The organism is Embleya sp. NBC_00888 (assembly GCF_045207655.1).
Classification (GTDB): Bacteria; Actinomycetota; Actinomycetes; order Streptomycetales; family Streptomycetaceae; genus Embleya.
The window spans coordinates 346029-1268774 of record NZ_CP108785.1 but is presented as its reverse complement, the minus strand read 5'-3'; the positions used below and the strand labels follow the sequence as shown (position 1 = coordinate 1268774).

Sequence of the window (922746 nt, the reverse complement as noted above, 5' to 3'; positions counted from 1 at the left end):
GCGCATTGGCGCGCCACCCGCGACGCGGTGGATCTCGCCCGCGACGTCGACGCCCTCAGCGGCGCGCTGCGCAACCTGATCGCCGCCGCCGAACCCCTCGGCCACCCCGAGGAGAAACCCCTCGCCGCCGGCCCGGCCGTCCCGCACCCCGAGCCGCGCAGGTGAACGAGATGATCGCGCCGGGCGGCGCCCCGGAGGTCGTCGACGCCGAACCGCTGCCCGCCGAACCCGACGGCGCCGGTGCGTGTGCTCGCGCCCTGGGACGCGGTGACCTCGACCGTGCTCACCGCGTCCGCCCGGGCGGCCGAGGAACACCGGGACGACGTGCGCCCGCGATGGTGCGGGCGTGACGGCCGAGAGGGAAGGCTTCGATCGTCTGGTCGAACCGTTCCGTTCGGAGTTGCCGGCGTACTGCTACCGGATGCTCGGCTCGGCTCACGACGCCGAGGACCTGGTCCAGGACACGTACCTGAGGGCGTGGCGGGCGCGGGAGCGGTACGACGAGACTCGCGGTTCGCTGCGTACCTGGCTCTACCGGATCGCGACGAACGTCTGTCTGACCGCCTTGGGGGCCCGCGGCCGCCGACCGCTGCCCTCGGGTCCGGTGGCCGCGTCGGAGCCGCTCGCGCCGCTCGTGCGGGGAGAGAACCTCGCCTGGCTCCAGCCCCTGCCGGACTCCATGGTGGACGCGGGGGATCCGGCCGGGATCGTGATCGACCGCAGCAGCCTGCGACTGGCGTTCGCCGCCGCGCTGCAGCACCTGTCGGCGCGTCAGCGTGGTGCGTTGATCCTGCGTGACGTGCTCGCCTTCTCCGCGTCCGAGGCGGCGGAAATCCTCGGCACCACCGTCGTATCGGTGAACAGTTCTCTGCAGCGGGCGCGTACCCGGATGAAGGAGGTCGGGGGCCGGCAGGAGCGTCTCGGCGAGCCGTCGACGGCCGAGCAGCGCGCCTGGGTCGATCGCTACATGAAGGCGTTCGAGCAGGCCGATGTCGAGGGTCTCAAGCGGCTGCTCACGGAGGACGTGATCATGGAGATGCCGCCGATGCTCAACTGGTTCGCCGGCCCCGGCAAATACGGTCTGTTCATGGAGTGGGTCTTCGAGGCGGCCGGAACGGACTGGCGGCTGAAGCCGGTCGCGGCCAACGGCCAGCCCGGGTTCGCCGCCTATCGGCGCGTCGGCGGCGGATACGAGCTGCACACGCTCCAGATCTTCACCGTCACCGCCGCGGGCATCAGCCGGAATTCGGTGTTCCAGGATTCCGAGGTCTTCGCGTCCTTCGGTCTGGCGGCCCGGCTCGACTCCCGGGGACTCGCGACCACCTGATCGCCGCCGAGGTCGACCGATGGTGAGGCAGACCGATGGCGCGCACGGGAAGCCGTGGTCGGACTGCTTCGTGTCGGGGTACGGCCCGGAGGTGATACCCGGACGGCGACCCTTCCGGATCGGGCACGCCTGCGACGGATTTTTGCCGCGGGCGCGATGAGTTCCGACCCCGCCGCCGGTATGTAGTGACGAGTTCGCCGGAATCCCCGGCGAACCGATCACGAGGGAGATCCGATGTTCGACAGTCGTGCGGAAGACAGGGCCGCCATCCAGGCCGTCCTGGTCGACTCCTACAAGGCGTGGGAGGGCGGGGACGCCGAGGGCATGGTCGCCGACTACACCGCGGACGCGACCGCCATCATGACCGGTTCGCTCCGCGACGGCCGTGAGGTGATCCGGGAGAACATGGCGCCGGCCTTCGCCGGGCCGCTCAAGGACAGCTCGACCTACAACAGGCAGCTCAGCCTCCGCTTCGTCGGTAGGGACGCCGCGATCGTCGTCAGCGAATCCGGCATCCTGTTCCCCGGCCAGAGCGAGGTTCCGGACACGGGCAAGGTGAACGCGACCTGGGTCTTCGAGAAACAGGACGGCCGGTGGCTCATCGCCGCCTATCACAACAGCCCGGTGCCGGCACCGGGGCAGTGAACCCGTCCCCGTAACCGGCACAGTCGGCGAGTCGGGCATGTGGCCACCCACACATGGTGGTTGGGGGCCGGCGGCGAGCGTGCCGCGTCTCGGCGCGCCCGCCGCCGGCCCCGCACCGCGGTGTCGTCCGCTCGCGACGGGAGGGAAGTTTCCGCCTCCGATGACGCTCGAAAATCTATCGTGGCGGGAGTAGACATCGTGGAATTCGGTGGGTATGTTTTCTCTCGTAGCCAAGCGAATCAGTGAGGCGCGACAGAGACGAACTGGCGCGCGTTGTTGAGGGTTCGACAGCAGAGTCCCGGGGCCGTGTGTTGTTCGGCGAAGGGTTCCGGAGGCTGGTTGTCGGGCCGAGGAGAAACTGAGGGCGGCCCACGGGCCGTCGTGCAGGACGAGCAGTAACCCGGCAGTACCTGCAGTTCGGTTGTACCCGCGGTGGCATTACACGTTGCACAACGCCAGGAAAGGAAGGAGTGAACGCCATCCGGATCGCCCGCTCGGTGCGGTGAGGTTGTTCGGCCGAGCGGGATCCGTCGAGAACACCGGTACGAAAGGTGGTCCGCGGTCACGCAATTGCGATCCCCGCAGCCCCGCCACGTGAGGCGGATGCGGAACAGGTAGGCCGACACGTCGGTGTCGGTGGATGGTGTGGATTTCTTTCGGGGCCCTGGTGCCGTACGGCACCAGGGCCCCTCGACGCGTTTCCCTGACGACTTTGACGAATGTGAACTCAAGAGAGGCGCCGATGGCCCCCGATTCCGGCTCGACCCCAGCCAAGCCCGACAGGCTCGACGACGACGACTACCCCGCCTACACGATGGGCCGCGCGGCCGCGTTGATCGGCGCCTCCCAGGGCTTCCTGCGCGCCATCGGCGAGTACGGCCTGATCACCCCCCTGCGTTCCGAGGGCGGCCACCGCCGCTACTCCCGCTACCAGTTGCGCATCGCCCAGCGCGCCCGCGAACTCGTCGACCAGGGCACCGCCGTCGACGCCGCCTGCCGCATCGTCATCCTCGAGGACCAGTTGGAGGAGGCCCTGCGGCTGAACGCCGAGCTGCGCGACGCGGCCGGGACCGCGTCCGACGAGAAGCACTGACCCACCGAAGACGCCGAGGCGCGGCGCCCTGTCGGGCGCGCGCCCGCCGGGCCACCCGAGAGAGGCCGGGGGCGGGCTCCGTGACAGTCCCGGAGGCCATCTCTGTTACCTTCGGATGTTGCCCGAGCGGCACGAGTCGACCGACGTCGTCGTGATCGACCGTTGGAGACGCGGGACTCGAATCAGGACAGGATGCCGTGTGAAGCCTCTTTCGAACGGTGCGGCCACGACGGGCGGGCTGCTCCGGGCAAGTCGGCACGCCGTCCTGGAGGATCTTCCGGACCTGATCGCCGCGCACGCCCGACCGCTGGGTCTGGCCCACCCGCTGGTCTACCTCGTGGACGTGCAACAACAACTGCTCCGCCTGGTCCCCGGCCGAGGAGAGCACGCGGGCGGAGCGGACGTGGTCCCCGAGGCGGAGCTTCGCATCGATGCCACGCTGGCCGGCCGCGCCTTCCAGAGTGTCGAACTCGTCGAGTCGCCGGCAGGCGCCGACGACGTCGACTCCGGCGCAGCGCCCACCAGGCGTTTGTGGCTGCCCCTCGTGGACGGCGCCGAACGCCTGGGCGTCCTGGGCCTGGAAACCGACGACACCGACGACACCGTCCTCGACAAGGCGCTCGACCTCGCACTCCTGGTGGGGTTGCTCCTGGTGAGCAAACGCGCCTACAGCGACACCTACGAACGCCTGGTCCGCACCCGCCCGATGGGTCTGGCCGCCGAGATGCAGTGGACCCTGATGCCGCCCGGTTCCTTCGCCGGCGCTCAGGCCACCGTCAGCGCGGCCATGGAACCGGCGTACGAGATGGGCGGCGACGCGTACGAGTACGCCGTCGACGGGGACACCGCCCACCTGGCCGTCTTCGACGCCATGGGCCACGACACCTCCGCCGGCCTCACCGTCGCCCTCGCCCTGGCCGGCTGCCGCAGCAGCCGCCGCCACGGCGTGGGCCTGGTCGAAACCAGCGAGGCGATCGAGGCCGCGCTCGTGGAACAGTTCGGCCGCAGCCGCTACGCCACCGCGATCATCGCCGAACTCGACCTGCTCACCGGCGCCTTGACCTGGGTCAACCGCGGCCATCACCCACCGATCGTGATCCGCAACGGCCAATGGGTCGCCACTCTGGAACGCCCGCCCGCCCATCCGATGGGCACGGACATGGGCCTGCCCGTCAGGTTGTACGACGAGCAGCTCGAACCCGGCGACTGGCTCCTGCTCTACACCGACGGCGTCACCGACGCCCGCAATCCCCAGGGCGAGATCTTCGGACTCGACCGGTTCGTCGACTTCGTCATCCGCCACATAGCGGATGGCCTCCCCGCCCCCGAAACCCTGCGCCGGCTCATCCGAGCGATCCGCGAGTACCACCACGACCGTCTCCGGGACGACGCCACCATCCTGCTCCTGCAATGGCACGGCGCCGGCACCTGATCGCGGCGAGCCGGGGAACATCCCGAGCCCGGCCCGTCCGGCTCGTGCCGCGGGTCGGACCACGGCGAGGACATCACATCCGCGAGCAGCGGGCGCGGATTCCCGCGCCACAACCGTCGCATCCGTTGCGTCACCGAGGGCGCCCAGCCGCGCGCCGACCCGCCGATCGAGCCGACCCGTCGCCACACCCGCACCGCCGATCGAGCCAGTCGCGCTCCTCGGTGGGCCGCCGCCGGGCCCGCCCGGCGTAGCGGGCGAAGGGCCGCTCGGGCCCAGGCGGCGCTCGTTCGGGCGGCGCGCACCGGTCCCGGGCGTGGGTTCGCGTCGGGGCGATGGGCGTCGAGGTCGGCCCAGACGGTCTTGCCGGCCCGGTGTGTCCGAACGCCCCAGTCGGTGGTGATGGTGTCGAGGATGTGCAGTCCGAAGCCGCCCTCGTGTTCGGCGCCGGTGTCGCGGCGCGTCGGCATTCGGGGATCGGTGTCGGAGACGGACAACCGTACGCCGCGTCGGGTCCGGCGCAGGACCAGTCGCACGTCCCCGTCGGTGTGCAGTTGCGCGTTGGTCAGCAGTTCCGAGGCGACCAGGACGACCGCCGCGACGTGGTCCTTGTCCCAGCCCCATTCGGTGAGAGTGGTCCGCATCGCGTTGCGGGCTCGACCGCAAGCCCCGGTCTGTCGTGGCACGCGCCACCGGACGAGGGAACGCCGAAGTCGAGGCATGACCTTCCTCACAGGCACGTGGGTGGACGGCGGACGGTACTCCGGGTCGACTTCGACATACGGGCCCGCCGAGACCGGGAGTGCCACCCCTGCTCTCGTCCGGACGGCGATGGGCGCGGCATTCGAGCGGGAGAGCGCGAATCCTCCCGGAATGCGGTGACCTGCCAGCTCGTACCCATCGGCGATCCTTCCCCGAGGTCGACGCCGTCGTGCCGGACGCCTGCCCGGCCACCCGGCGGCTACGCGTCACCCGATCGAATGGTTCGGCGCTCGCGACGCGAAACGTCACATTCGGGATGTCGGCCACTGCCGCGGCGAGGGGTGATCCACCGTCGCCGAGCCCACCCGGGGGCGGCGCGTGCTCCTCGGGTCAGGGTGAAACGCACGAGACGGCAATCCGCTGCACCGCGTTGTTCCCGAATCCGCCACGATTCCAGGACTGGGTGAGCGGCTGCGCGTTACCCGGCGCATCCATCGCCCGCACACTCAGTACGTGGGAGCCGACCGTGGCCTGCCACCTCGCACTCCACCCCCGCCAGGCCCACCGATGGTCGTCTTCCGGGGCGAGGTCCGCCATTGTCCAGGTGCGCCCGTCATCCGCGCTGACCTCGACCCGGGCAACCGCTCCGAATCCGGACCACGCCCGCCCCTCCAACAGCACCGGGCCGGGCCGTACCACCCGCGCCCGCGACATGAAGTCCGGAAATCCGGGCGGAATCATCAACGCCCGTGGGGCGATCCGCGTCACCGGCTCACCCGGTTCGTCCTGCCTTTGTCGATACCGATAGGCCACCGCCTGCTGGAAGCCGGTGAAAGGCGCGTCGACCAGTGTGATCTCGCGCAGCCATTTCACCTGCGCCATCCCATACCAGCCCGGTACCACCAGGCGTAGCGGGCAGCCGTGTTGCGGGGGCAGCGGCATTCCGTTCATGTCGTAGGCCACCAGCACTTCCGGTTCCGGATCGCTTCCGGTGCACACCGCCGTCGGCAGACTGCGCCGGTAATCCTGCTCGACGCCGCGCTCCACGCCGTGGTCGGCCCCGCCGAAGACCGCCTCGACGGCATCCGCCTCCACCCCGGCTTCGGCAAGCAGCAGGCGCAGCGGGACTCCGGTCCACTCGGCGGTGCCGACCGCCTCGACCAGCCACGGCTGACTGACCGGTCGGGGCGTCAGCCGTGCCCGGCCGTTGCCGGCACACTCCATCGTCACGCGATGGGTGACGGCCGGGAAGGACCGCAGCGTCCGCACGTCCAGGGTCAGCGATGTGCGCACCCGACCACCCACCACGAGCCGCCAGTCGTCGACGCGGGCTGCGGGAATGTCGTAGTGGGTGAGCAGGTAATGCAATCCGGGTGGGGTCACATCGTGGCGCAGAGCCTCCAGAGGCAGGCCGTGGTTGCGCGCCGCGAGTGCCAATTCCTCCGGGCTGATCCCCTCGTCAGGACCGGCGAGCCGTCCCGGGGGGCTGATGTCGCCCATGCGGTGGTTCATTGATTCCATGGTGCGCTTCGGTCCGAGTCCGGGCATCCGCTGTGGAAGCACGCGAGCCCTGGAGCCGGGCCGGCTCGCTCGGATGGTTCGCCGGTACAACCGACTGATCGACGAACAAACTCGGCCCGGCCCGGAGTATCCGGGCCGGGCCGAGTTTGCGTGCCATGTGATGCCAAGCGCGGTGCGTGCATCGACCCGGGCGCCGCTCGAGGCCGGCGGGCGCGTCGTCCGATGCCGTGGGGCCGCGAGCGAGGGCACCGGCGCGCGGGTGGTGTGCCGACTGTCGTGCCGGTCAGTCGGTGCCCGACTCCATGGCGGCACGGTCGAGCATGAGATCGCCGTCGCTCTCGACCCTGCCGCGGGAGGCGATGACCTCGGCACCGCCCTGCGGCATCGCACCGATCAGCTCGGTGGAGGTGTCCTGGGCGGCACTGATGAGAGCCGCGTGGGTGTGACCGACGATGCCGAGCAGGGCGTATTGCTCCAGTTTGGCGCGGGAGTCGGCGATGTCGAGGTTGCGCATCGTGAGTTGGCCGATCCGGTCCACCGGGCCGAACGCCGAGTCTTCGGTGCGTTCCATGGACAGCTTGTCCGGGTGGTAGCTGAACGTCGGGCCGGAGGTGTCCATGACCGAGTAGTCCTCGCCGCGCCGCAGCCGCAGCGTCACTTCACCGGTGACCGCCGTACCCACCCAGCGCTGCAGGGACTCCCGGATCATCAGTGCCTGGGGGTCGAGCCAGCGGCCCTCGTACATGAGGCGACCGAGACGCCGGCCTTCGTTGTGGTACTGCGCGAGGGTGTCCTCGTTGTGGATCGCGTTGACCAGGCGCTCGTACGCGGCGTGCAGCAGCGCCATGCCCGGGGCCTCGTAGATGCCGCGGCTCTTGGCCTCGATGATCCGGTTCTCGATCTGGTCGGACATGCCCATGCCGTGGCGTCCGCCGATGGTGTTCGCCTCCATCACCAGGTCGACCGGGGTGGCGAACTCCTTGCCGTTGATCGCCACCGGGCGACCTTGGGCGAAGGTGACCGTCACGTCCTCGGTGGCGATCTCGACCTCGGGGTCCCAGAACCGCACGCCCATGATCGGGTCGACGGTCTCGACGCCGGTGTCGAGGCGTTCCAGGGTCTTGGCCTCGTGGGTGGCGCCCCAGATGTTGGCGTCGGTGGAATAGGCCTTCTCGGTGCTGTCGCGGTAGGGGAGGTCGTGGGCGAGCAGCCACTCCGACATCTCCTTGCGTCCGCCGAGTTCGGAGACGAAGTCCGCGTCGAGCCATGGCTTGTAGATGCGCAGGTTCGGGTTGGTGAGCAGACCGTAACGGTAGAACCGCTCGATGTCGTTGCCCTTGAACGTCGAGCCGTCGCCCCAGATCTGCACGTCGTCGGCGAGCATCGCCCGGACCAGCAGGGTCCCGGTGACGGCGCGGCCGAGCGGCGTCGTGTTGAAGTAGGCCCGCCCGCCCGAGCGGATGTGGAACGCGCCGCAGGCGAGTGCGGCCAAGCCCTCCTCGACCAGCGCCGCACGGCAGTCGACCAGGCGCGCGATCTCGGCGCCGTACGCCGACGCACGGCTGGGCACCGAGGCGATGTCCGGCTCGTCGTACTGGCCGATGTCAGCGGTGTAGGTGCACGGGACGGCCCCCTTGTCGCGCATCCACGCGACCGCGACGGAGGTGTCGAGCCCACCGGAGAAGGCGATGCCGACACGTTCGCCGATGGGCAGAGAGGTAAGAACCTTGGACATGGAAAGAGTATGCTGCACTCCGCATGAATATGCAACGAGCGGGGCGGGAAACCGGAACTTATGGCTCAGGTCGCCGACTTGGGCGCTCGGGGACGGCCCGGCGGGCCATGCCCGCCCCGCGCCCTCGTGACCGGATCATCCGTCGGCGGGCCGTCGTCATCGAGCACTCGGCGCGGCACGCGACGACGCTCGGACGGAGCCGGCGACGCGGGCGCGCGATCCGGGCGGGAGTTCGGTCCTGTCGTGCGGGTGTACGGCGTGGGGTCGACATCCCCGCGGATGCTGCCGCGTCGGGTGGAGGCGGATGCGGTACCACGGACGAAGGCGATCACGCTCGCGGCGTCGCTACCTTGGCCTGCACGGAGCCGGGTCGACTCGCGCGTTCGCGAGCGCGCCCGGCCGGACGTCGCGGGCGGCGGGCTCTCGGATGGGCACAGCGCTCCACGCCTCATGCTCCACGGCCGGGAACGCGCGGCGACATCGACGTCTCGAAGCTCGAAGTACGCGCAAGTCATCCGATCCTGAAGGAGGAGCTCATGCATCGCATTGCCTTACGCCTCGGTGTGGCGGCGGCCGCCATGACGGCCCTGGCGACCGTCGCGGCGGGACCGGTGACGGCGGCCCCCGGTACCTCCGCTCGCTCGGAAGCGGCGACGTGCACCTCTGTCGCCGTCACGAGGTTCGATCACACCGGGTACAAGCGTTGTGATACCCGGACGATGGATGCCGACTGGAACAACGACGGGAATGTGGACGAGTCGTTCGTGGTCGCGCCCGACCGGACGATCCGGCACATCAACGCCGGCTCCGGCGGCTGGAAAGAGATGCCTTACGGCTTCCACGCCGACGACATGTTCGGCGCCAAGGCGCAGTACGGGATGCTGTGCGTCAAGGTATGGCTGAAGCCGGGCATATTCAACGAAACCCTGATCTACGCCTCGTGCTTCAGTGACGGCTCCTGGCAACCGTGGTGGCGCATCTACGTGTGAGCGAAGAGGTCGACCCGGTCCGCTCCGGGTGCCTCGCCCGTCGGCACGCGAGGCGGGTCCGGTGGTGGAGCGGCTTTTCGCCGTTCCGCCACCGGACCCGGCCTGCTCGGCCGTGCGATCGCGTGCGCGCAGGGGAGTCGCGCCCGGTGGGGCGGGCGGCTCCTTCGTGGTCCCGGTTGGCTACCAGCCGGACACGCGTTCCCAGAAGGTCTGAATCGTCGGTGCCGTGCTCGTGGTCAGTGCGCTGTCGACCACGTGGTAGCCGCGGTGCTGGGCGGCGGTGGCGCAGGCGTGGTTGGGCAGGATGCGCAGTCGAGTGCCGACGGGCAGGTCGGGCAGGTGGGCGCCGTCGCGGGCGGTGAGGGTGCCGTGTTCCTGGCTTGCGGCCGTCATGAGCAGGCCCGATATGAGGTTGCCGGCCAGGTCGGTGACCAGGCCGTAGCCCTGGTCCCGCGACTGGACGGCGGTGCCTCGGTCGCGGGACATGGCCATCCAGCCGCCGTCGGTGACGATCCACCCGTGCTCGCGGCGGTGGCCGATGACGGTGACGACGACCGACAGGGCGAGGTCCTCGATCCGGCAGATGCCGATGCCGGCCATCACCAGGTCGAAGAAGACGTAGTTCCCCGCGCGCAGTTCGGTGACTCCGTCGAGGTTCTCGGCCGCGTGGGCCGTGGGGGTGGAGCCGACACTGACGGTGGCCACGGGCATTCCGGCGGCGCGCAGCCGCTCGGCCGCGGCGACGGCGGTGTCGCGTTCGTTCTTCGCCGCCAGGCGCCGATCCTCGGCGGTGTAGGCGAAGTAGGACTCGCCCGCGTGGGCCAGCACGCCGTCCAGACATCCCGCGTCGTGCAGGATGCGGCCGATCTCGGTGAGCACGGGGGCGTCGGGCTCGACGCCGCCTCGGTGGCCGTCGCAGTCGATCTCGATCTGAGTGGGGATGGGAACGCCGGCCCGGCGCGAGGCTTCGGCGACGAATGCCGCCTGCTCGACGCTGTCCAGCAGGATCCGCAGGGTGACACCGCGGCGCAGCAGCGCCAGGACGCGCGTGAGTTTGTGGGGGTCGATGCCGACGGCGTAGGTGATGTCGAGGTAGCCGCCGTCGGCGAACGCCTCGGCTTCGGCCAGGGTGGAGACGGTGACCGGGCAGGGCGTGTCGTGCGTGAGGCCGGTGACGTCGAGGCTCTTGGCCGTCTTCACGTGGGGGCGCAGGGCGACCCCGAGCCGGTCCGCCCGGGCCGCCAGTCGCTCGATGTTGCGCCGGGCCTTGTGGACGTCGACGACGGCGAACGGGGTGTCGGGGTCGGCCAGGGTCCGGGTGGTCTCGGGGCCGGTGGCGCTTGCGGGGCTGCTCACAGGGAGATGTCCATCTTCTTCAGGAGGGCCAAGCCCAGGTACAGGTCCTGCACTCCGATTCCGGAGCTGTCGAAGACCGTGATGTCGTTGTCGTCGATGCGTCCCGTGGTGTGGCCGGTGAGGACCTCGCCGAGCGGGGTGAGGACCGTCCGCGCGGGGGCGTGCCGGCTCTCGCCCATGCGGCGGGCCTGCTCGGGCAGGTCACAGAAGACGCGGGCGCGCCCGAACAGTTCGGGTGGGAGTTCCCGTTTGCCGGGGCCGTCCGCGCCCATGCAGGAGATGTGCGTGCCGGGGCGGACCCAGGCGGCCTCGAACAGCGGCGGGTCGTCGGTCGTGGCGGTGGTGACGGTGACGATCACATCGGCCCGGGAGCAGGCTTCCTCGGCGTCGACGCTCCGGGCGTGGTGTCCGTTCGCGGTCAGCGCCGCGGCCGTCCGCTCGGCGCGCTCGGCGGTGCGTCCCACGACCAGGACCTCGGTGACGGGCCGTGTGCGGCTGACGGCCTCGACCTCGTAGGCCGCCTGGTGGCCGGTGCCGAAGACCGCCAGCGTGGTGCTGTCGGTACGGGCCAGCAGGTCGACGGCGAGGGCGTCGGCGGCAGCGGTTCGGTAGGCGTTCGCGCCGCCGACCTCCAGGACGACCGCGATCCGGCCGTTCGTCTGGTCGAAGAGCAGGAGAGTGGAGTGGTGGCGCGGCAGCCCGTGTTCCGGGTTGTCCGGCCAGTAGGTGCCGATCTTCACCCCGGCGTGGGTCGCGGACGCGGATGGCTTGAGGGTGAACCGGTTGCGTGGGTCGGAGCCGTGCACGGCGAGGCTGGGAAAGGACGTACCGTCCACCGTCGCGGCGAACGCCGTGCGGGCCGCTTCCATGGCCAGGTCCTCGTCGACGAGTGCGGCGGTCTGCTCTTCGGTGACGTACAGCAGGCGGCGCGCGGTCGCCGGCCGGCCGGAGGCGGACGCGGGAACGGGGTGGGTGGTCGAGCCGGCGGCGGTCACGAGGCGCCCTTCACTTGGTGTAGTTGTAGACGGTCGCCCGGGATACGCCGAGCAGGTCCGCGATGGTCTGCGCGGCATCGCGCGAGTCGAAGTGGCCCTCCTGGTGCAGTTGCCGCACGAGGGCCCGCTTGCTCTCCCTGCTCAGCGACCGGGGGGCCGCCGCGCGCTCCGCGGCCAGTTCCTCCACCGCCCGGCGCAGCTCGCGGGCATTGCGGTCCCGGAGGGATTCCAGGGGCTGGTCGCGGTGCTCGGTGTCGGTGGCCACGAGGTTCGACAACGCGAGGGTCACCGGCGACAGCACCGACACGTCCAGGTTCAGGCAGAGGGCGGCGACGTACTCGCCGGTGGCGTTCCTGATCCCGATGGACGTGCTCTTGACCGGGCGGCCGTCGGGGAATTGGTTGGGGTAGTTCTGGATGACACTGGGGTAGCTCGGGTCCTCGATGCGGGCCAGGCCCAGCTCGGTGACCGAATCCCCGACCTTGCGGCCGGAAAGGTTGTTCTCGATCGCCCGGATCGCATGCCGCGGATTCCGCAGATCGTGCAGAACCACTTCGCACAGGCCCGGAAACATCCGGCCCAGCGCGACAGCGATCCTTTCGACCTCACGGATGAGGTGCTCGTCCGCCTCGGTGGGGGTCGCGGCGACCATGTCCGCGTGCGCGCCCGCCTCCGGACCGTCGACGCGTTCCATGAGGTCCTCCCAGCTTCATTATATTTATTATCTACTGTTGGACAGTGAGTCTAAGTAGGTCGCTCGGTGGTTGTCCAGCGAGCCCGTCGGTCCGCGAAGCGACCCGAGGGTGCGGCTCTCACGTGGTGAGCTGCTGCTTGGTGCCGGAGTCGCAGGTGGTGGCCTCCGGGTTGACGCCGTGCTGCTTCTCCTCGGGACGGCCCTTCCTGCCACCGCCACACCGGGAGCGATGTCCCGGATCGTCGACGCTGCGATGTCGCTCTACAGGTCCCTTCGGTTCGCTACGGCGTTGATTCCTTCAGCTCGGCGTGGACACGGCGTCGTTTGGACCTCTGAGCCTGGCGGGAGCCCGGCGGTGGTGCTCATTTCCCCGTGCTGCCGTCGTCGTCATCGGGCCCGGCGGAGTCCGGGGCACACGGTGGCCGCAGGCTGCCGGCGACCGGGGTGGAGGTGCCGAAGCCGGACCGGCCGAGCACGTCGACGTTGCGGTGCTCGAGCGGGGATCGCAGGTCGGGGGGTTGGCCGTATTGCGGGCCGCGATCGTGGCGCCGGGCGGTGTGGGCGGGAGACGGGACGGGCGGGTTGCGTGGGCGCAGCGTGGTGAGGGCGAGGAGGCCGGTGAGGAGGTACAGGCCGGCTTGGGCGTCGAGCAGCGCGAGGGTGCCGTAGCGGTCGGCGAGGGTGCCCGCGCTCAGGACGCCGACCGCCTGTGCGGTGCCGGCCGAGGCGTTCCCGCCGGCGAGAACGCGGCCGATGTGGGTTGGGGGCGTGTGGGTCTGAGTGATCGTCAGCAGGCCGGCCGAGGCCGCCACGCCGGGGACTCCCGCCGCGACGAACAGCCCGGCGTACAGGCCGATCGCGGTGCTCACGGTGGGCGCGGTCCAGGTGGTCAGGGAGATCAGGCCGAACGCGATGAGGCCGGAGCCGACGAGGATGTGCGGGCGCATCCGGCCGCCGATTGCGCCGAGTACGAGGCCGCCCAGTACGCCGCCGATCGCCTGGACACCGCGCAGCAGTCCCACGTCGGTGCCGTCGCCGTGCAGGTGGTCCAGGACGAAGACGACGAACAGCACCATGAAGACGCCCTGGGCGAGTTGCCCGAGCGCGCCGATCGCGAGGGCGGCGGGCAATGGGCGGTTTCGTCGGACCACCCGGAGTCCGTCGAGCCATTCGCCGAGCATTCCCGGGCGTGCGACCGGGGGACGCTCGGGACGGGCGTGGCCGCGGATGCCGGCCGTGAGCGCGGCAGCGAGCACGAACGTCACCGCGTCGACGGTGACCACTCCGGGCAGGCCCAGGAGTTGGATCGCCAAACCGCCCAGGGGCGCGCCGACCAGCCGGGCGAGGTTGTCGCCGACGGCGTTCAGCGAGTTGGCGGCGGCGACGCGGTCCCGGCCGAGGAGCATCGGGACCAGGGCGACCTTGGCCGGCGTGCCCAGTCCGGCCAGGCACGATTGCGCTGCGGCGACCGCGTACACGATCCACAGCCGGTCGGCGCCGCCGGCCGCGAGCAGGGGCAGGAGCAGGAGCGCCTGGAGCAGTCCCAGCCGCACCAGGAGCCGCCGTCGGTCCCAACGGTCGACCAGGACACCGGCGAACGGGGCGACAAGCAGGGCCGGGAGCAATTCGGCCAGGAAGACCGTGGAGGTCGCGGTCGCCGAACCGGTTTGCGTGTACACATGCACCGGCAGGCTCGCCAACAACATCCAGTCGCCGAGATCGCCGATCAGACCGCCGCTCCACAGCAGCGCGAAGTCCCGTTCGCGCAGCGGCGATCGGGCGCTCATGTCGGCGGTTCCGGGGTGCGCAGCGCGGTCAGGCCCAGATGTACGACCCGGGCGTCCTCGGGCGCGTCCTGGCGAGTGGGCGCGATGAAGGGGCGGAGCAGGGCGTCGATCGCCGCGGTGAGTTCGGCCAGTTCGGCCGCGGTGACGCGCAGGCCGTAGCCGGACATGGTCACCGCGTTCCGCCAGTGCGGCGGGAGTTCCTCGTGCCGGTCGACGGCCGCGTGGGCGAGTGCCGCGTCGTTGTCGATCCGTACGTGGGCGACCTCCCGGCGGGCCAGCGCGACCACAGGCGCCCGTCGCATGTTCGAGCTCCTGGAGCCGATCTGCCTGGTCACCTTCTTCGCCGACGAGTGCAACGAGGAGCTGGCCGCGCTCGGCCACCGCACCTACTGGGACGGCTACTTCGCGAGCCGAGCCGCGCCGCTGGGGCGGGTGCCGGCGCAGGTCGTACACGCGGCCTTCTACAACTTCGCCGACGGGGAGGCCGCCCGGCACATCCCGAGCGCGTGGGAGTCGATCCCGCCCGAGGCGTCCGTCGCCGCGCGGGAGCGGGGCAGCGCGGCCTCCGTACGGCGGATCCTCGGCGACGACATGGCCGACTCTCCGGGCCTGGTGCGCGCCGCCGACCTGACCACGAAGGCCGCGACGAGCGCGCCCACGGGAGGCCGGGTGATGTACGCCGGGATGCGCGCCCTTCCGGTGCCGAGCGATCCGGTCGCCCGGCTGTGGCATTCCGCGACCATGCTGCGCGAGCACCGCGGTGACGGGCACGTCGCCGTTCTCGTCGGCGCGCGCATCGGCGGTACGGAGGCGCACGTGCTCGACGCGCCGGCGAAAGGCATCCATCCGCCGGAGTCGTTCGGGCGCATCCATCACCTGCCGAAGGAGCGGCTGGCCGCGGTCATGGACGGCTTGCGCGAGCGCGGACTCGTCGACGCCGACGGCTGGTTCACCGACGCCGGCCGGGAGACCAAGCAACGCATCGAAGTCCTTACCGACGAGCTCGCCGCCCCGCCGTACGACGCCCTCTCTCCCGCCGAGCTCGACGAGCTGGTCACCGAGCTCGAATCCATCACCGCGACGCTGGTGGCCGCAGGGTCGCGGTGACGAGCAGCGACCGAAGGGACGAGGAGGCGGCCGCCCGGAACGGCGCGTTCTCGGCCCGGCGTTCGCACCCGAGGTGCTCGACCCGTCGTGCTGCTTCGTATACGACGGTGTCCGCGCGGCTGTCGATGCCCGCGCCGCCGTCCGGTGTCGTCACCGTGTGAATTTCCGCGCCTTGTGTGCCTCTCGATCCTGGCCGGTGCCATGCGGATCGACGCCACGTGCTGATGCGGCGCCCGCGCCGTGCGCGTGTTGCGCCGCCGGAAAGCAGCTTGTCGAGTCCGCGGATGTGTTCAGTCGAGAGTCGGCATCAGTGGTGGGCCACCCGACTCCGCCATCAAGGTGATCTTTCGCAGCAGTGCCACGAGTTGCTCCCGTTCCGCTCCGCTCAGCGGGGCCAGTAGCGCGTTCTCGGTCGCCAGCTGATCGCCGATCGTGGATGACCAGGCCTCGTGTCCCTTGTCGGTCAGCGTCACGAGCAGGCTCCGGCGGTCTTCCGGGGTGTGCTCCCGGGTCACGTAGCCGGACTTTGCCAGCCGGTCCAGCCGGCTCGTGAGTGTCGCCGGATGGATGTCCAGGCCTTCTGCGAGCCGTGTCGGCGTCATCCGGTACGGCTCGCCGGCGGAGCGCAGCCGCCAGAGGATCTCGTATTCCCACATCTTCAACTCGCGTTGGGTGAGCCCTGCTTCCTTTCGGCGCTGGAGATGGCGCACCAGCATCTGCATCCGGGTGACGACGCCCTCGACCATCGGGTCCAGATCGGGAACCTCGTGCTTCCAGTGAGCGATGTGCCGGTCGACCGAGTCGGCAGACGGGAGGTGGCCGTGCGTCGTGTCCATGGCGCCAGCATAAGGCAAGTACTACCGATTCATATAATTTGAAATCGTAGTAATGTCGAGGCTCCCGTCCCGAGGAGGTTCCGATGGCCCCATGGCCCACCCCGCTCGCAGGCCGCATCGACGAGCACGTCATCGACAGCGTCCTGTTGCGCGACAATCCCCTGGGAGACGCGACGCAGAGGCCGTTGTGGGTCTACACCCCACCCGGCTACGACACCGATGCCGGACGCCGCTACCCCGTCGCCTATCTGCTGCTCGGCTACGCCGGAACCCTCCCGGTGTGGCGCAACCAGACCCCCTACCGCCGGCCGGTGCCCGAACTCGTCGACGGGATCTTCGCCCGCGGCGAGGCGCCGCCGATGATTCTGGTGTTCGTCGACACCTGGACCACCTACGGCGGCAGCCAGTACATCGACTCGCCGGGGACCGGCCGCTACCACTCATATCTGTGCGAGGAGATCGTGCCGTGGGTCGATGCCCACTACCGGTCGCTCGCCGACCGCGATCACCGGGCGCCGGCCGGGAAATCGAGCGGCGGGCTCGGCGCGATGATGACATCGATGCTCCGGCCCGACCTGTTCGGCGCGTTCGCGACACACTCGGGCGATTCCTTGTCGGAGGCCCAGTACATCCCTCATTTCCTCATGGCGGCACGCCAGTTGAGAACATACGACGGCGACATCTTCCGCTGGTGGGACGACTTCCGCTCGCGAGTGGCCTTCACCAAGGACGAGGACCTGAGACTGCTCGAACTGCTCGGCGTCTCGGCCTGCTTCTCGCCCGCTCCGGACGGCACGCCACAGTTGCCCTTCGACCCGCGCACGGGCGCACTCCGGCCGGAGATCTGGCAGCGCTGGCTGGACTGGGACCCGGTGAGGATGGCGCCATCGCACGCCGAGGCACTGCGATCCCAGCGGGCGATCTGGATCGACGCGGGCACCCGTGACGAATGGTTCCTCGACTTGGGGGCACAGGCGTTCCGCGATGCCCTCGCCGAGGCCGGAGTGGATGAGGACGTCGTACGCTTCGAGTTGTTCGAGGGAGGACACCACGCCGTGGAGTACCGGATGCCGCCCGCACTCGCATGGCTCTCTCATCGGATCGCCCACGCGCGGTAGAGAATCAGGGAGCACGGACGTCGCCGTCCCCGTCCCCGTACGCGCTGTTCGCCGACCGGGTCGGAGGCGCGCTCGGATCACCTCATCGGTCGGACCCGGGGTGAAGTGAGTCGTTCGGCGCAACGGTCGCGACGACGCCTCGTGCGGCCGTTCCGTTCGGCCGGGTCCATCCGGCGACCAGGTGTCCGGACGAGCTCTGCGCGGCCTCGGCGGGGCGCAGGACGCGGTTGACCCGAACCACGAACCCGTCGTCGGGGCCGGTTCCGTGCACGGTGACGGTCGGATCGGGGGTGTCGCTGTCGCTCTGGTGCTGCGCCGTCGCCTCGCCGCGCAGGAGCGCGCGCAACTGCGCCGTCACCACGGGGTCGTGGACGCCGTCGTAGATCCACCGCGTGCCGAGCACCCCGTGCTCGGCGGTCCCGATCAGCGCCTCGTCGGGGACGCCCTCCAGGGCTGCGCCGCGGTAGCCCATCGGCACCGCGTACGCCACCGGATCCTGCGCGGTCGTGTCCACCACGATCATGAACTCGATCCCGACCGCGCCCTGCGGGTCGTCCAGACGGAACCCGCCGGAATTGACCAGTTCCGGCGTTCGTCCGTCGCCCACGTACCAGCTCTGCTTCGGCAGCCAGGCGGTGAGCAGTTCCAGCTTGCCGGGCGTCATGGTGGTGTGGTGGATCGAGGCCATGCGAACTCCCTCACGCGTGGGTCGGAGCCCCTCCTCCGACGGGAGATGATCGAACCTATAGGAACCTCTTCTTCGCCGTCCGAGCGGCAACGCGTGGCCCCGTGTGTCGCAGCCGACGGCGTCGACCTCGGCGGCCTGCGCACCGGGAGCGGTGGCCACACCGACCGCCGCCGCACCCCGACCACCCACGGAGGACTCCGATGACCACCGTCCGCAACCGCGTCGGTGAACGACGTACCGCCCTCGGCCCCCGCGTCCTGCGCCGCCTTCCGTCCGGTGCCGAGTCCGCCCCGTACACGATGTTCGAGCTGCGCCCGTGCGGGCCGCTGATCGGCGCCGAGATCCGAGGAGTCGACCTTCGAGATCCTGTGCGACCCGAAGTGTTCACCGAGTTGGACCGGGCGCTGTTGGAGTGGAAGGTGCTGTTCTTCCGCGACCAGCCCATCACCTCCGCCCAGCATCGGGCGTTCGCGCGGCTGTGGGGCGAGCTGGAGGTGCACCCGTTCCTCGCGCAGGGCGAGGTGCCGGAAGTCGTGCGATTCGCCAAGGACGCCGCCACGGTCGGGGTCGAGAACATCTGGCACACCGACGTGACATGGCGCCAGGAACCGGCCCTGGGCTCGGTGCTACGCGCTGTCGAAGTGCCCCCGCACGGCGGCGACACCCTGTGGGCCGACCTGGCCGCCGCCTACGACAACCTGCCCGCCGACGTCCAGGAACGCATCGAGGGTCTCAGCGCCGTCCACGACTTCGCGTTCTCCTTCGGCATGACCATGTCGCCGGAGCGTTTCACCGTCATGCGCGAGCAGTACCCACCGGTGGAACACCCCGTCGTGCGCACACACCCGGCGACCGGGCGCAAGACCTTGTTCGTCAACGAGGTCTTCACCCACCACATCGTCGGTCTGCCCGACCACGAGAGCGAGGCCCTGCTCGCCTTGCTGTTCAAGCAAGCCACGTACCCCGAATACCAGGTCCGGTTCCGCTGGGAACCGGACTCGGTCGCCCTCTGGGACAACCGCGCCACCGCGCACTACGCGACCAACGACTACCACCCCAACATGCGCGTGATGGAGCGCGCCTCCATCCTCGGCGAGCAACCCCACTGACCCCCCGACCACACCGCGACGGTGCGTGGGACACCGTCGACTCGGTTCGCCGGGGCGACTGATCGTCGGATTTTCGGGCAGGACAGCGACGTTGGCGTGGGTCGTGCGCGGCGTATCCGAGGTGGAATCCGGGCAGCCCACGACGCCCCAGCGAGATCCTGGAGTGTGAGCGATGGACAGCCCGGCAGGCCGGACACCACCGGAACGCCGAACGTCGGCGGCTCAACGCCGGCGGGACCAAGCGGAACGACGCCGGAGGCGGGCGGTGTTCCTACGCGAACTGGCCGAAGCGCGTGCGCTGCGGGCACGCGTGCGACCCCGACGCACACGCAACGAGCGCCTGCGGCAGATGATGCGGGCCCGCACCTTCCGCTATTGACGCCTACTCCCTGTCGAACGCACGCCGGGGAGGCCGATGGGCGAGACATCGGGCGACGCCGTCATCTCTACCGCGCATCCGGTATCGCGAACGTCGCACGTCCGTCGTGGCCATCCGTCGGCGTCACGCGTCACCGACCGACTGCGCCGAAGACCTGCGCTCACCCCGGTCCGGGGAGGACAGCCCTGGGACTGCGGCCGAGGAACGTCCCGGGTTCCGTCGCGGGTATCGGCCATCCATGTCCGCCCCCTCCTCGCAGGCGGTCGACGGCATGTGCGAGTCCACCCGGCTCCCGGTCTTGGACCGCACGGGACGGCAGGCCGGCGGCGTTCTCGCCGACCGCGGGTATCGGTATTGCCGTACGTGTGGGGTGCCGTTCAGGCGTCCGGGCTCGGGACCGCCGCTTCGGCGGGCAGGCCGTGGGCCGTGACGAGCCGCGCGCTGCCGTCGGCCAGCCGGTAGGACAGGCCCACCACGGCCGTCCGTCCTGCGGCGACGCGCTCGGCGAGTTCCCGGGAACGGTCCATGAGCAGGTCGACACTGTGCCGTATGTGCTCGGCGATGATGTCGTCGTCGCGGGTGAGCCCGGCCGCGCGGGCGGCCAGGATGCTGGGGGTGACGCGTTCGATGACGTCGCGTACGTACCCGGTGGCGGCGACACCGTCGGTCACGGCGGCACGGGCGGCCGCGACCGCGCCGCACGAGTCGTGCCCGAGCACCACGACCAGCGGGCAGTCCAGGACGCTCACGCCGTATTCGATGCTGCCCAGGACCTCCGGACCCGCCACGTGGCCCGCGGTGCGTACGACGAACAGGTCACCCAGGCCCCGGTCGAAGATGATCTCGGCGGCCAGGCGCGAGTCCGAACAGCCGAAGAGCACCGCGAACGGGCGCTGGCCGGGTGCGGTCTGCGCGCGGCGCGCGGCGTTCTGGTTCGGATGTTGTGGAGTGCCGTCCACGAAGCGCCGGTTGCCGGCCAGCAGCAGCTCGACGGCTTCGGACGGGGTCAAAGCGGCGACGTCGATCATGGAGGCAGGCTACGACGAGCCGGCCCTTCGGTGTGGCCGGTGTCCGCCATGAGGACACCGAGGGACGGCGCCGGCGCACCCGCCCGCGACGTGCATCCGCTTCGAAGCGGCCGGGTTGCCGCTCCGGGTCCGGCCGCTCGACCGCTCTGCAAACCCTGGACCTGCTGGACCTGCCACCGATTGCTCGGCTGCCCATCACCGGAGCAACCGGCGCGGTCGGCGCCAGGGACCGGCGCCTCCCTGCTGTGACTACCCGGAGATGTTCACCCGCAGGCGTGTGGCGGTTCCGGTCTCGGTCGAGCGGATCTGGAACAGGTCGCAGATCTGGTTGGCGATCCACAGTCCGCGTCCGCCGTCCTGGGCGGCGGTGGGGCGATGCCGTCCCGCGAGCGGGTCGAGGACGTGGCCCTTGTCCTGGACGTCGCAGATCACGAACGTGTCCTGCCGCCACAGGGTGAGGCCGCCGCCCCCTCCGTGCACGATGCTGTTGCCCGCGATCTCGCCGATCGCCGGCAGCGCCTGGTTGACCGGCGGACGGGGGCATCCGACAGTTCCCGGCGGACCAGCGTTCGGACGGCGGCGAGTTCACCGGAACGGAACGCGAGCCTTCGCCCGTGGTCGGGCGCGGGGGGCACGGCGGGGCCGGGCAGGGTGGCAAGGCACCCGCCCGGGGGTGAATCACCGCGACCGCGACCGCGACCGCCGCGTCCGCGGCCAACCCCCTCGCGTACGAACCCCGCCGTGCGCTCGACGAAGTCGTCCGAACCCGCGTAGAGCAGGGCGTCATGACGGAATTTCGACGGTCCAGGGGGTGGTCGGCAGGCTGATCGGGCGTGGTCCGTAGCCGCCGCCGTTCGCCGGACGTTGGAACACCAGGAGATCGCGGGTGTCGCCCCCGCCGCGAATCTCGACGCCGTCGGGGGTGGGGATCGGCGTCGATTCGAGCGGTGAGTTCGGGCCCACGCGACGAGACGCCGAGCGTCGTGTCCCGGCTTGGGTCGCGTGGTCGTGGGGGAGGCGGATCGCGCCCCGTCGGTCTCACCGTGTGCGCGATTGCGTTGCGGGCGCCCTGGTGGCGTTCACGAACCCGGTGGCGTGCGCGGAGGGGAGCAACCGCGGTGGTCGGCGTCGACACGGCCGGCGGCGCTCTCGTTCCGGGGCTTCACGGCGGGTTTCTCGTGCGTGGTCATGGCGTACGGCCAACATCGCCCCCGAGATCCCGCCGGTGCGGACGGGCGCTCCAGGCCCAGCCGCTACGTCGATGTCTTCCTGAGAAACGACCGACGTCGGCGGTTCCGCCAGGTTGCCTGCCCAGAGAGCGGCGATTCGGGCCAAGGCCCGTTCCGTGCACGGGAATTGCTCGTCCGGATGGATGGTTCGGATGCGGGGTTGTCCGCGTCGGGTCGTGTCCTCGACCCGCGGGCGTGTCGGGTCCGGCGAACTCCGGCCCTCGCGGGATGCAGGCGCGAGGGCCGGAGGTGCCACGCGATTCGGTCCGTGGAGGAGTCGGCCGAATCGGCGCGTGTCTTCGGTCGGGACCGAGGTGTGCCCGGCCGCTGTTCGGCGGCCCGGCACTCATGGGTCAGCCCTGGTGTCCGCCGTGCTGGGGTGCCTGGTGGTGGCCGCTCTGCTTGTGGCCGCCGTCGTGGTCGACGTTGTCGATGTTCAGGCAGGTGTTGCCGATGGTCGGGTTGAGTACGCCGACGATGTTGACGGTGTTGCCGCACAGGTTGACCGGCACGTGCACCGGGACCTGGATGTTGTTGCCGGAGGCCACGCCCGGGGAACCGACCGCGGCGCCGTCCGCCTCGGCCTCGGCGTGGGCCGCCCCCGCGCCCGCCATCACGACCGCGGCAGTGCCGGCCATCAGGACAGTGATCTTCCTGAACGAACTCACGAACTCTCCCTTATCCACAGGGACACCGGCCGATCCCGGCGCGCCCTCTCCCGACTCAACGACCCGGGCGGGCGCAGGCAGCGCGCATGCCGGAAATTCACCCGAACGCCACACATCGCCCGGGCCACCCGGACAACATCCGGGTGAAGGCGCGTCCCTGCGGGCCGACTTCGCTCTCCCGAACCGCACCCGTGCGGTGTGGTGCACTTCATCGCCGTACGGGTGCGGTCGGCCGGGCCGATCCCAACCCCAACCCATCCGGGGCTCATGACACGTCCGTCAACGGCGCCCCATTCCCCGCGGGTCGTGTCGGTGTGGTGGCGTAGCGTGTCGAGCCCACTGCTTCCGGACATCGAGGATGTGGCATGGGACTGACCGATCCCGATCCGTTTCCCACCGACCCCGACGAGTGGTTGCGGCGCGAGACCGCGCTTCAGCGGTTGCGCGATCACGGCGTCGCACGGATCCAAGGCTGCGGGGCCGGGCCCGTTTCGGTCGAGACGCTGGAACTGTTCGCCGCGCATCTCGACCTGTCGCCCCCGGAACGCGAGGCCATCGAACGTCGGTCGCTGGGAGGCCACTTCGCCTCCACACCCGCGTCCTTCCGGCGTGCCGGGCCGTCGGACCCCGCCAACCGGTGAACCGCGGCGGCGCGCGATCCCGGCTTCGGATGGCGGGGCCGGGTGCGGGGTACGGGCGGGGATGCCCGCAATCGTGCTCCCCGTCGATGTCGCCCTCGCCACCCGTGTCGACCGGATCCCCACCGGCTCCGGCCGGGCCCCGGTGGGGGAGTGGGCACTTGTCCCTCGGAGCCGTTCGGCGGCGGCTTGTTGTCGGCTGGGATCGTGTCGCCGTGGTCGTCTCATGTGACGTCGTCGGCGGTCGGGATTTCGTGGTCCGACCGGCGGAGGAGTGTGCTGCCGGGCCCGGTCAGCCGGGTGCGCCGCAGCGGAGGTTTCCACAGGAAGGCGTCGGCTGTCTCGGAGGAAAAAGGGCTCCCGTTGCCACTGATCGGTGATGTCGAACCACCGCTCGATGTCCGCCGCACGCTCACTGCCCGGGTTCTCGCGGTTGTAGCGCACGTCGAACGAGTAGACCGGGCCGCCGTCCGACACGACGGTGCCGAACTCGGTCTCGCCGCTGGGGAAAAGGTAGACGAGAACCGCGTCGGCCGGGATGAGTCCACGCTCGTTCGGCAACTCCCGCAGACGCGCCCACAAGCTGTAACGACTCGTCCGCATCAACCGGGTGCAGCTCACGTGGATCGTGCGCGGTGAACGTTCGCGGCGGGCCGCGCTGCCCGGCACGCGGCTCACCAACGCCCGCCAGTGCTCACGCGCTTCGGACGTCATCAGCGCTTCGGGGCATGTGGGGCGACAGACCGGGCCACGCGTCGTGCCACGCCGTCGGCAGTCGTTTCCTCGGTGGGTTCCGCCCGCGGTACGTGTTTGTTGATCGGCCGCAACTCCCGTAGTGGGTGTGGCCCTTGGTGCCCTGGGCAGATGTTCGGCCGACCTGCGTCACAGGATCGACCACGGAGGTGGGGATGTGAACGAGTACGCCCGAGGGGTACCGGAGTCGCCGATGGAGTGGGGGCTGCTGGGGGTGATCCTCGCCGTTTTCGGTGGGGCTTTCCTGATTCGGGCCCTGTGGCGCAAGAGGAACGGGCAGCCGGTGAGCACCCGGGCGGACGAGGATTCGACCCGGCCCACCGAGGGCCCCAGCAGGAGCGCGTGGAAGTGGTGGCTCGGCGCGGGGGCAGCCGCGTACGTCGTGACGGTGATCGTCCGGTCGGTGATGGGCGGGAACGGCGTCGAGGTGTGGCTGTTCCCGGCGCTCATCTTTCCGGCCTGCAGCGTGCTCCTGCCGGCCAGAACCGCGCTCTACGCCTGGAGCGCGCGCAAGGGCGACGAGTTCCGGGCGCGCCGACGGCACGGCGAGGGCGAGGACACCGCACCCGCCGGGCACTGAAGCCCCCCTCGGCCCGCCCGCGCGGGGATGATCCCGACCTTCGACGCCTCCCCCGCGGCCTTCGCCGGAGGCCGGGAACGGCAACGTCGTTTCCAAGGCCGTGACGCGGGGGGGCGAAGCCCGGTTCCGGTGCGCGTACCGGGCGCCCGATCCGGTGGCCGAACACACCGGCCGGGGCCTGGAGGGCGTCGGGTCCGGGGCAATTGCCGTGCAACCGGCGGTAGACGGTGAATTCGGCCGTTGGTGCCGCAAGGCCCTGTCCGGCGGATCCCGGTGGGTCCGCGCCGCCTGGCACCGCGCCTCGCCGCACCGGAGAAACAGCCGAATGGAACCACCGTGCCCCGCATCGGGCCTCCTCGACTGGCCGACCGACCGACTCCGCGCCCTTGTCGGCACAACGACCGGACGACCGGACGGCCGGGCGGCTGGACGCCCGGATGCCCGGACGACCGCCGGCAACCCCCGTACCCGCTCCTGTCATTCGACGGATCCGCCGCACCTCGCGCACGTCCCCAGCGTCATCCTCACAGCGCCGATCACCCGATCGACCCACGCCCCACACGAACCGGAGGCACATCATGAAGGTTCTCGTCCTCGGCTCCACCGGCTACATCGGCACCGCCGTCACCCGGCGGCTCATCGACGACGGCCACACCGTCGTCCCATTCCTCAAGACCCGCACCGCTCTTCCGTCCGAACCCGGCCTCGACGTGCGCATCGGCGACCTCACCGATCCGGACAGCCTGCGTACCGCCGTAACCGACGACATCGATGCCGTCGTCAACCTCGCCACTCCCACCGGCGACGAACAGGCCGACGCCGCCGCCGTCGACGCCCTCACCGCACCGCTCCGCGGTACCCACCGCGCCTTCCTCTACACCAGCGGCATCTGGGTGCTCGGCGCCACCGGCGACCGCCCCGCCACCGAGGACACCCCCACCAACGCGATCGACATCGTCGGCTACCGCCCCCGTATCGAGCAGCAGGTCCTGGACGCCGCCCGCCACGACGTTCGCACCAGCGTCATCCGGCCCGGCATCGCCTACGGCCACGGCGGCGGCATACCCGCCCTCATGCTCGCGTGGGCCAAGGAGCACGGCACCGGCCGCTACGTGGGAACGCCCGGCACCCGCTGGCCGATGGTCCACGTCGACGACCTCGCCGCTCTCTACGGCCTCGTCCTCACCAAAGCCGACGCAGGCACCCTCTGGCACGGCGTCGCCGTCGACTCCGTCGGTACCCCCGCGCTCGCCGCCGCCGCCGACCTCGCGGCGGGCGGTATCGGCCGCGCCGAACCCTGGCCGCTCGAACAGGCCGCCGAAACCCTCGGCCTTCCGTTCGCCCAGGCCCTCGCGCTCGACCAGACCGTTTCCGGCGACCGCGCCGTCCGCCTGCTGGGCTGGCGGCCCGCCCAGGCGCACCCGACCACCGACCTCACCGCTGGCCCCCGTGCCTGACACCGCACGCGCACCACGCCCGCACCCGCCGCCGCGCCGGCCCGGCGCACCCATCCCGGCGCCCACCTCGCCATGTGTGCCGCCGGCGACGCCCGGTACGCCGACGCCCGCCCCGACTGGCCGGTCTGCCCGGTCTGCTCGGTCTGCTCGGTCTGCCAGGACGAATGCCAGGACGAATGCCAGGACGAATGCCAGGACGAATGCCAGGACGTCGCCGACGGCGGCCGGCAGTGGACCACCCTCGTTGAGCTGCGCGCCGCAGGCCACACCGCGAAGTTCGCCGAACAGGGCCCCGGCGTCCTCGTTGTCGGCACCACGGAGTGGATCGCCATCGGCGGCGCGCGCTCCTGCCGCGTACCGCCGACGGCAACATCCTCTGGGACTGCCTGCCCTACCTCGACAACCCCATGGCCGAGGCCATCACCGACCTCGTGCGCCGCGGCCCGAGCCGGTCGCCGACCCACGCCTCTCGGATCCGCAGCCATGTCGCGGGGGCGGGCGGCACCGGCGCGGTCAATGGTTCGCTCGCGGACGAAGACTCCGGGCTGCCCGCGCCGCGGCCTCCGCACCGCGGACGGCGTTGTCCTCGACCGGGTCAGTCAGCCCTTCCATGCCGACGGTCGTACCGGCGTTCGTCGGCGGAGGCCATGGCGGTGATGCCGTCGAGCAGGGCGCGCAGGCCGAAGTCGAAGGCGTTTGCCCTGGCCTGGGCGGCGTTGCGGTCGAAGCCGCCGTCGGCCCACGAACGGGCGATGGCGGGGTAGCGGGCCGGGTCGAAGACCTCGTCCCAGAAGACCTGGCGGGCGGACCACCAGTCGTCCTCGGACTCGCCGCTCACGGCGGAGGCCTGCACGTGTTCGGCTTGGGCTGCCGCGGCGGCGTCGACGAAGGTGACGATCGCGTCGACCGCGGCCGACACCTCGGGCGGCGACAGGTCCGTTTGGGACAGTGCGGCCAACAGGTGGTTCTGCCGGGCGAACAGGCCTGGGCCCAGGGGAGGGCGAACGGTGGATACGGTGCGCAGCCACGGGTGCCGGGCGTACAGGGCGACGGTCTGGTGGGCGTAGTGCGTGACCTGAGCGCGCCACGAGCCGGAATCGGAGAGGTCCAGGGACTGCCAGGCGGCGTCGACCATGAGGTCGATCAGTTCGGCCTTGCCGGGGACGTGCGTGTACGGCGTCATCGTCCCGACGCCGAGGGCGGCGGCCACCCTGTCCATGGTCATGGCGTCGATGCCGTCCGCGTCGGCCACCGAGATCGCCGCGGCGATGATTCCGGACAGCGTGATCTTGGGTGGCCTGCCACGGCCTGACCTGGCCTTCTCTTGCCGCCACAGCAGGCGCAGGGTCTCGCGGGGATCGCCTCCGCCGCTGTGCTCCATCGTGCCTCCGTATTTTCCGTAGAGTGTATGGTAATCTTTATCCGTAGGGTATACGGAAAAGGGGTGAGTGGTGCGAGTACTGGTGACGGGCGCGACGGGCACCGTGGGCCGGCTGGTCACGGCCGGACTGCGGGACGTCCAGGTCAGGGTGATGACAAGGGATCCCCGAAAAGCGCCCGCCGGAGTGGACGTGATGCAGGGCGACCTCACCCGACCCGAGGAACTCGGGCCGGTGCTGGCCGGGGTGGACAGGATGTTCCTCTTCCCGGAACCGTCGACGGCGGAGAAGGTGGTCGAGGCGGCGGAGCAGGCGGGCGTCCGGAGGATCGTCGTGCTCTCGTCCGGCGCGGTGACCGGCGGCTTCGACACGACGTTCCACCTGCCCGTGGAACAGGCCGTCGAACGGTCCGGTCTGGAGTGGACGCACATCCGCCCCGGCGAGTTCGCGGCGAACAAACTCGCGCTCTGGGGCCCGTCGATCCGCGCCGAACGCGTGGTGCGGGACACCAACCCGGACAGCGGGTGGTTTCCGGTGCACGAGCAGGACATCGCCGACGTGGTGATCCAGGCGTTGTTGGAGGACGGCCACGCCGGAAAGGCCTACGACATCAACGGTCCCGGCCTGATCAGCCTGCGTGACCAGGTGAAGGCAATCGCCGACGCGCTCGGCGAGGAGATCCGGTTCGAGGAACTGACCCCGCTGCAGGCCCGTGAGGTCTATCGGGCGATGGGCGGCTTCGCCGCGGAAGCCGCGGACTTCCTGTTGGGTTTCACCGACTATGACGGCAATCCCATGGATCCGTCGGACAACGCGGACTTCGATCCGTCGGTGCTGGGCCCACTGCCCACGGCGGAGTCCGTGACGGGCAGGCCGGCACGGACATTCGCGCAGTGGGCGCGGGACCGGGCGGAGGACTTCCGTTAGGAGGTGAACTCGACCCGGTTCGGGTGGCCCGGTCCGGTCGTCGGTTTCTGCGAGGCCGGAGCGAAGCGTGGCGTCATCGGCGGACGGCGCCGCCGAGGCAGGCGCCGCATCGATGCGGGGTGCGGCGCCGGCGGCGCCGGTCGGTGACAACACGGCCAGGGTCGCCGCACAGTTGCGTGAGAGCCGGGCCGTGCGGGTTCGGCGTGCGGTCGCTTTGCCTCAGCCAGGCCAGGTAGCCCAGATCGCCCAAGTACGGGGGCTCAAAGTTCCCTTCGCATAAGGACGCACATCGTCTCGTAGCGACGGATCGACCCTCCGGGGCCCTCCTCGTCCCAGGCGTCCGGGGCCCGGCCGTACGCGACATAACCCAATCGCTCATACAGGGCACGAGCCCGCGGGTTGACCTCTTCCACCGCGAGTTCGGCCTTGCGCAGGCCGCGGCTTTCGATCCTTTGTTCGGCGGATCGGATCAGCAACGTCCCCAGGCCACACGACTGAAGTGCCGGGTGCACGGCGAACTGCCACAGGGTTCCGGCCCCCTCGCGAACCCGGTAGTCGATACCGCCGATCGCCACCGGCAGATCGCCCCGGGCACACACGGCCAGGTAGTCCACCTCCCCGGCCGCCGCGCGCACCAACTCCCGCTCGACGTGCCGCAGGTGGGTGGCGGAACCCGACCAGGTGCACTCGGGCAGATCCCGGAGCTGAAGGTCCCGTACCCTGACGGGTACGACGACGGTGGGGCGGGCGGTGTCGTGTGTGGTGGTCACATCCGTGAGGATCCCGACCGAAGTACCCGCAGGGCAACGTATTTCTCCGCCGGAGATCGTGCCGGCCGATTCGGGGCGCAGCGCGTGTGTCCGTGGTCCCCGGCTCACGAATCGCACTGACCAGAGGTGCTTGACCATCCTGGGCACCCCGAATCGATGGCCTCGTCGCCCCCGAAGGTCGCGGCCCGCCCGCTCACAATGCCGATCGCATGCGATGGATGAGGTCTCACGCGGAGGCCGAACGCGCGGCGATCCCCGTCACGTTCGCGCGTAGGAGATTGTGGTCCGACAGGCCGTGGACGTCTTCGACCATCACGTCGTGCACATCACCGCCGCGCACGACCACGTGGTCGATGTGCTGCGACCCGGCGCTCCGTCCGTCCGGTCGTGTCGGCGGTGCGTCCGGCGGAAGTTCGGCAACGGTGAACCCCGGGCCAAGGCCGTTCGCCACGGTGCCGCGGTCGGCGTTGAAGTCGCCGAGCAGGATCACGGGGTCTGTCGAGTCTGCGGTCAGTTCCGCCAGGCGCGCCAGTTGCCGAGGTCGTCGCCGACCGAAGCTTACGTGCGTGGCGACCACGAGCGCCCCGTGGGTTCGTACGGCGAGCAGTCCCTTCCCGGGGTCGTCGTCGAAGGCTTCGGCGGCCAACTGCCGGGACGGGCCGCGCACCAAGAGCACGAGGTACTCACCCGGGTCTTCGAGTGGGCTCGTTGCGTGGCGTGGTGCCGGGACTCGTGGATATCGCATCGCGTGGACCGTGTGGTCGGGCAAGGCGTGGCGGAGGCCCGTCAGTTGGTCGCCGCTTACTTCCTGTAGGGCGATGACCGGTTCGGTGCGTTCGGCCAACCGTGCCGTGATCGCGGCAATTCGTTGCGATTCGTCCGGCCACTTTGCGGCCGTGTTCTCGCCCCAGTTCTCCGCGTGAACGCGGTGTAGGACATTCCAGGTTGCCACCGTGATCAAAAGCTCTCCTCGTCTCGTGCCACGAGTGGCACTGGTTGGGCCGCGGAGGCACGCGGCCACAGGCCGAGCCCTCCGATGACCGAATCATCGCGTGTTCGCCATGGCGGCGGGTGGCCGGTCGGTTGCCCTCGGCGCGCCCGTGACGTCGACCGGCTTGTGCGCCTCCTCGTGCAGCCGGCTCGCCCCTGCGCCCCTGCGCCCCTGCGCCCCTGCGCTCGTGCGCTCGTGCGCTCGTGCCCAAGGATGTGGCTCCGCGACGGTCCCGCCCCGCCCCGGGCGGCTGATGTGGTGAGGCAGATGGGTCGTGTGCGACCGGTCGTCGAGGATCGAGGTCGCGCCGGTGTGTCGGGATTTGGGGCGGTCGACACGCGTGGACGCTGACGATCCGGAAACGGAACTGCGGCGGGGGACCGGCCGGAGCGGTTGCGGGGGACCGATGGGGGCGCACCGGTGGTGGTTGCGCGGATGCCGGTGGAGGTCGGGGACGGTTTCGTCCACGAGCGGGTGCTGCCGGGCCGGTCCTGCCACGCGTACGGCCCGGTCGCGGACGTCCCCAGGTTCCTGGAGCGGATGTGCTCCCGACCGCCGACGACGACCCGGGCCGGGATATGCGACCGGCGGCTTCGGCGGTCGAACGCGAGGTACCCGAGTGGTAAAGGCGAGTGGGGCTGCCGTGCGATCATCCGAGCTGATCGTGTGGGGGCGTGAGGGGGCAACTCGGGTGGGACGGTTGGCGGATCGGTGGCGGGAGCGTACCGGTGGCGACGCGGGGGCGCTGTACAGGAGTGGGCTCGGACTGCTGCTGGACCGGCGGGTTGCGGAAGCGGAGCCGTTGTTGCGTGAGGCCGTGCGTCTTTCGGCGGAACGGGACGGGCCGGCGGCGCACACCACATTCGTGTGCCGGTTGGATCTGGGGAGCGCGTGGTCCAAACTCGGGCGACACGAGGAGGCCGAGGCGCTGATTCGCGAGTCGTTGGCGTACGTGGAGCCGGCGGGTCCGGTCGAGGACGAGGCGATGCGTGCCCGGGCGTACCTGGCGCACGCGCTCGTCGTCGCCGGGCGGCCGGACGCTGCGGAGGTCGAGACCCGCCCGGTGACCGAGCTGCCTCTGGGGCATCCCTCGCCGTGGTGGTACGCCGGCACTTGGCAGATCCGCGCCCGAGCGTTGAGTGCGCTGGGTCGGCCCGCGGAGGCGATGGACATCGCGGAGAAGGTGATCCGCTATGCCATCCGCCGGGTTCAACTGCGCCACTGGGAGTGGGCCGCTCGGGTGCTGCGGGCCGAACAGATGGGGTACCTCGGTCGATACGCGGATGCCGTGCGGGAGTGTCGGACCGTCCTGGGTTCGTTGGAGGGTGCCGACGAGCGCCGCACGGTGACGGTGACGGTGGAGGCCGGACACGTCATGATTCCCGCGCTGCTCGGCCTGGGGCGCCGGGACGAGGCCGAGGCGGTGGCGCGATCGACGGTCGATCGCGCCGCGTCCCATACCGCGACCTGGCGGGAGTTGCCGGTCTCGCACGCGAACCTGGCCGTGTGCCTGGGCCAGGACGGGCGGTACGACGAGGCCCTCGCGCAGATCGGGGCGGCCCGAGCGGTGTACGAGCGTACGGGGCCCGCCGATCGCGACGGCAGCGTGGCGCTGATCGCGAACGCCGCGGCGGGCGTCCTGGTCGGCCTGGCCGGATTCGCCGACGCGGAGGTCGAGGCCGACGCCGCGTTGACCGTCTGCGCGCGCGAACTCGGACCGTTTCACCACCGCACCCTGGAGGCGGGCACCCTCCTGGGCACGGCACTCGCTCGCCGGCCCGCGCATCGGGCCGAGGGCCGGGATCGGCTGCGGATGGCGGAGGCGGCCTGGCGAACCCATTTCGGTCCGGAGCATCCGCGTACCGTCGCCGTCCGGGCGACCCTTGCCGAACTCCCGGACGACCCGGCGTAAATCATCCCGCGCTGGTGGGGGTGTGTGGATGTGTCGCGGTTGCCCTGCCGTGTATCCGGGCGGGGGCTTGACGGGGCTCGACGGTAGGTTGCGGGCTGGTTGGTGGGAGTTGTTCGAGGGGGAGCCCGTGGGGTTGAGCACGCCGCGTCGTCCGATCGCGGTCGAGGAGTTGTTGCCCGAGGTGGTGCCGTACCGGCGGATGGCCGTTCGGTTGCATCCCCGGGCCGGAGAGCCGGGGGTTCGGGACAGTTCGGTGGGTGGTCCGCCGTTGTGGCCGGCCGACGAAGAGTGGCCGGTATGCCCGCCCGGGGATCCGGAGGGCGACCCGATGGTGCCGGTCGTCCAGGTGTTCCGGCGCGACGTCCCGCAACTGCCGTTTCCGGTGGGCACGGACGTGCTACAGGTGCTGTGGTGTGCGTGTGAGCACGACCACTACTCGCCGCGGGCGGTGGTTCGTTGGCGGAATTCGCAGGTGATCGGTGCCGTGGCAGCCCGGCCGCCGGTGCCGGCGGGCGCCGAGGCCGACCATGTTCCGCAGCCGTGTGTGGTCCATCCCGAAGAGGTCGTGGAATACCCGAGTTGGGATCTGCCCGAGCCGGCCGACTCCGCCATCCGGCCACGTGTGGACGCGCTCTTCGAGGAGACGGGATGGCGCTACCACTACCACCTGTCGTACGCGCCGGGCATCAAGCTCGGCGGATACCCGGGATGGACGCAGGAGCCCGGTTGGCCCGACTGCGGAACGTGCGGTGCGCGGATGGAGCACCTACTGACGGTGGCGAGTTGGGAGTGGGACGGCGAATCGTGGCGGACCTGGCTGCCGGTCGAGGAACGTCGCTCCGACGACGGCCCCGACTTCCCGCGGAACGAGGCGGCCGAAGCCGGGCACAACCCGCACGGGTTGATGCTCGGCGACGCGGGCGGCGTCTACATCTTCGAGTGTCGCGCGTGCCCGGGCAGGCCCTACGCCGAGCGCTTCGACTGCTCGTGAACCACGACATGTGGGACCGGCGTCGTGTCGTCCCGATGGCGGGTCGAGGGAGGGTGTTCCGACCCGTGGTGCGTCACCGATGCATCACGGGGCCGATGCCCGTCGTTCAGCCGTCGCAGGCGATCCACTCGATGCCCGTGTCGGCGCCGAGAGCGTCGACTGCCACGCGAGGGCCGCGAGGACCGCGAGGACCGCCTTCGGCGGCCGGGGGGCGACCGGAGTCTCCACCGGCGACACCGACCTCGTGGTCGCGCCCGCTGTGCGTGGTCGCGGCCACTGCGGACGGCGGCCACGACGTACCCGTCGACGTGCACGCGTCCACGCGTCCACGCGTCCACGGTGGCAGTCCTGATCCGCCCCGGTCTCGGCCGTTCGCACGTCGACCCCGTCCGTCGGGATGAGTCTCTCGATGGCCGGACGGGTATCCGCGAAGGTGCCGGCCGGGGAGGTGCTCGTGTCCGGCTGCGGTCCGCGCGTCGTTGGGCGGATCGGGGTACACCCTCTGCCGCTTCGTCACGCGGAACGGCCTTGTGCCGTCCGGGCTTTCTCCGAGTCGGCGTCGAGGGCCCGCCCGGCGGTCCTCGGCCGCCACGGGGTGGTCGGCGTTCCGCGGAGCGTTCCGGGCGGTGGTCTCTGGGCGCACGGGCCTTCATTCCGAGGTGGGGTGCTCCGAAGTGGGACGCTCCGAAGGTCGTCCGTTCTCGCGCGGCTGCGCCCGAAGTAAGCGGAACGTGGCGGCGCGAAGGTGGGTCGTGGCTTCGTCGACGCTCATGTGGCCGGCTCCGACTTCGTCGCCGGCGGCGTGTCCCAGGGCGATCACGGCCGACGGCAATCGCATCGCCGCCCGGTTCACGATCCACGCACTCATGCGCAAGCGCGGACCGGTCACCACACGAGTGCACATGTTCGCGGAGTTCACCGCCGAGGGCCTGCTTCGATGGGCCGAACAGCTCACCCGGACCATCGACTTGCCCGAACCACAGCACGGGAAGTAGCACGCATGCGCATCCGAGTCACCCAGGGAATCGCTCTTTTGTCCACCGGTGCCCTCGCGGGCGCCTTCGGCTACGGAGCAGCCAATCTGGTCCCCACGTTCAACGCCGTACCGCTCGAGACGAGACTGTCCTTCCACGCCGAACTGATGAAGATGAACGGCATCACCGTGCAGGGAGCCATGGCAGCTTCGGCGCTCAGTGCGACAGCCTTGGCCGTCATGACCCGGGGCACCGCACGGCGGCTCGCCGGTGGCGCGGCACTGCTGGTCCTGACGTCCTTCCTGATCACCCGGTTCGGCAACGTCCCCATCAACGGCAGGATCAAACAGTGGGCCGTCACCACGGCTCCCTCCGACCACGCGGAGATCCTGGCGCGCTGGGAAGCCTTCAACTACGCCCGCACCGGCACCGCCTTCGTCGCCTTCTTCCTGCTCATCGTCCTCGCCCTGCGTCCGCACCACACGGCACCCGATTCGAAGGCAACGGCTCAAGGCGTACGGCCCACGGAGGTTGGTGACGGGCCGAACCGCGGGGCGATCGTGGTGGTGAACGAGGACGTGGGCTCGTCGGAGGGGGCGGCGAGCCGCGGAACCGCGTGAGGCGGGTGAGGCGGCGCCCGACGACGTCGAGTCGGTGGTACGCCTCGGGGCCGAACACGGGTGGCCGGCCGCTGCGTTTCCCTTCGCGGAGAAGGTTGTTCACCTGGTCACGGCCCTGTCCTCGTATAGCTACGGCCAGGTGGCGTGTAGCGCTGAGTAACGGTCCGGGCCTCGTTTCCCTCCGCCGGTCGGCTCGTTGAGCTGAACGAGTGATCTCGGCGGGCAAGGGGCGGGTGCGCGAGGCAGGACTGGGAGCCGGAGGACCTGATCGAGGTCTGGACGCTGCTCGAAGACGACATGAAGAGGGTGCGGAACAACTCCGGGCCGACCCGGTTCGGGTTCGCGCTGCTGCTGAAGTTCTTCGAGGTGGAGGCACGGTTCCCGGAGTCGGCCAAGGAGGTCCCGGCCGCTGCGGTGGAGTACGTCGCCCAGCAGGTGAGGGTGCCGGCCGAAGCGTGGGCGGCGTACGACTGGCAGGGCGACAGGATCAAGCGGCACCGTGCGGAGATCCGGGCGGCGTACGGGTTCCGGGCGAACACCGAGGAAGACCAGGAACGGCTGGCCCAGTGGTTGGCTGTGGAGCTGTGCCCGGTGGAGCGGTCCCGCGAGCGGCTGGCGGCGGCTGTGATGGCCCGGTGCCGCACCGACCTCATCGAACCGCCTACCCCGGGACAGGTCGGGCGGCTGGTGGGCCGGGCGGTCAAGGAGTTCGAGGTCCGGTTTTGCCGGATGACGCTGGACCGGCCGACGCACGCGACCCGCTCACGGCTGGACGATCTGGTCACCGGAGACGATGGTGCCGAAGGCCAGGACGGCGACGGGGGCGTGTCCCGGGGCGGTCGGTCGCACTTCACCGAGCTGAAGACGGACCCCGGGGCGCCGGGCCTGGAGAGTCTGCTGGCGGAGGTGAACAAGCTGGAGCGGGTCCGGCGGCTGGAGCTGCCGGCAGACCTGTTCGCGGACGTGTCGGAGAAGCTGGTGGCCGCCTGGCGGGCGCGGGCGTCGAAGGAATACCCGGCGAACCTGGAGCGGATGAAACCTCCAAGGCGCCTGACGCTGCTGGCCACGCTGTCTTGGGGCCGGGAAAGTTTGCTACGGGGTGTCGGGCACGAGGGTGTTGGCGCGGTTCTCGTATTCGCGGCGGGCCTTGCGCCGTACCGGATGGGCAGGGTGCCGTCGAGGGGCCGGCATCGGGCGAGGAGAACGCGGTGGACACCGCGTGTGGTGCTGACGCGCAGGGTGCAGCCCTGACCGCGCCGTACTGTCACGCCCTGATCGAGCGCGGCCTGCTCGGCATCGTCCAGTTCAGCGGTGCGGAGGAAGTCCCCGGACGAGTCCGCCGATCTCATCGAGGCGCTGTGGCGGTAGACCGGGCACGGGCCATGATCGCTCGTGTATGCGCGCGGAGCCGCCGCTGATCACGTCGTGCGTATCGGTCCGGCCTCGTGGGTTCCGGTGAGCAGAGCTTCGGCGTGTTTGCGGAAGGCGGTGACCAGGCGGCTGCGGTCGCCGGTGCGCGTGGCGAGCACGACCTGGCTGGGTTCGACCCCGTGCAACGGGATGGTGGTGAGGCTGGGATGCAGGCCGGTCGCGTAGTCGAGGGGCGGCCCGATGGCCACGGCCTGCCCGGCGGCGATGAGTTCGTGTTTGTCCTCGAGGGCTTCGACCAGGGGGCCGTCGGGCGCGGGCCGCCCGTCGGGCCGGGGATCGAGCCGCCAGTAGGCGTTCAGCAACGGGTCGGACTGGCGTACGTGGGGGATCGGCTCGTCGGCGATGTCGTCGAGGGTGACCGACTCCTTGCCGGCCAGACGGTGGTCCCGGGGCACGACCAGCACGCGCGGTTCGTCGTAGAGGACGGTGACGCGCAGCCGGTCGGTGGGGAACGGCAGGCGCGTCACCACCGCGTCGACGCGGTGCTCCAGCAGCGCGCCGCGCGAGTCGTTCCAGGCGAGCAGGCGGGTGTGGACCTCGGCATCGGGATGGCGGTCCCGCAGGGCCCGCACGGCCGCAGTGAGGACCAGGCCCTTGGTGTAGCCGATGGTGATGCTGCCGGGCCGGGCCGCGGCCCGGGTGCGGGCCATCGCCTCGACCGCGGCGCGCAGCAGCCCTTGGGCCTGGGGCAGGAAGATCTCGCCGGCCTCGCTGAGCCGGGTGCCGCGCGTGGTGCGGTCGAGCAGGCGGGCGCCCACTTGCTGTTCGAGGCGGCGGATCTGCCGGCTCAGCGACGGCTGGGTGGTGTGCAGCGCCTCGGCGGCGCGGCCGAAGTGCTGGTGCTCGGCGACCACCGTGAAGCACTGCACCAGCCGGAGGTCGAGGTCGACGGGGGCGGGGAAGCGTTCGGACACCATCCCACTCTAGCCGGCCTTATACGCAGACCGTATTACATGTATCGGAACAATCATTGGACTGCGCGCTCGTCACGGCCGCACCGTGGTGACCATGACATCGGACAGCGTGACACCGTTTCGTATCGATATTCCGGACAGTGCCCTGGAGGATCTGAAGGACCGGCTCCACCGGGTACGCCTTGCCGGCCGGGAGACAGCGCCGGACAGCAGCCAGGGGGTGCGGCGGGAGCGCCTTGAGGAGCTGCTGGAGTACTGGGCCACCGGGTACGACTGGCGCGATCTGGAGCGGCGGCTCAACGAGCTGGGCCAGTTCCGCACGACCATCGACGGTGTCGGCATCCACTTCATGCACGTACGCTCGCCCCGCCCGGACGCCACTCCCCTGTTGCTGCTGCACGGGTGGCCGGGCTCGTTCCTGGAGTTCCTCAAGACCGTCGGCCCGCTCACCGAGCACGGCTTCCACCTCGTCGTCCCCTCGATGCCCGGCTACGGCTTCTCCGACCAGCCCGCCTCGACAGGCTGGGACCCGGACCGGATCGCCCGCGCGTACGGCGTGCTCATGCGGCGCCTCGGCTACGACTCCTACCTGGCCCAGGGCGGCGACTGGGGCGGTGTCGTCGCGACCCGCATGGGGGCGCAGCGCCCGACGGGCCTGCGTGCGATCCACGTCAACTTCCCCGAGTTCCTCGCCGCACCACCGGTCGGCGACGACCCGACCCCTGAGGAGAAGGCCGCACTCGAACAGGGCAGCCGCTTCTTCGCCGTCCATTCCGGATACCACGTCGTGCAGCGCACCCGGCCGCAGACCATCGGCTACGCCCTGACCGACTCGCCGGCCGGGCAGGCCGCGTGGATCTACGAGAAGTTCCTCGACTGGGTCCGGCCCGACGCCCTCACCCCCGACGAGATCCTCGACCACATCTCCCTGTACTGGTTCACCGGCACCGCTGCTTCCTCCGCCCGCCTGTACTGGGAGTACGCCCGGCAGCCGCTCGCTCCGACCGAGCTGGACCTTCCCGTCGGGGTCAGCGTCTTCCCGGACGAACTGACGCGTACCCCACGCATCTGGGCCGAGCGCGCCTACCACGACCTGCGCTACTTCAACGACGACATCCCCGCGGGCGGCCACTTCGCCGCCCTGGAGCAGCCTGAGCTGTTCGTCGAGGAGATCCGCAAGTTCGCGCGGACGGTGGCCGCATGAAGACGGTCGTGATCACCGGGGGCACGGACGGCATCGGGCGCGGCCTCGCCCGTATATACCTCCAGCGCGGGGACCGGGTCGTGGTCGTCGGGACCGACAAGGCCAAGGCCGAGCCCGGCGCCCGGTTCATCCGGGCCGACCTGGAGCTCATCGACGAGAACAGGCGGCTGATCGGCCGGCTCTCCGCAGAGCTCGACACGATCGATGTCCTCGTCCTGGGCGCCCGGTTCCAGCGCTCCAGGCGTACGGAGACCGCCGACGGCCCGGAGTCCAACTTCGCGCTGACCTACCTCAGCCGTTTCCCGTTCAGCCACGGCCTGGCCGAGCTACTCGGCCGCGCCGCCGATCCGGTCGTGCTCAACTTCGGTGGCGCCGGGCGTTTCGGGCCCCACGTTGGGACGACCTTCAGCAGCGAACGCAATATCACGGCCTCACCGCGATGATCCAGGCCGGAATCCTCAACGCTGCGCTCGCGGTCGACTTCGTCGGCCGTCACCCCGCCATCCGGTACGTGAACAACTTCCCCGGCACAGTCGCCACGAGCTTCGCCGGCGACTACGACGAGGCCGAGGCCGCGCAGATCGGTCGTCGTCGCGCGGCCGGTAAATCCGTGGAGACCGCCATCAAGGAGATCCTGCCGTTCCTGGATTCCGGCACCCCGGGCCACCCCGTCGCCGTGAGCGAGGGAATCGCCGTCCCCCTGGACCCTCAGGCATCCTCACTCGCCGACGCACGACGGCTCTACGACTACACCCGGGAGGTGCTTGCCCGATGAAGTGGGTCAGCTACCGCTCCGCCGACGGCTCCACGCGCTGCGGAATGGTGCACGACAACAAGATCCACGCCGTGGGCATGGGCCTGTTGGACCTGCTGCGCGCCGAAGGCGGGCTGGAGGCCGCCGCAACCAGGGAACCGACTGAGATCGTCGAGCCGGCCACGGCCGACCTGCCGGCGCCGATACCGGTGCCCCCGGCGGTCCGGGACTTCGCCGCGTTCGAACGTCACATCGGTAACGCGGGTAAGGCAGCCGTCGGCAACGACAGGGTCAGCCCGGTCTGGTACGAGTATCCGCTCTTCTACTTCTCCAACCCGGCGGCGATCAAAGGACCGCACGACGAGGTCCCCATCGCTCCGGGCGCTCAGTTGTGGGACCACGAGGTCGAGGTCGCCGCGGTGATCGCCGGGGACTGCTCGAACCTTGACGCCGCCACGGCGGAGAATCACATCGCCGGCTACCTGGTCTACTGCGACTGGAGCGCACGCGATATCTCCGCGAGCGAGATGGGGTTCGTGTACGGCCCGTCCAAGAGTAAGGACGCCTCGACCAGCCTCGGCCCGTTCCTCGTCACCCCCGACGAATTGGAGCCCTACCGCTCGGAGAAGGGCTACGCGTCGCGGATGGACGGATACGTCAACGACGAGCACTACGGCGGCGGCAGCTGGGACGAGATCCACTGGTCGTTCGGCGAGATGCCGGCGCACGCGTCGCGCGGCACCACGCTGCGAGCCGGCGACATCATCGCCGGCGGCCCCGTGGGCACCGGCTGCATCCAGGAGTTGTCCGGCCACCGCCCCTACCTGGCACCGGGAGACACAGTCCGGATCGAAGTACGGGAACTCGGCGCGATCTCCGCACGGATCACTGCGCCAGAGCCGCCCTGACTTACCGGACAGGTCAAAGACGATCTCGCACTTCACCACTTGAGGTTGAGCGCGTTCACCTTCGCGCCACCCCCTCACCCGCTCACCCGACGTTGATCCTTCGACTTGCCAGGAGACAACCTGCGATGCATCTCGCCGGCACCTTTGGTCGTGCCCACATGGACATGAACGCCGTTCGCGAGGTCAGCCTCACCATCAACGCGACCCACCTGTTCGTCTACTTCGTCCCCGAGGCACCGGAGGAGGCCGCCAAGCTCGGCGTGACCGAGTACGGACCGGCGTACTTCGCGTTCCGGGCGGCCCCGATGGGCGCAGTCCCGTGGCAGGTCACGCTCGCGGCCTTCTACAACTTCAGCCCGCGGTCGGTCCAGGCCATGGCAGGCGTGTGGGATACCGCAACGCCGGAGCAGTGGCAGGCCGCTCGCTTCGCGGCCGTCGATCGTGCGTTGCAGCGCGTCGACGTGAACCTCACCGCCGATCAGATCGCCGAGGCGCGATCGCTGATCGCCCCGGTCGTCGCCGGCGCCGACTACGCCGGAAAGACGATGGCTGCCGCCAACGCCTCCGTCCCCCTCCCATCCGACCCGCTCGTCGCGCTGTGGCAGCAGATCACGGTGCTGCGCGAGTGGCGCGGCGACGCGCATTTCATCGTGCTCGCCGCCAACGACCTCGGGCCGTGCGACTGCAACGTTCTGCAAACCGCGACAGGTCACTTCCCGGAAGCGATCGCACGCGCCACCCGGCTGTGGAACGACGAGGAGGTGGCCGCGGCAACGACACGTCTCGTCGCACGCGGCTGGCTCAACGCCGACGGCACCGCGACCGATGCCGGCATCGCGGCGCGCGAGCAGATCGAGGCCGAGACCGACGCGCACTGCGCCGCGCTGTGGACGCCGATCGGCGACGCCAACGTCCGTCGCCTCACCTCGCTCATCATGCCGATCCACGACACCTTCACCGCAGCCGGGACATACCCCTTCCGCGTGGAGATGGGAGACACGCAGTCCGCCGATCCGCAGGCCGCCAGGTAGTCCGATCGCGGTGACGGGACATCCCGCCGGTGTCGGCCACGGCCGGCAAACAGACAGGCCCGCCGCGAGCATGGACGCGCCGCCGGCTGGGACAAGTGCCCGGGCGACGGCGCGGCGCCCAGGCGCGTCGCGGCCACGCCGGCCGTCGGCGAACCTGACTCTGCGACGGGCGCGGCGGTCGGCGCGTTTCACAGGTGCGAACGCGAGTACACCCGCGACCGCACCCTGGAGGACCACGAATCCGCCCGCACCCGCGGCAAGACCATCGGCGGCGCCAGCGTCGCCGACCCCGACATGCTCGCCATGGCCCTGCACCTGCGCAAGCAGGAACTGAGCCTGCGCGACATCGCCGCCAAGCTCGTCATCACCACCGGCAAGAAGAAGGGCCGGCACCCCTCACCCGCCACCGTCATGCGGATGCTGCGCGAGCACGACGAACAGACGGTCGGTGTCTGATGCTCAGCGAGGGACGACATCCGAACCCCCGCCCCTGAGCCTCACCGTTGGCTACACACCACCTGGCCGTAGCTATACGAGAACGGGGCCGTCACGGCGTTCGGGGATCGTGGGTGAAGGTCCAAGCCGCCGACTTCGCGAAGTACACGTTGGTCGGCCGGACTGCCGAGTACCACCGCAAGCAGATCCGTGAGGCCCCGGGGGTCCGGCCGTCAACGGTCGCGGACGAGAAGGTGCCGGCCGTGGAGGTGTGCCCGACCGCCGCCTTGCCGTTCTCGTCGTATATACGGATCCCTCCGGGTACATACGGATCCTCCGGCCCACTGACATCACCGGCTCCGGCTCCAAGCACTACTGGCGGAGAGGGCTTGTTCCGACCGTGCACCATTCCCCCAGCCGCCGTGCTTGGGCTCCTCGTCGACGTCCGCCTCGGCACCGTCTGTTGCCAGTACCGGCGAGCCCCCGCCCGAGCACAGGCAGGCCCACGGCGGCCGGCTCACGGCGGACCCTCCAGGGCCGCCGGAGCGGCCGACTCTTCGGCATCCGCCTCGACGTTGTTGGCCGCGGCCCAGTCGCCGACCCGGGTGTCCTTCTTCGTGGGCGGGTGCGGGGAGAGGTTGTCGAGCACGATCGCGATACGGATCTGCGGCGGGTGGAGGCTGCGCAGGCAGCGGCGGAACTCCGGAAACCTTGTGCGGTTCTTCCTCGGCTTGAGGTGGCCGTAGAGCCTGTCCGTGCCCGGGTCGTAGGCGGCGAACAGGTGCCTGACTTCATGCGGGCTCGCCGCCGGGTCACCACCGGCCCGGTGCCTCTGCGGATGATCCTCGGCAACCGCCTGCCCGCGTCGTCCTCGATCTCGCGGACGCCTACTCGTTCTGCCACCCCCACAGCCTGGCGACATCGCGCCGCCCGGACCGGCATCCAAACGGCGCGTCATGTCACAACAGCGGTATCGGCGCCGGCGTCGCTATGCGTGGGGGTCACGCAGGCCGACTGCGTCATGCCGCCAGAACGGCTCTGCATAGACCAGCGTCCCCGTCATCCATGGCTCGTACTTCGGGAGTTTGATGGCCTGGAAGGCACCGTCCGGAATACGCAGGGATGGCTTCCGGAAGCCCGGGCCACCACCGGGAACGAAGCCGAAACGCGAGTAATAGCCCGGATCGCCCTCCAGGAAGACGAGGGGAACAGCCCGCTCGGCGAGGATCCCCAGTCCGTGTCGGACCAGGGTCGAGCCGATACCGCGCCCATGGAGCTCGGGCATCACGGCCAACGGACTGAGGACTTGCACTTCAACCAGCCGCCGAGGGGCATCAAGGAGACCGCGGGTGAACATGACATGGCCGACGACCTGCCCGTCGTGCTCGGCGACCAGCGAAAGACCGTCCTCGGGCGTGATGGTGTCCCGCAGGGTATCGACCAAGTCGGCCACGACAAGGCCATGGTCGCCGAACGCCCGCAGGTGAACATCCCGCACGGCCGGTCTGTCGCTCGGCAGTTCTTCGCGAAGATCCATTCCTGGAGGGTAAAGACCTTCCGGGAGGCTTGCACACGGTTTTGGAGCCGGAAGGACACGCGGTCAGGGACCGTCCAGTTGCACACCGGACCGGCATCCGAAGGGAGCGTCTCGCCCCGACGGGGCAAAGGTTCGCTGATGCGGCATGGATCGAGTACTCGAGGCGACCGCACCTGGACCGCCACCGCGCCTCGCGCGCATTCGGGTGCGGCCGGCGCCGGCGTGGTGTCGGCCGGCGCGACCGCGTCCGGCTCCGGCGGCCTCGGGGGATAGGCCGTCGGGTGGGGCAGGACACCGGCGACGGGGGACGCCGGCCCTGCACGATGGGCGCGCAACGAGCGCCTCGCCCGCGGTGAAGCCGGACGCTCGACCGGGTGAGCGGACCGGTCGGCCGCGGCGAGATGTCGTTCTCGTCCCCGCTGGGATCCGGTCACCGTTCCAACAGCGCGACGACCTCGACCTCCACCTCGACCCCCACCCCCGGCACCGACGCGCCGGACCGGTCTGCGCGGTTGAAGGCGACGAGCCAATGAATGTCGCCCGGATTCTCGCGCCTCGGGCGCCGCAACCGCGGTCTTCGGGGGCCGGTGATCGTCCGGTGGTGTCGGGCGTATCAGGCGCGGTCGTGGAGGGTGATTTGGTAGCCGTCGGGGTCGGCGAAGGTGAATGTGCGGCCGAAGGGGCCGTCGATCGGTGCGGAGACGATGGTGTGGCCGTCGGCGACGAGGGCATCGTGGATGGCCTGGACGTCGGTGGCGTGGAACCAGATCGCGGCGCCGATGCCGGGCCGGGCGACGGATGCGAGATCGGTGCCGGGAAGGACGTCGCGGAGTGCGAACGCGATCGGCTTCGTCTCGAAGACGACGGCGTGCGGAGGTCCGGCCTGCGAGCGGACGAGGCCGAGGTACCGCTGGTAGAACGCCTGCGAGGCGTCGAGGTCGTTCGCCTGGAGCGAGATGAAGTCGGGGCCGGTGACGGGCATGGCGATGCTCCTTCGCTCTGTGTGTCAGGTTTCTGACACGGATCAATGTATGTCAGAATTCTGACATGAGTCAAAACGGTGCCGGCGTCGACCTGGACAAATCACTGGGCTACCTGCTGAAGGAGGCCTCGAGCGCCCTGCGCGCGGCAATGGAGGAGGTGCTGCGGCCACTCGGGATGACCGTGACGCACTACTCCTGCCTCGAACTGTTGGCCCAACGGCCGGGCCTGTCGAACTCCGAGCTCGCGCGGGGCGCGTTCGTGACACGGCAGTCGATGAACGTGCTGCTGCAGGCCCTGGAGCGAGACGGCTGCGTGACCAGGCCCGCGGAGGCGCCCGTCGGGAAGGTTCTGCCCACGCGGCTCACGCCTCGCGGCCGACGGAGCCTGGCGAAGGCGACCGTGGCGGTCCGGTCCGTCGAGGTCAAAATGCTGGCCGGTATGACCGAGACCGAGCAGTCGGACGCGTTCCGGATCCTGCAGAGCATGATTCATTCCCTGCGCGACGGCAACGACGGTGCATAGCTCGTTCCCCGGCGCACGTCTCGCCGCGCCCGGACAGGAGTGCAACCGGGCACACTGGGCGTGGGATCGCCGGTTCGTATCGACTCGATGAGAAGAGCGGAGTGACGGGAGACTGTCACGCTGCGTTCTGTGGGAGCCCGGGGTGAGATTCCCCCGGGCCACCCGATCCTCCGAGGCCGGTGCTTCGCTGTCAGGGGGGTGTGTCAGAGTCTGCGCATGCTCGAGATCGTGGTGCAGACGGAGAATGGGGAGCGGCACGTCCGTGTGTCCGCCGAGGACTTGGCCGAGTTGGTCCGGCGAATCGGCGGTGACGGTGATCGGTTTCTGGTGGTCCAGCGGGTACCCGACCTGCCGGATGTCTTCGCCCAGGTCTGGCACGAGGCCGGCGGGGACTACACGCTGGAGCACCGCGACGGTGCCGCCGACCGGCATTTCCAGGTGACGGTCGGCAGTCCCGAGGCCGTGATCGCGGCGATGACCGGCTGGGCCCGCCAGGAGTCCGGCTGGGGCGCCGGTTTGGCCTGGTCGGTGCTGGCCATGGGTCCTTCACGTGAGGTGCCGCCGCTCGACCTGGATGAAGCCGAGTACGAGCTGTTGGAGAAGCGGGTTCGCGAGGTGCTGGTCGGTGGATACGCCTCCCGCGCCGAACTGGCGGAGCTCGCCGAGGAGTACCTGGTCACCGAAGACCGCCGGCCCGTTTCGCGTGAGCAGGCGGTGGCGCTGGCCGACCGGATGTGGCTGGAACGCGTCGCGGAGCAGGCCGAGTGGCACGGCGAGACCGACCCTGAACGGCTTGCCCGCGCGTTTGCCGTCCTGCAGAAGGCCGGTATCACCGCCCGTGAGCACTTCACCTGCTGCCGCACCTGCGGCGAATCCGAGATCGGCGGCGAAAACGGGCCCGGCGCCCGTGGCTTCGTCTACTTCCACACCCAGTGCACGGACTCGGCGGCGGCAGGCCACGGATTGACGCTGCTGTACGGCGGCTTCGACGGTTCGTCCGAGACCACCGCAGCCGTCGGCGACGAGGTTGTGGTCGCCCTCGAAGCGGTTGGCCTGGCCGTGGAGTGGGACCGCGACCCTGGTCGGGCGATCACCGTAAGCCCTCTGGACTGGCGCCGCCGCCTGGTCGGATAGGGAACGTCCGGGACGCTGCCGTGGCTGCTGTTCGGGGTGCCCGGCGGTGCGCTGGTGGACCGCTGGGACCGGCGGCGCACGATGTGGGTCGCGGACGCGGCGCGTGCGGTGCTGCTCGCGATACCGGTGGCGGCGGCTGTGCTGGACGTGCTGAGCGTTCCACTGCTCGCGGCCGTCGCATTCCTCCTCGGCCTCGGCGGACTCTTCTTCGAAACGGCCGCCACGGCCTACCTGCCGGATCTGCTCTGCCGCGGCCCCGTACTCCTGGAGCGTGCCAACTCCCGTCTGCGCGGCGCCCAGACCGCTGCGTCCGGTTTCGCGGGGCCGCCCGCGGGCAGTGCGCTGCTCGCGCTCGGGCGGGCGGTTCCGCTGCTCGCCGACGCGGTGTCGTTCGCGCTCTCCGCACTGCTGGTTCGGTCGCTGCCCGCCGTGCCGCGGCCCGTACCGCAGGCCCGCGAGTCGCTGCTTCGGCAGGCGCGGGCCGGGGCCTCGTACGTCTTCCGGGACCGGTTGCTGCTCGGGCTCGCGCTCCGTCCGGCGGTCGGGAACGTCGCCTTCCTCGCCGTGGAGACCGTACTCGCCCTCTTCGCGCACGACCGTCTCGGCATCGACACCTTCGGCTACGGCCTGCTCCTGACGGCGGAGGCCACCGGCGGTCTGCTCGGCGCGGGGATAGCCTCCTTCCTCGGCCGGCGACTCGGCACCGGCACCGCGCTGACCTGCACGGCCGCGGTCGAGGGGCTTGCCATCCTGGGGCTTGCCGCCGCCCCGAATCCGTACCTGGCCGGGCTCGCGCTCGCCGTCTGCGGGGCGGGCATGGGCGCCACGATGGTGCTCGGGCCCTCCCTCCGGCAGGCGATCGTCCCCGCTCACCTGATGGGCCGGGTCGCCTCCACCTCCCGCATGCTCGCCATGTGCGCGGCCCCGTTCGGTGCCTTCCTCGGCGGTTGGCCGGCCACCACGTACGACATACGCACCCCGCTCTACGCCGCCGCCGGCCTCCTCCTGACCATGACCGCCGTCACGGCGACCATGACCGGCAACCGCCGGGTCGAGGCGGCGCTGCGTGACGCCGCATCGGCCGGCGGTCCGGGTCACCCGGAATCCGCGGAGCCCGTCCGGGAGGGTGCGCCCGAATTGTCGTGACGCTTTCGCGGAAGTCGGCGTCGGCCGGATCGCAGGACGCGCCCGAGCGCGCCCCGACGGTCCGACCCCACGACGAGTGACCCACCGCCTCCCGGCCCCGGTCGTGCCGTATGCGTGGCCGCTTTCATCACGGATGATCACCGAGCTCGGGCGTGTGCGGTGAGAGGGCGAAGGGAGGCGGCGTCGGGTCGGCGCGGATCGGCGACGGCCTGCGCGCAAAGGGGTCGCGCTGTACGGGAGTTCGCCGGCGTTGGTGAGTGCGGTCGGCGCCGGGCCGTGCCCGCCGGGGGATCGGCCGCTTCCGGCTACCGGTCGGTGTGGTCGTCGTCCGCCGGGCACTCCCGGTCCGGGTTCGACGGGTTGGGAGGATCGCCCGGCTCGCAGTGCCGCGTCGCGGGCGGCGGCGCACCCGCCTGAAGTGGTCTTGAGCGTCCCGTCCTGGTGGATGGCCACCTTGCGACTCCGGACGGAACGGATGGGCGTCGGCGGTCCGTCCGAAAGCGCCGGAAGTTCCCCGCGCGGGCGCGGGTGTGTGTCGGACGGCAAGGTCTCCGGAAACACCACCACGAAGTCCCCCGCGCGGGCGCGGGTGCGCGCGGCGCGCTACCGGGGCTGGACGGCGAAGACGAACATCGCGAGGCGGGTGCTGACCACGGCGAAACGGTCGCCGATCGGCGTCGGTAGGTAGGTCTTGTCGAAGCCCTGCGCGAGAACCTGCTTGGTGCGCACGTCGACGGCGATGGGGGTCCGGGTGTTCATCACGTCCTGGTCGGCCCGGATCCCGTAGAGCACACCACCGACGACGCCGTCGGCGCTGAGCGGGTGTTCGTCCGCGGCCTGCTGCCACAACGTACGGCCCGACGACGGCTCCCAGACGGTGCTGCGGGAGTTGCTGCCGCCGCTGCCCAGCACCGCCACCGCGCCGGTCGTGTCGGTGAGGACGGTCGAGGCTCCTTCGGGACTGGTGGGCCCGGTGGCCACCAGGCGACCGGTGGCCGGATCGTGGAGACTCAGCACCGCGGCCTGGCCGTAGGGCTTGGTGTCCCACGCGATGGCGATCCTGCCGTCGACGGAGCCGAGGATGTTCGGCAGCGAGCCGGTGTCGTACGCCTTCGGATCGGCGCCGGCCGGCTTCTCCACCGTGTCCGTGGCCCACCGCCGCGCGCCGGAGGCCGGGTCATGGGCGACGATCCGACGCGGGGCGAGCGTGCCGGTGCCCATGCGCTCGATCGTGAACACCGTTCCGTCCACCAGGAGCGGCACCTCGCCGGCACCGACCACGGAGGCGCGACGCCCACCTCCGACCGCGAAACTGCAATCGCTCGCGCAGCTGAACGACTGCCCCGGCCCCGTGTCGCCCGCACGCAGCACGGTCACACTCCCGCCCGGGCGGTTGTCGTCGGTCCGGATCAGCCAACCGTCCTCGATCGCGGCGCCGTTGGTGTTCTCCCGCCCCAGCAGGGGCAGTTCGACGCGCCCGAGTGGCTCGCCGCGCTCGTCGTACGCGTCGACCGACCACGAACGCTTCTCGGCGCTCAGCCCGTCCGACGGCACAACGCGCTGTCCCCGCACGACGATCGCCGGCTTGCCCCACCACGTTTCACCTGTGACCCGGCCGTCGGCGGTGAAGTTCTTGCGGACCTGTCCGGTGGCGGCGTCCCGCAACTCCACCGCCGTCCGTGCGCCGTTCGGGGTGGCGACAACGACCGCGGTACCCACCGGAAAGACGTTCGGCTTCTCGCCGCCCGCGCCGTCCGGCGTCGAGAGCGACCACACCGGGCCGGGCTGGAGACCGGGGAGCGTGGGACCCGAATAGGCCGGTCCCTTCGCGGAGTTCGGGCCACTCGCCGGCCGGGGGGATCCCTTCGACGCGGAGGGCCCCGACCCATTCGACGAGGTACAGCCGGATAGCCACATCGGGCACCCGAGTCCGAGCACCCCCACCGCGACGACATGGACAAGCCTCTGACGCATCACGTTCCCCCGAACTCGCCCAACGTTGATCGTCGCGAGCATAGAGCAACGCTCGGCGAGGCTTCGATGAGGGCGGACTCGGCCCACCCCCATGCTCACCGTCGACGCCGGGCCCGGCCGGTTCGCCCGGCAAGTCGGCTGCTCGGTGCACCGGTCGAGCGGTACCCGGGGGACGAGGCCGGCGCGTGGCCGGCACGGCTCGGCTGCCGCCGGACTTCCCGCCGGCAGATCCACGCGTCCACAACGACAGCGTCGGCGGCCACCCGACACTGTCGGCGGCCACCCGACACTGTCGATGGCCGCCCGGTCGCCGTCGTCCCTACCGGTGGTCGAGGCCATGGACGACCCGGCTCGGGATCCGGGACGATCGCTCGTCGCGGCCACCCCGGTGCCCTTGAGCCGAGACGTTGCCGGCTCTCGGCACGATCCCGTCTCACAGCGCCGCAACGACGGAGCGCGGTATCGACGATGCGGCGCTGTGGCACGCCCAGGAACAGCATCGACAGCGGGAAAAGGCAACCGTTCCGGCCTCGCCCTCGGTAGGGCGGCTACGACATGCCCCCAACAGGCCCACCAGTTCTCCGAGAGTTCGATCCCGGCACATGAGTCGGCACCCGACCGGACCCACGACTGGCCACCGGGGCGACCTCGGCCGCGCCCGTTCCCATCTACGGGTGATCTTCACGGAATCGGGTTACCGTCCGCCGCCGCGCCGGGAATAGCGCCAACTCATACGTTCCAAGCGCTCTTACGTTCCAGGCGCTCCACGACGGCGACGAGACGACGAACGACGGAGGGTTCACGGTGGCCATGGGCGAGCGGGACGAGAAGGCCGGCGGCTCGGTGCCCCTGCGCTCCGGCCGGGTGGTGATGCGCGGAAGCCGTACCTGGATCACCCGCAAGGTCGGCCACGGCGGGGTCACCGGCCTCGCCTCCGTGGACGAGAACTGGAACATCGCGGTACGCCACGGCCGGGTCGTGGAAGTGGGGGAAGAAGCCCGTCAGCCGGTTCCCGGCCGAGCACCAGGGGAAGATCGTCGCGGTCACGGCGGGCGAGCCGAACTTCGCCGCCGCGCTGAGCACTGCGGGCAAGGTGATCATCTGGGGCTGTGCGGGACTGCCCGAGATGCTCGACCGGTGCATGCCCCAGGCGGTCAAGGACGGCAAGGTGCCGGCCATCGCCGCCGGGCACTACGCCTTCCTCGCCAAGTCCGACTCCCCGCTCTACCTCGCCGGGGACCGGCCGAACGGCGACCCCGCCGACGTGAACGAGATCTTCCCCGGTGAGTCCGCGATCAAGGGCAAGCCCTACGTGCTGAAGCGGGTCGACTTCGGGGTCCCGGCGCTGCGGCTGTCCGGCGGCGGGGCCTCGCCCACGGTGCCGGCGCCGGCCCCGGCGACGGACGCGGAACTCAGCCTCCAGGAGGGGTACGCGTTCCCGGCCGAGGTCCGGTCGGGGAGCGACCTGAATTTCCAGTGGCGCATCGACAACAACGGCCCGACCAAGGCAACCGGCGTACTGGTGACGGTGCAACTGCGGGCCAAGGTCACCCTGCGCCCCAAGTACCGGGACGCGGTCAAGATGGGCGCGATCGAGGACCTCGGGGGCGGCAAGTACCGGTTCAAGACCGCCGATCTCGAGCCCGCCGACGGCTGGACCGTCCCGCTGATCACCAGGGTGGGCAGTGACGCCGGCGGCAGGCTCACCGCCACCGCCGAGGTCACCGCCGCGAACATCGCCGATCCCACGCCCGCGCTGGAGTCCTGGGCCGAAGTCACCGCCGACGGTGCCAAGTGGGAGTCCTCCGATGACGACGACCGGTCCGCTCACCACCACCGTCGAGATCACCGCCGACGACGCCGGGACCGGAGTACGGGACAGCGTCACCGCGAAGTCCGGGACCGTACTGGAGGTATCGGGCACGATCGTCGGCAAGGTGGCGGCCAATTCGGTCGCCACCTATGTGTGGACGGTCCGCAACACGACCGGTGTCCAGGCCGAGAAGGTCAGCCTGTCCATGGACGGACCCTCCGTGCGCCAGGGCCACTTCCTGAACTCCGCGCCTCCTCCGGCATCCCGGGACGACGGCAAGGTGGTGTGGAACCTTGGCACCCTGCCGGGCAACTCGGCCAAGAACGCGATCGCCGTCTTCACGCTCCAACCCGACCAGGGCGGCAAGAAGCTGGGCCCCACCGCGGCCGAGGCCAAGGCGGCCAATGCCGAGACCGTCGCCGCCAAGGACAAACCGCGCCGGTCCCCGACCCTGCTCAGTCCGTCGCCGGCGTTCGTGAAACCTCCCACGAAGGGTGGGTGTTGACCTGCGCCACCGTGGCCTGGGCCAGCTCCCGGTAGCGGTTCGCGATCTTCTCGGCCTCGCCGGTGGGCAGTGTTCCACCGCGCTCCGCGGCTCGCGCGATGATCTCTTCCGGCCCCAACTCCCGGTTGGCCAGTACGATCGCGTTGACCGTCGGTCGGCGCGTGTGGTCGTAGCGGCGAAGCGCGGCCACGGGGTCGCCGTCCCGTGCCAGGCACCAGGCCAGTACCCGGGCGTCGACGATGGACTGCGATCCGCCGTTCATGCCCATCGGGAACATCGGGTGCGCGGCGTCACCGAGCAGGGTGACGCGTCCGAAACTCCAGCGCGGCAGCGGGTCGCGGTCGAGCATCGGATACTCGAAAATCGCCGAGGAGCGCTCGACCAGCGTCGTCGGGTCGATCCACGGCAGGTTCCAGTCCGCCAGGCCGGCGTGGGCCTCCGTCGTCGTGATGCGACGGTTCGCGCGGTCCCGCGGTTCGGCGGACGGCCCGTGCCGTACCTCCAGCACCCAGTTCAGCAGGGCTTCGCCACCCTCGGTCGCGGGATCCTCGATCGGGTAGGCGACGAATTTCGCCCCGGGGGTGCCGCCGGCCACCACGATCGAGCGGCCGTCGAGGATGTGCGGGTACCGCGCGACCCCGCGCCACATGTGGACACCGTTCCAGCGGGAGGGGCCCTCGTCGGGGTGGAGCCGGGCGCGGACCGCGGAGTCGATGCCGTCGGAGCCGACCAACACATCGGCGTCCTCCACGGTCGGCGCGCCGTTCGACCGGTCCAGGAAATGGGCCCGAACGCCGTCCGTCGTCTGTTCGAAGCGTTGGAACCGCAGGCCGGTGCGGACAGCGTGCGGCCCCAGGCGCTCGCGCACGGCGGCCAACAGCATGACGTGCAGGTGGCCGCGGTGCACGGAATACTGCGGCCATTGGTAGCCGGCCGCCAGTCCGAGCGACTCCTCCCACACCGGTTCACCCGCCCGGTCACGGTAGCTCAGCCGCTGTGGGGGCAGGGCGATGGCGGCCAGTTCGTCGGCCAGGCCGAGTTCGGCGAGTTCCCGGACGGCGTGCGGCAGCAGGTTGATCCCCACGCCCACCGCCTCGATCGTCCGCGCCGCCTCGCTCACCCGCGGCCGGAAACCGGCGGCGTGCAGGCTCAGGGCACAGGTCAGCCCGGCAATCCCGCCGCCCACGATACTGACCCTCATGCGTCCGCCCCTGTCGTTCGATCACGTTGCCGCGGGAGCTCACCGGTGCGAGCGCGGCCACGATGCCCACCGGGAAGCGGTACGGGCAACGTGTGAGTGGTGGTGTGCTTGCGGTGTTCCGGCCGGTATCGCAGGCCGCGGGCCCGGCAGGCCCGAGCCGTCCACGAACCCCCCGGGGGGCGGCGACGTTTCCGCGTGGTGCGTTGTCGCTCACCATTCCTCCGGGGTGCTTCGGGGCCGACGGCGACGGCACGGCCGTGTCGAGGATCCTAGGAGTGCGGTGGACTTGGCCTCTTCCGTCATTTGACTCAAATCCGGGGCCACGCTGCGTTGTCGGTGCCGCGTTCTTTCTCCAGGGCGTCCCGCAATCGACCGAGGGATGTGCCGCGCAGCCTGGGGAACGCCCGGTGGAGGCGCGAGGAGACGGGTCCGCAGGGACCGCCGGCTACGTATTGCTCCCGGGTATCCGAGGTGGACGTCCCGGAGCAGCGGATGTGGTCGGGGCGGTGGCCGGGCGGTTCAGCCGGCGTCCGCGAGTACCTCGGCCGAACGAGTCCACGGGCGCCGGGCGTTGTCCGGGTCGACGACGTGGGGGCCACGCCGTGCAGGGTGCCGGTGCGGCGGTCGACGGACCAACCGGGTCAGGTGGGCCCGATCGCCGATGAGTTGGTCGACCGGGACGCGCAACTCGCGGGCCGGGTCACCGGGGGAAGGCCACCCGGAGCGTACTGCCGTATGCCGTCGACCCGGAAGCCGCCGCCCGGCTGTGGGAGATCAGCGAACGCCTGAACGCCTGAACGCCTGACCGAGTGGCCGAGTGGCCGAGTGGCCGAATGGCGCACCGAGGCCGCGGTTGCCGGGTCGGTCGTGGCGCACCGGGCCGGGCGGACGTGTGGTGTTGGTTCGCGGATCGGAACTCCGGTGTCATGCCTGTCCGTTGGGACATCGGAGCCCTGACGGGGATGGGTCAGTGGTCGGCCTGCCCGAAGCCGGCGAACTGGTCGAGCAGCCGGTTCAGGGCGTCGTCGCCGAACATGAGCCGGAGGCTGTCGGCGGAGTTTGCGGCGGAGGCCTCGCTTCGGGGGAAGAGGGCCCGCTCGTACGCGCTCAACGCGGCCTCGGTGTCGCCGGGGTGGGCGAGGACCGCACGGCCGAGTTCGGCGCCGTCCAGCATGGCGAGGTTGGCTCCTTCGCCGGCGAACGGGGACATCAGGTGGGCGGCGTCACCCAGGAGCGTCACCCCGGGGGCGCGGTCCCAGCGGTGACCGACGGGCAGGGCGTGGATGCGGCGCGGGGTCAGTGCGCCGTCGGCGTCGGCGACCAAGGCGCGCAGGCTCTCGTCCCAGGCGTCGAAGTGGGCGAGGACGGCTTTCCCGGCGCCGTCGGTGTCGGTGAAGTCGACACCTTCCAGCCGGTCTTGGTCGACCTTCGGGGCCGTGTACGCGTGCAGGCCGCCGTCGCTCTCGCGGTGCGCGGGGCAGCCGTTGCCGTCGCCGAGCGCGATGAAGAAGCCGTAGCCGACCAGGGCCGCGCTTGTCGCGTGGCGCGTGGCCGCGTCGTGCAGGTCGGTCTCGACGAAGGAGACGCCGGTGTAGGCGGGGGTGGCGGCGGAGACCAGTGGGCGGATCCGGGACCAGGCGCCGTCGGCTCCCACGAGCAGGTCGGTGGTGACGACGCCGCCGTCGGCGAAGGCCACTTCGTGGCGGCCATTGCCGAGCGGCCGGGCGCCGGTGGCCTTGTGCCCCCAATGGAACGTGTCCGCCGGAAGGGAGTTCAGGAGCAGGTCGCGCAGTTCGCCGCGGTCGACTTCGGGGCGACCCGCGCCACCGTCGTCGGGCTCGTCCATGCGGACCGTGCCGTCGGGGGCCACGATGCGGGTGGCTTCGCCGCCGGCGTGGATGAGGGCGCGGAACCGGTCGTGGAGGCCGGCGGCGCGCAGCGCTTCCTGGCCGGAGTCGTCGTGGATGTCGAGCATGCCGCCTTGACCGCGGGCCTGGGCGGACGACTCCAGGTCGAACACGGCCGCGGCGACGCCGCCGACACGCAGGACACGGGCGAGAGTCAGGCCGCCGAGGCCGGCGCCGATGATCGCGATGGGGTGGTGAGGGGTGGTCATGGCGATGTTCCCTGCGTGGTCCGGCCGTTGTGGCGGCCGGGTGTGGGTGGTGGGGACCTGCCGGGGTTGTCCCCGGTCCGACCTGCCGGTCTGCTCCATGTCGTTGATCAGGACGTGGAGGCCCCAGGACGGGTGGGCCTCGCCTGGGCCGGACGACAACCGGTCGGCGAGCGCGGCCACGTGCGGGTGCGTCCGCGGCGGGGCGGCGTGGATTGCGACAGCGAGGGCGTCCATCTCGTTCCGGGCGCCGGGGGCGGTGTCCCGCGCGGACTGCTCGGCGGCCGTCGCGGTGGCGAACTGCGGCAGCGGCGGCCGACGGGACTCTTCCGGCGTGCGGTCACATGACGACGATAGCGAACATGTTCGTTACGAACAAGGTCGGGACGGCCATGCGACGGGCGAATCCGAGCCTGCGGTGGTGCCGTACCGCGCGGGTCGTGCTGCCGACCGGGGCTGCGAGCTCTCCGATTCGCGTGGCACCGGTGGAAACGTTGTCGTCGCGACAAGGTCGAACGGCGCGCTCCGGCACCGAGCAGGTTCACGCCCGCGTGCGGGTCGCCGGCGCGCCCAGGGGATGGTCCCGCCGCTCCAGCGCGTCGCGCAGCGCGGCCCGGGACGTGATGCCCAGCTTCGGGAACAGGTGGTGGAGGTGGGTGGAGACAGTGCGCGGGGACAGGAACAACTTCTCGGCGATCTGCTTGTTGGTCAGTCCCGCGGCCGCCAGGCTCGCGACCTCGCGCTCCTGCGGTGTCAGGGCCGATTCCTCCGGCCGCGGCCGGGCGTGCACCGGGCGGCCGCAGGCGCGGAGTTCCTTGTTGGCGCGGGCGGTCCACGGGTCTGCGCCGAGTTGTTCGAAGACCTCCACGGCGGCGGCCAGGTGGTCGCGGGCCTGGGCCTGCGCCCTGCCGCGGCGCAGGCGTTCGCCGCAGTACAGCCGGATACGGGCACGGTCGAACGGCCACCGCTCGCCGTCCTCGATGGCCGGCGCGTCGCGGAACCCCACGACGGCTTCCTCGTCGTCCCGCGTCGCCATGGCCGCGGAAGCGAGCAGGACGACGCGCAGGCACGGCGACACCATGTCCAACCCGGCTTCCCTCGCGGCCTCGACGTGGGCAAGGGCCCGGTCGCGGTGGCCGGTTCGGACGGCGGCCTCGACAGTGTCGAGGAGCGCCCACAACGCGTGGCCGGTGAAGGGGGCCAGGGATCCGGCCGGCGAGATCCGGCAGGCGTGCCGGTAGGCCGCTTCGAAGTCGCCCCGGGACAGCGCGATCAACGTCTTGGCGTGGGCGGCGTAGCAGCGGATGGCGTTGGCGCGGCGGGACCCGCCCCACTGGTCCATCCGGTCGGCGAGCGTGCGGGCGGTGGTGAAGTCGCCGCACGCCGCGGAAACGCAGGCGAGCAGGAACTGCCCGGTCCAGGAGCGCAGCGGGTAGTGGTATTCGTCGCACAGGGCCGGCCCGTTGCCGACGACCTCGCGAAGCTTGGGCCACTGGCCGGTGAACCAGGCGTGGCTGCCCCACAGGAACGAGGCCTGGGTGGCGGGGAAGTTGTTCTCCCCGGTGCGTCCGCCGCGCGCGGTGCGCAGCAGCGGCTCCTCCATGGCGCCGAGCCGGTCCGCGTAGGCGCCGGCGGTGCCGATGCGCACGATCCGGATCGGGTCGCAGGTGCCCGGGAGTTCCGCGATGGCGGCGTCGAGGCGGGCCCAGTCGGACGCGTGGGCGCGGGCCGGGTCGGCGAAGCCGGCCCGCAACAGCCGCAGCGTGTCCGGGACCGAGGTGCAGGTGGCGATGGACGCGTCGAAGTGCGCCCACAGGTCGCCTCGGCCGCCGTAGACGCACACCATCAGCAGGGGTGGACGGTGCCTCGAACAGGGTGGCGTCGCCGAGGTCGTACGGCTCGGGCTGTAGTGCGATGGTGCCGCTCAGCAGGCGGTGGGCGGTGTCGACGTCGCCGTGGCTGTTGAGCAGGTACAGCGCGGCGGCCACCGCGGCGGCGGGGGAGTCCGCGTCGGGGGCGGCCTGCCGGGCGTCGTCGAGCAGCCGTGGCACATCGCGTACGTCGCCGGTCAGGTTCGCGCCGACGTACGCCGCCTTCGCCGGCCGCCGGGCTCGTTCGGCCCCTGCCGGGCTCGGCTCGGCGGAACGCACCAGCGCCGCAACCGCGTTCGGCCCGTCGCCGCGCCGCGCACCGACCTCGGCGGCCTCCTCGAGCAACGCCACGAGCTGTTCGTCGGGTTCCACCGCGGCCTGCGCCAGGTGCCAGACCCGCTGCTCGGGAACGCCGACCCAGGCCTCCGCGAGTGCGCGGTGCACGCCGCGCCGCTGATCGTTGGTCGACAGGTCCACCACCGCGGAGCGCATCAGCGAGTGCCGGAATTCGAGCCGGCCGGTCGTCTCGTCCACGTGGATCAACCGGACACGCTCCGCCGGGGCGAGGTGCTTCATGCGACATCGCCCGGCGACCGCCCGGCGCACGATCATCAGGTTGCCGCTGCCTTCCAGGGCCGCCACGAGCAAGAGGTGCCGCGTGGCGGCGGGCAAGGTGGTGATCCGGGAGGCGAACGTGGCCTGGAGGCGCTGTGTGAGCGGAATGCGCTTCGGCAGGGCTTGCCCGGCGGTCCGCTGGGAATCGGTGAGCGCGGCGGGGAGCTCCAGCAGCGCGAGGGGATTGCCTTCGGCGTCGGCCATCAGTCGACGTCGGACCCGCGGAACCAGCGCCGGGAAGCGACGGCGGAGCAGCTCCTCCGACGCGGCCTCGCTGAGCGGACCCAGTTCGTGCAGTGGAAGCCCGCTGTGGTCGAAGAAGCTCTCGTCGCCGATCCGGATCGCACAGACGGTCCCGGTCCCGGGGCCGCTGTCCGGCAGTCGACGCGCCACCTGCCCCAGCACGACGGCACTGGCCCGGTCCAGCCAATGCGCGTCGTCCAGCACCAGCAGGGTGGGCCGATCCCGGAACAGGTCGGCGACCAGGGAGACCACGGCCTCGGCGACCGTGTCGTGTCCGGGAGCCGGCCCACGCTTGAAATCCAGGGCCGCGGCGAGGACGGCAACGCCCGTTGCCGCCGACCGGCTCTCGGGTGTGGACATCAGCAGTTGCCGCAGCGCGCCGTAACCGGTCTGCGCCCGGTACTGCACACCCACGGTGGACGGCACCCGCATCCCGGCGGCCTCGGCTTCGCGGGCGACAGCGTCGTGCAGCGCCGTCTTTCCCACTCCCGGTTCGCCGAGGAGCATCAACGATCCACCGGTGCGCGGGATGTCCGCGAGGAAGAACGCCGAGCCGCGCCTGGTCGACCGCGCCTGCGGCCGACGACGACCGGCATCGCGGCTTCGAGGACGCGTTGGCCGTCGAGGGGACGAACGACGGCCCTTCGACCAGGCGCGCGTTCACCCGGTCGGACCGGCGGTGACGGGTCGTCCGGAACAATGTCGCCGGAACTACGTCATTCGACGGAGGCGGGGAATCGTCCGTATTCCTAGGGTTCTCGACAAGGGCAGCGCACGCGGCAACACCTGCGGCGGTGCGTTCCAGACCCGACGAACCCTGGAGGAATGATGAGCGACAACGCGCCGCGCGGGAATGTCGTGCTCGTCCACGGAGGATTCGTGGACGGCTCCGGCTGGCAGGGCGTCTACGAGGCACTCAAGGCCGACGGCTACCGCGTGGCCATCGTGCAGAACCCCACGGTCTCGCTGGAAGGCGACGTGGCCGTGACCCGCCGGGTCATCGATGGGCTGGACGGACCGGTGACCCTGGTCGGCCACTCCTACGGCGGCGCCGTGATCACCGAGGCGGGCACGCACGAGAAGGTGGCGGCGCTGGTGTACATCGCGGCGTTCGCCCCCGACAAGGGCGAGTCGGTGAACACGCTGATCGCCGACCCGCCGCCCGGCGCCCCGGTTCCGCCGATCCTGCCGCCCGTCGACGGCTTCCTGTTCCTGGACCGCGAGAAGTTCGCCGACTCCTTCGCCGGTGACCTGCCGGTCTCGGACGCCGAGTTCCTGGCCGACTCCCAGGTTCCGTGGGGCGTGGACGCGCTCGGCGGCGCGGTCTCGCAGCCGGCCTGGCGTACCAAGCCGGCCTGGTACCTGGTGGCTTCCGACGACCGCATGATCCCGCCGCCGGCGCAGTGCGCGATGGCCGAGCGGATCGGCGCGCAGACCGTCGAGGTGGCCGGCAGCCACGCCGTCTACGTCTCGCAGCCCGGTGCCGTCGCCGACCTGATCAAGCAGGCCGCGCAAGCCTGACGGCAGCAGGCTCGGGGCTCTGCGACGCCCGCAGGCCGGCCCGTCACGGGCCGGCCTGCGGGCCTCGACCATGTCGCCCGGCGTTCGGCGACGGCTTCCGTCCGCCCGTCGGCTCGACCGCGAAGACCTCGCAGCCGGGACGGGCAGCGGCCCGGGTGATCCCGTCGGTGCCCATCGCGAAGGCGGCGGTCGCGGTGGCGAGTTCCCAAGGCGCGGGATCCGGCCACGATGGGGGGCCTTCGGGTGCGATCGATGAATGACTGCTCGGCACACGGCGTGCCTGGTCGTGCACTGCCGTGTCGCATGCCAGGCTGATCCGGTATGCCGGATATGAGCGGCATATCACCTTGCTCGAATCGACAGTTGTGCCGGGCTGTCGGCCATCTGCCATTGATCGGATAGGCGGGAACCGTGAGCGTCAAACCTGTGCCCGAGGACTACCCGCGCGTTACGCCCTACCTGTGCGTCGACGGAGCAGCGGCCGCGATCGACTTCTACGTCTCCGTCCTCGGCGCGACCGAGCGCATGAGAATGCCCGCGCCCGGTGGCAAGATCGGCCACGCCGAGCTCCAACTCGGCAACTCGGTGGTCATGCTCGCGGACGAGTACCCGGACATGGGCTTCCGCAGCCCGAAGACGGTGGGTGGCACGCCGGTGACCCTGCACGTGTACGTCGAGGACGTCGACGCGGTCTTCGCGAGTGCCCTCGCCAAGGGCTCCACGGAACTCCGGGCCGTGAAGAACGAGTTCTACGGCGACCGAACCGGCCAGTTCGAGGACCCCTTCGGGCACCGCTGGAGCGTCGCCTCGCACGTCGAGGACGTCCCCGAGGACGAAATGGCGAAGCGGGCCGAGGAAGCCATGCAGAGCGGCGACTGATCCACGGTGTGCGTTGCAGGCCCTGCGGCTTCGACGACGTTCAGCGCTACCCGGTGATCGATCCCCCCTACCTGGGTCGACAGACGCATCGGGTGGCGGCCTCCTCCGACCCGGGCTGCCACGGCTGCGTCGCCGAGGCGGTGTCGGCGGCGGGCTTCGCGGTGCCGGTGGACGACAGCACTCGCGCCGCCGCCCGTCACCAAACCGAGCGCGTGGTGAGGATGGCGGCTCGGCTCAGGGCAGCCTGACCTGTTTGCCGGCGGCATCCCGTCACCGTGCGGACGTGCGGACGTGCGGACGCAGGCGCGCGCCCGCACGTCGGCCGATCGACGGTGCCCTGCGGGCTGCCTTCCCCGCTCGGGGAAGGCAGCCCGCAGGGCGTGGAGGTGCCTATCGGTGGGGCATCAGCCGCCGTGACCGCGCAACTGCCGGGCCGCCAGCGCGTGGATCGTCCCGTCGTCGGTCAGCGCGAACAGCCAGTCACCACTGATGGACAGCGCCGAAGCCACGCTGCCGCCGAGGTTGTACTCGGTCAGCAGCTTGCCGGTGGCACGGTCCAGGACGACCAGCCGACCGTCCCGCGTGCCCGCGTACACCAGGGACTCGGTCACGAGGGCGTGCATCGTCGGCGACCCGGCGCGCGGGGTGGTGCATCCCATCGCCACCCGCCACTTGTCTCCTGGGGGCTCTCGCCGGGCAGGTAGCCGACGCGGGTCTCCCACAGCGGCTTGGCAGGGTCGACGGCGGTGGTGTCGTACGCCCGGACGACACCGTCGCGACCCGCGATGTAGGCGACATTGCCCCACACGGCGGGGCTGGTCACCGGGGCGGTACCGGGCTCGCAGGAACCGTCGGTGCCCACGCTCGACTGCCAGGTGACCGCACCTTGTTTCTTCGGGTCGTGCCCGCGGGCGCCGCTCGCCGTCATTGCTTCGGTCACCGCTCACGCCCGGCTGGACGCCCTCGCGACTTCGCTCACCCGGCCGCCGTCGGGGTGGGAGCACGGTGATCGTCGGGGCACATGCGCCCGGCCTGCCCGCCCTCCCCGGACCTCCACAACTCCTGCCTGCGGTACGCGTGACGCATCCGCTCCACCGTCGTGTGCGCCGCCAGACCAGCCCGGCAGCGTCGACTCCCTTGCCTTCGCCGCGTTCCGCTGCGCCAACGTCCGCCGGTCGGGATGGTCGTACTCCGCCGGCATCACCACACCCTCCGCCTCATCGGGCAGACGAGGGAGACCGTCCATGGACGGCGCGCAACATCGGAAGTGCAATGCTGGGGTTGCGCGTCCTTTGATGAATGTGCAACTCTGAGGTTGCAGGTGTGCTGACGGCGGTGGGGGAGTAGCTCATGGGTATGGACCGGACAGTCGCCGAGGAAGGTGTGTTGCTGATGGCGACGAACCCCGGCCTCGGTGAAGGTGCCGTGTGCGTGGAGACGGTTGTGCCGCCGCCGTACGTGGCGTACCACCGGGCCGGCGGGTTCCCCGGAGAAGCCTTGCGTGCGGACGACAGCGCCCCGGTGGAGTCGACACCGACCGCCGAAGGCGACGCGATGCGTCCGCGCGTAGTCGAGAGCGGTTCCTCGACGCCGGGCGCACCCGAACGCAGCGCGACGAGTGGGCGCGACTCGACATCCATGGACGGGACCGAGTGTTCGACGCTCTCGGGACGCGCGTCGAAGAGCCCTCCGTGTGACGTACGAACGCGGTGGTCTTGCTGAAGCAGTCGACAGCCTCCTCGCCGCGTTGGCCGACCCGACCGCGACGTCGGCTACTCGACCTGGTCGCCGCACAGGGGGAGGCCACCGCGACCATGCTCGCCGGGGGTCTTCCGGTCTCACGGCAGGCGGTGGCCGAGCACCTTCCGATACCGGACGCCGCCGGACTGGTCTTCGGCGCCCGAGTCGGACAGTAATGCGGACTTCGGTAGGGCCCGCTGCCCCCGGACGCGACGGCGCAGTGGACGGCCGCACGCGCATCCGACTGGGGCCGGCGCCTGGTCGACATCAAACATGCCGCCGAGGCGAGGTAAGACGATTCGCCTTGAGGGCTGTTGGTAAATGATCTCGAGTTTCGGAGAATAGCGGGCCGACTTGCCGGGCCATCCGGCGAGGATGAGGTTGTGTCGTCGGGCGCTGCCGGGCGTGGCGTGATGGGCACCGTGCCTGTGAGGCGGACCGCGCCCTGGGCGCCGGATGGCTCTCATGCCCGCGGTTGTTGCGGCTGCCGGTCGCCCGCGCCGACCGACCACGGCCACCAGTGGGCCGTGAGGATTCCTCCGGGTCGATCCGTCGCCGCGTATGGCCGACTTCGCCTCGGGGCCAGTGAAAGTTTCCCGGCCAATCCGCGATGACGTGCGGAAATCATCGGTGGACGGCCCGCCCATCCCGATGACTTGCCGGCTGTGCCGATATCCGATTTCTTCGAGAGGAACCGTGCCATGCTCACCGCTCCGGCTTCACCGCCGCTTATCAGTGGCAGACAGCGATTGACCCTGTGGGTCCTGCTTGGTGCCGGCTTCATGCTGTCCGTCGATTTCTCGATCCTGAACGTCGCACTGCCAAAGGTCGGCGAGGGCGTCGGGCTGGCGGCGACGGGGCTTCCCTGGATTGCCTCGGCATACGCGTTGCCCGCAGCCGGCCTTACGCTGTTGTTCGGACGCATGGCGGACCTGTTCGGCCGCCGCCGGCTCTTCATCTGCGGCATGGTCGTTCTGACGGGAGCTTCGCTGCTCGGCGGATTCGCATACAACGCCGAGACGCTTCTGATCGCCCGGGCCTTGCAGGGCCTCGCCACGGCGATGGCGATTCCCGCGTCCATGTCACTGCTCACCACCACGTTTCCGGAGGGTGCGGTACGCGACCGCGTCCTCGGCCTCAACGGTGCCATGCTCTCCGCGGGCTTCACCGTCGGAGCACTGGTCGGTGGCACCCTCGTCGGCCTGCTGAGCTGGAGGGCCGCATTCTTCATCAACGTCCCTGTGGCCGCGCTGATCCTGTGCCTCACCCCCTTCCTGATCAGTGAGAGCAGCCACCCCGACAGGCTGAAGCTTGACCTGCCCGGAGCAGTGACCGTTACCGGTGGTCTGCTGGCAGTCGTCTATGCGGTCATCGAGACGAGCATTCTCACGGCCGTCGTCGGCGTGTTGCTGTTGAGCGTGTTCTGGATGGTCGAACTGCGCTCGCACGCACCACTCGTGCCGGTGCGCATCTTCAAACGGCCCACCGTCAAATGGGGCAACTACGCCGGGCTTGTGGTCCTGGCCATGAACACCGCGATGATTTTTCTGATGACGCTCTACCTGCAGAATGTGCTGGGTTTCTCGCCGACGGCCACCGGCCTGATCTTCGGTCTCCCCGGCCTGGCAGCCGTGGCCGCCGGAGTGGCGGCCGGGCGCCTCATCGGGCGATTCGGCAGCCGTAGCGTTCTGACCGTGGGGCTCTCCGTCCAAGGCCTGGCGACCCTGCCGCTGATATTCCTCGGCACCGACAGACTGGCACTCGCGGTCCTGGTCCCCGCCTTGTTCCTTGGATTCTTCGGGCATGTGACGTCCATCGTGGCGTATACCGTGACAGGCACATCGGGACTACCGAACGACGAGCAGGGACTGGCCACGGGCCTGACTTCGATGACCCAGCAGGTGGCGATCACCGTCGGCATCCCGGCTCTGAGCGCAATCGCCGCCACGCAGGGCAACGAATTGACGGGCATTCGTCTCGCACTGGGCGTGGACGTGGCCGTGACGCTTGTCAGTGTGGCCCTCATCTGGTTCGGACTGCGTGAGCAAGGCGAACACGGCACATCCCTGGCAGTGGCGGCTCGTCCATAACTCCGGCAGACGGAGCCGCCGCGACGCGGTGCCCGGGCGTAGGCAGGGTTCTTGACGGGGCTGTGGTCAGCAACCGACCCGGCCCCGTACCCCACCGGCCTGTCCCTGTCGGCCCCTGCGTGATGCCGGACTACGACGGGCCGCCGCGGGGAACAGCGACGGAGGCGGGCGCGGACGAGAGGTCACGATGCGAAGCCCCCACGCCCACTCGTCGACGGGCGTCGCGGCGTCATCGACCCGCCCGCCGCCGGGCGCTTTGAGAGATTGGGTGGGTGCCGATGAGTTTCGCCGCGATCCACAGTCCAAGATGATGACCGGTGCGCCGCGACATGAGCGCGCACCGACCGAATCCGCCGAGATCCGGCAACGAGACACCAGGGATCTTTCGATGCGCACATTGATCAGCACCGCGTTCATCTCGCTCGACGGCGTCGTGGAGGGCCCCGGCGGCGAGCCCGGCTACCGCAACTCCGGATGGACCTTCAAGGACGTCGAGTTCCTTCCCGAGGCGTTCGAGATCAAGGGCCGTGAGCAGCAGGAGGCCGCGGCGATGATGATGGGCCGGGTCAGCTACGAGGCGTTCAGCGCGGTGTGGCCGGACATGGAGGACTTCGCCGACTACAAGGTGATGCCGAAGTACGTCGTCTCCACCACCCTGTCCGAGGGCGACCTGGTGTCGAACTGGGGCGAGACCACGATCCTGCGCTCGCTCGAGGACGTCGCCGCGCTCAAGGAGACCGACGGCGGACCGATCATCGTGCACGGCAGCGCCACATTGAACCAGGCCCTGTCGGACGCCGGCCTGATCGACCGCTACCACCTGCTCGTGTTCCCGCTCCTGCTCGGCGCGGGCAAGCGCCTGTTCAGCGCCACGGACAAGGACACCCAGAAGCTGAAGCTGGTCGAGCACGAGGCGTACGCCAACGGTCTGCAGAAGAACGTCTTCGACGTCGTCCGCTGACCACGCTCCCGCGGTGTGCGACCCGGGCGCAGGGCGGGCGCTCCGGGACCGGCGTCACCGAAATGCCCGCCAACGCGGCGCGTCACTTGATCGTCGTTCCCTGCATGGGCGACCATCCGTGGGCCGTTTGGGCGCGCGGCTTCATGGCGCATCGGTGGCCGGAGTGCACGATTCGGCCGTTCTGAGCGGCCGACCACCAATGCTCGGGACGCCCAGGCCGTCCGACACCTGGGTTTCCCATCGGGGTGCTGCCGGAATTCCCGGCGGCACCCCGGCAGCGTGCGCCTGCGGCCGCCCCCGGCCATGCCGCCTCGACTGTGCCGCGTCGAGCGTCTTGGCCGGCGAGCCCTTGCCGTTCGACGGTCGTCACGTGCCGCTGCCGGTCGGCGCGAGGGTGTCGGACCCGGACGCCTGAGGGGAACCGGGGCCGTCGACACGCAAGGCGCACCGCGCCCCGCCCCTGCCGGAGCCGGGATGTCCGGCTCGACCCGGCCCGTATGGACGGGTTCAGTGCTCGCAGAGGGAGAATTCTCGTTCGTAGATCTGCTCGTTGTGTTCGTCGACGAAGAACTTGCGTTCCTGCATGAGTTGTTCGCGGTGGTTCCTGGCCTGTTCGAGCGTCATGGTCGAGGTGTCGGACCATGGTTGTTGCGGTGGCACGTCGGATGTCGAGACGATCGTTTCCGACGGGTCGACCAGGAAGAACGCGAGAATTTTGCGATATCCCGGGCGGGTGGGGTCCATGAGACGGAACGAGCCGACGCGGTGTTGCAGGATGTTGGGGAACGCCAGACAGCGGCCCGCTGGGGTCGATGTGGATCCCAGCATCTGGTTCAGTGCGTCTTCGTTCTCCAAGCCGTAGACGTCACGCACGCCGTTGTCGTCGTTCTGTTCGTAGCGCGGGTCGTCGAGTGCCGCCCGGAAACTCAGCCTGCTTTCGGTGATGTTCTCGCTGTCCCAGTAGTAGATGGCGCTCGAGACGATCCGCTCGTTCATCATCCCCTCGACATGCCAGGAACCGCCCGGGTATTCGGGCTTGTCCGGGGTGAGATGAATGGTGGCGAGCTTGACGATGACCTGGAGACGGCGGCCGCGCAGGTCGACTCGGGCGGATTCATCGGGCAACCGGGGTGGGGTGAAGGCCGGGGCGTCCGGGACGACCGGACGGCGGTTTTCCCACCAGTCGTCCTGAGCCGCTTCCCATGCATGGACGGCTTCGTCGTAGGCCTCGTCATCACTGTGGGAGGACTCGTCCGGAGGCTCCGGCTCCGAGTCGTACCACCCGTAGGGATCGGCCTCGATCCGCAGGGGCCGCGGATGGCGCAGATCGGTGAGCACGTTCTCCAGCAGCGGGCGCAGGCGCGCGAACAAGTCCGGCAGTACGGAGGCCAGTTCGCGATGATTGTCGGGGTGGACGTTGTTGACGTACGAACGGAAGGCGACATCGCCGTCGTCACTGACGTCGACGTCCGTGGGTAGCCACTGGAATTTCTCCGAGACCTCGTACTTCGAGTAGCGGTCCGTCGGGTTCTGCCAAGCCCGCTCGGGCGCACCGCTCACCTCTCGCACCAGGCAGAACAGTGAGGGATGGACCAGATCCAGTACCTGGCCGTCGGACCCGGGATGCCAGTCCTGTTCTGCTTCGGGGATCTGTTCCAGAACCCGAACCGCCTCGCGCAGCCGGGATCGGAGCTTGTCGTCGATCAGCGTGTCCGACTGCCACACCCCGTCGACGGCGGACACCTCGACGCCGGTTCCTCCGTCCCGCAGCGCGGCGTAGTGCAGGAGTTCGGCAAGCACGTAACGAACCTGCGCTTCGGTGAGGCCCTGGGCGACCGCTTCCTGCGTCCACCTGGCGACGATGTCGGCATCGTTCATCTTGTCGAACCACCCCGGCTTCGCCCGGATGTGCGCGCTGCACTGCATCATCTGAAGTTCCCGCAGCGTTCGGGGTGTTGCGAACGATATGGAACGGGAAGCACGAAAGGGCAGCGGGAAGGTGGACAGGCCGGTCAATTCTCTTGGTCCTCCCAGTCGGTGTGCGGTGGCGGGAAGGATACTTCAGCAGAGTGACACCGCAGCGTGATCCCTGTCATCGCCGCTCCGGGAGCCAGGTGGTCGCCGTCGTCGACGAACGCGGGTGGTTGCGGCGGGGGATCGACGACGCGGACCGGGCGCCCGATGCGTAGGTGGGGACGGTGCCGCGACTGGGGGCGTGATCGGGGGAGAGGGCCTTGCGGCGTTGGGGATTGGTCTTGACTTTCCCAGTCGGAAAGTAGGACTCTTACTTTCCCGACAGGAAAGTGAGGTTCCGTCATGACGAACACCGCTCCGGAGCAGGCCCTCGCCGCGCTGGACGCCGTCGACCGGGCCCGGCGCCGGGTGGCCGATGAGGTGGGTCTGCCCCGTGGCTACTGGTGGGTGATGGCGGCGGGTTGGCTGTTGTTGGGCGTGCTCGGCAGCGTGTCGCCGTGGCTGGGCGGAACCGCGACCGCGGCCTTCGGCGCCGGGCACGGGATATTCGCGACGCGCCTGCTCGACGGACGCCGGCGCACGGACCGTCTGCGGGTCGGCGCGGCCGTCGCCGGGCGCCGCACCCCGCTGGTCGTGCTCGGCATGCTGTTCGGGCTCGTCGCCGTCACCGTGGCCGCCGCCCTCGCGCTGCACGCCGACGGCGCCGACCACGCGAGCATCTGGGCGGGCGCACTGGTCGCGGCCGTCATCGGCTTCGGCGGACCGGATATCCTGCGCGTTCTGCGCCGTTGGGCGCGGGCATGACGAAGGCACGGTTCGACGAGTTGATCCACCCCAGCACCCGGCTGACCCTGGTGGCGACCCTGGCCGCGGCCGACTGGGCCGAGTTCGCGTACCTCAAGGAACACTTGGAACTGTCCGAATCGGCGCTGTCCAAGCAACTCGCAACCCTCGAGGAAGCCGGATACGTGGCCACCGAGCGCCGCATGTGCGGCGGCCGCCGCAAGGTACGCGCCCGCCTGACCAGCACCGGCCGGGACGCCTTCGACGGCCACGTCGCCGCACTGCGGGCCATCGTCGCCGGCGCCGCAACGCCGACCGAAAGCCCCGCGGTCCGCTCCTGACGAGTGCGCCACGCAAGTACCGGCGGCGCAGCCCGGGGTCGTCGACCCGGATCGCCCGCACGACGCGGGTTCCGGCTCAAGCTCCGTAGTTTGCTCCGTGGCCCGGATTCGAACCCCGCGGCGATTGCTCGGCCGTGTCCGCGTGTTCCGTCCGGGTCGGTGCCGGTTTCGTTCCCGGACACGCCACGCCCCCGGCCGACTCGGGCGGAGATCCGGGTGGAGGCTCTACATCGTCCGGGGCGCGGTGAGCGCGTCGAGGTTGTCCGACGCGAACCGTGTCGATCCGTGGTCGCCCCGTTCGACCTGGAGGTGAGAAGTGAGAAGGTCGAGAGGCGACCCTGTGGCAAGGAGATCGAAGATGGCGAAGTACATGCTGATCCTGCGAGGCACCGACGAGTCCGTCGCGAAGATGATGGAGACGCCGTTCGAGCAGATGCTCGAGACCGTCGGCCGCTTCAACGAGGAGATGATCCGCGCCGGCGTGCTCGTCGCCGCCGAGGGTCTGGACGACCCGACCCAGGGCGTGGTGGTCGACTTCGGCGGCGAGACGCCGGTGGTCACCGACGGTCCGTACGGCGAGACGAAGGAACTGTTCGGTGGCTTCTACGTGATCGACGTGGCCACGAAGGAGGAGGCCGTGGAGTGGGCCACGCGAATCCCCGCGATCACGGGCAGCAAGTGCGAGATCCGCCGCGTGCCGGGGATCGACGAATTCCCGCAGAACAACGAGTGGATCATCAAGGAGCGGTCGTGGCGCGAGCGGACCGGCCAGCTCTGACGCACGACGCGACCGGTGGCCCGCCGAGCGCCGAGTCGGCTCGGCGGGCCACCGAGGCCGTCTGGCGGATCGAGTCCGCGCGGATCGTCAGCGCGCTGGCCCGCTACACGGCCGACTTCGAACTCGCCGAGGACGTGGCACAGGAGGCGCTGGCGGAGGCGCTCGTCAGCTGGTCGCGCGACGGCACGCCGACCAACCCCGTGGGCTGGCTCCTGACGACCGCACGGCGGCGGGCGATCGACAACTTCCGCCGCCGTTCGGCCCTCGATGAGCGATACGGCATGCTCGCCGGGCAACTCACCGAAGGACAGGCGAGCTCGGGCGCGCCCGCCCCGCGAGACGGGTCGGACGACCTGCCGTGGGACCCCGACCGGGTCGACGACGACGTCCTCGCGCTCATGTTCGTGGCCTGCCATCCCGTGCTGTCGCCCGAGGCACGCGTGGCCCTGACCTTGCGCGCGGTCGGCGGCCTCTCCAGCGAGGAGATCGCCCGGGCGTTCCTCGTGCCCGTATCGACGGTGCAGGCACGGATCACCCGGGCGAAGAAGACCATCGCCGCGGCGGGGGTCCCGTTCGAGCTGCCACCATCCCGGGAACGGCGCGAGCGGCTCGGTGCCGTCCTGAGCGTGCTGTACGTGATCTTCACCGAGGGCTCGACGGCGACGACGGGCGACCGTCTGCTTCGGCCTGATCTCGCCTATGAGGCGATCCGACTGGCCCGGATGTTGGCAACGTTGTTGCCGGACGCGTCGGAAGTGTTCGGGCTGCTTGCCCTGTTCGAGCTCACGGCAGCGCGTTTTCCCGCACGCACCGACCCCGATGGAGATCCGGTGCTCCTGGAGGACCAGGACCGACGCCTGTGGGACGGGTCGGCGATCCGCCGCGGTCGGGCCGCGCTCGCCCGGGCCACCGCGGTCGGGCGCGGTCTCGGACCGTACGGCCTGCAAGCGGCGATCGCGGCCTGCCACGCGTCCGCGTCCTCGGTGCCGGAAACCGAATGGGAACGCGTCGTACTCCTGTACGAGGCCCTCGGCCGTGTGGCTCCCTCGCCCGTGGTCGAACTGAACCGGGCCGTCGCCGTCGCGATGGCATACGGGCCCCGACACGCGTTGTCCATCGTCGACGAGATGGTCGCCTCGGGACGCCTGTCGGGATCACACCTGCTCCCGAGCGTGCGCGGCGAACTCCTCGCCCGCCTCGGTCGGACCGCCGAGGCGCGGGCCGAGTTGGAACTGGCCGCGCGATTGTGTGGCAACCTCCGCGAGCGGTCGGTGCTGCTGCGCAAGGCGGCCGCGCTGTCGTGACCTCGGCGGGACCGGCGGAGTCCTTCGTGGCTGATGTCGTCGACCACCCCTGCGGCGACCGGCAAGTCCGGGTCGGCATGTGGTGACGCCGCTGATCGGGTGGGCACGGAAACCGTCGCCAAAGCGTCGCGCTCGGTCCAGCCGGGCCCGACGCCTTGGCGAAGGTGATGGTCGGTCACCTGTTTCGCCCGACCCGGGTCATCAGTCGGTCGAGGGCTGGGTGGCGAGGGCGGTGGCAATCGAGATGTTGAAGTCCACCGGTCCCAGGACCCCGTACAGGCGCAGCCACAAGGGCATCAGGAGTTCCGTCGCGCGGGCACCGGACAGGTCGCCGAGGTCGATGATCTGGGCGGGGGTCCAGCCGAAGGAGCCCAGCAGGGTTGCCACTTCGGCCTTGGCGGTCTCGTCGTTGCCGCTGAGGAACACGTTGTGGTGGCCGGGGACCAGGCCGGGCTCGACCATGACCGTGTTGTTCATCGTGTTGAGGGTCTTGACGACCCGGGTTTCGGGGAACGCCTTTTGCAGTTGCTCGGCGAGGCTGCCGCCGTCCGGAGTGAAGACCTTGGGCGGGAACCCCTCGGAGAAGTCCAGTGCGTTGGACACGTCGACCAGGACCTTGCCGCGCAGATTGTCGGCACCCGCCGCCTCCAGCACGGCCAGTGAGACCAGGCCGCCGGTCGCGTTCACCACGAGCTCGGCGGTGCCGGCCGCGTCGGCGAAGGTGCCGTGCGCGCCGCCGTTGTCCGCCGCCCACTGCTTGGCTTCGGCGTTGTCCGCCGTCCTGGAGCCGAGCGTGACTCGATGACCCAGCGCGGCGAGCTTGCCGGCGAGCCGTCGCCCGACCTCACCCGTGCCCAGTACGCCGATCCTCATGTGCTGTTCCCCCCTCGTACGAAAACGCCGAGCAACCACGGCAGACGGTGCGGTGGTTGGCCGGATTCGTTCGACCGATCGATCCATGTGACCGTAGATCGGGACCGTCCCCGGGGGAAGCACGCACTATTCGGTACCTGTACCGGGACGATCCCGCAGAGCCTCCACGGATGGCGGTCCCGAGCCGTGGAAAGGTCCCCCTCGTGCTCGGCGTCGTCGGGGGTGGTCGCCGACTTCGGCAGTGTGTGGAGGGAGTGGGTGGGGCCTTGCCGGCCGCAGGATGCCGACCGCAGGAGAACGCGTGCGCAACGCGTCCGGCCTCGGCGCGCGAACCGGGCCCTCTCACGCCCCGTCGTGGTACCGCCAGTCGGGTCCCTCGACCGAGTCGGCGGCAGGAACTCGACCGCACAGCGCGCCTACGTGGGGTGGCCGTTCGGCTCAGGCGCGAGGGCGGGAGCGGAGGAGGTTGCCGAAGGCAAGTTCTGCGTGCCGGAGACAGCGGGGTCTCCCGGTCCGGACGCATGTCCCAGCCGGGCGCTCTTACTTCAGGTCGGCGAGGAGGTCGTCCAGGGCCCTCTTGAGGGCTGCGGCGTTGGCCGGATCGAACCAGGTGGTGCGGATGCGCTCGTTGCTCCCTTTGGGCGTCTCGTGGTCGGCGGCGAGTTGGTGCAGAGGGCGGGTCTCGTCGCCCAGGGAGCGGCCGACGTTCTGGAAGAGGCCGCGCACGTACCGATCGGCGGCGTCGGCGGCGATGCCGTGGCCGGTGGCCCACTCGGTGAGCGTGGCGAGGTAGGCGTAGTGGGCGGTGAGCGTCCCGGTCAGCGCGGAGAAGGCGTTGAAGGCGTCCTCCGCGACGGGGAGCGCTCCGCCCAACTGGTCGAAGAGAGAGTCCACCATCGGGTGCGAGGGGCAGGTCACGGTGACGGAGCGGCGCTCACGTACGGCGGGCAGCGGGATGGCGCGGACGATCGGCGCGCCGGTGGCCAGGGTTCGGCGCAGGTCGTCGGTGGCGACGCCGGCCATCAGATTGACCACGGTCTTGTCGTCGTCCATCTTCAGCCCGGCGAGCGCCTCGCGGTGGTCCTGGCGGCGCACGGCGATGATCACCAATTCGGAGCGGTCCAGCACCTCCTGGTTGTCGGCGCACACATGGACGCCTTCGAAGCGCTCGGACAGTTCGGCGGTGGTGCGGGCCCCTCGGGGAGAAAGGAAGACGTCCGGCGACGCACCGCCCCCGTTGCGCAGGCCCTCGACGATGGCCCGGCCGATCTCGCCCACTCCGATGATGCCGATGCGCTGCACTGTGTCTTCCTCCATGGTGCGTTGTGGTCGTGACCCGTGGTGGTGCGGTCTGTACGGTCGTGATGAATGCCGTCGGTTCCTCGTGTGCGAAATCGAACGGAGCCGACGTCACGTCGGTCGCGGTCTTCTCCACAGCATTGTGACCGCGACGACGCCCGCCAGGCAGGGAATCATCCCGGCCCGGCCCGGCTCCGGCGGCAGTCCGGTCGCGCCGGAGGTGTCCTTGGTCGACAGCCCGGCCAGTCCGACGCCGGTGCCGAGCACGAACATCACGGTCGCGGCGGGGCGGGCCCACCGCTTGCCTGCCTGAACGGCCCAGGCCGTGGTGAGCCAGGCAAGGACGCCGAGCGCTCCGATGACGGACAACACGACCAGACAGGTGGTGACGGCCGAGTCGACCCGCGCCCGGGGGTAGCCGGGATGGCCGGCCCGGATGTGGTCGGCCGGCAGGTGTGGGAGCAGCGGGAGTTCCCAAAGAGCGCAATCGTCGGGACCTGTGGATCGGACGAGTTCGGCTATTGATTCCGGCGGTCCGCGTCGAGTAGTTCGGTGAGGCGGCGAACGGCGAAGGAGACCAGCGGCTGCACCGGGATCAGTCGACATGGGGCGTCGCCGACCAGGACCTCCTCGATGCCGGCCTGTTCCTCGAATTCGCCGCCGATCGTGGGGAAGTACCTCCCGTTGTCGTTGCCGACGTCGAGCGTCTCGACCCACACCCGCTCGCCGTCGAGGTCCCGCGGGAAGCGACGGACCTTCAGACGCGGGTCGGGTGTGAGCGTTTCGGCATGGTGCAGGAAGGTGTTGCGGTCGTGGCCGACCCCCACGAGGAGGATGTGGCCTCCGAGGTCGTGCAGGCGGCCGAACGGCGACGTACGGCCCACCGCGAATCCGAGCGTCTGACGGCGAACGATGTCGGCTGCCCGAGCGCCGATGGCGGCGACGGACGCCTGCGGATGCGAGCTGCGCACGCTCTCGGGCAAGGAACGCACGAGTTCGGGGACGGCGCCCATACCGGTGGATGGCAGGTCGGGATGAAAGGTGGGTACGGCCGCGCGGCGTTCGATCACGGCGGCATCGGGGATACCGACGTGACCGTGGTCGGGATCGGCGACCTGCCAGGTGAAGGTGGGAACAACGAGCGTTCCGGCCGGGCCGAGTACGGTGCGCAGGCTGCCGATCACGGTGGCGGCTCCGCCGTCGACGCGGCCGATGCCGGACATGGACGAGTGCACGATCACCGACATGCCCTCCCGGACCCCGACCTCGCGCCATCCCTCCACCAGTTCGGTGTCGGTCAGCCCGTCGGTTCGCGGCTCGGTCGTGCGCATGCTCGGGGATCTCCGTCTTCGAAGGTGGTGGGGTGCATGGTTTCTCCGTCAGTTCGCCAGGGCCGCGCGGAGGAACGCGAGGATCTCCGCCTGGGCGGCCGCGGCCTGTGGTTCCAGCGCGGGCAGGGTGAGGAACGCGTGCTTCGCTTCCGGGTATTCGGAAAGTCGGACGGGTGTCCCTGCCTCGCGCAGCCGCTCGGCGTAGCGGCGGCCGTGATCGGCGACCGCGTCCTGGGTGGGCACCACCACGAGCGCGGGGGCGAGCCCGCTCAGGTCGTCCGCGTACAGCGGCGAGACTGTGCCGGCGTCGGCTCCCGACGGGACGGCGAGCCGTTGGAACAGCCGCAGTAGCGGCAGGGCCCGGGTCGGGCTGTACGCGTACTCGGCCATCGAGGGGTAGTCGAACATCGTCCCGGTCACGTCGACCGCGGGGTTGACCAGCACCTGCGCCTTGAGGCCCAGGCCGGCCTTCCTGGCCCGGACGGCCGTCAGCGCGCTGATCAGCGCGCCGCAGCTCTCGCCGAAGACGGCCGCGCGCGCCGGGTCGACGCCCCACTGCGCGGCGTGCCGCACCACGTGCTCGAGCACGTCCCAGCCGTCGTCGGCGGCGTTCGCGAGCGGGCTGTCGGGGGCGAGGAGGCGGTGCTCGACCGAGACGACGAGGGCGGGCAGTCGGGCGGCGAGGTGGCTGTTGGTCCAGTCGCACTGCACCGCCGTGCCCACGAAGCCGCCGCCGTGGACATGGATCACGAGTGGCAGGTCGGTTCGGGTCGCGGCTTCGTCGTCTCCCGTCGGGGCCGGCCGGTAGACCCGGACCGGTAGGTCGCGGCCGGGCAGCGCGATCTCGCGCCAGGCGATCGCGGCGCCGGGATCCGGTTCCCCCAGGATCGTCCGCGCCGCGTCGGAGGCCCGGAAGCGGTTCTCCGCGTCGCGGTAGGCGAGCAGTTCCTCGGTCGTGATCGTCGAGAAGTCCGGCTCCGGCGGCCGTGTCGCGGTCGTGGTGTCGCTCATGTCTTCCTCTCCCCTCCCGGCCGGATGCCGGGTGTGTCATCGCGGTCGGACAGTGTCTTGTCCTCATTATGCACGCGGTGCGTGCAACAGCAAGTGCATAGGTTAGGCTGAGTCCCGACGAGAGGGGCGAGATGACTGGCCGAAGGCGATGGTCGACCGAGGAGATCCTGGACACGGCGGCGGAACTGCTGCGCACGAGCGACGCCGAGTCGTTCAGCGTGCGCAAACTCGCCGCAGCGCTCGGGACCGACTCCTCCAGCCTCTACCGGCACTTCCGCAACAAGACCGAACTGCTGCGCGCGGTCGCCGACCGGATCCTGCTGGCCGCCATGGGCGGCTATCGCCCCGAGGGCGACTGGAAGCCGCGCGTCACCGCCTTGGCCGTGTGCCTGCGTGAGGCGTTCGGCGAGCAACCCCAACTCGCCGCGGTGTGGGGGCGTTACGGGTCCGGCGGCACCGGATCCCGATTGGTCATGGAGGAGTTGCTGCAGGCCTTGCGCGCGTCCGGCCTGCCCGACGAGGAGGTCCCGGTCTGCTACCACCGCATCGTGATCCTCCTCGCCGCGTTGATCGCCTCCGAGGCCGGTATCAGCACCGTCACCCCCAAGGAGTACGAACAGGGCATGGAGCAGTTCCGCGTCGCGGTGCTCGGCGCCGACCCCGAACGCTTCCCCGCCCTGGCCCACTTCGCCCGCGACATCCGCCCCCTCGGAGCAGACCGCCGCGCCGCATTCGAAGAAATCCTCGCCGCCCACCTCGCCCACATCGAGGCCCGGATCCCCTGACGTACCGGATCACGGCGGTGTGGGCGCGCCGGGTCCCGACCTCGCCGAGCAATCGACCGACCGGCAGGACCGTCCGGACCCGCGCACGTTGGCCACGCATTGCCCCCGACCTCGCATCGGATCGCCGGGTTGGCGTTCGACAGCCGGAGCACTGCCCAAGCCGACCTCGACGACACGCTGCGCCGCCTCGACGACACGCGCCGCACCGGCTCGCGCGGGTACATCCCCGACTTCTTCGACAGCACCCTTGCCGTCGTCGAGTTCACCGCGGTAGCACCCCCGCTCCGGCCGCTGTCGCGATCACCCCCACCTCGGCTCCCGCCACCGGAGGCACCGTGACCGGCACCGACTTCACCGGTGCGACCATCCGGCTCCGCAGACGATCCGCAGGACGCTGCCTCGGTTCGTTCCTTCGGATCGTCGGGCCGGCCCGGTGGATCGCCGACGGTGGACGTCATCCGTCAGTCGTTGAGCGCGGCGCGGAGGGCCGGGGTGTGGTCGGCGGCCCAGGTGGCGAAGGTGCGGCCGGGGCGGCCGGTCAACTCCGCGACGGTCGAGAGCACTTCCTCGGGCACCTCCACACGCCGCGCCTGGTAGGCCAGGACCTTGTCGACCACCTGCGGGGGCCAAGCCGTGGCCGACATGCGTTCGCGTGCCGCGGCGGGGGAGAGCTCCTCCCAGGACAGCGATAGTCCTGTTGCCTCCGCGAGGGCGGCGACCTGCTCGGCCTGGGTGATCACCGCAGGGCCGGTCAGGACGTAGCGGCGTCCGCTGTGGCGCGGCTCGGTCAATGCCAGTGCGGCCACTGCCGCGAGGTCGGCTTCGTGGATCGGGGCCGTCGCCGCGGCGCCGTAGGCCGCCCGCACGCTTCCGCCGGTGCGCAGGTCGGCCATCCAGCGCCAGGCGTTGGCCATGAAGCCGTGCGGGCGCAGGAACGTTCAGTCCGGCACCGCATGTTCGACGAGCTTCTCGACCGCACCATCGGGTCGCGACGGATCGTCGTCGGCAACCACGGAGGACAAGTAGGCGATGCGGTGGATCCCGGCCTCGACCAGCGCCGCCACGGCCTCCTCGGCACCGTCCACGGTCACGAACGGGGCCGCGGCGTGGAGGCTGACATGGCGCGCGCCTTTCGGCCAGGTCGTCGAGGAGCGCGTCGACGAGGTCGCCTTTGGTGGGGAAGTGCCGGTAGAAGGTCGTGGCCCCGACGCCGGCCCGCTGAGCCACCTCTTCGATGCTCACCTTCGGCCCGCCTTCGGCGAATGCCGAACGGGCCGAGCCGGGAACCGCTGAGCCTGGACTTCTTCAGCCTTTTCGAGGGCGGGCAGTCCTTGACGCTACGCCACTTCGTGCACCACGACAGCCCGGACGCCGACGACGCCCGTGACCTGGCCACCCTGCTCGACCACGCGGTCCACGGGAAACCGACCGGGCGTGTCCCCGGCTTCTCGAATCGGTCGCTCTGCAGCGACGACCAGGCGTGACCCGGGCTTCTCGGACCGGTCGCTCTACAGCGACTCCGGCGTCACCGAGGATGCCTCGCGTCCGTGACGCGGTCCCGCGATGACGGTTCCTGAAACGACAAGTCGGTGCTTTGCCGGCGTGTTCGTGTCGTCCGTTGTTTGTTGCACTCTTTCGCGGGTGTGGCCGGGCGATGCCTGCCACGCTGGAGCTTCGTTTCGGGTACGGAGGCACGTGCGTGGGGCCGACGCGGGCGTTGGTGGTGGGGATCGGGCGTTTCGCGGCGATGGGGGCCGGCGAGGTGCCGGTGGGTACGCGGGCGTGGGCGGACCTGCCGTTTGTGGACCAGGTGGTGCCGCCGGTCGCCGCGGCGCTCAACCGGCTGGGGTATGCGACCGACGTGCACAGGGATGTCGGTGCCGTCGCGTTGCGATCGGCCGTGGGCGCGGCGCTGGGGAGCGCCCGGGTGGTCTACGTGGCCGCCCACGGGGACGCGGGGACGGCGAATCCGCACCGGGTGGACGTGGTGCCGGCGGACGGGTGCGTGGGCGCGGGGACGAACGCCGCGCAGTGGGTGGACGACGCGCAGACGCTGGGTGTGCCGACGTTGTTCCTGTTCGACCTGTGTCGATCCGGTCGCGCCGCCTCGCTGCCGCACCTGGTGCACGGGTCGGACACGCCGGCTAACGCCTGGGTGATCGCGGCGTCCGGTGGGGGCGAGGACGCGTACGACGGAAGGTTCAGCATCGCGCTGGCGGAGGTGTTCGAAGAGGTGGCCCGCACCGGGCTGGACACCGATCCGGCGCGGTCGCACGTACCGTTCTCGACGGTGGCGCGCCGGGTGCGACAACGGGTCGAGCGCATGCCCGGCCCGGTGCAGACCGTGCAGAGCACGGCGATGGTTTTGGCCGAGGACGAGCCGGACCTGCCGTTCTTCCCCCACCCCGGCCACGACCCGAACGCGGCGCGCCTGACCGGTGTCGAGCCCGCGCTACGAGTGTTTCTCGATCCCTCGGACGCGCGGCACTTCACCGACAAGGCCGGCGGGAGGTTCACCGGGCGGCGCTCGCAGTTGCGGGTGCTCGCGCCGTGGTTGGACGACGTCGCCGCGGGCGGCCTTCGGGTGGTGACCGGTAACCCCGGAGTGGGCAAGTCGGCCCTGCTGGGAGCGTTGGCGTGTGCGGCGCATCCCGAACTGGTCGCGGTGGCGGGGCACGTGCGGGAGCGGCTGGACGCGCGGGACCCGTCGGGGTGTCCTTCGGTCAACGATCGGCTGGCCGCCGTGCACGCGCGAGGTCGGACCTCGGGGGAGGTGTTCGGGTCGGCGGCTCGTCAACTCGATATCGATCCCGGCTCGGGCGTGCCGTTCGACGTGGCGCTGTTCATGGCTCTGTTGCCCGCGGTGGGCGAGGTGCCGGCGGTGGTCGTGGACGCGGTGGACGAGGCATCCGACCCCGCCGCGTTGTGCGCGGACCTGGTCCGCTTGGCCGGCGCGGCCCGGGCCGACGGCACGCCGGGCGTGCGGTTGCTGGTGGGCACCCGGCGGTGGCCCACCTCTACCGCGCTGCTCGAACGCGCCGCCGCCGTCGGCGGTCTGGTGGACCTGGACGACGCCGACCCCGACGAGGTCCGCGAGGATTTGGCGGACCACCTGAACGCCCGCCTGGCCGATATCCCTGCGTACCGCCCACCTCGCAAGCGCGCGATCCGCCACCGCCTTGCCCACGCGATCGCCGATCGGCTCGCCCCGCACCCGGGAGGCAGAGTGCCCTGGGGAGCGTTCCTGGTCGCCGAGATCTTCACCCGCCATCTGGCACAGGTCCCCGCACCGGACGGCCCGGACGAGGCGGGGGAGTTGGGTGGCTCCGCACCCACCACCCTGCCGGCGGTACTCGATCTGGACTTGGCCGCCCGGACGGACGGGCCGGGCGTCCGCGCCATCCTGTCGGCACTGGCCCTGGCCCGAGGCGAGGGCATGCCTCTGGACGTGGCCCTGCCCCTCGCGGGCCTGTTCGCCGATCTCGACCCCGAACGCGCCCGAACCCTCCTGCCCGACGCCCTGTTCTACCTGCGGGCAACCCCCGACCGGGACGGCACCCTGCTCTACCGGCTTTTCCACCAAGGACTCGTCGACCACCTCGTCCGATACCCGGCGACGGGCGTGACCGTGCCCACGCAGGGACAGGTCCTGGACCACCTCCTCGCTGCACACACCACGTACGACGGCCCCACCCGCACCTGGGCCAGCGCCCCTCCCTATCTCCTGCGCCACGCCCCGGCGCACGCCGAATCCGCAGGCTGCGTGGACGAACTGCTGACCGACACCGAGTACTTGGTCCACGGCGACCCGACCGCCCTCGTCCGGGCGTTCCCGCGCGCCGGCACCGACGAGGCCCTGTTGACCAGAGCCGTCTATCGCGCCTCCATCGGCCTCCACCGCCACACCGACCCGGCCACCCGCCGCCGACTGCTCGCCACGGACGCCGCCCGCTACAAGGCCATCGCGTCGGCGCGCGCGTTCGACGACGGCATCGAGGCCGGCGCCTGGACGGTCGTCGCCGCCACGGGCGGAATGCCGACTTCCGCGCTACGCGACACCATGACGGGGCACGCCAACCTCGTGAACGCGGTGGCGTGCACGATCCTGGACGGGCGGCCCGTCGCCGTCACCGGGTCCAACGACTGCACCGTGCGGATCTGGGACCTGATCAGTGGCACCCCCCTCGGCGAACCCCTGACCGGACACAGCGACAGAATCGAGGACGTGGCGTGCACGACCCTTCAGGGGCGGGCCATCGCCGTTACCGGTTCCGCCGACAACACCATGCGGATCTGGGATCTGGCCGCCGGCACCCAAGTCGGCGAACCCATTGCCGCACAGTTCGGCGACGTTGCCGGGATCGCGTGCACGATCCTCGCCGGACGACCCGTGGCGGTGACCGGCTCCGACGACGGGATCGTACGGGTCTGGGACCTGATGACCGGTACTCTGCATGGCGAACCCCTCACCGGACATACCGACTGGGTAGCCGCGGTCGCGTGCACGGAACTCGACGGCAAGCCTGTCGCGGTCACCGGCTCCGACGACCAAACCGTGCGAATCTGGGACTTGACCACCGGCACCCAGCGCGGCAAACCGCTCATCGACGACACCGGCGTGGCCTCGATCGCATGCGCGACGCTCAACGGACGGTCCGTCGCGGTCACCGGCTCCGTCGACGCCACGGTGCGGATCTGGGACCTTGCCACCGGAACCCCGCTCGGCGAACCCCTCACCGGCCATACCGGCCAGGTGACCACCGTCGCCTGCACCGTGCTCGACAAGAAGCCCGTCGCGGTCACCGGGTCCTTCGACGCCACGGTGCGGATCTGGGACCTCGCGACCGGAACCCCGCTCGGCGAACCCCTCACCGGCCACAGCGACGGAGTGAACGCGATCGGTTGCACGGTGCTCGAGGGAAGTCCCGTCGCGGTCACCGGCTCCTACGACAACGACGTGCGAGTGTGGGACCTCACGACTGTCCAAGTCGGCGAACTCCACACCGGACACACCGAAATCGTGACCGCAGTCGCGTGCACCGTGTTGCACGGTGAGCCCGTCGCGGTCACCGGGTCCTACGACAACGACGTGCGGATCTGGAACGCGACAACCGGTGCCCAACTCGGCGAACCCCTCACCGGCCACACCGACTGGGTGAACGCCGTCGCCTGCACCGAGTTCGACGGAAGACCCGTCGCCTTCACCGGCTCCGCCGACCGCACCGTGCGGATCTGGGACCTGGCCACCGGCACCTCCCGCGGTGAACCTCTCAGCGGACACACCGGCGCGGTGAGCGTGGTGGCCTGTTCCCCCACGTGGAACGGTCCACGCCTCGCGGTATCCGCGACCGATTACAGGGACGCCACCACATGGACCTGGGACCTGGCCACCGGCGTGCAGCGCGGTGAACTCCGCGCGGAAGACGCCGGGTGGGTGAGCGCGGTTGCGTGCACGACCGTCCACGGGCGCGCCGTCGCGGTCACCTCGTGTTCGGACGGGACCCTGCGGGTCTGGGACCTGGCGACCCGAACCCAAGTCGGTGAACTCCTCGCCGGCCAACCCGAATCGGTGATCGCGATCGCGTGCACGACCGTCGACGGAAAACCCGTCGCTGTCACCGCCTCGGCCGACGACGCCGTGCGAATACGGGACTTGACCACCGGCGACCCGGTCGGCAACGCCCTCTTCGGACACACCGACCGGGTGAATGCGGTCGCGTGCACGACGCTCAATGCAAGACCCGTCGCCGCCACCGGCTCCGCCGACCGCACCGTGCGGATTTGGGACCTGACCAGCGGGCGATGCATGGACCGGATCCCCCTACCCGGAGTCTGCGGCGCACTCGCCTGGGGCCGGGACGGCCACCTGATCGTGGGCTTCGACCAGGACATCGCGGTGCTGCGCCGCAAGCCACACACCCCCAGCGAAGGCTCGCTCGACGGAACGAGCACCGTCGTCATCCCCGGGGTGGGCCCATGACAGCCGCGATCGTCGGCGTCCACGGCATCGGCAACTTCCGTATCCCCAGGGAGGGTTCATGATGGCAACGATCGTCGGCGTCCACGGCATCGGCAACTTCCGCCGCGGCGAGACACCCGGCGAAGCCGCACGCACGCTCGGGCGGGTCTGGCGGACCCACCTCGCCACCGCTCTCCACCGCGCCGGCGGACCGGCGCCCGAGGTGTCCGTGGCCTACTACGCCGACCTGCTCCGCAAACCCGGCCGACAAGGCGCCGGCGACGACCTCGACGACCTGGACGCGTCCGAGGCCGAGTTCGCCCGCCGATGGCTGGACGTGTTCGACATCCCGACGGGCCTTCCCGCGGGCGAGTCGACCGTCGAGGTACGCCAGGCCGTCGAGACCCTCGCCCGCATGCGCTTCCTCGGCCCACCCGCCACGAGGTGGTTCGTCGCGCTCCTGTGCCGCGAGGTCACCACCTACCTGAACCACCCGGACAATCCCGCCCGCTCCGCCGCCCGGGCCCGGGTCACCGACATCCTCGAAACCACCGGCGCCCGCGTCGTGATCGCCCACTCCCTCGGATCCGTCGTCGCCTACGAAGCCCTCTGGGCCCGGCCCGACCTCGAAGTCGACCTCCTGGTCACCCTCGGTTCACCCCTGGCCCTGCCGCACGCGATTCTGCCGCGCCTGCGACCGGCACCCGTCGACGGCCGAGGCGCACGACCGCCCGGTGTCGCCCGCTGGGTCAACCTCGCCGACCCCGGCGACATCGTCGCCGTCCCCCAGGGCGGCATCGCCCGCACCTTCACCGGCGTCGACACCGACGAACACACCCTCATCCACACCTTCGACTTCCACCACGCCAAGAACTACCTCGCCCACCAACGCCTCGGCGAAATCCTCCGCGACACGCTCTGACGCCTCCGAACGGCGAAGACGCAGGAGAGCCGACCCGGCCTACCCGTAGGGTTGCCGTCCCTGGGTCGAACACCGCCGGGAGTCCTCGTCGTTCACCTCCTTCGTCGTGATGGCGCCCCGGACCCCGGAGCCCGGACCCCGGATCGAGGGCCCGTGTCGACCACGGCCACTCGCCGCGCGCTCCGCGACAGGGGTCGTCCCGGCCTCGCGGCGGTTTCGTCGACGGATGCCGCGGGCCGGCGTGTCGAGTTCATCCGGGAGGTCGATGATCCCTGTTCCGGCCAGTGTGGGTCTTGTTCGCGCCGGTTGCGGCGCATCGGGGTTGCCGGGGTTGTCCGGAGGGACAACCTTGCCGCGTCGAGGGGCTGCGCCCGTGGGGGGCGAGTGCCCGTACAGCGGAGGGGGGTCTTCAGCGGTGGCTTCTCTGAATTACGAAATCCTCATCGACCCGGCTCCGCTCCAGGTGTCGGAGCCCGGCGGGGAGTCCCCGGGAGCGGTCTACATCGTCGTCACCAACCAGACCGGCGCCGACGTGACATGGGGCTCCATCGAGGTGCGAGTGCCCGTCGGGAACGCCGAAGGTGACCTGACGACCGCTCCTGCCGCGATCAACGCGCGCATCGAGCAGAACACCGCGACGGACAAGGCACACGAGCCGAAGGTCGCCCGGGACGCAACGACGGGTGTCGTCCGGGTGACCCCACGGAACAAGGCGCCGTTCGGGAAGGCCGGTTCCCTGGTCCTGGTCCTGGACGACTTCCCGGTCTCCGCCAAGCCGGGGGTGGTTCTGCCGCGGGTGGAGGAAAGGCCGGTGAAGGGTGCCCCGAGGAAGCCCGTGATCCTGAGCCTGTTGAAACAGGCACCCGGGGTGCCACGCAACTTCCGCGCGGACAAGACCCTGCTGGGCGCGAACGACACCGTCCGTCTGCTGTGGGACGGACCCGACACCTTCACCTACGCGATCAAGGGCCCGGACGGCTCCATGCAGACCGTCACGAAGGGGACGGCCGGCTGGGAGTGGTCGCCGAAGAAGGGCGACGAACCCAAGCGCGACGCCACCTACACCCTGATCGCCACCCCCTCGACCGGGAAGCAGCCCGGGTACTTCCTCACCACCACCGTCCACCTGCTCGGCCCCGAGTTCGACAGCGTCACCGCCACCGCCGGAATGCACACCCCGTGGGTCAAGGGCACCGAGGTCGATGGGCGGATCCACTTCACCCCGCAGGGGGCGGAGATCCGCAAGGATCCCGAAAAGCGGGGAATCCTCACGGCCGACAAGGCGGCACTACGGGACCTGGACACCACCGGCAACGCCGTCGTGGGCGGCGCTCTCACGGTCATGGGCGACGTGGATGCCAGGAGCGCGCTCACCGTCACCGGCGATGTGGACGCCAAGGGCGGCCTCAGCGTCACGGGTGATGTGGACGCCAAGCAGAATTTTCGCGCCGCTCGCAACGTCGAACTCAACGACTTCGTCACCCTTGGCAACGTCCGGGTCCGCGGTGCTCTCAGCGTCGCCGGCGACGTGGACACCCAGAACGGTGTGCGAGCCGCGGGCAACGTCATCGTCGGCTGCAGGCTCATCGTCACAGACCATGTGGAGGCCGGGCACGACCTGCACTTGGCCGGGAAGGCCGTCGTCGGCGGTGACCTCACCGTCGGTGGCAGGGTGGACTCGGGAGGCTGATCGCACGCGGCCCGGAACGCGGTGGTCGAGGGTGACCCCGTCACAACGGCGGAGTGGACGCCGGAGGCGAGCTGCGCGCCGCGAGTAGAGGCGTCGTCGGTGGTGACCTCGACGACGTCGGACAAGCAACACACATCGGATTACGGTTGCCTCGCAGGCCCACGTGGACCGGTGGGGCAACCGTCGGTAGCGAGCAATCCGGCCCGCGTACGTGCGCGAGTGGGTGCGAGGTGGATGGTGCGTGGCCGGTGTCCGAGAGGGTCCCCACGACGTCCGCGTGAACGAGACGACCTCGGTGCCGTATGCGGGTGACTCCCAGGTTGTGGTCCCGTCCACGGCGACGAAAAGCCGCCTCGGAGCCGCCCCTTCCGGCGGCGCGGAGCCGACGACGGGCCGAGATATCGGGGACCGTCGCCCCTGACTCTCGAGGCGGTGCAACCCGCCGGAGCCGCAGGCACCGTCCGAGTCGAAGAGAGCTTCTGAACTGCAGCTCTCCGCAACCGAATCGGTGATGCCGGAGGAATCACAGCGGGATGAGCCGGAGGGCGAGAGCCGTGCCACCTGGCGCCTCGGTACTGTGACTTCGTATGACCGACAGCGAGATCGAGATCACCGCGGACCTGGTCCGCGACCTGCTGCAGGAGCAGCATCCGGACCTTGCGGGGCTGGCCGTCCGCGAGGTGGCGGGCGGCTGGGGCAACCAAATGTGGCGCCTCGGGGACGAGTTGGCCGTGCGCATGCAGCGCATGGACCCCACCCCGGAGCTCCAGCTCAAGGAGCGGCGGTGGCTACCCGTGTTGGCCCCGCGCCTGCCGCTCCCGGTGCCGACCCCGGTGCGGTTCGGCGAACCGTCCGAGCGCTTCCCCAAGCACTGGACCGTCATGACGTGGGTGCCCGGCGAGCCGCTGGACCACGGCTCGATCACCCGCGGCGCCCACGCGGCCGACACACTGGCGGGTTTCCTCCGGGCGCTCCACGTGGAGGCGCCCGCCGAGGCGCCGATCGCCACGGACCGCGGTGCCCATCCCGGGAACTGCGCGGACGGCTTCGACCACTTCTTCGAAGCCGTCGTCCCCGGCGGCGTTGCCGACGAGGTCCGGGCCGTCTGGGACGACGCCGTTGCGGCCCCCGAGTGGGAGGGCCCGCCGGTATGGGTGCACGGTGACCTCCATCCCGCGAACGTCGTCGTCTCGGACGGAACGCTCTCGGGCATCGTCGACTTCGGTGACCTGTTCGCCGGCGATCCGGCCTGGGACCTCGCCGCCGCATGGGTGCTGCTACCCGCGGGCACGGCCTCACGGTTCTTCGACATGTACGCGCATGCGGACGAGGCGGCGGTCCGGCGCGCCCGCGGGCTGGCCGCCATGAAGAGCCTCTTCCTGATGCTCATGGGGCAGAACGGAGATCGGGGCCTTCCCGGCGGCAAGCCGAACTGGGGACCCGCAGGTCGCGCGGCACTTGATCGTGTCCTGAAGGGCGTTTGATGCACGCCTCGTGTTTGGCGTTCAACGTTTCAGGCTGAACGGCGCCCAGGCGCTGGGTTGTTCCTACGAAACCGTCCGGATTCGGCTTACGGACGACAACCGGCGATCACCGCACATGCAGCCGACCGGGTGGTTCCACCTCGACGACAAGGTGTGCTTGATTGCGGCGGACGGCGGGTTTCACGCCCGCATCTTCGGGCCGATGACCGAGACCCAATGGGCCGAGTTGACCGAGGCGTTCGTCCGATGCGGCGGCGGTGAGCGAACGCCCCCAGCGGGGGTCCGGCCGATCGCGCGGTGGTCAGCGGGCCGTCGGGGCCTCGCCGCAGAGCAGGGGTTGCAGGAGCGGAACGTACAGGTCGGCGACCTCGTCGGGGTCCAGTTGGGTGAGCCGGTCGGCTTGGACGGTCGCGTAGAGGGCGCCGAGGCCGAGCAGCACGCCGATGGCCATCTCCGCTCGCAGCGGGGCGCCTGGGCCGGGGAGGCGGGCGGCGAGGGCGTCGATGACCTGCGTGCGGAAGTTGGCTCGTGCCTGTCCGCCGAGCTCCAGGTGGTGGCGGGAGAAGGCGATGCGCAGGATCGGGTCGCGGGTCTGGCCGCGTTGGGTGGCGAGCAGGTGCAGGACCATGTGCCGGGCGAGGCCGTCCAGGGGGGCGTCGAAGAGGGCGGTGGCGTCGGCGTCGAAGGTGAAGACCTGGGTGAACAGGCGTTCCTTGGAGCCGTAGTACTTCATCACGAGCGCCGGGCTGACGCCTGCGTCGTCGGCGATGGCGGCGATGGTGGTGTCGGCGTAGGCGTGGCGTGCGAAGGCGCGCCGGGCCGCGGCGAGGATGTCCGCGCGGCGGGCGTCGGCGTCACGCGGTCGTGCCGGCCGGTCCGGGGTCGGATCGGGCGTCGGCGGCGGTGCCGGTGTCGGCGGGTTCTTGGACGTCTTTCGCGAGCGGGCGCTGCGCGGGGAGGCGGAGCTCGGGTCGGGCATCTTGTTCAGTCTCCTGGAGGGGGGACGGCGCGGGTCGTGGCGGGTGCGGGATGAGGCAGGCGGCCGCGCAGGCCAGCAGCGCAACCGCGCCTGCCGCGGCGAAGGCGATGCGGTACCCGTCCAGGGTCGGCGCCGCCACGGCCACGCCCGCCGTGTCGGCGAACAGGCGGGTGTGCTGGGCCAGTACGGTGGCGACCACCGCGCTGGACAGGGCCTGCCCGATGGTGCGCATGAGGACGTTGAGGCCGTTCGCCGCGGCGGTCTGCTCCAGCGGCACCGCCCGCATGATCAGCATGGGCAGAGCGGAGTAGGCGAGCGCCGTGCCGACCGAGACCACGGCCGCGCCCGCGATGACCGCCCACAATTGCCGACTGTCGGCGAAGCGCAGTCCGTAGCCGGCCGCGATGACCACCGTGCCCAGGATGAGGGTGGCCTTGGCCCCGCGGGCGGCGGACAGGCGGGCGGACAAGGAAGCACACAGCACCATGATCACACCGCTGGGCAGCAGACATGAACCCGCCGCGACCATCGAGAGTCCCAGGCCGTACCCGGTGGCCCGGGGCGCCTGGACCAGTTGCGCGGTGACGAGGGAGTTGGCGTAGAAGGCGAACCCGGCCAGCAACGCGGCCAGGTGCGGCAGCAGAACCGCCGGGCGCATCGCGAGACGCACGTCCACCAGCGGCTGCGACACGCGGCGCTGTTGGATGGTCCAGCCCGTCAGGATCAGCAGCGCCGCCCCCGACAGACCCAGCATCCGCCGACTGCCCCAGCCCCACTCACCCGCCTTGGACAACGCCAGCAGCAGAAACACCAGCCCCGCACTCAGCCCGCACGCCCCGAGTAGGTCGAAACGCCCCGGTGACCGGACCGGCTCCTCCCGCAGCAGCCGCCATGCCAGGGCGAGCACTCCCGTCGAGAGCACGGTCATGGCCCAGAACATCGCGTGCCAGTCCGCGTACTGCACCAGCAGCGCGGCCAGCGGCAGGCCGAGAGCCGCGCCGATGCCCACCGTCGAACTCATCAGCGCCACCGAGGAACCCGTCCGCTGCGGCGGCAGCACACCCCGCAGGAAACTGATCGACAGCGGCACCACCGCCGCGCCCACACCCTGCAGCGCCCGCCCCACCAACAGCCACGGGAGGGTGAAGGCGAATGCGCACACCAGCGACCCGGCGGCGAGCGCCCCGAGCGCGAGCAGCAGCATCCGCCGCTTGCCGTACATGTCCCCGGCACGCCCCAGCAGCGGGGTGGCGACCGCGCCGGTCAGCAGCGTGATGGTGACCACCCACCCGACATCGACCGGCGCCGCGCCGGTCAGACCGGGCAGCAGCGGAAGCAGCGGCACGACCGCGGTCTGCACCAGCGTGGTGACGATGCCGCCGGCCGCCAGAACGGCCATGACGCGACGGTCGGCGGTCGGAGACGTCGACGGATGCGAATCAGTCGGCACAGCGGAACTCCCTCGAAGGTGAATGGCGTTCACCACCTTAGGTGAACGCCATTCACCTCGCAAGAAGGGCCGGCCATCGCCACCTGCCACGGCGGCCCGCAGGCACCGAGCCGGCCGTCGACATGCCCGCAGCCCTTTGCCCCAGGGCGCCGCGGCCTGTTGGCCGGATCATTCGGTTGTCGTGGCCCTGCGTTCGGGTAGCTACGGCAGTGGGACAAGTAGCTCAGGGAGACCGGGGGCGGTCAACTGGTCGTGCTGTGCGTCGAGGGACTGCCGGGCGGTCGAGGTCCGGGCGTAGCCGAGGCGGACGTGCCCGGCCGGTGTGGTGCCGGCGCAGGTGGACATCGGGCAGTCGTGCGATTCCACGCGCTTGAAGTCGTCGTCGCTTACGGCCCCGACCGGTTCATGAGGGTGTTTCGGACGCCCAGTCGTTTGCGACAACTCATCAAACATGATCGCCGCAGGTCGAGCGCCGGGCGAGCGGGTGTTTCACGAGCGACCACCAGCGACCACCCATGAAACGCGCCCCGCTCCCGGGTGCCATGCCCGTCAAGATCCGAGGGTTGCGGCGCGGTCGCGGTTGGCACGGATTTCGTCATGGTGGTCGGCGGCCCAGCCGATCAAGGACGTGACGATCTCGTGCAGGCCACGGCCCAGCGGGGCAAGGGTGTACTCGACGCGCGGGGGCACTTCGGCGTAGGCGGTGCGGGTGATCAAGCCGTCCTGCTGGAGCCGGCGCAGGGTGAGGCTGAGCATGCGCTGGGAAATGCCGGGGACCTGGCGTTGCAGGTCGGTGTAGCGCAGTGGGCCGGACTCCAGGACGGCGATCAGGAGCAGGCTCCATTTGTCGCCGATGCGGTCCAGGATCTGCCGGATGAATGCCATCTGGTCCGCGGGAATGGCCGCGCACGGCCCGATCGCCGCAGCCCTCGCGATGTCGGCCTCGCTGGTCGTCCCCATGACGCACATTCCTCTCCGGCACGCACACGGATGTGCCTTTTGTAGCGGCTTCCAGACTGGTCACCATGGCGTTACGCACAAGTCGTAGGAATTGGAGGTCCATGGTGAATGTGGACGTTGTCATCGACGGCCGCTACGGCGTCCCCGGCGCACAGCACAGCGACACCCTGCTCGACCTGCTGCGCCCGGACCGGACCGACACCCACCCGGTCACCCCCGCCGCCGGCGACGCCCCGGTCCGCGGCCCCGACGGCTGCGCCGTCCTCGGGCGCACCTGACCTCCGCCGCCTCTCACCCGTCTCACCGCCCCGCCGCCTTCCGGCTTCGGCTCACCCTTGAAAGGCCCTCATGTCCTACCTGCTGCACATAGACGCCTCCTCGCTCAGCGAGGCATCCATCTCCCGCAAGGTCGCCCAGTCCTTCCGCGCTGCCGAATGGCACGGCCCGGTCGTCCACCGCGACCTCGCCGTCTCGCCCGTCCCCCACATCTCCGCGGCGGGCATCTCCGCCCGGATCACCGACCCCGCCCAGCACACCCCGGATCAGGCCGGGGCCGCCAAACTCCAGGACGAACTCATCGACGAGTTCCTGGGCGCAGGCGCCTACCTCTTCACCGTGCCGCTCTACAACCTCTCGATGCCCTCGGTGTTCAAGGCGTGGCTGGACCAGATCATGGTCGACGGCCGCACCCTCGACTTCGCCAACGGCGCCCCCACCACGGGCCGACCCGCCGTGGTGATCTCCGCCCGTGGCGGCGGCTACGGCCCCGGCGCCCCCAACGAGGGCCGAGACCACCTGGTCCCCACGCTGGAGACCATCCTGGGCTGGTCCCACACACTCGGACTCGACGTGACCACGGTGACCCCCGAGCTGACCATGGCCCCCGACATCCCCGCGATGGCCGGTCTCCTCCCGCTGCACGAGGCATCCCTGGCCGAGGCACACGACCAGGCCCGTCAACTGGCCAAGGACATCGCCCGGCAGGCCGCCTGACCCGCCCCACGCGGCACGCGAGGCGACCGGTCACCACCACCGATTACCAGTTACCAGGCCGGCAGGGCAATCACAGGACGAGCACGAGCTTGCCGCCGGGTCGGCGGGACCGGCTGAGTTCGGCCGCTTCCTGGATCTGGTCGAGCGTGTAGGTGCGGGCGACCGGTACGACCAGGATGCCTTCGCCGGCGAGCCGGGCGAACTCGTCCATCCGGTCATAGCGGATCTCGGTGGTGATCCGGACGCCCAGTTCGGCCGCGGCGGCGAAGTCCGAGACGGTGAGGACACGGTCGGGATCCCCGGTCAGCTCGATCAAGGTCGGTAGCGAGCCGCCGGCCGGGCTGGGCTGGTCGGCGCGGTCGATCCGACCCCCGGTCGGCGCCGTGTCCAGGGCGCGGTCGACGCGGCCTCCGGCCAGTGCGCCGACGCGTTCGGCCATGCCCTCGCCGTAGGCGGCCACCTGGGCGCCGATCCCTTCCAGGGCGGCGGCCCGAGTCGACCCGGCGGTGGCGATCACCCGAATACCCCGGTGCAGCGCGAAGCGCACCGCCGCCTCACCCACGGTGGTGCCCGCGCCGTGGACGAGCAGCAACTCACCCGACTGGACGCCGAGTTCGTCGAGCGCGCGGCACGCCGTCTCGGCCGCCATCGGCAGCGCGGCGGCCTGCTCGGCGGTGACGCCTTCGGGGATGCGTGCCCAGGCCGGCATCAGCGCGTACTCGGCGGCGCCGGCCGTCGGGCCGTGGAAGGTGGCCGGGCCGAACACGCGGTCGCCGATCCGGACGCCGGTGACGCCCTCACCGAGCGCGTCGACGGTGCCCGCGATCTCGAGGCCGAGCCCGCGCGGCAGCGGCGGCAGATGGTCGGCGAGGAGACCGTCGACGACGTGCCAGTCGGCCGGTGTCAGGCCGCACGCCCGCACGGCGATCCGGATCTGACCGGGTCCCGGCTCCGGTTGTGGGACGTCGCGGAGCACGATCACGTCCGGGGAACCGAACCGGTCGAATTGAAGAGCCTTCATGACGATCTCCCGCGTGATGACAGCATCTGTTGTCATTGACCGTATCAGCTGACAACAGCTTCTGTTGTCGTACCCTGGTGGGCATGCCGAGATGGGAATCCGACGCACAGGGTCGGCTCGAGCGCGCGGCGCTCGAGCTGTTCGAGACGCAGGGGTTCGAGCGCACCTCGGTCGCGCAGATCGCGGGCGCCGCCGGTCTGAAGGAGCGCTCCTTCTACCGATACTTCCCCGACAAGCGGGAAGTCCTCTTCGCCGGTAACGAGCTCGAGGCCCACCTCGTCGCCCAGTTCGAGGCGACCGACCCGGGCCTCACGCCGATCGAGGCGCTGCTGACCGCGCTGAGAAACGCCGAGGAGATCTTTCGCCCGCGTGAGTTCCTGCTGCGCCGCGTCAGAGTGATCGCCGCCAACCCGGCACTGGCCGAGCGCGATCTGATCAAGCTCGCCGACATCGCCGAAGCGCTGGCGCGGGCGCTCGAGCGCCGTGGCGTCGAGCCCGACAAGGCACGCTTCATCATCGACGTGGTGCTGGCGATCCACCGGCGCGCCACGTCCCGCTGGCTGACCGACCCGGACGCAACCCTCTCCCAGCTCATCACCCAGGCCGCCGACGAGCTGCGCGAGGTGGTCACGCCGCCGGCTCCGACGGCCCGCTGAGTCGGCCCAGGAGTCCCGAAGCTGTCCGCAACGGACACGAAGGTATCCCGTCCCTGGTCGGCCGACAGGGCCTGACCGAAGTGGCCCCTTCCCGCCTCACGGACCCTGCAACAAGGTCGTGACCAGCGGTAACGCGCTACTTTGCACGTGGCCGTAGCTTCGGGAGTCCGACCCCACACTCGCGGCTGCGTTGCGTCCGGTCGAGTGGCGTAACAGTTGCACGGTGTTCGATGGAGCCGCGGGGCCGCCTCAGTGATCGCCCGGACCGGCTCCGAAGCGTGGCGACGCACTCGTCCGGCGTCTCGACCTCCGTGGGGGCGTTGCGGTCGTCGGTGAGTTCGACCGCGATCCACTCGCTCACGGTGTCGCGTTCGGTCCACCACCGGCGCACGGTCTCGAGTGTCCGGTGCGCGTCGCCGTCCCAGGCGCAGCCGCCGCCCGGTTCGTCCGCGGCGATCGCCACCAGCGCGGGCATCTCGCGCGGGTTGACCGGTTGGCGGTAGACGAACGCGTGCGCGTCGTCGTCGGAGAGGACGTGTTCGGGGAGGTAGAAGGGTCCGTCGAGGCCGGTGTCGGTGGCTCCGGCGTAGAAGGGGCCGGGCACGTTGAGCGGGTCGTGGTCCTCCCGGCGACCGACGGCCATCTCGCTGGTGAGCTCCCACGCGGTGGGCACCGGGTCCCAGTACGCGAGTTGCTCCCGGCGACCTGCGACGGGATATGCCGCGAGTTGCTCCCGCATCCGGGCGGCGCACCGGGCAACGTCGCCCGGGATTGCTCGGGGAACTCTGCCGCCCCGGAGGAGTAGCGCCGCCGGCATCGAAACGCTGTCCTCATGTCGCAGGACGAGTCGATGGGTGCCGGGCCCGTCGGAGTCGGCCGGGCCGCTCGTGGGGCCGGGATCCAGCGCCATCGGACTTCTCCTCGAAGTGAACGCCCGTGCGGCGAGAGCGTGTTCGGCCGGCTCGCCCGGCCGGCTGTGCCGCACGGGTTCCGCGACCGTCTTCACGATGATCCCGCGTCCGTCGGACAGGAGCAGGCCCCGGGCCGACGACGGTCGGCGCCGCGGGTCGTCGCCGGCCATCCGCGACGCCACCTGCTCTCCACCGCTCCGCGACCGACCGGCGTGGACCGCTTCAGCGAAGCCGGCCGGTCGGCCGGGACAGGGCGGCGTTGTCCGGTTCCTTGTGATCTGACAGCCGCGCGAGCCTGCCCTGGACGGACCCATGCGACGTCGGTGGGATGAGGTTGCGACTGCGCCGTACGCAGGGGCCGGGTCGTCTACCCGGCTTGGCTATTTCCGGTCGACGTCATGCGGGTCGGGTCGGTACGCGCGAAGGAACGTGTCGACCGCGGCGGCGGCGATTTTGTGGGTTTCGGCGGCCGTCACCTTGCGGCTGCCCAGGTGGGAACGGGCTTCCATGGGAGCGGTGAGGAGCGCGAGGAACTGTTCGGCTGCCTGTGCGGGTTCGCACGGGCGTAGACGTCCCGACAAACACAGTCGGGCCAGTCTGTCGGCGAGGGACTCGGCGATTCGGATCGAGGTGCGCCGGTGGACGGCCTCGACAAGGTCGGGGAAGTGGACCACTTGTGCGTGGGTCAGGCGCCGCAGCGCGGTGGAGCGTTCGTCGCAGCAGAGCACAAGCAGTCGGTACGCGATGTCCTCCATTGCCGCCGTGAGGTCCTCGCCGGGTGCGCGCAGGTCGTCGACGACGGCGAGGCAGTCGGTCTGTACCGCGTCCGCGGTGGCCTCGACGGTGTGCCGGAACAGGTCTTCCTTGTCGGCGAAGTGGTTGTACATCGTCGGTTTGGCGACGCCGGCTTCGGCGGCGACCTCCCGTACGCCCGCCTGTTCGTAGCCGTGCCGCGCGAACACCGCGAAGGCGGCGTCGAGGATCGCTCGCCGCTTGTCGATGCGCCCGCGTGGCGCGAACCGTTCCCTTGGAGGCGCTGCTTCCGTCACGTGCGCAGCATACTGCGGGTCAATGAATCTGAACCCAGCGGTTCACTTTTCTGGCCTACTTGTGTCAGAGTACTCACCAACCTACTTATCTGAACCAGCGGGTTCATTGAAGGGAGTGGCCGTGATAGCCGGCCTGCAGCGCTTCGCGTTCAAGGACGAAACGACCGAGGAGGAGCGAGTCGAGGTGCTCGCCGCCTTCAGGCGGACCGCGAGCGTCGAGTCGGTGGTGTTTTCCACGGTCGGCCGCGATCTGGGAGACCCCGCCGAGGGCTTCACCCACGCGTACTTCTGCGGCATCGCGGACCTGGCGGCATTGGAACGCTACATGCACGACCCCGTGCACTTGGCGGGCGACTTCGTGATCCTTCCCCGGCTGGCGCGGCTGATCGCGGTGCGCTTCTCCGACGACTCCTCACCCGATCCGACCGACGCCATCGCGGCGATCTATCAGGCGAAGGTGCGGAAATATCCGGAATGGGAAGAGTTGCTGAACGCGATTCCGGACGTGAAGGTGGCGGCGGAGTCAACGCGTTGAGATCTGCGGATTCCGCGAGTCCGTGCCGGTCGCGGATCTCGATAAGGCGGGCCCGGAGCGGCGACGGCGGCGACGGCGGCGGGCGTAACAGACCCGGATCCTGGTGTGACGAGCCGTTGATTCGCTGAGGATCACTCGGAATGTTGAGGGCTTCGGCCCCGGCCGGTTCGGGTCGGGGTCGGACCTCTTGCCATGCGGGGCGAATGGGTGGAGGAGACGGCCGGTCCGGACCGCGTCGTCTACGCATTTCCGGGATCGTCCCCGCGGCCCCTGGTGGGGTCGGCCCCCCCGATCGCCGAAACCGACTCCGCGACGAGGCGACGGGCCTTTCGGTGGATTGTCCGAAGGAGTGGATTGTCCGAAGGCGGTGAGTGAACCGTTCCCGGCTCGCCGTTGTCGTCCGGCGGTCATACTGTCGAAGGCGTCCACGAGGAGGGTTTCTGATGCGCAGCGTGACCTATTCGATGAACGTTTCGCTCGACGGCTATATCGTCGGGCCGGACGGCAACTTCGACTGGACGGGGCCCGATCCGGAGGTCTTTCGCTTCTGGATCGAGGAGATTCGACAGGTTGGCGTCCATCTGTTGGGACGACGGCTGTACGAGACGATGCTGTACTGGGAGACCGCCGACCAGGATTCCTCGCTCGACGAGGCCGAGTTGGAGTGGGTCGCACTCTGGAATCCGCTCCCGAAAGTGGTGTTCTCCACCACGCTGTCGGCGGTGCGGGGCAATGCGCGCCTGGCCTCCGGCGGTCTGGCGGAGGAGATCGAGCGGTTGCGAGCCGAACCGGGGGAGGGCGACATCGCGATCGGGGGCGCGACTCTCGCCGCCGAGGCGGCCGCGCTGGGTCTGATCGACGAGTACCAGGCCGTGGTCTACCCGGTGCTGGTCGGCGGTGGCATTCCGTTCTTTCCCCACGGTGAGCGCCGGGTGGATCTCGAACTCGTCGAGACCCGCACCTTCGCCTCGAGATTCGTCTACCTCCGTCACCGCGTGGCACGTTAGCCGGTTCGTCCGCCGAGTCCGGTGAAGCCTCGGACGAGATCGGCGGCTGCGGCAAGGTCGGGGCAACCGTCGAGGACGCGGTCGGCGCGGTCGCCGCTGCCCAACGCTTCGGGGTGGCGGCCGACCCGCGGCCGTGGCCTGGTCGACGCCACCGGGCGACCGTCACCGACTTGACGGCCGTGATCACCGGATCTGACCACAAGCGGAGTAGGGCAACGGTTAACGTTCGAGGCCGCGATGGGGCTCGGACGGTGGGTGGCGGCCGCGCGCGAGGATGCTGCTGTGCCGGATGCGATCGACGCGCCGGATGCAGCCCTGGGCCGACCACGCATACGGGCGCGACCTCGCGGAACTGCCGGCTACGATCGGCCTCCGACGACATGGGGGTGGACATGGCGCTCACGCCACCGACCGACGACCGGATCACCAGGCTCCTCGCCGAACTGCCCGGCCGGCAGCGGGTCGGCGATGCGATCGAGCGGACCTACCCGCAGGCGTACCACGAGACCCTGCATCTGGCGATGTACGTGGGCGCGAAGGCCCGGGAGATCAGGGCGGGCGACCGCCACCGACACCACACCGCCCACCGCGCCGACCAGCGCAGCCACCACGTACCACCTCGCAGATCGCGGACGTCCCCCGACTTGGGCATGCGAGTCCGCTGATGCCCGCGCCCGTCGGCAACTCGGGCGCGGGGCTTCACTCGAACCATCGGGCGCCCCGATCTGGCAGCCGGTCTTCCAGCGCACGCGCCGATAGCTTCTCGAGGCTCACAAGCCCTGGCGTCGACCCCGAACGACCCGGCCAACCTTGTGGTTTCGGATGAGGTTGCGGAAGATCGAGCATGTCCTGGTATCACCGAGGTCCGAGGACCGACACAGGGCGGAATCACGCGCTTTCACGGTTCGTCCTCGATGATCGCCGGGGGTCCGGGGCGTACTTTGGTTGGGTCTCGCAGGTACACGGTCCGTCCGTGCGGCGTCCTCAGACGCACCCCGCTGCGGCGCGAGCCGCCTCCCAAGTCGGTGTAGCCCAACGCCAGATACCACTTTTGCGGGACCGGATGGATGCTGTTGTCAGCCACGTAGGTGGATTCGATCGCCTGCCCCCGCCGTTTGAGGACAAGGATGTTCTGCGGCACGTCGACCGTGAACCAGAAGGGAAACGGCGGAAGTTCCCCTGCGAGCGGGCCGAAGGTCGTGTCCTCGACCAGACCCAGGTACACCGCCAACCGACGAGGCTGTCGCGACCGGTACGTCGACGGTCTCGGAACAGGGACCGAGCCCGTCGTTCGCGCGGGCGAACCGCGGCGAATCACCGCAGCCCTGGAGCCTCACGCCGTGACCACGGAACGTCATGGCTCGAACCGGGGAACTTGGTGCCGAGCGGGTGCGCGAACGGCCCCTGCGCGCACCATCGCACGGGCTTCCGGCGGCTGACGTGGTCCGCGGGATCCTCGGGCCGAGCGTGGGTCTTTGGAGCGGCTCCGGTTCCGCCGGGTCGACGACGCCGGAGCGGCGGGTGCGGTGAGCCGGCCCGCGGGCGGCCCGAGGCACCGATGTCGACGTCGGTACGACGCGATAGAGATGTCGTCATGACATCCAGGCAGGTGGATCCTCCGAGCGCGTGCCTCTCCTCCGCGTTGTGGGGCCTGATCTCCGACGAGGACCTGAGCTATCCGGAGGTGTTGGCGGGCCTGGAACGGATCGGCGGCTATCTCGCCGGTACCTGGGACCCCCCGGACGGATCGCACGGGCCGGCCATCGTCGGCGACGGATCCTGGCCGGCGTTGATCGGCCGGATCGGGGCGGTCGCGCTGCGGGCGGCGGCTGCCTCGACGCGGCCCGAGCACCGCGAGGCGCTGCTCGGGCTCCTCGACGTGTGGGCGGGCACGCCGTTGGCCGACCCGACGGCCCGGCTGCGTACGGGTGGTGCGCACGCCGCGACCGGGGCGGTGCGAGGCGAGGCGGGCGCCACCATCGCGACCGGGTGGCCGCACGGCGACCACTGCGTCGTGCTCCAGATGCGCACCGGGGACGCCGATCCGCCCGAGTTCGGTGAGCCGAACCACTGGGTCGAGTTGCCACGGGGCTGGGGTGACCCGGAGCAACTGCGTCGCCTCGTCGCGCTGGTACGCGAACGAGGGCCTATGGCTTGGGATCCCCAGGCGGCGCGACGGTTGAGCGAGCAGACCGGCGTGTCCCGGGCCGGGGCGGCACTGCTGCTGATCGGCGACGCGGGCGGGATGAGCACCACAGCGCCGCTCGATCGTGAGCAGCGGCGGATGCTCGGGCTCGGGCCTGCCGAAACAGGCGCCGGATACGACGAGTTGGCCTGGCTGACCGGCTACGACCGGCTGGACCTGTTCGGGCACGTATTGCCCGAGGATCCGGCCGAGTTGTGGGAGCCGGCAGGCCCGGCCGCGCTCGCCGATCGGATCGGCGCCGCCTGGCGGGCTCGGTACGGCCGCTCGGTCCCGGCCCCGGAGACGAGCCTGGCCGTGGTGGCCGAACTCGCCCCCGTCGATTGGCACACCTCGGCCGCAAATGTCTGCTCCGCCTTCCTGGCCCCGGAGACACACCCCCTGACCAGCCGGGACCACGGTACGTGGCTGACGGACCGTTCCGGGGGAGTGCTCTGCATCGGCGAGGACGAAAACTTCCTCCGGTTCGAGAGGTTTCCGGTTTCGATGGCCGGGACGCTGCCCGTTGTCTACGCCGAGCTGCCCGCCGGGGACCCGGTCCGCGCCGGGCTGCCGGCGACGGTGGGCGCGTTGCGCGCGCGGCTCGACCATCCCGGACTGCTGTTGGAGGCCGGTGACCTCCCGTACCTCCATCAGGACGTCGACCGGCTGATCGGCCTGTTCGGCAAACGGCCCTATGCGGGCCCGCGCCCGCTTACCGCGGCGAGTTTCGACGACGGATTGACCGTCGTCACCATCGAAGAACCCACCGAGCGCTCCCCGCGCACCGTCGCGCGCGTGTACTTCCGTCCCGCCCACTACGGGGACGACGAACGTTCGGCGTTGCTGCGTGAGGTCGTCCCCAAACCCTCGGCCGTCCGCGACGCCGTGGACGTGCTCCGCGGCGACTGGTGCACACGCGTGCTGGATCGGGTCGCCGGCGACACGCTGCCGGCGGGCGGGTACGAGAGCAATCCCGCGCTCAGCGCCCCCGAGACCGTTACGCGGGTCGAGCGGGTGCTCGGAGTGACCGCCGATGCCGCCGCGCTGTACCTGCAACTGCTCGTGTTGGCACGGCCGTCCGATCGCCGGGTCCGTCTGTGGAACGGCTGGAACACCCCCCGCCACCGGCAGGCCGCGGCCGCGCTCGTGACGGCCGGTGTGGTGGTCACGGACAAGCGGGCGCACGCCGGTCGCGAGCTGTTTCTTCGAGGTGCCTGGGCCGGGGCCCGCAAGCCGCTGTGGCCGATCGAGACATGGAAGGCGAACCTGCTCGGCATACCCTTGCTCGGCGACAAACTGGTCTGGGGGGACCCGACTTGGCGGCTGACCCTGCCGGAACTGTTCGCCCACGCCTGGGACCTGGTCGAACGCGGGCAGGGACCCGGCTGAGTGCCCGGCACCCGGGAACGCATGCTCGGTCGCATTCGATTCTCACTCGGTCTCAAGCGTTCGCAGCGGGTCCGCGGTGAGGTGAACCGGCTCTGCGAGAGCTGTCTCGTACGCGGGGCGGGCGAAGACGTACAAGCCCATGGCGAGTTCTCCCCACTTCTTGCGGAAGGGCTGCCGGAAGGAGGACCACGTGATCGTCTCCGGGGTGGTGGTGATGATCGTCAGGAGGGGCCGGCAGGACCAGTGGCCGCAGGAGCAGCCCAGGAGGGGAGTGGTGCCGGTGACGGGATCGGCGAATTCCGGGGCTGGGGCGCCGAGGAAATGGCGTACGGGGTCGCCGACCTCGGACAGGTGAAGGTCGTCGTGCTGGGCGCGCAGGAAGCGTTGTTCCTCGGCCGGGCCCCTGTCTTCGCGCTCCCGGCGCCAGAGGTCGCGGGTGGCATCGGCGGCGTACACGCGCAGATCCGTGCCGTCGATGCGGAGTTGGCGGAAGGCACTCGTGCGCGCCGCCGATCCGGGAAAACCACTTGATCGGGCGCCGGATCGGTGTGGCAGGCTTGCCCGGTGATCGTCGATTTGGCTCCTGGCTTTCTGAGTTGGGATGAGGTGGACCCCGCGCGTCACGGGTTCGACGGCTCGTCGGCAGCGCAGGTGGTGCGCTCACTCGGGCCGGCCCGGTGTGTGCCTCACCGCCCGGATGTCCCCTTCGCCGACCCGGCGATGAGCGCCTGGAGCCACGGCGAGGCCAAGTTGTGGGCCGACGCCATGTCGCACGCCCTTGTCCGGCAGTACGGCCGTTGGTCCGTGGGCTGGCGCTGGGCGCACGACGAAGGGGACTTCGATGGCGGGCCGGTCGGGAACTGGTGTTGCCCGCGGGATTCGATCACCGCTCCGGAGGAGACGCTCGTTCGTGTCGTCGCCGCGCTGTGCGAGTGGCGTGGATGGCTGGAGAGCCTCGCCGGGTGGTTCGAGGCGTATCCGTTGAACTTGGCCGACGTCGAGGAGCAGCGGATCCTGTGGGAGCGCGCCGCTCGAAACCTGATCCTGCAGGTGAGCGACCGCACCGGTTGCGGCAGCGGCTGGCACAGGCACTGCCACCAGGTGCTCACCTGGTTTCTCAGCCGCTGGGGCGTCGCACCCGGTGTCGCACGGGATCTGGTCGACCAGGCGATCGGCGGGCGGTTCCTGAGCTGGACCGGCCCCGACACGGTGCTGGTCGAGGACGTCGCGGAGCGGCTCGCGCACTCCTTGCGGCCGGACGAGGGCACGCGCAACGCCGAGTCGGCGCCGGACCACCTGGAGCGCTGGCTCGCGGTGCGCGAGGCCGTGCCCTGGCAGGAGGCCTCGGGCAGTGGCGCGGACGGACCGGTGACCCCATCCCGCGACGGGGCGGCGGAGGACATCCGCGCCTTCGACGGCGCCGTGGACCCCGGCCGCGCCAAGGGCCTGCTCGGCGCTCTGGAGCTGATGCGGGCGGACGCGGGGCGCGGCGCCCCGCTCGACTTCGAACTGCTCCGCGGCTGGCAGCAGCACGTCCTGGACACACCGCGGCCGCCGCTGTTCCGCAGCTCGCCCGCCTTCGCCAAGGGAGGCCGGGAGCGCTACGGCATCGGCCCGAACACCCGCGCCCGTTTCGATGCCTGCCTGGCCGAGAGCGCAACGCACGGCGGTCCGTCCCTGCCTCTTACCGCCCGTGCCGCCCGCGCCTACCTCGACGTGTGCTTCTTCCACCCGTTCGACGATGGCAACGCCCGATCCGCCTTCCTCGCCCTGCTCTTCGTCCTCGCCCGCGAGCGCATCGCACTCGACAACGTCGACCTCCTCCGCCGGATCACCTTCCAGGCCGGGAACCCCCAGGACCCGCTGATCCTCGCCCGGTACATCGACGCCCACCTCACCGAGACCCGGCGCCGCGCCACCGACCCCACACCGAGCTGAGCAGCCCGGGTGGCGAGCGCCGCCGGCTCGGGCGCTCGGTCACAACATCGTTGTTGTGAGCGCTTCATGACCCCTGGCCGAGAGGTCGAGGCGGAAGGCGAGCGTGGTGTGCCGGAGCCGGCCGCCGGCCGGCCGCCTCGCTGACGCGGAGCGGATACCGACGTTGACCGACTTGAGGCGCCTGTCAGACGGCGATCGCCCGCAGCGCTCCGACGTCATCCGAAACGTACACGACGCGGTCCTTGACGCAGATTCGCGCCGATCCTCCCCTGGCCTCCGGGACGACCCACTTCACGTGGCCGGCGGCGGCGTCCAGTGCGGTCAGACCTTTCGTGGAGGCGACGTACACGACCCGGCCGTCGACCGCAGGCGTCGTGAGCGGCCCGGTCAGTTCACGCAACCAGCGTTTTGCCCCCGACGCACCGGCCAGCGCGGTGACGAAGCCGTCGGCGCTCGACGTGAACAACGTACCGTCGGCGGCCACCACGGCGCCGAGGTTGTCGAATCGCCCGGCAACCGTCGCGCTCCACTGCAAGGCGCCGGTCCGGGGGTCCGCCGCATCGATGCGACCCGCGGCGGGCATCCAGCAGACGGAGTTGCCCAGGGACGTGACAGTCCCGTGGAACGGACGCGAGGCCCCGCCGGAGCTCTGCGGCTCCGTTCGCCACATCTCCCGGTGCTTCGCCAGGTCGATGGCGATCAACCCACCGCCGTTGGTGACCAGGTACGCGACATCCCCTGACGCGGTGGGCGGGGCGGACAGTCTCGTTGCCAGTGGGAGGCCCCACTGGATGTCGCCGGTGGTCGGCTCGACGGTCCAGAAAAAGGCGCCCTCCGCGGGAACGGTCATGTTCCAGGAGCACAGCAACCCCCCGTCGAAGCCGAAGCCGGGGGACTGGCTCGGGCTCGTCGCGATCTGCCAGCGGATCCGCCCCGTTTCCTGTTCCACGGCGGTCCTGCGGGGGTTGGCGTCGACGACGTGCACGAGGCCCTTGGCGACGACGGGCACCATGTGGGGGACGGGGACCTCCTCCAACGCGGGATCGAAGGTGGGGACGCGCCAGAGTTCTCGTCCGGTACGGGCGTCGAGGGCGGCGAGTTCCTTCCCCGCGACACTGACGAAGACCCGGCCGCCGGATACGACCGGGGTGCCGAGTGCCCGGCCGGGCGAGCCGACGTCGCGGGACCAGAGCACGGGGGGACCTGCCGGTGTGCTCGGCTTCGAGTTGTGGCGTTGTCGGAGGAACGCCGCAGTCGGGAGCCCGACCGCCAGCGCACCGACACCGAGGTAGAGCGACCTTCGGCGACTCGGGCCGGCCGGTCGGCCGCCCGAATCCGTAGGGGACGAAGGGTTCGCCGCGGCCTCCGGATCCCGTGGGCGCGGAGCTTCGTGCGGCTGCCGAGTCGAGGTCGGCGCCGCGGCATGGCCGTAGTACATCCCGGGCTTCGGAGGACTGGGGATGCGCGGGTACCCGTGCGGTGTCGGCGGGACGGAATCGCATGCGACGCCGGAAAGCGGCGCGGGCGCCGCGGATATCGGGGGGTCGCCGGGAGTAAGCCCGAGCCAGGGATTCGCGACCCGCGCCGAATCTCCGAGGTCGGGATCTCCGCTGCCGCCCCCCGCGGCCTGCGCGGCCCAGTCCGAGCCGAGCACGTCCGTGGCCACGCGCACCACTTGGTGGAGAACATCGGCGGGCAACCAGGCCGCCTCTCGGCTCGGATCACTGGTGTCGACCATGTTGTCCAGCTCCGCCACGAGTTCCCTCGGCAGCGGCCGGTCCTGCGGGCGCTTGGTCAGACATGCCTGGACGAAGCTTCGGAACTCCTCCGGTACGCCATCGAGATCGGGCTCATGGAGCGTGATGTTCGCAAGCAGAAGCGGCAACGGTCCCTCACCGAAGGGCAGTTTGGCAGTCGACGCGTAGGCGAGGACGATCCCGCACGAGAACACGTCGCTGGCCGGACCGACTTCGGCCGTCTCGAACTGCTCCGGCGACATGAAGGCGATGGAGCCGAGTGTTTGCGACGCGCGGGTGAGCGAGGTCGCGCCGGCCAAGTGGGCGATGCCGAAGTCGATCACCCGCGGCCCGTCCGCCGTCAACAAGACGTTGGACGGCTTCACATCGCGGTGGACGAGGCCGGCGGCGTGGATGTGCTCGAGCGCAACCGCGAGCCCACGCGCCAAATGGCGCACGGTTCGCACCGGCAGCGGGCCGTGTGCGGCGACGGCGTCGGCGAGTGTGACGCCCGGCATGTAGGCGGTTGCCAGCCACGGTGTGGCCGCGTTCGGATCGGCGTCCACCAACCGCGCGGTGAAGACGCCGGTGACGGCTCGCGCGGCGGCGATCTCGCGGGCGAATCGACGGCGGAAACCGTCGCCGTCCTCCAGTAGATCGGAACGCACCGTCTTGACCGCGACTGTCCGGCCGCCGGGATCGCGCCCCAGATACACCCGGCCCATGCCGCCGGCGCCCAGCCGACCAACAAGGTTGAAAGGCCCCAGTCGGCGCGGGTCGTCGTGGTGCAAGGGCTCCATGGTTCTCCTGTACCGCGCTCGATTTCCCACACCCTGCCAGTCACTGTGGCCATGGTCAAAAGGGCAGCCAAAAAGCGCGACACGCCCGCGCATCAGGTCCTGTCGGGCAGTCGTGCCGAGATGTGATTCCGGGGGTGCGGGCCGCATCCCGGCCGTGCGCGCCACGATTGTCCTGGTCCGCGACGACGATTCGGCGGCGTCCGCGCGCGGCGGGTGGCTTCCCGAGCGGGCCGACGAGCGGGCGTCACCGGGTGGAGTGCGGGTGCCCGCAGCGGAACAGCGGTTCGCGGGTGTCGAAGGGCACGTCCTCGCGGGAATCCTCGACGGCCCGCATCGACGAGGGCAGGTCGAACGGCAGGGTCCCCGGGGTGGAGCTCCTGCCGAAGACGGCATCCAGTACCAGGTCGTCGTCGGCGCCGAAGTCGGCGAGGAGGGCGGTGGCGCAGTGGGCGAGTTCGGTGAGGATCGCGGCACGGTCGAGGAAGACGTCGATGGCCGTGGGTACGGTCGCGCACAGCTTGCCCAGCCGATCGAGTTCGTCGGCGGGGAAGTCGAGGGATCCGGCGTGGAAGTGGCGTTCCAGGAGGCCTTCGCGGGCTTCGTAGGGGGCGTCGACCCGGATGACGGCCAGGTCCGCGTCCTCGGGTCGCTCCACCACCGTGCCGTAGCGGGCGGCGACTTCGGGGTCGATGTTCTCCACGTACAGCCGGGGGCGCGGACTCGTGGTGAAGGGTTCGCCGCTGAGCCGGACCAAGGCGTGCTGCTGTACGCGGCGGCCGAGTTCGATGTGCGTGGGGTGTCCGATCACCTGTTCGGCGGCCTCGGGGTCGACGTACGGGTCGTCGAACAGGCCGAGTCGGAACTTGTCCCGCAGGATCCGCCGGGCCGACTCGTCGATGCGGCTCTCGTCGACGGCGCCGGAGCGTACCGCGTCGACGATCAGGTCGGAGCGGGTCTCCCCGCCGAACTGGTCGACGCCGGCGTGCAGCATCAGTACCGCCTGCTCGGCGAGGGAGAGGTGTTCGACGCCCCAGTTGCGGGGCGGCAGTGCGACGATGCCGGGGATCTCCATGCCGGTGAGCACGTTGAAGTCGCTGCACACCACGCCGTCGAAGCCGTAGCGTTCGCGCAGCAGGCCGGTGAGGATGTCGCGGTTGAACGAGGCGCCGACCTCGGCGAGCGCGGTGCCGACCGGGATCGAGTAGCACGTCATGACCTGGGCGGTGCCGACCTCGAACGCGGCCTCGAAGGGCTTGAGGTGGTAGTCGAGGTTGCCGCCGGGGTAGACGGTGCGGGCGCCGTAGGCGAAGTGCGGGTCCTCGCCGTTCTCCTGGGGTCCGCCGCCGGGGAAGTGCTTGGTCATGCAGGCGACGCTGTCCCTCCCCAGCCGCTTGCCCTGGAAACCCCGGATGTAGGCGGCCAGGATGCGTCCGGCGCGGCCGGCGTCCTCGCCGAACGTGCCGCTGGTGCGCGGCTTGCGGGGTTCGGTGGCCAGGTCGGCCATCGGGTGGATCGCGACGCGGACGCCGACGGCGCGCAGTTCGGCGGCCATCGCCGCGGCGTACTCCTCGACGAGTGCGGGGTCGTCGGTGGCGGCGAGGCCGATCGGTTCGGGGCCGCGGCTGAAGGCGCCGCCGGTGAACGCGGTGGCCGGGTTCGCGGTGAAGCCGTGCCGGGGGTCGGAGGCGAGGGTGACCGGGATGCCGAGGCGGGTGGTCGCGGCGAGGTCCTGTACGTGGTTGTTCCACCGGGCCATCTCGACCGGTACGGGCATGGCGGTGAGTCCGAAGGTGTTGATGCCGCGTTCGGCGATCAACTCGGCTCCGGAGGGCATCCGGGTGCCGTCGCCGGGGATCATCCGGCCGCAGCACATCAGCCCGGCCTTCTCCGCCAAGGTCATCCGGCCCAGCAGGTCGGCGACGCGTTCGTCGGTCGGGAGGCGGGGGTCCTCGTAGGGCTCCATGGTCCCGTTGTGGTTGAGGTCGCGGAAGCGGGTGCCGTCGTGGTGGCGCAGGGTCTGGGGCATGGCGGGTCAGTCCTGGTGCTGGATGGCGGGGGCGGGCGTGGGGTGTTCGTCGTCGGGGCGGAGAGGGGCGGCAGCGGGTGGTGGCAGGCGACGGTGCGTTGTTCGCCGACGGTGCGCATGGGGGGTTCCGCGTCCGCGCACAGCCGGGTCGCGTAGGGGCAGCGGGTGCGGAACCGGCAGCCGGACGGCGGGTCCAGCGGGGACGGCGGGTCGACGGCGAGCAGGTGTCCGTCGCCGAGTGGGCGTCCGGGTTCGGGCACCGCGGCCAGCAGTGCGGCGGTGTACGGGTGTGCCGGGGCGGCCAGGATATCCTCGGTGGGGCCCTGCTCGCAGACGCGCCCGAGGTAGAGCACCGCGACGTCGTCGCTGACCGCGCGGACCACGCCCAGGTCGTGGGAGATGAACAACCCGGCGAGTCCGAGGGTTTCGGTGAGTCGGCGCAGCAGGTTGAGCACGGTGGCCTGCGCGGAGACGTCGAGCGCGGAGACGGCTTCGTCGGCGATCAGCACGTGCGGTTCGGCGGCGAGGGCGCGGGCGATGGCGACGCGCTGGGCCTGGCCGCCGGACAGTTGTGCGGGGAGGCGCTCGGCGAAGGTGTCGGGGGACAGCCCGACGGCGTCCAGGAGTTCGCGTACGCGGGCGTCGCGGTCGACGTCGCGGGCGGTGTCGGGGTGTGCGTCGAGGGGTTCGGCGACGATGTCGCGTACCTTGCGGTGCGGGTCGGGGACGTCGACGGCGGCGAGCAGTTCGGCGGCGGTGCGGTACCGGTCGCGGCGTCGGATGCGCTGCCGGCCGGTGAGTGCCTCGGTGACCTGGTCGGCGATGCGTACGACGGGGTTGAGCGAGGTCATCGGGTCCTGGTGGACCATGGCGATCTCGGTGCCCGGGAGCGTGGCGCGGCGGCGGGTGTCGAGGTGGAGGATGTCGTCGCCGTGCAGGCGCACGTGGCCGGTGCTGGTGGTGCGGGTGCCGCGGCCGTGGATGCCCAGGATGGTGCGGCTGAGGACGGACTTTCCCGATCCGCTCTCGCCGACCACGCCCGGACATTCCCCGGCGTCGATGCGCAGGTGTAGGTCGTGCAGGACGTGCAGGGGGTTGCCGTGGGCGGGGTGGATCACCGTGTCGAGGGATTCGACCCGCAGGACGGGTGTCGTGGTCGAGGCGGTGGTGCCGGGCGCTGTGGTGGTCATCGGGGGGGCTCCTTCGGGGAGCCGAGACGTAGGTTCTCGCCGAGGTGGTTCAGGGCGAGGACGGTCAGGCACAGCACGGCGGCGGGGAGCAGCGAGATCCAGGGTGCGCTGCCCAGGGTGATGCGTCCTTGCGCGATGATGCCGCCCCACGAGGGTGCGGGTGGGCGCAGGCCGAAGCCCAGGAAGCTGAGCATGGCCACCGTGGTCGCGGTGAACGCGAACGACAGGGCCACCGGGGCGATGTTCGGCAGGATCTCGCGTCGCAGGACGCGTGTGGGGGCGGTGCCGATCATCCGGGCGGCCTGGACGAATCCGCGTTCCTTGAGGGTCAGGGCGCCGGCGCGGGTGACGCGGGTGAAGGAGGGCACGGTGAACAGGCCGATGAGTCCGCCGATGACGAGCAGGCCGGGGCCGCGCAGGGTGACCACGATCATCACCAGGATGAGCGCGGGGACGGACATCAGCAGGTCGGTGGCGAAGCCGATGACGCGGTCGGTCCAACCGCCGAACCAGCCGGAGGCGATGCCCAGCGCCCCGCCGACGACGAGCCCGACCGCAACGGTCAGTCCGGCGACGGCGAAGGACGCGCGGGCTCCGGCGGCGGTGCGCACGAGCACGTCCCGGCCGGTGCTGTCGGTGCCGAACCAGTGTCCCGGACCCGGGCGCGCGGAGGGGTTGGCGAAATCGGCGCGCAACGGGTCGCAGCCGGGCAACATCGGCACCACGATCGCCGCGATCACCACGACGGCGAGCCAGCTCGTGGCGAGGACGGCTCCCGGGGAGGCGAGTCCGGTGGTGTGTAGGGGATTTCGGATGCGGAGCCTGGGGCGGTCGGCGGTGGTGGGGTCAGCGGTGGTCATGGGCGATCCTGGGGTCGATCCGGCGGTAGAGCAGGTCGACCGCGAGGGTGGCCACCACGACGCCGACGGCGGTGACGATGACGATCGCCTGGATGACCGGGAAGTCGCGGCCGTTGATGGCGGTGGCGGCCAGGCTGCCCATGCCCGGGACCGCGAACAGGGGTTCCACCAGCACCGATCCGCCCAGGGCCATGCCGAAGCCGATGCCGATCAGGGTGACCAGGGGCAGCGAGGAGGGGCGCAGCGCGCGGCGCAGCAGCAGGCGCGCGGTGCCCAGGCCGCGGCCGCGGGCGGCGTTGATGTAGGTCTGGTCGAGGGTGTCCATCAGTTGGCCGCGCAGGGTGCGGGTGAATATGGCGGCCTCGGTCAGGCCCATGGTCAGAGCGGGGAGCACCAGGTGGCGCAGGTTGCCGGCCGGGTCGTCGGTGAGGGACGTCCAACCGGTGGCGGGCAGGACGCGCCATTGCACGGCGGCGAGGTAGATCAGCACCAGGCCCAGCACGAACCCGGGGATCGCGAGCCAGACGAACGCCATGGCGGTGGCGATGCGGTCGAAGAGGCCGCCGGGTCGCCAGGCGGACCACAGGGCGACGGGCACGGCGAGGCGAGGGCGACCAGTTGGGCGGCGGCGAACAGTTCGAGGGTGACCGGGACGCGGTCGGTCAGTTCGGTGGTGACCGGGACGCCGTTGGCGAGCGAGGTGCCCAGGTCGCCGTGCAGGGCGTCGATGATCCAGTGCCAGGTGGCGGTCAGGACGTTCTCGTCCAGGCCGATCTCGGCGTTGAAGGCCGCTATCTGCTCGGGCGTCGCGCTCGTGCCCAGGGCCGCGAGCGCGGGGGATCCCTGCATCAGGTGGGGCAGCGCCGCAGCCGCGATGGTCACCAGCACGACCACCCCCGCGGCGCGCAGCAGTCGGAGCAGGATGTGCTTGGTCATCGGGTGATCCACAGCGAGGCCGGCGAGATGTTGACGACGCTCTGCCCGGTCGGGTCGGGCAGTCCGCCGACCTTCCCGGCGGCGATGTGGCCGACGCGGTTCTCGGTGAAGAACAGGGCGGGTACCCGGTCGATGATCACGCGCCCCGCGTCGGCGTAGGCGGCTGCCCGGCGTGCGGGATCCAGGGATCCGCGGCCGGTGGCCAGGGCCGCGTCCAGGGCCGGGTCGCCGAAGCTGCCGAAGTTGGTGGGCGCGCCGGTGCCGAAGAACATGGCGAGCGACGTGCTGGGGTCGCCGAGTGCGCTGGTGGTGAAGTCCGCGACCTGGAACTGGCGTTGGTAGAGGGTGGTGAGGTAGGTCGGGATGTCCATCGGCTTCGACCGCTACGTGAACGGGACCCAGGAGGAACCGGCCACCACGGCGGCCCGCCGCCGCGAACTCCGCCGCCGCTTCGCCGACATCCGCTCCGTGCACGACTTCGCGATCCTGCGGATCGACGCGCTCGCCCAGGATGCCGTCGGCATCGCCGCCGCCCGCCTGGGCGTCGACCCCGACCGGGACCTGCGCCCCGCCGCCCTCGGCGCGCTCCTCGCGGGCCTGGCCCGCCGCGTGGTGGTCGACGGCGTCAGCGACGAACCGGTGGCCTGGGTGGCGGCCATGCGCGAAGTCCTGGCCACGCCCGAGCCCCGGGATCCGGCGACCCGTCGCGGTGCGGTGCGGGGCCGGAGGACAGTTGGGCCGGCTGCCGCGCTCTACCCGGGCAAGTGCCGTGGCTGCGGCTACCGGTACCGCGTCAGCCGGTCGGCCCACGGATGCGGTCCGTAGGTTCGCGTGATGGCGTGGACGAGCCAGTGCCGCTGGTGGTCGGTGAGCGTGGGCAGGGCTGCGTCGAGGTCCGCCTCGTCCTTGGGCCGCGGCTCCTCGGCCTTGTAGAAGAGTTGCACCTCCGGTGCGAGGTAGGGGATGCCGTCGGCGGAGATCAGGCCGAGCGTGTCGATCGGACGACGTACTCGCGGATCACGGCGTGACACCCACTCCCGGTCGTCGGCTTCGTCGAGCATGACCTGGATGCGCCAGGGTTCGCCCGGTGCCGGCCGGCACCAGATGTCGTGAACGCTCTCGGGAAGAGCCTCGCCGGATGCCCACGGGCGCAGATTCCCCGGTGGATCGGCGGCCCACCACTTCCAGTCCGGTAGGGCCGGTTGCACGGCGAGCTGGTCGCGCCGCAGCAGCAGGACGTCGACGTCGCCGTGACCTCGGACGCGGTGGCCCACCGCGAGTTCGATGGCGAACCCACCCGCCACCCACCAGGGGACCTTCAGGTCGCGGAACCGGTCGGCGACCTCGGCAGGGGACGCGGGATCCCAGCTGTGCAAGGGGGTGTGCTCGTGGGTCATGCCGTCCATCCTGTTCCGTAGGCCGCTTCGAGGTGCCGACGACCTGCGGGAGCCGGGTGCTCGAAGTCCGGCGTCCGCCGCGGGGGCTTCGGGCCGACCGGCGACGTCATCGAGCGCACGACACGAAGCCGAGACCCCGGCGCCCGAGGTCGCGTGAGACGCCGTGAGAACGAGCAGGCCACGAACTCGGTATCCGACCCGAGCTACGAGACCCCACAGGTCCTCGTAGGGTCTCGCGCCGCGTGTCGGAATCTCACGCCGGTCGTCGGATCGTTGTGGGATCCGACATCCGGCATGAGGTACCGCATGTCCCGTCGCGTCGTGGGTGGCGGATTCTCAGTGCGGGTTCAGGTATGGGTCGAGGCGTTAAATCGCCTGGCTGCCAGAGGAGTTCGGCAGGATGTGCGCCGTGGTGTCCGGTGCCGCCTCGGCGGGCAGTGGCTCACGGTGGTCGGCACGCAGTCCGGCGAGAGAGATGTGCAGCAGCCTGTTCCACATGTGCGGGCGGCACTCGTCGGTGACCTGTACGGCGTGTCCCAGGGAGACCAGCAGGAGCAGAAGGTCGTCGGTGGTCACGCCGGGGCGCAGCGCGTCCGTGGCGCGGGCGCGCAGTTCCTCGATGACCAGGCGAAGCTGCTGGATGCCTTCCAGATCGGGGACCGACCACGTCAGTGCGAAGTTCTCCATGATCGCGCTGTGGCGTGCGTAACCGGTGAGGGCTTGCCGGTAGAAGTCGGTCAGGGCCGCCCAGGGGTCTCGGGCCTCGATGGCTGCCTGGCGTGCGGAGTCCGCCCATCTGGTGAAGTCCCTGCGCAGGACTGTCTGGATGAGGTCTTCCTTCTTGGGAAAGTGCCGGTAGAGGGTGCCCATGCCCACTCCGCTGCGGCTGGCGATTTCGCGCACGTCCACCGCGGTGCCCTGTGTGGCCAGGACTTCGGAGGCGGCCTCGATGATCGCGTCCCGATTGCGGATCGCGTCCACGCGCGCGGCGCGGCGCCTCGTGGTGCCTTCCGGTCTTTCCGGTTCTTTCGGTTCTTCCGGTTCGGCCACTGCCATGGGGTCGAGCCTACCGCTTATCCGGAGCACGTGCTCCTCGCGTGCTACTTTGAGGAGCACGTGCTCCGGATAACGAGGGGGAAGCCATGTCCGACCCGTCCACGACCAGCGCGAACGATGTCGCCGTGCCGGACGGCAACACCTGGAACGAGCGGATCATCGCCGAGTTCCGGGCAAACACCGGGTATGTGGCCTGGAGCAGCGAGGCGGAGTTCGCCGCGGGCCGCCCCGTCCCGCCCCGGATGCCCGGCTTCGACGAACGAGGCATGCCGCTCATCCTGGTGCACAACATCGGGGCCAGGAGCGGGCGCAAGCGGATCAACCCGTTGTTCTTCCAGCCGGTCGACAACGGCTGGGCCGTCTTCGGAACCCACGGCGGCAGTCCGCGTGATCCGGCATGGGTCCGCAACCTCATGGCGAACCCGCGGGTCACCGTCGAGGTGGGCACACGGACCGTGCCGGCCATGGCCCGGCTCGCACAGGGAGAAGAGCGTGAGCAACTGTGGGCGAAGGAGGTGGCGCTCGTCCCGAAGTTCGCCGAGTTCGAGGCAACTGCGGGCAGGCAGATCCCCGTTGTCGTGCTGGAGCGCGTAGATGGATAGGGCTTACGCCGTTCCCCCGACTCAACACGATCCAACCCACCAAGAAACCCGGCGGTCGGCCTCGAGCTGCCGTCATGGAGCGCCGACGCGCGCTCGTTTCCAAGGAGCAACCGGCATGACATTCTCCGCAGAATCCGGTCCCGTTCAAGAACTGTTGGACAAGTCCGCCATCACAGAGGTGATCCACACACTCGCGCACGCCATGGATACCCGCGACTGGGATCTGCTCGCGACCCGCTATGCCCCGGAAGCCGAAGGCGACTACGTCAACGCCCATGTCGCCGGCCGTGAGGCGATCATCGCGGGAACCAAAGCGTTCCTCGAACCGCTTGACGCTACCCACCATCTCGTGGGCAATCTCCGAGTCACCGTCGACGTGGATACGGCCACCACCCACGCCACCTTCATCGCCCAGCACGTGCGCGCTGAAGCGACCGGCAGCGGACAGTACATCCTCGGCGGCACCTATCAGGACACTCTCCGCCGCACGGACGCGGACTGGAAAATAACCCGGCGCTGATCGCGACCCTCTCACTCTGGACCGGCCTGCGATCCGCCTTCGACTCTGTTTACACCGGTCCGCACCGCGCGGCGCTCAACAGGCGTTACGACTGGTTCGAGAGAACGGGGCACCCGGGTTATGTGTTCTGGTGGGTCACCGACGGGGTGATACCCACCTGGCGGGACGGGGTCACCAGACTGGAACACCTCCACGACCACGGCCACGCACCGTTCGGCTTCACCTTTCACCACTCATACGATCCAGCCGGAAACCCGACCGAACTCAAAGGCATCGGTGAGCTGTTCTGAGTTTGATGGAGCCCCGCAACCGGTACCGGCGTTCCCGGGACCTACGGTGCGGTCACGTCCGTCGTGTGGGTGTCGTGCCGGTGCTGCGGGCCGAGCACGCGCAACTCGTCCAGCACCGTGGTGTTACCGGGCGGAGGGGTGAAGATCCGCAGGCGCTGGTCCGCCGCGGGCGTCGCCAGTACTTCGCAGTCCAGGTCGATCCTGCCCAGGTCGGGATGCACGAGCCGGTACGGGTGCGACCTGCGCACGGCGACCTCGTGCCGGTCCCACAACGCGGTGAATTCCGGACTCGCGGCCCGGAGCCGCGTCACCAGCGAGCGGGACGCCTCGTCGTCGCCGCGACGGGTCGTCGCGGCCCGCAGGTCGGCGACCAACTGCCGGGCCTGCTCCTCGTGTTCCTCGACCGCGAAGTGACCGCGGACGCCGGGGTCGGTGAACCAGCCGAGCACGATGTTGCGGTCCTGTTCGGCGACCGTGCACACGCACCCGAACAGCGCGAGTGCCAGGTCGTTCTGCGCCAGCAGGTCGCCCAGATCGCTCACCACCTGCACGGGCACGCCCTCCAGGCGGTCGAGGAGGTACCGCAGGCCCGGCCGCAGGTACTCCCCGGCCCGCGCGCCCTCCGGCGGGCGGTGCCCGGCGAGCAGGTACAGGTGGTCCCGCTCGTCCTCGGTCAGCCGCAGCGCGCCCGTCAGCGCGGCGAGCACCTGGACCGAGGGCTGCGGGCCGCGGCCCTGTTCGAGCCGCATGCAGTAGTCGGCCGACATCCCGGCGAGCATCGCGACCTCCTCGCGACGCAGGCCCGGGGTCCGCCGCCTCGGCCCTTCGACGAGCCCGACGTCGCGCGGCGTCAGCCGCTCCCGGGAGCGGCGCAGGAAATCGGCGAGGTCGGGACGGTTCGGAGTCATGTCCCTCTCACCATATCGGTGTCCGGAAAGCGCATCCCGGGACCGCCGGTCCTAGGGCAAGCACTCCGCTTTCGCGGTGCCGGCGACGGCGGCACGATCGGCACATGGCCGTCCAAGGCCTGTCCGACGAGAGGATCGGTGGTCGCACCATGAAGGAATCCGTGCTGGAAGTGCCGGGCGCGCGACTGCGCTACGCCGTCCGCGGCGAGGGCCCCCTGCTCCTGCTCGTCGCCGGGGGCCACCACGGTGTCGACGCGAACGAACCGCTCGCGCGCCACCTCGCCGACCGGTACACCGTCCTCACCTACGACCGGCGCGGCCTGTCGGGGAGCACCACCGACGCCCCCGCGACGACGCTCGCCACGCACGCCGACGACGTCTCCCGCCTGCTCTCCACCCTCACCCCGGAACCCGCACTCGTCTACGGCACCAGCATCGGCGCCCTGATCTCGCTGGAGCTGACCGTCAGGCACGCCGGGCAGGTCGCGGCGGTCGTCGCGCACGAACCGCCCGTCACGCAGCTGCTGCCGGAACCCGGGCGCGCCCTCGCCCTCGGGCAGCTGCTCACCGTCGAGGAGACCTTCAGGGCGCGGGGCCCGGCCCCGGCGATGCGCAGGTTCGCGGCCGACATCGACATCGACCCGAGCGACTGCGAGCCCGACGTCCCAACACGCGCTCCCGGGCCCGACCACCTGCGGAACGCGGAAATCCTCCTCACGCACGACATGCCGGCCATCAGGGCGCACGTCCTCGACGTGGCCGCGCTCAAGGGCTCATCCGCCCGTGTCGTGCCCGCCGCCGGTGAGAACTCGGGCCACCTCTGGCCGCACACGTGCGCCGCGATGCTCGCCGGCGAACTGGGGACACGCCTGGAGACGTTTCCCGGCGGCCACAACGGATACGTCTTCCGCCCGCGCGGAACCGCGGCACGGATCCGCGCGGTGCTCGATTCCTGAGGCGACGCGTCCGGCTCCCCGACATCGCGAAGAAGCACCGTCAAGGTCGGGAGAACGTGGGCATGCACCCCTCGGCCGCCTCCCCTGATGTTGTCGTGGGAGAACAGTCCCCAACGCGGTGAGTCCACCCGCCGGAACGAAGTACCGAAACGGAGCGCCCGGTCGCCTCGGCCGATTCCCGCGCCCTGCTCACCATCGCATTCCGAGCGCGTCCAGCGACGATCCGCTCGGCGGGGAGTTCCGCCCGTGGCCTTCCGGTGCCGGTGATCCATACTCCCGTCCCGGCTGTACGTCCTTGCTCCACCCGTCGAACGCGGTCTCGACGTGTCCGCCGTCACGCGGTGCCGCACACATGGGGCTGCGTGCGGGAGGTGGTCGTCGCGTCGGTAGCCTCCCGATGGACTTTCATTCGCGTCGGCACGAGCACGGAGCCGCCTGTGACGACACGTTCGCTGTTTTCTGCGTCATGCTCGGCCGCAGACCGACCCACTACAGGCGCCGGATCCACTGGGTCGTGCTGTCGCTCGCCACGGGCGTCGGATTTCTCGCCTACCTCTGGTTGGAGGCACCGGGCAGGCGCGCCGCGGTCACCACCACACCGGCGCGGATGCGGCGGGACCCGACGGCGATCGTTTGTGTGGCCGTCGCGGGCTTCCTGGTCGTCACGGGAATCTGACCGCGGTCGCCGCTCGACGCCCCGACCCCACTCCACGAACGAGGGACATCCGTACCAGCGCCGGGTCCTGGGGCTTGCGTCCCTCCAGGAAGGCGAGCAGGAGGGGTCGGCGCCGGCGGCGTTGTGCGCCGGGGTACCGCGCAACTCGAAGCGAACATCGATGGCCCGGCCCTTCGGCCCCGGCAGCCGGGCTTGTTCCCGCGTCTCGTCCACGGTGACCCGATCCGCCGGACGGGCGCCCAAAGCCGCCGTGTCGGCCACCTGCACACCCATGGCGGCACGGGGCCATTCGCCCGCTCCACACCGCGACACCCGGGCCGACCAAGGCGATGATCGCGCAGACCGGGTCCGCGTTGCCGCGTTCGACGCCCGGAGACAGAACCCACCTCACACCGGGGCTACGACCAGGTGTGATAGCCAATTCCCTATCGCTTTCAGGTCGATACTTGTCTTGGACCGGCGAGATTTTCTCCGCTGTACTGGGCGGCATGATCATCATTGACCGGCGGCGCCACGGATGGACCCACAGATTTCGCCCGTGTGGCGTGGCGGCCGTGGGCGTCGTGCTGACCACGCTGGCTACCGGTTGTGGCGTGCTGTCCGACGACAAAGGAACGGTGGCGGCCTCGAAGACCCCCGACAGGAGCGCACCGGCGGCCGTTTCCTCGGCGCCGCCCCCGACCGTGCCCTCGTCGGCGCCTACGATGCGGCCGTCCTCGGCCCCGCCCACCTCGGGACCGGGATCGTCCACGCTCGTCCCCGCGCTCCAGGACTCCGCCGTGCGGGCTGTCGGGCAGAACTCGGCCGCTTCCCTGGTGGCGCTCGACATGCGCAACGGGGAGATCGTATCGACGGTGCATCGACAGGCGGGTATGTCGGGCGCGGTCGCTCCCGGTTCGACGTTCAAAATCGTGACGTCGTCGTTGCTGCTGAGCAAGGGCGTGGTGTCGCCGAACGCGAGTGCTCCGTGCCCGGCGAACTCCACGGTCAACGGTCAGAACTTCCACAACGTCGGCGGCATGTCCATACCGAAGGCAACGTTCCGCGAAGTCTTCTCCCGCTCGTGCAACACCGCGCTCATCGACCTGCGCGGGAAGATCGGGGATCGCGAACTCGCCGACTTCTCCACCAAGTACTTCGGGCTCAACAGCAACGCCTGGAAGGTTGCCGCCGGACAGGGCACCGTGGACGGCGTGGTTCCCGCCGCGGCCGGCGAGAACGACAAGGCCGCCCAGATGATCGGGCAGGGCGGGTTGAAGATGAACCCCCTGACCATGGCCTCCGTCGTAGCCACCGCCGTCACGGGCGAGTTCCATCAACCGATTCTCGAACGCGGCATGGATGTCCATACCGTCAAGGCCAAGCTTCCGAATGGCGTCAGCAGCTCCATCAGGACCATGATGATCGACTGCGCCACCACCGGCGCGGCCAAGGACGTCTTCCGCGGCATGTCCGGTGTCGGTGCCAAGACCGGAACCGCCGAGGTCGGTGACGCCACCAACGGCTGGATGGTCGCCTTTCGCGGCAACATCGCGGCAGCCGTCTACGTCGAGGGCGGTGCGTCGGGCTCCGGTGCTGCCGGCCCCATCATCCGCGACTTCCTGACGGCGGTGGCTCCCACTCGGTGATCACGGGCGAAGCGATCCGCCACCGGAGCGAGCGCTGTTCGTCGGCGTCGCCGGGATCACCCTCGCGCACAGGGCCGCCACGTGAACCCGCCAGGTCATCAACGGCGTCGCCCCCGATGTCGAGCGCACCGCGGTCGTGCCGTCTGCTCGTGATCGCCGCGGTCGTCCGCGCTGTCTCGTGTGCCGGAGCCGATGGCCGGGCGGGTGCCCCGACGCCCTATCGGGTTCCGTCCCCCGGGTCGCCGACCCGCAGATACGTCAACACGGCCAGGACCCGCCGATGGGTGTCGTTGCCCGGCGGGAGGCCGAGTTTGGCGAAGATGTTGCGCACGTGTTTGCCGACGGCCGGTTCGGAGACGGCGAGTTCGCGCATGATCGCGGCGTTGGAGAGTCCTTGGGCGATCAGGGACAGCACTTGTTGTTCGCGGGGGGAGAGGGCGGAGACCGGGTCGGGGCGGCGGCGCAGGAGGCGGGTGACGACTTGCGGGTCGACGGCCGCGCCGCCGGCGGCGACGCGGCGCAAGGTCGCGACGAAGTCCGCGACGTCGACGATGCGGTCCTTGAGGAGGTAGCCGATGGCTCGGCCTCGGCCGGTGGCCAGCAGTTCGGCCGCGCCGTCGGGTTCGATGTACTGGCTCAGGACGACCACGGGCAGGTCCGGGATCTCCTCGCGCAGTTCCAGGGCCGCGTGCAGGCCCTCGTCGGTGAACGCGGGCGGCATGCGCACGTCGGTGATCACCAGGTCCGGCGCGTCCTGGCGTACGGCGTCCTTGAGGGTCGCCCCGTCGGGGACCGCGGTGACCTGGAATCCGAAGCGTTCGAGAAGTTCCGCGAGCCCCGCGCGCAACAGGACGGCGTCTTCGGCGAGGATCACCCGCAGGGGGATCATCCCGCGTTCGGCGTCGTTGCCGCCAGTCGCGGTGTCGATGTGGTCGTTGTTGGCGGCGAGCATGGGATCTCCACGCGGACGAGGGTCGGTCCGCCCGGCGGGCTGGACAGTCGGATGGTGCCGTCGGTGACTCCGACGCGGTCGGCGAGTCCGATCAGGCCGGTGCCGTAGCGGGCGCCGCCGCGTCCGTTGTCGCGGATGTCGATCGTCAGCATGCCGTCGGTCAGCCGCGCGGTGATGTCGGCGCGGTCGGCGCCGCTGTGTTTGAGGGTGTTGGCGAGGGCCTCGGCGGCGGCGAAGTACGCGGCGGTCTCCACCGCTTGCGATGGTCGTTCGGGGAGGTCGATGTCGGTGCCCACGGGCAGGGGACAACATTCGGCGAGTTCGTGCAGCGCGGCGGCGAGCCCGCGTTCGGTCAGCACCTGAGGATGGATACCGCGGATGAGTTCGCGCAGTGCGACCATGAGGTCCTTGGCTTGCTCGTGGGCGCGGGCCACCGCCTGGCCGGCCGGCGTGTCCGGTGGCAGATCGAGCCTGGCCAGGCCCAGTTGCAGGCTGAGGCCGAGCAGTTGCTGCTGTGCGCCGTCGTGGAGATCGCGTTCGATGCGGCGCCGTTCCGCCGCGAAGGCATCCGCGAGCCGGGAGCGGGAGCGGGTGACCTCGACGAGGCGCGTGGCGAGGTGTTCCCGGTGACCGCGGTGCAGGAGCGCCCGGGTGACGCGGGCGTGTGCCAGCGCGAGCACGGAGAGGGCGTACGCGCCGACGAGCAACGCGGCGATGCCCGCGAGGGAGTACGGGAGGGCGTCGGCCACCGTTTCGGCGCGCCCGATCAGCAGAGCGACCGGGCCACTGCTGATCGCGACGATCACCGGCGCGAAGGCCAGTGAGACGGACACGACGGCCCAGACCACCGCGAATGTCCCCAGGGTCGATCCGACCACGGCCACGAGGACGGCACAACCCACATCGCGCCCCGCCCGGGCCCCCGCGTAACACTCGCGGAGGCGCGCCGCCCCCGGAGCGGGCGAGGATGCGTTCCGGGCGGCCGGGGCGGGGTCCGATATCGGCGACAGACGTACGACGCGCAGACGTCTGCGCTCCAGCGCGGCCACGGGCGCGGCGGCGAGCGGCGCCAGGGCGACCGCGGGCAGGCCCGCCACGAGCAGGACGGCCGCGAGTCCGGGATCGCGGTCCCCGAGGGCGAACGCGGCCGTGATCCACGGCGTTGCGATCGCCCCGAACAGTGCCAGCGCCGGCAGACCCACCACGAGACCGGTCGCCACGTACACGGGGCAACGCCAGAGCCAACCGGCGATCAACAACTTTCGGACGGTCGGTGTGGTCGTCGGCGATGTCACGTGTGCCTCCTTCGGGCGACCTCGAGGTGGGTTCGCAGGACACGGTACGGCCCGGAGGGCTCACGTCCGCGCGGCGGCGAGTTCCGCCGGGCGTCCGCGGGTGGTCGTGCGCGCGGTCCAGATCCCGGCCACCCCGGTAACGGCGAAGGCGCCCAGTACGGTGACGCTCAGCATGGCCCACGGCACGACGACGATCGGTGTTCCGGTCGCCTGGGCCGTGCTCTTGGCCATGCCTGCCATGCCCCCGGCGGCGACGAGGCCACCGAGCAGGATCCCGATCGAGGTCACCGCCCAAGCCTCGATCAAGGCCATGCGGACGACCTGGGGTCGTTCGAGACCGCTCAGCCGGGCGACCGCGAACTCGGCGCGGCGCTCGGTGGTGGCGATCACCAGGGCGTTCACGACCCCGATCAGCGCGTACAGGCCGGCGAGACCGAGCAGCACCGCGAAGATCTTGTCGTTGCCCTCCTGTTGCGCGTCGGCCTTGGCGGCGGTCCACTGTGCCACCGTGCTCACGTCGCCGATCCTCGATGCCGAGATCCGCCGCGCGACCTCGCGCGCCGAGGCGCCTTCGGCGACCTTGACGATCGACTCGCCGGGCGAGGCCGCCAGCAGGTCGGCGGGAAGAGCGTCCTTCGAGATCAGGAACTCCTCACCGATGTCGAGGGTCTCGGGCAGGACCGCGACGACACGCAGGGCGAACTCGTGGCCTTCGACCTCCACGGTCACCGAATCGCCGACACGTGGCCCCGAGAAACCCTCCGCCCGCACCGCCGGCCCCACGGCGACGGTTGGTCCGTGCAGGTCCGCGAGCGATCCCGCGGTCGGCACGAGCAACCTGGCCCGTGCGTATGGCAGGCCGTCGACGGCCACCACACGCCGGTCGAACGTGTGCCGGCCGCGCGCCTTGGCTCCGTCGCGAAGGACGCGGGCGGTCACCGAAACCGGTACGGAGATCTGCGTCGCGACGTCCGCGACCCCGGGAACGCCGGCGAGTTCGGCCGCCCGGGCCCCGGTCGAGGACACCACCAGGTCGCCGTGGGTCAGGCGTGCCTGCTCCTCCCCGATCGAGCGGGACAGCACGCCCAACGCGCCCGACAGGCCGAGGATCAGCGACACCAGCACGATCAACGGCGCCGCCACGGAGGCGTTGCGGCGGACCCCGTCGCGAAGGTTGGCCTCGGCGAGCGCTCCCAGGGCGCTGCGCCGCAGCAACAGGCCGAACAGCCGGGCCACCAGCGGCACCACGAGTGGGCTGAGCGCCGACAGCGCGACAGCGCCGACGACGGCCGGCACCATCGCGATCGTCACCGCGCCGATCATGTCGGACGCCTGTCCTCCCGCGACCAACAACGCCGACAACGCCAGGGCCACCGTGCCGATGATCCATCGGCCTGTGGACATGACCCGTGACGCGGCGCCGGTGTCGTGGATCGCCTCCAGCGGCCGCACCCGCCCCGCGCGCCGGCCGGCGTTCCACGAGCCGAGAAGTGCCATGCCCGCTCCCGTGACCGCGGCCACCGACACGGCCCCCCAGTCCCAGTAGCGGGGGGAGAAGCCGGGCGGCACGAAGCCCACGTGTTCCAGCAAGCGCGTCTGCGCCCATGTCGTGACCAGGCCCAGCGGCGCCCCGAACAGCGCGCCGACGACACCCAGCAGCAGGGCCTCGGCGGTCAGCAGCCTGCGCACCCGTCCCCGCGCGGCCCCCAGCACCCGCAACAGCGCCAGGTCACGGCGGCGTTGCGCGACGGCGAACGCACAGGTGGAGCCGACCACGAAAACCGCGAGAAAGACCACCAACGGCACCTGAAGGCCCATCAGCATCGCGGCGCCGACGAAACCTTCGCGCATCTCCTCACGCTCGGCGCGCGGCAGGTCGGCGGGGATGCGAGGGTCCGACGTGGACATCAGGACGAGCAGCGACGACTGCACCAGCGCGACACCCAGGGCGATCGCCACCAGCGCCCCGACGAACAACTGCCAACGCTCGCGCACGGTGCTCAGCGACAAGGTGAACACGGCTCACACCTCCAACGACGCGAGACGCTCGGCGACCCGGTTCGCGGACGGCCGTTCCAGGCGGTCCACCACGCGGCCGTCGCTCAGGAACAGCACGGCGTCGGCCGCCGACGCGGCCATCGGGTCGTGGGTGACCATCACGATGCTCTGACCCGCCCCGTCGACCATGGCCCGCAACAGCGCCAACACCGCGCGCGCCGACGTCGAATCCAGCGCGCCCGTGGGCTCGTCGGCGAACAACACGGCGGGGCGTGTGACCATCGCACGGGCTATCGCCACGCGTTGTTGCTGCCCGCCGGACAATTCCCGGGGCTTGTGCCGCCCACGGTCCGCCAGGCCCACCTCGGCGAGCGCACCGCGTACCCGTTCGCGACGGACTCCGGCACCGGCCAGGCGCAGCGGAAGCGCGACGTTCTGCTCCGCGGACAACGAGGCGACCAGATTGAAGTTCTGGAACACGAAACCGACCGTTCCGCGCCGCAGTCGCGTCAGTCGGCGATCGTCGGCCCCGGTGATGTCCTCGCCGCACAGGGCCACACGTCCGGCGTCGAGGGTGTCCAGCCCCGCGGCGCAGTGCAACAGCGTCGACTTGCCCGATCCCGACGGTCCCATCACCGCGGTCCAGGTCCCGGCCGCGAGCGAGAGATCCACTCCGTCGAGGGCTCGCACCTGTGCGGAACCGACGCCGTACGTCTTGACCGCCCGGTCGAGCCGTACCACCACCGGGTCGGGACGCGGCCCGGCGGCGCACGCCGCCTCGGGCCGGTCCGGCTTCCACTGTGTATTACCGCCCATGGTCGGCGACTTCCTTTCGCCGCCCTGCGGACCTCGCCGAGCGGTGGGACGAGTCCACCAGCATGTCGGTCGCGGAACACGCCGGGAGGCAACCGGATCCCGGGTATGCCCAGGCATACCCGGGACTTCGCCGCACGGTTCGCGGCCGGGGCGGTCGGCTCGAACCGTCCGGGGGCGAAACGCAGCCCGCCGACGGCGTCGATGGGAAGACCGCTTCGCGCGGGTCGCCGTTCCGCGCGCCGGCCGCGGCAGCCGGGTGTCGGCGACCCCGGCCCGCCGGGAGCTCACTGCGGCGGTCCGACGGTCCGCAGGGTGGATTCGGGGCCGAGAGGTGGTTGCCGCGGCCCCGGAATCTCGCAGCTCTCGCCGACCGCTCACTCACGTTTCGGTTACGTGACGCCCGTGGACGTGAGCTGGTGGAAGCGGGTGCCGAGCGGTCTTGCCCGGACCCTGGCACGCGGTACAGCATGATCTTGCGTGACGTCGCCGATCGGAGTTGCCGAGGAAGGGAGCCTGGTCGGCAGTGCCTGGTGGTGTCAGGCGAGCGAGGCGGCGCGGGCGGGGTCGATGGCGTGCCGGAGCGGCCGGTTCCGGGTGAGGAGGCGGAGTTCGTCGAGCACGAGCTGTCCGAGGCGGTGACGTTCGGCGCCCAGGGCGCCGGCCAGGTGGGGTGTCAGGACGACGTTGGGGAGGGTGAACAGTGGCGAGTCGGGGGCGGGGGGTTCGGGGTGCGTTACGTCGAGTACGGCGGTGAGGTCGGGCCTGGCGCGCAGGACCTGCGCGGCGGCGGTCTCGTCGATCAGCGCGCCCCGCGCGGTGTTGATCAGTGTCGCGCCGAGCCCCATGGAGTTCAGCAGTCGTGCCCCGATCGAGCCGCGGGTCTCGGGCAGAAGCGGTGCGTGGAGGCTGACGACGTGACAGGTGGCGAAGAGTTCCTCGGTGGAGATCAGCCGGACTCCCGCGCGCTCGGCGGTGTCCGGGGAGGCGACGGGGTCCGCGGCGAGGACCTCGACGTCGAAGCGGGCGAGGTGGCCGGCGACGAGCCGGCCGATGTGCCCGAGTCCCAACAGGCCAACCCGTGACCGATAGGCGCCCGGGACGTCGGGATCGGTGGGGAAGCGGCGGCTCTGCGCCATCTCCCGCTCGATGCGGTGGGCCTGCTTCAGTCCGAGGAGGACATGGGCGAGGGTGAACTCCGCCACCGGAACGGCATTGGCCGCGGCGGCGGAGACGATCGGGATGTCGCGCTCCCAGAAGGCGGGTGTGGTCAGGTGCCGGACGGATCCCGCCGCGACGAGAACGGCCCGCAGCCGAGGGGCATGTGACAGGAGGGGGCCATCGAGGACGGGCGCGCCCCAGCCCGTGAGCAGAAGGTCGACGGTCCGCAGCACATCGGGGTCCGCGTCGAGCTCGCGCCGGGTGAGGGGCGGTCCCTGCCAGTGCACGAGCCGGCCGATCTCGGCCAGTACTTCGGGCGGGTAGACGTCGGCCCGGCGTTCTTCCTCCATGACCAACAGGGCTGTCGGTGCGGTGGCCGGTTCGTTCATGTCGGGGTGCTCTCCTCGGCCTGTTCGGTGGTCGACCGTCGGCCGGACGGTCGGCGGTTCCTGCTCGGATGTGGACCGTCGGCCGGTCGGTCGGCGGTCCCTGCTCGGAGGTGGTGGCAAGCGTCCGACCGAACGTCGCGGATCGGTGTGGCCTGTGCGTTGTCCGGCCCGTAGCTCGCAGGAACCATACATCGGATCATTGAAATGTCATCGCCGTGACCTTGGATGCCCGATCTTCTCTGTTCGGGTGGCTGTTGTGGAGAGGGAGACGCGCCCTGGGGGGAAGGGCCGTTCCCGCCGATGACCAAGTTGCCCGAGTAAGAGCCGATCTATCGGTCTCGGGTCGTCGATCCCGTCCGTCGGATCGCCTGGGAGGGGTGCGGGAGTGCGCCGGATGAGCACTCTCGTCGGTCGCCAAATCTTTTGTATTCATCGGACTATTGACCGTTTGAATCGGACCCGGTTACCGTCCTGGCAAGCGCTTTCCAGGCCATGTGATGCGGCTGAAACAGGAGTTGTCATGCAGAGATCGCGATGGATCGGGGTAGGGGCTCTCGCCTCGGCACTGATCCTCACCAGCTGTACATCCGGGCCTGCGGGAGTGGATGCCAAGCAGGACTCCAAGGCGCCCCTCGAGCTCTGGACCAGGACGACGCCGGGCGGACCGGGGGAGAAGGGCGCGCTGGAACTCGCCGCCGCCTTCGAGAAGGCCACGGGCTTCAAGGTCGAGGTCACGGCCATCTTCGACGACTTCGAGACCAAACTGCAGCAGCGGGCCGCCCAGAAGAAGCTTCCCGACATCGTCATGAACGACGTGACGCAGATCGGAACCATGCACAGCCAAGGTCTGCTCCGGGAGATCGACCTGGGCAAGATCAAGGACAACAAGCAGATTATCGGACAGGGGCTGGAGTCCGGGAAGAGCCTGGACGGCAAGCAGTACGGACTCCCGTTTTCCGCGCAGGCGTCCGCGTTGCTGATCCGCAAGGACTGGCGCGAGAAGCTGAAGCTCGACGTCCCGCGGACCTGGGACGACTTCGCCGCGATGGCCGCCGCGTTCACCACCCAGGACCCCGACGGTGACGGCAAGAACAACACCGCCGGGCTCGCCGCCCCGCTGTCCACCAAGCGCGGCTACGCCTCCTGGTACTTCTCCAACTTCCTCTGGGCCGCGGGCGGCGACTTCATCACCGAGGCGGGGAAGGGCAAGTACAAGCCGGCGATGACCACCACTGCGTCCGTGCAGGCCATGCAGTGGTTCCGCGACCTGGGGTGCAAGGCCAAGGCCATCCAGCCCGGCGCCGTGACCATGGACACCCCGCCGACGAACGAGACGTTCGAGGCGGGCAAAGCCGGCATGTACGTCGTCGGCCCGTACCTGCTGCCCCGCTTCGACAAGTCCCTCGGCGCGGACAAGTACGAGGTCGTGCCGATGCCCAAGGGGCCGAAGGACGCCACCGTCCTCGCCGAGGGCAGCTCCATCTACCTGATGGCCGGCTCCGACAACCGGGCCGGCCAGGACGCCTTCGCCGGCTTCGCGGTTTCCGTCGAAGGGCAGAAGAAGGGGATGGAGGGCACCACCGGCTACACCGTGCAGATTCCCGTCAACACCACCGTGGACATCTCCCAGATCCGCCCCGACCCGCGCTGGAAGACCTACGCCCAGGCGTACCAGGACTCCGGGCGGTACGCGCCCGCCATCCCGAACTGGACGCCGGTGCGGCAGGTGACGGCGGACGCGGTGAACGCGCTGATGGCGGACTGCGGCCTCGACATCAACGCCAAGATGCGTGAGCTCGACAAGCAGCTCGCCGACATCCTCAAGGAGCAGGGGATCGCCGCGTCATGAGCCTCGACCAGGCGGAGCCGGGCGCCCTGCCGGCGGCCGGCCCCGCCCCGCGAAAAGTGGGCCGCCGGGGCGGCGGGGCCGCCGACCGCCGGGTGCGCGGCCGCAGAGGAGGCCGGTGGTGGACGCCCTGGCTGTTCCTCGCCCCGGCGCTGATCCTCTCCCTGTACTTCAAGTTCATCCCCATGGTCAACGCGGTGACCATGTCCTTCCAGGAGGTTCAGCCCTACCTGGGAAACCGGTGGGTCGGCACCGACAACTACAGCACGGTGTTGCAGTCCCACGGGTTCCGCGAGGCCGTATGGCACACGATCGTCCTCGCCGTCGGCCAGACCTTCGGCGCGATGGCGCTCGGCTTCGCACTGGCCCTGCTGATGGAGGGGCAGAGCCGTCGACTGGGATTCGTGCGCTCCGCCGCGTTCCTTCCGGTGGTGGTGCCGATGGCGGTCGTCGCCGAACTGTGGCGGATCATGTACCACCCGACCGGCGACGGCATGCTCAACTCCATTCTCGCTCTGGCGGGAATGGGCCCGTCGGGGTTCATCAACGACCCCGACACCTCGATGGCCTCCATCATGGTCACCGGCATCTGGCGCGGCGCCCCCTACGACATGATGATCTTCCTCGCCGGTCTGACGAGTGTGGACCGCGGTCTGTACGAGGCGGCCAGGGTCGACGGTGCCTCCCGGTGGCAGCGGGTGCGGCACGTGACGGTGCCCGGGCTGCGTTCGGTGTTCTCGATCCTGTTCATCCTCGCCGCGATTCGCGGACTACGCGTGTTCACCGAGGTGTTCCTGCTGACCAACGGCGGGCCCAACGGCTCCACCGAGGTCGTCATGACCCTCATCTACAAGCTCGGGCTCGAGCAGAACCGGCTCGGTGTCGGTGCGGCGGGAGCGGTCCTGCTGTTCGTCGCGACGCTGATCCTGACCGTCATCGTCCAACTGCTGCGGCGGAGGGAGAGCAAGTGAGCGAGTCGACCGAAACCGCGCTGGGCCTGACCGAGAGCCGCAGCATCGGCGGACGGATTCTGAAGGCCGTCGTCTACCTCCTGGTCCTGACCATGTTCGCGGGTCCGCTGCTGGCCCTGCTCGTCGGCGCCTTCGGCGACATCAAGGACCCGACGCAGCTGAGCATCGTGCCCTCGGGCTTCACGTTGGAGAACTTCGACATAGCCTTCGACCAGGGGGTGCTCAAGTATCTGCTGAACTCCTTCTTCGTCGTCGGCTTCGGGCTGCTGCTCCAGGTGTCCGTCTCCGTCCTGGCCGGATACGCGCTGGCCAGGAAGGTCTTCCCGGGAATGACGCTGGCGCTCGTCGCCATCCTGGCGACGCTGATGCTGCCCGAGGAGATCCTGGCCCTCCCGCTGTCCGTCATTCTTTCCGACCTGCCGGTCGTGCACTTCAACCTCATCGGCACCCTCGCCGGCATGATCGTCCCGCTGGGCGCCTGGGGATTCTCCATCCTGGTGATGACCGAGTTCATGAAGGACGTGCCGCGCGAACTCGAGGAGGCGGCGCGCATCGACGGCGCCGGGGACTTCCGGATCTTCGCCCAGATCATCCTGCCGATGTGCAAGCCCGCGCTCGGCGTCATCGGGGTCTTCGGCTTCACGATGATCTGGGACCAGTACCTGCTGCCCCTGCTCGTGGCCACCGACTCGTCCTCGTACACGCTGCCGCTGGCGCTGCGGACCCTGCGGATCGACCCGGCCGTGACCCCCGGAGTGGTGATGGCCGCCTCCCTGTTGGCCCTGCTGCCCTCTGTGATCGTCTTCCTGTTCTTCCAGCGGTCCTTCGTCAGCGGTCTGTCCTCCGGGGCGCTGAAGGGCTGACCCGCACACCCGTCGGCTCCGCCCCCACCCCCTCCCGTACGACCAGCCCGACGCGCACCGAAAAGCCACCGCGCGCCGACGGCCGACGAGAAAGAGCGATTCCCCATGACCGCGAGCGCTGACACCCCGCAGGCGCATCCGTCCGCGACCCCGGATCCCGAGGCAGGCCCGGAGACGAACTGGTTCACCACCGCCCGGTTCGGCATGTTCGTGCACTGGGGTCTGTACTCCCTCGCCGCACGGCACGAGTGGGTGAAGAACCGCGAGGAACTGACCGACGAGCAGTACCAGGTGTACTTCGACCACTTCGACCCCGATCGCTACGACCCCGCCGAGTGGGCCAGGGCGGCCAAGGCCGCGGGCATGCGGTACGTCGTGCTCACCACCAAGCACCACGACGGCTTCTGCCTGTGGGACAGCGCCCTCACCGAGTACAAGGTCACCAACACCCCGTACGGCCGTGACCTCGTGGGGCCGTTCGTCGAGGCGTGCCGCGCCGAGGGGCTCAAGGTCGGCCTCTACCACTCGCTGATCGACTGGCACCATCCGTCCTTCCCCGTGGACGGCACCCACCCGCAGCGCGACGACGAGGCGTTCAAGGCCGCCAACGCCGACCGGGACATCCGCGAGTACCAGCGCTATCTGCACGGCCAGGTCCGCGAACTGCTGACCTCGTTCGGACGGATCGACTACCTGTTCTTCGACTTCTCGTATGCCGAGCGCTCCTGGTGGGGCGGCAAGGGACCCGACGACTGGGACTCCCCGCAGCTCCTGCGGACGATTCGCGAACTGCAACCGCACGTCCTCGTCAACGACCGGACCGGCCTTCCCGGGGACTTCGTCACCCCCGAGCAGTACCAGCCGTCCGGTCCGATGACCGAGAACGGGCGACCCGTGGTGTGGGAAGCCTGCCAGACGCTCAACGGCAGTTGGGGCTACGACCGGGACAACCGGGACCACAAGAGCCCCGACCTGCTGATCCGCATGCTCGTCGACGGGGTGTCCAAGGGCGGCAACCTGCTGCTCAACGTGGGGCCCGACGGTCGTGGCGCGCTCGACCCGCGCGACACCGCGATCCTCGACGAGATCGGTCGGTGGATGCAGCTGCACGAGCGGTCGATTCGCGACTGCGGCCCCTCCTCGTACACCGCCCCCGCCGAATGCCGGTACACCCAACGCGGCGACCGGCTCTACGTGCACCTGTTCGCCTGGCCGATGCGTCACCTGCACCTGCCGGGCCTGGCCGGCCGGGTGCGCTACGCCCAACTGCTCAACGACGCGTCCGAGATCATCCCGGTCCACATCGACCCGGACCGGCCCGCGGTCAACACCGAGATGGGCGGCCAGCCCGCCGGAACGCTGACGCTCCAGATCCCGGTCGGGCGCCCGGACACCCCCGTACCGGTCATCGAACTGTTCCTGGACGCCCAGGCAACCCGGGACGCCGGGGACACCACCCGCGACACCCCGACCGCCGGCTGATCGGAAGCCGGAACACGGTCCGTACCTCCACCACATCCTCACGGAGGCACCATGCAACGCCGCACGTTCCTCATGGGTACCGCGGCAGGGGTGGCGCTTGCCGCCGCCCCCGTCGGCGGAGCGCTGACCGCGAGCGCGAGCGCGGCCCCGAAGACCGTCCGCACATTGGACGAGTTCCAGGCCGCGATCGACCGGGCACGACCCGGCGACCGGATCGTGGTGGCCGACGGGACCTACACCGTCCCCTCGGACCGCCCGCTCACCATTCGGAACAAGCAGGGCACCGGGCGCGCGCCCATCACCATCGCGGCCCGGACGCAGGGCGGCGTCATCCTGGAAGGCGAGCACAGCTTCGTCTTCGAAGCGTCCGGCCACATCACCCTCGACGGCTTCTCCTTCCGGCAGCGGAACACGCTGGACATACCCCCGGACTGCTCGCACATCAGGCTCACCCGCAACGACATCCACCTGGCCGACATCGAGGGCGTGCACTGGGTGATGGTGCGCGCGGACGACAGCACGGTCGACCACAACCACTTCCACGGCAAGAGCACCCTCGGCATCTACCTCGGCATCGAGGGCGCGAACACCGAGGAAATGGCCCAGCGCGTCCACGTGTACCGCAACTACTTCTCCGACCACACCTTCACCGGCTCCAACGGCGGCGAACCGATCCGGCTCGGCGTCAGCCCCCGCGCCCTGTCCAGCGCCCACGCGATCGTGGAGTACAACCTGTTCGAGCGGGCCAACGGGGACCCCGAGGCGATCTCGGTGAAGAGTTCGGACAACACCATCCGGTACAACACCATCCGCAACAGTTTCGGCGGGATCGTACTGCGGCACGGCAACCGCAACCGGGTGGAGGCCAACCACTTCATCGACGGCACCGAAGGCGTGCGGATCTATGGCAACGACCATGTGATCGTCAACAACCACCTCTCCGGCCTGGCCGGGCGCGCCCTGGTGATCGGCAGCGGATCGGAGCGCGATCACCTGCCCGGCGAGACGCCCGAGGCGCGCCGCGGCAACGACGCCCCCGACCGCATCCTGATCGCGCACAACACCCTGGTGAACAACGGCGGCACGATCTCCGGCGAGAGCCAGCGCCCGCACGAGCCGCGCGACGTCACCGTCGCCGACAACCTGCTCGTCGCGGACACGGGCCAACTGGTCGCGATGGCGAACACCATGCGCTTCACCTGGTCGGGCAATCTCCTGTGGGGCGCCGCCGCGGACGGCAACATCCCCGCGGGCGGCGGTACCCGGGTCGACCCGAAGCTGGTGAAGGACGCGTACGGCATCGCCCGTCCGGCCGCCGGCAGCCCCGCGATCGACGCCGGCACGCCGCGCCGGCCGCGCATCACGCACGACATCGACGGACAGCCCCGCACCAGGACGCCGGACGTGGGCGCGCACGAATACTGCCGCCGGGCGCCGAGGCGCGGACCCCTGACCCCGGCCGACGTCGGTCCCCGGGCCGACTGAACGCGCACCCGCCCACTTCGATCCAGGAGGCACCATGCAACGACGCACGTTCCTCAAAGGCTCCGCCGTGGCCGCACTCGCCGCGGTACCCCTCACCACCTCGCTGTCGGGCAGCGCGTCGGCGGCCGATATCCCGGTCGCCTCCCTCGCGGCGCTCCAGAGCGCGATCAACGGCGCCGCGCCCGGTGACCGGATCGTCGTCGCCGACGGAACCTACACGGTCCCCCCGGGCGGCTCGATCAACGTCTCCGGCAAGAACGGCACGAGCGCCGCACCCATCACCATCGTGTCCAAGACGCGCGGCGGTGTGGTGCTGCAGGGCGCACGCGGCTTCGTGCTCGGCAATTCGAGCAACATCGTCATCAGCGGCTTCGCCTTCCGGCAGAGCACCACGCTCGAGATCCCGACGACCTGCTCGGCGATCCGGCTGACTCGCAACGACTTCCAGTTCGCGGACAGCGGCGATCCGTACTGGGTCGTCGTACGGGCGAACGACACGAAGATCGACCGGAACCATTTCCACAACAAGACCACCACGGGCATCTTCATCGTCGTCGACGGTCCCGGCAAGACCGACATGGCGCAGAACGTGCAGATCTTCCGCAACCACTTCTCCGACCACAGCTTCACCGGGGACAACGGCGGCGAGCCCATCCGCTTCGGCGTCAGCGGCCGGGCCCTGGCCGACGCCGGCGGAAAGGTGGAGTACAACCTGTTCGAGCGCTGCGACGGCGACCCCGAGGCGATCTCGGTGAAGTCCTCGGGCAACACCATCCGGTACAACACCATCCGCGACAGCCGCGGCGGCATCGTGCTGCGGCACGGCAACGGTTCGACGGTGGAGGGCAACTACCTGATCGGCGGCATCGACGGGGTGCGGATCTACGGCAACGACCATGTGATCGTGAACAACTACCTCAGCGGGCTGTCCGGCCGGGCCCTGGTGGTCGGCAGCGGCAGCACCCGTGACCACACCCCGAGTGAGACGGAGACCCAGCGGCGGGGCAACGACGCCTGCGACCGCGCGGTGATCGCGCACAACTCCCTGATCAACAACACCGGCATGCTGTCGGGCGAGACGCGGGCGTTCGAGCCGCAGGACGTGACGATCGCCGACAACCTGCTGGTCGGCGACTCCGGCAGCCTGGTCGCCATGGGAGCCACCTCCGGCTTCACCTGGCAGAGCAACCTGCTGTGGGGGGCGGCCGCCAACGGCAACATCCCCGCCGGAAGCTTCATCCGGGCCGACCCCCGGCTCGGTCAGGGCGCGGACGGTGTTCTGCGGCTCACGGCGAGCAGCCCGGCGATCGGCGCGGCCACGCTGGGTGGCATCGTCCTGGCCGACGACATCGACGGGGACCAGCGCGGCAGCGTACGGGACATCGGTGCCGACGAGTACGCGACGACGCCCGCACTCCGGCACCCCCTCACCGCCGCGGACGTGGGCCCGAACGCCCCCTGAGCGACCACCGGTGACGGGGCACCGCACACCTGACCGGTCCGTCCACCCGACCCCGCCGGTCAATCCGATCCGGTCCGCCCGACCCTCGTGCGGGCGGACCGAGTCGGATCCGCGCAGGGCGATCGCAGACCATCCGCAGGCCGACCGCAGGAAGGCAGGGCCATGACCGAGGAGAGCACCCGGAGCGCGGCGGAGCGCCCCCCGTTCCGCCCGCAGGCCGGGCCGGATACCCGGCAGACCCGTCTGGGCCTGTGCTCGGTCACCTTCCGCCGGCTGCCCGCCGCCGAGGTCGCGCGACACGCGGCCGACGCGGGCCTGGAAGTGATCGAGTGGGGGGCGGACGTGCACGCGCCCGCGGGGGAGCCCGGCGCGGTCCGCGCGGTCCGTGAGGTCTCCGACCGCTACGGGCTGGTCTGTTGCTCGTACGGTTCGTACTTTCGCGCCACTCCCGCCGAGTCGGCCGCGTTCCCCGCTGTCGCCCGGGCCGCCGTTCTGCTCGGGGCACCCCGGGTGCGGGTCTGGGCGGGCGGTACCGGATCGCGGTCCGCCCTGCCGGACGAGCGGCGCGAAACCGTGCGCTGCCTGCGGGAGGCGGCCCGGATCGCCGCGGACCACGGCCTGGAGCTCGCGCCGGAGCTCCACGGCGGAACACTCACCGACACCGTCGCCTCGACCGTCCGGCTGCTGGACGAGGTGGGCGCGGACAACGTCCGCACGTACTGGCAGCCGCCGCAGGACACCCCCGACGAGCAGGCGCTGGCAGGGCTCGTCGAACTCGGCGACCGGGTCACCGCCGTGCATGTCTTCTCGTGGTGGCCGGGCAACAACCGGCTGCCGCTGGCGGACCGCCGGGACCTGTGGACCGCGGCCCTCGGCCTGTTGGCGGGCCGGGGTGTCGAGGCGCTCCTGGAGTTCGTACCCGGCGACGACCCCGCGGTGCTGGCGCGCGAGGCCGAGACCCTGAGGCGTGCCGCAGCACAAGCCTCCTCGATCCGACGTGGTCGACCGTGATCCGGCGGGTCACGAGTGAGATGTCCCGTCGCCCGCCCACCCACCAAGACGCCAGGACGGCAGGCATGCATCTCGACGACGACGACACGCTCGTGTTCATCGGCGACTCCATCACCGACGCGGGCCGCGACCGTGCGGATCCCGCATCGCTCGGCGAGGGTTACGTCCACGAGATCGCGCGGAGTCTGCGCGAGCGGGCGCACGACGGATCCGGCCCCCGCGTCGTCAACAGGGGTATCAACGGCCACCGCGTGTACGACCTGGAATCCCGCTGGAGCACCGACGTCATGGACCACCGGCCCACCGTCGTCACGGTCAAGATCGGCATCAACGACACCTGGCGACGCTACGACCGCAACCTCCCCAGTCCGGTCGACGAGTTCGAGGCGTGCCTCGACCGCCTGCTCGCGGCCACCGCGCGGAAGCTGTCCGCACGGCTGGTCGTCATCACCCCGTTCCTGCTTCCGGTCGGGCCGGACCAGGAACGCTGGTTCGAGGACCTGTCGCCGCGTACCGACGCCGTCCTGCGGGCCGCTGCGCACAACGGAGCCCAAGTGGTTCGCGCGGACCTCGTGCTGCCCCGCGCGGCGCAGGACCGGGAGCCGGCGGAGCTGGCCCCGGACGGCGTCCACCCGAGCCCTCTGGGGCATCGGCTGATCGCCGACGCCTGGCTCGCCGAGGTCGCTCCCACGGCCCCGGACGCACGGCGGTAGCAGCGCCGTGGGTCACCATCACCGGAGCGTCGGAAGCGCGCTCGCGTCCGGGCAGATCCTGGACCCGGCGCGCGGTCACCGCCCGGCCGGCCCTCCTCCGGGGCCGGCTGCGGATGGAGCGGTGGTCGACGAAGTCCGCGACCCCGTACCGCTTTACGAGCTCGGACGCCGGGTGCGCCGAGTCTGCGTCGTCGAGCCGCGGACGACCAGCTTTACCGGCAGGGTCATGGGCTTGCCGGTGCGCGGTGCCGGGTTGCCGCGCGAGGACAGCAGCGCGTCGACGGCAGCCCGTCCCTGGGCGCGCAGCGGGGCGGCGACGGTGGTCAGGCCGGGCCGGACGATGCGGGTCGGGAAGATGTCGTCGAAGCCGACCACGCTGACGTCCTCGGGAACTCGCACGCCGCGTGCCTGGAGAGCGAGCATCGCCCCGATCGCCAGTTGGTCGTTGTAGGCCACGACGGCGGTCGGCAGGTCCTCGGGGAGCGCGTCGGCGGCTTCGCGACCGCCTGCGACCGTCGGCGCGAACGGGCCCACGCGCTGCACCCGCATGTCCAGCCCGGTCGCCGCCTCGCGCAGGCTCCGCAAGCGCATCCCGTCCGCCCAGGAGGCCTCCGGACCGGCCACGTAGGTCACCGTGCGATGACCCAACCGGGCCAGATGTTCCGCGGTCACGAGCATGCCGTGCGGGTTGTCGAGGGTGATGCTGGGGACGTCGGCGACGTCCCGGTTGAGGACGACCACCGGCCGCTGCTTGGCAGTCATGCGGATGGCCGAGTCCGACAGTCGGGTACCCGCCAGTACGAGTCCCTCCACGGCGGGCAACGCCCTTTCCAGACTGGCGCGTTCCACCCGGTCGGACTCCTGGGCGTCGATCAGCAGGAGGACGAAGCCGGCCTCGGCGGCGGCGGACTCGGCTCCCCGGATGATCTCGGCGTAGAACGGGTTGGTCACGTCGGAAACCACCAGCGCGAGCATCGAGGTGCGGCCGGTGGGCAGTCCCGACGCCAACGGATTGACGCGGTAGCCGAGCTCCGCGGCCACCCGCCGGATGCGTTCCGCGGTCGCCGCGTTGACCCGACCCGGCCTGGCGAACGCCCGGGACACGGTGGACGCGGCCACCCCTGCGGCCCGGGCGACGTCGTAGATCGTCGGTGCCTTGCTCCCGCCGGTTGCGGCGGTCGGCGCGTCGTCACGCTCGCTCACCCGATCTCACTTCCGTATCTCGTGGGAATGCCGCGGGTCTGGGGCGGCGACACCCGGCATCGGACGACCCTATGGCTGCCCATGGGATGGGTGGGAGGCAGCGCACTGTACTCCGTTTCGACGCCGGCACCCCGGCGTGGCCGTCGTCGACCGGCTACGCCGCGGGCCACCCGGCTGCCCGAACAGCGGTCCCCGCCGAGGGGTGCGACAGGTACCCGCGGCGGCGCGGATTCAGGCGGGTTCGGGGGCGAGCGTGTGCGGGGTGGGGGCGCTGGAGGTCAGGCCTGCTTGCTGGGCGGCGGTGGTGGTGGCGGCGAGGACGGTGTGGACGGGAAGGCCGAGGCGGGCGGCGAGGGCGGCGGCGGGGGCGAACTCGGGGGTTGCCTGGAGGATTCTGCCGCACCGGTGGCCCACCTTGACGGGGAGGCGGCTGCCGAGGACGTCCACGTGGGTCCAGCCTCGTTGGAGTTCGGTTTTGCGGACCGGCCGTTCGCGTACGCCCAGGGTGGTGGTGAGGCGGAAGACGGCGTCACGGAGGGGTTGGGCGCCTTGCGGTGGGCACAGGACGGAGAGCGTGTGCGCGGGGCGGCCCTTCTTCATGAGGATGGGAGTCAGCCAGGCGTCCGAGGCGCCGGCCTCCATCAGGGAGGTGAGGACGCTGGGCCACGCGCGCGGGTCCAGGTCGTCGACATTGGTTTCCAGGACGACGGCTTCCGAGGCGTCGGAGGCGTCGGAGGCGTCGAAGGCTGAGTCGAGGGTCGTGGCAAGGGCCGGGGCGCCGAGGAAGACGCGGGTGACGTTGGGGCGTCCGGGAGTGTCGCGGCTGCCGGCCCCGATGCCGGTTCGCTCCAGAAGCAGGTGTGGCAGGGGGGAGCACTCGCGGGCCAGGGTGGTGAGCAGCGCCATGCCGGTGGGGGTGGCGAGTTCGCCCTCGCCGCCCGCGAACACCTGCCACTCGGCGGCGAGTTCGGCCACCGCTGGGGCGGGGACGGGAAGTTCGCCGTGCGCGGTGGTGACGCGGCCGGCGCCCAACGCCACGGGACCTGCGGTCAGATCGGTCACGGCGAGGTCGTGCAGCGCGGCACAGACGCCGACGACGTCGGCGATGGAGTCCCAGGCACCCACCTCGTGGAAGTGCACCTCTTCCGTCGTGGTGCCGTGTACGTGTGCCTCGGCGACGGCGAGACGGGCGAAGGCGGCGAGTGCCGACGCGCGGACCGGATCGGCCAGGGGCGCCTGCTCGATGAGGCGGCGTACGTCACGCCACGTTCGGTGTGCGTGGTCGTCGTCGCTCGGCGTCACGTGGATCCGCGTCGCCCGCATACCGGCGCGGGTGACCTGTGTTTGCGCGAGGCGTACCTCGCCGGGGACCACGGCCTCCACCGCGGCACGCACGGTGCTCAACGCGGCCCCGCCGTCGACGAGGGCGGCGAGCAGCATGTCCCCGGCGATGCCGGCGGACGCGTCGACCCACGCGGCCCTCATGGGCGCAACCGATGCAGGACCTCGCCGGCTTGCGGCACGACGAGTGTGTCCGGGTCGGCGTCGAACGCGGCGAGGTCCACCGCGGAGGGGTCCAGATGGCCGAGGTTCGCCCCGCGGACGACGTCTTCGGGAATGCCGGTCGCGAGGGTGACGGTCAACCGGCAGCGCTCGCCGCGCTCTTCGTCGTAGGTACCCGCGCCGCGCAGGTGTGTGGAGTGCGCCAGGACGCCCCAGTGCAGGTGCTTGAAGCGGTCCCACTGCTTGGTGAAGTAGTCGCGGCAGTGGTAGCCGATCTCCTCGATCTCCGGGTGCATCGCGGAGATCGTCCGCACGTGCGGCGCGTACAGGATGACCTCGCCGCCGTCCGCGACGACCGGTTCGAGCTTGTAGAAGCCCTTCGCCGCGGTCCAGATGTCCTCGTACTTCTCCGGGATCACCGACAGCACCCGCCGCACGGGGGCGTCGAGGTAGCGGACGTGGACCTGCGCGGACACGTCGGCCGCCGCCGACCAGGCCGCCTCCGGGGTCCCGTACGCCATCGAGTGCAGCGCCCCGGTGCCGGATTCGACCACGACGCACAGCGCGCGCCTGCGGCTCGGGATCAGTGCGGCGGCCTCGTGGATCAGCGCGCGGACCGGGGTGATGCCGCGCGTTCCGATGATCTCCGCGTTGGTGATCAGGGCCCCGAGCCAGTGCGACAGGTCGATGATGTCGGCGCCCGCGACGCCGGGGAAGAAGTACTTGTCACCGCCGGAGAAGCCGACCACCTCGTGCGGGAAGACCGGGCCGACGATCAAGGCCACGTCGTGCTCCACGACGGCCCGGTTGAGGCGCACGTCGACCTCTTGGCGCAGCAGCCCGCCGGACAACTCGGCCACGCGCTCGGCGCCGATCGTGCCGACCGAGGCGAACGTCGACGGCTTCCACCACTCGTGGTTGAGGACGGTCATGCCCGGCAGCGGCGGGATGTGGGCGGCCAATTCGGCCTCGCCCATCGGCGCGTGCGTACCCAACGCGACAAGCACCGTCAACCGGGAGACCCGGCCGTACAGCGCCTCGTGCACCGCGGCGAGCAGCAGCGGCAGCGGGCAACTACGGGTGCCGTCGGGTACCACCAGGCATACGCTCCGGCCGTCGAGATCCTCGTCGGCCAGTTGTTCGGCGACGAAGGCTCGCACCCGGGCCTCGGGGAGGACGGCGTCCGGCCCACCGATCTGTGCTGTCATGGCGGCCAGAGGACCATGGCGTGCGACGCGGTGCAAGTGCCCAGGGCAACACATGGCAACCGGTTGCCGCGCCGGGCCGACGGCAACGAACATGCCGTCATGCCAAGCCTCCGCTCCGACCGGCTACTTCCCGTCGACCCCGGTGTGTGGGCCCTCGCCCCGCACTGCGACGAGACGGTGCGCGACCTGCCGATCCCGTCACCGCACCGGCTCGACCGGGACGAGGCATGCGAGGCGGCGGCGGAACCGGTGAGCGTCAACCCGCGAAAGGTCTTCGAACTGTGACCGCCCAACCCGCGACCCGGCCCTTGTCCCGCGCGGTCGACGGACGCCCCGCCGCGCCGGTGCGCATGCTCCACCTCGGCCTGGGTGGCTTCTTCCGGGCCCATCAGGCCTGGTACACCGAGCACGCCGGCGACGCCGACCGGTGGGGGATCGCGGCGTTCACCGGGCGCAGTACCGCGATCGCCGAGCGGCTGACCGCCCAGGACGGGCTCTACACGTTGGCCACCCGTGCTCCCGACCGCGACCGCTTCGAGGTGATCGGTTCGCTCACCTCGGCGCACTCCGGCGGCGACCACGCCGCGTGGCTGGACCACTGGCGGCGGCCGGAACTCGCGGTGGTCACCCTGACGGTCACCGAGGCGGCGTACACACGCGCCCCCGGGGGCGGCCTGGACACCCGACGCGCCGATGTGAGTGCCGACATCGCCGCACTCCGCGCCGATCCGAACGCCCCGGTATCGACCGTCGCCGCGCGGCTGCTGGCCGGGCTGGCCGCCAGGCGGCTCGCGGGCGGCGGCCCCGTGGCAATCGTGCCGTGCGACAACCTGCCGGGAAACGGCGAGGTCACCGCACGGGTGATCGGCGAACTGGCGGACGCGATCGGGCGCCCCGGGTGGCGCGACGCGGCCGCGCACGCCTCGTACGTCGGCACCATGGTCGACCGGATCACCCCGTGGACCACCGCGGACGACGTGGCCGCCGTCCGCGACGCGACCGGGCGCCGCGACGAAGTGCCCGTCGTCACCGAGCCGTTCACCGAGTGGGTGCTGCACGGCGAGTTCCCGGCCGGGCGGCCCCGCTGGGAGGACGCCGGTGCCCGCTTCGTCGCCGACGTCACGCCGTACGAGGAACGCAAACTGTCGCTGCTCAACGGCGCCCACTCGCTGTTGGCGTACGCGGCGCCGTTCCGCGGGCACGCCACCGTCGCCGAGGCCGTGGCCGATCCGGTCTGCCGGGTCTGGGTGCGCGAATGGTGGGACGAGGCCTCGGCCCACCTGGACTTCCCCGAAACCGCGCTGGCCGCCTACCGGGACGCGCTGACGGCCCGCTTCGCGAACCCGCGCATCCGGCACACCCTCGCCAAGATCGCCGAGGACGGAGCCCAGAAGATCCCGGTGCGTATCCTTCCGACGCTCTACGCCGAGCGGACGTCCGGGGCGATGCCGCCCGGCGCGCTCCGCGTTATCGCCGCGTGGCTGCTGCACCTGCTCGGAAGCAACGGGATCCCCGTACGAGATGCCGCGGCCCCGGTCCTTGCCGGATCACCGTCCGACGCCGCGCACGCCGTGCTGGCCTTCCTCGATCCCGCCCTCGCCCGAGACGCCGAACTGGTCGAGGCGCTCACCGCCCGCGCCTGGGAACTCGCCTGACCGAAGGCGTCGTCATCGGCGTGGACGTCGGGAACCTGGGACATCCCCCGGACCGACAAGTATCAGCAGGAGGAGAAGCACGTCATGCTCCCGGGACTGTCCGACACCGACAGCGAGGCCGCCGACCGCGTCGGAACACTGCTGCACACGCCCGGACGGCTCGGTGTGGCCTTCTCCGGGGGAGTGGACTCCTCCGTGCTGTTGGCCCTGGCCGTCCGAGCGCTGGGCGCCGACCGCGTGGTCGCGGTGCTCGGCGTCTCGCCCAGCCTCGCCGCGGACGAGCGGACGGCAGCCCTGCGAGTCGCCGCGAGGATCGGTGCGCGCGTGGTCGAGGTCGCCACCCATGAGGGCGACCTGCCGGCCTACCGGGCCAATGGCCCCGACCGGTGCTTCCACTGCAAGGACGAGTTGTTCGCCCGCATTTCCGCGGAGGTGGTCCGGGCGCACGACCTGACGGCCGTCGCCTACGGGGAGAACGCCGACGACGTGGTGCGTGCGGACCGTCTCGGCGGCAGGGCCGCCGTGCGCCACCGGGTGCTGCGCCCGCTCGCCGACGCGGGCCTGGACAAGGCGGCGGTCCGCCGGATCGCCGCCGCGCTGGGCCTGCCGTGCGCGGACAAACCGGCCGCGCCTTGTCTGGCCTCGCGGATCCCGCACTTCAGCGAGGTCACACCGGAAAAGCTGAGACAGGTGGAGGCGGCGGAACGGGGCCTGCGGGGGCTGGGCTTCAGCGACTGCCGGGTCCGCCACCACGGCGATGTCGCACGGATCGAGGTGCCCGTCGCCGAGATCGCTGCGCTCGCGGGCGACCTGCGCGAAGAGGCTCTGGCGGTGGTCCGTGCCGCCGGGTTCCGGATGGTCGCCGTCGATCTCGCAGGCATGCAATCGGGCGCTTTCACGCTTTCCCTGATCGGAGTCCGCCATGGCTGAATCGTTCGCACGTCTCGACCACGACCGGATCGACCGTAGGGGATATCCGGAGGCGATCTTCTGCGAGGGGAAGACCCCGGACCAGGTGGGCGCGATCGCCGTCGAGCTGCGCGAGCGCGGCCGGGCGGTGGCCCTGTTCACCCGCGCCGGTCCCGAGCACGCGCGGGCCGTCCTCGCCGAACTGCCCGACGCCCGTCACGAGTCGGACGCCCGGTTGCTGGTGTGGCCGCCCGAACCGCCCGCTCCGGAGGGAGGTCTCGTGGTCGTGTTGGCGGCGGGCACCTCCGACCTCCCGGTGGCGCTCGAGGCCGAACTGACCGCCCGCTATCTGGGACGGCGCTGTGAGTTGGCCGTGGACGTGGGAGTTGCCGGGCTCCACCGCGTGATCGGCATGCTCGACCTGCTGCGCTCCGCCCGGGTCGTGGTGGTCGCCGCCGGCATGGACGGTGCGCTGCCCAGCGTGGTGGCGGGGCTGATTGCCGCGCCCGTCGTCGCGGTGCCGACCTCGGTCGGCTACGGGGCGGCCTTCGGCGGCCTGGCCCCCCTGCTGTCGATGCTCAACGCGTGCAGCCCCGGGGTTGCGGTCGTCAACATCGACAACGGCTTCGGGGCCGGGCACCTCGCCGCGCAGATCGCGGCACCGCTCACGCCGGCGGGCGGCGCTCCATCGTGGGGGTCGGACGGCCGGGAATGAGCCCCGCGCCGTGGCCGGCTACCCCCGGCGGATTCGAGGACCCGCCTCGACCCGAGATCCAGCCTCGATCCGAGTTTCAGCGCCGGCCCGAGGTCTGTGATCGAACGCGAGGTCCGTGATCGGAAGCGAGGTCCGTGGTCGGACGTGAGACGGGCGGCAGACCGCGCAGTCGTCCGCACACCCGCGGCATTCCGATATGCCGGCCCGTCTCGATCCGTGTCGGCGGGGGTTTTCTCCGTCTGGGCGGCAGGGCGCTCGGTCCCACGCATGGCCCAAGTCGTCGACAGGCCTTGCTGATCGGCGCCTGTGCCAACACCCGCGACACAAGCTCTCGCGGCAACACATGACAACCGATTGCCGTGGCCTCCGGCCGCGGACAACCATGCGGAGTATGCCCTCCTCACTCCATCCCGACAGGCTCTTGCCGGTCGACGCACAAGCACGCGCCGTCGCCCGCCGTCTCTACGAAGCGGTCCGCGACCTGCCGATCCTGTCGCCGCACGGTCACGTGGACCCGCAGTTGCTGGTCGACGACAAGCCGTTCAGCGATCCGGCGAGTCTGCTGATCTCCTCCGATCACTACGTCACGCGCCTGCTGCACGCCTGCGGTGTCCCGCTGGACGAACTCGGGGTAGGGCAGGGGCCACTGTCCGAACAGCAGGGCCGCCAGGTGTGGCGCTCGATGTGTGAGCACTGGACCGCGTTCCGAGGGACCCCTGTCCGCTACTGGATGGAGGCGGAACTCGTCGAGATCTTCGGCGTGACCGAGCGGCCCGCCGCGGCCACGGCCGACCGGAGCTACGACCGGATCGCCGCGCGGCTGGCCGAACCGGCTTTCCACCCGCGGGCGTTGTTCCGTCGCTTCGGTATCGAGGTGCTGGCCACCACCGACGACCCCGCGGACGATCTGGCCGCTCACCGGGCACTGGCCGCCGACCCCGAGTGGACGGCGCGGGTCCTGCCCACCTTCCGACCCGACCGCTACCTGGAACCCGGTCAGGGTTGGGGAACGGCCGTGGCGCGCCTGGGCGAGGCCGCGGACATCGACACCTCGGACTACGACGGCTACATCCGAGCGTTGGAAGACCGACGACGCCACTTCATCGCGCACGGCGCCACCTCCGCCGACCACAGCCACCCGGACGTGGGCACCGAACCGCTGACCCACGGCGAGGCCGCCCGCATCTACCGGGCCGCCTTGCGAGGCACGGCGAGCGAAGCCGACGGCGTCGCCTTCCGTCGACACATGCTGCTCGAGATGGCCCGCATGTCCTGCGACGACGGCCTCGTGATGACCCTGCACCCATCCGTGCGCCGCAACCATCACGCGCCCACCCACCACCGGTACGGCCCCGACACCGGTCACGACATCCCGCTGCGCGCCGAGTTCACCGACGCCCTGCGTCCGCTCCTGCAAAGGTACGGAACCGCCGAAGGATTCCACCTGATCCTGTTCACCCTCGACGAGACCGTCTTCACCAGGGAGATCGCTCCGCTGGCCGGGTTCTACCCCTCGGTCTACGCGGGTGCCCCGTGGTGGTTCCTCGACGCCCCCGACGCCATCCGCCGGTTCCGCCGCGCGGTCACCGAGACAGCGGGGTTCTCCCGAACGTCCGGCTTCGTCGACGACACCCGAGCGTTCTGCTCCATCCCCGCCCGACACGACATGTCGCGGCGGCTGGACTGCGGCTATCTCGCCGAACTGGTCGCCGAGCACCGACTCGACGAGGACGAGGCGATGGAGACGGCGGTGGATCTGGTCACGGTCAACCCGCGAAAGGCGTTCAAGCTGTGATCACCGTCCCGACGTCCCGGCCTCGTGCCCGGGCGTCGGGACGGACGAGAACGTGGGGGAACTGCCCGACGGCGCCCCGACGAGCGGGGCGATCCGCGTGGAGGGTCGGCGGCACACCGAGTTCGCGATCGACAACCCGCCTCGGGCGTGGGCGACTTCCCGTAGGCACCCGGATTCGCCCCGCCGCAAGACCCGCCGTCCACTCCGAATCTCCGTGGCCCGCAGACCCGCGCTTCCGATGTATTCCTGATCAGTCGGCGGTATCAGTCGGCGGTTCGTCGGCGTTCGCGAAGGGCCCGGACTCGGCCGCGGCTGGCACAGGCCGGGGAGGGGCACCAGCGGCGGCGGCCGGTCGGATTGGCGAATACGCCCCGGCAGTCGTGTTCCGGGCAGACGGACAGGGCGTGGCGGTCGGCGCCCGTGAGGTGATCGACGGCCTGGCGTGCGATGCGGGCGAGTGCCGCGTCCATCGTTGGCGGGGGCTCGCGGGTGAGCCGATCGGTGACCACGAGCCTTACGGGATCGGTGACTTCGTCGAGGAAGTGGGTCACTGCGGTGGCGGCCTCGGCCGGTGGTGTTGCCTGGGTAACGACCGCGAGGGCGAGAGGGCGCAGGTTCTCGCGAAGGCCCTGGGTACGGCGTACGTCGACCTCGGTCAGCCTGCGGAGCGGTGTCAATTCGCTGTGTTCGACCCATTCCGCCAGCCGCTCGGGCGTGGCGATGCGTTCGACCGGGTGTGCGCTGAAGCTGCGGCCGCGGGTGGCGAGCAGGTTGAGCCAGGTCGCGCCGCAGTCGAACCGGAAGGCCAGGGCGTCTTCGTTGTGCATGGCGACAGCGTAACGCCTCAGGCGTTACGCTGTCGCCATGTAACGGGACACCCGTTACACAGAACGCCGGATGGGCAGGATGGGAAATCATCATGGAGTTGCGTGAGGCGCGCTTCGACCGCGCGCAGGGCTACCGACTGTTGGACGACCTCCAGGACCGGCACACCCAGGAGGCGACGCTCCCCGGCTTGGAGCGCATCGCGCCCGGCTTCCCGGACTGGATCGTGACGTCCCTGTTCGGGGGCACGTATCAGCGCGAGGGTCTGAACCTGCGGGATCGGCAACTGATCAACCTGGCCGCGCTCACGGCGTTGGGCGGAGTCGACCCACAGCTCGAGGGCCATGTCAGGAGCGGCCTGCGGGTCGGGCTGACCGCCGAGGAGATCGTCGAGGTGTTCGTCCATCTCGCGCCGTACATCGGGGTGCCGAAGGCGCTTGCCGGGCTGCGGGTCGCCGCCGGCGCGCTCGCGGCCGCCGCCGAAGACGAGACCGGGGGCGACGCGGGATGAGCGCGATCCGTACCGTGCTCGGCGACATTCCCGCCCCGGACATGGGTGTCACCGACGCACACGACCATCTGTTCTTCCGCAGCCCCGTGTTGGCGGGCCAGGAACTCGACGATCGGCAGGCCGCCGCCGCCGAACTCCGCGCCTTCGGCGGGCTCGGCGGACGGACCGTGGTGCAGTGGACGCCGCGCGGACTCGGTCGCCGTCGTGCGGATCTGGTCGAACTCGCCCGGGAGACCGGCATCCAGGTCGTCTCGGCGACCGGACTCCACCAGGCGGTCCACTACGACCCCGACCACCTCGCGCGGATCCGGGACCGGCTCGCGGAACTGTTCGTCCACGACCTGACCAAGGCGCCGGTCCGGTCGGGGCTGATCAAGGTCGCCGGAGGCTTCCACGGCCTCGACGCGCACGCACGACACGTGATGGTCGCCGCAGCCGAGGCACACCGGGCGACCGACGCGCCCATCGCCGTCCATCTCGAAGGCGGCACGGCCGCGACGCAGGTCATGGACCTGCTGTGCGGAGTGTCGGCGGTACGTTCCGAGGCGGTCATCCTCGGCCATCTGGGCCGCTCGCCCGACACGCGAGCTCATCTGGAGGCCGCCCACACCGGAGCGTTCCTCTGCTTCGACGGCCCCTCGCGTGCTCACCACGCCACCGACTGGCGGCTGTTCGACGAACTGGCCGCGCTCGCCGAAGCGGGCCACGGCCATCAGATCCTGCTCGGCGGGGACACCACGACAGCGACGGCGCGCGCGTCCAGCGGCGGCGGACCCGGCATGCCCTTCCTGCTGCACAGCCTGCGCCCGAGGTTGGCACGCGAGTTCGGGGAAAAGTTCGCCGCCGAGGTGTTCATCGACAACCCCGCGCGGGCGTTCGCCGCGGACTGGGAGTGAGGACTGGTGGGTCCTGCGGTGTTGTCCGGTGGGTGTCGCATCGGGTCGTCCATGCGGCATCCGGAGGCACGGCCTGGATCTGCCTTTGTCCGTAGGGCAGTTGGCGTGTCGTTCCGGCAGTGTGAGCGGAGGAGGTCCTGGGATCGTCCGGCCGAGAGATGGGAACGGCGTGGCCGTCGAGGTGAGACCGCGCGGTTCGGCGGCGGCCGGGACCAGGCGGCGCGGCTCGGCCGGCTCCGGGGCTTCGCCCTTCCCCTGGGACCGCCCCCACCCTCACGGTTCCCCCTACCGGAGGCGCAAGTACCGATCCTGCAGGCGCAAGTGCCATCCTCGCCCCGCCCTTGCGCCAAACGATCTTGTTCGCGCAGAGTGGGGATTCGGCCGTCCCGCCCGATCGGCGACGGCCGCTGCATCCATCGCCCTCCCTGAGGAGCACGACTTGGCCACCTTCGTTCTCGTCCCGGGCATGTGCCACGGCGGATGGACGTTCGAGCCGCTCGCCCGGCGGTTGCGTGAACACGGGCACCAGGCGTACCCGTTGACCCTGACCGGGCTCGGCGCGCGTGCCCATCTGCTCACCTCGACCGTCAACCTGGAGACGCACATCCAGGACGTGGTCAACACGCTGCTGGACGAGCAGATCGAGGACGCGGTACTGGTCGCGCACAGCTACGGCGGCATGGTCACCACCGGAGTCGCCGACCGCGTTCCGGACCGCGTCGACTCCCTCGTCTACGTGGACGCCCTCGTCCCCGGCGACGGCGACTCGTGCTGGAGCCTGGTCCCCGCCGAGCGCGAGTGGTACCTGGAGTCGGGCGAGACCGGATACGCCGTCCCGCCGCTGCCGTTCTTCGACCCGCGCGCCACGGCCCACCCGCTGGCCTCGCTCATCCAGCGACTGCGGCTGACCGGCGACGGCGACCTGGCGCGCTTCCGGCGCCGGGACTACGTGTACGCGACCGGATGGGACGGCGAATCGCCGTTCGAGTCCCTGCGCGAACAACTGCTGGCGGACCCGCTCTGGACGGTGCACGACGTCGACAGCAGGCACAACGTCATGCGCGACGCACCCGACATCCTGCTGAAGATCCTGCTCGACTCGGTATAGCGAAGCACCCGGCGAAGACCGAACCGCTCCCGCCATCCCCGACGGTTTTCCTTCGGCAGGGTCCCGCTCGTGCCGGCGCCGACCACGACGAACGCGCCCATGCCGCTCACCTTTCCCGCAGATCCACGCTCGCGGTCGGTGCCTCGTTCGCATCGACCTCGCCTCGCATCCGTTCCAGGCGGGCGCGTGTTCCGGCGAGCGCGTCGGAGCCGAGGAGCAGCCGTAGCGGTGGTACTTCGGTGTCCACGGTCGCGGCGATGGCCGCGGCGGCGCGAGCCGGGTCGCCGGGCCGGCGGCCGGAGACGGTCAGCGTGGTCTCACGGCGTTTGCCGGCGGTCTACTCGTAGTCGTCCAGGCGTATCGGAGACTGCTGCATGGATTCCCCCGCCCACTGGGTACGCAGACCGCCCGGCTCGGCGATCGTCACCGCGATTCCCAGCGGTGCGAGTTCCGCCGCCAGGGACTCCGACAGGCCCTCCAGCGCGAACCTCGTGGCGTGGTAGTGGCCGGTCGCGGGGAAGGCGGCCAGGCCGCCGAAGGAGGAGATGTTGACGATGCGCCCCGAGCGGCGGGCCCGCATGCCGGGCAGCGCGGCCTTGAGGACCGTCACCACGCCGTGCACGTTGTACGTGTACTTCCCCCGGCCCGGCAGCACAGAGGACGAAGCGCTGCGCAACCTCACTTGAGAAGACCCCGCCGACTGTGCGGCTTTTCGTACAGAGTCAGCCCCATGGTCGAACGCGAAGGCCCGCGCCTACTGGCGCGGGCCTTGTCGCCGGGAACCACCCCCGCCGACGGGAGCATGCGTTGCCCGTCGCGTGGGGTCGGGCCGGGGCGCGGTCGTCTCAGCCCGGGAACGCGAATCGGTAGCCCTGGTCCTTCAGCCACGGCAAAAGCCGCGCGAGCGCCTCGACGCTCTGGGTGCGGTCGCCGCCCGCGTCGTGCATGAGGACCACACCGCCGGGGCGCAGCTCACGGCGCACGTTGTCGAGGATCGCGTCGACGCCGGGCTTCTCCCAGTCCCGGGTGTCGACCGACCAGCCGAGGGGCTTCATGCCGTACGCGGCCGAGACCTGGCGCACGGTCGGCGACCACGCGCCGCCGGGCGCGCGGAACCAGTCGACGTCGTGGCCGGGGGCGGCCCGGGCGATCTCGTCGCGCGCGGAGACGACCTCGTGCTCGACTCGCGGGGCCGACCGCTTGTCGATCTGCTCGTCGTGCGTGACCGAGTGGTCGCACAGTCGATGGCCGGCGGCGACCACACGGCGCACCAGATCGGGGTGGCGCGAGGCGTTGGGGCCGACCATGCAGAAGGTGGCCTTGACGTCGTACTGGTCGAGGAGCGCGAGCACCTTCGGAGTCCACCGCGGGTCGGGGCCGTCGTCGAAGGTGAGCGCGACCGTGCGGTGACCGGGGTCCGTGGTGCTTCGTACGATGCCCATGGGCACGAGCGGCGGGGGTATGTCCGCGGCCCGATTCGCCGCCGGCGCGGGCGGGTCGGCCGGTGCGGCGTGGCCGGAGCCGCGGGGCGTCGCGGCCGACGAGGGCGCGCCGGGGGTCGTCGACGCGGGACCCGTCGGCGGCGCGGAGGGGCGCGGCTTCGAGGGTGCCGACGCCGACGCCGACGGCTGCGGGTCCGACGGGCCGGGGGCGGTCGTCTCGGTCGGGCCGGTGGGGGACGCGCCCCGCGCCCCGGGGCCGTCCGGTGCCGGGTCCGGGGCGGTCGGCGTGGGCGGATTCACGGGTACCGCCGCTGCCTTGTCGGTCCGGGCGTGCCCCGCGCCGTCACCGGAGCCACACGCGGCGACGGTCAACGCGAGCACGCCGACCACCGCCAGGGCCGGGAGTCGGCGGGCGACTCCCCGACCGGGGAGCGCGGGGGGCCGCACGCGACGGGCGACGGACGGCTGGGACGTCAGGACGGGCTTAGGCACACGAACTCCGGAAGAATCGACAACGGGTCACGCGTGTAGACGCGACTTGATCCGGGCAGAATGTCGACTTTGCTCAGATTCTCCGGTTTCGCGCAACGGGCCACCATGGGTAAACACCCGTGCGACAACCCGTCACCAGGGCTCTCATCTGCGTCGTCCTGAAACCGTCAACCCCACCAATCCCACCAGCACCACCAGCCCCGACCACCGAACCCTGCCAAGTGACCGACGCCACCATCCGACCCGCCCCGCCCACCGCCCCGTCCGCCGCACCACCCCCACCGCCGACCAGGCGCAGGGGACGGCCCGGATGACCGGCTCGGATCAGGTGTGGACGGGTGTGATCCCGGACGTGGCCGGGGCCAGTCGGTACGCGTCCCCCTCACGCCGCACATGTCCGGCGGTGGGCGGCGGAAAGTGGCTGCCGAGCAGGAGGGTCGACGTACCGGCGAGCGAGTCGAGCACCCGGTTGCGGGTCCTGGCGGCGAGTTCGGGTGCGATGTCCACACAACTGCAGAGCGCCGGATGTGACATCTGGACGGGGTGGTGGATGCTGTCGCCGGTGATCAGCGCGGTCTCACCGCGGTCGCTCAGCTCGACCGCGACTTGTCCCGGCGTGTGCCCGGGAGTGGGAAGCAGGCGGATGCCCGGTGCGATGGCCGTGCCCGCGTCCACGACGTCGACGAGGTCGAACAGACCCGCGTCCCGGACGGGATGGACCGAGTCGCGGAACATCTGCCGGCGCGCCTCCTCCATCTCGACACCGGCCCAGTAGTCCCATTCGGTGCGAGCGGTGAGATAGCGCGCGTTCGGGAAGGTGGGCACCCAGTCGTCGCCCTCGGCCCGCGTGTTCCACCCCACGTGGTCGGCGTGGAGGTGGGTCAGGACGACGAGGTCCACGCTCTCCGGTGCGAAGCCCGACGCGCGAAGTCGCGATTCGTAGTCGCTGTCCAGGTCGTGCCAGGCCGGGTTGGCGCGCCGCTTTCCGTTGCCGATACCGGTGTCGACCAGTACCCGCATGCCGTCCACCTCGACGGCGAAGCTGTGGCTCGCCAGGCGCAGGACGCCCTGTTCGTCGGCGAAGTCGGGGTGTAGCCAGGGCGTCCGGGCGACGATGTCGGCAGTCGCCCCGGGCAGCAGCCACGGACCGGTCTGCGGAGGCAGGACCACCTCGTCGATGCGCCGGACGGTGTGGTCGCCCACGGTCCACGAGGGAGCCTTGGGAGTGGCAGTCGGGCCGGTGTGCGAAGCCGTGAGCATCGATCTGTTTCCTTACCTGTTGCGTGTCGCGAGGACACAGGGGACGGGCGTGGCGATACCCGCCGAGGCGGGTGCGGTGTTGTTCGGCACCGGGCCATGGGGAGAGGGACGGGGCGGTGTTCGGCGGCTGCCGCGCAGTACGGGTCGGGACAGCGCCGTCACCGCGATGCCGGCCAGTACTGCCACGCCGGTGGCGTACGCCAGTGCCGCGGTACGCAGTCCGAAGCCGGCCGCGAGGGCCCCGGCCCCGATGGCGGGCAGGCTCATCGCCAGGTAGGCGAGTGCGTAATAGGAGGCGAGGGTGCCGCCCTTCTCCCGTGCCGGGACCGAGTCGACCACCGCGCGCAGCGCACCCTGGGAGACGGCTCCGAAGCCGAATCCGGCCAGCGCCGCCCCGGCGAAGAGCGGAACCGGATCGGCGAGGAAAAGGGCGCCGAGGGACAGGCCGACCGCCGGTATCACCGCGCAGCTTCCGAGGAGGGCGGAGACGTCGGGACGCATCCCGCGCGTGAAGTACACCGTCGGGGCGGCGACGGCGGTCAGGGTGAAGAAGACCATGCCGCCCGCGGACTCGGGGCCGCCGGGGGAGACGAGTCGGGTGAAGGCCGGGCCCAGGGACGAGTAGAAGCCACCGAGTGCCCAGACGGCCACTACGCCGGCACCGTTGAGCAGGAGGGCATGGGCGGCCGCGGGCGGCAGCGCCAGGTGAGGGCGCATCGAGCGCAGTGCGCCGGGACGAGGGCCGGCGGTCTCGGACGTCCATGCGAGGGCGGCGGCCTGCGCGGCGAACAGGGTGATCAGGGCCACGTACACCGTGATCGTCGGATTGGGGGCGAAGCGCACCAGGAGAGTGGCTCCCATGACGCCGGCCGCCATGCCGGTCACGGGAGCGATGCCGTTGGCCAGAGCGGAGCGCCCGGGCCGTGAGGGGCTCTCCAGATCGAGGAGAGCCGCGCCGGCCGCGCCGGTGGCCGCGCCGGTGGCGATGCCCTGCAACACGCGGGCACCGATCAGGGTGGTCAGGCCGTCTGCCGTCGCGAACAGGGCCATGGAGGCGACCTGGACCGCGAGTGCGCCCATCAGGACGGGGCGGCGCCCGATGTGATCGGAGAGGGCGCCGGTCGTCAGGAGCGCGATCAGCAGTGCCAGGGCGTAGGCGCCGAAGACCACGGTGATGTCGAGTGCGGACAGTTGCCACTGCGCCTGGTAGCGCGAGTACAGCGGTGTCGGTGCGCTGGATGCGGCGAGCAGCGCGATCACGATCGAGGCGTGCAACACGAAGGGCAGCCGGCCCGAGACGAAGGTGCGGGGAGACACGAGGCCCGCGGAGACGCTCTGCATGAGGGTCCTTCCCGAGCTAAAAGCAATCCGTTTGCGTTTATTCACCGTAGGTCCTACCGTCACCTAAAGCAAATAGTTAGCTTTTAAGTGGTCGGGTGTCGCGTGCCGCTGCCCGACCCGACGCACCGCACAGATTCGGAAGGACGCCATGACCAGCGCACTCACTCCCCAGGAGGCAGCCCGCGGGGCGCTGCGGGCGGGGCTCCCTCTGGGGGGCGACCGTCACGAAGGGGTGGCCACGACCGCCAACCACATCCACTCCGTCATCACCACGCTGCGCGATCTCGACTTCGGCGACATCCCTCCCGCGGCCTCCTACCGAGCAGGATGGGAGAACATCGATGCAACCCTTTGAGCTGTCGCTCACCGAGGCATCCCGAGCCGTGCGCGCCCGTGAGCTGTCCCCCGTCGAACTCGCCGATTCCGTACTGGACCGCATCGACGCGGTCGAAGGACGGCTCGGCGCCTATGTCACCATCGCCGCCGATGCGGCCCGGGCCGCGGCGCTCCGGGCCGAACGGGAAATCTCCGGCAGCGGACCGCGCAGCCCACTGCACGGAATCCCCATGGGGCTCAAGGACCTGATCGACGCCGAAGGGATGCCCACCACAGCGAGTTCCGACGTCCGGGCAGGGCATGTGGCCGAACGCGACAGCACGGTGGCCGCGCGGCTCGCCGCAGCCGGGGCCGTCCTCGTGGGCAAGACGCACACGCACGAGTTCGCCTACGGCCTGACCACACCCCAGACGAACAACGCCTGGGACCACAGCCGCGTCGCGGGAGGGTCGAGCGGCGGCTCGGCGGTGGCCGTCGCCTCCGGCGGAGCGACATTCGCGATGGGCACGGACACGGGCGGTTCCATCCGGGTTCCCGCCGCCCTCAACGGCGTGGTGGGCCTCAAACCGACGTACGGCCTCGTCCCACGTTCCGGCGTGACGTCGTTGTCCTGGTCCCTGGACCACGTAGGCCCGCTCACCCGCACCGTCCAGGACGCGGCGCTGGTGCTGTCCGCGACGGCCGGCCACGACCCGCGCGACCCGGCGAGCGTGTCCGGTCCCGCGGCGGACCTCTTCGCGGCAGGAGATCTGCGGGGACTGAAGGTCGGCGTACCGCGCAACCACTACTTCGACCGGGTCACTTCCGAGGTGGAGGAGTCCGTGCGCCGCGCGATCGAGCGGCTGGCGGAGCTCGGGGCGGAACTCGTCGACGTCGAGATCCCGATGGCCCGCTACATCCAGGCCGTGCAGTGGGGGCTGATGGTTCCCGAGGCCACCGCCTACCACGAGCGGTCGCTGCGGACCACGCCCGACCTTTACGCCTCGGACGTCCGCATTCTGCTGGAGGCCGGCGAACTCACCTCTGCCGGCGACTACCTCCGCGCCCAGCGGGCCCGCGCGATGATGCGCGATGCCTGGGCCCGCATGTTCGACGCGATCGACGTCCTCGCCGCTCCGACGGTGCCGATGACGGCCGCCAGGTCGGATCAGGGCGCGGTCGAGTGGACCGACGGCACGACCGAGGCCGTGTCCGACAGCTACGTCCGCCTCTGTGCCCCGGCCAACATCACCGGCGTACCGGCTCTGACCCTGCCGGTCGGTCACGACCGCGCCGGACTGCCGATCGGAATGCAGTTGATGGCACGGCCCTTCCGCGACGCGACGGTGCTCCGCGTGGGCCGGGTCTACGAGGCGGCGACGGTCGGCGCGGGGCGGCTCGCTCCGATCGCGGCGTGAGATCCGGGCGGACGTTCCGGCCGGCACCGGTGGCACGGGACGTCCGTCGGTGGCTCAGGCGGCCACCGGCACGGGGACGCGTGGTCCTGTGAGCGGTGACGCCGCCCCCCGGAGTGCCGCCGGCGGGGACGGCTTAGAAGCAACGGATTCGCATTAAGGTGGATCGCATGAGCCCCAAGCCGATGGCCCGCCCCGGCGGGCGCAGCGCACGTGTGCAGGAATCCGTCCATGCGGCGGTGCGTGAACTCGTCGGTGAGGTGGGCCGCGATGCGCTGACCGTCCCGATGGTGGCCGCCCGGGCCGGTGTGACCCCCTCCACGATCTACCGCCGTTGGGGCGACCTGCAGGAACTCCTGTCCGACGTCGCGGTCGAACGGCTGCGCCCGGAAACGGATCCGGCCGACCTGGGGAGCCTGCGCGCCGATCTCGACGCCTGGGCGGAGCAGTTCCTCGACGAGATGGCCTCTCCTCCCGGGCGCGCGTACATCAGGGACGCGCTGCTCGGCGACCCGGACGGTTCCAATGCCGGTCAGTGCTCGGCCTACGCCGCCGAACAGATCGACGCCGTGCTGAACCGTTCGGTACTACGGGGGGAGCCGGTGCCCGACACGGAGCGGATGATCGATCGCGTCGTGGCGCCGATCATGTACCGCATCCTCTTCCGCCCCGGCCGGCTGGACGCCGAGTACGCGCGCGAACTCGTGACGAACGCGCTCGACGGGCCTGAGGGACGGCTCCCGGAGCACGTCGCCGCCGGAGGTCCGGCCCCGGACCCGGCGGGAACCCGACCAGGTGGGGGGCAACTCTAGCTGGGCCAAGACGGCCGTGCCGGCCGGAGTCGGTGTTCGTCTCGAGCGGGTTCGAATCGGCCGGGCGAAGCGCGTGCGTCCGCCGAGAGGGACGTTGTCGTCTGTCGGGAGCCGCGCCGGCCGGATCGGGCCGGACCGGTCAGGTCCGTGAACCACCCCCGCGCGTGGGCCCGTTCGCGGCATACTCGGGCGGCGACCGCCCGGCCCGCGCCGACGGTGATCGCGCAAGGATCCTGGTGACAGGGCCGCCGCGGCAGGCCGTGCCGTCACAACGCCGGGGGCGACGTGCTGATCCTGGACACTGCCGAACTTCCGGCGTCAGAGCGGGCCGAGGCCTACCACGCCGCGGCCGCGGGTGAGACCGGCAGCTGCTCGATCGAGCAGGAGCGGTCCGGCGCGGGAGTGTGGAAGAGACTCGAAGCCTGGAACTTCGGTCCGCTGACTCTGTTCGCCACCCACGGTTCGGGAATGAGCATCCGGCGCACCGCGCACAACGCGCGGTTCGACTCGATGAACACGATCTCGATCATCACACAGAGCCAGGGCCGGGGTGCCTTCACCTGGAACGGCCATCAGCAGTACGTCGGACCCGGCACCCTGGCCCTGGCCCAGAAGAGCGCCGGCTATGAATACGGCTGGTCCGGATCGGGGCTCTCCGTCGCGTTCATGGTCGACGCCGACCGCTTCGGCCTGCCGGAGCACCTGGTCCGCGAGGCGATTCCGCTGCTGTCGAACAGCAGTATCGGTCCGCTGCTCCTGCACCACATCCACGCCCTGCACCAGAACGCCGACCGGCTCAGCGCGGAGGCCGGCGCGGAGAAGCTCGCCTCGGCCACCCTCGAACTCACCCGCGCCCTCATCGTCTCGGTGACCCAGGAAGGACCGGTGCGCCGGAAGGTCGCCGAGGACACCCTCCTCACCAGGATCCTCGCCTACGTCCGCCTGCACCTGGCGGACCCGGAGCTCACCCCGCGGCGCATCGCCTGGGCCCACGGCATTTCCCTGCGGACCCTCTACCGGCTCTGCGAGGAGAACGACTTCAGCCTGGAACAGTGGATCATCCGTCGGCGGCTGGAAGGCTGCCGCCGTGACCTGGCGTCGCCGGAACACGCCCACCGCACCATCGAGGCCGTCGCCCGGTCCTGGGGCTTCGGCAGCCCCGTCCACTTCTCCCGCCGGTTCCGCCAGACCTACGGAACCACCCCCAACGAATGGCGCCGGCGCTCCCGCTGAGCGGCCCGCCGGGCCCGGACCTCCTCCGGCGGCGGAGCGGCAGCCGGAGTTCGGCATCCGGCACGCGCGGTTGGGACTCCCCGGCCCGTAGCCGCCGGGCTCATCGGCGTCGGAGTGACCGGTCGCGGCCACGATCCGTACCCCCGGCCGTCCGGCTGTCCGGCCGTCCGTACCCCCGGTCGTCCGGCCGGCCACCGACCACAACAGGCCCGGTCGAGGCTCCACCAGACCCGGAGCAACTCCTGGCGCCGTGGGTTCACAAACCGGCGCGCACGGTCAAGTTCGCGTATCGCGGCGCTGCCACGATGCACGGAACCGTTTCCGCCGGTGCCCGGGAGGTTGCCTACGGCACCGGCGTTCCACCAGTCGTCAGGCGAGGAAGTCCAGCAGGATCCGCGTCCACTGTTCGGCGTGGGTGAACGGCGCGGCGTGGGGGGCGTGGGGGATCTCCACACGCACGACGTGGGAGATCAGTGCGGCGATCTGTACAGGACCGGATTCGAACGGCGCGAAGGCGTCGGACGCACCATGGACGATCAAGGTGGGGACCTTCAGGTGGGTGAGGTCGTGGGTGAAACGGGTGTGCGCCCAGGCGGTGATCGCGTCGATGCCGCCCTTGGGGGAGGCGGCAGCGGCCAGGCCGAGCAGGTACCGGTGGGTGGCCTGGTCGAGGGCCGGCCGGCCGTCGACGGAGAACAGGCGGCGCAGGACGTCGTCGAGCATCGCGATGCGGTAGCCGAGACCGGCGTCGGTCAGATCGTCGGCCACCGTCGGATCGGTGTCCGGGTCCAGCCGCAGGACCGGATCGGCGAGCACCACCGCACGCGGCCGGACCGAACCCGAGGCGGCGCACCGGACGACGTCGCCGCAGCCGGTCGAATGCCCGACCAGCACCGCGTCCTCCAGGTCCAAGGCGAGCAGGATCGCGGTGAGGTCGGCGGCGAAGGTGTCGTAGTCGTACCCTTCCCACGGCTGGGCGGAGCGGCCGAATCCCCGCCGGTCGGGACAGACCACCCGGTGGCCAGCCTCGACGAGGGCCCGGACCTGCCCCTCCCAGAACCGGCCCGACAGCGGCCAGCCGTGCAGCAGAACGATCGGTGGACCGGCGCCGAAGTCCTCATAGAACAGGTGTGTGTCCGGGGAACCCGAACGGATGAACGGCATGGTTACCCCTCACTCGCCGCGGTCTTCAGCTTCGCCCCCGGCACCCGGCGTGCCATCGGTCAAATGACTGCATCGGGGGGACTCGGGGCGGCGACGACCGGGCGGGGGGAAGGATGACCGACGACCTGATCATCGGCCGGGAGCGGGAGCTGACCGAGCTGCGGCGGGCCGTCGACCGCGCGCCCGGGACGCTGCCGAACGTGGTACTGCACGGTGACCCCGGAGTCGGCAAGACCGCCCTGCTGAACGCGGGTATCGCCTACGCGCGCGACCAGGGGATCGGGGTCATCGGCGGCTGCGGATTCGAGAGCGAGGCGCGGTTGGCGTTCGCCGGACTGCACCAGCTCTTCGCGCCGATCATGGATTACGTCGAGAAGGTCGAGCCGTTCCACCGGGACGTGCTGCGGCGGGTGCTGGGTCTGGCCGACGGGCCGGTTCCGGACCGGCCGGCGATCTCGGTGGCGTCGTTGGCGGTGGTGGCGGCCATGGCCGCCGACGGGCCGGTGCTGATCGCGGTGGAGGACGCCCACTGGGTCGACCACCCCACCCGCGAGGTCATGATGTTCATCCTGCTGCGGCTGGGCCGCTGGGATCTGCGGGCGATCTTCGCCCGCAGGTCGCTGACCGCCAGTGAGCGCGTCACGCCGGGCATCAACACGATCGAGGTCGCACCGCTGGCCGGCGCCGCCGCCGGGGAGCTGCTGGACCTCCTGCACCCCGGGCTTCCGCCGGCGGTGCGGCAGCGGGTGCTGGACGAGGCGGCGGGCAACCCCCTCGCGCTGGCCGAACTCCCGGCCGTGATCGGGACCGACGCCGCGACCCCGATGGAGATGCTCCCCAGCGGGACGCCGGTGCGTACTCGGTTGGAGGCCGGGTTCGCCGGCCGAGCGCTGACGCTTTCCGCCCCGCTGCGCGCCGCGCTGCTGGTCACCGCGCTGGACGGCGGCGGCCTGGAGAACAGCGCCCGCCCCGTCGCGCTGACCGCCGCCGACGTGCTGGAGATCGAGCGGCTCGGTCTGGTCACCCGCGACTCGACCCCCTCGGGCATCCGGTTCCGGCATCCGCTGGTTCGCTCGGCGATCACCGGCACCGCGTCGCCCGACGAACTGCGCACCGCCCACATGGTGCTGGCCGAACGGTACAAGGCCGATCCGGAACACCGGATCTGGCACCTGGCCGCGGCCTCGGTGGAACCGGACGAGGCCGTCGCCGCCGAGATCGAGGCCGCGGCCCGGGCGATCAGCGTCCGTGGCGGCACCGGGCCGGCCGTCGACGCCCTGGGCAAGGCCGCCGACCTCACCCCCGACCCCGCCGAAGCCTCGCGCAGACTCCACCTGGCCGCCGAACTCGCCGACGAGTCCGGGCAACTCGACCGGGCCGCCCGGCTGCTCGACAAGGCCAAGGACGCCGATCCCGGGAGGGCGCTGCAGGGGCGGACCACCCGGGCCAGGATCGCGCTCCTGCGCGACGGGGATCTGGCCGCGGCCCGCGGCATCCTGGCCCGGCTCCCCGACACCACGGGCCCGGCGCTGGACCGCGCCCTGCTCACCCGGGTGATCGTGGCCTCCTACCGGCAGGACGCCGCCGACTGGGCCGAGGTCGACGCGCCGCTCGCCGGGCGGTCGGGCGGCGGGCTCGTCGACCTCGCCAACACCGTCCTGAACCCCGGAACGCCACCTGATTCCGAACGTTCGGTGGTGCTGAGATCGGCTTTCGACGACCTGCCCGACCCCGCCCCGCCCGGGCAGGTCGCCGAGCTGTGCCGGGCCGCCGCCTGGCTGGACGCCCTGCACGAACACCGCGTACGCATCCGAGCATTGATCGTGCAGGAGACCGGCACCGGCGCGATCACCCACGCGGCCAGTGGACACTGGTTCGCCGCCCACGAACAATTTCTGGCCGGTCAGTGGGACGAGGCGGAGATCTCGGCGACCACAGGGCTGGACCTGTGCATCCGCCACGATCTGGAACTGCCGGCCCACGACTTGCGGCCGGCGCTCGGCTGGATCGCCGCCGCGCGCGGTGACGAGGACACCGCTCGGGAGTACAGCCGCACGGTCGAGCGGTGGGCGGCGGCGCGCGGCAGCGGCCTGCACCTGACGCTGTCGGCCCGCAACCTCGCGCTCGCCGCCCTGTCGGCCGGCGACTACGAGACCGCGTACCACTACTGCACCCGGGTCACCGCGCCCGGCGCCCTGCCCTGCGCCGCCACCTACGCGCCCTGGCTGGTGTTCGACCTCGTCGACGCCTGCGTACACCTTGGCCGGACGACCGAAGCCGATGCCCATCTGCGGGCCGCCGCCGGCCTTGAAGCCCGCACCCCGAGGCTGCGGCTGCACCTGGCCGCCGCCCACGCGATGACCGCCGACTACGCGGACGCGGTCACCCGGTTCCAGAGCGCGCTGGCGCTGCCGCGGATCGAACAGTGGCCGTTCGACCAGGCCCGGCTCCGCCTGGCGTTCGGCGAACTCCACCGCCGCAACCTCCAGCCCGGCGAGGCCCGCCCCCAACTGCGCCGCGCGGCCGACGTCTTCGGCCGGATCGGCGCCACCGCCTGGCAGCTCCGCGCCGAACAGGAACTGCGCGCCACCGGCGTCACCGTCACCGCACAGCCGCGCCGCGCGGTCGGCACCACACGTCCGGCGGCGGTGCCGGAGCTGACCGCCCAGCAACTGGAGGTCGCCGAACCGGCGGCCTCCGGAATGACGAACAAGGAGATCGGCGAGCGCCTCTACCTGTCGCCGCGCATCGTCTCGGCCCACTTGTACCGCATCTTCCCCAAGCTCGGGATCACCTCCCGAGCCGCGCTGCGCGACGCCCTTGCCGCCAGTGACGGCAGTACCGCAGCACCGGGCGGCTCCGGCGGCGCAGTCATGTGACCGATTGCCGCCGCGCCCCGCCGTCCTAGCTTCGAGTCATGCCCGCCGCACCCCGCAGCGGCCCACGACCCGGGTAGGGACGCACACCATGCCGTACGTGACCACCACCGACAAGACCGAGATCTTCTACAAGGACTGGGGCACCGGCCGGCCCGTCGTGTTCAGCCACGGCCGGCCGCTCAACGCCGACGCGTGGGACCCGCAGGCCCACGCCGTCGCCTCGGCCGGATACCGGGCGATCGCCCACGACCGGCGTGGCCACGGCCGTTCCGCCCAGCCGTGGCAGGGCAACGACATGAACACCTACGCCGACGACCTCGCGACCCTGATCGACGAACTCGACCTGCGCGACGCGGTTCTGGTCGGCCACTCGACCGGCGGCGGTGAGGTCGCCCGCTACATCGGGCGCCACGGCACCTCCCGAACGCTTCGATGGGCAGGCCCAGCGGGTTCTCCGCGGTCTGGAGCATCAACGGCGGCACCGCGCCGAGGAGCACGACCTTGGACACCCTCGAGGCCGAGTTCATCGCCGACCTGCCGGCGTTCCTGGCCTCCTGATCCGCCGGACGAACGCCTCCCGTACACACCTCTACCAAGGAGACCGACGACATGACCTCCCGCCGACCCAAGCGCCTGATCGCCGCCACCGTACTCGCCGTCACCGGACTGCTGCTCGCCTCCGTCGGACCCGCGTCCTCCGCGGGAACCGACAAACGCCCGCCCAAGCCCACCGTCGTCCTGGTGCACGGCGCGTTCGCCGACGCCTCCGGCTGGAACGGCGTCATCGAACGCCTGCAGGACGACGGCTATCCGGTCATCGCCCCGGCCAACCCCCTGCAGAGCCTGCCCACCGACGCCGCCTACATCTCCAGCGTCCTGGACACCATCACCGGACCGGTGATCCTGGTCGGTCACTCCTACGGCGGCGCCGTGATCACCAACGCGGCCAACGGCCACGCCAACGTCAAGGCGCTGGTCTACATCGCCGCGTTCGCCCCCGACCAGGGCGACACCGTCGCGTCGCTGACCGGGAAGTTCCCCGGCAGCCGGCTCGAGGCGAACCTGCTGGTCCGGCCGACGCCCGCCGGCGCCGACGGCTACGTGAAGCCGGAGGCGTTCCGCACGGTGTTCGCCGGCGACGTCTCCTGGCACGACGCCTCGGTCATGGCCGCCACCCAGCGCCCGGCGAACGTCGCGATCCCGCAGACGCCCAGCGGCCCGCCGGCGTGGAAGACCATCCCCTCCTGGTACGCCGTCGCCACCAACGACCAGGTCATCCCGGCCGAGGCGGAACGCTTCATGGCCAAGCGCGCCAACGCCAAGACCATCGAGATCAAGGGCTCCTCGCACGTCGCGATGATCTCCCACGACAAGACCTCCACCGACCTGATCAAGGCCGCGGCGAAGGCCACCCGCTAGCCGTTTCCGGCCCTGCCGACGCGACGGCGCGCCCAACAGCACCCAAGCCATCCCGATGCCGAAGTGCGTGGACCCGTCCGCTCCTGGGCCCACGTGCTCCGGCGACCTGAGGAGCCCTCATGAACACCAAGCCCGACACCATCGTCCTCATCCACGGCTTCTGGGTGACCCCGCGCAGCTGGGAACACTGGGTCACCCACTACGAGGCCAAGGGCTTCCGGGTCCTGGCCCCCGCCTACCCCGGCTTCGACGTCGAGGTCGAGGCCCTCAACGCCGACCCCACGCCCATCGAGCGCCTGCAGGTCTCCGAAATCCTCAACGGATTCGAGGAACTGATCCGCGACTTGGACACCGCACCGATCCTCATGGGCCACTCCGCCGGCGGGGTGTTCGCCCAAATCCTGCTCGACCACGGCTACGGCGCCGCCGGAGTGGCGGTCAACTCGGCCCCCACCAAAGGTGTCGCGGTCACGCCGCTGTCGCAGATCCGCGCGACCTTCCCGGTCCTGCGCAACCCCGCCAACCGGCACAAGGCCGTCGGGCTCACCTATGACCAATGGCGCTACGCCTTCACCAACACCTTCCCCGAAGACCAGGCCAAGGCCACCTACGAGCGCTATCACGTTCCCACCTCCGGGCACGTGTTCCGGGGCAGCGCCCTGGCCAACATCCACCCCGGCCACAGCGACACCTACGTCGACTACCGCAACCCCGACCGCGCCCGCTGCTGTTCGTCTCCGCCGAGAACGACCACCTCATGCCGGCCAAGGTGCAGGCGTCCAACGCCAAGCACTACAAGGCTCCCGGCACCGTCACCGAGCACGTGACCATCCCCGCCCGCTCACACCTGATGCCCGCCCAGGACGGCTGGGAAGAGGTCGCGGACCTCGCGCTCACCTGGGCGCTCGACCACTCCTGACCTCCCGCTGTGTGGCCGGGCCCGGCCGGGCCCGGCCACACATCCGTCCGCCACCGACCGAGGAGCACCGCAGATGACCACCGTTACCGCCGCCCGGACCCCCGACGCCCGCGAGACCACCGGCGAAATCCTGCAGGCCTCGCTCGTCGACCTGCTCGACCTGGCGACGACCGGCAAGCAGATCCACTGGAACGTCTATGGGCCCGGCTTCCGCTCGCTGCACCTCCACCTGGACGAGATCGTCACCGCGGCCCGCAGGTTCGCCGACGACCTCGCCGAACGCGCCGCCACCCTGGGCACTTCGCCCGACGGCCGTGCCATCACGGTCGCCGGCGGCCGGGCGGCGTTGCTCCCCGGCGGTCGCATCACCGTGGCCGACGCCCTGGCCGCCCTGGCGGTTCACTACGACGTTCTTCTGGTCGGGATGCGGCGGCGGATCCACGCCACCACCGACCCCGTCACCCAGGACCTGCTGATCTCCGTCACCGCCGCACTGGAGAAGCAGCACTGGATGCTTCAGGCCGAAAGCCCCGACCACGCACGTGAGACGGGTTGACAGATCGGCTACTCCGCTCTCTTTCCCCGGCCCAACGCCACGCCTGTCCAGGCCACCCTGTCGTCGCCGACTCGTCGGGCAAGTTCGCGGGTGTTTCGTGAGCCATGGCGCGTTTCTGCTCTCGAACCGGTCTCGAACCGTCGTCACCACAGTTCTCCACGCCCGGGCGTGCCACCGCACGTCGCCAACCGGGTAGCCACCCCGCCCGACCCCCCGCGTTCGTTGCCCCACTCGCGCCAACTCGCTTTCGTGGGCGTCCGGTTGTCGGGGAGGGGAGCGGTCGGCCCGCGTGCTCGACGGGGGCGTTCCTGGGGTTGTTGACAGAATGTGCCGGGTCGATCACATTCGTTGACGGGCGACTTGCGCCCGTGTGAGCGTTTCGTTCGTTCGGGCACGAACCCGGCGTACGCGAAGGTCGGTCCCGCTCACTTCGCGGAGCCGACGAGAGTCGGACTCGTGGTCGAGGTCTGTCCTCTATCCAAGGAGCCTCGATGAAACGCAGCACGGTGACGGTCGGATCGGTCCTGGCCCTACTCGCCGGCCTGGTGGTCGGTACGTCCCAGTCGAACGCGGCGACTCCGCCGCCCGCGCCCGGCTTGGCTGCGGCGGTGTCCGCCGCCGACAAGGCCGCCGCGAGCGGCCAGGACGTCCTGGCCAAGGGCCCCAACGAGAGCTACGTGCGGCAGCAGGTGACCCCGTGGGTCGACGACCTGTACTCCGTGGCCTACGAGCGCACTTACCGCGGGCTGCCCGTGGTCGGTGCCAGCGCCGCGGTGCTGGCCGACGGCAACGGCAACGTCCGGGCCGCCGAGTCGGCCACCGATCTGCGGATCGACGTCCCCGTCAAGCCGACCGTCGGCAAGGGCGCGGCCGAGAACGTCTCGCGTTCGCGACTCAAGGTCGTCGACACGGTCGAGTCGCGGCGCCTGGTCGTACGAGTCCGGGAGGGTTCCGCGAACCTGGCCTGGGAGACGGTGCTGGTCGGCAGCACCGAGAGTGCGCCCAGTCGGCTGCACGTCTTCGTCGACGCCCGCTCGGGGCAGGTGCTCGACTCCTACGACGACGTCAAGGGCGGCACCGGCACCAGCCAGTGGAACGGCCCCAACCCGCTGACGATCAACACCAGCGGCAGCGCCGGCAGCTACAAGATGATCGACACCACCCGGCCCGGCCTGTCCTGCGCCGACTACAGCGGCGGCGTCTTCACCAAGGCCACCGACACCTGGGGCAACGGCAACGCCACCAGCAAGGAGACGGGCTGCGTCGACGCCCTGTGGGCCGCGCAGAAGGAATGGAACATGCTCCGCGACTGGCTCGGTCGCAACGGGCACAACGGCAACGGCGGAAGCTGGCCGGTACGTGTCGGGCTCCCCGCGATCAACGCCTACTGGACCGGTTCGCAGGTCCAGATCGGCCGCAACCAGGGCAACCAGTGGATCGCGTCGATGGACGTCGTGGGCCACGAATTCGGGCACGGTATAGACCAGTTCACTCCCGGCGGTGCCGGCGCCGAGGCCGGCCTGGGTGAAGGCACCGGCGACATCTTCGGCGCGCTCACCGAGGCGTACACCAACGAGCCCTCGCCCTACGACCGCCCGGACTACCTGGTCGGCGAGACGGTCAACCTGGTCGGCAGCGGCCCGATCCGCAACATGTACAACCCCTCACAGATCGGCAACAACCCGAACTGCTACAGCTCTTCGATCCCGGGCACCGAGACCCACGCGGCGGCCGGGCCCCTGAACCACTGGTTCTACCTGCTCGCCGAGGGCACGAACCCCGGTGGTGGCAAGCCCTCCAGCCCGACCTGCAACAACACGCAACTCACGGGCGCCGGAATCCAGACCGCGGGCAAGATCTTCTACGGCGGCATGCTGCTCAAGACGAGCGGCATGACCTACAAGAAGTACCGCACCGCGACCCTGAAGTCCGCCAAGGCGCTCGACCCCACCTGCGGCCTGTTCAACAAGACCAAGGCGGCCTGGAACGCGGTGAGCGTCCCGGCCCAGCCCGGTGACCCGACCTGCCCGTGATGCCGAACGCACTCCGATAGGCATCCGACGCTCGTCCTTCGACGAGGCCGCGGCCACCCGCCGCGGCCTCGTTCGACGCGTCGGGGGGTCTGTGGATCGACCGGCTCCGTCTCACGTTCGATCCTCGTCGGGGGTCGGGCGGTTCAGTGCGGTCACCAACTTCCCGAAGGTGCCCGGGTGTAGCCCGGTGAACGGGACTGTCCAGGACGGTTCCGACGCCGTGATCACACCAGCCCCACCAAGATCATCGCACCGCCGGCGAGATGACTCGGACGCGGGAGTTCAGACGTCGGGTAAGCAGGCTGCGTAGACGAGCAGAGGCCCCGCGGTGATTCCCGAGTCTCCTCACCTCGTCCGCTCCGAGCTCCGGCCGATCTGCGAGAGCGAGCACGGCGGCGTAGGGCCGTTCACCCGCCTGGAGCTTCGCTGCCACGGCGTCGATGACGGATCGGAGAACGATGCGGTCCGCGCCGGGATGTTCCGCGAGCAGGCGCAGAAGCCTGTTGTCGTTCCAGACGCTGTCGCGGGCCTTGCTCAGTTCCAGGAGGGCTACGGGCGGGGTGTGGGGATTGGTGGCGAGGGCCTGCCAGACGAAGGGGTAGGGACATCGCGCGAGACGCCGCAGGACGGGGCCGTCTGTCTCGGCGTGCGCCAGTGCGAGGTAGTCGGCAGGCGTGGGCACGAGGATGGCCTTTCAGGAGTGTCGAAGTCGTCATCCTCCCACCGCACTTGACTGCCGGCGCGGGCACCGTGACGGTGATGTCCCAGCACAACGCCATCAGCCGAGGGGGTGGAGCGGCAGCGTGCGGTCGCGCCAGGCGCGTTCCCATTGGCGGGTCAGTGCCGGGTAGACGATCAGGTAGCGGAAGGGTGCGATGAGGGTCATGTAGAGCCGGCCGTACCGGCCGTTGGGTTTGACCAGGACCGCCATCCGTAGTTCGTAGTCGCAGTCGGCGTCGCCCGTGGGTGTCCATCCCAGGTGCATGAGGGTGTGCACGGTCTTGTTGGCGAGTTCGCTGACGGCCTCGTTGTCGAGCTCGTACACGGGGGTGAAGGGGCTACCGGCGGGGAGGGAGAGGTCCACGGTGTCGGCGAGTTCGGGCGGCACGCGGTCGCGTAGCGGCCGTACCCGCGTCCCGAGGCCGGTCCTGGGCTTGTCCCAGCCGAGCAGGGCGCCGAGTTTCCAGCGGAACGCGAACAGGAACCGGGAGGGGAGGGACTGTTTGGCGAGTCCGCCGCGGGCGCGCATCGCGGCGAGCATGACGGGGAAGTCGTCCGGGCCGGCTCCGGGGGTGCGGTAGGACCACACGTCCTCGACCCGGAAGTCGCGGGCGAGTTCGTGGATCCGCCACGGCTGATCGGTATGGGCTGCGGGGGGAAGCTTCACGGTGCGCTGGGCCTTCCTGTCTCGGGACGTCGCCTGCAGCCCTCGCTATACGCTTACGTATAGATGGCGGCGGGGCACCACTATGCGCGACATCACCCCGCGGATCATGGCCCAAGTGGCTGATATGGGCCTGGCGAATCCGTGCGGTCGCCGCGCGAGGACGGCCGGCCGCGTCACCGGAGGCGGCCGCTCTCACCGCCTCCACGAGCAACATCGGACCTGAGCGGTCGAGGATGAAGGCACAGGTGCCGTAGCGGATCGCGGGGGTGAACGTACTCGTCCGGATCGAACGTGGTGACCACCACGACGCGCAGCGAATCCGTGGTGCCCGGTTCGGCGAGCCCACGGGTGACCTCCGGTCCGCCCATGCGCGGCATCGGGTGTCGACCAGGATGACGTCGGGCCGCAAAGAGGGGGTCGACCCGTCCGGCCGGACGACGTCGACCCCTCTTCCGATCCCCTGGTGCGATTCGCCGCAACGAGACCCTGGTCATCGGCTCGCCGGGCCGAGTAGGGGCGAGCTCGCGGTCGGTGTGCCTGCCGAGAACAGGGTCAACTTCGGGCGAGCTTGGCCCAGATGTCGGCGGCGACCGTCTCCGCCGCTCCGCACAGCTGGGCCTCGCTCATCTGTGCCGATACGACGGAGATCTCCGGAACCTCGACGTAGCCCTCGTTTCCGAATGCCCCCACCGGTGTCTCGGCCGTGCAGCGTGGCGGAAGCGGGTTGTCCCGGCCGGCGGGATGGTATTGCACCGACGTCTTTCGACCGGCAAGCACGATCTCGCGCGCATTGGATCCGAGCGCGGGTGCGGACGCCTTCACGAGGTAGAAGTCGAGCATGACCACGGGCCACTGCTCGTTGCCGACGGTGCAGGAGAAGTCGTTCGGAGTGCGGGTCTGCCGAGGGTCGAGGCCGGGGATCTTTGCGAGTACCGGACCGGACAACAACTCGCAGGCCCGAAGCAGCGCCAGCGAGTTCTTCGGGGAGGTGCGGGACCTCAGCGCACCCTCGCGAGCGCGTTGGATGCTCGCGGAAACGGCCGTATCGGCGATCGGGCAGGCATCTTCCTTGGAGCCTCGCAGGGCAGCGGTGAGACTGATCATCCGCAGATCGTCGTCCACGATGGTTCGTTGGCACGATGCCCGGTTCGTCCCCTGCGGGAACTTGACGACCCTTGTTCCCTCGTGGTTCTCGACGGTCGCGCCGTTGCCGGGCGCGTCCACCTTGGCGGCCTCCGCGATCTTCTCGCCCGCCTCGATCCGTACCTCGGCGAGCCCGCCGCCCTCCACCCGGACCTCGACGATGCATCGAGTGAAGGTGAGCCCGGGCTTGAACACGATCGGGGGTTGCTCGATGGGTGGTTTCACACCCGGGGCGGTGACCGGCGCCGACGGCTTGGCGACGAACGCGGTGAAGGTCTCGGGCGCCACGTAGCTGCACGGATCGAGGGTGCGGAAGTCCTGGGGCTTGAGTCCCTTCGCGGTCGATACTCCACCGGTCGTCGTCGAGGCAACCGTCGATGCGGAGGTGGCGGAGGGGGTCGCGGATCCTTGCCCGGACCCGGAGTCGGGAGCGCAGGCTCCCGCGAACACCAACGCGGCGACGAACGCCGCCGGTGGAGAAAGCCGTCGCACGCTTGCGGCGGCCCGACCGGGCCGAGCCCGAGGGTGACTACGCATGAGTGACCGGCCGGTTGGGTGTGAACTCGCGACCACCCGGGGCGGGGCGACGCTCGTCGGTGATCCGGGATCCGGGGTATTCACCGGGGCCGGGGGACTGGTAGGCATCGACTCATCGTGTGCCCACGCCTTCGGAAGGAATTGGAAGAAAGCGACACCTCGACGTCGAGGTGCGGCCGCGTGAGCAGGGCGACGTCCGGCAGGGCGGGTCGGTGTGAACGGCGGTGGGGTCGTTTCGGGACGATTACCCGATTCCCCTTGTGCCGGCGGCCCTTGGGCCGCCAACGTGTGGGGCGGTACCAAACGCCCCCGGCGGCACGGCCCTCGTTCCGGACCCGGGCGGATACTGCCGAGAGCGAAGCACCGCTCCGGCGAGGGCCGTTCGTTCCGGAGCCGGAGAAAGGCGAGGTGTCCCATGCCCGAGCCGCACGCCGAGTCCGCGTCGCCGCCCGCGGGCGATCGGCGAGTCAGTCCCGCCCGGATCGCCGTCGTGCAGTGCGACGCGCGGGTGGGCGTCGACCAACGCGAGGAGAACGTCGAGCGGGGCCTGGCCCTGGCCGGGCGGGCGGCCGACGACGGTGCCACGCTCATCGTGCTTCCCGAATTGTGCGCCACCGGATACGCGTTCGCGACCAGGGCCGAGGCGTACGCGCACGCCGAGGAGGTTCCGGCGGGGGAGACCGTCCGCCGCTGGGAGGCGTTCGCCCGCGACCGCGCCGTGCACCTGGTCGGGGGACTCGCCGAGCGGGACGGCGTCCGGTTGTACAGCAGCGCCGTTCTGGTCGGCCCGGACGGCTATATCGGCCACTACCGCAAGACCCACCTGTGGAACACCGAGAAGTTGTGGTTCACCCCGGGAGACCGGGGCCTCCCGGTGTTCGAGACCACGCTGGGACGCGTGGGTCTGCTCATCTGCTGGGACATCTGGTTTCCCGAGACGTCGCGGCTGCTCGCCCTGCAGGGAGCGGACGTCATCTGCAGCGTCAACAACTGGGTCTGGACGCCGCCGCCGGTGTTCGACCCCTCCGGTCGGTGTATGGCGGTCTACCTGACCATGACCGCGGCTCACGTCAACAACGTCGTCATCGCCGCCGCCAACCGCATCGGCACCGACCGCGACGCGCGATTTCTCGGTTGCTCGCTGATCGCGGGCACCAACGGCTGGCCGATCGGCGAGATCGCGGGACCCGACGAGGAACGCATCCTCACCGCGGACGTCGACGTCGTGGATTCGCGTTCCGCACCGATCTGGAACGGGCTCAACGATCTGGTACGCGACCGTCGGACCGATCTCTACCAAGAGATGCTCGGCTACGCCGAGGGCCGGGCGTTCCCGAGATAACAGAGTCGAGTCGAGGCGATCGGACGATCCACTTCGGACAGCGTCGTTATCGGTGGTGAGGATCCCGGTCTTGGGCCGGGTGGGGTTCTCGCCCAAGCGGACCGGGCAGCCGTAGCGGCGGCCCGGTCCTCGTCGACGAGATCGGTCGGCAGGCGCGGGGCGATGGCGGCGATCTCTTTCAGTGCGGCCCGCGTCGCCTCGGTCACGGGCCGGCGCGGCCCGCTGCGCGGCCCGGTGCTCGCCGGCTCCGAAGGAGGCGGGTGCGGATGCCGCTGTCCGGCTGTCGATATCATCGCCGGGTGAATACCGGAGCCGTCAGGAGTCTGGGTCGTGGGCTCGACGTGTTGCTTGCCGTGGCGGCGGGCGGGGGTCCGGCGACGTCGACGGAGATCGCCGAGCGTCTCGGACGCAATCGGGTCCAGGTGTCCCGCACGCTGCACAGCCTGGAGGCGGCGGGTGTGCTCACCCGGGATCCCGACACGCTCGCCTATGCGCTGAGTTGGCGGTTGTACAGCCAGGCGACGCGCGCGGTCAGGGCGCGGCTGCTCACCGAGGGGCCGCCGATTCTGCGCGCGGCGGTGGAGGCGACCGGGGCGAGTGCGTTCCTGGCCGAGGTGCGCGGGGACGGCTCGGTGGCCTTCCTCGAGGATGTGCCCTCGGGGCTGTCGTGGGTGGGCCGTTCGTATCCGTTGTACTGCGACGACGCGGGTCAGGCGCTGCTGTGGGACTGTAGCCGCGAGGAGTTGGAGATCGTGTTCGCCGACACCGGGTTCATCGCCCACGGACCCGCCGCGCCGAGCGGAGTGGCCGAGTTCGAGGCACGGTTGATCGCGGCTCGCGAGCGTGGCTACGCGGTCGTGGACGGGGAGTCGGAGCCGGGCGTGTTCGCCGTCGCCGCGCCGGTGCGGGACTTCTCCGGCGAGGTCGTCTGCGCGCTGCACACGGAAGGACCCTCGGCACGGTTGGCCCCGCTGGCGGATCGGCACGGTGCGGCGATCAGGGATCTGGCCGATCGGCTCTCCACGCTGCTCGGTCGGCCGCGGCCCTGACCTCCAGTGCGGCGGCCGCCGCCTTCACCGACGCCGCGATCTCGGCGGACCGGTCGGCCGGCCTGAATCGCGGGACGGCCAGACTCAGCGCGGCCACGACGGCTCCGGATTCGTCCCGTACGGGTGCCGAGAAGTCCACCACGTCGTGTTCGAATTCGCGGTCCGCGACCACGATCCCCTCCGCGCGGGCGGTCGCGTTGTAGCCGGCCGGCGTGGCGATGTCGCGGGCTGCCCGCGGCCCGCCGCCGAGTGCCGCAACACGGGCAAGGACTATGCCGAAGTGTTGGAGGTGGAGATCCCGGCCGCGGTCGACGTGCTCCGCTCCATGGCCGGCGCGGCGCGCGGCGTCCACGGGCCGGCGGCCGGCCGAGTACGTGCGCGGACACTCGTCGCACGTGGCCCGCGAACCCGGTGGGAGTCTGCGCCCTGATCACGCCGTGGAGCCACCCGCTGGGATCGGCGGTCGACAAACTCGCGCCGGCCCTGGCCGCGGGAAACACCGTCGTGCTCAAGCCTGCGGAAACCACCCCCATGAGTACCCTCGTCCTCGGCGAGATCTGCGACCAAGTGCTGCCGTCCGGTGTCGTCAACGTCGTCTGCGGTGATCGCGACACCGGCCGAGCCCTGGTTGTCAACCCGTTCACCGCCCCGATCTCCCTCACCGGAAGCACCCGGGCGGGCGCCGAGATCACCACCGCGGCCGGACTCGCATGAGCAGGACCATGTGACGCCCCGCGACCGGGCCGACCGAGTTGTTCCCGGACCCACGGCGACCGGCGGGCCGGCCGACACGGCGAGAGGGTTCAGGCCGACCGGTGTCGGCGGCGCATACCCTCCCCTCGATGCGGTCGGCGATCGGATTGCGGCTGCGGTGGACGAGCCGCAGCCGCAGCCGTATTCCAGATCAGGTTTTTGCCATCCCAGTTGGCCGTTGCCGCGCGCATGGTTGCGTAGAACGCCTCACCTTCCGGGGTGAGCTCGATGTACTCTTCGAGCCCGCCATGGCCGATTGCATCTGCGACCATGACGATGCGCGCGCCACGCGGCGTGAGACTGCTGAAGACGGGGAGCCGACCGATGCCGGCCAATTCCCGGACAGTGGCGTCGAAGTCTCTGGTACCGAAGCCGAAGTGGTGCAATCCAGGACCGCTTTCGGCAAGCCTGTCCGAGAAGACGGTCGTGGATCCTGGCAAGGGTTCGACGAGCTCGATCATGAGATGACCGGTGTAGCTCAGCGCGATGCGGGCGCCCAGAGGGGTCGGGACCCCACCGTAGACCGTGCCGTTCGGATCGTCTGTCGGTTCCGGTCCGAGGAACCACGGACCTGCGCCGAAGCACGTGCTGTAGTTGGCCATGGCCGGGTACAGGTCGTCGACAACGAAACATATCTGCAGGAGCGAGGTCGCCCCGGCAAGTCGCGGAGCCGGAGTAATTACGCGAATCATGGCCTCGGTTTCATCTTCTCTCCCGGAGTGGCCCGCCAATCCACACGGTGGACGCGGAGGCGTGCGGTCTGCCCGGCGGCGGCTTGTCACTCGAAGTAGCGGCGCGGGTTGTCCACAAGGATTGTCTCGAGTTGCCTGTCGGTGACTCCGCGGCGTCGGAGTTCGGGAATCACGTCGTCGCTGATGTGACGGTAGTTCCAGTGCGGCAGCAAAGCGTTCTTCGCAGTCGGATTCCAGAAGTCGATGAAACATGATGCGTCGTGAGAAATCACGATGTGTTCGAGGTAGCCGCGTTCGATCAGTGCGATGACGGTGCCGATGCGGTCGTCGAAGGAGAGGAAGCTGTCCAGGCCGAACCGGTCCAGGCCCAGCAGCGATCCCTCGTCCGCGAGGCGGGTGAGGTAGTCGAGATCCGTGGTATCGCCGGAGTGGCCGATGATCACTTTGCTCAGGTCCACTCCTTCCTCGCGAAATACCCGCTGAGCGATCAGGCCGGTCTGCTCGGCGGCGTTGGTGTGCACGGTGATGGGAGTGCCGGTCTCCGCGCCGGCACGCGCGACCGCGCGCATGGCGCGCTCGACCCCGGGGGTCAGTCCCGGTTGATCGATCGCGCACTTGAGGAACGCCGCCCGCACTCCGGTGTCGGCGATGCCCTCGGTGATGTCGGAGACGAAGAGCTTGGTGAGCGGTTCGGGTTCGTCGAAGAGGAGCCCAGGGCCTTTGTAGTGGAACTGCATGGGGATGTCGTTGAAGGTGTAGAGACCCGTTGCCACCACGATGTTGAGTTCGACCCGGCGGGCGATCGCTTGGATTCGCGGTATGTAGCGTCCGAGACCCAGAACGGTCGGGTCGAGAATCGTGTCGATACCCCGAGATTTCAGGTCGGTCAGATCGGAGACCGCTCGGTGCAGCATCTCCGATTCATGCCAGTCGTGCTGGTAGTTGATGCGGTACTCCTCGCCGAGCACGAAGACATGCTCGTGAACGAGGGTGCGACCCAGGGCGGCGCTGTCGATCGAACCACCTGCTGTGGGGACCAAACCCATGGCGTCTTCCTTCTCTGTGCGTGAGTGCGTCGAACCGGGGACGGTGCGGCGCCGCGCCGGCGTGACGGCGACCCGATGAGCGAGACGCTCGTGACGACTGCCCTGAGGTGACGGGCAGCGGAGCGGCGGCAGTCATGGTGCGGCGTCGCCCGAGCGGAGGCCGGCGAGGAGTGAGCCGGCCTTGCGCACGGCTCCCGAGAAGGGAGAACGCGACCGCCCCGCCTTCGAGGTCGGAGATTCCCAACCTCATGCCGGGACCATGTCAGATAGTGAATCTGATGTCAATAAATGCAACATGCAGGCCGTCATGCCTTGCCGGGGTGCCTCGAACGGGCTAGGTTCATGATTTGAAACGTACTTCAGATAGTGAAATGGAGCAGTCATGGGAAGTTCCACCGTGGCCGATGTCATCGCGGCGGCCCTCAGTAGGCACGGGGTCACCACGATCTACGGACAGAGCAATCCGACGGCGCTGCTGCTGGCGGCGGAGGAGATCGGCATCCGTCAGGTCCTGTACCGCACCGAGAACGCCGCGGGTGTGATGGCGGACGGCTTCTCCCGAATCTCGCACCGCATCGGCGTCGTGGCAGCGCAGAACGGTCCTGCGGCCACGCTTCTCGTGGCGCCGATGGCGGAAGCGCTCAAGGCTTCCATCCCCATGCTCGTCGTCGTGCAAGAGGCGCCCTCCGCCACGCGTGATCGCAATGCCTTCCAAGAGCTGGATCACACCGCCCTCTTCAGTGGCGTCTCGAAGTGGACGCGGCGCATCGACGACCCGGGTCGTGCCGAGGACTACGTCGATCTCGCGATCACGGCCGCGACCAGCGGACGTCCCGGACCGGTGGTGCTGCTTTTGCCGAAGGACGTGCTCGATCTTCCGGCGGAGTCGAGCCGGTTTCCGCGGTCGGCAACGCTCGGCGCATTCCCGCTGGATCGCCCGCGCCCGGAGGGATCGGCAGTACGCGAGGCGGCCGAGCTGCTCGCATCGGCTCGTTCGCCCATCGTCATCGCCGGAGGGGGCGTGCATGTGTCGGCAGCTGTGGCGGAGCTCGTCGCTCTCCAGGAACTGGCACAGCTGCCGGTGGCGACGACGAATATGGGGAAGGGCGCAGTCGACGAGACCGCACCGCTGTCACTCGGTGTGGCAGCGAACGTCACAGGTCTGAACGGCCCGGCGCATTTCCACCGCTCGCTGATCGCGGAAGCGGACGTCGTCCTGTTCGTCGGCACACGCACGAACGAGAACGGAACGGATGCCTGGACGCTCACCTCGCCGACGGCACGCTACATACACATCGACGTCGATCCTTGGGAGATCGGACGCAACTACGAGGCGTTGCGCCTGGTGGGCGATGCGCGTTCCGCGTTGAGCGACCTGGTCGAAGAGCTGAAGCACCTCGACCTGGGCCGTCGAACATCGGCTGCGGCCGACCTCGTCCGCACGATCGCCGCAGGGCGTGCGGCGCACCGTACGCGGAGGGACGCCCTCGCGTCCTCCGCCGACGCGCCGATCGCACCGGAACGGGTGCTCAGGACCTTGGACCGGCTGATCGAGCCCGATGACATCGTGGTGGCCGATGCCAGCTACGCCTCCATCTGGGTCACCAGCTACCTCACCGCTCGTCGGGCGGGTCAGCGATTTCTCGTTCCACGAGGTCTGGCGGGCCTCGGCTGGGGTCTCCCGCTTGGGCTTGGTGCGAAAATCGCCGCGCCGTCGTCGCGGGTGATCGCCATCGTCGGCGACGGCGGCTTCGCCCACGTGTGGTCGGAGATCGAGACCGCCGTCCGGGAGGACATTCCCGTGATTGTGGTGATTCTCAACAACTCGATCCTTGGATATCAGCGGCATGCCGAAAACTATTTCTTCGGCGCCACGACCACGGCGATCAATTTCGCCCCTGTCGATCACGCCGCCGTGGCAAGGGCATGCGGCGCCCGGGGTATCACCGTCAGTGAACCCGAGGAGCTGGAGGAGGCCCTCCGCACAGCCTTGGAGTCAGGCACGACCACCGTGCTCGATGTCATCGTCGACCCGGATGCCTACGCTCCGGTGAAGGCTTGGGACGCCCGTGCCGACCGGCTGAACCTCCCACAGGCAGAAGGTTGATCCGTGATCGCCTGTGATACTTTCCGCCTGTGAATCCCGCTGCGAAGACGCCGAAACAACCCACCCTGCAGACGGTTGATCGCGCACTCACATTCCTGGAGTTCGTAGCCTCGGCTCCCGAACCGCCGACGGTCCAGCAGGTGTCGGAGGCACTGGGGCTGAACATCACCACGTGCTACCACTTGTTGCGCACGCTCGTCGCTCGCCGGTACATCGCGCGCCACGAGAATCTCACCCTCACGCTGGGGGACGGAGTAGGCGCCCTGTTCCGCTCTTACCAGCAGCGATTCGACATCGACGACAGCCTGAAAGGGTGGGTCGACAAGCTGGCGGCGAAGACCGCCGAGACTTCGTACTTCTCGGCGCTCGAGGGAAATCGAGTGATCCTCAAAGTACTCGTCGAAGGCTCGCAACCGCTTCGGGTGAGCGGACTGTTCGTCGGCCAGTCCGGGAACGAACATCTTCGATCGTCGGGTAAAGCGGTGCTGGCCCATCTTGACGACGAGCGGCGCACCGCTCTGCTGGCGAAGATCGTCGACGGCCATTCCCACTCCGAGGCCTCCGCACTGCTCGAGAAACTCGAGCGCGATCTGCGTATGACCCGCGAGCGCGGTTGGTCCATGGACGAGCAGGACTCGGATATCGGTATTTCGAGTGTCGGCGCGCCGATCTTCGACGCGCGTCAGGACGTTTACGGTGCCGTGGGAATCGTGGTTCCCACCACGCGTATGGAGAAGCATCAACAGCGCTACGTGGAGTGTGTGACGGCGACCGCGGCCGCGATGACCTCCTTCCTCGGCACTGTCGGCGTGCGGTAGAAGCGAGCCCATTCCCGATCGGCGCCGCAAGGAACCGGCCGGGCCGTCGTGCGGCCCGGCCGGTTCCTCGACTTTCGTACGCACTTCTTCTGCTCGCTGCCACGCCGGCGGTAGTGGGTGAGCGGCCGGCGACCCCCCAGATGGAAACTCTTGTCTTCCGTCCACCGCCTTTTTCGCCGCTTTTCGCTATATGAACCGGCGGCGGTGTGCGGGGCGGTGTCGAACCGCCCGTTACGGATGCCGGGCCGGCCGGCGTGCTCCCATGCCCGGTACAGCCCGACCGCGTCGGGGACGAGCGACGCAGTGGCCGGTCCGGTGCCGTGGATGGTGGTTGTCCGGACCTCGGACCGGAGTCCGCGGGGCATGCCGGGCCCGCCGCCGCGGACCTCGCCGACCAACTCCGGCGCACCGCAACGGAACGGTCTTGCGGATCAGGGTTTCGTGGGGGGTGTTCTCGGCGAACGTCAGCCATGGACATATCGCCGGTTGCCGGTCATCCAGCAGTCGCTGTTTTCCGTGAGCCTCGAGGCGGGCGATCCGTCCCGGTGTTGGGCACGCGGGTCGATGCCGAGGCGAAGCGCACCGCGCGCGGGCTGGCCGGGTTGGCGACCCATGCCAGACCCGTCGAGCGGACCGCCGCGCTGCGGCAGGCCGCCGTGGCTGCCGGTGAGTTGGTGGCCGCGCTGTCGGCTCTGGCTCCGGCCGTGGCCGGTGAGGCACTGCCGGCGGAGTCGACCAGTCAGTCGTTCTTCCGGGTCCGTGAAGGGGAACTGTCGGATCAACAGGCCGCCCTGCACGGTGTCCTGGTCGTCCACCGCGGTCTGGAAGACCTGTGTGAGGCTCCGCTGTCGGGTGCCGACCTGGCCCTGGAGGCGGCCGGGATGCGGCAGTCGGTGCTCGACCTCACCGGCGCGGCGCCGGGCGCCGAACCCGACTCCTTACCGCCGCCGGCCGTCCCCGAGCCTGCTGCGGGGGCGTCGTTGGAGAGCGTCTGGAGTGCTCGGTGGCTCATCGGGCACCAGGTCCATGTCCTGTTCAACGTCTGCGCCGCGGTCGCCGTGGCCGACGCCACCCGCCATCTGCGGCACGGCGACGGTGATGCCGCTCTGCTGCGGCTGGCGGATGCGACGGTGTACGTGCGGGGCTTCCCGGCGGCCATGACGCACGCCAGTACGGTCCCGGCCGACTACTACATGGCGGCGATACGCCACACCATGGCGCCTCCGTCGGTGGACGTCCCGTTGAGCGGGCGTCAACATCGCGGATACAAGCTGTTCCGGGCGGCGATGAAGGACCTGCTGTCCGTGGTTCCCGACTCCTACGAGCAGTTGGCGGCCCGCGCCCCGGAGTTGGCCGAGGTACGGGGCGCTCTCCTGGAAGCCGACATCGTGGATGGTGAACGGCACGTCACCCTCGCGTACTCGATGGTTCATCTGCATCGTTCCATCGCCCAGAAACCGGAAGGCCCCGACAACGCCGTCGCCGAACTACGGCACATGCGCCATCGCCGCGCGGCCCGGTACGCCTCCCTGATCCGATTCGGGGACCACTACGTCGCCGACGCCGTGGCCGGCCTGCGCCACTCGTGAGTCCGCGTGTCCGCCACCCACACCTCCGGCAGGAGACCCTGATGCCCGAGACGACGCCCGGTACCACCCGAAGCCCTGCCGTCGCAGGCGACTGGGCACTCGACCCGGCCGATGCCGGCGCGTGCGAGCGGCTGGCCCGTACCCTGTGCACCGGCGGGCACGACCACGTCGACGACCCCGAGTGGGTGACCCGGGCCCGGGACGCCTGGGAGGACCTTCCGTTGCCGTTGCGCCGTGCGGTGCGCCGGTTTCGAAGGCACTCCGGCCCGCACGGCACATTGGTGATCGGCGGCCTGCCCGTCGATCGGGCGGCCCTGCCCGCGACACCGTCCGTACCCGGCTCGGTCCAGCGCCGGGCCACCGTCCCGGCCGCGGTGCTCACCATGGTGGCCTGTGGGCTCGGCGAGCCTCTCGCCTACCGGGCCGAGAAATCCGGGGCCCTCGTGCAGGACGTCGTGCCCGTGCCCGGGCAGGAGAGCTTCCACGGCAACGCCGGATCGGTGCCGTTGTCCTTCCACACCGAGAACGGCTTCCACCCCCACCCACCGGACTATGTGGTCTTCCTGTGCCTGCGCGCCGACCACGACCGGATCGCCGGCATGCGCGTCGCCGGCATCCGCCAAGCGTTGCCGCTTCTCACCCCGGCGGGCCGCCAGGCCCTGTTCGCACCGGAGTTCATCACCACGCCGCCACCTTCCTTCGGCCCCGACGCCGCCGCGAGTGGGCCCGACGTCGAGCCCCGGCCGGTGCTCTCGGGAGCGGTCGAGGATCCCGACATACGGATGGCCCAACTCGTCACCACCCCGCTCACCTCTCGGGCCACCGCGGCGCTGACCGAATTCGGCCGCGCCTGCGAGGCGACCGCCCGCACCCTGCGCCTGACTCCCGGCGACCTGGTCATCATCGACAACCGCGTCACCGTCCATGGCCGCACCGCCTTCCACCCCCGTTACGACGGAGCAGACCGCTGGCTGCAACGCACCTACGTCACCACCGACCTGCGCCGCTCCCGCGACCACCGCCCCCACGACGGCCCCATACTCGCCCGCTGACCAGCGTCCGGTTCCGGCGCGTCCGCGGGTGCCGACCGGGGGTGTGCTGTGGTGGGGACCCGATGCTCCTGGCGGCGCGGCTTCCGAGCGGCCCCGGCTCCGACGCCGCTCTCGCTCCCGAGGCGGCACGCGAGCCGATGTGATCCACGCCATGCCGGGTCGGATTGACCTTCACATAAGTGTGAAGGTTCGACCATGCGGACCATGCGCATCCACATCACGCGACCAGGGGCGCCGGCCCCGGACCATGGCCGAGCCGAGCCGGCGCGCCGCCACCGCGGCAGGCGGGCGGTCGCCTCGTGCCGGTGAAGCAGATCCATCTTGCCGCGCAACTGCCCGGAATCCACAACACCACCGTGTGGTCGGACCCGCGATCCGAAAGCCACATCGACTTCGACTCGTTCGCCCGACTGGCCCGGACCGCCGAACGTGGGAAGTTCGACTTCTTCTTCCTGGCCGAAGGGTTGCGGCTACGCGAACACAAGGGCCGCATCCACGACCTCGATGTCGTGGGTCGGCCGGAGTCGCTCACCGTGCTCAGCGCCCTCGCGGCGATCACCACCCACCTCGGACTGGCCGCGACCGTCAACGCCACGTTCAACGAACCGTACGAGGTCGCCGGTCGGCTCGCCACGCTGGACCACCTCAGCGCGGGTCGGGCCGCCTGGAACGTGGTGACCAGCTTCGACGCGTTCACCGGCGAGAACTTCCGTCGCGGCGGATTCCTGGACGAGGACGACCGCTACGCGCGCGCCGCCGAGTTCCTGTCGACCGCGCGCGAACTGTGGGACAGTCGCCGGCCGGACGACATCCCGGCCGACCCGGACGGTTCCTGCTTCATCCGGGCCGGCGCAGGCGAATTCGCGCACCGGGGAACGCACTTCGACATCTCCGGACGCTTCGGCACACCGCGTGGACCGCAGGGTCACCCGGTGATCATCCAGGCCGGCGAATCCCCCGAGGGGCGGGAGTTCGCGGCATCCGACGCCGACGTCGTCTTCAGCAAATACAACACCCCGGAGCAGGCCCGCGCCTTCTATCGGGACGTCAAGGGACGGCTTGCCCGACACGGCCGCGCGCCCGAGGACCTGAAGATCCTCCCCACCGCGACCTACGTACTGGGCGATACGACCGAGGAGGCCATCGAGCACGCGGCCGAGATCAGCAGGGCCCAGGTCGGTCCACAGACCGCGCTCACCTTCGTCGAGGCGGTCTGGGGCCGGGACCTGTCGAGCTACGACCCGGACGGCCCGCTGCCCGACCTCGACCCCGCACCCGACAGTCTCCTCCTCCAAGGGCATTCGACCTTCCGCAAGGACCGCGACGCGACCGCCCGCCGATGGCGGGAACTCGCCGACGCGCGGGGGCTGAGCATGCGCGAACTGGTCATCGAGGTCGCCGGACAACAGACGTTCGTCGGCACCGCACATGAAATCGCGCAAGCCATCGACGAGTTCGTCCAGAGCGACGGCGCCGACGGCTTCGTCTTCGTCCCCCACCTCACACCCACCGGACTGGACGAACTGGTCGACCGGGTGGTCCCCCTGCTCCAGGAGAAGGGTGTCTTCCGCACGGACTACACCGGTACCACACTCCGCGACCACCTCGGTCTGAAAGCGCCACGCGCGAAGGAGACATCGTGACCCCGCTGCACCTCGCCGTCGCGCTGGACGGTGCCGGCTGGCACCCCGCGGCCTGGCGTGAGCCGGACGCCCGACCCGCCGACCTGTTCACCGCCCGCTACTGGGCCGACCTGGTCGCCGAGGCCGAACGCGGGCTGCTCGACTTCGTCACCTTCGAGGACGCGCTCGCCATGCAATCCGCCTCGTTCGAGCGGCCCGACGACCGCACCGACCAGGTCCGGGGCCGACTGGACGCGGTCCTGCTCGCGGCCACCCTCGCCCCGCTGACCTCCCACATCGGACTCGTCCCGACCACGAACGTCACCCACACCGAACCGTTCCACGTCGCGATCGGGATCGCCACGCTCGACCACGCGAGCCGCGGCCGAGCGGGCTGGCGTCCGCAGATCTCCTCGCGCGCCGCCGACGCCACCCACTTCGGCAGGCGCACGACACCCGCCCTGACCCCGGACGACATCCGCGAGACGGAACTGATCGCCGAACGCCTGCGCGACTTGTTCGGCGAGGCCGCCGACGTGGTCGAGGTCGCCCGCCGGCTGTGGGACAGCTGGGAGGACGACGCGGAGATCCGCGACGCGGCGACCGGACGCTTCATCGACCGCGACAAACTGCACCACATCGCATTCGTCGGCGAACACTTCAACATCCGCGGCCCCTCGATCACCCCGCGCCCGCCGCAGGGCCAACCACCGGTCACCGTCCTCGCCCATGCCTCCGTACCGTACGAACTGGCCGCGGCGGCCGCCGATGTCGTCTACCTCACGCCACACTGCCGCGCGGACATCGCGACCATCCTCGGCAAGGTGGACAAGGCCAAAGCCAAGACCGGCCGCCCGGTCGGCCAACCGCTGCGGACATTCGCCGACCTGGTGGTCTTCCTGGACGACGAACCCGGCGCCGCAGCCCGGCGCAAGCGCCGCCTCGACGACCTGGACGGCGCCGCCCTGGCCTCCGACGCACACGTCTTCACCGGCACCCCGGGCGAACTGGCCGACCTGCTTCTCGACTGGCGCCCGGCCGGCCTCGACGGCTTCCGCCTACGCCCCGCGGCCCTGCCCCACGACCTGACGGCGATCACCACCGCCCTGGTCCCCGAGCTCCGGCAACGCAAGGCCTTCCGCACCGGCTACACCACGACCACCCTGCGAGCCCGTCTCGGCCTTCCGCGGGCCGTCAACCGGTACACACGGGACCGGCAGGGACTCGGTGTGCACCCTGAGCAAAGGGAGTAGCCGATGACTTGGCGATGACGACGACCAGGTCGCGGTTGGGGCTGCGTCGAGTGGTTCGGCGACGGGAGACGCCGCGGTGATGTGTGTTGGTAGCGTTGGCTGTTCGGTGCCGGTCGGCGAACACGGGGGCGAGTGGTGAGCATGGTGCTTGAGAGGTTCGAGGCGAAGGCCGGTTGGCCGGTTCTCCGGGACGAGTGGGCGAGCCGCTTTTCCCCGCGGGACCTGGAACTGCTCGACGCGGCGGTCGAGTTCGCGGTGCGTTGGCACGCGGAGCAGGTGCGGCCGGCGGGCGAGCCGTACGTCGAGCACTTGTTGGAGGTCGTGCGCGTTCTCGTGGAGGCGCTGGGTGTCGTCGATGTCGACGTCCTGCGGGCGGCAGTCCTGCACGATGTCGTGGAGGACACGGCATGCTCGCCGGAGACGGTGAGGATCGGTTTCGGCGACCGGGTCGCGGAGTTGGTCGAGTGGGTGACCAAGCCGGAGCCGGCCGAGGGGCTGTCCCCGGCCGAGGCCCGAGAGGCCTATCTGAGCCGGCTGCAGAGCGCGCCGACGGACGCGCTCGTGGTGAAACTGGCGGATCGCCTGAGCAACGTCCAGCGCCTGGACACGCACCCCCGACCCGACAAACGCGGCTCGTACTACCGTGAGACGGCGCGAACCATCGTCCCTCTCGCCCAGGATCACCCGTGGTTCGGCCGGTGGTACGCGACCTGGCTCGAGACGTTCGCCCATCTGGCCGACGGCGCTCCCCACGGGTGATCCGGCCGAGGCACCGAGGCGGTGCCGGGTTCGCGCGTGACTATGCCGTGCCGGTATCCGCAGGCCGGCATCAGGGCGAGTTCGTTGGCCTCGGTACCGGATTGCACGAAGCACACCTTGGCGTCGGGGATACCGGACAGGCGGGCGATCCGCTCCGCCAGTTCGACCTCGCTGCGGTTGAGGTAGGCGGTGGCGGTGAGGAGTTCCGCCTTGGCGAGTTGCCGGCTGATCGCGTCGGCGATCTCGGGGATGTCGTAGCCGAGGCTGTTCGTCCGGCTGCCCGCGAAGAAGTCCAGGTAGCGGCGCCCCTGGGCATCGATGGCCCGGCGGCCCTCGCCTCCCACGATCTCCAGGGGTTCGCCGTAGCAGGGCGTCATCCGTCTGCTGCGTGGTCGCGGCAGGGTGCTCCGGGGGTGCCGCATGACGACACTCCGGTGAATCTTGTAGACATCTTCAATATTGAGTCCTAGGGTCGTGCCCAGCCGCAAGTCCGGGCCGCGTGCAGACGGCCCGCCCTGACGATGGGCCGGGGTCTTATGACGTGGGCGTTCCCGAGGAGAAGACATGAGCAAGGGGCCGGTGTGGAGGAATTTCGCGGGGGACCAGAGTTGCCGGCCGGCGGTGTTCGAGCGGCCGACGAGTCGGGCCGAGGTGGGTGAGGCGATCCGCCGGGCGGCCGAGGCCGACCGTACGGTCAGGGTGGCCGGCGCGGGACACTCGTTCACCGACGCGGTGCTGACCGACGGGACCCTGTTGTCGCTGGACCGGATGAATCGGGTGCTCGACGTCGACCGGGCGACCGGTCTGGTACGGGTCGAGGCGGGGATCACGCTGGGTGCGCTGAGTGCGTTGATGTACGACCACGGCCTCGCGTTCGCGAACCTCGGTGACATCGATGTGCAGTCGATCGCCGGCGCCACCGGGACGGGCACCCACGGCACCGGTATCACGCTGCCCAACCTGTCGGCCGGGCTGAAGTCGATGGAGTTGACCCTCGCCGACGGCCGTACGCTGGAAGTCGACGAGGCGACCGACCCCGACACGTGGCGGGCGGCCCGGGTGAGCGTGGGGGCACTCGGTGTGGTGACGGCGGTGACACTACAAGCGGTGCCGGCCTTCACCCTCGGCGCCGTCGACACGACGGCGCCGCTGGCGGCGACCCTGGACAACCTCGACGAACTCGTGGACGGCAACGACCACTTCGGGTTCTTCACCTTCCCGCACAGCCCGCTCGCGATGACCAAGACCTGGAATCGGACGGCGGCCTCCCCCAGTCCGCGGTCGCGCTTGGGCGAGTGGTTCCACGACATGTTCCTGAGCAACTACGCCTACTGGGGCGTGTGCTTGCTCGGCCGGTCGCGCCGTGGCCTGATTCCATGGCTGAACCGAGTGGCCTCCGCGAACTCGGGCACCACGCGGTACACGGACCGCTCCTACCGGGTCTTCGCGACGCCTCGCCGAGTACCGCTGACCGAAATGGAGTACGCGATTCCCCGCGAGCACGCCGCCGAGGCCGTCCGGGTCGTGCGGGAGATCGCCGAGCGAAGGGAGTTCGACGTCCCGACGCCGCTGGAGGTTCGCTTCGTCGCCCCCGACGACGCCTACCTCAGCCCGGCGGGCGGCCGGGAGACCTGCTACATCGCCGTGCACCAATTCGCCGGCATCCCATGGGAAGCGTTCTTCCGGAGTGTCGAGCAGGTCATGGTCGCCCACGGTGGCCGCCCCCATTGGGGCAAGCGGCATTTCCAAACCGCCGAGACGCTGCGCCGGCAGTACCCGCATTGGGATCGTTTCCAGGCCGTGCGCGCCAGGCTTGATCCGCACGGATTGTTCACCAACGCCTATGTCGAGCGGGTACTGGGTCCCGTCGGCGCGGGTGAGCCGGCATGAACGAGGCGACGGCCCCCCTTCTGCACCGGCGATTCCCGGCGCTGTGCGAGACGTTGCCACACCTGCGACTGGATTCGGTCCCCACCCCGGTGCGTCCTCTGCCGGGACTGTCCGACGGCATCGCACCCGTGTGGGTGAAGGACGAAAGCGCCTTCGGCGACGGCGGTTGGGGCGGGAACAAGGTGCGCAAGCTGGAATGGCTGCTGGCCGACGCCCGCCGACGAGGTCGGCACACGATCCTGACCGTGGGCGGGTTGGGGACGAACTGGGGTCTGGCCACCGCGCTGTACGCTCGGGAAATCGGCCTGGCCACCGCTATCGCCCTGATCGACCAACCCGTCGACGACCACGTGCGTACGCAACTGGCCCGGCTCGAGCGCAGCGGCGCAACGCTGCACTTCACGCGTACCAAAGCCGGAACGATCGCCGCGGCGCCGGTACTGTTCGCCCGACACATGACCGGCCGGCGGCTTCCGTACTTCATTCCGGCGGGCGGTTCGTCGCCGATCGGTGTTCTCGGCTACGTGGAGGCGGCTCTCGAACTGGCCACCCAGGTGCAACAGGGAGTGCTGCCCGAGCCGTCGCACATCGTGACTGCGGTCGGATCCGGAGGCACGACGGCGGGACTGCTGCTCGGCCTGCGCCTCGCGGGCCTGCGTACCCGGGTCGTCGGTGTCGTCGTCAACGACACTCTACGACTGGACCCGCCCACCCTCGTCGGCCTGGCTCGCCGCACACAGAAGCTGCTGCGGGCTCGAGGCGCGGACCTTCCCCCCGTGGATTTGTCTCCACATGACCTCCACCTCGTCCGCGAATGGCTCGGGCCGGCTTATGGTCACGCGACGGCGGAGGGCGAACGCGCACGACGACTCGCTGCCGAAAGGGAGAACCTCACACTCGAACCGGTCTACACCGCCAAGGCGATGGCGGCACTGCTGGCGATGAACGCCGCCGGCCGGCTCGGAGTCGGCCCTGTCCTGTATCTGGACACGAACGGGCCACGATGATCTCGGGTCCGCTCTTGTCGCCCCGGATCGGAGGGCGCTTTCGCCTTCCCCGCGCATTCCGGCGCCCGCTGATCCGGGACGTTCGTCAAAGCGGACCGGGCCCGACCACGCTTCGTTCATGTGTCACGCGGTGGCGATGCGCACGCGGGGGCGGGAGTCGCCGCCGGCGGATCTTGCGCATCGTTCCGCGGGCGTCCACGACCCACAGCACGTCCGCGGCGTGCTCTCGGCGGGCCATCCGGACGACGACGGTGCTGCCATCGTGGAGGGTGATTCTGCGGCCGACCCACACGCCCCAGGCGGGATCGGATTCGAGAAGCGTGGATCCGGCTCCGGGTTGTCGGGAAGGGAGCTGGATCACGTCGCAGCCCGCGGCGGTGATCCGGCGGGTGATCGAGCGGGCTTGTGCATCGCGCAGCGAGAAGACGAACGGTCCCGGCACGAGCAGCAGGCGGTAGATCCCTGCGGCCACCAGGGCGATCAGCCCGTCCAGGGCGGGCAGCGGCCCGCCGGAGCGGCGGCCGTTGTCCAGGTATGCCAGCGGCTCGGGGAGGCCCAGGTGTTCGGCGTAGCGGCGCATGGCGTTGTGGTGGGGTTCCATCCGCCGGGTGTCGAACGGGTAGCAGCGCAGGTAGATCGCGGTGTGGATGGGGTCGCTGGGCGCGCATTCGAGCTGCATGGTTTCCCTCCGGCAGGGCGTGGTGGTGTGTGCCGCGGCGGATGGTTCGGGGCGCCACGTACCGATGAGCGGACGCGTCCCCGCCTCGAACCGATGGTCTCGGCCGCGGGGTTCATGCCGGTCGCAGGGCCGGCTCGGCCACCGGCTTCCGGTGGGGGCGGGCGGCGGCGGGCGCTCCTGGCCTCTTCCCGCCACCGAGGACGCGGTCGTCGACTTCCACCACGCCGAGTGCTTCGATACTCGTGCGCGCTTCCCGTCGGGCCGGGTCGGTCGGTCGACCGTCGAGGTGGGCCGCATCTGCGCTCGGCAGTCGGCGTGGCGTTCGGACACGACACTACCCCTCAATCTTGAAGATGTCTACAAGATTGGTACGGTGGAGGCATGCCGAATCCCGAGAAGCGCTACGCCAAGGGCGCACGCCGACGCGAAGAACTCCTGCGGGCTGCCCTCGAGGTCCTGGCGGAGGAGGGCATGGCGGGGCTCACCCATCGGGCGGTCACCGAACGCGCAGGGTGCCCCGCCACCTCGGTCGCCTACTTCTTCGGCTCCATCGAGCAGTTGGGAATCGAGGTGGTGCAGCTTGTCGCGGACGATCTCAACGCCCACCTTGACGCCGGCGCCCAGCAGGTCGGCGCCGACGGGGCAGGCCCGGAAGGGATCGCGGCCGAGTTCGCGCGGCTGTTGACCACATACCCGCAATCCCTCGAACTGGCGCGCTACGAAGTGCTCCTCCACGCGGCGCGAACTCCCACCCATTCCGAAGCGCTCGTGAGCATCGTCGAGACCATCGAACGCGTCGCCGAGGCGGCCCTGCGAGCGGCGGGCGCCCTCAGGCCGCAGGAGGGCGCCCGCGCGTTTGCCGCACTGGCCGAGGGGTTCAACCTGCACCACCTCGTCCGTCCTCGATCCGACGACGTCGAGACGGCCCGGACCGCCTTTCTCGCCTTGTTCATGGCTTACGCCATGGACGATGACGAACTGGCTTCCTGGAAGCAGCGCCTCAAGGCCAAGCCGTCGGCCCGCCCTGATCGATGAGCACCGGGCCGAGGGTCCCCCTCGTCCACCCCGGCCATGGGGCCGGACCCGTGCCTCCGGAACGCCGATGATCAGCCCCTGCCCGCGCAGGCTGGTGCCTGCCAGGACCAACCGTGCCGCTCGAGCAGCCGCCACACCGTCGCCACGGACGGACTCAGCCGGAAACGGCGGCGGATGACGCTCTGGACCCGGGCCGGGGTCCATCGCTCGGCCTCCCACGGAGCCGGGGCCTCAGAGCCGTTCGGCCGGTCCCAGCGCTCGGTTCCCGAGGCGGTGGAGAAGCTCCAGGGCCAGGGACACCGCCAGGCGGCGTTCGGCGACCCGGAATCCGAGGAGGGCTTCGGCGCGGGCGACCCGGTGCAGCACGGTGTTCCGGTGGGTGTGCAGCCGCTCGGCCGTCCGCGGGGCGTTGCCGCCTTCGTCGAGGTAGACGCGCAGCGTGGAGCGCAGGGTCACCAGGGCCGGCTCGGTGCCGCACAGGGGCCCCAGGGCAGAGCGAATGAACTCCTTCATCTGTTCCTCGTCACGTCCGGCGAGGGCGACGGCCTCCACCTCGTGGTACGGGACGAGGCGCTCTCCGTCGGGGTTGCCGGCCAGCAGCCGCTGGGCGGACAGCGCCGCCGCGTGGCTGCGCCGGAAACCGGTGACGCCGGTCCGGGGCGGGCCGAGCGCGACGCGGACGTGGGGCGTGGCGTGGGTCATCGCCTCACGCAGCGCTTGCCAGTCCGGGTCGTGGCGGGTGGCGATCCAGGCCCACAGGGTGGAGGTGCCGGCGGGGAGGGTCAGCGGTCGTCGGGCGTGGACCGCCGCGGCGAGTAGGCCGGCGGTCTGTTCGAGTACGCCGTGGGTCTCGCCCGGTGGATCGATCCACAGCACCGCGGCGGTGTGCCGGGCGGTGAGGTCGTAGTCGAGCCGTCGGCCGGCCCGGTCGGTGTTCAGGGGCGCTCCGTCGAGCAACAGCCGGATCGTCTCGGCCCGCAATGCCGGCTCTCCGGAGAGCAACTCCCGGCGTTCCTGCCGGATACGGGTGATGACGGCGTCGAGCGCGCCGTCGGCGTAGTCGAACAGCAGGGCCGAGGTGACCTGGAGCAGTTCGACCAGGTCGCCGCGGGATACGACGGTCGCGGCGGCGACGTCCATCCACTGTCGCCACGCCGCGTTCATGCCCCGCCGATAGGACTGCACGAGCACCTCGAGCTCGATGCCGCGGCGCACCAGTGTCCGGGCCAGGTCGAGGGTCTCCAGCGGAGCGCCACGGGGGATCGGTTCGCCCGGGCGCCGCTGTATGGCGGTGAGGCAGCGCACCACGTTGGCCCGGTTGCTGGCCCGGCTCTCCGCGGCGAGGGTGGGATCCTCGGCCAGGACCGGGGCCACCTCGAAGATCGCCGCGTCGATGTCGGGAAGGCGATCGTCGATCTCGGCAAGACACCGTTCGGCGATCTGCCGGATCAAGAGCGGGACGTCCGGTGGGGCCGTCTTCATGCCCGCAGGCTACGAGCCCCTCGGGCCAACGCACAAGGAGCGCGCCCACTGTTGGGCGCCTGCACATGGGCAGGGTGTGTCGGCGCTGCTTACGGTGTGGCGGACCGCAACCGCGTCCGCGGCACGCACACCGTGACCGATCACGGCGTGCCGCAGGTCGGCCGCGTCCGGATCCCGCCGAGCGCCCGTCGGGCGAAGCCCGACCCCCGATGGCTGCCCACCGCCGTTCCGGCCCGTCCTCTTCGAGAGTGAGCCATGTCCGACACCAGCGTCCTCGATCGCGACCTCACGGTCCTACGCGCCGGCGCCCGCGCGTGGGTCCATACACCGTTGGACGCCAAGCGCATGCTGCTGGAACGGCTGCGCGCGGACACCGCCCGGGTCCTCGACGAATGGGTGGCGGAGTCCTGCCGCGGCAAGGGCATCGAACCGAACGCCCCGGCAGCGGGCGAGGAATGGTTGAGCGGTCCGTACGCGCTGCTCGGTGCCGCCGACGCGCTGATCCGGCTGCTCTCGCTCCTGGAATCGGGCCGCAACCCGCTGGACAGCGCGGCGACCCGAACCGTGCCGGGCGGCCGGATCGCGGTGGACGTCTTTCCGTTCACCGCCCGCGACCGCATCATGCCCGGCTACACCGGCCAGGTGTGGCTGCGTCCGGGCGTCACCCTGGAGCAGGCGAAGGCCGGCATCGCACGCCGACTGCGCGATCGACGCCTGCCCGGGGAGGTCGGCCTCGTTCTCGGCGCGGGCAACGTCAACTCCATTCCCGCGCTGGACGCCCTGTCCAAGCTGTACCAGGACAACGCGGTCGTCCTGATCAAACTGAACCCGGTCAACGCCTACCTGGCGCCCGTCCTCGAGCGTGTCTTCGCGGGCTTCGTCGAGCGCGGCTTCGTCCGCATCACCTCCGGCGGCGCCACCACCGGGTCGTACCTGGTCGACCACCCGGCCGTCGACACGGTCCACATCACGGGCAGCCGCGGCAGCCATGACGCGATCGTTTTCGGGCCCGGCGACGAGGGCACGCGACGCAGGGCCCGCGGCGAGCCGCTGCTCACCAAGCCGGTCAGCAGCGAACTCGGCGGCGTCGGGCCCGCGATCGTGGTACCGGGCCGGTGGAGCGAGGCGGCCCTGAAGCTTCAGGCGCGACACCTGGCCACTCAACGGCTGCACAACAGCGGGTTCAACTGCGTCGCCACACAGGTCGTCGTCCTGCCCCGGCACTGGCCGCAGGCCGACCGTTTCCTGCACCATCTGCGCCGGGCGCTCGTCGAGGCGCCCGCCCGCCCCGCGTTCTACCCGGGCGCGGCCACCCGACAGCGGATGGCCGTCGACAGCCACTCCCGGTCGGAACTGCTCCGCGGCGACCCCGCCGTGCCGCGGACCCTCCTGACCGACCTGGACTGGGCCGACCGGGACGAACCGGCCTTCGCCACCGAATACTTCGGCCCGGTCCTGGGAATCACCCGGCTGCCCGCCGACAGCCCGGCGGACTTCCTCGACCGCGCGGTGGACTTCTGCAACGACCGGCTCGCGGGAGACCTCGGCGCCGGAGTGATCGCCGACCCGAGGACCGTTCGCCGGCTCGGGCCGGCCTTCGACGCCGCCATCGCCCGGCTGTGCTACGGCACGATCGCCGTCAACTGCTGGGCCGGTGTGCTGTACACGATGCCCCGCGCCACCTGGGGAGCCTTCCCCGGCCACGACGTGCGCGACGCGGGCAGCGGTGTCGGCGTCGTGCACAACGGGCTGCTGCTGGACCCCGACCACGTGGAGCGCACCGTGGGCCGCGGCCCCTTCCGTCCCTGGCCCACCCCGCCGTGGTTCGTCTCCCACCGCAACGCCCACGCCGTCGGTCGGCATCTGACCGGGTTCGCCGCCGAACCCTCCCTCGCCAAGGCCCTCCCCAAGGCACTGGCCGCCCTCGTCTCATCCCTCGGAGGCCAATCGTGACCCCCCGGACGTCTCGGGAGCCACAGGAGTACGACTACGACGTCATCGTGATCGGCTCCGGGTTCGGCGGCTCCGTTTCCGCGCTGCGCCTGACCGAGAAGGGGTACCGGGTCGGCGTCCTGGAGGCCGGCCGCCGCTACACCGCCGCCGACCTGCCCAGGAACTCCTGGGACCTCCGCAGATTCCTCTGGGCACCGGCTCTCGGCCTCTACGGCATCCAGCGCATCCACCTGCTCCGCAACGTCCTCATCCTGGGCGGTGCCGGGGTCGGCGGCGGCTCGCTGAACTACGCCAACACCCTCTACGTCCCGCCGAAGCCGTTCTTCACCGACCCTCAATGGGGTCACATCACGGACTGGCAACACGAGTTGGCGCCCCACTACGACCAGGCGCGACGGATGCTCGGCGTGCGGATCAACCCCACCACGACCGCCGCCGACGAACACCTGCTGGCGACGGCTCGGAAGACGGGGGTCGAGGACACCTTCCGCAGGACGCCGGTCGGCGTGTTCTTCGGCGACGGCGAGGACGCCGACGGGAGTCGCCGGGCCGAACCGGGGGCCACGGTCGACGATCCGTACTTCGGAGGCGCCGGGCCCGCCCGCCGCGCCTGTACCGAGTGCGGCGAGTGCATGACCGGCTGCCGCCACGGCGCCAAGAACATGCTCACCGAGAACTACCTCTACCTGGCCGAACGCGGCGGCGCCGAGATCCACCCGCTCACCACGGTCACCCGGGTCACCGAGCAGGGCGACGGCTACATGGTGCAGGCCCGCCGCACCGGCGCCCTCGGGCGCGGACGCCGTACCCTCACCGCCCGCCGCGTCGTGGTGGCCGCCGGCACCCACGGCACTCAGCGCCTGCTGCACATCCTCCGGGCTCGCGGCGATCTTCCGCGCATCTCGGACCGCCTGGGCCACCTCACGCGCACCAACTCCGAGGCGCTGGTGGGAGCGCAGACCACCGACCGCGGCTATGGCAAACGCGTCGACTTCACCGGGGGCGTGGCCATCACCTCGTCCATCCACCCCGACGAGAACACGCACGTCGAGGCGTGTCGCTATGGCAAGGGTTCCAACGCCATGGGCCTGATGACCGTGCTGCAGGTGCCCGGTGGTGGACGTGCGCCCCGCTGGCTGCGCTTCCTGGCCACCGCCGCCGCCCACCCCCGCCTCCTCGCCCGCTCGCTCGACAACCGCCGCTGGTCCGAGCGCACCATCATCGCCCTGGTCATGCAGTCCCTGGACAACTCCCTCACCGTCTCGCTGAAGCGGTCGCTCCTGGGCCGGAGAAAGCTGACGTCCCGCCAGGGGCACGGGGCGCCCAACCCGACCTGGATCCCCGCCGCCGACCGGGCGGCCCGACTGCTGGCCGACGAGATCAACGGCTTCCCGGGCAGCAGCGTCGGCGACCTCTTCGACATCCCCATGACCGCCCACTTCATCGGAGGCTGCCCCATCGGTGACACCGCCGGCACCGGAGTGATCGACCCGTATCAGCGGCTGTACGGCCACCCCGGGATCAGCGTGGCCGACGGCTCGGCCATCTCCGCCAACCTCGGCGTCAACCCGTCCCTCACCATCACCGCGCAGGCCGAACGGGCCATGTCCATGTGGCCCAACAAGGGCCGGGCCGACCCACGCCCCGCCCAGGGCGAGCCGTACCGGCCCGTCCCACCGGTGAAGCCGTCGCGCCCCGCGGTCCCGGACCACGCCTTCGCCGCCCTCCGGCTCCCGCTCCTGCCCCTGCCGACCGTCCGTACGAAGGCGGCCGGCGGCCAGGTGCGGGGCGGTGCCGAGCGGCGCGACGAACGGTGAAAGGGACGTGCATACGAACACCGATGTGTCCCTGTGGGCCCCGGCTGCGGGCGGCGGCGACCCGGATGGCCGGCCTGGCCCCGGCCCGGCGTCCGGGTGGTCGCCGGCTCATGTGCGCGCCCGGCGCCCGGTGCAACGGCTCGACCGGGGCGTGTGCCTCATGGGCGGTGGCCGAGGCCGGCACGAGCGGCGACGAGGCGGGCACGGCGGCGTGTTCGACCAGGGCGGGCAGTGCGACGGCGACGATCGAGGCGTGGACCGGGCCCCACCGGATGACCGGGTCGTCCTCCGTCGGGGCCTCGAATCGCCTTCTCGCCGGGAGGCCCGGACGGCGCACCCCGGTCGCCGTGGTGGAGGTGGCGTCCTGGCGTGGAGGAGCCCGGGCCCGGCCGGAGCCGGGGTCTCCTGCCCGGCTGTCCATACATCGACGGCCGCCTCGTCGGTGAGAGCGACATGCCGGTCACGACCCCGATCGCGTGCACGAGTCGGTCGACGGTCTGCTCGGCCCGTGAGCCGTTGCGCGCGTGCACGATTACCGACATGCCGGCGGTCGCGAGCAGGCGGGCGGTCTCGTAGCCGATGCCGGACGCGGCACCGGTGACCAGGACCGTGCGAGGCCCCGCGAGCGTGGATGCCCGGGTCGGGGAGACGCCGGCAGGGGTGAAGGTGGGCAGGGTTCCTCCACAGGGAAACGGCAGCCGGGCAGGGCGCCTCGGCCGCAGGGGTGAGTCGCGAAGTTGAGTGAATGCCGACGGGTGGGCCGGGCCGTGCGCGTAGCCGGAAGCCGGAGCCGGGGGCGACCCGACGAGAGCCGGGAGTCCGGTCGGATACCTGTGGTGCACGCTGTCGGAGACCCGACGGGATCGCGCACATGCCGAGAACCGCACAAGGTGGCGCGTTGCCGAGGAGGCGGCGGCCACGTCGGATCAGACGCGCCTGGGACCGCTCTCCGGATCAGGGGGCTCGTCCTTGTGGCGCAGACCGATCCGGATCGAGAGTGCGGACTCGCACGATCGACGGCACGCGACCACGACGAGACACTCTCGCTCGCGGCCGGCGCCGACCGGCGATGCCGCGGATTCACTCACACCACGATCAGACCGCCGGACCCACGTCGGGAACAAGCGTGAACGCCGTTTGCTCACGAGACCTTGACGCCGACCGAGAAACCGGAGCCACGTCCCGACGCCCCGACCGCAGAGCGATTGTGGAGCCCCGGGTGCCGGCTGTTCGCAGGGCCCAACCGGGCGGCGGGGCCACGTCGGCGGCGCTTCGACTACGTCATCGGGCCGGGACGACTACTTCGTGCCGCGCCGCATCCTTCGGGAACCGGCGAACGCTTGCCCTCGCCAGTCTCGGATTCCATGACGACAGACGATGTCGTGCCTGCGGCGAGCGACTCGGCAGCCCGTAGGAGATCCCGCAACGCCCCTGAAACCACGTCCAATTCGCGAGCCAGTCGATCCTCGGAGGATTCGTGGAAGAATCGAGCCGTGCGCCAACGCATGGTGCCGAGGGCCTGGTGGGTGGACTCGATCGCGGCGCGCAACTCTTCGAGACGCTCTCGACGAACGGGGCCGGAGGGCATCGGACACTCTCCTTCGTACGTAGCGATCGCCGCGGAATTCCCGCGTTGCGCGAAGTCGTCCCGGCCACACGATCGAACGTGATCACCCGACCGAGGCGAAGCCCCCGGACCAGGGGCATCGGTTGCGCCTTCGCCGCCCTCGACCCGACAGGTCTACGCGCCACGGTTGGCAGTCGCTCGCTCATTGGGTGAGGTCGAGCGCCGGCCGGACGGCGAGTCACGCCACGCACGTCGTCGATCCGGCAGCGAGACAACCGGACCGGACCTCTCCACGACGATAGAGACTCCCTCGGCGCTACCGGGTGGTTCTTACGCCGCGCATACGCGAAGAGCCTGCACTCGAACATGATTTTGACACCATCGGCACTGATGCCGATCGGCCCGTCGTAACGACCCGTGCGCCTCACGTCGACGGGGACGCCGACGTGAGGCACCCTTGGCTCCCGGTCGTGTTCGCCGTGCTCCGTGGTCGGTGGTCGGTTGGCGTTCCTTGACCCAGCGGCGTTCGATGGTCAGGTTCTGCCTGGCGGGGCGAAATATCGGCGCGGTGGCGGGGACACGGCGGGCGCGGGTGACCCTGCGGCAGTCAGGGCTCGTGTCGGCATTCGTCTGCTTCGGCGACTCCACGGTGTGCCGGCGAGGACACGGCTGCGGGGCTACGCCCTTGTCATTTCGGGATGTTGGTGGGCGGGGACCCGCGGGAGCTCCCGCCAGTCGGCGGGCCACGTGGTCAACGCGAGCAGGAATGTGACACATGGTCGAGCCGGACCGGCCGAGCGCGCTAGCCGATGCGGCGTCGGGCTCGGAGGACGACGGCGACGACGGCGTCGGAGATTTCGTCGCCCACCCGCACGCGGACTTCCGCGACGGTTCCGGATCGGTCGGCGCACAACCGTGTCTCGAACATCTCGCTTTCCAGCGTGACGAGAACGTCGCCGTTCACCACGGTCTGCCCGGGCGCGGGTACGTCGGTGACGCGGGACGGCTGGAGAGGGGAGGACGCGGTGAACTCCCTGACTTCCAGGTCCAGCCATACGGGTCGTGCGCGCGGGCCGCCGATGCGCTCCTCGATGCGGGCGAGAGCCCGCTCGGCCATCATGGCGGTCCGGTCGTCCTTGGCGAGCCAGGCCAACAGTGGGCCGATCGCACGCTCGTCACCCAGGTGCCCCAGCACTTCGAAGGCTGTCGAACGATCGTCCTCGTCGCCCAGGCAGGCGACGATCGCGTCGGTGTGTGCGGCGGATCCGTGCTCGACCATGCCGTGCAGCGCCTGCCGGCGAGTGGAGCCCGGAGAGCGCAGCCCACGCTCGAGGATCGGCAGCACGCGGGGGTCGGAGAGTCCCCGGAGCGTCCACATCACCACGGGTTCGAGTGCCGGGTCGTCGGCGACCGCGTCGAACAGGGCATCGGGAAACGCCTTCGCCAGAAGTGCTTGCAGCGTGGAGAGGCGTTCGAAGGCCTCCCTCCCCAGGGCGTCGAGGCGTTCGCGTACCTCCGCCAAGGCGTCGTTCCAGGACTCTGCGGCCCGACCGGCCCGCGTGTCCAGAAGGCGCGACAGGCTCCCCGCCCCTGCGGCCACCAGGGCGTCGTAGGCCTGATCCTCGCCGCACACGTATCGCACGATGAGGCGGTCGATCCCAGCGCCTTCGAGGTCCATCAAGTCGTTCCTGCTCTCGTGTGCTACCGCACGGCCGGTCAGCGCGGAGGGGCCGTCGGGTCTGCCCGCCCGTCGGATGGCGGGGAGAGTCGGGGCGTCGGCGCGGTGTCGGGGGTCGTGGCGGATGGTGGGTCCGTCCCGCGCGCGGGACACCGCTCCCGCAAGGGTCCCGGCCCTTGTGACGCCGAATAGCCCGAAGCCTTCCGGCGTGTTGCTATGTCGTGGCCTCGCGCCATGTCCGGTACTGCTCCCGCACGTACCGCAACGGCTGGTCGACATCGGCGCGGTCGTCGTGCTCGACCAGGCCTCGCGCGGCGTGCAGTGCCGACACGAACAGCGCCGTCCCGCCCGACGTGTCGGCCAACGCGACACGGTCCAGGACGGCCGCCACGCGCAACAACAACTCCCGGCCCGTCGACTCGGCCAGGCCCGCCAATTCCACCGGGATCGGCGGGGCACCCTCGTACGGGTCGTCGTGCGCGATGTCGTCGGCCACCCACCCAGGGTGTCGGACGTCTGCCCGGGGTGTCCGGGGATCGGCGAATTCACCCGGTGCGAAGGCGTGTCGGCGGCGCGGTCGGGTCGGGTCGGGGTGGACCTTGGACGCGCACGAGAGTCACGTCGGCAGATCCACGTCCCGTGCTCATGCGGCTCACGGAAGACCTCGAACAGGAACCGACCGCTCGCCGGATCCCGCAGCCAGGTCTGGTGCGTGCGTCGCCCAAGCCGACGCGGAATCCGCGCGTTGTGCGCGCAGTACCACGGAGTCCGGGCACCGGGGCAGCGGGTGGGGACGGCTCGGGCACGACCGCATTCGCCGGGAAGGTGGCGGCGCTGCGGCGCCGTGTGGACTGCCCCGACCCTACTCAGTGTTCGGCTGCGGCGCGGTGGTGTTCCTCGCGGTGGGCGAGTACGTCGGTCATGTGTGTTTCGGCCCAGTCCTTGAGGCCGGCTATGACGCGGTTCAGGGACAGACCGAGTTCGGTGAGTTCGTAGGTGACGGTGACGGGCACGGTGGGCGTGACGGTCCGGGTGACCAGGCCGTCGACCTCCAGGGAGCGCAGGGTTTGGGTGAGCATCTTCTGGCTGGCGCCCGCGAGTCGGCGGGACAGTTCGGAATAGCGCATCGTCCGGGGACCATCGCCGTGGTCGACCCCGGGACGGTGCGGGCCGTCGCTGCCGAGGGCCGCGAGGATCAACGCGACCCACTTGTCGGAGATCCGGTCGAGCAGTTGGCGGCTGGGGCAGCCCTCCATGAACGCGTTGTAGCTCGTCTTCTCCTCGGCCCGCTGCTGGGCCGCCGTCCGCGTCGCCATCGATCGCTCCTTCCGTGCCCGAGGGGGGCTAACGCACTTTCGAGTGCCTTCTTTCGTCCCGAGGTTAACGAAACCAGCATGGAGCCCGTAAACGATCACCCCACCGCAAAGGAACAAGCCATGAGTGCTGCCACTTTCCGCACCGCCGTCGTCCGCGTCCCGAACGGGCCCGACTCGATCGAGATCATCGAGGTGCCGGTCGCCGAGCCCGGCCCCGGCCGGATCCGCGTCGCCATCGCCGCGGCGACGGTCAACCCCACCGACCTCGGCGTCGCGGCGGGCTTCTTCCACGGGATCGGGCTGGTGGCGCAGCCCGAACACACCGGTCTGGGCTGGGAGTTCGCCGGTGTCGTGGACGCGGCAGGGCCGGGCGTCGACCTGGCCGTCGGCACCCGGGTGGCCGGCCTGGTGGTCGGCTTCGACCGCGACTACGGCACCTACGCCGAGCAGATCGTGGTCGCGGCGGCCGACGTCGCCCCGGTCCCCGACGGGCTGGACCTGCCGGCCGCGGCCACGGTCCCGCTCAACGGGTCGGCCGCCGCGCAGGTCGTCGACCTGCTCGGCGACGCGCCCGCGGGGGCCGGCCGGCTGCTGGTGACCGGCGCCGCGGGGGCGGTCGGGGCGAACGTCACCGTGCTCGCCCGGGAACGCGGCTGGCAGGTGACCGGGCTCGCCCGCGCCGGGGACGAGGAGTTCGTCCGCGGCCTCGGCGCCGACTTCACCACGCACGCCGAGCCGGGATGGGACGCAGTCGTCGACCCCGCACAACTCAATGAGCGGGCCCTCGAGCTGGTCCGCGACGGCGGCGCCTACGTCGGCTTGCGGCCCGGCCTCGAACCGGCCGCCGAGCGCGGGATCTCGGTCACCTCCGTGGTCACCGTCTCCGACCGCGCCCGACTCGCCGACCTCCTCACCCGCACCGCCGCGGGCGAACTGCCGGCCCGCGTCTACGCGGTCGTCTCCCTGGACCAGGCCGCCGACGCCCACCGGGCAACCGCCAGGGGCGGCCTCCGCGGCCGCTACATCATCCGCCCCTGACCAGCCCGGCGCCGAGCGCGCCGCCCACCGCGATCACCGGCACCTGCCCGCCGGAAGCCTCGAACGCCGGGGGCCGGTCCCTGCCGCGCAACCGACCCCCGGCCCGGCCCGGCCCGGCCACGACATCGGCGGGATCGCCGAAACCGGCGAGCCACAGCGGCCCCAGCCGTCACGACGTCGGTCGGGGCAAACGCCGAGACGTCCGGGGCGGAAGACGAAGTCTCAGCCCGCTCCCTGCTGTCCGTGATGCGGTCGCGATGTCTCGTGAGGCGATGCGATGCCTGTCGCCGATTCCGTTCCGTTCCGCCCCGCCGTACGACACACCCGCAGGAAATCTGCCATGACCATGAAGCGCCTCGCCACCGTCCTCGCCGTCCTCGGCGGCCCGTTCCTCGTCTACACCGGGGTCAGCTTCGTGCTCGCGCCGCAGGTGACGGCCGAAGGGCTTCGACGGCCCACGCGGCTCGAGCTGTGGTGATGGCTTTCGGAGTTTCACAGGATCTCAGCGGCCGGTCAGCAGGACGATGTGGTTTCCGCTGACCGCGGTGGTCTTGGCGTGGGACAGCAGGCCGGCGAGGGCGGCCGAGCCCGCCGCGGTGGGGTGAAGTCCGTGGCGTCCCAGCAGGGCCTGGGCGGCGAGTAGTTCGTCGTCGTCCGCGGCGTGCGCCGCGCCGCCCGAGTCGGCTATCGCGGTCAGGGCGTCGGGGCCGTGCAGGGCGTGCCAGTTGACCAGGGGTTCGTTGTGCTCCGTCGTGACGACGTCGTGGCTCGCCAGCGTGCGGTAGGGACCCGGCCAGCTCGTCACGATCGGGTTGTTTCCGGGGGAGCCGACGGCGTGGAGGGCCAACGGCCAGGCCAGGAGGCGGGCTTGGCGGTGGGCGGCGACGATCGTCGTGCCGTTGCCGACCGGGATCCACAGAGCAGCCGGAGCGCCGCCCAGTTCTCGATGCAGGGCGTGGACGACATGTCCGTGGCCCTCCAGGATCGCGTCCTTGCAGGGGCCGTCGACATTGCCGTCCAGAGCCCCCAACGTGTGGGCCAGGCGGTGCGATTCGTCGACGGCGTCCTCGTAGCCGCCGTGGACGAGACGGATGTCGGCCCCGGCGGTCGCGGCGGCGGCGCCGCCGTCGCCCCATTCGGCGGGCAGCACCACGGTGGACCGCAGGCCTGCCGCCGCGCACGCCGTCGCCATCGCCCGCCCGTAGCTGCCGCACGATCCCACGACGATCCGGTCGTGTCCTTCGGCGACGGCGCGGGCCACGACCGCGCGGGCGGCGGGTTCCTTGTGACTGCCGGAGGCGTAACGGGTCTCGTCCTTGAGGAAGACGCGGGTGTCCGGCAGGAGGCCGTCCGCGACGATGAAGGGGGTCAGGTACGGATCGGTGGGCGCGACGGAAATCTGAGGCAACAAGGAGGTGTTTTCCTTCACCGGGTGCGGGCGGAGAGCATTTCGTCGGCTTCGCGCTGCAGGTCGTCGCGCGTGCCGATCTCGGCGGGCGGTATGGCGTCGGGCAGTTCGTCCTCGATCAGTCTCAGCCGGTCGTCGAACCAGCCGCGGACGGACCAGGCCAGTTGCAGCACTCCGCTGAGGACGATCAGCAGGGCGAGGCCGCGTCCGGGGCCTTCGGATTCGAGCAGTGGTTGGACGAAACGTTCGGCCAGGGGCCCGACCACGAGGTAGCCCAGCGGCATCGTCAGCATCATCAGGGTGATGAACAGGGACAGGACGCGGCCTTGCAGTTCGAATCCGACCTTGCTCTGCACGATCGCGATCCAATGGCCTTCGGCGAGGGATTCGCCGAACCCCACGAGGAACATCCCGGCGATGATCAGGACCGGGACGGTGGAGATTCCGACCAGGATCATCGCGAAACTGCCGATGCCCATCGAGACGAGCATGCCGTGACTGCGCCGGGCGGTACCGCCCCACAGGCCCATCAGGACGCTGCCGGAGATCCCGCCGACGCCGCCGGCACCCAGCGCCAGACCCAGCACCGAGGCAGACTGCTCCGCCAGCAGCATCGGTGTGATGACGGCGAAGCCCAGGGTGTAGAAGACGTGGTCGATGACAAAGAACCGAAGCGCGGCGCGCAGGCCGGGTCGGCGGGTGATGTAGCGCCAGCCGTTGCGGATCTCCGCGCCGAAGGTTTCCTCGCGTACGCGGAACAGGAGGTTCGGGAAACGGACGAGAAGCAGCGTGAGTGCCCCGATCGCGAACGTGCCCGTGTCGAGGAGGAGCACGCCGTCGATGCCGATCGGGCCGATGAGCGCGGCACCGAGCATGGGTGAGAACACCAGTCCGACGCCGACACCGAGTTGCCCGATTCCGGCGGCGTGGCCGAGGTAGCGCTTGGGTACCAGCTGCGCGACCGCCGCGAGGTAGGCCGGTCGCTGGAAAGCTCCGGCCACCGACGTCACCGACACGACCAGATAGACGTGCCACAGATGCAGGCCGTCGCTCTGCATGAGGACGACCAGGGCCGCCATCGAGAGTCCGGCCGTGGTGTCGCTCGCCAGCATCACCTTGCGGCGGTCCCACCGGTCGGCGACGGCCCCGGCGACCGGCCCCACGAGGATGCCGGGGAGCAGTCCGATCGCACTCACCACCGCGAAGGAGGTGAGCGAGCCGGTTCGGTCGAGTACCCAGATGCTCAGTACCAGGGTGCTCAGCCCGCTGCCGATCATCGACAGGAGCTGGCCCAACGCGACCACCGCGAACTTGCGCAGATCGGGTGCCGTCCCCGACGCCGGGCTCCGGACCTCGGCGGACGGCTGCACGGTCGGCGCAGCGGTCGGCGCAGTGGTCGGCTGCGGGGTGCGGGAGGCGACGTCGGCCACCAACGCCTTCGCGAGCGGCTCCGCGTGGCTCTTGAGGAAGAAGTGCCCCGCGCGGGGCAGTACGACGAGGCCCACGTCGCCCTCGGTGAAGTGCCGCCATTCCTGGTGGCGTTCCTGATAGTGCTCGGTGACCCGGTCGCGGGCGCCGACGACGGTGAGGACCGGAGCCTTCAGCGGGCGGTACGTCTGCCGGTACGCGGTGGTGAAGTACTCCTCGGCGTCGCGGGCGTCGTGCCGGACGTTGCGGAGTACGAAGGCCTCCTGCTCGTCGTCGTCCAGATCGGTGAAGCCGCCGCGCGCGCGGAGATAGGCCAGGTATTCACGGTCGGAGGTGAAGCGGTCCACCGGCACGTGCCGGTAGATCCAGTCGAAGAATCGTCCGGGCAGCCGGGCGGTCGGGAAACCCGCCCCGAGCGCGACCCCGGCCAGTGGCACGCCCGTGGCCTCGGCGCGCCGTGCCACTTCCACGGTGAGCGCGACGCCGAGGCAGTGTCCGTAGAGGAGGACCGGGCCGTCGATCGTGCGCATTTCGTCGACGATGCGGTCGGCGACGACGGCGATCGGCTCCAGTTCCTCGTCGGCTCTGGATCGGTCGTGGCCCGGCAACTCCACCGCCCGCAGCGCCCAGTTCGCCGGAAGCGCGTCGGCGAGCGGCTGATAGGCGACGGCGCTGCCACCGGAGTAGGGCACCGCGACGACGGTGTGCCCGCCGGTCGCCGGGTCGGCGTCCGTGGCGGTGAGCCGTTGCAGCAGCCGCTGATCGGCAGGCCCGGTCTCCGACCGCGTGCCCAGATGTGCGGCCAGCCGGCGGATGGTGGCGTACTGGTAGAACTCGACCAGACTGGGGGCCGGTTCGATGCGACGGACGACTTTGAGAGCCGAGAACGAGTCGCCGCCGAGGGCGAAGAAGTTGTCGTCGATGCCGGGTTCGGGGACCTCGAGGACCTCCGCCCAGATGGCCGCGATCCGCTTCTCGGTGTCGGTCCGAGCGAGTGTCACGGCGGACGCGGGCCCTGTCCCGGCCGGTGCGGGCAGTGCGCGCCGGTCCAGCTTCCCGTTCGGGGTCAACGGGAGTGCGGGCAGCGTGAGGACGCGGGTGGGAACCATGTGCGCGGGCAGACCCGCGGCGAGTATCTCGCGGCACGCGGCCTCGTCGGCCTCCGCCCCGTCGCGGGTCACCACGTAGCCGATGAGCCGGCTGATGCCGCCGGTCGGGTGGTGCGCGGCCACGGCGCACGCCGCCACCCGCTCCAGCGTGCCCAGGCGGGCCTCGATCTCGCCGAGTTCGATCCGGTACCCGTTGATCTTGACCTGGTCGTCGAGCCTGCCGAGGAAGTCGACGGTGCCGTCGAGGTGGAACCGGGCCGAGTCGCCGGTGCGGTACATCCGGGCGCCGGGCGCGGTGACGAACGGATCGCACACGAACCGCTCGGCGGTCAGTTCGGGCCGGTCGTGGTAGCCGGGTACGACGCCAAGCCCGCCCAGATACAGTTCGCCGACCACGCCCGCGGGAACCGGCCGGCGGTGCGCGTCGAGGATATAGACCCGGTTGTTCGGGAAGGGCCGTCCGATCGGCAACGGCGCGTCGTCGGCGAGGTGTTCGACCGAACCTTCGAAAAGGACGTTGTCGACGGTGACCTCGGTGACACCGTACGAATTGACGACGCGGTTGTCCGCGCCGACGAGGCGTTTCGCCAGCTCGTATTCCTTGACGTGCCACTTCTCGCCGCCGCCGATCAGCAGACGGACGAACGACAGGTCCGCCCCGCTGCTCTCGGTGTGGCCGAGGAGCGCGCGCAGCACCGCGGGCACGAGTTCGGTGCAGTCGACGTTCTCGGCCTTCATCAGCGCGTGGAGATCGGCGGGGTCGAGCAGTGTCTCGCGCGGGGCGACCACCAGACGACCGCCGCTGAGATGTGCTCGGAGCGTTTCGCCCACGAACATGTCGAAGGAGAAGCTGGCCGCCTGCAGGTAGGTCCACTCCGGCCGTAACCGGTACGCCTGCCGCCACATGCCGGCGGCGTGGACGAGGTTGCCGTGTGTGACGACGACTCCCTTGGGCCTGCCGGTGGATCCCGAGGTGTAGATGACATACGCCGGATCGTCGGCCGAGTTGCACAGGGGCGGATCGCCGTCGTCCTCGGGAAGTCCTTCGGGGAGTCCTTCGGCGAGGTAGTCCCGGTTGATCACGACCGTCGGCCGGCTGTCGGCCAGCATGTAGTCCAGGCGGTCGCGGGGGTAGGCCGGATCCAGCGGCACGTAGGCGGCGCCCGACTTGAGCACCGCCCACATCGCGGTGAAGAGTTCGACGCCGCGATCCAGGTTGATCGCCACCCGGTGCCCCGGCCGGACCCCCTCCCGGCGCAGTCTTCGGGCGAGCCTGTTGGCCCGGTGGTTCAACTCCCCGTAGCTGAGGGTGTCGCCGCCGACGGTGAGCGCGGGTGCGTCGGGCGTTGCCGTGGCGTGGCGTTCGAACAACTGATGTACGGCGGTGGCATCCGGTATCGGGGCGACGATGTCGTTCCAGTCGTGCACGACGCGGCGGTGCTCGCCGTCGGTGAGCATCGGCAGCCGGGTGATCGGCGTGCTCGTCCCGCCGGTCGCCGCGATGGCCCCGGTCCCACCGGTCGCCGCGTCGAGCAGGGTCAGCAGGTGGTCGAGGAACGCCTCGACGCGTGCGCCGTCGAAGAGTTCGGCGGCGTAGTCGGCGTTCAGCACCGCGCCGTCGGCGGGGAAGTCGAGGCTGATCGCGAGGTCGACCATGGTCGCGGCCGGTGGCAGCTCGCCGGCGTAGCGCATGATCGGGTCGTCGGACGTCGGGGTGTTGTGCACGGTCAGCATGACCGGGCTCAGGCGCTTGGCGCCACCGGGTCGGGCCAGGGCGTCCACCAGGTCGGGCAGCGCGAGCCGCCCGCGGTCGAGGTCGCCCAGGACGGTGTCCCGCACCCGTGCGACGAGTTCGGCGAACGACGGATCGCCGGACACATCGCCGCGCAGCGGCAGGACGTTCAACGCGGGGCCGATCAACGAGGCCGACTCCTCGGTGGAGCGCCCGGCAACCGCGGAGAGCACGGTGACGTCGGTGCGCCCGGTGTATCGGCGCAGTACGACCTGGAGTCCGGCCAGGACCACCATGAACAGGCTTGCCCGCCGGTCGCCGGCGTAGGAGCGCAGTCGGTTCAGCAGGTCGGGATCGAGTGGCCGGCTGATGCGGTCGGCGGCGTACGAGGGAGTGGCCGGGCGAGGCCGGTCGGTGGGCAGTTCCAGATCGAGCTCGGCGCCGTCGAATCGCTCCCGCCAGTACGAGACGAGGGTCGCGTCGCGTTTCGCTTCGGCACTGCGGGCGGCGAGGTCGGGCGCGGGGGCGGCCGGCGGCAGGCCGGAGACGGTGATCGGGTCCCCACCTGCGCGCGCGGCCCGGTACAAGGCGGCGAGTTCCTGCCCCAGGACACCCGCCGACCATCCGTCGAAGGCGAGGTGATGCACGATGAGGACGAGTGTGTCGCCGTTCAGGAAGGTGTGTGCGACCGGGCCGTGCCGGAAGTCGATGCCTGCGCGATCCGGCTCGCCCAGCGTCAGCGGTATCTTTGCCGCGGGCGCGATGACCATGCTCGGCTCGGTGCCGTCGTCGGGGAAGCGGGCTCGCAACAGCGGGTGTCTGCGGGAGAGTTCGGCGAGTGCCGTGGTCAGCGCCGGGACGTCCACCGGTGCTGCCCAGCGGTACTTGATGCCCAGCGTGTACACGGGCAGATCGGCGCAGAGTTGCTCGGCGATCCAGTAGTCGCGTTGCATCGGGCTGAGCCTGTGCGGGACCCCTTCGGCGAGCGTTGCGGTGGGGGGATCGGCGGTCGCGCCCGTCGTCCCGCTCGCGCCGTCGATCAGCCCGGCCAGTGTGGCGACGGTGGGATCCGCGTACCACCGGGTGAGGGTCAGCTCCGCGCCGTGCCGCTCTCGTAGGGCGGCGATGAGGCGTACGGCGTCCAGGGAATCGCCGCCGAGGGTGAGGAAATCGTCGGCCGCGTCGGTGACCGGGACGCCGAGAATCTCTCGCATCAGCGTGGCCGCGCTGCGTTCGGCCGCCGTGTGGGCGACGTTCGGGGCGTGCTGCTGCGGCGCCTTCGCGGCGAGGGCCGCCTTGTCGATTTTTCCTTGTGGGTTCAGGGGAAATCGTGAGTGGGTGATCAGGGCGGCAGGGACGAGGTGGGCGGGCAGAAGGTCGGCGAGGGCGCCGCGTACCGTCGTGAGGTCGGTGGTGGCCTCGGTGACGACGTGGCCGATCAGCTTGGCGCGGCCGGTTCGTTCGTCGACCAGGACCACGGCGTCGGTGATGCCGTCGAGCGTGCGGAGCGTCGCCTCGACCTCGGCCGGTTCGACTCGGTGGCCCCGGATCTTCACCTGGTCGTCGAGCCGTCCCAGGAACTCGAACTGCCCGTCGGCGGACCGGCGGACGCGGTCGCCGGTGCGGTATTCGCGGCCCCGGCCGGGCGTCGTGACGAACCGCTCGGCGGTCAGCTCGGGGCGGTTCAGATAGCCGTCGACCACGCCGATGCCGCCGATCAGCAGCTCGCCGTCGTCGCCGATGCGGCAGGTCACGCCGGGGTGCGGGAGGCCGATCGGGACCACGTCCCCCGACCACTCGGTCACGTCCGCGACGGTGGCGCCCACGGTGGTCTCGGTGGGGCCGTACGTATTGAACAGCCGGACGGCGCCGCCCACCGCGGCCTGCCAGCGGCGTACCGCGTCGGGTCGCGCGGTCTCGCCACCGATGATCACGCACCGCACGGCGGCCGGGAGCGTGGCCTCGCCCCGGTCCAGGGCTGCGACCAGCTGGTGCCAGTACGCGGTCGGCAGGTCCAGGATCGTGATCCCGAGCGCGTCGCAGCGTTCGAAGAACAGGTCCGGTCTGCTGATCATGTCGTCGTCGCGCAGGACCAGCGTGGCGCCCCGGAGCAGCGGGCAGAAGATCTCCTCGACGCTGGTGTCGAAGCTCAGCGAGGCGAACTGCAGGATCCGGTCGCCTTCCGCGAAGGCGAACCGGTTCGCGAAGGCCTCGGTGAAATCGCGGAGTTGCCGGCGGCCGACCAGGACGCCCTTCGGTCGACCCGTCGAACCGGAGGTGAAGATGACGTACGCGGGATCCCGCCGGCGCACGCTGTCGTCCAGCGGCAGCACACCGTCGGTCGTGATCAGCGCGCGGGGCCGGGTCTCCTCGATCATCAGGTCCAGGCGGGCCGCCGGATAGACCGGGTCGAGCGGTACGTATCCGGCTCCGGCGCGCAGGACCGCGAGGATGGCCACGATGGCGTCCCGGCCGCGTGGCAGCGGGATTCCGACGAGGTCGCCCGGTTGCACGCCTGCGTCGGCCAGTCGGTCCGCCAGATCGGCGACCAGGTCGAACAGGGTCTCGTAGTCCAGTTCGCCGTGCGCGTCGGCCAGTGCCGTCGCGTGCGGTGTCCGGACGGCCTGCGTGGCCAGGGACGACCAGACGTCCCCGTCGACTGTGGAGGGCGGCGTGTCGTGGGTTCGGGTCACCCGGGTCTCCTCGGTTCTCACATCGACCAGTGCGTCGGCCGCCGGTCCCAGCGGTGGGCGCGCAGGGCTTCGAGCAGGTCCGGCGGCACCGGCGCGGATCCGGACACGCGCAGGTTCGAGCGCACGTGCTCGGGGCGGCGCATGCCCGGGATGACCACGGAGACGGCGGGGTGGTGCAGGGCGAAACGCAGCGCCAGTTCCGGCAGGGTCCGGCCGGCGGGGACGAGGCCGCGCAGCGCGTCGACGCGTTCGACGGTGGGCGGCAGGTTCTCCGGTCCGAAGTAGACGGCTCGCCAGTCCTCGGGAGGGAACACGGTGTCGGCGCTCAGGTTCCCGGTGAGGGAGCCCTCGTCGAAGGGGACCCTGGCGATGATCGCGATGTCTTCCTCGATCGCGCGGGGGAACAGCTCGTCCTCGGGGGCCTGGTCGAAGATGTTGTAGATGACCTGGATCGAGTCGACCAGCCCGGTGTCGAGCGCGGCGAAGCAGTTCGTCGGCTCCCAGCGGTTGACGCTGATGCCGAATCCGTCGATCAGATCCCGCTCCTTGAGCAGGGTGACGGCCTTCTGCCAGGCGGGATCCGCGGCCCAGCGGTCCTCCCAGACGTGGAATTGCAGAAGGTCGATCCTGTCGACGCCGAGGTTGTCCAGGCTGCGACGCGTGTAGTCGAGGATGTGATCGAGGGGGAAGACGTCCTCGAGGGTGTCCTGCGGGCGCGGGGGCCATTCGCGGTTGAGCGGGGGAACCTTGGTGGCCAGCCGTATCCCGGAGCCGGGACGGCGGTCGCGCAGTTCGCCGAGCAGGGTCTCGGACTTGCCGCGTCCGTAGGCCCAGGCCGTATCGAAGAACGTACATCCCATGTCCACGGCGAGATCGAGCGCGTCCGGGGCGATGTCGTAGTTCCATCCGGTGAATCCGCCCGGACCACCGCCGATTCCCCACATGCCGTAGCCGACCTCGCCGACCTCCCAGCCGAGCCGTCCCATGGTGCGTCGGCGCATCGGCGCCTCCTGCCCGTTGGCGACCATCGGTCGCTCCTCGTCATGCATCGACAGGCTCCTTCGGGCGGGTTTCCGATGGGGTGAACAGGGCGGGGTTGTCCTGGAGGAGGTTTTCGAGCACGCCGCGAATGTCCGCCTCGGCGTCGGTGCGGCCACCGGCGCGGTGCTCGACGATCGCGAGCAGCATGCCCAGTTCGGCGTCCCCGGCCGCCGCGGCGGTGCGCAGCCGGGACAGGAAACGCGAGCAGGAGACCCGCTCCGCGCGCGCGCCGGCAAGTTCGTCGAAGTGCACGCTGCCCGGGCTGAAGAGGTGTGCGGCACGTCCGTGCATCGCCGGATTCCGGATCGCTTGGCCGATGGCCCGTGCGATCGTGTCGACCGGGCTGTGGTCCGACCGGATCGCGGCCCGGGGCACCGATCCCAGCCGTTCGAAGGCGGTGAGCAACAGGTGGGTGAGCGCCGTCGGGTTGGGTGGGGCGGCGGTATCGGCGGCGGGCATGACCTCACCCAGGCGCAGCACGGTCACGGGCAGGTCGACGGCGGCGCGTACGAGCCGCTCGGCCACCCACTTCGAGAGGCTGTAGCCGCTCGACGGTGGGGTCACAGCGGTGATGTCCACCTCTTCGGGTACCGGGTGGCCGTGGGCCAGCGCGTGGTCGTGCAGGACGCCGAGTGTCGAGATGTAGTGCAGGGGGATGCCGCCGGCTTCCCGGGCGAGGCGGATCGTCTCCGCCGTGCCCAGCACGTTCGGCTCGCGGTGCATGCGGTAGTCGTACACGAGGTTGACCAGGGCGCCGCCGTGGACGATCAGGTCGCTCTCCTGGGCGAGCGTGCTCCAGCGGTCGGGCGCGAGCCCGAAGCCGGGTCGGGCCAGGTCCCCGGCGACCGCGGTGATCCGTCCGGCGTACCCGGTGTGGTCCAGTTCCTGTGCGGACAGGGCTTCCAGGAGACGTTGTCGCGCATGGGAATCGTTCCCGGCGCGGGTCAGGCAGAGCACGGTCAGGTCGGTGTGTTCGAGGAGTTCGTGGAGCAGTCGTGTGCCGACGAACCCCGTCGCGCCGGTGAGCAGCACCGTGCGTGGTGCCCGGCTCGGCCGCTCGTGACGAGGTGCGGGCAGCGCCGTGAGGTCGGCGAGGTCGGCGGCGACCAGATCGGCCGAGGACGGTATACGGTTGCGCCCGCGCCGTGCGATCAGCAGGCGCAGACCGGTCGCCGTCGGATGATCGACCATGTCTCGGACTCCGAGGTCCGTCCCGAACCGGTCGCTCAGCTCGACCACGGCCGTCACCGCCTGCAGTGAGTTTCCTCCTGCGGCGAAGAAGTCGTCGTCGGGTGCGAGGTCCGGGCGCCGCAGGGCGGTTCGGAGCATGGCCAGCACGGGATCGGCGCCGATGGCGGAGGGCGGCGAGTCGGGCCGCTCGACCCGGAGGGCCACCCGCCGCCGGTCGATCTTTCCCGCCTCGGTCAGGGGCATCTCTTCGACGACCACGACGCGTTGCGGGATGCCGGCACGAGGCAGCCTGGCCCGCAGGTGGGCGAGTACCGCCTTCTCGCTCGCCGTTCCGGTGATGACGAGCAACAGTTCACGGCTCTCGGCGGATCCTGCGACCAGTGCGACGGCCTGCCGAACTCCTTTGCAGGCCAAGGACACATTCTCGATCTCGCCCGGCTCGACGCGTATCCCGCCGATCTTGATCTGATGGTCGAGGCGTCCTGCGAAGTGGAAGCGACCCTCGGCGTCGAGGTGCCCGAGGTCACCGGTGCGATACATCCGGTCGGACGATGGGGAAGCGAAGAAGCGCTTCGCGGTGCGGTGGGGATCGCCGTGGTAGCCGGCGCCCACGCAGGCGCCGCCGATGACGATCTCCCCGGTCGCTCCGGGCGGTAGGGGCCGCCCGTCGACATCGACGACGACGGCGACGCAGTTGTCGATCGGCCGTCCCAGCGGGATGTCGTCGCCGTTCTCGGCGGTCACCTCGTGGAAGATCATGCCGATGGATGCCTCGGAGGGCCCGTACGCGTTGCTGACGCGCAGCCCCGGCAGCAACTTCCGCAGGGCCCGCACGTCCTGTGCGTTGATCTGTTCGCCACCGACCACGAGGTGTCGCAGCGATCGCAGCCGCTCGACTGTCTCCGGTCGTCGTTCCAACAGGGTCAACAGCGCGCTCAGTACCGCCGGCACGAAGTCGGTGACGGTCACGGCGTGGGTGTCGATGAGGTCGATGGTGTGCTGCAGGTCGAGATGCTCGCCGGTGGTGGGCACCACGGTCGCGCCACCGGTGGTCAGCGGCCAAAACAGCTGCCAGAAAGCCGAATCGAACGTGTGCCGGGTGTTCTGCAGCACCACTTCGCGGTCCGGTGGCGTTCCGAACCAGCGGTTCATGAACGCCAGCCGGTTCGCCAGGCCGCCGTGCAGGTTCACCGCACACAGGGGCGTTCCCGTGGTACCGGAGGTGTACACCCCGTAGACGACGTCGTGCGGCGCCGGGCCGGGCGGGGCGTCGAAGGTGATGTGCCCGTCGGGCTCGACGAGTTCGACGCGGATCGCCCGGTCGCGATGGGCGGCGGGGACGGCGGCCGGGTCGGCGCACAGCAGCACGGGGGCGTCGAGGAGATCGAGGGTGTGCGCGATCCGCGGTGCGGGCCAGCGGGGGTCGATCGGTACGTAGCCGATCCCGGCGATCATCGCGGCGGCCCACGACACCGGTAGGGCGAGGCCGTCCGCGACGAGAATGGGCAGCAACCCGTCGGGGTTGGGTGCCTCGGCGCGGATCCGGGCGGCCAGCGTGGTGGCGTACGCGACGAACTGCCGGTAGGTGAGCGTGCCATCGGCGGCGTACACCGCCACGGTGTCCGGAAGAGACCGGCCGACTGCCAGAATCTGTTCCGGGACGCTGCGGTAGGGACCGTGGTCCACTCGTGTTCCCGCGAGCGGGCCGAGCACCGCCGACTCGGTGTCCTGGGACAGTGCGGCGACCTCACCGAGGTCCAGGTCCGGGTTCGCCAGCACCGCGCCCAGCAGTTCGGTGTGCATCTCGGTGACCGCCGCCGCGGCCCGCTCCCACACATCGCCGGGAGGGCATTGGAATGCGACCGACAGTCGACCGGGAGGGTCGATCCGTACGTGCATGGTGGGCCCGGCGGCGTCGTCGGACGGGTCGTGCGTGTGGACGGCGACAGCCGTCGGGTCGATCGCGCTCGCGGTGAGGATCAGATCCCGGCTCAGCCGTCGGGCGACTTCCGCCAGCGTTCGGACCGCGGCGTCCGCTAAGGAGAGGTCGGGCCTGAGCAGGACGGGAGGCCGATGGCTCCGCCAACTGAGGTTCATGGCCCCAACGTAGGTTGGCTTAGGGATCTTTGGTGTTACGGGGAGTTGGCATCCAACCGAAGATGATCTTAACGATGATCCCGATTGCCCTACTGCGCAAGCGAGTTGCCGATAATGGCGTGTCATGGACATGTGTGTTGCGGCAGACAGGGCACGAGCGAGCGCCACGAGCGCCGGCGCGAAATCCGGCGTTCGGATCCGGATGCTGGAATCGACGGCGAGCAGCCACGCGTGTGCGCGGTTCCTCTGCGAGGTGTGGCGGACCGATCCGGACCGCCCGCCACTGGCCGGCGACGTCGTCAAGGCGATGGCGGACGCCGGGAGTTACGTGGTGGGCGCGTTCGACGAGGCGGACGGTGACGATCGGCTTCTCGGCGCGTGCATCGGCCTGTGGGGCCCACCCGGCCGCGCCGGAATGCACAGCCACATCGCGGGCGTCCACGCCGCCGCCCGCGGACGCGATGTCGGTTACGCGCTCAAACTGGATCAGCGGGCGCACGCCCTGGAGCACGGCGTCGATCACATCACCTGGACCTTCGACCCGCTCGTCGCCCGCAACGCCCACTTCAATCTCCACAAACTCGGTGGCATGGCGAACGCGTATCTGCCCGACTACTACGGACCCCTGTCGGACGGGCTCAACTCCGCCGACGCGTCGGATCGGCTGATGCTGCGCTGGGATCTGCGCGGCGAGAGGGTCGCGGCGGCATGCGACGAGGACACCGGGCCCGCGCCCGCCGGGCCGACTCCGCGGGCTCTCCTGGACATCGACGGCGATCGGCCGGTGACTCGGCGGGCAGGGGACCCAACGGTCCTGGTCGCCGTACCGCCCGACATCGACCTTCTCCGCGCCCGGCAACCGTCCGTCGCCCGTGACTGGCGCCTGGCCCTCCGGGACACCCTGGGCACCCTGTTGGCCGACGGCGCCCGGCTGGTCGACTTCGACCGGGCGGCGTGCGGTTACGTTCTCACCCGAGGCGAGGAACGATGAGGATCGAGCGCGTCCGCCTTCGGCGCATCTCCCTGCCGCTGGTCACCCCCTTCCGCACGTCCCTGGGAACCGAATACGAACGCTCCGCGCTGGTGGTGCAGGTGTCCACAGCGGACGCCGAGGGATGGGGCGAGTGCGTCGCCGGGGCCGACCCCGACTATTCCTCGGAGTACGTCGAGGGCGCCGAAGACGTCCTCCTGCGGCATCTGCTGCCGCCGCTGCTGTCGGCCGAGTCCGTGACCGCCCACACCTTCGCGCCACTGGTTGCCGCGGTCAAAGGCCATCGCATGGCGAAGGCCGCACTCGAAATGGCGGTCCTGGACGCCGAACTGCGGTCCCACGGCATGTCGTTAGCGGCCGGCCTGGGCGCCGTCGCCGACCGCGTCCCCAGCGGCGTATCGGTCGGGATCATGGACTCGGTGCCGGAGCTGATCGACGCCGTGGCGGGCTATCTGGCGCAGGGCTACCGACGGATCAAGCTCAAGATCGAACCCGGCTGGGACATCGCGCCGGTTCGCGCGGTCCGTGAGCGCTTCGGTGACGACACACTCCTACAGGTCGACGCCAACGCCGCCTACACGCGTGCCGACACCCGGCACCTCGCCCGACTCGACGCCTTCGACCTCCTCCTGATCGAGCAACCGCTCGACGAAGACGACCTGCTCGGACACGCCGCCCTCGCACGGAGTCTGCGCACCCCGATCTGTCTCGACGAATCCGTGGTCTCGGCCCGTTCCGCCGCCGCCGCCATCGCGCTGGGCGCCTGCCACATCGTCAACGTCAAACCCGGGCGCGTCGGCGGCTACCTGGAGGCCCGTCGGATCCACGACGTCTGCGCCGCCTCCGGCATTCCGGTGTGGTGCGGCGGAATGCTCGAAACCGGGCTGGGCCGAGCCGGGAACGCGGCGCTGGCCGCGCTGCCGAACTTCACGCTGCCGGGGGACATCTCGGCCTCGGACCGATACTTCGACACCGACATCACCGAGCCTTTCGTCCTGCGGGACGGGCACCTGGCAGTACCGGCGGGTCCCGGTCTCGGTGTTGCGCCGATCCCGGCGGTGCTGGACGCGGTCACCACGACGGTGAGCGAACTGCGCCGAGGATGACCGGCGGGGGACGGCGGGGGACGGCGGGGGAAGGGCAGGCACCTCCTCGAACCCGTGCCGTCCCCACCCACCCCCGAGTTCGGAAACGGGCGGCCGGTCAGGTTCTGCGCGAGATGACCATGATGTATTCGCAGGGAGCGTTCGTTCGGTTGGCGAAGCCGTGGTCCGCGTCGGCTTGGAAGAACAGGGAGTCGCCCGTGTTCAGGGTCTCGCTGATCCCGCCGACCGCGACGGTGAGGGCGCCTTCGAGCACCACGAGTTGTTTCTCCGTACCGGGCGGATACGCGGGCAGCAGCCCGGTGGAGACCTGCGCGGGGAGGTGATGGACGACCATCTCGGCTCGTCCCGCGCCCGGGGCCGCCGACACGATGTGCCGCTCGAAGCCGGTTTCCGGGTCGCGGAAAACGGGGCGATCGTTCTTGCGCATGACAACGGCCACGCCGGACGCGGCGGCATCCGGCGCGCCGATCAGGTCCGAGAGCGACACATCGAGCGCGTGGGCGATCCTGGACGCGACGCCGATCGTCGGGCTCTTCTCGCCGCGTTCGACCTTGGACAGCATCGCCCGGCTGACCGACGACTGTGTGGACAACTGCTCCAGCGTCAGGCCCGCCTCCTCACGGCGTCGTCGTACGTTACCGCCGAACGCGCCGGCCAGGTCGTCGCCGTGCTGTGGTTCGGCCGCGTTCTTGTCTTGCTCGACCACCGTGCTCCTCGATCGATGGGTATCTCGCTGCGCACAGTGTAGGGTTTCTCCTAAAGGAGATCTGATCTTCTTTAGGAGATTCACGATGCGCGCCCGACACGACGGAGGGGTTCCATGCGTTTGATCTCGAGTGGCCGGCACCATGCCACGTTCGAATTCGGCGATCTGCAGGTGGTCTCGTTGCGAGACGGGTACATCGACATGCCGCCGTCACGGCTGCGCGACGAGGATGGGTGCACGCTCGACGAGTTGCCGGCCGCCGTCCCGCTGGCCGGCGACAACCTGCGGCTGTCGGTCAATGCCTTCTTCGTCACCGACGGCACGCGGTCGGTTCTCATCGACACCGGCGCGTCCAACGTCTGGCACGACCCGACCATGGGATTGATCCACGACGCGCTCGACGAAGCGGGAATCGACCGCGCGCGGGTCACCGATGTGGCCATCACCCACAACCACGAAGACCACGTGAGCGGCCTGATCGCGCCGGACGGTTCACAGGCGTTCACCAACCTCGAGCGCGTGTGGATCGGCGCGGGCGACACCTCGGTGTTCACGGGGCGGCTCGAGCCGATCCGCGACCGGGTCGTACCCGTTTCGGAGGAGGTCGCGATCAACGACTGGACCACCGCGATCCCGACACCGGGCCACACACCCGGTCACACCGTCTACCACGTCAGGAGCGGCACCGGCCACCTTCTCGCCTGGGGCGACACCGTTCACGTTCCCACGCTCCAATTCGATCAGCCGAACGTGTGCTGGGAGTTCGACGGCGACCGGTCCCAGGCCCGCGCCGCGCGAGCGGCCCTCCTCGAACAACTGACCCAACCACACCACTTCGTGGCCGGCGCCCACCTCGACTCCCCCGGCATCGCCCGCGTAACCCCCTCCGGCGACGGTTACGCGCTGGAATACCTCGCACCACCGATCGGCTGATCGAGCCCGTCGGCTCCGGGCCACGCTCGCGTACTCCGGCACGACTCCTTCACCCACGCCGCGGGCGACTCCCGCGGCGGCGGCGCCACCGCGACAGTGACGGTCACCGTGCGCAGGACGACCGGGCCGACTCCGGGCCCGACCGTAGACCCCGTCCCCTCGGCCGGCCCCGGCCCGCCCGCCCGCCCCAGTACGGCGGTCGGCTCGCACGGCACCCCCGAGGCGGCAGCCTCGCCGCCTCGGGGCCGACGGCGCGCAGACCGTCCTCCTTGTCGGCGCCGCGGCGCGCTGCGCCCCGCCGCAGGTGCCGAAGCGATCGTGCTCGCCCATCCTCGGTGACCCGGAGCCGGGGACAGCGGGGTACGGCCGGGCCGCATCCGGTCCGGCCACGGCCGTAGCGGTCGGAGAACGCCCTTTCAGAGCTTGAAGACGAATCGGTGGCGTTTGTGCGCGAAGCCGTGGCGGTCCGCGAACATGTCGAAGGCCATGGCCTCGAGTTCCTCGGCCTCGTACGCGGAGAGCGGCTTGAAGGCGCCGTCGGCGGCCAGAGTCTTGCGTTTGGTGTCGAGGGTTTGCTCGTGTGTTTCGAGTTCCGCCCGGGCCAGGTCGGCCAACCACAGGTCGAAATCGGCTTTTCCGGCGGGGCCGATGCGGTCGAGGAGGCCGATGGCGAGCGCGGTCTCGGCATCGATCGGCCCGCAATCGGTGGTGAGTCGTCGGGCCGTCGCGTCGCCGACGCGCCGAGGCAGAGTGTACGTGTGCAGTTCGGAGCCGCTCAGTCCCATGGTCGCGTAGTGCGGGTTCAACACGATGCCCGGCCGAGCGACGACGACGTCGGCCCCGAGAGGAAGCATCACACCGCCCGCGCCGGCGTTCGCCTCGAACGCCGCGATCACGACCTGCCCGGTGGTGGTGAGGATGGCGCGGCAAACGGCGTTGATGGCCGCGATGTTCAGCCACGCCTCCAACGCCGGTTGATCCGCGGCCTCGATGACGTTGAGATGGATGCCGTTGGAGAAGAACTCGGGGCCGCCCCGCAGGACCAGGACCTTGGTGTCCTGGGTCGTTGCCTCGCGCAGTGCCGACAGGAGTCGTCCGCACTGGCGTGTGCTCATCGCACCGTTGTAGAAGTCGAACGTGAGGTATCCGATGTCGCCCTCACGGCGGTACCGGATATCCGAGTACGGCGAGCACGTCGCTTCGGGCAGGGCCGCGACGTCGACCCCGTAGTCGCCGCGCGCCAGCGTTTGCAGTGCGGGAAGTTTGCAGGCACGGGCCGTCCGTTCGGTCTTGGCGCGCATGTGTCCGATCCATACGGTGGAGTCCCGGGCCGCCACGCGCACGGCTTCGTGACGGCGTGCCACGATCGTGCCCGGGGGTGCTCCGGCCACCGGGCCGTCCAGACGCGCGTCGTAGAGGTAGGCGGCCCGGGAACCGATGTTCGCGAGCACCCCCGGGAACCCGTCCGCCGCAGCGATCGATCGCACGATGTCCGGTCCCGGTGAGTCCCACCGGAACGCGCGGTCCGTTTGTGACATCGCCGGGCGCAGGCGAGTCGACGGCACCGCCTTCGGGTATTGCTCCGCCGGCACAGGGAGGAATACGGGATCCCCGGCCTTCTCGGCGACCTCGAGAACGCATTCGACGGCCGCATCGGCGACGGGCCCGTTGTAGACGGCCGACTTGCGTGCGGGAGGTTCACTCATCGGGAACGTGCGCGTCGCCCAGATGGGTCCCGCGTCCATTTCCTCCACGGCCGACAGGGCTGTCACGCCCCAGAGCGGCTCACCGTCGGCAATGGCCCAGTCCAACGAGGAAGGTCCGCGATCGCCGACCGCGCCCGGGTGAATGACGACCGTGGGCCAGGCTTTCCAGACGGACGACGGGATGCGCGTCTTCAGGAACGGGCAGATGACGACTTCGAAATCCGCCGGGGCGACTGCCCGCACAATATCCGACTCATCGGCGACCACGGCGAGTCGCACCTTGTGGCCGGCCGCCCGAAGAGCCAGGTCGGCACGTTGGGTCAGGCCGTTGTTGCCACTGGCGAGGAGAAGGATGCGTCGCACGGCGTTTCCGTTCCATGTGTTGGATCGTCGGATCCGAACATTCGTCGAGGCCATGCGCCTGTGAACGCCCATGGCGAGCCTGTGATCCGCCGCCGCGTGCGTCCGTGCGGGAAGACATCGGAGGGCGGGTGTGGCGGGTTTCGAGGTGCGGTGTCACCGGTGTCGGTCCGGACCGGGATTGCGCCCGTGACGTGGCGCATCGCCAAGCGGGCGGCCTGAGTCTCCGGTTCGCTCTGTCCCGGATTTCGCCGGCCGACGGCGACAACCCGACGATGTACCCCGTGATCGGTGTGAGGAAGCTGATGCCGATCACCGGAGGCGCGAGGAACGTAGTGGCCGACGATCCGTGGACCATGGGGCCGGCTGACGGTTTTCGTGTGATCGTTCATCGCGAACCTGTCGGTGTAATGCATTCCGCTGACGGCGACCCCCGTGACTAGGGAGGCACCTGCGATTGCCGCAGGTCCCTTCACGGTCAACGCGAACCAAGGGCCGTGGTCGCGGCCACCCCGGCGATTTCGATCAAAAGGACGACGAGCCACGGGTTGTACCCCAGGTTGCCGTCGGTCGTACCGGTGTTCCCGGGCGGGCATCGGCCCGTGCAAGAGGCACAGCGATCCACCCCCGAACGCCGATGCCGAGCGGTTGGCGGCCCTTGTCGCACAGGCGCGGCTCCGGAGTGATCCGGAGCCGGATACGGATCGGGTGGTCGTTCCCGGACGTGATCGCCGACTCCGTCCACGATCACCTGTGGAGCCGTTCGGCCGACACTCGGTCGGGGGGAGCGGTTGGGGCGCCGCATCCGGGGGCGGGGTCCGGTCGTTGACCGGATCGTGAGAGGTCTGCACGCACTCCCCGATGCGGCATCCCCCGGAGAGGGGGAACCGACCCCGGTGTTCGACGCGTTGGTGCGCGAATGGGTGGCGGCGGGACGCGAGTCACCCCGTCCCCGACCGCCCGGAAGCGGCGGTCCGACCCCGGTGCCCGGTCCACGCACGGGCCGGCCCTGAGAGTGTGTCGGGAGGCCGTCGCATCCACCGACACGTCGATGCCGCCTGCCGCGACCCCGTGCCCCGGTCGACATCCACCTGCGCCCGACCGGCACCCGAGAACGCGAGATGCGCCCGAAGTCGGAATGGAACGGCGGGGCGCCCCGGCCCCACCGCCGGAGCTCAGGTGACGATCAGCCGCTGCCGGCCGTCGATGAGTTCGCGAACGGCGTCCAGGTGGCCGGCGTGGGTGGCGGTCTCGGTGATCACGTGCAGGATGACCTCGCGTAGGTTGTCGTACCGCCAGTCGCCGAAGAAGTCCGACCACCAGTTTGGGGCCGCGTCCGGGTCGGCGCCGGCCAGGAAGGCGTCCGCGAGCTCGCATTCCCGGCGGTAGAGGGCGATGATCTCCTCGGCCGTCTTCTCCGGGGCGGCCTGCCACGCGTCCTGCCCGGAGCCGAGGATCTCCTCGATCGCCCCTTGTTCCCCCGCCGCGACCGCGCGGAACCAGAACTTCTCGTCGTCCAGGGCGAGATGATGCACCAGTCCCAGGCACGTCCAGCCGGACGGCAGCACCGGGCGCCGCAGCGCCTCCTCGTCCAAGCCCTCCAGGATGCCCAGGACGTGCCTGCGCTTGCCGTTCAGGACGCCGAGCAGCGTGGTCAGTTCGGTGCCTACCATGGGCCGGACCGTATCCGGCCCCACCGACGTCGGCCGAGTGTGACAGCGGGAGTCGCGCTGGACGCCAACCTCGAGCCGGTGGAGAGGGGTTCGAGCCGTTGACTGGAGGATGGTCGGTCTTCGGGCCGGCCGGGGGTCGGGAGCGCCCGATCTGCCAACCCCCGTCGAACCGCGAAGAAGTGCCGGTGGATCACGAACAACGAGGCGAGGCACGCGTTCCGGTTGCCAAGTCGTCCGCCCGATCACCGGATTCGTTCGGGGCCATGCCGTCGTGTGCGCATCGGCGGATCTGCGCCCCGGTGGCGCTGCTGACGCCCGGCGACTTCGGCTTCATGCCCAAGAACTGCCGGCGAACCGCGGTCCGCGCGAGCGGTCAGCGCGCGTCGGTGCGGCGTAGGGATGTGGGCAGGAAACCGCCGCCGTCGACCTCGAACGCGTAGCCCCGGGTGAAGTAGGGGACGTTGCTGTCCATGAAGGTGATCACATCGATCCGCTTCATCAACTCCTCCTCCGCCGCGGTCCATTCGGCGCAGCCCGCGGTGTCCGGCTTGGCCATCGCGAGCGCGGTCAGGCGCTGGTACTCCGGGTTCTGCACGGAACCGAAGTTGAGGCCCTCGGGCGGCTTGGTCCCGGAGTAGAACGGGAGCATCTGGTCGGGCGTGCTCAGTGACAGCGGCGCCCACGCCACGTCCCACTGGCCGGCCATCAGCGTGGACACCTTCGTCGCCGGCGTGGTCGGCTGCAGGGTCACCCGCACGCCGAACGACTTCCACTGCTTGACCGCCAGCTCGGCCGCGGCGACGACCTGGGTGCCGGACAGGCCCGGGTAGGGCACGGCGATGGACAGTTGCCGCCCGTCCTTGGTCCAGTACCCACCGGACTTCTTCCACCCGGCGGTGCTCAGCATCTCGGCGGCGCGGTCCACGTCGTGCGTCGGCAGGTTGGCGGTGACCGAGTCGGTCGGACAGGGCGGGGACATCGCGGTGCCCAGTCGGGTCGGCCGCACACCCTTGCCGCCGGTGGCGACCGCGCCGAGCTGCCGGAGGTCGATCGCGGTGACCAGCGCCCGACGCACCTGCGGATCGGCGGTGACCCGGTTCGGATCCTCGTTGAACAACAACTGGCCGAGCGGGTCCTGCATGGCCGTGGACTTGATCCCGGCCGCAGCCAGCCGGGATCGATCGGGGCCGACCACCGTCGTGACGTCCAACTGGCCGCCCAGGAGCAGATTGGTCCGGGTGGACTCGTTGCCGATCACCTTGAAGACCACCCGGTCCGGGGTGCGGGCGTTGTCCACGCCGTCCGGACCCCAGGTGTAACCCTGCCGCTTGGTGAAGGTGAAGTGGTCGCCCGGAACCGCCTGGGTCAGCCGGTAGGGCCCGGTGCCGTCCGAGGCATGGTCCAGCCTGCCCTGCGCGCGCATGCCGGAGGGACACACCAGTTGCAGCGTCGCGGCATTGCGCAGCAGGAAGGGAGTGGGCTCCGGCGTCTTGAACGTCAAGGTGCCGGCGGCGTCGTCGGCGGAGACGGTGAGGCCGGTGGGCACGATCATGCCGAGCATGGGCGACGCGTTGGCCGGCTCGGCGATGTAGGCGTACTGCGCCGCGATCGCGGAGGCGGTCAACGGCGTACCGTCGTCGCACGTCACGCCGCGCTTGAGGGTGAAGTTCGCGGTGGTCGCATCGGACGTCCACTGCTCGGCGACACCGGAGACGATGCGCCCGTCGGGCTGGATGTTGAGCAGCCCGTCGTAGGAGAAGCGGTTCAGCATGAACGCGCTCGCGTTCAGCGCGGTGAGCGGATTCAGGCCACCGGGATCGGCGACGACCCCGACGGTGAGCGTATCGCCGTCGCCGGCGGCGCCACCCCCACCGCTCCCACCGCATCCGGCGGCGAGCAGACCCAGGACGAGGGTCCCCACGACCCCACGCGAGACGCGTCTCATCGCGCGCCTCCCGGGAAATGCCCGGCGACCGCGAAGCACTCGGCGACCGGGAAACGCCCGGCCACGGGGTGCCCGGTGCCGCGCACTTCACCCGACGCGGCGCCCGGTGCCCATCGGTGGTCTGTGGGCGGCGTACCCGGCAATTCGGATCGTCTCGTCACGGGAAACCTCCTCGGAGCGCGGCCTGCGCCGCTGCGGACGATCACGGTAGGCAGTGGCCGGAAACCGGCGGATCGTCGCCGCGCACGAAGAACGATCTCCGATCCTGTGCGAATCGCCGACGCCGAGCCCGGCCGCTTCCGCGATTCTCGGATCCCACGCCACGGATTCGCCCCTCGATCGCACCGCAGGCAGCGCGTCTGTGCCTGCGTTGTACCGCACCTGCGTTGTACCGCCCGCAAAAAGCAGTGCCCTCGCGGCTGTTCCCTCGGCAGCGGAAGCCGAGCGGAGGGCGGGCGCGAGGGAGAGCAACCATCTCCTGTTCGGCCGGTCGGATCGGATCTTCCACGACCCCCCGAGCCGTGATCGAGCAGGGCGACGAATGCGCGGCCACCACGGGGGCGTTGCCTGCCGACTGGCGACGCGACACCGAGGACGTGTGGGTGGTGCTGCGGCCCGAGGACGCGGAACCGCCCCGACAGGGTTGGAAGATCCACGTCCCGGCCACGCTCGACGCCGCGCCTCGGACGTCGGATGTCGTGTGGGAGTCCTGCGTCGCGGCGGCCCGTGCCCGGCCCACCGGTGGCCGGGGGCCGGTGCGGCGCCGCGGCGATCGCCCGTCGATCGCCGCGGCGGCGGTGGGCGCTCGCCCCGGCTACGCGGCTCCGGTCAGGATCCGGTCCAGACGGGCGATCGAGGCGGGCGACTCGCGGTACAGCCCGGCGATGTCCAACCCCTCGTCGCCGACAATCGCCAGCAACGCGTGGTTGCCGATCGCCAGGATCACCACATGTCCGCCGTTGCAGCGGGCCACCACGTCGCGCAGGCCGCCCAGACCCGCCTCCCCGGCGGTCCGGCTGCCCAGCGCGAGCGCGGCGGCGGCGAGGGCGGCGAGCGATTCCCCGTGCACCGCGACGGTGTCGCCGGCGACGAGCAGCCCGTCGCCGGTGGAGACCACGCTCTCGGTGATGCCCATGACGCGTTCGCGGAGCGTCTTGAGTTCGAGGACCACGGCGTCGTTGGGTGCCTGGTTGTTCATGGCGCGATTTCTCCTTGGTGCGGGTGGTCTCGAAGGTCGTGCTCGACGTGTGGCGGAGCGGACGGCGGGGTGTCGCCGGAGGGGGCGGCGGGATGGGGTGCGATGTCCGTCGGTGGGGTCGGGATCCGACCGGCGCTGTCGGGTGCCTCGGCCGGCGGGGGACCGGGCATCGAATCGGGCAGGTGCGTACCGGGGTTGCGCCGGGGCAACGGGGCCTCCGGGGGCGGGGCGCTCGCGCCGGTCGTGAAGTCGCGCGGGGCGACGATGGGCGTCGGTCCGGCGCCGGCCGGCGCGTCGCGGTGCACGAGGCGTCGAGCGCTCATCCGGGCGAGGTCGAGCATCACCGGATACAGGCCGCGGCCGAGCGCGAACGCCAGATCGCGCGGAGCCCGGCGGCCGTTGGCGCCGAGCAGGATGTCCCGATAGCGCGCCGGCAACGTGCCGAAGGCCGGCTGCGCCGCGGGTGTGATCCGGGTCGCGGCGAACTCCACCAGCGGACCCCAGAGTTGCGACAACACCAGCATCCGGCGCGCGGTCTCGTCGGTGAGCCGCCGCGGCTCCACCCCGGGCTCGGCGATCAGGTCGGGTGCGCGCACGGAGTCGTTCACCTGCCAACCGGCGGAGGTGCCCAGGGACATCGCGAAGGCGCCGTCGAAGACCGTGGCTAGGCACAGCGCGCTCAGTTCCGGGGCACGGACGAGGCCGAGCGCCACCAGTGTGTCCGCGAGCGGGCCGTCGGTGCGACTCGCCTCGCCGGCCGCGATCCAGTCCGGCTCGGCGATCCGCCGCGAGCGCAACAGCAGCACGTCGGGCGCGGGGGAGGCCGGAGTTCGGACCGCGACGACCAGTCCGTCCCGCAGGTGCAGGGTGCCGCCGGGGGTGCCCGACACCACGACCGCCCCGGTGAACCGCTCGCGGTGCAGCGTCATCAGCAGGGCCGGGACGTTGCGCGGACCGTGCGCCACGGCGGGGTTGTTCATGCCAGTACGTCCCTCGCGTGCTCGGCGGTCGCCCGAATCGCCAGGGCCAGATTGGTCTCGGCCCGGTCCACCACGGTCGCCAGGAGGAAGTCGTCGCCCCGGCGCGGCAGTACCTGGGTGATCTGGTGGTATCGCCGGCTGTTCACGACCACGCTCTCCACCTCTCCGTCGGCGCCCGCCTCGGTCAACCGGTCGGTGACCAGGTTCGTCAGGTCGGCGAGTTCGGTGCCGTTGCCCAGGGCGCGACAATCACCGACCTCGGCGTAGACGAGACCGGTGACCGCGTCGATCAGGGCTGCGCCGATTACTCCGGGAGAGTCGAGAACTCCGGAGAGCGATGCCTCCAGGGGGTGCGACTGTCCCCCTTCACTTTGTGACAGCATGCAGAGTACTTTATGGCAGATCTCTGCAATAGGGAACGAAGCCTGACGTTTAGTAGTCGCCTTGGTTCCGTGCGTAGGAATCTCCGAGGAAAGCCAGGAAAAGGAAACGCGATGAACATTGAGGCCGCGCTCAAGGAAGCGATGACCATCGACGGTGCCATCGGTGTCGCCCTCGTCGACTACGACAGCGGGATGACGCTCGGCACGCTGGGCGGCGACAAGGACTTCGATCTGGAGGTCGCCGCCGCCGGGAACACCGAGGTGGTCAAGGCCAAGGCGCGGACGCTGACCTCGTTGGGACTCGACGACATGGTCGAGGACATCCTGATCACCCTCGGCACCCAATACCATCTGCTGCGCCCGCTGACCCGTGCGCACGGTTCGCTTTTCCTCTACCTCGCGCTCGTCCGTTCGCGGAGCAATCTGGCATTGGCCCGGCACACGCTCAAGCGCATCGAAGGGGTTCTGGAGGTGTAGGGTGATATCGGCCGCCGGCATCATCGCAATCGGGCCGGCACGTCGTTTTCCCGTCCCCTTTTCCCGTGCGGGAAAGGGGACGATCACTGCGCCCGAATTCTTCCCGAATTCTCCCTGATGTATCCGAAATCCGGGATATGCCGACCGGCGATGGCAATATCGGCGACGGCGCCTCGACACTGCGCCGTTCGTCACGGTGACGGTCATGTTCGCGGAAGCCTCGCGCCGGCGTCGGGATCGGTGTCGGCGGAGATCTCGGCGGCGCCCGCGGACGCCGCCGCGTGCGGTTCCGGGGCCGGTTCGCGGGTGATGATCCCGTCGGCGAGGCAAACCTCGGTCGGCGTCGGATAGTTGTGACAGCCGCCGATGACGCCCGAGTGTCCTCGTGTGCCGGATCGGCGGGCGTTGTGCGCGATCCTGTTCGTCCTGCATACCGGACTCCGATGGGAATTCCTGCCGCAGGAGCCGGGGTTCGGGTCGGGGATGAACGTGTCGGCGTCGTGTCGCGGCCTGGAGCCGGTCACCAACGCCCTGCGATACGCGGCTGATCCGGTTCGGGTGCGGCTGCTCCTGGATCGTCGCCTGATCTGCGAGGTCTCCGACGGTAGCGATACGTCGCCGCATCTGCGCCATGCGGCCACCACCGAGGAGGGCGGCCGGGGATTGTTCCTCGTCGCCGAGTGCGCGGAGCGATCGGGCACGCGGTACGTCCCCGGGGGCAAGATCGTCTGGGCCGAACAGGCCCTCCCGGACGCCCGGTTCGCGGTGTGAGCGTGGACGGGTCCGTGGCGCGCCCGGACAACGCGTGCCAGGGGCGATTGCCGGTGGGCGGCTCGCCGGACAGGTTCTGAGCACGTCGGCCGGGCCGCGGTAGCGGGCGATCTCCGCACCCGGGGCGCAGGGCGCTTTCCTCGGCTGTGATTGCGTCTGTGGTTGCGCTGCCGTCGCGCCGCGCCGCGAGTCTTCGTGCGAAGCCGCGTGACGGGGGACATGTCGCCGACGCCGCGGTTTCCGGGCGTCACCGGCGGCCCCGGACCGGGCTGCACCTCGCCGGCCCGGGGCCGGCGAACCATCCGACCGACTCGGATGCTCCCGCATGAGCTGATCCAAAATGTACGTACATTCCCTTGTGGAAACCCGAGCCCTGTGCCCCAATTAAATGTCTGCACATTTGATGCCCGGGAGGTCATGATGGTGTCGACGCAACGTCATCGGACAGTGATCATCGGGGGAGGGAGTGCGGGTATCACCGTGGCGGCACGGCTGCGCCGCTCCGGCGAGCGTGATGTCGCGATCATCGATCCGGCCACCCGGCACTACTACCAACCTCTATGGACCCTGGTCGGCGGCGGACTGGCGGCGATCGAGGAGAGCACACGCCCGCAGGCGTCCGTCGTGCCGCGAGGAGTGCGGTCGATCCGTCGGAGCGCGGTCCACGTCGATCCCGACGTGCGGGAGGTGACCCTGGACGACGGGGGGACCATCGGCTACGAGTGCCTCGTGGTGTGCCCCGGGATCCAACTCGACTGGTCGAGAATCCCCGGACTGGAGGCCACGCTCGGTGAGGAGGGCGTCTCCAGCAACTATCTACCCGAAACGGCACCGGCGACATGGCGCTTCATCCGGGACACCCGATCGGGAACCGCCGTGTTCGGCATGCCGTCGGGGCCCATCAAGTGCGGCGGCGCGCCCCAGAAGATCGCCTACCTGGCCGCCGACTACTGGCGCCGCGAAGGGGTCTTGGGCAACATCGACGTGCACCTGGTGCTCCCGACACCCACCATGTTCGCGGTCCCGGAGTTCGCTCGCGTCCTGGATCGGGTCGTTCGGCGATACGGCATCACCGTGCACTTCGACAGCGAGGTGAGCGAGGTGCGTTCCGGGTCCAAGGAAGTCGTGGTCACCCACAACGGCACCCGGGTATCCACCACGCTGCCCTACACCATGGCGCACCTGGTGCCTCCGCAGAGCGCGCCGGACTGGATCAAGAAGAGCGTCCTGGCCGATCCGGAGAATCCCGCGGGCTACGTCCTCGTCGACCAATGGACCATGCAACACCCGCGCTACCCCGACGTCTTCGCGCTGGGCGACGTCGGCTCGTCGCCGAATTCCAAGACCGGTGCCGCGGTGCGCAAACAGGCCCCGGTCGTCGTACGAAACCTCCTCGCGCACATGAACGGTCGCAAGCCACCGGCCCGCTACGACGGATACGCGTCCTGCCCGCTGACCACGGCGCGAGGCAAAATGCTCCTCGCGGAGTTCGACTACTCGATGAAGCCCGCCCCCTCCATCCCGGTGATCGACACGACCCGGGAACGTACCGACATGTGGTACCTCAAGCGCTACGGACTGCCGTTCCTGTACTGGAACCTGATGCTTCGCGGGCGCGCCTAGCCACATCGCCACCGCCGCGAGGCCGCCGCGACGAGCTGCACCCGTCCGTGCCCGCCGCAGCCGGCGTAACCCACCCATCCGACCCGGCGGGAGCCTTTCCGTGGAACACGTCGATACGCTCGTTTTCAAGCAGTACTACCTGGACTGTCTCTCCCATGCCTCGTATCTCGTCGGCGACCGCGGATCGGGGCGCGCGGTCGTGGTCGACCCGCAACGCGACGTGGGCGAGTACATCGCCGACGCCGCACGACTGAACCTGAACATCGAGCGGGTCATCGAAACCCACGTGCACGCCGACTTCCTGTCCGGACACCTCGAACTCGCCGCCCGCGCCGAGGCGCGGATCTCCTACGGCTCCGCGGCACACGTCGACTTCGCCCTCCACCCTCTGCCCGACGGCCGGAAACTCTCACTCGGTGACGTCGAACTCGAGATCCTGCACACCCCCGGGCACACCCCGGAGTCGATCTGCGTGGTCGTCAGAGCCCACGCGGGCGACCAGGTGCCCTTCGGCGTGCTGACCGGAGACACGTTGTTCGTGGGCGACGTGGGACGTCCCGACCTGGCCGCCGGCGCCGGTTGGTCCACGGAGAAGTCGGCCCGTGCCCTGTTCCGTTCCACCCGCCGTCTGCTCGACCTCCCCGACGCCACCGGCGTCTATCCGGCCCACGGGAGCGGGTCGTCCTGTGGGAAGAACCTGTCCGCCGAAAGGCACAGCACCATCGGCGAACAACGGCGTACGAACTACGCGCTGGCCGAGATGGCCGAGGACGACTTCGTGGACCTGGTGTGCTCCGAGCAGACCCCCGCGCCGCGCTACTTCGCCTACACGTCCGCGCGCAATCGCCAGGAGCGGCCGACCCTGGACGAGAGCACCCACGTCCCCGCCCTGTCGTTCGAGGAGTTCCTGCGCGCCCGGTCGACCGGGGGAGTCGTCCTGGACACCCGAGATCCCGACGCGTTCGCCGCCGGACACCTCGCCGCCTCGATCAACGTCCCCCTGTGCGGACGATTCGCGGAACTCGCCGGCGAGGTCCTGAGCGCACACAGTGCGATCCTGCTGGTCTGCGACCCCGGCACCGAACGCGAGGCCCGCAACCGACTGGCCCGGATCGGCTTCGACCGTGTGCCGGGAGCGCTGGCCGACGGGGCACCCGGGATCGATCCCGGATACCGTCGGACCGCCGTACGGCATCGCGTCGACGAGTTCGTCGTGCTCGACTCGGACACGCGCGTGGTCGACGTCCGTAATCCCGGCGAAGTACACGCCGACGGCACGATCCCCGGGGCCCGACTGATCCCACTCCCCGAACTCCCCTCACGAATAAACGAGTTGGCGCCCGGTGAGTCCGTCGCCGTGTTCTGTGCGAGCGGCCGCAGGTCCTCCATCGCCGCGTCGATCCTGCGTGCGGCGGGCTTCACGAACGTGTCCGATCTCCAGGGCGGCTTCGCCTCCTACCGCGCCGAGCACCCCATCGCTCGACCGGACTCCCCGTGAGCCGCGCCGTACCCGACGTTTCGGCCCCGAGGTGAGCGTTCTGATCGTCGCGCTCTTGTCCGGCGCCGCGGTCGGGCTCGCCATCGGCGCGCTCGGCGGCGGCGGGGGCGTCCTCGCCGTACCCGCACTGGTGTACCTGCTGCACCTGGCGCCGGCCGACGCGTCCACCACCAGCCTGATCGTCGTGACCGCGACCTCGGTGACGGCCGTGTTCCGGCACGCCAGAGCGGGGACCGTGCGCTGGCGGGTCGGCGTGGTCTTCGCCGCGGCCGGCGTGCTTCCCGCCATCGCCGCTTCCGTCCTGGCGGGCCACATCCCCAAGGCCGCGCTCACGACGGCATTCGCCGTGGTCACGCTGCTCGCCGCCCTCGCGATGCTCCGCAATGCCGGCCCGGGCGAAGGAGCGGAGAACGGCGAACCCGATCGGGGCGCGAACGAGACGTCGACCGGTGGGGCACAGGGCATCGGCAAGGTGATGGGCGCGGGAGCGGGTCTGGGCACCGTCACGGGTCTGCTCGGCGTCGGCGGAGGATTCCTCGCCGTGCCCACCCTGGTGACGGTCCTGTCGCTGCGCATGCGCCTGGCGGTCGGTACGAGCCTGGTCGTGATCGCCGTCAATTCCGTAGCCGCGCTCACCGCCCGTTTGGCGGTGGGGCCGACCACACTCGATCCGGCGACGCTCGGCCCCTTCGCCGGCGCGGCGATCCTGGGCGCCTGGGACGGCAAACGTCTGGCCGCCCGGCTGTCGGGGATCGCCCTTCAGCGGATGTTCGCCGCACTTCTCATCGCCTTGGCGGTGTTCATGCTCGTGGATGCCCTTCGTTGACCGATCGGACGGTTGCCGTGACGCCCGGTACGCGGGTCGCCGAGCAAGCACTCCGGACGTCCACGGTGTGCCCCGCGGAGTTGCCACCGGACGGCACGCTTCCGTACTTTCGTGGCCTCACACAGGACACGAGCACGGGTCCGTCGCACGTCAGGGGAACCCTCGGTGACATCAACGCAGCCCGCGGGAGCGAATCCCGTCGATCGCGCGAGCGGAGTGCCGCTGTGGGTCCAACTCCGAGCCGACCTGCGCCGTCGCCTGGAGGCCGACCAGTTCCGCGACCACTTCCCCGGCGAGCACGCCCTCGCGGCCGACTACGGAGTCAGCCGCCACACGGTTCGTGAGGCCCTGCGCCAGTTGCGCAGCGAAGGCGTCGTCACGGCGCACCGGGGACGAGTGTCCGCACTCGCGGAGACGTCGATGGAACAGCAGGTGGGCACCCCGTACAGTCTCTTCGCCTCGGTCGAGGAGATCGGCGCGGTGCAGCGCAGTGTGGTGCGAGTTCTGGATCGGCGCGCCGACGGCGTGGTCGCGGCCCGGCTCGGCCTGGAGGAGTCGACACCGCTGATCCATCTGGAGCGCCTTCGCCTCGCCGACGAGAGGCCGCTCGCCGTCGACCGGGTCTGGCTCCCCGCCGACATCACCGCCCCACTGCTGGGCGTCGACTTCACGCACACGGCGCTGTACGCCGAATTGGAGCGGCATTGCGGCATCAGGATCACCGGGGGATGGGAACGCATCCGAGCCGTGGTGCCCGATCGCGCCGAGCGCACGATGCTGGAATGTCCGTCGAACACGGCCCTGTTCGCGATCGACCGACTGGGGGTGGCCACGGCCCGCCCGGTCGAGTGGCGTCAGACGCTGGTGCGTGCGGATCGGTTCACGGTGACCGCGGCCTTTTCCGCCGAGGACGGATACCGACTGGGGATGGCCGAGTAGGCGGAAGGCCGGTTGTCCCCGCCGATGCCCAAGGCGTGGACGCGCGGTCGCGGCGGATTCACAGCCCCAACCGCGACCGCGGTGGCCAGGGCCGCGTGGTGTGCCTCGCGCAGGGTGCCGGCGAGTCCGGCGGGGCCGGCCATGGCACGCCCGATACCGGCGACCACGGGCGCGGCCCTGGCCCGGCGGTGATGGCGGGGCAGCCCTTCGGCGATCCTGGCCATGGCCGCGTGCATGCGCCGCATCATCACGTCCAGCAGATGTGTCCCGGGGTCGGATCGGCGAAGGGGCAGGAGGTCGACCACGCCGACGACCCCCGGCCCGGACACGCTCTCGCCGACGTCGAGGACCTCCACTCCGGTCAGTGGACGGTCGATGCCCGCGGGGGCGAACACCAGGGGCGGACTGCCCATTGCCCCGGTCCCCATCAGGTCACGAACGGTCAGGTGGGGCATGGTGGTCCCCGGGGAGCTCGAGCAGGCCGTAGGAGGCGAGTCCCACCCGCGCGGAGGCGGGCGGGCGCCAGGCCGGCGCGGCCGGCAGCGTGAGGATTTCGACGCGTTGGCGTTCCCCGATTCGATCGCAGCCGACGGGGCTCCACGTCCGGGCGTCGAGGACGCAGATGATCCGGGGCGACACCGCGACCGGTTCGCCGTCGTCGAGGACCAGGACGTACTCGTCGGTGGCTTCCAGACGGAGGGTGCGCCCGGGATCGGACCGGTCCCGCACGGTGATCGTGGCCCGGGGGCCGGTCGCGCTGCCGGGACGAAGGACCTCGACCACGGTGCCGCTGCCCACGGATGTGCCGTGCCATCGGGCGATGAACGATCGGCGCGTGGCGGTGTCCGCGTGGCGAGCCTCGCGGAACGGCATACCGGCTCCACGCACACTCTTTTCACCGGGGTTGGGCAGTGTGCACATGCCCGTGACAACCGCCCCTTTCGGTCGGCGGAATCGCCGCCGGTTGCCGGGTTCGCGCGCTGGTCCTTCGTCGGCGAAGGAGGGTCCACAACGCGAGGGCGAGGACGGCTGTCGACGCGAGGGCGGCCATCGCGGTGCCGCCGATGGCGACGAGGCGCTCGATCGAGGTGACGGCCAGGTACCCGGTGCCGGCTTCCAGGCCGGCCCACACGAGTGCCGCGATCACGCTGTAGGGGGCCATGCGCCGGTAGGGCAGACCGGTGGCGCCCGCGAGATGCGGGGCCAGGGTACGGATGACGGGCAGGAAGCGGCAGACCAGGATGGATGGTCCGCCGCGCGCGTCCATGAGAGCCGTCGCACGCTGCCATGCGGCGGCCGGGATGCGACGCCCGACGCGGCCGGTTCGCAGGCGACCGCCCAGCAGACGCCCGGTGCGGTGGGCCGACGCGTCCCCGGCGACCACGGCGGCTGCGGCGACACCGATGACGAGGGGAAGATCCAAGCGACCACCGCGCGCGAGGGCACCGGCGCTCAACAGGAGAGTGAGCGTGGGGACGAAGACCCCGACCAACAGGAGGGATTCGGCCCATACCGCGGCGGCCAACAGGGCGTACGCGGTGACGGCGGACACCTGGGTGAGCAGGTCGACGAGCGCGTTCAACGGCTCGCTCCGGCCCGGGCGGGTAGCGGGCGCGGCGCAGTGGAGGGCAGCGGGGTCCGCAACTGCCACACCGCGGTGGGGGGCACATTGCCCCACACGGTCCAGCGACCGGTGGCGTGGCGGCGTTGGAAGTCGGTGAGGACGCGTTCGACGGCCCAGTGCCGGGAGACGTCGGAGCGAGAGCCGAGCAGTCGACGTGCGGGTCCGGTGGCGAGGTAGGTGAAGTAGGTGAGTGCTCCGCCCGGGTGCAACAGCTCCAGATACCGGTCCATGATCGCCCGTACCTGCTCGGGCGCGAAGTTGGTGAAGGGCAGACCGGAGACGATCACGTCGTAACGGTGGTCGGGCCGATGGCGTTCGATGAGCTTCTCGTGCACGCGGACCCGATGTGCCGCCGCCGGATGCGGATGCGTGCGGACGAGGTGACGCAGGCCGGCGGCGAAGCGAGGATTGGCTTCCACCACGTCCAGGCGACTGCCGGAGGCGACCAGCGGGATGAGCGCGCGGGTGACCGACCCTGTCCCGGCGCCGACTTCCAGGATGTTCAACGGCCGCCCGGCTTGCTCGCGTACCGGATCGGTGAGCAGGGCCGCCAGACGGCGACTGCTGGGCGCAACGGCGCCGGTGGTGCGGAAGTCTCGAAGGGCCTCGATGAGGAACACCCAGCGCTCGGCCCCGCGCCGGGCGAGGATACGGTCGTTCGGATTGGCCTGATCGTCCATGGCTTCGAGGCTATGAACGGGCCTTCACCCGCAGATCCCTCGTTGTGCCACGGCGAACCCCTACGAAAGTACGGGGTCGGCGTGTCCGGTGGTCGATGTCGGCCGGGCAGCCGGCCTTCTACGCTGCTCCATGTGAGTACGAACAGCGGGTCCCACGACCCGAGGCCGGATCGGCCCCACTGGTCATGGTGGGCCGAGGCCGCCTTGGTGGGTACGGTGACCGCGTTGTCGGTCCAGGAAGCCTTCACCGTGTCCGACGGCAGCTTCCTGCATGCGATGGTCGTGGCGGCCCTGGTATCCGGACTGTCGCTCGCCTTGCGCCACCGCCGACCGGTCCCGGTCGCGCTGGTCGCGGTGGCCGCCGCCGGATGCTGGGGAGTGGTGCTGCCACTGCTGGTCGTGCTCTTCCGACTCGCCTCGCGCGCCCACACCAAGGAAGCCGTGGGTGGTGTGGCCGCGGCCCTGGCCGTCAACGCGCTCCTGCAACCGCCGACGAGCCTGTGGGCCACTCGCACCTACGGTCCGGCCCTGTTTCTGCTCCTGGCCGTCGTACTCGGCCTGTGGGCGGGCAATCGGCGCCGCCTGGTCGAGGCCCTGGCCACCCGGGTCGAACACCTGCGCACCGAACGGGAACTGCGCGAACAGGCCGCTCGGCTGACCGAGCGCACCATAATCGCCGCCGAGATGCACGACGTCCTGGCCCACCGCCTGAGCCTGATCGCTCTGCACACCGGTGTATTGACCACCCGCAAGGAGCGCCTGCCGGACCCGGTCGCAGAACGCGTCGCCCTGCTGCGGACCGCGTCCACCGAGGCGCTCGCCGATTTGCGTGACGTTCTGGGAGCCCTGCGGGACCCGGACGCGGCCGGCGCGGCGATCGCCCCCACACGCGCGGTTCGCGAGGTCGAAGAGCTGATCGAGCAGGCTCGCGACGCCCGGCAGAGGGTCGAGGCGACCTTCGAGGGCTACCCCGGTCAAGCTCCCGCGGCCCATCGGCTGGCCGTGTTCCGCCTGGTCCAGGAGGCCCTGACCAACGCCCGCAAGCACGCGCCGGACGCCGCGGTGAGCATCGGCGTCCACTACGGACCGCCCGCCACCCTGGTCTCGGTCACCAACACCGCCGCCACGCGGCCCGTCGCGACGGTGGCCTCCGGCTTCGGCCTGGTCGGCTTGACCGAGCGGGTCGAAGCCCTCGGCGGACGCCTGACCGCCGGTCCCTTCGGGGCCGGCGCATGGCAGATCACCGCCCGCATCCCCCACCCGGTCACCACGAACGGCCCGGTCACCGAACAGGACGGCACCCACTCGTGATCCGCACCATGATCGTCGACGACGACGCCCTCGTCCGTCTCGGCCTTTGCGACCTCCTCGAAGGCGACGACGACATCGAAGTCGTCACCCAGGCCGCGGACGGCCTGCAGGCCATCGAAAAGGCCGCCGCCCACCAGGTGGATGTCGCGCTGGTCGACGTACGCATGCCCCGCATGGACGGCATCACCGCCACCGCCCGTCTGCGCGCGTTGCCCCGCCCCCCGAGGGTGATCACCCTGACCACCTTCGACCTCGACGAGTACGTCTACAACGCACTCGCCGCCGGAGCCGACGGCTTCCTCCTCAAGGACGCCGACCCCACCGAGATCCTGCGCGCCGTCCACCTGGTCGCCGCAGGTTCCGCCATGCTCCATCCAAGCGCCGCCCGCCGCCTCATCGACCACTACCACCACGCGGCCCGTCCCCAGGCGGAGGCCGCGCAACGCCGCATCGGCCGCCTCAGCCCACGGGAGAGCGACGTCCTGGGACTCCTCGCCGAAGGCGCCACCAACGCCGACATCGCCGGTGCGCTCGGCATGCGCGAAAGCACCGTCAAAGCCCACGTCAGCCGCATCCTGACCACCCTGGAGGTGAGCAATCGGGTACAGGCGGCCCTGGTGGCCCGCGACGCCGGCCGCACACGGTGACGTGGGCGCCCGCGGCGGAGTCTTGGGGGATCGCGGAGCCTTCGGCTCGTCGGTTCTTCGTCGGTCTTCCGTCGGTCTTCCGTCGGTTTTCCGTCGGTGTCAGACGCGTGGCGGAGGATGGGGTGGCCGTTCCGCTCGCGTCGTGCACGGCAACCGTCCGCAACAAGACCCGGTCCCTCCGGACCACTTCACACTCCCAGGGAGTCCACATGTCCGATGTCCGACTGACCGGCCGGACCGCCCCCATCCTTCCCAGCCGTGACCTCCGGGCCACGATCGGCTTCTACACCCGGCTCGGGTTCACCGTCGACGGCCACTATCCGGAGGAGGGCTACCTGATCGTCGGCCGCGACGACGTGGAGGTGCACTTCTCGCACACCCCGGCGATGGACCCGCGCAAGGACGCCGGCGCCGTCTACCTGCGCCTCGACGATGCCGTGGCCCGGGTGTACGAGGAGTGGGATCGGCTGGATATCAGCGGCGACCCGACGGCAACCCCCCGCCTCGTCCCGCCGTCGGAAACCGACTACGGGATGGTGGAGTTCGCGCTGGTCGACATCGACGGCAACTTGTTCAGGATCGGAAACGAGGACACGACACGGTAGCCGGCCGCGCGTCGAATCGACGTTGGGTGTGTCCGAAAATGACGATTTCCCCGGCTGGTTCGGGCGCGCCGTTCGCTGTCCGCCCGGACGCCGGCGGAGGCGAGGATCGACGAAGGCGGCGAGGTCGTCGCGGAGTCGGGCTCGTCCGGCAGCTGATGCGGGAACCAGGCGACGTGTGCCGCGCCGTACGGCCGATGACCGGCGGCGTTCGGGCCGGCCGGGGGCGTCGTGGTCACCGCGGTGTTCCGCGCCCTTTTGGAGTCTTCTTGTGCCGGGCGCGGCACCAGGGTGCCGATCATGGATCGGAACACCATCACCACCCTCGCCGAACGACCCGCGCTGTCCGATGTCCTATGGGAGATGCCGGACGGCCGGCCTGAGTTCATGCGCCACGACCTGGTGGCCAACGCCTACACCGGGTCGATCGCCGAGGAGTTCCCGGAATACGTGTTGGTGGCCACCGATGCCGACGGCGCGCTCGCCGCGCGCGGGCTCTGCGTCCCGTTCCGGATGGACCATCCCAAGCGCGGCGTACTGCCCGATCGGGGCTGGGACGAGGTGGTGGTGTGGGCGTTCGCCGACCGCCGACACGGTGCCGTGCCCGACCTGGTCAGCGCGATCGAGATCGCGGTACGGCCCGATCTGGGCGGGCTCGGGCTCTCCGGGCGAATGCTCGGCGCCATGCGGGCCAATGCCCGCGCACACGGGTTCACGGAGGTCGTAGCCCCCGTGCGGCCGAGCGCCGAACACCACGAACCGCACGCGTCGATGCCGGAGTACGCCTTCCGGGTCCGCGAGGAGGACGGGCTGCCCCACGACGCCTGGCTGCGGGTACACGTCCGCGCCGGCGCGGTGATCGAGAAGGTGGCCTCGGCGTCGATGACCATCTCCGCGACACCGGCGCAGTGGCGTGAGTGGACCGGGCTCCCGTTCGACGAGGCCGGGGACGTGGTGGTACCCGGCGCACTCGCGGCCGTGCGCTGCGACCCGGAGCGCGACAACGCGGTCTACGTCGAGCCGAACGTATGGGTGCGACACCGGCTTTGACCGGATCGGCGGAACGCCGGACCCGCGGTCGGCGCCGGCCGAGGACCGCTGCGCCGGCACGTGAAGTCCGCTCGGCTCGTCCGGTTGTTCCGGCGCCGGACGTGTTCGGGCACCGTCCGTGTTCCGGCACGGTCCGAAACCGGGCTTGACCCGCTTTGGCGGACACCTTGGATGAGGGCTACGCGTCCTCGAGAGGATGTCCATCACGCAGAGCATGGAGAAGAAGCCACGCCCTCGTCGCTCTCTTCGTTGCGACAGTCGGTCTCTCACAGTCGCTGGGGCCCGACGCCATCCCCGGCGAGTGTGTCGCCGGGGTTCAGCAGAGCGCATGCCTTCATCGAGAGGCATCCGCAGCCGATACACCCGGTGAGTTCGGCCTCGAGGCGCTCGATGGTCTGCCGACGCTCCTCCAGCCGACGCCTCCAGCCGCGCGAGGCGCGCTGCCACTCCCGGTGACTGGGCGGACGGTCGAGCGGCACGTCGGCGAACGCCTCTCGGAGGTCGAGCAACGGGATTCCGATGCGTTTCGCCACCGAGATCAATGCGATTCGGCGAAGCATGTGCCGCGGATAGCGGCGTTGGTTGCGATCGTCGCGTTCGGACGCGATCAGGCCGAACTCCTCGTAGAACCGCAGAGCGGAGACGGCCGCCCCGGTTCGGGCGCTCACCTCGCCGATGCTCAGCCGGTCGTCCGGGCCTGCTCGAACCTCACCGGAACGGTAACTCGTCATGCGAAGCCTCCTGTTGACCTCAACATTACTTGAGGCCCTACGGTCGGCTGCGTCGGAACGGCAAGCAGGAACGACCCCGGAGAGGAGGGCAGTTCGATGACGTTTGTGATCGCCGCGCCCTGTGTGGACGTCAAGGACAAGGCATGCATCGAGGCGTGCCCCATCGAGTGCATCTACGAGGGAGAGCGCATGCTCTACATCCACCCGGACGAGTGCATCGACTGCGGTGCCTGTGAGCCGGTGTGCCCGGTCGAAGCGATCTTCTTCGAAGACGACACACCGGAGGAATGGCGCGACTTCAACATTGCGAACGCCGAGTTCTTCGCCGACCTCGGCGCCCCCGGCGGCAGCTCGAAGCACGGTCCGATCGGACGGGACCACCCGATCGTGGCGCAACTGCCGCCCCAGGGCGCCGTCTCCTCACCCTTTGCGATCCCGCCCAAGCCCTGACGACCCGGGGGCCGTTCACAGCGCGCCCCCGACGACGCTGACGGCGTCGACCACCAAGTCCTCGACGGCGTCCGGCCACCGCCGGCAACTCGCCACGTGGCGGAGCAAGATGCCCTTCGTTTCGGGACGGGCGCGGCGCAGCCCGAGGCGGCGTCCCCACCCCATTCACAGATCTTGACAATTGCTCGAACTCGCGAGCCATCTCGCCGAACGCCTCGCCAACACCCGATGCCGGCCGACCCCGCCCCGAACGAGTAGGGTGCGGCGTGACGCCGGCGCACCCAGCACACCGCGGACAGCGCACCGAGCGGGGGCGGGTCGGAATTCACGGGGAGCCCTTCGCTCGACGGACGAACTCACGGTGTCGCGCGATCTCATCCGCCCAGGAGGAGACACCTGTTCGGCACGTCGGACGACGCTGCTCCGGCTGTCGCCCACCGACTTCAGTACGTTGGGCGCTCTCCCATCGGACTGCCGCGACCGACTTTCGCGAGTGTCGCATCGATTCGGCAACCGACATCGTGGCTTCCGTTCGGGTGCCCGCCGGATAGGTGGACGCCCGACCATGATCGACGCCCGTTCTCGATGAAAGGATCGTGTAGTTCGTGAATCGTCTGTCTCGCACACTTGCCGTCGGTATGTTTTCCGTCGCCGTACTGTGCGGCGGTATCGGCTCGGCGGTCGCCGCCGGGCACACCCCACCCAAACCCGACCTCTCCATCCCCAACCAGCCCCAGGTCGAGCCGCGCACGGTCGCCGACTGCGGCGACCGCGCCACCGCGGCCTACAACTGGGGCATGGAGCAGGGATGGGGCCAAGGATTGGCCGGGGAATACGCCGTACTGACCTACGAAGGGTGCATCGCAAGACTGTAACGACGGCCCCTGCGGTATGGCCGCGGCCGACGACCACGCGACATGTCCCGGCCTGAACGCTCGCGGTCGAATCGCCACCCGCATCGGCACGAACGAGCGCATCGTGTCCGGCGGCGAGACCCACCACCGTCGGCGCGACGTTTGTCCGTGGGGGTGGCGATCTTCCATGGGGCGAGGAACGGAAGTATGGTGCGCGGGAGGTGCTCCAAGCGGCGGCGAGTTACCTCCTGCCATCGATCCACCGGCGGCACAGGCCCAGTGACGCGCGCTCGGCCGCCGAAATCCTCGACCGCGTCCGCGTCCGCGCCCACCTGCTCTTGGTCGGCGCCGTCGACCAACTCCCGGGCGTCGGAGCGGGAACGTCCTGCGCGCCCTGCTTGCGTTGCCCGAGATTCCCCGCGTCCACCCGGTGCATGTGCTGCCGCGGGCCACCGGGAGCGGCACCATCACCAAACGTCCATCTCACCCTGACGCGGAGAGGCCCCCGTCGACAAGGGCCTGCCGGTCGACGGTCAGCCGCAGATCGCCTCGTCCAGGAGGGCTTCGACGGCGTCGTCGGGATCACCGCGGAAGTCGGGTGTGAGCGCGATCGTGACCTGACGGCGCCGATCCTGCGTGGTGAACGACCAGGCCTGGTAGGCCAGGGCATCGCCGTCGTTGCCGTACATGCGAACCCCGCACGAGGTGTCCTGCCATTGCAGTCCCAGCCCGTACTTCCTCCCCTCGACGCCCGCTGTCTTCATTTCGTCGAGCAGGTGACTCGGCACCAGGCGCCCACCGACCAGTTCGGCCATGAACCGGTTGAGATCCTTCGTCGTGGAGATCATCTCGCCACCCGCGCCCATCAGCGACGGATTCATCTTTGTGAAGTCGACGAGTTGCGTCTCGTCACCGCGCTGTACCGGTATGTAGCCGTGCGGGTGCGGCCCGGGAATGCGCGACGACGTCCCCGGCAGAAAAGTGCCGCTCAACTGCAGCGGTTCGATGATCCGGCGCTCGATCTCCTCGGCATACGACCGGCCGGTCACCTTCCGGATGATTTCGCCGAGCAGGAGGTAGCCGGTGTTGGAGTACGCGTACTCCAAACCCGGTTCGGATGTCGGCGCCTGGGCCACCGCCCGCCGGATCAGCTCGATCGCGGACCAGGTCCGGAACCGGTCGGCCTCGAACTCCGGCGTCGGCGGCATCGGCAGCGTCCGACGGTAGTCAGGCACCCCACTCGTGTGGTTGAGGAGCTGCCGCGCGGTGATCCGATCCCCTCCGGGGACGACACCGGGCAGCCACTTCTCGACCGTGTCGTCCAGGCGCAACCAGCCCTCGTCCACGAGCTGCAGGACCACGGTGGCGACGAACGTCTTCGTGATGCTGCCCACCCGGAACCGGCCGCGCGCCGGCATCTCCCGCGTCGTGCCCAATGCGGCGACACCACTCGTGCCCCGCCACACGCCGCCGTCGCCGGCCACCTCCATCAGGGCACCCACGGCGCCGTTCGCGGTGATGTCGTCCAGCCCCTTCCGCAACCCGCTGCGATCCGCCTTCTCCGGCGACGCAAGCGCGGCGGACGGCACCGCGACCACCGCCAAAGCCGTCGCCGCGGTCACCAACACCCGGTGCACGCGCTTCATCCCCGCCCCCGATTCTTCCGAGCTGTGAATCTCGGGGCCGATCCCCGTTGGCAACAAGCCTGCCGGGCAACGCAGCCCACTGACGATGGGGCTCGTGGCCGTATCCGCCGGGGGCTACCCCCACCCCGCCACGACGTCCGCACACACGGGCGCGGGAAGAATGGGCGGGCCACATGGCGTGCCCGTCGTCGAAGGCGGCGTGGTTTGGCCGGAGTTCCACACCACCCTCAACGCCTCGAGCAGTCCGATCCGACAAACCGATCGCGTCCACCGCCCACGCCCGACACCGGTCACTGATCCACGCCCCGACGGGGGCGGGCCGGCCGCGGTCGCGGGGTTGTGGTCGATGCCCTCCAACGCAACGCGCAGGTCCGCGTGTTCCGCGCGCAGGTGGTGGGGGCGGCGAGGTAGCTGCGGCGCCGGTCGCGGGCGTTCGAGATCGATCACCGGCAATGTGACGAAGTCGGCCACCCCGGATCGGACCATCCTGCCTGGACCACCGATCCGCGGGGCTCGCGCGCCCGCCTGCTGGACACCACCGGTTCCGGGCTGTGACCGGCCGTCTTCGATCCGGTGGAGGGCTGCGGCTGGACATCGTCGAGGGCAAGGACGACGCCCAACCCGCCGCGGTCGTCACCGGGGTCGACGAACTCCCGGCGCTGCCTGCCCCTTGGGCGCGGCGCTCGGCACCCTGGGAACGGTGGCGCGGGGGCCCAACCCGTCGCTGTGGGAGGCGATCAGCACCGCGATTCTGCGCCAGTCGTCCGGGCCGCGCCGGCCCGCAAGGCCTACCGCGCCTGGTGTGCCGCCCACGGCACCACCGTCGAGACCACCTGCGGCCGGTTGTCCACCGCGCCCGATCCCGAGACCGTCCCGGCGCTGCCGCAGGACGCGTTCAAGAACGTCGGCGCCGCGTTCCACCGCACCGCACTCCAGGCAGCGGCGAACACCTACCTCGACCATGCGGACACGGGCGGGCTCGGTGAGTTGGGGTCAGAAGGGGCCGATCGGTGGGCGACGCGTGTGGAGGGTTGCGCCGGAAAGCGGGCTTCCGTCCTGTGTGGTCGACGGGTCGTGGAAGCAGAACAGGTCGCGTGGAGGCAGGGCTCCGGTACTCAGGAAGCTGTGTACTCGGGTGAGCGCGCAGGACGGCGCCTCGGGGTCGTAGGCGCCGTGGTTTCCTCCGTCCACGATGATCATGCGTGCCCGCTTGCCCAGGGCGATGCGCATGCCCAGTGCGCCCGCATAGGGCGTGGCCGGGTCCCGGGTGGTCTGGAGCAGGAGGATGTCGGTCGCTCCGCGGTCGGTGATCCGTACCGCCGGTTCGACCGGGTCGGGCCAGAACGCGCACGGCCAGATGTTGGTGCCCATGCCGCCCAGGATCGGGAACAGGGCCCGGTTGAGCGTGACTTCGCGCTGGTAGTGGGCGATGTCGCGCGGGGCGCGGCTGTCTCCGCAGGTCACCGCGAGCAGTACGGCTGTGTCGTTGTCCCGGGGGATGCCGGGCGTGGTCGGCCACTCGCCCCACGTGGGAGGCGGCCCGGCGCCGGCGAGGAACCGCCACCACGCGGCGACTTCCGGGAACTGGAGGGTGTGGTAGGAGTACGCCTGATAAATGGCTCGGAACAGGTTGCCGGTGACCGGGCCCGCTCCGGGGTGTTGCACCGGGGAGCGATCGAGGCGCTCGACCATGTCGAGGTAGCCCCGGCGTACGGCGGCGGGGGTGGTGCCGAGGCCGAGGGTGTCGTGCCGTTCGGCCGCCCAGGCGGCGAAGTCCCCGAACCGCGTGTCGAACCCGCGGTCCCAGGACGCCCATCGATCGTGCCACGTGACGTTGGGGTCGACGTTGGCGTCGAGGACGATCCGGTCGGTGCGGTCGGGGAAGAGTTCGGCGTACACCGCTCCCAGGTAGCTGCCGTAGGAAGCGCTGAGGTAGGAGAGCTTGCGTTCGCCGAGGGCGATCCGGATCCGGTCCATGTCGCGCGCGGTGTTGGCCGTGGTCACGTGCGGCATCAGGGCGCCGCCGTTGGCGAGGCAGTCGCGCGCCAGACCACGGGCGAAGTCCACGTTGTCCGCGATCGATCCGTCCGGGGCCGGAAACGGGAAGAGGCGCTCGTTGGTGATTTGGGTGGTGCGTCCACACGTGATCGGCGTGCTGTAGCCGAGACCGCGCGGGTCGAAGCCGATCAGGTCGAAGCGGTCCAGAACGTCCTGTGGATAGAGGTTGACGAACGTGCTCGGCCGGTTCAGGCTCGCCGCGCCGGGCCCGCCCGCGTTGTGCAGCAGGATGCCGCGGCGCAGCCCCGGCTTGGCCGTGGCCAGCCGGGACACCGCGATCTCGATCGTCGGGCCGGCCGGGGCGCGGTAGTCCATCGGTACGCGCAGTGTCGTGCACCGTAGTCGCGGGTCGACGGGGACGCCGTTGGGGTCGGGCGGACAGGTCGTCCAGGTGAGCGTCGGTGGTCGTGAAGGCGTGGCCTCGGCCGGGATCGCGGCGGTCAGCGTGGCCGTGAGCGCGATCACCACTGCTCCGCGCACGGCATTGCCTAATCGTCTCGTCATAGGTCTAGACCATAGAGAAGGGGCGGGTGCCGCGTCACCCCCCGAACCGAGGTTGGTACGGGGGCACTTGGCCCACCGGCTCCACCCCACACCGTCGCCCCCCACCGGACCGGGACGCCGCCTCGCCTCCGTCGCCGATCGGCCTCGGATCGGCGCACGTACCGCCCGCCCCCCATCGAGAGAACCCGCCTGCCGTCCGGCTGTCCCAGGCGGCGGAGGTGGGGACGATGTCCCGTCCCCGTCGGTCGTTCAGTCCGTGTCGAGGTCGTGGGGTCCGTACACGGCCGCGACGGGTTGCCGAGCGAGTCCAATGCCGCGATCCGCTCCATCGGCGGCTTCACTTGCCGGCTCCCGGCGATGTATTCAGTCATCCGAACGACCGTCACGAACGAGGCCCTGTGCGCGCGGCGCGGCTCGGTACTCGCTTCCAGGCCTCATGCGGCGATTCGGCGGCGTGACCGAGGCGCGGTCGGGAGTGGACCCGCGCATCGAGTGGCGCGTGACCCGTTGACAGGTGCACAACCGAGGCCTAACGTGCTCCATCACCAGTTAGGAAAGTTTCCTAACTATCGAGGTCCAGCGCCAACTTCCCCCGCGTGACCGCCCGTTGCCGGAAGTCGCTTGCCGCGAGACCTTCGCAGCGGACCCGCCCGGGCGGCACCACGAGCTGCTGAGCCGCCGTGCGCTCAGCCCCTCTTCGCTGGAGGACACCGTGAGATGCATCAAATCCCGGCCGTCCAGGGCGTTCGGCGCCCTGGTGGCCGCGGCCACCACCGCCTCGCTCTGCGTGGCCCTGCCCGCTGCCCACTCCGCTCCCCTCCCTCGCGCGGCCACGTACGAGGCCGAGGCCGCCCATGTTGTCAAGGGCAAGGTGGAGTCCAACCACGCAGGCCACACCGGCACCGGCTTCGTGAACTTCGACGTGGTGTCCGACGCGTACGTCGAGTTCACCGTCGAGGCGGAGCAACCGGGAGCCACGAAGCTCGACTTCCGTTACGCCAACGGCACCTCCGCCGACCGGCCGTTGGACATCGCGGTCAACGGCACCCAGGCCGCCGGCGACCTCTCCTTCCCCGGAACCGGTGCCTGGACGACCTGGAAGACGGCCTCCGTCACGACGGCACTGGCCGCGGGCACCAACAAGATCCGCGCCACCACCTCGGGTGTGGACGGCCCCAACCTCGACAGCCTGATCGTCACCCCGCAGGGTCCGACCGACACCGAGAAGCCGACGGCCCCGAGAAACCTGCGCAAGGACAAGGAGCCGACCAGCACTTCCGTGTCCCTTGCCTGGGACGCGGCCAGTGACAACGTGAAGGTCACCGGCTACGACGTCTACCAGCACGGCCAGCTCATGAAGCAGGTCGACGGCTCCACGCAGGCCACCACGGTGACCGGCCTGACGCCCGAGACCAGCTACGACTGGACCGTTTTCGCGCGCGATGCCGTCCCGAACGTCTCCGACGCCAGCAACGTGGTCACCATCGCCACGCTGCCCGCGCCGCCCGACGGCGAGGCGCCGAGTGCCCCGCAGGGGCTTCGCGCCACCGGAAAGACCGCGACGAGCGTCGACCTGGCATGGACGCCGTCCACCGACAACGTGAAGGTCACCGGGTATGAGATCCATCGCGACGGCGTCGCCGCGGGTACCTCGGAAACCGCGACCACGACCGTCGCGGGCCTGAAGGCCGATACGACGTACAGGTTCAAGGTGCGGGCCTTCGACGCCAAGGGCAACCGGTCGGCGTTCGGCCCGGAGATCAGCGTCACCACCGCCGGTTCCCAACCGGGCGGAACCCCCGACCCGGGCACCGTGAAAACCCTGGCCGGCGGTGTGGACGTCGCCTGGGGCGTGGCGTTCCTGCCGGACGGCTCCGGGATCTACACCGAGCGGAACACCTTCAACGTCTACCGGTTGACCAAGTCCGGCCAGAAGACACAGCTCGGCAAGGTGCCCAACTCCCAGACCACCGGCGGCGAGGGCGGCCTCATGGGCGTGGAGGTCTCCCCGAACTTCGCCACCGACCACTACGTGTACTTCCTGCACACCTCGTCCGACGGCAACCGCATCGCCCGGATGAAGCTGGAGAACAACACGCTCAGCGGCTACAAGGTGCTGCTCGATGGCATGGCCAAGAGCCGCTACCACAACGGCGGGCGGCTTCGCTTCGGGCCCGACGGCAAGCTGTACGCCGGCATGGGCGATGCCCAGAACGACTCCCGGGCGCAGGACAAGAACTCCCTCAACGGCAAGATCCTGCGCATCAATCCGGACGGCTCGATCCCGTCGGACAACCCGTTCGGCAATGCCGTCTGGTCCATCGGGCACCGCAACCCGCAGGGACTGGACTTCGACTCCAAGGGACGCCTCTGGCAGGCGGAGTTCGGCGACAACATCATGGACGAGGTCAACCTGATCCAGAAAGGCGGCAACTACGGTTGGCCCGACTGTCAGGGCACCGAGGGTAGTTGCTCCGGATACATCGCGCCGAAGAAGACCTGGCCGGTGTCGTCCGCCTCGCCGAGCGGCCTGACCATCATCAACGACCACGTGTTCGTGGCCACGACTCGGGGTCAGCGAGTCTACCGGCTGCGCATCGACTCCAACTCGAACCTGGTCGAGCAGAAGTCGTTCTTCGAGGGGACGTACGACCGGCTGCGCACCGTGGAGGTCGACCCCGACGGGGACATCTGGCTCACCACGTCCACGGACAAGGACGGCACGGCGGGCAACGACCGGATCCTGCTGATCGACATCGTCTACTCGGGCCGATTCGGCCCAGGGCTCGGCGAGTTCGAGCCGACCGGCACCGCCTTCGCCGACAACGCCACCATCCCCGACAACGCCACCATCCCCGACAAGTAGACCCGCGCCGGGGACGGTTCGGCGGGTCAGGACACTTCACCACCACCGGCGTGGGGCGCGGGCGACACCGGCACCAAGGGCCAACGGTTCGCGTTCTCCGAGCCGCGCCGGGAACGCCCGCAGTCGACCGGACAGGCCCGTCCGGCGAGTTGTGCCTCGCGGGTCGGCGGTTTCGGCGCCGGTGGTGGTGCGGGGGTCGAGGCGGCGGGGTCTCGTCGATGAGGACCAGGCGAACACCGACCCGGTTGTGGGTGTGGCACACCGCCCCGGTGATGTGGGCCCGCGTCATGCGGGCGGGTGCCGACGGGGATGCCGAGGTAGCGGGCGAACTCGGTGACCGGCAGGGGCCGCAGTGCCCAGGCCAGGTGCCTCACGGTCACGACGCGGATTTCGAGAGGGCGTCGGCGATCGGGACTCCGGCCTCCCGGCGATGACCGCGTTTCACCTGCGTTCGTAGCGCTCGATGTCCTCGTTGAACTCGGTGAGTGCCCGGTCGGTGAGGGTGGGCCGGGTGTCGGCGATGGCGGCGAGGTAGTCCTGTGTGGTGGCCGGGGCGTCACGGCGGTCGTCGACTTCGCGTTCGAACGCGGCGTGGGCGCCCTTGCGGGCGGCGGACTCGATGTCGGCGGGTGTGAACATCTCGCTCGCCTCCACGAGTCGGTGCTGTTCGACATCGCGGGCGGCGGTGCCGAGGTAGCGCCGCCAGATCGCGGCGCGCGCGGCCGAGTCGGGGGGTCCCACCGGGATGACGTAGTCGAACCGCCCGGGGCGCAGGAACGCCGGGTCGAGGGAGCGTACGGAGTTGGTGGCGCAGATCAGGAGGCGGTCGTCGTGGTCGCGGAAGCCGGGGATCAGTTTCAGCAGTTCGTTGGTGACCCCGTGGCCCGGGTCGACGGCGTTGCCGGAGCGGGTGCCGGCGATTTCCTCGACCTCGTCGATGAACAGCAGGACGGTCTCCAGTTCGGCGAGGTCGGCGAACGTGTCGCGGAGCGAGGTGGCCAGTCCCTCCGAGGCGGCCGCGGCGAGCCGCGAGGGGAAGAGTTCCACGAACGGCCATTGCAGTCGGGAGGCGACGGCGCGGGCGAAGCTGGTCTTGCCGGTACCCGGCGGTCCGAAGAGGATGACCGCCTTGGGCGGTGTCACCCCGTACCGGTCGGCCAGTACGGGCTCGGCCAGCGGCAGCACGATCCGCCGCTCGATGGCCTCCTTCTCGCGTGTCATGCCGGCGAGCGCTTCCCACAGTCCCCGCGGGAGAACCCGGCCGCCGAGTTCGGCGAGCAGGCCCGCGTCGCTCGCGCCGAAGTGCTCGACCTTCTCGTACAGGATCAGCCCGGGGCGCGTGCGGTAGCCGGAGTTCTCCAGTGCCGTGGTCCCGGTTGCTCCCGGAGCGAGCAGCGCGGCGATCCGGCGGACGCCGTGCAGGCGCAGGCGGCGCTCCAGCCCCGCGATCAGGGCGCTGCCGACGCCGCGGTGGCGCCACGTCCCGGCGAGCGCGATAAGCGTGATCCAGGCCCGGTCGCCCTGCTCCTGGGCGACCGCCATGCCGATGACGAGGTCGTCCACCACCGCGACCACGGCGGGCGCGCCCGCCCCGGCCGCGGACATGACCTCGGAGACGGGGAACACCGGGAGCGAATCGTCCGCCTGCCGACCCTGATCCCAGATCCGGACCGCGCCGTCGAGGTCGTCGTCGCGAAAGTCCCGCAATCGCCAGGTCGGCATCGAATCCACCTCGTCGGCAACTCACCCCCGACCCGTCCATTGTCCGCGCCGGTCGCCCGCCCGTCGAACGCGCGGCACGATTCCCGTCGAACGCGCGGATCCCCGACGGCCATGCGGATCCCGACGGCCAAGGGTTGGCGACCGGCCTGCATCCGTCACGCTCCGTGTGGATCCGGCTCCCGGTCGCCGCCGCGATGTTCGCGATCTCCGCCGTCGTGTACGTCCCATGCACGAGCACCCGCCGTCGAGCACCCGCCGTCGAGCACCCGCCGTCGAGCACCCGCACATCGTCACCGGCGACGGCTTCGTCTCGACCTCGGCCGCGACACCCGCTTCAAGGTGGCCGGGGCGGCACGTGGTCAGCGGCGGCCGGTGGCCAGGATGACGAGGAACTGACCGCCGCCCGCCTCGATGTCGGCGGTCACCGGCAGCCCCGGTACCAGTCGGGAGAAGCGGTCCACCAACCAATCCGCCGCCTCCTGGGCGTCCTTCCTGGTCGGACAACGGCCCACCATCTCCCGGCCGCCCTTGCGCTCCAGTCTCCCGGCAACGGTGATCAGCGGCGCGGGTTCGACCACGTACAGGTGGTCCGGCCAGGCGATGACCACCTTGACCGCGCCCTTGCGGGTGTTGCACCCGCGGTGCGCGAGCCGCTCGGCGACCTTGGCCTTCCGGTCGGCGGTCCGGCTGTCGACACTGGGCCCCCGCGGGTCGTTCACCGATACGTCGGGGTCGACCGGTTCGTCGCACACCCAGCAGCGCCGGCCGTCGCGCTCGGCCACATCATCAAGGAGAGTCACCCGAGCAAACTAGCCTGCCCGGCCGCCACCGCGGTGCACCAGGCCCATTGCCGGGACATTCGACGGCTCACGGCCCAACCTCGGCCGGCGGCGGCCCGGACGGCCTTCCCGGGCAACCGGACCTCCGCAGGCGAATCACATTCCCGTTGCCGGCTTGCCCACGAGAACCCGTGAACCTCCGCTGCGACAAACTTCACCCATGTCCACCGCATCCCGAGTGCGGTGAACGGACCGCCGCGATCCGCCGCCCGCACATGTGGTCTGCCGCTGCCATGCGCGAAATCCGGCTTCACCTGGCGCGCCTCACCGGCCCCCTGACGGTTTTGACCTGTTTACGCGGCACGGACCTGGTCGGCGGGCTCGGCGACGACTTCCACGCCACCTGCCTGTACGACGTCCGAGAGTCTCAGCCGGAGAAGTGCCCCGGGGAGCGGGCCCCTTCGGGTTGCGCGTAGTAGCCGGCGATGTTGCAGTGCAACGGGCCCCACACACCCAGCTTGCCGAGTTCGCGGAAGTTGATGTCGACGTCGGCGACGGGTCGGCCGCCCGGAACGCGGGCGTTGGCCGCGGTGCAGGTGAGCTGGTGGATCCCCTCCACGGGCATTCGGCCGGCGTCGAGGGGCAGCGTGAACGTGACCGTGCCGTCCCCGGTGTCGACGCCGACCCGGCCGGCCACGTCCGCCAGGGCGGTCGAGAATCCCTGCCGCCGTTCGGTCTCGGTCGGTCCCTTCAGGAGCACTGCGACCGCTTGGCCGGGGTCGAGGGACGTGTCGGTGGGTCGGGACACCGCTTGGACACCATCGGAGGACACGAAGAACAGACGAGCCCGGTCGGGCACGGTGCCGACCTGGGGAACGCCGCTGGCAGGGGGGCCGACTCCGTGTGGCCTCGTGCTGGAGATGCCGCATCCGGCGACCAGGGAGGCCAAGACGGCGACCACGGCGGTGGCGAGCTTCACTGATCCTCCGTACGTCGGTGTCCGACCGCGCCCGACGACGCGGGCTCGCGTCGTGATCGGTTGCGTGTGCGCCGATGTCGTCGAGGTGTCCGGGGTCCGGGGTCCGGCACGGCGGCCGGCGGCACGAGGGGGAGTTCGATGGTGAACACGGTGCCCACGTCCGTGGCGTCGGCCGCTCGTAGGGTGCCGCCGTGCAGGTGGATGTTCTCGCGGGCGATGGCAAGTCCCAGGCCGCTGCCCTCGGATCGGGTCCGGGCCGAGTCGGCTTTGTAGAAGCGGTCGAAGATGTGCGGGAGCACGGCCGGATCCAACCCGGGGCCACGGTCGAGGACGTCGATGGCGACCAGGTCGTCGGCACGGCGCAGGACGACGCGCACGGGGCTGCCTCCGTGGCGCAGTGCGTTGCCGACCAGGTTGGCGAGGGCGACGTCGAAGCGCCGTGGGTCGAGCACGACGCGGATACCGTCGGGGAGTTCGGTCTCCACCCGGTCGGTCCAGCCGCGGGCCCGCAGGGTCCGGCGTACCGCCGTGGCGACGTCGACCTCGTCGGTGTGCAGGATCGCGGCCCCGGCGTCGAAGCGGGAGATCTCCATCAGGTCCTCGACCATGCGGGCGAGTTTGCGGGTCTCCTCGGCCACCAGTCGAAGCGCTTCGGAGATGTCGGGGCCCAGATGGGCGGTGTCCTCGTCGAGGACCTCGGTCACGGCGACCATCGCCGCGAGCGGGGTTCGCAGTTCGTGGGAGACGTCGGCCGCGAACCGCCGGGCGCCGGCCTCCAGGCGGCGCCGTTCGGTGGCGTCGCGTTCGATGGTGTCGGCCATGGTGTTGAACGTCGCGGTCAGGTCCGCGAGTTCGCCGGTGCCGCGGACGGGGATGCGGGTGTCGAGCTCGCCCTCGGCGATGCGGTGGGCGCCCGCGCGCAGCCGGCGTACCGGACGAAGGACGTGCGCGGCGGCGATGAGCGCCGGGACGAGGGCGAGTGCGACGGCGGGGATCGCGCCGTAGCGGGCCGCGGTGACCAGAGCGCGGACGTCGGCCTGCTCGCCGCGCAGGGACATTTCGGCGTACACCACGATCCGGGTGGGGGTGTCGTCCGGTCCCGCGTGCAGGATCGGCATCCCGACGACCAGCCACGGGCCGTCCGCCCCCGCCACGCGTTGGGCCACCGCGCCGTTCTGCCGCAGCACCGCGGATCGCAGCGCCGCGGTGACCGCGCCGGGGGTGCCGGGCGGCTGGGCGGGGACGAGCGGGCCGTCCTGGTAGGAGACGTGGGTGCGCCAGTTGCGCGGGGTGCCCGCGCGGTCGAGCAGGACGGTCAACTCCCGCAGGTTCTCGGTGCTGGGCGGGTACGGCAGGTCGGGCGCGCGCGCGTCGAGTTGGGCGCGCAGTTCGTCGGTCGCGGCGCTCTGGGTGCGGTCGAGGATCGCGTCGCGGGCCCGGTCGAACGTCAGCGCGGAGGTGGTCAGGGCGCTGAAGGCGGCGACCAGGAGGAAGGCGACGATCAACCGAGGGCGCAGACCGCGCGGCGACAGCCGGCGTCCGAGTGGTCCCGGCGACCGGGTCGTGGCACGCGCATCGGGCTCGGTCACAGCGGTCCGAATCGGTAACCGAAGCCGCGAACCGTCTGTACGTAGCGGGGGCGCCGCGGGTCGTCCTCGACCTTCCCGCGCAGCCGCAGCACGCACGCGTCCACCAGTCGGGCGTCGCCGGCGAAGCTGTGTTCCCAGACGCGTTCGAGGAGGATGTCGCGGCTGTAGACGCGCCCGGCGGAGGCGGACAGGTACAGCAGCAGTTTGAGTTCGGAGGGTGCGAGCGCGAGCTCGGTACCGTTCTTGGACACGATGAGCGCGGCCCGGTCGATGGTCAACTCGCCGTACCGGTCGACCCGGGGCGCCATCGGGTCCTCGGCGGCGCCGTCTTCGATGTCGGCGGGAACGGCGCGGCGCAGGGCGGCCTTGATCCGGGCGCCCAGGACCTCGCCGCCGGCCGGCTTGACGACGTAGTCGTCCGCGCCCGCCTCCAGGCCGACCACGATGTCGATGTCGTCGCCGCGGGCGGTGAGGATGATGATCGGGAGTTGGTGTCGTTCGCGGATCCGGCGGCACACCTCCAGGCCGTTGATGCCCGGCAGCATCAGGTCCAGCAGGACGAGATCGGGGCGGAAGTCCTCCAGGGTGGCGAGCCCGGCCTCTCCGGTGGGTGCGACGGCGACCTCGTGGCCGCGCCGTCGCAGTGCGATACCGACGCCTCTTTGGACCGCGGGATCGTCTTCGATAAGCAACACGCGTGGCATGGTGGTGACAATTCCCTGCTGAGTCGTCACGGCGGATTATGGGGGATTGTGTCCGGGCCGTCCGAAGACGTTGTGGTGAGGTGGGTACGGCGGTCTGCGGTGCCGTTCGACTTTACGACGGATTTCGCGGTAGCGACCCTGTCCCGGGCCGGTTGGCGGGTGTGTTGACGCCTGCTCGCACAGCTCAGAGCCTCGTTGACCACCGTATGGTCCCGGGATGACGGATCTGTGCGCGATATGTGACGAGACGATGACAGCCTCCGGTTTCGATACCCGAACGTGTTTGGCTCGGCGAGCAGTCGAACGAAGACCCGGGATATCGAGACAGGAATATCGATGATGATTGGTGGAATACGTCGCGGCGACATGGCGAGGGGCGCGGGCACGGCAATGGCCCTCGTCGTGACCGCGGCGGCCCTCGCGAGTTGCGGTGGCGCCTCCGACACACCGGCGAACCGACCCGTCGCCGGCACCCACCAGGCGGCCCGCCCGGTGCCGGGCACCGCCGGTGTCGAACCGCCGGTCGCCCCGCGCCCCAAGGAGGGCGGCAAGGTCGATCCGTCGATATCGCGGCAGTCGGAGGACAGCGGCAAGTCGGTCAACCTCACCCTCGACGACGGCCCGGATGCCGTGTGGACGCCCCGCTTCCTGGAACTGCTCGAGAAGCACGACGCCAAGGCCGTGTTCTGCGTCCTGGGACCCGCAGCCAAGGCCAACCCCGAACTGCTGGGCAGGATCGTCGACGCCGGCCACCGCTTGTGCAACCACTCGGTGCACCACGACACCGGCATGGACAAGAAACCGGCCGACTACCAGACACGAGAAATCCTCGACGCCAAGAACATGATCGACCAGGCGTCGGGAGGCCGACGGATCTGGTACTACCGCGCACCCGGTGGCGCGTTCACCCCGGAAAGCCGCCAGGTCGCCGCCGACCACGGCATGCGCCCCCTCGGTTGGAACGTCGACCCGAGCGACTACCAGCGCCCGGGAGTCGACGCCATCGTCACCCGCGTCCAACAGCAACTGGCCAAGGGACCCACCGTGTTGATGCACGACGGCGGCGGCAACCGCGAACAGTCCTTCCAGGCCCTCGAGAAGCTCCTGACCTGGTTCGACGAACAGGGCTACCACTACAGCTTCCCGCAATCGTGAACCTGCTTCGACGACCGACCACGGACCGCCGCATCACCCCGGCCCCGCCGCATGCGCGTCACGCCCCGAGCGCGGTGGACCGACCGGCCGGCCCATCGCGGAACACTCGCTATCCGGCGGTGAGTTGGGTGACGTCCACGGAGCCCGCCCCGCTGTGGGGCTCCGGTATGACCGCCCACAGGGCCGCCATCGCGGCGAACGTGGCCAACAGGGCAACGGCGCCGGTCCGACCGCGCGCCCAACGGGCCCGGAAGCGGATCGGATCCTCCACCAGGAACTTGGAAAGTACGGCGGCGGCAATGGAAACGGCCACGATGACGGCCGTCCGCCCCCAGCCCGAGAAGCCGAGACGTTCCTCGTCCAGCAGCAGATAGACCGGCCAGTGCCACAGGTAGAGGCTGTACGAGATCAGACCGAGCCGGCGCAACGGAGTGCCGCCCAGGACACGGCCGACGGGACTGGCCGGGGCCCGGGTGAGGCAACAGATGAGGAGGGCGGCGGCCAGTGCGTGGAGGAACATTCCCCCCTGGAACAGTGAAGGGGAGTCCTCTCCGTCGGCCAGGACCCAGTACGCGCCGATGCCGCACACCAGGACCAGAGAGATCCACCCGGCCAGGTGCTCGCCCAGGCGGGCCACCGCGCGAGTGGCCGGCGCAGTGGCCGCCATGGCGCCCAGGAGCAGCGAGAACGCACGCGTGTCGGTGCCTTCGTACACTCGGGTGCTGTCGATCGGATCGGTGAGATCGATCATCAGGGCCAGCGAGGCCAGAGCCCCCGTCGCCGCGACGACTGCGACGTTGCGGCCCGCCTTCCCGCCCCGGGCCACCAGAACCAGGAGCAGTGGCCAGAACAGGTAGAACTGCTCCTCGACGGCGATGCTCCACAGGTGGCTGAAGACCCGGGTGTCGGCGGAGTTCCAGTAACCCATCTTGTCCGCGATGAAGTGCCAGTTGGCCAGGTTCGCCACCACCCATGGGCTGTCGTCGAGCGCGTTGCGGATCAGCGCGGGCGAGCCGAAGGCCCACACCAGCGGCAACGTGCCGGACACCATGGCGGCGAGTGCGGGCAACAGGCGGCGGGCACGCCGTCCCCAGAACGTGACGAGGTCGATGCGGCCGTTGCCGGCCGCCGCCTCCTTGAGCAGCAGTCCGGTGATCAGGAACCCGGACAGCACGAAGAACAGGTCGACGCCCAGGAAGCCACCGCCGAAGTGTCCGGCGTGGAAGAGCAGTACCGCCGCGACGGCCACACCGCGCAGACCGTCCAGCGGTCCGATGTGCGGTTTGGCGGAGGCGGGCGGGCTCGCGGGCGACGTGGACGGCGTGGGAACCCGCCGATGGGTACGCCGGGGGGAAGTCTGCGCAGGCATGGGGTTTGTCTCCGAAAGACACGGGGCGGAACGAGCCTGGGCCCGTTCCGCCCCTCGATCACTGTGCACGGGGAAACGAGGGCGAGCGCGCCGCCCGGGGTCGACTACTTGCAGCCGAGTCGTCCGTACACCTTGTCGCCGGTCCACGACCCGGTGGCCCAACGGTCCACTGCCGCCGGTGTGAAGGAGTACTGCTTGCCGAGTTCCTTGCCCAGCCACTGGGCGAACGCGGCCGACCCCTGCTGGCAGGAGTGGATGCCGTCGTTGCTCCGCTGCGCCTTGGCGGCGGCGCCGTCGGTGCCCCACAGGGCCGCGGCGTCGAGGAAGCGCACCTTGCCCGGGTGCTTGTCCGCCACCTCCTTGGCCGACTTCGGGGCGGCCTTGATCTCGGCCTCGTGCGGCTTGTAGAAGTCGTCGATCCTGAACGGCGGTGCGGACACGATGACGAGTTCGGCGCCCGCGTCGGTCACCGTCTTGACCAGTCGTTCGTAGCTCGCGTGTTGTTCCTCTGTCTTGCCCCAGTCGTAGGTGGTGATTTGGTAGACGACCACGTTCGGCTTGAAGGAGCCGAGTTCCTTCGGCAGTTGTTCCCAGGTGGGTTCGGCCACCTCGCCGATGACACCGCCGCCACCGGCCGCCGCCATCGACTTGAACTCCATGCCGTTGGCCTTCATTGCCGCCCCGAGTGCCGGGGCCTGGACTTCGCCGATGGAGTCACCCATCCACAGCAGCTTGGCGAGCCTCACGTTCTTGTCCCCGGCGGCGGACGGTTCCAAGCCGCCGCGGGCGGTGGCGGAGGGAGTCGAATCGGACCGGCCGTCGGTGGCCTCGCTCTTGTTGTCCGAGTCGTCGCAGGCGGTGAGCCCGAAGACCCCCGTCGCGGTGACGAGGGCGATTCCCGCGGTGAGCCGGACAGTTCGCCGACGGCGGGTGGAGGGGTTGGTCTCGCTGTTCATGTCGTCCAGTAGAGCCTCCGAAATCCCGACTCGAAGGGGTTGTCATCGTTCCATCACACGCTGGGAGAGGAACAGTCATCCACCACGAGTCCGCACCCGGATCGTGCGCGCGGAGACCCGAGAGTCGCGACCCCGCCCGGGGCCACTGCCGGGGAAGTCGGGGCCGTTGGTGCGGCAGGCGTCGGCACGGAGCCGACCGCGTTGTGAACCGCTGTCGACGGTCGCCTGGCGACGCGACCGGGCGGCTACGTCCGGGTGCCGGTGTAGTACTTCGGGCCGCAGTTGTTGGCCGGGTAGCCGGGGGCCATGTAGGTCCAGTGGTCGACCGGGGTCCTGCCGTCGGCGTACAGGGCCGTGGCCGCGAGGACGTAGCGGTGTTGGGCGGCGACGTAGGTGTTGAAGCCGGTGTACCAGCCGTCGCGGCAGATGTTCGCGCCGGTACCGGATTCCGGGCAGCGCATGCCGAACGTCGCGTATTGGCTGCCGCGGATGATCGGCTGGAGGGCGTCGGCCGTTCGTTGGGCATCGGTCGCGTTCGCGAAGACCAGGATCTCCAGTGACACCATGACGGGGGTGCCGTCGCCTCCGGCGCCCGGGCCGATGTAGTCCGCGAAGAGGGTGTTGATGCAGCCGCCCGCGGTCAGCGCGCTCTGGATGACGGTCGACATGCCTTGCGCTTCGCACCCGTGCACACTGCTGGACGTGAGCCGGAACGTGGAGCCGAGTTCGTTGACGTACGTCGGCGGCAGCATGGCCGCCGCGGTGAGCGGCACGGGATCGGTCGACGCGTCGTCCATGAGGGCCGGGGTGAAGGCTGTCGGCGTCCGGGTCGCGGGGGTGCCGCTCGTCCCGGTGACGGGCGGGGTGGTGGACTTGCTGCCCGTGTCCGCGTTGCCGCCCCCGCTCAGGAGGATCGCCCCGGCGATCAGTCCGGCGCAGACGACCGCCGTGCCGACGGCCGGCACCATCGTTCTCCGTCCGCGGGGCGCGCGCGGCGGCGGGGTCGGTGTCATCGTCATGGTCTCGGCCTGCATCACCGCCGGGCGCCGCGCCGGGTCCTTGTCCATCAGCGCGGTGACCCACGGGCCCAGCACGCCGGCCCGCTTCGGCGGTGGGGCGGTTTCCAGAACGACGGCGGCCATGGTCGCCGCCGCGGTCGCGCGGCGGAACGGGGAGACGCCCTCCACCGCGTGATACAGCGTCACGCCCAGCGAGTAGAGGTCTCCCGCGCTGCCGCTGTCGTCCCCGTTCAGCCGCTCCGGTGCCATGTACTCCAGCGACCCGATCAGCGATCCGGACGCCGTCAACTGCGTGTCGGCCGGGTGCGTCGCGATGCCGAAGTCGGTGAGGAGGATCCCGCCGTCGTCGGCCAGCAGGACGTTGCCCGGCTTCACGTCCCGGTGCACGATTCCCGCCGCGTGGGCGGCGCCCAGCGCGTCCAGGACGGCCCGGGCGATGTCCATGGCCTCCGCGGCCGGCAACGGCCCGTCGTCGATGCGCTGCTGCAGCGACGTCCCGCGTACCAACTGCATGACCAGCCACGGCATGCCGTCCTCGATGAGGACGTCGTGGATGGTGACGATGTTGCGGTTGTCCCGCAACGCCGCCGCGTTGCGTCCCTCGCGCTCGGCCCGGGCCAGCCGTTCGGCCTGCTGCCGGGCCGAGGCCGCGGGAGGCAGCCACACCTCCTTGAGCGCGACCTCGACCCGCAGTCGCTCGTCGACCGCCCGCCACACCTGACCGAAACCGCCCGAGCCCAGTGCCTCGACGAGCCGGTACCGCCCACCGACCACTCGGCCGGGCTCCCCGCGCAGTGCCACAACGCCCCCGTGATGCCTTCGACGTGCTGTTTGATTTTCGCGCCAGGCTACCGGGGCCGCCGGGAGCGCAGGTCCAGCCCGCCGGTGAAAGGGGATTGCACACAGGCACCGTCATCGACTGCTCCCCGGACACGGCGGCCGATCTCGGCGACCGCCCGCGCGACGCGGGATTCATGACCGACACCGACCGCCCGCCGCCGCGCGGCCGAGGTTGCCACCGGGCGGGGGCATTCGGGGTGGGCTGCGCCGGGGGACGGGCGGTCGTTCGCCGGGGCGGCTATGGAGGTCACCTCCGAGTGGTGGACTGCCCCTCGAGCCGAGGACGTTCGTTGTTCGTTGACGCGCGGGAGTGCCGGCTCGCCGACGCCGGGTATCCACGCGTGCGTCGACCTGCTGGTTCGAGAGGTGGGAACGGCTGCCGGTCGGGCCCGCGGGACCCACCCGGTCGGCCGGCACGTGACCCCCGATCCGGGACCCGGCGACGGGGCGCATTGCCCGACCACGCGCCGAGCCCGCCGGCCGAATCCCTCTCTCGAGACTGAGGCGAAGCCCGATGCGCAGGCCAATATTGAGTGGATGTCAGATTCGTTCCGCGGCGTTGCCGCACACCTGCGCACCGGCCCTGGCGACGGCCGTCTTGTGGACGGGCTGGTCGCGGCGGCGGTGGCCGTCCCGGTGTTCGTCCCGTTCGTGACCGCGCCCGACGTGTCGCCCCTCGGCTTCGTGGTCAATCTCGGTACCGTCGTGCCGTTGCTCTGGCGCCGTCGTGCGCCGTTCGCGGTGGTGCTGGTCGTGGCGTTCTTCGCGACGGCCGTCTCGCTGCACGACCGGCCCGGGCAGACGTTGCAGTACGGCGCGTTGGTGGCCATCTACACCCTGGCCGACCGCGGGGAGCACCCGTGGCAGCGCTGGGGGTTCATCGGCACGCTCACCGCCACCACCCCGTTCGGCGCGCTGCTGGTCAAGGGCAACGACGCGGGCCAGTTCATGTTCACACTGCCCCTGCCCATTACGGCATTCCTCATGGGCATGCTCGCCCGCGCCGCCCGGGAGAGGTCCGACGCGCTGATGGAACGTTCCGTCCGGCTGGAACGCGAACGCGAGGCCGAGGCGGCGCGGGCGGCCGCCGAGGAACGCGCGAGCATCGCCCGCGACATGCGTCCCCCTGGACCGGGACGGGTGACGACCCCGGCTCGAACCGGCGGCGTGCCGGGGGTGCCGGCGGACGCCGAGGGGGGTACCGGGGGGTGCCGGCGGACGCCGGGCGGCCTCCGGACGGCGGCTGTCCGGCGGTTGCCGCGGTGATCGTGCTCCAAGGGGTCGACCGGTCGCGGCGGTGTGGTTCAGGTCTTGAGGGTGCCCCGGTATCCGACCGGTCCCTCGTTCGGGAACTGGGTCGTTCCCTCGAATCGTGTGCCCGAGTCGAAGAAGGTGACGTTCGCCTCGCCCTGCGGGCTGTTCCAGTTGACCGTGGTTCCGGTCGCCGGGATGCCACCGTTGCCGGGAGCGATTGCCGAGCGATTCATCGACGCGAGCGAGACGTCGTCGCCGGGTTCCCAACCGCCCTCGGAGCCCGACTGGATCTCGGTCTGGTAGGTCGCCATGTTCTTCCTTGCCGTCGACGGCGACGCGGGCACCCGGTGGTCCAGCGCCGCCTCCGACCCGCAGTGGATCCAGGTCGACCTCGGCGAGGCCGCCACCGTCGACCACGTCGTCGTGAAGTGGGAGGCCGCGTACGGCAAGGCGTACCGCATCCAACTCTCCACGAACGGCACCGCCTGGAGCACCGCCTACTCCACCACCACGGGCGCCGGGGGCACCGAAACGCTCACCGTCACCGGCGACGCCCGGTACATCCGCCTCGAAGGCACCGTCCGCGGCACCGCATACGGCTACTCGCTTTGGGAGTTCCAGGTCTTCGGCTCCGCGGCCGGCGGCCCCGGCGGCGAGTGCGGCACCGCGAACGCGGCGCGGGGCAAGCCGGCGACCACGTCCAGCCAGGAGAACGGCGGCACGGCCGCCGCCAACGCCGTCGACGGCGACGCGGGCACCCGGTGGTCCAGCGCCGCCTCCGACCCGCAATGGATCCAGGTCGACCTCGGCGAGACCAAGGGCGTGTGCGGCGTGGACCTGAAGTGGGAGGCCGCGTACGGCAAGGCGTACCGGATCCTGTTCTCCACGAACGGCACTGCCTGGAGCACCGCCTACTCCACCACCACGGGCGCCGGGGGCACCGAAACGCTCACCGTCACCGGCGACGCCCGCTACGTCCGTCTCGAAGGCACCACCCGAGGTACCGGATACGGCTACTCGCTGTGGGAATTCGCCGTGCGCACCGTCGGAGGCTCCGGGCCGCAGATTCCCGGGGGCGGCGACCTCGGACCCAACGTACGAGTCTTCGACCCGACCACGCCCGACATCCAGGGCAAGGTCGACGCCATCTTCCAACAACAGGAGTCCGCGCAGTTCGGCACCGGTCGCTACGCGCTGCTGTTCAAGCCCGGCACATACAACAACATCAACGCCAACCTCGGGTTCTACACCTCGATCGCCGGACTGGGACTCAACCCCGACGACACCACGTTCAACGGCGACGTCACCGTGGACGCGGGATGGTTCCAGGGCAACGCCACCCAGAACTTCTGGCGCTCGGCCGAAAACCTGGCCCTGAACCCGGTCAACGGCACCAACCGCTGGGCGGTCTCCCAAGCAGCGCCCTTCCGTCGCATGCACGTCAAGGGCGGGCTGAACCTGGCACCCACAGGCTACGGCTGGGCCAGTGGCGGCTACATCGCCGACAGCAGGATCGACGGGACCGTCGGACCCTACTCGCAGCAACAGTGGTACACCCGGGACAGCTCGGTCGGCGGCTGGACCAACGGCGTCTGGAACATGACCTTCTCCGGGGTCCAAGGTGCTCCCGCACAGAGCTTCCCGACCCAGCCGTACACCACGCTCGACACCACACCCGTCTCCCGGGAGAAGCCCTTCCTCTACCTCGACGGCAATGAGTACAAGGTCTTCGCCCCCGCCAAGCGCACCGACGCCCGTGGTACCTCCTGGGGCAACGGCACGCCGCAGGGCCGGTCCGTTCCGCTCGACCACTTCTACGTCGTCAAGCCCGGGGCCACCGCTTCGACCATCAACGCGGCGCTGGCACAGGGCCTGAACCTCCTGTTCACGCCCGGCATCCACCACGTGGACCAGACGATCAACGTCACCCGCCCGGACACGATCGTGCTCGGCCTGGGCCTGGCCACGATCATCCCCGACAACGGTGTGGCGGCGATGAAGGTCGCCGACGTTGACGGCGTCAGGCTCGCCGGCTTCCTGATCGACGCCGGGCCGGTCGACTCGCCCGTCCTCCTGGAGGTTGGCCCGGCCGGCGCCGACGCGAACCACGCCGCCAACCCGACCACAGTCCAGGACGTCTTCGTCCGCATCGGCGGCCCCGGCCCCGGACTCGCCACCAGCAGCATGGTGGTCAACAGCAACAACACGATCATCGACCACACCTGGCTCTGGCGCGCCGACCACGGAGCGGGTGTGGGCTGGAACGTCAACCCCGCCGAATACGGCCTGCGGGTACACGGCGACGACGTGCTGGCGACCGGGCTCTTCGCCGAGCACTTCCGCAAGTACGACGTCGAGTGGACCGGCGAGCGCGGCCGGACGATCTTCTTCCAGAACGAGAAGGCGTACGACGCGCCCAACCAGGCCGCGATCCAAAACGGCAACGTCAAGGGGTACGCCGCCTACAAGGTCGCCGACGCGGTCACCACCCACGAGGGATGGGGCATGGGCAGCTACTGCTACTTCAACGTCGATCCGACCATCCGCATGGACCACGGATTCGAGGCGCCGAACAAGCCCGGGGTCCGGTTCCACGACCTGCTGGTCATCTCGCTCGGCGGCAACGGACAGTACAACCACGTGATCAACGACCTCGGAGCGCCGACGTCGGGTACGACCACCGTGCCTTCGACGGTGACCTCCTACCCCTGATCCCGTCGTCCCCGATCCGAACCGCCGGCCCCACCGTCGGTCCCTTCGCCGTCGCTCCCTTTCGAGGGAGCGGCGGCACCATGTCCGGCGGGGTCGGCGGGAGCGTTCGGGACGACACGGAACACGGGACACCACGGCGGCCGCCCACGCGACCGGCACGTCCGGTCAGTCGACGGTCGGCTTCGCCGTCGAACGCGTGGATTCCCTGACCACCAGCGTGGGTTCGAAGATGACCGAACTCGGCGGGCGTTCCGGGTCCTCGATGTGCGCGAGGAGCATCCGGGTCATCTCCGCGGCCATGTCCTCGACCGGCTGACGCACCGTGGTCAGCGCGGGCTGTGCGGCGATCGCCGCGCTGCCGTCGTCGAAGCCGATCACCGACACGTCGCCGGGCACGTTCCGTCCGGCGGCTCGCAACGCCACCAGCGCGCCCTGGGCCATTCGGTCGTTCGCGGCGAACACCCCTTCCGTATACGGGTGTTCGGCCAACAACCGGGCCATCGCCCGCTCACCGCCGATCGCCGTGAAGTCGCCGTCCGCGGCCGGGACGTACGGGTGGCCGTGGCGAGCCATCGCCACCACGAAACCCGTGCTGCGTTCCTGCGCGGCCAACACGTCCTCCGGCCCCGTGATCAGGGCAACGTTGCTGCAACCGAGCGCGACGAGATGGTCGGCCGCCAACCGCGCGCCGTCGTGGTTGGCCAGGTCGACGTAGCTGATCCGCATGGGGGTGGCCGGCCGCGCGTACAGCACCGCGGGCACGCCGGCCTCGACCAGCAGCGCGGGCAGCGGGTCGTCGGGCAGCGTGGACACGACCAGCGCACCGTCGGCGCTGCCGCGGCGCAGATGGCCGACCACGTGGTCGCGGGCCCGCGCGGTGTCCGCGAGCATAAGCAACGGATACATCCCGAGTGGGTGCAGAACGCCGACCGCGCCGCTGACCACGCGGCCGAAGAACGGGTCGGTGAACACCTGGTACGGGAAACGCTCGCCCGTGGTCGCCTTGCCGGCCGTCGCGGAGACCACCAACGCGATCGCCCCCGCTCGGCGGGTGACCAGCGAACGCGCCGCACTGTTGGGCACGTAGCCGGTCGCCTCGATCGCGAGCCGGACCGTTTCCCGAAGCGCGGAGTCGACGTTGCGTACGTCGTTGACCACCCGGGACACCGTCGACCGCGACACGCCGGCGACTCTGGCCACGTCCTCCAGGGTCGCGGACCGAGCCGGGACCCCGCGCGCGGGAAGGTCGCTCATGAACTTCTTTATAGCACGCGGGGGAGCGCTCTCCCGGCGATTCGACCAGCAGGCTCAGGTACCCTCGTCGCCTCGTGCGCGGGGAGTCGGTGCGGCGTTGATGTGAGACATCGGAACGTTCCTTCTCACCGGTGATTCGCGATGGGGCGCCAGGAGTACGGGGGCGGGCGTGGCTCCGACCTCACGAGTGCGCCTGCTTCGGCAGGGTGAGGATTTCGGCGCCGTCGTCGGTGATGGCGATCGTGTGCTCGCTGTGTGCCGTTCGGCAGCCTGTCGCACTTCGGAGCGTCCACCCGTCGGCATCGGTGACGAGTTGGGCGGTGTCCGCCATGACCCACGGCTCCAGTGCCAGCAGAAGCCCGGGGCGCAGTTTGTACCCACGGCCGGGCCGCCCGGTGTTCGAGACGTGCGGATCCTGGTGCATCGTCGATCCGATGCCATGACCGCCGAACTCGGTGTTGATCGGGTACCCCGCCGCACCGAGGACCGAGCCGATGGCATGGGAGATGTCGCCGATGCGAGCCCCGGGTCCGGCAGCGGCTATCCCCGCGCTCAATGCGCGTTCGGTCGCGCTGATCATCGCGACGCTCTCCGGGGGCTTCGTGTCGCCCACGATGAAGCTGATGGCCGAGTCCGCGGCGACTCCGCCCTTGGAGACGGCGAGGTCGAGTGTCAGCAGATCGCCGTCGGCAAGCGCGTAGTCGTACGGCAGTCCGTGGAGCACGGCGTCGTTGACGGCCGTGCAGATGTAGTGGCCGAACGGGCCGCGTCCGAAGGACGGCGCGTAGTCGACGTAGCAGGACTGGGCTCCGGCCTCGACGATCATGGTCTGGGCCCACCGATCGATGTCCAGGAGGTTCGTGCCGACCGTGCTGCGGCTCTTCACCGTCTGGAGGATGTCGGCGACCAGGGCGCCTGTTTCCTTTGCGCGGGCCAGTTCGGTGGGGTTCAGGATCTCGATCATGCGGCGCTCTTCTCGCGTGTCCAATACTTATACCGGCCAAACTATACCGGTATTATAATCGTGGCTCACGCTCGGCTTGCCGCTCACTCCCACGGAGGTCGAGCGCGGACAGCGCCGGCTCGACTCGAAGCGGTCGTATGGTTCCGCTCCGACGACCCGTCGGTTGCCGGGGCCGGAGGTTCAGGCTCCGGGTTTCACGAGGCCGGTTTGGTAGGCGATGACGACGAGTTGCGCGCGGTCGCGGGCGCCGACCTTGGTCATGGCCCGGTTGACGTGGGTCTTCGCGGTGACCGCGGTGACGTGCAGGCGTTCGGCGATGTCGTTGTTGGACAGGCCCAGTGCGGTAAGGGTCATGACCTCGCGTTCGCGCGGGGTCAGGAGGTCGAGTCGACGTGTGGTGCGCGGGTCGGCGGCGGTGGGTTGGGCGACGACCCGGGCGATGAGTTGGCGGGTGGCGGTGGGAGAGAGCAGGGCGTCGCCGGCGGCGACGGTACGGATGGCGTCGAGGAGGTCGGGCGGGTCGATGCCCTTGCCCAGGAAGCCGCCGGCTCCGGCGCGCAGGGCGTCGACGACGTGTTCGTCGACCTCGAAGGTGGTGAGGATGAGGATCTTGACGCCGGCGAGGTCCTCGTCGGCGCCGATGCGAGCGGTGGCCTCGATCCCGTCGAGGACGGGCATGCGGATGTCCATCAGGACCACATCGGCGCGTTCGGTGCGCGCGAGTTCGACTGCCTCGGCACCGTTGGAGGCCTCGCCGACGACTACCATGTCCGGTTCGCTGTCGATGAGGAGTTTGAAGGTGCCGCGCAGGAGTGCCTGGTCGTCGGCGAGGAGGACGCGGATGGTCATCGGGGAGCTCCGGGGTTTCCGGTGGTGATGGGTAGGGGGAGTTCGGCCGTGACGCGGTATCCACCCCGGTCGCTCGTGCCTGTGTCGAGGGTGCCGCCGAAGGCGTGTGCGCGTTCGCGCATGCCGATCAGGCCGTGCCCGTCGTGGTTCGTGGCGACGGTCGGGCTGCCTCCGCCGGTGTCGGTGATGTCGACGCGAAGGGTGCTCTCGCCATAGTCCAGGTGGACGTGGGCGGTGGCGGGTCCGGCGTGCTTGGCCGTGTTGGTGAGCGCTTCCTGGGTGATGCGGTACGCGGCGAGTTCGACGGACGGCGTCGCCGGCCGCGGCGTGCCGGTGACGGTGATATCGATCGGCAGGCCGGTGCGGCGAAACGACTCGGCGAGGTCGTCGAGCTCGGCCAGGGTCGGCGCGGGGGTGCGTGGGTGGGTGTCCCCGTCTTGCCGCAACAGGCCTACGGTGGCGCGTAGTTCGTCCAGCGCAGCCCGGCTGGTGTCCTTCAGTTGCCCCAGCGCCCGGTAGGCGGCTTCGGGGTCGGTCAGCACCAGATGCCGGGCGACGCCGGCCTGGGCGTTGACCAGGGTGATGTGGTGGGCGACGACATCGTGCAGGTCACGGGCGATGCGCACGCGCTCGGCGGCGACCCGGCGTGCGGCTTCGTCCTCGCGGGTGCGTTCGGCGTGCTCGGCGCGGTCGTGCAGCGTGGCCAGGTAGGCGCGCCGTGAACGGGTGGTGTCCCCGACGGCGACGGCGAGTACGAGTACGTCGAACCACGCGAGCGTGCCCGTATCGAGGATGCCTTCGGATCGGGACGCGGCCAGCGCTGCGGTCATGCCCACGCAGACGGTCAGGCCGATGGCCCAGGCTCGAATCCGGGGCAGCCGCGAGGCCACGGTGTAGAGGGCGACGAGACTCGCGCCCGGCAGCAGGACCGGGTCCGCGACGACGGCGAGTTGTAGGCCTTCGACCGCCACGACGGCGGCCAGGACGACCACGGGTGCGCGGGAGCGCCACACCAGGGGCACACACGCGGCGGCGGTCCACAGCACCGGGGCGGCGCGTGGACCGTGCCACCCGGACGGACCGGCCATGGAGGCGAAGACCGCCAGCACCACCAGCAGCACGGCCGGGAGCGCGTCACGGGCCCGGGGGTGCCGGGCGAGGTGGCTCCGCGCGGACTTGATCATCTGCACTCCTGCACGGTACGCAGCCGGGACCGGCACGTGGTGGAACGCGCCGATCCCGGAGACGGATGTGGTCGCTCAGCGCCCGGCGGGCACCGGTTGGTCGACGGGCCGGACGGGGTCGTCGGGCTCGGGCCCGCCTTCGACGGAGATCCGAGGCAGCGCCTTGTCCAGCCATCGGGGCAACCACCAGTTGGCCCGGCCGAGCAGGTGCATCAGCGCGGGTACCAGGATCATGCGTACCACCAGCGCGTCCAGGGCGATGGCGGCCGCGAGGCCGACGCCGAACGTCGCGATCACCCGCATGCCGCCGCCGGCGAACGCGGCGAACACGGTGAACATGATGGCCGCCGCGACGGCGATGACCTGGCCGGTCTCGGCCTGGCCGACCCGGACCGCGTGGTGGTTGTCACGGGTGCGGGTCCATTCCTCGTGCATGCGACTGACCAGGAAGACCTGGTAGTCCATGGACAGTCCGAACATCACGCCGATGACCAGGATGGGTACGAACGCCTCGATCGGCCCGGCCGAGCCGACTCCCAGGAGTTCGCTGCCGAAGCCGTGCTGGAACACCAGCACGATCGTCCCGAGTGCGGCCCCCAGGGTCAGGATGTTGGTCAGCGCGCCGATCAGCGGCACCAGCACGCTGCGGAAGGCGATGGTCAACAGGATGAAGCCGAGCGCCGCGATGATGCCGATGAACAGCGGGAGTTCGGCCACCACAGCCGCGGCGAAATCGTTGCTCGACGCGGTGGCGCCACCCACATGGACGCGTAGGTCGCTCTGTTGCTCCGCGGCCGGGATGACGTCGTCGCGCAGCCGCTCGATCAGTTCGGTGGTCTCCTTGGACTGCGGGGAGGTGGCCGGCACCACCGAGACGACCGAGAACGTCTGGCCGGGCGAGGCCGCGGGGGCGTTCACCGCGGCGACGCCGTCGGTGTGCGCGAGGCGTTCCACCAACCGGGTCAACCCCTGGCGGGCCGCGTCGTCGGGAGTCTGGGCGGCCAGCACGAACGGGCCGTTGAAGCCGGGGCCGAACCCGTCCGCCAGCATGTCGTACGCCTTCCGGCTCGAGGACGACGTCGGGTTGTTGCCCGCGTCGGCCGTGCCGAGCCGCAAGGACAGCGCCGGGATCGCGCACACGGTCACGATCACCAAGGCGACCGCACCCAGCCGCTTGGGGTGGCGCCGGACCTTCGCGGACCAACGACCCCAGATCCCTGCCGCGTCGTGCTGTTGCCGGGGCCCGTTCGCCGCGAGGTCCCGTCGTTGACGGCGGCTGAGCACCCGCAGACCGAGCATGCCCAACAGGGCCGGCAGCAGCGTGACGGCGGCGAGCACCGTCAGAGTCACGGTCAGCGCCGCGCCCAGCGCCATGCCGCTGAGGACGCCGATGCCCAGGGTGAGCATGCCCAGGAGGGCGATCACCACCGTCAGTCCGGCGAACACCACGGCCCGCCCGGAGGTGTCCAGGGCCCGCGCCGCGGACGCGCCCACTTCGGCGCCGGCCATGAGGTTGCGGCGGTGCCGGTTGACGATGAACAAGGCGTAGTCGATGCCCACCCCGAGCCCGATCAACGCCCCCAATGTCGGAGTGACGTCGGACAGTGTCATCACGTGACTCAGCAGCATGGTGGCCGGCATCGCGGTGAGCACACCCGCCACGGCCGTCACGATCGGCAGAGCCGCCGCCCACGCGGAGCGAAACACCAGGAACAGCACCATCGCGGCCAGCGCGACGCCGATGATCTCGCTCGACTTCGACGCCTCCGGGGCCTTGGAGAAGGTCTTGCCGCCGAGTTCCACCCGCACGTTGTCGGTGCGGGCGGCGCCGGCGATCTGCTCGACCCGGTGGACGTCCGCCTTGCCGAGGCCGTCGCCGTCCCCGGCGAAGTTCACCGTGGCGTAGGCCGTGTCCCGGTCGTCGCCGACCTGATGGGTGCCCTCGGCCGTGTAGGGACTCTTGACCGCTGCCACGCCGGGCGCGTGGGCGATGGAGTCGAGCACGGCGCTCATGTGATCGCGCACTCCGGGCGCGGTCGCGTCGGAGCCGTCGACGGTCTGCCAGACCACGATTCCGCTCGCACCGGCCGCTGCCGGTGCGTTTGCCCGCATCAGTTCGATTGCCGTCGCCGACTCGGTGTTCGGCATCTTGGAGTCGTTGCTGAACCGGGCCCCCGCGGACAGCGCCGAAACCCCGAGGGCGATGAGTACTCCCGACCACACGAGAACGACGAGCAATCGGTGCTTGTGGCACCAACGGGCGAGCGGGGACATGGATCCTCCGGGGAATCTTGCGGGTGGGGGTACGCGCGAGCCCTGGTGCGGCGGGCCGGCGAGTCTCGGCGGCCCGTCGACCAAAGGTCGGGGCCGGCCACCACTATGGCCGGCGCGGGTCCCGCTCGTCGTCGCGCGAACGCAGTCATTCGCGCCTACTGCGATCGCGGCAGACCAGGTCACGCCGCACGGATGTCCGGGCCGACGGCGTGACCACCGCCGGTTTCGTCGAGTCGTCCCACCACGGTCGTGTCCGGTAGCGCCGAGGACACCGGCGCCGACGATTCGTGGGATGCGGCAGCACCGGGCCACGGCCCGGGACCGGAGTGCGGGTGGGGGCGAAGGGTTGCGACTGATTTGCGTATCGACAACGCGAACCATGGGAGGGCAGGACGGGCAGGCGACGGGCCGCATCGCGTGCGGTTCGGGCTCACCATGCGGCGGCTCCTGCCCTGCCTGCTGTGTCGGCGGGTGCCTTCGCAGGCCGGGGAAATCAGCGCCGCAGGCCTATGCGGTCGAAGAGGACGAGGCCGTCGCTGTGAGGCTGGATTCCGGTGATGGAGGGTGCGAAGACGACGGTGTTGGCGGCCTCCTGGTAGACCCAGAAGGGGAGGTCTTCGTTGAGCCGGACCTGGACGCGCGTGTAGGCGTCGCGGCGCGTGGCGGGGTTGGTCGCAAGCCGTCCCGCGTTCATCGCCTCGGTGACCGCGGCGTGGGAGTATCCGCTGACGTTGGTGAGGCTGCCGGGGCGCAGGAAGTCGTACAACACCGGTTCGGGGTCGCTCATCCACATACCGGTCACGGCCATGTCGAAGTCCCCGGAGACGTTCCGACGGATGAGGGTGGCGGTGTCGACGACGTCGATCCGCATGTGGACGCCGGGGAAGCGCTCGACCTGCCGCTGGATGTAGGAGGCTTGGGAGTCGGGGTCCGCGCCGCCCAAGGCGACGAAAGTGAAGCGGAAGGGTCGGGTCCCGCCGGTGGTGAGTTTGTCGAAACCCGCGCGGGCGGCTTCGGGGTCGTCGTCGTGCGCGGTGAGCCGGCCGTTGGCGAGTTGTGAGGTGGTGTCGAAGATCCCCTGTGCGGGGGTGCCGACGCCCTGGAAGAAGCGGCGGTCGATCTCGCCCGCGCTGAGGCTGTTCACGACGGCCTTGCGGGCGGCCATGTCGTTGAACGGCGGCCTGCGGGTGTTGAAGACGAGCATGCGGCCGCCGCTGAGCTGGAGGGGGACGACGCCGAGCTTCTTGGCGGTCGCCTCCTTCGCGTGCGCCGGGTCGCTGACGGTGGTCAGGTCGAAGTTCTTGGCGGCTATCGCTTCGGCCGGGGTTTTCCCCGCCGCGGGGACGTGGACCTCGACCTGGTCGAGGTAGGGGCGGCCGGGCTGCCAATAGTGGGGGTTCCTGCGCAGCGTCAACCGCCGGCCGGGAACGTGTTCGGCGAGGACGAACGGGCCCGCGCCGACGGGTTTGGTGCGCAGGGACACCAGGTCGGTCAGGGAGCGCGGAGAGGCGATGTAGGCGAGGTTGTTCGCGACTGCACGGTCGAAGTGCGCGTTGGGGCCGGGGAGTTCGACGGTGAGGCGGAGAGGGTCGGCGACGGTGAGCTTGAGGCCGGTGGCGGCGATCGCGCCGGCGGACCCGATGGTGGGATCGGCGTGAACCCGCCAGTTCGCCTTGACCGCGGCGGCATCGAACGGCAGGCCGTCGGAAAAGGTCACTCCGGGGCGGATGACGAGGGTCCAGGTGCGTGCGTCGGGGGAGGGGGTGAGCGACTCGGCGATGTGGGGCCGGATGGTGCCGGTGGCGGGGTCCGCCCACACCAGGGGGTCGTAGATCGCGGCGAGCAGGTGGCCGTAGGCGACCGCGTAGGAGGGCGTGGTGAACGGGTCCAAGGATGGTGGATCCGTCGGCACCGCCACACGCAGCACCCCGCCTGGTGCGGGTGTCGACCACGGGTCGGGGCTTGGCTGCCCTGGTGACCCGCAGGCGGTTGCCACCAGCACGGTCGCCGCCGCCACGGCGAGAGCGCGCCGACGACGACGGCGAAAGTGAGTGAAGCGACACCCGGGGGAGAAGCGGAGCACGGCGCCTACCAAGGAGTTGGGGGCTGCGAAGTCGGCAGCCCGCGAAGAATGACTGATGTGGTGCGCGGGCTCGGCACTCCCCGCACGTTCGTCCCGATCGACGGTCCGGCCGACTTTGCCTGAGCGGGTCCATGGACGGCGACGTCGACCGCCTCGAGCGCCGGAGCGTAGCGGAGGCGGATGCCGTTGCTTGCCGCAGTCTTTTAGTGTAACTAGTACGCTATTTTGATTCGGCGACGACGTGGCGCCCGGGCACCGCTTTCGGCCCGCCCTCGACGGTGTACCCGGGAACCGGGCCGGGGCGTCCCGGTTGCCTCGGGGGAGCCTGGGGTCACGGCGGCCCCGGAGCCCGGTTCGCGGGTCGCTTCGGGTGGTTCCCGAGGGGCATCGGTAATGCCGTACGCTAATTGGTGGTGGCCAGTGCGTGGGCTCGGCACACGAGTTCGCGCCGGTGCGTTCGGCGTACACATCCGGGCCGCGCGCAGCCTGCGGAGCGTACGCTCGGCACCGGTGAAAAGCGCGGTGAAAGGGACATCGATGACTCAGCCGTCAAAGGCCGCGGCCACGCGCGGTCGTGGCCGTCCGCCGCGACTGTCCCGCGAGAAGATCGTCGATGCCGCCGTGGCACTGGTCTACGAGAATCCGGGCACGCCGCTGACGATCAAGCGGGTGTCGGAAGCCGCCGACTCGGCGCCGATGGCGCTGTACCGGTATTTCCCCGACCGCGACGACCTGCTCCACGCGGTGGCCGACCGGGTGGCCTCCGACATGCGGTTCGACAAGCCGACGGGCGCGACCTGGCAGGAACAGTTGCGCGGCTGGATGCTGCTGAGCATGGAACACCTGCGGCCCTATCCACAGTTGCTGCCGTACATCGCCTCCACCCGCCAACCGAGCTGGTTGCCGTCCTTCGCACTGCTGACCGAGATGCTGCGGCCGTTGAAACTGGGCGATGAGGATCTGGCCATGGCCATCGCGCTCATCGGCACGACCATCATGGGCCAGGCGACCCTGGCCGCCTCGCGCATCCCCGCGGCCGAGATGTCCGCCGTCTTGCGGGAGGCGCTCGGCGAGGCGGATACGGAGGAGAAGGCCAAGGTGGGTCCGGTGGTCGACGCGCTGCCCGGTGCCTTCGACCGCCTTTACGGCGTTGTCATCGACATCACCATCGCGGCGGTCGAGTCCCTCGCCGAAGACACCTCCGGGACGGGCCCCACGGCGAAGCGCGTCCGTGTGGCGCCGACAAACCCGATATTCAGCAGTGCTTAGTCGCGGGCGCCGTGCTCAGCCCGCGAGTTCCGGCTCCTGGGGGAGGGACTGCTCGGCCCAGATCGTCTTGCCGGATTGCCGGTATCGGCTGCCCCAGCGCTGGGTGAGTTGGGCGACGAGGAACAGTCCGCGGCCGCCTTCGTCGGTGGTGCGGGCCCGGCGGAGGCGGGGTTGGGTGTTGCTGCCGTCGGAGACTTCGCAGACCAGGACGTTGCCGCGGATCAGCCGCAGGGTGACGGGGCCGTCGCCGCCGTAGCGGAGCGCGTTGGTGACCAGTTCGCTGACGACGAGTTCGGTGGTGAAGGCGAGTTCGTCCAGTCCCCATGTGGTGAGTTGTCGCACCGCCAGGTCGCGGGCCCGCCCGACACAGGCGGGGTCGGCGGGCAACTCCCACGCGGTGCTGTCCTCGTCGGTCAGCGGGTTCACCCGGGCCAGCAGCAGTGTGGCGTCGTCGTCGCGTGGCTCGTGGGCCGGCGCGTCGAGCAGGTCGCGGGCGACGTCGGCCAAGTCCCGGTGCGCGACATCGGCTTGCTCGATCCGGTCGAGCAGCCTGCGCATGCCGCCGTCGAGGTCGTGGTCGGGGCCGGTGACCAGGCCGTCGCTGTACAGTACCAGGACGCTTCCCGGCTCCAGGGCGATGTCGGTGAGCTCGAACGGCATACCGCCGACGCCGAGCGGCGGTCCGGGCTCCAGTTCGACGTACCGCGCGGGTCCGTCCGGGCCGATGACGGCGGGTGGCGGGTGCCCGGCGGAGGCCATGCGGCAACGGCCGGAGACCGGATCGTACTCGGCATACAGGCAGGTCGCCCCCGCGATCGCCACCGAGGCTCCGGGCTCGCCGGGGAGCCGCTGGATCAGGTCGTCGACATGGGTCAGCAGCTCGTCCGGCGGCAGATCCAAATCGGCGAGGGCCTGTACGGCGGTGCGCAGGCGTCCCATCGTGCCGCTCGCCGCCAGGCCGTGGCCCACCACGTCGCCGACGACGAGGGCCAGCCGCAGGGAGGACAGCGGGATCGCGTCGTACCAGTCGCCGCCGACGCCCGCGGCGGACGCGGTCGGCAGGTATGCGCCGAACGTCTCGGCGGCCGGCGCGCCGGTGCTCGCTCCGGCCAGGAGGCTGTGCTGAAGGGCCAGCGCGACGCGGCGTTCACGGGTGTATCGGCGGGCGTTGTCCACGCTCAGGGCGGCGCGCGAGGCGACCTCCTCCAGCAGTCGGGCGTCGTCCTCGTCGAAGGCATCCGGGCGCTCGGTGCGCCACAACTGCACTGCGCCGAGCATGTGGCCGCGGGCGAACAGCGGCACCGCCAGGATGCTGTGACCGCCTGCGGGCAGGAGCCGGCGGAGAGTGTCGGGATCCTGCCCCGACCCTGCCACCACTCGCGGTTTCAGCCACGTTGCCCCGCGCTCGAGGGTCAGGGCCTCCGGCCTGCCCGGCGGGACCGGGGGTGTCTGCCCGACCTGCACGAGGTCGGCCGGCCACGCCGCGCCGCCCTGTGCGACCGCGGCCCGGACCGCGGGCGTGTAGCCGGTCGCCGGATCCCGCACGGGCTCGTCGCCGTTCAGGACCGCCCGGGCGAGGTCCACGGCGGCCAGGTCCGCCCAGCGTGGCACGAGCAGGTCGACCAGTTGCTGCGCGGTTTCCGTGACGTCCAGGGACGCGCCGATGGTCGCTGCCGCTTCGTGTACGAGGGCGGCTCGTGACTCGGCGCGCACCTGGTCGGTCACGTCGTAGAGAGTCATCAGAAGTCCGCGCGGCGGATCGTCACGCGGGGGGACGCGGAAGATCGCGAGCCTCAGATGCAGCGTGCCGCGGCCCGGCGTATGGGCGGCGAGCGGTTGTGGGCCGATGACGGGGGCGTCGGCCGTCAGCGCCCGCCGGAGCAGCGCCGGGGCATCGTCGACGCCGAGGGCGGTCAGCAGGGTGTCCGCGTGGTCGCCGATCCGGACCGGAGCGTGCCGGAAGAGTGCCGCGTCGGCGTTCGCGGCGATCACACGCAGATCGGCGTCGAGGACCACGAGCCCGATCGACTCCTGGGTGAACACGGAGGCGGCCAGCTGCTCCGCCCACTCGGGGGGCAGCCCGAGCCCCGCGACGAGTCGGTGCTGTTCGTGCATGCTCGGACCGCTTTCAGTACCCCGGAAACCGGCGGGTGCTCTTCCAGTGTCGCCCCCGTGGTCCGAACGAGCAGGTGAAGCCGATCCGCCGCGGCGGGTACGCGCTCCGGAACCGGGGCCCGCCCGCCCCCGGGCGGTCGTGGACGGTACGACCAGTGAGTGGACGGACCGATGTCGGACGTCTCCCCCGGATCGGTAGGCTGACGACATGCCCGTCCCCACGCGCCGATCCTCCGATTCCGCAGGCCGCTCCTCGGCCCCGGACCTTCGTGCCCAGCAGAAGCGGTACACACGGCAACGACTGATCGCGGCCGCGGCCGGTCTGTTCGAGGCGAAGGGCTACGAGGCCACGACCGTCGACGACATCGTCGCCGAGGCGGGAGCCGCCCGGGCCACGTTCTACCTGCACTTCACCGGGAAGGGCGACATCGTCGCCGAGCTGGCCGACCGCATCTGGGCGGACACGGCCGCGATGTTCGCCGCGTTCGGCGAACTGCCCGACTGGTCGCACGCGAGCATCCGGGCGTGGCTGGGCACGTACGTCACGCGGGGCGAGGAGAACCGGCAGGCGCTGCGGATCTTCGCCGAGCAACTGCCGCACGCGTTGCGCGACCAGCACCAGGAGCACGTCAAGGAGTTCGTCGCCCTGCTCACCCGGCCGCCCGAGCGCTGGGCACACTTCTCCAAGCCGGAGGCCAGGCGGCGCGCCTACCTGCTGATCACGCAGTTGGAGACGTTCATGCCCTCGTGGATGGCGGGCCGCTGGAGCCGGGAACGCTCCGCCATCCTCGACACGCTGACCAGTATCTGGCGCAACACCCTCGAGGCCGACCACCACGATCCCCTCGCGGACGTCGACCGTCCGACTGCGCGGGGGTGACCCACGCCGGTCGCCGGCCGATCGGGACCGGAGCCCTTCGAGTACCGGAAGTCGTCGGCCCCGCGTCGGCCGCGATCAGCTCCCGGCCGACTGCGACGAGCTGCCCGAGCAGGACGAGTCGACGGCGGAGTCGGACCTGGCCGCGCGACGCCGCGTCAGGCCGTTCGCATCCCTTGCGGGACACGTGACGCGCAGGATCCGTGCCTGGCCGGCCGACGTCCCGCCCCGGGCTCCGACGCCGCACGCCGGGCTCGTTCGTGGGTCCGGCTCCCGACCTACCCCGGGTGTCCGCCGGCTGCGTTCGTGATGTCCGCGAGCAGTTCGGTGGGCAGATCCTCCAGCGCGGCGGCGTTGGCGGCGATCTGCTCGGCCGAGGTGGCGCCGACCAGCACGGAGGCGACGGTCGGCTGGGCGACCAGCCAGGACAGGGCCAGGCCGGTCATGGTGCGCCCGGTGTTCTCGGCCAGTGCCCGCAGTCGCTCGACGACGGCGAAGTTCGCGTCGGTGGCTATGGTGGCGAAGTAGGGCAGGGTCGCCAGCCGCGATCCCTCGGGAAAGTCCTCGTCCTGCCGGTACTTGCCGGTGAGCAGCCCCGAGGCCAGGGGGAAGTACGGGATGACCCCGACCCCGAAGTGCGCGGCCGCGGGTACCGATTCGTGCTCCGCGGCACGCGAGAGCAGGTTCCACTCCATCTGGACCGCGGCGAAGCCGACCGTGCCGCGGGCGCGCGAGGTGTGCACGGCGTCGGCCAGTTGCCAGGCGGCGAGGTTGGAGGCGGCGGCATAGCGGATCTTGCCGGCGCGCACCAGGTCGTCCAGAGCCGTCAGGGTCTCCTCGATCGGCGTCTGCGGATCGGGGTAGTGCTGGTAGTACAGGTCGATGTGGTCGGTGCCCAACCGACGCAGGCCGGCTTCGCAGGCGCGGATCACGTGTCGCCGGGACGACCTGCCACCGTACGGGCCGGGGGCGACTGCCCCGCCGAACTTCGTGGCGAGCACCACGTCGTCGCGGCGGGTGCCGAGGGCTTTGCCGAGGATCTCCTCGGAGCGTCCGCCTGCGTAGATGTCGGCGGTGTCGAACAGCGTGATGCCGCAGTCCAGAGCGGCGTCGACGACGCGTGAGGCTGCCGCCTGGTCGATGCGCATGCCGAAGTTGTTGCAGCCGAGCCCGAGGGTGGACACCTTGAGGCCGGTCCGACCGATGGTTGCGTAGTGCATGAAGGCTCCTTGGATGAAGGCCCGAGACGTCGGACGCCCATCACATTATGTGTAACGTATACGCGAAACCAAATGGCGAGCAGGATTGTCATCTTGTGTGCGTCATCATAACTATGATAGCCATGATGTGACGCTGTATCAGATCTCGACCCATCAGATCTCGACCGGGCCAACGCCCCCTACGGACGAGGAGTTTCGGCATGGCCGCACCCGAGGACAATCCCGTCTCGCGGCGCATCACTCACGTGGAACTGCTGCACCGTCCCGGCGAGCGCGCGCAGGCTCGGCGGCTGCTCGAACTGCTGGGGTGTCGTGTCCTGGACCGGGGAGGTCACTTCTTCAGCGCCTTCGTCGAACCCGGGGTGACCGACTACCGGAACAACGTCCTGTACGCGTCCGAGGTGACCCCCCAGCAGTGGGCCTTCGAACAGCAACTGGCCGCCGAGGCCGCCGCCGGGCCGCTCGCCCGAGCACGGTCGGCCTGGAGCGCGCACATGCGGGCGCATCCCCAGTACACGTACCACTTCGGACTGCGGCTGCCGTCCGAGGAGGCACTGGACGCGGCCCTGGCGCGGATCGAGGCGGCCGGTCGCGAGGGCGGCGAACTCGCGGGCCGCGTCGAGGTGGTGGCGGTATTCCGCCCCGGTGACCCCGACGCCGCGACCGACACGATGGTCCAGGCGTTCGTCCGCACCGACGTCGTGGTATGCGGCCTGGTCAGCCTCGGGCAACACATCGAACTCCAATGGCATCTGCCCCCCGCGACCTGACCGCCGCGACCGCTCCGATCGTGGCCACCGCCACTCGAAGGGATCCACCATGTACGACCTCGCAGGAAAGGTCGCGCTCGTCACAGGCGCGGCGCAGGGGCAGGGGGCCGCGGAGGCGCGCCTGTTCGTCGCCTGCGGTGCGTCGGTGATGCTCGCCGACGTCCTCGTCGAGCAAGGCGCCGCGTTGGCCGACGAGTTGGGCGACAAGGCCGCCTTCGTGCGGCTCGACGTGTGCGACGAGCGAGCCTGGGCGACGGCGGTGGAAGCGACCGTGTCCCGGTTCGGCGGTATCGACGTCCTGGTCAACAACGCGGCGGCGATGCGACTCGTCGCGCTGGAGGACGAGACGGCCGACGACTTCCGCCGCATCCTCGACGTCAACCTGGTCGGCCCCTTCCTCGGCATCCGGGCCGTGGCGCCGCACATGCGCGCGGCGGGCGGCGGGTCGATCGTCAACATCGCCTCTGCCAGTGGCGTGCAGGCGCAGGCCTGGGCGTCCGCGTACTCCGCGTCCAAGTGGGGCGTGCGCGGCCTGACCCGCACCGCCGCGCTCGAACTCGGCGAGGCGGGGATCCGGGTCAACGCCATCGTGCCCGGAGCCATCCACACCGCGATGCTGCCGGGCGACCGCAGCGGCTCGGGACAGGACACCCGGTTCGCCCGACTGCCGCTGGGTCGCGCCGGCGAACCCGACGAGATCGCCCACATGGCCGCGTTCCTCGCCTCGCCCGGCGCCTCGTACGCCACCGGCGCCGACTTCACCGTCGACGGCGGACTCCTCGCCGGTCCGCCCGCGGCACCGCGCCCCGCCGCCCCGATGACCTTCCACTGAACCCGCACCCACCACCCGAAGGGCAATCCCATGAGTGAGCAACAGCGCGTCGTCTACGCGAGCGCCGTCTACGACCAGGACGAAGTCGACGCCGTCATGGCGGTGCTGACACAGGGTCAGAACGGCCTGCGGATCGGCCCGAACGTCGCCGAGATGGAACGCCGGGTGGCCGACCTGTTCGGCAAGCGCCACGGCGTGATGGTCAGTTCCGGCTCCGCCGCGCTGTTCCTGGCCCTGGAGATCCTCGACCTGCCGGTCGGCTCCGAGGTGATCACGTCGCCGCTGACGTTCTCCACCGACCTGTCCTGCCTGCTGCGCGCGGGCATGGTGCCGGTCTTCGTGGACGTCGAGCCCGACACCTTCCAGATCGACGTCGCCGGGATCGAGGACATGATCTGCGACAGGACCCGCGCGATCCTCGTGCCGAACCTCGCCGGCAACGCGCCCGACTGGGACGCCATCCGCGCCATCGCCGACCGACACGACCTCAAGGTGATCGAGGACTCCTGCGACGCGGTCGGCGCGACCCTGCGCGGCACGCCCACCGGCGCGCGCTCCGACATCTCGGTCACCAGTTTCTCGCTGTCGCACATCATCACCGCGGCGGGCAGCGGCGGCATGGTCATGCTCGACGACGACGCCCTGCGCGATCGCTGCCTGACCCTGCGCGGCTGGGGCCGGCGCTCCGAGGCACAGCTGTTCGGCTCCAAGGCCGGTTCCCGGGACTTCTGGACCGATCTGGACGGCATCAGCTACGACAACATGTTCATCTTCGACGAGGCCGGGTGGAACTTCCTGCCCACCGAACTGTGCGCGGCGTTCGGCGTCCAGCAGGTCAAGAAGCTCGACCGCAACTACGAACGCCGGCAGCACAACTTCACCCGATTCTCCGAAGTGCTGCGCCGCCACCCGAAGCACTTCACGCCGCCCCGGCAGACGGATGAGCTGAACACGGCGTGGCTGTCGTACTGCTTCCTGGTCAAGCCGGACGCCGGGTTCGCCCGCAGCGACCTGCAGCAGTACCTGGAGGGACACGGCATCGACACCCGCGTGGTGTGGACCGGCAACGCCGCCCGCCAGCCGTTCATGAAGAACGCGACGTTCCGGCAGCCCGCGGACGGGCTTCCGGGCGCCGACGAGGTGATGGAGTACGGGATGCTGATCTCCTGCAACCACGGCCTCACCGACGACATGATCGACCACGTCGCGGCCCGGATCGACGCGTTCATCCAACAGCTCGACGCACGTTCCTGAGTCCACGCCCGGCCGCGCGAGACCATGGGAATGCGCGCGGCCGGGCGTGGTGACGTCAATCGGTGGTGAGGGCCTTGCGCAGAGCCGCGCACACCTCGTCGAGTGCCCGCGAGCAGGCCGGGACGGCGGCGAAGTACGACAGGAAGCCGTGCAACATGCCGGGATAGGGACGGAAGTCCACCTCGACGCCGGCTTTCGCCAAGGCGACGGCGTAGGCCTCGAAGTCGTCACGACCGTGGTCGTAGCCGGGCGCGACGATGATCGCCGGGGGCAGGCCGGACAGGTCGCTCGCGTGCACGGGCGACAGGTACGGGTCGCGCGGGTCGTGCCCGGCCGTGTACGCGGCCCACATGGAACGGGCGGTTTCCGCGCTCACCATGGGCGCGTGGGCCATCTCGGTCCAACTGGCGCGCTGTGACACCGCGTCCAGACCGGGGTATGCGAGCAGTTGGTGGCGAAACGTCGGCCCGCCGCGGTCGCGGGCCGCCAGGCAGGTGACGGTCGCCAGATTGGCGCCGGCACTGTCCCCGCCCACGGCCACGCGCGTGGGGTCGCCGCCGATGTCGGCGGCGTGCTCGGCGACCCACGACGCGGCTGCGTAGAAGTCCTCCAGCCCCGCGGGGTAGGGGTTCTCGGGCGCCAGGCGGTAGTCGACGGACACGACGAGTACCTCGGCCCGGTTGGCGATCTCCCGGCACAACGCGTCGTGGGTGTCGATGTCGCACATGCACCATCCCCCGCCGTGGCCGAATACGAGCACGGGCAACGGGGTCGCGGGGGAAGGCGTATAGACGCGTACGGGGACGCCCCCGTCCGGGCCGGGCAGGGTGCGGCCCTCGACACGATGGACCTCGGACCTCGTTTGGCGGGCGGAGGCGACCCTCGCGTGTTCCCGGATCGCTCGGACGCTCTCCGCGGTGACGGGAGGCATGGTGGGAACGCCGACCATGACGGCCGCCAACTCGGCGGGAAGCAGCGGATAATCGTTCGGATCGAAAGTCATGACCTACCTTGGGGATGTACACGGCGACGGATGTGCGGGTCGGCGCATGCCTCCGGCTGTGGCGGGGGCATCGCGGCCGGTGAACAGGTGATCGGGGGCGTCAAAGCGCACGGCGGCCGCCGCCCGGTGGTGTCGGATCGGCGTAGCGCTCCCGAAGGTCTCGCTTGAGGACCTTGCCGCTCGGGTTCTTGGGCAACGACCGTGTCAGCACGACGGTTTTCGGAACCTTGAACCCGGCCAGGGTCGATGCGCAGTGTCCGATCAGTTCCTCGCCGGTGATGGCGGCGCCCGGACGCGGGACGACGGCCGCGGTCACCGCCTCGACCCAGTACGGATGCGGCACGCCGAAGACGGCGGCCTCGACCACGTCGGGATGCATGTGCAGGACCTCCTCGACCTCGCGGCTGGAAACGTTCTCGCCGCCGGTGTTGACCATGTCCTTCTTGCGGTCGACGACGTAGAGGTAACCGTCCTCGTCGAAGCGGCCCAGGTCACCGCTGTGGAACCAGCCGCCCCGAAACGCCTGCGCGGTGCGCTCGGGGTCGTTCCAGTAGCCGTACATGGTGTGCGGGCCGCGGTGGACGATCTCGCCCACCCGACCGGCCGGCACCGGGTTGTCGTCCTCGTCGACGACGCGGGTCTCGACGTTGAGGCCGGGGCGCCCCGCGGAACCGGCTTTGCGCCGTTGGTCGGCCGGCCCCAGCACGGTCGCCACCGGGGACATCTCGGTCTGGCCGTAGAAGTTGTACAGCCCCAACCCCGGCAGCCGACGACCGAGTTCGGCCGGCACCTCCACCGGCATGGCGGCCGCCCCGTAGTAGCCCTTGCGCAGGGTGGACAGGTCGCGGCCGGCGAAGTCGGGGTGGCGCAGCAGGGATATCCATACCGTGGGCGGGGCGAAGAACTTGGTGGCGCGCTCGCGCTCGATCGTCTCCAGCACCCTGCCGGGCTCCGGTCCCGGCAGGACGATCGAGGTGGCACCGAGGTGGACGTTCGGCGTGAGGAAGCAGTGCAACTGCGCGCAGTGGTAGAACGGCAACGCGTGGATCTCGACGTCGTCGCGGGACATGCCGCCGTCGACGATCGCGGTCGTGTACTGCGCCATCAGGTTGCGCGTGGTCATGACGGCGCCCTTGGGCCGTGACTCGGTTCCCGAGGTGTACATGATCTGCACGGGATCGTCGTCGTCGATCCGTGCCTGAAACTCGTCGCCCCGTTCCTTGTCGAGGTCGTCCAGCCGGACCCAGCCGTGATGGTCCGTGTCGCCGATCACCACCCGCAGCGGTGCGCTGGGCGTGCCGAGCCGCAGCGCTTCGCGCGCGGTGTTCAGCACGTCGTCGCCGGCGATGATGCCGACCGCGCCGGAGTGTTCGAGTACGTAGGCGACCTCTGCGGGGGTGAGCATGAAGTTCACCGGTACCGAGACGGCGCCCACGCGGGCGAGGGCGAAGTAGGCCACGACGAAGCCGTGGCTGTTGCGGGACAGGACGACGACCCGGTCGCCCTTGGTGATGCCGCGGTCGGCGAGGGCTCCGGCGGTGCGGTGTACCTGGGCGTCGAGTTCGGCGTACGTCCGGCGCGATTCCCCCGCGACGACAGCGGTCTTGTCCGGGTCTCGGGCGGCGCTTCGCGCGAGCAGATCGGCGATGCCGTGGCGGCGCGCCCGCGTCACGTCGGCGGGCAGAGGGCGCTCGATGGTCATGACGGTGCTCCGGTCGAGGATTCTTGTGGTTGCGGAGGCCGCGTCGTCACCTCGCGGGTCGCCGCCGCCGCGAGGTGACGGTGGGGGACCGGACTGCGTCCGCCCCGAGAGGGGGCGGGGCGGGCTCGGGCGGGCCGGGCAGGGTCAGGTGAGGAGGTATTCGTTCTCCTGCGGCGCGCGGGTCATCCACCAGTAGTCGACCAGGCGCCAGGGATTGGAGACGACCACGCGGCCGGAGCTGTTGCGGTAGTAGCCGCGGACGGAGGAGTGGCTCCAGACCAGGCCGTCCAGGGCTCGGTCGACGGTTTCGTTGTAGGCGTCGTGGGCCTGTTCGGTGGGTTCGATGGCGGTCGCGCCGCGGGCGTGCATGAGTCCCAGGCAGCCGAGGATGTAGTTGACCTGTGTCTCGCTGATGATGTTGACGCCGGCGCCGTGGTTCGGGCCGGAATTGGGGCCGCCGATGACGAAGAAGTTCGGGAACCCGGGCACGGTGACCCCGCGCAGGGCGCGGGGGTCCTCCTCGCCCCAGACGTCGCGCAGGGCGACGTTGTCGCGGCCGGTGATGTCGATGCCGTCGAGCATGGGCAGGAGGTGGTACCCGGTGGCCAGGACGACGACGTCGACCTCGACGACCTCGCCGTCGGCGGTGGCCAGGCCCTCGGCGGTGGCGTGGGTGATCGCCGAGGTCTCCAGGCGGACGTGGTCGCGGCGCAGCATGCGGTACCAGTCGCAGTCGCGCAGGATCCGCTTGCCGAACGGCGGATAGGCCGGGACGGCCTTCGCGAGGAGGTCGGGTCGGCCGTCGAGTTCCTCGCGGGCGTAGGCGAGGAGCCACTGGCGGGCGTCCTCGTTGGCCTGGGACACCGATTCGGTCATCGTCCAGTCGGGGTCCACGACCACGCGGGGGTAGTTGCCGTCGGCGGTGATCCAGTAGGTGAGGGTGCGGAACCATTCGGCGTAGAACGGCACGTGCCGCATGGCCCAGCGGGCGCCGTCGGGGACGACGAGGCTGTCGGCGCGGCGCGGCATGATCCATGAGGGCTGACGCTGGAAGACGGTCAGCTCACGGACTCGGTCCACGACGGCGGGGCCGAGCTGCATGGCGCTGGCGCCGGTGCCGATCAGGGCGACGCGTTTGCCGGTGAGGTCGACGTCGGGGTCCCAGGCGGCGGTGTGGATCACCGGACCTGCGAACTTCTCCAGGCCGGGGAAAACGGGGTGCATCGGGGCCTGGAAGAAGCCGATGGCGCTGATGACGGCGTCGGCCTGCTCCGTGTGTTCGACACCGTCCGGTCCGCGGCTGGTGACGGTCCAGCGGCGGGTGGTCTCGTCGTAGCGGGCGCCGGTGACCTCGGTGTCGAAGGTGGTGTTCTCGCGCAGGCCGTGGGCGTCGGCGCAGGCGCGCAGGTAGTCCCATACCACCCGGCCGTTGGAGTAGTACTCCGGCCAGTCGGGGTTGATCTCGAAGGAGAAGGAGTAGAAGTGGCTGGGGGTGTCGACCCCGATCCCCGGATAGCGGTTGACCAGCCACGTTCCGCCGACGTCCGCGTTGCGGTCGTAGACGCGGTAGCTGTAACCGGCCTCGGCGAGCTTGATGGCCGCGCACATGCCGCTGAGTCCGGCACCGATGATCACCGCGTGGAAGCCGTTCGGCGGGATCGCGCGGACCTCGGCGGGGACGGCCTCGCGAGCGCTGAAACCGCCCTGCTCGCGCAGCAACGGCAGGAACTCGGCGTCGACCGGCTCGCCGACGCAGACGGAGGCCATGCGTTGGAACAACTCGTCGGGCAGCGGCCGATCGGCCTGCGGCGGGGCGGGACGGGTCAGCGCCTCGGCGAGCAGGTCACGGGCACGGGCGGCAAGGTCCGCCTTCTCGGCCTCATGGGTCGTCGGCGCGACGGCCGGGGCGAGTTCCTCCAGGAGCGGTGCGTCGTGGGTGAGCTGGATCAACGACATCAACACGATGCGCGGGTCGGCCTGTTCCAACTGCCGCCGGACCTCGGCCCGATCGGTCCGCGGCAGGGGCAGAGCCGCGGCGCGAGGGCGCGGATACGCGGCTTCGACGGTGGGCGTGGGCATGGGGGCCTCCGGGAGCGTGGTGCCTCGATCTGGCCTGCCGGATCCGGGAACCACATCCCGCCGACTGGCCAAAGAGGATGGTCAGTAGACACTCTGTCCAGCGAGCATGATGCCTACCCGGGCGACAACTGTCCAGAGCCGGCGCCGAACACCGGACCGTCCGAGGCCCAAATTTGTGTACTGATCTCTCGAAATTCATCGGTCGACCCGGCGCAATCGCCGAACCGCCGACGCGGGCGTGCCTGCGTCGGCGGTTCGGCGAACTGTCGCTGCATGGTCGTCGGAGCCGGGCCGACGTTGCGTGGGCGGATCCTCGATCAATGAACCTCGGGCTCCGCGCCCCCGGTGGCGGGGGTGCGGCCGGCGCGCATGACCACGGCCAGCACGGTGCCGACCAGCGCCGCCGCGGCCGGCACCCACAGGGCGGTGGTCCATCCGGAGTCGGTGTACACCTGGGGTATGTCGGTGGTGACCGTGCCCTGCCCGGTGGGGGAGGGCGACGTCATGCGGAAGGTGTGCGCGGACAGCACGGCCGTCGCGACGGCGGTGCCCAGGGCCGCGCCGAACGACTGCGCGACGGCGAGCATGCCGGCCCCGATACCCGACGACTCCTTCGGCACGGCCTCGACGATGAGGTTGTTGGCGGCCGCGTAGTACAGGCCCAGCCCGACGCCGTAGATCGACATCACGAGCATCACCGCGATCCACGAGCCGTGGAAGCCCGCCAGCAACGCCATCGACAGGGTCAGGACGGCCATGGCGGCGACGAGTGGGGCACGCAGGCCGGACCGTTGTCCCCACCATCCGCCGAGCGGGCCGGCGGCCATACCGGTCAGCGACATGCCGATGGTGATGTGGACGGCGTATCCGAGCAGGCTCAGGCCCAGGGCGTACTTCATCCCGCCCTCGAACGTGATGACCTGACGCATCATCTCGACCGGTGCCTGCGCCTGCGCCGCGGCTCCGGCGAGGATTCGATCCTTGATCTCGCCGGCGTCGGTCTGTGCCATGTACGGAACGGCGAAGCCCGCGCCGCCGATCACGACGTTCGCCAGGAACCCGATCGCCAGGACGATCGAGACCTTGGGAGCCCGCAGCAGCTTCGGATCCATCATCGGCGCCGGCGTCCGCGTCTCCCAGACCCAGAAGACGACCAGAACCGCCAGGCCGGCGAGCAGATAGCCCCAGGCGGACGATCTGCCCCACCCCCAGGCCTGACCGTTGCTCAGGTACACCAATACGAGCGCGGCGCCCGCGCCGATCAGGACCGCCCCGACCCAGTCGAGCTCCTGTCGGGATCGAACCTTGCTCTCGGGCACCAGCCACACCATGAGGGGGATGAGCACCAGCATGTAGACGACCAGGAACCAGAACAGCGACCGCCAACTGTAGGTCTCCGTCAGGGCCCCGCCCACGAGCGGGGACAGCACACCGGACAAGCCGAAGCCGGTCGCCAGCGCGCCGATCGCGATGGGTACGTATCGGCGGGGCACCAGGTCGCGGAGCAGGCCCACCGCGATGGCGGTCAGGGCGAAGCAACTCGCCTGCAGGGCCCGGCCGACCAGGAACAGCGTCCAGTCGTCCGTCGTCGCGCACAGCAGGGACCCGGCGAGGAAGGAGACGCTGCCCGCCAGCATGACGCGACGCTTGCCGTACAAGTCGGCGAGATTGCTCACGATCGGCGTCGTCGCGCCGCCGACCAGGCCCAGGATGATGATCATCCAAGTGAGGTTGTCCCCGACCTCCGGCCAGGTGTGGCCCACCTTCTGGACCGCGGGCGCGATCATGGCGTACTGCAGGGGCACCACCTCGGCGAACATGATGACGACCGCCACGATCGCGACGACGCGCCCTGGCGAGGCGCCGTCGAGTCGGCCGGTGTCGACCTCGGTTTCGTGTCCGACTTCTTTGGCGGGAGGCTCGGCCTCGGCCCGAGTGGTCATGGGGAATTCCTTTCGCGCGGTGGTTCGCCTCCCGGGACGTGGGCGCACACAGCGCAACACCGAGGGAGGGACGCGGTTACGAGGGCGTGTGACCCGAGCGCGCCGACCGTCGCGAACACGGGAGGTGCTGCGGTCGGGACGCCGGGATGTCGCTCACCCGGCCGCGAAGGCTCGTGGGTGGCAGGCCATTCTGACGGTCCATGTCCGCGGAGTCCAGAGCGTCATCCGAGGGAAGACGACGGACGACGGCTTCCTCGGGAGGCCCCCTTGTTGCGCCCCGCGAATTCGCGTAGCTTCGACGCATAATCTTGGGCGCGTCGGTGGGCACAGCCTGGACCCCGGCTGTCGCGCTCCGATGCGACCGCACGTGAGAGCGGGAGCAATCGCACCATGACGCACGTCGAGTTGTCCGTGCAGGACCGCCTGGAAATCGCCGAACTGCCCGCGCGTTTCTGTCACCATTCCGACTACGCCGAATACGACGACCTGGTCGCCCTGTTCACCCCCGATGTGGTGACCACCCTGGTGGGTGTCGGGGAGTACCGCGGCGTCGAGGCACAAGTCCGCCACGCCCGCGACACCCAGACCTGGACCGGCGGCCACGTGTGGCACACGGTGGCGAACCTCTGGACGGAGCCCACCGCCGGCGGGGCCGCGGTGCACTACTACCTCGCCGGCATGCTGCGCACCGGCGCCGAGGGCGGCGTCAGCGTGAACACCACCGGCCGTTTCGTCGACCACGTCGTCCGTACCGACGCAGGTTGGCGAATCAACCGGAGGGAGTTCACCATGGACCACCCCCAGACACCGCCCGACCTCGCGGCGCCCGAAGGCGCGGCCGGACCCTGAACCCGCGGACTACGCCGGCCCGCGGCCGACGCCGGGGCCGCCGACCGGCCGGGATACGCGTCCTGGACCTTTCCCGGGTGCCGGCCGGCCCGCGCGCCGCGACCGTCCCGGGCGACCTCGGGGCGGACGTGATCAAGGTTCGCCGCGCTGTGCACGGCCATCGACCTGGAACACCTGCCGAGCGGCCCCCGGTTCGCCGCCCACAGCTGCGGGTGGGTGTGGATGTGAGGGAACGGGCGACCCATCGAACCGGCACCGCGCGCGCCCGTCCCGCCCCTCGCAGGAGGGGCGGGACGGGCGCGCGTTGCGCAGGATGTGTCAGACCGCGCCCGGTGTGGCCCAGTCGGTGGTGGGGGCGATCGCGTAGGTCGCGATCAGGGCGCGGATGAAGTCCTTGTCGTTCATGGGGTCCGAGGGTTCGGCGACCTCGACTCGCCGGGCTCGCAGGTCCGCCAGGAGGCGTTCGAAGACGATGTCGTGGGTGAGGTCGTCGGTGTGGTCCATGTTCTTTCTCAGTTCGTCGCGGTCCGCGTAGACCTCGGCGTTCCAGTGGACGAGCAGGCGCATCTCCTCGGGCCGGTAGCGGCGGATCGCCTCGCCGTCGGTGGTGATCGCCCAGTCGTCACGGGAGGCGTCCCAGCCCAGCAGCGAGCGGTTCTTCAGGCCGGGTGTGTCGCGCTCGTCGGGGCGGCCCACCGGGTCGCCGCGGTGGAACATCGCCTCGTTCTGCACGACCACACCCTTGTTCCACAGGGGGTGGTCCAGGCGCTTGGGCTCGCCGTGCGGCCCGTCGGGCCAGTAGGTGAAGGTGCCGTTCTCGCCGAGGTACCACCATGTGATGACCTGGGCCATCTTCACCAGGTGGTCGGTGAACAGGCCGGAGCGGCCCATGACGTTCATCAGCCACGTGGGGGAGTTCTCGTAGCGGATGCCGCGGAAGGTGACCGCGTCCAGGTGCGAGGTGAGTGCGCTGTGGTGCGGGCCGCAGAGGTTGAACAGCATCATCGTGGGGCGGGCGTACTCGCCGCCCCAGTACGCCTTCGCCAGGTCCAGGAAACGGGAGTTGTAGAAGCAGTCCTCCAACTCGGGGTACAGCACTGTGGAGTTCTGGGCGAAGAACCCGCGGAAGTGGGCGCTGACGATGTCGTCGAGCGTGAGGTCGAGGACCTGGTCGTTGTCCGGGCCGCTGGAGGTGGCGACCAGTTCCTCGATCGAGTCGAAGGTCTGGGCGACGATCGTCCGCCACGGGCCGTGCTGCTTGAGGACGTCGAGGATCCGACCGTGCTGGTCATCGGTGTACACACCCTCCAGAACCCTGGGTGGTGCCACCGGTCGCAGGATGTCGTTCAGTTGTGTCAGGGTCCGGCTCATCGTGTGGTTTCCCTTCCGGGCGGCCGACGCTCGGTGGCCGCCTGTGAATACTTACTCCGTACACAAATTCCGACCCGCGTAACGCCGGCCCCTCCTCGGGCGGAGCGAATCGCCCGACTCGACGCGTGAGGCCGGCCCGGAGAGATCAGTCCCGGAGGGGGAGGATCGCGGACGCGGGCAGGACCTCGACCCGCAGGTTCGGGTCGACGGGTTCGTTCAGCTCGGGGTACTTGCGCACCCCGGAGCGGCGCATGGCCTTGGTGGACTGTTCCGGGTTCTTGTCGAACTCGGGGATGACCTTGTCGCCGAAGAGTTCGATCATCTCGAGGTTCTCCTCGTGCGTCATGCCGCCGTTGAGGCCGAAGACCAACTGGTCGCAGCCCACGGTCCGATAGGCCTCGACCTGCTCGCAGACCTCCTCGGGGGTACCGCAGAGCAGAAAGCCGCCGGCGATGAGCTGGTCGAGCAGTTCCTCGCCGCCGAGTCGCCGCAGGTCCACCGGCGGGGCCGGCCAGGTGATGGCGTCGGGGGACTTGGGCATCGTGTCGTGGTAGAGGTTCACCAGCGTCACCAGGTAGCCGCCGCCCTGGGACATGGCGATCTCGCGGGCGCGTCCCCGGTCGGACAGGCAGACGACACCGTTGGTCATCATCACGTTGTTGTTCTGGTAGTCGCCGATGATCTCGACCGGGTTCTCGGCGGCTTCCTTGTAGGCCTCGATGCGGCCCTTGAGGTTGTGGATCGGTTCGAAGTTGAACGCGATCGCGCCGATGCCCATCGACCCGGCCTTGGCGAAGGTGGCCGGGTTGCCGCAGGCGACCCAGATCGGCGGGTGCGAGTGGCCGTACGGCTTGGGGTGGATCGAGCGCTTGCCCGGTACCGTGAAGGACTCCCCGTCGTGGCCGTAGTCGAACTGCTCCCACATGCGGACGATTTCGCGGACGACCTCGTCCCACTCGGCCTTGGTGGAGTCCTTGTCCAGGATGTCGAACGAGGCCATCTCGTGGCTGCCGGCGCCGCGGCCGGTGCCCCACTCGAAGCGGCCCTCGGTGATGTGGTCCATCATCGCGGCGCGCTCGGCGTAGCGGACCGGGTGCTCCTTGCGTGGCGAGAGTGAATTGATGCCGGTGCCCAGGTGGATGCGCTCGGTCTTGGCGGCCACGTAGCCGATGACGACCTCGGGTGCCGACATGTGGCTGTACTCGGTCAGAGCATGGTGCTCGCCGAACCAGGCGTACTTCCAGTTGTGCTTGTCGGCCTCGATCGCGAGGGCCATCTCCCGTTTGAGTACGAGGTGTTCGGACGCCCGGTCGTGCGCGGCCGGGCCCGGGGTGAAACCGTTCAGGAAGATGCCGAACTCCACGAGGAGCCTCCTTGAGGACGAACGAGTGAGCGCGACCCGCGCCGGGTGGTCGCAGCGGACGACCCCGCCGAACCGTGGCCGGACCCCGATGGTGTGCGGCCCCGCCGCAGGTGAACGCGTCCGCCGGGGACAGGGATTCCGGGGATTCCGGGGTTTTCGAGACTCCGGGAGCAGCCCGTCGGGAGCGGTGGTTCCGGCACAGTAGGACGACGAGAAGACGAGGTCAACGGGATCGACCGTGTGACTCAAGTCATGCAGGTGAAGCCGTCGGTTTCCAGGATATCAATTTTGCGTTGCTGTTACGCGAAAGTTTGCCATCCTTCGGTGCGACTGGCCACCCCGGATCGTTCGAGATCGGCCCGGAAGGCGTGGAGCGCCGCCCGGTACTCTTTCCTGTACAGGAATAGGTCGAGTCGGATGTGCTGCCGGTGTTCGCCGGGGAACGGGCAGGTATGAGCACGAACATCGAGGACAGGTCGTGGCGTGGACCCAAGGCGTCGCAACGTCTGGCGCAGGTTTTGGCGCGGCCGATCCTCACCGGCGCCCTCCGTGAGGGCGACCGCCTGCCCAACGAGCAGGAGATGATGCTGCGCTATGAGGCCGGCCGCCCGACCGTGCGCGAGGCGCTGCGACTTCTGGAGACCCGCGGCCTGATCACGCTCAAGAGCGGTCCGGGTGGGGGGCCGATCGTACGACACCCGCGCAAGGAGAGCCTGGGGGAGTCGCTCAGTCTCCTGCTCCAGATCGAGGGCGCCTCCTTCGGCGACGTCGCGGACGCCCGTCGCGCGTTGGAGCCGATGCTCGCCCGGCGGGCGGCGGAGCGGATCACCCCGGAGCAGGTGGTCGAACTCGACGAGACGGTACGCCTGCTGCGGGAGAACCCCGGGGACCAGCAGGTGTTCGCCGCCCAGAACCAGCGATTCCACGCCGTGGTCGCGGAGGCGGCGCGCAGTGTCGTGCTGGACGTGTTCGCCAGTTCGCTCAAGGCGCTGGCGGACGGCGTGCGGGTGGGCGTGACCTATTCGGCACGCAAACAGGCCGCCGTCGCGACAGCCCACGAGGTCATTGTGGCGGCCCTGCGGACGGGCGATCCGGACGCCGCGGAAACGGCGATGCGCGAACACCTCGAGGAAGCCGAGCGGTATTGGCGTCGCCGATACCCGGACCTGATGGGCCGCCCGGTCGAGTGGACGTATTGAGGTCTCGCGGCTCGGGCCCCGGCCGCCCCCGAGGTGCCGGGGCCTGCCGCCGTCACAGTTGGAGCGACTGCAGTTCGTAGTACTCCGCCAACCCCGCGCGGCCGAACTCGCGGCCGCGTCCCGAGGACTTCACGCCGCCGAACGGGGCGGCGGTATGGAAGCGTCCGCCGTTGATGTCGACCTGCCCGGTGCGCAGCCGAAGGGCCACGGCGGCGGCGCTCTCCCGGTCCGGGCCCCACACCGCGCCGGAGAGGCCGTATCGGGTGCCGTTGGCGATCCGGATGCCTTCGTCGACGTCGTCGTAGGGCGTGATGGCCAGGACGGGTCCGAAGACCTCCTCCTGCCCGAGTTCCGACTCCGGCGCGACGTCGGCGAACACGGTGGGGCGCACGAAGAACCCGCGATCGAGGCCGTCCGGGGCGTGCGCGCCGCCGAGGGTGAGTCGGGCGCCGTCGGCGGCGGCGCGCTCGATGAATCCCCGGACGCGGTCGCGCTGGGCGGCCGAGACCAGTGGTCCCTGCTTGGTGGCCGGGTCGGTGGGATCGCCGAGGGTGAAGCGGGCGGCGGTCGCGGTGGCCGCCTCCACCGCCTCGGCGTAGAGCGAACGGTGCACCACCAGGCGGGTCAGCGCGAGGCAGGTCTGGCCGGAGTTGAGGAGGCAACTGTTCACGGTCGCCCGCGCGGCCGCGACCGCGTCGGCGCCCGGCAGCACCAACGAGGCGGACTTGCCGCCGAGTTCGAGCTGCACGCGCTTGAGCCCGGCCGCGGCGTGCACGGCCAGGCCGGCCGCCGTGGAGCCGGTGAAGGAGACCATGTCCACCTCGGGATGACGTACCAGCGCGTCACCGATTTCGAGGCCGAGGCCGGACACGAGATTGAACACCCCGGGCGGGAATCCGGCCGCGTCCACCGCCTCGGCGAGCAGGTGCGGGACCAGCGGGGCGACCTCGCTCGGCTTGAGGACCACGGGCGAGCCGCTCAGCAGCGCGGGCACGACCTTGGCCACGATCTGGAGCAGCGGATAGTTCCAGGGGGTGACGGCCACGACCACGCCGACCGGCCGGCGGTGCACCAGCGAGTTCGCGACCTCCTGGGGTTCCTCGATGCCCTCCGCCGCGGCGAGGAAGTCGGCCACGGCGCCGATCGGCAGAATCGTCTGCAACGGACGGGCCATGCGTACCGGGGTGCCGACGTCGCGCACGGCCGCCGAGGTCAGCTCGTCGGCGCGGGCGGTGAGCGTGTCCCGGAGCCTGCGCACGAGGGCGATGCGCTCGGACTGTGGGGTCGCCGCCCAGGTGTCCGCCGCGCGGCGGGCGGCCAGTACGGCGGCGTCCGCGTCCCGGGCGGTGCCTCGCGGGACGTGGTCGTAGACCTGTTCGGTGGTCGGGTCGATCACGGGGACGGTGAGCGGGGACGCGGAGTCGCGGAAGCGTCCGTCGAGGTAGATGGTCGGCGGCACGAAAGTCCTCCCGATGGTGGGGGCGGCCGGGCGGGGTGGTGGCCCTTGACGATTTCCCGGGTCAATGATCTATTCCATGTACATAGATAGCACGTCGAGCATCGAGAGGCGGATCACCCCAATGTTCGAAGGACGCATCGCCCGGTTCGACGCACCCGAGCAGCCGTTCGCGATCCAGGAGGTCTCGCTCGCCGGTCGCGGGATCCTCCCCGGCGAGATCCTGATCCGGGTCACCCGTGCCAACGTCTGCGGCAGCGACCTGCACGCCTGGCACGGCAACTTCGACACCCGCGGCCTCGGCGGCAAACTCCCCACCGTCCTCGGGCACGAGATGGTCGGACGCGTCGCCGCCCTCGGCGAGGGCACCGGCCGCGACACCGACGGCAAACCCCTGGAACCGGGGACGCGCGTCGTCTTCCCGTACTTCTTCAGCTGCCACGTCTGCCGGTACTGCGTCTCCGGACGCAGCGCCGGATGCACCCGGCTGCGCATGGCCATGCTCACCAGTGCCGCCGAACCGCCCTACTACGTCGGCGCGTTCGGCGACTACTTCGTCCTGCCGCCCGGCGCGCTGCTGTACACGGTGCCGGACACGCTCTCCGACGAGGTCGTCTCCGGCGCCAACTGCGCGCTGTCGCAGGTGATGTACAGCCTCGACCGGGCACAACTGGGCTTCGGCGAGACCGTCGTCGTCCAGGGCGCCGGCGGCCTGGGCCTGTACGCCACCGCCCTGGCCAAGGCCCGCGGCGCCCGCACCGTGATCGTTCTCGACGCCGTCGCCGAACGTCTCGAACTCGCCCGCGAGATGGGCGCCGACGCCACCGTCGACATCACCGCCCAGACCGACGCGCGATCCCGGATCAAGAAGATCCAGGCGCTCACCGACGGCGGCGCCGACGTCGTGGTCGAACTCGTCGGATCACCGGCCGTCGTCGACGAGGGCATCCGCATGCTCGGCCGCTTCGGCCGCTACCTCAGCGTCGGCAACATCAGCGCGAAGCGTACCTACGAGGCCGACCCGTCCCGACTGACGATGACCAACAAGAGCGTCATCGGCGTCTCCCTGTACGAACCCTCCGCGCTGGGCAAGAGCCTGGCCTTCCTCGAAGCCGTGTGCGACCGCTTGCCCAAGCGGTTCACCGAAAGCACCGTCTTCCCCCTGGACGCCATCAACGAAGCGTTCCGGGCCGCCGACCACCGCGACGTCGTCCGTGCCGCGATCGTGCCCTGAACGCCGCCCACCGCCGCAACCCGTGCAACCGAAGCAACCGAACCCGCGAACCCATCCCGAACCCGAGGACTCGATGAGCAGCCCCACCGAACTCGACTACTCCCTCGCCGACCACATCGCCACCATCACCCTCGACCGCCCGCACCACAAGAACGCCTTCACCCTGGAGATGGTGGACGCCTGGGCCGAGGCCCTGCGCAGGGCCGAGGCCGACCCCGATGTGCGGGTGGTCATCGTCACCGGCGCCGGCAACACCTTCTGTTCGGGGGTGGACCTGGACGCCTTCGCCGAGCGCGAGCGCACCCCCCTGGCGGAGAAGCAACTCATGTCCCGCATCCACCAGGTGGCCTTCGCCGCGGAGGCGCTGACCAAGCCCTATCTCGCGGTCGTGGCCGGCGCGGCCGTCGGCGCGGGGATGGACATGGCGCTGATGGCCGACATCCGGATCGCGGGCGAATCGGCCCGCTTCTGCGAGGGCTACGTCCGCGTCGGCCTCGTACCCGGCGACGGCGGCTGCTGGTACCTGCCCCGCATCGTCGGCACCGCCACCGCCCTGCGCCTGCTGTGGACCGCCGACTTCGTCGAAGCCCCGGAAGCGCTCGCCCTCGGCCTGGTCAGCGCCGTCCACCCCGACGACCAACTCCAGGACGCGGCCCGCCGGTTCGCCCTCAAACTCGCCGCCCGCCCGCCGTTGGCCGTGCAACTGATCAAGCGCGCCGTACGCGAGGGCGAACGCCAGGACCTGCGCACCGCGCTGGACCTGATCTCCTCCCACCAGGCCGTGATGACCTCCACGGCCGACTCCCGCGAGGCGATGGACGCCTTCCGCGGCCGCCGCCCCGGCGACTACACGGGGAAGTGAGATGACCACGACACGCGAACGCGAGACGACCGCCGCGGCGAACGGCCACCCCGCGACCGGCACCGCCGTCGCGGACCTGCGCCGGCAGGTCCGCGAGCTCACCACCCGATGGCGCGTCCAGGGCCGCTACACCCCACGCAGCGACAACTGGATGCGCGGCTTCGACCCCGACTTCAGCCGCGAACTCGCCCGCCGCGACCTGCTCGGCCTCGCCTGGCCCACCGAGTACGGCGCGGGCCTCGGCCAGGTCGCCCGGCTCGCGGTCACCGAGGAACTCCTGCGCGCCGGCGCGCCGGTGGCCGCGCACTGGATCGGCGAACGCCAAATCGGCCCCGCCGTCCTGCGTTACGGCAGCCCGGAGCTGCGCGCCGAGATCCTGCCGCTCATCGCCTGCGCCGAGGCGGTCTTCTGCCTGGGCATGAGCGAACCCGACGCCGGATCCGACCTCGCCGCCGTCCGTACCACGGCCGAGGCGGTGCCCGGTGGATGGACGGTCAACGGCCGCAAGATGTGGACCACCGGCGCCCATCACGCCACCCACATCTACCTGCTCGCTCGCACCGCGCGTACCGAACGCAAGCATCACGGCCTCACCGAGTTCGTCGTCGACATGGACACCCCCGGCATCGAGGTCACCCCCATCGTCGACCTCGCGGGCGAGCACCACTTCAACGAGATCACCTTCTCCGACGTGCACGTACCCGCCCGCCGCCTGCTCGGGACCGTCGGCGAGGGCTGGCGCCAGGTCGTGGAGCAACTGTCGTTCGAACGCGGCGGCCCCGAACGTGTCCTGTCGACGTATCCGCTGCTGGCCCGGTGCGTGGAGGCCCTCGCGGGCGACCCCCCGCACGCGCGTGACCTGCGCATCGACCTCGGGAGGCTCACCGCGCGCCTGGCCACGTCGCGTCGGCTCGCCCTCCAGGTCGCCCGGCTGGTGGACGAGGGCCGGGCGCCGACGGTCGAGGCCGCCACGCTCAAGTACCTCGGCAACGCCTTCGAGAACGACGTGGTCGACTTCGCGCGCCGTGTGTGCCGGCGCATCCCGGACCCGGCCTTGCGGGCAGCGTTCGACCAGGCGCTGCTCGCCTCGCCGGGTTTCACCATCCGAGGGGGCGCCGCCGACGTGCTGCTGTCCCTGATCGCCAGGCAGGAGACCCGCACGTGAAAGACATCCACGCCGAATCGCGCGACCTCGTCGACGACATCACCGCCGCGCCCGGCGACCCCGACCGGCTGTGGGACACCGTCGTCGGTCTGGGCCTGCACACCATCGGCATCCCCGAGGGCGACGGCGGTTCCGGCGGCGACCTCGCCGACCTGGCCACCGTGGTATGCCGGTTCGCCCACCGGGCGGCATCCGTACCGGTCGCCGAACACGCCGTAGCCGCCTGGACGTTGACCTGCGCCGGCAGGCCGCTGCCCGCGGGCGGACCCCTCGTGGTCGTCTTCGACGGCGTTCCCGGGGCGGGCGGGCCGTACCCGGCCGTGCCCTGGGGCCGCCGCGCGGCCGGCCTGGTCGTGGTCGGCCCGGACGACGTGGTCCGGTACGCGGATCTCGCCGGGCGGCGGGTCGCGGTGGGGGAGGGAGCCAACCTGGCCGGGGAACCGCGCGACGCCGTCGACCTGGGTGACATCCCCCTCGCCGACCTCGCCGGGGCACCCGACGCGGACGCGATCCGGGCCCGGATCGCAACGCTGCGAGCCGCGGCCCTGGCAGGAGCGTGCGCGGGAGCCTACGAACTGACGCGCTCATACGTGAAGCAACGCCGGCAGTTCGGGCGTCCCCTCATCGACATCCCCGCCGTCGCCGCCTCGCTCGCGACCATGAAGGTCACCGGGCTCCAGGTGAACGCCGCCGTCGACCGCGCCGTGGACCTGCACGCCGGCACCGCGAGCCCGGAAACCCTGCTCGCCGCCGCGGCGGTCGCCCGCGTCGTCGCCGCGGAGGCCGCCGACACCGTCGCCAGGCTCGCCCACCAACTCCACGGGGCGATGGGCGTCACCCGCGAGTACGGCCTGCACCCCCTCACCACCCGGCTGTGGGCCTGGCGCGACGAGTACGGCGACGAGGATTCCTGGGCCCGGCTCCTGGGCGCCCACGCGGCCGGCGGCGGTGAACTCGACCTGTGGGAACGACTCACCGGATGAACACCCCACGCGGCCGCCCCCTCCTCCTCGCCGCGCCGCGCCCGGGCACGCTGCGCCCGGCCGGCACCGAGGCCGACGGCGCCATGATCGCCTGGCTTTTCGTCGAGGACGTCAAGAACGTCGCCCCGTAGGTGCACGAGAGTGGTCCGGGCAAAGAGGTCGTCGCGCGCGTCTTCGTTTCCCCTTCGACGACGCCGACCTCGCGCGTGTGAACTCTCGCCGCATGATCCGTCCTACTTCGACGCCCCCGGCTACGCCGCGTTCCATCGGTGGCTCGGCCGCGCCGAGACACTCGAACCCATGTGGCGGGCGTGAACCGCGGGCGACCGCCACGGCGCCCTCGCACGCCTCGTCGTCGCCTCCCACTCCGTCGGCCGCCACCACACGGCACCGCCCCGCCGACGCACGCCGAGAACCCGCCGGACACCGATCGCGTCGTCCACCGGCGGGCGCGACCTCCGGTGGACCGGGGCGTCGCTCGCCGGCCGCCTGAACCGCCGGTCGGGGAGGCGCCTCGGCCGCCGCCCCATCCGTGCGTGTCGTCAGGCTACCTCGGCGAGCGCACATTGAGTAACGCCTACGCAAATTCGATGCATCGAATGACGTCGTGGGATTCGTGTACTGGACTATCGCAATTGTTGGGTCCACACTCTAGGCGCGATCCCGGGTGCCGATGATCCGGAACAGTCGATTCCGGCCCGGTTGCCCGAATATGCGCCGCTGCGCGCGCTGCCGGCGATGCGACATCCCATGACGGCCCGGCAGCAGCCGTGTTCTCTTTCGACGAGAGGAAGCTCGTGTTCAGGAGACGCACCGGAGTCACCCCCCGGACTCCCGCCCCAGGCTCCCGCAACCGCGCAAGGTTCTGGGCCGCCGTGACCGTCACCACCGCGCTCGTCGCCGGTTGCGGATCCAGCGGCGAGGAGAACCGGGCGGCCGACGGCCCGCCGCGATCCGGCGGCAGCATCGTCATGGACACCCTCCAGGACGCGGCGACCCTCGACCCGTTCACGGCGCTCAAATCCGCGGTGGCCGACTCGCCGCGCCTGGACGCCCTCTACGACGGTCTCGTGTACATCGACGCCAAGAGCGGCGCGATGCGACCGCAGCTGGCCGAGTCCGTCGCCATGACGCCGGGCAATCCGTCCGAATGGACGGTCAAGGTACGTCCCGGGGTCACCTTCACCGACGGCTCCGCCTTCGACGCGGAGGCGGTGAAGTTCAGCTGGCAGACCCAGGCGGATCCCGCCGTTCGGTCCTATCGCATGCTCGCGGCGTCGGGATTGACACTGACCGTGGCCGACCCGCTCACCCTCACGGTGACACTGCCCGCGCCCAACACGGCCTTCGACCGGGTGATCGCCCAGGACCTCAACTGGATCGTCTCGCCGACCGCGTACCGCGCGGACCCGAAGGGTTTCGGCGCCGATCCCGTCGGCGCCGGCCCGTTCAAGCTCCAGAAATGGGTTCGCGGCAGCCGGATGACGATGGTCAAGAACCCGACGTACTGGGGCGGGCCCGCCCGCCCGCACCTGGACCGCATCACCTTCGACGTGGTCGCGGAGGAGAGCCAACAACTCGTCAACGTCGCATCCGGCCAGGCACAACTGTTGAACTCGTCCAACGGCGCGAACATCGAACGGGCGCGGAACGAGAAGCTCGACGTCGACGAAGTTGTTTCGGGTGGCGGGCAGTTCGTCACGTTCAACACGACTCGCCCGCCGTTCGACGACCCACGAGCGCGTCGTGCCGTCGCTCTCGCACTCGACCCGGCCGACATGGCGAAGACCCTGCGCAACGGATACGTGCCGGCGCTCGGGCTCTCGCCGGCTCAGAGCCCGTTCGTCTCCCCCGGCGCGGACCAGCCACGACCCGACAAGGCTGAGGCACAGCGCCTGTTCGACCAACTCGCGGACGAGGGCAAACCGATGAACTTCGGGTATCTCGTCCCCCAGGCCCGCAGCTCGATGCAGGTCGCGGAATACTTCCAAAGCCGACTCAACCAGTTCCGCGGCGTCCGGATGACCATCGAGAGCCTGGACTACTCCGCCTACGCCACGCGGTACGGCATCCAACGCGACTTCCAGGCGACCCTGTCCCAGCAATGGTGGGCGCACCCGGAACCCAACCTCCACAACCTCGTGCACTCCCAGAGCCCCCAGAACTACGCCGGCCTACGCAGTCCCGAGATCGACGCGGCGTTGACCCGAGCGCGGACCAGCCAGGACGAGGATGTGCGCCGACAGGCGTACACCGAGGTCCAACACATCCTCTCGCGCGAACTCCCCTACTGGGTCTATGCGCAGGCCACCGTCGCGGTGATCGCGCAATCGAGGGTCACGGGCGTGGTCCAGGTCAACGACGGCACCTATCTGCCCGGTGAACTCGCCCTGACCGGCTGATAAGCCGACGCGATCGCCACGGCCGACCACACCACGCCTCGCCGGCGGTGGGCCGCACCCCGCTTTCCGCGGCGACATCCTCACGACGTTCTCACGGCGACACGACCCCGGAAACAAGGAGAGGGACAACCATGCACGACCGCCTCGCAGTCCACGAACTCATGCATCGCTGGTGGTACGCCTACGACGAGGGACAGTTCGACACCTGGCCGCAGATGTTCACACAGGACGCGTGGTTCACCTCTCGTACCGACACCGGCAAGCATCCCTACGAAGCCTTCATCGCCTCCGACAACCGCGGGCGCGACAAGGTGTTGGCCTGGCAGAAGGAACACCGCCTCGCCAGCCCGTATCCGCTGCGCCACAACGGCACCAACATCCACGTCGACGGCGAGACGGGCCAGGACGTCTCGGTCACCTCGTACATCCACGTCACGCAGACGGTCGGAGGACTGCCTTCGGCGGTGGCGAGCGGCATCGTGCGGGCCGTGGTTCGTCGAGAAGGCGGTGCCTACCGATTCGCCGTCGTACACGTCGTCCTCGACACGGTCGACTCCGTTTCCTTCGCCGAGCGTTCGGTCGATTCCTGATTTCGCAGGACCCTGTTGCGAGACCGACGGACGGTGTGAGTCGCTGATCCGCCGTCACGTCTCGCGGCCGGGCCGGCGCCGGCGGTTCGCCCAGCCATCGGCGCAGCACGTCCCGGCCCGTGTCGGTGATGCGCGGGACGGAGTGGCGACGCGGTTCCGTGGCGACCGGCTCCTCGACCCGTGGCCGCGTCCCCTGCGCTCCGCCGACCGAAGCCGAACCGACACGCAGCCGCCCAGCCGGTCCCAGGGCGCGCCCACACAGCCTCGAGATCCTCTCGTTGTGCTTCATGGGCAACCGGTCTCCACTCCTGCCCCTTCCCAAGGCAAGCAGGTGTCTTCACCTCCTTGCCGCGACCCGGTCCCACCCGGCCATTCCACACCTTCGGAGGAACGCATGATGGGAACTCCCTTGCACCGCCGCGACTTCGTCCGCATCACGGCCGCCTCCGGCGCGGCGGCCGTCGGTATCGCCGCGGCCCCCGGAGCTCAGGCCGCCGAGGCCGATGAGCCCGTGGCGGTAGGCGCTGCGCAGGGGTCGTCGTTCCTGCACGGCGTCGCGTCCGGTGACCCTCTGCCCGACGGGATCGTCATCTGGACCCGCGTCACCCCCGACCCCGACTGCCACCCGGGTTCGCGGCGTGGCCCGGCCTGCCTCGTGTTCTGGGAGGTCGCCCTCGATCGCGGCTTTCGGCACCCGGTGCGCGCCGGTCGGACCCGCACCGGCCCCGACCGCGACCACACCGTCCACGTCGACGTGCGCGGCCTGCGCCCCGGCACCACCTACCACTTCCGCTTCCGAACCGCCCACGACAGCTCGCCGGTCGGGCGCACCAGGACCGCGCCGGCCGCCCGGCAACACGTCGCGGGCCTGCGCTTCGGTATCGCGTCGTGCGTCAGCTACGCCAACGGCCACTTCGCCGGCTACCGGCACCTCGCAGGGCGCGGCGATCTCGACGCGGTGATCCACCTCGGGGACTACATCTACGAGTTCGCGACCAAGCCGGGGAACGTCCGCACCATGGAACCACCCACCGCGTGCCGCACGCTGGCCGACTACCGCGCCCGGCACGGTCGGTACCGCACCGACCCCGACCTGCAGGCGATGCACGCCGCAGCACCGATCATCGCCACATGGGACGACCACGATGTATGCAGCGGGTGGTGGTCCGGGGGCGCGGACGAGCACGATCCGGCCTCCGACGGGAGTTGGGCGGGCCGCGTCGCGGCGGCGAAACAGGCGTACTTCGAATGGCTGCCGGTACGCCGGGCGGTGCCCGGTTCCACGCAGCGTCGCCTGTCCTTCGGCACCCTCGCCGACCTGACCATGCTCGACCTGCGCAGCTTCCGCTCCCGGCAGGTCGCGTCGACCGACACCGCCGGCCTCGACGACCGAGCGCGCACCCTCACCGGCCGCGACCAGATGGGCTGGCTCAAGGACGGCCTCGCGCGCGGCACGGCCACCTGGAATCTGATCGCCAGCTCCGTCATGGCCGCGCCGTGGTGGCTGCCCAGCGGACGTCCGGAGGCGCCCGTGACCGTCAACCCCGACCAGTGGGACGGCTACCGGGCCGAACAGAGCGAGTTGTTCACCCACCTGCGCAACCACGACAAACGCAACACCGTCTTCCTGACCGGCGACCTGCACTCCTCGTGGGCCGGCGAGGTCCCGGCGCCCGGCGGAGAGGCGCCGCTCGCATCGCAGTTCGTGATGACGTCGGTTACCTCGACGCCCTTCGGCACGCTTTACCCCGGCGGGGTGGGCGCGCAGATCGTCGCCGCGATCCTTCAGCTGAACCCGCACCTGCAATGGGGCGATGCCGAAGCCAACGGCTGCGGCGTGCTGGACGTGACCGCCGCGCGCGTGCAGATGGACTGGTACAAGATCGCCGACCGCGCCGATCCGGACAGCGCGGTCACCCACCTGAAGTCGTTCGCCGTCGACGGAGCGACGAAGAGGATGGCGCCCGCGACCACGCCGGTCTGACGGTGCACCGCCCGGGGACCCCCGCACCCGCGGGGGACTCCCCGGCATGGAGCGGATCGTGGTGGGGCCTCAGCGACCACCACGCGAACTGCCACCCTTCGAACCACCGGACGAACCGCTCGACGACCCACCCTTGGAACCGCTCGACGAACCACGCGACGAAACCCCGCTGACTCCGCCGCCCGTTCCCGACGAACCACCGGACAAGGAGCCGGACGTGGAACCTCCGGTCGAAGTCGAACCCGACGTGCCGCGGGAGGTATATCCCGGTGGCAGAGGCCGCAGCGGCATCGGGGTCGACGTGGACTCAGGACTTGGTGCCGTTGCCCGGCGCTTCGCCACGACGGCGGGCTTGGCTTGGGGCGATGCCGTAGGCGCGGCGGAATGCGCGACTGAAGTCGGCGGAGCCGCGGAATCCCCAGCGGGCGGCGATCTCCCCGATGGTCCGGCCGGCGAGCGAGGGATCGGCCAGCTCCTCGCGGCAGTGTTCCAGGCGTCTGCGGCGGATGGTGGAGGCGACGGTCTCGGGCTCGTCGTGGAACAACGCATGCAGAGTCCGCAGCGAGATGTGCTGGGACGCCGCGATCGCCGCCGGCCGGAGCTCCGGGTTCGCGAGGTGCTGGTCGATGAACGTGCTGATGCGGGTGCGTAGGACGGCGGCCCGGGTGTCCGCGGGCAGGTCGCGTAATCGGCCGAGGCGGGCCGCGAGGACCGTTGTGGCGAGAGCCACGGCGATGTCGTCGAGCCCGGCCAACTCGGCGGAGCCGCAGGAGCGGGCCGCGGACGGCAGGTCGGACAGAAAGGTGCCGAGCAGGGCGGCCGACCCGGCCAGGCCGGGCAGCCGTTCGCCCAACAGTTCGTCCGCGCGCCCGGCGGTTAACGGCAGGGCGGTACGGCTCAGCCGGAGCAGCGTCAACTCGACCTGACCGCCGGCTCCACGGAAATCGCAAACCAAGGGATGGGACGTCGAGAACAGCGTCATGTCCCCGCGGCCGAGGCAGGCCACCCGGCGTTGCTGCTCCAGCCGGAGCGCGCCGCCGCGCACGACGACGATGTAGTAGGCCTCGGTGTCGTGCCGGCGTATCTGCAGCGGGGAGCGCCGGGCGGTCATCGAGGAAAACGAGAAGGCGGCCACCTGGCTCCGAGGGAGTTCCACGGTTTCCGCGTGACCGCGGAACGCCGCCGCGTTCCGGCAGCGGATGCTCACTGGCATGACGGCCTGATACACCATGTCGCTCCACCAGGCGAGGCGTTCCTCGGCAGGGATGGGGGCGGTGCTGATCCACGAGACCGGGCCCGCTGCATGGGGAGTGGACTCCGCGGATGCGTCGACGACAGACATGCGCAGATCCTGCCCCACGCGGCCCGAGGAGTGGAGGCACTCCGCGAGGTGTCCTCGCGAGCAAGCCGACGAACGCGGCCGCGATCCGCTCCACCGCGCCGCGCCGCGCCGCGCCGGCGCCGGCACCGACGCCGACGTCGCCCCGAGACACCGTCTGTCGGACGGGGGCGGATGAACGTCGGCGGTGCCGGCCCTGATGCCATCGTCACCGGCCGTGCGCCGCCGCGCCGCCACAAACGGGACCGCCTACCTGCACGCCCGCCCCACCACGCGCCGCCGCGCCCAACCGGCGACCGCCGAAAGCGACCCCGCACAGCCGCGTCCCCGGTAGACCAGGCACCAGGCGCCGCCGCTTCGGATGCCGTCACCGGTTCGGGTGAACCACGGTGCGGCACCGTGGATTTGCCCGCGCGGACGCCGGTACCACTGGCACACCGGCATCCATGAAACCTGGTGGCGGCCCGTGCGCTTACGCACGCGTCCGCCGGTCCTCGCCGCCGTCCCGAAAGGCGCGTTCGGTTGACCGGCGTCACGCGAGGTCAGCAGCTGCCTGCCCGAACCTGCCCGGTCTGGGCACTCCAGCCGTATATGGTGGCGCAGGGACCATTCTTGGGGATGCGCACTGGGCCCGCGTAGTAGCGGAAGTCACCTTCGTCCTGCGGACTGAGCGCTCCGTCCCGACGCTGGATCTGCACCGCCGTCCAGAAGTACGTCCCGTACGCGTCATCCATGTGAACAGCAACGCCGCACCAGTTGGCACCTTCGTCGTACAACTGGAGTTCGAGGGGCGGCGTACGGTTGGTGTACGCGTAACCCGAGCACCCATAAGCGGCGGCGGCACTGCCTGTGGATACCACCGTCGTGCCGCCGGCCAGGGCGACCGTCGAAACTGCGGCGCAAAGCGCCTTCCTCATGCGCATGACCACCCCCGTGGTTCAGAGGAGTTCGCTCAGCGAACTCCCGGCGGATTCGCTGCATCGATCCGCCTGGGAGATCAGGCGATCCGATCGGCGGTGATCCAGGCCGCCATCAGTGATGGCCCCTCGATGGGGATGCGATCGACGGTTTCACTGTGCGGCAGACAGGCCGGTCAGGTCTTTGGCAATCGGCGCGGGGATTTTGTGCATCCCGTGCAGGGCGGGCGCGCACGGAGTGCGAACGCGGCGCCCGTCGACCGGTGGCCGCCGCAACCGCATTACCCCCGGCCCCGGCATCGCGCGTCCCGGGCGGGCGCCGGGGACCGGCGTGCGCTGGATGCACGACGGTCGTGCACCGTGTGCTAACGACGCGCGTGCCCGGCCGGTCGCACAGTGGTGCCGCAGACCGATGGAACACGTCGATGCGAAAGGCAGGGACGGACGGGAGTGCACCGCGCACGCGACGTCCACGCCGGCCGAGGGCGGAGGCGGCCCGAACCCACGGCACGCCCGGCGCGCCGCACGAAACACCGACGACGGCGGACCCGGAACCGGATCGGTCCGGGTACGCCACGCCGCCACCAGCATTTCGGCACCGCGGCGGCCGCTTCGGATCGACGGATCCGGAGCGACTGCGCGTGCCGCCATTTCGTTCCGCGTCCCTCTCGACAGAGGAGCCGAGACCAGCATGACTTCCCTCCGTTCCACCCTCGGTGCCGCGTTGGCCACCGCCGCGGTGATCGTCGGCCTTGCCGTCGGCCCCGCGCAGGCGGCTCCCGACGGCGCCCAGGACCGGGTCCGCGCGAGTGCATCGGCCACACATACCTACAACCCGAACGCCCCGCTGGGCAGCCCGGACAATCCCGAGATCCTCGATGGGCAGGACAAGGCGGTGCTCGACCCTCAGCAACTCAAGGCCCTGCAGGACAGCAAGCGGGCCCGCGTGGCGCAGGCCAAGAGCGGCACCGTCCAGCTCGCCGGCCCCTGCATCATCGGCGCGTACTGGTCGAGCTGCAACTCCATCAAGAACTTCGGCCAGTTGAACATCGCCACCGAACTCGGCTCCGGCCACCACGAGTACATCCGCCAGCAGGGCTGGCTGTACGGCAGCGGCTACTGGCAGACCTACATGGACCGGTCCACGAACGGCGGGGCCAGTTGGGATCCCGTCAAGTACAGCGTGGTGCTCAACAGCTCCGGTTGGGGCGGCGAGCAGTACGACGGACCGGGCGTCCTCTTCCGCGGATGCCTGTGGAACATGAGCACGAACTACGTCGCCTGCACCGGCTGGCACTGAGCAACGCCAAAGCCGACAATCACGGCCCGAATGAGTACGGCCGCGCGACTGCGGAACCCACAGCGGTCGCGCGTCGTCGGCGCAAGTCGGCGGCAGCCCGACCCGCACCTCACGATTCGATCGTCCGTCATGGTCCATCGGTTTCCCGATGGGCCATGACCCTGTCTGCCGCCGACAGGCATCGGACGCCGGGGCACCGCCGTGTCCAGTCCGGCCCGGCTGTTGGTCGTTGTTGCGTCCTTTCGAGGGTGCGGTCGGGCAATTTCTGCCAGGCTGGTGTGTCCTGTCGGGTGGGGGCGTGCGTGGGGGTTGTGCGGGCGTCGGTGGTGGGGATCGGGCACTTCGCGGCAAATAAAGAGGTTTTGGCCTGTCCACTGCAACGCAGGTCAGCGGCGGGGTAGCACGCCCAGGAGGGTTGCGGTCAGGGCCAGTTTCAAGTAGTCCTTCAGCTCCATGTGGAAGCGGGCCAGGTCGGGCTCGGCCTGGTAGGCCGCCTGCAGGCTGGGTGGGGGTGTGCCGTACGCCGACAGCGCGCCGGCCATGACCATGGTTTGCAGGCTGAACAGTGTCGCGTTCTCGCCCAGTTCCGGCAGGTACTTCCGGATCAGGGTGGTCATGGTTGTCAGGCGGTCCAGGGAGGAGCGCTTGTAGCGTGCTACGACCTCGACGGAGACGTTGTGTTCCAGGACGCTGCCCTGTGCGCCGAAGAGGTCGCACAGCACCACTCGGCCGGAGAGTGAGCGGCTGAGGATCTCGGCCACCGCCGACGCTCGCTCGGCCATGGGTAGATTTTCGTCGACGCCGGCGGCCAACTCGCCTGCCAGTTCCGTCAGCCACTCCTGCAGGAAGTGGTCCAGCAGTTCCAGCAGCACCGCCTCGCGAGACTCGAAGTAGCGCAGCACGTTCGGCTTCGCCAGGCCTACCCGGCGGCTGAGCTCGTTCAGGGTGACCGCGGCCACGGGCATCTCGTCGAGCATCGCCGACGCCGTGTCGAGGATCGCCCGTCGGCGGATCTCCCGCTGCTCTTCGGTTCGCGCCCGCTGGAAAGTCACGATCGCCAGCCTAACTTAGGTACCTGCGGTACGTTGACAACGTACCGAAAGTACTTTAACGTCGTCGACACAAGATACCTTCGGTACGTTAATTGGTTGGGAGCCTGACATGGGCAAGAAGTGGATGACGGCGAACATTCCCGACCAGCGCGGGCGGGTGGCCGTGGTGACCGGGGCCAACACCGGACTGGGGTACGAGACCGCCAAGGCGCTCGCCGAGCGCGGGGCATCCGTGGTGCTCGCCGTGCGCAACATCGAGAAGGGCGAGCAGGCCGCGGCCCGCATGACCGGCGACGTGAGCGTGCAGGCGCTGGACCTGACCTCGCTCGACTCCGTCCGGACCGCGGCGGCGGTGCTGCGGTCCCGGCTCGACCGGATCGACCTGCTGATCAACAACGCCGGCGTGATGTACACCCCGAAGCAGACCACCCGGGACGGCTTCGAGATGCAGTTCGGCACCAACCACCTCGGCCACTTCGCGCTCACCGGGCTGCTGCTGGACCTGATGCTGCCGGCGCCCGGCTCGCGCGTGGTGACGGTCAGCAGCACCGGCCACCGCATCCGGGCCGCGATCCACTTCGACGACCTGCAGTGGGAGCGGTCGTACGGCCGGGCCGCCGCCTATGGTCAGTCCAAGCTGGCCAACCTGATGTTCACGTACGAGCTGCAGCGCCGGCTCGCCACGCACGGCACCACCGTCGCGGTGGCCGCGCACCCCGGCATGTCCAGCACCGAGCTCGCCCGCAACACCCCCGCGGCCCTCCGGCTTCCGCTCACCTGGCTCGCGCCGCTGATCACCCAGACGCCGGCGATGGGCGCGCTGCCGACCCTGCGCGCCGCCACCGACCCCGCCGCGCTCGGTGGCCAGTACTACGGCCCCGGCGGACGCAACGAGGTCAAGGGCCACCCCCGGCTGGTCACCTCCAGTCCGGAGTCGTACGAGGTGGCCGTCCAGCAGCGGCTGTGGGCCGTCTCCGAGGACCTCACCGGGGTGAAGTTCCCCGTCGATCGGTCCAAGCAGAACTCGCTTGCCTCTGGATCGGCCCTCACGATGTAGCCCACCATCCGCGGTTGTTGCCCCTGCCGGCTCCGTACCGGGGCGGCGGCGACCAGGCCACGGCACCCGAGATCGCCCGACAACTCCTGGACACCGCACCCGACGTCCACCGCACGCTGCCCGACGCCGCCGAGACCTACACCCTCGGCGCGGCGATCCGCTGGGCCTGGACCGGCACCACCCCCGCCACCACCCGCATGGCCGGCCCCGGTGTCACGCCCGCCGACGTCCTGGAGGACATCGCCACCGCACGGCTCCGTAAGGGTGCCCGCGCAACCGCGGCGACCCGGTCGGCGTATGTGCGGTACGCCTTGCGCCCCGCCGGGGTGGAACCGTTGCCGGCGAGCGGGGCACACTGCTTGAGCACGGCTTGGTGGAGCGGGAGCGGGGCGGTGACGCGCACCGAGTGGCCCTGTCCGCGGCGGATGGTCCGGCCGTTGTGCACTGCCTCGCGGACGGCGGCGTCCCCGGTGTTCCCGAGGTGGTCGGCGAGCACGGCCGAGCACATCGAGGGCGGATGGCTCTTGGGGAGGATCGGACCGGTCGGTAGCGACTCCGCTATGGGGCATGGGTGTGGTTCTGTCATCGCCGGCCTGGGCCGCGATGTCAGCCTCGGCGCCATCCGCACGGTTGTTGCAGATACAGGGCCGAGAGCCCCGTGTTGGCCGGGCGGAGCCCGGCGCGTTTCTTGCCACGAATCCGAAGGCTGATCACGGGGACCGGGTCGAGGTCACAGCATTCGGTCCACCAGCCCGTCGACGTAGTCCGGGGTGAGTGGGCCCCTGCCGAACAGGACGCGGATGTACATCGGGGCCAGGACGTGGTCCAGCACGTCGAACGCGTCGAGTGTGGGCTCGCCGCGTTCGCGGGCGCGATCGAGCATGGACTGCAGTTGCCGGGTGCGTTCGGCGAAGAGGTCGTCACGCGCCCGCAGGCCCTGGTGGTCGCTGTCGAACAGGGCGACGGCCAGGCGCAGGAGCGCCGGACCGTCGGGTCCGGTGATCTCGCGAGCCACCTGGGCCGCGTAGGTGCGCAGGTCGCCGGCCAGGCTCCCGGTGTCGGGCATCGGCGACTGCGCGTTGAGTCGGGTGAGTGCCACGTCGGTGAGCAGGTTTTCCAGGCTGCCCCACCGGCGGTAGATGCTGCTGTCGGCTACGCCCGCGCGGGCCGCGACCTCGCCGACGGTGAAGTTGCCGTAGCCGCGCTCGCCGATCAGGTCGGTGACGGCCTGGTGTACCTCCGCGCCGACGCGGGCGCTGCGCCCGCCGGGCCGTCGGGCTCGCTGTCGCTCGTTCATGCCCCCACTTTAACGCAGCCGGGACTTGCGTTTGTGAGCCAACCCTCCTTACAGTCCACTAACGCAGCCATTGACTGCTTTAGAGCGCCCGCACCCGAAGGCCGACCGCGGCGGCCATGGAGAGGCGCAACCAACGCTTGAGAGGAATCCCCATGGCTGCATTGCCTTCGGCCGTAGACGGTCGACCAAATCGGGCCGTGCTGCTCGCGGTGACCTGCCTGGGCCAATTCATGGTCCTGCTCGACAACACGATCGTTGGAGCGGCGCTGCCCGATATGCAGCACCGGCTGCACACTGAGCTGACCGGTCTGCAATGGATCGTCGACGCGTACGTACTGTTGGTCGCCATGCTGCTGCTGTCGGGCGGCGTCTTCGCCGACCGGTTCGGCCGCAAGCGGGTGTACCTGACCGGCGTGGCGGTGTTCACCGCCGCGTCGGTGCTGTGCAGCCTCGCGCCCTCGGTCGGCTGGCTGGTCGCCGGTCGAGTGCTGCAGGGCATCGGGGCCGCGGCGCTGAGCCCGGCCTCGCTGGCCCTGCTCGTCGCCGCCTATCCCGTGCCGCAGGAGCGCGTCAAGGCGATCGGGCTGTGGGCCGGATTCAGCGGAATCGGTCTGGCCGCAGGCCCCGTGGCCGGCGGCGTGCTGACGGATGCCTTCGGCTGGCCCGCCATCTTCCTGGTCAATCTGCCCATCGGCGTGGTCCTTCTGCTGCTCGGTCTGCGCAGCCTTGACGAGGCCCGCAATCCGAGCGCCCCCGCGATCGATGTCCCGGGGACGGTGCTGTCCGTTCTGGGGGTGGGGGCGCTGACCTACGGGCTGATCGAGGGTGGTGCGCGCGGCTTGACGTCGCCGGTGATCCTGGGCAGCTTCGCCGCCGCGGTGATCCTCCTCGCCGCGTTCGTCGCCGTCGAGGCGCGTCGTTCCGCTCCGATGCTGCCGCTGCGGTTGTTCCGGCAGCGGCTGTTCACCGTGTCCAACACCGCCATGGTCGTGGTGGGGTTCGCGCTCATGGGCTCGTCGTTCTTCTTCTCCCAGTTCTTCGTGTACGTCCAGGGCAGCTCGATCATGCGCGCCGGCCTGCAGACTCTGCCGGTATCCCTCGCCATGGTGATCGTCAGCCCGTTCGCGGGCCGGCTCGCCGCCCGGTACGGCTTCCGAATCGTGGTCACCGTCGGCCTGGCCCTGGCCGGCCTGGGACTGCTGGCGCTCGGCATGGTGCACGCCGACACCGGCTACGGGAACGTGTGGTGGCGCCTGGGACTCGTCGGCATCGGCTTCGCCCTGACCATGTCCCCACTGACGGGAGCCGCCATCCAGGCGGTCGGCCCGCAGGAAGGCGGCCTCGCATCAGGCATCAGCAGCACCACTCGGCAGATCGGCGCGGTGCTCGGCGTGGCGGTACTCGGAGCCATCGTCCGCACCCGGCAATCCGGCGGCGCCTCCTTCGAGACCGGCCTCAACAGCGCCTTCCTCGCTGCCGGCGCCGTCACCTTGGCCACCGCCGTGTTCACCGGCCTGTGGCTGGCGAGGTCCGAGCCCGCGGAAGGCTCCGCGATGCCGCAACGTTCCACCGATCCGGATGCGGTCACCACCTCGAACGAGGCATCCGCGAACAGCCGTTGACGGCGACACCGACCTTGACCGTCAGACGTTCCGCCGGATGATCCCCCGGCGGGACGCCTCCCGGCCGACATGATGATGCTCCGCCTCTCACAACGACCGGATGCGAGAGTTCTGTGGCCTGGTGGCCGCGGCCGAACGCCGACCCGGTGCGCCGTACCCGACGCGGCACGTCGGCGCGGTGAGTGCGCGGGGAATTCGGCGTGTCGGTGCCGCGTGGGTGCCATGGTGTGCGCCCGTCCGGCGGACGGCCCCTCGGATTGATCCCCCTCGCCGACGGCACGCCGCCGGAGGGCTTCTCGCTGCCGGCCTGAGGCGCATCCGTCCTCGAACCCACCGGCCGGTTTCTCCGCTCACGTGCGCGATTTCGGCTGGATGTCGTGGACCTGTAAGCAGCAACGGTGGGTTCGCGGGACGGACCGGAGTCTCGGCTCGCATCGAGGGCGCGTGCGATACGAACTGTGGGGGCGCAGCGAGCCCGGCCGCGTGTCTTCGGGGCCACTTCGCGGAGATCGGTCGGCGCGGGGTCGTCTGCGCGTACAGCCACCCGAGCAATCCGAACACCAAGCGGCCGGTTCGTCGGGTATCCGACGCCGGGAGGCAGTTAGGAACCCGCCGGTGATCCCGAACCGGGCGCTGTAGGAGGCCATCTTCGGGCAAACTGGCCAAGACCGTTGACGTTCCAGCTCATCAAGGAGTCTCAATGTCCGAGACCTTCCGCCTCGATCCGGCGAAAACCGCACTGGTCCTGATCGAGTACCAGAACGACTTCACCAGCGAGGGCGGGGTGCTCAACAGTGCCGTTGCCGATGTCATGGCCAAGACCGGAATGCTCGCGAACACGGTGGCCCTGGTCGCGGCCGCTCGTGCCGCGGGCGTCGCGATCATGCACGCGCCCATCATGTTCGCCCCCGGCTACGGCGAACTGTCTCGCCACCCGTACGGCATCCTCAAGGGAGTCGTGGAAGGCTCGGCTTTCGTCAAGAACACCTGGGGTGCTGCGATCGTGGACGACTTGGCGCCGGCCGAGGGCGACATCGTGATCGAAGGCAAGCGCGGCCTCGATACCTTCGCGAGCACGAACCTCGACTTCATCCTGCGGAACAAGGGGATCGAGACGATCATCCTCGGCGGTTTCCTCACCAACTGCTGTGTGGAGTCGACGATGCGCACCGGGTACGAGAACGGCTTCCGCGTCATCACCCTGGCGGACTGCGTTGCCGCCACTTCCCAGGAGGAGCACGAAAACGCGATCACCTACGACTTCCCCATGTTCTCGTTGCCCATGACGTCGGCCGAGGTCATCGCCTCCCTCTGACGCTGTGCCGCGGCTACAGCGAGTCGCCTCCGTGACGACCCGTGGCGACCGCGCGTATCGACGCACACGACACCGAACCCGATGCGCCGATCCCAGGCGGGCCCCTACGACGCGGTCCTGGCGGTGTACGTCCTGCCCCATTCGCCGGCCCGCGACGACCTGCACGCGATGTGCCGCACCGCGGCCAACGCCCTCCTCCCGGGCGGGCGCCCGGTGGTGGCGACGTGCGACCCTGCCTTCGCCACCACCCTCGGCTGCTGCGATCCCCACGGATTCGACCCGCCACTCGTCGGCCCGCACGACACCCGCGAACGCGCAAGCGTGCGACCGAATGGCGGCCGGTTTGGGGCGAGGGTGTCCCTGGACGGCGAAGTGGAGGCGGCCAACGGCGGGTCCGGTCTCGAAGACGGTCTTGTCGTATTCCGCACTGCCCGGCTCCTCGAGCAACCGCCTGTCCCGCGCGACCCGCGCGCATGTCCGTTCCGACGTTTCCATCGCTGTGCGGGCGCGGCCGGGTGCGTTCCCGGCCGCGCCGTGGGAATTCGATCCCGGGCGCGAACTACGCCGCGATCACCGGTCGGTGGCCGCATACGTGCACGCCCGTGTCGCCGACCGTGGTCGATGCCAGTTCGAGTGTTGGTTGCCGCGTGGAGACGGTCGGGTCGGTGCTCGGGTCGGTCCGTCCTCGACCCGATCGGTCCTGGTCACCCGGCAGACTTCGTCACTCCGGCAGGGCGCCGGCCCGTTGTGATCGTTTCGACGACGCTGGCGACGCCGCTGGAACCGTGTCCGGCGTTCGCCGCACGATCCAGCAGGCTTCGGAACAACTCCGGTACGTCGGTGCCGATGCGTTGGGCCCTACTGGTGTCCAGGCGGTGCCCCATCGCCGCCGCGTGCACATCCACGCTCCCGTCGTCGTCCGGGAAACGGCCGTCTTCGATGTGGCGGGCATGGTCGCCCATCAACGAGACGACGAACGGCATGTGCCCCGTCGCCACCGCCGCGAAGACGGCCGGGTCGACGCCGGCCGCGCCCACCAGGGCCACCGCGTGGTAGAAGCCGGCGAGCGTGCCCCGGATCAGACCGAACAGCGCCGTGTCGTACACCGGCGCCAACGCCGGATCCGCGCCCAGGTGCATGGAGTTGCCCAGGCTCGCCGGCACCGACCGGTGTGTGGCGAAGGCCTCGGCGGAGCCGCTGAAGACGAACAGCGCTTCGGGACGGCCGACCAGACGGGTACCGCTCATCGCGGCGCCGTCGAGGTAGTCCGCGCCGAGCGACGCCGCCCAGCCGGCGGTGCGGACAGCCTCCTCCGCGGACCCGGACGTGAGGTTCACCAACGCACGACCGCGCAGGCGCTGCGCCACCGGCTCAAGCAGATCTCCCACGATCGCGTAATCCGGCACGCAGACCACGACCAGGGGACTCGCGGCGATTGCCTCTTCCACGGTCGCCGCGCGGACGGCACCCTGGGCGACGAGTGCGTCGGCCTTCGCGGCGGTGCGGTTCCATACCGTCGTGGCGTGGCCGGCCGCGAGGAATGCCTGGGCGAGCCGGAACCCCAGTCGACCCAGGCCGATCACCTTGCCGGACAGGCGCTGTGACCGACCGTTCCCGGTCGGCCCGCCGCCTGCTCGATGATCACGGGGACGGGCGTGCGGCGAGCGGCGAGCGGCGAGGCCCACCCTCGGGGTGTGGCGCTCCCGAGCCGGGAACCCGCTATATGCCCATTCACCGCGAGCGACACTACTCCTCAGGCCGAGAAATAATTGCGCCAGTCGATCTTCCCCCGCCCTGCCCGACGTGCAAATATTCCAAAAGAAATTGCGATCCGGCGAGCGTTGGTTCGTCCTCCGGAATATCCGAGACAAGGGAGAATGCCTCTTCGGCGCCACCGGACATGCATCGAGGCGGTCGATCAACTCGTTCCGAAAATAGATGCGCAATCCTTGTGAATTCACCGGATCCTGATACGGGTTCACTCGCAAGAGCGTGAGATTTGGCATCGCAGTCACGAGGCGCCTTCGTTGTGCGCAGTCGCCCCGCGAACGAAAGGCACGACCATTTCGGTCGAAGCAGTGCCGCTCGGATCGAGCGACACATCAAGCATCGAAGCATCGGTCCTCCATACCGGGACTTTCCTCCCCCCACCGTTCGGGGCCATGCTCGACAGGGTCGTGCTTCCTGCTGCTCAGGGATTCATCGGCGAGGAACGCACCATGGTCGAGGAATATCTGACCACGAACCGTGATCGCAAATTTCGCAGCCTCATCGCGATCGGCGACGCCAGTCAGCAGTACCAGGACATGGCTCGGCGTCTCGGACACCACTACGTCTGCGTCGATCCGCACCTGGCGCCCGGACTCGCGGGTCGACCGCCCGCCACCGATCCGGATCCGGGCGGATTGCTCCTGCGTCGGCGCCTGGACACCGTGCTACCCGAGCATCTCCCCGTCGGTCCGGCGGTCTGGATATTCCATTTCAACGTCTTCCCGTATCTGGATGCCACATTGGACATCCTCACCGAACTCTGTGCCGCGGACGATCTCATCGCCATCGCCACATGGAGCAAAACGGTGGAGGCGTTCGAAAACCGCGCCGTCTACGACCGGTGTCTGGAACGCCATACGCGGAACGATGCCGCGCAGGCCGCCGAATCCCCACTCACGCGCCGCCGCATATCGGTCGCGCTACCGCCGCATCGCAATCACACAACGCTGCGCGGGCGTTTCGTCGACGTCCGGCTGCTCGATGTGCTGCCCGAAACCGACCGGGAGTTCCCGCTATGAGCGACAGCGCCAGGACCGTTTCTCGCCTCCTGCACGAGTATCTCGCCGAACCGGCACGGGAAACGCCCGACGCGGTGGCCGTCCGCCATGAGGACGGGACCACTCTGACATTCGGTGAATTGCACGCCCTGTCCAACCGGTGGGCCCATCATCTGGTCGATGCCAAGCGCGCAGCCCGAAACGAACGCCCGTATGTGGGCGTACTCGCGACTGTCACACCGTGGTCCATCGCGGCCGTGTTCGGCGCTCTCAAAGCCGGTTACGCCTATGTGCCCCTGGACGAACGCAGCCCCACCGCCCGGCTGCGGGGAATCGTCGCCCAGGCCGGGATCGACGTGCTGATCGCCGAGCCGGCCGTCCTCGACCGCCACCGGGAGATACTCGACGCCCCCGGCCTCGAACATGTCACACTCTGCGCCCCGGGGGCCTCGCACGCCGGCACGCACGGTTTCGATGTGGTTGCCAAGCACAGCGCCGCCCCGATGGATCGCCGGGTGGTGGACGAGGACTTGGCCTATGTCCTGTACACCTCCGGCTCCACCGGGGTTCCCAAGGGCATCATGCTGACCCACCGCGCGGCATGCGCGTTCGTCGACTGGATGCGCAAGGAGTTCGAGCTCACGGCCGACGATGTCGTGATGTCCCGCGCGCCGTTCCGATTCGACCTGTCCGTCTTCGACGTCTTCGACACCATCGCCGCCGGCGCCACGCTGATCACCTTCGACTGGGAGCGCGACCGCCCCGGAGACGCGAGGCATCGGGCGTACGTCGACCTGTTGACGACTTCACGCGCGTCCATTCTCTACACCACGCCGTCCACGTTCGTGACGCTCATGAACCGAGGCGGCCTGGGTGAGTCGCCCACCGCGCTGCGCACCGTGATGTACGCCGGAGAGCCGTTTCCGACGCCCCAACTGCGGGCCCTGGCCGAGGTTTTGCCCGGCGTACGGATAGCGAACATCTACGGACCCACCGAGACCAACATCATCACGTGCCAATGAGTGCGGGAGCACCACCTGCGAACCGACGCGCCCATTCCGCTGGGCGTGGAAGTCGACAACGTCGAGATCATCCTCGTCGACGAATCCGGAAGACTGTGCGGCCCCGGCGAGCTGGGCGAGTTGTGGTGTCGAGGCGCCACCAACACGATCGGCTATCTGGGTGATCCGGACAAGACCGCGCAGCAGTCGGTGCTCAGCCCCTTCCACGCGGCGCCGGCCAGGTTCTGGCGCACCGGCGATCACGCGGTTCGCGACCACGACGGAATCCTGCACTACCGGGGTCGACGCGATCACATGGTCAAGGTGAACGGGTTCCGCGTCGAACTCGGCGACATCGAGGCCGCGGCCGTCGCACACCCGGCCGTCCAGTCCTGCGTCGCGCTCCCCGTCCCCTCCGACGACCCGCTCCTGGGCACTCGCATTCGCGTCTACTACACGACGCCCGACGGCAGCCCTCTCGTCCCCGCGCCGCTGCTCGCGCACCTGGCCGACCGCCTGCCGGCGCACATGCTGCCCGACACCTTCCGACACCTGCACGACATGCCGTTCACCTCGTCCGGCAAACCCGACCGCCAGTCGCTGACGGAACTCGATCGGGAGGCGACGCATGCCTGACTCACCGACCGCACACACCGCCATCCGCGCGAACAACCTCGTGTGGTGGTGTCTGTACTACGACGAGCTGCTCGACGACGAGGCATATCAGCTCACCCACCTCGCGGACGCCGACGCCTTCGCCGGGTCGACATCGGTCGGCCGCCGGATGCCGGGGTCGGCGGGCCCGCCGGGCCCCTCGACCCCCGAGGCGGCCCGGGCCTGCGCCCGAGTGACGAACGCGTGGCCGTGGCGCCCATGCTGCTCGGCCCGTCGCCTTCCGCCCCCGGAAGCCTTCGCGTCCGTGGCGGCGGATTCGGCACGGCATGCGGATGCGCGAGCTAATTTGCATGCGATGCGTATTAAATAGCATGTGGTCATGCGGCTTGCGAAGTTCACCGACGTGGCGCTGCGGACACTGATGTGTCTCGCGATGGCCAAAGAGGAACTGCTCACCACTCGGCAGGTCGCCGAGGTGGTGGACGTGCCGTACACGCACGTGGCCAAGGCCGTGGCGCGACTGCAACATCTCGGCCTGGTCGAGGCGCGGCGCGGACGCGGCGGTGGTCTGGCGCTCACCTCGGCGGGGCGCGTCGCGTCGATCGGTGGCCTCGTGCGCGAACTGGAGGGCACCGGGGACGTTGTCGAGTGCGAGGGGGAGCAGCCGTGCCCGCTGGCGGGTGCCTGTCGATTGCGGGGCGCGCTGAGCCGGGCGCAGGAGGCGTTCCACGCGTCGCTCGACCCCGTGCGACTCGCCGATCTGGTCGAGTCGCCGACCGGACCATTGCTGCTCGGCATGGTCGGGCGTGCCCCGGCGCGGGTGGTCTGAACGCACGACCGCTCGGCAGACCCGGCGCGCCCCGCCTCCGCTACCCCGTCATCCGCAGGCCTGTTCGTGCGCCGTTAAATATGAATCTCCCATACCAATTTGGAGTTCCAGATGTTGTCCGAGAAGTCCGTCGAGACCGTTCGAGCCACGCTGCCCGCCGTAAGCGGCGCCGTCACGGAGATCACCGACCTCTTCTATCGGAAACTGTTCGCGGCGCACCCGGAACTGCTGCGTGACCTGTTCAACCGAGGCAACCAGGCGTCCGGCGCGCAGAAGCAGGCACTCGCCGGCTCGATCGCGGCGTTCGCGACCGCGCTGGTCGAGCACCCCGGGGTCCGCCCGGACGCGATGCTCGCCCGGATCGCGCACAAGCACGCGTCGCTCGGTATCACCCGCGACCAGTACGAGATCGTGCACACCCATCTCTTCCGCGCCATCGTCGAGATCCTCGGCGACGCCGTCACCGAAGCGGTGGCCCAGGCGTGGGACGAGGTGTACTGGCTGATGGCGAACGCCCTCATCGCGATCGAGGAGCGTCTGTACGCCGAGGCAGGCGCGGTGGACGGGGACACCTGGCGCGCATGGGAGGTGGTCGCCCGGACCCGCGAAACCGCGGACGTCGCCACGTTCCGGCTCCGCCCTGTCGACGGCGGCGACGCGCCGGGCTTTTGCCCCGGCCAGTACGTCTCCGTGCGGGTCGAACTCGCCGACGGGGCACGGCAGATCCGTCAGTACAGTCTCTCCTGCGCGCCCGGTTCCGCCACCCGCACGATAACGGTCAAGCGCGTACGCGCGGCGGGAGCCCCGGAGGGTGAGGTGTCCAACCACCTGCACGCGCACGTCCACGAGGGCCACCGGCTCACCCTCTCCGCGCCCTACGGCGACATCGCGCTCACCGACACCGACGCGCCACTCGTGCTGGTCTCGGCGGGCATCGGCTGCACGCCCATGTTGTCGATGCTCGACCACCTGACGGGGCTCGGCCACGCCGGCCCGGTCACCGTCCTGCACGCCGACCGCACTCCGGGAGACCACGCACTGCGCGCCGACCACCTGGCACTCACCGCCAAACTCCCGGCCGGCACGGCACACTTCTGGTACGAGTCGCCGGACGCCGAGTGGCCGGCCGACCGCACCGGCCGCATGGACCTGACGGACGTCTCCCTACCGCCCGCCGCACACGCGTACCTGTGCGGCCCACTGCCCTTCATGCGCGCGGTCCGGGGACAACTCATCGAGCGCGGGATCGCGGCCGGCGACATCCACTACGAGGTGTTCGGCCCGGACCTGTGGCTCGCCCACGAGGGGTGAGCCCGGTGGCGGCGGCGCGGACCACCGGTGCGCCCGCGCCGGTGGGGACGCCGCTGCCATCGCCGGGATGGGACGGCCCGGAGCACGGACGGCGACGCCGCGGGCCCGGGAGGTGCGACGAGTTCGCGGGCCACCACGGGCGCCGCCTGTACCGGCCGTGACGGGCACGGCAACCGTGAGCGCCCTCGCGCACGTGTCTTGGTGCCATGCCCGCCGGGGTGCGGGCACCCGCTCGGGCACGGGGCCGAGCTACCGGACGAGTTCGTGCAGCAACTCCTCCGCTCGGGACCACTCGCCGAAGCCGGATGCGGGGTTGAGATGTCCCACGGGGCCCAGTTCGACCAGTCGACTGCCCCAGTCGCCGGCCAACCGGGCGACCCGCTCGGCAGCGGCCAGCGGGTCGTTCGCGCTCGCCGCGACGACGCTGGGGAAGGGCAGGGGTGCCCGAGGCACGGGCGTCCATCCGTTCATCGCCAGTTCCTCCGGCGTGGGGTAGCCGTCCGGCAGCGGTGTCTCGAAGTCGGGCGGCGTCGCCAACAGGGCGCCTTGGATCGGGACGCGGTGGCGCTGTGCCCAGTGCGCGATGGTGATCGTGCCGGCGCTGTGGCCGACCAGCAGGATCGGCCCGGGGTCGCGCGACAGCGCGTTGTCGAGCAAGTCGTCCAGGGCGGCGACCCGGGCGGCGCGGCTGAGGCGATCGACCGTCAGGGGCGCAACGGTGTGGACCGCTCGCCCGGCCCGGGCGAGCCGGTCGGCCGTCAGGGTCTGCCAGTGGTCTCGGACGTGGTCGCGCAGACCGGGGACGAATACGACGGTCGGGCGTGCGGAGCGGGTCACGCGGTCTGCTCCGGTTGCCTCGGCTCCGCCGACTCGGCGTACGCGCCGAGGCGGCGGAGGTCACGGTCGTAGAAACGACGGCCGATCACGAAGGCCGCGGTGGCGGCGATCGCGACGAGCGGGAGAACCTGCAGAGCACCGCGCAGCCCCAGGTGGTCGGCAAGTATGCCGGTGAGCGCGGGGCCGGGCGCCAGCCCGAGCAGGCTGTTGGCGAGGGTGAGCGTGGCGAACGCGGTGGCGGCCACGGATGCCGGGGTCAGGTTCGCGACCATGGCGGCCGCAGGCCCCGCCGTCCCGGCCGACAGGAGGGATCCGACCGCCAACACCAGTACTTGCGGCAGTCCGATCGGGAGGAGGAACGCGGTGGTCAGCAGCACGAGTGAGCCGAGGCTGCAGATGAGCGCCACATCCCACTTGCGAATCGCGGTCACCTGGCTGACCCGGTCCGAGACGATTCCGCCGACGATCATGCCGACGCCGATGAGCAGGGCGAACACCCCCGCGGCGACGCCGGCTTGTCCGGAGGGCATGTCGTAGTAGCGATCGAAGTAGCTGGGCAGCCACGTGATGAGCGCTCCGGCGATGAGCAGTTGGAACCCGCTGCCGACGTAGGCACTGATCACCGACACCGAGGAGAAGAGCCGCGGCAGGAGGGCGCGTACCCGGACGGGTCGGCCGGCCGCGGCTCGGTCGCCCGCCGTCGGACCCGTTTTCGTCCGCAGCCTGTCCTCGGTGACCACGACCCCGTAGACCACCGCGAGGACCAGCCCGAAGATCCCCATCACCGCGAACGCCCAGCGCCAGCCGAAGTGATCGGCGACAAAGCCGCCGATGGAAACGCCCAACACCGAGCCGAACGCCCCACCCGCGATGAACGCGCCCGAGAGCGTGGCCCGCATCGCGGTCGGGAAGATGCCGAGCACCACGGCGATGCCCACACTGCCGTACGCCGCCTCGCCGACGCCGACGAAGAGTCGGCCGACGAACATCTGCCCGTACCCGGTCGCCAGTGCGCAGCCCACGGTGGCCACACTCCACAACGTCGCGGCCAGCAGCAGCATCCGCACGCGCCCCCATCGGTCGGCCATGACCGACAGCGGGAAGGCGAGCAGCCCGACCATCAACGCGACGATGCCGCCGAGCGAGCCCAACTTCGAATCCGAGAGGAGCCATTCGTCCTTGAGCAGCGGAAAGACGGCATTGAGCACCTGCCGGGACATGTAGTCCGAGAGCAACAGTGCGAAGCTCAACGCGAAGACCAGCCACGCGTAGCGCCGGCGCACCGGCCATCCGGCGCCGGCGGCGCGCGCCTTTGCCACCGGCTCCGCGCCCGGGTGAAGCCCGATTCCCATCAGCCCGTCTCCTTCTGATCGTCGGTGCTTCAGAACGGTCTGTCGCCCACGATTCCGGCGCGTTCCATCCGGCGGACGGCGGGTCGGTAGTCCTGGACGGCGTAGTGCTGGGTGGAGCGGTTGTCCCAGATGGCGACGCTGTTCCTGCGCCAGCGCCACCGCACCTGGTACTCCGGGATGGCCGCCTGGCTGATCAGGTATTGGAGCAACAGCCCCGCGCCGGGCGCGTAGTCCTGGCCGAAGCGGATGTTCTCCGGGCGGTGGTAGTTGACGAGGTGCGTGGTGAAGGCGTTGACGAAGAGGATCCGCTCGCCGGTCTCCGGATGGGTGCGCACCACGGGGTGCTCGGCGTCCGGGAAGCTGTTCCTGAGCCGGCGCCGCTCCTCGTCGGGGAGCACGGCGCCGAATGTCGCCTCGATGCTGTGCCGGGCGCGCAGCCGATCGATACGGTTCCTGATGTGTTCCGGGAGCCTTCGGTACGCCTCCGCCATGTCGACCCAGATCGTGTCGCCGCCCACCGCGGGCGTCTCGACGCAGCGCAGCACCGCTCCCATGGCCGGGGTGTCGCGCCAAGTCCCGTCGGTGTGCAGCGCGTTCTCGTAGTGTTCCGGCGGGCTGTCCGGACCGTTGTAGATGCGGACCAGGCCCGGGTGCTCGGGATCGCTGCCGGCCACCGGGTGGTCCTCCAGTGGGCCGAAGCGTTCGGCGAACGCGACGTGTTCGGCGCGGGTGATCTCCTGGTCGCGCAGGAACAGGACCTTGTGGCGCAGCAGTAGGCGGTGCAGTTCGGCGAACAGCGTGTCGTCGCGTGCCGCGTCGCCGAGGTGCACTCCGTGGATCTCGGCGCCGATGGTCTGTGTGAGCGGCTCGACGCGGATCGACCCTTCGGGTTCGGCGGTCGGCGGCGCGGGTCCGTCCATCGGGCGGCGGAGCGTCTTGTCCATGGTGCCTCCAGTGCGGGAATGGTCGGTCCAACCGGGGCTCAGAGGACGAAGACGGACGAGCCGGTGGTCCTTCCCGTCTCCAATTCGTGGTGTGCTCCGGCCGCCTCGACGAGCGCGTAGCGCTGGTTCACCTCGACCGCGATGCGCCCAGCGGCGATGTGGCCGAACAGCTCGCCGGCCAGTTCCTCGCGTTCCGCGGGGTCCGCGATGTAGTCGGCCAACGCCGGGCGGGTGACGAACACGGATCCTCGTATGGCCAGTTGCATCGCATCGATCGGCGGTACCGGTCCCGACGCGGTGCCGAAGCACACCACGAGTCCGCGGCGTTTCACCGAGGCGAGCGAGGCGGCGAATGTCGTCCGTCCGACGCTGTCGAACACGACGTGTGCGCCTACGCCGTCGGTGAGTTCGCGTACCCGCGCGGCTATGTCCTCGCGCCGGTGGTTGACGATGTGGTCGCAGCCGTGGGCACGAGCGACCTCGGCCTTCTCGTCGCTGGAGACCGTGCCGATGACGGTGAGTCCGAGGAGCTTGGCCCACTGGCAGGCGATGAGGCCGACGCCGCCTGCCGCCGCGGTGAGCAGGATGGTGTCGCCGGGCCGCAGCGGGTGGATCCGGCGCATGAGGTACGCCGAGGTGAGCCCGCGCATCGTGGAGGCGGCGGCGGTCTCGAACCCGATGGCGTCCGGGAGCCTGATCAACGAGTCGGCGGGCATGACCCGTTCGGTGCTGTACGCGCCCAGTGGGCTGCCGGTGTACGTGACTCGGTCGCCCTCCCGGACGCATGTCACGCCGGCTCCGACCGCCTCGACCACACCCGCGGCCTCGACGCCCATCCCGGCGGGCAGCGGCGCCGGGTAGAGACCGGTGCGGAAGTAGGTGTCGGCGAAGTTCAGGCCGACGGCCTCGTGCCGGATCCGTACCTCTCCCGGGCCCGGGTCACCGACAACGACCTCTTCCCAGCGCAGGACGTCGGGACCGCCGGTCTCTTTGAAGCGAATGGCGTGTGGCATGGTCGCGCTCCGGTGTTCGTTCGGGATTCGCCGCGCGTCGATGGCCTGGTCGGGCGGTTCGGGACGCCGGGCGACGAAGTGGGGACGGGGGCCGGGCCCGCCGGCGGCGCGGCGACGCAACGACGGGCGCGGATGCGCGGCGGGACTGGTCGGATGGGTTCGCGTGGTCAGACCGTGATCGCGATCGCAGCGGGCTCGACGGTCCCCGCGGACTCGTCCGGCCGCGTCGTGGGCATGTCGCGCAGCATGAACCCGCGTTGCCCCGGACGGCGGTTCGGTACCATGCCGAGGCGGGCCAAGGTCTCGTCGGCGTCGGCGTAGTACTCGCCGATCCGGTAGATCCGCTTGGCCTCGGCGCCGGTGGCGATGTCGCGTCCGAGTGCCGTGGAGATCTGCACCATCTGCTCGATTTGCTCCACGGTGGTCATGCGCTCGCCCTTGTGCCGCCACAGGTTGTCCTCGTTCCCCACCCGGACGTGCACGCCGAGCGCGATGCCGATCGCGTTCATCGGAGCCACGGCACGCATCGAGCTCTCGATGGTGAGCACGGCGCCGTCCGGGGTACGGCGGACGAACTCGATCAGGTCGGCGGGGTGCCGCCCCGCGAAGTTGCCGCCGATCGCGACGTAGTTGAGGACCAGCGGCCCGGTATGGACGCCGGACCTGATCAGCCGCTCGACGGTCTCCAGCTGTGCGAGTGTGGCGAGTTGGAAGTGCGGCTGGATGCCGTTCGTGTGCAGTCGCTCGAGGTGTTCGAGGTAGAAGTCCGGGCCCGCCTCGACGACCATGTCCCGATATGCCTTGTACATCGCCGGGTTGGCGATCGAGGTGCCCGCGAGATCGTCGTCCGTCATGATCTCGACGATGTTCATCTGGCTGGTGTTGATGGCGATCGTCACCTGGTCGGGCCTGGGGTCCAGCTCGGCCAGCAGGTGGCGGGTGTCGTAGCTGAGCCACTTGGCCTCGCTGCCCTCCTCCTCGGGCGCGAACGAGATCGATCCGCCGATCTGCAGGACCATGTCCGGCACCGCCTCGCGAAGCCGCCCCACCATCTCGTTGAACATGGACATGCGCTTGGAGCCATGCCCGTCCAACTCGCGTACGTGCACGTGCAGTACGGTGGCGCCCGCGTTGTAGCAGTCGACGGCCTTCCGCACCTGTTGGTCCATCGTGACCGGGATGTCGTCGGAGTCCTCCGGCAACCACTCCGGCCCGTAGGGGGCGGCCTGGATCACCAGCTTCTCCTGGTTCTCCGGGAACAGTGAGTCGTCGTGGAAGTGCACGGTCCGTCTCCTTCGTCGGATGCCGGCCAAGGCGCCGTCCGCTCGCTGCGGACGATGCGCGACGTGACCGGCTCGAGTGGCATGACTGGTAACGGGCATGGCCGGCATGGCCGGCGGGATTGTGCGCAAGGCGCGGAGGACTGTGGGCGGAGGACCCGGCGGGGATCAGGTGATCCGCAGCGGATGCCTTCGGCGCGATACGGTCGTCACGGCTCGTCCTGGGGAAGCCGCTTGCCGTTGTTGCGTTGCGGTTCACACACCGTACGACCGCGCTTGCGGGATTGTTTGACGGGCGGTGACACACGACTTGTCATTTCGGGACACCCCCGGCGCGGGAGTCAGCCCTGGCGCGAGGGTGACCCTCCGGTCTTGCGCCACTGCCTCGGACTGCACCCGAACCGCGTGCGGAACCATCGGGAGAACGCGCTGAGCGAGGAGAACCCCAACAGGTCGGAGATCTCCGTGAGCGAGCGGTTCGGACCGGCCACGAACCGCTCCGCGAGCTGTGCGCGGGTGGTGTCGAGCAGCGAAGAGAACGTATGTCCCGAACGTGCCAACTGCCGGTGGACGCTGCGGCGGTCGACACCGAGGCTGCGCGCGATCTGCTCGACCGAGCAGCGCCCGGTCGGCAGCAGGACCTCGATCAGCTCGCGAACCCGGTCCGTGACGTTGGGCTCGGTGGGCGGCGCGATGGACTCGAAGTACTGCCGCGCGTACGCCCGGAGCAGCGGGTCCGACATCGCGTTGGGGGCGTCGAGCCGGTCGGCGTAGAAGACGATGCCGTCGAACTCCCGACCGAATTCCACCACCGGCCCGAACACGCGTCGGTGCGTGGCCGAGTCCGCCGGGGGACCGTGTGCGAACCACACGGAGAGCGGCTGCCATCGGTCGTCGAGAAAGGCGCGCAGGATGCGGTGGAATGCGCCGACCGCCAGTTCGGTGGCCTGCCGGGCCGGCGCCGGCTCACCGAGCCGCAACTCCACCTTGAGTGTGGCCAGGCCGTTCCCCTCGGACAACCGCGCGTGCAGCACTTCGTTGTACATGTGCTCATGGCGGAGCAGCAGCCCGAGGGCGTTGCGCACGTCGGGCTCCTCGCGCGCCGCGAGGCTGATGGGTCCGAGGTTGGCGAAACGGCGCAGCTCGGCCATGAGCAGGCCGAAGTCCTCGTGCCCCGACACGGCCGCGGAGAGCTCCAGCAGCCGCACCGCGGCCGTACCGGCGATCCATCGGTCCTGGACGGCGAGATCGGCGGCATCCAGGCCCACGCACTTCATCAGGGCGTTCGGATCGAGGCCGAGCGACCGGCTCAGCTCGACATATCCGTTGAGTGCTGCGGTGCGGACGAGGGGCTTCATCGACGTGGCTCCCGGTGCGGCGGTGCCCCGAAGTGTCAAGTCATTCGTCACCTCGGGTCAAGCGTTCGGGAGGTGGCGGGCCGGGCCGGCGCCCGTACGTCCGCTTCCCGGCCGGGGCCCGGCGGGGCGCGACGGCGTCCTTCCCGAACTCCTGCCCTACGGCGACGGACATCGTCAAGGGCTTGGCGTTGTGGGTGCGCGTACCTAACATGTGAGCGAAACATGAGCGCGACTCATATTTAAGGGTTCCGTATGATCATCCATCACTCCGAAGCCCGCCTGTGGCTGCTGAGCACGCCCGGCACCTCCTACGCCTTCCGGTTGGACGCCCACGACGTCCCCCGGCACGTGCACTGGGGTCGGCCGCTGACCTTGGAGCAGGCCGTCGTGATAGCGGCCGACCTGCCCGCCGAGGATCCCGGCGGCGACGACCCCGGAGGCGAGGAGTACGCGGTCGAGGGCGGCCTGCGCTTCGGGGTGCCGTCGCTGACCGTCCGGTTCCAGGACGGCGTCCGCGGCTTCGAGTGGAGGTTCGTCGCGCACACGGCCGAGGACGGCCGGCTCACGCTCTCCTTCACCGACCGCGTCCGCGACCTCCGTCTCGACCTGAACTACCGGATTCGGGACGGGGACGACCAGATCGAACGCTGGGCCGTCCTCACCGCGGACGAGGCCGTGGACGTGATGCGATTCGACTCCGCCGCCTGGACGCTGCCCGCCCGTGACGAATACCGCGTCAGTCATGTGGTGGGGGAGTGGGGCCGAGAGTTCCAGCTCCGACGCGACCGGGTGCCCGTCGGGGAGACCGTGCTCACCAGCCGCCTCGGCATCACAGGACAACACGCCGGACCCTGGCTGATGCTCGACGCGCACGACGCCGCGGAGGAGCACGGCGAGGTCTGGAGCGCTGCCCTGGCCTGGAGCGGCAGCCGCCGGATCACCCTGCGCCGCGACCCCTACGGCCGCACCTCCTGGACCGGCGGCTTCGGCCACGAGGGCCTGGTCTGGAAACTGGCTCCCGGCGAGAGCCTGGAGACCCCCGTCTTCACCGGCCTCTACGCCTGCGACGGCTTCGGCGGCACCAGCCGCCGCTGGCACGCCTACACGGAACGCCGGGTGCTGCCCGCCCGTCCGGCCGAACGCCCGCTGATCTTCAATTCGTGGGAGGCCACCGAGTTCGACATCACCGAGCGGCAACAGAGCGAACTGGCCGAGTTGGCCGCCGGTATCGGTGTCGAGGTCTTCGTGGTGGACGACGCCTGGTTCGGCGCCCGCACCAGCGACATGGCCGGGCTCGGCGACTGGTGGCCCAACCCGGACCGCTTCCCGGACGGTCTGAGCCCCCTCGCCGACCACGTTCGTGCCCTGGGCATGGGCTTCGGCCTGTGGGTCGAGCCCGAGGCGGTCAACCCCGACAGTGACCTGTTCCGTGCGCATCCCGACTGGATCCTGTGCCAGAACGGCCGCACCCGCACCCAACGGCGCAACCAGCACGTACTGAACTTCGCCCGCCGCGACGTCCGTGAATGGGCGGTCGAATGGCTGGTCGGGATCGTCACCGAGCTGGACGTCGTCTTCCTCAAGTGGGACATGAACCGGCCCTTCAGCGAAGCCGGGCACCCCGGGGCCGCCGATCCCGACCGGGTGTGGATCGAGCACACACGCGGCGTCTACGAGGTGATGGACCGTCTGCGCGCCGCCCGCCCCGGCCTGTACCTGGAGTCGTGCGCGGGCGGCGGCGGCCGGGCCGACCTGGGCGTGTTGGCGCGCGCGGACCAGGTCTGGACGTCCGACAACACCGACGCCGCCGACCGGGTCGCGATCCAGCACGGACACTGTCAGATGTTGCCCGCCCGGACCATGGGCGCCTGGGTCACCGACAGCCCGAACAGCTTCACCGCCCGACCGACCTCGATCCGGTACCGCTTCCACGTGTCGATGGCCGGAGCGATGGGCATCGGCGGCGACCTGCGGAACTGGAGCGAGGAGGACATGGCTTGGTCCCGGACGCTGGTCGAGCAGTACAAGCGGATCCGGCCCGTGGTGCACGGCGGGGTCCAGTACCGCCTGGGGGACCACGCCGTGCAGTACCTCACCCGGGACGAGGTCGTCGTCTTCCGATTCCAGCCGTCCGCGCTGAATCGCTCGGTCGCCCGTACCCGGCTCAAGGGCCTCGATCCCGAGGCCCGCTACCGGGACGAGGCCACCGGCGTCGTGCACGAGGGTGCCGTCCTGCTCGGGCACGGCCTCCCGCCGCTGCTGTCCTTCGACCGGACGAGCGAGCTCGTCCACCTCGGCAGAGTGCCCCGATGAGCCTCGCCCCCGTACGGCCCGACGCCCTCGCCGAGCCGACCCACAGGGTCGGCCCCGGCTGGGTCGCCTTGTACGTCCTGGCCAACGCCGGGATGTACATCCCGATGCTGGTGCCGACCACGTTCCTGATGCCCGAGCAGATCGCCCGGATCGATCCGGAGGGAAAGGTCGGCAGCTACGCCTGGGTCAGCATGATGGGCGCGATCTCGGGAATCGTCATCGCGCCGCTGGCCGGCGCGCTCTGCGACCGCACCACCGGCCGGTTCGGCCGCCGCCGGCCGTGGATGATCGCGGGTTCGCTGGTCTGCATGGCGGCGCTGGTCTGCACCGGCGTTCAGACGACGGTCGTCGGGGTCGCGCTCGGCACCCTCGTACTGTCCGCCGGCTTCATGATCATCGGTGCCGGGCTCGCCCCGGTGGTGCCCGACCGGGTCCCGGTCGGGCAGCGTGGCGTGGTGCTGGGCTGGGCCACGGTCCCGCAGGCGGGCGGCCTGATCGTGGGCGGACTGCTGATCGGCCTCGTCGCCGGGTTCTCCGCGCAGTACGTGCTGATGGCCGCCTTCCCGCTGTTGATCGTGTTGTTCGCGGTCGTCTCGAAGGATCCGCCGCTGCCCGACAGTCACCGCGAGCCGTTCTCGCTGCGCGGCTTCCTGGACGGCTATCGAATCAGCCCTCGCCGGCACCCGGACTTCGTCTGGGCGATGGGTTCCCGGTTCGTCATGGGTCTGGGCTACGGGCTGGGCACGCTGTACATGCCGTATTTCCTGGACGACGTCCTGCACTACGAACAGCTCTTCCCCGGCCGGTCCACCGAGGACGGCCTGCTCATCGTGATCGGCGTCAACTGCCTGGCCACGATCTCGACGGTCGTCCTCAGCGGCTGGCTCTCCGACAGGCTGGGCAGGCGCCGCATGCTGGTCTTCCTCGGCGGCGTCACCATGGCCGTCGCCGCGATCCCGCTCGCCCTGTCGCCCACGTGGACCATGACGCTGGTCGCGGCCGTGATTCTGGGTCTGGGCTACGGCGTGTACCTGGCCGTCGATACCGCTCTGGTCACCGAAGTGCTCCCGACCTCGGCGAACCGGGGCAAGGACATGGCCCTGGCCAACCTGATGACCTCCCTGCCGTACGTGCTGGTTCCCCCGATCGCCTCGGTCGTGCTCGGCGAACTGGGGGGCTACCGCTCGTTGTTCCTGTGCTCCGCGGCCATGTCCCTGCTGGGCGCGGCACTGGTCTGGAAGGTCACGAGCGTTCGTTAGCGGTCCGTGCTCCCCGCGGCACGGTCGGATCGCGCCGGACGGTCACCTCGGACGCGCCCGACTCGGCGGCAGGCGGGGCGCCGCTTCCGTGCAGGCAGTCGCCGTGTCGTTCGCGTTTCCCGGCGGCGAAACGCGTCATGACACTAACGCGTCGGCAGTGAACGGATTCGATCGTTCAGATAGCCGGTGAGGACTCGTTTGCACTCGGCGATCAGCCGGGGATCGCCCTGCGAATCGGTCAGGAAGGCCAGTCGCAGCACGCTGTCCGCGCACTCCAGGGCCACTCGGAGGACGATCTCCAGTTCGGCGTCGTCCCGGACCCCGGTCAGGGTCGCGGTCAGCGCGCGGAGCCGTCCGGCGACCGCGGTGTTGTTGTCCAGGGCCGGATCGAGGGTGTGGTCCCGGCCCTGCGCACCGAAGTCGACCACGCCGAAGCCGGTGATCGTCCGACGCATGGTGACGAACTCGTCGACGGTCACCTCCACGATGCCCGAGACGTCTTCGGGCTTCTCGCTGTCCAGCCGGGCCGAGACCCGCTCGAGGAAGACGTCCAGGTTGCGGGCGGCGAGCGCGCCGATCAGCCCCTCCTTGTCGGAGAAGAACTGGTACAGGGTGCCGATGGGCACCTCGGCTCTGCGGGCCACGTCCTTGGTGGTCAGCGCTACGTAGCCGACTTCGTCGAGGAGTTCGGCGCAGGCGTCCAACAGCCGTTCGAATCGTTCGGCGCTGCGCCTTTGCACGGGCCGGCGGCGCAGCGTCCCCGAGGTGCGGTCTTGGTTCACGCTTCCATCATTCCATCGATTCGCACTAACATGAGCCCTACTCATGTTTAGGAGGTTGATGTGGCGCTGGACCACCTGCCCGCGGACTTCATCTGGGGCGCCTCGACGGCGTCGTACCAGATCGAGGGCGCCACCAGGGAGGACGGCCGCGGCCCGTCGGTGTGGGACACCTTCACCGCCCGCCCCGGCGCGATCCGCGACGGGCACACCGGTGACGTGGCCTGCGACCACTACCACCGGTACGAGGAGGACCTGACGCTGATGGCCGAGGCGGGCCTCACCGGCTACCGCTTCTCGATCGCCTGGCCCCGAATCCAGCCGACCGGCAAGGGCGAGGCCAACCTCCAGGGTCTGGACTTCTACGACCGGCTGGTCGACGGCCTGCTCGCGCGCGGTGTGGAGCCCGTCCCGACCCTGTTCCACTGGGACCTCCCGCAGGGCCTCGAGGACGACGACGGCTGGCTCAACCGCGATACCGCGTACCGCTTCGCCGAGTACTGCGCCACCATGGCCGACAAGCTGGGCGACCGCGTCCGGAAATGGATCACGCTCAACGAACCTTTCATCCACATGGTCTGGGGCTACGGCCTCGGCACCCACGCGCCGGGCCGCGCCCTGTTCCTCGATTGCCTGCCGGTCGCCCACCACCAGCTGCTCGGCCACGGTCTGGCGCTGAGGGAGCTGCGCGAACGCGGCCTTCAGGTGATGATCGCCAACAACTGCACCCCGGTCTGGCCCGCCTCGGACGCCCCCCGCGACCGCGCGGCCGCGCAGGCCTACGACAACCTGCACAACCGCCTGTTCAACGACCCGATCCTTACGGGCACCTACCCCGACCTGTCGGCCTACGGCGCGGACGCCACCCTCGGCGGCTCCGTCCGGGACGGCGATCTCGAACTCGTCTCGGCCCCGCTGGACGCGCTCGGCATCAACTACTACAACCCGACCCGGATCCAGGCTCCGACGTCCGAGGGACTGCCGTTCGAGGAGGCCCCCATCGAGGGCTACCGCCGCACCGCCTTCGGCTGGCCCGTCGTCCCCGACGGCCTGCGCGAACTGCTCGTCGGCCTCAAGGAGCGCTACCCGACGCTCCCGCCGGTCTACATCACGGAGAACGGCTGTTCCGTCGACGATGTCGTCACCGCGGACGGCACCGTCCCCGACCTCGACCGTATCGACTACCTGGACACCCATCTCCGGGCCGTCGACGCCGCCGTGGCCCAAGGTGTGGACGTCCGTGGCTACTTCACCTGGACACTGCTGGACAACTTCGAATGGGCCGAGGGATTCCACCAGCGCTTCGGCCTCGTCCACGTGGACCACGACACCCAGATCCGCACCCCGAAGGCGTCCTTCCTCTGGTACCGCGACCTCATCCGCGCCCGGCGCGGCTGAACGGCCCGCCGAGCTCGCGCGGACACCGTACGTGCCCCCCGCGCATGCCCCGGCCCGCGTCACGGCGGCGCCGAGCCGGGGAGTGCCTTGCTTGCGGACTTCTCCTCGGCTCCGCGCGTCGGGTGACGGGGCCATCGGTCCGGCACGGGGATCGGCTGCCCGGGTGGCCCTGGAGCCGGTGACTCACCGGCTCCAGGGCCGCCGTGCGGTGCACCCGAGACTGTTGCTCAGAGCAGTCCGGCGCTGAGTTCGCCGAAGAGACGGCTCGCCGTGGGCGAGGTGAACTGGCGCTCCAGTTCCGCCCGAGCGATCTCCTTGCGGAACTCGCCTTCGTACGTGGCGTCACCGGCGTTGTGCATCAGTTCGGTGATCCAGGCCGCGAATGCCTGATAGTTCCAGATGTGGCGCAGGCAGGTGTCCGAGTAGCCGTCGAGCAGGCTCGCATCGCCTTCCCGGACCTTCTTGACGACGGCGCGGGCGAAGGTCTCGGCGTCGTAGAGGGCGAGGTGGATGCCCTTCGCGCTCATCGGGGGGACGATGTGGGCCGCGTCTCCGAGCAGATACAGCCTGCCGTGGCTCATCGGGCTGAACACCACGCACCGCAGGGGCACGATCCGCTTGTCCACGATCCGACCGGTCGGCACCTCGATGCCGAAGCGCGCCCGCAGTTCGCCCCAGATCCGCTCGTCCGGCCACTGCTCGGGAGTGTCGCCGGCCGGGCACTGAAGGTAGAGGCGACTCGCGTTCGCGCCGCGGGGGATCATGCCGGCCAGGCCGCGGTCGTGAATCGCCATGCCCGAGGGATCGGCCGACACCTCTGCCAGGACGCTGAGCCAGGAGTACTTGTACTCATGGGAGTAGCGGGTGAGGGCGTCGTCGGGGACGGATGCCCTGCTGACGCCGTGGAATCCGTCGCAGCCGGCGACGAAGTCGCAGCCGATGGCCTTCGCCTCGCCGTCGGTGTTCCGGTAGCGGACCAGGGCACGCGCGCCGAGGAGGTCCTGCGGGGTGACGTCCAGGGCCTCGAAGCGCAGGTCGCCGCCGCCGAGCAGGAACGCGTCCGTGAGGTTGCGGACGAGGACCTGCTGGGGACAGAAGACACTGTCGTTGTCGTCGTCCTCGTCGAACTCCATCGGGTACATGACTTCGTCGATCCAGATGCCGCCGGTGATCTCCGAGGCGGCATCACCGTCCTTCGTCACATCTTCCAGGCCCCACTCACGGAACATGCGCACCCCGCGGCTGTCGATCGTCCCGGCGCGCTGCCGCTGTTCGACGTATGCGCGGCTGTGCTTCTCGACGACGACACAGCCGATGCCGCTGCGCAGCAGGAAGTTTCCGAGGGTGAGCCCGGCGACGCCGGCCCCGACGATGACGACGGTCGTGTTCTCAGGTGTCTCGACCATGTGCTTTTCCGAGCCTCCTCGCGAATGCGTGGCCGAACCCGACCGCAGGGGGCGTGGACGGCCTCACCGCCCGGATGGTGCGGCGCGCTGCCACCACTGTGGGCGCCCCGACGGCAGCCGCAAACTGGTGAACGGACACCGGATACCGGAAAGTCGCCAACCTGTTCCCACGGTTACCTGACGTCGTTGCTGCGCAAAGCCGACTGGTAGCGGCCCGGCGTCTGGCCGACGACCTCGGTGAACGCGTCGATGAAACTGGAGGGATTGGACCACCCGCACGCCATCGCCGTATCGGTGACCGACAGACCACCGGTGAGATGGGCCAGGGCGTGATGGATACGCAAAATCGTGCGCCAGCGGTGGAAGCTCATGCCGAGTTCGGTGTGGAACAGGCGGCTCAGGGTGCGCTCACTGGCTCCGGCGATGTGTCCCAGCTCGGCCAACGTAATGGCTCGGCCGGGCTCGGCGTGCAGGAGGTCGGTGACCGAGCGCAGTCGGTCGTCCCGGGGTTCGGGCAGATGCAGGGACTGCTCGGGGGTCTCCGCCAGTTCGTCGATCACCACGGCGAGCAGTCGCGCATAGGCCCCGGGGCGGATCTCCTCCCGGTCCGTGAGCGCCAGGACGGCCTCGCGCAGGAGTGGACTCACCGCGAACACGCTGGGGTGCGCCACGAGTTCGCCGCACAACTCGATGGGGACGGCCAGGAGGCGGGCGTCGGTCTCGCCGTAGAACCGGTGGGAGTGTTCGAACCCGGGCGGCGTCCACGTCACCCGGTGGGCCGGTGCGACCCAGGTCCCGCGTTCGGTCGTGGTGGCCAGAACGCCGGCGGCCGCGTACACGAGCTGGCCCTCGGCATGGGAGTGCGGGTCGAGCTGGTAACCGTGCGGGATCCAGCCGCCGCTGCGCGGCGTCGTCGGCCACAGCGGCGAGGGCGCATCCGAAATCTGGCGGGTTTCCGGCATGGTCGGTCAGTTTACCGGTGGACCGATGCTCGTGTGCACACCAAGCATTGCCCCATGCGCCACAACACCCGGAGCGCGCATCGGAGGAGCCCGATGAGTAGCCAAGGACCACGTCCGCGTCGACGGATGCTGACCCTGACGGTCCGGCACCGCGAACGCATCAGTCCCCACTTCGTATCCCTCACGCTGGGCGGAGACGACTTCCGGCATCTGGAGCAGGCCGGGTACGACCAGGCGGGGCGCCTTTTCATCCCCGGCCCCGGCCAGGAGGAGATCGTGCTCCCGAGCAGCGAGAAGTGGATGCTTTGGTACACCCTCCAGGCGAGCGCGAAGCGCCCCCGGGTCAGGACCTATACGATCCGGCGCTTTCGGCCGGATGCCTCGGCAATCGACGTGGAGGTCGCCGTCCATCGGGAAGCTTCCGACCGGCCCGCTCCGCCCGGGGCCACCTGGGCGCTGACGGCCAAGCCCGGCGACAAGGTCGGCTTCCTCGACGAAGGACACCACTATCGGCCCACCCCCGGTGCCGGCCGGCAACTCCTCGTCGGCGACGAGAGCGCACTGCCGGCGATCCTCGCCATCCTGGAGCGCTGCACCGACGCGTTGCCTGCCCAAGTCTTCCTCGAAGTCCCCACCGACCAAGACGTACGCCCCGAGATCATCGCGCCGACGACAGCCGAGATCCACTGGCTGCCGCGGAACGATCCCGCCATGAAACCCGGCACGCTCGCCCTTCGAGCCGTGCGCGAGGCACATCTGCCCGACGGCCCCTTCTATACCTGGACAGCGGGTGAGTCTTCACTGGCCACCGGTATCCGAAGGCATCTCCTCGGCGAACGCAGCACACCGAGGTCCGACATCACTTTCCGCGGCTACTGGAAACACGGCAGAGCCGGCCTGTGACCGAACCGGGGCGCCGGCACCGACGCCGGCACGGCAAGCGGCATGGTCGCTCGCGGGACGATCCGGGTGAACCCGCTTTGCTCCCGCCGCTACTCCGCCACTCTTCCCAACGTCCGGCTGCAAGGCAGGTCTTCACGAAGGGCGTTGCGGTGGGTGTGTCGTTCGGGTGGTCGTGGGGCGTCACGTTGCGTGGTGCGGGTTCGCGCGCCGCGGAGCCGTTTGGATGGGGGTGACCGTCGACCACAGTCTTCTTGGGGGTGCGCCGTTCGTACCGGCCGCAGCACCGTCGCCGGCAGCACCCGCAGCAGCGGGGAAGAACGCACGGATGGCCAACGCCGTGACGGCGGCGCGGACCCGGCGCCGGCACGCCCGCGGCCGCGAGGAGCAGCGGAATCCACCGCCGGGACACCCTCGGAGCGGGTGGTCGTGGAACGCGTGTGCGTAGTCGTGGGGCAGGCGCGGGACCTCGACGGGGCGGGGCGGCGCTTGAAACGGCCGGCCCCCGTCCCCGCCGCCGCGGAACCAGGTCCGGATCACGCGGTCGAGCCCGGGCGCGGGGAGCGTCGGCGAGTGCACCATCACCGACAACCGGCACCACGGATCGTCACCCGCGACAGGGGCGAGGGAGCCTCGGTGCGAGTGCGCGCCCGTTGCCGTGGGATTCGAGGAGGATGACCCACCACGATGCCGGAGAACGGCCAGGGCGGCGCCCGCGTAGCCCGCCCAGTAGCCGAATGCGACGATCCGACGACCTCGGGCGTCGAGGAGGTGTTCGAGGTCGAGCAGTGTGCCGCCGCCGGCCTCGAAGCGCCGCAGCAACCGCGGCGCCTGCGGCTGCCCCTTGTAGGAGTGCCCGAAGAAGATGCGCCGATGGATCAACTCCGCCGGCTCGTCGGGCAGTTCCTTGAGGCCCAGGACGTAGTCCGTGGTGGGACAATTGCTCACCCAACTGCCTTGCGGCGCGATCGTACAGCCGGCGTCGGCGTATTCATGGGCGGGAAAGACACGCTGCGAAGACTCCTCGACGGTCAGGTGCACCCCTCTCGCGATCAACTCGCGGGCGTCTTCGGGCACCAGAGCGGCACGTCGCTCGGTCCGCCGGGATTCGTGTCTCATCCACAGCCGCAGCATGTCGGGCACCGAATAACCGTCCGACAAATATGCCCGCTATACGACTTGCCACGCCGTTCGTCCCCTTGGGCATTGGTGGGAGCCGGCCGCCGATTCGAGGCGGTGGCTCGTGAACGTGCTCGTCGAGAACCACTCGGCCGCAAGGTCACTGCGGACGGGAAGATCACGACGGTCGCCGGCACCGGCACCGCGGGCTTCGGCGGTGACGGTGGCCCGGCCGCCCGTCCTGGGCGGTCACTTACGGAGAACGGCCTGGATTTCGAGGCTGATGGACACCTTGTTGCCGAGCGCGACGCCACCGGCGTCGATGCCGAAGTCTCGCCGGTTGATCTCCGCGGTCGCGGAGAAGCGGGCCCGCTGTCCATCCCGCTGGTCCGAGCCGAAGGCGTTCACCTCGAGGGTCAGTGGCACCCGACGTGTGACGCCGTGCAAGGTCAGTTCACCGTCGACGGCCCAATCGTCGACCGTCCGGCGGATGCCGGTCGAGCGGTAGCTCATCGTCGGGTACGTGTCGACGTCGAGGTATGCGGCGGCGCGGAGGTGGTTGTCACGCTTTTCGTTGCCGGTGTCGATGGATGCGAGGTCGATCGTCGCGGTGACCGACGAGCGCAATGGGTTCTCGTCCGTGACGAGCGTGACGTCGTGGGTGGTGAACCGGCCCCGCGTCTTGCCGATCATGAGAAGGCGGACGGAGAAGGCGATCTCGGTGTGCGCCGGGTCGGCCTTCCACGTGCCGGCCACATAGCCCGGAATCGCGGCGGTCGTGGCGGCGGAGTTCACGGCTTCGTTCATGGCTTCCTCCATGGTTGTGCGGCTGCGGCTGCGGCCGCGCGGCGAGGGGGATGGTGGATCGGGGTCGGTGCCCGTGGTTCGTCGCGAGCGATGCGCTCGCCGGTGCCCGGGAGTCCAAGACGTGGGTCGTCGCGGACAGTTGCCCGGTGTTGCTCGAATTTCTGTGATCTGTCAGGGCACGAGGTCGACCATCCCTTTGCCGTTCGTGATGTCGAGCGGCACCGAGACGTGGTCGTGCGTGATCAACCACGCGTCGTCGATCTTCCGGAAGCAGTACGTGACCCTGACCCACATACCGTCCATCGCCGTTCCGTCCTTCAGCGTGCCGCTGAGACGGGCAAAGGCGTGCCCGAAGGCCACGTCGTCGCCCACGGTGAGAGCCGGCTCGCGAACCTCGTAGGTCACGCTCTCGAAGAGAGCGAACACGGGCGCCCAGTTCCCCAGCTTCGCCGCCGCCCCCACGCTCTGGAGCGGCGGCTCGATGTCGAAGGACACGATGTCCGTTGCGTACAGCTTCTTCAGGCCCTCGGGATCCTTGGCCTGGAGTCTCTCGGCGATCAGGCCGACTTGCCGGCGAATCTCAGCTTCGTCCATCTCGCGTTGCGTAGGCATTGCGCCCCACCTTCCCTTTCGTGGAGGAACCCTGGCTCCTCACACGTTCCACTCCGCGGATTACGCTTCACCCATCAGCGCAGAATTTCGGCCCGCGCCCTCTCTGTCGGTGTTGCGATGTCCCAGTAGCGAACGATGCCCCGCGCGATACCGAAGTCGCCCGTACCGCCGGTGATGGCCATGTCGATCGAGCTTGTTCCGCTCATCCGGAGCGACTGCATCGTCAGAGAGCCACGCTTGATTTCGATGAACAGCGTTGCCGCCATTGAGGTGGTCATGATGAACTCCCTGCTCGCCGTGCGATGTGTTGGTCTCAGCACTTCGACAACACAGCCCCGCGGAATGTGAGGTCGGTGCGTCGCCTCACATGCCGCGGGGCTGTGTTGTCGAACCGCTGAGGGGGGCAGATGCGACGAAGGGAGCCGTCGGCACCATGAGTACCCGATCCGAGCCAGGACACGGCCGGCCCGATCCGGGCCTGGACGCGCTCATGAGCGAGCGGCGCCACCCGATCGATCTCGCGTACCGGCTTCTGGGCTCCCCGGCCGAGGCCGAGGACGCCGTCCAGGAGACCTACACCCGCTGGTACGCCTTGTCACGGCAGCAGCAGGACGCCATCGAGAACCCCGGCGCCTGGCCGACGACAGTCGCCGGCCGCATCTGCCTCAACCTGCTCGGCGGCGTGCCGCCGGCCGGCCTCCTCGGCGCGCCGCGTATCCGGGCCGCACAAGCTTCCACGACCGCGGCTGCCCAACGCATCGCGGTCGTCAGGGACTTCAAGCAAGCCTGGAAGGCCGAGAAGACGAGACGGCCGCCGGGGGTGGTGGTGTCCAGGCGTTCGTGCAGAGAGCAGAAGCCGATCTCGCGGCGGCGGAGTTCGCCGACCATGGTGCCCAGGTTCTCGAGGGACCGGCCGTAGCGGTCGAGCGCGGGGACGAGGCGGCATGCGCATGGCGGTGGCGGGTGAGGGGGTGCCGGCCTTTCTTCGCGCCGGTGGTTGCCTGAAATTGGTCCCGCAGTGATCGTCATGGCGAGGGGTGAGTGCCCCCGGTCAGTAGGCCAGTGCGGTCATCTGGTCGGGCTGGTGGGCGGCGACGTCGTGGGCGGCTCGGACGAAGGCGGCGACGGCTGCGGATCGCGAGGTCTCCGGCCAGGCGACCATGACCGCGCTGGGGCTGAGGCCGGTGACCGGCCGGTATGCGATGTCCGGGCGCTGGTGCCGCTTGGTGGTGGAGAGTGACAGGAACGCCACCGCCTGGCCCAGCGCGACCACCTCCAGGAGTTGCTCGACGCCGGCCACGAGCGGCCCCTCGGGAGTGTCGGCCGGCGCCAAGCCGGTGTGGCCATCGCCTGCTTCCGCTCCGTCGCATCCTGTGTAGTAGGCGGTGGTGGAGGGGGCGGCCCCTTTCCAGCGTGGGATCGGTTCGCCCTTGAGGTCGGCCGGCCGTAGTCGCCGGCGTCCGGCCAGGCGGTGACCGGCCGGGAGAACGGCCAGTCGCGGCTCGACCACGAGCGTCTGGGAATCCAGCCCTCGACCGTCGAACGGGCTGCGTAGCAGCGCTACATCGGCACGGCCGTCCCGCAGCATGGCGATCGGCTCTCCGCTGCCGCCGACGACGACTTCAGGCGGCGGCAGATGCGAACCCGTTCCCCGGTAGGCGGCGAGGATCTCCCGCAGCAGCCCGGCATCGCCTCCCGGCTTGACCGCCACGACGAGCTGGGGTGTCGGCTGACCGGCCCGGCGTGCACGCCGGGCCGCCGCGTGCACCGCGTCGACCGCGATCCGGGCCTGGTCGAGCAGCACCCGACCGGCGGTGGTCAGCCTCACCTGCCGGGTGGTGCGCTCCAGCAGGCGTACACCGAGCCGGGACTCCAGCTGAGCGATCGCCTTCGACAGCGGGGGCTGCGCCATCCCCAGGCGTTGCGCGGCCCGGCTGAAGTTCAGTTCCTCGGCGACCGCGATGAAGTACCTCAGCTCCCGCACCTCCAGCTCACTCATATCTGTGGACTATAGATCCAGAGTCTTCTGGTCTTTCCCTGCCACCCGTGGGTGAGGGGAGGCTGGGTGCCATGACGACTTCGCAGAAGACTGCTTTGATCACCGGCGCGAACAAGGGCATCGGCAAGGAAACGGCGCGCAGGCTCGCAGCCCTCGGCGTCACCGTGCTGATCGGCGCCCGCAACGCCGAGCGTGGCGAGGCGGCGACCGAGGAGCTTCGCGCGGGCGGCGCCGACGTACGGTTCGTTCCGCTGGACGTCACCGACGAGATCTCGGTCCAGGCCGCCGCCAAGCACATCGACGCCACGTTCGGCCGCCTCGACATCCTCGTCAACAACGCCGCGATCGCCGCCGGACCGCAGAAGCCGAGTGAAACCCCCGCCGCCACCGTCCGGCAGGTCTACGAGACCAACGTGTTCGGCGTCATCGCGGTGACCCACGCCATGCTCCCCCTGCTGCGCCGCTCCGCCGCCGCACGCATCGTCAACATGTCCAGCGAACTCGGCTCCCTCACCCATCTGGCCGACCCGGGCAGCCCGTGGTCCGCCTACTCCTCGATCCTCCTCCCTTACTGCACCTCGAAGAGCGCGCTGAACGCGATCACCGTGCTCTACGCCAATGAACTGCGCGCCGAAGGGATCCTGGTCAACGCGGTGAGCCCCGGCTACTGCGCGACCGACCTCAACCGCCACACCGGGATACGCACGGCGGAGGAGGGCGCGGCCGTCGCGGTTGACCTGGCGACGGCGGGCGAGGACGGCCCGACGGGCGCCCTTTTGGCCGAGGACGGGCCGATTCCCTGGTGAGACCATGCCGCGCCGCCTCCGCCCGAAGCATGGCGAGTTCGATGCCGCGGCCGAGCCGCTTGTGCTCGTGGACGACGAGGGTGACGGCGACGCCGGAGGAACGGATCTGTCCTGCCCCCTGCGATATTTCGCGGCGAATGCCCCGCCGTGCACGGTACGGCGCCACCGGACGCCCACACCCCCGCAACCATCCTTTCGGGTGATCGTGGGCTCGGGCCCGCTTGGAGGTGGATGCGGATGCGTAGAACCCTGACATCGACCCGCCTCGGACCGCCGACGCCGCGAGTGGGCGACAGGGCCGAAAAGCGTTTCGTCGGCGCCTTCGGGATGTGAAAGGAAGTGGCACATGGCCTTCAGGAAGCGCAGCGCCGCAGTAGTCGCCGCATTGCTGGTCGGAGCCGTCACGATCTCAGCCCCAGCCGCGACGGCGCGCACGGACGCGTCGGCGTGGCCGTGCAACTCGAACAAATTCTGCATCTATTACGGTACGAACGGCACCGGCGCGCACTACGAGCTTGAGGACGGCGCCTCCGACCTGAGCGTCTTGTCGGGCAGGCTCAACGACCACGTGTGGTCGGCCCGGAACAACACCAAGGACGACTGGTGCCTGTTCCGCGACGCCGGGTACAGGAACAAGATCCTCAACATCCTCGACGGCCAGAGCACCAACCTGCCGTCGCCGCAGAGGAACGAGGTGAGTTCCGTCCGGCGGTGCTGACCGCGTCCGCAAGCAATACGCGAAAGGGCGCCTCGACCGGGTCGACACGAGAATGTCCGACCACCTCGGGCAGCGGTAACACCGACTGCCCGATCCGCCGATCGGCGGATCGGGGCGCCAAGCACCGCGCGTCAGGCACGTGACACGGCTTACCGCGGCAGCGGCGGCAGGTGGCGACCCCCGCCCGGACTCGGGCCCCGGGACGCGCGGAACCGGCCTTCCGGGCCTGCGGCAACGCCCCGACCGGGGCGGCCGGGAACCCTTCCGTAGGGACCGTCGCGACGGTGCCCACGGAAGGCGGGGCGTGCACGGCCCCGACCGCGGGGACCGGGCGGGGCCGCCACGCCTCCCACACGGCGGCGAAGTTCGGATCGACGCGTGGCAGGCCGGCGGGCAACAGGAGCGAGCCGTTGTTTCGGAACGTCCGAGGTGGAAGGCACCGCGTGATCGACCTCGTCGCCCCACGAGCGCGCCACGGTCATGTCCATCGAATCGTGGCCTCGGGACCATCAACCGCAGGCGGCGGTCGACCATCGGGCAACGAGCGCGCCGTAGTCGATGTTGCCGAGAGCCATGGTGATGTGACTTCATGGGAGTCACGATGAGCATCAGGGTCGAAGTCGTCGCACAGGTGGCTCTTGCGCGGCGTTGGCAGAGTCGCGGTGGAGGGGCATGTTCGAGCGCATGAGGGCGAGTTCGGCCGCGCGTAGAAACGCGAACGAGGCCCGCTTGGCCGGTCTGACGCCGGACGCGACGGCGATGGCGGTACGCATCGCCCGAGAGATGGTGTACGGCAGGCGTATTCAGGCAAAGTACGACCGACGGGTTTGGAAAGCCAACCGCCGGAACCCGGAGCTACCTCGAACAGCCCGTCCCGGTATGGAATCCGTCAAAGAAGCGAAGCGTGAACTTCGCCGGGCACGGCGAGACGATCGCCTGCTGCGAAGGGCGCTTCGACGAGGACGCAACGCGACGACGAGGGCCGGGGATTCGTCACCATCGGGCCTCGACGCCCAGTTCTTCGAGGCTGAAGTCGACCATCACGTGGCGCATTTCGGAGAGTTCGCCGCGAGAGCCGGCATGCAACACTTCGGCGAAATCACCAGATTCGAGGAGGCCAGGAATCCTCCGGACGCCTCCGCCGCGATCTCCTCGGTAACGCGCGCCCCGTCTGCCCAAGTACGCACCGCGGACACCGTGCCGGCCCTCTCCGTCGTGGCCCTGGGCCTCAAGCCCGCCGCGTGGAAGGCACCGCGGACGCCACTGAAGCCATCACAAGTCAACCATCGCCGTTCCGGTGTGGAGATCACCCCCTTCGTCACCGAACAAGGCGCCCGCAAGGGCGCCATCATCGAGCGAAAACTCTGGCTGTCGTAGTCGCACGGCGGTCCGCTGGACCGGGATTCGGTCGCCCACCGTGTCTCTCGACAGGGCCCGACCGGTCGCTCCGCTCTTGTGGGTGAGGCAGTCGGCGACCTGTGCAATTGCCACTACCGACTCATTGCGTTTTCAGCTTGCGGCTTCCGGCTCGGTTCTTTGCGATGTTTCGAATCTTCTTGCTGCTGCCCGACTCGGCGAGCAGGGCGAGTACCGCCGGCGACGTCGACCCCTCGGCGAGGACGCGCTGCATCCAGTCCGTGACCTTGGCCAACTCGACCGGTGTCGGCACGTGACCGTCCTCGATGGACAGGTAGGACAGCCCGTCGTGGATACGGCGGCGGATGAACTCGCGGTACCCCTCCGTCTCGAGCCGGCCGATCTCCGGCAGTAGTTCGGCCGACCACTGGCGGAACTCGGCAGGACCGGTCACCTTCGTCGCGATCCTGTCCACGAGGGCGACCACCGCCGATTTGGACACCATCTCGATGGGGTCGCGCAGGATCGTGGCCACGATCGCGCGGTCTCGGTCGCGGCTCCGCGAGGAAGCGGTCACCAAGACGACGCGTCGGTACGCCGACGACCGCACGTGCTCGTCCGCGACGGCATCGTCGACGTCCACGTCGAGGATGCCGGTTCCCGCCGGCAACTCGGCCACATCGGAATGCAACGTCTTCATCCCTTCTCGCAGGGCCGGACTCGCCGGGCGGCCCGCCGCTGTGCCGCGCCCCCCAGCGTCCTGCGACGTGGTGTCCGTGTCGCACCTCGCTTCGTGAGCACGAGGACGGTGGCCGTGAGGAGTTCCTCGGCATTGGCGCGCCGGTGCTCATGCTGGGCGCCATTCTTGCGGTGATCCGCGGTAAACGGCCTGGGGCTCGGCCGCCCCCGGAGTGAAGCGTCTCGCAACCGACGAGAGGACGGCGAGACAGGGGTGAGACCTGGCGGCAAAGGGCGTGTATCGCGTCGCGACGAATCTGTGGGATTCGTCGTCAAGGCGGTCCTGGTCCGGTAGATCGTCGTGTGGTGACGCTCGGTGCAACTGACGGACCTGGAGCGGGAGTGCATCGGGTTGCATCTGCCGATCGGTGCGTACGGTCCGTATCCCGGGCGGCTGCGGCGGCAGTTCGAGGGCGTGATCCGGAGGTTTCGGACGGGTGCGCAGTCGCGTGGGATGCCGGAGCGGTTCGGTGCGTGGCCGACCGTCCACACCGATTCCGGCAGTGGCGGGACGCCGGTGTCTTCGAAGCCCTGTCGGAGGGCCTGATCGCGGAGGTTCGAGCGGCCTCCTGTCCGGCCCGTGTCGACCTCGCCGACTTCCTTGCCATGGCAGACCTGCGGCCGGCATCGGACGCCGAGGTCTCCTTCCAAGGCGCATGCACGCCTCAGGGGCCAACTCGTCAAGCTGGGCACTCCACGCCTCCCGTATAGCCTGTCGGTCTGTTCGAACGGATTGAGGGGTCGAAGTGGACGTCGAACGACCGCATGCCGCGATCGAGCTCCCTGAAGGGTCCTGGTGGGAATGGGATGTCCTCGCTTGGGACGGTGGTCATTTCCGGCTCGCGGCCGATTTCGACCTCAGCTATCACCACGGGCTGGAACTGGCCTTCACCGCCCCGCTCTTCGTCAGCTGCCCGGCGGTCTTTCAGGATCCCGCCTTCCGCGCGCCCACGGTCGAGGAGTTGCGCAGGATCACCCGTCAGCTTGGCGGAAGGCCGCCTGTGCTGGTCGCCTTCGAGGCGGACGCAGGCGGGTCGGAGCCCGTCTCGTGCCTTGTCGCCGCAGAGCGGCTCGACATAGTGCAGGAGACCGTCCTGAGGTACTGGCGAGAGGATGCGGCCCCCGGCCGGCGGTTCGCTCCGTGGGTTCAGCCCCCAAGCCCGTGACGATGCCGGGTTGGGAGTCACCGGACGTCCGGGGAGACCTGTCGCCTGGAGAGGGACGGCTTTCGTCGCTCTTGCCAACCGGCTCCGGCACCCCGTCACGGTCAGGCCCGTAGGCCGCGGTTCGGATGGCCGTGGACGTGCTCGATCACTTCGACCTGCCGGTGAAGGCATACCGACTCGACACCGACGCTGCGCCACGGTGGGCTATTGTGCCGATGCTCCAACGGGGACAAGGCCTGTGTCAGGTCGAGGAGTTGATGTGGTCATGAGGCGAGTGGCGTTACTCGCGGTCGGTGTGGCGTCGAGCTTGGCGCTCGCGGGATGTTCCGGTTCCGGCGGCGGTCCGAAGGGCCCGCAAGCGAGCGGGTCGGCCGGAGCGGGGACCGTGTCGGGCGGCGGGAGGCCGTCCGCGGCGGCCACGTTTCCCGGTGAACCACCGCCGGGCGTACGGGGCGCGCCCCTGTGGTCGGCGCAATTGACCGGCCAGGGCGCGGTCGCCGAACCCGTCGGCACGAGCGTCGCCTTGATCACGCCCGCCGGCGGTGAAGGACACGCCATGACCGTGGAGTTGCGCGACGCGGTGACGGGCGCGAGGCACGCCACGGTCGAGATGGCCGGCAAGCCGGTCGCGACCACCTGGCACGGCCGCCCCGCACTGCTGACGCAGACGGTGCGAACGACACCCTCCGATGGGATCTCGCCGGAGAAGCAGGTCTGGCAGGTCGACGTCCTCGACGAGAAGGGGCAACGTATCGCGCACAGGGAATACCCCGACCGGGACAAGCCCTTCATCGTCGACGGCCGACGCGTCGTCACCGAGAAGGGCAAGGGAAGCAACCCCGGCGCCCTGGTGATCAGCGACGCCGGCAGCGACGCTCCGGGCTGGCGGATACCCTGCCAGGACCAGGCCTGCTTGGACGACGACGCCACCGTCGCCCACGGCGTGGTCGTCCACCATCGCCGCGACAGCAGGACGGGCATCCACAAGGCGGAGACTCTGGCCGGGTTCGACGCCGCCACCGGGGCCGTCCTGTGGACGCCGCAGAACCTCGCCCGGCCGGCCGGAGCGGCCGCCACCGCGGAACCCGACCTCGTCAAACAACAGAGCGGCAAACTCGTCATCGGCTGGTACACCCTCTCGCCCGACACCGTCGCCTACAGCGTCAACGACCCCACCACCGGCAGACTCCTGGCGACCGGTCCGACACTCTCGGGCACGCCCAAATCCGGGCTCTCCGACACCCGGGGAACGATCGTCGTGGTCGCGACGACGACGACCACCGCCGCTTGGGAGACCGACACGGGAAGGTTGCTGTGGCAGCAGGCCAAGGACGAGGTCCGCCTGGACCCGGTCGCCGTCGTCGGCCCCGTCCTGTACTCCGGCGAGAAACCCCCGATGGCCGTCGACCTGCGCACGAAAGCCGTCCTCCAACGCACCGTCTCGGCCATGCCCCGGCCGGTGGGCACCGACCACGCCGTCGTCACCCCCACCTCCGGAACCGCCTACGTCTTCGCCACCCGACAAGACTGACCAGCACACCAGGCGACCGGGCACGCGGCACCGCGTCGACGGCCGGGAACCTGCGCGATCACGTGCCATGAGCAGGCGAGGACCGACCCGACCACACTCCCGGCCGACGTCACACCACCGGCGGTCGACGACCTCACCGGAAACAGTGGTCCGCGACACACCTCGGCCGGCTTCGGTGCCCTCATGGGAGGCGCTCGCTGGACAAGCGGCTGCATCACCGGGGATCTCGGCCCACACGGTCTTGCCTCCTCGATGGCGCGCGACGGTGAGCCGTCCGCCCAGCTCGTGGAGCAGGGCACCGACGATGGCCGTGCCGCGGCCGCAGGTGGCGTCGGTGGAGGAGGCGACCTGCCGTGGGCCGGCCGTGCGGTTGTCCCGGACCCCGAGCCGCAGCCGTCCTGAGTCACCCATCTCCAGGGTGATACGGATGCTCGGCGTCGACGCGCCGGCGTGCACGACCGCGTTCGTGAACAGCTCGGTGGCCACCAGCCCGCCGAGTACGGCGCCCTCCCGGCCGGCACCGGACCCTAGGGGGGCCCGAGCGCCGCCGGCCCCGCGGCGACGAGTGGCCGGACCGCCTCTCCGACGGTGCCGAATGCTCCGCCGGGCGTTTTGCCCTCCGTGTAGCGCCGGTGGATGCCTTCGCAGATGACCGCGAGTTTGTAGTGGGCGAGAGCCAGGTGGAAGGACAGGTCCGCGACCGAACGGTGGCTTTGGTCGGCGTAGCGGGCGATGGTCGCCTCGGGGCCCAGGTAGCCCGGAGAGCGGCCCGCGTCGCCCAGTTCCGGCACGTCGAAGATCTCCGTCATGGAGCTGTAGACGACGAGCAGTGCGAGATCCGTCAAGGGATCACCCAGCGTCGCCATCTCCCAGTCCAGAATCGCCGTGACCCGACCGTCGCTGATCAGCAGGTTGTCGAGCCGGTAATCGCCGTGCACGATCGCGGCGGTTCCGTCGTCCAGCGAGACGTCCGCGACAGTCCCCGCCCGCGCCTCGAGAGCGTGCAGCAGTTCATCCGCCCCCTCGATGGGGCGGCGCAGGGACCCGGCCATTTGCCGTCCCCAGCGCTCGACCTGGCGGATCAGAAACCCCTGCGGGCGACCGAACTCGGCGAGGCCGATCTTTCTCGGATCGACCGCGTGAAGTCGGGCCAGCGTGTCGACCATCACCTCGCAGATGCGCATGGTCGCGGCGGGCCCTTCGGCCCTCAGCTGCTCCGCTGTGCGAAACGGTGTGCCCGCGACTCGCTCCATGACGTAGAACGGGGCGCCGATGACCTCGGGATCGTCGCAGTAGGCCATGGTTTCGGGAACGGGGACGTCCGTGTGAGCGAGTGCCCTCAGCACCACGAACTCGCGCTTCATGTCGTGCGCGGTCGCTTGGACATGCCCGAGCGGGGGCCTGCGGAGGATGCGTGCCGTCGTCCCGTCGGATACGGCGAAGGTCAGGTTCGACCGACCGCCTGTGACCGGTTCGGCCGTCAGCTCGGGACCGAGATCGCCGGGGGCATGCCGCGCATACCACTTCGCAAAGCGCGCAAGGTCAAGCGGTGGCACGGTTTCGGCTTCCCGGCTTCCGCCGCTCTCGGTCACCAGCGTCCTCACCACTCTCCGCCATCTGAAAACGTCCAGCTCGAAACGTGCGCGGCCTCGGCTGTTCGGTTCGCCCCGGTCGGCGCGGTCATGTCGAGAGGTTGAGGCCGTTGACCCACAACTTGGTACAGACGGCGACGATCTCCTCGAGATCGCGTGGTCCCTCCTCCAGCGCGAAGCACTCGAAGGCCAGCCGGCTCACCATCAGGGACAGCGCACGGGCCGCCAACTCCGGGTCCACGGTGGGGTCCGCGAGTCCGCGGTCCTGCAACTCCTTGATCCGACGGGCGTTGCGTTCGCCGAAGGCGCGCGCGCTGCGCGCTCTGACCTCCTCGAACCGGGGATCGATCATCGCCACCTGCTGCATCAGCTTCATGAGCTTGGCGTTGCGCTTGTAGGCGACCAGATAGGCCCGATTGCTCGCCTCGATGACGGCGGCCGGCCCCTCGTCCTCCGGCACGTGAGGCATGCCGGGATGGAGCATGTCGTGCCGTGCCGCGCCGATCACCGCCGCGAAGACTTCTTCCTTGCCCTCGAAGTAGGTGTAGAACGTCCCGATCGAGCAGTTCGCTTCGGTGGTGATGTCGACGAGTCGAGCGTTGAGGAAGCCGTCGCGCTCGAAAACGACTCGGGCCGCCTTCACCAGTGCCTCACGGGTACGCAGGCCCCGGCGGGTGGTGGGCATCTCCTTGGTCGAGGCGCCTGCGATCAGCGAGCCGATCGAGGCCATGGAGTCGCCGGCCATGGAGTGGCCGTCCGTCGCACTCACGACAGAACCATTGTCGAGTTCGGATTCATATTTGATGGTACATCCACTCCGCGGTCGGTGCCGTCACCCGGTGACGAGGGAACGCTCGCGCGTCCGTCGTGCCAGCTCACGGCGTGCGATGGCACGCTTGTGGACCTCGTCCGGGCCGTCCGCGAGGCGCAGGGTGCGCAGTTCCGCGTACATGCTCGCGAGGGGGAAGTCGTCGGACAGCCCGCCTCCTCCGTGCACCTGGATGGCCCGGTCGAGGACCTTCAGGGCCACGCCGGGTGCGGCTACCTTGATCGCGGAGATCTCGGTCCGCGCGGCCTTGTTTCCGACCGTGTCCATCAGCCAGGCCGTCTTGAGGGTCAGCAGTCGGACCATCTCCAGCTCCACGCGGGACTCGGCGATCCAGTCCTGGATGTTCCCGCGCTCGGACAGTGGCTGCCCGAAGGTGGTCCGGGTCTGCGCCCGGTCGACCATGAGGTCGAGCGCCCGCTCCGCCATGCCGATCGCCCGCATGCAGTGGTGGATCCGTCCCGGCCCCAGGCGGGCCTGGCTGATCATGAACCCGTCTCCCTCGCCGGCCAGCAGGGCCGACTTGGGGACTCGGACGTCCTCGAAGTGGATCTCGGCATGGCCGACGCGGTCCTGGTAGCCGAAGACCGGCAGGCCGCGGACGATGCTGATTCCGGGTGTGTCGACCGGTACGACCAGCATGCTCTGCCGGCGGTACGGCTCGGCGCCGGGATCGGTCCTGCCCATGACGATGAGGACCCGGCACCTCTTGTGGAGGGCGTTCGAGATCCACCATTTGCGGCCGTTCAGGATGTAGTGGTCACCGTCGGACTCCATGCGGAGCCGGATATTGGTGGCGTCGGAACTCGCCACGTCAGGCTCCGTCATCGCGAACGCCGAGGCGATCTCGCCGGTCAGCAGCGGCCCGAGCCACCGCTCCTTCTGCTCATCGGTCCCGAACAGGGTCAGGATCTCCATGTTCCCCGTGTCGGGGGCGTTGGAGTTGGTTGCTTCCGGCGCCAGGTGAATGCTGCGGCCGAGAATCTCGGCGAGTGGCGCGTATTCGACATTGGTCAGACCCGGGCCCCACTCGGCGTGGGGGTGGAACAGATTCCACAGTCCGCGCCTGCGGGCTTCGGTCTTGAGCTCCTCCAGGACGGGAGGATGGAAGTTGGGATCCCCCGACTCGCGCATCTGATCCTCGTAGACGGCCTCGGCGGGATAGACGCAGTCGTCCATGAAGGACAGAAGCTTCTCGTGGTACGCGCGGCCACGGTCACTGATCGAAAAGTCCACCTGGGGTACTTCCTTCGATTGACCTGAGATTTGAACTTGAACTCAGATTCACCTTAGTCATCGCTGCGCCGCGACCAAATCACTTCGAGGCTCGTGAGGTGTTCAGGTCGGCGACGAGGTCGGTGACGAGGTCGGCGACCTTCCGGTCCTCGTCCCGGTGGTCCCGACAGTTGTCGCGCTACTTCTCGCCGAGCACGAAGGCGTGTTCGTCGACCGGTGTGCGACCCGACTCGCGGGAGTCGATGTCACCGGCCGCGGTGAGGACGGTGCCCACGGACTTTCCTTTGCGTACTCGCGTCACCGGGACGTCGAGTCGCCGGGCACGAGCTCGCCGGTCCGGAAGCACAGACGGGTCAACAGGGCCTTTGTGGCCCGGGCGCCGGGTACGTCGGCCACGAGTGCGCCGTGCCGCATCACCAGGACGCGGTCGCAGACCGCCGGCTCGTCGAAGTCACTGGAGATCAGCAGGATCGACGTGCCCTCGCGGGCGAGGCCGGCGATCGTCTCGTAGATCTCCGCGCGCGCTCCCACGTCGACGCCGACGGTCGGTTCGTCGAGGACGAGTACCGACGGGCCGGTGCGAACGTACTTCGCGAGAACCACCTTCTGCTGGTTGCCGCCACTGAGGCTGAGCACGGGTCGTGAGGTGTCGTCGGTCTTCACCGCGAACCGCTTCGCGAGCTGCCGCCCGGTCCGCCGGGACGACCTGGGCGAGAAGCCCGTGAACAAGGTCCGGGCCCGGCCGTGCGCTGCGACCGCCAGGTTGGTGTCGATGGATTCACCGAGCAGCAGCCCCTGGCTCCGGCGCTCCTCGGGGACGAGGGCAACGCCGGCGCGAATCGCGTCGTGGGGTGAACGTGGTGCATATCGTGCGCCGTCCAGCGTCATCGTCCCGCTGCTCGGCCGGTCGGCGCCGATGAGGAGGCGCGCGAGCTCGGTACGCCCGGCCCCGGCCAGGCCCGCGACTCCGAGTATCTCCCCGGCGTGCAGGTCGAAGGTCGCGCCGCTCACCTTGTCCTCCCGGCCCAACCCGCGCACGGCGAGCCGCACGGGTGCACGCGCCGCGCCCTCTGTACCGGCATGGCGAGTCGGCTCCTCGACCTCGTGTCCGACGATGTGACGCGTCAGCGACACGACGTCGAGCCGGTCGGATCGGTGCGAGCCCACGACCCGGCCGTCCCGCATGGTCGCCACCTCGTCGGAGATGAGGAGGATCTCCTCCAGACGGTGGGAGATGTAGAGCACCCCGACGCCACTCGTGGTGAGTTCCCGGATCACCCCGTAGAGGAGATCGGCCTCGTCCTGAGTGAACGACGCGGTCGGTTCGTCCATCGCGATGAAGCGGGCCGGTCTCATCAGCGACCGTGCCAGTGAGACCATCCATCGGTCGGAGACGGACAGCTTCTCGACCGGCACATCGAGCGGGATGTCGTAGCCGAGGAGCTCCCTCACCTCTCCGGCGCGCCTGCGCAGGGCCTTGGTGGCGACGAACACCGACCTCCCGGCCGCGCTCCCCAGTGCCATGTTCTGCAGGCCGGTGAACTTCGGCACCAGATTGAGCTCCTGGTGTACGAAATTCAGCCCGAGATCGGCTGCCCGCTGGGGCGATTCGATCGGCACCACCCGACCGTCGAGGGCGATCTCTCCCCTGTCCGCCTGCTCGACTCCGGCCAGAATCCGGACCAGGGTCGACTTGCCGGCGCCGTTGGCACCGCACAGTGCCAAGACCTCTCCGCCGCGCAGCGCGATCGAGACGTCGTCGAGCGCCTGAAGTCCTCCGAAGCGCTTGGAGATTCCCCGCACCTCCAGGAGTGAGGTGTGGTCGACCGGTTCGACGGGCTTGCCCCGTGCGCTCTCGATCGTCACGAACAGGACCTTTCTTCGAACAAGGAGCCTCGGAGCGAGGCATGGGACCCGTCCCGCTCAGTGCGAGGCGAGGAATTCCAGCACGCGCGGAATGACGATGTCGGGGGCCTCGATCAGGGGGCTGTGCCCGACCCTGGGGAGCATCACCAGCTCGGAGTCGGGCAGTGCGTCCGCGAGTTCCGCGGCCCAGTCCGGCGGCCGCACCCAGCATTCCGCACCGGAGATGACCAGCGCCGGCGCGGCGATGTCGCCGAGCAGTTCCACCGCGTCGTGGCGCAGCATCACTCCCAGCATCGCCGGCTTGAGGGACGTCGGCAGGGCCGCCAGGCGCCCGGTCCACAGGTCGACCGTGTCCTTCTTCGCCGGATCGTTGCGCGTGGATTCGCCGAGCATGACCCGTTCGAGCATCGCCAGACGCTCGCCGGTGAAGCCGTTCTCGCCGACGTCGTCGGTCCAGGCGACGTACTCGCCGACTGCCTCGGGCGGCTCCCGGCGCACCGACGACCCCAGGAAGACGACCGAGCGCACCAGGTCCGGACGGAACGCCGCCAGGCGCGCCGCGACATCACCGCCCATCGAGGACGCGGCGACGTGCGCCGACGTGATACCGAGCTTGTCCAGCAAGGCGGCCATGTCGCCCGCTGCCTGCTCCATCGTGAGGGTGTCGCGGTCGGCGGCGGCGCTTCGGCCCTGTCCTCGGTACTCGGGGCGTACGAACCGGAAGCGTCCGCGGCCGGCTTCGACGAGGTCGTCGAACATGCGGTTGTCGAGGAACAGCGAGTGAAGGCACAGCACCGGCGGGACGTCGGGTTCGTCGGTGTCGTCGACGTGCAGGGTGGTGCCTGCCACGGGAACGGACTGTGAACTCATTTGGTCGACTCCTTTGTTGACACGGGTGTGGGGGAGGGGGTCAAGCGCCGGCGGTCTTGCGACGGGCGACGGTCCCGACGCCGACGCCGATGATCAGCAGCAGTCCTTGGAACAGGTATTGCCAGTAGGTCTCCATGCCGATCAGTGCGATGGCGTTGAATCCCACCGCGACGGTGATCACGCCGACGAGGGTGCCGACGATGTGGAACTGGCCGTCGCGGAGCACGGCGGAGCCGAAGAAGGCGGCGGCGAAGGCGCTCAGGAGGTAGGAGTCCCCCGCGGATACCGCCGCGCCCGCGGTGCGGGTGGCGAGCAGGACGCCGGTGAGCCCGGCCAGGGTTCCGCAGATCACGAAGCCGAGGACACGAACCCGCTCGACTCGGATGCCGGACAGGCGCGCCGCGACGGGGTTTCCGCCCACCGCCTGCATGGACTGCCCCAGGACCGTGCGGTTCAGCAGCAGCCAGAGCACTGCCGCCAGGGCGATCATGATCCACACGGGATACGGGATTCCGAGGAACCGTCCGAGACTGATGGCGAGGAAGCCGTCCGGATCCTTCAGCCCCACGGGCCGACCGTCCGCGACGGCGTAGTTGACGCCGATCGCCATCGTCCCCACGCCCAGTGTGGCGACCAGGGCGTTGACGTTGAGCACCGTGACGATGAATCCGTTGAGCAGGCCGATCGCGGCGCCCACACCCACCGCGACGGCGAACGCGGCGGGGATGGATGCTCCGGCGTCCACGATCAGCTTGCACGCGAGCACGCCACCGAGGCCGGCGGTATTGCCGATGCTGAGGTCGAACTCGCCTGTGACGAGCGCGAAAGTCAGTCCCATCGCGATGACGGCCGACAGCGCACTCTGGTTGAGGATGTTGATGACGTTGTCGGAGGTGGCGAAGGTCGTCGGCGCCAGGGCGGCGACGATCGCGACGAGGATCCCCAACATGCCGAGGGAGCCGTAGCGGCCGACGACCCGCCAGGCCCGGGTTGTGCGTGCGGCCGGGGCCACCAGCGTGTGTCCTGTGTCGGTGACTGCGGTCATGGGTGACTCCTCGGGGGACCGGACGAGACCGGCTGAGAGCGGGTTGGGCGGAGAGGGCGGGCCCGGTGGCGCGAGACGGCCGCCCGCCGTCTTCGTTCACCCGAGGGCGTTGGGGAACTTCTTGAGGAATTCCGTGACGTTCTCAGGCGTGACCAGGTACATCGTGGGTGCGAGGTCCCGAGGCTCGGCGTCGCTGCCGTCCTTGACGAACTCGGGAGTCAGTTCGCCCAGTCGGGCACCCTCGGCCGTCGGATCGAAGTACGAGGTCGCCCTGAGATCACCCCGGCGCACGGCCTCGATCGCAGCCGGCGTCCCGTCGTGCCCGTAGACGAGCACGTCCTTTCGTCCCGCCGCCTGCAGCGCCGAGATCGCGCCGCGCGCCGGATCGCCGAAGCAGCCCCAGACCGCGAGCTTGCCTTTCCCCGCGGGGTGTGTGATCAGCCATGCGCGGGTGAACTCGGCGCCGGCTTCCACCTGGCCCGGGATCGGAACCTCTTTGCGCGTGACGTGAATGCTCGTCGCCCCGAGTTGGTCGTCGAACTCCTGCTCGCGACCGACGCAGGGCAGTCCGGACTTGTAGCCCAGCAGGAGCACGTCGCCCTCGCCGCCGAGATCGCCGGTCAGCAGCTTGCTGGTGTCCTTGGCGTTGCTGCGACCGAAGTCCAGACTGACCTGGACACCTTCGGCGGTGCCGCCCCCCACGGAGACGACGGGGATTCCCGCCCCCTTCGCCTGCCGCACTCCGGCAGCGAGAGTGTCGCTGGGGAAGACGGCGATGACGATCAGGTCGACCTTCTTTTGCACGTAGTTGCCGATACCGCCGATCGCCTTGTCCGGTGCGCCCTGGGAGTCGACCGACGAGACGCTCCAGCCCTTCTTCTCGGCGTAGTCGACATAGGCGTTGAGGATCGACTCCGAGGCCGGGTCGCTCGATGCGAACCGGACAACGCCGACCGTGTAGGAGCCACCGCCGGTTTTCGCCGGAACCGCGCCACCGCACGCGGCCATGGTCGCCGTCATGACGGCGATGGCGATGGCCGACCCGATCTTCATACGTCTTCGCACTGAGTCTCCTTCAGCTGTCGGTCCGCCTGTGCAGACCTGTTCGGATGGCGCCCGGGGCAGCTCTCGGGACGCCCGACGCGGTATCCCCGCGGGCTCGTACGGGTGCTCGACGCACCCGGAACCCGGTCGGTGGTGTCGTGCAAGGCACGCTAATTGAATCCGGACTCAAGTTCAAGTATGTCTGGAAATCGATCAGGATTCCCGAGAGGGTCCGTGCGCTGAAGCCGCCCCTGTGTCGCGTCGGGCAGGGAAAGGCCGGGCGGCGAGGGGCGCCGTCGGCCGGATTTCGGCCATGGGTGAAGCCCGGCAGTGGCCGGCCGGTGCTCACACGCCTGCGGTCGGGTGAGCGGACGGAGAAGTGCCGCGAACCGGAGACCTCAGCCGCGGGCGGCGGATTCCCGCAGGAGACCGGGGTCGATCGACCGCTTGAGGATCTTGCCCGTCGACCCCTTGGGGAGCGCGTCCACGAAGGCGAGCAGATGCGGGACCTTGTAGGCGGACAGGTGGGCCTTGGCCCAGGTCTTGAGACCTTCGGGGTCGGGGGTCGCACCGGGCCGCAGGACGATCGCGGCGCCCACTTCCTCACCGTAGTAGTCGTCCGGGACCCCGAGCACTGCCGCCTCCACGATGTCCGGATGCCGGTAGAGCACTTCCTCGACCTCGCGCGGGTAGACGTTGTAGCCGCCGCGGATGATCAGCTCCTTGGCCCGCCCGACGATGGTCAGATACCCCTCGGCGTCGATACATCCCAGGTCACCGGTCCGCAACCAGCCGTCGACCAGTTCCGACCGGGTGGCTTCGGGCCGGTTCCAGTACCCCTTCATCACAGTCGTGCCCTTGATGTACACCTCGCCCACGTCATCGGGTCCGAGTACCGTGCCGTCCTTGCGGATCTGCAACTCGGCTCCGGGCATGGCGACGCCCACGGTCCCGGCCTTCTGCGGCTTGTGGATGTCGTTGAACGCGGCGACGCCCGTCGTCTCCGAGAGTCCGTAACCTTCGAGGAGCGTGCATCCGAGCCGCTCCTTGTAGGCACGCAGGACCTCGACCGGGATCGTCGCGCCGCCGGATGTCCCGAACCTGAACTGCTCGAAGTCCGCCGGCCGAAACGCGCCGGCCTCCCGCAGCATCGCGATCCACATCGTGGGGACGGCCCCCAGTGCCGTCAGCCGATCGTCGCGCACCAGTTCGAGCATGGTGCGCGGGTGGAACCTTTCACAGAGGGTCAGCGACGCCCCGGCCACCAGCGTCGTGTTCATGATGACCGCCTGCCCGTAGACGTGGAACAGCGGCAACGCCGTCCCGACACGGTCCTGGGAACCGATCCCCGAGACCTTCGCGAACTCCACGGCGTTGGCCACCATGTTGGCCGCTGTCAGCTCCGCGCCCTTGGGGTGGCCGGTCGTTCCCGAGGTGTAGAGGATCATCGCGGTGTCCTCGGGCCGATGCTCCCATGCCTCCAACTGGGGCGGGACCTCGAAGTGCGCGCCGGGTCCGATCCTGCGGAACGGGACGCCGGCGGCGGTTGCGGCGACCTCGGCGGACTCCGACACGCCCTCCCAGGCAATGACGAGCGAAGGCCGAGCGTCCCGCAGGACGTGGCCGATCTCGGCGGGCGTCGCCATCGTGTTGAGGGTGACCACCGTGGCGCCGAGCGTGTGCAGGCCGTAGTAGACGATCGGGAACTCCGGCACCGTCGGAGCCACCAGGACGACGCGGTCCAGCGGACCGACGCCGGCCCTGCGGACCGCCGTCGCCACACGTCCGCTCGCTTCACGCAGTTGTCCGAAGGTGAGCTCCACCGATCCGGACCTGATGGCCAGGCTCCCCGGGCTCGTGACGGCCCTCCGCCACACAAGTGATGCCACATTGACCATGTCTGTCCTCCGCGCAATCGGGACGCCGGCCGTCAAATCAAGTGAAGCTGAATCCGCATCGATGCCGGCGCAGGACGTGGACGGTGGCGCCGTGCTCGGCGAGCAACGCGGCCGTGGCTGCTCCCAGCCCCGAGGCACCGCCAGTGACGACAGCCGCTGTTCCCGCCGGTTTCATCCGTATCTCCTTGCACTCTGCATCGGTCGGCCGGTTCGGGGCGATGAGACGACGCGGTCGAGACAGGCGCCGACCGCGGCGTCGATCTCGACGGGGTTCTCGAGCATCGGACAGTGGCCCGTGCCTGCCGGCACGCTGATCTCGCTCATCGCGATGACGGCAGCGGTGGCGTCGACCATCTCCTGCGCGACGAGCCGGTCGGCATCGCCTCGGACCAGGAGAATCGGCGCCTCGACCCTGTGGAAGCCGTCCCGCCGATCGAACGTCGTGCATCCGATGCGGTCGGGCTTGGGGACGGCCGGCGTGGCACCGGACCATCTCGTCCGCTCGGCGTGCGGGAGCGCGGGCACTGGTCAGCGGCCGCGCGAACGCTTCGACCAGGACGGCCCGTTGGCATCCGGCATGTCGATCGTGAAGTCGTCGATGGGCGGCGCGGCATGAAAGCACAGGAGCGGGATGCCGTCCCCCGGATCCTCGTGGTGGGCGCGTACGCCGTCGACATGGATGTACCCGCCTACGACTTCAGCCATGGCAACCTCCTTCACCGCTCGCAACGCCGGCTCGGCAGGCCGTGACCTGCCCGGACCTGGAAGGCGCTCACATGCCACATTAATGGGAGTTGAATACGAATTCAAGTTCAATACATGGGTGGCAGGAGCGATCAGTGCCCGACCTCGGAAATGGTCGACATCGATCGCGGGACGTCCTGGCCGGCGTCGAAGACGACCAGCACATCCGGGTCGTAGGACGCGCCTCGGACATCAGCTGCCGTATGGGTTGGACGGCAAGGTGAGGGCGTGTTCCAGAAGGGTTGCCGCGGCCGCGCGGGCGTGCCGGCCGTAGTCCGCCTGGTTGAGCACCATGGCACGGCTTGCCGCTCCGTCCGCGAGGGTCACCAACTGCTCGGCCAGTGCGACCGGTTCACGACAGCCCGGTTCCGTCACCAGATCGGTGACCAACTGCACCATCCGGAGCTTCTGTTCGCGGGCGTAGGCGTGAATCGGATGGCTCTGGTCGGGGAACTCCGCCGCCGCGTCGATGAACGGGCACCCGCGCACCGGGGACGTGTCCGTGATCGGCTGATCGAACAGGTGGTGGATCCGTTCACGAGGGCTGAGGTCCTCGCGGGTCAACACGGTTTCCATGGTGTTCCCCGACGAGACGAGCGCCTGGAGGTGGGCGATCGCCAGTTCGTCCCTGGAGCGGAAATGGGCGTAGAGGGTGCGCTTGGACACCGGCGCCTCCCCGGCGACCTGCTCCATGCCGGTCGCGGAGATCCCCTGTCCCGCGAACAACCGGGCGGCGGCGGTCAGGATGCGCTCCCTCGCCCCGCGTCCCGGTCGTCGTGTCGTGTCACTCGTCACATCCATGAGGAAAGCATACGGTCGCGTTTACTTTGCTCCGCGTGCGGGACTACGGTCGACTCGAAGGAAACGTAAGCGTTTACTTTGATTCTCCCGGAGGAGTCCCATGACCCGGTCCGACCGCACCGAACTGAGCAACTACGCGGAGGAGTTGATCCGCGGCCGACGCGCGACGCGCGCCTTCCGGTCCGAGCCCGTGCCCGAGGAGACGATGCGCGCGATCTTCTCGCTGGCCGGCGCGGCACCGTCCAACTCCAACGCCCAGCCTTGGCGGGTGGAGGTCGTCAGCGGAGCACCGCGCGACCGCCTGGCGGCGTCCCTTCGGGCGGCCCACGTCGCGCGACGTACGTCGGTCGACTTCCCGTACGGCGACGACATCTACTCGCCGGTGCAGCAGGAGCGACGGGTCGCTTTCGGGAGCCGGCTCTACGGGACCCTGGGCATCGGCCTGGACGACCACGCGGCCCGCGCGGCCTATGACGCCGGGAGCCTGGACTTCTACGGCGCGCCGCACGTCGCGTTTCTTTTCGTCGCCGAACAGGACAACGCACGGCTGGCCGGCGACGTCGGCGCCTACATGCAGACGCTTCTGCTGGCGATGACCGCGTACGGCGTGGCGAGCTGCCCGCAGGGGCTGCTGAGCTTCTACGCCGACGATGTGCGCACCGAACTCGGCGGCGCCGCCGGGAAACTGCTCGTCGGGATCTCCTTCGGATACGCCGAGGACTCCGCACCGGTGAACCACATCGACACCGGACGTGCCGCGCTGGGGGAGACCACGACGTTCCACGACTGACGGTGAAGGACTGCCGTGGGCTCGGACCCCGGTCCGCAGGCCTGAACGGCGACCGTCCGTGCCGAAGGGCCGTTGAGGAACAGTGTGATTCGTCCGATCAACGTCCGCTCCGGAGTGGGGAGTTCGCCGTGGTGGTCGATCCACGCGGAGCGGTGGTGAGCCGGCGAGGGATGCGGTCACACGCCATCACGGAGGTGGTGCCGTAGCGGTCGGTGACACGTGGTGGCCGAGTTCGGCTCGCCCCGGGTCTCCGGCTTCGCGACGCGGCGTTCGTGCGGAACGCGCATTCGGCCGCACCGGTTTCGCCGGGTAGTGCGGATCGGCCGGTTCCACCGGGTCGCCCTCGCGCCCGGCCCGTTCCTACCGGCGCGAGCCCGGCTCGGTGAGGAGCCGTTCGCGTTCGATGGTCGGCGGACCGGGTCGTGTGCGTCGGGTCTCGATCCGTTCGCCGTGTCGGACACCGGTCGTCGTGTTGTCGCCTGGGGTTGTCGGGTCTATGCGTGGCCGAAGCAGCGGTCCCACCAGGTGGGTGGCCATCGCTCGTCGTCGCGCAGGATCGCGGGTCCGTCGTACCGGGTGTGAAGCAGTTCTTCGACGCGATGGCGCCGACGAGGCGAAAGCGCACGGCTCCTGGAGTTGACCCGATTGTGCACCACGCGTCCGTCCCGGCCGCCCTCGCCCGCCTTCTCGACCTGCCCGCGCACCGGTTGCGTCACCGAGACCCCGAGAGCGCGGGTACGGCGGCCTCGGCACTCATCGGGCACCGCCCGGGGACAATCGGGCCGGCCATCGGAAGACGTCGCCCGAGCACCGGCCCGGCCTTGTGCAGCGGGTGCAGCGCGGGTCGCCGGGGGTGCCGGCGGCCGACATTCGGTGGTGGTATTTGACAACCTGCGGTTGTCGGTCAGGGTAGGGGCCGTGAACTCTGTGTCCGTGCCGCCCGCGCCCGATCTCGACATGGCGCGTGTGCGCCTTCGCGGCGACCGCCGAGCTGCTGCACTTCCGCCGCGCGGCGGCCTCACTGGGCATCGGCCGGCAGGTGCCCGCCGGGAGGTGGGGGCGAACCTCGGCGACCGGCACGGCGTCGACCACGTGCGCGCCGACCCGCACTGCTTCACGCTGCTGCCCGCCGGCTCGCCCGTGCCCGAGGGGCGCGGCGTGCGGTCGATGCCGCTGGTCGATCCGATGTCGTTGTACGCGTGGTTGCTGCTGTGGCGCGATGACCACGCCCACCCCGAACTCAACGGGGTGCCGCGCATGTTCGCCGAGCAGGGCGCGGCGCGCCGCCGGCTGGAGTACGACCCCGACCACGACCGGCTGCCGGACGTCGAGCCGGGTGAGGCGCGGGGGACGTCGCCGGACGGAGGTGTGCGCGGTCGCGTGGGGTGAGTCGAAGTGCCGCCTGTCGCGCCCGGATACCCTCGGGGCATCGACTGGTGCCGGCGACGCCCCGTGTGCGGTCGGCGGGAGGCGCGCGTGACGCCGGTGGAAAAGCGCTCGTTCCCCCTTCCGGACCTGGTCGCTCTCGCGGCGTTGGCCGGTGCGGGCGACAGACGCCAGGCCGGTCTGGCGCTCGCCCGCGTCGGTGCCGAACAGCGCGCGCGGATACTGGAGTACTGCGCGCTGCGGCCGAGCGCCGTCGTGTGGTGCCTGCGGGACGGCGCCGCCGCCGACCGCGCGGCGTACGCCCGCAACCGATTCCTCGACCACCGGTCGATGGCCGCGCTCGCCGCCGACCCCGATCCGGACGTCCGGGCGGCGGTGTTCTTCCACCACAGGGTCCCGGGCTCGCTGCGCCGCCGGGTGCTGGCCGCTCTCCCGATCGCGCCGGTGCTGCGCCAACGGCTCATGAGCACGGACGCGCTGCCGGAACTCGGCATGGCGATGGACTGCCCCGATCCGGAACTGGCCGCCGAGACATACCGGACGATCCTCGGCAGGCGGTCGCTGCCACCCCATGGATCCGGCGCACTGGCGGCCGGCCCCGGCACGTCGTCGCCGCGCGGCCACGACTGGTTCACCGAGACGCTCGCGCTGCTGCGCCCGGAGAAGTGGACCGCCGACGACTGGGCCGAGACCGCCGTGCGGCACCTCGAAAAGCCGTGGCAGGACCGCGAGTGCGTGGCACTCGTCGGCGAACCCGCATGCCCGGCCGAGACCGCGCTGGCCCTGCTCGCGTACGGGCCGACCGACAACCCGCACACGTTCCCCGCCCGGGTAGCGCTGGACACCGGCACGGTCACGCCGGACGACATGCTGCGCCGCGGGCCCGGCGCGGCACGGTTCCTCGGGCTGATCGACGCGCTGCACTGGTCGCCGCCCAACGACGACTGGATCAGGGTGACCCTTGCCGAGGAGGAGGTGGCCGCCCTCGAACAGGGCCTGTGCGAGGCGGTGCGGACCCGGTTCGGCGCGGACCCCGGCGCCTGGCGCGCGGCCGCGACACTGCTCACCCGGGACGCCGAATACCCCGGCAGCGTCCTGGCGTTGCTCGACGAGGCAGCCACCGTCCCGTGGCTGAGCCCGCCCGGCTCGGCGAAGACGCCCGCGGGCAAGGCGCCTGCGCCGTGGACCGACTTCCCCTGGCAGCTGCGGCCGGCCCGTCCGCCGTCGGCCGGTCCTTCGCCGCTGCGGCCGCTGCTGTCCTGCGCCGACGCGGACGCGCTGTCCGCGATCCTCGCGGCGTTCGACGACGACGTCCTCCCGGAGCCGGCCGGGGTCGGCCGCCGGGCCTTGGTCGCGCCGGCGCTCGTCCCGCCGATCGCACGGGAGTTGGCCTCGCGCCGTCCCGAGGTGCTGCGCGACTTCGTGCCGGGCGTCGAGCACGACCCCGGCAAGCGCGCCGGGCTGATCGCGCTCGGCCTGGGCGAGGTGGACGCCGCGCTGCTCGCGGGCGACGCCCTCACCGCGTACCAGCGCGCGGAGCTCGTCGCCCGGACGCGGGGCCCGTCGCGAACCACGCCCCGGTCGGGGCCCCGATCTCATGGGACGTGGTCCTCGACGAGGTGGCCTCGGGACGCGCGGAGGGGAAGGTCCTCGACACTTTGAGCCGCCACCCCGCGCTGCCGGAGCCGGTCGCCGCCGCGCTGTTCGAAGCCGAGCCGCAGCGTTACGCCCGGCTGCTGGCGGCGCTGCCCCGGTCGACCGCCCTGGCGCTCCTGCCCGCCGCGGCCCGGGTGTGGGGCCGCCGCGAGGGCTCGGGGTGGACGCTCGTGCTCCCGGCGCTCGCCGAGTGCCTGCGCTCAGGCACGCTCACGCCGGACGACCTGCTGACGCGCACCCCGGCGGCCTCGTTCCTCCTGTGGGCGTTCGGCGACGAGCAGCGGAGCCGCGGGAAACTGCGGGCGCCGGCCGGGCCGTTGCGTGCGCTCGTCGACGCGCACCTCGGCGAGGACCCCGACGCGTGGACGATCGCGATGCGGCTGCTGCCGGACTTCGCGGGCTCGGTCGACGAGCTGCTCGCCACCGCCGGTCGCGCTGCCGGTCGTTCGTGATACCGCTTGTGATGTCTCGTCCCCGGAACCGGAGCCACCGCGACAATCAGACGTTCGGGCAAGTGGTGGACGACATTCGGTGAACGGCGGGCGGTGGCTCGCGGAAACCTCCGCGCCCGGCCGCATGTGGACGTTGATCAGCGCGGCGAGCGCGGGGTCGATCTCGATCGTGCAGACCCGGTCGGGTCCGGTGCGCCGATCTGGTGACGACAAACGTGCTTCGCCGGCAGGAAATCGCAGCTCGGCGCGCGTCGTTGTGCCGCGCGCATCGTGTGGGGGTGAGGCGCGGTGTGTCAGGGTTCCCGGGGTGTGATCGGGGCGTTGTCGATGTACAGGCACAGGGCGCCGTCGTAGGGGCACTTCAACCCCACGGACAGGCGCAGGACTCGGCCGTCGGCGGCTCGCGTGTGGGCGACGGCGACCAGGAACAGGTCGTGTCCCGAGGGGCATCGCGGATGGAGGAAGGCGCCTCCGGGGAGGGAGGTTTCGGGTATGGCTGTCTCGCAGTCGGCGACGGTGTGGACGCCGCCGTCGTCCACTTCCAGGGGCAGGCAGCAGCCCGCGCAGAAGCAGTTGCCGGCGACTGCCTCGAACTCGTCCGACGTGCAGTAGCGACACACGACGGGCCCGGTGACCCTGAGCTCGTCGGGACCCGCGCGATGGGTCCGTCTCACCAGCGCCACCAAGTCGTCGTGCTCGCCCGCCGCCGGATCGACCTCTGCACCCGTCGCGGCACGGATTTCCGCACCCTCGGGTACGGAGAAGGCCACGTACAGAGGTGTTCCGAGCACGGTGCCCGTGCCGTCGGGCGTCCTGTCGACGTGCAGACATCGTGCGAAGGCGGTCATCGGCTGCCGGCCGGACTTGAGCCCGCGTGTCAACGACTCGTACTCGCGGCCGAGGATGTCTCCCGCGAAGTCGTCGTGCGTCAGGAATTCGACGTCCTCCGGTTCCACGTCCCGCCGGCGCTCCAGGCGCACGACCCTTTCCAGCATGGCTCGTGTCCCGGGCAGGCTGGACGAGGCCTCGCCCCCGAAGAGGCGGACGAGGTGTTGTGTCGGCCGGTCCAGGAGGTATTCGGCGGAGCCGCCGAGGGCGAACCGGACCCCGTCCGTCTCGCCGACGAAGATCACGCCGTCGACGCCCGCCTCCGGGAGGCCGTACAGCATGGGCACGCCGCGGAGCCGGAACCAATGGCCGGTCCGGAGTTCCTCGTCGTGGACATCCTTTACGCCGTGCTCGCGTTCGAGGGCGCCCTCGACCTCGGATACGAACGCGATCACGTCCTCGGCTCGACTCGCCATGCCGTCCGCGATATCCGCCGAGGACGGGTGTCCGACCGTCCCGGCGGCGCCGTCCACTCGCGCCCGCGAGTCCGGGGGCAGGGTCCGCGCGATGCGCGCGACCTTGCGCGCGGACACGTAGACGTAGTCCCGGACCCCCGACCCGACGACCGTCGGGGTCGTCGAAGTCTCCGTGACCGCTTCGATGTTGGCCTTCAACACCAGATAGGAGAGGTGATCGGCGGAGTCCGGGCGAATGATGGAGAAGTGGTCGCCCGGAAGGACCCCGGTGTCCGGGAAGACGCCTCGGGCCGACGCCGGGGTCACCACGTTGTCCTGGTCGGCCGTGGATTCTCACCGAGTGCCCCGCCGCCTCCCCCGGCCGGGTGAGGCGGCCGCTTGGTCGGGGCCGGCGGTGGCTGGTCGGCGGGCTCGCTGCGGCCGGCTCCAACCTCTCCGCCGTGGCTGTCCATTGTTTCGCCGCCAACGGCTACCACGGTCAGAGTCGCGAGAACGCGGAGCTGCCGGGGTCCTCGTCGGTACCGGCGTCGACATGGTGCGGGTCGCGCACGACCCCGAACGCACCCGTTTCGGCCTCACTGCCACGGCGAGCGGACAGCCCGCGTTGCTGGACGACCCGTCGAACCCCCCTCGGTCGGGTTGCGCGGGGTTGGTGCTCCGACCTGTGGCTGCGTGCGGTGGCCGATGCTGCGAGGATTCTCCCGTGGTCGACGACGAGGAGTGGAGGCGGATCCGCCGCGGTTTGCGGTTCGGGCAGCGGTTCCTGGGGACGGTGGTCGGAGTTCCCCGGCCCGGGGCGATCGGGATCTTCGTGGACATCGGTCTTGCGGTCGGCGGGTTCGTCGATGTGCTCATGTTGCCCGAGGACGCCGGGCGGTGGCCCGACGAGGGCGATGTCGCCGAGTTCGAGGTGTGGTGGGCCGACGACCGGCCCCAGATCAGGCTGAAGCCCGTCGATTCGCGGTTCCTCAGGCACGACTTCGCCGAGCGGCGACCGGATTGGGCCGCCCGGATCGGGCAGTCGCTCCCGGAGCCGGCCCTCGGGCAGGACCCCGAACACCGCTGGAAGTAGTGGCATCGGCCGTCGGCGGGGGGGTGCGCCGGCACCCCGATCGTGCTGCTTTTTCGCTTGTTCGACTACCCGAGGGTGGCCGGTCCCGAGGGGACCCGGCCGGCGTCGGTGGGATTGACCCGGAAGCTCAACGACACCTCGATGATCCGCGCGCGGTAGGTGATCTCGACGTAGCAATCGGTATCCTCGTGGCGCCGGACGTACCCGCTCGGCGCACCGTGGAGCCGGCCGGCCCCCGTTGCGAACGAGGGCGCCGCCGGCGGGACGTTCGACGGCGACGCGATGTGCGTGAACTCGGGTGCGGTGTCCGGCTGTTCGCTTCATGTGAGGGCGAACCGGCCGATCGACCCCGGGCAGCCGGTCTTCCTCATCGCGTTCTGCGGCGGCGACAAGGTGCTCCTCGGCGGCGGGGTGTACGTGGGCACGACGACCCTGCGGCAGCGCGACTCCATGCCCAACGGCTCGGACGGCCGGTTCGTCGGCATGATCAACCCGGGGACGGCCGGCTGGTACTTCCACGTGTACGCGATCTGCGCCACGAGGTGATGCGCCGGCGAGGTGGTCCGAGCGCACGGTGTCGAGGCCGGTTCCGGTGAGGTGTTCGGTGCCGTCGACGATGGCGGTGAGCGCGGCCCGGCGGATCAGGCGGGCCAGGCTGCCGATCCGTCCGGCGGTGCGCCGCGGGCCTCATCGGTCCGAGTGCGATGGCCGTGGCGGTCCTGGATGGGTGTCCGAATCCTGGGTACGAGGGCGCCCGTGGTGCATGATTATCTGTATGGAGATGCCTGACTTCACGCTCTCACGCGCCCCTTCCGCGTACGCCTGCATGATCGTTCGCAAGCCCGCCGAGGAGGCCTTCCGCGCTTTCGCCGACCCGGATGTGACCTCCCGATTTTGGTACAGCAAGAGCAGCGGGCCGATGGTCGCGGGGGCCGAGTTGCGCTGGGAGTGGGAGACGTACGGTGCATCGGCCGAAGTCCGGGTCAAGGAGGTCCAGGAGGCCCGGCTGATCCGGTTCGAGTGGGGCAACTACGGGCAGCCGACCACCGTTGAGTTGCGGTTCACTCCGCGCGCGACAGGAGCCACGTTCGTCGAGATCACCGAGACCGGTTTCGAGGGCTCGGGGGATGACGCCGTGCGCTGGGTGAACGACACCGTCGGCGGATTCGCTACCGCCCTGTGCGCGATGAAGGCCCTGCTGGAACACGGCATCGAACTCGGCGCCGTCCCCGACCATCATCCGGCCTGACCGGCACGGCCCGCACCCGGTCGGTGGTCCCTGCCTTGTTGATGGGAAGGGCGAGCCCTTCGTAGTGTGTGTCGTCTCAACGCCGGGTCGGGGGAGGCCCGATGTGACGCCGGCAAGGTCCGGCATTGCCCGCAGGTAGTCCGCAACGCCCGTCAATTCGTCCAGTCGCTGTTCGTGCGCCGTGATCCTGTGGGCGTAGTGCGCGGTGGGACGTCGAGCCGGTTTCGTGGATCGGTGCGGGTGGCCGGCATGACCGAGTCGTGGGTCCCGACGTCCGAGCCGATGGTCAGGTCGACGAATATCCCGTCCGGGCCGAGTACTTCGCCCGGCTTCGGGAATTGGGGTCCGAACAGCGTCGCCACCAAAGGCAGTTGCCGGATGCCACATGTTGATCAGGAGAGTGGTGCGGGCCGCCTGTCACACACATCCGGAACCCCGCGCCCGGACCGACCCGGTCGGCCGGACGCGGGGCCCCGTCCGCCTCGACTTCGCCGTCGGGCCCCACCAGTGCCCTCGGTCGAGCGCAAGGGGACGGCGAGCAGCGACGATGAGGCTCGAGAGGCGGCGCCGAAATCCGGCCGGTGCTCGGGCCCGGTACGTGGCAACGCCGGGCCCGGGAGCGGGCATCCGTCGGGGACGAGACCGCACGGGACGTATCGGCGAAGACGCCACCCGTGTCGGCGGAGCCTCGTGGCTCCGAGCGAGCTCGATGCCGAGGGCGGTCCGCCCGGCTGCCCGCTGCCCGTTGCCCGGGCGCGGTGCGGGTGCGTGGGTGTCGCGTCGCGCCGGTCGCGAACGTGCGGTGGCGGTTGCTCAGCCGGTTCGGTAGCCGTCGTAGATGTAGCCGTAGCCGGAGGAGTAGTCCGTACGCCACCACTGGTTGCCGTACTTGTTGACGCACGAGCCGTTGATCCACTGTGGGGTGGAGAAGATGGCGTAGACCTGGGAGCTGCCCAGGGGCTTGGAGTGCAGGGGGGTGTCCGCCTGGAAGTACATGTACTGGCCCGAGATGGAACTGCACGACCAGTCGGCCGCGGCGTTCGCGGTGGCGGGCGCGACCCCCACGGCGGCCGCTACGGCGGTGGTGACCAGTAGCGCTTTGAGAGTGCCCTTCATGTTTTCCCCTGTGATGTAGAGGGATCAGGCGCCGAAACGGTGGTGCGTTGGGTGAGCCCCTGCGGGGCGACCCGGACGGACCTCACCGAGCATCGTTCGGGCCATCGGAATGAGCAACGGGACTGCGTTGTCCCGGACAAGCGGGACACCGTTCGGCCTGGTCAGAGCTTGGTCCGGGATGATGTTCGGGACAGCGCCCACGGATGGGATCGGCCTCGGCGGCCTCCTGTGGGGCCCCACCGCCCGCCGCGACCCGATCGCCTACGCATCCGTGGTCGCCGACCCCGGCTGGACGACCATCGCCATCTGCACCACCGAAGCCGGCGTCATGCTCGCCGTCGCCCTCATGCTCGGCGCCCTCCTGGCCCGCCCGCGCCTGCGCCCACTACTCCCGTACGCAGTCGGCCTGACCGTCGCCCTGACCATCGCACTCCTGGCCGCCAAAAGCGGCGGCTCCGCCAACCCGGCCCGGCAACTCGGCCCGGCGCTGCTCGCCGGCCACACCGCGAACCTGTGGCCCTACCTCCTGGCCCCACCGGCAGGCGCCCTCCTCGGGACCGCCCTGCACGATCGGCTCACGCCAACTCGCCCACACCGCACACCCACCCTTGGCACATGACGAAGACCCGGGCCGTCATCGTCGAGAGAGCCCGCCCTGCCGCGGTACTCCCTGCGGCTGCCCGATCCCCGCGCTCCCGCCCGCGAAGCCCGGGATTCCTCATGGTGTCGAGGGCGGCGATGTCGAAGCCGATGCTCTGCCGGACCACGAGGTCGTCGTCGTCGCGGATCCAGTCGATGGACCCGTCGACGAGGTCGACGATCCACCCGCGGCCGGCTGTGTCCGGGCGTTCGCCACGCTCACCGCCATGACCGGCGCCGAAGGATGATCCCGTCGCGACCGAGAGGGGTCGACGATGCCCGGGAGCACGATCTCGGTGGACGGTACCGGGCCGGCCTTGCTCGCGTTCGCGATCATCACGACTCCTTCATCGTTGGCGTGCGTGCCGATTGTTATGGCCTGTAATGAGGGATGGATATCCAAGCTTCTGCCGTCGAGGGTCGGATGTCGCGAAACTCTGGTCCAGACCAATCTGGTTCAGACCATTGACCGGTGGTTCGGACCTTTCCTAGGCTCATGCAGCCGCGACGGGTGTGTCGAAGCTCAGGACGCGCCTGTGTGGCGGCGCAGCGTCCCCCGCACGTTCGGACCGAGTTCGAGGAGTTCCCTTGAGCACAGGCACCGCACGACACGTCACGCACCCGCGAGACCCCGATCGGCCGGGCACCAGGCGCGGTCGTATGCTCATCGCTCTGCTCACGGCCCTGCTGTTGCCCCTGGGGGCCATCGTCGGCCTGACCGGGCCGGCCCACGCCGAGGGCGCCGGCGGCTCGGAGACGTCCGACCGGGGCTCCGGCTGGGGCAGGGACCGGCCGCCGACCGCGCCGGGCAGGCCCCACGCGAGCCACGTCACCGACACGTCGGTCAAGCTCTCGTGGCGCGCGGCCTGGGACGACCGGGGCGTGCGGAACTACGACGTGCTGCGCGACGGCGTCAAGGTCGCCACCGTTCGACACACGTCCTATGTCGACCGCGGCCTCAACAGCGGGACCGGCTACACCTACACCGTCGTCGCGCGCGACACGAGGGACCAGGTCGGTCCCGCCGGCGCCCCCCTGAAGGTGCGCACCACCGGCGAAGCGAAGATCAAGCTGGGCTACTTCACCAACTGGGGCCCCTACCTGGCCAAGAACATCGACACGTCCGGCACGGCCCGCAACATCACCCACATCAACTACGCGTTCGGCAACGTCGTGGGTGGCAAGTGCGTGGTCGGCGACCCCTGGGCCGACTACCAGAGGCCCTACGCCGCGGCCGACAGCGTCGACGGGGTCGCCGACACCCCGGAGCAGCCGCTGAAGGGCCACTTCAACCAGTTGCGCGAGCTGAAGAAGAAGTACCCGAACATCAAGATCCTCTACTCGTTCGGTGGCTGGACCTGGTCCGGCGGCTTCACCGAGGCCGTGCAGAACCCGGCCGCGTTCGCCGAGTCGTGCCACGGCGTGGTCGAAGACCCGCGCTGGGCCGACGTGTTCGACGGCATCGATCTGGACTGGGAGTATCCGAACGCGTGCGGTCTGACCTGTGACGCGAGCGGCTTCGGGTCGATCAAGACCCTGCTGGACGCCACGCGTGCCCGCTTCGGCACCGGCAACCTGGTCACCGCCGCCATCACGGCCGACGCCGCCCCGGGCGGCAGGCTCGACGTCGCCGACTACGGCGGCGCCTCGGGGGCCGTGGACTGGTACAACGTGATGACGTACGACTTCTTCGGGCCGTGGATGGCACAGGGCCCGACCGCCCCGCACTCGCCGCTGACGTCGTACCCGGGCATCCCCGTGCCGAACTTCAACTCGGCCGACGCCATCGCCAAGCTGCGGGCGAAGGGCGTACCCGCGAAGAAGTTGCTGCTCGGCATTCCGTTCTACGGCCACGGCTGGACGGGCGTCACCCAGAGCGAACCGGGCGGGACCGCGACCGCGCCCGCGTCGGGTGACGGGAGCTACCGCGCGCTCAAGGTTCGTTGCCCCGCCACCGGCCTGGCCGGCGGCACCTCGTACGGCCACTGCGGCAACGAATGGTGGGGCTACGACACCCCGGCCAGCCTCGCCGTCAAGACGAAGTGGGCCAAGGAACAGAAGCTGGGCGGCGCCTTCTTCTGGGAGCTGAGCGGCGACACCGAGAACGGCGAACTCGCCGCCGCCCTCAACGGCGGACTGGGATAGCCCACCCGCCCCACCAGGGGCAAGGTCGCGGTCGGACCCGGCGGGGCCGACCGCGACCTTGCCCCCGTTGCTCGCCGAGATCGGGGCCACCCGATTGACGTCTGGGGGCGGTGGGTATCCGGGGCACGGGTGTGCGCGTGCGAAGCGGTCCCAACACGGGATCGTCGCCGGTGACCACCCTCCCCGCCGGTGTGGAGGTCCTGGTCGGCTGCCAAACCCAGGGCGAGGAGATCATCATCGCGTCGTACACCAACCAGTGGTGGGCCTATCTGCCGCAGTACGGGGGTTACATCACCAACAAGACCCCGCGCGGTCCACCGCTCGGCGCCGAGATCGGGAAGAACCGGTGGATCTCCCTGGTTTCGGGTGCCTGAGTCCAGCGGTGCTCGGCTGCTTCCGGTCGAAGTCGGTGTTCAACCGCTGCCCGAGGTAACTCCCGGGTGGCTTCGGGCAGTTCATCCGCCTCTGCGGCGGCGTATTTCGACGGCGTGTCGGGTATGCCGCCCCTTCGGCGTGCTCACCTACGGGATGGGGAGGTGATGGGGAAATCGAAATACGTGTCCGGGTACGGTTCGTCGGTCAGCGTGTAGTGCCACCACTCGCAGTCGTATGCGCTGAAACCACTGGTTTCCATGAGGGTACGGAGGTGTCGGCGGTTTCTCGCTTCGGTCTGCGTGATCCCTTGTGCTCCGTGATGCGAGATGGAATCCATCAGGTCATGGCTGCCGCCCATGGGGAGGATCTCGCCGGAAGCCAGGTCGTAGAGTGTGAGATCAACGGTGCTGCCCCGGCTGTGGCCCGACTGGGTGGCCACATATCCCTGCTCGAACATCTCGGCCCGGCCGATGTTCGGATAGTGCCGCGCCTTCGTGCGGCCGTCCTCCGGCTGCCTTGACCAGCGAACGAAGCAGTCGACGGCGCGCTGCGGGCGATAGCCGTCCCAGAGGAGCAGGCCGAAGCCCAGGGATTCGGCCTTTCGGCGAGCTCGGTCCAGTCCTTCGCACAGCGCCCTCGTGCCGACGATCCGATTGGCCAGGTACCCGTCCACGGGCTTGCCGGTGAAGTTGTCCCAGGTGGCGTACTTGGCGTCCCAGCGTATTTCGCCCGTTCCGCCCGTTCCACCCGTTCCGGCTGTTGCGGACGCAAGTTCGTCCACGAAGACGAAGTCGTGCTTCATCGGGTCCTCCCCGTCAAGGCCAAGGACAGGATGCGATCGAGCACTTCACCGAGCGGTACGCCCGCGGCCGCCATCATGCGCGGATAGCGGCTGTACGAGGTGATGCCGGGGAAGGTGTTCACCTCGTTGAGGACCACTGTCCCGTCCTCCTTGAGGAACAGGTCCACCCGCGCGAGACCCCTGCACCCGAAGACGCGGTATACGGCCATGGCGGTCTCCTGGACGAGCAGGCGCGACTCCGCGGGTATGTCGGCCGGAACGATCACCGTCGCGTTGTCGGAACCGGTTTCCGGCGCATCCTCCTGATGGATCCGGAAGAATGCGTGGGAGAGAGCGATCCGGTCCACCTCGCCCGCCATCGGATCGAGTTCGTTCCCCAGGATGGCGCAGCCGATCTCGCTGCCGACGACGGCCTCTTCGATCAGTACCTTCGTGTCATACCGCCGCGCGGTCTCCACCGCGCTCCGCACTTCCTCCGCCCGGGACACCTTGGTGACGCCGAAGGATGAGCCCGAACGGGCCGGCTTCACGAAGACCGGATAGGTGAGCCGGTGGGGATCGATGGTCTCGTGCGCCGCGACGGTCCGGAAGTTCGGCGTGGCGATTCCCGCGCTCGCGGCGACGGTGTAGGCAAGGGATTTGTCCATGCACAGTGCGGAACTCTGCACATCGCAGCCCGCATAGGGGATGCCGGAGAGTTCGAGCAGCCCCTGTATCGCACCGTCCTCGCCGTGCTTGCCGTGCAGCACGGGCAGGACGACGTCCAGGGGGATCGTCTCGTACCACGCGTGCCCTCGTCCCCGCCCGTGTCCCTGTCCCTGTCCCTGCTCCTGGTCCTGGTCCTGGTCCTGGACAAGCAGTCCGTGCACGGTGCTGTCCGGCGAAAGCGCGGCGGGACGGCCGTTTCCGTTCTCCCAGTCCGTGTCGGGGCCGCCGCAGAGCTTCCAGGCGCCGTCCTTCGTGATGCCGATATAGAACGGTTCGTACTTCTCGACGTCGAGGTGCCGGGCGACCTGTTGCGCGGACTTTATGGAGATATGGTGCTCTTCGGAACATCCGCCGAATATGATGGCGACCTTCAGCTTATCCATGCCGCTTCCCGCTTTCGAATTTCAGGCAGTTGGCGAGAGAGTTTTCGACGGTGTCACGCAGGGCGTGGTCCGTGTAGTAGGCGATGTGCGGGCTGATGAGCACATTCGGCAGCTCGTGCAGCCGCAGCAGCGGTTCGCTTTTCACGGGCCGGGTTCGGCGGTCGGCGTAGAAAATTCCTTCCTCGCCTTCGACGACATCCAATGCCGCGCCGCCGAGTCTGCCGCTTTCCAGTGCCGATACCAGGGCCTCGGTGTCGACGAGCGCCCCCCGTCCGGTATTGACGATCAGCGCGCCCCGTTTCATCTGCCCGATACGCTGCCGGTTCAGCAGATGACGTGTGTCCGAATCGAGCGGCGTGTGGAGCGTGACCAGATCGCTCTGCCGCAGCAACTCGTCGAGAGGGACGTATTCGGCGGGGACCTTGGGGCGACTGTCGTGGGCGAGTATGCGGCAACCGAAGCCCCGCAACCTGTCCATGACCGCGGCGCCGATGCGTCCGGTGCCGATCACACCGACGGTCAGATCGCGCAGTTCCTTCCCGCGCACTTCGTTCAGCCGGTAATCGTGGACATCCGAGCGCCGGATGATGGATTTCGCGTCGCGTACCGCCATCAGCATCAACATCAACGTGAAGTCGGCCACGCTGTCCGGTGAGTAGCTGATATTTTCCACCGTGATGCCGATGCTGTCCGCGTATTCCACATCGATGTGGTTGCAGCCGATGCTCCGCGTGGAGACATACATCACGCCGGTTTGGCCGAGCCCAAGAAGAGCGGTGTTGGCGAGGGGAGTTTTGTGGCCGACGCTGATGGCCCGGCTTCCGGCTGCCAGCTCGATATTGCCTTCGGATACCGGCGCGTCCGTAATGGTCGGCGTCACACCGAAGCGAGGCGCCAACTCCCGGAACAATACGGCCTCGTCGGGGTCACACCCATAGACGGTGATGCGATGTGTTTCGCTGTGGGTCATGCGTACAGTCAAGGCTGTGTAGCGTTGTCGGAACGTATGTGGATTTCGATATACCGGCGATACGCGGCGGCGCCTTGACCGGTGGCCTAACCCACCGGGCGACTCGTCAAGGCGTCCCGGGGTCCGTCTCGACGAAGTGGTCGCCCAGCAGGTGTAGTTGGGCCTGCCGCCTGCCGCCTGCCGCCTGCCGCCTGCCGCCTGCGGCTGGTCGGGCCTATCGTCCGCGGCGCCTCATGTAGAGGTCGAAGGCCCGGTAGACCATCGGCCGCAGAGGCAGGTCCCACTCGCCCACGTACCGCACCGCCCGACCACCGGTGCCGACCTTGAACCGGATCAGCCCGACGTGCGGATCGTCGGCGTCCAGGGTGGGGGTGATGCCGCGCAGGTCGTAGACGTCGCAGCCGGCCGCGAGCGAGTCGCGGATCATCGTCCACTGGCAGGCGTTGGACCCGCGCACCTCGCGCTTGTCGGTGGAGGAGGCGCCGTAGGAGTACACCGCGTGGGCACCGACGCGGACCAGGATCGCGGCGGCGACCAAGTCGCCCCGGTGGCGGGCCAGATAGAGCTTGATCCGTTCGGGATCCTCGGCGCTCAGCGCGGCGAACATGGTCTCGAAGTAGCCCAGCGGCCGGGGTGTGAAGCGGTCCCGCTCGGCGGTGTGGGCGTAGAGGTCGTGAAACGCTCTCAGGTCCGCGCCGACCGTACCGACCGTGACCTCGACTCCCTCCTTGGCCGCCTTCTTGATGTTGCGGCGCCACTGCTGGTTCATTCCGCCGAGCAACTGGTCCCTGGTCCTGCCGGCCAGCGGTAGCTCGTACTTGAACTGCGGATGCCCGACCCCGAAGCCGTCCCGAGGGCTCTGCGGCAGCCAGCCCGCAGCCCTGAGCCAGTCGGCCACCCGGGCGCCGACCGGGTCGGACCACTGGCCGGGCACGTCGGTGAGCCGCCTGATACCCGGGTCGGCGACGCCCTCCTTGACCTGGGCGGCGCTCCAGGTGTTCGTGCGCACCGGCGGGCCGAGCCGGATCGCGAACGCGCCGTGCGCCTTGAGCCGGGCCGCCAGCGGGTCGAGCCACACGCCGAGATCGCCGGTCCAGTCGATGTCCGGGCCCTCGGGCAGATAGGCCAGCGTGAACCGTTCGAGCCTGGGCACCCGTCGGTGCAGGACGAGTCCGGCACCGACCGGTTGCCCGCCGTCGAACCAGCCGAGGGACTCGCTGCGCCACTCGGTCTTCACGCGGCCCCAGGCCGGCGTCTGCAGGAAGGTGGTCGAGCGTCGGGACCGTACGAACGCCAAGTGCTCGGTGGAGCTGATCGGCCGGACGGTCAAAGGCCCGCCCGAGGCGCCCGTTCCCGAGTGCCGCCGGGTTCCGGCTGCTGTGTGTACCGGTTCGCTGTAGGACATGCCGCCAGTCAAGGCAATGTGGTGTAGCGGGCGCGTATGCGGTTTTCGATACGGCGGCGATATGTTCCGCGACCTTCGGCGCGTCCTGTTCGGGTTCGGCACGTACCGTTGCGGGACGCGGTCACCAGCCGACGCGGACCGCCACCGGCCGGTGGTCGCTCCCGGAGGCCGGCAGCACCCATGAGCTCCGCGGCTCCACGCCCCGGGTGAGGATCTGGTCGATCCGTACCATCGGGAACTTCGCCGGCCAGCTGAAGCCGAAGCCGTTCCCGGCCGCGTCCTGGGCCGAGCGCAGCCGCGAGGTGATGCCGTCGAACGCACGGTCGTCCATGGTGCCGTTCATGTCGCCGACCAGAACCATCCGCTTGTTCTGCTCGGTGGCGACGGCCTTCGCCAGCGCCTCGGCGTTCCTGTTCCGGGTCTCCGTTCCGTAGCCTCCCCTGGGATTCACGCGTACGGATCCCAGATGGGCCACGTACACGGCCAGCGGCCCGTGGTCGGTGGCCACCGTGGCACGCAGCGCCCGGTTGTCGGCCGGCTCGACGGCGACCGGCTTGGACTCGCCCAGCGGCCCGACGTCCTGCGCGATATCGACCGGCCGGATGTCCGACAGCGGCAACTTGCTCCACAGTCCGACGGTGCCCTGCACCGAGTGGTACGGGTAGGCCGTCGCCAGCTCCTTCTCGTACACCGGCTTCGCCTGCGTCGCGATCTCCTCGAGGGCCAGCAGGCTCGCACCGGAGGCGGCCAGATCGCGGGCGGTGCCGGTGGGGTCGGGGTTGTCGGCATCGACGTTGTGGCTGACCACGGTGAGGTCGCCGCCCGGGCGCGACCTGTCGGTGAGCAGCCCGCCGAAGAGGCTCACCCACGTCACGACCGGCAGCAGCAGAGCGACCACCGCGACGGCGGACCGGCGCCACAGGGCCGCGGCGAGCAGCACCGGGACGAACACGCCGAACCATGGCAGGAAGGTCTCCACCAGGCTGCCGATGTTCCCGATCCGGTTCGGTATCTGCGCGTGCAGCGGCAGAAGCAGACCGAGCAGCAGCGCCGACGCCGCGAGCACTCGGCCGCGTTTCCACGGCCCCGGCCGGGACAGGCTGCCGATCGCCCGGTGGACGACCGAGCGCTTCTCGGTGGTTTCGGCGGATCGGGTGGTTGCGACACTCTCGACGCGCCCGTCCGCTTCGACCTGTTGCCGCGCGCCCGCGACGTCTTCTCCTACTTCACTCACTGATCCTTCACTCACTGATCAAGTTCCTCGACTGCTCGGCGGAATGCGGTGCTGGGACGGGCAGGTGAACGGTGATGCGCAGGCCGCCGTCTGCGCGCGGGGCGAGGGTGAGGGATCCGTCGTGTACGTGGACGATCCGCTGGACGATGGCCAGGCCGAGGCCGACCCCGGCGTGGTCGTTGTGGATGCGCCCGGTGCCGCGCTGGAACGGTTCGGTGAGGGTCGAGACCAACTGCGGGGAGAGTTTCTCGCCGCTGTTCTCGACGGTGAGTACCGCGCTCCCGGAGCGGACGCCGGCGCGGACCCACACGGAACCGGGTTCGGGCAGATTGTGCACGATGGCGTTGTGCACGAGGTTCGTCGTCATCTGCAGCAGCAGCGCCGGTGACCCGGAAGCCGTGGCGAGGTCACCGGAGGTGTCGATGGTGACCCCGTGCTTCTCGGCGAGTGGGAGCAGTGTCTCGGCGGCCTCTTCCGCGAGCAGGGACAGGTCGACGGGCTCCCGGGTGAAGGCCTGCTTGTCGGCGCGGCTGAGCACGAGCAGCGCCTCGGTGAGGTCGATTGCTCGGGCGTTGACGACGCGGAGGCGCTCGACGAGTTCGTCGACGTCGCGGTGCGGATCGTTGCGGGCCACGTCGAGAAGAGCGTGCGTGGTCGCCAGCGGAGTGCGCAGTTCGTGCGAGGCGTTGGCGGCGAACCTCTGCTGCTCGGCGACGTGTGCTTCGAGCCGCTCCAGCATGATGTCGAAGGCATCGGCGAGTTCGCGGAACTCGTCCCCGCGGCCCGGCAGCCGGATGCGGTGGGAGAGCGATCCGTTGGTGGCCCTGCGGGCGGCGTCCGTGATGTGGGTCAGCGGAGCGAGCATGCGGCCGGCGAGGATCCACCCGCCGACGAGACCGAACACGAGCAGGAACGCCAGTACCGCGGCCGCTCTGGGAGCGAAAACGTCCAGAAGCACGGACCGGACGGGAAAAACACCACCCTGGGGCCTGTCATCGGGATTGATGAGCATCGCGCGGTCGGGGACGTAACTCAGCAGGAACACCCACACCGCCGCCATCAGCAAGGCGCCGGCCAGCATGAGGAATCCGGCGTAGCTGAGGGTGAGCTTGACGCGAACGCTCACACCGGGCCGGCGGCTATCCACGGCCTTGCCCATCGTGTCCGGTGCCGGAGGCCGTGCCGATGCGATAGCCGACGCCTGGCACGGTGGCCATGATCCAGGGCTCACCGAGACGCTTGCGCAGGGCCGAGACGGTGATCCGTACGGCGTCGGTGAACGGGTCGGTGTTCTCGTCCCAGGCCCGCTCCAGCAGGTCCTCGGCGCTGACGACACCGCCTTCGGCGGCGACGAGGACTTCGAGTACGGCGAACTGCTTCCTGGTCAGCGCGACATGGCGGCCGTCGCGGTGGACCTCCCGGCGGAACGGGTCGAGCCGCGGACCCGCGATCTCCCGCACGGGCGGCCTGCTGTGCGCACGTCGGCGGTCGAGTGCTCTCAGCCCGAGGACGAGTTCTCGAAGCTCGAACGGCCTCGTGAGGTAGTCATCGGCGCCGATCTCGAACCCGGTGGCCTTGTGGTCGAGACGGTCGGCTGCGGTGAGCATGAGGATCGGCATGCCGCTGCCGGAGCCGACGATGCTCCTGGCGACCTCGTCACCCCTGGGCCCGGGAATGTCCCGATCGAGGACGGTGATGTCGTAGGTATCGATGCTCAGCAGCTCCAGCGCGGTGTCGCCGTCGCCTGCGATGTCCGCCGCAATGGCTTCCGGGCGCAGGCCGGCGCGGATGGCCTCTGCCAGATAGGGCTCGTCCTCGACGATCAACACACGCATGCTCCGAGGCTACGAGCTCGGAGATATTGTCATCGTATTGAAAACCGCAGACGGGACGGCGACCTGCCGCGGCCTCGACAACGGGCCACGACCTGCCAGGCGATTGTCGGCGACGGACCTTCCAACGGGACGATGCCGACCAACGCTCCGTTACCGCTCGCTCGCCCCGGTGAACTCGCCACGTGCTACTGCCTATTGCAACCAGAGTTCCCGGAGACGGGCGGTCTGGCACTCCACCCGTGCGTTGTCCGAACGCCCCCGGTATCCCGCCAGGCTCTGCAACTCCACGACGGTCTCGTCGACCAGCACGAGAACCGTCATGCTCGACGGACCGCCCTTGCCCGCGGCCGACTCGATGCGGATGTCGGCGATCTCCTCCCACGCGATCGACCGACTCGAGCCCATGCCCCGGTGGACCAACCCCTCGGGTGAGATCAGCACTCCACTGCGGGAGGCCTGCACGGCACACCAGAGCCCGACCGCGAGAAGACCCGCAGCCACGACGTAACTGCTGATGTGAGGAGACGTGAAGGTCGCGAGACCGGTGAAGGCGAGCACCGAGCCCAGTCCGACCTGATACCCCCGCCATGGACTGTGCAAAGTCTCCGGGACAACCGAACGACTCATTCCTGGGGCCCCTTCCCTTAGGGCGGGCGACCCGGGCGAGGGCCCGAGCCGCGATGAGACGGGAGAACATCGAGTGACGGCGTCCGCGCCATCATCCACTCGCGTATCTTCCCGACCGCGTCGATGATCGTCGGGGTGGGGGTCGTGACTGCACAGCCATGCCGTGATCATCCGGCGACCGGTGCGGCGGAGCATCAGCGGTAGTAGTCGGGGTGGCCCTGCATCCAGGTGTTGATCAGGTCCCGGGTGCGGATCAGCGAGGTCTGGTGCTTCTTCAGATTCTCGAAGGATCGGTCGCCGCGGAGTTCGGCGTCGAGCGCCTTGATCAGGGCGATCGGTTCGGGAAAGTCGCACCGACGCGGCTCGGCTACTGCGATGGCGGGTGCTTCGGGAAGACCTGTGGAGTGTGCCGTTGACTCGGGTGCAGTCGCGAGAAGCGGGAGCAGGCGTGCACGACGACGGGGCGTTTCTTCGGTTCGTCGGCACCCACCCGTCACGGGACCGGGCGAGACGGGACCGGGGTGGTCGAACCACCGCACTCCACAAGGTGATGCCGGCCGACCACGGCCCCCCGTCCGGGAGTTCGCCGCGGGGCGCTACCCTGCGTGGCCGGCGTCACCGCGTCGGCGGGGTGGGTGGCCCTGGGGAGGGGCCGCCGGGGGAGGGATCATGGAAACACGAAACACGTCGGTGGAAAACGCGAAACCGTGTCCGGACTGCGGGGCGGACATGCCGGTCGAGGCGCGGTTCGTGACGTGGTGCGCGCGCTGCGACTGGAACGTGGACCCCGGCGGCCGTGAACCCGGGTACGGGCGCATCGAGGAACTGCGCAGGCGTTCGGCACGCCTGCACGCGGAGCAGTTGTTCGCCGACGTACTGCGGGATTCGGCCGCCCGTCCTCGCCGTGACGGCTACGCCGTGCTCGCCTTCACCACCGCGCTCGCCGTGCACGGGATCACCCTCGGCCTCGCCGTCGGCGGCCTCCTGCTGGTCGTGCTCGGCTGGTCCACCGGGGTGCAACCGGTGCTCGGCGTCGTGCTGTTGCTCGCGGCGCTGACGCTGCGCCCGCGGCTGGGCGCCCTCGACAAGAACGTGTCGGCCCTGTATCGGGCCGACGCGCCGCAGCTGTTCGCCCTGATCGACGAGGTCGCGGCGGCCACCGACACGACCGGAGTGCACGTCGTCGAGGTCGACGCCGACGTCAACGCGAGCGTTCGAACCTTCGGCCTGCGGCAGCGCCGGGTCCTGCGTCTGGGGCTCGGCCTGTGGGAGATCCTCACCCCCAGGCAGCGCGTCGCGCTCCTGGGCCACGAACTCGCCCACTACGCGAACGGCGACAGCCGACACGGGCTCGTCGTGGGAAACGCCCTGCGTTCCCTGGACGGTTGGCGCTATCTGCTCGCCCCGAGCGGGAAGCGCGGGCCCGCCGGCCTGGTGGACATCGTGCTGTTCCCGCCCAGGGCCGCGGTGCACGGCATGCTGACCCTGCTCGACCACCTCACGCTGCGCGCCACTCAGCGCGCCGAATACCTCGCCGACCGGACCGCCGCGCGGGTCGCCTCGTCGGCGGCGGTCGTCGAACTCCTGGACCGGCTCCTGGTCGGAGGCTCGGTACGCACCGAACTGCACCGACGGGCGGTCGCGGCCAACACCCGAGGGCGACCCGGGACGCGGCGCGGCGAGACCGTCCCCGAACACACGTTGTGGGAGGACCTGGCCGCACACATCGCGCGAATCCCGGAACGGGAGTACGAACGACTGCGCCGGGTCGCGGCGCTGCGCGGACACAGTGTCGACGCGACCCACCCGCCCACCCGGCTGCGCCGGCGACACGCGCTCGAGGGCGAACGCTTCGAGGGGGTCGTCCCCGTCGACGAACGCATCTGGGCGGCGGTGGCGGCCGAACTCGCCGACGTCCGCGCCGCAACCGCACGCCGGATCATCCGCGATCGGGTGGACCGACCGGCGCCGTGACGACCCTGGGCTCGCTCAGGCTCCCCCTGCCTTCTCCGATATCCCGATCACCATCGCCGGTGATCCACGACGACCGCTGCGAAACCGCGGGAACGGGCGTAGGAGACCCCTGTTTGACTGCGACGCTGCCGTAGCGTCCCGGATCCCCTCGGGCCCGGCTGCCGGTCGATGGTGTCGCATGGGTTCTCGAAGGGGTGTGTGCCGGTGGCCCCTGGCCACCGGCGCGGACGGGGCCGGGGCCTCCGGTGTTCAGCGGGGTGGGGTGGGGTTGTGGTGTGCGGCGTCGATCCAGGGGGTCTCGGGGGCGATGCGCCACAACGCGGCGATCATGGCCTTGAGTTCGTGGGGCGGGCCGTCCCATGTCGTGGTGGTCCAGGCGATCGGCAGGCCGATGGCGTCGTCCATCCACCGACCGCCGCGCCGGGTGTCCAGGCCGGTCCGGCGGCGGTATTCCGGAGTGGCGACGACGCCGACCCAGTGGCTGCCGCCGCGCACCCGCCAGGAGACCACCGCCTCGACGTCCGCCCAGGCCACCACCCGCGGCCTGCGCCGCAGCGCCTGCGGCAGGGCGACGCCCTCGGCGTCCAGGCGCAGCGCCACCGGCCGGATCCAGGGCGTGGCCGCCGACGAACTGGTGCCGCGGCTGGTCCGCCGCCTCGCCGGCATCGACGTCGCGCGGCAACGGTCCGCCATGAGCGCGGGCGCCGTCGTCTGTGCCCTGGCCGAGTTGGGCGACCCGGCGGCCGTCGATGTGATCACCGACTTCGCCGGCGCCGCGGTCCGCCACGAGCAGTGGAGCACCGCGGCTGCGGCCCTGGACGCGCTCGCGTCCTTCGGCACCGAGGCCGCGCCGGCCGTGGGGGTGGTTCGTCCCCTGGCCGACGCACCGGACGTGCATGTGCGGGCGCTCGCGACCGCCGTTCTGTGGGCGCTCGAACGCGACCCGGCCGACGTCGTGCCCCGGCTGGAGAGGCTGCTCGACAGCGATCGAGACGACGAGGCGATCGATGTCCTCGGCCGGATCGGCCCGCCCGCCCGAGCCGTGCTGCCGCGGCTGCGAGCCATGTCCCGCGACGGACACGGGTGGGCCCGTGTCCACGCCGCAGCGGCGCTGTGGGACATCACAGGTGAGACCGAGGCCGACCTCGTCGTACACACGCTGTCGGCCGCCTGGGCGAAGAACGACGCGACCTCGAACCAGGTCCTGGCCTGCCTGAAGCGGATGGGACCGGCCGCCGCGCCGGTCCTGCCCCGCGAATCGAATGGGGTTCCGGGCACGTGCATCGCCCAGTCGGCTCTGCAACTGCGGACACGCGGGCGTCGATCGGTGGCGCCCGGTCCGCGGGAAACCGTCGATCGTCCTGCGTTTTGCGGTGGTTCTTGCACACGGGGTGAGACGAGGTGTTGCGAAACGCCGAAGCTTGTTGTCGGCGGCGTCGTGATCGGGTGTTCTCCGCTGGGCACGGCGTCTTGCACACCCCCCGTGCCGCGAACTCGCCGGGTGTGGGCGGACGTTCCCGGGAGAGCCAGTGCCGGTGCCCTTGTGCGCGTGTTGTCCGTGCCGTGCGGCAGCATGACGCCGGGAGGCCCGGGTCGAGGACGTGGGGGCCGGTGACGTTTCGGGGGAGTGTTCGTGCGGACGGTGTTCGAGGGTTCGGTGCGGGTGGCGTACTCGCAGATGTACGTTGACAGCCGCGTCCAAGGGGCGGCGATCGAGGGGGATCACCGGGCGGGGCAGGCGAACGGCTTGTGCGGCGCCGCGGTGGAGGGGTTCCTGTTCCTGGTCACCGGTATGCACACCGGCAGTGTGGGGCTGACCATCGAGGTCCACGACGGCCCGCCCGCGGTGGACGGGCGGTGGGAGGAGGTGGTCGAGGCCCCGTTCACCCCGCGGACCCGCACCGTGCGGCTCGCGCAGTGGGGCGATGCGGACGCGTGCGAGTTCGAACTCGATCCGGTCGACCATCGGGTGCGGTACTGCGCGGTGGGGATGGACGAGGCCGGCGCCCACGGCGTGGTGTCCATCGGTGAGCCGCCGGTGGACCGCTACCTGCTGCAGTTCTGGCCCGCGCCCGTGGAACCGGACCGCGTGGTCGGGCAGACGAGCGACGAGGCGGCGTACTGGCACAGGGTCGCCCGGGATCGACCACCGCCGCCGACGCCCCGGGAGCGGGCCGCGGCAGCGCGCGCGGCCCGGGAGGAAGAGGCCCGCGCGCGGGCGGAGCGTATCCGGGAGTACGAACTGCGCGAGTGGGCGGGCCGCTTGCCGACGGAGCGGTTGCGGCGGGTGGGCGGGAACGTGCACGGGATGCGCATGCTCGACGTGCACCTGGTCCACGCGATCGCGCGCGTCGACGACGGGACGCAGCGCGAGATCGCGCGCTGGGCGGCACATCGCGCCTATGCCCTGGCGGGGTTGGCCGACGTCGACTGGATCGCTCCCGCGTTGGCGGCGCTGCACGCGGGCCTGCCGCTGCCCGCGCCGTTCGACGATTCCGGTGAGCTGTGGCGGCGCCTGCTCGAAGACCCGAATGTTCCACGCACCACGATCACCCTCCCGAACGGCACCACCCACAACGCGCTCCAACAGGCTTTCGCCCTGCCGGCGTTGCTCGGCGCCGCCGAGCCGGACTCCCTGCAGGCCGCCCTCGACGCCCTGTGCGCCGCCGCGTACGCGCACGGCACCGACCACCGCGCCTTCCTGGACGAGGTCCGCGATACCTGGCCCGGGCTCGGTGTTGTACCACCCGCACCGCCGGAGTCGCCCCCGCCGCCATCCCCGTTCCTCCCGCCCTCCGCAGACGCATCCGGCGACACCGTCTCGGGCCGGCGGACTCCGGCCACCGAGGCGCGACCCACCGCTTCGGCGCCCGACCCGAAGGCCCCGGCCGCCCCGCCTGGACACCGCCCACCGACCACGCCTCCCGTCGCGGCCCCCACCGCACGGCGGCCGTCCGGCAAGGGCGTCGCGTCGCTGTTCCCGGCCTCCGGCCCCCGGCCCCGCCCCGCCGGCGCGGCCTCCTCGATGGACAGGGTTCGGATGGTCCTCGTCGCAAGGTCTTCGGACCGGCCCGCGGCTGCCGAGCCCGCCGCGGTGGACGGCCTGGCGGGCGTCCCGAACCAGGGCGTCGACCCCGACGGCGACGGCGAGGAGGAGCCTCACGACGTCGGCTGAACAGGGGAGCGGAATCCCTGTCGCTTCCTGCGCTCGTACTCGGCATGATCTCCCCGGCGGATACGCCGAGTTCGTCCATCGAAAGAGTCATGTCATGAACCGCGCGCGACGCGTCGGGCGTATCGGTGCCGGTGCCGTGACCGGACGCATCGTGGCCGTTGTCGTCGCGACAAGCACGGTCCTGGTGACGGCCGCGTGCACGCAGGCCCAGGATCGCCACCCCCGCGCGGAAGCGGCACGGGAGACCGGGAGGACACCGCCGGCACCGGGCCCCGACGCGGTCGGCCCCCCAACGGCGGGGGCGACGGCTCCCGGTTCTCCGACGGCCGGCACGGGTGCTCCCGCGCAAGGCGAGCCGCCGCCCGCATTGCCCGCCGTCGAGGACGCCCCGACGCCGGCCGGCGGAACCCGCGCCCCCGGCGGGACCGGTGATCCCGCGCATGCCCGCCCAGCCCTCCATCGCCGAGACCAACGCCGCGACCTGGAGTCCCTGGCCTATCGGGCGGCCGGGTGCGCGGGCCGCATCGTGGCGATCGAGGCAATCTGGGACGGCGACACCGTTCACGACTATTTCGTGCGGTTGCCGGCCATCACCGCCGACCCCGAGGGGGAGGCTCACATGGCCACCGTCTACCGGTCCACGGCCGGGCGGTACCTCGGCGAGGACGCGGGCCACCACCCGCGCCACCCGGCAGCGGTGGCCGCCGAGCGAGCCGGCGGTACCCTCGCCGCCCACCTTTCGGTTCCCTTCCACTTCGCCGGCCCGGACACCCCGGACGACGAGGCCTCCCGCCGGCGGTCCTGAGCGACGGCAGGGTCGTTTTCCGGACGCTTCGGCCCGTTGGACACGACGGTTGTCGATTACACTGCGGCCGGCGCTGCCACGTGCTCACGACGGACCTGTGCACAGTCCTGTCGCCGGCGCCGTCGTGGGGCGGGTCGCGGGTGGCCTCGCCTCGGTGTACGACACGTGTCAATTCACGTCGAGGTAACCGAAAAGCAGCCGATATTCAGCAATCGAGCCAAACATGCGCAGTCCGGTACCACTCGGGGGGCCCGTCTGTGTACGTTCGTGCTCGGCCCGGGCGCCCCACGGTGTTGCCCGGGCCGGGCAAGGCTCTTCACTGGAGGGCGGGCGCGTCCCGTCGGGCTTCGCACGGAAACGATCGCGGCCCGCGAGAAGGGACACGTCCGCCGGGGACATGAGAGGAAGCCTCATGACGGATATCGATCTCGGACAGGCATCGGACTGGGACGAGGGCGACACCCACGCCCGGATCAAGCTGCGGGAGAACCAGGTCTACCCGGGCACGGACAAGAAGGACGTGCTCATCAGCTCGCCGGTGAGCATCGAACTGTCGGTGAACACGAACTACTCCTCCTCCCAGGAGGCGGACAAGATCTACTTCACCACCCACCACGGATCCGCGAAGAAGATCATCGCCGTCCTGGACTCCGAGGGAAACCTGCACATCCGCGGCAAGGTGTTCACGGACCAGACGGACTTGTCGTACTAGGAAACGACACATCCGCCTCCGAGCCGACCACATCGGCACGGCACACGCGGCGACACACCGGCTCGCTCACCGACACCCGGCGACGTCGCCACCGATGAGGCCCGGGGAGGCATGAACCACACCGGGTGCGCACGCGTGCCCGAAGGGCCGTGGGGGTGGCGGCAGGGCCCGCCGCCACCCCCACCGTCCGCCCGCGACGGCCGGGAACGCTCGGCGCCTGGCATCCGTGCCGGTCCATCGTGATCACCATCACGATGATCGGGTCGCCGACGGTCGGCGACCGCCGAACACAACGGCCCCAGCCCGCGCGGCGGTTGCGATCGGGTGACTCCGGTGACCTGCGCGGGTCGCGCATGCGTTACCCGCAGGCAGCGCCCGCGCGGGGTCGTCGCGGCCGGGAGGACAGCGGCGGGCCACGCCCGGCCGGCGAATCCGTCTCCCGCCGTACACCGCACGCCGCACGGTCGGGATGCCACTCGTTCGAGTGGGTCTGGTCCGACACCGCTCCTGACCCGGCCCCTCGCGCCTGCACTGGTCGTTCGGGTTCACACCCGCCGCGCGTCACGCACCATGCCCTGGCCGCGCCGTGTTTTGTCTCAGGGCCGCACGGCGGGCGCCGGGTAGGTGGTGTTGGTGATGGAACTGTTGGCGTCGAAGCCGAGTCCGTCGTCGGCGACGAGGTGGGTGCCGTCGTAGCGGACCGGGCAGATGCGGTGGTAGCTGGTCCACAGGGCCCCCACGCACCCGGCGCCCACCGGCAGGTCGCGCGTGGTGGTCTCGGTCATGAGCATGCCGACGTCGGTCGTCGTGGCGTAGCCCAGTTGCTCGGCGAAGCCGATGTTGAGCTTGTTGGTGTCCTTGATGCCGAATCCCCGTTCGTACCCGCCGGTGATCGACGTCTGTTCGCTGAAGGTGTCGGCTTGCGACGCGTCGACGCCCAGGGTCACCTCCTGGGTGGGGTCGACATCCGTGGCGCCATTCTGGTTGTTCTCGAACAGGACCTGGTGGTAGCTGACCTGCCGGTCGACCCGGTAGAACGCCCCGCCGGCGACCTTCTGCTGCAGTGTGCGTTCGGATTCGGTGACGGCGGTGAACGGCAGGACGGTCGAGTAGTCCACCACCGCTTCGGTGAACGCCGGGGGTTGCGTGAATCCCGGCCCGGACACGACGGCACAGCGACGGTCGCCCGGCCGGCTCGCAGCAGCACGCGCTCGCCGCGAGTCGTCGCGGTCGCGCAAACGGCGTCCACGACGGTGGTCTTCCCGATCCCGCTCGATTCGGTACGAACCACGCTGCCACCGGCCGCGATCCGTGCCTCGACGGAGGTGAGTGGAGCCGCCCGGACTACCGATGGTGCTGTCGCCGGGCCTGCCGTTCCGGCCGGCCCGGCGACGTGGGCGGACATCGTCTGCTCCTGGCAGGTGTGGGAAGTCCCTTCCGAAACCTGGCCTTTGGGTGTGTCCGGCATCGATGCCGCCGGTGGGTGGCACCCGTTGTGTCGCCGCGGGGTTTGCGCGCCGGATCGCTCGCTCTACGACGTGCGGCTCGGCTCGGCCCGGCGCGGGAAACCGCGTCGGGCCGAGCCGAGCCTGGATCGGTACTGCCCTGGCCCACGCTGTGCGTGGAGGGCGTTGAGGCCGAGGAAGGCGGGCTATCCCCGGAACGTGGTCGTGGGAGATCGGGAAGGATCGTCGGGAGGTGATCCCGCCGGACTAGAAGGTGACCTTCCAGGAGTCGATCTTGCCGGTGTCGGCGGCGGCGACGTCCTGGACCTTCAGACGCCAGGTGCCGTTGGCGACTTCGCTGGAGGCGTCGACGGTGTAGGTCGTGATGATGTTGTCGGCGGAGTCGCTGCCGCTGGAGTTCTTGAGTCGGTAGGCGGTGCCGTCGGGGGCCACCAGGTCGACGGTCAGGTCGCCGCGCCAGGTGTGCTTGATGTCGACGCCGACCTTGAGGGTCGCCGGCGCGTTGCCCGCGACGCCGGTCACGGCGATGTCGCTGAACACGGCGCCGCCGTTGTCCGGGATCGCGACGTCGTTGGTGTTCTCGAACGTCTCACCGTCCGGGGGATCGACTCCCCCCAATTCGGATGCGCCCTGCGCGATGGCGGTGGCGAAGGTGCTCACCTCGGTGTACACGCCCGGTCGGCCCGGTCGGGCGCAGCCGACACCCCAACTCGTGATCCCGATCTGGATCCAGGCGTTTGCGGCGTCCTTGCGGAACATCGGCCCGCCCGAGTCGCCCTGGCACGTGTCCGTGCCGCCCTGCGGATACGCGGCGCAGATCTCGGCTGCCGGGATCAAGCCCGAGTACCCGGGCGACGCCTTGCATGTCGCGTCGGTCACGAACGGGACGTCGGCCTTGAGCAGATAGCGCTGCTGTCCGCCGCCCTCGACGGCGGCACCCCAACCGGCGATGGTGAAGGTGCCGTTGTCGTAGGTTTTGTTCGTGGCGATCTGCATGGTCGCAGCGCCGGGGATCGGGCTGGCAAGCTTGATCAGCGCCCAGTCACCGCCCGTGGGGGTGTCGTACGTGGGGGAGCTGAGCACCTCGACGGACGTGCGCTTGACAGCCGCCGGGCTGTTCAGGTCCACCACACCGTAGGTGGCCGTGATGCTCGAGTCGGGTCCGGATCCGTTGACGCAGTGCGCCGCTGTCAACACGATCTGGTCGGTGTACATGGTGCCGCCACAGCCCATGGACAGCCGTACCATCCAGGGGAATTCGCCCTGGGCGGCCGAGGTGCCACCGACGATGTGCGGTGTGACGTCGCCCGGGTTGGAGGGCGGCGGGGTGGGCGACGCGATCGTCTGCCCCGCGCCGCCGGCGGCGATCGCCGTCACGGCGGCGGAGACCACCAGGAGCCTCTTGATCAGAGAATGCCTACTCACCATTTTCTTCCTTTCGATCCGCATGGGGGAGCGCGTGGATCCGGAACCGGGTTGTAAAAGCCGGGGTGTGGAACCGAATGGACCCCGCGTCGCGACCGGGGAAACGCTTGTGGGAGCCACCCGGGGGGGGAGCGAACTCCGGGCGATGGAGCAGTGGTTCGGTGGAGCCGACGCACCGCGACGAGGGCACGGGTGTTGCCCGCGCTCGGTGCGAGGAAGTGGACGGCGCGGAGGGCGCGTACGGCGTGCGACGCGCACACCGTTCACGACTCGTACGGCCTGTCGTGGGTCCGGCCGGAAGGTGCCGGCAGGTGCTGGACGGTGACCTTCCCGGCGTGACCGTCGCCGGGGAGTTTCACCAGGTAGAGCGCCATGTCGACGGTCAGGATCCGTCGGACCTCGGTCGGGGTGGCGGTGATCAGCAGGCGGCCGTCCTCGACGCCGTCGACGAGGGATGCCCGCGGCGGCGACCGCGCTGCGCTGTTATGGGGTTTGGACCCCGAGGACGCCGTATTCCGCCGAGGTACGAGCGTCGGCCGACGACGGTGCCTTGTCGCCGACCGCGGGATTCGAGGTCACCGCGACCATCGCGAGAGCAGCGGTGAAGGCAGCGGTGACGACGGACAGGGTTTACGTCTCACACGGGTACCTCCTCACGAGGGCGCCGGATTTCGCCGGCGCCGGAGGGATGTGTTCCAGTGCGTGTCGACCGGAGACCGTCGGTAGTGGCCGCCGGTATCCGTCGCGATGGATCGGAATCGATGCACTGCGCCGCAGTACCCGACTCGGTGCGCGAGCCGCGCACACGCGGGGTGGTGTGGGTGCGCGGAGGGGCCGGCCGAAGGTCGGCCGGAAACGGCGTCGGGTCGCTCCGGGGGGAGTCTGACGAGCGAACCACGGATCAAGGTGCGGAGGGACGACCGCGCGTTGAACGGGAAACCGCGCTTGACTTCCGATTCCTGACGCCGGAGGTGCTTCGGGACGGGGGACGTGTTCGGTACGTGAAGTCGAGGGGTACCGCTACCAAACGCTAGCCATCGGTGACCCGGCGCGAATCGGGGAAAACCCTTGTCGTTCCCGAGCTGCGGCAGAGGGCCAGACGGGGGGAGTCGACCCGGGTCGGCCGGTGCGCGGGGCGCTGTGAGCTTGCTCCGCTTCGACCGACACCGTCGCTGTGGTGATCAGGTCGCGAGTGCGGCTTCGTATTCGATGGGGCTGCGGTGCCGAGGCTGCTGTGCAACGTGCGAACCACGCGCGTGGCGTTTTTCCGAGGGTGCTTTGCGATGCGGGTCCGGGACGCGCTCGGCCCGGTGTTCGACGATGAGATGTTCAGGTCGGCGTTCGGGTTCCGGGGGCCGTCCGGGTGTCTCGCCCGGGCAGCCGGCATTGGTCTGCATGCCGCAGTTCGCCGAGAACCCGACCGACCGCCAAGCGCGCATGCGGTGCGGGCCGGGATCGACCGGAAATACTTGCGGACCTCGAACTGGCGGACCCCCGCGTCGACTTCACCGTCCTGACCGGATTCCGTGACCGGCTCCTGACCCACGGCCTGGAGGAGAAGGTTCCGGACCTCCTGTCGGAACGGTCGGGGAGCTGAAACCGGTCGCGGCCGAGAGCCGGCAGCGCACCGATTCCACACATGTGCTCACGGCGGTAAGGGACTTGAACGCCCTGGAGTTCGTGGGTGAGACCCGGCGCGCCGCATGGGAGGCGATCGCCGTCCCGGCGCCCGAGTGGCTCGGCGTGTGGATGGATTCGTCCCGGCAGGACCGCTACGGAGCCCGGGTGGACTCCTGTCGCCTGCCGAGCGAGAAGGACAATGGATCCGAGCATGCCGGTCGGACGCGAGACGGCCGGCGGAGGTCCGGGCGAGCACCGCGCCGGGCGGCGGCTGTCGTGACGTCGATGCCGGTGCGTACGCACGTCGCCGCGACGTATTCGGTGCGGCCACCCGGGCAGGTCGAACGGGAAGCGGTGTTCGAAAAAGAGTCCTGCCTCGGGCAACGATCCGGCGCTGGTTGCCGTCAGAGAGGTGGTCGGATCGACGATCCGGCCGCCCGTGGGTCGCCGGGTTGCGACCCACGCGCATGTGAACTGCCGGCTTTGATGATCGGAAGAGACTCTCGATGACTTCGATGAACGCGGCGACTCCTTCACGCAGGCGCCGGCGGAGCAGGCGGACGATAGCGGCCGTCGTCGGTGCGGCGGCGGTGGTTGCCGTCGGCGGGGTGGCCTTCGCCTCCGGGAACTCGGGCTCGGGCAACGCGGCCAAGGCCGGGGCGGGCGTCCCCGCGACGTCGCGGGCGGCCGTGCCCGTGTCCGCCCAAGCCCCCGCGCCCGCTTCGGCCCCGCCCCGGGTGGTCGCGCCCGGACAGCGCATCACCGACGGGCTCGGCAACACCATCTGGCTGACAACCGACGGTCGACACGTGGTCACGACGCCGTTGGCACCGGGCGAGAAGGGTCCCGCCCAGGAACAGGCCAAGCAGGTCCTGAGCGACAACTTCGGGCGGGACTCGATCAACGCCCGTGTCTTCGGCGGTGGCGGGGGAGTCCTGTACACCGGTGCCTACCGCGGCTCGGGCGCGCTCGCCAAGGTCACGGTGGAGGTGGCCGGCGAGACCCTCGAAGCGCAGGTGGTCACGCTCGCCGGCACCCCGGGCTGGGCCGTGTATTACGTCGACGGCCCGGCCGTGAGGCGTGACAAGGAAACCCGCCAGGGCGCATCGCCCGTGATCACGGGTTACACGGCCGACGGCCGTGTCCTCGCCAAGTTGGCCCCGCCGGCCGCCGCGGGGAAGTAGACCACCGGGGCGGTAACGCCGCTCGCAGACACGCCGCAGGGGCCGGGGTGGCGCTCGACCCCTGCGGCCCGGCGCGGCGGCCGGACCCGCCGCCGGATCGGATTTCGTGAGGACTTGCTTGAATACCGTCGAGGAAGAGGACTTCGGGGCGTTCGTGACGAGCCGTTGGCCCGAGTTGCTGCGCATCGCGTACCTGCTCACCGGCGGCCATCACCACGACGCGGAGGACCTCGCGCAGAGCACGCTGGCCAAGGTGTACGCCAAGTGGCACCAGGTGCGGCGCAGCGACAACATCGACGGATACGTCCGCCGGATCATGGTGCACACCAACACCGACCGCTTTCGGCGGTTGCGCATCCGTGAGTGGGTCACGACCCGGATACCCGACACGCCCATCCCGGACGGGGTCGACCTGATGGGCGAGCGCCATGTGCTGATGACCGCGCTCGCGCGACTGCCCGCGAAGCAACGCGCGGCCGTGGTGCTGTGCTATTTCGAGGACATGTCGCAGGCCGAGATCGCGGCGGCGCTGGGGTGCAGACTGGGCACCGCGAAGAGCCAGGTCTCGCGGGGACTGGAGAAGCTGCGCAAGGACGGCGCGCTGCGCGACCTGCGACACGCGGGCACGAACAGCCGGGAGGAGGCCCGATGAACGACGAACAGCAACTGCGCGCCGGACTGCGGGAGTTCGCGGACCTCGTGCCCACGGGCCCTGCGCCGGTGGCCGAGCTGGTGCGGCGGGGTACGGCCATGCGCAGGCGTGGGCGTCTGGTGCGGGGTGCGATCGGCACGGCGGCCGTGGTGTGTTCGGTTCTCGTCGTGGTGGGACTCGGCCATCCGGGGGCGCAGCCCGGGCCGTCCACCACGCCGTTGCCGGCAGAGGTGTCACGGCCGCCTTCGACGCCCTCGATCGGATCGTCCCCCGGTACGCCGACCTCCCCTTCGTCCCCTTCGGTTCCACCCGTGCGTACGGTGGCACCCCGGGAGCGGGTCGTCACCGGAGGCGGCGAGGTGATGTGGTTGACGGCGCAGGGGCAGCACGTGATCGAGCGTCTGCCGGCGCCCGGCGAGACGTCGCCCGTGGTACCGGAGACGCGGAACGTTCTCGATGGCAACCAGGGGTTCGGCGTGATCAACGTTCGCACGTTCGGCCGGCGCGACGGAGCGCTGTACACCGGCGCCGTTCGCTATCGCGGCACGAGCGCGCCGGTGCGGGTCACGGTGGACGCCGCCGGCCGGACCTTCGACGCGCACGTGCTCACGCTCGGGGGCTCGCCCGGCTGGGCTGTGTACTACCTCGACGGCCCCGTCGTGCCGCGCAACGGGTCGAGTCTGCCCGTCGGCGGTGGAGGAGTGACGGTGGTTGCCTACGCGGCCGACGGAACGGTCCTGGCCACTGCCTCGGACACCGCGCCCAGAAGTTGATGACCGGACCGGGGCGAGGAGGCCGAAGGTGGACGGGGTCGGTGTGGGGAGACGAGGAGCCGCCGGCCACGCGCGACGCCGCTTCGCCGGATACCACACAGGGGGCCGGCCCCGCCCCGGCCGCGGGCCAACGACGACCCGCGACCGGTTCCGCAGGCGGTCGGGACGATTCTCTGCTACGAGTGCAGGAGTTGGACATCGGCGGAGGTGATGGGAATTACCTGGACGATGCCGGGCTTCAGGGGCTCCCATTGGTCGACCGGTGCCAGGTCGGGAATCGCCTCGGACGAGATGACCGTCATCTCAGGGGTCCGCAGCCGTTGCATCGTGAAGTACCGCGGCGACGCATTGTCTGGAGACGTCCAGTGGATGAGGTACGCCTCCCGTGAGTTCACGGCAATGGCATTTCCCGAGGTGCCGCCGGGCGGGATCGCGTCCAGTAGTCGAAGAGCCTGCTCGGCGTCGATGGTGTGGGCGCCGGCGGGGATCACGTAGTCGAAGTACTCACGCGAGTCGAACGTCGACGACTCCATGCCCAGCAAGGTGTGCACTGTGGGCAGGAAGCCGTTGTGCATGAAGTACCAAGGGAGTTCGTCGTTCCGGAACAGGGGATGGGTGTACTGGATTCCGTGGTTCTCCGGTAGTGTCGCGTTCCGCGCGTGGATCGCGAGGAAGTCCGTCGTCAGGTTCGGGACGGGTGACTCCCGCCAGCTCTCCGCGAGGGGACGGATGTCTCTGTGCACGCCGAGACCGTGCTCGGCCCCGTCCTCGCGCCACACCGCACCCCAGCCGTGGGGGTGGACGTGCACGGGCCCGTCGTGGTCGGCCGTGCGACCGCAGCTCATGCCGACGGCGGCCTCCAGGATGTCCCGAGCCGGGAAGCGGCCCTGAGCCAGAATGAAACGGCACATGGCAGGAATCAGCCTCGAATCTTGGGGTGAAGAGTGGTTGCGGAAGGACGCGGACGTCTGTCGTGCTGTCGCCCACGACGATGGGCCGTTGCTTCGTCGCGTCGTGCCGCGCCGGATCGACGGCGAGCGACTCCGGGTCCATGCCGCCGTCGAAGCCGGCGCCGCGCTCGACGACCGGCACGGCCACGCGCTGCGAGGACGGAGGCTGGGCGAAAATCCGGGACGGTCTGACCACTTCGCGCCGATTCCCGGTTCCCGATTCTCGGTTCCCGAGGACGCGCCACTTGCGGTCTCCGTGATGACGATCAGCCGGCGGTCATGCCCCCATCGACGGCGATGGCCTGCCCGGTCATGCACGAGGATGCCTCGGAGAAGAGCCACACGGTCGTCTCGCCGACGTCCCGGGGCATGAGCATCACCCCGGTCGGGTGCGGCGCCGCGGACTCGGTCTCGGTGAACACGCCCGCCTCGATCGCGTGGTCGAGCATCGCCGTGCGCACGACTCCGGGATACACGGCATTGACCCGGAATGGGGCCCGGAGCGGTCGTCGGGGACGGAGAAGGGCGCGCGACCCGGACTGCCTTGGGGACCACGGCAGTCCGGGGACGGAGAAGGGCGTGCGACCCGGACTGCCTTGGGGACCACGGCGAGTAACGCTTGACACTCGGAGCCTTTTCGTTCGCTGTCCGCTCGGGCGGACACGATCACCTTGGGGAAGGGAGTTGCGCCGTGGGTCGGATCTGCGCGCTCGTTGCCGCAGACCCGGAAGCCGGCCCGATCCGTGCGGGTCAGCAGACCGCCTTCCCGTTCAGCGAACCCTCGTCGGCGAGTTCGGCCGTGACGGTGGACTGGCGGAGTCCGCCACCCACCTTCAGCGAGGACAAGCCACCGCGGCCCGAGCCCGGTCCACGATCGTGGGTGCCGTAGTGGCTCACGATCGTCTTGACCCGCGCGCCGACGGGCGCGGCATCGGCAACCGGGGCCGAGGCACAGGTCGTTCCCACGACGATTGCCCCCACACTGACGCCCCGGCGGCGAGCATCGATCATCTCGACTCCATCTCGAATTCTGGCGGGAAGGCCGGGCCGTGTCCGAGAGCCCCGGCGGGCATCCCCGAACGGCGTGCTTCGGTCGAGGAACCTACGTCGCCTTGCTCCCCGGCTCGGGAAACGGTGGGGACGCCGGTACCGACTCGGTGGTAGCGATCCGGACGGGGGCCACGGAGAACGCAACCGACCGTGTCGACCACTCGGGCGCACGGCGAAGAGTTTGCACCGCGATCGAACGCGGAGACAGGGCCGACGCACTCTTGTGCCTCTCACATGTATTCGTGGTGCCGACCAACGCAAGTCGAGCACTTTGCGCCCGCGCATGATCACCGAAAGTCGCACTCCGGGACGGGGCGATGCGCAGCGCCGCCTGCGGAGATCCGCGGCATCGCCTGGCACGAACTTGGCTGTCCATACCAGGAACGGGGGAATCTCGCGTTGGCCAAGGAGGTCCAACAGCGCGGTGCCGACGCGGAAACCGGGCTGGGGGAGGACGGCGAAGAACTCGATGACGCGCAGGTCGAGATCGAGGCTCGGGTTGTGCTGCCCGCGCCGCGACGCGCGCACGACCGGGTAGTTCCGGTTGTCGGCCTGGGGGCCGTGTCCCAGTCCAGGACACGACGGCCCAAGTCGACAAGAGCGACGGCGAGATGGACGGCCGCCGAGAGGTTCACAGCCTGCCTTGTGGCTCCCGCCACGACCGGTGTGTCATCGGCCCCATCCCTTCGCTCGGGTGTGAGGGGCTGGATGTCCGGGACATGGCACGGGAACTCGCCGCCGTTCTCGTCCTCGCACTCCGGGTGCCCGCTGCGGGCGGCCGGGGGATCCATCCGGGCCGAGCACCTGCTGCCCGCAGCCGGCGGTGGGAATCAGCGACGGGCGGTGCCGGGCGTTGTCGGTGACGGCGGTGCGGCCGGACTGCGGCCTCGGAACTCCCTGGGAGTCTCGCCGTAGCGTGCTTTGAAGGCCGATGAGAACCATGCCGGTGTGAAGCCGATCCCCGAGGCGATGTCGGCGATCGCCAGGTTTCCGGCCGTCGGGTCCCTCAGGATGTCACGGGCCCGACGGAGGGCTTCCTCCTGGCGTAGTTCACGGAACGTCGTGCCGCTGTACCGCAGCACGAGTCGCAGTTGCCTGGGTGACCAGCCGAGCGCCTGGGCCACCGCGGGCAGACGCAGTTCCCCGGGGCCGACGTGCTTGCGAACGTACTGCCGCGTGGCCGCCACCATTTCGGCGTAGTGGTCTTTCTGGGGTGTCGGATCGCCCAGCGTGAGCATGCCGAGCATCTCGCTCACCCGGTCGCACACCGCGTTGAACTCGTGGTGGGCCAGTGTTCTCCCCTCCGCGTGCACACTCTGGATCAGATCGCGGACGATGCGCCCCAGTCCCGACCGCATGTCCAAAACCGCACTCAGCTGCGCGTCGGATCCGACCTGGTTGTCGAGCACGGCACGCGGCACGTGAAAGGCATGGACGTCCGAGTCGGGTATGTGCAGGTGGCACGATTCGTTGAGCGCCATGATGGACGCGAATCCCGGTGGAATGAGCGTCGTTTCCTTGCCTTGCCGGACGGAGAACACCCCGGACCGTGGCACCACGATCCAATAGTGCTCGTCGCAGGGTGCTGCGCGTATCTGGGACGGGGTGCGATAGGCCGTGCGCGTGCCACGCTGAAGCCAACGCAACATGCGGTACGCGGATGTCTCCTGGACGGTCAGCTCCGCATACCAGGTCGAGGCGTCGTCGTATCGCTGATCCATCGGCACGAAGGCGTTGATCAGGTCGCTCCACGCCTTCGCATCGCCCACCTCGTAACTGAAATACTTCATGTGGCCCCTCGGTACGTTTGCGCTGCGGTACGCCACCGTCTCAATCGGAAGTTCACCCGGCCTTCGGCTACCGGGGCCGGTGGTCCGCGCCCGTCGGGCACGTGCCTGTGACTCCCATGATCACCGAGAGGAGGCTACTCTCCGCGGCGATGAGGAGGCGGTTGCGTTTGGCGCCGCCCTCACGGGGACGTCGAGCCGCCCGATCGGTGTGCCGCCGGCTCGAAGCGCGGTGCCCGACGGGTTCACCCCCGACGACTTCGCCGACGGCGCTCATCCGAAAGCCGAGACCGCTCAGTGGCGCGGGACCGTTCGGGGGCGCAGCGAGATGGCCGTGGCCGGCAGGACGCTTGCCACCGTGAACATGTGTCCGTACGGCACGATGCGCACCTTTCGTGATCTCGGCCCTGCGAATCACCATACATGTGGTACCACAAACGGGGTAGTTTGGCTGTTGTGAACCAACAGCGACGCGATCTCCTCGGCGATTCAGCCATCGAGGTATTGGCCACAACCGGTATGCGCGGCCTGACACACCGCGCAGTGGATGATGCCGCGGGGCTTCCGCCCGGCACTGCCAAGAACTACTTCCGGACGCGCGACGCGCTGCTCCTCGCCGCGGCGGAGCGGTGTGCGGAGCACTATCGGGCGGCCCCCAGACCCATGCCCACCGATCGGGCTTCACTGGCAGCCGTACTTCTGGTGATGCTGCGCAACGTGGTCGGGCCGGGTCGGTCGAGGATGCTCGCCAACCTTCAACTGCGATCCGCCTACCAAGCTCCGTTGTCCGCGGTCCTCGACGATGTCGCCGCCGCGGACTTCGCCTACTTCGCCGACGCGCTCCGACACGCCGGGCTCCCCGCGACACCACGCCACGCCACGGCGCTGACACTGGCCCTGCACGCGGCGGCCCCCCATCTGCTCGGCGGGAATGACCAGTTGCTGGCAGCCGCGGGGTTGGATCGACTCGACGACTTCGTGGCAGACCTCCTGGACACCGTCGAGGGAATCCCGGCCGAGGAAGCGTCCCCGGCACGCCCGCGTCGGAGATGAACCACTGTGCCACGCGCCGCAATTCGTCCGACGGCATTTTTGCGCGGCCATCGGATCGGCGCGTGGAGTACGCCGACTACGCGGCCGCGGGCGCGTCATCGTTTCAGGGCGGCGGCGGGTCGTTCGGCGGGCGCGCAGTTCGACCGGATAGGCGAGAGCCGTTCACGCGGTGCCCCGCTCGTCATCACCCGATTCCCGAACAATCCACCGAGTCCTACCGCGCGGCCCTACGACCGGGCCGGTTCCTTGCGGGGCGCGACCAGCACGGGCCGGTCCGGCAGGGCGAGTTCGACGCGTGATCCGACCGGGAGCGTGCTCGCCGTGTGCGAGGGGACGTCGACCTTGACCGTCGCGCCGCGGGCCGGGCGCACGCTCAGGCGGGTGACCGCGCCCAGGAAGGCCGCGCCGAGCACCTGCGCCGAGCCGTCCGCCGCGGCCGTCACCTCGATCGACTCGGGGCGCAGGAGCACGTCCACGTCGCCGTGCACCCCGTCGCCGTCGATCGGCAGGGTACGGCCGAGGACGCGGACCACCGCGCCGTCGGCGTGGGCGGGAACGCGGCTCATCACACCGACGAATTCGGCGACGAACGCGGTCGCGGGACGGGCGTACAGCTCGGCCGGCGGGGCGCACTGTTCGAGTCGGCCCGCGTTCATCACCGCGACCCGGTCGGCGAGGGAGAGCGCCTCCTCCTGGTCGTGTGTCACGAACAGTGTGGTGATGCCGAGTTCCTGTTGGAGTCGCCTGATCTCGTCGCGAAGGGTCGACCGCACGCGCGCGTCCAGCGCCGACAGCGGCTCGTCGAGGAGCAGCACGCGCGGACGCAGCGCGAGAGCCCGGGCCAGCGCGATGCGCTGCTGTTGGCCGCCGGAGAGTTGGTGCGGATACCGGTCGGCCCGGTCCGGCAGGCCGATCAGGTCCAGGAGTTCACCGGCGCGGGCGCGCCGCTCGGCGCGACCCACACCGCGCATGCGCAGACCGAAGGCGATGTTGTCCAGCGCGCTCAGGTGCGGGAACAGGCTGTACGACTGGAAGACCATGCCGGCGTCGCGGCGGTGTGCGGGGACGCGGGTGATGTCCTCGCCGTCGACGAGCACCTCGCCCTCGTCGGGATGTTCGAAGCCCGCGACCACGCGCAGTGCGGTGGTCTTGCCGCATCCGGACGGACCCAGGAGGGCGAGCAGTTCGCCCCGGCCGACCGTCAGGTCCAGGCCGGCCAGGGCCCGCACGGTGCCGAAGGAGCGCTTCAAGTCCCGGAATTCGACGATGGCACCGGTCTGCGGGCCGGTCTCGGCATGGGTCTCGGGTTGGTCGAACGTCATGGTCACGAGGTCTCCGGAGGGGTTTTCGTCCGGGCGCTGCGCGGCCGGCCGGCGGTGGCGAGTGCGAGCAGCAGTACCCAGGTGACGAGCAGGCCGATCACCGAGACGGCGACCGACATCTCGGCCTGCGAGCCGCCGATGCCGACGATCCACACCGCGAAGGGACGGTAGCCCAGGATCGCGGCCACGGTGTATTCGCCGAGCACGAGCGCGAGGGTCAGGAACGTGGTGTTGAGCAGCGCGCCGCGCAGGTTCGGCAGGACCACCCGGAGCACCGCGCGCGGCAGGTTCGCGCCACATGCGCGCGCCGCCTCGACCAGTACTTTCAAGTCGATCGCGGCGAGCCCGCCGTCGAGCGTGCGGTACGCCAGCGGCAGCGCCATCAGCGTGTAGGCGAGCACGAGGACGACGGGGAAGTCCGGATCCTGGATGGCGATGAACGTGTCGTACAGCGGGGTGTCGGCCAGGTGGTCCGGTCCCCAGCGCAGCACCGTGCCGATCCCGGCGACCAGCGCGATGGCGGGTACCACCAGCGGCAGTGAGCACACCACCTCGATCACCCAGCGCAGCCGCGGTGCGGTCAGCCGTACGGTGATCAGCGCGGGTACCAGCAGCAGCAACACCAACGCCACGGTGGCAGCGGCCAGTTCGAGGGTGAGCGTGAGGCTCTCCAGGAAGCCGTCGGCCCCCAGGATCCCGGTGTACGCGTCGAAGGTGATGCCCTGGCCGGGCACGTCGATGCTGAAGAGCACCGAACACACCATCGGCAGCAGGAAGTACGTCCCGGCGACCACCAGGACGACGGCCCGCGACCAGCGGATCCGGCCGCGCAGTGCGGCTAGTCGAGCCATCGGGCACTCCGGCGCTGAAGGGGCAGATGAACGGCGGTGACCAGGCCGGCCACCACGACCATGTCCAGGCTGAGCGCGAGCGCCACGTTGCCCTGGTCGACCAGGACGTTGCCGGACAGTGCGTCGGCGATCTGCATCGTCACCAACGGCACGGAACTGCCGACCATCGCGGCGGCCGTCGCGTAGGCGGCGAACGCCGAGCCGAAGAGCAGCACGAATCCGCCGAGCAGCGCGGGGGTCAGGATCGGCAACGCGACGTGCACCCAGTAGCGGAAGGCGTTGGCCCCGTTGTTGCGTGCCGCCTCGCGCCACTGCGTGCGCAGTCCGTCGAGGGAGGGGGTGAGGATGAGCACCATGAGCGGGATCAGGAAGTAGAGGTAGACCACGGACAGTCCGGTGAAGCTGTAGAGGCTCCAGCCGTGCTCGGTCAGGTCGAATCTGCCGGTCACCACGCCGGCGTTGCCGAGCGTGGCCACGAACGCGAACGCGAGCGCGACCCCGCCGAAGTTGGCGAGCACGCCGGACGCGGTCAGTACGGCCTCGCGGACGAAGCGAAAGCGTGCGGTCACCACGGTGTACGCGATCGGCAGCGCACATCCGGTGGCGATCAGCGCGGTGACCGCGGACAACTTCACGCTGCCGATCAGCGCGGTCAGGTAGGCGCCCTGCATGGAAGCGGACATGTTGGCGCCGGTGGCCTGTACCCCTTCGGGGGCGGTGGCGGGTGTGGTGAAGGCGCCGAAGACCATCGCGGCCGTGGGCACGCCGAAGACCACGGCGGCGAACAGCAGCAGCGGCGCGACGCCGAGCCAGTGCGGGGCGCGGCGCCGCCGCCGGGGCCGGGCCGCGCTCCGCTCGCGCGAGGCGAGCGGAGGCGCGATCCGGACCGCGGCGGGGGCGCCGGCATCGGAGAGGTCGGTACTCATCCGGCGACTGCCTGGCCCCAGCCACCGGTGATGACCTTCTTGGCCTTGTCGACCTGGTCCGGGGTCGGGAAGACCGGAGCGCCGGCGCCGGGCACCGCGGGCAGCTTCGCCGCGAAGCCGGCGTCCAGCGTGCCGGCCTCCTTCATGGCGCCCATCAGGGCCGGGCGGGCATAGCCCTTGAGCCACAGGTTCTGGCCCTCGGGGCTGTACAGGAATTCCTGCCACAGGCGCGCGGCGGCCGGGTGCGGTGCCCACTTCACGATCGCTTGCGAGTAGTACTGCGCGTAGACGCCGTCGGCGGGGATGTTCACCTGCCAGTCGACACCCTTGGACTTGAACTCGTCCGCGTAGCCCGCGTTGAGGTAGTCCCAGTCGATGCTGATCGGCGTCTCGCCCTTTTGCACGGTGGCCGGGGTCGACTCGACCGGGTTGTAGTTGCCGTTCTTCTTGAGCTTGCCGAAGAAGTCCAGACCGGGCTGGATGTCGTCGAACGAGCCGCCGTTGGCCAGGGCCGCCGCGTACACGCCGCCGAATGCCGAGCCGGACTTGGTCGGATTGCCGTTGAGCGCGACCTGGCCCTTGTACTGCGGCTTGAGCAGGTCGGCGAAGGTCTTGGGACACTCCTTGATCCGCGCGGCGTCGCAGCCGATCGAGATGTAGCCGCCGTAGTCGTTGAACCAGCGGCCCTGGGCGTCCTTCTGCGGCTCGGGGATCTTGTCGAACGCGGCGACCTTGTACGGCGCGAGCAGATCCTGCTTCGCGGCGCCGAGCGCGAACGCGTTGCCCAGGTCCACCACGTCGGGCGAGCGGTCCTGGCCCTTGCGCTGGGTCACCGCGTTGATCTCGTCCTGGGAGGTCCCGTCGGGGTTCTCGACCTCGACCTTGATGCCGTACTTCGCCTGGAAGGCGTCGATCAGCGCGCCGTAGTTGGCCCAGTCGCGGGGCAGCGCGATCGCGTTGAGCCGGCCTTCCTTCTTCGCGGCGGCCACCAGCGCCTCCATGCCGCCGAAGTCCTGGACGGAGGTGGCCGACGCCGCGTCCTTGGCCCCGGCGGATGCGCCCGGCACGGCGGACGTGCCGGCCGCGGGCTTCTTGTCGGACGCCGAGCCGCACGCGCTCAGGGTGAGCGCGGCCACGGCAAGGCCGGTGACCAGTCCGGTCGCACGAACGCGGAGCACTGTCACGGGGTTCTCCTGGAGCTTCGAATGGGTGCCGGAGTTGGCTGTACAACTTGCTCAAGTACGCCCGACGTCGATGTCCGCAACGTGAACGCAGCCGCACGGGCGTGCGAGGTTCCCGGGAAATGGGCGTGCGGCCCGGCGGGCTCCCGACGAACGGGTAGGGTCGCCACGGCCGGACGTCCCGGCATGGGAATTCGGGGGGTGACGATGGGGGTTCAGGGCGAGGCGCGGTATCGGCAGGTCGCGGCCGATCTGCGCGAGGCGATCGCCACCGGCAGATACGGCTCGGGCGGTCGGTTGCCCGCCGAGGGCGACCTCGCGCAGCACTACGGCGTCTCCCGCGGCACGGTGCGCCAGGCACTGGCGGTATTGCGCGCGGACGGGATGGTCACATCGCGACGCGGCACCCGCCGGGTGGTCCTGGGGGCCGCCCGGACGCAGAGTTTCGCCGAACTGCTCAGCTTCACCCGCTGGGCGCGCTCGATCGGCGAGGAGCCCGGCGGGCGGACCGTGGCGGTGGAGCCCGCGGCAGGGGATCCGGGCGAGTGCGCGCAGTTGGCCCTGGAACCGGGGTCACGGGTGTACCGGGTGCTGCGGGTGCGGACACTCTCGCGGGTGCCGGTGATGATCGAGCGCACGGTCTACCCCGAGCGGATCGGGGCCTTGGTGCGGGGCTTCCCGATCGACGCGGTCTCGCACACCGAGCCGCTGGAGGAGTTGGGCGTGCTGTTCACCGACGCCGACCACACGATCGATCAGTGGCCGGCCGACGCGGAGGACGCCCGCCTGCTGGGTTGCCCGACGGGCACGTCGCTGCTGCGCGAGAGGCGCCGCACGACGGACCCGACGGGCGTACCCGTGGAGTGGTCGCAGGATCGTTACCTCCCGGGCACCGTGGCCTTCACGGTGCACAACTCGGTGGCCACGACGGCGCTGTCCCGTCGGCGGGGCTGACCGAGCCGGCTGCGGACGATCCGGCCGCGGGCGCACCGTCGGCCCGGCCGGCGCTGGTGGGCGCGCACGCCGGGCCGACGGTTACGGCAGCAGGAGCCGGGTCAGCAGCGGCCGGAAGTGGGCGAAGTCCGGGACGAACGCATCGGCGTCCTTGGCCGCCTCGTCCCAGCGTCGCACCCGCACCGCGTCGACCGCGTACGGCCCTGCCGCGAACGCCTGTGCCTCGGCCTCGCCCATCGGGCCGCCCTGCACACCGAGCGTGTACACGGACGCGTCCGACAGACGCGCCGCGTAGCCCGGCTCGGTGGCGCACAGGTAGCGCTTCGCCGCCACGTGCAGCCGGATCGGCTCGGTCACCTCGGGCCCGAACCGCTTCGCGAGTCGGTCCGCGCCGGTGTGGCTGTGCCGGTTGTCCTCCCCGGCCATCAGGTCGCGGCCGGTCAGCGGCCCGTGGAAGTGGCCGATGTCGTGCAGCAGTGCGGCCGCGATCAGGTGCTCCGGCGCACCCTCGGCCTCGGCGATCGCCCCGGCCTGGAGCATGTGTTCGGCCATGGTGACCGCCTCGCCGAGGTATTCGCACGCGCCTTGGTCGGTGAACAGGTCGGCGAGTTCGTCCAGGATGGCCGTGTCGATCTCCCGACGGTCTGTCATGACGCCTGTCCCATCGTGCGGTCGAGGACACCCAACGTGCTTGCCAGGCCGTCCAGGTCGGCGTAGCAGCCTTGAAGGTGACGCCTGCCCGCACCGTCGAACGCGGTGCGCGCGTGCAGGACCCGGGTGTTGTCGAACACCACGCAATCGCCCGGTTCCAGCCGCCGCGTCAGCATCAGTTCGGGCCGGGCCAGTACCTCGGCGAAGGCGCGATAGGCCGTGTAGAACTCGGCGAGATCGTCGGCCGACAACCGCAGCGTGCCCATCGAGCGGTTGTTGAAGCGCACCTCGCGGATGCGACCGGTGTCGTCCGCGCCGATGATCGGCCGGTGCGCCCGCAGTCGGGTGCGCGTGTCCCGGAACTCGAACGGCACCGATGTGCGCACCAACGCCTGGTACGCGTCCGGGTGTTCGGCGCGCAACAGCGCGGCGGCCCGAAACCCGTCGACGAAGCCGGAGTCGCCGCCGGCGGCCTCGTTGGCCAGGCAGTGCAGGAGTTGCAGGGTCGGCACCGGATCGCGATACGGGTTGTCGGTGTGCGGAGTGATCCGTGCCGAGGTGAAGGCGAGGTTGTTGGGCCGATCCTCCACGCGGACGTCGAAGAGCCGGCCGTAGTTGGTCTCGCGGACGAAACCGAACGTTGCGGCCACCGCGAGGACTTGCCCCTCCACGCACGGGACGCCGCGCAGCAGCGCGAGCCCGAGCCGTTGCACGGCGGTCAGCGCCGGTGCCGGGTCGTCCGTGTAGTCGTTCCAGGCGAACTCGAAGCGCGGCGCGTGCATTTCCGCGGCCTCCCACAAGGACTTGCCGTCCTCGCTCCTGGGATCCGGCTCGGCGGGTGCGTGGAGCCAGGTGCGCGCGTAGACGGACCGGTGCCCGTCGGGTGCCCATACGATCTCCACGTCCGAGCCGTGCTCGCGGACCTCGGCGACGCTCGGGTCGAGCGGGAGGTCGGTGATCTGGAACAGCTTCTGCCCGGTTCGCGGGTCGCGGCACAGCGGGCAGGGGCAGTTGTCCCGCAACCACACGGCGGGCAGGTCGCCGATGTCCGGGGCAGTAGCCATGGGCGTCTCCTTGATCTCAACGGGTGTGCAAAGTTGTCTGTACAACTTCCCTCGGGGTCACCGTCGCAGGGCTGCGTGAGCACGTGGCGACGAGCGCGTGACGCCGGCATGAACAGCACATCCCGCCCGGCCGTCCCGCCGGTCGGTCCAAGCGATGATCGCCGTGAGGACCGTCGGTCCTGCCTCGCCGCCCCAGCCGATTGCGGCCCACGGGTGTGGGGCCTGTGGTGGCGGCTCGGGATCGGGTGCGCCGTTCCGGCCGGCTGGACACCTTCGGGTGACCGTGGCGGCTACCTCGTGGCCGGGCTCGCCGGGCTCGCCGGGCTCGGCGAGCCGGTCGAGTGGGCGGTTCGGGGTGGCACGGGTACGGGTTGGGCGCGTGGCGTGGCGACGGGGGTTCCGGGTGGCATCCGCAGCCGGCGACGCCTTCGCCAAAGGGATTGTTGCCCGCGGTCAGGACCGACGGGAGATCGCCGACCGGCCGCCGGATCGGGGCGGGGCGCGGTCGAGGGGCGGAAGTTGGTTCGGTCGAACGCGCAGGCGATACTGAGGTGATGTTGCCCGAACCGGAAGTCGAGCCCCAGTCCTCGGAGTACGCGGTCGAGATCGACCACGCCTGGCTGGTGCGTTCACGGGCCACGATCCTGCGCGCCCATCGCGTCGGCGCCTGGGTCACGGTGTCCGGCGGGGTGCTCATCGTCGTGTTGCCCCTCGTGGCTGTTTTCGGCCTCGGGCTCCCGTTCGCGACCGTGTATCCGTTGCTGCTGTCCTCGGTCTCGGGGGCGTTGCTGATCGTTGCCGGGCGATCGCAGTTCCTCGAGGTGCGGCGTCGGCGCGCGACGTGGGAGGCGAGCGGGCTTCCTCCGGTGGCGATCCGCATGTCGGCCGAGGGTGTGTGGTGCGCGACCAACTCGCTTCTCGGGCCGTTCCTGGTGCCGTGGTCGGCGCTGGCGGGTGTTCGCGTGGTGCGTCGATTCGGTCGGGCGGCGCTCGTCCTGGATCTCGCCGCCGGGGTCACCGCGACCTCACCGGGAGTCGTCGTGGAACTTCCCACCGGTGCACGCGAGCGCCGCGCCAAAGCCAGGATGTTCCGCGCCAAGGGCATGCTGGGAATTCCGGAGGAGGCGCTCCGCTCGCCGATCTCGGACATCGACCAGGCGTTCGCTCGGTTCACCGAGGGCCGACTACGAGTCCGTTGACCCGCCGCGAGCCCGTCTGGGTGTCACCCGGTTGCTCGTTCGGGGTGGTGGCAACGGCCGTGACACGTTTGCCGTCCGGCGTCAGAACATCCACCCACGACGCTGGATCCGCAGCGGGCTCGACGACATGCCCACCGGAGACACGACTGCCGTCGGGCAGATCGCGCCCATCGCACGGTGCGTTCGGTTTCCGCAGGAGTACGACGACTCGGAGAGAGCCGCGAAGCCCGCTCGACGAAGCCGTCGGGCCGATCGTTCGGCAGGCACGCGAGCCGCGCCCCGACATCGTCGGCGTCCGGCCGGGCCCCGCCGGCTCCCAACTTCGGCCACTCCGTCACTCCGAGCCGAAATCTCAACAGTCGCACCCGGTTCAGGTGAAGTTCATGATCGACGGCTACCTTCCTTCCCGAAATACATGGTGTCTTGAGATGGACGCCGGGCCATCGGAACGTTCGCGGTATTTCCGGCGCATCGCCGGCCGGTGTCGCGGCAATTCGATGCATGGACGTTTCGGCGGCCTCGAAACGTACTTGCTCCCGCCGTGCCCGCTGGTTCGCGGTCGGGCCGCCCGGTCGGGATATCGCAGGACGCCTGCATATACCCAACTCCGGCCACCCCGTCACCCCGAGCCGAAATCTCAATAGCCACATCGGGTTCGTGTGAAGTGGATGAACCACGGTTACCTGCGTTCCAAAACAGCTGTTGCCTTGAGACAGGAGCCATCAAATGACGGGTACAAGCCGTCGGAACTTTCTCGGTATCGCCGGCGCATCGTTGGCCGGTGCCGCGGCAACTCAATTGCTTCCAGGCGCGATCGGCAAGGCGCTGGCGATCGAACCGAGCCGCAGGACGGGGACGGTCGAGGACGTCGAGCACGTGGTGATCCTGATGCAGGAGAACCGCTCGTTCGATCACTATTTCGGCACGATGCGGGGTGTGCGCGGGTACGGGGACCCGCGGCCGCACATCCTGCCGAACGGCCGGCCGGTGTGGTACCAGCCGCCGGCCCGGGTGCACACCGAGAGGTACAACGGCCGGGGCCTGCCGGCCGACGCGGAGTACGTGCTGCCGTTCCCGGTGGATGCGCTGCGTACCAGCGAGTTCATCGCCGGGACCGATCACGGCTGGGGCAGCGGGCAACTGTTGTGGAACCAGGGCCGATACGACGGGTGGGTGAACGAGAAGCAGGACGTGTTCACCATGGCCCACCTGAAACGGTCGGAGTTGCCGTATCACTTCGCCCTGGCGGAGTCGTTCACCGTGTGCGACGCGTATCACTGTTCGGTGCCCGCCGACACCGCCCCGAACCGCATCCTCCTGTGGAGCGGCACGATCGACCCGCAAAACCGGTTGGGCAGCAAGCCGAACGGCCCCGGTCTGTGGGAGCGCGGTGGCGTCAACGGCTATACGTGGACCACCTACCCTGAGCGACTCCAGGCCAACGGAGTCAGTTGGAAGCTCTATCAGGGCGGCAGCGGGATTCCCGGCCAGCCGACGGACAACTTCACCGACAACTCACTGGAGTTCTTCTCTCGTTACCAGGTCCAGGAGGGCGCTTCGGGACCGCTGGTGGAGCAGGGAGTCTCCACCCATACGCTGAAGGAATTCCACAGCGACGTGGCGAGCGGGAAACTGCCGCAGGTGACCTGGATCGTCCCACCGTACAAATACAGCGAACACGCCTCCGCGTCCCCCACCGATGGGGCGTACTACATCGACCTCGTCCTGGAAGCACTCGTGTCCAACCCCGAGGTGTGGAGCAAGACCGTCCTGATCCTCAACTACGACGAGAACGACGGCCTGTTCGACCACGTCGTTCCACCCACGCTGCCTGTGGCCAACAAGGTCGGCACCGACGGGCTCGTATCGCAAAGCCTGGCGGCAAGCCTGGCCGACGAGACCCTGGACTTCGACGTCTGGCGCGCGGGCGGCTCACCGTCGGGCGACACCGTTCGCGGGAAGCAACCCCTCGGGTTGGGGTCCCGGGTGCCGATGATCGTCGTGTCGCCGTGGTCGAAGGGCGGCTGGGTCTGCTCCGAGACGTTCGACCACACCTCGGTGCTGCGGTTCCTCGAGACTCGATTCGGTGTCGCCGAGCCGAACATCAGCGCCTGGCGGCGCTCCCTGTGCGGCGACCTCACCTCCGCGTTCGACTTCGCCCGGCCCGACAACAGGCCCGTCACCCCCGCGGTACCCCAGCCGATGCAGAGCCGGCAGCAGCCGTTCTCCGTCACGCTCCCACAGGCGATGCCGCAGCAGGAGCCCGGCGTCCGGCCGGCCCGGCCGTTGCCGTACCGGTTCGGCGTCGAACTCGACGCCAATCGGGATGCGCGGTCGATCTCGCTGCGGTTCGTCAACACCGGAACCGCGGGCACATACTTCTACGCGTACACACACAATGACGCGCCGCGCCGCTACACCGTGGCCGCCGGCGACACCATCGGCGACGTCTGGGACAGTGCCCTCGCAACCGACGCGCAGGGCCACTACGACCTGCGCGTGACCGGAGCCAACGGATACCTCGGCCAATTCACCGGGACCACCGCGAACACCGCGGAACCGCGGGTGTCGGTACGCCTCGACGACACCAAGAAACGTCAGCTGATTCTCGACGTCAACAACCCTGGTACCGCCCCCCGGACGCTTCACATCCGCAACGCCTACAGTCACGCCGCCAAGCGCACCGTCAACCTCAAACCGGGCAAGACCACCGCGGTCACGTGGGAAACCGAGTCCGCACACGGTTGGTATGACATCTCGGTGACCGACACGGCCGACCCGAGCTACCTCCGCCGGTTCGCCGGCCACCAGGAGACCGGACGTCCCAGCTTCAGTGATCCCGGGCCGGTACGTTAACGGGTCCGGGTGGCCCACAGTGTGATCTGTGGTCCCCTCCGCCGCCGTTCGCGCCTACAGCGCTCTGCTTGTGCTTCGTGCTTGCGTGTCGTCTCGGCACTCGGTGCCACCCGGCACGGCGACCGGGTGCCGGGCCGCGCGGGTGGCGGGCTTGCCGCTCGGCCCGGTCGGCGGGGGGCGCCGTCCGGGCCGAGCGAACGAACCACAGCCGGCGGGGCGGTCCTGCGGTGGTCCGTGCGGGGCAGGTCACGTCACTGCGAGGCTCCGAAGTTCTGGGTCCAGCGGGGGCCGCCGGGCGCGAAGTCGACTCCCACGCCGATGTCCTCGAACGAGCAGTTGAGGATGTTGGCCCGGTGGCCCGGGCTGGCCATCCAGGCGTTCATCACCTCCGCGGGGGATGCCTGCCCGGCGGCGATGTTCTCGCCCGACGCGCTCCATCGGTAGCCGGCTGCGGTGATACGCCTGCTCGGATCGGCGCCGTCCGGATCGATGTGGTCGAAGTAGCCGCGTTTGGCCATGTCGTTGCTGTGGCCCTGCGCCGCGGCCTGGAGCTTGGCGTTGTCGGCGAGCGGCCCGCAGCCGTGCTTGGCGCGTTCGGAATTGGTCAACTCCACGACCTGCCGGGCGAACGGCGTCGCAGGGCCGGCCGACGTGGTGGCCGGGTGCGACGGTTTCGCCGTTCGCGACGTGTTCCGGGAGTCCGGGCCGGTTTCGCCCGGCGGACGCTGGGCGCTCGGAGCGGTGGTGGCCCCCGCGGGGGTGCCGCCGGAACCGGACGGTGATGAGGGGGCCGATGGGAGACCGGTGCGTATCGGGCTGGGTGTACCCGCCGCCGACACCGTTGCGGGGCTGGTCGCGGCGACGGCGTGGGCGGGCGAGTCGCCCGACGTGAGCGCGGCGCTCTGCGAGTTGCGGTCGGCCGCCGTGCGGTCACCACCACTGCCGCCCAACGTTGCGGCCGCTGTCGCGACGGCCGCCACCGCCACCGCGATCGCCACCGCGCGGGCGGTGTGGTGCCCGCGCCGGCGGTGTCCAGACCCGGCCGTGCGCCGCCGGGCCCTGCGCCGCCGCCTCGATGCGGTGCGGGAGTCGTTGTTCACGTGCCTGCGCCCCTTTCCTGTGAGCCGGCCAGGAGCGGCCGACACATAGGAGACCGGGCGGCCGGAGAGGCATAACAAGAAAGCCGAGCCGATTTCCGAATCCGCCTCGGACCCGCCGGTTCGGTGGACGTGGTGCGGTCGGCGGTCGACGACTTGTGTTCGCGCGATACCGCGTTCGGAGCACCGCGCTCCGGCTTCGCGAGGGTCCCGACGAGGTCGAGGTGGCGCAGATGACGGATTCTCAGTTCTTCGCAATCCGACCCTGCGGTTTCTCACCCCTTCCGGAGCCGGACCGGACGGCGAGGTCTCCGCCGGGCAACGAGACGAAGCGCCATCCTCCCGGTCCTGTGATCCGCCAGGCTTCGGACGATGCGTCGGACGGACAGTTCAGATGCGTGCCACTGTCGAACACCATTCGCAAGGCGGCGGACTTGAACGCGACCGCGGACAGGACCTTCGCTCCGAACAGGGGAAGAGCCGCAGCCACGTCCTGGGACTCCGGTGTCAAACGCAGACCGGGATTGGTGCGCGGTGACCCTGCCCGTTCATCCGGTTTCCCGGGGGAGATGAGATCGTTTCCCGGGCGGGTTCGTCCGCGAGTGGGAGCGGGGCGAGCGCTGCGTGGGGGAGGGGGAGGGTGCGCCTTGACGGAAGAACGCGAAAACCGGCGGCGAACGGTGCTGGAGGCGTTGGAGCGAGGTGAGATCCGGCGCGGAATCGTGTCCGCGGTCGTGGACTTCGGGGTCTTCGTGGACATCGGCGGGCTCGACGGGATGGTGAGCGCCGCGAACCTGTCGTGGGCACGGTTCGATCATTTCTCCGAGGTCGCCCGCGTCGGGCAGTCGGTGACCGTCGTGGTTCTGGACATCGACCGGGATCGCGAACGGGTGTCGTTGTCGTTGAAGGATCTGGAGCCGGATCCCCTCGTGTCCTTCGCCCGGTCCCGATTCGGCGAGGAGGTCTCGGGGATCGTGCACAGGATCATTCCGCCCGGGGTGGTGGTCCGTCTGGACGTCGGGGTCCATGGGCTGGTGCCCGCCGACGACCCGGGCTTGGCACGGTTGGCGGCGGATGGCCGCAACTGCGCCGAGGGCGACGTCGTGGTGGTGAACGTCTGCAGCATCAATCTGCATCGGCGGCAGGTCCGACTGCGAATCGTTGAGGCGGTGTGCTGACGCTTTCGGTTGGTGGCACCGTCGGGTCCTGCGCCGCTTCAGACGCGTGTCGACCGAGGGATCGCCGTCATGGGCGCCGAACCCCGAGCGCACGCCGATCTGCCGGCCGCGCCGCACGGATGGCCGGACCGGTCTGCCCGGCGAGAGTGCGGCGTCGGGTACCCGCGCCTTGGCGTACGTGCGGTCTCTCGGCTCGGTATGCTTCGCGCCACACCGCGTGCGAGCGGGCAAGTCATCGAAGTGCCCCTGAAGGGCTAGGAGTTCGTGACGACCGCCGCCTTCCATGCCTGCGCCAGACGCCCCGCCATCGCTGCCTGGTCCCAGAGCTCGGCTGGGTCGTCCGGCATGGCCGCGTCGTAGAACGGCAGGCGGGCGGCGTACGGCAGCTCCCGCGACACCCGGTCGCGACCGGCTCTGGCCTCGGCCGCCTTGAGTCGGAGGGTCTTGCGCACCTCCGGCGGCAGGAAGTTGTGGCTGCCGCTCTCGATGTGGGGCAGGCCGGCCATCAGCAGGGCCGCTCCGGCGCGGTCGAGGCCGGTCGCGTCGGCGAGCCGGTCGGCCGCGTCGGGATCAAAGGGGACCGGGCCGCGTCGCTTCAGCTCGCTCAGCAACCGGTACAGCCGCTCGCGCGTGGCCCACCCGTCGGGCACCGGTCGGCTGTCGATGAAACCGGCAGGGCGCGGCATGGTCACGTGTTGCAGATATGCCGCGATCTCGTCGGCGGCGCCGGAGTGCGCCCGGCCCCAATCGTGATAGCGCATCGCGATGTCCAGCGGCATCAGCGCACCGTCCGGGCCACGCAGCGCGACACGCTTCTCGGCGTCCAACAGCCCACGTTGCAGACCCGGTTGGACCAGCGGTGAGCGGGCCCAGAACCGCAGCAGGTCCACCAGCGCGTCGCGGTCCGCTGCGCCGGTGACGGCGCTCACCGCACGGACCGCCAGGCCACCGACCCGGCCGGCCAGCTCCGTCCAGTCGCATCCGGTGGAATGGTTCAGCCAGTGCTCCATGGCGGTCTCGCTGTCGATGGTGCCGGCGAGGAACGCCGAGGCGAGCTCGATCTGCACGATCACGCCGGAGGCCCCCGACGCCGTCCGGAGCAGCCCGTCCAACGCTTGGTCCAGGTCCTTGGGCTGCACCTCGAGGCGCGGTATCGCGGGCCTGGTGAGGCGGCGTACGAGGGTGTCACGGGAACGAAGCGTTTCCACGGCCTCGCGGACGACGCCGGCGACGCCACGCACCAGCAGTGGATGGCTGATCTCGGGCAGCAGCGACCCGATGGCCTCGTGCAGCCGCTGCTCCGAGGTGGCCGCGGCTTTCAGCAGCCGCCGCACGGTGTCCTCGGAGGTCTGCCGCAGCGCGGCCGAACCGGCGGTGTCGCGCGGCGTGAGGAAGTGCCAGAAGGCGGACGGGGGCATGAGCCGCGTCCCGGCGGCGACCAAGGACGGCTCGTGGGTTGTCCACCCGGTGTTCATGCGTTCCGCCGCCCAGTAGAGCGCACCGGTGTCGGCGTCACGGGCGAGGACCGGGTCGTAGAGGCGGTTGCCCCCGCTGAGCACCAGCGGGCGGTCGGCGCCCGGTATGTCGAGCAGCCCCCATACGGCGGTGACTCCGCTCCCGTCGAACTCGCCCCGGACACCGTCGACGCGCTCATAGCGCACGCGTCCGGTGGTCCTGTCCTCGGTGACCCGCAGGCCCACATGCGTGCCATTGCTGCCCAGTGGAGAGCCGTCGACCCCATGCGGCAGTGGCGCCAGATACGAGGATGTGAAGTCCCAGCGTTCGCCCTCGCGCAGCAGGGACGGGTCGAGGAAGTCCGGAGGATCGGCGACGTCGAGCTTGCCGGTGCCTTGATTGATGCGATGCAGCTCCGAATCCGACCCATCCGCGGTGTGCCACCAGAAGTCCTGTCCGTCGTGGAACATGTGACCGTGGGGGCCGAGTCGCCGCTCGCGGGGTTTGAGGACTGTATGCCCCATGAACCGCCGTCCGTTCGGTGCCAGGAAGGTGTAGCCGTGGGTCGCCCTTCCGCCGTAGTAGTACGACTTCCAGATCCCGGGTCGTACGGTGAACGTCTCATCCGGCGTGTTCGACCAGTAATGCGTCTGTTGGCCGTTGATGTAGTGGCAGACCAGAAATTCTCCGTCCGAGAAGTAGACCGCGGGATCGTGGGAGAACTGGGCGGCTCCGCGCGGTACTCGCAGCCTGTGCTCCGCCATGCGCCCACCGGGTCCCACCGCGATCGCCTTCCTGCGGTCATGGACGGTCAGGATTGGCCAGCTCGCCCGGCACCAGCTCTCGCCGTCGAGCTCCGCGGCGGCCTCGTCCAAGGCCTCCCAGCCCAGTTCGTCGAGGATGCCGGCACGGAGTGTCCGGGTCAGCGGCGTCGCCATGTCGATCTCGGTCAGTGGCTCGGCCGGTTCCGGCATCGGTGCCGCGCCGCGCGCGGCGTCCTCCAGCCTGCGGAGGGCCGAGATCACGTCCTCCAGGCCGCCTGTCGGGGCCGTCCCCAGTGACGCGGCGAGGGTTTGACTCGACGTGGGCTGCACGGGCTGCTTCGGAGAGATCATGCCGTCGACTATGACAGCGCCTGCCGACGGCCTCCCGCGCATCAGTCCTCGACGCAGGCGCGAAGCGGGAGTTGCACCAACGGTTCACCGAGCGATCCCGCGCCGTGAGGTGCGTTCGGATCCGGGCACGCACCACGTCCCCCGCCCCGACGCCCGCGGACGTATCGGGGGTGGTGAGCAGGGTCGTCCAGGATCCAAGGGACATCCGCACCGGTACCGGGTCCTCGGGTCAACGTCCCCTGGCGAGCGCCGAGAGCAGTTCGACCGCCAGGGCGTCTCGCCTGACCCGGCCTCCCCGCGACACACCCCCCTACGCACCGAGGTGCTCGGCAGGCGGGTGGAGCGGAGTCCGGGCACGATCCGGGTTCGGCTTTGGGTGAACGGCGCGTCGACGGAAGCGTGATCTTCCGCGTCTCGTCCGACACGTTCGGCTTCGCAAGGGTCACGCTCGAACGACATGCCGGCGGTCGTCCGGCGTAACCACGCGGTTGGCAATATCGTGGCCGGCTGGAAAGGGACGTTCCGCGACGGCTTCGGCGGCGCGGAGAGTTTCGCCGGCGCACGTCGGGCAACCCGCACGGCTCAACAGGTGAAAGCCAAGGTGCAACATGGACATACCCTCACCGTCCACCGGGACATCGCCCACCGAGGCCTTGGACGGCGAGCCGATGGGCGGCGTGGAGGAGGCGCTCGTCGAAGCGCTGACCGGGGAGGGCAGCGTCGGCTTGGTCCTGCTGGACGGCGATCTGCGGGTCCGGCGCGGCAATGTCGCGCCCGAGCGGTTCCACGGCCTGACGATCCCCGTGGGGAGCCGGGTGGACGCCCTGGTGTCCGCCGCGGACGGGGACGGGCTCGTCGCCGCCCTGCGGCGCGTCCTCGAGACGGGAACCCCGCTGCTCTACCACCCGCAGTCGATACCCACTTCCGGCAACCCCCGTACGCGCCTGGTGGTTTCGCTGTCCGCGTTGCGCACGGGGGGCACGGCGGGTCGACCCGCCGGCCTGGTCCTCGCGTTCGCCGACATCTCGGAGCAGGAACGCGCCCGGCGCCGCCTGGACCTGCTGTTCCATGCGGCGAAGGCCATCGGCGATTCACTCGACGTCGTGACCACCGCGCGTCAACTGACCGCCGCCCTGGTGCCGGAACTGGGGGACATGGCGGTCGTGAACCTCGCCATCGAGGTGTTCGACGGCGATGAGCCACCCCAGCGCGGCGGTGCGGACGTGGGGCTGCGAAGGGCCGCCATCAGCTCGGCGGGCGTGGACCACTCGGCTCCCTACGTGCCCGTGGGCGAGAATCTGCCACGTGTTCCGGACAGGGACATCCGGTCGCAGTACCGCCAGGGCGAGATCCTCTCCGTTCCCGACCGGGCCACGATGCTCGCGGCACTCGGCGGCGATACCTGGGCGTTCGAGCGCCTGGCTCCGGCCGGCGGCAACGGCTTCATGGCCACCGCCATCGTCGCCCGGGGGCTGATCCTGGGCAGCATCGAGGTGTGGCGCCGCGAAGGAGCGGAGCCGTTCGACGACGCGGACGCACGCCTGTTCCAGGAGATCGCCTCCCGCGGCGCCTTGAGCATCGACAACGCCCGTCGCTACACCCGCGAGCACACGGCCGCGGTCGCACTCCAACGCAGCCTGCTGCCGTCGGCCTCCACCGACACGGCGGCGGCCCGTACCGCAGGCTTCTACCTGCCCACGGGCACCGGATCGGGCGTCGGCGGGGATTGGTACGACGTCATCGAACTGTCCTCGCTCCGGGTCGCGTTCGTGGTCGGGGACGTGGTGGGACACGGACTGCGGGCGACCGCGCTGATGGGCCGACTGAGTACCGCCGTCCAAACCCTCGCCGACCTCGAACTCCCGCCCGACGAACTCCTGGCGCACCTCGACGACATCGTCCTGCGCCTGACCGCGAACAGCGACGAGACGCACGACGACATGCCGGCCGCGACCTGTGTGTACGCCGTCTACGAGCCCGTCACCGGCCGCCTGGCCATGGCGAGCGCGGGACATCCGCCGCCCGCGCTGGTACGGCCCGACGGAACGGTCGAGTTCGTCGAGGTCGTGCCGGGCCCGCCCCTGGGCGTCGGCGGAATGCCGTTCGAACTCACCGAGATCGACGTGCCACCAGGCAGTACCCTCGCGTTCTACACCGACGGTCTCGTGGAGTGCGGGGGCGACATCACCGCCGGGATGGAGGCCCTACGCCGGGGGCTGGTCCCGCTTCACGACCCCGCTCGGGACCTCGACGAAGCCGCCCACAAACTGGTCGCGAAGATCGGCCCGGCCAACCCGTCCGACGACATCGCCCTGCTTCTGGCGCGGGTACGAACCGTGGCCTCCCGCGACGTCGCGTCCTGGGAGATCCCCGCCGACCCGGCCGCCGTCGCCGGCGCGCGTGAGCGAGTCACCCGACAACTCACCGCGTGGGGGCTGGAGGACGCGGCCTTCACCACCGAACTCGTCGCCAGCGAACTCGTGACCAACGCGATCCGCTACGCCGGCGGGCCGGTGGTGCTACGACTGATCCGCGACAAGGTCCTCGTGTGCGAGGTGTCCGACCCCAGCAACACCCAGCCTCGGCTGCGGCGTGCCAAGTGGAGTGACGAAGGCGGGCGAGGGCTGTTCCTGGTCGCCCAACTGACCACCCGGTGGGGCAGCCGCTACGGCCCCACGGGGAAGACCATCTGGACCGAGCAGCCCCTGGGCGGCATCATGCCGTAGGGGCAGTCGTGGCCCCGGTGGGCACGGTGCTCGTGCACTGCCGCGGTGTCGGCTTCGGTGTTCAGTCGGCCGCCGAGCGAGTGCTCGGACGGGTCGGGGACATGGGTTCCGGACGGCGGGCCTCGCCATGGTCGTGGCGCCGTCGGAGACCTTGCCGCGTCGGGTCCGATGGGTGGGTTCGGGGTTCCTGCTCCACCCGGATACCGGACCGGGTGTTCGGGGGAAGGGCTGTTCATCCTCGGGTCCGGCATGCGCCGACGTCGAGCCCGGGGCACGTCCGATCAGGTCGGCGTTTCTCCCTCGGCCGCCCTTCGGCTCAGTGTCGCCTCCATGGCCGCGGTGACGTATTCGAGCAGTTCCGCCAGGTCCGAGCGCCGGCGGCCGGACAGGCCACTGAGGATCTCCTGCATGAGCGCGTAGCGGTCGCGCTGGATCCGGCGGCTGATGCGGCGACCCGCGGTGGTGGCCTGGACGATGACGTACCGCCGGTCGCCCTCGTCCGGCCGCCGTTCGGCCAAGCCGAGTTTGAGGAGGCGGTCGATCGTGCGGCTGGTCGCGCCCCGGTCGATGTCGAGTGCCTCCGCGAACTCGTGCATGCGCCACTGGGGCCGTGACGCGAGGGTTTCCAGCGCGTCGACCTGGGTGGGAGTGAGTTCCCTTCCGCCGGCGCCGTACAGCGAACGCGCCAGCTCGGCGTGTGCCGGGCTGCGGGAGAACTGCTGGATGGCCCGGATCACGCGGTCGCCGGAATCCTCGCCGCCGGCGTCGGCGGCGGCGGATTCGGCCGGGGGGCGGGAAGCGTTCGGTGTGCTGCGGGCACGGCGATCAACCATGGCAGAACGGTACCGGTCGGCCGGTGATTCCCCAGGTCCGAGGTGTCTGTTCACATTCAAGGAATGCCCAGGGCAACTCTTGCCTTAGGCATCTATTCCGGATACGTTGCGGGCAAGGAACGGGCGACGCCGTCGGAGATTCCCCGGCGTTTCGCAGGCTCACGAAGGCGCCGCGGCACGCCGGAAGACCCGCCGGCCGTCGTGGACGTCACGGCGGCCTCCACAGAGCACCGTCCGGGCGCGGTGTGCACCCGCCTCCGGCGCGTCCGGCACCGAACGCAACGACCGGGAGAACAGACATGAGTACCAACGACATCGCCGTGCGCGGTGGGACGGTTGTCGACGGCACCGGCGGACCTTCGCGCCGCGCCGACATCGGCATCCGCGACGGGCGTGTCACCGAGATCGAGGACACCGTGAGGGGCCGGCGCGAGATCGACGCCACCGGGCGCCTCGTCGTGCCGGGCTTTCTCGACATCCACACCCACTACGACCCGCAGGTCCTGTGGGACGGGCTCCTGACGCCGTCGTCGTGGCACGGGGTCACCGCAGTCGTGGCCGGCAACTGCGGCTACAGCCTCGCCCCCGCCCGCCCGCAGGACCGCCGATCGCTGCTCGGCACGCTGGAGATGGTCGAGGACATGCGCGGCGCGACCCTCGCGGCCGGGGTGGCATGGGACTTCGAGACCTACCCCGAATACCTGGAGGCCGTGCGGCGGCGCGGTACGGCGATCCACTTCGGGGGATTCGTGGGGCACACCGCCGTCCGCACGTACGTGATGGGCGAGGAGGCCTACGAGCGCCCCGCCACCGACGACGAACTCGCCCGCATGCGCGGTGTCGTCGCCGACGCGCTCCGCGGCGGCGCCCTCGGATTCTCCACCGACCGCGCCGGCTTCCACCTCGGCGACGGCGGCCGCCTGGTGCCGTCCATGGTCGCCACCCAGGAGGAGGTCGAAGCGCTCGCGTCCGTCACCGCCGAGGTCGGCCTCGGCATCGTGCACATCGCGACCGGGGAGAACTACCGCTGGGTGTACGACTTCCAGCGCCGCCTCGGCCGCCCGCTGACCTGGACGTCGATCCTCACCTACCCGGAGGGAACGGCCTCCCGGGCGCCGTACCGGGACAAGCTCGCCGATCATCTGCGGGGCCGCCGCGGCGGCGCGGACGTCTGGGCGCAGGTCACCTGCCGACCCATCACCCAGGAGTTCTCCGTCGCCGAGCCGACCTCCTTCTACGCGCTACCCGCGTTCGCCGACCTGGTCGCCGCGCCCGTCGACCGCCGCCACACCGTCTTCCGGGACCGGACCTGGAGGGCGCGTGCCTGGGACGAGTTCGAGAGCGGCCGGTGGCTCGACCCGCGCTGGCAGACCATCACCGTCACACACTCGCCCTCGCGCCCGGACCTGGTCGGCGCGCCGGTCGCGGCGATCGCCGCCGAACGCGACACCACGCCCTTCGACGTCATCTGCGACCTCGCCCTCGACGACGATCTGGCGAGCCGCTTCACCGTCACCTTCGCCAACGACGACAAGGACGGCGTCACCACACTCATCCGCGGCGAAGGCTGCATCATGGGCTTGTCCGACGCCGGAGCGCACGTCGGTCAGATCTGCGACGCCGTCATGCCCACCGACTTCCTCGCCAACTGGGTACGCGACCGCGACGTCCTGCCGCTCGAACACGGCATCCACAAACTCACCGGGGAGATCGCCGACGTGCTCGGCGTCGACCGCGGACGGCTGCGCCCAGGGGGCCACGCCGACCTCGTCGTCATCGACTACGGCGCCCTTTCCCCGGGCCCGACCCGGCGGGTGCGCGACCTGCCCGCCGACGGAGAACGCCTCATCGCCGACGCGCCCACCGGACTCGACCACATCCTCGTGGCCGGCGTCGCGATCCGCGAGCACGGCACGCAGGTCACCGACCGCCTGGACCGCCTGCCCGGCACCCTCCTGCGCAGCGGCGCCCGGGACACGGAGTGAGCACGCTGCCCGGGACACGGAGTGAGCACGACGCCCGGGACACGGAGTGAGCACGGCGCCCGGGACACGGAGTGAGCACGGCGCCCGACGACCGCTTCGCCCCGCCACGATCCGCGTCACGAACACGGACCGGTCCAGCCGCTTCCACCGGGACACCCACCGCGTCACCGAAGCGCGCGAATCGACCGTCGACCACTCGCCCTCGTTCGAGGAACACGGCACCACCGACGCGACGCCGCACGCCCTCTCCCTCCGCCGCGACGGTGCGGTCGTCGAACTCGACGACCGCACGACCGCGCTCGGCACCCCCATCGGCGCGCACCCATCACCGCGCCCCGAATTCCCGGAGGCTTCCCAATGGCTGACCTGCTCGAACGCATCCTCGCCTACGCCGGTCCGAAGGGCGACCTCGTGCTGCGCGGCGAAGTCCCGACCGGCACGAACCGGTTCCACATTATCTCGGTCGACGACCATCTCATCGAAACCCCCGACCTGTTCCGCGACCGCGTGCCCGCGCGCATGCGAGACGCCGCGCCGCACCTCGAACGCGACGCGGCGGGCAACGACTGGTGGGTGTTCGAGAACGAACGCGTCCCGCTGCTCGGCTCCGACGCCCTCCGCGGCTGGGAAGCGGGCAAGGGCTACCTCGGCCCGGTCAACTTCGACGAGCTGCACCCCGCGACATACGACGCGGGCGAACGCGTACGTCACATGGACGCCGCCGGCATCGCCGCACAACTCAACTTCCCGTCGGCGCCGTTCGGCTTCGCCGGACGCCGCTTTCTCACGATGAGGGACCACGACCTGGGCCTCGCCTCCCTGCGGGCCTACAACGACTGGCTGCTCGACGCCTGGATCACTCCGTACCCCGAACGATTCATCGCCTGCCAGCTTCCTTGGCTCGGCGACCCCGAACTCGCCGCCGCCGAGGTCCGGCGCAACGCCGAACGCGGCTTCGTCGCCGTCACGTTCAGCGAGAACCCGGAGCGCCTCGGGCTGCCGTCCCTGTACAGCGACGCGTGGGACCCGTTCTTCCGCGCGTGCGAGGAGACCGGCACGGTCGTGAACCTCCACGTCGGTTCGTCGTCCGAGACGATCGTTCCCTCCCGCGACTCGACGGCCGCGGTCCTGGGCGTGCTGTTCCCGATCAACTCGATGGCGGCCGCCGCCGATTGGCTCTTCGCCCGCATCCCGGTGCGCTTCCCGGACATCAAGATCGCCTTGTCCGAGGGAGGTATCGGATGGGTGCCGATGTTCATCGACCGCATCGAGTTCATGGGCCGTGACCTCGACTACCGCGCCGACTTCGGGATCCACTCGCCCGTCGACTACCTGCGCCGCAACTTCTGGTTCACCGTGCTCTCCGACCCCGCGACCATGCGACTGCGACACCTCATCGGCGTCGATCACATCATGGTCGAAACCGACTACCCGCACCCCGACTCCACTTGGCCGGACAGCCAGGAAGTCCTCGCTCGACAGTTCGTCGGCGTCCCGGACGAGGAGGTCGAGCGCATGACTCACGGAAATGCCGCGGCGCTCTACCGGCACACCGTCGCAACGCCCTGACCCGACTGCCCGGCCTGCCCTTGCCCTGAACGGGCAACCGGCACCGGGCCATGCCCGGCGGGGCTTCGAGGTTCTTGGATTCCTTGTTGGTCAGGTCGATCCGATGACGGCCCGGAAGCGGTCCCAACTCCGCGCCGTGCACGAGGACGTCGCCGGCTTCCTTGAAGGAGGAAACGGTCCGCAGGTCGGCGACGAAGGTGCTGTCGAACGGCCGGGGGCCTTTTGCCGCCGCAGTGTGGTCGCCGCGGCGGTCATGCCCCTGCGTGGAGATAGGCCGCCCACAGAAGGGGGACACCTCTGCGGTCCAACGGAGCCGGCAGGCCGTGACCGTCACGCACACGGCGTACGGCGTGATGAAGTGCGCGGGCAGCCCGGCCGGTGTCGACGCTGCCGGACTTCGTCCGCAGGGCGGTGTAGAACAGGTCGGCGACGGTGACGGCAACCCGGTCGTCGATCTCCCACAACGTGCCGATCACGTGGGGGAATCCGGCGAGTTGAAAGGCGGAGGTGAGATGGATCGCCTCGTCGAGCAGCTGAGCCGTGTCACCCGCAGCGGTGTGGCAGGCGGACAGGTAGGCCAGCCTCGCCTTGCGCAGATTGACGGGCGCCAGGTTGCCGACCGTCAGCGGGGCGGTTGCGTGGTCGTGGAGCAGTAGAAGGCTCTTCGAGGGATCGCGGACATCGCTGTAACCGTGGCAGGCGAAATGGGCGATCGCGCACTCCGGAAGTCGATCGAGGACGTTGTCCTTCGTAGGCGTCGGCGCTGTCCGACTCGTGGACTCCTCGGACGGCTGCGGTTCCCGGAGCAGTACGGGCCCGGGTAGACGGGTCTGCAACATGGTGACCTCTGCGTCCACGCTCCTCAACCGTCCGAGGTTCGGCAGACCGGGGGTGGTCGGCATCGCCACGATCAGGCTTTGCACCTTCGCAAGGTCCTCAGGCACGGAGGAAGCGTCACGTTCGCGGGCGTAGCGCAGTGCGCGCACTGTGGGCGTGTACGAGGAAACGACCCGGTCCATCACCGTGCGGCAGTCGGGATCATCGGCGGAGTCGGCATGGTAGCCCGCGGCATGCAAGGGCAACAGACCGAGCAGTCCACCCGGTACCCACCACACACGCGGCCAGTGCTCCTCGTTGCTCCCGCCCTCGGCCGCGGGTCGAGCCGGATATCCCAGAGTGTTCAGGACAGGGCCGGCGGCTGCATCCCACAACCACTGCAGGATCTCCACGAGCACGGCCTGCGCCTGCTGCCGTTCCGAGAGGTCCGCCCCATGCACCGCCAGGTGCCGAGCCCGACGGAAGCCATTGGCCTGTTCGAGAACGCCGGCGGGGGTGAGGTCGGGCAGTTCAAGGCTGGTGATGTGCCCTGCGGCGAGCAGGATGGCGTCGCTGCGGTGGTCACTGACGTTGAACACCACCACCGGGCCCTGGGATGCCTGTGCGAGGAGTTCGTCAGGGGCGGGTGGGAGGGCGAAGGACGAGAAGCCGTCCAGGCCACGGATCTCTTCGAAGACGGCAGTCAATTCCTCGACCAGTCGATGCCGGACCGCGCGCTCCTGCAGTTGCTCGGGAGCACCCGCGTCGTTTTCCGCCATGCCGGGGGCCGACCCGTGGACGGGAGAATCGAGTCGCTCACGCAACTCTGCGAACCGATGGGCGAGTTCGGGATGGTACTCGCGTAGATCGGTGAGATCGCTCCGTGTATCCAGGGCCTGCCCCAGCAAGATTGCCCGGCCTGCCTCCAGAACTCCCAGCGCCCGCGCGGCACGCTCGCCGGCGGTCCCGTTCGGGGCGGCGAGAATCAACGCGGCGGCCGTACCGGCCAACCCGGCGAACCGTCCTACGGCATGTTGTTGGTCCCCGCGCTCCAGACGGCGCGGAACCACCTGGGGCAGAAGCCGCACTGTCGCCTCCGCTACTTCCGCTGCCCGCGTGAGGTCGTCGGATCGGGCCATCAAGTCGGCTGCCGCAGCCCCCGCCTGGATACGCAGCGACGGTGCTGCCCCTGCCGTCCCCCAGGTTCGCAGCCAACAGGACACCGCCTCATCCAGGTCCGTGGGAGCATCGCCTCGCTCAATTCGGGTGCGCAGCGCGAACGCCAGGTTGAACAACCTCCCGGCGCGGGCGGGGTGGTCGTCGGGAATTCGGCCCAACGCCTGACGAAGGTGGCTGATGGCGACGTCCAGGTTCTCCGCCGCGCCCGTTCGCCTGAATCGCGTCCAAAGCGCGCCCCCGAGGTTGGACAGCATGGCGCTGCGGTCGGGGTGGTCGGCGGGGGTGGCGGTCACCGCGCGGTCGAGGTGGTCGATGGCGGTGTCGAGATCTTCCGCGTGGTGGGTGCGTTCGTATCTCCTCAGCAACGCGCCCCCGAGATTGGACAGTCTTCCGGCGCGTTGCGGGTGGTCGGCGGGGGTGGCGGTCACCGCGCGGTCGAAGTGCTCGACGGCGGTGTCGAGATCCTCCGCGTGGTGGGTGCGTTCGTAAATTCTCAGCAACACGTGCCCGAGGTCGGACAGTCTTCCGGCACGTTGCGGGTGGTCGGCGGGCGTGGCGGTCACCGCGCGGTCGAGGTGGTCGATGGCGGTGTCCAGGTCCGCCATGGCGCCGGCCCGCTCGAACCTGCTCAACAGCGCCTTCCCGAGGTCGGACAGTCCTTCGGCGTGTTGCGGGTCGTCGCCTGACGTCACGGACACCGCACGCAGTTGATGGTCGATGGCCGCGTCCAGGTCCTCGAGAGCTCCGGTGCGTTCGAAACGGATCCGCAAGGCCCTTCCCAGGCTGGACGCAGCCCGTGCGTGTTGGGGAAGGTCTTCGGCCGCATCGACGACGGCGCGCCTGAGATGGCCGATGGCGGTGTCCAGGTCCTGCAGGACTCCGGTTCGCTCGAAGCGGCCCCGCAAGGCATTTCCCAGGGTGGAGAGTATGGAGGAGCGGTCAGGGTCGCCGGCGGGGACCCCGGACAACCCCTGCCGGAGGTGCGGTATCGCCTCCTCCAGGTCCTCCAGGGCACCGGTGAGCTCGAATCGGGCTACCAGGGGGAATGCGAGATTGGTGTGCATGGCGGAGTATTCGGGGCGATCCGTCGGAGCGGATGCCAGTGCCTGCCGATGGTGATCGATGGCCTGGTCCAGATTCTCCAGGGCATCGGTGCGCTGGAACAGGAGCCGCAGAGAAAACCCCAGATTGGACAGCATCAGCGCGCGGTCGGGATAGTCCTCGGGAGCCCGGGCCACTGCTTCCTGCCCGGTTGCGATGGCGGTGTGCAAATCCCTCATGACATCCAACCGCTCGAATCGAAGCCGCAGGGCGAGCCCGACGTTGGACAACATCGCGGCGCGGTCGGGGTGGTCGGCGGGAACGTCGGCCGCAGCCTGCCGGCCCGCCGCGATGGCGTTGGTCAGATCCTCCAGATCGCCGAAGCGCTCGAATCGGATCCGCAGGGCGTTTCCCAGGTTGGACAGTCTCCCGGGGCGCTCGGGATGGTCGCCGGGCGTTGTGTCTGTGGCCTCCCGAAGATGCCCGATCGCGGCGCCGAGGTCGGCTGGGGTTCCGGTCCGCTGAAACCGGGTCAGCAAATTGTTCCCGAGATCGGACAGCATGACGGTGCGGTCGGGATGGTCGGGGGGAGTGTCGGCCAGCGCCGCCTGCCCTGTGGAGATGGCGCCGCTCAGATCCTCGAGGGCGCCGGTCGACCGAAACCGGATGAGCAGCGCCAACCGGAGGTTGGACAGCCCCTGTACGCGGTCGTCTCGATCGGTGACAGGAGCGATGACTGCCCGCCGGAGGTGGTCGACGGCGGTGTCCAGGTCGTCCGCCGCGCCGGTGCTCTGGGCCCGGGCCAACAGGGCAAGCCCGATGTTGGTGTGCAGCGCGGCGCCGTGGGGGTCTTGTTCGGGAGCGCTTACGGCGGCCTCCCGGCCCTCCGCGATGGCGGAGTCCAGGTCGTCGTCGGCTCCGGTCCGATGGAAACGGGTCAACAGGGCGGACGTGAGGGTGGTGTGCATGGCGGGGCGATCGGGGTGGTCCGCAGTGGCGGCGGCCACCGCCTCCCGGCCCACTGCGATGGCGGAATCCAGGTCCTCGTCGGCTCCGCTCCGGTGGAAACGGGTCAACAGGGCGCCCCCCAGATTGCACAACCTCCCCGGCCGGCCGGGATGGTCTTCGGGAGTGGCTTCCACCATGCGCTTCCACAAAGCGACCGCGCCGGAGAGCGCTTCCGGGGTGGACCTGCCCAGCGCGTACTCGAGTACTCCGACAGCCAAAGGAGTTGCCGCATCGGCGAGGGCCGGCAGCAACCGTCGTGGCAGGTCGGCCACTCCGGCGGCGAAGCACAGGGTCAACGCCCCGACGGAATCCCCGAGATCGGCGTCTCCTTCACCCGCGGGCAACGCCAGGGAGCGGTACCAGTGGAACCAGCCGAGTGCCGACCACGCTTCGAGGTCACTCTCTGGGCAGACGTCCGCGAGGGCTCGGGCTTCACGGAGAGCCTCCGGCCGCAACGCAGACGACGGATCGTCACTCTCATCGATTCGCCGCAGTCGCGTCCGCACCGCTGCCAGTAGCTCATCACGCATGGCCACCCCGATCGCTCGACCGCGATGTTAGTGGCACAACCGTGAAGTACTACCGAACTACCGGGATATGCCCATTCTCGCTCGGCGGCTTGGGTAGCGTGGACCGTCGGCGCGCCGACCCCGGCGGGCCGGGGGGAGCCGCACATGACCGACACGGAAGCGATAGCCCTCGCGCTGGCCATCGTCTGCTCGAGGGCCGAGGAGATTCGCACGCGTCTGCGCAACAGCCCGGTCGGCGGCGACGCCGCTCTCGAAGAACTACTGACCGCGGCACGCGGTGGCGGGCGGACAGCGGACAGGCTGGACGTGCTGCACGCGATCCTGCAAGCCCTGGGCGATGCCCGGGGCCTGTACGCCTACGGCGACGACGGGCGCGTGGAAAACCGCGATGTGCACGCGGCCGGCCTCGGACGAGTGGAAAGCGCCACCGACCTGGTGTACCTCTGCCCCGACTCCCGGTGCACACGCTCCTGGTGGCCTCAAGGGTCGGCGCCCGTGCCACATTGTGTGGTCAGCGGAAGCACGCTGCGCCGGGACAGGTTGTAGCCAATGAACGGCCTGCTTGCGGAACTTGGCAAGAAGCTCGCCGAACGATGGCTGTCCCTTCTGGTCATGCCGGGCGCCCTCTACCTGGCCGTCGCCGTCAGTGCCCACACCCTCGGTCACACCCACCCGTTCAGTCTCCACACCCTGACCACCCAGATCACCCAATGGGCCAACGCGCCCGCCGTCCGCACCGCCGGAGGGCAAGTGGTACTGCTGGCCGCGGTGCTGGCCGGTGCCGCAGTCGTCGGGCTGGCCGCGCAGGCGCTCGGCTCCCTGGCCGAACAACTCCATCTCGCCGCGGACTGGCGCTCCTGGCCTGCCGGCGCCCGCCACATGGCCCACCGGGCCACCGAACGCCGGCGCAAACGCTGGGAAGCAGCCGCCGACATCTGGCGTCGTCACCGGGAAGCAGCCCGGGCGGCCCGCGCCCGTGGCACACGGGCCGACCCCGCCGCACGGCACGCGGCCCGTGCCGCGATGACCCGGATCTCTCACGAGTCTCCTGATCGCCCCACCTGGAGCGGCGACCGGATCCATGCCGCAACCGTGCGCTTGGACCGAGACCATCACCTCGACCTGCCCATCCTGTGGCCGCATCTGTGGCTCGTCCTTCCGGACGCCGTCCGCTCGGAGATTTCGGCCGTTCGTCAGAGCCTGATACGTGCCACCACACTGAGCGCATGGGCGCTGCTCTACCTCCCCCTGGCAGTGTGGTGGTGGCCGGCCACCGGAATCACGGCAATCCTCGCCGTGACCAGTTGGCGTCGCACCCGCGCCGTCGCCGACACCTACGCCACCCTGCTCGAGGCCGCTGCCCGCGTCCACGCCCGCAGCCTTGCCGAACACCTCGGCCTGACGACCGCGGGTCCCCTCACGCACGTCTCGGGCGACACCCTCACGCGCCATCTGATCGGCGACACTCGAAGCACGCCCCCGGTCGCGTGCAACCGGCATCCGCCCCGGCTTTGAAGCGACGACGGTTGATCAAGACATGATCGACGGCATCGGAAGCCCCATGGATTCGGCCGGGCCATCGACACCGCCGGCCGCTTCCGTCTGTGCCGGTGAGTACCACCCCGCGCCGAGCGACGACGATCCGCTCACGTTCGCCGCCGATTACGTCCGCGTCCACCGGTAATTACGCCCGGCCACGCGAAGCCCCACCGCGCCCACCGACCCGGTCCTCGCGTACCGAGCCCCGAGGCGGCCGGAGTTCCAATACCGCGGTGGGGTTTCGCGTCTCGTGTCTTCTCGAGATCGAGGGTGGGCGGCGATCCCGCCCGCGTTCACCCGGCGTCGTCCGGTCCGGCCCGATTCCCGTCGAGATGGGGCGACGGGTTACCGGTCGATGTTGTCGAGCGCGTCGAGTGAGTCCAAGTCCACCAGGGCGTTGGTCGTGCGTTCGATGATGCTGAGGCTGGTCTCGGACGGTTGCATCTTCGGTTGGAGGGGGCCACGTCCGATCGTGTACAACCAGGCGAAGCAAGGATAGAACGTCTGACGACGGTAGGCGAGCCACGCCGTGTCGAAGTCCGGTGCCTTGACGCCGGCCGTTTCGAGCTTCTCCAGGTAGAGGCTCAGCAGATCCTTTTCCCAGCTGCGCCGGTCCTCCACCGCCAGTGCGGTGGTGACGGTGTAGGTGTAGTCGAAGGCCCAGTTCCCCCGCATGACGACCTGCCAGTCGGTGAAGCCCATCCGGCCGGCGGAGGTGATGTATGTGTTGCCGACATGGCCGTCACCGTGCAAAAGGGTCTGCGGGCCCTCGTCGGCGACCCGAAGCGACGCTTCGAGCCCTCTATAGAGAGAGTCGAACAAGGGTGTCAGCGCGTCCGGAATCACGGCTGCGGCTCGTTGCGTGCCGACCTTGGAGCGCTTCCGCATCTGAATCAGCCGATCCAGATTGTGGAAGTGATCACTGGGTTGCTTCAACCAGGAGGCGTGCTCGGAGAGTTCGGGGGCCTCCCAGTAACGCGCGTGCCAGGTGGCCATACTTGCGACCAGATCCTCGATCTGCGGGCGCGAGACGGGCGTTCGGGGTGTGCAGAACGTGGCCCCCTTGGTCTCGCCGAGGTCTTCCATCAGCACGATCGACCGTCCGGACGCCTTGTCGGCGGCTCCGTGGTATCCATGCGGCGCCTCGATGTCGAGATCGTTCCGCAGGTGCTTGAAGAACCCGGGTTCTCCTTCGAGGACATCCGCCAGTCCCAGTGTCAGGCGCTGGGTGAAGGAGGCGGTGGTCTTCGCGAAGAGTGTCTCCGGCAGCTCGGCACGGCCGCCCGCCTCGTTGTACGTGACGTGGATGCGCAGGCGGGTGGACGTACCGCTGGTCGCGTCCTCGACCCGGAACGACTCGATCGCCGTGCCGGGATGCCCCTCACACAGGACCGTCGTCAACCATTCCCGGGTGATCTGTCGGCCGGAGACCGGCACATCGGCCGGCCCGTTCACACGCGGCGACGAGATTCGCTCCAGGAGGAAGTGGCGGCCGTAGCGCAGAACTCCCTTGGCCATGTCGAGGGCGGGACTACCGGCGTGTGTTCGGGGTGCCATGAGCGTCCTTTGGGAGATCGGGTCGGGCTGATGCCGTGCTCGGCGGATGGCGTCGACATCGGGACGACTGGGTCGTGGCGGTCCACACGTCGGGTGCGAAGACGCCGTCGGACAACGGGACTTCACCGTGACCGCGAACCCCTCCGGCGACGGTCGGCCGGAAATCGACTCACGATCCGCCGGATTGGGGCAACCGTGGCCGATGGCTCCACCGGGACGCGCAAGGGGTGCGGTTCGGCCCGCGACGCCGTGACCGAGCCCGTCCGTGAACCGGCCCGGAGCCACACCGTGGCCCCGGGCGTTCGCCACGTCGGCGGCAGACTATCCAGAACATCTCATCGAAAAAACGCAGAGGTACGAAATGCGCTACCGCTGTCCGAAACACGAACGCTGTGGCTCAATTGTGGCGCGTCGCCACGCGGCTGTGATCAACTTTGCCGGCAGGCGCCACGGGTTATCCACACGGCCCCCGCGGCTTCGGCTTGCGATGCGGTACGACGATGAGCCCGGTTCTTCCAGAGGAAGGACAGCGTGCCCGAGGCATGGAAAACCATACGGGGGCGGTGCGACACGACTCCCGCGCCCGTCGGGGTTCACAACGTCGGACAGCGGATTCGCGACTTGTCCATGGCAGCTCGGCAACCGCCCTAGCCCCACGAAGAGAGCATGAACCTACTCAATCGGGCGCACGGCCCGCGGAACCGAACCAGGCGCCGCGCGTCGATCCGCACGCTTCTGATAGTGCTCACGGTCATCCCCTCCCTGACGTTGTTGCTGTTGTGGGGCTTCACAACGCAGCGCTTGTGGAAACAGAGCGACAACCTCAACAACCAGTACAAGCTCTCTCAACGGGCGGGGTTCCCCACGCTCCTGGTCCTGGGGGCACTGCAGGAAGAACGGCGGCTCAGTGCCGCGTGGCTCACCGCGCCCGACGATCCGCGGACCCTCGGGGCCCTCAAAACCCAACGGGCGCAGACCGATTCGGTCGCGGCCCGATTCGAGACGCTCGCCCGGAAGGGATTGCCGGACTCACTCGGCGACGTTCGGCGACATGCGAACACGATCCGCAGTGCCCTGTCGCTGCTGCCGGAGGCGCGCTCCCGCATCGATGCCCGCCAAGGCGGGCAGACCGACCTGCTGCGCTTCTACGACAATGGCGTGAATCTGCACGTCACGATGTTCAACGCGTTCACGTATCTCGACGACGGTCCGTTGGTCTTCCTGTCCCAGATGCCGGTCAACGCCTTCCGCGCCGACGAGATGATCGCGCGCGAAGACGTGCTGCTGATGTACTCGCCGAGGAACGGCGTCATGCCGGCCGCGGAATACGCCGAGTTCCTCCAAGTCGTGGGCAGTCGACGTACGTTGTACGACCAGATGCTGACGTTCACGCCCAAGGACCTTCGAGACGCGTTCGTCGCGATCACCAAAACTCCCGCCTGGGAGCGGATGGTCGCCGCCGAAAACGCGATGATGAGCGCGCGTCCGGTCGTCTCCGCGAAGGAGCAGGGGTTCACCGTCCCGGTACGGGCGGCCGAGTGGCGCGCGGCCATGGACGAAGTGAACGCGGCGCTCGACCGGTTCGCCAATCAAACAGCGCTGCGGGCCAACGGCGTCAACAAGGACAGGGCCGACGAACTGGAGCTCACCGCGCGGCTGGTGGCGGTCCTCGGACTCCTCGCGGTGGTTGTCGTGGCGGTTCTCTGCTGGCGCATCACCCGCTCGCTGCGCCGCCGACTGCTCAGTCTCCGGTCCGCGACCGTGGAACTCGGCGAGGAGCGCCTGCCCATCGTCGTCGAACGGCTCCGCCGGGGGGAATCGATCGAGGAGGCCCGCGCGGCTGCGGGTGGCGCCGAACTTCCCTACGGCAACGACGAGATCGGTCAAATCGCGCACGCGTTCAAGGCGACCGAGCGGGTCGCTCTCGACAGCGCCGAGCAACTCGCCCACGAACGTCAGGGCTACGCCAAGGTCTTCTACAACGTCGCCCTGCGCACCCAATCCCTGATCAGTCGTCAGCTCAGTGAACTCGACGGCATGGAACGACGCCACCAGGATCCGGACGTCCTCAAGGACCTGTTCACCCTCGATCACCTCGCGACCCGCGTCCGCCGGTACGAAGAGAACCTCGTCATTCTGAGCGGGCACCAACCGCGGCGTCGGTGGAGCAAGTCGGTGCCGGTGATCGACGTCGTGCGCAGCGCGCTCGGCGAGATCGAGGACTACGAACGGGTGACGGTCACCGCGGACGCCGACACCGCCCTCGCCGGGCCGTCGGTGGGAGCGGTGGTCCACCTCCTCGCGGAACTGGTCGAGAACGCCATTTCCTTCTCGCCGCCGAAGACGCCCGTGCAGATCCGTGCGTCCAGCGCCGCCAAGGGCGTCGTGATCGAGATCGAGGATCGTGGTCTCGGCATGTCCGACACCGAATTCGACGCGATCAACGCCAACTTGGCCAATCCGGCCCCGTTCGAGGTGGTGGCGCTCGCGAAGGACGTGCGCATCGGCCTGTTCGTCGTCGCTCAACTCGCCGCGCAGCACGACATCACGGTGACCCTGCGGAGTTCACCCTACGGAGGGACCCTCGCCATTGTGTTTCTCTCAGGAGAAAGGAACGTCAAACCATCGCCGGAACAGGGTGACGACGAGACCGGCCACCGCGAGGAATCGGTGCTCGAACCGAGTGGCGCCCGGGTCGAGATCGACGTCGCCGAGTCGTCCCAGGACGCCCCGGCTACCGTGATCGAACCGCCCTCCTCGCCGCAGCGACAGACCGTCACCGTGATGCACGCGCGGGGCGAGGAAGAACGACCCTCGGGGCGCAGACCGCTGCCACGGCGGGTACCCCAGGCAGACCTGCCCGCACCACTGCGGGGGGAGGCCCCGGTACCGGAACCGGCGAAGGAGCCACGCGAGTCGGCCCCGAGGTCCCCCGAATCGGCAGCCGCGATGGTCAGCGCCTTCCGGACCGCGTCCGAACGCGCCCGCGCGGGACACCAGGCCCCACACGTAGTCCGGACGGACGCCGCGCCGGCGCCGGACGGAGATCCGATCGACAGCACATCGGCGATTGAGGAACCACGATGAGCCAGCCCACGACCGCCACGAACAGCCGACTCGACTGGCTGCTGACAGACCTGGTCAAGCGGGTTCCGCGGACCAGGCACGCCGTCGTCCTGTCCGAGGACGGCCTGATGATCAGCCAATCCGAGACGTTCGGACGCGACGACGCGGAACAGCTCGCCGCCGCCACCTCGGGACTGCAGAGTCTGGCGCGGAGTATCGGACGGGGGTTCCAGGGCGGAGCCGTCTCCCAGACGCTCATCGAGATGGAGGACGCCTTCCTCTTCGTCACCTGTGCCGGCCGCAGCGCACATCTGGCCGTTCTCGCGGACAACGACGCGGACGTCGGCATCGTGGCCTTCGAGATGAACACCCTGGTACAGAAGGTCGGTGAATTCCTCGGCACGGCTCCTCGGGACGACGCCGACGACCCGTCGAGAGGTGGGCATGGGTGACCGACCTCACCGAGCCGGCCTGGGATGACGAGGCCGGACCGCTGGTCCGTCCCTTCACCTTGACGCAAGGACGCACCCGGGCCGCCCGGGACGACCTGACGCTCATCACCTTGGTGACGACCGTCGAGAAGGACGCCGAAGGAGCCCCGGAACGCCGGGAGTTGTACCCGGAGCACATCGCGATCCTGCGCATGTGCCGTGAGCCTCGGGCCGTTGCGGAGATCGCCGCGCGTATCGACCTGCCGGTCAGCATCGCGAAGGTGATCATCGACGACCTGTTCGACGCCGGGCACGTCCACGTCCGCCCACCGGTCGCCATGGCCCGGACCCCCGACATCGAGATACTCAGGAAAGTGCGTGATGGTCTCCGCAGACTATGACACGGGCGGTGAGGGTGTCCCCGCGAACGCAGCCGCCGTCAAGATCCTCGTATCGGGCGGCTTCGGCGTCGGCAAGACGACACTCGTCGGCTCGATCAGCGAGGTCCCGCCGTTGCGCACCGAGGAGGTGATGACCTCGGCGAGTGCCTGTGTCGACGACCTCGAAGGCATCGAGGAGAAGGTCACCACCACGGTCGCACTCGACTTCGGTCGTATCACCGTCAACGACGACCTCGTGCTCTACCTCTTCGGCACACCGGGCCAAGAGCGCTTCTGGTCCATGTGGAACGACCTGGCGGTCGGTGCGCTCGGCGCGGTCGTCCTGGTCGACTCGCGTCGGCTGGGCACCAGCTTCGGCAGTATCGACTTCTTCGAACGCCGCGGCATTCCCTTCGTCGTGGGGATCAACAACTTCCACGGCCGGATGGAGTACACCGAGGACGAGATTCGCGAGGCACTGAGCCTGAATCCTCGGGTGCCGAGCATGGTCTGTGACGTCCGCCGCCGGGAATCCTGCCGTGACCTGCTGCTTACCTTCGTCGAGCACATGTTGGCCGAGGCCGGCGCCCCCGGGTAGCCCGCCGCGATGGCTCCGCCTGTTGTCCGAAGTCTTCGGAGGGCAGGCGGAGCCGCGAGCAAACGAGCGCGCGCGACGCGGCGTGCGCCGGCCGCGAGGTGGTGGTCGCGGGCCTGCCTGCCCGCATCGTCTTCGGATCCTTCGGATCCTTGGGCGATCGTTGCGCACGGCGCGGCCGGCGCCCGAGGGGAGGGGCGGCCGGCCGCGGCGACGGGGACGGGGACGTTCGAGCCCACACACGAACACACCGCGCACCACCCTCGATCACCCGCGCGAGCGGCCGCCCGCCGCGCCGGTCTCGCGACGCGCGGCCCGTACTCGCCGACGATCTCCCGGACTCGGTCGACCACGATCGGCCGGCGGACACGCTCTCACCCCCGACCACGCGAGCACCGCCTACGTCCGTAGGGTTACCCTCGCCCAGGAGGAACGCGGGCCGATTGCGCGCGTACGCCACGGCTGCCTCGACGTGTGGCACCCGACCCGCGTCGGGAAGGCCTCGGGCGGCACGGCCCGACCGCGCGCGGCGACCGGTGAGGCCGCACCGCACGCACGCCCTGGCCGCGCACGCCCTGGCTGTGACCGCGACCGTCGCGTGCGTGCGGCACGGCGTCGGGCCGATCACCGGCTGGGACGTCGAGGCCGAACACCGCCTCGAGTGCCGCCGCATCACCGCCGACGCGGTCTGCCGCCTCGTCACCCCGGACACCCAGGAGCCGACTCGGGGGTGCGGATGGTCGAACTCGACCGTGCCAGCATGCTGTTGCACCGCCGCGCCACCAGGATCGACACCTGGACCCGCAGGCCCGATCACCGTGCCCACGAAGGCCCACCCCACCTCACCGGCTCCACCCGCGCCGCGTGGCGCGAGCAGCGCCCGGGCCGGGGCTGCCCACCGCTGTGGGTGGTGACCACCGGTGCCGACCCCCACCACGAGGACCGCTGCGCCCGATCGGGTGAACCGCAGCGGCGGTGGGCGGCGCCTGACGCCGTCCGTGGCGCGGGTGCCCGAGCGTTGGATGCACGCGCACGTCACTACGCCGGGAGGCACGCCATGCGCAAGCGCACCCGTTTCCCCGTCGTTGCCGCGGCCCTGTTGCTGGGGTTCGCCGCCACGACGACCGCATTCACCGCCGACCCCGCGGCCGCCGCACGCGGCCTCGCGAAGCGCGGATCGCCGCATCACCTCTACAGCGGCCTGCACCACACAGTGCCCGCGGGCGAGACCGGAATCGGCACCGCGTCCTGTCCGCGAGGAGAAGTCGCCACCGGCGGTGGGCAGTTCAACTACGACTACGACGTCCCCGACATGGTGACGACCGGGTCGTACGGCGGCGGCGACTACTGGGTCTCGCAGGCCCACAACTACGACCTCGGCTCCCGGGGGACGGACACGTACGCGGTGGTCATCTGCTCGGCGGCACCCCACGCCGTCGTGTGGGAACCGGAGGTGCAGGGCGTCGAGCTCGGGCCGTGGCAGACCGCCGCCCACACCGTCCAGTGCCCCGGGGACCAGGTGCCGTCATCCGGTGGGCCGAGAACGTCCAACGGCGAGATCTACACGAACAATTCGTACAGGACCGGAAACGGTTGGACAGTCACGGCCACGAACACGAACGCCTCTCACTCCAACCACTTCTGGGTCAACATCATCTGCTCGACTGTCACGCACCCCGTGTTCACGGGACCGACCGAGATGGTCGCGCCCGGAAAGTCGGGATCGGCACACGCATTCTGTCCCGAGGACCAGGTCCTGACCGGCGGAGGCGCGAAGACGGGCGGCGACCGGGACATGTACGTCAGGGACACGTACCCGAGCGTGTTCGAGAACCGTCTGAACAGAGTCGACGTGCGCGCCGTGAACTACGGCGCCACGCCGCAACCCCTGACGGCGCAGGCCATGTGCACGCTCCTCTGAGCCCGGCCCTCGCCCGGACGATCGAACAGGCCGCCGGGCACCGGAGTTTCGTCGGCGGCGCCGGAACCGTGCCAGTCGTAGCGCTCGTGGTGACCGGATCTGCGACGAGCGCCCGTCCACCCGGCCGGACGTTCAGCCCAACGCGAGGCTGCCGGCTCGGACACCGTCGGAGGGCGCCCGGGCGCCCCGGCACGTTCGCCCCGGCATCTTCGTCGGCCGGGGCGGCCTCGGTCACAACCTCTCGAGCACGAACATCGCCAGAGGCGGGGTGACCTCGGGGCCCCAGTCGAAGGTGCCCAGATCCTCGCCGTCCGTTCCGACGAGGTCTCCGTCGATGGCGATACCGAACAGATAGGGGCCCTTCCGAAAGACGACGTCACCGGAGACCAGGAACGCGTCATCGGCGCCGAAGGTGCGGCGCAGGTCCTTGAAGATCGAATCGTACTTCGACGACCGAGACTTGCGTTCCGCGTAGTCGGCCGCGAGAACCGACTCGGTGTTGACGTCGAGGAGGTTGAGGTCGAGCTTTATCGGGTCCTTGACCGGATCGGAGGCCTGTCCCGTCTTCACCGCGAAGTGGCAGGTGTTGTTGTGCACGACCGGGCGGGGATCGTCCTTGTCCGCCGGTACCACTTCGCCGGTTGCGATCACCTCCGTGGCCCCGGGTACGGCCGCCTTGACCTCCGCGGCCTTCAGGAGCATGCAGGCGTCGGGCCAGGTCGACGGATCGTCGACGACCGGCGTCCAGGGGCCGGTGCGCTGCGCTTCCGGGGCGGCGGACGTGGGCGCGATGCCGCCTGGCACGGACGCTGTGGCCGAAGAGCTCGCGCCGGACGTGGGCGCGGCCAACGGCGGTGCGGGATCCGGGTCCGAGTCGTCGCCGATGACGATCACGGCGACTGTGGCGATGACGCCGACCGCCACGACGGCAGCCAGTCCGACGACCAGGCCACGCCGACCGCGCGGTGGAGGGGCGGGCGGCTGCGGCGCACCCGGATGGAACCCGGCCTGCGTCGGTTGCCAAGGCGGACCCGAATAGATCGCCGGAGGCGGAGTCGGCGGACTCTCCATGCCGGGCCGCGGCTCGCCCGGTGGTGGCGTCTCGGGCCGCGGTGGCCGTCCGGGGTAGTCGCCGGACATGGATGGACCTCCCGGGCCTGAACGAACGGTGCGCAACAACCATGATCGTTTGCGGGCACCTGGTCAAGCAGGGCGGTTCCGGGTGCGCGGAATGCGGATGAGAACGCGCAAACGGACCTTTGGAGATGGTTGAGACGACTGTCCCACCGTCCCACGACGCTGATTCGCCGGGCAGGGCTGCGTGAGGTGACACGAAGGTTCCGGATAGGGATCCACATATAGTTGTCCGGTAGGGAATCGAGCACAGCAGCCCATGGCACGTCCCAACTCGTAGGCCCCGAGTTCCGCGAGGAAGCGGTTCAACCGACGCCGAAGTCCGCTCCTCGGCCGATCGCGCAGCCCGCGCGAGAACCCGATGTGCACCGGGAGAACCTCCGAAACCGGAGTGGGGTCACCTGCGCCGGGTCGTCGTCCGCGAGGAACTCGCAGCGCTGCCCGACGAGGAACTGCGCGTGATGCATCACCACCTCCGGGACCAGGTGCGCGGACCGGTGGCCGCGATGGACCCGATCAACCGCCACCCTGAAGATCGACCCGGACGCCTTCGTCCTGGAACGCCTCAAGGACCTCGCACACTCCGAACCGGCAGGTCGGATCGGACGGACCTGGTCACGGGACAGCCGGGACCCGCAGTTGTCGGCGGCGGTCCCGGCTGCGGGGGAACCGCGTTGGAAGATCTCGGCGGACCTGGATCTGTCACATCGGTACGGGGCTGCCCGGTCTCATCTGTCGTCCGGGTGCGACAAAGTCCCCGGGAAGCAGGGAGGATCCGGCATGAAGATCGATGCGTATCAACGCCTACCTGGTGCGCTGGATCCGCCGGAAATACAAACGGCTCGCGGCCAAGCGGAAGGCCATCACCGGTGGGGCCGGGGCGGTACCGGGTTTCGGCGAGGTGGTCCGGACGAACCGCGTCGAAGCCGGTTTTGGTGATGCGTTCGGTGCCGTCCACGATGGCGGTGATCGCGGTCCGCCCGGGTTTCGTTCCGATCCGCCGACGGAGATTCGGTCCACGGCACCGCCGACACCGAGCCCCCGTCCGCCGCGAGCGCCCGACGGGCACCGATACACCACGCGCTGCCCACGCCAGGTCGTCGCGTACGAGACCGGTCTCGTCGGCGCCCGCGCGACGTGACGGGCGGATCAGTGCGCCCGGGCCAACCCGGAGCGGTAGGCGATGATCACCAACTGGACTCGATCGCGTGCGCCGAGCTTGCTCAGCAGGTGACCCACGTGCGTTTTCGTGGTGCCCTCGGTGATGTGCAGACGCCTGGCGATCTCCACGTTGGTACACCCCTCGGCGATCAGTGTGAGCACCTCGCGTTCGCGGGCGGTGACGGCGCCGAGCGGATCGGGTCCGTGCGGTGGCCGGCCCGCTCCGGTGGTCGGGCGCGCGGCGAACTCGGCGATCAGGCGGCGCGTCACGCTCGGCGCGATCAGTGCGTCGCCGGCCGCGACGACTCGGATCGCGGTGAGCAGTTCCGCCGGCGGGGTGTCCTTGAGCAGGAAGCCGCTCGCGCCGCCGCGCAGCGCGTCGTAGACGTATTCGTCCAGATCGAACGTGGTCAGGATCAGCACGCGTACCCCGGGCACTGCGGGCGGGCCGCCCGCGCCGGTGATCAATCGGGTGGCTTCCAGGCCGTCCATGTCGGGCATCCGGATGTCCATCAGGACCACGTCGGGCCGCTCCCGCCGGGCGAGGTCGACGGCGGCCGAGCCGGTGCCGGCCTCGCCGACCACAGTGAACCCGGGCGCGGCGGTCACGATCCCGCTCAGGCCCGCCCGTACCAGGGCCTGGTCGTCCGCGACCAGCACCCGCACGCTCACCGGGCCCGCCCGGCGAACGGCAGCACGGCGGCGACCCGAAAGCCCCGTTCGGGCATCGGCCCGGCGCTGAACTCGCCGCCGTAGAGCCCGACCCGCTCGCGGACCCCGGCCAGCCCGTGCCCGCCGGGCGCGATCGCCCCGCCGCGCCCCCGGTCGGTGACCTCGATCGCGAACTCGCCCTCTCGGTAGGCGACTTCCACCCGCGCAGCCCGGGTGTGCGCGTGCCGCACCACGTTGGTCAGCGCCTCCTGGACGATCCGATACGCGGACAACTCGATGCCGGCCGGCAGCTCACGGGCCTCGCCGACGACGACCAGTTCCACCCGTACGCCCGCCCCCGTGGTCTGTTCGACCAGCGACGCCAGGTCGGCCAACCCCGGGGCGGGCAGCCGATCCGCGGGCGCGCCCGCGCGCAGCACGCCGAGCAGCCCCCGCATCTCGTGGATGGTGTCACGGCTGGTGGCCTGGATCGCCGCGAGCGCGGCCCGGGCCTCCTCGGGCCGGGCGTCGAGCACGAAACCGCCGTATCCCGCCTGCACGTTCACCACCCCCAGACTGTGCGCCACCACGTCGTGCACCTCGCGGGCGATCCGCAGCCGCTCCTCCGCGAACTCGGACCGGACCACGTGGGCGTGATGCTCGCGCAGCTCGGCCGCGTATGCCCGATGCCGCCCGACCGCGTAACCCACGGCCCACGCGCAGACCGAGAACAGCACCGGCAACCACCCGTTGCGGCGCAGGTCGGCCGATCCGAACCACCACGCGCCGGCGCCGACCAGCGCCGATCCGAGCACCGCGAGCCCCGGCCGCGGCCGGCATCGCGTCGCGGCGACGTACACGACGCCCATCGACGCGAGCACCACGAACGGACCGCCCAGCACGAGCGCGATGGTCAGCCGTCCGTCGACCGCCACGACCACCAGCCAGGCGGCCAGGATCGCGCCGGCGGCCGGCAGCGGCCACACCCGGCGCGTGGCGAAGGCGAGACCGAGCACCGCGACGGCGACGAGGGCGATGCCCAGTTCGCCCGCGGACGGCTGTCGGTAGCCCCGTCCGTGCGGGTCGAAGCGGTGATACGCGTGCACCACCCGCAGCCCCGCGATCGGTGTCACGACCAGCGCCGTGACCACGTCCAGCGCCACCCAGTGACCGGGCCGCAACCTCTTGGTCAGCGGCCGCGCCGGTTCGAAGTCCATGCGGCTCAGCGTAGGTCCGCAGGTCCGCCCGGCCATCGTGCGCGAGACCTATGACCACGGTCGTACATGCTCCGGCCGGTCCATGGCCGCGGCGGGACGACGCGGGCGGGTCGGCCCGACACGGTGGAGGGCGTATCGGCGACCTGGGAGAAGAGATGATCGAAGTCCGCGGACTCACCAAGAGGTACGGCGCGACCGTGGCCGTCGAAGACCTGACGTTCACGGTCGAGCCCGGCCGGGTGACCGGCTTCCTGGGCCCCAACGGGGCGGGCAAGTCCACCACGATCCGGATGATCCTGGGCCTGGACGCCCCCAGTGCCGGCCGCGCGCTCGTCGACGGCAGGGCGTACCGCGACCTGGATCGGCCGCTGTGCGTGGTGGGTGCGCTCCTGGACGCGGGCGCCGGGCATGGCGGTCGCAGCGCGTACAACCACCTCGCGAGCGTCGCGGCGAGCAACGACATCCCGCGCCGGCGGGTCGGCGAGGTGCTGGAGCTGACCGGCCTGAGCGACGTGGCCCGGCACCGGGTCCGCACCTTCTCGCTCGGCATGCGCCAACGCCTGGGGGTCGCGTGCGCGCTGCTCGGAGACCCGGGTGTGCTGGTGTTCGACGAGCCGGTCAACGGGCTCGACCCGGACGGCATCCGCTGGATCCGCACCCTGATGCGCGACCTCGCCGCGCAGGGCCGAGCGGTGTTCGTGTCCAGCCACCTGATGAGCGAGATGGCGCTCACGGCGGATCACGTGATCGTGCTCGGCAAGGGCCGGCTGATCGTGGACACCGACATGGCCGAGTTCGTGCGGGGCAGTTCGCGGACCCACGTGCTGGTGCGCTCCCCGCATGGTGCCGAGCTCGCCCGCCTGCTCACCGCCGAGGGCGCGACCGTGGTCACCGAACCGGACGGCGGGGCACTTTCGGTGGTGGGCCCGGCCTACTCCCGGATCGGTGAGATCGCCGCCGCCCACGGCCTGGTGATCCACGAACTCGCGGTTCACGAGGCCTCGTTGGAGGAGGCGTATCTGGCGATCACGGAGGAGAGCGTCGAGTACCGGGCCGACGGCATTCCCGCGGACCTGCGACGCGACGACATCGAACACGGCGACACACGCGGCGACATCGCCGAGAGGGGCGCGCGGTCATGACGTCTGTGCGTATCTCCCGGGGCGTGCTCGCCTCGGAATGGATCAAGCTGCGCTCGATCCGGTCCACCTATCTGATGATCGGGCTCGCTGCCGTGGTGGCGTTGGGTCTCGGCGCGTTCGACTACGGCAACCTGGTCGCCGATTGGGACGGTATGACGGCCGACGAACGCGCCCGGTTCGACCCGGTCCGGTTCGGCTTCAGCGGCGGCTACTACGTCGTTGTGCTCGCGCTGGGCGCGCTCGGGGTGCTCACGACGAGCTCGGAGTACGGCTCGGGCCTGATCCGGACCACCTTCGCCGCGGTGCCCCGACGGCGTCGGGTGTTGGCGGCGAAGGTATTGGTGACCGGAGGTGTGACACTGGCGGTCGGGGAGACGATCGCGTTCGCGACATTCGTGGTGGGTCGGTCGATCCTGGCCGACAAGGACCTCGACGTCGGCCTCGGCGACCCGCACGTGCTGCGCGCGGTGGTGGCGACCGGCGCGTTCGTGGCCGTGATGGCCGTGTTGGGGTTGGCCGTGGGCGCCATTGTGCGGCATTCGGCGGGCGCGGTCACGGCGCTGTTCGGCCTGTTCTTCGTCGCGCCGATGGTGACCGCCGCGAGCGATACCGCGCGGAGTTGGACACTCCAGTCGGTGTTCCAGGCGTTGAGCACGACGACCGGCCCCGCGCAGGCCGGCCGGCCCTCGACCATGATGGCGACCGTTGTCTGCGCTGTGTATCTGGCGCTCGCCCTCGGTACGGCCGGGTGGCTGTTGGAGCGTCGGGACACGTGAGAAAGCGCCCCTGCGGGTTCGGCGCCGCGGTGGACAAGGAGATCCGCGGCTGCGCGCGCGTTGATCGACCGCGCGGCGAACGCGACCGACCGGTGTCGTAGGAGAGTTGTGCAGGTCCGCTGCACGGTGCGGCCGAGAGCGGCGTCGAGGTCGTCGGGGGGCCTCGTCGCCGCCGGCCGTGCGCACACGAACCCGCACCGGCGGCGGGAGCCGGCGGGACACCCCGTGGGCGCCCCCTCTCAGGATCCTCTCGGCTTCGAGGTGGCCGACTCGACGCAAGGGACGACCGGAAGCGGTCACCCTGAACACCACCGTCGGGGGCAGGCGACGGCCGACCGGAATCCTTTGCGCGCCGGACGGCGGTGGCGCGTACGAGTGTTCGCCCTTGCCGGCCGTCCGGCCCCGGCAAGACGTCGATGTCGATCGCGTGCTTCTCCGGTCGTTCCCTGCCTGACCGTCCCACGGCACCGATCGACACATTCACCGGGTGCAGAGGCTCCCGACCTGCGGAAAGGCCGGTGGTCATGCCCCTGACTGGTTGAACCGTCACCAGAGCCGGGCATCGAGGCAGGCGTGTGTTCACGCGTTCGCCGCAACCGCCTCCGTGGCCCGCTCGAGGAGGCGCTTTTCCTCGTCCGTCGTGAGCGGGACCTCCAGAACGCGCGGCCAGTCGGCGAGTTCGCCGTCGCGGAGCGGGCGGTGTTCGGTGGGCGCATCGGCCCGGCGCACTGTGAGCGTGGTATGGGCGACGGTGACATGCCGGTCGGGCAGCTGCTTCGTCCGGTCGGGCCGGGATATCGCATCCGGGGTGACGCGGGCGTGGCCGGTGATGCCGAGGACGGCGACTGTCTTGCTCGACCTCCGCCGGCGCTTGATCGTCCGGCGCGCCGAGTTCACCGCCGCGCCGACCGGTGGCAGGAAGAGGTACGGACGTGGGCGAAGACGGTGATCGCCGCCTGTGACGGGCGAGGACCGGGGACCGACCGGCGGTCGGAGGTGTCGACGGGCGCGGGGCGCGCGTCCAGTGGCCGGAAATGCTCGGTCGACATGGTTGGTTCGGCATGGCCGGACTTCGCGAAATGCCGAAGTGGGGCATATGGGCGTGAAATCGGGTCCGGTCAACGCGTCCGGGCGTGCGACGACGGCCAAAAAATGCCGTGTTGTGGGAAATCGTTATACCCGAGCAAGGCGGATAAAGCGGATAACTACTGCTACCCGGACAATTCTATCTTGACGTGGAGCTCTCCGTGATGGGAATCTCGGCTGCCCTCATCGAGGGTCTTTTCGGTTCCGGGCGGACGAAACGGTCTTTCGGGCGAGCGTGTCGAGGGGTCTCGGCTGCGGCTCTCGTGCCGGGTGACACGACTGACCCCCTGGGCCGCAACTTACTTCTGCCCAAGAGGTATCACCATGTCTTCGCCTTCCAAGGCAATGCGTTGGGCCACCGCACTCGCCGTGCCGCTCGTCTTGGCCGCCGGCACGGCGCCGGCCTTCGCCACCGGCGACACGTACACCGTAAACCTGCACCAGAAGCTCCCACTGACCGCCACCAGCGATGGGGTGGAGCGGGGCGAGTGCCCGAACACGATCCCCGCCGACAAGGACGGGTGGCACTTCGTGCTTCCCACGAACGGGACGGACTTCGTCAAGCTGACCGTGACGTTCCAGCCGGGCGGCCCGCAGGTGATAACCACCTTCGGACCTCCCAGCGACAAGCACGCGTACGTGGCGTCGCCGGCCGGGGCCACGCTGACCTCCGCGGTCGCCCAGGTCAAGGGTGGCGAGGTGAAGTGGTTCAACCTGTCGCACGCCTGCCCGGCCAAGCCGCCGACAACGCCGCCGACCACCAAGCCCCCGACGACCAGCCCGCCGACCACCGCGCCGCCGACCAGCGCGGTTCCCTCGACCAGCAAGCCGCCGGTCGACGGCACGAAGACCCCCGCGCCCGTCACCTCGTCGGCCGGTACCGGTAGTCCTTCGTCGTCCGCGTCGCCGACCGCCTCGGACTCGGTCGCCCCGACGACCTCGAAGCCCGCGACGACCGGAGGCGGCGGCAAGTCGCTCGCGCAGACCGGCACGGTCGCGGTGGGCGGACTCCTCGTCACCGCCGCGATCCTGGTCGGCGGCGGCATCCTGTTGCGCAGGCGCCGGGGCAACCACGCCGCCTGACGGTCCGAACCGGGCCCGACCGTGTACGGCGGACCCTGTCGATCGTCCCGTCCCGCCGAGCCGATGCTCGGCGGGACGGGACGACGACACACCGATCACGAGGATTCGTGAAGAGGATTCGCCCGAACTACCGTGCCTGCCGCCGCTCTCGTCGATGACAGAGCGCGGGCGCAGGCCGGGAGCGGGTCGCCCCGGCCTGCGCCCGTGCGTCAGGCCACCGTGCCGGCGACTCCGGTGCGGCCGTCGGGGACGCCGACGATGGTCACGATGACCTGCTTGCGGACGGCCTCGCCGAGCACGCCGGCCAGTGCGTCGGTGGTGGTGGCGACCAGGCGGGCGGGAGCGTCCGCGACCTGGGGCAGGTGATAGGCGGCCTCGCGCATGCTGAGGGTGACAAGGGGTGCATCGTTGTCGGTCGGTTTGCCGCCGATGCCCCGGCGGTGCTGCGGGATGCCGATCAGGTCGACCCCGACGAGGCGGCTGAACTCCTCGCCGTAGACGGCACCGACCGCGTCGGTCAGGGCGCTGATCAACTTCGGTTCCACCATCCCGTCGAGGGTTTCTTCGCGGATGTGCACGCTGAAGTGCGGCATGGGTGGCAACTCCGTTCGGGCCGGTACGTACGATGAAGCTTGCTTTGCAAGCAACATATCTTTGACAGCAAAGATAAACGTGGAGGGGCGTGCGATGTCAAGGCCCGAGTCGCGCTATGCCGCGGAGGGCGGCGGCGACGGGGTCGACGACGCCGTACGAGCCCTGCTGCTGCTCATGCCCCGGATGGTGGGCCGGGTCAAGAAGATCCCCGTGCCCGAGGTGCTGCAGTCCTTCGCCCTGGCGCCGCGCCACCTCTCGCTGCTCTCCTACCTGCTCTTCGACGGGCCGATGACCGTGAACGAGTTGGCGGCCCGACTACAGGTCGCGCCGACGACGGTGAGCCTGCTGGTGGGCGACCTGAGCCGGAAGGGAATCCTGGAACGGCGCGAGGACGAGGCGGACCGGCGTCGTCGGATCATCGGCATTGCGGACGACCAACAACCCGCGATCACTGCCTGGCTCGCCCCGGGCGCGACCGCGTGGCGCAAGGCGCTGGCCCCCCTGACGCCGGATCAGCAGCAACTGTTCGTCGATACTTTGCTCGCGTACGAAGCCGCGGTCGGCGGCGAGGAACAAGGCTGAGCCCACAGGCATCACACCGCCCGCAGGCAGCGATGAGGGCCTCGACGACGGGCGTTTTGGAGCAGCAGCTCGCCCGGATCGCGTCCCAAGCGGCCCAGGCTCTGCGACAGATCACCGCTCCGCAGTCGTGGGACCGACCGGCAGCGCAAGTCTCGGGCGTGCAAGTCTTGACTCCGGGCGACCCGCCCGTGCGGCGGCCCGCCGTTGATGACGGCATTCCGGAGGGTTGCCCGCACTGCCGAAGGTCGAGCGCGCTCATCCTCACATCGCGTGCCACCCCGACTGCATCTCTGGTTTGGGGCTTTGCAGGGGCCACACCGGGTTCAACCGGGCGATTGAGTAGGGTGCGGTCGAATCGGGAGGCGGGCCACGCAGTCCATGGCGATTCGGGTTCAGGGGCGTCAGGGTGAAGCAGTGCTCGGACGCAGCGTTGCAGTCCCGCGTCACGCCCGTAGTCGACCGCGCGCATCCACGGCAGTGGCGCCATCAGCCGGGCCGTGGCTTCGGTGGCGCACTCGTCCACGACGGTGCGCAGCTCGTCCGGTACGGCCGCGTCGGTCAGGCACAGCCACCCCAGTGCGGCGCTCACCCGCATTTCGCGCGGTGCCTCGGGGTCGGACCACAGCGTCCGGGGCCAGGCCTCGCAGTCGGCGTCGCCGTGTTCGCGGGCCAGTTGCGCGGCGGCGAGGACCAGGCCGCCGCGCACGGCCGCGAAACGCGCCGCCGCCCCGTCCACGCCGGCACCGCATGCGTGCGCCGTGTGCCGGACTGCCCTCGCACCGGCACCGTCGGGTGCCGCCGCGCCCGACGCACTTCCTGAGAAGGGCGTTGTCATTGCCGGAACGGAAGCACGGATCGAGTGCCACCTGCGGCAGGACCAGCGGTCCCGCGGCGAACGAGTCACCGAGTGCCGCGCAAGGACGGCAGCGCCACCGCGCGCTGCCAACGGCCGAACGATCTTTCGCCGGCCCTCCGGTAGTCGACCGCGTCGTCGACCGGCGGGGATCGGTATGTCCACGACCGGGCGGGTCCGGTCGATCGCGCAGGGTGCGTCTCGGCCTCAGGACAGTTTCGCTTCGGGGGCGAAGGCGGGCAGCTTCTCGAGACTGCTGCGCACGGCCTCGGCGCCGTACTCGAACATCTGCCGCTCGTAGTCGTCGACCGCGCCGAGCAGATCCCGGCGGCCTTCGTTGGCCTCGATCAGGCAGCGGCGCAGCAGGTCGGCATCGCGCAGCGCGGTGTTCGCGCCGTTGCCGCCGGTCGGGGAGGTGGCGTGGATCGCGTCGCCGAGCAGCGTGACCGGGCCGGACGCCCAGCGCTCACCGGGCTTGACCACCCGGATGGACAGCAGCGTGCTGTTGTCCGGGTCGGCCTGCTCGATCAGCGCGCGCAACTCCGGGTGCCAGCCTTCCATCCTGGACAGCACGGCGTCCTGCGCGGTCAGGTCCGCCGGCGAGCCGTTCGGCGGCAGGATCATGGCCCAGCGCACGTAGTCGCCGATGTCGGGCAGCGTGACTTCGGGGGCCAGTTGCTCGGCGGCCTGCTTCGGCGGGGTACGGAAGCGCATCGCGCCGAGCAGCAGGCCGACGCCGTCACCCGCGATCTTCGAGCCGTAGGCCTTGGACAGGCCGGCGAACTCGTCGGTCAGCGGGGTGCGGCCGATGACGAACCGGACGCCGGTGTCGGTCGGGGTGGTCTGCGGCGACAACACCCGGCGGACCGCGGAGGTGACGCCGTCCGCGCCGACGAGCAGGTCGGCGGTGGCCGGGTCGCGGTGGGCGAACCGGGCTCGGACCTTGCCGTCGGCCGACACGTCGTAGCCGGTCAGGGCGGCATCGGTGTGCACGGTGAGGCCGGTCAGCAACAGGTGTCGCAGCACCTGCCGGTCGACCACGATGCCGGTCCGGCCCGCGCCGAGCCTGCCGATCTCGTTCAGCTGCGGGTCCAGGATCAGCTGTTCGGCGGAGGCGTCCATGGCGATCTCGTCCAGCAGTGGGTGCCAGCGTGTGGGCAGGCAGTCGCGTACCGCCTGGAAACCGATCGGGTTCAGCACGAGCCGGTAGCCCTGGAACCGTGCGACGATCCCCGGGTCGCGCTCGAACACGTCGGCCTCGATCCCGGCACCACGCAGACCCTGCGCGAGAGCCAGACCTCCCAGACCGGCTCCGACAACGGAAACTCGCATCACACACCTCCGGAACATCGACACGAACTTAGTTCGTTGCTGTGACGAACTAAGTTCTACTCAACGAACTTAGATCGTGTCAAGTTATAGTGGCCGGCATGTCCGCCGATCCCCGCCAACGCCGCGCAGCCCGCCATGCCCAACCCGCGGCCGAGGCGGCACCGCGCAAGAAGCCGATCACCGTCGAACGGATCACCGACGCCGCCCTGGAAGTCGTCGCCACCGAGGGGTATGACGCGCTGACCATCCGCCGGGTCGCCGCCGTACTCGGCACTGGCCCGTCGTCGCTGTACGCGCACATCGTCAACAAGGACGACATCGACGATCTGCTGATCGGCAGGCTCTACGCCGAGGTCGTGCTCCCCGAGCCGGACCCGAGCGCCTGGCGCGAGCAGCTACTCGGGGTGTACACGCAGATCCGCGACCTGTACCTGAGATACCCCGGAATCTCGCGCGCCGCGCTGGCCATGGTGTCGACCAACCCGGAAATGCTGCGGGTCGGCGAAGGAATCCTGGCGATCCTGCTCGCGGGCGGCATCGAACCGAGGACGGCCGGATGGGCCCGCGACGCGCTGTCCCTCTACGTCAGCGCCTACGCACTGGAGCAGTCGCTGGTCCAGCAGCGGCGCCGGCACCAGGATCAGGAATGGGTACTCGGCCACGAGGAGTTGTTGGACCGCTTCACCGCACTGCCTGCCGAGAAATTCCCGCATACTCGACGCCATGCCGCCGAGCTGATCTCCGGTACCGGACACGACCGCTTCGAGTTCGCCCTCGGCCTGCTCATGAACAATCTGCGGCCCGCATCCGGTTGACCTGCGGCGTGCGGTGGCCACCTGGCGCCGAGACGATCACAGGTCGCATCATCATGAGGCGCGCGCCGGTGGTCGGTGGAACCGGCAGGCTCCCGGGTGTCGCCGGTCTCCTCGGCGGCCGGACCAGGTCGACGGATGACCTCGTCCGCCCGGGCGGACGTACCTCGGGATGCCGCACAGTGGGCCAATAATTATTCCTGGTTTTGACCAAATAAGTGGCCGATGGCCATCATGGCTCGGTGAGTATCTCTACGACCCGCCGTGCGAGGGCGGGCTATGAAGACCTGGTCCTTGCGGAACTGCGCCGTTCCGGCGCCCTCAGCCGCGCGGAACTGTGCCGGCGCACGGGACTGCCGAAGACCACGATGTTCGGCGTCGTCGCCGAACTCCTGGAACGCGGCGCGATGATCGAGCAGGAGGCCGCCGGGTCGGCCGGGCGCGGGCGCGGCCGGCCCGCGGCGCTGGTGGCCCTCAATCCCTCGGCGGGGCTGTACGTGGGCGTCGACGTGGGCCGCCGTCGGGTGCGTCTGGTCATCGCGAACGCCTCCCACGAGGTCGTCGCGACCGGTCTCGCGGACATCGCCGAGGACGCGGTCCCCGAGGTGACGGCGGACACCGTGGTGACACTGGTCCGCGCCGTCGCCGAACGCGGCGGGATCGGGCTGTCCGGGCTCACCGCGGTGGGAATCGGGGTGGTCGGCGTCCTGGGCGGCGCGTCGTCCTCGACGCCGGTCGAGGGGGTGCGCCGGCTGGTTGGCGAGGAGTTGGGCGTCGCGGTTTCGATCGGAAACAACTCGCGGATGGCCGCGCTGGCCGAGGCGACATGGGGCGCGGGACGGCAGGTCGACGACCTGGTCTACGTCCGTTGGTCCACGGGGATCGGCGGGGGCTTCGTGGTGGGCGGTCGCGCCGTGACGGGCGCACGCGGCGGGGCGGGGGAGATCGGTCACGTGAGCGTGGACCCCAACGGCGCGTCGTGTCACTGCGGTGGCCGGGGCTGTCTGGAGGGACTGATCGGCGGGGCCGCGCTGCTGGACGCGTGTGCCGCGCGCGGGCTGGCACTGGCGGATCTCGACGCGCTGGTCACCGCGGCCCAGGACCTGTCGCCGGTGGCGTGCCGGGTGGTCGACGCGGCGGCTGCCAGGCTTGGCCGGGTGTTGGCGGGCGTGGTCGTGCAGCTCGACCCCCAGCGCATCGTGGTGGGTGGCGAGTTGGCGCAGCTGGGCTCGCTCGTTCTCGATCCGGTGCGGGAGGCGATAAACCGGCTCGCGCTGCCTCGGGTGGCATGGCCGGTCGACGTGGTCCAGGCCGACCTCGGGGTCAACGCCGCCGCCCTCGGCGCCCTCGCTCTGCTGCTGCGCGAGGACGAGCAGCCTGCCTGAGGGTCGGCATGGGTGGCCCGTTTTTCCGGATGAGGAACTAAAAGAGTCAGGTCACCGCCAGTAAGCGCATGATCTGTTGCGGTTTTCCCTTCTGTTCACCTCTTGCGCGGCGGACGTGGGCGTTATTACGATCCATTTCCGGAATAAATAAGCCGGGCCCGGCAACGGGACCGCCCGATCGGCCGTGCCCGGCCGCCCGCTCTCCACCCGCCGCCCCCGGCGGCACCGTCGCGCCCCGATCCCGCCACGATCCCGGCCCGGTGCCGCCGCTCCCAGCAGAAGGCGCGATCGTCGTATGCCAGTTCGCAACGTCCTGTTCCTGATGACCGATCAACACCGGACCGACACGCTGGGCTGCTATGGCAACCCGGTGGTCGACACCCCGGCGCTCGACTCGCTCGCCGCCGACGGCACCCGATTCGACCGCTTCTACACCCCCACGGCCATCTGCACGCCGGCCCGCGCGTCGCTGTTCACGGGCCAGTACCCCTTCCGGCACGGGCTCCTCGTCAACCCGGAACGCAACGGCGGCGCCCGCGACGAACTCGACGACGCGAGCCCGGTGTCGGCCCGCCCGCTGCTGGAGCGCGGCTACCGGATGGGGCACGTCGGCAAGTGGCACATCGGCCGCAACCGCGGGCCCGAGCACCACGGCATCGACGGTGAGCACCTCACCGGCGCGCTCAACCCCGTACACCACCCGTCGTACCTGGCGTGGCTGGAGCAGAACGGGTACCCGGGCTTCTCGGTCAAGGACCCGATCTTCGGCAAGGCCGAGAACGGCACCGGACGCGGCCACCTGATCGCCGGCCGCCTCCAGCAGCCCGCCGAGGCGACGATGGAGGCCTTCCTCACCGACCGCACCCTCGAACTCCTCGACCGATACGCGGCGGGCAACCGCGAGGACGGCCGGCCGTTCATGTTGTCCTGCCACTGGTTCGGGCCGCACCTGCCCTACCTGATCCCGGACGAGTACTACGACATGTACGACCCGGACTCCGTCCCGCTGCCCGGGTCGATGGCGGAGACCTTCGCCGGCAAGCCCGAGGTACAGCGTCGGTACAGCGAGTACTGGTCCGTGGACCACTTCGACGCGGACCAGTGGCGCAAGCTGATCGCCGTCTACTGGGGCTACGTGACGATGATCGACCGCCAGGTCGGTCGGCTCCTCGACGCGCTCAAGGCACACGGCCTGTGGGAGGACACCGCGGTGTTCTTCACCGCCGACCACGGCGAGTTCACCGGCGCCCACCGGCTCAACGACAAGGGGCCGGCGATGTACGAGGACATCTACCGGATTCCCGGCATCGCCCGGGTACCCGGCCGACCGGCGCAGGTGCGGGACGACTTCGCCACGCTGATCGACCTGTTCCCGACGATCCTCGACATCGCCGGCGCGCCGGTGCCCGAGCCGTGTGACGGCCGCAGTCTCCTCCCGCTGCTGTCCGGCGAGCCGTCCGACGGCACCCGCGAGCAGGTCGTGGCCGAATTCCACGGCCACCACTTCCCCCACTCCCAGCGGATGATCCGCGACCGGCGGCACAAGCTCGTCTACAACCCCGAGAGCGTGCACGAGTTGTACGACCTCGAGACGGACCCACACGAGCTGCACAACGTCTACCAGGCACCCGCCTACGCGGGCGTACGCCGCGACCTCACCGTGCGGCTCTACCGCGAACTGCTCCGGCGCGAGGACCCCGCCTACACCTGGATGAGCTACATGTCCGACATCGGCGGCGACCGTGCGCCCGATGTCGACGGCGTCGCGGATGAGGTGGCATGAGCCAGGACACCAAACCGGCCCGCCCCGGCGGCACATCGGCCGGCACCGCCGAAGCGCCCGCCGCACCGGACGCCGCCGCAAAGACACCCGCCGGCCGCCGCATACCCCTGCCCAAGCCCTCCTCCGTCCTGCTGTCCCTGTGCTCGGCGGCGCTCGGCCTGCTGGTCTGGATCGGCCTGACCAAGAGCGGCATCGAGGACCTCCCCGGACCATGGGCGGTCGCCAAGCGCGGGGCCGAACTCGTCGAGGACGGCACGCTCTTCGACGACATGGGCGCCAGCCTGCGCCGGGTCCTCACCGGATACCTGCTCGGTGTGGCGCTCGCGATCCCGGTCGGCTTCGCGATGGGCTGGTATCCGGTCGTGCGCCGGCTGATCGACCCGTGGATCCAGTTCTTCCGCATGGTGCCCCCGCTGGCGATCATCCCGCTCGCGATCCTGACCATGGGCATCGACGAGAAGCCCAAGATCTTCGTGATCTTCCTGGCCGCGTTCCTGTCGTCCGTGGTCTCCACCTACCAGGGCGTCGTGTCGGTCGACTCGACCCTCGTCAACGCCGCACGCGTATTGGGCGCCAAGGACCGGCAGGTCTTCATCGGCGTCGTCGTGCCCGCCTCCACGCCGTTCATCCTCGTCGGCATGCGCATCGGCCTCGGAGCCTCATGGGCCACCGTCGTCGCCGCCGAGCTGATCGCCGCGCAGAGCGGACTGGGCTTTCGCATGCAACAGGCGCAGCTCTACTACGACCTGCCCACCATCTTCGTCCAGCTCATCGCCATCGGGACGATCGGACTCGTCATGGACCGGCTGCTGCTGCTCGCCGAGCGGCGGCTCACCGGCTGGCAGGAAAGAAGGTAGCCGGATGCCCACCATCTCCTTCACCGGGGTGTCGCGCGACTTCGCGCTCAAGACCGGCGAGTTCCACGCCCTCGATCGGGTGAGCCTGGACATCCACGACGGCGAGTTCATCACCGTCGTCGGCCCGTCCGGCTGCGGCAAGAGCACACTCATGAACATCGCCGCCGGACTGCTGGACGCCACCGGAGGCACCGTCACCGTCGACGGCGAACCCGTGCACGGGCCGAGCCCCGAACGCGGTGTCATCTTCCAGCAGTACGCGCTGTTCCCCTGGATGACGGTGCGCAAGAACGTCGAGTTCGGCCTCAGGATCGCCGGGGTCGGCAGGCGCGAACGGGCAAAGACCGCAGGACGGATCATCGACCTGGTCGGACTCGGCGACTTCGCCGACGCGCTGCCCAAGACGCTGTCCGGCGGCATGAAACAGCGCTGCGCCATCGCCCGCGCCTACGCCGTCGACCCCAAGGTCCTGCTCATGGACGAGCCCTTCGGGGCGCTCGACGCGCTCACCCGGGTACAGATGCAGGACTCGCTCCTGGAGACCTGGAGCCGGGACCGGCGCACCGTCATGTTCATCACGCACGACGTCGACGAGGCGGTATACCTCGCCAACCGGGTCGTGGTGATGGCCGCCCGTCCGGGGCGGATCCACCGTGTCATCCCCGTCGACCTGCCCTATCCGCGGACCGAGGAGATGCGTCTGTCCGGCGAATTCGCGGAGCTGCGGCGCGAGGTCTGGAACGCGGTCTACCACCAGCCCGCAAGCTCCGAAAGGACCACCCCGTGAAGCGCAAGCTCGCCGGCCTGTGCGCCGCAACCGCCTTGATCCTCGCCTCGGTGACCGCGTGCGGAGACGACGACTCGTCCTCGGGCGGCCGCAAGGTCACGTTCGGATACATCGGCGACTACAGCGGCTCGGCCGCCCTCGCCGTCGCCGCGAAGCAGGACCTGTGGAGCAAGCAGGGCCTCAAGCCCGACCTGAAGGTCTTCACCAACGGACCGCTCCAGGTGCAGGCGCTCGGCACCAAGAACCTGGACTTCGGCTACCTCGGCCCCGGCGCGCTGTGGCTGCCGGCCACCGGCAAGGCGAAGATTGTCTCGGTCAACATGCTGGGCCAGGCCGACCGGATCATCGCGCGTCCCGGCTCCGGTATCACCAAGCCCGCTGATCTGAAGGGCAAGAAGATCGCCGTCCCGGCGGGCACCTCCGGTGACATGATCCTCAACCTCGCCCTGCGGGAGGCCGGCCTGAAACCGTCCGACGTCTCGGTGGTCCCCATGGACCCGAGCACCGTCGTCACCGCGTTCGGCTCGAACTCGGTCGACGCCGCGGCCATCTGGTACCCGCTGATCGACAACATCAAAAAGCGCGTGCCCGACCTCGTCGAGGTGACCCGAACCGAGGACTTCTATCCCCGCCTGACCTTCCCCAACGTGTTCGTGACACAGCCCGAACTCGCGTCGAAGGATCCCGAGTTGGTCCGCAAGGTCACAGCCGTGCTGCGCGCGGCCAACGATTGGATCGTGGCCAATCCGGCCGAGTCCGAGAAGGTCACGGCCGACTTCCTCAAGCTCCCGGCCGCACAATTGGCCGGCTCGACCAAGTACGTCAAGCTGCTGCCGTCGGCGGAGCTGACGAAGCTCACCCAGGACGGCACCGTGAACGGCTGGTTCGACAACCTCGCCGACATCTTCGTGCAGATGGACAAGATACCCAAGCGCGACGCCGCCAAGGACTACTACCTCGGTGACCTGTACGCCGGGGCCGGGGGTGTGCCGAAGCAGTGAACCCAGGGCCCGGTCGTCCCACCCGACATGGCGGTAGGGACGACCGGGCCCGTCCCTCCCGGACTCGGCCGCGCCCGGCCGCCGCGGGGCGCCACGGCGCCACTGCGCCACTCCAGAGGTGAGACATGTTCTTGAACCGGCAGGAAACCGGCCCCGTCGTCGACGCCGCCCTCGGGTCCGGGGCCGGAGACGGCTCCACGTTGGCGATCGGGCCAGGACACACCGGTGCCTGCTGCGGTCCGCGCCGTCCGGCGCCCGACGCGCCCACCGAGCCCGCCGCTCCCGCGTCATCCGGGCCGCGGCGCCGTGCCGCCGCCCCGTCCCTGCGGGGTATGGTGCGCGTTCCCGAAGGCCCGTTCCTCATGGGCGGCGACGACGCCGACGCGTTCCCCGCCGACGGCGAGGGCCCGGTCCGCGAGGTTCACGTGCCCGCCTTCCACATCGACGCGACCACCGTGTCCAACGCGCGCTTCGCGACGTTCACCAAGGCGACCGGGTACCGGACCGACGCGGAACGCATCGGCTGGTCATACGTGTTCGACGGGTTCGTCCACCCGCGGGCCCGGGCACACGTCCTGGCCGGCATCGTGCCCGGCGCCCCTTGGTGGCGTCCGGTCGCCGGGGCGGGCTGGCGCACCCCCGAGGGACCCGGATCCGGCATCGGCGACCGGCCGAACCACCCCGTCACACACATCTCCTGGAACGACGCCGCCGCCTACGCGGAGTGGGCCGGAAAGCGCCTGCCCACCGAGGCCGAGTGGGAGAAGGCCGCCCGCGGTGGACTGGTCCGCAAGCGCTTCCCCTGGGGCGACGAACTCGCCCCGCGCGGGCGGCCGCGCTGCAACATCTGGCAGGGCGACTTCCCGCACCGCGACCCCGCGACGCGGGGACGTCCCGCGACAGTGCCCGTCGACGCCTTCGCACCCAACGGTTTCGGCTTGTACAACGTCGCGGGAAACGTCTGGGAATGGTGCGCGGACCGGTACAGCGCCGACTGGCACGCGCCACGAACCCCGGTCACTCGCGTCGACCCCCAGGGCCCGCCCACCGGCGATACCCACGTCATGCGCGGCGGCTCCCACATGTGCCACGCGTCCTACTGCAATCGCTACCGGGTCGCCGCCCGCAGCTCCAACACACCGGACAGCTCCGCCGGCCACGTGGGCTTCCGCTGCGCGGCGTCCGCCTGACAAGCCGCAAGAGGCGTGCGCGGGTGCGCCGGCACGCGTGGAGCCTGTTGCGTCCACGGCCGGGCGGCTTCCCTGGCCGACAGTGGCGGGCAAGCGGCCGACCGGGTGGACCCGGACATCCGTCGCGATCCCGTCGGCCCGGTACCGGGACCGCTCCGCGTCGTACGGGCGGCTCGTACCCGTGCACGGCAATCGGTACCGCAACGCGGGCCCGGACCCCGGACCCCGGACCCCGGACCCCGGACCCCGGACCTACAACACGCCGGACTCGTCCACGGGACACGTCGGTTCCCGGCTGACAGCCGAGGAAGGAACTTGTCCGGCGGATTTGCCGAATTTCGTCGAACCCTTCATCCACCCGCGCGTCTGTGCGAGCGCTACAGCCTCTGTGGAGAACTCATGACCCACCCGACACGGCGCACCCTCCTGACCGGAGCCGTGGGAACCGCAGGCATCGCCGCGCTGGGCGGCATTGCCCGCCCGACTCTGGCGCAGGCGGCCGATCGTGACCGGCCACGCTTCGAGGTGGTGCGCGACAAGCGCTCCAACGTCCATTTGCTGTGGTGGGGCGAGCGCAGCGCCCGGTTCGCGGCCACCGAACTCGCCGCCTATCTACAGATGATGACCGGCGTGCGGGTGCCGGTCTCCCCGGCTCGACTCCACGGTGACGCACCTCGGATCGCGACGACCGGGCTGTGCGCGGTACATGGGCCCGCTGCCCCTGGTGCGCTGCCCACGGCGTGGCTCGGCACCGCTGATTCCGCGTTGTCGGGTGCCGTGGAAGACAGTTACTTCATCGGGGCGTCGGATGCCCGGCTCGTGCTCACCGGCGTCGGTCCCCGCGCGGTCGTGTACGCGGCCTACTCGCTCCTGGAGCAGTTCGGCGTCCGGTTCTTCGCTCCGCAGTACGCGTACTACGAGGGCGCGGCCGAGCACGTTCCGCAGCTGAGCGACATCATCGTCGCCGACCCTCCGGCCAATGTCACCAGCCCCTCGTTCGCGCTGCGTCGCAAGGACGTCGAGGAAGGCTGGAGCATCAACTCCGGCAATCTCGTCGCATTGATCGACTGGATGGCCAAGCAGCGGTTCAGCACACTTGTCTTCCCGTATGACTACCAGGCGGAGGGAGTGACCAACTACGACGACTTCCGATCGGTCGTCGTGCCGGAACTCGCCAAGCGCGGACTCACCCTGGAACTCGGCGGCCACGGCTACAACTCGTTCCTGTCTCCGAATCAGTATCCGCAGTACTACACGGCGGGTTGCAACGTCTTCAACGCACACGACGAGGCCGCCGTCACTCAGTATGTCGCCAATGTCGTGGCCTACTTGCGCACCCGGCCCGAGGTCGCGATCTTCGACTGCTGGCCGCCGGACGGGGCGAGCTGGGCGCCGGCCACCCTGGCGGCGTTCGGCACCGCCACCAACGCCGAGACGCACATCGTCAACGCGCTCGTCGCGGCGCTGGCGAAGGAGAGCCTGACGGTCCAGGTGGAGCGAATCGCCTACATCTGGACCTCGGGACTCGAGCCGCCTACCGCAGGCCACGCCTTCGACGACAGTGTGCTGATCGATTTCGCCGCCTTCGGCCGGACCTACGCCGTACCGCTGAATGATCCGTCGGCGGCTACGAATGCGTCCCACATGTCGGCCCTGCGGAGCTGGCGTGCGACCCACAACGGCGACCTGGCGATCTACGACTACTCCAGGCGCTACCGGTGGCGCAGCCTCGGCAATCCGCTCACCGTGCTGGCCACGGACGCCGCACTGTACAAGAGCCTCGAACTCACCGGCGTCGAGAGTTACGCCGAGCCGGGTAGCTGGTTGCAGTTCGAGGCACTGCATCTGTTCACCGCGCGCAGCGCGTGGGATGCCGGACTGACCGCCGACCGATTCCTCACGGAATATCTCCCGGCTCGGTTCGGACCGGGAGCGGACCGGATGCGGGACTACTTCGCCCGGACCACGGCCGATCCCGACGGATTGAACAGCCAAGGCGGTGGCGCCGCGTTCCGCGCCCAGTACCAGGCGGCGCACGCCGATGTGCAGGCCGCTCTCGCGCAGGTCGGTCGGCAGACGGCCACCGCGGTTGTACTGCGGCGGCTCGCGGCGGGGGCCGAGGTCTCGCTCGCCGACATCGACATCACCCACTACTCGCAGATCCGGGATGACGCCGGAGCGCAGCAGGCGAAGGACCGCTACCGACAGCTGACCCAGGCGCACCGTTTCGAAGGCGTGCAACTGGAGTCGGGCTATGTGGCGAGTCGCTATGACGGCTCGGTCAGCCGTACCGAAATCGCCCGCGAGTATCGGGCGGCCGCGTGGGGGTACCTGCCCGACCGGCGACTGACCGTGCGATCCGGCAGCGAGGTACAACTGAGGATCGTGGCTCAGCCGGTCGACTTCACCCCACGCCGCGTCGAGTGGGTGCTGCGCCTGCCGGACGGGATCACCGCGGCCGACCTTCGGGGCACTCTCGACGTACGCGGAGCCGAGCAGCCCAGCGTGACCGTGCCCCTGCGGGTCGCCGCGACGTTGCCCGCGGGCACCTATGCGGCGACGGTCGACTTCGCCATCGACGGCACCGCGCTGACGACCGCGCAGACGACCGTGGCAGTGACGGCGTGACCTCCGGGGTCCCGGCAACGCTGTCGGGCCGCTCCGACGTGTGGACCCGACGCGGGAACGGACCCCCACCCTGCCGACCGGCCCCGACCGCACGGGCGAGTTCAAGGTTTGACCGCCGAGGCCGCCGTGGGGCCGATGCTCGTTGTAATCGTCCTCGCATTCGCGCAGCTTGTCGTTGAAGACGCCGGTGTCCTCGGTGACGACGCCGTCCAGGAGGCGGTGGAACTCCTCGGCGTCGATGCGATGGGATCGTTGAAGCGCGGAAGATCGTCGACTCGCGGCGGTTTCCGAGGGCCGTCGACCACCACGCCCCAAAGCGCGTGGGAGCGATCGTCGACGGCCCACCGAACCAGCGAACCGCGTGGCCTCGACCACAGCATCACGCACGGGTGAACCCCTCTGTTAATGTGAGGTCCCGCGAGATCCTGGACAGTTGGGTCTCAGGAGATGCTGGACGCCACCGGGAGATTTTCCGGTGGTTTGGGGACTGAGCGGCACCACCAGTCAGCGCGTGATCGGCGAATCACAACAACGTGATGAACGGCCGTGGGCCTGCAACTGATGTGCGCCGAACGCCCCCAAGAACCCAGGGCAGGCCGTGGCCGCGATAGTGGAGCACGGCTTCAGTGCGCTGGTGGACTTTGATCTGTTACTAAAATCTAACAAATTGACCGAGTAATTGACATTCATAATACCGCGAATATTTTCGCGAATAAGTCGCAGAACCATGGTCGCCGTGCGGCGCCGGCCGCAGGCGATTCCGTGGGCCGCAGCGGGTTTGGCGGTCCTCGGATTTCTCGTCACCATGGAGATGTTCGCACGTCGCTACGGCCTACCGGGGCCGATCACCAGCCAGGCGCGCGAGGTGATATTCGCTCCCCGTTCGGGGCAGCTGCTGTATGCCGGTTTGACGTTGATGATGGTGGTCCTCACCTGGCGGCAACGGTTTATTGCGGTGAGTGCGGCAATCGGCATCGACATCGCCTTCTGGCTGGTGCGGTGGATGGTCGACGCCAGGATGAACTACGGTAACGGCGCGTTGTGGGTGATTTTCGGCTGTGCGGTCTTTGCTCTCACGCGCCGCACCGGCCGGGAACGTGTCCTGATGCTGAAGGGCGCCGGACTGGGACTGCTGCTGGTGGCAGGCCACAAGACCGGCGCCACCTGGCTGCTCATCACGTCGGAGACCCGCCCGGCCGTGCTCGACCAGTACGTGGCGACTGCCGATCACGCGCTGGGTGACCCGTCGTGGCTGGCCGGCCGGATGGTCGCGGCCACCGACCCGATCAGCTCCCATGTCCTCGGCACCGTCTATGGTCAGCTTCCGCTGGCAGCGGCCATCGTTGCGCTGTACCAACTGCGAAACGTAGTGGTCGAGCGCCGCTTCCCGGGCCATCACCTGGTGCGCACCTTCCTGGCCATCGGCCTGCTCGGGCCGAGCATCTACATGATCTTCCCGGTGGTCGGACCGGTCTTCGCCTACGGCCCCGACGGCGGGTTTTGGGCAGTGGCCAACCTGTGGCCGAACACGCCGCCGTCGATCGGTACCCCACTCTCGATGCAGTTCGACGAGATCACCCCTCGCAACTGCATGCCCAGCCTGCACACGGCGTGGGCCACCATAATTTTCGTTCACTCTCGCAACGGCTCGCGGTTTATCCGATTCGCAGGAACGTTCTGGCTGATTGCCACGCTCGCGGCCACGCTGGGATTCGGCTACCACTACGGCGTGGACCTCGTGGCCGGTGTGGTTTTTGCGCTCACGATCGAGACTGCAATGCGCTCGCTCGACCGTGGCTGGGACTGGCAAGGAATCTGTCTGGTCATCTACGGCGCGACGGTTTTCGCTGTGCTCCTGGTGTCGTACCGCTATCTGCCGACGGAGATGGCCGGATATCCGTGGGTGTTTGGACCACTGCTCATCCTGGCGATGGCCTCGGTCATCTACGCCTATGTGCGGACCACCAATGTGCGGGACCCGAAGGCCGCGCCGGCGGAGCAACCGGAACCGCAACTCCAACCGGCGTGATCGCTGTGCGCCCGGTCACGTCACCACCGACCGTGTGCTCAGCGGTTGTCCCTGGGAGCCGGCGCCGACATCCGGCGAATCCAACACCTCAAGAGCGCGAACGGCATGCCGCCGATCCCGGCCGTCTCGACACCGGGTAAATCCCTGGAAGTCCATTGGTCCAGGGGCGAGTTGAGTCAGTTGTCGGACAACCGCCCCGTCACCCGGGTCCCGCCGCGGAGCGCCTGCCCGCCCCGAGGATCGAGGCGAACGCGATCGCGTTCATGCGCGAACACTTCCCCTGGGCCACCGACGCGCGTCGTCGCATGGATCCGAGCGGGGAGGGGTGACCAGCACGTCGGGTGAACCTCCGTCGTGGACGGCGTCCTGATGCCCAAACGCCTGGACATCGTTCTGGACGCACGAGGCAACGTCGCCGGACTTGGGAGCGTTCCCGGAGGAGGCGACGCGTCCTGCGCGTGCGGTGTTCCCGAAGGGCTGCCCGGCGATGCGGCTGCGGACACGCTCGGGCCGGTGTTCGCCGACACCCGGTTCGCGGGACGATCCGGGCGAACCCACCCCGCCCCACTGGCACCCCGCCACACTTCCCGATACCAGGCCACAGGCCGGGCAGATCCCCGTAGTGCGGCTGGAGCACATCTCCTCAGGATCGGGTGATCTATGATGAAAGTAATCTTTATTCAACATAAGTGACTTTATAAATAGGAAGTATCCAGGCCAATGCGCGCGCGACCGGGCAGGTGAGGTGATGGGTCCGGACGAACGGAGCCCACAAGAGCGGTCGAACGCGGAGGACGTCGGCAGTCGGGCCCGCGTCGGCGCGTGGGATTGGGACGTGGCCGATGGCGCAGTCGCCTGGGACGACTCCGCTCTGGATGTGTTCGGCGTGGAGCCCGGTGACTGGCAGGGGGAGGCCGCGGCCTGGCAGCGTCTGGTTCACCCGATGGATCTGCCACGGGTGCTGAAGTGCGTCGAGGAGGCGTCCCGTACGCACGGTGCCTACAGCGTGGTGTGCCGGATCCGGCGGCACGGCGGCGGCTACCGCCGGGTCGAGTTCCGCGGTCATTGCGCGCTCGACGGGCAGGGCGCGTCGAATCGCCTGTTCGGCACTGTGAGCGAGGTCGCCGAGCAGCCTGCGCACGACGTGGCGGCATGGGCTCCGCAACAGCAGCCGAACGGCGGTCTCCCCCGAGTGCTGCCGGACGAAGCGCACGGATTGGCTGTGGACCGTACCGATCGGATCGCCGCGATGACCCTGGCACTCGCCTCGGCGATCACCGGGCAGGACGTGGTGAACGTCGTGCACGACCACATGCTCCCGTTGTTCGGCGCGACCGGAGTGGGCATCTGGGTCGAGGAAGCGGGGCGAGTGTACGCGGTGGGCGCCGCCGGGTACTCGCAGGAGTTCATCGATCTTTTCGAGGGACACCCCAATGAGGACACCCCGCCGTCGTTGGAGGCCAAGCGGGATCGCGTTCAGGTCTTCGTTTCGTCGCCCGAGGAGTACCTGCGTCGCTATCCCGGTCTTGACCGCGTCGTCGCACTCAGCGGCAAGAAGGCGTGGGCGTTCCTGCCGCTGATCGCCTCCGGACGTGTGATCGGCTGCGCCGTCATCTCCTACAGTCGGCCGCACCTGTTTCCGCACGAGGAACGCACGTTGCTCACGGCGTTGAGCGCGCTGGTCGCCCAGGCCCTCGCGCGGGCCCGGCTCTACGACGCGGAGCACGACCGGGCCCGTCGGTTGCAGCAGGGGCTGCTGCCTCGTGCCCTTCCCCCGACGCCGGCCCTCACCGCGGCGGCCCGCTACCTGCCCGCCACCGAGGGAACGGAGGTCGGCGGGGACTGGTACGACGTCATCCCGCTGTCGGGGGACCGGGTCGCCCTGGTGGTCGGGGACGTCATGGGCCACGGACTGTCGGAGGCGGCGACGATGGGGCGACTGCGAACCGCCGTGCGCACCCTCGCCGACCTCGAACTGCCCCCGGACGAACTGCTGTATCACCTCAACGACCTGGTCGGCGGACTCGGCGACGACTTCTACGCCACCTGCCTGTACGCCGTCTACGACCCCACCAGCGGTGTCTGCTCCATCGCCACCGCCGGCCACCCACCGCCGGCCGTGGCCGACGCCACCGGACGGGTCCGACTCCTCGACATACCCGCCAACCCGCCGCTCGGTGCGGCGGCACCACCCTTCGACACGAGCGAATTCGACCTCGACGACGGCAGCCTGCTCCTGCTCTACACCGACGGACTGGTCGAATCCAGCACGCAGGACATCGAACGGGGAATGGCCCGCCTCGCCGAGCGCCTCCGAGCCATCGCGGCGAAGGGACACACCGACCTCGACGCCGTCTGCGACGACCTGTTGAAAACGATGGGAGCGGACCGCCGGCCCACCGACGACGACACCGTGCTGCTCGTCGCCCGCACCCGCCGACACGCCGCCGAGGACATCGCCACCTGGCACCTGCCGACCGAGCCCCAAGCCGCCGGCACGGCCCGCCACCACGTACGGGACCAACTCTGCGCCTGGGGCCTGGAGGAACTGTCCCCGACAACGGAACTCCTGGTCAGCGAACTCGTCGGCAACGTCGTACGGCACGCCAAGGGACCCGTGTCACTTCGCCTGCTGCGCAGCCGGACCCTGATCTGCGAGGTCACCGACGGCAGCGCCAGCCTGCCCCGGATCCGCCGTGCCGCGGAGACCGACGAGGACGGCCGCGGCCTGCAACTGATCGCCATGCTCGCCGAGAGCTGGGGAGCCCGCTACACGCCCGACGGAAAGTGCATCTGGACCGAACAGCGCATGCCCGTCACCGAATCACGCCGACCGTTGCCGTAACCGGGACGAGACCACCACCGGCAACCCGGCGCGTTGGCCGACTACCGTGGCGGCCTCATCTGCTTGGGGCTCTGGAGGTCCTGCCGAGCCCACCCCGGTCCGGCCCCCCATCTCATGTACCGGCACACCACTCGATCCACCGGTGGCCGACCCTGAAGGTCCCGAGCAAGATCGGCTGCACCGCCAGGCGGCGGCGCTGCCCCGTCTCGTCCTCCGCGCCTCACGGCTTGCAGGAGTGGCCGCAGAGGTCCATGGCCCGCGCCCACTGCCGGCGAGTCCGGGGGTCAGCGTTCGAACCCTGAATCCGCTGTGAGGGAGGACCGGGCCGCACACCAACGCTGAGGCGCCGACGCTGTCGGCAGCGACCACGTGCGGTCCGCCTCGGCCGGGGGGCCGGCGTGGGCTCCTCCTCGTATTCGTGATGCCGTGGGGTGTCGGTCGGAACCACGATGCCGTCCCTACTTCTTCGTCGTCAGCGGCGGAACCTTCTTGTTGCACACTTCCATCGCCTTCATCACCTTGTCGTCGCTGCCGTCGAGGGTGACCATCGCGCCGCCCGCGCCGGGGTCGCCCACGTTCACGCCGTTCTCGCGCAGGCAACTGGTGTGCTTGGCCTGCCACTCCTTGAACTTGGGGTCGTTGGGGTCGAAGTCGCTCTTCGGCTGGAACTTCTCGCACGCCTTCATCGCGTCCTCGGTCTTCGACGAGGCCTCGTCCGCGGCCATTCCGCCGATCCGCATGGCGCCGCCCTCGCCGGGCTCGGGGTCGGGCATGTCGATCCCGTGCTCGCGCATGCAGCTCGCGAACTTGACCATCTGGTCGTGGCGTTGGGCATCGTCACCCTTGCCCGAGCCGGAACCGCCGCCGCTGGTCTCGGCCTTCGCGCCGCCGCTGCCGCCGCCCGATGCCACCTTGCTCTGCGCCGAGCCGCCGTCGTCGCCGCAAGCGACCGTGGTCAGGGCGAGGCCACCGGCCACCATCACCCCGACCGCCAACCGCAGTGCCAGGGGCCGCCGGGATCCCGCGCGTGCAAACCTCGTCGTCATCGTCGCTCCCATCTGTAGTCCTGCCGTCGGTCCTGTCGCACCCCTCGTCGTCACCGCCGTGACGGCGAGGGGCGCGACGACAGGTCTACGCGGCCGCGGGTTACCCGGCCGTTACCCGAATCGGTTATCTCGCTGTGACACGAACTCGCGTATAAACAGGAGGCGTTGCGGTTCAAAGCCCGCCAACCCGGACCATTCGCCGCTCGCCCCCCACACCTACCCGGTTCGACCCCCACGCCTTCCCACCTCCCGGCCAGAAGGGAGCAACAGCGCACGGTGATCGAGATGGTCCTGGCCGACCCGCATTCGCCACAGGACATCGTCGAGACGCGCGAACAGTTGCCGGCACTGAATCGGCGCGACGAGCGCCTGATCGACGGGCTGTTGAACCCGGCGGTGAGCGAGCGCGGCAACGTCCTGGCAACACCGGTCGCGCCGACGAGTCGACCGCCGACGTGCTTCGACGTACCCGGCCCGCCGCCGAGCAGGCCGACGTCCGGATCGACACGAACCTCGCCGCAAGCAGGATGTCCGGCGACCCGCTGCTGCGCGCCCGCGTGGCCCCCGACCCCAGCCCGGCCACCGCCGCCGCGTAGTGCCCCACGGTCGAATCCAGGTCGCATCGGTGCCGGCTCCGCGCGAGGCATCCGACCCGCACCAGTGCCCCGGGCGAGCGGAGCTCGGCCATCACGACTCCGAGGAGCACGCCCACGATGTCCATCCCCACGGTAGCCACCGAATCACCCTGTGCCGAGATCGCGTGTGAAACACGCACACCGATTGCGCGAACCGCACACACCCTTCCGGCTCCGGAGTCGACGCGGTCTCGCGGAACAGCACAGCAGTTCGCACCACCACCCGACGCACCCGAAAGGTTTGACATGGCCATACCTCTGCTGCTGACCCGCCGCCTCGCGGCCCCCACCGGCGGTCCGCCTCCGCTGCCGGACCACCACTACGATCCCGACCTGTGCGCGAACGTCGTCGCCGACGGCACCCTGCTCGTCCACACAGCGGACCCGGATCTGGTCGCGGACTACACCGGTACCCAGGAACCCTCCGGGCTCAAGGCAGATGACTGACCCCCACCCCACCGTCGTGGTCGTGGCCGCCGAGACCGACCGGACCGCCGAACTGGTGGTGTCACAACTCGACGGCCACGCCACCGTCCTGCGTCTGGACCCCGGCCGCCTGGACAGGGAGTTCCAGGCAACCGCTCGCTTCCACGCGGGCCGGTGGCGCAGCCGACTGCGACCCCGCGAGCGTGCCGTGCCCGTGGACGAGCACCGCGCCGTCTACTGGCGCAAGCCCACCCACCCCGACACCCACCCCGATCCCGACGAGCGGTGGCGGGCCGATGAGAACACCACCGCACTGTTGGGCCTGCTCAAGGCACAGTCCTTGCGTGTGTGGGTCAACGACCCGAACGCGGTGAATGCCGCCCGCCTGAAGCCCGCGCAACTCGCCGCGGCGGCCCGAGTCGGATTTGCAGTGCCCGACACGATGTTGATCAGCGATCCGGTCGCCGCACGCGCCTTCATCGAGGAGCACGACGACTTGGTGGTGGTCAAGGCGCTCACCCATCGCCACACCACATTCGTCCCCACCACCCGCCGGCGCCGCACCGACGACCTGAGCGCGATCGCCGGCACGATCCACTGCCTCCAAGCCCTGGTCGGCGAACGACGGTTCGACGCCCGGTGACCGTTGTCGACGACCGAGTGTTCACGGCGGCGATCACCACCGACGGCCACCTCGACTGGCGCACCGCCGGCACCGCCTGCCACTACACGCCCGTCACCGCGCCCGCCGACATCGAAGCCGCCTGCGTCGAGCACGTGCGCGACCTCGGACTCACCTACGCCGCCTTGGACTTCGTCGTCGACGAGCACCGCCGGCACTACCTGGAGACCAACCCCGCCGGCGAGTTCGGCCTCATCCAGGCCCGCACCGATCTGCCCATAGCCCAAGAAATCGCTCGTCTGCTGGTTCGCGGCTCTCGCAGCCCCCATCCGCCCGTTCCGCGTCGATCCCGCTCCCACGCGCGCCAGGATGTCACCATGAATCCGCTCTGGGCCGCGGCCCACGCGCTCGACCGCGCGGAAGCCCACGGCGCCCCACCCGGACCCGCCCCACCGGCCGGCACGCCATACGGGATGGAACATCAAGGGATCGCGACCGGGGACCGGGTCGCCTGCGCCTCCCAGACCTTGCGAACGTCGAAGACGCCGTGGCTGCTCTCATGAACGTTCGCGATCAGGGCGATCGGTCACCCTTTCGACCAGCGCTCATCCATCCGGCGGCCGGTGGGGTCGGTCCTCGGACCGACCCCACCGGCCGCTGCGAATTCTTCTGTGCCACGTCAGTCGGCCGGCACGGCCAGTGCGTCGACCTCGACGAGCATCCCGGGGGGAAGCTGCATGTAGACCGTGGTGCGCGCGGGGAACGGCTCGCCGACGGCCTCGGCGTACGCCGCGTTCATGGCGGCCAAGTCCGCAGGGTCGGTGAGGTAGACGCGGAGCATGACGACGTCCTCCATGCTCGCGCCGGCCGCCTCGAGCACGACGGTCACGTTGCGGAAGGCCTGCGCGGTCTGCTCGGCGACCGTGGTGCCGACCACCGCACCCGTTTCGGAGGCGAGCGGCAGCTGTCCGGAGACCTGCAGCACGGGGCCCTTGCGCACACCCTGGGACAGCGGCGCCGAGAGAGCGGGGGCGTTCGCGGTGGTGATGATGGTCCTGCTCATGAGGGTTTCCTCGGTGTTCTTGAAGAAGCGATGTTCGGGGGTAGGGCATGTGCCCGCCGGGGGAGCGGGCCGGATCGGGCCCGGACCGCCGCGAGGGGCGGGGCGGACCGTCGGGCCGGCTCCAGATCCGGCCGTCCCGGCTGTGCGGGTCGTCGATCTCGGTCCACGCGGCGCCCATGCGCATCGTGGTCCTGCGGCGGTGGTCGCCCTCTTCGGAGTTGGTTCCGATGCGCGGTGGTCACGATTGTGGTTGCCCACCCCGGTGTCGACGAGGATCGTTCTATCCTCACTGCGCGGCAGCCAGGTCCGGATCGCGGAGTTCACGATATTTGTCGCGAAATCCAGGAAATGCGATTTCAGCCATTCCGAACCATTTTCCCAGGCTATTGGGGCTTTCCGGGAAGAAGAATTTCAGAGGTCATTCCGATGGCGCCGTAGTATTCCCATACGCGGGTAACCGTGACATCGCCGAGCTTGATCTGGTCCATGAGACTTCCTTGGTTGATCCGAGGTTTAACGGAACCGTACGAGGAGTCCGGGCGTGGCGGTATCAGTCACGTGACTGCAGTCGAACGCGCACAGGCCAGGGGCGTTTTCGGCGCTTGTATTCTGGGGGCGACAAGGCGAGCCGAAGGCTCCCATGGAAAGACCAGCAATTCCTGGAGAGCCCGTGGACGATCACACGGTAGACCCCGCCACGGGCGCCAGACCGGCGGCGGAGGAGATGATCGTCGGCCACGAAGCGGAGCTCGAGCGACTGTTCCGTATGGTGAATTACGCGTCGGCGACCGAGCGGGTCCCGGTGCTCTTTGGCGTCGAACGCCACCATGCCATCGCCGACCGGATCCGCGGCCTCCTCGCAGACCTCGACGAGAGCACCGAACCCGGCCCCGACGACCCCTGCTGAACGACCCTGCGTTCCGAAAACGTCCGGATAGGGGTTCACATGGGTCGAGAAGAGCGGGGGCAGGGCCCGCTGATCGGAGTTGGTGAGCGGCTTCCGTCGCTAGAGCTACGACCCTCTGAGAACCGTCTCAGCCCCTCAAAGGACGCGCAGCGAAGCCGTCCGCTCGTGGGTGGTGACATCCACGAGCGGACGGCTTCTTCAGGGGTGAGCGCTTCGGGTCGAGGACGGTCGCGCGCGGCTGCGCGACCGTCCCGAGGGCCGACCGGCACCGAAGCGGGTCCACCTTGCGCTCGTCCTCAGCCGGAGCTGAGTGCCTCGGTTGGTGGTAGTCGTGCGGCGCGGCCGGCCGGGTAGAGGCCGGCGAGTGCGCCGATGGCCACGGATGCGGCGACGCCGCCGAGGATGGCGGGCCAGGGGAGTACGAGTGGCCATCCCTGGGCGTGGGCGTATGCGCTGGTGACGATCAGTCCGAGGAGGACGCCGGCGATGCCGCCCATGCCGGAGAGTGTGACGGCCTCGGTGAGGAATTGGAGGCGGATCTGGCCGCGTCCGGCGCCCAGGGCTCGGCGCAGGCCGATTTCCTGGCGGCGTTCGAGTACGGAGATGACCATGGTGTTGGCGACTCCGACGCCGCCGACGAGGAGGGCGACCGCGCCGAGGCCGACGAACAGTCCGGTGAAGGTGTTCTTGGCGGCGAGTTGTGCCTCCAGGGCGTCGGAGGGGCGGCTGACCTTGACGCCGGCGGGGTCGGCCGGGTTGGCGGTCGCGGCGAGGACGTTGCGTACGTCGTCGACCGCGTCCTCGGCGGAGCGTTCGTAGATCCGGGTGGGGTGTCCGTCGAAGCCGAGCACCTCCCGCGCCGCCGACCAGCCGACCAGTGCGGAGAGGTCCACCTCGGGGGCCAGCGGCACCGGAGCCAGGACGCCGATGACGGTGAACCACCGTTCGCCGATCCACACCTGTCGGTTCGGCCCGTCGACGCCGAGCAACTCCGCCGCCCGGGAGCCGAGGACGACGGTGGGGTAGCGGGAGGTGGCGGCGTTGAACCACTGCCCCTTCGCCACCCGGCCGCCGATGGTGTCGAGCAGGTCCTCGCGGGTGGCGGCGACGGTGATGCCCTTGGTCTCGCGGGGGTCGATGCGGTCGGTGCGTCGGACGCTGCGGCCGTCGAGTTGTGCGGTGGCGCTGGCGGAGGTGACGGGGCCGATGCGGCGGACCATGTCGACGGCGTCCTCGGGCAGGGGTACCTTGCCGCCGAACATGGAGTCGCCGGGTCCGACGGAGAGCATGTTGGTGCCCAGGCTCCGGATCTGGTCCATGAGTCGGGCCTGGCTGGCGGTGCCGATGCCCAGGACCGCGACCATGGCGGCGATCCCGATCGCGATGCCCAGGCCGGACAGGACCGCGCGCATCGGTCGGCCGCGCACTCCGAGCAGGCCGACCCGCACCACGTCGACGGGCCCGAGCCGGGCCGTCCCCGGCAGCGGCACCGGTGCCGGTCGGGGGGCGGTGTCGTGATCGCGCGTCGTCATCCGGGCACCCCCACCGGTTGGTCGGCCGATACGCCGCTCGCGCCGCTGTCGGCGTGGATGCGGCCGTCGAGGATCTCCACCCGGCGGGGCAGCGATCGGGCGATCCCGGGGTCGTGGGTGATGACCACGATGGTGGTGCCGTCCGTGTGCAGTTCGTGCAGCAGTCGCATCACCGTCGCTCCGGAGCGGGAGTCGAGTGCGCCGGTGGGTTCGTCGGCCAGGACCAGTGCGGGTCGGGCGACCAGCGCGCGGGCGATGGCGACGCGTTGGCGTTCGCCGCCGGACAATTCGCGGGGGACGTGGTCGAGTCGGCTGCCCAGGCCGACCCGGGCCAGCGCGTCGGCGGCGCGTTCGCGGCGTTCGCGGACCGGGATGCCGTGGTAGTAGAGGCCGTTGGCCACGTTGTCGACCGCGGTGAAGTGCTCGGTGAGGAAGAACTGCTGGAACACGAAGCCGATCCAGTTGGCCCGCACGCCGGAGAGTTGACGGTCCCTCAGCCGCGCGACGTCGTGCCCGAGGAGGCGCACCACCCCCTGGGTCGGCCGGTCCAGGGTGCCCATCAGTTGGAGCATGGTCGACTTCCCGGACCCGGACGGCCCGACCACGGCGAGGAGTTCGCCCGCCTCGACGGTCAGGTTCGCGTCGATCAGCGCGTGCACGCCGCCGGGGTAGGACCGGCCGACCCCGTCGAGTTCGATCACCGGTACCGGTACCGTTTCCGCGCCGTGGGTGCCGGGCGCCCCCGCCTCGGCGCTCCCGCCCGCCGCTCTGCGATGTCTCCTCATGCCTTGGGCACCCCGACCTTCAGGCCCTCGGTCACGCCGTCGCCGGTCACCTCGACCCGCCCGTTCGCGAACATCCCGAGTTCGACCTTCAGCAATCGGGTGCCGCCGTCGGGTTCGAGGGCCTCGATGCCGTAGCCGCCCTCGGCGAGCGCGAGGAGCGCGTTGACCGGGACGGTGAGCACGCCCTTGCGCTCCTTGCCGGTGAACCCGACGGTGACCGGCGCACCGTCCAGGGTGCCCGCGTCCTTGGGCTGGTCGAGGGCGATGTCGACCGGGATGGTTGCCTTGTCCTGACCCTGCGGTGCGCCGCCCTGGGACTGCTCGCCCTCCTTGGCCACGGTGCCGACCCGGGTGACGGTCCCGGTCGCGGTCCTCCCGCCGGGGAGGGTGACCTGGACCTTGGCGTCCTTGTTCGCCAGCGTCTGCTTGTTGACCGGCAGGTTGACGGTGACCCGGCGGCCGGTGCCGCTCGCCTTGAACAGCGGCCCCTGCGAACCCGCGCCCAGGACCGCGGTCACCTCGCCGACCCGGACCGAGTCGGGCAGCACGACCGCGTCGCCGGGATCGAACCGGCCGGTCTGCCTGTGCCCCATGTCCTTCTGCCACTTCTTCACCGCGGCGGCGGTGGTGTCGGTGAACTTCTCGTCCACGGTGAACCCGCCGTACCCCAGGGCCTGGAGGTTCTGCTCCAACTCGCGGACGTCCGCACCCTTGTCCACCCCGACGTACAGCGCCCGCCAGAACGGCGTCTCGCCGTAGAACAACGGCACCTTCGTCCCGTCCCGCCCGTACACCCGATCACCACGCGACAACGTGTCGCCCACACCCGGGAGCCAGGTGACGGTCCCGGGCCCCGCGTTGTTCCCGGCATCCGGCGGCGAACCACCCTGACCGGAACCCCCACCCGAACCCGACCCTCCACCCGAACCCTGGGGCTGATTGCCGCCACCCGGGCCCTGCGACGGAGGCGGAGTGCCGCCACCCTGCGGCTTGTTCCCCCCGCCCGGGGGCGGGGTCTCCTTCTCCGGACCGGGCGCGGCCGCGTTCACGGAGTACGTGCCCGCGTATCCGAGCTTGCCGTCCACGTTCTGCCGCTCGACCAGGTCCACCCGGGTCACCGGCACCGCGTCCAGTTTCGTGCGGTTCGCGGATGCCTCGGAGCCGTCGCCGCCGTCGGAGAGCAGTACGGCTGCGGCGCCGCCCGCCGAGGCCAGCACCAGGGCGGCGGCGATGGCCCGTCCGCGACGACGCCGCCGGCGCTTGCGCGGCTGCGTTGTGGGGTCCGGCTCGGCCGGGGCCGTTGCGGACTCCTCCTCGTAATCGTAGATCGGAACCACGTGGCTGCCCCTACTTCTTCGTCGTCAGCGGCGGAACCTTCTTGTTGCACACTTCCATCGCCTTCATCACCTTCTCGTCGCTGCCGTCGAGGGTGACCATCGCGCCGCCCGCGCCGGGGTCGCCCACGTTCACGCCGTTCTCGCGCAGGCAACTGGTGTGCTTGGCCTGCCACTCCTTGAACTTGGGGTCGTTGGGGTCGAAGTCGCTCTTCGGCTGGAACTTCTCGCACGCCTTCATCGCGTCCTCGGTCTTCGACGAGGCCTCGTCCGCGGCCATTCCGCCGATCCGCATGGCGCCGCCCTCGCCGGGCTCGGGGTCGGGCATGTCGATCCCGTGCTCGCGCATGCAGCTCGCGAACTTGACCATCTGGTCGTGGCGTTGGGCATCGTCACCCTTGCCCGAGCCGGAACCGCCGCCGCTGGTTGCGGCCTTCGCGCCGCCGCTGCCGCCGCCCGATGCCACCTTGCTCTGCGCCGAGCCGCCGTCGTCGCCGCAAGCGACCGTGGTCAGGGCGAGGCCACCGGCCACCATCACCCCGACCGCCAACCGCAGTGCCAGGGGCCGCCGGGATCCCGCGCGTGCAAACCTCGTCGTCATCGTCGCTCCCATCTGTAGTCCTGCCGTCGGTCCTGTCGCACCCCTCGTCGTCACCGCCGTGACGGCGAGGGGCGCGACGACAGGTCTACGCGGCCGCGGGTTACCCGGCCGTTACCCGAATCGGTTATCTCGCTGTGACACGAACTCGCGTATAAACAGGAGGCGTTGCGGTTCAAAGCCCGCCAACCCGGACCATTCGCCGCTCGCCCCCCACACCTACCCGGTTCGACCCCCACGCCTTCCCACCTCCCCCAGCCCGAAGCGGAGCAACGAGATCTTGAGAGTCCTGGTGACCGAGGACGAGGAACTACTGGCCGACCTGGTCGCCCGAGGACTGCGTCGCGCGGCGATCGCCGTGGACGTCGTCTACGACGGCGACAGCGCGCTGGAGCGGCTGATGGTCAACGACTACGACGTGCTGATCCTGGACCGTGACCTGCCCGGCACGCACGGCGACGACGTCTGCAAGGCCGTCGTGGCCGGTCGCATGCGTACCCGGATCCTGATGTTGACCGCAGCGGGCACGGTCCCCGAGCGGGTCGCGGGGCTGAGCCTGGGCGCGGACGACTACCTGCCCAAGCCCTTCGAGTTCGCGGAGTTGCTGGCCCGTGTGCAGGCCCTGGCCCGCCGGGCCACACCGGCCGTACCGCCGGTGCTGGAGAAGCACGGCATCGTCCTGGACAGCGCCCGACGTCAGGTCACCCGCAAGGGCGTATACGTTCGGCTCGCACACAAGGAGTTCGCGGTGCTCGCCACACTGATGGCGGCCGACGGCGCGGTGGTCAGTGCCGAGGAACTGCTGGAGCGGGTGTGGGACGAGAACATCGACCCCTTCTCCAACATCGTGCGGGTGACCATGTCCAAACTGCGCGCCAAGCTCGGCGACCCTCAGGTCATCCGCACCGTGCCCGGCTCGGGATACGTGATATGAGCAGCCCGCGTGTACCCGGTGTAAACCGGCGAAGGAAAACCCGGACGTGCGACCCGGTCGAGAACACGAGGTTGCTCTCCCGGGCACTGTTTCGCCGGCCGTCGGCGCGGGCCCGACTCGCGCTGATGTACGGCGGCATGTCCCTCGTGGTCGGCACGGTCCTGTTGGGCATCGTGTACTGGTTCGTCGACCAGCGACTGTCCCGGCAACTGCCGGAAGCGATGGCGAAGACACTGGCCCTGGATACGTCGTCCGCACCCAAGTACGCGAAAGAGTACGGCCCTCCATACACGGGCCGGGCCCAGCCCACGCAGCCGGCACCGAGTCCGCAGGCTCAGGGCACAACAATCCCCCCGGACGTGATCCGAAGGGCCACCGACGCCGGCCAGGACGTGACGATGAGTCAACTGCTGACCGTGCTCATCGCGGCACTGCTGCTGCTGGCCGTGACCTCGATCCTGGTCGGCTGGTGGATGGCCGGCCGGGTGCTGCGCCCGGTCCACGGAATCACCGCGACGGCACGCCGCTTGTCCGAACACAACCTGCACGAGCGAATCGCCATGCCGGGCCCGGACGACGAACTCAAGCAACTCGCCGACACGTTCGACGGAATGCTCGATCGCCTGGAGAAATCCTTCGACAGCCGGCAACTGTTCGTCGCCAACGCCTCACACGAATTGCGTACCCCGCTCACCATCCAACGCACGGCGATCGAGATCGGCTTGGCCGACCCGCATTCGCCACAGGACATCGTCGAGACGCGCGAACAGCTTCTGGCGCTGAATCGGCGCACCGAGCACCTGATCGACGGGCTGCTGAACCTGGCGGTGAGCGAGCGCGGCAACGTCCAGGCAACACCGGTCGCGCTGGACGAGTTGACCGCCGACGTGCTCCGCCAGACCCAACCTGCGGCCGAACAGGCCGGCGTCCGGATCGACGCGAACCTCGCCCCAAACACGGTGTCCGGCGACCCGCTGCTGCTGCGCCAGTTGGTCACCAACCTCATCGAGAACGCGGTTCGCCACAACCACGCGGGCGGCTTCGTCACGGTCGGCGTCTCGGCCGGCTCCCTGTGTGTTCGCAACACCGGCCCGGTCATCCCCGCCGACCGCATCCCCGAACTCTTCGAACCGTTCCGCCGCTTCCGCCCCAACCGCACAGGCTCCACCCAAGGCTCCGGCCTGGGCCTGTCCATAGTCCAAGCCATAGTCCACGCCCACGCGGCCCAAATCACCACCACCGCCAACCACTACGGCGGCCTCACCATAGCCATAGCCCTACCCGAAACACCCCACCCGACAATGGTCTCGGATTTGCCCGTCTCACACCCGACCGCCGCAATACCGCCACGCTCACGCCCCCGCCGACCTCGACGTCACCTCGCGCGGCGAGGACTCTGACGCGCGGTGTGTCCCACGGAGGTGGAGTTCGGCGGCTCGAGGAGCGCACAGACGGTGTCCGGCCGCACGGTAGTCACCGAACGCCCAGCGTCGACAGTGGGTGCGAAACCCGCGCACCGATTGCCGAAGAGGTCGCGGACCTGATCCGCGACGCAGTGCGCGCGACCGCCTGACCCACCACACCGGCGCGGGCGGACATTTCCGACGGACGCCCCGAGTCCAACATGGAGCGTACCCGGCGGTGTGACACGGCACCGGACGCACGTCGTATCGGTTGGCGTGCAGCCCGATCCCATCCGTTCTCCTCCCCGTTCGACCTTCTACCTGCATACTTTCCATTGGAAAGTAGTGGCCCTTGCAGGTTACTGCCCCCCTGGGGATACCTTGCGGAAGGTGAGAGGACGCGGGCCGGGAGGCGGACATCGCGACCGAACGCGCGGTCGTTCCGCCGGTGACGCAGGGGTCGCCGACACGGGCCGGCGGCCGTCACCAGGTGATGATCAACCAGCGGCGGAGCAACGCCGTCCATCACATCGGTTCGCGTACTCCGGAGCATTCCCACCGGGCCGCGTTCACGGATGGCCCGCCCGCGAGAGAGACAATCGTGAGGAAATCGTCATGAGTTTCGGAAACAGAACGATGCCGGCAGTCGCCTGCCGCGAGAGCCTGCCGATCCAGGACGACGAGAGCCTCTTGGACGTCGAACTACCGGTACCTCAGCCGCGTCCGCGTGACCTGCTCGTCCAGGTGGAGGCCGTTGCGGTCAACCCCGTCGACTACAAGGTGCGGCAGAAAGGCAGTCCTGGCGGCGAGCCCAGGGTGCTGGGCTGGGACGCCGCGGGCACGGTCGTCGCGGTCGGCGACGAGGTCACCTTGTTCGCGGTCGGCGACGAGGTCTACTACGCCGGCGCCATCGACCGGCCGGGCGCCAACGCGCGCTTCCATCTCGTCGACGAAAGCATCGTCGGACGCAAACCCACCACGCTTTCCTTCACCGAGGCGGCGGCGTTGCCGCTCACCTCGCTCACCGCCTGGGAGGGTCTCTTCGAGCGGCTGGGCCTACACGAAGGGGCCCCGGAGCAGACCGGCACACTCCTCGTTACCGCAGCGGCCGGCGGTGTCGGGGCGATGGTGACGCAACTGGCGCGCGCCCTCACCGGTTTGACAGTGATCGGAACCGCCTCACGGCCGGAAACGGTCGCCTACGCACGCCGGATGGGCGCCGCGCACGTGGTCGACCATCACCGTCCGCTGCCGGAGCAAGTGGCCGAGGTCGCGCCCGGTGGGGTGAGCCACATCTTCAGCACGGTCGGCACGGACCAAAACCTCGCGGCCTACGCGGACATGCTCGAGCCGTTCGGCCGGATCGTCGCCATCGACGACTTCGGTCCCGTGGAGATCGGCCTGCTGAAGTCGAAGAGCATTTCGTTCCATTGGGAGTTGATGTTCACCCGCTCGCTGCACCGGACGCCGGACCGGGCAACCCAGCATCTCATCCTCAACCAGGTCGCCGAGCTCGTGGACACCGGCATCCTCTCCACGACGGCCACGAGGGATCTCGGCACGATCAACGCGACCCACCTTCGCGAAGCGCACCGGATCCTGGAATCCGGCAGCGCGATCGGCAAGATCACACTCACCGGCTTCCGTGCCGGCGGGTGAGGAACCACCGGGTCCGAGTGCGGCACCGACCACCACCCCCGTTCGTCCTCGACGGTGGACGGACCCGAGTACGTCAGGCCGGCCACCCCACGGCGGCCCTGGCCACCCATTTCCCTGCCGACCGCCGTGCGAGTCTCGGATCGGCGGTTCACCTGTCCGAGCCGCGCCAAGGAGTTTCCCGTGATCGACGCCCTGCCCTCCGGACCCCTCGTCGCTCTCGCAAGAGTGAAGGCAAAGCCGTCACAACGCGAGCCTCTACAAGCCGCCTTGGTCGCACTGGTCGAACCGTCACGCGCCGAGGCGGGCTGCTCGGACTACACACTGTTCGAACTGCGCGACGAACCAGGGACCTTCTACGTACGTGAAACCTGGGCGGACCAGGAAGCACTCGACTTCCACATGGCCACACCCCACTTCCGAGCCTTCGCGGCCCGTTTCGACGAGTTGCTGGACGAACCGATCCGCCTGACCCGACTACGCGAGATACCCGTCACCTGAAGGGCGGGTCGGGCAAGGGCACGCCTCGTACGAGGACTTCGTAGCCGTGGATCGGCAACCTTGGCCGCGGACGACCATCGGGGTCGACGCCGTACTCCCACCCGTGTCGATGTGCCGGCGGACCACACGGCCGAGAGATTGTCCGTCCGATGGCGCCCATCGAAGTGGAGATCCTGTGCCGGGGCGGCCCGCTCTCCGCTGGTCAGGCGACCACCGATACTCCCCGGGCGCCGGGTGGTTGAGCGCCCGATGGGTGCCTGTGAACGGCCAAGTGTCGCGAGGTATACCAAGCGTTGACTTTCGTGTCTCCATGTTCAATTCTGTCCGAGTGTGAGGTTGCCCCTCGGGCAACCTCACATGCCTTGCCGCATGAGCGCATCCGGCCGTCTCGCCGGATTTTGCGCCCCAGGGTCTGCCCGCGGTCTGCTCCGGAGGGCCTTGCGGCCGTGCCCACCTGCTTGCCGATCGATGGGTGGGGTCTCCGCCCCCTGTACGAGGGAACGCCCGTGCAATACGCATTGTCACGGCCCGTCATCCCACGCGCATGCTCACGGTATGCGCCATTGCCTTGCTGCTCGTTGCTCCGACCGCCGCTCCGGCCTCCGCTGCCGACTCTCACTCGTACGACTTCGAATCGCCCTACCAGAAGTTGCCGTTCATGGCCATCCAGGGCTCCGGTCACGTTCTCGCCGGGCCGGCCCCCGGCGGGAAATCGGGCCGGGCCGCGCGCGTCGACGTCCCCAACGACGGCCGCTCGTTCAAATCCGAGCCGGCCATCAAGGGCCTCGACGCGGGCAGCCATCGCTTCAGCTTCGCCAACTACCTTCCCCCCGATTGGCAGCGGCAGGACGTCGACACCATCGTCGCCCAGTGGTTCAGCATGCAGAGCGACGACCCGAGGATCAAGCCCGTTGTCGCACTGTCGATCCACGGTGGTGACTGGCGGCTGAAGGTCCACTGGATGACAAACGACGCGATCCTGGAAACCATCATCTCCCTCGGCGCGGCCCGCCTGAGCCACTGGAACCATTGGACGTTCGACATCGCCTGGTCTTCCCCCGGCGCACCCGGGTCGATCGCCGTGACCCGGGACGGCGTGAACGTCGGCTCGCACCAAGGCGCCAACAACTACCATCGCGGCGAGCCGCCTCACTTCAGGATCGGCGCCTACCGCCCGAGTTGGCGCCCGGAAAAGACATCCAATACAGCGGGACAGGCCGATGTGGTCCTGTTCGTTGACGACATCGATATCACCAGCACGATCGGGATCAAGCGGGGTGATCCTCCCACCGCCACCAGTACGGCATCCCCCGCAGGCTCCCCATTCCCTTCGACCGCTCCGAAACCGACCAACTCGCCGTCCTCCGCGGTGGAGACCGGAGCGGTGCAGAACAATGGCGTGCCGGTGCCGAGCGTCGCGTCGGCGCCGGCCGATGACACCTCTCCTGCGCCCCCACAGCAAGAGGCTGCCGAAGCCACCTCCGAAACCGCCGGTCGGACCGGTGTGATCGGTGCGGCCGGGGGCATGGCGGCCCTGGCCGGCATCGTTTTTGTCCTCATTCGGCGCCGAAACGCGACACGTTCGCGCTGAAGGGCCCACCGTCCGTCCGGCAGATGACGCATCACATCACCCGCGGGGTCCCGTGCCTTCGCCGGTCGGGCCCTCGGTGACCAACCCCGCCGAGGGCCCGCTTCGGACGAGGACTGCTCCTGCCCGGCGAACGCCCGCCGCACGGTTGGGACTTCGGTTCCCGGAGCAGCCCCGCTGTCGACGGTGGTCGAGACCGGCGCACGCTACCTCCTCGACCCCTGGCACAAGCACCGACCCACCCTGCCGGACGACGCCGGGGCAGCGGATCGGCGCGTGGATCTGTCGGAGCGCACGGTGCGTGTCGCGGCCGAACTCGGCGCGCCCGTCGTGTCGTTGTGGAGCGGCCGGGCCCCGCGACGTACAGGCGCGAGCCTGTTGGGAGCGCCTGACCGCGGGCCGCTCGCGGGTCCTGACGCAAGCGCACGCACGGGGCGTGAGCGTGGGCTTCGAACCACCAACCCGCCCTGCCCCGGCGGGCCACGCGAGGACGAAAGCCCGCACCCCGCAGCCGACCTCGCCGAGATCGTGCGCGTCCACGGGACCCGTCATCCGCCGGCGCCGCGACGATCAGCGTGGTGTGGGCGGCAGGGCGCTCAGCGTGCGCGGCGTCGGCGTGCTCGGCGTGTTCGGAGCGGAACTCCGCACGGTTCCGCGCGGCGGGGCCTCGGAAGGCGGGCGCCGCGCGGGCGACGTCTCGGCGTTCTCGTCGTCGGCGGAGGGCGAGGGGTTCGCGTCGACCGGCGGCGTGGAAGGAGGGGTCGGCGGCGGCCAGGAGTTCGTGGCCGCCGGCGCGGGCTCGGCCGGCGGTACGGTCACCGACTTCGGCACGTCCGAGCCCGTGGTCGTCAGCGCCCAGCCCGCCGCGGCCAGGGCCAGAGCCGCTGCCGACACGGCAGGACGCAGCGGGACTCGGCGCCTGCGTACGGGTACGTGCGGCAGTGGTACCTCGCGGACTCGCAGGGTTGCGGGGGTCACCTCCTCGGCCCGGCGGCCCAGCCAGTCCCGCAGCTCGACCTCCAGGTCCGTGGCTTCGTCGGGGCCCGGTCGTCGGGACTTACCGCAGGGTCGGGTCACCTGTCGTCCTCCAACAGCTTGTGCAGCGCGGTCAGCCCGCGACTCGCGGTGGATTTCACGGCGCCGGACGGTATGCCCAGGGTGCCGGCGATCTCGCTTTCGCTGAGGTTCTCCCAGTAGCGCAGCACCAGCACCTCGCACTGCCGCCGGGTCAGCCCGGCCAGGGCGTTCCGCAGCCGCAGGTCGCGCTCGGCCCGCAACGCGTCGTCCTCGGGCGAGGCCACCGACGGGACCACGGGCGGCACGCAGGCTCGGGCGGTCCGGCGCCGGCGCGGCACCGAGCGCGCGCCGTTGACGACGCAGCGCCGCAGATACGCCGGCGGGTCGTCGAGTTCACCCAGCCGCGCGCCGTACCGCCGGAACGCCGCCGTGAAGGCATCCTGGACCACGTCCTCCGCGGTCTCCTGGTCGCCCACGAGCAGCGTGGCCAGGCGCACCAGCCGCAGCCGATGGGCGTGGTAGAGCCGGGCCATCGTCGGCGGCGGTTCGCCGACCTCTCGGGTCCGGCGGCGGAACAGGGCGAACCCGCGCCGGCGCGGTGGGTCCGTCTCACCCGGCGGCGTGGCGGGGGCCGGGTGTGGGCCGTGGAGGGCCCGGACGTGTGACTCCTGGATGGTCATGAGCTCCTCGGACGCGTACCGGTGGGTGCTCGCGGGGCCGGCCGGTGGCTCCGGGGACATTCCCGTCCCGGATCCACCGGCCGGTTTCTTGCTCGGGCCGCGACCGTCAGGCCGTGACGCGACCGCGACGGCGCACGAGAACAACCGTGACGCCGCCGAGGGCGAGCAGCGCGACACCGCCGCCGATCAGCAACGGGGCGCTGCTGTTACCGCCGGTTTCGGCGAGTCGGTTGGCCGGGGCGGGCGTGGGCGTGGGCGGCTGGAGGGTTTGGGGCCGGTCTCCCGCACCCGGGGGACGCACGGCCTCCGGCGCACCCGGGGGACGCACGGCCTCCGGCGCACCCGGGGGACGCACGGCCTCCGGCACAGGAGCGTTCGCCTTCGGTGGGGTGCCGGGGGGCACGGGCTGCGGGGCCCTGCCACCCGGGGTCGAGGGGACGGGTGTGGGCCGGGTGGCCGAGACGGTGTCGGGCTTCGGCGCCGACCCGTCGGCGGCGAAGGCCGCGGTCTGGGGCAGCAGGGCCAGTGAGGCGGCGAGCACGAAGCCGGCCCCGATCACACGACCGGTCCGGACGGGGGCGCGGCCACCTTGGGGCGGGGCCGTTGTGCGGCGGAGGGGAGGAATGAACACCGTTCTCCTTGCGAGGCGTCGAACGGACCGCCGTCGGGGGACGGCGGTCGCCACCGGCTCGGTGACGGACATCCAGACGTACGGGCGCCCTCCGGGTTCCCGATCCGGGAAAAGTTCTTCTGCGCCGGGTTGAACGTGGGGTGGGGCAGCGACGGCACCCACGCGGCGGGGAGGTCGGGCACCGGTACCGGGGCGGGACGCCGGTGGGGTCGACGGGGCGAGGTTGTCCCAGGCGGCTTCGAACACCTCGCGTGCCACGTGCGCGCCGGGGACCTCGACGAGTTGGCGTTCGTCGTCGGTGCCGCTCGCGGCGAACGGTGACAACCGCGGGCGCGCGACCGGTTCGCCTACTCCGGTCGCGGCACTCGCGCCTACCTGCGCGGACGCCGCATCAAGGCGGTCATCAGGAGCCTCAGGGCCGCCTCGCCGATCGCGGCACTCGCCTCGACGACGTCGAAGGTCTCACCGGCCGCGACCATGCGCGGTAGGTCGGAGTTGGTGACGGGCCCGCGGGCCGCGCATCTCGCCCGCCCGTCCGTCGTGCTGCGGTTGTGCGGCGACCTTGATCCACGAGCCCACGACCGCAACGAGCTTCAATCACTCGTCCAACAGATTCAGATATGAAAACACATTCAAGATGTCCATATAAAACAATTTGTCAACGGATCATGCTCGAATCCGCTATTCCTCAGTCTCACCACGTAATCGAGACCCGTAGGACGATTCGTTGGATGGGAGGTCGAGTTTGGCTGATCCGGTGACTGCTATGTTTGAAACTGTTGATACGTGCCCCATGCAATCAATAGGAGGCGGGATGCTGGCCCGGCAGCGGCAACTCGCGATAGTCGACCTGGTGGCCAAGCAGGGAGCGGTGCGTGTCGCCGCCTTGGTGGAGATGTTCGGCGTGTCGGACATGACCGTCCGGCGTGACCTCGAGGTGCTGGCCGAGCGGGGGTTGGTCGCCAAGGTGCACGGGGGCGCGACCTCGGTCGAGATGGGTTCGACGGAGGAGCCCGGCTTCGTGACGAAGTCGGGCCGGCAGGCCGCCGAGAAGGAGGCGATCGCGCGTCGTGCGGCGGATCTGGTGCCGCCCGGCAGCGCGGTGGCCCTGTCGGCCGGAACGACCACGTGGACTCTGGCGGGGCATCTGGCGGACGTGCCCGGCCTGACGGTGGTCACCAACTCGATTCCCGTGGCCGACGTCTTCCATCGTCAGGGCCGCGTCGACCAGACCGTCGTGCTGGTCGGCGGCGTGCGTACCCCGTCGGACGCGCTGGTGGGCCCCGTCGCGGTCGCGTCGTTGGAGAACCTCAACGTCGACGTGCTCGTGCTGGGGGTGCACGGGATGAGTGTCGGGGCGGGGTTCACCACGCCCAATCTGCTGGAGGCGGAGACCGACCGCGCCCTGGTGCGGGCGGCTCGCAAACTCGTGGTGGTCGCGGACCACACGAAGTGGGGAGTGATCGGCATCAGCACGATCGCCCCTCTGGGCCGGGCGGACGCCTTGATCGTCGACTCGCGCCTGGGCGAGGAAGTCCAGGAGGAATTGGCCGAACACGTCGGGGAACTCGTGGTGGTCGATCCGAACAACGACATGGCCGGGTGACCGGAACACTCGCGGCACACCGGCGGGGTGCCGGCAGCGCTGTTCGGGAATTGTCGCGTGACGGTCAGGCCGCTTCCGCGCATGCCCGGTGTCGAAGTCCTCGCGCTCCGTGGCCGGTTGATGGATCCTTTCCGGCGCGCGCCTGCGCCGGACGCGTCGTCGGGAACGGTTCCGGGCGAGAGGTGGAGAGCGTATGCGCCGGGTCGTCGGTCGCGGGCAGGCGTATTGCTCCTACGGCCACCGCGACCACCTGCGTAAACGCAACGTCAGGGCGATGAATCGAACAAGGACGACCGGGCTGCCAAGCACAAGAGGAAGGGCTGCCGGGGCGGACTGTCCACCGCCCACCGCCCACCGCGACCGCGATACCGTCGAACGGCTGAAAGCCCGGCGCGGCTTTCCGGCACGATAGGACAACGCCCCGAGAGCCTTACTGGCAGGGCCCCCGTTGCGGAGTTTGTGCCGCTGGATCCGCAGCCTTCGACCCCGCAGGTCCGAACGCGATGAACATGGTCGTTCCCTGGCCCGGGAGCCGGAGCATCGTGCGTGCTCACGATTCGGCACGGCCGAGGCGAGCCTCCCAGGGGCGTGCGTCCAGTCGAGCGTCACCACGGCCCGGCCGCGATCTCTGTATGGCCGAATTGATGAAGGATGCCGCGCATCGGAAGCAAAAACCTGCCGTCGAACCGGCACATACGAGGCGTTGAACCCTTGCGAGGCGTTGAACCCTTGCCGGAGGCCGGGACGACGACGAGGCCGGTTCCGTCTCAGCCCGGATCGGAGCCCATCTGCCTGGCGCACAACAATCCAACGCATTTCAACGCCACGGTGCCCGCTCCTCGCCCTCGGTGCACGTGCGTCACAAGGCCAGAGCGGCATTCTTCGGGCTCAGACCAATGGACTCCGTGGCGTTACCGAAATGAGTCTTGTTGGTTAATGTTTGAACTGCTAGATATATGCCTCACGTCGCGAGTGGTTGCGTTCAGACGTGTTTGTTTGACAATCGCAAGCTCCCCGCTGTCCCCAAGGAGATCGATGATGATGCACCGCAGACGCAGTCGGCACGGCGCCGCGATGGTGGCCGCCCTCGCGCTCGCCGTGGGGCTCACCGCCTGCTCGTCGGGCAAGGAAGACGGCAAGGCGGGGACGACGTCGGGCACGGCTCCCGTGTCGGGGAACGTCAAGATCGCGTATCTGCAGAAGCAGGGGGACCAGCAGTACTTCATCGACGAGGCGGACGGGGCCAAGGCGAAGGCGAAGGAGTTGGGTGTCGATCTGAAGGTCGTCAATCTCGGCAACGACACGAACAAGGCGGTGAGCGAGGTCCAGGCGGCGCTGGCACAGAAATACAACGGCGTGGTGATCGTCGTGCCGGACCCCGCGGTGGGACCGCAGGTCGTCGAGATCGCGAAGAACGGCGCGGCACTCCTGGCGTCGGATGACCAGATCTGTGTGAACGGCGCCGATCCGACCAAGTGTTCCGCCGATCAACTGGTGCCGCGTGTCGGCTTCAGCGGGGCTCAGATGGGCACCCAGGTCGGCGACCGGGCCGCCGAGGAGTTCAGGAAGGCGGGTTGGGCTCCGCAGGACACCGCGATCATCGCCGCGTGGAAGCAGGACGTGACGGTCTGCTCGGACCGTGTCAACGCGGCACACGAGGCTTTCAAGCGGGCGACGGGCGCGGACGTCAAGGTGCTCAAGGTCGGCACCGACAACACCCCGCCCGACGCCCAGAACAAGACCGCGGCCACGATGAGCGGCAACCGGTCGGTCAAGCACTGGATCGTGTGGGGTTGCAACGACGAGAACGTCAGCGGGGCGGTCACCGCGCTGCAGAACGGCGGCTACGGGGCGGCCGACGTCGTGGGAGTGGGCCTGGGCGGCTATCTGGCCTGCAAGGACTGGGGCTCCGGCAAGCCGAGCGGGATGAAGGCCGCGCTGTTCATCAACGGCTACGAGGTCGGTGGTCTCGCCGTGCAGACGATGGTCGACCGCCTCAAGAACGGCAAGCCCTTCGCGCCCGAGGCGTTCGCCACCACCAAGATGGTCGACCCCTCGAACTGGCAACAATCCGGCCTCAAGTGCAGCTGACCGAGCCCGCATCCACGGCCGCAACGACCTGAACGCCGTCGCCTTCGACGGCACCCACCGGTGCGAGTCGCGACGACCCGACGCCTTTTGCGCGCGCCGTCGCGACTGCCCGAAACGCCCCGAGGCCAGCCATGACGAAAAGCCCACCCCCAGATGCCCCCGGACCGGCGCTTGCGGTCGAGAACATCCACAAGGAGTTCTCCGCAGTCCACGCCCTGCGCGGCATCACACTCGACTTCCCTCGCGGCACCGTCACCGCCCTGATGGGGGAGAACGGTGCCGGCAAGTCGACCCTGATCAGGATCATCAACGGCGACCACCGTCCCAGCCGAGGACGCGTTCTCATCAACGGAAGACCACACGACCTGCACAGTCCTGCGGACGCGCGCAGGCACGGGATCCGGGTGATCGCGCAGGAACCCGAGATCGTCCCGCACGTCAGCGTCGCCGAGAACGTGTACATCGGCGCGTTGCCGCGCAGGAACGGCCGACTCCTGGACCGGGAGGAGCTATACCGGCGCATGCGCTCCGACCTCGACCGCCTGGGATTCGCGCACGCCATCGCCCCGCAGACGCTCGGTTCCCAGCTCTCGCCCGCGCAGCGCCAACTCGTGGAGATCCTGCGCGCGCTGACCACCGAGGCCACCGTCCTGGCCTTCGACGAACCGACCTCGTCCCTGTCCGATCACGAGGTGGAAGCGCTCTTCGGCCTCATCCGCAGGCTCCGTGACCGAGGGCTCGCCATCATCTACGTCTCCCACCGGATGCAGGAGATCTTCCGGCTCGCCGACCGCATCGCGGTACTGCGCGACGGGGCACTGGCCGGCATCCGCGACGCGGCGCGGACCGGCGAGGGCGAGGTCGTGCGACTCATGGTCGGGCGCGACCTGTCCGCGATGTTCGCCCGCAAGCGCAACGCCGTCGGCAAAACCGTCCTCGACGTACGCAACCTGACCACCGACCACGTCGCCAAGGTGAACCTCGACGTGTGCGAGGGCGAAGTCGTCGCACTCGCCGGCCTGGTCGGCGCCGGCCGCTCCGAACTGGCCGCCGCCCTCGTGGGCGATCAGCCGATCCGCTCCGGCGAGGTCCGCGTCGACGGCCGAAAACTTCGACTGCGCATGCCCCGGGACGCGGTGCGGGCCGGCATCGGCTACGCCCCCGAGGAACGCAAGGCCCAGGCGCTGTTCATGACCGGCTCGGTCCGCTACAACATCGGCATCGCCGTCCTCGACCGCCTGCGACGCCAAAGGTTCGTCAGCTCGCGCGGAGAACGACTGCTCGCCGAGGAGTTCGTCGAAAGCCTCGGCATACGGACACCCTCCACCGACCACGAGGTCCGCAAGCTGTCCGGCGGCAATCAACAAAAGGTCGTGCTCGCCCGCTGGCTCGCCCGTCGTCCCAAGCTCCTGATCCTGGACGAGCCCACCCGCGGCATCGACGTCGGCGCGAAGGCGGAGATCTACCGCCTGATCGACGAGCTGGCCGGATCCGGCGTCGCGATCCTCGTCATCTCCTCCGAACTCCCCGAGGTCCTCGGCCTCGCCGACCGGATCGTCGTCATGCAGAACGGGCGGGTGACCGGCGAACTCGACCGCGCCGCCGCCGGCGAGGAGAGCATCCTCGCCCTCGCCATGGCCTACGACTTCGCCAAACCGACTTCAGGGAACCCGTCATGACCGCCACGACCAGGCAGGCACCAGCACCGATGCCCACCCCCACCGCCGGCGGCTCCGCCCGGGCACTCCCACGCCGCCTCACCACCGCGATCGGCGCACAGAACACCAGCCTCATCGCCGCACTGATCGCCGTCGTCGGCATCTTCACCTGGCTCGACGACGGCTACCTCACCACCGCCAACATGACCGTGATCGGCGACACCGTCGCGGTGACCGGCCTCCTCGCGGTCGTCCAGACCGTCGTCATCATCTGCGGAGCCCTCGACATCTCCGTCGGCTCGCAGGCCGGCATAGCCTCCGTGGTCAGCGCGATGGCATTCACCTCGGCCGGCGGCAACGCCGCCGTCGGCATCCTCGCCGCGATCGCCGTCGGCATCGCAGCCGGCGTCGTCAACGGCATCGTCATCGTCTACGGACGGGTCAACCCCGTCATCGCCACCCTGGCCACCCTCGCCGCCTACAAGGGCGTCGCCCAACTCCTGGCCGGCGGCCGCGCACAGGGCTACGTCCTGGGCAACGACTTCTTCATCTTCCTCGCCCGCGGCAAGATCCTCGGCCTCTCCGTCCAGATCTGGGCCCTGCTCCTGGTCGCCGCCGCCGTCCACGTCCTCCTCAAGTACACCGACATCGGCCGCAACATCTACGCCATCGGCGGCAACGACACCGCCGCCCGCCTCGCCGGCATCAACATCAACAAATACCTCGTAGCCGTCTACGCCCTCGCCGGCGTCGTCGCCGCGATCGCCGGCGTCATCCTCACCGCCCGCACCGGCTCCGGACAACCCACATCCGGCAGCGAGGGCCTCGAACTCAAGGCCATCACCGCCGCCGCACTCGGCGGCTGCGCCCTCCAGGGCGGCAAGGGCGGCATCGGCGGCACACTCCTCGCGGTCTTCCTGCTCGGCGCCCTGGACAACGGCCTCAACGTCGTCGGAGTCAACTCCTTCTGGCAAAACGTCGCCCAGGGAGCCCTCCTCGTCGTCGCCGTCGTCATCCAACAACGCCGCAGCGGCGAACGCGCCGTCGGCCTCCCGACATAGCGAGCGGCACAACGGAACGATGTTTCACCCCGCACGGGTCGGCTACCCGAGGTTGCGTGCCTGAGGACCAACAAGATGCGGTACGGCGCCCAGCCCCCGATCGGCACCCGAACACGGGCTTCGCAGTGCTCGGGAACCACAACCGAACGGAGGGCCAACGCGCGCGGGTGCGGCTGACATCCGCACCCGCCCGCGTTGGCCGGTCTCGTGCGGGGGCGACGCACTTGGTTCCCATCCGTTGAAGCAAACGGGGCTTCACCCCGAACCACACTGACCATCGACCTCTACGTCCACCGCCTCCGCCCCCGGAAGGGTGCCGGTCGGCACGGGCTCGCGACTTCTGTGCCGCCTTGCGAGTGCCGGCTCACTCATAGCGTGCCGCCGCCGACCGGCATCCGCGCGATGCTGCTCGACAGGGGCATGAGCGCGACTTCACCTTCAAGCCGAGGTTCCCACCGCACTCCGGGGTCTCGTCGAGCGCGAAGGTCCGCGGCCCGTGATCGTGATCGGTATCGACCGCCACAAGTCCGCCCACACGGCGGCGCCGTGTGCGTCTTGGGCCACCGCGTCGCCGAACGCCGATTCGTCGTCGACATCGGCACCCACGAGCACTCGTGAAGTGGTGCGAGTCCTGACCCGAGCGGCGAATCACGGTGGAGTGCGCCGGTGAACTCGGCTGCTCGCTCGCCAACAAACCGCTGCCGTAGGCGAGGACGTGGTCGACGCGCCCTCTCGGCCCGCACTCGACTGCCGGATACCGGCGGAGACCGCAAGACCGACCCCGCCGACGCGTTCAACGTGGCCCGGGTCACCCTGTTCCGCGAAGGCCTGCGGCACGTGAGCCGAGAGGACCGGCCGCCGTCCGGCCCGTGTCGTCCGAGCGTCACGACGACCCGGTCGACGAACGCACCCGCTGCTCAACCGACTGCACGCCGTCCTGCGCGATCTCCTCCCCGGACGGCGTGCCCACCGGACCCTCGGCCGACAAGGCCGCCGCGGCAATGAGGATCGTTCGACCCGTCACCGCTGCCGATTGCTGCAGCCGCGACATCGCCCGTGCCCTCTTGGCCGATCTGCGAGAACCCGACCGGCTCGCACCCCAGATGCGGGACGCGGCCGCCGCGACGGGGCCCAGCCTGAATTCTGCCCGGACCGGGTGTCGTCCTGGCGGCCGAGGTCATCGGTCGGGGCGGCCATCGAGCCAAGGATTGCGGAGAGCGGGACGTCTGCCGAAGCCCGCAGAGCCCTGAAACGACGTCTGTCAGCGTCGTCTACCGGGTCATCACCGGAGGTTCGGTTCCGATCGTCGCAGCCGGGGCAAACCAACAGCCCTCGTGGGCACGAGCGGGTAGACAGCACGGTGGCCGGGACAGGGGGGCTGCCCCGGCCACCATCCCCGGCGCCGTACCGGCCGCCTCATCGGACGGAGCCTCTACTCGTGACCGCAACTCCATCCACGCCATCGCCTCGACGCCGGACGGGTCGCCGCCGGCCGAGCCGCATTTTTCGGGCCCGGTGCGAGCAGGGGCAAGCCGGGCTCGCCCGCCTCACGGTCAGTCGCAGCCCACCATGTGCAGCACCTTGATGGTCCCGCCCTTGCGGATCGGCGCGCCCTTGTCGGGGCTGAAGCTCCGGAGTCGGCACATGCGAAGGTGGTTGCCGTAGGGCAGATCGAAGGTGAGACCGGCCGCTTGCACTGTGGCGAACGCCTCGGGCATGTACCGGTTGTACAGGTCGGGCACCACCGTCATGGCGCCGTCCTCCTTGGCCACCGTCACGATTACCGTGGATCCCGAGGGGGCCATCGCACCCTCCGCGGGGCTGGTCCGCAACACCGTTCCCGGCGCCGAGGCGGACACCTCGTCCACGCGTGCGACCGTGAGGCCCAGGGCGGTTAGTTGGGCCTCGGCCCGCGCATAGGCGAAGTTCGCCACTGCGGGCACACGCACGGTGGCGGCGGAGGGCGTGGCGGACTTGGAGGTCGGAGGCGCCGACGTCGAGGCGGACAGTACGACCGTGATCGCCGTCTTCACTCGGTCCACCTTCTGTCCGGGCGCCGGATTCGTGGAGGTGATCCTGTCGCCGGTGCCCACGGCGGTGGGGCGAAAGCCCTTCTGGCGCAGTATCGCGAAGCCTTGGGCCTGAGTCTTTCCGACCACGTCGGGCACCGTGACGATGGAGGCGGTCGACGCACTGGAGGTCGACGGGCTGGTCACGGCGCCCGGCGCGGCGAACGCGGACGGACGCGCCATGTGCGGCGGAACCGGCCCCTTGGCGTCGTCGAGCCCGGTCGCGGCCAGGACCGCCACGACGGCCAGGACGAGGGCGACCACTGTTGCAACGGCGGCTCCGGCCATCTGGAGCCGACGATCTCCCAAGCGTGGCGGGTGGTCGCGTCCGGCGCGGCGGGCGCCGGCCATGTGGAGCCGACGATGCCCACCGCCGCGCTGATCCTCGTGGTGGGTCTCCTGCGACTCCTCGAGGCCCTGCAACGACGTGCGCCCGTCTTTCCGGTCCGCCGGTGCACGCCGAGTCGAGAACAGTGCGCCGGCGGCTACGCCGGGGGCCCTCGTGGAGGCCACCCGGATCGGTACGTCGAGCCCGGCGGGCACGGATTCCGTCGGGCTCTCGAACGCGCCACCCTCGCCGTTTTCCGTTCCGTCGAAGCCCGGCACTTCGGTACCGCCGACACGCGGTGCCGCCGTGTCGGTGCCGCGGTCGTCCTGCGGGACCGTCAATACGAGGTGCCAGACGCGTTGTTCGCCCGGGAAGACGTCGGGAGGACCGGAGCGGTCGATGGCCGTGCGCGGGTCGGCGTCCGGCTCGAGGTGCGGTTCGTAGCGGTCCAGGGCGCTGCCGGCGTTGCGCAGGATCAGCTTCACCATTACGGTTTCGCCGGGTTCGGCCGTCACCTCGCGCGGTTCGCACCACGCCTGCACGGCATACGCCGGGTTCCCCGAGCGCTGACCGTTCAAATCTGCTCCGCACTGCCCGCCGGGGCAGTGGATGTCGGTCTCCTGGTACGGCGAGCCGCACAATACACAGGACAACACGTTCGAAGTGCCTCTCGTTCTTTCTGCGGAGGGCCCTCCACACCGGGGCGAGCCCGTCCGGTGTGCACGTTGTGTGGACTCCTCGAGTCCCTGCTCCAGGAAGGGACACCGGTATGTGTCGTCGAATCGGACCGGCACGACGGAGGCCGTGCCGGTCCGATTCGACGATTCGATCAGGCCTGGGGACGGTTGCGACGCTTGTTCAGGTAGAGCGCTCCGCCGCCGGTCGCGAACAGGGCGACGGCGGCACCGGCGAAGAGGATGGTGTCGGAGTTGTTCCCGCCGGTCTTGGCGAGGTCCTTGGAGTCACTCACGGGCACGACCGGGAGCCACGGGACCGTGATCGGCTGGTCCTCGGTACCGGGCACGACGATCGAGACGATCAGCTTCGGCGGCGCTGCGCTGGGCGACGCGCTGGGTTCCGGAGTCGATGTCGACGGAGCCGGCGGGGCCGACTCCGAGGCCGAGGCCGACGGTGCGCTCGTGGTGGACGGCGCGCCGGTCGCCGGCTTGCTCGCGGGCGGCGTGGTCGGGCGCGCGGAGGTCGGCGGTGCGGTCGACGCAGCCGTTGTGTGGGGCGTCGTCGGGGGAGTGGTGGGCGCGGAGTTGGTGGGCGGAGCCGAAGGTGTGGCGGTGTTCGGCCGGGTTGCGGGCGGCACCGTCGGCGGCGTGGTGCTCGGTGGGGCCGTCGTCGGTCGCACCGGAGGAATCACGACGCAGTCGAGCCTGCCGGTGTGGGTCTTCGCGTAGCCGACGGGACCGGTCACCTTGATGCTGTAGTCGCCGTCCTCGACGACCTTGACGAAATGGGTCTTCGAGGCGTCGGCCGGCACCGTCACCTTGGTGCCGTCGACGGTGAAGTCCGCCGGTGCGTCGCCGGTGTTCTTCAGCGTGACGCTCACACCACCCTGGACGCACTCCTCCCTGCCTTTGGACGAGGGGACGGGTGCGGCCTGGTGGCTCCACTGGACCATGGCCGAGGCGTCGACCGGGAACGGTTGCGAGCCCGCCGTGATCAGGGTCTGCGAGTGCTTGCGGTCCTTGCCCAGGAAGACGCGGCCGACGTTGACACCGGCCTTGGTCGACGCGGTGATCTTCGCTTCGCCGGGTTGCCAGTTCTTGGACACCTTGACGAACAGGTCGGTGCCGTTCGCCGCCGTGGTCATCGCTTTGCCGTCCTTGTCCACCAGTGTCGCGCCCACCTGCCCGTCGAGCCCGACCGTGACCGGTTCGGTCGAGGTGGTCTTGACGGTGACCGGTCCGATGCCGGGCGCGTCACCGTCCTTGCCGGACGTCGTGCTCGGTGACAGTTCGAGCGACGCGCCGGGTTCGTCGGGTTGTCCCTTGTTGGCGTCACCGGTCAGGTAGCCGTACAGCCCCAGCACGTCCTCGTTGTTCCACTTGGAGACTTCGGCGCCGTTGCTGTAGTGCCAGATCGCCGCCTGGGTCGCCGCGACGGCCTCCTCCGCGGAGAGCTTCTTGCCCGTCGGGAGGTTGGCGGTCCTGCCCAGCGTGGTCAGATCGGTGACCTTGGGATACGAGTGGTTCAGCACCCAGTTGATCCTCGCGACCGTGGCCGAGTCCGCGAGCCAGGAGTCGCCCCACGTGCCCTCGTGGTAGTCCACGTCGTTGCGCAGACTCGTTTGCAGGTCGATGCAGTACACCAATGCCTCGGGGGCACCGGTGCGGGTACCCAGGATCATCAACTCGGTCTGCGTGGGCTGCCAGTCGCCCCGCAGGAGGACCGAACTCCGCGTGTCCGCGACGTGCCCCTGAAAGCGAAGGGCCGTCGGGTCCTGGTAGGCGTGGGCCGTGGGCGACACACCGACGACGGCCACGGCCGCCAGGCCGCTTGCGACACCGAACGTTCCCGCGCGGGACATGACCCGCTGTGTACGGAACATGGAAAAAGACATCTCCTCAGAAAAAGAAAGGTGTTCCCCGTTGCCCGGGGGATTGTCACCGGGCACCTCATTCTTGGGTCACCGACGACAAGGATCGTGCTGCGGGCATCCCCGGTCAATTCCCCGGGGCGAAAAAATTTGTTTCGATTCCGTCGCCGGGGAACCCGGTCCCGTGGAGTCGACAAAACTTTATTGCTGCTTGGATTAATCTCCCTTCCCGATCCTCCGCGTTCCTCGGGAACGGCCTTCAGACGCGTGGAATCGGGCACGCGCGAGCGCGCAGTGCCGACCGAATCCGCACTGCGAGCCCAGGGAACGCCGGGCTGTGGGGCCGTCCACCAGTTGTGGTCGTCGGCGCATGATGGATCCACGTGTCTCGACGGAAGCAGATGCGCATGCTCCGCGGCTCGCCGACAAAATCCGCCGCCGGTAATAGCAGCCTATTGCGCGCACACCGGAGCGGCCCTGTTCTCTGTTCTCCTTGCAACGTTTCCGATCTGTCGTCTGGAGCTGAAGCGAAGACGCCTCCCCGAGTAATTGGCCAATCACCGGCGGGTGATTCGGGAGGCTCCGCGCCCCGAAAACATGTGAACGCGCGGCGGCAGACGGAGCTCCGTTCTTCGAGACGAGACCTGTGCGGGTTTCATCCGGAGAGCCGGATGCCGACGACGGACGAATGCATGGCAAGGACCCGACCGGGCTCCGACCCCGTGCGACTCGGTTTTCCGGGCCACCCGGTGCCGCCTGGCGGCTGATGCCGCGACGACACCTGGTTGTCCTGCCTTGGTGACGCGACCTGAACGTCCGTGATCAACCCACCGGGCGCGGTGACGCGTTCGCCGATTCCGATGACAGTACGTGCGTGTTCTTTCGGGACTGTCGCGCGCGGATCGCGGCCCCCAGCATCGCGGTGGACGGGCCGAGCGCGCTGCGCACGACGGTTGGTGCCCGTTTGCCGGGAAATCGTCGGTCGAGCCGTTTGTGTAAGGGCACGAACGGGCTGCGTCCGCTTTCGGCGAGGCCACCGCCGCTCACGATGACCTCGTTGTCGAGGATCGAGGCCGTTGCGGCAATGCCGTCCGCCGGGGCTTGGACCGCGTCGTTCCACACGCGGCGCGCAATCGCGTCGCCGCGTGCTGCACGTGCGACGACCTGTCCGGTGGTGGCGGGCTTCCCGCTTGCTCGGGCATGGAGCCTGGCGATGGCGGGCGCCGTTGCGTACGACTCCGGACATCGGTTGCTTCCGCACGTACACGTCCGGCCGTTCGGACCGATGGGGAGATGGCCGATGTCTCCGGGCCATTCGGCGACGGTCGGGATGACAGGGCCCGTGGAGACGAGCGCGGCGGTGGCACCGGTGCCGAGTCGGACGAAGACGAAGTCTTCGTGACCGTTGCCGCACATGGATTCAGCGAGGGCGCTCGCGCGCACGGCACAGTCGAGGACGACAGGTGCTCCGACTCGTTCGCGCAACATCGGAGCGATGCGGACGTCACGCCGGCCGATGCTCGGGGAGCGGCGGATTACGCCCAGCCCTTCGTCGACCCTGCCGGATACGACCAGGCCGGCCGTGGCCACGGGGCCGTGCCGGCGTGCGAGGCGGTCGGCGAGCGTCGGGACAGCGTGCGTGACTTTGTCGGGGCCGCTCTCGCGGGGGGTGCGTAAGGTCTCGGTCGCCACCATGGACCAGAACGGGTCGATGACGGCGCCCCTCGTGGTGGAAGCGTCGGTGGGGACGGCGAGGACGTTGCCCATGGGAATCGCCTTCAGCCCGGAACGACGGAGCGGGTCGACGGATCGGTGTATCCCTCGGGCCGGCCACGAACCGGCATCGGGACGCGGGACGACAAAAAAGCTCCTTCGCGGGTCTGACCAGGGGCCGGAGCGCATGCTCTCGGGGAACGGGGTGGCGAAGGGGAGTCCGACGGCCGGGGCTGCGGCCGTCGGTTGCCTCTGCCCGTCATCGAGATCGGCTCCTCCTGGCTCTTGAACGGAGCGAGACCGGAGAGTTCCCCGGCAGTCTGCCTTCTGGGAATACAATCAACGCGTTCACTCGTGATGACACGGATGGTTCTATCATTCCAAACATTTACCAACAAGGCTCGATTCGGTAACGCCCGCTCCGCAGGCCTGCCCCGCGCCCTCGAGCCTGTCGATCCGTGAAGCGGGAACCGTGAACCGAGGGCCTGTGGGTGCCTGCTATGTTGGAATATGTTGATACATGGCTTTCGAATCTAGCCTGAGGAGACGGGATGTTGGCCCGGCAGCGGCAACTCGCGGTGGTCGATCTGGTCGCCAAGCAAGGCGCGGTCCGTGTTGCCGATCTGGTCGAGATCTTCGGCGTCTCGGACATGACGGTCCGGCGTGACCTGGAGGTGCTGGCGGAGCGGGGGTTGATCGCCAAGGTGCATGGGGGCGCGACCTCGGTGGAGATGGGGTCGACGGAGGAGCCGGGCTTCGCGACGAAGTCGGGGCGACAGGCCGCGGAAAAGGATGCGATCGCCTGTTGTGCCGCGGGTCTGGTGCGGCCCGGCAGCGCGGTGGCGCTGTCGGCCGGGACGACCACGTGGACCCTGGCGGGGCATCTGGTCGATGTGCCGGGCCTCACGGTGGTCACCAATTCGATTCCGGTGGCCGATGTCTTCCATCGTGTCGGCCGGGCAGACCAGACCGTGGTACTGGTCGGTGGGGTGCGTACGCCCTCGGACGCGCTGGTGGGGCCTGTCGCGGTCGCGTCGTTGGAGCACCTCAACGTCGACGTGCTGTTTCTGGGGGTTCACGGGATGAGCGTCCGGGCGGGGTTCACCACCCCCAATCTGCTGGAGGCGGAGAGCAACCGCGCTCTCGTACGGGCGGCCCGCAAACTCGTGGTGGTGGCGGATCACACGAAGTGGGGGGTGATCGGCATCAGCACCATCGCCCGGCTGAGCGAGGCCGACACGTTGGTCGTCGACTCCGGCCTGAGCGAGGGCGTGCAGGGAGAACTCGCCGACCACGTCGGGGAACTCGTGGTGGTCCGTCCGAGCAACGACACGGCCGAGTGAGCGCGGCGAAGGAACGTCCCGCGGGTGTCCCCGCATGCCACTTCGGTCAGTGGCCGCACCGGGCGCGGTGTCGGCGGACGTCGTCGGGGAGACCAGGCCGAGGAAGACCTTGATGTCGCCGGTGTCGAGCACCGCACTCCTCCCAGGGTGTCGCTCCGGTCCCGGCCTCACGCCTTCGCACCGCACGCGCATCCACGTTACGCGGACCAACCACCCTTCGTCGGCCGGGCGTTGCGCTCGGCCGGGTGGCGGTCAGGCCTCTCATCAGCGGTCAAACCGTGCTCCGGGCCCGGTGACACCACCCCCGGGTCATCCCTTCTTCATGTGTGCGACAGGGGGCAGAAGCCATGCCGGGCCCGGAGGCCAGGAGCCCCCTTGCGGGGCCACGAAAAGGGTGGCGGTGGCTTCTTGGCTGGTCGGGTACGGTCGCGCGGATTCCCCGGCGCTGCGAGGCGCAGCGGCCGTTGCTCCGCGTTTGGGTGGCGGGCGTCTTCGGCTGTTCAGGTCGGGGGTGGGTGTCGCGCTGTGCACTCCAGAGGGCCGGTGCGCTGGACGGGCAGGGCGGGCGGCCACTGCGGGATGGCCGGACTTCCGGCCCTGTGCAGCGGACGCGATGCACCTGGGTGGGCCGCCACGTCCGCGCCGGGACCGACGCCTTGTCTGCCCCGGCACAGTGGGAGATCCGGACGACGCGTCAACGCTGCCGGACTTCACGAAGCAGGAACGCCTTCGACCGGGATCGAGCCCTGGGCACCCCGAACCACCCTTCGATTGGGCCGGTATTCACTGACCGCCCTTCGGTCCAACGGCATCAACGCGACGGGGGCCGTGCGCTCACGGACGGACCGTCTCGCCTGCGCTCGCCCGCCTCGGGTTATGCCGCCCGCCCGCCTGCCCGGCGCCGTGCCGCCCTGAAGCGGCCGCGGAAGACGAGGGCGAGGCCGGCGGCGAACACCGCGCCGGCGAAGGCGAGGATGATCGGGGTTCGGCTGGAGGCACCGGTCGCTGCCAGGGGTTTGGCGTTGTTGTCGGTGTCCGTGTCGGAGCCGGTGTCGATGGGGATCTCGTCCGCGGCATCGGGTGCCGAGCCCGGCGCGGCCGGTACCGTCGGGGGAGCCGACGCGGTTGCCCGCGCCGACGGGGATGCCGATGCGCCGGCCCGGTCGGGTGCGGAAGTCGCCGTGGTGTTCGTGGAGAGCGTGGCCGGCGGTGGTCCGGCGGCTCCCGGGGAGATGGCGGTGATGGAGACGTCGTCGTAGTAGTTCACCACGGCCGGTGTGCCGCCTGCCTTGTGCCCCTTCCAGGCCTGCCAGTTGGGTCGGTACAGTCCGATCTTGTGGTAGGGGGCGGTGTCCTGGTGCAAGCTGTTGGGGCCGCGGTGCGATCCCACCTCGGCCCCGTCGAGCCGGGCGGTGATGGAGCCGGTGGTGGTGGCGGAGGACCAGGTGATGTCGAAGGACCACTGGTTCCAGTGTCCGAGTCGTACCGGGCCGAGGTCGTATTTGACCTCCTGGATGATCATCAGCCAGCGGTCGTTCTTGACGGCGAGGACGACTGCGGGGGAGGTGCCCGTCCCGCCGTGCCACTGGGAGACGATGGTCTGGCGGTCGTAGCCAATCCAGTCGCCGGGCAGGTAGTTGGCGAAGGCGTACCGGTAACTTCCGTACGGTACGCGCGCTGTGGCTATCTCGGTGCGGTAGGACTTCCCGTCGTCGGGCATGGTGAACCGGACGGCCTTGCCACCGCGCCCGCCGGGCGCGGCCTTGACGTCCACGGTGCCCGTGCCGTCGATGCCCTTGCGGGGAAACGCGGCGGTGGTTCCGGACTCGAACCCGTCCTTGAAGGGGATGGGAGTCAGCGCACGGTCGGCGACGGCGTCGGCCGTCCCGAATCCCACCACCGACACGGCCGCCAATGCCGTGCCGACCCGACGTCTGCGTCTGTAACGCTGCAACATGAACCGTCCTTGAGATAAGGGGGTGTGGGGGTGACCTGCGGCGCGGCGACCGGTGTTCGCGGAACGAAGCGACGACGACTGCCGTCCACGGGCCGGCCACGCACGACAGGTCTCAATCCATCAGAATCAAACACGTTCGCACGTGTTGGTACATGACATCCTCGTCGGGCCAGTGGAGTCAAGTGCATGCGGAATGGTGAACTCCGCTGGTGATGTTTTCAGCGCAGCCGACGCGCGAGGAGGCGTGCGTGGGTAGGCGTTGCCGAGGGCGAGGGATCGTCCGGAAACTCTCCTGGTCGTCGGCCAGTTCCGGACGCACCACCTTCACCGCGGCCAGGCTCCCCCGCCCGGTCCGCCCGGGGTACACCCGACCCATCCCGCCCGAGCCGAGATGCCGCAGCAGGCGGTACCCCCGATCGCGACCGGATCGTCCTGCGCCAACCCCCGCACACCACACCCCCGTTGGGTCGGAGGCGCTCGTTCGCCCAACAGGTGGTCACTGTGACGGCGCCCGGTCGATCTTCCCGACCGATCCCGGGTACGGCTTGCCGACGTGCGCGTTCGCCGTGCCGTCCTTGCGGTCGCCGGAATCGTCGATCACCAGCACCCCGCCCGCGTGCGGCGCGGTGGCCGGATCCGCCGGCAACGGCTCCACACGGCGGGTGTTGATCCGCTCGTGGTCCCACGTGGACTCGGACAGGAGGAACCGGAGCCGCTGCACCGCCGGATGCCGTGCACCGACCGCGGGTTCCGTACCGGCCGGGCAGGCGCTACAAGGGGATTGGGTCAGCGTCTTGTCGCGGTCCCTCGGCAGCGACAGCCCGGTCGGGTACTCACGGAACCCACGCCGCTGTGCCAACGTCGAGAAGAGGTCGTCGAACCGCGCGGCACAGGCCTGCAGCGGCCCCGGTGCGCGGACAGGGCACACGCCTGGTCATCGCAACTCCCCGAGGCGCAGACGGCGTTCCCTCCTATCGGCGGACCGCGACCCTGACCCGCTGTCAACAAACCACCGGTGCGGCTCATGCCGCAGGCGCGCGAGGCGATGATCGACCCCGTACGTCGTGGCGGTTTCGCCGCGGGTTGCAGCCGGGCATCGTCGATGCCGGGTATCGCGCCCACTGCGCGGACCGGTGCGCTCGGTGGGAACCGCCGGTCAAGGCGGCGGCCCTGCGCGCAGCCGCGTGTCCGCACGGAACGGTGGGACGCCGTGGTCTTGTCGGGGCCGGGCGCCGCGTCCGGGTCGGGTCGCCGTGTCCATGTGTCGACCCGGATTCCGGCGATGCCCGGGCACGCCGATCCGATCCGGCGGGCAACGGAATCCGGCCGAGCCTTCATCGGGGCATTGTCGTGTCCCGCTCACACGGTCGGGTGGCGTCCGGGTGGGCATGCGACACGTCGGAACGCCCGGGTCACGAGGTGCGATCGTCCTCGTGGAGTACGTACAGGGTGGGGAGGTTGACCACGATGGCCTCCTGGGTGCTGCGGGCGATGACGACGACGGCCTCGTGGTCGGGGTCGGGGTTCTCCTCGCGGTGCGGGACGAAGGGCGGGACGAAGATGTAGTCGCCGGGGGCCGCGTGGAGGCGGATCTCGCGCTGTTCGCCGTCCGAGTCGTCCGCGAATACGAAGACCGGGTTGCCGCTGATCACGTGGATCGCGGTCTCCGAGGCGCCGTGGTGGTGGTCGGCGGACGCGGTGGCCGGCGCGACGTGGGTCTGGCCCATCCACAGCTTTTCGGAGCCGACGGTGCGCCCGCTGATCGCGGCGAAGCGGCGCATGCCCCCGGTCTGGGTGGTGTCGCCATCGAGTGCGTCCGCGCGAATGTGGTGCAGCCGCAGCCGTGGTGAGCCTTCTTCGGCCGGGTGGTCGGGCAGGTGAGGGTGGAAGCCGGTGCCGGCGACCGCGGCGGGCGCGGGCCGGGGGTCGGGCGGTTGCGGGGTCGGTGCAGTGGTCATGACGCGTCCTTGGTGATGGGCCGGGTCGACGATAGGCGGCGCCGCGGGTGGATCGGCTCCGGGTAGCGCGCAGCGATCGTGGGCGTGCCGAAACGTGCGGGGCGCCGGCGTTTGTGCCTCGGGGCGGAACGCGAAGGCGGGTGCGAGGGGTGGGCCGATCCCGGCTCCGCGCCCGGTGGTTCAGTCGCGCCGACAGCGCGCGGCCGGCCCGGACGTGTGGTCGGTGCGGTGCGCGGCGCAGGGTTGGGCACGACGAGGCATGCCTGCGACGCTAGGGCCGGCGGAAAAAGGATGTCAAGAGGTGTCCATTGCGGTCGACGTGCGCCGATACCCCGAACGACGATGCGCTCGAGGGCCTTGTGAGGGCGGCGTTCGGGGGGATACTGGTGTACATGCATATTTCCGCGAAGGCGGACTACGCCGCGCGAGCGCTGATCGAGCTCGCCCGCGACACCACGCGCCCCCTTACCTGTGAGGCCATCGCCTCGTCCCAGGAGATCCCGTTCCGGTTCCTGAAATCGGTGGTCGGCGAGCTGCGCCGGACCGGTTTGGTGCGCAGTCAACGCGGCTGCGAGGGGGGTTACTGGCTCGGTCGCCCGGCCGAGGAGATCAGCCTGCTCGACGTGCTGCGCGCCGTCGACGGCGAACTGCTGACGTTGCGCGGGGAACCGTTGGCCGAGTTGGCCTACCACCCGCCCGCACAGGGTTTGCCGGCGGTGTGGCGCGCGGTCGAGGACAGCGCCGCGGCCATCCTGGGTGCGGTCACCGTGGCCTCGCTCGCCCGGGGCGGAGCGCGGCCGTGCCCGGCCGGTAGCGGTGGCGTGGAGGTACTGGTGTGACCGGCCCGTCGGCCGACCGGCGCGACCCGGAGTCGGGTTCGGGATCGTCCGGATTCGGTCTGGAGGTGGTCGAGTACACCGACCCGGTCTGTCCGTGGGCCTGGGGTTCCGAGCCCAAGTTCCGCCGGCTGCGCGCGCTGCTTGCGGGCCGGGCGCGTTGGCGCCCGGTGTACGCGCTGATGTTCGACGAGGACGAGGACGATCCGGCTCCCGATCAGGCGGCCGAGACCGCCTGGTACGCCCGCTTCGTCGAGGACGTCGGCGCGCATACCCGCGCGCCGCACGCGGTCCGGTTGCATTGGGTCGCGGCGACCAGTCGGCCTGCTTCGTTGGCTGCGGTCGCGGCGGCCGAACAGGGGTCGCTGGTTGCCGAGTCGGTGGTGCGTCGGTTGCGCGAGAGCATGTTCGTGTTGGGCGAGCCCGCCGACACCGAGGGTCGGGTGTGCGCTGCGGTGGGTGGGTTGCCCGGTCTGGACCGGGAGCGGCTGCGTCGCGATCTGGCCGATCCCGGGGTGCGCGAGCGGCTTGCCCGGGATCGTGCCGAGGCGCGCCGGCCTCCGCCCGAGGTGATGGGCCTGCGGGATCCGCCGCCGCATCCGGGCGCGGCCAAGCAGGCGGGCGAGGGATATCGGTACGCGCTGCCCACCCTGGTGTTCGTCGGCTCGGCCGGCCGCCGGGTGGTGCCGGGTTGGCGTCCCCTGGACGAATACCTGGCCGCCGCGCGGGCCGTCGCGCCCGAAGTTCCGGTGCCGGCCGCCGAGTCCTGGGGCCTGCTGAGTCCGGACGATGCGCTGGAGCGCCACAAGAGTCTGACCGGGCCGGACCTGGAGGTACTCACGGGTGGCTCCGCGCCGCCGGTGCGCGCGATCAGGGTCCACACCGGCAACGGCCCGCTGTGGCTCCAACCGGCGTACGCGAACGGACACCCGGCGCTCGGAGTCGACGCTTAGCGCTGTGACCGGAAACCTCCGTGTGTTCGCGGTGCCCGAGACGTGTCGGCACCGGCTCGTGGGCCTGTCCGCCGCGGCGGGGCGGGAGAACGTCCCGGTGGTGCGGCGAGACCTCGCGCGGGCACCGCGGATCGTGCGGCGTCCGGGGCCACGGCTTCGAGGCGGGTCCGCACACCGCAGGGAGTTCGCAATGCCCGGCACCGTGCCCCGGCTGCTCCGACGCGGTGTGCGGCCGCGCCCGGGTGCACCCCCGGGCGCGGACCAAGTGCCGGATCGGACAGGGGGGTTCCGACTCCGAGGCGGTGGTGCGCCCGATGGTCCACACTCGTTCGACCGACGACCGGCCCTGACGGTCGCGCGGCCCGCCCTATAAGACACCAACAGGTGTCCATTGACATGCGGCACTCGTCCCCGTCAGGATGTGCGCATGCTTTCGACGCACCCCGCTGTGGTGTGCCGCTTCGTGGACTTCCGGCGGACCAGCAGCGCTCTCTGTCGCTGACCCGGCAACCTCGGGCAGCCGCCGCGACCTGACGCCGTGACCGGGAACCGATGCCCGGTCCCGCTCTCCGCGCTCGGCTGCCGCAAGTGCTTCCGCCGCTCCACGGCCCCCGACGCCGCACGACCGTGACTGCGACCCGTTCGGCCGGGCCGGTCGCCGCACCGCCGGGCCCGCCACCCCCGTGACGCATCCACCCGACGCGACTCCGGCTGCGCCCGCCCGCCTCCGGCCCGGACCACCCGTCGGATCCCGTGTCCACCCTCTCGTCCAGCCCTGCCGCGCCGTCGCCCGGTTCGACGCGGTGCCTCCTCGCATGCCCACCGGCCCGCCGCGGCCCGGTTCGGCCTGCGCCCGAAAGGTGACGCAGCATCATGAACGCTTCCCGCAGCACGACCTCCACACTCGGCAGACGCTCCTTCCTGGGCCTCGGGCTCGGCGCCGGCGCCGCTCTCGCTCTGGCCGCGTGCGGTGCCGACGGCACGGCCGCCGGCAGGGCAGGCGGAGGGACGATCAAATGGGGCTGGTCCCTGCCGACCTCCTGGGACCCGGTCTTCTCCTCGGCGGGCTGGGACGTGCACGACCTTTCGCTGGTCTACGCGGGCCTGACCAAGCTCGACGAGAAGGGCGACCCGGTTCCGGCACTCGCAACCGGCTGGAAATACAACGCCGACGGCACCGTCATCACCTTCACCCTGCGCCCCGGGCTGACCTTCGCCGACGGCTCCCCGCTGGATGCGACCGCCGTCAAGAAGAGCCTGGACCGAGGCAGGAGCGACCCCAAGTCCTTGGTCGCGCCACAACTGGTGCGAATCAAGGAGATCACCGCCCCGGACCCGCTGACCGTGGTGCTCGGGCTCACCCAGGCCGACTACCAACTGCCCAGCCTGCTCGCCGGCAAGACCGGGATGATCGTCAGCCCGAAGGCGTTCGAGACCGACCCCGCCGGCCTGGCCACCCGCCCGGCAGGCGCCGGTCCGTTCACGCTCACCTCCTACACCCAGAACGCCAGGGCCGTGCTCAAGCGCAACCCCGGCTACTGGGACGCGGCCGCGATCAAGGTGGAGGGCTTCGAGATCTACCCGCTGCCCGACCCGGCCACGGTCGTCGCCGCGCTCCAGTCCGGGCAGTACAACGTCGCGCAGATCCCCGGCAGCCAGGTCGCGGCAGCCAAGGCGGCGGGCCTGGAGGTCCAGGTCATCCCGTCCCTGGTGGTCGCGGTGCTGGACATCAACTCGGCCAAGGCGCCGTTCGACAACCCGCTGGTCGTCCAAGCGCTCAAGCACGCCATCGATCGCGAAGCCCTGCTCAAGACCCAGCAGTTCGGCCTCGGCGAGGTCAGTTACCAGCCCTTCCCCAAGGGCTACGTGGGCTACGACCCGGGCTCCGCCGACCTGTTCCCCCACGACCCGGTCAAAGCCCGTGAACTCCTGGCCCGTGCCGGCCACCCCGACGGGGTGGAACTGACCATCACCACCTCCGCCACCCAGGGCCTGCCCGAGCAGTTGCAGGCCCAACTCAAGGAGGTCGGGATCAAGACCACCATCGAGGTCATCCCGACCGCGCAGGCCACCCAGATCGTCTACATCCAGCACTCCAAGGCGCTGTTCACCGACCAGTTCGCCGGCCGCGACTCGGCCGTGCAGGCATTCCAGGTGCTCTTCGGCGAGCAGGGCCTGATGAACCCCGGCCGCAGCACACCCCCCGAACTGACCGCCGCCGTCGACAAGGTCACCAGAACGCCGCTGGACTCACCGAACTACCCGGCCAACCTCCAGGCCGCCACCGCGCTGGCGGTGCGGACCATGCCCAACGTCTTCCTCTACTCGGTGCCCAGGATCCTGGCCCGGCAGCGCTCCGTCTCGGCCATCCCGGCCTTCACCGTCGTGCAACGCTTCGAGGGGGTGACCGCGCCGTGACGGCCGTGCTGTCGCCCGCCGGAGCGCCGTCGACGGGCGTGGGGCGACTGCTCGTCCGCCGCGCCGCGCGCGCCCCGCGCCCGCTGGGCAAGGCGCTGCTGAGCGCGGCCACGGTGTTCCTGATCGCCTCCGCGCTCACCTTCGGTCTGGGCGCCCTGTCCGAGGCCAACCCCGGTGCGGCCGTGCTCGGCGAGACCGCGACCCCGGCCGACATCGACCGGATGAACCACGAATTCGGCCTGGACCGACCCGAACCCGTGCAGTTCGCGAGCTGGTTGGGCAACGCGCTCACCGGGGATCTGGGCCGCTCCTGGTTCACCACCGTCCCGGTGTCGGACAGCATCGCCGCCGCTCTGCCGGTGACCCTGTCCATCGCCGCGCTTGCGCTGCTGTTCGCCGTCCTGCTCGGCGGCACCGCCGGAATCGCCGCCGCCCGCAGCAACGGCGGCCGGCTCGACATGGCGGTCACCGGGACCTGCTCGATCCTGGGCACCCTGCCGGCATTCGTGATCGCCATCGCGCTGATCTCGGTGGTCTCGGTACAGACGAAGCTGCTTCCCACCGGCGGCTACGTGCCGTTCGGCCAGGACCCTCTCCAGTGGCTGCGGTTCGCCGTGCTGCCCGCTCTGGCGCTGAGCCTGGACGCGGCGGCGGCGATCGCCCGCCAACTGCGTACCTCGCTGGTCGGCGTGCTGCGCGAGAACTACGTCACCGGCGCGGTGATGCGCGGACTTCCCGCGCGCCGGGTGCTGTTCGGCCACGCGCTGCGCAACTCGGCCGGACCGGCGGTGACCGCGCTGGGAATGAGCGTGCCGATGCTCATCGGCGGGGCGGTGGTCACCGAACGGATCTTCAACCTCCCCGGCATCGCCCGACTGTCTCTCCAGGCCGCCGAACAGCACGATGTCCCGCTGATTCAGGGCACGTTGCTGGCGACAGTCGCCGTCGTGCTGGTCGCCAACCTGGTCGTCGACGCCGGAATGCTCGCGTTGAACCCCGCCGCCCGCCGGCCGGTCGCGGCCGGCACCCCCAAGGGGGCGGCGAGATGAGAACCCTGCGCCGCGCCGCGCGGCTGCGCACTGCCAGGATCGCGCTCCCGGTCCTCGTGATCGTCGCCCTGCTCACCGTGTTCGGCGCCGACCTCGCCCCGCGGGACCCGCTTGCCCAGGACACCGCGAACATGCTCCGCGGCCCCGACGCCGGACACCCGCTCGGCACCGACTACCTGGGCCGTGACGTACTGAGCCGGCTCCTGGCCGGCACCGGCGACTCGGTCCTGGGCGCCCTGGAGGCGGTGGGGGCGGCGATGCTGCTCGGCGTCGTCCCCGGGATCGCCTCGCTCTGGCTGGGGCGGACCTTCGCCTGGATCTCGTTGCGCGTGGTGGACGCGCTGATGACGCTGCCGTTCACGCTCTTCGTGATCGCCGCCGTCGGCGTCTTCGGCAACGGCCTGCACCAGGCGATGCTCGCGCTCGGCGTGCTGCTCGCACCGCTGTTCTTCCGGGTCACCCGCGCCGCCGCACTCGGCTTCACCCAGGCGCAGTACATCCAGGCGGCCGAACTGATGGGCGCCTCGCGGCGCTGGATCCTGCGCACCCACCTGTGGTCGAAGGTACTGCCCACCGTGGCGGTGACCACCGCCCAGGCTCTGGGGAACGCCCTGCTCGTGGTCGCCTCGCTCACCTTCCTGGGAGTCGGCGTCCAACCCCCGACGCCCACCTGGGGCGGCATGCTCGCTGCCGATCTGGGCTATCTCGCGCAGCAACCCTGGGCCCCGATCTTCCCGGCCGCGGTGATCATGCTCACCGTCGGCGCGCTCAACCTGCTCGCGGACGCCGTCCGCGACGGCGGCGCCGCCGGCGACGAACCACCCCCGACCCGACCCGATCCCCCCGATCCGGCGCGTGGAAGGAGGACCGCGATGTCACCACCACCACCACCATCGACCGACCGACCGGCCGCACCGATCACGTCACCCCCCGAGAACCCCGCCCCGCCGACCGCTTCCCCCGCACCGCCCCCACGCCCCGCCGTGCTCACCGTCGAAGGGCTGCACATCACCGTCGGCGCGGCCCGCACCGAGGCCGTGCGCGACGTGGCCTTTCGTGTACACGCCGGCGAAGCCGTCGGCATCGTCGGCGAGTCCGGCAGCGGCAAGACGCTGACCTGCCGCTCCGTGCTCGGTGTCGCCGCCCCCGGCGTGGCAGTCGCCGCCGGCCGGATCGACCTGGCCGGCACCGACCTCACCGCGCTGACCGCGCGCCAGTGGGAGCAGGTCCGTGGCACCCGACTCGGCGCAGTCTTCCAGGACCCGGCCTCCTACCTGAACCCCTCGCTGACCGTCGGCCGACAACTGGCCGAACCGCTGCGCGTACGACTCGGCCTCGACCGTGCCGCCGCCCGGACCCGTGCGATCGAACTGTTCGCCTCGGTCGGCCTGCAACGACCCGCCGACTTGTACCACCGCTACCCGCACGAACTCTCCGGCGGAATGCTGCAACGTGTCCTGATCGCCATCGCCGTCGGCTGCGAACCCGAACTCCTGGTCGCCGACGAGGCCACCACCGCGCTGGACACCGTCGTCCAAGCCGAGGTGCTCGAACTGCTCGCCGGCCTACGCGCCGAACGCGGCCTCGCCCTCCTCCTGGTCACCCACGACCTCGCGGTGGTCGCCGAGGTCTGCGACCGGATCCTGGTCTTCTACGCCGGCGAGATCGTCGAGGAGGGCCCCACCGCCGAGGTGATCGCCGCACCCGCCCATCCCTACACCGAGGCACTGCTGCGGGTCGCCTCGATCGGCGACTGGCACCGCCGCGACCTCGCGGTGATCCCCGGCCGCCCGCCGGAGCCCGGCGCCACCTCGCCGGGCTGCCGATTCGCCGACCGCTGCGCCTTCGCCGCCCCCGCGTGCACCCGGGCGTCGGTGGGGCTGACCGAACGCGCCGACGGGCGTCGGGTGCGCTGCGTCCGGGCCGACGAACCGGCCGTGCGCGCCGCCTTCGCCGCGGCGGACCGGGCCGGGCGCGCACAGCGTCCGGACCGACCCCGACTCCAGGAGGTGGACGCATGACCGTCACCGCGACCGAGACCCCACGCGTACAACCCGCCGTCGCCGACCCGGTGCTGGAGATCCGCGGCCTTTGCGTGGCCTACGGCGCACGCCGGGGCCGGGCCGTCGAACCCGTCCTGGACAACGTCTTCCTCGACGCCCGGGCCGGCGAGATCCTCGGCGTGATCGGCGAGACCGGATCCGGCAAGACCACGCTGGCCCGCGCCGTGGTGGGCCTGGCCCCCGTGCGGTCCGGCCGGATCACCCTGAACGGCACGCCGGTCACCGGGCTGCGGGGGAAAGCGCTGCGCGAACTGCGTCGCAGCGGAAGCGTGCAGTACATGTTCCAGGACCCGCTGCGCTCGCTCGACCCCGACCTGACCGTCGCCGAGATCGTCGCCGAACCGCTCACCGTCAGCGGCCTCGTGGACCGGGGCGAGCGCGCGGCCCGGGTCCGCCACGCACTCGAACAGGTCGGACTGCCCGCGGAGTTCGACACCCGCACGCCCGGCCGGCTCTCCGGCGGACAGCGCCAACGGGTGTCCCTGGCCCGGGCCGTGGTCACCCGGCCCCGGCTGCTGCTCGCCGACGAACCGGTCAGCGCCCTGGACGCCTCCACCCGCAACCACGTCCTGTCCCTGCTCGACGACCTGCGCCGCACGCTCGGCCCGGCCGTGGTGGTCATCTCGCACGACCTCGGCTCGCTGGCCGGAATCGCGGACCGGATCGCCGTGCTGTACCGGGGCCGGGTGGTCGAGCAGGGCCCGTCCGAACAAGTCCTGAGCGATCCGCTGCACCCGTACACCGCGCTGCTCACCGCGTCGGCGCCCAGCGTCCGCCAAGAGAGCGGACTCGGCGTCGCCCGGCTGCGCCCGAGTGGGCCTCGGGCCGGCTGGATCCGGCAACCCCCGGACGACGCCTGCGTGTTCGCACACCGCTGCCCTTTCGCGACCGACGACTGCCGGACCGCACCGGCCACCCGCGAGCACGGCGCCGCACGCACCGCGGCCTGCCACCACGCGAGCACGTGGCGGGCCGGTCTCGCCGCCGAAACACCCTGACCACACCCCGTTCACCATCCCGCCTCCCTCCGCGCATCGGAGCACCACCATGCCCGTCGAGTTCATCGGCATCGCCGCGACCAAGCCCTTCAGCGAAACCGACACCCAGACCACCGGACCAGCCGTACAACCCGCCTACCTGCGCGAACTCGCCTTGGCACACGAGGAGTCCGGCTTCGATCGAGTGCTGGTCGCGCACTCCTCGGCCAGCCCGGACGGCTTCACCGTCGCCGACCAGATCCTCACCCACACCAGCCGCCTGGGCGTGCTGCTCGCGCACCGACCCGGATTCGTCTCGCCCACCCTGGCCGCCCGCAAGTTCGCCACCCTCGACGCGTTCCACCCCGGCCGGGTCGCGCTGCACGTGATCACCGGCGGCGACGACGCCGACCAGGCCCGGGACGGCGACCTGAGCGACAAGCCCACCCGCTACCGGCGCACCGACGACTTCCTCCAGGTCGTCCGACGCACCTGGGAATCGACCGAACCCTTCGACCACACCGGCGAGTTCTACACGGTCAAGGGCGCGCTGTCCGGCGTCCGGCCGCGGACCCCCATCCCGATCTACTTCGGCGGCGCCTCCCCGGACGCGGTCCGCGTCGGCGGCCGGCACGCCGACGTGTACGCCTTCTGGGGCGAGCCGCTGGCCGGGATCGCCGAACGGATCAGCCAGGTTCGGGCCGCCGCCGAGCCGTACGGTCGGACGCCGGCGTTCAGCGTGAGCCTGCGACCGATCCCGGCTGAGACCGAGACCGCCGCCTGGGAGCGGGCCGCCGACATCCTGCGGCTGACCCGGGAGCGGGTGGGCGACCTGCGCCGCGAGTTCAACCTGGACCACTCCGCCCAGGAGGGTTCCCGACGGCTGCTCGACTACGCCGCCCAGGGCGACGTGCACGACAAGCGGTTGTGGACGGCGGTCGCCAAGGTCACCGGCGCGGCCGGCAACTCCACGGCGCTGGTGGGCTCGTACGAACAGGTCGCCGAATCACTGGTCGACTACACGACGCTGGGTGTCGACACTCTGCTGATCCGCGGCTTCGACCCGCCGGCCGACGCCCGGGCCTACAGCCGCCTGGTCACCCTGGTCCGCGAGCAGACCGACCGAGGTGTGCCGGCCGGAGTCGGCGGCGGATGAGCGCCGGCCCGGCCACCACCGCGCACCGGGGCGCATTCGCGGTCCGCCGCGCCGCAGGCGGTGGCACCGAGGTGCTGCCGCATCCCGACGACCCGACGCCCCGCCCACCTGGCCGAACCCCGACCACACGGAGACCGACCGATGACCTCACCGCCACCGCGGATCCCGACGTTTCCGCCGCCACGCTGGGCCGAGTTGGACGCCGTCACCGCCGCACTCGCCGCGCGAGCCGAGCAGCACGACCGGGACGCGTCGCTGCCTCACGAGGGCATCGAGCAGGTCTACCGAGCGAGCCTGCTGACCGCCACAGTGGGGGCTCGATTCGGCGGCCCGGGCGGCGGATTGGCCGACACCGTACGGATCCTGCGCGCGCTCGGCGCGGGGGATCCCGCAGTCGCCCTGATCGCCGCGATGACGCTGTTCGCCCACGCCGGGCAGGCCCGTACCCTGCACTGGCCCGCCGGGGTCTACGCGGACCTGCTGGCAGAGTTCGGTCGCGGGCCCACTCTGGTGAACGCGCTGCGGGTGGAACCCGAATTGGGCACCCCGGTCCGCGGCGGCCTGCCCGCCACGACGGCCCGGCGGCGCGCCGACCACTGGGAGGTGACCGGGCACAAGATCTTCTCCACCGGGGCCGCCGCGCTGCGCTGGATGCTGGTCTGGGCCCGCACCGACGAACAACCCACCCGGGTGGGCACCTTCCTGGTCCGCGCGGACACTCCGGGCATCACCGTCCGCCCGACCTGGGACCACCTCGGCCTGCGGGCCAGCCGCAGCGACGACGTGCACTTCGACGCCGTCCGGATCCCGCTCGACCACACCGCCTCGCTCGCCGCACCCGGCGCCGACGCCGGCCGGGACGCGCCGGCCGGCGCCTGGAACTGCCTCGGACTCACCGCCCTGTACCTCGGCGTGGCCCGCGCCGCCCAGGAATGGCTGATCGGCTTCCTGCACGAACGCGTCCCCACCGCGCTGGGCGCCCCGCTGGCCACGCTGCCGCGCTTTCAAAGCGCGGTCGGTGAGATCGACGTCGCGTTGAGCGGTGCCGAACGGCTGGTGGCCGCACTCGCCGCAGGCGTGGACGCCGGCGAGACCGGGGCCGCCGAGCAGTCCACCGGCGCCAAGGTGCTGGGCACCCGCGCTGCGATCGGCGCGGTCGAACAGGCCGTCGCGCTGATCGGCAACAACGCGCTCAGCAACACCAACCCGCTGCAACGCCACCTGCGCGACGTGCTGTGCAGCCGGATCCACACCCCCCAGGACGACACGGTCCTGCTCGCGACCGGACAGGCCGCGCTGCGCCGCCGCGCTGCCGTACCTCCCCTTTCGAAAGGCCAGTGACAACATGCCCGTCGAATTCATCGGCATGATCGGCACCACCGACGTCTCGGAGACCCGGCCTGCTGCCGGACCGGTCGTGGACGCCGACTACACCCGCCGCTTCGCCCGCGCACACGAGGAGGCCGGCTTCGACCGGATCCTGATCGGCTACGGCTCCGGCACGCCCGAGGGCGGCCAGGTCGCCGCGCACGTCGCCGCGCACACCGAACGCCTCGGCCTGCTCGTCGCCCACCGGCCCGGCTTCGTCGCTCCGACGCTCGCCGCCCGCTCGTTCGCCACCCTCGACCAGTTCTCTGCCGGCCGGGTCGCCGTGCACATCATCACCGGCGGTCACGACACCGAGCAGAGACGCGACGGCGACTATCTGCCCAAGGACGAGCGCTACGCCCGCAGCGACGACTACCTCGACGTCCTCGTCAAGGCATGGACCAGCGAGGTGCCCTTCGATCACGACGGACCGTACTACCGATTCGCCGACTACCACGCCGAAGTGCGACCGGTGCAGCAACCGCGCATCCCGATCTACTTCGGCGGCTCCTCCGCGGCGGCGTACCGGGTCGGTGGTCGGCACGCGGACGTGTTCGCGCTGTGGGGCGAGCCGCTGGCCGAGACGGCCGAGCAGATCGCCTCGGTCCGGGCCGGCGCGGCCGCCGCAGGGCGCGCGGAGCCGCCGCGGATCAGCGTGTCCTTCCGGCCGATCCTGGGCCGCACCGAAGAGGAGGCGTGGGAGCGCGCGCACAACATCCTGCGGACCATCCGGAGCCGGGCCGCAGGTGCCGGATCCTACGTGGGGACATGGCGGCCGATTGTGCCGGTCGGACCGGACGCACGGCCGCAGAACGCCGGTTCGCAGCGGCTGCTCGCCGCCGCGGCGAAGGCCGATCGGCACGATCGCGCGCTGTGGACCGCGCCGGCCGCCGCGACCGGCGCGGCGGGCAACTCGACAGCTCTGGTGGGCACGCCCGAGACGGTGGCGCAGGCGTTGCTCGACTACGTGGACATCGGGGTGAGCACGTTGTTGATCCGGGGGTACGACCCACTGCAGGACGCGGTGGATTACGGCCGGGACCTCCTGCCGCTGGTTCGGCAGGAGGTCGCCCGGCGCGATCTCGCGGGCGCGGCGGGGGTCTCGGCTGTGGCGGGGAACGCCCGATGAGCACCGCGTCCGCGTCGGCTGTCCCGGTGGACGGGGTGGCCGAGATCGTCTGGGCCCCGGAACCGGGCGCCGCGGTGCGGGGCTCGTTGGTGCTGCTGCCCGGGCGGGGGGAACCGGCGAGCGTGTACGCGCGGTTCGGGCGGCGGCTCGCCGCGGACGGATACCTGGTCCGGGCGCTGGACGCCACGGCGCATCCCGACGCCGCCTCGGTGGCCGCCGCGTTCGCCGAGATCGCGCCGGAACTGCCGGCGCCGGTGGTGTTGGCCGGGTCCGACGCCGGCGCGCTGTACGCGGCCGGCGCCGTCGCAGGCGGGGGCGTGGGACCGGCCGGACTGGTGCTCGCGGGGCTGCCGGTGGGGGAGGCCGACTCGGTGCCGGTCGACTGGGAGGGGGAGTTGGCGGCGCGTACCGCCTGCCCGGCGCATCGCGGCGTGCTGACCGACGACGCCGCGTTTTCGCCGGGTGCGTTGGCCGGGGCGCTGCCGGACGAACAGTCGTCGCTGGTCGAGGTGTTGGTGCGGCCCGACCTTCCCGTCCTGGTGGTGCACGGCGGCGCCGACCCGTTGGCGCCGATCGCGGAGGTTCGTCGGCTCGCGGCGACCTCGACCCGGACCACGCTGGTCGCGGTCGCCGACGGCCGGCACGACGTGCTCAACGACGCCGCCCATCGCAGCGTGGCCGCGCAGATCGTGCTGTGGCTGGAGCGCCTGCGCGGCGGCCCTGATCCGGCGCGCGTGCTGACCGTCGAGGAGTGGTCCTCGTGAAGGAGTCGTTCCGTGTGTTGGAGCTGCCGGATGGCCTGGAACCCCCGGAAGCCCTGGCAGGAGCGGCATCGTGACCGCGATCCGAAATCGAACTCCTCCCGCCCCCGGTTCGCCCGCCGCAGTCGGTGAGGTGCTGCGCCGCACGCTGCGGCGGCAAGCGGCCGGCGTCACCGTCATCACGGTGCCCGGCCCGGTCGGGTTCACCGCGACCTCGTTCACCTCGGTCAGCCTGGAACCGGCCCTGGTCTCCTTCTACTTGGCGACGACCGCCTCGGCAGTGCCCGCGGTCCGGGCGGCCGACCTTTTCGCGGTACACATCCTGGGGCGCGACCAAGAGGAGTTGGCGGCCCGTTTCGCCCGCCGCGGTGCGGACCGGTTCGCGGGCACCGACTGGACGCCGGGAGAGCGGGGCGTCCCGATCCTGTCGGGCACCGCCGCGTGGCTGACAGCGCAGCCGGTGCTCATCCAGATGGTCGGCGACCACCTCCTTGTCGTGGGCGAGGTCGTCGATGCAGTCGCGTGGGAGGGGAGCGCGCCGCTGGTGTACCACGACGGCGCGTTCGGCGGGTTCACCGTGGACTGATCGGCCGTTTGTGCTCGTCGGTCGCCCCCGGTGTCCGTCACCACTGGGGCGGTTGGTCCGCCCCCGCCATCTCGTACCGTCTGCCCCGGGAGTCCGCATGTCGCTGGTTTTCCACTGGTTCCTGCCCACCACCGGCGACAGCCGGCACGTGGTCGGCGGCGGTCACGGCTCGACGCCCGGAGCGGCGGGTGCAGACCGGCCGCCGAGCATCGGCTACCTCGGCCAGATCGCCCGGGCGGCGGAACAACTCGGCTTCGTCGGCGCACTGACGCCCACCGGGGTGTGGTGCGAGGATGCCTGGTTGACCACGGCAATGCTCACCCAGGTCAGCGAACGGCTGAAGTTCCTGGTGGCCTTCCGCCCGGGCCAGATCAGCCCGACCCTGGCGGCACAGATGGCTGCGGGCTACCAGAACCAGTCGGCCGGCCGACTGCTGTTGAACGTGGTCACCGGTGGGGAATCGCCCGAGCAGCGCGCATACGGCGACCTCCTGGACAAGGACGGCCGGTACGCTCGGACGGACGAGTTCCTGGGCATCGTCCGGCGGCTTTGGGCGGGCGAGACGGTCGACCACCACGGCAAGCACCTGCGGGTCGAGCGAGCCGAACTGACCCGGTTGCCCTCGCCGGTTCCGGAGATCTACTTCGGAGGTTCGTCGGCCGCGGCGGCAAAGGTCGCGGCTCGTCACGCCGACGTGTACCTGATCTGGGGGGAGCCGCCGCAGCTGGTCGGGGAGAAGATCGAAGGGATCCGGTCGGCCGCCGCCGTGCTCGGCCGCAAGCCGCGTTTCGGCGTGCGGCTGCACGTGATCGCCCGGGACACCTCCGCGTCGGCCTGGGCGGAGGCGGCCCGGCTGCTTGCCGGGATGGACCCGAAACGGATCCGGGCCACCCAACTCGCGCTGACCCGGAGCGAATCGGTCGGTCAACGCCGGATGCGCGAACTGCACAGCGGGTCGACCGAGCGGCTGGAGATCCATCCCGGCCTGTGGGCCGGGATCGGCCTGGTCCGCGGCGGCGCGGGCACCGCCCTCGTGGGCAGCCACCAGGAGGTGGCCGAGCTGATCGCGACCTACCACCGCCACGGGGTGGACGAGTTCGTGCTCTCCGGGATCCCACATCTGGAGGAGGCGTACCACTTCGCCGAGGGCGTCCTGCCACTGCTTTCCGCCCGCGGACTGTGGCACCGGCCCGCCCCGGGGCAGTGGCCTGGCCCGGGCCGGCCTCGATACCAGTGACACCGTTCCTTGCCGCGCTCGGTGCCTACTGGGCGGTGACCGCCGGATCACCGCGTGGGTGGGAAAACGGAACACGGTCAGCAAGGCGCGCGCCTCGATCAACTTCGTGGGCTTGGTCGGACGAAGTCCCGCGCTTCCGCTGTTCGGGGCACCATTCCGGCCTCAGCGGGTGAGCTTTCGTATGGTCGGCCGGGCCGGGAACCGGACGGTGTGGGAGGTGAGGTCGTTGAGGAAGCCTTCGAGGGCGAAGGTTGCCGTTCCGAGGCATACCGCGTTGTCGGGTAGTTCGGACAGGCTCAGGGTGACCGCGCCGAATGGTTGGTCGAGTGAGTAGTGTGCTGCGGCGTTGCGGGTGGCGGTCAGCAGTGGTTCGCCGAGGCGGTCGGCGACCCAGTCGCCGAGTACGATCCTGGCGGGGTTGAGCATGTTGATCATGGTGGCGACGGACGCGCCGAGGTGGCGGCCGGTCTCCTCGATGACCCGCTGGGCCGTGGGGTCGTGTCGGCGGGCCGCGTCGGCGAGGGCCTCGATCGCGGCGATCTGGTCGTCGATGGTGAGGATCGGGTGGTGCGGGTCGGTCTCGCGCAGGGTCTGCAGGATGCCGGGGGCGCCGACGTATGCCTCCACGCATCCGCGGGCGCCGCATCGGCAGGTGCGTCCGTCCATGACGAGGATGATGTGGCCCCATTCGCCGGCGCTGTTGGTGGTGCCGCGGTAGAGGGTTCCGTCGATGGCGACGCCGACGCCGACGCCGGTGCGCAGGGTGACGACGGCCAGGTCGTCGACGTCGCGTCCGGCGCCGAACCACAGTTCGGCCACGGTGCTGGCCTTGAGCGGGTTGTCCACGTAGAGGGGGAAGTCGAGGCGTTCGGCCAGGAGGGCTTTCATGGGGACGTCGCGCCAGTGTCCGTAGACGGCGAGCACGGAGACGCCGCCCTCGCGTTCGACGAGTCCGGGCAGGCTGACCCCGATGCCCAGGACCCGGTCGGGATCCACGTCGGGGGTGGCGAGGAGGTCGTCGACGCCCAGGGTGATGTGTTCGACCACGTCGCCCGGGGTGCTGCCGCGTGGGTCCATGCGTCGTTCGACGGCGCGCAGGACGTTCATGGCGAGGTCGTAGAGTTCGAGACGGACGAAGTCCTCGGAGACGTCGACGCCGACCAGCAGGCCGCGTTCGGCGTTGACCGCGAGGCGTGCGCGGGGGCGGCCGCCGCCGGAGTCCTCCCGTCCGACCTCGACGAGCACGCCGACGTCGAGGAGCTCGCCGGTCAGGTTGGCGACCGTGGCCGTGGAGAGCCCGGTCGCGGTTGCGATCTGTTGCCGGCTCACGTGCTCGCCGGCCGCGTAGGTGCTCTGCAGCACCTCGAACCTGTTGTGCCGGCGGATGTCCCGTGCCGTTCGCTTGCGCATGAAACTCCTCGCCCCTCTGTGACAGTCTCCCCTTATTCTAAGTCCTGGAAGATACTATTTACACCTGTTGGACTAAGGGGTAGTTTGGATCACAGGAACAGCCCGAGGAGCCCTGGCAGGGCACGACCGCTCGGCTGGTGGCCGAGCTGCACGATGTGGAGGCACCCGAGATGTGCCCATACCGAAACGCCGGCGTCGTGGACGCCCCGCAGTGTCGCGTCGAGGTCGCGGCCGGCGGATCGCGGGCGGGTGTCCGGGGCCGGGTTCGTCGCCCCGCACCGTCGCTCGACCAACGGCACGCCGTGATCGCGCTGCCCGCCCGGGACGTCCGGGTTGCCGACGCCCGCCGCTTCACGGGTGCGGTGCTGGCCCGCTGGGGTCTGGGCGGTGACGATCGGGACTCCGCGGTTTTGATCGTCGGCGAGTTGGCCGCGAACGCGGCGCAGTACGGCCGGAGCGTCATGACCGTTCGCCTGGTCCTGGACACGGGCGTGCTGGACATCGCGGTGGACGACCACGGGGACCACGGCTCACGGCGTCGGCCGCGGGTCTGCGACCCCGACGAGCACGGCCGGGGCCTGGACATCGTCGAATTCCTCGCCGGCGGGGTGGACGTCGAAGACTGCGGTGCCGGCCGCACCGTCCGGGCGATGCTGCCGGTCGCCGCGCCCGTCTCTCGATACTCGCGCAGCAATGTTCCGGCGATGGCGGGCTGACCCAGCCCGGGCGCGCCTCGTCTGGCGCGCCGCGCGTGACCGAGCCCCCGGTGGCGCGCAGGGGATGGCGGGCCGGCCCGACAGGGGCGGCGGTCGCTCGACCCGGTCCCGCGGTGGTGTCGGATCCGAAGCACCGGATCCGAAGCAATCGACGAGTTGCGGTTCGACGGCTGGGGCCCGTTGACGAGGATCTGCGGAATCGGCCGTCCGCACATTCGGATGTTACCTAATATTGTCTAAAATGTTCACAAAAGTCACCATTACGAACATGTATGCATGAAGAGCGCGACCAAACCCGCACCAACGGTCCTGTTTTCCCGAAGGCATGAAGGCGGTACTGCGATGAAGCGGCACCTGATGGCATTGGCGGCGACAGGACTGTCGGCCGCACTGCTTCTGTCGGCGTGTGGTGGCTCGGACGACAAGAAGGACGAGGACAAGGCGACGCCCGGCGCCTCCGGTGAGGCCGGTGCGCCCAAGGACGGGTCGATCAAGCTGGTCGTGGCCGACTACGGCAGCGGCGACGGCAGCATGCAGAAGTACTGGAACGGCGTGATTTCGAGTTTCAACGCGAAATACCCCGGCATCAAGGTGAACCTGCAGGTCGTCAACTGGGACGACATCGACAAGCAGGTCGCGACCATGATCCAGAACAACGACATGCCCGACCTTCTGCAGACCGGCGGTTATGCCGACAAGGTCGTCGACGACCTGCTCTACCCGGTCGACGACGTCATGTCGCCCGCCACCAAGGCCGACTTCGTCGATTCCTTCACGCCCGCGGCGACGGTCAAGGGGAAGCAGTACGGCATTCCCTTCACCTCCAGCACCCGGCAATTGATCTACAACACCGACCTGTTCGCCAAGGCCGGGATCACCGACCCGCCGAAGACCTGGGACGAACTCAAGGCCGCCGCGACCAAGCTCAAGGCCGCCGGCGTGCCCACGCCCTTCGGCCTGCCGCTGGGCAAGGAGGAGGCCCAGGGCGAGTTCATGAACTGGGCGCTGGGCAACGGTGGCGGCTACCAGACCAACGGCAAGTACACGGTCAACAGCCCGCAGAACGTCGAGGCCCTGAACTGGGTCAACGACAACCTGGTCAAGACCGGCCTGACCGAGTCCAACCCCGGCACCAAGAACCGCAAGGACGTCTACACCGACTTCTACGGCGGCAGCGTCGGCATGGTGAACAGCAACCCCACCATGATCGCCACGCTGAAGAAGGACTACCCGAACCTCAAGTACGCGACCGCGCCGATCGCCGGCAGGACCGGTCCGCTGAACGAGACCCTCGGTGTCGCCGACTGGATGATGGCGTTCAAGAAGAACGGCAGGAAGGACCAGATCAAGGCCTTCGTCGACCACGCCTTCGGCACCGACCAGCAGCTCAAGTTCCAGGAGCAGTACAGCTTCCCGCCGGTGACCAAGTCGGTGATGGCCAAGATGACGGCCAACCCCGCCAACGCCGGCCTCAAGCCGTACATCGACCTGCTCCCGAAGGCGAAGTTCTACCCGCTCAACGACGTCGCGTGGGACGTGCTCTCGCCCAAGATCAAGGAACAGCTCGGCAGCGCGGTCTCCGGCAAGTCGCCCAAGGACGTGCTGGACCAGCTCCAGAAGGAAGCCGAAGCGGCGGTCGCCCAGCAGAAGAGCTGACGTGTCACAGCTGATCACGCTATTGGAGCGGGCGGGCGATCACGACGGTTCGGAACGCCTCGCCCGCCAAGCCGCCGACGCCGAAAACATCTGGGGTGATTCCTGTGTCGGAGGCTCGCGGGGCTGCTGTCGGACGCTGGGCATGTCGGTCGCATCAGCTCTTGCCTGCAACAACGTCCGTGGTTGGGCCCATACGCCCCGACGTTGCCTCGCCGAAACGGTCGGTACACCGTCTGCCACGACACGTACAGGGACGGTGGATCCCGCCACAGCACCCGGTCCGGAGGCGCCACCACACACCGTCCACCAACCGCCGCCAACGTGGATGGCCGTCATCGTGAGGGGGCAACGACCGCCCGCTCGGACGACAGGACCCGAAACCACGGGCACCTCGTCGGCGGCCTACTTCACTTGAAGTGTCGGGGACCGGCAACGGAGCATGCGTCTCCGCGCCAGTCCCCGACCCTACTCGGACACATCCGACTTCATTGGGGATCAGCAGTCAGGCCTCAGCAGTCGGCCCTCAGTGGCAGGTGAACTTCTTGTTGGTGAGGCTCGCGTCCAGAGTGCAAATCTGGGGCAGGGCCATGCCGGCCGCGTCGTGGAAGGTGAGATCCCAGTTCCCGCCGTTGTCGAGGAGCACGGCGTAGCCAAGGATCCCTTGCTGGGTTCTCGACTGGTTCACGGTTTGCGTCGGATCGCCGACGAGCTTGCCCGGAGTCATGGAGTCGGGCGGGCCGATGTCCAGAGGCAGCGCCCCCGAGGCGCCCACGGTCACCTGGGGCGGCCGCGTGCTGTTGAGGAAATCGACCATCTGGTAGAGGTGGATGTGGCCGGAGAGCACCAGCCGGACGTTGTCCGCCAGTCGGCCCAACGTGGTGGCGGCGAGTCCGCTGTCGAGAGCGTGGGTCACCCAGGTGACCGCCGTCGGCGTGGTACCGACCGACTTCACCATCCACAGCGGCTTGTGCGTGAAGACGAAGTAGTCGTTGCCGGGATACTGCTGGGCATCCTGGTTCACGACGGTGAACTCGTCCCGGAACTCGGTCGTCTCGGCGCTCGTCGTCGTCCCGTTGTCGCTCGGGTCGGCGGATGAGGAGTCCACCGACGCCAGAGTCAGCGTGCCCGCTCGGATCAGCGACGGCGGATACGTGAACTCCGTGCACGAACCGTTGTCGAGCAGGTTGTCGGCCAGGTACCGGAACCAGGCGCTGCCCGTGCCACCGGATTGGCCGTTCTGGCACGCTTCGTGATTGCCCCGGGTCAAGGCGACCGGCGACACGGCCAGCAGGTCCGCCGCCGGGCGGAAGAAGTCGGCGACGACACAGTCCCAGTGGGCCCTGTCCCCGGCTGTGGTGCACCCCGGATTCAGGTTCGTGTCGTTCGCCTTGCCGGGATCCTCGCGGTACAGGTAGTCACCGACGTGGACCACAAGGTCCGGCTTTGTCGCGGCGGCGCTCTTCGAGATCTGCCCGAAAGGCCAGCCGTTCGCACAGTCCTGTACCAGGCCCATCGTCGGGACCCGGCAGCCTGTGTCACCGATGACCGCGACGGAGCGGGGACGCGGGTTCGCCCCCCAGTTCGGCAGCGGGAGCTCATGGTTCGCAGGGTGCCACGAGGTCGCATGGATGGTCGACGCTTCGAGCACCGCATTGGAAGCGGAGAAGGGCACGCCCAACTCGCACACGGTCGTGGGGAACTGAGGGCCCGCCGGCGTGCTGACGCGGTGCAGAACGAACGGGGCCCGGGTCCCGTGGAAGGTGTACCGGACCGTGGGGCAGGTCTGGGTCGTGTCGGTGCTCACGTAACGGATTTGCGTGCCCCGGCTGGTCAGTTGGGTCCACGCCCATGCCTCGCTTGCCGGGCCGCCGGGAGGGGAGGACGACGGTGACGGAGATGGGGGCGGGGACGGTGGCGGCCCGCCGGGAGGGGAGGAGGACGGGGACGGTGGCGGCCCGCCGTGGGTTGCGGTCGGCGCGGAGCCGGCGCCCGCGGCAACCGCCACGGTCAGTACGCCTACCGCGGCGATGACGGTGATCCGATGCAGCACGTTCACATTCCTTCGCTCGAGACGTCGACGTGCGACGAGATCCCCGCGGTCCCACCGCTCGCAGGTGGCCTGCCGTCCGTGACAGTCATCCGCGGTGGAATCTCGCAGCCCGGCACCGGTTTCCCATCGCCGCAGGCCATGGGAGGAGTAGTTACCTGACCGGGGATCCGCTGAACCGCGACCAACGCGAACGGCCCACGCGTTGTGCGCCACCCGGGTGAGTGCGCGGTGCCGCAGGCAATCGGCCGGCATCGACCGCAGGACACCGCGGCGGCGAATCGTGTTGTCGAAGGTCAGCGGTTCGGGTGCGGGACGGGTCCACCGTGCCTGGTCATCGACCCCCAAGTCGGCAAGGTCGTCGACACCATTGCGGTCCTGGGCAAGTGGCAGGAACCGCTCGGCCGGCAACGGTCGCGACCCGCGATCTTCGTGCGCGACCGCACGGCGTATGTGTCCGATCCGGTCGCCGACTCGGCGCAGCCTCCGCGTCGGGGTCAGACTCCCGCCGAGTTCTTTTTGTTCGAGGTGCCGGGCATGTGCTCCGGCGAAGCCGTGGGCGGGGGTACGGTGCCGGTTTCGCTGAGGCCGAATCGGTTGTGGAACCTGCGCAGGGGGCGGGGTGCGTACCAGGCCGAGCGGCCGAGCAGGCGCATCGCGGCGGGGACCAGGATGCCCCGTACCGCGACGGCGTCGATCAGGATGGCCAACCCGGTACCCAGGCCGAACATCTGCATGAAGCTGATCTCGGCCGTCCCGAACGCGAAGAAGCTCACCGCCAACAGGGCGGCGGCCGCGCTGACGATGCGCCCCGTGTGCCCGAGGCCGTTGACCACGGCCGACTCGGTGTCCTCGCCCTGGTCGTGGAGTTCCTTGATCCGGCTGGTGACGAACACCTCGTAGTCCATCGAGAGGCCGAAGGCGATGCAGAACATCAGTACGGTCGTCGACACCTCCATCGGCTGTGGTGTGGAGCCGAGCAGGGATGTGAGGTGGCCGTCCTGGAAGATCCAGGTCATGACGCCCAGAGTCGCGCTCAGGCTGATCAGGTTCAGGACCAACGCGCGCAGCGGTTGCACGACGCTGCCGGTGAACAGGAACAGGAGCAGGAAGGTGGTGAGGGCGACCAGGCCGGCGGCGAATGGGAGTCGGCCGGCGATGGAGTCCTTGGCGTCGACCAGTTCGGCGTCGGGTCCGGCCACCAGGGGATGCGTCCCGCCGGGCCCCGCGAGCGACCTTACCGTGGTGACCAGTTTCTGGGCATCTTCCGACTTCGGCGGCAGTGCGCTCACCACGTTGATCCGTTGCGCGTCCGGCCGGCCCAGGGCCGCATTGCCGGGACCCGGGGCGGTGGAGTTACCTTCGGTGTAGGTTCCCGTGGACGCCTCGACCCGGACGATGCCCCTGTATCCGGAGAGTTCGGCCGCGTAGGCGCCCAACGGGGCTTCGTCCACGGGCTTGTCGATGACGATGTGCAGGGCCGCGGCGTCGTTGCCGGCGAAGTTCTCCCGCAGCGCGGTCGCGACCTGTCGACTGGTCGCGTCCTCGGGCAACACGCGTTCGTCGGCCATGTCGAACGTGATGCCCAGGAGCGGACTCGACGCCAGCAGCAGGACGCCGAGCATCGGCATCGCGGCGAGTGCGGGACGTCGCATGACGGCGCCGGCCAGCCGGCCCCACACGGACGTCGCGGCGTCCGGGCGCGCGGGCTTCACCCATGGCATGCGGCCGCTGTTGACCCGGTGTCCCAGGACGGCGAGCAGGGCGGGCATCACGAACAGGGCGGCGATCGCCGCGACCATGATGACGCCGACCCCCGCGTAGGCGAACGAACGAAGGAAGGACTGCGGGAACACGAGAAGCGCGGCGAGCGCGGCGGCGACCGTGGCGGCGGAGAAAGCGACCGTGCGGCCCGCGGTGAGCACCGTGTGGCGGACGGCGTCGTCCACCTCGGCGCCGGACGCGAGTCGGTCCCGGAACCGGTTGATCATCAACAAGGCGTAGTCGACGCCCAGGCCCAGGCCCAGGGCCGTGGTCAGGTTGGTTGCGAAGATCGAGATGTCGGTGATGTCGCCGAGGAGGGCGAGTTCGGCGAAGGTGCCCATGACGGCGATGGTGCCGATCACCAGGGGCAGCATGGCCGCGACCACGCTGCCGAAGACGATCAGCAGCAGCACCAGGGTCAGCGGCACGGCGATGGTCTCGGCCAGGACGAGGTCGTCGGTGCCCTGCGTCGACATTTCCTTGGCCACGGCGGTGGCCCCACCGGCCCGGACGACGAGCTCGTTCCCGCGCGGTCCGGTGTGGGCGGCGATGATGCCCTTGACGTTCTTCGCCTGCTCCGTGTCGTCGCCCTTGACGTGGGCGAGCACCATGGCTTCGCGGCCGTCCTTGGAGCGGAGGGCGGGGTTGTCCGTGTCCCAGTACGAGATCACGTTGTCCAGGGCCCGCTCTTTCCTGAGGTCGGCCGCCAGTGCCCGGCCATCCCTTTCGACGGCCGGGTCGTCGACGCCGCCTTGGCGGGCGCGGACCAGCAGGACCAGATTCGTCTCCCCGCCGAACTTCGCGTCGATGACCCGACCGGCACGGGTGGATTCGGAGGCCGGGTCGTCGAAGCCGCCCCCGCTCTGCAACTTGGCGAACGCGCCGAAGCCCACGGCGGCCATGAGGGTCACGGCCACGGCCGCCACCACAAGAATCACCCGGGACCGACGGATCGCCAGTTCGGCTACGCGCTCAAACACGTAACGTCTCCTTTGAATTACTCAAAGTGAGGCTAGCATGCGAAGTATTGCACTGATCCGAGCGGAGGAGAATTCGGGGCGTTTCGATCTTGTCGGGCGGCTGAAGGTGTCGAATATGCCTGAAATCCATGGGAGTTGACGTCCGGGCCCGGGTGCCGTCCCGGGGCGGTGGGCGGCGGGTGCGAACTCCTCGATGGGAGTGCGGGGTTGGGCCGCGGGTCGGTCGTCGGCCTAGCCGCGCGTTGGGCGGTGGGGCGCGGGAGACGCCGTTCGCGCCGGTTGCGGCCGGCTTCGGGCGCGGTGGACCCGGTAGCCGCGCGCCGTAGGCAACGAGGGACCCGATGCGCCGCGCCGCGCTGCCGCCACCTGCTCGCGCTCACCGATTCCGGCCCGCATCACCGTGACGAGCAAGGGGATCCCCGTCCGCTCGGCGCGCACCGACGCCGAGTGCGCCCGCCCGGCTTCGGGCCGTGTCCACGAGCCTGCGGATCGCCGGGGGCAAGGCCGTTCCCGCGTGCGACGGCTTTCGGGCAACATCGTTCCTGTCCGCGACCGGACGCCGAGGGTGCCTTCCCTGCGTTCGAGTTCGCCTGCCGCGCGCACATTCGGGGCAGGCCCGTGCTCGGTCGGGGACTGCGCCGACCAGGCGGGATGTTGGCACGAGGCGGTGCTCGCCCGGCTCGTGTCGTGATGCCCGGCGGCGGAGCTCGCCCCTCGCCCCGAGGCCCGGCGGGACGCCGGCGTGTACCCGCCGTGCCGGCGAAGTTTCGCCCGGCGCTCGTGGGATCGCGAGTGGCACCAGGCGCACACAGGCGGTCAACCGGCGCGCAGCCGTCGCCCTTGTGCACCCGGGCGCCCTCCTCCGGCCGTGGACCGCGTCCCGTCGTCCGCGCGATGGTTGGTGGACGCACGGCCTTGCCGACCCCGCCAGTGAGGGAGCAACGATGAGCCGCCCCGTTTACACCCGAGAGACCCGGGCCCCGCACAGCATCGAGGGCCTGGTGAGCATCCGGCCGCGCGAGATCGGCGGCGCCGCTTTCCATGCCGGCGGGCGGACCCGTCGCCATCACGCCGCAATGCTCTTCGCGCCGCGCGGACATGTGCACGCGCGGTGATGACATAGCGGTCGAGGCATTCGCATTTCGGCGCTCCGGAGCAGGATTCGGCGACGGCGCCGTTCCGACGGGCCCCGGTTTCGTCCACCGAGCGGCATTGCGCGGATGGTGAGGGTGGCGGCGCATCCCTCGGATGTGTTGTTGCCGTCGTGGTCCGGGGGGATACGGTGCCGGGTTCGGATCCGAGTGCCTCGGTCGCGAACACCTCACGAAATCACCGCGCTCGGGCAGGTCCGTCGAACGGCGGATCCGGAATGGGCGCGATCACCCACTCGCGGCGGCGGGAGCGCGGCGCTCCCGGCGATCGGGACATGTCGACGGTGCGAAGGTTCGCCTTTCCGCGTCGACGAGTACACAGCAGCCTGCGGGTGGCATTTCCCGGTGGCGGATGCCTCCCGGTTCCTTGTTCATGCGGCACAACGAGAGTCAGGGGGCGACTCGGCCGACTCGGGACTCGGCGGAAGCGGTCATTCCTACCGGCGGTCAGGGGGGACGGGTGGCCATTGAATCCAGTGTTGCCAGGTGGGGGTGTGATGTCTGCGAACGTTACGGCGCAATTGTCCGATGAACTCGCGTTCAACATTCTCGGGCCGTTGGCGGTGTCGTCGACCGCAGGCCCGTTGTTGTTGGGACCGGCGCGGCAACGTGCCGTGCTGTCCGCGCTGTTGCTGGCGCCGAACCAGGTGGTGGGGGCCGAGCGACTCACCGAGGTCGTCTGGCCTACGGGGCCTCCCGGCAACGTGTCGGCGGGCCTGCATAGTTACGTCTCCAATCTGCGCCGCCAACTCGAACCGCACTGCCCTCCGCGGGGACGCAACCGGATCCTGCGGAGGGAGCCACACGGATATCTCCTCGCCGTCGAGGGGGAGCGGGTGGACGCCTGCCGATTCGAGTACCTGCTGCGCCACGGGCGTCGACTCCTGCGCGAGGGCCGTTTCGAAGAGGCCAGTTCGGCGCTCGAGGCATCCCTGTCCCTGTGGCGCGGCGCGCCCTACGCGGAACTCGGCGACTACGAACCGGCCGTGCGTGAGGCGGCGCGCCTGGAGGAACTGCGCTTCCTGACCTGGGAGGCCCTGTGGGAGGCCGAACTGTGCTGGGGGCGGGACAACGTCAACGTCGTGGCCGAACTGGCCGCCCTGAGCGCGAAGTACCCCCAGCGGGAACGGCTGGGCTGGCTGCTGATGATCGCGCTGTGCGAGGTGGGTCGGGAGGCGGAGGCGGTACGGGTCTACCACCGCATCCGTAGGGCGCTGGCCCAGGAACTGGGCGTGGACCCGGGACGGGAACTCCGGTTGTTGTTCACCCGGATCATTCGTGCCGAGTCCGTCGGACGGACGTGTCTGGAGTACTGACCGGGACTCGGCGGGGGCGGGACCGGCTGTCGTCAATTGATGCGCCGGTCCCGGCCCGACCAATAGGGCTCGCGCAACGCGCCCTTTCGAACCTTGCCATTGCTGGTTCGCGGCAGGGCATCCGTGAAGTCCACGGATGTGGGTGCCTTGTATCGGGCCAACCGCTCCTTGCAGTGCGAGATGAGTTCCGCGGCGCTGGGCCGGACTCCGGTGACGGGCACCACCACCGCCTTGACGGTCTCGCCCCATCGCTCGTCCGGCACGCCGATGACGGCCGCCTCGGCAATCGACGGATGGCTCAGCAGGCACGCCTCGACCTCCAGCGAGGCCACGCTTTCACCGCCGGTGACGATGACGTCCTTCAACCGGTCGAACAGGACGAGGTGTCCGTCGTCGTCGAAGGAGCCCGCGTCACCGGTGCGGAACCAGCCCTCGTCGAGGGATGCCGCGTCGGCCTCGGCATCCCGCCAGTATCCGTCGAGCACCATGTTGGAGCGTGCGAGGACCTCACCGCGCGCGCCGGTGCGCAACCGCACGCCCAGGGCGGGCGCCCCCGCCCGGGTCAGACCTCCGCTGCCCGACGACGCCCCCGGCGGACGCCGGTTGAAGGTGAGCAGCGTCGTCTCCGTCAGGCCGTACACCTGGTGGAACGTCCAGCCCAGTTCGTCCTCCACCCGGCAGACGAACCGCTCGCTCACGGGCGCGCCCGCGCACACCACACGTACGCTGCCGTGCCCGGGGATCTTGCCGGGCCAGGACCGTGCCGCCCGAAGTACCGCGTCCCACACGGCCGGAGCGCCGAACGCGAGGGTGACACCGTGTTCGCGGACGCGCCGCAGGATCTCCGTGCCGTCGATCCTGCGCAACAGCACCTGCTTGGCGCCGAGTCCGGCGAGCAGGAACGGCACGCCCCAGCCGTTGCAGTGGAACGTCGGCAGCGTATGCAGATAGACGTCCTGTTCCCAGATCCGGGCGTGTAGGCCGAACGTCGTCGCATTGAGCCAGATGTTGCGGTGGGTCAGGGCAACGCCCTTGGGGCGGGCGGACGTTCCCGAGGTGTAGTTGAGGGTCGCGACGGCGTTCTCGTCGGGACACGACCAGGGGCGGGGGGCGATGTCGTACCGCATGACCTGGGTGTCGGTCTGCTCACCGAGTACGAACCGCTTCGGGCCCTCCACCGAGCCGAGTACGGCCTCGACCTCCGGATCCACGAAGACGACCGAGGCATCGCACTGCCGCAGGATGTACGCGATCTCCTGGGGCGTGAGGCGGTAGTTCACCGGAACGCAGATCCGGCCGCTCGCCGAGACCGCGTAGAGCAGTTCCAGGAGCCGGGAGGAGTTGGGGCTGACGACGGCGACCCGCTCGCCGACGCCGACGCCCAGGGCGTCCAGACCCGCCTGCCAGGCCCGAACGCGTCGCAGCACTTCACCGTAGGTGGTCGTGGGCACCGGGCCGGACGGCTGGTCCGGCTCGTCCACGAGCGCGGTGCGATCGGCCGCGGCCGTCTCGGCGCGGTCCAGAAAGTCGGCCAGGGTGAGCGGAACGAGCATGATGCGTCCTCACGGTGGGGTCTCACGGCGGGGTTCCCGGGAACGGGACGGGCGCGAAGGCACGAAGAACACGAACGGCGCGGCCGACGGCATGCGACGGCGAAGGCGGCGAAGGAGCCGACGGAGCGGGCCGGCGCGACGACGGTGCTCGCCCACGGCGTCCGCGCCACCGCGGCTTCGCGCCCATCGTGGCATCCCCGGTCCGAATCCAGAAGACTCCCTCGGACCCGCCCAAGTCACGTTCAAGAAACCCCCAAGTCCGGCCGGTGAGGATGCAACGTCGCCGTGGACCACGAGACGGGGAGAGCCGAATGCGCGAGGAGTCGGGCGCGGTGACCACCTGGGCGTCCGGAGGGTGGGTCGAGGAGGACGGTATCGGCAGTTCGACGCTGCGCCGCCTCGTGGAAGCGTGGCCGCGGCGTGCCGCGGTGGCGACGAGTTCCGGTGTGCTCGGCGGGCCTGCGACGTACGACCCCCGGGTGCCGGACTATCCGCTGCGGATGGTGCCGTTCGCGCAGCACCCCCGGTTCCTCGCGGCCACCGGTGAACAGCGCAGACAGGTGCTGACGGGCCTGTGGATCGGTTACAACGAACGGGTCATCGCCACCGAGCACCTCATCGCGGAGCCCGCCTTCGACCTCGTCATGCGTGGCGTCTTCCCCGGGAGCGATCAGCCGCTGGTGCGGCAGGGAGTGCAACAGGCCATCGTCGACGAGAGTTTCCACACGTACATGCACATGCTCGCCGTCGCTCGGACCAGGGAGTTGCGCGGCGTGCGCAGCCGACCCGAGCAGCCCACCCTGGTCACGTATCGGCGGTTGCGCGAGGTGCTGGCGACGATGCCGGAGGCGTGGGAGCGCGACGTCGCCGTCCTGGTCTGGGGAGCGGTGGCCGAGACCTGCATCAACTCCCTCTTGGCGCTGTTGGCCAGGGACGACTCGATCCAGCCCATGCACTCTTTGATCACCACCCTGCACCTGCGGGACGAGACGGCGCACGGCTCCGTCGTCATCGAGGTCGTCCGGGAACTGCACGCCCGGATGAACGCCGACCGGCGCCGCGCCCTGGTGCGCTGTCTGCCGCTCGCCCTGGAGGCGTTCGCCGAGCAGGACCTCTCCACGCTGCGGCTCGAACTGGTCACCGCGGGCGTCGAGGGCGCCGACGAGATCATCGGCGACCTGCGGGCCACGCCCGCCGGCCGGCGTCTCGTGCGGGACTTCTCCGGGGCGCAACGAATGATCGAACGACTGGAGTTGACCCACGCGGTGGACTTCGACTTCCCCGAAAGGCCCGAGTGGTCGCCCGGCGTGGGCGCGCGCGGATGAGCCCCCCGGAGTCCGCCGGCCTCCGCCACCGACGCAGAAGGGTGACCGATGATCGTTGCTCGATTCCGATCCGACGTGCCGATCGACGACCGGAGCCGGCTGACCTGCGCGTGGCATGGGCGCGGATACCGGTCGCTTCAGTGCCTGGCCGGGCGACACACCCTCGTCACCTTCCCGGACCTCGAGGCGACATCGCCGAAGGGTGCGGAGTTCGTGGCCTTGTTGCAGGCCACCCCCGCGCTCGAATGGGTCGTCGACAGCGTCGACGCACCGGCCCTGGGCAGTCTCGCGGCCACGGGCGAGCCGACCGCGGTGCGGGTGTCCGACGACTGTGTCGTGGGCGGCGGACGCTTCACCTGGATCGCCGGGCCCTGCGCCGTGGAGAGCGCGGCGCAACTCCTCGGCGTGGCACGGGAGGTGCGGGACCGAGGCGCACACCTGTTGCGGGGCGGCGCGTTCAAGCCGCGCACCTCTCCGTACGCCTTCCAAGGGCTCGGCAAGGCCGGCCTGGACCTGCTGCGGGAGGCGTCCGCCGAGACCGGACTGGGCGTCGTCACGGAGGTCGTCGACGTCGCGCACGTCGAGGCCGTCGCCGAGGTGGCCCAGGTACTGCAGATCGGTGCACGCAACGCACAGAACTTCGCGCTGCTCCACGAGGTGGCGTTGACCGGCCGCCCGGTGCTGCTGAAGCGGGGCTTCGGCTGCACGGTCCCGGAGTGGCTCCACGGCGCCGAATACCTGCTGGCGGCGGGCAACGGCAACGTGCTGTTGTGTGAACGCGGCGTCCGTACCCACGGGAACACGACTCGTTTCACCCTGGACATCAGCGCCGTGCCGCTGGCGAAGCGGCTCAGTCACCTGCCGGTCATCGTCGACCCCAGCCACGCGTGCGGGCGCAGCGATCTGGTCGCCCCGCTGGCCGCCGCCGCTGCCGCCGCCGGAGCCGACGGGGTGATGGTCGATGTGGACCGGGCGGGCCACTCCGCGCTGTGCGACGGCGAGCAAGCGATCACCCCGGACGCGTTCGGGGCGCTCGTGGAGCGCACGAACCGCATGCTGCGCAGTCTCGACCCGGCACCCGACCCGGCACCCGACCCGGCGCGCGACGGTCGGCCGCCGACTCCGGGGTCGCGCACGACGACCGCGACGGGCTCTCTCCCTCCTCGTGTCCACGCCCCGCGGAACGCCGGCGACAACGTCGCCGGGCTCGAACGGCGCACGGACCCGCTGTAGCGCCCGCACCCGTTCCCGGCCGTCGTACCCAGGCAGAAAGGACACAAGGATGGACCGGAACGAGGGATACGACCGGCCGTTGCGGCAGCGCCTCGCGGACGCACGGGAGGTGGAGCGGCGCCGGCTGCTGCTCGATCTGATCCGGACGCACGCCTCCGCCGTTCTGGACCGGGACGACCGGGTGCCGCTCGATCCCGGCCGGGCGTTCGGCGCCCAGGGGGTGCGGGGGCGGGCGGCGGCACGTCTGCGGGAACGGCTGAGCAAGGTTACCGGCAGCGCCCTGTCCAGCACCGCCCTCTTCGACTATCCGACTCCCGAGGCCCTCGCCGGACACCTGTGCGCCCTGCTGCTCGGCGAGCCGGCCGCCCTCGAATCGGACCCGGGGACCGGCACGCCCGCCGAGCGACGGGCAGCGATGGACGAGCCGATCGCGATCGTGGGCATGAGCTGCCGGCTGCCCGGCAACGTGTCGTCGCCCGAGGACTTGTGGGACCTGGTGAGTTCGGAGACCGACGCGATCTCCGCGTTCCCCACCGACCGGGGCTGGAGCGTCGAGTACGACCCGGACCCCGACCACGTGGGCACCACGTGCACCCGGCACGCCGGATTCCTCTACGACGCACCGGACTTCGACGCCGGGTTCTTCGCGATCAGCCCCGGTGAGGCCGTCACCGTCGACCCGCAGCACCGGTTGTTCCTGGAGACGTCGTGGGAGGCGGTCGAACGGGCCCGGATCGACCCGACCTCGCTGCGCGGCAGCCGGACCGGCGTGTTCGTCGGCATCATGTACAGCGAGTACGGCGCCCGCATCCGGCGCGTTCCGCCGAGTGCGGAGGGCTACCGGGTCGTGGGCAGCATGCCCAGCGTCGCCTCGGGGCGCCTCGCCTACAGCCTCGGCCTGGAGGGGCCGGCGGTCACCGTGGACACCGCCTGCTCCTCCTCCCTGGTGGCCGTGCATCTCGCCGCCCAGTCCCTGCGCAGGGGCGAGTGCACGCTCGCGGTGGCCGGAGGCGTCACCGTGATGGCCACGCCCTGGGGCTATGTCGAGTTCAGCCGACAGCGCGGGCTGGCACCCGACGGGCGGTGCAGGTCCTTCTCGGCCGACGCGACCGGCAGCAGTTGGTCCGAGGGGGTGGGCGTCCTGCTCCTGGAACGGCTGTGTGACGCGCGGCGCAACGGGCACCACATTCTCGCCGTCGTGCGCGGATCGGCGGTGAACCAGGACGGCGCGTCGAACGGGCTGACGGCGCCCAACGGCCCGGCCCAGCAGCGGGTGATCCGCCAGGCGCTGGTCCACGCGGGCCTGACCACGGCGGATGTGGACTGCGTGGATGCCCACGGCGCCGGAACCCAGTTGGGCGACCCGATCGAGGCGCAGGCACTCCTGGCCACCTACGGACAGGACCGGCCGAGCGACCGGCCGCTGTGGCTGGGCTCGCTGAAGTCCAACATCGGGCACACCCAGGCCGCGGCCGGGGTGGCGGGCGTGATCAAGATGGTGATGGCGATGCGCCACGCCGAACTGCCGCGCAGCCTGCACATCGCCGAGCCGACGCCGCACGTGGACTGGTCCGCCGGGGCGGTACGGCTCCTGCGCGAAGCGCGGCCGTGGCCGCGGATCGACCGGCCGCGCCGGACGGCGGTCTCCTCGTTCGGCGTCGGTGGCACGAACGCCCACATCATTCTGGAGCAGGCACCGCCGGAACCCGACCGGCCTCGTGCGGCACCGGCGGCCCCGGCCGCGGGGGACCCCACCGGCACCGCGGAGATCGAAGGCCGCCCGCTGCCGTGGATGGTCTCGGGGGCCGGGCGGGCGGGCCTACGGGCCCAGGCGTCGCGGGTGGCGGACTTCCTGACGTCGGACCCGCGGGAGCCGGACCCGGATCTGGCCTACTCGCTGCTGAGTTCCCGGGCCGCCCTGGCCGACCGTGCCGTCGTGGTGGCCCCGGACCGGACCGCGGCGATCGCCGGCCTGGCGGCGCTCGCGGACGGCGACCACGGCCCGCACGCGGCCCTGGGGACGGCCACGGCACGGGACCGGATCACGTTCGTCTTCCCCGGGCAGGGCTCGCAGTGGCCGGGCATGGCCACCGAACTGATCCGCAGCTCACCCGTGTTCCGGGAATCGATCGACGCCTGCGCCGACTGCCTCGCCCCACACGTCGACTGGTCACCGACGAAGGTGCTGCGCGGTGAAGCCGACCCCTCGATCCTGGACCGGGTCGACGTCGTGCAGCCCGCGCTGTTCGCGGTGATGGTCTCCCTCGCGGCAGTGTGGCGATCCTTCGGCGTGGAACCGGCCGCGGTCGTCGGGCACTCGCAGGGCGAGATCGCCGCGGCCCACGTCGCGGGCGCACTCTCCCTGGAGGACGCGGCCCGCATCGTGGCCCTGCGCAGCCGCGCCCTGCGGGTCCTGGCCGGCACCGGCGGGATGGTCTCGGTCGTCGCCCCCGTCGAGCAGGTGCGCCACTGCCTCGCGCCATGGGACGGTGCCGTGTCCGTCGCGGCGGTCAACGGACCGCGGTCCGTGGTCGTCTCCGGCGAATCGGTGGCCCTGCGCGAGGCCATGGAGGCATTCGAGGCGCAGGGTCTGCGGGCACGGCGGATCCCGGTGGACTACGCGTCCCACTCGGCACGGATCGACGAGATCCGGGCGACCCTCCTGACGGAGATGTCCGGCGTGCGCCCACGAGCCGCGACCGTGCCGTTCTACTCGACGGTCCTCGGCGAGCCGATCGATACGACGGCCCTGGACGTCTCGTACTGGGTGCGCAACCTCCGCGAGACCGTACAGTTCCACCGCACGGTGGACCGGCTGCTCGCCGACGGCCACACGACCTACATCGAGATGAGCCCGCACCCGATCCTCACCGCCGCCGTCCAGGAGGCGGCCGACGCCGCAGGCGCCGAGCGAGCCGGTGACGTCCTGACCGTCGACTCGCTGCGACGCGACGAGGGCGGCCCGGCACGGATGCTGACCGCGGTCGCCGAGGCCCACGTGCACGGCGTGGCCGTGCACTGGGCGGAGGCGTTCCGCGATGTCGACGCCCGCCTGACGGACGTACCCACCTACGCCTTCCAACGCACCCGCTACTGGCTGGAGGAGGCGGCGGCACCGGAGGCGGACGTGACGACGGCCGGTCTGGACGGCCTCGACCACCCCCTGCTGGGGGCCGCGGTCGCGCTGGCGGACGGGACCGGCGGCATGCTCTTCACCGGGAGCCTGTCCACCGGGACCCATCCCTGGCTCGCCGATCACGTCGTCGCCGACATCCTCGTCGTACCGGGCACGGCACTGCTGGAGGTGGCCCTCCAAGCCGGTGCGCACGCGGGCTGCGACGTGCTCGAAGAGCTGGTCCTCCAGGCCCCGTTGATCCTGCCCGAGCAGGGCACCGTCCGTCTCCAGGTGACGGTGGGCGGACCGGACGATTGCGCGCGACGGGAGATCACCGTGTACTCCCGGGACGGCGACGCCGCCGACGCGCCCTGGACCCGGATCGCCGAAGGCACACTGGCGCGCGGCGACGGCCGTCTTGCGGAACCCCTGCGGCAGTGGCCGCCGGACGGCGCGCAGGAGATCGAACTCGACCACTGCTACCGCGAGTTGGCCGGGATCGGACTCGACTTCGGTGCCGCGTTCCAGGGTCTGGAGCGCTGCCGGCGCCTGGACGAGGACCTGTACGCGGAAGTCGAACTCCCCGAAAGCGCCGGCGGCGCCGATCGCTACGGGCTGCACCCCGCGCTGTTCGACGCGGCCCTGCACGCCCCGGCGTTCGTGTCCGCGTCCGCCGACCCAACCGACGCGGCCGTGATCCGACTGCCGTTCTCCTGGAGCGGGGTGACCCTGCACGCCACGGGCGCCACCGCGTTGCGCGCCCGCATCCGAGCCACCGGGCCCGGCACCCTGTCGGTCACCGCCACGGACCCGGCCGGGCACCCGGTGCTGACGGTGGAGGCCCTGGGCATGCGCCCGGTGGCCGTGCGGTCCCTGCGTCGGGCCGCGGCCGTGGCCGACGCCGCACTGCTGCGCCCGCGGTGGCGGCCCGAGCGGCAACGCGCGCCCCGTGACCCGGCGCCGGCGCACTGGGCGTGGATCGGGGACGGAGCGGCCGAGACGAACGACGCGCTGGCGGCCCGGGGCATCGTGTGCGCACACCACCGGGATCCGGCGGCGCTGCGGGCGTACCTGGACACCGGCGGCAGCGCACCCGAGGTCCTCGTCCTCGCCCAACCGTCGGGGCACCTCGGGCTCGCGCCGGCCGCGGGATCCCCGGCCGTCGACCCGGCCACCGCCGCGCATCGCAGCGCGCACTCCGTCCTGGCCGCACTGCAGGACTGGCCGGCCGACGAACGCCTGGCCCACACACGTCTGGTCCTGCTCACGCGCGGCGCGGTCGCCGCGGGCCCGGGCTCGCCACCCGACCCCGCCCTCGCCGCGGCCTGGGCGCTGGCGGCCTCGGCGCAGTCGGAGTACCCGGACCGCATTCGACTGGTGGACCTCGACGACCGCGACGCGTCCCGATCCGCACTCGTCGACGCGGTGGCCTCGGACGCGGCCCAGGTGGCGGTGCGCGACGGAGTCCTGCTGATCCCGAGCCTGGTGCGAGTGGCGGCGTCGGCGGCCCGGGGCGCGACCTGGCGCACGGACGGGACGGTCCTGGTGACCGGCGGCCTCGGCACACTGGGCCGGTTGGTGGTGCGGCACCTGGTGGTCACGCACGGCGTGCGACGGGTCGTCGTGGTGTCCCGGTCGGGCGAATCGAGCCCGGGCGCAGCCGAGTTCGTGAAGGAACTGAGCGCCGAGGGTGCCGACATCCGGGTGGTGGCGGGCGATGTGGGGGATCGTCGCGCGCTGGAGGAGGTCCTGGCGTCGATTCCGACCGAGTACGCGCTGACCGGCGTGGTGCACATGGCCGGCGTCCTGGACGACGGCATCCTGGCGGCACAGACCCCCGAACGCCTCGACCGGGTGCTGCGCCCCAAGGCGGACGGTGCCTGGCATCTGCACGAGGCGACGGCCGGCTCGGACGTGGCGTTCGTCGCGTTCTCGTCGGTGTCGAGCGTCCTGGGACCCGCCGGACAGGCCGGATACGCGGCGGCCAACGCCTTCGTGGACGCCTTGATGGCGCAGCGCCGGGCCGCGGGACTGCACGGCGTGTCGCTGGGCTGGGGACTGTGGCAGGCACGATCGGGGCTGACGGAGGCGATGGCGGAGGCGGACGTACGGCGGATCGCCCGCTCGGGCGTCAGGCCGCTCTCCGACGCCCAGGGGCTCGCCCTGTTCGACCTCGGCTGCGCCGCCGACGAACCCGTCGTCTTCCCGCTGCGGCTGGACACCGCGGGCCTGCGCGACGGCGACGACGTGCCGCGCCTGCTGCGCGGACTCGCCCGTACCCCGGTCCGCCGGACCGCGGTCGGCGCGGTCGACACGGGGGACGAGCCGGGCGGGGAGCAACTGACCACCCGGCTCGCCGGCCTCCCGGAGGACGAACAGGACGACCTCCTGCTGACCCTGGTGCGCACCCACGTCGCGGCCGTGCTGGCGTACGACGACCCCCGGTCCGTCGGCGAGCGGCGCTCCTTCGCCGACATCGGATTCGACTCCCTGCGCGCCCTGCAACTGCGCAACCGCCTCGGCGGCGCCACCGGCCTACGGTTGTCGCCCACGCTGGTCTTCGACTACCCCACGCCGGTCGTCCTCGGCCGACACCTGCGCGGCCTGCTGCTGCCGGATGTTCCGTCGTCGACGACGACGGTCGGGCCGCCCGCCGACCACGCGCTCCCCCCGGCTGCGCACCGCAGCGGCGAGGACCCGGATCGGCTGCGCTCGGCCTCGCGGGAGGAGGTCTTCGACTACCTCGACAACCTGCTCGACGAGTAGGCCCGCTTCGGCACGCCGAATCGGAACGATCCGGTCCCCGCTCGAACCCGACAAGGAACCGCTCGATGCGTGCGTTGCTGATCGACAACTACGACTCCTACACCTACAACCTGTTCCAGCTCCTCGCCCGGGTGTACGGCAAGGAGCCGACCGTCCTGGTCAACGACGACCGGGCCTGGGCGAAGCAGGACCCGGGGGCGTTCGACTGCGTGGTGATCTCACCCGGTCCGGGCCGACCCCAGCGCCAGAGCGACCTCGGGTTCTGCCGGGACCTGCTGGACCGCTGGCGGGACGTGCCGGTACTGGGGGTGTGCCTGGGTCACCAGGCGATCGCCCACCACTACGGAGGGCGGGTGGTGCCGGGAGCGCCCCGGCACGGCCACCTCACGCGGGTCCGGCACCGCGAGGAGGACCTGTTCGACGGCATTCCCCAGGACTTCACGGCGGTGCGGTACCACTCGCTGCGGGTGGTCGAGCCCCTGCCGGGCGGCCTCCGGGCCACCGCCTGGGCGGAGGACGAGACCGTGATGGCACTCAGGCACGAGAGCCTGCCCCGATGGGGCCTGCAGTTCCACCCGGAGTCCGTCGCGAGCGAGTTCGGCGAGCAACTCCTGTGGAACTTCGCCGAGTCGATAGGCGGGCACTACGCCTCCCCACCGCCCGAGTACGCGCGCTGGGCCCCGTCCTCGGGCAGTGCCCCGGCGCCGCAATTCGACCTGGCCGTCGAGGTCGTCGACCGGGAGGTGGACACCTCGGCCCTGTTCACCACGTTGTTCGCGGGGAGCGAGTACGCCTTCTGGCTCGACAGCAGCGCCCCCGGTGTCGGCGGGGCCAGGTTCTCCTTCCTCGGCGACGACTCCGGTCCCCGTGCCGAGACCCTGACGTACCGGACCGGGGAGAACGCGGTGACGGTCCACGACGCCGGTGGCGTACGGGAGGAGAAGGGCACCGTCTTCGAGGTGCTCCGGGACCGGCTCCGTACCCGCGAACTGCCCGCGGCGGACCTTCCCTTCGACCTCAACGGCGGATACGTCGGCTACTTCGGCTATGAACTCAAGGCCGAGTGCGGGAGCCCGAACATCCACCGGGCACAGACCCCGGACGCCGTGTGGATGTTCGCCGATCGTCTGGTCGCGGTGGACCATCAGCAGGAGCGGACCTATGTCCTGGCCCTGAGCGGTCCGGACCCGGGCGAGGCCGAGAACGCCCGGGCCTGGGTGGCGCGCACGGCGCTGCGCGCCCGCTCGCTGCCGGATGCCGCGCCCGCCCGGCCGATCGGCTCGCCGGCCGCGGCGCCCGACCCGGCAGTCGAACAGGAGGGCGAGGAGCCGGTCCTCGCCCGCGTCCGGGCCGACTACGTGCGCGACATCGAGGACTGCCTCGCGGAACTGCGCAGCGGAGAGAGCTACGAGATCTGCCTGACCAACCGGATGCGACTACCCGCCCTGCCCGACCCCTTGGGCTATCACCTGCTGCTCAGGCGCCTCAATCCGGCGCCCTACAGCGCCTTCCTGCGGCTCGGCGCGGTCGCCGTCGTCTGTTCGTCCCCGGAACGATTCCTGCGGATCGACCGGGACGGAATCGTCGAAAGCAAGCCGATCAAGGGAACGGCGCCACGCGGCGCCGACCCGGTCAGCGACGAGGCACTACGCCTGTCCCTGACGGCGTCGGCGAAGACCCGCGCCGAGAACCTCATGATCGTCGACCTGCTCCGCAACGACTTGGGCCGGGTGTGCGAGGTGGGGTCGGTCGACGTGCCCGCGTACATGGTGACCGAGTCGTACGCGACGGTGCATCAACTCGTCACGACGGTCCGCGGCCGGCTGCGGCGCGAGGTGGATCCGGTGTCCTGCGTCCGCGCCTGCTTTCCCGGCGGGTCGATGACCGGCGCCCCCAAGCTGCGGACGATGGCCATCATCGACCGCCTGGAGCAGGAGGCGCGCGGCGTCTACTCGGGCACCATCGGCTACTTCGGACTCTGCGGCGGCGCGGACCTCAACATCGTGATCCGCACCGCCGTGACCTCGGCCACGGACACGGTGATCGGCGCCGGCGGCGCGATCGTGCTCGACTCGGATCCCGCCGACGAGTTCGACGAAGTGCTGCTCAAGGCGAGCGTGTTGCTGCGGGCGCACACCCTGCTGACGGCATCGGGCCGGCGGAGCGGGGAGCCGCGTGCGGGCTGATCCGACGACGGCCGCCGCGTCCCGCGGCAGCCGCGAGCGGGCGAGCCGTTCAAGTCGACCCCAAGACCGCACCAAGACGCACCGAACAGAATGCGCTGCTGGCTGCGCACCCGCCTTTCCCCGAGAGAAGGACAGGGATATGTCGACCGTCGAAGGGTCTGGGGCATTGCGGCAGGTTGTGCCGTTCCTGGACATCACCGTGCCGGATTTCGTGTGGGACTCGCCCGAGGTGGCCGAGGCCAGGGAACGATCCTGGGTCGCCGAAACCCCGCTGGGACTGCTCGTGTTGCGCTACGCCGAGGCGCACAGCCTCTCCCGCGACGCGCGCCTGGTCTCGGGTTTCCGAGACGTCGTGGACCTGGTCGGGCCCGGCGAGGGGCTGGTGCGCGATTTCATGCGCGACTTCATGCAGAGCCTGGAGGGTCCCGACCACCGCCGCCTGCGTGGACTGGTCACCCACGCGTTCACCGCGCGCCGCATCGCGGCTCTGCAACCATTCATACGTGCCACCGCGGAGCGCCTCGCCGACGAACTGGCCGCCGGGGGAGAACGCGACTTCGTCGACGCGTTCGCCGACCCGCTGCCCGCGGCCGTGGTGTGCGAACTGCTGGGCTTCCCCCCTGCGGACTACACCACCGTCGGCCGTTGGTGCCGGAACACCAACCTGGTCCTCGCGCTGGGCCCGGACCAGAGCCGGGTCGCCGAGGTCGAGGAGGGCCTGGCGGGCATGTACGACTACTTCGAGACGGTGATCCGCGAGCGCAAGGCGAAGCCCGGCGACGACCTGTTCTCCGACATCCTGCGCGCCAAGCAGGAGGACGGCGCTCTCGACGACCGTGAGCTGCGCACCCTGATCGCGACCCTGCTGGTCGCCGGGTACCAGACCACGAGTCACCAACTCGGCCACGCCATGGTGGCGTTCGCCGAGCACCCCGAGCAGTGGCCGCTGCTGCGGGAGCAGCCGGACCTGGTCACCCAGGCGGTGGAGGAGGTGCTGCGCTGGTGCCCCACGACGACGGTGGTGGCCACCAAGTCCGCGGCCGAGGACTTCTCCGTCAACGGCTACCCGATCTCGAAGGGAACCCCGGTGTGGTTGTGCGCGCACTCGGCGCAGCGCGATCCCCTGGTGTTCGAGGGCGGCGACGCGTTCGACATCACCGTGCGGCGGGAGGCCTCCCCGTTGGCGTTCGGCGGCGGCGCGCACTACTGCCTGGGCGCGGCGCTGGCTCGCGTCGAACTCGCCGAGGCGTTCGCGGCCCTGGCCGCCCGCCTCGGGCCGCCCGAGGTCGCCGGACCGATCACCTGGCGGCCCTCGACCGGGGTGTCCGGGCCGGATCTGCTGCCGTTGCGCTTCGGCGCCCTGACCGGCGCATGACGCCGCCCGGCCCGGCGGTGCGCCCCTGAGGGGGCGGGGGCGTCACCGGGGACGGGTTCACGGGGTCCGCCGTCCCTCGGCGGGCGCGCGCGTCTCCACATCTTTCGCGGGAAGGGCGGCACGTTCGACATGATCGACGACATCCACGACGCCAAGATGCTGGACTACCTCAAGCGTGTCTCCGCCGAGTTGGAGCGGACCCGCGAGCACCTGCGGATCGCTCGGGCCGAGCACCGGGAGCCCGTCGCGCTGGTGTCGATGGCCTGCCGCTTCCCCGGCGGCGTCGCCTCGCCCGAGGAACTGTGGCGCCTGGTGGCCTCGGGGCAGGACGGGGTCGGTGCGCTCCCCGTGGACCGGGGCTGGGACGTCGAGGGGCTCTACCATCCCGACCCCGAGCGGGTGGGCACCTGCTATGCGCGGGAGGGCGGATTCCTCGCGGACATCATGTCGTTCGACGCGGGGTTGTTCGAGATCAGTCCGCGTGAGGCCCTGGTGATGGATCCGCAGCAGCGGCTGCTGCTCGAGGTCTCCTGGGAGACGTTCGAGCGGGCGGGCCTGGCGCCCGCCGCGGTGCGTGGCAGCCGAACCGGCGTCTTCACCGGGATGATGGGGCAGGACTACACGGCGCGGTGGCCCGGCGCGCTGTCGGAGCACGAGGGCAGGCTGGAGACCGGACGCGCGGCGAGCGTCGCGTCCGGGCGGGTCGCCTACACCTTCGGGCTCGAAGGCCCGGCGGTCACCCTCGACACGGCCTGTTCCTCGTCCCTGGTGGCGCTGCACTTCGCCGTACAGGCACTGCGGAACGGGGAGTGCGACCTCGCGCTGGCCGGCGGAGCCACGTTGATGTCGAGCCCGGCGACGCTCCTGGAGTTCAGCAGGCAACGGGTGCTCTCGCCCGACGGCCGGTGCAAGGCGTTCGCGGGCCGGGCCGACGGCACGGGGCTCGGCGAGGGTGTGGGCGTCGTCCTGCTGGAGCGGCTCTCGGACGCGCGGCGGCTGGGGCATCGCGTGCTGGCCGTCGTCCGGGGCAGCGCCGTCAACCAGGACGGCGCGTCGAACGGCCTGACCGCGCCCAACGGCCCCGCGCAGCAGCGGGTGATCCGCGCGGCCCTCGCGGACGCCGGGCTCACGGGAGCCGACGTGGACACGGTGGAGGCGCACGGAACGGGCACCCGCCTGGGCGACCCCATCGAGGCGCAGGCGCTGCTGGCGACGTACGGACGCGACCGCGGCGCGGACCGGCCGCTGTGGCTGGGGTCGTTGAAGTCGAACATCGGCCACACGCAGGCCGCCGCCGGAATCGCGGGCGTGATGAAGGCGGTCATGGCCATGCGGCACGGGCTGCTGCCGCCGACCCTGCACGTCGACACCCCCACGCCGCACGTCGACTGGTCCGCGGACACCGTGCGGCTCCTGACCGAATCCCGCCCCTGGCCGGCCACGGGTCGCCCACGGCGGGCAGGGGTCTCCTCGTTCGGCATCAGCGGGACGAACGCGCACGTGATCATCGAAGCCGCCGACCAGGCGCCGACCGACGAGGTCGGGGATCGCGCGCACCGCGCGCCGGCACCGGCGGCATCGGAACCGGCGGATTCCGACCCCGGGCCGGTGGCGTGGGTGTTGTCCGCGGGCAGCCCACGGGCGCTGCGTGCGCAGGCGGCCCGGTTGCGCGAGCACATGGCGGCGCATCCGGCCCTTCGCGCGGCCGACGTCGCCCACGCGCTGGCGACCACCCGCGCACCACTGGCGCACCGGGCCGTTGTGGTCGGCCGCCGCAACGGCGAACTCCTGCGTGGTGTAGCGGCGTTGGCCCAGGCCGAGCCCTGCGCGGGACTCGTCGAGGGCGTGGCGCGCGACCCCGGCCGGACGGTCTTCGTGTTCCCCGGCCAGGGGTCCCAGTGGGACGGGATGGCCGTGGAGCTGTGGAACTCGTGCGCCGTCTTCCGCGAGCGCATGCAAGAGTGCGCGGCAGCCTTGGACCCGTACGTCGACTGGTCCCTGCCCGACGTGGTGCTCGGCCGCGTCGACGACACCGGCAAGGACCGGGTCGATGTCGTGCAACCGGTGTTGTGGGCGGTATTGGTGTCGCTGGCGGAGCTGTGGCGCTCGTACGGCGTCGAACCGGCCGCCGTGGTGGGGCATTCGCAGGGCGAGATCGCCGCGGCCTGTGTCGCGGGCGCGTTGTCCCTCGACGACGGCGCGCGGGTCGTGGCCCTGCGCTCCCGGCTGATCGCCGAACGGCTGGCCGGTGCCGGCGGCATGGTCTCCCTGACGGCCCCGGTCGAGGAGGTCCGCGCGCGGCTCGCGGACTTCGCCGGACGACTCTCGCTCGCCGCGGTGAACGGCCCCTCGTCCGTGGTGCTCTCGGGAGACCCCACGGCGCTCGACGAGTTGACGGGCGCCTGCGCGCGGGACGGTGTACGCACTCGGCGTGTGGCCGTGGACTACGCCTCCCACTCCCCGCACGTGGAGGCGCTGCGCACGGAACTGCTCGCCCGGTTGGCGGACATCCGTCCCCGGACGGGCACGCTGCCGCTGTACTCGACGGTCACGGGCAACGTGGTGCCGGGTGAGGAGTTGATCGCGGACTACTGGTACCGCAATCTGCGGCGCACGGTCCGGCTCTCGGACGCCGTGGAGCGACTCGGCGCCGCCGGACACGGCACGTTCGTGGAGTGCAGCCCGCACCCGGTGCTCGCCCTCGGCCTGACGGAGACCCTCGGCCGGCTGGGCCGGGAGGCGCTCGTGACGGGCACGCTGCACCGAGACGACGGCGGCCTCGACCGGTTCCTCCTTTCCCTGGGCGAGGTGTACGCGGGCGGCCGATCGCCCGACTGGACGAAGGTGTTCGCCAAGACCGACGTGCGCCGTGTGTCGCTGCCCACGTACGCGTTCGACCGGCAGCGATACTGGCTCGACGCCACGCCGCCCGCCGGTGACGTCGGTTCGGTCGGGCTGAGCCCGCTCGACCACCCCTTCTGGGGAGCGGTCACCGACCTTCCCGACTCCGGTGGCGTGCTCCTGACCGGGCGGTTGTCCCGCGACACCCACCCCTGGCTCGGTGGCCATGCGGTCGGCGACGTCGTCCTGTTGCCCGGGACGGCCTTCCTGGAACTGGCGGTTCGAGCCGCCGAGCAGGTGGGCTGCGACGGGGTGGCGGAACTGACCCTGGAGGCACCCCTGGTCCTGCCGCCGCGCGGCGGTGTGCAGTTGCGGGCCGTCGTCGGTCCGGCCGACGCGGCCGGCGACCACGCGATCACCATTCACGCCCGGCCGGAGCACACCCCGGACGGGACGTGGACCAGGCAGGCGGCCGGATCGCTCGCTCGTACCGTCGGGCACGAAGGCCGCGCGTCGCACGCCTGGCCGCCGCCCGGCGCCGAACCCGTGCCGGTGGAGGGCGTGTACGAGGACCTGGCCGCGCTGTCCCTGCGCTACGGCCCCGAGTTCCGGGGTCTGCGGGCCGCCTGGCGGCGGGGGGACGAAATCCTCGCCGAGGTCGTGCTCCCGGGGGACGGCGACACCGACGGGTTCGCGATCCACCCGGCCCTGCTCGACGCCGCGCTGCACGCGGCGGCGGTCGGCGACGCCGCGACACGTGCGCGGACAGGCCCGGCCTCCGGGCCTCGGCTGCCGTTCTCGTGGTCCGGTGTGCGGATCCACGCGGTCGGCGCGACGCGGCTGCGGGTACGGATCACCCCGCTGGGCCCCGACGCCGTCGCGGTGGAGGCCGCCGACGCGACCGGGGCGCCCGTGGTGTCCGTGCAATCGCTCGCCCTGCGTTCGATGGCACTCGACCGCCTTCGACCCGCCGTCGCGGAGTCGACGGACTCCCTGTTCGCCGTCGACTGGGTGCCCGCTGCGGGCGGGGCGTCCCCGACGCCCCGGTCGTGGGTCGTCCTCGACGGCGCCGAGGCGGTCGTCGCGGCTCTCGAAGGCACCGACGTCCCGGTGCACAAGGTCGCGGAACTCGCGGCGGCGACGGCGGGCGAGCATGTGCCGGGCGCGGTCCTGGTGGCGCTGCCGATGCCCGCGCCCGGCTGCGCCGACCCGCGTGCGGCCGTCCGAGACCTCGTCGGGGGAGCACTGACGCTGATTCAGGCGTGGCTCGCCGACGAACGCGGAACCTCCACCCGCCTCGTGCTGTTGAGCCGGGGCGCGGTGGCGGTGCGCGACGACGAGACGTGCGATCCGGCCCCGGCCGCGGCATGGGGCCTGCTGCGCTCGGCGCAGGCGGAGAACCCGGACCGGCTCGTCCTGGTCGACTGGGACGGCACGGAACCCTCCGGCGAAGCGCTGCCCGCCGTCGTGGGCGGCGACGAGCCGCAGGTGGCGCTGCGCGGGGGGAAGGCCTTCGTACCCAGACTCCGACGGGTGCCGCCATCCGGCGGTGATCGCGACAACGCGGGCGCCGGCGCCATCGGCACCCGGGAAGGTCGCGAACGCCCGGACGGCCCGGAGGACTTCGCCGGCTTCGGCGGCGAGGGCACCGTCCTGGTGACGGGCGCGACGGGTGTGCTCGGCCGGGTCGTGGCCCGCCACCTCGTCCGGGCGCACGGAGTACGGCACCTGTTGCTGACGAGTCGCCGCGGCGCGGCCGCGCCCGGAGCCGCCGAACTCGGCGCGGAACTGGTGGAACTGGGCGCGTCCGTGCACTGGGCGGCGTGCGACGCGGGGGACCGCGCGGCCCTGATGGAGGTCCTCGCGCGGGTTCCGGTGGAACACGCGTTGCGCGGTGTGGTGCACGCGGCCGGCGTCCTGGACGACGGGGTGGTCCCCTCGCTGTCCCCGGAACGGATCGACACCGTGTTCCGGCCGAAGGTCGACGCGGTGGTCAACCTGCACGAACTGACCCGAGACATGGACCTCTCCGCGTTCGTCGTGTTCTCCTCCGGGGCGGGCGTGTTCGGCACCGCGGGCCAGGGCGGCTACGCGGCGGCCAACGCCTTCCTCGACGCGTTCGTCGGTGTCCGACGTTCGCTGGGACTGCCCGCGCTCTCCCTGGCCTGGGGGCTGTGGGCCGAGACCGGCGCGATGACCGGCGCGATGTCGGACACCGACCGCGACCGGATGCGCCGAGCCGGGGTGACCGCGTTGTCGGCAGCAGAGGGCGTCGCCCTGTTCGACGCGGCCCTGCGGTCGGGGCTGCCCGTCGTCCTCCCGGCCCGCCTGGACCTCGCCGCCGTACGGGCGAGGGCCGCCACGGACGGCGTACCGGCGCTGTTGCGCGCCCTGGTGCGGCCACCGGCGCGGCGCGCGGCGACGGAGGTCGACGGCGACTCCGCCCTCGCCCGTGAACTCGCCGACCTCTCGACCCGGGACGCGGCAGCCAAGATCCTCGACGTGGTGCGGGCCCAGGTCGCGGCCGTCCTCGGCCACCCGGACACGAGCGCCGTCGAACCCGGACGCGCGTTCAAGGAGTCGGGATTCGACTCGCTCACCGCACTCGAATTGCGCAACCGCCTCGCGCGTGTGACCGGCCTCCGGCTGCCCGCCACGCTCGTCTTCGACCATCCGACGCCGCACGAACTCGCCGAGCACGTCCACGAACGGCTGACCGGACGGAACGGGCGTCGACCACCCCCGGCACGCGGCACGATCGCAGCGGACGAGCCGATCGCCGTCGTGGGCATGGCCTGCCGCTTCCCGGGAGGGATCGGTTCGCCGGAGGATCTGTGGAACCTCGTGGACCGGGGCGCCGACGCCATCTCCGCCTTTCCCACCGACCGCGGCTGGTCCCTCGACTCCGCCGGCTTCGCGACGGCGGGTGGATTCCTGCCCGACGCCGCGCGGTTCGACCCCGAGTTCTTCGGCATCAGCCCGCGCGAGGCGGTGGCGATGGACCCACAGCAGCGACTCCTGCTGGAGATCTCCTGGGAGGCGCTGGAACACGCGGGCCTGGACCCGGCGACCCTGCGGGGCAGCCGCACCGGCGTGTTCGCCGGGCTGATGTACCACGACTACACCACGCGGCTGGGCACCATCACACAGGACATCGCCGGATACCTCGGCACCGGCGGGTCCGCGAGCGTCGCCACCGGACGCGTCGCCTACACCTTCGGATTCGAGGGCCCGGCCGTCACCGTGGACACCGCCTGTTCCTCGTCGCTGGTGGCCCTGCACCTGGCGGCGCAGGCGCTGCGCGGCGGAGACTGCGACCTCGCCCTGGCGGGCGGGGTCACCGTGATGTGCACGCCGAACGCCTTCATCGAGTTCGCCAGGCAGGGCGCGCTGGCCGCCGACGCGCGCTGCAAGCCGTTCGCCGCCGCCGCGGATGGCACGGTGTGGGGCGAGGGCGCCGGCGTGCTCCTGGTCGAGCGCCTGTCGGACGCGGTGCGCAAGGGCCACCGCGTCCTTGCCGTGGTCCGGGGCTCGGCGGTCAACCAGGACGGGGCGAGCAACGGCCTGACCGCCCCGAACGGACCGTCCCAGGAACGGGTGATCACCCAGGCGTTGGCCGGTGCCCGGCTCACGGCCGCCGAGGTGGACGTCGTCGAGGCACACGGCACGGGCACCACCCTGGGCGACCCGATCGAGGCGCAGGCACTCCTGGCCACCTACGGCAGCGGGCGCCCCACCGACCACCCGGTGTGGCTCGGCTCGGTCAAGTCGAACATCGGTCACACCCAGGCGGCGGCGGGCGTCGCGGGTGTGATCAAGATGGTCATGGCCCTGCGCCGTGGCATCCTGCCGCGGACCCTGCACGTGGACGCACCCTCCCCTCATGTCGACTGGTCGTCCGGCGCGGTCGAACTGCTGACCGAGGCACGCCCCTGGCCCGTCACCGGGCGACCGCGTCGAGCCGCGGTCTCCTCGTTCGGCATCAGCGGCACCAACGCGCACGTCGTGCTGGAACAGGCTCCCGCCACGCCGGACCAGCACGCTCGACGCGCACCCGAGACGGGGGAACCCGAAGATGCCGCCACGAACGCCCAAGCGACCGACACACCCGTGCCGTTGGTGCTCTCGGCCAGGAGCGAGCCCGCGCTGCGGGCGAGGGCGGCCGGACTGCGCAAGCGCCTCGTCGCCGAACCGGGACTCGACGCCGTCGACGTCGCCCACTCGCTGCTGACGACCCGCGCCTCGCTCGAACACCGGGCCGTGATCATCGGCGGCGACCGCGACGAACTGTTGACCGCCCTGGCCGCCGTGGCGGAGGGCCGGGAGACCCCCGCGGCGATCGAGGGGCTCGCCGGTGACCCCGGCCGGACGGTCTTCGTCTTTCCCGGCCAGGGAGCCCAATGGCCGGGCATGGCCGCACGGTTGTGGGACACCGCACCCGTCTTCCGCAACCGCCTGGCCCAGTGCGCCGACGCGCTGGCCCCGTATGCCGACCGGTCCGTCGTGGACGTCGTCCGGGGCAGGGACACCGGAGTCGACCCGGAACGGGTGGACGTGGTCCAGCCCGCGCTGTGGGCGGTGATGGTGTCGCTCGCCGAGCTGTGGCGATCGTACGGCGTCGAACCCGACGCCGTGGTGGGGCACTCGCAGGGGGAGATCGCCGCGGCCTGCGTCGCGGGCGGCCTCTCCCTCGACGACGGCGCGCGCGTGGTCGCCCTGCGCAGCCGGGCCCTGAGGGCGATCGCGGGCCGCGGCGCAATGGTCTCGCTGGCGCTGACCGCGACCGAGGCCGAGGACCTGACGGCGGCCTGGCACGGACGAATCCACCTCGCGGCCGTCAACGGACCGGCGTCGGTGGTGATGACGGGCGACACGGCCGCACTCGAGGACCTCCTCGCGCACTGCGAACGGACCGGACGGTGGGCGCGTCGGATCCCGGTCGACTACGCCTCGCACTCGCCCCACGTGGAAGCCGTACGCGAGCGGATGGCCCACGACCTCGCCGAGATTCGCCCGGGGCCGGCCCGCATCGCCTTCATGTCGACGCTGACCGGCGCCTTCCGGGACACCACGGGACTCGACGGCGACTACTGGTATCGCAACCTGCGCGAGCCCGTGCGATTCGAGCCCGCCGTACGGGAATTGATCACCCACGGCTACGGCACGTTCGTCGAGGCCGCCCCCCACCCCATGCTCACCATGGGCCTACGGGAAATCCTGGCGGAGCACCCGGGCACGCCGGGCGTGGCCGTCGCGTCGCTGCGCCGCGACCAGGGCGGACCGGAACGTTTCCTGGCCTCGGTCGCCGAGGCGTACACCCACGGTGTCGCCGTGGACTGGTCCGCGACCTGGACCGGCCGTGCGCCACGCGTCGTGGACCTGCCGACCTACCCCTTCCAACGGCGCAGGTTCTGGCTCGACACACCCGCCGGTGCCGGCGACGTGAGCGCCGCGGGCCTGGGCCGCCCGGAGCACCCGCTCCTGGGCGCCCGCGTCGAACTCGCCGACTCCGCCGAGGTCGTGCTGACCGCGCGCTGGTCCCTGGAGACCCACCCCTGGTTCGCCGACCACGCCGTCGGCGACACGGTGCTGGTGCCCGGTACCGCGTTCGTGGAACTGGCGGCGCTGGCGGGCGCCGAGACCGACTGCCCGCACATCCGGGAGCTGATCCAGGAAAAGCCCCTGCTCCTAGCCGGAGACGGCGCGGTGCGGCTCCAGGTCCGGGTCGGGCCTGCCGAGGAGGAGGGCACGCGGGCCCTCGGCGTGTACGCCCGCCCCGAGGACGCGGCCCCACAGGACCCCTGGTCGTGCCACGCGCGCGGCACGCTCACCGCGGCACAGGCCGCGACCCCGGCGGGCCTCGACGGCGCCTGGCCGCCCCCGGGAGCCGTAGCCGTCGACCTGACCGACTTCTACGAACGGCTCGACGAGATCGGCCTGTCCTACGGCCCCGCGTTCCACGGTCTGCACACCGCGTGGCGGGTGGGGGAGGAGGTCTTCGGTGAGGCCGCGCTGCCGGACGACATGGCGGCCGAAGCGGGCCGCTACCACGCCCATCCCGCGCTGCTCGACGCCGCGCTCCACTCCTGTCTGCTCCGCGACCGAGGCGACGGCCCCGATGCGGCGGCCATGCCGTTCGCCTGGAACGACGTCGCGTTCCACGGGCCGTGCGGCCCGGCGGTGCGGGTGCGGGTGTCCGCGGGGACGAACCGGGACGTGTCGGTGGTGGTGACGGACGCCGAAGGCACCCCCGCGGTGACGGTGCGCTCGCTGGCCGCCCGTCCGGTCTCCCCCGAAGGACTGCGCGCCCCGGGTGATCGCCGGGACGACCTGTTCCGGCTCACGTGGGTGGCCGCACCCGCCGCTCCCACCGGGCGGGGTGAACCGCGGCACGGCACGTGGGCGGTGCTCGGCGACGACGACCTGGACCTGCCCCCGGAGGTGAAGCGCTTCCCCGATCTGTCCGCGTTGCGCTCGGCGACGGGTGCCGGCGAGCCCGAACCCGACCTCGTGCTCGCGGTGTTCGGCACGGACTCCGGCGCCGGTGCAGAGGCGGTGCGGGCCCGGGAGGAGACCCGTCGAGCCCTGGAAGTGTTGCGGGACCGGATCGCCGAGGAACCGGTGAACGCGGCGCGGTGCGTCGTCGTCACACGCGGAGCGTTCGCCACGTCGGACGACGAACCTCCCGGGGACCCGGCCGCCGCGGCGGTCTGGGGCCTGGTGCGCTCGGCCCAGGCGGAGAACCCGGGCCGGTTCGTGCTGGTCGACCTCGACGCCCACCCGGCCTCCGTCGCCGCGTTGTCCGCCGCACTGGCCACCGACGAGCCTCAACTCGCGGTTCGCGAGGGGCGGATCATGCTTCCCCGGCTCGAACGTGTCCCGGTGGTCCCGATCGCCCCGGCGGACCCGGAACGCGGCGACCCGGGCACGGCGTGGGACCCCGCGGGCACCGTGCTGGTGACCGGCGCCTCCGGAACCCTGGGGCGCGCCCTGGCCCGGCATCTGGTCGTCGAGCACGGCGTACGCCGACTGCTCCTGGTGAGCCGGCGCGCCGACGAGAGCGCCGAGGCCTCGCTCCTGACCACCGAACTGGGTACGCACGGCGCCGAGGCGACGTGGGCGGCGTGCGACGTCGGCGATCGCGACGCGGTGGTCGCGCTGTTGACGTCGGTGCCCGCCGCGCACCCCCTCACCGCCGTGGTGCACGCGGCCGGTGTCCTGGACGACGGCGTGATTCCCGCGCTGTCCCCGGAACGGATCGACCGGGTGTTCCGGCCCAAGGTGGACGGCGCGTGCCACCTGGACGAGCTGACCCGAACCGCACCCTTGGCGGCGTTCGTGGTGTTCTCCTCGGCCGCGGCCACCCTGGGCAGCGCCGGACAGGGCAACTACGCGGCGGCCAACGCGTTCCTGGACGCGCTGGTACGGCGGCGACGTCATGCCGGACTGCCCGCGCTGTCGCTGGCCTGGGGGCTGTGGGCGGAGAGCAGCGACATGACGGCCGGACTCGACCGGGCCGACCGGGCCCGGATGGCACGCGTCGGCGTCCAGGGCCTGGCGACCCGGGACGGCCTGGCGCTCTTCGACCTCGCCGGCACCGTGAACGAGCCGCTGGTGTTGCCGATGCGGCTCGACCTGTCGGTGTTCCGGACGCGGCCCGACACGCTGCCCCCGGTGCTGCGCGACCTGGTGCGCGGCCCGGCGCGACGCGGGGGCTCCGGGGGTACGAGCGCCGCGGCGCTGCGGCGTCGCCTGGCCGTGTTGTCGCCGGCCGAGCGGGACCGGCAACTGCTCGAACTGGTCGCCGCCGAGACCGCGACCGTCCTCGGCTACCCGACCACCGAAGCGGTGGGACGGGACCGGGCCTTCAAGGACCTCGGGTTCGACTCGCTGACGGCCGTGGAACTGCGCAACCGGCTCGCCGGCGCAACCGGCCTGCGGCTGCCCCCGACGCTGGTGTTCGACCACCCCACCCCCACGGCGCTCGCCGAGCGCCTGGCCGCGGAGCTTGCTCCCCGAGAGAAGGGGGCGGACGTACCGCGTGACACCGAACGTCGGTTGCGCGATGCCCTGGCCGGCATTCCGCTTTCCCGGCTGCGCGACGCCGGCCTGCTGGACTCGCTGCTGGAACTCGCGGGCCACGCCGCCGCGGCCGAGTCGGCACCCCGGGAGCACAGCCCCGGGCCGGGGTCCGGCTCGATCGACCGGATGGACGCCGAGGGGCTGCTTGCGATGGCGCTGCACGACGGCCCGTACGGCGAGCACGACGACCTCGTCACCGACCCCGACAACGCGGCACACGCACGGACGGAGGAGCACGATGGCGGTCGCTGACGAGAGGTTCGTCGAGGCACTGCGGGCCTCGCTGAAGGAGGTCGAGTCGCTCCGCGCGCAAACGCGCGAGCTGACGGCGGCAGCCCACGAGCCGGTGGCGATCGTGGCGATGGGCTGCCGCTTCCCCGGGGGCGTGCGCTGCCCGGAGGACCTGTGGGAGCTGGTGGCCGCCGGAACCGACGCGGTCTCGGCCTTCCCCACCGACCGCGGCTGGGACACCGGGACGCTCTTCGACCCGGACCCCGACCGGTCGGGCCACACCTACGCCCGCGAAGGCGCCTTCCTCGACGACGCCTCGGAGTTCGACGCGGATCTGTTCGGGATCAGCCCGCGCGAGGCCGCCGCGATGGACCCCCAGCAGCGGCTGCTCCTGGAGATCGCGTGGGAGACCTTCGAACGCGCGGGGATCGATCCCGGCGGTCTCAAGGGACAACCCGTCGGGGCCTTCGTCGGATCGGTCCTGATGACCGGCGGCAGCGGGGGCGGGACCGGCGACGGCACCGAGGGGCACCAACTCACCGGCGCCGCCGCCAGTGTGTTGTCGGGTCGTCTGGCGTACACGTTCGGTCTGGAGGGTCCGGCGATCACGGTCGATTCGGCGTGTTCGGCGTCGTTGACGGCGTTGCATCTGGCGGTGCAGGCGTTGCGGCAGGGTGAGTGCACCCTGGCGTTGGCCGGCGGTGCCGCGGTGATGACGACCCCGGGAATCTTCGTGGAGTTCAGTCGGCAGCGGGGTCTTGCGGTGGATGGTCGGTGCAAGGCGTTCGCGGCGGCGGCGGATGGTACGGGGTGGGGGGAGGGTGTGGGTCTGGTTTTGTTGGAGTGTTTGTCGCGGGCGCGGCGTCTTGGGCATCCGGTGCTTGCGGTGGTGCGGGGTTCGGCGGTGAATCAGGATGGTGCGTCGAATGGTTTGACGGCGCCGAACGGTCCGTCGCAGCAGCGGGTGATTCGGCGGGCGTTGGCGTCGGCGCGGTTGTCGGCGGATTTGATCGACGTGGTGGAGGCGCATGGCACCGGTACCGCGCTCGGTGATCCGATCGAGGCTCAGGCGCTGTTGGCGACCTACGGTCGGGAGCGTCCGGCGGATCGGCCGCTGTGGCTGGGATCGATCAAGTCGAACATCGGCCACACCCAGGGCGCGGCCGGCATCGCCGGGCTGATCAAGATGGTCATGGCGATGCGCCGCGGCGTGCTCCCGCGGACCCTGCACGTCGACGAACCCTCGCCGCACGTGGACTGGGCCGCGGGCACGGTGCGCCTGTTGACCGAGGCGCGGGACTGGCCGCGGACCGGCCGGCCGCGCCGGGCCGGGGTGTCGTCCTTCGGGATCAGCGGCACCAACGCCCACGTGATCCTGGAACAGGCACCCCGGCCCGACACGGTCGACGACGCCGCCCCGGCCCCGACCGGGACGGACCTCCCGCAGGGGCCGGTACCGCTGGTGGTCTCGGCGCGGGGCGAGCGGGCCCTGCGGGACCAGGCCGGGCGCCTGAGCGATCGGATCCGCTCCCTACCCGACGCGCGTGCGGCGGACGTCGGTTGGTCGCTGGCCACCTCACGGGCGACCCTCGACACCCGGGCCGTGGTGTGGGCGCGCGATCGGGACGAGATGCTCGCGGGTCTGACGGCCCTGGCCGAGGGCCGCCCGGCCCCGGGGCCGGCGCAAGGGACGACCGCCGAGGGCGGGCAGGCGTTCCTGTTCTCCGGACAGGGCAGCCAGCGCGCGGGCATGGGACGCGAACTCTCCGCTGCCTTCCCGGTGTTCGCCGAGGCGCTGGATGCCATCGCGAGTGGGCTGGACCCGCATCTCGACCGCCCGCTGCGGGACGTCCTGTACGCCCCCGAGGGGACGACGACGGCCGCGCTCCTGGAGCAGACCTCGTTCACCCAGGCGGCACTGTTCGCGTACGAGGTGGCGCTGTTCCGGCTGCTCACGCACTGGGGGCTCACCCCCGATCTGCTGCTCGGCCACTCCGTCGGCGAGTTGGCGGCCGCGCACGTCTCCGGCGTCCTGTCCCTGGAGGACGCGTGCGTGCTCGTCGCCGCGCGGGGCCGTCTCATGCAGGACGTGCCCGGCAGCGGTGCCATGGTCGCGGTGCAGGCGACGGAGGCGGAGATGCTGCCGGAGGTGGCCGCACATGCCGACCGGATGGCCCTCGCCGCCGTCAACGGACCCGAGTCGGTCGTCGTGTCGGGCGCCGAGAGCGCGGTGCTCGACCTCGCCGAGCGCTGGCGGAGCAAAGGGCGCAAGACGCGGCGGCTCAGGGTGAGCCACGCCTTCCACTCCCCCCAGATGGCCGCGATGTCGGACGAGTTCGGCGCGGTCGCGCGGAAGCTGGACTTCCGTCCGCCGACCATCCCGATCGTCTCGGACGTCACCGGGGACATCGCCGGCGCGGACGAGTTGTGTTCGCCGGAGTACTGGGTCCGGCACGCTCGGGCGACCGTGCGCTTTCACGACGGGATGCGCCGACTCGTTGCCGCAGGGGTGCGCACGTTCGTGGAGATCGGCCCCTCCGGGACGCTGACGGCGATGGCCCAGGACTGCCTCGCGCAGGCACCCCCGAACACCCGCGCCGTGTCGATCCCGGCGGGGCGCGCCGGACGTCCGGAAGCCGCCACCGTGCGCACGGCGCTCTCCCGGGCGTTCGCCCGCGGCGCCCGGGTCGACTGGCCCCGCTTCTTCGCCGGCACCGACGCCCGCAGGACGGACCTGCCCACCTACCCCTTCCAGCACCGCCGTTACCCCTGGAGCGCCACGGCCCCCGCCGCCGATGTGCGCGCCGTCGGCCTGGACGTGCCGGAACACCCCCTGCTCGGCGCAGCCCTGGATCTGGCGGACGCCCAGGGCCGGGCGCTGACCGGGGTGGTATCCCGGCGGACCGAGGCATGGCTCGCGGACCACGTCGTGTTGGGCACGACACTCCTACCCGGTACCGCCGTGGTGGAGTTGGCGGTCCGCGCCGGCGCCGAGGCCGGATGCCGGCGCCTGGTGGAACTGACCCAGCAGGCACCGCTGGTCCTGCCCGAACACGGCGCGGTGCGCCTACAGGTGCGGGTGGGGCCCGCAGCGGAGGACGGGCGGCGCTCGCTGGGCGTGTACTCCCGGGAGGAGGACGCCCGCACGGCGACCCCGGACGCGCCGTGGGTGAGTCACGCGCGGGGCACGCTCGCCCCCGAGGCGGTCGCCGCGCCGGCGCGTGCGGGGGAGCCATGGCCGCCCCCGGGAGCGGAACCCGTCGCGCTCGAAGGCTTCTACGAGCGTACGGCCGCCGCCGGCCTGGAGTACGGCCCCGCCTTCCGCGGGCTCACCGGAGCCTGGCGCCTGGGGGAGGAGTTGTTCGCCGAGATCACGCTCCCCGACGCGGCACGCTCCGGCAACGGCGGATACGCGCTCCACCCGGCGCAGTTCGACGCCGCGCTGCACGTGGCCCTCCTCACCGCGGGCGGGACGACGGTGCATCGAGGGGGCCGGCGGACACAGGTCCGAGCACCGTTCGCATGGCACGAGGTGTCCTTCCACGGCGCGGGCACACCGGTGCTCCGCGCACGATTGACCCCGGCGGGTACGGACGCGGTCTCCCTGGCCCTGTGGGACGAGCACGGCGCTCCGGTCGCGTCGGTCGGATCGCTGCTGACCCGCCCCGTCTCCACGCAGCAGCTCCGGGCCGGCCGCACCCGTGACAGCCTCTTCCACGTCGACTGGGTGGAGACGGCGCCTGTTCCGTCGGCAACACGGACGCGGACCCCTGTTCTCGCCGTGCTCGGGGACGGTGCTCCGGCGGAGCGGCTCGCGGCCACGACGCACATCGATCTCGATGCTCTCGTGTCGGCGATCGAGTCCGGTGCACCCGTGCCGGATCTGGTGTTCCTGCCGTGTCACGGCGACGCCGTTCGCACCGGCGGAGCCGAGCGGGCGGACGAAGTCGGCAGCACGGACGACTCCGGGTCCACCGGTGCGGCCGGCACCGATGACGCGGTCGTCGACGACCCGGCAGGCGCCGCCACGACTCTGACTCTGTCCGTGCTCGACATGCTCCGGACCTGGCTTGCGCAAACCCGGTTGCATTCGTCCCGGCTCGTGGTGACCACCCGCGGCGCCGTGCCCGTTGCCGACGACGAGCCGATCACCGACGTGGCGGCGGCCGCGGTGTGGGGCCTGGTGCGCGCCGCGCAGACCGAACACCCGGGGCGGTTCCTGCTCGTCGACTCGGACGGGCAGCGCACCTCGACGGCCGCCCTGGTCGGGGCGGCGGCCGGGGACGAACCGCAACTCGCGCTTCGGGCGGGCCGGATGTTCGTTCCCCGGCTGGCCCGCGGGGTGCCGTCCGGCACGCTCGTGCCGCCCGCGGGAACCCGGGAGTGGCGGGTCGACCTGGGCGGTGGCGGCACCGTCGACGACCTGCTCCTCGCCCCCTGCTCGGAAGCCGCGGCACCGCTCGGACCGGGAAGGGTCCGGGTCGCGGTGCGAGCCGCCGGCGTCAACTTCCGGGACATCGTGATGGCCCTCGGCATGGTCTCCGACCAGCGGGCGCTGGGCGGCGAGATCGCCGGCGTCGTCACCGAGGTCGGACCCGACGTCACCGGACTCACTCCCGGAGACCGGGTGTTCGGCCTCGCGGCCGGGTGCCTGGGGCCGGTGGCCGTCGTCGATCAGCGCCTGATCGCGCGGATTCCACAGGGCTGGTCGTACGCCCGGGCCGCGTCCGTGCCCGTCGCGTTCCTCACCGCCTACGAGGGCCTCGTGGACCTGGCCGACGTACGGCCCGGCGAGAAGGTGCTCGTGCACGCGGCGGCGGGCGGTGTCGGCATGGCCGCCGTGCAGTTGGCGCGCCACCTCGGTGCCGAGGTGTACGCCACGGCCGGTCCCGGCAAGTGGGACGCGGTGCGCGCCCTGGGCGTCGACGACGCGCACCTCGCCTCCTCGCGTACCGCCGAGTTCGAGGAACGGTTCGGCGCGACGGGCGACGATCTTCGTGGCGGTCGCATCGACGTGGTGCTGAACTCGCTGGTGCGGGACCTCGCGGACGCCTCCCTGCGCCTGGTGCGGCCGGGCGGCCGATTCGTCGAGATGGGCAAGACCGACATCCGCGACGCCGACGAGGTCGCCGCCCGGTACGACGGGATCGCCTACCGCGCGTTCGACCTGATGGACGCCGGCCCCGAGCGCATCACCGGGATGCTCGCGGAGATCGTCGAACTGTTCGAGCGCGGGCGGTTGCGGCCGATCCCGGTCACCACGTGGGACGTGCGGCAGGCGCCCGCCGCATTCCGTTTCCTGGCCCAGGCCCGGCACGTGGGCAAGGTGGTCCTCACGATGCCTCCCGCGTGGAATCCGGCGGGTACGGCCTTGATCACCGGCGCCTCCGGGGCGCTCGGCGCGGAGGTGGCCCGACATCTGGTGCGCGCCCACCACGTGAAGCACCTCGTGCTGGCCGGACGCCGCGGACCGGACGCGTCGGGCATGGCGGAATTGCTTGCCGAACTCACCGCCGCGGGCGCGACGACGGTGCGGGCGGTGGCGTGCGACGTGGCCGAACGGGGCGCGGTGGCGGACCTGCTGGCATCGGTGCCCGCCGAGCACCCGTTGACGGCCGTGGTGCACACGGCGGGTGTGCTCGACGACGGCGTCCTGGACTCGATGACGCCCGCCCGACTGGGCGCGGTCTTCCGGCCCAAGGTCGACGGTGGCCGGCACCTGCACGAGCTGACGCGGGGCGCGGACCTGGCCGCGTTCGTCGTCTTCTCCTCCGCCGCGGGCACGCTCGGCGCCCCCGGACAGGCCAACTACGCCGCCGCCAACGCCTTCCTCGACGCGCTGGCCCGACACCGCCACGACACCGGCCTGCCCGCGACGTCCCTGGCATGGGGCCGCTGGGCCGAGGCCGGGGGGATGGGGTCGCGGTCGGGGCACACGGACCGGGCGGAGTACACCCGCACGGGCGGCCTGTCCACCGAGGAGGGTCTCGCACTGTTCGACGAGGCACTTGCGACCGGCCGGGCCGGGTGGGTTCCGACGCACCTCGACCCCGGGGAACTGCGTGCCGCCGCCGAGAACGGCACGCTTCCCGCACTGCTGCGCGGCCTGGTCCACGTTGCGGCGACGGCGGCGGAGCCGGGCGCGGCGCACGCCCTGCGGGAACGCCTGGCACCCCTGGGAGCCGAGGACCGCGGCGCGCTGATCCTCGACCTGGTGCGCGATCGCATCGCCCTCGTCCTCGCGCACCCGACGCCCGGACACGTGGATCCGCAACGCCCGTTCCAGGAACTGGGCTTCGACTCGCTCACCGCCGTGGAACTGCGAAACCGTCTGGACGCCGCAACCGGCCTGAACCTGCCCACCACACTCGTGTTCGACCACCCGACCCCCGCCGCCCTCGCTCGACACCTCGAAGCCGTACTGGTCTCGCGGCTGGACGCACCGGTCGACACCGTCCTCGCCGGCCTGGACGCCTGGGCCGTGCACCTCGCGGCGACATCGCTGGACGCCGGCGGCCGCGAACGAGTGGCGGATCGGTTGCGCGCGCTCGCTCGACAGGCGGGCGAGCACGCACCCGCACGGGACCGGGCACCGGACGCACAGGAGGACGCCACGACCGTCGCGGACGAGCTCGACCTGGCGACCGACGAGGAAGTCATCGACTTCATCGGCAGGGAGCTGGGGATTTCCTGACCTCGGGCCGGAGCCCGCGAGCAAAGGCACAACGGTGACGTCTCGACGAGGTGGTTGCACATGGTGACGGACGACCGGATTCGGTACTACCTCAAGCGGGTCACCGCCGACCTGCACGAGACACGAGCGCGCCTGCGGGAGTTGGAGGACGCCGACGCGGAGCCGATCGCGGTGGTGGCGATGGGCTGCCGATTCCCGGGGGACGTGCGCTCGCCGGAGGACCTGTGGCAACTGGTGGTCTCCGGAAGGGACGCGATCGAGCCCTTCCCCCAGGACCGAGGCTGGGACATCGAGGGCCTCTACGACGCCGACCCGGACCGGCCGGGAAAGAGCTACGCACGCGAGGGTGGGTTCCTCGCCGACGTGGCGTCGTTCGACGCGGGCCTGTTCGGAGTGAGTCCACGCGAGGCGCTGACGCTCGACCCGCAACAACGTCTGCTCCTGGAGGTGTCCTGGGAGACGTTCGAGCGCGCCGGCCTCACACCGGCCTCCCTGCGGGGGAGCCGCACCGGTGTCTTCGTGGGCACCAGCAGCCAGGAGTACGCGCTCCTGCTGGACCGGGCCCGGGAGAACTTCGAGGGCTACGCGACGGGCTTCCTCGCCAGTGTGTTGTCGGGTCGTCTGGCGTACACGTTCGGTCTGGAGGGTCCGGCGATCACGGTGGATACGGCGTGTTCGGCGTCGTTGACGGCGTTGCATCTGGCGGTGCAGGCGTTGCGGCAGGGTGAGTGCACCCTGGCGTTGGCCGGCGGAGCTTCGGTCATGACGACCCCCGGAATGTTCGTGGAGTTCAGTCGGCAGCGGGGTCTTGCGGTGGATGGTCGGTGCAAGGCGTTCGCGGCGGCGGCGGATGGTACGGGGTGGGGGGAGGGTGTGGGTCTGGTTTTGTTGGAGTGTTTGTCGCGGGCGCGGCGTCTTGGGCATCCGGTGCTTGCGGTGGTGCGGGGTTCGGCGGTGAATCAGGATGGTGCGTCGAATGGTTTGACGGCGCCGAACGGTCCGTCGCAGCAGCGGGTGATTCGGCGGGCGTTGGCGTCGGCGCGGTTGTCGGCGGATTTGATCGACGTGGTGGAGGCGCATGGCACCGGTACCGCGCTCGGTGATCCGATCGAGGCTCAGGCGCTGTTGGCGACCTACGGTCGGGAGCGTCCGGCGGATCGACCGCTGTGGCTGGGATCGATCAAGTCGAACATCGGCCACACCCAGGCGGCGGCGGGCGTCGGTGGCGTCATCAAGACGGTGATGGCACTGCGCCGGGGCATTCTGCCGCCCACCCTGCACGTGGACGAGCCGACCCCGCACGTGGACTGGGCCGCGGGCACGGTGCGCCTGTTGACCGAGGCGCGGGACTGGCCGCGGACCGGCCGGCCGCGCCGGGCCGGGGTGTCGTCCTTCGGGATCAGCGGCACCAACGCCCACGTGATCCTGGAACAGTCCCCGGACGACACGTTCCCCGCGCCCCTCGTCGCATCGACCGCCGCACCGACCGCCGCACCCGTCGCGGCCGACGGCTCCGCCGACCGAGCGGACGACCCCGCGCGCAAGCTCGTCGAGGGCGACCGTGCGCAGACCGGGCCGCTGCCGTGGCTGATCACCGCGAGGAACGGTCGGGGGCTGCGGGAGCAGGCGGCCCGGCTGCGTGAGCACGTACGTACCCGCCCGGACCTGGCGTCGGCCGACGTCGCGCACTCGTTGCTCACCTCGCGCACCCTGTTCGACCACCGAGGCGTGGTGCTGGCCGACGACCGGGACGCGTACCTCGTGGGCCTCGAAGCCATCGCCGAGGGGAAGAGCGCCGCCGGTGTCGTCACGGGCGTCGCACGCGACCCCGGGAAACCGGTGTTCGTCTTCCCCGGCCAGGGCGCCCAATGGGAGGGCATGGGAGCGGACCTGTGCCGCGACTCGGCGGTCTTTCGCGAGCGGCTGCACGAGTGCGCCGAAGCGCTCGCGCCGCACGTCGACTTCTCGCTCGTGGACGTCGTCCGCGGCGCCGAGGGCGCGGCCTCGTTGGACCGCGTGGATGTGGTCCAGCCCGCGCTGTGGGCCATGATGATCTCGCTCGCCGCCCTGTGGCGCTCGCACGGCATGGAACCCGGCGCCGTGGTGGGCCACTCCCAGGGCGAGATCGCCGCCGCGTGCGTCGCCGGTGCCCTGTCCCTGGAAGACGGGGCGCGCATCGTGGCAAGGCGCTCGCGCCTGGTCGCCGAACGCCTGGCCGGCAGCGGGGGCATGGCGTTCCTCGGCCTTCCGGCGGACCGGGCCCGCGACCGGCTCTCGGCATGGGGAACACGCCTGTCCGTCGCCGCGGTCAACGCCCCCGGGTCCGTCGTGGTCTCGGGCGACGCCGAGGCGCTCGACGAACTCCTGGACGCCGCCGAGCAGGACGGCGTGCGAGCGATCCGCGTCGCGGTGGACTACGCCTCGCACTCGGCCCAGGTCGAGGCACTGGAGGCCGAACTCGTCACGATCCTCGCCGACATCGCCCCGCAGGCGGCCGCGATCCCGTTCTTCTCGACGGTCCTGGGCGGCCCCGTCGACACCTCGGGGCTCGACGCCGCCTATTGGTACCGGAACCTGCGCGAGACGGTCCGCTTCGACCCGACCGTGCGCGAACTCCTGGCGGCCGGGCACCACACCTACGTGGAGATGAGCCCACACCCGGTGCTCGCGGTGTCCCTGCACGAGATCACGGAAGGCGCCGCGAGTCCCGGGAGCGTCGGCGAAGGCACGGTGTTGACGTCGCTGCGGCGCGACGAAGGGCACCTCGGGCGTTTCCTCACCTCCCTCGCGGAGGCGCACGTCCAAGGCGTGCCGGTGGACTGGTCGGCCCACATCGGAGGGCGGGCCCGCCTGGTGGACCTGCCGACGTACGCGTTCCAGCGCCGCCGTTACTGGCCCGACGCGCTGCCCGCCGCCGCCCCGATCCGGGAGAGCGACGACAGCGCGGCGGCCGTGTTCCGGCAGCGCCTCGCGGAACTGCCCGACAGCGGCAGGGGGAACCTGGTCCTGGAGACGGTGTGCGAGCATGCCGCCGCCGTGCTCAACCGCGGCTCCGCGGCGGACGTCGACGTCACCCAGGCGTTCACCGACCTCGGGTTCGTCTCGATGACGGCGATGGAGATGCGCAATCGGCTCGCCACGGCGACCGGTGTCCGCCTCTCCCCGGCGGCGGTGTTCGACCACCCGACGGCCGAGAGGCTGGCCGCGCACCTGCTGGCGCGTCTGACCGGCGCCCCCGAGCAGGTCGACGAGCCGGCGACGGCCGCCGCCGCCGAGCCGATCGCGATCGTCGCGATGGGTTGCCGCTACCCCGGTGACGTGACCTCGCCCGAGCAACTGTGGGACCTGGTCGCCTCGGGACGGGACGCGATCTCCTCCTTCCCGAGCAACCGCGGCTGGGACACGGCGGGTCTGTACGACCCGACCCCGGGCCGCCCGGGCCGCACCTACGTCCGCCGGGGCGGTTTCCTGCACGACGCCGACCGGTTCGACCCGCTCCTGTTCGGTATCAGCCCGCGGGAAGCACTGGCGATGGATCCGCAGCAGCGCCTGCTCCTCGAGGTGACGTGGGAGGTCCTCGAACGCGCGCGGCTGGCCCCCGACGCCGTCGCCGGCAGCCGCACCGGGGTGTTCGTGGGGGTCAGCGGTCAGGACTACCTGCCGCTGCTGACCGCCGATCCCGAGGGCGGCGCCGGCTACCTGATGACCGGAACCTCGACCAGCGTCGCCTCGGGGCGGGTCGCCTACACGTTCGGCCTCGAAGGACCGGCGGTGACCGTCGACACCGCCTGCTCGTCGTCCCTGGTCGCCCTCCACCTGGCCGTCCAGGCGCTCCGCCAGGGCGACTGCACGGCCGCGCTGGTGGGCGGGGCGACGATCCTCTCCACCCCGGGGGCGTTCCTCGAATTCAGCCGCCAGGGCGCACTGGCACCGAACGGGCGATGCAAGGCGTTCGCCGCGGAGGCGGACGGCACCGGCTGGGGCGAGGGCGTCGGCGTGCTCCTGGTCGAACCGTTGTCGGCGGCCCGAAACGCCGGACACCCGGTCCTCGCCGTGATCCGCGGCACCGCGATCAACCAGGACGGGGCGAGCAACGGCCTGTCGGCACCCAGCGGACTCGCCCAGCAGCGCGTGATCCGGCAGGCCCTGGCCCACGCGGGGCTGACCGTGCGGGACGTGGACGCCGTGGAGGCCCATGGCACGGGCACCACGCTCGGCGACCCCATCGAGGCGGAGGCCCTCCTGGCCACATACGGGCAGGGCCGGCCGGCCCACGCCCCCCTGTGGCTGGGGTCGCTCAAGTCCAACATCGGCCACACCGCCGCCGCGGCCGGGGTGGGCGGGGTGATCAAGACGGTGATGGCGATGCGCACCGGCGTGTTGCCGCCCACCCTGCACGTGGACGAGCCGACGCCGCACGTCGACTGGACCTCGGGTGCGGTGGAACTGCTCACCGAGGCCCGACCGTGGCCGGATACGGGTCGGGCCCGGCGAGCCGGTGTCTCGTCCTTCGGGATCAGCGGGACCAACGCGCACGTGATCCTGGAGCACGCACCGGACGACGCGGACGCGGTGCGTGAACCCGAACCGGCCCCATCGGGCGCGGGGCCGGCGCAGCAGACGTCCGGCGATCGGCATGCGCAAACACCGCCCCCGGGTTCGCCGCGGCACGCGCCGGACCGGTTCGCCACGCTGCCCACGGTGCCGTGGGTGTTGTCGGGCGGGACCTCGGACGCGCTGCGTGCGCAGGCCGGCCGGTTGCTCCGGTTCGTTCGCGAGCGCGCGGAACTCGCACCGGTCGACGTCGCGCGTTCCCTGGCGGCGACCCGGGCCGGCCTCGCCCACCGCGCCGTGATCCTCGGCCGGGACCGGGATGCCTTGCTGGAGTCGCTGGCGGAACTGGCCCGGGACGGATCCGCGCCGGGGCTGGTCCGGGGCATGGCGCGGGGCCGGGACCGGGTCGCGTTGCTGTTCTCCGGTCCGCCGCGCGAACCGGTGGCGGAACGAGCCGGACTCGTGGGGGAGTTGGCCGCGCGGATCCCGATGTTCGCGTCGGCCCTGGACGAGGCCGATACCGCGATCGCGGCGCGGCTGGACCGCCCGCAGGGCGAGGTTCCACCGCGGCACGGCGAGACGCCGCAGGACCCGATCCCGGCCCGGGTCGCGCTGTTCGCCGGGGAGGTGGCGCTGTTTCGGCTCCTCGAACACTGGGGGATCGAACCCGGGCTGCTGCTGGGGCGATCCGTCGGTGAGGTCACCGCCGCACACTGCGCCGGTGTGCTGTCCTTGACCGACGCGGCCGCACTCGTCGTCGCCCTCGGCCGGGCGTCGGAGTGCGCGGCGCAGGTCGACCCGACGGTGTCCGACGACTCGGCGGGGGAGGGCGTGCGACGGGCCGTCAAGGAACTGACCTTCCGCCGGCCGCTGACCCCGCTCGCCTCCGGCCGCACGGGCCGGCCGGTGGCGTACGAGGAGCTGTCCTCGCCGGAGTACTGGGTGCGGCTGATCGGGGACGACGGCGCGCCGACCGACGCCGTGCGCGGGCTCGGGTCGCAAGGGGTGTGCATCGGCCTTCGGATGGGGGCCGACAACACCTTCGCGGAGCGTGTGGGGCCCGGCGCCGCAGCTCCAACGGACGGTACCGAGGACACGAACGGCACGGGTGGCGCAGACGCCGTGACCGCCGCGGACGCCGTGACCGCCGCGGACGCCGTGACCGCCGCGGCCGAGAACGTCACCGTTCTGCCGATGCCCGGGCCGGAATACGGCACCGAACTCGGCGCGTTCCTGGGCGCGCTGGCCCATCTGCACGTCCGGGGCGTTGCGGTGGGGTGGGACAGGATGCTCGCCGACTGCGGTGCCCGCCTGGTGGATCTGCCCACGTACGCGTTCGGGCGCGAGCGATACTGGCCCGAGGGCGGCGGTCCGACGATGGGCGCGGCCCGGCCCCCGGGCGAGTACGGTCCGGCGCGGCCGGACCGGGGCCGGGAGATCAGGGAGCGCCTGGCGGCCGCGAACGGGGAGGAACGGGAGCGATTCGTCGTCGCGTGGGTTCGTACGCACGTGGCCGCGGTCCTGGGCCTGGCGGACCCGGAAGCCGTCGACGCCGATCGGCCGCTGCCCGAGCTGGGGTTCGACTCGCTGACGGCGGTGGACCTGCGCAACCGCCTCGGCGCGGACACCGGCCTGCGCCTGGCGCCCGGCCTCGTCTTCCGATACCCCACGGTCGCCTCCCTGGCCCGGCACCTGGTCGCGCGATGGGAGGAAACGGGGCCTGCGGGCGACGAGGACACCGGCGGCGCGGAGCCGGCACGTGCCGGGACGGGCGGGGCCGGGTTCACCCTCGGCCCCCTGTTCGCCCGCGCCGGTGACATGGGCCGGACCGACGAGTTCGAGGAACTGATGCGACACATCGCCCGATTCCGTCCCATCTTCGACAACCCCGACGAGCGGTTCCGGCCTGCGCACGTCAGGCTGGCACGCGGCTCCGCGGCCCGCCTCGTCTGCTTCCCGACCTTCGCCGTCGGCTCGGGAGCATCCCAGTACGCCCGACTCGCGGCCGCTTCCCGAGGCGAGCACGACGTCTGGGTACTGCCGGTGCCCGGTTTCGGTCCGCACGAGTCGCTGCCCGCATCCGTGGACGTCTTGGCACAACTCCAGGCGGACGGTGTCGCGCGGTGCGCCGACGGCGGTCCCGTGGTCCTCCTCGGCTACTCCGCGGGCGGCTGGATCGCCCACGCCACGGCGGCTGCTCTCGAAGCACGCGGAGCCGGGCCCGACGCCGTCGTGCTCCTGGACAGCCATTGGCCACGCAGCGCGATGCTCCGACACCTCCACGCCCGGATCGAAGCGGCTCGCAGATCCGGAACATCGGACGAGCCGTGGACACAGGAGGCCGAGGACGACACCCACCTCACGGCGCTGGCGCACTACACCGGTCTGTTCCAGGCGTGGACCCCCGCAAGGATCGGCGCGCCGACGCTGCTCGTACGGGCCGCGGAGGCAGGCTTCGACGACCCGCCGCAGGACTGGCGGCCCCGCTGGCATCTGCCGCACACGGCAGTCGACACGCCCGGAACGCACTTCTCCATCATCCGTGAGCACAGCGCCCCCGTGCTGCGCGCGGTGGGCGACTGGCTCGGCGGTTCGCATCGAGACCACGACAGCCAACCACCCCGAGGCACCCAAGGAGCATGATGACGTCCGACAGCACCAGCGACAACAAGCCTCTCGAACGCCTCGACGACAAGCCGCTCGACCACTTCGACCAGGCCGTCCTCGACGGGCAGGCCGGATACTCGAAACCCTTCCTCAACCTCTACGACCTCGTGGTGTATCGAGGCACCGCACCGCTGTTGTGGCGCTGCCCGCCGACGGTCTCGCGACGCCTGTACGACACCGGCGTGGGTGCGCGCCACATGGACATCGGCGTGGGCAGCGGGTACCTGCTCCACCACGCGCGGTTCCCGGTGCCCGACCCGCGGATCACCCTGGTCGACCTCAACCCCAACTCCCTGGCCCACACGGCACATCGCCTGCGCCGCTACCAGGTCGCCACGGTGCGCGCGAACGTGCTGGAGCCGCTGCCCGTACCGGACGGCTCCCACGACTCGGTCGGGATCAGCTATCTGCTGCACTGCATCCCGGGAAGCCTGCGGGAGAAGGGGATCGTGCTGGCGCACGCCGCGGCCGTGGTTCGCCCCGGAGGCGTCGTCTTCGGCACCACGGTCCTGTCCGGCGGTGTCCCGGTGTCCCTCGCCGCCCGCAAGGCGATGCGGTTGCTCAACAAGCAGGGGGCGTTCCACAACGACGGCGACACACTGGACGACCTCCGTGCGCAGCTCGATCGGCACTTCGATCACCACGAACTGTCCGTCCGCGGCTGCGTCGGCATCTTCCGCGGCTGGACGGCCGACTGACCGAGCTGCCACGGACACCTCCGATACCGGCAAGAACTCGCCCGCGATCATGAGCCCGGTCGTACGGGATCCGACGGTCGCCCTTCGATCGCCGATCGTGAACGAGCAGGCCTCGTGTTCCCAGCAAGGACCCGCGCGCCCACCGCAAGGCCCGGCGAGCCGAGCGCGCGTCCTGCGGAAGCACGTGGAACGACACCGGAGTCGTCTTCACCACCGAAGACGGCTCCTGGCTCCAACCGAGCTGGATCATCAAGGAGTCCAATCGCCTGGTGGTCCTGTTCGACATGCCTCCGATCAAGCTCCACGGCCTGCGCCACGGAGCCGCGACCCGGGAGTCGGCCATCACCGGCGACCTGCGCGCGGCCCGACTCCTGCTTGGGCACTCCAGCCTCGTCGTTACCACCGCTACGTCCACGGCACGTACGGTGTCGACTGGTATTCCGCGTTCGGCTGGGAGGGTGGCACGCGGTCGTGGGACGGCCCGCAGGTTCGGGTTCGTCTCCGCCGGCGGCGGCAAGTGGTTCTCGCAGGGCCTGCGCCGGCCGCGCCCGGGGACCGGGTCGACGTGTACATCCCCAAGGTCGGCTACGTGGGCGTCGGCGAGGTCTGCGGTGACCCGGCGCCGTTCACGGGGGGCGGTGGTCGGGGACGGCTCGGTGCGCCTGGCCGAGCAGCAACTCGTGGGGAACTACCGCCACGTCGGGGACGAGACCGATCCCGACGTGGCCCGGTACGTCCTGCCCGTGCGGTGGCTCAAGACGGTCGACCGCGGAGACAGCGTGACCGCCAAGGGCGTAGTCGCCCGCCGGCACCCCATGTGCCGGCGAGCAACGCAGCCACGCTCGCGATCCTGAACGCGGAGTTCTCCCCGGAGCGCACCACCACCTGAATGCGCGGCCTGCCCGGTCGGGTGCGGATGCGTGCGTGGTCCGGGCGGCTGGGGGTGGCGTGCTTCGACGTCCGAGAACGGGGCGAACCACCGCCGCAGGTCCTCGTCGGGGGCTCGGCGGGTGGTGAGCAGGTGTCGCCGCGCCGGCAGGCGTCCACTGGTAGTCGGTGGGGTCGGTGGGGTCGGCGGGGAGGCCGGCGGCTTCGTCGGTGACCGGTCGGGGTCCTCGTCGCGGGTGGCCTCGGCGTCGGCGAGGGCCAAGCCGTGGTGTTCCGCCGGCGGGGGAAGGGAAGCCGGCCGCGTTCGAGGTTGCGATCAGGTCGTCGACGGCGGCGGCGGCCAGGTTCCGCCGCCACGGAGTGTCGCCGTCCCACGGAATGCGGCGCACGATGCCCACGGCACATTCCGACCACTGCTGAAACAGTGACATGCGTCACGGGCGCGCGAGTGACCGCGGGAGCGTCACGCTCTCCGAACCTCGCCTACTTGTCGCGCTTTGTCCGACTGGAGACAACCAATCCGCTTCTCGGCCGAATTGAGCATCCCAACGAACGGGAATCCCATGCGTCATTTTCGATGGCCAGAGCCGTTTCCGATCGCCGATCACCAATTTCGCACCACCCGGTGACCACGCCACAGGCATGACTGTCCGCCCCGAGTCAAGCCCGCCGTCCGGCTCCGCCTCGCAGGCGGGCACCGGTACTTGCGAGCCCGTTCCCGGACTTCCAACAATGGCGGCCCGCCGGCGTCCGACGGCTCCGGCAACAGGACGCTACGCCGAAACCAAGTGAGGTCACGCATGCGGAAGCACCGTAGGACGCAATACAAAAAGAAGATGGCCATAGCCGCCGCCACCCTGGGCATCATCGGCGTACCCACCGCCGCAATGGCCTGCATAGCCCCCCAGGGCCCGGGCGCGACGAAGAACGTCGCGGGCGCGACGAGGAACGTCGGCAACCAGAGCACGCACCCGTCCTCCAACCGGCCCCTCCCCGGCACACCGGTCCCCAATGGGACGGAGAGTGCGGCCGATCCGACCGGGGGAACCCAGCCGACCGCGAAGACCACTCACACTCCGCACAAGCGGAAACCCACCGGGACGAGGAAGCCCCCCACCGCAACGACACCGACACCGCCTGCCGCGACCCGGCCGACGAACCCGGTCGGCAAGCCGACCACCGAGGCAAGCAAGCCCCCCACCCCGACGACACCGACCACACCGGCCGACACGCAGCAAGCGACCACCCCGGCCGTTCCGCCCTCGGGCCCCGCCGCCGAGGTGGTGAGCCTCGTCAATCAGGAGCGCGCCAAGGCAGGATGCCCGGCACTCACCGTCAACACGAAACTGACGGCCGCCGCCCTGCAACACAGCCAGGACATGGCCGCCCACGCCAACATGTCGCACACCGGCTCCGACGGCTCCGACCCGGGCGAGCGCATCACCCGCGCCGGCTACACCTGGACGACCTACGGCGAAAACATCGCCTACGGCTACAGCACGTCCCAGCAGGTCATGACCGGCTGGATGAACAGCCCCGGACACAGGCAGAACATCCTCAACTGCTCCTTCAAGGAGATCGGCGTCGGCCTCGCGGGCACGAACTCCTACTGGACGCAGAACTTCGGCACGGCCCGCTGACATCACCGGCCCGCCAATACCGCCGGCCGGTTCCCAACACCCACAGCACCGGCCGGCGGACGCGGATCGCCCACGGCGCGCACCGCGGCTCGCCGCACCTCCCGGCGCCCCACCCCGCCCGGCACGCCGCTCCCGGACCTCGGGCCGGGAGCCGCGGAAGTTCCACGTCTGCCACGGCACGGCCCGGCCGGGGTGAGCCGATTCGGCGCGGCGGGTCCTCCCAGGGCCGCCGCAGGTCGTCGGCGGGCGCGCTGGAGAGCCGCGGGTGGCGGCGATGACGATCCAGGTCCGCAGGTCGGCTGATTCGCGGTCGCGGAGCCTGGGGGCGGTCCAGCCGAGGGTCCGCTCGAACACACCGAACGCGCGATGTCGAACCTACGCGGGAACCACTGCCTGCACCGGTCGACGTCGGCGCCGGTCGCGTCGGTCCCGAACCACCACAACCGAACCGGTCTCGGGTCGCCGCCGGGCAGCTGGTCAACCGGGAGCCGGATCACCGCCCCCGAGATGATCGGGAGCTCCCCCGTGAAGCCTCCCGGGCGCATCGGCGGGTAAGTGAGGCGTGGAGTCGGTCCCACGCGGTCGCGTTCGCGGCGCCGTAGCAGGTCGTGGTGGTCGTTGTCCTGGCTTGCGGCCCGCCCCAGGTAGCCGGTTGACCGCGGACACCGCAGTCCGTTCCAGACCTCCACCACGTCGAAGCCCCGGAAGGGGAACATGAAGTCGCCCGACGGACAGGGCGCATGCGGGTGTGCGGCCACGCACAGCCCTCCGACTCGATGGACCTGATCCAGACACTGATCGATCAACCCGTCCCCGACCTGGTGGTTCCAGTCGATGACCTCGCCGGCTTCGATGCCGAGCGTCAGCCGGTGCCCGGTCTTCGTGGTCGCTTCCTCACCAGGAATGATCAAGAATTCATCGGTAGCCGGGTGCCCCCACGGACCGGATTCCGCAGCCAAGTTGTGCTCCGTCGTCGCCATGAAGTCGAGCCCGGCAGCGCGCCCCGAACGGCCAACTCTTCAGGAGTGAGTTCCCCGTCCGAGTGAACCGAGTGGACATGGCAGTCCCCGCGGTACCAAGCGGCCCCACGCCCGACCGCCCGCGTCGGCGGGAAGCTCAAGTTCGACAAGGTCCTCCCCCCATAGTCCTGTCGAGCCAACGCACAACCAGAGCTACCAGTTCCGTCGCACCACTGACGGCCAGGTCCTCCGGTGGTTCATCGTGCCGCCGCCGGCGTCGGGCCGAAAGCGTCGGCAAGGCTGGTCAGGACGGAGCCGGACCAACTGCTCTCCCCGAACACGCCGACGGGCATGGCGAGCACGCCGCACTCGCGCCGGAGCGTCTCCGCCGGGATGTCAACCGGGAAGAAGTAGTTGCCGGGACACGTCCGGCTCGCCGTGGGAATCGCCCCGAGCACTTCGTCCGGCAACCGTTCGAACAGCCGCTCAGCCCGTGCGGCCAGTTCGTCGGCGACCTGCCGGGGCACGTCGCTGTGCTCGGTCAGCAGACGGTCGGCGAGCCGCAGCTGTGCCGACGTCGGCGGATCCGCCCGGAACGCTTCGGCCAATTCGGCTTGCGCCGGACCCAGCAGGACCACGCCGAACGTGCGTGGCCACAGCCATCCCTTGGTGACCGAATGCAGTAGGACCGCACAACCGGTGTCCAGCAATCGCCGTGTGCCGGCAGCGAGCGGGGCTCCCAGGTCGTAGACGCTGTCGATCAGCAGGCGGCGGCGTGGTGATACCCGCAACCACGAAATCACCGCGGCGCACTCGGCATCGGACAGGTATCGGCCGAGTGGCTTGCTGGGATTGGCGAGCAGCAGGTATTCGGGCCGGTGGTCCGCCGGCGACCTCGGCAGGGCCGGCGCCGGTAGCGTCGGGTAGGACGCGGGCGCCAGGCCCGCAGCGCGGGCCAGCTCGAGGTAGACCGGGTACACGTCGCTGGGCAGCCACAACCGCGCTTGCACGGCGCGCAGCCAGTGGAACACCACGTCGAGCCCGTGACGGACCCCTCGACAGACCATGGCGTGGCCGGACCACTCTTCCGGCAGCTCGAAGCGCCGCAGCCAGGCACGGGCGAGATCGCACCGGTGCACCGTGCTCAGGTCGGTCGGCGGTTCCGGTCGCATCGGAGCAAGTGCCCGGTACACGTTGGTCTCTGCGGCGTCCAGAAGCGACGTGGAAGCACTGAGTTGCTGCTGCCGGAATTCCTGGAACTCGTCGAACCTCATGCCGTTGCACCTTCCAACAGGATTTCGCTGGCCCGGTCTTCCAGGGAGGCGTAGCAGCGTCCGTCGGCCATGACGTTCCAGCTGCGTGCGATCCCGTTGGTGCGTTCCCAGAGCAGGCTGGGTTCGGTGTAAGCGGCGATCCGCATCGGCCGTCCGTCCCAGCTGCCGTGGTAGACCGGCGCGCCCCAGGGCAGGCGGCTCGCCGGTTCGAGGCCGTGCTGCTCGGCGAATCGGGTGACGATGGACAGCGAAACCTGGTGCTCTCGGCTCCAGAGGTTGGCGGCGCGGTCGAAGTAGAGCGACTCGGTGCTGGTGGATACGTAGAGCTCTTTGAAGCAGACTTCCTCGACACCGAGAGCCGCGGCCCACGAAAGGTAGTCGGCGACCTCCGCCGCGTCGGCGACGCCGCCGTGCTGGAGCACGCAGATCAGCCTCATCCGCAGCCCCGGCCAGCGGTCACGTCCCACGCGCCAGGTGTCGATCACAGAGCTCACCGGCGTGCGCAGCATCATCAGCCGCTCGCTGACGGCGTCGTCCTGATGGTGCCGGGAGACCGCCAGCACGCTCAGGCCTGCGGCGCTCAGGGATGCGAGGCGGCCGGCCCGGTCGGCGTGCCGGCCCTTCGCCAGGGTGTGCGCGTTGGTGATCAGGACGACCTTCGGGAAGGCCGCCGAGCAGGCGGACACCAGTCGCAGCTGCTGTTCGAACGGTATGAGCGTGGGCTCCCCGCCGCCGGTGATCACTGCACGCTCGGCACCCGCCGCACGGGCGCGCTCCAGCCAGTGGGCGACCGCGTCCCACGGGACCCGTGCCGGTGCTTGGTCGCTGGAGATCGAAGCCGAGGAGAAGCAGAACGAACACCGGGCTTGGCAGGCGGAGGCGACCGGCAGAAGCGAAACCGAGCGCGGTCGCGTGTCGGCGTAGCGATGCAGTGCCGATCCGTGCAGGTGCAGGGAGGCCGCCATCGCATCCTCGACGGTTGTCGGGCGCAGAGTGAACTCGTCGCCTACCTGGTCGAGTTCGTGGACTGCCGACAACCGGATGCGAGCCTCGTGCAGTTCCGTGCCCAGGCCGGTCGACACGTTGGGCACCAGCTTGTCGGGGTCCACCGTGGTTTCCAGCACGAGCAGCCGATCTCCCGGAATGGCCAGACGGTCCAGCAAGCGTCGCGCCTTGCCGATGCCGATTTCCAACTCCGCACGGGTCAGCAGGTGGAACCGGTCGGGATGGGTACTCTCCGGAATTCCCGCCTTACCGTAAGCGAACGCGTACTTGTCGAAGCCCTTCGCGAAGTTCGACAGCACGATGACGTGGAAGCGCTGGTCACTATGATTCATCCCGTCATCATGCATGAACGGACCCCGGAGGACATGGGCCGAACTGCAGGCGGAACGTGGTGTCCCGATCCGATCCGTCGTCGACGACTCGCGCGTGATCTGCACGGGAGTTGGTGTGACCACCGGGACCACCTCGGCGCCGAGGCACGGAAGATGCAGCCGTACGCCCAGAGAACGCCCGTCGAGAGCGACGACCGATGGACCCCCGTGTCCGACGACACACGAGAAACCGAATCGACGCTGCACGGGCAACTGGTGCGCGAGTACGAAAGTTGTGCTCGACCAGTCCCACGATTCCGGCCTCCGTACCGGATCAACCCTGAGGACAGGATTGAGGCCAGGCCTCGCGCACGTCCTGTGAACTGGGGAAACCCGTAGAAGTCCGGGCTCGGTTCGATGCCGGTGGATAAGCGAGCCAATCCTCGCTGATGTCGGTGCTTCGTTGCTTCCGTGGTTTTTCGGACCGGTTGTTCCCTTCCGGGGTTTCGCCTCCCGGCCGGGAGCGCGCTCACGCCTGAATAACCTCTATCAATCGCCAACCGGCCGGGGTAAGTTGCCGCCGTCAACGGGATCCCGGGCGGGTGGGGAAGACGTCGCCGCCCGTCCCGGGCACCGCGCGTCGATTCGCCTGGATCCGTCTTCTTCGCGTGCGCGGCACGCAACTTTCCAGGGAGTCCCACTTGTCTCCGGCATCCCCTTACGACCGGCCTGCCTCCGAGGCGGCACCGAGCCACGAGCCGGCACCCGACAACCCTGCCGCCGGCTACGACCAGGCCGGCCCACCCATGTCCCGGGGGCACCTGCCGGGCGGGGGTTTCGACTACAGCAGCTACAACTTCGGCCACGGCGTTCCGCAGGACCTCGGTGACTACTGCGCGAGCTGGGGTCGGCGCGCCGGCGGTTACGTGATCGACTGCGTGATCTTCACCCTGGTCATGGCGCCCATGTACGGCGGCGTTCTGTGGGTGGGAAACAAGACCACGGAGTACGAGGACGTCGACGGCACGATCACCACCGAGTACGACGGCGGTTCGGCACCGATATCCCTCATCGCGGCCGGTGCCGCACTGGTCCTGCTGTTCGCCCTCTGGCAGTGCCACCGCCAGGGCAAGACCGGACAGACGATCGGCAAGAGCGTCGTGGACATTCGCGTGGTCCGCATCCGGGACGGGCAGCCGACCGGCTTCTGGCTGTCCTTCGGGCGCTACTTCGCACACATCCTCGACACACTTCCGTGCTACCTCGGCTGGCTGTGGCCGGCGTGGGACGACAAGAAGCAGACGTTCGCCGACAAGATCTGCTCGACCGTCGTGATCAACAACTGAACGAGGGCTGCGTCGGCGCGCCGCGAACAGCGCGCGCCGACGGCGCACCGGGCCGCGGCCGACTGGGGTTGAGACCCGCGTCGCTCGTGCCACTGCAGAGCCGGCACCACACCGGTCAGGGGGTCATTCCCGCCTCCGTCTCGTCCGCGGCGCGGTGGGCGAACTCGCTTTCTCCGCACCCGAGATGGCGCCGGACGGTAGTGAGTGTGGACTGCCTGCCGGGGGTTGCCTGCCGCGGTCGACGGTCGGCGCGGGTGTGGTGGCGATCCGGTGGCGTTCGGCGGTGAGGTCGGGCACACCGCGCCGGTCTGCGCGCCGGGGGCATGAAGTCGGGGGTGTAGCCGCCGATTCCGGGCCGGAGCGCGGCTGTTACCGCGAGGCGGGGCCGATTCAGGGCCGCAAGGACGTGCGCGCGGGACTCGGTGCCGGCGGGCGCGGCGCCGCTGCGGACTGCGGGTGGGGCGCGACGCCGGCTTGAATGAGCGACGACACGGCGAAGCGCGTGTCCGCGAGCGTGTCCGCGGTCAGGGCTGTCGTCGGGTGTGACGTGGGGGCCGACGAAGCGTGGGGTGGAGGGACCCGCGTCGGTCCAGGCCCAGCGCAGGGTGGCGCCGAGGCTGTAGATCTCGGCGGCGTCGGTGAGTTCGACGTCTACGTCGGGGACGGTGGTGAAGAGCAGGCGGGCGATCTCGGGGGCGATGGCCTGGTCGCCGCCGCCCCGGTAGGGGCCTCGCAGCGGGAGCAGGTCGCGGTGGTGGGTGAGGTCGTGGTCGATGAACTCGACCCCGGCCTCGAACGCGAGGTGGGCTCCGGTTCCCGTGCCCGCGGCCGTGATCAGGACGTTGCCGGGGTGCAGGTCCCCGTGATGCCACCCGGCCGCGTGCCACCTGCGAAGGAGGGCGAACGCGCGGTCCGCGGCGGCCCGCAATCGGGGTGCGGCGTCGGCCGGGTCCTGTCGATGCGCGGCGCACCACTGCCCCAGGGTGAGCCCCCGATGTCCACGAGAGGGCGGTCCACACCCCGCCTTCCAGACTCCGGACTTTCGTGAACGCCCTTTCCTGAAGCCCGCAAGGTCACCGGACACCTCCGGTCGTTGTCGAGTGCTTGGCGTTACCGGCTGTTCCGCTGGTCCCCACGGCCGTAAGGGCTTGTGAGGTTGGTGCCGCTAGGCGGAACCGGTGGTGCCGGTGGGCGGAGCCTGTTGATAGAGCGCCACCAGCACGCCGTGGACGGGCTGGGCCTCTGTGTTTTCCTCGGCCTCGTCGACCAGGTTGGTGAGGGTCTCGCCGAGTTCTCTCGCCTGCTCGGGGCTGAGACGCACGTGGCGCAGTGTCAGGGTCTCGGCGGGTGAGCGGTCCAGCTCCTGGGCGAACGCGGCGAGCATGGCGGCGGTGCCTGCCGCTTGGGGTTCGGCGACGACCATGTGGCGGGCCGTGCGCTGGTGGTACTGCTCGGTACCGCCGCGGACCCGGCGGGTCTCGGCGATGTGGACCAGCCCGGCTTCGCGGAGCACTTTGAGGTGGTGGGCCACGTTGCCCTTCTTCGCGTCGAGCTGCGCCGCGAGCCGGCTGATGGTGGCGGGCCGTTGGCCGAGGGCGAAGAGCAACCGCTGACGCAACGGGTGGGCGAGCGCCGCGAACTGCTCAGGCGCACCGATCTCCAGGACATCCTCAGGAGGCGGCGGGTAGGAAGGCTGATCACGCATACCGAAAGTGTCTAAACTTATTGACGCTTTCGCAAGGGCAGTGCTCTACTCCTCGCCATGACGACTCTGACGAAGATTCCGCCCGCCCCTGTCATCGACGAGACGGTCCGGCTGCTGACCGAGCACTACGTTTTCCCCGACATAGCCGAGCAGCTCGCCGGCCTGCTGCAACGACGCCTCGCCGAGGGCGCCTACGACGTCGACGGCCCCGAGGAGCTCGCCCGGCTGGTCACCGCGGACCTGCAGTCCGTCAACGGCGACCGGCACCTGAGACTGAAGCACCACGTCGACCCGGTGCCCCCGAAGCGGGGGGCGGCCACCCTGGACTCCATGCGCCGGGACTTCGACACCTCGCTGGGCGGTGCACCCCGAGTGCAGTTGCTCGACGGAGGGGTCGCCGTGGTGGAACTGGCACCGATGCTGTTCCCGCTGGAGTGGGCCGCCGAGCCGCTGAGCGCCGCGCTCACCCTGGCCTCCCGTGCGCAGGCGCTGATCGTGGACCTTCGCTCCAACCGGGGCGGCGACCCGGACACGGTCGCCTTCGTCTGCAGTTACCTGCTCGACGAGCGCACCCACCTCAACACCATGTCCTGGCGCCGCGGCGAGCGCAGCGAGCAGTCCTGGAGTCTGCCGCATGTTCCCGGCGTGCGCTTCGGCGGAAGCAAGCCGTTGTATGTGCTGTCCAGCGGCAGCACCTTCTCCGCCGCCGAAGAGCTGGCGTACGACCTTCAGCAGCTCGGTCGCGCCGTTGTCGTCGGCGAGCGCACCCGCGGCGGTGCACATCCGTGCCAGGGCTGGACCGTGCACCCACACCTGGAAGCCACCGTGCCCGTCGGCCGCGCCATCAACCCCGTCTCCGGCACGAACTGGGAGGGCACCGGTGTGCAACCGGACATCCCTTGCGCTGCAGGCGACTCCCTCGACCGCGCGCACGTACTGGCCCTGGCCCGACTGGCAGACTGACCCAGTCCAGCTCACCGACAGCAGTGCGCGAGTGCTCCCCGTATCCACTTCGGCGGCCGGCTTCGGCGGCGGGGCCCAGCCTCCGGCGGCCCTCGGCGTGCTCACACCCCGCACGACTGGGCCGGCGCCTCGCGCACCCGGCCGAGGGCGTTGTCCTCCATGAAGCCGCCCGACCAACGCCACCATGCAATAACGGCGTTCGGGCTGACGACCGTCCCGCCCCCCGCCAAACGCGCCGACATTCCCGACCCGTCCACCGCTCTCGGCCGCGCCTTGGATCGGGGAGACGCGATCCCACCGTGGCGAAGATCGACAGGTGGCGCAGACGGCCTCGAACCTTCCGGGCCAAGGGGGTTCGGAAGATCGGTGTTCGCCCTGCCGAGGAGCAGGAGCCGGCGTCTGGGGCCGAGACGGAGAGTGCTGCGCGCTTGTGCCGGTCACTGCGGGGGGAGCCCGTAGTCGGATAGCCAATCGAGTACGTCGTCGCGTGATGCTTCGACAAGGCGCCCCCCGGTGAAGCGGATGTCGACGGTCACCTCTGCCACACACTCCGCGGGAGGAACGAATGACCGTGCCTCCTCGTCGGTGGCGAACTCGGCCTCACCAAGGACCAGTCCTTGCAAGGGGCCGGTGAAGACGTCGACGCCGAGGGGAGGCACGCTGAAACGTGTCTTGGACAGTACCGCGGCCGGCAGCGACGCGAGCAGGGCGTACTCGGTCGGCGACAAGTATGTATTCGTGATCAGCCCCTGAACACCATCGAGACGGGGGATGGGCACCTTCTGGGTGAGCTTGAGCTCGCGGCCACCGTCCGGAAGATCGACACGCCGCAGCCGCAGACGTGTTCCCCTCAGATACCGGTCGGTGATCACGCGCGTGGCCGTCACCGACGACGGCGCCGGCGGTTCGGCGAGCAGGAACCGTCTCTCCCGTTCGACGCGTGCGTACTTTCCCGGGCGAACCGACCCACCCTGAACCCCACCGGTTCCGTCCATCATGAGGACAGCATCACAGCTGCTTCTCGTGGTTCGCTTCCTGTGTGTGTGACGGGTCGCGTCCACTGCCGTGCGAGCGGTCCGGGGTGTCGATGCGTCGGCCGAGCCGGCGGTGGACGCGTGGTGCGAAGCCGCCGACGCCTCCGCCGGGGGCCGGCCGGCACGTACCGGGTGTCTTGCGCCCGCGATGGTGGGCGGGCACGCTGGAGACGTTTCGCGCGGTGCGTGGTAGGGATCGTTCGGTCCGGCGACGTCCCCGGGGGTGGGTCGTGGTGGCGGCGCTGTTCCTGGCACGGGTCTTCTCGGTACTCGTGGCCGGTTTGTGGCTCTGCGGTGTGGTAGCGGCGGCGGAGCAGATGTGGGTGTGCGCGTGTGGTCGCCGTGGCCAGGCGAAGGTCGTGGAGGGCCCCTGGTCGGAGAACGCGGGCGACGGGGACTTCGACTACTTCGTGCGTATCGAGTTCGATCCCGGTGACGGCTCGGGTCCACGGGTGCTCCGCCAACAGTTGGCGTCGAAATCACAGAGCCAAGACCTCGCCCGCGGCACCCCGGTGCCGATCGCCTTCCGGGCGAGTCACCCGGAAATCGCCTACATGTTCCCCGACACGGAGCCCTTCCGCACACTGATCAACGTGGCCTTGACCGGCGTGACGGTCGCCGCGTTCCTGATTGCGGCATTCACCGGCCTCGGCTAGGGCGCGCGCGGAAGAGCCTGTCTGACAACGATCATGTTTGTGGTTCGCGGGGCCCCGACCCCGTACCTCGAAGATCCCGTACCTCGAAACCGACGTCACGAGCCGACCCGCCCCGGACGCACCGGGTCAGGTGCCGCCGATCGCGAGCGCGACGCAGGCTGCCGCGATCATGAACGGGCCGAACGGCACCCGCGCTGCGCGCCCGCCCCGGCGCACCACGAGCATCGCCCCGGCGTACACGCCCGACAGCACGAACGCCGCACACGCGCCCACGAGCACACACGACCACCCCGCCCACCCCAACGCCACTCCGACGACCGGGACGAGCTTGACGTCACCCATGCCCAGCCCGCCCACCAACGCCGGCGCCGGATGGAAAGCGCCCAGGACCAGGCCCGCCACCAGCGCGCGAACGAACGCCCCGGGACGCGCCCGGGGCGCGGCGACGCCCGCGAGGATCACGATCAGGCCGACGCCGGCGACCGGGACGAGCCGATCGGGAAGCCGGTGGACCGTGGCGTCGACCAACGCCAACGCGACGGCGAACGGCGCCAACCGGCACCATGCGATCACCGTCCACGGCGGAGCCGCCACGGCCACCGCGCCCACGAAACCCAGCCCCGTCGACACCTCCGGCACCCAAGGCGCCGGATCCACCCGCACGCCACACGAGCGGCACCGCCCCCACGTGGACAACGGCCGCACCGCTGCCGGACCCGACACAAGGATCGCCCCCGCGGCAGACCGGGCAGGCCCGCCGAAGCGGTGAGCCCGCAGGGACCGCGTACCCGAAGACGACCGAGCGCACGAACCAAGCGGTGAGCCCGCAGGGACCGCGTACCCGAAGACGACCGAGCGCACGAACGATCCCACAGCGACCCCGGCCGCGAACATCGCCACGAATATCGCCATCACCCGCCATCCTCACAGCAGACCCCGCAGCCCCGCACCGCGAGCACGACCAACCCGACACGCACCCGAGCAATCCGCGATGCGACGCCTCTTCTCCTTGTCGGATCGGGGGAGTACCGTTCCCGGTCCCGATCCCGGGAGGTCACGTGTGGGTCATCCGTGAATGGACCGACGACGAAGGCCACACCCGCAAAGCCGTCATGAGCGAAGAGGCCGCCGCCCGCTCCGACGAGGAACTCCGCGCGATGCAACGCCGCCTCGAACCCCTCGCCCAACAGCCCCCGGGACCCCGCGTCGAACCCGTCGACCGCGTCGTCGACAGCAACCTCGACGCGTTCGTCCCGGAGCGCCTCGAAGGCCTCCACACGCCCGGCCGCCACATCGGCCTCGACGACCTGGTCCCCGGCCTGCTCCGCCCGGACCCGGATCCGCAGCCGGCGGCGACATGAACCGCATGTGCGACCAACACATCGAGACCGTCGCGGAGAGGACCAGACGCGGCGAGACACCCTGACCCGTCCACGGGCACCGACCGGTCGTCCCCTCCACCGAAGTGCCCGCGCGACGAACAGGAATGGCTCCGGCCGCGCGTTGCCGCGGCCGGAGCCATTCCCTTGCGTCCTTCGCGGGGCACAGCCCGCACAACACGCCACGAGGCGAAAAGTATGGACCCCGCGAAGGACACCCGCCCACCGTTACACCAACCCGGCCCCCGACGCGCGCAGTTCACCCGAACGCGACGAACTCCGCCACGCGACCGTGACTCTGGCCTTGTGCACCTCGAGCAGCAGCGTTAGTCCGCCGGTTTGGGCGGCAGTTGGTGATTTTGAAGCTCGTGGATGTTCACGAGAAACGGCAGTAGGGCATGGGGACGGCTCGGCAGCCCGATATCGGGTGCAGCGCAGGCCGAGTCGGTGGCCGTCAACTCGGGATCGATCAAGGAAGCGCGCAACGAGGGTGTGGCGCCGAGCGCCCGTCAGGCGTCGAAGTGACGGCGCGCGCCCTCGATGTGACCGAGGTAGTGGTGGGTCCAGCCGCATATGGCGTCGACCGTGGCGAGCAGGGCCCGGCCCGGCTCGGTGAGGGTGTACTCGACCCGCGGTGGCACGGTGGGGTACACCTTCCGGTCGACCAGGCCGTTGCGCTCCAGCATGCGCAGGTTCTGGGTGAGCATCTTGTGGCTGACGCCCTCGACCTCGTTCCGCAACTCGCCGAAGCGCAGGGTGCGCTCGCCGAGTGCCTCGATGATCAGGAGCGCCCACTTGTTGGCGATGTCCGAGAAGATTTCCCGCGCCAGGGAGTCCGCGCGCCTCAGGTCGGCGTCCTCGGGGAGGTCCTTGAGTTGTTGCTTGGTCCCCATCAGGTTCCTCAGTCACCGAAAAGTGCGTTCTGCCAGTTCAGCCCTCACTCTCCTACAGTTCCCGAGTAACCACAAGAGAGCAGATCAGGAAGGCGAGCACCATGACCGTCATCGATGTCTTCAACCACGACGTGCCGGCCGAGAACGACTTCGGCTACTCGCAGGCGATCAAGTCCGGCGAGCTGATCCACGTCCCCGGACAGCTCTCGCTCGACGAGGCGGGCGAGTTCTTTACGCGGACGACCTCGCCGCCCGGCTCGAGCAGACCTACGCCAACGTGGACAGGGTCCTGGACCACTACGGAGTCACCCGGAAGCAGGTCGTCTCGCAGGTTCTGTCCGTGGCGGACCTGCGGCGGAACGCCGCGGCGACGGCGGAGGGCAACCTGGCGTACTTCGGCGACCACCGCCCGGCCGGCACGGTTCTCGGCGTGACCGAACCGACCTTCCCCGGCCAGGTCGTCGAGATCAGCTTCGTCGTCGACACGAAACCGCCCGCCTGAGCCCGCCCACAGCGCGCGGCGCGTCCAGGCGCGCCCGGAGGATCCCGTCGATCACCGGCCTGTACGGCTTTGGCGGCGCGAAGGCCGCGGTGGCAGCTTCCTCCTCGGCTCCGACCGGACCGAATCCACCGTCTTGCGGACCGTCCGCCACGTTGTACCTGCGCTCGATCCTCCACACCTCCACACCTCCACACCTCCACGCCGTCGCGGTGGCCGCGTCGGATCGCGGCGTACAACACGCGTCGGGGAGCCGCAGCCCTTCCGGACGGAGCGCGAGTTGCAGCGGGCGCCCGGACGGCAGGTACTCGCGTCGCACCTCGGCCCACATCCACACCTCGTCCTGTCCGAGGTGGACCGCGAGCAGGCACGCGCGGCAGGTGCCGTCCCGGGCGACCGGTTGCGGACGACCGCAGTGGTGGCACCGGTCGTGCCGCTTGCCGTTGACGCCCCTGTCCGCCGTGGATCGCGCGCGGCCGCACCCCGGACGGAGCCCCTGCATCGTCACGACGCCCCAACTCGCGCAGTACCCGCACGAACCCACCGAAGGGCGTTCTCGCCTGGCCATCGCGCGTCCGCGAGTGCCGAGCCCCACGTAGGTAGTCTCGTCACTCATGGGGGCAGACATCGATGGTGCGATCGAGAGCCGCTCGAGTGACGGCGTCTGGAGGTTCGAGGTCGCTCTGTGGACCCTCGGGCCGGGGCGGGACACCAACGCGTTCCAGTGTCTCTTCGGCACCGGGCGGGGTGAGGTGGGGACGGATCGTCCGTTCTTCGCCCGTCGGGGGCTCCCGGACGACGTCTCAGACCCGGTGCGGGAGGGCAGTGCCTTCGGCGACTGCGAGCACAGCCACACCTACGCCACGTGGGCCGAGGTCGCCGCGGTCGACTGGGACGCGCCCATCACAGACGGGCCCGCTTGGCTCTGGGCAGGCGAGTGGCGGTCCGGGGAGGACGGCGATCTCGTCCTGCACGACCTCGCATGGGTCACCCCCGCCATCAACGAGGCGGCGGACGACGCCTTCGGCGGGGACTTCGACTCACCGGCGGAGTGGCCGCCGGGCGGGGAGGTGGTGCTGGACGGCGTGGTCTACCGCCCCGTGGTCCTCACGGCACGGATGTTCGTCTCCCCGGACAAGGAGAACTGGGTCGCGCTCTGGACGGCGATGCGGGATCTTGCCGCCGAACACGGGGACGAGAACGTACGTCTGGTCGCGTGGTTCGGCTGATGTCGACCCGTGCCCGATCCCGGTTGTGCACCGAAGGCAGCATCGCGCTCGTTGCCGATGCTCCCGCCATCCGGCCTGCGGCGGCCTGATGTGTCGACACGAACACCGAACCGACCGGGTTGGCTGACACAGCGACTGGATTCGGTGACGACGGACACGTGTTCACCACGGTCGAGCCGGTCGCCGGGGACCCGGAACACGATGCGCTCACCATCGCCCGGGCCGCGGTGGAGGCCCGCGAGGGCGAGCGGCCGGGATGGGATCGCCCGCCGTCCCCTTGTGGGCTCTTCACCCGCCGGACACGGACGGCGGCGCGATACCGGCGAACCCCGTCCGGGGCGTCCGCGATCCGCCGCGTGCGGGGCGATCTCGGGCACGAGAACCACCTCGCCGGCCTCCGGCTCCGCGCCGCGATGATCCGGATCGACCACCTCCTGAAGGCCGCCGATCCGGATCACGACATCACACGGGCCCCGACGCGCCCGTCCGGACCCCTGCCGCGTCACCCCTGTCGGTGCTCCCACCCTCGGTCGGTACGGGTCAGCTCACGGAAGCCGGCGGCGATCAGCCGCCCGATCGCGTCCGTGTCGTCGGCCGACTCGTAGGCGAGCACGCGGTCGACCCCGGCCAGGCGGAGCCACCGGGCCGCTTGGGCCAGGAGCCAGTCCGCCAACCCGTCGACGCGGTGGTCCGGTTCGACGACGAGGTTGCCGATGTCGGCCAATCCTCCGTTGCGGGCCAGCCGTTCGGGTCGGTCGAGGGCGGTGTCCACTTCGACGAAGCCGAGGACGCGGCCGTCGAGGTGGGCCGTCAGTCGGGTTCCGCACTCGCCGAGCGTGCGCCGCACGGCCGGTTGGGGCGTCGACGGTTCGGCGGGCGGCGACGGCAGGTCGGCGACCTCGGCGAGCAACACCACTTCGGTGTGGCCGGTGTGCCGGAAGCCGGCCCGCTCGTAGGCCGCCCGCACGTGCGGCCACACATCCGGCAGGCCGTAGACCCCGGGAGCGGGCAGGGCTCCGTCGGCGTAGCGGACCCGCGCGTGCCAACGCGCCAACCGGGCCAGACACGCGGCCATCAGCTGATCCGCCGCCGTCTCGGAGTCGGGCCGGAACGGCGCCGGCGGACGGTGGACGAACCATGCGATCTCGCCCGCGCCGCGATGGTCCGGGCCGACCTCGGTGTCGTCGCGGTAGCGCAGCAGATGCGCGGCGGCGACCACGGCCTCCCGCTGCTCGGCGACCAGGGTGACCCGCTCCGCCACCCACGGATCGGTGACGAACTCGTCGGGGCGCCGGGTGAGTTGCCCCAGAACGGTATTGACGGACACGGACGCGCCGGGCACCACGGCAGCGACATGCGCGTTGACGAGCTCGGTCAACTGGTCGCGATCGTCGCGATGAAAGGGGCGCACGATGAGAGCAGGCATGGAGGACCTCCGAACGGATTCGCCACGAGGAAGGAGGCCGCCATGCGATGCGGTATGGCGCTGACAATACCGCACGCGGCCTGCCGTTTGCCCCGCCGCGGACGCCGGCGGCGAGACGCCCGGGCGACGGCGGCCGAATCCGTCCGCCCGGGACGTGATCGACGCGATGCGCAGGTCACCGGCGGGGGCCATGAGAGCCCGAGAGCCCGGCCGCGGCGGCGCTACCGAGTACCCGCGTGTTCACCGCGAAGCCGAGCGGCGACCGCCCGGTCGTGGTCCGCGCAGGGGTGCGGCGATGTGGTGGGCCGGCCGAACTCTCCCGGAGAGGCCGGCCCGCCACGTCCGTCCCGCCGACCTCGCCAGGGGGAGTTCCGGCCCGATCATCCTGCCGCCCGGGACCGCCGGCCTTCGGCCTCGCCCTCCCGGGCCGCATCGCCGCGGCCCGGACGCTTCGCCGGCGGCCCGGGCGGTTCATCGTGGGTCCCGGGCCGCCGAGGCCATCGCGGTGGCCGAGCGGGCGGACATGGCGAACTCGTCTCCCCGAAACCTCGGTTCGCGGCCACTGATGGGTGTCGACACGGAGGCCGTTCTCGACACGTTCCTCGCTGATGCCGGGGCGGCGTTGCCCGACGACGTTCGGGTGACCACGAGTGCGACACACGTGCTGTCCGCCGTCATGGACCCCGCCGTACCGCGACCGGGATTCGGGGCGTTGGAGCAGATCACCCTGCGGGCCCGGGTACACGCCTTGGCCAAGTACCTCGGGCCGACGATGACGCTTCTCGACGGAGAGATCCGGGTCCTGCGGCAGGCGTCGCTGTTGCTGGAGGCGGCCGAGGAGTCCGGTGTGGTCGACGGCGCGGGGAGCGTGTCGTTCCGAAGAGGGCGGGAGTGGTCCCAGCGTGCTGCGGCTCTCCGTGAGGATTCGGCGTTCCTCGACGTCTTCGAGCACGGCGCGTTCCTCCTGAACGTCTGCGGGCCCGGACCGAGACGGGGCATCGAATCGTCGTCGGTCGACTCGCGCTTGCCGACGCGCGTCGACGAGGGAACCCTCGTGATGGTGGAGGGCGCCTTGGAGTTCGTCGACGCCGTTGCGTGGGCGCGCGTCAGACTGCTGAATCACCTCGAGGTATTACCGTTGGCGCGCAGCGTCGACGCCCTGGTGGCAGCACCGCAGCGGTTGCAGCGGTCGCGCTCGTGGTCCCGCTCGTGGTCGTGGTCGTGCCCAGGCAGGCGGTTCTCGGGGGACGGGTGCGACCCGGAAACGTTCCGGCGGCACACCGAGGCACCGCACCGGACACCGCGACGGGGCAAACGTTGCCGGGCGCGGCACTAGCATCGACGATTCGCGAGTGGGCCGCGCAGCAGCCGTCCCGCCCGCGTGCCGGTGTCGACGCCGTTGCGGAATGCCACCCGGCCGGCCACTACGGTGGCGGCGATCCCGGCGGCTCGCTGGCGGAGGCGGTACGCGCCGCCGGGGATGTCGTAGGCGACTTCCGGCATCAGAGGTGCGACGGTGTCGGGGTCGATGACGTTGAGGTCGGCGGCGAGGCCTTCGCGCAGCAGGCCGCGGTCGTGGAAGCCCCAGGCCACGGCGGGGGCGTAGGAGACCATGCGGATCGCCTCCTCGAGCGTGAAGGCCCGCTCTTCGCGCACCCAGTGGCCCAGCAGCAGCGTGTGCAGCGACGCGTCGGCCATCGATCCGACGTGGGCGCCGCTGTCGGTGAAGGTCATCACCGCGCGGGGGTGGCGCATGACCGGCAGCAGGTCCGCTGGATCGTCGCTGACCACCGCCTGGATGAACATCTGGTGGAAGTCGGTCTCCAGCGCCAAGTCGAGGATGAGGTCGACCGGTCCCACGCCGCGTGCGGCGGCTGCTTTGTTGATGGTGCGCAGCGGCGGCATGGGCTTGTCGTACACGCGCATGCGGTCGAAGTCGGGCTTGCGGGCCTCGGCACCGATGGCCCGGCCGTACGGCCCTTCGAGCGCGATGGCGACGAGCCGGGCGCGGGTCTCCGGGTCGGTGAACGCCCTGCGCTGGTCCTCCAACGGCAGCGCGCGGACCTCGCTCCACAACGGCAGCTTGTCGAACGCGGTCTTGGTGCGGAACGAGGTGACGGTGTTGATGCCGCGGCTGTGGCCGAGTCCGTACGCGACCCCGCCGGCTGCCGCGATGGAGTCCAGCAGCCGCAGGCCGTGGAAGACGCCGTTGCGGCCGCTGACGCCGAAGTTGAACGGCACGCCGGTTTCGGCGGCCAAGGCGCGGATGCGGGCGAAGTACTCCTCGCGTGCCTCGTCGGGGCCGGCTGCGGCAGGCTCGTGGGTGATCTCGAAGACTCCGGCGCCCTCGCGGGCGAGTACGCCCACGAGCCGCCGCACTTCCTCCCAGCCGGCGAGCCGTGAGGCCACGGGTCGGCCGTCGGCCGTTTCGTGGTTGTCGTTGCGGGTGGTCGTGAAGCCGACCGCGCCGGAGCGCAGGCCGTCCCGCAGCGCCGCCTCCATCGCGGCGAGTTGGCTCTCGGACGCGGGGCCGTCGAAGGCGCTCTCGCCCATCGCCCAGGTGCGCAGGGCCGAATGCCCCACCTGGGCGGCGTAGTTGATGGCCTTGGGCAGTCGGTCGACGGCGTCGAGGAATTCCGGGAAGGTCTCCCAGGTCCACGCGATGCCCTGTTCCATGGCCGCCGCCGAGATCTCCTCGGCGCGCTCCAGGTTGCGGGTGACCAGGTGGCGGGCGTCGGCCCGAGCGGGGGCGAGGGTGAAGCCGCAGTTGCCCATGACCGCGGTCGTGACGCCGTGCCAGGCCGAGCAACTGCCCTGCTCGTCCCAGAAGACCTGGGCGTCCATGTGAGTGTGGCCGTCGATGAAGCCCGGCGTGACCACCAGTCCCGCGGCGTCGATCTCCTCGGCGCCGCGCCCGGGGATTCGGCCGATCCGGGCGATGCGCCCGGCGGTGACGCCGACGTCGGCGCGGTAGCCGGGCAGACCCGAGCCGTCCACCACGGTGCCGCCGCGGATGACGAGGTCGTACATGCGCTCCACCCTTCGATTAGCCAATGGCCAATCGCCACCGTCGCGCGCTGGGTCGGCGAAGTCAAGAGCGGTGGAGGCCCTTGACTTCCGGCTGGATTAGCCATTGGCTAATCCAGCGGTCGATGCGCCGCCCGCCCAGCATGGAGGCCCCTGTGACCCGTGATCTCCCGCTCGTCGTCTCCGTCGACGACCACGTCGTCGAACCGCCCGACCTGTGGAGCAACCGCCTGCCGGCCCGCGACCGCGAGCGCGGTCGGCACGTGGTGCGCGGGACCTGCCGCACCGAGTACGTGACCGCCAACACGGTGAAGTACCACTTCGGCGGCGACGGGCCGGAGACCGACTGGTGGGCCTACGAGGACCTCAGGAAACCGATCCCGCAGGTCATGGCCTGCGTGGGCTTCGACCGCGCGGCGCTGACCATGGAGCCGATCGCCTATTCCGAGATGCGTCCCGGCTGCCACGACCCGGTCGCGCGCCTGGCCGACATGGACCTCAACCACACCGAGATGTCGCTGTGCTTCCCGACGTTCCCGCGCTTCTGCGGCCAGACCTTCCTGGAGGCCAAGGACCGCGACCTCGCCATGTCGTGCGTACGCGCCTACAACGACTGGATGATCGAGGAATGGTGTGGCGGCTCCGGTGGGCGGCTGCTGCCGCTGTGCATCGTTCCCCTGTGGAACCCCCGGGCGGCCGCCGACGAAGTCCGGCGCAACGCCGAACGCGGCTGCCGCGCCGTGGCATTCACCGAATTGCCGGCCAACCTCGGGCTGCCCAGCATCCACGACCACCGCCGCCACTGGGACCCATTCCTCGCCGCCTGCGACGAGACCGGGACGGTGGTGTGCATGCACATCGGGTCGAGCTCGCGCATGCCGGTGACCTCACCCGACGCGCCCGAGGGCGTGCGCATGGCACTGACCTTCGCCAACGCCCAGTACTCGTTCGTCGACTGGCTCATGTCCGGCGTCCTCGCCCGGTTCCGCAACCTGAAGATCGCCTATTCCGAAGGGCAGATCGGCTGGATGCCGTTCGTCCTCGAACGGGTGGACAACGTCTTCCGGCACAGCGCCTCCTGGGCCGGCCTCGACCCATCCCTCACCGAACCGCCCAGCACCTACGCCGCGGGCCGCGTCTTCGGCTGCTTCTTCGAGGACGACTTCGGCATCGCCTCGCGCCGGGCCGTGGGCATCGAGCGCATCACCTTCGAGACCGACTACCCACACCAGGACGGCACCTGGCCCCACACCCGGGACATCCTCGAGCGGATCGCCGACCGGGTGGAGCCCGACGAGCTCTACAGGATCGCGCGCGGCAACGCGCTCGCGATGCTCGGCATGGCGGAGCCCGCACTCGGCGCGGCCCCCGCGGAGAGCGCCCGATGACCACCATCGCCGCCCGGCTCATCACCCGCCTGCGCGAACTCGGCATCGAGCACCTGTTCGGCGTGCCCGCCGACTACAACCTCGCCTTCCTCGACCGGGTGTACGCCTCGGAACTCGCCTTCCTCGGCACCTGCAACGAACTCGGCGCCGCCTACGCCGCGGACGGCTACGCACGGCTGCGCGGCGCCGGCGCCCTCCTCACCACCTTCGGCGTCGGCGAACTCAGCGCGATCAACGGCATCGGCGGCTCCTACGCCGAGTCCGTCCCCGTCGTGCAGATCGTCGGCGCACCGTCCACCCGCGCCGTGGACGCCGGGCTCCCCATGCACCACACCATGGCGGACGGCGACTTCGGCCGCTTCGAACGCATGCACGCCGAGGTCACCTGCGACCGCGTCACCCTGACCGCCGCGAACGCCGCCGCGGAGATGGACCGCGTGCTGCGCGCCTGCTGGACGCACAAGCGCCCGGTGCGCGTCGCGCTTCCCCGCGACCTGGTCGACCACCCCGCGCCGCCTCCCGAAGAGCCCCTGCTCCCCGACGCGTTCCCACCACCGGACCCGCTGACCCAGGCTTTCCGAGCGCAGGCCGCGGCGCTGCTCGCCCACGCGTCGCGGCCTGCCGTACTCGCCGACCATCTCGTCGAACGGCACGGCGCCCACGAGGCGCTGGCCGAGCTCATCGCCGCGGGCCCGCTCCCGGCCGCCGCCATGAACATGGGCAAGGGAGTCGTCGACGAGAGCGCCCCGACCTTCGCCGGGATGTACGCGGGAGCCGGCAGCGCACCGGTCACCCGCGCCCTCGTCGAGGACGCCGACTGCCTCATCGCCGTCGGCGTGCTCATCAGCGACGGCAACTCCGGCGGCTTCACCCACCGCTTCCCGGCCGGCCGGACGATCGACGTCGGACCGTACGCGTCGCGCATCGGGGACACCGAATTTCCCGATCTGCCCATGACGGACGCGCTCGCGGTACTCACCGACATCGCCACAAGCCGCGTACGCGGGAAGTTGCCGCAAATCCCGGCCCGCGCCACGCGGATCTCCGAGCCGCACGAGCCGCTCACCCAGGCCGCGCTGTGGGACCGCTTCGCGGCGTACATCCGCCCCGGCGACGTGGTCGTCGCCGAACAGGGCACCTCGTTCTTCGGGATCCTCGACACCCGCATGCCCGCCGGCGTCACCGTGGTCGGCCAGGTCCTGTGGTCGTCCATCGGCTACACGCTGCCCGCCGCGCTCGGCACCTGCGTCGCCGCGCCCCACCGGCGCACGCTGCTGGCCATCGGCGACGGATCGCTCCAGTTCACCGCGCAGGAACTCGGCACGCTCGCGCGCGCGGGGGCGGCACCGGTGGTCCTCGTCGTCAACAACGGCGGATACACGATCGAACGCGCCATCCACCCGACAAACGCCCCGTACAACGACGTCGCCGCCTGGCGCTACACCGACCTCCCGGCCGCGTTCGGCGCCGACCAGGCCCTGACCGCCCGAGTCGGCACCGCGGCCGAACTCGACGCCGCCTTGGACCTCGTCGACCGCAATCCCGGCCGGCTCGTGCTCATCGAGGCCGTCGTCGCGCCCGAGGACTACCCCGGCCGCCTCGCCGCCATCGCCGCCAAATACCGCCCTGCACCGAAGGATTGAGCCGCAGACGACGACCGACCACGCGAGGCCCAGGCCGAACCAGCGCTCCACAACATGGACCCGGCCGCCGGCTGCGTCGGCTCGGACCCGGGCCCGTTCCGCGCCCTCGACGGGCCCGCACGGCACAGGCTCAAGGCGCTCGTGTCTCGCACGCCCGCCACACCGGGCGAGGCACGGCGCCCTCGACCGGGCTGTCCAGCACACTGACGACATGACAAACGAGTCCACCGCACGCGAGCAGATCCTGACCGCCGCGACCGAGCTCTTTCACGAACGCAGCCCCGCCGCGGTCTCGCTGCGGGAGATCGCCCGGCGGGCCGGGGTCAACTACGGGCTGATCCACCACTACTTCAAGACCAAGGAAGCGGTGCTCGCCGAAGTGTTCCGCACCTCCGCACTCCACGGCGGACGCCTGCTCGCCGACGCGGAGGACACCGCGACAGCGCTCGCCCGGCTGGGCCGCGACCCCCGGGCGTACGCCCGCATGCTCGCCTGGGCCGTGTTGGACAGCGACACCTCGAAAGTGTTCGCCGACCAATCGCCTGCCATCCACGCGATCACCGAACTGGTCGGCCGGGAGTGGAACGCGGGGCTCTCGCCCGACCGGACGCGCGACCGGCACGACCCGCGAGTCGTGGCAGCGACGTCGGTGCTCGCCGTGCTGGGCTGGAGCGTGTTCGCCCCCTACGTGTTCCCGGCCGCCGGTCTCGGGGACAGGGACCCGGACGACGTCCAGGCCGAAGTCCTCGAGCTGCTGCAGAGCATGATCGCCGCCACCGGGCCGATCGCAGTTCACGGGCGAACAGAGCACCGCGACCGGGACTGACGTCTGCCGCCCGGACGCGCCCCGAGCCTTGCGGATGGTGGCTCGGAGTCCTCCCGTCCGGCGACTCCCCGCGCGCGGCCCGACCCTGGACCGCGACCGCGACTTGCACGAACAGGCCGGGCGCCTGCCGCGCCGCCGGCACGACCACGGCGAGCCCGCGTCCGAGCACGACCGCGCGGCCGAGCGTGCGGCCGCCGCCGAGGAGGCCGAGGAGGCCTCCGGGTGTCTGGGGAGCACCGCCGGGTACCTGGACGACGCGCAGCGCGCGCTGGTGCGGTGCGTCGTCGACGAGTTGCCGCGTCTGGTCGAGGAGGTGCCGGTGGTGTACCGGCACGGTGACCACGCCACCCGCAACCGGCTGTGGGACGCCGCGCGGTACCGCGTCGGCGTGATCGGGCGGGGCCGGGCCCTTCGGGGGCCGGCCCTCTGGGTCTGACGGGGTTCAGGCAGCCAGGTGAGCGCCGCGGCGCCACACGGCGCGGGTGTTGAGGGTGTCGGTGATGGTGGTGGTGGGGTCGCCGTCGGCCGGGAGCAGGTCGGCGCGCAGGCCCTCGGCGATCCGGCCGCGGTCGGAGAGGTGGAAGCGTCGGGCGGTGGTGGCGTGGCCGCGCGCAGTGCGGTTGCGGGGGTCAGGCCGGCTTGGACGAGGTGCCGGAGTTCCTGGTTGACGCCGGCGCCGTGGGCGAGGCCGCCGAGGAACGGCATGGGCACGGAGACGTCGGTGCCCACCAGCAGGTCCACCCCGGCGTCGGCGAGGGCCTTGGCGCCGTCCAGGACGTCCTGGAGCTTGCCCTGGGGGTAGTGGCCGAAGCAGGAGCGCAAGGTGGTGTCCCAGTCGGTGCCGAGGCGGGAGGCCACGCGCGGGTCGTCGGCCGGCCGGTCGCCGGTGATGCCCATCGGGGAGGCGTTCGGCACGGTGCGGGGCACGACGAACACCTCGGTGGGAGCCGCGCCATCGCCGCATGCACAGCGGAGGGCCTGCTCCGCCGCGTCGCCTCCCAGCAGGACGGCGCAGCAGCCTGGTCGAACTCACCGACGCCGGAGAGTCCGCGCGCCGGGACTACGCCGCCGAGCAGCGCCGTGCCTTCGAGGAGATCACCGCACACTGGGACAGCGCGGACCGCTTGCAGTTCGCGCGCTTCCTCACCCGCTACGGCCAGGACGCGAGCGCCTGGACGGCCCGCGGGGGACCCGACGGCAGTCGGTCGGACGGCTGAACCGACCGCTCGTCGACGGCCGACCGCGCTCCTCGACCGCGCGAGCCGACCGTGCGTGAAATCGTTCAAGGCGACCTCGCCGTCCTCGGTCGCGGTCGGTCGCTCCTCCAGTGTTGACAACGCTGGTGGGCAATAGATCCAGTCGAGGTCGACGTCCTCCTCGCGCGTGCGGGTCGGCCGGGACGTGCAGCACGTTCCCGGTGAGGCGTCCAGGCAGGACGCCGGCCGGTCTGTCGAAGCGGATGAGGAGCCGGTCGCGATCGTGTCGGTCGAGGCGGTTCCCACGCGCCCTCAGCAGCAGCGGCCCGTCGACGCGGTCGACCTGCGCGCCGAACTCGTCGAGGACGACCGCGCCCGCGAGATCACCGCCCTCGACCGCCTCGTGGACGACTGAACCCGCCGGCCGGCCGCGAACGGAGCGGCTTGGCTTTGTTCACGAGAACGGGCTCGGGCTCGCTTTCTGGAGGCTGTTGATGATCTTGCCGGGGATTCGCTTTCGTCCGCCGGGCCGACTGTTCGAGCGTGGGCTGCTCGGCTGGGAAGGAGTGAGCCGCGGCGAGGGGTTTGCCGTGTCGACGGGTTCCGATTCGGGGTCCCGGATCCCGGCGCGGACGTTGGGAGTCGCGCGGGCCGCCGATACGCTCGGCAGCACGGCGATGTGGGTGCGGGACCGGCTGTCCGAACCGTTCACGGACGAGCACTGCGCGGAGTGGAGAGGCTGCCGGTTGCTACTCCCGCGGAAGGAACATGAACGCGAGGACCTCACCCGAACCATCCTCGTCCGCGAGGATGGCCCGGGTGGGGCGGTCTGCGTTGGGGCTGCCGGACGATGCCACGAACCGGCCGGGGGCCGACGCGAGTTCGATCCGCAGCATGTACTCCTCGACCGGGACCAACCTCCACTCCGCAGGCTCGGACGTCGCCTTCAGGGGCGCGCCGCCGTGGCCCACCCGACCCGGCCCGGCGTCCGGGGCGTCCACGTATGCGTTCAGGTACAGGCCGGTGTCCACGTGCCGCAGGGTGTGGCCGTTCTCGGTCGCCTCCACCAGCCATTCCGCGTCCGTGTACCTCCTGATCGCCCGGACCACGACCCCGGCGTCCGGGGCGTCCGGCCGGGTCTCCACGAAGAGGCCGCATTCCATGTAGCCCGCGAGAGGGTGCTGCGGTATGTATGGGCCGTCGGTGATGCTCATGAGACCGTCCGTCTCCACTCGCGGCACCCGGGCGGCGCCGCTCGACGACGACCATCCAACCGCGGCCCGCCCACACCGACCCGAGCTCCGGCGCAAGTTCCTGATGCTGTCGGTGATCTCGACGATGGGGGTGTAGCCCTGCCTTCGCCGTTCCCCCCTCCACGCCACCGACCCCGGACGCGCACATACCGATCGCCCCCTGGGCGACCCCGATCCGCGGGTGGCCGCTTGATCGGTGTCGCCCGCCGCGCTGCGGCGAGTACCGTGCCTTCCTCGGGCAGGGCCGCGGCCCAACGTGCGGTCAGTCCGTTGATGGCTTCGACCGTGCCGTGACTGACCATGCTTGCCTGCCCTTTCGCCGCTCTCGGATCCCCGCGAGAGTGGAGCCGGAAGTCTCGACTGGCGAGGGCATTGGAGATCTCGGTCACTCGGAGACCGATGCGCGAGGGCGTGGGCCAGGTAAATCCCGGGCCGATCGCCGGAGTTGCGATCGTCGGCCCCTCGTCGAACGGCGACGAGGGCATTCGACGCGGACACGCTCGAGACGGACCACAGGGTGATCGTTCCCGACGGGACGCGCCGCCCGACCCTGGTGTCCGTGGTGAACCAGACCACGCTCTCGGGCCCGCGACGGATACCGTCCTTCCGAAACGTGGCCGGGGGCACGTCCCCTGTGGGCGGGCGAGATCGCACGCGCATGAAGCGCGGAGGAGTCCCGGACGCGCGCATACAGCCCACTGCCGTCGTGATCGCCGCTCCACACCGGTTGCGCAGCCCGTGCTCGTGTGCCGTGGCGAACACCGTCGCGAACCAACGGCTGTGCAGCGCACCGACGAAGGCCGGGTCGCCCAGTCGAGCCGGCCTGCACCGACGCGCCCGGCCATCCTGCGGCCTCGGGGAGGGGTCGCGGGACCGCGGCGGAAGCGGCGACGGGGGCGCCGGACCGCCGCGACGGTGGAAGCGACCGACCGGCCACCGAGTGACGAGGAACGCGCCGGGACACGATCGACCCGTCCACGTCGACACACCCCGGCCGGACCACACACGCGCCGACCCGTACACCGTGATAGCCGTTCCTCGGCAGCCGGGCCGACCCGCATCACGCGGTCACGCATCTTCCGTGCACCCTTCGCGTACCTTCGACGTCCCGGTCCTGCCGCCACGCCCGGTCCTCCGCTCGCAGGACGCCGAAAAGCGTGGGCGGCCGGTTCGCCGCGTTCCCGTGGCGACGCCGGGGGTTCGCGCGCGCAAGGACGGCGGGAGTCATGGCGCGGTGCGACCGTCCACCGCGCAGGAGACGGCCGCTCGCCCGCCGCGCGAACCGCGCCGGAGGCGACGTGAACGTCGCAACACCCGTATCCCGCACGGCGGCTCGGCGTTGGGACGATCGGGGAGGCGCGGTGGCTCGTGACGACGCGGGCCGGGTCCTGCTTCCTCGAGGACCCGGTGCCGCGCACGAGGTGTCTCCCGTCCCGGACGTCGACGGTTCATGGGTCGCCCGTCCGGGTGAACCCCGTTCCGACCACGTCCTCGCCGAGTGAAACGGGTGATCGGTGGCCCCTGCGGTGCGCGAGCGGAAGACCCTCGCGCTCGCACCGGCGGCTGCCGCGAGGACGGCGCCCACTTTGCGGATTCGTGGTCCCCACTCGTGCGCCGCGTGTTCGGACGGGCCGCCCGGAGGGCGGGCGGAGGGGATCTTCAGGGGCGTTCGGTGCGTGGTCCGGGCACGGGGGTGGGTCCGCCGGCGCCGGGTGGGCCGCTGCGCGGTCCGGGCCCGCTGCTTGCCTGCGCCGCGGGGGTTTCCCAGGGCAGTTCGCGTCCGGCCGCGATCCATTCGTTCGACAGGGCGTCGAACACCGGGGTGTCCTGCCGGTCTTCGGGGCACGGGGGACCGGGTCGTGCGTGGAGGCCGCTCACGGGCGGTTCAACGAGCGTGGTGCGTCGCGGGTTCGGCACCGTCTCGCCCGGATCGCGCCAAGGCGGGACGAGGGGTGTCGCAGTCGGTTGCCGATCGCGTTGGTGATGGCGTCCGCGAACGTCCGTCCCCGATCCGGAGGCGGCTGCGGGTCGCTCCACGATCGCACCTGGGCGACCATGGCCGCCAACACGTCGGCGGCGCCTTTCGGGGGTGGATTGCTGTGCCTCATGCCGGTGCCGTTGCCCGCGTAGTGGCGTCGTACGGCCTACGAACGATCACGGACATGTCGCACCAAGACAACGGAGCAGACATTTTCGGTCACGGATCGTCGTCTTCCACGCCCTTGGCCTCGGGGCCTCGGCCCGTGGCCCGTCTCGCGGGGGAAGGTCGGGGTCCGCGCCGCCGGGTCGCGGAAGGCGTGAGTGGGTGGGTCCGGCGCGAGCGGAACTCCCACGCGCCGGCGACTCTTTCGAGTGAGGGCCGGTGTGTCGTCGAGTGGTTGGTGACCCGGCCGGGTAGGTCCGCTTCGTCGGGTCCTCACAGTCACTCGCGATGTGCTGTGCGGGCTGTGCCCGATGTCGCACGGGGCCTCGGTCGCATCTTCCGACCGTGGCCCCGTATGTGTTCGCGGGCGGCGTACGCGTGGGAAATCCCGGGGGTGGTGGTGTGCCCGGCCGGGTCGTCGGAGCATGCCGACGGTGTCGAGGATCCGGGGGGCGTCCGCGGGCCGGCGCGGTCCGGATCCGGGTGACAAGGTTTCCAGCCGAATATGTGCAGGGCGGAAGATAGGACCGCCGTCCGGTGGGTGCCCCGAATTTTTACCAACTCATGAGTCCCCCATTATGGAGGTAAAGAAATTCTCGGGTGAACGGTCGCGCTTCCCTGCGATGGCACGGAATTTGCGTGCCCGGCGGCACGGGTTACGCGGTGCCGGTGTTCGGAAATGTGCGATGTGTGGGTGGGAAGAGACACAATCCGGGTCGTCGTTCACCGGTTCGGACCAGCCCCATCGAAGAGGGTGTGTCGTTACCCGGGCGTGACTCCCCGAGCTTCCGCGTCCGCCGCGGCTTCTCCCGCTCTCGCCCAACGTGCCTTTCCCATGGGGGATTGGGTGCTCACCCCTCGCGCGGCGACGTTCCGCAAACGGTCTCCGCACGCGTTCATCGAGCGTGCGGGACATCGCGTCGCGCTTCGTCATTGTTCCGCCGACATGGAGCAGTTCGCCCTGGCGATGGTGTTGATCGTCGCGGAGTACTCGCGCCGACTCGACGATGTCCTGGACGATCACCGTTCGTGAATTCCGGGACCGCCCACCTGCCGACCATCGAAATGTGTATGCGGCATCGACATTTGTGTCGGTGCCGCGCGACGCCCGATCCCTTGAATGAGTCAGGCCCATGTACGAAGGTTATGGATACGATCCGTATCCCCCGCCCGGCATGCAGTTTCCCCCGGGCGTCGCGTCGCCTCCCGGCGCGGTGGAGTGGTCGACGTCGAACGCGGCCGTGTCACCCGACGGGCTCTCTCCATCGTTCGCGGTGGTGGGGGACGCGCAGTTCGAGGCCGATCTCGCCCGGCTGCTGGGGAACCCGGCCGAGGAGGTTCCCGCCACCGTCGAACTCCCGGCCCCGGTCCGGGGGCCGGGCAGTCATCGCCGGCGGCCCCCGGAGGCCCCCCTGCCGGCCACCGGTGCGCGGCGATTGGACCGGCTCAGCCGCACGTTGGTGGTGGTCAGCGTCGTGCTGGTCGCCGCGATCGGTGTGCTCGGCGCGGTGATCACCCTCGCACCGCTACGGCACACCGCCGACGCCACCGACGGCCCGGCCCGGTGGTGGCCCGTCCTGGTCCAGGGACCGTGGGTGGTGGCCTCGCTGTCGATCCTGCGTTCCAGCCTGCACCGCCGCCGGGCACTGCACTCGTGGATCGTGGTCACCGCCTTCGCCGGCCTGTCCATGGCGCTGTCCGTCAGCCACGCCTCCATGACCGTCCAGGGCGTCGTCGTCGCCGTCCTGCCCGCGGTGGCGACCACGGCCTGCCTGCACCAGCTCGTACGCCAGATCACCCTCACCCGACCACCCCGACGATCCATTCCCGGCCCACGCCACGACCCTCCGTCCTGAACCACGCCCGTGGCGCGCGCCGCGGGATGCCGTCCGAACGCCGGGATTTCGGGTGGCGGTTCTCGTAAGCCGACGGCCGTGAACCCTTGCGCCCGTCGGCGCAGCGCGTCCCGGACGGGGACCGGACGCCGGCCACTCTGCGGCTGCGCGTCCACGTGCTCCCGGTTCTCGATGTCCCGTGCCCCTGGGCTGGGGTGACCCCGCGCCCGGGCCGGGACAGGGGACCCGACCCGACCGACCTTCCTGTTCGGCGTGCGGGCGGTACGACGAGCGTATCCGGGCTCCTGGAGCAAGCTTGCCGGGAGGATGCCCGCATTGGGCGAGCCATCAACGATCCATCCCTGCAACGTGGACGCGTATCGCGCCTGCGCCTGGCTGAAGAGCTTCTCCGACTCGGCCCGGTCCCCTGTGGATCGTGTCTGTGGCCCGCCGAGGACTTACCCGAGCACGGTGATGCTGAGCGAGCCGGCGTGCAGGGTCTGGGTGCTCGGCTTGAGCACGGTGGCCAGCCAAGGGCTTTCGTCGGTGCCGGAGTTGGGGACGTACCGCGGGAAGTCGCTGCCGGCGATGATCAGGGCGAGTCGGTGGCCGGGGCGGACGCGGTAGCCGGTGTGGCCGAGGTCGAGGCGTAGTTGGCCGCGGCCGGTGCCCTGGGCGTCGCCGCGCACGATCATGCGGGTGGTGCCGTCGGGGGCGACGTCGAGGAGCTTGGCGAGCACGGCGAAGGTGGGCGCGGTGCGCTCCGCGTCCAGCGTCAGTTCGACGGGGCCGGCCAGGTCCAGCGGTTCGGTGCGCACGGGACCGCTGAACAGGAGCACGTCGTCGCGGTATGCGACGGCCTGCTCGTTCGGGTGGTGGAGCAACTGCACCCAGGTCATGGGCAGGGTCGACGGGATCAGCGCTCCCTCCCGAAGGAGCCGGCGCCATCGTGCACGGGCACACTCGGTACGCGGCCGACATGAGCCGCGCCCAGAGGGTCGGTGCGGAACACCTCCTCGCGTCCGGGACGGTCGACCGGATCATCCCCAAGGGCCCGACGCGTGCGATGCCCCGCACACCTTCATGGCGAACCTCCGCGTGGTCGTGGAGGCAGAACTGTCCGCCACCGTCATCGCGAGCCCCGACAGCCGCCGCATCGGCCATCACGTACTCTCCGGCGCCGCGGGCCCGTTGGCCGCCCTCGCCGACCGCATGCTCGCCGTCGGTGTGTCCGTCCGTCGTGGACACAACGGACGGACACGAGACCGTCTTCGTCCGCGGCCACCTGCCGCGCCCCCGCCTGCTGGTCTTCGGCTCCAACGACTACGCCACCGCCGTCGCCGCCGTCGGGTCATTCACCGGCTACCGGGTCACGGTCTGCGACGCCCGTGCCGTCTTCGCGACGCCGGACCGCTTCCCGCACGTCGACGAACTCGTCGTCGACTGGCCGGACCGCTACCTCGCGCGTACGCGCACCGACCGCCGAACCGCCGTCTGCGTCCTGACCCACGACCCCAAATTCGACGTACCCGTGCTCGCCCGCGCCCTGCGCCTGCCGGTCGCCTACATCGGAGCCATGGGCAGCCGCCAGGCACACCGGGACCGCCTCGACCGACTTCGCCGGGCAGGCCTGACACCCGCGGAGCTCACCCGCCTCCACTCACCCATCGGCCTCGACCTCGGCGCCCGCACCCCGCAGCAGACCGCCGTCGCGATCCTCGCCGAAATCATCAGCGCGACCCAAGGAGGCACCGGGCGCTCACCTGTCCCACATCACCGGTCGAATCCACCGAGACGGAGCCTCGGCGAGCTGACCTCCAGGGGGCACTGCCGCTTCGCTGACCTCCAGGGGGCACTGCCCTTCATGGGAGCGCTGCCCGCCGAGTACTCCGCTCCGGCCGTCCTCGACCACGTCGCGGCGCTCGGCGTCTCCGCGCGGATTGGACCCGGCCGACGCCTTCGCCGCCACCACCGAACGGCGTGTCATCGGCGCGGCCGGCGCGCTGTCGACCCGGGCACCTCCCCTTGTGGACACGAACCTGCGGTGCGGCCGACCATGCCGATGCCGCGGGTACGGCCCGCGATGCGGGGTCGGCGATCGAACTGGAGGGGATGCCGGCGTGCGTGGCGAAGCAGGTCTCGAGACCGGTCAGGAATGGAGAAGCCCCGGCCGCCGCGCAGCGCCTAGCGTGATGGTCATGGCAACCACCGCTTCCACCGCAGCCAACACGTCCCTCGCGTCCGTCACCCTCGAGGTGTCCGACCTCGAGGCTGCTCGCCGCTTCTACAGCGCCTTCGGCGTGGACACGTACATAGGCCTGCGGGCGTCCGAGGATCACTCCACCGGATTCCGCGGCTTCACCCTGGCGCTCACGGTGTCCGGGCCGGCCACCGTCGACGGCTTCGTCGGCGCCGCCGTGGACGCCGGCGCCACGGTGCTGAAGCCCGCCGCGAAGTCGCTGTGGGGCTACAGCGGCGTCGTCCGGGCCCCGGACGGGACGATCTGGAAGATCGCGACCTCGGCGAAGAAGGACACCGGCCCGGCCACCCGCGAGATCGACGATGTCGTCCTGCTGATCGGCGTCGAGAGCGTGAAGGCCACCAAGCAGTACTACGTCGGCCGGGGCCTGACCGTGGCCAAGAGTTTCGGCGGCAAGTACGCCGAGTTCGCCCCTGGTCAGGCCGGCCCCGTCAAGCTGGCGCTGTACAAGCGCCGTGCCCTTGCCAAGGACCTCGGCGTCCCCGCCGACGGCACCGGATCGCACCGTATCGTCCTCGGTAGCACCGCCGACGCCTTCACCGACGCGGACGGGTTCGCCTGGGAGGCTGCCGCGTCGCTCGCCCCCACGCCGTCCTGACTCCCGGCGAGCCCCGCTCCCGCCCCGCTCGACCCTTCTGTCATACCGATCGACCGGCGAACACGCGCCGATGTGACATCCGGGCCCTGGCCCGGATGTCCGGCACGCGTACATCCACAGTGCAAGGAGCAAGGCATGAAAGCGCACGTCAGCTCGATCCTCCTCGGTGTCCGGGACATGGACCGGGCCAAGCGGTTCTACACCGAGGGGCTCGGCTGGAAGATCAAGAACGACTACGGCATCTCGGTGTTCTTCGAATCGGACGGCGCCTCGCCGGTCGGCTTCTACGCTCGCGAGGGTCTGGCCGGTCAGGTGGGGACGGACCCGGAAGGCAGCGGCTTCAGCGGGCTGGTTCTGACCTACGTCGTCCGCAGTGAGGCACGGATCGACGAGATCATGGCGGAGGCCGGCATGGCCGGCGCCACGATCCTCAAGCCCGCCGGTGCTCTGCCGTGGGGTGGGTACGGCGGCACCTTCGCCGACCCTGACGGCTACATCTGGAGTCTCGGCTACAGCGCCCCGGAAGCCGACCAGCCCTACGCCGAGTAGCCGCGAACTCTTGCCTCGCAGCCGTCCGGGACGGCGCGGCGCGTGCCGCAGCCGTCCCGGACACGGCGATGATCCCGGTGCGGGAAGTGGGAGCGGCCATCGGAGCCGGGCGAGCCGGATCCGCGGCGAGCCGGCAGAACAACAGGAGAAGGATCATGAAGTTTCGCACCTTCGTCGAGCCACCCGAGCCCATGCGGGGCCTGGAGGTTCCGCCCGAGGTGGTGGCAGCGCTCGGCGGGGGCGCGCGGCCGCCGGTGACGATCACGGTCAACGGGCATTCCTGGAAGAGCCGGGTCGCCATCCTGCGAGGCCGTCACCTGCTCGGCCTCAGCAACGCCAACCGGCAGGCCGCAGGTGTCGCGATCGGCGAGGAGGTCGAGGTCGAACTGGAGCTAGACACCGAGCCGCGCGTCGTCGTCGAGCCCGCGGACTTCGCCCAGGCTCTGGATGACGACCCGGTCGCCCGCGCCGCGTACGACAACCTCGCGTACAGCCACAAGCGCGAGCACGTGCGCGCCATCGAGAGCGCGAAGAAGCCCGACACGCGCCGACGGCGCATCGAGAAGGCCATCGCCACCCTGCGGGGCTGAACCCGAGAAGTGTCGAGGACGTTCCGGGAGTACGGGCGCGGGTGGTGTCGGCGCCGGCCCAACTGGCCTGTGAGCACGCGGGGATCCACGCCGACACCGTCGCCTGGGCCCGGGCGTGCCGGGCGGATGCGACGCGGCCGGCCGAGGTGCGGGTGAGCGCGGCGCTCGCCTGGTCGTGCCTGGTCGAGGACCCGGTGCCGGACGCGTTGCGTGCGGTCCCGGAGGAGACGGTCACCTAGTGCCGGGCGCGGCACTAGGAACTCGATCGACTCGTGTCGCCGATCCCATGGTCGGAGGCCGTGGACGACGCCGGGTTGTCCCGCATCCTGGAGCGGATACTCCACGCCCAGGAACAGGACCTCCCGGCCCTGTTCGCCGCCGAGGACAGGCTCGTCGATCCCTGGATCCGCGGATGCGATGACGACCCGCCGTCCGAGTGGCCAGGGCGTGACACCGGGCCTGCGTGGCGCGATGACGCGTGCCGGCCGAGGCCGACGGATGTTCCGGTCCTTTCGCCGTAGCCCGGTACGGCAGCCCAGGGAGTCCCACGGCCGAGCGTGTGCGCGGCGTGCGCGGTCAGACCAAGGAATGGAACCGAACGCCGGTTGCCCTACCGGTCCCTGGAGCCCGGCGAGTACGGCATGCGCGCCTCCGCTCTGGCCGCGCAGCGCCTGGACGAGCTCGCCGACGGTGTCGTCTCACCCGTCGACACCGAACGCGGCCTCACCGTCCGCCCTGCGCTACCTCACCGCCTCCACGGCCGGCTACACCGCGATGGACACCGCCGGCATCGCCGTCACACCGCGCACCCTGGCTGCCCGGTTCGCCGGGGACCGGACCCCCAACCGGGCGAACCTGCGCCGGATCGACGCGGCCTACGGCGACCTGAGCCGGCGCAACGTGGTCCGCTCGCCGACCGCCGGTTGAACAACGGCGGCCGCGGCACCCGGTGGGACTGCACCCGCACGACCGGTCCGGGGTGCGCGAGCCGCACCGGCGTGCGGGTGTGTTGCCGGGCATCGCAGCGTCAACGTCCGCCGTTGGGACGCGATCGTGCGCGCCTGGGCGTCGGCGACGAACGGATGCTCGACGACCTGTGGACCGACGAGGTGTTGGCCGATCTCGGCGCCGACTGGGGCGGCTTCGAGTTCGCCTCCGGGGTGGGGTCCGACGCCTGACCCGCTGCAGGGTCTCGGCTCGCGTGTCCCAGTCTCACGATCCTGGCATCAAACGCGGCATCGAACCGAGACACCGCAGGTCAGCGGACCGCAGCGCTCGCCGGACGTACGAATCGGCTGAGGATGTGCCACGAATCGACGACGTTGCGCCGCTTGCATGTCTTGAGGTCGGACGAGGGTGGGCGAAGAGTCGCCGAACCTTGACAGCCGAAAATCATGTCAGACATAGTCGATGCATTGTCAGACAATGATTTCGCTTGTCTGTCAAAGCTCCACGCCGCCCGTCCCACCGACGCGCGCCGCCGGCCCGCACGCGCACGCACGCACGCACGTCCGTGTGCCTGCCTTCATGCGCCGGAACCACTCGCCATCGAGGAGTACACACATGCTGAATTTCGACGAAGAGCGCTTCCTCCGGATCCAGACGGGGGCGGTGGCCATGGCGGACGAGTTGCGCGCGGCCGTGGAGGACGCTCTGCGCGAGGGCGCGGAGAACCTGTTCTTCCTCGGGACCGGCGGAGTGGGCATCCTGATGCGCCCCGCCGCCCGCCTGTTGCAGGCCCGGTCCACGTTCGCAGTGCATGTGCTTTCGCCCGCCGAATTGGTCGTCGGCGGCTCGGCGCACCTGGGTCCCCGCTCGATCGTCGTCATTCCGTCGCTGTCCGGGACGACGAGCGAGAGCGTTCGCGCGTTGACGTACTGCAAGTCGCGCGGGGCGCGCGTGATCACCTTGACCGGTCACGCCGACACGCCGCTCGCCCGGGACGCCGACCGCAACTTCACCAACTTCGCCGCGGACGACACGTCGTGCGAGTCCTTCTATCTCCAGTCGTTGGTCATCGCGCTGGCGGTGTTGCACGAGCGCGGCGAGATGCCTGAGTTCGACGAAATCGTGAGCGAACTCCGGCTGCTCCCACGGCTGTTGGTCGACCTGAAGCGCGCGTTCGAACCCCGGGCACAGGAGTTCGCCGCGGAGATCGAGCACGAGCCCTACCACATCTTCACGGGTGCGGGATCGACCTGGCCACAGGCCTGGTACTACGCGATGTGCATCCTGGAGGAGATGCAGTGGATCCGGACCCGGCCCGTTCACGCCTCCGACTTCTTCCACGGCACGCTCGAACTGGTCGAACCCGGAGTCAGCCTGATCCTGTTCAAGGGTGAGGACGAAACCAGACCGCTGGTCGAACGAGTCGAGAACTTCGCACCGGCCTACACCGACAAGGTCACGGTCTTCGACACGGCCGGCTTCGAACTGGGCGGCGTCTCCCCGCGGGTGCGCTCGCTGGTTTCCCCCATCCTCCTGGCCACGGCGCTCGAGCGGGTGAGCGCGCACCTGGAGGTCAGGCGCGACCACCCCCTGACGACCCGGCGCTACTACCGGCAGGTGGCCTACTGAGCGACCGCGAACCGATGCGCCGGGTCGCCGGGAACAGGACACTCCCGGCGACCCGGCGCCGCGACCCGTACCGGACCGGCGCACCCCGGCTGCTCGCCTGTACGCTCGGTCGCGGGCAGGGATCGCCTGCCCGACCCGCCCCTGCGGTCGGCTCGACCCGACAGGCGCGGGGCTCGGTCGAACAGGAAGCACCCGATGTCCGACAGGCAGACCAGGTCGATGCAGGTGCGTGACCGCCTGGTGGAGTTGTTCCGCGTCCGCGGCCTGGTCCCGGGCGATCGATTGCCCACCGAGTCGGAGATCGCCGAACTGTGCGAGGTCGGTCGCAGCACCGCGCGAGAAGCCCTCAAACTCCTCGAACAAGAGGGCCTGGTCTCCATCGGGCCCGGACGTGGACGGTACCTGTCCTCGCTCAGCTCACTCGACGTCGAGCGCCCGATCACCCGATACGAGTCGGTCACCACCATGCTCGACGCCCTGGGCTACACCGCGCGCACCGTCGTCCTGTCCGTCACCGAGGAGGACCCCGGCCCGGTGGAGCGAGAGGCACTGCGCCTGGCCGAGGGGGCCAGGGTGATTCGGCTGGAACGATTGCGCTTCGACGGGGACGATCCGCTCGTGTACAGCGTCGACACCCTGCCGAGGGAGTGCGTGCCGGGTCCGGTGCGACACATCGACTGGACAGGCTCGTTGAACGACCTGCTCGCCGCTCAGAACTGTTCACCCGAGTCCTCGGCGGCGCGACTGCGCGCGGTGGACCTGCCCGCCGAGGCGATCGAACGCTACTCGTTGCAGGGGCTCGGCCCGTGGCTGTTGGTCTCCGAGACGGTGATCACGGCCACGGGACGGCCGGTGCTGTACGCGGAGGACTACCACCGGGGTTCGGTCTTCACGTTCAACGTGCTGCGCCGGTAACGCCGCAGCCGGTCGGCCCGGGCCGCGACCGTCGCGCTCGGTCACCCACTCCAGTGGGTGACCGAATCGCGCACGATCAACTCCGTGGGCAGGTGGTGACGCCTCGGACGGGCGACGTCACCGCGGATCCGGGCGATCAGGCGCTGCGCGGCGCGGCGGCCCAACTCGTAGACCGGTTGGGCGACGACGGTCAGGCGGGGACGCACGACCAGGGCCCATTCCGGGTCGTCGAAGCCCACGACCGACATCTGTTCCGGCATCGCGAGACCGTGTTCCTGGAGGGCTTCGACCACTCCGAGCGAGATGATGCCGTCGGTGGTGAAGATCGCTGTCGGGGGGATCGGCAGGGCGAGGAGTTCGCGGGTCATGCCCCCGGCCGCGTCCCGATGGAAGTCGCCCACCTTGATGTACTCGTCCTGCGGCGTGATGCCGGCCCGGCGCAGTGCGGCCAGGTAGCCGTCGATGCGGTTCTTGCCCGTGGACAACAGGTGACGGCCGGATCGGGCGGCGCCCGCCTCCAGTTCGGCCAGGCTCGCGCCCGTGACGATCGCGATCCGCCGATGGCCGTGTTGTGTCAGGTGGGCGACGGCGGCCTCGGATGCCTTGCGGTTGTCCACGAGCACGCTGTCGGCGGCCAGACCGGGGACCCTGCGGTCCAACAGGACGACGGGGGTGCCGGCGTCCAGGGCGGCCTGTAGGTGCTCGGTCATGGCCTGGGTCGCCGGGGCGACGACGAGGCCGTCGACCTGCTTCTCCATGAACAGCCGAACCGCGGTGCGCTCGGTGTCGACGTCCTCGTCCGTGTTCGTCACCACCACCTCGAAGCCCTCCTCGCGCGCGGCGTCGGTGAATCCGCGGGTCGCGCGGGCGAAGAACGGGTTCTCGATGTCGGCGATGATCAGTCCGAGGGTGTTGGTGGCGCCCGTGATCATCGACCGGGCGAGACTGTTGGTGCGGTATCCCAGCGCCGCCGCGGCGTCGTCGATACGCCTGCGGGCCTCCTCGCTGACGGCCCCGTAACCCCCGAGAGCGCGCGCCGCGGTCGCGTTCGACACACCCGCAGCAGTTGCCACGTCACGGATCGTCGGAGCGCCTCGTTCGGCGCGAGTCCTTGTCATGAAACGAACTGTACAGATCCCTTGACCCCACTCGGAACTGCATGAGAACGTTCTCAGCACTCGCCGCTGAGAACGTTCTCACAACCGAATGAGAACGTTCTCACTCCTTGTCGAATCGGTGACCTCCACACGATCCGAGCAAGCGAGCGCGGCGATACGAGGCCGTGGCGGGCCCATGACGCGGCTCACGACCACCCTCGGTGCCCCAATTCCCCGGCCGTGACCCGTGCCGGCCACAGCGCCCGGCGGTTCCCGACCGGGATCGGTCCCATCCCGACCGATCCCGTGCCACACAGCCGGATCCAGCTCATCGTTCCACGCACCTCCAGGAGAGAAGATGACCATCCAGACACTCCCGCTGAAGCCGATCGAGGACGACTTCGAGGCGAAGACCCAGGCGGCGATCGACCAGTTCGACGCGGTCGCCGCGACGGTGGCAGGTGTCGTGCGAGCGGGTCTGCGCAACGTGTTCTTCGTCGGCGCGGGAGGTTCGCTGATCGCCGGCTACCCGGCGGTATACCTGCTGCACCAGCGCACCGATTTGCCGGTCTACCAGGTGCAGTCGGACGAGCTGAACACCAGCCGTCCGGGCAAGTTGGGAGCCGGGTCCCTGGTCGTCCTGGCCTCGTACACCGGCACCACCAAAGAGACCGTGGCGGCCGCCCACTACGCCAAGAGCACCGGCGCCACCGTCGTGTCCGTCGGCAAGCTCGGCAGCCCGCTCGCGGAGGCCAGCGACGTGGCGTTCGCCCCGGACGGTGACATCGTCGAACTGCTCATCGCGTACGCGCTGCTCGAACAGACCGGCGTCCCCGGCGACTACGACGCGGTGCGTGCGGCCGTGCGGGCCCTGCCCAAGGCGCTGCTGTCCGCGCAGGAGGAGTCCGAGGACACGGTCCACGCGATCGCCGAGGCGCTGAAGGACGAACCGATCACCTACGTGCTGGGCTCCGGCCCGTGCTACGGCTGGGCCTACGGCCTGGCGATGTGCTACCTCCAGGAAATGCAGTGGGTGCACGCCGCCGCGTTCAACGCCGGCGAGTTCTTCCAGGGCGCCTTCGAGATCGTCGACGAGAGCGTACCGGTGATCTGCCTCCTCGCCGAGGACGCGTCGCGTCCGATGGCCGAGCGCGCCCGCGCGTTCCTGGACCGGTACACCGAGAAGGCGCACTACATCGACACCAGGGCGTTGACGCTGCCCGGCATCCCGGACGAACTGCGGGGCGACTTCGCCCCCCTGGCCATGCGCGCGGTGATCGCCCGCCTCGCGCAGCACTACGAGGCGGTGCGCGGCCACGACCTGGACCAGCGCCACTACATGTTCAAGGTCGAGTACTGAGACCCCTCGGCAACGCGATCATGCGTATCTGCGCGGTGGGCGACAACGTGGTCGACCGCTACCGGGACTGGGGCGTGATGTACCCGGGCGGCAACGCCGTCAACGTGGCAGTGCACGCACGGCGGCGACAGGCCTCGGCGGCCTACGTGGGGGTCCTGGGCGACGACGTGGCGGGCCGTCTGCTCGCCTCCTCGCTCGCGGCGGAAGAGGTGGAGTGCACGCGCGTGCGGACCGTTTCGGGTCCCACCGCTTACGCCGTCGTCCGCCACGACCGGGGGGAGCGGGTCTTCGACCACGGTGACACCGGAGTCTCGATGTTCCGTCTCGACGCCGACGACCTGAAGTACCTGTCCGAGTTCGATGCCGTCCACACCGGGGATTGCAGCGGCCTGGAGGACCAGTTGGAGGAGATCGCCGGCGCCGCCGCGTACGTCTCGTTCGACTTCTCCGACCGGCCGCCGGCGTACGCCACCCCGCTTCTGCCCTTCGTGGACTTCGCCACCTTTTCGGCGAGCGGAGCCGACGACGACCAGGTCGAACGACTCGTCGCGTGGGCGCACGAACTCGGCCCCGCGACGGTACTGGTCACCCGAGGGGCGGAGGGCGCGGTGCTCTCCGACGGATCGCGACGCCACAGCCATCGGCCGCCGGCACTCGATGCCGTCGACACCCTGGGGGCAGGAGACGCCTTCATCGCGACGGCCCTCGTCGAACATCTCTCCGGCTCCGGTCTCGAACGTGTGCTCGACGCCGCCGCCGGGCACGCGGCACGGACCTGCCTGACCCTGGGCGCGTTCGGCCATGAGGTTCGCGATACCCTGCCGCCTCCCCCCGGTCGTCAGGAAGCCCGGATTCTCCCATTTTTCGCACCGACAGATCGCACTCCACTCCACCTGGAGGGACAGTGGGCATCAACCCCCGAAGAAGGCGCCTGACCCACGCGTGGGCCGCGGCTTTCACCGCCGTGTGCTGCCTGGCCCTGACGGCTTGCGGCGGCTCGAGCCAGAAACGGGCCGAGCAGCCGAAGGACCTGAACACGCCGGCGAAGAAGGAGGGACACCTCGTCTTCCTGGAGAAGTGGCCGGACCCGCAGTACGCCCCGTTCTTCAAGAAGGTCGTGGCCGACTACGAGGCGGCCAACCCCGGCGTCACCATCGATCTCCAAGCGGTCGGCGACCAGCCGTACAAGGACAAGATCCGCGTCCTGACCTCGGCGCATCAGCTCCCGGACATCTACTTCTCGTGGGCGGGTGACTTCACGGGCAAGTTCGTCCGCGCCGGGCTGGCCACCGATCTGTCCTCGGTGATCGGCCCGAGCACCGAGTGGGGCAAGACCTTCGGGGGGCCCGCGCTTCAGGCCTTCACGTACGAGGGCAAGCAGTACGGCGTCCCCATCGACCTCGACGCCAAGGTGTTCGCGTACAGCAAGTCCGCGTTCGCCAAGGCGGGGATCGAGCGGCCCGCGACCTTCGAAGCCCTGCTCACCGGCTGCGACCGGTTGAAGACGGCCGGCTACACCCCGATCGCGTTCGGCAACCAATTCGGCTGGCCGGCCATCCACTACATCACGCAACTCAACGCGCAGGAGGTCCCTCGGGCCGTCCGCGAGCGCGACAACGATCCCAAGACCGGCGCGTTCACCGACCCGGGCTACGTGAAGGCGTTGCAGGACTTCCAACAGCTGCACCAGCGCTGCCTGACCCAAAAGGCCAACGGAATCTCGCACGAGTCCGCCCAGGCGACCATGCAGCAGGGATCCGCCGCGGCCCAGTACGTGGAGACCGCGGAGTTCCCGCTCCTGTCGGCCCAGGGGGTCCCGGCGGCGTTCGCCGAGGATTGGTCGTTCTTCCGGATGCCGCCCATCGCCGGAGCCCCCGGCGACCAGGAGGAACTCGCGGGCGCACCCGACGGGCTCATCGTCAATCCCGGGTCGAAGAACGCCGCGTTGGCGGTGGACTTCCTGAAGTTCTTCACCAACCAGGTGAACGCCCAACAGATGACCAGGCAACTGGGCTGGTTGAGCCCGGTGCTCGGATCGACCACTCCCGAGAACTCCACGCAACAAAACCGGGAAGCACTCGAACTGATCACCAAGAGCCCCGCGTTCGCGGGGTGGCTGGACGCGGTCACGCACACCGAGGTCGCCAACGCCTACCTCGCGGGAGTGCAGGGGCTGCTGGACGGTTCGAGTACCCCACAGGGCGTCATGAAGAGTGTCCAGGCCGCCGCCAGGAAGGCCAAGCAGGAGGTATCCGGCTGACGACTGGGGCAGGGCCCGCCCTCGACTCCCGCCCGAAGAAGCGGATCGAGGACGGGCCCTGGGCCTCCCGGCCCTACCCCTCGCCCCCGATGTTGCGGAGCGATCATGCGCAAGAAGACGTTTACCCGAGCCGGCGGCCTCGTGTGGGTCGTGCCCGCCCTGCTGCTGGTGTCGGTCTTCATCTACTACCCGATCGTCGAGACCGTCCGACTCAGCTTCTTTCACTGGAACGCGTTCTCGCCCACCCCGAGATTCGTGGGCCTGGACAACTACCGTGAGGCGGCCGACGATCCCATCTTCTGGCGGGCCCTGCGCAACAACGTGGGCTACGCCGTGGTCTCGGTGATCTGCCAGGTCGGTCTCTCACTCGCCCTCGCGGCGACGTTGGAGGAGCTGGTCGGCCGCCGCCTGCGCAGTGCGCTGCGCACCGTGTACTTCATCCCCGCAGCGGTGTCGATCACCGTCGCGGGCATGCTCTTTCGCTTCCTCTACGACCCCAACATCGGGCTCGTCAACCGCTTCCTCGACACGATCGGGCTCGGGTCGTTGCAGCACGCCTGGTTGGGCGAGAGCGCCACCGCGATCTGGGCGATCATCGCCATGAGCCAGTGGCAGTCCATGGGCTACACCGCCGTGCTGTTCATGGTGGCGATCCAGAAGATCCCGAGGGAGCTGTACGAGGCGGCGCAGGTGGACGGTGCCGGACGGATCCGCTCCTTCTTCACCATCACCGTGCCGATGGTGCGCGAGATGACCACCCTGATGGTCATCCTCACCGTGTCAGGCGCGTTCCTCGTCTTCAACGAGGTGATGGTGACCACCGGGGGCGGCCCGAACAACTCGAGCCAGGTACTGGGCACGTGGCTGTACCGCAGCGCCTTCCTCAACGACGACATGGGCTACGCGTCCGCCATCGCCACCGTGATCCTGCTGATCACCGTGCTGGCCGCGGCGGCCCAACTCCTCTACGCCAAGCACCGGAGGGTGGAGTCATGACGACGGACCTCGCCGGCCAGGTCGTGTCCGCAGCACCCGCACACGGCGGCAAGTCCCGCGTCGGTCGCCGGCGCACGATCGACCGACCCCCGCACGGCGGCCCACGGCGCCGGGGCCGATGGCAGCGGTGGGCGCTCACCGGTTTCGCGTACGCACTGTTGGTCGCCTTGGCGGTCGCGGTCGTGTACCCGCTGCTGTGGATGGTGCTCAGCAGCTTCAAGAACAACGCCGAGATCTTCGGCGACGCGTGGGGACCGCCGGGCGAGTTCCGCCGGCACAACTTCGCCGACGCGTGGGACCAGGGCGTCGTCCGCTACCTGGGCAACAGCGTGATCGTGACCGTCGCGAGCAGCATCCTCGTGACGCTGTTCAGCGCGTGGGCCGCGTACGGACTCACCCGGCTCGACATCCCGCTGGCGCAGCCGCTGCTCCTGCTCATCCTGGGCGGTCTGATGCTCTCGCCCACGGTGGCTCTCATCCCGTTGTTCCGCTTGCTTCAGGACCTGGGCATCTACAACACGCACTGGGCCCTCATCGTGTTGTACACCGCCTTCCGCATTCCCTTCACGGTCTTCCTGATCCGGGCGTACATGATGGACCTGCCCCGCGACGTGGAGGAGGCCGCCGTGATCGACGGGGCCGGGCGCGCGCAGATCTTCTGGTTGGTGATCCTGCCGCTGTGCCGGCCGATCCTGATCTCGGCGGGCATCCTCCAGGCGTTGTTCGCGTGGAACGAGTTCGCGTTCGCCCTGGTATTCGTCAACGACGACGACCTGAAGACCCTGCCGGTCGGCCTGGTGGACATGCAAAGCCGCCTACTGACCAACTGGCCGGTGATGTTCGCAGGGCTCACGATCGCCTCACTGCCGCTGATCATCGTTTTCCTGATCGGACAGCGTCACCTCATCCGCGGCCTGACCGAGGGCATGGGGAAGTGACCTGGGGGCGGCCCGATCCGGGCCGCCCCCACGTGGATGCGGGCCGGCCGGGCAGAGTTGTGGCGGGCCCGGTGCACTTCGCAACCGCCGACCACGGACGATCGAACGCCCTCCGGCACCAGACCCGGACACTCGGCCGGACGGCGCCACACAGGCACCGCCCCCGTCCACACCGCGGGCGAGCCCTGCGTCCGCCGCGCCCGGGCGTCCGCTGCCCCGTGTTCGCCCTGTCGGTTCCGCCGTCACGCGGCGGTGCGGGGGAGGTCCGACGTGACGCCGGCGAGGTCGGCATCGCTTGCAGGAAGTCCGGGAACGTCTTGCGGGACCGGACACGCATCGTTTTCTCCAGTCACCGGGCAGCCGTTGCCCGTCCCCCTGTTACTGTCCGACCCGCGGCTGCCGTTGCCCCGGGCGTGACTTTTCCTGCCCCTGGTGACCCGGCGGACCGCGCCGAACCGCCGAAAGCCTTCCACCCGCCGGGGCGGCGCGCACATCGGCGAAGAACGCGCGGACGTCCTCGCCCAGCGCGGTCGGGTGTTCCATCGACAGGAAGTTGCCGCCGCGCACGATCTCGGTCCAGCGCACGACGTTGTGATCGCGTTCGGCGAGGCGGCGAATCCCGGAGTCGCTCGGCAGGGCGCCGAGCACCGCCGTGGAGACATCGCCGGGCGGCTTGTGTTGTCCCGGTTCGCCGGAACCACCACCACCGCACCAGGTCGTCCGGTGCGCCGGCAAGGCGCGTGAGTGCGCAGCGACGTAAGGCAGCGCCCAAGGCGAGGCGGTGTTGCGCAAGGTCGCGCGATGCGGTGTCGTGGCCGGCGGGTGTTTTCGGGCAGCGCGAAGTGAGCCCTGGCCGACACGCGCCGGGGCAACAGGGCGCTCACATCAGGGAATCGGGGCTCCGGCGGAGCGCGGGCCGGGAGGTTCGGGCGGCCGGCCACGCGAAGGGGAGCCCCTTCGCGTGGCCGGCCCGGAGGTGGGCATCCCGAACCCACCCGGGTTCGTCGGGCTCAGGAGGCGTCCCAGCGCGGTGAGGCGACGATCGCCGTCAACCGGTCGGGAGCCAGGCCCGGTCCGGATCCGTGAGACTCACCCGGAGGAGATATCTGCGCGAGTCGAGGTCGGCGCACAAGACCGAGCCGCCGAGGCCGCAGCCGGTCGCGTTCGCGACCTCGACCGCCTCGTTGTCGTCGGCGACGGGGTAAGCGACGGCGACCGGGCCGATGCGCTCGGTGTCGGGCGTGTCCGTGCGCCGGGGGCTGATCCAACCCGCCTTCCCCAGGTCCACCAGGTTGTCGACGACCCGATTCGGGCGCCGCACGGGGCATCGATGAACACGTTGGTGTCCACACGCGCGGCTACTTGGCGTTCTGCGTCCCCGTGCAGGCCGAGCCCGGCACCGCAAGGTCGCGGATCAGGACCGCGCCCGCGTCCGGGTCCGCCACCGCGAACGCCAGGCCGGTCGTCACGCCCGGTTCCCTGGTGTACTCGACGTCCCAGCCGACGATGCCGACTTCGGCCAGGGACCGCTCGGCGAGCGCGCGAGCGTCGGCAACGGTCATGCACAGGCGGCTTCCCTCGTGATCGCCGACCAGCCTGGCCAGGCGCCGCACCTGCTCGATCGTCGCGCCGTGGTACGTCGCGTCGTTGTCGGGCACGCCCATCTCCAATGCGATACACGCGTCCTGCGGGCTGCGATCCGTGGGCCTCGGCACGACCATCAGGTCGCCGCTTCCCTTCGCGGTGCACGCGACCAGGGCCGGCACGGTCGCCGCGCCGGGCGCGTCGCTGCCCGGCAGTGACATCCGCCGCGCGGTCTCGGTCATGTCCGGCCAATACCGCGCGCACGCCTCCTCCGGGGTCTGCCCGGCCTCGATGCGCGCCGCGTACGCGAACTGCGGCTTGGCCGTGTACTCGTAGGAACACGAGGCCTGCGTCGGGAACCTGGGGCGCACCGGCGAGTCGTCGATCAACACCGTGGCGGCGGTCGCCCCCGCGACCGCGAACACCGCGGCGGGCGCACCGACGCGCCACGCCAGGCGCTTGCGCCGAGACTTCGCCGCCCCGGCCGGGCGGCCGACGGCCGCACCGTCGAACTCGCGCAGGAGGGCCGCGGACATCGCCCGCGCCCGATCGTGCGGCAGGCTGCGCTCGGCGGGCGCCGGGAACATGGCGCCGAGCTCGGCCCGTACCGGCGCGTCGGTGTCGGTCGGGTTGTTCGTCATCGGAGGTCCTTTCCGGGCCGGGCGGCCGCGGGGGTCGGGCGGCCGGCGGGCCGCGATGCGGGGACGGGGTGCGGTGCGACTTCGCCGGGCGAGGGCGGGGCGTCCTGCGCCTGCGGGCCGAGCATGCGCTTGAGCTTGGCGCGGCCCCGGGAGAGCCGGGAACGCACCGTGCCCTCCGGTATGCCGAGCGCCTCGGCGGCGGATGCCGAGTCCAGGCGCGCCCACACGCACAGCGCGAACACCTCGCGTTCCGAACGGCGCAGTGTCGCCAGCGACCGCCGGACCTTCGCGATGGTCTCGGTGTCGTCGATCCGCCCCACCAGGTCGTCGGCGAAGTCCGGCACCGACTGGTCGCGCGGCATCCGGGCCAGCGCCGCCTCGTGCCGGCGGCCGGTGCGGCGGACGTTGCGCACGACGTTCACGGCGATGCCCAGCAGCCAGGGGCGCAGGGACCCGCCTTCGGCGTCGACCCGGCCGCGCAGTCGCCAGGCCTCCAGGAAGGTGAGGGCGACGACGTCCTCGGCCGCGGACCAGTCGCCGGTGGTCCGGAAGGCATGGTTGTAGACGGATTTGGCGTGCTCGGCGAACAACTCTTCGAAGGCGTACGGGTCACCGTCTCTGACCCGCGCTCGCAAGTTCATCTCCACGCCCCTGAACTGTCCGCGGCCACCCGACACGCTCCCCGTATGTGACTCGGGTCACTCCACCCGGTCGGGGTCACGGCCTCCACGTGCACGCCTGCCGTCGGGATCCGCGGACTCGGGGCGGTCTCCAGCATCAACCGCGCGGTCCGCCGACCACGAGATCCACGTCCACCTCGAGACAATCGCACGGCTGTCGCACGGCACCGTCACTCGCCCCGGCCACCGAAGGCAGGACACGGGTCGAGGCATCCTCGACGGCCATGACACCACTCCCTACCGATCAATTCCCCACCGATCGATGGACAGCCTCATCTCTCGATCCCAGCGAGGCCGCACTTCGGCAGGAATCCTCGGAACACCCCCGTGACGACGGCCATCTCGGCTACAGACCACAACCGCCGAGACCGGCCCCGCACGACCGTTCACCAAGCTCGGACCACTCGCCCGTGACGCTCCGCCGGGCGTCCGACGTCCACTCCGGCGGCCCGGACTCGTCCGCCGCCCACAACTCGTCGGACGGCTGCATCTCGAGTCGCCCGGGTGGAACGAGCTCCACGTGTTCATGGCGACGGGCGGCTTTCTCCGGTGTCACAGGTGTCCGCTGCGCGGTGGCGTCGACGACTTCACCGCGGTGAGTACGGCGCGGATGATCGACCACTTGAAGGAACACGCCGCGGCGGGCCATGTCGTACCCGACACCGCCGCCCTGCTCGGCTTCCGCGCGAATACCGACACGAACACGACCAGCCGAGGCCCGACGACCTCGCCACCGATCGTCCAGGACGGGCGCCACTCGACGACGTTGTCCGCGGTCGTGGTGCGCTCGGCGGCCTCGTCGGGGTGCGCGCCGGCGGCCTTGGCCCGCGGCCCGGTGGGCATTTCCGACACCAAGCTGTGCGCGGTCGAGTGGTTGGCCAAGGCTGTCAGTTCGGCCGCCTCCGGCCCGAGTCTCTTCATCTCGTACACCGCCAGAGTCACCCGGCAGCGCGGGGAATGGGTCTTGATCTCGCGGGCCGGCGCGGGGGCGGCCTCGAACTGCGGGCGCACCCGCACTCGGTGCTGATCTTCTTCGAGAAGACCTTGTCCCGGGAGATGCCGTGCGCGGCGAGCGCGTCCAACTGCGACTGGAGTTCCTGCGTGAGGGTGCTGCAACGCGTACCCGATGCGGATGTCCGCGCTCGGGGTATCGGGAGCGAGCGGGACCGGGGTGCGCGGCCGCCACGAACGCCCGGGCCCCGGGCGACCGGCGTGGGCACCCCAGGAGTTTCGCGAGCCGGGGGTCCTTGGTGAACCGGCCGGTGTGACAGGCGCCGGCGACCGCGCCGGAACTCGCGAAGACGAACGCCGGGCGGTTCTCAGGAGAGCGGCCAGTTGCGTAGGGCGGCGTCAGCCATCTCCTGGAGTTCATCGCGGCCGACACCGCTCGCGGCTTGCACGGCGATGCCGAACGCCAAGGTGGTGACGTAGCGGGCCGGCAGCCCCGGATTGCTCTCCGCAGGCAGGTCGCCGTCGTCGACGGCTCGCTGGAACCGCTCCCGGACGCAGGAGCAGCCGTTGTTGCGCCAGGCGACGAGAAGGTCACGGACTCCACGTCCGGAGTCGCCGGCGGACAAGGCGCCCTGGACGCCCAGGCACCCGTGAGGATGGGCCGGGCGGGTGGTGGTTCGTACGGTGCCGGCCAGAATCGCGGTGGCGACGCCGAGGGCGGTCGGCTCGTCCAGGGCCCGGGTCAGGTATGCGCCCGGGCCTTCGGTGTAGCGCTCCAGGGCCTTGCGGAACAACTCCTCCTTGTTGCGAAGGTTGCGTACATGCTGGTGGTGGAGCCGCCAGGGCGCGACGGATCATTTCCGCCACAACCGCCGAGGTCGAGGGCGGGTAACCACGCTTCACCCGCAAGCCCACCGACACGACCGCCACGGTCTGGGACGACCCGTCCGGCTCGCCCGCGCGGCGGGCGAGCCGGTACCGGACCTTCTCGTGTCCGGGGTCGATCGTCACCTCGCCCTGTGGGGCGACGCCCTCGGGGGTACGGAGCTCGTCCGGCCGCACATCGTCTGCAACGTGAGGATGTCGCCTTGCGCGCGGACCAGGGCCAGGTTCTCGCGGGTGGACAGGGTGATCTTGGTGACCGCCGCCCGCGACTGCCCGGCGAGGGCCTCGCGGATCAGCACATACGGCTTCGGCGCGATCCGGGAAACACCGTGGCGAACCGCCATGCCACGCATGTGAACGACAAGGCCGCCGCCCGTGAATGCCACCACCTCCAGGGTGTTCCCTGCCGGTCCTGCGCGGCTACCTCGGCCGGGGCAGGTCGGCCCTGGACATCGACGACACCGGGTCGGCGACCTGGAGGCCGGCTCCGTCGGTGCACCGTCCACGATCGCTGCGTCGGTCGGGGCGAGGCCCACGGCGGCGCCGATGCCCCGGATGCCACAGCCCGGGGAGCCGCCATCACGCCGTCCGTCACGGGGCGCGATACGCCGCCCGATGCGGCATCCGTCCCGGGCCCGGTTCGTATCGGCCCCCGGCGGGCGCGTCACCGCCGGGCACCCGGTGTTGCTCTCGGCTCAGGCTTGCTCGAGGACTTGGCGCTGGGTGCCCAGTCCTGCGATCTCGAGTTCGACGATGTCGCCGGGGCGCAGGTATGGAGTGTCCGGTAGTCCCAGGGCGACTCCGGCCGGGGTTCCGGTGTTGATGACGTCGCCGGGTTCCAGGACCATGTATTGGCTCAGGTACCAGACGATGTACGGCACGTCGAAGATCATGTTCTCGGTGTTGCCGTGCTGGCGCGGTACGCCGTTGACGGACAGGCGGAGCGCGAGGGACTGCGGGTCGCCGACCTCGTCGGGGGTGACCAGCCAGGGGCCGAGCGGGTTGAAGGTCTCGCAGGATTTGCCCAGGTCCCACTGTCCGGAGTACTCCAGTTGGAACTCGCGCTCGGAGACGTCGTTGCTGATCGTGTATCCGGCGATCGCCTCGGCGGCCTCGTCCGGTGAGTCGAGGTAGCGGGCCCGTTTGCCCATCACCACGGCGAGTTCGACTTCCCAATCGGTCTTGGTCGAGCCACGGGGGATCGAGACCGTGTCCCGGGGACCGACGACGGTGGTGGGGTCCTTCAGGAAGACCACCGGCCGGGTGGGGATCGGTGCGCCGGTCTCCTGTGCGTGGTCGCGGTAGTTCAGGCCGATGCATACGATCTTGCCCGGACGGGTCACCGGGGCGCCGATCCGTACGTCGCCGAGCGGGAGGTCTGCCAGCTTCCCGGCCCGGGCGGCGGTCCGGGCTCGTTGGAGGCCTCCGGAGGCCAGGAACGTGGAGTCGATGTCCGTGGTGAGGGTGGACAGGTCCAGCAGCCGTCCTTCGTCGGTCAGGATTGCCGGGCGTTCGCTGCCCGGGGCGCCGATGCGCAGTACCTTCATCTGGGGCTTCCCTTCGGGGTGGGGTGTCCGCCTCCGGGGCGGTCGGGAATTCGCTGCACGGTGTCGCTCATTGCAGGAAGAAGATCGAGGGGATCTCGGTCCACTGCTGCCCCTCGGGTGTTCCGGGGAGGCGTTCCTGGCAGGGGTCGGTCAGCTTCCACCATTCCTGGGTGGTCGGGTCCCGGGAGATGCGGGCCATGTCCGCGTCGAAGTCGGTTCCCCGGTACTCGAAATAGCTGAACAGGAGCTCTTCGTGGAGGAAGATGGAGTAGTTGGAGATGTTGCACGCTCGGAGTCGGTCGAGGACGCCGGGCCAGGGATCGGCGTGCAGGCGCTTGTACTCCTCGAGCTTCTCGGGCCTGACGCGGATCACCGATGCGATCCGTCGGACCCCGTCGCCCGTGTTCTCGTTCATTGCTCTCCTTGGGGAAGTCCGTACACGCGGGTCGCCGTGCCGGCGAAGACGGCGGCCTGTTCGGTCGCGCTCAACGAGTTGGTGAGGGTCGCGGCGGTGTCGACCACGTCGCGGTAGGAGGCCGCGAGCAGGCAGACCGGCCAGTCGGATCCGAACATGAGCCGGTCCGGCCCGAATTCTTCAAGCGCCGTCTCGGCGAAGGGGCGCAGGTCGCGCCAAGACCACGTCCGCCAGTCGGCTTCGGTGACGAGTCCGGAGAGCTTGCACACGGTATTGGGCAGTGCGGCCAGCGTCTTGATGTCACCGGCCCAGGGGGCTCTCTCGCGTGCTGCGATCGGCGGCTTGCCGAGGTGGTCGAGAACGAGGGTGAGTTCGGGCAGTGCCGCGGCGGCGCGGGCGGCCGCGGGGAGCTGGTGGGGTTGTACGAGCAGGTCGTAGGCGAGTCCCGCCGAGGCGACGGCCGCGAGTCCGCGGATGACGTCCGGGCGGATCAGCCAGTTCGGATCGGGCTCGTCCTGTACGGGGTGGCGGATGCCCACCAGGTGTTCGCCGCCCGGTAGTTCGCGAAGCGCGCCGATGGCTTCCGCGACATCGGGCGCGGTGAGGTCGACCCAGCCGACCACCCCGGCGACCAACCGGCTCGCCGCGGCGAGCGCGAGGAATTCCGGGGTCTCCTCGGCGACCGCGACCGTCTGCACCAGGATGGTCGAGGTGACGTTGGTCGAGGCGGCCTCGGACTCCAGGTCGGTGAGCGCGAAGCTGCGCCGGATCGGGGCGAGGGCCGGGTCGGCGAGCCAGGGATGGTCGCGCGCGGACAGGTCCCAGACGTGATGGTGCGCGTCGACAATGGAATCGGGGGTCATGGAAGGTCACCTCGGGTGTGCTGAGGACGAGCGAGGGTGTCCGGACGGGGCGGGCAGCATTGACGACAGCTCCGGAGCGCCGCGCACGGCCTCGACCACCGACGCGTCGTCGCCCACGTCCGCGGCGAACACCGACAGGTCGCCATCGCCGACCAACGGCGACACGTCCCGATCCAACACCGCCACCCGCGCACCGCGCGCGACCAGCATGCGCGCGGTCGCCAACCCGATCCCCGCCGCCCCACCGGTCACCACCGCCGCCAGCCCGGCGAAGTCCCGCCCCCCGGTCACAGGTTCCTCCCGGCGACACCCGAACGCGACACCTTCATGAGCGAGTTTCCTTCCCTCTCAACCCTGTTCACGTAACGGACGACACTTCGGAACCGGCCTCGGGCAACTCGCCCCACTCCATGCCAGTCACGCCTGTGCGCCTCCCGCCGCGACGAGCCCGGGCAGCAGGCGCTCCTGCGCCCGATGCAGGTGCGTGCGCATTGCGGCCGCTGCGACATCGGGATCCGCGTCCCGGATGGCCTCGAGTACGCGTTCGTGCTCCCGGCAGGTCGCGTCGGGGACCCCGGCCGGGAAGTACAGCCGGTACAGATGCGTGTGTGACCGGAAGCGGCGCAGGGTGTCGGCCATCAGCGAGTTGCCGCCGGAAATCGCGATCACGTCGTGGAAGAGCGCGTCGTGCTGGAGGAATCGACGCATGGTCTCGCGATTGTCGTCGCCGCGCGCGGCACGCATCCGGGTCAGGCTGTCGGTGAGCGCCCGAAGGCCCTCCTCGCCGACCCGTACGGCGGCCCCGGCCGCCGCCGCCGGCTCCAACAGCAGCCTCATCTCGAACAGTTCGTCGAACGTCTCGGCACTCATCAGCGGCGCGGCCGAGTATCCGGCGAGGGCCCGCTTGACCACCAGGCCGTCGGCCTCCAGGCGGGCCAACGCCTCTCGTACCGGAGTGGGGGACACGTCGAGGGCCTGCGCCAACGTGTTGATGTTGAGCTTGGCTCCAGGCTCGATCTCGTGATCGACCAGCCGTTGTGCGATCGCCTCGCACACGGTGTCCGCGAGCACCTGTCGAGGCTGCGCCTCTGTCATCGTTTCTCTCCTCCTCGACGCAGACACGCCGACGCGCTGCTTCGGTGACGACATCCGTAGATCCGAGCATGCCGCAGGACGCCGTCGTGCCTTATTAATATATGATCCACGTCCTCCGTGGCTATAGATGCGCGATGCTGCCGAGAGTCGGATCGACGTCAATCAGAGCTCGACTCTCGCCCGCGACCAGCAAATTTGCACTATATGACATTACTTGCGCGTGATTTTGGCCCGTCTTCCGGCCTCGTGTGGCTGAAAACATTCACCGCGTTCGAGGCCTTGATCCTACCGAGATCCGCGAGCGTGCTTCTCGAAAATATAGTATCTGGCTCCGGAGGTTGGTTCCATGAAGCGATCGCCCGTCAGAAACGCCCTGTTCCGCGCCGCCGTCTCGCTGTCGTTGGCAGCGGCCCTGACCGGGTGCAGCACCAAGGGCAGCACCGGTGCCGCCGGCGACAAGGGGGCGGCCGACAGACCACCGAGATCCCCGCGCGTACCGCGTCGTGGGGAGAGTGGAAGTCGATCGGGGTTCCGTCGAGCGCGAGCCGCCGCCGTCGGGGTGGAACAGGCCGGTGACGACCTTGATCAGGGTCGACTTGCCGGCGCCGTTCTCGCCGAGCAGGGCGTGCACGGACCCGGGGCGCAGGTGCAACGTCGCGCCGTCGAGGGCTCGGACGCCGGGGAAGTATTTGGCCAGACGGTCGGCAACCAGCAGAAGGTCGGCCTCGCGAAGTGGCTCGCCGCGCGGACCGAGATCCTGGTGATCGACGAACCCAAGGTCGGCATCGACGTCCGCACCAAGGCCGCCTTCCTCCAACTCGTCTGGCACCTGGCCGCCGACGGCCTCGCCATCCTGCTGATCACGAGTGACCTGCCCGAGATGGTCACCCTCGCGGACCGCGTGCTGGTCATGCGCGACCACCGGATCGCCGGCGAGGTGCCCAACACGCACGACGACCCCTCGGTGAGCCAGGCGGTGATTCGCCTCATCCACGGCACCGGGAGCGAGGACCTCCCGACCGCATCGGAGTCCTCGAACCGGAACCGGCCGGCGGGTTCGAGCCCTCGAACAGGCTCTGATCGGATACTCCGCATGACGGGCGGAACGGGTCCGCATGTCGGGGACGCATCCCGCGAGGGGCGCTTCGAGGCGGCCCGGACTTGTCCGCCCCGGCGCCACCAGGCCCGGCGCCATCACGCCCGGCGGTCTCGGCGCGGTTGCGGCCGCACCGTCGCCCGGTCCGGGCCGGACGACGCGGTGGCGCCACCCGGTCCCGCGGGTGGCGCCACCGCCCCCGTGTGGCGTGGGCCGGGACTCTCGAACAGAGAATCGGAGCGGATCCGCACGGCGGGGAGAACGGCGCCACCCACACGAACCGCCTACGGACTCAGCCAGGCCGGCAGTTCCCTCGGTGCCCCGCTGCGGGCCCAGTCCGCCTCGTCCCCCCCCGACCCCACAGGCCCTCGCCCGCGAGGTCGCGGGCTGTGTACGGGCGGTCGTCGACCGCACTCGAACGCTGCTCCGTGGCGTCCGCAGCCGCCAGTAGGGTGCCCAGGGTGACCGTGGGAAGCGAAGAGAGTCGACTGGTCGTGATTCGGGGAAACTCTGCGTCCGGCAAGTCGTCGGTGGCAGCTGGGATCCGTGACCGGTTCGGCCGGGGCCTGGCTCTGGTGGGGCAGGACAACCTTCGCCGAGTCGTACTGCGTGAGCGGGATCGGCAGGGCGCCCCGAATATCGGCCTGATCTCCACCGTGGCCCGATATGCGCTTGATGCCGGCTACCACGTGGTCGTCGAGGGAATCCTGTACGCCGACCGCTACGGGGAGATGCTGGAGGATCTGGCCCGGGATCATCGTGGCACCACTCGGTGTTACTACCTGGACATTCCCCTGTCCGAGACGCTGGCGCGTCACGTGACGAAGCCGGATCCGGAATACCTCGCACATGTCACCGAGCGGGAGCTGCGTGATTGGTATCGCGAACGCGATCTACTGACCAGCGGAATCGAGACGGTCATCGGTGCCGACAGTCTCCTCAAGGAAACGATCGAATTCATCATGCGCGACACGGGGCTGGCCGGGCTGCCGCCGCGGAACCTCTGAGGCCACAGGTCCGTCTCTTCCCGCCCGTCTCGGCCGGCCGTTCTCCTCATACGCTTCCACGCATGGAGATACCCCAGCAGTAGGGCAACTCCACCAGCGAGGTTCCTTCCCCGCCGGGTCGCCATTGCCTGGCTCTCGCGCTCGCCCACCCGCAGTATGTCCGGGACAGCCGGAGCCTGTTCGCCCCGCCACGACATCAACCACGAAGCACATAAGGTCACCCCCAACCGGGCAGGTTCGCGTTCGCTTCACGACCCGGGTCGGAGACGACTACGCTCAGGGAAGGCCCCGAGCCGGCCCGACACCGAGGAATTTCCATGGTCGACACGACAGGATCCGACGACTCCGTCACCATCGACGGCAAGACGTTCTCTTTCGACGTCGCCACCCAGGGCGACGTCACGTGGAAGGGCGGCCAACTCGACTCGGTGAGCGTCAAGGGCCTCATCGACTATGTGCACACGACGCTCGACTATCCCGATCCTCCCCGGATCCTGGACGAGGCCCGCTTCGACCGCCTGCTCCTGGTGATCACCACGTACAAGAGAAAACCCGAGGCCACCAGCTACGAGTTCGCCGGAAGCATGGCCCACGCCCTCGACGGCACTTCGGTCCGCGTCGACACCCTGAGCGTCTTCTGGGCCACCGGGCGACTCAACGTCCGCATGGACCTCTCGATCCTGCGTGAGGGAGGCGAACCGCTCATGCGCCTGGACGGGATGCTCGGCAGGACGAAAGACGGGTGGACCCTCCAGGCCACCTGGGACGAGGAAAAATCCGTCACTTTCTCGGACCTCACCCATCTCCTCTCCACCGGCTGACCACGCCGACACGCAAGGACGCGGCGCGGCTCGCGGGAGGTCCTGTGGCCGGGCCGGGCGAGGTGTGTCCGCCGGGCCCGGCCGGGACGAGCAGGCGGCGCGACGCTACGAAGTCGCCCTCGTTGTGAGTCCGCACCGGTCCTTCGAGAAATCGTCGGAGAAACTCATGGGCTCCAAAGACGGGTTCCTGTCCGGATTGCGCACGATCTCGCTGTAGACGATCGCGGTGTATTCCTTGCCGGCCGGCCAGGTGAGCGAAAACCAGCCCATGACCTGGACCCAGGGCACGAGTCCGAAGGCGGCCACTTCCTGTTCGTCGTCGCCCTCGAAGGGGCACTCCCGCATGAACGTCGTGACGTCGTAGAGCACTCCGGTGGTTTTGACGATGTAGATGTGGGTGACGCGGTCGACGTCGTCCCCGGGCATGGTCACGAACTGATTCCGCGCGAACTTCCTGGCCCTCATGTAGTCCCTGGTCATGGAGATGTAGCCGGAGTCGACGCAGGCGTCGGTACCCGACAACGCGCCTTTGACGTGCTTTTGCAGGCTCGGGTTGCTCCCGCGCGATCTGAAGCCGCCGAGAGCCTTGACGGCCTCGGGCGGGCGTGCGTCTCCACGCAGCAGGCATGTGCTCGACCTCAACTGCCCTTCCCCAGCCGCCTCCACCTGTGCCTTCGTTGGGGGACTGCCCGGTGTCGGAGCGAGTGGGGCGAGGAGCGCACCCTGAGTTGTCGTGCCACCGTTCATTCGCAGCAACCGTCCTCACGTCGTGTCGGGCGGGCCGAACACAAGAACCGGAGGTCCCTTCCCCCGACGCTCTCGTGGTTCGTACCCACAGCGAGGCGGCACCTCACGGGCACCAACGGCGAATTACCCGAACCGAGTTGCTCGACGTCGAGGCGAACGGTCGGCCGGCGGAGAGACCGATTCGGTGTCCACGGTGGTGGGGCGGTGTTGTCGACGGGCGACGACTTCCACGTCGTGGAGATCGGCGACGTTCCTTCCGTGTGCCTACCCCTCGGCGCGAAGGGGGCGCCACGTGCCGGGTCCGGGTCCACGCGCACGGACGGGATCTGGAATGCCACGGCAGTGCTCGGCGGGCTGCCACAATGCTCGGATGGCCCACGACATAGTGTTCTTCCTGGCTCCCGACGACGAGACCGCCGCTGCGACGCGGCATCGGGGACCGGGTGGGGCCTTTGAGTCTGTGACGTGCCGTTTTATTGAGCCGGACAGTGCCATCGCCGAGTGGGACATGTACTTCGAGGAGCCTTCGGCCGCAGCCCCGCCGCTTGAGCGGCTCCATGGGTGGGCGTGGCCGGCGTGGGTCACCGCCCCGTTGAACGATGGCGTCGAGGTGTTCGCCCTGCCGAAGCGGCTGACCCGAGCGCTGGCCACCGCGAGTTCCGCGGAACTCGAAGAGCTCGCAGGCCGCTGGACAACGCGCATCCGGTCCGAGGACGGGGACGACATGACCGACGACGATCTACTGGCAGTCCTGGAGGGAGTTGCCCGACTCGCGGCCTCCGCGGTGAACACGGGTGGCGGCCTCTACAGCTGGAGCTTCTGACCGCCCACCTTCGAAGATGGCTCGCGTTCGATGCCGCCGCACGCCACGAACTCGGTCCCGGCGGCGTCGAAGTACAGCGCGAACTGCCTCGAGTGGTCTGCTGCGTCGCTGATGCCGGTGTGCGACCGGTCGTCGCGGTGCCGAGCCAGGATCTCAACGCTCTCGTCGAGGCCGAGGGTCGTCATGCCGATCTTCAACGACCGCCTCAGCCTCGCCGCAGCGATGTCGGCGACTGGGCGACGCCGCCCGGCGCAACCTGCATGCCGCGATCGCCCACGCCCGCAACCCCCTGCCACCCGTCCCGCTGCCGCCCGGGATTCCGCACGGGCGGCCGATGACCGAACCGCGTTCGATGTCCGCGCCGGCGTCGGGCGGCGGGCAACGCCCCACAACCGTGCGGGCCATGTGGCGGCCTGCGGACGACGACCGACGGATTCCTCCCGCCCGTTAGCCTGCGGTCCATGAGTCTGGATGCCGAACTGGGCGCGTTGGCGGCCCAAAAGGACCTCGTGGCCGATCTGGTGTGGCGTCTGCTTCGACACCCGGAGGCCCGCCGCACGGTGGCGCTGCTGCGCGAAGACCTGACCGAGGCGATGATCGAGGAGATCGTCGCGCTCGGCTCGGCGCGTTCCCTCGCGGCCAACTGCTCCGTGCCTGCCGAGGTCAGGGCCCGCATGGCGGAGCACTCGGAGCCGGCGGTCCGGTGCGCGATCGCCGCAAGCGTCGCGGACGATCCGCCGGGACTGTGGGTCCGGCCGGCGGACGATCCGGATCCCTCCGTGCGGATGTTCCTCGCGATGAACGATCATCTGCCGCCGGAACTGCCGGCCCGCCTGGCCGCGGACCCGGATCCGGGTGTGCGGTCGTCGACCACTGGCGCGATGTCCCGGACCGGGTGCGCCGGGCCCTGATGACCGATCCCGTCCCCCACGTCCGCAGGGACAGTGTCCTGAAGTACGTCCCGCCGGCGGACCTGCTGCCCGTCCTCCTCGCCGACCCCGTGACCCGCGCCGCCGCCGTCGGTCATACGGCCCCGTCACCGGAACTGGCCGCCGACCCCGATTCCGCCGTGCGCGTTGCCGTCGCCGACCATCCGGACCTTCCCGCGGGTCTGCGCGACCAACTCGCGGAAGACCCGGACATGTTCGTCCGCAACGCGATCGCGGCCCGCCAGGTGCCCGACAGCTTCACGGGGAGTGTCAGCCTGGAGAACCGGGGCTGCGGTGGCCGTAGCGGGTCAGGTCGGCGGCGCGTTGGCCGGGGGGTTGGAGGTCGGCGTAGGGGTGTTGGAGTGCTCCGGTGCCGTGGACGAGGACGCGCCGTGGTTGGGCGGGTGTCGGGTGTGGGGTGGGGGCGCCGAGGAGGTCGAGCGCGGCCTGGGGGCCGTGGTCGCGGCGGGCGGCGGCGATCTCGTCGAGGTCCCAGGCCATGGTGCCGACGACGGTGCGCCGGCGGCCGCGGACCTGGACCTTCCCGCGGACCAGGAGCAGTCCGGAGTGGAAGACGGTGTGGGCGCAGGCGGGGTGGGAGTCCTCGAAGAAGGCGAGGTCGACGAGGCCGGAGCCGTCTTCGAGGGTGACGAAGATGACGCGTTTGCCGGAGGCGATGGGTGGGGTCTGGGTGGAGGCGCGGACGCCGGCGACCAGGACCTGTCGGCCGGGTGGTTGTTCGGCGAGGTGGGCGGCGTCGACGGCGCCGATCTCGCGGAGCAGTCGGTGGTGGTGTTCCATCAGGTGGCGGGAGAGGTCGATGCCCAGGACGTGGAGTTCGGCGCCGACGGCTTCGCGGGTGGTCATCTCGGGGAGGCCGCTGGGGGCGGTGGCGTCGAGTCGGCTGTCGGCGAGGGGGAGTTGGCCGTCGCCGACCTTGCGGGTGCGGCGGTGGAGTTCGGGCAGTTGCAGGAGCAGATCGCGGCGGGTCAGGCGTCCGTCGTGCAGGCCGTCGAGGGCGCCGATGCGGGCGAGGTGTTCGGCGGTGGGCAGGGTGGGGCGGGCGCGTTGCCACAGGTCGGACAGGGAGGTGTAGGGGCGGCCGGCGTCGATGCGGGCGCATTCCTCGTCGGTGATGCCGCGCACCGCGGACAGCGCCAGACGCACCCCCCACGTGCCGTCGCCGGTCTGCTCGGCGGTGTGGCCGGGCCTGGAGTGGTTGACGTCGACGGGCAGGATCGGCACCCGATGGCGGCGGGCGTCGGCGACGATCACCCGACGCGGCCACATCCCCGGATCGTGCTCGAGGAGTCCGGCGTACAACGCGGCGGGGTGGTGGGCCTTGAGCCACGCGCTCTGCAACGCGGGCACCGCGAACGCGACCGCGTGCGCCCGGCAGAAGCCGTACGCGCCGAAGCTCTCGACGATGCGCCACACCTCGTCGCGGACGTCGGGGGTGTAGCCGCGGGCGGCGGCGTGTTCGTGGAACCAGTCGCGGACCTGTGGCATGCGGTCGCGGTCGGACAGGGCGCGGCGGGCGACGTCGGCGAGCGCGAGGTCGCAGCCGGTCATCGTGGCCAGCAGGCCCATGATCTGTTCGTGCCAGATGGTGACGCCGTAGGTGTCCGCGAGGACGGGTTCCAGGTCGGGGTGGGGGTAGGTGGGGGCGGCGCCGTGGCGGGCGGCGATGTACTGCTCGGGCATGCCGCCGGCCACGGGTCCGGGTCGGAACAGGGAGATGTCGGCGATGACGTCCTGGACGCCGCGCGGTTGCAGGCGGCTGAGCAGGTCCTGCTGTCCGGGGCTCTCGAGTTGGAACATGCCGATGGTGTCGGAGGCCTGGATCAGCTTGAACGCGAAGAAGTCGTCGAGCGGCACGTGACGCGGGTCGTCGAGGTCGATGTGTGCGCCGGTGGTGCGTTCGACCTCGGCGACCGCGTGCGCCATCGCGGACTGCATCCGCACCCCGAGCACGTCCAACTTGATCAACCCCAGCTCCTCGACCTCCTCCTTCGCGGCCTGGACCATCGGGAAGGCGTCGCCGGGCGTGGGCTGCACCGGCAGCCGGTCCAGCAGGGTGGCGTCGGTGATGATCACCCCGCAGGGGTGCATCGCCATCCCGCGCGGCAACGCGTCCAACCGCTCGGCGAGTTCGAACAGTGGTCCGTATCGCCCCGCCTCGGCCGCGAGTTGCCGCAGTTCGGGCAACTCGGCGAGCGCGGTGGTGATCCCGCGGGCGCGGATGTGGGGGAAGGATTTCGCGATGCGGTCGATGTCGGGTGCGGCCAGGCCCAGGGCGAGGCCGACGTCGCGCAGCGCGTGGCGGGCCCGGTAGGTCTCGGGCATCGACGTCACCGCGACCCGCTCGCTCCCGAACCGCTCGAAGATCCTGCGGTAGACGTCCAGACGCCGGGCGGACTCGACGTCGATGTCCACGTCCGGCAACGACGACCTGCGCTCGGACAAAAACCGTTCGAACAACAGGCCGTGTTCCAGGGGATTGGCGGTGGCGATGTCCAACGCGTGGCACACCATCGAGCCCGCCCCCGACCCGCGCGCCGCCACCCGCACCCCCATCTCCCGCACATCCGCCACCACTTGGCCGACCGTGAGGAAGTACGTCTCCACCCGCAGCCGTCCGATGACCTCCAGCTCCCGCGCCAACCGCTCCATCGCGGCCTCGTCGCGGTCCAGACCGCGCCGGACCGTCCCGGCCTCGCAACGCTCGCGCAACACCCGCGCCGCCGAATCGGCCGTGGCACCGACCACGGCCGGCTCGGGGAAGAACGTGCCACCCAGACCCAGGTCCTCCACCGGATCCAACCGGCACTCGTCCGCGGTCGCCGCAGTCCGCGCGAGCAGTGTTCGGGCACGGTCGGGCCCGGCCCCGGCGGCGTCCGTGATCCGGGCCGCGATCGCGGCCATCGCCGCCGGGTCCTTCAACCAGCGCTCGCGCGGATCGAGGTGGGCCGGGTGGTGGAAACGGATCGGGCGCAGCAGGCGGGCGGCGTCCAGGACGTCGGCGACCTTGTGCTGGTCCGGGTCGGCGTAGCGCACGGCGTTGGTCAACACGGCGGCCACCCCGACCCGGTCGGCGAGCTGCACGGTCCGGGCGGCCAGGCGCAGCGAACCCGGCCCTGTCCCCGAGGACCCGTAGTACAGACACTCCAGACGCAGCGCGCCGCCGAACAGTTCACGCCATGGCGCGAGCAGGTGCTCGGCCGTGTCGGGGCGGCCGTCGGACAGTGCCCTCACCGGTTCCGAGGTCGGGCCGAGTAGCACGCTCAACCCGGGCCCCGTGTGCTCGCGCAACGCCGACCACGGCACCACCGGCGGCCCTTCGACGGCGTGTGCGGCCGAGACCAGGCGGCACAACCGCGGCCAACCGGCCGCGTCCCGGGCGAGGAGGGTCACGCGCAGCGGGGGTTGTTCGACGTGGGCCCCGCCGCGGACCGGGGTACGGCGCCGCCGCGCGCGAGGTGTGCCGGGTACGGCGGGGGCGACGGCGACGTCGACGCCGAAGATCGGGCGCACCCCGTGGGCCGTGCAGGCATGCGCGAAGCGCACCGCGCCGCCGACGGTGTCGCGGTCCGTCAGGGCCAGGGCCGACATGCCGCGCTCGGCGGCCCGTGCCACCAGGTCCTCGGGGTGGGAGGCGCCGTACCGGGCCGAGTAGCCCGACGCGGCGTGCAAGTGCGCGAAACCGTCCACCGCGCACCTCCGCCCGCGTCCACCCCCCATGTCCGAAAACCACCTCTTATTCGGACAGTAGTTCGAATAGATCAACTTTGCCAACCGTCCTCCCTACGACGGGCAGCGTCAGGTGGCCATGGGCAGCGGTTGTTGGCCACTGAAAGGTCGTGGACGACGCCGCAGCGAGCGTCGCCGAGGCCTACAACGTTGCGCGGTCCCGGGTGCGTGAGGCAGGCGTGGACCCCGACGGGGGCGGCGGGACGCCGTGCCGCCTGTGCGGCTGCGGCTCGTGAGATCCCGGCAAGTCCGCCGGCCGCATCCACGTTGGTGTCGTCACCATCCTGCTGCCGTTGGTGTCACTGCAAGCGCTGGCACTGCCGACGTACTGGTGGGCGATGCCGGACGGCAAGCCTGCCGACCAGCTGTTCGAGATCACGTCGTGGTGGCTCGCACTGGCATCAGGCCTGGTCGGGCTCGCCGGACTGGCCGCGTGGTCGATCGCCGCGCCCGCCGTGTGTTCCGCCGACGCGAAGCTCCTTGAGCTGCTGCTCGCACCCACCCGCGACCAGGAGCTCCGGCTTCGTGTGCGCATGGAGGAGCAGCGCCGACGTTCGGCCGTCGACCTGCACAGCGCCGAGCTGCGGCGGATCGAGCGGGACCTGCACGACGCGGCGCAGAACCGGCTGGTGGCCGTCTCCATGTTCATCGGCACGGCGCAACGGCAGTTGAGCACCGGAACCGGCGACGTCGCGACGGCCCTGGCGAAAGCACAGGACGCCAGCCGCGACGCGCTGGCCGAAATGCGTCGCATCATCCAGGGCGTGTATCCGCCGATGCTCGCCGAAGAAGGCCTGGTGCCCGCATTGGGGCTGCCGGCCGACCGGATGCAGATCCCCACCCGGCTGCGGGTCGACGCCCCGGCGCCGACCCCGGCGTCCGTCGATGCCGCCCTGTCCGTTTCGGTCGCCGAGGCGCTGACGAACGTGGCCAAGCACAGCAACGCGACCGAATGCGATATTCACCTGACCTGGACGGAGGACGACGGCCAGATGCGCGCAATCACCACCGTGACCGACGACGGACACGGAGGCGCCGAGCGGTCGAAAGGCAGTGGCCTGGCCGGAATCGAGAGCCGCATCGAGGCACTCGGCGGTACGGTCGCCGTCGCCGGCCCACCCTGCGGGCCGACGTCGGTGCGGATGGAGCTGCCATGCGAGTCGTGATCGCCGAGGACGACACGCTGCTGCGCGAAGGTCTTGCGGCGCTGTTGTCCGCCGAGGGCATCGAGGTGGTCGCGGCGCATGCCGACGCCGATCGGCTGTACGAGACCGTCGAGGAGTTCGACGCGGGACTGGCCATCGTCGACGTGCGGATGCCGCCCACGTACACCGACGAGGGTCTGCGCGCCGCGATGCGGGTCCGCGCCGCGCGTCCCGGCTTCCCGATGCTTGTGCCGTCGGCCCACGTGGAGACCAAGTACGCCGGCGATCTGCTGGCCGACGGCGCCGGAGCGGTCACGGCGCGGCCGGAGGTAATCGGAGCCGGTCGCGTGGCACGTACTGTCCGACCTGGTGGGGTAGTTGGCTTTGCCTTAAGGTCATCATGCATGAGTTCTCCTGACGATCAGAATCTCGGCGTCCAGGTCGACGTCCGGGTGCGGCAGGCCGATCTTGGCCGAGACGGCTGGGCAAGCACGATCGGCATGGCCCGCTGGCTGGAAGACGCCCGGATTCGGCTGCGACTGCGCCGCTTCGAACGCCTCGTCGGTACGGGCGGGTTCGGCCCGTTCCAGATACTGCTCGTCGGCCAACGGGTCGACCGGCTCGCTCAGGCCGGACCGACCGGTACCCGCGTGCAGGTGCACACCGGCGTTCGCCGGGTCGGGCGCTCCTCATTCACCTTCGAACAGGCGATCATGGTCGGCGGCAAGCATGTGGGGAGTGGCGACGCCACTGTCGTGCTGGCCGACAACTCGGGGCCGCTTCCGCTTCCCGACGAGTTGATCGCCGATCTCGCCGAGATGCGGCTACCGGAGACAGGATCGCCGGCACCCGCCCGTCCACGCCCAGAGCCGGAGCGCCTGCAACGTGCCCACTACCCGTATTGGGCCCCGCTGCGTTCCCGGATCGGTGACGTCGACTCCAACCAGCACGTCAACTTCATCGCACTGGCCACTTGGTACGACGAGGCCGTCGCCACGTTCACCTTGCACTCGATCGGGACGGGTGACGCGGGCTCGGTGCCGGATCTACCCCCTTGGTCGTACCAGATCCAGTATCTCGGTGAGGTGACCTACCCGGGCGACTACGAGATCGGGCTCACGGCCCGCTCCGTCGACACCGAGTCCGCCGAGTCCGTGCACTACGAACTCGGTGTCTTCCGCGACAGCACCTGCCTGGGCGTGGCCGACGCCGTCGGCCCACTCGGCAAACTGACCGCCGAAGCCCTGGACATGGCCCGGGCAGCGCACTGACCACCGTCTCTCGGGGGCAGGCCCGGGTTCATCCCGACATCGCGGCGCCATTGGCCCCCGATTCGCCGACGGCAGCGGCGTGGCGCACCCGCCTCGAACACGATCTCGGCGGCTCGACTCGAACAGGCGGTGCTGATCGCCACCACGCGCAACCCCGGTGATGACGGCGCCTTGGCTCTCGACTACCGGACTGATCCCTCGGATCCCCGCGGCGTCGGCAGTGACTTCCGGACGGACCCCCTTCTGTGCCAATGGCGGGTCGTAGCACCGACCTCGGCCGTCTCGCCTCACGTTGTCGGCCACCTGCCGATGCAGCCGATGGCCGACAAGATGAAGTGAGGCAACGGCAACGTCGTGTGCGACGGGACGGACACCCGCCGTCTCGCCTGAGGGTGTCCGACCCGTCGCAGCGAAGTTGGTCGACCGGCTCGCGCTGACTTGCGCGGACTGGATTGGATGAGACGGCTGGGGGTCGGCGGTTTGCCTGTGGGTGACCCCCGACAAGTGATCTTGACCGTTCGGTGGGTCCACGAGCAGGCCGTGCTCTTCTCGAATTCAGTCGCACCGGGATCTGCGGCCGCGAGAAGATCGCGACAGCAGGAGCAGGACGTGAGGAGCCCAGGTGACTGGCCAGACAGCGAAGATCGCATCGCTCTGTGAGTGCGGCAGCGCGGCGGTGCGGCAGGTGAACCAGTTCATCAACCACGGTGAGCTGTGGTGGGATGCCGAGTTCTCTTGCGACGGCTGCGGTACCCATCTGTGTGAATATGCCGGGCGGGGGACAGCTCCTGATGATGTGCGGGAGGCCCTGCTCGCGGCGCATGGCCCGGCCAGACTGCGGTTGGTCCCTCCGATGCCAAGCCTTGTCCCGGCTCTGAAGGTCTTCCGCGAGGTCTCGGCCGTGTCGTTGTCGCAGGCTCGTGAGCTGGTCGAGAACCTGAGCCACGATGGTGTGGCGGGCACGTTGCCGGAGATGGAGTTTCTGAAGACTCGGCTGCAACTCCACGGGGTTCCAGTCGACATCGATCGGTAGCTCTGCCCGAAGGCGTGGAGTCACCCGTCGGCCGTGTTCGAGGCCACTCGGGACCTTCAACTGCCCCGAGCAGCCTCCGCTGCTTCGAGCGGATACCAGTCCCGCGTGACCATCCAGGACTGGTAATCCCGGAAGATCCCGGCGAGACCGTCCGGCTGTCCTCGCGTGGTGAAGAAGTCGCCGAGAAGTCGGTAGAGCGTGATCACGGCTGCGGCGTCGGCCTGCTTGGTGAGCGGGTGGGTCCAACCTTCCGGAGTGAGGTGGCGGACGAGTAGGGGCAAGGACAGGTGTACCGGGCGGGATGGGGTTGTTCGCGGTCGTGCCGCGGCCGTGTTCTGATGGATGGGTGAGCGAAAACGGCTCCATGCGCTTGTTCGTGGCGCTCGTGCCGCCCCCCGAAGCGGTGGCGGAATTGCGTCGCGCCGTCGACCCGATCCGCTCCCGGTACGAGGGGCTGCGCTGGACCGGGCCCCAAGGTTGGCACCTCACTCTCGCCTTTCTCGGCACGGTGGAGCCGAAGACCCGGATCGAGTTGGAGACCCGGCTCGCCCGCGTCGCCGCACGCCATCCGCCGCGGAACCTCACGCTCACCGGCAGCGGCCGTTTCGGCGATCGCACCCTGTGGATCGGGATCCGGGGCGATCGGCGGGCGATGGCTGCCCTGGCCGTGGCCGTACGGCGCGCGGCCGGCAAATGCCATATTCCGATCGAGGACCGGCCGTGGCACGGTCACGTGACTCTGGCCCGCGTCACCCAACCACGCGGGGCGGGCGGGCGGCGCCCTCGGGGCGGCGCGCTCACCGCCCCGGCGGCCGATCTCGCCGGATTCGACGGGGTGGAATGGACCGCGGCCCGGCTGCACCTGGTGCGGAGCGTCATCGGCAACGGCCCGGCCCGGTACCACGACGTGGCGACGTGGCCGTTGGCGGGCAGGCTCTCGTCGCACGTCCGCGCGGGAAAGCGGGATGGTGCCGAGGAGTCCCGTTCGAAGTGAGCGCTGCCTGAGACATCGGCGGGCTTGACGGGATGGTGAGCGCCGCGAACCTGTCGTGGGCACGCTTCGATCATTTCTCCGAGGTCGCCCGCGTCGGGCAGTCGGTGACCGTCGTGGTTCTGGCCATCGACCGGGATCGCGAACGGGTGTCGTTGTCGTTGAAGGATCCGGAGCCGGATCCCCTCGTTGCCTTCGCCCGGTCCCGATTCGGCGAGGAGGTCCCGGGGATCGTGGACAGGATCATTCCGCCCGGGGTGGTGGTCCGTCTGGACGCCGGGGTCCACGGGCTGGTGCCCGCCGACGACTGATGTCGGTCGACATGGAGGGATTGCCAACCGCTCCCGGGTCCCTCTCGGTGGCCATCGAGGGCAGGCGTTTCACCCGGGCGACGGTCGAACCGACCGGAGACCGGACTCGGGGCGAACCTTGACCGGTCCCAGTGTCGGCACTTGACGGCGACCGGGCCTTGCCGAGGATTGATTATCCGCATAACGTTATCCGTATAACTAACCGAGGGGGATCCCGTGGACTTCGCGTACGCCGATGAACTCAATCAGGCGGTTCGTCTTCTGAGCCTGCGTCACCGGACCAGGGCCGCCGCGTTGTTGGCGCCGCTCGGGCTGCATCCCGGGCAGGAGGTATTGCTCCTCGAACTCGCCCGGACCGGGCCGATGATCCAGGCTCGGATCAGCCAGGCGATCGGGTGCGAGCCGCCGAGCGTCACCATCATGACCCGCAAGCTCGAAGCCGCCGGTCACATCCGTCGCACCCCCGACGCGTCCGACAAGCGCGCGAGCGTGGTCGAACTCACCGACGGCGGCCGGGCATTGGCCGAACAGGTCAAGCAGGTCTGGGTCGCCTTGGCGGAGGAGACCGTGGTCGGCCTGCCCGCCGGCACGGCCACCGAACTGCCCGGCCTTCTCAGCGCCCTGACCCGCAACGTCGACACCGGGCGCCCCGCCGACCCGGCGGGCGCGGTCGGACTCACCGGGGAATACGAACCGAGCGGTCTGGCGTGGGTCCGCGACCACGTCGACCGGGTCCACCGCACCGGCACAACCGACGGCGTCACGATAAAGGACCTGCCCACGGTGCTGATGACCTACCGGGGCGCCAAGACCGGCAAACTCCGCAAGACCCCGGTCATGCGCGTCGAACACGAAGGCCGCTACGCGGCCGTCGCGTCCAACGGTGGCACGGCGACCAATCCGCAGTGGTTCGCCGGTGTGCTCGCCGAGCCCGTCGTCGCGATCCAGGACGGGAGGACCACCCACACGTACCGGGCGCGCGAGGTCTCCGGCGACGAGAAGGCCCAGTGGTGGGCCCGCGCCGTCGACGCGTACCCCGACTACGCCGAATACCAGCGCAACACCGACCGCCGGATCCCGGTCATCGTCCTCGAACCGCTGGTCGGGGACCTTCGGGCTGGATTGACCCGATCGTGATCCGAGCTCGGAACAGGCCTGGAGGCGACGGCCCTCCCGACTCGGGCGAGGTTCCGGCGGCCCCGGGACGGCCCTCGCTCGCGCCGGAGCACCGCCGTGGTCACGGAGCGCTCTACGATGCGGTCAATCGCGGCCGGATCGACAGTACTGCGAGTGCGGTCGGGTCCAGGCTCTCGCAGCATTCGAGCAATGGGGGCGACGCGCCGAAAAGGTTTGTCACGCGTTCGGACGTCGACGATGATCGCCTCATGACGACCAGAAAGGGCCATGCCCTCTAGGCGCCCCGCTCCCCTCTCCAGCGCTCGCGCGCCGCCGACCGCCGCTCACCGCAGCGCCCGTTGGCCGTGACCACCCACCCAGGAGAGCCCGCCCGTGCAGAAGATCGCCCTCATTCCCTACGCCCACCTCCCCCGAGCGCACCACGACCGCCACATCCTGACCAGTACCGTCGACGTCTTCGGCGCCGCCCACTGGCTGCTTGCCGAACGCGCTCCGCAGCCCGGCGGCGATGTCCTGCCCTTCGACGCCCTGGTCGTCTCCGTCCATCCGGGCGGCAACGTCGAACTCACCGAGCTGAGCGCCGTGCGGGCCCGCTGGCCGCACCTGGACCGCCTGCCCGACGGTGGGTTCGTCGTCGCCGCGTCTCGCGCCCGCCGGTACGAGGACGCGAACCAGGTCCAGGTCTTCGACGCGCTCGGCCGCGAGACCTCGTCCTTCTCCGTCGGGGACGCCATCGAGCACCTGCTCGTGGACGAAGCCGGCCATATCTGGGTCGGGCACTTCGACGAAAACCCGGCCGGAATCCGCCGCTGGAGCGCCACGGGTCGGCTCGCCTGGACGTCGGACGGCACCCGTATCCCCGGTCTCTTCGACTGCTACGCCCTGAACGTGTCGGGCACCGCCGCCTGGGCGTGCCCATACACGGACTTCCCGCTCGTCGAGATACGCCCCGACCGCCCCGCCCGGCCCGTGACGGTGCGGGCGAACCGCGTACGGGGCGCCCATGCGGTGGCCGTCCACGGCGATCGGGTGGCCTTCTACGGCGGCTACGGCGAGGAACACGACCGAATCGCCCACGGAGAGCTCACCGAAACATCCGTCGAGCCGACGGACGTCGGCCTGCTCACCCTGCCCGATGGCCTCGCCCCCGGCCGCCGGCGGGTCGTCGGCCGAGGAAGCAGGATCCACGTCCAGGCCGAGCCATTCACCGCGTGGGGCGTGTTCGACCTCAGCAGCTGATCCCGGCACCGGAAAGATCGTTTCGACCCGGCCGCCGACCATTCGACGGCCAGTCCCGCAAGGAGCCTGCCACGGCACGCGCCGGCGGGTGTCAGACGGTCTTCGACCGGTTGATCGAAATCTTCAACGAGCAGGTGCCCGGCGCTCTTCTGCTGCGCCGATCCCTTAACGCCGGGGTGGGACCCACGGTCGAGGCGTGGGTTCCACTGCTCGACACGAGCAGGCGGTCCGGCTTGCACTCGGTGTCACCGTCGGGACGATTCCGAGCATCGGAGTTGTCCATGCGCGCCAGGTACCGGGCATGGCGGAGTGCGCCGGTTGCGCGGTGTTTCGACGTGAACGTGCGCTATCCGGTGTGGACTTGCGTGGCGGGTTGTCGGGCGAAGGTCCATGCCGGGTGTTCCGCGAGGAGGAAGGGGAGGTGGCCGGTCCAGGCGGTGTCGGGCAGGGGCGAGGGTTCGTGGATCAGGACGTCCCCGGTGGCGTCGATGTCGAACCCCCAGGCGAAACCGACCAGCGGAACGACGTGGCGTTCGATGGTCTCGGTGATCGGAGTCCAGGCCAGGAAGGTGTGCGCGAGCCAGGACATCGGCCTGCGGTCGAGCCGGGCCGGGGAATCGAACAGGGTCGGGGCCAGGCCGAAGTAGCAGTAGGGCGAGCGGGAATCGGGGAAGAGCACGAACGGGTCCATCTCGAACGCCGCGCCGCCCGTGGCGCCGTCGGTGGAACGCACCAGTTGGACCCAGCCGAACATGCCGTCGTAGCCGCGTCCGGGATAGGCGACTCGGGCGGTCAGACAGGGGAAGTCCCGGGCCTCGGCGGTCTGTCCGATCGCGGCGGGGTCGTCGACCCGCTCGACGGTCGCCTCCACCGAACCGGTTCTCTCCTCGCGAACGAACGGCAGGATCATGCCCTCAACCTGCCAGACGTCATCAGCCACCCACAAGGACGGGGACGGCGTGAACCTTGGAGAAAGAGCACCTGTGCGGCATCCGTGCCGACCCGCCCCCGCACCCCCGCGACGCCCACGCTGCGCGCACCCCCACCCGCCGGCCCTGCCGTGTCCGCCACGACCCCGCAGACGGTCGTACGCGAACGCGTCCCAGACCCGGCGGCGCATCGACGCCACCACGGCCCGCACGTCGAGCGGACCACCCACCCGATCCTCGAAATCCCCGTCGCCCGCGAACGCCCGCTCGATCGCCCGATACACCGGATCGTCCCGCCATCTCGTCACCCCGCGACCCCTCTCGAATGCATCTGCCCGGCCCCGCCGGCCCCACCCCGCAAAGGCAGCTCGCGCCTCCACCACCCACGACCTGTCATCGGGCGCCATGTTCCCTCCCGGAGCGCCTGCCATCCTTCGCGCTCGAGTGACGCGCGCGGCGTGTTGGCGAAGGGAAAAGCCACCAGAGTCCGACGTTTCGTATTCCCGCCTCCGTCTGCCAGGGCCCCAGGCGCGAACTCCATTCGTAGTACTGGTAGTTTCCGGCGACCATTCTCAGCAAGGGGGATACGTGCGCGGCCTGCGTCCATGCCTGACAGCCGTCCTGTCGGCGGTGTTTCTTACTGCGGGGTGCGGCGCGAACGAGTCCGCCGACAGCCCATCGGCCGAGGACGGCGCCGCAGCCCCCGTTTCCCGAGCGGCGGTCCCGTCCACGTCCGTTCCGACGACATCCAAAGGTCCTCTCGGCGGGGCCGGTAACACGGCGTCTCCCGGAGTCTCGACGGTGCCGGACGGGTTCGACTCCACACGCGACGCGGACGCCGACATCCGTACCGCGCTGGCGACCGCCGCACAGAGTGATCGCGCGGTGTTGATCGACTTCGGCGCCAACTGGTGTCCGGACTGTCGGGTCCTGCACAACCTGTTCCGATCCCCGCAGGTGGAACCGCTGTTGGCGAAGAACTACGTCGTCGTCCGGGTCGACGTCGGCGAGTTCGACCACAATCTCGACGTCGCCGCCCGCTACCTCGACCTCGCGACGAGCGGAATCCCCGCGTTGGTCGTACTCGCGGCCGACGGGAGCGTACGCACCGCCACCAACGACGGGTCGTTGGCCAACGCCCGCAGTTTGAACCCGGGGCAGGTCGCCGAATTCCTGACCCGCTGGGCACCCGGCAACGCGGGGCGGGAATGACGACCCGCCCGCGCCGGCACCGGTCCGCCATGGCGTCGGCGTGCGTGGCGGCGACGGTCGTGGCGTTGTGCGGATGCGGATCGACGCGGGCCCCGACCCCGGCCCCGCCCACGGCAAGTGTCACCGCGAGCGGCGTCACCGTCACCGCCACGCTTCGCCCGCCACGCGAGGACCGGCGCGACCTCGAGGTGACGTTCACCCCCCAACCGGGCTTCCACATCTACAGCGTCGACCTCCCGGCGGGGGGAATCGACGGTCTGGGCGTCCCGACCCGCATCGGAGTCCGGGGCGACCTCGCCGCCGACGGCGCGCCCGCGACCGGGAGTTCGACCCGGCTCCTGCGGCTGACGGGTCTCACGACCGAACTCCCCGTCTACCCGGACGGTCCGGTCACGTTCACCCTGCCCGTGCGCCGAACGGGCGGCCACCGCGCCGAAGTGGTCGTCACCTACGGCGCGTGCAGTGCGAACGCGTGCCTGAAGCCGGAGGCGGACAAGGCGATCCCCCTCGACCTTCGCTGACGCGAACCGCCGTGCGCGAGAGCGGCATCCCTGGGCCGGGGCAGGCAAGCGCAGCGGCGCACGGCGACGAAAACCGCCATCATTCGAGCCGGCCCGCAGCATGCGTCCGCCGCTGCGCCGCCGCCGGGGTGTCGCGTCGTCCTCACCCCGGGCTCGTGGCCCCGTTGGTGGCCGGGTGGTCTCGTGGTGGGGATGATGGTGCGGTCGTGGGGGTTGACGGGCATCGGGTGCGGTTCGGGGTGAGGTTCGAGTCGGGTGGGTTTCCGTTGGTGGTGCCGCGGTCGCCGCTGGAGTTGTGGGCCTACCGGGCGAGTCATTCGAGGATGGTGTTCCGTCGTCGGACGCAGTACGGGATCCGTTACGAGGACGACCGGGTCCTGGACGTGTGTTTTCGGGATGTGCGGAAGGCGATGATCGAGCCGTACGTTCCGGGTGCGGTCGTGGGTCCGCTTGGATGTGCCGCCGCCGGGTGAGGCGCCGGTGCCGGGACACCGTCGGGCGAGGTATTGCTCCGTCACGGGCATCAGCGCCCTGCACGGGCGGCGCTGCCGAGCACTGGGTCCTGTGCGGGAGTGTGATGTGGGCGTGGCCGGACATCGGGTGGGACGATCCCAGCCCGTTCACGGACGACGCCTTGATGGACTCCCTTGACACCGCGCCTGGCGCGGCCGGCTCCACCCGACCACGTGAGGTTGCCGCGGGCGTGCGATGCCGGGTGTCGGTGGCGCCGGCTACGCCGCGCATCCGCCGGCCCGGGGAGGGTCGGGGGGAGTGTGAGGGCGCGTCGAGGGTCGAGGTCGCGCCGGGCGGGATTCGGGGGTCGGGCGGGGATGGACGACGGTGTCGACGCGAAGGCGCTGCACGAGGCGTGGAGCGAGTCGTTGCGTCAGACGTGGAACGCTGCGGAGCGGGTGGATGAGCACTGGTCGCAGCGGTGGGAGGGGACCGACCGGGACGTGCGCGTGGTGGTGGCGCGGATGCCGGTCGAGGTGCGGGACGGTTTCGCCTACGGCCGGGTTCCGTGGGGCCGGTTCGCCCACGCCTACGGCACGGGCGTGGACGTTCCCGACCTTCTGGAGTGGACGCGTTCCGCCGACGTCGTGACGGCGCGGGAGGGCCTGGGGTCGTTGGGGAATTCGATCTGCCATCAGGGCACGCGCGGTTCGGTGGCACCGCTGACGGTCCCGTTCCTGTTGCGGATCGCTGCGGACCGCACCGCGCACACCCGCGCGGGCGCGCTCCGGTTGGTGGCGGTCGTGGCGCGCCGCAACTTCTGGGACGACGGGTCCCGCGCCGGTCTGTTGCGGGCCGCCGATCCCGACGACTCCTGGCACTTCGACGTGGGCGGCTACCTTCAGAACTGGACGGTCGAGGCGGCGCGCGACGCGATCGCCGCGGACGCGCACATCCCGATCGCGCTCCTGCACGACCCCGAGCCCGACCCCGCGATACGGGAGGCGGCCGGGTACGCCCTTGCCGCGGCATCGGGGCGAGCGCGGGAGATCTCCACCGCCCTGCACACACGCTTGGGCGTCGAGGAGGATGCGCGCGTGCGCGCGGGCCTGGTCCTGGCGATCGCCCAACTCGCCCACGAACACGACCCGGGCGACACCGCCGCGTTCGCGCGCGCCCTGTGGTCGGATCCGACCGGCCCCGCGGAGGTGAGGGTGAGTGCCGCGTTGGGGTGGCTGTGCCTGGTCGACGATCCCGTCCCCGACGCCCTGCGCGCCGTGATCGAGGAGAGCGTCACCCCCGAACTCCGTGAGTTGTTGTCGCCGTCGCCCTGGATGCGGCAGGTCGAGGACACCGGCGTCGACGGCCTGTCGCACACCCTGTGGCAGATGCTCGACCCCGACACCTGGCCCGGCCCCGCACCCGAACCCTGCTTTGATGTCGTGTGCCGGAGATTGCGGCGCCCGGGGTCCGGTGGTGGTCGTTTCCCGGGTACGGCCGGGGCATTCATGCTCCCGGGAGCCTCGGCTCGCCGCCGGATGCGACGCGTTTCTCGAACGCGGGAGCGATCGTGAACGGAGCAGCGCAGGGCGGGCATTGCGCCGTTCGAAGGCAGTGGCCGCTCGATCCGAGCGGGGCCGCTGCCGCAGCCGTCCGAAGCGCTGATCCTCACGGCGAGCGAACTCCACGCCGGTTACTACAAGGGCCGGGACCCGGTGTACGGCTATCGCAAGTACGACGGTCAGTCCACTGCAGACCCCACCTACCCGGACCGACGCCGCAGGGCCATCCCATGGCATCCGTGGAGGGTGGCTCTCATCCGCGACGCGAGGTCGGCGTCCGTCCATCAGTGAGGTCTCCTCTGCGAGTCGGCCTCAGGCCGCGGCCGGCTCTGCACACCCGGTCTCCTGGAACGTTAAGACGCCCCGCGTTGTCCGGACGGACTGCTACCCGGGCGTGCGCCTTCGACGCGTTCCTCCCGGAGACCGCCAATCCCGGCAGCCGTCCGAAATCTCGACGGCCTGCCTTCGGTGGGGCGGGGGCTCTGGGCACCGCGAATTCCGGCGCATCGCGGCTCCTCTCCTCGCAAATACGCGAGGGGTCCGCGAATCCACCCCGCAATACGACCCGCTCCGAGTCCCCGGCGGTCGACCTTGCAGTCCCCCGAGGTCGCCGCCCCTGATCACGTGACCCAAGGCCCGACCGACGCGTCCCGGACATCGATCTCCGACATGACGGACAAGTAGCGGGCACGTACGTCGAATACGAGGCGTGCCGCGCCGACGCGACGGGCGCGAACGGTCGCGAACAATTCGCTGGGCCGACCGACACCGTCCTGACATCATCTCGACCATGATCGACGACTTGCCAAAGGGATTGACCGTGCGCCATCCGGTCGCCGAGGATCAGCCACGGATCCTGGCGGTGCTCGATGCCTGGTGGGGCGGCTTCCAGGGGGAGGCGGGCTCCCGAGAGCGCGCCCTGCTCCTGCCCCGGCTGTATTTCCAACACTTCGCCACGACCAGCTACCTCGTCGAACGCGAGGGCGAACCGGTCGCGTTTCTGGTGGGGTTCCACTCGCAGAGCCGACCCGATGTGGCGTACATCCACTTCGTGGGCGTCGACCCCGCCTGGCACGGACGCGGGATCGCGAAGGCCCTGTACCTGGGCTTCTTCGACCAAGCCCGCGCAAGCGGCCGGCGACACGTGCACAGTGTCACCAGCCCGGGCAACGCGGGCTCCCGACGATTCCACGAACGGCTCGGCTTCGAGACACTGCCCGACGCCGGCGATCCACCCGTCCAACCCGACTACGACGGTCCCGGTCTCGACCGGGTCGCGTTCACCCTGGACCTCACACGACACCGGGAATCCGGCCGCACCGGCGACGACACCGCCGGAACGGACGCGAACACCCGCCCCCGTCCCGTACTTCGGCTCACCCTCCTGGACCACGTGTTCGCGTTGGACCATCTCGCCGACGACCGCGAACCCCGCGACGACGCGTGGCACGCCCTGGTCCGAGCGCCCGAGGGGCTGACCGTCGTGCGGAACGCCTCCGCCGACACCCCCGCGGCACAGCGCTGGATCGGTCTGTACGACGCCGACGCACAGCACGGTCTGGACGTGCCGGGGCTGTTGGCCTCCCTCGTCCAACCCCTCGCCGAGGCCGCGGTGCCGGTGTTCGTCTGCTCCACGTACCATGCGGACCTCCTCTTGGTGCCCGACCCGCACCGCACACAAGCCCTCGACGCCCTGCGCGCCGCGGGCCACGAGGTCGTCGACACTCCCTGACGCCGCAACGGCCCGCCGGATCGAACGCGACGGCATCCTCGAGGTGCTCAAGCAGCGGATGTTCGGCGTGCCGGCTCCAAACCGCAACACGAACGCGTACGGCTCACCTGACCCGACGGAACATGTCCGGCTGCTCCAGAAGCCGGCGGGTCGCCGAACCCCCGCTCTGGGAATCCGCCGAGCCGTACGCGGCAGGCGACGGATCCGTCTGCCACGACGCCCGGGGACGTCGACGATCGGCAATTGCCTACCGTCCGGCCGACACCACACCGGACGACGGGTGAACGGCTTGGGGGAGCAGGTGGAGTTCGAAGGGTCCGTGGCACTCCGAGATCTCGCGGCCGACCACGGCCCCGCAGGGGCAGGCCTGGTTGGGCGGTCCCTCGCCGGGGGATCCGCAGCACCCGGGCGGCTCGCCGGGTGCCTGGTGCCAGATCAGGCCGGGTGCGTCGTCCGGATGCAGAACGAAGGTGTTTCGAGGGCCGGCCGACACGACCACCACCCCCGTCCTCGTTGCTGATGCACGGCCCTCCCGGGTACGCCGGGGGAAACTCGTCCTGGTCGTCCGCCGGCACGAAGGGCGTCCCGTGCGGCTCCGGGTCGACTGCGTACGTTCCGCAAGGCATCGTGGCCGCCGCCCGCCGCCCGCCGCCCGCCGCTGCCCGCCGCCGACCGTCCACGAGCTCTCCATCGAACCGATGCCTCGCGGGAACGACCGGCAGGAGATCGGCGGGGACGGTCAGGGCCTCATCACAGGCGGCGCACCGAAAGATCGTCATCGTGTCCCCGTCTACCGTGATGTCCCGCCCACCACAACGGATTTCCGATCCCCTGAGGGGCGACGCCGCTCAGCCCGCGAACACCACGGAAGCCGAGCCGAAACCGCTCCGTTCCGCCAAGTGGCCCCGCATCAAGTCGGTGTCAGGGGCACGGGCGGCGGCGACCACAGCCGAGCCAGGATGGAGCTGCCCGGCCGTCACCAGAGCACCCGGCGTACGGGCATCGGTACCGTCGAGCTGAGCCCGACCGGAATTCTGCAACCGACGGCACGCTTCCGGTCCGGGAGACCGCCGCCCCTGCGGCCGTACGTCGGGCGTCACGCTGCCTGAACCGCCCGACGATCCGAACGCCTGCTACCGGGAACTCGGTTCCGACTGGCACCGGCGGCATCTCAACCCCGTCCGCAAGACCCCGCGACTTCGTCCGGCGGCTCCGGGCCCTCGCCCGCCGGGTCACCCTCGAACCCACGGCCGCCTGACCGACCTCATCCCGATACTCGGGCCGCCCATGGACCGGATGCTGCCGTCTGCCTGGTTGAGCATTGATTTTCCGATCAGCTGCAGAGCCAAGCTCGGGAAGGGGCCGGGGTTCAGTCCCGGGCGGTCGCAGCGGGCGGCCCCGGGCCGGCCGGCGCCCGGGCGGGCCGGGCACCCCGATCGTGTCCAGGACCGGCTCGAATTGCGGGCTGTCACCACGCTGAGCAGCAGCGACCTGTGCTTCTGACCCTGCTCGCAAGCCGGATGACCTTCGCGGTGAAGCCGCCTGAGACCCGCCCGGCCCGAGGCCCTCGGGCGCGACGGCTACCCCGCCCGGCGGCTCTTTCCGTACAGCGCCGTGCCGATGGGCGCCGGCCGCGTGCCGAAGGGCCCGGCGGATTGTGGGGTCGACGTCGACCTCCCAGATGATCAAGTCGGTCGCATCAGCTCTTGCCTGCAACAACGTCCGTGGTTGGGCCCATACGCCCCGACGTTGCCACGCGGAAACAGCCGGTGCACCGTCTGCCACGACACATACACGGACGGTGGATCCGGCCACGGCACCCCGGTTCGGAGCCGCACCGCACACCGTCCACCGACCGCCGACAGCGCGCATGGCTGTCATCGTGAGGGGGCAACGACCGACCGCTCGGACGAGAGGACCCGAAACCCCGGGCACCGCGGCCTACTTCACTTGAAGCGTCGGGGACTGGCAACGGAGCATGCGTCCCCGCGCCAGTCCCCGACCCTACTCGGACACATCCGACTTCATTGGGGAGCAGATGGTTGGGGGCGAGCAGGGCCTGGGCGATGAAGAAGGATGCCAAGGACGCGGCGGTCATGATGACCAGGGTGACCGCGCCGAAGGCCGTGCACTTGGAGCCGCGTCGTCCGCCCCGCCCGGTGTGCCACGCCACCGCACCCGTCCCGCGAGTCCGCTCGCGCGAAGGTCGTCCACCAAGACGTCGCCGGCGACGTCGGGGACGTCGTGGGCACAGGTCAGGGCCGGCCGCACGCCGACGACATGCGCCGACACCCGACACCCGGCGCTCGACACCCGGCGCTCGGCGCCCTGCACCACCACCCGAGTCCGTTCCACTTCGAACTCCCACCATCCGACCGATTCCCGACCCGACCCCCGATTCCTCAGTGCAGGCACTCACCCTCCGATGCCGGCAACACGCTCTCGGGCACGGTGTCCGCCGAGATCAAAAGGTCGTCGCCGTCGGGTCGTTGCGGCGTCAGCGATACCTTCACCCGCTGTGTGCGGGTGTGCGCGACACCCGCGCCGGCGTCCGCGGAGACGACTCATGCCTTGAAGCCCGCCTTCACGGTGGCGTCGAGCTTCAACTCGACCCCGAACTCCAACTCGATCGGCCCCACCACGAATTCCACCGCCGGTGCCCCCGCCCCGGTCGCCCGCGCCGCGGCCGCCGTCAACTCGTCCCTCAACGCGGCCACCGCGTCCGCCAATTCGACTCCACGACGATCCCCCTCGTGCCACTGCCAGGAAGGCACAGCGCTAGAACCGGGCCGCGCGGCGTGTCCGGCGAAGACCCTCACCGGTACACACCCGCAACACCCGGGCCCACGAGGATTTCGGGGCCCGAGGATCCGGCGGGGTCACCGGTCGCCGAAGCGCGTCCACACACGTACACGCCCGGGCGTCCGGGCCGATCCGGCACCGGTTCAGGGCGATCACCCGGCCCAGCGAGGGCGGTTCGAGCGCCGGAGCCGTTTCCGCAGCGGGCCGTTCCGGGCGTCATGGAGCAAAGCCCGGGGCACCGTGCAGGCCACGTGCCGGACCGCCCCCGCCGGGGCTCCGTTCCGCCGGGACGGGCAGGCTCCCTGATCCTCCGACCCTCGCGGGTGTCGTGGTGTCGGCGGATGTCGTTCGCGGCGCCCCCGAAGCCGAGGACCCGAGGGCGGTCGAGGAGATCGAGGCGTTCCGCGTCGAGTTCCGGCTTCGCCCGGCCGAACTGCTTCGCTGGGAGGAGTACTTCGACGCTCCCTGACCGGCGACGCGAGGTTCCACGCACATCGAGGGCTACACGATCAGTGCCCGCTTCTGCTCCCGGCTCGGTGAGCAGGGCCGGCGCGGTCGGTGGTTGAGCCGTGCTCATCCGAAGCGTGCGGTGCGCCAAGAGGTCTCGTATAGCCGGCGGGAGAACGTGAGGGTTCCGATGGAGTCGTAATTCCAGTCGCGGTAGATGTTTCGCAGGTTCGACCACGTCACGGTGTCTTCTCCGGCGGTGATCGTCGCGGTCAGTGCCCAGCAGTCGAAGATGCCGCAGTCGCAGCCGAGCAGTATGGTCTCGCCTTCCTCCGCGCCGTGCGGGACCATGTCCGGTTCTCCGCCGAGGAGGTGCTCCAGGGAGAAGCCCTGGGCGTACATGTACGTTCCGGCGAGCAACGGTGCGGGTTCCGGAGCGAATTCGTGGGCGCGCTCCGCCTGTTCCGCCAGGGCGTCGGGAAGTTCCGCGCGGCGGACGAGTTCCAGGAACGAGACGCCGTCGATCAGGTACTCCAACACCTCGAAGCTCCCGCCCTCGACCGACCATTGGGGGGCGTAGGGGACCCTGCGGAATTCGATTGAATGCATGCGCCGACGCTAGGGCCACGCGTTCACTACCGCCGTGAATCGCGTCGATCGCGCCCCCGTTACAGGGGCAGGTTCGGGGCCGGTTGGAGGCATGCGCCGCTGTCGGTGTGGGTGATCGGATGCCGGGTCGAGGGGTGTCGTGGCAGGGTGAAGGGGCCGGTGATTTGGTGGGAGCCGGGTGGCGGTGGTCCGAGCGACCGTCCGTCCCTGTGGTTTTCTCGGGATGCCGGCTAATTCGTCCGTCGGGACCACCGGCGGGTGATGAGCCTGGTCATGAGCGTGATGGCGCCCCGGGTGATCAGCGACTCCGTGTGCTGGACGAGCCGTTCGTAGTGGCGGGCGTGTCGGCGGGGGCATGACCCAGGCGACGAACCGGACGTGCCGGCGCTCGTTCGCGCATCGAGGGCCCGCCTCAACCTGCTCTCGATCCACCCGTGGCGCGACGGCAACGGATGCATGTCCCGCGCGGTGCACACCCTCGTTCCGGCCCGTGACGGAGTCCTTGCCCCGGAGTTCTCGAGCATCGGGGAGCGGCTCGGCGCCGACGTCTTCAACGCCCGCGCGTACTACGCCGCGCTGCGCTCCGTCCAGGCCGGATCGTGGCAACCACGACGCGACGCGCACTCCTGGATCCGGGTTCTGCCTGCCCGCCCATCACATCCGGGCCCGGGAGGTCCGGCCTCGCTTCGAAACCGCTGCGCGCCCGTGGTTCCGACTCGAAGCGATCCCCCGCCGGCACGGCCTCGACGAAGGCACCGTCTCCGTCCTGCACGCCGCCATCGACAACACTCGGCGCCGCGCCGGCCACCAGGCCGAGGAAGCCCTCACCCGCGGCGACCAGGCCCTCGGCGCCCTGCGCCACCTGGACCTCGTACAAGCCGTCGGGCACGCCACCCACCACTACGTCGCCGGCCCCGCAGTAAGCCGCGCCCGCACCGAAGTCCACGCGGACCTCTACCGCGAGCCCTACCCCGACTGGCGGGCGGGGCAGGCCGCGGCAACACCGCCACGCGATCGACTCGGCCTTGACGCGGGTGACTCTCCCGAGGGCGGCGGTCTGCCCCCCACCCGCGTGGGGGCTTCGCTGCCCCCCGCCGCAAGCAGGGCCGCGCGAGGCACCTTCGTGCTTGGCTCGACGACCACCCGCCACCCCCGCAGGCGTTTTCGGCGGGGCGGCGATCTGGGTGGGGTATCGAAAGGTGGTACCAGGAGGGCGGAGGAGATACGTACGGAAGGGGCCATTCGTCGACGGAGAGTCACCGGACGATCGCGGGTGTACCTCACGCCGTGGGAGACTCGGCGCGGCGATACGATCATGATTTTTCCGCGTGTGTGACGCAGGGCCGTCGGTGGCCTGTGGGTTCGACCCGCGCTGTGGTGGTGGGGGCGTGGACGTTGACGACGATCGAGCGGACCGCGTACCCGTGTTTCAAGCGGCTGATCTCGACCCGGGAACTGGCGGAGTTCTACACCCCCTCGGTGGACGAGGCCCTGTGGGCTCGCGAGCACACCCGCAACCAGCCGCACCACCTGTTGGCGTTGCTGGTGATGTTGAAGTCCTGTGCCCGCCTGGGTTGGTTCCCGCGTCCGGAGAAGGTGCCGGCCGTCGTGGTCGAGCACATTCGGGAGTGCGCGGGGTTGCCGGTGGGCACGGTGGCGGGGCTCGGCCCGACGCGGACGGCGAAGCGTTATCGGGAGGCGGTCCGTTCCCGGTTGGGGTTGGCGTTCGATCCGGACAAGGGCCGGTTGTTGGCGGCCGAGGCGATGGAGCGGGCTGTGGTGATCAAGAGCCACGGCGCGGACCTGGTCAACGTCGCGTTGGAGGAGATCGTCCGGGCGGGGTTGGAGTTGCCGGGGTTCTCCACGTTGGACCGGATGACGGGCACGATCCGGACCCGGACCGACAACGGCCTGCACGCGCGGATCGTCGCGGCCATGAGCCTTGAGGCGCGGGCGCGTTCGGCCTCGTTGCCCACGGTCGCGGCCGGGGAGCGCACCAGCGGTTTTGACGCGTTGAAGACGCCGGCCCACAAGGCGACCCGGTCGCGGTTTCGCGAACTCGCCGAGCGGATGGAGTGGTTGGACGGACTCGGCGACACGGTCGCCTGGACGGCCGGGGTCGCGCCGGCCAAGACTGCGGCGTTCGCCGCGCAGGCCCGAGTGTTGTCCGTGGGTGAGATGTTGGACATCGTCGAGCCCAAGCGGACAGCGATGGTCGCCTGCCTGGCCGCGGAGGCCCGCGCGGGGCAAGGACGATCTTGTGGTGATGCTCCGCAAGCGCGTCGCTCGGCACCAGAGACGTGCTCAGGAGGAGTTGGAGGAGCTCCAGGCGCGGCACAAGTCGCTGACCGAGCAGTTGATCCGGTCCTATCGTGATGTGCTCGACGTGCTGCGGAGTTCGCCGGACGGGCGGTGGCGAGGTGGGCACGCTGGACGATGCGTTCACGCCGGCCGAGGCCCGCGCGGTGGTCGAACGGGCGGGCGGGTTCGACGCCCAGCTCGCGGACATCGAGGCGGTCGCGGCTCACGCCGGCGGGAAACACGCCGTTGGTGGAGCGGTTCTTCCGGGTCGACCGGCCGACGATGCTCAAGCCGGCCACGAAGCTCACCTTCACCGCGACGTCCGCCGATCGCGCGGTGTTGAAGGCCTTGGACCACGTGGTCGCGCACTGGAACCTGACCCGCGATCACATCTCCGACGTCCCGCTGTCGCCGACAGGCGGCGAGGACGGGGAGGTCGAGCGGTTGGACCTGTCGTTCGCCTCGAAGAACTGGTTGCGGACGGTCCACGCCAAGGACCGGCCCGGGATGTCGGCGCGTCGGCACTTCGAGGCGATGATGTTCTGCCATCTCGCGGAGGAACTGCGTTGTGGGGACATCGCGGTGGTCGGTGGGCAGGAGTATGGCGACTGGACGAAGATGTTGCTGCCGTGGGAGGAGTGCGAGCGGTTGTTGGACGAGTTCTGCGCGGAGGCGGGGCTGCCCGCGGACGCGAGGGCGTTCACCGAACAGGTCAAGGCGCGGTTGACCGAGGCGGCCGAGCGGGTCGACGCCGGATATCCGGACAACTCCGACCTGGTGATCGACCCCTTCACCGGCATTCCCTCGCGCAAGCAGCGCCAGGGCATCGATCGCACCGCGTCGGCGATCGCGTTGGAGGCGGAGGTCTCCCGCCGGCTCCCGGAACGCTCGATCCTGGAGGCGTTGGCCCGCTCCGCGCACTGGACCGGCTGGTGGTGCCGACTCGGTCCATGGTCGGGCAGCGACCTCAAACTCAAGCCCCCGCTGCCCCGATACGTCCTGACGGCCTTCACCTACGGATGCAATCCGGGCCCCGCGCAGGCCGCTCGGTACCTGCGGGGGACGGTGACGGCGCACGAGCCTGCCGCGATCGCGCAGCGGCACACCACGGCGGCGAACCTGGGCCGGGCCGGTGCGGATATCGTGGACAACTTCATGGACCTGGACATCACCACGGCCTGGGGCGACGGGTCCGCGGTCGCGGTGGACGGCACGATGATGGGCGCGGTGATCGACAACCTCCTCGCCGAGACGTCGATCCGTTACGGCGGTTACGGCGGCATCGCCTACCACCTGGTCGCGGACACCTACATCGCGTTGTTCTCCCGGTTCATCCCCTGCGGGGTCTGGGAGGCCGTCTATCTGATCGACTCCCCGCTCGCGAACACCTCGCAGGTCAAACCCGATCGGGTGCATGCCGATACGCAAGGCCAGAGTTTCCCTGTCCTCGGTCTCGCGCACGTCGTGGGCATTGATCTCCTCCCGCGCATCCGCAACTGGCAGGATGTGAGCTTCCATTGCCCGGACGCGAAGGCGAAGTACACGCGAACGCCAGGAGAAGGCGGTGAAGTTCCTCGACCTGGTCGCGGGCTCGGTCATCTTCTCCAGACGATCCGCCGCTTCGGCGACTACAACACCGACGGACTCCACAGCCCACCCGCACCCGTCGACCCCCACCTCGACATCACCATTCCGCCAAAAGTCGTCGCGGCCATGAGCGCGACACGAGGGCGCGTACGGCCTTGTTGCCACGGTCGCGGCGGGGGAACGCACCAGCGAGTTCGACGCGTTGAAGACGCGGGCCCACACGGCGACTTGGCCGCGGTTTCGTGAACTCGCCGACCGGGTGGAGTGGTCGGGCGGGACCCAACTCGAACGGGCAACCGAAGAACGCGGAATCAAATCGTCATTCGAGAGAACGAAGGAGCGTCCCCATGAGTCGCAGTCGCCGCGAGGAAGCCCAGACAAGGCGTCTGGGCCGCAGACTGAGGGGCAAGCGCGGTCGCAGGCGTGGTCATGCCATACACCTGTTCTGGCCGTCGATCGGTTCCCTGGAAGTCCTGGAGTGGCGACTGACCGAGCCGGGCCGCCCGGAGGCGCAACGGCTCCTGGAACGCGTCATGGAGGCGCTGGGCTGGAACATGACCCTCGTCTACGGCGTGGACCTGGGGCCGCGGGAAGGCGCGACCTTCTTTTCCCAAGCCGCTCTGTTGTTCGACCGACCCTCCGGGCTCGCCGTCACCCACGGCCACGACGATCCGGACCCGTCCGACCCGCCGGACAGCCCCGAATACGCACGCCTGCACGCCGCGCTCGCCGCGCTCGAACGGCAGTGGCGCCACGAACTCCCGCCCTACCCCACACGCATCGCCCTTCGCGACGTCCGCGAGCGTCGCGAAGGGCAACTCCGGGCACTCTTCGACTCCTTCACCGCCACCCACCCCGGCCTCACCGCCACCATCCGCCGCTGAGCAACACCGCCGCTGCCGCTCCGTGAGCCAGGACCCGGGGGAGACGTGCCCGTGCGGGTTCCGTCGACCCCGCCGACGTCACGGAACGTGAGGAAGAAACAGGCCGCTGGGGTTGCCTGATGCCGACTTGACCGTCGCGCGCCTGCGCGGTGCGTTCGAATGCGGGACGCCGTGTGGGTTACGACGCCCCGCACCGATCCGACGGCCGGCTTCGCAACCGCTATGTGGACCGCGCCCATTCCAGGTTGGCCCGCACCATCGCGATCAACGGGTGACCGGGGTCGAGCACCCGCTCGCTGTCCGTCAGGGTGTGTTCGTACGGCGGGATCACCCGACCCAGGTCCCCCGAGAGCGGCGACGTCCGGGTCCCGGCACCGACACGGGAGTGACGACCCGCCCGACCCGCCGCCTGCACACTCCGGCAGCGCCCGCTCGGAGATCCACGGTTGTCCGGAGCTGTCGAGCAGAACCGCTGGTCGGCCCGCTGATCGTCGAAGTCGGTTGGTCATGTCGCCGGACGGCGGTCGCCCGGCCGATGCGTCTGTGTCGACTGGATGCCGCAGTTGCCCCCGGCCGGAGACCGGCCTCGGTACCTGTTCATTGCCCGTGTCACCGCCTCTCTCCGAGCCCGGTCGCGATCGTGTCGTCGTCGGCGGGACTTGATCATGCTTGTGGCCCGACCATGGGTGCATGACGGGTTGGCGGAAGGCGTGTCTGGTGGTCCTGGCGGTCGTCGGTGTGGCGGCGGCGGTGGGGTTGGTCGTGTTGCCGGCGATCACCGATCTCGACACGGCGGCCGCGGTGGGCAGCGTGATGGGGGCGGTGGCGGGTGCCGCGTCGACCTGGGTGTCGGTGGCGGCGTTGCTGCGCTCCGGGTCGACGACGGTCCACGCGGACGGCGGGTCGAACGCGGCGGGCGGTGACATGCGCAATCCCTCGGCCCGTGACACCGGTGTGGGCTCCGGGTCGCCTGTGGCTCCGGGGCCGGGTGTGTTCGCGTCGGGCGGGTCGAACGCGTCGGGCGGGGACATGAGCGATCCGACCGCGCACCGCGGCCCGTGACATGGTGGCGCCGCCGCAGGCGGCCCGCCGAAGCCGACGCCCCCACCGCGGCGGCGGGTGTCTCGGCGACCGCGGGGTCCAACGCGGCCGGACGCGACATGTTCAACCCGGTGGCGATCCGCGCCGAGTACGCGCTGCCGGCGGAGGCGTACGCGCCGATTCCCGACGACGCCGCCCACCGGGGGGTGTCGAACATTCGCCGTACCGTGCTGTTCGTCGGCCGCGACGGCGAACTCGGCGCGCTGGAGGCGGCGTTCGGCCGGGTCGGTGAGGTCGTCGTCCACGCGGTGCACGGGCTGGGCGGGGTCGGCAAGTCCGCGCTCGCCGCACACTGGGCCGCGACCCGGGGCGAGACGGTGCGGTGGTGGATCACCGCCGACGACACGACGAAGATCGACGCGGGACTGGCCGCGCTCGCGCGGGCCCTGCACCCCGGACTTGCCGGGCTGCCCGCCGAGTTGCAGACCCAACGCGCCATCGCGTGGCTCGCCGGCCACGACGACTGGCTGCTCGTGCTGGACAACGTCGAGGACCCCGCCCACATCGACCCGCAGCTCGACCGCGTCGCCGGACGGGGCCGGGTCCTGATCACCACCCGCCGCGCGACCGGCTGGCACCACCACGCCACCACCATCCGCCTGGGCGTCCTCGAACCGGCCGACGCCCTGGACCTGTTCACCCGGATCCTCACCCACCAGGGCCCACGCGAGACCGACGGCGCCGACGCGGTCTGCGCGGAACTCGGCCACCTGGCACTGGCCGTGGAACAGGCCGCCGCTTACTGCGCGGAGACCGGCAGCGGCCCCCGCGCCTACCTCGACATGCTGGCCCGATGGCCCGCCGCGATGTTCGCCGCCACCACCGCGGGCGGCGACTCCGAACGCACCATCGCCCGGATCTGGCACCTGACCCTCGACCGCATGGCCGACACCCCCCTCGCCGGGGAACTGCTGCGGATCCTGGCCTGGTACGCCCCCGACCAGCGCGTTTGTGGCGGCGGGGGACCTGGGTCGGGCGATCCCGCTGTACGAACACACCCTGACGGACAGCGAGCGGGTGCTCGACCCCGGTCACCCGTTGATTGCGATGGTGCGGGCCATGCTGGAATGGGCGCGGTCCATATAGCGGTTGCGAAGCCGGCCGTCGGATCGGTGCGGGGCGTTTCATAGCTGTTCGCCTGTGAAACATGCCGACGGCTCGCGCTCGACCTGCGCGTCCTCTGTTTCATGAGTCGTTGCAAACGACAGGACATCTGAAACGCACCCATAAAACAGTTCAGGGTGTGAGCGACGACTTCACGCGCGTGGAAGCGCACGACTGCCCGATGTCCTCCTGCACGGCGCCGGCCGGCTCGCCGTGCCGCACCGGCAAGGGCAGAGTGGCGATCGAGTACCACACCGCCCGGTTCCGCCTGGTGCCCCAACTCGCCAAGGCCCTCGCGGTGACGACCCCGGCCGTCCGCCGGCCCGGCTCCGCCTGGACCGAATGCCCCGCCCGGCGGACGCGGGTACCGCACCGGTCGGACACATCCGCCTGGGATACGCGCGAGCGTCCACCGCCCGCCAATCGCTGGACACCCAACTCGACTCCTTCGCCGAGGCGGGCGTGACCCGGGTGTTCTCGGAGAAGATCTCCACCCGCGCCACCCGGCGCCCCGAGTTGGACAAAGCCGTCGGTCTGGCCCGCGAGCTGCGTGCCTCCGGTACCCGGGTCACCCTCGTGGTCCACGAGCACAAACGGCTCGGCCGCGGCCTCGACCTCGCCGCCCTCGCCGAGGACCTGAAGGCGAGCGACGTCGGACTGGAGTTCCTGACCGGTGAACTCCAGGGCTCGCACGACCCGTCCGGCGTGGTGTTCACGGTGTTGGCGGCACTGTCGGGGGTGGAGCGCGAGTACATCCGCGACCGCACCCTCGAAGGCCAGGAATCCGCCCGCAGACGCGGCAAGACCATCGGCGGCGCCGGTGTCGCCGACGACCACATGGTGTCCATGGCCGTGCACCTGCGCGAGCAGGGGATGAGCCTGCGCGACATCGTACAGAAAACGGTGCTCCCCGAGTTCTTGAGCACATCGACTTCTGACACCGTTTTATGGGCATGGTCCGGCGCCGATCCCGGCCTCGGGGAGCGATGGAACCGTGGTTGGCGTCAAGCATTGACCGACGTCATGGACGCCGTTGACGGCGGGCGTTCCCGCCGGTTACCCGTGCTTGTCCGGTTCGGCGTCGGCGAAGGCGCGGTATCCGCCGAGATCTCGGGCTGGGCGAGGACGTCGCCGCGGTGTACGACTCGGACCGGACCCGGGGCCATCAGCGGATGCTGATCCGCCGGTGTAGCGAGGTCGTGTCGGACATTCAGCAGGACCGCCGTCGTCATCACCGCGAAGTCCGCCGGGCGTAAGGTTTTCGGCCTCGCCACCGCAGGCGTCCGTCTCGCTTGACCTCTTGCGCGTCAGTCCGGCAGCCAGTGCAGCTCGTGCGCCAGGGTTTTGGCGACGGCACGGATGCGGCGGTGAAGTGGCGACTGCTCGCGTGGGAGGACCAGGTGGATCGTCAGGCTGGGCGCGCCTCGCAGCGGTCGCCAGGTGAGACCGGCCGGTTGTGCCGTGACCGCGGCTTCTCCGGCCGGGGCGAGGGTGACCCCGTCGCGCAGGTCGTGCTGAGACATGTCGAACGAGACTGCGGGCGTGTGGAATCGGGGGTGTGGTCGGGTGTCTCGGAACAGTGCGGACAGCTGATCGTGGATCACCGGGTTGGCCGCACGGTCCGAAAGCCGGAGCGGATACGCGGCCGCGTCGGCGATCTCGATCTCCGGGTGTTCGGCCAGCGGATGGTGCTGCGCCAGCTGGACCCCGGCGCGCTCACGCCGCAGCAGGAACCGGCGCACGCCACGGCCCGGCTGTTCACCGCGGGTGATCCCGGCATCGATGCGGCCGTCGGCGACCGCAGGGGAGATCTCCGGTGTCGCCATCGGGACCGCGCCGACCTCGAGTCCGCTGTTGCCGCGAATCAGCCTGTCCACCAGGGCCGGTGCCGTCTCGGCCCCGGCGCTGAGGCTGTATCCGATGCGCAGCGTGCCCAGTTCACCGGCCGCCGCGCTCCGGGCGGTGTCCCATGCCCGGTCCAGCGCCGCCAGCGCGGGCGGCGCGGACTCCGCCAAAGCCGCACCGGCCGTGGTCAATACGACGCTACGCGTGTTGCGGACCAGCAGGGCCGTACCGAGTTCCGCCTCCAATCGGCGCATCCGGGCGCTGAGTGCGGGCTGTGCGATACCGATCCGTGCGGCCGCGCGGGTGAAGTTCAACTCCTGCGCCAGCACCAGGAAGTACCGCAGGCTCACCGTATCCGGCGCCACGTGCCCTCCCTGCCGATTGATAACGATCCGTTCTGAGCGTATCCCGTACCGGTCTTTCCCTCGACCGCACATCAAGCCCTAACCTGCGCATATGACGATCCAACCGGACCGCAGTACCGGTCGGCGGGATCGATCGATCCGAGTGTCAATTCGAAGTCGGACGTGTCCGGCCGAACACAGGAGGTTTCCATGGCCAAGGGCTACTGGGTCAGTGTCTACCCCGCCATTTCCGACCCTGAGGCGCTGACTGCCTACGACAAACTGGCCGGTCCGGCTGTCCGGGCCGGGGGCGGGCGCACCCTGTCCGTTGGCAGTCGAGTCGTCGCTCACGAGGCCGGAATCACGCAACGCGTCGTCCTGATCGAGTTCGACAGCTTCGAACAGGCCGTCGCGGCATACGAGAGCGAGGCATACCAGAAGGCCCTGGTGGCCCTCCCCGACGGCGTCGAGCGCGACTTCCGCATCATCGACAGCATCGACTGACCGGCGGGCCCAGCCATCGCCGAGCATCCGTCACCTGATACGCACACGGTGCCGAACGACGACTCACGAGACGACTTCGAAGCCATGCCCCGCGTCCCGGTTCGTCGTCGACGTCGTCGACGGCCTGATCCCTGTCGGGCGGATCGAAGAAGCGACGCGACGTCCGGGCCGGCCGGACTGTCTCGCTGACCTCGTCGACGAACCAGTACTACCTGCGCACCGACACCATCGCCGCCGCGAACGCGCGGCTCATCGAAGCCCAGGCCGAGGTCCCGATCGTGCGCGCTACCGGGGCGACGGGCTCCTGGCGTCCGTCGACGGCCTGCGGTTCGTCGTCCGCAAACACGGCATCAACGCCGGGCCGTCGCCGAAGTACTACCACTTCAAACGCGGCATCACCTGGCTGAACGCGGTCGACGACCAGGTCATCGGCATCGGCCGGATGGTCGTGCCGGGCACCCCGCGCGACTCGCTCCACATCCTCGACGCGCTCCTGAACCTGGACGCGGGGGTGAGTCCCGAGATGGTCGCCACCGACAACGCGTCGTACTCGGACATGGTGTTCGGGCTGTTCAAGCTCCTCGGGTTCAACTTCTCGCCCCGCTTCAAAGACCTGAACGACCAGCGGTTCTGGCGCGCGGAGATGCCGGGCGTGCGGACCGGCGACTACGAGCCGCCGGCCGCGCTCGCCCGCAACAAGGTCATCCTCGCCAAGATCACCACCCACTGGCCGGACATCCTGCGCCTCGCCGGGTCGCCGGCCTGCGGGCAGGTCCGGGCCTACGACCTTCTGCGGATGTTCGGCCGCGACGGCCGCCCAACTCCGCTCGGACAGGCGTTCGCCGAGTACGGCCGTATCGCCAAGACCCTGCACCTGCTCGCGGTGGTCGACCCCGTCGACGACACCTACCGCCGCCGGATGAACCGGCAGCTGACCGTGCAGGAGTCCCGGCACAAGCTCGCCCGCGACATTTGCCACGGCAAGCGTGGCCACATCATGCAGGCGACGTCGGTCAATGCTTGACGCCAACCACTGTTCCATTGCTCCCCGAGGCCGGATCCGGCCGTGAAGCTCCGTGAAGCTCCGCGAAGCGATCTTGCTCATCAATCGGTCGGTTGCTGGGCATCTCCGTCCCCAGCCGCGGAGCCCGGCTGCTGATTACCGGGGTCGGCAGCGTTCGCCCGTTCGCCAGTTCGCGGTGGCGGCGGCAATGACGGTGCCCAGCCTGTCCCGGGCGCTCACCAGATCGCCGATCCGGTTGTCAATGCGATCCCGTTCCGCCGAAAGCCGGTCGAGCAGCTCCGGCGTGGCCTCACCGTTCACGACACACGGCAGCAGGTCCGCGATCGACTTGCTCGGCAGCCCGGCGGCGTACAACTGCTGGATCAGCCGGACACGGTCGACCGCGCTGTCCGGGTACTGCCGCTGCCCGCTGGGGCTGCGTTCCGAGGCGAGCAGGTTCTGTTCCTCGTAGTAGCGCAGCGCCCGAACGCTGACGCCTGCCCTGGTGGCGAGGTCACCGATACGCATCATGTCTCTCCGATGTGAGCCGGACCACATTTCTTGCCTCTGACGTCAGCGTCAGGTCTTAGCGTATCTCGCGACGGCTCACCCCGTCCGTCGAGGCGAAGGACGAGACCGTGACCGGCTTGTTCGACAGCTTCCCCATCGGAAATGCGAAGGAAGATCCGCCCATGACCACATCAGACGCGCCGGCCACCGACGTGGCCGTCACCGCCCCCGCCCCCATCGTCTCGGTGAAGCCGGTGGTACTGGAAGCACCGGGCCGTGGCGAGGCTCTGCAGGTGAGAATCTCCGCGCCGACAACCGGGAGCGAACTGCCGATCATCGTCTTCTCGCACGGTTTCGGATCGTCCTTGAACGGCTATGGTCCGCTGGCCGACTTCTGGGCTGCTCACGGTTTCGTGGTGATTCAGCCCACCCATCTCGACTCCAGGACCGTGGGTCTTCCCCAGGACGATCCCCGCACACCGTTGCTCTGGCGCTTCCGCGTCCAGGACATGAAGCGCATCCTCGACCGGCTCGATCTGCTGGAGGCCGCCGTTCCCGGTCTCGGAGGGCGCCTGGATCGAAGCCGCATCGCCGCGGCCGGACACTCCTTCGGTGGCCAGACGGCGGGCAATCTGCTGGGCCTGCGCGTCCTCGATCCGGTGAGCAAGAAGGCGGAAGACCTGTCCGACCCGCGGATCAAGGCGGGCGTGCTGCTTGCCACGGCCGGCAGCGGCGGAGCCGACCTGACCCCCTTCGCGGCCGAGAACCTCCCGTGGTTGAAGGGACAGGACTTCGCGCACATGACCACGCCGACCCTCGTGGTCGCGGGGGACGAGGACGAGATACCGCTGTCCGTCAGAGGGCCGGAGTGGCTCGCCGACCCGTACCACCTGAGCCCGGGGCGCAAGAGCCTGCTCACCCTGTTCGGGGCAAAGCACTCCCTCGGCGGAATCGCCGGCTACGAAGTCCGGGAGACGACGGACGAGAACCCCGAGCGCGTGTCCCTGATCCAACGGGTCACCTGGGCCTACCTTCGCCACGCACTCGGCATCGAGGACGCCGACTGGACGACAGCGCAGAACGCTTTGTCGCAGAGCGTCGCTCCCATGGGGCGGATCGAATCCAAGTGAAACTCCGCGAAACGAACCACCTCCGGGGGCGCCGCGGGCGGCGAAGGTGGCGTTCGCGATCTTCACGGCGATGGCGCGGGCCGCCTCCGCCGACAGGTACCGCCGCCGTACGTAGCGCAGTCTCGGCCTGACCCGGGCTTTCGCCGAGCGGATCACATCCGTCGCCCCGGGCGCCTTGGGGCTCGTCCCCCAGGCGCAGCCCACCGCTTCCGGCGCGTCTCGATTCGCCGGATTCCGAGATGTGGCTGCGGTGGGGGCCGGCCGGCTCACGCGCGTGACCGCTCCGCCGCCGGTTCGCCATCGCCCGCAGCGCGGGGAGCGGCCACCGTGGCCGCCGCGAGATCGAGGCGGGCGGCCATGTTCAGGTCGACCTCGCCGTATGGGCGCACGTGGGACCAGAACAACGGGGTCAGGCCGCGTCGGTCGGCGGGGGTGAGCCGGGTCCGCCCAGTCCGGCTCGTCCTGGACGTCCTGGACGTCCTGGAGCATGAGGGTGTTCACGAAGGCGAGAGCGGATTGCAGGATTCTGAGGCAGAGCACGAACATCTCCTGTTCGTCGCGCCGGTTGGACGCGATCTCCCCTCCTTTGCCGTAGGCGATCACGGAGTTGGCGCCGTTGGAGGACTCCATCACGTTCAGGCCCTCCTCGATCTCGCGCTGGAGGTCTCGAAGCCGCAGGTAGCGGGCCATGAAGATGGTCTTCCGGGCGCGGCGGACCTCCAGCATCGCCGCGTAGGTGGGGTGGGGGGCGTTGCGGGTGAACCTGCGCAGGATCGCCTCGGTGGAGGCGGTCCGCGTCCGGATCGCGGTGGCGTACTTGATCATCTGGTCGCACTTGAGCTGATAGTCCAGCCCGGGACGCCGCGTAGGCCACGCGCCGGGCCGCCCCGGCCGGGATCCCCGCTCACCACTGTCGAGACAGGGACTTCACCATGTCCGAGAACACCCGTACCTCCGCCGCCGAACGCCTGCGCGCCGCCCTCGCCGACCCCGCCCCCTCGGGCGGGTTCACCGCACCGAGCCGTCCCAGGCCATCGGCCTGGGCCGCTCCACCGTCACCAAGCTCCTGACCGAGTTGGAGACCGAGGGCGCGGTACGCCGCGAAGCCGCCCAGCGCGTCGGCGGCAAGGCCCAGCCCGTCCGGTGGCGCCCCACCACCTTGGCCGCCACAGCCACCGTCACCACGGACCGGGAACCGGACCCGACCGCCGACGTCGCCGGCGACAACGGCCCCATGCCCGAGACCGTTGCGACCGCCGTCGCCACGGAGACGGGGGAGACCGGCAACGGCGGCGGGACGCCGAAGGCCCGGTCCTGGCCGACGCCCGCGAGCGAGAACACCGAAGGCGCGGACACACAGGAGATCGCCCCCGAACCGGAGCCGGAGGCGCCCGCGAGTGGCGAGGCCGCAGACAGTCGCGAAGCCGCCGAGCGAACCGACGGGGTGGCACCGTCCGAGATCCTGCCGCGCACGAAGGGCGCGGCCGTCCGGCTGCGGCCCGGGGCGCTGCGGGACCAGGTCCGGTCCCACCTCCTCGCCCACCCGCAGGCCGAGTTCACGGCGGCCGAGGTCGCCCGGGTCCTGGGACGCAGCGCCGGGGCGGTCGCCAACGCTTTCGCCGCCCTCACCGAACACGGCACCACGATCCAGAGCTGCTCCAAGCCGCGCCGCTACCGCGCGCGGCCCGGCCCGGCGAGACCCTCGCGCCCGCCACGGCCTGACTCGGCGTCGGGCGCCCCACTACGGGGCGCCCGACGCGCTTCGCATCCATCCGCCCCCGAGCGCAGAGACCGTGACCGCGACCGCGACCACGCCGCGCACGACGGCCATCGCCGACTACGTCGACCGCGCCACCCACGTCGCCGCTCCCGTGCGGGAATTGGCGGATCCGTACGCCGCGACCCCGCTCGACGTCGCGCCGACCGCCCATGTCCTCGCGTTCGACCCCGCTCCGCCGGCACCCACCGCGCGGAGCCCCTGAGCGTGGTGGACCGCGACGGCACCGTCCTCCTGCGCCCGCCCGAGTGGCACATCCCGCCCCTGGCCGACGAGCGCCTGCGCGCCGCCTGGGGCAACCTGGACCCTGGGACCCGGACACCCGCCTCGCCGGCTCGCCGAACCGCGCCGGGCCGGCGCGGTCTTCCCGCACCTGCGCCACGACGTGCGCGGCGTGGGGAGCGCCTGCCCTGTCGGCGGAGGCCGTGTGCACCGCGGGCGGGCGGGGAACGCGTGTGCACCGTCGAACCGTTCGCCCGGCACGGCGACTTCGACCGCTCCGAGAGCGGCGCGGGCGCCTTCCAGGGCGCGATGACCGGGCTGACCCGCCTGATCGCCGACACCCTGCGCTGCTGGTTCCCACCGCGCACTGCCTCACGTTCTCCCTCGGCGAGCATCCCGACCGCCACCCCGAGGACACCGAGCCGGCACTGGTGCCGGACGAGCGGGGCGAGGTCCTGCACGACTTCCGGCTCCACCACGCCCCCGACCAGCAGCGGCTCGACCCCGGGTGCGGGCCGCGAGGGGGCACTGAGCGCCGGGCCCGGTCGACATCTCGGCGCGATCCTGCGTCTGCGCCGGCGCGGGGCGCCGTTCGACGAGGTCCCGTACCGGATCTTCCTACGCTCCCACGTGGCCCTCGAGGAGCGACACTGTCTGCCGCTTGCCCCCGGGGCGGCCGTCGCCGAACGCGAACACGGCCACACCGTCAACCTCGACGAACCCCTGCGCAGGGTCTGTCCCTTCACCCCGGCCAAGGAGTGACCGAACCTGGGGCAGGGCCCGACGCGCCTGCCGACCCCATGCGGCGGGGCAGGCGGGTGCTTCGGCCGGGGAGTTCGCGACTCCTTGGGACACCGCGGCACGGGGTTACGGTGTTTCGGCGGTCTGTTCCCTCAGGTTCTCGGCGAACCGGCCGTCAGGGGCGCCCCGCCCCCTTCGGGGAGGGACTTCAAGAATCCGGTGCCTTCATCGACACGTTGCCGACGAAGCAAGGAAGAGCCTGTCGGCCAAGGGGCAGAGGACCGTATCCGAGCCCGACGAGAACACTGGGGATTTCGCGCACACCTGTGGATTCCTACTCACTCATCCACTTGCGCAAGACATCCGCCACATCCACCGTGCTGGGGTGTTCCGTGCCCAGCAGCCGTTCGCCGTCGACGAGCACCCGCTCCTGCGGGGCGATGGCCTCGCCGGTTCGCCCCGCGTGCTGGTACGAGACCGCGAGGTTCGCCCGCGCCGTCACCGTGTGGGGGTGTTCCGTGCCCAGCAGTCGCTCGGCGTCGACGGTCGTACGTTCCCAATGGTTGATCGAGGCGCCGTGGAAGCCCGTGTCGAAGAGGCTTTGCCCGACTCGGTACAGGACCGGGTGGCTGTCGGTGTGCCACAGGAGGTCGCCGGCGTGTGTGGCGAGGATGTCCGTGTTGGCCCGCAGGACGGCCGCAAGGTCCGCGTCGGTGTGGTCGTGTTCGGGCCACAGCCCGAAGAGGGCATCGGCGGCCGTGTGGGCGAGGGCGGGGAGTTCGGTGTCCGGGGTCGTTTCGCGGGCGGCGCGGGCGGTGAGGGCGTGGATGCGTACGGCTCGGGGGTCGTTGCGGGCGTCGTCGGTGATCAGGCCGTAGCGGTGCAGCAGTCGGAGCACGGCGTGGGCGTCTTCGGCGTCGACTCGGGTGTGGTCGGTGTCTGGGGTCGGGGTGCGGTGGGTGTTGAGGTGCTCGAGGACGCTGGGGCGGGTCCAGAGGCTGCGTGGGTGTCCGGCGGGGTCGAGGAGGGCTGCGAGGGTGAGGGCGAGGGCGGCGAGTCCGGCGGGGTGGGCGCGTTGGGCGGCGTCCAGGGACAGCAGGAGGGCGGTGGCGACGGGGCGGCCGTAGCGTTCGGTGTCCGCGTCCGGCGGCAGGAGTTTGTCCAGGCGGGCGGTGCCGACGGTGAACAGGCGCAGGTACCGCGCGCAGGTCACGTCCTCTGTCGGCGACCACCACCTCCTCCCTGGCGACGGGCGGGTTGTCAGGCGCGGCAGAGGAGGGTGCGGGCGTGCGGTCGTGTCGGCGCCATCGCACGGTGGCTTCCTCGCCTTCTCCGATGTGTCCCGATACGCAATGGTGGCGCCCCGGTCAGGGACGGCGGTCGATGCCGGTACCGGCGCTGCTGCCGGGGCCGTCGGCAACCGCGTCGCCGGTGCGTTCCGCTCTCGCGGACCCGCCACCGGGACCCGCGGGACCCCGGATGCCGGTGTGGGCGTTACCGCCGCCGGTCGCTCGGGCACTGCCGGTATCGATGGCCTCCTCGTTCCCGGGAGACGGAGTGGGAGGCGTGGGTTGCTGCCGGAGCAGGGTCCACAGCAGCGCGACCACCCCGGTGGCCCCCTGCACGGACGCGCCCACGATCTGCCCCGTGTCCGGACCGTCCAACAACCACACCAACGGCGTCGAGACGATCACCATCCCCGCGACCACCACAACCGTGATCTTCCATCCCTGGGACACGCCCCACCCCCGGTCCGCCGCCGTCACACATCGAGCCCAACGGATCGTGTCCGGCGGTCACTTGCCAGGGCTACAGGACTATCAGATGCATCGGCCTGTCGTGTCAAAGCGTGACCATCCGGCAGGGATTCCGTCACCGTCACACGCGGGTGCCTCGCCGAATCCGCCGGGACGCGTGTTCCACCGAGGCCGAGAACAGCATGGCGGGGTCCCGCGGACTTCGGGAATCGCGAACCACGTCAACACGTCGCCGACCGTGAATACATGGGCGGGACCGTGCCGAGCCGCGGAGCTTGTGTCGTGGGCTGCCGCGTCCTTGCGACGCGAAGTCGGTTGGTCGGTGAGAACCACGACCCGCCGTCGAAGCCGGCGTATCAGCCGTGGACCGATAGCGGTTCGCCCCGGTGAGGGCGTTGAGTCCGGTTCTGGTGGGTGGTGCCTTGGTCGTGAGGACCGGGCCGGGGTCGGATATTCGGTGTTCTGCCCGGCCGTGTGGACGCACGATGGTGCGCATGACCTTGGCCACTCCCTTGCTGCACACCGCTCGCCTGCGGCTGCGACCCTTCACCGACGCCGATGCGGACCTCCTCTTCGCGCTGCACAGCAGCACCCTCGTGATGCGCTTCTGGGATTCCGCGCCGTGGATCGAACGGGCCCGCGCTGACCGCTTCATCGCCATGTGCCGGCAGACGGCGGACGAAGGCGCCGGGGCGCGGGTGGCCATCGACCGTGCTTCCGACGGGGCCTTCGTCGGCTGGTGCGGTCTGACCGACTGGGACCCGGACTTCCGTAGCGCGTCGTTGGGGTACTGCCTCGACGATGACGTGTGGGGCCGCGGCTATGCGACGGAATCCGCGCACGCCTTGGTGCAGTGGGCATTCGACACACTGGACCTGAATCGGGTTCAGGCCGAGACCGATACGCGCAACGTGGCATCTGCCCGGGTCCTGGAGAAGATCGGATTCGTGCGTGAAGGGACGCTGAGGGAGGAATGCATCGTGAACGGCGAGGTATCCGACACGTGGGTGTTCGGGTTGATCAGGCGAGAGTGGCGGCCGCCGACCGTGCCGATTCCAGCCCGCTGAGGGGCCGTTACATCCGTTTCTGGTACAGGTCGCGTCCGGGCTGGGTGAGGACGCCTTGACGGGCGAGGCGGCCGAGGTGGGAGCGGGTGATGTGCACCGTGGCCTCGTCGGTGGGCAGGCCGAGGAACTCGTGGAGTTCGCGGGCGCGAACGGTTTCGTGGGGTGCTCGTTGAACGCTGCCAGGATTTGCCGGTAGGTGTCGGCGGTCGGGTTCGGCCGGCGGTTCGCTCCCGGTGGGAGTCAGGCTCCCAACGATCTTCCGGGTGGTGGTGGTGGTCGGCTCGGCGAGTCGGTCCGGATCGAGCGCGATGTCGATCTCCTCGCGGGCTTCGCGCACGATGGCGTCGAAGACGTTGTCGCCCGGTTCCGCGTTGCCGGAGGGGAGGTTGAGCCTGCCGTCGTCGTATTCGGTGCCGGCGTGTTTGCCCAGCAGGCTCGCGCCGGCCTCGCGTTCGAGGATGAGCATGACGTCGATGACGGGCGGGCGTGGCACGGGAGTGTCCTTCGACTGTGGGTGGGGAGAGAGGAGGCGACGTGCCCTTCGGTCTCCGACGTGGTTGTCGGGACGATCGAGGTGGACGTTCGGCGACTCGTCCAGGTCGCCTCCCCTTTCCCGAACAGGCTGCGGCTACAGGGCCGTTGTGCTCTGCGGGGCCGGTGGAATCGTCGTGCTCCATTGGCCGTGGGTGATGTTCATGGTGCCGTCGGGGTCGATGGTCACGCCGGCCCCGTACTCCGGGAGCCCCCCGTCGGAGAGCCAGCGGTGGCGGATCTCGTCCAGGGTGTCCCACAGTCGTCGTGGGCCGGCTTGGTGGACCGTGGCGGCTTCGCCGCGCCGGCCGGTGGCCCGTGCCCACGAGCCGTCCTGGTGGACCATGACCGCGGTGCGTACGCCGTCGGTGTCCTCGTCGTAGCCGTGTTCGATGCCGGGGGCCGCGAGTGCGAGGGCGGATCTCAGTTCCCAGGACTCGTCGACGCGGACGACGGGGTATCGACCGGTGGTGACGTCGTCGGCGTCGGCGGTCCAGGCGGGGCCGGTGTCGGGTGAGGGCGGGTAGTCGTCTCCGGCGCGTGTCGCCATGAAGCCCGCGCGGTCGGGGAGGACTCGGCCTTTGGCCCCTCCGTCGGGGGTTTTGTCGGCGGCGACGACCAGACCGGTACCGGCCAGGTTGGTGACCAGCCGGCCGCCCTCCTTGAGGTTGGCGAGCCAACTCGAGGGGATGCCGGGGAGGCCGACGGTGGACACGATGCGGTCGTGGCGGCCGGGCAGGGGCCCGGTGATGTCGCACACGAGCATCGTGGGGGCGGCTCCCACAAAGGCGAGCCGGCCCCGGGCTGCGTCGACCAGGTGCGGATCCACGTCGACGCTCGTGACGTGACCCTCGCCCAGGCGGCGGGTGAGCAGGGCCGTGCCGTAGCCGGTGCCGGTCACGCACAGGACGTCGTTGTCGTCGTCGATCAGGGCGTGGCGGTACATCGTCACGAGCAGGGTCGGGAGTGTGGACGACGAGGTGGGCAGGCCCGTGGGGTGGTCGTCTTCGGCGGCGTGGTCGGCGTGTAGGGGGCCGATGCGCGTGACGAACGTGCGGTCCTGGTACAGGCGCGGCCACAGGTCGGGGTGTGCGACACCGTCGCGCAGGGTCCAGCCCCGGTCGGGGACGTACTGCCACCAGCGGGGCGCGAACACGTGGCGGGGTGTGGTGGCGATCGGCTCGTGCCAGCGCGAGGACGGGCGCGCCACCCGTTCGGCCAGTGTCGCGGCGTGGGGTCGCCAGTTCATGGGGTCCTCTTTCCATGCGACGGCCGGAACGGGTCGATGCCGGGGGAGGGTTGGTGGGAGTTTTCGTTGGGTGTGCACGTCTGGGGCACGCGCGCTTCGCGGCTCGGGGCGTCGAACGGGTCGATGCCGGGGGAGGGTTGGCAGGAGTCTTCCTTCGGCGTGCACGTCTCGGGCGCGCAGGCACTCGCGCGCGGCGGAGGAACGCGTCCGGCGATCGCCTGCCAAGGCTCGCTGTGGACGATCGTGGCGAGGGGTGAGGTGCGCACGTTCCCGCCGCTGCCGAGCCCGGCGGACATGGTGCAGCCTGCGACGGTTCCGTCGGGCAGGACCGCGGCTCGTCCCCGGGTGCAGTGTCCGCACAGTTCGGCCGCGACGTCGGTGTCGCCTTCGGCGGCGCGGCCGATGGCACGTTGATGGTCGACGCCGATGCTTTGCACGCCCATGGCGCGCAGCATCGCCTCGGCCTGGGCGATCCGCTGGTCGTCGCGGGTCTTGATGATGCCCACGCGCAGCGGGATGGCGAGGCGGAGGGCCTTCGCGATGTTGTCGACGATCTTCCCGTGGGATCCGTGGTGGGTGATCGCCCGGTGTTCGGCGGGGTCGTCGCTGTAGAAACTCGTCGCCAGCATCACGCCGCGCCGGCGGAGCACGGGCCACATCCGCTGACGGACATGGATGAGGTTGCTGAAGATTTCGGTCGTCAGGCCCAGGTCGAGGGCGTGGTCCACCAGTTCGGGCAGGTCGCAGTGGAGCAGCGGTTCGCCGCCGATGAGTTGGATCTGTTGCACGCCCATTTCGGCGGCCTGGTCCAGGACGTTCAGCCAGTCCTCGCGGGTCATGTCGCCAGAGGTTCCGCTCGGTCCGGACGAGTTGTAGCAGTGGTCGCAGCCGGCCTGACATTGGCGGGTGATGTCGAGCCAGAGGAAGCGGAGTTCGTGTTCGGCGGTGTGGGTCGGGCGTTCCACAACGGTTGTCATGGTGCGGTCCTGCCTTTCGAGGGTGATGGGTTCGATGACCGATGCCCCGGGTTCAGGCTCTCGCTTCGAGGACCGGTTCGTGGTGGTTTCGTCAAGAGGGGCGGCGGCCGGGGCCGGGGCGCGCTTGTCGCGTCCCTGCGACCTCGCGGTGTCGGGTCCTGGTGATGCCGAGGACTCCCGGGCGCATGGATTCCGCGAGGGCGTCACGGTCGGGGAAGAACGGTGCTCGCGTCCAGTTGTTGCGGTCGGGGTCGGCGTCCCACCCCACCATGCGGGTGCCGTCCGCGGCGGCATTGCCCAGGCGCACGACCTGACTGCCTGTGGGGAAGGAGTCGTTGACCCAGGCGACCACCGAGGTGGTGACGCCCAAGAGCGCGTCCGTGATGGGTGCGTCCGTGTCGACGCTTGCGGTGTGCGCATCGGGCCGGGTCGGTGCAGTCGTCATCGCCATCTCCGTGTGACGTGGGGTGGGGCGCAGTTCGCGGCGAACGGGTGCACCTTGCAGAGCGCCTTGGGCGGCGGCGGGCCCCTCGGCGGCGGGGCGGTGGGGCCGGCGGCGGGGTACACGGCGAGGGTGCAGAGGACGGCGCCGGTCACGGCGAGACGGCCGATGCGCGGTCGGCGGGTGGGCGTCACGTGTCGGCCCGCATCAGCAGGTCGAGTACGAAGGGCAGGTGATCGGAGGCTTCTTGCGCGGCCTGGGAGTCGTCGGCCCAGGCGCCTTCGACCCATTCGGCGATGTCCTGGGCCACGAGGCCGTAGACCACCGGTCTGCGTTGGGTCTCGTCCGGGGAGTAGTGGCCGACTTGTGCCGCCACGCCACCACGATGGGCCTGGCGGGATGCGGGACGTACACGGCGTTGACCGAGTGGGCGAGCGGAAGGCACGGGCGGAACGTCTCTCGAGGGACGAACTCCCGGTGTTCCGCGGGTACGGCCTGGTCCTGGGGGCGGTCATCGTGTTCTCCCGCCCGGTGCCGGGAGCGGGGGCATGCCGAGTGTGGAGGCCCTGGCCTCCCGTAAGCGGCGACTGCTCCCGGGCAGTACGAGCCTGGCCGTGACGCTCACTGCCTGGATGGCAGCCTGGATCAACTCCTCGCCATCGAGCGGCGTCGTCTCCAGCGTGTCGGGGAGTTGGGCGAGGTATTCGGCGGTGACGCGGCCGGCGGCTGCGACCGGAAACTCGCACAGCAACCCGAGAACGGCCGCCTCGGCCGGTCGGAACCGACACGTGGTACTGCTTGGCATCGCCGGCGTGACGCCTGCCGTGCTTGGGATACTTGGAGATCCGCACGTCGGGTTCGACCGCGTTCGAGTGGCTCATGACGGCCCTCCGGGCGTCGGCAGGTTCGTCAAACCCAGACGAACGAGCACGTCGAATCCGTCCGGTCGCACGGCGGCCCACCTCTCCGACTCGCAGGCGTCCGGAGGCGACGGGGCCGGTCGCGGCCATCTCCAGCAGCACCGCGCACCTGCCGTCGGTCAGGTACGGGGCGCCGTCACCGAGAACGGCGGTCAGGCCCTTGTCGTAGTGCTGCACGGCCTCGCGCAGCGCGTCGCATCTGGGGTTCGTGCCGTCCGAGGAGAGTGACGAGATCGGCCAGGTTCGCCCCGAACGGCCCGTAGGCCGGCGCCATTCCGCAGCCCAGCAGGCACGGGATCCCCGACTCTTCGACACGCATGTCCACGGGCCCCATCGACCACACCACCGTTTCGGCGGGCAGGGTCAAGGCGGCTTCGACTCTGCCCGGGAGGATCAACGACCGGTCGGGGTGGTCGGCGGGCAGATTGGCGGCACACGTGAGGCCGACCCGGCGCTGATCGGCGAAAAAGGCCAACTCCAGCGCGAATTCGCGCGAACGGGCGAGCACCGCCGTGCCGTCGTTGATCGCTTCGACGGTGAGGGCGAGGCGAAACGCCCCGTCGAGGCGGCCGATCCCCTCGGCGCCAGGTTCAGGGTGGTCGCGCCCACCATCACGGTGGGCGCCGCGGTGCTCCACTCGAAGGGTGCCAGGTTGCCCAGCCAGTCCTCGCCGAACACGGACGACACCTGCGCCACGCGCGCATCGGACAAGGCGCCGCCCTCGGCCCATTCACGCAGGCGGGGAAGCAGGGCGAGGGTGGTGGCCAGAGGAGACCTCCTCGCCGCTCGGACATTCCTTCGGCCGGACTTCTCCGGCGGGTTGAACTGGCTCATGACACTCCAGACGAATGACGGACTGGTGGTTGGGACGGCGAACACCACGGCTGGGGCGGGCTGGTGGCCGTGACGTTCGCCGGTTGTCCACCTCGGCCAAGGCGGACAACGGCCCGGCCTGTGCCGGCGGCATCCACGAGTGGGACGGACGGGCACCGACGGCGGGGGTGGCCGGGAACGGACGCGCGTCGGAACCGGACGCGCGGGTTTCGTGTGGTGCGGGTGATGCGGTCGATCCTCAAGACCGCATCGCCCGCCCGCGCCGTGTCCCAAAGGCCGTTCCCGGCACGGGACTTGGCGCATCCTCACCCGGGGCGTGTGAGGAAGGAGCCCGCGACCCGTGCGCCCTGCGTCGTCGGAGGGCGTCGGGCGCGGAAGTCGTCGCGGTGGCCACACGCGGATCTCACGGTGCCGCCGCACATCCCGACCGGGAAGGCCGGTGGATGGCCGCCGGGAACGCTTCGACTCATCCCCGGCGGCCGGGTCGTGTCACGCGCCCCTCAGAAAACGGGCGACACGGGAACGGGCCGGTACCGCCCAGGGGTCGAGGGGTGCCGGCGGTCGCACCGGATCAGGCCGCGACCGTCTTGGCCCTGGCGGACGCACGAAGCGCCGTCGGGTCCGCGATCACCTCGTCGATCTGCTCGTCGCGCAGGTACTTGATCGTGAGCCGACCGGTTTCGGTGTCGGGGCCGAACTCCAGGCGGTACGGGTAACGACCGACCGTCCGGTCGCGCTCGGGAACCTCGCCCGGCTCGGTCATGCGGACCCGGCTCGTCCGGGCGTGTGGCAACTACTCATTACCGTGCTTCTCTTCGTTGAGGTGACGGGCCGTCAGGACGCAGTGTCCCGACGGGGCTTCGAATGATCACGGTGGTTGCCGCTCCCCAGGGCGCGCTGTCGTACGGGCGCTCGGGAGTGGCCGGCGGGATCAGGAGGCGCACGACGACGTGATCACCGGCGAGGCGGTGCACGCCATCTCGGCGGGTGTGCGGTGGATCAGCCGAGTAGTACTCGATGACCGACTCGTAGTCGGGGATTTGAGACTGTCGGGCGCTTCGGTCGCCGGCTCACGACTCGCCGGCCCAGGCCGCCTGCGCGAGGCAGCAATCGTTCCCCGTTTCCGGGCAATCGAAGGCGACGCGAATGATCTTTTGCGGGGCGACGCCCGACACCCCGTCACGACGGAGCACGACGAACTGCCGCGTCAGCATCATGACCAGCGGCAGTCCACGTCCGTGCTCGTCATCATCGCCGGTCATCAGGTGAACACGCGGGGGTTTGTGCGGTGCTTCGTCCCCGACGTCGATGAGCAGAAGATCGTCACGCCGTATCCACTCCACCGTCACCAAGCCCGAACCTACGTGGCTGACCGCGTTGGTCACCAACTCGGAAATCACCAGCACCGCGGCATTGGTCTGCTCGTCGTCCATGCGCATTGCCGGGCATTGCCGGGCATTGCCAAAACTTGCCGGCGCAAGCGAGCATCCAAGTACGCTCAAGCCGGCCCTGCGATGGGCACGCCGGGAGTGTTCACGTGATGGGGTCTCCGTGGACGAACGGGCAGCCGACGGCGCACTCGCCAACGCCAAGAAGCTGGGTCGACTCCTGCGCACTCTTCGTAAGAAGCGAGGCTTGACGGCCGCACAGGCGGGTGTGGAAGTAGGTTGCCACGCCTCGCAGATCAGCCGCTACGAGACCGCCACCCGCGTAGTGGGCGTGGCACACTTCGAAAAGCTGATGGAGGTCTACCGCGTTACGGACGTCCAGCGCGACGAACTGGAAGCGCTCGCAGACCAGGCCCGGGATGCAGAGAAACCGTGGTGGTCCGACTACGACGATGCCATCAACACGCGATACGCACGCCTACTCGACGCGGAGTCCACGGCCACGAGTTGCTTCGACTACCAAACGGTACTCGTCACCGGGTTGCTCCAGACCGAGGGCTACACGAGGGCCGTGACGGCAGTCGGTTTCGCAGAGGTGGGCCCCAGCCAGGTTGACGCCTTGGTCGAGGTCCGGATGCGTCGTCAAAAACGAGTCTTCACCCACGAACGGCCGCTGGAACTCAGCGTTGTACTGACCGAGGCGGCGCTGTGCTTTCGCGTTGGGGGCGCGAAGGTGCACCGGGCCCAACTCGTGCGCCTGATCGAGGCACCGAAGAAGTTTCCGAACATCACCGTCCGCATCATCCCGTTCGACGCCGGCGAAGACGGCACTCAAACAGGTGCCTTCAACATCTACCGCTGCCCACCCGAGCCTGACGTCGGGTTCAGCGAATCAGTTTCCGGCGGCTCCGTGTTCAAATCGGGGCTGGACCTACGCCGGATGAACCGGGCTCTGGCGAATTAGCACGCCGTTGCCATCCGGAGTCCCGTGTGTAGTTGGCGGAGACCCGAAGGCCGTGCAGGACGCGACAGCGGGGCCGCCCTCGGTGAGTGGGGGCGGCCTCATTCGCTTCACGGTAGTACTCGCGCCCGACCCAACGGGCGAGGACTCAAGAGACCCCAGCCGTTGCGAGCGGTGACTTTGGGTCTCTCGTTCCTAGCTGATCGTGATTGACGCTCGTGCGTGTCGCCCGTACGTTACGAAGGAGGGACACCCGTACGGCGCCCGAGGGTTCGGTCGCCGTCACCGAGGGAGGAACACATGGGAAACCGAGGCAAGGGCCCCGCCCCGCTCCAACAGCCCGTGCCCGACCCGAAGCCAACCGGTCCCAACGACCATCCCGACGGCAACACACCCCCCGGGCCCGGCCGGCATCGCGACGACAAGTGACCGCGCCCGACGGCATCGCACGTTTCCTCGCCGACGTGGACGCCCTTCCCGACGGTTGGAAAGGTGCCTTCGAGGGAGTCGACCGCGCGGACTTCGCACCCGATCGCATCTGGGCGTGGGACGGCAGCCAGTACACGACCGTCATCGATCGCACCCAGACCGGCAGCCACGGCCGGGATACCTGGGACGAAGCCGTCCAGGGAAACAACGCGCTCGTCACCCAATGGGACGACGGCAACCACACCGGCGACGAGCCCGGGAACAACCCCTCGTCGTCCGCGTCCATGCCGTCCGCGGTCGCGAGCATGCTCGGCGATCTCGACATCACCGGGGGCGAAAACGTCCTTGAGGTGGGCACCGGTACGGGATACACCGCGGCGCTCCTCGCCGCGCGCGGCTGCCGCGTCACCACGATCGAACTCGACACCGACCTGGCCGAACAAGCCCGCAAGAACCTCGCCCAAGCCGGGCACCAGGACGTCATCGTCGTCACCGGCGACGGCACGCTCGGACACTCTGAACACGGGCCCTACGACCGCGTACACGTCACCGCCGGGGTACGGCACACCCCGGCCGCGTGGATCGAACAAACCCGCCCCGGCGGCGTGATCGTCATGCCTTGGGGCACCGACTACTCCACGTACGACTGGACCGCAGCGCTGACCGTGACCGACCCCGGCCGGGCATCCGGGCCGTTCACCACGCCACTCGCGTTCATGAAGCTCCGGTCCCAGCGCGCCCGCTACCCGAAGTCGCCGTTCCCGTCCGACTGGACGGCGACCGCGCGCATGTCCGAGCCGGACATCGACATCACCGACATCACCGGGGCCCTGTACGAGCCCGCCGAGTTCGTCATTGGACTCCACGTCCCGCACTGCGTACCGCGGCTCGTCCACGGCGCGGAGAGTACGAACCTGTGGCTCTACGGCGCCGACACCGGCAGGGGTCCGTCCATCGCCGTAGCCGCATTCGGCGACGGCTACGATCCCCAGGCGCGCGAGGCCGGGCCCCGCCATCTATGGGCCGAGGTCCAAGCCGCCTACCACCGGTGGGACGACGCCGGGAAGCCGAACACGGACCGCTTCGGCCTCACCGTCACCGTGGACGAGGACGGCCGGGTGGAGCAACGACCCTGGTACGAGACACCCGACCGCGAACTACCGTTTCGCCACTGAACAGATGAGCGGGGTGGCCTCGAGTCGCCCACGAAGTCGTCGTTGAGCCCAGCTGCGGTCACTCTTCGAGGCAGTGGCCATCGCAGCCCCCACGCATTCGCCCTCGAACGGCAACGAGTCACGGGGATCGCCCTCCGGCGTGGGGGATTCCTCCGCGATGTTTGCTCCGGGGCTCGACCCTGCCCGACCGCGCCGTGCCCGCAAGGTAGGCACCGGCGACCCCTGTTTGCGCGCCCTCGTGCGCGGTCTCTCTTTACTCGCGGGCCCTGGCGCGGTCTGCGGGGGCTGGCTACGGCTGGCCGCCGTACATCACGACCAGGCGCCACCCATCCGCCAGTCGGGTGGTGGTCGCCAACATCTCGTGAACCCCGCCCTCCTCGGCCACGACCTTATGAGCGGCGACTGGCACGATCATGGCCGCGTCCTGGCTGTGCCAGTGTGCCGAGGCGCCGGCAGGGCGAGCAAGGCATCCAACACGGCCGCGACGTCCACGTCGAACGGCCGCCGAACCCTCAGGTCCCGGGCCACGGCCACCGCCGCATCCCGCAGTCGATCCACGTCGGCGAAACGCTGCGCCGCCACCGGACCGAACGCCCACGTCAGGGCGTTGACCCACGGACCCACGGACCCACGGACCCACGGACCCACGGACCCACGGTCGAGGTGCCCAGCCATGTCCGGAAGTCGGCGGTGGCGTCGACCAGGTTCATCGCGTGACCGAACAGTGCCGCCCGTCTCACCGCCTCCCGCACATCCCAAGCCCCCGTGGAACCCGGTCTCGACCGAGGACTCGCGTGGCTGCTCACCGACGACGGGAACGTCGTCCACCACCACGGCTGGACCGGCACGAGCCTGTACCTGGCCCCGGCCTCGGGTCGCTACATCGCAATCTGCACCAACGCCGTCTACCACGGCCCGCTCGGCCCACGCCTGGCCCCGCTGTGCGCCCTCGCCCGCAAAACCCTCACCGGCACCTGACCCCACACTCCGAAGGTCCACCATGAGCGACCTTCTCGCCGACCACAGCACCCTGCGCCTCGGCGGCCCCGCCGACCGACTCCTCGTCCACGCCGACCCCACCACCTGGCCCGGCCCCGCCGCGCAACTCCCCGATTGCCCGTGGGTGTTGGTACAGCCGCGCGTACCCAGGTCTCATGGTGCTCGGGGTCAGAGCACCGGGGGTGGGGAAGCTACCCGGTCAACGGTTGGCTTACGAGGCGCCGTCAAGGACCTGGCGCAGTCGATGCGCGAATTCGTCCGGCTTCCCCGGATATCCGAACTCTCCGTCGCAGAACCCGCCGTGATGACTCGGGAACACGGTCACCCGCTTCCCGAGCAGTTCGGCGGTCGCGATGGAGGTGCGTCCGGTCGGCGGGTCTTCGGACTCCTCGCCCACAGCGATCACGATGCGGGTCGGCGAAGCGGCGATCGCGTCGGTATCCGGCCGGTAGCTGCCGACCGCCCATGACCGGTCGGACAGCAGCGGATCGTCACGCGAGCCGTCATCCTCCGTGGGCATCCCGAACGTGGCGGGATCGGCCTCCGGCTGTGCGAAGTACGCGTCGGTGAACTCTCCCTTCCACGAGGTCATGGCCACGAACGCAGCCATCCCGGCCCCCCATCCCCGCTTCTCGTAGGCCTCCCGGACTCCGGCCCGCGCCCGCACGGCCGCCGGGCCGTCCGGCGTGAGGGTGATGAGCGGCGGCTCGTGCGCGACCAGAGTGGTCACGTCTGCGGGATACTTCGCCACGACCGCGAGCGCGGTGATCGCTCCGCCACTGCCGGCGAACATCTCAACCGGCCCGGCCCCGAGCGCCTCGATGACGGCGTGCACGTCGTCGGCCTGGGTCTGCGGCGTGTGGTCGACCCGCCCGTCGTTACGGGTGCTGCGACCGAGCCCACGCGGGTCGTAGGTGGCCACGGTCCGTTCGGGGAAGCGCGCGGCGAGTGCGGCGAAGCCGGTGGCGTCCATGGGCTGGCCGATCATGAACAACGGCGGGCGTCCATCCGTGGTCGGCAGCGGCCCACGAACGTCATAGACGAGGTCCGCGCCGGTTGTCTCGAGTGTATGAGTTTCCATACCCGTGCAGACCGGCCCCGTCCCGGAATCTCATCGGTGCGGCGGGCGTCGCTCCGCTTTGGGACTGCGGCGCCCCCACCGCGCAGCGCGCCTCCGCCTGATGATGGGTGGGCTGTCGGGACATTCGGTGCCGCGGCGGCCCGACGAACCGGGCACGCTCGTCTGTACATGGCTGGACATTCGCGCGAACGCCGACAGATGTCGTCCAATGCTCGGCGACGAACGACGCGAGCACTTCCGCCGTGGAGTCGTGGATCGTGCGAGTCGGGTGCGTGGTCACGGTGTTCCTCCGGATTGGTTGTCGATGCCGCGCAGTCGGATTGGTTGTCGGAGCCGCGCAGTTCGGCGGCGCGAGCGCGATCGGCGGCGGCCTCCCCGGCGGCGCCGGGGTTGTCGCCGAGCGCCGCATGAAGAGGCCCGAACCGGTGGTTCGAGCCCTGGATGTGCGATGAGAAGATCGCCGGCCGACAGGAGCGTATGTTCGCTCCGGCCCGGCCGACGGTCGGCTGTTCGGCCCGCCTCGGCGGGCCGTCATCGATTGACTCGAACGAGTGAGGACAAGGCTCCTGGTTCGATGGTTCTCGAGCGAAAGCGAACAGGAGGGGCAGCCAGGGGCGTTCGGCGTCCTCGGCCGTGATGCCCGGTTCGCCGTCGGGGGTGAGGATCCACTCGTGTGAGATCCACGGCAGGGGCGGGCACCCAGCAGCAGGGTGGGAGGCGCGGTCGTGGAGCGTTGGGAATTCCGCACCGAGACCGGCGCCGTCCTGGGCTTGCCCTCCGTCCCACGCGCCCCCGCCCGCGCGGCCCCGCGAGGCTCACCCGTCACAGGGGTACGGCTGCCAACGCCCGTAGCCTCTCACCATGCAGACAACTCTGATGATCTACGACGGCACCGCACCGGCCGACTCCGGCGTCCCGCGTACCGGGGGCGTGCCACTGGCTCCCGCAGGATTCACCTGGCCCATATGCGGGTCCTTTTGCGGAGGGCCGCTGCAGTTCTTCGCCCATCTCCCCGTCGAGGACGGCGTCCTGTCGGTATTCGTGTGCCAGAACGACCCCGGCGCATGTGAGTCGTGGGACGCGACTTCCGGTGCGAACAGGGTCTATCTGTTTCCCCGGGAGGAACTGCAGCCGGTGGACGTGCCCGCGACGGGAATGACGCTGTTGCCCGCCACCTCGGCCATCCGCACCCACGTCGTGACGCTCGACCCCGCGGAGGACGACGATCACGACGAACTCGCGCCCGACGCATACGACCTTGCCCGCTCGGGGTGGAAGCGGGAGCCCGATGAACGATTCGGGAGGCAACGCGAAGTGCTCGGGTCACTCGGAGGCAGCCCCTCCTACCTCGAGGACGACCGACTGCCCGCATGCCCCTCCTGTACCGGCACGATGGAGTTCGCGGCACATCTGGAGGAGGGCTTCTCCGCGCAGTCCGCGATGAACCTCGGTGGCCGGCTGGGCTACGTCTTCGTCTGCCGCGCCTGCCGCGAAGGTGCCCTCCTCACCGACTGACCACGCCGCGGCGACATGACGCCGGCCGGCCTCCCGTGCGGGCTGGACTCTGCCGGGCAGGTCGAGATCTCACAGGTCCGGCAGGCACAGTGGTTGCCGGTGTGCGGGGCGCTGCTACCGGAACCCAAGCTTCCAGGCAAGCCCCGGGCGTCCGCCTCGGGGCGTACGGGTCAACGCCGACGAGAAGTGGTTGCGAGGCGCGGATGTTGGTGGTGCGGCCGCGGATGGCACGGGCGGTGCGGTGGCGTCGTGTGGCCGAGCTCCCGGGAGGCGGATCGGGGGCCTCGGCGTTGGGGTGAACGATCGCACCGGCCGGCTGCTCGAAGGAGCGGGCCCGTCCCGGGGTTCGTGCGTCGCATTCGCGCGGCGCGATGGGCGAGCCGGGGAGAGTGGTTGTTACCACGTTCGGGAAGGCCACGGTGGCGGCAGCCGATACCGCCGCGCTGGTCACCGCAGGACCTTCCCGAGCCCGCACCCGACCGGCCCGCCCTGTCTGCGGGCTGGAGCCCACGGTGAGCGGTCACTCTCCGCAATCGACGGGGATGAGGTGCGCGCCGCCCCATCACCCTCGTTCTTCACTGCGACAGCAGGGCCCGGGCGAGTTCGAGGCGCGGTCGGTCGATCATCTGGCCGTCCACGCGAACGGCTGCCCCCTCGGAATCTCCCGCAGCCGCGACGACCCGACGTGCCCAGTCCCGTTCTTCCTCGGACGGCCGCCAGGCCCGGTGCACGGGTTCCACCTGCCGCGGGTGTACGCAGAGCCTGCCGCCGAAGCCGAGCCCACGGCTGCGCCGGGACGAGGCCACCAGGCCGGCCTCGTCCTCGAGCCGGGTATACACCCCATCCAGCGGTGCCGGCAGACCGGCTGCCCGCGAGGCGACCACCAGAGCCGAACGGGCCCAGAGCAGCTCCGGTTCGACCCGCCCGGACGGGGTGATACCCGCGTCCAGCGCGAAGTCGACACTGCCGAAGAGGAGACGTGCGACCCCGGGAACCCCAGCGATCGCCGCCGACTCCCGGACCCCGAGGGCGCTCTCCACCAGCGCCAGCAGGGGCACCCCTGCGGGCAACCCGCGCACGGCGCCGGCCACCTGGTCGGCGGTGGCGCTCTTGGGGAGGACCACTCCCCGCAGCCTCCGTGCCGCCGCGAGCGCGGCCATGTCCTCGTCGTGCCACGGCGTGTCCACCGCGTTGATCCGCAGATATCCGTCGTGTGCGGCGAGCCACGCGACTGCGGCGTTCCTCGCCCGCGCCTTTCCTTCCGGCGCGACGGCGTCCTCAAGGTCGAGGAGTACGCCGCCCGCGTCGCTCGCCGCCGCCTTGGTGAAGCGTTCCGGTCGGTCACCCGGTACGAACAGAAGCGTGACCTGGGTCTTCAGCCTTGTTCCTTCCGTCGCGCCGGTCATACGACCACGAAAGCGAGCCAGGCACACACCGGTGCGAGCGCGCACACCCCCGCGCCCCACCGCATCAGGCCACGGTACGCATCGGCACGCAGCCGCTCGGGCGAGTTGGCGACCACCAGGGCGCCGTTCGTGGAGAAGGGACTCGCGTCCACGACTGTCGCCGCCGCCGCCAGGGCGATCACCATGCCGGTCGTCCCGATGGCGCCGGACTGGAGGAACGGCACGGACAGAGGCATCAGCGCACCCAGGATTCCCGTGGTGGAGGCGAAGGCGGAGACGACGCCTGCCACGTAACAGATCAGTAGGGCCGCCATCAGGGGTGCGCCGACCTCGGCGATCGTCGTGCCCAGTGAGTCGACGACGCCGATCTCCTGGAGCAGGGAGACGTAGGTGACGATTCCGCAGACCAGGAGAACGACCGGCCAGGCAATCTCCTTGGTGGCCGCCTCGGCCGTACGACGGAAGAACAGCGCCAGCAGTGCGGCCAGGGTGAGGGCGAGGAAGCCGGTGTCCAGTGAGAAGACGGTGGTGCCCAGGACCATCGCGGCCATCGCGGCCAACGTCGCAACCTGTTCGCGGCCCAGCCGCGGCGCCGGGTCGTCCTCTTCGTCGTCGCTCGCGTCCTCCGACATCCCGGACGTGAGGGGCTTGCGTCCGTAGACCAGCCAGGTCACCCCGGCGACTGCCAGGTTGAAGGCGAACGTTCCGGCGAAGAGCTGCCCCGCGCCGACGGGCAGATGGTCGGCCGCCAGCGAGGAGTGGACGATCCCGCCCAGGATGCCGGACGGTGCGAAGCTGCCCGCCGCGGCGCCGTTGACCGCCATCAGTCCCGCGTACAGCGGATTGACGCGATGCCTCACCGCGAAGGTGATGCCGATCGGGGCGACGATGGCCACCGCGGCCGGTGAGGCGGAGCCCGTCGCGCACAGAAGCGCCGTCAGGAAGAACAGCACCCAGGGAATGGCTCCCACCCGGTCGCCGACCGCCCGTACCGCGATGCGGACCAACCAGTCGACCGTGCCGTTGACACGGGCGATCCCGAAGAGGAACGTCACGGCGACCAGCACCAGGAACATCGCGGCGGGGAAGCCGGACAGCACTTCTTCCGGTGTACGGCCGAGCACGACCGACCCCAGCACGAAGGCGGCAGCCAGCGAAAGAATGCCCATGTTCAGCCCGCACACGCCGGAGAGCACGAACACGGCAGCGAGGACGAGCACCCCGATGACCTCAGTGGACATCACGTGCCTCCTCGCGGGTGTTCGTACACGGCTGCCGGGCCAGCCACGCGAGAACGGAGTCGGTGTGCTCTCCCAGCGCCGGCACCCGACCCAGCCTCGGCGGATGCTCGCCGCGGAAGGTCACGGGAGGGATGAGTCCCCGCAGTTCTCCGACAGGGCTGTCGAACGATGCCCATCGGCGACGCTCTCGAAGTTGCGGATGGGTGCCGAATTCCCCCACGGTGCGCCGGCGTCCGTAGGCGATGGACGCCGCCTCCAGCCTCTCCACCAGCTCTTCGCTCGCGATCGCCGACGCCACGTCCTCTACGATCGCGTCGAGTTCGGCGCGGTGGGCGACCCTGTCGGCGTTGCCCGTGAAGCGGGGATCGTCCCGCAGTTCCGGGCGGCGCAGCACGATCTCGCAGAAGGACGCCCACTCCCGCTCGTTCTGCAGTCCGAGAGTGACGGTCTCCCCGTCGCTCCCGGTGAAGGGTCCGTAGGGAGCGATGGTTGCGTGGCTGGCACCGGTGCGCGCCGGAGCCGTGCCGCCGTAGCGCGTGTAGTACTCGGCGTAACCCATCCATTCGCCCAGCGCCTCCAGCATGGAGACCTCGATCTGTGCCCCTTGTCCGGTGCGATCGCGTGCGATCAAGGCGGTCAAAATGCCAGAGTATGCGTACATACCAGCGCAAATATCGGCAATTGACAAGCCCACTTTGGACGGAGACTCCGGCGTCCCGGTGAGGGAGACCAGGCCGGCCTCACACTGTACGAGGAGGTCGTACGCCTTGCGGTTGCGATAGGAACCGCTGCTGCCGTATCCGGAGATGTCGCAGGTGATGAGTTCCGGGTGGCTCGACGCCAGGAGTTCATGGCCGATCCCGAGCCTTTCCGCCGCGCCCGGGGCAAGGTTCTGCACCAGGACGTCGGCGCGGCCGACCAGGGCGTGCAGTTGCCGGTTCCCTTCCGGGGCGCGGACGTCCAACTCGACGCTCTCCTTGCCCCGGTTGAGCCAGACGAAGTGACTGGACATTCCGCGGACCGTGCGGTCGTAGCCACGGGCGAGATCGCCGCTGCCGGGTCGTTCGATCTTGATGACGCGAGCGCCGAGATCGGCCAGCTGCCGGGTCGCGAAAGGCGCGGCGACGGCCTGTTCCAATGACACGACGACGAGCCCGGAAAGGGGGCCCGCGGCGAGTCGGTCTTCGGGGAGTGCATACGGATCGGACATGGGTCCCTCCCGTGGAGTCTGATCGGGTGGGACACACTGTCGGCCTCGCGCGGGCCGTTGTGAAATGACGAATGCTTCGGCACATTATGCGCGGGACGTATAATGCAATGGTGGAGATCAGAGAGCTTCAGTGGTTCGCGGTGCTCGCCGAATGTCAGCATGTGACAGCCGCGGCGGAGCGGCTGAACATCTCGCAGCCGACTCTGTCCCGTGCCATCGCACGGCTCGAGCGACGGGTGGGCGTGCCGCTCTTCGACAGGCACCAGAACCGCCTTCGGCTCAACAAGTACGGCGAGGTGTTCCGCGCGCACGCCCTGCGTGCCATCGGCGAGATCGACGGCGCCGAGCAGCGCATCGCGAGTCTGGTGGACCCCGACAGGGGGACGGTGGCACTGGGCTTTCTGCACTCGTACGGCTCCTGGCTGGTGCCCGAACTACTGGCGGGCTACCGCGCGATCGCCCCGGCCACCAGGTTCGAACTGCGGGGCGCCGCCGCCGACACGGTGGTCGACGACGTGCGCCGGGGCAGGCTGGATCTGGGGCTCACCAGTCCACATCCGGTCGGCGAGGACCTCGACTGGACCCCCTTGCAGCGTGAGCCGCTGTGCCTGCTCGTCCCCTCCGGGCACCGCCTGGCACGCCGCCGCCGGGTGGAGGCGGCGGAGCTGGTCGAGGAGGACTTCCTGGCTTTGCAGCCGGTCTTCGGTCTTCGCCAGGTGGCCGACCGTCTCTGCGCCGCGGCCGGGTACGAACCCCGGATCGTCATGGAGTGCACGGAGTTGAGCACCCTGCGGGAGTTGGTGGCGGCAGGCTTGGGCGTCGCCGTCGTGCCCACGAAGGGAAGTCCGGCGGGTACGGGTGGCCGGGCCGTCGCCGTGCCGTTGAAGGATCCACAGGCACAGCGCACGATTGGCCTGATCACCCCGCACGGAGGGCCGCGTGCGGCGGCGGTGGTGCGCTTCTACAACTATGTTTGCTCGACAGCTCATGCATCTGATGCATGATGTCGGTGAAGGTTCGCTATTTCACAGGACGCCGGAGACCTCTCAGACTGAGTCTCATGACGACTGAGCACCCATCCCGAGACACCGTCCTCGCCGCCCCCGTCGGCGGCTGGCCCGGCCGCTACTTCGAGGACTTCACCGTTGGTGACGTCTACAAGCACACACTCGGCCGCACCGTTCTGGAGACGGACAACTCCTGGCTCACCCTCCTGACCCAGAACACCGCCCCGCTGCACTTCGACCGCCACTATTCGGCAGGCACCAAATGGGGCAAGCCGCTGGTCGATTCCACGTTCACGCTGGCCCTGATCACCGGGCAAAGCGTCAGTGACGTATCGCAGCATGTGATGGCCAATCTGGGCTGGGACCGGGTCAGGCTGCCCAACCCCGTGTTCGAGGGCGACACCCTCTACTCGCAGTCCGAGGTCCTCACCAAGCGGGAGTCCAACAGCCGCCCGGACATCGGCATCGTCAGCGTGCGCACCATCGGGTTCAACCAGGACGGCGTCATCGTGATCACCTTCGAGCGGACCTTGATGGTGTACCGCCGCGGACACGGTCCGGGCTTCGCGATCGTGGAACCGGTATGGGACGAGCGCTCCCTCAAGGCCGCGGGGGTGTGAAGGGACCGGTCCGAGGGACGCGGGCGCCGACCGGCGCCCCGCTCCAGGACTCCGCTCCTTCCGATGACGGTCAGGCGCCTGGCCCGGCGCAGGTACACATCCGAAGCGCCCGTCGGACCGCCACGCAACCAAGAGCCGCACAGAGATCAGCATGGGACGCGGGGGAGTGCCCGAGGAGGGCCATGATGAACCACAGCGTGCCAGTCATCGCAGCCGCGGTGCCCGGTTCCCGCCGGAGCCATCCGGATACCGATCCCCACCGCACCGCCGCCGCCGACCCCGCCGCCGGTTGCCCGCAACAGGCGCTGCTCACCCTGGCCGCGGAGGAGAAGCACGCGCGTATCGCCAGGGAGTTCACCGCGGATGTGCTCAGTCGCTGGCAGGTTGCCGGCGATGACCGGGATTCCGCGATTCTCATCGTCAGCGAACTCGCCACCAACGCCGTCCTCCACGGCCACTCGGAGATGACGGTCCGGTTGGCACTGGATGGGAAGATCCTGCACGTCGCCGTCGCCGACTGCGGAAGCACCCCCGCCTCCCGAACGGAACGGCCCGCCGTCGATCCCGTCGAGCACGGGCGTGGGCTGGCCATCGTCGAATGCCTGGCGCACTGGATCGACGTCCGTCGGGAGGCCGACGGCCACCGGGCCCACGCCCACTTGCTGCTCGCGGCACAACACGCCACCCCGTCGGCTCGACAGGCCGCACTCGGCGCACACCGCACCCGCCGATGCGAGTAGAGGTGACCTTCTCCTGGGAGTGGTTCACCTGATCGATCCGCGCGACACGCTCGATGCAATCCCCAGGTAGATAAGGACCTCATCCGTGGTAATCCGTACGTTCGGCTGGTCGTTCGGCGTGACGGTGGCCGGTCTCGCCGTCGCCGCGTATTTCTGGGGGGCGACCGGATTCGGCATCGTGCTGATCCTGTCGATCCTCGAGATCTCGTTGTCTTTCGACAACGCTGTAGTAAATGCCACGATCCTCAAGAAAATGAATGCCTTCTGGCAGAAGATGTTCCTGACGGTCGGTATTCTGATCGCCGTCTTCGGCATGCGGCTCGTCTTCCCGCTGCTGATCGTCAGTTTGACCGCCGGAATCGGTCCGGTGGACGTGGTGGATCTCGCGTTCCACGACGACAAGATGATCGACGGGATGACCTACGCGGAGCACCTGGACGAGGCGCATCCGGCGATCGCCGCCTTCGGTGGTCTGTTCCTGTTGATGATCTTTTTGGACTTCATGTTCGACGACGAGCGTGAACACAAGTGGATCGGCCCGTTGGAGCGCGTCACCGGCAGGCTCGGCAACTTCGACGTGTTGTCCACGCTGATCGCGCTGATCGTGCTCGTGGTGACCGCGCAGACGCTCTCGCCCGCGCACAAGGAGGGCACGGTCATGGTGGCCGGCGTGCTCGGCCTGATCGCGTACCTGGGCGTCGGCGGGCTCTCGGACTACTTCGAGACGCACGGCACGCTGGCGCACATCGACGACGAGGAGGACGAGGACGAGGCGGAGGAGGGTGCGGCGCCGGCCGAGGCCGGGGGTCGCAGCGGTCCCAGGCCCGTGCAGCTCGCCGCCGGCAAGGCCGCGTTCTTCATGTTCCTCTACCTCGAGGTGCTCGACGCGTCGTTCTCCTTCGACGGTGTGGTCGGCGCGTTCGCGATCACCCAGGACCTGCTGATGATCACGCTGGGTCTGGGTATCGGCGCGATGTACATCCGGTCGCTCACCGTCTACCTGGTGCGCCAGGGCACGCTGGACGACTACGTGTACCTGGAGCACGGCGCGATGTACGCGATCGGCGCGCTGGCGAGCATCCTGCTGGTGTCGATCAAGTGGGAGATCCACGAGGTGATCACCGGCCTGGTCGGGGTCGGCTTCATCGGCGTCGCGCTGGTCTCCTCGATCATGCGCAACAAGCGGATCGGCCATGTCCCGGGGCAGAGCAACAGCGGTGTGAAGGTCGACGCCTAGCCTTCGACCGCACCCCGCGTCCCGCACGCGGGATCACGACCGGTACCGCGCCCGAGCACCGCCTCGGGCGCGGTACCGGTTCGGCTTCTGTCGCCGAGAGCGGTCGGATCGCGCGCGAATGGCGATCCGCGACCCGAACATGCGAGCCATGTCGCGAGATCCGCCGGGCGGACGTGAACACGCATCGACACCGGCAACGGCACCGAATGTGAGACAGAGCCGAATGTGTGAGACGGAGCCGAGTCCTTGATAGTCCCCGGCCGTACTGACAAGGCGACCTACGCGACGCTCACCGCCACCAACGTCACTGCACCCGGCGGCGTGGACGTCCAGGCCCTGCTGTGGGGTCCATTTGCGACCAGCATCACGCAGACCCTCGGAGAAGCCGTCGGTATCGTCCGGGACGGCAACTTCGCGATCGGCATGAAGCCGCTCACCGACCGCACCAGGGCGGTTGGCTCCGTGAGCACACCACGATGAGCCGGGCGAACGAGGTCGTGTCCCACAGGTCACCCTCGGTCCAGCGACAGGCGCAGGGTGCTGTCCGCACCTCACAACAGGCCGCCCCAAAGGCCATTGGCCCAGCGGCAGGGGATCCTCCCGCCGGCTGACGGGAGCCGCGAGACAGACGTTGTCGGCGGGATCCACCTCGGGAACGGCGTGGCGGTACTCGCTTTCAGCCGTAGAGGGGCATGCGTGCAAGAGCCGAACTCATTGGCGGTGACGCACCGTCAAGGCAGCTGCACGGTTCAGATATTTTCATTAATTATGTTTTTTGCTAGCCTCCGTTCGACCTCGAACGTCCAGCGGCGGGAGCGGCAGTGGGCAACAGTCGGACACGTTTTGCAGGCCGCGTCGCCGTCGTGACCGGCGGCGGCGCGGGCATCGGCGCGGCGACGGCCCTGCGACTGGCCGACGAGGGCGCCGCCGTCGCGGTCGTCGACATCGACGAGAGGGGCGCCGAGGTCGCGGACCGAATCCGGCACGCCGGCGGGCGCGCCTGTTTCGTACAGGCCGACGTCACCGACGAGAAGGCCTGGACGGCGCTGCTCACCCACGTCCGCACCGAGCTGGGCCCGGTCGGCGTCCTGGTCTGCAACGCCTACACCGTCGAGTTCGCCGCCGCAGGGGAACTGTCCCGGGAGTCCTGGGATCGCCAGGTCGCGGTCAACCTCACGGGCGCCTTCCTCGGCGTGCGCACATGCCTGGACGACCTGCGCGCGAATGAGGGCGCGGTTGTGCTGGTGTCCTCCGTGCACGCCCTGATCGGACTGCCCGGACGTCCCGCGTACGCCGCGACCAAGGCCGGGCTGACCGGGCTGGCCCGCCAACTCGCCGTGGAGTACGGACCCGAAGTGCGGGTCAACACCGTGCTGCCCGGCCCGATCATGACCGGGGCGTGGGACGGCGTCCCCGACGCGGAGCGGACGCGCAGCGTCGAAGCGACCGCGGTGAAGCGATTCGGCACACCCGAGGACGTCGCCACCTCGATCGCCTTCCTCGCCTCACCGGAGGCCGACTTCATCACCGGCGCCGGCCTCGTCGTCGACGGCGGGTGGAGTGTGTTGAAGGAATCGACCTGACCGGCGACCGCACCACCCCCTCCCGGCACCGTGACTCAGCGCAGAGAGCGACAATGACGAACTACTCCGGCCGCGGCCTGCACGGACAAGTGGTCGAGGAGATCGGTCGACGCATCCTCGACGGCAGGATCGCCGAGAGCGCGACGATCGACATCACAGCCCTGGAAGCGGAGTTCGGCGTCAGCCTGACCGTGGTGCGCGAAGCCCTGCGGGTGCTGGGGGCGAAGGGGCTGGTCGACGCCCGACAGAAGCGGGGCACGTTCGTCCGGCCCCGCGACTCCTGGAACCTCCTCGACGCGGACATCATCCGCTGGCAACTCGCGGGGCGCGCGAACCAGACCTTCCTGGACGACCTGGCCGAGGTCCGCCTCGTCATCGAACCCTCGGCCGCCCGACTGGCCGCGTCGCGACACGGCACGGACGACCTCCGCGCCCTGCGCGCCGCCCTGGCGGATATGGGGACCGCCACCGGTCCGGACGCCGCCGTCGCCGCCGACCTGCGGTTCCACCGCGCGTTGCTGGCCGCCACCCACAACGAACTGCTCCGGCGCATGGAGGTCGTGCTGGCCACCGGTCTGGCCGAACGCGACCGGCTCGTCCATGGCGCGGAACGCGCCGACGACCCCCTGCCGTCGCACGCCGCGGTCGTCGACGCCGTCGCCGCCGGCGACCCGGACGCCGCCGAGGCCGCCATGCGGCGGCTGCTCGACCAAGCCGGCGCCGACCTCCACCGCGTGACCCATCAGCCCCAGGGAGAAGACGTCCAGTGAAGATCACCCGAATAGAGACGTTCCTCGTACCACCTCGGTGGCTGTTCTGCCGGATCGAAACCGACGACGGAATCGTCGGCTGGGGCGAGCCGGTGGTCGAAGGACGCGCCGAACCCGTCCGCGCCGCCGTCGAGGTCCTGACCGAACACCTCCTGGGCAAGGATCCCGCCGCCATCGAGGACCACTGGCAGGTCCTGACCAAGGGTGGGTTCTACCGCGGCGGACCGGTGCTCTCCAGTGCCGTGGCCGGAATCGACCAGGCCCTGTGGGACATCGCCGGCAAGTCCCACGGCGTGCCCGTGCACACGCTGTTCGGCGGTCCGGTCCGGGACCGGGTACGGATGTACTCCTGGGTCGGCGGCGACGAGCCCTCCGAGCTGGCCGACTCCGTCACGGCCCAAGTGGAGGCGGGGTTCACCGCCGTCAAGATGAACGGCTCCGGACGTCTGGGCCCGGTGGCCTCCGCCGCCGACATCGGCGCGATCGTCGAACGAGCCGCTCTGGTGCGGGAGTTGCTCGGCCCGCACCGCGACTTCGCCATCGACTTCCACGGCCGGCTGAGCAGCGCCAACGCCCGCCGGGTCCTGCCACTGCTCGCGGAGTTCCATCCGCTGTTCGTGGAGGAACCGCTGCTGCCCGAACACGGGCACCGGCTCGCCGACGTCGTCCGCGCGAGCTCCGTCCCGATCGCGACGGGTGAACGCCTCTACTCCCGCGCCGACTTCCGCCCGGCCCTGGAGGCCGGCATCGCGGTGGCCCAGCCGGACCTCTCGCACGCCGGAGGCATCTCGGAGGTCCGCCGCATCGCCGCGGTCGCGGAGATGTACGACGTACCCCTGGCACCCCACTGCCCGCTCGGACCCATCGCCCTGGCCGCGAGCCTCCAGACCGCCTTCGCCACCCCCAACTTCCTCATCCAGGAACAGAGCGGAGGACTGCACTACAACAACGGCTCCGAACTCTTCGACTACCTCGTCGACCCCGCGCCGTTCCGGTTCACCGACGGATACGCGGCCCGGTCGACCGAACCCGGACTGGGCGTCACCATCGACGAACAGGCCGTCCGCCGGGCCGACCGGACCGGTCACACCTGGCGCAACCCGATCTGGCGGCACACCGACGGGACGTGGGCCGAGTGGTGAGCACACGTTTCACCGCCACAGAGGTCGTGACCCTCGGCGAAGCCATGTCGCTCCTCCTGGCCGAGGGCACCGACCCGCTCGCCGACGCCATCCGCTTCGAGCGCTCCGTCGCCGGAGCGGAAAGCAACGTCGCCGTCGGCCTGGCCCGGCTCGGCCACAGCGTGGCGTACATCGGCCGGGTCGGCGACGACGCCTTCGGAACCGGCGTACGACGGGCACTGCGCGGTGAAGGCGTCGACACCACGGGACTCCTGGTCGACGCCGAACTCCCCACCGGCCTCCTCGTCCGCGACGCACCCGCCGGGCGGCCGGTCACCGTGCTCTACCACCGGAGCGGCAGCGCGGGCGCGGCCCTGCGGGCGTCCGACGTCCCCCGGGAGCGCATCGCCTCGGCGCGGCTGCTCCACCTCACCGGAATCACCGCGATGCTCTCGCCGTCCGCCCGCGAAGCCGTCGTCGAGGCCGCAAGGACGGCCGTCGCCCACGGGGTCCCGGTCTTCTTCGACCCGAACCTGCGCCTGCGCCTGGCCCCCCTCCAGAGTTGGCGCGAAGTCTGCGACGACCTGATCCCCCTGGCCGACACGGTGCTGGTCGGCGCCGACGAACTGGACCTTCTCGAACTCGACGCGGCGGACCTGTCCGCACGGGGCGTACGCACAGTCGTCGTCAAGGACGGCGCGAACGGCGCCTGGGCCGTCGAAGGCGACACCGTCGAACGGACACCGGCCCGGCAGGTGCCCACAGTGGACCCGGTCGGCGCGGGCGACGCCTTCGCCGCCGGCTGGATCTCCGCGGCCCTCCGCGACCTGACCCTGCGTCAAAGACTGTGCGAGGCAGCCGTCGTCGCCTCCTGCGTCGTCGCCGCCCGCGGCGACATCACCGGTCTGCCCGACAGCTCCACCCGGGACCGGCTCGGCGGATCCCACCAAGACGTCCTTCGCTGAGGAGAATTCATGGCCGACCACCGGTCCTACCGCTGGGACCTCATGCGGTGGATCGCGCGCGAACGCGTGGTCTCGATCATTCGGGCCGAGTCCGCCGACCAGGCGGCCCAGGACCTGGAAACCCTGGTCGACGCAGGCCTGACCGTGATCGAGGTGTCTCTGACGACACCCGGGGCAGCGGACGTGATCCGGGAAGCGTCCCGCGCCCATCCCGACGTCCTCATCGGCGCGGGCACCGTCCTCGACACCGAATCCGCCCGGCAGGCCGTGGCAGCCGGCGCCCGGCTGCTGGTCTGCCCCACCCTGTCGGCCGACGTCATCCGCACCGCCCACCGCTACGGCGCGGTCGTACTCCCCGGCTGCGCCACACCCACCGAGATGACCGCCGCGATCGAGGCGGGAGCCGACGCGGTCAAGGTCTTCCCGGCCTCGGCCTGGACACCCGGCGCGCTGGCCGACGTGCGTGCGGCCCTGCCACAGCTCCCGCTCATCCCCACCGGAGGGATCTCGTTGGAGGCAGCCCCGGCCTGGATCCGGGCCGGCGCCGTCGCGGTCGGGCTGGGGTCGACGCTGACCCGCCCCGGCGCGACGTCGACGCGCACGCGGGTCGACGCGTTCAGAAAGGCGTTGGCCGACGGGGCCGGATGACGCGCTGCGACGACACCCGCTCGGCCGACCGCAAACCCGAGGGCGGGTCCCTCGTCGCCCGTGCGCCGCCACCATTCCTCGTCGTCGAAGCCGTCGTCTTCGTGGACGTGAGGTGCGCGCGGCGGGCAGAACTCACCGTGGCCGTCGATGCGCCGGCCAGCACTCCCGTGCGGCACGCGTCACCGGGCGGCTCGGGCGACCAGTGGGATGAAGATGGTCTCCACGATCTCCCGGATGGCCGGGGGCGACATCGGTTTCAGGTTCATCAGTACTTCGTGTCTGAGCAGGTCGTAGGGCAATCGCGCGATGCGTGGGGTCAGTTTCGCACCGTCGATCTCTCCCCGTTCGACGGCTCGGTGGGTCACGGACTCGATCAGTGCCCACCTCTGGTCGATCACGGAGGTGCGCAGTTCGGCGGGCGTCGTCCCGGTCTCCTCGAAGTAGGCGGCCAGGTGCGCGGTCATGGTCACGGCGAACACGGTGAAGGCCCCGTTGAGTTGCTCGAGGAGCGCGACGGTGTCCTCGGCGAGGGACCCGGTGTCGGGGTCGACGAGGGAGAACCGATCACTGGCGCGGGTGATGGCGTCACGAACGAGGGCTTCCCTGGTGTCCCAGTGGCGATTGACGACCGGTCGGCTGGTGCCGGCGCGCTGCGCGACGCCCGCGAAGGTGAGCGCGGCATACCCGTGTTCCCTCAGTTCGGCCCACGTGGCGTCGAGCAACGCGGCCTTCAGCTCCGCGCCGTGTCGGCGGCGTTTGGGGCCGGGTTCCGTGTTTGCAAGATGCATGAGTGCATCTTACAGTCGTGACGAAGGCTGCGCCACACGGGTCGACGCACCTCATATGCCGGTCGCCCCGAAGCACCGACGCAGCCCGTCGCATCACGAAAGGGAACACGATGAGCAACGAAGTCGGTGTACAGCCGTCCGGCCCGGTGACGGTCGACGTGCACACCATGGGCCGCACGTTCGACGAGTCCGCGGTGGACCGTTGGGAGCTCGAAGCCGCACGGCGTGCCCTGCGGAACCTCAAGACCATTGCCGGCGGCCAGGTGATGATGGATCTCCTCGCCGAACCGATAGACGCCGGCGATCGTTTCCACAAGGCGCTCGTCGAGGCCTCGGGTGGCACCTACCGCGAGTCGCGCACCGAGTTCACCGTCCGCGGCCTCGGCGGCACCGAACTGGCCGACTGGTTCCGGTCCCAGGCCGGCACCGGCCGCTTCCGGGACAAGACGCTGCTCCTGGACGCCCATCCCGAGCACTACGTCGAGCCGCCGACCTACACGGGGGGCATGGTGGAGACGATCGGTGGTCACCTCACCCGGTTCAAGGTGTCGGTGGCCGACGAATTGCCCCCGCCGGTCAGGGCGTTCCTCGACGGGTCCTTCCCGGTGACGCTGATGAACGCGCTGCTGAGCCTGGACGACGGCACCCCCTTCGCGTACTGCCTGCACCAGGCGCGCGACACCGCGACCGGCGCCGATGTGGTGGTACGCGTCGTCTACCCGTCCGCGGCCCCGGACTCGATGATCGAGGGACACTGCCAACACCTGGCGATCGAATTCCGCAGTTGGATCCGAAACGCGGCAGCCGCGACCCGATAGCCGCCGGCGAACACGAACGAGCCCGCCGCGCCCCCGCGGTGGGGTCTTCGTGTGTCGAGGGGCGGAACCACGGCGGAACCAGCGGAGTTGGTCCCGCCTCGTTCAGTCCGGGCCGGGGGAGTCCGCGTGTTCCGCGGTGTCGTCGTCGGTGGGGTCGCAGGCGTCGTGCAGGGCGATGCGGACCTGTGCGCGGAGCCAGGCGTGGGCGGGGTCGTTGTCGTAGCGCTGGTGCCATGCGAGGTGGATGGGGATGGCGGGCATGGTCAGCGGCAGGGGCAGGCTGCGCAGGCCGAGGTCGGCCAGGGCGGGGCGGCTGACGATTCGGGGGACGGCCGCGACGAGGTCGTGCCGGCGGACGAACTGTAGGGCCGTGGCGTTGGTGGGGGCGGCGACCACCACCCGTCGGCTCATGCCCAGTGCCTCCAGCGCGTCGTCGATGGGGTCGCGCAGCCGTCCCCGGCGGGAGACGGTGATGTGTTCGGCGGCGGCGTAGTCCTCGAGGGTGAGCCTGCCGCGGCACAGGGGGTGGGCGGGGCGCAGGGCGAGGACGAGCCGGTCGTGTCCCACGATCTCGTGGCGGATCTCGGGCGAGGCCGGTGCGCCGGCCCCGGCTTCGAGGTCGACGTCGCCGCGTCGCGGGTCGTGGGTGTCGGTGGTGGCTTCGGCCAGGAAGCGCAGCCGCACTCCGGGTGCCTGGGCGCGCAGGGAGTGGAACAGGGCGGGGCCGGCCGCCGCGGCCAGGGCGTCGTGCCATTTCAGGACGAAGGTCCGGTCCAGGGTCGCCGGGTCGACGTCCGTGTGGGGGGACAGGACCGACCGGGCCTGCTGGACCAGGTCGTGCACGGTCGCGCGCAGGGCCAGGGCACGCGGGGTGGGCGTCATGGTTCGGCCGGTGCGGACCAGGATCTCGTCCCCGGTGGCCCGGCGGATGCGGCCCAGGGTGCGGCTCATCGCCGGGGTCGATACGTGGAGGCGGGCGGCGGCGTCCGTCACGCTGCCCTCCTCCAGCAGGGCGTCGAGCGCGGTGAGCAGATTCAGATCCAGTTGCATGTCGGTAAATCCAGACGTAACAAGGTTGCATTTGATGTTAATGACGCCTGCTTCCAACGTCGAAAGCGAACGGCCGACAGGCCGCGAATCCTCTCCCCCTTCGCGTCAGGAGCGACCATGAACGCCCTCCCCGACCCCCGCACCGTTCCCGCCGACACCACCGAGCTCGAAGCGGTCCTGGAGCGCGCCGTGACCGTGATCGAGACAGCCGGAGAACTCCTGCGGAAGCGCTACGACACGGACGCGCGCCCCGGCGACCTCGACGAGATCGTCCACGCCATCCACGGCAACGACGAAGCGATCCTGGCGCTCGTCAAGCAGCCGCTGCTCGACGCGCGTCCCGGCTCCCGGTGGGTCGAGGACGAACTCGCCGGCGGCGCGCTGCCCGCGGGCGAGTGGTGGGTGGTGGACACGGCCGAGGGCAACATCAACCACATCCACGGCATGGGCGAGTGGGCGGTGACCGCCACGCTGGTACGCGACAACGCCCCGGTGCTGACCGTGGTCCACCTGCCGCTGGTCGGCGACACGTACACCGCGCTGCGCGGCAAGGGGGCCTTCCTCGACGGTGTGCCGCTGCGTCCCTCTGCCAAGACCGACCTGCGCGCCGCGTTGGTGGGTACCGGACAGGCCAAGCCGGGCGAGGACGAGGAAGCCCTCCGCCGCATGGGCGCCACGGTGACCGCAATGCTGCTCAACGCCCTGGTCGTGCGGGTCTCGGTGCCGGCCACGCTGCAGCTCATCCACGTCGCGTCCGGCCGCATGGACGCCTTCTGGCAGTTCTCCGACGTGCGCTCGGGCTTGCTGCCCGGCGCGCTGCTGGTCTCCGAGGCCGGCGGCACGGTCACCGACACCCGCGGTGAGCCGTGGAGCCCGGCGAGCGACGACTTCCTGGCCGCCGCTCCCGGCCTGCACGCCCAGGCGGTCGACGCCCTGTCCGACCCGCGCTGACCCGAACCATCCGGTCCGGATCCGCTCCGAGAACCGACCGACCCGGGACGCCAAGTGCCGTGCCACGCAACCCTGTTCATCCCTCTCCCGCCACCACCGGAGATCATCGTGAAGATCGCAGTACTCGGCTCCACCGGACAGACCGGCCGCCTGGTGATCACACGCGCCCTGGAGCGCGGGCACGACGTCACCGCCCTGGCCCGCCGACCGGAACAGCCGGAGACGCCCGCCTCCCCGAACCTGCGTGTGGTTCGGGCGGACGTCACCGACGCCGGCACGGTCGCCGCCGCCATCGAGGGCGCCGATGTCGTCATCAGCGCCCTGGGCATCACCAAGAAGCAGGACCCGGCGATTCTCATCGACGGCGCTCGCCAGATCGCCTCGGCCGCGCCCCGCGTCATCTGGCTCACCTCCCTGGGCAGTGGACCCACGGATTCGAGCGGGATGTGGTCACACTGCGCCCGCTCGGATTCGTCGACGACCGACCACACCCGACTGCTCCCCCCTCGCACCCACCTGCTCGAGGGTAAGCCGACGGCAACTCCACGGCTGTAGGCTGCGGTTCCATCGATGAGGGGCAACAGCGGCTCGGGCCGAGTGCTCTCTTTCGGATCATGCCGGGCAGCCCGGGGGCGCCGGGGGTCGCGGGCCCGGCAAGATTCGGAGGGGAGGCCTACTCGTGGCGGCGTGCCTGCGCACGAACGTGATCATGCGGCGGTTGGCGTCGCTGCCCGGGATCTCCCCGGCGCCGGTGTGCCGGGTCGTGCAGTGGCTCGCCCCTTCGGTGACAGGCGTTCATTCGTCGTCGGGCGCGTCGACGAACTCGGCGCCGATTTCGGCCAATCGCTCGGCCGCGTAGGACGGGTCGAGCAGTGCCTCGGGGGTGTGGACGCCCGGCGGTACGGCTTCGCCGCGCAGTCCGAGCAGTCGCTCGACACCGAGGGCGATGCCCAGCGCGGTCAGCGGTCGCTGCCCTTCCGGATGGACGAGGTAGCGGTGCAAGCTGCGCGGTTGCCCTCCCGGGCCGGTTCCTTCGACGTCGATCCGGACCTCGACGGAGGCGGGGCCGCCGCGTCGCCGACGCGCGGACTCGCCGACGGCGAAGTCGAAGCGGACGTTCGGCGCTCCCGTCGCCAGGGCAAGACTCGGCACGTCGAGGATGGCGATGCTCTGGCCGGGCACGAGGATCCCGTCGGTACTTGGCACGTCCGTGCGTGCATCGGGTTCGGCGACCCACGTGAACACGCCGTCACGGCGTACCAGTCCGGCCGAGGTGGCGGTGGCCCATCGCTCCAGATCCGCCAGCCCCGCGGGGCCGCCGGCATCCAACTCGTCCAGGACGGCGCCGATCCGGATCGTGTCGATCCGTTCGAACTCCCTGGTGGCGTACAGCGTCGCCAGAACACCGATCCCCGCGCAGAAGTGACTCGCCACCAGGACCGGTGGACCGCTCGGCCGTTGGGCGCTCGCGACGATCTCCGGTGCGATGTCCACCAGGCCGCTGGAGATGCTCAGGTAGGGCAACCCGCGCTCCTGCGCGTACCGCAGCCCCTGCAACCGGTTGTCCCACAGCGCGGCGACGACCGCGAGATATTCCCCGTCGGTCGAAAGGCCCAGATCCCCGCGCCGCAGGTCGACGGTCGCGGCCGTGGCCGCGCCGAGTTCGTCGGCGACCCGCTGAGCGCGGCCGAAGTCGCGGCCCGCGATCGTCAGGGGCAGTTCCGGGTGCCATCGGCGCAGCACGGCGGCGGCGCCCGCACCCGCCTGCCCGGAACCACCCAGGATCAGAACCGAGTTGGGCTGTCCCATGGTGAGTCTCCTTCGCAATCACTAACCTACATTTTGTAACCTACGTTTTGTAACATAGTCTGGGAGGCGACAGCAAGGGAGGACCATGGCGACCACACCGACGCGCCTGTCCAAGCCGGCCAGGCGGGAGCAGTTGCTCGACACCGCCGTGGCGATCGTGCGCACCCAGGGCGCCGACGGGCTCACGCTGGTCACCCTCGCCGAGGCTGCGGGCGTCAGCAGGCCGATCGTGTACGACCACTTCGGTACCCGCCCCGGCCTGCTGCTCGCGCTCTACCGGCGCCTCGACGAACGCCACCGGGCCTCGGTCACCCTGGCACTGCGGGACGCCGCGCCCGCCGCCGAGGAGGTCGCCCGCGTCATCAGCGCCGCGTACTTCGCCTGCGCCACCGACATGCCGGAGCTCAACGCCGTCTCCGCGGCGCTGAAGGGCAATCCGGACATGGAGGCGGGCAGACAGGAGATGACCGACAACTATGCGGACCTGATGGCCGCCGCGCTGCGGCCGCACGCGCACCTTGAGCCCGACGCCCTTCGGCTGTGCTGTGCCGGCGTGCTGGGTGCGGCCGAGGCGCTCGCCGCCGAACTGAACCGCGGGCGGGCCTCCGTGGATGATGTGGTCAACGCGCTGACCGGCCTGGTCGTGGGCGGGCTCAAGGCCGGCACCGACAGCTAGTGCCGGGCGCGGCACTGGTGCCGTGACCGGATCGAGCCGGTGGGAATGGGCGTCGGCCGCCGCGTTGGGGGGCAACGCTTCGAGTTCGGCCTCACCGCGAATCCTCGCGCACACGACGACCCGCCGGCGGTAGGGCGGTGCCCCACCGACGACGTGTCGGTGATCCCGCTCCCTGCTCCTCGGCGAAATGCATGTGGATCACTTCCAGCAGGTCTCGGAAGACGACGGCCGACGCGCCGGGGAAGGCCGGGGCGATTGCCGCCTCCAGGTCACCCGGCCCCGGGAAGAGGAGTAGGGCGTACTGCAATTCGGCGGCCAGGAGCGCCGTTTCGGTGAGACAGCCGCCGGGATGTTCGCCGGCCGCGGCCCGGCGGAGCGCTTCCGGGTACTCGTGTTCTCCGGATTCGAGCCACCACCGGCAGTTCCGCTCATGCCTGCGGAACAGGGCCTTCGCTTCCCAGGAGGCCATCGGGAGTTCCCGGTAGTCCGGCAGGACGCCTCGGTCGAGCCTGCGGACGAGTGCGGCCAGGCTCCGCAGGAACTCGGGACCGCCCGCCCCGTTCGCGGCGAGCAGCAAACGCTCCTCGAATCCGACCGGCGTCTCGGGCCTGTTCGCGTTGTCAAGGTTGGAGGGAGAGCAGGTCCAGCAGTGCGGCGACGGTGGCGAGTGGCATCGCCCAGTCCGCCGCGTTCGAGTTCGCGATGGTGCGGCAGAACCGGGTCGCCTCGTCCGCCGGCAGCGGGCCGCCCGATGTCCTGCTCGCGCCACTCAAGTTCGAGCAGCCGAAGAACCGCGCCGTTGTTGAAGACAGCACCGAAGTATCTCGTCACCGGCTCCATGCTGGAGCCGAGTCATCAGGGCGCGTACGAACGGATCGGCGACGCCCTGAGGGCACTGCCCGTACCGAGCTCTTGGCGCGATCGGGGGGTTCGATCCCTGCTTGTGAGGTGCTCTGTCTGCCGGATTGCGGGTGTGATCAGTCGTCGGCCGTGCGTTCCTGGCTGCGCTGGTTTGCGCGGTCGACCTCGGCCATGTGTTCCTCGGCCCACTCACGAAGCCTGGCCAGCGGTTCTTCCAGTGTCGCGCCGAGCGGGGTGAGCCCGTAGTACACGCGTGGTGGCACCGACGCTTCCACCCGACGGCTGACCAGGCCGTCACGGGCCAGCCCTTGAAGGGTGACCGACAACATCTTCTGCGAGACGCCGGCCATCCTGCGCTGTAGTTCCGCGAAGCGCACCTCCTGCGGGGACGCCTCCGCCAGCACTTTGATGGTCATGGACGTCCACTTCGTGCCGATCCGGTCAAGCAGACGGCGGGTCGGACACTGCGGATCGAACAGATCTCCACGATTCCCGTGAGGGGGGCGCCGCGTCGAGGAGGTCACCTGGAACTCACCACCTGTGGCAGAAGTGCGGTCTTGGCTCCTTCACCCTAGTTACCTATCGTTTTGTTGTCACCATTCGTAACTACACAGGGGGATCGCCGTGCCCGCCGCACCGCACCACATACCCAATCGCCCGTCAGGCATCGAACTACGGCGGGTCACGGCCAACGGCGTCGACCTCAACGTGGCTCTCGCCGGCGAGGGGCCGGCCGTGCTGCTGCTGCACGGCTTCCCGCACACCTGGCAACTGTGGACCCATGTCCTGGACGGCCTCGCCGGGCAATACCGAGTGATCGCACCGGACCTGCGAGGAACAGGCGCAAGCACGCACGCAAGGGACGGCTACGACGCCGGAACGCTCGCAACCGACGCCGAAGCCCTACTCGACGCTCTCGGGGAGAGTTCGGCGTCCGTGGTCGGCATCGACGCCGGAACCCCGCCGGCCTTTCTTCTTGCCATGCGCCGCCCCGACCTCGTCCGACAACTCGTGGTCATGGAGTCACTTCTGGGCACACTTCTGCCGGGCGCCGAGGAATTCCTCGCCCATGGAGCACCGTGGTGGTTCGGCTTCCACGCGGTACCCGGCCTCGCGGAAACCGTACTCACCGGACACGAAGCCCAGTACATCGACTGGTTCCTGCGCACGGGCTCCAACGGAGAGGGCGTGGATCCCGCCGTCCGAAACGCCTTCGTCCACGCGTACACCGGGGCCGAGGCCCTGCGCTGCGCCTTCTCGTACTACCGGGCACTGCCCACGAGCAACGAACAGATCCAGGAAGCCGCCAATACCGGCCGGTTGACCGTACCCACCATGGCCATCGGGGCCCGCCCTGTGGGCAGAGCCCTCGAACGGCAACTGCGGCCGCTCGCCGATCATCTCGTCGGCCACGTCATCGACGACTGCGGCCACATCATCCCACTGCACCGCCCCAAGAGGCTGCTCAGCCTTCTGGAACCGTTCCTCGCCTCGCCGCTGCCGAGCCTCGAGCCTCGCGCGGACTCAGGAGCCGCTCTGCCCGCGCCTATGCCGCCATCGCGCACGTGACTTCCGTGGAAGCCGGGTCGTATGAGAAATCCGAAGGGCATGTTCTCAAAGGACCTGGAAACCCAGCAGGTCAGCGGCCCATCATCCGCCGAATGCAATGCGACAGGACAGTGCGCACTCAGCGTCCGATTTGTTTCGCGGTGATGGCCGTCGATTGCCGCCAGTAGATCGCGGGGGTGCCGCCCGTACGGACGTTTCCTCATGGGTTCGGTTTCGGCAGTCGCCCGAGGACGGCGTCGGTAAGGAAGTGGTGCCCAACCCCACGTGCAGCCGGTCCCGCTCGGTCAACCGCAAACCGCGGTAGGTCTCCCGCTGTGTGCACGTGTCCTTGGACAGATACTCGTCGCTGTCCACGCGGATCTCCGACCGCGCGTGAACGAAGGCTGGGGGAAGCTGTTTGTCGGGCTGGACTTTTCCGAAACCCGACCACGTCTCAGCGGACACCCATGTGTCTTCGACGCCCCTCAGGGACTGCCTGCTCAGCGATGCGGATTCCACCAAAGCCACCGGGGCATCGGGAAAGTGCTCGGCCGCCGGCAGCACCCCGTCGAGGAAATGGCGCACCCGATCGGGATCGACGTTGTCCCCGAAAGCCACCTCGACCATGTGGGGATACAGGCCCTGGAGCCCCGGTTGCGCGGCTTTGAGCTCCCGAGTGGCGGCCGAGTTGATCCCGGGTGCCGCAGCGAGCCACGGATTGCGGACCGGGAAAGGGGTCCACCGGCACGCCCGCACGCCAGATGTAATGGCGGAGGACTTGCTGGGAGCGGTCGATGCCCCATGGCCAGGACCGTTCCGAACGCCCACGCGTTGACGGATCCACCGGCGCATCCGCTCGCCCGGTGACGCGGCGGAGGACTTGCCGGAAGCGGCCGATGCCCCGCGGCCGAGACCTCTCCGGGACCTCACGTGTCATCGGTGTGCCAGTCCAGACGCTGCAAGGCGGACCCCTTCGTGTCGGCTCTCCGGCCGGCGACCGGGGTCCTCACCGCCGGCAACCTGGGAGCGTGCGGTGCTCTACCCCCAAGCCGGCCCATAAGACCGGCGACACGTCGGCCGCACACGCCAACCATCGCAGATGTTGCAGGGCAAGCAATAACGCCGTACGAGCATCTTGTTCACAGCGTCCGCCGCGCGCGTTGCGTCAGGCCTGCGGCGATGGTCGGGTCCACCGACAATTTGCGTGTGTACCGGGTCGACTGCTGCATCTGTCCCTCCAACCCGCTCGGTGAGGCCCCGGGTGCTCCACGGTTCGGATCCTGCGGTACTCGGCCCGCTCCCGACCCGGGTGGCTCGGGAGGCAGGCAGCCATCATGGCCGTGACCTGCCGCGCGGCCGACCGGGTGACGCGGGCGCGTGGCCGCGTGATGTCCGTGTGCCGCGGGCACCGTTCCCGTTGCGCGCCCACCGGGGTCTCCGCCCCGACGCGCGCCCGACGCGCTGCCGGGCCGCCTTGCCGTACCGGTGATGGGTCGAAGCGGTCGGATTGGTGGCGGCGCGCGCCCGGGGCAGGCTGGAAGGGTGCTGGTCATCGCGCCGGCCGAACCGGCCGGGGCCGGTCGACCCCGGACCACGCGGAAGGGAGACGTCGATGGTGATCGGGACGGCGGACATCCGGGAGTGGCGCGACTGCGACGTGATGGACCCGCGGGGGCACAAGATCGGTGTGTTCGAGGCGGTCTATGTCGACACCGCCACCGATGAGCCGGCGATGGTCACCGTGCAGGTCGGGCTGCCGTCCCGGCGCCGGTTGGTGTTCGTGCCCCTGGACGGCGCCGTCGTCGGTCCCGGCTACGTCAAGGTCGTTCACGACAAGGCGCTGGTGAAGAAGGGCCCCGCGATCGGCACGGACGACGTGCTGCCCGCCGAGGACGAGGAAGCCGTCTTCACGCACTTCGGCCTCGCCTATCGGCCGGGCACCGCCGGCGAGCGTCAACTCGCCCGCCGCTGAACAACCGTTCCCGACGAACCTCCGGGAGCCGACAATGGCACTCTTCCTCGCCCCGGTCGTCATCGCGATCGTCCTCGGCCTCATCGGCGCCGTCGCCGACGGACTGGGCTACTTCCTCGGCATCGGCATCGCGGTCCTCGTCATAGCGTTGGTCTACCTCGCTGTGCGATGGCGCCGCTCGAGCCGACACCCCGCCCGCCGACCACACCAGCCCCGCACGGCGACCGGATGTGCACCGGGTCACGGACGATGGAGGTGCCGCGGGAAAGGAGCGAACACCGCTGCACGGTGATCGACACGGATGGCGCCAAGGTGCTGCCGAGGCGGAAACCGGCGGAACTTCCGGAACTCATCGCAGATCCCTCGCCCTTGCGCCATGCTGCGGATCCGGGCGCCGCGCGAGGACTCACTCAGGCTCGTCGGTACGCGCCCCGTCGGTGTGGGTTCCGGGGATCAACCGCCAGGCGATGCACCGCCTCGAACCCTGATGCAGTACCCACCGAACCCGCGCTCACAGTCGGCGACCGCGTCCTCAACGCCAACTCGATGCCTTCGTCCCGAACACCTCGAAGCCTGCCCGCCTGAGCCCGGCCCTCGGCCTCCACGACGTGGTCCCCGCCTGCTGCACCCGGACCCGCACCCGCAGTTGCGGCGATCATGGACCGCCTGATCGATCGGCGGATCGGGACCATCGCCGACCGGATCCGCCGGGGCCCAAGGTGACGATCCGCGCACGCGGTGCCGACCTTCCCCTCCGTCGGCGTCCCACGCGGGGCACAGCCCGCACAGCCGCCGACAGCGAGTGTGTGGACCCCACGGACGGGCACCTACCCACTCTGCCGGCAACCCGGGGCCGGGCGCGGAACTTCACCCCAAGGAGGCGCACGTGCCCCTCGAAAGGGCGACCCGCCGACCGGCTCCGGATCCTGCGCACAGTCGAAATCCGGCCCGGGGTACGACGGACACCACGTCCCGGCCCCGAACCCACCCTCTCTCACCGACGACAGGCCCGGTGCCGTGGTGGTCCCCATTTCCGGCAACACCCCGGCCGACAAGGCCCCGCGCACGCCGCAGCGGCCGGTCGGGGGGCTCCTTCGGGTCGCGCGGCCGCCCGCACGGACTCGTGGGCGCCGGCACCCTCGACTGGGACACCTTCCGCTTCGCCGGCGCGCCGGAACAGCAACTCGTGCTCTGGTCGGCCGAACCCGGCACCCCAGCCGCCGGACGGCCGGCCCACCTGGCCCGCAGCACGGCGCCACGTCCGTGACCGCTTCGCCGCCGACCTGAACACCACTGCCGCCGACATTCGCCGTGGGTGGGTTCGCGGACGAATCCCGTTGTCACACCCGCGGTTTGGCTGCGGTTGACGCCGAGGGCGGTGTTGGCGAACGTCGTGCCGGCGACGGCGGTGCGTTCGCTCGGGTCGGTGCCCCCGTGGGTGGCGTCGGCCGTGGTCGCGTCGGCGGTGATCGCCTTGGGTCGGCCGAGGTCGGTGTAGGTCTCGGCGGTGCGGGTGGTCGTATGGTTGCCGGCACCGTCGTAGGACCAGCCGGTGCTGGAGCCGGACCGCGAAGGGGCCGTTCGTCGGCGGGCACGATGAATGGCCTGCCGAGGGAACCCGGCGGGCCGGTGTGGACTAGTACCGGGTGTGACCATCACCCAACCCAGCGACCGCGCGTTGTGGGACAGAGCCTGTCGCGGCGAACCCGAGGCGTTCGGAGTGCTCTTCGAGCGGCATTCGCGCGCCGTCTACAACTTCCTGTCCCGTCGTACCGGGTCGTGGACCGAGGCCGAGGACCTGACCTCCGTGGTATTCCTCGACGCCTGGCGCAACCGCGATGCCGTCGTGCTCGACCGGGAGAGCGCGTTGCCGTGGCTGTTCGGCATCGCCCGCAACACGGCGGCGAACCGGGTCCGCGCGGTGCGCCGCTACCAAAAGCTCCAGGCCAGGCTGCCACGACCACTTCCGGTGCACGATCACGCTCAGGACGTCGCCGACCGGGTCGACGACGAGAACGCGCTCGTCGCGCTGCGGGCCTCGATACGGCGATTGCCCCGACACGAGCGCGAGGTCGTCGAACTGTGCCTGTGGAGCGGCCTGGACCAGCAGGCCGCCGCGACCGCCCTCGGCGTGGCCGTCGGCACGATCAAGTCGCGCCTGCATCGCGCCCGCCGCCGGCTCGGCGAGGACCTGCGCGCCGAGCACCCGACCCCCTCCCGAGCACCACACCCCACCGCCGAGGAGGCATCCCGATGAGCGCGACCCGTCCACCCGCCGACCGCGACCTGCCCAACGCGCCGGCCAGGCGCAACGAACTCGTCGCCCTCCTGGAGGCCGCCGAGGCCCGCGACGCCGCACCGAGACGACCCTGGGACCGGCTTCCACCGCGCGGCACGATGCCGCCGCGTCGAGTACTGATCCCGATCGCCGCCGCCGTCGCGGTCGGAGCGCTGGTCACCGGTGTCGTGACCACGTTGCACGCGCAGGACGGCACGACCGGTCCGGCCGCGGTGGGCACCGCGCCGGCAACCACCGGGCCGCCCCCTCCCGCCGGAGGCCCGACCCCGCCCGCGGGCCAGGTGCCGGTACCGGCCGACCGCGCCGTCCCGCCGGCCGACGCCGCGCGCCTGGTCCGCGACTGCGTCGCCTCCAGCGGGCACAACGCACCCGATCTCGCCGCCCGCTACCGACCCTACTTCGCTGTACGCGCCCCCGAACCTCAGGAACCAGAACGCCTGTTCGTCCTCGCCGTCGACGACGCGGACCACGCCGTCGGCTGCACCGGCGGCGGACGCTCGACCGCCTCACCCGACGGGATCACCTTCGACCTCGCGCTGCTGACCGGCGTGGTCGACATCGATGACGAGGGCACCACCAAGTCCGGCACGCGGTACCTCAACCACCTTCGCGGCCGCTACGCCGGCCCGGTCGTGCGGGTCACCGTGGACCACGGCGAAGGCGAGCGCCCGGCACTCCTGGCCGGCGGCATCTGGTACGCCGAAGCCCCGACCGCGCGCATGCCGGATCCCTTGGCCACGGCCCACGTGCGCGGATACGACGCCGGCGGCACGATCGTCTGGGACTCGACCCGCGACGCCCCCACACCCAACGGCCCCTGCGTCCGCACCCCAGACAACCGCCTCCTCGGCTACCAGGGCCGCCCCGAACAATCCCCCGCCCCCGACACCTGCCGCCCCGCCATCCCTTGGACCGCAGGCAAATAACCCCCACCCCAGGAGAGTTCGTCCCGGCACCTCGCCTCGACGAGGGCGGTTCGAAGCGGTTGACCCCTTGTCCATCCCCCTACCGTCCCGATTCGCCGCACCGCACTGCTGCCGCGCCCCGCCGCGGACCACACGGAGGCGCCGGCGGGAGCTGTTCCGTGCCGGTTCGGTACGGGCTTGCCGTGCGCACCGGGCAACGGCGAATTTCGGGTGATCGTATTGTTCGGGGGGTGGTGCAGTCGGGCGGGCCCCGACCCGACGGGGGTGTGGTGTGCGGGGGTTGGCGCAGGACGATCCGGTCGCGATCGGGGGGTACCGCCTGCTGCGGCATCTCGGTTCGGGCGGGATGGGTCGGGTGTACCTCGGGCGGACCGGGCGGGGGAGCCTGGTCGCGGTGAAGGTGGTGCGTCCGGAACTGGCCGACGACCAGGAGTTCCGGGTGCGGTTCCGGCGCGAGGTCGAGGCGGGCCGACGGGTGGCCGGGCCGTGGACCGCGACCGTGCCGGACGCGGATGCCGAGGCGTCGCGGCCGTGGCTGGTCACCCGGTTCATCGCCGGGCCGTCGCTGCACGAGGCGGTTCGGCCGGCCGGGCCGCTGCCCGAGGGGGCGGTACGGGCGCCGGCCGCGGGGCCGGCGGCGGCGCCGGTGAGCGTGCACGACGCCGGGCTCGTGCACCGCGACCTCAAGCCCTCGAACGTACTGCTCACCCTCGACGGTCCCCGCGTGATCGACTTCGGCATCGCCCGGGCCGCGGACGCCACCGCGCTGACCACGACGGGCGTATCCGTCGGCTCGCCCGCGTTCATGTCGCCGGAGCAGGCCAACGGCCTCGACGTCGGGCCGGCCGAGGGGCGTGTCTCCCCACCTCGCTCGCCGCGACCTCGTGGGGGCGGCGGTGGGCGTGGGTTACGCGAACCCGACCCGGTCGGTGACGTCCTCGCCCCGTGCGGCGTCGCCCGCGAGCAGCTTCATGATGCAGCCGCGTGGGGAGATGGTTCCGTCGTCGGCGCGGCGGACCCTGGGGCTGCCGGAGCGGGCCATGGCCTGGGCGGCGGAGAGCAGTCCTTCGGTGATCTCGGTGGTCATCGGCGCCCGGTGGACCTCGATCACGTCCTTGAGGTCTCCCTCGCCGCCGGGTGCGGTGACCGTTCCGGTGAACCGCCAGGCCTGCAGGGCGTCGGGGACGGTGGCCCGGAAGAAGGCGACGAAGTCGGCTTCGAGGACGCGCAGGATCGGCCGGGCCTCCAGCCATGCCATGTGGCCCGGGGGGACGGTCACCTCCAGAGATTCGGTGAACGTCTTCTCGGTGGTCCACGTCTGTCCGAAGGCGGTGGCCACCGCCGCCTCGACCGCGGTGAGGAACCCGGCCTGCACGCGGGGGGAGATCGGGAACGAGGCCCAGGCGTCGACGGGTTCGCTCGCGGTGAGCGTTTGCCGGATCGGCTCCGAGGTCGGGTTGGCCACGCCCGAGCCGATCGTGCGTTGTTCCCCGTGTTCGTAGCGCATCGCGCGTGGGCGTCCGACGACTCCCCAGGCCCCGGCGCCGATGTCGGTGAGGGCCCACATCTCCGCGGGGATTTCGGTGGGGTTGCCTTCCGGCAGGTCGGCGATGGTGGTCGGGTCGATCCCGAACTTGCGCAGTTCCGCGTCGATGGCGGTGTTGTCCGGCCGGCGCTCCAGCAGTGCCACGTGTTCTCCAGGTTGTTCGGCGCGGCGGGCCCGCTCGAAGGGCGGCGGACAGCCCGGCCGCGAACGCCATCAAGAGATCGCATCCTGTCACCGAAAGGGTGCGATGAGTAGTCGCGATGCGGTCGAGATCCCGGCGGCGCGAGGTCCCGCGCGGCGTGAACGAGGGGATCCTCCGCCGTCCGGGGCGTGCCCCGCGTGGCAGGGCCGTGCCCCGAGACGGGCGCGCGGCGGCCCCGTCGCTGTGCGGGGCCGCGGGTTGTGGGTCCGCCGAGGCGCAGGCACGGGGCGTTCGCCGAGTTCGACGCGTTGCGCGTGCGGGGTGTCGTGCTCGGTCAGCCTGGGGTGACCACCAGGGCCAGGGGGCCGGAGTCGGCCACGTACCTGGTGATGGTGTTCGTTCCGGGAATCCGCGGGGCCGGGGCGCCGTCCGGGGCCCTCGGGCCCTCTCGTGACGGTCCGCCACCCGCCCCGGCAGCCGGGGTCGGGGCGGGCGTCGCGGGGGCGTCAGGCGTTGCCGCGGTAGCCGAAGCCGAGCGGGCCCTCGCCGGGGAACTGCGCGCTGCCCCGGTAGGTGGGGTCGTTCGCGAGGGACATGCTGCCCTCGCCGGCGTCGCCGTGCCAGGTGAGCGTGGTGCCGTCCCGGGCGATCCCGGTGTCGGCGGCGGCAACTTCCGCCCCGGCCAGGACGGCGGCGGCCACCGCGGCGGTGAGCAGGGCGATTCGGGTCGTGCGCATCGGGACTCCCGGAGGGTCGGGACGGTGTCGGGGCCATTCCACCGGCCTCCGGGCGCCGCGCCCGGGCCGACACGGGCAGGGCGAGGGCGAACCATCCGATCGGACGGCCCCGGCCACAACGGGACTTCCTCGTCCGCCGCACCCACGGCCTGGCTTCGTTGATCTCCAGGAACAGCGTTTGTCGACTGGTTCCGGAGTCGGTTGGTGATCATGCGGTTCATGAATGTCGAGCAGAAATGACGGCGTTGCCGTGGGGGCGGCGATAAAAGGGAAGGCGGGAGCCGCCGGGGTGCCGGCAAGATGTCCGCGCTCAGCACCCGAGGAGAAAGGCCCCACGACCGTGGCTCGTGCCATTACTTTGATCCGCTCCGCCTCCCTGTCCGACGTCGCCGAGTACGCCTACGCTGCCACGGCGCCTGCCGATTCACGCCTGATCTTCCTCGCCGGGTCATGTCCGCTGAACGATGACGGCTCCACGGCAGCGATCGGGGACTACGCGGGCCAGGCAGCGAAAGCGATCGAGAACATGCAGGCTGCTCTCACTGCCTCGGGTGCGTCACTCCAGGACGTCATCAGCACAAGGGTTCTCGTCGCATCGGCCCGGCGGGAGGACTTGGTGACCGCCTGGCAGGTAGTCCGGGACTCGTTCGCCGACCATGACGTCCCCAGCACCTTGATGGGGGTCACCGTGCTCGGTTACAAGGACCAACTCGTCGAGATCGAGGCCGTCGCCGCCGTGCTCGATTCCTGAGACCTCGAGCCTACCGATTTCTGGGGCGCGATCCAGACTCCCGGCCTCGCCTGCCGGTCCGCGCCGTGAGCCGAGTTCGTGAGCCGATGACCGCCCACCGGACCGGCAGGTACCGTGGGATCGGAAGGGGCTCCGCCCATCCTGTGTCGAGGGGGACGACATGAGCGCTCAGCCGGATCACGTGCCGCCGCGTCCGGCCGTGCCGCGGACGATTCGCGGGGTGCGCCGTGCGCTCGACCAGGAGCAGCGCGCCGCGTTCGAGGAGGAACTCGCGGACGCGGAACTGGGCGCCGTGGACGACCTGTTGTTCCTGTGGTGGGGCATCGATCGCCACGTGCGGGCACGACCCGCAGGTGATCGCGGACCTGCGGGCTGCCGACGCAGGTACGTTGGAGTCTCGTCCGGCCGATCCGGTCTCCGACGAGGCCCAGGGCTGGTCCGGCCGGACGGGCGAGCGGTGACGTACCGGATCGAGTACGCGAATCCGCCGCAGGCCGAGCTGCGGGCGATGGACGCGAAGACCCGGGCCGCGTTCGACGACGGCATCACAGCCGTCGCCCGGGACCCCTATGGAGCCGGATCGAAGCCGTACCCGGGCGGGGGGAGCGACGACCACCGGATCACCCAGGTCGGCGGCGTCGCCATCATCACCTGACAGGTGTCCCGGTCGGCGCTACTGGTCACCGTCGTCAAACTCGTCGCCCGCTGACGCCGTACGCCGCGACGAGCAACGACAATCCCGCGACACCGGACACCCCACCCCGTCGTCACCCCCTCGCACCCCGCCCGAGCGATGGCATCAGGTTCACGACCTGCTCGGCAGGGGCGTCAGCCTCCTCGAATGCGCCCGCCGGCTGGACGTTTCCCCGAACACCGTCAAGCGGTACGCGCGCACGCGCGAACCCGACGCCCGGCGACGCGCCCCGCGCTACCAGCCGACGTTGGTCGACCCCCACCGCGAGCACCTGCGCGCACGCCGCGCGGCCAACCCTGCCGTGCACGTGCCCCAGTTCTTTCGTGAGATCCAGGAACTCGGCTACACCGGCAGCTTCAACCTTCTCCACCGCCATATCACCCAGGGTCGGGCGAGGGCGACCGGCCCGTCACCACCCCCAGACGCTTCGCCCGCCTCCTCCTCACCCGCCCGGACAACCGCCGCGACAAGGACACCGACCTCATCCGAGACCTCGCCGCCGCATGCCCCGAGATGGCGCAACTCCAGTCCCACTTGGCGGAGTTCGCCACGCTACTGGCTTTCGACCCGGGGAACGACACCGAGCTCACGGCATGGATCGCAGCCGTCCGCGCGTCCGAACCGCCCCACCTGCACTCCTTCGCAAACGGCCTCGAACTCGACCGCGCAGCAGCCGACGCCGCGCTCACCACGCCCCACCACAACGGCCGCACGGAAGGCGTCAACACCCGAATCAAACGCATCATGAGGCAAATGCACCTCCACCTGCCCTGGCCCATGCTGTGCCTGGAGGCTGCGCCCACGGCCGCTCCACGTGCGACGACCGACTCCGCCGTCGCGCAGGACGCGCTGCCCGGCCTCGTTCGTGTGGACTCCAGCGTCGTCCTGGCCGTCGCGGCCGGGCCGCAGGAACCGCAGCGGACCGTGGTGCCCACCCCGACGGACCGACCTGCCGACACCACCCTCGAGTCGGAATCCCGATCGGATCCCGAACCGGCTCGTGGTGACGATCCAAGTGACGTACGGGCCCGGGGCGCCATGGCGTAGGCCGTTCCAACCTCTCGAACCGCCACGGCAGCGGGTCGACGCACGCGTGGATACCCGGCGTCGGCGAACCCGCGCTCTCGCGCATCAACACGGCCGCCTGGATCATGCGCCCGGACGCGATCAGGCGATCCACTTCGGTCCGCGCGTCCTGCGGGAGCCGATTCCACAACGCGGGTCCTGATCGGCCACTTCGGAACGGGAAGGCGCACCGGTTGATCGGCGCCGGGGTCGCAGTCGCCGAGGCCGGGCCCGGTCCGCTGCACCACGGTCCGTCCCGACTACGAACGGCCCAAGGCCGCCGGGCAGAATCGGCCTGTGGCTCGCGGCGGCATGACTCCGCCGTTATGGCACTGTGTCGCGGCCCGTGAACGAAGTGGCCGGCTGGTATATGGAGTACGAACCCGACCCGCCGATCGGATGGCGGCGTCGGCCAACCGTCCCGGTTCGAACACGGCGTCGTTCCTCCCGGTCCGGGTCGATTCCGGCCCCGTTCCCGTCTTGTTCCTCCGGGCCGCCCCTTTTGTCGGGCCTTCTCCTCCTCGGCGGCGGCCTTCTCCAAGGCGGTGAGCGTGTCGGGGTCGAGATGCATCCCGGCGGCGTCGTGGTGTGCCCGGACGGTGGTGGAGTCCACGCTCACCAGCGACAGGTCCACTCCGCCCCGCTCCGCGGCCTCCGCGATCAGGCCCTCCAACAGGGCCTCGAAGACACCGGCGGCCCGCCACCGCCGGAAACGGTTGTGCACGGTCGGCCACGCACCGAACCGCTCCGGCATCCCACGCGACTGCGCACCCGTCCGAAACTTCCGGATCACGCCCTCGAACTGCTGCCGCAGCCGCTCGGGACACGGACCGTACGCACCGATCGCATGCGTCCCCGCGCCAGTTCCCGACCCTACTCGGACACATCCGACTTCATTGGGGATCGGCAGTGTCAGGCATCGCGGTGCTTGAGCCGGTGTGCGGCTGCGGCCAGTGCGATGACCGCGTACGCGCAGAGCGTCGCGAACGCGGCTCCCGGGGAGAGGAAGTCGTCGTGCCGTGGGACGGTGATGAGCGCCTCGCCCGCGTAGCCGGGAAGGTAGCGCGTGATGTGTGCGCCGGTCGATCCGGTTACCAGTTCGAGGAGGACCGGCAGGAGCATCAGCAGCCCGAGGAGGGCGGTGATGGCGGCGGCGGTGTTGCGCAGCAGCGTACCCAGGGCCACGCCGATCAGTCCGATCGCGGTGAGGTACAGGCCGGTACCGACGACCGCGCGCAGCACACCGGGCGCGGACAGGTTGGTCTGCAGGTGGTTGGGGGCGAGCAGGGCCTGGGCGATGAAGAAGGATGCGAAGGACGCGGCGGTCATGGTGACCAGGGTGACCGCGCCGAAGGCCGTGCACTTGGCCCAGAGCACGGGCAGCCGCCTGGGTACGGCGGTCAACGTCGCCTTGATCATTCCGGTGGCGTACTCGCCGCTGATGACCAGGACGGCGAGCACGGCGATGGCGATGCGCGCCACGAAGTGCCCCTGCAGCGCGATGGTGGTCGGGTCGAAGGACGCCTTGGAGCCGGCGGACATGGTCGGCCATCGATGTGTGGTGACGGTGGCGCCCACGACGCTGATGGCGACCATCAGGAGGAATGCCACCGCCAGCGTGACCTGGGTGGAGCGCAGGCTGCGCAGCTTGATCCACTCGGAGGTGAACACTCGCCGCAGGGTGACCGGCTGCGCTGTGGGGGCCGTCCGCGTGGGCCGGGGGAGGGTTTCGGTGGTCATGCGGGTTGCCTTTCGGTGGTCGTCGAGGCCTTGTATTCGACGGCGTCGGCGGTCAGTTGCATGAACGCGTCCTCCAGTGAGGCGCGCTGGAGGGCGAGTTCGTACAGGGTGATCCGGTGCTCGCCGGCCACGGTGCCGATGTGGTCGGTGTCCAGGCCGGTGACGGTGAGTACGCCGGGTTCGTCGCTGTGGATGCTCACGCCGGGTCCGGCGATCAGGTCGTGCAGCATCGTGGCCTGGGGGGTGCGGACCCGCACGGTGTTGGAGGAGGCGAGGTCGATGAAGTCGGCGACGGAGGTGTCGGCGATGATTTCGCCGCGGCCGACCACGATCAGGTGCTCGGCGGTCAGTGCCATCTCGCTCATCAGGTGGCTGGAGACGAACACGGTGCGGCCTTCGGCTGCCAGGCCGCGCAGCAGGTTGCGCACCCAGCGCACGCCTTCGGGGTCGAGGCCGTTGACCGGCTCGTCGAGGATCACCGTCCGGGGGTCGCCGAGCAGGGCGGAGGCGATGCCCAGGCGTTGGCCCATGCCCAGGGAGAAGCCTCCGGCGCGTTTCTTGGCGACTTGGCGCAGGCCGACGAGGTCGATGACCTCCTTGACCCGGCGTCGTCCGATGCCGTGGGTGGCGGCCAGCGCGAGGAGGTGGTCCTGGGCCGAGCGGCCGGTGTGCACCGCTCGTGCCTCCAGCATGATGCCGACCTCGCCCAGGGGCGCGGCGTGTTGGGCGTAGGGCTTGCCGTTGACGCGGACGGTGCCGGAGCTGGGCGCGTCCAGGCCGACGATCATGCGCATGGTCGTGGATTTGCCGGCTCCGTTGGGTCCCAGGAAGCCGGTGACGATGCCCGGGCGCACCGTGAACGTCAGGCCGTTGACGGCGGTCTTGTCTCCGTACCGCTTGGCAAGGTTGTTCGCCTCGATCATCGCGATGTCCTTTCGTAGTGAACTGCTGTGTGGTGGTGGCGTGTTCGTCGCTCGGGGCTGCGGTCGACGCTGACGTCGCCGCGGATGAGCCGGGAGCAGATGGCTCCGCGGGGACGGGGCGTGGGATCGGTACCGCGTTGGCCGGGAACCATGGAATGCGCCCCGATCGAACCGGCGGGGTGGTGCATGCCGGCCGCGCGGCCGGCTGGGATCGGCGTGGTTGCCGGATCCACCGCACGCTTCGGGGTCCGGGCCGTCGACCGGCTCTTCCGGCACCTTCTGCGGGTCGCCGAGCCAGGACGGCGGCAATGCCCGGGTGCCGGCTCATGGCGAGCGAGAAGGTCTTGACGCGCGGGGTGGCGACTTGGCCGAGTCCGGCCGTGTCCGGGACCTGTTCGACGAGGCTGCGCGTGATGTCGTGCGTGTGGGCGAGTATGAGGAGGTGGGCCGCGGCCGAGCGGTCGCGGTGCACGCTGCGGGCCCCGGCAGCGCCGGCCTCACGTAGGAACGCGGCGAGCCGGGCGGGATGGCTTCGACACCCTTGTCGGCGATCTTGCGGCGGAGCACGGTGCAGCGTGTCGTGGGTGATGACCGCGGGTCCGCCGGTCCTGCACTTGCGTGCTGCGGCGTCGAGACATTCGCGGGTGGATTTGCCGACGTCCTCGCGTTCGGTCTGCGCCATGGCCGCGAAGAACCCGAACAGGATGCATTCGGGCCCGGTGGGTCGTAGGTCCCGGGGCAGCGGCCCCGCGAGCATCTCCAGGAACGGGGGCGTGTGCGGTCAAGTGATCTGCCGGCGGCGCGAGTTCGGCTGCGTCTCGCCCCTGCCTCGCCATCTCGTACAGCGCCAGGCACCCGGCAGCGCGGGCCTTGATCCCGCGAGCCGGCGGTCCCCGCCGCGAGCGGGGCCCCGAGGACGGATGGTGCGGGGATACCGGGGGTCAGTTGCCTTCGTCGGTGGCGAAGTCTGGCAGTTCGGTGGACAGTAGTTCCTCGGCGCCGTGCTCGAGGAACTGCTGCATCTCGTTGGCGCGGGGCAGCATGGTCTTCTCGTAGGCGCGGATGGCGTCGTCGATGGTGCTGTTTTTCGCAATGGCGAGGGCGAGTTCGCAGGCGTCCAGCATGGCGAGGTTGACGCCCACGCCGAGCGGGGGCATGAGGTGGGCGGCGTCGCCCAGCAGGGTGATCGTGGGGGTGTGCTCCCAGGTGTGCGGGACGGGCAGAGCGTAGATCGGCCGGTCGGCGTAGAGACCGTCGTTGTCGGCGAGCAGTTGGCGCAGTCGCGGTGACCAGTCGCGGTAGCGGTCCAGGAGGATGGCGCGGATGGCGTCGGTGTCCTGGATGGTCGGGCCGCTTTCGGTGATCCAGTCGGCGGGGACGCGTTGGATGATGTAGACGCGGATGTGGTCGCCGCTGTTGCGTTGGGCGAACAGGCCGCGCTCGCCGTCGGTGGCGGCGGCGCCGCCCTGGCCGACGAGTTCGGCGATGTCGGGGTGCCGGTTCTCGACGTCGTGGAACCAGGCTTCGAGGAAGCTCACGCCGCTGTACTGGGGGGTGGCCGGGGAGATGGCGCGGCGCACCTTGGACCAGGCGCCGTCGGCGCCGACGACGAGGTCGGCTTCGATGGTGGCGCCGTCGGCGAAGTGCAGCCGGCGGGGTCCTTCGTCGGGGCCGTCGACGGAGCGAAGGGCGTGGCCCCAGCGCACGGTGTCGGGCTGGAGGGAGTCGAGGAGGAGGTCGCGGAGGTGGCCGCGGTCGATCTCCGGCTTGAAGCGTTCGCCTTCCTCGGGGATGTGGTGGAAGAGGATCGATCCGGACGGGTCCATCTGGCGCATCTCCTGGCCCTCGGGGCGGGACAGCCGGAGGAACTCCTCCAGCAGTCCGGCTTCGCGCAGGGCGATCTGGCCGTTGTCCTCGCGCAGGTCGAGGGTGCCGCCCTGGTTGCGGGCGTCGGGGCCTGCCTCCCCGTCGTAGACGGTGACGTCGATGTTGTGGCGCTGGAGGATGCGGGCGCAGGTCAGGCCGCCGGGGCCGGCGCCGATGATCGCGATGCGGGGGGCTGGGGCGGTGTTCACGGCGGTGCTCCGTTCGTGTCGCGCGGCACTGTGCCTGCGCGGGTATGGTGCGGCGTACGGGGTGGTGTCAGGTGGCCGCAGTCGCGGAGACGTTCTTCGAGCCATCGGCGGCGGGCGTGGGCGGACCGGCGGCCTTCAACGGGACTTCGATGACGAACAGCGCGGCGACGAAGGCGATCGCGCAGACGACTGCGGCCGCCATGAAGATGTGGCTGGTGCCGGTGCTGACGGCGGTGAGGTAGGCATCCTCCGCGCCGGCCGGCAGGTTCGGCAGGGCGCCCGGGGCGATGTCGGCGCCGGGGGGCACATGGGGCTGGGCGGCGCGGGTGAACAGCGAGCCGAACACCGCCACGCCCAGCGAACCGCCCAGGCTGCGAAAGAGGTTGACGGAACTCATGGCCGCGCCCATGTCGCGCATCGAGACGCTGTTTTGGGCGATGGTGCCGGCCATCTGCATGGTGAAGCCGAGACCGATGCCGACGAGAACCATGTAGAGGCCGGTCAGCAGGTGGGAGGTGTCGGCGTCCATGGTGGCCAGCAGGGCGAGCCCGGCGGTGAGGGACGCGGTGCCGAGGACGGGGAAGATCTTGTACCTGCCGGTGGCGGACATGACCTTGCCCGCGATGGTCGAGACGATGACGACGGGGAGCATCATCGGCAGCATCAGAAGGCCGGAGTTGGTGGCCGAGGCGCCCTGGACCGTCTGCTGGAACAGCGGCAGGTAGAGGCCGGCGCCGAACACGACCACGCCCGCGGCCACGATCATGACCATCGCCAGCGGGTAGTTCCGGTGGCCGGTGAACACCGACAGAGGCAGCAGCGGCTCGCTGACCCGCTTCTCCACACCGACGAACGCGGCGAGTCCGGCCACGGCAGCGACTGCCGGCGACAGGATTTGCCAGGAGCCCCACGTATAGGTGTTGCCCGCCCAGGTGGCGGCCAGGACTATCGCGGTGATGGAGAGGGTCAGCAGGGCGATGCCCGCCCAGTCGACCTTCGCCCTGATCCGCGTGGCGGGGACGTGCAGCGTCAGCCCCAGCCACACCAGGGCGACCAAGCCGAGGGGGAGGTTGATGTAGAAGGCCCAGCGCCAGTCGAAGTGGCCGGTGACGAAGCCGCCGAGCAGCGGTCCGCCGATGGTGCCGATCGCCATGACGGAGGCGGTCAGGCCCTGGTACTTGCCGCGCTCACGCGGCGGCACGAGGGCTCCGATCAGAGCGAAGGCGCCCGCGCCGATGCCGCCGGCGCCGATGCCCTGCACGACGCGGAACGCGATCAGCTCGCCCATGGACCGGGAGGCCCCGCACAGGGCGGACCCGACGATGAACACCGCGATCGAGGCCAGGTACATGGATTTACGGCCGAACAGGTCACCGAACTTGCCCCAGACGGGTGTCGTCACGGCGGTGACCAGGGTGTACGCGGTCACCACCCACGAGACGTGGTCCAGGCCGCGCAGGTCGCCGACGATCGTGGGCATCGCGGTGCTGACGACCATGTTGTCGAGCATCGCCAGCAGCATCGCGAGCATCACGCCGAGCAGCACCCAGCGCACGTCTCTGGGCACTGCCGGCGGCGTGGAAGGGAGGGACGCAGGGTCGGACATGGTTGATCGCTCCCATGGGCGCGGAAGAGACAGGACGGGAAAGAGGGGGGTGCGGAGTGATCCGCACTGCCGCCGCCCCAGAAAAGCACACCCACCAAGAAAGTGCAACGATGCAACTTTTTAAGTCGGGTGTTATTGCGTACGATGACAGCATGACGACCCCGGCCCAGAGCTCACCCCCGGTTCCGGTGGGACGGCGCGAACGCAAGAAGGCCGCAACCCGCCAGGCCCTCGCCGACGCCGCCCTGGAACTCTTCCTCGCCCGCGGCTACGACGCGGTGACCCTGCACGAGATCGCCGAGGCGGCCGACGTGTCCACCACCACGCTCCTCAAGCACTTCCCCGGCAAGGAGGCCCTCGTCTTCGACGAGGACGCGGACCAGGAGGCCGCGCTCGTCGCCGCCGTCCACGACCGCGCGCCCGGCACGACCGTCCCCCAGGCACTGTGCGCGCACGTCAAGCACGTCCGCCTGCGGACGGCCGACTCCGACCCCCGCTACACCGACTTCTACAACCTCGTGACCAACACCCCCGCCCTCGGCGACTACGCCCACCGCATGTGGATGCGCCACCAGGACGCCCTCGCGCTCGCCATCGCCCACGACGCCGGCACCCCGCCCGACGACCCTCGCAGCGCGGCCCTGGCCCGCTTCGCCCTGGAGGCCTCCGCCCTGGCCCACCGCGCCCGGAACCCCGAACAAGCCGTCGACGCCGCCTTCCACCTCCTCGAACACGGATGGAATACCACGACGACCGGACACCCCGACCCCGGCCACTCCTGACCTGCGGCCGAAGCCACCGGGGATCGGGATAACCCCGGAGGTGGGATGTCGACGAGTTCGGACGCCAAGACACGACAACCCGTCGTATCCCTGGCATCCGAGGCCCGGCCGAGCGCGGCCTTCGGAAGAAGGCCCCGACCCAATACATTCCTGAGGAACGACTGCGCCGCGCCGACCACTTCCTCGGCAAGGACACCGTCGACGACGTCCCGACCGTCCCCGTCGCCAACCTCCTGCTCGACGCCGCCTTGGACCGCGACCACGTCCACGAGGTCCAAATCACCATGGCCGAGGACTTCGACGTCGCCCGAGCGTTGGCCCTTGTGATGCGGCTGGCCCGTTACGGCACGGCGCAGCGGGTGCAGGGCTTGGAGATCACGCGGCTACCCGCGAACGCGGTCATGGGCGACACCCGGCCGGCGGCACCGGACGGCACCGACGAACTGCACCGCCTCGCGGACACCTTCGACACCATGTTGGACCGGCCGGAGAAGGCCTTCGACAGTCAGCGCCGCTTCGTCGCCAACGCCTCGCACGAACTGCGCACCCCACTCGCCGTCCAGCGTGCCGGCCTTCAGGTCGGTCTCGCCGACCCGCTGCCGGAGGGTCTCGCCGAGGTCCGCGAGGACCTGCTCACCGCCAACCGGGACGCCGAGAAGCTGATCGCCGCACTGCTGCTGCTCGCCCGCAGCGACTGCGGGCTCCACGACACCGAGCCGGTCGACCTTCGAGACCTCGCCCGACAGGCCGCCGCGGAACTCGCCGCCCCGGCCGACGAGAAGGACGTGGCCGTGACGGTGACCGGCTCCCCCATCGACATCGACGGCGACCCCGTACTCCTGCGCCATCTCCTGACCAACCTGATCGGCAACGCCATCCGCTACAACCACGCCGGCGGCCGCGTGGACGTGGCCCTCGAACGCCGGACCCTGACCGTCACCAACACCGGCTCCGAGATCCCCGCCGACCGGGTGAACAGTTCGAGCCGTTCCGATGCATTGCCCACCAACGTTGTTGACAGATCAGTCGGAACCGTCGAGGTGGTGAGATGGACGTGCTGGAGGAGCGGCCGACCGCGACCGAGGATGGGCCGGTTGCCTTGGGCGTCTTCCTGCAAGGCCGGCTCGCACGGTCGAGGAACGTCGGCAGCCGTCGATGAGTGGTCGGCTCACTCTTCCGACCTGCCGCGGGCCGTCCAGGCGCTCGCGTCCTGGCCGTAGCGGGTGAGGAAGCGCGCGAACTGCAAGCGGTCCGCGCTGCTCCAGTGCGCGGTGATCTCCTCGAAGGCACGGCGCTGCTCGGCGGCGTAGTCCCGGCGCGCGGACTCTCCGGCGTCGGTGAGTTCGAGCAGGCTGCTGCGCCCGTCCTGTTGGGAGGCGACGCGGCGGAGCAGGCCCTCCGCTGTGCACGCGGCGATGGCGCGGCTGGCGACGGGCTGGGCGACGCCCATCTCCTCGGCAACGCCTCCCACCGTGATCCGGCCTGCTGCCTCGCCGACCAGGTTCAGGACGATGTTGCGGGTCAGATCCCCACGACCGCCGCCGACGCGCCGACGCAGCCTGGACAGCGCCGGCCCCACGTCGTCGAGAAGCGACTCGTCGTAGGCGGGCACAGGCTGTCCTTGGCTGGTCACGCCTCAAATCTACGACACATCCGATCAACATGCATGCCATATGTATATGACTTAGGGTATGAATTGAAGGGTTGGTCCACCGGAAGCGAGGCACAGCCATGAGCACCACCGCCATCACCGGCGCGCGAGTCTTCGACGGGGAGAAGCCGCTGGGCGTCACCACCGTCGTGATCGAAGGGGGAAGGATCGTCCAGGTCGGCGGCGACGCGCCGCCCGGGGCCGAGGTCGTCGACGGGTCCGGGGCTACGCTGCTGCCGGGTCTGATCGACGCGCACGTCCACACCGACCGCGACTCCCTCGCGCTGGCGCTGAAGTTCGGCGTCACCACCGAACTGGAGATGCAGGGCGTTCACACCCGAGACCGGCGCGGAGCGATCAGCGAGGACGACTCGGTGGCCGACGTGCGCTCGTCCGGCTTCGCGCTGACCCCGCCCGGCGGGCACCCCAGCGAGTTGTTCCCCGAGGACTTCCACCCGTTCGGGCCCGCCGACGGCGCAGGCGGCGGCCACCGGGGTGAGCCGCCCTACCACCCCGACGCCACCAGCCCCGAGGCCGCGGCAGCCTCCATCCCGCAACTGATCGCGCACGGCTCGGACTACATCAAGTTCATGATCGACGACGGCAGCGTCGAGGGGCACCCGGGCCTGCCCATGCTCGACCAGGCCACCTTGAACGCCGGCGTCGCCGCGGCAAGGAAGCACGGCGCGCTGACCGTCGCCCATGTGCTGACCATCGACGCCACCCGCATGGCCGTCGAGGCCGGCATCGACGGCCTGGTCCACCTGTTCGTCGAACCCCCCACAGACGAGATCATCAGCATGATCAAGGACGCCGAGGTGTTCGTCGTGCCCTGCACCGTGCTGAACGCCTCCCTGATGGGCATCACCGGCGACCAGCTGGCCGACGACCCGCGCGTGGCCTCCCGCCTCGGCACCGACTGGGACGCCACCTTGCGCTCCTGCTTCGGCCACTACCCCCAGGGCAAGCTCCAGGACGTCCTGGACAGCGTCAGGGCCCTCGCCGACGCCGGGGTGGACCTGCTGGTGGGCACCGACGTCTCCGTGCCCATGCCGTTCCTCGGCGGTCTCGCCCACGGCGCCAGTGTCCACCAGGAACTGCAGCACCTCGTCCAAGCCGGTCTGACCCCCGCAGCGGCGCTGCGCGCGGCCACCGCCACCACCGCCCGCCGTTTCAACCTCTCCGACCGCGGCCGGATCGCCGAGGGCCTGCGCGCCGACCTGCTCCTGGTCGACGGCGACCCCACCACCACCATCACCGACACCCTCAACACCCGTGCGGTGTGGCGCCGCGGCGCTCACCTGGCCGCCTGAACCCCGTCAGACCCAGGGGGCCGGGCCCCGAAGGGCCCGGCCCTGTCCTTCCCGTACCCCTTCCTTCACGCAGCGAGGTGACTGCGCCATGCCCACCCACCGCATCGACGTCCACGCCCACTACTTCGGCGGCGGCGCCGTCGCCGCCCTGGCCGGGAAGCAGCCCCCTCCCGGTGCGAGCGCGCCGTGGAGCGCCGAATCCACGCTGGAAGCCATGGAGCGCACCGGCACCGCCGTCCAGATCCTGTCGGTTCCCTTCACCCCTCAATCGCAGAGCGGCGGCGACGCCAAAGGTCTGGCCCGACGCATCAACGAGGACCTCGCCACCCTGATCGAACAGCACCCCGACCGCTTCGGCGCGCTGGCCTGTCTGCCGGGCGACGACCCCGACACCATGCTCGACGAACTCGCCTACGCCCTGGACACCCTGCACCTGGACGGCGTCGGCCTGACCTCCAACGTCACCGGCCGCTACCTCGGCAACCCTTGGTTCGAACCCCTCCTGGCCGAACTGGACCACCGCGCCGTCCCGACCCTGATCCACCCGACCAACTGTCCCCACGCCACCGAACTCGCGCAGGGCCGCCACCCGTCGGTGATCGAATACCCCTTCGACACCGCCCGCACCATCACCGACGCCCTGTTCGCCGGCGTCTTTCATCGCCACCCCGACCTGGCACTGATCCTGCCCCACCTGGGCGGCCCGCTGCCCGCCCTGGCCTGGCGCATCGCCGAATGCACCACCATGCCCGGCCCCCACGACCCAACCACCGTCACCCCCGAACACGTCACCAAGGTCCTGGCCGCCCTGTACTACGACACCGCCATGGGTGGCAGCCCCCACGCCCTTCTGCCCGCTCTCCAGGTCGCCGGCACCAACCACCTCCTGTTCGGCACCGACGCCGGCGCCGCCCCGCCCGCCACCATCGACCGCGCCATCACCGCGCTGACCACCACCCTGCACAGCAGCGACCTGCACGCCGTCGAACACGACAACGCCCTTCGCCTCTTCCCCCGCCTCGCTGCCCGCTGACAGCAACCTGGCCCGACGAACGACAATGACAGAGGAGCTCGTGTCCCACCCCAATGCCCGGCTCACCGTCCACGGCAGGCGTCTGCTGATCGAGCGGGTCCGACACGGTCGCCCCATCGCGCACGTGGCGACGAAATGGGCCAGATCACCACGCGCCATCCAAACGTTCTACCGAACCTGGCTCCTCACGCAGGCGAACCCCACATCCGGATGATTGGAACTCAGAACAGGCTTTGGATCGATGCGCTGGTCGAGGTCTTCGCGTAGGGACTATCAAGGACTCGGTGTACACCCTGAGCAAAGGGAGTATCCGATGACCGATGTGGCGATTACGACGACCGGGTCGAGTGTGGTGGAGGGCGTTTTGGGGACGTCCGCGCCGGCTACCGGGCAGGGCGTGGACACTACGTTGACGGCTGCGGTGGCCGAACTCGCGGCTCCTGTGCCCGGCCGTCGCCGAACTCCTCCGACACGAACGGCACGGCACGCACCTTCAGGTCGCTCTGGCCGCCGGAGAGCCAGTGGATCTCGTCCCCGGTGGCCGGCCACCCGTCGCCGACCGTGCGGTGGACGTGGAAGTTCTCGTATCGCAGCTGGAAGCCGTACTTCGCCCTCGGCGCGACCTCCCCCGGTGACCTCCCCGGCCGGCTCCCGGCCCTTGCGGCCGTGGCCGGGACCGGCCGCCCACGCGGGCACGGTCACACCGAAGCCCCACTCGCCATGCCCTCGACGAACCCCGGGGCGTCGAAGTCCCCGCCCGCGGCCGGCGCCTCGGCATCGACCGTCGACCAGTTCGACTGCGCCACCCACTTCTCGGTCACCGCCGGCAGGGGGTGGGCAGGCGGAACAAGATCACTTTCGTCTCGTGGGCGCCGGAGGCGGCCAAGGTCAGGCAGCTCTTCGCCTCTTCGGGGCTCGTTCCCGGTCGGCCGATCGATGCCCGGCCCGGTCGCGGGCCGGGCATCGATGGCGTGCTCGGAGTCCGCGCCGTTCTTCTTCATGCGGCCGATATGCGGCCGATGCAGATCGGGAAACGGAGCATCGGCCACCGCGCCGGTCCTCGACCCCGTCGAGAACTCGCCGTGCCCTGCGCGGCGGCCATCGAGCAGCGGCGGCACCGGCAGCGCCCCGACTCCCCGTTCGATCGTGCGTTGCCGATTCCGGGGCCGAGGCGGGGGAGCGTGCGTCTTTGCCCCCGGACACCGGGGCGTTGCGGTCGACATGCGGCTCACTCGGCGGCCCGTAGCTCCAGGATCACGGCCTGGGCGGGGTCGAGCAGTGGTGCGGCCAGTCCGACGGTGGCCAGGGTCGATCCGGCCAGGTGGACCGATCCGTGGGTGAGCCAGGGGACGGGGCGTGGGGGAAAGCCGGTGGGGACTGCGATCTCCGGGCAGACGGAGACGGTGTAGTGGGTTTCCGGATCCAGCCCGGGGAATCGCAGGCGGGCGGGTACGGAGTCGGTTGTGCTGGTCAGCTGGACCAGGCTGTACACCGCGTGCCGGCGGTCGGTCGAGACGACACCGTGGAGCCAGGTGCTCGGGTCGGGGTGGTCCGCGTGGACGGTTCGGCCGGTGTGCAGCAGGGGCCTGAGCCGCTTGTGCAGCCGGACCCACGCGGCCAGTTGGTCGAGTTCGGTGTCGGTGCAGGCGGTGAGGTCCCATTCGATGCCCGCGTGTCCGAACAGGGCTGTTGCCAGGCGCAGGCCCAGGGCGGTGGTGCGGCCTGTGGTGTGGGCGTCGGCTGCGCCGATGTGGCAGCCGAGGAGTTCGGGCGGCACCAGTAGCCCGGTCCAGCGCTGGATCGCCTGCCTCTCCAAGGGGTCCAGGGTGTCGGAGACCCATACCCGGTCGGTGCGCTCCAGGATGCCGTAGTCGACACGCGCGCCGCCGGAGGAGCACGACTCGATCTCCAGACGGGGGTGACGGGAGCGGAGTTCGTCGAGGAGGCGATAGGCGGCCAGGGTCTGGGCGTGGGCGCCGGCGGAACCCGCGTGGACGGCCTCCAGCAGATCGCGGTTGTGGTCCCACTTCAGGTAGTCGAGTTCGTATTCGCCGACGAGGGCGTCCAGGTGGGCCAGGACGTGGGCGTAGGCATCGGGCCTGGCCAGGTCGAGCACCTGCTGGGAGCGATGTGGCACGGCGGGGCGACCGGGCGCGGTCAAGAGCCAGTCCGGGTGGGCGCGGGCCAGGTCGGAGTCGGGGTTCACCATCTCGGGTTCGACCCACAGTCCGACCTGCATGTCCAGTGCCCGCACCCGTTTCACCAGCGGGTGCAGCCCTTCGGGCCATACGGTCCGGTCGACCGTCCAGTCTCCCAGTCCCGCGGTGTCGTCGCGGCGCCCGGTGAACCAGCCGTCGTCCAGGACGAATCGCTCCACCCCGATACGGGCCGCGCGTTCGGCGAGTTCGGACAGTTTTTCGAGCCGGTGGTCGAAGTACACCGCTTCCCAGGTGTTGAGCACGACGGGCCGTGGTGTGCGGGGATGGTTCGGTCGGTCGCGCAGCCGCCCGTGCAGTCGCTCGGCGAGTCCGTCGAGTCCTTCACCGGACCAGGCGAAGTAGATCCACGGGCTTTGATAGGACTCTCCGGGCGCGAGGCGGATTTCGCCCGAGGAGAGCAGCTCTCCGGCGCCCAGGACGGGTCCGTGTTCGGGCAGCCGTTCGGTGTAGTGGACGTGGTTTCCGCTCCAGCCGGCGTGCACCGCCCAGACGTCGCCGTGGTTGAAGCCGAACCCGGTTTCGCCGGCGATCAGCAGTCCGGTCGCGTCGTGGCCGGTGCGTCCTCGGCGTGACTCCCGCACGGTCATGCCGTGCCGGAGCGGACCGCGCTGCGGGATGCGTTCACCGGACCACCGTCCGGTGAAGTCGAGGACCTCGGTCGCCCAGTCTCCGGTCGGAAGCATGCAGGCGACGGATTCCAGCGTGTACACCCCCGGTCCGTCGTTGAACACCCGGTGCCGTATCCGCACGACGCCGGACCGCTCCATGCGCATCTCCGTACGAACCGACACCTCCGCCTCGGCGTCCTGTGCCTCGAACCGCAGGCTGCCGCCGCTCTCGCCGTGGGACTCGACGTCGGCCGGCCGGACGAGCTCCAGCCGCAGATGCGGGAAGCGGCCGTCCCGGTCTCCCGCGATGCCGGGCCGTCCCGCCCAGCCGTCGGACTGCTGCGGTATGAGCCGCAGCAGTACGGGGGTGTCGACGGAGGCGATCGGTTGGCTCGGGAGGCTGCCCAGGACCAGTTCGTCCGGGTTGTCCACGGTCCCCGGGTCCGCCCCCCAGTGCAGAACGCGGGGAACCGCGGGGCCGGTCGCGTCCAGGATGAGCGCTGTGCCGCCGGCGGCCAGTGTGACGACTCGAGAGCGCCGCCCGATCGCCGTCACGAGCGCGGGGCCGCGGTCGAGCGGCGGACGACGACCCGGGTGGGCAGGACGAGCGGCGGCGGCGTCGCCTCCTTCATGACCTCCATGAGCGCGCTGACGGCGCCGGTCCCCAGGGCCTGCGCGTCCTGCCGCACGGTGGTCAGCGGCGGCACGGTGAAGGCGGACAGGTCGATGTCGTCGAACCCGGTCACGGACACGTCCTCGGGTACCCGCAGGCCGTGCTCGTGCAGTGCTCGCAGGATGCCGATCGCCATCATGTCGCTCTCGGCGATCACGGCCGTGAAGTCCCGCCGCGCCGCAAGGAGATTGAGCATCTCGCGATACGCGCCATCGGTGGACCAGTCCGACGTCCGTGCCAGCCCCGATTCCTCCGGGATGCCGCGTGCCGCCAGCGCCTGGCGAATCCCGGTCAGGCGGTCGTGGCCGGAGGGATCCGTCTCGGTGCCGGTCACGCGAGCGATCCTTCGATGACCCAGATCCAGCAGGTGTTCGGTGATCCGGCGCGCTCCATCGGCGTTGTCCGAGGTGACGAACGTCGCGTGAGGGCCCGTGCCGATCGCGTCGACGAAGACGGTCGGCAGCCCGGACTCGATCAGGGCCTGGATCCGCACGTCGTCCGGCGGGCAGGCAACCATGATGGTGCCCGCCACCCGTCGTGAGCGCAGCGACCGCACATAGCTGTCACTGGCCGTATCGGCCGGGCGGGAAGGCAACAGCAGGTCGTAGCCGGCCTTCCCCGCCGATGCCTCGACATGGCGCAGAACGTCGAGGTGGAAGTGGTACTGCGGCCGGGTCAGTTGGGACAGTGCCCATACGTCGTTGGCGAAGAAGCCCAACGCGATCGTCTTCGAGCGTGCCCCGGAAAGGCTTTGCGCCGCCACATCCGGCTCGTAGCCGAGGCTCGCCGCGGCGGCCTCGACACGTCTGCGGCTTGACTCGCTGACCTTCGCCGTGCCCGAGAGGACGCGCGACACTGTCGCGCGAGAGACTCCCGCGAGGCGCGCCACCTCTTCACTCGTGGCCATCGTCCACCTTTCGTCGTCGGCTCGCCGACCGTCACCCACGACTGGTCGCGAACGCGTGCTCATCGTCTCATGAACGCGCGTTCACACTACCTGAGCCGACATTGAGTCGGCGACCGACCGTTGTAGAAATCCTCCTCATTCCTGCATTCCAGACCATTGACGCCGCCAAACCAGGCGGCGTAACGTCACCGCCACATTCGAAATGTACGCGCGTTCATTCCGGTTCTGCGCGTTCAGACATGGGTTCAGTCTTCTCGCCCGCCCGTCTCGCCATCCCGGCGCCCGGAAGGACACACACATGAGATCCATGACAAGGCGATCCGTGCTCGGCACCGCCGCGGCACTCGTCGCCGGCTCGGCACTGGTAGCAGGCTGTTCCGTCAGCACCCCGAGCGACGGTTCGTCGGGAAACGGCAAGACGGTCAGCTTCCTGACGTTCGAGACGCCCAACCTCACGTCGGCCTACTGGGACGCCGCGATCAAGCGCGTCACCGACAAGTACCCGGACATCAAGGTGAAGAAGCTCGTCGCGCCCACCGCGGACGGCCGCACGGACTACGCCAAGCAGTTGCTTCAATCCGGCCAGTTCCCGGATGTCATGGTCGGCGTCTCGCCGGCCGGCTTCGCCGAGGCCGGCTACCTGCATGCCTGGTCGCCCTCGGAGCTCAACGACTTCGTCTTCCCGACGGTCAACCCGATCAAGGGCAAGTACTACCAGTTGCCGGCCAACACCCAGACCATCCCGCCGGTCTACTACAACACGAAGACGTTCGCCGCCGCCGGGATCACCTCGCCGCCGAAGACCTGGACCGAACTCCTCGACGACTGCGCCAAACTGAAGGCGGCGGGCGACACACCGTTCGTGGTCGGCGGCGGCAAGAACGGGTTCGCCTCCTCCATGATCCTCTCCGGGATCGTCAGCGTCGACGTCTACGGCAAGACGCCGGACTGGCTGGTCCAGCGCCGGGCCGGAAAGGTGAAATTCTCGGACCCGGCCTTCACCGCGGCTCTGGCCAAGTTCGCCGACCTGGCGACCAAGGGCTACATCGCCAAGTCGGACGTGTCCCGCGACTACGCCGCAACCGAGCAGGCGTTCCTGGACGGCAAGGGCGCGATGTACCCGATGGGCAACTGGTTCGCCGCCAGTGCCGACGCCAAGCAGCGCCAGGACATCGGAGTCTTCAACCTCCCGACCTCCGACGGCCGGTTGATCGTCCCGGCGTACACCGGCGGCGGCATCGTCGTCAGTGCGAAGGCCAAGAACCTCGACGACGCCAAGCGCTTCGCCCTCGCCTTCCAGCTCGACAAGACCCAGCTGGACGCCTCGGTGAAGGCCGACGGCCTGATACCGGCCATCAAGGGCTACACCCCGCCGGCCGACACCGGCGCCGTCTACAAGGCCGGCTACGACCTCTACGAGCAGGCCGTTTCGAACCACGCCGTCGTGAACGCCTTCCGCTGGGAAACCGCCGACGACGGTCTGCTGCCGGGCATGTCCGACAAGGTCGACGCCGCCGCCCAGGATCTGATCACGGGACGGAAGACGCCCGAACAGGCGGCCGCGTACCTCGATGACGAGTGGGCCAAGGCGGCGAGCTGAATTGACCTCGCACATACGGATGACGAGCGGCAGGCCCGCCACCGACCTCCATGAGGGGGACCCCGTGCCCGCACGCACGCGCCGGCGCACCGCGCCGGCCGGGCGCCGACGTGGAGCCGTACGGTCGGGGCTTGCGCACTTTGCGGTCTTCGGCGCTCCCGGCATCCTGGTGTACGCCTGCTTCGTCCTGGCGCCGATCGCACTCAGCATCGGCTACAGCCTGACCAACGCCAACCCGTTCAATCCGCCGCGTCGTTGGGTGGGCCTGGACAACTACCGGATGCTGCTGCACGACCAGCAGTTCCTGACGGCGCTGCGGGTCACCGTGATCCTCACCCTCATCGTGGTGATCGTCCCCAACGTCCTGGGGCTGCTGATCGCGCTCCTGCTGGACAAGCGCGGCCGGTTCTACAACGCGATGCGCAGCGTGTTCTTCACGCCGATGATCCTCAGCTCGGTGGTCGTCAGCGTCATCTGGACGCGTCTGCTCGACGCGGACGGGCCGGTCAACCAGACACTTCGGGCGCTTGGTGTCCGGCATCCCCCGGGCTGGTTGTCCGATCCCGATCTCGCACTGTATTCGGTGGCGTCCATCATCTCCTGGCAGATGCTCGGCTTTTGCGTCGTGGTCTACCTGGCGGGGCTGCAGGGCGTCCCGGTCGAACTGCACGAGGCCGCCGCCATCGACGGCGCGGGTGCCTTCGCGCGATTCCGCGCGGTGACATGGCCACTGCTCGCCCCCGCACTGACCGTCAACACCGTCGTACTGCTGATCTCGGCGTTCAAGACCTACGACTACATCAAGGTGATCACCAACGGCGGCCCGGGGGCCGGAACCACCGCGACCATCGCGTTCAACGTCCTGGCCACCGGGTTCGACTCCAACCACGTCGGCTACGCCTCCGCGATGGCCGTCGTCATGCTGGCGATCGTCTGCGTCGCGACGGCGATCGCCCTGCGGATCCTGCGCGCGAGGGAGATCGACCTGTGAACGACCGCCTCCCTTGGCTGCGCCCCGTGGTGGCGCTCAGTGTCAGTGCCTTGTTCTTCGTGCCGCTGTACCTGGTTCTGGCCAACGTCTTCAAGCAGAGCGGCAAGATCTCCGGCTCTCCGGCGTCGTTGCCCTGGCCGCCGACCCTGTCCAACCTCAAGGCCGTGCTGACACGGCCGGACCACCTGTTCTGGGTCAGCCTCGCCAACAGCGTTCTCGTCACGACGCTTTCCGTGGTGATCCTCATCGTCTTGTCCGCCATGCTCGGGCACTATCTGGCCCGCAGCAGGAGTGCCTGGGCCAAGGCACTGACGCTGGTCCTGCTGACCGGACTGATGATCCCGCCCCAGGTGATTCTCATTCCGGTGATCGACGTGCTCAAGGCCACCCACCTGATGGCCACCGTGCAGGGACTCGTGCTCTTCAACGTCGGCTACTACGTGCCTTTCGGTGTGTTCGTCTTCATCGGTTTCATCCGGAGCATCCCCATCGAACTCGAGGAAGCCGCCCGGGTCGACGGCGCCGGCCGCTTCCAGGTGTTCTGGCGCGTGGTGTTCCCTCTGCTGCGGCCCGCCAGCGCCAGCGTCATGATCTTCCTGGGCGTATGGATCTGGAACGACTTCATCAATCCGCTGGTCATTCTCGGACCCGGACGTGGCACCACCGTGACGACCGGTGTGTACCGCTCCATCGGGCAGTACCAGACCGATTTCGGCTCGGTCTTCGCGCTGATGTTCCTGGCGACGCTCCCCGTGCTCGTGTTCTACCTCGCCCTGCAGAAGCACTTCATCAAGGGCCTGACCGGAGGAGCAACGAAGGGCTGACCGACGGGTGCACCGGCGCTCCGCACGTGACCGCGGCGAGCCGCTCGCCTGGCGCGGTACGACGGCTTGTTCGTCGCCCTCAACGGCTACAGCCGCCCGTCCGGCCTGCCACCGCCGTACAACACCACTCTCGATCTCTACAAGTGGGCCCAGTCATCGGCCCCTACCAGCAGGACTTCGGGGCGGTGTTGGCGTTCATGTCGCTGACCACACTGCCCGTCCCAGCCTTCCAACTCGCCTTCCAGAAGCACTTCGTTCGTGGCCTGACAGGGGCTGCCGCGAAGGGATGACCGGCACGAGTGGCCGGTGCAGCGCAGTTTCCGTCGAGAGATGACAGGAGCAACATCATGCGGTTCTCAACACTCATGGTCAGATCCCAGTCCCCCCAGAGGAGACCCGAACGGCGTCGGCGGACGGCCGGTGCCCTGGCAGTCGCCATGCTGACCGCCGGCATCCTGCCTGCGGTCGGCGCACAGTCGGCGCAGGCAGGGCCTGACGGAACGACTCCGTCGATCGAGATCCAGGCCGGCTATCTGAACCTGGAGCTCGACAGGACAGGGACGGTCGTAGGTCTGGAGGACGTCAGGACCGGGGTCGACCACATCGCCCCCGGTCGTGCGGCGCCTCTGGTCAGCCTGGTCGTCGACGGCAAGCAGCAACGGCCGACCACGGTCGACCGTTCCGGACCCGGCGGCCGGATTCTCACGTTCCGGAACAAGGCGGCACATTGGAAGATCCAGGTGAAGCTGGTCAGCGGGCGCGGCTACACCACGTTCGAGGCGGTCGCCATCGACGCGCCGAAGGACAACGATGTGCAGACCCTGCTCTGGGGCCCACTGGCCACGTCGATCTCCAAAACGGTCGGCACATCGGTGGGCGTGGTCCGCGACGACGATTTCGCCGTCGGGCTCCGTCCGCTGACCGACCGTACCGAAGGCGCCTGGCCGCAGGAGGACCGGGACATGGGCTGGGAGAGCGAGGTTGACCACGACCCGGACCACGTGAGCGTGGGTTCCCTGGAGGAGTGGAGCGCGGCAGGCGTGACCCCCTGGGGTTCCGTACTGCGCGCCTTCACCTTCGACTACACCAAGGAACGCCACCGCAAGGTGAACGGTTATCCGATCCCGGTCGGGCCGCTGCCCGGCCGCGACGGCGAGATCGACGGTTCCAAGATCGCACTCTTCGGCGCCTCGCCCGAGGCGACGCCGACCATCCTGTCCAACATCGCGGCGGGCGAGAAACTGCCCTACCCAAGGCTGAACGGCCAGTGGCAGAAGGCATCCCAGGCGAGCAGCCAGTCATGGTTGGTGCTCGGCGACCTGCAGACCGACAACATTCCGGCGGCGGCCCGATTCGCCAAGGCGGCCGGCATGGACCGCATCTATTCACTTACCAGCAGCTACGGCCCATGGGAGTCGAGCGGCCACTACGAGTTCGACTCGAGCCTGGGCGGGAGCGACGCCGGGGCCGCGGCAGCCGTGGACATCGCCAAGGCCAACGGTGTACAGCTCGGCGTACACACCCTGTCGGACTTCGTCAGCACCGGCGACGAGCCCTACGACTGGGCCCGGTTCCCCCGAGACGACTACCTCACGCCACCCGCCGACGACCGGCTCGCGACGGGGGGCAGCGCCTTGCTCACCCGTCCGTTGACGGCCGGCGACACCACCGTGTACCTCGACTCCGGCACGCTGCTCGCTGCGGGACTGTCCTACAACTACGTGCGCATCGGGGACGAATTCGTCAGCTACGGAGCTGCCGAGCAGGTCGGGAACGAGTGGAAGCTGACCGGCGTGCAGCGCGCGCGATGGGGATCGGTCGCGGTCTCGCACACTGCGGGTGACCGCGCCGCCCGAGCCGTGGCCAATAGCTACGGCGGCGCGATCGGTGGCCATGCCGTCCTCGACGAGATCGGCGACAGACTGACCACCGCGTGGAACAAGACCGGCATCACCGGTATGTCGTGGGACGGCCTGGAGTCGGCATCGCAGTCCGGCTGGGGCGCTTACGGCATGGCCCACCTCGTGAACGGGACGTTCCGGCGAATCGATGCCAAGGATCGATTCATCTCCGAGACCAGCCGGATGACCTCGAACACCTGGGACGCGCTGACCCGCGCCAGTTGGGGTGAGGTCGGCAGCACCTCGATGGAGCAGGTGTTCGCCAACAACAAGTACCTCCAGGCGAACTTCCTCCCCGGAATGCTCGGCTGGATCAGCCTCAAAGGCTCCGACAGTCTGCTCACCACGGAGTGGAAGCTGGCTCGAGGCGCCGGTCTGAACGCCGGGACAGGTTTCCAGAGTTCGGTCTCCAGCCTCGTGTCGGGCGGGGAGAACACGACGCGGCTGCTCGAGGCCATCGGGCAATGGGAGACGGCACGCAACCTGGGCGCGTTCACCGCGGAGCAGCGGGCGCGGTTCCTCGACCTGACGACGAACTGGCACCTGAGCGTGGTCGAGCCGGGCAAGCGGTGGGCTTTGCAGGAGTTGGACGCCGACGGCAAGCCGGTCGGCGCCCCCCAGGCCGTCCTCGCTCCGACCCCGGAGCTCGACGCCGGACCGCTGCCCGCGGCAACCAAGGGAGCCCAGTACGAGGCGATCGTGAAGACCAACACGCCGGCGACCACGCGATACGCGGTGACCTCGGGGGCCTTGCCCGCGGGGCTCGTACTCAACGCCGATACCGGCGGAATCGTGGGGACACCGGCCACCGCGAGAACAGCGCGGTTCACGGTCACCGCGTACCAGAGCTCCGGTCAGCCGACAGCGCGGCGAGACTACGTGATCGAGGTCGGCAGTCACTGAGCTTGTAGGCGTGGTGTCGTCGGGGTGAGTCCAGTGCCGGCCAGGCATCCGTCAATAGGGTCGGGCCGGCACTGGACCTGGCGCACCGGCAGGACTCTCGAGGCGATCGCCCGCGCCCTGACGGACCCGGCCAACCTCGCGAAGGTCACCGAACCCGCCACCCGCGCGTACCTGGACGCTGCCTGCGAGGAAACCCGAACATGTCCTGGACGACTGGACGACGTCGGGCAGCGCCATGTGCAGCGCCCATGCCAGGTTCATGTCGGTGTGCGGGGGAGTGATGTCGCGGTCGACGGTGCGCTTGTCCGCGGGGCGCGGCCGACGCGGACCTGCATGTAGGAGCGGAGGGTGCCGGCGGGGGCGGGGCTCTTACCCGATGTCTCGAACATTACGCGCGGGCTGATGCGGCCTCCGCGGGAGCTGCCAACCGCGGAGGCCGCGTCGGTCACTAGCCGGCGCACCACGTTATGGAGGCTTCCGTGTGGTCGTCCGCGCCGATCAGCTGGTAGCAGTGTCCGGAGATGCGCGGGACATAGACCGGCCCGGCGTAATACGAGTAGGTGCCCCACTGTACGTCGGTTTGGCCGGTAGTTGTGTCGGTGATGCGAACTCCCGTACCGAAAGGCGTTCCCACACTTCCTCCCGTGTGCCGGGTGTACGCGCAGTAGATGGTGCCGCCATTCGTCGACCAGGTCTCCACGTGACTGTCGGCGGCAAAATCGACAGCGGCATCGGCGCACGGATACGTCACGGCGTGCGCGGTTCCCGACCCGACAAAGACTCCACCTGCAGTCATGGCCATGGCGAGACCTACTTGCGCGATTCGACGGCGCACCTGTTTCTCCAATCAGAATGGAATTCAAATGCTGTCAGTGGGGCAAAAATAGATCGGGAATATCGCGGCTGCAACCGGCCTGGCTTGTTTTGGCCGGAATCGCTGTCTTCGGCAGAAACTCGCCGCCAGGACAGCGCAGCCTCCCGTCGAATATCCTGGGTTCGTCAATCGAAAGCGGAGCACTATGGCACTTTCCGGCCGCGTATGGTAATAGGGGTGGATTCAGATTATCCTCTGTTGAATCGTGACCCGGGAGCTGGGTGGGCGGGGAGCGAAGCAGGCGGCACTTACCAACGTCGCGAATCCGACCGAGGCTGTGGGGCGACCCGGCTCCCAGGTTGAAGCGCCGCACCCTTTCCCCGGAGTACAAGCCCCGGAATCCCCGGAGTACAAGCCCCGGACCGTCACCGACCCGAACGGCGCCGACCGCGGCGCGATCCTGCGTCGTGAGCGCCTGTACCCCTCGCACGTCCATGAATGGCGGGCCGCGCGACGCCGGCGCCCTGGCGAGACTCACCGACCGCCGGACGAGCCCGGCCGGGCCGAGGAAGCACGAGACGGTGTGCCTTCCGCCGCAAGGCGGCCACGCTCACCGCCCTTCGACGATCGACGGCGCCGCGCCCCTGTGGGGCGGCGCCGTTGTGCGACGCGTGCCGGGGGGCCGTCGAGGTCATCGATACACGCCGGCCGTTGGCGATGCGGGGTCTCGACGCGCGCGAAAGCGTGAGGAGGCGGCCGAGCACGGCTTAAAGAGCACCGGGCTCGGCCCGGCTGTCGCCTGCTCCGTCCTGGCTGTTTTGAAGGGTCTTGTCGATTGATCATGTGTCGACCATTGGATTTGCGGAATCTGGGACTTTGGCTCTTGGCTGCGTGACCTGGGTTTTGGTGTCTTGCTCGACTTTGTCTGGTGTCAACGGTCATTGAGATGCCCAGGTGGATGCGCTTCGTCAGGTTCACACCGTCACCCATGGTGTGCTGCGCAGGCTGCTCACGCGGCCGTACGGAACCTCGGTCACGTCTTCCGACCGAGGCCCGCACGTTTTCGGGCGGTGTTGTGCGCGCCGGGGCAGGTCGTCGGATGCGACGGGTGTATTGCGATCGGTCACCGGTCGATGTCGTCGAAGAGGCTGCGCGTCGGCTCGGGGGACCGCTGCGGGACGTTTCACGGCCGACGACCGCCCTCGGGGCCCTGTCGTGACATGGTGCGCGCGTCGGCGCTCCGCGTCGATCCTCGTGGGGTGCGGGCGTACGCCCGCCGGTGCTCGCGCGCCTCTGCCCGGGGGGCGGGGCGAGTCCTACCGTGGCCAGCGAGGCCGAGCGCCCGGGACCACCCGGCCCTGCCCCGCCTTGTTTCCGGTTCCGTTCGCACACGACCCAGAACGGGTGTGACCATGCGTCTTTCCCATCGAATCGCCGCCGCCACCGGCGCCCTGGCCCTGGCCCTGGGCGGCCTGACCGCCCTGGCCCCCACCGCTCAGGCCACCCAGGCCGACTGCGTCAGCTACCTCGCCGGCCTGGGCTACAACACCACGGACACCAACGCCGCCTGTTTGTTGGGCGGCTCCGGACTGCCCCTGGCCTTCCAACTGTGTTCTCTCACCCTGACCACCGTCTCCGGCGTCCCGCCGGCCATCGCGGACGAGGCGTGCCGCCGCGCCGCGCTATGACCGACTCGTAGGGTGCGTCCCCGCCGTCCGCAACGTTTCGTTCCCGGTGACCGCCCGGTCACGAGGAACGGCTGACCGACACGCACGTACGGCCCCCGCGTCACGATCGGTGTCGCGGGGGCCGGACCACGCCCGCCTTCGCCCCCGACCCCGACCCCGCCCCCACACGGCCCCGGCGGGCGCGGGGCTGGGCCTGCGCCCTGCACCGGCCCCGGCAGCCACCGCCCCACCGTCGACCACGAACGGGGGCGCGAGGTCGAGGTCGACGGCAACGCACTCGAGTGGATCGCCGTGATCGTCGTCGAGCACGATCGACTGCCGGACGACGCTCGGGTCGACGTGCACCCGGACGGTCTGCCGTCGGTGGCGTTGATCAGGCGGGATTGGGACTTCCTCTTCGATCAGGTTCGTTCGGCCCGGACCGTCGTCGACTACCTGTTCCGCGTCGCCGGCATGCCGCCGGAGCCGCTCGGCCACGAAGCGCTGCGTTACTACGACCTGGCCGCCTCGGACCTGGATGCCCCCGGCGGCGACCACCCGGCCGAGTGGGCCGGCCCGAACAAGGTCGTACGGTCCATACCGGCATTGCCGCAAGCACCGGCCGGATCGCAGTCGGCGCGCGGGCAGACGCTCATGCGCATCATCAGCGAGGACATCGCGACCAGCCCACTTCCGCACGGCGTGACCGAAAGCGACCGTGTTCGCGCCCTGGCCGTCATCGACGCGCTGCCAGTCGGGGTACGCGGCGAATGGGGCGAGGTGCGCACGCGGTTCATGAGCGACGTGGCGAACACCCCTGCCGACGACGTCCAATGGCGCTTCCGCCGCCTGCTTCCCGGCGGAAGCCGTCTTCAGCTGGTCTTCGCGGTCTGCAGCGCGGTAACAGGTCCGCCGGTCGCCCAGGCCGCCCGACCGTATGTGGTGTTGCGCGTGAGTGTGCGTGTGGATCTGGCGTGGATCCTCGAGGTGGCGCGTCGCGCGGGGCGCGACGATCCGGCCCCGGATGACTACGGGGTGCCGGTCGCGGCCGTGGAGCGGCATCGGGCGGTGATCGCCGGACAGGACTTCTACCCCGGCCCCTACGCCAAGGCCGCGGCGCTCGCGCACAGCCTGGGCCGCATGCGCCGGCTGGAGCGCTCGAATCTGCGGGTGGCCGTCGCGGTGGCGCACGGCCACCTCTCGGCGTGCGGTGTGTCGGTCAAGCTCAGCCGGGCCGGTGTCACCGCGCTCGCCGACGAGTTGACCCGCGCGTCCTCCACCGCGGTGAGCGTCGCGGCGGTCCTCAAGTCCTGGGACACCACCGACTGAACCTGCGGCGGAGGCACGGCCCATCACCCGCTCGACCATCGCGTCCTGGGCCGCGACCGGTTCCGGGGCCTCGCGGAATCCCGGCGCACCACCGCGTGCGTGCGCCACGGCGCCGGGCCGATCACCGGTCGGGACGTCGAGGTCGAACACCGCCGGGAGCGCCCGCGGTCTCACCGCCGACGCCGTCTGCTCGACACCCGACACCCCAGCGAATTCCGGGGTGCGGGTGGTCGAACTCGACCACGCCACCATGCCGTTGCCACCCAGATCGACACCTGGCCCCGCCGGCCCGACACCGCGGGCGTGGCTCCGGTCCCCCGCCGGGGACCGGAGCCCGCGTTCGAGCGGTCGGTCAGCGGCGGTACATCACCTACAGCCAACCGGATCCCCCGCGCGACCCAGCCGCGCGACATACGGCGCTCGGCCGCGTACCCCACCCGAGCGCCGCACGCGCGATCCACGGCCGACGTCGAATCGGCGCATGTACATCCGATCGCGTCAGCGAGCGCAGTGGCCGAGCGCACCGTGCGCCTGCCCCCGCTGCGCACGAACTACGCGTTGTGGGCGCTGCGGGTGGCCCGGCCCGACGTCCGTTGCACCGTCACCCCACGCGGCCGCGGCGGCGCATGTGCACGACGCAGCGGCCTCCTGGGCGCCCCTGACCACGTGCGACGACGACCACGTCCTCGTCCGCGAAGGCGGCCCCCGACACCTCGCCGACGAACTCCTCATCGATCACGCGGCGGCGGCATCGTCCTTCTCGGTGTCGACGCGGCGGTGGCGCGGTGCGCGGTGCGGTGGGTTCGTGCCGCGCTCTTCCGGGTCTGCGTCTCCTTCGGGAGGATTGCCGGGTGGCCGTCTATGACGAAGCATCGTGGCGGGTTCCCGGCACGGCGGGGCCGTCGGTGGTGAGTACGGACGCTGTCCCGGCGCCGGACCGGTTCGAGTGGTGGACGGAGATGGTCGATCGGCAGGTCATGCCCTTGTCCCTCCGCTGCGTGCACCCGGGCCGGTTCCGCGGCGACGTGGAAGCGGCGGAGGCGGCGCCGCATACCCAGGTGATGGCCTTCAGCTTCTCGCCGTTGACGGCGCGTCGCTCCATGGCGCAGATCCGCCGCCACGACCCCGAGTGCTACTACCTGATGCTGGTGCGCGGTACCCCGACCCGGTTTGAGCAGAGCCGCCGTATCGCCTGTCTGGAGACCGGCGCCATGACGCTGTTCTCCACCTCCCACCCGGTGAAGTGCGACTTCCCCGACGCCGACCGCCGGGCCCGGATGACACTGATGCGGCTGCCGCGTACCACCCTCCCGCTGGCGGGCGGCCGTGCGGACCGGCTGCTCGGCGAACCCATCTGCACCCGCGCCGGCCCGGCTTCGCTGCTTGCCTCCTACCTCGCGCAACTGCCCGGGGCCGCGCACAGCAGTTCTTCCGAAAGCCTGGCCCGCATGGGCGCCATCGGCGTCGACCTCGCCGCGACCGCCCTCGCGGCCGTTCTCGACGTCCACGACACGTTGCCCGCCGCCACCCGCAAGGCGGTGCTGTTGGTGCGTGCGCGCGTGTTGGGGGCTCGGCGGCCTGTCGTTCCCCGGGGGGCATGAGTGATCGACTTGACGGCGATCGTCGCGAGTATGGCGGGCGGTCTGGGAACCGGTCTGGGAACCGCCGCGGCCGACCGGGTGAACCAACTGGCGCGGGACCGACTCGGCTCGTCCGATCCGGGCAGGACCGCGTTGGCCCGACTCGACGCGCCCAACCCGCCCCCCGACGCCCGGGAAGCGGTCCTGGCCCAGTTGCGGGCCGCGGTCGAGAACGATCCCGAGTTCGCACGACGACTCCAGCACGCCGCAGGCCCGAACACGCCTCCGGCCCCGACCCACGTCGTGACCACCGTGGGCGGGGACATGACCACCAACACCTTCACCCCCTCCGGGACGACCCGGGTCAAGACGCTCACCTTCGGCCCGGTGACACTGCGGGACACCCCCGGAGTACGCAGGGGACTGGTCGCCATCGTCGTGGTCCTGACGCTCTCGCTCGCGTTCGGGACGTTCGGAGTGGTGCATACGCTGCGATCCGACGACGGCTCGTCCGCGTGGTGGTCCGGAACAGCACCGGGGGCACCGGGTGACTCGTCCGAGCGGACCGCCACGACCGGGCAGGACGCACCGAAGAAGACGGGACCCACGACCCGACAGGGCGGAACACGGGAGAGGACGGTCGCCGCGATCAGGGACAAGGGCCGCTTCGAGGCGATCCTCCCGAACCTGCGGAGCCTGCCCCCCGGCTGGTCGACGGACGTCGCGGCGGTCGCCTTCCCCACGCACCGGCGAGGAGCCGTTTCCGTGACCCGATGCCGGCCCGTTCCCGGCAGGGGTGGGTGTCGGCCGAAGGGGGCGACGGCGGGGACGATGGTGACGACGCGGACTCCGGTGCTGACTTCGTAGCGCATGATGACGCGGGCGAGCGAAACGTCGCGGCGGTCGCGGTCGCCGTGGACGGAGGAGGATCCGTATCCGTAGGGGTCGTGGCCGATGGTGCCGGCGACGGTGGAGCGCACTTCCGCCTGCCGGGCCGCGCTCAGTTTCGACAGGCCGTCCTCGGCCGCGTCGCTGTACTGCACCCGATGGCTCACCTGTCGTCGCCCCCCAATTCGACGGGCCTGCCGTCGGCGTCGTGGAACCCCGTGAAGTCACCGGCCCGTACGCGGGCGGCGCTCTCCTCATCCTCGGCGTCCGCCTCGGGCGGCAACGCCCAGTCCAACAGCGCCCGCCGCTCGATCACGTCAACGGCGTGTGCGCCATCGCCTCGTCGAACGCGGCGCGTCGTTCCTCGGGCAGGGCGGCGCGGATCCCGGCGAGTGTGTTCGGCCGTTGGACGTGCTCGCCGCGGACCACGGTGGTGTACCCCTCGGCCATCGACATCCTCTTCTTCCTCGCCACGATCCGACAGCCGAGCGTGACATCACGACGTCGAAGATCGGTAGCCGGCGCACGACGCGAATCGGCCGTGTTCCGGTCTGCGGCGGCCCGGGCCCCCGCCGTGCCCGGGCGGTGGGTGGTCGACCTGTGGCGCATCTCGGGGCGGCCTGGGCCACCCGGACGGCGGTCGGGTGCGGCGTGGCGCCGAGGACCGGGACCCGGCGGGTGGCGTGCTCGATGACCGCGGGAATGTACCGACGCTGCCCGTTCGGGGTGACCGTCTCGAGGAAGTCGCACGCGAGGATCGCCTCGGCGTGGGAGCGCAGGAACGCGGCCCGGGTGGTGGCACCGGGCTCGGGTGCGGGGTCGATGCCTGCGTCCTTGAGGATCTCCCGGATGGTGGAGGCGGCGACGCGCAGGCCGAGGACGGCGGGTTCACCGTGGATGCGGTGGTGGCCCCGGGTCGGGTTCTCCCGCGTCGGCCGGATCACCAGGACGCGGATCGAGCGGTCCGTCGACGGGCGCCCGGGCCGTTTCGGACGGGACGCGGCCGCGTGCCGGTGGCGGACCGGGTCGCGGTGCCACCGCAGGACTGTGTCGGGGTGCGTGGTCAGCCGGAGCCGTCGCAGCACGTGGCGCGGTGCGGCAGCGCGGCGAGCCGGGCCCGGTCAGCCGCGGTGAACCGCGGCCGCCGGTCCCCGAGCTGCCGTTCCAAGACGGTGAACTGGTGGCGCGACGTCGGAATCTCTCGGCGTCCTTGTCGCGGTCGCTCATCGGGAGGCAGCCGCAATGCGGCGAACGCGTTCGCGACCGTGAGGCAGGCGAATCGAACGCCTGCGCGTCGGGAGCGCGCATGTCGTCGCAGATCACCACCGCGTCCGGCCGCGCCGCGTCGGCCGCGTGCAGCCCCTGGGCGAAGTCGTCGACCGGACAGCCCGGGTTGATGCGCCGCAGGTGTTCGCCGAGCGCGGCCGGCAGGGCGTCGTCCTGCGCCGCGGGGTCGGCCAACGGCACCCGCGCGACGGCACGCACCACGTTCTGCAACAGGTACAGCGGCTCTGCCGGCCTCAGCGCGACCACGGGGAGACCGAGGCGGGCGAACGCGTCGACAAGGATGGCCCGGCTCGTCGACTTGCCCGCCCCACTCGGACGTCGTCCTCCCACGAGTTGGCCCGGGCACCCACTGCGCGACCGGGTCGATGCCACCAACCTCATCGCCCGGCCCGGGCCCCGGCCGGACCGGGCACGTCAAGGCCGTCAACACCGGCCGCCCCACCCGTCACGGCCGTCAACACCGACCGCCCCCGATTCCCCGCTCTCACGCTGAGCCTGCACGAACGGCGCTTCCCGGGTTGCTGACCGGGAGTTCAGCGAAGGTCGGTGTCGCCTCCCGTGGCGGGGTTGGCCGCCCATGCCAGAAGGTCGAGGCTGTCGGCCCAGATGTCGCCGATCGGGGTTCCGACGAGGTCGAGGTGGTCGTAGCCGATGTGGGCGGGGAGCAGTTCGGTGGTGAACAGAAGGTCGTCGGCGCCGCCCCGGGCGGTGCGCCACAGGGCCTCGAACTCGGCACGTTGGGCGGGATCGACGTTGGGCACGGGATCCTGGATGTTCTGGCCGTTGTTCAGGCGCAGGTGCACCTCGTGGCAGCGGCGGGCCAGGCGGTGCAGGGCTTGGGTCCATTCGACCCGCCAGGGGGCGCGTAGTTCGGCTGTGACGGTGTAGTGGCTGAAGTCCCCGCACAGGCGGAGGTCCGGGTGCCGGTCGACGAGCGCGATGGTGTGTCGGAGGTCCTGGGTGAGCCGATGGCGGTGGGTCTCGAGGAAGAACGGCAGGGCGTACTGCTCGCTGAGAGCGAGCAGTTCGCGGATCCGGGCGTCCTGCCAGGAGTGGTCGCGCCAGTAGCCGTCCACCTGCGCGTTGAGGCTCACCATGCCCGCGGCTGCGGCGCGTTCGAAGATCGGCTCGGCCGGGCAGTCCTCCGGGAGGTGGGCGCAGCCCGAGGCGGCCAGGCCGGTTTCGGCCAGGGCCGTTGCGAAGCGTGGTAGTTCGGCGGCGGAGGGCGGGGTGGTTTGGACTCCGTCGAAGCCTGCGCAGGCGATGCGGGTGAGGCGCTCGTGGAGGGGGAGGTCGGTGGGAAGGGTCAGGAGGCTGCAGTGGATTCGGGTCATCACAGGCCGTCCCGGTCGTGCCAGTGGCTTTGCCAGCGCGCGTCGATGGGGTCGGAGGCGGCCTGGTAGCGGATGTCGGTGGAGAGCCGGAAGACGCCGTCGGGGTCCTGGTTGTCGAGGGACGCGTGGATGATGTGGGGGCTGTGGATCATGAGGTCACCGGCGGTGAAGTCGGTGACGAGCCACCGGGAGTCGTACTCCTCGGCCAGGGCGGGCAGGTCGGCGGTCATCGACGCGGCGGGGCGGCGCAGGCGGCCGGCCGCCTCGTCGGCGAGGACGCGGTGGTGGCTGCCCTCGAGGTATACGAGCGGTCCGCGGGCGATCGGGCAGTCGCCCAGCGGGATCCAGGAGGAGAGGACCCGGTCGGTGCCCTCGCGTAGGTAGACGAGGTCGTAGTGAGCCTGGGTGGCGGTGCCGATGCCCGATTCGCCGGGGCCGACGTGCCGAATGATCTTCCGGCGATGCAGATGCACCTCTTCGGTTCCCAGGAACCACCGGTGGAAGGCGACCAACGCGGGAGTGCGGCAGATGGCGTCGTACTGCGGGCCGGGGACGATCCGTTTAAACAGCAGCGAGCGGAAGCGTGCGTGATCCATGTCTGCGGTGGACGCGGCGACACCCTCGACCGGATCGGAGTGCGGGAGGATGAGTCCGCACTCTGCCAGGGTGGCGAAGTAGTAGGCGCGGAAGCCCTGGATTGTCGTGCGCTCGAAGAAGCCCGGCAGATAGAGGTAGCCGTCGCGGGCGAGGCGGGCCCGCAGGGCATTCCGATCGGAGCGCTCGGCGTCCGGGACGGGTTGCAGACGGCCGAGCCTGTGGTCACCGTCGTCCAGGCGATAGCCGTTGGAAGTGAGGGCGGTCCGCAGATCCCACTCGAGGTGTCCAGTGCTCATAGGCAAATGCTCCAGGGAACCGTGGCGTGGAAGAATGCACGGATTCCGCAAAGACTTGGACGATTGCCGAAGAGGGTGGTCCTGTGGAGTCCGTGGCGCACTACCGCACACCGCCCGTGGGTGTACGGGCGTTGGGGCTCGCGGTGACCGGAGCCGGTCGCATCCTCGGCAAGCACTCGTCGCAGGTCGATCGTGTCCTGAACTGCCACGCAGGGGTTCTGGTGACTAGGGGATCCGGCTTTCTGACACTGCAGGGCCATCCCGGACGGCACGAGGTGCGGCCGGGGACGTTCTTCTGGTTGCCTCTCGAAGTCCGGCACTCCTACGGCCCGTCGACCGGCGATTGGGACGAATACTGGGTTTTGTTCGAAGGGCCCGCCGCAGAGGCCTACGCGTCGCTCGGCTACCTCGGCACGGTTCGCCCGGTCGTCGAGCCGGCCGACGGAGCCGAGGCCCTTGCCCTGTGCGTTCGGGTTCTGGAGTTGCTGGCCAGGCCGCAATCGCTCGGCGCCCACGTGGCCGCCACGTCGTCTCTGTACGCGTTGATCAACGCGGTGGGCACCGGTGAGCGGGCGTCCGCCGAGCCGGGGCGGGCGCGGCGCGACCTCGGCAGGCGTGCGTTGGAACTGCTCGACCGTGCCGAGGGGTCGGTGCGGATCAGCGCGATCGCCAAGGAACTTGCGGTCTCGCGCGACAGTCTGGCGGTGGCCGTGCGCCAGGTCACCGGTTCCACACCCACGGTCTATCTGGCGCGGCGCCGGATCGACCGGGCGAAAGAGCTGCTGACCGATACCGACCGCCCGGTCGCCCTCGTCGCCCGGGACGTCGGTTACCCCGATCCCGCCTACTTCACCCGGGTGTTCACGCGACATGTGGGTGTCGCACCGTCGGTCTTCCGCCGACAGCAGACGCAGTGACCGGTTTTGACGGCAACCCGGAAGGAGCAGATCTTGATTGCCTGACCCTGGGCAACCACGTTCTCTACCGCAATCCCTGCCCGGGTGCGCGTCTGTCGGATGAAGAAATCGCCATCGCAGCGCGCCTGGAATCCAACCCACGCGGCCGGCCCCGGTGCTCCGAAGTCATGTCCATCGCGTGTCGAGTGCGGAGAGCGCGTCGAGCCGCTCCGGTGGGTACGTGGCCCGCCGCTGCCGCGCGTTGGCGAGAGCGATCCCGAGCTTGACCTCATGCGCCTCGCAGCCGTGTTCGACGGTCTCGACGTGCTTGCGTGGCACGGTCGGATGCCCCTCGCGTTCCCGGTACGCGGCCGCCGCGGCGAGGGTGAGCGTCCATCGATCCGCCCGCACCACCACCACCGACGTCGCCGGCTGTTCCTGCGGTGCGGTGACGTCGACGCCGACCTCGGCCAACGCCGTCCGCTGCGCCGGCGTCAGACTCGCCGCGCTGGGCCGTTGCCGCCGGAGCCAGGCTCCGACGTCCTCGCCGCCGACGGTGTGTCCGGGCACCAGGTCGTCGATGCGGCCGCCGGTCTCGGTGTGCAGGCGCACCGCGGCGAGCATGCGCTGCCAGTCCAGCGCCCGCGGCTTGGCGGGGTCGTCGCGTCCTTCGTGCATCTTCCCTGTGCGCAGTCGTTGTCGGTGGGGTTGTGGTGGATCGGAGCGGCTCCCGGGGCGTCGGTGGTGGTCGAAAGCGTCTTCGGCCATGACCATCAGACTGACCGATGCCGAGATCAATCAGCTGGTTCCCCGGTTCCAGGCCTTGGACCCGGGGGAGTGGGGCCGGAGCGCGGTGGAGCGTGCGACCGCCGGGCTGGGCTGGACGCACGCGCGGCCCGGCGCCCGTCATCCGCTGCTCAATCCGCCAACTCAAGCGCTCAGTCACAGTCGGGGAGCGCGGTCCGGCCGCCGGCACGGGGGATGACGGCGCCGGCCGCGCGAGCGCCGACCACGGGGGTGTCGACGCACCCCACACAACCACCCGACCCACGCCCGGGTCCACCGTCGCGACAGCACGGGCCAAGGGGTCCATGTGGCCGCGTGAGCGCCGAACGGGCCGTCTCGTCGTGCCCGTCCTGGTCCTTCCCTGCGCCTGTCCGCGAGGCACGGGGAAGGACCGGGGCAGGCGTCGCGACCACGCGCCGTTCGCGGCGCACCGCGCCGGGATACGGCCGACATTTCTGCGATCTCCGGGCCACCACGCCTTGCCCGGCGTGCTGTGCCTCGGCGGACCCAATACCGTCGCCTTGTCAGCGGAACGGACACGCGTCGCCGCGCCGCCGAGTCGGGTGCGGCGAGGGGCGGTCGCGCTCCGATGGCGAGGGCGCCGTCACCGAGCGGTTCGTCGGGGAGGACCCGGCCCTGGCGGCTCACCTGGTAACCGGCTACGAGCACGCGTGGAAACGAGCCGTCCGGCCCGAGGACTTCAACGAGCCGTCCGGCCCGAGGACTTCAAGGTCTGACCATTCCCCGTACCGATGCCCCAGTCTCCGTCCGGTAGCGCCCGGCAAGCACGCGCGGACCTTGCCGGGCCCTCCGGCGGATCACGGGGCGCCCCGGCCGGGACCGGCGGGGGCGCCCTCAGCGCGTGCGGGTCGGGTCAGGGCTGTTCTGCCGTGCCGAACGAGGTGATCGGGAACCGCGTCGGGCCCAAGGTGGGCAGCGTGGCGGGGTCGGCGGGCGGCGGCGGGACGTAGGCGGCGAGGATCGGCGCCCAGGCCGGGTTCCTCAGGATGGACAGGGCCTGCTCGTCGGTCAGCGGCAGGGTGCTGCGGGTGGGCTTGCCGTTGTCCGACAGTTCGCCGTTTCCGTAGCTCAGTTCGACCATGGTCTCCCCGATCACGTAGTTGACGGCCTTCCAGGCGATGCCCTTGTCCGGAAAGGGCTTCTCGAAGGTGCCGAGCAGCGTTCCGTCCGGTGCGCTGCGGCAGCCGCCGAAGTTGTTCTCCTTGGGCTTCGGCTTGCCGTCGGCCATGGTGCACCCGAAGAACCGCTTGCCCACCATGTGGAAGGTCACCTCGACCACGCCCTGGCCGGTGTCCCAGGTGACCTTCGCGTAGAGGCCGCCGTCGACGGCGGTGTTGGTTGTGACCTGCTTCGTCCCCCCGGGCAGCAGGCTCGTAATGATCGGACGGAGCTGATCGGCGAGGGGATTCGGTGCCACCGGCTGCGCCGGCAGTTCGGGGTTCACGCCGCCGGACCGTCCGTCGATCCGGGACGGCGACGGATCCGCTGCGGGCCCCGCCTTGGTCGCCGAACTCGTCCGCAGCTGTGCCGCGCCCAGCACGCCCGCCGCGATCACTCCCACCGCCAGGGTCGCGCCGACGGTGCGCCCCAACGCGCGCCGCCGGGCCCGGCGGCGGCCGCCCTCGGCCGCCCGGGCAGCCAACCCCGCGCCCGGCGGGATCGCCAACTCGTCCAGTTCGGCGCGCAGTTCGCTGCGAAACAGGTCTTCGGTCTCCACTACGTGCCCTTCCACGACGTCGGTTCCCCTCATGTGTGCCGCTGTGTCCGCCGCCTGCCATTGCGCCGTGCGCCGTTTCCTCACGGCCGACCCTCCGCAGCGGCCTTGCGGGTCAGCTCCGGCACGCGCTCGCGCAGCCTGGCGAGTGCGCGCATCGCGCCGGTCTTCACGGCGGACACGCCCATGCCCAGCCGCCGTGCGGTCTCCTCGACGCTCAGGTCCTCCCAGTACCGCAGCACCAGCAGGGCGCGATCGCGTGGTTCGAGGGTGTGCAGCGCGTCGACGAGGGTGAACCGCAGTTCGGGGTCGCCATGGGCGGGGGCGGGGGTGCGGGCCAGTGCGTCGGCATCTATGCCCGTCACCTCGCCGCTGCTCTTGCGGCGGCGCCCGTCCAGGAACACGTTGATCAGGACGCGCTTGGCGTAGGCCTCCGGGTGCTCCATCCGCTCGAGCTTCGGCCACGCGACGTAGACCTTCTCCAGCGCGGTCTGCGCGAGGTCCTCGGCCGAATGCCAGTCGCCGCAGAGCAGGAAGGCGGTGCGGCGCAGCACGGTCTGGTTCGCCTCGGCGAACTCGGCGAATCCGATGCGCTCCCTGTGGAACCAACCCATCCTTCTCCCCGCTCCGTCGACGACCTCACAGAGACTTGACGTGTCGAACCGCCGGTTCGGTCACACCCTTCCGATGGGCGGTCAAGGCGGGGCCCGTGAGGTATTGCGCAGTGGAGGCCGGACTCAACGCGTCCCGCGTCGCGGAGCCCACCACCCGCACGACGTCGACGCCGCGACCTGGGAACAGGGATACCTACCGCCCCCCCGGGCCCCTGTACGAGCAAGTGCAGGGGCTCTACCAAGCACAGAGCGACATCACACGGGTGTGCCACGAACTGATGGACGGCGGCGCGCACCCCAGAGCCCCGTGTCCCGGCCCTCGCCGCTCCCGGGGGTTGTGTTGAGTGCCGTTGAAGTGGCGGCGTGTTTCGACAGTGGTTGTCGGTTGTTCCGCCTTGAGCTTTGTGCGTACGGCCGGCCTGTTTGTTCCTGGTGCGCGTGGTCGTGGTTCGCGACAGTGGGTCCGGCACCCGCACTTCGGCCGGGTGCTCCGTTGTGGGCGCGCCCGGTCCGGCGGCATCCCGAGGGCGACCGGTCCGTCGGGGGGTCCCGCCGGGAACGTCCCATGTCGTCTCACCGCCGGTCCGTGCCGCGGCTCGATGCCCGCGCACGGCGGGGGTCGACAGAACGGAGTTCCACCATGCCTTCGCTGTGCCCGGTCCGCCGTCGGATGAGGCGGTGGGGCCGCAGGTCCGGCGCCCCGACGCGGTGACGTCGGCGACGATCACCGCGAGCCTGCCGCCGGGCGCCTCCGCCACCGACCTCTCCACCGGATGCACCACCGGCAGTGGCACGGTGACCTGCACCTACGGGGCGATCGCCAACGGCGCCGACTCCGCGAAGTCCTTCCGGGTCCCGCTGTCCCTGCTGTCGCTGGGCCACGTCTCGGTCACCGGCGTACGGACCGCCTCCGCGCCCACGGACGACAACGCGGCCAACGACACCGACACGGCCACCTGCACCGTGGTCTCGATCATCCTGGCCACCTGCCCCTGACCACACCACCGGCCACCCGCCCCGGGGCCGACGACCCGTCGGGCCCCGGGCACGGACACAAGCGTCACGGCCGGTCGAGCGAGACCGCCGACACCCGATCATGGCGGGAAGCGCCGTCAGTCTCGTCCCGGTCGGCAGGCGATCGACCGGCGGGTCAACGCCTGAAAGCGGTCTCGCACCGGTGGAGTCGGCACGCATGGTGGTCTTCGCCCCTCGGGGGGCGCGCGTGAAGGTGACCCGCAGCTGCCGCACGACCCGATACGGCCGTTGAGGTGAGCCGGCCTCGGTGGACGTGGCCGGCGCGGCAACTCCTCTCCGGGTGGAGGTGTTCCCGCCACCACTCGACACTGCGCCGGTCGTGCCGGCGCCGAGGTGTGAGCCGTCGGGCTTCGGCACCCCCATGCGAACGCCGTACGGGCGCCGCGCCGTGCACCGGTCGACCGGGTGTGAACGGAGAGGCGGTGAGCCGGGCCGAGGCATCCGGTTTCGTCGAAGACGGCGAGGTCGGCCCGTGACGGCCTGGACCGTCATCCGGCCGTGTGACGGTCCTCGTCCGGGTGGGCGTGTGTAGGAGGGTGGCGGGTGAATCAATTCGTCCAGGTTTTGAGTTGGGTGGCGACCTCTCGTACCGGGAGGCCTTCGCGTGCGGCGTGGGCCAGGGGGAGGACGGTGTCGAGGCCGGGGCTCGCCGGGAGGCCGCAGGCGGCCAGGTAGGCCGCGGTGACGGTGGCCGCGAACAGCAGGTTCCTCGTCTCGAGGCTCGGGTTCCGGGCGAGTTCGCACAGCAGCGCGGCGGCTTTGTGGTGGGGCTCGGGGTAGACCTCGTGGTCGAGGATCTCCGAGCGGTGCCGTGCGTCGGCCGCGATCGGCACGCCGTAGTCGACGACCTGGGGGTCCCCGGGGATCTGCTGGGCGACCGCCAGGATCCACGCGAGGTCGATCCGCAGGTTCACGCGGCGTCCCGCGGCGCGGTCCGCGCCGACTCCGCCGGGAGACCCGGGTAGCGGTCCTCGCCGAACTCCGCCTCGAACCGGTCGGCGTACGCCGCCAGGAACGTCGCGGCGCCGGCCATGAACGCGGCGCGTGACTCGTTCACGTCCTGCTCGATCAGATCGGCCACGTATCCCTGCAGGCTCAGGCCACGGCGCTTGGCCCGCTCCTCGGCGGCGGCCTTGACGGCCTCGTCCAGCCGGATGTTCGTCTGCTTACTCATGCCACGAGCATAGCTATATTCCGGTACCAGTGACTAGCAGAGCGTGTCGCGATGCCATGCGCGAGGCCGGCCCGTTGAGGCGGCGTGCCGCCAGGCCCGGAGATCGACACCCGGGAGACGCCCCGGGCAGAGCCACCTCCGTGCCGGTCTGCCCCGCGCGCAACCGGATTGACCGCTCCTCCGAGCCACCCACGAGTTCGGTGATCAACGCGCGTTCCTCGGCCGACGGCATCGAGCCCTGGCCCGCCGTCCAGGCCCTCCCGCGCCACGCGTTCGCCCCTGAGGTGCCCTATTTGCATGCCATCGGCTTTCACGACGTGGTGACGCCGAACGCGATGAACAGGTCCTCGAGAAATCGTCGGACCATCGGCCCTGCCTGGTCGGGCCCGGAGGTCGTGGCAGCCGAAGCGGAAGACTTCGTAGCCGGCGAGTTTGAGGTCCCGGTCGGCACGCATGGTCATCGCGTAGGTGGCCGGGTCTGCGCGGTCGCCGTCGCCGTAGTGGGTCTTACCGTCGACTTCGATGACCACGCGTCGGCCGTGGGGGAGCAGGAGCAAGAAGTCCATGCGGAACTTCAGGAGCGCGTCCCTGCCGCGTGCGCGGACGGTCTTGGGGTCCCAGTGGAGCCAGACCTCGGGCAGCAGTGCCGGGGGATCCGCCACGAAAGCGCCGCAGATGTCGTGGTAGAGGTCGAACAGGAGCAATTGCGGGGGCGACTTGGCCGCCTTGACGCTCTCGCGCAGCCTCGCGTAGAGCGCGGACGTTCCGACGGCGAAGCCGCTCACGCTGCCCGCGGGCATGCTCGCGGTGCCCGCAGGACGTGAAATGCCCTAGGCGCTCGCGCGTGATTTCGTCACCCGCTGCGTGCGGACCCGTGCCCGACACCGACGGCCGGGCACAGACCGCGTTGGCGGCGACGTTGCGCCCGTACCTGGCGGTGCGCACGCCCAGGACGGACCGTCCCGACCTGTACTTCGCCCTCGCGGTCGACGACCGCGGGCGCATCGTGGACTGCCGCGGCGACGCGGGATCGGATTCGATTCCCTCGCCCGCCTCCGGGCCGACCGGGGACATCGACTGGATGACGGGCCCGGTGGACTACCCGGGCGGGGCAGCCGGATCGTTCCAGGGCCGATGGACAGTGGGGGAATGGGGCCGCCACACCGGTGCGGTCACCCGCGTCACGATGGAGCACGGCCGAGGCGAGAGGGACGTCCTGATGGCAGGCGGGGTCTGGTGCGGCACGATGTCCTCGAGCCGGGTCGGTGATCCCGAGCCCTCCGACGACACCCGCATCCGTGCCTACACGACAAGTCGGGCGCGCTGCTCTGGGACTCCGCCAAGGACCACCGCAAGGGCGCGAGCGACTGCGCGCGCACCCCGACGGCCGAGTCGTCGGCTACGTCGCGCCGGACCCCGACGGTCGGCAGGACCCATCGACGTGCCGATCGGCCGTGCCGTGGACCGCGGGAGAGCCGCCCCGCTCCTGAGCCCCACCCCGGCCCGTGCCGCCCGCCGACGCGCCGTCTCCTTCGGCCCCGCCGCCCTGGACGAGGCCTCGGGCGGCGGCGCGTTGCCCGGCCGCCTCGTCTTGGTGGTCGGTGCGCCCGGCGCCGGCGCGGGCCTGCTCGCGGCGGGCACCGTCGTGTCCGCAACGCCGACCCCGGCCGACGCCCCCGACTCGCCGAGCGCGGTGCTCTCGCGCATGCCCGGCCGCCCGCGCGCCGACATCGCGGCCCGCCTGACCGCGGCCGCCGCCGGGGTGGACCACCGACGCTTGCGCGCGGGAACCTTCACCGACACCGAACGCCACGCCGCCGACGCGGCATCCACCCGCCTGGCCGCCGGGGCACTGCTCCTGGACGACGGCGCCGACCTCACCCTGGACCTGCTCCGGGAGGCCGCAGCGGACATCGCGGGCCTGCGCCTGGCCGCCGTGGACCCGCTCAACCAACTCCTCCCCGCCGCGGCCGGCCTTCCCGGCCTCGATGTTCGGCGGGGTGTGGCCGCGTTGCGCCGGCCGGCGGCGGACCTGGATATGCCGGTGGTGGCTGTGTGGGAGGCGCGTGCGGACGAACCGCTCGAGGTCGGTGCGGCGTTGGCCCAGGCCGACACCGTGATCCAGCTGACCCGCGAGGGTGAGCAGGCGTTCGCGATCGTCGCCGAACGCGACCTGGGCCCAATCGCCCAGGCGGCCCTGCACGCCGGCCTCGCCCACGTCCGCTTCACCGACCTCGACCGCCTCGAACGGGACCGGCCCGACCGGGCCGGCGCGGCGCCGCCGGCGCCGCCGACACCGCCGACAGCCCCAAGCCTCCCGTCCGTGCTCCTCGCGAACGAGCCGAGGGCCGACAGGACCGCCCTCGGCCGGCGCACCGGGGACCTCACCCCGTACGCCGACCGCGCCCGCACGCGGAACCGCCCGCCCGGCGTCGACCACGTCGAAGGCCCCGGCCGCGACGAAGAAGACGCGCAGGGTCGTGGTGGACACCGACGAGGCCCCGCTGCCCGGGGCGATTGCGAGCGCGGTGGCCGAGGAACTCGCCGCGGCCGAGGGCGATATGACCGCCGCGGGCGAGGCGTTGGCCCGTCGGGCGATCCCGGACGGATGGACTCCTGGGCCTGTCCCGCGCCGAGTCCCGGTACGAGCACACCTGGCATCCGCCGTTGCCGGAGTTGTTGCGTAAGCGCGGCAACGAGGAGTCGGACGCGGTGTGGGAGGCCCGCCCCAAGTGGTCATAGAGGCAGGCTTGTTGTCACTACGCGTCGGAGCCTTGATCTGCCGGGGACGCGGTCCTGGCAACGCCGGTGCAGGCCGGCACTTCGGTAGCGGTGGCGTTGAGGAAGAGCATGAACGTCCATGACGAATCTGTCGCGACGATCCGGCCGATGCGGAGCAGCTCTTCTTCTGCCGCCAGGAGACGGTCAACGGTGGCGGCGAGGGCCACTGTCGACCGGCCGTGCTTTCGGGTGTGCCGGAGCCGTATTCGATAGGTGTGTGCGAGCCGGTCGGCAGGAACCAGGCCGTCCCGGACGACGAACGTTGCCCCGGCGATCAAGGCGTCACGTGCTGGGCCACATGCCGTGGTCTGCTCGTTGAGCATCCCGGCGAGGCCGTCGCGTGTCACGGCTCGGCCCGGTGACAAGAAGGCGGCTGGTTGAGCGCCCGTGACAACTAACCTGCCTCCCAGGTGACAACCAGGCTGCTTCGGCCGGGCTCTTCTGCCGGCGTAGACGGCTCCACCGGTGACAATTATCGGGCCTTGGCACAACAGTCTCACGATCTTGGCATCGAACGTGGCATCGAACTGAGACGCCGAAGGTCAGCGGACTGCGGTGCTCGCCGGGTGTACGAATCGGCTGAGGATGTGCCACGAATCGAGACCAAAGCGGCGTGCCATCGCGATGAGACAGCGAAGAAGCCGCTGGTCAAGCCCGGCCTGTGCCACGGGGGTTGGGACCCTACATCGAGGAAACCGCACCGCACTGATCGTTCCCCGACGCACGATCGCCTGCAACCGACGGCCCTCGTCGTCACTCAACCGCCGCACCACGACTCTCTCGGCCATCCGCACCCTCCCGCTCGAACGATCCCGAGGACCATCCAACCGAGACTCCCGACAACGGCACGCACGACACAGCAACACCGCGAACCAATCCGGTCACAGCACTACGGAACCGCCACCTGAACCGGCTCGTCCGTCGGGTGTCGGCGGGATGTGGGCGGGGTGCTCTGTCACGCGGAATCAGCAAGACCGGTCGGTGTTTGCAACTACCGATGCGAAGCTCGCGCCGGCCGCGTCCCGGTCTTCCCGGGGACACGCGCCTTGCCGGCGGACGAACCACCGAAGGACACATGAGCACGGAGCGATACCACATCTCGGTCCCCGGCCACGTGCTCGACGACCTGCGGGAGCGGCTGGTACGCACCCGGTTCGCCACCGCGACGGACGCGGCGTACTGGACGGCCGGGGTCGATCCCGGCGACCTGCGTGAGCTCGTGGCGTATTGGGCGGACGGCTTCGACTGGCGGGCGGCCGAGGCCCGGCTGAACGCGTACCCGCACTTCCGCGCCGAAGTCGGCGGCCGCAAGGTGCACTTCGTGCACGTGCGCGGCAAGGGCCCGGCCGGAGGGTCGGCACCGCTGCCGCTGGTGCTCAGCCACGGATGGCCGAGCAGCTTCGTGGAGATGCTGCCGATCGCCGAACTGCTGACCGATCCGGGGGCACACGGCGCAGACCCGGCGGACGCGTTCGATGTGGTGATCCCGTCGCTGCCCGGGTTCGTCTTCTCCGAGGCGCCGAGCGGCCCGTTCACGCGGCGCGCCGTCGCCGAGACGTGGCACGCGCTCATGGTCGACGTTCTTGGCTACCCGCGCTTCGGTGCGGAGGGCGGCGACATCGGCGGCGGGATCACGCAGTGGCTTGGCGCGCTGTTCCCGGACGAGGTGGCCGGCGTACTGGTCACCTCGTCGGTGGTCCCGACCGACTTCGGTGCGGCGTCGCCGACGCCCGAGGAGCGGGAGTTCCTCGACGCGATGGCCGAATACGACGCCGCCGACGGCGGCTACAGCGGGATCATGTCCACCCGCCCGGACACCGTCGCGGCCGCGCTGGTGGACTCCCCGGCGGGGCTGCCGGCGTGGATCGTGGACAAGTACCGCGACTGGAGCGACTGCGGTGGCGACGTGGCGACGCGCTGGGACCGCGACAGGCTGCTGACGGTGGCGACCCTGTACTGGGCGACCGGGTCGATCGGCACGTCGTTCCGCGAGTACTACGACTGGCCGCACAACCGGCCGGTGCCGCCGATCGCCGTCCCCGGCGCCGTGACGCTGAGCAACGAGCCGGCGTTCCGCGGAATGCCGCGCGGCCTCGCCGAGCGGATCTTCACCGACCTGCGGCAGTGGCGCACCCCGGAGCGCGGCGGGCACTTCATGGCCCACGAGGAGCCCGAGCAACTGGCCCGCGACCTCCGGGACTTCTTCCGGCCCTTGCGGGGCCAGGACCAGCCACACCCGTAAAACGATCGTCGTCGGAAACGCCAAGGGGTCCGGACGCTGTCGTGCGTCCGGACCCCTTGGCGCCGCTGCGGCCTGCGGTGCCGCCACGCCTGCGCACCATCACGCGGCCGGCACATCGACGCGATCACCCATCAACCGATCGGGACGTCGTCGTAGACGCCTCCATGGCCACAACCAGTCCGCCCCGCACCGTTCGGGGCCGCGGCTCCCCCGATCGGTTGGCGCGTTCCGTCCGCTGGGCGGCGCATCGTGTCCGAGGATGCCCGGTCCGTACGGAGCCAGTGCCGCAGTCGGGGACCGTGACCTCGATCCCCGTCGACGTCCTGTCCGAGCGGCGAACGCGGAACACACCGGCACGCCCGGAGGGCTCGCGCAACGGCCGCGCTGCGGAACGCCCTTCGTCCCAACGCGTCATCCTCTGGAGATCCGCCACGTCCCGTGACACTCACGGTCCGACCATCCACACGCACACGGCCTCGGAGGCCGGCCTGCTCGTCAACTCCTACCTGGTGGAGACCGACGAAGGCGTCGTGGTCGTCGACACCAACCTCCTCAACTCCGAGATCGCCGCACTCGTCGCCAAGGTCGACGCACTCGGCAAGCCGCTCGTCGGCGTCTTCGTCACCCACGCACACCCCGACCACTTCAACGGCGTTCACGCCCTCGTCGACGGCCGCGACGTCCCCGTCTACGCCACCGAAGCCGTCGACCGCGTCATCCGCGACATCTCCGACGCCAAACGCGCCCAATGGGGACCCGTCTACGGCGACGAATGGCCCGCCGTCACCGCCTTCCCCACCGTGCAGTTGAAGGACGGCGACCCCGTCACCCTCGACGGCGTCCGCTACACCGCCCGCGACCTCGGACCCGCGGAAAGCCACGCGGACAGCGTCTTCCTCGCCCGCGCCGACAGCGCTGAGCAGGGTGTGGCGTTCATCGGCGACCTGGCCTTCCACGGCACCCACCCCTACACCGCCGACGGCCACGGCGCCCAGTGGCTGGAGGTCTTGGAGACCCTCGCCACCGAACTCGCCGACGTCGCCGTACTCCTGCCCGGCCACGGCGCACCGACCGGCGTCGAGGTCCTCGCCGCACAGCGCGACTACCCGCTCCGCTACCGCGCCGAGGTCGCCCGCCTGGCCGAAGGGCAGCCGTCCCTCACCGACGAGGCCAGGGAAGAACTCGACCGCGTCATGCGGGAGTACGCGCCGGACGCCCCGCTGTCCTGGATGATCGCCCTGGGTGCCGACGCCGTCGCGGCCGAACTCGCCGCGTCCTGACGGCAGCCGTCTCTCGCACCCGCACCACCCGCCCGCCGCGAACGTCCGCCGTACCAGTCCCCGGTACGGCGGCACCGGCGCGGCCCGGGACGCCGCGCCCACGCCGAGGACCCGGCTCGGCCGGTCCGTGCAACCCGAACGTCGCACGCCCGCCCGCGCCATCGCACTCCCGGATCGGCCCGTTCAGCCGGTTCGGGCCGTTCAGCTCAACAGAGGTTCCGCGATGCCCGGCCCGGTTGTGTCGGGCCGTGCCCGCAGTGCCGACGGGGTCTCGCCCTGCCATCGGCGCACCGCCCGGCGGAGCGTCCGTGCGTCCGTGTAGCCCACGCGGGTGGCGATGGCCTGCTGCGGCAGATCGGTCTCCCGCAGCAGTTTCAGTGCGCGCTCCTCGCGGGCGGCCGCGACTTCGCCGCGCCAGGTCGTATCGTGCGCGGACAATCTGCGCTGTAGGCTGCGGCCGCTGATGTTCAGGCGGGCGGCGACCTGGTCGAGAGCGACCGCGTCGTCCCGGAACGCGGAGTCCAGGGCCGCGCGGAAGCGCTCCTGCCAGGTCGGCGTGGCGCGAGACGTCGCCATGATCTGGTCCGCGTAGCCGCGTAGCACCCGGTCGAGGCCGGGCTGGAAGCCGGGCAGCGGACGCCGGACGTCGTCGAGCCGGAACGTCACGGAGTTGGCCGCCGCCTCGAACTCGATGTTCCGCGTACCGAAGTGCTCGGCGTGCCGGCGAACCCCGGCCGGGGCGCGATGCGTGAGGGTCACCTTCAGCGGGACGAGCGGCGCCTTGGTGGCCTCGCCCGCCCGGCGCAGGAAAACGGCCAGCGTCATCAGGTCGAAGGCCTCGGCCACGTCGGGGACGTCGACCCCGACGGACTGCTGCAGCGTGTAGAGCGAACCATCCTCGATGCCCTCGATCCGCGTGTCCGCGTCGCCGACCACCCTCAGATACTCCGCGGCGGTGGCGAACGCCATACGCAGATCGGGGCCGCAGGTGCTCAGGTAGTCCCACACGCCGAACGTCCCGATGTCGGCCGCGTCGGTGAGGCGCAGCGCGACGAAGGGACCGGATCCGGCCACCACCAACTGCTCCCACAGCGCGACCGCCGACGAGGTCGGAACGCGTATCAGATCATCGCCGAGGTCCTCCGACGAAAGCCCCGGAAGTTCGTCGAACCGGGCCGAATCCCCACCTGAATCGCGCACGAGGGCGCGGAAGAACCGCGCGCAGTGTGCCGAGACCGTCCATCTGTGCACGTCGGCAATCCTAGGTGCCGATTCCGTCCCGCGCTGCGAAAATATGACCGAATCGCGCCCGAGGCCCGTGTCCGCGATACGCCCGGTACGAGCAGGCCGCCCGGTGCCCTGGGCCCGCCGCGACACCCGTACGACTACCCGGGCCGACCTCGCCAACCGACAACCCCGCCGCGCATATCGGACTGTCCCGCAGGACGCGGACACTCGGCTGCGGACGCCCCGGCGCGGTGCGACCATCGCATCATGCAGGCCCCGGTACCTCCGGACTTCGACGTCGTGGTGGGCGGTGCCGAGCCGTTGGTGGGCGTGTGCGTAGGAGCGGGCGTAGGGGAAGGCCTGCGTCGAGTTGGGCGGCCACCGGCGACATCCACACGGTGGCATCGGAGCGGCAAGGGGATGGTGCCCGGCGCGTGGAGACCCTAGGCTGCTGGGCTCGGGATCGGTTCTTCGCCGACTGGGATTCCCCATCGCGGCATCGAGGTGGATGGCGGTCGCGATGCTCGACGCCCCCGGGCGATTTCTCCTGAACGGCCGAGGTCCGCGGGAGCAGGCCCTCTTCGACCGCGCGTTCCGGGACGAGTTGGTCCCGCGTTTCCTGCCCGAGGTTGCGGGTCCCGGTGTCGCACGGCCCCAGGCGTGGTTCCTGATCGGGCAACCGGGCGCGGGCAAGACCACCCTGGCCGAAGAGATCGCGGCGCGTCTGGACGCGGACGGCGGATGCGATCGGGTCGACGCGGACCGGTATTACGCCATCCACCCCAACTTCGAGGCCGCCCGGGCCCTGGGTCCCACGGGCCCCGCCTCCGAACTGATGCCCGACATCCAGGACATGCGCGACCGGGTCATGGCGCTACTGGCCGACCGACACCGCCGGGGTGTGGGCCGACACGTCCTGATGGAGACCACCGCACGACTGGACCGGGATTTCGAACTGCCCGCGAGAACCCTGCGCCGCGACGGCATGGGCCACGAGATCGTCGGGGCCATGATCGCCGCTCCCGCGGCGGTCAGCGCCCACGCGGTCCTCACCCGGTTCGTCGCCGGTGGACACCTGGTCGCCTCCGACGACCACGACCGGTCCGTCGAGGCCCAGTTCACGGCGGCCGGGATCATCGACGACCCCGAACTGGTCGACCGGGGACTGATGTATGTACGGGCGACGAACAGCGCGATGAGAGGATTCGATCTGATCCACGCCCAGGACCGATCCGGCGACCACCGGAGGGCGATGACCGACCGCCTGATAGATGTGCACCTGCAGGAGATGACCCATCGGGACCTCCTGCGCTTCACCGTCGAACTCGGCGTTGCCCACATGCAGGCGGGATCCGCCCTCGACGAGCCCGTGGCACGTGTCTACGAACGGGTGGCGCACCTGGTGCCCGAAGAACTCAAACCCGCGGTGGAACTGATGGCCCGACAGGCGACACTGTTCCGGAAACCCGAGGGCGGCCTGCTCGTCCGCACACCGCGGCGTCAGCCGGCCACACACGAGTCTGCCCCGTCACGCGAGGACCCCGGCCCCACCTCCGCACCCGCCGGGCAAACGCGACCGCCACGCCCGGCCGCGGTCCGTACCTCTACGCCGGACAGCGCCACTGCGGCGCGCGAGCCGGGCGTTCGGCCTGTCATCAAGGGCGCGTCGGTTCCGGAAGGCGCCATCGCGGTGGCTCGCGAACGAGGGATCCGGACACCGGTATCCGGCCCGACCGCCGACCCGGTGCTCACCCGTCTGCTCGCGAGGTCTTTCGGCCCCGCGCATCCCAAGGGGGTCGCCGGCGCGGAACCAACCCTCCCGTCCCCGGGCATCCCGGCCACTTTCCGCAGCCCCCAACGCGCCCCGGCCGAGGGCCCGGCCCCGAGCGCGGAGCGGGACTTGGGCCCGTGAAAGGCAGGCCGTGAGTACGCGGCACGATGGTCGCGGTTTCCAGGCCACGAGTTCGATCTGCCCAACGGCGCGGCGATGCGGGTCAGGGCGCCGGTGCCCCGATAGGCGCCGTCCGTCGGGTCCGTCGAAGTTGAGTCCCCCACACGAGCATTCGTCGGACGTCTCCGCAGGGCCCGGGAAGCGAACTCGGCGGCTCGGCTGATGCCCGATGGTAGGCACAGGCATTCGGCCCGCGACAACCACAGGAAGCGACCGTGACCTCCGAGGAGCTCGAGTTCGATTTCGAGCGGGTGAGTGTCCACGGATTCGACCTGTACGGCCGCGCGGCCGACAGGCCTTCGCGAACGACCGCGATTCGTGAGGAAGTGGCACCGTGGGATCGCGAGGCTCCGGCCCCGGGGCCGGAGCGGCCCCTCCGTTCCGAACGCTCTTCCCGGAGCCATGACTCCGGACCCCGATACGTCGCTGCCCGGCCCCCTGACGGTGGATGCTGCTTGCGCCACGCGCGACGCTCGGTCGATGGATTCCCGCGTGTCCGGGGCACCTGGTGCAGGTCGTGACGCAGGTCGGCGCGTTGGTCGACTCGTCGGCGAACTCGGGAGGACGGTGGATGGTGAAGGCGTCGGAAAAGAGCCGGCCCGACCTTCGCGAATTCGGTTGAGGCACCTGCCACAGGCCGGCCTTGCGATCCCACGCCCAGTCGGCGGAGTTTTCGATGGAAGAGCCCTGAACGTCCCATGAACCAGCCACGCCCGGCGAGCGGTCCGCGGACCTCCCAGGAAGGCGGTGACCTCGTAGTCCGAGGCGACGAACAGCTGGTCGTCCGGGGTGATGTCGAGGGCGCGGATCGGACTGTCCAGGATCAGGATGTGCTCGAGGAGATCGATTTCCGGGCTCCACGACTTCACGGTGGCGTCCGTTCCACCCGTGAGCACGGCGCCGGCCGACGGAGCGGGCGGAACGTCACCGCCGGTGCCCTCGGCGGCGAAGAGCGGCGCGACCCGGATCAGGGCAGAAACGGGCATGCCCTGGCCGTGGGCGGTGCCCAGAGCGGTGAGGACGGGTCGCAGCCAGAAGAGCTCCGGCTGCGACTGCAGCGACAACTCGAGGAATTCGGGCAGGGCCTGCGGCACTCGATGTGCCGCTTCCGCCGCCTCCTGCCGCGTGGTGACCTGGTCGCCGTGCGCCTTGCCGTCGATGGCTGTCCGCTCGGCCTTGGCGGCGACGCGATCGCGGGCCGCGATGGCCTCGGACAGGGCTTCTGCGGACCGTTTGGCGTTGTGTTCCGCAGCCTCCAGCATCTGCTCCTCCAGGGGGGCGGGGGTGCGTAGTCGGAGGGCAGGACGTGGCTGCAGACCGGGCAATCGTCGCCGGCGGACACTGCCGCACCTGCTGTGAACGCTGCTTCGCCGCGTCGGAGTTCGAGGAGAGTCCGCACAGCCGTCTCGTTGGCGTCGCGCAGGGTCGTGACTGTGCGTTGATGTTCGGCCGGCTCGTTGATCAGGCATTGGTGCTGGGAGGCCGTCTGCGCGGCGAGGGCACGGTGGCGGGCGGTCGATTCGCCGTGCGTGGAGGTGTGGGGGGACTGGGGAGGGCAGCGCCTGGACTGCGACGAGTACCCGTTCGCCGCGACGAAGGAGGGCGCGTCGCTCAGCGACGGGCCTTCTCCGCGCGTCTGATCGACCGTGACGACAACCAGCGCGTGGGCAGCCGGTTGGGCAGCACCTTCTACGGCGAACACCGCATGCTCGACGGCGACGCCTTCCTCGTCATCGTCGTCCCCTGACCAGGAGTCCCGACGGCTGCGCCAACGTCATCGGAGGTCGGCACGGGCATCGCGCAGGTGGGCCTTCAGAAACGCCAGGAACTCCGCGAGGTCACAGAAGGCGGCCCTGATGCCGTCCTCGTCCACATCGTAGACGCGGCCCAGGAGCGACCCGCCGCCCATCATGTAGACCCGTCCGTCGGTTGCCATCGCGATCAGGTCGCCGCCGCCGTTCGTACCGAAGACGACGATGTCGTCCTCGATGGCCCCGACGACCTTGGTGGGGTGCACATCGCCGGCTCCCTGGACCAGGGACTCGACGGAGGCGACGAAGAACCCGGAGTGGACATCGGGGAGGCTGACCTCGCCAACGACGCCGTAGAAGTCCACCAACGGCGCGGGCAAGAGGCCGCCGGCCTGCACGGCGGCCCGGCGCGCTCGGTCGTCGGCCAAGGTGACGTGGTTGTCGCCGGGCTCGAATCCGTACGCCGACTCGAAATCACGCGTGAACTCGGCAGCGAGCCGCGCCATCTCCGCGGCCCATCCGTTCACTGCTTCTCCCAGGAGTACGCCACGGCACAGGACTCTACGGAGCCGCGCAGCCAAGCCGTGTCAGGGGATACGTCGGGCGCCCCCGAGGTGGACCTCCAGCTGCTGATGACCAAGTTCCGGGACCGGACGGCCGACAGCATGCGCACCCACCTCCACCCGACCGGCGAGGACGTCGCCGCCCTGACCGCCCCCGGCGGCGTCCTTGTGGAGGGAACCGTTCCCTGAGCAGCCTATCGGGCGCATCGTTCCCGGGCCCGCGTTCACGCGGCCGGCCCGGTGCGCTGCAACAGCCGGTCAGGGCATGATTCCGTCGTGGACGAGGGAACGGATCACCGCGGGCACCACCGGTACACCCTGATCGGGACGGAGCACGGTCACCCGCTGGGCGTGTGCTCTGTTGTGGAGGGCCTGTTCACGGATCCCGGGCCGGCGACGTACGAGCTGTTCGGCTGGGTCCCGGACGCTTCCGGGCCCCACGGCTGGATCGGCAGCCGGGTGTGGCTGGTGCCGGACGACGACGCGCTCGACGCCTGGTGCCTGGACGATGCGGCGGTTGTGGAGCACTCGTCACGTGCGGAAAGTCTTGTGCTGACGGGCGTGGACGACTGCATGGGCCCGCCCGAGGGGCACCGCGGGGCCGTCCGCGTGCACGACGGCTCCCGGTGGTTGGGCTCCTGCCGCGAGTTCGCCCGCATCTTGAGGTCGGAGCGGCCGCTGCCGTCGCTGGTGCTGCGCGGCCTGGCGCCGGCCGACGAGCTGCGAGCGCTGCTGGCGAGGGGCACGCGCCGGGCCCGAGACCTGGACGAGGTCTTGCTGGAGATCCGCGACGACCGGGGTGAGTTGCTCGCGGCGCCCACGCTGTGGGCGAGCGTCGAAGCGTGGCGGCCGTCCGCGCACGGGGCCGATCTGATCGACCTGGACCTGGCCCGGCACCACACTCTGGTTCCCGAGCATGCCGAGCCGGTGTGGGAGCGGTGGTTCGCCGGACCGCCGGACACCTTGAACGCCTGGGCCGGCCTCGACACCCGGCTCCGCGAGGCCTGGTTCGACCTGGTCCGGCATCGGGCCTGCATCCGTCGCCACAGCGACCGGCCCGCCGGACACGCCTACGAACTCGACGGCCGACATGCCACCGAGGAGCAGGGCCTCTACCTGGCGCTTGGCGAGGCGGTGAACGGCCCGGGCGGTTATTTCGGCGGCAATCTGCAGGCCCTCCACGAATGCCTGGGAGGCACCTTCGGCTACAGCCGCCCCGCGACCCTGCTCTGGCGCGACGCCGCCATGGCGCGCACGCACCTGTCCCACGCCCTGTCACCGGACGGGCAGCCCTACGACTTCCTCACCGAGGTCCTCGACGTCCTGGCCGACGGCGGCATGCACGTCACCCTCGCGTAGGCAGCACCCGACGGATGCAACAGGCGCCAACGGATCGAACGTTGGTCGAAAGGGCGCGGTCCCTGAGCCCGCGCCGGGCGGAGTTGATGCGGTTGCCGACGGATCAGCCGTAAGACCCTCGGGCCCCACCACGGCGCGGATGCCGACCGACTCCTCGCACTCGCAGCCGAACCGGACACACCGGCCGCCCTGCACCGGGGAACCTGATCGACACCACCCTGGAGGCGGCCGGGCTCCGTCCCGGGCGAACGAGTGCCGCCGCGCACGCGCGAGGTGGATCATCCGCGCGGGCCCGCCCGGGCGACCGCGGGGTTCAGGGAGTGTCGGTCGGTGGCGATCCGGGCCAGGGGACGGGTCGGCTACAGACGTGGTTCCCGGCAGTCGCCCCCAGGGGCCTCCTCGACCAAGCGGACCGCACACTCGCGAGTTCGTCTTCGGCAAGCCCGACACATGGGGCGAACCACACGCCGTCACCGTCACCCAGACCACCCGCTATGGCGCCGCGCGGGCAACGGCCTGGGACCGGCTCCACCCGCGGCTGACCCGCCGATGCGCGTGGGTCGGCCACACCGACGAACTCCCCATGATCTCCGGGACGGTCATCCGCCTCCAGGTCGATCACCTGCCCAAAGGCGGCGACCCCAAGCCTGTCTGGTTGTGGTGGTCCAAGACCGACGCCACACCCGCCGACGTCGACCGCTGCCGGCAGGCGTTCCTACGAAGGTTCGACATCGAACACACCTTCCGCCTGTTCAAACAAACCCTCGGCTGGACCGCCCCGAAACTCCGCAGCCCCGAGGCCGCCGACCGCTGGACGTGGATCGTCACCGCCGCCCACGCGCAACTGTTCCTCGCCCGGCCCCTCGCCGAGGACTTGCGGCGGCCCTGGGAACGGCCCGCCGCCCCCAACCGGCTCACCCCCGCACGCGTCCGCCGCGGGTTCCGGAAGCTCCACAGCAGGACACTCCGTCCCGCAGCCGCCCCCAAACCCTCGCGGCCCGGCCCCGGCCGCCCTCCAGGCTCCAAGAACCGCAGACCCGCACCCCGCCACGACGTCGGACGCATCGTCAAAACCGGCGAGCCCTACACCAGACCCAGCCACCACCAGATTCGAGTCGTGGTCCTGGGCTCCACCACACCCGGCGAGTTCCGACCCGCCCAACTGCGCCTGGCTCCGACCCGAACATCGTCGACGCCGTCGAGAACCCGTGAACGCACGCAGGGGGACGGGCGGCACGGCGTCGCCCCCGGCCCCGGCCGCCGGTGGGTCGCGGGCAGGTCGCGCTCCCGTCGGACGGCCGTGTTCGATCGCCGCCACCCTGTCCGTGGTGGGGGAGAAGTGGGCGCTCCTCGCGGTCCGCGAGCTCGGCTTCGGTAATCACCGCTTCGACGCGATCGCGCGCAACACCGGCGCGCCGCGCGACATCCTCACCACCCGGCTGCGCGCGCTGGAGACGGCCGGGATCCTGGAGCGCCGCCGCTACCAGGACCGGCCGCCGCGCTTCGAGTACCACCTGACCGAGCAGGGCCGCGCCCTCGCGCCGGTGCTTCAGACCCTGGCATCCTGGGGCGACCGCTGGCTGGCCGAGGAAGCACCCGTGGAGTTCCGGCACGGCTGCCTCGAGCTGGACGTCGGGGTGATGTGCCGGGGCTGCGGCGAGGAGGTCGAGGCGGGCAGCGTGCGGATGCACGTCCACGCGAAGGGGTGGGACCGGGCGGGGTCGGTGGCGTGAGGGGGCCGACCTGTCACCGCGCCGCACGCGGGCCGGTGGCGCGAGGGTGGCCGAACCTCCTCGGCGCCGCACGCGGGCCGGTGGCGCGAGGTGGCCGACCCACCGCGGTGTGGCACGCGGGCGGTGGCGTGAGAGGGGTGACCACCACTGCGCCGCACGCCCGTACCCTCGACCGGCCCCCGGACGGAACGGGGATGCCGGCCGGGTGATCGTACGGGTGGCCGATCGCCGCCGTCACCGCGCGGGATACCTCACAGCGGGCGGAACAGACGCGCCAGGTCCGGCCCGGCGGATGTGGCGACCATCGCCGCCAATACCCGTCGTGCGGCGGCCACGTCATCCGCGCCGACCTGCTGCGTCAACCTGCGCTCGTACTCGGCGTGGAACTCACGTACCGCCGCCAACATCGCAACCCCGCCCGGCGCCAGGTGCAATTGCTTCGCGCGCTTGTCCGCCGGGTCCGGGCGGCGTTCGACGTAGCCGACGGCCACCATTTCGTCGATCACCTTGGCCGCGCCCTGCGCGGTGATCCCGAGCCGTTCGCCGAGCTGCGTGGCGGTCGCCGTCTCCCGGTCCAACGTGCGCAGTACGAAGCCGTACGACGACCCCATCACCGGGAATCCGCGTTCCGCCAAGTGCGCGTGCAGCTCTTGGACGAAGGCTTGGTAGGCGTGCCCCAACAACAGTCCGAAGTCCACGCTTGACGTCCTCCCTGGAAATATGCTCAACTCTGGTTGTACACCTTGGTTGAGTACTCTACCGGAAGGAACCACGATGCCTCTCATCAAAGCCGCCGACGCGCCGCTCTTCGAAGCTCCGCTGATGACCGCCATCGGCCTCGCCGCCCCGAGCCGCGGCTCGAAGGAGAACAGCGTCTGGCGCTTCACCATGCACCCGGGCAACCTCGGCCGCGAACACGCCGTCACCCGCGAGGAGATCTTCATCGCGATCAGTGGCAAGGCCGTCGTCACTCTCGACGGTGAAACGCGCGACTTCCACGCCGGTGACGCCCTCATCGTCCCCGCACACGTGCCCTTCGGCATCGCCGTTCCGGGCGACGAGCCCTTCGAGGCGATCGCGATCCTGCCCGTCGGCGGGCAGGCCCGGATGGGCGGTGACCTGATCGATCCGCCGTGGGCCCAGTAGACCCGTCACCTCCTGATTCTCTCCGCTTCCGCCTCTGCCCCGCCTCCGCTCCCCGCGCCGGCGACCTGCCTCCAGGAGACGACCCCCATGCCGTTCATCGCCGCCGCCGAAGCGCCCGTCTTCGAGAACCCGCACGCGACCTTCGTCGGCCTCGCCGCCCCGAGCCGTGGTTCCACCGAGAACGCCGCATGGCGGCTCACCCTCAAGCCGGGCACCTCATCCCCGCCGCACGCGCTCACCCGGGAGGAGATCTTCGTGGCGTTGTCGGGTCGGCTCACCGTCACCATGGACGGCGAGACCTTCGACGTCGAACCGGGCGATGCGTTGGTCGTCCCGGCCGACACCTCGTTCGCCCTGGCCAACCACGGCACCGAACCGTTCGAGGCGGTTGTCGTGCTTCCGGTCGGCGGCCAAGGACTCATCCCCGGCCGAGAGCCCTTTGTCGCCCCGTGGGCTCGGTAGCGCCCTACAGTCCCAGGCCCGCGCGCGGCGTCGCCGCGTCGAGGGCTCGGCCGTACACGTTGTGGACCGTGCTGCCGGGCCGGAACGCGCGGCCTTCGGCGAGCGGTCCGGCGTCGATGACGTCGAAACCGATGGCGTCGACGAACGCCGCCTCCACCTCGCCGCCGCGTCGTCGCCGGCGGCCCGCCCGGCGCCGAGTCGATGCGGCCGATCGCCCCCGCTGTCGGGCACGGCCGAACTCGACCGAGATCCACGTCGATGCCCCCTACCGTCGACATCCGCACCGCACCCGACGAACACACCACCTACCGGCCCGGAACACTGCCCGCCGCACTCGCGCGCCGCGTAGGGTCCGTCACCCGGGACTTCGGGCTCGTCTTCGCCGCCTGGGACCTCATCGCCACCCGAGACCACCGCGTCCTGGCCCTCGAACTCAACCCCGGAGGCCGGTGGGGCTTCGTCCCGGGCCACCACCACATCACCACCGCCATCGTCGATCACCTGGAGCACAGCACCCGATAACCACCCACCCACCCGCGGACACGACCCCCGCGTCGTCGCCGGCCGACACCGACGAGACCCGCCGACTGCGCCACGCCATGGTCGACGCGATGACCACCGAAGGCATCCGCCCCGACGTGCTGGACGCGTTCCGCGCCGAACCGCGGCACGTGTACGTACCCCGCTTCGTGCGCCGGATCGAGACCGCCCCGCAGACGTGGGAGACCCGCGTCTTCACCTGCGACCACCCCGACTGGACACGCGAGGTCTACACCGACCAGCTCCTGGCTCACGGCGACGATGTTCGGCGACGACGGCCCACCGCTGTCGTCCTCCACCGTCCCCTCCCTGATGGCCGCCATGCTCGACGCCCTCGCCGTCGAACCAGGCATGAGCGTGGTCGAGATCGGCGCCGGCACCGGCTACAACGCCGGCATCCCCGCCCGCCTGGCCGGCGACGACAACGTCACCACCGTCGACATCGAACCCGACGTCGCCACCACCGCCCGCCGCGCGTTGACCGCGGCGGGACACCCACACGTCACCGTCGTCCACACCGACGGCACCCAGCCACCCGCCGCACCCCGCAGTCTCGACCGCCTCATCGCCACCTGCGGCGTGGACCGTGTCCCCAAGACCTGGCTCGCCGCCGTCAGGCCCGGCAGTCGCCTCGTCCTGCCGCTCGGTACCGGCGTGGTCTGCCTGACCGTCGACGAACACGGCCACGCCGAGGGCCCGTTCCTGGCCACGCCTGCCTACTTCATGGGCCTGCGCACGACTGCGGGCAGCAACGGCATTCCCTGACCGGGGGATCCGGCCGGCCCGCTCGAGCCGTGCGCGATGCCGCTCGACGCGTGGCACGACGACGATCTCCGCTTCCCCATCGGTCTCGCCCTGCCCGCGTCCGACCTCGGCCAACGCGACCTTCCCGACGCGCTGACCCTGTGGACCGGTGACGGCTCCGTCGCCACCATCCACGCCGACGGCACCAGCCGCCAGTCCGGCCCGCGCCGCCTCTCCGACGAACTCGTCGACGTCCGACGCGACTTCCAGAACGCGGGCAGACCCGGGCGTGAACACCACCGACTCCGGATCGACCCCCAAGGACGCCACACGGCCTCGTTCACGCCCACCGGTCGTCCCGACCGTGCTCGATCCATTCGCGCCCCCCGGCCTCCGCCACCCGCAGGAACCCGGCCGCGATCACGAGCTCGTCCTCGCGTGAGCCCCCGACGATCGCGATCTCGTGGATCCGCCACTTCGGCCTCGGCAGGTTGTGCAGATCCTCTGTGTCACCCATGCAATCAGCATGGGCCGCGGAGCGGTTCCGCCGGCATCGCAATTTCTACCCGACGCTCGTCGAGCGGTCAGGAACCCTTGGACGGCTACCTCCACCGGATGGAGCCACCGCAGGGTGCGCCGGCACGTCGACCCGGCGTGGATCCTGGACGTCGCCCCCGCCCACAGACCGCCCGCGCGCCGCAGCTCGCCGCCCGAGCGTGCCATCCCTTACCAGCCGCGGGGCACAGCCCGCACCACGCCTCACACCCCTCCGATGCGAAATTCCCGCGCGCTGCGGCGCGACCGGCTCATGCCGAACCTCACCGGCCGGCGACGCCGGACACCGCCGGGACGGGACGGCGGGCCGCGTGGCTGACCACGATGAGGATCGCGACCAGCGCCCAGTTGGTGATGACCGACGAGCCACCTTGGGCGAGGAAGGGCATCGTCATGCCGGTCAGCGGGATCAGGCCGATGACTCCGCCGGCCACAACGAAGACCTGGAGCGCCATGACGACCGCCAGGCCGGCGGCGAGCAGCTTGCCGAACGGGTCGCGGGCCGCCAACGCGGTGCGCAGGCCACGCTCGATCAGCAGCGCGTACAGCATGAAGATCGCCATCATCCCGGCCAGCCCCAGTTCCTCGCCGACCGACGTCAGGATGAAGTCGCTGTTGGCGGCGAAGCCGATCTCGCCGGGGTGGCCCTGGTTGAGGCCGGTCCCGAGCATGCCGCCGGTGCCGAATCCGAAGAGTGCCTGGGCCGCCTGGTCGGAGTCGGTGAGGCCGGGCGTGACTAGGTCGTAGTAGTACATCGGGTCGAGCCAGGCGTGGACGCGGCTCTTGACGTGCGGTTCCACCGAACCGATCAACACCGCGCCGGTCGCCGACAAGGCGAGCCCGAACACCAGCCAGCTGGTGCGCTCGGTCGCGATGTAGAGCAGTACGACGAACACCCCGAAGAAGAGCAGCGAGGTGCCGAGGTCGCGCTCGAACACCAGGATCAGCAGGCTCAGCGACCAGGCGGCCAGAATCGGCCCCAGGTCACGGCCACGCGGCAGTGGCAGCCCCATGACCGTACGGCCGGCCAGCGCGAGCGCGTCGCGTTTGGCCATCAGATAGCCGGCGAAGAAGACGGTCAGGACGATCTTCGTGAACTCACCGGGCTGCAACGAGAACGGGCCGAGCGCGATCCAGATCTTGGCCCCGTTCACCGCCGGGAAGGGGATCGGCGACACGAGCAGCACCAGCGCCAGGGCCATCGCGGTATAGGTATAGCGCTGGAGCACGCGGTGATCCCGGAGCAGCACGACGATGCCCAGGAACAGTGCGATGCCCGTCACGGACCACATCAATTGCGTCGGCGCGGTCTGTAACACCTTGCTCGTGCCGCGTACCGGTTCGAGCCCGATGCGGTAGATCAGGACCATGCCGATGCCGTTCAACAGCGTCGCCAGCGGCAGCAGGAGCGGGTCGGCGTACGGCGCGAATCGGCGGATCGCCAGGTGTCCGAGCAGGGCCGGCGCGCCGATCCCCAGGCTGTAGCCCACCACGCCGGCGGGTAACGAACCGCTGCCCGCCAGCCCCACATTCGCGAATGCCAGCCCGGTCACCAGCACCGCGAAGCCGAGCATCATCAGCTCGGTGCCACGCCGATTCGGTACGGGCCCGGTGCCTTCCGGCCGATCCGTCATATCGCGCTCCCGTCGGCTGGCCGTGATCGTTCCGAAGGAACGACGAGTGCGTTGGTGGCGCCGGTTCCGCGCCACCGGCACGTTGTCTCAGCCGGGTTGTGCGGGTGCGGTGCACTCACCTGGGTCGCGGCACCGATTGAGAATGTTGGCCTGTGCTGGGTGACCTGGGATTTCGGTCTGTGGTGGTGGGCGTGCCTTTCGGCGATAGGTCGGTTGACCTGCGGTGTCGCAGGGTTTGAGAAGGCCGCGCAACGCGATTGAGAATTCCCTGTGGCGGGCTGCGTGTTCGTGCTCGGCGGCCGTTCGTGTCATTCCTGCCCCGCGTCCCTTGCCGACGGCCGCCCCGGCGGGTGAGGCCTGGAACGCTCCGGTCGACGGGTCCTGGCGCGGTTGAGCCGAACCGGCGCCGCAGGCGCGGCGGTTCCCGCGGCGCCTCTCGGTTTCCTGTCGAGTTTTCCTGTCCGGTTTTCCTCGCGACTTTCGGGTCGGGTGCTCCGCCCCGGACGTAGGCGGACAGGTTCCTCGTCGACGTGGCCTTGGCGGTGGCCGGCGTGCGTTCGCGAGGTGGCCCGGCTCTCTTCGGTGGGCGGGGACGAGGCGGGGCCGGTGCTGTGGTCCGTCCGATCGGGTCGGACCCGAGTGGCCGGCCGCGTGTGGGTGTGGGTCTCGGGCCCGGATCCTGATACCCGGTGTGGGCATGAATATGGACATGGGGCATCGCAACAAGGCCGTGGCGGGTCGGTTCCTGGAGGAGACGCCCGACCGCGACCGCGGGGCGGCCTACGCGCATCTGTGCACCGCGGACTACCTCGAGCACGACCCGTCCATGGAGCGGGAGACGGTGGGGTTGGACGAGGCGGCGCGGGTGTACCGGGAACTGGTCGCGGCGTTCGGGCTCAGGCACACGGCGGAGAGCATGGTGGCCGAGGGCGACCTGGTGTGCGCGCGGTTCACCGTACGCGGACGCCATATCGGCCAGTACCTGGAATTCCCGCCGAGCGGCCGCAGGTTCGAGGCGTCGGGGCAGATCACCCTGAGGTTCCACGACGGGAAAGTCGCCGAGACGTGGATCAACTGGGACCTGCGGGGCGCCATGGAACAACTCGCCCCACCCGCGCCGAGTTGAACGCACCGGAAGAAGGCCGCAGACATGCCGCAGCCGCGCAAGCGAAGTTGGACAGGACCGACGATCAGGGGCAGAAGGCGATCGCGTTGGCGATCCTGTCGTTGACCCGGGTGGTCCTGGACGTCGGTTGGGACCTCGACCGGGTGCGGAGCGCGGTCGAGAGGATGGGTCCGGTCCAGCGTGGGCTTCCCGCAATCGATCAATTGCCGTCCCAACGCTCGCCGCCGTACCGGGCGAGTGCGTCGGTCAGTCGGGTTCGCTGTTGCTGGGTCATCGGCCCGAGGACGCAGATGGGAAAGTGTCGACCCAAGCCCCAACGGATGCTGGACGAGTGTGGATAGGGCCACCCCGGCGGTACCTTGGTCGCCGGTGGAGTGACTCCCGGCTTGTGTTTCAGGACGATACCGGTGTACTTGTGCGGGCCTGCCCCGGCGATCTGTTCGATGGTCACGCGACTGATCCGGTCCCAGGTGAACTCGCGGCGGCCGGTGACTCCGGTGGTCACGAGGTAGTGGGGGCCGACGTGCAATGCCCAGCCCGTCCTGTCCGGGTAAGGACGCGTGATCCGCGCCGTCCGGATCGCGTCGGCCGCGCGCGCGGTGGTGCCCATCCAGGCGGACATGACAAAGCATCCAAGTGTCAACCAAACCGCGATCGCGTCGGAGTCCAACAACAGCGGGAGGCCCATGCACGCGGCCGTCGCCAGGAACGTGATCACGGCCAGGGTCGTCCACGTCCTCGGCGACAGGTCTCGGCGGTGGCCGGTCTCGTCGTCGGTGTAGGCGGACAGCGGCTCCCTGCCGGTCCAGGCGATGTCGAAGGTCCCGTCCGCAGAGGGCTGCCACGTGGGGGGTGTCGTCCCCGTGCCGGGCCGCGGATCGACGTCCGTTTCCTCGGCTCGCGCGCGTGGGGGACGACGATCGGGTAGTTGGGTGCGTCGCGGCGGCCTGGTGGTGAGGGTGGTCGCGCCGGACGGGATTCGACCCATGCCGCGGAGCCGGTCGTGGGCCTCGACGGCGGTGGCCGGCCGGCGCTCGGGGTCTTTCGCAAGAAGCTCCAGGACGAGGTCGTCGAGCTCTCGGGGAACACCGTCGCGGGTGTCGCCCGGTGGGACCGGCTCGCGCCGCAGGTGTGCATTCATCATCGATACCGGGCCGGTGGCGTCGAACGGTGGCTCCCCGGTGAGGAGTTCGTTCAGGACGCAGCCGAGGGAGTACAGGTCGGAACGGGCGTCGGCTGCATGCTCGTCGAACCTCTCGGGCGCCATGTACGCCCATGTGCCCATGATTCTGCTCGACTTGTTCGACGCCTCCATGAACCGGGCGATCCCGAAGTCGAGGACCTTGACCCGACCGTCGGCCGTCAGCATCAGGTTCGCCGGCTTCAGATCCCGGTGCACGATCCCCGCGTCGTGGGCACGGGCCAGCGCCGCGGCGGCCTGCGCCGCCCACTCGACCGCGCCGGCCACCGGCGGTGGACCGTCCTCGCGCAGCACGGAGGCCAGGTCCCGGCCGTCCACGAACTCCATCACCAGGAACAGCGAACCGTCCGTGGTGTCCCGGCCGAAGTCGTGCACGGTGACCACCCCCGGGTGGTTCAGTGTTCCCGCGGTCCGCGCCTCGCGCAGGAACAGTTCCGCGCCGGAGGTCTCGTTCCTGTCGTGCGGGACCAGCTTGACCGCCACCCGACGTTCGATGACCCGGTCGCGGCCCTCCCACACCTCGCCCATCCCGCCCCGGCCCACGAACGCCACCAGTTCGTACCGACCCGCCAACACCCGCACCGCCACCAGCCCCCGCCCCGACAGCGGCACCACGCACCGCGCGGCAACCGCCCAGCAGGCCCCGCCCCGTACGCGGCCCCACCCGAAGATCCCACACCGTCCGGACGCCCGCCCACCGCATCAGCGTTGTCGCTTCGTCCTTCGAGGCTCGCCGGAATGAAGATCCGCCGGTCGCTCCCAAAGCGCCGCGTGGTGCCCGGGGCGCCGGGCCGATCGATGCGCGTCGGTGGGCGGCCCGTTCGCGGCCGGCGCTCAAGGCGCACGGAGCCCGCCGGGCACCCGGCGGGCAGGGCCGGTCCGGGTGGTCGGGTTCGGTCGGCCTCCGAATGGCGCGATGCGCCCCCGGCCCCGGCTCAGGAAATCGACGGCCCACACGGGCCGGCCCGTCGCCCGACCAGCATCCCAGACGAGCAGCGGGTCGTGTCACGATCTTGTCGACGTGTCCTGGTCGGGGCACAGACCCGGGCCGGGGGGTAGAGATGATCGAGACAGTGTTCAGCAGCGAGGCCGTGGCGGTGGGGGACCGGTTCGACTTCTGGCGTGAACACTTGGCCCAGGCGTACGCGCCTGCCGAACTCTCCAGTGATCACGCATCCGACTTCCGGGTCTCGGACCGGGTACTGACGCTCGGGACCACAACGGTGATAGCGGCACTGGCGCCGACGATGATGGTGCGGAGAACGTCGAAGCTGATCCGGCAGTCCGATCCCGAGGCGTACCATCTGACGCTCGCGAGGCGCGGGACTCTGAGCATCACCCCGCGCGAGAGGTTCAGCCGGCCCAACCTCTGCCACGCCTACGACCTGGTGGTCCTCGACACCTCACGACCCATCGATATACACGTGAAGGCGGATGACGGCAGAGTGCCCGGGCTGGCGGCTCTTGTCCCCAGGTCGCTGCTGCCGCTTCCCGCAGGCCGTGCCGACGCGCTTTTCGCTCGGCAGGTGTCCGGACGCGAGGGGATCGCGTCGCTGCTTGTCGGCTTCCTCGTCCAACTGACAGAGGACACCCGCTCGTACGGGCCGGCCGACGGGCCCCGCCTGGGGACCGTCCTCGTCGACCTGGTGACTGCGCTGTTCGCCCAGCTGCTGGAGGCGGAGGGTGCCCTCGGCACGGAGGCTCGGCAGCGGACCCTGATTCTCCGTATCCAGGAATTCATCCAGCAGAACTTGACGGACCCTCAGCTGAGTCCGGGAACGGTCGCGGCCGCCCATCACATATCCCTCAGCTATCTGCACCGGCTCTTCCGGGAACGTGACACCACCGTCGCCTCGTCGATCCGCCGTCAGCGCCTGGAACGCTGTTACCGGGATCTCACCGACTCTTCGATGAGCGCGCTGGCTATTCATGCCATAGCCGCCCGATGGGGCTTCTCCGACACAACGCATTTCAGCCGCGTATTCCGTCACGAGTACGGAATGACACCGCGGGACTGCCGGAAGGGCGAAGGCGCCGGAACGGTGTAGACGCATCGTCAAGAAGGTGTGGACTCCTTGGCGAAGACTTGCCGGTGGGACTCCCGGTACCGTGTGAGCAGCGCCGCGGTCTACGCATGGACGGTTGCACATTGCTCGGCCTGAGTAGGGCCAAGAAGGAGGAAGAATGGCCACTCAAAAGGTCGGGGCAGCGGGATCGTCCGCCGTAATGATGACGAAATCCGCTGCGCCCGTGGGTGAACCGACCGGATGAAAGAATTCGTCCGACTCGATAGCGACCGACCGGGACGCTGAAAAAGTTGGCTCGGATGACTTCCTGTGCTGCGCACGGTACGCCGGTCCCGTAAAGGTCGACGTTGGCTCCGGTGTAAATGTTGACCGGGGCGGCGAGTACCAAAATGGCTTCTACAAGCCCGGCTATCTCGACCTTAGCCAGTAGTTTACCAATAGACCGAATAGTGCCCCTTCCGGTGAACCGACTCGATCAACCCCGTCGGTCGGATCCGGGGGCCTGCCTTCCGACGCTCCCGCGCCCGGCAGCGTGGCACGCCATCACGGTGCCGGGGCGAACTCGCGGATTTCGTCGTGGATCTGTCGTCGGCGCTCTTCGCACAGCCGGAGATCCAGCGGGACCCGGGCGACCCCCGGCTCCCCTCGGAAGAGTTGTCGATCCGCCGCCGGATCGAGGGGGAGGCCTTCAACATTTCACGCGCGCACGACTCGAGGGTCGGCGACCGTCGGACCCGGGAGAGGAGAACAGCGTCGCATGCTCCAGCCCATCCCGGCTGACATCGAATCGCAGCCGCCGGTCGTTCCCAACACCCATGTCGACGAACTCCTCCCGGACGCAGAGGTCCCGGAACTGCACGCCGGCACCCACAGCAGTCGCCTGGCCCAACAACGTGTGCTGACCGATCCGGACGACGCGGATGCCTGGCACACACTGGAGTCCAACTACGCCCGGCAGGCGACCTCCTGGCGGGACTGGACTCGCGGGCAGGAAGGCTACGACTGGCCGGTGCGCGCAGGGCTCGCCCACATCGCACCCGCCGCGTGGGCCGTGGAATTGTGCTGTGGCACCGGCGAAGCCACCCGCGCCATCATCGAAGCCGTCCCGCGTGTCGTGGCGACCGACGTGAACACGGCCATGCTCGCCGAGCGCGACGACATCCCAGGAGTCGAGTGGCGCGCCGCCAATGTGCGGGCACTGCCGTTCGCGGACCACGGCGTCATGCTGATCGTGGCGCTCAACGGGGTGCTGTTCCCGTCAGAGATACGACGCGTCCTCTCGCCGGGCGGCCAACTGTTGTGGTGTACGGCGTTCGGTCCCCGCACCCCGCTGTACGTGGAACCGACACAGATCCATCGGAGTTTCGGAATGGACTGGCAGATCCTTCAGGGCCGCTCAGGACACGGCCAGTGGACGTTGCTCACGGCTCCCGACTGACGGGCAACCGGCCATCCGAGGGACGACAGGGCTCTGTGGCCTGATTGGCCTCCCGGTCGGCGCTTCCCCGTCTCGGTGAACCTGCATAGTCAGACCGCTTTGGCCCCTTCCCCAATCGGCGCATGGCGTCATCGGTCCGAGATCTTCGAGGGTCACGATCGGGGATGACGAAAAATCTCTGGCTTCCCATTCCATCCAGCGATGAGAGTTCCGACGTGACGCTTCACGAGAATGAGATCCCAGTCGACGAGACTCTGGTCCGATCACTGCTGAAAGCTCAGCGCCCGGAGTGGGCTGCCCTGCCCTTGTCGCCCGCAGGCGCGGGCACGGACAACACCATGTATCGACTCGGCGATGATCTGCTCGTGCGACTTCCACGAACCGCCGACAAGGGATATTCCGTGCGCAAGGAACAGGAATGGCTCCCTCGCCTGGCGCCCCTCCTTTCATGTCCGATTCCCGAACCCGTCCACGCCGGAACGCCCGCCGACGCCTTCCCACTGGTCTGGTCGGTCTACCGCTGGATTGACGGTGACGAGGCCGGCCCCGACACCGTTCAGGATTGGCCCGCCTTCGGAACCGACCTGGCGGCGGTCGTGAGGGAGTTCCACCGCATCGACCGCATGGGGGCGACTCGCGCAGATGCCCTCAGCTGGTACCGCGGAGGCAGCCTGGGGCCATGCGACCAATGGATCAGCAGGTGTCTCAACGACTGCCGAACCATCGTGGGTTCCGAGCTCGACGTTGACACTCTGGAACGGCTGTGGCGAGTTGCGCTCGCACTGCCCGAGCCCTCCGGACCGCATGTGTGGCTCCACGGCGACCTCAAGCCGACCAACCTCTTGGTCCGGGAAGGCAAACTCCACGCAGTCATCGACTTCGGAGGACTCTCGGTCGGTTATCCCGACGCCGAGCACTCCACGGTGTGGGACCTGCCGCAACAAGCACGACAGGCCTACTGGGACACCCTGAACCTCGACGACGCGACCTGGACCCGCGCCCGCGCCTGGGCCATCGCCGTGGGCGTCAGTGGAATCTCCTACTATCGGCACACCTTCCCCGTCTTCGTCGCCGAATGCCAGGCACGCCTTCAGGCAATCCTCACTGACGCCGCTGCGCGCTGAGTGGCTCCCGGGCGTGTCAGCGGAAAGTTGACACGGTCCCGTATCCGAGACCTCGCCGAGCAATTGACCGACCGGGACCGCCTGGTCGTGCGCACACTCGCCACGCATCGTGTCCTGACCTCGCATCGGATCGCCGAGTTGGCGTTCGACAGCCGCAGCACGGCCCGGCGCCGCATGAAGGACCTCGAAACCATGAAGGCGGTCCTGCGGTTCCGGCCCTACGCGGAACGCGGTTCGAACCCGTTCCACTTCATCCTCGCCTCGGCCGGCGCCGCCGTGATGGCCGTCGAGGACGGCGAGGAGCCCGGCCCGGCCGCCCGCCGGGCCCTCGGTGACCACCGACTCGTCCTGTTGAGCGGGCGCCGCCTGGCGCGCGTCCTCGGCGTCAACGCCTTCCGCGCCGCCCTTGAGGCCCACGCCCGCGCCCACCCCGACACGGCCGTCGAACAGTGGTACGGGGAAGGCGAGATCCCGCACATCGACGTCCCGCGCGGCCTCGACCGCCCGGACGCGATCCTGATCCGGCGCGAAGGCCCCGCGCGGTCGACGTTCGCGCTGGAGTACGACACCGAAATCGAGCAGCCGGATCGTCTCGCGCGTCAGGCCGCCCGGTACGCGTGCGTGCGCCCCCGGTGTCGCGACGGCGAAACACCCCTCGGACGTGGTGTCCCGATCGTGCTGCTCGGCTTCGCTTCCGCGCTGCGCGAGTCGAACGCCCGCGCCGCCCTGACGGGTTCCTTCGGTGAGGTGCGGATCGCCACGGGAGTGTGGCGTGCCGGAACCTCCCCGGCAGGCGCGCTGTGGCTCCCCCTGGACCACCGCGGACCGCGCACAGCCCTCGCCGGACTCGGTGAAGCCCGCCGTCCGGCCACGCCCGGTCCGACCCCGTGACGGACACGCCGCGCGCGTAGGTGTCGTGAGCGAACCGTCGAAGGGAAGGAAGTCCTCCTGTGGTCCCATGCCCGAGTTGCGGACGCGTCGAGCAGGTCGTCCGGGTTCAATGCCTCTACGAGAGCGGGGTGAGCGTCACCAGGTCCGTGGGGCGAACGTCCGTACGGGTGCACGGGTCCCACAGGATGCAGAGCGCCGTCGGACGATCCGCGCCTCCGGTACGACCCGGACGTCGTTGTCGCGTTCACTGCGGCCGCCGCCGCGCCCGTGGGCCGCCCGCGGCCGAGGGCAGGCCATCGTCGCGGCACTCGCGGTGATGTTCGTGACGGGCATCGCGATCAACGCGACCCTGGGGTCGGCGGCCTCCTCGATGGGGCTCGCCGCGGCGGCGTGGTTCCTGGTCGCATACCGGAAGCGCTACCGGGTCGCTCATCCGCAGTGGTGTCGGCGCCGGGCGATCTGGAGACGCCTGTTCTGTTGCCGCCGCCGCGACGGAGTGTTCCTCCCCGAGGGGGAGTTCCCGCCACCTGTGGGCGGACGACTCGTCGAGCGGCGCAATTTGCACGGTTACCTTGCGGAGTCCGCCGCCGTGGGGAAGGCGTAGCCGAAAGGTGAACAGACCTGCAGGTGCGGTGTCTTCAGCGCGCCCCGGTGGCGGCCCGCAGGTCACGGGCCCCGGACGGCGTTCGGGTGGCGTTGGGCGAAGTCGGTGTTCAGGCGCCCGCGCCGCTCGGCGGTGGGGAACTGCCGTGGGGTCCGGTGGCGTCCGGCGTGCGGCGCCCGGCGTCGCCAACCGGGTCTTCGATGCGATCGCGTCGATCACCTCCCGGTGATCCCGCCACCGCCCGCCGCGACGCGGCACGCGATCCGGCAACAACGGCTGGATCCGCGCCCCGCTGCAAACAGCGATCGGATGATCCGAAGGGAACGGCCTGGGTCGGTCATCCACCCAGCCGCCATCTTGATCCGGTCGGCAGGATGCTCGGGAAGGGGCGTGTGATCATGCGCGGTCGCAGCGTTCTGCTCAGTCGTCGAACCACACGACCAAGCGCACGTTGTCGTCACCGTACGGTGCGGCAAGCGACTCCATGGCCTTCCACACGGGTTGCCACTCCCCGGTGTCGGTGATGGCGTCCTTGCGGCGGAGGGTGACCGATCTGTAGAGCGTGTCCCCGACGAACCACTCACTTCCTTCGGGCCACTCCCGGTCTTCCCCTCTCCGGAGACCGACAGCCTCGGCGAACGCAGCACTCCAGGACGACTTGCCCGTAAGCCTGAGCCCGTTCGCGGTCCGGCGGTACTGGTGAAGCCGGCTGTCGGGCCTCTCCGCACGCTCGTCCCAGTCGACCGCCTTCACCTCGGCCCACGTGATCCATGTCGTGCCGGTAGCAGGTCCGAGGGCGGTATCGGATGCGGCAGACGCGCGAAGTAGGTCGAACAGGCCGCGGCGCGGACGCCGGGCTCGGGATCGGTCAGCAGGATCCGACGAATCGACTCCGGCGCTTGTGGCCAGTGCTTCGCCAACGCGGCGCGGATCGCGGGATCGGGGTCGGCGGCGAGGCGGGCCCGGAGGTCGGGCGGCGTGTGATCGCCCTTGGCCAGGTACTCGCGGACCTTTGGATCGGGATCGTCGATGAGCTTCTCAAACATCTGCCTCGGTGCGGTCCCCGCGTGGATGACGAGCGCGGACCGCACCGCATTGTCCCTGTGGCCGGCCAAGCCGATGCGGAACCGGTCCGGCAGCCGGTCGTTGAGCGCCAAGCTGTGCAGAAGCCAGTGGTCGTCGATCGCGATGATCTCGGCGATCATGTCCTCGGTGAGGTCTTGGCGTCTCGCCACCGTGTCCCCTCCCCGTCGCCATGCGAACAGTCGCCGGACCATGGCGGCCGGCAGGGCCGGGTTCATCGCCAGCCCGTCCATGACCTTGTCGATGTGGGCCGGATTCGGGGTGTCAGCGTCCATGCGGGCAGAATGCCAGGCGGGCTTCCTTACGACGTTGCCTGGCTCCCGCCGGTACCGATCGAGAGCGGCTCGCAAGACGACGGGAGCATGGTCGCCGGGTGCCGCTCGGTGAACCCCCAGCACCTTCCCGAAGTACCCGTCGGCGTCGACCGGTTCCATATCCCACAGTGGACGGACCGCCCGGGCCGGGCGCCGAACATTCGCGGGCAGTGCCGTTCGCGATCCTCGCCGAAGCTCGCGTGAGAACGAAGTGGGTGACGATCACTCCTCGTCGAACGCGTGAACTCCCGTGGCCGTCCACTCCGGCATCCGTTCCTGCTCGACCGTGCGGCGCCCGACGGCGACCTCCTCACGATCGAACCCGCCGGCGGGGTCGATGTCCGCAGCCGCGAAGTAGGCGTCGAGCGGGGAGGGATCGCCGGTCATGACCAGGCGTCGGCAGGCGAGTGCGTGACGGACGCGGGCCGGCCCGTTCTCGCGAAGATGGGCGACCAGGGCGAGGGCGGCGTCGTCCTCGTCCAGGTGCCCGGGGACCAGAACCAGGCACATGGGCGAGACGGGAGTTCCATGACGACTACGCGCCGAGCGCCGCCGCACACTCACGACTCCGGCCACGCCGCCGGTCGCCGGCCCGGTCGTCGAACACCCCGGGCGCGTGTCGCGCTCCGAGGGCCACGGTGAGATTCGCGCCGTGCCGGCGACATCCGGTGCCACGGCCGTGCCGGGCGGCCAGGCCGTGACCCTTCTCCTCGAGTACCCGGAACGGACCGGCACTGAGCGGACGAGCACCCGCCTTCCGAGACGGTCGAATCGCCGTGCGACGGCCGAAAGCGTCGATGAAGTCGGACCGGTATCGCACAATGGCCCGCAAGTTCCCCGATGACACCTATCTGTCGAAACTCGGACGACCGACGTACTCCCTGGCCCTGCCGGCGAGCACGGCCCTCACGCACCTGGCGCAACTCCCGAGTCTGCCGCCGGCATTGACCACTCGCAAGCTGACCGGCAGGACCCTCGAGGCGATCGCCCGCGCCCTGACGGACCCGGCCAATCTCGCGAAGGTCACCGAACCCGCCACCCGCGCGTACCTGGACGTGGCCGGCGAGGAACTCGCCGCGCCGCCAGAGCCGGCCACGCCGTCACCCACGCCCGCGCCGCCGTCCCGGGCGAACAACCCCGACTGCACCGCCGCCCCGACCACACCACCGCCGGCACCGACATCACCACCACCTGGCTCGACCACGCCCAGGCCGAACTCGACGACGCGCTGCGCCGCCTCGGGGACTCGCACCGAACCGCGGCCTGACTCGTCCACTACGGCATTCGGGCGCCCGTGGACCGCCGGCCGGTTGTATCCGAAGGCTCGTGTGAGTCGGCGCCGCGGGACAACCGCCCCGTCCCCGGTTTTCCGGAACGGACGGGCAGCAGCACCGTTTCACGCGCTTCGGTGGTCTTTCGCGCACGGCGCGGCCGGTGCCCGAGGGGCGGGGGCGGCCGGCCGCGGCGTGTCTGCGGGAGCGTTCGGGCCCACACACGAGCACTCCGCGACACCGCCCACGATCGCCTCCCGGTGGATCCCCGCCCGGCGCGCCGCGCCCTACCCGGGGGACGCGTTCACCCGATGGGACGCGTCGGGCCGCAGCCGGGATGTCGGGCGGTGCCGGGCACGAGGCGACCCGGTACGCGACGAACTGCGGGTGATGCTCCAGGGGATGGTGACCTGGGGAACCCGCCCGTGTCATGGCGCCTGTTCCGCGGATGCACATGATCGCCTCGGACGACACCGGGCAACCGCGTTGCGTGGAACGTCTGCGCGCTCCCGACATCCCTCGCGGCTCGGCGAACGCGGCCTCCCGGTCTCGGCCGTGCCCGGTGTCGGCCGAACACGGCACCTCTGGCTGCGACAAGGTCGGCCGGGGCGAGCACCACGCCCCAAGCACTTCTCTGCCTTGCGAGACGGCGCGCTGTTCGCGAGCTTCGCGACGGCACCTTCCACGACCCTCGACCTGCCGGGTCAGGGTGATCCGTCCAGGGCCGGTCGGGCCGCGGCCCACAACCGCTCGAACTCCTCGGCCGAGATCTCGCCGGCCCGGGGTTGGTCCCGCCATCCGGCCAGGCTGCCGTCGGAGAGGACACCGAACTGCCGTTCATAGCGGCCCATCGCCGCCGGGTCGGCATGGTCGCGCAGCTGTAGTACCTCTTCCAGGGACGCAGCCGTCACCGGTTGCGCGTCCGCTCCTCGGACGTCAACCTGACGTGTTGCCCAGCCCTCGTCGTCGGCATCGAAACAGAGCCACAGGTCTTCGTCCTCGTGGTAGATGCGGAACCACGTCGTCATGCCGCCATCCTCACCCACACCCCTGACGAAGCCCTCACCGCCTTGACCAAGCACATGGGGGCACCCTCGAAGGGCACTCGCCCCGACCGGTCCCACCGGCACGCTTGTCCGTGTCTATTCGTCGGAGTCGGGGTCCCAACCGCACCCCACGAGCAGTTCCCGGACCCGTCGCACGTCCGGGTCGGTCGATTTCGGGTCGCCGGCGATACCGTACGCGTCGTCGCGGGCCTCCGCGAAGGTGGTGAACGCGAACATCACGTCCCCCAGGTTCCGCGTCGACATCCCCTCCACCAGGACCCGCATCACCGGCAGGTAGTCCTCGTCCGGCATCCCATGCGGATACGCGGACTCCAGGATCGACAGGGTCCGTTCCAGGTACGGCGGAACACGCCCGCCCCACAACCCTTCCGGATACGGCGCAACACCCACGACCAGACCCCCTCACGTCGACATCCATTGTGCGGTCCGCGAGCGGGCCGGGGGTACTCGAAGGCCGCCCGGGAGCCGTGTCCTCGCGTGTGGTTGTGCGCGCGAGTGAAGGGTCGGCATCCTCGGTCGTGGATCGCCCGGAGCCACGGTTCTCTGACGGCGGGCGTCCGCGCGAGCGTGTACCTGAACGCCTGGCCGGACGGCCGGAACGGGTAGCACGGGTGCGGCGTCCCGGTAGCCTGCCGGTCGGCGATCGACATGATGGGCGGCGGCAAGTCCCGGGCGTCACCAAAGGAGCGACCATGACGTTGCGGATCGGAGTCGCCGAACGGGACGAGGGGTCCTATTCGCCGGGTGTCGGCGTCGGACCGCTCCGGTTCGGTATGACCGTCGACGAAGTCGTCGAGGCAGCCGGGATACTCGGCCCGACGAAGGTCGGCGATTGCGCACGGCACCACGCGATCTTCTCGCCGACGTGGAAGGTCGAAGTCCACCGTCGCGGGGTGGCTCCTTCACCGCCCGCCGTCACCGCCTATGTGAGCCGGGTCGCTGGGCTGTTCTGCGTCGCCGCCGACGCCGTGCACGGTCCCCAGGTCGCCTACGGCGGACTCCCGCTGGTCGGGAGGGACATGTCGGAGCTCGACAGCGACGCGTTCGCGTATGCCGAGGCAAGGGACATGCGCTTTCGCTACACGCCCGAGGGCTACCCGGGACCGGAGGACGCCGGGGTCGTGATGCGCGGGCAACCGGTCGGACAGGTCCTACGATCGCGTCCGTTGTTCATGGTGACGCGCGACGGCGCGAACACCGAATGGGACTCGATGCCCCCCGAGGAGTACCGCGTCAACGGCCGGCCCACGGCCTGACGTGGTGTGACTCACGACGTCGGTTGTCGAAGGCGGAACGTGGCTCGTCACGACCCGCAGCCCCTACACGGGAACCTCTTCCGGACTTCCAACAGCCTCTGTCGTACGTCCACTTCGCTCTCCGGCAGGTCGGGGAGATACACGCGTTTCGGGACTGCGGCCGGCGATCCTCGCCGCCGTCAGGCCCTTCCTCGGCCACGAGAACGCGGACGTCCGCGACGCGGCTCTCGTCGTCACCGTCCCCCTCGCCGAGCACCCTCTTCTGGGCGGGCGTCGCAGCGAACTGGTCGATCACGCCCGCCGTCTCCTGGTTACGAGCACCGATCGCCACAACCGGGACTGCGTCCTGGCAGCGCTGAGGGCATGGGGTCACATCTGGAGACCGCAGCCGAAGCTGCGGCCCGCGAACGGTACGCCCGCGGCGCAGCCGAACACGCCTCCTTTTGGGAAGGTGACCCGACAGGTGGATACGACGACGACCCGCCGTTTGGGGCGGAACGCCCGCCCGGATGGACGCCTACAGGTGATGTATGCAGGTGTGGCCCGGCAGTCCCGGGTCTCCACTATCTTCGGATGATGTTGAATCGAGCGGCTGTTGCCGGGGTGGGCCTTGCCCGGGTGATGGCGCGCTGTGGGGGCGACGTCGGGGCGGCAGTCCGGTATCTGGCGGGCGCCATCGCCTCGGCGCCCGAGGCCGCGGAGCCGTACGCGGTGCTCGCCGACTTGTGGCAGGAACAACGACAGGGTCTCGCCGCAGCACTCAAGGGGCCCACTTCGCTGCCGGCGGTGTTGACGCGGTCCCATGTCGCTTTTCTCGAGAACGACATGAACGTTGCGGTGATGGCACTCGGTTCGGTCACCGGCGCGCGGCCCACCGTTGCCTGGGCCAAGGCTCCCTGGTGCGGTGACGCACGCTTCCTCGGCGGGGTGGGTGCCGAGGCGGTGGCCGAGGCGGTCACGCGGACGATGGACCACGGCCACGACCTGGACACACCAACGGTGCGGGGAGGGCTCCTTCCCTGGTTCGATGCCGTTTCGCCGCCGCGGCGCGCTTTGCGGGGGAGGGGCTGGAGCACGGCCCGACGCAAACCACGCTCCGTGTGGCCGAGGCCGCCTACCGCGTCCGGCACACCGGTGAGCCGGACGCACTCCGCGACCTCATTGCCTTGGTCCCCCACCTGCCCGACGACTCGTACCGGGTGCTGCTGATCGATTACGCGTGCGCAGGCCCAACCGGATCGGGTTACCCGTCCTGGTGGACACGAAGGTGTCGCTGCTCCGTGAAAACCGACCGCTGGGCAGTCTCGCACGCGCCGTTGCCGAACCAAACGAGAGGTCGCCTGCCCACGCGCGAAGTCCCCGCGCAAGAAAGGGGCTTCGCGGTGGGTGTGGCCGTGGTCGCCGGACGTATGGCGGCAGCGGGGCGTGGGGTCAGGCGTCCTGCCGTTCGATGTCCGCGGGGGTCCCACGACGATCCGATCGTCGATGCTCGGCGTGAGTGTCTCGTGCAGGGTGTGGCCCTCGGGCTCGTCGGTGTTCTCCGGCAAGTTCGCGCAGGGTGCGTACAGGGTGCGGCAGCGCGCCGGGTTCGCCGGGTCCGGAGTCGCGGTGGGGCCCCACGCGCCGTCGTGCAGGTCGTCGAGGATCGCCACCAGGTTGTCGCCGACAAAATGATCGTTTGCTTGCCGTCGTCGTGCTTGGCGATGCGGCCTGGGGGCGGATTCGGCGCCTTGGTCCAGCCCCCATACCTGCCGTCGGGCCCGTTCGTATCCGGGCCCGACTGCGTCTGGCCGGTGGTCCGGGTCGGCTGCCTCCGGCCGTCGATCCTCGACGCACGGCTGCGCGGTGCGCCCCGCGGCACCGCGGCGGCGCGACGGGAGGCATCGACATCCTGGGGTGGCTCGTGGACGGCCCGTCAATGATCGGAGGGCTCGCGGTCCGATTCGCGTTCGGTGTTCGCCACGAACCGGCTCACCAGATAGGTGCTTTGCTCCACCGGGCGTCGACACAGTGTGTCGATCCGGATCAGCGATTCGTCGACTCGCTGCTCCCGAAGACTGCGCATGTGGGCGCGCAACTCCGCCTGGTCTCGTGTCTCGAGGATCACCACCCACTGTCCGAGGTCCGGCGCGGTGCGAGCAGCTGTCCGCCGCCATCCGGCCTCTTCCCGTTGCTTCCTCTTCCGCTGTCCCGGCACCGGCCCAGAATCGCCGGTAGACGCCGGCACGGCAAGAGCATTGTGCCGAGCACCACGCCCGCGCTCGGTGACATTTGCCGTACGGGCCCTGGACCGCCGAACACCCGACCCCACCGCGACGGACGCGCGCCCCGAACCCACCGACGCCGCCGAGCCCCACAGCCGCCGCGCCAGGTGCGGGCGAAACGCAACAGCTGCGCCACGCGCGGCACGGGTCGCGGTCGCCGTGGACGGGCGAGGATCCGTGTCTGCAGGGGTCGCGGCCGATGGTGCCGGTGACGGTGGATCGCGCTTCCGTCTGCGGGGCCGCGCTCAGCTTCGACAGGCCGTTCTCGGTCGCATCGCCGTACTGCACCATCCTCACCCGCGAGCTCAGCCGGAACGTGGTCGTCACCGTTGCCCAAGTCGTCGCTCCCTTCGGTCGACCCCCGCACAGCGGACACGGAGCCGAGGGCCGAAACCACCCGCCGATGGGGCACACCTGCGGCGCGGCCCGGGCCGGCGGCGATGTGCGGGCGTGGGGCGGGGCTACGGTGGACGCCGTGGAAACGGAATCGCGTGACGCGCGGAGCGAACCGGTGGTGTTGGACGAGGAGTTCGCCGAAGGGTTGACGTCCTGGGGCCCCAAGGGCGCGAGCGCGTTGGCGTTGTTGCGCGACGCCGCGCGGTTGCCGACCGACGGCGGCGTCCTGGAACGCCCCGACGTGGCGGCGCCGGCGTGCTGCCGGGCGGCGCTGGAGATCCTGACGAAGCTGTCCGGGACCGAGACGGAGGGCCTGGAGGCGGCCCGGACCGGACTTGAGAAAGCCGTCGCGAAATTCCTGGCTGCCCGGGACACGTCGGCGGACTCCGCCGTGTCGACGAGTGCACCCCCGAGTGACGATCTACGGGATCTGGAGGCGGCGTTCGCGCGGTTGTGCGCCGAACGCGCCATGCCCGGCGGGTACCACGACCGCAAGGTGCTGCTCCTGGTCGAGAAAACGGCGCGGATGGCGCCGGGAGCCGCCGAACGCGCGGCCGTGCGGGTGTGGTCGAAGCTCTACAGCGACGCCTCCGCCGTCGTGCACGGCGGCTCCTGCACCCACGCCGATGCCGTGCGGATGTTCGACGAGTCGGTCGCCGCCATCCGCCAGGTGTTCGTCGCGTTGCCGCACCGCGCCCCGCGGATCCGCGCCCTCGCCCGGTCCGAGGAGCCGACCGCCGAGCAGGCCGCGGAGGCGGCCGGGTGGACCGACCCCCGCACGCGCCTGTACTTCCTGCGGGTGGCGACCTCGCCGCGATGGCTGGAACTGTTCGACGCACACCCCGGGTTCCCGACACCGGACCGGGAGGCGTGGCCGGCCCTGGGGTTCCTGCACCGGATGCGCGAGACGCATCCCGACGAGGTCGCGCGATGGCTGGACGCCCACTTCGACGCCGTGCGCGCGCCCGGTGCCTGGGCGACCCTGCGGGCGATCGCCCTGGCACGCGGCGCCGCGGGGTTGCGGGGCCGCGTCTTGGAGGCGATCGACGGCCCCGAGGGCGCGGAGGTGGCCCGCGAGGCCGGGAGTGGGCCCTGGATCTTCCGCGTGCCGCGCGCGACCGCGATTGGCTGCCGCTGGTCGAGCGGGTGCTGGACCGGCTGCCCGACACCCCGGCCCGGGAATGGACGGCCGGACGCCTGCTCGACGCGCTCGTGGAACTGGCCGTCGACACCCACACCCACCGCGAGCCCTCCGCACAGGCCCTGGGCCGCATCCTGCGAGTGGTGTGCGCGGGGCTGCCGGGTCGGGCCCTCGGCGACGACGCCTCGCACGCGTGGTCGGCACTGGCGTTCGTCCCCGACCTCGCGGCGGCCCCCACCGACGGCCCTCGCGCGGGCGCGCCGGCACGCGTCGTGCTGGAGGTGGCCGCCCTGGACGCGGCGGCAGGCGTGCCCCTGACGGACCGCACCCGGTTCACGCGCGCGAAGATCACGCACGAACCGTCCCGGGACCGGGTGTCGGCCGTGCACCTGACCCGGACCGCCGACGCCCCGACCGACGGCGCCGACGCTCCGGCGTGGTGGGACGAGGCCATCCGACTCCTGCCGCGCGTCATGTCCGACCGGGTCCGCCCGGACCTCGGCACGTTCGTCGCGGCAGCCACCGAGTACTGCCCCGCGCACGAGCGAAACCGTGTGCACGCCGCGATGAGCGCCGCCCTGGGCACCGCCCCCGACGCCGAGGCGCTGGAGCGGGGCCGCGCGGAGTGGGACGCCTTCGGGCGTCCGCCGTCCGCGTGGCTGCCCGCCTGGGACTGGTCCGCCGTCCTGCCCGACCCCGTCCTCGCCCCCCGGCGCACGGTCCTGGCCGTCATGGACGAACGCGTCGGACGACCCGCCCCCGACCCCCGCGTGCCGTTCGACCCCACACCCCTCACCCCGGACGCCCTCGGCCCGCAGCTGCGCGAACTGACCGACCTCGCCGCTACCCGCGGCGCGCCGGAGTGCGCGCGGGCCGTCGCTGCCACCCCGCGGGACGAGCGCGAACGCCTGATCCACCGGCTCGTGCTGACCGAGCCCGGCCCCCGGGCCCAGGAGCCGGCCGCCGTCGTCGACGCGTTGCCCGACGACACCGCCCGCCGCGCCTACCTGGTCGCCCTCGCCCAGGCGTTCACCGACCACACCACCCCGACACCCGACACCCTGAGCGCCGCCCTCACCGCGGCCGCCGCGCTCCCGACCCCCGCGACCGGCCGCGGGCCCGCGCCGCCCTCCACTCGCTGATCGGCGCCCACCTGGCCGCACTGCACGAGCGCGCCCCGCAGTGGGTCGACGAGCACGCCGACGTCCTGTTGACCCTCCCCGACCCCCGCGGCCCGCACCCCGTGCGCACCCACCTGCATTGGGGCCCGCCCGTGCCGGCCCTGCTCGCGCGCGTCGACGGCGACGAACTCGCGGCGGCGCTGCGCGTACCCCTGGAACGCGTCGCCCGACACGTCGCCACGAAGTCGGACACACCCTGGCCATCGACGGCGACGCCCCCATCCGCGACCTCCTCGAACACACCGGCCACGACCCCGACCGGGCGTTCACCCACGGATTCCCCACCACACACCGACTCGCCGCCTGGCAACGCCTGCGCCGCGGCGCGGCCGACACCCGCGACGTCACCTTCGTCCTCGGCGACATCCTCTCCAACGCCACCCTCGCCCTGACCCGCCCGCCCGACGACCCCACCGTCGCTCGCCCTCACCTGCGCTTAGCTGTGGCAGCTCGCCGGCCCGCCAACCACGGGCGCGGCGCCCCGCGGCTTCGCGACCGGCCTGCGTGCCCTCGAACACCTCGAACTCCCCGACCTCCTCGCCCGACTCACCCACATCCTGACCACGGCCCACACCCGCTCCACCGACGTCGCCCCCCCACATCCACGCCCGGGAAGCACACAGTTGGGACCTACTGCGCCGGCGATCCGGCCCCCACGACCCCGCCGGACGCGCACCGGCGAAGCGCACAACCGTCGGCACACGGCACGAACTCCCGTACGAGCGACCGGGTATGCCATCCGATGCGACGCGAGGGTTCGCCGCGCCCGGGTAGGATCACGCCACCGCAGTGACTGTCCGCAAGTGCTCGATATCGCGGCGGAAACAACGCCCGGCGCCCGCCGCACGGCCGCGCCCGAGCCCGCATCCACGCCCCGCCGCAGCCGCGTCGGCCATACCGGCGGCCGGACCGACGACCGTCAACGCCCACGCGGAACAAGAAAAGGGAACCACCGTTGAAGATCCTCCCCGAGGTGTCGCGCACCCTGAGCGAGTACCTGCTCCTGCCGAACCTGACCACCGAGGACTGCACCCCCGCCAACGTCGACCTGGGCACACCCGTCGTGCGCCACGCTGTCGGGGAGCCCTCGCCGATCCGGATCGCCGCCCCTCTGGTCAGCGCGATCATGGAGGCCGTGTCCTCACCCCGCCTCGCCGTCGCCCTGGCGCGCACCGGCGGCATGGCGTTCATCCACCAGAACCAGGACATCGCCTCCCAGGCCGCCGACGTCGCCGCCGTCAAGGGCCACAAGGCCGGATTCCGTCGGGCGGAACTGCACGTCGTACCCACCGCCACCCTCGGCGACATCACCGCCCTCACCCGCGGCTCCGCCCAGGACTTCGTCGCCGTCACCGATGACGGGACCGCCGAGGGAAGCTTCCTCGGACTGATCACCGTCGACGACTTCCATCCCGACCGGCACAACCCCACCGACGCCGTCACCACCCGTATGCGCGCGGTCGAGGACCTGGTCACCGCCTCGTCCTCCGTCTCCCTCTCGGACGCCAACGAGACCATCTGGCAACACCGCCTGGACGTCTTGCCCGTCCTCACCTCCCACGCCCGCCTGGCCTCCGTCGTCCTGCGCGCCGACTACGAGAGCCACACCCGCTTCCGCCACGAGAGCGTCGACGCCGACAAACGCTTCCGCGTCGGAGCCGGCATCAACTCCCGCGACCACACCGACCGCGTCCCCGCCCTCGTCGACGCCGGCGCCGACGTCCTGTGCATCGACTCCTCCGACGGTTACAGCGTCTACCAGGCCAGGACCCTCGAATTCGTCCGCGACAAGTACGGCGCGGACGTCCACGTCGGCGCGGGCAACGTCGTCGACGGCCGCGCGTTCCGCTACCTGGCCGACGCCGGCGCCGCATGGGTCAAGGTCGGCATCGGCGGCGGCTCCATCTGCACCACCCGCGAGACCAAGGGCATCGGCCGCGGCCAGGCCTCCGCCCTCATCGACGTCGCCCGCGCACGCGACGCCTACGCCGAACAGACCGGGGTGTACGTGCCCCTGTGCTGCGACGGCGGCCTGCTGACCGACTACCACATGGCCATCGCCCTCGCCCTCGGCGCGGACTTCATCATGCTCGGCCGCTACTTCGCCCGCTTCGACGAAAGCCCCAACCGCCGCGTCCGGATCGGCGGCCGTCTCCTCAAGGAATACTGGGGCGAAGGCTCCGCCCGCGCCCGCAACATCGCACGCTACGAACAAGGCGGCGACGACATCGCCTTCGAGGAAGGCGTCGACGGCTACGTCCCCTACGCCGGAAGCCTCCAAGGTACCGTCCCCATCACCGTCGCCAAACTCAAGGCGACACTGATCAGCTGCGGATCCACGTCCCTGCCCGCCTTCCGCGACTCGGCCGTCCTCGTTCCCGTGTCCGAACAAAGCCACCGCCAGACCGGCGCCGAGGTCATGGTCCGCGACCACTCCCAGGACACCGGCGAATAGCCGGTCGCACAATCCGGTTCCACGGAGTTCGGGAAGTTCCGGGGCCGCGTGAGCGGGCCCGGAACGCACGCACGTGAGCGGCCGTCGACCGAGCGCTGCGCATCCTGCGCCCGGGCGGATGCCTGATCCGCCTCCGCCTGCACCCCGTCGACCCCGACCCGCTCCAGGCGCTGGACACGGCGTACCGCGACGCCGCGTTCGCGAACCACCCCATGCCCTTGCTCCACGGCACCGACGACCGCGTCACGGCGCACCTGGCCGCCCTCGGGCTGCCCCACGCCCCCGACACGCGGCTTCGCCGATCGTCCTCCCCGCAGCCACACCCTCCCCGTGAACCGGCCCCACCTCGCCGCGTTGGGTGAGGCCGCGGCGTTCGAGCACGCACTGCGGGCGAGTCTGCGCATCCGTCCCGACGCCGAACTGGCCGCCTGCCTCGACCGGCTGCGCGCCCACCACACAGCGGCCCTCTACCACCTCCCGGACACCGGCAACACATCAGCCGAACCCCACGAACCGCGCGACATCGCACGGGCCTGGGCCGAGACAGCCCTGTCGATATCCGCGACCACCTCCGGCGGCGCCTACGCCCGCCAAGTCGCCGCCGCACACGCACACCACCGCGTCCAGCACCTCACACGAACCGATCCCTGCCCGTACTGCCGAGCCCCCCGACACCGCGAGCACCACACCAGCCGGCTCGGGCACACCCCCCGCACCGTGATCCACTGCCCCCGCCGCGGACCCGCCCTCAGCGAACCCGCCGACGCCCCCGCCTGCACCGTCGACATACCGCCGGCCCCACATCCGGGCGCACCGGTACTCGTGCGCGTGTTGATCGGCACCGGCGACGCGGACACCGACATCCCCTGCGCCGTGCACCTGCGCCCCCGAACCACGCGGCACGGTCCCCACGATCACGCCTTCGCGAGCATCGCCCCCGGGACGCCGCACACGTTCACCCTCGCGATGCCGGCCCGGCCGATTCCCGAACTCGACAGGATCCGGGTGATCCACGCGGACGGATTCCGGCTCTCCTTCCGACAGTTCCGCGTTCCGTGCCTCCCCGATGACAGGCCCACGGCACCACCGAGGACGTAACCGATCGCACCCACCGCACGTTCGCCCCACGACGACAACCACCACCGGCACCACGGAGACAGCGTGATCATCTGGATCAACGGACCCTTCGGCGGCGGGAAGACCACCCTCGCCGACCTCCTCGCCGCCACCGTCGAAGGCAGCATGCTCTACGACCCCGAGGAAGTCGGCTTCATGCTCCGCAACCTCCTTCCCGGACACGCCAAGGACTTCCAGGACCTACCGCCCTGGCGCCCCCTGGTCGCCGCGACCGGCGTCGAACTCCACCACCTCAACCAGGGCCGTCCCCTCATCGCGCCGATGACCCTCCTCAACCGCGACTACGCGCACGAGATCTTCACCGCCATCGACCACGCCGGCATCCCGCTCCGCCACCTCCTCGTCCACACCGACACCCCCACCCTCCTCGCCCGCATCGACGCGAGCATGGAATGCCCCGGCGACGAAACACGCAGCGAGAAGGTCCGCGCCTTCCGCCGCCGCCGCCTCACCGCATACGAACAAGCCCTCGGCACATGGCTTCGCGACGAAGCCGACATCATCGACACCACCACGCTCACCCCCCGGGAAACCCTCGAACAAGCGCTCAAGACCCTGGACCGGCCGTGAACGAGGACCCCACGACCCGCATCGCCCGGAACGCGGAAGTCGTGGCGGACCACAGTTGGCCCGGCACCTCCACCACCGTGACCCGACTGCGCACCGCCGGCGGCCGGGAGATGATCCTCAAGACGAACACCGACGCCGACTCGTTCACCCGCGAACTCCACGCCCTCCGCACCTGGGCCCCCGCGCTGGGACCCCGCGCCCCGCAACTCCTCGACGCCGACCCGACCCACCACGCCCTCCTCACGACCGTCGTCCCCGGCGTGCCGCTGTCCACCCCGAGCCCCGCCGCCGACGAGGAACGCTCCGCCTACCGGCAGGCCGGAGCACTCCTGCGGTTCTTCCACAACGCGGGCCCCGACGGCACCTGCCCACCTTCGGGCCCGACCGAGCCGCGTACATACGCGCCCAACTCGCCCACGGCACCAACCCGCTGACCCCGACAGAGGCCGACATGACCAGACGCGCACTCGAACTCCTGGACAGCATGCCCGGACAACAGGCCCAGCCCTCCCACCTCGATTTCACCAGCCGCAACCTCCTGTGGGACGGAGACCGCCTGGGCGTGATCGACTTCGAGACCAGCCGATACGAAGCCGTCGGCCGCGACTTCCCGCGCATCCGGCAACGCACCCTGAACCAACGCCCCGACCTGTACGCGGCCTTCCACACCGGATACGGTCGCGAACCCGACACCGACGAAAGCCGCCTCATCCGCGTGTGCGAAGTCACCGACGCCGCCGCCATCGCCGTGACCGCAACACGAAGCGGACAGCACCACTTCGCGACCGAAGCCCACCGAACCCTGCACACCGCGATCCAGCGCCGGCCCCCGAAGGCTCGAACGGCGGCCGCCGACGCATCCGGCCGGTGACCCCGGACACGTCACCGCTGCGCCCGGTCCGCTTGCCGAGCGCTACCAGGGTGAAGGCCGCCGGACGCCGGTTGCGGCAACCGGCGGCATCGGCCTGTGGCCGGCCCGCGCCCTCACCCCTGCGCCTGGAGGGCGTCGATCCGCTGGGCGTGGCGCGGAACCGGCGTAGGGCGCTGCGCAGTCCTGTTGACCCTGTCGCGTCGCCCGGTGACCGTCGGGGGCTCCCGACGCGGCCGCGTGCCCCCGCTCCGCAAACGAGTCCTGCTCGCCTGACGGGTATGTGGCGGTCAACCGTCCCAGCGCGCGAATCCGGTCAGCAGTTCGTGTGCGGGGCTCAGGAGTTCGAGCAGCGGCGCGTCGATACCCAGACCGTCCTCGAGGTCGGCAAGTTCGTCGGGATCCCGGACGGTGCGCTGCTCGACCGGCCGGCCGTCCCGCCACAGGTCGAACCACGCCTCCCCGTGCGCGGCGTCGCGGCGCAGACTGGCGACCTCGGTGCCGACCGACACGCGACCGAGCAGTTCCCGATCGGCGGCGTAGAGCGTGATGTCCTCGAGGGCGAATGCCCAGCCGCTGCGGGATCCGGCGCGGAGAAGGGCGACGACCGTTTCCTCCTCGTCGCCGCCGACTTCCAGGTCGGCACGCAGATCCACAGCCTCCATCGCGTCCATGACCGCACTGTGCTCCGGGTCGCAGCCCAAGCGGTCCAGCAGTTCCTCGGGGGACAGGCCCCGCGCGAACGTCGCGCAGAACCCGTCCGGGAAATGCTCCCACTCCGCCAACCACCGGAACCCGTCGCCGTTCACGTGCATCCCTCCGCGGTGGGCATCCACCAGGCAGCCCACAGAAACATTGTGTGCTCGCGGAGCATCGGCAGACGCCCCGACTCCCTCGCCGACTGCTTGGGCCGCGTGTCGGTGGTCGGATGGTCGCCGACCGGTCCTCGCGAGCGCTCGACGGCTACCGCACGCGACCCACCAGTTCGTAGGACGGCTCTTCCGGAACCGATGCGTGGAAGAAGTGAACATCTCCACCGAGCGCCTTGGTGAGAAACTCCTCGAAGCTCACCTGATAGTCGAGCCATGTGGTTCCCAGTTGACCAGAACGGTCCAGCCGTCGTCGACTCGGGCGGCCCTGGGTCGCAGGAACATCCGATTCCCGAACGGCGTGTGCCCGATGGGGAACACACCACCTGCCAGCGGGAAGCTCCGGTACGGCACCAAGTCCGGCGCCGTTGTCTCCGGACCACCGTGCCGCTGTGGCATCCGCCGCCGATGTACTCGTGGCGGGCGCCGAGCAGTGGGCTTGGGCGCGGTTGGAGCATCGCCACCTTCCTGCGGGCGCCGATCGCCTCCCAGCCGTCTGCGGCGTCACCGAAGGCATCGCGCGGTGTGACCAACGCCCCGGTGTCCCCGCCGGCCGGTGATGCCGCAACTCCCTGCACCGCGGTGTGGAAGACGCTGCGCTGCCAGGGGTGGCCTGTTCGGCGCTGTCCCGTATGTGATCCGTGCGGTCGTAGCCAAACACCGGCGCCGGGTGCGGCATCCGGCCCTGTGCAGCCGGTCCGGCACGTGAAGTGCGGAGTGCGTGAGGTATGGGAGGCCGACCACCCGGTTGATCGTCCTGGCGTCGGCGGGCGGGAACACCGTGCCGGTGATTGCCCCCTCTGGTGCAGGCGGACGACGCGGCGATGTAGCCGGGCATCGTGGTCGGCGAGGACGGCACGGACGGGGTCGTGGTGCTCGGCGGCCTCGCTGCGGCGGCTGCCCGCGCCCCGCTCGCGTGGATCTCCGTTCGTTCGGAACTGGCGTGCCCCGGCAGGACGTTCGGCGCGGTGGCGGCCGAGAGGCGCCCCGGTCGCCGTCAGGTGATGTGCCGCAGCAGCGCGGCGACCGCCGGGGGTGCCTCGCCGGGGGGTCGTACGACCATGATTTTCCAGTTCGGCGCGTGCCGGTCGAACCGGTATTGGAGCAGATCGGGGAAGCGGTCCGCGATCGACTTGGGCACGATGCAGACGCCCAGGTCGTTGCGGACCAGTTCGGCTGCCGCGACGATGTCGTTCACCTCGAAGGTCGTGCTGTGGTCGACGCCTGCGGCACGGAAGGCCCGGTCAACCGCGTACCGGATGGCCCAGCCGGGTGTGAAGTCCACCAGAGGCAGCTGAGCGACGTCAGCGAGCCCAACCTCCCCGTCCGGCTTCGCCCCGGCGATGACCTGCCGGGCCGATGCCAGCAGCACCATGTCCTCACGGGACAGCAGCCGGGTTGCCAGCCCGCGCTGTTGCCCCCGGTCGAACGCCACCACGGCCAGGTCCACTGTGCCCTCGCGGAGCGCCTGCCGGATGTCGGCCACCGCCGCCTGCCGTAGCTGCACCACCACGCCCGGATGCTCCGCTCGCAGCGCGGCCAGGGCGTGGTGGAGCCCCGCCCAGACTCCCTGCATCGTGCCGACCGCCACCCGTCCGCGCAACTGCCCCCGTACGGCATCGACAGCCTCCCGTGCCAGTTCGGCGGCCCGGAGTGCCGCGCGGGCGGCGGGCACGAACGCCTCTCCGGCCGGGGTGAGGGCAACGCGGTGCGTGGTGCGGTCGAACAGAGGGGCGCCCAGCTCCCGTTCGAGCGCGCGGACCGTGCCGGACACGGCTGACTGGACCACGTGCAGCCGCCTTGCCGCTGCCGTGAAACCGCCCGCGTCCGCCACCGCGACGACGACCTCCATCTGCCGCAGATCCATACCCGCTCCCGGTCCAGCAGCGCTCCGTCCGGTGCGAAGCCGACGATCCTCGCTGCATTCTAGGCAACGGTGGGGTGTCGTGCGGATGCCGACTCGTGCCGCCGGGTACCCGCTCATGTACGTCGGGGCGGCTGACCGAGACAGTTCTTCAGGCGCGGATCAGCGGTGTGTCGACCAGATGCTCGGCCAGGAACCACGCCTGGAGTTCGCCGGTCCTGATCACCTGGGACACCAGCAGGTCGTTGGTGCCGTCGTCGCCCAGTTCGACGGTTCGGGCGGCGGCGTCATGAGCCTCGACGAGGATGTTCTCGTGGGCCTCCAACAGCCGTGACAGCATCGCCGGCACCTCCTCCACGCCGTCCGGGGGTCGCGGAATGGACGTGATCTCGGCGACGTGCCGGGGGTCCCCGACCGCGACGCCGCCCAGAGACTGGACCCGTTCGGCGATGGTGTCGACGAGTTCGAGCTGTTCTCCCGCGTGCTTGTCCAGGACCAGGTGCAGCTGGTAGAAGGTCGCGCCGCGCATCAGCCAGTGATGCTTCTTGTAGAGGCCGTAGAGGATCTGAGTGTCCGCCAGGACCGTGTTCAGACGCTGGCAGGAGTACATCCGGGCCTCGTAGGACAGACCGACCGGGAACTGCTTGACGGTCCCGAACTCCTGGATCACCTCGCCCTTCTGGTGCAGCCACGGCTGACTGGTTCGTGCGGATGGGGAGTTGGTGGTCATGGTGCGCCTCCTGAGGTGCCGTGCCGTGCCTATCGCGATGACGCTAGGTGACCGGTCGGGGGGCGTGTTGACCGGCAGCGCATGCGGTGGTGCCCGTCGGCGCACTGTGCCGGGTGCTTGTCCCCCGGCGTTCGCTCTCGGGCAAGTACCCGTGCACCGCCGGGCACGGGTCGCTGCCCGGCCGCTCTAGCGTCGGCGGGACAGTCCATGCCCGGAGAGCCGGCGGAACGAGGAGAGGCGTGAGCGTGAACGAGCAGGTGGATGTGGTGGTCGTCGGGCTGGGGCCGGGCGGCGAGTACGTCGCCGGCACGCCGGCCGAAGTGGGACTGGCCGTGGTGGGGGTCGAGGCGGAACTCGTCGGAGGTGAGTGTCCGTACTGGGCATGTGTGCCCAGCAAGATGATGATCCGGGCCGGGAACCTGCTCGCCGAGGCGGGCGGGTCCCCGCCCTCGCCGGCGAGGTGGTCGTGACTCCGGACTGGACCAGGGTCGCCGAACGGATCCGCGACGAGGCCACCGACGACTGGAACGACCAGGTGGCCGCGGACGGCTTCGCGGCGAAGGGTGCTCGGCTCGTCCGGGGGAGGGGTCGCCTCGCCGGGCCCCGCCGTGTGACGGTCGGTGACCGCACGTTCGAGGCCCGGCGCGGTGTCGTGCCGGCCACGGGTACCCGGCCCCGGGTACCTCCGGTGCCGGGTCTGGAAGGAACGCCGTACTGGACCAACCGGGACGCCATGGCTGCCACCGAGCTGCCCGCGTCCGTGGTCGTGCTGGGCGGGGGGCCATCGGCGTCGAACTCGCCCAGGTCTTCGCCCGCTTCAAGAGCGCGGTCACAGTGATCGAGGGGCAGGTCCGACTGCTGTCGCAGGAGGAGCCGGAAGCAGGGGAGTCGGCCGCGCAGGTGCTGCGCGCGGACGGTGTCACCGTTCTCACAGGTGCGCGGGCTCGGCACGTCGGCCACGACAGCACCGCGTTCACCGTCCGCCTCGAAGACAGTGAGCAACTGCTGCGTGCTGAACGGCTTCTGGTCGCCACCGGACGCCATGCCGACCTGACCCCGCCGGCGAGGGAAACGGTGGGACTCGATCCGACGGCGGGAGCGGTGCCCACGGACGGGCAGATGCGGGCAGGGGAGGGGTTGTGGGCGATCGGCGACATCACCGGCCGGGGCTCCTTCACGCACGTGTCGATGTACCAAGCGGAGATCGCCGTCCGGGACATCCTCGGGCAACCCGGTCCCGACGCCGACTACCGGGCGCTGCCACGGGTCACCTTCACCGATCCGGAAATCGGGGCGGTGGGACTGACGGAACGGCAGGCACGCGAGCGGGGGCGGGCGGTGCGCACCAGCCTGGTGACCATCGCTTCCTCCACGCGCGGCTGGATCCACGGGCCGGGCCATGAGGGGTTCATCAAGCTCGTCGAGGACGCCGACCGGGGTGTGCTGATCGGCGCGACCTCGGCGGGGCCGGTGGGTGGCGAGGTGTTGTACGGGCTGAACGTGGCCGTCCACGCCGAGGTGCCCGTCGACCGGCTTCGGCACATGATCTACACCTATCCCACCTTCCACCGGACGATCGAGGCGGCTCTGGGAGCCCTCCGCTGAACCGCGCCGCGGCTATGCGGGCGGCCCCGGGTGCCGGGCGGTGGCGCACCATGGTGGGCCGCGACCCCGGTGAGGCGCGCCGGTCGGCGACCTCGCTGGAGCTCTTCTTCGACCTGTGCTTCGTCGTGGCGGTGGCGCAGGCGTCCATGGGCCTGCATGGGGCGCTGACGGAGGGGGACTACGCCTCCGGCGTCCTGCGCTTCGCGCTGGTCTTCTTCACCATCTGGTGGGCGTGGATGAACTTCACCTGGTTCGCCTCCGCCTACGACCCGGACGACGTCCCGTACCGGCTGACGGTGCTGGTGCAGATCACCGGCTCCCTGGTCCTCGCCGCCGGCGTGCGCGGCGCGTTCGAGGACGGGGATCTGCACGTCATCACGCTCGGCTACGTCGTGCTGCGTACGGCGCTCGCCGCGCTCTGGCTGCGCGCCGCGCTGTCCGACCCTGTCCGGCGGAGGACCACGCTGCGCTTCGCGGCCGGGGTCACGGCGTGTCAGTTCGGCTGGGTGGGGTTGCTCTTCCTCCCGGCGCCGGTGCGGCTGCCCGGCATCGTGATAATGATCGCGGCCGAGGTGTCCGTTCCCGTATGGGCGCAGTCCGCCGGGATGACGCCCTGGCATCCGCGCCACATCGCCGAGCGCTACGAACTGTTCACCCTCATCGTCCTCGGCGAGTCCGTCACGGCCGCCACCGTCGCCGTTCGCAGTGCTTTCGACCGGCACCACGGCACGGGTTCGCTGTACGCGCCGGCGGCCGGCGGTCTGCTCATGGCCTACGCCATGTGGTGGCTGTACTTCGCCAGACCCGCGGACACTCTGCTGGCCACGACGCACCGGGCCCACCGCAGAAGATTCACCTGGGCCTACGGCCACTACCTGATCTTCGCGTCGGCAACCGCCGAGGGAGCCGGCCTGGCCGCGTACGCCGATTACGATACGCGGCGCACCGACGCCTCGCCGGCCGCTGCAGGTGCGGCGGTCACCGTGCCGGCGGCCATCTTCCTGGTAACGGTCTGGGCGGTGCACCTACGGCCCCATCAAAAGGGGGCGCGCGAACAGATTGTCTTTCCTGTGGCCGCGGTTGGCGTTGTGTTGGCCGCTTTCTCGCCGGCACCCGTCCTTGTCGCCGGTGCGCTGTTCGCGATCCTGGTCGTCCTGGTCACGGTGCCGCGCCAGGGATGAGGCGTGCGGCCGGGCGCCGGCCGGTCCGGACCGGTTCGGGACCGAGCAGCGGGCCGAGCAGCGGGCCGAGCCGCTGGATCACCCGGAACACGATCGCCGGCGAGACGCCGGACAACGGGGCGATCCACTGCCGGAACCGGGGCCGACGGTGGACGTGTCGATCTCCTGCGGGCGTCGCTCGCCACGCCGAAAGCGTCGGGTCGAGGAAGGTTGCCCACCGGTGCACCGTCTCCGGCCTCGCCGTGCACCGGAAAGAGTCAGTGCGCTGTCGGCGCAAATCCGGTGCGCTGGTGGGCAACACGGTCGCATCGGCTCGAAATAGCGTGGTGGCGAAGCGGCGGCGGGTCGCCGGGGCGGGCTTGTGTATCGCGCGGTGAGGCCGCCAGGAATTCTCCCTCCCGCCCGCCGCTGTTGTCGCAGACGAAATCGATGCAGTTCATCCCGCAGGAGGTTGTCGAAGGTGTCCACGATGCCGGTCGGCGGGCTGGTGCCCCGAGTCACCGACGACGCCGCGGACTTGGTCGTCCGCAACGCGAAGATCCATACGGGGGACCGGGGCCGCCCGCAGGCCGGGGCGATAGCCATCCGCGACGGGGTCATCACAGTCGTCGGTGACGACAACGATGTGGCCGGTCATGTCGGCCCTGCCACGAAGGTGGTGGACGCCCTCGGCCGCCGGATGATCCCCGGCCTCAACGACGCCCACCTGCACGTGATCCGAGGTGGGCTCAACTACGTCCTGGAACTGCGCTGGGACGGCGTCCCCACGCTGCGCCAGGGCCTGGCGATGCTGCGTGAACAGGCGGCCCGCACGCCCAAGGGGCAGTGGGTGCGGGTAGTGGGGGGATGGTCGGCCGAGCAGTTCGCCGAACGACGGCTGCCGACCGTCGCCGAGTTGAACGCCGCCGCGCCGGACACCCCGGTGTTCGTCCTGCACCTGTACCAGTCGGCCGTACTCAACCGCGCGGCGCTCAAGGCCGCCGGATACACCAAGGACACCCCCGACCCCAAGGGCGGCCAGATCGTACGGGGCCGAGACGGCGAGCCCACCGGCATGCTGCTGGCCGCCCCCAGCGCCTTGATCCTCTACTCGACGCTGGCCAAGGCCCCGGTGCTGGACGACGAGCACAGGCAGGCCTCCACACGTCACTTCCTGCGGGAACTGAACCGGTTCGGACTTACCTCGGCGATCGACGCCGCGGGGGGATTCCAGAACTTCCCCGACAACTACAGCACCGTTGTCGAACTGGCCAAGGCCGGTCAACTGTCCCTGCGTATCGCCTATCATCTCTTTCCGCAGACCGCCGGCCAGGAAATCGACGACCTTACCCGCTGGATAGAAATGGCCCGCCCCGAGGACGGGGACGAATGGCTGCGTCTCAATGGAGCGGGCGAGAACCTTACTTGGGCGGCAGCGGATTTCGAGAACTTCGCCCAGCCACGCCCGGAACACGCCTCCGACTACGAGGTGGAATTCGAGAAGGCCGTACGCCTGCTCATGGAGAACGGCTGGGGATTCCGGCTGCACGCCACCTATGACGAGACCATCCGGCGCGATCTCGCGGTATTCGAGAAGCTCGCCGTGGAAGGGCTCTTCCCGGCCGGGAACCGCTGGCTGTTCGACCACGCGGAGACCGTCTCCGCGGATAGCCTCGACCGTATCGCCGCCCTCGGCGGTGCCATGTCCGTGCAGAATCGCCTGTCCTTCCAGGGCGAGGCGTTCGTACGCCGCTACGGCCCCGGCGCCGCAGCCGACGCCCCTCCGATCCGGGCCATGCTGGAGCGCGGTCTGACCGTCGGCGCCGGCACCGACGCCACCCGGGTCTCCACGTACAACCCGTGGATCGCCCTGCACTGGCTGATCACCGGCCGCACCGTCGGCGACCTGGTCGTTCGCCCGCCGCACAACCGGGTCGACCGGCGGACCGCGCTGTCGATGTTCACCGAGGCGGGTGCCCGGTTGACCGGCGAAGAGAACGTCAAGGGCGTCCTGCGCCCGGGCTTCCTCGGCGACCTCTCCGTCCTGTCGGAGGACTACTTCACCGTGCCCGAGCCGGACATCGCGCACATCGAGTCCTTGTTGACGGTCGTCGGCGGCCGGATCGTCTACGCCGCGGCCGAGTACGAGGGCCTCGACGAGGAGTTGCCTCCGGTCAGCCCGGCCTGGAGCCCGGTGGCACACTTCGGCGGCTACCAGGCCACACCCCTTACGGGCCGGTCGGGCGCCCGGCAGGCCGAGTTGCTCGGACAGGCCGTCGCGGAGTCGGAGCAGCACCGACAGTGGCGCGCCCGCCGCGGCCTGGCCCCGGAAACCGAGAGCACGTTCTTCGACCCCTGCTTCTCGCTCTGATCTCCCGGGGAGGGGCCCGGCCACAAGCCGCCTCTCCCCGGGACACCCCCCACCTCGCGCCGTCGAACGGGACGGTCGCGCTCGGCAGCGGACGCCTGTCCGCGATCACATCACTCATCGAAAGGCCTCCCATGGTCGACATCTCCGAGGTCACCGCGGTTCCCAGCCCCGACCTGCTGACCCCCGACAACTGCGCCGTGCTGTTCGTGGACCACCAGCCGCAGATGTTCTTCGCCGCCGCGAGTGGCGACCGCTCGAGTGTCATCAACTCCACTGTGGGCCTGGCGAAGACGGCCAAGGTCTTCGACGTTCCCGTCGTGCTGAGCACCGTGGCCGCCGAGTCCTTCTCGGGACCGCTCATGCCGCAGCTGGCCGGCGTCTTCCCGGACCGGAAGATCATCGACCGCACCACGATGAACGCCTGGGAGGACGTCGCCTTCGTCGAGGCCGTCAAGGCGACCGGTCGCAAGAAGCTCGTCATCGCGGGCCTGTGGACCGAGGTTTGCGTCGTCCTGCCGACCCTCTCGGCCCTCTCCCAGGGTTACGAGGTCTACGTCGTCACGGACGCCTCCGCCGGCGTCAGCCCGCAGGCGCACGAGCACGCCATCCACCGCATGGTCCAGGGCGGCGCGATACCGGTGACCTGGGTCCAGGTGCTGCTCGAGCTCCAGCGTGACTGGGCGCGTACGGACACGTACGTACCCGTCACGGAGGTCGTGAAGGAGCACGCCGGCGCCTATGGCCTCGGGGTCGTCTACGCCCAGGCCGTCATCGGCGCGCACGCGGCCGGCTGACCGCCTCCCCCGAGCATCGACGGAACGTCGGGAACAGGCAGGAACGAATGGACACCGGACTGTTGGTCCTTCGGCTGGTGGTGGGTCTTCTCATCGCCGGGCACGGAGTGCAGAAGGTCAGTTTCCGGCTGGGGGGCAACGGCTTGGCGGGCGGAACCGAGGAGTTCCGCCACGACGGCTTCCGCGGCGGCCGGCTCACCGCGCTCGCCGCGGGCGGCAGCCAGGTCGGCGCCGGCCTGTTCCTGGCGGCCGGTCTGCTCACTCCGGCGGCGGCGATGGCCGCCATGGGGGTGATGACGGTCGCGAGCACCGTCAAGTGGCACAACGGGCTCTGGGTACAGAACGACGGCTACGAGTACCCCATGGTCCTCGTCGTCGTCTCCGCGGTGCCGGCGCTCACCGGCCCCGGCCGCTGGTCGGTCGACGAGGTGCTCGGGCTGACCCCCTGGCCCCTTTGGGTCTCCGTCGCGGCCATCGTGGTCGGCCCAGCCAGCGGGCTGCTCACCCGTGTGGTGCTCCATCGTCCCTCCACTTCGGAAGGAACAACCGAGCATGCGCACATTGCTGACTGACGCGGCCCGCACGCTGGTGCCGCCCAAGGGGGACAGGCAGGGCCCGTTGCCGCCGCTCATGCTGATGCTGACGGTGGTAACCGGTCTGGTCGATGCGGTGAGTTATCTGGCGCTCGGGCACGTCTTCGTCGCCAATATGACCGGCAACGTGGTCTTCCTGGGCTTCGCCCTCGCGGGCGCCCAGGGCCTGTCCGCGCTCGCCTCCGTCGTCTCCATGGCCGCGTTCCTCGTGGGCGCGCTGGCCGGAGGGCGATTCGGCACCCGGTTCGCGGCACACCGCGGGCGGCTGCTGACCATCGCCACGGCGCTGCAGACGGTGCTCGTCGCCGCGGCCGTCATCACGGCGGCGGCCACGCACGGCAGCGTGACCACCGCGGTCCGGTACACCCTGATCGTGCTCCTGGGCCTCGCCATGGGACTGCAGAACGCGGTCGCCCGGCGCCTCGGCGTCCCGGACCTGACCACGACCGTACTGACCCTGACTCTGACGGGACTGGCCGCGGACTCCACGCCTGCGGGCGGGGCGGCACCCCGGCCCGGTCGGCGGATCCTCTCCGTGCTGGCCATGTTCCTCGGAGCCCTGGTCGGTGCCGTGCTTTTGCTGCACACACAGCTCGCCCTACCCCTGGGGCTGGCGCTGGCATTGCTCGCGGTGACCTCCGTGGCCACCCATCGCCTCTCGGCCGCCGGCGCCGCCTGGACCAGGCCCCAGTCGTGATCGCGGCGTCCGAAGGGTTGTGACCGCGCCCGTCGGCGCATCCCGCGCGGGCCTTACTCCGGCGCGGGCACCGAGGGCCCGGTCGACGTCTGATGTCCCGTCAAAATCAATGCTTCTCCCGGGAGTTACCCCGTGTTCGGTGGCGTCGTCGACTGGATCGACCCGATCGGCGTCACTGTGTTGTGCAGCACGGCACCGGCCGCCTGGATCATCGGTGACCCCCGCGACCGGCGCGCCGGATTCTTCGACGCGAACACCGGGGCGGAGACCAACTCGTGAGCACCACCACCGTGCTTCTGGACGAACGGGTCGCGGACGAAGCCCCGGCGCGCGCCAGGCTGAAGGACTGGGCCGCGATCGGCCGGCCGGAGCTGCGCCGCGCCGGGCTCCTGCGCGGGGCGGCCTGCACTCCGCGGCGGCCGTACTGCCTCCCGCTCTGCTGACGGCGGCCGGGGTGCGCTGCGCGCCGGACTGCCGGCCGCAGGTGACGCGGCAGCCGCCCGTGGCGCCCGCACCGTTCGCGAGGCCCTGCGTGGCCGGCTCGTCGAGACGGCGTTGCCTGTCCGCGGGCCGGCCCGTACGGACCTGGACGACGCGTCGCCGGCCCAGGCCGTCGACGGTGAAGTCGACGAACCGACCGGCCGGCTCACCGACTATCGGCCGGGCCGCCGACCGGCCGCACCATGCCGAGCGGGCGGCCGGGAGGGTGCACCGGGACCGGCCACCGTCGCGCGCACGGCCGAGACGGTCCGCCTGCCCGTTCGACTTCGTGAGGTTGTGTGAACCATGCCGGACGTCATTCCACTGCACGGCGAACCCGGCGAACAGGACTCGGTGCTCCGATGCGGACGGTGCCGCTGACAGGGAGGCGGTGCGGCCTGCCGGACGCGGCGGTGGCGGCGGTTCTCGCCGGTACCGCCGCGGCCCCGGTGTCTGTGTCCCCCGCCGCTTCGGCACCGGTCGTGCGGTTCGTGTCGCATCCGGACATGGCGAAGTTCACGGCGGGGGCGCCGCATTGCGGCACCTCCCGCCGCGCCTTTCTGCCCGTGCATTCAGCGGACGGAACGGGCCGCTTTGAGGATCAGGTCGGTGACGGGGCCCGGGTCGCTCACGGCCGCCGCGTGGGGCGCGCGGACGGTGACGGTGTGGGCGCGGGCGCGCTCGGCCATCCACCGCTCGGCGGCCGGCGGGATGTTGCGATCCTCGGTGGCCACGAGGTACCAGCTGGGGATCTTCTTCCACGCCGCCGCGGTGGCCGGCTCCCGGAGCGCGGCCAGGGTGATCGGACGCTGCCCCACGGCCATGTTCTGTGCGGTCGTGACCGGGACACCTGCCGCGAACTGCTCCCGGAAAAGGTCCTTCCTGATGACCAGTTCCGCGCCCTGACCCCCTCCGGGCAGGGGGTAGTACTGGGTGGAGGTGGCCTGCCCCAGTGTGCTTCCGGGGTACTTGTCGGTGAGCGCGAGTGCGCTCTCGCCGATGTCGGGGACGAAGGCGGCTATGTAGACCAGTGCCTTGATCCGCGGGGCGTCGGCCGCGGCCTGGCTGATGACCGAACCTCCGTAGGAGTGACCCACGAGCACGATCGGCCCCGGGACGCTGTCCAGGACGCTGCGGATGTAGGCGGCGTCGCTCGCCAGACCGCGCAGCGGCAGTGCCGGTGCCAGGACTCGGTGGCCCCGACGCTGAAGGCGCTCGACGACGGTGCTCCAACTGGAGGCGTCGGCGAAGGCCCCGTGGATCAGGACGATTGTGGGCTGTGCGCGGTCCGGGTGTGGGCCGGCGGCCGGTGCCGGGGCAGAGAACGCGGTACCGGCGGTTCCCAGGGCGGCGACCCCGGCCAGGAGGGAGACGGTCACGGTCCGGCGTGAGATCGGTGGGTTCATCGTTCGCTTTCCATGGCGGTGAAGGACAGGACCGGTCAGTGGGAGGTCACTTGGAGGTGGCCCGAACGGCTTCCTTGATCAGGTCGACGACGCGCTCGGGGTGGGCGAGCATCACCAGGTGCGAGGAGTCGACCTCGATGGTGGTCATGCCGGCCCGCTGGTAGCCGTAGCGCTCCACATCGGGGTTGATGGTGCGATCGGAGGAGGAGACCAGGCCCCAGGAGGGCTTGGTCTTCCAGGCTGCGGCCGGCGCCGCGTCGGCGAACGCCTGTGCGGCCAGCGGACGCTGGGAGACGGCCAGGACGGCGGCGAGGTCGGAGTCGACATCGGCGGCGAAGATCGATGGGAACTTGTCGATCCGGACCGACACATCGGTGCCCGACTCGGTCGAGCCCTCGATCGGGAAGGGCGTGTAGACGAGCGCGGCGGCCAGGTCGGAGTCCGGGAAACGGCCCTGCAGCTCACCCAGGCTCTCGTCCTTCTCCAAGGCGTAGCCGGCCAGGTAGACCAGCGCCTTGACGTTGTCCTCCACGCCGGCGACGGTGATGACGGCGCCCCCGTAGGAGTGGCCCACCAGGACCACGGGGCCGGGGATCTGTCGAATGACCGAGGCGATGTAGGCGGCGTCTCCGATCAGGCTGCGGTTGGGCACGGCCGGGGCGACCACGTCCAGCCCCCGGGCGATCAGCAAGGGGATGACACGGGCGTAGCTGGAGGCGTCGGCGAAGGCCCCGTGGACCAGAACGACGGTTGGCTTCTCGGCACCAGACATGAGTAACTCCCTTTTAGAGTTCGTTCGTTCTTGCATCGGCCGATGCGCGGTCCGTTGGCGTCGGCGGGGCTCGAAGGGGGACCGGGGTTCGGAGTGTCCGCGGGGGTACGCGGTCCGTACCGGAAATCCCTACGGACGCCACCGGTCGGCCCCGCAGCGGCTACACGGACGCGGCCGCCGCAGGGGCCCATCCGGGCCGGGAGCCACAGGCGCGTACGGAACATTAGGGACCGGACGCAAGGGTGACTTGCCTGTTCGCGCCCTGACTGTGGTCTGTGCGCGCCTGGCTGAGCGGCGCCCGCGATCCCGCTCTCACCGGGCCTGGAGTCAAGGGTCGCGGAACGATCCCCGTGAGGGACGGGATGTACGGCGTCAAGCCTTGGAGTCGCGCCATTCACGGGGGGACATCCCGTAGGCGGTCCGGAACACCCGGCTGAAATGCGCGGCACTGGTGAAGCCCCATCGGTGCGCCACTGCGGCGATGGTGGAGCCATTCGTTTGGCGTGCCATATCGCGCCGGCACTCCTCCAGGCGACACCTCTGGATCCACCGGCCGACCGTGGTGTCCTCGCTCTCGAACAGCTTGTGCAGATAGCGCAGGGATATGTGGTGGGCTCGGGCGATGGCCTGCGGAGTCAGGTCGCGGTCCGCGAGGTGATCGTCGATGAACGCCTGGATCCGCAGCAGCAGTGCCCGGTTCCCTTCGGACGTGTCCGTGCTCGTTCGGCCGAGCAACTCGGCGGCCAGCAAGCGGAGCAGGTCCACGGCGTTACGGGCCAACAGCTCGCCGGTGCGGGGAGGGTGGGTTCCCGCGCTGTCCACGAGCCCGGCCAGGAAGGGCGACAGCAGCCTGCCCAAAGGCGTGTCGGGGCCGAGTGGGCAGGCCGTGATTTTAGCCATGTCGGACTCGCTCAGGCCCAGAACGTCTCTCGGCAGGACGAGGGACTTCGTCCGGAAGGACGGGGGAAGGGCCAGCCGGACGGGGCGCGCCATGTCGTAGATGACAATGTCCCCCGGCCCAAGGGGCGCTGCACGGCCGTCCTGCTCGAGTCGGGCGACTCCCGTGTCCAGCACGGTGACGACCACGTACTCGTCTTCGTCGCCTTGCGCGACGAGTCTGCGAGTTCGCAGGGCGGACAGGCAGTCGCCGTCCACGGTGACGGCCTTGAGTCGGCCGAGCGGTGTCGTACGGCTCGTGCCGGAGTACGCCTCGTTCGGGATCGTCATGTCCACGGCGCCGACCGTCCGGGGCAGGGCTTCGTGCCGGTAGGCCCGTCCGCACCGGACGGGCGGCGAGTCGGTGGTGTGGAAGCTGCCGGGGATACTTACACCGTCTTGGACAAGTGCGGCAGGCGTCATCAGATCCGCCCCTCCTCTTTGAGGCGGCGCTTCGCGCAGGTTCGTCTGAGGTGGGGAGATTTCGTCCGTATTCGTAGTGTGGAGGATGCCCGGAGTTGTCCGGGCTTCGGCCTCGATGAATCCGGCGACATGATCTCCGCCCTTCAACCGGTGTGCTTGCTGAAACACCGTGCCGGCGGGCCTGGCGAAGCACATCGCGTGAATCCGCTAGATCAGGGCTGCAGGACTGACAGGGAGGGCTGTTCTCGCGGCCGGGGGCGATGGCCGGCTCAGGCCCTCGGCGGTGGATCGAGCAGCCAAAACCTGCGATGACCATCCGCAGGTCGACCACGGACCGGACGGAGACGGAACCGCCCCTCACTACTTGACGGCTCCGCTGGTGGCGCCGGCGGCGACGTAGCGCTGAGCGGCAACGAGCAGCATGGCGGCGGGGACGGACGCCATGACCGCGGTGGCCATGATGGCGTTCCACTGGTTCGTGTGAGCGCCGATGTATTGGTGGATGCCCAGGGTGATCGGCTGTACGGTCTCCGTGGTGGTCAGCGTGAGGGCGAAAAGGAAGTCGCTCCAGGTGAAGAGGAAAGTGAAGACGGCCGCAGTGATCAATGCGTTTGTGCTCAGCGGGAGTACCACCGAGCGGAAGACGCGCAGTCTCCCGGCGCCGTCCACGCGCGCGGCCTCGATGATCTCCCTGGGAATGCTCTGCATGAACGAACGCATGACGATGATCGCGAAGGGGACCCCGGCGGTGGAGTCGGCGAGGATCAGTCCGAGGTAGGAGTTCAGGAGCCCCAGGTCGTTGTAGGCGCTGTAGAGCGCGTTGGCCACGACGATGCCCGGCACCATCTGGGTGACCAGGATGCCGAAGAGCACAACGTTGCTTCCTCGGATGCGGAACTGGGCCAGCGCGTAGGCCGCCGGGGCGGCGAGTCCGAGGCTGAGCGCCACGCTGCCGAGGGCTACGACGAGGCTGGTGACGAGGTTGCGTCCCTGATCGCGCAGCGCGGTGGCGTAACCGCCGAAGTCCGGATGGAAGGGGAACCAGTCTCCCCGCAGCGTGTTGCCCGCGGGCTGGAGTGAGGCATTCACCATCCAGTAGACGGGAAACAGCATCAGCGCGAGAAGGATGATCCCGACGATGGTGGACGGCCGGCCACGCCTGGGCGCGCGCTTCACGGGATCGCCCCTCAAAGGTTTCGGGCGCGACGGTTCGCGCGCAAGTAGACGAGGGCGAAGGCGAGCGAGATGACGACGAGTACGTTGCTCATCGCGGCACCGCGCCCGAACTCGAACTGCTGAAAGGACAGTTCGTAGGACTGGGTGGCGATGGTCTGCGTGGCGTTGGCCGGTCCTCCACCCGTCACCACGAGGATGATGTCCAGCACCTTCACCGTGTAGATCACGCCCAGCACCAGCACGACGCTCACGACGGGCCGCAGCAGCGGCCACGTGACGTGGCGGAACGACGCCACAGGGCCTGCGCCGTCGAGTTTCGCCGCCTCGTACAGATGCGTCGGGATGTCCTGCAGGCCGCCGTACAGAATCGCGGTGTTGAAGGGGATTCCGACCCAGATGTTGATGAGGATCACCGACACGAGCGCCTGTGAGGTGCCGGTGAGCCAGGGGATGCCGGACGACGAGAGGTGGAGGCGGCGAAGTGCGTCGTTGACCACTCCCGTGTCGGGGTCGAGCATCCACCTCCACGTGGTTCCGGAGACGACCAGCGGCAGCAGCCACGGCAGCAACAGGAGCGATCGCAGAACGCGGCCGAGCGGGAAGCGGCGCTGGAAGAACAGGGCGAAGGCCAGGCCGAGCACGAACTGCCCGACCAACGAGCCGGCGGTGAACAGGACTGTGGTCACCATGGCCTTGGAGAACAGATCCGACGAAAGGATCTTCGAGTAGTTCTGCAGTCCCACGAACGGTGCGGCACCGGTGTAGAACGTCGTGATCGTGTACTGCTGGAAGCTCATCACGATGTTCTTGACGATCGGGTAGCCGAAGAACAGCAGCAGGTATGCGGCGGCGGGCACGATGAACATCCACTGGGCGAGCGGTTCCCACAAGCGTGCCCGGGCCACGGCCCGGTCCCTGCCGCGTGCGTCCGCGACCTCCTCCGCCGTACCGGTGGCGCGCGCCCCCGCGACGACGGCGCTGTCGTCCTGCCCCGTGCTCATCCGGAGGGTCGGGGACAGGTCAGGACCCGGTCGCGATCTGCTGCGCATGCTGTAGTGCTTCCTCCGGTGTCTGCTCGCCCGTGAGCGCGGACTGGATCGCGGTGTATATCCCGGTCGCTGCTTTGGGCCACTTGACGCCGAGTTCGCTGGTACGGGCCCGGGCCGCATCGACGCTTTTGACAAAGGGGGCCATCGACGGGACCTGCTCGGCGTACTGGGCGGCCACCGCGGTGCGGGAGGGCACGGTGAAGTGCTGCTTGGCCAAGGCGAGCATGTTCGTGGAGTCGTTCAGGCAGGCGAGGACCTGAGCGGCCTTCTCCTGCCGGGCCTTGGAAGCGCTCTGCGGGACCGTCCACACCTCACCGCCGAGCGGTGTGACAGGGGTCTGCCCCATCCGGGGGACGGGGATGGGGGCAACCGCCCAGTCCAGGTTCTTGGCCTTGTCCAGGTCGGGGATCCGCCAGGGGCCGTTGATCATCATGGCTGTCCTGCCGGCGACGAACTGATCGTGGACGTCGGCCTGTGTCCAGTTCAACACCGACTTCGACATGGATCCGCTCTTGACCAGGTCGACCCACAGCCGGAGTGCCTGCGCGGCCTGCGGGGTATCCAACTGCTTCTCGTCCCCGCCGTTGGACCAGAGGAAGGGCAGGAACTGCCAACTGCCCTCAAAAGTGGCGTTCGCGTCGACCGCCATGCCGTAGCGCCCAGGGAGGGTCAGCTTCGCCGCCGCCGACTTCAGCTCGTCCCAGGTCCTCGGCACGGCGACACCGGCCTTGGAGAGCATGTCCTTGTTGTAGAAGAGGGTGACCGTGCTGACGTTGGGGGCCAGTCCGTACACCTTTCCCTTGTACGTGCCCGCCGACAGGATGCCGTTGGCGAAGCCGCCGGAGTCGATGCCGTACTGGTCCAGCGGAGTCAGCGCGCCGGTCTGTGCGATCTGCTGCATGTCGGGGTTGTCCAGCATCAACAGGTCGGGAAGGGTCCGTGACGACGCCTGCCGCAGGACCTTGGGGACGAGTGACGCCCCCGGAACGCTTGTGTGCTCGACCCTTACACCGGCGGTCTTGCCGCAGGCGGTGAGCAGCTCGCCCCATTGGGCGTGTTCGGATTCGTCGGTGTAGTAGTCGAGTGCGGTGATGGAGGTGACCTTGCCCGTGGAGGACCCGGCACCGGCTCCGCCACCGCACCCGGTGGCAACCAGGAGCACCAGGGCGACGGTTCCGGCCCTCAAGAGGGCGGCGATCCGCCGCGCCGACGGTCTCGCCGTTGAGATCACGCTGGTGCCTTTTCTTCCGTTCGAACGCTTGTCATGGGGTCCTGGGTGGCCGATGGTGAGGATATTCGGGAGATCGGCTTTCGCAGGCGCGGCCCCCGTGTACACGAAAACGTGTGATCACCTCCTTCGCCTGCTCAGAAAGCTTGTCGAAGCCCGTCGCCATCGTCGCCACCATTGCCCCGTTCGGCGGCTTCCCGGATCATCGCCACCACCGCGCCGGGCTGTGACAGCACAACGGCGTGCGAACCGTCCAGCACGTATTCGGTGGCCGCCATGCGCTGTGCCATGAAACGCTGAGCGGTGGGGTTGAGCATCTGGTCGGCGGTCGCGATGGCGTACCAGGACGGCTTGCAGGCCCACGCCGGCGGGCCCGATCTACCGGTCAGCGCGCTGCAGGCGATCGGGCGTTGCGCCACGGACATCACATTCTTGGCCTGGGCCGGCAGGTCGGCGGCGTACACCTGCGGGAACCGCTCCTTACGGATGTACAGCTCGCCTTCCGGGTCGCCGGGAATCCGGGCGGGGAGGGCGGCGGTGAAGGTCGCGTCGGCCGGCGGCATGGGGAGGAAGCGGCTCGTGATGTCCAGGACGCACTCGCCCGCGTCGAGGCCGAGCGCGGCGACGTAGCACAACGCCACGACATTGTCGGCGTCGGTGGCGGCATGTGTGATGACCGCGCCGCCGTAGCAGTGGCCGACCAGCACGACCGGGGCGTCGATGTCGCGCACCACGTTCCTGATGTAGGTGGCGTCCTGCGCCAGGCCGCGCAGCGGGTTCGCCGGGGCGCGCACGGTGAATCCGGCGGCGTGGAGAAGGCTGATGACTCCCGCCCAGGACGAGGCATCGGTGAACGCCCCGTGCACCAGCACAATGGTCGGCCGTACGGGAGTGGGTGTGTGCATGTCGGTGGCCTCCGACTGAGTGTGGGGCGCCCCAGCCAAGCGCATCCAGGTGTGGCAGGGCATCGCGTGAACGTACCAACTGGCCCCTCAGCTGCCGGGCAAGGCCGTGACCAGGTTCGCGAGCTGAACACGGGAGTTGACCGAAAGCTTGCGGAAGACCGAGGTCAGGTGCGTGTTGACCGTGTGCGGGGAGACGACGAGCAACTCGGCGACCGACCGGTTGGTGTGGCCCTCGGATACAAGGTGCGCGACCTTCTTCTCCGAGGCTGTGAGGGCCCCCCATCCTCGCACGGGGCGCTGCGTGCTCGCCGCCCTGCGGCTGTCGTTCCCTGCACCATCCAGGTCGCCCTGTAGGCGTGCCATTGCGGCGTGGGCGCCTGACTCGACGAACATGCAACGGGCGTGGGTCAGTGCGGCCACTGCCTGAGGTTTCCGGCCCGCTGTCAGGAGTGCCTGTCCGAGATCGGCGTAGGCTGCGGCCCGGACCAGCGGGCGAGGGCTGGCCTTGAGCAGTTCCACGGAATGTTCGAGCATGGCGAGATCGTCTTTCACGAGCCCGAGGGCCTGTGCCGCGATGCCCGTGGCCGTGGGCACGGCCGGGTTGCGTTCGGCGTGGGCTTCGGCCTGTGCGGCCAGGTCCTGGGCGAGTGCGTGGTCCGCGCCTCGCAGGGCCATGCGTATCGCGGAATCGACCCAGTTGCGCAACAGTCGCCAACGCATGAAGAGACCTTCCTGTTGAACTTGCCGAATCTTGTCGACGGCAAGGCCGATGTCCCCGTCGGCCTCGGCGTGGACCGCTTCCAGGAAGCGCACCGCGGCCGTGTTGCCCGGGTTCGGTTTGACCGCCAGTCTTTCCCGCGCTGCGGCCAGGTGCTGTCGCGCCGTTTCCCGATCGCCGCGCAGAAGGGCGATCCGGGATCGGATCACGCGAGCGTTCACCTGTTGGACGGGTACCTGTACGTCGTCCTCCAGGCGCTCCATGGTCACGAAGCCGGCGTCGGCGTCGTCGAGCCGGCCGAGCCACAGATCGTGCTGGCCCTGCGCCCACAGCATCATCGCCTGACGCGTCGACCCGGCATTGTCCGCTGCCTGCAAGAGCAGCCGTTCGCTGGACTCGAAGTCGTCCACGTGCTGGTGCGCGACGATCTCTTCGGGAAGGAAGGCGGAATCGACGGCGCTGAGCGCGGTAAAGCGCTCCAGCGCGACGGTGTTCTCACCCGCGTTCTGCGCGATCTCGCCGAGCCCGGACAGGGCCAGCAGGTGTGCCTCCCGGGCGCCGACCGCGGTGGCGGCACGCAGCGCTGTCTCGCCGGCCTCACGCGCTGCGACAAGATCGTTGCCCCGGGACAAGGCCAGTGCACGCAGGGCGGCCAGACTCGCCGCGATCTCCGGGGCGGCACCCCCCATGGCGAGGGCCGTTTCGGCCCGGCGGCGCAACTCGTCGGCGAGATCCATGTTCCACAGCGTCGCGCCGAGGGCTGCCTGCAGCCGGCTGAACGCCTCCAGTGGTGGCCGACCGGCCAGCAGCGCGTCGCCGGCCGACAGTGCCTCTCGGTTCCTGCCGGCCCGGGTCAAGCAGAGGATCGCCTGCTCACCCACTACGAACCTCAACGGGCGTGCGGATGGCACCAGTTCCAGGGCGCGCGTCATCAGGTCGGCCGCGAGGCCCGGCGTGACCGGCAGTACGTCGTCAGCGGCTCGCCGCAGAAGCGCTACGGCTTCCTCGTCTCCGGGAAGGGTGCCCCTGAGGATGTGCGGCACCGCGTCGATCGGCTGGTGGCCCGCGGAGACAAGGTGGTGGGCAGCCTCTCGGTGCAGAGCCTTCCGGGCCGACGGCGGGATGTCGGCGTAGACGGCCTGACGCAGCAGATCGTGCCGGAAGGCCAGATGATCGCCGTCGTCGTCCAGGAGTCCGGCGCGCACTGCTTCCTCGAGTGCCGCGATCAACGTGGTGGTCGATTGGCCGCAGAGCGCGGCGGCGTCATGGAAGCCGAACCTGCGTCCCAGCACCGCTCCCATCCGCAGGAAGCGCAGTGTGCCGGGCCGCAGGGACCCGAGTCTGCCGCGCACACTCACCACGAGCCCCGGGGGCACAAGCCCGTCCGAGGTGGTCCGCAGTCCCGCGAGCATCTCGACCGCCAGAAACGGGTTCCCGCCGGCTCCGTCGAGCAAGTCCCGTACCCGCTCGTCAACCGCCGCCCCGAGTGCGTCGTCGGCCAGTTGGTCGATGGCCGCGCCGGACAGCGGCCCCAACGGCACAGTGACCGTCGGGAGGTTGCCGGTCGCGGCTGCGACAACCTCATCCGCTGGGCCGGCGGGGTCCCGTCGCCCGGTCAGCATCCACAGCACCGGCGAGGTCCGCAATTGTGTCGGAAGCTGCTTCAGGGCAAAGCGGCTCAGCGGGTCGGCCCACTGCACGTCGTCCAGGGCGATCAGCACCGGCCCGCTGCCGGCTCTGACTTCGATCGCCTCCGCCAAGCGCTCCATCAGCCAGATTCGCTGATCGTGACCGCGGGCGAGATCGACGAAGGCATCGTCGGACAGCAGCGGTTGATCGCCGTGCAGGACGCAGGCCGCCAACGACGAGAGCGGCACGATGTGATGCAACTCGTCGGCCTTGCCGAAGCCGACGGAGAATCCCGCTGCCCCGGCTCTGGCGATGGCCTCGGCGAGCAGCGTCGTTTTGCCGATGCCCGGTTCCCCCTGGAGCAGCGCCAATCCGCCGCTTCCGGTGTGGGCCACCGAGGTGATCAGTGCCTGTAGCTTTTCGAGCTCGACCTCTCGGCCGCGCAGACCGCTACGGGTCAGCGATCCACCGGACCCCGCCACTCATGTCCCTTTCCGTCAACGCCGGCCGACGAAGCCGGGCTCAGCCCATGCCCACGGATGACTCCGCCGCTCGGCGTCGCCTGCCGGTGCCCGAGATCTCACGGCCGCAAGGACCGGAGGAGCGCGTTGGGCAGCACATCCCCCCGTCCGGAAGATCCTGCCAACGGGAACCGGGGATGCGCATCACACGAGTTCGGCTGATCGTGAGGGTGCGTGTGGGATGCGAAGCGATTACTTTCCGTGTTCGCGCGCGTCCACCAGGCGGGCGAGTTCGACCCGGGAGGTGATGTCGAGCTTGGTGAACGCGTGCCGCAGGTGTGAGCTCACGGTGTGCGGTGAGATCGCGAGGCGCTCCGCTGCCTGCCGGTTCGTCAGCCCTTGCGCCACCAGCCGGATCACCGCGACCTCCGAGGCGGTCAGCTCCGGCCACACCTTCACGGACCCTTTGGACGTCGTACGGCGCCTGGGCGCCCCCAGCGCCCGCAGGCGACGCCGGACGCGTGCGGCGTCCCGCTCGGCGCCGGCCTGGGTGTAGAGGTCGAGTGCCCGGTCGAGGTGGGGCACGGCGTGGACGCCGCGCCGTGCGGCCAGCTTGCGCCCGGTGTCCTCGAGCGCCGAGGCCCGGGAAAGCAGCCGGGGAATGCCGTCGTACAACTCGACGGCGTGCAGGAGGAGGACGAGGTCGTTGTCGAACAGTCCCCGGGCGTGCGCGGCTGCCGCTGCCAGGATCGGGAACGCCGGATTGTGGGCTGCGCGGCGTTCCGCCACGGCGACGGCGGCCGCGGCCCGCTCGGGCGCGCCCGCCCGCAAGGCCATGCGGACGAAGCCGGGCGCGTCGGCGGGATCGTCCGGGCTGGCCAGGGAGGGACCCTCCAGGTCGAACGTCCCAAAGGATTCGTCGAGGAGTGTCATGGCCCGACCAGGATCGCCTTCGGCGTCCGCCACCAGCGCCGAGATCCAGGAGCCGACATTGCGTACGAGGATCGCCGGGTCGTTCAGCATCCGCTTCACATCGGTCGCGTACGCTCTCGCCGCCTTCAGGTCGTTCGTGTGCAGCGCGACGCGTACCAGCGTGTACAGGAGGGTGGCGTCGGCGAAGTTGCCCATGCCCAGCTCGTCGGCCATCGCGGACGCGGCCTCGGCCTCGGCCCGGGCGTCCTCCAGCCGGCCCGCGTCGAGCAGGACTCGGGACCTGTTCATCATCCACATGCCCATCGCCGCGGCCTGGCCCTGCCGCTGCGTCTGGCGGATCCCGGCCTCGGACTCGGCGAGCGCCGCGTCCGGGCGGCCGGCCGCACTCAGCAGGAACGCCTTCCACAGGGCCTCCGGCACCCACAGCGAATGCTCGATCCCGACCTCTGCCGCCAAGGCGGCGGCGCGGTCCGCTCCCTCGAACGCGCGACTGAAGTCCATCCGGTAGAACTGCACGACCGAGTCGACGGCGATCGCCGTGGCCTCGGCGACCCTGTCCTGCGCATCCGCAGCGGCCTCGAGCGTGTCCGTGACGGCTTCGGCTGTCGCCTCGAAGTCCCCGACCATCGACAGGTTGAGGCACCGCAGCGCCAGCAGTTGGGCGCGCAGCGAGGCCGGGATGCCGGGCAGGGCAGCTCCGATACGTGCCTGGCGCGCGGCCTCCGTGAAGTCGTATTGGCTGGATACCCGCGCCATGCCGAGCCGCACCCGCGCCTCGGCCTCCGGCGGCATGCTCCCGGGCAGCGCGGTCGCGGCAAGCACGCGGGCCTGTGCGGCCTGGCCGGTCTGCCACAGGAGCAACATCGTCTCGGCCATGATCTCCGGCCGCTCCGGGTCTTGCTCGGCGATGAGTGCCAGTGCCCGGCGGCTGAGTTTCACCGCCGACGACGGCGCGGACGTCGTGAGTTCGGCCGCGGCGGTCCGCAGCAGCTTCACGGCCTTACGATCACCTGGCTCCGCACTGTCCACGAACAGGGCGGCCGCCTCGGTCAGTCTCCCGCGCGCCGCCAGGGCGTCGGCGGCATGGCATCGCAGAGCCCGGCGCACGGACACGGGCAGGCTGCCCTCGACGGCCTCGCGGATCAGGTCGTGGCGAAACAGCAACCGGTCGTCCCGTTCGACGAGCAGATGCGAGTTGAGGGCCTCCTCCACCGGTGCGATCAGCGCCGCCGTCGGCTTGTCGAGCAGTTCGGCCAGCAGGTCTATGGTGACCATGCGGCCCACGGCGGACGCGGTTCGCACGATCTCACGGGTCGGTTCGGAGAGCTGGTCGAGACGCTGTCGTACGGAGGTCTGGAAACGAGCGGGAAGACGTCCGTCCTTCAGACGCGCCACGTCGTTCTCGACGATCACCGCGTGTTCGTCGCGCATGCCGCGGAGCAGTTCCACCAGAAACAGGGGTACGCCCTCCGCACGGCGGGCGAGGCTCAGTGTCGCCGGATCCGGAGCGGCTCCGAGTACGTCCTCGGTGATCTGGGCGACCGCGGTGTCGGCCAGCGGCCCGAGGCGGAGCCGATGGGCACCGGCCTGATCCAGCAGGGCCAGCGTTGAGAGCACGCCCGGTGTCGTGGTGATGCTGCGGACGGCCACCAGCCACAGGATCGCGTGGGCGGACAGTCGGGCCGAGAGCGTGCGCAGCGCGAGGAGTGTCACGTCGTCCAGCCACTGGACGTCGTCCAGGATGATGACCAGCGGAGTGTCGAGTGCCGCCTGTTCCAGCCGGTCCTGCAACTCCTGCAGCAGCCAGAACCGCTGCTCGGGCGCCGCCGCCAGGTCACGCAGCTTGTCCACGTCAAACAACGGCTCGGGGCCCGTCAGCAGACCGTCCAGCAGCGGGCCCAGCGGGACGAACCGGCCGTCGGGATCCGCGCCTCCCCGAAACACCCTCAGGCCACGGAACACCGCGACGGCTTGCGCCTCCGCCAGGAGACGGCTCTTGCCGCTGCCGGGCGCGCCTTCGACGCACACGATGCCGCCACGGCCTTGAGCCAGCGCGTCGAACCGCGTGCCGATGAAGTCCAGTTCCTCTTCCCGGCCCCGTACCGGAGGTTGTATGCCACCGGCTCGGTCAGTCGGGAACGGCTGCTGAAAACGGTCCAAGCGAGGTTCCCGTATGGGTGAGTGGCCGGCAGGCGACGGAAGATGTGGAACCGGATGAGTGCCACCGCAATATGCTACGTCGCTCCCAGCCGGGAAACGGATCCGTCCGTCACGTAGGCCGCGCCTGTCACCTGCCTCGTGAACCGGCCCAAGCCTGATCGATATCGGAGCGGCAGCCTGGTGGGCGTCGCGCGGTTCACGTTCTGGGGTCGCACCCGCTCGTCGGCTGCTTCCGGAACGGCCGCGAAGCTTGCGCAGAGGACCGAACCGAACCCTCGACTCGATCCTCACGGACCCTGGTGAGGATCGAGGAAGGGACCGATCCCGCCACAGGAACGGGCGCCCAGCGTTACAAGGTTGTCCTGCCCGGCGTCGTCGCCGCAGGCTGCCGGCGCTCGGTGGTCCAGTAGAGGAGAGCGATGAGGGGGAGGGCGGCGCCGAGGACGGTCAGGGCGGTCCAGCCTCCGGCGTGGTAGACGACGGAGCCCAGCTGGGAGCCGACCGCGCCGCCGAGGAAGAACATGGCGATGAAGGCACTGTTGAGGCGGGCGCGGGCGTCGGGGTCGAGCTCGTAGACGGTGTGCTGGCCGAGAATGAGGGTGGTTTGTACGGCCATGTCGACCAGGACCGCGGCCAGGGCGATCGGCACGACGCTGTGTCCGCCGACGCCGGCGAGCGCGAAGGCCAGGGCGGCGACCGCGAAGGCGATACCGGTCATGGGGCGTACGAGCCCGCGGTCGGCCCAGTGGCCGGCGAACGGGGCGATGGCCGCTCCGGCGGCGCCGACAAGGGCGAACACACCGACCCCGACCGGTGAGTAGTGGAAGCGGGGACCGGTCAGGACGAAGGAGACCGTGGTCCAGAACGCGCTGAACGCACCGAACATCGCCGCCTGGTAGAGACCGCGGCGCAGCAGTGCCGGGTGCGTGCGCACCAGCCGGACGGTGGAACGCAGCACGTGGTGGTACGGGATGGTCGTGGTCGGCGCGTGCTGCGGCAGGGCCGCGCGCAGGACCACCGCGAGCACGGCCATCAGGGCGGCGGAGCCGAGGAAGACGGCACGCCAGCCGGCGAGGTCGGAGACCAGGCTGCTCAGCGTGCGGGAGAGCAGGATGCCGGTGAGCAGGCCGCTCATCACCCGGCCGACGATGCGGCCCCGGGCGTGGTCGGGAGCGAGGCCGGCCGCGAAGGGCACCAGGATCTGGGCGACGACCGAGGTGGCGCCGCTGATCAGCGAGGCGATCAGCAGCATGGGGAAGCTGGTGGCGAGTCCCGCCGCCACGAGGGCGAGGGTCGTGATCGTCAGCAGGACGGTGATCAGGTTGCGCTTCTCGAGCCGGTCGCCGAGCGGAACCAGGAAGAGCATGCCGATCACGTAGCCGACCTGGGTGAGTGTGATCAAGGCGCCGGCGGCGGCCTCGCTGGTGTGGAAGACATCGCTCAGCGACGACAGCAGAGGCTGGGCGTAGTAGAGGTTGGCGACCGTCATGCCGGAGGCGACGGCCAGGATCGCGACCAGCCAACCGGGCACACCGCGAGGGGCCTTCGGGGTTGCGGACCGGCGCGAGGTCGGGAGGTCGGATGATGCGGACATGTGCACCTTCTTGACGAATGAGCCGGGGACCGGCTCGGGCGGAATGCCCGGCAGCTTCTTCGATGCCGTCACGCAGGAGTAAGCGCCGGCCCGCTGCGGGCGCTTCCTCGCCTGAGGCGATGATTCGGGATGTCAGTCATCTCGAACAGAGATGAGCCTGCCGATCCGCGCCACCGGAGCCTCGGGACTCGCCCCCGGCGACCGGGCCGGTCGTACTCTCCCGCTCCGAAGTCTCGGCGTACGCCACGAGGACAGAAGTTGTGCGCCACCGGGGACATGCAGGTGCGGCGGTCCGGACGATCAACCCGCGTCGGGGGTTTGACTGTGCGTGCATGGTGCGCGCCTGGGGCCGTGCCGTTGCCCTGAGGCCGAGAGGCTGTTCGCGCTGGGAACAGGACAGTGCGCGGCGGGACAAGTAACTTCCCCGCCCAGGGGATACGGTCGGTCTCGCCGGGGCCGGACGACGTCGGTCCCCACCTGGACCGCAGCTGATGTCCCGGAGGAACCCTCATGCGCTTGCGCCTCTTCGCGCGGATGCGGATCGCGACGGTCGGTGCCGCGCCGCTCGTGCTCGGCTCGGCAGCGACGGGCCCTGGCTGTGCAGGCGGCACCCGCAGCCGAGACAGGCGTTGCTGTGGGCGCCCCGGCTCTGTTCGGTGGAAAACCGGTCAATCACCAGTGGAAAGGCCACCATGCCCTTCATCACCCTCTCCGACGGCTCGCAGAACTTCTACAAGGACTGGGGCACCGGCCGTCCGGTGGTCCTCTCCCACGGCTGGCCGCTGAACGCCGACGCCTGGGACGGCCTGGCGGTGGCCCTCGCCGAGGCCGGCCACCGGGTCATCGCCCACGACCGGCGCGGGCACGGCCGCTCCACCCAGACCTGGGCCGGCAACCACATGGACCAGTACGCCGACGACCTGGCCGAGCTGATGGATCGGCTCGACCTCACCGACGCCGTCCTGGTGGGCCACTCCACCGGTGGCGGCGAGGTCGCGCGCTACCTCGGCCGCCACGGCACCGACCGCGTTCGCAAGGCCGTGCTGCTCGGCGCCGTCCCCCCGCTGATGCTGAAGACCGACGCCAACCCCGAGGGCACCCCGATCGAGGCCTTCGACGGAATCCGGGCCGGGGTCGCCGCCGACCGCTCGCAGTTCTACTACGACCTGAGCGAAGCCTTCTTCGGCTTCAATCGCCCCGGCGCCGTGGTGTCGGACGGCAAGCGCCGCGAGTTCTGGCTGCAAGGTATGCAGGCCGGCCTCAAGGGTGCCCTGGACTGCGTCGAGGCGTTCTCGGAGACCGACTTCACCGAGGATCTCAAGAAGATCGACATCCCGGTCCTGATCGCCCATGGCGACGACGACCAGATCGTCCCGATCGCCGCCTCCGCGGAGAAGAGCGTCAAGCTCCTTTCCCAGGGCACCCTCAAGGTCTACCCGGGCGCCCCGCACGGCCTGGTCGGCGCCTACGAGGTCGCGTTCACCAAGGACCTGATCGAGTTCATCAACGCGTGAGCCAGGGCGGCGCCGCGCACCCGAGCCCGATCATTCGGCACGGACCCGGTGCGCGGCGCCCCCCGGAGGTGGCCCCTTCAGCCGCGTAGCTTGCACCGGAAGACCGACGAAGGCCTCGGGTTCCGGCCCGCCGCGCGAGCGGTGGGACCCGTGCCCGCAGGCCGGTCGACACGGCCGGGAGCCTGCCGGTGGCGATCGCCGTCCCGGTCACCGGCGGCGCACCGGTCCCGTACCCCGAGCCGTCGATCCGGCTCGGGGTACGGTCGTGCCCGGTCAGCCCGTGGCCAGGGCCTCCGTCGGGGTCAGGCGCGCGGCCCGCCCGGCAGGGTAGAGGCCGGCGATCGCGCCGACCAGGGCCGAGACGGCGACGGCTGCGACCAACGCGCCGCCGGGTACGTCGAACGGCCAGTCCTTGGCCGCCGCGTAGCCGTAGGTGGCCGCGCCGCCCAGGACCGCGCCCGCGATCCCGCCGAAACCGGCCAGAGTGACCGCCTCGGTGAGGAACTGGGTACGGATCTGGCCCCGATGGGCGCCGAGCGCACGGCGCAGGCCGATCTCCTGGCGGCGTTCCAGGACCGCGATCACCATCGTGTTGGCGACGCCGACCCCGCCGACGAGCAGGGCCACCGCACCGAGCCCGAGCAACAGCGCGTTGAAGGTGTCCTTCGCGGCGAGCTGCGCGGCCAGCGCGTCCGATGGACGACTGACCTTGACCTCGTTCGGTTTGGCCGGGTTGACCGTCGGCGCGAGCACGTCCCGCACCTGTTCGACCGCGGACTCCGCGGTGCGCGCGTACACGGTCGTGGGCCGGCCGTCGAAGGCCAGGTACGCGGTAGCGGCCTCCCAACCCACCAGAGCGGACGTGTCCAGTTCGGGGACCAGCGCCACGGGGTCGAGGATGCCGATCACGGTGAACCACTGTTCGCCCAGCCAGACCCGACCGCCCGGGTCCTCGACCGCGAGCCGGCCCGCCGTGACGGAACCGAGCACGACGGTCGGGTACTTGCCGGTCGCCGCGTCCAGGAACCGGCCGGCCCGCAACTTGGCACCGACCGTGCCGAGCAGGTCCTCGCGCGCCGCCAGTACCCCGATGCCGCCGGTGATGCCTTTGTCCACGACATCGGTGCGCCGCACGCTCGCCTCGATCCGGCCGGTCGCCGTCGCCGACGTCACCGGGCCGATCCGTTCCACCATCGCGTCCGCGTCCGGGGGCAGGGGCGCGGCGGCGCCCGAGAAGCTCTGCCCCGGGCCCACCGAGAGCAGGTTCGTGCCCAACTTGGCGATCTGCTCCGCCAGCCGGGCCTGGCTGGAGGTGCCGATGCCGATGACCGCGACCATCGCGGCCACGCCGATGGCGATACCGAGCGCGGACAGCACCGCGCGCAGCTTGCGGCCGCGCAGCCCCGACAGACCCACCGACAGCACGTCACGCGGGCGGAGCCTGGCCGGCTTCGGCAACGCGTACGGCGAACGCCCGCTTGCCCCACGGGAGTTGGTGCGCGTACTCATACGGCCGCCTTCGCCGTGGTGTCTTCGCGGATCCGGCCGTCCAGAATCCGCACTCGACGCGGCAGCGTGTCGGCGAGCTGCGTGTCGTGGGTGATCACCGCGATCGTGGTGCCCTGAGCGTTCAGGTCGTGCAGGAGCTGGACGACCGCGGCCCCCGAGACCGAGTCCAGAGCGCCGGTCGGCTCGTCCGCGAGCACGATCTGTGGTCCGGCCACCAGCGCCCGCGCGATGGCGGTGCGCTGTCGCTCACCACCGGACATCTCGTGCGGCCGATGCCCGAGCCGATGCCCGAGACCGACCTGCTCCAGCGCCTCGGCGGCGCGCCGGCGGCGTCGGGCGGCACCCACGCCGTGGTAGAGCAGCCCGGTGGCCACATTGTCGATCGCGGTCAGGTGCGGGGAGAGGAAGAACTGCTGGAACACGAAGCCGATCCAACGCGCCCGAACCGCCGACAGCCGGCGGTCGGAGAGCTTGGCGACATCGTGGCCGAGCACCTCCACGGTGCCCGAAGTCGGCCGGTCGAGTGTCCCCATCAGGTTCAGGAGTGTCGACTTGCCGGACCCGGACGGGCCGACGATGGCCAGGAGTTCGCCCTGACGGATACTCAGGTCGGCGTCGGCGAGCGCGGTCAGACCGCCGGGGTAGGTCTTGGACGCCGCCCGCAACCGGATCACCGCGGGCGGGTCCGGCACGCCGGCGGGCGGGGGGCCGTGCAGGGTATCGGTCATTGCCCGGGCACCCGTACCTTCTGGTCCTTGGCCAGGCCGGTGCCGCTGATCTCGACGCGGCCGTTCGCGAACAGACCCGGCTTGACGCCGACCAGGCGCCGTTTGCCCGCCGGGTCGACGACCTCCACGCCGTACCCGCCCTCGGCCAGTGCCACCAGGGCGTTGACCGGAACGGACAGCACGTCCTTGCGACTCTGGCTGGTAAAGCCGACCGCGACGGGCGCGCCGTCGAGGCTGCCGGCCTCCTGGGGCGTGTCGAGCGTGACGATCACCTTGATCGTGGCCTTGCCGCCGCCGCCCGTGCCCGGGTTGGGGCCCTCCTCCTTCTTCTCCGCGACCGTGCCGATCGAGGTGATCGTGCCGGTGGTGACCTTGCCGTCGGGCAGCCGCACGCTCACCTTGTCGCCCTGCCTGGCCAGGGCCTGCTTGTCGGCCGGCAGGTTCACGCTCACCTGACGGCCGGTCCCCGAGACGCCCAGGACCTCGCCCTGGGCGGGTGCGCCGACGGCGCCCTTGACCGAGATCACCCGGACCGCGCTCGGCTGGACCGCGATCATCGAGGGATCGACCTTGCCGGACTGCGGCACCTTGAGCGACTTCTGCCAGCGCTTGACCGCGGCGGTGGTGCCGTCGGTGAATTTGTCGTCGACCTGGAGGCCCGGACCGAAACCGAGCGCGATCAGGTTCCTCTTCAGGAGGAGGACGTCCGGACCGTTGGAGACACCCTTGGCCAGGGCCCGCCACAGCGGCGCGTCACCGTAGAACAGCGGCACCGGGCGACCGTTGACGCGGTACACCGAGTCGCCCTGCTTCAACGAGTCGCCGACGGCGGGCAGTTCGGTGAAGATCCGGGAGCCGGAGAGTTGGTCGTTCTCCTCCTCCTTCATCTTGTCGTCCTTGGGCGGGTTGCTCGACGAACCGGACGGCGAGGGTTTCACCGGGGGCCCCGGATTGCCGCCCGGACCCGATCCCGGATCCTTGCCGGGGCCCTGGTCCGGGGCCTGCGCGTACAACGATCCGGTGCCCGCGTACCCCAGCGTGCCGTCGATCTCCTGCGCCACCGTCAGGTCGCCCCGCACGATCGGCGCCGTCGCACCCTGGTTCTTGCCCTCGTTCGCGACCTGCTTCTTGCTGTCGCCGGGCGCGAACACCAGCACGCCGCCGACTCCGAGGGCCGCCACGGCCGCCACCCCCGCGATCGCGAAGGCACGGGTCCGGGCGCGGCGCCGGGCACGCCCCGGTCGGTTCGGGTCGAGTTCGATCGACGGCTCGTTCGCGGACGGCTCCTGCCCCGAGGCGACCGCCGTCACTCGCCGCCGCCCTGGAGCTTGGCGCAGGCATCCAGCGCCTTGGGCAGCTTGGACTGGTCGGCGCCGGGGAAGCCGAGGTTGACGCCGTCCTGGTCGCCCTGGGGATCCGGCACATCGATGCCGTGCTCCCGCATGCACCGTGCGAACTTCAGAGTTCTCTCGCGCTGCGCCGCCTTCTCCTTCTCGCTGACCACGCCACCGTTGGGCAGCCACTTGGTGCAGGCCGCGTTCGCGGCCTCCATTTTGTCATTGGCGGCGGTGCCACCACCGGCCTCGAGCGGCGCCCCGGCGTCCATGCTGCCGTCCGGACGGGGGTCCGGCACGTTGACGCCGTGCGCGCGCATACAGCCCGCCCACTTGACCATGTCGCCCTTCTCGCCGGCAGCGGCCTCCGGCGCTCCGGAAGCGGAGCCGCCCTTCTTCTCTCCGAGCGACGCGATGTCGCCCTTCTCCTTGCCCGAGTCGCCCGAAGAGCAGGCGGAGAGCATCAGGACGGAGCCCAGGGCCACGGCGGTGGTGGTTGCCACGGCCCGGCTGAACCGGGTGCGGTGACCTATGGGGAGATTCCGCATCACGAGGTCCCTTCGCGACGGGGCGGCCCGTTGCCGCCCGGTGTGCCGCAGTTCTACAAAGGCCCCGGTTCCCGCCGGGTTCGCGCGTCGCTAACCTCGCGCTAACCGGGGGCGGCGGACGCTGTACGGGCAGGAGCCCCCGTGGCGTTACGTCGCCACGGGGTGTCCGGTCCGACCCGGAAACAGTGCGGGAAACGCCGGACGCACGACACAAAGGGGCCGGACACGCATGAAGGTACTCATCGTCGAGGACGAGGAAGAAATGGCCGACCTTCTCGCCGACGGGCTGCGCAGACAAGGCTTCTCGGTCGACGTCGCCCGGGACGGCGCCCAGGCGCTGTCCCGGGCCTCGGCCGCGTCGTACGACGTCGTCGTCCTGGACCGGGATCTGCCCGTCCTGCACGGCGACGCGGTCTGCCGCACCCTGATCGCCACCGGCCACGGCGCCCGGATCCTGATGCTGACCGCGTCCGGATCGCTGGCCGAGCGCGTCGACGGGCTCAACCTCGGCGCCGACGACTACCTCGCCAAGCCCTTCGCGTACACCGAACTCGTCGCCCGCATCCACGCGCTGGCCCGCCGCGGTGGCGCGGCGGCCCGCAGCAGCGTGCTGGCCCGGCACGGCGTGGTCCTGGACACCCACCGACACCTGGCCGAACGCGACGGGCGCATGCTGCGCCTGAGCCCCAAGGAGATGCTCATCCTCGAACTGCTGCTGGCCGCCGACGGCGGGGTGGTCACCCACGCCGACCTGCTCGACGAGGCGTGGGAGGGGGCCGTCGACCCGCGCAGCACGGTGGTCAAGGTCGCCATCCACGGCCTGCGCCGCAAACTGGGCGACCCACCGCTGATCACGTCCGTGCCGGGCATCGGATACCGGCTGTGAGCACGCGGACGCCGCCCACGGGGCAGGGCGGCCTGCGGATCCGGACCCGGCTCGCGCTGTTGCACGCCACGCTGTTCCTGGCCTGCGGAGCGGTACTCCTGACGGTGCAGTACGTCGCGGTCAACCGGATCATCGCCGACAACCGCTCGGTGATCACCATAGTCCCGAAGTCGCTGTCGGAAGGCGTGCCGTCCTCCGCGACCCTGGGGTGCGGTACCTCCCAGCAATCACTACTCCCGTCCGGTTCGTCCGCCGAGACCCGGCCGCCCCGAACGTGCGGGGAGTCGGCCACCGATCTGACCGATATGCAGGCGACCCAGGCCACGAACTACCAGAAGGCCAGGTTCGTCGACTTCAAGGCCCTGGTTCTGGACTCGCTGGTCGGCCAGTCCCTGGCCACCCTCGGCATCATGGCGCTGGTCTCGGCCGGGCTCGGATGGTGGACCGCCGGCCGCTCGGTGGCCCGGCTGCGGCAGGTCACCGCCGCGGCCCGGCAGATCTCCGAGCAGAACCTGCACGACCGGTTCGCCATGGTGGGCCCCGACGACGAGATCAAGGAACTGGGCGACACCTTCGACGCGATGCTGGTACGCCTGGAACGCTCCTTCGCGGCGAACCGGCGATTCGCCGCGAACGCCTCGCACGAACTGCGTACCCCGCTCGCGCTCCAGCGCACGTCCCTGGAGATCCCGCTCGCCGAGGGACGCGTCCCCGACGACCTCCGGCCCTCGATCGAGCGCGCGCTGCGGGCGACCGCGCGCAGCGAACTGCTCGTGGACAGCCTGCTGCTGCTCGCCAAGGGCCAACAGGGACCGCAGAGTTACCAACCGGCCGACCTGGCGGACCTGGCCGGGGAGGCGGTCGACACCTATCGCGCCCAGGCCACCGCAGCGGGCGTCGTGGTCGCCTGCGACCTGGAGCGCGCGCCCACGTCGGGCGATCCGGTGTTGCTCGGGCAGGTCGCGGCGAACCTGGTCCAGAACGCGGTGCGGCACAACACCCCCGACAGCGATGGGCGGGGCCGGCTCCGGATCGCCACCGCGTGTGTCGGCGGCAGCGCGGAATTGCGGGTGGACAACTCCGGACCGCTGCTGGACCCGGCCGAGGTCGACGCCCTGTTCGAACCCTTCCACCGCGGTACCGCGGCTCGACTCGCCACCGGACGACCGGGCTCCGGGCTCGGGCTGTCGATCGTGCGCGCGGTCGTGGAGAGTCACGGCGGCACGGTCAGCGCCCGGGCCCGCTCCGACGGCGGCCTGAGCGTGACGGTGCGACTGCCCCGGACACCGGCCACGACACCGGCCCGACCCGTCGCCGACACGGCGGTCGCCATACTCCACGACGGCCGCACGAGGCCGTTTTGACGCAGTCGGTGTGGAGTCGGTGATGGTTGTAGCGATGCAGCCATGCTTCCGGTGACGGCCGATCGGCAACGTTCCTTCTCACCGGTGACTCGCGATGACCGGTAGTCCCGCGCATGCCCGCCAAGCCCTCCATCGCCGAGACCAACGCTGCCCCTTGCCCTGATATGAGCGGTCGTTGGTTGTGGGTTTTGGTGGGGTGTGTGGGCTGGGGTTTACGCAGTGCGGCGGGTGGGGTTGGTCTCGGGGTGGCGGGGTGGGGTTCCGGTATAGCTCGGCAGCACGTCTGAGCTGGGGTTTTCTCACTTGTAACGGGTTTCGCAGGTGTTGTGGGATTCACTGAGATTTTGTGCGGTTCGGATGGGGATGCCAAAGGGCAGCGGTTGTCTGCCCTGTTTTTGCGGGCGGTCGGGGGGCTCGGCCCCGGGGGCGGGGTTTTCAGGGTCGGGTGTGGTGGCGGGTCCAGGACCACAAGAGATCCTCGGGTCCGGGCGCGAGGCGTGCGAGTCCGAGTGTGTGGGCGACGTGTTCGAGGAATGTGGTCACGGCCGGGTGCCGTCGGGCCGGGGTGTCGACGGTAGGTGTGTGCGGGCGAGGACGACCGTTTCGGGATACACGATCACGGGCCGGACAGCGTTCCCGCCCCCGTCACCGAGGATCAGTCGTGCCGAAATGCGCGTCCCGCTGCCGACGACGATCGCGGGCCGACCGTCGCGGTACCGGATCGCCGGTGTCGGGATGCGCACGCCGGTGGGTGCGGGGTCGATGGCCGGGATGGGTACGGTGACGAACGCCGATCGGTAGGCGAGGTGCCCCGCACATCCGGATCGCAAGTAGCTCGGGGGGCGCCTTGCCGGCAAGTCGGCCCTTCGGGGCGGGCCCTCGGCGACCCGAGCGGGCCGGATCACGCAAGCCGCCTCGACCCCGCACCATCAACCGCAGACCGAAGCAGCGCGGAGCGCGGTCCGACGGACGTGGTCGACCGGACGGGACGAAATATACTGCTGACGGTTGAATGGCGATGTTACCATCAGCATCATGACGAGCCCGGAGTTCCCGATCCTGGGTACGGAACCGTTGCCGGTGGAACTGGCCAACACGCTCTACGGCACCGGCGACGAGCGAATCGACTTCCTGCGCACCTCGGATCGGGTGGGCCGATGGTTCGCACTCGTCAGTGCGCGGGGCGGGCCGGCCGTGTCGGTGACGGCGATGAAGCGCGAGGCGCATCGGACGCGGCTCGTGCGGGACAGCGTGCGCGACCTGTTGAGCGCCGCGATCGACAGATCCCGGCCGGACGAGGCCGCGATCGACCGGCTCAACGCGTTCGCGCGCGCGGCACCCGGCTATCCGCAGCTCGACTGGCCGAGCGACGGCCGACCGATCGCGGTGGCACACGACACCGCGACCGGCGCAGCGGCCGTACTCGGAGGCATCGCCACGTCCTGCATCTCCCTGCTGACCCACCCCGGCACCGCAGACGCCCTGCGGCGCTGCGAAACCCCCGACTGCACCCTGCTCTTCGTCAAAAGCCACCCGCGCCGACGCTGGTGCCACGCATCCTGCGCCCACCGGGAGAGGCAGGCGCGCTACTACCGTCGTCACCGTTTTTGAGGGGGCGTCAGCGGAGGAGAATCGAGGGATCTCCGTCGATTGACAGGGTTTTCGGTTACGGCGCTGCCCGGACGGGCGACACCGAGGCCATGACATTCTTTGTGGGATCCCTGGTAGTGATCGTCATCGTGTTCATCGGCTTCACGGTCACCCTGAACGAACGAAACCGACCGCGCGGTGGCCGCGGCGGAGGCGGCAACTGGGATGGCGGGTCCTCGTGCGGTGACGATGGCGGGAGTTCGTGCGGTGGCGGCTGTGGAGGCGGCGGCGGGGGCGAGGGCTGAGCGTGGTCGAACGCCGACCCTTGGCCGGTGAACGCCGATGATCGAGGGAAGGATCGATCCTCCCGTGCCGGGGGCGGCGGGTCGCGTCGCCGTCTCCGCCGGTCGATTCACGCGTCGCGGTGTCGCAGCCACACCGTCGCGGCGATCGGGGCCGCGAGAGACCAGGCGGTGAGCAGGAGTAGTCCCGTGGGACGGCTGTAAGGGGCCGGCGCGCCCGCGGCGAAACACGCGCCGGCCGCTTGCGGCAGCAGGTATGCCAAGTCGTGGGCCGGGTCGAAAGGGATCGCGGCGAGGATTGCCGGCACGACGATCAGCAGGAGGAAAAGCGCGGCGAGTGTGCCCGCCGAGTTGCGCACCATGGCCGCGAGGCCGAGCGCCACAAGGCTCATGAGCGTGAGCAGTACGGCGAGGGCCGCGATCTGTGCGAGCGCCTGGGGCCGGTCGAACTCGGTGGTCTCGAAGGCCAGCGCGCCGGCGACGATTCCGAGCGCTCCGAGTACCAGGCCGGCGACGAAGGCGACGCCTCCCATGACGATGCACTTGGCGAGCATCATCCGGGTGCGATCGGGGACGCACTGGAGTGTGTTGGTGATGCTGCCGGTGGCGTACTCACCGGTGACGGACAACATGGCGAGGGCGGCGACGACGAACGCGACACCGTGGATCGTCGCAGACGTCGCGGGGTCGGGCACTCGCGCTGCGGCATCGGCCCGGCTCCCGACGTGGGTCAACAGGCCGATGCCCATGGCCCCCACGCCCATCGTGGCGGCCGCAGTGAGCAGGAGGATCCAGGTCGAGTCCAGCGACCAGAGTTTGGTCCACTCGGCGGCCGTGGCGCCGGGCAGACCGCCGCCGGATTGCTTGACTCGCCGACGTCGTGGGATCGGAGGCGAGGATGTCGTCATGTCGCGGGCTCGCTGTCTGGGTCGGCCGGGGGGCGGCGTCGGAGCGGTACCGGTCGGGTGGGAGCCGTACGGGTCGGGGCGTGGCGATCCGGAGCGCGCCTACGAGGTGTGGCTCGTCCCCTCGTACTCGACGCTGTCGGCGGTCAATTCGACGTACGCGTCCTCCAACGACGGGCCGACCGAGTGCAGTTGGTGCAGGCGGACGTGCAACTCGTGGGCCGCGTCCCCGATGTGCTCGGCGGTGCGCCCCCTCACCACCAACTCCCCGGGCGCCGGCCATTCCACTTGCGCGCCCTCGAAGAGGAGTCGCTGTGCGAGCGCTCGCAGGGATCGCGGCTCGGGGCCTCGGACCCGGACCGAGTCGCGGGAGCCGCGCGCGAGTATCTCCCGCATCGAGGCGTCCGCGACGAGCCTGCCCTTGCCGATGACCACCAGCCGATCGGCGGTGAGTTCCATCTCGCTCATCAGATGGCTCGACAGGAACACGGTTCGGCCCTCGGCCGCCAGGGAGCGCAGGAAGGTGCGGATCCACCGCACACCGTCCGGGTCGAGGCCGTTGACGGGCTCGTCGAGCAGGAGCACCTCCGGGTCGCCCAGGATGGCGCCCGCGATGCCCAGCCGCTGTCCCATTCCCAGCGAGAACGAGCCGGTGCGCTTGTCGGCCACGTCGGCGAGGCCCACGATGTCGAGTACCTCGTCCACGCGTCGCGCGCCCATTCCGTGGCTGCGGGCCATGGCGAGCAGATGCCGGTAGGCGCTACGTCGAGGATGCACGGCCTTGGCGTCGAGAAGCGCACCGATCTCCCGCAGTGGATACGCCAGTTCCGTGTAGGGCTTTCCGTCGATCAACGCGGTTCCGGAGGTGGGATGGTCGAGCCCCAGGATCATCCGCATCGTGGTCGACTTCCCGGACCCGTTCGGTCCGAGGAAACCGGTGACCATGCCGGGGACGACGTCCAGGGTCAGGGCGTCGACGACGGTCTTTGCGCCGTACTTCTTCGTCAGCCCGTTCAGCGTGAGCATCGTCGTTGCGTCCTCTCGTTGCCGGCACCTGCGGACCGGTCCCGAGCGCGCGGGGACGGTGCGCACTCCGGGCTGGTCCCGTCCGTCATCCCGAGGGCAGTACCTGCAAGTGCGGACGGCGGCGCAGCCGCAGTGCGGACACCGCGGCCAGCGCGAGCGAGAGCACGAGGGCGGAGACCAGGCCGTGGACGAGGCCCCGCACGAGGAAGGCGACCTCGGTGTGGTCGATGGCGTAGGTGCCGATCTCCCGGCCGGACCAGAACGGCAGCAACCGGGCCGTGGTGGTCGCGGGGTCGGCGATCATCTGCATGCCGACCGTGATCAGGAGGAGCAGCGTGCCCTCGAACTCGCGGGGCACCAGGGCTCCCAGGAGCAGGCCGAACGGCGTTGCCACGGCCACGCACAGCCCCATCGCGAGGGCGATCGCGCCCAGTCGCACGCGTGGTTGATCCATGGCCACGATCGCGAGATAGGGCAGTGCCACCACTACCCCGATCAGCCACAACGCCAGCATTCGGCCCATCCACAACTGGTGGACGCGATAGCCGGACACCCGAAGCCGTTCCTCGATGGACCGGCCGCTCTGGCCGACGAACAGCGCGGAACCGCTCATCGCCCAACTCAGGCCCAGGAAGAGAAACCTGATCGACTGTCCGGCGTGGTCGGCGCGTTGGGTCAGGTAGAACGGCAGCGGGAAGAGCAGCAGGAGCACGAGCACCACGCGACGTCGCAGGATCTCCCGCGCCGTCATCTCGGCGATGGTCATCAGTCGGCTCACCGGGTGTGTGTTCCCTTCGGGCGGCGTCGGCCGTCGGCGGGTGACGCGGCTTCGCGTCGTGTCGTCAGATCCAGAACGGTGTCGACCCGATCGAGCCGGTCGAGCAGGTGGGTGACCACGACGACGGCCTTCCCCTCGTCGCGCCACTCCCAGACCTGGTCCCAGAAGTCCGTGTACGAGCCACGGTCGAAGCCCTGGTACGGCTCGTCGAGGAGTAGTACGTCCGGATCGCCGAGCGCGGTCAACACCACGTTGAGTTTTTGTCGGGTACCGCCCGACAGGTGTCCGGCCGCCGCCGGGGCGGGCTGCGGCCAGCGCAGGTGTTCGGCCAGGGCTCGGCCTGCTCCGCGGGCGCGGGTCCGGGTCAGGCCGCGGCCGGCGCCCACGAGTACGAAGTGCTCGTCGGGAGTGAGGAAATCACTGGTCCCCGCTCCCTGGGGGCAGTAGCCGATGGACCCCCGCAGCACGATTCGGCCGGCATCCGCACCTTCCAGTCCCGCGCAGATGCGCAGGAACGTGCTCTTGCCACAGCCGTTCGCGCCGACCACGGCGGCCACCTCCCCGGCGCGCACGGTGAGATCGACTCCCTGTAGCACCCTGTGCCGGCCGTGTCGCTTGGCGATGCCCGAGGCCTGGAGCCGAATCGGTCCCTGGGCACGGGCGGGTCGCGCTTCCGTGGCCTGTGCTCCGCCGAGGCTTTCGTACACGGCGGCCGCGTAGACCGCGGGTGAGCCGAAGGCGCCGACGGGGTCCTCGCCGCCGTCCCACAGGTGGGCCTGCGCTTCGTGGAGCACCTGGCGAATCCGATCCGCAGGCAGTCCTCGGAACCGAAGTTCGATTGCCAGCGCGTCAAGCCATTCGGGGCCGGTGATCACTGCTCCACCTCTTCCAAAACCGCACTTACGCGTCGCGTGAAATCAGCCCATTCGCCTGCGGCCGCACGCAATTCCCGTTTGCCCGGCGGCGTCAATCGGTAGTATTTGCGGGCAGGTCCGGCGTCGCCCTCGCTCCAGCGAGCCGCGATCAGACCGCCGCGTTCCAGGCGCAGCAGCACCGGGTACAGCGTCCCGCCGCGAATCGTGCCGAGGCCGGCGTCCTCCAACGCCTGTCCGAGCCGATAGCCGTAGCTCTCGCCTTCGGCGAGCAGGCCCAGAACGCACAGATCCAGCACGCCGCGCAGCCATTGACTGTGCCGCTCCGTCTTCATGCAGCAGTAAGATAGCAGCACTATCTACCTTGCACTGCGATCTAGTGTCCTCGCACACGCTCACCGGTTCTCGGTGCCCGGCACGACCCCTCCCGGTACCGAAGAAACGTCCTGGTAGGTGTCGGTCTTGTCGTCGATGTCGGGGTCCTCGGGTCGACTTGCCGTGCGGGTCGCCGAACCGGGGCGTTTCCCGCGGTGACGTACGGGACGGCCGGCCCACCCCCGCGCGGCCGGCCTGGTTGGTGCGCCCGGACGTCACACCCGACTGGTCCGCCCTGGACGAACCCGAGGGCGACGACGCCGCGACCCCGCGACCGTAGGACTCCCGACCGGGCCCCATCGATGCGTCGCGGTCACGACACCGACCCGTCGACCACCTCCACACTCCACCAAGTTGGGGTATTTCCGAGTCGGAAAACGGTAGGAGTCAAGGGTGTCCATGCCCATTCGAGGAAAGGCCGGGCGTGCGAGCCACGAAACGCAACCGTCGAACGGAGCCGCCCCGACCACATCGGAAGGGCAGTCCGGCCCCGGCGCTGGTTCGGTTCCCGGGGTCGGGCTGGGCGTGGAGGAGGTCCGCAAGCGGTGGGCGAGGGTGGTCGCGGACGCCTCCGGCGGTGCCCGGGTCGTGATCCACGCGCCGCACGGGGTGCGGGCGGTGTTGGCCCTGCCGTCGGAGGACGTGGTGGCCGCGCAGGGCGAGTTGCCGGCGTTCACGACGACCGACGGCCGGCAGCACCTGGGCAACCTCGTACGCGCCGCCGCCGAGGGCACTCCCCAACTGCTGCCGCGCTACCGCACCGTCTACGCCCAGATCACCCGTCTCGCCGCCGCGCCGGCCCCCGCGGGTGTCCCGGCGGTCGCGGCCGAACCCGAGACGCCGCCTGCGACCGTCCCGCTCCCGGACACACACGACACCACCACGGACACCACCATCGCGCGGGTCGCGTCGGGGCCGGTGGCCGCGGGTGGTCGGCGGCCGGCGGGGTTCGCGGTGGCGTCGGCCGAGGCCGACACCGCCCGTCGACGCGCGATCTCCTTCGGCCCCACCGCCCTGGACGAGGTCTCGGGCGGCGGCGCGTTGCCCGGCCGCCTCGTCTTGGTGGTCGGCGCCCGGCGCCGGCGCGGGCCTGCTCGCGGCGGGCACCGTCCTGTCCGCGACCCTGGCCCCGGCCGACGACCCCGACAAGCCGAACGCGGTGCTCTCGTGCACACCCGGCCGCCTCCGCGCCGACATCGCCGCCCGCCTGACCGCGGCCGCCGCCGGAGTGGACCACCGCAGGCTGCGCGCGGGCACCCTCACCGACACCGAACGCGCAACCGCCGACGCGGCATCCACCCGTCTGGCCGCCGGGGGACTGCTCCTGGACGACGGCGCCGACCTGACACTGGACCTGCTCCGGGAGACCGCCGCAGACATTGCGGGCCTGCGCCTGGTCGCGCTGGACCCGCTCAACCACCTCCTCCCCGCCGCTGCCGGTCCTGCCGGTCCTGCGGGTCCCGATGTCCGCCACGGTGTAGCCGCGTTGCGCCAACTGGCTGCGGATCTGGACGTTCCGATGGTGGCCGTGTGGGAGACCGGCGCGGACGAACCGCTCGAGGTCGGTACGGCGTTGGCCCAGGCCGACACCGTGATCCAGCTGACCCGCGAAGGCGAGCAGGCGTTCGCGATCGTCGCCGAACGCGACCTGGGCCCAATCGCCCAGGCGGCCCTGCACGCCGACCTCGCCCACGTCCGCTTCACCGACCTCCCACCGGCCTCGACCGCCTCGAACGGCACTGGCGCGGCCGGGCCGGACGGCGCGGCCCCGGCCGACAGCGCCGACAGCGCTCCTCGCGAACGAACCGAGGGCCGACAGGACGGGCCCGTGGCCGGCGCACCGCCGACCGCGCCTCGCACGTCGACCACGCCTGCCCGCGCCGGCGCCCGCCCCACGTCCGCCGCGCCGAAGGCCCCGGCCGCGTCGAAGAGCCCGGCCACGTCGAAGAAGGCGCGCAGGGTCGTGGTGGACACCGACGAGGACCCCCTGCCCGGGGCGATCGCCGGCGCGGTTGCGGAGGAACTCGCCGCTGTCGAGGGCGACATGACCGCTGCGGGGGAGGCGTTGGCCCGGCGGGCGATCCCGGATGTGATGGAGCTCCTGCGCCTGTCCCGGGCCGGGTCGCGGTACGAGCACACGTGGTATCCGCCGTTGCCGGAGTTGTTGCGCAAGCGCAGCAAGGAGGAGTCGGACGCGGTCTGGGAGGCCCGCCCCAAATGGCGCAACAGGCACCTGCCCCCGGGGGATCACGAGGTCGTCGCGCTGGACACCCCGAAACCGATGAGTCCTCCCAGGTCGCAGCCCTCGGCGATCCGGACTACCTAGCGCCGGCCATCGCCAGCAGCATTGACACCACCTCCGTCCTGCTGCCGCTGCGGCCGTCGAAGAACTACGAGCCGAGCGTGCTGCTCTGTGGAGGCACAACGCCGCGGCGCATCGACCTCGCCGACGACAGTCCGGCATGGAGGACCACCGGCACGCGGCCGCCGAATCTCAATGGGCCAAGGTACAACCTCAACGCTGTGCTGCTCCCGAGCGGCGAGGTCTTCGTCAGCGGCGGTGTCGCCAACAAGGAGAACGACGACACTGCGGTCCGAACCGCCGAGAAGTACCACCCCGACAGCAACACCTGGGACCGGCTGCAGGACGCGACGGTCCGTCGCAACTACCACTCGGTGGCGCTGCTGATGCCCGACGGGGCGGTGTGGACGGCCGGCTCGAACATGAACGGCAAGCCTGGCACCGCCACCCGTGAGCTCCGCATCGAGACCTACAAACCGTGGTACTTCGACCGGCAACGACCGCAACTCATCTCCGCCCCGGAGCACATGGCCTACGCGCAGCAGCCGGAGGATGCGATCACGGTCGAGGTGGCGCATGCGGACACCACCAAGGAGGTCGCGGTCATTCACACCTCATCGACAACGCACGCATTCAGCTCGGACCAGCGCTACGTCGAGCTCTCGTTCAGCGTCGTCGACGCCCGGCACCTGCGCGTCATTCCACCACCGACGGGTGGGATCGCTCCCCCCGGCATGTACCTGATCTTCATCCTCGACAGCGCCCGCGTCCCCTCCCACGGCCGGTTCATCACCATCGCCCCGCCGGACAAGGCGATGCTCGACAGGCAGATCTCGTTTGCGGAGGCGCGGCACAACCTGATCGCCCGGTTGATCGCCGACGGGCGTGTGGAGGAGGCGGTTGCTCTGGTGGCCGAGACGATCGCGGGATATCGGCGGTACGCGCGGTTGGCGGGTGCGGACGTGATGCGGGTCGGCCGGGACCTGGCCAGCCTGGCCGACCAGATGACCGGCGCACACCGTACGCTCGAAGCCACAGCAGCCCAACAAGCCGCAGACGACATTCATCACGACAACGAATGACGTCCAGTCCCCTGCCAAACGAGTCCAAGAGCGCGCCCAACGCGGCCACCAGACGCGGCGCCTGGTCGTCGGGCATGCCGAACAGCGCGTTGAACACCACCAGGGGCAACTGTCGTGCGTACTGGCCCACCAGGTCCGCGTGGCCCTCGCGGGCGAACCTGTCGATCAGCAGTGCGGCGCTGCGGTGCACCATCGCGCGCGTGTCCCCGCACCGTCTCCCCCCGCCCCGGGCCCGCCGCATTCCCCACGCCAGGGTGGCGGCCCTTGTCCGGGCCGCTCGCGACCTCCCGGACCTGGCCGAGCGTACCGAGCAGGCGATGACCGAGCTCGCCGCCACGTCGGGCTGTGTGTACGAGAGCTGCGTGGACTACGACTCCTCCCACGACGGAGTCCCGTACTACGCCTGGTGGGTTCGGATCCCACAATGAACGCCTTCGTCCTCGAACGCCTCGAAGGCCTCCACACCAGCGGCCACCACGTCGGCCTGAACAACCTGGTCCCGGGCCTGCTGCGCCCGGACATCGACCCGCATCCCCTGGCGACCATGAACCTGTTGTTCGATCAACGGATCGAGAGCATCGCGGACCGGATCCGGCGGGGCGAGTCGGCCTGAGCCCGTCCGCGGGCGACCGGTGTCCCCTCCGCCGGGTCGTCCGCGTGACGAACGAGAAGGGCTCCGGCCGCGCGTTGCCGCGGCCGGAGCCTTTCCCCGTCGACCTGCGCGGGGCACAGCCCGCACGGCACGCCACGAGGCGAGTATGTGTGGACCCCGCGAAGGACACCCGCCCACCCTTACACCAACCCGGCCCCCGTCGCGGGCGGTTGTCCGGAACGAGACGAACGCCGTCGCCGGACGGCGGCTCCCGCCCCGATCCTTCGGGTCGATCGGCCGGCGGCTGCGCGGCGGCGAGGCCGGTTCGGTCGAGGATGTCGCCGAAGGCTCCCAGCGGCGGCGGCCCAAGGGCCTGGCGCCGACGATGGCGTTCAGGGAGCGTCACCGGGTGAAGCGTTCGGTCGCGGTTCGGGGTAGGCGAGGTCGTGGAGGGCGCGGATGGTGTCGCCGGGATCGGTGGCGGCCCTTGCGTACGCCGGCAGTTCGACATCCGCGGCTTGAAGCAGAGCGTCCAGGGCGTCGTCGTCCAGGGGGCGACGGAAGAAGGCGGTCACGGGGTTCTCCCCTGTGGAGGTGATTGCTCGGATGTGAGTGTTCGGCGTGATCGTCAACGGGCCATCTTCAACGGCTGCTCCGTCACGAGGAAATCCAGAGACTCATTCGGAGCCGGCGTGTGCGAAAGCGGCCGTGCACGGCTCTACCGGCAAGGGCTACGGCACCGCCGAGCACAGCCAACGCCCCGGTGATGGGTTCCACGATGTGGCGCATCCCGAGGGGATCGCGACCGGGTGTCTCCCGGCTTGCGTCGCCTCATCCCATAAGTGGGCTCCACGACGAAGCTTTGGGACACGAGCGGCCCACTTTTTTCCGCAGGTTTCGGAGGAACACCTTCCGTTTCGTCCGGCAGCCCGGTCCGCTTACGCGTCCCCAACGAACCCTGCCAGGCAGGAAGAAATCCCCGAGCACAAACAGACGCGTCAAGCAGTCCCGGCCGCCGACACGAACATTCAGCTCCCGATGAAACCGCACTTCACCGACTTGCGAGCCGCACCCGCTACGCCCATCGCATGCCGAGCCCGGTCAAGGCCGCGACACGTTCCCTCGGCCACGTGGCCTGTCGTTGGCGTGCGTTGGCCAGGGCGACACCCAACTTCACCGCGCGAACCTCACCACCCGCTTCGACGGTCTCGACGTGTTTGCGCGGCACGCTCAGATGCCCTTCCCGCTCGCGGAACGCGGCTGCGGCGGCCAGGGTGAGCGCCCACCGGTCCACAGCCCGCATCGGCTCCGGACGCCCTCCGGCCTCCTCCGCGATCACCTCGACACCCACCTCGGCCAGCGCCTCCCGCTGCGCCGGCGTCAGGCTCGTCTCGCCGCGCCGTTGCCGCTCCAGCCAGGCGCCGACGTCCTCGCCGCCGATGGTGTGTCCGGGCACGAGTTCGTCGAGGCTTCCGTCCGCCTCGATGTGCAGTCGTACCGAGGCGAGTATGCGTTGCCATTCCAGGGACCACCGCCGGGCGGGGTCCCGGCGTCCGGTGGGGTTCCAGTCGGGGTCGATCTCGGCCAGGCGTTCCCACCGTTGGGCCCAGCGTGCGGGGTTCTTGCGGGTTTCGAGGGGGCGGCGGCAGTTGGCGAGGAATTGTCCGACGGGGTGGTTGTTGACGGTGGCGGTCTTGGGTGCGGCGAGGTGTCCGTGGATGGCGAAGTACGCCCGGCACATGGCGAGTCCGTCCTCGAACGCGGCGTCGTCGACGCTCCACACCATCCCCAGCGCCTCAAGCATCTCGATCCGCCGACGGCCGATCGCCCCGACCGACCACGCCCTGCGTTGTTCGCTGATCCACGCCCCCACGGGGTGGCTGGTGCCGCTCTCGATGTCGTAGTCGATCGCCTCGAGCGGCACGCGCAGGTCGCCGTGGACCGCGTGCCAGCGGCGGGCGGCGAGGTAGCCGCGGCGCCAGTCCCGGCGCTCCGGGTCGATGACACGCAACCGTACGAACTCGGCGAGCAGCGCGGGATCGTGTTCGGTCATGAACCGCACGAGGAACCGCTCCTCGATGTCGTCGCCCACACCGTCGCCTTCGGGGCCCTCGTCGGCGGTCTCGGTGTCGTTGTTCTCGGCTGCCGGGGTGTCGTCGCCTTCGTTGTCGGTGTCGTCTTCCGTGTCGGCGAGGGCGACGAGTCGGTGGCGGGTACCGCTGGGTGCGGGGGTGGCGAGCATGTCGAGGACGCGGCTGTCGTGGGCGGCGAGGGCGTGCAGGACGCGGACGAGGAAGTGATACGAGTCGGAGACGAGCATGTCGTCCGATTTCTCGCCGGCGGTGAGGAAGACGGGCACGATGATGGTGGCGTCGCGGCCCTCGTGGGGTTCCTGGCGCAGGACGCGGCCGATGGCCTGGACGATCTCGATCACGCTCAGCTTGGGGTCCATGAACGCGACCGCGTCCGCGCGCAGGTCGACGCCCTCGGCCAACACCCGCACGTTCGACAATACGGCGCGCCGCGTCATCGCCGCACCCGTCGTGGGGAGTTCGAACAGGGCGGGGGGTTCGCGGTCGGTGTGGGCGGCGAACTCGCCCAGCACCCGCCGTCGATGTTCCGTCTCGTGCTCCCCGCAGAGCCAGTCCGCCCAGACGCCGGCAGGGTAGGTGTCCGGGTCGCTGTCGTGCAGCCGCTTCGCGACATCGGGCAGGGTCTGTGCGCACACCTGGGCCTCGGCGGTCCGTGCGTGATAGGCGATCACCGTGTTCAACCCCAACTCGGCCGCAACCCGCAACACCGCCGCCTGCAGCGCGGACAGGCGCGCGGCCCGGTACTCCTCGACCTCCTCGAGGCTGCGCCGACCCGGGCCCCGGTTGAGGTCGATGTCGCCCGCTGTGGCCAGGTCCCGGACGGTGGGGTCGGCGACGTCGACGACCACGATGCGCGGCCTGGCGAGCAGCCCGAGACGGCACCCGGCCGCGAGTTCCAGCCGGTGGACCGTGGGGCCGTAGATCGCCTCGTCGTCCATGGACGCGACCGCGCGGGCGGGCATCGACGAGTGGATCGGGCGCCCCCCACGTATCCGCGCCGGCCGCGCACCGTCGTGGTCCTCGTCTTCGGGGTCGTTCCGGTTGTCGAAGTCCTCGTTGTCGTCGGCCCGGTCGTCCCGGTCGGCCGCGTCGTTTTCGAAGCCGTCGGTTGCGGTGGTGTCGGGGTCGTCCCAGACGTCGTCGTCGGCGTCGAGGGGCAGGCGGCCGGTGTCGCCGCGGCCGGTGCCCTCGCCGTAGGCGCTGACGTCGGCCGGTTCCCACACCCGCGGGGTCGCGGTCAGATACAGGCGCCCCAGCGCGGGCAGGACCCGGTCGTCGTGCACGGCGGTCCAGGGGCGGCCGAGCCGTCCGCTGGAACGGTGTCCCTCGTCCACGACGACCAGCCGCCACGCGGGAAGGCGCATCCCGACGACGCCCCGGTGGGCGGCGAGGATCGTTTCCAGCGACTGGTAGGTGGCGTACACCGTCACCGGCCCGGCACCCGCGGTCCACAGCGCGAGTCGCGGTGCGCTGGTGGTCGCCCGCACCCCCGCGGCGGCCAACGCCGCGTCGCCGCCGAGCGAGCACACCGCCACCTGTGTTCCGCCGGTGCGCCCGGCGCGGTGCCAGGCGGTCACGGTCTGCACGAGGAGGTCGAGGGTCGGCACCAGGACCAGCACCCGCCCGCGCGCGGCCAGCGTCGCGGCCGCCCCGGCCGCCACCCACGTCTTTCCGGTCCCGCAGGCCATCACCGCGGTGGCGCGGCGCCCGCCGTGGGGCGTGGTGCCGGCGGCGTCGCCGTCCGGGTTCTCCAGTTCGCGGACGATCGCGGCGAGCGCGTCGCGTTGGTGCGGGCGCAGCGCGGCGACGCCGGTGCGAGTGAGGCGGGTGGGACGGCGCATCAGGGTCTCCGCGTGGGGCGATCGGGCCGTTCGAACATCGGAGGGTGGGAGGTTACGCCCCGCGGGGGGCGATCTGGGAGACGCGTTGGTGGGACAGACCGAGGGCGGCGCCGGTGTCGCGGTTGTTCCATCCCTGGTCGATGAGGGTGCGTGCGGCGTGGCGTGCGGCGTCGCGTACGGCCTGTTCGGCGTACACGAGTGCGATGCGCGCCTCGATCAGGGCGGTGATCGCGGCGTCGGCGTCGGGGTCGACGGGGGCGAGATGGACGCCGAACCCGCCGTGCCCGGCCGGCAGGTGTTCGCCGACGGCGGTTCCGGTCGCCGTTTTCGCCTCGCGCCAGGTTCGGCCCCGCGCGGTGGCGGTTCGGCCGTCGGGGAGATCCCCGATCTCGACGAGCCACGTGTTGCCGACGCGGGTGGCGTATCCGGTGTACGAGGGGATGGGGGCCGGGCCGTCGGGGTCGATGTCGGTGATGTCGGGCTGGTCGAACAGGGCGTCCGTGGACATGCGATCGATCCTCTCGGGAACGCGGGGCGCCGGCGAGCGCGAAGTGGCGGCACTCATCCTTGTCTACTCGGGCTAGCCAATCATGGCTAGTTTGAATAGACAACAGGTGGGAGGCGAGGGCGGGTTGCGCGTCCGCGGCGATTCCCGGGCGTCGTGGACGAACTCCCGTCGATCACCTCGGACGGTGTCGGGTTCCTGCGGCGTTGGCACGGCACCCTGGAGTGCGCGGTCGAGGTCGGCGTCGACGCCGATCCCCGTGTGCCCGCCGAACCGGTCGCGTGGCATACGGCGGCGCTTGTCGCGGGCCCCGTGACGTTCCACGACCGGCCCGTCGCGCCCAGGGATCCGGCGCCGGACTCTCGCGGTTCCTTGCCCCCGGCCCGCTTGTCGTTCGCCCGTGCTCCGGCGGCAGCCACGGCCCGCCATGAACCCGCCTCCGTCTCTGCGTCCCGGCGAGCCCACGAGGCACCGTGCGTACGCGCATCGGGTCGCGTGCCTGAGCGGCACCACCCGGCACGCGGGCTCGTGACGAGTGGGGGCGCTGTCGGCGACCATCCCGACAACGCCACCGGGGCCGGCCGCCTCGGTCCGAGAGCACGGGTCCCTGCACCTGTGTTCGTCTCTTCACGGGCCGCTGCGGGCCTTGGGCCTGTGAGCGGGCCACCCGCCGAGGGGCGCACCCGCGATCGCGCCCGGGTCCGCGTGGTTCGACGCCACGAGCTCAGCCGACTGCGGCATCCGGCGCGAGCACCAGGCCGGCTGCCGCGAGGAAGTCCTCGAGGCCGATCTCGCCGCCGTCGGTGCCGTCGTCCCATTCGACCAGGAGCCCGGACAGGCCCTCGTTCCACGTCTCGGGCGTGTCGTCCGCATCGTCCGGGCCGCGGTGCCATTCGACGCTGCCCCCGCCGTGTCGGTATCGGAGATACAGGTATCGGCAGGTTGCCGTCCAGGCGTTCCACTGCGAGGGGAAGCCGTGACAGGTCTGCACCACGCGCACCAGCGTCCGGTCCTCGTCCGTTTCCATCCGAGGATGTTCGCGCATCGGCAGGACCCGGGCAATCACTCGCGAGGGACCGGACCGGACCGGACCGCTACAGGCCGGAGATCGGCGAGTGGGTCTGCAGGATGTTTCCGGGGGTATATGCGTCACCTCGTCGAACAGTCGTCGACCGAACAACGTGCTGTGGGCGCTGCGCGTGGCCCTGCCCGACGTCCGCTACACCGTCACCCCGCCCGGGCCGGACGGCACGACGGTGCGCGCGCACGATGGCGCCGCGTCCTGGGTGACCCTGACCACCACGCGCGACGACGACCACGTCCTCGTCCGCGAAGGCGGACCCCGACGCCTCGCCGCCGAACTCCTCGCAGCCTGGGACCGATGGATCGACGACGGGCGGATCCGCTTGTACGACCACGGCATGACCGTCACTCCCAATGAGCAGTACGTGTGGGCGGGCGATCCCGACACCGGACGTCGATGGTCGATCCCGCACCCGACCCGGACCTGATTCCCGGCGGCCCCGACGAACCCGCGCCGATCGAACATGCGGTCGGGGCGGGTTCGTCGGGAGGCGAGGGGCGTCCCTTCCAGGGAGGTGCGCTCTGTGCGTAGGGGTTGAACAGATTCGGCGCCGTGAGGTTGTGGTGGGTCAACTGCCCCTGGACGGTGTGTTCCTGTCCCCATCGGCCGATGCCGTCGCTCAGCGCGACGGCGTAGGCGGGCACCGCCTTCTCGAGCGCGTCGAGCTTCTGCGGGGTGATCACCCGCATACCCTCCACGAGGATCGCCTCCTCGTGGGCTCGGTTGCCAGGTCATAGGGTCGTCGCGCCAGACTGGTTCAGGTCGTGTCCAGGGCGTACACATCGTCGCCGGCACACAGGTACACCACCTTGTCCACCACCACCGGCGACAACGCGCCCGGCGCGCTGGTGGTGAAGGCCCATCGCGGGGCGCCGGTCGCCGCGTCCAGGGCGTACAACTTCTTGTCGTCGCAGCCGATATACACGACCCCGTCGGCGACCGCGGGTGACGAGTGGATCGCGTCGCCGGCGGCGAAGACCCATTTCTTGGCCCCGGTGGCCGCGTCCAGGGCGTACACGTTGTTGTCGGCGCTGCCGATGTACAAGACTCCGCCGGCGATGGCCGGCGTCGAGTAGACGTCCCCGCCGGTGGCGAAGGTCCATTTCTTCGCCCCGGTGGCCGCGTCCAGGGCATACACGTTGTTGTCGTTGCAGCCGACGTACACCAACCCGTCGGCGACCGCGGGTGACGAGTGGATCGCGTCGCCGGCGGCGAAGACCCATTTCGCGGCCCCATTCGTGGCCCCGGTGGCCGCGTCCAGGGCGTACACGTTGTTGTCGGTGCCGCCGAAGTACACCGTTCCGGCGGCGACCGCCGGCGACGGGTGGGGGACGTCCGCGCGGATGTCGTCCTTCGCGTAGGTGTCGAACTCCCATTTCTTGGCTCCGGTGGCCGCGTCTATTGCGTGCATGGAGCGGTAGTCGCTGAAGTACACCGTGCCGGCGGTCACCAGTGCCGCCGAGGTTTCCCTTCTCATGGTGGCGTACTTCCATTTCTTGGCTCCGGTGGCCGCGTTCAGGGCGTGCAGATTCCCATAGCTACCGGCATACACCACCCCGTCGGCGACCGCCGGCGCCGAGCTGAGCGGGGAGTTTGCGCCGAAGTCCCATTTCTTGGCTCCGGTGGCCGCGCTCAGGGCGTACAGGTTTTGGGCGCTGCCGACGTACACCGCCCCGTCGACCACCGCCGGCGACGAGAGGCCGGAGGAGACGCTGCGTCGCCACCGAACCCGCGAGGAGTCGGTGTCGGTCAGGGCGAGGGCGGTGGTGACACCGGCGGCCGCCGCGGCGCCGATGCCGAGCCGCAGCGCCGTACGGCGGGTGACCCGCCGCCGCTGCGGGGGGTCGACGGGGGGCCGGTGCACCGGTGTGACGACGGTCGTGTCCGCGGTGTGCGCGGCGGTGTGGGCGGGGAGTTCGCGGAGTCTGCCGTGGACCTCGGCCGCGTTCGCGGGGCGATGGTCGGGGTTCTTGGCGAGCAGCGCCAGGACGAGGTCGTCCAGGGCGGCGGGGACGCCGGATCGGATGTCGCCCGGTGGTACCGGTTCCCGGTGCAGGTGGGCGGCCATCATCGCGACCGGACCGGTGGCCTGGAAGGGAATGTCCCCGGTGAGGAGTTCGTGCAGGACACAGCCCAGGGAGTACAGGTCGGAGCGGGCGTCCCCGGGGAGGTCGCCGAATCGCTCGGGAGGCATGTAGGCGAGCGTGCCGATCACCTTGCTCGACTTGTGCGTGGCCGCCATGTACCGGGCGACGCCGAAGTCGAGGATCGTGATCCGGCCGTCCGGGCCGAGCATCAGGTTCGCCGGTTTCAGGTCCCGGTGCACGACGTCGGCCCGGTGGGCGACGTGCAGCGCCGCGGCGGTCTGCGCCGCCCAGTCCGTCGCCGTCGCCACCTCGGGCGGGCCGTCCTCGCGGAGCACGGTGTCCAGGTCCCGCCCGGTGAGGTACTCCATCACCAGGTAGAGGGTGCCGTCGTCGGGGTCCTGTCCGAGGTCGAACACGGTCACCACGCCGGCGTGGCTCAATCCGCCGGCGGTGCGGGCCTCGCGGAAGAACAACTCGGCGCCGGAGGTGTCCCGCCGGTCGTGCGGCAGCAGCTTGACCGCCACCCGGCGCTCGATGACCCGGTCCCTGCCCTCCCACACCTCTCCCATACCGCCCCGGCCGACGAACGCGACCAGCTCGTACCGACCACCCAACACCCGCACAGCCATGGATAATTCCCCCGAACGGCCCGCCGCGGGCCGCAGTTTGTCGAACCGACCCCGCCCTCGCGAGACCACACCGAAGATCCCACACCCGCACAGCCCATCAGGCGGTTTGTGCTCGCCTGAGGTTTCCTGGTCGGCGGCAAGCTCCCGCGGGCGGTCGATGTCGTGCGTCGCCATCCGAACGGGGCGCAGGGCGGACGCCATGATTCGCGGGCTTTTTGTGAGGAATTCGACTGTGTGGGTTGTTGGTCTGCGACGGTGGTGTGTCAGTGGTGGTATGACGCGGCGTGTGGCGGTGCCCGTTTCGGGGTTTCTCGCTGCCGGGCGGGTGTTCGGCCACCGACATGGATCTGTGGCGGAGGGATGCGTTGACCTGCGGTGTCGCAGCACCACCGCCTGGGGTTGTCGGGTCTATGGGTGGCCGAAGTAGCGGTCCCACCAGGTGGGTGGCCACCGCGCGTCCTTGCGCAGCGGTGCGGGTCCGTCGTATCGGGTGTGAAGCAGTTCTTCGGCTACCACCACGTACCCGGTGTCGTTCAGAGCGCGTTCCACGGTGGCGAGGTCCCCGATGTCCAGCGCCCCTTCCTCGCGCGCGTCGTCCGTCCCCAGATACGCGCCGGGGTTCTCCGCCGCCACCATGGCCGGCGAGCCGAAGTTGCTCACGGAGACGACGATCCGCTCACCGCACACCGTCGCCTCGCCCGGGACGACGACACGGGCGTACTCGACGGTGTTCCGGTGGTAGCGCCGTGCCGGGCAGCGGGTCGCGAAGTCGGCCTCCAACCGGGACACCAGCCGGTCGAGCATGGCCGAGATCTCCTGCTCGTCGTACTCTCGGGGCGCCGTCGGGTGGTCCGCGTCGTCGAGCCGCCGCAGGAGCGCGGTCGAAGCCACATCGTCGTTCACCATGCCCTCATCCTGCCGCCGCGGAGAGCCATTGTGTGTCGGGTGGGACGTATCCCAGGCGTGTCGGCTCGATGGGGACGTGGTCGTAGTTGCCCTCCGACCGATGCCGCCCACCGCAGGGGGCGTGTGGGGTTGTTCGTCGGGGTGCGCGAGAATCGGCGCGTGGCCTATTACGCGCGTGGCGCTGTCGTTTCGGCGGTGGTCGACAGCCATCCCTCGTACGGGGTGATGGTGTGCCTGCCCAACGGCGAACGAGCCCTCCTCGAGCGGGAATTCCTCGAGCCCGCCCCGCGCGATCCGGGGGCCGGGCCCGCCAGGGCACACGCCTGGACGTCGTCGTTCCGGGATATCGGGCCAGGCGTCCGCCGCTGGTTCCGCTGCCTCGGGTGAGCGCGCTGCCGCACCACACACGACCCGGCGGGCTCCCCCGATCGTCCGGCCACAACAACTCTGAGCCACGGTCTCTCCGCCTCATGCCGAGTGCGGTGAGGAGCCCTCACCCTTCCCGACCGGCGAAGCACGTCGTGTGCGGCGGTCAGTCCTCCAGTCCTCGCATCGGGTGGGGTGAAGGAGGCGCTTGAACGTGGGTGTTGCTGCGTGAGGTGTTGTCCGCACTGCGTCGGAACGTGTGATCGATAGCGTTGCGTCGCGTCGTTGCCGTGGTCTGACGAGGTGAGGAAGCTGTGAGCGATGGCGTCCTGTCGATCATTCCGAGTGATTCGCAGTGGCAGCCGGACCGTGATGGGGTCGATCGCGTGATCGCGCTGGTCGAGGACCTGACACCCGGGGTTGCCGACGGTGTGGGCGTGGAGATCGACGTGGTCTGGCACGAGGTGGTCACGACGCCGACCTCGGCCGGCGCCGCCCGCTGCGCCGGTGTCAGGTTCACGCCGCTGCGCCGTTGCCGGTCCAGCCGGGTTCCGACGTCTTCGCCGCCGACGGTGTGTCCGGGGACCAGGTCGTCGACGCTGCTGCTGGCTTCGGTGTGCAGGCGTACGGCGGCGTGCATGCGTTGCCAGTCCAGTGACCACCGCTTGGCCGGGTCGTCGCGTCCGGTGGGGTTCCAGTCGGGGTCGAGGGCGCTGGTTGCGCCCAGCGTTCGCGCCATCGTTCGGGGTTCCGGCGTGTCTCCAGCGGCCGTCGGCAGTTGGCGAGGAATTGCCCGACGGGGTACCCGTTGACGGCTGCGGGCTTGGGCGCCGCCAGGTGTCCGTGGACGGCGAAGTAGGCGCGGCTTATGGCGAGTCCGTCCTCGAAGGCGGTGTCGTCGGTGTTCCACACCATGCCCAGCTGCTCGAGCAGCTCGATGCGGTGCGGCGTGATCGATCCGGCCGCCCGGGCCCGTCGCTGGTCGCCGACCCACTGCCCGAGTGGGTACGACGTGCCGGTCTCGGCGTCGTAGTCGATGCTCTCCAGCGGCACCCGCAGGTCCCCATGGCTCGCATGCCACCGTCACGCGATGTCCTCGCCGAAGACGTCCGCGAGTTCCTCGACGTCGTCGCCGTGTCGGCCGCGTCAGGCCTCGATCGCCTCGCCCGCCTCCCGCAGGGCCTCGGCGCGTAGCGCGCGTTCGACGTACGCGGACAGGTTCCCCGCCGACGCCGCCTTGGCGGTGGCCAACAGGTCCGCAGGGATCGTCACTGACGCGTTCCTTGATTGTCATACCTCAAATCATACTTCGAGTATGACTCGTGGTCGTAGTCGTCACCGGATCGAACGCCGCGAAAGCTGCCTGCCCCAAAACAGCCTGCAACCCACCGAATAGCCAACTCCGTACAGGCCCTGGTTGGCCTTCCGATCGCTGATCCCGTCCGGCGTTCCCGTCGAACCCATCGATTCCCGGGCCCGCTTCCCGTCTTCTCTTCGTCGGGTGGCCGGCCCGCCCCCGCGCGGGCGCTTCCCTGCCCCTGTGCCGAAGGAGGAGTGGTTCATGTCCGGCGAGGTGTCCTGGTCCCGTATCGAGAAGCTGTCCGAGCATGGACCCGCACGATAGGAGTCACTGGGGCCACACGCGCCGCGATTTCGTGGCGTGTCGGGCGGTCCGTCGGCCCGATGCCCGAGCCACTGCTCCGGGGCACGCGGCCAGGGCCGTGAGGCCCGTGATCACGCCCATGGCCGCCGGGATCATCGTGGACCGGGGTGCCGAGGCGGCCACCGCGCAGAGATAGGCTATGAACGGACCGCCCAGGCACAGCACGCTTCGGCCGCCCGAGGCGATCACGGGGGCGATCGTCCAGCGCAGCAGCGGCCACCCACCAAGGAGGGTCGCGGCGCAGGCGACGGCACGGAGCATGGTGCCCGCCCCGGGTTGAGCCAGGCCGGGCACGGTCAGGCAGGACGCGGCGACGTAGGCGCTGAAGACCACTCGGCGAAAGCGAGGCGTTGTCCGTACGCCGGCCGCAGAGGGCCTGAGACCCGGCAGGATGCCCGATGTCCTGAGGTCGAGCCGCAGGTCGATCTCGAGGTCCTTGAGGTCGGCGCCGGCCGCGTCGAACGCAGCCAGGAGCAGTGCAAGGGCTGCCGTGGCGGCGATCTCGGCGCCACCGGGGTCGCCGAACGCGAGGAGAGGCACCGAGACGGTCTCGTGCACGCACAGCACCAAGAGCCCGACCCGCTCCGCGTCCAGGCCGCCGGCGCGCGCGTGGCGGGCGACGAATGATCGAAGGTCCGCGACCTCGCGGACGCCGCGGACGTCGAAACGACGGTGCCCCGTGGGCGGTTCCGGCAGGGCCGCGCCGTCGCACGCCGCGCTGAAATCCCGCGTCGCAACGTAGGTCGGGTTCGCCCAGCCACCCCCGGCGGTGGGCAATCCCGGGCGGGTGCGCAGCTCCGCCCGCAGGACACCGAGAGGCAGGGTCCGCACGTCGTACGGGCACAGATGGCGGGCGCCGGTGGCGACCAGGACCACGTTCGGCAACGCCTCGAAACGTGCCCACTCGCGGATCCGGCGCCTGGTCCCGGCCGGCCACCGGATCTCGCCCACCACCCGCGTCCGGCCCTGCACCCGGGCCCGGGCCTGATAGGCCGTCAACGCCTGGGCGGGCAGCGATACCGGCCCCGCGCCCGCGTACGTCACGCCTGCCGGGCCCGCGCCGAACAGGTCCCGCAGCAGGTCGGCGTTGCGCTGGCCGGTGACCACGAACACGGGCTCACCCGCGGCCAGTCCGGCCTCGACGAACGGACCGGCCGACCCCAGGAACCGCGCGTCGGTGTCGTACAGCAGTAAGTCGTGCGAGACGAGCGGATATTCGGGCACCGGGAGCGTACGCCGAGTCATCGGACGAACCCCGCACCGTTGCGGACCTCCGCACGACCCGTTTACCGCAGTGTGGCGCCCGGGAGCCCTCTCGCGCGACCCACCAACATCCGACACCGCCAACCGCGGCCACCAGACCTTGGTCAACTGCGCGTTCTCCTTCTGCTGGGACGCCTGGTTCGCCCGTCCCCGCCCGCGCACACCGAGGAGCCGGAACCGCACCGCCCAGAGAGGGGGAACTCCCGCGTTCCACCAGCCCCGAACGGCCTTCTGGCCCCAAGCGATCCGGGCCGTCCGTGGCGCCTTGGACCACGCCAGAAACCAGCCGCCGCATCCTCCCTCCGGCCGCGAGGCTCAACGCGGGCCGTTGCCCCACGTCACCGACACCGATGATCAGCACTGTGCTCATCGCGCGATCGCACGTGCGCCACCGCTGCTCGGACCAGGGATTCCGAACGTCCGTCCCACCGGGTCGGCCGGGACCGCCTGCGTCACGGCGGCGAATGTCACGCCACACCTATATGTACCGGTTTCTCGCTTTTTCCGATGATTATCATCAGAATGCTGTTCATGCGAAAAACAGGACGATTTCGGATCGCGTCGCAGGGCACCAGGACCACGAGAGCGATCGCGGTGCTGTCCCTCCTGGCCACGACGTCGGCCGTGCTGTACGGCTGCTCGTCGGGGGGCTCCGAACGCGATACGACGACGGATCCCGAGGGTGTCGAGACGTCGTCCTCGACTTCGGGTTCCGGTTCGCAAGGTCCCGGCGGCACCGGCGGCACCGGCGGCACCGGCGAACCCGGAGGCGCGGAAGGCGGGGCGGGCGGGGCGCCGAACCCCGAAGGAGACGGCGGATTCCAATCGGCGGGCCGCCTCTCCGGCTTCTTCCCCGGAGGGTGGCCCTTCGCCCAGGTGGTGGTGAGCAATTCCTCTGACACCACAACGTTTGTCGGCACGGTGACCCTCGCCGACTGCACCGACGCACAACACCGGCAGCGCGCGACTCCCCCTCAGAAGACGGTCACCGTCCTCCCGAAGGCCACCGAGACCGCCTCCTTCACGTTCACCGGCGATTCGGACGGCATCACACACACGGTCTGTGCCCAACTGACGGACGCACAGGGGCATCGCCAAACGGCCAGCAACGTCTTGGGGAAGGAACAGAAGGACGGCGGCGACTCGCCCTCGGCCCCCCAGAAGGCACCCGGCACGTCATCGCCCCCCCAAAACGCACCCGGCACGTCATCCGCCTCCCAAACCCCACCGCCCACCGGGCACGCCACATCAACTCCAAAGACCTCCGGCCCGGCGACGTCGAACCCCAAGGGGCCCACGTCGCCCGCCCCGTGAGGCCGACCGACAGCCGAGGAGCGGCCCGCCGGTCGGCGGCCCGACGACGACACCGGGACCGAGGACCATGACGGACGCAAACGAGGACGACGAAGGCAACAACGACGAAGGCAACGGACGAGACAACGACCGAACCAACGGGCAGGACAGCGAACCGGACAACGGCCCAGGCAACGGGGAAGGCGGTCGGGACGGCGACTCTGCCTCACGCACAGCGGCCGACTGGATCGGCACCCTGGCCTCGATCCTCGCCCCCACGACGGCCATCGGTGCGCTGCTCCTCTATTTCGGGTTCGTCTACACCGACGCGCTGTACGAGTACTTCGGCATCGACGCGCAAACGCTCGGCTTCTCGACCCAGGACTACCTCCTGCGCAGCGCCGGCCCGCTCTACCTTCCGGCCGGAGTCACGCTGACCCTGGGTCTGGTGACCGTACTCGCGTACCACCTCGCGTCCGCGATCGGACGCCGTCCCGAGGCGGACCGGCCTCCCCATGTCCGGCACGTCCTCCACGCCCTGATGGTCGCGGGGCTCCTGCTCTTCGCGGCGGGGATGCTCGGCGGATTCCGGATGTGGGCCAGCGCCGCGCTCACGACCCCGCTGCTCATCGGTGGGGGTCTCCTTCTTGTCGCCTGCGCACGAGTGTTCGCCCTGCGCAGCTCCGGCATCGAGCACCCCGTCGCACGGGAGACGACGGCCCTGGCCTTCGTCGCCGCGCTCGTGGTGCTGTCGTCCTTCTGGGCCGCGAACGTGTACGCGGGGCAGCACGGCACCCGCGACGCCCGCTACCTCGCGGCCCACCTGCGGCTGAGGCCGGCCGTCGTGGTCGACACGACCGAGCGGCTCCACTTCGACTATTCGGGCGTGCGCGAGACCGTGCTGCCGGTGGACCCGTCGGGGCAGCGGTTCCGCTTCCGCTACGAGGGGCTGCGCCTGCTCGCCCAGTCCAACGCCCGGATGTTCCTCATCCCCAACCGCTGGACGAAGGCCCGAGGTTACGTCATGGTCGCCCCCGTAGACCCGAACATCCGGGTGGCCTTCCACCCCTCCTGAATCGGCCGACGGGGAGAACGAGGGCACGCCACACGGTCGGCCCTGCGACAAATCGTTCTGCTGCGGGTGACTCCCGTGGTCGGTGAGAGCGCCATGACAGCGGCCAGTAGATACTGGCTCTGGCGCGAGTTTGGTGCATCGGTGGTTTGGATCTTCACGACTTCGAGCAGAACGCGCTTGCGTAGGAGGTCGGGTGTGGTCCGTCCGACTCGCCTTCGCCAGGCGGTAGTTCACACCGCTTCGCGCAGGTCACCTCGCTGCGGAAACGTCACTGGCCGGCCCGTTCTTCCTGGGGTCTGTTTCAAAAGTCGATCTTGGTCTGTCATGATCATCGTGTGGGACGGGAAGATCTGACGGATGGTCAATGGTGCGCCTGGAAGCGCTGTTGCCGGTCGGGTTGAAGTCCGGACGGCCACCGATATGGACAAGCGGCAGCTGATCGACGGGATCCGGTGGCGGACGCGGGCCGGGGTGCCGGAGCGGTACGGGCCGTGGCAGAAGGGTCTACGGCGTGTTCCGTCGATGGCAGCGCGACGGCACCTGGAAGCACATCCTCGACTCGCGACCGGCTGGCCTCGCTCGCCCGCGGCCTTGTGGGTGCCGGAAACCCCATCCGCGCTGGTCAGGCGGCATGTCGGTATTCATGGATGGTGCCGCCGAGTCGGTCCTGTCTGCGGATGCGCAACCGCTGGAGTTCGTCGGGGTCGGTGATCGGCTCGGGCAGCGCCCGGAGCGGCGCCGCGTGCTGGAGCGTTCGGTGCGGCCTGTGCGCTTTGTAATGCCGTTCGAACCCGCGCAGCGCACGGAGCAGGTGACGCGGATTCCAGATCAGTGCGGTCGAGGAGTTCGTGGCGGCAGGTGCGGACCCAGCGCTCCATGACCGCGTTCATACGGGGTATGCGGACGCCGGTGACGACGGTGCGGATCCCGGCGTCGGCGAGGATCTCGTCAAACAGCGAACTTCCGGTCCCGGTCGCGGATGAGGAACGCGGCCCTGGCGTCGGCGTCTTCGAGGTGCATGGCGAGGTTGCGGGCGGCCTGGGCCGCCCGGACGGCGGTCGGGTGCGGTGTGGCGCCGAGGACCCGGATCCGGCGGGTGGCGTGCTCGATGACCGCGGGAATGTACCGACGCTGCCCGTTCGGGGTGACCGTCTCGAGGATGTCGCACGCGAGGACCGCCTCGGCGTGGGAGCGCAGGACCGCGGCCCGGGTGGTGGCACCGGGCTCGGGTGCGGGGTTGATGCCTGCGTCCTTGAGGATCTCCCGGATGGTGGAGGCGGCGACGCGCAGGCCGAGGACGGCGGGTTCACCGTGGATGCGGTGGTGGCCCCGGGTCGGGTTCTCCCGCGTCGGCCGGATCACCAGGACGCGGATCGAGCGGTCCGTCGACGGGCGCCCGGGCCGTTTCGGACGGGACGCGGCCGCGTGCCGGTGGCGGACCGGGTCGCGGTGCCACCGCAGGACTGTGTCGGGGTGCGTGGTCAGCCGGAGCCGTCGCAGCACGTGGCGCGGTGCGGCAGCGCGGCGAGCCGGGCCCGGTCAGCCGCGGTGAACCGCGGCCGCCGGTCCCCGAGCTGCCGTTCCAAGACGGTGAACTGGTGGCGCAACGTCGGAATCTCTCGGCGTCCTTGTCGCGGTCGCTCATCGGGAGGCAGCCGCGGATGGCCGGTTCGTCCTCGGCCGGGTCCTCGAACGCGCCCGGCGCCGGCGGCCCCGTCAACAACAACGGCCACACCTGGCGTGCGAGATCACGCTCGGCGGCGTCGAGCACCCACCGACCTGCCTGGAGGTGGCTCCGGTCGTCGCGTCCGGTCCGGGGTGCGTGGATGCCCGGGTGTCCTCGAGGGTGTGCCGGACAGCCGGGGTGGCCTGTCGGGGGAGCGTGCTATCGCCGGCGGGGTGGGTAGCCGATGAATGCACCAGTGTTGACACCGTCGGTGTATCCTGGGTGTGGCGGGCTGCCCCGGCGTCGGGTCCGCCGGCGACGATCGGGGGGTTTCCCGGGTCGGGCCGTCCGTCCGGGAGCGACGCCGAGGGATCGAGGGGACGAAGTGACGACACTCGTGTCGGGACGGTTGTTGAACGCCGCGGCGATCGCGGGAGCGGGCGCCGGGGCGGTGTGGCTCTGGCGCAACCAGGGCCGGCTGGCGACGCGGCGGCCGATCAACGAGTGGACGTTCACCCACATGGCAACGGTGATGCCCACGGAGGACGTGCCGCGCGGCGGCCGGGTGTTCCCGCTGCCCGGCCGGTCGGGACCGCTGGAGGTCTCCTATACCTTCGGGGGCGCGGAGCGGAGCCTGACGGACCTGCACCGGAACACGAACACCACCTCCTTCCTCGTCCTGCACGGCGGTGAACTGGTCCACGAGGTCTACCCGGGGCGGTTCGCCGGGCCCGGCGTGCGATTCCAGATGTTCTCCCTGACCAAGTCGGTGACGTCGATGCTGGTCGGCATCGCCGTCGACGAGGGCGCGATCAAGAGCGTCGCCGATCCGGTGACCACGTACCTGCCCGACCTGGCGGGCACCGCCTACGACGGGCCCACCGTCGAGCAACTGCTCGACATGTGCAGCGGCGCGGGCGACCTGGAGGTGCACACCGTCCCCGACAACGACATCAGACGCTTCGAGAGGGCGATCAGCGGCGGAGGTTCCCTGCGCGAGGTGGTCCGCTCGGTGCGGCGCACGGCGCAACCGGGCGCGCGGTTCAACTACTCGACGATCGACACCCAAGTCCTGGGCTGGGTACTGGAGTCCGCCACCGGCACGAGCCTGGCGCGGTACGCCGCCGAACGTCTGTGGAGCCGTATCGGGGCCGAGCACGACGCGTACTACTGGCTCACCCGCGCACGTCCGCGCACCGCCATCGGCGGCGGCTCGCTCAACGCCACCACCCGCGACCTGGCCCGGATCGGCCTGCTCATGTCCCGCGGCGGAGAGCTGAACGGGCAGCGCATCGTGCCCGAGCAGTGGGTGGCACGCGGCCGGGGCCGGGGAGCGGAGCACCTGGAGGTCGGCGCGCTGGGCCCCAGCGGCTACCCGCACTACGGATACGCCAACCAGTGGTGGACCCTGGGCGGCACACGGAGGGCGTTCACCGGACTGGGCATCCACGGCCAGTACCTGTACGTGGACCCACAGGCCGACGTGGTGATCGTCAAGACCAGTGCCTGGCCGACCGCCGACGACCAGGCCCGCGACCTGGAGACCGTCACCGCCCTGCGGGCGATCGTCGACCACGTCGCCGGCGCCGGGAACCGGTGACGGGCCCACTACGATGACACCCGTGACGGGAAGCGGGAGTGAGCCGGCCGCGACAGGCCCGAGGCGGCGCGGCCGCCGCCCCGCCCCCTTCCTCAACCCCACCCTGATCCTCGACACCGCCATGGCCGTCATCGAAATCGACGGCCCCGACGCGCTCACCTTCCGCCGCCTGGGCACCGAACTCGGCGCCGACCACACCGCGGTCCTACGCCACTTCGGCAGCAAGGACGACCTGCTGCTCGCCCTGGCGGCCCGCCTGGTGGAGGAGGCCGTGGACGGCTTCGCCCCCGAGGCCAACTGGCGCGAGACGCTGGCCTCGCTCGCGCGCCGCACCCGCGCCGCCTGCCGGGCGCATCCTGGCGTGGCCGTCCTGGTGGCGGCGCGCACCTCGCGCCGGGCCGCGGAGTTCCGCGGCGCCGACATCGTGATCGGCGCCCTGTTGGAGGCGGGGCTGCACGGGCGCGAGGCGGCCTCGTACTACCGCGCGCTGGTGGACACCGCGCTGGCCCTGTCGGCCTACGAGGCCTCCGTCGCCACCCTGGACGAACAAGCCCGCGAGGGCGACCGCCAGGCCTGGCAGCGCGAATACCTCGCCGCGTCGCCGCACAAGTACCCGCACCTGGCCTCCGTGGCGCAGCACCTCGCCGACATCGACGCGGAGGACCAGTTCGAGACCGCCATCGGACTGTTCATCGACGCCATCGAACTCCGCGCCCTCCGCGCCCGCGACAACGCCTGAGGGGCTGCCGGGTCGGCGAGACTCGGTGCCGTGGTCACCGGTGGGTGAGCACATTTCCCGCCGGAAGCAATCGCGTTCCGGCGTCGGACCGTGCCCCTGCCGGTCGACCGGGAGGCCGGACCGTCGACGGGGTGGCGTGCCCGCCCTGTGGGGGCGAGAGCTCCTGGACCCTTCAGGCCGCGTGCCGTGCCTTCGGCAGGCGGCACCACCCGGCAACCGCCGATCATCCGGGCAGCGCCGACGCTGGTCGCCCTGCCGGGCATCGGTCCCGAGACCGGCGGCCGGCTGCCGACGAGCGCGGGCGACAACTTCGACCGGCTCCGCTCGAAAGCTGTTTTCGCCCATCCGTGCGAGCCCCGCCCCGGTCCCGGCCTCCATCCGCTCGTACCCACCGTCACCGGCTCGATCGGGGCGGTGGCCGCGCGGCGAACAACGCCGTGCACAAGGAAGGGGGCTGTCGCCTGCGGTCACCACCAAGAGCGGGACCCGGTCGGCACGGCCGCCGCGCATGCATGGAAGCACCACCCGCGCACCCGGGAACACGTCGCCGCCGCACCCGCCGAAGGCCATGACCGAGAAGGACGTCGTCCCGTGCCCGAAACGGTTCGTCGCCCACGGGATCCATCCGCACCGACCCCACACGATCTCCACGACCGACCCACTCCCCACGGACCGCTCGACCGATCTATGGGAGCCTCACCTCGGCGGCGACCGGTGCCCGATCGCAGAGCCGGGCCATCCGCAGCACCGGCACGGCCGCCACGCAGCCGGCCGGCGCCAGCACGACGCCCAGCCCCGACGGACCCACGGCGTCCAGCAGCGCCCCGACCGCGGGCGGCCCCAGGCCGGCGCCCACCGTCACCGCACCGCTCAACGCCACCGCCCACCTGCCGCTCGCGTCGATCTCGGCCGCCGCGGCCAGCACCAGCACCGCCAGATAGCAGCACTGCCACACCACCACCGCCACCACGTACGGCGCCGCCGACCCCGTGCACACGACCACGACCCTGGCGACCGCCCCCAGCGCGAGACACCCGGCCATCGCGGGCACCCGCCCGAAACGGCGCGCGGCCAGCGAGCCGGTCACGATCCCGCCCAACGCGCAGATCCCCGCGACCGCGAGCACGACGGAAACCGCCGAGGACGACAGACGCACATGGTCCCGGCCGAACACCGCCGCGTACGACCACGTGCCCTGATCCGCGGCCAACAACAGCGCGACCGCCCCCAGCAGCGGCAAACCCGGAACACCCGCCGACGGCACGACCTCCGTCGCGGACCGCCCCGAACTCTCCGGAAGCCGGCCCACCAGGACGTACGCCGGCACGCAACACGCCGCCACCACCACGAACCCCGCCCCGGTACCCCAGCCCGCGTCCGCCGCCGGAACCACCACCAGCAACACGGCGATCGCGACGGTGCTCCCGAGCACCGTCACCCTCGACGCCCGGTCGGCGTCACCGGTCGCCGAGAGTCCGGCCGCGGAGGCGGCGAACACCGCCCCCAACCCCGCCCCCGCCAACACGTTCGCCGCCGCCAACACCACCAGGTCGGGCGCCAGCCCGGCACCGGCCAATCCCACCGCGGCCACCGCGAGCCCGCCCCGAGCCGTCCGCGCCCGCCCCCGCAGGCCACCCCGCCGGGCCACCAGCAGCGTCACCGCCGCCGCGCTCAGCAACTGAGCCGCGGCCACCACCCCCGAAGCCGCGCCCGACAGGCCGAACCGGGACGCGTAGCCCGAGAGCAACACCGGCATCAGATTGCCGCCGACGTTGCCCAGCGTCATGCCCGCGATCAGCGCCGCCGACATCCCCACCGACCGCCCGACCCCGCCGCCCGGGCTCACCGTCCGCCTCCCGGACGGCGATCGGCGGCACGCCCGCGCGCACCGCGATCCCACCGCCGAGGCCCCTGGAACACACCGCACATCGGCCACCTCACAGGGCATCGAACGGCGCCATCAACCATGCACCATCCTTGTCAACAGTGGTGCAATACTAGCCGGTAACCAGGACGAGAGCCATGGGACCAGGCACCCGAACGCCCCCGGCTGCGCCCGCCTCGGCCGCCACCCACCCCACGAGTTCGAGGGTGACGAAGTGTTCGGCGACGCCCGGATCGGTCTCGGCGCGGACGTCCGGTACAGCCTCGGCCTGCGCGATCTCGGCCGGCTTTCGCTTCGCAACGATGTTCCCGTTCAAGCCCTCGCCGACGACGGCGGCCCGACCCTGCCCAGGCCGGCTGGCCGGCCGACCGACACGGCCCGCGTGACGCCGGCGAATGGTCCTACGCCGGGCCGGAGATACGACGGACACGACCGCGCCGTGCGCCTGCCGGGCGGAGTCGTGTCGGCTTCCGGGGCCGCTTCCACCACTGCTTGCGCGCCTCGGGGCGGTCGAGAAGGTCCAGGACGTGTGCGCGACCGTGCTCGGCGAACCGGGACTCCAGGGCCGTGACGTCGGGGTCGGTGAGAGGCCGGTAAGCGCAGTCCCTGCCCGCACCGTCGGGGCGCCACCAGACCTCGCCTGGGCCCGAGTGCCAGGCCTGGCGGGCCAGGACGCGGGTGAGGGCCTTGTGGGTCCGGATGTGCGGGAGTTCGTCGGCGACGCGGATGTAGCGGGGGCGCCAGGTGGGCGACAGGTCGGGCTGGGCGGCCTGCCACGCCGCGAACTCCGCGGGGTCGAAGCGGGCGCCTTCGCGCAGCACGAGCGCCGCCATGGCCTGGTCGCCCGCCGCCTCGTCGGGCACCCCGTACACCGTCGCCAGCACGACGTCCGGGTGACGGGCGAGGATCCGCGTGACGAGTGTCGAGCGAAGTTCTCGCCGCCGACGCGGACCCACTCGCCGCCGCGGCCGGCGAAGAAGACCAGGCCGTCCGCGTCCCGGGAGGCGAGGTCGCCGCTCCAGTACCAGCCCTCGCGCAGCCGGTCGGCGGTGGCGTCCGCGTTGTTCCAGTAGCCCTCGAACGCCCCGGCGCCGTCGAGGTTGACCAGTTCGCCGACCGCCTCGTCCGCGTTGAGCAGCCGCCCGGCCGCGTCGAACCGCCCCGGCGGGCACTCCTCGCGGGTCTCCGGGGCGAGGATGCGGATGTCGCCGTTGGCCCTGCCGAGCGCGCCCGGCGGCATGCCCTCGACCGGCATGAACGACAGGCCGCCCTCGGTCGAGCCGAAGCCGTCGCACACGGCGCAGCCGAAGCGGCGCGCGAACCGCTCGACGTCCTGCGGGCCGCCTTCGTTACCGAACACGCGGGTGAGCATGTTGTCGGCGTCGTCGGGTTGTTCGGGGGTGGCGAGGATGTACGCGAGGGGCCGGCCGACGTAGTTGGCGTAGGTGACGCCGTACCTGCGCACGTCGGGGAGGAATTCCGAGGCGGAAAACCTGCGGCGGGGTACGAGTGTCGCGCCGGAGGCCACCGCCGGGGTCCAGCAGGTGATCATCGCGTTGGAGTGGAACAGCGGCATGGCGCAGTAGGCCACGTCGTCGTCGGTCAGCCGTTGCATCGCGACGACGCCGCGGCCCAGGGTGGCGATTTTTCCTTGCGAGCAGATGACGGCCCTGGGGTGGCCGGTGGTCCCCGACGTCAGGATCAGCATGTACGGGTCGTCGGGCGCGGGGGCTGCGTCGGGCAGCGGGGCGCCCGCGTACGGGGCGAGCGCATCGCGCCAGGTGGGGTCGTCGACATTGATGAGCCGCGCGGCCGGGAAGTGCGGGAGCGCCTCGCGGAGCCGGGCGAGGTGCGGGTCGCCGGTGATCAGGAGCGCGCAGTCGGTGTGCTCGACGTCGCGGGCGAGTTCGGCGCCGTGGCGGGTCGGGTTGAGGCCGACGAAGACGGCGCCGGACACGGCCGCGGCGGCGAGGAGAAAGGAGAACTCGGGGACGTTCTCGGGCAGTACGCCGATGTGGAACGGCCGGTTTCGTTCGCGTCGCGCTTCGAGGAACGCGGCGCGCTGGGCGGCGAGGCGGGTGTGCTCGTCCCAGGGCCAGGACTGTTCGCCGTACCGCAGCCCGGTCGAGGGATCGCCGGCCCGTTGCCGGACAAGGTCGTTCACGGTGACGGACCAACGGCCGGTCACGCACGCTCCTCGTTCTTGATCGGGATCGGTGTCGCGGGACGCAAGGTCCGAAGTCGCCGAGGCGAGCGGTCACCCGGCCGTGGCCGCCCGCGTGCGGGCGGCCACGGTGGTTCCGGTTGGGCAGGGAGTGGGCGTCCGGCTTTGCGGGTTGCGGCCCGCGGCGGTCACATGCCCAGTGCCGATGTGCGCGCGGTGACCGTGTAGACGTGCGCGTCGACGTCGACCAGCTTGGGCAGGTAGCGCTCGTTGAAGGCGTCCTCGTAGGGCATGCCGCGGTGCGCCTCGAACTGCTCGGCGGTCTCCCACGCCTCGAAGAAGCGGAAGGTGTGGGGGCGCTCCAGGTCCTCGGCCCACCAGTAGTCGATGCAGCCGGGGTCTTTGCGGCTGAGCTCGGACACCGCGAGGAGCCCTTCGACGACCTCGTAGACGTCCTCGGCGCGGAACGTCAGGAAACCGGTGATGACCAGCATGTTCTTCCTCCTGATGTATTCATGGTCCGTCGGGTCTGCGCGCACCGGTCAGGGCGCCGGGTCCACGGGGTCGGGCCGGGTGTCGCCGAGTGCCGCGTCGAGGGTGCCCAGTGCGGAGATCACCTTGTCGGCGTCCGCGCGGGGGAGAGCGGCGAGCAGTGCCCGCAGGGTGGGTTCGGCGTCGCGGCTCCTGGCCTGGCCGGCCTGGGCGCGGGCGTGCGGGGCGATCTCGGCGAGGGTGCGGCGCCGGTCGGCGGGGTCGGGCGCGAGGTCGACCAGGCCCCGGCGGCGGAGTGCCGCCAGCACGGTGGACACCCGGCTCTGTGCGAAGCCGGTGCGCCGGGCGAGCGTCCCCACCGGCTGCGCGCCGTCGGTGTACAGGCATTCGAGCAGCAGCAGTTCGGTGGTGCCCAGGTCGGAGGTGTCCTTCATCGCCGCGGCGGCGGCGGCCGTGAGGCGGCGGCCGAGGTTGTGCAGGCCCGCGAGGTTCAGGTACTCGGTCGGCTCCATGCCGGCGTCCTTCTTCTCCGTGGCGGCGAGGCGCCTGCCGAGGGTGTGCGGTACGGCGAGGTTCGTCAGGCGGCCGGGTGGTCCCAGCCGCCCGCCTTTCCGGGTCAGTAGAACATCTCCAGTGATACATTACTAGAGATGTATCACTGGAGATGAAATATGCTCGAGCGTGAACCGACGCCGCGACACCCCCCCGGAGAGGCGCCGCCCGGCCGAGAGCCCGAACCGTGCCGGCTCACCGCGACGCACTGCCCGCACCCCATCAAGGGAGGCCGGAACCCCATGACCCCCACACCGCCGCCGTTCCGCGACCACGGCACCGCCACCGGAACCCCGGGAACCGACCCGCCGGCATCGCTCGCCACCGAAACCGACCTGACAGACGTCGACTTCACCGGCCTGGACCTGCGCCCGGCACTACGCGCCGATCCGCGTCCGCGCACGTTCACCCGCTGCACGTTCACCGAGGCCAACCTGCGCGGCGCCGACCTCGGCGAACTCACCATCGCCGCCGCCGCACAATTCTCGGGCGCGATGATCTCCGTGGCCCAGGCCGCCCGCGTCTGCGCAGCCCTCGGACTCAACGTCGTCGACTGAACCCGGCAGCGCTCACCGAGCCGCGAACCCGGAAGGCGCCCCCTGAAGCCGGAGGCGCCTGCAAAATGCGCGAACATCCCAGCCCAGAACACGGCCCGGACACCTTCCGAACTCGCGGACCAACAGGGTGTGGTCAAAGGGTCAACCGGTCCGAAACATCCTGGTCAAGGCGAAAAAGGGATGTTTCGGGCCCTTTAATACGTAGGTAAGCGAAGCCCGTCAGTGCGCGTGGCGGTCCGGTGGACGCCGGGATGACCCCGAGCCCCCTTTGGCCCTGCGAGGCCTCGGACAAGGTCGGGTGATGATGCTCCGGCTTGGGAGGACTCGGTGCGATTCGCGCGCGCCGAGGCGGGGGCGGCGGGTCCGGGCGGCGTGACCGAATATCACGCTTTCGAGTTCGGTACCGACCCGGGCCCATCGCCTGATGCGCGTTATGGCATGGGGTGGGCGTCCGGGAGAGACTGTTCTGCCCAGATGATCTTTCCGGAGCGGGTGAACCGGGTGCCCCAACTCTCGGTGAGTTGTGCGACCAGGAGCAGTCCTCGGCCGCCTTCGTCAAAGATGCGGGCGCGGCGCAGGTGTGGAGCGGTGTTGCCGGCGTCGGAGACTTCGCAGATGAGGGTGGCTTGCCGGATCAGGCGCAGCTGGATCGGGCCGGCGCCGTAGCGGATGGCGTTGGTGACGAGTTCGCTCACCACGAGTTCTGTGGTGAAGATGGCGTCCTCCAGGCCCCAGGCGATCAGCTGGTCGGACGTGTGCCTGCGGGCGTCGCTGACGGCGGCGGGGTCGGCAGGGATGTTCCATACGGCGACCTGGCCGGCGTCGAGTGTGCGGGTGCGGACCAGGAGCAGGGCGATGTCGTCGGTGGGACGGCCCGGCAGCAGGGTGGCCAGAAGGGTGTCGCACCTTTCCTCGATGGATGAAGCGGCGGGCCGGGAGAGGACGTCGCGTATGAGGGCGAGCCCGATTTCGATATCCCGTGCGGGGGCCTCGACAAGTCCATCGGTGTACAGGGCCAGGAGGCTGCCGTCCTGTAGTTCGAACTCGGCGGTTTCGAAGGGGAGTCCGCCGAGGCCCAATGGGGGACCGATGGGCAGGTCCGGGAAGTTCACCACGCCGCCGGGAGTGACGACGGCGGGAAGCAGGTGCCCGGCGCTGGCGAGCGAGCACCGGCGGGAGACCGGGTCGTAGACCGCGTACAGGCAGGTGGCGACGATCTCATCGGTGGCCGGCGACTCCTCCCGTTGGAGTCGGGTGACCACGTCGTCCAGGCGTGTGAGGACTTCGTCGGGTGTGACGTCGACATCGGCGAGCGTGCGCACGGCTGTCCGAAGCCGGCCCATGGTGGCAGAGGCGCGGATGCCGTGGCCGACCACGTCGCCCACCACGAGGGCGACGCGAGCACCGGACAGCGGGATCACGTCGTACCAGTCGCCGCCGACTCCGGCGTGGGCTCCTGCAGGCAGGTAGCGGGCGGCCACCTCCACGGCGGAAAGTTCGGGGAGGCGCTGCGGGAGCAGGCTGCGCTGCAGGGTGAGCGCGGTGGAGCGCTCATGGGTATAGCGGCGAGCATTGTCGATGTACACGGCTGCCCGGGCGGCGACCTCCTGGGCAAGAAGCAGATCGTCGTCGTTGAAGGGGGCCACCGTATGGTGGCGAAAGAACTGTGCCATCCCCAAGGCCGTGCCACGTGCTCTCAGCGGGACCGCCAGCATCGAGTGGATGCGGTACGTGTCGATGGTCTGTATGCGATCAGGGCTTGCGACCGCCCAGTCCGGGGCGTGGGAGGCTTCGATGCGGTGTCGAGAGGGTTGCCCGGTGGCAAGTGCGCGTGCAAGCGCGGATTCCTCGGGGTAGGTGTGTGTCTGCCGTATTTCGACGGTCGCTTCCGGGCAGCCGTCCAGGATGGACTGCTGGGCTACCCGGCGTAGGACGACCGGGGCCGTCAGCCGCTCCGCGTCGTGCCCTTGGAGTACGGACTCGAGCAGGTCGACGACGACCAGGTCCGCGATGTGCTCGATGCCGATGTCCGCGAGCTCTTGGCTGGTTCGAGTGATGTCCAGGGTGGTTCCGACGCGCATGCCGGCTTCATTGACCACGGACAGCCGTCGCTGCAGCCAGCGGTCCCGTTCCTGCTGGTATGCGGCGACGGTCTGTTCTGCCGCGCGATCGACGTATTCGAACGACAGCGCGATCGCTCGGGTGGTCGTGGCGTTGATCAGCTTGCTGTCGCCGGTGAGCCGGCAGACCTCCTCGAGTATCCGCTTGAGCAGGTAATCCTGGGCCAGTCGGTAGGTCCGCAATAGGGCACTGAGCGGTCGGCCGCGCTGCGCGAAGCGACGCGCGTGGTCCACGGCAGAGGCCGGTATCTCGACGGCGTCCAGACCGACCCGTCCCTCAAGGGCACACAGCACGGTGGAGAGCTCTTCGGCGATGCTTGCCAGCAGTGGATCGGCCAGATCCTCGTCCTTCCACAACTCGGGGATCTCATCGTGGTAAATCTGCACCAATTGATCGACCAGCCCGGATGCTTCGCATCTGAGTTCGCCAGCGGCCCCCGAGAGAAGAGCGTCAACGCTGACTTTCATGATGAAAATGCTACGCCGGTCATCGAGAGCCGTCCTGGGACCAGCCGGATCGCGGCAGTGTCACGTTGGGTGGTCGGTGTGGGTGACCTTCTGGCCGCGGCGCGGGCAAGACCGACGCCCGCAACGTCCGCGTGATCGCCGACCAGGCCAGGATGCGCCCCGACCTGCGACACGTCTGTCCCGGTGACGAAGCCGCGACCGAGCTCACTCTGCTGACCGGGCGCTGTGCCGACCTGATACCCCGACGGACGCGGGGTGAGGTTCGCCGGGATGGTTGGTCTCCGGAACGCGCAGTCCGTTCCCCTGGGGACCTGCAGGCTCACCGTGTTCTCGGTGTCCTGGATGCTGGTGGTCGTCGAAGCCGGCGACCACCACTGTTTCCTGCCCGGATTCCGCGACCGAGTCGGGGTTGGAGGTCATGTGCGCACCCTTCGCGGCTGAGCGACCCGATCAATAGGGCGTGTGGCGTGACGTCGACCTTCGAGACCCCGTTGTATGCCGGCGACGGCCGCATGGCCGCTGTCGTCCACGCCGCCCCCGCGCCCCCGCGCCGCGCGCGCCGCGACGTTCGTCCACTCCATGATCGTCCTGGAGCCCTTCGCCGACTTCAACGCCGTCGTGGGCTGTGCCTGCGCGACCGTTACATGGCCGGTTCCGACGAGGCTCTCACCGTTCCCCCCGGCGGCTGGGTGCAGTTGACCCGCGACATCCGCGAACACAAGCACTCCCTCACCGATGTCGCCCGGACCCTGCGCGCCTGGAGCCGGCCGCGGACCGATTGAACATCGGACCCACCCTCCGGGAGCCGGCGGCAACTCGCCGAGCGGACCCGGAGGGAACGTCCGTAGGCGGGCCCGGTCGGCTCTCGCCCCGGAACTCCCGGCCCTCGGCGGCGACATGGGCTGCCGGCGTCGGGCGATCCGGGGACCGCGGGCGTGGGACACGACCCGTCGGAGGTGATAACCCCCGACGACGTCCCGTGGATCCTTGGGTCGCGAATGCGTGGACGATGCGCCTTTGCGACTCGCCGGGTGGCGGGTGCGCTCCGCGCACGACTGTCGTTGATGCCGGGCGTTGCTCACCCGCGATGTGGCGCCTCTTTACACCGACCGCGACCTGTTGTGGGCATTGCGCGCCGCCCGACGTCGTGTACGTCACCGACGCTGATGAGGACGGCGTGAACGTGTGGGTCCACGACGGCGCCGGGTCGTGGGCGGTGGCGACTACATTGCCCGACAGCCGTTGGCGCGTGGGGCTGGGTGGCCCGCGCTTGGTCGACGAGATCGAGGCCGCTTGGGACGCGTGGGAGCGCGAGGGTCGGATCCGGCCCCGCAATCACGGCGTCACGATCACCGCAGAGCAGCAGTGTGTCGCCGCCTGCGAACTCGACGACCCCCGGCTGTCGTTCGACGCGCTCGTCCGGGCGTGGGCGTGGTTGCTCCGGGGAGGTCCGGGTCGTCGTCGGGTATCGGACGGCTTGGGGGAGCTATGGGTGTCGGTCGTCGGCGGGGGCGGTGCGTCGGAAGGCGTGGCCGAGGTGGTCTTGGAGGCGGGCGTGGCGGAATTGGTAGACGGCGCCGACTTGGCGCAGTACTCCGCGGTGGTAGGCGTCGTCGAGGAAGGTGGTGACTGCCCAGGGGAGTTTGCCGGTGAGAGGGAGCCAGACACGGGAGAACACCAGCCACTGGCCCCACGCGGTGAAGGCGAAGGTGTGGGAGAGTGCCCCGGCCAACCCGCCCAGGAGTCCTGCGGCGAGCGCGTAGGAGAGGGACCAGTTGAGCGGGTCCTGGAGGAACGTGCTCACAAGCGTTCCGCCGAAGGCGATTGCCAGTATGAATATCGGCGCGACGACCAGGGCCCGGCGGACGGCGGTCGTGCGGTTGCTGCGCAGCATGGCGAGCGGACTGGTTGCCGAGTCGAGATCGACGGGCGCTTCCAGCACCGAGGTGAGACCGAAGACCACGCCGGCGGCCAGCCCGAGGATGAAGCCGTACACGAGCATGTTGATCAGTGACGTCTTGATCAGCACGTCGATCGAAGAGGGAAAGCCGTGGAGTGTTTCGCGCCCGATCGCGATCATCAGCGGGTATCCGAGGCCGACCGCGAATCCGCCGAGGAGCCCGGCGCCGAATCTCGTGGTGAAGGTGCGGACCACGGGGGTCCGGCTGTTCCGCCCGAACAACCGCATCTGGACGCGCGCCGGCTCGAACACCACACCGCCGCACACGATCATGAGCCCGTACACCATGCCGAAGCCCAGCCCGACCATGGGCCCCAGTGTCAGCCCGTCGAGCAGGCTTTTGCGGAGCCCGGTCGCGAACCCGAAGCCGTGCACGTATCTCGGTCCGTAGACCAGCCAGTCGGAGAGCGTGGTGACCATCGCCGAGGTCAGTGTCACGCCGAGGATGCGTGAGGAGCGGCTGAACGAGTTGCCCAGTTGCCACCAGGCGAGGTCCGGGGTGCCGAGTCGGTCGAGGTGGCAGGCGAGGTGGCCCAGCCAGTGCTGGACGCGGTCCGCGGTCCAGGCGGGGTGTCGCAACCCCGCGGAGGGTGCCCGGTACAGGGTCGGCACGAAACCGTCCAGCAGGTGGTCCTCCAGGTCGTTCGGGGTCGGGAATCGATTCGTGTCCAGCAGGGAGGCAGGGTCGGAGTCGGTGTCGTAGGTGGTGCGGGCGAGGACGACCATGAGCGGCGTGCCGAACACCTCGATGAGGTTCCTGCCGGCCGGGTCGTGCGGGCGTTCGCGCAGTTCGCGCAGGACCGGGTCCCAGCGAGTGGTGCGGCTGGAGCGGCGCAGGTAGTCGGAGAAGTCGGCGGGGGTGAGGTCGACGATCCGGATGCCCGCGGCCCAGGTGAGCACGTTGCCCGCCGCGACGGCCCTGCGGTACTCGTGTGGGCGGCTGGTCAACAGCATGGGCAGCGACGTGCGGTTGAGCGCCGGCAGCGCGGCGCGGTGCAGTCCATCGGGAATCTCGTCGAATCCGTCCAGTACCGGCAGGATGCGGCCTGCCTCGACCAGCGCCGCGGCCAGTGTCGAACCGCCGGGGGCACCCGCGACCAGGTCCGGGTGGTCGCGCAGCAGTCGGTCGACCAGCCAGTCCCGGAGGGTGTCGGTCGTCGGATCCCACGAGCCCAGGCTGAAGATCACCGGGACCGGGTCGGTACTGGTGCGTGTGGCCAGGTAGTCCAGGACGAACCGGAGCGTCAGGATCGTCTTTCCGGACCCGGCGCGGCCGAGCACCACGAGCCGGCCGGAGGGGACGCGCCGGTAGACGTCCGCGATCTCGGTCAGGTCGCCCGTGAGGTCCAGGGGGCTCGCGGAGCCTCCGGGAGGGACGCGGCGGATGTTGTCCCAGTGATCGGCCAGGTCGTCGGGTACCGGTTGCCACCGGATGGGCAGCGGGAACGGGTTGTGGGCGCCGCGCTGTTCGACTTCCCGTCGCCATCGGCCTTGGAGCACGTCCGCGAGTCGGTCGGCGACTCCGGCCAACAGTGGGCCTCCGCCGGGCGGGTCGGGGCCGGGTTCGGGTTCGGGTTCGTCGGGGAGCGCGGGCACCGCGCCCGCCGCGGACATCAGGTCGCGGCGTTCGTCGGGCGTGAGGTTCAGGGCGTCGGCGAGCAACCGGACCGTATCGAGTCGGAAGTTCTCCACCGCGCCGGTCTCCATCCTGCGGATGGTCCGCACGCCGACCGTGGACTTCTCGGCGAGTTGTTCCTGCGTCATTGACGCCCTGCGGCGCCATCGACGCACCAGCGGGCCGAACTCCCCCGTCACGTCTTGCCTTTCCCCCGTCGATCCCCGCCGATCCCGGCCCCGGTGACCCTATCGCCCGGACCGGCCAAAAGTGGCCGGTTCCTGGCCTGGCCCGCTGACCGGCGCGAACGCGATCGTTTGGGGGAACGCCGCCCCTGCGAGCGGGAATCCGACGAGCGTTCGCCGCCGGCCGGACCGCCACCGCGGCGGGCGGACGGTGCGTGCCCTCCGGGGTGAGATCAATCCAGGAAAGTGGGAACTCAGTGAAGATTCCTGTCCCTTCGGGACCGAGTGGGCCCGGAACGTCCGGTCGAGACGGCCGTGCGACCGGGCACCGCGGCACATCGCGGCTGGCGGCCCTCGTCATCGCCGCCGCCGTGGCGATGACGACGGCCGTGCCGGCGCAGGCACGGCCGGCCGGCGTGGCCGGCGACCACGCCGACACCCAGGCGGTGCTCGACAGTTACCAGGCGATTGCCGGGCCGGGTGCGGCCGTCCACGCCGGCAACCGCGCCGGCTCGTGGGATCTGTACAGCGGGACTGCGGACACCGGCGCCAGGCGCCCCATCGGATCCGACGACCAGTTCCGCATCGCCAGCCAGACCAAGACGTTCACCGCCGTCGTGGTCCTGCAACTGGTCGACGAGGGCAGGGTCGAGCTGGACGCCCCGATCGAGCGGTATCTACCCGGCGTCGTCGCGGGCAACGGCTACGACGGCACCACGATCTCGGTACGGCAGATCCTGCAGCACACCAGCGGCATCACCAACGCGTTCGGCACTCCCCGGGCCAACCCGGACGGCACCTACGACCTGCGGGAGGTGATCCGTGCCGCGCTGACCAACCCGCCACAGTTCGCACCGGGCACCGGCTGGGGATACTCCAACATCAACTTCCTGGTGGCCGGCCTGCTGATCGAGCAGATCACCGGCATCCCGGCAGGGGACGCGATCACCACCAGGATCATCGGTCCGCTCGGCCTGACCCGGACCGCCTACCCCCACGCCGGCGACCGCAGGCTCGACGCGCCGTATCTGCCCGGCTATGTCGGCGGCCGGGCGGGCCCGTTCTTCCTCTGGATCAACGCGACCTTCTCCGTGGAGCTGACCAAGTACGCCACGGCCGGAGCCATGGCCTCGACCGAACAGAACCTGGCCACGTTCGAACAGGCGCTGGCCGACGGCAGGCTCGTGTCCCCGGCGATGCTCACCCAGATGCGCACGACGGTGCCCATGCCCGGCTTTCCCGCCGTCATGAGCTACGGCCTCGGACTGTTCCGGCTCGACCTGTCCTGCGGCGGGCAGGCCTGGGGCCACTTCGGCGACCTGACGACCGGCCACTCGTCCGGGACGTTCGCCACCGACGACGGCCGGCACGCGGCACTGGTGACCAACGCCTACGTAGCGGGAGGAAAGCCGAAGGCCGCCCAGGTGCTCGACTCCGCGCTGTGCGGCACCCCGGTGGGCTGATCCACCGACCCGGTGGAGGTCGCCTCCCCGAGTGCGGGTCGGCCCGTGCCCGGTCGGCCGGCCCGCGCTCGCCCCACCACCCGGACCGGACGAAGTCGCCTCTCGGCGGGCACGTGGGCGACCGGGTGATTTGCCGAGGACCGGATCGCGACCTCGCCGGCACCGGTGAACGAGATTCCGAACCGAACAAATCCGAACGGGGAAACGACATGAGGACATTGCTGCGAAGAGTTCTCGCGTTGGGCGCCGCCGTCACCACGGTGATGGCGCTGTCCACGACCGCGACGCCGGCGGCCGACGGCGACACCGGGGTGCCGCCCACGCTGCGGGACGGATACGGCCTCACCCAAATGGGATCGACCACCGGGACCGCCACCGACTTCGTGATCACGGTGACCACACCGCAGGTGACGGGCAACCACCACATCAAGATCATCCTGCCGAGTGGCTACCACGACGACCCGACCCGGCGATACCCGGTGCTGTACTGGCTGCACGGGGCGAACGCCGACCCGGTGGACCAGAACTACTCCGCGCTGTCGAAGTCCGACTCGATGATCACCGTCATCCCGGACGGCGGTACGCGGGGCTGGTACGCCGACTGGCTCGATCAGAACACCGTACTGGGCGCGCAGAACTGGGAGACCTTCCACATCCGGCAGGTGATCCCGTTCATCGACGCCAACCTGCGCACCATCGCCACCAAGCAGGCCAGGGCCGTCGCCGGGCTCTCCATGGGCGGTTTCGGTGCCTTCCACTACGCGCAGAACCATCCCCAACTGTTCGGCCAGACCGCCTCGTTGTCCGGGGACGTCGATCTGTCGACGAGGTTCATGGTGCTGCGGTTGGCCGTGGTCGCCTCACTCGTCGGCTACAAGCCGGCGGTGGACAGCGACGCCGCGTTCGGCTCGCCCTACCCGGTCCTCAACGCCGACCGGCGATGGAACGAGATCGACCCGTCCCGGCACGTGGACCGGTTCGCCGGGATCGGCGTGTCCATGTACGTCGGCAACGGCCGCGGCCGACCGACGGAACCGGAGTTCTGGCTGGAGGGAGCGGCCGAGAACGTCGCACAGAACATGAAAGACCTGGGGCTGCCGTACCACTTCGTCGACTACGGCGACGGCTCGAACTGGGGAACGGGATGCGACGGCAGCCACAACAACAAGGCATGCCGAGAGGCGAGCCTTCAGGATCTGGTCCACCGGCTGGAGAAGGCCTTCGCCACGTGATCCCCGGCAGGTGGCGGCAGGGGTTGATCCGGAGGCCATCGGGCCGCGTCTGCCACACCCGAGCGTTCGAGTTCCGGGCCGGTTGTCACGGAGGAGGACGAATGCCTGGTTGCAACCGGCCCGGCAGGATGCCCAGGACGTCGCACGGGGCGACGCTGTCCAGGATCGCTTGCCCCGCGTTGCCGCCACCGGCGGGCCGCGACCCCGACGCCCTTCCGGCGGCCGGCTGACGACGCCGCGCAGGTACCCGCGGGCGGCCCCTGCGTGGCGCCGACACGAAGGAAGCGAGTATTCGCAGCGTTGTTTCGGTTCGGTTCAGTGACCGGTGGACGGTCGCAGTGCGTGGACGGTGTAGCGGGTGGGCGCGATCCGCGCCCGACGGCGGTACCCCGGCAAGGGATGGAGGTGTGTTGAGGTGCTTTCCCGCCTGTCGGTGCCTGCTCGACTGATCACGTTAACCGCGCTTGTCACCGCCTACGTCGCGCTGCACTTGGCGATCACTGCGGGACAGGACCTGCGCGCGCGCCGGGACTTCGGTTCGTCGGGCACGGTCGCGCTGTGGTGGGTGCTGGCCGCAGGGGTACTCGCCGTGCCGGCGCTGTGGCTGCGGCGTCGTCGTCGGATGCGCACCGTGGAACTCGTGGAGTTGGTCGAGCGGTTCGCCCCCCGACAGCCCCGCTGGCGGCGGCCTGTGTTCCTGGCGGCCAGCGGAGTCGGGTACGCCCTGTTCGCGGCCGGTTCCATCGCAGCCGGCATGGCCCAACGAAGCGACTCCAAGATGCCGGTGGCCGCGCAAGCGCTCCTACTGCCCGCCGGCCTGGCCGCGCTCGGGGCCGGATTCCTGACTCTGCGCTACTCCCGACCGCGCTCGGCGCGCGGCGCGGCCCGCGCCCTGCTCGTCGACGGGCGCGAGCCCGTGCTCTATCTGCGCAGCTTCGCCGACGACCCCATCTCGGCCCGGGTCGACGACGGGGTGGCCCTCAACATTCACTCGCGGGATGAGCAACTCGCGGGCGCGCTGGGCGCCTTCGGCCCCGTGATCGCGGTGGGCAGGCCCGGGGAGCCGCTGCCGCTCCTGGGCGCGGCGCGGTTCTACCTGCCGCTCGACGACTGGAAGCCGGTGATCCTCCGGCTGATGGAACTGTCCCGGCTCATCGTGTTGCGGGTGGGCTTGGGCGAGGGGCTGTGGTGGGAAGTCGACCAGGCCCTCGCCACCCCGGTGCCTGTCAATTCCGGTGAGACACGTCAGGCTGCGGGTTCTTCCTGATGCTCCTCCTTGGCGGGTTGGTTGATCCAGGCCGCCTTCGGGAGGCGGGGTGGCGTCGGTCTTCGGCGGAACCGGTGCGGGTTGGTGGCGTAGGCGTCGGCCAGGACGTCGGCCCGCCGTGCTCGGATCGTCACCGCGGTGCCGTCGTGGACGGATGCGGGGGTGTGCAGTCCGATGCCGGAGTGCCGGTGGACGTTGTTGTAGTAGGTGAAGAACCGCTGGCAGAAGGCGCGGGCGTCGGCCGGTGAGCCGAACCGGTCGGGGAAGACCGGGCAGTACTTCAAGGTCTTGAAGTTTGCTTCCGAGTACGGATTGTCGTTGGACACGCGTGGCCGCGAGTGCGAGCGGACGATGTTCAGGTCGGCGAGCAGCTGGGCGACCGGTTTGGAGGTCATCGAGGTGCCCCGGTCGGCGTGGATTACGTCCGGGACGACGCCGCCGTTGGCGCGGAAGGCGTCTTCGATGAACTCCTTCGCCAGTGCGGCCGATTCGCGCGGCACGACGAGCCAGTGGACCGCCTTGCGGGAGTAGATGTCGAGCATCACGAACAGGTCGTAGTACATCCCGCGGTCCGGGCCCTTGAGCTTGGTGGCGTCCCAGGTCCACACCTGGCTGGGGCCGTTGGCCACCAGCTCGGGCCTGGCCCGGGGCGGGTGGGTGGCCTGCGCGCGGCGCTCGCGGACTTCCCCGTGCTCGCGCAGCAGCCGGTACATCGTGGAGATCGAGCACAGGTAGGTGCCCTCGTCCAGCAAGGTGGCCCAGATCTGCGCCGGCGACTTGTCCACGAACCGCTGCGAGCGCAGCACGCCGAGGACCCGTGCCTGTTCCAGCTCGGACAGGGCCGCGGGGTGAGCTGCCGGCGCCCGGCGCGGCCCGGCCACGCGGGGCTTGGGATGGCGCTGCCGGTAGACGGTGGCCCGCGAGCGGCCGGTCAGCTCGCAGGCCGGCTTGATCCCGACGACCGGCTCCAGGGCGGCGAACGCCTCAGTGATCACTTCGTCCGCTTGGGCTCGGAGTCCTCGCTCCCGGAGAGCAGTTCCAAGAGCTCGTGTGCTTTTCCCAGGATGGCCAGCGCCCTCTGGGACTTGGCCAGCTCGGCGGCCAGCTTCTCGTTCTCCGCCCGCAGCCGCTCGGCCTCCTTCTCGGCTGCGCTCTTGCCCGTCGGTCCGGACGGCTTCGCGGCCAGCGCATCCAGCGCGCCGGCGTCCCGGGCGGTCCGCCAGTCGATGATGTGCGAGTGATACAGCCCCTCCCGGCGCAGCAGCGCGCCCTTCGCGCCGGGCTCGGTCAGCCGCTCGTACTCCTCCACGATCCGAAGCTTGTACTCCGGGGTGAAGGACCGCCGCTTCGGCCCGCCCGCGCGGGGACCGCGCTTCTTCTTGCCCACGGCCTCATCATCGGCCACACCGGCCTCAAGGTCGACACTACTCAGCGTCACGCTCGAAAGATCCTGTTCTCGCCCTACTAACAACAGAAGAGTCGATTGTCCTCATGTCTCACGAGAGTCTGACAGGGAGGGCCCAGCCCGCCCACAAGCTGCTCCTGTTGACGCCGGATCGGTTGGCGGACGTGGCCGAGCGCCTGGACGAACACCTGCCGGTGCCGTCCCGACTGCAGGAGGTGTGCGCGGGCGGCTCCTGGATCTCCGCCGCGGTCGCCTTCGGCCCCGGGTGGGTGCCACACGTACACCCGGTGGATCCCGCCCCCGGTACCACGGCCCCGCGAGGCGGACGCGCGCGCCGCGCCTTCAGGGCCGTCCTGGCGCCCTTTTGGACGCCCTCGCCCGCCCGCCGCGCGGCCCGCGTCATGAAGGCCGCGCTCGCGTCCGTGGGGATCCGCGGACGGATGGTCGTCCATCGGGCCGACGGCGGAATGCTCGTCACCCTGTGGAAAGGAGCCCTGGTGATTGCGGCCCTGGCCCCGCCCTACCGGGTGCTGCAAGTCGCCGGGGTCTGGTAAGCGCCGTACCCGCGGCCGGGACCATCCCAGGCCGACATCGAAGACCCGACTCTCCAACGGGGGAACCATGGACGGTTCACGAGAGGGCACGCCTGCGGGCGTGAGCCCTACCGGCGCGGAGCGGCCCAGGCCGATGGCCGGCATGGCCGCCGTCGCGACGACACTGATCCTGTTGGTGCTCGTGCGCGAGGTATTGGTTTGTGTACACAACTGGCGCGAGTATTTCGTCGTTCACGACTACCTGGCCGGGACGGCGACGGACGAGGACGTGGAGGCCGTCGATTCCGAGGCAATCACGACGATGGGATCATTGCCGCTGACACTCCTGGCGATCGCGGCGCCCGGAGCGGCGTTCCTCGCGTGGCTGTGGCGGGCGCGGGTCAATTCCGAGTTGATGGGCGGTGCCGACGGACACCGCCGCTCCCGCAACTGGGTGGTGGGTTCCTGGATCTCCCCGGTGATCAATCTGTGGTACCCGCGCCGGATCGTGTCGGACATCTGGCGGACCAGCGCCCCTCGGCGGCCGGTTTCCGTCGCCCTGATCAACGCCTGGTGGGCGTCATTCGTGCTCGTCGGCCTCGTCAGGCCGCTCCAATGGCGAACGGCCTCGGACTGGGACAGCGAGCACGACGTGTTGGTCAACGCGAACCTGAGTGCCCTCCTCACGGGGTCCCTCCTGGTGGCCGGAGCGTTGATCATCCTCATCATCAGGCGAATCACCACCTGGCAGACCCCAACACCTTGAGCGGAAGACGAGCCCATGACCGGCATGGACGACGCGCTCTGGAACGATCGTGTGAGCCCGGCGGACTACGCGTCCGCGAAGGACAGATACCAGGGGGCGATCCTGGAGCAGTACAAGCTGTGCGTCGAGATGGCCGACCGGGTCAGCTCCCGGCGCAATCTCACCAACACCTTCTTTCTGACGCTCAACACCGCGGCCGTCGCCGCCCTCGTCGCCGGGGCCGGGGGGAACCGGCTCCACACCTCCGTGTGGGTGCTGATGGCGGGGCTGACGATCCTGCTGACGCAGTGCCTGACCTGGTTCGTGATGATGCGCTCCTACCGTCAACTCAACAGCGCCAAATACGCGGTGATCGGCGCACTGGAGCGCAGACTCCCCGCGTTCGCGTACTCGGACGCGGAGTGGGACGCCCTGGGCCGGGGCCGTGACTGGCGCCGATACGTGCCGCTGACCCGCGTGGAACAGTGGGTTCCGCTCATATTCGGCGCCGCCTACGTCGTGGGCTTCCTCGCCGCCGCGCTCTGAGCGCCCACACGGGGCGCCGTCCATCCCGCCCCGGACCCAGTGGGACACTGGCCGCCCGGCGTGAACAGGCAGACGGGCGGGGTGTGATGCGTACGGTCGCAGTAACCTGCCACATGATCTGGCCGAGGGCACGGAAGCCCTCCTGAAAGACGCGCTGCGAGGGGTGTTCGGCGAACTGACCGAAGACTCGCACGGTTTGCTCGGGGTGTCCTGTATTGCCCCAGGAGCCGACTCGCTGTTCGCCGAGGCCGTCCTGGCCTCGGGCGGCGAACTCGCCGTGGTCCTGCACTTCCACGACTACCGGAGATCCCTGCACGGTGCGGAACACCGGGCACGGTTCGACCGACCCGCTGGTGTCGGTGTGCGGTGGTAGGCAGGGGTCTTTCGCCCGGCGACAGCCGTGGGAGGCGACCGTGACGCCCGAGGATCTCATGTTCGAATACGGGCGGGTGCAAGCACGTGGAGTCGAGGTGTACGAGGGGACCGCGCTCGATGTGCGTGTGGTGACGGCGGGGGTGTCGAGGCGCGTCAGGGACGGGTTTCTCCTCGGGCAGGTGCCCTGGGGCGGGTTCTCCCACGCGTACGGTTCGGGCGAGGACGTTCTCGGCTACCTGGAGCGGATGCGTTCCGTGGACGCGGCCGCGGCGCGGGGGCGTGCTCGTCGTTGGGCGGCTCCGTCTGTCATCGGGGCATGACGGGTTCGGTGGCGCCGTTGACGGTGCCGTTCCTGTTGCGGATCGCCGCGGACCCGGCCGTGCACGAGCGGGTGGATGCGCTCGTGCTGGTTGCCGCGGTGGCGTGTCGCAACCACTGGGGCGACGGGTCGCGCGCCGCGTTGTTGCGGGTCGCCGATGCCGACGACGACGTGCGCTTCGACGTGGGCGGTTGTCGTGCGGGCGGCGCGGGACGCGATCGCGGCGGACGCGCACGTCCCGATCGCCCTCCTGGACGACCCGGACCCGGCCGTGCGAGAGGAGGCGGCGTGCGTCCTGGCGGCGTCGTCCCATCGCGCATGGGAGATCTCCGCCGCCCTGCACGAACGGTTCCGCGTCGAGGAGATTCCCCGCCTCCGCGCCGGCCTGGTCCTGGCGATCGCGCAACTGGCGAGGGAACACCGCCACGAGGACGCCACCGGCTTCACCCGCGCGTGCTGGTCCGACCCCGCACGCCCACCCGAGGTCAGGGTCGCCGCCGCGCTGGGATGGCTGTGCCTGGTCGACGACCCGGCACCCGAGGACCTGCGTGCCGTCCTGGACGAGCTGGTCACGGACGAACTCGGCCTCCTGATGGCCCAGGTGCCCTGGCTGCAACAGGTCGATCCCTACTTCGGCGCCGGACTGGCGCACACCCTGAACCAGATGTTCGACCCAGTCCAGCGCCCTGCGTTCCCCGATTCGTGGGGAGGCCCCAAGGGGTTCGCCGACGACCCGCCCTTTTGAGACCCCGGGGTCCCGTTTCCCGCCGGCCTGTCGTCGTCGTCGCCGTCGCCGCGAACGGTGGGCCTCACGTTCCCCCGAAGCCGGCCGAGGGCGTACGACTCGAGCATCGGGGTCCCCCGGATTCGGGCGGGGCGGGCGATGATGGACCCCTGGAAGTGACCAGGCGTGACGTCGGGGGCGTGGCGACGCTGCTCGCCAATGCCCTGTCCCCGGCGGGCTGTTCGGCGATCCGACTTCTCACCCCGCGTGGGCGGTGGGATGCGGTGGCAGAATTCGGTGTCATGAATGGTGACGGGGTGGATGCGCCGGGTGTTGTCGGTGCGGGCCGGTCGCGGTCGACGCGGGTTCTCGCGTTATCCGGGGCGGTCTTGTGTTTCGTGGTGGCGGCGGCGTGGTCGTTGTGGTCGGCGTGGCATCTGCCCTCGTGGGATCGGCAGATGGACCTGCACGTGTACATCGGTGCGGTGCGTGCGGTGGACAACGGCGTGCCGCTGTACGAGTACGTGGCGGAGAACGGTGATCCGTTCACGTATCCGCCGTTCGCGCTCGTGGCGTTGTGGCCGCTGGGGTGGGTGTCGGAGCCGGTCGCGCGCGTGGTGTGGCTTGCCGCCGTCTTGGTCGCGGTGGTCTCGATCGCGGCCGCGCTCACCGCGCGGCGGGGGATCGTGGGGTGGCGGCGCCGGGTCGCGTTGACGCTCGTGGCGGCCGCGGTCCTGTTGGTGTCGGCGCCGGTTCAGAGCAATCTGCGGTTCGGTCAGGTCAGCGTGTTCCTGGTGGTGTTGGCGTTCGTGGACGCGCTCGATCTGACGCCGCGTCCGGTGCGCGGGGTGCTGATCGGGGTGGCGTCGGCGATCAAGCTGACGCCGTTGCTGTTCGTGCCCTATCTGTGGGTCACCGGTCGGCGCCGTGACGCGGTGCGCGCGGGCGCGTCGTTCGCGGCGTGTACGGGTCTGGCCCACGCGCTGTGGCCGGCCGCGTCGACGACGTTTTGGACCGACGCGATCTTCAGCACCTCGCGGATCGGGAACCTGGCCGCGAACGGCAACCAGTCCCTCAACGGCGCGCTGATACGCGTCGGGGTGGTGCCCCCCGAACGCGCCGCGGCGTGGCTGGTCCTGTCCGCGCTGGTGTGCGTGGTGGCGTTGGTCGGTGCGCGTCAATGCCACAGGGAGGGCCACACGGCGCGGGGCGTGGTCGTGGTGGGTTGCGCGACGGTGGTGGCCTCGCCCGTGTCGTGGACGCACCACCAGGTGTGGCTGGTCCTGGCGGGCCTGCTGTTGGTGGCGGGTCCGCGCCGGGCTCGCATGGCGTGGGGTGTCGTACTGCTGGTGGCCATGACGTTCAGTGTGGGCGGATGGCTTCCGGCCGGGTTCGCCCGCGAGAACGTGCGGCTGCTCGCGGCGCTCGCGGTGTGTACGTGGGGTCTCGCACCGCTTCGGGACCGGGCTCCGGCGACGGTGGGGCTGCTGCCGGGTGTGCGATTGGTGGTTCGCCCGCGCACGGCCATGGCCTACGCGGGTGTCGTCGCGGTGGCCGCCGGCGCGGTGATGCTCCTCGTGCGGGAGTCGCCCGTCGCCGTGCGGTTCGAGACGCCCGACCATCGCGACGAGGCATTGTGGGGGCCACCCACGAACGGGTGCATCGGCTACGCGCCGGTGCCGCGAGCGGACGGCACGATCGGTTACGCGTGTCGCGGCCTCGAGTTCACGGCGAACGGTCAACAACTCAACTTCGGTTGGGGCCGTACGCAGGCCGGTCGGGGCGGGATGGTGACGGTCCAAGGCCAGGTCGGCCCCCAGGTGGCGCGCCTGGTCTTCGTCCCCGTCGAGGGAACAAGGGCCTTCGACGTCCCACTCCTGCCCCAAGGCCCCGACAGCGGACCACCGCGCGCCCCCCAGCACAAGCTCCCCGACGTACCCCTCGGCACGACCGTGTCCGGACCGATCGAGGACCGTCGCTCTCCAGGCGCCCGAGGATTCTCCATAGCCGCCACCAACACCGACCACGCCCTGCTCCTTGCCTACGGACGGGACGGAAAACGGGTCGGAGACGGGGGCGCCAAACTTCGCACCGGTTGAGGCGGTCGGTGAACCCACTGTGTGGGTCCCGGCTCTCGGGGTCCGCGCGACGCACGATCGGCGCACCTCACGAATCGAAGGCCTCCGCCGGGAAGACTCCGGAGGACAGGGTGCGACTGCAGATCTCCACGCCGGGGCGCGTGCCCGCGCAACCGCCACCACATCGACCCACGGACGACCGGACCACAAGGGCCCGATCCGCCCTCCCACCCCGACGACCCACCGCCGCGCCGCGGTTCGGCCCGTGCCGGTCACCGTGTCAGGGTGTGATGCCGAACACCGATCCACTCGCCCGCCGGCGGATCGACCTGAGCCCGCGCGCTCAGGAAAAGCTGCGCCATTCGTCGCCGGGGATGTGGCTCTGCGACGCGTCCGAGCATCGAGGTGCCCATTCCCGGGCGACGAGTACCGGCCGGGTCAGGACACGGTCCCCGGCGCGTTGGACACGCATCACGACACCGATTTCGGGCGCGCACAGGTTCGCCTCCAGGGAGAACCCCGGTTCGAGGGCCTGTGCGGTGAGATGGTCGAACAACGCGTCCTCCAGGACGGACGGCACCCGGCCCACCAGCGGGATCCCGGCCAGGTCCACTTGCGGACCGTTCCGCGCGTCGATCGCGATCGCGGCCAGGCCGATCGCCCGGTCGTAGTACAGGTGCACCGCCGCCCCCGCACCGTAGCGGGTGGGCCACATGTCGGCCCGCGACACCCACCCGGTGCCGTCTCCCCGCGATCCGATGGTCTTCAGGACCCCGTCGACAGCGGCCGCCGCCCGGTCGTGGGTCATGCCGAATCTCAGTGGGCCCACGTGCTCGAACGGTGTGAACGACCACACCGCGCGCTGCGACTCCTCGACCACGTCCCACACGCCCGCTCCCACACCGAACCTCCGCCGCTCGTTTGACGATCCCGCGACGTGTGGTCGATGCGCACCCGCCCTCGGGGAGGCTACGGGCACGGGGCGACAACCCGACTCGGCACGCGAGTTCGACCACGCCACCGCGAGGCCCGCGCCCGTACCGGCCGCCGCGGTCCGCAGTCGTCGCGCGGCACCCGGCCCGGGTATCGCCCACCGCCGTGGCTCGACGGGCCCGGCCGCGGGTGTTCAGTCGGAGTTTCGGGCGGTGACACGGACACTCCGTCGCACGTCGTGCTTCAGCGTTTCGCGGACGGCGCGGATACCCAAATGCGTCGACGCTGGCGGGAGGATGTTGGCGAAAGATGCGCGGACCCGGCGGGCTCGGTCCGTCGCGAGTCGTTGTCCGAGCTCGGGGTCACTCTCGCGGTCGGCTGTCCACAGGACGGCGGCCAGGGCTCGCACCCAGTCCTCGGGGTGGGCGGCCAACACGGCCAGGTGCGGCCGTGAGAGTTCGGCGGGCAACCGGACCAGGGCGTGGACCGCCCCGGATAGCTGTGGCCGGCACGCCGCCCGGGCCGAAGGACCCGGGGGTCCACGATGGTGATGCGGCCGTCGGATTGCATCATGGGCAGCCGGCCGTTGTCGAGGACGACGGCGGCGTGCGGGAACGAGCCGCCGTATTGCGGGCCCGGTGTCATGAGCCGGCCCAGCAACTCCCGGGCTCCGCCGGTCGGATGCGGTTCTTCGGGGAGTGGCCCGTCCCGGTCGATGTGGGGCACGTCGTGCCGTCTCGGTAGTGCTTTCCCGGAGGCCGCAACCGGCTCAGGTCCGAACCCGACGCCCGCTCCCGGTCCGTAGGTCGTGCAGCCGTGCGGTCGCGCGGGCTATTGGGCTTCTTCTCGGGCATGCTCGTCGTCATCACGAGCGAAGGTTGCGGTCGTCCGACGTCCGAGCTCGTCGGAAACGCCACCAAGGCGACGACGCTTGTTTCCACGGAAGTGCGCGTAGTGCTGGGGTAAGTGCGTCCTGTGGCACATCGGAGCCGGCGCGGTGCGCGCGACGAACGTGGGAATCCGCCGAGACGGCCACGCCACTGTTCACTCCTACTCGGAGGAGGAGCGTCGGATGCCGGTGTCCACCGCGTAGATGGATTGGTCGTAGCCTCTGGAAAACACCACTCCGTCCACGGTCACGATCGAGGTGATCTCGGAGCCGGTCTTGCACGACCACGGTTTTCTGCCGGTGGCCGCGTCCAGCGCGTACACGTTCTTGTCCGAACCACCGGCGTACACCACCCCGTCCACCACCGCAGGCTGCCCGTCAACTGCGGTGCTGGCAGTCCCCACACCGTGGGGTCCCGGAGCAGTTGGGCCAGTCGCGTCACTCCGGCGGCGACCGGCGGCAGGGGTTCCAGCCGGGTGTACGCGTGCACGCCGACCAGCACCGCCCGGCTCGCCGTCGGATCGGGAACCGTCACCGCCGGCCCTATGCCGGCGGGGTGGCGTCGGGTGTTGCCAGGGCTTGGGCGATCTGGGCGACGGCCTCCGGTGTCCGCTCTCGATGATCGCTCGGACGCCGTCGCGTTCAACGATCAGACATGTGGTGTCGCGGAGCCGGCGCGGCAGCGAGGCGCGGAAGGCCAGGTGCGCGTAGACGAGCGAGGCTGCGGAGAATCCCGACGACGTGGCGAGCGCGATCCAGGCAACCAGGTCCCCGGACATTCCGCCGCCGGCCGACGAGCGGATCTTGCGGATGTCGGCGTGCGCGCCGACGGCGCGCTCCTCGGCCAACCAGTCCGCAAACTCCCCGGTCAACTCGGCCGCCCTCGCATCCTCGGCATCGGTGCACTCCACCTTGACGCGAAAGTCCATCGCCCCCATTTCCCATACTCGTGCCCGCAGGACGCGCGCCGGCTCGGGAATCGGTTCCTCACGGAGTCCGGGCGGGAATCCACGTCGGCGTTTGGCTGCCACCGTAGGGCTGTAGCGTGCTCCCTCGCAGGGTTTCCGCCGGACGAGAACCACGCGTGATCGTCGCGCGTCACACGTGGTCACTCGCGCCGTCGTGCTCCACGACGACCGACGCAGCGCGGCCGCGCTGGTGACCGCCGCACGACCGCTCGCGGCGCAGTGCGCCGGTTGAAGGCTCTCGAAGCCGACAGGTTTCGCGGGCCTTCGCGCGTTCTGTTCGCAGTCCACGCGCTCGACGCTGCGGGTCCGAGGCCTCTGGATCCGTCAGGCGCGGCTGGCACGGTGCCGGCGTCGACTTCGGGCTCGCCTCGATGATGACGACGAGGAACGGGACGAATGGGTGGGCGAGTGCGCGAGGGCTTTCGCCGCGCACATCCGGGAGCCGGTCACGATGACGGGGGCGGGGCGAAGGGGTCCGCGGGTTCGACGAACGGCGCCGGGCCCCGAGGCTCGCGCCACCGGTGCCGGCACCCGGTGGTCGACGGCGGTTGTTCAGCCGAGGCGGCCGACATGGATGACGACGATGGTCAACGTGGTGTCGGTGATCTCGTACATCACCCGATACCGGCCCACCTGCATGCGCCGCAGGTCTGGGGATCCGTACTCGAAGGGTGCCCTTGGGGCGGGGCTCGTCGGCCAGCAGGTCGACGGCGTCCATGAGTTGACGCGGGCCGTCGGCGTCGTCCTTGAGGAAGCGGGCGGCCGTGTCGATGGCGGCCTCGTCCCAGACGATCGCGTACCTCAACCGCGGTCCAGCCCGAGCCGGGCGCGCACCTCGTCGTGCGGGGCACCCGTCGTCGCCTGCTCGGCCTGGCGGGCGCGGTACTGGGCGAGGGCGAGTTCGTCCTCGAGGTCGGCGAGTTCCTGGGGGTTGATGAGCACGGCGGCGGCCTGGCCGGCCGGGCCGGTCGGCCGTCCTCGCGGGTGGGAAAGCGGGTCGCGCGATGGGCAGTCCGCCGGATCCTCCATCACGACGCTCTCGTCGTCGGGGTCGCAGCCCCGGCCTCGTCGGCGGCACGGTGTCGATCGGTGTTCTCGGGTGCCCCCGCTCGCGGTACGGGGGTGGGACGGCGGGGGTGAAGTTGGCGAAGGGTTCCGCGGCGGCGATCGGGCCGCCAGGGCAGGGGCGGTGGCCGCGTCCGGGTGGGTGGCGAGTGCGTGGCGGGCGGCGGTGACGGCCGCGCGCAGCTCTTCGTGGCGGGTGGTGGGCATGCGGGGGGCGCCGGACCACCGCGGACGTTCGGCTCCTACCCGGCGGCGGCATGCGGAAGCGGACGTTCCGCAGGTGCCTGCCCCGGAGGCCGGCCCGGCTGTGTTCGCCGCATGCCCGGCCCGACGGTAGGGCGGCACGCCCCGGGCAATCCCCGTCGAGGAGCCGGCCATCCGGGTCGGCGGGACGGAGAGGATCGTCGTGGGCGACAGTGCACGTGGGGGCACCGCCGGCAATGCCGGGATCCCACACGGGCCGAGGGCTCGTGCGGGATCCCGTCGATGCATCTGAGGCCGTTTCGGGCATGGTCCGGTGTCGGTCAGCGGAGGGCTTGACCCGGGAGTGCGGTTGCGGTTGCGTGCAGGATCTCTGCCATCGGTGTGCCCTCGTAGTCGCCGATGGTTTGGACGGCGAGTGCTCCGAGCGCGCAGGCGGTGTGGAGGGAGGCTTCGATGCTGTGACTTTGGAGCCAGCCGGAGAGGTATCCCACGGTGAAGGCGTCGCCTGCGCCGATGGGGTCGACGGGCACGGCGGGGAGTGCCGGTTGAGTCCAGGAGTTCTTGCCGTTGGTGGCCCAGGCGCCGCGAGCGGAGCGTTTGAGAACCACGGTGTGGGCGCCGCGGTCCAGGAACCAGCCTGCTGCCTTGTGGGGGTCGGTGTGTCCGGTGATGAGTTCCGCCTCGTCGTCGCCGGCGAGGACGATGTCGGCTTTGGCCGAGAGGGTCCGCAGGATGGGGACGGACTTGTCCGGGGGTGCGAGGCGGAGCCGGATGTTCGGGTCGAAGGAGACGGTGCGGCGGGCGCTTTTGGCGGCATCGACTGCGGCGTGGACCGCGGCGTGGGCTGTTTCGGACAGCAGTGGGGTGATGCCGGTGATGTGCAGGCCGGCGAAGTCCGCGATGTAGTCGGGGGTGATGTGCGTTGCCGCGAGATGGCTGCCGGCGCTGTGGCGTCGCTGGTACACGACTTCGGTTGGTCGTGTGCCGTGGCAGTCTCGGATCAGGATGCCGGTGGCGGCTTCCTGGTCGCGGGTGACGAGGGTGGTGTCGACGCCCTCGCCGCGGAGGGCGTGGTGGATGGCGTCGCCGAGTGCGTCGTTGCCGAGTCGGCCGATCCATCCGGTTCGGTGGCCGAGGCGGGCCAGTCCGATGGCGACGTTGCTTTCGGCGCCGGCGACGGACCTGCGGTAGTGGGTGGCGTCGCGTAGGGGGCTTCCGGGTTCGGCGATGAACAGGGTCATGGCTTCGCCGAGGGTGACGATGTCGCGGGTCGGCGGGGGTGCGCTCTGGGTCATGTGGCGTCCTGAGCGAGAGTGCGGACGAGGGCGTCGAGTTGCTCGGCGATGGCGGTCAGGGCGCGCTCGCCTTTGTCGGGTGTGGCGGTGGTGGGGTCGCCGAACACGCCGGTGGACGCGATGTCTTCCGAGCGGCGGTAGAAGGCGGCGCGGGCACCGCGGAGCATGTCGCCGTGGTCGAACGCGTTGAGGGGGGCGTTTCGGCGGGCCGGGGCCAGGTCCATGTGGACGAAGTCGGGGGCGGCGACGAGCATCATGGAGGTCTCGAGTTCGCAGGCGTGGCCGGTGCCGCCGGGGCCGCTCTCGCTGATGTCGAGGAGTTCGGGGGCGGCGAGGCGCCACCAGGAGGTGTTGGCGATGCGGATGTGCGGGAACCGCGCCCCGAGGCGTTCGAGGGCGACTTGGGCGATGCCTTGGTTGCCGCCGTGGGCGTTGAGGATGACGATGTTGTCGAAGTCTTGGTCTGCGACTGCGCCGACGACGTCTTCGAGGTAGCCGAGCAGGGTGGTGTGGCGCAGGGAGAGCGTGCCGGCGAATCCGTTGTGGTGGTCCGAGCAGCCGATGGCGGCGGTGGGCAGGATCAGCACGGCGTCGCCGACGCGCCGGTCGAGGTCGGCGGCGATGTGGTCGGCCAGGATGCGGTCGGTGGCCAGCGGCAGGTGGGGGCCGTGCTGTTCGGTGGCTGCGATCGGGACGATCACCGGTGTGTGCCGTGGGCGGGCGTCCAGGGTGTGGGTGCTGAGCCGGTCCCAGAAGGTCATGGGAGTACCGCCCACATTTCGAGTTCGACGCGGAGCGTCAGGAGCAGGTCGGCGCCCACCGCGGTGCGGACCGGCAGCGGTTGGGGCATGACTTCGGCGTAGGCGTCGTTGAACGCGGGCCAGTCGGACAGGTCCCGCAGGTAGACGTTGACCTTGAAGACGTCGGCGAAGTCGGCGCCGGCGTGTCGGAGTTGACGGCGGCAGTTGTCGAGTGTGGCGTGGGTCTGTTCGCGGATGCCTCCGGGCGTCACGCTGCCGTCGGGGGTGATCGCGCCTTGGCCGGAGATGACGACGAGTTTGCCCGGCGTGACTTCGATGACCGGGGAGTACGGGCCTGCGGTGGTGTGCTGGCCGGCGTCGGGTGGGACGCGCAGGGCCCGAGGAGCGGCGGTCATGGGCGGGCCGGCGGCGTCGGTGACGGTGTTGGGGAGGTATCCGATGAACCCGGTGATCAGCCAGCGTCCTTGGTGCTTGCGGCACAGGTAGAGGGTCTGCCAGTTCAGGCGCATCGGACTGTCGTCGATGCGGGTGAGCCGGCCGTCGAACTTCTTGTGGACGACGGCGCGGTCGCCGGTGATGTCGATGTCGCGGACGAACGTGGCGCGGTAGAGGTCTTCGCGCAGGTTGCAGGCGTGGGAGGCGAGCTCGCGGTGCTGTTGGAGCCATGCGTCGCGGTAGTCGGCGAGGGTGGGGTACGCGAGTTTCCAGGTGTCCGGGTTGTCGCTGCCGCGGGCGTCGGTGCCGTGGAACGCGTCGGTGTCGAAGTCGTGGGCCACGGCGTTCCAGTCGCACGCGGTGAACGCGTCGATGTCGCGGCGGACGAGCATGTCCCACAGTTGCCGGCGGTCGGGGTCGCCGGGGAAGGGGTTGGATTCGGGGTTCACGCGAGGTACTCCTTGCGGGTGGTGCGGTGTTCGGCGACGGCGTCGTGGTCGAGGTCGACGCCGAGCCCGATGCCGTCCGGGAGCAGCGCGTAGGGGGGTTGGAGTTCCAGGGGCTCGGCCAGCAGGTCGTGGGATCGGATATTGCGTCCGAAGATGTCGCTCGGCCAGGTGCAGGATGCGGCGGCGGCGCAGGAGTGCAGGTAGGCGGCTTCGAGGATGCCGAGGTCGATTTCCGAGCCGTGGAAGGTGGGGAGCCCGGCGATCGCTGCGACGTGGTCCATGCGTTGGAAGTCGGCGAGGCCGGCGTTGATGTTGAACGCGTCGACTTCGTGATTTTGGACGGCGGTGACGATGTCCTCGATGCGGTTGCCCAGGATCGGGTAGGGCAGGGCGATGTGGCGGACGACCGGTACGCGGCTCGCGGTGCGCAGGGCGGCGTACTCGTGGCGCATCCAGTGCGGCAGCGGGTCCTCGAGGCAGAGCACGTTGCCGATGTCGGCGAGGCGGTCGGCGATGCGCCGGGCGTGGTGCAACTGTTCGAAGCGTTCGTTGGGGTCGAGGACGACCTGCATGCCGGGTGCGGCGTCGGCGATGGTGGTGCACCAGGCGACGACGTCGTCGTCGAGGTCGCACTTGAGCTTGAGGCAGGTGTAGCCCAGGGCGTGGTACCAGCGGGCGACGTCGCCGATTTCGTCGGGCGTGCGTTGGCCGCTCCACGCGCCGACGGGCACGCGGCTGCGGACGGGGCCTCCGAGCAGGTCGACGACGCGCAGTTGGTGGGCGCGGGCGTAGGCGTCCCAGATGGCGACCTCGAAGCCGTCGTACTCGCGGAGCTTGGCGAACGGGAGGGCTTGGCGGTTGAGCCGGCGCAGGTCGCGGCCGAGGAGTTCGGTGGCGATCGCTTCGACGGTGGGCCAGTCGTGTCCGCGGTAGAACTCGCCGAGCCCGATGGTGCCGTCGTCGCATTCGAGTTCCAGGACGGCTTTGGGGACCTCGTCGAACTGGATGGACCAGGCGCTGCTGCCCAGGTGGGGAAGCTTGTGCAGGGGCTTGTCGAGACCCGGGGTCTCGATCGCGCCGTGGTGGGCGCGGACGATGACTTCGTGGACGGTGATGCGTCGGATGCGCACGGGGGCTCCTAGAGGACGCCGTATTCGGCGAATGCGGCGGTGCTGGTCATGCCGTCCTCGATGGCGCGGCGGACGGTGTTCTCGGTGCGGGCCTTGGCCAGTGCCTGTGTGACGACGTCGGCTTCGAGGTCCTGGGGGACGACGACGATGCCGTCCACGTCGCCGACGATGAGGTCGCCGGGGTTGACCCAGACGTGGCCGATCTGGATCGGGACGCGGTAGTCGATGACCTGGGTGCGTACTGCCGAGTCCTGGCCGTAGCTGCCTCGGGAGAAGACCGGCCAGCGCTGTTCGAGGACCTTGGGGGTGTCGCGGTGGTACCCGTCGATGACGGCGCCGACGGCGCCCCGGGTGCGGGCGGTGGCGGTGAGGATCTCCCCCCAGTAGGCGCAGTTGCGCGAGCCTCCGCCGCACAGGTAGATGTCGCCGGGTTCGAGTTGGTCCAGCGCTTCGGTCAGGAGACCGAACGGGCGCTGCTGTGGGCCGTGGACGTCGGCCATCAGTGCCGGCATGGCGCGTCCGACGAGGACGGCTCCGGGGGTCAGGGCTCGTATGGGCGCGGGCAGGAACTGGTGATAGCGGCCGAGGGTGTCCAGGACGTCGCCGATCACGGGGGTGTACAGCTCGCGGCGGACGGTGTCGAGCAGGTGGTCGCGTGGGTTGCCGTCGACGGCCGAGGTCACTGGAGGTCCTCCTGGATGTCGTGGTTGTACAGGCGGGCGGTGAGTCCGGCGTCGACGGTCAGGGTCTGGCCGGTGATGCAGCGGGCGGCGTCGGAGATCAGGAACGCGGCCGCGCGGCCGCAGTCGATCGGTTCGATCAGCCGTGTCAGGGGCTGTTCGACGGTGGTGTGGCGTTGGATCCACGCATCGGGGTCGCGGGTGAAGGTCGCCATGAGCGCGGTGTTCTGTTCCGCGTGCACGTAGCCCGGCGCGATCGCGTTGCAGCGGATCCCGGCGCGGCCCAGGTCGACGGCCATGCCGCGGGTGAGGCCCTCGACGGCGGCTTTGGCCGCGGCGTACAGCGCGTAGCGGCGCATCGTGGCGGTGGCATGCACCGAGGACACGTTCACGATGGCTCCGCCGAGGCCGGCGGCGAGGCGCCGGCGGACGAACTCCCTGCTGATCTGCCAGAGTGCGCGCACGTCGAGGCCGAAGACGTGTTCGAAGTCGGCGTCGGTGGCTTCGTGGGCGGGTTTGCTCAGTCCGACGCCGGCGTTGTTGACCAGGGCGTCGGCGCCGCCGGCGCGGGCGGTGGCGTCGAACAGGAGTCGGATGCCGGCGGCGGTGCGAAGGTCGCAGGCGACGCCGACGGTCCCGGGATAGCGCCGCACGACCGTGTCGACGGCGGCCGGTGTCAGGTCGGTGACGACGAGCCGTGCTCCGGCCTCGTGCAGCGCGGCGCAGACTCCGGAGCCGACGCCGTGGCCGCCGGCGCCGGTGACCAGCACCGTGTGGCCGTGCAAGGGCTGTCTGGGGTCGTAGTCGGGGAGGGTCATTTCACGCTTCCTGCGGTCAGGCCGCCGACCAGATGCCGCTCGATGAGGGCGAACAGGACGACGACCGGGGCGATGGCGATGAGCGCCGCGACGAACAGGTACTGGTACTCGGTCTTGTACAGCCCGACGAACTGCTGGACGCCGACGGTGAGGGTGGCGCGGTTGCGGGTGGGGTCGTTGAACAGTGTCAGCGCGACCACGAACTCGTTCCAGACCTGGATGAAGGTGAAGATCGTGGCGGTGACCACGCCGGGGCGGGCGAGCGGGAGCACCACCCGCACGAGGGTGCGGAACCTGCCGAGCCCGTCCAACATCGCGGCCTCCTCGACCTCTTTGGGGATGCTCGCGAAGAACCCGTGCAGGATCCAGATGGAGAAGGCGAGGTTGAACGCCGCGTTGACCGCAATGATCGCCCAGTAGCTGTTGATCGCGCCGGCGTCCGGGGAGATGCCCTTCAGCGTGTCGTCGACCAGCACGAACTGCCGGTACAGCCCCACCAGCAGGGCCACGGGCGCGAACATCTGGGTGGCGAGGATCAGGTTGAGGAACACGCGTTTGCCGCGGAAGTCGATGCGCGCGGTGCAGTAGGCGGCCGGCACCGACACCAGCAGTACCAACGCGGTGGACGCCAGCGCGATGACCAGGCTCGCCGTCAGGTAGGAGGCCAGAGGGATCTTGTCCCACACGTCGGCGAAGTTGTGCCACTGCCACGAGGTGGGCAGGTAGCCGGCCGGGCTGGAGAACAGGTCCTGGTCGGATTTGAGCGCCGCCAGCAGCATCGCCGTGTAGGGGGCGAGGAAGAACCCCGCCACGACGAGTCCGGCCGCGGACAACGCGGGAGCTCGGACCGGCCGCCACAGGGCCCGCACCCGGGCGCGCCCGCGCTGCGGCCGGGTCGAGCGCCGCCGGGCGCGCAGCCGGGTCGGGCGCCGCGGAGGGCGGGGCAACGCGGGCAGGTGCGCGGCGACCGCGGCCGCCAGCCGACGCAGTCGACCCGGGGGAGGCGCGGCGATGCCGTCGTCCGTTTGGTTCCGCCGGGTGTACCAGACCACCAGGGCGAGCAGCACCAGCACGTTGAGCACCGCGAGCGCGGCCGCCTCCCCCGGGTCGAGCCGGTAGGTGAAGGCGAGCTTGTACATGAACGTCACCGTGGTGTCGGTGTCGTTACCGGGGATCTTGCCGGTGATCAGCCAAATGATCGGGAACGAGTTGAACACGTAGATGGTGTTGAGGACCAGGGCCACCCGCAACGACGGCCGCAGCAGCGGCAGAGTGATGCTGCGATAGGTCTTCCACGGCCCGGCTCCGTCGATCTGGGCGGCTTCGTAGACCTCGGCCGGGATGGTCTGCAGCCCGGCGAGCACCACGTAGGTGGTGAAGGGGATGGACACCACGATGCCGACGAAAACCAGGCACCAGAACGCGGTGTCGGGGTCTTTGTACCAGTCGACGGGCCCGCCGATGAACCCGAGGTCCATCAGCAGCCGGTTGAGGAGCCCGTAGTCGCGTTCGAACAGATAGCGCCAGATGGTCGCGGTCATCACCAGGGAACTCGCCCACGGCACGATCAGCGACCACCGGACCAGGCGGCGGCCGACGAACCGCTTGTCGAGGAACTGGGCCAGGGCGAGGGACACCAGCACGGTGGTGCCGACGACGACCACGACCCAGGTCACGGTGTTGCGCACCACGCCGGGAAGCGCCGGCTCGTCGAGCAGGGTGCGGTAGTTGCCCAGGCCCGCGAATCCGTGGCTCAGGCCGATGCGGTCGACGTCGACCGCCGAGGTGCGGAACATCTCCACCGCCGGATAGGCGATGACCGCGGCCATGAGCACCACGGCGGGGGCGATCCACGGCAGGGCACCGGCACGCCGCCTGGGGCGCCGTGCCGTGGCGCCGCCGCGGGAGCGATGCGGGCGGGAGGGGGCACGCGGGGGTGGTGATTCGATCACGAAATGCCATCCAGGATCTGGGGAGGGGTGGTGCGAGGGCCGCCCGGGCGCCGCCGACCGGCGGGCGCCCGGGCGGCGTCCTCACCCTCGTTCGGCGGTCTTCTGGAGGCTGTCGAGGACGGCCTTGGGGTCGGCGCCCGGCTCCATGGCCGTGCCCAACTCGCTCTGGACGGCCTTCATCACCGCGTTCCACGCCGGGTCGGTCAGCGGGTAGAACCGTGCCGTCGGCATGAGCGCGATGCCGGGGCCGGCAACCGGATCGCCCGCCATCTCGGCGCTGGCCGACCCGGTGACCGGCAGGAACCCTTCGTCGCGCACGAACTTCAGGTAGTTGCCCTTGTCATACGCGAACGTCAGGAACGACTTCACCGCCGCCTGGTTGTTCCTCTTCTTGAAGGCGAGCAGGTAGTCCTGGACGCCGAGCGTGGACGGCGTTCCGCCCGCGTTCACCGGGAACGGCGCCGAGGCCCAGTTGACCTTGGAGTCCTTCATGACGCTGCTCTGGAAAGTCCCCAGCGGCATGATCGCGGCCATCGCCACGTTGCCCTGGGCGAACTGGCTCCACACCGCGTCCGTCCGGTTGGCCTTGCCGGGGTTCTCCTCGGTCAGCTTCGCCGAGGACAGCCCGCGCAGGAACTTCAGCGTCTCGACGTTCTTGGGGCTGTTGATGGACCACTTGCCGCCGGTCTTCCAGTCCCCGCCGTTGCCCCACATCCACAGCGAGAACTCGGCCTGCGCCTCCTCGCTTCCCAAAGGCAGGCCGTATCCGGTGTACCCGGCCTGCTTGGCCTTCTCCGCGACCGTCCGCAGTTCGTCCCACGTTTTCGGCGGCTCGGCGACGCCCAGCTTCGCGAGTGCGTCCTTGTTGTAGCCGAGCGACCGCACACTGGCGATCCACGGGATGCCGTAGGGCTTGCCGTCCAGCGAGGCGTTCTGTGTGAACGTCGTCTGGAAGTCGGAGCGCAGCTGCGGGTCGGTCACTTCGTCGAGGTTGTACAGCAGCCCGGCCTTCGCGTACTCGCTGAAGGCGTTGTAGTTCAGCACGTCCGGGAACGACTTCGTCTGGATCATGGTCGGCACCTGCTGGAGGATCGTGTTCCAGTCCAGGACCTGCAGGTCGACCTTGACCTTGGGGTTCGCCGCCTCGAACCGCTGCACCACGTCCTTCCAGTACGAGGCGCTCTGCGGGCTGTACTGGGCCATCACGACCTTGATCCGCGTGGCGCCGTCGCTGCCCGACGAGCCACCGCACGCGGCCAGCGGGACCAGCAGGACAGCCGCACCCAGCGCGGCCGTCATTCTCTTCAACATGGGGACTCCCGATTATCGATTATCGAGTAACGGGAGTATGTGGCTGCCGCTTGTCCGGGTCAACCCTCGCTCCGGAACATGCCTCTGAAGTGGGGAAACGTGCTCACCACCCAGCAGGCCGCCCAACTGTGGAGTCCCGGTGCGGTAGTATCCAATCGATTGACTATCCATGTCCGCAGGGAACGCGGACCGTGCACCGGGGGCAAAACATGGCCGCTGACCAGGCCTTCTCCTCTCCCGAAGAGGGCAGGCGCATCGGGAGAGCCGTCGACGCGGGAACCCGCGAGGAGATCGGACGATCGTTGCTGTGGCAGCGGGTCCACGCGGCCCTGCGCGACGCGATCCTCGCCGGCCGCCTCAAGGCCGGCGAACGCATCGTGGAACTGGAGACCGCCCGCGACCTCAACGTCAGCCAGTCCACGGTCCGCGAGGCCCTCAAGCAGCTCGCCCACGACGGCCTGGTCCTACAGCTGCCCCGCCGAGGCAGCTTCGTCGCCAGCATCGACCAGGACGAAGCCCGGCACGCCTACCGCCTGCGCGCCACGCTCGAACGCTTTGCCGCCGCCGAGTTCTGCCTCTTCGCGCCCGAATCCGCCATCGACACCCTCGAAAACGACCTGTCGGCCATGCGCCGTGCCGCCTCGGCCAACGACACGGCAGGCTTCGTGGAGGCCGACATCGCCTTCCACCGCCACGTCTGGGAAGCAACGGGGAACCCCCTGCTCCCGCGCATGTGGGCGATCGTGGAGAGCAGCATGCGGTCCCTGACCGTCATCTCCAACCGCGCCTACTTCCGGTCGCTCGACGACGTCATGCGCACCCACGAACCCCTGCTCGGAGCGCTTCGCCACCGCGATGCCGCAGCCGCCCCGGAACTCTTCGCCCACCACGTGATGACGGTGTGGGAGGAGATCGACAAGGCCGCCCGCAAGTCCGACGGCTGACCGGGCGGCCACCTCACGACCGGGCGCGATGTTCCGCAGCGAAGGCTCACTGCTCACCATCATGGGCAGCGACCGGGACATGTGGCGGAACACGGACCGGTACGGCGCCATCTACCGGGACGACGCACGTGACCTGGGCGAAAGAGCACCTGAACCCGACGATCAAGACCGTCAGTCGGCCGAAGGACCCCATCGGGTTCGCCGTCCTGCCCCGTCGTCGGGTGGTCGAGAGGTCCCTTGCCTGCGCACGTACGACAAGGGCGGGCGGATCGTCGACAGGGGAGCCGAATTCAGCGGTACGGGCATCGTCACCTGCCCACACGAGCCGCAGACGACGCCGGATCATGCAGTCGGCGTTCGACCGGCTTGTCCGCGCCGGTACTCCGCCGTCATGAGCGGCCACATCGACCGCGCCACGAACGGCCGGCAGCCCGGCCAGCCCCATCGACCCGACCGATGTGGCGTCCTCGCTCACCACCAGTGGTGCCGTCCAGGCGTTCTTCGGAGACACTCTTACCCCCGCCGAGACCGCGGAAGTGAAACAGCCCGCCACCACTGCGCGGCGATGCGGAGGGCGGCCTCACCGACGACCAGGCACACGGCGGAATGCGGCAACTCCTCCTCGCGGGAGTTGAATCCTCCGCCGACGTGATTGCGTGAGCCTGCCTGATGCCCGCCCAGCACCCCCGCATGCAATGCGAGGTGGCCGCCGAGACCCATAAGGTACTTCGCGGGCGCGCCGTCACCCGGGAGGACCTGCCGCACCCGCAGGCGACCAAGCGCCTCATCAGCGAAACGCGAAGGTAGCGAGCGGAGCCATACCCCTGACCGCAGGATCGACGATGGTCCTCTCGTCGGTCGCGGCCAGGTCGATGTCATCGCGGGTGGACGACGTGCATGTGCAGAATTTACGGCGGAGGAACGACAACGCCAAGCCCGTGGCACTGCCCTAGCTTCCAAGCATGACCATGAACGCCCAATCCACGCTCAAGGAAACGTTCCACACCGACGGATTCGCGCGCATCGGGCCGCTGCTGTCCTCGCGCGAGGTCGCGGCCTACCGTGCCATCTACGACCGCTTTCTGAACGGCGAGATCGACTGCGGTGACAAGCGCTCCGACTTGGGCGCCGACAGTGCCCGTCAGGGCGGGGCGAAGGAGAACATCACGCAGATCATGTGGCCCTCCGCACTGCACCCCCAGCTACTGGACATGCCTCTGCACGCCAGGGCCCTGGAAGTGGCATGGGATCTGATCGGCAACGACGTGATCCTGGACTTCGACATGCTCATCGACAAGGCCCCGCATACCGGCACACCGACGCCCTGGCACCAGGACGCCGCCTACTGGGTCGACCTGCCCGACACCCGCGCGATCTCCATCTGGGTGGCCCTGGACGAGTCCACGCTGGGTAACGGCTGCATGTGGTACGTCCAGGGCTCCCACCGGACGCCTCTCCGCCCCCACTGGGCTGCCGGTGGCGGCGGGGCGATCCAATGCCAGTGCTCCGAGGACGAGCCCGGTGCGACACCGGTCGCCCTGAAGGCCGGGGAGGCCGCAGCCCACGGCGGCGGTACGCTGCACTACTCCCGTGGCAACACCACCGGCCGGCACCGGCGCGCGTATGTCCTCAACTACCGTCCCGCCGCAATGATCCAACTCGAACGAGAAAACGGCATGGACCACGGGCTCAACAACAACGAACGCGCCGTGCGCAACACCGGCGCGACGACCTGACCAGGCCGCGTGCCACGCGGCACGCGGCCGACCAAACTTCCTGTCGTTGTCGTCCTCGTTCCGACTGGCACCCCTGCGAGTGCCGAAGAGTCGTCCATCCTGCTCAAGGGGCATTCCCGTACTCGCGAACGGTTCTGCCGAGTCGATCTCGGTGGCGGACATCCGGGCGTCCAATCCACCCTGGCTCGGTGATTCGGGCAGCGGGCGGAGTGGCGCGGCTTGGCCCAGCAGGGCGGACGGACCGGAAAGGATCCACCTCGCCGCCGACCGCAAGTGCCGCCCGTTGGCGTCCGTCCTGACCGCGGGACAGTCCGCAGTTCATCCCCGTGCTCGAGAGGGTACGAGTCCGCGGGCCTGTCTGCCGTCCCCGCACCGACCCGACGCGGTCGCCGGGGACAAGGCCCACCCGTCCCGCGCGAACCGCAACCACCTGCGGAAACGCCACATCAAGCCAGTCATCCCGGAGAAGAGGGACCAGCCCGCGAACCGGAAGAGGAAGGGCAACAAGGACGACAGGCCCGTCGGCCACGACGCCGACCTCCACAACGAACGGAACACGGTCGAGCGCCTGATCAAGGCATGGCGGTGCATCGGCACCCGCTACGACAAGACCCCTGGGAGCCACCTCGCCGGCCTCGATCTTCGCGCCTGATGACCTGGATCGAAAACCTCGTGCGGACCACCCATTGATCCGGTCATGGGAACCAGGAAGGCGGGAGCCGACGGCCAGGTTCGCGCCCGCGTCGGAGACCGGATCGGCAGGACGGGACTCCGGCGTGCTCAGAGGAGTGTCTTGTGTGCCGGGATCGCCCGGGCGGTGTCAGCCCGCCATCGCCGGAACATGGTTGCGCGAGGATCGAGAGACGGGGCGGCGACCGGGAGCATCGCCCGGACGGTGTGGCCGGCACCGCAGTCTTCGACGTCCACCCTGCCGGCGAGGAATTCGACGATGTCCATGCCCCGGCCGCGCTCCTCGGAGTTGCAGACCCGCGGCCGGCGCCGGGCGCCGTGGTCCCCGTGGTCGTCCACCGCGATGTCCAGCACTCCGGCGTCCAGGACGAGGCGAACGGTCATGACGCTCCGGCCGTACTGCGCCGCGTTCGCGGCCAGTTCGCCGACGATCAGGACCGCGGAGTCCCGATCGTCGCCGACCAGACCCCAGCGGGCGAGTACCGCACCCGTGAAGCGGCGGGCGTCGGCGACCCGAACGTCCCGGGCGGGCAGGGCGATCACGGCGTGTCGTCGGTCGAGCGACGGTGCGGGGCGGTGAACCCGGCCCCGGACAACCACCTGCGAACCGCCGGCCGCGACTTCGGTGCGGCACCGCGGGGCGTCTACGACCTTCGCCCTCGAATGCTTCATCAACGACCTCACCGCGCACTCCGGCGGGCTCCCGGCCTCGCCCATCGTACGAGCGCCGACCCGCTGAGTCTGGCACGCGACGACCAACGATTACGCGCGCCTGGTGCACAAGTACGCCACCGTGGGGTATGCCTTCCCCTACGACGACGTCCCCCCACGGGCGCGGCCCGCGTAGACGGCCACATCCAGGACGGCGCGCCGATGTCCTGGACGATCTCGCTCGGCCCCGGTGCCGGCTCGGGTCCCACCCGCCTCCCGGCAGCGGGACCGGCACGTACGGCACCATCCAGGCGGAGTCGTACAGCGCGCAGAGCGGTGGACCGAAGGCTGCAGGGACACCGGCGGCGGCCGGGACGTGGGCCACATCTCGAACGGCGACTGGCTGAAGTACTCCGCCGTGGACTTCGGCTCGTCCTCGCCCGCCCGGTTCATCACGCGTCTGGCCTCCGGCGCGGGGAGCGGGGTCAGTGGCGCGATCCAGGTGCGCGTGGACGGTCCTCGCCCCGGACGTGAGCGCATTGGCGGACCTCCAGGTACTGGATCGAGCCACCGCCGGTGGCGGGTGTGTCGGTGAGGAAGACCTGGTGGCGCATGCCTTCGTCCTGGTCGAACAGGGACGGCCGGGCGCCCGGATGGGGACGCTCGCGCCGCACGATGATGCGGGTGGTCCGGGTATCCGGTGAGGTCCACCGGGCCGGACGGCTCAGCGGCCTCGGTGCCGGCACGAAGGGTCCGTCCTGTTCCGGCGCGGGGTGCCGGACCTGCTCGGATAGGACCCGGATGGCCTTTCGGACCTGTTCGGTGCGGCGTGTCCGACGGAGAAGGTGGTCTGGATGCCTCGCTGGCGCAGGGAGCGTAGGTGGGCGGGGAAGGCTTTCGCGCTGTCGGCGCGGATGAGCACCTGGGTGCCGTGGCGGTGGGCGTCGGGAATCTGCGCGAGGGCCGCGTCGATGACCGTGATGTGGTCGGCTGCGGTGTTCGCTCCGGCGTTGCCCGGTCGCGGAATGCCGGCCGGGGCCTCGCCGGTGTTGTCCGGGAAGCAGAGCATCGGGTGGTAGCCGAAGCCGCGTTTGTGGGTGGCGGCCGCCTCTTCCTTCTCGGAGTGGCAGGCGACCGGGGTGGCGTCGATGTCCAGGACCGGGCCGGGCAGTTGACGTCCTCCGACGCGGGCCGCAGGTATCCCGTCCCTGGTCTCGGCGGTGTGCAGCCGGGCGACCTCGCGGGCCGCGGCCCGGGCTGCCCGCAGCGCGGTCAGGGCGTTGGTGTCGATGCCTGCCAGGACGCGCGAGGCGGTCGGGGTGGGGGAGACCGGGCCGAACGCGTCGTGTTGGTCGCGCAGCACGGCCGGGTCGGCGATCGCCTCGCCGCCGTCGGCGAGCATCACTGCCGGGTCCACCGCGACGCGGCCGGGATCGTGCCCGGTCCCGCGAGGTCGCAGGCGGTGCAGGGCATCGCTGAAGGCGCCGGTCAGCGAGGTGGCGTCGGCGCTGACGACGAGCTTGGGGCGTGACCGGGTGGTGTGCGCGTAGAAAGTGCCTTCCTGCTGGTACGACGGAGACCTTGGACAAGCCTCATCGTCCCGGCTCAGAAGGCACTTTCGCTTTTCTGATCATGATCCTGACGCGCCCCAAAGCGAAACGTGCAGGTCAACCGGAATGATCTCGATTAGCAGTTGCACAGTCACCGGGCTCCGCGTCGCGTCCCTCCCGTTCGCGGACCAGGCGCAGCAGGGTTCCGTTGAGCCTCTCGAGGAGGCCGTCCTTCTGCCAACGGGCGAAGTGGCGTGGGTCGCTTCCCGGGGTGGGAAGTCGTGGGGGAGGTGGCGCCAGGGGATGTTGGTGCGGTCGACGTACAGGATCGCTTCCATGATGCGACGCAGGTCGTGCTCGGGTGGGCGTCCGAAGTCCGGTCCGTTGCCACGGCGTTCGGTCCGGCGGGCGGACAGGGTGGGTTCGAGCAACTTCCAACGGGCGTCGGACGGATCACTCGGAGGGCGCCGATGTCAGCCATGTGTCGTTGGTGGCGGCCGGCGATCCGTCCGCCCATCGCGTGAATGGGGGCGGACGGGCGTGTCCTGGGTCCAGGCAGGAGCGAACGTAGTGAACCGGACAGCTTCGAAGCGTCCCGAGCCGCACACGTCACAGGAGATGTCCACAACCCCGAACACGCATCAGTCGAGCACTCTGAATGCCGCAACATGCCTTCCTGGACCCCGAGGAGGCCACCCGGTCACGCCGACCCCGCTCCTCACTCAAGAGGAAACCCACCCAGCCAACTACTACCTGACAGCCGCAAAGTCGCAGGTCACAGTCGCATCGTGGAGTCTCCTGCCGGGCTGGTGCGGTTCAGTGTTCTCCCAGGCATGTGACCTGTCCTGTCCCATCAACGGGGAAGCGCTGGTGTCGCCCTCCGACCAGCCATTCGACGACATGTGCTCTGCCCTCCGTGTCCACGGTGATGCCGTGGGGGCTGTTGAAGCGCCCTGTGGTCGCAGGTGGTGCGATGGTGTGTCCCCGCTTGTCCTGCGCGTTGGGCCAGCCGGGCCGGTCGACCGCGGACGGGTCCGAACCGATGCGTCGTATGAGTTTGCCGTGGCGGTCGAGTTGGGCCACCGATGCCGACAACTCGCCCACCAGGATGGAGTCTTCGTGGAATGCCATGCAGCTGGGTCTGCGGAGGTTGCGTGCGAACGTGCCGATCAGAGCGCCGTCGGGGTCCAGGGCCACGAGTCGGTTGTTCTCCCGGTCCGCGACCAGGACGGTTCCCTGTTCGTGGTCGACGACCATGGCGTGGGGGCAGTTGAAGACCCCGTCCCTGCAGGCGGGCGCGATGCCCAGGTGGTTTCCGGTGGTGGCGTAGCGGTGGATCAGGCCCGCGCCGTAGCCGTCGCTGACCCAGATCTGGCCGAAGGCCGGCAGAGGAAGCACTGCGGTGGGCTCGAAGCGATGGTCGTTGTACACCTGCATCGAGGGCAGGGGCAGTTCGCGTACCAGGGTGCCGTCCAGGCTCAGGGCCAGGATGCGGCCGTGGGGCGCCCCGTACCAGGGAAGGTATCCGCCGCGGTGGTCGGGGCGCGGGCCCGAGACGGTGTCGGCCACCCAGATCAGTTCGTTGCCGTCAGCGTCCTGGGCGGGGGTGATGCCGTGCGCGGTGACGACCTCGGTGGAATGCTCGCTGATCACGGTGCCGTCGGAGTCCAGGATGCGCATAGTGCTGTTGGTGGCGGAGAACGTCACCAGCTTCCCCGTGCTCAGGGTGGCAACGTCGTGATGGGCCCAGGGTTTCGTCGTCACGCCGCGATGCTAGGAGAGCCCGGCCTTTGCCGGCTTTCGATTTCCTCCGGCGGAACAACGCCCCGCCTCCGGGCCAGGCGGTCCGGCTCTACGTCCGGGCCTGCAGGCGGTAGGCGGAGGGGGTGGTGTGCTGGTAGCGACGGAAGACCGTGGAAAAGTACTGGGATGAGGAGAAGCCGAGCGTGTGGGCGATCTCGGTGACGCAGACGTTGGGGTCTCGCTCGAGCCAGTCCCGCGCGTAGTCCGTCTTGCGGCGCAGCAGGTAGTCCTTCGGGCTGGTTCCCGTTACGGTGCCGAAAGCCTGGTAGAAGCGACTGGTGGACAGGCCCGACACGGCGGCCAGGTCGGTGGCGTCGATGGGCTCGGTCAGGTGTGTGTCGATCCAGGCCAGGGTGCGGGCGATGTCGCGGTGCACCGGGTCGGCCGGTTCCGGGGGTCCGGTCAGGGACTGGGCCAGGCTGAACACGACAGTGGCGAGCATGTGCTGCAGTTGCGCGTCGCTGATCCAGTTCCGGGGGTTGGCGGCGAGTTGGAAGGCCCGTTTCAGGTCGGCAGTCGCGTCCTGGGGGGCGATTCGGATCACTGGTTCCGGGGTGGCGGCGAGCAGGGCCACTGCCCGGTCCAGGGACTGCAAGGGGGCGCCGTCAGGGCTGCGGGCGATGAGCCAGGTGAGTTCGCCGCGGGGCTCGGCGGTGGCGCCGGTGACGTAGGTGCTGCCCGGGGGGAGGTACAGGACCTGGCCGGGACCGAGGTGATGTGGTTTGCCGTCGACGGCGAAGGTGAACGCGCCTCGGGTGGGCAGGGCCAGCACGGTCAGCGTGCGGTGGCGCTGGGGTGGCAGACGATCGTGCGCCTGCAGGTAGCGGTAGCGGCCCAGGGCCATGAGCGGGGCCATGCCTCGACCGGCGAGATCGACGACGGTCCTCTCGTCGGTGGAGGTCAGGTTGATGACGTCCGAGGCGAGGAGAGGCATGCAGGGAATTTACGGCGTGGGAACGCAAACGCCAACCCTTCACCTCCCGCCGTGGCTTCGCGGCGCGAACACCAGCACCGAAGCAACACGCACCCAGATGTTCCGCACCGAGGGTGAGCCGATCTGAATTGTGTGGAGTCCCGGAAGCCGGGTTATCGTGCCCGGCGTAAGGAGCACCACGAATCATGCCAGCACCACGCAAATACCCCGATGAGCTGCGGGAGCGGGCGGTCCGGGAGGTTCGCACCTCAGGCCGGCCGGTCGCGCACGTCGCCCGGGACCTGGGCGTCCACAAGGAAGCCCTGCGGAACTGGGCCCGCCAGGCCGAGGCCGACGCGGGCGAACGCGACGACCGGCCGACCACCGCCGAACAGGACGAGCTGAGGCAACTCCGCAAGGAGGTCGCGGAGTTGCGGCGCACGAGCGAGATCCTCAAGGCCGCGTCCGTGTTTTTTGCGCAGGAGATCGACTGTCCCCGGACGAGGCCGAGCAGGTGATCGACCACCTGCGCGAACAAGGCCTCGGGGTCGATCCCGTATGCCGGGTGCTGGAGCTGTCCCCGTCGACGTACTTCGCGCGCAAGAAGCGCCCCAAGTCCGCCCGCCGGCTGCGCGTTTTTCCCAGTCCGGAGCCGTGCGCGGTGCCTTTGCGGGCGAACTTCGGTGTGATGCCTCGAGTGCGGAGAAGTCGGCGGTACTTGTCGTAGTCGTAGCTTCGGTCGGCGAACAGCCGGGCCTGGCCTGTGACGCGGCCGCCCGCGTAGTCCGCGGATGCGGGGTATCGCGTCCAGCAGGGGCATCAGCTGAGTGACATCGTGACGATTCCCGCTGGTCAGCGAAACGGCCAGGGGAGTGCCGTGCCGGTCGACGATCAGGTGGTGCTTGCTGCCGGGCCGGGCCCGGTCGACCGGCGAAGGTCCGGCGTGAGCCCCCCTTTGAGGGCCCGGACGTGCGAGCCGTCGATCGAGGCGTCGTCCATGTCCAGCAAACCCGCGGCCCGCAGCTCGGCCAAAAGCACCTCGTGCAGCCGTGGCCAGACGCCCGCTTCGGTCCAGTCCCGCAGACGCCGCCAGGCAGTCACGCCACTGCAGCCGACCTGTTCCGCAGGCACGTCACGCCAGCTCACGCTCTTGCACAGCGCGTAGACGATGCCGCGCAGCGCAGCCCGGTCATCCGCAGGCAACCGCCCGGGATACCGATGCCGCCTGGGCGGACGAGCCGGCAACAGCGGGGCCACACGTTCCCACAGGTCATCAGGCACAAGTTCAGCAGGCACCCAACAGATCCTGCCGACATGACACCCAACTGCCAAGCACCACAACGCAGTTCATTCTGAAAATAGCCTCTGATCAGGGGTTCTTAACCTCTCAGCTGATTCCTCCATGAAGCGGAACCCGTCGTCGGCGCGAAGCCGTGGTAGCGGCGGAAGACCGTGGCGAAGTACTGGGAGGAGGAGAAGCCCAGGGTGTGTGCCACCCGGCTGACGGTGACGTCGGGTTCGGTGCGCATCCACTGGTAGGCCAGGGCGGTCTTCCGGCGCAGCAGGTAGTCCTTGGGCGTGGTGCCGGTGCCCTCGCGGAACATCCGGTAGAACCGGCCTTCGGACAGGCCCGACACCTCGATCAGGTCCTGCACCCCGCAGGGCTCGGAGAGGTGTTCCTCCAGCCAGGCCAGCGCGTCGGCCACGGCGGGGTGGACGGGTGCCGGGCCCGGTCGGGGCGGGGCCGAGGCTGCCGTCGTCTCCCGGCGGACTCGTTCCAGGGAACGGGCCAGCTCCAGTACGACCACGCTCGACCGGTGCTCCAGCAGCGCGGTGGTCAGCCAGTCGCCGGGGGCTCCGGCGTTGTCCAGGCGCCTCAACTCACCCGGGATTAGATCCGGTACGGCCCACTGGTCGGGCCCTCGCGGCGCCGACAGCGCGGCGACGGCCCGGTGCAGCGGGCCCGTGGACAGGTCTGACTCCGGGCCCGTACGCAGCAGGAGCCAGACGAGTTCGCCGCGGGGCTGTACGGGTACGCCGGTGCGGTACGAGCGGCCGGGCGGAATACGGAGCGCCTGGCCGGGGCGGACCGTCCGGGGATCGTCGTCGACGACGAAAGCGACATCGCCCTTCACGGGAAGGGCCAGCACGAGCAGGCTGTCGTGCCGTTGAGGGGCCAACGGCGGTCGCGCCCGGAGGTAGCGGTAGCGGCCCAGGGCCAGCAGTGGGCCGTATCCCGTCAGGTCGTGGATGGTGCGCTCCGGGGTGGAACGGAAGTCCACCAGGTCGACGTCGGAATCGGAAGGAGGGACGGGCACTGGTGCTCCCAACGGTGGGCGAAATTCTCCAGCAGGAAACCGAACGCGAGGTGCGGCTCCGGCGACCTATCTTCGCGGCCATGAGCGACGTGCAGGAAAGTCAGGTACATAACGGTTCAAGCACGGCCGATCGCGCGCGTACGGATCTCGCTCGGTACGGCTTCGCCGAGGTGGGGGCTCTGCTGACGCGCGAGGAGGTCGGCGCGTACCTCGGCGTCTACGACCGCTTCCTGAGCGGGAGATCGCCTGCGGCGACAAGCGCTCGGACCTCGGCGCGGGCGCGGGGTCGCAGGGCGGCGGGGTGGAGCGCATCACCCAGATCATGTGGCCCTCCGCGCTCCACCCCGCGCTGCGCGAAATGCCGCTGCACGAAGGGGCGTTGGCATTGGCCCGCGCACTGATCGGCGACGACGCCGCACTCGACTTCGACATGCTGATCAACAAGGCCCCAGGCACGGACACCGTCACTCCCTGGCACCGGGACGCCGCGTAACTGGGTGGACCTGCCCGACCGCCGGGCAGCGTCCTTCTGGGTCGCGCTGGACGAGGCAGTCGTCGACAACGGCTGCATGTGGTACGTGAAGGGCTCCCACCAGGGCGGACTGAGGCCGCACAGGCCCGCCGGGGTTGGGGGCGGGGCGCTGTGCTGCGACGGTACGGAGGACGAGCCGGGAGCCACCCCGCTGCCGCTCGCCCCGGGCAGCGCAGCCGTCCACGCGGGCCACACCCTGCACTACTCGCGCGGAAACAGCACCACCGGCCGGCAGCGGCGGGCGTACATCCTCAACTTCCGGCCGGCCGAGATGATCCGGCTGGAGCGGAGCCGTGGAATGAACCACGGCCTCTCGTCCAACGTCCGTACCGTGCGCAACACCTCGGCGCAGTAGTAGCCCGAGCACCCTTCTTCCCCTTGTCCCGGAGGCCACGCCATGAGCCTGAACCGCCGCACCTTGCTGACCGCCGCCACGGCGACCGCCGGAGCACTCCTCGCCTCGTCGGCGCTGCCCGCCGTCGCCGCCTCCGCTGCCGGAGCCGACGTACGGGCCGCGAGACGGCTGCTGCCGGACTACTGGCGGCAGTTCACCTTCGAGCCCCTGCCGGCGGGCGGCGGCCTGGACGCCTTCCGGGTTTCCGGGAGCCGGGGCCGGATCCTCGTCCAGGGCAGTACGCCTGCCGTCCGACTGCGTGGCATGTACTGGTACCTCAAGCACGTCGCCCACGCGAACATCAGCTGGGTGGGCGAGCAACTCCGGCTCCCCGCAGAGCTTCCCGCCGTCCCGACGCCCGTGACGGTCGCCGCGAACGTCCCGCACCGGTTCGCCCTCAACGACTGCAATGACGGTTACACGGGTGCGTACCACGACTGGGACTACTGGGAGCGCGAGATCGACGTGCTCGCGCTGCACGGCTACAACGAGGTCCTCGTCTACACCGGCGCCGACGCGGTCTACCACCGGGTCTTCCAGCAATTCGGTTACGGGGAGGCTGAGTTGCGTGCCTGGATACCCGGACCCGCGCACCAGCCCTGGTGGCTGCTCCAGAACATGTCGACCTTCGCCGGGCCCGTGTCCCGTCATCTCCTGGACAAGAGAGCAGAGTTGGGGCGGAAGATCGTGGGGCGGCTGCGGGAGTTGGGGATGACTCCCGTCCTGCCCGGGTACTTCGGCACCGTCCCCGACGGTTTCGCCGAGCGCAATCCGGGCGCGCACACCGTTCCGCAGGGGAACTGGGTCGGGTTCCGGCGGCCGGACTGGCTCGATCCGCGCGGAGAGCACTTCCGGCGGGTGGCGGCCGCATACTACCAGATCCAGCGCGAGCTGTTCGGCGACTCGACGATGTACAAGATGGACATGCTGCACGAGGGCGGGAGACCTGGCGACGTGCCGGTGCCGGACGCGGTCAGGGCGGTGCAGACGGCGCTGCTCACCGCCCGCCCGGGGGCGATCTGGGCCATTCTGGGCTGGGGGGACAACCCCTCGAAGACGTTCATGGGGGCCGTCGACCGCACCAAGACCCTTGTCCTGGACGGAGTCTCGGACCATTTCGCCACGGTGAACCACCGCGAGGACGACTGGCTGGGCGCACCGTACGCCTTCGGATCGATCTGGAACTTCGGCGGCCACACCGCCATGGGCGCCAACACTCCCGACTGGGCCGCCCTTTACCACTCGTGGCTGGCTCGTGAAGGCAGCACCTTGAGCGGGATCGCGCTGCTGCCCGAGAGCGCCGACAACAACCCCGCCGCCCTGGAGCTCTTCTCCGAACTGGCGTGGACGCCGGCCGCCCCCGACCTCAAGGACTGGTTCGCCGAGTACGCCCTTTCGCGCTACGGAAGCCGTGACGAGAATGCCGCGCGGGCCTGGGACATCCTGCGGCGCACCGCGTACGGCACCACCCGCGCCGACTCCTATAGCGAGCCCGCAGACTCCCTGTTCGGCGCACGGCCCTCACTCACCGCGACGACCGCTTGCACCTGGTCGCCGCACCGGACGCGGTACGACGACGTCGTGTTCGCGGGCGCGCTGCCCGCCCTGCTCGCCGTATCGTCCGCACTGCGCAGCACTTCCGCGTACGCCGACGACCTGCTCGACGTCGCCCGCCAGGTCCTGACGAACCAGAGCCGCGTCCTGCTGCCGCAGATCAAGGCCGCGTACGACGCCGGGGACAGGACCCGGCTGCTGGCCCTCGCCCAGGTGTGGCTGGCGCGCATCGACCTGCTGGACGAACTGGTCTCCACCCGCCCCTCCCACCTGCTGGGCCGCTGGGAGGGCGACGCCCGCAGGTGGGGTGCGGACCAGGCCGAGTCGGACCGGCTCGCGTACGACGCACTGTCGTTGCTCACCGTGTGGGGGCACCGGTCCGGCGCGGACGACGGAGGCCTGCGCGACTACGCGAACCGCGAGTGGGGCGGTCTCGTCGGCGGGCTCTACCGGCAGCGCTGGGCGGCGTACTTCGACGAACTGGCCGCGGCCCTCGCCGAGGACAGGGCGCCCAAGCCGATCGACTGGTACGCCAAGGAGGAGGCCTGGACCCGCAACCCCGGCAGGCTCGCCACCACGCCCCGGGGCGATACCCACCGGCTGGCGCAACGGGTCCGCGACACCCTGGCGTCCGACCCGTACCAGCTGGTGGCGCACCTGGTCACCGACAGCGAGGGCCTCGGCCCGACGACCCCGCTCACCGCCACTCTCACCCTCGCCAACCGGGGCGGCCTCGCCCCGGCCACCGGACTGCAGTGCACGCTCTCCGTCCCGGCGGGCGTCACCGCCGAACCCCTCACCCCCACGACCGTGCCCGCACTCGCCCCCGGGGAGAATTTCACCGCACGCTGGAAGATCACCCTGACCGGCGAACCGGTCGAACTCCTGGTGCCGATAAGGGCGTTGGCGGAATACCGGGTCTGCCGCACGGCGGGCAGCGTCACCGGGACGGCGAAGGCCCTCGTCGAGGGCGGCCTGTCGCCCGAATACACCACCGTCGACCGCAACCGGGCGGTCTTCGGGCAGCGCGGCGACCGCTTCGCCGTCAGCGGCGGCGGCACGGACCTGTGGGGCGCCACCGCCGAGTTCGGCGCGGTGACCCTGGCGGGCGGTCTGTCGGCGAACGCCACCGTCACCACCCGGGTGACCGCCCAGGACCGGACAGGCCCCTGGGCCCGCGCCGGGATCTTCGTGCGCAACGACCTGGCGGCCCCCGCCTCGGGGGGCTTCGTCGGACTGGCCCTCACCCCGGACAACGGCGTGGTGCTGACCTGGGACGCCGACGGCAACGGGACCATCGACACCGTCCGCCGGACACTGGGCCCTGCCGCCCCGGTCCACCTGCGACTCACCCGCCGTGGCACCGCCTTCACCGGTGCTTTCAGCGCCGACGGTTCGACGTGGACGGACGTGGCCACGGTGACGGTGGGGTCGGCGGCAGCGGTCCAGGACGTGGGCATCGGCATGAGCGCGGCGAACGGCGGGAGCGGGGCTCGGGGAAGCGCACTCTTCGAGGGCTTCAAGGTGACGGCTCCGTAGCGGGGCGTACGCATCCCCTACGGATGAGGGCAGTTGAGGTCGACAACTTCAACTGTCCTCTCCGTCGCCCTGGCGGCGCGCGGGCTGCAGTCCCACCCACACCGGCAGTTTCAGCCGAGGAAGCTCAATCTCACCTGCCTCTCGGTGTTAGGGCGCGCAGAGAATCAAACTTCCTCGACCCGCAGGGACCGGGCAAGGCGATCCCGTACGGGATCTACGACATCGCCGCGAACACCGGCTGGGTGAATGTCGGCACGGATCACGACACCGCGGCGTTCGCGGTCGCCTCCATCCGCCGCTGGTGGCAGGCCCGCGGCCCGCCGTCCGGGCCTGCCTGCCTTCGGGCGGCGAACCTGGGGGTGGGGGCGCCTTCGTCGACGGTGGGTGTGGTGCGTGGGCAGCTTCGTCTGCAGAAGCTCGATTTCTGGGTGCGCAGCCCCGACTACCTGGCGAACGAGTTGATGACGGAGTTCGAGAAGGATCCGGCCGTGACCGCGCTGCTGGACTGGGCCGGGGAAATTCTCGACTCCCAGGAGCCGGACGTTCGGCGTTTCCCGATGCTCCGCCACAAATTCGGTGCGTTCGAGGAACTCGACGACGCCTTGGCGCCGCTGGTCGAACGCGGGCTCCTCAGCAAGACGCAGGTCCCGGGGCGCGATCGCGTCGTCGAACACCGCTACTTCCTGCTGGAACAAGGACGCAAGGTCGCCCGGAGCCTGGTCGAGGACGCGCCGGCACTCGCCTGGTACGTGGACCGCACCCACATGGTCGTCAAGCTCGTCGACGGCTCGGGCGGGACACAGCTCAAGCATCGCCAATATCTGGTGCGGGACTACGCCGACACCCCCATGGGCCGCTACATCCCCTCGATCACCGACCGGGCCCGCGAGCGCCTGCGTGTCCTTCGTACCGCGGTCAACTCGAACACGAACCCATCCCCACGCGTTGATCCGGAGGCCTCGTGACCCCCCGCTCCGACCTACTGCCCACCGGCGACACGCCCTCGGTACCGACTGCCTCGGGCATCCTCACGAGCGTCGCCGAAGAGTTCGACGTCACTCCAGATCAAGTCGAACGCACCTTGGCCGAGGCCAACATCACCCTCAGGAGCCCGGCTCCGGCCGACCCCAGACTGAGCGTGCTGCGCCTACGCGCCTCCGGTGTCAAGCACACGGGCGAGGACTTCGCGGTGGACCAGCCCTTCGGTCCGGGCCTGTGGGCGATCGCGCACCCCTCCAACAGCGCCGGCAAGACGAGCCTGCTGGATTTCCTGGTCACCCCGCTACGCGGTGCCCACCGCGATCTACCCCGCGATGTGCGTTCCTGGCTCCGACGTCTGCGCCTGGACGTGCTCGTGGCCGGGCGACCCATCCGCATCGTCCTGGACTTTACCCCGGCGCCGGCCAAGGGCAGAACTCCGCACTGGCCGCGCCCGCCGCGCCACTGGTTCCACGAGCGCTCGCCTTCGCCCAGGACACGATCTGGGCGACCGAACTTGTCGACGTCTCCGTTCCGACCGCAACCCAGCAATCCGTACCGCAGGAGCCCGTCACCTACCGCGCGTAGTCCGTCTTGCGGCGCAGCAGGTAGTCCTTCGGGCTGGTTCCCGTTACGGTGCCGAAAGCCTGGCAGAAGCGACTGGTGGACAGGCCCGACACGGCGGCCAGGTCGGTGGCGTCGATGGGCTCGGTCAGGTGTGTGTCGATCCAGGCCAGGGTGCGGGCGATGTCGCGGTGCACCGGGTCGGCCGGTTCCGGGGGTCCGGTCAGGGACTGGGCCAGGCTGAACACGACAGTGGCGAGCATGTGCTGCAGTTGCGCGTCGCTGATCCAGTTCCGGGGGTTGGCGGCGAGTTGGAAGGCCCGTTTCAGGTCGGCAGTCGCGTCCTGGGGGGCGATTCGGATCACTGGTTCCGGGGTGGCGGCGAGCAGGGCCACTGCCCGGTCCAGGGACTGCAAGGGGGCGCCGTCAGGGCTGCGGGCGACGTCGTCCTGGACTTCGACATGCTGATCGACAAGGCCTCCGCACACTGGTGTCCCCACGCCCTGGCACCAGGACGCGGCCTACTGGGTGGGGCTGCCGGACACCCGGGCCGCACCGGCGAGGCGCGGACGAACCTTGAGGTTCACCACGTCCGCAAGCTCGCCGATCTCAACCGACCCGGACGCCGGGAAAGGCCGGCCTGTCGGGATGTTGCGCCTGGGCGTGCTTGCAGAGTTCGTGCCTGTCGCCGACCGGGCGTCGGCGCCGTGCAGCCGAACGTTCTCGTCCCGCGTCCACAGCAGCGGCCCGGACGGTGCGCTGCAGGTCGTCGGGGTCCGACCGGACCATCCGGGCGATCTCCTCGTGCCGGGTCACTCCGAGCGGCGCCAGCGGCCACAGATCGCCCAGGTATCGGCCCGGGGGAGCTCAAAGCTGATCCGCGAGGGCCGCTCGGCGACGACGTCGGCGACCAGGCCCGAGACGGCGATCATCCCCGGTGCATGATCGCGAACCGGTCGGCCGGCTCCTCGGCCTCTTCGATGTAGTGGGTGGTGAGCAGTACGGTCGTCTCCTGTTCCTCGAGCCGCCGGACCGGCTCCCACGTGTCATGGCGCGATTGCGTCCAGGTCGGTCGTCGGCTCGTCGAGGAACAACACCTCCGGCCGCCGGAGGAGTGCCAGCACGAGATCCAGCCGGCGGCGCTCGCCGCAGCTGCTTGACCCGCACCTGCCCGCGCCCGCCAGACGCACGAGTTCCAGTACCTCGTCCACGGGGTGGGCACCGCTGGTGCAGCCGGCGCACATCCGGGCGGTCTCCAAGACCGTCAGCCCGGTCGGGAAGCCGCCCTCCTGCAGCGTCACCCCGATGCCGGGCCGCACGAGGGTGCGTTCGCGGTACGGGTCGAGGCCGAGCACCCGGACGGTCCCGGCGGCGGGGCGACCTGTCCCTCCAGGAGTTCGAGGGTGGAGGTCGTGCCGGCGCCGTTGGTGCCCAGAAGAGCGAACAGCTCACCACGGGCGTTCGTGCCGTCACGGCCGGAGCCTCCTTCCGCCAAATGGCGGGCAGGGCGCTGCGAACGTCAGACATACGAAGGTTTGCATCAAGTCCCCGGAAATCTACCGTTTACCCACTGGCAACAGCGGCCCATACGGCGTCCGGGCTCGCGACCGCCAGGGCCGGGTCGTCCGAGACTCGATGGGCGAACCGGCGTGTTCACCCGCCTTGTCCCCACCGCATGTCGGACGAACGCCCCCACGGGAGAGGGATCACCATGAGAAGCCATTCCAACAGAACCATCGCCGGCGCGGCGGCCCTGACCGTCGTCGTGGCCGTGGGCCTGAGCGCCTGCTCGAGTTCGACGACCACCCCGTCCACCCCATCGGGGGCTGCCGGGCCGAAGACGATCAAGACGCTTCAGTTCGTCAACCCGCTCCCGTCCGTCAGCGTCTGGAAGCAGATCAGCGACTGCATCAGCGCCGAGGCCAAGGCCAAGGGCATCGCCTTCACCGAAAGCGGCCCGCCCGCCTCGAAGCCGGGCGATCCCGCCGTGATGATCCAGCAGGTCCAGGACGCGGTGGCGGCCAAGAAGGACGCCGTCATCACCTTCCCGGCGTCCGCCGCGTTCGGCCCGGTGCTGAGTCGGGCGCAGAAGTCCGGGGTCCTGACGGCGACTCTCTACGGCGACGGAAAGCCGGAGAGCGGTGCGACGGTCAACGCCGGTGTCGACTGGGGAGTGATCGGCAAGGAATACGTCGACGCCATCGCGGCCCTCCCGGGCCAGCACGTCGTGGGCTTGGTCGCGGAAGGGCCGACGGGCATCGGCAAGTCGTGGACGGACGGCGTCGAGGCGGCCGCCGCCAAGACGGCCAACGTGAAGGTGAAGGCGACCGTCTACATCGGAGCCGACGCCTCCAAGGCGCTGCCCCAGGTCACGAGCCTGCTGACCGCGAACCCCACCATCGACATCGTCGCCTCCAACACCGGACTCATGACCCAGGGCGGCGTCGCCGCGATCAAGTCCCTGGGACTGAGGGACAAGGTGCGTCTGCTGGTCATCAACAACGACAACGGCGGTCCCCAGGCGGTCCAGGACGGGTACGCCATCGGCGTGTTCCTCCAGGATCTGTGCGACCTGAGCAAGCGCACGGTGGAGGGTCTGGTCCAGGCGTCCACGGGAGCCCAGGTCCCCTTGGTCCAAGTCCACGACATCATCGCGACGAAGGACAACTTCCAGGAATACATCGCCAAGGGGTGGAACTGATGGCCGACCCCGTGCTGGTTCTCGAGGGGGTGAAGAAATCGTTCGGGTCCGTGTCGGCGCTCGAGAACATGTCGTTGGCGGCGTATCCGGGTGAGATGCACGCGATCGTCGGCGACAACGGAGCAGGCAAGTCGACGGCCATCAAGATCATCACGGGGGTGCACAGCGCGGACGAGGGCGAGCTTCGGCTGCTGGGGGAGGCCCTGCCGCACCGCCGCTCCCCAGCGCACCTCGGTGACCACGGCATCGCGGTGGTCTACCAGGACCTGGCCCTCGTCGAGTGTCTCGACATCGCCACCAATCTGTCCCTCGGACGGCTGCCGACGCGGTTCGGCATCCTCGACCGCAAGCGCATGCGTCGCGAGGCCGGTGCCGTCCTCGCCGACCTCAAGGTACGCGTGACCGACGTCGACACGCCGGTGGGCCTCCTGTCGGGCGGCCAGCGCCAGATCATCGCCATCGCCCGAGCGGTCCGCCTCGACAAGCCGTTGGTGCTCCTCGACGAGCCCACGGCGGCGCTGGGCGTGCAGGAGACCGCCCACGTGGGCGAGATCATCGAGGAACTCAAGCCCACCGGAAAGGCGGTGGTCTGCGTCAGTCACGACCTCGACTTCGTCTTCCGCCACGCGGACCGGATCACGGTCCTGCGCCTGGGGACGACGGTGGGAACGCGGCTCGTCGCGCAGACGACGCGCTCCGAGATCGTCGGGATGATCACTGGGGCCGTCGCCGCGGACGGAGCCGCCGAGTGAACGCCGAAACCCTTCGCCGGCAGACCGGCGCCCTCGGGGTGCTGATCCCGATCCGACGCGCTCTCGCACGCCAGGAGTTGTCGCTGCTCCTCGTCGTCGTGGCGATCGGTGTCGTGGCCTCCGTCAAGTCGCCGCTCTTCCTGACCCACGCGAACATCCTGCAGGTCCTCGAAGGAAGCGTCACCTACTTCGTCATGGCGTGTGGTTCGGCGCTGCTGGTCATCGGCGGCGGCCTGGACTTCTCCGTCGGCGCAGCGTTCACCCTGGGCGGCCTGGTGACGGCCAAGCTGCTGGTCTCCGGGGTCTCCGTGCCCGTGGCCATCCTGGTGGGGATCGCCGCGTGCGCCCTGGTCGGGGCCGTGAACTTCGCGGTCATCACCTACCTGCACGTCCCGCCGATCATCGCCACGCTCGGCGTGTTCTACATCCTGCTCGGTGTCACGAACCAACTCACCGACGGCAACGACGTCGTCCCGCTGCCCGACACCTTCCAGGAGATCGCCCAGAGCAAGGTTGCGGGGATCCCCACCACCATCATCTTCGCGGTACTCCTGGGTCTGGTGACGTGGTTCGTCCTCGAGTACACGGCATTCGGCGTCAACATCCGCGCCCTGGGAGGCAACCGCAACGCGGCGGTCGGCAACGGCCTGTCGGTAGCCAGACTCGACCTGGCGATCTACACGGCCGCGGCCGTGGCGGCCGGACTGGCCGGCATCCTGTACGCCTCCCGCGTCGGCTCCGGCCAGGTCAACGCCGGCGGCGCCACGTCCACGCTGAACGTCATCACCGCCGTCCTCATCGGCGGCGTCAGCCTCCTCGGAGGACTGGGCACGCTCCAGGGCGTGGCGATCGGCAGCGTACTGCTGTCCCTGATCGACAACGCACTCGTGCTCACGGGGGTGCCACCCACCTACAGCACCATTGTCATCGGCACCATCCTGATCGCCGCGGTCGGCCTGGACCACCTGCGCCGTGAACGCCTCTACAGGAAGCGATAGGACATGAGGGACAGCAGGTTGGACAGCCAGGCCGCCGAGCAACTGCGACAGATGGCGTACTTCACCGTGGGAGGTTCCGGCGAGAGCCTCGACGCCCAGCGAAACACCTTCAAGGACATGCTCTCCCGGATCAGCGACGAGCACCTGCACCGCTTCGACGGGACCGTGTCGAACACGGTCGTCGACAACGGCACACACACCGTTCCCGTACGCCGTTACGAACCGCTCGGGGGTACGGAGGGGGCGGGAATCGTCTACTTCCACGGAGGCGGGTGGGTCTTCGGGGACCTCGACACCGGAGACCGCTTCGCACGCTCGATGGCCCGCACCCTCGGTGTGACGGTGGTGTCCGTCGACTATCGGCGGGCCCCCGAGCACGCGTACCCGGCCGCCCTCGAGGATTGCGTGATCGTCGCCGAACGCGCCCGCGACGAGTTCGGCACCTGGTGCGCTGTGGCCGGCGACAGCGCGGGCGGCAACCTGGCCACCGCCGCCTCGCTCTGTGCCCACCCGGGCCGGGGCTACGACGCCCAACTCCTCCTCTACCCCTGCCTCGACGCATCGATGACGGGAGCATCCTTCGAGACCTACGCCGACGGCTACGGCCTCACCCGCGACGCCATGGAGTACTACTGGGGTGCCTATCGCAGCCGGCATCCGACGACCGATCCGCTGCTGTCCCCCCAGGCCGCCGAGTCGCTCCACCAACTCCCGCCGACCATCCTGGTCACCGCCGGCTTCGACGTGCTGTTCGACGAGAACCAACACTTCGCCCAACGCCTGCTGTCCTCGGGCGTGAGCCTGACCTACCTTCCGTTCCCCTCCCTCCCGCACGGGTTCATCGATCTGGTCGACCGGGTCGACGCGGCGCGGCAGGCCGTCGGTCGATTGCTGGCCGCTCTGAAGTCCTTCGTCCCCGACGAGCCGGCCCTACGCGGCTGATCCGGGCGCCGGCCCCCTCGTCGGCGGACCTGCGAGAACGCGATGACACGGCCCGACACCTCGTCCACGAAGCGTCGGGTGGCCGGCCGCCCGACGCTTCGTGGACGAGGTGTCGGGCACGGAACAGCGTTCATGCGCCGGTTCGGCCCCATCGGCGGAAGGAGCCGTTCGCCGCCCGCTGCGAACGCGAGTGACGCCATCCGTGTCCGCGCACTGCTCCATCGACCTCCGCATGGCAACGAGCGGGCCGACAGACCCCGTGCCGCGCGGTGCGAGAACCAGGCCAGGCACCGGCCGGACCGCTCCGGCCGTCACGTTCGCGCGTGCCGGCGCAGGCCCGCCGACTCGGTCCCCCGGCGGCGACACCACGCCCGCACGGACCGCCCGCCCCGCACGGCGGTCTCGACCAGACGAGAGTGTCCATGAAACTGAACTCCGCCAACCTGTCCTCCATCGCGCGCAGTGTCCCCACACCGACATACGACCGGTCCGCACTGCGCGCGGGCATCGTGCACATCGGAGTCGGCGGCTTTCACCGCGCGCACCAGGCGATGTACCTCGACGCCCTCTTCAACGACGGCAGGGATCTCGACTTCGGTGTCGTCGGTGTCGGCCTGCTTCCCCAAGACAGCCGCATGCGCGACGTGATGCAGGCGCAGGATTGCCTCTACACCCTTGTCGAAAAATCCCCCAGCGGCTCGCGACGACCGCGGGTCATCGGCTCGATGGTCCGGTACCTGTTCGCTCCGGACGCGCCGGAGGCCGTGCTGTCCGCCCTCGTCGACCCGGCGATCCGGATCGTTTCCCTGACGATCACGGAAGGCGGCTACCCCGTGAAGCAGTCGTCCGGTGAATTCGACGGCACCGACGCGAGCATCCGGACGGACCTGCGACCGGGCGCACCGCCACGCTCGGCGTTCGGGTACTTGACCGAGGCACTCGCACGACGCCGAGAAGCCGGCACCGACCCGTTCGTGGTCATGTCGTGCGACAACATCCCGCACAACGGTCGTCTCGCGCGAGAAGCGCTCACCGCCTTCGCCCGACTCAGGGACGAGGAACTCGCAGACTGGATCGAGAAGGAGGTGAGCTTCCCCGGTTCGATGGTCGACCGCATCACCCCGGTGACCTCGGACCTGGACCGGGTCCGCCTCGCCCGGGACAGCGGCATCGAGGACACCTGGCCCGTCGGTTGCGAACCGTTCACCCAATGGGTACTGGAAGATCGATTCCCCATCGGCCGACCGGCCCTGGAGCGAGTCGGCGTACAGATGGTCGACGACGTCGAGCCCTACGAGCTGATGAAACTGCGACTGCTCAACGCCGGCCACCAGGCGTTGTGCTACCTCGGCCATCTCAGCGGCGCTCGCCACATCCACGAAATCTGCCAGGACCCGCTGTTCGTCCGCTTCCTGCGCGGATACATGGACCACGAGGCCACCCCGACACTTCCGCCGGTCCCCGGCGTCGACCTCGCCCACTACAAGGCGCAGCTCATCGAGCGCTTCGCAAACCCCGCGATCGGCGACACGTTGGACCGCCTGTGTGCCCAAACATCCGACCGCATCCCCAAATTCCTGCTTCCGGTGACCCACCGGCGGCTCGACGACCGCGGCGACGTACACCGATCGGCGCTCGTCGTGGCGAGTTGGGCCCGCTACGCCGAAGGCACCGGAGAGAACGGAGAGCCGATCGACGTCGTCGATCGGCGACGGGACGAACTCATGGCACGAGCAACCCGCTACCGCGAAGACCCGCTGGCATTCCTCGACGATCGCGAATTGTTCGGCGACCTGCGCGACAACCCGCGTTTCACCCGGCCCTACCTCGAGGCACTGGAATCCCTCCACCGCGTCGGAGCGCGCGCCACGCTGGAGCGCTGGGAAAGCCGGCGGTGACCGCACAAATCCACCCGCATCCGTGAGGTTCCCCTCGACCCGCCCGCGCATCCCGGCCACACGGTCGCGGTTGCGCGACCTCGGCCCTGTCCGATCCCGCCCCTGAGGACAAGCGCTGTCTCCTGCATCGCACCACGATGAGACCCCGTCGAGTCCGCCGAGGCAAGGCCACCGATGCGAGCCCTCGGCAGAGCCGGCGGCGAAAATGCCAACCTCCGGGGGGAGGCGTACGAGCGGGCAGCCGCCGACCGCGAGACCTTCTGGGCCGATCAGGCGGAACGCTTGACCTGGGACACCCGATGGAGTCGGGTACTCGACTGGAGCACCCCTCCGTCCGCGAAATGGTTCGTCGACGGCGGCCATCTCGTACTCACCCAACCGTGGCCCTCGATGCTGCGCACCATCTGGGGCGACGACGAACGATTCAAGGAGACGTACTGGTCGCAATACGAAGAGCACGGCTGGTACTTCGCAGGCGACCGCGCCAAGAGGGACACCGACGGCGACCTGTGGATGCTCGGCCGAGTCGACGACGTCGTGAACGTGTCGGGCCACCGACTCTCGACCACCGAGGTCGAGTCGGCGCTCGCATCGCACCCGACAGTCTCCGAGGCCGCAGTGGTGGGAGTCGAAGACGAGGACACCGGGCAGGCCCTCTGCGCGTTCGTCGTCCTCCGCGAATCCGCGCTCGATGCGCAGACGCACGACGGGGGCGCGCACGAGCGTGCGGACATCAACGCCCAACTGCGCCGACACGTGCGCCGGACCATCGGCCCCATCGCCACCCCACGCCGGATCACGATCGTCGACGAACTTCCCAAGACCCGATCCGGCAAGATCATGCGCCGCCTGCTCCGCGACGTCACCGAACACCGCGCGGTCGGCGACGTCACCACACTCGCCGACTCCTCGGTCATGGACAGCCTCACTCGGCGGATCGACGCCCCCGAGGACTGACGGCTCGAGGTCGTCCACCCGCCCATCGACGCCGACGAGCGCACGTCCCCGCGCGTGGGGCGGATCCAGGCCCATGCGACCGGCCGTGCGCGCGGCAGCTCGCGACTCCTGACTTTGACGACGGGAACCCGATCGTGGAAGCCGGCCCGGTCCGGCCCACGCATGCGCATTGCATGATTCCTCGTCACCCACGCGGACGACCCTCCATCGGAGGAACTCGTGCACGTCCCGGGCGCGGTGGGCGATCGGGCGGTGGTCCGCGGCGGCGAAGAACGTGCGGCATCGATGGCTGCGAGGTCCATCACCACCCGAGCCGGCGCCGCCCGCGGAACCCGTGCGGGATCCGGCGACCTCCGGCCCAGGTATTGCCGCAGCGCTACATGAAAGCGCTACGCAGGGCAGCCACCTGGTCGCGTCGGGCGCCTGTCGCCAAACGCGTTGCCCGGAACGAGTCGAACGAGTGAAAGGCCCTCGCGTAGTGACGCAACTCGACCGGGACATCCGCGTGCAGTAGTCGCTGTGCGAAGACCAGGGCCTCGTCGCGCAGCGGATCGAACTCGGCGGTGCACAGGAAGGTGGAGGGAAGACCCGGCAGATTCTCCAAATGTGCCGGCGACGCGTATTCGGGCACGGGCGGCCTCGGGGCCGCGCCGTCGTGGCGCCGGCCCAGATACAACTCCCACATCTTCGCCACCCCACCGCCGGTCAGGATCGGGGTGTCCACAAACTCGCGCACCGAGCGCGTCGCGACCGCAGCGTCGAGCACCGGAAACAGCAACAACTGCAAGACGATCATGGGCCCGCCGGTGTCGCGCGCGTGTGCCGCCGCTCCGGCCGCGAGGGCGCCTCCGGCGCTCAGCCCACCGACGGCGAGGCGTGCACGGTCGACACCGAGCCGATCGGCGTGCCTGTCGATCCATTCCAAGGACGCGCAAGCGTCTTCGAAGCCGGCCGGGAAGGGGTGTTCGGGCGCCAAGCGGTAATCGGCGGAGACGACGAGGCAATCCGCCTGCGCGGCGTAGTCCTCGCAGCGAGCATCCTCCGTGTGGAGCCCGCCCATGGCGAAGCTCCCGCCGTGCAGGAACAGCAGGGCGGGCAGGGAACGTCGGGCGGTGCGGCGCGGCCGGTAGACGCGCAGACCGAACTCCGACCCGTCGGCGCGGGCGCAGGCGTCGTCGTCGACCTCGACGTCACCGCGGACCGGACCGCGCCGCATCTCCACGGCTATGTCGTGTTCGATGGCGCGGGCCTTGTCGATGTCGGCAATGTCGATTTCGGGAATGAGAACCTGCAGCGCCGCGAGTTCGGGGTCGAAGGCTCGGCGGCGAGCGGGCCGATGCTGCATGTTCTCGATCACCCGGGCTCCTTCCGAGTCGAGGTACGACGCCATGTTCCCACCGGGCTCTTCGTCCGTCTTCCGCCGGAAGCCGGAGGGATCATTATGAATCTCCGCCAAATGGCTAACTTCGGATACCGGCAAAGTAGTACCCTTTGCAGGTGCACGGTCTCTTGAGCAAACTGGCCGGCTTGGACTCCAGCGCTGAGCGCGGGCTGCGCGTTGTCGAATTCTTCGACCAACTCGTACTGCATCGCGCCGATCTCGAAGCCGTCACTCGCGCGACGGCCGTGTTGGCGGAAACCGTTGCCGGCGCCGTACTCGACCAGTCCGGGGACGTCGTCGTGGTGTCACCGGCAGGCCGGGTGTTGGCAACGACCGGCCCCGGCCCCCATGCCCGCGTCCACGACGTCATCATCGACACCAAAGTCGTGGGCAGGGTCTGGCTCGAGCGGTCGACACCGGAAGACGAGCGCGAGTGGGACGAACTCATCGTCGAGCGGATGGCGCAATGCCTCGCCACCCTGACCGCGCGAAACGTCGCCTTCCGCCACGACCTGGAACTCGGATTCACCGATCCGGCGGTCCTTCACGTACTCATCGGCGACGACGCCTCGGAGACCGAGACCGCACGCGCGGCCCGCCTGCTCGGCTTTCGCGTCGGCGAGATCGTACGCGTACTCGCGGTGCACGCCGACACGGCAATCGACGACTCGCTCGCAGCGATACGGACACAGATCGCAACCGGACCCGGCACCCGCTCCGTGGCCGCCGCCCTGAGCAGCACACTGGCCGTGGTCATCGTCGCAGCCAAGGACATCGACCCACTCGTGATACCCGACGTCACCATGTGTATCGGCCCACCCGTACAGATCGAGAACTGTCGGTCGTCGTGGGCCATGGCCCGTCGCGGCGTGCGCTTCTCGGCGCTGGGCGGCCGGTGGCCCGCGTACACGACCACCGACGAACTCGGTTGCCTCACCGTGCTTGCCGACCTGGAGGGCGACCACGTCGCAGCCCTACCGGACGTCCAAGCCATCACCCGCATCGCAACCGGGAAGAGCGGCAGCACGGACCTTCGACTGCTCGAGTGCCTCGGCTCGCTCAACTCCCTGCGCGACATCGCCGAGGCCCTGCACATGCACCACAGCAGCGTCGCGTACCGCGTCGGCCATCTCTGCAAGACCCTCGGCTACGACGTCCGCACACAGGACGGCCGGTACCGCGCACGAACCGCCCTGACTCTCTGGCGGCTGTACGTCGGCTTCACCCCCACCGACTGAACTCACCCTCACCGACCGCCGGCGAGGAAGTCCCTCACCTCGGACCGCGTCGGCGGATTGGCCCCCGCACGCGCACACGTGAGCCCGGCCACCACCGCCGCCTCGTCGAGCAGTCCGACGACGGCCCGCGCCCCGATGCCATCGAGATCGCCCGGCGACCGGACCCCGGCACGCAGCAGAGCGTCCAGCAGGCCACTGGTGAACGCGTCGCCGGCACCGATGGTGTCGACCGGATCGATCGGCAACGCGGGCCGCGTGATCGGCTCTCCGCCCGACCGGTAGGCCGTCGTGCCGTACCCACCGCACGTGACGAACACGAGTCGCGCGCCGAGCGCCAGCCACTGCGCCGCGACATCCGGATGCGGCACGCCCGGGTACAGCCAGTCGAGATCCTCGCTGCTCGCCTTCACGACGTGTGCCGCGGCGACGCGAGGCTCGACCAGCCCCCGAGCCTCCGAAGCCTCACCGAGCAACCCCGGACGCACGTTGGGGTCGTAACTGATGACGACGTCGCCACGGGCCCGCAACGAATCGACGAATGCGCCGATCACGGCGTCACCCGGCGGCAACCACGACGCGAGCGACCCCCAATGCAGCAACCGAACACTGGCGGGCAACGCCGCCAACTCGTCCGCCGTCCAACCCCAGTCGGCCGTGCCCTCGACCGTGAAGTCGTAGCGAGCGACACCTCGATCGTCGAGGTGGACGACCGCGATGGTGCTCCGCTCGTCGGCATCGGGTGCGGCGTCGAGGTTCACGCCCGCGCCCTCGGCGTAGCCACGCAGGATGCGCCCGAAACCGTCCCGAGAGAAACGGCCCAGAAACGCGGTCGGCCGCTCGAGCCGAGCCAGACCGGTGGCCACGTTCAGTGGGCTGCCGCCGACGTGGGCGGTGAATCTCGCCCCGTCTCCGGTGTCGACCACATCCATCAACGCCTCGCCGATGACGGCAACGATCGGCTCGCTCACAAGACATCCCTCTTCCATGGATCCCGCACCTTCCGATGCACGGGCGGGGCAACGAACGTGCACACACGGTCGCCGGTGACAAACCGTAGAGATCCCGACAGATGCGCAGACCTGCATCTCGCCATCATCGGGACCGGCCGATCGGCCCGTGACGGCCCGTCGGCTCCGGAAGGCGGCCGCGGAGGCGTCCATGCCGAGCATGACGAACTCCGGGCCGTCGAACACCAGCGTCCGTTCCCCGCCATCAGGGAACGCGGGAGATCTCAGCGTGAAGGCAACCCGCGAGCGGGGAGACGCACGAGACCCACCACCGGACTCGGCACAGGGCCGCCCCGGTCGCCCGGGCGTGGAGCAGTGCATCAGGTCCGAGGCTCCTGTGCATCGAGGGTGGTCGCGGCCTCGCGGAGCGCCTCGCGGAGGAACCCGGTCGGGGTCAGGTAGTCGGTGCCTGCGGGCGGCTGCAGCCAGGTCACCATCGCGTCCGGGTCCCCCGTGGGCAGCACGACCCAGGCACCGACCCCGACCCGCCGCGGGCCACCGTGCAGTTCGGCCTCGGGGGCGGGTTCGTCGCGCCGGGGCGGCACCAGGAAGCCGATGCGGCGCCACCGGTGATCGAGGATCACGGCGCCCAGCGGTACGTCACGCTCGCACAGCAGCCGCAACGCCGCCAGACCGAGGGGCTCGTCGACCCCGATCACGTCGAACGTGACGCCGGTGGCGGCCAGACGCGGCCCCCACCCGAAGACGTTGTCCAGGCCGGATCGGCGTGGTGGTGTGCTCGCCGGGGTCCCCACGTCGCCGGCGGCGCGGGAGGAGCCGACGAGACCGAGGGCGGTGGTCATGACGGAAGACCTCGCAAGGGCAGCAGGAATCGCCTGCGGAACCGGAATGCCGGGAAGGCGGACACCGCGGATGCTGCCCGCGGGCCGGGGCCGGAGTGGCGAAGGCAAAAGCTCGGACCGGGCGGTTTCGAAGACCTGGACCCGAGGGCCGCGTAGAACGGTTGTTACTGAGAACGGTAGAGATCCCGAGCCCCGATTCCCACCGTCGGACGTCTGAGATCCGAAGACTCCCGTCCGCCAAATGGCGAACTTCCGTGACGCGATCGTCGACGAACTTGAGACCGCATGGGACGCCTGGATCGAAAGCCGGCGCCGTCGGCCGTCACGGCCGACGACGAGCAGTTCGTCCGTCCGGGCGCCCCCGACTCCGGAACCCGATGGCCCCTTCCCGCGCCCGCGTCGATCACGATCGGGTGAGGTCGGCGAGGCCACCGCGCAACGGCGGTGTCGTGCCGCGTGCGAACCACTCGCCGAGCAGCTGCGCGACACCTGCTCCCCGGCCATGTCCGAAGGCGACGACGCCCGTTGGCTGTGCGCGGGCTGCGACGGATTCGTGTGCGGTCACTGCGGCGAACAGCCCGCCGCCGCCGTGGGAACCGCGTGCCGCGTGTGCGAACCCCTGACAGTGATCATGTGACTGGTGGTTCTGCTGATGAGCCTGACTCGCCCCCTGACTGACGTCGTTGACTGTCCTGTATGGGATTTGTCGGCTCGTCGGCGGGACCACCACGCACGCGGCCGGACGGGCGTTTGTGACCTCATAGGAGCTTGGTCCAGAAGCCCCGTCACTGTCTTGTCCACCCGCCCGACCGGCGCGTGCCGCCCTCGGCTCGGACAAGCGGCAAGGACGGACATGACCAGCATGACGCACGACGGAGCGGAGATCACCGGCGGAGTCGACACGCACGGCCTGACCCACCACGCGGCCGTGATCGACCCGCTCGGCCGGCATCTGGCCGACCGGGAGTTTCCCGCGACCGTCCGCGGCTACCGGGACCTGCTTGACTGGATGCGCTCGCACGGCACTCCGACCGCGGTCGGGGTGGAGGGCACCGGCGCCTACGGAGCCGAACTCGCGCGGGTCCTGACAGCGGCCGGCGTCACGGTCGTCGACGTCGACCGGCCGGACCGCAAGACCCGCCGGACGAAGGGCAAGTCCGACCCGATCGACGCCTACGCCGCTGCGACCGCAGTGCTCTCCGGACGGGCCACCGGCATCCCCAAAAGCCGCGACGGAGTGGTCGAGGCCGTGCGCGTGCTGCGGGTCGCCCGCCGCAGCGCGATCAAGGCCCGCACCCAGGCGATGAACCAGATCCGCAACCTCGTGGTGACCGCCCCGGCGATGCTGCGAGAGCAGGTCGCGGGCCTGGACCGGACCGCCCTGATACGCACCCTGGCCCGGCTGCGGCCCGGCGACGACGTCTCCCGCCCGCTCGCGGCGACCAAGGCCTCGCTGCGGCGCCTCGCCCGCCGCCACCAGGCGATGGACACGGAGATCGCCGAGCTCGACGCCGAGATCGGCCCCCTGGTCGAGCAGGCGGCCCCGGCCCTGCTGAAGCTGTTCGGTGTCGGACCGGAGACCGCCGGCCAGCTACTGGCCTCGGCCGGGGACAACCCCGAGCGCATGCGCTCGGAGGGCGCGTTCGCGCACCTCGCCGGCGTCGCCCCGATCCCGGCCTCCTCCGGCCGCACCCACCGCCACCGCCTCAACCGGGGCGGCGACCGGGCCGCGAACAACGCCCTGCACACGATCGTGCTGGTCCGCATGCGCTACGACGAACGCACCCGCGCCTACGTCGAACGCCGCACCAAGGAAGGGCTGTCGAAGAAGGACATCATGCGCTGCCTCAAGCGATTCGTCGCCCGCGAGGTCTACCGCGCACTGACCAGCACACCAGCGGAACGAATCACCCAAATCAACCTCGCTCCTGCGGCTTGACATGCATAGGAGCATCCCTGCTCGCCCGCAAACGTGCCGAGGAGACCATCGACGCCCGGGCGGCGGAACTCGCATTAGTCCGGCATCAGCGCAGAACGGCGGGGTCCCGAAAGCCGGCAGCCTTCGGGACCCCGCCGCAACCAGACCGGGGTTGCAGGGTTCAGACCCGCGCAGACTCCCCGACGGAAGCCGTGGCGGCCGGTGTATTGGCCTTGCGATTCATCCGGGCTGCCACAGCGGCGACGAGCGCCGCCGCGGCTGCTCCGGTCGCGGTGATGGCGAATCCGGTCACGTAACCGCCGACAGCGGGTCCCTTGGCTGCGGTGGTGGCGGAGGCCGTCAGGATGGCGGTGACGACGGGCGATGCGATGGAACCGCCGACCATGCGGGCGAGGCTGTTGATGCCGTTGGCCGTGGCGGTCATCTCCGCCGGCACGTGTTCGACGGACATGGTGCCGAGGGCGGCAAAGGAGAGGCCGATGCCCAGTCCGAGGATGGCCGTGGCCAGGTAGACGCTTGCCTGGTTGCTGTGCCAGCACGCCAGCGACACCAGCGCGAGGGCCGTGAACGCGGCGCCGAGCGCGACGATCCAGGACGCCGAGAAGCGCTTGGTGAGGCGGCCGGACAGCAGCGAGATCGCCAGCATGATCGCGGTGGTGGGCAGCAGGAAGACGGAGGCGCCCAGGACGGAGGCGCCGAAGCCGAAGCCGAGTTCGGCAGGGTGCTCCACGTAGGAGGGGACGAGAACGAAGGCGCCGAACAGGCCGAAGCCGAGGAAGAACGAGGCCAGGGTGGCACCGACTGTGCGCCGGTCACTCAGCATGGCTATGTCGACGAGCGGCGAGCTGACCCGGCGTTCGACGATGACCCAGCATCCGCCGAGCATCACCGCGGCGATGAAGAGGCTGATGGTCGGCACGGATCCCCAGCCCCAGCCGGCACCCTGGCCGATGGCCAGGAGCAGCGCGACGAGTGCGCCGCTGAGCAGGATGGCACCGGGGACGTCGAGCTTGCCGGTGGAGCTGCGTTCGGGAGACGCGGGCACGCCGAATATGGCGAGCAGCAGGCTCAGCGCGGCCAAGCCGACGATGATCCAGAACAGCGGCTTGTAGCCGGGGACCATGTTGGACATGACGCCGGCCAGCAGCAGACCGAGGCCGTTTCCGGCGCCGACGGTGGCGGCGACGATGCCGATGCCGAAGCCCATGCGCCGTGGCGGAAGGTTGCTGCGCAGCAGCCCGATGGCCAGCGGCATGACCGCGGCGGAGGCGCCTTGCAGGACCCGGGCGATGATGAACATCGGGAGGGAGGTGGCGACGGCGCCCACGATGGACCCGGAGACGAGCAGGGCCATCACGCCGATGAGGACGCGCTTGTGGCCGAGCATGTCGCCGAGCCGTCCGGCGATGGGTGTGGCGATCGCGCCGACGAGGAGGCTGACGGTCAACGCCCAGGACACCGATGCCAAGGAGGCGTCGAAGGCGTTCTCCAGGCGCGGGAGGATGGGCACGACGACGGACTGCTGCAACGCGGAGACGGCGGAGATGATCGCCAGCGCGGTGATCGTCGGGCCGGTGCGGGTGCCGGCCCGCGCGGGGGTGGCGGTCTGGTTCATGAATGGTTCCCTTGGAAGGCTGGGTGATGGGCCGCCGGTCAGGCCCAGTGGGCGTGGTTCGGCAGGGTCAGGGCGGAGTGGATGGCGCGGTATTTGTCGTCCGTGAGGGCGGCAGGGTCGCGCAGGGCCTGATTGCGGGTGGCGAGCATGGCTTGCGTGCCGGGAATGAGCCCGGTGCCGCCCTCCGTTGCGATGGCCTGGTTCTGCTCGATGAGGGGCGGGCCGTGCGCTCGTAGGCGGCGAAGGCCACGCTGTGGTTGGCATGGCCGGCCGGCTCGCCGGCCAGAATGTATGCGCCGACCAAGGAGAGGCTGGAGCCGTGGCCGGTGAGGGAGGCTGGAGCCCTGGTCGGTGAGGAATGACGCAGCGCAGGTGGCATCGCCGACCAGGGCCACGCGGCCTTTGGACCAAGCGGGCATGTGGATCTGGCTGACGGTGTCGAAGAAGAGGTCGTCGGCGGAGCGCATGGCGTCGATCGGGCGCGGGATGTGCCAGGTGCGTTCGGGGAATCGGGCGGCGATCAGATCGCGGCGCGCGGCCGGCGTGGGGTACCTATCGATGGGCTGCTCGTCCGGTTGGAAGCACAGGAACTTCCAGATCCGCGCCCGCCACGCTCCCGGTGACGGCTTCGGGGCGTACCGAGGCGATGAGGTCGCCGTCGGCGTCGACGAACGACATTTTCTCGGTGGCGACATCCTGCTCCCGCAGACGCGGGAGCAGGTACCCACGCGGTCAACGACATCGAGGGCCGTTCCCCGGATGTCGATCGCGTAGCCGCCGCCGCGGATGGCCGGGGACTTCTCGACGACGGTGACCTCAAAGCCGTAGCGGCTGAGCCGGTAGGCGAGGGCCGGGCCGGCGATGCCGGCACCGGAGATGAGCACCTTGCGGGGGTGGTGTGGTTCATGATTGCCTCCGAAACAGAAAGTTACCTACTTCAGGTATCTAAAAAAGAAAGATGGGCCGCCTGATGCGGGCCTCACTCGTTCAGGATATATTTACCTACCTGAGGTAAGCAAGTGGAGGTTTGATGAACGCGAAGAATCCGGCCGATCCCGATACGGGCTCGTCTGCGGCGGCTACCTTGGCGGCCCTGCCCCGTCTGGCCCGGCTGAGCAACGCGGTGAGCCGGGGCCGGGTGGCCGAGCGAGCTGCCGAGGAAGCCGGCCTCAGCAGAGACCGTCCCGCCATCGGGGTGCTGCTCGCTCTGCACGCTGCGGACGGCCCATTGCGCGTCGGCGAGATCGCAGACCGACTGCAGTTGGCGGGACCGCACATCACCCGGCAGGTGCAGGCGCTGGAACGGCGCGGTCTGGTGCACCGCATCGAAGACCCGTACGACAAGCGCGCCCGACTGATCGAGGCGACCCCCAAGGGGGGAGAGGCCGCCGGCCGCTACACAGCCTCCATGATCGGCTGGTTTGCGCAGGCCATCAGTCACTGGTCCGACCAGGACCGGGCAGACCTCGGCCGGCTGCTGGTCCGGCTGGCCGACGATGTCGTCGCCCGGCTGGTAATCCTGGAGAAGGAGCCACCGCCGGAGATCTGATCACCGGACGGTCGCCTCGGTCGCGGCCGGGGCGTCCCGGATGCCCTGCGGGAGTGGCCCCCGGATCGCGCCGGGACCGGAAGCTTGCCGTCCGCCACGAGACGACCGCCCCCACCGCATGTGACCGATAGGCCCGCACCTTGGTCACCGGCGCTGCGCGAACACCTTGTCCAGGAAGTCGAACTCGATCTGGTTGCCCAAGGTGCGGCTATTCACCGCGCAGTGCGCCTCGCCGCCCTCGGACTCCTCGATGAAGCGTTCCTCCTTCTGGCGCGACAGCCGCTCATAGAACTTCTGGCCGTCGCTCGCCAACGAACCCTCGCCGGCGCCGCCGACGTTCAGCAGCGGGCAGGTGATCTGGTCCTCCAGGCCCCAGATGTCGGACTCGCCCAGGTAGTCGATGTAGTCCTTCAGCGGGCGATCGAGCATGCCGAAGCGCTCCCGTACGTCCCCCAGGAGCAGGCGCGCCATCGGCGACGTCATGTCGACCCGGGAATCCAGGTTGTCGATGTCGGCGTAGAACTCGTGCTCGCCGAGCCCGATCAGGCTGAGGATCGCGGGCCGGAACGACGGCGTCAGCGTACTGGTCACCGCGGCCTTGATCCGCTTCTCGTGGGCAACCGCCCGCGGGACGAACGGCCCGCCCATGCTGTACCCGGTGAGGGAGAGGCGCTCGGGGTCCACGTCGGCGCGGCTCAGGGCGTAGTCGACGACGTAACCGATCTGCACGTCGAGATCGGGCCGGAACGTCAGCTCGGGATCGGAGTAATAGGCGCCACGCTGACCCGGGAGTTCAACAATGAACGCGTTGTAGCCGCGCTGGACGGCGGCCGCACCGGTGAAGAAATAGCTCGTCGATCGATACCACCTGCGGAGCAAGCCGGCCCCTGATCTCCCGGTTGTGTATCCGAACGCCGGCCCGGTCTCGTCGTCACCCGGAAGCCGACGCGCTCCATCTGTCGCCAGGGGCACGTGTGGGCCGAGGCCGTGTACCGCCTTCGAGGTCGAGTGCAGGTGCCTGCCGAATGGCATGATCACCGAGGTCGAAGTGCAGCGCCGTCGACGTCACGATGGCGGCGAGGGTGTTCCATGTGGACAGCGCCCGGAAGAAGACCGGCAGGAACACCATGCCCGGCAGGTCCTTCAGGCGCGCGCCGACGACCGAGGCAGGGCCGGCCGCGCACGCACGCCGGTTCATCCCTGCGTCGCTCCGCGGCGCCGGCGGTTCGAGTCGCGCCGGACGGCGTCGTACTGCTCGAGGAGGGGTCGACCGCGGTCCCACGACTCCACGTGGCCGGTCTCCTCGGCCTGTCGGCGGGCGATGCCGGACAGCGCTTCGAGGACGATGCGGCTGCCGAGCATTGCGGTGATGTCGGCGTGGTCGTGGCCGGGGGCGACCTCGACGACCTCGACGCCGACGATCGGCAGTTCGTAGGCCAGGCGGCGCACCGCGTCCAGGAGTTGGCGGGAGGTCAGGCCACCGGGCTCCGGGGTCCCGGTCCCGGGAGCCATGCCGGGGTCGACGACATCGACGTCCACCGAGAGGTAGACGCCGTCGCAGTCGTCCAGTGCCGTGCGTGACGCCTCGGCCAGGCAGGCTTCCAGGCCACGTTCCACGATCTCGGTCATCTCGTACGAGCGCATGCCCTGTTCGGCCATCCACTCCAGAGTCTCCGGGCCGGGCCAGTAGCCGCGCAGGCCCAACTGCAGGAAACGGTCGCTGCGGGCCGCGCCCGATTCGAGGAGACGGCGCATCGGCTGGCCGTGGGCGATGAGGGAACCGTGGCAGATGTCGCCGGTATCGGCGTGGGCGTCGAAGTGGACGACCGAGACCCGACCCCAGCCGACCGCACGCGCGACGCCGGTCACGTTCGGGAGGGCTATCGAATGGTCGCCGCCGAGCACGAGGGGAATCTTGCCGGCGGCCGAGATGGTGTTCACCGCCTCTTCCAAGGCGGCGTGTGCCTCTAGCGCGTTGCCGCTGAACATCATGACGTCGCCGGCGTCCTTGACGCGCAGGTCGAGAAGCCCGTCCACACCCAGCGCGAGGGAGGGCCGGCTGCCCTCGTGTTCGAGGTAGCAGGCCTGCCGGACGGCCTTGGGTCCGAAGCGGGCGCCCGAACGGTACGAGGTGCCGCCGTCGTAGGGCGCGCCCAGGATGACCACCTGGGCGTCACCCCACGTCGAGCGTTCGTCCAGGTCGCACGGCGGGACGCCCAGGAATGTGATGTCGGGGCCGTACATTGCGCCGAAGCGGGTCATCGGGAAGTCCTTTGCGTCATGCGGAACGGGCCGCCGAGCCGACTTGTCGCGGTGTGGTGCGATGCGGGCGCTCGACGGGCAGGTCCGTTGCCCGGCGAACGGCACTGCCGTGGCTGCCGGACCCACATCACGTTTCGCCGGGTCTGCCCGGCTCGCCGCGCACGCCCACCGCTCAGGCTCAAATCCTCACAGTCTTGCGGCTACTACAGGTATGGACGAGCTTTCGACGACGCTCCATATGGTCTATGGAAGACTGCGCGACGCCTGCCCGGGTGATCCGGTTCCGTCAGGGCATCTTCCGGACCGCCGCCGCGCGGTGCAGTTCCTCTCGCAGCCGCCCCACCAGAGCAGGCTGTGTGCCAAGGGGGGCGAGAAACCGGACACTGCGGGAGCCCAGAACCTGCACAGCAGGGCGGGCGACGACGTCGTACCCCTCCTCCAAAGCGAGTTCGGGTACGAGCGCGACGGCGGTGCCGGCTGCGACGAAGCCGTGGACCACACCGTAATCGTCGGTCCTGAGCACGGTCCGGGGTCGGAACCCCAGGGACTGGCAGGTCGCGAAAAGGGTCTGGTCGCTGGGGTCGTACGAGCCGCGAGAGACGATCCACCCATCATCGGCCAGCAGTTCGATGTCGACGGGACCCACCGCCCGGGCCTGGGGGTGCGATGCGGGGAGCAGCACCCGGTACGGATCGTCGAACAAGGTCTCGGCCCGCATGTCCGCGCCGTATCGTGCCCCGGCTCCACCGACGTCGTAGATCACGGCGCAGTGCAGTGATCCGGCTCGTACATGTGCGACCAGATCGAGGGGCTCGGCCTCGATCAACTCGATCCGCACGTCCGAACCGATCGCGGCCTCCCGCACGGCCTGGGGGAGCAACCGCGAGGCCGCGGAGTGGAAGGCTCCGATGCGCAGCGTCGACACACCGTGTTTCGCCCGGGCCTCGACATCCGCCTCGACCGCGTCGATCCGGTCGAGCACGGCGCCCGCATGCTCCAAGACCATCGTGCCGACATCCGTCAGGACCGCCCCGGTGGGACCGCGCTCCACCAGCTTGACCCCCAAGTGCGCCTCCAGCGCCCCGAGATGGTAGCTGATGGTCGGCTGTCCGTAGTGGAGCTCGCGGGCGGCCCCGGCCAACGAACCACTCGCGGCAACGGCGCGGAGCACCTGGAATTGGCGAAGATCAAGCATCCATACATGCTATGTATCCCGGCCGAGTAGCCACCTCGCCCCCATACCTCCGTGCCTCAGCTTGACGTTTAACGTCGCTGGTCACTCGACCTGCTGAGATCCCCGGGAACCGACAGCATGTGACGCGGCCGTTCTCCACGCTTCGAGATGTCGAGTAACGAAGTGCGAGAGAACGGCCGCTGTTCATGAGTCTGCCCGTCAACGTGCTCGCAGGCGCGGCATTGGGCTTGCTGTCCCGCTTTCGGGTCGAGTTCTACGAGAGCCTCTACGCTCGCGCCGACACGCTCTTCGAGCTCACCGACTCCGTGCTGTGTGCGGACGGGCCGGTGAACACCCTGGTCGAGTTGTCGCTGGCGGTCGAGCACCGGCGCGGGCACGGCGCCTTGTACTCGGCGTTGGACCGGGGCTGGATCGAACCGACGCGTCTGCGTCGTGCCCTGGCAGACCTACCGTTGCCGAAGACGGCCGAGGGGCGGATCGTACCGGCCGTGGACGTCAGCAACTGGCTCCGCCCCGACGCTCCCACCAGCGACGACCGGCTGTTCTGCCACGTCTACGGACGCGGCGACCGCAGCGCAGACCAGCTCATCCCGGGCTGGCCGTACTCCTTCGTCGCCGCGCTGGAGCCCGGCCGCACCTCCTGGTGCCAGCTGCTGGACGCCGTGCGCCTGGGGCCCGCGGACGACGCCACGCTCGTGACCGCCGCCCAGCTGCGCGAGGTCGTGAACCGCCTGGTCACGTCCGGGCACTGGACGAGGACGAGTTCCTGCAGTTCGACTGGATGGCGGCCGACTTCGGTCTCGCGTGCGGCACCCACTGCTACGAAGAGATGAGCAACGACTCGGGCGAGCACGCCCAACGTCACCACCAGTCGTGAGACCGGCTGTCCCGGCCGTGAACGCGCGCTCGAGCTACTTGCATTCCGGCAACTCCCGTATCGGGAGGGGGGAATTCTCGACAATGACGCAGTTCAGGGCGGGCCTGTTGGCCGGTGGCGGTGGAGGCTCAGGCGTTGAGCTTCGAACATGTGCATCACGAGGTCGACGCCCTGGTCGAAGACCGAGGCGTCGACGTTCGCCCGATGCCAGGGGGTGTCCGCCGTGGGCGCGGTGAGTTCTTCGACTTTGGTGAGGACCGCCTCGGCGGGGCCGGTCGCGAGTTGCGCGGCGAAGTCGAGGAACCCTGCGGTGGCTGTTCCTTCCCGATATCCGGCGGCGAGTTCGCGGATGCGCGGGACGATTCCGGTGGTCGCGGCGACGTGGGGCAGGATCGCCGCGAGGGCCGCGAGGCCGATGCGCAGCGCGACGCACTCCCTGCCCCATCGCACCAGAAGTTGCGGCGCGTGGTCGTGCACGGCGAGGCGTGCGCGGGCCTCGTCCCGGAGGTGCTGGGGGATCGTGCCCCGGGCGGCGTCGCGTTGCGACACCGTGGCGATGCGCGCGAGGAAATCGACGAGATCCAGTCGCCTCGGAGCCGGTATCCGGTCGTCGACGGCCCACGCGACCGGCAACGGGACGGCGTCCGCGGTGCCGGGCATGCAACTGCCCTGATGGAGGATGTCGTTGTAGAAGTCGCTCCAAAAGCTGAAGTAGTGCGGAGGGTCGGGCTCCATGAAGGATCGGTCGAAGAACATCTGTGCGTGACCGGGCACCACTCCACCGGGAAAGCGGTCCACGATCACCCGCCGGAACAGCCGGGCCTCCTCGGGAAGCATCTCCTCCGGTACCCACGACCTTTGCGGACCAACCGCGTAACCCTCGACCCGCCTCCACCCCGCCCCCGGCTCAACCGACACCCGCGGATCATAGACAACTTCGCGAGACCGCTCGATCCCGGGCGCCGGCCGACGAACAGAAGATGACGCCGCGTCGGGCGAGCCGGCAGCGCAGGGCCTCGCGGCCGATGCGGATGACCCGGCCATGGACCTTGCACAGGTAGGCGGCGAGTTTGCGCAGGGACCGGCGAGCGAAGGGCCGGCCGAGCTTGATCGGGCGGATGGTGGCCGTCGCGACGACGAAGTCCTCGTCGTCAGGACCGAGCAGGCGGGGACAGCCTCCCGCTCACTGAGGGTCCAGCGTGGCCGGGCCGATCTGGTTGAAGCGGTGGATGACGTCGCGCACCGTGTCCTCGTCCGCCTGCACGAGCCGGGCGATGACTGGCACGCGCTTCCCGCTGGCCGAAGCCAGCAGCATCATCACGCGCCCGTAGCGCACCGAGTCGGTGCTGCTCCGCCCCACGATCCGCTGCAACCGCTGCCCCTCCTGATCGGTCGGTCTTCGCACGCGTACGGGCTCGGGCATCGCGACTCCCCGGGCAAGTTGAATCAGCCGCGTCCGGTCCCGGACTCGCGGCTGACCTAGCATCTCGTGCCATGAACGAAGCCGAGCACGTCTTGGACTGGCTGCAGGGTTGGTACTCCTCACAGTGCAATGAGGACTGGGAGCACGAGTGGGGCGTCAAGATCGACACGCTCGACAACCCCGGTTGGTCAGTCCGCATCGACCTGCAGGACACCGACCTCGAAGGGCACGACTTCCTGCGCCAGGACCTCAAACGCAGCAAGGACGACTGGGTCATGGCCGGACCTCTGACATGACCTTCCATGCCGCATGCGGACCAGGCAACCTCACTGAGGCACTTGCCCTCTTCCGCGGGTGAGCGGTGGAGAACACCCCCATCGAGCAGTAGGACAGCCGCAGCTCGACACCTCCAGCCCCAGACGCCGCCCCACCCGGCGAACCTACGCGGTCAGAGCACCAGCGGTTCGGGTCGTCGCCGCGCGCACCCGCTCGTCCCGCCCGGCCAGCCGCAGCACACCGTCGCCGTCGTTGTCCGGGCTGGCGGCCACGATCCACCGCCCGCGGCCACGTCGGCCGCGACCCGTTCCGCCGCCCGTGCCACTGCCGCCGTCTCGTCGGGGGACCCGTGCGAGGAGATGACGTCCCACTCGCCCGGATTCCACACCACCAGCAAGAGCGACCTGGGAGCGGGCCGGCCCTGGCCGACCCGGCCGCCGCACGCGCCGAGGTCTTCGAGTACATCGAGGTCGAAGCCTGGTACAACCTACGCAGGCTGCACAGCAGCCTCGGCTACCCGCACTCGCGGCCTGACCACCACAACGACGGTGTCCGTCAAAGCGGAGCAAGCTCAATCATCTCCTTGATCTTCGCCCGAGTGATGCGTCAAACCTGCGGTGGGTAGACCTGCTCCGCCCAGATGACCTTGCCGTCCGCCGTGTAGCGGGTGCCCCACCGGCGAGTCAGTTGCGCGACGATGAACAGTCCTCGGCCACCCTCGTCCGTCGTCCGGGCGTGACGCAGATGCGGCGAGGTGCTGCTGGCGTCGGAAACCTCGCAAGTCAATACGGAATCCTTGATCAGCCGTAGTCGGACGGGACCCGCCGCGTACCGGATCGCGTTGGTGACCAGCTCGCTGACCACCAACTCCGTGGTGAACGCCAGATCGCCCAACCCCCACCGTTCGAGAGCGCCGGTCGCCAGGTCGCGGGCGCCGGAAACCGCTGCCGGATCCGTCGGCACGTCCCACGACACGACGCTGTCCGCGGGCAGGCGGTGGACTCGGGCCAGCAGCAGGGCGACGTCGTCCGTCTGCGGGCGGGCGGGCACCGAGGCCATCACCCGGGCGCAGATCTCGTCCAACGACCGGTCCCGGCAGGTCAGGGCCCGTCGAAGGCGCAGCAACCCGACGTCGACGTCCTCCGTCGGGCTCTCGACCAGGCCGTCGGTGAAGAGGGCGAGCAGGCTGTCCTCGGCGAGTTCCACCTCGGTCGATTCGAAGGGAAACGAGCCCAGGCCGAGGGGCGGGCCACCCGCGAGGTCCACGAAGTCGACCCCGCCGTCGGGCGTGCCGACGGCGGGCGCCGGGTGGCCGGCCCGGGCCATGGCGCAGCGGCCGGTGATCGGGTCGTAGACGGCGTACAGGCACGTGGCTCCCAGGACCGCGGTGGTCGCCGCACGGTCCTCGTCGGCGGGCCCTTCGTCGATCAGGTGAAGGACCAGATCGTCGAGACGGGCGAGCAACTCGTTCGGGGCGGGATCCGTCATCGCCAGGGTGCGAACCGCCGCGCGCAGCCTCCCCATGGTGGCTGCGGCGTTGATGCCGTGTCCGACCACGTCGCCGACCACGAGGGCGACGCGGGTTCCGGACAGCGGGATCACGTCGTACCAGTCCCCGCCCACGCCGTCACGGTTGTCGGCGGGCAGGTAGCGGGAGGCGACCTCGAGGGCGGGGGTGTCCTTCAGGGCGTGCGGGAGGAGGCTGCGTTGCAGGGTGAGTGCCGCGTTGTGTTCGCGGGTGTACCGGCGCGCGTTGTCCAGGGACACCGCTGCCCGGGAGACGAATTCTTCGGCCAGCAGCAGATCCGCCTCCTCGAATCGTTCGTTCGGCCACCACCTGGCGAACAGCGCCACACCCAGCGGGCGACGCTGGGACCGTAGCGGCACCACGATCAGCGACCGCGGAGCGAACTCCCGGGCCCGATCGGCGCGGATCACGTCGTCGGCGAGCCAATGCGCGGCTTCGTCGTCGCCGAAGGACTGCAGGACGGCCTTGCCCTCGATCAGGCAGCGGACCATCGGCGACCGAGCGACGTACCGGCTCGGCTCGCCCACGCCTACGGCCGCCTCCGGGCAGCCCGCACGAAGCGACCGATGGGCCACCCGTCGCAACGACGCCACGTCGGGCGTCGGCCCCTCTTCCGGCTCTCGGCCGTCAAGGACGGGCTCGAGGAGGTCGACGCAGGCGAAGTCCGCGAACCGGGGCACGGCCGTCTCGACCAGTTCCGCGGCGGTTGTGGCGATGTCCAGGCTGTTTCCGATCCGGGCTCCGGACTCGGTCAGCAGCGCCAACCTCTCCTGTGCGCGCTTGCTGTCGGTGACGTCCGCGCCCATGTAGCCCACACCCAGCACGTGCCCCGCCGAGTCGTCGAGCCGGAAGAACGACGTCGAAAAGACCCGTTCGCGATCCGGATGCGCCGGTACGTGGCCGCGGTGCTCGAATGCGAGCACCGATTCACCGGTCTCCAGAGCGTGCCGCAACTGGGCCTCCATCGCCTCCGGGGCCATACCCGGCAGTACGTCCGACACCCGTCGCCCGAGTCTTTCCTCGCTTGGCACGCCCGCCGTGCGTTCGAGGGTTTCGTTCAGCCACACGTACCGCAGGTTCGTGTCCAGAACGGCAACCCCGTACGGCAAGTGCGTGAGGAACCGTTCCAGCACCGATTGGCTGACTCCCCACCACGGCGTGCTCTGTGGATCGATCAGAAACAGCAGACACAGATCGCGGTCGCCCGCGTGGGCCAGCGGGCAGATCCTCACCTCCAGTTCCATTCGTCGAGTGTCACGTTTACGCGCCGTAACGCGCCCGCTCCAGGTTCCGGGCACGGGATCGTCGTCCCGATCTCCTGTCCCGCCCGTGCCGTCCGCCGGTCCGGTGGTCGTCACACCATCCGGAAGGGTGATGAACGCGGCGATCGGCCGGTTCAACACCTCCGCCGCGGGATAGCCGAGTATCTGTTCCGCCTTTCGGCTCCAACCCAGCACCAGCCCCGGCCCGTCCACCAGCACGGTCGCCATGTCGGCCATGTCGAAGGGGACGCCCGCGCCTGCCTGCGACGGTCCGTCACGGTTGCTCATGGGCGAGTTCCCTTCGCGGCTTCGTACGACGCACACTGCGCGCCCTGCCCCGCTCTCCCAAGTTTCCCTCGCGACGGATCACAGGCCACTCAGGACACGCCGTACCCGCTCCCGCGACACGGGTCCCGGCCCGGATTCCGAGGGTGGGCCATCGACCGATAGGCGGTCGACGCCCCGCCCACTCGGAACGCGCCGCCCATGGCCGGGCACAGCCGTCCGCCGTCGTCTTCGCGTTGCCGGCCGCTGTGACGCCGCACGGATCGCCCCTCGGGAAAGGGAAGAGTGAAATGCCCAAACCTGATCACCCGTCGCCGATCCGGCGCAGGACACGATCCGCGATCACCAGGGCGCGCCCGGGGTCGCGGTCCCACCACAGTGGCCGCGAGGGATCGGCCGTCGCGTTGACGAATGCTGAGCGGAGACGCGGTGCAAACGCCCGAGCGTGAGGCCGAGGTTCTCGGCCAGGCGCGGAGTCCATGCGTGGACGGAGATGGCCGCGGTGGCGAACTCCCGTACGGGCAGGGCCGATTCCGGCTCCGGGGGAGATCGTCCGGCCGGCATGGTCGGAACGGCGGCGGCGGTGGGGACCCCGTGCGCGTGGGCCTGACGCGTCGACTCCACGCGCACAATCTGCCGCTCAAGGTCCTGAGTGGCCTCCATGCGCCGACTCCGGCGAAATCACTCCGAGGGGAGGCCTGTTCGATAAGCCGATCCCATGTTCGGTACAAAACGACGGCTTTTCAGTCAGGCAGTTTCCCCACGACAGTAAGCGAGCCCAGGTTCGCGAACTCTGCGGTGACTCGTTCGCCGGTGTTGACGACGACGGCGTCCGTCAACCCGCCGGTGAGGACGATCCACCCGGGTTGGAGGGCGATCCCGCGTTCTGCGAGCGAGTTGACGGCCTGTGCCAGGGCCTCGGCCGGATGTCCTTGAACGGCTGATCCCGTGGCCGAGTCCACGATGCGGTCGTCGATGCGTAGAACGCACTCCTCGGCGGCCAGGTCCAGGTCCTCGGGATGACGGCTGAGGCTGCCCAGGAAGAACCGTGACGACGAGGCGTTGTCGGCGATTACGTCGGGGAGCTCGAATCGGAAGTCCTGATAGCGCGAGTCGATGACTTCGAACGCGGCTCGGACTGATTCCACTGCGGAGAGAGCTGTCTCTGCGGTTACGTTGGGGCCCTCCAGTCGTCGCCCCATGACGAATGCGATTTCTGGTTCGATCCGGGGGTGGATGAGGTCGCCCAAGGGGATGGGAGTGTCTTCTGCGAGCTGCATTTGATCGGTGATCCAGCCGGTGATGGGTGACGCGATTCCCATGCGTTCTTGTTTGGCCAGGGAGGTGAGTCCGAGTTTCACGCCGGTGACGGTCTGTCCCGTACCGGTCTTCTTTTGTATGAGTCGGGTCTGGGCGCGATACGCCGTTTCGACGTCAAAGGCGGGCCAATCATCGGTGAAGGGCCGCCGATCACGTCTCTCGGCTTCGGCTTGGTACAGCTCGTCGGCAACGCTCTGCTCGTTCCAATGTGTCATTTCTGTTTTCCTTCCTGCGAGTTCAAGCACGGCCCCGGGCTGGACTGCGGCGCGGGCATGGTAGGAGCACGCGGTGTGCCCGGGGCGCCGGAGTGGATCCCGTGTCCCGGAGGGGACCGGAGGACAGAGATCGCTACCTCCCGAAGGTGACGAGGTCGGGGGCGATGTCGACGATCGTGTCCTCCAGCCCATCGGCGAGGCGGCGCGACCGGGCGCGAGGAGCGGGGCGCGCGATGCCGTGTCTCGGGGTGAGGGGTCTCGGCGTGGTGGAGGAGACCGGATCAGACGCCGGGTGGCCGGGGGTGAGCGTCTCCCGGACGGCACCGAACCGAGTCACCAGGTGCGCCGTCGGCTCCTCGTGTCACGGCAGGGTCGGGGTGGCGTGGGTGTGGAAGCTGTCCGGCACTGCCAGGCCCCAACCGGTGGATCGGCCGTCGCCTTCGGTGGTCCAGGTGACCGGTTCCCAGTCGGGCGCGTAGATGTGGATTCCGCCGGAGAAGATCTCGATCCGGTTGCCGCCGGGTTCGAGGACGTACAGGAAGAAGCCCTGGGTCCTCGCATGCTTGGCAGGCCCGAACTCGATCGGGGTACCCAGCTCGCAGAACACGTCGGCGGCGCGGAGCACGTCCGAGCGGTTCTCCACCGCGTACGCGAGATGGTGCAGTCGACCGGTGGTGTCTGCGGGTTCACGGGTGATGGCGAGGTCGTGGGCCTTGTTCATCAGGCTCAGCCAGGCGCCGACCTCGGGTTGACCCGGTGGGACGAGGTGTTCGCGGAGCTTGAAGCCGAGTGTGTCGCACATGAACTTGCGCGAGTCGGGGATGTCCCGGGACAGGACGTTGATGTGGTCGATGCGGGCGGCGCCGACTCCCCGGCTGACCGAGGACTGCGGTTGGTTGAGTAGATACGACGCTTTGCCGGCGGGCGCCCGGTACTTCTCGACCTCGTAGTAGAGCTCCATCAGCTGTCCGCTCGGCGCGCGAAATTGGTACGCCTTGCCGTGTCCCACATCGCCGTCGATCCATTTTCCGGCCGCGCCGCGTTCTTCCAATGCCGCGACCCGACGATCCAGTGCCTGGGGACTGACCGTGCGCCAGCCGACATGGCCGAGCCCGGCCTGGTCGGCGGCGGTCAGCTTCAGCGTGGTGAGGTCGTGGTCACTCCACCCCCGCAGGTAGGCGCTGCCGCCGGCCTCTGCCACGAGGTCCAGCCCGTAGACGTCGACGAAGAACGCCAGACTCTCCTCGTACACGGGGGTGAGCAGTTCGGCGTGGCCCAGGTGGGCCAGTTCGTACAGCGGTTCATCCATGGCTCTTCTTCTCCAGTTCCGCGATCTCTTCAAGGACGTTCGGTCCGCGGTTGGCAGCGGACATCCCGGTGAACAGGAATGCCAGGTCGATGACGGCGCGCAGTTCGTCCCAGCCGGCGCCGGCGCGGAGCGCGGCGAGGCCGTGCAGCTTGGCGGCGTCGCTCAGCCTGGCGTGGAGGATGCCGAACAGCACCAGTTGGACGGTCTTCTGGTCCAACGCGGTGGGGTACATGATCAGGTTGCGCAGGCGTTCCTGGGCGAGCAAGACCTCCGGATTGGCCTTGGACGACGTATCGAAGCGCGACTGCACCCGCGGCGGGACGAATCCGAGCATCCTCTCGTACGTCGCCCGGTAGTCGTTGATGGTGTCGGGTCGGTCGTCCACTGGTTTCCTCCTGGACTCGTGTTGCTCGGCATGAGGTGACATCGCCGGCCGTCGAACGCTCGGACGGTGATTCGAGCGCCGCCACCGAGGTCGTTTAGGGCGAGATGTCCGCCCGGTGGATGAGGCCCGCGACGATGCCGACCTCGGTGAGTGGCATCGGGCTCCGAAGGGGACGAAACACGGCGCGATCGTTGAACCCGGCGGAGTTCTTTCTTCGGGGTCTGATGGAGGCCGCATCGCCTTCCCGGCTTCGGCCTTGCGCCGCGACAGTGCGTCGTGCATCTCGGTTGTCGGTGCTCCGGCCGTCGTCGTGGCGTTCGGCCTCGGCGCGGTCGATCGTTCGGGCCTTCGTGTCAGCGTCTGTTTCCCGGCGGCGTGTGACGGCAGGCGGATCACCGTGTCGATGATCACGTCGTCTGGCGCCGGTGTGGCGGGCCTCGCCGATTCGGCGCCGTGTGCGGTCACGCTCGGGGTTGCGGAGGGTGGGGGGCGGTAGTGGGGTCGAGGACGAGTTTGGTCCCGGCGCCGGTCAGCTGCCGATGCCAGGCCGTGGCGACGTCCGACAGCGGCACGATTTCGAGGTCGACGGCGATGTCTCCGTTGGCAACGTGCCGGGTGAGCGCGCGGAAGGCATGCCGACGCACGTCGATCGGGCACCGGAAGACGGCGAATCCGCGCAGATCGATCATGTGCGAGCGGAGAGCGGTCGCGGTGAACTCGAGTCTCTCGCCCGCGGCGGTGCCGAGCTGGATGTGGCGTGCGCCGTGCGGCGCCGCGGCCTGCATCGCGGCGAGCGCGGGGGCACCCCACAGGGGGTCGATGGTCACATCGGCGCCGCCCTCCGCGGCATCGCGCAATCGCTCGGCCAGGTCGTCGCGACCGTCGATCGCGACGACCGCGTCCGCCCCTTGCGTCGTCAGGGCGCGCAGCCGGTCGCTGTCGAGATCGGCGGCGACCACACGGCCGGCGCCCAGTGCCTTGGCCGCCTGGACGGCGATCCGCCCGAGGGATCCGGTGGCTCCGAGGACGAGCACGGTCTCGTCCGGCTGGAGCCCCGCCCTCCACTGGAGGGCGGTCCAGGCGGCAAGGCCGGTGTTGCCCAGCGCGGCGACCGTTGCGTCGTCGATGCCCTCGGCGACCGGAAGGCAGGCGGCCTCGGGGACCGATGCGTACTCCGCCCAGGATCCGAACGGCGCGCGAGTGGTGTCGAAGTACACGCGCCGGCCGTCGGGGAGCCGGCCGACGCCGTCGCTGCCGGGAACCGAGGGCAGCTTCGGAGGCCCGGTGTAGAAGGAGCCGGACGCCACGTGGAGGACGTAGTGGTGGACGCCTGCCGCCGTCACCTGGACGATCGTGTGGTCCGGTGCCGACGTGGGCTCGGTGAACTCGCCGTATTCCGGCGGGCCGCCGAGCGTGTGGAGTACCGCTGCTCTCATCGTGGTGATCCTCCGTCGCTGCGTTGTGGAGTCGAGAGGGGGTACGGCCGGTTATGCGGTGGTACCGCTCCAGCGGCTGGAGCGGCTGGAGCGGCTTGTGCGCGGGGCCGGCAAGCTGTCGGCGTGGAGTGCCGGCCGGCGGGCCGGCCACGGTCTGCGGCGAGGCCGGGCCACGGGCGCCGGAGACCGGCATGGGCACCGTGCCGGGGGATCCGGCCGTTGGACCGGCGTTGTGCGGGTTCCCGCAGGCCCGGTCCGCCGGGGCGCGCACCCGGTGGCCGGCCGGGTGGCCGGCCCGTCATCGGTTCTCCTCCGCCCAGGGCAGGAGCCGCTTCTCGAGCAGGACCAGCGCGTAGTACAGCACGATGCTGACCAGGCTCAGCAGGGCCATCGCGGCGAAGGCGAGCGCGGTGTCGGCACTGGCGCCGGACTGCACGATCACGAAGCCCAGGCCCGCGCTCGCACCGACGAACTCGGCGATCACCGAGCCGATGACGGCAAGTGAGATCGCCACTTTCAGGCCGACGAAGATCTGCGGCAGCGCGTACGGGACGCGCAGTTTGAGGAAGTCCTGCGTGCGGCCGGCGTTCAGCGAGCGGAGCAGCTCGGCCAGCTCGCTCGGCGTCGACTTCATCCCGGATGCGGTGGAGATCACCACGGGGAAGAAGCAGACCAGAAAGACCATCGCGACCTTTGGTGTCGAACCGAAACCCATCCACACCACCAGGATCGGCGCCACCGCGATCTTGGGAATCGCCTGCACCGCCACGAGCAGTGGGTAGATCATCCGTTCCAGCAATTCCGAGCTCGCGATCAGCAACGCGATCGGTACGCCGGCCACGATTGCCAGCAGGAACCCCTCGACCGTCTCCGTCACGGTGACCCAGGTCTGGTCGAGCAGGTAGGCCGGCTGCCGGAGGAAGGCCTCGACGACGTCCTTCGGGCTTGGCAGCAGGAACGCATCGATCTCGAAGACGATGGTGGCCAGCCACCACAGGCCGATCACCCCGAACATGCTGAGGGTGGGCGCGGCGATCGTCACGAACAGCGAGCCGTTCCGTGCGGCCCGGGGAGCGGTCAGGCTCACTGGTTCACCATCCTGAGGTCGGTGGTCGCGCGCGGCGGTGCGGCCAGCAGTGCGTGCAGCCGGCTGCTGAGCCGGGCCACGTCCGCCGCGTGGGTGTCCAGGCCGAGGGTGCGCGGCCGCGGGATCTCGATCTCCACGGTCTCCCGCAGCCGGCCGGGGTGCGGACTGAGCACCACGACCCGGTCGGCCAGCACGATGGCCTCCTCGATGGAGTGCGTGACGAAGACGATGGTGGTCGCCAGCTCCATCTGGATCCGCTGCAATTCCTCCGACATCTCGGTCCTGGTCAGCGCGTCGAGCGCGGAGAAGGGCTCGTCCATCAGCATGACCTTTGGCCGTGTGACGAGCGAGCGGCACAGCGAGACCCGTTGCTGCATGCCGCCCGACAGCTCGTGCGGGTACTTGTTCGCGAACCCGGTCAGGCCCACGAGTTCGAGCAGTTCGTGTGCCCGGTCGCGGTGCTGCTTCTTGTCACCGCCGCAGATCTCGACCGGCAGCATCACGTTGGACACCACCGAGCGCCACGGGAGCAG

Annotated in this window: 790 protein-coding genes and 52 pseudogenes (2 of these 842 running past the window's edge); 443 read left to right on the top strand and 399 right to left on the bottom strand. The window is 70.3% G+C overall.

From position 1 onward, the window contains the following. The 5 genes from OG948_RS39805 to OG948_RS39785 all read left to right on the top strand — a co-directional run. Positions 1-165: the 3' portion of a hypothetical protein gene (locus tag OG948_RS39805; protein ID WP_331769852.1), read on the top strand. 144 nt of this gene lie to the left of the window's left edge; only the last 165 of its 309 coding nucleotides appear in the window; the start codon falls outside the window, past its left edge; the stop codon is at positions 163-165. 181 nt (positions 166-346) lie between these two features. After that, the gene (locus OG948_RS39800) at positions 347-1327 is read left to right on the top strand and encodes a sigma-70 family RNA polymerase sigma factor (protein WP_331769851.1); all 981 of its coding nucleotides are present in this window, start codon (positions 347-349) and stop codon (positions 1325-1327) included. Between the two features lie 234 nt (positions 1328-1561). Continuing rightward, a complete protein-coding gene (locus tag OG948_RS39795; protein WP_331769850.1) occupies positions 1562-1972 on the top strand; it encodes an SgcJ/EcaC family oxidoreductase in 411 nt (136 codons plus the stop codon). A gap of 742 nt (positions 1973-2714) precedes the next feature. Continuing rightward, complete coding sequence (locus OG948_RS39790) at positions 2715-3065, top strand: MerR family transcriptional regulator (protein ID WP_331769849.1); 351 nt, start codon at positions 2715-2717, stop codon at positions 3063-3065. A gap of 199 nt (positions 3066-3264) precedes the next feature. Further along, on the top strand, positions 3265-4497 hold the full coding sequence (locus OG948_RS39785) for a PP2C family protein-serine/threonine phosphatase (protein WP_331769848.1): 1233 nt from the start codon (positions 3265-3267) through the stop codon (positions 4495-4497). Positions 4498-4856: 359 nt separating this feature from the next. Here OG948_RS39785 and OG948_RS39780 read toward each other — a convergent pair. From OG948_RS39780 to argG, 3 genes and pseudogenes are all read right to left on the bottom strand, one after another. Continuing rightward, positions 4857-5216, bottom strand: a pseudogene (locus tag OG948_RS39780) (ATP-binding protein); the annotation flags it as partial. 370 nt (positions 5217-5586) lie between these two features. Beyond that, the gene (locus OG948_RS39775; RefSeq protein WP_331773452.1) at positions 5587-6708 is read right to left on the bottom strand and encodes a sulfite oxidase; all 1122 of its coding nucleotides are present in this window, start codon (positions 6706-6708) and stop codon (positions 5587-5589) included. Between the two features lie 292 nt (positions 6709-7000). After that, positions 7001-8452: an argininosuccinate synthase gene (gene argG / locus OG948_RS39770; RefSeq protein WP_331769847.1), complete on the bottom strand. Its 1452-nt coding sequence runs from the start codon at positions 8450-8452 to the stop codon at positions 7001-7003. Between the two features lie 536 nt (positions 8453-8988). Here argG and OG948_RS39765 point away from each other — a divergent pair. Beyond that, positions 8989-9441 carry a hypothetical protein gene (locus OG948_RS39765; RefSeq protein WP_331769846.1) on the top strand — a complete coding sequence of 151 codons (453 nt, stop codon included), beginning with the start codon at positions 8989-8991 and terminating at the stop codon, positions 9439-9441. Between the two features lie 180 nt (positions 9442-9621). On the opposite strand, the gene OG948_RS39760 is transcribed toward OG948_RS39765, so the two are convergent. The 5 genes from OG948_RS39760 to OG948_RS39740 all read right to left on the bottom strand — a co-directional run bounded on the left by OG948_RS39760 (position 9622) and on the right by OG948_RS39740 (position 14575). Next, complete coding sequence (locus OG948_RS39760; protein ID WP_331769845.1) at positions 9622-10797, bottom strand: DSD1 family PLP-dependent enzyme; 1176 nt, start codon at positions 10795-10797, stop codon at positions 9622-9624. Next, positions 10794-11792, bottom strand: a complete 999-nt coding sequence (locus OG948_RS39755) for an ornithine cyclodeaminase family protein (protein ID WP_331769844.1) — start codon at positions 11790-11792, stop codon at positions 10794-10796. The genes OG948_RS39760 and OG948_RS39755 overlap by 4 nt, the downstream gene beginning before the upstream one ends. Positions 11793-11802: 10 nt before the next feature. Further along, positions 11803-12444 carry a PAS domain-containing protein gene (locus tag OG948_RS39750; protein ID WP_331773451.1) on the bottom strand — a complete coding sequence of 214 codons (642 nt, stop codon included), beginning with the start codon at positions 12442-12444 and terminating at the stop codon, positions 11803-11805. Between the two features lie 404 nt (positions 12445-12848). Continuing rightward, positions 12849-14273 carry an MFS transporter gene (locus OG948_RS39745; RefSeq protein ID WP_331769843.1) on the bottom strand — a complete coding sequence of 475 codons (1425 nt, stop codon included), beginning with the start codon at positions 14271-14273 and terminating at the stop codon, positions 12849-12851. After that, positions 14270-14575 carry a hypothetical protein gene (locus tag OG948_RS39740; protein ID WP_331769842.1) on the bottom strand — a complete coding sequence of 102 codons (306 nt, stop codon included), beginning with the start codon at positions 14573-14575 and terminating at the stop codon, positions 14270-14272. Before OG948_RS39740 ends, OG948_RS39745 begins: the two co-directional genes overlap by 4 nt. Between OG948_RS39740 and OG948_RS39735 the strand changes: the two genes are divergently transcribed. Continuing rightward, positions 14574-15380: an SCO6745 family protein gene (locus tag OG948_RS39735; protein WP_331769841.1), complete on the top strand. Its 807-nt coding sequence runs from the start codon at positions 14574-14576 to the stop codon at positions 15378-15380. The two genes, OG948_RS39740 and OG948_RS39735, sit on opposite strands and share 2 nt — an antisense overlap. Positions 15381-15670: 290 nt before the next feature. Here OG948_RS39735 and OG948_RS39730 read toward each other — a convergent pair whose 3' ends face one another. Beyond that, positions 15671-16216, bottom strand: coding sequence for a MarR family transcriptional regulator (locus OG948_RS39730; protein ID WP_331769840.1), 546 nt, complete (start codon positions 16214-16216; stop codon positions 15671-15673). An 83-nt stretch (positions 16217-16299) separates the two neighbouring features. Here OG948_RS39730 and OG948_RS39725 point away from each other — a divergent pair, with 83 nt between their 5' ends. After that, positions 16300-17334: an alpha/beta hydrolase-fold protein gene (locus OG948_RS39725; protein WP_331769839.1), complete on the top strand. Its 1035-nt coding sequence runs from the start codon at positions 16300-16302 to the stop codon at positions 17332-17334. A gap of 82 nt (positions 17335-17416) precedes the next feature. Here the strand turns inward: OG948_RS39725 and OG948_RS39720 are convergent, their stop codons facing one another. Then, on the bottom strand, positions 17417-18022 hold the full coding sequence (locus tag OG948_RS39720; protein WP_331769838.1) for a maltokinase N-terminal cap-like domain-containing protein: 606 nt from the start codon (positions 18020-18022) through the stop codon (positions 17417-17419). A 200-nt stretch (positions 18023-18222) separates the two neighbouring features. On the opposite strand from OG948_RS39720, the gene OG948_RS39715 reads away from it, so the two are divergent. Next, entirely contained in the window at positions 18223-19131 is a 909-nt protein-coding gene (locus tag OG948_RS39715; protein ID WP_331769837.1) for a TauD/TfdA family dioxygenase, read from the top strand. A 756-nt stretch (positions 19132-19887) separates the two neighbouring features. On the opposite strand, the gene OG948_RS39710 is transcribed toward OG948_RS39715, so the two are convergent. From OG948_RS39710 to OG948_RS39700, 3 genes and pseudogenes are all read right to left on the bottom strand, one after another. Next, complete coding sequence (locus OG948_RS39710) at positions 19888-20538, bottom strand: carbonic anhydrase (protein ID WP_331769836.1); 651 nt, start codon at positions 20536-20538, stop codon at positions 19888-19890. Positions 20539-20787: 249 nt separating this feature from the next. Continuing rightward, positions 20788-21072: pseudogene (locus tag OG948_RS39705) on the bottom strand (ATP-binding protein); the annotation flags it as partial. Between the two features lie 1048 nt (positions 21073-22120). Beyond that, positions 22121-22435, bottom strand: a complete 315-nt coding sequence (locus OG948_RS39700; RefSeq protein WP_331769835.1) for a chaplin — start codon at positions 22433-22435, stop codon at positions 22121-22123. A 365-nt stretch (positions 22436-22800) separates the two neighbouring features. Here OG948_RS39700 and OG948_RS39695 point away from each other — a divergent pair, with 365 nt between their 5' ends. The 3 genes from OG948_RS39695 (at position 22801) to OG948_RS39685 (ending at position 25863) form a co-directional block, all read left to right on the top strand. Then, a complete protein-coding gene (locus tag OG948_RS39695) occupies positions 22801-23076 on the top strand; it encodes a hypothetical protein (RefSeq protein WP_331769834.1) in 276 nt (91 codons plus the stop codon). A gap of 907 nt (positions 23077-23983) precedes the next feature. After that, positions 23984-24406: a hypothetical protein gene (locus tag OG948_RS39690; RefSeq protein WP_331769833.1), complete on the top strand. Its 423-nt coding sequence runs from the start codon at positions 23984-23986 to the stop codon at positions 24404-24406. A gap of 578 nt (positions 24407-24984) precedes the next feature. Further along, the gene (locus tag OG948_RS39685; RefSeq protein ID WP_331769832.1) at positions 24985-25863 is read left to right on the top strand and encodes an NAD-dependent epimerase/dehydratase family protein; all 879 of its coding nucleotides are present in this window, start codon (positions 24985-24987) and stop codon (positions 25861-25863) included. Between the two features lie 595 nt (positions 25864-26458). Here the strand turns inward: OG948_RS39685 and OG948_RS39680 are convergent. Then, positions 26459-27244: a TetR/AcrR family transcriptional regulator gene (locus OG948_RS39680; RefSeq protein ID WP_331769831.1), complete on the bottom strand. Its 786-nt coding sequence runs from the start codon at positions 27242-27244 to the stop codon at positions 26459-26461. Positions 27245-27314: 70 nt separating this feature from the next. Here OG948_RS39680 and OG948_RS39675 point away from each other — a divergent pair, with 70 nt between their 5' ends. Then, a complete protein-coding gene (locus tag OG948_RS39675) occupies positions 27315-28169 on the top strand; it encodes an NAD(P)H-binding protein (protein ID WP_331769830.1) in 855 nt (284 codons plus the stop codon). 260 nt (positions 28170-28429) lie between these two features. Here the strand turns inward: OG948_RS39675 and OG948_RS39670 are convergent, their stop codons facing one another. Together OG948_RS39670 and OG948_RS39665 are read right to left on the bottom strand one after the other, a co-directional pair. Next, complete coding sequence (locus OG948_RS39670) at positions 28430-28951, bottom strand: GNAT family N-acetyltransferase (RefSeq protein WP_406300885.1); 522 nt, start codon at positions 28949-28951, stop codon at positions 28430-28432. A gap of 214 nt (positions 28952-29165) precedes the next feature. Further along, positions 29166-29891: an endonuclease/exonuclease/phosphatase family protein gene (locus OG948_RS39665; RefSeq protein ID WP_331773450.1), complete on the bottom strand. Its 726-nt coding sequence runs from the start codon at positions 29889-29891 to the stop codon at positions 29166-29168. Positions 29892-30573: 682 nt separating this feature from the next. Here OG948_RS39665 and OG948_RS39660 point away from each other — a divergent pair. From OG948_RS39660 to OG948_RS39640, 5 genes and pseudogenes are all read left to right on the top strand, one after another. After that, positions 30574-31842 carry a tetratricopeptide repeat protein gene (locus tag OG948_RS39660; protein ID WP_331769828.1) on the top strand — a complete coding sequence of 423 codons (1269 nt, stop codon included), beginning with the start codon at positions 30574-30576 and terminating at the stop codon, positions 31840-31842. Between the two features lie 127 nt (positions 31843-31969). Beyond that, the gene (locus OG948_RS39655; RefSeq protein ID WP_331769827.1) at positions 31970-32833 is read left to right on the top strand and encodes a DUF1963 domain-containing protein; all 864 of its coding nucleotides are present in this window, start codon (positions 31970-31972) and stop codon (positions 32831-32833) included. A 752-nt stretch (positions 32834-33585) separates the two neighbouring features. Then, positions 33586-33828 carry a hypothetical protein gene (locus tag OG948_RS39650; protein WP_331769826.1) on the top strand — a complete coding sequence of 81 codons (243 nt, stop codon included), beginning with the start codon at positions 33586-33588 and terminating at the stop codon, positions 33826-33828. A gap of 5 nt (positions 33829-33833) precedes the next feature. Further along, positions 33834-34427 (top strand): DUF1772 domain-containing protein, encoded by a 594-nt coding sequence (locus tag OG948_RS39645; RefSeq protein ID WP_331769825.1) that lies wholly within the window; start codon positions 33834-33836, stop codon positions 34425-34427. Between the two features lie 240 nt (positions 34428-34667). Beyond that, positions 34668-35678: pseudogene (locus tag OG948_RS39640) on the top strand (DUF4158 domain-containing protein); the annotation flags it as partial. A gap of 167 nt (positions 35679-35845) precedes the next feature. Here OG948_RS39640 and OG948_RS39635 read toward each other — a convergent pair. Next, on the bottom strand, positions 35846-36772 hold the full coding sequence (locus OG948_RS39635) for a LysR family transcriptional regulator (protein ID WP_406300550.1): 927 nt from the start codon (positions 36770-36772) through the stop codon (positions 35846-35848). A 94-nt stretch (positions 36773-36866) separates the two neighbouring features. Between OG948_RS39635 and OG948_RS39630 the strand changes: the two genes are divergently transcribed. From OG948_RS39630 to OG948_RS39605, 6 genes are all read left to right on the top strand, one after another. After that, positions 36867-37976, top strand: a complete 1110-nt coding sequence (locus OG948_RS39630; protein ID WP_331769823.1) for an epoxide hydrolase family protein — start codon at positions 36867-36869, stop codon at positions 37974-37976. Then, positions 37973-38419, top strand: a complete 447-nt coding sequence (locus OG948_RS39625) for an SDR family NAD(P)-dependent oxidoreductase (protein ID WP_331769822.1) — start codon at positions 37973-37975, stop codon at positions 38417-38419. Before OG948_RS39630 ends, OG948_RS39625 begins: the two co-directional genes overlap by 4 nt. Then, positions 38416-38751 (top strand): hypothetical protein, encoded by a 336-nt coding sequence (locus OG948_RS39620; RefSeq protein WP_331769821.1) that lies wholly within the window; start codon positions 38416-38418, stop codon positions 38749-38751. The genes OG948_RS39625 and OG948_RS39620 overlap by 4 nt, the downstream gene beginning before the upstream one ends. Beyond that, a complete protein-coding gene (locus OG948_RS39615; RefSeq protein ID WP_331769820.1) occupies positions 38748-39638 on the top strand; it encodes a fumarylacetoacetate hydrolase family protein in 891 nt (296 codons plus the stop codon). The genes OG948_RS39620 and OG948_RS39615 overlap by 4 nt, the downstream gene beginning before the upstream one ends. A gap of 158 nt (positions 39639-39796) precedes the next feature. Further along, complete coding sequence (locus OG948_RS39610; RefSeq protein WP_331769819.1) at positions 39797-40669, top strand: SCO6745 family protein; 873 nt, start codon at positions 39797-39799, stop codon at positions 40667-40669. Between the two features lie 294 nt (positions 40670-40963). Continuing rightward, positions 40964-41125 (top strand): hypothetical protein, encoded by a 162-nt coding sequence (locus OG948_RS39605; RefSeq protein ID WP_331769818.1) that lies wholly within the window; start codon positions 40964-40966, stop codon positions 41123-41125. A 496-nt stretch (positions 41126-41621) separates the two neighbouring features. Here the strand turns inward: OG948_RS39605 and OG948_RS39600 are convergent, their stop codons facing one another. The 3 genes from OG948_RS39600 to OG948_RS39590 all read right to left on the bottom strand — a co-directional run bounded on the left by OG948_RS39600 (position 41622) and on the right by OG948_RS39590 (position 43623). After that, positions 41622-42062 (bottom strand): hypothetical protein, encoded by a 441-nt coding sequence (locus tag OG948_RS39600; RefSeq protein ID WP_406300549.1) that lies wholly within the window; start codon positions 42060-42062, stop codon positions 41622-41624. Between the two features lie 30 nt (positions 42063-42092). Further along, positions 42093-42641, bottom strand: coding sequence for an N-acetyltransferase (locus OG948_RS39595; RefSeq protein WP_331769817.1), 549 nt, complete (start codon positions 42639-42641; stop codon positions 42093-42095). A 613-nt stretch (positions 42642-43254) separates the two neighbouring features. Further along, positions 43255-43623 carry a VOC family protein gene (locus tag OG948_RS39590; protein WP_331769816.1) on the bottom strand — a complete coding sequence of 123 codons (369 nt, stop codon included), beginning with the start codon at positions 43621-43623 and terminating at the stop codon, positions 43255-43257. Between the two features lie 65 nt (positions 43624-43688). On the opposite strand from OG948_RS39590, the gene OG948_RS39585 reads away from it, so the two are divergent. The 3 genes and pseudogenes from OG948_RS39585 to OG948_RS39575 all read left to right on the top strand — a co-directional run. Further along, positions 43689-44147, top strand: coding sequence for a MarR family transcriptional regulator (locus tag OG948_RS39585; protein WP_331769815.1), 459 nt, complete (start codon positions 43689-43691; stop codon positions 44145-44147). Positions 44148-44363: 216 nt separating this feature from the next. Then, the gene (locus OG948_RS39580) at positions 44364-45281 is read left to right on the top strand and encodes a DUF6891 domain-containing protein (protein ID WP_331769814.1); all 918 of its coding nucleotides are present in this window, start codon (positions 44364-44366) and stop codon (positions 45279-45281) included. Positions 45282-45287: 6 nt separating this feature from the next. Further along, positions 45288-46427: pseudogene (locus OG948_RS39575) on the top strand (MFS transporter); the annotation flags it as partial. Between the two features lie 603 nt (positions 46428-47030). Here OG948_RS39575 and OG948_RS39570 read toward each other — a convergent pair. Together OG948_RS39570 and OG948_RS39565 are read right to left on the bottom strand one after the other, a co-directional pair. Then, positions 47031-48146, bottom strand: a complete 1116-nt coding sequence (locus tag OG948_RS39570) for a hypothetical protein (protein ID WP_331769813.1) — start codon at positions 48144-48146, stop codon at positions 47031-47033. A gap of 984 nt (positions 48147-49130) precedes the next feature. Continuing rightward, on the bottom strand, positions 49131-49559 hold the full coding sequence (locus OG948_RS39565; RefSeq protein WP_406300950.1) for a hypothetical protein: 429 nt from the start codon (positions 49557-49559) through the stop codon (positions 49131-49133). Between OG948_RS39565 and OG948_RS39560 the strand changes: the two are divergent. Further along, a pseudogene (locus OG948_RS39560) lies at positions 49528-50145 on the top strand (hypothetical protein); the annotation flags it as partial. The gene OG948_RS39565 and the pseudogene OG948_RS39560 overlap by 32 nt on opposite strands. A 64-nt stretch (positions 50146-50209) precedes the next feature. Beyond that, on the top strand, positions 50210-50719 hold the full coding sequence (locus OG948_RS39555) for a hypothetical protein (protein ID WP_331769811.1): 510 nt from the start codon (positions 50210-50212) through the stop codon (positions 50717-50719). Here the strand turns inward: OG948_RS39555 and OG948_RS39550 are convergent. The 4 genes and pseudogenes from OG948_RS39550 to OG948_RS39535 form a co-directional block, all read right to left on the bottom strand. Next, positions 50670-51920, bottom strand: coding sequence for a flavin-dependent oxidoreductase (locus tag OG948_RS39550; RefSeq protein ID WP_331769810.1), 1251 nt, complete (start codon positions 51918-51920; stop codon positions 50670-50672). The two genes, OG948_RS39555 and OG948_RS39550, sit on opposite strands and share 50 nt — an antisense overlap. Before the next feature lie 967 nt (positions 51921-52887). Then, entirely contained in the window at positions 52888-54036 is a 1149-nt protein-coding gene (locus tag OG948_RS39545) for an NAD(P)/FAD-dependent oxidoreductase (protein WP_331773448.1), read from the bottom strand. A 538-nt stretch (positions 54037-54574) separates the two neighbouring features. Then, on the bottom strand, positions 54575-55879 hold the full coding sequence (locus OG948_RS39540; RefSeq protein ID WP_331769809.1) for a LuxR C-terminal-related transcriptional regulator: 1305 nt from the start codon (positions 55877-55879) through the stop codon (positions 54575-54577). Positions 55880-56915: 1036 nt separating this feature from the next. After that, positions 56916-57269 (bottom strand): annotated as a pseudogene (locus OG948_RS39535) (ATP-binding protein); the annotation flags it as partial. A 321-nt stretch (positions 57270-57590) separates the two neighbouring features. On the opposite strand from OG948_RS39535, the gene OG948_RS39530 reads away from it, so the two are divergent. After that, entirely contained in the window at positions 57591-58283 is a 693-nt protein-coding gene (locus tag OG948_RS39530; RefSeq protein WP_331769807.1) for an alpha/beta hydrolase, read from the top strand. A 43-nt stretch (positions 58284-58326) separates the two neighbouring features. Here OG948_RS39530 and OG948_RS39525 read toward each other — a convergent pair. Next, a pseudogene (locus tag OG948_RS39525) lies at positions 58327-58482 on the bottom strand (FAD:protein FMN transferase); the annotation flags it as partial. A 212-nt stretch (positions 58483-58694) separates the two neighbouring features. Between OG948_RS39525 and OG948_RS39520 the strand changes: the two are divergent. Together OG948_RS39520 and OG948_RS39515 are read left to right on the top strand one after the other, a co-directional pair. After that, positions 58695-59162 carry a VOC family protein gene (locus OG948_RS39520; protein WP_331769806.1) on the top strand — a complete coding sequence of 156 codons (468 nt, stop codon included), beginning with the start codon at positions 58695-58697 and terminating at the stop codon, positions 59160-59162. An 8-nt stretch (positions 59163-59170) separates the two neighbouring features. Then, positions 59171-59410 (top strand): hypothetical protein, encoded by a 240-nt coding sequence (locus tag OG948_RS39515; protein ID WP_331769805.1) that lies wholly within the window; start codon positions 59171-59173, stop codon positions 59408-59410. 156 nt (positions 59411-59566) lie between these two features. On the opposite strand, the gene OG948_RS39510 is transcribed toward OG948_RS39515, so the two are convergent. Both OG948_RS39510 and OG948_RS39505 read right to left on the bottom strand, forming a co-directional pair. Further along, the gene (locus OG948_RS39510) at positions 59567-59785 is read right to left on the bottom strand and encodes a PQQ-binding-like beta-propeller repeat protein (protein ID WP_331769804.1); all 219 of its coding nucleotides are present in this window, start codon (positions 59783-59785) and stop codon (positions 59567-59569) included. Then, the gene (locus OG948_RS39505; protein WP_331769803.1) at positions 59770-60102 is read right to left on the bottom strand and encodes a hypothetical protein; all 333 of its coding nucleotides are present in this window, start codon (positions 60100-60102) and stop codon (positions 59770-59772) included. The genes OG948_RS39510 and OG948_RS39505 overlap by 16 nt, the downstream gene beginning before the upstream one ends. 1501 nt (positions 60103-61603) lie before the next feature. On the opposite strand from OG948_RS39505, the gene OG948_RS39500 reads away from it, so the two are divergent. Together OG948_RS39500 and OG948_RS39495 are read left to right on the top strand one after the other, a co-directional pair. Beyond that, positions 61604-62992 carry an MFS transporter gene (locus tag OG948_RS39500; protein ID WP_331769802.1) on the top strand — a complete coding sequence of 463 codons (1389 nt, stop codon included), beginning with the start codon at positions 61604-61606 and terminating at the stop codon, positions 62990-62992. A gap of 388 nt (positions 62993-63380) precedes the next feature. Then, positions 63381-63953, top strand: a complete 573-nt coding sequence (locus OG948_RS39495) for a dihydrofolate reductase family protein (RefSeq protein WP_331769801.1) — start codon at positions 63381-63383, stop codon at positions 63951-63953. Between the two features lie 507 nt (positions 63954-64460). Here OG948_RS39495 and OG948_RS39490 read toward each other — a convergent pair. Then, positions 64461-65969 carry a DUF4246 domain-containing protein gene (locus OG948_RS39490; RefSeq protein WP_331769800.1) on the bottom strand — a complete coding sequence of 503 codons (1509 nt, stop codon included), beginning with the start codon at positions 65967-65969 and terminating at the stop codon, positions 64461-64463. Positions 65970-66269: 300 nt separating this feature from the next. Here OG948_RS39490 and OG948_RS39485 point away from each other — a divergent pair, with 300 nt between their 5' ends. From OG948_RS39485 to OG948_RS39470, 4 genes are all read left to right on the top strand, one after another. Beyond that, positions 66270-66731, top strand: coding sequence for a hypothetical protein (locus OG948_RS39485; RefSeq protein ID WP_331769799.1), 462 nt, complete (start codon positions 66270-66272; stop codon positions 66729-66731). After that, the gene (locus OG948_RS39480) at positions 66728-67051 is read left to right on the top strand and encodes a transcriptional regulator (RefSeq protein ID WP_331769798.1); all 324 of its coding nucleotides are present in this window, start codon (positions 66728-66730) and stop codon (positions 67049-67051) included. Before OG948_RS39485 ends, OG948_RS39480 begins: the two co-directional genes overlap by 4 nt. Positions 67052-67409: 358 nt before the next feature. Continuing rightward, a complete protein-coding gene (locus OG948_RS39475) occupies positions 67410-67829 on the top strand; it encodes a YciI family protein (protein ID WP_331769797.1) in 420 nt (139 codons plus the stop codon). After that, positions 67802-69133 (top strand): sigma-70 family RNA polymerase sigma factor, encoded by a 1332-nt coding sequence (locus OG948_RS39470; protein WP_331769796.1) that lies wholly within the window; start codon positions 67802-67804, stop codon positions 69131-69133. Before OG948_RS39475 ends, OG948_RS39470 begins: the two co-directional genes overlap by 28 nt. A gap of 201 nt (positions 69134-69334) precedes the next feature. Here the strand turns inward: OG948_RS39470 and OG948_RS39465 are convergent, their stop codons facing one another. From OG948_RS39465 to OG948_RS39445, 5 genes are all read right to left on the bottom strand, one after another. Then, on the bottom strand, positions 69335-70006 hold the full coding sequence (locus OG948_RS39465) for an NAD(P)-binding domain-containing protein (RefSeq protein WP_331769795.1): 672 nt from the start codon (positions 70004-70006) through the stop codon (positions 69335-69337). 540 nt (positions 70007-70546) lie between these two features. Next, positions 70547-71323, bottom strand: coding sequence for an NAD(P)-binding domain-containing protein (locus OG948_RS39460; protein ID WP_331769794.1), 777 nt, complete (start codon positions 71321-71323; stop codon positions 70547-70549). A gap of 93 nt (positions 71324-71416) precedes the next feature. Then, positions 71417-71677: a hypothetical protein gene (locus OG948_RS39455; RefSeq protein WP_331769793.1), complete on the bottom strand. Its 261-nt coding sequence runs from the start codon at positions 71675-71677 to the stop codon at positions 71417-71419. Between the two features lie 146 nt (positions 71678-71823). Further along, a complete protein-coding gene (locus OG948_RS39450) occupies positions 71824-72636 on the bottom strand; it encodes an AAC(3) family N-acetyltransferase (protein WP_331769792.1) in 813 nt (270 codons plus the stop codon). A 48-nt stretch (positions 72637-72684) separates the two neighbouring features. Continuing rightward, positions 72685-73647, bottom strand: coding sequence for an alpha/beta hydrolase (locus OG948_RS39445; protein ID WP_331769791.1), 963 nt, complete (start codon positions 73645-73647; stop codon positions 72685-72687). Positions 73648-73778: 131 nt separating this feature from the next. Between OG948_RS39445 and OG948_RS39440 the strand changes: the two genes are divergently transcribed. Next, entirely contained in the window at positions 73779-74432 is a 654-nt protein-coding gene (locus OG948_RS39440) for a TetR/AcrR family transcriptional regulator (RefSeq protein ID WP_331769790.1), read from the top strand. A 129-nt stretch (positions 74433-74561) separates the two neighbouring features. Next, a complete protein-coding gene (locus OG948_RS39435; protein WP_331769789.1) occupies positions 74562-74771 on the top strand; it encodes a hypothetical protein in 210 nt (69 codons plus the stop codon). A gap of 122 nt (positions 74772-74893) precedes the next feature. Here the strand turns inward: OG948_RS39435 and OG948_RS39430 are convergent, their stop codons facing one another. Next, positions 74894-75346 carry a hypothetical protein gene (locus OG948_RS39430; protein ID WP_331769788.1) on the bottom strand — a complete coding sequence of 151 codons (453 nt, stop codon included), beginning with the start codon at positions 75344-75346 and terminating at the stop codon, positions 74894-74896. Positions 75347-75370: 24 nt separating this feature from the next. Continuing rightward, complete coding sequence (locus OG948_RS39425) at positions 75371-75517, bottom strand: hypothetical protein (RefSeq protein ID WP_331769787.1); 147 nt, start codon at positions 75515-75517, stop codon at positions 75371-75373. Between the two features lie 177 nt (positions 75518-75694). Between OG948_RS39425 and OG948_RS39420 the strand changes: the two genes are divergently transcribed. From OG948_RS39420 to OG948_RS39400, 5 genes are all read left to right on the top strand, one after another. Then, the gene (locus OG948_RS39420) at positions 75695-75916 is read left to right on the top strand and encodes a hypothetical protein (protein ID WP_331769786.1); all 222 of its coding nucleotides are present in this window, start codon (positions 75695-75697) and stop codon (positions 75914-75916) included. A gap of 215 nt (positions 75917-76131) precedes the next feature. Continuing rightward, positions 76132-80412: a hypothetical protein gene (locus OG948_RS39415; RefSeq protein ID WP_331769785.1), complete on the top strand. Its 4281-nt coding sequence runs from the start codon at positions 76132-76134 to the stop codon at positions 80410-80412. A 58-nt stretch (positions 80413-80470) separates the two neighbouring features. Then, entirely contained in the window at positions 80471-81313 is an 843-nt protein-coding gene (locus OG948_RS39410) for a hypothetical protein (protein WP_331769784.1), read from the top strand. Positions 81314-81728: 415 nt separating this feature from the next. Further along, complete coding sequence (locus tag OG948_RS39405) at positions 81729-83003, top strand: hypothetical protein (RefSeq protein WP_331769783.1); 1275 nt, start codon at positions 81729-81731, stop codon at positions 83001-83003. 587 nt (positions 83004-83590) lie between these two features. After that, positions 83591-84487, top strand: a complete 897-nt coding sequence (locus OG948_RS39400; protein ID WP_331769782.1) for an aminoglycoside phosphotransferase family protein — start codon at positions 83591-83593, stop codon at positions 84485-84487. Positions 84488-84788: 301 nt separating this feature from the next. Here OG948_RS39400 and OG948_RS39395 read toward each other — a convergent pair whose 3' ends face one another. The 3 genes from OG948_RS39395 to OG948_RS39385 form a co-directional block, all read right to left on the bottom strand. Further along, positions 84789-85319: a TetR family transcriptional regulator gene (locus OG948_RS39395; protein ID WP_331773447.1), complete on the bottom strand. Its 531-nt coding sequence runs from the start codon at positions 85317-85319 to the stop codon at positions 84789-84791. Positions 85320-85341: 22 nt separating this feature from the next. Then, positions 85342-86865: an MFS transporter gene (locus OG948_RS39390; protein WP_331773446.1), complete on the bottom strand. Its 1524-nt coding sequence runs from the start codon at positions 86863-86865 to the stop codon at positions 85342-85344. A gap of 600 nt (positions 86866-87465) precedes the next feature. Continuing rightward, positions 87466-87885, bottom strand: a complete 420-nt coding sequence (locus OG948_RS39385) for a winged helix-turn-helix transcriptional regulator (RefSeq protein ID WP_406300548.1) — start codon at positions 87883-87885, stop codon at positions 87466-87468. A 92-nt stretch (positions 87886-87977) separates the two neighbouring features. On the opposite strand from OG948_RS39385, the gene OG948_RS39380 reads away from it, so the two are divergent. Together OG948_RS39380 and OG948_RS39375 are read left to right on the top strand one after the other, a co-directional pair. Beyond that, complete coding sequence (locus OG948_RS39380; RefSeq protein ID WP_331769779.1) at positions 87978-88154, top strand: hypothetical protein; 177 nt, start codon at positions 87978-87980, stop codon at positions 88152-88154. Positions 88155-88224: 70 nt separating this feature from the next. Beyond that, positions 88225-88869 (top strand): NAD(P)H-dependent oxidoreductase, encoded by a 645-nt coding sequence (locus tag OG948_RS39375; RefSeq protein WP_331769778.1) that lies wholly within the window; start codon positions 88225-88227, stop codon positions 88867-88869. A 70-nt stretch (positions 88870-88939) separates the two neighbouring features. Here OG948_RS39375 and OG948_RS39370 read toward each other — a convergent pair whose 3' ends face one another. Next, a complete protein-coding gene (locus OG948_RS39370) occupies positions 88940-89890 on the bottom strand; it encodes an NADP-dependent oxidoreductase (RefSeq protein ID WP_331769777.1) in 951 nt (316 codons plus the stop codon). 83 nt (positions 89891-89973) lie between these two features. Here OG948_RS39370 and OG948_RS39365 point away from each other — a divergent pair, with 83 nt between their 5' ends. Further along, complete coding sequence (locus tag OG948_RS39365) at positions 89974-90546, top strand: TetR/AcrR family transcriptional regulator (RefSeq protein WP_406300884.1); 573 nt, start codon at positions 89974-89976, stop codon at positions 90544-90546. A 136-nt stretch (positions 90547-90682) separates the two neighbouring features. Here the strand turns inward: OG948_RS39365 and OG948_RS39360 are convergent, their stop codons facing one another. Then, positions 90683-91456 (bottom strand): hypothetical protein, encoded by a 774-nt coding sequence (locus OG948_RS39360; RefSeq protein ID WP_331769775.1) that lies wholly within the window; start codon positions 91454-91456, stop codon positions 90683-90685. Between the two features lie 381 nt (positions 91457-91837). Then, the gene (locus OG948_RS39355) at positions 91838-92506 is read right to left on the bottom strand and encodes a TetR/AcrR family transcriptional regulator (protein WP_331769774.1); all 669 of its coding nucleotides are present in this window, start codon (positions 92504-92506) and stop codon (positions 91838-91840) included. Between the two features lie 121 nt (positions 92507-92627). Here OG948_RS39355 and OG948_RS39350 point away from each other — a divergent pair, with 121 nt between their 5' ends. The 3 genes from OG948_RS39350 (at position 92628) to OG948_RS39340 (ending at position 94713) form a co-directional block, all read left to right on the top strand. Beyond that, positions 92628-93041 carry a Dabb family protein gene (locus OG948_RS39350; protein ID WP_331769773.1) on the top strand — a complete coding sequence of 138 codons (414 nt, stop codon included), beginning with the start codon at positions 92628-92630 and terminating at the stop codon, positions 93039-93041. A 443-nt stretch (positions 93042-93484) separates the two neighbouring features. Then, entirely contained in the window at positions 93485-94048 is a 564-nt protein-coding gene (locus tag OG948_RS39345; protein ID WP_331769772.1) for a dihydrofolate reductase family protein, read from the top strand. Between the two features lie 392 nt (positions 94049-94440). Further along, positions 94441-94713, top strand: coding sequence for a hypothetical protein (locus OG948_RS39340; protein ID WP_331769771.1), 273 nt, complete (start codon positions 94441-94443; stop codon positions 94711-94713). A gap of 233 nt (positions 94714-94946) precedes the next feature. Here OG948_RS39340 and OG948_RS39335 read toward each other — a convergent pair whose 3' ends face one another. Next, the gene (locus tag OG948_RS39335) at positions 94947-95279 is read right to left on the bottom strand and encodes a hypothetical protein (RefSeq protein WP_406300547.1); all 333 of its coding nucleotides are present in this window, start codon (positions 95277-95279) and stop codon (positions 94947-94949) included. Positions 95280-95642: 363 nt separating this feature from the next. On the opposite strand from OG948_RS39335, the gene OG948_RS39330 reads away from it, so the two are divergent. Next, the gene (locus OG948_RS39330) at positions 95643-97622 is read left to right on the top strand and encodes a hypothetical protein (RefSeq protein WP_331769769.1); all 1980 of its coding nucleotides are present in this window, start codon (positions 95643-95645) and stop codon (positions 97620-97622) included. 42 nt (positions 97623-97664) lie between these two features. On the opposite strand, the gene OG948_RS39325 is transcribed toward OG948_RS39330, so the two are convergent. Continuing rightward, on the bottom strand, positions 97665-98078 hold the full coding sequence (locus OG948_RS39325) for a hypothetical protein (protein ID WP_331769768.1): 414 nt from the start codon (positions 98076-98078) through the stop codon (positions 97665-97667). Between the two features lie 150 nt (positions 98079-98228). Here OG948_RS39325 and OG948_RS39320 point away from each other — a divergent pair, with 150 nt between their 5' ends. Next, positions 98229-99560, top strand: a complete 1332-nt coding sequence (locus OG948_RS39320; protein ID WP_406300883.1) for a Fic family protein — start codon at positions 98229-98231, stop codon at positions 99558-99560. Positions 99561-99744: 184 nt separating this feature from the next. On the opposite strand, the gene OG948_RS39315 is transcribed toward OG948_RS39320, so the two are convergent. From OG948_RS39315 to OG948_RS39285, 7 genes are all read right to left on the bottom strand, one after another. Then, positions 99745-102096, bottom strand: coding sequence for a protein kinase domain-containing protein (locus OG948_RS39315; protein WP_331769766.1), 2352 nt, complete (start codon positions 102094-102096; stop codon positions 99745-99747). Between the two features lie 244 nt (positions 102097-102340). Then, positions 102341-104059 carry a glycoside hydrolase family 3 N-terminal domain-containing protein gene (locus OG948_RS39310; RefSeq protein ID WP_331773445.1) on the bottom strand — a complete coding sequence of 573 codons (1719 nt, stop codon included), beginning with the start codon at positions 104057-104059 and terminating at the stop codon, positions 102341-102343. Next, positions 103993-105312: an ABC transporter ATP-binding protein gene (locus OG948_RS39305; RefSeq protein WP_331769765.1), complete on the bottom strand. Its 1320-nt coding sequence runs from the start codon at positions 105310-105312 to the stop codon at positions 103993-103995. Before OG948_RS39305 ends, OG948_RS39310 begins: the two co-directional genes overlap by 67 nt. Beyond that, the gene (locus OG948_RS39300; RefSeq protein WP_331769764.1) at positions 105309-106172 is read right to left on the bottom strand and encodes an ABC transporter permease; all 864 of its coding nucleotides are present in this window, start codon (positions 106170-106172) and stop codon (positions 105309-105311) included. Before OG948_RS39300 ends, OG948_RS39305 begins: the two co-directional genes overlap by 4 nt. Beyond that, positions 106159-106770: an ABC transporter permease gene (locus OG948_RS39295; RefSeq protein ID WP_331769763.1), complete on the bottom strand. Its 612-nt coding sequence runs from the start codon at positions 106768-106770 to the stop codon at positions 106159-106161. The genes OG948_RS39300 and OG948_RS39295 overlap by 14 nt, the downstream gene beginning before the upstream one ends. Further along, positions 106656-107108, bottom strand: coding sequence for an ABC transporter permease (locus tag OG948_RS39290; protein WP_331769762.1), 453 nt, complete (start codon positions 107106-107108; stop codon positions 106656-106658). Before OG948_RS39290 ends, OG948_RS39295 begins: the two co-directional genes overlap by 115 nt. Continuing rightward, entirely contained in the window at positions 107105-107479 is a 375-nt protein-coding gene (locus OG948_RS39285; RefSeq protein WP_331769761.1) for a hypothetical protein, read from the bottom strand. The genes OG948_RS39290 and OG948_RS39285 overlap by 4 nt, the downstream gene beginning before the upstream one ends. Here OG948_RS39285 and OG948_RS39280 point away from each other — a divergent pair. Further along, positions 107472-107933 carry a hypothetical protein gene (locus tag OG948_RS39280; protein ID WP_331769760.1) on the top strand — a complete coding sequence of 154 codons (462 nt, stop codon included), beginning with the start codon at positions 107472-107474 and terminating at the stop codon, positions 107931-107933. The genes OG948_RS39285 and OG948_RS39280 overlap by 8 nt on opposite strands. On the opposite strand, the gene OG948_RS39275 is transcribed toward OG948_RS39280, so the two are convergent. Further along, positions 107888-108505: a nucleotidyltransferase domain-containing protein gene (locus OG948_RS39275; protein ID WP_331769759.1), complete on the bottom strand. Its 618-nt coding sequence runs from the start codon at positions 108503-108505 to the stop codon at positions 107888-107890. The genes OG948_RS39280 and OG948_RS39275 overlap by 46 nt on opposite strands. A gap of 366 nt (positions 108506-108871) precedes the next feature. Beyond that, entirely contained in the window at positions 108872-109561 is a 690-nt protein-coding gene (locus OG948_RS39270; protein ID WP_331769758.1) for a helix-turn-helix domain-containing protein, read from the bottom strand. A gap of 86 nt (positions 109562-109647) precedes the next feature. Here OG948_RS39270 and OG948_RS39265 point away from each other — a divergent pair, with 86 nt between their 5' ends. The 3 genes and pseudogenes from OG948_RS39265 to OG948_RS39255 form a co-directional block, all read left to right on the top strand. Then, on the top strand, positions 109648-110163 hold the full coding sequence (locus OG948_RS39265) for a nitroreductase family deazaflavin-dependent oxidoreductase (RefSeq protein WP_331769757.1): 516 nt from the start codon (positions 109648-109650) through the stop codon (positions 110161-110163). After that, on the top strand, positions 110156-110683 hold the full coding sequence (locus OG948_RS39260) for a nuclear transport factor 2 family protein (protein ID WP_331769756.1): 528 nt from the start codon (positions 110156-110158) through the stop codon (positions 110681-110683). Before OG948_RS39265 ends, OG948_RS39260 begins: the two co-directional genes overlap by 8 nt. Continuing rightward, positions 110677-110973, top strand: a pseudogene (locus OG948_RS39255) (DUF3291 domain-containing protein); the annotation flags it as partial. The gene OG948_RS39260 and the pseudogene OG948_RS39255, both read left to right, overlap by 7 nt. Before the next feature lie 41 nt (positions 110974-111014). Here the strand turns inward: OG948_RS39255 and OG948_RS39250 are convergent. Continuing rightward, positions 111015-111881, bottom strand: coding sequence for a helix-turn-helix transcriptional regulator (locus OG948_RS39250; protein WP_331769755.1), 867 nt, complete (start codon positions 111879-111881; stop codon positions 111015-111017). 104 nt (positions 111882-111985) lie between these two features. Between OG948_RS39250 and OG948_RS39245 the strand changes: the two genes are divergently transcribed. The 3 genes from OG948_RS39245 to OG948_RS39235 all read left to right on the top strand — a co-directional run bounded on the left by OG948_RS39245 (position 111986) and on the right by OG948_RS39235 (position 115141). After that, positions 111986-112837, top strand: coding sequence for an alpha/beta hydrolase (locus OG948_RS39245; protein ID WP_331769754.1), 852 nt, complete (start codon positions 111986-111988; stop codon positions 112835-112837). Between the two features lie 397 nt (positions 112838-113234). After that, positions 113235-113513 carry a hypothetical protein gene (locus tag OG948_RS39240; protein ID WP_331769753.1) on the top strand — a complete coding sequence of 93 codons (279 nt, stop codon included), beginning with the start codon at positions 113235-113237 and terminating at the stop codon, positions 113511-113513. A gap of 329 nt (positions 113514-113842) precedes the next feature. Beyond that, entirely contained in the window at positions 113843-115141 is a 1299-nt protein-coding gene (locus OG948_RS39235; protein WP_331769752.1) for a penicillin-binding transpeptidase domain-containing protein, read from the top strand. A gap of 217 nt (positions 115142-115358) precedes the next feature. On the opposite strand, the gene OG948_RS39230 is transcribed toward OG948_RS39235, so the two are convergent. The 5 genes from OG948_RS39230 to OG948_RS39210 all read right to left on the bottom strand — a co-directional run bounded on the left by OG948_RS39230 (position 115359) and on the right by OG948_RS39210 (position 121749). Next, positions 115359-116030 (bottom strand): response regulator transcription factor, encoded by a 672-nt coding sequence (locus tag OG948_RS39230; protein WP_331773444.1) that lies wholly within the window; start codon positions 116028-116030, stop codon positions 115359-115361. Continuing rightward, entirely contained in the window at positions 116027-117388 is a 1362-nt protein-coding gene (locus OG948_RS39225) for a sensor domain-containing protein (RefSeq protein ID WP_331769751.1), read from the bottom strand. The genes OG948_RS39230 and OG948_RS39225 overlap by 4 nt, the downstream gene beginning before the upstream one ends. Before the next feature lie 60 nt (positions 117389-117448). Next, positions 117449-119407, bottom strand: a complete 1959-nt coding sequence (locus OG948_RS39220) for an FtsX-like permease family protein (protein WP_331769750.1) — start codon at positions 119405-119407, stop codon at positions 117449-117451. A gap of 3 nt (positions 119408-119410) precedes the next feature. Further along, positions 119411-120202, bottom strand: coding sequence for an ABC transporter ATP-binding protein (locus OG948_RS39215; protein ID WP_331769749.1), 792 nt, complete (start codon positions 120200-120202; stop codon positions 119411-119413). A 536-nt stretch (positions 120203-120738) separates the two neighbouring features. Further along, positions 120739-121749 (bottom strand): hydroxyacid dehydrogenase, encoded by a 1011-nt coding sequence (locus tag OG948_RS39210; protein ID WP_331769748.1) that lies wholly within the window; start codon positions 121747-121749, stop codon positions 120739-120741. Between the two features lie 520 nt (positions 121750-122269). Between OG948_RS39210 and OG948_RS39205 the strand changes: the two genes are divergently transcribed. From OG948_RS39205 to OG948_RS39170, 8 genes are all read left to right on the top strand, one after another. Continuing rightward, positions 122270-123598, top strand: coding sequence for a sugar ABC transporter substrate-binding protein (locus OG948_RS39205; RefSeq protein WP_331769747.1), 1329 nt, complete (start codon positions 122270-122272; stop codon positions 123596-123598). Next, on the top strand, positions 123595-124566 hold the full coding sequence (locus OG948_RS39200; protein ID WP_331769746.1) for a sugar ABC transporter permease: 972 nt from the start codon (positions 123595-123597) through the stop codon (positions 124564-124566). Before OG948_RS39205 ends, OG948_RS39200 begins: the two co-directional genes overlap by 4 nt. Continuing rightward, complete coding sequence (locus OG948_RS39195) at positions 124563-125429, top strand: carbohydrate ABC transporter permease (RefSeq protein ID WP_331769745.1); 867 nt, start codon at positions 124563-124565, stop codon at positions 125427-125429. Before OG948_RS39200 ends, OG948_RS39195 begins: the two co-directional genes overlap by 4 nt. Before the next feature lie 105 nt (positions 125430-125534). Beyond that, a complete protein-coding gene (locus OG948_RS39190) occupies positions 125535-126911 on the top strand; it encodes an alpha-L-fucosidase (protein WP_331769744.1) in 1377 nt (458 codons plus the stop codon). A gap of 51 nt (positions 126912-126962) precedes the next feature. Then, the gene (locus OG948_RS39185; RefSeq protein ID WP_331769743.1) at positions 126963-128396 is read left to right on the top strand and encodes a polysaccharide lyase 6 family protein; all 1434 of its coding nucleotides are present in this window, start codon (positions 126963-126965) and stop codon (positions 128394-128396) included. Between the two features lie 34 nt (positions 128397-128430). After that, a complete protein-coding gene (locus OG948_RS39180; RefSeq protein ID WP_331769742.1) occupies positions 128431-129858 on the top strand; it encodes a polysaccharide lyase 6 family protein in 1428 nt (475 codons plus the stop codon). Between the two features lie 162 nt (positions 129859-130020). Next, on the top strand, positions 130021-130869 hold the full coding sequence (locus OG948_RS39175; protein WP_331769741.1) for a TIM barrel protein: 849 nt from the start codon (positions 130021-130023) through the stop codon (positions 130867-130869). A 65-nt stretch (positions 130870-130934) separates the two neighbouring features. After that, on the top strand, positions 130935-131582 hold the full coding sequence (locus OG948_RS39170; RefSeq protein ID WP_331769740.1) for an SGNH/GDSL hydrolase family protein: 648 nt from the start codon (positions 130935-130937) through the stop codon (positions 131580-131582). A gap of 153 nt (positions 131583-131735) precedes the next feature. On the opposite strand, the gene OG948_RS39165 is transcribed toward OG948_RS39170, so the two are convergent. From OG948_RS39165 to OG948_RS39155, 3 genes are all read right to left on the bottom strand, one after another. Beyond that, positions 131736-132785, bottom strand: coding sequence for a LacI family DNA-binding transcriptional regulator (locus tag OG948_RS39165; protein ID WP_331769739.1), 1050 nt, complete (start codon positions 132783-132785; stop codon positions 131736-131738). 231 nt (positions 132786-133016) lie between these two features. Further along, a complete protein-coding gene (gene larC / locus OG948_RS39160) occupies positions 133017-134270 on the bottom strand; it encodes a nickel pincer cofactor biosynthesis protein LarC (RefSeq protein ID WP_331769738.1) in 1254 nt (417 codons plus the stop codon). Continuing rightward, positions 134267-135496, bottom strand: a complete 1230-nt coding sequence (locus tag OG948_RS39155) for a lactate racemase domain-containing protein (protein ID WP_331769737.1) — start codon at positions 135494-135496, stop codon at positions 134267-134269. The genes larC and OG948_RS39155 overlap by 4 nt, the downstream gene beginning before the upstream one ends. Positions 135497-135595: 99 nt before the next feature. Between OG948_RS39155 and OG948_RS39150 the strand changes: the two genes are divergently transcribed. The 5 genes from OG948_RS39150 to uxaC all read left to right on the top strand — a co-directional run bounded on the left by OG948_RS39150 (position 135596) and on the right by uxaC (position 140570). Beyond that, positions 135596-135781 carry a hypothetical protein gene (locus tag OG948_RS39150; RefSeq protein ID WP_331769736.1) on the top strand — a complete coding sequence of 62 codons (186 nt, stop codon included), beginning with the start codon at positions 135596-135598 and terminating at the stop codon, positions 135779-135781. Further along, on the top strand, positions 135778-137151 hold the full coding sequence (locus tag OG948_RS39145; RefSeq protein ID WP_331769735.1) for a mannitol dehydrogenase family protein: 1374 nt from the start codon (positions 135778-135780) through the stop codon (positions 137149-137151). Before OG948_RS39150 ends, OG948_RS39145 begins: the two co-directional genes overlap by 4 nt. Before the next feature lie 84 nt (positions 137152-137235). Beyond that, positions 137236-138081: an ATP-dependent sacrificial sulfur transferase LarE gene (locus OG948_RS39140; protein WP_331769734.1), complete on the top strand. Its 846-nt coding sequence runs from the start codon at positions 137236-137238 to the stop codon at positions 138079-138081. Then, the gene (gene larB, locus OG948_RS39135) at positions 138074-138775 is read left to right on the top strand and encodes a nickel pincer cofactor biosynthesis protein LarB (RefSeq protein WP_331769733.1); all 702 of its coding nucleotides are present in this window, start codon (positions 138074-138076) and stop codon (positions 138773-138775) included. Before OG948_RS39140 ends, larB begins: the two co-directional genes overlap by 8 nt. 391 nt (positions 138776-139166) lie before the next feature. After that, positions 139167-140570, top strand: a complete 1404-nt coding sequence (gene uxaC, locus OG948_RS39130) for a glucuronate isomerase (protein WP_331769732.1) — start codon at positions 139167-139169, stop codon at positions 140568-140570. A 263-nt stretch (positions 140571-140833) separates the two neighbouring features. On the opposite strand, the gene OG948_RS39125 is transcribed toward uxaC, so the two are convergent. Further along, positions 140834-141397 (bottom strand): CGNR zinc finger domain-containing protein, encoded by a 564-nt coding sequence (locus OG948_RS39125; RefSeq protein WP_331769731.1) that lies wholly within the window; start codon positions 141395-141397, stop codon positions 140834-140836. 92 nt (positions 141398-141489) lie between these two features. Between OG948_RS39125 and OG948_RS39120 the strand changes: the two genes are divergently transcribed. The 3 genes from OG948_RS39120 (at position 141490) to OG948_RS39110 (ending at position 143910) form a co-directional block, all read left to right on the top strand. Then, entirely contained in the window at positions 141490-141906 is a 417-nt protein-coding gene (locus tag OG948_RS39120) for a carboxymuconolactone decarboxylase family protein (RefSeq protein WP_331769730.1), read from the top strand. Then, the gene (locus OG948_RS39115; protein WP_331769729.1) at positions 141903-142802 is read left to right on the top strand and encodes a phosphotriesterase; all 900 of its coding nucleotides are present in this window, start codon (positions 141903-141905) and stop codon (positions 142800-142802) included. The genes OG948_RS39120 and OG948_RS39115 overlap by 4 nt, the downstream gene beginning before the upstream one ends. Positions 142803-143241: 439 nt before the next feature. Further along, the gene (locus OG948_RS39110) at positions 143242-143910 is read left to right on the top strand and encodes an alpha/beta fold hydrolase (RefSeq protein WP_331769728.1); all 669 of its coding nucleotides are present in this window, start codon (positions 143242-143244) and stop codon (positions 143908-143910) included. Positions 143911-144016: 106 nt separating this feature from the next. Here OG948_RS39110 and OG948_RS39105 read toward each other — a convergent pair whose 3' ends face one another. The 5 genes from OG948_RS39105 to OG948_RS39085 form a co-directional block, all read right to left on the bottom strand. Further along, positions 144017-144157 carry a hypothetical protein gene (locus tag OG948_RS39105; protein WP_406300546.1) on the bottom strand — a complete coding sequence of 47 codons (141 nt, stop codon included), beginning with the start codon at positions 144155-144157 and terminating at the stop codon, positions 144017-144019. Positions 144158-144247: 90 nt separating this feature from the next. After that, the gene (locus OG948_RS39100; RefSeq protein ID WP_406300545.1) at positions 144248-144586 is read right to left on the bottom strand and encodes an SDR family NAD(P)-dependent oxidoreductase; all 339 of its coding nucleotides are present in this window, start codon (positions 144584-144586) and stop codon (positions 144248-144250) included. A gap of 169 nt (positions 144587-144755) precedes the next feature. Next, positions 144756-145352 carry a polysaccharide deacetylase family protein gene (locus OG948_RS39095; RefSeq protein WP_406300544.1) on the bottom strand — a complete coding sequence of 199 codons (597 nt, stop codon included), beginning with the start codon at positions 145350-145352 and terminating at the stop codon, positions 144756-144758. A gap of 816 nt (positions 145353-146168) precedes the next feature. Then, positions 146169-147104: an MBL fold metallo-hydrolase gene (locus OG948_RS39090; protein WP_331769726.1), complete on the bottom strand. Its 936-nt coding sequence runs from the start codon at positions 147102-147104 to the stop codon at positions 146169-146171. A gap of 12 nt (positions 147105-147116) precedes the next feature. Further along, positions 147117-148445: an MFS transporter gene (locus tag OG948_RS39085; protein WP_331769725.1), complete on the bottom strand. Its 1329-nt coding sequence runs from the start codon at positions 148443-148445 to the stop codon at positions 147117-147119. 148 nt (positions 148446-148593) lie between these two features. Here OG948_RS39085 and OG948_RS39080 point away from each other — a divergent pair, with 148 nt between their 5' ends. The 4 genes from OG948_RS39080 (at position 148594) to OG948_RS39065 (ending at position 152220) form a co-directional block, all read left to right on the top strand. Then, positions 148594-148800, top strand: coding sequence for a hypothetical protein (locus OG948_RS39080; protein WP_331769724.1), 207 nt, complete (start codon positions 148594-148596; stop codon positions 148798-148800). Further along, the gene (locus OG948_RS39075) at positions 148787-150178 is read left to right on the top strand and encodes an amidase (RefSeq protein ID WP_331769723.1); all 1392 of its coding nucleotides are present in this window, start codon (positions 148787-148789) and stop codon (positions 150176-150178) included. The genes OG948_RS39080 and OG948_RS39075 overlap by 14 nt, the downstream gene beginning before the upstream one ends. A gap of 167 nt (positions 150179-150345) precedes the next feature. Then, positions 150346-150987 (top strand): TetR/AcrR family transcriptional regulator, encoded by a 642-nt coding sequence (locus tag OG948_RS39070; RefSeq protein ID WP_331769722.1) that lies wholly within the window; start codon positions 150346-150348, stop codon positions 150985-150987. Between the two features lie 285 nt (positions 150988-151272). After that, positions 151273-152220 carry a helix-turn-helix domain-containing protein gene (locus OG948_RS39065; protein ID WP_331769721.1) on the top strand — a complete coding sequence of 316 codons (948 nt, stop codon included), beginning with the start codon at positions 151273-151275 and terminating at the stop codon, positions 152218-152220. 369 nt (positions 152221-152589) lie between these two features. On the opposite strand, the gene OG948_RS39060 is transcribed toward OG948_RS39065, so the two are convergent. Further along, positions 152590-153384: an alpha/beta hydrolase gene (locus OG948_RS39060; protein ID WP_331769720.1), complete on the bottom strand. Its 795-nt coding sequence runs from the start codon at positions 153382-153384 to the stop codon at positions 152590-152592. A 113-nt stretch (positions 153385-153497) separates the two neighbouring features. On the opposite strand from OG948_RS39060, the gene OG948_RS39055 reads away from it, so the two are divergent. From OG948_RS39055 to OG948_RS39030, 6 genes and pseudogenes are all read left to right on the top strand, one after another. Further along, entirely contained in the window at positions 153498-156263 is a 2766-nt protein-coding gene (locus tag OG948_RS39055; protein WP_331769719.1) for an AAA family ATPase, read from the top strand. 88 nt (positions 156264-156351) lie between these two features. After that, entirely contained in the window at positions 156352-156876 is a 525-nt protein-coding gene (locus tag OG948_RS39050) for an alpha/beta hydrolase (RefSeq protein ID WP_331769718.1), read from the top strand. Continuing rightward, on the top strand, positions 156873-157682 hold the full coding sequence (locus OG948_RS39045; protein WP_331769717.1) for an alpha/beta hydrolase: 810 nt from the start codon (positions 156873-156875) through the stop codon (positions 157680-157682). Before OG948_RS39050 ends, OG948_RS39045 begins: the two co-directional genes overlap by 4 nt. A 119-nt stretch (positions 157683-157801) precedes the next feature. Further along, a pseudogene (locus tag OG948_RS39040) lies at positions 157802-158601 on the top strand (alpha/beta hydrolase). A gap of 73 nt (positions 158602-158674) precedes the next feature. After that, positions 158675-159157 carry a DNA starvation/stationary phase protection protein gene (locus OG948_RS39035; RefSeq protein WP_331769716.1) on the top strand — a complete coding sequence of 161 codons (483 nt, stop codon included), beginning with the start codon at positions 158675-158677 and terminating at the stop codon, positions 159155-159157. 491 nt (positions 159158-159648) lie between these two features. After that, the gene (locus OG948_RS39030) at positions 159649-161190 is read left to right on the top strand and encodes a M4 family metallopeptidase (protein ID WP_406300543.1); all 1542 of its coding nucleotides are present in this window, start codon (positions 159649-159651) and stop codon (positions 161188-161190) included. 144 nt (positions 161191-161334) lie between these two features. Here the strand turns inward: OG948_RS39030 and OG948_RS39025 are convergent. The 4 genes and pseudogenes from OG948_RS39025 to OG948_RS39010 all read right to left on the bottom strand — a co-directional run. After that, positions 161335-161418 (bottom strand): annotated as a pseudogene (locus OG948_RS39025) (IS5/IS1182 family transposase); the annotation flags it as partial. Positions 161419-161434: 16 nt separating this feature from the next. Further along, positions 161435-161872 carry a hypothetical protein gene (locus OG948_RS39020; protein WP_331769715.1) on the bottom strand — a complete coding sequence of 146 codons (438 nt, stop codon included), beginning with the start codon at positions 161870-161872 and terminating at the stop codon, positions 161435-161437. 96 nt (positions 161873-161968) lie between these two features. Then, a complete protein-coding gene (locus tag OG948_RS39015; RefSeq protein WP_331769714.1) occupies positions 161969-162577 on the bottom strand; it encodes a DUF2867 domain-containing protein in 609 nt (202 codons plus the stop codon). A gap of 552 nt (positions 162578-163129) precedes the next feature. After that, positions 163130-164008, bottom strand: a complete 879-nt coding sequence (locus OG948_RS39010; RefSeq protein WP_331769713.1) for a hypothetical protein — start codon at positions 164006-164008, stop codon at positions 163130-163132. Between the two features lie 664 nt (positions 164009-164672). Here OG948_RS39010 and OG948_RS39005 point away from each other — a divergent pair. Together OG948_RS39005 and OG948_RS39000 are read left to right on the top strand one after the other, a co-directional pair. After that, on the top strand, positions 164673-165599 hold the full coding sequence (locus OG948_RS39005) for a nitrilase family protein (protein WP_331769712.1): 927 nt from the start codon (positions 164673-164675) through the stop codon (positions 165597-165599). Between the two features lie 299 nt (positions 165600-165898). Then, entirely contained in the window at positions 165899-166648 is a 750-nt protein-coding gene (locus OG948_RS39000; protein WP_331769711.1) for an IclR family transcriptional regulator, read from the top strand. On the opposite strand, the gene OG948_RS38995 is transcribed toward OG948_RS39000, so the two are convergent. Continuing rightward, entirely contained in the window at positions 166596-167000 is a 405-nt protein-coding gene (locus OG948_RS38995; protein ID WP_331769710.1) for an IclR family transcriptional regulator C-terminal domain-containing protein, read from the bottom strand. The two genes, OG948_RS39000 and OG948_RS38995, sit on opposite strands and share 53 nt — an antisense overlap. Between OG948_RS38995 and OG948_RS38990 the strand changes: the two are divergent. Further along, a pseudogene (locus tag OG948_RS38990) lies at positions 166893-167350 on the top strand (aldehyde dehydrogenase family protein); the annotation flags it as partial. The gene OG948_RS38995 and the pseudogene OG948_RS38990 overlap by 108 nt on opposite strands. A gap of 101 nt (positions 167351-167451) precedes the next feature. On the opposite strand, the gene OG948_RS38985 reads toward OG948_RS38990, so the two are convergent. Next, a complete protein-coding gene (locus OG948_RS38985) occupies positions 167452-168093 on the bottom strand; it encodes a VOC family protein (protein ID WP_331769709.1) in 642 nt (213 codons plus the stop codon). 86 nt (positions 168094-168179) lie between these two features. After that, on the bottom strand, positions 168180-169139 hold the full coding sequence (locus tag OG948_RS38980) for a phosphotriesterase-related protein (RefSeq protein WP_331769708.1): 960 nt from the start codon (positions 169137-169139) through the stop codon (positions 168180-168182). Positions 169140-169521: 382 nt separating this feature from the next. Here OG948_RS38980 and OG948_RS38975 point away from each other — a divergent pair, with 382 nt between their 5' ends. The 7 genes from OG948_RS38975 to OG948_RS38945 all read left to right on the top strand — a co-directional run bounded on the left by OG948_RS38975 (position 169522) and on the right by OG948_RS38945 (position 178339). Next, a complete protein-coding gene (locus OG948_RS38975) occupies positions 169522-171246 on the top strand; it encodes an acetolactate synthase catalytic subunit (protein WP_331769707.1) in 1725 nt (574 codons plus the stop codon). A 29-nt stretch (positions 171247-171275) separates the two neighbouring features. Continuing rightward, entirely contained in the window at positions 171276-172064 is a 789-nt protein-coding gene (locus tag OG948_RS38970; RefSeq protein ID WP_331769706.1) for an IclR family transcriptional regulator, read from the top strand. Positions 172065-172609: 545 nt separating this feature from the next. Then, complete coding sequence (locus OG948_RS38965) at positions 172610-173653, top strand: hypothetical protein (RefSeq protein ID WP_331769705.1); 1044 nt, start codon at positions 172610-172612, stop codon at positions 173651-173653. A 41-nt stretch (positions 173654-173694) separates the two neighbouring features. Beyond that, positions 173695-174705, top strand: a complete 1011-nt coding sequence (locus OG948_RS38960) for a clavaminate synthase family protein (RefSeq protein ID WP_331769704.1) — start codon at positions 173695-173697, stop codon at positions 174703-174705. 305 nt (positions 174706-175010) lie between these two features. Beyond that, positions 175011-176348 carry an NtaA/DmoA family FMN-dependent monooxygenase gene (locus OG948_RS38955; protein ID WP_406300542.1) on the top strand — a complete coding sequence of 446 codons (1338 nt, stop codon included), beginning with the start codon at positions 175011-175013 and terminating at the stop codon, positions 176346-176348. Continuing rightward, positions 176345-177580 carry an LLM class flavin-dependent oxidoreductase gene (locus OG948_RS38950; protein WP_331769702.1) on the top strand — a complete coding sequence of 412 codons (1236 nt, stop codon included), beginning with the start codon at positions 176345-176347 and terminating at the stop codon, positions 177578-177580. Before OG948_RS38955 ends, OG948_RS38950 begins: the two co-directional genes overlap by 4 nt. Positions 177581-177721: 141 nt before the next feature. Continuing rightward, a complete protein-coding gene (locus tag OG948_RS38945; protein WP_331773443.1) occupies positions 177722-178339 on the top strand; it encodes an HD domain-containing protein in 618 nt (205 codons plus the stop codon). 50 nt (positions 178340-178389) lie between these two features. On the opposite strand, the pseudogene OG948_RS38940 reads toward OG948_RS38945, so the two are convergent. Continuing rightward, positions 178390-178761, bottom strand: a pseudogene (locus OG948_RS38940) (aminotransferase class III-fold pyridoxal phosphate-dependent enzyme); the annotation flags it as partial. Positions 178762-178903: 142 nt separating this feature from the next. Here OG948_RS38940 and OG948_RS38935 point away from each other — a divergent pair. Continuing rightward, on the top strand, positions 178904-180229 hold the full coding sequence (locus OG948_RS38935; RefSeq protein ID WP_331769701.1) for a D-arabinono-1,4-lactone oxidase: 1326 nt from the start codon (positions 178904-178906) through the stop codon (positions 180227-180229). Further along, positions 180226-181236: a pyridoxal-phosphate dependent enzyme gene (locus tag OG948_RS38930; RefSeq protein WP_331769700.1), complete on the top strand. Its 1011-nt coding sequence runs from the start codon at positions 180226-180228 to the stop codon at positions 181234-181236. Before OG948_RS38935 ends, OG948_RS38930 begins: the two co-directional genes overlap by 4 nt. An 85-nt stretch (positions 181237-181321) precedes the next feature. On the opposite strand, the gene OG948_RS38925 is transcribed toward OG948_RS38930, so the two are convergent. Beyond that, positions 181322-181915 carry a hypothetical protein gene (locus OG948_RS38925; protein ID WP_331769699.1) on the bottom strand — a complete coding sequence of 198 codons (594 nt, stop codon included), beginning with the start codon at positions 181913-181915 and terminating at the stop codon, positions 181322-181324. Between the two features lie 381 nt (positions 181916-182296). On the opposite strand from OG948_RS38925, the gene OG948_RS38920 reads away from it, so the two are divergent. Further along, positions 182297-182950: a TetR family transcriptional regulator gene (locus OG948_RS38920; RefSeq protein WP_331769698.1), complete on the top strand. Its 654-nt coding sequence runs from the start codon at positions 182297-182299 to the stop codon at positions 182948-182950. 71 nt (positions 182951-183021) lie between these two features. On the opposite strand, the pseudogene OG948_RS38915 reads toward OG948_RS38920, so the two are convergent. Together OG948_RS38915 and OG948_RS38910 are read right to left on the bottom strand one after the other, a co-directional pair. Then, positions 183022-183150 (bottom strand): annotated as a pseudogene (locus OG948_RS38915) (winged helix-turn-helix domain-containing protein); the annotation flags it as partial. 31 nt (positions 183151-183181) lie between these two features. Next, complete coding sequence (locus OG948_RS38910; RefSeq protein ID WP_331769697.1) at positions 183182-184432, bottom strand: helix-turn-helix domain-containing protein; 1251 nt, start codon at positions 184430-184432, stop codon at positions 183182-183184. A 255-nt stretch (positions 184433-184687) separates the two neighbouring features. On the opposite strand from OG948_RS38910, the gene OG948_RS38905 reads away from it, so the two are divergent. Together OG948_RS38905 and OG948_RS38900 are read left to right on the top strand one after the other, a co-directional pair. Beyond that, positions 184688-186385 (top strand): aldehyde dehydrogenase family protein, encoded by a 1698-nt coding sequence (locus OG948_RS38905; protein ID WP_331769696.1) that lies wholly within the window; start codon positions 184688-184690, stop codon positions 186383-186385. Next, positions 186382-188202: a GMC family oxidoreductase gene (locus OG948_RS38900; protein WP_331769695.1), complete on the top strand. Its 1821-nt coding sequence runs from the start codon at positions 186382-186384 to the stop codon at positions 188200-188202. The genes OG948_RS38905 and OG948_RS38900 overlap by 4 nt, the downstream gene beginning before the upstream one ends. A 158-nt stretch (positions 188203-188360) precedes the next feature. On the opposite strand, the gene OG948_RS38895 is transcribed toward OG948_RS38900, so the two are convergent. Next, positions 188361-189044, bottom strand: a complete 684-nt coding sequence (locus OG948_RS38895) for an SDR family NAD(P)-dependent oxidoreductase (RefSeq protein ID WP_406300541.1) — start codon at positions 189042-189044, stop codon at positions 188361-188363. A 1500-nt stretch (positions 189045-190544) separates the two neighbouring features. Here OG948_RS38895 and OG948_RS38890 point away from each other — a divergent pair. Then, positions 190545-191639: a hypothetical protein gene (locus tag OG948_RS38890; protein ID WP_331769694.1), complete on the top strand. Its 1095-nt coding sequence runs from the start codon at positions 190545-190547 to the stop codon at positions 191637-191639. 22 nt (positions 191640-191661) lie between these two features. Here the strand turns inward: OG948_RS38890 and OG948_RS38885 are convergent, their stop codons facing one another. Both OG948_RS38885 and OG948_RS38880 read right to left on the bottom strand, forming a co-directional pair. Further along, on the bottom strand, positions 191662-191943 hold the full coding sequence (locus OG948_RS38885; protein WP_331769693.1) for a hypothetical protein: 282 nt from the start codon (positions 191941-191943) through the stop codon (positions 191662-191664). A 370-nt stretch (positions 191944-192313) separates the two neighbouring features. Continuing rightward, positions 192314-192763, bottom strand: a complete 450-nt coding sequence (locus OG948_RS38880; protein WP_331769692.1) for a helix-turn-helix domain-containing protein — start codon at positions 192761-192763, stop codon at positions 192314-192316. Positions 192764-192883: 120 nt separating this feature from the next. On the opposite strand from OG948_RS38880, the gene OG948_RS38875 reads away from it, so the two are divergent. Together OG948_RS38875 and OG948_RS38870 are read left to right on the top strand one after the other, a co-directional pair. Beyond that, complete coding sequence (locus OG948_RS38875) at positions 192884-193801, top strand: NADP-dependent oxidoreductase (protein ID WP_331769691.1); 918 nt, start codon at positions 192884-192886, stop codon at positions 193799-193801. A 340-nt stretch (positions 193802-194141) separates the two neighbouring features. After that, positions 194142-194279, top strand: coding sequence for a hypothetical protein (locus OG948_RS38870; protein WP_331769690.1), 138 nt, complete (start codon positions 194142-194144; stop codon positions 194277-194279). 24 nt (positions 194280-194303) lie between these two features. Here OG948_RS38870 and OG948_RS38865 read toward each other — a convergent pair whose 3' ends face one another. Genes OG948_RS38865 through OG948_RS38850 form a run of 4 tightly spaced genes read right to left on the bottom strand, consistent with a single transcriptional unit; the run spans position 194304 to position 206626 of the window. After that, the gene (locus OG948_RS38865; protein ID WP_331769689.1) at positions 194304-195212 is read right to left on the bottom strand and encodes a pyridoxal-phosphate dependent enzyme; all 909 of its coding nucleotides are present in this window, start codon (positions 195210-195212) and stop codon (positions 194304-194306) included. A 14-nt stretch (positions 195213-195226) separates the two neighbouring features. Then, a complete protein-coding gene (locus tag OG948_RS38860) occupies positions 195227-202171 on the bottom strand; it encodes an amino acid adenylation domain-containing protein (RefSeq protein ID WP_331769688.1) in 6945 nt (2314 codons plus the stop codon). A 17-nt stretch (positions 202172-202188) separates the two neighbouring features. Further along, positions 202189-203172, bottom strand: coding sequence for an aldo/keto reductase (locus OG948_RS38855; protein WP_331773442.1), 984 nt, complete (start codon positions 203170-203172; stop codon positions 202189-202191). 40 nt (positions 203173-203212) lie between these two features. Then, positions 203213-206626, bottom strand: a complete 3414-nt coding sequence (locus tag OG948_RS38850; RefSeq protein ID WP_406300540.1) for a non-ribosomal peptide synthetase — start codon at positions 206624-206626, stop codon at positions 203213-203215. Positions 206627-206702: 76 nt separating this feature from the next. On the opposite strand from OG948_RS38850, the gene OG948_RS38845 reads away from it, so the two are divergent. Both OG948_RS38845 and menC read left to right on the top strand, forming a co-directional pair. Continuing rightward, a complete protein-coding gene (locus tag OG948_RS38845; RefSeq protein WP_331769686.1) occupies positions 206703-207491 on the top strand; it encodes a hypothetical protein in 789 nt (262 codons plus the stop codon). Further along, a complete protein-coding gene (gene menC, locus OG948_RS38840) occupies positions 207488-208597 on the top strand; it encodes an o-succinylbenzoate synthase (protein ID WP_331769685.1) in 1110 nt (369 codons plus the stop codon). The genes OG948_RS38845 and menC overlap by 4 nt, the downstream gene beginning before the upstream one ends. A gap of 97 nt (positions 208598-208694) precedes the next feature. Here menC and OG948_RS38835 read toward each other — a convergent pair whose 3' ends face one another. After that, a complete protein-coding gene (locus OG948_RS38835) occupies positions 208695-209303 on the bottom strand; it encodes an XRE family transcriptional regulator (protein WP_331769684.1) in 609 nt (202 codons plus the stop codon). Positions 209304-209417: 114 nt separating this feature from the next. Between OG948_RS38835 and OG948_RS38830 the strand changes: the two genes are divergently transcribed. After that, positions 209418-210236, top strand: coding sequence for an MBL fold metallo-hydrolase (locus OG948_RS38830; RefSeq protein ID WP_331769683.1), 819 nt, complete (start codon positions 209418-209420; stop codon positions 210234-210236). A gap of 416 nt (positions 210237-210652) precedes the next feature. Here OG948_RS38830 and OG948_RS38825 read toward each other — a convergent pair whose 3' ends face one another. From OG948_RS38825 to OG948_RS38800, 6 genes are all read right to left on the bottom strand, one after another. Next, positions 210653-212305, bottom strand: coding sequence for an enoyl-CoA hydratase-related protein (locus OG948_RS38825; RefSeq protein ID WP_331769682.1), 1653 nt, complete (start codon positions 212303-212305; stop codon positions 210653-210655). 1172 nt (positions 212306-213477) lie between these two features. After that, positions 213478-213975, bottom strand: coding sequence for a DinB family protein (locus OG948_RS38820; RefSeq protein WP_331769681.1), 498 nt, complete (start codon positions 213973-213975; stop codon positions 213478-213480). Between the two features lie 373 nt (positions 213976-214348). After that, positions 214349-215896, bottom strand: coding sequence for an ABC transporter substrate-binding protein (locus tag OG948_RS38815; protein WP_406300539.1), 1548 nt, complete (start codon positions 215894-215896; stop codon positions 214349-214351). An 838-nt stretch (positions 215897-216734) separates the two neighbouring features. Then, positions 216735-217118 carry a roadblock/LC7 domain-containing protein gene (locus OG948_RS38810; protein ID WP_331769679.1) on the bottom strand — a complete coding sequence of 128 codons (384 nt, stop codon included), beginning with the start codon at positions 217116-217118 and terminating at the stop codon, positions 216735-216737. Further along, the gene (locus tag OG948_RS38805; protein ID WP_331769678.1) at positions 217115-218098 is read right to left on the bottom strand and encodes a hypothetical protein; all 984 of its coding nucleotides are present in this window, start codon (positions 218096-218098) and stop codon (positions 217115-217117) included. Before OG948_RS38805 ends, OG948_RS38810 begins: the two co-directional genes overlap by 4 nt. Then, positions 218095-218481: a hypothetical protein gene (locus OG948_RS38800; protein ID WP_331769677.1), complete on the bottom strand. Its 387-nt coding sequence runs from the start codon at positions 218479-218481 to the stop codon at positions 218095-218097. Before OG948_RS38800 ends, OG948_RS38805 begins: the two co-directional genes overlap by 4 nt. Positions 218482-218592: 111 nt before the next feature. Between OG948_RS38800 and OG948_RS38795 the strand changes: the two genes are divergently transcribed. The 6 genes and pseudogenes from OG948_RS38795 to OG948_RS38770 all read left to right on the top strand — a co-directional run bounded on the left by OG948_RS38795 (position 218593) and on the right by OG948_RS38770 (position 224615). Beyond that, positions 218593-218958, top strand: coding sequence for a hypothetical protein (locus OG948_RS38795; RefSeq protein WP_331769676.1), 366 nt, complete (start codon positions 218593-218595; stop codon positions 218956-218958). A gap of 513 nt (positions 218959-219471) precedes the next feature. Continuing rightward, a pseudogene (locus tag OG948_RS38790) lies at positions 219472-219729 on the top strand (ATP-binding protein); the annotation flags it as partial. A gap of 417 nt (positions 219730-220146) precedes the next feature. Further along, a complete protein-coding gene (locus tag OG948_RS38785) occupies positions 220147-221352 on the top strand; it encodes an FAD/NAD(P)-binding oxidoreductase (RefSeq protein ID WP_331769675.1) in 1206 nt (401 codons plus the stop codon). Between the two features lie 100 nt (positions 221353-221452). Next, positions 221453-222850 carry a rhodanese-like domain-containing protein gene (locus OG948_RS38780; RefSeq protein ID WP_331769674.1) on the top strand — a complete coding sequence of 466 codons (1398 nt, stop codon included), beginning with the start codon at positions 221453-221455 and terminating at the stop codon, positions 222848-222850. 31 nt (positions 222851-222881) lie between these two features. Next, complete coding sequence (locus tag OG948_RS38775; protein WP_331769673.1) at positions 222882-223676, top strand: sulfite exporter TauE/SafE family protein; 795 nt, start codon at positions 222882-222884, stop codon at positions 223674-223676. A gap of 165 nt (positions 223677-223841) precedes the next feature. Next, entirely contained in the window at positions 223842-224615 is a 774-nt protein-coding gene (locus OG948_RS38770) for a GntR family transcriptional regulator (protein ID WP_331769672.1), read from the top strand. On the opposite strand, the gene OG948_RS38765 is transcribed toward OG948_RS38770, so the two are convergent. Genes OG948_RS38765 through OG948_RS38750 form a run of 4 tightly spaced genes read right to left on the bottom strand, consistent with a single transcriptional unit; the run spans position 224531 to position 226919 of the window. Continuing rightward, entirely contained in the window at positions 224531-225028 is a 498-nt protein-coding gene (locus OG948_RS38765) for a hypothetical protein (protein ID WP_406300538.1), read from the bottom strand. The genes OG948_RS38770 and OG948_RS38765 overlap by 85 nt on opposite strands. Before the next feature lie 19 nt (positions 225029-225047). Then, positions 225048-225488 carry a hypothetical protein gene (locus OG948_RS38760; RefSeq protein WP_331769670.1) on the bottom strand — a complete coding sequence of 147 codons (441 nt, stop codon included), beginning with the start codon at positions 225486-225488 and terminating at the stop codon, positions 225048-225050. A gap of 22 nt (positions 225489-225510) precedes the next feature. Then, positions 225511-226197, bottom strand: coding sequence for a DedA family protein (locus OG948_RS38755; protein WP_331769669.1), 687 nt, complete (start codon positions 226195-226197; stop codon positions 225511-225513). Continuing rightward, a complete protein-coding gene (locus tag OG948_RS38750) occupies positions 226194-226919 on the bottom strand; it encodes a methyltransferase (protein WP_331769668.1) in 726 nt (241 codons plus the stop codon). Before OG948_RS38750 ends, OG948_RS38755 begins: the two co-directional genes overlap by 4 nt. Before the next feature lie 132 nt (positions 226920-227051). Between OG948_RS38750 and OG948_RS38745 the strand changes: the two genes are divergently transcribed. From OG948_RS38745 to OG948_RS38730, 4 genes are all read left to right on the top strand, one after another. Continuing rightward, on the top strand, positions 227052-228230 hold the full coding sequence (locus tag OG948_RS38745) for a sensor histidine kinase (RefSeq protein WP_406300537.1): 1179 nt from the start codon (positions 227052-227054) through the stop codon (positions 228228-228230). After that, the gene (locus OG948_RS38740; RefSeq protein ID WP_331769666.1) at positions 228227-228877 is read left to right on the top strand and encodes a response regulator transcription factor; all 651 of its coding nucleotides are present in this window, start codon (positions 228227-228229) and stop codon (positions 228875-228877) included. The genes OG948_RS38745 and OG948_RS38740 overlap by 4 nt, the downstream gene beginning before the upstream one ends. 209 nt (positions 228878-229086) lie before the next feature. Next, on the top strand, positions 229087-229482 hold the full coding sequence (locus tag OG948_RS38735) for a VOC family protein (protein ID WP_331769665.1): 396 nt from the start codon (positions 229087-229089) through the stop codon (positions 229480-229482). A gap of 297 nt (positions 229483-229779) precedes the next feature. After that, positions 229780-230529 (top strand): N-acetyltransferase, encoded by a 750-nt coding sequence (locus OG948_RS38730; protein ID WP_331769664.1) that lies wholly within the window; start codon positions 229780-229782, stop codon positions 230527-230529. A gap of 266 nt (positions 230530-230795) precedes the next feature. Here OG948_RS38730 and soxR read toward each other — a convergent pair whose 3' ends face one another. After that, positions 230796-231260 carry a redox-sensitive transcriptional activator SoxR gene (soxR, locus tag OG948_RS38725; protein ID WP_331769663.1) on the bottom strand — a complete coding sequence of 155 codons (465 nt, stop codon included), beginning with the start codon at positions 231258-231260 and terminating at the stop codon, positions 230796-230798. A gap of 96 nt (positions 231261-231356) precedes the next feature. On the opposite strand from soxR, the gene fdxA reads away from it, so the two are divergent. Further along, positions 231357-231710 (top strand): ferredoxin, encoded by a 354-nt coding sequence (gene fdxA, locus OG948_RS38720; RefSeq protein WP_331769662.1) that lies wholly within the window; start codon positions 231357-231359, stop codon positions 231708-231710. A gap of 15 nt (positions 231711-231725) precedes the next feature. Here the strand turns inward: fdxA and OG948_RS38715 are convergent, their stop codons facing one another. Further along, complete coding sequence (locus OG948_RS38715) at positions 231726-231875, bottom strand: hypothetical protein (RefSeq protein WP_406300536.1); 150 nt, start codon at positions 231873-231875, stop codon at positions 231726-231728. 440 nt (positions 231876-232315) lie between these two features. Here OG948_RS38715 and OG948_RS38710 point away from each other — a divergent pair, with 440 nt between their 5' ends. Further along, positions 232316-232585, top strand: a complete 270-nt coding sequence (locus tag OG948_RS38710; RefSeq protein WP_331769661.1) for a hypothetical protein — start codon at positions 232316-232318, stop codon at positions 232583-232585. Positions 232586-233097: 512 nt separating this feature from the next. On the opposite strand, the gene OG948_RS38705 is transcribed toward OG948_RS38710, so the two are convergent. The 3 genes from OG948_RS38705 to OG948_RS38695 all read right to left on the bottom strand — a co-directional run bounded on the left by OG948_RS38705 (position 233098) and on the right by OG948_RS38695 (position 236772). Next, positions 233098-234210 carry a serine hydrolase domain-containing protein gene (locus tag OG948_RS38705; protein WP_331769660.1) on the bottom strand — a complete coding sequence of 371 codons (1113 nt, stop codon included), beginning with the start codon at positions 234208-234210 and terminating at the stop codon, positions 233098-233100. Between the two features lie 788 nt (positions 234211-234998). Next, positions 234999-235160: a hypothetical protein gene (locus tag OG948_RS38700; protein WP_406300535.1), complete on the bottom strand. Its 162-nt coding sequence runs from the start codon at positions 235158-235160 to the stop codon at positions 234999-235001. A 43-nt stretch (positions 235161-235203) separates the two neighbouring features. Then, positions 235204-236772 carry an alpha/beta hydrolase gene (locus OG948_RS38695; RefSeq protein ID WP_331769659.1) on the bottom strand — a complete coding sequence of 523 codons (1569 nt, stop codon included), beginning with the start codon at positions 236770-236772 and terminating at the stop codon, positions 235204-235206. Positions 236773-237484: 712 nt separating this feature from the next. On the opposite strand from OG948_RS38695, the gene OG948_RS38690 reads away from it, so the two are divergent. Next, positions 237485-239638, top strand: coding sequence for a PQQ-dependent sugar dehydrogenase (locus OG948_RS38690; protein WP_331769658.1), 2154 nt, complete (start codon positions 237485-237487; stop codon positions 239636-239638). A gap of 441 nt (positions 239639-240079) precedes the next feature. Here OG948_RS38690 and OG948_RS38685 read toward each other — a convergent pair whose 3' ends face one another. The 5 genes from OG948_RS38685 to OG948_RS38665 all read right to left on the bottom strand — a co-directional run bounded on the left by OG948_RS38685 (position 240080) and on the right by OG948_RS38665 (position 245411). Then, positions 240080-241360 carry a bifunctional GNAT family N-acetyltransferase/ATP-binding protein gene (locus OG948_RS38685; protein ID WP_331769657.1) on the bottom strand — a complete coding sequence of 427 codons (1281 nt, stop codon included), beginning with the start codon at positions 241358-241360 and terminating at the stop codon, positions 240080-240082. Positions 241361-241719: 359 nt separating this feature from the next. Next, positions 241720-242160 carry a hypothetical protein gene (locus OG948_RS38680; protein WP_331769656.1) on the bottom strand — a complete coding sequence of 147 codons (441 nt, stop codon included), beginning with the start codon at positions 242158-242160 and terminating at the stop codon, positions 241720-241722. Positions 242161-242566: 406 nt separating this feature from the next. Next, on the bottom strand, positions 242567-243118 hold the full coding sequence (locus OG948_RS38675; RefSeq protein ID WP_331769655.1) for a hypothetical protein: 552 nt from the start codon (positions 243116-243118) through the stop codon (positions 242567-242569). Further along, complete coding sequence (locus tag OG948_RS38670; protein ID WP_331769654.1) at positions 243115-244707, bottom strand: HAMP domain-containing sensor histidine kinase; 1593 nt, start codon at positions 244705-244707, stop codon at positions 243115-243117. Before OG948_RS38670 ends, OG948_RS38675 begins: the two co-directional genes overlap by 4 nt. Next, positions 244704-245411 (bottom strand): response regulator transcription factor, encoded by a 708-nt coding sequence (locus tag OG948_RS38665; RefSeq protein WP_331773441.1) that lies wholly within the window; start codon positions 245409-245411, stop codon positions 244704-244706. The genes OG948_RS38670 and OG948_RS38665 overlap by 4 nt, the downstream gene beginning before the upstream one ends. 366 nt (positions 245412-245777) lie before the next feature. On the opposite strand from OG948_RS38665, the gene OG948_RS38660 reads away from it, so the two are divergent. After that, positions 245778-246566, top strand: coding sequence for a polysaccharide deacetylase family protein (locus tag OG948_RS38660; protein ID WP_406300882.1), 789 nt, complete (start codon positions 245778-245780; stop codon positions 246564-246566). A gap of 109 nt (positions 246567-246675) precedes the next feature. Here the strand turns inward: OG948_RS38660 and OG948_RS38655 are convergent, their stop codons facing one another. From OG948_RS38655 to OG948_RS38645, 3 genes are all read right to left on the bottom strand, one after another. Further along, positions 246676-247935 (bottom strand): acyltransferase, encoded by a 1260-nt coding sequence (locus OG948_RS38655; RefSeq protein ID WP_331769653.1) that lies wholly within the window; start codon positions 247933-247935, stop codon positions 246676-246678. A gap of 104 nt (positions 247936-248039) precedes the next feature. Further along, positions 248040-248891, bottom strand: a complete 852-nt coding sequence (locus OG948_RS38650; protein ID WP_331769652.1) for an SGNH/GDSL hydrolase family protein — start codon at positions 248889-248891, stop codon at positions 248040-248042. 245 nt (positions 248892-249136) lie between these two features. After that, a complete protein-coding gene (locus OG948_RS38645; protein WP_406300534.1) occupies positions 249137-250711 on the bottom strand; it encodes a serine/threonine-protein kinase in 1575 nt (524 codons plus the stop codon). A 576-nt stretch (positions 250712-251287) separates the two neighbouring features. On the opposite strand from OG948_RS38645, the gene OG948_RS38640 reads away from it, so the two are divergent. Continuing rightward, the gene (locus tag OG948_RS38640) at positions 251288-252016 is read left to right on the top strand and encodes a hypothetical protein (protein WP_331769650.1); all 729 of its coding nucleotides are present in this window, start codon (positions 251288-251290) and stop codon (positions 252014-252016) included. A 38-nt stretch (positions 252017-252054) separates the two neighbouring features. Here OG948_RS38640 and OG948_RS38635 read toward each other — a convergent pair whose 3' ends face one another. Further along, a complete protein-coding gene (locus OG948_RS38635) occupies positions 252055-252315 on the bottom strand; it encodes a hypothetical protein (RefSeq protein ID WP_331769649.1) in 261 nt (86 codons plus the stop codon). Here OG948_RS38635 and OG948_RS38630 point away from each other — a divergent pair. Continuing rightward, on the top strand, positions 252314-254716 hold the full coding sequence (locus OG948_RS38630) for a discoidin domain-containing protein (RefSeq protein ID WP_331769648.1): 2403 nt from the start codon (positions 252314-252316) through the stop codon (positions 254714-254716). The two genes, OG948_RS38635 and OG948_RS38630, sit on opposite strands and share 2 nt — an antisense overlap. Before the next feature lie 165 nt (positions 254717-254881). Here the strand turns inward: OG948_RS38630 and OG948_RS38625 are convergent, their stop codons facing one another. From OG948_RS38625 to OG948_RS38600, 6 genes are all read right to left on the bottom strand, one after another. Further along, positions 254882-255970, bottom strand: coding sequence for a LacI family DNA-binding transcriptional regulator (locus tag OG948_RS38625; RefSeq protein WP_331769647.1), 1089 nt, complete (start codon positions 255968-255970; stop codon positions 254882-254884). A gap of 181 nt (positions 255971-256151) precedes the next feature. Then, positions 256152-256934: a type I methionyl aminopeptidase gene (map, locus tag OG948_RS38620; protein ID WP_331769646.1), complete on the bottom strand. Its 783-nt coding sequence runs from the start codon at positions 256932-256934 to the stop codon at positions 256152-256154. Positions 256935-257114: 180 nt separating this feature from the next. Further along, the gene (locus OG948_RS38615; RefSeq protein WP_331769645.1) at positions 257115-257783 is read right to left on the bottom strand and encodes a response regulator transcription factor; all 669 of its coding nucleotides are present in this window, start codon (positions 257781-257783) and stop codon (positions 257115-257117) included. Further along, the gene (locus tag OG948_RS38610) at positions 257780-258967 is read right to left on the bottom strand and encodes a sensor histidine kinase (RefSeq protein WP_331769644.1); all 1188 of its coding nucleotides are present in this window, start codon (positions 258965-258967) and stop codon (positions 257780-257782) included. Before OG948_RS38610 ends, OG948_RS38615 begins: the two co-directional genes overlap by 4 nt. Before the next feature lie 75 nt (positions 258968-259042). Continuing rightward, positions 259043-261241: an MMPL family transporter gene (locus OG948_RS38605; protein ID WP_331769643.1), complete on the bottom strand. Its 2199-nt coding sequence runs from the start codon at positions 261239-261241 to the stop codon at positions 259043-259045. Positions 261242-261734: 493 nt separating this feature from the next. After that, positions 261735-263132, bottom strand: a complete 1398-nt coding sequence (locus OG948_RS38600; protein WP_331769642.1) for an ABC transporter substrate-binding protein — start codon at positions 263130-263132, stop codon at positions 261735-261737. A 702-nt stretch (positions 263133-263834) separates the two neighbouring features. On the opposite strand from OG948_RS38600, the gene OG948_RS38595 reads away from it, so the two are divergent. Further along, entirely contained in the window at positions 263835-264593 is a 759-nt protein-coding gene (locus tag OG948_RS38595) for a TetR/AcrR family transcriptional regulator (RefSeq protein WP_331769641.1), read from the top strand. 15 nt (positions 264594-264608) lie between these two features. Here OG948_RS38595 and OG948_RS38590 read toward each other — a convergent pair whose 3' ends face one another. After that, on the bottom strand, positions 264609-266708 hold the full coding sequence (locus OG948_RS38590; RefSeq protein ID WP_331769640.1) for a SpoIIE family protein phosphatase: 2100 nt from the start codon (positions 266706-266708) through the stop codon (positions 264609-264611). Positions 266709-266916: 208 nt separating this feature from the next. Here OG948_RS38590 and OG948_RS38585 point away from each other — a divergent pair, with 208 nt between their 5' ends. Then, on the top strand, positions 266917-267588 hold the full coding sequence (locus OG948_RS38585; protein WP_331769639.1) for a helix-turn-helix domain-containing protein: 672 nt from the start codon (positions 266917-266919) through the stop codon (positions 267586-267588). 275 nt (positions 267589-267863) lie between these two features. Here OG948_RS38585 and OG948_RS38580 read toward each other — a convergent pair whose 3' ends face one another. Next, positions 267864-268805, bottom strand: a complete 942-nt coding sequence (locus OG948_RS38580; protein WP_331769638.1) for an aldo/keto reductase — start codon at positions 268803-268805, stop codon at positions 267864-267866. A gap of 200 nt (positions 268806-269005) precedes the next feature. Here OG948_RS38580 and OG948_RS38575 point away from each other — a divergent pair, with 200 nt between their 5' ends. The 3 genes from OG948_RS38575 to OG948_RS38565 are packed head-to-tail and all read left to right on the top strand — an operon-like array spanning position 269006 to position 271661. Further along, a complete protein-coding gene (locus OG948_RS38575) occupies positions 269006-269575 on the top strand; it encodes a hypothetical protein (protein WP_331769637.1) in 570 nt (189 codons plus the stop codon). Positions 269576-269624: 49 nt separating this feature from the next. After that, on the top strand, positions 269625-270407 hold the full coding sequence (locus OG948_RS38570; protein WP_331769636.1) for a glucose 1-dehydrogenase: 783 nt from the start codon (positions 269625-269627) through the stop codon (positions 270405-270407). A gap of 30 nt (positions 270408-270437) precedes the next feature. Next, a complete protein-coding gene (locus OG948_RS38565; RefSeq protein WP_331769635.1) occupies positions 270438-271661 on the top strand; it encodes a DegT/DnrJ/EryC1/StrS family aminotransferase in 1224 nt (407 codons plus the stop codon). A gap of 55 nt (positions 271662-271716) precedes the next feature. On the opposite strand, the gene OG948_RS38560 is transcribed toward OG948_RS38565, so the two are convergent. From OG948_RS38560 to OG948_RS38545, 4 genes are all read right to left on the bottom strand, one after another. Further along, entirely contained in the window at positions 271717-272664 is a 948-nt protein-coding gene (locus OG948_RS38560) for an alpha/beta hydrolase (RefSeq protein WP_331769634.1), read from the bottom strand. 100 nt (positions 272665-272764) lie between these two features. Next, a complete protein-coding gene (locus OG948_RS38555; RefSeq protein ID WP_331769633.1) occupies positions 272765-274366 on the bottom strand; it encodes a fatty acyl-CoA synthetase in 1602 nt (533 codons plus the stop codon). Between the two features lie 144 nt (positions 274367-274510). Further along, on the bottom strand, positions 274511-276445 hold the full coding sequence (locus OG948_RS38550; RefSeq protein WP_331769632.1) for an NAD(P)/FAD-dependent oxidoreductase: 1935 nt from the start codon (positions 276443-276445) through the stop codon (positions 274511-274513). A gap of 317 nt (positions 276446-276762) precedes the next feature. Further along, positions 276763-278388, bottom strand: a complete 1626-nt coding sequence (locus OG948_RS38545) for an MFS transporter (RefSeq protein WP_331769631.1) — start codon at positions 278386-278388, stop codon at positions 276763-276765. A 390-nt stretch (positions 278389-278778) separates the two neighbouring features. On the opposite strand from OG948_RS38545, the gene OG948_RS38540 reads away from it, so the two are divergent. Together OG948_RS38540 and OG948_RS38535 are read left to right on the top strand one after the other, a co-directional pair. Then, positions 278779-279237: a nuclear transport factor 2 family protein gene (locus OG948_RS38540; RefSeq protein WP_331769630.1), complete on the top strand. Its 459-nt coding sequence runs from the start codon at positions 278779-278781 to the stop codon at positions 279235-279237. 77 nt (positions 279238-279314) lie between these two features. After that, a complete protein-coding gene (locus OG948_RS38535; RefSeq protein WP_406300533.1) occupies positions 279315-279626 on the top strand; it encodes a hypothetical protein in 312 nt (103 codons plus the stop codon). Here OG948_RS38535 and OG948_RS38530 read toward each other — a convergent pair. Next, positions 279556-280608, bottom strand: coding sequence for a hypothetical protein (locus OG948_RS38530; protein ID WP_331769628.1), 1053 nt, complete (start codon positions 280606-280608; stop codon positions 279556-279558). The two genes, OG948_RS38535 and OG948_RS38530, sit on opposite strands and share 71 nt — an antisense overlap. Before the next feature lie 145 nt (positions 280609-280753). Then, the gene (locus OG948_RS38525) at positions 280754-281971 is read right to left on the bottom strand and encodes an LLM class flavin-dependent oxidoreductase (RefSeq protein WP_331769627.1); all 1218 of its coding nucleotides are present in this window, start codon (positions 281969-281971) and stop codon (positions 280754-280756) included. Positions 281972-282423: 452 nt separating this feature from the next. On the opposite strand from OG948_RS38525, the gene OG948_RS38520 reads away from it, so the two are divergent. Beyond that, positions 282424-283170, top strand: coding sequence for an FCD domain-containing protein (locus OG948_RS38520; RefSeq protein ID WP_331769626.1), 747 nt, complete (start codon positions 282424-282426; stop codon positions 283168-283170). 52 nt (positions 283171-283222) lie between these two features. Here the strand turns inward: OG948_RS38520 and OG948_RS38515 are convergent, their stop codons facing one another. Further along, positions 283223-284629, bottom strand: coding sequence for an aldehyde dehydrogenase family protein (locus OG948_RS38515; protein ID WP_331769625.1), 1407 nt, complete (start codon positions 284627-284629; stop codon positions 283223-283225). Between the two features lie 121 nt (positions 284630-284750). On the opposite strand from OG948_RS38515, the gene OG948_RS38510 reads away from it, so the two are divergent. The 8 genes from OG948_RS38510 to OG948_RS38475 all read left to right on the top strand — a co-directional run bounded on the left by OG948_RS38510 (position 284751) and on the right by OG948_RS38475 (position 293846). Beyond that, positions 284751-285860, top strand: a complete 1110-nt coding sequence (locus OG948_RS38510; RefSeq protein WP_331769624.1) for a zinc-binding dehydrogenase — start codon at positions 284751-284753, stop codon at positions 285858-285860. Between the two features lie 73 nt (positions 285861-285933). After that, positions 285934-286722 carry an enoyl-CoA hydratase-related protein gene (locus OG948_RS38505; protein ID WP_331769623.1) on the top strand — a complete coding sequence of 263 codons (789 nt, stop codon included), beginning with the start codon at positions 285934-285936 and terminating at the stop codon, positions 286720-286722. A gap of 1 nt (position 286723) precedes the next feature. Continuing rightward, positions 286724-287887, top strand: a complete 1164-nt coding sequence (locus OG948_RS38500; protein ID WP_331769622.1) for an acyl-CoA dehydrogenase family protein — start codon at positions 286724-286726, stop codon at positions 287885-287887. After that, positions 287884-288870, top strand: coding sequence for an acyl-CoA dehydrogenase family protein (locus OG948_RS38495; protein WP_331769621.1), 987 nt, complete (start codon positions 287884-287886; stop codon positions 288868-288870). The genes OG948_RS38500 and OG948_RS38495 overlap by 4 nt, the downstream gene beginning before the upstream one ends. After that, positions 288867-289001 (top strand): hypothetical protein, encoded by a 135-nt coding sequence (locus OG948_RS38490; RefSeq protein WP_331769620.1) that lies wholly within the window; start codon positions 288867-288869, stop codon positions 288999-289001. Before OG948_RS38495 ends, OG948_RS38490 begins: the two co-directional genes overlap by 4 nt. A gap of 744 nt (positions 289002-289745) precedes the next feature. Continuing rightward, a complete protein-coding gene (locus tag OG948_RS38485; protein WP_331769619.1) occupies positions 289746-291272 on the top strand; it encodes an ABC transporter substrate-binding protein in 1527 nt (508 codons plus the stop codon). A gap of 131 nt (positions 291273-291403) precedes the next feature. Then, complete coding sequence (locus OG948_RS38480; RefSeq protein ID WP_331769618.1) at positions 291404-291862, top strand: nuclear transport factor 2 family protein; 459 nt, start codon at positions 291404-291406, stop codon at positions 291860-291862. A gap of 397 nt (positions 291863-292259) precedes the next feature. Then, entirely contained in the window at positions 292260-293846 is a 1587-nt protein-coding gene (locus OG948_RS38475; protein WP_331769617.1) for an alkaline phosphatase D family protein, read from the top strand. A gap of 307 nt (positions 293847-294153) precedes the next feature. Here OG948_RS38475 and OG948_RS38470 read toward each other — a convergent pair whose 3' ends face one another. Continuing rightward, positions 294154-295188, bottom strand: coding sequence for a helix-turn-helix domain-containing protein (locus OG948_RS38470; protein WP_331769616.1), 1035 nt, complete (start codon positions 295186-295188; stop codon positions 294154-294156). A gap of 539 nt (positions 295189-295727) precedes the next feature. After that, positions 295728-296108 (bottom strand): hypothetical protein, encoded by a 381-nt coding sequence (locus tag OG948_RS38465; RefSeq protein ID WP_331769615.1) that lies wholly within the window; start codon positions 296106-296108, stop codon positions 295728-295730. Positions 296109-296793: 685 nt separating this feature from the next. On the opposite strand from OG948_RS38465, the gene OG948_RS38460 reads away from it, so the two are divergent. After that, on the top strand, positions 296794-297402 hold the full coding sequence (locus OG948_RS38460; RefSeq protein WP_331769614.1) for a hypothetical protein: 609 nt from the start codon (positions 296794-296796) through the stop codon (positions 297400-297402). Between the two features lie 386 nt (positions 297403-297788). Here OG948_RS38460 and OG948_RS38455 read toward each other — a convergent pair whose 3' ends face one another. Beyond that, positions 297789-298454 (bottom strand): TetR/AcrR family transcriptional regulator, encoded by a 666-nt coding sequence (locus OG948_RS38455; protein WP_331769613.1) that lies wholly within the window; start codon positions 298452-298454, stop codon positions 297789-297791. Positions 298455-298563: 109 nt separating this feature from the next. Between OG948_RS38455 and OG948_RS38450 the strand changes: the two genes are divergently transcribed. Beyond that, the gene (locus tag OG948_RS38450; protein ID WP_331769612.1) at positions 298564-299511 is read left to right on the top strand and encodes an SDR family NAD(P)-dependent oxidoreductase; all 948 of its coding nucleotides are present in this window, start codon (positions 298564-298566) and stop codon (positions 299509-299511) included. A gap of 136 nt (positions 299512-299647) precedes the next feature. Here the strand turns inward: OG948_RS38450 and OG948_RS38445 are convergent, their stop codons facing one another. Then, positions 299648-300007 (bottom strand): hypothetical protein, encoded by a 360-nt coding sequence (locus tag OG948_RS38445; protein WP_331769611.1) that lies wholly within the window; start codon positions 300005-300007, stop codon positions 299648-299650. A 234-nt stretch (positions 300008-300241) separates the two neighbouring features. Next, complete coding sequence (locus OG948_RS38440; protein ID WP_331769610.1) at positions 300242-300808, bottom strand: TetR/AcrR family transcriptional regulator; 567 nt, start codon at positions 300806-300808, stop codon at positions 300242-300244. 152 nt (positions 300809-300960) lie between these two features. Between OG948_RS38440 and OG948_RS38435 the strand changes: the two genes are divergently transcribed. Together OG948_RS38435 and OG948_RS38430 are read left to right on the top strand one after the other, a co-directional pair. Continuing rightward, complete coding sequence (locus OG948_RS38435; RefSeq protein WP_331769609.1) at positions 300961-302430, top strand: MFS transporter; 1470 nt, start codon at positions 300961-300963, stop codon at positions 302428-302430. A 700-nt stretch (positions 302431-303130) separates the two neighbouring features. Beyond that, complete coding sequence (locus tag OG948_RS38430; RefSeq protein ID WP_331769608.1) at positions 303131-303745, top strand: cysteine hydrolase; 615 nt, start codon at positions 303131-303133, stop codon at positions 303743-303745. A gap of 704 nt (positions 303746-304449) precedes the next feature. On the opposite strand, the gene OG948_RS38425 is transcribed toward OG948_RS38430, so the two are convergent. After that, positions 304450-305727, bottom strand: coding sequence for an NAD(P)-dependent oxidoreductase (locus OG948_RS38425; RefSeq protein ID WP_406300531.1), 1278 nt, complete (start codon positions 305725-305727; stop codon positions 304450-304452). Positions 305728-305907: 180 nt separating this feature from the next. Here OG948_RS38425 and OG948_RS38420 point away from each other — a divergent pair, with 180 nt between their 5' ends. From OG948_RS38420 to OG948_RS38395, 6 genes are all read left to right on the top strand, one after another. After that, positions 305908-306534: a hypothetical protein gene (locus OG948_RS38420; protein WP_331769607.1), complete on the top strand. Its 627-nt coding sequence runs from the start codon at positions 305908-305910 to the stop codon at positions 306532-306534. Further along, positions 306531-307535, top strand: a complete 1005-nt coding sequence (locus OG948_RS38415; RefSeq protein WP_331769606.1) for an AMP-binding protein — start codon at positions 306531-306533, stop codon at positions 307533-307535. Before OG948_RS38420 ends, OG948_RS38415 begins: the two co-directional genes overlap by 4 nt. Then, complete coding sequence (locus OG948_RS38410; protein ID WP_331769605.1) at positions 307536-308150, top strand: AMP-binding enzyme; 615 nt, start codon at positions 307536-307538, stop codon at positions 308148-308150. After that, complete coding sequence (locus OG948_RS38405) at positions 308143-308499, top strand: hypothetical protein (RefSeq protein ID WP_331769604.1); 357 nt, start codon at positions 308143-308145, stop codon at positions 308497-308499. The genes OG948_RS38410 and OG948_RS38405 overlap by 8 nt, the downstream gene beginning before the upstream one ends. A gap of 9 nt (positions 308500-308508) precedes the next feature. Next, positions 308509-308958 carry an Rrf2 family transcriptional regulator gene (locus OG948_RS38400; protein ID WP_331769603.1) on the top strand — a complete coding sequence of 150 codons (450 nt, stop codon included), beginning with the start codon at positions 308509-308511 and terminating at the stop codon, positions 308956-308958. A gap of 111 nt (positions 308959-309069) precedes the next feature. Continuing rightward, positions 309070-310269, top strand: a complete 1200-nt coding sequence (locus OG948_RS38395) for a globin domain-containing protein (protein WP_331769602.1) — start codon at positions 309070-309072, stop codon at positions 310267-310269. 249 nt (positions 310270-310518) lie between these two features. On the opposite strand, the gene OG948_RS38390 is transcribed toward OG948_RS38395, so the two are convergent. From OG948_RS38390 to OG948_RS38365, 6 genes are all read right to left on the bottom strand, one after another. Next, positions 310519-311106 carry an alpha/beta fold hydrolase gene (locus tag OG948_RS38390; RefSeq protein WP_331769601.1) on the bottom strand — a complete coding sequence of 196 codons (588 nt, stop codon included), beginning with the start codon at positions 311104-311106 and terminating at the stop codon, positions 310519-310521. Then, positions 311103-312458, bottom strand: a complete 1356-nt coding sequence (locus OG948_RS38385) for an MFS transporter (protein ID WP_331769600.1) — start codon at positions 312456-312458, stop codon at positions 311103-311105. Before OG948_RS38385 ends, OG948_RS38390 begins: the two co-directional genes overlap by 4 nt. A gap of 29 nt (positions 312459-312487) precedes the next feature. After that, positions 312488-313378 carry a TauD/TfdA family dioxygenase gene (locus tag OG948_RS38380; protein WP_331773438.1) on the bottom strand — a complete coding sequence of 297 codons (891 nt, stop codon included), beginning with the start codon at positions 313376-313378 and terminating at the stop codon, positions 312488-312490. A gap of 62 nt (positions 313379-313440) precedes the next feature. Continuing rightward, on the bottom strand, positions 313441-314415 hold the full coding sequence (locus OG948_RS38375; protein ID WP_331769599.1) for a quinone oxidoreductase: 975 nt from the start codon (positions 314413-314415) through the stop codon (positions 313441-313443). Positions 314416-314582: 167 nt separating this feature from the next. Next, positions 314583-315698: a 3-keto-5-aminohexanoate cleavage protein gene (locus OG948_RS38370; RefSeq protein WP_331769598.1), complete on the bottom strand. Its 1116-nt coding sequence runs from the start codon at positions 315696-315698 to the stop codon at positions 314583-314585. 338 nt (positions 315699-316036) lie between these two features. Continuing rightward, positions 316037-317053 carry an AraC family transcriptional regulator gene (locus tag OG948_RS38365; RefSeq protein WP_331769597.1) on the bottom strand — a complete coding sequence of 339 codons (1017 nt, stop codon included), beginning with the start codon at positions 317051-317053 and terminating at the stop codon, positions 316037-316039. A 252-nt stretch (positions 317054-317305) separates the two neighbouring features. On the opposite strand from OG948_RS38365, the gene OG948_RS38360 reads away from it, so the two are divergent. Together OG948_RS38360 and OG948_RS38355 are read left to right on the top strand one after the other, a co-directional pair. Then, positions 317306-319366 (top strand): alpha-galactosidase, encoded by a 2061-nt coding sequence (locus OG948_RS38360; RefSeq protein ID WP_331769596.1) that lies wholly within the window; start codon positions 317306-317308, stop codon positions 319364-319366. After that, on the top strand, positions 319363-320625 hold the full coding sequence (locus OG948_RS38355) for an MFS transporter (RefSeq protein WP_331769595.1): 1263 nt from the start codon (positions 319363-319365) through the stop codon (positions 320623-320625). The genes OG948_RS38360 and OG948_RS38355 overlap by 4 nt, the downstream gene beginning before the upstream one ends. Positions 320626-320768: 143 nt before the next feature. On the opposite strand, the gene OG948_RS38350 is transcribed toward OG948_RS38355, so the two are convergent. After that, positions 320769-321407, bottom strand: coding sequence for a TetR/AcrR family transcriptional regulator (locus OG948_RS38350; RefSeq protein ID WP_331769594.1), 639 nt, complete (start codon positions 321405-321407; stop codon positions 320769-320771). Between the two features lie 60 nt (positions 321408-321467). Here OG948_RS38350 and OG948_RS38345 point away from each other — a divergent pair, with 60 nt between their 5' ends. Further along, a complete protein-coding gene (locus OG948_RS38345; RefSeq protein ID WP_331769593.1) occupies positions 321468-322802 on the top strand; it encodes a GH1 family beta-glucosidase in 1335 nt (444 codons plus the stop codon). Positions 322803-323029: 227 nt separating this feature from the next. Here OG948_RS38345 and OG948_RS38340 read toward each other — a convergent pair whose 3' ends face one another. Together OG948_RS38340 and OG948_RS38335 are read right to left on the bottom strand one after the other, a co-directional pair. Then, positions 323030-324208, bottom strand: a complete 1179-nt coding sequence (locus tag OG948_RS38340) for a 4-hydroxybenzoate 3-monooxygenase (protein WP_331769592.1) — start codon at positions 324206-324208, stop codon at positions 323030-323032. 173 nt (positions 324209-324381) lie between these two features. Further along, complete coding sequence (locus tag OG948_RS38335; RefSeq protein WP_331769591.1) at positions 324382-325170, bottom strand: helix-turn-helix transcriptional regulator; 789 nt, start codon at positions 325168-325170, stop codon at positions 324382-324384. Positions 325171-325263: 93 nt separating this feature from the next. Between OG948_RS38335 and OG948_RS38330 the strand changes: the two genes are divergently transcribed. Then, positions 325264-326073 (top strand): siderophore-interacting protein, encoded by an 810-nt coding sequence (locus tag OG948_RS38330; RefSeq protein ID WP_331769590.1) that lies wholly within the window; start codon positions 325264-325266, stop codon positions 326071-326073. A 180-nt stretch (positions 326074-326253) separates the two neighbouring features. Here OG948_RS38330 and OG948_RS38325 read toward each other — a convergent pair whose 3' ends face one another. The 4 genes from OG948_RS38325 to OG948_RS38310 all read right to left on the bottom strand — a co-directional run bounded on the left by OG948_RS38325 (position 326254) and on the right by OG948_RS38310 (position 328886). Next, positions 326254-327204 (bottom strand): hypothetical protein, encoded by a 951-nt coding sequence (locus tag OG948_RS38325; RefSeq protein ID WP_331773437.1) that lies wholly within the window; start codon positions 327202-327204, stop codon positions 326254-326256. 234 nt (positions 327205-327438) lie between these two features. After that, the gene (locus tag OG948_RS38320; protein ID WP_331769589.1) at positions 327439-327996 is read right to left on the bottom strand and encodes a YceI family protein; all 558 of its coding nucleotides are present in this window, start codon (positions 327994-327996) and stop codon (positions 327439-327441) included. A gap of 171 nt (positions 327997-328167) precedes the next feature. Next, positions 328168-328590, bottom strand: a complete 423-nt coding sequence (locus OG948_RS38315; protein ID WP_406300530.1) for a YybH family protein — start codon at positions 328588-328590, stop codon at positions 328168-328170. Between the two features lie 92 nt (positions 328591-328682). After that, positions 328683-328886 carry a hypothetical protein gene (locus OG948_RS38310; RefSeq protein ID WP_331769587.1) on the bottom strand — a complete coding sequence of 68 codons (204 nt, stop codon included), beginning with the start codon at positions 328884-328886 and terminating at the stop codon, positions 328683-328685. 155 nt (positions 328887-329041) lie between these two features. Here OG948_RS38310 and OG948_RS38305 point away from each other — a divergent pair. Then, positions 329042-329287, top strand: a pseudogene (locus OG948_RS38305) (sigma factor); the annotation flags it as partial. On the opposite strand, the gene OG948_RS38300 reads toward OG948_RS38305, so the two are convergent. Both OG948_RS38300 and OG948_RS38295 read right to left on the bottom strand, forming a co-directional pair. Then, complete coding sequence (locus tag OG948_RS38300) at positions 329182-329496, bottom strand: hypothetical protein (RefSeq protein ID WP_406300881.1); 315 nt, start codon at positions 329494-329496, stop codon at positions 329182-329184. The pseudogene OG948_RS38305 and the gene OG948_RS38300 sit on opposite strands and share 106 nt — an antisense overlap. Before the next feature lie 163 nt (positions 329497-329659). Further along, complete coding sequence (locus OG948_RS38295; protein ID WP_331769586.1) at positions 329660-330607, bottom strand: LysR family transcriptional regulator; 948 nt, start codon at positions 330605-330607, stop codon at positions 329660-329662. 71 nt (positions 330608-330678) lie between these two features. On the opposite strand from OG948_RS38295, the gene OG948_RS38290 reads away from it, so the two are divergent. The 3 genes from OG948_RS38290 (at position 330679) to OG948_RS38280 (ending at position 333508) form a co-directional block, all read left to right on the top strand. Further along, the gene (locus OG948_RS38290; RefSeq protein WP_331769585.1) at positions 330679-331413 is read left to right on the top strand and encodes an SDR family oxidoreductase; all 735 of its coding nucleotides are present in this window, start codon (positions 330679-330681) and stop codon (positions 331411-331413) included. Positions 331414-331759: 346 nt separating this feature from the next. After that, complete coding sequence (locus OG948_RS38285) at positions 331760-332131, top strand: peptidase inhibitor family I36 protein (RefSeq protein ID WP_331769584.1); 372 nt, start codon at positions 331760-331762, stop codon at positions 332129-332131. Between the two features lie 672 nt (positions 332132-332803). Further along, entirely contained in the window at positions 332804-333508 is a 705-nt protein-coding gene (locus OG948_RS38280; RefSeq protein ID WP_331769583.1) for a hypothetical protein, read from the top strand. Between the two features lie 121 nt (positions 333509-333629). Here OG948_RS38280 and OG948_RS38275 read toward each other — a convergent pair whose 3' ends face one another. After that, positions 333630-334187 carry a hypothetical protein gene (locus tag OG948_RS38275; protein WP_331769582.1) on the bottom strand — a complete coding sequence of 186 codons (558 nt, stop codon included), beginning with the start codon at positions 334185-334187 and terminating at the stop codon, positions 333630-333632. Positions 334188-334541: 354 nt separating this feature from the next. Between OG948_RS38275 and OG948_RS38270 the strand changes: the two are divergent. The 3 genes and pseudogenes from OG948_RS38270 to OG948_RS38260 form a co-directional block, all read left to right on the top strand. Then, a pseudogene (locus tag OG948_RS38270) lies at positions 334542-334780 on the top strand (transposase); the annotation flags it as partial. 191 nt (positions 334781-334971) lie between these two features. Then, the gene (locus OG948_RS38265) at positions 334972-335391 is read left to right on the top strand and encodes a hypothetical protein (protein ID WP_331769581.1); all 420 of its coding nucleotides are present in this window, start codon (positions 334972-334974) and stop codon (positions 335389-335391) included. A gap of 556 nt (positions 335392-335947) precedes the next feature. Then, entirely contained in the window at positions 335948-336922 is a 975-nt protein-coding gene (locus OG948_RS38260; RefSeq protein WP_331769580.1) for a PQQ-binding-like beta-propeller repeat protein, read from the top strand. 231 nt (positions 336923-337153) lie between these two features. Here OG948_RS38260 and OG948_RS38255 read toward each other — a convergent pair. The 12 genes and pseudogenes from OG948_RS38255 to OG948_RS38200 form a co-directional block, all read right to left on the bottom strand. Further along, positions 337154-337408 (bottom strand): annotated as a pseudogene (locus OG948_RS38255) (ATP-binding protein); the annotation flags it as partial. Positions 337409-337449: 41 nt separating this feature from the next. Further along, complete coding sequence (locus OG948_RS38250; RefSeq protein ID WP_406300529.1) at positions 337450-338514, bottom strand: phosphotransferase family protein; 1065 nt, start codon at positions 338512-338514, stop codon at positions 337450-337452. 88 nt (positions 338515-338602) lie between these two features. Further along, positions 338603-339259, bottom strand: a complete 657-nt coding sequence (locus OG948_RS38245; protein ID WP_406300880.1) for a TetR/AcrR family transcriptional regulator — start codon at positions 339257-339259, stop codon at positions 338603-338605. Positions 339260-339346: 87 nt separating this feature from the next. Next, positions 339347-340519, bottom strand: coding sequence for an acyl-CoA dehydrogenase family protein (locus OG948_RS38240; RefSeq protein WP_331773434.1), 1173 nt, complete (start codon positions 340517-340519; stop codon positions 339347-339349). Positions 340520-340873: 354 nt separating this feature from the next. Continuing rightward, positions 340874-342442 carry a sugar ABC transporter ATP-binding protein gene (locus OG948_RS38235; RefSeq protein ID WP_331769579.1) on the bottom strand — a complete coding sequence of 523 codons (1569 nt, stop codon included), beginning with the start codon at positions 342440-342442 and terminating at the stop codon, positions 340874-340876. Positions 342443-342499: 57 nt separating this feature from the next. Further along, positions 342500-343312: an alpha/beta hydrolase gene (locus OG948_RS38230; RefSeq protein ID WP_331769578.1), complete on the bottom strand. Its 813-nt coding sequence runs from the start codon at positions 343310-343312 to the stop codon at positions 342500-342502. A 40-nt stretch (positions 343313-343352) separates the two neighbouring features. Continuing rightward, positions 343353-344357 (bottom strand): ABC transporter permease, encoded by a 1005-nt coding sequence (locus tag OG948_RS38225; protein ID WP_331769577.1) that lies wholly within the window; start codon positions 344355-344357, stop codon positions 343353-343355. Positions 344358-344453: 96 nt separating this feature from the next. Next, positions 344454-345422 carry a sugar ABC transporter substrate-binding protein gene (locus OG948_RS38220; RefSeq protein WP_331769576.1) on the bottom strand — a complete coding sequence of 323 codons (969 nt, stop codon included), beginning with the start codon at positions 345420-345422 and terminating at the stop codon, positions 344454-344456. A gap of 377 nt (positions 345423-345799) precedes the next feature. Next, positions 345800-347299 (bottom strand): AMP-binding protein, encoded by a 1500-nt coding sequence (locus OG948_RS38215; protein WP_331769575.1) that lies wholly within the window; start codon positions 347297-347299, stop codon positions 345800-345802. A gap of 171 nt (positions 347300-347470) precedes the next feature. Further along, complete coding sequence (locus OG948_RS38210) at positions 347471-347824, bottom strand: alpha/beta fold hydrolase (RefSeq protein WP_406300528.1); 354 nt, start codon at positions 347822-347824, stop codon at positions 347471-347473. A 3-nt stretch (positions 347825-347827) separates the two neighbouring features. Then, on the bottom strand, positions 347828-348004 hold the full coding sequence (locus OG948_RS38205) for a hypothetical protein (RefSeq protein WP_331769572.1): 177 nt from the start codon (positions 348002-348004) through the stop codon (positions 347828-347830). Between the two features lie 231 nt (positions 348005-348235). Then, complete coding sequence (locus OG948_RS38200) at positions 348236-348844, bottom strand: helix-turn-helix domain-containing protein (RefSeq protein ID WP_331769571.1); 609 nt, start codon at positions 348842-348844, stop codon at positions 348236-348238. A gap of 100 nt (positions 348845-348944) precedes the next feature. On the opposite strand from OG948_RS38200, the gene OG948_RS38195 reads away from it, so the two are divergent. From OG948_RS38195 to OG948_RS38180, 4 genes are all read left to right on the top strand, one after another. Then, on the top strand, positions 348945-349634 hold the full coding sequence (locus OG948_RS38195) for a nitroreductase (protein ID WP_331769570.1): 690 nt from the start codon (positions 348945-348947) through the stop codon (positions 349632-349634). Between the two features lie 1053 nt (positions 349635-350687). After that, positions 350688-351023 (top strand): hypothetical protein, encoded by a 336-nt coding sequence (locus OG948_RS38190; protein ID WP_331769568.1) that lies wholly within the window; start codon positions 350688-350690, stop codon positions 351021-351023. An 87-nt stretch (positions 351024-351110) separates the two neighbouring features. Then, complete coding sequence (locus OG948_RS38185) at positions 351111-352682, top strand: hypothetical protein (RefSeq protein ID WP_331769567.1); 1572 nt, start codon at positions 351111-351113, stop codon at positions 352680-352682. Further along, positions 352679-353128: a hypothetical protein gene (locus OG948_RS38180; RefSeq protein ID WP_331769566.1), complete on the top strand. Its 450-nt coding sequence runs from the start codon at positions 352679-352681 to the stop codon at positions 353126-353128. Before OG948_RS38185 ends, OG948_RS38180 begins: the two co-directional genes overlap by 4 nt. Positions 353129-353421: 293 nt before the next feature. Here OG948_RS38180 and OG948_RS38175 read toward each other — a convergent pair whose 3' ends face one another. Then, positions 353422-354738 carry an SAVMC3_10250 family protein gene (locus tag OG948_RS38175; protein ID WP_331769565.1) on the bottom strand — a complete coding sequence of 439 codons (1317 nt, stop codon included), beginning with the start codon at positions 354736-354738 and terminating at the stop codon, positions 353422-353424. A 397-nt stretch (positions 354739-355135) separates the two neighbouring features. Here OG948_RS38175 and OG948_RS38170 point away from each other — a divergent pair, with 397 nt between their 5' ends. The 3 genes from OG948_RS38170 (at position 355136) to OG948_RS38160 (ending at position 356753) form a co-directional block, all read left to right on the top strand. Next, positions 355136-355504 carry a hypothetical protein gene (locus OG948_RS38170; RefSeq protein WP_331769564.1) on the top strand — a complete coding sequence of 123 codons (369 nt, stop codon included), beginning with the start codon at positions 355136-355138 and terminating at the stop codon, positions 355502-355504. A gap of 324 nt (positions 355505-355828) precedes the next feature. Beyond that, positions 355829-356050 (top strand): hypothetical protein, encoded by a 222-nt coding sequence (locus OG948_RS38165; protein ID WP_331769563.1) that lies wholly within the window; start codon positions 355829-355831, stop codon positions 356048-356050. Between the two features lie 229 nt (positions 356051-356279). Beyond that, positions 356280-356753: an SRPBCC family protein gene (locus tag OG948_RS38160; RefSeq protein WP_331769562.1), complete on the top strand. Its 474-nt coding sequence runs from the start codon at positions 356280-356282 to the stop codon at positions 356751-356753. A gap of 813 nt (positions 356754-357566) precedes the next feature. On the opposite strand, the gene OG948_RS38155 is transcribed toward OG948_RS38160, so the two are convergent. Continuing rightward, a complete protein-coding gene (locus OG948_RS38155; protein ID WP_331769561.1) occupies positions 357567-357869 on the bottom strand; it encodes a hypothetical protein in 303 nt (100 codons plus the stop codon). Positions 357870-357978: 109 nt separating this feature from the next. On the opposite strand from OG948_RS38155, the gene OG948_RS38150 reads away from it, so the two are divergent. From OG948_RS38150 to OG948_RS38140, 3 genes are all read left to right on the top strand, one after another. Continuing rightward, positions 357979-358488, top strand: coding sequence for an aquaporin (locus OG948_RS38150; protein ID WP_331769560.1), 510 nt, complete (start codon positions 357979-357981; stop codon positions 358486-358488). Between the two features lie 680 nt (positions 358489-359168). Beyond that, entirely contained in the window at positions 359169-360653 is a 1485-nt protein-coding gene (locus OG948_RS38145) for a glycosyl hydrolase family 18 protein (protein ID WP_331769559.1), read from the top strand. A gap of 170 nt (positions 360654-360823) precedes the next feature. Further along, positions 360824-361027: a hypothetical protein gene (locus OG948_RS38140; protein WP_331769558.1), complete on the top strand. Its 204-nt coding sequence runs from the start codon at positions 360824-360826 to the stop codon at positions 361025-361027. Between the two features lie 143 nt (positions 361028-361170). Here the strand turns inward: OG948_RS38140 and vanX are convergent, their stop codons facing one another. The 9 genes from vanX to OG948_RS38095 all read right to left on the bottom strand — a co-directional run bounded on the left by vanX (position 361171) and on the right by OG948_RS38095 (position 369489). Continuing rightward, positions 361171-361830, bottom strand: coding sequence for a D-Ala-D-Ala dipeptidase VanX (vanX, locus tag OG948_RS38135; RefSeq protein ID WP_331769557.1), 660 nt, complete (start codon positions 361828-361830; stop codon positions 361171-361173). After that, positions 361827-362921, bottom strand: coding sequence for a D-alanine--D-alanine ligase family protein (locus OG948_RS38130; protein ID WP_331769556.1), 1095 nt, complete (start codon positions 362919-362921; stop codon positions 361827-361829). The genes vanX and OG948_RS38130 overlap by 4 nt, the downstream gene beginning before the upstream one ends. Beyond that, complete coding sequence (locus OG948_RS38125) at positions 362914-363891, bottom strand: D-isomer specific 2-hydroxyacid dehydrogenase family protein (protein ID WP_331769555.1); 978 nt, start codon at positions 363889-363891, stop codon at positions 362914-362916. Before OG948_RS38125 ends, OG948_RS38130 begins: the two co-directional genes overlap by 8 nt. A 214-nt stretch (positions 363892-364105) precedes the next feature. Then, positions 364106-365296: a peptidoglycan bridge formation glycyltransferase FemA/FemB family protein gene (locus OG948_RS38120; protein WP_331769554.1), complete on the bottom strand. Its 1191-nt coding sequence runs from the start codon at positions 365294-365296 to the stop codon at positions 364106-364108. 121 nt (positions 365297-365417) lie between these two features. Beyond that, the gene (locus tag OG948_RS38115) at positions 365418-366404 is read right to left on the bottom strand and encodes an endonuclease/exonuclease/phosphatase family protein (RefSeq protein WP_331773433.1); all 987 of its coding nucleotides are present in this window, start codon (positions 366402-366404) and stop codon (positions 365418-365420) included. 133 nt (positions 366405-366537) lie between these two features. Then, positions 366538-367689: a sensor histidine kinase gene (locus tag OG948_RS38110; protein WP_406300527.1), complete on the bottom strand. Its 1152-nt coding sequence runs from the start codon at positions 367687-367689 to the stop codon at positions 366538-366540. Next, the gene (locus OG948_RS38105; protein WP_331769553.1) at positions 367670-368365 is read right to left on the bottom strand and encodes a response regulator transcription factor; all 696 of its coding nucleotides are present in this window, start codon (positions 368363-368365) and stop codon (positions 367670-367672) included. The genes OG948_RS38110 and OG948_RS38105 overlap by 20 nt, the downstream gene beginning before the upstream one ends. Positions 368366-368557: 192 nt before the next feature. Then, positions 368558-368992 carry a PH domain-containing protein gene (locus tag OG948_RS38100; protein WP_331769552.1) on the bottom strand — a complete coding sequence of 145 codons (435 nt, stop codon included), beginning with the start codon at positions 368990-368992 and terminating at the stop codon, positions 368558-368560. 194 nt (positions 368993-369186) lie between these two features. After that, the gene (locus OG948_RS38095) at positions 369187-369489 is read right to left on the bottom strand and encodes a hypothetical protein (protein WP_331769551.1); all 303 of its coding nucleotides are present in this window, start codon (positions 369487-369489) and stop codon (positions 369187-369189) included. Between the two features lie 172 nt (positions 369490-369661). Here OG948_RS38095 and OG948_RS38090 point away from each other — a divergent pair, with 172 nt between their 5' ends. Next, positions 369662-370966: a M48 family metallopeptidase gene (locus OG948_RS38090; protein WP_331769550.1), complete on the top strand. Its 1305-nt coding sequence runs from the start codon at positions 369662-369664 to the stop codon at positions 370964-370966. 249 nt (positions 370967-371215) lie between these two features. On the opposite strand, the gene OG948_RS38085 is transcribed toward OG948_RS38090, so the two are convergent. Further along, entirely contained in the window at positions 371216-371566 is a 351-nt protein-coding gene (locus tag OG948_RS38085; RefSeq protein ID WP_331769549.1) for a hypothetical protein, read from the bottom strand. Positions 371567-371582: 16 nt separating this feature from the next. On the opposite strand from OG948_RS38085, the gene OG948_RS38080 reads away from it, so the two are divergent. The 4 genes from OG948_RS38080 to OG948_RS38065 all read left to right on the top strand — a co-directional run bounded on the left by OG948_RS38080 (position 371583) and on the right by OG948_RS38065 (position 375658). Further along, positions 371583-372581, top strand: a complete 999-nt coding sequence (locus tag OG948_RS38080; RefSeq protein ID WP_331769548.1) for a hypothetical protein — start codon at positions 371583-371585, stop codon at positions 372579-372581. Positions 372582-372599: 18 nt separating this feature from the next. Further along, positions 372600-374141 (top strand): hypothetical protein, encoded by a 1542-nt coding sequence (locus tag OG948_RS38075; protein WP_331769547.1) that lies wholly within the window; start codon positions 372600-372602, stop codon positions 374139-374141. Positions 374142-374508: 367 nt separating this feature from the next. Continuing rightward, on the top strand, positions 374509-374946 hold the full coding sequence (locus tag OG948_RS38070; RefSeq protein WP_406300526.1) for a hypothetical protein: 438 nt from the start codon (positions 374509-374511) through the stop codon (positions 374944-374946). Positions 374947-375358: 412 nt separating this feature from the next. After that, positions 375359-375658: a DUF6342 family protein gene (locus OG948_RS38065; RefSeq protein WP_331769545.1), complete on the top strand. Its 300-nt coding sequence runs from the start codon at positions 375359-375361 to the stop codon at positions 375656-375658. 596 nt (positions 375659-376254) lie between these two features. Here the strand turns inward: OG948_RS38065 and OG948_RS38060 are convergent. The 3 genes and pseudogenes from OG948_RS38060 to OG948_RS38050 all read right to left on the bottom strand — a co-directional run. Continuing rightward, the gene (locus tag OG948_RS38060) at positions 376255-376776 is read right to left on the bottom strand and encodes a hypothetical protein (RefSeq protein ID WP_406300525.1); all 522 of its coding nucleotides are present in this window, start codon (positions 376774-376776) and stop codon (positions 376255-376257) included. Positions 376777-377370: 594 nt separating this feature from the next. After that, entirely contained in the window at positions 377371-377646 is a 276-nt protein-coding gene (locus OG948_RS38055; RefSeq protein WP_331773431.1) for a proprotein convertase P-domain-containing protein, read from the bottom strand. A 93-nt stretch (positions 377647-377739) separates the two neighbouring features. Beyond that, positions 377740-378552: pseudogene (locus tag OG948_RS38050) on the bottom strand (S1 family peptidase); the annotation flags it as partial. A 2225-nt stretch (positions 378553-380777) separates the two neighbouring features. Here OG948_RS38050 and OG948_RS38045 point away from each other — a divergent pair. From OG948_RS38045 to OG948_RS38035, 3 genes are all read left to right on the top strand, one after another. Continuing rightward, positions 380778-381353: a hypothetical protein gene (locus tag OG948_RS38045; RefSeq protein ID WP_406300524.1), complete on the top strand. Its 576-nt coding sequence runs from the start codon at positions 380778-380780 to the stop codon at positions 381351-381353. Between the two features lie 118 nt (positions 381354-381471). Beyond that, the gene (locus tag OG948_RS38040) at positions 381472-382005 is read left to right on the top strand and encodes a SigE family RNA polymerase sigma factor (protein WP_331769542.1); all 534 of its coding nucleotides are present in this window, start codon (positions 381472-381474) and stop codon (positions 382003-382005) included. After that, a complete protein-coding gene (locus OG948_RS38035) occupies positions 382002-382778 on the top strand; it encodes a hypothetical protein (RefSeq protein WP_331769541.1) in 777 nt (258 codons plus the stop codon). The genes OG948_RS38040 and OG948_RS38035 overlap by 4 nt, the downstream gene beginning before the upstream one ends. A 176-nt stretch (positions 382779-382954) precedes the next feature. Here OG948_RS38035 and OG948_RS38030 read toward each other — a convergent pair whose 3' ends face one another. The 4 genes from OG948_RS38030 to OG948_RS38015 form a co-directional block, all read right to left on the bottom strand. Then, positions 382955-383689 (bottom strand): hypothetical protein, encoded by a 735-nt coding sequence (locus tag OG948_RS38030; RefSeq protein WP_331769540.1) that lies wholly within the window; start codon positions 383687-383689, stop codon positions 382955-382957. A gap of 305 nt (positions 383690-383994) precedes the next feature. Continuing rightward, the gene (locus OG948_RS38025; protein WP_331769539.1) at positions 383995-384354 is read right to left on the bottom strand and encodes an SDR family oxidoreductase; all 360 of its coding nucleotides are present in this window, start codon (positions 384352-384354) and stop codon (positions 383995-383997) included. Between the two features lie 124 nt (positions 384355-384478). Further along, the gene (locus tag OG948_RS38020) at positions 384479-384739 is read right to left on the bottom strand and encodes a hypothetical protein (RefSeq protein ID WP_331769538.1); all 261 of its coding nucleotides are present in this window, start codon (positions 384737-384739) and stop codon (positions 384479-384481) included. An 869-nt stretch (positions 384740-385608) separates the two neighbouring features. Continuing rightward, a complete protein-coding gene (locus tag OG948_RS38015) occupies positions 385609-386568 on the bottom strand; it encodes an AraC family transcriptional regulator (protein WP_331769537.1) in 960 nt (319 codons plus the stop codon). Positions 386569-387021: 453 nt separating this feature from the next. Here OG948_RS38015 and OG948_RS38010 point away from each other — a divergent pair, with 453 nt between their 5' ends. Then, positions 387022-387618, top strand: a complete 597-nt coding sequence (locus OG948_RS38010; protein ID WP_331769536.1) for a TetR family transcriptional regulator — start codon at positions 387022-387024, stop codon at positions 387616-387618. 227 nt (positions 387619-387845) lie between these two features. Here the strand turns inward: OG948_RS38010 and OG948_RS38005 are convergent, their stop codons facing one another. The 4 genes from OG948_RS38005 to OG948_RS37990 are packed head-to-tail and all read right to left on the bottom strand — an operon-like array spanning position 387846 to position 391901. Further along, positions 387846-388940, bottom strand: a complete 1095-nt coding sequence (locus OG948_RS38005; RefSeq protein ID WP_331773430.1) for an ABC transporter ATP-binding protein — start codon at positions 388938-388940, stop codon at positions 387846-387848. A 2-nt stretch (positions 388941-388942) separates the two neighbouring features. Continuing rightward, positions 388943-389791: an ABC transporter permease subunit gene (locus OG948_RS38000; protein ID WP_331769535.1), complete on the bottom strand. Its 849-nt coding sequence runs from the start codon at positions 389789-389791 to the stop codon at positions 388943-388945. After that, positions 389779-390717 carry an ABC transporter permease gene (locus OG948_RS37995; protein WP_331769534.1) on the bottom strand — a complete coding sequence of 313 codons (939 nt, stop codon included), beginning with the start codon at positions 390715-390717 and terminating at the stop codon, positions 389779-389781. Before OG948_RS37995 ends, OG948_RS38000 begins: the two co-directional genes overlap by 13 nt. Further along, complete coding sequence (locus OG948_RS37990; protein WP_406300523.1) at positions 390714-391901, bottom strand: ABC transporter substrate-binding protein; 1188 nt, start codon at positions 391899-391901, stop codon at positions 390714-390716. Before OG948_RS37990 ends, OG948_RS37995 begins: the two co-directional genes overlap by 4 nt. Before the next feature lie 204 nt (positions 391902-392105). On the opposite strand from OG948_RS37990, the gene OG948_RS37985 reads away from it, so the two are divergent. Next, on the top strand, positions 392106-392852 hold the full coding sequence (locus tag OG948_RS37985; protein WP_331773428.1) for a GntR family transcriptional regulator: 747 nt from the start codon (positions 392106-392108) through the stop codon (positions 392850-392852). 81 nt (positions 392853-392933) lie between these two features. On the opposite strand, the gene OG948_RS37980 is transcribed toward OG948_RS37985, so the two are convergent. Both OG948_RS37980 and OG948_RS37975 read right to left on the bottom strand, forming a co-directional pair. Next, positions 392934-393503 (bottom strand): phosphonate degradation HD-domain oxygenase, encoded by a 570-nt coding sequence (locus OG948_RS37980; protein WP_331769533.1) that lies wholly within the window; start codon positions 393501-393503, stop codon positions 392934-392936. Further along, complete coding sequence (locus tag OG948_RS37975; protein ID WP_331769532.1) at positions 393500-394567, bottom strand: TauD/TfdA family dioxygenase; 1068 nt, start codon at positions 394565-394567, stop codon at positions 393500-393502. The genes OG948_RS37980 and OG948_RS37975 overlap by 4 nt, the downstream gene beginning before the upstream one ends. A gap of 554 nt (positions 394568-395121) precedes the next feature. On the opposite strand from OG948_RS37975, the gene OG948_RS37970 reads away from it, so the two are divergent. Both OG948_RS37970 and OG948_RS37965 read left to right on the top strand, forming a co-directional pair. Beyond that, a complete protein-coding gene (locus OG948_RS37970) occupies positions 395122-395766 on the top strand; it encodes a hypothetical protein (protein ID WP_406300522.1) in 645 nt (214 codons plus the stop codon). Positions 395767-396492: 726 nt separating this feature from the next. Next, complete coding sequence (locus OG948_RS37965) at positions 396493-398622, top strand: phosphocholine-specific phospholipase C (RefSeq protein WP_331769530.1); 2130 nt, start codon at positions 396493-396495, stop codon at positions 398620-398622. 251 nt (positions 398623-398873) lie between these two features. Here OG948_RS37965 and OG948_RS37960 read toward each other — a convergent pair whose 3' ends face one another. Further along, positions 398874-399230 (bottom strand): CAP domain-containing protein, encoded by a 357-nt coding sequence (locus OG948_RS37960; RefSeq protein WP_331769529.1) that lies wholly within the window; start codon positions 399228-399230, stop codon positions 398874-398876. Between the two features lie 733 nt (positions 399231-399963). Continuing rightward, positions 399964-400479: a DUF6188 family protein gene (locus OG948_RS37955; protein WP_406300521.1), complete on the bottom strand. Its 516-nt coding sequence runs from the start codon at positions 400477-400479 to the stop codon at positions 399964-399966. Here OG948_RS37955 and OG948_RS37950 point away from each other — a divergent pair. Then, the gene (locus OG948_RS37950) at positions 400367-400897 is read left to right on the top strand and encodes a S1 RNA-binding domain-containing protein (protein ID WP_331769528.1); all 531 of its coding nucleotides are present in this window, start codon (positions 400367-400369) and stop codon (positions 400895-400897) included. The genes OG948_RS37955 and OG948_RS37950 overlap by 113 nt on opposite strands. A gap of 254 nt (positions 400898-401151) precedes the next feature. Here OG948_RS37950 and OG948_RS37945 read toward each other — a convergent pair whose 3' ends face one another. Next, the gene (locus OG948_RS37945) at positions 401152-403467 is read right to left on the bottom strand and encodes a hypothetical protein (RefSeq protein WP_331769527.1); all 2316 of its coding nucleotides are present in this window, start codon (positions 403465-403467) and stop codon (positions 401152-401154) included. A gap of 608 nt (positions 403468-404075) precedes the next feature. On the opposite strand from OG948_RS37945, the gene OG948_RS37940 reads away from it, so the two are divergent. Then, entirely contained in the window at positions 404076-406193 is a 2118-nt protein-coding gene (locus OG948_RS37940; protein WP_331769526.1) for a SpoIIE family protein phosphatase, read from the top strand. Positions 406194-406474: 281 nt separating this feature from the next. On the opposite strand, the gene OG948_RS37935 is transcribed toward OG948_RS37940, so the two are convergent. Continuing rightward, positions 406475-407026: a MarR family transcriptional regulator gene (locus tag OG948_RS37935; RefSeq protein ID WP_331769525.1), complete on the bottom strand. Its 552-nt coding sequence runs from the start codon at positions 407024-407026 to the stop codon at positions 406475-406477. Positions 407027-407325: 299 nt separating this feature from the next. Between OG948_RS37935 and OG948_RS37930 the strand changes: the two genes are divergently transcribed. Beyond that, a complete protein-coding gene (locus OG948_RS37930) occupies positions 407326-409011 on the top strand; it encodes an amidohydrolase family protein (protein ID WP_331769524.1) in 1686 nt (561 codons plus the stop codon). Positions 409012-409368: 357 nt separating this feature from the next. After that, positions 409369-410580, top strand: coding sequence for an amidohydrolase family protein (locus OG948_RS37925; protein WP_331769523.1), 1212 nt, complete (start codon positions 409369-409371; stop codon positions 410578-410580). Positions 410581-410831: 251 nt separating this feature from the next. Here the strand turns inward: OG948_RS37925 and OG948_RS37920 are convergent, their stop codons facing one another. Further along, positions 410832-414920: a CHAT domain-containing protein gene (locus OG948_RS37920; protein ID WP_406300519.1), complete on the bottom strand. Its 4089-nt coding sequence runs from the start codon at positions 414918-414920 to the stop codon at positions 410832-410834. A 378-nt stretch (positions 414921-415298) separates the two neighbouring features. On the opposite strand from OG948_RS37920, the gene OG948_RS37915 reads away from it, so the two are divergent. Together OG948_RS37915 and OG948_RS37910 are read left to right on the top strand one after the other, a co-directional pair. Further along, the gene (locus OG948_RS37915; protein WP_331769521.1) at positions 415299-415700 is read left to right on the top strand and encodes a hypothetical protein; all 402 of its coding nucleotides are present in this window, start codon (positions 415299-415301) and stop codon (positions 415698-415700) included. A 3-nt stretch (positions 415701-415703) separates the two neighbouring features. After that, the gene (locus OG948_RS37910) at positions 415704-416669 is read left to right on the top strand and encodes a hypothetical protein (RefSeq protein WP_331769520.1); all 966 of its coding nucleotides are present in this window, start codon (positions 415704-415706) and stop codon (positions 416667-416669) included. 369 nt (positions 416670-417038) lie between these two features. Here the strand turns inward: OG948_RS37910 and OG948_RS37905 are convergent, their stop codons facing one another. After that, complete coding sequence (locus tag OG948_RS37905) at positions 417039-418250, bottom strand: phosphotransferase (RefSeq protein WP_331769519.1); 1212 nt, start codon at positions 418248-418250, stop codon at positions 417039-417041. Between the two features lie 741 nt (positions 418251-418991). Between OG948_RS37905 and OG948_RS37900 the strand changes: the two genes are divergently transcribed. From OG948_RS37900 to OG948_RS37880, 5 genes are all read left to right on the top strand, one after another. Then, positions 418992-421337 carry a nitrate- and nitrite sensing domain-containing protein gene (locus OG948_RS37900; RefSeq protein ID WP_406300518.1) on the top strand — a complete coding sequence of 782 codons (2346 nt, stop codon included), beginning with the start codon at positions 418992-418994 and terminating at the stop codon, positions 421335-421337. After that, positions 421334-421768, top strand: coding sequence for a roadblock/LC7 domain-containing protein (locus OG948_RS37895; protein WP_331769517.1), 435 nt, complete (start codon positions 421334-421336; stop codon positions 421766-421768). The genes OG948_RS37900 and OG948_RS37895 overlap by 4 nt, the downstream gene beginning before the upstream one ends. After that, positions 421765-422148: a DUF742 domain-containing protein gene (locus OG948_RS37890; protein WP_331769516.1), complete on the top strand. Its 384-nt coding sequence runs from the start codon at positions 421765-421767 to the stop codon at positions 422146-422148. The genes OG948_RS37895 and OG948_RS37890 overlap by 4 nt, the downstream gene beginning before the upstream one ends. Continuing rightward, positions 422129-422725: an ATP/GTP-binding protein gene (locus OG948_RS37885; protein WP_331773427.1), complete on the top strand. Its 597-nt coding sequence runs from the start codon at positions 422129-422131 to the stop codon at positions 422723-422725. The genes OG948_RS37890 and OG948_RS37885 overlap by 20 nt, the downstream gene beginning before the upstream one ends. Positions 422726-423482: 757 nt before the next feature. Continuing rightward, entirely contained in the window at positions 423483-424643 is a 1161-nt protein-coding gene (locus OG948_RS37880) for a hypothetical protein (protein WP_331769515.1), read from the top strand. A gap of 231 nt (positions 424644-424874) precedes the next feature. Here OG948_RS37880 and OG948_RS37875 read toward each other — a convergent pair whose 3' ends face one another. From OG948_RS37875 to OG948_RS37865, 3 genes are all read right to left on the bottom strand, one after another. Continuing rightward, positions 424875-425537 carry a hypothetical protein gene (locus OG948_RS37875; RefSeq protein WP_406300516.1) on the bottom strand — a complete coding sequence of 221 codons (663 nt, stop codon included), beginning with the start codon at positions 425535-425537 and terminating at the stop codon, positions 424875-424877. A 1389-nt stretch (positions 425538-426926) separates the two neighbouring features. Continuing rightward, on the bottom strand, positions 426927-427610 hold the full coding sequence (locus OG948_RS37870) for a response regulator transcription factor (protein ID WP_331769513.1): 684 nt from the start codon (positions 427608-427610) through the stop codon (positions 426927-426929). Further along, positions 427607-428806 carry a sensor histidine kinase gene (locus OG948_RS37865; RefSeq protein WP_331769512.1) on the bottom strand — a complete coding sequence of 400 codons (1200 nt, stop codon included), beginning with the start codon at positions 428804-428806 and terminating at the stop codon, positions 427607-427609. The genes OG948_RS37870 and OG948_RS37865 overlap by 4 nt, the downstream gene beginning before the upstream one ends. A gap of 155 nt (positions 428807-428961) precedes the next feature. Between OG948_RS37865 and OG948_RS37860 the strand changes: the two genes are divergently transcribed. Both OG948_RS37860 and OG948_RS37855 read left to right on the top strand, forming a co-directional pair. Then, positions 428962-429948 carry an ATP-binding cassette domain-containing protein gene (locus tag OG948_RS37860; RefSeq protein ID WP_331769511.1) on the top strand — a complete coding sequence of 329 codons (987 nt, stop codon included), beginning with the start codon at positions 428962-428964 and terminating at the stop codon, positions 429946-429948. Then, entirely contained in the window at positions 429945-430724 is a 780-nt protein-coding gene (locus OG948_RS37855; RefSeq protein ID WP_331769510.1) for an ABC transporter permease, read from the top strand. Before OG948_RS37860 ends, OG948_RS37855 begins: the two co-directional genes overlap by 4 nt. A gap of 579 nt (positions 430725-431303) precedes the next feature. Here OG948_RS37855 and OG948_RS37850 read toward each other — a convergent pair. After that, entirely contained in the window at positions 431304-431621 is a 318-nt protein-coding gene (locus OG948_RS37850; protein WP_331769509.1) for a hypothetical protein, read from the bottom strand. A 513-nt stretch (positions 431622-432134) separates the two neighbouring features. On the opposite strand from OG948_RS37850, the gene OG948_RS37845 reads away from it, so the two are divergent. Then, positions 432135-432893, top strand: a complete 759-nt coding sequence (locus OG948_RS37845; protein ID WP_331769508.1) for an LPXTG cell wall anchor domain-containing protein — start codon at positions 432135-432137, stop codon at positions 432891-432893. Between the two features lie 209 nt (positions 432894-433102). Here the strand turns inward: OG948_RS37845 and OG948_RS37840 are convergent, their stop codons facing one another. After that, on the bottom strand, positions 433103-433486 hold the full coding sequence (locus OG948_RS37840; RefSeq protein ID WP_331769507.1) for a hypothetical protein: 384 nt from the start codon (positions 433484-433486) through the stop codon (positions 433103-433105). Between the two features lie 94 nt (positions 433487-433580). Here OG948_RS37840 and OG948_RS37835 point away from each other — a divergent pair, with 94 nt between their 5' ends. After that, on the top strand, positions 433581-434069 hold the full coding sequence (locus OG948_RS37835) for a MarR family winged helix-turn-helix transcriptional regulator (RefSeq protein ID WP_331769506.1): 489 nt from the start codon (positions 433581-433583) through the stop codon (positions 434067-434069). A 1060-nt stretch (positions 434070-435129) separates the two neighbouring features. Here OG948_RS37835 and OG948_RS37830 read toward each other — a convergent pair. Then, complete coding sequence (locus OG948_RS37830) at positions 435130-436254, bottom strand: FAD-dependent monooxygenase (protein ID WP_331769505.1); 1125 nt, start codon at positions 436252-436254, stop codon at positions 435130-435132. Between the two features lie 98 nt (positions 436255-436352). Here OG948_RS37830 and OG948_RS37825 point away from each other — a divergent pair, with 98 nt between their 5' ends. The 11 genes from OG948_RS37825 (at position 436353) to OG948_RS37775 (ending at position 451571) form a co-directional block, all read left to right on the top strand. Further along, positions 436353-437069 (top strand): TetR/AcrR family transcriptional regulator, encoded by a 717-nt coding sequence (locus tag OG948_RS37825; protein ID WP_331769504.1) that lies wholly within the window; start codon positions 436353-436355, stop codon positions 437067-437069. 239 nt (positions 437070-437308) lie between these two features. After that, entirely contained in the window at positions 437309-438451 is a 1143-nt protein-coding gene (locus OG948_RS37820) for an ROK family transcriptional regulator (RefSeq protein ID WP_331769503.1), read from the top strand. Positions 438452-438746: 295 nt separating this feature from the next. Continuing rightward, positions 438747-440234 (top strand): sulfatase-like hydrolase/transferase, encoded by a 1488-nt coding sequence (locus tag OG948_RS37815; RefSeq protein WP_331769502.1) that lies wholly within the window; start codon positions 438747-438749, stop codon positions 440232-440234. Continuing rightward, positions 440231-441091, top strand: a complete 861-nt coding sequence (locus OG948_RS37810) for an ABC transporter permease (protein ID WP_331769501.1) — start codon at positions 440231-440233, stop codon at positions 441089-441091. Before OG948_RS37815 ends, OG948_RS37810 begins: the two co-directional genes overlap by 4 nt. A 4-nt stretch (positions 441092-441095) precedes the next feature. Then, the gene (locus OG948_RS37805; RefSeq protein ID WP_331769500.1) at positions 441096-441878 is read left to right on the top strand and encodes an ABC transporter ATP-binding protein; all 783 of its coding nucleotides are present in this window, start codon (positions 441096-441098) and stop codon (positions 441876-441878) included. Then, a complete protein-coding gene (locus tag OG948_RS37800) occupies positions 441875-442879 on the top strand; it encodes an aliphatic sulfonate ABC transporter substrate-binding protein (RefSeq protein ID WP_331769499.1) in 1005 nt (334 codons plus the stop codon). The genes OG948_RS37805 and OG948_RS37800 overlap by 4 nt, the downstream gene beginning before the upstream one ends. A gap of 332 nt (positions 442880-443211) precedes the next feature. Further along, entirely contained in the window at positions 443212-444069 is an 858-nt protein-coding gene (locus OG948_RS37795) for a formylglycine-generating enzyme family protein (protein ID WP_406300515.1), read from the top strand. 399 nt (positions 444070-444468) lie between these two features. Further along, positions 444469-446697 carry a DUF4838 domain-containing protein gene (locus OG948_RS37790; RefSeq protein ID WP_331769497.1) on the top strand — a complete coding sequence of 743 codons (2229 nt, stop codon included), beginning with the start codon at positions 444469-444471 and terminating at the stop codon, positions 446695-446697. Positions 446698-446805: 108 nt separating this feature from the next. Next, entirely contained in the window at positions 446806-447090 is a 285-nt protein-coding gene (locus OG948_RS37785; RefSeq protein ID WP_406300514.1) for a hypothetical protein, read from the top strand. A 334-nt stretch (positions 447091-447424) separates the two neighbouring features. Next, entirely contained in the window at positions 447425-448726 is a 1302-nt protein-coding gene (locus OG948_RS37780) for a phosphatase PAP2 family protein (protein ID WP_331769496.1), read from the top strand. Positions 448727-449561: 835 nt separating this feature from the next. Further along, positions 449562-451571 (top strand): SpoIIE family protein phosphatase, encoded by a 2010-nt coding sequence (locus OG948_RS37775; RefSeq protein ID WP_331769495.1) that lies wholly within the window; start codon positions 449562-449564, stop codon positions 451569-451571. A 458-nt stretch (positions 451572-452029) separates the two neighbouring features. On the opposite strand, the gene OG948_RS37770 is transcribed toward OG948_RS37775, so the two are convergent. Further along, positions 452030-452617 carry a hypothetical protein gene (locus OG948_RS37770; protein ID WP_406300513.1) on the bottom strand — a complete coding sequence of 196 codons (588 nt, stop codon included), beginning with the start codon at positions 452615-452617 and terminating at the stop codon, positions 452030-452032. Between the two features lie 455 nt (positions 452618-453072). Between OG948_RS37770 and OG948_RS37765 the strand changes: the two genes are divergently transcribed. The 4 genes from OG948_RS37765 to OG948_RS37750 all read left to right on the top strand — a co-directional run bounded on the left by OG948_RS37765 (position 453073) and on the right by OG948_RS37750 (position 454863). Continuing rightward, entirely contained in the window at positions 453073-453213 is a 141-nt protein-coding gene (locus tag OG948_RS37765) for a hypothetical protein (RefSeq protein ID WP_331769493.1), read from the top strand. Between the two features lie 285 nt (positions 453214-453498). Beyond that, a complete protein-coding gene (locus OG948_RS37760) occupies positions 453499-453699 on the top strand; it encodes a hypothetical protein (protein ID WP_331769492.1) in 201 nt (66 codons plus the stop codon). Beyond that, a complete protein-coding gene (locus tag OG948_RS37755; protein ID WP_331769491.1) occupies positions 453692-454321 on the top strand; it encodes a hypothetical protein in 630 nt (209 codons plus the stop codon). The genes OG948_RS37760 and OG948_RS37755 overlap by 8 nt, the downstream gene beginning before the upstream one ends. After that, positions 454318-454863, top strand: coding sequence for a hypothetical protein (locus OG948_RS37750; protein ID WP_331769490.1), 546 nt, complete (start codon positions 454318-454320; stop codon positions 454861-454863). The genes OG948_RS37755 and OG948_RS37750 overlap by 4 nt, the downstream gene beginning before the upstream one ends. A gap of 116 nt (positions 454864-454979) precedes the next feature. Here the strand turns inward: OG948_RS37750 and OG948_RS37745 are convergent, their stop codons facing one another. After that, positions 454980-455363: a Rid family hydrolase gene (locus tag OG948_RS37745; RefSeq protein ID WP_331773426.1), complete on the bottom strand. Its 384-nt coding sequence runs from the start codon at positions 455361-455363 to the stop codon at positions 454980-454982. Positions 455364-455609: 246 nt separating this feature from the next. Further along, positions 455610-455851: pseudogene (locus tag OG948_RS37740) on the bottom strand (MBL fold metallo-hydrolase); the annotation flags it as partial. 182 nt (positions 455852-456033) lie between these two features. Here OG948_RS37740 and OG948_RS37735 point away from each other — a divergent pair. Beyond that, entirely contained in the window at positions 456034-456270 is a 237-nt protein-coding gene (locus OG948_RS37735) for a hypothetical protein (protein WP_331769489.1), read from the top strand. A 296-nt stretch (positions 456271-456566) separates the two neighbouring features. Here the strand turns inward: OG948_RS37735 and OG948_RS37730 are convergent, their stop codons facing one another. From OG948_RS37730 to OG948_RS37715, 4 genes are read right to left on the bottom strand one after another with little or no spacing between them, the layout of a single operon-like run. Continuing rightward, positions 456567-457802, bottom strand: a complete 1236-nt coding sequence (locus OG948_RS37730; protein WP_331769488.1) for an ABC transporter permease — start codon at positions 457800-457802, stop codon at positions 456567-456569. Then, the gene (locus tag OG948_RS37725; RefSeq protein ID WP_331769487.1) at positions 457799-458587 is read right to left on the bottom strand and encodes an ABC transporter ATP-binding protein; all 789 of its coding nucleotides are present in this window, start codon (positions 458585-458587) and stop codon (positions 457799-457801) included. The genes OG948_RS37730 and OG948_RS37725 overlap by 4 nt, the downstream gene beginning before the upstream one ends. Then, positions 458584-459924, bottom strand: coding sequence for a peptidoglycan-binding protein (locus OG948_RS37720; RefSeq protein WP_331769486.1), 1341 nt, complete (start codon positions 459922-459924; stop codon positions 458584-458586). The genes OG948_RS37725 and OG948_RS37720 overlap by 4 nt, the downstream gene beginning before the upstream one ends. Positions 459925-459934: 10 nt before the next feature. Continuing rightward, entirely contained in the window at positions 459935-460522 is a 588-nt protein-coding gene (locus OG948_RS37715) for a hypothetical protein (protein WP_406300512.1), read from the bottom strand. A gap of 277 nt (positions 460523-460799) precedes the next feature. On the opposite strand from OG948_RS37715, the gene OG948_RS37710 reads away from it, so the two are divergent. The 5 genes from OG948_RS37710 to OG948_RS37690 all read left to right on the top strand — a co-directional run bounded on the left by OG948_RS37710 (position 460800) and on the right by OG948_RS37690 (position 466604). After that, on the top strand, positions 460800-461453 hold the full coding sequence (locus OG948_RS37710; protein ID WP_331769484.1) for a response regulator transcription factor: 654 nt from the start codon (positions 460800-460802) through the stop codon (positions 461451-461453). After that, positions 461450-462853 carry a sensor histidine kinase gene (locus OG948_RS37705; RefSeq protein WP_406300511.1) on the top strand — a complete coding sequence of 468 codons (1404 nt, stop codon included), beginning with the start codon at positions 461450-461452 and terminating at the stop codon, positions 462851-462853. Before OG948_RS37710 ends, OG948_RS37705 begins: the two co-directional genes overlap by 4 nt. A gap of 639 nt (positions 462854-463492) precedes the next feature. After that, entirely contained in the window at positions 463493-464515 is a 1023-nt protein-coding gene (locus OG948_RS37700; RefSeq protein WP_331773425.1) for a zinc-binding alcohol dehydrogenase family protein, read from the top strand. Between the two features lie 180 nt (positions 464516-464695). Next, a complete protein-coding gene (locus OG948_RS37695; protein WP_331769482.1) occupies positions 464696-465013 on the top strand; it encodes a putative quinol monooxygenase in 318 nt (105 codons plus the stop codon). Between the two features lie 544 nt (positions 465014-465557). Further along, the gene (locus tag OG948_RS37690; RefSeq protein ID WP_331769481.1) at positions 465558-466604 is read left to right on the top strand and encodes a heparin lyase I family protein; all 1047 of its coding nucleotides are present in this window, start codon (positions 465558-465560) and stop codon (positions 466602-466604) included. 567 nt (positions 466605-467171) lie between these two features. On the opposite strand, the gene OG948_RS37685 is transcribed toward OG948_RS37690, so the two are convergent. The 3 genes from OG948_RS37685 to OG948_RS37675 all read right to left on the bottom strand — a co-directional run bounded on the left by OG948_RS37685 (position 467172) and on the right by OG948_RS37675 (position 468857). Beyond that, positions 467172-467678, bottom strand: coding sequence for a hypothetical protein (locus OG948_RS37685; protein ID WP_331769480.1), 507 nt, complete (start codon positions 467676-467678; stop codon positions 467172-467174). Further along, positions 467675-468298, bottom strand: coding sequence for a SigE family RNA polymerase sigma factor (locus OG948_RS37680; RefSeq protein ID WP_331769479.1), 624 nt, complete (start codon positions 468296-468298; stop codon positions 467675-467677). The genes OG948_RS37685 and OG948_RS37680 overlap by 4 nt, the downstream gene beginning before the upstream one ends. A gap of 106 nt (positions 468299-468404) precedes the next feature. Further along, entirely contained in the window at positions 468405-468857 is a 453-nt protein-coding gene (locus OG948_RS37675; protein ID WP_331769478.1) for an LAETG motif-containing sortase-dependent surface protein, read from the bottom strand. Between the two features lie 886 nt (positions 468858-469743). On the opposite strand from OG948_RS37675, the gene OG948_RS37670 reads away from it, so the two are divergent. The 4 genes from OG948_RS37670 (at position 469744) to OG948_RS37655 (ending at position 475345) form a co-directional block, all read left to right on the top strand. Then, complete coding sequence (locus OG948_RS37670) at positions 469744-470535, top strand: DeoR/GlpR family DNA-binding transcription regulator (protein ID WP_331773424.1); 792 nt, start codon at positions 469744-469746, stop codon at positions 470533-470535. 1041 nt (positions 470536-471576) lie between these two features. Then, a complete protein-coding gene (locus OG948_RS37665; protein WP_331773423.1) occupies positions 471577-472626 on the top strand; it encodes a substrate-binding domain-containing protein in 1050 nt (349 codons plus the stop codon). A gap of 131 nt (positions 472627-472757) precedes the next feature. Then, the gene (locus OG948_RS37660; protein ID WP_331769477.1) at positions 472758-474305 is read left to right on the top strand and encodes a sugar ABC transporter ATP-binding protein; all 1548 of its coding nucleotides are present in this window, start codon (positions 472758-472760) and stop codon (positions 474303-474305) included. A gap of 29 nt (positions 474306-474334) precedes the next feature. Next, entirely contained in the window at positions 474335-475345 is a 1011-nt protein-coding gene (locus OG948_RS37655; RefSeq protein ID WP_331773422.1) for an ABC transporter permease, read from the top strand. An 883-nt stretch (positions 475346-476228) separates the two neighbouring features. Here OG948_RS37655 and OG948_RS37650 read toward each other — a convergent pair. From OG948_RS37650 to OG948_RS37635, 4 genes are all read right to left on the bottom strand, one after another. Beyond that, complete coding sequence (locus OG948_RS37650) at positions 476229-476396, bottom strand: hypothetical protein (RefSeq protein WP_331769476.1); 168 nt, start codon at positions 476394-476396, stop codon at positions 476229-476231. Positions 476397-476898: 502 nt separating this feature from the next. Then, on the bottom strand, positions 476899-478320 hold the full coding sequence (locus OG948_RS37645) for a PASTA domain-containing protein (protein WP_331769475.1): 1422 nt from the start codon (positions 478318-478320) through the stop codon (positions 476899-476901). A gap of 251 nt (positions 478321-478571) precedes the next feature. Next, complete coding sequence (locus OG948_RS37640; RefSeq protein WP_331769474.1) at positions 478572-480302, bottom strand: Cys-Gln thioester bond-forming surface protein; 1731 nt, start codon at positions 480300-480302, stop codon at positions 478572-478574. A gap of 810 nt (positions 480303-481112) precedes the next feature. Beyond that, a complete protein-coding gene (locus OG948_RS37635) occupies positions 481113-482057 on the bottom strand; it encodes an ROK family protein (RefSeq protein ID WP_331769473.1) in 945 nt (314 codons plus the stop codon). A gap of 497 nt (positions 482058-482554) precedes the next feature. Here OG948_RS37635 and OG948_RS37630 point away from each other — a divergent pair, with 497 nt between their 5' ends. Continuing rightward, positions 482555-483346, top strand: coding sequence for a DeoR/GlpR family DNA-binding transcription regulator (locus OG948_RS37630; RefSeq protein ID WP_331769472.1), 792 nt, complete (start codon positions 482555-482557; stop codon positions 483344-483346). Positions 483347-484220: 874 nt separating this feature from the next. Here OG948_RS37630 and OG948_RS37625 read toward each other — a convergent pair. The 3 genes from OG948_RS37625 to OG948_RS37615 form a co-directional block, all read right to left on the bottom strand. Next, positions 484221-485303: a heparin lyase I family protein gene (locus OG948_RS37625; RefSeq protein ID WP_331769471.1), complete on the bottom strand. Its 1083-nt coding sequence runs from the start codon at positions 485301-485303 to the stop codon at positions 484221-484223. Between the two features lie 496 nt (positions 485304-485799). Further along, positions 485800-486231, bottom strand: coding sequence for a transposase (locus OG948_RS37620; RefSeq protein ID WP_331769470.1), 432 nt, complete (start codon positions 486229-486231; stop codon positions 485800-485802). 484 nt (positions 486232-486715) lie between these two features. After that, positions 486716-487261, bottom strand: coding sequence for a cupin domain-containing protein (locus OG948_RS37615; RefSeq protein ID WP_331769469.1), 546 nt, complete (start codon positions 487259-487261; stop codon positions 486716-486718). Between the two features lie 392 nt (positions 487262-487653). Between OG948_RS37615 and OG948_RS37610 the strand changes: the two genes are divergently transcribed. The 12 genes from OG948_RS37610 (at position 487654) to OG948_RS37555 (ending at position 501794) form a co-directional block, all read left to right on the top strand. After that, the gene (locus OG948_RS37610; protein ID WP_331769468.1) at positions 487654-488100 is read left to right on the top strand and encodes an Rrf2 family transcriptional regulator; all 447 of its coding nucleotides are present in this window, start codon (positions 487654-487656) and stop codon (positions 488098-488100) included. A gap of 59 nt (positions 488101-488159) precedes the next feature. Further along, positions 488160-489050, top strand: coding sequence for a DsbA family protein (locus tag OG948_RS37605; RefSeq protein ID WP_331773421.1), 891 nt, complete (start codon positions 488160-488162; stop codon positions 489048-489050). Positions 489051-489923: 873 nt separating this feature from the next. Beyond that, complete coding sequence (locus OG948_RS37600; protein ID WP_331769467.1) at positions 489924-491468, top strand: ABC transporter substrate-binding protein; 1545 nt, start codon at positions 489924-489926, stop codon at positions 491466-491468. After that, positions 491465-492517, top strand: coding sequence for an ABC transporter permease (locus OG948_RS37595; protein ID WP_331769466.1), 1053 nt, complete (start codon positions 491465-491467; stop codon positions 492515-492517). The genes OG948_RS37600 and OG948_RS37595 overlap by 4 nt, the downstream gene beginning before the upstream one ends. After that, positions 492514-494538 (top strand): dipeptide/oligopeptide/nickel ABC transporter permease/ATP-binding protein, encoded by a 2025-nt coding sequence (locus OG948_RS37590; protein ID WP_331769465.1) that lies wholly within the window; start codon positions 492514-492516, stop codon positions 494536-494538. Before OG948_RS37595 ends, OG948_RS37590 begins: the two co-directional genes overlap by 4 nt. Beyond that, complete coding sequence (locus tag OG948_RS37585; protein ID WP_331769464.1) at positions 494535-495578, top strand: ABC transporter ATP-binding protein; 1044 nt, start codon at positions 494535-494537, stop codon at positions 495576-495578. Before OG948_RS37590 ends, OG948_RS37585 begins: the two co-directional genes overlap by 4 nt. A 49-nt stretch (positions 495579-495627) precedes the next feature. Then, positions 495628-496713, top strand: a complete 1086-nt coding sequence (locus OG948_RS37580; protein WP_331769463.1) for an LLM class flavin-dependent oxidoreductase — start codon at positions 495628-495630, stop codon at positions 496711-496713. Positions 496714-496854: 141 nt separating this feature from the next. Beyond that, positions 496855-498054, top strand: a complete 1200-nt coding sequence (locus OG948_RS37575; RefSeq protein ID WP_331769462.1) for an acyl-CoA dehydrogenase — start codon at positions 496855-496857, stop codon at positions 498052-498054. A gap of 4 nt (positions 498055-498058) precedes the next feature. After that, the gene (locus tag OG948_RS37570) at positions 498059-499210 is read left to right on the top strand and encodes an LLM class flavin-dependent oxidoreductase (protein WP_331769461.1); all 1152 of its coding nucleotides are present in this window, start codon (positions 498059-498061) and stop codon (positions 499208-499210) included. Further along, positions 499207-499974, top strand: coding sequence for a lysophospholipase (locus OG948_RS37565; RefSeq protein WP_331769460.1), 768 nt, complete (start codon positions 499207-499209; stop codon positions 499972-499974). The genes OG948_RS37570 and OG948_RS37565 overlap by 4 nt, the downstream gene beginning before the upstream one ends. Positions 499975-500044: 70 nt before the next feature. After that, positions 500045-500557, top strand: a complete 513-nt coding sequence (locus tag OG948_RS37560) for a flavin reductase family protein (protein WP_331769459.1) — start codon at positions 500045-500047, stop codon at positions 500555-500557. Between the two features lie 97 nt (positions 500558-500654). Then, the gene (locus tag OG948_RS37555; protein WP_331769458.1) at positions 500655-501794 is read left to right on the top strand and encodes an LLM class flavin-dependent oxidoreductase; all 1140 of its coding nucleotides are present in this window, start codon (positions 500655-500657) and stop codon (positions 501792-501794) included. Between the two features lie 162 nt (positions 501795-501956). Here OG948_RS37555 and OG948_RS37550 read toward each other — a convergent pair whose 3' ends face one another. After that, positions 501957-503204: an ROK family protein gene (locus OG948_RS37550; protein ID WP_331769457.1), complete on the bottom strand. Its 1248-nt coding sequence runs from the start codon at positions 503202-503204 to the stop codon at positions 501957-501959. 137 nt (positions 503205-503341) lie between these two features. On the opposite strand from OG948_RS37550, the gene OG948_RS37545 reads away from it, so the two are divergent. Both OG948_RS37545 and OG948_RS37540 read left to right on the top strand, forming a co-directional pair. After that, entirely contained in the window at positions 503342-503920 is a 579-nt protein-coding gene (locus OG948_RS37545; RefSeq protein WP_406300508.1) for an ATP-binding protein, read from the top strand. A 342-nt stretch (positions 503921-504262) separates the two neighbouring features. Continuing rightward, a complete protein-coding gene (locus tag OG948_RS37540) occupies positions 504263-505576 on the top strand; it encodes an extracellular solute-binding protein (RefSeq protein WP_331769455.1) in 1314 nt (437 codons plus the stop codon). Positions 505577-506099: 523 nt separating this feature from the next. On the opposite strand, the gene OG948_RS37535 is transcribed toward OG948_RS37540, so the two are convergent. Next, positions 506100-507380, bottom strand: a complete 1281-nt coding sequence (locus OG948_RS37535; RefSeq protein ID WP_331769454.1) for a metallophosphoesterase — start codon at positions 507378-507380, stop codon at positions 506100-506102. Between the two features lie 740 nt (positions 507381-508120). Then, positions 508121-510367 (bottom strand): MMPL family transporter, encoded by a 2247-nt coding sequence (locus OG948_RS37530; protein WP_331769453.1) that lies wholly within the window; start codon positions 510365-510367, stop codon positions 508121-508123. Between the two features lie 944 nt (positions 510368-511311). Here OG948_RS37530 and OG948_RS37525 point away from each other — a divergent pair. Both OG948_RS37525 and OG948_RS37520 read left to right on the top strand, forming a co-directional pair. Next, positions 511312-511482, top strand: coding sequence for a hypothetical protein (locus OG948_RS37525; protein ID WP_331769452.1), 171 nt, complete (start codon positions 511312-511314; stop codon positions 511480-511482). Positions 511483-512015: 533 nt separating this feature from the next. Next, entirely contained in the window at positions 512016-512834 is an 819-nt protein-coding gene (locus tag OG948_RS37520) for a BTAD domain-containing putative transcriptional regulator (RefSeq protein WP_331769451.1), read from the top strand. A gap of 32 nt (positions 512835-512866) precedes the next feature. Here the strand turns inward: OG948_RS37520 and OG948_RS37515 are convergent, their stop codons facing one another. Next, entirely contained in the window at positions 512867-514387 is a 1521-nt protein-coding gene (locus tag OG948_RS37515; protein ID WP_331769450.1) for an AMP-binding protein, read from the bottom strand. 311 nt (positions 514388-514698) lie between these two features. Here OG948_RS37515 and OG948_RS37510 point away from each other — a divergent pair, with 311 nt between their 5' ends. The 13 genes and pseudogenes from OG948_RS37510 to OG948_RS37450 all read left to right on the top strand — a co-directional run bounded on the left by OG948_RS37510 (position 514699) and on the right by OG948_RS37450 (position 555728). Continuing rightward, positions 514699-515712: a 4-aminobenzoate N-oxygenase gene (locus tag OG948_RS37510; RefSeq protein WP_331769449.1), complete on the top strand. Its 1014-nt coding sequence runs from the start codon at positions 514699-514701 to the stop codon at positions 515710-515712. A 48-nt stretch (positions 515713-515760) separates the two neighbouring features. Beyond that, positions 515761-516945: a 3-deoxy-7-phosphoheptulonate synthase gene (gene aroF / locus OG948_RS37505; RefSeq protein WP_331769448.1), complete on the top strand. Its 1185-nt coding sequence runs from the start codon at positions 515761-515763 to the stop codon at positions 516943-516945. Positions 516946-517054: 109 nt separating this feature from the next. After that, positions 517055-520396: pseudogene (locus OG948_RS37500) on the top strand (type I polyketide synthase); the annotation flags it as partial. Continuing rightward, positions 520397-522826, top strand: coding sequence for a type I polyketide synthase (locus OG948_RS37495; protein WP_406300879.1), 2430 nt, complete (start codon positions 520397-520399; stop codon positions 522824-522826). Between the two features lie 65 nt (positions 522827-522891). Continuing rightward, entirely contained in the window at positions 522892-525012 is a 2121-nt protein-coding gene (pabB, locus tag OG948_RS37490; protein ID WP_331769446.1) for an aminodeoxychorismate synthase component I, read from the top strand. Between the two features lie 139 nt (positions 525013-525151). Then, positions 525152-526387, top strand: coding sequence for a cytochrome P450 (locus tag OG948_RS37485; RefSeq protein WP_331769445.1), 1236 nt, complete (start codon positions 525152-525154; stop codon positions 526385-526387). 141 nt (positions 526388-526528) lie between these two features. Next, entirely contained in the window at positions 526529-537562 is an 11034-nt protein-coding gene (locus OG948_RS37480; protein WP_406300878.1) for a type I polyketide synthase, read from the top strand. Between the two features lie 19 nt (positions 537563-537581). Beyond that, a complete protein-coding gene (locus OG948_RS37475; RefSeq protein ID WP_406300877.1) occupies positions 537582-544235 on the top strand; it encodes a type I polyketide synthase in 6654 nt (2217 codons plus the stop codon). Positions 544236-544298: 63 nt separating this feature from the next. Further along, entirely contained in the window at positions 544299-551432 is a 7134-nt protein-coding gene (locus OG948_RS37470) for a type I polyketide synthase (RefSeq protein WP_406300876.1), read from the top strand. Continuing rightward, positions 551432-552154: a class I SAM-dependent methyltransferase gene (locus OG948_RS37465; protein WP_331769441.1), complete on the top strand. Its 723-nt coding sequence runs from the start codon at positions 551432-551434 to the stop codon at positions 552152-552154. Before OG948_RS37470 ends, OG948_RS37465 begins: the two co-directional genes overlap by 1 nt. A 611-nt stretch (positions 552155-552765) precedes the next feature. Next, on the top strand, positions 552766-553008 hold the full coding sequence (locus OG948_RS37460) for a hypothetical protein (RefSeq protein ID WP_331769440.1): 243 nt from the start codon (positions 552766-552768) through the stop codon (positions 553006-553008). Between the two features lie 870 nt (positions 553009-553878). Continuing rightward, a complete protein-coding gene (locus tag OG948_RS37455) occupies positions 553879-554682 on the top strand; it encodes a CAP domain-containing protein (protein ID WP_406300503.1) in 804 nt (267 codons plus the stop codon). A 776-nt stretch (positions 554683-555458) separates the two neighbouring features. After that, positions 555459-555728, top strand: a complete 270-nt coding sequence (locus tag OG948_RS37450) for a hypothetical protein (protein WP_406300501.1) — start codon at positions 555459-555461, stop codon at positions 555726-555728. A 170-nt stretch (positions 555729-555898) separates the two neighbouring features. Here the strand turns inward: OG948_RS37450 and OG948_RS37445 are convergent, their stop codons facing one another. Together OG948_RS37445 and OG948_RS37440 are read right to left on the bottom strand one after the other, a co-directional pair. Continuing rightward, complete coding sequence (locus OG948_RS37445) at positions 555899-556915, bottom strand: aminotransferase class I/II-fold pyridoxal phosphate-dependent enzyme (RefSeq protein WP_331769438.1); 1017 nt, start codon at positions 556913-556915, stop codon at positions 555899-555901. Next, on the bottom strand, positions 556912-558252 hold the full coding sequence (locus OG948_RS37440; protein WP_331769437.1) for a radical SAM protein: 1341 nt from the start codon (positions 558250-558252) through the stop codon (positions 556912-556914). Before OG948_RS37440 ends, OG948_RS37445 begins: the two co-directional genes overlap by 4 nt. A 680-nt stretch (positions 558253-558932) precedes the next feature. On the opposite strand from OG948_RS37440, the gene OG948_RS37435 reads away from it, so the two are divergent. Beyond that, complete coding sequence (locus OG948_RS37435) at positions 558933-559577, top strand: RDD family protein (protein WP_331769436.1); 645 nt, start codon at positions 558933-558935, stop codon at positions 559575-559577. 115 nt (positions 559578-559692) lie between these two features. On the opposite strand, the gene OG948_RS37430 is transcribed toward OG948_RS37435, so the two are convergent. Continuing rightward, positions 559693-560661, bottom strand: coding sequence for a phosphotransferase (locus OG948_RS37430; RefSeq protein ID WP_331769435.1), 969 nt, complete (start codon positions 560659-560661; stop codon positions 559693-559695). An 81-nt stretch (positions 560662-560742) separates the two neighbouring features. Then, positions 560743-561282, bottom strand: coding sequence for a winged helix-turn-helix domain-containing protein (locus tag OG948_RS37425; protein ID WP_331769434.1), 540 nt, complete (start codon positions 561280-561282; stop codon positions 560743-560745). Between the two features lie 57 nt (positions 561283-561339). On the opposite strand from OG948_RS37425, the gene OG948_RS37420 reads away from it, so the two are divergent. After that, positions 561340-562245 carry a S41 family peptidase gene (locus OG948_RS37420; protein WP_331769433.1) on the top strand — a complete coding sequence of 302 codons (906 nt, stop codon included), beginning with the start codon at positions 561340-561342 and terminating at the stop codon, positions 562243-562245. A 437-nt stretch (positions 562246-562682) separates the two neighbouring features. On the opposite strand, the gene OG948_RS37415 is transcribed toward OG948_RS37420, so the two are convergent. Next, positions 562683-563243, bottom strand: coding sequence for a hypothetical protein (locus tag OG948_RS37415; protein WP_331769432.1), 561 nt, complete (start codon positions 563241-563243; stop codon positions 562683-562685). Positions 563244-563512: 269 nt separating this feature from the next. Between OG948_RS37415 and OG948_RS37410 the strand changes: the two genes are divergently transcribed. Continuing rightward, entirely contained in the window at positions 563513-563935 is a 423-nt protein-coding gene (locus OG948_RS37410) for a hypothetical protein (protein WP_331769431.1), read from the top strand. A 126-nt stretch (positions 563936-564061) separates the two neighbouring features. Here OG948_RS37410 and OG948_RS37405 read toward each other — a convergent pair whose 3' ends face one another. Continuing rightward, the gene (locus tag OG948_RS37405; protein WP_331769430.1) at positions 564062-564565 is read right to left on the bottom strand and encodes an A24 family peptidase; all 504 of its coding nucleotides are present in this window, start codon (positions 564563-564565) and stop codon (positions 564062-564064) included. Positions 564566-564993: 428 nt separating this feature from the next. Between OG948_RS37405 and OG948_RS37400 the strand changes: the two genes are divergently transcribed. After that, positions 564994-565296, top strand: coding sequence for a hypothetical protein (locus OG948_RS37400; protein WP_331769429.1), 303 nt, complete (start codon positions 564994-564996; stop codon positions 565294-565296). Positions 565297-565823: 527 nt separating this feature from the next. On the opposite strand, the gene OG948_RS37395 is transcribed toward OG948_RS37400, so the two are convergent. Beyond that, on the bottom strand, positions 565824-566207 hold the full coding sequence (locus tag OG948_RS37395) for a helix-turn-helix domain-containing protein (protein WP_331769428.1): 384 nt from the start codon (positions 566205-566207) through the stop codon (positions 565824-565826). Positions 566208-566308: 101 nt separating this feature from the next. On the opposite strand from OG948_RS37395, the pseudogene OG948_RS37390 reads away from it, so the two are divergent. Together OG948_RS37390 and OG948_RS37385 are read left to right on the top strand one after the other, a co-directional pair. Beyond that, positions 566309-566709 (top strand): annotated as a pseudogene (locus tag OG948_RS37390) (RidA family protein). 611 nt (positions 566710-567320) lie between these two features. After that, entirely contained in the window at positions 567321-567935 is a 615-nt protein-coding gene (locus tag OG948_RS37385) for a hypothetical protein (RefSeq protein WP_331769427.1), read from the top strand. A gap of 502 nt (positions 567936-568437) precedes the next feature. On the opposite strand, the gene OG948_RS37380 is transcribed toward OG948_RS37385, so the two are convergent. After that, entirely contained in the window at positions 568438-569361 is a 924-nt protein-coding gene (locus OG948_RS37380; RefSeq protein ID WP_331769426.1) for a GNAT family N-acetyltransferase, read from the bottom strand. Positions 569362-570109: 748 nt separating this feature from the next. Here OG948_RS37380 and OG948_RS37375 point away from each other — a divergent pair. After that, a complete protein-coding gene (locus OG948_RS37375) occupies positions 570110-570697 on the top strand; it encodes a hypothetical protein (protein ID WP_406300497.1) in 588 nt (195 codons plus the stop codon). Here the strand turns inward: OG948_RS37375 and OG948_RS37370 are convergent. Continuing rightward, positions 570694-572391 carry an amidohydrolase family protein gene (locus OG948_RS37370; RefSeq protein WP_331769424.1) on the bottom strand — a complete coding sequence of 566 codons (1698 nt, stop codon included), beginning with the start codon at positions 572389-572391 and terminating at the stop codon, positions 570694-570696. The genes OG948_RS37375 and OG948_RS37370 overlap by 4 nt on opposite strands. 152 nt (positions 572392-572543) lie before the next feature. On the opposite strand from OG948_RS37370, the gene OG948_RS37365 reads away from it, so the two are divergent. The 4 genes from OG948_RS37365 (at position 572544) to OG948_RS37350 (ending at position 576681) form a co-directional block, all read left to right on the top strand. Further along, positions 572544-573776: an amidohydrolase family protein gene (locus OG948_RS37365; RefSeq protein WP_331769423.1), complete on the top strand. Its 1233-nt coding sequence runs from the start codon at positions 572544-572546 to the stop codon at positions 573774-573776. After that, entirely contained in the window at positions 573773-575419 is a 1647-nt protein-coding gene (locus OG948_RS37360) for a thiamine pyrophosphate-binding protein (protein WP_331769422.1), read from the top strand. The genes OG948_RS37365 and OG948_RS37360 overlap by 4 nt, the downstream gene beginning before the upstream one ends. A gap of 211 nt (positions 575420-575630) precedes the next feature. Next, positions 575631-576245, top strand: a complete 615-nt coding sequence (locus OG948_RS37355) for a helix-turn-helix domain-containing protein (protein WP_331769421.1) — start codon at positions 575631-575633, stop codon at positions 576243-576245. 37 nt (positions 576246-576282) lie between these two features. Beyond that, positions 576283-576681, top strand: a complete 399-nt coding sequence (locus OG948_RS37350) for a hypothetical protein (RefSeq protein ID WP_406300494.1) — start codon at positions 576283-576285, stop codon at positions 576679-576681. Between the two features lie 6 nt (positions 576682-576687). Here the strand turns inward: OG948_RS37350 and OG948_RS37345 are convergent. Beyond that, positions 576688-577181, bottom strand: a pseudogene (locus tag OG948_RS37345) (amidohydrolase family protein); the annotation flags it as partial. Positions 577182-577207: 26 nt separating this feature from the next. Between OG948_RS37345 and OG948_RS37340 the strand changes: the two are divergent. Continuing rightward, the gene (locus OG948_RS37340) at positions 577208-577462 is read left to right on the top strand and encodes a MarR family winged helix-turn-helix transcriptional regulator (RefSeq protein WP_331769419.1); all 255 of its coding nucleotides are present in this window, start codon (positions 577208-577210) and stop codon (positions 577460-577462) included. A 262-nt stretch (positions 577463-577724) separates the two neighbouring features. Continuing rightward, positions 577725-577856, top strand: coding sequence for a hypothetical protein (locus OG948_RS37335; protein WP_331769418.1), 132 nt, complete (start codon positions 577725-577727; stop codon positions 577854-577856). 334 nt (positions 577857-578190) lie between these two features. On the opposite strand, the gene OG948_RS37330 is transcribed toward OG948_RS37335, so the two are convergent. Next, positions 578191-578655 carry a hypothetical protein gene (locus OG948_RS37330; RefSeq protein WP_331769417.1) on the bottom strand — a complete coding sequence of 155 codons (465 nt, stop codon included), beginning with the start codon at positions 578653-578655 and terminating at the stop codon, positions 578191-578193. A gap of 1698 nt (positions 578656-580353) precedes the next feature. Then, complete coding sequence (locus tag OG948_RS37325) at positions 580354-580512, bottom strand: hypothetical protein (protein ID WP_331769416.1); 159 nt, start codon at positions 580510-580512, stop codon at positions 580354-580356. A gap of 1160 nt (positions 580513-581672) precedes the next feature. On the opposite strand from OG948_RS37325, the gene OG948_RS37320 reads away from it, so the two are divergent. After that, positions 581673-581870, top strand: a complete 198-nt coding sequence (locus OG948_RS37320; protein ID WP_331769415.1) for a hypothetical protein — start codon at positions 581673-581675, stop codon at positions 581868-581870. A 142-nt stretch (positions 581871-582012) separates the two neighbouring features. Then, positions 582013-582693 (top strand): DUF2637 domain-containing protein, encoded by a 681-nt coding sequence (locus OG948_RS37315; protein WP_406300491.1) that lies wholly within the window; start codon positions 582013-582015, stop codon positions 582691-582693. Positions 582694-583130: 437 nt separating this feature from the next. Here OG948_RS37315 and OG948_RS37310 read toward each other — a convergent pair whose 3' ends face one another. Continuing rightward, a complete protein-coding gene (locus OG948_RS37310; RefSeq protein WP_331769413.1) occupies positions 583131-583571 on the bottom strand; it encodes a CocE/NonD family hydrolase in 441 nt (146 codons plus the stop codon). 341 nt (positions 583572-583912) lie between these two features. Between OG948_RS37310 and OG948_RS37305 the strand changes: the two genes are divergently transcribed. The 9 genes from OG948_RS37305 (at position 583913) to OG948_RS37265 (ending at position 590161) form a co-directional block, all read left to right on the top strand. Continuing rightward, positions 583913-584860, top strand: coding sequence for an XdhC family protein (locus OG948_RS37305; protein ID WP_406300489.1), 948 nt, complete (start codon positions 583913-583915; stop codon positions 584858-584860). Between the two features lie 4 nt (positions 584861-584864). Continuing rightward, positions 584865-585530 carry a glyoxalase gene (locus OG948_RS37300; protein ID WP_331773420.1) on the top strand — a complete coding sequence of 222 codons (666 nt, stop codon included), beginning with the start codon at positions 584865-584867 and terminating at the stop codon, positions 585528-585530. Between the two features lie 135 nt (positions 585531-585665). After that, positions 585666-586079: a VOC family protein gene (locus OG948_RS37295; RefSeq protein ID WP_331769412.1), complete on the top strand. Its 414-nt coding sequence runs from the start codon at positions 585666-585668 to the stop codon at positions 586077-586079. Positions 586080-586234: 155 nt separating this feature from the next. Beyond that, on the top strand, positions 586235-586669 hold the full coding sequence (locus OG948_RS37290; protein ID WP_331769411.1) for a YdeI/OmpD-associated family protein: 435 nt from the start codon (positions 586235-586237) through the stop codon (positions 586667-586669). 41 nt (positions 586670-586710) lie between these two features. Beyond that, entirely contained in the window at positions 586711-586908 is a 198-nt protein-coding gene (locus OG948_RS37285; protein WP_331769410.1) for a hypothetical protein, read from the top strand. A 451-nt stretch (positions 586909-587359) separates the two neighbouring features. Beyond that, on the top strand, positions 587360-587596 hold the full coding sequence (locus OG948_RS37280) for a hypothetical protein (protein WP_331769409.1): 237 nt from the start codon (positions 587360-587362) through the stop codon (positions 587594-587596). Between the two features lie 113 nt (positions 587597-587709). Beyond that, the gene (locus OG948_RS37275; protein WP_331769408.1) at positions 587710-587847 is read left to right on the top strand and encodes a hypothetical protein; all 138 of its coding nucleotides are present in this window, start codon (positions 587710-587712) and stop codon (positions 587845-587847) included. Between the two features lie 385 nt (positions 587848-588232). After that, on the top strand, positions 588233-589246 hold the full coding sequence (locus tag OG948_RS37270; RefSeq protein ID WP_331769407.1) for an SIS domain-containing protein: 1014 nt from the start codon (positions 588233-588235) through the stop codon (positions 589244-589246). A 195-nt stretch (positions 589247-589441) separates the two neighbouring features. After that, positions 589442-590161 carry a GntR family transcriptional regulator gene (locus OG948_RS37265; RefSeq protein WP_331769406.1) on the top strand — a complete coding sequence of 240 codons (720 nt, stop codon included), beginning with the start codon at positions 589442-589444 and terminating at the stop codon, positions 590159-590161. Positions 590162-590202: 41 nt separating this feature from the next. On the opposite strand, the gene OG948_RS37260 is transcribed toward OG948_RS37265, so the two are convergent. Beyond that, positions 590203-591279 (bottom strand): LacI family DNA-binding transcriptional regulator, encoded by a 1077-nt coding sequence (locus OG948_RS37260; RefSeq protein ID WP_406300485.1) that lies wholly within the window; start codon positions 591277-591279, stop codon positions 590203-590205. Between the two features lie 337 nt (positions 591280-591616). Between OG948_RS37260 and OG948_RS37255 the strand changes: the two genes are divergently transcribed. From OG948_RS37255 to OG948_RS37235, 5 genes are all read left to right on the top strand, one after another. Further along, positions 591617-592618 carry an SIS domain-containing protein gene (locus OG948_RS37255; RefSeq protein ID WP_331769404.1) on the top strand — a complete coding sequence of 334 codons (1002 nt, stop codon included), beginning with the start codon at positions 591617-591619 and terminating at the stop codon, positions 592616-592618. Positions 592619-592653: 35 nt separating this feature from the next. After that, positions 592654-593553 (top strand): PfkB family carbohydrate kinase, encoded by a 900-nt coding sequence (locus OG948_RS37250; protein WP_406300483.1) that lies wholly within the window; start codon positions 592654-592656, stop codon positions 593551-593553. Then, positions 593523-594878 carry an extracellular solute-binding protein gene (locus OG948_RS37245; protein ID WP_331769402.1) on the top strand — a complete coding sequence of 452 codons (1356 nt, stop codon included), beginning with the start codon at positions 593523-593525 and terminating at the stop codon, positions 594876-594878. The genes OG948_RS37250 and OG948_RS37245 overlap by 31 nt, the downstream gene beginning before the upstream one ends. Positions 594879-594983: 105 nt before the next feature. Continuing rightward, the gene (locus tag OG948_RS37240; protein ID WP_331769401.1) at positions 594984-595874 is read left to right on the top strand and encodes a sugar ABC transporter permease; all 891 of its coding nucleotides are present in this window, start codon (positions 594984-594986) and stop codon (positions 595872-595874) included. After that, a complete protein-coding gene (locus OG948_RS37235; protein WP_331769400.1) occupies positions 595871-596812 on the top strand; it encodes a carbohydrate ABC transporter permease in 942 nt (313 codons plus the stop codon). The genes OG948_RS37240 and OG948_RS37235 overlap by 4 nt, the downstream gene beginning before the upstream one ends. 378 nt (positions 596813-597190) lie before the next feature. Here the strand turns inward: OG948_RS37235 and OG948_RS37230 are convergent, their stop codons facing one another. From OG948_RS37230 to OG948_RS37170, 13 genes and pseudogenes are all read right to left on the bottom strand, one after another. Further along, entirely contained in the window at positions 597191-597547 is a 357-nt protein-coding gene (locus OG948_RS37230; RefSeq protein WP_406300481.1) for a hypothetical protein, read from the bottom strand. A 313-nt stretch (positions 597548-597860) separates the two neighbouring features. After that, on the bottom strand, positions 597861-598133 hold the full coding sequence (locus tag OG948_RS37225; protein WP_331769398.1) for an aldehyde dehydrogenase family protein: 273 nt from the start codon (positions 598131-598133) through the stop codon (positions 597861-597863). A gap of 37 nt (positions 598134-598170) precedes the next feature. Continuing rightward, positions 598171-599037, bottom strand: coding sequence for a hypothetical protein (locus tag OG948_RS37220; RefSeq protein ID WP_331769397.1), 867 nt, complete (start codon positions 599035-599037; stop codon positions 598171-598173). After that, entirely contained in the window at positions 599034-599678 is a 645-nt protein-coding gene (locus tag OG948_RS37215) for a sigma-70 family RNA polymerase sigma factor (protein WP_331769396.1), read from the bottom strand. Before OG948_RS37215 ends, OG948_RS37220 begins: the two co-directional genes overlap by 4 nt. Before the next feature lie 591 nt (positions 599679-600269). Continuing rightward, positions 600270-600728, bottom strand: a complete 459-nt coding sequence (locus OG948_RS37210; RefSeq protein WP_331769395.1) for a hypothetical protein — start codon at positions 600726-600728, stop codon at positions 600270-600272. Positions 600729-601036: 308 nt separating this feature from the next. After that, positions 601037-601509, bottom strand: a pseudogene (locus tag OG948_RS37205) (TetR/AcrR family transcriptional regulator); the annotation flags it as partial. A 166-nt stretch (positions 601510-601675) separates the two neighbouring features. Continuing rightward, complete coding sequence (locus OG948_RS37200; protein WP_331769394.1) at positions 601676-601897, bottom strand: hypothetical protein; 222 nt, start codon at positions 601895-601897, stop codon at positions 601676-601678. A gap of 351 nt (positions 601898-602248) precedes the next feature. Then, complete coding sequence (locus tag OG948_RS37195) at positions 602249-603100, bottom strand: fumarylacetoacetate hydrolase family protein (protein ID WP_331769393.1); 852 nt, start codon at positions 603098-603100, stop codon at positions 602249-602251. 67 nt (positions 603101-603167) lie between these two features. Further along, positions 603168-603515 carry an L-rhamnose mutarotase gene (locus tag OG948_RS37190; RefSeq protein WP_331769392.1) on the bottom strand — a complete coding sequence of 116 codons (348 nt, stop codon included), beginning with the start codon at positions 603513-603515 and terminating at the stop codon, positions 603168-603170. Next, the gene (locus OG948_RS37185) at positions 603512-604378 is read right to left on the bottom strand and encodes an amidohydrolase family protein (RefSeq protein ID WP_331769391.1); all 867 of its coding nucleotides are present in this window, start codon (positions 604376-604378) and stop codon (positions 603512-603514) included. Before OG948_RS37185 ends, OG948_RS37190 begins: the two co-directional genes overlap by 4 nt. A gap of 6 nt (positions 604379-604384) precedes the next feature. Beyond that, positions 604385-604669, bottom strand: a complete 285-nt coding sequence (locus tag OG948_RS37180; protein WP_406300477.1) for an SDR family NAD(P)-dependent oxidoreductase — start codon at positions 604667-604669, stop codon at positions 604385-604387. Between the two features lie 126 nt (positions 604670-604795). Beyond that, on the bottom strand, positions 604796-605473 hold the full coding sequence (locus OG948_RS37175) for a GntR family transcriptional regulator (protein WP_331769390.1): 678 nt from the start codon (positions 605471-605473) through the stop codon (positions 604796-604798). 262 nt (positions 605474-605735) lie between these two features. Then, positions 605736-606104 (bottom strand): ATP-binding cassette domain-containing protein, encoded by a 369-nt coding sequence (locus tag OG948_RS37170; RefSeq protein WP_406300476.1) that lies wholly within the window; start codon positions 606102-606104, stop codon positions 605736-605738. Positions 606105-606140: 36 nt separating this feature from the next. On the opposite strand from OG948_RS37170, the pseudogene OG948_RS37165 reads away from it, so the two are divergent. The 3 genes and pseudogenes from OG948_RS37165 to OG948_RS37155 all read left to right on the top strand — a co-directional run. Next, positions 606141-606467: pseudogene (locus OG948_RS37165) on the top strand (sugar ABC transporter ATP-binding protein); the annotation flags it as partial. Between the two features lie 554 nt (positions 606468-607021). Next, positions 607022-607576: an AAA family ATPase gene (locus OG948_RS37160; RefSeq protein ID WP_331769389.1), complete on the top strand. Its 555-nt coding sequence runs from the start codon at positions 607022-607024 to the stop codon at positions 607574-607576. 317 nt (positions 607577-607893) lie between these two features. Continuing rightward, positions 607894-608397, top strand: coding sequence for a hypothetical protein (locus OG948_RS37155; protein WP_331769388.1), 504 nt, complete (start codon positions 607894-607896; stop codon positions 608395-608397). A gap of 105 nt (positions 608398-608502) precedes the next feature. Here the strand turns inward: OG948_RS37155 and OG948_RS37150 are convergent, their stop codons facing one another. Then, positions 608503-609039 (bottom strand): enterotoxin A family protein, encoded by a 537-nt coding sequence (locus OG948_RS37150; protein WP_331769387.1) that lies wholly within the window; start codon positions 609037-609039, stop codon positions 608503-608505. 475 nt (positions 609040-609514) lie between these two features. Here OG948_RS37150 and OG948_RS37145 point away from each other — a divergent pair, with 475 nt between their 5' ends. Beyond that, on the top strand, positions 609515-609967 hold the full coding sequence (locus OG948_RS37145) for a hypothetical protein (RefSeq protein ID WP_331769386.1): 453 nt from the start codon (positions 609515-609517) through the stop codon (positions 609965-609967). Here the strand turns inward: OG948_RS37145 and OG948_RS37140 are convergent. Beyond that, complete coding sequence (locus OG948_RS37140; protein ID WP_331769385.1) at positions 609949-610152, bottom strand: hypothetical protein; 204 nt, start codon at positions 610150-610152, stop codon at positions 609949-609951. The two genes, OG948_RS37145 and OG948_RS37140, sit on opposite strands and share 19 nt — an antisense overlap. A gap of 276 nt (positions 610153-610428) precedes the next feature. Between OG948_RS37140 and OG948_RS37135 the strand changes: the two genes are divergently transcribed. Further along, entirely contained in the window at positions 610429-610878 is a 450-nt protein-coding gene (locus tag OG948_RS37135) for a hypothetical protein (RefSeq protein WP_331769384.1), read from the top strand. Further along, a pseudogene (locus OG948_RS37130) lies at positions 610878-611099 on the top strand (hypothetical protein); the annotation flags it as partial. The gene OG948_RS37135 and the pseudogene OG948_RS37130, both read left to right, overlap by 1 nt. 67 nt (positions 611100-611166) lie before the next feature. Here the strand turns inward: OG948_RS37130 and OG948_RS37125 are convergent. After that, positions 611167-614607: a DNA polymerase III subunit alpha gene (locus OG948_RS37125; protein WP_331769383.1), complete on the bottom strand. Its 3441-nt coding sequence runs from the start codon at positions 614605-614607 to the stop codon at positions 611167-611169. Positions 614608-614984: 377 nt separating this feature from the next. Here OG948_RS37125 and OG948_RS37120 point away from each other — a divergent pair, with 377 nt between their 5' ends. The 4 genes from OG948_RS37120 to OG948_RS37105 all read left to right on the top strand — a co-directional run bounded on the left by OG948_RS37120 (position 614985) and on the right by OG948_RS37105 (position 618095). Continuing rightward, positions 614985-615812 (top strand): sensor histidine kinase, encoded by an 828-nt coding sequence (locus OG948_RS37120; RefSeq protein WP_406300475.1) that lies wholly within the window; start codon positions 614985-614987, stop codon positions 615810-615812. Then, a complete protein-coding gene (locus OG948_RS37115) occupies positions 615800-617062 on the top strand; it encodes a response regulator (RefSeq protein WP_331769381.1) in 1263 nt (420 codons plus the stop codon). The genes OG948_RS37120 and OG948_RS37115 overlap by 13 nt, the downstream gene beginning before the upstream one ends. 129 nt (positions 617063-617191) lie before the next feature. Continuing rightward, the gene (locus tag OG948_RS37110; protein ID WP_406300474.1) at positions 617192-617401 is read left to right on the top strand and encodes a hypothetical protein; all 210 of its coding nucleotides are present in this window, start codon (positions 617192-617194) and stop codon (positions 617399-617401) included. A gap of 283 nt (positions 617402-617684) precedes the next feature. Next, positions 617685-618095: a hypothetical protein gene (locus tag OG948_RS37105; RefSeq protein WP_331769380.1), complete on the top strand. Its 411-nt coding sequence runs from the start codon at positions 617685-617687 to the stop codon at positions 618093-618095. A 56-nt stretch (positions 618096-618151) separates the two neighbouring features. Here the strand turns inward: OG948_RS37105 and OG948_RS37100 are convergent, their stop codons facing one another. Beyond that, positions 618152-618376 (bottom strand): hypothetical protein, encoded by a 225-nt coding sequence (locus OG948_RS37100; RefSeq protein WP_331769379.1) that lies wholly within the window; start codon positions 618374-618376, stop codon positions 618152-618154. A 65-nt stretch (positions 618377-618441) separates the two neighbouring features. Here OG948_RS37100 and thpR point away from each other — a divergent pair, with 65 nt between their 5' ends. The 4 genes from thpR (at position 618442) to OG948_RS37080 (ending at position 621773) form a co-directional block, all read left to right on the top strand. Next, on the top strand, positions 618442-619089 hold the full coding sequence (gene thpR, locus OG948_RS37095) for an RNA 2',3'-cyclic phosphodiesterase (RefSeq protein ID WP_331769378.1): 648 nt from the start codon (positions 618442-618444) through the stop codon (positions 619087-619089). 14 nt (positions 619090-619103) lie between these two features. Next, positions 619104-619397, top strand: coding sequence for a S1 RNA-binding domain-containing protein (locus OG948_RS37090; protein ID WP_331773419.1), 294 nt, complete (start codon positions 619104-619106; stop codon positions 619395-619397). Positions 619398-619613: 216 nt separating this feature from the next. Further along, entirely contained in the window at positions 619614-620534 is a 921-nt protein-coding gene (locus OG948_RS37085) for a nitroreductase/quinone reductase family protein (RefSeq protein ID WP_331769377.1), read from the top strand. 372 nt (positions 620535-620906) lie between these two features. Beyond that, positions 620907-621773, top strand: a complete 867-nt coding sequence (locus tag OG948_RS37080) for a hypothetical protein (RefSeq protein WP_331769376.1) — start codon at positions 620907-620909, stop codon at positions 621771-621773. Between the two features lie 346 nt (positions 621774-622119). On the opposite strand, the gene OG948_RS37075 is transcribed toward OG948_RS37080, so the two are convergent. Beyond that, positions 622120-622683: a hypothetical protein gene (locus OG948_RS37075; RefSeq protein ID WP_331769375.1), complete on the bottom strand. Its 564-nt coding sequence runs from the start codon at positions 622681-622683 to the stop codon at positions 622120-622122. Between the two features lie 820 nt (positions 622684-623503). On the opposite strand from OG948_RS37075, the gene OG948_RS37070 reads away from it, so the two are divergent. From OG948_RS37070 to OG948_RS37055, 4 genes are all read left to right on the top strand, one after another. Next, on the top strand, positions 623504-623914 hold the full coding sequence (locus OG948_RS37070; RefSeq protein ID WP_331769374.1) for a thioredoxin family protein: 411 nt from the start codon (positions 623504-623506) through the stop codon (positions 623912-623914). A 29-nt stretch (positions 623915-623943) separates the two neighbouring features. Continuing rightward, positions 623944-624435, top strand: a complete 492-nt coding sequence (locus OG948_RS37065; protein ID WP_406300473.1) for a hypothetical protein — start codon at positions 623944-623946, stop codon at positions 624433-624435. Between the two features lie 830 nt (positions 624436-625265). Then, positions 625266-626462, top strand: a complete 1197-nt coding sequence (locus OG948_RS37060) for a hypothetical protein (protein WP_331769372.1) — start codon at positions 625266-625268, stop codon at positions 626460-626462. A 778-nt stretch (positions 626463-627240) separates the two neighbouring features. Continuing rightward, on the top strand, positions 627241-628182 hold the full coding sequence (locus OG948_RS37055) for a GNAT family N-acetyltransferase (RefSeq protein ID WP_406300472.1): 942 nt from the start codon (positions 627241-627243) through the stop codon (positions 628180-628182). 2564 nt (positions 628183-630746) lie between these two features. On the opposite strand, the gene OG948_RS37050 is transcribed toward OG948_RS37055, so the two are convergent. Then, positions 630747-630911 carry a trypco2 family protein gene (locus OG948_RS37050; protein WP_331769369.1) on the bottom strand — a complete coding sequence of 55 codons (165 nt, stop codon included), beginning with the start codon at positions 630909-630911 and terminating at the stop codon, positions 630747-630749. A 404-nt stretch (positions 630912-631315) separates the two neighbouring features. Between OG948_RS37050 and OG948_RS37045 the strand changes: the two genes are divergently transcribed. Beyond that, complete coding sequence (locus tag OG948_RS37045; RefSeq protein ID WP_331769368.1) at positions 631316-631453, top strand: hypothetical protein; 138 nt, start codon at positions 631316-631318, stop codon at positions 631451-631453. A 104-nt stretch (positions 631454-631557) separates the two neighbouring features. On the opposite strand, the gene OG948_RS37040 is transcribed toward OG948_RS37045, so the two are convergent. The 3 genes and pseudogenes from OG948_RS37040 to OG948_RS37030 form a co-directional block, all read right to left on the bottom strand. After that, the gene (locus OG948_RS37040; protein WP_331769367.1) at positions 631558-632040 is read right to left on the bottom strand and encodes a hypothetical protein; all 483 of its coding nucleotides are present in this window, start codon (positions 632038-632040) and stop codon (positions 631558-631560) included. Positions 632041-632279: 239 nt separating this feature from the next. Then, positions 632280-632415: pseudogene (locus OG948_RS37035) on the bottom strand (IS5/IS1182 family transposase); the annotation flags it as partial. Between the two features lie 175 nt (positions 632416-632590). After that, positions 632591-632986, bottom strand: a complete 396-nt coding sequence (locus OG948_RS37030; RefSeq protein WP_331769366.1) for a hypothetical protein — start codon at positions 632984-632986, stop codon at positions 632591-632593. 449 nt (positions 632987-633435) lie between these two features. On the opposite strand from OG948_RS37030, the gene OG948_RS37025 reads away from it, so the two are divergent. The 6 genes from OG948_RS37025 to OG948_RS37000 all read left to right on the top strand — a co-directional run bounded on the left by OG948_RS37025 (position 633436) and on the right by OG948_RS37000 (position 640196). Further along, positions 633436-634416 carry a DUF4158 domain-containing protein gene (locus tag OG948_RS37025; RefSeq protein WP_331769365.1) on the top strand — a complete coding sequence of 327 codons (981 nt, stop codon included), beginning with the start codon at positions 633436-633438 and terminating at the stop codon, positions 634414-634416. Between the two features lie 174 nt (positions 634417-634590). Next, positions 634591-636174: a Tn3 family transposase gene (locus OG948_RS37020; RefSeq protein WP_331773418.1), complete on the top strand. Its 1584-nt coding sequence runs from the start codon at positions 634591-634593 to the stop codon at positions 636172-636174. Between the two features lie 101 nt (positions 636175-636275). Continuing rightward, positions 636276-636812, top strand: a complete 537-nt coding sequence (locus OG948_RS37015) for a hypothetical protein (RefSeq protein ID WP_331769364.1) — start codon at positions 636276-636278, stop codon at positions 636810-636812. A gap of 690 nt (positions 636813-637502) precedes the next feature. Then, positions 637503-637874, top strand: a complete 372-nt coding sequence (locus tag OG948_RS37010) for a hypothetical protein (protein WP_331769363.1) — start codon at positions 637503-637505, stop codon at positions 637872-637874. Further along, complete coding sequence (locus OG948_RS37005; RefSeq protein ID WP_406300471.1) at positions 637871-639043, top strand: AAA family ATPase; 1173 nt, start codon at positions 637871-637873, stop codon at positions 639041-639043. Before OG948_RS37010 ends, OG948_RS37005 begins: the two co-directional genes overlap by 4 nt. A gap of 316 nt (positions 639044-639359) precedes the next feature. Then, complete coding sequence (locus OG948_RS37000; protein WP_331769361.1) at positions 639360-640196, top strand: recombinase family protein; 837 nt, start codon at positions 639360-639362, stop codon at positions 640194-640196. A 128-nt stretch (positions 640197-640324) separates the two neighbouring features. On the opposite strand, the gene OG948_RS36995 is transcribed toward OG948_RS37000, so the two are convergent. Then, positions 640325-641227 (bottom strand): LysR family transcriptional regulator, encoded by a 903-nt coding sequence (locus tag OG948_RS36995; protein WP_331769360.1) that lies wholly within the window; start codon positions 641225-641227, stop codon positions 640325-640327. Positions 641228-641416: 189 nt separating this feature from the next. On the opposite strand from OG948_RS36995, the gene OG948_RS36990 reads away from it, so the two are divergent. Then, positions 641417-641710 carry a DUF1330 domain-containing protein gene (locus OG948_RS36990; RefSeq protein ID WP_331769359.1) on the top strand — a complete coding sequence of 98 codons (294 nt, stop codon included), beginning with the start codon at positions 641417-641419 and terminating at the stop codon, positions 641708-641710. A gap of 209 nt (positions 641711-641919) precedes the next feature. Beyond that, positions 641920-642713: pseudogene (locus OG948_RS36985) on the top strand (Tn3 family transposase); the annotation flags it as partial. A gap of 156 nt (positions 642714-642869) precedes the next feature. On the opposite strand, the gene OG948_RS36980 reads toward OG948_RS36985, so the two are convergent. Then, entirely contained in the window at positions 642870-643241 is a 372-nt protein-coding gene (locus OG948_RS36980) for a MerR family transcriptional regulator (RefSeq protein ID WP_331769358.1), read from the bottom strand. A gap of 164 nt (positions 643242-643405) precedes the next feature. On the opposite strand from OG948_RS36980, the gene OG948_RS36975 reads away from it, so the two are divergent. Continuing rightward, the gene (locus OG948_RS36975) at positions 643406-644353 is read left to right on the top strand and encodes a chlorophyllase/cutinase-like alpha/beta fold protein (RefSeq protein ID WP_331769357.1); all 948 of its coding nucleotides are present in this window, start codon (positions 643406-643408) and stop codon (positions 644351-644353) included. Between the two features lie 531 nt (positions 644354-644884). On the opposite strand, the pseudogene OG948_RS36970 reads toward OG948_RS36975, so the two are convergent. Further along, a pseudogene (locus tag OG948_RS36970) lies at positions 644885-645178 on the bottom strand (Tn3 family transposase); the annotation flags it as partial. A gap of 968 nt (positions 645179-646146) precedes the next feature. Here OG948_RS36970 and OG948_RS36965 point away from each other — a divergent pair. Both OG948_RS36965 and OG948_RS36960 read left to right on the top strand, forming a co-directional pair. Beyond that, positions 646147-646335 carry a hypothetical protein gene (locus OG948_RS36965; protein WP_331769355.1) on the top strand — a complete coding sequence of 63 codons (189 nt, stop codon included), beginning with the start codon at positions 646147-646149 and terminating at the stop codon, positions 646333-646335. Positions 646336-646583: 248 nt separating this feature from the next. Further along, positions 646584-647114: a hypothetical protein gene (locus tag OG948_RS36960; RefSeq protein WP_331769354.1), complete on the top strand. Its 531-nt coding sequence runs from the start codon at positions 646584-646586 to the stop codon at positions 647112-647114. Between the two features lie 313 nt (positions 647115-647427). Here OG948_RS36960 and OG948_RS36955 read toward each other — a convergent pair whose 3' ends face one another. Beyond that, positions 647428-648306 (bottom strand): tetratricopeptide repeat protein, encoded by an 879-nt coding sequence (locus OG948_RS36955; RefSeq protein WP_331769353.1) that lies wholly within the window; start codon positions 648304-648306, stop codon positions 647428-647430. A gap of 154 nt (positions 648307-648460) precedes the next feature. Then, positions 648461-648832, bottom strand: a complete 372-nt coding sequence (locus tag OG948_RS36950; RefSeq protein ID WP_331769352.1) for a hypothetical protein — start codon at positions 648830-648832, stop codon at positions 648461-648463. A 512-nt stretch (positions 648833-649344) separates the two neighbouring features. Between OG948_RS36950 and OG948_RS36945 the strand changes: the two genes are divergently transcribed. Then, the gene (locus tag OG948_RS36945; protein WP_331769351.1) at positions 649345-649917 is read left to right on the top strand and encodes a GNAT family protein; all 573 of its coding nucleotides are present in this window, start codon (positions 649345-649347) and stop codon (positions 649915-649917) included. A gap of 7 nt (positions 649918-649924) precedes the next feature. Here OG948_RS36945 and OG948_RS36940 read toward each other — a convergent pair whose 3' ends face one another. From OG948_RS36940 to OG948_RS36900, 9 genes are all read right to left on the bottom strand, one after another. Continuing rightward, positions 649925-650410, bottom strand: coding sequence for an NUDIX domain-containing protein (locus OG948_RS36940; protein WP_331769350.1), 486 nt, complete (start codon positions 650408-650410; stop codon positions 649925-649927). Positions 650411-650545: 135 nt separating this feature from the next. Then, positions 650546-651697, bottom strand: coding sequence for a protein-L-isoaspartate(D-aspartate) O-methyltransferase (locus OG948_RS36935; RefSeq protein ID WP_331769349.1), 1152 nt, complete (start codon positions 651695-651697; stop codon positions 650546-650548). Beyond that, complete coding sequence (locus OG948_RS36930) at positions 651694-652674, bottom strand: radical SAM protein (RefSeq protein ID WP_331769348.1); 981 nt, start codon at positions 652672-652674, stop codon at positions 651694-651696. The genes OG948_RS36935 and OG948_RS36930 overlap by 4 nt, the downstream gene beginning before the upstream one ends. A 91-nt stretch (positions 652675-652765) precedes the next feature. Then, positions 652766-653119, bottom strand: a complete 354-nt coding sequence (locus OG948_RS36925) for a hypothetical protein (protein ID WP_331769347.1) — start codon at positions 653117-653119, stop codon at positions 652766-652768. 187 nt (positions 653120-653306) lie between these two features. Next, positions 653307-653492 (bottom strand): hypothetical protein, encoded by a 186-nt coding sequence (locus OG948_RS36920; RefSeq protein WP_331769346.1) that lies wholly within the window; start codon positions 653490-653492, stop codon positions 653307-653309. Positions 653493-653627: 135 nt separating this feature from the next. Further along, a complete protein-coding gene (locus tag OG948_RS36915; protein WP_331769345.1) occupies positions 653628-653921 on the bottom strand; it encodes a hypothetical protein in 294 nt (97 codons plus the stop codon). A gap of 251 nt (positions 653922-654172) precedes the next feature. Next, on the bottom strand, positions 654173-654673 hold the full coding sequence (locus tag OG948_RS36910; RefSeq protein WP_331769344.1) for a hypothetical protein: 501 nt from the start codon (positions 654671-654673) through the stop codon (positions 654173-654175). 768 nt (positions 654674-655441) lie between these two features. Then, a complete protein-coding gene (locus OG948_RS36905; RefSeq protein ID WP_331769343.1) occupies positions 655442-655633 on the bottom strand; it encodes a hypothetical protein in 192 nt (63 codons plus the stop codon). Between the two features lie 307 nt (positions 655634-655940). Then, entirely contained in the window at positions 655941-656303 is a 363-nt protein-coding gene (locus OG948_RS36900; RefSeq protein ID WP_331769342.1) for an ATP-binding protein, read from the bottom strand. A gap of 118 nt (positions 656304-656421) precedes the next feature. On the opposite strand from OG948_RS36900, the gene OG948_RS36895 reads away from it, so the two are divergent. Then, the gene (locus tag OG948_RS36895; RefSeq protein ID WP_331769341.1) at positions 656422-657222 is read left to right on the top strand and encodes a helix-turn-helix transcriptional regulator; all 801 of its coding nucleotides are present in this window, start codon (positions 656422-656424) and stop codon (positions 657220-657222) included. Positions 657223-657644: 422 nt separating this feature from the next. Continuing rightward, a complete protein-coding gene (locus OG948_RS36890) occupies positions 657645-658823 on the top strand; it encodes a methyltransferase domain-containing protein (RefSeq protein ID WP_331769339.1) in 1179 nt (392 codons plus the stop codon). A 289-nt stretch (positions 658824-659112) separates the two neighbouring features. Here the strand turns inward: OG948_RS36890 and OG948_RS36885 are convergent, their stop codons facing one another. After that, on the bottom strand, positions 659113-659238 hold the full coding sequence (locus OG948_RS36885; RefSeq protein WP_331769338.1) for a hypothetical protein: 126 nt from the start codon (positions 659236-659238) through the stop codon (positions 659113-659115). A 350-nt stretch (positions 659239-659588) separates the two neighbouring features. Between OG948_RS36885 and OG948_RS36880 the strand changes: the two genes are divergently transcribed. After that, the gene (locus OG948_RS36880) at positions 659589-659801 is read left to right on the top strand and encodes a hypothetical protein (protein ID WP_331769337.1); all 213 of its coding nucleotides are present in this window, start codon (positions 659589-659591) and stop codon (positions 659799-659801) included. A gap of 232 nt (positions 659802-660033) precedes the next feature. Here the strand turns inward: OG948_RS36880 and OG948_RS36875 are convergent, their stop codons facing one another. Then, positions 660034-660903, bottom strand: coding sequence for an alpha/beta hydrolase (locus OG948_RS36875; protein WP_331769336.1), 870 nt, complete (start codon positions 660901-660903; stop codon positions 660034-660036). Between the two features lie 861 nt (positions 660904-661764). Here OG948_RS36875 and OG948_RS36870 point away from each other — a divergent pair. Next, positions 661765-662418 (top strand): hypothetical protein, encoded by a 654-nt coding sequence (locus OG948_RS36870; RefSeq protein ID WP_331769335.1) that lies wholly within the window; start codon positions 661765-661767, stop codon positions 662416-662418. A 575-nt stretch (positions 662419-662993) separates the two neighbouring features. Here OG948_RS36870 and OG948_RS36865 read toward each other — a convergent pair. The 3 genes from OG948_RS36865 to OG948_RS36855 are packed head-to-tail and all read right to left on the bottom strand — an operon-like array spanning position 662994 to position 666275. Further along, positions 662994-663824, bottom strand: a complete 831-nt coding sequence (locus OG948_RS36865; protein ID WP_331769334.1) for a CoA ester lyase — start codon at positions 663822-663824, stop codon at positions 662994-662996. After that, positions 663821-665065, bottom strand: coding sequence for an SLC13 family permease (locus tag OG948_RS36860; RefSeq protein ID WP_331769333.1), 1245 nt, complete (start codon positions 665063-665065; stop codon positions 663821-663823). Before OG948_RS36860 ends, OG948_RS36865 begins: the two co-directional genes overlap by 4 nt. Further along, positions 665055-666275, bottom strand: a complete 1221-nt coding sequence (locus OG948_RS36855; RefSeq protein WP_331769332.1) for a CaiB/BaiF CoA-transferase family protein — start codon at positions 666273-666275, stop codon at positions 665055-665057. The genes OG948_RS36860 and OG948_RS36855 overlap by 11 nt, the downstream gene beginning before the upstream one ends. Before the next feature lie 107 nt (positions 666276-666382). On the opposite strand from OG948_RS36855, the gene OG948_RS36850 reads away from it, so the two are divergent. The 10 genes from OG948_RS36850 (at position 666383) to OG948_RS36805 (ending at position 674966) form a co-directional block, all read left to right on the top strand. Next, on the top strand, positions 666383-667279 hold the full coding sequence (locus tag OG948_RS36850; RefSeq protein ID WP_331769331.1) for a LysR family transcriptional regulator: 897 nt from the start codon (positions 666383-666385) through the stop codon (positions 667277-667279). Between the two features lie 56 nt (positions 667280-667335). After that, positions 667336-667902, top strand: a complete 567-nt coding sequence (locus OG948_RS36845; protein WP_331769330.1) for a MaoC family dehydratase — start codon at positions 667336-667338, stop codon at positions 667900-667902. Positions 667903-668084: 182 nt separating this feature from the next. Then, positions 668085-668642, top strand: coding sequence for an ATP-binding protein (locus OG948_RS36840; protein WP_406300470.1), 558 nt, complete (start codon positions 668085-668087; stop codon positions 668640-668642). Positions 668643-668727: 85 nt separating this feature from the next. Then, positions 668728-669879: a DUF475 domain-containing protein gene (locus OG948_RS36835; protein ID WP_331769328.1), complete on the top strand. Its 1152-nt coding sequence runs from the start codon at positions 668728-668730 to the stop codon at positions 669877-669879. Positions 669880-670125: 246 nt separating this feature from the next. Further along, positions 670126-670359, top strand: a complete 234-nt coding sequence (locus OG948_RS36830; RefSeq protein WP_331769327.1) for a hypothetical protein — start codon at positions 670126-670128, stop codon at positions 670357-670359. Between the two features lie 341 nt (positions 670360-670700). Continuing rightward, a complete protein-coding gene (locus tag OG948_RS36825; protein WP_331769326.1) occupies positions 670701-671462 on the top strand; it encodes an SDR family NAD(P)-dependent oxidoreductase in 762 nt (253 codons plus the stop codon). Between the two features lie 53 nt (positions 671463-671515). After that, complete coding sequence (locus OG948_RS36820) at positions 671516-672232, top strand: FadR/GntR family transcriptional regulator (protein ID WP_331769325.1); 717 nt, start codon at positions 671516-671518, stop codon at positions 672230-672232. Next, positions 672229-673374 (top strand): galactonate dehydratase, encoded by a 1146-nt coding sequence (gene dgoD / locus OG948_RS36815; RefSeq protein ID WP_331769324.1) that lies wholly within the window; start codon positions 672229-672231, stop codon positions 673372-673374. Before OG948_RS36820 ends, dgoD begins: the two co-directional genes overlap by 4 nt. Then, a complete protein-coding gene (locus tag OG948_RS36810; protein WP_406300469.1) occupies positions 673371-674318 on the top strand; it encodes a sugar kinase in 948 nt (315 codons plus the stop codon). The genes dgoD and OG948_RS36810 overlap by 4 nt, the downstream gene beginning before the upstream one ends. 9 nt (positions 674319-674327) lie before the next feature. After that, entirely contained in the window at positions 674328-674966 is a 639-nt protein-coding gene (locus OG948_RS36805; protein ID WP_331769322.1) for a bifunctional 4-hydroxy-2-oxoglutarate aldolase/2-dehydro-3-deoxy-phosphogluconate aldolase, read from the top strand. 179 nt (positions 674967-675145) lie between these two features. On the opposite strand, the gene OG948_RS36800 is transcribed toward OG948_RS36805, so the two are convergent. Further along, on the bottom strand, positions 675146-675754 hold the full coding sequence (locus OG948_RS36800; RefSeq protein WP_331769321.1) for a TetR/AcrR family transcriptional regulator: 609 nt from the start codon (positions 675752-675754) through the stop codon (positions 675146-675148). 110 nt (positions 675755-675864) lie between these two features. Between OG948_RS36800 and OG948_RS36795 the strand changes: the two genes are divergently transcribed. Then, complete coding sequence (locus tag OG948_RS36795; RefSeq protein ID WP_331769320.1) at positions 675865-676572, top strand: hypothetical protein; 708 nt, start codon at positions 675865-675867, stop codon at positions 676570-676572. 102 nt (positions 676573-676674) lie between these two features. On the opposite strand, the gene OG948_RS36790 is transcribed toward OG948_RS36795, so the two are convergent. Beyond that, positions 676675-677622 (bottom strand): LysR family transcriptional regulator, encoded by a 948-nt coding sequence (locus tag OG948_RS36790; RefSeq protein WP_331769319.1) that lies wholly within the window; start codon positions 677620-677622, stop codon positions 676675-676677. A 117-nt stretch (positions 677623-677739) separates the two neighbouring features. Here OG948_RS36790 and OG948_RS36785 point away from each other — a divergent pair, with 117 nt between their 5' ends. Both OG948_RS36785 and OG948_RS36780 read left to right on the top strand, forming a co-directional pair. Beyond that, positions 677740-678573, top strand: a complete 834-nt coding sequence (locus tag OG948_RS36785) for an inositol monophosphatase family protein (RefSeq protein ID WP_331769318.1) — start codon at positions 677740-677742, stop codon at positions 678571-678573. Positions 678574-678681: 108 nt separating this feature from the next. Beyond that, the gene (locus OG948_RS36780) at positions 678682-679128 is read left to right on the top strand and encodes an NAD(P)H-binding protein (RefSeq protein ID WP_331769317.1); all 447 of its coding nucleotides are present in this window, start codon (positions 678682-678684) and stop codon (positions 679126-679128) included. A gap of 240 nt (positions 679129-679368) precedes the next feature. Here OG948_RS36780 and OG948_RS36775 read toward each other — a convergent pair whose 3' ends face one another. Next, entirely contained in the window at positions 679369-680382 is a 1014-nt protein-coding gene (locus OG948_RS36775; protein ID WP_331769316.1) for a saccharopine dehydrogenase, read from the bottom strand. A gap of 85 nt (positions 680383-680467) precedes the next feature. Between OG948_RS36775 and OG948_RS36770 the strand changes: the two genes are divergently transcribed. Then, positions 680468-681058, top strand: a complete 591-nt coding sequence (locus OG948_RS36770) for a TetR/AcrR family transcriptional regulator (protein WP_331769315.1) — start codon at positions 680468-680470, stop codon at positions 681056-681058. Between the two features lie 91 nt (positions 681059-681149). Here OG948_RS36770 and OG948_RS36765 read toward each other — a convergent pair whose 3' ends face one another. The 3 genes from OG948_RS36765 to OG948_RS36755 form a co-directional block, all read right to left on the bottom strand. Then, on the bottom strand, positions 681150-681635 hold the full coding sequence (locus OG948_RS36765; RefSeq protein WP_331769314.1) for a hypothetical protein: 486 nt from the start codon (positions 681633-681635) through the stop codon (positions 681150-681152). 43 nt (positions 681636-681678) lie between these two features. Further along, entirely contained in the window at positions 681679-681831 is a 153-nt protein-coding gene (locus tag OG948_RS36760) for a hypothetical protein (protein ID WP_406300468.1), read from the bottom strand. Positions 681832-682035: 204 nt separating this feature from the next. Then, a complete protein-coding gene (locus tag OG948_RS36755; protein WP_331769312.1) occupies positions 682036-682443 on the bottom strand; it encodes a helix-turn-helix domain-containing protein in 408 nt (135 codons plus the stop codon). A gap of 100 nt (positions 682444-682543) precedes the next feature. On the opposite strand from OG948_RS36755, the gene OG948_RS36750 reads away from it, so the two are divergent. The 6 genes and pseudogenes from OG948_RS36750 to OG948_RS36725 form a co-directional block, all read left to right on the top strand. Then, positions 682544-683488, top strand: a complete 945-nt coding sequence (locus OG948_RS36750) for an alpha/beta hydrolase (protein WP_331769311.1) — start codon at positions 682544-682546, stop codon at positions 683486-683488. Between the two features lie 1594 nt (positions 683489-685082). Then, positions 685083-685439, top strand: coding sequence for a PRC-barrel domain-containing protein (locus OG948_RS36745; protein WP_331773417.1), 357 nt, complete (start codon positions 685083-685085; stop codon positions 685437-685439). 1123 nt (positions 685440-686562) lie between these two features. Next, positions 686563-686706 (top strand): hypothetical protein, encoded by a 144-nt coding sequence (locus OG948_RS36740; protein ID WP_331769310.1) that lies wholly within the window; start codon positions 686563-686565, stop codon positions 686704-686706. 381 nt (positions 686707-687087) lie between these two features. Further along, on the top strand, positions 687088-687696 hold the full coding sequence (locus OG948_RS36735; protein WP_331769309.1) for an RNA polymerase sigma factor: 609 nt from the start codon (positions 687088-687090) through the stop codon (positions 687694-687696). Continuing rightward, positions 687693-688664 (top strand): hypothetical protein, encoded by a 972-nt coding sequence (locus tag OG948_RS36730; RefSeq protein WP_331769308.1) that lies wholly within the window; start codon positions 687693-687695, stop codon positions 688662-688664. Before OG948_RS36735 ends, OG948_RS36730 begins: the two co-directional genes overlap by 4 nt. A 271-nt stretch (positions 688665-688935) precedes the next feature. Then, a pseudogene (locus OG948_RS36725) lies at positions 688936-689511 on the top strand (serine/threonine-protein kinase); the annotation flags it as partial. 60 nt (positions 689512-689571) lie between these two features. Here OG948_RS36725 and OG948_RS36720 read toward each other — a convergent pair. Next, the gene (locus tag OG948_RS36720) at positions 689572-690354 is read right to left on the bottom strand and encodes a hypothetical protein (protein WP_331773663.1); all 783 of its coding nucleotides are present in this window, start codon (positions 690352-690354) and stop codon (positions 689572-689574) included. A gap of 504 nt (positions 690355-690858) precedes the next feature. Further along, a complete protein-coding gene (locus OG948_RS36715; protein WP_331769307.1) occupies positions 690859-691089 on the bottom strand; it encodes a hypothetical protein in 231 nt (76 codons plus the stop codon). A 340-nt stretch (positions 691090-691429) separates the two neighbouring features. On the opposite strand from OG948_RS36715, the gene OG948_RS36710 reads away from it, so the two are divergent. The 3 genes and pseudogenes from OG948_RS36710 to OG948_RS36700 form a co-directional block, all read left to right on the top strand. Beyond that, positions 691430-691840: a Rid family hydrolase gene (locus OG948_RS36710; RefSeq protein WP_331773416.1), complete on the top strand. Its 411-nt coding sequence runs from the start codon at positions 691430-691432 to the stop codon at positions 691838-691840. Between the two features lie 160 nt (positions 691841-692000). After that, positions 692001-692495 (top strand): hypothetical protein, encoded by a 495-nt coding sequence (locus tag OG948_RS36705; protein ID WP_331769306.1) that lies wholly within the window; start codon positions 692001-692003, stop codon positions 692493-692495. Positions 692496-692616: 121 nt separating this feature from the next. Then, positions 692617-693293, top strand: a pseudogene (locus tag OG948_RS36700) (transposase); the annotation flags it as partial. A 708-nt stretch (positions 693294-694001) separates the two neighbouring features. Here the strand turns inward: OG948_RS36700 and OG948_RS36695 are convergent. From OG948_RS36695 to OG948_RS36675, 5 genes and pseudogenes are all read right to left on the bottom strand, one after another. Next, a pseudogene (locus OG948_RS36695) lies at positions 694002-694443 on the bottom strand (transposase); the annotation flags it as partial. Between the two features lie 68 nt (positions 694444-694511). Next, complete coding sequence (locus OG948_RS36690) at positions 694512-695339, bottom strand: ABC transporter permease subunit (protein WP_331769305.1); 828 nt, start codon at positions 695337-695339, stop codon at positions 694512-694514. Beyond that, positions 695336-696262 (bottom strand): ATP-binding cassette domain-containing protein, encoded by a 927-nt coding sequence (locus tag OG948_RS36685; protein WP_331769304.1) that lies wholly within the window; start codon positions 696260-696262, stop codon positions 695336-695338. Before OG948_RS36685 ends, OG948_RS36690 begins: the two co-directional genes overlap by 4 nt. A gap of 941 nt (positions 696263-697203) precedes the next feature. Continuing rightward, a complete protein-coding gene (locus tag OG948_RS36680) occupies positions 697204-698337 on the bottom strand; it encodes an NAD(P)/FAD-dependent oxidoreductase (protein ID WP_331769303.1) in 1134 nt (377 codons plus the stop codon). Positions 698338-698404: 67 nt separating this feature from the next. Then, positions 698405-699943 (bottom strand): MDR family MFS transporter, encoded by a 1539-nt coding sequence (locus OG948_RS36675; protein ID WP_331769302.1) that lies wholly within the window; start codon positions 699941-699943, stop codon positions 698405-698407. A gap of 152 nt (positions 699944-700095) precedes the next feature. Between OG948_RS36675 and OG948_RS36670 the strand changes: the two genes are divergently transcribed. Together OG948_RS36670 and OG948_RS36665 are read left to right on the top strand one after the other, a co-directional pair. Beyond that, the gene (locus tag OG948_RS36670; protein ID WP_331769301.1) at positions 700096-700725 is read left to right on the top strand and encodes a TetR/AcrR family transcriptional regulator; all 630 of its coding nucleotides are present in this window, start codon (positions 700096-700098) and stop codon (positions 700723-700725) included. Positions 700726-701009: 284 nt separating this feature from the next. Further along, positions 701010-701945 (top strand): sensor histidine kinase, encoded by a 936-nt coding sequence (locus OG948_RS36665; protein ID WP_406300467.1) that lies wholly within the window; start codon positions 701010-701012, stop codon positions 701943-701945. Here OG948_RS36665 and OG948_RS36660 read toward each other — a convergent pair. Further along, positions 701894-702358, bottom strand: coding sequence for a MarR family winged helix-turn-helix transcriptional regulator (locus OG948_RS36660; RefSeq protein WP_331769299.1), 465 nt, complete (start codon positions 702356-702358; stop codon positions 701894-701896). The two genes, OG948_RS36665 and OG948_RS36660, sit on opposite strands and share 52 nt — an antisense overlap. Before the next feature lie 98 nt (positions 702359-702456). Between OG948_RS36660 and OG948_RS36655 the strand changes: the two genes are divergently transcribed. From OG948_RS36655 to OG948_RS36645, 3 genes are all read left to right on the top strand, one after another. Beyond that, entirely contained in the window at positions 702457-703689 is a 1233-nt protein-coding gene (locus OG948_RS36655) for an amidohydrolase family protein (RefSeq protein ID WP_331769298.1), read from the top strand. 88 nt (positions 703690-703777) lie between these two features. Continuing rightward, a complete protein-coding gene (locus OG948_RS36650) occupies positions 703778-704722 on the top strand; it encodes an amidohydrolase family protein (protein ID WP_331769297.1) in 945 nt (314 codons plus the stop codon). Positions 704723-704747: 25 nt separating this feature from the next. After that, on the top strand, positions 704748-704936 hold the full coding sequence (locus tag OG948_RS36645) for a hypothetical protein (protein ID WP_406300949.1): 189 nt from the start codon (positions 704748-704750) through the stop codon (positions 704934-704936). A gap of 484 nt (positions 704937-705420) precedes the next feature. On the opposite strand, the gene OG948_RS36640 is transcribed toward OG948_RS36645, so the two are convergent. The 3 genes from OG948_RS36640 to OG948_RS36630 all read right to left on the bottom strand — a co-directional run bounded on the left by OG948_RS36640 (position 705421) and on the right by OG948_RS36630 (position 709129). Beyond that, a complete protein-coding gene (locus tag OG948_RS36640; RefSeq protein WP_331769296.1) occupies positions 705421-705840 on the bottom strand; it encodes a hypothetical protein in 420 nt (139 codons plus the stop codon). A 110-nt stretch (positions 705841-705950) separates the two neighbouring features. Further along, positions 705951-708104: an alpha-galactosidase gene (locus OG948_RS36635; protein ID WP_331769295.1), complete on the bottom strand. Its 2154-nt coding sequence runs from the start codon at positions 708102-708104 to the stop codon at positions 705951-705953. After that, positions 708101-709129, bottom strand: a complete 1029-nt coding sequence (locus tag OG948_RS36630) for a LacI family DNA-binding transcriptional regulator (RefSeq protein ID WP_331769294.1) — start codon at positions 709127-709129, stop codon at positions 708101-708103. Before OG948_RS36630 ends, OG948_RS36635 begins: the two co-directional genes overlap by 4 nt. A gap of 307 nt (positions 709130-709436) precedes the next feature. Between OG948_RS36630 and OG948_RS36625 the strand changes: the two genes are divergently transcribed. From OG948_RS36625 to OG948_RS36605, 5 genes are all read left to right on the top strand, one after another. After that, positions 709437-710729, top strand: coding sequence for an extracellular solute-binding protein (locus tag OG948_RS36625; RefSeq protein WP_331773414.1), 1293 nt, complete (start codon positions 709437-709439; stop codon positions 710727-710729). Between the two features lie 19 nt (positions 710730-710748). Next, a complete protein-coding gene (locus OG948_RS36620; RefSeq protein ID WP_406300466.1) occupies positions 710749-711720 on the top strand; it encodes a carbohydrate ABC transporter permease in 972 nt (323 codons plus the stop codon). Continuing rightward, positions 711717-712544, top strand: a complete 828-nt coding sequence (locus tag OG948_RS36615; protein WP_331769293.1) for a carbohydrate ABC transporter permease — start codon at positions 711717-711719, stop codon at positions 712542-712544. Before OG948_RS36620 ends, OG948_RS36615 begins: the two co-directional genes overlap by 4 nt. A gap of 143 nt (positions 712545-712687) precedes the next feature. Next, positions 712688-712834 (top strand): hypothetical protein, encoded by a 147-nt coding sequence (locus OG948_RS36610; RefSeq protein ID WP_406300465.1) that lies wholly within the window; start codon positions 712688-712690, stop codon positions 712832-712834. 57 nt (positions 712835-712891) lie between these two features. Further along, entirely contained in the window at positions 712892-715348 is a 2457-nt protein-coding gene (locus OG948_RS36605; RefSeq protein ID WP_406300464.1) for an Ig domain-containing protein, read from the top strand. Between the two features lie 448 nt (positions 715349-715796). Here OG948_RS36605 and OG948_RS36600 read toward each other — a convergent pair whose 3' ends face one another. Beyond that, positions 715797-716150: a hypothetical protein gene (locus OG948_RS36600; RefSeq protein ID WP_331769292.1), complete on the bottom strand. Its 354-nt coding sequence runs from the start codon at positions 716148-716150 to the stop codon at positions 715797-715799. Between the two features lie 1424 nt (positions 716151-717574). Between OG948_RS36600 and OG948_RS36595 the strand changes: the two genes are divergently transcribed. The 4 genes from OG948_RS36595 to OG948_RS36580 all read left to right on the top strand — a co-directional run bounded on the left by OG948_RS36595 (position 717575) and on the right by OG948_RS36580 (position 721605). Next, the gene (locus tag OG948_RS36595) at positions 717575-717850 is read left to right on the top strand and encodes a hypothetical protein (protein WP_331769291.1); all 276 of its coding nucleotides are present in this window, start codon (positions 717575-717577) and stop codon (positions 717848-717850) included. A 291-nt stretch (positions 717851-718141) separates the two neighbouring features. Beyond that, the gene (locus OG948_RS36590; RefSeq protein ID WP_331769290.1) at positions 718142-719158 is read left to right on the top strand and encodes a hypothetical protein; all 1017 of its coding nucleotides are present in this window, start codon (positions 718142-718144) and stop codon (positions 719156-719158) included. A gap of 959 nt (positions 719159-720117) precedes the next feature. After that, positions 720118-720759, top strand: coding sequence for a hypothetical protein (locus OG948_RS36585; protein WP_406300875.1), 642 nt, complete (start codon positions 720118-720120; stop codon positions 720757-720759). After that, entirely contained in the window at positions 720760-721605 is an 846-nt protein-coding gene (locus OG948_RS36580; RefSeq protein ID WP_331769288.1) for a hypothetical protein, read from the top strand. 184 nt (positions 721606-721789) lie between these two features. On the opposite strand, the gene OG948_RS36575 is transcribed toward OG948_RS36580, so the two are convergent. From OG948_RS36575 to OG948_RS36560, 4 genes are all read right to left on the bottom strand, one after another. Continuing rightward, positions 721790-721942, bottom strand: a complete 153-nt coding sequence (locus OG948_RS36575; RefSeq protein ID WP_331769287.1) for a hypothetical protein — start codon at positions 721940-721942, stop codon at positions 721790-721792. Beyond that, on the bottom strand, positions 721939-722082 hold the full coding sequence (locus tag OG948_RS36570) for a hypothetical protein (protein ID WP_331769286.1): 144 nt from the start codon (positions 722080-722082) through the stop codon (positions 721939-721941). The genes OG948_RS36575 and OG948_RS36570 overlap by 4 nt, the downstream gene beginning before the upstream one ends. A 1364-nt stretch (positions 722083-723446) precedes the next feature. After that, entirely contained in the window at positions 723447-724247 is an 801-nt protein-coding gene (locus tag OG948_RS36565) for a hypothetical protein (protein ID WP_331769285.1), read from the bottom strand. Then, a complete protein-coding gene (locus OG948_RS36560) occupies positions 724247-725140 on the bottom strand; it encodes a phytanoyl-CoA dioxygenase family protein (RefSeq protein WP_331769284.1) in 894 nt (297 codons plus the stop codon). Before OG948_RS36560 ends, OG948_RS36565 begins: the two co-directional genes overlap by 1 nt. Positions 725141-725223: 83 nt before the next feature. Here OG948_RS36560 and OG948_RS36555 point away from each other — a divergent pair, with 83 nt between their 5' ends. Next, positions 725224-726057 (top strand): AraC family transcriptional regulator, encoded by an 834-nt coding sequence (locus OG948_RS36555; protein ID WP_331769283.1) that lies wholly within the window; start codon positions 725224-725226, stop codon positions 726055-726057. Positions 726058-726222: 165 nt separating this feature from the next. Here the strand turns inward: OG948_RS36555 and OG948_RS36550 are convergent, their stop codons facing one another. The 3 genes from OG948_RS36550 to OG948_RS36540 form a co-directional block, all read right to left on the bottom strand. Further along, positions 726223-726714, bottom strand: a complete 492-nt coding sequence (locus tag OG948_RS36550; RefSeq protein WP_331769282.1) for a helicase associated domain-containing protein — start codon at positions 726712-726714, stop codon at positions 726223-726225. A 982-nt stretch (positions 726715-727696) separates the two neighbouring features. Beyond that, positions 727697-728593, bottom strand: coding sequence for a hypothetical protein (locus tag OG948_RS36545; RefSeq protein WP_331769280.1), 897 nt, complete (start codon positions 728591-728593; stop codon positions 727697-727699). A gap of 47 nt (positions 728594-728640) precedes the next feature. Further along, positions 728641-729171 (bottom strand): SigE family RNA polymerase sigma factor, encoded by a 531-nt coding sequence (locus OG948_RS36540; RefSeq protein ID WP_331769279.1) that lies wholly within the window; start codon positions 729169-729171, stop codon positions 728641-728643. A 678-nt stretch (positions 729172-729849) separates the two neighbouring features. Between OG948_RS36540 and OG948_RS36535 the strand changes: the two genes are divergently transcribed. Further along, positions 729850-730167, top strand: a complete 318-nt coding sequence (locus tag OG948_RS36535; protein ID WP_331769278.1) for a hypothetical protein — start codon at positions 729850-729852, stop codon at positions 730165-730167. A gap of 587 nt (positions 730168-730754) precedes the next feature. Here the strand turns inward: OG948_RS36535 and OG948_RS36530 are convergent. From OG948_RS36530 to OG948_RS36520, 3 genes are read right to left on the bottom strand one after another with little or no spacing between them, the layout of a single operon-like run. After that, positions 730755-731120 carry a hypothetical protein gene (locus tag OG948_RS36530; protein ID WP_331769277.1) on the bottom strand — a complete coding sequence of 122 codons (366 nt, stop codon included), beginning with the start codon at positions 731118-731120 and terminating at the stop codon, positions 730755-730757. Continuing rightward, positions 731117-731380 (bottom strand): hypothetical protein, encoded by a 264-nt coding sequence (locus tag OG948_RS36525; protein WP_331769276.1) that lies wholly within the window; start codon positions 731378-731380, stop codon positions 731117-731119. Before OG948_RS36525 ends, OG948_RS36530 begins: the two co-directional genes overlap by 4 nt. Further along, positions 731377-732165 carry a hypothetical protein gene (locus OG948_RS36520; RefSeq protein ID WP_406300463.1) on the bottom strand — a complete coding sequence of 263 codons (789 nt, stop codon included), beginning with the start codon at positions 732163-732165 and terminating at the stop codon, positions 731377-731379. Before OG948_RS36520 ends, OG948_RS36525 begins: the two co-directional genes overlap by 4 nt. A gap of 296 nt (positions 732166-732461) precedes the next feature. Here OG948_RS36520 and OG948_RS36515 point away from each other — a divergent pair, with 296 nt between their 5' ends. Continuing rightward, complete coding sequence (locus OG948_RS36515) at positions 732462-734210, top strand: DnaB-like helicase C-terminal domain-containing protein (RefSeq protein WP_406300874.1); 1749 nt, start codon at positions 732462-732464, stop codon at positions 734208-734210. Here the strand turns inward: OG948_RS36515 and OG948_RS36510 are convergent. Continuing rightward, positions 734140-734508, bottom strand: a complete 369-nt coding sequence (locus OG948_RS36510; RefSeq protein WP_331769274.1) for a hypothetical protein — start codon at positions 734506-734508, stop codon at positions 734140-734142. The genes OG948_RS36515 and OG948_RS36510 overlap by 71 nt on opposite strands. 728 nt (positions 734509-735236) lie before the next feature. Between OG948_RS36510 and OG948_RS36505 the strand changes: the two genes are divergently transcribed. Both OG948_RS36505 and OG948_RS36500 read left to right on the top strand, forming a co-directional pair. Beyond that, on the top strand, positions 735237-736403 hold the full coding sequence (locus OG948_RS36505; protein ID WP_331769273.1) for an epoxide hydrolase family protein: 1167 nt from the start codon (positions 735237-735239) through the stop codon (positions 736401-736403). A gap of 299 nt (positions 736404-736702) precedes the next feature. After that, positions 736703-737683 (top strand): MBL fold metallo-hydrolase, encoded by a 981-nt coding sequence (locus tag OG948_RS36500; protein WP_331769272.1) that lies wholly within the window; start codon positions 736703-736705, stop codon positions 737681-737683. Positions 737684-737884: 201 nt separating this feature from the next. Here OG948_RS36500 and OG948_RS36495 read toward each other — a convergent pair whose 3' ends face one another. After that, positions 737885-738934: an AraC family transcriptional regulator ligand-binding domain-containing protein gene (locus OG948_RS36495; RefSeq protein ID WP_331769271.1), complete on the bottom strand. Its 1050-nt coding sequence runs from the start codon at positions 738932-738934 to the stop codon at positions 737885-737887. A gap of 496 nt (positions 738935-739430) precedes the next feature. Here OG948_RS36495 and OG948_RS36490 point away from each other — a divergent pair, with 496 nt between their 5' ends. The 3 genes from OG948_RS36490 to OG948_RS36480 all read left to right on the top strand — a co-directional run bounded on the left by OG948_RS36490 (position 739431) and on the right by OG948_RS36480 (position 742608). Further along, on the top strand, positions 739431-740822 hold the full coding sequence (locus OG948_RS36490) for a zeta toxin family protein (RefSeq protein ID WP_331769270.1): 1392 nt from the start codon (positions 739431-739433) through the stop codon (positions 740820-740822). An 869-nt stretch (positions 740823-741691) separates the two neighbouring features. Next, the gene (locus OG948_RS36485) at positions 741692-742153 is read left to right on the top strand and encodes a hypothetical protein (RefSeq protein ID WP_331769269.1); all 462 of its coding nucleotides are present in this window, start codon (positions 741692-741694) and stop codon (positions 742151-742153) included. 14 nt (positions 742154-742167) lie between these two features. Beyond that, a complete protein-coding gene (locus tag OG948_RS36480) occupies positions 742168-742608 on the top strand; it encodes a hypothetical protein (RefSeq protein WP_331769268.1) in 441 nt (146 codons plus the stop codon). A gap of 27 nt (positions 742609-742635) precedes the next feature. Here OG948_RS36480 and OG948_RS36475 read toward each other — a convergent pair whose 3' ends face one another. Continuing rightward, positions 742636-743139, bottom strand: a complete 504-nt coding sequence (locus tag OG948_RS36475) for a hypothetical protein (RefSeq protein ID WP_331769267.1) — start codon at positions 743137-743139, stop codon at positions 742636-742638. Between the two features lie 57 nt (positions 743140-743196). On the opposite strand from OG948_RS36475, the gene OG948_RS36470 reads away from it, so the two are divergent. The 4 genes and pseudogenes from OG948_RS36470 to OG948_RS36455 all read left to right on the top strand — a co-directional run bounded on the left by OG948_RS36470 (position 743197) and on the right by OG948_RS36455 (position 746267). Next, positions 743197-743364, top strand: coding sequence for a hypothetical protein (locus OG948_RS36470; RefSeq protein ID WP_331769266.1), 168 nt, complete (start codon positions 743197-743199; stop codon positions 743362-743364). Positions 743365-743451: 87 nt separating this feature from the next. Further along, on the top strand, positions 743452-744534 hold the full coding sequence (locus OG948_RS36465; protein WP_331769265.1) for a barstar family protein: 1083 nt from the start codon (positions 743452-743454) through the stop codon (positions 744532-744534). A gap of 373 nt (positions 744535-744907) precedes the next feature. Next, a pseudogene (locus OG948_RS36460) lies at positions 744908-745627 on the top strand (transposase); the annotation flags it as partial. A 232-nt stretch (positions 745628-745859) separates the two neighbouring features. Then, complete coding sequence (locus OG948_RS36455) at positions 745860-746267, top strand: winged helix-turn-helix transcriptional regulator (RefSeq protein ID WP_331769264.1); 408 nt, start codon at positions 745860-745862, stop codon at positions 746265-746267. A gap of 251 nt (positions 746268-746518) precedes the next feature. Here OG948_RS36455 and OG948_RS36450 read toward each other — a convergent pair whose 3' ends face one another. Then, a complete protein-coding gene (locus tag OG948_RS36450; protein WP_331769263.1) occupies positions 746519-746965 on the bottom strand; it encodes a MarR family transcriptional regulator in 447 nt (148 codons plus the stop codon). 76 nt (positions 746966-747041) lie between these two features. On the opposite strand from OG948_RS36450, the gene OG948_RS36445 reads away from it, so the two are divergent. Further along, positions 747042-747413 (top strand): cupin domain-containing protein, encoded by a 372-nt coding sequence (locus OG948_RS36445; protein ID WP_331769262.1) that lies wholly within the window; start codon positions 747042-747044, stop codon positions 747411-747413. A gap of 87 nt (positions 747414-747500) precedes the next feature. After that, positions 747501-747875 carry a cupin domain-containing protein gene (locus tag OG948_RS36440; protein ID WP_331769261.1) on the top strand — a complete coding sequence of 125 codons (375 nt, stop codon included), beginning with the start codon at positions 747501-747503 and terminating at the stop codon, positions 747873-747875. A 4-nt stretch (positions 747876-747879) separates the two neighbouring features. Here the strand turns inward: OG948_RS36440 and OG948_RS36435 are convergent, their stop codons facing one another. Further along, a complete protein-coding gene (locus OG948_RS36435) occupies positions 747880-748032 on the bottom strand; it encodes a hypothetical protein (RefSeq protein WP_331769260.1) in 153 nt (50 codons plus the stop codon). Between the two features lie 101 nt (positions 748033-748133). On the opposite strand from OG948_RS36435, the gene OG948_RS36430 reads away from it, so the two are divergent. Together OG948_RS36430 and OG948_RS36425 are read left to right on the top strand one after the other, a co-directional pair. Next, positions 748134-748397: a hypothetical protein gene (locus tag OG948_RS36430; protein WP_331769259.1), complete on the top strand. Its 264-nt coding sequence runs from the start codon at positions 748134-748136 to the stop codon at positions 748395-748397. 279 nt (positions 748398-748676) lie between these two features. Then, on the top strand, positions 748677-749180 hold the full coding sequence (locus OG948_RS36425; protein ID WP_331769258.1) for a methyltransferase domain-containing protein: 504 nt from the start codon (positions 748677-748679) through the stop codon (positions 749178-749180). A 319-nt stretch (positions 749181-749499) separates the two neighbouring features. Here the strand turns inward: OG948_RS36425 and OG948_RS36420 are convergent, their stop codons facing one another. Then, complete coding sequence (locus tag OG948_RS36420; RefSeq protein ID WP_331769257.1) at positions 749500-749676, bottom strand: hypothetical protein; 177 nt, start codon at positions 749674-749676, stop codon at positions 749500-749502. Positions 749677-749977: 301 nt separating this feature from the next. After that, entirely contained in the window at positions 749978-751348 is a 1371-nt protein-coding gene (locus OG948_RS36415) for an FtsW/RodA/SpoVE family cell cycle protein (protein ID WP_331769256.1), read from the bottom strand. Between the two features lie 697 nt (positions 751349-752045). On the opposite strand from OG948_RS36415, the gene OG948_RS36410 reads away from it, so the two are divergent. Beyond that, the gene (locus OG948_RS36410; protein WP_331769255.1) at positions 752046-752474 is read left to right on the top strand and encodes an ester cyclase; all 429 of its coding nucleotides are present in this window, start codon (positions 752046-752048) and stop codon (positions 752472-752474) included. A gap of 199 nt (positions 752475-752673) precedes the next feature. Here OG948_RS36410 and OG948_RS36405 read toward each other — a convergent pair whose 3' ends face one another. Then, positions 752674-754290 carry a serine/threonine-protein kinase gene (locus tag OG948_RS36405; RefSeq protein WP_331769254.1) on the bottom strand — a complete coding sequence of 539 codons (1617 nt, stop codon included), beginning with the start codon at positions 754288-754290 and terminating at the stop codon, positions 752674-752676. A gap of 446 nt (positions 754291-754736) precedes the next feature. On the opposite strand from OG948_RS36405, the gene OG948_RS36400 reads away from it, so the two are divergent. The 5 genes from OG948_RS36400 to OG948_RS36380 all read left to right on the top strand — a co-directional run bounded on the left by OG948_RS36400 (position 754737) and on the right by OG948_RS36380 (position 759759). Further along, positions 754737-755723 carry a helix-turn-helix domain-containing protein gene (locus OG948_RS36400; protein WP_331769253.1) on the top strand — a complete coding sequence of 329 codons (987 nt, stop codon included), beginning with the start codon at positions 754737-754739 and terminating at the stop codon, positions 755721-755723. Between the two features lie 736 nt (positions 755724-756459). Beyond that, a complete protein-coding gene (locus OG948_RS36395) occupies positions 756460-757140 on the top strand; it encodes a class I SAM-dependent methyltransferase (protein ID WP_331769252.1) in 681 nt (226 codons plus the stop codon). A 215-nt stretch (positions 757141-757355) separates the two neighbouring features. After that, a complete protein-coding gene (locus OG948_RS36390; protein ID WP_406300462.1) occupies positions 757356-758264 on the top strand; it encodes an aminoglycoside phosphotransferase family protein in 909 nt (302 codons plus the stop codon). 27 nt (positions 758265-758291) lie between these two features. Further along, the gene (locus OG948_RS36385; protein ID WP_331769250.1) at positions 758292-759155 is read left to right on the top strand and encodes a replication-relaxation family protein; all 864 of its coding nucleotides are present in this window, start codon (positions 758292-758294) and stop codon (positions 759153-759155) included. Between the two features lie 235 nt (positions 759156-759390). After that, entirely contained in the window at positions 759391-759759 is a 369-nt protein-coding gene (locus OG948_RS36380) for a hypothetical protein (RefSeq protein ID WP_331769249.1), read from the top strand. Between the two features lie 420 nt (positions 759760-760179). Here the strand turns inward: OG948_RS36380 and OG948_RS36375 are convergent, their stop codons facing one another. The 5 genes from OG948_RS36375 to OG948_RS36355 all read right to left on the bottom strand — a co-directional run bounded on the left by OG948_RS36375 (position 760180) and on the right by OG948_RS36355 (position 763884). Further along, positions 760180-760512 carry a hypothetical protein gene (locus tag OG948_RS36375; protein WP_331769248.1) on the bottom strand — a complete coding sequence of 111 codons (333 nt, stop codon included), beginning with the start codon at positions 760510-760512 and terminating at the stop codon, positions 760180-760182. After that, a complete protein-coding gene (locus OG948_RS36370) occupies positions 760509-761276 on the bottom strand; it encodes a hypothetical protein (protein WP_406300461.1) in 768 nt (255 codons plus the stop codon). Before OG948_RS36370 ends, OG948_RS36375 begins: the two co-directional genes overlap by 4 nt. Before the next feature lie 102 nt (positions 761277-761378). Continuing rightward, complete coding sequence (locus OG948_RS36365) at positions 761379-761666, bottom strand: hypothetical protein (RefSeq protein ID WP_331769246.1); 288 nt, start codon at positions 761664-761666, stop codon at positions 761379-761381. Positions 761667-763131: 1465 nt separating this feature from the next. Then, positions 763132-763455: a hypothetical protein gene (locus tag OG948_RS36360; protein WP_331769245.1), complete on the bottom strand. Its 324-nt coding sequence runs from the start codon at positions 763453-763455 to the stop codon at positions 763132-763134. Positions 763456-763569: 114 nt separating this feature from the next. Further along, a complete protein-coding gene (locus tag OG948_RS36355; protein ID WP_331769244.1) occupies positions 763570-763884 on the bottom strand; it encodes a DUF3349 domain-containing protein in 315 nt (104 codons plus the stop codon). A 302-nt stretch (positions 763885-764186) separates the two neighbouring features. Between OG948_RS36355 and OG948_RS36350 the strand changes: the two genes are divergently transcribed. Next, positions 764187-764750 carry a hypothetical protein gene (locus OG948_RS36350; protein WP_331769243.1) on the top strand — a complete coding sequence of 188 codons (564 nt, stop codon included), beginning with the start codon at positions 764187-764189 and terminating at the stop codon, positions 764748-764750. 1915 nt (positions 764751-766665) lie between these two features. Here OG948_RS36350 and OG948_RS36345 read toward each other — a convergent pair. Beyond that, positions 766666-766860 carry a hypothetical protein gene (locus tag OG948_RS36345; RefSeq protein WP_331769242.1) on the bottom strand — a complete coding sequence of 65 codons (195 nt, stop codon included), beginning with the start codon at positions 766858-766860 and terminating at the stop codon, positions 766666-766668. 368 nt (positions 766861-767228) lie between these two features. On the opposite strand from OG948_RS36345, the gene OG948_RS36340 reads away from it, so the two are divergent. From OG948_RS36340 to OG948_RS36310, 7 genes are all read left to right on the top strand, one after another. Beyond that, entirely contained in the window at positions 767229-768869 is a 1641-nt protein-coding gene (locus tag OG948_RS36340) for a hypothetical protein (RefSeq protein WP_331769241.1), read from the top strand. After that, positions 768824-769693 (top strand): hypothetical protein, encoded by an 870-nt coding sequence (locus OG948_RS36335; RefSeq protein WP_331769240.1) that lies wholly within the window; start codon positions 768824-768826, stop codon positions 769691-769693. Before OG948_RS36340 ends, OG948_RS36335 begins: the two co-directional genes overlap by 46 nt. A 994-nt stretch (positions 769694-770687) precedes the next feature. After that, positions 770688-772187, top strand: coding sequence for an IMP dehydrogenase (locus tag OG948_RS36330; RefSeq protein ID WP_331769239.1), 1500 nt, complete (start codon positions 770688-770690; stop codon positions 772185-772187). 330 nt (positions 772188-772517) lie between these two features. Further along, positions 772518-773285, top strand: a complete 768-nt coding sequence (locus OG948_RS36325; protein WP_331769238.1) for a hypothetical protein — start codon at positions 772518-772520, stop codon at positions 773283-773285. A gap of 63 nt (positions 773286-773348) precedes the next feature. Then, positions 773349-773894, top strand: a complete 546-nt coding sequence (locus tag OG948_RS36320; protein WP_331769237.1) for an AAA family ATPase — start codon at positions 773349-773351, stop codon at positions 773892-773894. Beyond that, the gene (locus OG948_RS36315; protein ID WP_331769236.1) at positions 773891-774328 is read left to right on the top strand and encodes a phosphotransferase; all 438 of its coding nucleotides are present in this window, start codon (positions 773891-773893) and stop codon (positions 774326-774328) included. Before OG948_RS36320 ends, OG948_RS36315 begins: the two co-directional genes overlap by 4 nt. Positions 774329-774345: 17 nt before the next feature. Next, complete coding sequence (locus OG948_RS36310; RefSeq protein WP_331769235.1) at positions 774346-774765, top strand: phosphotransferase; 420 nt, start codon at positions 774346-774348, stop codon at positions 774763-774765. Between the two features lie 287 nt (positions 774766-775052). Here OG948_RS36310 and OG948_RS36305 read toward each other — a convergent pair whose 3' ends face one another. The 3 genes from OG948_RS36305 to OG948_RS36295 all read right to left on the bottom strand — a co-directional run bounded on the left by OG948_RS36305 (position 775053) and on the right by OG948_RS36295 (position 778225). Then, complete coding sequence (locus OG948_RS36305) at positions 775053-775571, bottom strand: DUF6461 domain-containing protein (protein WP_331769234.1); 519 nt, start codon at positions 775569-775571, stop codon at positions 775053-775055. Between the two features lie 1057 nt (positions 775572-776628). Continuing rightward, positions 776629-777498, bottom strand: coding sequence for a LysR family transcriptional regulator (locus OG948_RS36300; protein ID WP_331769233.1), 870 nt, complete (start codon positions 777496-777498; stop codon positions 776629-776631). 148 nt (positions 777499-777646) lie between these two features. Then, complete coding sequence (locus tag OG948_RS36295) at positions 777647-778225, bottom strand: DNA starvation/stationary phase protection protein (protein ID WP_331769232.1); 579 nt, start codon at positions 778223-778225, stop codon at positions 777647-777649. 245 nt (positions 778226-778470) lie between these two features. Here OG948_RS36295 and OG948_RS36290 point away from each other — a divergent pair. From OG948_RS36290 to OG948_RS36255, 8 genes and pseudogenes are all read left to right on the top strand, one after another. Beyond that, positions 778471-779830, top strand: a pseudogene (locus tag OG948_RS36290) (dihydrolipoyl dehydrogenase family protein). 50 nt (positions 779831-779880) lie between these two features. Then, positions 779881-781011 (top strand): low temperature requirement protein A, encoded by a 1131-nt coding sequence (locus OG948_RS36285; RefSeq protein WP_331769231.1) that lies wholly within the window; start codon positions 779881-779883, stop codon positions 781009-781011. Positions 781012-781480: 469 nt separating this feature from the next. Then, the gene (locus OG948_RS36280) at positions 781481-783361 is read left to right on the top strand and encodes an amidohydrolase (protein WP_406300873.1); all 1881 of its coding nucleotides are present in this window, start codon (positions 781481-781483) and stop codon (positions 783359-783361) included. Between the two features lie 131 nt (positions 783362-783492). After that, positions 783493-784155 (top strand): hydrolase, encoded by a 663-nt coding sequence (locus tag OG948_RS36275; RefSeq protein ID WP_331769229.1) that lies wholly within the window; start codon positions 783493-783495, stop codon positions 784153-784155. A gap of 47 nt (positions 784156-784202) precedes the next feature. Then, positions 784203-784727, top strand: a complete 525-nt coding sequence (locus OG948_RS36270) for a DoxX family protein (RefSeq protein WP_331769228.1) — start codon at positions 784203-784205, stop codon at positions 784725-784727. Then, positions 784708-785445: a YoaK family protein gene (locus OG948_RS36265; RefSeq protein ID WP_331769227.1), complete on the top strand. Its 738-nt coding sequence runs from the start codon at positions 784708-784710 to the stop codon at positions 785443-785445. Before OG948_RS36270 ends, OG948_RS36265 begins: the two co-directional genes overlap by 20 nt. Before the next feature lie 132 nt (positions 785446-785577). Then, positions 785578-785724, top strand: a complete 147-nt coding sequence (locus OG948_RS36260; RefSeq protein ID WP_331769226.1) for a hypothetical protein — start codon at positions 785578-785580, stop codon at positions 785722-785724. After that, complete coding sequence (locus OG948_RS36255; protein ID WP_331769225.1) at positions 785721-785888, top strand: hypothetical protein; 168 nt, start codon at positions 785721-785723, stop codon at positions 785886-785888. The genes OG948_RS36260 and OG948_RS36255 overlap by 4 nt, the downstream gene beginning before the upstream one ends. A 609-nt stretch (positions 785889-786497) precedes the next feature. On the opposite strand, the gene OG948_RS36250 is transcribed toward OG948_RS36255, so the two are convergent. The 10 genes from OG948_RS36250 to OG948_RS36205 form a co-directional block, all read right to left on the bottom strand. After that, entirely contained in the window at positions 786498-787331 is an 834-nt protein-coding gene (locus OG948_RS36250; protein ID WP_331769224.1) for an alpha/beta hydrolase, read from the bottom strand. 46 nt (positions 787332-787377) lie between these two features. Beyond that, on the bottom strand, positions 787378-788103 hold the full coding sequence (locus OG948_RS36245; RefSeq protein ID WP_331769223.1) for an alpha/beta hydrolase: 726 nt from the start codon (positions 788101-788103) through the stop codon (positions 787378-787380). A 372-nt stretch (positions 788104-788475) separates the two neighbouring features. Then, entirely contained in the window at positions 788476-789462 is a 987-nt protein-coding gene (locus tag OG948_RS36240) for a helix-turn-helix domain-containing protein (protein ID WP_331769222.1), read from the bottom strand. A gap of 360 nt (positions 789463-789822) precedes the next feature. Beyond that, the gene (locus tag OG948_RS36235; RefSeq protein WP_331773411.1) at positions 789823-790575 is read right to left on the bottom strand and encodes a carbohydrate ABC transporter permease; all 753 of its coding nucleotides are present in this window, start codon (positions 790573-790575) and stop codon (positions 789823-789825) included. 74 nt (positions 790576-790649) lie between these two features. Further along, positions 790650-791639, bottom strand: coding sequence for a carbohydrate ABC transporter permease (locus OG948_RS36230; protein ID WP_406300459.1), 990 nt, complete (start codon positions 791637-791639; stop codon positions 790650-790652). A 19-nt stretch (positions 791640-791658) separates the two neighbouring features. Then, positions 791659-792873 (bottom strand): extracellular solute-binding protein, encoded by a 1215-nt coding sequence (locus OG948_RS36225; protein WP_331769221.1) that lies wholly within the window; start codon positions 792871-792873, stop codon positions 791659-791661. Between the two features lie 179 nt (positions 792874-793052). After that, positions 793053-793820 carry an alpha/beta hydrolase gene (locus OG948_RS36220; RefSeq protein WP_331769220.1) on the bottom strand — a complete coding sequence of 256 codons (768 nt, stop codon included), beginning with the start codon at positions 793818-793820 and terminating at the stop codon, positions 793053-793055. Positions 793821-793907: 87 nt separating this feature from the next. Then, on the bottom strand, positions 793908-796649 hold the full coding sequence (locus OG948_RS36215; protein WP_331769219.1) for an AAA family ATPase: 2742 nt from the start codon (positions 796647-796649) through the stop codon (positions 793908-793910). Between the two features lie 231 nt (positions 796650-796880). Further along, positions 796881-799721 (bottom strand): AAA family ATPase, encoded by a 2841-nt coding sequence (locus tag OG948_RS36210; protein WP_331769218.1) that lies wholly within the window; start codon positions 799719-799721, stop codon positions 796881-796883. A 349-nt stretch (positions 799722-800070) separates the two neighbouring features. Next, positions 800071-801315 (bottom strand): MFS transporter, encoded by a 1245-nt coding sequence (locus tag OG948_RS36205; protein WP_331769217.1) that lies wholly within the window; start codon positions 801313-801315, stop codon positions 800071-800073. A gap of 692 nt (positions 801316-802007) precedes the next feature. Here OG948_RS36205 and OG948_RS36200 point away from each other — a divergent pair. Then, positions 802008-802829 (top strand): alpha/beta hydrolase, encoded by an 822-nt coding sequence (locus OG948_RS36200; protein WP_331769216.1) that lies wholly within the window; start codon positions 802008-802010, stop codon positions 802827-802829. Positions 802830-803102: 273 nt separating this feature from the next. Here the strand turns inward: OG948_RS36200 and OG948_RS36195 are convergent, their stop codons facing one another. The 4 genes from OG948_RS36195 to OG948_RS36180 all read right to left on the bottom strand — a co-directional run bounded on the left by OG948_RS36195 (position 803103) and on the right by OG948_RS36180 (position 806948). Beyond that, entirely contained in the window at positions 803103-804338 is a 1236-nt protein-coding gene (locus tag OG948_RS36195) for an ABC transporter permease (RefSeq protein WP_331769215.1), read from the bottom strand. Then, complete coding sequence (locus OG948_RS36190; RefSeq protein ID WP_331769214.1) at positions 804335-805066, bottom strand: ABC transporter ATP-binding protein; 732 nt, start codon at positions 805064-805066, stop codon at positions 804335-804337. Before OG948_RS36190 ends, OG948_RS36195 begins: the two co-directional genes overlap by 4 nt. After that, the gene (locus OG948_RS36185) at positions 805063-806247 is read right to left on the bottom strand and encodes a peptidoglycan-binding protein (protein ID WP_406300458.1); all 1185 of its coding nucleotides are present in this window, start codon (positions 806245-806247) and stop codon (positions 805063-805065) included. The genes OG948_RS36190 and OG948_RS36185 overlap by 4 nt, the downstream gene beginning before the upstream one ends. 125 nt (positions 806248-806372) lie before the next feature. Beyond that, on the bottom strand, positions 806373-806948 hold the full coding sequence (locus OG948_RS36180) for a hypothetical protein (RefSeq protein WP_331769212.1): 576 nt from the start codon (positions 806946-806948) through the stop codon (positions 806373-806375). Positions 806949-807177: 229 nt separating this feature from the next. Here OG948_RS36180 and OG948_RS36175 point away from each other — a divergent pair, with 229 nt between their 5' ends. The 3 genes from OG948_RS36175 (at position 807178) to OG948_RS36165 (ending at position 810809) form a co-directional block, all read left to right on the top strand. After that, positions 807178-807834 (top strand): response regulator transcription factor, encoded by a 657-nt coding sequence (locus OG948_RS36175; protein ID WP_331769211.1) that lies wholly within the window; start codon positions 807178-807180, stop codon positions 807832-807834. Next, positions 807831-809198, top strand: a complete 1368-nt coding sequence (locus OG948_RS36170; RefSeq protein WP_331769210.1) for a HAMP domain-containing sensor histidine kinase — start codon at positions 807831-807833, stop codon at positions 809196-809198. Before OG948_RS36175 ends, OG948_RS36170 begins: the two co-directional genes overlap by 4 nt. 1035 nt (positions 809199-810233) lie before the next feature. After that, entirely contained in the window at positions 810234-810809 is a 576-nt protein-coding gene (locus tag OG948_RS36165) for a CGNR zinc finger domain-containing protein (RefSeq protein WP_331769209.1), read from the top strand. Positions 810810-811200: 391 nt separating this feature from the next. Here OG948_RS36165 and OG948_RS36160 read toward each other — a convergent pair whose 3' ends face one another. The 5 genes from OG948_RS36160 to OG948_RS36140 all read right to left on the bottom strand — a co-directional run bounded on the left by OG948_RS36160 (position 811201) and on the right by OG948_RS36140 (position 815006). Next, a complete protein-coding gene (locus OG948_RS36160; RefSeq protein WP_331769208.1) occupies positions 811201-811998 on the bottom strand; it encodes an ABC transporter permease in 798 nt (265 codons plus the stop codon). A gap of 99 nt (positions 811999-812097) precedes the next feature. Beyond that, positions 812098-813021 carry an ABC transporter ATP-binding protein gene (locus tag OG948_RS36155; protein ID WP_331769207.1) on the bottom strand — a complete coding sequence of 308 codons (924 nt, stop codon included), beginning with the start codon at positions 813019-813021 and terminating at the stop codon, positions 812098-812100. Positions 813022-813106: 85 nt separating this feature from the next. Continuing rightward, complete coding sequence (locus tag OG948_RS36150; RefSeq protein WP_331769206.1) at positions 813107-813799, bottom strand: ABC transporter permease; 693 nt, start codon at positions 813797-813799, stop codon at positions 813107-813109. Then, positions 813796-814671: an ATP-binding cassette domain-containing protein gene (locus tag OG948_RS36145; protein ID WP_406300872.1), complete on the bottom strand. Its 876-nt coding sequence runs from the start codon at positions 814669-814671 to the stop codon at positions 813796-813798. Before OG948_RS36145 ends, OG948_RS36150 begins: the two co-directional genes overlap by 4 nt. Continuing rightward, on the bottom strand, positions 814671-815006 hold the full coding sequence (locus tag OG948_RS36140) for a PadR family transcriptional regulator (protein WP_331773408.1): 336 nt from the start codon (positions 815004-815006) through the stop codon (positions 814671-814673). Before OG948_RS36140 ends, OG948_RS36145 begins: the two co-directional genes overlap by 1 nt. Positions 815007-816274: 1268 nt before the next feature. On the opposite strand from OG948_RS36140, the gene OG948_RS36135 reads away from it, so the two are divergent. From OG948_RS36135 to OG948_RS36120, 4 genes are read left to right on the top strand one after another with little or no spacing between them, the layout of a single operon-like run. Continuing rightward, a complete protein-coding gene (locus OG948_RS36135; RefSeq protein ID WP_406300457.1) occupies positions 816275-817372 on the top strand; it encodes a hypothetical protein in 1098 nt (365 codons plus the stop codon). Further along, positions 817264-818430, top strand: coding sequence for a galactose oxidase-like domain-containing protein (locus tag OG948_RS36130; RefSeq protein WP_331773407.1), 1167 nt, complete (start codon positions 817264-817266; stop codon positions 818428-818430). The genes OG948_RS36135 and OG948_RS36130 overlap by 109 nt, the downstream gene beginning before the upstream one ends. Then, positions 818427-818858, top strand: coding sequence for a hypothetical protein (locus tag OG948_RS36125; protein WP_331769204.1), 432 nt, complete (start codon positions 818427-818429; stop codon positions 818856-818858). Before OG948_RS36130 ends, OG948_RS36125 begins: the two co-directional genes overlap by 4 nt. Then, positions 818855-819043 carry a hypothetical protein gene (locus OG948_RS36120; protein WP_331769203.1) on the top strand — a complete coding sequence of 63 codons (189 nt, stop codon included), beginning with the start codon at positions 818855-818857 and terminating at the stop codon, positions 819041-819043. Before OG948_RS36125 ends, OG948_RS36120 begins: the two co-directional genes overlap by 4 nt. Before the next feature lie 371 nt (positions 819044-819414). Here OG948_RS36120 and OG948_RS36115 read toward each other — a convergent pair whose 3' ends face one another. The 4 genes from OG948_RS36115 to OG948_RS36100 all read right to left on the bottom strand — a co-directional run bounded on the left by OG948_RS36115 (position 819415) and on the right by OG948_RS36100 (position 824488). Then, on the bottom strand, positions 819415-819597 hold the full coding sequence (locus OG948_RS36115; RefSeq protein ID WP_331769202.1) for a hypothetical protein: 183 nt from the start codon (positions 819595-819597) through the stop codon (positions 819415-819417). Between the two features lie 500 nt (positions 819598-820097). Beyond that, positions 820098-822956, bottom strand: coding sequence for a Helicase associated domain protein (locus OG948_RS36110; RefSeq protein WP_331769201.1), 2859 nt, complete (start codon positions 822954-822956; stop codon positions 820098-820100). Between the two features lie 52 nt (positions 822957-823008). Further along, on the bottom strand, positions 823009-823464 hold the full coding sequence (locus OG948_RS36105) for a hypothetical protein (RefSeq protein WP_331769200.1): 456 nt from the start codon (positions 823462-823464) through the stop codon (positions 823009-823011). 721 nt (positions 823465-824185) lie between these two features. Next, positions 824186-824488 (bottom strand): hypothetical protein, encoded by a 303-nt coding sequence (locus OG948_RS36100; RefSeq protein WP_331769199.1) that lies wholly within the window; start codon positions 824486-824488, stop codon positions 824186-824188. 88 nt (positions 824489-824576) lie between these two features. Here OG948_RS36100 and OG948_RS36095 point away from each other — a divergent pair, with 88 nt between their 5' ends. Continuing rightward, positions 824577-824972, top strand: a complete 396-nt coding sequence (locus OG948_RS36095) for a hypothetical protein (protein ID WP_331769198.1) — start codon at positions 824577-824579, stop codon at positions 824970-824972. Between the two features lie 330 nt (positions 824973-825302). Here OG948_RS36095 and OG948_RS36090 read toward each other — a convergent pair whose 3' ends face one another. Together OG948_RS36090 and OG948_RS36085 are read right to left on the bottom strand one after the other, a co-directional pair. Beyond that, positions 825303-827261 (bottom strand): PQQ-binding-like beta-propeller repeat protein, encoded by a 1959-nt coding sequence (locus OG948_RS36090; RefSeq protein ID WP_331769197.1) that lies wholly within the window; start codon positions 827259-827261, stop codon positions 825303-825305. 408 nt (positions 827262-827669) lie between these two features. Further along, the gene (locus OG948_RS36085; RefSeq protein WP_331769196.1) at positions 827670-828167 is read right to left on the bottom strand and encodes a hypothetical protein; all 498 of its coding nucleotides are present in this window, start codon (positions 828165-828167) and stop codon (positions 827670-827672) included. Between the two features lie 123 nt (positions 828168-828290). Here OG948_RS36085 and OG948_RS36080 point away from each other — a divergent pair, with 123 nt between their 5' ends. Continuing rightward, the gene (locus tag OG948_RS36080) at positions 828291-828554 is read left to right on the top strand and encodes a hypothetical protein (protein ID WP_406300456.1); all 264 of its coding nucleotides are present in this window, start codon (positions 828291-828293) and stop codon (positions 828552-828554) included. A gap of 495 nt (positions 828555-829049) precedes the next feature. On the opposite strand, the gene OG948_RS36075 is transcribed toward OG948_RS36080, so the two are convergent. The 4 genes and pseudogenes from OG948_RS36075 to OG948_RS36060 all read right to left on the bottom strand — a co-directional run bounded on the left by OG948_RS36075 (position 829050) and on the right by OG948_RS36060 (position 831441). Next, a complete protein-coding gene (locus OG948_RS36075; RefSeq protein WP_331773406.1) occupies positions 829050-829448 on the bottom strand; it encodes a Helicase associated domain protein in 399 nt (132 codons plus the stop codon). Positions 829449-829457: 9 nt separating this feature from the next. After that, positions 829458-829604: pseudogene (locus OG948_RS36070) on the bottom strand (helicase associated domain-containing protein); the annotation flags it as partial. A 75-nt stretch (positions 829605-829679) separates the two neighbouring features. Further along, on the bottom strand, positions 829680-829805 hold the full coding sequence (locus OG948_RS36065) for a type II toxin-antitoxin system CcdA family antitoxin (RefSeq protein WP_331769194.1): 126 nt from the start codon (positions 829803-829805) through the stop codon (positions 829680-829682). Positions 829806-830160: 355 nt separating this feature from the next. After that, positions 830161-831441 (bottom strand): MEDS domain-containing protein, encoded by a 1281-nt coding sequence (locus OG948_RS36060; RefSeq protein WP_331769193.1) that lies wholly within the window; start codon positions 831439-831441, stop codon positions 830161-830163. Between the two features lie 1399 nt (positions 831442-832840). Here OG948_RS36060 and OG948_RS36055 point away from each other — a divergent pair. Then, positions 832841-833827, top strand: a complete 987-nt coding sequence (locus tag OG948_RS36055) for a hypothetical protein (RefSeq protein WP_331769191.1) — start codon at positions 832841-832843, stop codon at positions 833825-833827. A 335-nt stretch (positions 833828-834162) separates the two neighbouring features. Then, a pseudogene (locus OG948_RS36050) lies at positions 834163-834416 on the top strand (transposase); the annotation flags it as partial. A 33-nt stretch (positions 834417-834449) separates the two neighbouring features. On the opposite strand, the pseudogene OG948_RS36045 reads toward OG948_RS36050, so the two are convergent. Then, positions 834450-835472 (bottom strand): annotated as a pseudogene (locus OG948_RS36045) (integrase core domain-containing protein). Positions 835473-835878: 406 nt separating this feature from the next. Here OG948_RS36045 and OG948_RS36040 point away from each other — a divergent pair. Then, entirely contained in the window at positions 835879-837093 is a 1215-nt protein-coding gene (locus OG948_RS36040; protein ID WP_331769190.1) for a serine hydrolase, read from the top strand. A 13-nt stretch (positions 837094-837106) separates the two neighbouring features. Further along, positions 837107-837832 carry a TetR/AcrR family transcriptional regulator C-terminal domain-containing protein gene (locus tag OG948_RS36035; RefSeq protein WP_406300455.1) on the top strand — a complete coding sequence of 242 codons (726 nt, stop codon included), beginning with the start codon at positions 837107-837109 and terminating at the stop codon, positions 837830-837832. Positions 837833-838517: 685 nt separating this feature from the next. Here the strand turns inward: OG948_RS36035 and OG948_RS36030 are convergent. The 5 genes and pseudogenes from OG948_RS36030 to OG948_RS36010 form a co-directional block, all read right to left on the bottom strand. Then, positions 838518-839678, bottom strand: coding sequence for an MFS transporter (locus tag OG948_RS36030; RefSeq protein WP_331769188.1), 1161 nt, complete (start codon positions 839676-839678; stop codon positions 838518-838520). Positions 839679-840118: 440 nt separating this feature from the next. Next, positions 840119-840580 carry a hypothetical protein gene (locus OG948_RS36025; RefSeq protein ID WP_331773405.1) on the bottom strand — a complete coding sequence of 154 codons (462 nt, stop codon included), beginning with the start codon at positions 840578-840580 and terminating at the stop codon, positions 840119-840121. 263 nt (positions 840581-840843) lie between these two features. After that, positions 840844-841881, bottom strand: a pseudogene (locus tag OG948_RS36020) (AMP-binding protein); the annotation flags it as partial. Between the two features lie 188 nt (positions 841882-842069). Further along, entirely contained in the window at positions 842070-842375 is a 306-nt protein-coding gene (locus tag OG948_RS36015) for an antibiotic biosynthesis monooxygenase (RefSeq protein WP_331769187.1), read from the bottom strand. Between the two features lie 48 nt (positions 842376-842423). Then, positions 842424-842885: a MarR family transcriptional regulator gene (locus OG948_RS36010; RefSeq protein WP_331769186.1), complete on the bottom strand. Its 462-nt coding sequence runs from the start codon at positions 842883-842885 to the stop codon at positions 842424-842426. A 282-nt stretch (positions 842886-843167) separates the two neighbouring features. On the opposite strand from OG948_RS36010, the gene OG948_RS36005 reads away from it, so the two are divergent. Next, complete coding sequence (locus tag OG948_RS36005; RefSeq protein ID WP_331769185.1) at positions 843168-843482, top strand: pentapeptide repeat-containing protein; 315 nt, start codon at positions 843168-843170, stop codon at positions 843480-843482. A 431-nt stretch (positions 843483-843913) separates the two neighbouring features. Here OG948_RS36005 and OG948_RS36000 read toward each other — a convergent pair whose 3' ends face one another. Continuing rightward, the gene (locus OG948_RS36000; RefSeq protein ID WP_406300454.1) at positions 843914-846070 is read right to left on the bottom strand and encodes a SpoIIE family protein phosphatase; all 2157 of its coding nucleotides are present in this window, start codon (positions 846068-846070) and stop codon (positions 843914-843916) included. Between the two features lie 95 nt (positions 846071-846165). On the opposite strand from OG948_RS36000, the pseudogene OG948_RS35995 reads away from it, so the two are divergent. Together OG948_RS35995 and OG948_RS35990 are read left to right on the top strand one after the other, a co-directional pair. After that, positions 846166-846324 (top strand): annotated as a pseudogene (locus OG948_RS35995) (transposase); the annotation flags it as partial. Positions 846325-846537: 213 nt separating this feature from the next. Continuing rightward, entirely contained in the window at positions 846538-846852 is a 315-nt protein-coding gene (locus OG948_RS35990; protein ID WP_406300453.1) for a hypothetical protein, read from the top strand. Between the two features lie 704 nt (positions 846853-847556). Here OG948_RS35990 and OG948_RS35985 read toward each other — a convergent pair. Then, positions 847557-849794, bottom strand: coding sequence for a helix-turn-helix domain-containing protein (locus OG948_RS35985; RefSeq protein ID WP_331769182.1), 2238 nt, complete (start codon positions 849792-849794; stop codon positions 847557-847559). Positions 849795-850207: 413 nt separating this feature from the next. On the opposite strand from OG948_RS35985, the gene OG948_RS35980 reads away from it, so the two are divergent. The 3 genes from OG948_RS35980 to OG948_RS35970 all read left to right on the top strand — a co-directional run bounded on the left by OG948_RS35980 (position 850208) and on the right by OG948_RS35970 (position 853792). Further along, positions 850208-851293: a serine hydrolase domain-containing protein gene (locus OG948_RS35980; protein WP_331769181.1), complete on the top strand. Its 1086-nt coding sequence runs from the start codon at positions 850208-850210 to the stop codon at positions 851291-851293. A 209-nt stretch (positions 851294-851502) separates the two neighbouring features. After that, positions 851503-852525 (top strand): alpha/beta hydrolase, encoded by a 1023-nt coding sequence (locus OG948_RS35975; protein WP_406300452.1) that lies wholly within the window; start codon positions 851503-851505, stop codon positions 852523-852525. Positions 852526-852940: 415 nt separating this feature from the next. Continuing rightward, positions 852941-853792, top strand: a complete 852-nt coding sequence (locus OG948_RS35970) for a hypothetical protein (RefSeq protein ID WP_331769180.1) — start codon at positions 852941-852943, stop codon at positions 853790-853792. On the opposite strand, the gene OG948_RS35965 is transcribed toward OG948_RS35970, so the two are convergent. Together OG948_RS35965 and OG948_RS35960 are read right to left on the bottom strand one after the other, a co-directional pair. Next, positions 853771-854787 carry an IS3 family transposase gene (locus OG948_RS35965; protein ID WP_331769179.1) on the bottom strand — a complete coding sequence of 339 codons (1017 nt, stop codon included), beginning with the start codon at positions 854785-854787 and terminating at the stop codon, positions 853771-853773. The two genes, OG948_RS35970 and OG948_RS35965, sit on opposite strands and share 22 nt — an antisense overlap. Next, positions 854784-855230, bottom strand: a complete 447-nt coding sequence (locus OG948_RS35960; RefSeq protein ID WP_331769178.1) for a transposase — start codon at positions 855228-855230, stop codon at positions 854784-854786. The genes OG948_RS35965 and OG948_RS35960 overlap by 4 nt, the downstream gene beginning before the upstream one ends. A gap of 53 nt (positions 855231-855283) precedes the next feature. Here OG948_RS35960 and OG948_RS35955 point away from each other — a divergent pair, with 53 nt between their 5' ends. The 7 genes from OG948_RS35955 to OG948_RS35925 all read left to right on the top strand — a co-directional run bounded on the left by OG948_RS35955 (position 855284) and on the right by OG948_RS35925 (position 860538). After that, on the top strand, positions 855284-855751 hold the full coding sequence (locus OG948_RS35955; RefSeq protein WP_331769177.1) for a hypothetical protein: 468 nt from the start codon (positions 855284-855286) through the stop codon (positions 855749-855751). A gap of 133 nt (positions 855752-855884) precedes the next feature. Further along, entirely contained in the window at positions 855885-856496 is a 612-nt protein-coding gene (locus tag OG948_RS35950; protein ID WP_406300451.1) for a DUF4328 domain-containing protein, read from the top strand. 15 nt (positions 856497-856511) lie between these two features. Beyond that, entirely contained in the window at positions 856512-857021 is a 510-nt protein-coding gene (locus OG948_RS35945; RefSeq protein WP_331769175.1) for a hypothetical protein, read from the top strand. Positions 857022-857184: 163 nt separating this feature from the next. Further along, positions 857185-857394: a hypothetical protein gene (locus OG948_RS35940; protein ID WP_406300450.1), complete on the top strand. Its 210-nt coding sequence runs from the start codon at positions 857185-857187 to the stop codon at positions 857392-857394. A 40-nt stretch (positions 857395-857434) separates the two neighbouring features. Beyond that, a complete protein-coding gene (locus tag OG948_RS35935) occupies positions 857435-857716 on the top strand; it encodes a hypothetical protein (protein WP_406300449.1) in 282 nt (93 codons plus the stop codon). A gap of 156 nt (positions 857717-857872) precedes the next feature. After that, a complete protein-coding gene (locus OG948_RS35930) occupies positions 857873-858460 on the top strand; it encodes a hypothetical protein (protein WP_331769173.1) in 588 nt (195 codons plus the stop codon). A 437-nt stretch (positions 858461-858897) separates the two neighbouring features. Next, the gene (locus OG948_RS35925; RefSeq protein ID WP_331769172.1) at positions 858898-860538 is read left to right on the top strand and encodes a glycosyltransferase 87 family protein; all 1641 of its coding nucleotides are present in this window, start codon (positions 858898-858900) and stop codon (positions 860536-860538) included. Positions 860539-860860: 322 nt separating this feature from the next. Here OG948_RS35925 and OG948_RS35920 read toward each other — a convergent pair whose 3' ends face one another. The 14 genes and pseudogenes from OG948_RS35920 to OG948_RS35855 form a co-directional block, all read right to left on the bottom strand. Continuing rightward, positions 860861-861418 (bottom strand): hypothetical protein, encoded by a 558-nt coding sequence (locus OG948_RS35920; protein ID WP_331769171.1) that lies wholly within the window; start codon positions 861416-861418, stop codon positions 860861-860863. A 1082-nt stretch (positions 861419-862500) separates the two neighbouring features. After that, positions 862501-862743 (bottom strand): PQQ-binding-like beta-propeller repeat protein, encoded by a 243-nt coding sequence (locus OG948_RS35915; protein WP_331769170.1) that lies wholly within the window; start codon positions 862741-862743, stop codon positions 862501-862503. A 216-nt stretch (positions 862744-862959) separates the two neighbouring features. Continuing rightward, positions 862960-863268, bottom strand: a pseudogene (locus OG948_RS35910) (hypothetical protein); the annotation flags it as partial. 591 nt (positions 863269-863859) lie between these two features. After that, a complete protein-coding gene (locus OG948_RS35905; RefSeq protein WP_406300871.1) occupies positions 863860-863946 on the bottom strand; it encodes a type II toxin-antitoxin system RelE/ParE family toxin in 87 nt (28 codons plus the stop codon). Between the two features lie 162 nt (positions 863947-864108). Further along, the gene (locus OG948_RS35900) at positions 864109-864336 is read right to left on the bottom strand and encodes a type II toxin-antitoxin system prevent-host-death family antitoxin (protein ID WP_406300870.1); all 228 of its coding nucleotides are present in this window, start codon (positions 864334-864336) and stop codon (positions 864109-864111) included. 560 nt (positions 864337-864896) lie between these two features. Further along, positions 864897-865871 (bottom strand): sugar kinase, encoded by a 975-nt coding sequence (locus OG948_RS35895; RefSeq protein ID WP_331769168.1) that lies wholly within the window; start codon positions 865869-865871, stop codon positions 864897-864899. After that, positions 865868-866632 carry a creatininase family protein gene (locus tag OG948_RS35890; RefSeq protein ID WP_331769167.1) on the bottom strand — a complete coding sequence of 255 codons (765 nt, stop codon included), beginning with the start codon at positions 866630-866632 and terminating at the stop codon, positions 865868-865870. The genes OG948_RS35895 and OG948_RS35890 overlap by 4 nt, the downstream gene beginning before the upstream one ends. Beyond that, complete coding sequence (locus OG948_RS35885) at positions 866629-867027, bottom strand: RidA family protein (protein ID WP_331773403.1); 399 nt, start codon at positions 867025-867027, stop codon at positions 866629-866631. The genes OG948_RS35890 and OG948_RS35885 overlap by 4 nt, the downstream gene beginning before the upstream one ends. 27 nt (positions 867028-867054) lie before the next feature. Beyond that, a pseudogene (locus OG948_RS35880) lies at positions 867055-867459 on the bottom strand (hypothetical protein); the annotation flags it as partial. A 53-nt stretch (positions 867460-867512) separates the two neighbouring features. After that, positions 867513-868646 carry a mandelate racemase/muconate lactonizing enzyme family protein gene (locus OG948_RS35875; RefSeq protein WP_331769166.1) on the bottom strand — a complete coding sequence of 378 codons (1134 nt, stop codon included), beginning with the start codon at positions 868644-868646 and terminating at the stop codon, positions 867513-867515. An 8-nt stretch (positions 868647-868654) separates the two neighbouring features. Next, on the bottom strand, positions 868655-869329 hold the full coding sequence (locus tag OG948_RS35870; protein ID WP_331769165.1) for an RraA family protein: 675 nt from the start codon (positions 869327-869329) through the stop codon (positions 868655-868657). Continuing rightward, positions 869326-870144 carry an SDR family oxidoreductase gene (locus OG948_RS35865; protein WP_331769164.1) on the bottom strand — a complete coding sequence of 273 codons (819 nt, stop codon included), beginning with the start codon at positions 870142-870144 and terminating at the stop codon, positions 869326-869328. Before OG948_RS35865 ends, OG948_RS35870 begins: the two co-directional genes overlap by 4 nt. Next, entirely contained in the window at positions 870141-871973 is a 1833-nt protein-coding gene (locus tag OG948_RS35860; RefSeq protein WP_406300448.1) for an ABC transporter permease subunit, read from the bottom strand. The genes OG948_RS35865 and OG948_RS35860 overlap by 4 nt, the downstream gene beginning before the upstream one ends. Positions 871974-872177: 204 nt before the next feature. Then, on the bottom strand, positions 872178-873407 hold the full coding sequence (locus tag OG948_RS35855; RefSeq protein ID WP_331769162.1) for an extracellular solute-binding protein: 1230 nt from the start codon (positions 873405-873407) through the stop codon (positions 872178-872180). A gap of 209 nt (positions 873408-873616) precedes the next feature. On the opposite strand from OG948_RS35855, the gene OG948_RS35850 reads away from it, so the two are divergent. The 4 genes and pseudogenes from OG948_RS35850 (at position 873617) to OG948_RS35835 (ending at position 876739) form a co-directional block, all read left to right on the top strand. Continuing rightward, the gene (locus OG948_RS35850; protein WP_331769161.1) at positions 873617-874351 is read left to right on the top strand and encodes a GntR family transcriptional regulator; all 735 of its coding nucleotides are present in this window, start codon (positions 873617-873619) and stop codon (positions 874349-874351) included. A 128-nt stretch (positions 874352-874479) separates the two neighbouring features. Next, a pseudogene (locus OG948_RS35845) lies at positions 874480-874611 on the top strand (IS5/IS1182 family transposase); the annotation flags it as partial. A 702-nt stretch (positions 874612-875313) separates the two neighbouring features. Beyond that, positions 875314-876087 carry a phytanoyl-CoA dioxygenase family protein gene (locus OG948_RS35840; protein ID WP_331769160.1) on the top strand — a complete coding sequence of 258 codons (774 nt, stop codon included), beginning with the start codon at positions 875314-875316 and terminating at the stop codon, positions 876085-876087. Between the two features lie 283 nt (positions 876088-876370). Then, positions 876371-876739: a hypothetical protein gene (locus OG948_RS35835; protein ID WP_331769159.1), complete on the top strand. Its 369-nt coding sequence runs from the start codon at positions 876371-876373 to the stop codon at positions 876737-876739. A gap of 128 nt (positions 876740-876867) precedes the next feature. Here the strand turns inward: OG948_RS35835 and OG948_RS35830 are convergent, their stop codons facing one another. Further along, the gene (locus OG948_RS35830) at positions 876868-877320 is read right to left on the bottom strand and encodes an ATP-binding protein (RefSeq protein WP_331769158.1); all 453 of its coding nucleotides are present in this window, start codon (positions 877318-877320) and stop codon (positions 876868-876870) included. Between the two features lie 205 nt (positions 877321-877525). Between OG948_RS35830 and OG948_RS35825 the strand changes: the two are divergent. After that, positions 877526-877942 (top strand): annotated as a pseudogene (locus tag OG948_RS35825) (carbohydrate-binding protein); the annotation flags it as partial. After that, entirely contained in the window at positions 877917-878132 is a 216-nt protein-coding gene (locus OG948_RS35820; protein WP_406300948.1) for a hypothetical protein, read from the top strand. The pseudogene OG948_RS35825 and the gene OG948_RS35820, both read left to right, overlap by 26 nt. A gap of 20 nt (positions 878133-878152) precedes the next feature. Here OG948_RS35820 and OG948_RS35815 read toward each other — a convergent pair whose 3' ends face one another. The 4 genes and pseudogenes from OG948_RS35815 to OG948_RS35800 form a co-directional block, all read right to left on the bottom strand. Then, positions 878153-878887: a transposase gene (locus tag OG948_RS35815; protein WP_406300869.1), complete on the bottom strand. Its 735-nt coding sequence runs from the start codon at positions 878885-878887 to the stop codon at positions 878153-878155. A 238-nt stretch (positions 878888-879125) separates the two neighbouring features. Beyond that, positions 879126-879409, bottom strand: a pseudogene (locus OG948_RS35810) (transposase); the annotation flags it as partial. A 385-nt stretch (positions 879410-879794) separates the two neighbouring features. Next, entirely contained in the window at positions 879795-880742 is a 948-nt protein-coding gene (locus tag OG948_RS35805; RefSeq protein WP_331769157.1) for a hypothetical protein, read from the bottom strand. 88 nt (positions 880743-880830) lie between these two features. After that, positions 880831-881715, bottom strand: coding sequence for an AraC family transcriptional regulator (locus OG948_RS35800; RefSeq protein WP_331769156.1), 885 nt, complete (start codon positions 881713-881715; stop codon positions 880831-880833). Positions 881716-881900: 185 nt separating this feature from the next. Between OG948_RS35800 and OG948_RS35795 the strand changes: the two genes are divergently transcribed. Beyond that, positions 881901-882212: a transposase gene (locus OG948_RS35795; protein ID WP_331769155.1), complete on the top strand. Its 312-nt coding sequence runs from the start codon at positions 881901-881903 to the stop codon at positions 882210-882212. Positions 882213-882324: 112 nt separating this feature from the next. On the opposite strand, the pseudogene OG948_RS35790 reads toward OG948_RS35795, so the two are convergent. Beyond that, positions 882325-882990: pseudogene (locus OG948_RS35790) on the bottom strand (IS5 family transposase); the annotation flags it as partial. Between the two features lie 83 nt (positions 882991-883073). Next, the gene (locus OG948_RS35785; protein ID WP_331769154.1) at positions 883074-884012 is read right to left on the bottom strand and encodes an AraC family transcriptional regulator; all 939 of its coding nucleotides are present in this window, start codon (positions 884010-884012) and stop codon (positions 883074-883076) included. A 301-nt stretch (positions 884013-884313) separates the two neighbouring features. On the opposite strand from OG948_RS35785, the gene OG948_RS35780 reads away from it, so the two are divergent. The 4 genes and pseudogenes from OG948_RS35780 to OG948_RS35765 all read left to right on the top strand — a co-directional run. Beyond that, positions 884314-884505 (top strand): hypothetical protein, encoded by a 192-nt coding sequence (locus tag OG948_RS35780; protein WP_331769153.1) that lies wholly within the window; start codon positions 884314-884316, stop codon positions 884503-884505. A 4-nt stretch (positions 884506-884509) separates the two neighbouring features. Beyond that, positions 884510-884899, top strand: a complete 390-nt coding sequence (locus OG948_RS35775; RefSeq protein ID WP_331769152.1) for a phytanoyl-CoA dioxygenase family protein — start codon at positions 884510-884512, stop codon at positions 884897-884899. A gap of 42 nt (positions 884900-884941) precedes the next feature. Beyond that, positions 884942-888031 carry an alpha-N-acetylglucosaminidase TIM-barrel domain-containing protein gene (locus OG948_RS35770; RefSeq protein ID WP_331769151.1) on the top strand — a complete coding sequence of 1030 codons (3090 nt, stop codon included), beginning with the start codon at positions 884942-884944 and terminating at the stop codon, positions 888029-888031. Positions 888032-888198: 167 nt separating this feature from the next. Then, positions 888199-888375: pseudogene (locus OG948_RS35765) on the top strand (ISAzo13-like element transposase-related protein); the annotation flags it as partial. Positions 888376-889584: 1209 nt separating this feature from the next. Here OG948_RS35765 and OG948_RS35760 read toward each other — a convergent pair. Beyond that, entirely contained in the window at positions 889585-889989 is a 405-nt protein-coding gene (locus OG948_RS35760) for a hypothetical protein (protein ID WP_406300947.1), read from the bottom strand. Positions 889990-890013: 24 nt separating this feature from the next. Between OG948_RS35760 and OG948_RS35755 the strand changes: the two are divergent. After that, positions 890014-890125 (top strand): annotated as a pseudogene (locus tag OG948_RS35755) (phytanoyl-CoA dioxygenase family protein); the annotation flags it as partial. Here OG948_RS35755 and OG948_RS35750 read toward each other — a convergent pair. Next, positions 890095-891068 (bottom strand): annotated as a pseudogene (locus OG948_RS35750) (ABC transporter ATP-binding protein). The pseudogenes OG948_RS35755 and OG948_RS35750 overlap by 31 nt on opposite strands. 216 nt (positions 891069-891284) lie before the next feature. Here OG948_RS35750 and OG948_RS35745 point away from each other — a divergent pair. The 7 genes and pseudogenes from OG948_RS35745 to OG948_RS35715 all read left to right on the top strand — a co-directional run. After that, on the top strand, positions 891285-892274 hold the full coding sequence (locus OG948_RS35745; protein WP_331769150.1) for a sugar ABC transporter substrate-binding protein: 990 nt from the start codon (positions 891285-891287) through the stop codon (positions 892272-892274). After that, the gene (locus OG948_RS35740; protein ID WP_331769149.1) at positions 892274-893026 is read left to right on the top strand and encodes an ATP-binding cassette domain-containing protein; all 753 of its coding nucleotides are present in this window, start codon (positions 892274-892276) and stop codon (positions 893024-893026) included. The genes OG948_RS35745 and OG948_RS35740 overlap by 1 nt, the downstream gene beginning before the upstream one ends. Further along, a complete protein-coding gene (locus OG948_RS35735; protein ID WP_331769148.1) occupies positions 893023-894024 on the top strand; it encodes an ABC transporter permease in 1002 nt (333 codons plus the stop codon). The genes OG948_RS35740 and OG948_RS35735 overlap by 4 nt, the downstream gene beginning before the upstream one ends. A 3-nt stretch (positions 894025-894027) precedes the next feature. Beyond that, positions 894028-894966: an alpha/beta hydrolase gene (locus tag OG948_RS35730; RefSeq protein ID WP_331769147.1), complete on the top strand. Its 939-nt coding sequence runs from the start codon at positions 894028-894030 to the stop codon at positions 894964-894966. A 422-nt stretch (positions 894967-895388) separates the two neighbouring features. After that, on the top strand, positions 895389-896864 hold the full coding sequence (locus OG948_RS35725; protein ID WP_331769146.1) for a mannitol dehydrogenase family protein: 1476 nt from the start codon (positions 895389-895391) through the stop codon (positions 896862-896864). A 174-nt stretch (positions 896865-897038) separates the two neighbouring features. Beyond that, positions 897039-897161: pseudogene (locus OG948_RS35720) on the top strand (acetyl-coenzyme A synthetase N-terminal domain-containing protein); the annotation flags it as partial. Between the two features lie 57 nt (positions 897162-897218). Beyond that, positions 897219-897821 (top strand): annotated as a pseudogene (locus OG948_RS35715) (AMP-binding enzyme); the annotation flags it as partial. Between the two features lie 376 nt (positions 897822-898197). Here OG948_RS35715 and OG948_RS35710 read toward each other — a convergent pair. Beyond that, positions 898198-898902: an alpha/beta hydrolase gene (locus OG948_RS35710; protein WP_406300868.1), complete on the bottom strand. Its 705-nt coding sequence runs from the start codon at positions 898900-898902 to the stop codon at positions 898198-898200. On the opposite strand from OG948_RS35710, the gene OG948_RS35705 reads away from it, so the two are divergent. Continuing rightward, positions 898897-899334 carry a hypothetical protein gene (locus tag OG948_RS35705; protein ID WP_406300946.1) on the top strand — a complete coding sequence of 146 codons (438 nt, stop codon included), beginning with the start codon at positions 898897-898899 and terminating at the stop codon, positions 899332-899334. The genes OG948_RS35710 and OG948_RS35705 overlap by 6 nt on opposite strands. After that, a complete protein-coding gene (locus OG948_RS35700) occupies positions 899319-900440 on the top strand; it encodes a helix-turn-helix domain-containing protein (protein WP_406300447.1) in 1122 nt (373 codons plus the stop codon). Before OG948_RS35705 ends, OG948_RS35700 begins: the two co-directional genes overlap by 16 nt. Positions 900441-900448: 8 nt before the next feature. Here OG948_RS35700 and OG948_RS35695 read toward each other — a convergent pair whose 3' ends face one another. Next, positions 900449-901408: a carbohydrate kinase gene (locus OG948_RS35695; RefSeq protein ID WP_331769143.1), complete on the bottom strand. Its 960-nt coding sequence runs from the start codon at positions 901406-901408 to the stop codon at positions 900449-900451. Positions 901409-901767: 359 nt separating this feature from the next. Next, positions 901768-902250, bottom strand: coding sequence for a hypothetical protein (locus OG948_RS35690; protein ID WP_331769142.1), 483 nt, complete (start codon positions 902248-902250; stop codon positions 901768-901770). An 853-nt stretch (positions 902251-903103) separates the two neighbouring features. Between OG948_RS35690 and OG948_RS35685 the strand changes: the two genes are divergently transcribed. Then, the gene (locus OG948_RS35685) at positions 903104-904189 is read left to right on the top strand and encodes an IS110 family transposase (protein WP_331769141.1); all 1086 of its coding nucleotides are present in this window, start codon (positions 903104-903106) and stop codon (positions 904187-904189) included. Between the two features lie 160 nt (positions 904190-904349). Here the strand turns inward: OG948_RS35685 and OG948_RS35680 are convergent, their stop codons facing one another. Next, positions 904350-905804 carry an MFS transporter gene (locus OG948_RS35680; RefSeq protein ID WP_331769140.1) on the bottom strand — a complete coding sequence of 485 codons (1455 nt, stop codon included), beginning with the start codon at positions 905802-905804 and terminating at the stop codon, positions 904350-904352. 38 nt (positions 905805-905842) lie between these two features. Next, positions 905843-906688, bottom strand: a pseudogene (locus tag OG948_RS35675) (FAD-dependent monooxygenase). Between the two features lie 146 nt (positions 906689-906834). Here OG948_RS35675 and OG948_RS35670 point away from each other — a divergent pair. After that, positions 906835-907353, top strand: coding sequence for a MarR family winged helix-turn-helix transcriptional regulator (locus OG948_RS35670; protein ID WP_331769139.1), 519 nt, complete (start codon positions 906835-906837; stop codon positions 907351-907353). Between the two features lie 144 nt (positions 907354-907497). Here the strand turns inward: OG948_RS35670 and OG948_RS35665 are convergent, their stop codons facing one another. The 3 genes from OG948_RS35665 to OG948_RS35655 form a co-directional block, all read right to left on the bottom strand. Next, entirely contained in the window at positions 907498-908232 is a 735-nt protein-coding gene (locus OG948_RS35665) for a hypothetical protein (RefSeq protein ID WP_331769138.1), read from the bottom strand. 315 nt (positions 908233-908547) lie between these two features. After that, positions 908548-909615 (bottom strand): agmatinase, encoded by a 1068-nt coding sequence (speB, locus tag OG948_RS35660; RefSeq protein WP_331769137.1) that lies wholly within the window; start codon positions 909613-909615, stop codon positions 908548-908550. A 286-nt stretch (positions 909616-909901) separates the two neighbouring features. Next, positions 909902-910810 (bottom strand): LysR substrate-binding domain-containing protein, encoded by a 909-nt coding sequence (locus OG948_RS35655; protein ID WP_331769136.1) that lies wholly within the window; start codon positions 910808-910810, stop codon positions 909902-909904. 185 nt (positions 910811-910995) lie between these two features. On the opposite strand from OG948_RS35655, the pseudogene OG948_RS35650 reads away from it, so the two are divergent. Continuing rightward, positions 910996-911562: pseudogene (locus tag OG948_RS35650) on the top strand (transposase); the annotation flags it as partial. A 218-nt stretch (positions 911563-911780) separates the two neighbouring features. On the opposite strand, the gene OG948_RS35645 reads toward OG948_RS35650, so the two are convergent. Together OG948_RS35645 and OG948_RS35640 are read right to left on the bottom strand one after the other, a co-directional pair. Continuing rightward, positions 911781-912524 (bottom strand): hypothetical protein, encoded by a 744-nt coding sequence (locus OG948_RS35645; RefSeq protein WP_331769135.1) that lies wholly within the window; start codon positions 912522-912524, stop codon positions 911781-911783. Positions 912525-912663: 139 nt separating this feature from the next. Then, positions 912664-913110, bottom strand: a pseudogene (locus OG948_RS35640) (transposase); the annotation flags it as partial. 71 nt (positions 913111-913181) lie between these two features. Here OG948_RS35640 and OG948_RS35635 point away from each other — a divergent pair. Continuing rightward, entirely contained in the window at positions 913182-913406 is a 225-nt protein-coding gene (locus OG948_RS35635) for an Imm53 family immunity protein (RefSeq protein ID WP_331769134.1), read from the top strand. Between the two features lie 586 nt (positions 913407-913992). Here OG948_RS35635 and OG948_RS35630 read toward each other — a convergent pair. The 7 genes from OG948_RS35630 to OG948_RS35600 form a co-directional block, all read right to left on the bottom strand. After that, entirely contained in the window at positions 913993-916464 is a 2472-nt protein-coding gene (locus OG948_RS35630) for a SpoIIE family protein phosphatase (protein ID WP_331769133.1), read from the bottom strand. A 740-nt stretch (positions 916465-917204) separates the two neighbouring features. Then, the gene (locus tag OG948_RS35625) at positions 917205-917996 is read right to left on the bottom strand and encodes a fumarylacetoacetate hydrolase family protein (RefSeq protein ID WP_331769132.1); all 792 of its coding nucleotides are present in this window, start codon (positions 917994-917996) and stop codon (positions 917205-917207) included. 361 nt (positions 917997-918357) lie between these two features. Continuing rightward, a complete protein-coding gene (locus OG948_RS35620) occupies positions 918358-919305 on the bottom strand; it encodes a VOC family protein (RefSeq protein WP_331769131.1) in 948 nt (315 codons plus the stop codon). After that, positions 919298-919690, bottom strand: a complete 393-nt coding sequence (locus OG948_RS35615; RefSeq protein ID WP_331769130.1) for a carboxymuconolactone decarboxylase family protein — start codon at positions 919688-919690, stop codon at positions 919298-919300. The genes OG948_RS35620 and OG948_RS35615 overlap by 8 nt, the downstream gene beginning before the upstream one ends. A gap of 461 nt (positions 919691-920151) precedes the next feature. After that, positions 920152-921126 (bottom strand): zinc-binding alcohol dehydrogenase family protein, encoded by a 975-nt coding sequence (locus OG948_RS35610; protein WP_331769129.1) that lies wholly within the window; start codon positions 921124-921126, stop codon positions 920152-920154. A 298-nt stretch (positions 921127-921424) separates the two neighbouring features. Beyond that, complete coding sequence (locus OG948_RS35605) at positions 921425-922213, bottom strand: ABC transporter permease (protein ID WP_331769128.1); 789 nt, start codon at positions 922211-922213, stop codon at positions 921425-921427. Continuing rightward, a protein-coding gene (locus tag OG948_RS35600) for an ABC transporter ATP-binding protein (RefSeq protein WP_331769127.1) crosses the window boundary here: on the bottom strand, positions 922210-922746 show its 3' portion. 252 nt of this gene lie beyond the right edge of the window; 537 of the gene's 789 nt are visible here — the last part of the coding sequence; its start codon lies off the right edge, out of view; its stop codon occupies positions 922210-922212. Before OG948_RS35600 ends, OG948_RS35605 begins: the two co-directional genes overlap by 4 nt.

Coding starts and splice junctions, on each gene's coding strand:
- OG948_RS39795 (WP_331769850.1), top strand. CDS start 1,562: ATGTTCGACAGTCGTGCGGAAGACAGGGCCGCCATCCAGGCCGTCCTG.
- OG948_RS39790 (WP_331769849.1), top strand. CDS start 2,715: ATGGCCCCCGATTCCGGCTCGACCCCAGCCAAGCCCGACAGGCTCGAC.
- OG948_RS39775 (WP_331773452.1), bottom strand. CDS start 6,708: ATGAACCACCGCATGGGCGACATCAGCCCCCCGGGACGGCTCGCCGGT.
- argG (WP_331769847.1), bottom strand. CDS start 8,452: ATGTCCAAGGTTCTTACCTCTCTGCCCATCGGCGAACGTGTCGGCATC.
- OG948_RS39765 (WP_331769846.1), top strand. CDS start 8,989: ATGCATCGCATTGCCTTACGCCTCGGTGTGGCGGCGGCCGCCATGACG.
- OG948_RS39750 (WP_331773451.1), bottom strand. CDS start 12,444: ATGGTCGCCGCGACCCCCACCGAGGCGGACGAGCACCTCATCCGTGAG.
- OG948_RS39745 (WP_331769843.1), bottom strand. CDS start 14,273: ATGAGCGCCCGATCGCCGCTGCGCGAACGGGACTTCGCGCTGCTGTGG.
- OG948_RS39735 (WP_331769841.1), top strand. CDS start 14,574: ATGTTCGAGCTCCTGGAGCCGATCTGCCTGGTCACCTTCTTCGCCGAC.
- OG948_RS39740 (WP_331769842.1), bottom strand. CDS start 14,575: ATGCGACGGGCGCCTGTGGTCGCGCTGGCCCGCCGGGAGGTCGCCCAC.
- OG948_RS39730 (WP_331769840.1), bottom strand. CDS start 16,216: ATGGACACGACGCACGGCCACCTCCCGTCTGCCGACTCGGTCGACCGG.
- OG948_RS39725 (WP_331769839.1), top strand. CDS start 16,300: ATGGCCCCATGGCCCACCCCGCTCGCAGGCCGCATCGACGAGCACGTC.
- OG948_RS39720 (WP_331769838.1), bottom strand. CDS start 18,022: ATGGCCTCGATCCACCACACCACCATGACGCCCGGCAAGCTGGAACTG.
- OG948_RS39715 (WP_331769837.1), top strand. CDS start 18,223: ATGACCACCGTCCGCAACCGCGTCGGTGAACGACGTACCGCCCTCGGC.
- OG948_RS39710 (WP_331769836.1), bottom strand. CDS start 20,538: ATGATCGACGTCGCCGCTTTGACCCCGTCCGAAGCCGTCGAGCTGCTG.
- OG948_RS39695 (WP_331769834.1), top strand. CDS start 22,801: ATGGGACTGACCGATCCCGATCCGTTTCCCACCGACCCCGACGAGTGG.
- OG948_RS39685 (WP_331769832.1), top strand. CDS start 24,985: ATGAAGGTTCTCGTCCTCGGCTCCACCGGCTACATCGGCACCGCCGTC.
- OG948_RS39680 (WP_331769831.1), bottom strand. CDS start 27,244: ATGGAGCACAGCGGCGGAGGCGATCCCCGCGAGACCCTGCGCCTGCTG.
- OG948_RS39645 (WP_331769825.1), top strand. CDS start 33,834: ATGCGCATCCGAGTCACCCAGGGAATCGCTCTTTTGTCCACCGGTGCC.
- OG948_RS39630 (WP_331769823.1), top strand. CDS start 36,867: ATGACATCGGACAGCGTGACACCGTTTCGTATCGATATTCCGGACAGT.
- OG948_RS39625 (WP_331769822.1), top strand. CDS start 37,973: ATGAAGACGGTCGTGATCACCGGGGGCACGGACGGCATCGGGCGCGGC.
- OG948_RS39620 (WP_331769821.1), top strand. CDS start 38,416: ATGATCCAGGCCGGAATCCTCAACGCTGCGCTCGCGGTCGACTTCGTC.
- OG948_RS39615 (WP_331769820.1), top strand. CDS start 38,748: ATGAAGTGGGTCAGCTACCGCTCCGCCGACGGCTCCACGCGCTGCGGA.
- OG948_RS39610 (WP_331769819.1), top strand. CDS start 39,797: ATGGACATGAACGCCGTTCGCGAGGTCAGCCTCACCATCAACGCGACC.
- OG948_RS39605 (WP_331769818.1), top strand. CDS start 40,964: ATGCTCGCCATGGCCCTGCACCTGCGCAAGCAGGAACTGAGCCTGCGC.
- OG948_RS39600 (WP_406300549.1), bottom strand. CDS start 42,062: ATGACGCGCCGTTTGGATGCCGGTCCGGGCGGCGCGATGTCGCCAGGC.
- OG948_RS39595 (WP_331769817.1), bottom strand. CDS start 42,641: ATGGATCTTCGCGAAGAACTGCCGAGCGACAGACCGGCCGTGCGGGAT.
- OG948_RS39590 (WP_331769816.1), bottom strand. CDS start 43,623: ATGCCCGTCACCGGCCCCGACTTCATCTCGCTCCAGGCGAACGACCTC.
- OG948_RS39585 (WP_331769815.1), top strand. CDS start 43,689: ATGAGTCAAAACGGTGCCGGCGTCGACCTGGACAAATCACTGGGCTAC.
- OG948_RS39580 (WP_331769814.1), top strand. CDS start 44,364: ATGCTCGAGATCGTGGTGCAGACGGAGAATGGGGAGCGGCACGTCCGT.
- OG948_RS39555 (WP_331769811.1), top strand. CDS start 50,210: ATGACGACGACCGGTCCGCTCACCACCACCGTCGAGATCACCGCCGAC.
- OG948_RS39550 (WP_331769810.1), bottom strand. CDS start 51,920: ATGAGGGTCAGTATCGTGGGCGGCGGGATTGCCGGGCTGACCTGTGCC.
- OG948_RS39545 (WP_331773448.1), bottom strand. CDS start 54,036: ATGACCACCCCTCACCACCCCATCGCGATCATCGGCGCCGGCCTCGGC.
- OG948_RS39540 (WP_331769809.1), bottom strand. CDS start 55,879: ATGGTGTGCGTCTACGGCGGCCGAGGCGACCTGTGGGCGCACTTCGAC.
- OG948_RS39530 (WP_331769807.1), top strand. CDS start 57,591: ATGAGCGACAACGCGCCGCGCGGGAATGTCGTGCTCGTCCACGGAGGA.
- OG948_RS39510 (WP_331769804.1), bottom strand. CDS start 59,785: ATGCACGCCCTCGTGACCGAGTCCCTGGTGTACGCGGGCACGCGGGAC.
- OG948_RS39500 (WP_331769802.1), top strand. CDS start 61,604: ATGCTCACCGCTCCGGCTTCACCGCCGCTTATCAGTGGCAGACAGCGA.
- OG948_RS39495 (WP_331769801.1), top strand. CDS start 63,381: ATGCGCACATTGATCAGCACCGCGTTCATCTCGCTCGACGGCGTCGTG.
- OG948_RS39485 (WP_331769799.1), top strand. CDS start 66,270: ATGACGAACACCGCTCCGGAGCAGGCCCTCGCCGCGCTGGACGCCGTC.
- OG948_RS39480 (WP_331769798.1), top strand. CDS start 66,728: ATGACGAAGGCACGGTTCGACGAGTTGATCCACCCCAGCACCCGGCTG.
- OG948_RS39475 (WP_331769797.1), top strand. CDS start 67,410: ATGGCGAAGTACATGCTGATCCTGCGAGGCACCGACGAGTCCGTCGCG.
- OG948_RS39465 (WP_331769795.1), bottom strand. CDS start 70,006: ATGAGGATCGGCGTACTGGGCACGGGTGAGGTCGGGCGACGGCTCGCC.
- OG948_RS39460 (WP_331769794.1), bottom strand. CDS start 71,323: ATGGAGGAAGACACAGTGCAGCGCATCGGCATCATCGGAGTGGGCGAG.
- OG948_RS39450 (WP_331769792.1), bottom strand. CDS start 72,636: ATGCGCACGACCGAGCCGCGAACCGACGGGCTGACCGACACCGAACTG.
- OG948_RS39445 (WP_331769791.1), bottom strand. CDS start 73,647: ATGAGCGACACCACGACCGCGACACGGCCGCCGGAGCCGGACTTCTCG.
- OG948_RS39440 (WP_331769790.1), top strand. CDS start 73,779: ATGACTGGCCGAAGGCGATGGTCGACCGAGGAGATCCTGGACACGGCG.
- OG948_RS39430 (WP_331769788.1), bottom strand. CDS start 75,346: ATGGCCAACGCCTGGCGCTGGATGGCCGACCTGCGCACCGGCGGAAGC.
- OG948_RS39420 (WP_331769786.1), top strand. CDS start 75,695: ATGCCGAACGGGCCGAGCCGGGAACCGCTGAGCCTGGACTTCTTCAGC.
- OG948_RS39410 (WP_331769784.1), top strand. CDS start 80,471: ATGATGGCAACGATCGTCGGCGTCCACGGCATCGGCAACTTCCGCCGC.
- OG948_RS39400 (WP_331769782.1), top strand. CDS start 83,591: ATGACCGACAGCGAGATCGAGATCACCGCGGACCTGGTCCGCGACCTG.
- OG948_RS39390 (WP_331773446.1), bottom strand. CDS start 86,865: ATGGCCGTTCTGGCGGCCGGCGGCATCGTCACCACGCTGGTGCAGACC.
- OG948_RS39385 (WP_406300548.1), bottom strand. CDS start 87,885: ATGTGCGTCATGGGGACGACCAGCGAGGCCGACATCGCGAGGGCTGCG.
- OG948_RS39380 (WP_331769779.1), top strand. CDS start 87,978: ATGGTGAATGTGGACGTTGTCATCGACGGCCGCTACGGCGTCCCCGGC.
- OG948_RS39375 (WP_331769778.1), top strand. CDS start 88,225: ATGTCCTACCTGCTGCACATAGACGCCTCCTCGCTCAGCGAGGCATCC.
- OG948_RS39370 (WP_331769777.1), bottom strand. CDS start 89,890: ATGAAGGCTCTTCAATTCGACCGGTTCGGTTCCCCGGACGTGATCGTG.
- OG948_RS39365 (WP_406300884.1), top strand. CDS start 89,974: ATGCCGAGATGGGAATCCGACGCACAGGGTCGGCTCGAGCGCGCGGCG.
- OG948_RS39360 (WP_331769775.1), bottom strand. CDS start 91,456: ATGGCGCTGGATCCCGGCCCCACGAGCGGCCCGGCCGACTCCGACGGG.
- OG948_RS39345 (WP_331769772.1), top strand. CDS start 93,485: ATGCGCAGCGTGACCTATTCGATGAACGTTTCGCTCGACGGCTATATC.
- OG948_RS39340 (WP_331769771.1), top strand. CDS start 94,441: ATGGCGCTCACGCCACCGACCGACGACCGGATCACCAGGCTCCTCGCC.
- OG948_RS39330 (WP_331769769.1), top strand. CDS start 95,643: ATGACATCCAGGCAGGTGGATCCTCCGAGCGCGTGCCTCTCCTCCGCG.
- OG948_RS39315 (WP_331769766.1), bottom strand. CDS start 102,096: ATGGAGCCCTTGCACCACGACGACCCGCGCCGACTGGGGCCTTTCAAC.
- OG948_RS39310 (WP_331773445.1), bottom strand. CDS start 104,059: ATGGAGCCCTACGAGGACCCCCGCCTCCCGACCGACGAACGCGTCGCC.
- OG948_RS39305 (WP_331769765.1), bottom strand. CDS start 105,312: ATGACCACCACAGCGCCCGGCACCACCGCCTCGACCACGACACCCGTC.
- OG948_RS39300 (WP_331769764.1), bottom strand. CDS start 106,172: ATGACCACCGCTGACCCCACCACCGCCGACCGCCCCAGGCTCCGCATC.
- OG948_RS39290 (WP_331769762.1), bottom strand. CDS start 107,108: ATGACCAAGCACATCCTGCTCCGACTGCTGCGCGCCGCGGGGGTGGTC.
- OG948_RS39280 (WP_331769760.1), top strand. CDS start 107,472: ATGTCCATCGGCTTCGACCGCTACGTGAACGGGACCCAGGAGGAACCG.
- OG948_RS39285 (WP_331769761.1), bottom strand. CDS start 107,479: ATGGACATCCCGACCTACCTCACCACCCTCTACCAACGCCAGTTCCAG.
- OG948_RS39275 (WP_331769759.1), bottom strand. CDS start 108,505: ATGACCCACGAGCACACCCCCTTGCACAGCTGGGATCCCGCGTCCCCT.
- OG948_RS39270 (WP_331769758.1), bottom strand. CDS start 109,561: ATGGCAGTGGCCGAACCGGAAGAACCGAAAGAACCGGAAAGACCGGAA.
- OG948_RS39265 (WP_331769757.1), top strand. CDS start 109,648: ATGTCCGACCCGTCCACGACCAGCGCGAACGATGTCGCCGTGCCGGAC.
- OG948_RS39260 (WP_331769756.1), top strand. CDS start 110,156: ATGGATAGGGCTTACGCCGTTCCCCCGACTCAACACGATCCAACCCAC.
- OG948_RS39250 (WP_331769755.1), bottom strand. CDS start 111,881: ATGACTCCGAACCGTCCCGACCTCGCCGATTTCCTGCGCCGCTCCCGG.
- OG948_RS39245 (WP_331769754.1), top strand. CDS start 111,986: ATGGCCGTCCAAGGCCTGTCCGACGAGAGGATCGGTGGTCGCACCATG.
- OG948_RS39240 (WP_331769753.1), top strand. CDS start 113,235: ATGGACTTTCATTCGCGTCGGCACGAGCACGGAGCCGCCTGTGACGAC.
- OG948_RS39235 (WP_331769752.1), top strand. CDS start 113,843: ATGATCGCGCAGACCGGGTCCGCGTTGCCGCGTTCGACGCCCGGAGAC.
- OG948_RS39230 (WP_331773444.1), bottom strand. CDS start 116,030: ATGATCCCCCTGCGGGTGATCCTCGCCGAAGACGCCGTCCTGTTGCGC.
- OG948_RS39215 (WP_331769749.1), bottom strand. CDS start 120,202: ATGGGCGGTAATACACAGTGGAAGCCGGACCGGCCCGAGGCGGCGTGC.
- OG948_RS39210 (WP_331769748.1), bottom strand. CDS start 121,749: ATGAACGAACCGGCCACCGCACCGACAGCCCTGTTGGTCATGGAGGAA.
- OG948_RS39205 (WP_331769747.1), top strand. CDS start 122,270: ATGCAGAGATCGCGATGGATCGGGGTAGGGGCTCTCGCCTCGGCACTG.
- OG948_RS39200 (WP_331769746.1), top strand. CDS start 123,595: ATGAGCCTCGACCAGGCGGAGCCGGGCGCCCTGCCGGCGGCCGGCCCC.
- OG948_RS39190 (WP_331769744.1), top strand. CDS start 125,535: ATGACCGCGAGCGCTGACACCCCGCAGGCGCATCCGTCCGCGACCCCG.
- OG948_RS39185 (WP_331769743.1), top strand. CDS start 126,963: ATGCAACGCCGCACGTTCCTCATGGGTACCGCGGCAGGGGTGGCGCTT.
- OG948_RS39180 (WP_331769742.1), top strand. CDS start 128,431: ATGCAACGACGCACGTTCCTCAAAGGCTCCGCCGTGGCCGCACTCGCC.
- OG948_RS39175 (WP_331769741.1), top strand. CDS start 130,021: ATGACCGAGGAGAGCACCCGGAGCGCGGCGGAGCGCCCCCCGTTCCGC.
- OG948_RS39170 (WP_331769740.1), top strand. CDS start 130,935: ATGCATCTCGACGACGACGACACGCTCGTGTTCATCGGCGACTCCATC.
- larC (WP_331769738.1), bottom strand. CDS start 134,270: ATGAGGGCCGCGTGGGTCGACGCGTCCGCCGGCATCGCCGGGGACATG.
- OG948_RS39155 (WP_331769737.1), bottom strand. CDS start 135,496: ATGACAGCACAGATCGGTGGGCCGGACGCCGTCCTCCCCGAGGCCCGG.
- OG948_RS39150 (WP_331769736.1), top strand. CDS start 135,596: ATGCCAAGCCTCCGCTCCGACCGGCTACTTCCCGTCGACCCCGGTGTG.
- OG948_RS39140 (WP_331769734.1), top strand. CDS start 137,236: ATGCTCCCGGGACTGTCCGACACCGACAGCGAGGCCGCCGACCGCGTC.
- larB (WP_331769733.1), top strand. CDS start 138,074: ATGGCTGAATCGTTCGCACGTCTCGACCACGACCGGATCGACCGTAGG.
- uxaC (WP_331769732.1), top strand. CDS start 139,167: ATGCCCTCCTCACTCCATCCCGACAGGCTCTTGCCGGTCGACGCACAA.
- OG948_RS39125 (WP_331769731.1), bottom strand. CDS start 141,397: ATGCACAACGAAGACGCCCTGGCCTTCCGGTTCGACTGCGGCGCGACC.
- OG948_RS39120 (WP_331769730.1), top strand. CDS start 141,490: ATGGAGTTGCGTGAGGCGCGCTTCGACCGCGCGCAGGGCTACCGACTG.
- OG948_RS39115 (WP_331769729.1), top strand. CDS start 141,903: ATGAGCGCGATCCGTACCGTGCTCGGCGACATTCCCGCCCCGGACATG.
- OG948_RS39095 (WP_406300544.1), bottom strand. CDS start 145,352: ATGGGCATCGTACGAAGCACCACGGACCCCGGTCACCGCACGGTCGCG.
- OG948_RS39090 (WP_331769726.1), bottom strand. CDS start 147,104: ATGCTCACGGCTTCGCACACCGGCCCGACTGCCACTCCCAAGGCTCCC.
- OG948_RS39085 (WP_331769725.1), bottom strand. CDS start 148,445: ATGCAGAGCGTCTCCGCGGGCCTCGTGTCTCCCCGCACCTTCGTCTCG.
- OG948_RS39080 (WP_331769724.1), top strand. CDS start 148,594: ATGACCAGCGCACTCACTCCCCAGGAGGCAGCCCGCGGGGCGCTGCGG.
- OG948_RS39075 (WP_331769723.1), top strand. CDS start 148,787: ATGCAACCCTTTGAGCTGTCGCTCACCGAGGCATCCCGAGCCGTGCGC.
- OG948_RS39070 (WP_331769722.1), top strand. CDS start 150,346: ATGAGCCCCAAGCCGATGGCCCGCCCCGGCGGGCGCAGCGCACGTGTG.
- OG948_RS39060 (WP_331769720.1), bottom strand. CDS start 153,384: ATGCCGTTCATCCGTTCGGGTTCCCCGGACACACACCTGTTCTATGAG.
- OG948_RS39055 (WP_331769719.1), top strand. CDS start 153,498: ATGACCGACGACCTGATCATCGGCCGGGAGCGGGAGCTGACCGAGCTG.
- OG948_RS39050 (WP_331769718.1), top strand. CDS start 156,352: ATGCCGTACGTGACCACCACCGACAAGACCGAGATCTTCTACAAGGAC.
- OG948_RS39045 (WP_331769717.1), top strand. CDS start 156,873: ATGACCTCCCGCCGACCCAAGCGCCTGATCGCCGCCACCGTACTCGCC.
- OG948_RS39035 (WP_331769716.1), top strand. CDS start 158,675: ATGACCACCGTTACCGCCGCCCGGACCCCCGACGCCCGCGAGACCACC.
- OG948_RS39030 (WP_406300543.1), top strand. CDS start 159,649: ATGAAACGCAGCACGGTGACGGTCGGATCGGTCCTGGCCCTACTCGCC.
- OG948_RS39005 (WP_331769712.1), top strand. CDS start 164,673: ATGCCCGAGCCGCACGCCGAGTCCGCGTCGCCGCCCGCGGGCGATCGG.
- OG948_RS38985 (WP_331769709.1), bottom strand. CDS start 168,093: ATGATTCGCGTAATTACTCCGGCTCCGCGACTTGCCGGGGCGACCTCG.
- OG948_RS38980 (WP_331769708.1), bottom strand. CDS start 169,139: ATGGGTTTGGTCCCCACAGCAGGTGGTTCGATCGACAGCGCCGCCCTG.
- OG948_RS38975 (WP_331769707.1), top strand. CDS start 169,522: ATGGGAAGTTCCACCGTGGCCGATGTCATCGCGGCGGCCCTCAGTAGG.
- OG948_RS38960 (WP_331769704.1), top strand. CDS start 173,695: ATGCCCGAGACGACGCCCGGTACCACCCGAAGCCCTGCCGTCGCAGGC.
- OG948_RS38945 (WP_331773443.1), top strand. CDS start 177,722: ATGGTGCTTGAGAGGTTCGAGGCGAAGGCCGGTTGGCCGGTTCTCCGG.
- OG948_RS38935 (WP_331769701.1), top strand. CDS start 178,904: ATGAGCAAGGGGCCGGTGTGGAGGAATTTCGCGGGGGACCAGAGTTGC.
- OG948_RS38930 (WP_331769700.1), top strand. CDS start 180,226: ATGAACGAGGCGACGGCCCCCCTTCTGCACCGGCGATTCCCGGCGCTG.
- OG948_RS38925 (WP_331769699.1), bottom strand. CDS start 181,915: ATGCAGCTCGAATGCGCGCCCAGCGACCCCATCCACACCGCGATCTAC.
- OG948_RS38920 (WP_331769698.1), top strand. CDS start 182,297: ATGCCGAATCCCGAGAAGCGCTACGCCAAGGGCGCACGCCGACGCGAA.
- OG948_RS38910 (WP_331769697.1), bottom strand. CDS start 184,432: ATGAAGACGGCCCCACCGGACGTCCCGCTCTTGATCCGGCAGATCGCC.
- OG948_RS38905 (WP_331769696.1), top strand. CDS start 184,688: ATGTCCGACACCAGCGTCCTCGATCGCGACCTCACGGTCCTACGCGCC.
- OG948_RS38890 (WP_331769694.1), top strand. CDS start 190,545: ATGGTCGAGCCGGACCGGCCGAGCGCGCTAGCCGATGCGGCGTCGGGC.
- OG948_RS38880 (WP_331769692.1), bottom strand. CDS start 192,763: ATGGCGACGCGGACGGCGGCCCAGCAGCGGGCCGAGGAGAAGACGAGC.
- OG948_RS38875 (WP_331769691.1), top strand. CDS start 192,884: ATGAGTGCTGCCACTTTCCGCACCGCCGTCGTCCGCGTCCCGAACGGG.
- OG948_RS38870 (WP_331769690.1), top strand. CDS start 194,142: ATGACCATGAAGCGCCTCGCCACCGTCCTCGCCGTCCTCGGCGGCCCG.
- OG948_RS38855 (WP_331773442.1), bottom strand. CDS start 203,172: ATGCGCCGACGCACCATGGGACGGCTCGGCTGGGAGGTCGGCGAGGTC.
- OG948_RS38850 (WP_406300540.1), bottom strand. CDS start 206,626: ATGACACGCCATTATCGGCAACTCGCTTGCGCAGTAGGGCAATCGGGA.
- OG948_RS38845 (WP_331769686.1), top strand. CDS start 206,703: ATGCTGGAATCGACGGCGAGCAGCCACGCGTGTGCGCGGTTCCTCTGC.
- menC (WP_331769685.1), top strand. CDS start 207,488: ATGAGGATCGAGCGCGTCCGCCTTCGGCGCATCTCCCTGCCGCTGGTC.
- OG948_RS38830 (WP_331769683.1), top strand. CDS start 209,418: ATGCGTTTGATCTCGAGTGGCCGGCACCATGCCACGTTCGAATTCGGC.
- OG948_RS38820 (WP_331769681.1), bottom strand. CDS start 213,975: ATGGTAGGCACCGAACTGACCACGCTGCTCGGCGTCCTGAACGGCAAG.
- OG948_RS38810 (WP_331769679.1), bottom strand. CDS start 217,118: ATGAACAACCAGGCACCCAACGACGCCGTGGTCCTCGAACTCAAGACG.
- OG948_RS38805 (WP_331769678.1), bottom strand. CDS start 218,098: ATGAACAACCCCGCCGTGGCGCACGGTCCGCGCAACGTCCCGGCCCTG.
- OG948_RS38800 (WP_331769677.1), bottom strand. CDS start 218,481: ATGCTGTCACAAAGTGAAGGGGGACAGTCGCACCCCCTGGAGGCATCG.
- OG948_RS38795 (WP_331769676.1), top strand. CDS start 218,593: ATGAACATTGAGGCCGCGCTCAAGGAAGCGATGACCATCGACGGTGCC.
- OG948_RS38785 (WP_331769675.1), top strand. CDS start 220,147: ATGATGGTGTCGACGCAACGTCATCGGACAGTGATCATCGGGGGAGGG.
- OG948_RS38765 (WP_406300538.1), bottom strand. CDS start 225,028: ATGGGCAGTCCGCCCCTGGTGTTCGCCCCCGCGGGCATCGACCGTCCA.
- OG948_RS38760 (WP_331769670.1), bottom strand. CDS start 225,488: ATGCCGTTCCGCGAGGCTCGCCACGCGGACACCGCCACGCGCCGATCG.
- OG948_RS38750 (WP_331769668.1), bottom strand. CDS start 226,919: ATGGACGATCAGGCCAATCCGAACGACCGTATCCTCGCCCGGCGCGGG.
- OG948_RS38735 (WP_331769665.1), top strand. CDS start 229,087: ATGTCCGATGTCCGACTGACCGGCCGGACCGCCCCCATCCTTCCCAGC.
- OG948_RS38730 (WP_331769664.1), top strand. CDS start 229,780: ATGGATCGGAACACCATCACCACCCTCGCCGAACGACCCGCGCTGTCC.
- soxR (WP_331769663.1), bottom strand. CDS start 231,260: ATGACGAGTTACCGTTCCGGTGAGGTTCGAGCAGGCCCGGACGACCGG.
- fdxA (WP_331769662.1), top strand. CDS start 231,357: ATGACGTTTGTGATCGCCGCGCCCTGTGTGGACGTCAAGGACAAGGCA.
- OG948_RS38715 (WP_406300536.1), bottom strand. CDS start 231,875: ATGGGGTGGGGACGCCGCCTCGGGCTGCGCCGCGCCCGTCCCGAAACG.
- OG948_RS38705 (WP_331769660.1), bottom strand. CDS start 234,210: ATGAAGCGCGTGCACCGGGTGTTGGTGACCGCGGCGACGGCTTTGGCG.
- OG948_RS38695 (WP_331769659.1), bottom strand. CDS start 236,772: ATGACGAGACGATTAGGCAATGCCGTGCGCGGAGCAGTGGTGATCGCG.
- OG948_RS38685 (WP_331769657.1), bottom strand. CDS start 241,360: ATGCCGACCTGGCGATTGCGGGACTTTCGCGACGACGACCTCGACGGC.
- OG948_RS38665 (WP_331773441.1), bottom strand. CDS start 245,411: ATGCCACGCGTGTTGCTTATCGAAGACGATCCCGCGGTCCAAAGAGGC.
- OG948_RS38660 (WP_406300882.1), top strand. CDS start 245,778: ATGGCGAGGGGCGCGGGCACGGCAATGGCCCTCGTCGTGACCGCGGCG.
- OG948_RS38655 (WP_331769653.1), bottom strand. CDS start 247,935: ATGCCTGCGCAGACTTCCCCCCGGCGTACCCATCGGCGGGTTCCCACG.
- OG948_RS38650 (WP_331769652.1), bottom strand. CDS start 248,891: ATGAACAGCGAGACCAACCCCTCCACCCGCCGTCGGCGAACTGTCCGG.
- OG948_RS38640 (WP_331769650.1), top strand. CDS start 251,288: ATGTCAGATTCGTTCCGCGGCGTTGCCGCACACCTGCGCACCGGCCCT.
- OG948_RS38630 (WP_331769648.1), top strand. CDS start 252,314: ATGTTCTTCCTTGCCGTCGACGGCGACGCGGGCACCCGGTGGTCCAGC.
- OG948_RS38635 (WP_331769649.1), bottom strand. CDS start 252,315: ATGGCGACCTACCAGACCGAGATCCAGTCGGGCTCCGAGGGCGGTTGG.
- OG948_RS38625 (WP_331769647.1), bottom strand. CDS start 255,970: ATGAGCGACCTTCCCGCGCGCGGGGTCCCGGCTCGGTCCGCGACCCTG.
- map (WP_331769646.1), bottom strand. CDS start 256,934: ATGATCGAGATCCTGAACCCCACCGAACTGGCCCGCGCAAAGGAAACA.
- OG948_RS38615 (WP_331769645.1), bottom strand. CDS start 257,783: ATGACCATCCGCGTCCTCCTCGCCGACGACCAGGCACTCCTGCGCGGC.
- OG948_RS38610 (WP_331769644.1), bottom strand. CDS start 258,967: ATGATCAAGTCCGCGCGGAGCCACCTCGCCCGGCACCCCCGGGCCCGT.
- OG948_RS38605 (WP_331769643.1), bottom strand. CDS start 261,241: ATGTCCCCGCTCGCCCGTTGGTGCCACAAGCACCGATTGCTCGTCGTT.
- OG948_RS38590 (WP_331769640.1), bottom strand. CDS start 266,708: ATGCACGAACAGCACCGACTCGTCGCGGGGCTCGGGCTGCCCCCCGAG.
- OG948_RS38585 (WP_331769639.1), top strand. CDS start 266,917: ATGCCCGTCCCCACGCGCCGATCCTCCGATTCCGCAGGCCGCTCCTCG.
- OG948_RS38580 (WP_331769638.1), bottom strand. CDS start 268,805: ATGCACTACGCAACCATCGGTCGGACCGGCCTCAAGGTGTCCACCCTC.
- OG948_RS38575 (WP_331769637.1), top strand. CDS start 269,006: ATGGCCGCACCCGAGGACAATCCCGTCTCGCGGCGCATCACTCACGTG.
- OG948_RS38570 (WP_331769636.1), top strand. CDS start 269,625: ATGTACGACCTCGCAGGAAAGGTCGCGCTCGTCACAGGCGCGGCGCAG.
- OG948_RS38565 (WP_331769635.1), top strand. CDS start 270,438: ATGAGTGAGCAACAGCGCGTCGTCTACGCGAGCGCCGTCTACGACCAG.
- OG948_RS38560 (WP_331769634.1), bottom strand. CDS start 272,664: ATGACTTTCGATCCGAACGATTATCCGCTGCTTCCCGCCGAGTTGGCG.
- OG948_RS38555 (WP_331769633.1), bottom strand. CDS start 274,366: ATGACCATCGAGCGCCCTCTGCCCGCCGACGTGACGCGGGCGCGCCGC.
- OG948_RS38550 (WP_331769632.1), bottom strand. CDS start 276,445: ATGCCCACGCCCACCGTCGAAGCCGCGTATCCGCGCCCTCGCGCCGCG.
- OG948_RS38545 (WP_331769631.1), bottom strand. CDS start 278,388: ATGACCACTCGGGCCGAGGCCGAGCCTCCCGCCAAAGAAGTCGGACAC.
- OG948_RS38540 (WP_331769630.1), top strand. CDS start 278,779: ATGACGCACGTCGAGTTGTCCGTGCAGGACCGCCTGGAAATCGCCGAA.
- OG948_RS38530 (WP_331769628.1), bottom strand. CDS start 280,608: ATGAGCCGGACCCTGACACAACTGAACGACATCCTGCGACCGGTGGCA.
- OG948_RS38520 (WP_331769626.1), top strand. CDS start 282,424: ATGAGCACGAACATCGAGGACAGGTCGTGGCGTGGACCCAAGGCGTCG.
- OG948_RS38510 (WP_331769624.1), top strand. CDS start 284,751: ATGTTCGAAGGACGCATCGCCCGGTTCGACGCACCCGAGCAGCCGTTC.
- OG948_RS38505 (WP_331769623.1), top strand. CDS start 285,934: ATGAGCAGCCCCACCGAACTCGACTACTCCCTCGCCGACCACATCGCC.
- OG948_RS38500 (WP_331769622.1), top strand. CDS start 286,724: ATGACCACGACACGCGAACGCGAGACGACCGCCGCGGCGAACGGCCAC.
- OG948_RS38490 (WP_331769620.1), top strand. CDS start 288,867: ATGAACACCCCACGCGGCCGCCCCCTCCTCCTCGCCGCGCCGCGCCCG.
- OG948_RS38480 (WP_331769618.1), top strand. CDS start 291,404: ATGCACGACCGCCTCGCAGTCCACGAACTCATGCATCGCTGGTGGTAC.
- OG948_RS38475 (WP_331769617.1), top strand. CDS start 292,260: ATGGGAACTCCCTTGCACCGCCGCGACTTCGTCCGCATCACGGCCGCC.
- OG948_RS38470 (WP_331769616.1), bottom strand. CDS start 295,188: ATGTCTGTCGTCGACGCATCCGCGGAGTCCACTCCCCATGCAGCGGGC.
- OG948_RS38465 (WP_331769615.1), bottom strand. CDS start 296,108: ATGCGCATGAGGAAGGCGCTTTGCGCCGCAGTTTCGACGGTCGCCCTG.
- OG948_RS38460 (WP_331769614.1), top strand. CDS start 296,794: ATGACTTCCCTCCGTTCCACCCTCGGTGCCGCGTTGGCCACCGCCGCG.
- OG948_RS38450 (WP_331769612.1), top strand. CDS start 298,564: ATGGGCAAGAAGTGGATGACGGCGAACATTCCCGACCAGCGCGGGCGG.
- OG948_RS38440 (WP_331769610.1), bottom strand. CDS start 300,808: ATGAACGAGCGACAGCGAGCCCGACGGCCCGGCGGGCGCAGCGCCCGC.
- OG948_RS38435 (WP_331769609.1), top strand. CDS start 300,961: ATGGCTGCATTGCCTTCGGCCGTAGACGGTCGACCAAATCGGGCCGTG.
- OG948_RS38430 (WP_331769608.1), top strand. CDS start 303,131: ATGTCCGAGACCTTCCGCCTCGATCCGGCGAAAACCGCACTGGTCCTG.
- OG948_RS38420 (WP_331769607.1), top strand. CDS start 305,908: ATGCTCGACAGGGTCGTGCTTCCTGCTGCTCAGGGATTCATCGGCGAG.
- OG948_RS38415 (WP_331769606.1), top strand. CDS start 306,531: ATGAGCGACAGCGCCAGGACCGTTTCTCGCCTCCTGCACGAGTATCTC.
- OG948_RS38405 (WP_331769604.1), top strand. CDS start 308,143: ATGCCTGACTCACCGACCGCACACACCGCCATCCGCGCGAACAACCTC.
- OG948_RS38400 (WP_331769603.1), top strand. CDS start 308,509: ATGCGGCTTGCGAAGTTCACCGACGTGGCGCTGCGGACACTGATGTGT.
- OG948_RS38395 (WP_331769602.1), top strand. CDS start 309,070: ATGTTGTCCGAGAAGTCCGTCGAGACCGTTCGAGCCACGCTGCCCGCC.
- OG948_RS38385 (WP_331769600.1), bottom strand. CDS start 312,458: ATGGGAATCGGGCTTCACCCGGGCGCGGAGCCGGTGGCAAAGGCGCGC.
- OG948_RS38380 (WP_331773438.1), bottom strand. CDS start 313,378: ATGGACGGACCCGCGCCGCCGACCGCCGAACCCGAAGGGTCGATCCGC.
- OG948_RS38375 (WP_331769599.1), bottom strand. CDS start 314,415: ATGCCACACGCCATTCGCTTCAAAGAGACCGGCGGTCCCGACGTCCTG.
- OG948_RS38365 (WP_331769597.1), bottom strand. CDS start 317,053: ATGAAGCCCCTCGTCCGCACCGCAGCACTCAACGGATATGTCGAGCTG.
- OG948_RS38360 (WP_331769596.1), top strand. CDS start 317,306: ATGATCATCCATCACTCCGAAGCCCGCCTGTGGCTGCTGAGCACGCCC.
- OG948_RS38355 (WP_331769595.1), top strand. CDS start 319,363: ATGAGCCTCGCCCCCGTACGGCCCGACGCCCTCGCCGAGCCGACCCAC.
- OG948_RS38340 (WP_331769592.1), bottom strand. CDS start 324,208: ATGGTCGAGACACCTGAGAACACGACCGTCGTCATCGTCGGGGCCGGC.
- OG948_RS38335 (WP_331769591.1), bottom strand. CDS start 325,170: ATGCCGGAAACCCGCCAGATTTCGGATGCGCCCTCGCCGCTGTGGCCG.
- OG948_RS38330 (WP_331769590.1), top strand. CDS start 325,264: ATGAGTAGCCAAGGACCACGTCCGCGTCGACGGATGCTGACCCTGACG.
- OG948_RS38325 (WP_331773437.1), bottom strand. CDS start 327,204: ATGCTGCGGCTGTGGATGAGACACGAATCCCGGCGGACCGAGCGACGT.
- OG948_RS38320 (WP_331769589.1), bottom strand. CDS start 327,996: ATGAACGAAGCCGTGAACTCCGCCGCCACGACCGCCGCGATTCCGGGC.
- OG948_RS38315 (WP_406300530.1), bottom strand. CDS start 328,590: ATGGACGAAGCTGAGATTCGCCGGCAAGTCGGCCTGATCGCCGAGAGA.
- OG948_RS38310 (WP_331769587.1), bottom strand. CDS start 328,886: ATGACCACCTCAATGGCGGCAACGCTGTTCATCGAAATCAAGCGTGGC.
- OG948_RS38300 (WP_406300881.1), bottom strand. CDS start 329,496: ATGGTCGGCGAACTCCGCCGCCGCGAGATCGGCTTCTGCTCTCTGCAC.
- OG948_RS38295 (WP_331769586.1), bottom strand. CDS start 330,607: ATGAGTGAGCTGGAGGTGCGGGAGCTGAGGTACTTCATCGCGGTCGCC.
- OG948_RS38290 (WP_331769585.1), top strand. CDS start 330,679: ATGACGACTTCGCAGAAGACTGCTTTGATCACCGGCGCGAACAAGGGC.
- OG948_RS38285 (WP_331769584.1), top strand. CDS start 331,760: ATGGCCTTCAGGAAGCGCAGCGCCGCAGTAGTCGCCGCATTGCTGGTC.
- OG948_RS38280 (WP_331769583.1), top strand. CDS start 332,804: ATGTTCGAGCGCATGAGGGCGAGTTCGGCCGCGCGTAGAAACGCGAAC.
- OG948_RS38275 (WP_331769582.1), bottom strand. CDS start 334,187: ATGAAGACGTTGCATTCCGATGTGGCCGAGTTGCCGGCGGGAACCGGC.
- OG948_RS38260 (WP_331769580.1), top strand. CDS start 335,948: ATGACCGTGGAGTTGCGCGACGCGGTGACGGGCGCGAGGCACGCCACG.
- OG948_RS38245 (WP_406300880.1), bottom strand. CDS start 339,259: ATGGCCGGCGACTCCATGGCCTCGATCGGCTCGCTGATCGCAGGCGCC.
- OG948_RS38240 (WP_331773434.1), bottom strand. CDS start 340,519: ATGGACGACTGCGTCTATCCCGCCGAGGCCGTCTACGAGGATCAGATG.
- OG948_RS38230 (WP_331769578.1), bottom strand. CDS start 343,312: ATGAGTTCACAGTCCGTTCCCGTGGCAGGCACCACCCTGCACGTCGAC.
- OG948_RS38225 (WP_331769577.1), bottom strand. CDS start 344,357: ATGACCGCAGTCACCGACACAGGACACACGCTGGTGGCCCCGGCCGCA.
- OG948_RS38215 (WP_331769575.1), bottom strand. CDS start 347,299: ATGGTCAATGTGGCATCACTTGTGTGGCGGAGGGCCGTCACGAGCCCG.
- OG948_RS38205 (WP_331769572.1), bottom strand. CDS start 348,004: ATGGCTGAAGTCGTAGGCGGGTACATCCATGTCGACGGCGTACGCGCC.
- OG948_RS38200 (WP_331769571.1), bottom strand. CDS start 348,844: ATGGATGTGACGAGTGACACGACACGACGACCGGGACGCGGGGCGAGG.
- OG948_RS38195 (WP_331769570.1), top strand. CDS start 348,945: ATGACCCGGTCCGACCGCACCGAACTGAGCAACTACGCGGAGGAGTTG.
- OG948_RS38160 (WP_331769562.1), top strand. CDS start 356,280: ATGGAGATGCCTGACTTCACGCTCTCACGCGCCCCTTCCGCGTACGCC.
- OG948_RS38155 (WP_331769561.1), bottom strand. CDS start 357,869: ATGAAGGGCACTCTCAAAGCGCTACTGGTCACCACCGCCGTAGCGGCC.
- OG948_RS38150 (WP_331769560.1), top strand. CDS start 357,979: ATGAGCAACGGGACTGCGTTGTCCCGGACAAGCGGGACACCGTTCGGC.
- OG948_RS38145 (WP_331769559.1), top strand. CDS start 359,169: ATGCTCATCGCTCTGCTCACGGCCCTGCTGTTGCCCCTGGGGGCCATC.
- vanX (WP_331769557.1), bottom strand. CDS start 361,830: ATGAAGCACGACTTCGTCTTCGTGGACGAACTTGCGTCCGCAACAGCC.
- OG948_RS38130 (WP_331769556.1), bottom strand. CDS start 362,921: ATGGATAAGCTGAAGGTCGCCATCATATTCGGCGGATGTTCCGAAGAG.
- OG948_RS38125 (WP_331769555.1), bottom strand. CDS start 363,891: ATGACCCACAGCGAAACACATCGCATCACCGTCTATGGGTGTGACCCC.
- OG948_RS38120 (WP_331769554.1), bottom strand. CDS start 365,296: ATGTCCTACAGCGAACCGGTACACACAGCAGCCGGAACCCGGCGGCAC.
- OG948_RS38110 (WP_406300527.1), bottom strand. CDS start 367,689: ATGGGCAAGGCCGTGGATAGCCGCCGGCCCGGTGTGAGCGTTCGCGTC.
- OG948_RS38105 (WP_331769553.1), bottom strand. CDS start 368,365: ATGCGTGTGTTGATCGTCGAGGACGAGCCCTATCTGGCAGAGGCCATC.
- OG948_RS38100 (WP_331769552.1), bottom strand. CDS start 368,992: ATGAGTCGTTCGGTTGTCCCGGAGACTTTGCACAGTCCATGGCGGGGG.
- OG948_RS38090 (WP_331769550.1), top strand. CDS start 369,662: ATGGAAACACGAAACACGTCGGTGGAAAACGCGAAACCGTGTCCGGAC.
- OG948_RS38065 (WP_331769545.1), top strand. CDS start 375,359: ATGACGGATATCGATCTCGGACAGGCATCGGACTGGGACGAGGGCGAC.
- OG948_RS38035 (WP_331769541.1), top strand. CDS start 382,002: ATGAACGACGAACAGCAACTGCGCGCCGGACTGCGGGAGTTCGCGGAC.
- OG948_RS38030 (WP_331769540.1), bottom strand. CDS start 383,689: ATGTGCCGTTTCATTCTGGCTCAGGGCCGCTTCCCGGCTCGGGACATC.
- OG948_RS38020 (WP_331769538.1), bottom strand. CDS start 384,739: ATGATCGATGCTCGCCGCCGGGGCGTCAGTGTGGGGGCAATCGTCGTG.
- OG948_RS38015 (WP_331769537.1), bottom strand. CDS start 386,568: ATGAAGTATTTCAGTTACGAGGTGGGCGATGCGAAGGCGTGGAGCGAC.
- OG948_RS38005 (WP_331773430.1), bottom strand. CDS start 388,940: ATGACGTTCGACCAACCCGAGACCCATGCCGAGACCGGCCCGCAGACC.
- OG948_RS38000 (WP_331769535.1), bottom strand. CDS start 389,791: ATGGCTCGACTAGCCGCACTGCGCGGCCGGATCCGCTGGTCGCGGGCC.
- OG948_RS37995 (WP_331769534.1), bottom strand. CDS start 390,717: ATGAGTACCGACCTCTCCGATGCCGGCGCCCCCGCCGCGGTCCGGATC.
- OG948_RS37985 (WP_331773428.1), top strand. CDS start 392,106: ATGGGGGTTCAGGGCGAGGCGCGGTATCGGCAGGTCGCGGCCGATCTG.
- OG948_RS37980 (WP_331769533.1), bottom strand. CDS start 393,503: ATGACAGACCGTCGGGAGATCGACACGGCCATCCTGGACGAACTCGCC.
- OG948_RS37975 (WP_331769532.1), bottom strand. CDS start 394,567: ATGGCTACTGCCCCGGACATCGGCGACCTGCCCGCCGTGTGGTTGCGG.
- OG948_RS37970 (WP_406300522.1), top strand. CDS start 395,122: ATGTTGCCCGAACCGGAAGTCGAGCCCCAGTCCTCGGAGTACGCGGTC.
- OG948_RS37965 (WP_331769530.1), top strand. CDS start 396,493: ATGACGGGTACAAGCCGTCGGAACTTTCTCGGTATCGCCGGCGCATCG.
- OG948_RS37955 (WP_406300521.1), bottom strand. CDS start 400,479: ATGTCCACGAAGACCCCGAAGTCCACGACCGCGGACACGATTCCGCGC.
- OG948_RS37945 (WP_331769527.1), bottom strand. CDS start 403,467: ATGATCTCTCCGAAGCAGCCCGTGCAGCCCACGTCGAGTCAAACCCTC.
- OG948_RS37940 (WP_331769526.1), top strand. CDS start 404,076: ATGGACATACCCTCACCGTCCACCGGGACATCGCCCACCGAGGCCTTG.
- OG948_RS37935 (WP_331769525.1), bottom strand. CDS start 407,026: ATGGTTGATCGCCGTGCCCGCAGCACACCGAACGCTTCCCGCCCCCCG.
- OG948_RS37930 (WP_331769524.1), top strand. CDS start 407,326: ATGAGTACCAACGACATCGCCGTGCGCGGTGGGACGGTTGTCGACGGC.
- OG948_RS37925 (WP_331769523.1), top strand. CDS start 409,369: ATGGCTGACCTGCTCGAACGCATCCTCGCCTACGCCGGTCCGAAGGGC.
- OG948_RS37915 (WP_331769521.1), top strand. CDS start 415,299: ATGACCGACACGGAAGCGATAGCCCTCGCGCTGGCCATCGTCTGCTCG.
- OG948_RS37910 (WP_331769520.1), top strand. CDS start 415,704: ATGAACGGCCTGCTTGCGGAACTTGGCAAGAAGCTCGCCGAACGATGG.
- OG948_RS37905 (WP_331769519.1), bottom strand. CDS start 418,250: ATGGCACCCCGAACACACGCCGGTAGTCCCGCCCTCGACATGGCCAAG.
- OG948_RS37895 (WP_331769517.1), top strand. CDS start 421,334: ATGAGCCAGCCCACGACCGCCACGAACAGCCGACTCGACTGGCTGCTG.
- OG948_RS37885 (WP_331773427.1), top strand. CDS start 422,129: ATGGTCTCCGCAGACTATGACACGGGCGGTGAGGGTGTCCCCGCGAAC.
- OG948_RS37880 (WP_331769515.1), top strand. CDS start 423,483: ATGCTGTTGCACCGCCGCGCCACCAGGATCGACACCTGGACCCGCAGG.
- OG948_RS37865 (WP_331769512.1), bottom strand. CDS start 428,806: ATGGACTTCGAACCGGCGCGGCCGCTGACCAAGAGGTTGCGGCCCGGT.
- OG948_RS37860 (WP_331769511.1), top strand. CDS start 428,962: ATGATCGAAGTCCGCGGACTCACCAAGAGGTACGGCGCGACCGTGGCC.
- OG948_RS37855 (WP_331769510.1), top strand. CDS start 429,945: ATGACGTCTGTGCGTATCTCCCGGGGCGTGCTCGCCTCGGAATGGATC.
- OG948_RS37845 (WP_331769508.1), top strand. CDS start 432,135: ATGTCTTCGCCTTCCAAGGCAATGCGTTGGGCCACCGCACTCGCCGTG.
- OG948_RS37840 (WP_331769507.1), bottom strand. CDS start 433,486: ATGCCGCACTTCAGCGTGCACATCCGCGAAGAAACCCTCGACGGGATG.
- OG948_RS37835 (WP_331769506.1), top strand. CDS start 433,581: ATGTCAAGGCCCGAGTCGCGCTATGCCGCGGAGGGCGGCGGCGACGGG.
- OG948_RS37830 (WP_331769505.1), bottom strand. CDS start 436,254: ATGCGAGTTTCCGTTGTCGGAGCCGGTCTGGGAGGTCTGGCTCTCGCG.
- OG948_RS37825 (WP_331769504.1), top strand. CDS start 436,353: ATGTCCGCCGATCCCCGCCAACGCCGCGCAGCCCGCCATGCCCAACCC.
- OG948_RS37815 (WP_331769502.1), top strand. CDS start 438,747: ATGCCAGTTCGCAACGTCCTGTTCCTGATGACCGATCAACACCGGACC.
- OG948_RS37810 (WP_331769501.1), top strand. CDS start 440,231: ATGAGCCAGGACACCAAACCGGCCCGCCCCGGCGGCACATCGGCCGGC.
- OG948_RS37805 (WP_331769500.1), top strand. CDS start 441,096: ATGCCCACCATCTCCTTCACCGGGGTGTCGCGCGACTTCGCGCTCAAG.
- OG948_RS37795 (WP_406300515.1), top strand. CDS start 443,212: ATGGTGCGCGTTCCCGAAGGCCCGTTCCTCATGGGCGGCGACGACGCC.
- OG948_RS37790 (WP_331769497.1), top strand. CDS start 444,469: ATGACCCACCCGACACGGCGCACCCTCCTGACCGGAGCCGTGGGAACC.
- OG948_RS37780 (WP_331769496.1), top strand. CDS start 447,425: ATGGTCGCCGTGCGGCGCCGGCCGCAGGCGATTCCGTGGGCCGCAGCG.
- OG948_RS37770 (WP_406300513.1), bottom strand. CDS start 452,617: ATGACGACGAGGTTTGCACGCGCGGGATCCCGGCGGCCCCTGGCACTG.
- OG948_RS37760 (WP_331769492.1), top strand. CDS start 453,499: ATGGCCATACCTCTGCTGCTGACCCGCCGCCTCGCGGCCCCCACCGGC.
- OG948_RS37755 (WP_331769491.1), top strand. CDS start 453,692: ATGACTGACCCCCACCCCACCGTCGTGGTCGTGGCCGCCGAGACCGAC.
- OG948_RS37745 (WP_331773426.1), bottom strand. CDS start 455,363: ATGAGCAGGACCATCATCACCACCGCGAACGCCCCCGCTCTCTCGGCG.
- OG948_RS37730 (WP_331769488.1), bottom strand. CDS start 457,802: ATGACGACGCGCGATCACGACACCGCCCCCCGACCGGCACCGGTGCCG.
- OG948_RS37725 (WP_331769487.1), bottom strand. CDS start 458,587: ATGAGGAGACATCGCAGAGCGGCGGGCGGGAGCGCCGAGGCGGGGGCG.
- OG948_RS37715 (WP_406300512.1), bottom strand. CDS start 460,522: ATGACGACGAGGTTTGCACGCGCGGGATCCCGGCGGCCCCTGGCACTG.
- OG948_RS37705 (WP_406300511.1), top strand. CDS start 461,450: ATGAGCAGCCCGCGTGTACCCGGTGTAAACCGGCGAAGGAAAACCCGG.
- OG948_RS37700 (WP_331773425.1), top strand. CDS start 463,493: ATGCCGGCAGTCGCCTGCCGCGAGAGCCTGCCGATCCAGGACGACGAG.
- OG948_RS37690 (WP_331769481.1), top strand. CDS start 465,558: ATGCTCACGGTATGCGCCATTGCCTTGCTGCTCGTTGCTCCGACCGCC.
- OG948_RS37680 (WP_331769479.1), bottom strand. CDS start 468,298: ATGACCATCCAGGAGTCACACGTCCGGGCCCTCCACGGCCCACACCCG.
- OG948_RS37670 (WP_331773424.1), top strand. CDS start 469,744: ATGCTGGCCCGGCAGCGGCAACTCGCGATAGTCGACCTGGTGGCCAAG.
- OG948_RS37665 (WP_331773423.1), top strand. CDS start 471,577: ATGCACCGCAGACGCAGTCGGCACGGCGCCGCGATGGTGGCCGCCCTC.
- OG948_RS37660 (WP_331769477.1), top strand. CDS start 472,758: ATGACGAAAAGCCCACCCCCAGATGCCCCCGGACCGGCGCTTGCGGTC.
- OG948_RS37655 (WP_331773422.1), top strand. CDS start 474,335: ATGCCCACCCCCACCGCCGGCGGCTCCGCCCGGGCACTCCCACGCCGC.
- OG948_RS37650 (WP_331769476.1), bottom strand. CDS start 476,396: ATGTCGCGGCTGCAGCAATCGGCAGCGGTGACGGGTCGAACGATCCTC.
- OG948_RS37640 (WP_331769474.1), bottom strand. CDS start 480,302: ATGTTCCGTACACAGCGGGTCATGTCCCGCGCGGGAACGTTCGGTGTC.
- OG948_RS37635 (WP_331769473.1), bottom strand. CDS start 482,057: ATGGGCAACGTCCTCGCCGTCCCCACCGACGCTTCCACCACGAGGGGC.
- OG948_RS37630 (WP_331769472.1), top strand. CDS start 482,555: ATGTTGGCCCGGCAGCGGCAACTCGCGGTGGTCGATCTGGTCGCCAAG.
- OG948_RS37625 (WP_331769471.1), bottom strand. CDS start 485,303: ATGTTGCAGCGTTACAGACGCAGACGTCGGGTCGGCACGGCATTGGCG.
- OG948_RS37615 (WP_331769469.1), bottom strand. CDS start 487,261: ATGACCACTGCACCGACCCCGCAACCGCCCGACCCCCGGCCCGCGCCC.
- OG948_RS37610 (WP_331769468.1), top strand. CDS start 487,654: ATGCATATTTCCGCGAAGGCGGACTACGCCGCGCGAGCGCTGATCGAG.
- OG948_RS37600 (WP_331769467.1), top strand. CDS start 489,924: ATGAACGCTTCCCGCAGCACGACCTCCACACTCGGCAGACGCTCCTTC.
- OG948_RS37590 (WP_331769465.1), top strand. CDS start 492,514: ATGAGAACCCTGCGCCGCGCCGCGCGGCTGCGCACTGCCAGGATCGCG.
- OG948_RS37585 (WP_331769464.1), top strand. CDS start 494,535: ATGACCGTCACCGCGACCGAGACCCCACGCGTACAACCCGCCGTCGCC.
- OG948_RS37580 (WP_331769463.1), top strand. CDS start 495,628: ATGCCCGTCGAGTTCATCGGCATCGCCGCGACCAAGCCCTTCAGCGAA.
- OG948_RS37575 (WP_331769462.1), top strand. CDS start 496,855: ATGACCTCACCGCCACCGCGGATCCCGACGTTTCCGCCGCCACGCTGG.
- OG948_RS37570 (WP_331769461.1), top strand. CDS start 498,059: ATGCCCGTCGAATTCATCGGCATGATCGGCACCACCGACGTCTCGGAG.
- OG948_RS37565 (WP_331769460.1), top strand. CDS start 499,207: ATGAGCACCGCGTCCGCGTCGGCTGTCCCGGTGGACGGGGTGGCCGAG.
- OG948_RS37555 (WP_331769458.1), top strand. CDS start 500,655: ATGTCGCTGGTTTTCCACTGGTTCCTGCCCACCACCGGCGACAGCCGG.
- OG948_RS37550 (WP_331769457.1), bottom strand. CDS start 503,204: ATGCGCAAGCGAACGGCACGGGACATCCGCCGGCACAACAGGTTCGAG.
- OG948_RS37540 (WP_331769455.1), top strand. CDS start 504,263: ATGAAGCGGCACCTGATGGCATTGGCGGCGACAGGACTGTCGGCCGCA.
- OG948_RS37525 (WP_331769452.1), top strand. CDS start 511,312: ATGAGCCGCCCCGTTTACACCCGAGAGACCCGGGCCCCGCACAGCATC.
- OG948_RS37520 (WP_331769451.1), top strand. CDS start 512,016: ATGTCTGCGAACGTTACGGCGCAATTGTCCGATGAACTCGCGTTCAAC.
- OG948_RS37515 (WP_331769450.1), bottom strand. CDS start 514,387: ATGCTCGTTCCGCTCACCCTGGCCGACTTTCTGGACCGCGCCGAGACG.
- OG948_RS37510 (WP_331769449.1), top strand. CDS start 514,699: ATGCGCGAGGAGTCGGGCGCGGTGACCACCTGGGCGTCCGGAGGGTGG.
- aroF (WP_331769448.1), top strand. CDS start 515,761: ATGATCGTTGCTCGATTCCGATCCGACGTGCCGATCGACGACCGGAGC.
- pabB (WP_331769446.1), top strand. CDS start 522,892: ATGCGTGCGTTGCTGATCGACAACTACGACTCCTACACCTACAACCTG.
- OG948_RS37485 (WP_331769445.1), top strand. CDS start 525,152: ATGTCGACCGTCGAAGGGTCTGGGGCATTGCGGCAGGTTGTGCCGTTC.
- OG948_RS37465 (WP_331769441.1), top strand. CDS start 551,432: ATGACGTCCGACAGCACCAGCGACAACAAGCCTCTCGAACGCCTCGAC.
- OG948_RS37455 (WP_406300503.1), top strand. CDS start 553,879: ATGGCCATAGCCGCCGCCACCCTGGGCATCATCGGCGTACCCACCGCC.
- OG948_RS37450 (WP_406300501.1), top strand. CDS start 555,459: ATGGACCTGATCCAGACACTGATCGATCAACCCGTCCCCGACCTGGTG.
- OG948_RS37445 (WP_331769438.1), bottom strand. CDS start 556,915: ATGAGGTTCGACGAGTTCCAGGAATTCCGGCAGCAGCAACTCAGTGCT.
- OG948_RS37440 (WP_331769437.1), bottom strand. CDS start 558,252: ATGAATCATAGTGACCAGCGCTTCCACGTCATCGTGCTGTCGAACTTC.
- OG948_RS37425 (WP_331769434.1), bottom strand. CDS start 561,282: ATGCGTGATCAGCCTTCCTACCCGCCGCCTCCTGAGGATGTCCTGGAG.
- OG948_RS37420 (WP_331769433.1), top strand. CDS start 561,340: ATGACGACTCTGACGAAGATTCCGCCCGCCCCTGTCATCGACGAGACG.
- OG948_RS37415 (WP_331769432.1), bottom strand. CDS start 563,243: ATGATGGACGGAACCGGTGGGGTTCAGGGTGGGTCGGTTCGCCCGGGA.
- OG948_RS37395 (WP_331769428.1), bottom strand. CDS start 566,207: ATGGGGACCAAGCAACAACTCAAGGACCTCCCCGAGGACGCCGACCTG.
- OG948_RS37385 (WP_331769427.1), top strand. CDS start 567,321: ATGGGGGCAGACATCGATGGTGCGATCGAGAGCCGCTCGAGTGACGGC.
- OG948_RS37380 (WP_331769426.1), bottom strand. CDS start 569,361: ATGCCTGCTCTCATCGTGCGCCCCTTTCATCGCGACGATCGCGACCAG.
- OG948_RS37370 (WP_331769424.1), bottom strand. CDS start 572,391: ATGTACGACCTCGTCATCCGCGGCGGCACCGTGGTGGACGGCTCGGGT.
- OG948_RS37360 (WP_331769422.1), top strand. CDS start 573,773: ATGACCACCATCGCCGCCCGGCTCATCACCCGCCTGCGCGAACTCGGC.
- OG948_RS37355 (WP_331769421.1), top strand. CDS start 575,631: ATGACAAACGAGTCCACCGCACGCGAGCAGATCCTGACCGCCGCGACC.
- OG948_RS37340 (WP_331769419.1), top strand. CDS start 577,208: ATGCACAGCGGAGGGCCTGCTCCGCCGCGTCGCCTCCCAGCAGGACGG.
- OG948_RS37330 (WP_331769417.1), bottom strand. CDS start 578,655: ATGAGCATCACCGACGGCCCATACATACCGCAGCACCCTCTCGCGGGC.
- OG948_RS37320 (WP_331769415.1), top strand. CDS start 581,673: ATGGGGGATTGGGTGCTCACCCCTCGCGCGGCGACGTTCCGCAAACGG.
- OG948_RS37315 (WP_406300491.1), top strand. CDS start 582,013: ATGCAGTTTCCCCCGGGCGTCGCGTCGCCTCCCGGCGCGGTGGAGTGG.
- OG948_RS37310 (WP_331769413.1), bottom strand. CDS start 583,571: ATGACCTGGGTGCAGTTGCTCCACCACCCGAACGAGCAGGCCGTCGCA.
- OG948_RS37300 (WP_331773420.1), top strand. CDS start 584,865: ATGGTCATGGCAACCACCGCTTCCACCGCAGCCAACACGTCCCTCGCG.
- OG948_RS37295 (WP_331769412.1), top strand. CDS start 585,666: ATGAAAGCGCACGTCAGCTCGATCCTCCTCGGTGTCCGGGACATGGAC.
- OG948_RS37290 (WP_331769411.1), top strand. CDS start 586,235: ATGAAGTTTCGCACCTTCGTCGAGCCACCCGAGCCCATGCGGGGCCTG.
- OG948_RS37270 (WP_331769407.1), top strand. CDS start 588,233: ATGCTGAATTTCGACGAAGAGCGCTTCCTCCGGATCCAGACGGGGGCG.
- OG948_RS37265 (WP_331769406.1), top strand. CDS start 589,442: ATGTCCGACAGGCAGACCAGGTCGATGCAGGTGCGTGACCGCCTGGTG.
- OG948_RS37260 (WP_406300485.1), bottom strand. CDS start 591,279: ATGACAAGGACTCGCGCCGAACGAGGCGCTCCGACGATCCGTGACGTG.
- OG948_RS37255 (WP_331769404.1), top strand. CDS start 591,617: ATGACCATCCAGACACTCCCGCTGAAGCCGATCGAGGACGACTTCGAG.
- OG948_RS37240 (WP_331769401.1), top strand. CDS start 594,984: ATGCGCAAGAAGACGTTTACCCGAGCCGGCGGCCTCGTGTGGGTCGTG.
- OG948_RS37235 (WP_331769400.1), top strand. CDS start 595,871: ATGACGACGGACCTCGCCGGCCAGGTCGTGTCCGCAGCACCCGCACAC.
- OG948_RS37220 (WP_331769397.1), bottom strand. CDS start 599,037: ATGACGAACAACCCGACCGACACCGACGCGCCGGTACGGGCCGAGCTC.
- OG948_RS37215 (WP_331769396.1), bottom strand. CDS start 599,678: ATGAACTTGCGAGCGCGGGTCAGAGACGGTGACCCGTACGCCTTCGAA.
- OG948_RS37200 (WP_331769394.1), bottom strand. CDS start 601,897: ATGGCGGTTCGCCACGGTGTTTCCCGGATCGCGCCGAAGCCGTATGTG.
- OG948_RS37195 (WP_331769393.1), bottom strand. CDS start 603,100: ATGAAGGTACTGCGCATCGGCGCCCCGGGCAGCGAACGCCCGGCAATC.
- OG948_RS37190 (WP_331769392.1), bottom strand. CDS start 603,515: ATGAACGAGAACACGGGCGACGGGGTCCGACGGATCGCATCGGTGATC.
- OG948_RS37185 (WP_331769391.1), bottom strand. CDS start 604,378: ATGACCCCCGATTCCATTGTCGACGCGCACCATCACGTCTGGGACCTG.
- OG948_RS37175 (WP_331769390.1), bottom strand. CDS start 605,473: ATGACAGAGGCGCAGCCTCGACAGGTGCTCGCGGACACCGTGTGCGAG.
- OG948_RS37155 (WP_331769388.1), top strand. CDS start 607,894: ATGGTCGACACGACAGGATCCGACGACTCCGTCACCATCGACGGCAAG.
- OG948_RS37145 (WP_331769386.1), top strand. CDS start 609,515: ATGGCCCACGACATAGTGTTCTTCCTGGCTCCCGACGACGAGACCGCC.
- OG948_RS37140 (WP_331769385.1), bottom strand. CDS start 610,152: ATGACGACCCTCGGCCTCGACGAGAGCGTTGAGATCCTGGCTCGGCAC.
- OG948_RS37135 (WP_331769384.1), top strand. CDS start 610,429: ATGAGTCTGGATGCCGAACTGGGCGCGTTGGCGGCCCAAAAGGACCTC.
- OG948_RS37120 (WP_406300475.1), top strand. CDS start 614,985: ATGCCGGACGGCAAGCCTGCCGACCAGCTGTTCGAGATCACGTCGTGG.
- OG948_RS37115 (WP_331769381.1), top strand. CDS start 615,800: ATGCGAGTCGTGATCGCCGAGGACGACACGCTGCTGCGCGAAGGTCTT.
- OG948_RS37075 (WP_331769375.1), bottom strand. CDS start 622,683: ATGATCCTGCCGTTCGTTCGCGAGGAGAGAACCGGTTCGGTGGAGGCG.
- OG948_RS37065 (WP_406300473.1), top strand. CDS start 623,944: ATGGCGTCGGCGTGCGTGGCGGCGACGGTCGTGGCGTTGTGCGGATGC.
- OG948_RS37060 (WP_331769372.1), top strand. CDS start 625,266: ATGGACGACGGTGTCGACGCGAAGGCGCTGCACGAGGCGTGGAGCGAG.
- OG948_RS37055 (WP_406300472.1), top strand. CDS start 627,241: ATGATCGACGACTTGCCAAAGGGATTGACCGTGCGCCATCCGGTCGCC.
- OG948_RS37040 (WP_331769367.1), bottom strand. CDS start 632,040: ATGCATTCAATCGAATTCCGCAGGGTCCCCTACGCCCCCCAATGGTCG.
- OG948_RS37015 (WP_331769364.1), top strand. CDS start 636,276: ATGAGTCGCAGTCGCCGCGAGGAAGCCCAGACAAGGCGTCTGGGCCGC.
- OG948_RS37010 (WP_331769363.1), top strand. CDS start 637,503: ATGACGGGTTGGCGGAAGGCGTGTCTGGTGGTCCTGGCGGTCGTCGGT.
- OG948_RS37000 (WP_331769361.1), top strand. CDS start 639,360: ATGCCCCGCCCGGCGGACGCGGGTACCGCACCGGTCGGACACATCCGC.
- OG948_RS36990 (WP_331769359.1), top strand. CDS start 641,417: ATGGCCAAGGGCTACTGGGTCAGTGTCTACCCCGCCATTTCCGACCCT.
- OG948_RS36980 (WP_331769358.1), bottom strand. CDS start 643,241: ATGCGTATCGGTGACCTCGCCACCAGGGCAGGCGTCAGCGTTCGGGCG.
- OG948_RS36975 (WP_331769357.1), top strand. CDS start 643,406: ATGACCACATCAGACGCGCCGGCCACCGACGTGGCCGTCACCGCCCCC.
- OG948_RS36945 (WP_331769351.1), top strand. CDS start 649,345: ATGACCTTGGCCACTCCCTTGCTGCACACCGCTCGCCTGCGGCTGCGA.
- OG948_RS36935 (WP_331769349.1), bottom strand. CDS start 651,697: ATGAACTGGCGACCCCACGCCGCGACACTGGCCGAACGGGTGGCGCGC.
- OG948_RS36930 (WP_331769348.1), bottom strand. CDS start 652,674: ATGACAACCGTTGTGGAACGCCCGACCCACACCGCCGAACACGAACTC.
- OG948_RS36925 (WP_331769347.1), bottom strand. CDS start 653,119: ATGACGACTGCACCGACCCGGCCCGATGCGCACACCGCAAGCGTCGAC.
- OG948_RS36915 (WP_331769345.1), bottom strand. CDS start 653,921: ATGCCAAGCAGTACCACGTGTCGGTTCCGACCGGCCGAGGCGGCCGTT.
- OG948_RS36905 (WP_331769343.1), bottom strand. CDS start 655,633: ATGACCGAGCCGGGCGAGGTTCCCGAGCGCGACCGGACGGTCGGTCGT.
- OG948_RS36900 (WP_331769342.1), bottom strand. CDS start 656,303: ATGGACGACGAGCAGACCAATGCCGCGGTGCTGGTGATTTCCGAGTTG.
- OG948_RS36885 (WP_331769338.1), bottom strand. CDS start 659,238: ATGATCGTGCCAGTCGCCGCTCATAAGGTCGTGGCCGAGGAGGGCGGG.
- OG948_RS36875 (WP_331769336.1), bottom strand. CDS start 660,903: ATGGAAACTCATACACTCGAGACAACCGGCGCGGACCTCGTCTATGAC.
- OG948_RS36870 (WP_331769335.1), top strand. CDS start 661,765: ATGCAGACAACTCTGATGATCTACGACGGCACCGCACCGGCCGACTCC.
- OG948_RS36865 (WP_331769334.1), bottom strand. CDS start 663,824: ATGACCGGCGCGACGGAAGGAACAAGGCTGAAGACCCAGGTCACGCTT.
- OG948_RS36860 (WP_331769333.1), bottom strand. CDS start 665,065: ATGTCCACTGAGGTCATCGGGGTGCTCGTCCTCGCTGCCGTGTTCGTG.
- OG948_RS36855 (WP_331769332.1), bottom strand. CDS start 666,275: ATGTCCGATCCGTATGCACTCCCCGAAGACCGACTCGCCGCGGGCCCC.
- OG948_RS36850 (WP_331769331.1), top strand. CDS start 666,383: ATGGTGGAGATCAGAGAGCTTCAGTGGTTCGCGGTGCTCGCCGAATGT.
- OG948_RS36845 (WP_331769330.1), top strand. CDS start 667,336: ATGACGACTGAGCACCCATCCCGAGACACCGTCCTCGCCGCCCCCGTC.
- OG948_RS36840 (WP_406300470.1), top strand. CDS start 668,085: ATGATGAACCACAGCGTGCCAGTCATCGCAGCCGCGGTGCCCGGTTCC.
- OG948_RS36820 (WP_331769325.1), top strand. CDS start 671,516: ATGACGAACTACTCCGGCCGCGGCCTGCACGGACAAGTGGTCGAGGAG.
- OG948_RS36805 (WP_331769322.1), top strand. CDS start 674,328: ATGGCCGACCACCGGTCCTACCGCTGGGACCTCATGCGGTGGATCGCG.
- OG948_RS36800 (WP_331769321.1), bottom strand. CDS start 675,754: ATGCATCTTGCAAACACGGAACCCGGCCCCAAACGCCGCCGACACGGC.
- OG948_RS36795 (WP_331769320.1), top strand. CDS start 675,865: ATGAGCAACGAAGTCGGTGTACAGCCGTCCGGCCCGGTGACGGTCGAC.
- OG948_RS36790 (WP_331769319.1), bottom strand. CDS start 677,622: ATGCAACTGGATCTGAATCTGCTCACCGCGCTCGACGCCCTGCTGGAG.
- OG948_RS36785 (WP_331769318.1), top strand. CDS start 677,740: ATGAACGCCCTCCCCGACCCCCGCACCGTTCCCGCCGACACCACCGAG.
- OG948_RS36775 (WP_331769316.1), bottom strand. CDS start 680,382: ATGGGACAGCCCAACTCGGTTCTGATCCTGGGTGGTTCCGGGCAGGCG.
- OG948_RS36770 (WP_331769315.1), top strand. CDS start 680,468: ATGGCGACCACACCGACGCGCCTGTCCAAGCCGGCCAGGCGGGAGCAG.
- OG948_RS36730 (WP_331769308.1), top strand. CDS start 687,693: ATGAGCGCGACCCGTCCACCCGCCGACCGCGACCTGCCCAACGCGCCG.
- OG948_RS36715 (WP_331769307.1), bottom strand. CDS start 691,089: ATGCGCACGACCCGAATCGCCCTGCTCACCGCCGCGGTGGCCGCCGCC.
- OG948_RS36705 (WP_331769306.1), top strand. CDS start 692,001: ATGAGCGCTCAGCCGGATCACGTGCCGCCGCGTCCGGCCGTGCCGCGG.
- OG948_RS36690 (WP_331769305.1), bottom strand. CDS start 695,339: ATGACCACCGAAACCCTCCCCCGGCCCACGCGGACGGCCCCCACAGCG.
- OG948_RS36685 (WP_331769304.1), bottom strand. CDS start 696,262: ATGATCGAGGCGAACAACCTTGCCAAGCGGTACGGAGACAAGACCGCC.
- OG948_RS36675 (WP_331769302.1), bottom strand. CDS start 699,943: ATGTCCGACCCTGCGTCCCTCCCTTCCACGCCGCCGGCAGTGCCCAGA.
- OG948_RS36670 (WP_331769301.1), top strand. CDS start 700,096: ATGACGACCCCGGCCCAGAGCTCACCCCCGGTTCCGGTGGGACGGCGC.
- OG948_RS36665 (WP_406300467.1), top strand. CDS start 701,010: ATGGCCGAGGACTTCGACGTCGCCCGAGCGTTGGCCCTTGTGATGCGG.
- OG948_RS36655 (WP_331769298.1), top strand. CDS start 702,457: ATGAGCACCACCGCCATCACCGGCGCGCGAGTCTTCGACGGGGAGAAG.
- OG948_RS36650 (WP_331769297.1), top strand. CDS start 703,778: ATGCCCACCCACCGCATCGACGTCCACGCCCACTACTTCGGCGGCGGC.
- OG948_RS36645 (WP_406300949.1), top strand. CDS start 704,748: ATGACAGAGGAGCTCGTGTCCCACCCCAATGCCCGGCTCACCGTCCAC.
- OG948_RS36630 (WP_331769294.1), bottom strand. CDS start 709,129: ATGGCCACGAGTGAAGAGGTGGCGCGCCTCGCGGGAGTCTCTCGCGCG.
- OG948_RS36625 (WP_331773414.1), top strand. CDS start 709,437: ATGACAAGGCGATCCGTGCTCGGCACCGCCGCGGCACTCGTCGCCGGC.
- OG948_RS36620 (WP_406300466.1), top strand. CDS start 710,749: ATGACGAGCGGCAGGCCCGCCACCGACCTCCATGAGGGGGACCCCGTG.
- OG948_RS36605 (WP_406300464.1), top strand. CDS start 712,892: ATGCGGTTCTCAACACTCATGGTCAGATCCCAGTCCCCCCAGAGGAGA.
- OG948_RS36600 (WP_331769292.1), bottom strand. CDS start 716,150: ATGGCCATGACTGCAGGTGGAGTCTTTGTCGGGTCGGGAACCGCGCAC.
- OG948_RS36595 (WP_331769291.1), top strand. CDS start 717,575: ATGCGTCTTTCCCATCGAATCGCCGCCGCCACCGGCGCCCTGGCCCTG.
- OG948_RS36585 (WP_406300875.1), top strand. CDS start 720,118: ATGGTCGATCGGCAGGTCATGCCCTTGTCCCTCCGCTGCGTGCACCCG.
- OG948_RS36570 (WP_331769286.1), bottom strand. CDS start 722,082: ATGTCGATGGCCGAGGGGTACACCACCGTGGTCCGCGGCGAGCACGTC.
- OG948_RS36565 (WP_331769285.1), bottom strand. CDS start 724,247: ATGACCCGAATCCACTGCAGCCTCCTGACCCTTCCCACCGACCTCCCC.
- OG948_RS36560 (WP_331769284.1), bottom strand. CDS start 725,140: ATGAGCACTGGACACCTCGAGTGGGATCTGCGGACCGCCCTCACTTCC.
- OG948_RS36550 (WP_331769282.1), bottom strand. CDS start 726,714: ATGCACGAAGGACGCGACGACCCCGCCAAGCCGCGGGCGCTGGACTGG.
- OG948_RS36545 (WP_331769280.1), bottom strand. CDS start 728,593: ATGAGGGGAACCGACGTCGTGGAAGGGCACGTAGTGGAGACCGAAGAC.
- OG948_RS36540 (WP_331769279.1), bottom strand. CDS start 729,171: ATGGGTTGGTTCCACAGGGAGCGCATCGGATTCGCCGAGTTCGCCGAG.
- OG948_RS36525 (WP_331769276.1), bottom strand. CDS start 731,380: ATGAGTAAGCAGACGAACATCCGGCTGGACGAGGCCGTCAAGGCCGCC.
- OG948_RS36515 (WP_406300874.1), top strand. CDS start 732,462: ATGACGGGCCCGGTGGACTACCCGGGCGGGGCAGCCGGATCGTTCCAG.
- OG948_RS36505 (WP_331769273.1), top strand. CDS start 735,237: ATGAGCACGGAGCGATACCACATCTCGGTCCCCGGCCACGTGCTCGAC.
- OG948_RS36490 (WP_331769270.1), top strand. CDS start 739,431: ATGCTCGACGCCCCCGGGCGATTTCTCCTGAACGGCCGAGGTCCGCGG.
- OG948_RS36445 (WP_331769262.1), top strand. CDS start 747,042: ATGCCTCTCATCAAAGCCGCCGACGCGCCGCTCTTCGAAGCTCCGCTG.
- OG948_RS36440 (WP_331769261.1), top strand. CDS start 747,501: ATGCCGTTCATCGCCGCCGCCGAAGCGCCCGTCTTCGAGAACCCGCAC.
- OG948_RS36430 (WP_331769259.1), top strand. CDS start 748,134: ATGCCCCCTACCGTCGACATCCGCACCGCACCCGACGAACACACCACC.
- OG948_RS36425 (WP_331769258.1), top strand. CDS start 748,677: ATGTTCGGCGACGACGGCCCACCGCTGTCGTCCTCCACCGTCCCCTCC.
- OG948_RS36420 (WP_331769257.1), bottom strand. CDS start 749,676: ATGGGTGACACAGAGGATCTGCACAACCTGCCGAGGCCGAAGTGGCGG.
- OG948_RS36415 (WP_331769256.1), bottom strand. CDS start 751,348: ATGACGGATCGGCCGGAAGGCACCGGGCCCGTACCGAATCGGCGTGGC.
- OG948_RS36410 (WP_331769255.1), top strand. CDS start 752,046: ATGAATATGGACATGGGGCATCGCAACAAGGCCGTGGCGGGTCGGTTC.
- OG948_RS36400 (WP_331769253.1), top strand. CDS start 754,737: ATGATCGAGACAGTGTTCAGCAGCGAGGCCGTGGCGGTGGGGGACCGG.
- OG948_RS36395 (WP_331769252.1), top strand. CDS start 756,460: ATGCTCCAGCCCATCCCGGCTGACATCGAATCGCAGCCGCCGGTCGTT.
- OG948_RS36370 (WP_406300461.1), bottom strand. CDS start 761,276: ATGGAACCGGTCGACGCCGACGGGTACTTCGGGAAGGTGCTGGGGGTT.
- OG948_RS36365 (WP_331769246.1), bottom strand. CDS start 761,666: ATGTGCCTGGTTCTGGTCCCCGGGCACCTGGACGAGGACGACGCCGCC.
- OG948_RS36360 (WP_331769245.1), bottom strand. CDS start 763,455: ATGACGACGTGGTTCCGCATCTACCACGAGGACGAAGACCTGTGGCTC.
- OG948_RS36350 (WP_331769243.1), top strand. CDS start 764,187: ATGACGTTGCGGATCGGAGTCGCCGAACGGGACGAGGGGTCCTATTCG.
- OG948_RS36310 (WP_331769235.1), top strand. CDS start 774,346: ATGACCAGACGCGCACTCGAACTCCTGGACAGCATGCCCGGACAACAG.
- OG948_RS36300 (WP_331769233.1), bottom strand. CDS start 777,498: ATGGATCTGCGGCAGATGGAGGTCGTCGTCGCGGTGGCGGACGCGGGC.
- OG948_RS36295 (WP_331769232.1), bottom strand. CDS start 778,225: ATGACCACCAACTCCCCATCCGCACGAACCAGTCAGCCGTGGCTGCAC.
- OG948_RS36285 (WP_331769231.1), top strand. CDS start 779,881: ATGGTGGGCCGCGACCCCGGTGAGGCGCGCCGGTCGGCGACCTCGCTG.
- OG948_RS36280 (WP_406300873.1), top strand. CDS start 781,481: ATGCCGGTCGGCGGGCTGGTGCCCCGAGTCACCGACGACGCCGCGGAC.
- OG948_RS36275 (WP_331769229.1), top strand. CDS start 783,493: ATGGTCGACATCTCCGAGGTCACCGCGGTTCCCAGCCCCGACCTGCTG.
- OG948_RS36270 (WP_331769228.1), top strand. CDS start 784,203: ATGGACACCGGACTGTTGGTCCTTCGGCTGGTGGTGGGTCTTCTCATC.
- OG948_RS36265 (WP_331769227.1), top strand. CDS start 784,708: ATGCGCACATTGCTGACTGACGCGGCCCGCACGCTGGTGCCGCCCAAG.
- OG948_RS36250 (WP_331769224.1), bottom strand. CDS start 787,331: ATGAACCCACCGATCTCACGCCGGACCGTGACCGTCTCCCTCCTGGCC.
- OG948_RS36245 (WP_331769223.1), bottom strand. CDS start 788,103: ATGTCTGGTGCCGAGAAGCCAACCGTCGTTCTGGTCCACGGGGCCTTC.
- OG948_RS36240 (WP_331769222.1), bottom strand. CDS start 789,462: ATGACGCCTGCCGCACTTGTCCAAGACGGTGTAAGTATCCCCGGCAGC.
- OG948_RS36235 (WP_331773411.1), bottom strand. CDS start 790,575: ATGCTGTTTCCCGTCTACTGGATGGTGAATGCCTCACTCCAGCCCGCG.
- OG948_RS36230 (WP_406300459.1), bottom strand. CDS start 791,639: ATGAGCACGGGGCAGGACGACAGCGCCGTCGTCGCGGGGGCGCGCGCC.
- OG948_RS36220 (WP_331769220.1), bottom strand. CDS start 793,820: ATGCACACACCCACTCCCGTACGGCCGACCATTGTGCTGGTGCACGGG.
- OG948_RS36205 (WP_331769217.1), bottom strand. CDS start 801,315: ATGTCCGCATCATCCGACCTCCCGACCTCGCGCCGGTCCGCAACCCCG.
- OG948_RS36200 (WP_331769216.1), top strand. CDS start 802,008: ATGCCCTTCATCACCCTCTCCGACGGCTCGCAGAACTTCTACAAGGAC.
- OG948_RS36195 (WP_331769215.1), bottom strand. CDS start 804,338: ATGAGTACGCGCACCAACTCCCGTGGGGCAAGCGGGCGTTCGCCGTAC.
- OG948_RS36190 (WP_331769214.1), bottom strand. CDS start 805,066: ATGACCGATACCCTGCACGGCCCCCCGCCCGCCGGCGTGCCGGACCCG.
- OG948_RS36180 (WP_331769212.1), bottom strand. CDS start 806,948: ATGCGGAATCTCCCCATAGGTCACCGCACCCGGTTCAGCCGGGCCGTG.
- OG948_RS36175 (WP_331769211.1), top strand. CDS start 807,178: ATGAAGGTACTCATCGTCGAGGACGAGGAAGAAATGGCCGACCTTCTC.
- OG948_RS36165 (WP_331769209.1), top strand. CDS start 810,234: ATGACGAGCCCGGAGTTCCCGATCCTGGGTACGGAACCGTTGCCGGTG.
- OG948_RS36160 (WP_331769208.1), bottom strand. CDS start 811,998: ATGACGACATCCTCGCCTCCGATCCCACGACGTCGGCGAGTCAAGCAA.
- OG948_RS36155 (WP_331769207.1), bottom strand. CDS start 813,021: ATGCTCACGCTGAACGGGCTGACGAAGAAGTACGGCGCAAAGACCGTC.
- OG948_RS36140 (WP_331773408.1), bottom strand. CDS start 815,006: ATGAAGACGGAGCGGCACAGTCAATGGCTGCGCGGCGTGCTGGATCTG.
- OG948_RS36130 (WP_331773407.1), top strand. CDS start 817,264: ATGGCGCAACAGGCACCTGCCCCCGGGGGATCACGAGGTCGTCGCGCT.
- OG948_RS36125 (WP_331769204.1), top strand. CDS start 818,427: ATGACGTCCAGTCCCCTGCCAAACGAGTCCAAGAGCGCGCCCAACGCG.
- OG948_RS36120 (WP_331769203.1), top strand. CDS start 818,855: ATGAACGCCTTCGTCCTCGAACGCCTCGAAGGCCTCCACACCAGCGGC.
- OG948_RS36110 (WP_331769201.1), bottom strand. CDS start 822,956: ATGCGCCGTCCCACCCGCCTCACTCGCACCGGCGTCGCCGCGCTGCGC.
- OG948_RS36105 (WP_331769200.1), bottom strand. CDS start 823,464: ATGTCCACGGACGCCCTGTTCGACCAGCCCGACATCACCGACATCGAC.
- OG948_RS36100 (WP_331769199.1), bottom strand. CDS start 824,488: ATGGAAACGGACGAGGACCGGACGCTGGTGCGCGTGGTGCAGACCTGT.
- OG948_RS36090 (WP_331769197.1), bottom strand. CDS start 827,261: ATGGCTGTGCGGGTGTTGGGTGGTCGGTACGAGCTGGTCGCGTTCGTC.
- OG948_RS36085 (WP_331769196.1), bottom strand. CDS start 828,167: ATGGTGAACGACGATGTGGCTTCGACCGCGCTCCTGCGGCGGCTCGAC.
- OG948_RS36075 (WP_331773406.1), bottom strand. CDS start 829,448: ATGGTGTGGAACACCGACGACACCGCCTTCGAGGACGGACTCGCCATA.
- OG948_RS36060 (WP_331769193.1), bottom strand. CDS start 831,441: ATGACTCGGCGTACGCTCCCGGTGCCCGAATATCCGCTCGTCTCGCAC.
- OG948_RS36055 (WP_331769191.1), top strand. CDS start 832,841: ATGACGGACGCAAACGAGGACGACGAAGGCAACAACGACGAAGGCAAC.
- OG948_RS36035 (WP_406300455.1), top strand. CDS start 837,107: ATGACACCCGTGACGGGAAGCGGGAGTGAGCCGGCCGCGACAGGCCCG.
- OG948_RS36015 (WP_331769187.1), bottom strand. CDS start 842,375: ATGCTGGTCATCACCGGTTTCCTGACGTTCCGCGCCGAGGACGTCTAC.
- OG948_RS36010 (WP_331769186.1), bottom strand. CDS start 842,885: ATGGAGCCGACCGAGTACCTGAACCTCGCGGGCCTGCACAACCTCGGC.
- OG948_RS36005 (WP_331769185.1), top strand. CDS start 843,168: ATGACCCCCACACCGCCGCCGTTCCGCGACCACGGCACCGCCACCGGA.
- OG948_RS36000 (WP_406300454.1), bottom strand. CDS start 846,070: ATGAAAGTCAGCGTTGACGCTCTTCTCTCGGGGGCCGCTGGCGAACTC.
- OG948_RS35985 (WP_331769182.1), bottom strand. CDS start 849,794: ATGACGCAGGAACAACTCGCCGAGAAGTCCACGGTCGGCGTGCGGACC.
- OG948_RS35980 (WP_331769181.1), top strand. CDS start 850,208: ATGACGACGGCCGTGCCGGCGCAGGCACGGCCGGCCGGCGTGGCCGGC.
- OG948_RS35975 (WP_406300452.1), top strand. CDS start 851,503: ATGAGGACATTGCTGCGAAGAGTTCTCGCGTTGGGCGCCGCCGTCACC.
- OG948_RS35955 (WP_331769177.1), top strand. CDS start 855,284: ATGTCTCACGAGAGTCTGACAGGGAGGGCCCAGCCCGCCCACAAGCTG.
- OG948_RS35950 (WP_406300451.1), top strand. CDS start 855,885: ATGGCCGGCATGGCCGCCGTCGCGACGACACTGATCCTGTTGGTGCTC.
- OG948_RS35945 (WP_331769175.1), top strand. CDS start 856,512: ATGACCGGCATGGACGACGCGCTCTGGAACGATCGTGTGAGCCCGGCG.
- OG948_RS35930 (WP_331769173.1), top strand. CDS start 857,873: ATGCCGACGACGACGTGCGCTTCGACGTGGGCGGTTGTCGTGCGGGCG.
- OG948_RS35925 (WP_331769172.1), top strand. CDS start 858,898: ATGGACCTGCACGTGTACATCGGTGCGGTGCGTGCGGTGGACAACGGC.
- OG948_RS35905 (WP_406300871.1), bottom strand. CDS start 863,946: ATGCAGGTGGGCCGGTATCGGGTGATGTACGAGATCACCGACACCACG.
- OG948_RS35900 (WP_406300870.1), bottom strand. CDS start 864,336: ATGGAGGATCCGGCGGACTGCCCATCGCGCGACCCGCTTTCCCACCCG.
- OG948_RS35895 (WP_331769168.1), bottom strand. CDS start 865,871: ATGACCCAGAGCGCACCCCCGCCGACCCGCGACATCGTCACCCTCGGC.
- OG948_RS35890 (WP_331769167.1), bottom strand. CDS start 866,632: ATGACCTTCTGGGACCGGCTCAGCACCCACACCCTGGACGCCCGCCCA.
- OG948_RS35885 (WP_331773403.1), bottom strand. CDS start 867,027: ATGACCGCCGCTCCTCGGGCCCTGCGCGTCCCACCCGACGCCGGCCAG.
- OG948_RS35865 (WP_331769164.1), bottom strand. CDS start 870,144: ATGACCCTCCCCGACTACGACCCCAGACAGCCCTTGCACGGCCACACG.
- OG948_RS35860 (WP_406300448.1), bottom strand. CDS start 871,973: ATGGCCGCGGTCATCGCCTATCCGGCGGTGGAGATGTTCCGCACCTCG.
- OG948_RS35855 (WP_331769162.1), bottom strand. CDS start 873,407: ATGTTGAAGAGAATGACGGCCGCGCTGGGTGCGGCTGTCCTGCTGGTC.
- OG948_RS35850 (WP_331769161.1), top strand. CDS start 873,617: ATGGCCGCTGACCAGGCCTTCTCCTCTCCCGAAGAGGGCAGGCGCATC.
- OG948_RS35840 (WP_331769160.1), top strand. CDS start 875,314: ATGACCATGAACGCCCAATCCACGCTCAAGGAAACGTTCCACACCGAC.
- OG948_RS35800 (WP_331769156.1), bottom strand. CDS start 881,715: ATGCCTCTCCTCGCCTCGGACGTCATCAACCTGACCTCCACCGACGAG.
- OG948_RS35795 (WP_331769155.1), top strand. CDS start 881,901: ATGCCAGCACCACGCAAATACCCCGATGAGCTGCGGGAGCGGGCGGTC.
- OG948_RS35770 (WP_331769151.1), top strand. CDS start 884,942: ATGAGCCTGAACCGCCGCACCTTGCTGACCGCCGCCACGGCGACCGCC.
- OG948_RS35745 (WP_331769150.1), top strand. CDS start 891,285: ATGAGAAGCCATTCCAACAGAACCATCGCCGGCGCGGCGGCCCTGACC.
- OG948_RS35740 (WP_331769149.1), top strand. CDS start 892,274: ATGGCCGACCCCGTGCTGGTTCTCGAGGGGGTGAAGAAATCGTTCGGG.
- OG948_RS35730 (WP_331769147.1), top strand. CDS start 894,028: ATGAGGGACAGCAGGTTGGACAGCCAGGCCGCCGAGCAACTGCGACAG.
- OG948_RS35725 (WP_331769146.1), top strand. CDS start 895,389: ATGAAACTGAACTCCGCCAACCTGTCCTCCATCGCGCGCAGTGTCCCC.
- OG948_RS35690 (WP_331769142.1), bottom strand. CDS start 902,250: ATGACCACCGCCCTCGGTCTCGTCGGCTCCTCCCGCGCCGCCGGCGAC.
- OG948_RS35685 (WP_331769141.1), top strand. CDS start 903,104: ATGACCAGCATGACGCACGACGGAGCGGAGATCACCGGCGGAGTCGAC.
- OG948_RS35680 (WP_331769140.1), bottom strand. CDS start 905,804: ATGAACCAGACCGCCACCCCCGCGCGGGCCGGCACCCGCACCGGCCCG.
- OG948_RS35670 (WP_331769139.1), top strand. CDS start 906,835: ATGAACGCGAAGAATCCGGCCGATCCCGATACGGGCTCGTCTGCGGCG.
- speB (WP_331769137.1), bottom strand. CDS start 909,615: ATGACCCGCTTCGGCGCAATGTACGGCCCCGACATCACATTCCTGGGC.
- OG948_RS35655 (WP_331769136.1), bottom strand. CDS start 910,810: ATGCTTGATCTTCGCCAATTCCAGGTGCTCCGCGCCGTTGCCGCGAGT.
- OG948_RS35645 (WP_331769135.1), bottom strand. CDS start 912,524: ATGCTTCCCGAGGAGGCCCGGCTGTTCCGGCGGGTGATCGTGGACCGC.
- OG948_RS35635 (WP_331769134.1), top strand. CDS start 913,182: ATGAACGAAGCCGAGCACGTCTTGGACTGGCTGCAGGGTTGGTACTCC.
- OG948_RS35630 (WP_331769133.1), bottom strand. CDS start 916,464: ATGAGCAACCGTGACGGACCGTCGCAGGCAGGCGCGGGCGTCCCCTTC.
- OG948_RS35625 (WP_331769132.1), bottom strand. CDS start 917,996: ATGACACATTGGAACGAGCAGAGCGTTGCCGACGAGCTGTACCAAGCC.
- OG948_RS35620 (WP_331769131.1), bottom strand. CDS start 919,305: ATGGATGAACCGCTGTACGAACTGGCCCACCTGGGCCACGCCGAACTG.
- OG948_RS35610 (WP_331769129.1), bottom strand. CDS start 921,126: ATGAGAGCAGCGGTACTCCACACGCTCGGCGGCCCGCCGGAATACGGC.